The sequence below is a fragment of the Cupriavidus taiwanensis LMG 19424 genome (assembly GCF_000069785.1).
GTDB lineage: Bacteria > Pseudomonadota > Gammaproteobacteria > Burkholderiales > Burkholderiaceae > Cupriavidus > Cupriavidus taiwanensis.
This window is the reverse complement of record NC_010530.1, coordinates 577920-1483115: the sequence shown is the minus strand read 5'-3', so window position 1 is coordinate 1483115 and position 905196 is coordinate 577920. Positions and strand designations below refer to the sequence as shown.

Here is a 905196-nt window from a genome sequence, read left to right as displayed (position 1 = left end):
GCGGCCAGCACGTGGGGATGCTGGCGCCGCTGGTGGTCAACCGCAAGGGGGTCTATACGGACCTGGCCAAATGGGCCAAGGCGCGCGGCAACACGCACCTGCGCGTCGACGGCGAATTCCTGCCGGTGGACCCGTGGCCGCGGCTGGACCGCTTCCGCGAGCACACCATCGAGCTGCCGGTGGGCGACCTGGTAGTGTCCGCCGAGAACGAAGCCGAGCTGCGCGCGCTGCTGGCGCAGACGCTGGAGGCCGGCAAGGGCGTGATGCACCTGCTGGCGCCGCTGGACGGGCTGGACCATGCCATGCACAACGGCGGCACCGCGCACGTGGGCGAGGTCAAGGTGTTCTCGACCAAGCGCGCCTGCCCGCAGTGCGGCACCAGCTATCCGGAGCTGGACCCGCGCATGTTCTCGTACAACAGCAAGCACGGCTGGTGCGGCACCTGCGTCGGCACCGGCCTGGCGCTGACGCGCGAGCAGCGCGCGGCCTTCGACGACACCGTGCTGGCCGACGACAACCGCGGGCGCGAGCAGAGCCTGCCGTCGGAAGAGCAGGAGCCCGAGGGCGTGGTCGACACGCCGTGCCCGGACTGCCACGGCACGCGGCTGAACCCGGTGGCGCGTGCGGTGACCTTCGATGCCAACGCGATTGTCGACGTGGCGCAGTGGACCGTCTCGGAGACCCGCCGCTGGGTGGACGGACTGCGTCTGAGCGGGCGCGATGCCGAGATCGCGCGCGACGTGGTCAGCGAGATCGGCAGCCGCCTGCAGTTCCTGGAGGAAGTGGGGCTGGGCTACCTGAGCCTGGACCGTGCCGCGCCCAGCCTGTCCGGCGGCGAGGCGCAGCGCATCCGCCTGGCGGCGCAGCTCGGCAGCAACCTGCAGGGTGTGTGCTACGTGCTGGACGAGCCCACCATCGGCCTGCATCCGCGCGACAACCAGATCCTGCTGGACGCGCTGCGCAAGCTGGGCGACAAGGGCAATACGCTGGTGGTGGTCGAGCATGACGAAGACACCATCCGCCGTGCCGACCATATCATCGACATCGGCCCGGGCGCGGGCAAGCGCGGCGGCACGCTGGTGGCGCAGGGCGGCGTGGCCGAGCTGGCCGCGGCAACGGCGTCCACCACCGGCCAGTTCCTGGCCAACCCGATCGTCCATCCGCTGCAGCCGCGGCGCAAGGTCACGCCCGGCGCCGCAGGCAAGCCGGCGGATCCGCCCGAATGGCTGACGGTGCACGGCGCGTCGCTGCACAACCTGCGCAATGTGACCGCGCGCCTGCCGCTGTCGCGGCTGGTGGCGATCACGGGCGTGTCCGGTTCGGGCAAGTCGACGCTGGCGCGCGATGTGCTGATGACCAACCTGCTCGATGCGGTGGGCCGCTCGGTGCTGTCGTCGCCGGCGACCCGGCGCGCGCGCAACGCGGCCAAGGTTGAGAACGGCGCGGGCAAGGGCAGTGCCAGGAAGTCGCTCGACGTCCAGCACAACTGGCACGGCTGCGAAGCGATTACCGGCTGGGAAACCATCGACCGCGTGCTGGAAGTGGACCAGACCCCGATCGGCAAGACCCCGCGCTCCTGCCCGGCGACCTATATCGGCGTGTGGGACACCATCCGCCGACTGTTCGCCGATACGCTGGAAGCGCGCGCGCGCGGCTACACCGCCTCGCGCTTCTCGTTCAACACCGGCGACGGGCGCTGCCCGGCGTGCGAGGGGCAGGGCGTGCGCACCATCGGCATGAGCTTCCTGCCGGACGTGAAAGTGCCGTGCGATGTCTGCCACGGGCAGCGCTTCAACCCCGAGACGCTGGCCGTGACATGGCGCGGCAAGAATATCGGCGAGGTGCTGACCATGGAGATCGACGAGGCGGTGGCGTTTTTCTCCGCCATGTCGAACATCGCCCATCCGCTGCAGCTGATGCAGGACGTGGGGCTGGGCTACCTGACGCTCGGCCAGCCGTCGCCCACGCTGTCCGGCGGCGAGGCGCAGCGCATCAAGCTGGTCACCGAACTGAGCAAGGTGCGCGACGACATCACCCGGCGCGGGCAGAAGGCACCGCACACGCTGTACGTGCTCGACGAGCCCACGGTGGGCCTGCACATGGCCGACGTGGCGCGCCTGATCCGCGTGCTGCACCGGCTCACCGACGGCGGCCACAGCGTGGTGGTGATCGAGCATGACCTCGACGTGATTGCCGAGGCCGACTGGATCATCGATCTCGGGCCCGAAGGCGGCGCGGGCGGTGGCACCATCGTCGGCGCGGCCGATCCCGAAGCGCTGTCGCGCAATCGCGCCAGCCACACCGGTGCGGCGCTGGTGCCGGTGCTGACGCGGGGCAATGCTGCCACGGGCAAGGTCGGCATCGCCTGAGGCCGGCCGGGCCTGGGCACGCGGCGACGCGAAAGGCGGTACAGGCACGCCTTTCGCTTGCCCATGGTTACTGGCGCGCACATCGCGCCCTAACGGAGGTAACCATGAAGCATATCCGCACCAGCCGACTCCTCGCTGCCCTCGCCGTGGCGGCGGTAGCAATCCCCGCCATGGCACAGACGCCAGGTACGCCGCGCGGCTCTTACGACCCGTATTCGCAGGGCGCGCGCAGCACCGACAAATTCGACCCTTACACGCAGGGCGCCAATGCGCCGACGCGTACTGACCTGGCACCGGCGGCGCCCGCGGCCACCGCACCGGAAGCCCAGCCGTCGACCATGCCGGCGCAGGCTGGCATGCCCGGCACCACCATGCAACGCACGCCGGACCCGTATATGGACGGCGCCCGCTGGGAAAGCCCTGACCTGGGCCGCCGCATCGGCAAGCCCAACCAGTTCCTCGACGGGGCCTGAGGAACGCGCCTTTCCATCGATCTTCGAGACCGGCCATGCGAATGCAACCGGACTTACCGTCCCTTGTAAATCCTTCCCACGCGCGTGAGCCCGACGACACCCGGGCCGTGGCCGGGCCACCGGCGGCGCTGCACTGTCCGCCCACGCGCGCGGCGGGCCTGGCCCAGATGACCGTGGTCAGCTACAACATCCACCGCGCCGTCGGCACTGACCGCCGCTATCGCCCCCAGCGCATCGCCGCCGTGCTGGCTGAACTGGATGCCGATATCGTCGCGCTGCAGGAGGTGGAATCGGGCAGCAGCAACGACCATACGCTCGAATTCCTTGCCGGCGAGACCGGCATGCATGTGGTGTCGGGCTTTACGCGGGTACGTGGCACCGTGGACTACGGCAATGCGCTGCTGACGCGCTTCGCCCCCGAGGCCGTGAACCAGATCGACCTGACCGTGAAGGGCTGCGAGCCGCGCGGTGCCATCGATGCGATCGTGACGTGCACCGCTTCGGGCTGCGCGAACCCGCTGCGCGTGATCGCCACGCACCTCGGCTTGCGTCCCGGCGAGCGCCGCCATCAGGTGCAGCAGTTGCTCAACTACGTCGCCACCGCGCCGCCGTTGCCGACCATCCTGCTGGGCGACGTCAACGAATGGTTCCTGTGGGGCCGGCCGCTGCGCTGGCTGCACGCCTATTTCGAACACACCCCGCACACGGCGACCTTTCCGTCGCGGCTGCCCGTGTTTGCGCTGGACCGCATCTGGGTATCGCCGCGCGCCCACCTGGTGTCGGTGGCCAGCCACCGCTCGCCGCTGGCGCGGGTGGCATCGGACCACTTGCCGCTGGTGGCGTGTTTCGAGGTGCCGGAAGGCGGATGGAATGCGCGGCATACCGCTGCGCCCGCCAAGGAGGACGTCCATGAAATACCGTGACCGTGACGATGATTACCTGCGCAGGCGGCCCGATCACCAGTACGGCAGCAACGACCAGGGCTACAGCGGCATCCCCGCGCAGGCGCGCAACCGCCGCCAGCGCAACCTTACCGCGGGCCGCTATGGCAATACCGCCGAGCGCCTGCCGCGCGATGAGACCCGGCCATTCGAGGCGGGTGAAGCAGGGTGGTACGGGCGGGAAGTGGAATCCTGGCGCCGGGGGCCGGCAACGGAACCGTGGGACGAGTCGCGCTACGAAGAAGAATGGTCGCGACGCCGCGTACCGGGTCCCGTTTCCGGCCGTGATCCGCGCGTGCCGTACGGGGAAGAGCGCTGGGCGGGCCGCGGCGACTGGTATGGCAGGCCTGCCGGCGCCCCCGACGACAGCGCGGACGACTGGGACGCGCCCGCGCGGCGCGGCTATGGCAGGAGCGGCCCGAAGAACTATCGCCGCGGCGACGACCGTATCCACGACGAAGTCTGCGACCGGCTCGCGCATGCGCAGGAACTCGATGTCAGCGAAGTGACGGTGCGGGTGCAGGACGGCCTGGTGACGCTCGAGGGACACGTCGGCGATCGCCGCAGCAAGTACGACATTGAAGAAATTGCCGAGCGCGTGTTCGGGGTCCAGGACGTGATCAACCATATCCGGGTACGACCCTACGGCATCCTGGCCTCCGAATGACCAAGGCGGCTCCGCGTCCGGAGCCGCCCTGGCGATGACGGTGTCCGGGGCGCCTTGCTATTCCGTCCGCGGTGGCCGCGGCGGATGTTCTTCGCGCTCGTCGGTACGATCCGCCTTGTCTACCGGCACGTCGGCGGGCAGTGCCTCGGCCGCGCGCACCACTTCCTCGGCAATCTCTTCTTCGGGAGTTTCGTCTTCCTCCGCGCTGTGTGCCTCGTCATCGCGGTGCGCGATTTCGTCCTCGATATCGTTGGTTTCCTGGTCGAGGTCCGGGTCCAGCGTGCTGGGGATATTGCCGGCCTCGGCACGTGCCGCGCGGGTCGCCGTGTGCTCGCGCGAGCGGCCGCGACCTGACGCGGCTTGCGCGCCGTCGCGTCGGGCTGGCGCTGCGCTGCCCACGCGATCGGGGCGGGTGCCGGCATGCCGCGCCGGGCCGGTACGTACGGTCTTGCTCATCATGCCTCCTGTTCGAGTGAGGGAAGAGATCCCGTTGCGGCGGTTCAGTAGTTCTCCACCGGTGGCTCGCTTTCCTCGGGCTTGCCGCCGGGGCGCCTGACCGACGGCGGCTCGCCGTTCTCGTCGGGAATGTCGTGCTCGCGCTCGACATCGTGGCGCCGGTCGCGTCCCGGCTTGCCCCGTTCATGCTCGGTGTCCGGGCCGCCCTTGTGCGGGTCGCGGGGCTCGCTGCGGCGGCGGGTGGTGTCGTGGTCGGGCTGGCGATGGGTGCTCATCATGTCTCCATCAGGGTGGCATGGCGCTGCCGGTCAAGCGACAGGTCGTCAATCGGTGCCGGCGCGCAATTCATCCGACACCGCGCTGACGCCGCGCACGGAACGCGCCAGTTCCATTGCCATCGTACGCTGTTTATCGTCGCGCACGGTGCCTTCGAGCTTGACCACGCCGTCGGTGGTCGATACCCGGATCTTGCCCGGATCGAGCGTGCGCGCGCTGGCCAGGCGCGCCTGCACCTCGGCCGTGATGGCGCGGTCGCTGGCGGCAGCGGTGTCGCGCGGCGCAGCCGTACGGCCCGTGGAAGACGGCGCCGCGGGTGCGTCGGTCGGTGCCGCGATGCCCGGACCGGATACCGCCATGGCCAGCACGGCCAGCGGCAACGCCAGGGTGGCGATGCGGAAGCAGTAGCGTGCGGTCATAGGGTCCTCCTGTGCATGCTGGCGGGGCTGCGATTTCACCCCGCACCTGCCATTGGCCTGCAAGCTCCGTTCCCGCATGGCACGGGGCGCGCGCACCGCCACCAGCCGGCCGATGCTGGGCCACGACCCGGACTGTGCGCCATGCTGCGCTGCCGCCGGCGCGGCGTGGCGCCGCGTGCGCCGTAGTTTTTACAGGCGCTGCAGAAACTGCATGGCGCGCGTGGCTGACCCGGCGCAGCGCCTCCGCGGCTGAGCGCGTGGCTGCGGCGCGATGCCTGGCGTGCCGCGTGCGCTCCGTGCTGTGCTGGCGCGCGGTCGTGTCTATAGTGGAGGAAATGCTGGCAAAAACTGGCGTGCGGCAAGTGCCGGCGAGCACCCGCATCGCCGGCCTTCCCGCCGCGGCGCAGCTTGCGGCCGCGTGCTGCCGGGCCCGACAGCGCGGGGGAACGTATCAGCCGTTGCGAGGAAGCTATGAACCTAGCCAGCATTCTGTCCACCGTGGTCCTGGCCTCGTCGGTCTCGGTGTCGTCGGCACCGGTCGAGCGCCAGCTGCTTGCAATCACGCCTTCTGACTTCGCCCAGCGTTTCAACACCGTCGCGCAGGACACCGGTTCCGGACTCACACTGCCCAGCTTCAAGGTCAAGCCCGGATGGCACCGGGCCGCGCCGAGTTCGGGGGTGTCGGTGCTGGTGCGCGCCAGCCGCTCGGGCTACGCCATCGATGAAGTGGTGGTGGTGTGCCGCGAAGTCGAACGCTGCTTCCTGACCATCTGCACCGCCGCGCTTGCCATCGACGACAGCGTCAACCCGATGCTGCTGCAGCGCTTTATCGTGGCGCGCATCGCCACCGAACTTGGCGAGGTCGGCCTGGTGATGTCGGGGCTCGCGTACATCGTGGTGACGCCCAAGGAAGACGACTACGTGGCGGTGGTGATCCGGCCCTACCTGCCGCAGGAGCGCAGCGCCTCGCCGACCCAGGCGACGCGCGGGCCCTTCGCGCCCGTCGTCCTGCAGTCGACGGCGCCGCCGCACTCCTGAGTTTCGCGCGTCAGGGCTCGCGCAGCAGCAGCGCGACCGGCAGTCCTCCCAGCACCTCGCGCAGCCGCAATCGGCCCGTGGGGGCGTCGATCACATGGCCGGTCAGGGCATCGGTCCAGCGGCTGCGTTGGGGCGCGCCGACATTGAGCGTGGTATCCCCCCAGGCCGGCTGCGGAATGCGCGGCATGGCCGGATCGACGCGCGCAGCGGCAAGCCGCGTCACCACGGTGATGGCCTGCCGTCCTTCGGCCGTGCGCGCAAAGGCCAGCACCTGCGGCACCAGCGCACCCTGCGCGGCCAGCATGCTGTATTGGCCGTCGCCGAAGAGCGCCGCATGCGCCCGGCGCACCGCCAGCACCTGGCGTACCAGCTGCTGCTTGATGCGGCCGTCGCGCCAGTGCGCCAGCCAGTGGGCCCAGCCCGCAGTGCAGCCCAGGCGCGCCTGCAGCCGCGCGTAGTCAGGGGGACGGCGGTTGTCGGGGTCGACCAGGCTCAGGTCCCAGCCTTCGCAGCCCTGGTAGCGGTCGGGGATGCCTGGCGCGGTCAGCTGCACCAGCACCTGCGCCAGGCTGTTGACCGCGCCGGCCGCGGCAATGCGCTGCGCAAACTGGCCGATCTGCGCTAGCACGCCGCCTGGCCCGTCCGCGGGCCCGCCGGCGGCAATGCCACGCAGGAAGGCCTCGCAGGCGGCTTCATACTCAGTGTCGGGGCAGGTCCAGTTGCCATGGCGCTTGGCTTCGCGGATGGCCTTGCGCTGCCACGCGCCCACGCGCTCGAGCAAAGGCTGCACGGCACCGGGATCGTCGGCGAGGCGGAGGTCCTCCATCGGCCATGCGCCGACCAGGGTCTGGTACAGCATCAGCCGGTCGCCCGGGTCGGGCGCCGGCATCGTGGCCAGCAGCGGCGCCGCCGCGGCCTCCCACACGGCCACGGCATCGGCCCACGCGCCCGGCAACTCGCTCAGCACCGCCAGGCGCATGCGTGCGTCCTCGCCGCGCTTGTGGTCATGGGTCGCGGTGGCGAGCATGGCATGGGGACAGGCCAGTCGCCGCGCCGCCATGCGGGCGTGGAACTGCGCCGGCGGCATCGCCAGCCGGGCCGGGTCGCTGCCCACTTCGTTGCGCGACAACAGCCGGCCGTAGCGGTAGAACGCGGTGTCTTCGCCGGCCTTGGCCGCCAGCGCGGGCATCAGCTGCTGCAGCCTGCGGCGCAGCGCGCCGGTCTCGCTGTCGGCGGGCGCAGTGGTGCGCAGGCAGCCGCCGATAAAGGCCAGCGCAACGGCTTCGTCCGGTGCCAGGCCGGCGCGCGCGGCCTGCATGGCCTGGTCCAGCATGGCGTCATCGGCAAGCGCCGCGGCCGCGTCGCGTTCGGCGGGGCGCGCATCGAAGTAGCTGCGATACACCGGCACCGCCGCCATCAGCGCCGCCAGCGCGCGCCGCAGCGCCGCGCGCGTCAGGTCGCGTGTGCCGGGGTCCTGCTCGGCGCAGTCGCGCAGGCACGCGGCGGCGCCTTCGAATTCCGTCACCAGGTGCCGCTCCAGCACCTGGCGCCGCGCGGCCTCGACGTGCTGCGGAAACGCGCGCGCATCGCCGCTGACGGTGGCCCACAGCGCTGCCAGCGGCGCCTCGCCATTGCCGTCATGCAGCACCGCGGCCACCTCGTCCATGAAGTCATAGCCGGTGGTGCCATGCACCTGCCAGTCCGGTGCCAGGCGCTCGCGCGGGCCCAGGATCTTCTCCACCACCAGCCACGGACGCTCCAGCCGCAACGTGGGCGGACGCGCGGCGGCATGGCGGTCCAGTTCGGCGCGCAGCCGGCGGCAGTAGCCGGCGGGATCCGCCAGGCCGTCGACGTGGTCCACGCGCACGCCGTCGATCCACCCTTCGCGCAGCAGGCGCAAGACCAGGGCATGGACCGCATCGAACACCCGCTCGTCTTCCTCGCGCACGCCGACCAGGTCGCTGATCTCGAAGAAGCGGCGCCAGTTCTGCGCGGCGGCCGCGGTGCGCCACCATGCCAGCCGGTAGTGCTGGCGTTCCAGCAGGGCATGAAGGCGGCCGCGGCCTTCGGTGCGGGTGGCGTCATACCATGCCGGGCCGTCGCGCTCGGCTTCGGCATCCACGCTGCCCGGCGCCAGCGGCAGCGTGTGGTCGAAATAGCGCAAGTGGGCCGGCGACTCGCCGCTGGCAGGGACCCAGCGCAGTTCACCGGCCACCACGGTGTCCCAGTATGACTGGCCCAGGATCGGCAGCAGCACCTTGCCGTGCAGCGCCGGATCGCGCGGGGTCCAGTCGATGTCGAAGGTCGCCGCGTGGGGACTGCCGCGGCCATGCGCCAGCACGTCGCGCCACCAGCCGTTGTGGGTCGGATCGGCCGCCATATGGTTGGGCACGATGTCGACGATCAGGCCGAGCCCGGCCTCGCGGGCGCGCGCGGCCAGCGCTTTCAGTCCCGGCTCGCCGCCCAGTGCTTCGCGCACGACGGTGAAGTCGGTGACGTCATAGCCGTGGGTGGACCCGGGCCGCGCGCCGCACACGGGCGACAGGTAAAGGTGGCTGACGCCCAGCCCGGCGTAGTAGCCGACCACGGCGGCGGCGTCGGCAAAGGTGAAGCCCGGGTGCAACTGCAGCCGGGCGGTTGCGCGCGGCAGGGGTGGCGCGCCGTCAGCCATCATCGCGCGCGTGCCGCGGCGAGCTCGCACACGGTGGCCACGCAGCAGCGCTGCGGCAGCAGCCCGGCCGACAAGGCGGCGGCAGCGCCCGCGCAGCTTTCATGCAGCGCGGTGCTCCGGTCGTGGCACGGACGCGTGCACGGCACGGCTTCGTTGCCCAGGTTCAGCCACAGGCTCAGCTCCACGCCGTCCATCAGCCGCCAGCGCGCGCACAGCGCGGCGGGCCCCAGCACATCGACGCCGGCGCTCTGGCAGCCGGCCAGCCGGTGCAGCAGTTCGCGGCGCCGCACGGCGAGCAGTTCGCGGTAGTACGGGGTCCACTCGCCGTCATCGTCGAAGCGCGGGCGCGAGGCTTCGAACGTGGCCGGATCGTTGGGGTCGGGGATGGCCGCCGCGCGCGCATCGTCGCGGAACGCCGCGGTCGCGGCGAATTCGCGCCGGCGTCCGTCGCGCACCGCGCGCGCCAGCTCGGGCGGATGGCTGGTGAAATACAGGAACGGCTGCGTGCTGCCGGTTTCCTCGCCCATGAATACCAGCGGCACCTGCGGGCACAGCAGCTGCAAGGCGATGGCCGCGCGCAGCACGTCGCGCCCCGCCAGCTGCGCCAGCCGCTCGCCGAGCGCGCGGTTGCCGGTCTGGTCGTGGTTCTGCAGGAAGCAGACGAAGGCCGTTGGCGGAAGGTGCGCGCTGGGCTGGCCGCGTCGTACCCCATCTGCCACCGCCGGCTGGGCGGCCGAACGGAACGCGGAGCGTTCGCCCTGGTAGGCAAAGCCTTCGCCCAGCACGCGCGCAAGGTGCCGCAGCGCGGGCACGCCGCGGACGGCGGCCGCGTTGTCGCCATGGCCGCCATGGTCGCTGTGGCCGCTGCGGGCTGTGGCGGGCGCCGCGCTGTAGTCGCGGTAGTAGCCATCGTCCTCGCCGGTCAGCAGCACATGCAGCGCGTGGTGGGCGTCGTCGTTCCACTGCGCGTCGTAGCCCGCGGCCAGCAGGGCGGCATCGTTATTGTCGTTCTCCAGGACCAGGTGCACATGGCGATGGGCGCCATCGCCGTTGGCCAGCGCGGCGCGCAGTTCGCCCGGCAGCGCCGCCAGCCAGCCTTCGTCCTCGATGGCATGCACCGCGTCCAGGCGCAGGCCGTCGAAGCGGAACTGCTCGAGCCAGTAGCGCGCGTTTTCGGTAAAGAAGCGCCGCACCTGCGGCCGGCGGAAATCGATCGCCGGCCCCCACGGGGTCTGGCAGTCCGCACGGAAGAAGGCGCTGGCATAGCGGTGCAGGTAGTTGCCTTCCGGGCCGAAATGGTTGTAGACCACGTCCAGCAGCACCATCATGCCGAGCTGGTGTGCGCGATCGACCAGCGCGCGCAGTTCGTCCGGGGTGCCGTAGCCGGACTCTGGCGCAAACGGCAGCACGCCGTCATAGCCCCAGTTGCGCGTGCCGGGAAACTCGGCCACCGGCATCAGTTCGACCGCGGTGAAGCCCAGCGCCGCGAGCCGCGGCAGTTCCCGCGCGGCGCCGGCGTAGCCGCCGCACAAGCCCACATGCATTTCATAGAGGATGGCTTCATGCCAGGGGCGACCGCGCCATTCCGGGCAGGTCCAAGCAAACGCGGTGGCGGCGTCGCGCGCAGGCACGATGCTGGGCCCGTGGACGTCGTCGGCCTGCCAGCGCGAGGCCGGGTCAGGCACGGTGCTGCCGTCGTCGAGCCGGAACCAGTAGCGCGCGCCGGCGCAGCCCGGCACGACTGCCTCGAACCAGCCGTTGGGGCCGCACGCCATCGGCACCGGCCCCAGCCCGGCGATTTCCACGCGTACCGCCTGGCCCTGCTCGGCCGCGTCGGGCGCCCACAGCCGGAAGCGCACCCGCCCGTCGGGAAGCCAGGCCGGCCCGAACAGGTAATCCTGGGCGGAATCGTCGTGCGAGGAAAAGGCCGATGCCGAAGGCGCGGCAAAGCAGTCGAACGGCGCCAGCGGCGGCACGGCAGAGCGGGTGCCGGGGGCGAGGAGAAAGGGGTCGGCGTTCAAATTCGGCTCCTGCCTTCTGGGGAATCGGGTCCTTGCGCAATGCGAACTCCATGCCAGCAGAACGGCGCATTTGCGGCGCCACCGGCGGCCCTGTCGCGCGCTGCAGGGCGGGCTTTGTTACCTGTGGCATTGTAGAAACTACCCTGCGTGGCGGGCCCATGCCCGCAGGCGCGCGAAAGTGCTGCGCCTCAGGCCGCGCGCGGCCGCTCACCTCGCTTCTACCTGCCAGGGCTCGCCGCTGGCGCGGTGCAGCAGCCGCACCGGCACCGGCGCAACATGCCAGATGCGCTCGCAATACTCGCGGATGGCCCGGTCCGATGAAAAACGCCCGGAGCGCGCGCACGACAGCACCGACATGCGCTGCCAGCGCGCCGGGTCGGCAAACGCCGCCGAGACCTCCTGCTGGCATTCGACATAGGAGGCGAAGTCCGCCATCAGCAGGTAGGGATCGTGCCCCTGCTGGGGCTCGAACAACGGACGGAACAGCCCCGGCTCGCCGCGCGAGAAAAAGCCCTGCTGGACCAGGTCGATCACGGCGCGCAATTGCGGATTGCCGTGGTAATACGCCGCCGGATCGTAGCCGCTGTCGCGCAACGCATAGACTTCGGGCGCGGTCAGGCCGAACGGGAAGAAGTTGTCATGGCCCACGGCTTCGCGCAGTTCGATATTGGCGCCGTCCATGGTGCCGATATTCAGTGCGCCATTCATCGCGAACTTCATGTTGCCGGTGCCGGAGGCCTCCTTGCCTGCCAGCGAAATCTGCTCGGCCAGGTCCGCCGCCGGGTAGATGCGCTGTCCGTAGGTGACGTTGAAATTGGGCAGGAATACCACCTTCAGCCGGTCGCGCACCTGCGGGTCGCGGTTGACCACATCGGCCACCGAGGTGATGAAGCGGATCATCAGCTTGGCATAGGCGTAGCCGGGCGCGGCCTTGCCGCCGAAGAGGAAGGTGCGCGGCTGGATCTGCGCGCCGGGGTCGGACTTGATGCGGTGGTACAGCGCAATCACATGCAGCACCGCGAGGTGCTGGCGCTTGTATTCATGGATGCGCTTGACCATCACGTCGAACATGGACGTCGGGTCGACCACCACGCCGGTGGTGTCGCGCACCAGTTGCGCCAGGTCGGTCTTGTTGGCCAGCCGCGCGGCCTGCCAGGCGTCGCGGAAGCCGGCGTCGTCGGCATGCGGCTCCAGCGCGCGCAACTGCTCGAGGTCAGAGATCCAGCCATCGCCGATGGCGTCCGATACCAGCCGGGTCAGCCGCGGGTTGGACAGCGCCAGCCAGCGGCGCGGCGTTACGCCGTTGGTGATGCTGGTGAACTTCTCCGGCCACATGTCGTAGAAGTCCTTCAGCACGTCCTCGCGCATCAGGCGCGAGTGCAGCTCGGCCACGCCGTTGATGGCGTGGCTGCCCACGCAGGCCAGGTGGGCCATGCGCACATGGCGCTGGCCATGCTCGCTGATCAGCGACAGCCGCGCCAGGCGCGATTCGTCGCCGTAGAAGCGGATCCGCACCTCGTCAAGGAAGCGCGCGTTGATCTCCAGGATGATCTCGAGGTGGCGCGGCAGCACCCGGCCGAACAGCGGCAGCGGCCACTGCTCCAGCGCTTCCGGCAGCAGCGTGTGGTTGGTGTAGGCGAAGGCGCTCTGCGTGATGTGCCACGCATCGTTCCAGGGCAGGTCATGCTCGTCGACCAGCAGCCGCATCAGCTCGGCGATGCCCACGGCGGGGTGCGTGTCATTGAGCTGCACCGCGAACTTCTCGTGGAAGCGGGTCACCGGGATGCCGTCGACCGCGAGCAGGCGCAGCATGTCCTGCAGCGAGCACGCGACGAAGAAATACTGCTGCTCGAGCCGCAGCTCCTTGCCCTGCGAGGTTTCGTCGTTGGGGTAGAGCACCTTGGTCAGGTTCTCCGAGGTCACCTTCTTGCTGACCGCGCCAAGGTAGTCGCCGCGGTTGAAGGTATGGAAGTCGAACGCCTCGGTTGCGTCCGCCCGCCAAAGCCGCAGCGTGTTCACGGTATTGACCCGGTAGCCGAGGATCGGCGAGTCGAACGGCACGCCGACCACCGTCTTGGCCGGCACCCAGCGCACGCGGTAGTGGCCGCGGTCGTCGGTGTAGTGCTCGGTGTGCCCGCCCAGGCGCACCTGCACCGCCCATTCCGAGCGCTGGATCTCCCACGGGTTGCCGTTGCGCAGCCAGGTATCGGTCTTCTCCACCTGCATGCCATCCATGATGATCTGCTGGAAAATGCCGTACTCGTAGCGGATGCCATAGCCCAGCGCGGGGATCTGCAGTGTGGCCAGCGAATCCATGAAGCACGCCGCCAGCCGGCCCAGGCCGCCGTTGCCGAGGCCCGGCTCGACTTCCTGATCGAGGATGCGGTTGAGGTCGAGCCCGGCCGCATCCATGGCTTCGCGAACGTCGTCGAAGATGCCCAGGTTGATCAGGTTGTTGCCCAGGTGCGGGCCCATCAGGAATTCGGCCGAGAGGTAGGCAACCGTTCGCGACGGCTGGCCCAGATAGGCTTCGGCGGTGCTGATCCAGCGCTGCACCAGCCGGTCGCGCACGGTATGCGCGGCGGCCTGGTACAGGTCGTTCTCGCTGGCGTGCCCGGGCAGCTTGCCCTGGGTATGGAACACGTGGTCGAGAAAGGCCTGCCGCAGGCTGGCGCCGGACAGGGCGGTGCGGATGTCATCGGCATGCTCGGGCCGTACGGCTTCGTTCATGGCGGGGCTCCTGCGCATGGGCGTGGGTCAAGCTTAGCGGATCGGACGATGGTTGCGCGATCGATGCTGGCGCCGGTTCCGGACACTGCACATGCGCAGCGCTCGGGGTGGCGTGCGGCGTTGGTACGGGCCTCAGGTACGGGACTCACGTACGGGCATCACCTGCGCGCCGGCGGAGGCCGGGCGCCACGGCGGCCGCCGCGCCACGCGTCGGCGCGCGCGCGCAGCGTCGGGGTGCCGAACCACGCACGCACCTCGGTATCGAGCCGGCGCTGCCAGTTGGGATGCACGCTGGTCGTGCCGGGCAGGTTGGGCTGCTCGGCCAGCCCCAGCAGGTCCTCGACCGGCAGCAGCCGCATGGCCGTGGGGGCCGTGCCCACCCAGGCGAGCACCGCGTCTAGCGGCGCATGTTCCGGCGCGGGCACGGCGCCGCTGCATAATCCGGCCTCGCACAGCGCCTGCCATAGCGCCACGCGCTCGCGCGCGCGCTCGGCCTGCGCCTGCGCCAGGGTTTCGCCGGATGCCAGCAGTCGTAGCCGGTCGCGCCACGCCAGGTCCTGGCCGGCCCACCAGCCGGCGACGGTGGGCAGGTCGTGCGTGGTGGTGGTGGCGACGGCATCCGGGGGCCATGCCCGCGGCGGCAGGAAGGCCGCTGTCGCGGGCGCCTGCGCGCCCGGCGGGCCGGCGTCGGCTGCCAGTGCGCCGTCCCCGGCGTCTGCCTGCGCGCGCGCTTCGCGCTGGAACCACAGCACGTCGATGCCGAGCACGCCGCGCGCCGACAGTGCCGCATTCAGCTCGGGCGGGACCGTGCCGAGATTCTCGCCGATGATGATGGCGCGATGCCGCCACGACTCCAGCGCCACCAGCCGCAGCAGGTCTTCCAGCGGATAGCGCAGGTAAGCGCCGTCGCTGGCGGGCGCGCCGGCAGGCACCAGCCACATCCGCGCCAGGCCCAGCACGTGGTCGATACGCAGTCCGCCGGCGTGCGACAGGTTCGCGCGCAGCATCTCGAGGAACGCCCCGTAGCCGTGCCGGCGCAGCCCGCGCGGCGAGAACACCGCCACGCCCCAGTCCTGGCCCAGCGGGTTGTACAAGTCGGGCGGTGCGCCGGCATGGAAGCCGGCCAGCGTTTCTGGCTGCCGCGTCCATGCCTGGCTGCCGCCGGGGTCGGCGCCGACGGCGAGGTCGCGGATGAGCCCCACGGCCATGCCGGCGTCCCGCGCCGCGCGCTGCGCCCGCGCCAGGCCATCGTCGGCCAGCCATTGCAGGAACGCATGGAAGGCGACCTCGTCGGCGTGCGCCTGCGCGAAGGCGGCCACCGCGGCATCCGCCGGCGAGCGCAGCGTGACGGGCCAGCTGCGCCAGTCCGGCGCGGCATGGTGGTTGTTGGCATTGGCGCTGTCGCCGAGACGCTGCGCCTGGATCGCCTCATAGCAGGCATGCGCGTGCAGCGCCGTGCCGCCGCGCGCGCGAAAGGCGGCGCAGTCATCCAGCGCGGCCCGCGAAAGCAGGGTTTCGCGGCGTTGCCACAGCCAGCGCAGGATGGCGTAGCGCAGCGGCGCCAGCGCGATCCAGTCGATCTCGCCGCGGGCCTCGAGCGCCTGCAGGGTGTCGCCCGCGCCCACGCCGGCGATGGCGGCATCCACGGCCGCCTGGCCGAACAGCGTGGCCGGGTCGGCATAGAGGGGGTTCAGGAACAGCCGGCTGGAAGGCGCATAGGGGCTGTAGCGCCCGGGCAGCGCGGCGAAGGGCGCATGCAGCGGGTTGATGGCGATGGCGTCGGCGCCTGCGCGCGCGGCGCTGGCGCAGGCCTCGGCCAGCGCGGTCAGGTCGCCCATGCCGCAAGGCGCGCCGCGCCGCAGGCTGTAGAGCTGCACCGCCAGGCCCCACGGCGTGGCGCGCGTGTCGTCGCGGTCGCGGCCGGCATGCCGCACGGCGTCGGCGACGCCGTAGCAGCGCCGCGGCGCCACCGCCAGCGTGGTATGGCCATCGCCCAGGTCCAGCCGGTGATAGCCGCAGACGTCGACGGCGGGCAATTGCATCAGCGCGGTGCCGGCCCCGCTGGCGCGCACCGCGGTACCGGAGATGATCGCGCCGTCCTCCAGCGTCAGCCGGTAGGCGCGTTGCGGCAAGGTATGCGGCCACGGCACTGCCACCGGCTGGCCACGTTCGGCGGTCACCAGCGGCGGCAGCGCATGGGCGGCGTCGTCGGCGGCCAGCCAGGCGTGCGAGGCGGCGCACTGGCCGGGGCTGCCGCACGGCAGGCCCAGGCCGTCCAGCACGCGCCGCAGGGCCGCGTCACTGACCTCGCGGGGCTGGTCCCACGCATCGGTCCAGTGCGGCAGCAGGCCTGCGCGCACGGCCAGCGCCTGCAGCGGCGAGTGCGGGCGAGCGCGGCTCATGCGGCGTTCTCCGGCGGCGCAGGGGCTTGCGCGGCGAGCAGCACCAGCGAGTGCGCGGCGACTACCTGCGTGTCATTCACCTGCGCGCCGGCCAGCTCGCCGTCGCTCGCCTGGGGCCGGCTGCTGTCGAACAGCAGGGACCACGGCAGCGCGGGCTCGGGCAGCTGGAAGGTGGCGTCGCTGTCGCCGGCGTTGAGCAGCAGCAGGGTCACCTGCACCGCGCGCGGATCGCCCGGCGTGGGCTCCCCCGGCGAAGTCAGGACCGGACGCTCCGGCTGCGGCGGGGCAGCCGCGCGCCGCAGCGCCAGCGTGCGGATGTCCGGATCGGCCCATTCCTCTGGCGTCGGCGGCCTGCCGTCGGTATCGAACCAGGCAATGTCGGCAATGCCCGGCGCCGGCGCTTCGCGGCCGTGGGCAAAGCGGTCGCCGGTCAGCGCATGGAGCTTGCGGCGCAGCGCCAGCAGGCGGCGCACCATCTGCTGCATCGGCTGCGCCCCGGGAGCCTGGGCCTGCTTCCAGTCCAGCCACGACAGTTCGTTGTCCTGGCAATAGGCATTGTTGTTGCCGGCCTGGCTGCGGCCCCATTCGTCGCCGGCGGTCAGCATCGGCGTGCCCTGCGCCAGCAGCAGCGTTGACATCAGCGCCTGGGCCACGCGGCTGCGGCGCAGCAGGATCTCGGGATCGTCGGTGGGGCCTTCGACGCTGCCGTCCGGACTCCAGTTGGCGCTGGCGTTGTCGTCGGTGCCGTCGCGGTTGTCTTCGCCGTTGGCCTCGTTGTGCTTGGTGCTGTAGCTGACCAGGTCGGCCAGGGTGAAGCCGTCGTGCGCGGTGATGAAGTTGATGCTGGCCCACGGGCGCCGGTGGCGGCGGTCGAACAGGTCGGCCGAGGCTGCCAGCCGCGCCGCCATCTCGCCGCGGTGCCCGGGGTCGCCACGCCAGAAGCGGCGGCTGACGTCGCGGAACTTGTCGTTCCACTCGGCGAAGCCGGGCGGATGGTTGCCCAGCTGGTAGCCGCCGGGGCCCAGGTCCCAGGGCTCGGAGATCAGCTTGACGCGGCTCAGCACGGGGTCCTGCATCAGCGCGTCGAAGAAACCCGAGCCCGCGTCGAAGCCGTTGCCTTCGCGTCCCAGCGTGCTGCCCAGGTCGAAGCGGAAGCCGTCGACGTGGTAGCACTGCACCCAGTAGCGCAGCGAATCCAGCACCATCTGCAGCACGCGCGGATGCGACAGGTTGAGCGTGTTGCCGCAGCCGGTGTCGTTGATGTAGTGACGCTCGTCGCCTGGCACCAGCCGGTAATAGCTGGCGTTGTCGAGCCCACGCCAGGATACCGTCGGCCCCAGTTCGTTGCCTTCGCAGGTGTGGTTGTAGACCACGTCCAGGATCACTTCGATGCCCGCGGCGTGCAGGCGCCGCATCGCCACCTTGCATTCCTGCAACTGGCCGGTGCCAAGATAGGCCGGCTCGGGGGCGAAGTACGACAGCGTGTTGTAGCCCCAGTAGTTGCGCAGGCCGCGCTCCAGCAGGAAGCGATCCTGCAGGATGGCGTGCACCGGCAGCAGTTCGATGGTGGTCACGCCCAGGCGCACCAGATGGTCGATAAAGGGTGGGTCGCACAGCGCGGCGAAGCTGCCGCGCAGGTTGGGCAGCAGGTCGTCGCGCAGCATCGACAGGCCGCGCAGGTGGGCCTCGTAGATGACGGTGGCGGGCCAGGGCACGGCCGGCGGCCGGTCGTCGCCCCAGTGGAAGCTCTCGTCCACCACCACCGCCTTGGGCATGGTCGGCGCGCTGTCGCGGCGGTCCGGCGTGAGGTCGGCGCGCGCGCTTTGCAGGCGGTAGCCGAACAGCGCGTCGGACCAGCGCACCGGGCCGCTCAGCTGGCGCGCATACGGGTCCAGCAGCAGCTTGTGCGGATTGAAGCGGTGCCCATGGCCGGGGTCGTAAGGCCCGTGCGCGCGATAGCCATACAACGTGCCCAGCGCCGCATTGGGCAGGTAGCCGTGCCAGATCTCGTCGGTGCATTCCGGCAGCGGCAGCCGGACCAGTTCCTTGCGGCCATTGTCGGAGAACAGGCACAGCTCGATGCGCGAGGCGTGGGCCGAGAACACCGCGAAATTGACCCCCAGCCCGTCCCAGTGCGCGCCCAACGGAAACGGCTTGCCCGGCAGCAGCCGGTCGGCGATCTGGCGCGTCATGTCGCGGCGCCTTCGGTGCCGTCACCGTGCTCGAAGCGCAGCAGCAGCGTGGCCAGCGGCGGCAGCGTCAGCACCAGCGAAGCCGGCTGCCCGTGCGAGGGCACATCGATGGCCGCCACGGTACCGCCGTTGCCGACGTTGCTGCCGCCGTAGACGGCGGCATCGGTATTCAGGCATTCCCGCCATGCGCCCGCGCACGGCACGCCGACGCGGTACCCGTAGCGCGGCACCGGCGTCATGTTGACCACCGCCAGCACCACGTCGCGGCCATTCCCGGCGCGACGCAGCCACGCGAACACGCTGTTGTGGTTGTCGTCGCCGACCACCCAGCGGAAGCCTTCGGGACTGTGGTCCAGCGCATGCAGCGCGGGCAGCTCGCGGTAGAGGCGGTTCAGGTCGCGCACCAGCGTGTGCATGCCGCGGTGCATGGGCTGGTCCAGCAGCGGCCAGTCCAGCTCGGCGTCGTGGTTCCATTCCTGCCACTGCGCCAGCTCGCCGCCCATGAACAGCAGCTTCTTGCCCGGATGCGCCCACATGAAGCCGTAATAGGCGCGCAGGCCGGCAAAGCGCTGCCAGTCGTCGCCCGGCACCTTGCCGATCATCGAGCCCTTGCCGTGCACCACCTCGTCATGCGACAGCGGCAGCACGAACGCTTCCGACCAGGCGTAGACCAGGCCGAAGGTCATTTTCTGGTGGTGCCAGGCGCGGTGGACCGGCTCATGGGCCAGGTACTTCAGGGTGTCGTGCATCCAGCCCATATTCCATTTGAAGTCGAAGCCCAGCCCGCCGCTGGCGACGCTGGCGGTCACGCCGGGCCACGCGGTGGACTCTTCGGCGATGGTCAGCGCGCCCGGGCAGCGTTCATGGACCACGGCGTTGAGTTCGCGCAGGAAATCCACCGCTTCGAGGTTCTCGCGGCCGCCGAAACGGTTCGGCACCCACTGGCCGGGCTCGCGGCTGTAGTCGCGGTAGAGCATGGAAGCGACCGCGTCGACGCGCAGCCCGTCGGCGTGGAAGTGCTCCAGCCAGTGCAGCGCGCCGGCCAGCAGGAAGCCGCGCACTTCATTGCGGCCCAGGTTGTAGATCAGCGTATTCCAGTCCTGGTGGAACCCTTCGCGCGGATCCTGGTGCTCGTACAGTGCGGTGCCGTCGAAGCGCGCGAGGCCGTGCGGATCGGTGGGGAAGTGTGCCGGCACCCAGTCCAGGATTACGCCGATGCCGGCCTGGTGGCAGCGGTCGATAAACGCGGCAAAGGCCTGCGGCGGCCCCAGCCGCGCGGTGGGCGCATACAGCGACAGCGGCTGGTAGCCCCACGACCCGCCGAACGGGTGCTCGGTGATGGGCAGCAGCTCGATATGGGTAAAGCCCAGTTCCTGCACGTAGGGCACCAGCCGGTCGGCCAGGATGTTCCAGCCTTGCTGCGGGTCGTTGGCCGCGCGCAGCCACGACAGCACGTGCACCTCATAGACCGACATCGGCGTGCGGTACGGGTCGCGTTCCTGGCGGCTGGCCATCCAGTCGTCATCGTGCCAGCTGAACGGAGGCGAACCCTGGCCGGGACCGGTCACCACCGAGGCGGTGGCGGGCGGCGCCTCGGCTGCCAGCGCCAGCGGATCGGCCTTGTCGGGCAGCTCGGTGCCGTGCGGATCGAGCAGGTCGTACTTGTAGCGGCAGCCCGGCTGCGCGCCCAGGGCGGCCGGGATAAACAACTCCCAGATACCGCTGGGATGGCGCAGCCGCATCGGGTGCCGAGCCGGATGCCAGCCGTTGAAGTCAGCAATCACCGAAACGCGCCGCGCGTTCGGCGCCCACACCGCGAAGCGCACGCCGTCGATGCCGTCCAGGCGCTGGCATTGCGCGCCGAGGCAGGCGCCGAGCTCGAAGTGCCGGCCCTCGGCGATCAGGTGCAGGTCCAGCTCGCCCAGCAGCAGGCCGAAGGCATAGGGGTCGGCGCTGCATTGCTCGGTGCCGTCGGCCCATCGCACGCGCAGCCGGTAGGCCGCCGCGCCGGTGCCGGCCGCGCGCGGCAGCCGGCCGGCGAACACGCCGCCGCCGTGCAGGCGCTCCATCTCGGCCAGCGGCGCGCCGCTGGCATCGGCCAGCTCCACCGACGCCGCGCCGGGCAGGCAGGCGCGCACCAGCGTGGCGTCGCCATCCGGATGCGGTCCCAGCACACCGAACGGATCGGGATGGCGGCCGCCCAGCAGGGCATCCAGTTCGTGGCCGGGCAGCAGTCCCGCCTGCTTGCCCGCGCGCGTGTTGCCGGTGCTGGCGGGGGGGCTCATGGCTGTCCTCCCGGCGGGGCCAGCTTGCGCAGCAGGCGGGCCAGCCCACTGGCGGGCAGGTCGATCCACGCGACGCGGTTGGCGGCTTCGTATTCGACTTCATACGCCGCACGTTCCAGCAGGAACAGATCGAGCAGGGGCTGCAGCTGGTCGGGCGCCACCCATGGCACGGGGGCCGCCTCCATGTGCTGGCGGTAGCAGTTCAGGAAGGCCTCGTTGGCGGTGGTGCGGAAGCGCTCCAGCAGCACCGCGCGCCGTTCCGCCAACTGCGGTGGCAGTTCGCTGTGGGTGCGTTCGCTGCGGTCGGTGCCGACCGTGGCCGCGGCATAGTCGAGCGAGCGCAGCAGCCCGGCCACGTCGCGCAGCGGCGAGGTCTTGCGCCGGCGCCAGTCCAGCGGCAGGCCAGGCTCGCCTTCGAAGTCGACCAGGTAGGTGTCGTTCTGCGCGATCAGCACCTGTCCGAGGTGGAAGTCGCCGTGGATGCGGGTCTGCAGGCTGCCCGGCGCCGCTGTGGCGAGCTTCTCGACCAGTCCGGGCAGCGTATCGCGCGCGGCCATCAGGGCTTGCACATCGGCCTCGAAGGCGGGGCTTGCCGGCTCGGCCACGGGCCGTTGCTGCAGCCGGTTCAGGGCGCGCTGCAGTGCCTCCATCGCCTGCCCGGCCCAGGCGCGCGCGTCGTCACCGGTGGCGGGCAGGGGCGCGAAGGCGTCATCGTCGGTGGGGCGCGCCAGCACCGCATGCAGTTCGGCCAGCCGGCGCCCCAGTGTGCCGGCCAGCGCGGCGTAGCCGTTCATGGCCTCGGCGAACTCGTCTTCGCTCTCCTGCGACGGCAGCGCGTCGTCGATGGCGCGGCCCAGGTAATCGAGCGTCCAGTCCCAGCCGTTGCCCTGGTTCAGGATATAGCCCTGCAGCAGCATCATGGTATGCGGCACGCCGTCGGGCCCGGTGCGCACCACCTCGCCCAGCAGTGCCGCGGCGTGCGCATAGCCCTGCGCGGTCAGGTAGCGCGTCATCTCGGCCTCGGGGTGAATGCCGCCCGAGAGCCGGCGCACCAGCTTGAGCACGGCGGAATTGTTGTACGACAGCGAGCTGTTGGACTGCTCGGCGGACATGTACTCGATCGGGTCGCGCTCCAGTTCCAGCGCGGCCAGCCCTGGCTCGGCGCGGAAGTGGATGACGTCGTGCCCGGCATGCAGCTTCACGTCGTTGCGCAAGGCGCGCACCACCTCCCGCGCAAACGGTTCGACCACGAAGCCGTCGGTGGCCAGCCCGACGCGGCTGCCCTGGCGCACGCGCGCCATCGACAGGCCATGCGCCAGCTGCGAGACCCCGTCGGCGCTTTCGCGGTCCCACAGGATGCCCACCGGCAACTGGTAGCGCTCGGTGCGCCCGGGCAGCGCTACTTCCACCTCGCCCAGGTAGATGTCCTCGCCGCCACCGCCGCGTGTGAACGGCAGCAGGTAGGCCAGCGCGACGCGCTCGATGCGTTCGTGCTTGGCGCCGAACCAGCGGCGCCGGCCGATGTAGTGCGGCAGCACTTCGTTGGCCATCAGCCGGCGCGAGGCCTCGGTCAGCTCGGGCCGGCCGGTGTTCTGCATCACAAGGGTGATCTGGTCTGGCATTTGTTCCGGCGCCTCCACGTGCCACGATGGCGGTTGCGCCTCGTCGCTCAGCACGAACCAGTAGAAGCCATAGGGCGGCAGCGTCAGCAGGTAGGTCAGCGTGCCGATGGCCGGGAATGGCGTCGCGCCCATCATCTCGACGGGGACGCGCCCGTTGAACGCGGACAGGTCCAGCTCTACCGCCTGCGGGGCGCGCGACAGGTTGGCCACGCACAGGATGTGCTCGCCCTCGAACTCGCGCAGGTAAGCCAGGATCTTGCGGTTGCCGGGAAACAGGAAGCGCAGCGTGCCGCGGCCGAAGGCGCGGTGCTTGCGGCGCAGCGCCAGCATGCGCCGCATCCAGTTCAGCAGCGAATGCGGATCGCGCGCCTGGGCCTCGACATTGACCGCCTCGTAGCCATACAGCGGGCCTTGCAGCGGCGGCAGCACCAGGCGCTCCGGGTCGGCATGCGAGAAGCCGCCGTTGCGGTCCGGCGACCACTGCATCGGCGTGCGCACGCCGTCGCGGTCGCCCAGGTGGATGTTGTCGCCCATGCCGATCTCGTCGCCGTAGTAAATCACCGGCGTGCCCGGCATCGAGAACAGCAGGCTGTTCATCAGCTCGATGCGGCGGCGGTCGCGCTCCATCAGCGGCGCCAGCCGACGGCGGATGCCCAGGTTGATGCGCGCGCGCCGGTCGGTGGCGTAGACCTCCCACAGGTAGTCGCGCTCGCTGCTGGTCACCATCTCCAGCGTCAGCTCGTCATGGTTGCGCAGGAAGATTGCCCACTGGCAGTTGGGCGGCACCTCCGGCGTCTGGCGCATGATGTCGGTGATCGGAAAGCGGTCTTCGCGCGCGATCGCCATGTACATGCGCGGCATCAGCGGGAAGTGGAACGCCATGTGGCATTCGTCGCCCTCCGGGTCGGGCCCGGTCAGGCCGAAGTACTGCTGCGCATCCTCCGGCCACATATTGGCCTCGGCCAGCAGCATGCGCCCGGGGAAATGCTGGTCCAGGTGGGAACGGATGGCGCGGATGACGGCATGGGTCTCGGGCAGGTTTTCGTTGCTGGTGCCTTCGCGCTCGACCAGGTAGGGCACCGCGTCCAGGCGCAGGCCATCGACGCCCATGTCGAGCCAGAAGCGCATCACCGACAGCACTTCGTTGAGCACCTGCGGGTTGTCGAAGTTCAGGTCGGGCTGGTGCGAGTAAAAGCGGTGCCAGAAATACGCGCCCGCCACCGGATCCCAGCTCCAGTTGGACTTTTCGGTATCGCAGAAGATGATGCGCGTGCCGGCATAGGCCTGATCATGGTCCGACCACACGTAATAGCGGCGCGCCGCCGAGCCGGGCTTGGCCTTGCGCGCGCGCTGGAACCACGGATGCTGGTCCGAGGTATGGTTGATCACCAGTTCGGTGACCACGCGCAGGCCGCGCGCGTGCGCCGCGGCGATAAAGCGCCGCGCATCCGCGAGCGTGCCGTAGTCTGGGTGGACGTTGCGGTAGTCGGCGATGTCATAGCCGTCGTCGCGGCGCGGCGACGGATAGAACGGCAGCAGCCATACCGTGTCGACGCCCAGGTTGACCAGATAATCCAGCTTGCCGAGCAGGCCGGCGAAGTCGCCCACGCCGTCGCCATTGGCGTCGAAGAAGGACTTGATGTGCAGCTGGTAGATCACCGCGTCCTTGTACCAGAGCGGGTCGGCGTTGAGCAGGGCGGCGCTGGCGGTTTCGGTAAGGCGTTTCATCCGTGTCTCCACGTATGCCTGTCAGGCGCCGTGCGGGTCGGTCGGGACCGGCGCAGCAGGTGGGCGCGGGGCGGGACGTTCCAGCGGCTGCACATGCCAGACCGCGAACGGCAGCTGCGCCGGGTCGAGCCGGATGCGCTGGTGCTTGCCACGCAGCTCGAAGCGCTGGCCGCGCATCAGGTCCTGTACCGCCAGGCCGGCCTGGTCGGGCAGGCCCCATTCCCACAGCGGGAGTTCGATATCGGCATCGTGCGCGGTACGCGGGTCGAGGTTGACCGCCACCAGCAGCACGTCGTCGCCGAACAGGTAATCGGTGCCTGGCACGAAGCGCGCGAACCACAGCACCGCGTCGCTGCCGGCATGGTAGAAGCGCAGCCCCAGGTGGTTCTGCAGCGCCGGGTGGCCGGCACGGATCTCGTTGAGCCGCGAGATCTCGGCGACGATATTGCCCGGCTGGTGCCAGTCGCGCACGCGCAGCTGGTATTTCTCGGAGTCCAGGTATTCCTCGCGCACCTTGCCATCAAGCACGAACGGTGCGCTCTCGCACAGCTCGAAGCCGCTGTACATGCCCCACAGCCCGGACAGCAGCGTCGCCAGCGCGGCGCGGATCAGGAAGGCGGGGCGGCCGCCGTGGTGCAGGAAGTAGGGGTTGATGTCGGGCGTGTTGACGAAGAAGTGCGGCCGGAAATAATCGCGCAGCGGGCTCTGCGTCAGCTCGGTCAGGTACTCGGTCAACTCCCACTTGGTGTTGCGCCAGGTGAAGTACGTGTACGACTGGCTGAAGCCCAGCTTGGCCAGGCGCGCCATCATCTTGGGCCGGGTGAAGGCCTCGGCCAGGAAGATGGTGTCGGGGTGGCGCGCGCGCACGTCGGCAATCATCCATTCCCAGAACGGCAGCGGCTTGGTGTGCGGGTTGTCGACGCGGAAGATGCGGATGCCGTGGTCGGCCCAGAACATCACCACGTCACGCAGTGCCTGCCACAGCGCGGCACCGGCCGGCGGCGCGGCGTAGAAATCGACGTTGACGATGTCCTCATACTTCTTCGGCGGGTTCTCGGCATAGCGCAGCGAACCGTCGGGCCGGTGCGCGAACCACTCCGGATGGTCCTTCAGCCACGGATGGTCGGGCGAGCACTGGATGGCGAAGTCCAGCGCAAGCTCAAGGCCGTGTGCCGCGGCGGCGTCGATCAGCCGGCTGAAATCGTCGAAGCTGCCCAGTTCCGGATGCAGCGCGTCGTGGCCGCCTTCGGCGCCGCCGATGGCGTAGGGGCTGCCGGGGTCGCCCGGCTCGCTGCGCAGGCTGTTGTTGCGGCCCTTGCGATGGGTGCGGCCGATCGGGTGGATCGGCGGGAAGTACAGCACGTCGAAGCCCATCGCGCGGATCGCCGGCAGGCGCGCGATGACGTCGTCGAAGGTGCCGTGGCGCTGCGCGTCGTTGCTTTGCGAGCGCGGAAAGAGCTCATACCAGCTGGCGAAGCGCGCGGCCAGACGGTCGGCCTCGACCGGCATTGCCACCGGGTGGCGCGACGCGAACGGGCGTCCGGCCGGGGTCTGCATCACGGCCTGCATGGCCGCGGCGGTGCGCTCGGAGAGCAGCAGTTGCAGGCGCCGTTCGTCATCGCCGGCCGCGGCGGTCAGCTCGTCGACGAGGGCGGACAGTTCGCCGTTGGCGGCGGCCGTCTGGCGGTCCTTCTTGCCGGACTTGCGGCCATTGTCGGGTTTGCCGTTGTCGTTGCCGGTGCCGTTGGGACGCAGCAGCGCATCGGCCACCAGCCGCGCGCCTTCCTCGATCTCGAGCGCGACATCGAGCCCCGCCGCGCGCTTCTTGCCGATTTCGTCGAGCCAGCTGGCGTAGGTGTCGCGCCAGGCCTCGACCGTGAACTCATGCCGGCCCAGCGCCACCAGCGGGAAGCTGCCTTCCCAGCGGTCGTTGACGCCTTGCCGCATCGGCGATTCGCGCCAGCCGGTCTCGCCGGGCGCGCGCCACAACACCGCGGCGGCAAGCTTGTCGTGACCATCCATCCAGATATCGGCGCTGACGTCGACGCGTTCGCCCACCACGCGCCGCACGGCGAAGCGGCCGGCGTCGCAGGCAGGCTCGACCCGTTCGATGGCGATGCGCGGCGCCTCCATGGCCGCCACCACGCTGCCCAGGCCGGTGACGGCCAGGGTTTCGTGGCCGTGCGGCGCCGTGGCGTCGGGCCGGGGCATGCCGGGCCGGCTCAGCGGCACCGGCGGCACTTCGTACAGGCGGATATCCGCCGGCGCCAGCGTGATGCTGGACAGCGCGTCGAGCCGGCTGGTGCCGTCGAGTGTGCCGCCGGGGCCGCCCGGTGCGGGTTCCAGGCGGGCGCTGGCATGCGGCATGGCACTGAGCACGCGATCGGCGCCAAGGCTGGCCGGTTCCATCGCATCGGGATTGAGCACCACCGCCAGCGCCGGGCCAGCGTTGGGCACGGCCGGGTCGTCGCGGGGCGGCGCGGCATCGGTCCCGTTGCCGCGTCCGTCAGGCACGGGCAGGCGCGCCAGCACGGTCAGCGGCGCGTCGGGGCCGCTCAGCAAGCGCACCGCCAGCGCCGGCGCGGGGTCGCGCGTCGCCAGCCAGGTGTTGGCCTCGAGCACTTCGTGCGTGATGTCGTAAGGCACACCGTCATGCACGTGGCCGTCGGGGGCCAGCGGATCGCGCGCCTGCCCGCCGCCGGTCTCGAAACCCGCCGGCACCAGGATGCCGTCGCCGATCGCCGCCGCAGTCCACAGCGCGCGCCGCGCGCTGAGCGCGTCATGGCGGGCGGGCGCCAGGGCCGGCGCCGCCAGCACCCGGCCAAGGCGGCGCAAGCGTGCCATTTCCTCGGTCAGCCAGGCGCTGCGGTAGTCCCACCATGGCAGCGAGCAGAAGGTTCCGTCGAAGCCCGCGGGCGCCAGTTCGTCCAGCTGTGCCGGCGTCAGCCCCGGGGTCCAGGCCAGGAAGCGGGGCGCGCTCCGCGCTGGCTGCGGCACGGCATCGCCACGCAGGCTGGCCAGCAGTGCGGCCCAACTCCGGCCGGGCACGCGTGCCGGCGCACGGCAGCAGAAGCCGGCCGCGCCCGCGTCCAGGGCCTTGCGCAGCCGCGCCGCCCACCATTGCACCAGCGCGTCGGCGATCTGCCGGTCATGCCAGCGCAGGCGCGCGCCGGGAATGTGGTTGTCGGTCTCGTGCGGCGCGAACGCCGGGGCCGCGGTGTCGATCCAGGCGGCATCGGGAAGGTGGTCCGTCCCGGCGACGCCATCCGCCATATAGCGGTCCAGTGAAATATCGAGCAGGGGGGCCAGTCCATGCCTGGTGCACGCCGCGAGCGTGTCGCTCCCAGGCAGGTGCGGCCAGCCGCCGATCAATACGTGGTCGAACCCCAGTGCCGCGATGCGCTGCAGCGCATGCTGATCGGCTTCGGGCGCTCCGGTCAGGTCGATCTGGCAGATCCGCACATGTCCTCCCGGTGTTTCGCTCCGGCGGAGCAACAAAAAACCCGGAGCGGCGCCTTGCGGCCGGCCGCCGGGATGGCTTTGCCATGCGAAGTGCGTGCCAGCGCGCCCGCGCGCAGCGATGCGCCGGTTCCGGCAAGCACCGCAAGGCCCCGCGGCGGCGCCGCGAATGTGCGGATTCGGCAACCGCTTGTAAAAAGTACTGATGGCTGCCGTGCCGATGGAAATAACGCGCAGGGCCGCGCGCCGTCGGCAAGTTGAGGTGTGCTCCCGGTATGTTTCTTGCCCCTGTCTGCCCAGCGTGCCATGGCCGGCACGGTGGCAAGCCATCAAAAAGGGGACCCATGGATCAATGGCTGGAGGCGGCGCAATGGCCGGCAATGGTGGTTACGGTACTCGCGACCTGGCTGGTAGGTTCGAGGTCGATCGCGCGGCGACGCGCCGGCTTCTGGGTGTTCCTGGCCAGCAACGTGCTTTGGATCGCGTGGGGCTGGCACGGCGACGCCTATGCGCTGATCGTGCTGCAGCTGACACTGATCGCCATGAACCTGCGCGGCATGCGCGAGGCGAAGAAGGCATGGCAGGCCGCCGCGCAGCGCGCCTTCGCTGCAACGGGTGGCGCCACACGGGGCGAGCCGCTATCCTTGGACCCGTCCGGCATGCGCCGCATGCCCGGCGCCAACGCGCAACCGCCGGCAGCCGCCGGCTCCGACCGGTGACTTCACGGTCCGTCCGCGGACCAGGGCAGGTGTGCCATGGCAAAGAAAAAAATCCTGTTGCTCAACGCGCTGATCGCGGCCTCGCGCGAGGGCGAACTCGGCTGCCGCCGCGCCGCTACCGCGGCAGCCAATCCTCACCTCAAGTCGGTGCTGACCAGCCGCGCCAATGCGTTCGCCCAGGCCGCGCATGAGCTGCAGACTTGCCTGCTCGATCTGGGCGAGGTGCCGGAAGCCTTGCCGGCGCCGGACGTTTGCGCCGCCTCCGCGGTACCAGGCATTGGCAAGCACAGTACCGACCGCTCCATCGTGCAGGCGGTCAGCAAGCGCGAGCATGCCGTGCAGCGGCGCTATGCGCGGGCGCTGCGCAAGCATGTGCTGGGGTCGCGCGTGCGCGCGGTGGTGCGCCGGCAGTATCGTGGCGTGCAGGTGAACCATGAACTGTTCCGTGTGCTGCGCCAGCAGTACCGTGTACCGCAGGAACGGCCGTAGCGCGCATCGGACCCCGCATTGCCATGCCGGCCGACCTCCCTGCCTTCGAACATGCCGCGCGGCTCGTGCTGATGTACGGGCTGGTGCCGCTGTGGCTGCTGGCGGGCGTAGGGGACTGGCTGTGCCACCGGGCCACGCAGATCGAACGCAACGCCGGCGTCACCGAATCGCTGCTGCATATGCTGATGCTGGCCGAAGTGGGGCTGCCGTTGCTGCTGGTGCTGTTCCTGGAGGTCAATGCGCTGCTGATCGCGCTGGTGCTGGCGGCGCTGGTGATCCACGAGATCACCGCATGGTGGGATGTGCACTACGCCAGCAGGCGTCGTCATATCGCGCCGGTCGAGCAGCATATGCACAGCCTGCTGGAAGTGCTGCCGCTGGCTGCGGCGTCGTATGTGGTGGTGCTGCACTGGGACCAGTTTCTCGCCTTGTTCGGACGCGGCACGGCGCCGGCCAGGATGGCGCTGGCGCTGAAGGCCGAGCCGCTGCCGCCGGCGTATCTGGCCGGCCTGCTGGTGGCGGTGGTGCTGCTGGCGGGGCTTCCGTACCTGGAGGAGCTGTGGCGCTGCGTGCGCTGGCGCCGGCGTGAACGCGATGCCCTGTTGGCGCAGGCGACGCGGGCCATGCGCGGCGGCAGCTAGTTTGCGGCGTCCTGCGAAGGGGGATAATCCATCCGGTGGCGGGCGCTGCAGACGAGCAGCCGGCGCGCACGGCGCGCGGCGTGTTCAGGATCGGTCAGGCGCTTACTGCTTCGATGCCGGATCCGGCGAATCGCCCTTCGGGCCGCTTGGCGCATCGGCGGTGGGCGCGGCGGGTGCGCCTTGCTCGCGCGGCTTCTTGCTGCGCGCGGTGTTCGACGCCTTGTCCGACTTGGTCTTCGATTTCTTCATGGTGTCCTTGGCGCCGGGGGCGGAAGCGGAGCCCATGTCGGTAGCGGCCGGCTGGTTGCGCGAGGCCGGCGGGGAACCTTCGATCGGCGGCACGCTGGGGTTCGCCACGTTCGGCGACGCCGGTGCCTGTTGAGCAAAGGCCGGCAGGCAGAGCGCGGTGCCGACGACCAGTGCCGTGGTAGCGAGAGTGCGTTTCATGATGGTCTCCATTGCAAGACTACGTCGGTCGGGCCCAGGGCCCTCGGGATTGCCGGCATGCCGTTTCGGCGCGCCGGCGGTTCAGGGGCGCGGCGCGCGGCCTTGCCCGCTGCGCGCCAGTTCGTGGTAATGGCAGATGCGAGCCAGTGCCCAGTCGGCGGCGGCTTCGCGCACCGCGTTGCGCGCGCCGGCAAAGCGGCGTGTTTCGGTAAACGCCGCAATGCCTTGTGCATGCGACACCACGTCGTGCGCGGCATGGCCGTGGCGGCGGAAGACCCAGGCAAAGCATTGGGTGCCGGCCGGGATGTCGCCGTCGCCGCCGCCATCGGCAACGCCGGTGTTGGCGATCGCCAGGTCCGCGCCGGTCAGCTGCATGGCGCCACGCGCCATCGCCAGCGAGACCGCCTCGCTGGTCAGTCCATGGCGCCGGATGGTCTCCGCCGGGACATGCAGCAGCTGTTCCTTGGCGGACGGCGAGTAGGCCACGATCGCGCAGCGCAATACATCGCCGCAGCCCGGCACCTCCGCAATACGCGAGGCGATCAGGCCGGCGGTGCAGGATTCCGCCGTGACCACGCGCAGCCCGTGGCGCAGCAGATAACGCGCGATGCCGACGTTGTTGCTGCCGCCCGCACCGCTGTGGCTCATCGCAATCACTTGCATGCTTTCCCTTGCGGTATCCGCAGTCGATTTCCCGCCAAGGCGGCAGGTTCCGTGCCAGCACCGTTGCTGCCGCAAGCGCTGCGCTCCAGGGACAGCGCGCGCCCGCGAGCGGCACTGGCGCATTCAAATGCGGGGAAAAATGTACATGCAGCGGCGGACCGCGCCTGTAAAAGCTGCGCGACGCGCGCGGCGCACACCTTGCGCGTCGGTGGCGCTCATCTTGCATGTCCGGTGCGCAACGAACCGTACGGAGACCGCCATGCCCGAGCAGCCGCCGAAGCCACCCAGGCCGCCCATGCCCAGCGCCCGTCCCGCGCCCGATGCGCCACGCGCGCCGCGCTACGCCGGCGACCCGGAGGATGTGCGCAAGGGCCAGGTCACCAGCCCGCTGCCGCGAGAGGTCTTTCGCCAGCGCTTTCTGGCGCGCTTTACCGATCCGGCCTACCGGCAAGAGGACGAAGCGCTGGACCGCCTCGAGCGCATAGCGTGGGACGCGTATGCGCAAAGCCGCAAGGCGCCGCTCACGCACAAGGCGGGCGCGGGCTATGCCGACCCGGACTATGACCTGTCAGACGAATGGCGCGCCGCCAGCGAGGCCGTGCGCGTGGCCCAGCAGCGCCAGGCCGACCCGGCTACGCGGTCGCGCGTGCTGCTGATCTGCGCGGCCTCGCGCAACGACTACACCTGCCCGGGCGAGATGTCGAAATCCTGGCGCCTGGCCGGGCGCGCGCGCGAGCAGCTGGAAGCGCATGGCATCGAGGTCGACCTGCTCGACCTGAGCCACCTGACGTCCGACGCGCACCTGCATATCCACCCATGCAAGGGCTGCGTATCGACCGCCATGCCGCTGTGCCACTGGCCGTGCAGCTGCTATCCCAACCATGCGCTGGGCCAGGTCAATGACTGGATGAACGAGATCTACCCGCGCTGGGCGGCCTGCCACGGCGTGCTGATCGTCACGCCGGTGTACTGGTACCAGGCCAGCAGCCCGCTCAAGCTGATGATGGACCGGCTGGTCTGCGCCGATGGCGGCAACCCGGACCCGACTTCCACGCGCGGCAAGGACGTGACCCGGGCCAAGGCCATCGAGCTGTCGGGCTGGGACTATCCCAAGCACCTGTCGGGGCGCGCCTACGGGCTGGTGGTGCATGGCGACGTCGCCGGCATCGAAGGCGTGCGCCGCGCGCTGTCGGACTGGCTGGACTGGATGGGGCTGATCGATGCCGGCGCGCAGGCGCGGCTGGACCGGTATATCGGCTACTACGAGCCCTATGCCACCAGCCATGTCGCGCTGGACCGCGATACCGGCGTGCAGGGCGAAGTCGACAATGTCGCGCGCGCGCTGGCCCGCGCGGTCGGGCAGCTGCGCCATGGCCAGTTGCGCACGGCGGACGACGGCCTGGTGCCGCCACGACAGAAGTAGCGCCAAACGGCAAGCCCGCTGGCCGTTGCGGCGGAACGCATGCAGGCAAATGCGGAGGCAACTACGGAGGCAACGATGGATCGCAGAGACAACTGGCGCGGCCGCCCATGGCACGAAAGCGCAGTGCCCGAAGCCGATATGCGCAGCCACTACGTGGGCGCCTATGGCGTGTACGACTATGACCAGCCCGTCGATCCCGGCGAATCCGGTGTCGGGCCCGGTGCCGGGGAATGGCGGCCGCACGATACCCGTGCTTCGCAGCCGCGGGGCATGGCCGATCCCTACCGCCAGTTCACCGGCTACAACGAGCGCATGGACCTTTACCGCGGCGGGACGGAGCACCGGCGGCCTGTGGGGCCGCGCAATTACCAGCGCAGCGATGAGCGCATCCTGGAAGACCTGTGCGAGCAGCTGACGCGCAGCGGCCGGCTGGACCTGAATGAGGTCGAGGTACGGGTCGAGCAGGGCGTGGTGACGCTGGAAGGCAGCGTGCCCGATCGCCACCAGAAGTACCGCATCGAGGATATCGCCGACGAGGTCTTCGGTGTCAGGGACCTCGTCAACCATTTGCGCGTGGCCAGGCCGGCCGCCTCGGCGGCCCATCCCGGTCACGGCATGCGCATGTACTGAAGCCGCGGCGCGGAGACTTTTGCCCATGCCCGATTCCCCACAGGACAATCCGCGCGGCAACGCCGCGGGCGCGGCCGACACCGCCTTGCAGGCAGCGCTTTGCGCGCGCCTGTGGGAGACCGGCCTTGACGTCAGCGAGATCGCGCTGGACGTGGCGCAGGGCCGCATCACGCTGCGCGGCGCGATCGGCAGCGCCGCCGACCGCGACGCGGTGGAGGCCTGCGTGCGCGCGAGTACCGGCGTGCGCGCCGTGGTCAATCACATCGCGGTCGCGCCCGACCGCCCCGGCGGGTGAGATGCCGGCGCTGGCATGGCTTTCGCAACGGAGCCAGTTCCGGCCGCTGCCGCACGCGCCGCTGGCCGCTCACGAGGAAGGAGACTGGCATGAGACACACTGCGATCTTTGCGCTGGCCGCGCTGCTCAGCGTGCCCGCGTGGGCCCAGACCACCACCACGCGTCCTGGCGCCGACACGCGCGCGCCGGGCACGTCGGCCTCGGATGTCATGCCGGGCCAGGGCGACACGCGCCGCGCCACGCCGGCTACGCCGGCCACTCCCGCGACGCCGGGCGGAGCGGGTACCCGCGCCACGCCGGCCACTCCGGCCACGCCGGCCAGCCCCGCCGTGAACGAGGGGCCGCAATCGCCGCAGCGATATGACTATCCGGCCTCGGAACCGAAGGCACCCAAGAGCCGCAAATAATGGATGCAAAGCGGCCCGGCAAGCGGGATGCAGTTCAGTTAACCCCTGTCGTTCCCGCGCAGGCGGGAACCCAGTGACTTCAAAAGACGCTGGATTCCCGCCTGCGCGGGAATGACAGTAGTGTTTGATGCCCTAACTGAACGCGATTAGGCCCGCCAGCGTCTCAGAGACCCGAAGGCCAGGTCTCTGGCGCGCCCGGTGCCGGCGCGTCCGGCAGCGCCGGGACGGCGCTGCTGCGGTCGAACCACGCCAGCACGTCGAACTGCCGCGGCAGGATGGCACGCGCGTAGTGGCTCTGCAGTTCGGTCTCGGGGCGGTAGATCACGCCGATAAAGCGTTCCTGCCGCGCCGGCATCAGCAGTTCGCGCAGCTCGGCCTGCACCGGGCTGTGACTGCCGTCGCCACGCAGATCGGTCCAGCCCTGCGCGTGGCCGGCGGCGTGGAACAAGTGCTCGTAGCTGTCCGGCCGCGCCGGCCGGACCCGCTTGATTTCCATGGGCCCGTCCCAGGACGTAGCCGCCGCAACAGTGCCGTCGTAGGTGCTGAAGCCGACCAGCGCGGCGGCGTCGCCGAAGGTTTCGCGGCATAGCTGGCCGATGTTCAGCTGGCCCTGGCTGATGCCCATCTCGGTCTGCGCGGCATCCCCGATATGCGAGTTGTGCGCCCAGACCACGGCGCGCGACTCCGGCCCATGAGCGTGCAGCAACTGCGCGAGGGTTTCGAACATATGCGTGTCGCGCAGGTTCCAGCTGTCTTCGCTGCCGTGGTACATGATGCGGTAGTAGCGTTCGGCCGAGGCCACCAGGCGCGCGTTCTGCGCGGCATCCAGGAAGTCCTCGTGGCCGGCGCGCGCATACGCCAGGCGCTTGTCGAGCAGGGCCTGCAGCTGCGCCACCACCGCGTCCTCGCAATCCGCGTGGGTGCCGTGCAGCACCGCACGGCCGTAGCGCGCCGGGTCGCGGCGCCATGGTTCCAGGCAGGCATAGCGTTCGCGGGCGGCTTGCGCGGCGCGGGGATCGACACCCTCCAGGTAGGCCAGCACCGCCGCCATCGAGGCGCCCAGGCTGTAGATGTCGAGACCGAAAAAGCCGGCGCGCAGGGAAGGGGACTGCGCGGCATTGTGCGCATGCAGCCAGCGGATAAAGCGCGCCACTTCCAGGTTGCGCCACATCCAGACCGGAAAGCGGGTGAACGCGGCGCCAGGGGATTCGGCGGGCTGCGCCGGGCGGCCGCGCACGTGCCGGTCGACTGCCGCGGCGTCCGGCCAGTCCGCCTCCACCGCAATGATGCGGAAGCCGTGCCGGGCCACCAGGTGCGCCGTCAGCGCAGCGCGGGCATGATAGAACTCGGCGGTGCCGTGCGTGCTCTCGCCCAGCAGCACCACGCGGTGGCAGCCGAGCCGATCAGCCAGCGCCGCCGCGGCGTTGGCAAAAGCGCCGGTAAAGGGGTTCTCGGCCGCGTGGTCGACAGCGGGCCACGGCACGGTGGCAGCCGCGATGGCGGCCACGGCGTGCGATTCGCCCGGAGGTTGTGGCATGGTCGCGCGGGCTGCCGGCAGCGTGCCGGCATCCTCAGCGTCGCGGCCGCGAGCGCGGGTCAGCCGTGAACGGCGCGGGGATCGTGGCCAAAGCTGTTGCGCGAGCGGATCTGGCCGTCGCGGCCATGGATCAGCAGCTCGACGTGCTCGCGTTGTGCCTGCGAGGTGCCGGCGGCAACCGCCTCTTCCTGCGTGGCATGGTGCGATTCGGCGTAGCGTGCGCCCTCGTGGATGACGTCCCATCCTTCGTCGTGCGGAACGACGTGTATGTTGCTGCCCATGTCGCATCTCCTCGGATTTCGGTATTTTTATATTGTGGTCGATCTGCGCCCGCTGTCTATCCGGCGGCGTCTGACAGGCGCCAAGCGCTTCCGGTTCCACTTTGCGACGGAAATCCCTGGTTATTTGTCCGGCCTCTTGTAAGCTGGACTTGGATCGCAATCAGAGGAGCGGACCATGCGTGCAAGATTTGCCAGGGGGCTGACGCAGTCGCCGGTAACCGTGGTGGCCCGGGCGTTCGACGGCGAAGCGGTGCGCACTCCCCAGGTGGGCGACCTGGTGACGGTATATAGCCAGGATCAGGACACCGAATTCAATGTCCGCCTGTGCGAGGCGGTGGAGCCGGGGCGCTGGCGCGGCGTGGTCTATGCGATCAGCCGCGGACAGGACGTGCTGGTCACCGCCGAAGGGCTGGAGATCGACGATGTGGTCGAGGTGATGCGGGAGGAAATCGCCTCTGTGATTCCCTGCAGCCGATCCCACTGAACGCCGCACCCGGCGGGTGCGGTCCATTCCGTATTGAAGATCCCGAGGCCAGCCTCAAGCCGGCCGCGCGGGCTGCTTTGGCACGCCCAGCCACATCGCCAGGCCGCTTGCCAGCAGCAGTGCCGCCAGCAGGTAGAGCGCATGGTCGAGACTGCCGGTGCGTGTCTTGATCTGCCCGATCACCCATGGGCTGACAATGCCGCTGGTGATGCCGATGCTGCTGATGAAGGCGATCCCGGCGGCAGCGCTGGCCCCGGGGAGGTAGCCCGGCGGCAGCGCCCAGAACACCGGCAGGGCGGCGAAGATCAGCACCGCCGCCACCGACAGGATGGCGAGCATTGCGGCCAGTCCCGGCAGCGGCAAGGTCAGCGCCGCCAGCGCCAGCGCGCCGCCCGTGGTGCACAGCAGGAAGTGGCGATGGCGCTCGCCGGTGCGGTCCGAGTGGCGCGCGATCAAGATCAGGCCGACCGCGCCGACTGCGTTGGGCACCACCGAATACAGGCTGACCGACATCACGTCGGTCACGCCGAAATCGCGGATCATGAGCGGCATCCAGAAGCTCAGTGCCAGCGAGCCGCAGGTCAGCGAGAAATAGATAAAGGCGAACAGGTACACGCGCGGGTTGCGCAGCACCTGTCGCAGCGCGTGCAGCGAATGGCCGCCGGCGTGGGCCTGCGCGGCGGTGTCGCGCAACAGGTGGGCGCGTTCGCGCTCGCTCAGCCAGCCGGCCTGCTGCGGCCCGTCGACCAGCAGGCGCGCGGCCGCGAGGCCCAGCAGCACCGCCGGCGCGCCTTCGATCGCGAACATCCACTTCCAGCCCTGCAGCCCCAGCACGCCTGCCATGTCGCGCATGATCCAGCCGGACACCAGTCCGCCCAGCACGCCGGCCACCGCGACGCCGGCAAAGAAGATCGCCATCACCGCGGCACGCCGGCGGGCGGGAAACCAGTAGGTCAGGTACAGCACGATGCCGGGGAAGAAGCCGGCCTCGAACACGCCCAGCAGGAAGCGCAGCGCGTAGAACTGCGCGGGCGTGGACACGGCCATCATCGCCACCGACACGGTGCCCCACAGCACCATGATGCGGGTGAAGGTGCGACGCGCGCCGAAGCGCGCCAGCAGCATGTTGCTCGGCACCTCGCACAGCACGTAGCCGACGTAGAACACGGCGGCCCCAAGGCCGTACATGGCGTCGCTGAAGCCCAGGTCCTGCTTCATTTGCAGCTGCGCAAAGCCGATGTTGATGCGGTCCAGGAACGACACCACGTAGCAGACGAACAGGAAGGGAATGATGCGCAGCCAGACCTTGCGGTAAAGCGCGTCCTCGTCGCGCGCGGCCAGTGTTGCGGGTGCCAGGGCGCCAGGCGCCAGGCTGGATAGGGACGAAAGCTCCCCTGAGACCGGATGGCTCATCGATGTTGTCTCCGTGCGGTGGTGGCTGCGGCGGCCGGCAGCCGGGCGGATGCCGCCAGCGGGCCGCGTCTGGTGCGCGTTGGCCCGCGATGTCGGGAAGAATCGCGCGAGGCGCCGGCGCCGACTGGCCGCGCGTGCGCCGCGCTATCGGGTCAGGCCGGCGTCGACTCCGGGCTGGCAACGACGCCGGCGCGTGTTTCGGACATTGCCGCCAGCAGCACGTCGTGGTCGCCGATATGGTTGGCCAGCAGCAGGATCAGCTGCGCGTTGGCGGCCTGGCTCTGGGTCTCGTCGAGGTCACGGTGCATGTCGATCAGCGCTTCGTAGAAGTCGTCGGGCCGCGCCAGGTTGGGCTGGGTGTTGAGCAGATTGGGCATGGCTATCTCTGTGTGGCAGGGCTGGCGCCCGGGGGATCAGGCGGCCATGCGGCCCGGCTGCGGCGCTTGCAGGTCGGCGCCGGTGGCGCGCGCCAGCGCGGCGCGGATCGCGGCCGGGTCGGGACGGTGCCAGCGCGCGCAGACGTGCTGGTCGGGACGGACCAGGTAGCAGGTGCCGGGCGCGGCGCCGTAGCGCAGGGCCGCCAGGCCTTCGTCGTCGCGCAGCACGGTGGCGTGGCTGCAGGTCATGGGCGGCTGCGCGGCGTCGGTGACATAGACCACCTGCAGCGGCGTGCCGGCCTGCTTCAGTGCGGCCAGGTCGGCCAGCGTGCCGGCATCGATAGCCTCGGGATTGCCGAACACCAGCAGCGTGAAATCGCCGCCGAGGTAGGACAGCAGCCAGCCCGCGCCGCCCACGCCGGACACCGGCGCATCGCAGCAGACCGCGCCGGGCACCAGGCTGCCGGCACAATCCGGCGCGGCGTCTTCGGTGTTCAGCGGCGAATCGTGCAGCACCGCCGGCACCGACAGCCTGCCGCTGTTGACCAGGGCGCGCGCGAACGCATGGCGCCTGGACAGCGCCAGCACCGCGTCGCGGAACACGCGGCTGGCGGCGCTCTTGGGCGTGATGAAATCGGTCGAGCGGGTGGAGTTGCGGATGTTCTCGTCGGCGGCGAATTCGCGCTCGCTGGCGTAGGTGTCGAGCAGCCGGTCGCAGGCATGGCCCTGCAGCACGTAGGCCAGCTTCCACGCCAGGTTCTCGGCGTCCTGGACGCCGCTGTTGGCACCGCGCGCGCCGAACGGCGAGACCCCATGCGCCGCATCGCCGGCGAACAGGATATTGCCGTGGCGGAAGCTGTCCATGCGCTGGCAGGAGAAGGTATAGACGCTGACCCATTCCAGCTCGAACTTCGCGTCCTTGCCCAACAGCGCCTGCACCCGCGGGATCACGCGCTCCGGGCTTTTCTCCAGCACCGGGTCGGCATCCCAGCCCAGCTGGAAGTCGATGCGCCAGACATTGTCGGGCTGCCGATGCAGCAGCACGGACTGGTTGGGATGGAACGGCGGGTCGAACCAGAACCAGCGCTCGGCCGGGAAATCGGCCTCCATGCGGACGTCGGCAATCAGGAAGCGGTCGCGGAAGGTGCGGCCCTTGCTGTCCAGGCCCAGCAGCTTGCGCATCGGGCTGCGCGAGCCGTCGGCGGCGACCACATAGCGCGCGCGCAGCGGGTAGCATCCATCGGGCGTCTCGACGGTCAGCACCACGCCGGCGTCGGCGCCGCCGCGGGTTTCCACGCCGACCACCTTGTTGTGCCAGCGGATCTCGATATTGGGCAGCGCCTGCGCGCGCTCCAGCAGGTAGCCTTCGAGGTAGTACTGCTGCAGGTTGATGAAGGCGGGGCGGCGGTGGCCGCTCTCGGGCAGCAGGTCGAAGCTGTAGACCTGCTCGTCGCGCAGGAACACCCTGCCGACGTGCCAGCGCACGCCCTTGTCCACCATGCGCTCGCCGCAGCCCAGGCGGTCGAAGATGTCCAGCGTGCGCTTGGAAAAGCAGATGGCGCGCGAACCCGTCGACAGGGTGCAATCGTCATCCACCAGCACCACGCGCACGCCCCGTTGTGCCAGGTCGATGGCGGTGGCCAGCCCGACCGGGCCGGCCCCGACCACGACCACCGGATGCACCGTCGCGGGCGCGGCGTCAGCGGATGGCCCGGCGCGCTGCTGGTCCGCGCAGGGCTGGTATGCGAACGACAGCCGCTGGTAGTCGATGCTGCTCATGTTTTCGTCTCCTCCACTTCAATGGCTTGTTGGCGCGATGGCTGTCTGGCCGTGCCGGCGTCAGTCCTGCAGCGCGGCCCACATGTCCTTGTCGCGCTGCGCGGTCCAGATGCGCGGATGCCGGATGCCGCTGGCCTCGTCGTAGGCCCGCGAGACATCGAAGGGCAGGCAGTGCTCATAGATGAAAACGTGGCCGAACTTCGGGTCCATGGCGCGGCGCGTATGCGCCATCGCGGCCTTCAGGTCGAGCTTTTCGGCCACCGCTTCCTGGCCGGACTGGAACAGCGTGGTGACGAAGTCCTTGGTGTAGGCGATGCCCTTCTTCACTTCATCGGGCGTGGTCAGCGCGGGGCCGCGGCCCGGCACCAGCTTTTCGGGGTTCAGCGCCTCCAGCGCGTCCAGCGTGGCGGGCCATTCGGCCAGTTGCGCGTCGCCGCAGTAGCAGGCGGCGTCGTACTCGACCAGGTCGCCGGAGAACAGCACCTTCTGCTGCGGCAGCCAGACCACCGTGTCGCCCTTGGTATGGCCCGAGCCCAGGTGGGCGATGCGCACTTCCAGCTTGCCCAGGAACAGGGTGATTTCCTTTTCGAACACCAGCGTCGGCCAGGTCAGGCCCGGCACGGTTTCGACGCCGGCGAACAGGCGCGGGAAGCGTTCGATCTCCGACTTCATGTCGGCCTCGCCGCGCTCGACGATCATCTCGTAGGTGCCGCGGCTGGCGATGATCTGCTGCGCGCCCTCGGCAAAGTAGGCCGAGGCGCCCAGCACGCGCACGGCGTGGTAGTGCGACAGCACCACGTACTTGAGCGGCTTGTCGGTGACGGTGCGGATGCGCGCGATCAGGTCCTGCGCCATGGCCGGCGTGGCGGTGGTGTCGACGATCAGCACGCCGTCGTCGCCGATGACCACGCCGGAGTTGGGATCGCCCTCGGCGGTATAGGCCCAGGCGTTCTCGGACAGCTGGGTGAAGGTGATCTGCTTGGCTTCCAGGTCGGCCTGCGATGCGAATGCCTTGGACATGGCGTCTTTTCCTTTTGTGGAAGGGGAAGACGGCACGGCACCGAATGCATGGTGATGCAAGCGGCATGGCGCTGGCTGTCTCGCCCCCGTTCGTATGGATTTCCGGTTGTCGCACGGCCTGGAACACGGCCGCGTGGCGACGGGGTAATGCCATCTTAGGAAAGGTCGAGAAATTAATCAATAGCTAAATGATTCGTCTATGACAAATAATTAAGCGAGCGAACGACTGCCTTGTCGAGGTCGGGGTAAACCCGTGCGCGACGGGATCGGGGAGGCGTTCGATTAATATCCGGTTTTTCCGAATGACACAGGACGCGAATGGCCAGACCCAGGGCAGGGGCAACGGTAACGCCGGCGGGCGAGCCGGCGGCGCGTGCCGACAAGGCGCAGCGAGGCATCCAGAGCGTGGAGGTCGGTGCGCGCCTGCTCGCCGCGCTGGCCGCGGCGCGCGTGCCGATGCCGCTGGCGGCGCTGGCCGACGCCGCGCAGCTCGCGCCGGCCCAGGCGCACGCCTATCTGGTCAGCCTGGCACGGCTGGGGCTGATCAAGCGCGACCACCTGTCCGGCCGCTACGAGCCGGGTCCGCTGTCGCTGCGCCTGGGCCTGCTGCACCTGGAGCAGGACGCAGCCTGGCGCGCCGCGCTGCCGCGCGCCGACGCGCTGTCGCAGGCGCTGGGCTGCAGCGTGGCAATCAGCCTGGCAGGGCCGCAGGGACCGACCATCGTGCGCTATGTGCCGGCGAGCGCGCCGCTGCACGTCAACCTGCACGTGGGCACGGTAATGGCGCTGGCGGCCACCGCCACCGGCCGCGTGTTCTGCGCCTTCCAGCCACCGGCGCAGTGGCAGCCGTTGTGGCACGCGCAGCAACCGGATGCCAGCGCGGCGGACCTCGCGGCGTTCCGCGCCAGGCTGGCGCAGATCCGCGCGCGCGGCATCGAGCGCAGCATCGATGCCCCCAGCCCGGCCGTCAGCAGCCTCAGCGTGCCGGTGCTCGACGGCGCCGGCGCGCTGCGGCTGGTGCTGACGCTGGTGGGATCGACCGGCGCCATCGATGTCGACTGGCACGGCACGGCGGCGCGGGCCTTGATGGATGCGGGCGCGGAGATCGGCGCGGCCTTGTGCGAAGCGAACGGTGAACAGGCATGAGCGGCGCGAACGAATCCCCGCAGGAACTCGAGGGCGGCAAGCCGCAGCGCGGCATCCAGTCGCTCGACAGCACCGGCCAGCTGCTCGGCGCGCTGGTGGCCGCGGGGCGGCCGCTGCCGCTGCGCGACCTGGCGCTGGCCGCGGGCATGCCGGCGGCCAAGGCATTTCCGCACCTGGTGAGCCTGCAGAAGACCGGACTGCTGGCGCGTGATGCCGCCGGCAACTACCTGTGCGGACCGCTGGCGCTGGAGCTGGGGCTGATCGCGCTGCAGCGCTTGTCGCCGACGCGCGAGGCCGAACCGGAGGTGATCGAGCTGGCCGGGACCACGGGATTGAGCGTGGCGATGGCGGTGCTGGGCCCGCTGGGGCCCACCGTGGTGCGGCTGGAGGAATCGGCGCGGCCGCAGCATGTCAGCCTGCGCGTGGGCACGGTGCTGTCGCTGGTCCATACCGCCATCGGCCGCACCGTCGCCGCGCACCTGCCGGCCAACGTGCTGGCGGGACTGCTGCAGAACGATGCGCTGCGCATGGCAGGTGCCGCCGCCGACCAGGTGCTAGGACCGGGCGGCAAGCTGGCGCCGGCCTACGCGGGGCGGCTGGCACAGGTGCGCGCGGCGCGCATCGACAATGCGCTGAGCCACCCGGTGCCGGGCATCGACACCCTGGCCGCGCCGGTGTTCGACCACACCGGCAGCCTGGCGCTGGTGATCGCGGTGATGGGTTCCAGCGGCAGCTTCGACAGCGGCACCGAAGGCGCCACCGCCGCGCTGGTGCGGCAGGCGGCGGCGCGGCTGTCGTGGCGCTTTGGCGCGCCGGGCGCCGCCTGAGGCCGTCTGAGGCCGGACAGTCAGTTGTCCAGCTTGATCTCGGCGGATTTGATCAGGCTGTCCCACTTCTCGTATTGCGCGCGGATATAGCTGCCGAACTGCGCCGGCGTCGTGGGGAACGGCACCGTGCCCTGGCTGGCCAGCCTGGCGGCCAGGTCCGGCTGCTTCAGCGCGTCGACGATCTCGCCGTTGAGGCGGTCGATCACGGCCCTGGGCGTGCCCGCCGGGGCCGCCACGCCAAACCAGGCGGTCAGTTCGTAGCCGGGCACGCCGGCGGCGGCCAGCGTGGGCACGCCGGGCAGCTGTTCGGACGGCTTCTGCGTGGTCACTGCCAGCGCCCGCACGCGTTTGTCGCGGATATACGGCAGTGCCGTGGAAACGCTGTCAAACATCATGGTGATGCGCCCGCCGATCAGGTCGGTCATCGACGCCGCGCTGCCCTTGTACGGAATGTGCGTGATATCGACACCGGCCAGGTGCGTGAACAGCTCGCCCGCCAGGTGCGACGACGAGCCGTTGCCGAACGAGCCGTAGGTCAGCTTGCCCGGTTCCTTGCGCGCCAGCGCCAGCAGTTCCGGCACGGTGCGCGCCGGCACGCTGGGATGCACCACCAGCACGTTGGGCAGGTAGGCCACCGACGCCACCGGTGCGAAGTCCTTGAGCGGGTCGTAGCCGGGCTTGTCGTAGAGGCTCTTGTTCACCGCCAGCGAGCCGAAGGTGCCGAACAGCAGTGTATAGCCGTCGGCCGGCGCGCGCGCCACGGCAATCGCCGCCAGGTTGCCGCCGGCGCCGGGGCGGTTGTCGATCACCACCGGCTGGTGCAGCCGCGCCGACAGCGCATTGCCGATCTCGCGCGCCAGCAGATCTGTGGCGCCCCCCGGCGGGAACGGCACCACCAGCCGCACCGGCTTGTCGGGGTAGTCCGCCAGCGCGGTGCCGGCGGCGGTGGCCGCGCATGCAAACAGCAGCCCCGTGGCCGCACGCCTGATCCAACCCTGCATCGCTGTCTCCTTTCTGTGTCTGTTGCGATGGAACGGGCGTCAGTGTGTCGCAGTGGCGGCGCGTGCGGGTTTGGGATTGACGAAGGTCGGGTTCGGCGCCGGATGCCGGCCCGTCAGTCGGGCTGCCCCAGCCGCGCGATGGTGCCGAACAGGGTTTCAAGCTCCACCGGCTTGACCAGGTGCGCATCAAAGCCGGCCGCCTCGGTATGCTCCCGGTCCGCCGGCTGCCCGAAGCCGGTCAGTGCGACAAACCGGGTGGCTTCGGTGCCCGCTACCTCGCGCATGGCGCGTACCACCTCGAAGCCGTCCATGCCCGGCATGGCCAGGTCGATCAGCGCGATATGCGGACGGCAGCGCGACGCCACGTGCAGGGCCTCGGCGCCGTCGTAGGCGATGGTCACCTCGTGGCCGCACATTTCGAGCAGCATCGCCAGGCTGTCGGCGGCGTCGCGATTGTCGTCGACCAGCAGGATGCGCTGCGCCTGCAGGTCCGCCGCGGCCTGGCCGCTCGCCGGCGGGCCGGCGCCGTGCGGGTCGTCGGACCGGCGCGCGGCAGGCAGCGGCAGGCGTACCGTAAAGGTGCTGCCCAGCCCCGGCCCGGCACTGGTGGCCGCGATGGTGCCGCCGTGCAACTCCACCAGCGAGCGGCACAGCGACAGGCCGATGCCCAGCCCGCCTTGCACATCCGTGCCCGGCCGGCTTTCCTGCACGAACAGCTGGAAGATGTCATCGAGCGCATGCGGCGAGATGCCCCGGCCCTGGTCGGACACGCGGATCTCCAGGGTACGGTTCTGCACCGCGGCGGCTATCGTCACGACCGTGCCGGGCGGCGAGAACTTCGACGCATTGAGCACCAGGTTCTGCATCACCTGCACCAGCCGCGTCTTGTCGGCATCCATGCGGATCGCCGCGGGCGCGCCCTGTACGTCGACGCGCTGCGACTTGGCATCGAGCGCCGGGCGCGCGCCCTCGATCGCCAGCGCGAGGATCTCGTCAAGTTCGACCGGACCGGTGCGCAGCTCGATCCGGCCGGAGGTGATGCGCCCGATATCGAGCAGGTCGTCGACGAGCCGGCTCAGGTGCGTCACCTGGCGCTCGATCAGCGCCAGGCTCTGGTTGGCCAGCGCGCCATCGCCGGGCGCCAGCCGCATGGCGGTCAACGCGCTGCGCACCGGCGCCAGCGGATTGCGCAGTTCATGCGAAAGCGTGGCGAGGAACTCGTTCAGGCGCTGGCTGGAGCGTTCCAGCTCCTCGCGGCGGCGGCGCTCGCTCATGTCGCGCGTCACCTTGGCAAAGCCGCGCAGCGCGCGTGAATCGTCGTAGACGGCGGTCAGCGTGACGTTGGCCCAGAACAGCGAACCGTCCTTGCGCACGCGCCAGCCCTCGTCCTCGATGCGCCCGGCGCGCCGGGCCAGGTCCAGGTGCCGGGCCGGCTTGCCCGCGGCGACATCTTCCTGCGGATAGAACAGCGAAAAATGACGGCCGATGATTTCGTCGCGGCGATAGCCCTTGATATAGGACGCGCCCGCATTCCAGCTGACGACATGGCCGCCGGGATCGAGCATGAAGATCGCATAGTCCTTGACGCCTTCCACCAGCAGGCGCAGCGATTCTTCGCTCTGGCGCAGCGCCTCGGCGGCGCGGCGCTGCTCGGTCAGGTCCCGCGTAACCTTGCCGAAGCCGATCAGCTTGCCGTCCGCGTCGCGCAAGGCGGTGATGACGACGTTGGCCCAGAAGCGGCTGCCGTCCTTGCGTACGCGCCAGCCTTCGTCCTCGAAGCGGCCCAGTTCGGCGGCCGCCTTCAGCTCCGCGTCTGGCCAGCGCCGGGCCACGGCGTCGGGCGTATAGAAATGTGAAAAATGCTTGCCCAGGATTTCTTCGCGCCGGTAGCCCTTGATGCGGGCCGCGCCCTTGTTCCAGCTGGAGACATGGCCGCCCACGTCCAGGGTGAAGATGGCGTAATCCTGGACGGACTCCACCAGCGTCCGGTAGGGCGTATCCGCGGCGTGGCGGTCGTCCGCGCTGCCGGCTTCGGAGGCGCGGCCCTGGGGGCTGTTGGCGTTTCCGGCACGGAGCTGCGGGTCGTCGGGGCGTCTTGTCATGGAATGGGTTGGGCGGCATGCCGGCATGTGACGGCGCGTCCGGTCCTGATCGTGAGGTAAGGATACGCCTGCTTGCGCCTGGCTGGCACCCATACGGAACGCCAGATGCAGCGTGGGCGCCCTCGTGCGGGGCGGCGGACCGAAGCGTCAGACGCTTCCGTGCCGGGAATCAGAATGTACGGATTGTCTGGGCAGGGTGGCTCCATAGAATGGGCGCATGTGGTTTTTCAGGTCTACCTCCTCCTGCGCCGATGACACCGCCCGATGATCGCCAGTCGCAGCGCGAAGCCATGCCGTGCAGCATGTGCTGCCAGATGGCAGGTGCCTGCCCGGAGCGCGCAGCCGGCCGGGCGGGACAGGGAGCAGGACAGGGCGCGGCAGGCGCCAGACCGGCGCAACGCATGGTCCGCCTGCGCAAGGGCGAATTCCTGTACCTGCTGGGGGACCCGGTGACTTCGGTCTATGCCATTCGCGTCGGCACCATCAAGACCCATGTCACCACCGAAGACGGGCGCACACAGGTGGTTGCCTTCCACTTTCCCGGCGACATGGTCGGACTGGACAGCCTGGTGCGCCCGCACTATGCGTCGTATGCCACCGCGCTCGAAGATACCAAGCTGTGCCTGTTCACCGTGGACACGCCGTACCTCGGCCCGGCCATGCCCGCGCCGCTCGGCAGGCAACTGCTGCTGGCGCTGGACGGCCAGCTGCAGCGCGCGCGGGCGGTACAGACCATGCTGGCGCTGATGACTGCCGAAGAGCGGCTGGTGACCTTCCTGCTGTGGCTCGCGGACGGCTTCGCGCTGCGCGGCTTTTCGTCGTCCGCCTTTGTCCTGCGCATGAGCCGCGAAGAAATCGGCAGCTATATCGGCCTGACGCTGGAAACGGTCAGCCGGCAGTTCTCGCGGCTCGCGGAAAGCGGATGGATCACGGTTCGGCACCGCACCATCACGCTGGTCGACAAGGCTGCGCTGCGCGCCATCGCCGCGCGCCCGATGATTCTCGCCCACGCGCCCGTGCCACGATTGCCCCGCTCGCGCGGCGAATCCGCGCAAGCGGAAGACTGAGATGGAACAGCCCACCCCAGCCGGAGCAGGTGCCCCGGACACGCACCAGGAGGCGGACCCGGACAGCCTTCGGCAGATCGAGGCGCTGAACCTGTCCTACCTGCTGCTGGTACAGCGGCTGATGCGCGAAAACGAGGCCGAGGCGCTGTTCCGGCTCGGCCTCGGCCGCGAGGTGGGCCGCCTGCTGGCCTCGCTGACGCCGCCGCAGGTCGTCGCGCTGGCACGTTCCAGCCTGGTGCTGTACCGCTTCCGGCTGGACGACAGCCTGCTGGTGGCCTCGCTGACCGGGGCCGGACCGCCGCGCGCCTTGCAAGGCATGCATGCCGCCATCGTGATGGCATCGCGGCGGGATTGAGACATGACTTCTGAAATCGGAGGATATATGACGGGCAATGCGACGACGCATATCGATCTGAAGCGGATAACCATGGCCGCGGATCACCGCGGCGGGTGGCTGACCGAGGTCGACCGCACCGAAATCGCCGGCACGCTGCAGATGCAGGACATCGTCCAGGCTCTCGGCGCCGAGGCCGCCGAGCAGCGTTGCATCGAAGCCGGCCTGGAAACGCTGGCCATGGCGGGGCATCCGCCGGTGCGGGCGGTGGTTTCCGTGGGCGACGGCCGGCAGCCGGCGCTCGACTTCTATGTCGACGCCGACACGCGGGCGTGCTGCGCCCTCGACCGCACCTTGCAGCAGGCCATCGCCTGCCGCTTCACCAGCGTGCTGCCGCCCGGACTGGCGGTGTCGGTGCTGCCGCTGGCGGTCTATGCGCGCGAATGCAGCGGACCAGACCACGTGCCCGAGGCGCAGGCGTGGAGCGCCTGCGCGTGTGAGTTGCTGTCCGGCGGCGAGATGCACCAGCGGCTGGCTGTCGTATGCGCCTGGCTGTCGGTGCTGCATGACGCCCGCGGCCTTGCCGAGCGGCTCGGCTACCTGCAGCAGACCCTGCTGGAGCAGGGCTGCGAGGCGCTGTCCTGGCGCCTGCGGCGGCACCGCAGCGTCGAGGGACGCGCGCTGGCGCAAGCGCTTGAAGGGCTGTCGCGTGCCGCCGACGGGGCACTGTATGAGTTCGGCACGCGCTACAGCCGCGAGCGGGCGAGCTACCAGATCGAACAGATGCGGCAGGTGCACGACCAGATCGCGCGCTTTCGGGACAGTTGCCGGCTGGCCCCGTCCTGGCCCGACCCGCGTCCCGTCCCCCGGCACGCGGCCACTACGGCGGACTGAGGCAAGCCAGGTCAGATGCCGGCCATGCAGGTGTACTTGATGACCAGGTAGTCGTCGATGCCGTAATGCGAGCCCTCGCGGCCCACGCCCGATTGCTTGACGCCGCCGAAGGGCGCCACCTCGTTCGAGATCAGGCCCGTGTTGACGCCGACCATGCCGTACTCCAGCCGTTCCGATACGCGCCAGACCCGGCCCAGGTCGCGCGCATAGAAGTAGCTGGCCAGGCCGAACTCGGTGTCGTTGGCCATGGCGACCACGTCGTCCTCGGTATCGAAGCGGAACAGTGGCGCCAGCGGGCCGAAGGTTTCCTCGCGCGCGACCAGCATGCCGGGCGCGACATCCGCCAGCACGGTCGGCTGGAAGAAGGAATGGCCGAGCGCGTGGCGCTGGCCGCCCTGCAGCAGGCGGGCACCCTTGCCGAGGGCATCGGCGATATGCTCCTCCACCTTGGCCACGGCCTTGTCGTCGATCAGCGGGCCGATGCGCACGCCGTCCTCCATGCCGTTACCCACCTTCAGCGCCGCCACCGCGGCCACCAGCTTCTGCGCAAACGCCTCATACACGCCGGACTGCACGTAGATGCGGTTGGCGCAGACGCAGGTCTGCCCGGCGTTGCGGTACTTTGAGACGATCGCGCCTTCCACGGCGGCGTCGAGGTCGGCATCGTCGAACACGATAAAGGGCGCATTGCCGCCCAGTTCCATCGACACCTTCTTGATGGTGGCGGCGGTCTGCGCCATCAGCACGCGCCCGACTTCGGTCGAGCCGGTGAAGGTCAGCTTGCGTACCAGCGGATTGCTGCTCATCTCGCCGCCGATCGCGCTGGCCGACCCGGTCACCACCGACAGCACGCCGGCCGGAATACCGGCGCGCTCGGCCAGGGCCACCAGCGCCAGCGCCGTCAGTGGCGTCTGCGAGGCGGGTTTGAGCACCATGGTGCAGCCTACCGCCAGCGCCGGGCCAGCCTTGCGCGTGATCATGGCGGCGGGGAAATTCCACGGCGTGATCGCGGCGCAGACCCCGACCGGTTCCTTGGTCACGACGATGCGCTGGTTGCTGACCGGGGCGGGAATGGTATCGCCATAGACCCGCTTGCCTTCCTCGGCAAACCACTCGATGAACGAGGCCGCGTAGGCGATCTCGCCGCGCGCCTCGGTGATCGGCTTGCCTTGCTCCGCCGTCATGATGCGGGCCAGGTCTTCCTGGTTCGCCAGGATCAGTTCGAACCATTTGCGCAGCAGCGCCGAGCGGTCCTTGGCGGTGCGCGCGCGCCACGCCGGCAGGGCGCGGTTGGCGGCCTCGATGGCCTGGCGGGTTTCCGCGGCACCCAGTTGCGGCACCTGGCCGACGCGCTCGCCGGTGGCGGGGTTGGTCACGTCGATGTTGCGCTCGCCATCGATCCAGCGGCCGTCGATCAAGCACTGCTGCCGCAGCAGCGAGGAATCCTGGAGGTTCAGCATGGTTGTCTCGGTGTATGCCGGCATTGGCGCCGGGTCTTGTCGTCAAGGCGGAGACAACGATTGTAATCCTGCTATCTGGGGGTGGTCCCGGAAGGCGTCCTGGCGGGCGGCGCCTCGATGCCCCAGTCGCCGCACTCGAGCCAGTCGTCGCCAAGCAGTTCGACGGGATGCTGGGTGCGGCTGGAGCCGTTGCCGCAGCGCATGGCATCGACGGGACAGTACTTGTCGCAGCCCCAGCAAATGCGCTCGGGATGGCTGGGGTAGAGGGGAAATTTCTTGGCCATGATGGGCCATTATGTGGACGCCCCCGGTATTCGGTCTTGCGCAGGGTCAAGGCGGCATCAGCAGCGCTGTAGCGCCGGGGTCAGCGCCAGCCTTCAGCGTCCAGGCGCGTCCAGCGGTCGGCCGCGTCGCCGTCGTCGGACGCCAGCAGCAGGGTCTCGCCGCAGTGGCCACAGCGGTACACGAACGCATTCTGGCCGCTGGCGGTGCGCAGCGTCGCCGATATCGCGAGTCGCGGATGTGGCGGCACGTGGCCGGGGCGGTCCAGTTGCGACTCGCACAGGTCGCATAGAGACATGGTGGTTTTCCTCCGCGCGAACCGCTGCGCCCGATATTGCTGTGGTGCAGCATTCGCTGTTTCAGTATAGCGGCGCAGGTCCGCGGCGACAGGTGCGCGAACGCACGCTACTCGCCAAGGAACTCGGCCACCACTTCCATGCCTTCGATGTGATCTGCAACCACCTTGGCGATGGTGATCAGGGGAATCGCGAGCAACATGCCCCAGACGCCCCATAGCCAGGTGAACAACAGCAGCGCGACGAACACCGCCACGGCATTCATCCGCGCCATGCGGCCGGTCATCCACGTGGTGATGACGGACCCGATCAGGGTGGCGATCAGCAGCGAACCGCCGGCGGCCGCGGCGGCCATGCCAAGCGTGCCGAATTGCATGAATGTCACCATGCCCAGGCATAGCGCGATGGCCAGGGCGCCGAAATATGGCACCAGGTGCAGCGCCGCCGCCGCGATCGACCAGCTGCCGGCGTTGTCGACGCCAAGCCATTTCAGCAGCACCCAGGTGCAGACGCCGAGGCCGGCGTTGGTCACCACCAGCATTCCCATATAGCGGCGGATGGAGAGGTTGACCTCGTCCAGCATGTGCACGCTGATCTTCTTCTCCGAGATGGTGGTGCCGACCATCTTGATGAACTTGCGCTTGAAGGTGTCGCCCGCCAGCATCAGGAAATACAGCAGGAACACCACCACCACCGCCTGCGCGGCCATGGTGAAAACGCTGACCGAGCCGGCCAGCAGCATGTTGTTGATGTGGCCCGACGACTGCTCCACCACCACCTGGGTGCCGCGCGCCGGCGGCGGCTGGCCGGTGCCGCTGAGCACCGTGGCGGCGCGGCGTATCTTCTGCCACATCGAGTCGTCGCCGCTGAGCAGCGCGCCCAGCGAACGCGACAGTTTGCTGGCCATTTCCGGCAGGCTGTTCACCATCGATTCGACCTGGCCCTGCAGCAGGTAGGCGCCGCTGAGCAGGGCGCTCAGCAGCGCCAGCAGCACGATGGTGCTGGCCAGCGAGCGCGCCAGCCCCAGCCGCTGCAGCGCGCACACCAGCGGGTCGAGCAGATAGGCCATCACCACCGCGATCACCACCGGCACCAGGAAATCGCGCGCCACGTGCATGGCGTACAGCGAGAACAGCACCGCCAGCACCATCAGCGCGGTGCTGGCGCGATGCAGCGCGCCGGCGACGGCGGCATCGGTCAGCAGCGCGGGCGCGGACGGCTCGGCGCTGGCGCCCGCGGGGCGGCCATCGTCTGCGAGTTGCGGGACGGGCTGCGCTGGAGGCAGCCCCGGGGCGGTGGGATCGGGAACGGTCGACATAGCCGGGCGCTTCGGCAAAAGGCCTGGCGCTACCCTCGAAGATAGCGTGCCTGCAGGCGTTGGCTGTCGGACGCCGCCGCCTGCCCGTGTCAGACAAGTGCGGGCAGTGCCGCCGCATGCGCCGTGCAAAGGACACCGCCCGGCCGCCAGGGGCTGGCAGCCGGGCGGTGCGTGGCCGGGCCGGAGCCGCCTCAGCCTGTCACGGTCTTGGTTTCAAGGAACTCGGCGATGCCTTCGGGGCCGTACTCGCGGCCGTTGCCGGATGTCTTGTAGCCGCCGAACGGCGCGGTGATATCCATCATCGCGCCGTTGATGCGCACGTTGCCGGCGCGCAGCCGCGCAGCCAGCCTGCGCGCACGCGCCGGATCCGACGATGCGATATAGGCGGCCAGGCCGAAGTCGGTGTCGTTGGCGATCGCCACGGCATCGTCTTCGCTGTCATACGGCAACAGGCACAGCACCGGACCGAAGATCTCCTCGCGGGCGATGGTCATGTCGTTGCGCACATCGGCAAAAACGGTGGGGCGGGCATAGAAGCCGCGCGCCAGGCCGTCAGGGCGGCCAGCGCCGCCGGCGGCCAGGCGCGCGCCTTCCTCGATGCCGACGCCGATCAGGCGCTGCACCTTGTCATACTGGCCGCGGTTGGAAATCGGGCCCATCCTGGTTTCGGGGTCCGACGGATCGCCCACCTTCACCGCATTGGCCGCCGCGGCGGCAACCTGCACCGCTTCCTCGTAGCGGGCGCGCGGCACCAGCACGCGCGTGGGCGCCACGCAGGTCTGGCCGGAATTGACCATGCACTGCGCCACCCCGCTGGTCACGACGGCCTGCAGGTCGGCGTCGTCCAGCACGATCAGCGGCGACTTGCCGCCCAGTTCCTGCGCCACGCGCTTGACCGTCGGGGCGGCGCTGATGGCCACTTCCACGCCGGCGCGGGTCGAGCCGGTGATCGACACCATGTCGACATCGCGATGCGACGACAGGGCGCTGCCGACCACGCGGCCCTCGCCAAAGATCATGTTGAACACGCCCGGCGGCGTGCCGGCGGCATCCATGATCTCCGCAAAGATCTGCGCGTCCAGCGGCGCGATCTCCGACGGCTTGAGCACCACGGTGCAGCCTGCCGCGAGCGCCGGCGCGACCTTGGCCGCGATCTGGTTCAGCGGCCAGTTCCACGGCGTGATCAGCGCGGCCACGCCGATGGCCTCGCGCAGCACCTGGCTCTTGCCGCGCGGGCTTTCGAAGGCGAAGTCGCGCAGGGCCTGCAGCGTGGCCTGCAGCTGCGCCAGGCCGATGGCGGCCTGGAGGTTGGTGGCCAGCGTGATCGGCGCGCCGATTTCCTGGCGCACCGCCTGTGCCAGGTCGGCCACGCGCGCCTGGTAGGCGGCGATGATGCGCTCGAGCAGCGCGATCCGGGTTTCGCGGGTGGACACCGACCACGCCGGGAAGGCCTCGCGTGCCGCGGACACGGCGCGGTCCACGTCCGCGGCGGCGCCCATGGCGAGCCTGCCCGCCACCCCTTCGGTAGCCGGGTCGATGATGTCGGCCTGGGTGGCGCCCTCCACGGGCTGCACCCATTTGCCGTGGATATAGAACCTGTCGACGATATGCATGCCGGTTGCCTCGATGGATTGTCGTGCGGTCAGAACGGACGGTCGCCGATGATGGTGGCGCGGTTCATGTGGCGCACCGCGGGGAAGTAGTCCTGCACGGCGTAATGCTGGGTGGAGCGGTTGTCCCACAGTGCGATCGTGTCGGGCTGCCAGCGCAGCCGCACCTGGTACTCGGGGGCGGCGGCCTGGCGGTACAGGTACTGCATCAGGTCCAGTTCCGCCGGCCGGAAGTCGGAGCCGAAGCGATACGGCTGTTCCTTGGCGAAGTTGGCGAAGTGCGTGGTGAAAGCCTCGTTGACGAACAGGATCTTCTCGCCGGTTTCGGGATGGGTGCGTACCACCGGATGCACCATGGGCGGATACTTGGCGCGCATCTCAGCGTACTTCTCTTCGCTCAGGGCGGCGCCGAACGCCGGCATGGCGTCGTGCACGGCCTTCAGGCTGGCGATGCGGTCTTTCATCTCCTGCGGCAGGTTCTCGTAGGCCGCGGCCATGTTGATCCAGATGGTGTCGCCGCCCACCTCCGGGCATTCCAGGCAGCGCAGCATCGAACCCATCGACGGGATCTCGCGCCAGGACACATCGGAGTGGTACAGGTTCTCACGGCCGCGGGTCTTGTCATTGCGTCCGAACACGACCAGTTCCGGGTGCTCCGGATGGTTGGTGAACATGGGGTGGACTTCCAGCTCGCCGAAGCGCCGCGCCACGGCGACGTGCTGCGCCGGCGTGATGGCCTGCTTGCGGAAAAACAGGACCTTGTACTTCAGCAGCGCGCGGCGCAGCGAGAGATAGGTGTCGTGGTCGAACGCCTCGCGGAAATCGATGCCCTCGACTTCGGCGCCGATGGTCGGCGTGCAGCGGCGCACGGTGAAGGGAAAGGGTTCCTGCTCCAGCTCCCGGTAGATTTGCGGGCTGATGCTGGCGGGTGCGGTGGCTTGCATGGTTGTCTCCTTTGGTGTGATCTTGCCAATGCAGGGTGTCAGCGGAGCGCGGCCTTGATCAGATCCGCGGCCTTTTCGCCGATCATGATGGCCGGCGCATTGGTGTTGCCGCCGACCAGGGTCGGCATGATGGAGGCGTCGGCGACGCGCAGGCCCTGCATGCCGCGCACGCGCAGTTCCGGGTCGACCACGGCCATGTCGTCGACGCCCATCTTGCAGGTGCCGACCGGGTGGTAGACGGTATCGGCATGGTTGCGCACAAAGTCCTGGATCGCGGCCTCGTTGCTGCTGTCGGGGCCGAAGGCGTCGGTCAGGACCTCGCGCCCGCCATGGCGGGCCAGCGCCGGCTGGGCAAAGATGCGGCGGATCGCCCGCACTCCCTCGACCATGCCGGCCATGTCTTCCTCGGCCGACAGAAAGCGCGGATCGATCAGCGGCGCCTCGCGCGTGTCGGCGCTGCGCAGGCGCACGTGTCCGCGGCTCTTCGGGCGCAGCACGCAGGCATGGCAGGAGTAGCCGTGGCCGAGATTGCCCAGGTTGCGGTTGCCGAGCAGCGCCACCGCGAAGTGCAGCTGCACGTCGGGAATGTCCAGCTCGGGGCGGGTGCGCAGAAAGGCGCCGGCTTCGGCGATATTCGATGTCACCATGCCGGTGCGCGTGCGCCGGTAGCGCAACACTTCGCGCGCCAGCCGCAGCATGCCGCGGCCGGTCTTGCCGAACAGCTCGGTGGTCTGCAGCTGCTTGTTGACGATGATGTCGAGGTGGTCCTGCAGGTTCTCGCCCACGCCCGGCAGTTCGTGGACCACGCCGACGCCGACCTCGCGCAGGTGCGCGGCCGGGCCGATGCCGGAGGCAAGCAGCAATTGCGGCGAGTTGAAGGCACCGGCGCTGACCACGATTTCGCGCCGGGCGCGCAACACCTGCACCGTACCGCCACGGACCACCTCAACGCCGGCCGCGCGCTTGCCCTCGAACAGGATGCGCAGCGCATGCGTATCCGTCATCACCGCCAGCCCGCGGCGGCCGCCGTTCAGCGCGGCGTCGGCCGCGTTGCCGCTGTGCAGGTAGGCACGCGCCGCGTTCCAGCGTTCGCCGTTGCGTTGTGTCACCTGGTACAGGCCCGCGCCTTCCTGGGTGGGGCCGTTGAAGTCATCGTTGCGCGGCAGCCCGGCCTGCATCGCGGCCTCGACGAAGCGCTGCGCGAACGGATTGGGCGAGCGCAGGTCGCTGACGTGCAGCGGACCGTCGTGGCCATGCAGCGGGTCCTGCCTGGCGCCGAGGCGTGGGTTGCGCTCGCTGCGGCGAAAGTAGGGCAGCACGTCGTCAAAGCCCCAGCCGCGGCAACCCAGCGCGGCCCAGTCGTCATAGTCGCGCCGGTGGCCGCGGATGTACACCATGCCGTTGATCGAGGAGCTGCCGCCCAGGCCGCGCCCGCGCGGCTGGTAAGAGCGGCGGCCGTTCAACCCGGCCTGCGGCTCGGTGTAGTAGGCGTAGTTGCGCGGCCCGGCCTTGGGCACCACGGCGGCGATGCCTACCGGTGCCCAGACCGCGTAGTGATGGTCATGCGGGCCGGCTTCGAGCAGCGCCACGGTAGCGCCGGTGTCCTCGGCCAGGCGTGCGGCCACGGCGCATCCCGCCGACCCCGCGCCGATGACGATGTAGTCGAACTCCGCCGACGCGCTGGCGGTGTGGTGATCCCTGGTATCCAATTGGATTGTCTCCTGAGTTGCGCATGCGGTGGGTGCGAGGGGCAGAGCGCTGGTGACGACGGATACTGCGACGACGGATACTGCCATTACCTGTTATAACAGGTCAATAGATTTCGATGTCAGCTGTTATGACAGGTATAATTCGGCCCATTCAGTCTGGAGCCGCCCGCCGGGCGGATGACATGTGGCGCTGCCCAGGTTCAAAGAGATAGAAAGCGAGATTCGCCAGCGGATCGCCAGCAATGCATGGGGGCCGGGCGCCAAGCTGCCGTCCGAGGCCGAACTGATGGCCGAATTCGGCGTCAGCCGCATCACCGTGCGGCAGGCCCTGTCCGGCCTGCACAACGCCGGCCTCATCGAGAAAGTGAATGGCAAGGGAAGTTTCGTCACGCGGCCGGCCGACACCCCCAGCCTTGGCGCGCTGACCGGCTTCTATGAGACCGGGCGTGCCCGGGGCCAGCTGGCCTATGGCAAGCTCGCGTCGGTGCGCCTGTTGCGGGCGCCGCCCCACGTGGCGTCAGCGCTGAGCCTGCAGCCCGGCGAGAAGGTGTTGAGCGTGGCCACGGTGCGCTACTGGGACGATGTCGCGGTCGCCTATTTCAACCTGATGGGCCCTGAGCCGCTGATGCGGCGCCTGGTGCAGGAAGATGTCGAGACCAACGATGCCATGGCGCTGTTCGAAAGCCGGCTGGGGTATCGCTTTCGCGACGTGGCGATGGAGGCCAATGCCGTCCCGGCGCCTGCCGACGTGGCGCGCAAGCTTGGTATCGCCGAAGGGCAGCCGCTGTTGCGCCTGCGCTGCACGCCCTACGATATCGAAGGCACGCCGCTGTTTTGCGCTGAACTGCTGTTTCGCCCGGACCGCTATGCCCACAAGTGGAAGCTGACGCGCTAACCGGCTGGCGCGACGCGCTGCCGCGACAGCGAGCGCCGCAGCGGCGCCCTGGTCCGCTTGCCCATTGGGTACCCGCACGGTAACTTTTACCGCCGGCGCGTACTTCTTACTGCGGCCAAGGCACACTGGGGCGCCGCGCCCGCTTTACCGCAACGCTGCGCCTCCGCCTCCGACCTCTGGTACGTCAGTTGCGTCTGCTCCAGCGCAGCGGCGCCAACGGCGCCCCGCCGGCAGGCTGCGCCATGCAGAAAGCCTTGCCGCCACCCTGCCAGATGGAGGAAAACATGAAAACAGCACTACGCATCGGCACAGCCTTGCTCGCCCTTGGTGTCCTGGCGGGTTGCACCGCCGCCGGCAGCACCAGCGGCTCGGGCTCGCTATCCGGTTCGGGTTCGGTGTCGGAACAGAACCGCAGCCGCACCATGCCTGGGTCCGGCACCTCCACCGGCACCTCCGGTGCGACCAGTACCACCAGCCCGAGCGGCACTTCGGGCAGTGGTGCCGCCTCCGGCAGCGGCACCGCCCGCTGACCATGGCGCAGCCGCCTGCCGCACATGGCGGCTGCGTGTCCCTGGGATGATCGCTAGCGATCGCGGCCGGTATTGACGCGCTCGTCGCGCCTGGCCGGGACGATGCCCTCGTCGGCCAGCCGTTGCTGCAGGTCGTTGTTGGGTACGTGCTTGAAATCCTTGCCGATTTCCCGGGTGACCACATCCGTCACCGCAGGGGGCAGGGTCTTGCGCAACAGTCCCAGGAAGCGCGGCGCCGCAATCAGCGCGAGTTCGTCGAAGCGCTGCTTGTTGCGCGCGTCACCAAGGTAGTCTGCAACGCGGCGGGCAAACAGTTGCGCTTCCTGGTGCAGTTCATCCTCGCCCGCCGACGACGTGACCGTCGACGGTCCCACCTGGTGCGCGCCGGGATGTCCGGCATCGCCTTGCGCCGCGGCCTGGCCTCGGCGGCCGTAGGCGTCGCGGCGCAGGTCGGCGCGGTCGGCATGCGCGGCCGCGTCGGTGATTTCCTCGATGACTTCCAGCGGGGCGCTGTCGCCGTGCGAGGCAAAAATCCGGGCGACGGACTCGTCCGCCACCATGATCCAGATGTTCTTCATGATCGCTCCGGTTGCCGGCCCGAACAGAGGGCCCACCAGCCCCCGTTGCAAGGGATACGCCATCCGTGCCGCGGCGGGGTGCGGCCCTCAAGGTTGGGGGGCGCGCCGCCTGGCATGCCGCGCGCATCACGCGGTTGCAGTATCGACAGGCAAACCGTGCAACTTTTTCAGGCGGCCTGCGCTGCCCGCGACAGGGGCCTGAGACGCGGCGATCCGGTTACCAGACGCCGAAAAACACGCCGGCCTGCTTGTACACATTGGTCTTGGCCGCGACCTCTTCGTGGGTCACGGTCACACGCGGCTTGAGCGTGCAGAACCAGTCCAGCAGGCGCAGCCGCATGGCGCTGCGCACGGTCTCGTGGCCAGGGTCGGCGCCAAGGTCGAAGTACTCCTGAGGGTCGTTGTCCAGGTCGAACAGCTGCGGCCGGAAGCCCTGCCAGTGCACGTACTTCCAGCGCGCGTCGCGCACCATCCAGGCGCGGCATTCGCCGGGATGGCGGCCCAGCGCGACACGCGCGCCGCGATAGGCATAGTCCAGCTCCGAGACCACGGCATCGCGCCAGGCGCCAGCACTGTCGCGCGCGGCGGGGCGCGTCAGGTCGAGCAGCGAGCGGCCTTCGACGCGGTGGTCGGCGGGCGGCAGCCCCAGCGCATCCAGCACCGTCGGAACCACGTCGACCGCGCTGACCAGGCTGTCTTGCGCGGTGCCGCGGGTGGCATTGGCCTGCGGAGAAGGGTCGTAGACGATCAAGGGGATGTTCTGCACGGTGTCGTAGAACTGCTCCTTCTCGCCCAGCCAATGATCGCCCAGGAAGTCGCCGTGGTCGGCCGTGAAGACGATCAGCGTGTCGTCCCAGCGGCCCAGCCGGTCCAGCTGTTCCCACAGCAGCCCCAGCCGGTCGTCGATCTGCTGGATCAGGCCCTGGTACGCAGGGCGCACGGTGTCGGAGACCTCGGCACGCATGAAGTTGGCGCACTCCTCCTGCGTGCGATAGGCCGACAGCACCGGGTGCGGGTCTTCCAGTTCTGCGTCGTGGCGCTGCAGCGGCAGGCAGTCGTCCAGCGAATAGGCGGCGTGGTACGGCGCGGGAGCGAGATAGGGCCAGTGCGGCTTGACCAGCGACAGGTGCAGCACCCACGGCTCGTCGCCGCGCGCGGCGATGTACTGCATCGCCTGCCCGACGGTATAGGCGGTTTCGGAATGCGGCTCGGCTACGCGCGCGGGCAGGCCGGCATTGCGCATGTGCCAGCCCGAGACGACCTCGCCACGCGCGTTCTCCGCACTGATGACGTAGTCGGTCCACGGGTCGGCGCTGTCGTAGCCTTGCCGGCGCAGCCAGTCGGCATAGGCGCTGCGCGGCTCGGCGTGATGGCCGTCATGGCGGTCCACTTCCGTAAAGTGGCCGCTGCGCAGCAGCGTCTCGAGCTCGGTGCCGCCGTCCAGGTGCAGCCGCTTCAGGTTGGCGTTGTCGGGCATCACATGGGTCTTGCCCGCCAGCGCCAGCGCGCGGCCGCTGTCCTTCAGGTATTCGCCCAGCGTGATTTCGCCGACCGACAGCGGCACGCGGTTCCAGGTGGCGCCGTGGCTGCTGACGTAGCGTCCGGTATAGAAGCTCATGCGGCTGGGGCCGCAGACGCCGGAGGTGACATAGGCGCGGTCGAAGCGCACGCCGCGCGCGGCCAGGGCATCGATATTGCGCGTGCGCAGCGTCGGGTGCCCGTAGCAACCAAGATGGTCGCGCCGCAGCTGGTCGCACATGATGAAGAGGGTATTGCGGATCGTCATGGGTCGGTAAGGTTGCGGAGAGCCACCCGGCGGCATCAGGCGCCGGCATCAGGCGCCGGCATCAGCATCAGTCACCGGTATAGCCCGATGCCTTGACCACTGGCGCCCACCTGGCCGCGTCAGCCTTCAGCACCCCGGCGAAGGCATCGGCGGGGCCGGTGGCCGGTTCCAGCCCCAGCTTCAGGAATTTGTCGCGCACGTCGGACGACTGCACCGCCTTGACGATGGCGGCGTTGAGCCGGTCAAGCGCGGCACGCGGCGTGCCGGCCGGGGCAAGCACGCCATAGCGGCCTTCGCCCTCGATGCCCTTGTAGCCCAATTCCGTGAACGTCGGCACGTCCGGCAGCGCCACCGAGCGGTGCGTGCCGGAGGTCGCCAGCACGCGGATCTTGCCGGCGCGGTGCATCTCGGTCAGGTCGGCCAGCGTGTCGACCGAGGCGGGCACCTGCCCGCCGACCAGTGCGCTCATCAGCGGCGCGGAGCCGTTGAACGGCACGTGCAGCATGTCGACGCCGACCTGCTTGCCGATCATCAGCCCGAAGAAATGCGGAATGCTGCCGAGCGCGGGAGACGCATAGGAGTTGTTCTGCGCACCGGCCTTGAGCCATGCCACGTAATCCTTCAGCGTGCGCGCCGGGCTGCCCGGGCCGGTGGCCAGGGCAAGCTGGAAGTTGGCGGCCTGCGCCACCGGGGTGAAATCGCGCTGGATGTCGTAGTTGAGCTTGCGGTAGACCAATGGCGCGATCGTCATGACCGCCGAGTTGGCCACCACCAGCGTATTGCCATCGGCCGGCTGCGTGCGCGCGTAGTCCATCACCAGGCGACCGCCTGCGCCGGGCTTGTTTTCGATCACCACGGTCTGGTTCAGCGTCTCGCGCAGCTTGTCGCCCACCAGGCGTGCGGCCAGGTCGGCGGTGCCGCCGGCGGGATAGCCGACCAGGATGCGCAGCGGCCGGTCTGACTGGGCGCTGGCCGGCGCGGACCAGGCTGCCGCGACCGCCAGCAGGCAGACGGCAAGGCGGGGAAGGAAATGGCGGGGGCTCACGGTGTCTCCTGTCTGTTGTGCGCCGGCGGCCGGCATGGACAGGAAGCTAACACCCGTCGATATAATTGACAAAGTCAACTAAATCGTGGGTGTGGCATGGCACACGACAAGGGCGGGAGCCGCCTGCAGCGGCCGCAGCGGCTGGCCGATTTCATCAATTACCGGGTCTATCACCTGAACCGCGTCGCGCTGGGCGCGGCCGCGCTGCACTTGCGCGCGCGGGCGGGCGTGACGCGGCGCGAATGGCGCATGATTTCCTTCCTGGGCGAGCAGCCGGGCACGAGGCTGACCGAACTGGCGGAGAGTGCCGGCCTGGACAAGGTGCTGGCCAGCCGCGCGGTCCACGCCCTGGTGGAACGCGGCCTGGTGCGTCGGGAAACACGCGCGCAGGACCGGCGCGCGGCGGCCTTTACGCTGACCGAGGAGGGCGAAGCCGTTTACCGCGCCGCCTTTGCACGGGCGCGTGAGTTCAACACGCAGCTGGCTGCCTGCCTGACCGCAGAAGAGGCGCGGATACTGTCGCGCTGCCTGGACAAGCTGCAGGCCAGGGCCGGCGCCATGCTCGCCGAGGCCCAGGCGCTGCCGCAGCCGCCGGGCGAGGCGCCGGCATGGGCGCTGCAGCAGGTGTGGCTCGCGGACAAGGGATAGGGCGCGCGCCTGCGGCGCGATGTCACGCAGCCACGGAGCCGGCGTCGAGGACGTACATCTGCCGATCGCCGTCATGGATCGAATCGATGCAGATCTGCCTGCCATCGCGGCTCCAGCGCGGATGCAGGTCGCACCGGTTCTCCTTTTTCAGGTCAGGACTGGTGTAGAACGTGCCGATGTCGAAGCGCATGCCGCGTTCGACATCATAGAGAAACAGTACGCGCTCGCTGGTCTGTGCGTCCGGATAGGTGTCGCTGAGCAGCCATTGCGGATGGGTGCGCGAGAACGTCATGTGGCCGTTCTCCGTCAGCACGCCCGCGCCGATCACCGTTACCTCGCCGCCGGCCCGGTCTTCGTACAGGTGGTAATGGATGCTGCCGTCATGCGGGCCCCAGACGATGATGTGGGTGTCGTCCTTCCACAAGGGATGCGAGATCTGGTATTCCGACTTCTCGTAATCGAAGGTGCCCACCGCATCGGGATCGAAGTGTCCGGCCAGTTGCGGCAATGGATGGTCGGAGCACTCCAGCAGCCGCATGTCCGTGCCATCCGGATTGACGGTGATCAGCCGATGCAGGAAGCAGGTCTCGTCCTCCACGCGTTCGGTCCAGCGGTGCAGGAACAGCACGCGCGAAGACGATGGGTTGATCTCGATGTGGCTGACCCAGTGGATCGCCTTGTCCATCGAAGGCACGGGATGGAAGTTCCGCAGATCCTGGTAGCTGACGATCAGGCGCGACTGCCCGGTCGCGATCTCCATCGCATGGATGCCGTCGTGCGCGGGCGCCAGATCGAGCGACGGCCTGGCGCGCAGCGAGCTGTCATCGCTGTAGCCGATGGTCTGGTGGGTTACGTAGAGCCGGCGGTAGTCGACACACAACGCATAGCGGCTGTCCGGCGCGACCACGTAGACCGGCATGGGCAGGTAGCGCAGCGCGCCGTTCTCGACGTCGCAGATGGCAGCGCCCAGTCCGGGATAGAAAGCCGATTCGTCATCGGTGCGGCAGTTGTAGATAAGCTGCCGGCCGGGCGCACCGTCGAGCCATTGCAGCTGAGCCCCCATCTGCCAGTTCCATGCCCGGGTCTCGCCCACGGTGCGGAAGCGATCGCCATCGCGGGTGTCGAAGTAGCCGATCTGCGCGACCAGGTCTGGCGTGAGGTCGGCATCGGCCATCGGGACCCGGTGCGCGAGCACGTAGCGGTCGCTACGGTCCCACGGGCTCTTGTTGTAGTAGCCGAAGAAGTGATGGTACTTCCCGTCGCCGAGGCGGCGGCAGGGCAGGGGCAGTCGTTGGATGGCCGGGTTTTGCATGGACTGGCGCGAGGTTGACAAGGGATATGGCCGTTGCGGTGGCGGGTTATTCGGCGTTGAGCTTTGCCTTCCTGATGACCTCGTCCCAGCGTGCCTTCTCGGCGCCGATGAATTTCGCGGCTGCGTCGCGGGTATTGGCCACCGGGCTCATGCCTTGCTCGGCCAGGCCATTGCGGAACTCCTGCGAGGCAACGATGGCGCGGATATCGGTATTCAGCTTGTCGGCGATGGCCTCGGGTACTTTGGCGCCTACCGCGATGGTGGTCCACGAGGTGGCGACCAGGCCGGGCACGCCGGACTCCGCCGCGGTGGGCACCTGCGGCAGCGCCGGCAGGCGCGTCTTGCCGGTCACCGCAACCGCACGCAGCTTGCCCGCACGGATGTAGCCGAGGGTGGTCGGCGGATTCTCGAACATCATGTCGATCTGGCCGCCCAGCAGGTCAGCCATGGCGGCCGAGCTGCCCTTGTAGGGCACGTGCGTCAGCGGCGCGCCCGTGGCGACGCGGAACAGTTCGCCGATCATGTGCACGGACGAGCCCACCCCGGCCGAGCCAAAGGTCATGCCCTGCGGACGCTTGGCGGCGGCCTCGGCGAGTTGCTTCAGGTTCGCCACCTGGATCTGCGGATTGACCACCACCACATGCGGCATCTCTGCCAGCACGGTCACCACCTTCAGGTCGGTGGCCGGGTTGTAGTTCAGCTTGGGGTAGGTGCCATAGGTGGCGTGCAGGCCAATGGAGCCGAGCAGCAGCGTATAGCCGTCGGGCGTGGCATCGGCCACGGCCTTGCCGCCGATATGCCCGCCCGCGCCGGGGCGGTTTTCCACCACCACGGTCTGGCCATACAGCTTGCCCAGCCGGTCAGCCAGCATGCGCGCCTGCAGGTCGGAACTGCCGCCCGCGCTGAACGGCACGATCAGGCGGATGGCGCGCTCCGGGTAGGCGGCATGCGCGCTGCATGCGAACAGCGACAGGGCGCCGGCAAGCACGGCGGTCAACGGGGGCAGGCAGCTTGATCGTTTCAGCTTGCGCGACATATGCAGTCTCCTGGGTCAGTGCGGCCGAGCGGCCGTTTTCTGCAGGCAAGTGTAGGCCTGGCCGACCATGCCGAAAAATTCAATTTTGCGTAGTGTCTATGCGCGCTTGATATACACTGCACCCGCCCCATCCAGCCTTGTGCCTATGCCACGCGCGCCCACATTCCGCGAAATCGAGGCCTTCCGTGCCGTCATGCTGACCGGCACCACGACCGCCGCCGCCGCCATGCTCCATACCACCCAGCCGTCGGTGAGCCGGCTGCTGGCGCAGATGCAGTCCGGCGCCGGCCTGAAGCTGTTCGACATGGACAAGGGCCGGCTGCGCCCGACTCCCGAGGCACAACGGTTGTTCGAAACGGTCCAGGGCCATTTCCAGGGGTTGGCGCGTATCGGGCAGGAGGTGGAGCTGCTGCGCCGCTCCGGCACCGGCTGGCTGCGGCTGGGCTGTACGCCGGCGCTGGGTCTCGGGCTGATGCCTGGCATCCTGGCCAGGTTCATCGCGCAGCATCCCGACGTGCACGTCGACCTGCAAACCGTGGGCAGCCACCAGCTCAGTGAAGGGCTGCTGCATGGACGCTTCGACCTGGTGCTTGCGACCGGGCGGCTCGACCATCCGCAGTTCGACATCCAGGTCATGCACCGTGCCCGCGCCGTCTGCGTGATGCACCCGAAACACCCGCTGGCATCCCGGAAGCGCCTCCACGCCTCGCACCTGGCGGGGCAGCGCTTGCTGACGCTGAATGCGGACGACGAACTGTCGACTGCGCTGTGGCAGGTGCTGCGCGATGCCGGGGCCGAACCGGCCGCGACGCTGCAGACCACCTACTCCGGAACGATCTGCGGCCTGGCCGCCGAGGGCGCCGGCATCGGCATCGTCAATCCCTACGCGGCGCGGGTCTTTGCCCATGCCCTGCGCATCGTGCCGCTGGAGCCGGCGTGCGTGGTAGAGCTGCGCATGGCTCGCGCCAGCCACCTCGCGAACTCCGGCATGGCCGATGCCTTTGCCGGGATGGTGGCGCAAGCTCTGGCGGCGGCGCCGGCCTGAACGTGGCGTCTTTCATTTCCGCGTGGCGGGCCGCGGTTCGCGCGGGGGCACCGACTGCCCCTGGGCAAATTTCGACGCCGCCTCCAGCAGCCACGCGCGCAGATGCTGCATGGCATGGCTCATCGGTCGCGTATCCGGCTGGACCAGGTAATACGCGCTGGTGGCGCGCAGCGAGCGCGCCACCGGGCTCACCAGTTGCCCGCTCGCCAGGTACTCCTCGACCAGGAAGCGCGGCACCAGCCCGATACCCAGGCCGGCCCGCGCCGCGGCGATGACCATGCTGTGGTGGTCGAAACGGGCGCCGCGCATGGCGTTGACGTCGTCGATGCCGGCCGCTTCCATCCATTGCTTCCAGCCGAAACTGCGCGTGGCCAGGTGCAGCAGCGGCGCATTCGCGATGTCGTGCGCGTCGATGCGCTTCTTGCGGCCGAACAGCTGCGGGTGGCACACGGCCACGGATTCTTCCCCGAACAACAGGTCCGCCCGCGCGCCGGGATAGACCGCTTCGCCGAAGTGGATCGCCGCGTCGTAGGGCGTGCCGTCGAACAGGAACACGTCGGACTGGGCGCTGATATTGACCACCACCTGGGGATGCCGCGCGTAGAAATCGGGCAGGCGCGGGATCAGCCATTCCACGGCAAGGGTCGGCACGCAAGCCAGCTCGACGGTGCCGCCGGCACCTTCATGCGCCATCACCTCCAGGGTGTCGCGCTGCAGCTTGCGCAGCATCTCCCGCACCTGGACGCTGTAGAGCGCACCGGCCGCAGTCAGGGTGATGCGCTGGTTGGCGCGGTGAAAGAGCTGCACGCCGAGCAGGCTTTCGAGCGAGGCAATCTGGCGCGAGACCGCGCTTTCCGTGATGAACAGGTCCGCGGCGGCGCGGCGCAGGTTCAGGTGCAGCGCGGCCGCTTCGAAGGCGCGCAGGCTGGAAAGGCTGGGAAGGCGTAGCCGCATCGCAAGAAGGGAAGGGTAGTTGATGACATAAAGTCATCATCCTATACCGAAATCTCGCTTGAACCAGTGGACTTGATGAGAAATGATTCAGCCCTGGTCCCGCGGCCCCCACCATCGCGGCACTGCCATAACGACAACCATCAGGTAGACAGGAAAACAACAATGAAACGCTTGTTCAGCGCGCTGGCCGCCGGCACTTTCGCCTTTGGCATGACCCTTTCCGGCATCGTCGCCGCCGAGGATTTCCCCGCCAAGCCCGTCCGCATCATCGTGCCGTATCCGCCGGGCGGTACCACCGACATGGTGGCGCGGCTGGTCGGCGAGCGGCTCGCGCTGCAATGGAAGCAGCCGGTGCTGGTGGAGAACCGCCCCGGCGCGGGCGGCATCGTCGGCACCGGCGTCGCCGCCAAGTCCACCGCTGACGGCTATACGCTGCTGATGGGCTCGGTGGGCGAGTTCGGCATCAATCCCACCCTGTACAAGAAGCTGCCCTATGACGCCGTGGCCGATTTCGCGCCGGTGGCGATGGTGGCGCGCGTGCCCAACGTGGTGGTGCTGTCGCCGGCGTTTGCCGAGCGCGCCCAGGTGCAGACGCTGGCGGAGTTCATTACCTACCTGAAGGCCAACCCGAAGCGCGTCAACATGGCGTCAGCGGGCAACGGCACCTCGACGCACCTGGCCGGCGAACTGTTCCAGCGCATGACCGGCACCGAGATGAGCCACGTCGCCTACAAGGGCAGCAGCCCGGCGATCGCCGACCTGATGGGCGGCAGCGTCGACGTGATGTTCGACAACCTGCCGGCATCGCTGCCGCTCGTCCGTTCCGGCAAGCTCAAGGCGCTGGCGGTGACCACGCCGGCGCGCTCGTCCGCGCTGCCCAACGTGCCGACCGTGGCCGCCGCCGGCCCGGTGCCGGGCTTCGACGCCAGCCCGTGGTTCGGCCTGCTGGCGCCGCGCGGCGTATCGAGCGCGGTGGCGCAGAAGATCAGCCAGGACCTGGCGCGCGCGCTCGGCGATCCTGCCGTGCAGTCCCGCATGCGCGACCTCGGCGCGGAACCCGCGCCGAGCACGCCCGAAGCCTTCGCCGAGGTGCTGAAGAAGGACCGCCAGAAGTGGGGCGAGATCGTGCGCCTGTCTGGCGCCTCGGTGGACTGAAAGCCGTCATTGAACTTCATCTCGTTATCAGGCCAATGGGGCCTGCCTGCACCATGAGCAACAACATCAACCAACTCGTTTCCCTGCACCTCGGCGCCGCCGGCGCCGACCGCCTGTCCGCGCTGGTGAGCGCGCCCGCGCAGCTGCCGGCCGGCGCGGCCGGGCGTCCGTCGCGCGCCGAGATTGCCCACGCGCTGAACCTGGTGCTGTTCGCCGGCATCCTCGAGCGCGTGCCGACCGGCAAGGCCTACACCGAGGACGTCGCTGCCGCCGGGGGCAAGGTCCACTTCGACCATGGCGCGCTGCGCACCGTGCGCTGGCCTGAGCACGGCGCGCTGCCCGCCGGCGAGGCCGCCTTCACGCGCATCCTGCGTCCGCTGGGCTACCGGCTCAACGGCACCTATCCGCTCGACCGCATCGGCATGACCGGGCGCTCGTACGCGCATGAAGACGCGCCGGAAGAGATCGCGCAGTTCTTTGTCAGCGAGCTGCACCCGGAGCGCTTCAGCGAAGGCTTCCAGCAGGCCGTCAGCCGCGTCCTGGAGACTTCGGTCGATCCGCTGACACCGCGCGCGCAGGCGCTGCTGTGGGAACTCGAGCGCGAAGGGTCGTTGCCGCTGGCGGATGCCGGCGAGCTGATCGGTGCGCTGGCGCGCTGCTTCGAGCGCCAGCACGCGGCGCCCCGGCTGGAGGACTATGAGGCGCTGCTGGCCGAATCGGCGGAAATGGCCTGGATTGCCACCGAGGGCAATGCCTTCAACCACGCCACCGACCGCGTCGAGGACGTATTCGCGCTGGCGGAGGCGCAGAAGCGGCTGGGCCGGCCGATCAAGGACAAGGTGGAAGTGTCGCGCAGCGGCCGCGTGCGCCAGACCGCCTTTCGCGCCGACCCGGTGCGCCGGGCCTTTGTCGGCGCGGACGGCGCCGAGGTGGTGCGCGAGGTGCCGGGCTCGTTCTACGAGTTCATTACCCGCGACCGCTACGTCGATGACGCGCAGGCGGTCACGCGCACGGACCTGGGCTTCGATGCGGGCAACGCGCAGGGCATCTTCAAGATGACCGCGGCGGCATGCTGAGGCCGACCTCACCATGACCGTCGCCTACCCGTTCGTTCCCGCGCTGCGCGAGCCGGAAGGCTCGCCGATCCGCGAGCTGTTCAAGTACCTGTCGGACCCGGAGATGATCTCCTTCGCGGGCGGCTATCCGTCCGCCGCGCTGTTCGATGCCGAGCGCATCGGCGCCGCGTCCGCGCAGGCGCTGCGCGAGCGGCCCGCCGAATGCCTGCAGTATGGCGCCACCGAAGGAGTGCCGGCGCTGCGCGACGCCCTCGCGGCGCTGATGGCCGGGCGCGGTGCCGCCGTGACGCGGGACGAACTGCTGGTCACCAGCGGCTCGCAGCAGGGCTTTGATTTCCTGGTGCGAGCGCTGGTCGAGCCGGGCAGCGTGGTGCTGGTCGAGGAGCCGACCTATTCGGCGACGCTGCAGGCGCTGCGGTTGGCCGGGGCCGACGTGCGCGGCGTGCCGTCGGACCAGCACGGCATGGACGTAGACGCGCTCGCGGCGATGCTGGCCGAGGCCGCGGCGCGCCCGCGGCTAATCTACACGGTGCCGACCTTCGCCAACCCGACCGGCGCCACGCTGTCGCACGCGCGCCGGCTGCGCCTGCTGGAGCTGGCGGCGCGGCACCAGGTGGTGCTGGTCGAAGACGATCCCTATGGCGCGCTGAGTTTCGACGGCGCCGCGCCGCCTTCGTTGCTGGCGCTGAGTGACCAGGTCCCCGGCGCCCGTCCATGGCTGGTGCACCTGGCCAGCCTGTCGAAGACGCTGGCGCCCGGCCTGCGCATTGGCTGGATGGTGGCCGCTCCGGAAATCATTCGCCGCGCGGTGATCGCCAAGCAGGTGTCGGATCTGTGCACGCCGCCGTGGATCCAGCTGGCGGTCGCGCAATACCTGAAGGACGGGCGCCTGCCCGCGCAGGTGGAGCGCGAGATCGCGTTCTACCGCGACAAGCGCGACCGGCTGGCCCAGGCGCTGTGGCACGCCTTCGGCGAGCGCATCCGCTTCGCCTTGCCGGCAGGCGGCATGTTCTTGTGGGCGTCGCTGGAAGGCATCGACGATGCCGCCGCGTTGCTGCCGCATGCGATCGCGGAAAAGGTGTTGTTCGTTCCCGGCGCGGGATTCTACGCACAGCGCCGTGCACGACCGGCGTTCCGGCTCTCGTTCGCCGGCGCGGCGCCGGAGCAGATCGCCGAAGGCGTGGCGCGGCTGAAGCGGGCGGCGGCGCGCCTGGACGCCGCCGGCTGAAGCGATGGCGGGTGCGCGGGGCCGCGCTTCATTCGTCGTCGGCCGGCAGCATCCGTCCGCGCCGCGGCATTTCAGAGTCGAGCACCAGCCGGCCATGGACGCGTCCGTTCATGCGCGTGACGTAATGCGTGCACTCTTCCATGTGTGCCGACATCAGCGCGCGCACCGTCTCGGCGTCGCGCTGCCGTGCCGCCTCCACAATGCGCTTGTGGAACTTGACGTTGGCCGCACCGAATTTCTCGTGCTCGCACGCAGGCGTGTCGTTGCCGAATACCACCAGCTGGCGAATCATCTCGTTGATCAGCTCGCATGAGAACCTCAGCATCGGGTTGGGATTGGCCGCGGCCAGGATGTCGTGGAAGGTCAGGTCTTCCTGGCGCTGGTCCAGCAATGGCGTCGCCGCCGCGGCCGAGGCCGGGTCGCACAGGTCGATGGTGCGTTCCAGCGCCTTGAAATCGTCGTCCGTGAGGTGCGGCACCGCGCCCGCGGCCAGCTCGGGCTCCAGCAGGCGGCGCACGGTATAGATGTCGGCAATGCCGACGTCCTTGAAGAACAGGTAGTTCTGCATCAGCTGGAAGGTGCGGTCCAGCGGCACTTCGACGATCGTGCCGCCGCCCGCCGGGCCGGTGCTGACCCGGATCAGGCCCTGCACCTCCAGCGACTTCAGCGCCTCGCGGATCGTGCTCTTGCTGACCGAGAACATCTGCTGCAGCTTGACCTCGTGCGGCAGCTTGTCGCCCGGGCGCAGGTTGCGCTGGGTAATCAGCCGCTTGAGTTCTTCCGCCACGAGGTCCGCGCGCTTCTGCTTGCGGATCTCGATGGCCCCGGTATTGCCCTCCCGAAACATCGCCATTGCTCATTCCTTGTCATGCGCCGCAAGCCATAAAGACCAGGGCGCTTGCATTCTAGCCAAGCGCGCCGGCGCAGCGCCGCAGCTTGCCCCAGCCGCGTGCATGCTGCCCGATTGGCTGGCATGGCCAGGGCCGTCGTCCGCACCATTCTGTCCCGCCGTCGCCCCATGTGCGGGGCCCATGACGCGTTGCGCCGAGGGTGCGTAAACCCTGACCTTTCCTTTGTTGACAACGATTCCGGCCGACTCCTAAGATGATTCTATTCTATTTATACGTATAAATAGAATAAACAGGTTCGATTCTTGCTCGGACAGTGTCGGCGCCGGGCGAAAGTCACCAGCATGTCGGGGAGACGGTACAGCGCCGGGCCAAGGCGTTGGCCAGACTTTCGCCCCGTGCAGCCCGATCCCCACATAACGAGGAGTGAGCCTTGAATCGTCGTGACCTGCTGAAACTGGCGGCGCTGTCCGCCGTCCCCACCTCCCTGATCCATGGCCGCAGCGCCCTCGCCGCGGGCGAGGCGCTGGAATTTGGCTGCCCGGTGCCGATGTCGGGCGCCTTCGCTGCCAATGGCAAATTCGCCGACCTGGGCATGCGGCTCGCCATCGACCAGTACGGCCAGGTGCTGGGCCGGCCCCTGCGCTATAGCGTGCTCGATACCGAAGGCAAGCCCGCCACCGCGGTGCGCAAGGTGCAGGAGCTGGCGCAGCAAAAGGCGGCGCGCTATTTCGCCGGCGGCATCCTGTCGTCCGAATCGCTGGCCATGGGCAAGGAGGCGGAGAAATTCGGCGGCGTGTTCGTGACCACCGCCGGGGCCGACGAGATCACCGGCAAGGACTGCAACCGCGCCACCTTCCGCTGGTCGGTGCCGACCTTCGGCGCGATCGAGCGCACCGTGCGGCCGCTGATCGAAGCGATGCCCAAGGCCAAGCGCTGGTACACCATCACGCCGCAATACGTGTTCGGCGACGGGCTGCTGTCGGCGGCCAAGGCGATCTTCAAGGAGAAGGGCATCGAGCACGTGGGCAACAGCTACCACGCCCTGACCGAGAAGGAATTCAGCGGCTACCTGACCAACGCGCTGGCTGCCAAGCCGGACGTGCTGCTGATCCTGAACTTCGGCTCGCAGTCCGCCGACACGCTGCGCCAGGCGGTCAGCTTCGGCATGAAGAAGAACACCACCATCCTGCTCGCCTGGGCCTCGGGGCTGGAACAGTTCGAGTCGCTCGGCGCCGACCTGTGCGAGGGCGTTTATTTCGGCGCGCAATACTGGCATGGCGTCGATACGCCGCTGAACCGCGACCTGGTCAAGCGCACCCAGGCCAAGTTCAAGGCCAATCCCAACTACAGCCTGGCGGGCTCGTACATCTGCACCAAGATCATGGTGGACGGCATGATCAAGGCCGGCAGCGCCGATCCGAAGGCCGTGGTGGCCGCGCTCGAAGGCATGAAGTACGAGGGCCTGACCGGGCCGGAGGAAATCCGCGCCGCCGACCACCAGGTGCTGAAGAACTACTACCTGCTCAAGGGCAAGGCCAGGTCGAGCATGAAAGACAAGGACGACTACGCCGAGATCGTCAGCGTCGGCAAGGCCTTCCTGCCGGTCGAGCAGACCCAGTGCAAGATGGCCTGATGCCCTGACGCCGCGGGGCCATCGCCCCGCGGAGCACACACTGAAGCACCTCTGAGCACCATGCCGCGCGGCTGCGCGAGCATGGCGGCTTCCTACATCCGTACGACTCATGAACGTCTATCTGTTGCAGGTGATCAACGGCGTCGGGATCGGCATGCTCTACTTCCTGCTGGCGGTAGGGCTGTCGATCGTGTTCGGCCTGTTGCGCTTCGTCAATTTCGCGCATGGCGCCTTCTATGCCCTGGGTGCCTACCTCTGCTTCCAGGCGCTGCAGTTCGGCATGAACTTCTGGGTGGCGCTGGTGTTCGCTCCGATCATCATCGGCGCGCTGGCGTGGCTGACCGAGAAGGTCATGCTGCGCCATGTCTATGCGCAGCCGCACGAGTTCCACATCCTGGTCACGGTGGGCCTGGCGCTCGCCATCCAGGAACTCATCATCGTCGGCTGGGGGCCGCTCGGCGTCGACGTGCCGCCGCCGGATGCGCTGCAGGGCGTGGTGATGTGGGGCGACTTCGTCTATCCCAAGTACCGGCTGTTCGTGATCGCCTTCACGGGCCTGCTGGCGATCGGCCTGTGGTGGCTGCTCGAAGGTACGCGCCTGGGCAGTGCGGTGCGCGCGGGCAGCGAATCCACCGAGATGGTGTCGCTGCTCGGCATCAATGTGTTCCGGCTGTTCAGCCTGATGTTTGCGCTGGGCGCCGCCACCGCGGCGATCGCCGGCGTGCTGGCCGCGCCGATCCGCGGGGCCGAGCCGTTCATGGGTGTCGAGGCCCTGGGCGTGGCCTTTATCGTGGTCGTGGTCGGCGGCATGGGCAGCTTCACCGGCGCGCTGGTGGGCGGCCTGCTGGTCGGCGTGGTGCAGAGCCTGATGAGCACGCTGTGGCCCGAGGGCGCGCGGCTGATGATCTATGTCGCCATGGCCGCGGTGCTGCTGCTGCGCCCGCATGGCTTGCTGGGGAGGGGATGATGGCTATGCAAAGACAATGGCTCTTGCGCTACCGTTTCTGGTGGCTGGCACTCGGCGTCACGCTGCTGCTGCCGCTGACGATGCGCTCCGGCACGCTTGCCACCGAAGTGCTGATCTACGCGATGGCCGCCATGGCGTGCAACCTGCTGCTCGGCTACACCGGCCTGCTGTCGTTCGGGCAGGGCATCTTCTTCGGGCTGGGCAGCTATGCGGTGGGGCTGGCGCTGACCCGCGCCAGCCTGCCGATGCCGCTGGCGCTGCTGCTGGCGATCGCGATCGGCGCTGCCGCGGCGGCTCTGGTCGGCTGGTTTGCGATCCGGCAGCGCGGTACCTACTTCGTGATGCTGACGCTGGCGTTCGCGCAGATGTTCTACTTCCTGGCCTATACCGCGCCCGGCATCACCGGCGGCGACAACGGCCTGCTGGATATCCCGCGTCCGCCGCTGTCCGTGGCGGGCCATGCGCTGGTGCCGCTGGCGTCGCCATGGCAGTTCTATGGTTTCGTCGCGGTGCTGTTCCTGGCGGTGTTCCTGGCGGTGCTGCGCGTGACCGAGTCGGTGCTGGGACGCACGCTGCTGGCGATCCGCGACAACGAAGAGCGCGCCCTGGCGGTCGGCTACAACGTCAAGGCGTTCAAGCTGCTGGCCTTCATGGTCTCCGGCGCGGTCACCGGGCTGGCCGGCGCGCTGCATGCGATGCTGACCGGCATCGCGCCGCTGACCAATATCGACTACCACGCCAGCGAGATGATCCTGGTGATGACCGTGATCGGCGGCACCGGCAATATCTTTGCCTCGGTGCTGGGCGCCGCCTTCTACGTGCTGCTGGCGGACTGGTTGTCGACGCTGTGGCCGCGCTGGCTGATGCTGCTCGGCTTCCTGCTGATCGCGGTCAGCCTGTTCATGCAGCGCGGGCTGTGGGGGCTGGGCGCCACGCTATGGGATCGCCTGCGCGGCGTGCGCCGCGCCCCCGTCACGCAGGAGGAAAGCGCATGAGCACCGCCACCACCCCCATTCTCGAAGCCACCGGCATCGTCAAGCAGTACGGTAAGTTCACGGCGCTGGGCGGGGTCGACCTGCGCGTGATGCCGGGCACGATCCATTCCGTGATCGGCCCCAACGGCGCCGGCAAGACCACGCTGTTCCACATGCTGACCGGCACCAAGGAAGTCAGCGCCGGCCGCATCGTCTTCGACGGCAAGGACGTCACGGCCGAAGCCGACTACCAGCGCGTGCAGCGCGGCATCGCGCGCTCGTTCCAGGTCACCAGCCTGTTCCCGAGCCTGCCGGTGCGCGAGAACCTGCGCCTTGCCGCGCTGGGTACGTCACCGCGCAAGGCCATGAGCGGATGGCGCTTGCCGGTCGGCGAACTGGCCTGCGGCGAGGTCGTCGACCAGGTGCTCGAACGGCTGGAACTGACGCGCGTCGCGGACAGCGCCGCAGGGGTGCTGTCGCACGGCCAGCAACGGCGCCTGGAGGTCGGCATGGCGCTGGCCGCACGGCCGCGCGCGATCTTCCTGGACGAGCCCACCTCGGGCATGGGCGTCGACGACCTCGGCGCGATGAAGCGGCTGATCCGCGGGCTGGCCGCGGACCACACCGTCGTGCTGATCGAACACAACATGGACATCGTCATGGATATCTCGGACACCGTCACGGTGATGCAGCAAGGCAAGGTGCTGATGGAGGGGCCGCCCGCTGCCGTGCGCGGCGACCCGCGCGTGCGCGCCGCCTATCTCGGCAACATGATTACCGGAGGCAGGGGATGATGCTCGACGTACAGGAGATCCATGGCTACTACGGCAAGAGCCATGTGCTGCAGGGCGTGTCGCTGGCGGTCGGCGAAGGCGAGCTGGTCACGCTGCTGGGGCGCAACGGCGCCGGCAAGTCGACCACGCTCAAGGCCATTGCCGGCGTGGTCCAGCCCTGCGGCGGGCGCGTGATCTTCCGCGGCAAGGACGTTGCCGGCCTGGCGCCGCACCGGATTGCCGTCGAAGGCCTGTGCCTGGTGCCCGAGCACCGCGGCATCTTCAAGCTGCTGACGGTGGAAGAGAACCTCAAGCTGGCCGCGCGCCGCGATTCGCCGTGGCAGCTGCAGGACATCTACCGCATCTTCCCGCGTCTGCGCGAGCGGCGCGGCAACGGCGGCGCGCAGCTGTCCGGCGGCGAACAGCAGATGCTCGCGATCGGGCGCGCGATGATGAACCATCCGCGCCTGCTGATGCTCGACGAGCCGGTAGAAGGGCTGGCCCCGGTGATCGTGGAAGAGATCGTGGCGCAGCTCAAGGTCATCAAGGCCGCCGGCGTGCCGATTCTGCTGGTGGAGCAGAACCTGGAGGTCTGCATGCAGCTGGCCGACCGCCACGTGATCATCGAGCAGGGCAGGGTGGTCTACACCGGCAGCAACGACGCCTTCCGCGCCGACGAGGCGGTCAAGGACCGCTATCTCGGCGTCGGGCTGGCGGCCTGATCCATGGACCACGCAGGCCGCGATGCCGGCCGAGCCATACGAGGATTGAGATGACGACATTGCAAGCTGCGCGCGCGGCAGCGGCGAGCGCCGGCGCGCGCGCCGACCTGCGCATCGACGGCCAGCGCCTGTGGGACACCCTGATGCGCCTGGCCATCATTGGCGCCACGCCCAGGGGCGGCGTATGCCGGCTGGCGCTGACCGACCTGGACCGCCAGGGCCGCGACTTCTTCGTCGCCGAGGCCCAGGCGGCCGGGTGCACGATCCGCATCGATGCTATCGGCAATATCTTTGCGCGGCGCGCCGGGCGCGACAACGCCTTGCCACCGGTGATGACCGGCAGCCATATCGACACCCAGCCCACCGGCGGCAAGTTCGACGGCAACTACGGCGTGTTCGCCGGCATCGAAGTGCTGCGCACGCTGGCCGACGCCGGCATCGTCACCGATGCCCCGCTGGAGGTCGCGGTCTGGACCAACGAGGAAGGCTCGCGCTTCGTTCCGGTGATGATGGGCTCGGGCGCGTTTATCGGCGAGTTCGCGCTGGCCGACATGCTGCAGCAGCGCGACCGCGACGGTATCAGCGTCGGTCACGCGTTGCAGGCCATCGGCTATGCCGGGCCGGAGCCGGTCGGCGCGCGCCCGGTCGGCGCCTACTTTGAAGCGCATATCGAGCAAGGACCGGTGCTGGAGGCTAGCGACACCACCATCGGCGTGGTCACCGGCGCGCTCGGCCAGCGCTGGTACGACGTGGTGCTGACCGGCATGGAAGCGCATGCCGGCCCTACGCCGATGGCGTTGCGCAAGGATGCGCTGCTGGCGGCATCGGAGCTGGTCGGCATGGTCAACCGCATCGCGCTCGATCATCCTCCGCATGGCCGCGGCACGGTCGGTTGCCTGGGCGTGCATCCCGATTCGCGCAATGTCATCCCCGGCAAGGTCACGATGACAGTGGACCTGCGCGCCGGCGACGACACGGTGCTGTCCGCGATGGACGCGGCACTGCGTACGCAGGTTGCCGCGCTGGCGGCGCGCAGCGGCATTGCCATCGATTTGCGGCAGGTGGTGTACTTCCCGCCGCAGCCATTCGATGCGCGGCTGGTCGAGGCGGTGCGCGGCGGCGCGCAACGGCTCGGCCATTCCGCCATGGACGTGATCAGCGGCGCCGGCCATGACGCGGTCTACCTGGCCCGCGTCGCCCCGGCGGCGATGATCTTCGTGCCGTGCAAGGATGGCATCAGCCACAACGAAATCGAAGACGCGCGGCCCGAGCACCTCGAGGCCGGCTGCAACGTGCTGCTGCACGCCATGCTCGATGCCGCCACGCGGCCATGACACCGGAACGGACTGCCCGATGAAGATCCTGATTGCCCGACTCAACCACGAGACCAATACCTTCTCACCGGTGCCGACACCGCTGGGTGCCTTCGCGCCGGCCTATGGCGACGCCGCCTATCGCGCCGCCAAGGGCACCCGCACCGCGGCCGCCGCCTTCATCGACCTGGCCGAAGCCGCCGGCGCCGACATCGTGGTGCCCGTGATCGCCGGCGCCAACCCGAGCGGACGCGTCGCCGCCGAGGCCTACACCCATCTGTGCGACACCATCATCGCGGCCGCACACGGTTGCGATGCGGTGATGCTCGACCTGCACGGCGCGATGGTGGCCGAGAACAGCGACGACGGCGAAGGCGACCTGCTGCGCCGCCTGCGCGCCGTGCTGCCGCACGCGCCGGTCGCGGTCGCGCTGGATCTGCACGGCAACATCACGCAGGCGCTGGTCGACCATGCCGACATCGCGGTCAGCTTCAAGACCTACCCGCACGTGGACATGTATGAAACCGGCGCCCATGCCGGGCGGCTGCTGCTCGACATGATTGCCGGGCGCGTGCGCCCGGTGATGGCGTGGCGGCGCCCGCCGCTGATCACGCACACCCTGCGCAGCCGCACCGACGAAGGCGCCATGCAGCGCGCCGTGGCGCTGGCGCGCGAGGCCGAGCGGGACGGCATGCTGGCGGTGTCGGTGCTGGCCGGCTTCGGCCTGGCCGACATCGCCGCCCCCTGCCTGAGCGTCATCGTGGTCGGCGACGGCGACCCCGCCAAGGCGGACGAGGTTGCCAGCCGGATCGCGGCACAGGCGTGGGCCGAGCGCGATGGCTTTGCCTACCAGGCGGAGCCGCTTTCCAGCTCCATCGCGCGCGCCGCGCAGCTTGCCGACAGCGCGGACCGTGCCGATGCAAGGCCGGTGCTGCTGCTCGACCATGGCGACAACTGCATGTCCGGCGGCACCTGCGACAACATGGCGGTACTGCACGAGGCACTGGCACAAGGCCTGACCGGCATCGCGGTCGGGCCCGTGTGCGATGCGGAGGCGGTCGCCGCGCTGGTCGACGCCGGCGTCGGGGCCACCATCACGCTGCCGGTCGGCGACAAGGTGGCGCTGCCCCAGCTGGAGGTCTATCCGCAAAGCAGGCCGCTGACCGGCACGGTCGCCGCGATCACCGACGGCGAGTACACCATCACCGGCCCGACCTACACCGGGCAGCGCATCCGCATGGGGCGCACCGCCTTGCTCGATATCGGCGCGGCGCAGATCGTCGTGACCGAGACCCCGCAAGAGCACTGGGACCTGGGTATCTTCACCCATATCGGCATCGATCCGCATCGGGCCAGGTTCCTGCTGCTGAAGTCGCGCATGTACTGCCGGCCGGTGTTCGTGCCGATTGCCAGGGCGGTGGTGGAGTGCGACGGGGAGGGGGTTACCAGTTCGCGTTATGAGCGGTTTCCGTTCCGGCGGGTCAGCAGGCCGGTTTATCCGTTGGATGGCAATGTCGCATGGGCGGGATAGGGTTGCTTGCCGGAAGCTTCCGTCCGGAGTTCAATAAGGCGGCCATCCGATGGCAATGCGCTGCACGATGAATGGCATGGCTCCCGCCCCGGCCGCCGTGATAACCCCTGCACAAGCGACCAGCCTGCCATGACCGCGCCCCAACGCGAGCACGCCCACGATGGACGGCGCCAATGGCAGCAGGTAGCGTCCCACCGAGTGCAATTCGGGGTTGAGCAGAAGCGTTCCGCCTACCTGCGTGACACCAATGCCAATCAGCATGGCTGCCGCATGGCAGGACTGCCGGATGGCTTTGCAAAGTGCGGCGATGCACGAGAGGAAGAGCGACAGTCCCAGGAAGACGAGCGCCAGGTATTCACCTTCGAACAGTTTCCCGAAATCGAGTAGGCCCAGCCACTGGCCTGGCGGCGTGACCTGCCACGCGTTGCGTACCGTAAAGGCAGCAAGGGGAAAACCGGTTTGCATCCACTTGACTGCGATGTCGCCAACCACTCCCAGCATGGCGATTCCGGCCACGGCAAGGGATTGGATTATCCGCTTGCGCGGGCTCGACGTGCTGTCGGACCAGATGCCGTGGATCAGCCAGACCACAGACAGCAATCCGATAAAGCGCGTTGCCGTCAGCAGTGCAACGGCCCAGGCGCCTAGCCAGTAACGCCGATAGACCAGCGAAAACACGAGCGCGCACTCGAGCAGCAGGAATAGCGACTCGGAGAAGCCTCCTACCAGAAAGAATGCGAACGGATTGAACACCAGCCACGCGGGTGCAATGAGCGCCGGACCAGCGTCGAGGCCCGCGGCGCGGCCGATGGCGAACAGTAGCGCGAGTGCAAGCAGAAGACAGACGGCATTGAATGCCAGCATCATCGACGTTACCGGTTTGCCGAGCACGGCAGCCAATGCCTTCACGGCCATGGGGTACAGGAACGGCCAGGCGACGCTTTGCTGCCTGCCGCTGTCACCGTCGTAGTGGTAGCCATGGCTTGCAATGCGGCGGTACCAGTCGGCATCCCAGCGGGAGGTGAGAACATGCGCCGCGGACGTGCTGAAGTCGTGCTTCTCGACGTCAAAGAATCCGGTCGATTCCGCAACGAGGTGTGCCAGCGGTATCGGTCCGGCGTTGTCACGGATTTCGAAGACCTGAAAGGAAAGCTGGCGCGGATCGCGGGCTCCCCAGCCGTCGCCTGGAAGCATCGACCAGTCGGAGCGTATGGAGAGACCGGAGCGCTCGCATGCTGGCACCAATGGAACCCACTGGCGAAACAGACCGGCAGGCCGCTCTATGACCAGTTCCAGATCGTTCCCGCAGCGCAGGGTCCAGCGCTGGTCTTGCGGCGCACGACCGGTCAGTTGCAAAGCGCCGCCGGAACCAGCAAGGAGGCCGGGCTTGAGATGAGATGTCGGGCTTGCCCAGGTGAATGCCGTGGCTGCATAGTGGCCGGTCAACTGCTCTACGTTGGCAAGCGTTCCGATAACAAGACCGCGGCCGAGGAACCAGAGGAGAACGACTGCTGCAAGAGCGAACGCCGTGGCAATATGCGACTTGGATGCTTCTATGCGGGCGGTATCCGGATGGCTGGCTGCGAGCTTGCCACTGAGCACGCGAAGAGGGGAGCGCAGCGGTCGAAATACCGCGGCCAGGATTTGGTACATCGCTGGATTCGTTGCAGTGCATTGAAAGGGCGGACGGCTGTCCTGGCACCCGCCCTTGCGGGCGGGCGCGGCAAAGACAAACACCAACTAAGTTCCACCCGCGATCCTGACCGATTTCTGACGCTGAACGTCACGGTCGATCCCTATTGCGCTTGCTGCGTCCGGCACGAGCCTCGCCAGCGTCCTGGCGTCATCAGCCATGCCGGCCGGGATATGCCGTTCGACAAAATACAGTGGCCGATTCTTGCTCTCGTTGAACATCCGGCCGAGATACTCCCCCAGCACGCCAATTCCGATCAACTGTACCCCTGACAGGAAGAGATTCGTCACCATGAGGGACGGATAGCCCCGCACCGGATCGCCGTAGACCAGGGCTTTGTAGAACACGAACGCGGCGCCCATAAACGACAATCCGGCAATCAACAGGCCCACGTAGGTAGCAATCTTCAGCGGGGTGATCGAGAACGACGTAATCCCTTCCAGGGCAAAGGCCCACAGCCGTGGGTAATTGAACTTCGATGTGCCCGCGGACCGTGGCGCGCGCTCATAGCGCAGCGCCACTTGCGAATAGCCGATCCAGGAGAACAGCCCCTTCATGTAACGATGCTGTTCGCGCAGGGACCGCAGCGCTTGCACGGCTCGCCGGCTCAACAGCCTGAAATCCCCGGTGTCTTCCGGAATGTGGACGCGGCTCAGGGATTGAATGACCCGATAGAACAGGTAGGCCGTGGCCTTCTTCAGTCGTGTTTCGCCCCTCCGGCTGACGCGCTGGCCATACACGACATCATTGCCCGCCTGCCACAGCCGAACAAACTCCGGGATTAGCTCAGGCGGGTCTTGCAGGTCAGCGTCGATGACAATGACGGCATCGGCGTCGGCAAAGTCGAGGCCGGCTGACAGGGCGATCTCCTTGCCGAAATTGCGGCTTAAGTTCACGATCGCAATGCGCGGATCCTGCTGTCGGAGCGCCAGGAGCACGGCAAGGGTGTGATCGGCGCTTCCGTCATTCACGTAAATAACGGCCGCATGCAAATGCTCGATGCCATCGAGCGTTGCAGACAACCGCTGGTGAAACTGCCGAATGACGGCTTCTTCGTTGTAGACAGGGACCACTACGGCCAGGGACCCAGATCCAGAGTCAGTCATGCCATCTCGCTATCGATTCCGTCAGAACGTCGGGGCGTAGCGCATGCCATCACGATGGAAGGCGTACCGGCCGCGCCGCATGTAGCTCCTTCATGGAGGAGGCTACGATAAAGGCAGGCGCAGCCGGCATTCGTGACAGGGGTCACAAACCGTTAGCAATGCGGCACGGTGATGCCGGTCGGGTCCGGGCCGGCGGGTCAGCTCACCGCCGCACCGCCGGCTCCCGCAACCACTCCGCGATGTCCCCGGATCAGCGCTTGCTAGGGATTGCCGCCGCGCCAGACGATGTACCTCGTTGAAGCTCCCGCCCTCTCCCGCCAGCGAGAGGGGAGCAAACAAGCGGGATGAAACACCCTGTTGCGCTCGCGCGCGACAGCGCGGTGCGAGCGCAGCGACGCACTCCGTGCCCGAGCAGTAGACCTGAGATAGGGAGCGCGCGCAGCGCAGCCGAAGGCGTCCCACCGACAACGCCGTTAGAAGGCTGCCACCGACCTAAAGTCGGGTTCGTCCATCCGACCCCGAACGCCAGGCACCTCCAGGTAGCGTCAGCAGGGTCGAACCACCATCCGCAAGGCCGCAAGTCACCACCGCAAGAACCACCAACGCCGCCTTGGCCAGCCGCCCAGGCGACGCGCTCTTTGCCTCCTTTCTGTCGCTCGGACAGAAAGGAGGTCGCCGGCTACGCCGGCGAAACAGCCGCGCCCGCCAAGCACGATAGCGCCACATGATCACCGCTCACCCTCGCACCGCCACCTCCCGCAACCACTCCGCAAAGCCCCGAATCAACCCCTGCTTAGGATTATCCCCACGCCACACGATGTAGCAGTTATGACTAGCCGGAAAACTATCCCCCAACGGCCGCACCAACCGCCCCGCAGCGATAGCCTCACGTGCCAGCAAGCCCCGCGTAAGCGCCAGCCCCATGCCGCTGGCCGCCGCTTCGATCAGCAGTGCGCGGCAGTCGAAGACGACGCCGTCCTCGGGTTCGTCCAGTACCACGCCCGCGGCGGCGCCCCATTGCGACCAGCGGAAGCGTGCGTGCCGCAGCCGCGGCAAGTGCGCGGCGTCGGCCGCGGTCATGCCGGCGTGCCGCCTGGCGAAGCCGGGGCTGCATACCACGATGATGTCGTCGTCCAGCAGCTTCAGGCACTGGTATCCGGTGAAGGGCGCGGGGCCGTAGCGCAGGCTGACGTCCAGGTCGGAACGGGCAAAGTCAGGATCTTCGGTGCTGGCGGCGATGGACAGGTCCAGGCCGGGCAGTGCCTCGCGCAGTTGCGGCAGCTTGGGTACCAGCCACGCGCCGGCGAGTTCGGGGCTGACATTGACATGCAGCGACTGCCGTTCGCGCGCGCGCCGCTCGGCCGCGCCGGCCAGTGACAGTTCCACCGCGCGCAGGGCCCGCTCGAGGTCGTCGGCCAGTTCGCGGCCGGTGGCGGTCAGCTCCAGCTGCCGGCCCGCGCGCAGGAACAAGGTGCAGCCAAGCTGTGACTCCAGTGCACGGATATGCCGGCTGATGGCGCCGTGCGTCACGCACAGCGCATCGGCGGCGCGCGTCATGCTGCCCGTGCGCGCGGTGGCGGCGAAGGCCTGGAGGACTTGCATCGAAGGGAGCCGGCGAATCATGGCTGTGATCTTGCCTCACAGGTGATGGCAAAACAAGTCGATTGTCCTGCCATGCCGCGCGGCCGATACTGGGCCGCACCCGAACCGGCCGCTGCGAAGCCGGTGCGCAACGAGGAGACCCCCATGAAGCTGCAATTGAAGATCAACGGCAAGCGCCACGCCGTCGATGCCGAGCGTGACATGCCCTTGCTATGGGTGCTGCGCGATTACCTGGGCTATACCGGCACCAAGTTCGGCTGCGGCGCCGGCCTGTGCGGGGCCTGCACCGTGCATGTCGACGGCAAGGCGGTGCGCGCCTGCATTACGCCTGTCGGCACCGTGGCGCGCGCCGACATTACCACCATCGAAGGATTGTCGGTCGACAATTCACACCCGGTCCAGCGCGCCTGGATTGCCGAGCAGGTGCCGCAATGCGGCTATTGCCAGCCGGGAATGATCATGGCCGCGTGCGCTTTCCTAAAGGACAATCCGATGCCACGGCCGGAAGATGTCCGCGCCGGCATCACCAACTTGTGCCGTTGCGGCACCTACCCGCGCGTGGAGCGCGCCATCCTGCGCGCCGCCACGGCACTGAACGCTGGAGAACCCAAGGGGAGGGCGTCATCGTGAGCCCGCTTTACACTAGCCGCCGCCGCTTCCTGCACGCCGCCGGCGCCGTCCCTGCCGCACTGGTGCTGGGCTTCCACCTGCCGCTGGCGAAGGCGGCCGACGCCGCCGCGCCCGCGCGCGATCCGGACGATGTCAACGCCTGGCTGCGCATCGATGCCGACGGCAGCGTGACCATCATGGTGCCGTCGGCCGAACTGGGGCAGGGCGTGATGACCTCGGCCCCCATGCTGATTGCCGAAGAACTCGAGTGCGACTGGCGCCAGGTGCGTGCCGAGCTGGCGCCCACCGACCCGGTCTACAACAACCGCATGTTCAAGGTGCAGGCGACCGCCAGCAGCACCTCGGCGCGCTGGTCGTTCGAGCCGCTGCGCCGCATCGGCGCCACCGCGCGCGAGATGCTGCGCGAGGCCGCGGCGCAAAGCTGGCGCGTGCCGGTGGCGCAGTGCCGCGCCGTGCAGGGGGTGGTGCGGCACGAGCCCAGCGGACGCACGCTCGGCTACGGTGCACTCGCTGCGCAGGCCGCGGCCTTGCCCCGCCCGGCCAACGTGGCGCTGAAAGATCCGCGTGACTGGACGCTGCTCGGCCACGCGACGGACCGGCTCGACATTCCGCAGAAGACGCGCGGTGCCGCGATGTTCGGCGTCGACGTCAAGGTGCCGCGCATGCTGGTGGGTTCGGTGACGGCATGCCCGGTCTTCGGCGGCACGCTGCGCCAGGTCGATGCGCGGCCAGCGCTGGCGGTGCGCGGCGTGCGGCGCGTGGTGCCTCTGGACGACGCCGTCGTGGTGCTGGCCGACAGCTACTGGACCGCGCGCAAGGGCCTGGCCGCGCTGCAGCCTGACTGGCAGTTGCCGCAAGGCCAGCTGGCCGGCGACGCTGCCTTGATGGCCGGCTACCGGGAGGCCGCGCGCCAGGCATCCGCCGTGGCGCTGCGCCACGGCGACCCGGACGCGCAGATGCAGGGCGCGCCGGCCTTCACCGCCGAATACGACGTGCCGTACCTTGCCCACGCCACCATGGAGCCGATGAACGCCACCGCCGACGTGCGCGCCGACCGCGCCGAGGTCTGGGGTCCGACGCAGGTTTGCGGCGAGATCGCGCAGCGGCTGTCTGGCGTGCTTGGCATGCCCGCCGCGCGCATCGCCGTGCACGGGACCTTCGTCGGCGGCGGCTTTGGCCGGCGCGAGGAGTTCGATGTCTTTGTCCAGGCCGCGCTGGCGTCGAGGGCCGCGGGGCAGCCGGTCAAGCTGATCTGGTCGCGCGAGGAAGATATCCAGCACGACTTCTACCGTCCCGCGGCGGCGGCGCGCTTCAGCGCGGTGCTGGCGGCGGACGCGCCCGGCATCCGCGCGCTGGATGCGCGCCTGGCCTGCTCGTCGATCTATGTCCGCAATTTCCCGGACCGGGTCAAGGGCGGGGTCGACCCCAAATCGGTCGAGGGGGTAGTGGACCTGCCTTACGCACTGCCCCATCTCGCCGTGCGCCATGCCATGGTCAATACCGCCGTGCCGGTGGGCTTCTGGCGCGGCGTGGGCTACACGCAGAACACCTTCTTCGCCGAAAGCTTCATCGACGAGCTGGCCCACCACGCCGGCGCTGACCCGCTGCAGTTCCGGCTGGGCCTGCTGGCCGACCGCCCGCGCCCGGCACGCTTGCTGCAGCGCCTGGCGCGGCACATCGGCTGGGGCAGCGCGCCGGCAGGGCGCTGCCACGGCCTGGCGCTGTCGCAGGCGTGGGGCTCGCTGTGCGCAACGGCGGTGGAGCTGTCGGTGCAAGGCCAGCGCATTACGCTGCACCGCATCGTCAATGCCATCGACTGTGGGGTCGTGATCAACCCGGCGACGGTCGAGCGCCAGCTCGAAGGTGCCAGCATCTGGGGCCTGAGTGCGGCGCTGTCTGGCACGATCACCATTGCCGACGGGCGCGTCCAGCAATCCAACTTCCACGACTATCCGCTGTTGCGGCTGGCGCAGACGCCGCGCTTCGAAGCGGTGCTGGCCCCCAGTGGCGAGCGCATTGGCGGCGTGGGCGAATCGGCGGTGCCGACGCTGGCGCCGGCGCTGGCCAATGCGCTGTTTGCCGCCACCGGCCACCGCATCCGCTCGCTGCCGCTGGCGCGGCATGGGTTCGAACTGGTGTAGCGAGCGCCGGCGTGCGCAAGTGATCCTGCTGCCACGAACGCGGAGGCCGCCATGACGCAGCCGCCGCGGCAGTGTGGGTCATGCCACGCACGCCGCCTTACGCTGCCAGCCCGGTTCTTCCTACACTGGAGCATGGCGCCTTGCCGCCGCCGAAGGGAAGACACCTATGCCGCCCGAGCCTGTCCAAGCCAAGCCCGTGGCGCTGGCCTTGCAAGGCGGCGGCATGCACGGTGCGTTTACCTGGGGCGTGCTCGACCGTCTGCTGGAAGACGGCCGGCTGGCGATCGAGGGCGTCAGCGCCACCAGTGCCGGCGCCATGAACGGCACGGTGCTGGCCTATGGCCTGATGCAGGGCGGCAGCGACGGTGCGCGCCGGGCACTGCATGACTTCTGGCAGGCCATCGCGCACTCGGCGCAGCGCTTCAACCCGCTGCGCTGGCTGCCGTGGTTCAAGGGCAGCCATACGCTGGGGCTGAACCACTCCCCGCTGTACGCCATGGCCGACATCACGCTGCGCCTGCTGTCGCCGTACCAGTTCAACCCGGGCAATGCCAACCCGCTGCGCGACGTGCTGCTCGGTCAGGTGGACTTCGCGGCGCTGCGCGAGCGTTGCCCGATCCGGCTGTACCTGTGCGCCACCAATATCGAGACCAGCCGCATCCGCATCTTTGCGCAGGAAGAGCTGAGCGTCGACGCGGTGCTGGCCTCGGCCTGCGTGCCCACGCTGTTCCAGGCGGTCAGCATCGACGGGCAGCATTACTGGGACGGCGGCTATGTCGGCAACCCGGCGATCTTTCCGCTGATCTATCACTGCCAGACGCACGATGTGGTGATCGTCCACATCAATCCGATCGTGCGGCGCGGGGTGCCGACCACGGCGGCGGAGATCCTGAACCGCGTCAACGAGGTCAGCTTCAACTCGTCGCTGATGCGTGAGATGCGGGCGATCGGCTTCGTCACCACGCTGATCCAGCAAGGCAAGATCGACCGCACCGAGATGAAGGAGATGTGGATCCATTCGATCCGCTCGGACGAAACCATGGCCGCGCTGGGGGTCTCGACCAAGTACAACGCCGACTGGGAGTTCCTGTGCGCGCTGCGCGACCAGGGCCGCCAGGCGGCGACGCTATGGCTGGAGCGCAACTATGACTGCGTGGGCCAGCGCTCCAGCGTCGATATCACCGGCGAGTTCCTGTAGGCTGGGCCAGCCGCCAGGCGAGATTGGCACGCGCCTGCGCCTCGTAGCGTGACTGGAACAGGTCGGTGGCATAGATGCGGGGACTGGCCAGCAGGCGCTGCAGGAAGGCGCGCTCGGCGGCGTCATAGGCGGCATCGTCCAGGTCGGTGCGTTCGGCGCGCAGGCGCGCGCCGTTGTCCTGGAAACGCGCCCGGCTGCATCCCAGCGCGGCCAGGTCGATATCGGCGGTAAAGCGTCCGGCCAGGCTGGCCGGCACCTCGGCATGCGTGGTTTCCAGGATCAGCGCGGCGACGCGCCCCGCGGCCGCCACCGTGCCGGCCGACCAGTGCCGCAGCCACGCGGCGCTGCGCGCTTCGTTGTCGGCGGCGCCAGGCACATAGATGACGTCATGGCACCACAGCGCCAGCTCCACGTCGGCGGCATCGGGTATCGCGCTGCGCGCCCAGTCCAGGTCCTGCAGGCAGCGGCGCACATGGTCCAGGTTGTGGTAATGCCGGGCCGGCTCGCCGTAGCAGCGGGCCAGGTCGGCATACGCGTCTGCGGCGCGGGTGCCGCCCGCCAGGGTCCAGAGCGCCATGAAGCGCTCTTGCAGCGGGCAGGCCGGAGCGGTGTTCATGCGCGTGCGGGCCCTGGTTCGGGGGCCGCTTGGCCCCCGAGTTCGGCAAGCAGTGCCTGCGCCTGCAGCCAGTCGGCGCCGTCGGTGCCTTCGCTGAAGCTGCCGTGGATGCGCGCCAGCGTTTCGCGCGCGGCGTCGCCCTTGCCTTGCCGCTGCCACAGCCGCGCCAGGCTGAGGGCGGCCTGCAGTTCCAGCGGCCTGGCGCCCTGGCCGTGCGCAATGGCAAGCGCGTGCTGGAAGCAGGCCTCGGCCTCATGGCTGGCGGCTGCGCCGGCATCGGGCGCGGCCAGTTGCAGCAGCATGTCGCCGCGCAGCCGATAGACCGCGGCTTCATCGAGCCGCTCGCCGGTCTCTTCGATCATCGCCTGCGCGCGCGTCAGCACGTCCAGTGCGGCGGCGGGCTGGCCCGCCTTGCCGCAGGCTTCGGCCAGCATCGCCAGCAGGTTGGGCATGCCCAGTTCGCCGCCGGTGGCCTCGTAAGCCGTCAGGCCGCGCCGCATGCGCGCGATGCCTTCCTCGTGGCTGCCCTGCTCGGACAGCGCCCAGCCCTGCAGCACCGCGCCCCAGGCCAGGTAGATCGGGAACCCTTGCTCGCAGGAAATGGCAATGGCGGCTTCGGCATATTCCCTGGCCTGCGCGGGATCGCGGCGCCACCGGTACTGTTCCGCCGCGAACACCAGGCACAGCGCAAGGTTGTAGGCATCCGGGCGCGCGCGCGCCAGCGCCAGCGCCTCGTGGCTGCGCGCGAGGGCCTGGTCGGCAAAGCCCTGGTACCACAGGATCCAGGCCAGCGTGCTGGTGGCATGGACCATCGGGTCGCGGCCGTAGCCCGTCAGGAAGTCATAGGCGGAGTGCTCGGGGTGCGGCACGGCCAGCACGGCCTCCATATGCGCGCGCGCTTCTTCCAGCAGGCCCAGGCGAAACAGCGTGGCGCCCAGCGCGCGGTGGCCCTCGGCCAGCTGCTTGGGCTTCTGCGACTCGGTGGCCAGCGCCAGCAGGCGCCGGGCCAGCGGCAGCGACACCTGGTATTGCGCGCGCAACTGGTAGAACGCCCACATGCCCAGCTGCGCCGAGAACACATAGGGCGTTTGCCGGCCTTGCTCGCACAACGACATCGCGCGCCGGTAATTCGCCTCGACCTCGGACGAGGCCTGGCCCCGCGCCGCAATCAGCGCGGGCCCCAGCGTCAGCAGCAGCGTCAGTTCCAGGCGCGCGCGCTCGGGGCTGTCGGGCTGGCGTTTGAGCAGGGCAATGGCCTCGCTCAGGTGCCGGATCGCTTCCTCCTGCGCGGAGCGCTGCAGCGCCTGCTGGCCCGCGCAGTGCAGGTACTCGACTGCCTTCGGGACATTGCCGCTCAGGCTGTAGTGGTGGGCCAGTTCGCTGCAGTAGTCCTTGAGGCGGCCCTGGAACATCGCCTCGATGGCCTGCGCGGAGCTTTCATGCAGCGCGCTGCGGCGCTCGGTCAGCAGCGAGCTGCCGGCCACCTCCTGGGTCAGGGCGTGCTTGAAGGCATACTCCACCTCGGGGAAGGCGGGGCGCTCGTAGATGAAGTCGGCGCTCTGCAAGTCGCGCAGCAGCGGATGCAGCCGTTCTTCCGGCAGGCCGGTCACGCGCAGCACCAGGCCCAGCGGAAATTCCTTGCCGATCACGGCGAGGGTCTGCAGCAGCTCCTTCTGCGCCAGCGGCAGCCGGTCGATACGGGCGGCCAGCACGCCCTGCACGGTCGTGGGAATGTGCAGCAGCGCCGGCGCCTTCTCGATGCGGTAGCTGCCCGGCTGGCCCAGCAGCGCGCCTTCCTCGGCCAGGGTCTGGACCACTTCCTCCATGAAGAAGGGATTGCCTTCGGTCTTGTCGAGGATCAGCCGCTTCAGCGGCGCCAGGCTGGGGTCGTCGCCGAGCAGCGCGGTCAGCAGTTCCTGTGCCTCGGCCTGTCCCAGCGGCTGCAGGCGCAGCTGCGAGTAATGTGCACCCGCTTCCCAGCGGTGGCTGTATTCGGGCCGGTAGTTCACCAGCAGCACGATGCGCGCGCCGGGCACGTGGTCGACCAGCATGTTGAGGAAGGCCTCGGTCTCGCCGTCCAGCCATTGCAGGTCCTCGAAGATGACTTCCAGCGGCTGGTTCTGGCTTTCGCGGACCAGCAACCGCGCAATCGCGTCGAAGGTGCGCTGGCGCCGCAGGGCCGGATCCATGGTCGGCAGCGGCGAGTCGGGCTCGACCACGCCCAGCAGGTAAAGCAGGTAGGGCAGGTGCTCTTCCAGCGAGCGGTCCAGCGTCAGCAGCCTGCCGGTTAGCTTCTCGCGGCAGCTGCGGTCGCCGTCGTGCGCGGTGATCTGGAAATAGTTCTTCAGCATCTCGATCAGCGGCAGGTAGGCAAAGGCCTTGCCGTGCGAGACCGAGAACGTTTCCAGCGCCAGGCAGCCTTGCTGCGACCTGACCTTGAATTCATGGAACAGCCGCGACTTGCCGACGCCGGCCTCGCCGACCACCGCGACGATGCGCCCGCGGCCGGCCTTGGCCTGCTCCAGTGCCGCGTTCAGGTGCGCGAGCTCGTCCTGACGCCCGACAAAACGCGCCAGGCCGCGGTGCGCCGCTACCTGCAGCCGCGTACGCAAGGGCCCTGGGCCGATCACCTCGTACACCGCCAGCGGCTCGCGCACGCCCTTGACGTTGGTGGTGCCGAGTGCGGTGAACTCGAAGTAGCCTTCGGTCAGCTTGTGGGTCGACTCGCTGACCAGGATCGATGCGGGCGTGGCGATGCCTTCCATGCGCGAGGCGATATGGATGGTATGCCCGACCGGATCGTAGTCGGTGTGCAGGTCGTCCTTGCGGATCGAGCGCACCACCACCTCGCCGGTATGGATGCCGATGCGGACCTGCAGCGGAATGCCTTGCTCCAGGCGCACGCGGTCGCTGTGCCGGTGCATCGCATCCTGCATGCGCAGCGCCGCGTACAGCGCGCGCAGTGCGTGGTCTTCATGCGCGATGGGCGCGCCGAACAGCGCCAGGATGCCGTCGCCGAGGAACTTGGCGACGTAGCCTTCGTAGTGGTGGACCGCCTCCATCATCAGCGTCACCACGGGATCGATCAGCCGGCGCGCGTCCTCGGGGTCCAGGTCCTGGGTCAGCGCGGTGGAGCCGGCCATGTCGGCAAACAGCGCGGTGATGGTCTTGCGCTCGCCGGCGGTTTCGCCGCGGGCCTCCATCGCCGCCTGCTCGGCCAGGATGCGCCCGGCCAGGTGCGGCGGGGTGTAGTGGACCGGCGCCGGACTGTCCTGACGCGGCGCGGCGGGGGCAGGCGCGGCTGCGGCCGGCGCGTCGGGCAGGCCGACGCCGCAGACGCGGCAGAACCGCGCCGCCGCGGTGGCCTCGGCGCCGCATTGCGGGCAAACGCGGGCAAGCCGCGCCCCGCACGCCTCACAGAAGTTGGCGCCAGCAAGGTTGCCGAAGCCGCATTGGCTGCAGCGCATGTCGCCTCCTGGCCGTCGTGGACCAGCTTGACGGTACCTAAGGCTATTAGAGGCGGGATAGCGTGGGTGTCAAGGACGCCGCTGCGCGGCAGCCAACGGATCCCGACCAGCGTTGCCGCGCCATACCCGGTGCGCCTCACGCTGCCTGTGCCGCGGCGTGCGCGGTGGCCATCATGCTCGTCTGCAGCAAGGTCTTGCGGAAGATCTCGACCAGCGGCCGCAGGTTGACCCTGTGCCAGGCCGCCCACAACGGGATGCGGTAGTCGAGCCACGACAGTTCGTGCAGCACCACCCCGGCCGGTGCCTGATGACGCAGGCTCCGCTGGATCGTGGTCACGCCGAGCCCCGCGGCCACCAGCCCCAACGCGGCCAGCGGCTCGGTCGCTTCCATGGTGATGGTGGGAGTAAAACCCGCCCTGGCGCAGGCCGCGATGAAGGCGTCATGCCGCAGCGCGGTTTCCTGGTGCATCACGCCGATCCACTTCTGTGCGCCGAGGTCGGCCGGGGTGAGCGACTGTGCCGCGGCAAGCGGGTGGCCCTCGGGCAGCGCCAGCAGCATCGGGTCGTTGAGCACCTGGGCCGCCTCGAGATCCGCATCGTCGGGCAGGGGCGGCTCGCACACCAGTGCGATATCCAGGCTGCGCTGGCGCAGTCCCTCGAGCTGGACTGCGGACTGCTGGTTGTACAGCGCGATATGGACGGCGGGCCGGTCCTGGCGCAGCTCGCGCAGCGCGCCCGGCAGGATGCCGGAGTGCATCGCGTACTCGAGGTAGCCGATGCACAGGCCGCCTTCATCACCGCGCCCGAGCCGCCGGGCCAGCGATTCGAGCCGGGTGCCGTGGGTCAGGAAAGCCCGGGTTTCCGCCAGGAAGGTGCGGCCGTCGCGCGTAAGGCGTATGCGCTGCTGGGAGCGCTCGAACAGCACCAGCCCCAGCTTCTCTTCGAGCTGGGCGATCTGCCGGCTAAGTGGCGATTGAGAGATATGAAGGCGCTCGGCGGCGCGGCCGACGTGCTCTTCCTCGGCCACGGCGACGAAATAGTGAAGTTGGCGGATATCCAGCATGTGTGGTCCTGATTGATACGCGGAAGTCAGACCTACAGGGTATCAAGTCTTTCGTATTCCGTCTTGGACAGACTTAACTGGTCCCCCTAGACTGCCTTCACCCCAACTTGATTTGTGGAGCAGTCATGAGCATCAAGGACAAACTGGCCGGCAACGTGCTCGGCTTTGGCACCGCCCCGCTGGGCAATATGTTCCGCGACATCCCGGAAGCCGAGGCGCAGGCCACCGTGGACGCGGCCTGGGCGCAGGGCGTGCGCTACTACGACACCGCGCCGTTTTACGGCGCGGGCCTGGCCGAGATCCGGCTGGGCGAAGCGCTGTCCCGGCACCCGCGCGACGAATACGTGCTCAGCACCAAGGTCGGCCGCCTGATCCTGGACGAAGTCGAGGACGCCAGCGCGCGGGCGCTGGGCGAGAAAAGTGGCCTGTTTGCCGCCGGCCGCCCGAACAAGCTGGTCAACGACTACTCGGCGGACGCCACGCTGCGCTCGATCGAAGACAGCCTGAAGCGGATGAAGGCCGACCGCCTCGACATCGTGTGGGTCCACGACATCGCCCAGGACTTCTACGGCGACGAGTGGTTGGCCTATTTCGAGACGGCCCGCAAGGGCGCTTTCAAGGTGCTGACCCGGCTGCGCGAAGAGGGCGTGATCAAGGCCTGGGGCCTGGGCGTGAACCGCGTCGAGCCGATCGAACTAACGCTGGACCTGACCGAAGTGGAGCCGGACGGCTTCCTGCTGGCGGGCCGCTATTCGCTGCTCGACCACGAGCGCGCGCTGCAGCGCCTGATGCCGAAGGCCGCGGAGCGCAAGACCGAGATCGTGGTCGGCGGCCCGTACAGCTCGGGCATCCTGGCCGGCGGCTCGCACTTCGAGTACCAGAAGGCGCCGCCCGAGATCATCAGCAAGGTCGAGCGCATCAAGGCGATCGCGCAACGCCACGGCGTCAGCATCAAGGCCGCCGCGCTGCAGTTCGTGCTGGCCAACCCGGCGGTCGCCGCCGTGATCCCGGGTGCAAGCCGGCCCGAGCGTATCGCAGAAGACACCGCCGCGCTGAAGGCGGTCATCCCCGCCGATTTCTGGCGCGAGCTGCGCGAGCAGCATCTGGTCGCAGCAAATGCGCCGCTGCCTGGCGACAGCAACTGATCCGGGACCCCATTCGATTCAAGGAGTTCATCATGGCACAAGCTTCTGCAACGATCACGCTGCCGGTAGCACCGGACCGCGTCTGGCAACTGATTGGCGGCTTCGATTCGCTGCCCGACTGGCTGCCGTATATCCCCAAAAGCGAGCTGAGCGAGGGCGGCCGGGTGCGCAGCCTCGTCAATCCGGACGGCGACGCCATCGTCGAACGTCTCGAGGCCTTTGACCAGGGCGCGCGCAGCTACACCTACTCGATCCTGAAGGCGCCGTTCCCGGTCACCGGCTACCGCTCCACGCTGCGCGTGGTCGGCATCGACGGGGACCAGGCCGCGCGCGTCGAATGGTCCGGCCAGTTCACGCCGGCCGGCGTGAGCGACGACGAGGCATCGCGGCTGTTCGAGGGCATCTATCGCGATGGCTTGACAGCCCTGCAAGCGACGCTGGCCGGGGCGGCGTCATGAAGCGGCTGATTGCGCTATGGATGGCCGTGGCGGCCATGGCCGGCGCGATGACGCAGGCCCAAGCGGCCGCCGGCGTGCCGGGCGAGGGCCGCGTGCTGTTCCAGTACGGCGAGTAATGCCACCGGATGGCGGGCTGGCGCGATGCGGCGTCAGACCGCCGCCGTCACGATGATCTCCACCAGCAGTTCCGGCCGCGCCAGCCTTACCTCGCAGGTGGCGCGCGTGGGCACGGCGTCCTCGGGGATCCATGCTTCCCAGGCGGCGTTCATGCCGGCGAAATCCCTGTCGATGTTTTTGAGCCAGACCTGCGCGGACAGCAGCCGGGTCCTGTCGCTGCCGACGCTGGCGAGGTAGCCATCGATCTTTTCCAGCACGTCGCGCGTCTGCGCGCCGATATCGCCGGAAGGCTCGGTGGCCGTGACACCGGCCACGTAGACCACGCCGTTATGCACGACGAGGCGGGAAAGGCGTTTGGTGGACTGGAAGCGCTGGATATTGCTCATCCGTATGACCTCGGGAGAAAAGTTGGAAAGGGAGCCGGCTGGAAGCTAATCGCGCAGCGCGCCGGCCGTGGCACTGCGGGGTTTGTCGAAACGGTCGACGGCAAAGGCGTCGATTGGCAGGTGGGAGCGCCCTTCGGTGACGAGATCGGCGACGATCCGTCCCACGATCGGGCCGAGTTCGAAACCATGCGCGGAGAAACCGAAGGCATGGACCACGTCCGGCGCCGACCGGCTCGGTCCGATCACCGGTATCTGGTCCGGCAGGAACGCCTCGACCCCGGCCCATGCGCGATTGATGCCGAGCGGTCCCAGGTGCGGGAACAGCGCGGTGACGGTCTGCGCGCTGGCGCCGAGCCCCAGCATGTCGACTTCGCCATGCCCGGCCTGGGCGTCGGCGGCGCAGCGCAGGCCGCCGCCGATCAGCACGGTGCCGTTGTCGAACTGCTTGAACGACAGCGCGCGCCCGGTTGCGCCCAGCACCGGCCTGACGAACGGCGCCACGCGGTGCGTGATCATCAGCATCAGTCCGCCCGCCTCCACCGGGACGGGCTCGCCGAGCTGCGCGGCGATGGCGCCGGCCCACGCGCCGGCCGTGTTGACCAGCCGTTTGGCGCGGAACACGCCGCGCGGCGTGTGCACGTGCCAGCGGCCGTGCGCGTATTCCAGGCGTCCGGCGGTGGTGGCTTCATGGACTACCGCGCCGGCGGCTGCGGCGGCGCGACGGAATGCGGTGACGGCACGGTAGGGCAGCGCATGGCCGTCGCGGCTTGCCCAGATCGCGCCCGTGACATGGGGCGCGATCGACGGCACCAGGGCCCGCACCGTGTGCGCGTCGACCAGGGTTTCGTGGGTAAAGCCCAGTGCTTCGAGCTGCGCCACGCGCCGGCGCAGCAGGTCGAGCTCGGCGTCGGTCTCGGCCACTTTCAGCTGGCCGCTGGGCACGAATCCCGCGTCGTCGCCGGTCAGGTCCGCCAGCCGGTGCCACAGCTCCAGCGACGCCAGCGCCAGCGGAATCTCGGCAATGTGGCGCCCCAGCGTGCGCACGCCGCCGGCATTGACGCCCGAGGCGTGCCGGCCGCAATAGTCGGCCTCGAGCAGCGTGACGCGCAACCCCTTGCGTGCCAGGTGAAGCGCGCTGGAGGTGCCATGCAAGCCGCCACCAATGACGATCACGTCGGCATCGGCCCCGCTATCAGCCTTCATTGGCCAGTTCTCCGAGGGTCACGGGCTTGATCGGCGGACGAATGCGGTAGTAGCCGACCTCGTGCGGGGGCACGCCCCGCGCGTCGGCGATGATCTCGGTCACGGTCAGGCCGCACTGGCGCCCCTGGCACGGCCCCATGCCGCAGCGGCCGAAGGACTTAGCCTGGTTGGGCCCGCTGCAGCCCAGCGCGACGAAGCCGCGGATGGCGCCGGCGGTCACTTCCTCGCAGCGGCATACGACCACGTCGTCCGCAGGCACGCGGTTGGCCGGCTTGGGGCGGTACAGCGCATCGAGGAAGGGGCGGATGCCGAGGTGCGCGCGCAGCGCGGCGCGCAGCGGCGCGGCCTGGCGGTCGCGTTGCGCGGCGTCGACGCGGCCGACGTTATGGGCCGCGGCGAGCCCGGCCAGCTCGCCTTGCAGCGCGGCGGCAACAGCGCCGCCGATGCCGCGGCCATCCCCGGCGACGAAGATGCCCGGCAGGTCGAGCGCGCCCCAGTCATCGACCACCGGCTGCCAGCATAGCTGCCTGTCGTCCCAGCGGTGCGCCGCGCGCAGCGCCCAGGTGAACTGGGTGTTGGGCACCACGCCCTGGTGCAGCAGCACGGCCTGCGTCGCAATGCGGTGCGACTGCCCGCGGCTGGTGAAGCGCAGCGCCCGTACCGCCTCGTCGCCCTCGACCGACAGCGCTGTGGCGCCCTTGTAGAACGGTACACCGCCGCGCTTGAGCGCGCGCATCAGCGCCAGGCCCTTCTTCAGGTAGCGCCAGCCTGCCAGCGCGCCGCCCAGATGGGCCAGTGCGCGCTGGTAGTCTGCACCGTCAGTGGTGTCGACGATGGCGCGGATCGGCACGCCGGCCCGCACGTATTGCCAGCCGAGCAGGTAGAGCAAGGGTCCGCAGCCGGCCAGCACCACCGGTTCGGCCGGCACCACGTCGGCGCTCTTGAGCAGGATCTGCGCGGCGCCGGCGGTCAGCACGCCGGGCAGCGTCCAGCCGGGGATGGGGAACGGGCGCTCCATGGCTCCGGTGCAGAGGATCACCTGCCGCGCCTGCAAGGTCGCGACGCGGCCCTCGCGCAGGTAATGCACAGCGTGTTCGCGCGTGACCTGCCACACCGCCGCACCGGTGATGTGCTGTGCGCCACTGGCGGCGAAGCGCTCCGCCAGCGCCCGGCCAGCGGCGTAGTCGGGGCCCAGGATGCGCAGGCGTTCGGGCGGCGCGCTCAGGATGCCGCGGTAGATCTGGCCGCCACAGGCCTCCTGCTCGTCGAGCAGGGCCACGCGCGCGCCGCTGGCCGCTGCCGCGACCGCGGCCGCCATGCCGGCGGGGCCGGCGCCGATGATGGCGATGTCGATGTCATGCTCAGCCATGGGCTACCTCCGCTGCGTGGCCAGTTTCCGCAGGCGCCGGCAGGGGCAGGGCGCGGGCGCCGTCCTGCGTGTGCACACGCATGCCTTCGCGCACGGTCACCAGGCAGCTTTGCCGGCTCGGCTGCCCGTCGATCTCCATCAGGCATTCGAAGCAGACGCCCATCATGCAATACGGCGCGCGCGGCTCGCCGCTGACCGGCGAGTTGCGGAAGCGCGTCACGCCGCTGGCCAGCAGCGCCGCGGCAACGCTGCAACCGGCCGGAACCCGCAGCGGCGCGCCGTTGAATTCGATGGTGACGGTATCCGCGCCGGCGGTGGCGCACCGTTTGAACAGGCGATCAGTGGGCATGGTGGAAGGTCTGGTTGGAGTTCAGGAAGCGGTCGCCAGTGAATACGTCGATCTCCCGCGGTGGTTCGCCGCCGGCCACCCACGGCGCCACACGCAGCGCGTGCGCGGCGGCAAGCGTGACGCCGCTGTGGCAGGTAGTGACAAAGGCGCCGGGACAGGTGGGGCTTTCCTGGTAGATCGGATAGCCGTCCGGGCTCATCACGCGCAGTGCGCCCCAGGCACGCACCAGCTTCAGGCCCGCCAGCGCGGGGAAGCTGCGCACGCCGCGGCGCGCAATGTCGGCGAGCACGCCGGCGGTGGTGCCATCGTCGAACCCGACGTCTTCCATCGAGTCGCCAAGCTGGATCGTGCCTTCGTCGGTCTGGCGCACATAGGTGGTGGGGAAGTCCAGGAAGCGGGTGGCGCGCTCCCCGATCAGCACCTGGCCACGGTTCGGTGCCACCGGCGCATGCAGGCCCACCTCCGCGGCGAGCTTGCGATTGCCGAGGCCGGCCGCCAGCACCACGCGCGGCGCGACAAAGCGCGCCTGGCCGCCCGCGCCCGCCTTCACAGTAAAGCCGTCCGCTTCAGGCGTGATCGATTGCGCGCCATGGCGGCCGACAATGCGCACGCCACGCCGCTGGCAGGCCGCATGCAGCGCGCGCAGCAGCTTGAGCGGATTGGTGTGTCCGTCCATCGGCGTATAGCTGGCGCCGACCACGCCCGGCCCAACGCCCGGCAGCCGTTGCGCGAGCTCGCGGTGGCCGAGCATCTCGAACGGATAGTCGCCTTGCAGCGCGTCCTGGATGCTCTGCAGGCGTTGCCGGCGCTCCTCCATGTCCGCCTCGGAAAAGCACAGGTGAAAGCCGCCGGGCTGGCGCAGGCAGACGTCGATGCCGGTTTCGTCGCGCAGCGCATCACGCAGCTGCGGCCATAGCCGCGCCGAGCCCAGCGTCCAGCGGGCGTAGGGCGCCATGCCCAGGCCCTTGCCCTGGACCCAGACCAGGCCGAAGTTGCCGCGCGAGGCGCGCAAGGCATCGTCGCCCTCGTCCAGCACGGTGACGCGCAAGCCTTGTCCGGCGGCGCCGTAAGCGATGGCGGTGCCGACCAGGCCGCCGCCAATCACGATGAGATCGGATGTGGTCATGTCAGTCAGAGTTCAGTTCTTGCCGATCAGCACGCGGTCGAGGCCGACGATGCGGTCCAGCAGCACCATCAGCACCAGCGTGCCGACGATCAGCACCGTGGACACCGACGCCACCAGCGGATCGATGGTCTGGGCGATCTGGTTGTACATCGCCACCGGCAGCGTGGTGGTGCCCGGCGTGGCAACGGAGACGGTCATGGTCAGCTCGTCGAAACTCTGGATGAACGACAGCATCCAGCCGCCCACCACGCCGGGCAGGATCAGCGGCAGCACCACGCGGCGGAAAGCCGTGAAGCGGCCGGCGCCCAGCGAGAGCGCGGCGCGCTCGGCATCGCGGTCCAGCCCGGTGGCCGCGGCCAGCACCAGCCGCAGCGCGTAGGGCATGACCACCACCACGTGCGTCAGCGCGAGCCAGAAGAACGACCCGGTCACGCCCAGCGTGGTGAAGAAGCGCAGGAATGCCACCCCGAGCACGACGTGCGGGATCATCAGCGGCGACAGGAAGAAGGCCATCAGCGCGCCGCGGCCGGGAAAGCGGTGGCGGACCAGCGCCAGCGCGGCGGGCACCGCCAGCGCCACCGCGAGGGTGGCGCTGACCAGCCCGAGCGTCAGCGACAGCCAGATCGCATCGACGATCTCGTGCGCATCGGCAATGGCGCGGAACCAGCGCAGCGACAGGCCGTCAGTGGGCATCGAGATATAGCCCTTGCCGGTGAAGGACACCGCGACCACTACCAGCAGCGGTGCCACCATGAAGGCGATAAACAGGGCGTGGTACAGCAGGGAAAGCGGACCGTTCTTGCGCATGGCATCAGCTCCTCATGCTTCGAAGACCTGGCGGAAGCGGCGCTCCACCAGCCGGTTGCAGCCGACGATGACGATGACGTTGGCGATCAGCAGCAGCACCGCGATGGCGGCGCCGAGCGGCCAGTTCAGCGTGTTCAGGAACTCGTCGTAGGCGGCCGTCGCCACCACCTTGAGCCGGCGTCCGCCGAGAATGGCCGGGGTGGCGAAGGCCGAGGCGGACAGCGCGAAGACGATGATGCTGCCCGACAGGATCCCCGGCAGGATCTGCGGCAGGATCACGCGGCGGAACACCGTGAAGGGCGAGGCGCCGAAGGCCTGGCCGGCCTGCTCGACCTGCGGGTCCAGCTTCTGCAGCGAAGCCCATACCGAAATCACCATGAACGGCATCATCACGTGCGTCAGCGCAATGATCACGCCGGTCTGCGTAAACACCAGCTTCACCGGCGCGTCGACCAGGCCCAGCCATTGCAGCGTTTCGTTGATCAGGCCGTTGTTGCCCATCAGGATGGCCCAGCCCAGCGTGCGCACCACCACCGAGATCAGCAGCGGCCCGAGGATCACGATCAGGAAGAGGCCACGCCACGGGCTGCGCATGCGCGACAGGATCAGCGTCTCGGGCACGCCGAACACCACTGCGAGCACCGTCACCGCCAGCGCCATGCCGGCCGTGCGCAGGAAGATCTCGTGGTAATAGCTGTCGCCAAGGATTTCGAGATAGTTGGCCGCGGTCATCGCCGGCAGCACGCCGCGGGTGCCGTCGAAGGCGTGCAGCGACAGCAGCCCCGTGAGCAGCAGCGGCACCAGCAGCATCGCGCAGAACAGCAGCAGCGCCGGGGCCGACAGCAGCCACGGGGCTGCACCGGCGAATGGCCTGCGCGGCAGTCGGGGCGCCATCGCGTGCGCGCCCGCAAGGTTGGGCGTGGCGGTATCAGGCATGGCGTGCCTCCGTGGCGGTTTCGCTGGCCAGCACGCGCAGGTCCTGGTCGTGCCACAGTACGCTGACCACCGCGCCCTCGGCCGGCGGGGTCTCGCCCAGGTTGGGCTGGCTCACACGCAGCCGGCCCAGCGCGCTGTCGATCTCCAGCATCCAGTGGTTGCCAAGGAACAGCCGGGTATGCACGGTGCCGGGAATGCCGCCGTCGCCGGACCGGCCCAGCCGGATCTTCTCGGGGCGCACGTAGACCTGCACCTCGCGGCCGACCTGGCGGCCTTCATGCGGCACGTGCGCCAGCGTGTCGCCAAGGCGCACTTCGCAGCAGCGCGCGTTGGTCTTCTCGACCACGCCGGCGAGGCTGTTGGTCTTGCCCAGGAAGCCGGAGGCGAACGCGGATTGCGGCCGTTCGTAGGCTTCGAACGGCGTGGCCAGCTGGACGATGCGCCCGCCATGCATCACCGCGATGCGGTCGCTCATGGTCATGGCCTCGACCTGGTCGTGCGTGACCAGGATGGTGGTGATGCCGAGCTGGCGCTGGATCGCGCGCAGTTCGATGTGCATGTCCTCGCGCAGCTTGGCATCGAGGTTCGACATCGGCTCGTCGAGCAGCAGCACCTCGGGCCGGATCGCCAGCGCGCGGGCAATCGCCACGCGCTGGCGCTGGCCGCCCGACAGTTCCTTCGGATAGCGCTGGCCGAGGCCGCCCAGGCGTACCAGCTCGAGCGCCTCGTCGATCCTGCGGCCGCGCTCGGCAGCGGTCACGCCGCGCATCTCCAGGCCGAAGCCGATATTGCCGGCCACGGTCATGTGCGGAAACAGGGCGTAGCTCTGGAACACCACACCCATGCCGCGTTTTTCGGGTCGCAGCGCGGTGATGTCGCGCCCGTGCAGCACGATGCGGCCGCGCGTGGGTTCGACAAAGCCGGCAATCATCTGCAGCGTGGTGGTCTTGCCGCAGCCGGACGGGCCGAGCAGCGACAGGAACTCGCCGCGCTCGACCTCGAGGCTCAGGTTTTCAACGGCATGGAAACTGCCGAAGGCCTTCGCGAGGCCGCTCAGTGTGAGGAAGCTCATGGTTATGCGGGGGCAGTCCAGGTGGCGATCATGGGGGCAATCGGGGCGGGGTACCGCTGGCGCGCCCGATCAGCGCTCCACCGTGCGGTTCCAGCGGTTGGTCCACTCGGCGCGCTTCTCGTTGACCACGGTCCAGTTGGTCGGCAGCAGCGTGTCGATCTGTGCCTTGCCATACGGCACCTTGGCGGCCACCTTCGGCTCGAGCCTGACTTTGGCGTTGACCGGTCCCCAGCCCTGGCTATCGGCCAGCACGGTCTGCACCTCGGGCGCGAGCAGGTACTGGATGAAGGCCTGCGAGGCCTCGGGCACGTCGCTCTGCACCACCGGGCAGGCGGCGGTCAGCAGCGCGGGCGCTCCCTCTTTGGGATAGACGAACTCCACCGGGAAGCCTGTGTCCTTCAGGCTTTGCGCGCGGCCGCTGCCCCACACGGCCAGGGTGACATCGCCGTTCTGGAACAGCTCGGTCATCTTGCCCGGCGACGGCTCCCAGGCCAGCACGTTGGGCCCGACCTCCCGGGTCAGCGCGGCGAAGCCCGGCTCGATATTCTGGTCGCCACCCTTGCGCAGCTTGGCGAACATGATCAGCGTCTGCAGCCCGTAGGTGTTGCTGATCGGCGGGATCGCGACCTTCTGGCGGAATTTCCTGTCGGCCAGCAGCTCCCACGAATCCGGCTTCGGCAGGCCGGCCTTGCGGAACGCCTCGGTGTTGTAGACCAGGCCCGTCGCGACCACGCCGATGCCCGTGGCCTTGTTGTCGCCGAGCTTCGCCAGCGGGTAGAGATCCTTGTAGACCGGCGCGTCCTTGACCGCATCGCAGAAGCCCAGTTGCAGCGCCTGGTACATCGGGCCGTCGTCGAGCAGCACCACGTCGAGTTCCTGCCGCGCCTTCTGCGCCTGCAGCTTGGCCAGCGTGTCGGTGGAATTGCCGGCGACATAGACCACCTTGACCTTATGCCGGGCCTCGAAGGCGGGGATGATCTTTTCCTTGAACACCTTTTCCGTGGAGCCGCCGTAAGAACCCACGTAGAGCGTCGGCTGCTGGGCGAGCGCGGCTGACATGCCGCACAACGCGACCACGGCCGCGGCGAGAACTTGCTGCTTCATGCTTTCCTCCCTGTTATGCACCGTCATCTTGCAGTCGATCCCCAAAACCATGCAGGCGGGTTATCGCTGCACCGCAACGAAGAACGTCTGGAAATATGCGGCGTCGAGATAGATTAGGAGGATGCCCCGGCCGTGAAAAATTCTTTTTTTTGAGCCATCCATAACATGCTGTTATAGACTTGCGGCATGAAGATTCGCCAGCTTGAGGCCTTCCGGGCCGTGATGCTTTGCCAGACCGTGACTCGCGCCGCCGAGATGCTCCACATCTCGCAGCCGGCGACGACCCGACTGATCGCCGATCTGGAAGACGCGGTAGGGTTTTCCCTGTTCGAGCGCATGCGCGGCCGGCTCCACCCCACCGCGGAGGCGCAGGCGCTGTTCGAGGAAGTGCAGCGCTCGCTGGTCGGCATCGACCGCATCGCGCAGACCGCGCTGGATATCCGCGACATGCAGCGCGGCTCGCTGCAAATCGCTGCCGCGCCTGCGCTGGCGCTCTCGTTCCTGCCGCGCGCGATCGCGGCGTTCATGGCGGACCACCCGCAGATCCAGATCACGATGCTGCCGCACTCGTCGCGCACGGTGGTGAACATGGTGTCGGAGCAACGCTGCGACGTTGGCTTTGCCATCCTGTCGATGAACCACCCCAGCACGCACGGCGAGCGGCTGCTCTCTACCCGGATGGTCTGCGCCATCCCGGCCGGGCACCGGCTCGCCAGCCAGGAGGTCATCCGGCCGCCGGACCTGGCGGGGGAGCGCTTCGTATCGCATCCGCGCGTGCTCGACTCGCGGCTGCAGATCGATGCGCTCTTTGCGTCCTACGGAATCGAGTGCAAGGTGCAGGTAGAAACCCAGGTGTCGTGGAGCATCTGCGCGTTCGTGGAAGAGGGGCTGGGCGTGGCGCTGATCGATCCGATCACCGCGCTGGAGTACAAGGGGAACGGGGTCTGCTTCCGCATGTTCGACCCCCTGCTGACCACCGATTTTTCGGTGCTGTTCTCGGCGCAGCGGGCGCCGTCGATCCTGCTCAAGGCCTTTGTCGCCCACACCCGCGCCTTTGCGCTGGCCAGGCTCGATCCGCGCTTCGTGGTGGGCTAGGTCATGGTCACGGCTGGGCCCACGCCGCGGCCTGGCCCGCGCCGCCCTTGCCGCCCTTGCCGCCAATTGCTTCGACCAGGTAATCGACGAACGACGCGATCCGCGCGGAGATCGCGGTGTTCCGGTAATAGACCGCATGGATCGGCTGGCGCACGTCCTGCGTCTGGCGCGCCAGCACCTGCACCAGCCGGCCCGCCTCGCGATCGTGCGCGGTCATGAAGTCCGACAGGCATACGATGCCCGCGCCCTCCAGCGCCAGCTGCCTGAGCGTCTCGCCGCTCGACGACCACACTGCCGGCTCGATCCTGTAGGGTTCGCCGTCCGGGCCCAGGATCGGCCACAGGTTCAGCGATTCCGGCTGGTTGAACCCCAGCAGCGCGTGCTTGCCGAGATCCTGCGCCTTGCGCGGATGGCCGTGCGCGTCGAGGTACGCCGGACTGGCCAGCATGCGCACCCGGCTGTTGCCGATCAGCCGGCTATGCAGCGTCGAATCCTTCAGGCGGCCGATGCGGACGGCCACGTCGGTGCGGCGCTCGAGCAGGTCGATGATGCCCTCGTTGCTGTTCAGCTCCAGCTCGACCTGAGGGAAGCGCTCGCGGTAGCCGCGCACCAGCGGCACGATCACATGCAGCATGAACGGTGACGCGGCGTCGACGCGCAGGCGCCCGGACGGCTTCTCGCGCCGCGCCAGCATCTGTTCTTCCGCGCTTTCGACCGAGTCGATGATGGCGCGCGCGTCCTGCAGGAAGGCCTGGCCTTCCTCGGTCAGCTCGAGGCGGCGCGTGGTCCGGCGCAGCAGCGTGGTCTTCAGCTTTTCCTCGAGCCGGGCCAGGGTGCGGCTGGTCGCCGAGACGGTCAGGTCCAGCTGTTGCGCGGCGGCGGTGATCGACCCGCTGTCGACCACGGTGGCGAACGCCAGCAGTTCGTCGAGCGTGATTTTCATTGTTGAGTTTGAATCAAGACAGTTTGGTTTATAGACGACTTTTTACGCAAAAGTAAAGCGGGCACACTGCGCACCATTCCTCACCGGACCCTGGAGGCTCATCATGCCACTTGCCTTGCTTGCGCTGACCATCAGCGCCTTCGCCATCGGCACCACCGAATTCGTCATCGTCGGGCTGATCCCCACCATTGCCGCGGATCTGGGCGTCAGCCTGCCTTCGGCCGGCCTGCTGGTCAGCCTGTACGCGCTCAGCGTCGCGATCGGCGCGCCGCTGCTGACGGCGCTGACCGGCCGCGTGCCGCGCAAGGTGCTGCTGGCCGGCCTGATGGCCCTGTTTACGGTCGGCAACCTGGTGGCCTGGCGCGCGCCCGGTTACGAATCGCTGATCGTTGCGCGCGTGCTCACGGGACTTGCCCACGGCGTGTTCTTTTCGGTCGGCTCGATCATCGCCACCACGCTGGTGCCGAAGGACAAGGCGGCGAGCGCGATCGCGACCATGTTCAGCGGCATGACCGTGGCGTTCGTCGCCGGCATCCCGCTGGGCACCTTCATCGGCCAGCATTTCGGCTGGCGCGCGACCTTCCTGGTGGTGGCGCTGTTCGGCCTGGTCGCCTTCCTGGGCGCGGTGGCCTTCGTGCCGCGCCGGCTGCCGCATGCCGAGCCCGCGCCGCTGCTGCGCCAGTTCCGCGTGCTGGCGCAGCCGCGCCTGCTGCTGGTGTTTGCCATGACCGCGGTGGGCTACGGCGGCTCGCTGATCGCCTTTACCTACATGGCGCCGCTGCTCGAGCAGATCGCCGGCTTCACGCCGTCGCAGGTCAGCCTGGTGCTGGTGGGCTATGGCGTATCGGTGGCGTTCGGCAACGTGTGGGGCGGCAGGCTGGCGGACCGCGTCGGCCCGGTCAAGGCGCTCAAGCACATCTTCCTGCTGCTTGCGTTGGTGCTGCTGGCGCTCACCTTCACCGTGCAGCACCCGTGGCTGACCGTGCTGACGATGCTTGCGTGGGGCGCCGTGGCGTTCGGCAACGTGCCGGGGCTGCAGGTCTATGTGGTCAAGCAGGCGCGGCATTTTGCGCCCGACGCCACCGACGTTGCCTCGGGCTTCAATATCGCGGCATTCAACCTCGGCGTCGCCGGCGGCTCGTCGCTCGGCGGGCTGATCGTCGCCCACGGCGGGCTTGGCCATACGCCGTGGATCGCGGCGGTGGTGACCCTCTGCGCCTACGCGCTGACGGCGTTCAGCGGCGCGCTCGACCGGCGCGCGGGCCTGCCGGCCCGTACCGCCGAACCCGTGGAATTTGCCCACTGATTTGTCCATCGACACACGAGCCAACACCACCATGAACACACCGGCCCATCGCCCGCCGTTTGCGGGCAACACCTATGAAGTCCGCTACGCGGGGCTCACCGCCATCAACACCTATGCCGACGACGGCCGCCATCTGCGCTACGAGATCACCGAAGGCGAGCTTGCCGGCGCCCGCGGCGAGGTGGCCTGCACCTGGCAGCACATCGCCGCCGACATCTATGCCATTTCATGGCAGGAGGCCGACCGCGCGACCGTGGTTCACCTGGACGACTTTGGGGCGGGCACCTCGCGTTCCTTCTTTACGGCCGCCTCGCTGGACTTTTACCGGCTCGACGGGACCCTGCGCAAGCTGTGAACGGATTCAGTCAGTGGCAATACTTGATCTGAAATCAAATATTTTTCGCCAGTAAGGGCGTTTATTTCATCAGTCCCGGAGGGCAGAATGGCTGGCATCGAATACACCCTCTCTGTCTTCCCCTGGAGCAAACCATGAGCAAGATTCCCGCCTTCGGCCTCGGCACGTTCCGCCTGCAGGGCCAGGTTGTCATCGATTCGGTCCGCAATGGCCTCGAGCTTGGCTACCGCGCCATCGACACCGCGCAGATCTACGGCAACGAAGCCGAGATCGGCGAGGCCGTCGCTGCGTCGGGCGTGCGCCGCGACGAGCTGTTCCTGACCACCAAGATATGGGTCGACAACTACGCGGCCGACAAGCTTGTGCCGAGCCTCGAGCAGAGCCTGGCCAGGCTGCGCACCGACTATGCCGACCTGACCCTGATCCACTGGCCGGCGCCCGGCAACGGCGTGCCGCTGGAGACTTTCATGACCGCGCTGGCGCAGGCGAAGGAAAAGGGCCTGACGCGGCAGATCGGCATCTCCAACTTCAACATCGCGCTGACCCGCCAGGCCATCGCCGCGGTCGGCAAGGATGCGATCGCGACCAACCAGATCGAGCTGAGCCCATACCTGCAGAACCGCGAGCTGGTGGCGTTCCTGCAGCGCGAAGGCATCCATGTGACGTCGTACATGACGCTGGCGTACGGCAAGGTGCTCGGGGATGCGGTGATCGGCGCGATCGCGCAGCGGCACCAGGCCACGCCGGCCCAGGTCGTGCTGGCCTGGGCGCTGCAGCTGGGGTACGCCGTCATTCCGTCGTCGACGAAGCGCGAGAACCTGGCCAGCAATCTGCTCGCGCAGGACCTGCGGCTGAGCGACGACGACATGGCGCAGATCGCCGCGCTGGAACGCAATGGCCGCGAGGTCAGCCCGGACGGCCTGGCGCCGCAATGGGACTGATGACCTGACGAGCCGAAATTCCCGATGACCTGACAGGACAAGCACCATGAGCAACGATCCGCTGTTTCAACCGCTGCAACTGGGTGGCCTGACGCTGCCGAACCGCATCGTCATGCCGCCGATGACGCGCTCGCGCGCAAGCCAGCCCGGCGACGAAGCCAACGACCTGATGGCCGCCTACTACGCACAGCGTGCCGGCGCCGGCCTGATCGTCAGCGAGGGCACCTATGTCGCCCCGCTGGGCAAGGGCTACGCCTGGACCCCGGGCATCCACACGCCGGCGCAGGTGGCCGGATGGCGCAAGGTGACCGGCGCGGTCCACGCTGCCGGCGGCCGCATCTTCGCGCAGCTCTGGCACGTCGGCCGGCTCAGCCACACCAGCCTGCTGGGCGGCCGGCAACCGGTGTCCTCGTCGCCGATCCAGGCGCAGGGCGTCAATGTCTTCATTGCCGGGGAGGACGGCAGCACTCCCGGTTTCGTCCAGGCCTCGGTGCCCCGTGCCCTGACGGTGGACGAGATCCGCGAGACCGTCGACCAGTACCGCGACGCGGCGCGCAATGCGATCGCGGCCGGCTTCGACGGCGTCGAGCTGCACGGCGCGAACGGCTACCTGGTGAACCAGTTCATCGACTCGGGCGCCAACACGCGCACGGATCAATACGGCGGTTCGCTGGAGAACCGGCTGCGCTTCCTTGGCGAAGTCACGCAGGCCCTGATCGAGGGAACCGGCGACGCATCGCGCGTCGGCATCCGCCTGGCGCCGCTGACCACGCTCAACGGTTGCGTCGACGACGATCCGGAAACCACGTATCTGGGCGCTGCGAAGCTGCTGTCCCGGCTCGGCGTGGGCTATCTGCACATCGCGGAAGCGGACTGGGACGACGCGCCGCTGATGCCGGTGGCGTTCAAGCAAACGTTGCGCGAGGCGTTCCCGGGCGTGTTGATCTATGCCGGCAAGTACACCGCGGAGCGTGCGCGCGAAGCCGTCGCCGCGGGCTGGGCGGACCTGATCGCGTTCGGCCGTCCGTTCGTGGCCAATCCGGACCTGCCCGAGCGCCTGCGCGTCGGCGCGCCGCTGGCACAGCACCAGCGCGAGACGCTGTTCGGCGGCGGTGCGCAAGGCCTGACCGACTATCCGACGCTGGCGCACGCCGCGGCGGCCTGAGCGGTCCCGCAGCGGACTTGATCGACAGGGCCGTCGCATACGGCGTGTCGCAGCGTTACTGCTTTAGAGGGATATGCCCGCGAACGCATAACTGGGCATGATCGGCCCTGTCCGAATGCGTTGTCATTCAGACCGTCCCCGCCCGCCAGGTCAGCCCCGGCGGGCGCTTTGTTTTTTGGGGATGCCAAAACAACATGAAGGTGCGAATCATTCCTATTTATTGATTCATCGCGGTCCGGCGCGCCGGGGGGCACGCCTGACCGGGACACACAGGAAATGCCATGCCGGCAGGCCATGCCGGCAACCCGGGACACCGCCAAGACGGTGAAGTTCGCCCAATGCGGCGGTGCGAGGACGAGAACAACAAGAGGAGGAGCGAGACCGTGCCTGTCCACCAGTCGCCAGACCACAGCCTTGCGCCGGCATACCCCAAGGGTCACCCTTTATCGCTTGGACCGGTGCTGCAAGCGCCGTTTGTAACGGACCTGGACCACGAGCCGACCGGGCCGGAAAAGCATGCCCTGGCGCTGTGTTCGCGCTATTGCCGGCTCGCCGACGTGGGGCCGCCGTTCGGGGCCGCCACGCTGGCGTGGCGGGGCAGTGCCTACGTCTATGTCTTCGGCCGGGACAGTGTCGGCAGGCGGCGCCTGTTCGAGGTGTTCCGGGACCTGCAGGACGCGCTGGAACCCGTGCTGGCGTTCCAGTACCCCATGCCGCTGCGCAAGCTGTTCCGGGACGATCTGGATCCGCTGTACAGCGACCGACGCTGACATCCGGGGCACAGGCCCCGGTGTCGGGCGGTGGCTGCTAGGCGCCCAGTTGCCGCGCCACGGCTTCGGACACCTCCGCGGCATTGCGGTAGTTTTGTTCGGGTATGCCCATCAGGGCATCCACGATCGCGTCGTCCGCGGCGTTGTCGCGTGCGGTCGAAATCAACGCGCCACGCGTCGCGGGATAGTCCAGCCCGCGCAGTGCCTGCCCGAGCGCGTCCGGATCCCATCGATCCGGGCTCGGGTTGCCTTGCGGCCGCTTGTCGTTTGCCATCGTTTGTCTCCAGTGGATTGCGCCGATCGAGCGCGATGCCACCGATCCGGAAGCACCTGCGCAAGCCAGACTCCAGCGCCGGGCGCTACGCTCCCCAGTCTCGAACTTTGATGGAATGCAAGGCATGTGCCATCGGCACAGCGTCCCCGGGGCCTTTTTGGACGGGGTTCGTCGTCTGTCCGCACATACCCTGAATTGACGGTAAAGTTTATGTGCGTAAAATAAAATTCATAAATATGAATAATGGTAGGGCCGGCCTGGATGCCGGCACCGCTTCCGACCATCGCCATCCATCCAGGAGACAACCCGATGCAACCCAATCCGCGCCGCCGCCTGATGCTGTGCGCCGCCGTGCTGAGCGCGATGCCCGCGCTGGCCTGGAGCGACACCTATCCCAGCAAGCCGATCCGCATGGTGGTGCCGTTCGCCCCCGGCGGCGCCACCGACGTGGTGGCGCGGCTGATTTCGCAGAAGCTGGGCGAGGCGCTGAAGCAATCGGTGGTGGTGGAAAACCGTCCCGGCGCCAACGGCATCATCGGCACCGACGTGGTGGCGCGCGCGGCGCCGGACGGCTATACGCTGCTGCTCAATACCGCCGGCGCGCAGACGCTCAGCCCGGTGCTGTACAAGGCCGGCTATGAGCCGCTGAAGAGCTTCGCGCCGATCTCGCAGATCAGCAATATCGGCTTCGTGATGGTGGTGCACCCCTCGGTGCCTGCCAGGACCGTGCAGGAATTCGTCGCGCTGGCCAAGGCAAAGTCCCGGCCGCTGAGCCTGTCGGCCGGCAGCAGCATGATCGAGCTGATCGGCGCCACCTTCAAGAGCGCGGCGGGCACGCCCGACGTGGTCAGCGTTTCGTACCGCGGCACCGGCCCGCAAATGCAGGCGGTGGTCTCGGGCGAGGTCGACATGACCATCGACCCGTTCAACGGCATGGCGATGATCAAGGCCGGCAAGCTGCGTCCGCTGGCGGTGTTCGCGCCCAAACGCTCCCCTGCGCTGCCTGACGTGCCGACCATGCAGGAAGCCGGTTTCGACGGCATGGCGTTCAACTCGTGGGCCGGCCTGCTGGCCCCGGCCGGCACGCCAAAGGAGATCGTCACGCGGCTGAACCAGGAGATGAACCGGATCCTGGCGCAGCCCGACATCAGGCAACGGCTGGCCGCGATCGACTACGAGGTAGTGGGCGGCACCCCCGAGCAGTTCGCCGCCATCATTGCCGAGGACGCGGCAAGGTGGGCGAAGATCGTCAAGGATACGAATTACAAGGCGGGGTCCTGAGGACTGGCTGGGCCGCACTTGACCACAGTCGTTCCCGCGCAGGCGGGAACCCATTGACTTCAAGACGCTGGATTCCCGCCTGCGCGGGAATGACGGTAGTGTCTGATACCGTAACTGAACGCCATGGCGCCGCGGAGGTGGCTTTTGTTTGCCTGGCGGACGGGCCGTGTAGCAGAAATACCGCGAGCGGCCGGCATGCCGGAAAAACCGTTTGTGGGCCGATGAAGCCTTCTGGTATCCTCCGCCCGTCAATCACTAAGGGTTCTCCCCATGGACTGTTGTTCTTGTCGGCATCACGCCGATCAATGAACGGCTAGTCAGTCAAGGCGACATCTCGCCACTGCCTGGCCGTTAGCGGCGGGTAGTGGCAACCATGCAGTTCCTGTGTGGCCACTCCCGATTGTCCTTGTCAGCGATCTGCCGGGAAGGCGGGCGCGCATGCTCTTTCGCGCCCACGCTTTGCCTTCGCGAGCCGTCGCCCCGAGCCTACACTCGCCATGGAAGCGCGTGAGGGAGGTCTCGTGTCGTTCGTTACGCATTTCCCTTTTGTTGTTCTTGTCCTCTCCCTCTTGAAGGGCGCATGGTCGCAGCGCGCCGCCGCTGCGCTGGCTTTGGCGCTGCTGGGCATTGGCCTCGCACCGGCACAGGCGCAGAACGCCGGTGACAGCCAGCCGGGTTCCAGTGCAACTGCCGTAGACACCGTGCCGGATCCGACGGAGGACCGCCTTGCCTTCCACGGGCAGGCCACCTACGTCTGGCAGCGCAAGCCATCGTTCGGCGCGGCCTATTCGGGCGAGAACAGCCTCGGCACGGAACGGGCCAAAAGCTATTCGTTCACCAGCACGCTTGATCTCGGCCTGCGCCTGTGGCACGGCGCGGAGTTCCATTTCAATCCCGAGGTCTCGCAGGGCGTGCCGTTCTCAGGCCTGCACGGCCTGGGAGGATTGCCCAACGGGGAACTGGCCAAGTCGTCGGGCACCAGTCCCACGTTTTACCGTGCCCGGGCCTTTGTGCGCCAGACCTGGGGGCTGGGTGGCGGCGAAGAGACGCTAGAGGCCGACTTCAACCAGTTTGCGCGAACCGTGGACAAGCACCGCGTTGTGCTGACCGCGGGCAACTTCAGCGTGCTCGACGTTTTCGACCTGAACCCCTACGGCTCCGATCCGCGCACGCAGTTCCTGAACTGGTCATCGCTGACGCATGGCTCGTTCGACTATCCCGCCGACGCGCGCGGCTACAACTGGGGCGTGTCCCTGGAATACGTGGGCGATGGCTGGTCGGTGCGTTTTGGCCATTTCCTGCAACCGCTGGAATCCAACGGGCTGAAGCTCGACACACGGATGTTCGAGCACTACGGCGATATCGTCGAGCTCGAGAAGCGCTATCACCTGGCTGGCCGTCCCGGCGCGGCGCGCCTGCTGCTCTGGCGCAACAAGGCGAAGATGGGCAAGTTCAGCGATGCCATCGCATTCGGGCAGGCCAACAACGTGACGCCCGACGTTGCCGACGTGCGCGCCGAACATGCCAAGGTGGGCGTAGGCATGACGCTGCTGCAGGAGATCAATGATTCGCTGGGGGTGTTCTTCCGCGCCAATATGTCGGACGACAAGACGGAAACCTACGCGTTTACCGAAATCGGAAAGCAGGTCGCCGGCGGCGGCACGCTGAAAGGCGCGTCCTGGGGGCGTCCCAATGACGAACTGGGCGTGGCAATGGCCGTGAACATGCTGCGATCCCCGCACCGGGATTACCTCGCTGCCGGCGGCCTGGGCGCATTTCTCGGCGACGGCGCGCTGCGCTACGGGCCTGAGCAAGTGCTGGAGGTTTATTACAGCCTCGCGTTGCTCAAGTACTTCAGCATCAGCCCGAACTTCCAGTACATCCGCAATCCGGGCTACAACCGGGATCGTGGGCCGGCGAAGTTCTATGGCGTTCGGTTTCACGCCGAGTTCTGAGGCGCAGGCCCAGGCGATGGGTAACCGCCCGGCCCGCATGACGTGAGGCGCGGGCACCGGGTACGGCTGCCGGCCGGTGCCGCGCGGCCTCACTCCGGCAACGCCCCCGCCTTGCGCAGCGCCGCGCGCGCAATCTCCATGCGCGCCTTGGCATGCTCCGGCCGCAGCAGGTCCAGATTGAGCGCGAACAGGTAGTCGTCATTGCCGCGCTCGACCCAGCCAACCAGCCAGCCCACCGCCGGTTGGGCCGAGTTGGCCCAGCCGGTCTTGCCGTGCAGGGTGTAATTGGCGGTGCGCTCCAGCACGGTGATGTCGTCCACGGCGCTGAAGGTGGCGGGCGAGAACGGCAGCGTGCGCTGCACCAGGCCCTTCAGGAAATCGATCTGCTGGTAGGCGGTGATCTGCAGCTTGCCGTTCAGCCAGAAGAGGTCGACCGGACCGGAGCTGTCGGCGTTGCCATAGTGCGACGCGGTCAGATAGCGCTGGTAGGCCGCGCTGCCGACCCGGCGCGCCAGCGCCTGGTAGGCCGGGACGCAGGAATTGGGCAGGGCCACGCGCAGCGGCACGTCGGCGTTGCACGTCTCGGGCAGCACGGCCTTGCCGCCGACCAGCCAGACCTTGCCGTCCCACGGCAGCTTGTCGTGGTCGACGTCGGCCACCGCGCCGGTCTCGAGGCCGATCAGGGAATTCATGATCTTGAAGGTCGATGCCGGCGAGTACGGCGTGGCGGCGCGCGCCGGGTTGTAGGTCAGCATGCGGTCGCGCCGCAGGTCGTAGATCACCATGGTGCCGGTGGTCTCGGCCTGGCGGAACAGTGCCGCGGCGTCGAGTGGCGCTTCCTTTGGCGCGGCCAGCGCGGGCAGGTGCGCGGCAAGCAGGCCGAGGCCGAAGGCCACCGGCGCCAGCAGACGGGCAAGACGATTGTTCATGGTTGTGCGTGGGAAGTTGAGGGAATGACAATCCGGGCCCGGACCGTGATGCGCAGCATAGGAGAGGGCTTGCGCAGCGCCAACCGCGTGCCCTGTAACTTGCGTAACATGGCGGGCGTCGCCACTGATGCTGCCTTCCAGATTGATGCCCGCTGCGCCTGCCCCCATCCATATCGATGTGTCGAGCCCCTACCAGGTCGACGGCCAACCCGCGCGCTACCAGTCTGTCTGGCTGCTCGCGCGGGCCTGGCACGCGCACCGCAGCGGCGAGGGCGTGGTCCCTGCCGCCGCGGTACGCAGCGCGTTCCCCGCGGCGGCCAATCTGCGCATGCTGGTGTCGCGCGCGTTTGCGGACTTCGCGCGCTGGGGCATCGTGGTGGGGTGGGGCGCCGACCGTGCGCGCGATCCGGCCGCGGCCAACCCGGCACAGCGCAGCCGCGGGCCGTTCTGGCTGGCCGCGGCCAGCGCGCGCCGGCTGCGCTTCGTCGCCAACGGGCGCACGCTGGGCCCGGTTGCGCTGGCGCGGCATTTCGGTTTCCATGCCGGCGCGCAGCCCATGCCGCCGGGGCAGGCGGATGGCACCGGCTACGTGATGCGCGACATGGCCTTCTGGAGCGAACTGACGCAAGCCATGCGCAGCGCGCAGGACGGCCATGCGGGCGTCCACGGCTTTGCCGTGGCCGAGTCCTTCGGCGCGGCGCGCCGGCTGGCCGGCGACGGCTTCCAGCAGGCCTTGTCCTTGCTGAAGGAAAGCCAGGCCTGGCGCCGCTGCGGGCGCCTGGACCAGAGCCGCGCCGCGCTGCGGCGCTTCGACCGGCTCGCGCAGGCAGCCGACGCGGGCGCGGCAACGCCGGCCTTCCAGGCCATGGCACAGGTGGTGCGCGCCTGGGAGCGCTATACGCGCGGCGACGGCGAGGGCGCGCGCGCCGGGCTGGATCACCTGCACGCCGATGCGGAGCTGCGTCTGGTGGTGCGCTACAACCCGCGCGTGCGCTTCGAGGTGCTGAACCTCGAAGCGCTGCTGCACAAGGCCGACGCCATGCGCCCCGCGCAGGCGGGCGCAGCGACGGCGGCGCAGCGCGCGCTGGACGCGTTCTCGGGCGCGCTGCAGGCCGCCTACGAAGCCGATTCTGTCGATGCCGTACAGCATGCCGCGGCCAATATCGGGCTGAGCCTGTGGTTGTTCTGGCGCCATGGGCTGATCGATGCCGGGCGCAGCCTGTCGGCCAGCGCCGTGCAGCGGCAGGCAATGCGCTGGCTCGGGCTGTCGGAATGGATCTGCGACCGTTTTGGCGTCGGCGGCGGCACGGCGTGGAATGCGATCTTCCTGCTGCGCATCGCGCGCGGCAGCTGCGGGCCCGATGCGCCGCCGCTGGACCGCCCGGCCACCGCCAGCGACAGCATGGCCATGTTCCGCCGCCAGCGCCCGCTTTCCGTGGCGGACGCGGTCGACGCGCTGCGGCCGTTCCATGCGCCGTTTGCACCGGCCAGGGGCTTCGTGCGCTGGTCGGCCGTGGCCGCCTTTGCGCTGGAAGACCACGACGCCGGCCACGTCAGGCTGGCGCCGCTGCAGCTGGCCAACCTGCTGCTGGAATCGGCCTGGTACCTGACCCATGAGCAGGGCGCCACCGCCGCCGCCTGCGCCGCGGTGGAACGGCTTGCGGGGCAGTTGCCTGCGCTGCGCCCGGCGGAGCGGGCCTTTTTCGTGGCCGAGCTGCGCGCGCTGCCGCCGGCTTTGCGCGATGCCGCGGCGGAAGCGGCGCGGCATCGCAAGCGGGGCTGACGGCCGTGGGCTAACCGCCTGCCGGCAGGATGCGGTTGGCGCGCGACAGTTCGCCCGGGGTCATGTTGTAGAGCCGCCGGAATGCCGCGATAAACGCCGACAGCGACTCATAGCCGCAATCCAGCGCGACCTCGGTCACGGCTTCGCCGCGTTCCAGCCGCGGCACGGCATCGAGCAGGCGCAGCCGCTGGCGCCAGGCGCGGAAGGTCAGCCCGGTCTCGCGCACGAACAGCCGCGTCAGGGTCTTGCCCGAGATCGCCAGCCGCATGCTCCACGCCGCCAGGCTGGTATCGCGGTCGGCATGGCGCTGCAGGCCATTGCACACCAGGCGCACGCGGGGATCGGCCGGCAGCGGCAGCATGAATTCCACTTCGGGCGCGGCGCCAAGCTGGTCCAGCAGCACGCGTGCCAGGCGCCCGTCGGCGCCGCGCTCGTCGTATTCGGCCGGCAGGTGGCTGAAGGCGCGAATCAGCTCCCGCAGCAGCGGGCTGACCGTCAGCACCCGGCAACGGGACCGCGCTGCCGCACAGACGCTGTTGTCCAGGTAGAGGCTACGGATGCGCGTGCCCGTGGCGCAGCGCACGCGGTGCGCCACGCCGGCCGGAATCCACACCGCCCACTGCGGCGGCGCGACAAAGCGCCCGCGGTCGGTCCATACCTCCAGCACGCCCTGGAGGGCATAGGCGAACTGGCACCAGGGATGCCGGTGGCGGTAGCCCAGCACGCGGTTGGGCAGGGCTTCGATGTGGCCGTACAGCGGGCGGGGCAGCCGCGCGAGCGCGCGCAGGGCGGGGTCATGGGCAGGCATGCGTGGTCCGGTGGTAGTGGTGGGCGATCGCGGGCGGCACGGGCAGCGCGGCGGCGGAGGTCCGCTCATGTCCGATTGCCGACACCGCACGCGACTTTGCCGTTAGCCAGATTGTCTGGCGCAGGCTAACTTGCGCTCGCCCCGCAAGACAATCCGGGCAATCCGCTCTACCGCTCGTGCCGGTTGCGTCCGCTCCGGCATGCAACTTCGCTGTGTTACCCAGGGAGCCTGCGATGCACCGCACAAGATTCCTCACCGCTTTGCGCCTGGCCGGCATATGGTCGGCATTGACGCTGGCCGCCGCGCCGGCATGGGCCGTCGAGGGGGGGCGGCAAGTACTGCGACACGCCTTCGGCCTGTGTCAACCCGATGGCCACCGGCGGCATGGTGACCTCATCGAACCGCCTGGCGACGCAGGCGGGGCTGCGCGTGCTCGAGCGCGGCGGCAATGCGGTCGATGCCGCCATCGCGGTCGCTTCGACCATCGCGGTGGTGTACCCGCACATGAACTCCATCGGCGGCGACGCCTTTTGGCTGATCTACAACGCCCGTACGCGCGAAGTGCGCGCGCTCAATGCCAGCGGCCGTGCCGGCGAGCACGCGACCATTGCGCTTTACCGAGGCAAAGGGCTGGAGCGGATTCCCGCGCGCGGTTACCTGTCGGCCATCACCGTGCCGGGTACCGTCGCCGGCTGGGAGGCCGCCTACCAGTACGCGCGCCACGGCATGGGGCGCAGCCTGCCATGGCCGGAGCTGATGGCCGATGCCATCCGCTATGCCGATGGCGGATTTCCGGTGTCGGCGTCGCTGGCGTCGTGGAGCCGCGTCAATCTCGACCCGGCCGACACGGAATTTCGCGCCTTGCAGCGCTTTGAAGGGTTTCGCCAGACCTTCCTGAAGCCGGACGGGTCGGCCTACGGGGTCGGGGAAACGCTGCGCCAGCCCGACCTGGCTGGCACGCTGCGGCAGATCGCGTCGGGCGGCGCCGCTGCGTTCTACCAGGGCGAGATCGCGCGCAAGATCGTGGCCGACCTGCAGGCGCACGGCGGCGTGCTGACGCAGGCTGACTTTGCCCGCCACCGCGCCGACTGGGTCCGGCCGATCACGGTCAACTACCGCGGCTACCAGGCCGTCAACGTACCGCCCAACACGCAAGGCTTTGCCTCGCTGGAGATCCTGAACATTCTGGACAAGCGCGACGTGCGCGCGCTGGGCGAGGGAACCGCGGACTACTACCACGTGCTGGTGGAGGCCACCAAGCAGGCCTTTGCCGATCGCGACCGCTACCTCGCCGACCCGGACTTCGTGCAGATCCCGCTGGACCGGCTGCTGTCGTCGCGGCACGGGCAGGCCCAGTCGGGGCGCATCAGCATGCTGCGCGCCGGCGCTGACGTGAAGCCGATGGATCCGCACGGCGATACAGTGTGGTTCGGCACCGCCGACAAGGACGGCAACGTGGTGTCGATGATCCAGAGCGTGTACCACGACTTCGGCTCGGCCATCGTGCCCAAGGGCACCGGTGTGCTGCTGCAGAACCGCGGTGCGTTTTTCTCGCTCGATCCCGCGCATGTGAACCACCTGGCGCCGGGCAAGCGCACCTTCCATACGCTGAACCCGGCACTGCTGCTGAAGGACGGCAAGCCGTTCCTGGTCTACGGCACCATGGGCGGCGAAGGGCAGCCGCAAACGCAGGCGGCGCTGGTGACGCGCATCGTCGATTTCGGCATGTCGCCGCAGGACGCGGTCAATGCGCCGCGCCTGCTCTATGGGCGCAACTGGGGCGTGTCGTCGAACGACCTCAAGATCGAGGGCCGCGTGCCGGAAGCGGTGACCGCCGAACTGGCGCGGCGCGGGCATCCGGTCAAGCGGGTGCAGGGCTTTACCGACACCATGGGACATGCCGGCGCCATCCTGATCGACCCGGTGACGGGGGTCATGTATGGTGCGGCCGATCCGCGCGGCGACGGGCTCGCGGCAGGGCTGTAGCGGGACGTCAACGTGGAAAGGGCGACCGTGGTCGCCCTTTCTCTCAATCGTTGGCCGGCTTAGTCGAACAGCTCGTGCCAGATGCTCTTTTTCCGATAGTGCTTCTGCTCGCGCTCGTAGTAGCGGTCGCGGTCACCATAGCCGCGCTGGGAGCCCTGCTGGGGCGGCGCGCTGTGCATGGGGGCCTGCTGCTGTGGCGGTTGGTACATCGTGGCCTGCTGCGTGGGGGCCGCTGCCGAGCGCTCCAGGATCTTGTCGAGTTCGCCCCGGTCCAGCCAGACGCCGCGGCACTTGGGGCAGTAATCGATTTCGATGCCCTGGCGTTCGGACATCACGAGCTGGGTTTGCGGGCACACCGGACAGTCCATGGGTTCTCCTGTTGCAATGAAAACGGTCCCGTTATGACCGGCCGCGGCGCCGATGGTTCGGTCCGCATGGCAGTCAGAAGTGGCGCGTACGGCCCGTTAAGGTGGCTTGGACGGGGAATTCGCGCGACAGGCTGCCGTCGAAGGCATATGGCTGCATCGCGTCCCGTTCCCCTTTTGCTTGCGCTGGTCCGCCGGCTGGCGTGGCTGGCGTTCTGGATCGGCCTGGGCTGGCTGGCCTGGCCATGGCTGCAGCCGCCGCTGGAGCGCGCCATCTACGCGGCCCGCCTGTCCGCCCGGCCCGAGCCGGCGGCGCTGCCGGTGCCGGTCGCCGGCGTGGCTTCGCAAGCGCTGCGCGATACCTGGCATGGGGCGCGCTCCGGCGGGCGCAGGCACGAGGGCATCGACATCTTCGCGCCGCGCGGCCGGGAAGTGGTGTCGGCCACCGAAGGCATCGTCACGCGCGTCGGCACCAACAATCTGGGCGGAAACGTGGTGTGGGTGATGGGGCCGGGGCGCCAGCTGCACTACTACGCCCATCTGGACCGGTACGCCGGCGTACGCGCCGGCGACATCATCTCGGCCGGCACCGTGCTCGGGTATGTCGGAACCAGCGGCAATGCGCGGGGCACGCCGCCACACCTGCATTACGGCATCTACACGGCGCGCGGGGCGATCAATCCCTACCCGCTGCTGAAGCCATCGATGGCCGCCGGCGCGGAATAGCGCAGCCGGCGCGATGGGTATTGGGGTTCAGGCCGCCTCGCCGACCGTGCCGTGGCCGGCTTCGTCGGCGGCGGCTTCCTTGCCGCCGGGCAGCAGCAGGTTCAGGATCACCGCCGACAGCGAGCCCACCGTGATGCCGGAGCCGAACACCTCGTGGACAAAGGCGGGCAGCTTCGCCAGCAGTTCCGGGCGGAAGGTCACGGCGAGGCCGCAGCCGATCGACACCGCGACGATCAGCGTATTGCGCTGCGTGAAGCGTACCGTGCTCAGCATCTGGATGCCGCCGGAAACGATCATCGCGAACATCATCAGGCCAGCACCGCCCAGCACCGGCTGCGGGATCGTCACCACCAGCGCGCCCAGCACCGGGAACAGCCCGGCCAGCAGCAGCATCACGCCGGTCAGCGCCACCACATGGCGGCTGGCCACCCCGGTCAGAGACACCACGCCCACGTTCTGCGCGAAGGTGGACAGCGGCGGGCTGCACACCAGCGCGGCGAAGGCCGAGCCAAAGCCATCGCACAGGATCCCGCGCGACAGGCATTTGCCGGACACCGGGCGCTGCGTGGCCGAGCCCAGCGCCATGAACGTACCGGTCGATTCGACGATGGTGACCAGGAAGGCGATCGACATGGCGACGATGCCGGAGATCGGGAACGACATGCCGAAGTGCAGCGGCTGCGGCACCGCGAACACCGGCGCCTGGTGGAACTGGGTAAAGTCGACCAGGCCCAGCGCCAGGCACAGCAGGTAGCCGCCGGCAATGCCGACCACGATGGCCGAGGCCGACAGCATGCCCTTGCCCCACTGCACCACCGCTACCACCAGTGCCAGCACGGCGACGGCAATCGCCAGGTTGCCCGGGGCGCCGTAGCGGCTGCTGCCCTGGCCGCCGGCGGCCCAGTCGATGGCCACGGGGATCAGCGACAGGCCGATCATGGTCACGACCACGCTGGTGACGGTATGCGGGAACAGTTTGCGGATCGCCGGCATGAAGAAGCTACCCAGGATCATCACCAGCGAGCCCGCCAGCGCCGAGCCCAGGATGCCGGCCACGCCGTGCTCCACACCCACGCTGATGGCCGCGCCGACAAAGGCAAAGCTGGTCCCCATCACGCACGGCATGCGGATGCCGACCGGGCCCACGCCCTTGCACTGGATGATGGTGACGATGCCCGAGCCCAGCAGGGCGGCATTGACCAGCGCCACCACCTGGTCGGAGGGCAGGCGCAATGCGCCGCCGATGACCAGCGGCACCGCAATGATGCCGCCCAGCGCGGCCAGCAGGTGCTGGAGCGCAAGCAAGAACGTCGTCAACCGTGGGGGGCGGTCTTCCACCTGGAATAGCAAGGGCGCCATTCGAGTCTCCTGTCGTCTGCCCGGATGTTGCGGGCTGTCTTGTTCTTCTGGCGCCGGGCTGGGGACCTGGCGCCCTCGTGCACGCTCGCGGGCCAGAGGCGGCTGTTCCGCGAGCGAGGCGGGCAGGCACTGCATCCCGCCTCAACAGGCGTGCAAGAATAACAGGGATCAGCGAACCGTGATACAAAGATTGCATACAATTTGTATCAACTCCCATGCGCGGGAAGACAAGGCGGGCGCCCCGAGAGCCGCCTCCAGGGCGGCTTCGCACCCGTCAGCGGCGCTGCGACAGGGCCTTCTGGATCGCCGCCTCGGTCTCGGCGTACTGGCCTTCGCCGAAGTGCTTGTAGACCACGTTGCCGTCGGCATCGACCAGGTACAGGGCGGGCCAGTACTGGTTGCGCCAGGCGTTCCAGGTGGCATAGGCGTTGTCCTGCGCCACCGGGTAGCGGATGTCGAAACGCTTGAGCGCGGCCTGGACATTGCCGGTGGAGCGCTCGAACGCATACTCCGGCGTGTGGACGCCCACCACGACCAGGCCCTGGTCGCGGTATTTGTCGTACCACTTGCGCACATGGGGCAGGGTGTTGATGCAGTTGATGCAGCTGTAGGTCCAGAAGTCGACCAGCACGACCTTGCCGCGCAGGCCGGCAACGGTCAGCGGTTCGGAATTCAGCCATTTGCCGATACCGGTGAATTCAGGCGCCTTGCCGTAATCGGTGGGTGCGGCAGGCGCGGCGGCGGCGGACTGGATGGCGAGCGGGGCGACGGCAAAGGCGGCCGCGGCGAACAGTGTGCGAAGGATGCGGGGCATGGTTCAGGCTCCAGGTTGGGTTGCGGGGAAAAGCGAGGTCAGCCAGGCGACGGCAAGCGTGTCGTACTGGAAGTACATGGCGATGGCGGTCGCTACCACCAGCACGCCGAAGGCCTGCTGCAGCCGCGGCGTATGGCGTGCCAGCCTGCGCACATGAGTGGTGGCGAACTGGCCCCCGTAGGCGATGCCCAGCATCGGCACGGCGGCGCCGGCGGCAAACAGGGCCAGCAGCCCGGCGGCGCGGTGCAGGTCCTGCACCTTGGCCACCAGCGCCAGGATCGAGGCCAGCACCGGGCCGGCGCAGGGCGTCCATACCGCGCCCAGCGTCATGCCCAGCACGAAGCCACCGGCCAGGCCGTTGCCGGCGCGGCTGCCGGCGCCGGCGGCGCGGTCGGTGAGCGCAGCAAAGGGCGCGGCAAACGGTGCCGTGAGGCGCCCGAAGCCGGCCGGCCACAGCCGGGCCAGGCCGGCGGCGAGCAGGACGGCGATGGCCACGTTGCGCACCACCCCCGGCGCGTCGCTGAAGGCGCTGGAGAGCGCGCCGAAGACGATGCCCAACGCAGAAAAGGCGGAAACGAAACCCAGCGCGATCGCCAGCGGGCGCAGGCGGCTGGTTTGGCCCAGCGAAGCGCCCAGCAGCATGGGCAGCACGGGCAGCACGCACGGCGACGCAATCGTCAGCACGCCGGCGGCAAAGGCAAGGTAGGCATCGATCATGGCGGTGGACTCCCGGATTGGCGATGACGGCATTGCATCGCGCCGGCGTATCCACGTTGTTTCCAGGTCCGGTCCGCTGTGCAATGTTTCTTGTCCGGCGCCGGGCCGGATACACAGCGATACAAAGCGCGCCGCCAGCGCCCCATAATGGCGGCACCAGGGCAGGCGACGGCCTGCCGTGCCGCAGCCGGCCGCTGCGCCTTTTCTGCTTCTTTTCTTTGTTTCCGGGACCCGCCATGACCCCGCAGGACCATATCCTTATCGTCGACGACGACCGCGAAATCCGCGAACTGGTTGCCGCCTACCTCGAGCGCAGCGGCATGCGCGTGTCCCTGGCCGCCAACGGGCGCGAGATGCGCGCGGCGCTGGACAAGGGCTCGGTCGACCTGGTGGTGCTGGACCTGATGCTGCCCGGCGAAGACGGGCTGGCGCTGTGCCGCGACCTGCGCGCGGGCGAGCGGCGCAACCTGCCGGTGTTGATGCTGACCGCGCGCAACGAGGAAGCCGACCGGATCCTGGGGCTGGAGATGGGCGCCGACGACTACCTGGTCAAGCCCTTCGCCGCGCGCGAACTGCTGGCGCGGATCCGTTCGGTGCTGCGGCGCACGCGCATGCTGCCGCCCAACCTGCAGGTCACCGAGGCGGCCAGCGTGCTGGCGTTCGGCCCATGGCGGCTGGACACCAACGCCCGCCACCTGATCGACGAGCAGGACGTAATCGTCGCGCTCAGCGGCGCGGAGTACCGGCTGCTGCGCGTCTTCGTCGACCACCCGCAGCGGGTGCTGACGCGCGACCAGTTGCTGAACCTGACCCAGGGCCGCGACGCCGAACTCTTCGAGCGCTCGATCGACCTGCTGGTGAGCCGCCTGCGCCAGCGCCTGCGCGACGATGCGCGCGAGCCGCGCTACATCAAGACCGTGCGCAACGGTGGCTATGTCTTCAGCGCCGCCGTCGAAATCCGCGAGGAGCGCGCATGAGCGGGCGCGCGCGCAAGAGGCTGGCATGGCCGCGTACGCTGTTCGCGCGGCTGATGGTGATCCTGCTGGTCGGGCTGGTGCTGGCGCAGAGCCTGTCGTACAGCCTGGTGATGATGGAGCGCAAGAACGTGGCCGACCGGCTGATGCTGGGCAACCTGGAGCGCGACGTGGCCAGCTCCGTGGCGATGCTCGACATGCTGCCGGCGGACCAGCGCGCCGCCTGGCTGGAACGCGTGCGGCGCGACAATTACAGCTACCGCCTCGATGCCGGCACCCCGGGCGAGCCGCCGCGCGCGCCCATGGCGCGCAGGGCCGTCGACACCATCGCCGAGGCGCTGCAGGGCCGCTATCCCGTCTCGGCCAGCGCCCAGCCGGGGGGCGGCTTCCAGGTACACCTGCGGCTGCACGACGGCAACCCGCTGACGATCGACGTGCAGCCCAAGCGTTCGCTGGTATCGCCGTGGCTGCTGGCGATGCTGGCGGCGCAACTGGCGCTGCTGGTGGCGTGTGCCTGGCTGGCGGTGCGCGTGGTCACGCGCCCGCTCAGTCAACTGGCCAGCGCCGCCGAGAACCTGGGCCCGGACCTGAAGGCGCAGCGCGTGCCCGAAACCGGGCCCACCGAGGTGGCCCATGCCGCGGCCGCGTTCAATGCCATGCAGGCCCGCATTGCGGGCTACCTGGATGAACGCGTGCAGATCCTCGCCGCGATCTCGCACGACCTGCAGACGCCGATCACGCGCATGCGACTGCGCGTGGACCTGATGGAGGCGTCGCCGACCCAGCAGAAGCTCTACCAAGACCTGCGCGAGATGGAGCACCTGGTGCGCGAGGGCGTGGCCTATGCGCGCACCCTGCAGGGCGGCACCGAGACCCCGGCCCGCATCGATCCCGATGCGCTGCTCGACAGCCTGGCCGGCGACTATCTGGACGCCGGCCATACTATCGCCATCGAAGGCCAGGCCGGCGCGCCGCTGCTGACACGCCCGCAGGCACTGCGGCGCATCCTGACCAACCTGATCGACAACGCGCTGAAGTTCGGCGCGGAGGTCACGCTGGCGGTGGCGCGGCAGGACGATGGCTGGCTGCAGATCGCCGTGCAGGACCGCGGGCCAGGCATTCCGGAGGCGGAACTGGAGCGCGTGATGCAGCCGTACTACCGCGTCGAAACCTCGCGCAACCGCGGCACCGGCGGCACCGGCCTCGGGCTGGCGATCGCGCAGCAACTGACGCAGGCCCTGGGCGGCACGCTGCAATTGGCCAATCGTGAAGGCGGCGGCCTGCAAGCCACGCTGCGCCTGCCAGCCTGAAAGCGTGTCTTCTCCCTTCTCCCGCTTGCGGAAGAGTGGAGGGAGAGGGCCGATGCCCCTGCGAAATCCGTTCACGGACATGCCACACATAGGTCCGCGCGGCGGCCCGATCCCCCGAATCCGGTAAGCAAAATTCAAATGTATCCCCTGTGGATCGCCGGAGGAGCGGGTGCTTCTTCCTGGCTGATGCCACCCGGCGCACGCTGGACAATTAAGTCAGCTCGACCGAGACAGGTCCGCAACCAGCGACTCCGCGGACTGTATGCCAGACAGCATTGCCGACGGCACGCCATAGCCCGGGAACGTCGCTTGCCCGCCCAGATAAAGCCCGCGGATCGGTGTCCGGTGCGGGAGGAATCGGTGGGGTGGCGAACCCGGGGCAATGCCATACAGCGCACCTTCATACAGTTGTCGTTCGCGGGCAAAGTCCTGCGGATCGAGCACGCGGATCCTTTCGATGGCCATGCCGGGCACTCGCCTCTGCAACGCGTCGAGGTATCTGTCCACTGCCGAATCGCTCCATGCCGGATTCCATTCGGATACCGAGCGAAGATCGCCGGCGGGCGCGTACAACTCGATGATATGCCTGTCTCCTGGTGCCAGTTCTGGCAGAACCCGCGTTGGCTGCGTGTACGCAATCCATTGCGGGACGCCGGGTCTCATAACGTGCATGGCGCCTTGTTTTTCCATCGCCGGTACATGGTTGACGATGAACGCGTCAGCTGCCGCAGCACCGGAATATCCGATCTGGATGGAGATGGCTCTGTGCGACAACGGAGCCTTATCTGCCTTTGCGGCCAGGCTTCGCGGGACGTCGGCGGCACGCAGCAGGTTCTTCACGACACCCAATCCCGAACACGTGGCGACGATGTGCGAGGCTGGGATGTGTTCTCCGTCGGCGAGCACAACGCCATGCACCCGACCGTCGCTGACGGCGATCTCCCTGACGCGGGTACCGAAACGTACCGGGACGGATCGACCCTGCAGGGCTCGCAGCAGTGCATCACAAATGGCGCCCATGCCGCCGCGCGGCAGGTGAAAGCCTTCATCCAGCAAAGCCAGCAAGCCGATGATCTGTGTCGCGGGGAGCCGGTCGGGCGCCAGGCCCGTGTAGAGCAACGTCGAAGCGACGGCAGCTTGCAGATCCCCGTCTGGAAAATAGGACGCGATCAGGCCGTTTATGTGCCCGCCCATTCGCGGCAGGTGCCTCCAGAGTTTGCCGATCGTACGTAGCAGCGACGGTTCTTCCGGAAGCACGTCGCGGACCAGGGTTGTGTAGATCGGACGCCAATCGTCTCCGAGCCTGGCAAGCCCGTCTCGCAGCGCCTGCGTGCGGCGGTTGTGGTCGGCGCCGTCCACGTACGAATGCTCCGCGGTGGAAAGGTGCACGGCGGTGCCATTGTCCAGGAAAGTCGCGTGGGGCTTGGCAATACCGACGAGCTCGACTTCGTCATCGAAGCTCAGGCCCAGGCGCCCGAAGGCGGCACGTAGCAACGAAGGCACGGCCACGTATACCGCGCCATTGTTAAAGGTATATCCGTCGGATGTTTCGGTCGAACAGCATCCGCCCGCGCTCTGCTGCGCCTCCACAACCATCACCGGGATGCCACGACAAGACAGCGAAAGCGCAGCGGCCAATCCTGACAGCCCGGCGCCGATAACCACCGTCGGAAATTCCTTCCTTGCGCGCATGAACGACTTCCCCTCGCGATATTGGACAATGTACAATACTAGACAATGTCCAATTAAGCCGCAACTGCGATGAGCGAAGACGATCGGATTGTCCGTAAAAGAAAGCAGACGCGTGACCGCATCGCTGCCGCCGCGCACGCCTTGTTTGAACGCGACGGCTATGAAGCGGTCACGATGGAACAGATCGCGGCAGAGGCGGATGTGGCGAGAGGCACGCTCTACAACCACTTCCCCGTCAAAGAGGCGGTGCTGGTGCACTGGATGCACAACGAACTCGAGCAAGACCTGCACGCGGCGGTGGCGGACCACGTTCTGAGTCGGGAGTCCTTCGTCGCACGCGTGGCAACGCTGTGGCATGGCTCGGCCAACTGGTGGGAACGCCATCGCCAGTATGCGGCGCCGTATATCCGCTTCCGCTTCCAGCAAGTGCGCGATGGCATGGCGCAGCAGACCAGTTCGGACATGCTTCCCTTGTATGTGCAGCTCATCGAACAGGCCCAACAGGCCGGAGAGATCCGGCCTGATACGGCGGCCGAGCGCCTGGCGCACTATCTGCATTTCCTGTATCTGAGTGCCGTCATGACCTGGTTGAGCGGCCCGGACGAGGACCTGGAGGACGAGCTTGGCAAAGCCCTGGATTTCTTTATGCAGGGCGCCGCCCATGCTGATGAGACTGCGTCCGGTACCAGGCCTCAAGCGGGATCGCGAAGGCGATAGGCGTTCAGCACAAGACTCAGTGCCTTTCGGTTGGGCTTCCATGCGTATCGACTCTAGGAAACTGAATGACCACGACTGATGCGCTCCTGATCAGGAGCGAGCGTCCGGACGACGCACACGCAATTACCGAGGTGACACAGGCCGCCTTCGCCGTCGCCACCCACTCCAGTGGCACGGAACCATTGATCATCGCGGCCCTGAGGGCGGCCGGACAGTTGGAGATCTCGCTTGTCGCGGAACTGTCTGGCCAGGTTGTCGGGCATGTCGCCATCTCCCCGATCGAAATCTCAGACGGAAGTGCGCGATGGTACGGACTGGGTCCGGTATCGGTGCTGCCTGCTCAGCAAGGCATTGGGGTTGGCTCGCAGCTCATCCGTGCGGCCCTGGATCGCCTCAGACAGTCCGGCGCGCAAGGCTGCGTAGTACTCGGAGAACCGGCCTACTATTCCCGCTTTGGATTTTCGGCACAGTCATCGCTCGTACTACCCGGGGTTCCGGCGGAGTACTTTCAAGCCATTGCGCTGGGCCCGCACGTGCCCTCAGGTGTAGTCAGGTATCACGAGTCATTTGAGGTGAAGGGCTAGCGACTCACCCACCCTCACCGATACGACAGCACCAGCCCCTGGATCAGCTGCGTCCACCCCTCCAGCATCACGAACAGCAGCAGCTTGAACGGCACCGAGATCGTGGTCGGCGCCACCATCGACATGCCCAGCGCCAGCAGGATGGCGGCGACGATCAGGTCCACCACCACGAATACCAGGTAGACCACGAAGCCGATCTGGAACGCCCGGGTCAGCTCGGACAGCGTGAAGCTGGGGATCAGCACCATCATGTCGTCTGACTTGAGGTCGTCGGCGCGGCCCTCGGGCCAGATGCGCTTGGCCGACTGAACGAAGAAGGTGCGGTTGCGCTCCTCGGTGTGCTTGACCAGGAATTCCTTGAGTGGGCCGCTGACCGCGTCGTAGACGGTGACCACGTCGTTGACGTTGAAGGCGGCGTTGGCGTCGGCGCGGCGCTTGATGGCGTCGAAGGCATCGGAGCCGATCGGCGCCATGATGTAGGCGGTCAGGATGATGGCGATGCCGTTCAGGACCATGTTCGGCGGCACCTGCTGCAGGCCCAGCGCGGCGCGCAGCAGGCCGAACACGATCACCAGCTTGGTGTAGCTGGTCACCATCAGCGCGACGAAGGGCGCAATGCCGAACGTCAGGATGATGGTCAGGATCAGGACCGGATTGTAGAGTCCGCTGTTCATCGCATGCACCCGGGCGGAACGGGAAGAGGCGGCCTGCCGTGGCTCATGCGTCGCCGCCGGCAAAGGTGGTGATGCGCACGCCCAGCCGGTTGCCGACCGCGATCAGGGTGCCGGTGCCGATGCGGTTGCCGTTGGCGACGATGCGCACCTCGCTCTGCTTGAGCGGCTGCGGCAGCTCGAACACATAGCCCGGGGCCACCGCACGCAGCTCGGCCAGCGGCACCGCGACGTCGCCCACCTCAAAGCGCAGCGTCACCTCCAGCTGGTCCAGCCGCGACAGCGGCGGCTGCGCCGCGTCCGGATGGGGAATGGGCTGGGACTGTCGTGCGGGGTCTTGCTCTTCCATATGCGCTCCGTTTGAAACGTCCGTACTGTCCGTACTATCGGCGCCCGCCTGCACCAGCAGCCGCCGGCCCTCGGCCAGCGCGGTCCAGCCCGGGCCGTGGCGGCCGGTGGTACAGCGCACCACCAGCGCGCTGCCCTGCGAATGCCAGTCGTCGATGCCGACGATGTCGCCGGGCTCGATGCCGTGCATCTCGCCCAGCGCCAGCCGCGTGGTGCCGATGCGTACGGCGATCGGCACCGGCAGGCACTCCATCCACGCCGGCGCTTGTGCGGGCACCCCCGCGGGCAGCGCCGCGAGGCGTTCGGGCTGGTCCAGCTGCAGCGTGCCGCGCAGCCGCGCCGGGGGTGCGACACGCCACAGCTCGAAGCCAAAGGCATGGGCCGCAGCCAATGCCTGCGCACGGGCGCCATCGGGCTGCCAGCTGAACGCGTCGGGCACGGCATGGCCCAGTGCCGCCACCGCTTCGGCCAGCCCGTCTGCCATCAGCGCGTAGCGCAGCAGCGCAGGTAGCGCTTCGGCGGCGCCGGGCGCCGCAAGCAGCAGCCGTTCGCTGGCCACATCCCAGCGCAGCACGCCGTGGCTGGCGCCAAAGGTGAAGGCATAGCCGGCACCGGGCCGCGCCGCGATCTCCGGGTCCGCGGGGACAAAACGCAGTTGCCAGTCGTGCCCGCCCGCCCGCACCGGCACGGCGGCCGCGCGGCAGGCCAGCCAGCCGGACAGCCGCGCGGTATCAGGCTCCATATGCGGCAGCGCCGGCGTGGCATCGAGCCCCGCCGTGGCCAGCCGTGCCGCCGCCTGCGCGCTATGCACCAGCACGCGCGCGGCGCTGCCGGGCAGGGCCGCGGCGGGCGCCTGGGCGGACGGATCGCGGCCGGGGCGATGCAGGACGAAGGACATGTTGGGCGGCTCGGTTGCTCGAGACGCAACGATAAGCAGCGGGGTGCAGCCACGTCCACTACGAGGCCTTGTAGGCCGGCGCGGGCAACCGCCCGGCGCGGGCGGTGCAGGCGCGATGTGCGGCGTGCGCTACGAATCCTCGGTACTGGTCGCTGTGCGGGGCCAGCCATACACTGCGCCCACTGATTCCACCGGCAAGGACGATGGCGAAACTCCCGGCAAACCTCCCAGCGTTCCCGCGCAGCCTCGGCGCGGGCGCGCCGGGGCTGCAGCAGATGGCGGCGGCGGCGTCGCGCCAGTCAGACCTGGCGCTGACGCTGCTGCTGTTTGCCGTGATCGCGCTGTTCGTGCTGCCGCTGCCGACCTTCCTGCTGGATCTGCTGCTGACGATCAATCTGGGCATGAGCCTGACCCTGCTGATCGTCGCCACCTATATCCCGTCGGCGCTGTCGCTGTCGACGTTCCCGTCGCTGCTGCTGTTCACCACGCTGTTCCGGCTGTCGCTGAACATTGCGTCGACCAAGCTGATCCTGCTGCACGCCGACGCCGGCCACATCATCGATACCTTCGGCAAGCTGATCGTCGGCAACAACGTGGTGGTCGGCGGCGTGGTGTTCCTGATCATCGCCATCGTGCAGTTCATCGTCATCGCCAAGGGCTCGGAGCGCGTCGCCGAGGTGGGCGCGCGCTTTGCGCTGGATGCGATGCCGGGCAAGCAGATGAGCATCGACGCCGACGTGCGCGCCGGCACCATCAGCGCCGGCCAGGCGCAGGAGCGCCGCCGCGCGCTCGAGCAGGAGTGCCAGCTGCACGGCGCCATGGACGGCGCGATGAAGTTCGTCAAGGGCGACGCCATTGCCGGCGTGGTGATCGCGCTGGTCAATATCCTGGCGGGCATCACCATCGGCACGCTGATGAAGGACATGAGCATCGGCGAGGCGCTGCAGCGCTATGCCATCCTGACCATCGGCGACGGCATGGTGTCGCAGATCCCGTCGCTGCTGGTCTCCATCGCCGCCGGGGTGGTGATCACCCGGGTCTCGTCCGATGAAGAGCGCACCCGCTCGCCCAACCTGGGCGAGGTCATCGGCAAGCAGATCCTGGCCCAGCCCAAGGCACTGGTGGTATCGGGCCTTGCCATTGCGGTGTTCCTGGTGGTACCGGGCTTTCCCAAGTGGACCTTCGGGCTGATGGCGCTGGTGGTGGCCGGCGGCGGCTACCTGCTGCTGCGCCGCGCGCAGCGCAGCACCGGCACCGTCACCTGGATCGAGATGGCCGACGCGGGTGAAGCCGCTGCCGCGGCCGGCACCCAGGCCGCGGTGGCGCCGGCACTGGCGCTGGAGCTGGACGAAGCGCTGCGCGGGCGCATCGACCTGCGGCTGTTCGAGCAGCGCATGACCACCGCCAAGGGCGAGGTCGAAGCCGAGCTGGGCATGGTGTTCCCGCGCCTGCGCATCCAGCACCGCGCGCTGGCCGAGCGCGATGCGTATGCGATCCGCGTGCAGGACGTGGTGGCTTCCGGCGGCGTGCTGCGCCCTGGCAAGCGGCTGCTGGAGCCCGGTGCCCGCGCGCGCGTGGACCAGGGCTTGGCGGAGGCCGGCGCGCCGTTCGGCCCGTTCCAGGAAGTGGTGTGGGTGCCGGCCGAGGCGGGCGCCGCCGACGGCGTGCGCACGCTGTCGTGCGAGGAAGTGCTGGCGGTCCACGTGGGCGCAGTGATCAAGCAGCATGCGGCGCCGCTGCTGGGTATCCAGGACGTGCAGTCGATGATCCACGTGATCCAGGCCGAGGCGCCGGACCTGGTAATGGAACTGGCGCGCGTGGTGCCACTGCAGCGCATCACCGATGTGCTGCGCCGGCTGCTGCAGGAGGGCGTGCCGATCCGCAATCTGCGCACCATTTTCGAAAGCCTGGTGACCTGGGCGCCCAAGGAAACCGACGCGATCGCGCTGACCGAGCTGGTGCGCGTGGACCTGGGGCGCCTGATCACCAGCCGCCATGTCGGCGCCAACCGCTCGCTCGACGCGGTGCTGTTCGAGCCCGCGCTGGAAGCCCGCGTGCAGGGCGCGATCGAAAAGGCGGCGCGCGGCAACCTGCTGCTGCTCAGCCACGACGTCACGCGCGATATCCGCGAACAGCTGCGCGTGCTGCTGGAGAAGGCCGCCGAGAAGGCGGGCGCCGCGGGCGCGGCGGGCGCCGCACGCGTGGTGGTGGTGGTCAGCGTCGACGTGCGCCGCTATATCAAGCGGCTGATCGAGCCGGTCGCGCCGCGCATCCCCGTGCTGTCGTACCAGGAGGTCGATGAAGACGTGACGCTGGTGCCGGTGGGCTGGATCCAGAACCCGGCCGGAGAGTGAGATGGGCGCCGACACCATCCTCGACATCACGCGCCAGGCGCTGCTGGTGGTGCTGTGGGTCACGCTGCCGGTGGTGCTGATCGGCACGCTGGTGGCGCTGGTGGTGGCGGTGCTGCAGGCGGTGACGCAGATCCAGGACCAGAGCATCGGCACCTCGGCGCGGCTGATCGCGGTGCTGGTGTCGCTGGTGCTGCTGGGCGGCTGGCTGGGCGGCGAGGTGATGCGCTTCGCGCAGCGCGCGCTGCAGACCACGCTGACCTTCCTGTAAGGGGCGGAATCCATGCAGGCAACCACGCAGGAACAACGGACAAGCAAACTGACATGATGCTGGGGCACCACGGGGAACACGGATCGACTGGCCGCGCGACGCGCTTGCCGGCATGGCGCACCGCTGCAGGGCTGCTGTGCCTGGCGGGCGCGCTGCTGGTCGGCACGCAGCCGGCGCGCGCGGCGGACCTGCGCTGGCCCAACAAGCCGTTCCAGGCCTCGGCCAGCGACAAGCGGCTGGCCGACTTCCTGCGCGAGCTGACCGCGTCGCAGGGCACCACTGCGGTGATCGATCCCAAGGTGGAAGGGACCATCAGCGGCAAGTTCAATGAATCCGCGCAGCACGTGCTCAAGAGCGTGTGCTCGATGTTCGGGCTGACCTACTACTACGACGGTTCGCTGCTGTATATCGACGTCGCCAGCGAGGCGCGCAGCGAGGTGCTGCCGATCGCGCGCGGCTCCGGCGCGCGCCTGCGCGAGTCGCTCGAGCGCATGCAGGTGCCTGATTCGCGCTACCCCATCACCATCAACGATGCGGAAGGCACGCTGATGGTGTCGGGCCCCAAGCGTTACGTCGAGACCGTGCGCGCCGCGGTGCGCGCGGTGGACGATCGCGCCATCGCCGACGAGCGCGCCGAGATCCAGCTGTTCCCGCTCAAGTACTCGTGGGCCTCGGACTTCCGCATCAACCGCGCCGGCAAGGAGATGACCGTGCCCGGCGTGGTCACGGTGCTGCGCAACCTGTACGGACGCAACCGCACGCTGGCCACTGGTACCGGCCCAAGCCTGGGCACCAGCCGTGGCGCCACGCGCCAGGCCAAGCTGCGCATGGGCGAGGGCGGCGGCAGCGGCATGGGCATTCCCAGCGCGGATCCGTCGCAGATGCTCGATGCCATGGGCGGCGGCGGCCTGGGCCTTGGCATGCAGAACAACTGGGGCAGCGGCCAGCTGCCCCAGTTCCAGGCCGATACCCGCCTCAATGCGGTGATCGTGCGCGACACCCCGGACAAGATGGCGCAATACCGGCGCCTGATCGAATCGCTAGACGTCAAGCCGCGCCTGGTGGAGATCGAGGTCACCATCATGGACATCAGCCAGGCCGACCTGGACAGCCTGGGCGTCGACTGGCGCCTGCATACGCCCCATGTCGACCTGCAGCTGGGAGGCGGCAACGGCAACGCCGGGCTCAGCTTCGGCAATCTCGCCAATGAGGCGGGCACCACCGCCGCGACCATCGGCAGCGGCCTGCAGTTCACCGGCGCCATCGGCAGCGACGTGACCCGCTACCTGCTGACGCGCGTCAAGGCGCTGGCCGAGCGCGGGCAGGCCAATTTCGTCGCGCGGCCCAAGGTGCTGACGCTCGACAACACCGAGGCCGCGCTGGAGAACCTGCAGGAATTCTATGTGCGCGTCGACGGCTTCCAGGATGCGGGGCTGTTCAACGTCACCGCCGGCACGGCGGTGCGCGTGACCCCGCTGGTGGTGGACGAGCAGCAGAACCGCGCGGTGATGCTGACCATCGACATCGCCGACGGCAACCTGTCGGGCGAGACCGTCGACCGCATCCCGGTGGTGCGGCGCCGCTCGATCACCACGCAGGCGATGGTGGAAGAGGGCAAGAGCCTGCTGATCGCCGGCTACACCACCGAAGAGAAGATCAACGCCTCGTCCGGCGTGCCGCTGCTGCAGGACGTGCCGATCATCGGCAACCTGTTCAAGTACCAGGAGAAGCGCCAGAACAACATGGAACGCTTCTACCTGCTGACGCCGCGCCTGGTGATCCCGGGGATGAGCTGATGGCCGACCTGCGCGATTCTCACGCCTCGGGCTGGACCCTGCGCTTTCTCGGCGGCGACGTCTACGGCCGCCAGGTCACGCTGCGGCGCGGCGCCAATGTGCTCGGCACAGCTGCGGACGTGGACATCAGCGTGCCCGGCGCCGAGGTGCAGCCGCGGCACCTGGTGCTGAACGTGGGCGAGCTGGCGGTGTCGGCCGAACGCGTCGGCGAGGCCGCGGTCATTGTCAACGGCCGCGCCACCACGCAGCGCGCGTTCGCGCTGGCGGGCGGCGACATCCTCACCATCGGCGCGCTCGACGTCGAGTTGCTGCGCGCGCAGCCGGGCATGTCGGAGGCGACCGACACGCTCTTTGCCTGGGCCGAATCCGGCCGGCGCGCCGCGCGCGACGCCGACGCGCAGCAGCAGGGCGGGCGCCGGCCCGGGCGCGCGCTGCTGGCGGCGCTGGGCGTGGCCGGCGTGGCGGGGCTGGTCGGCGCCGGCTGGCTCGCCGCCACCTATGCCAACGGCGGGCTGGCGCCGCGCACGCAGCAGGCGGACCCCGCCGCGGTGCGCAAGACCGTGGCCGCGTACCCGGAACTGGAGGTGGTGTCGCTGCCCAACGGCACGGTCACGGTCAAGGGTTTCGTCAATTCGCGCGTGGACCGGCAGCGCATCGTGCAGGCGCTGGCGCCGTTCGGCCGCGGCGTGCAGCAGCAGGTGCGCTCGGCCGACGACCTGATCGAGCATATCCAGCGCTATCTGGACGAGCCCGGCGTGGGCATCGCCTACCAGGGCCAGGGCCGCGTGCTGCTGAGCGGCACCGCCGACCCGGTGCAGGGTCGCGACAAGGTGCGGCGCGTGATCGAGGACCTGCACCCGGGGGTGCTGGTGTCGGACAAGATCGATTATCGCGAGACCGCCGACAGCCGGCGCCGGCAGGTGCGCGACGGCCACATGGAGAACTGGCAGGGCGTGTTTCCCGCGCGCGTGGTCAGCATTACCGAGGACGGCAACGGCACGCGCTCGGTGCAGCTGGCCAACGGCGCGCGCTATTTCGAAGGGGCGGTGCTGAAGAACGGCGCCGAGATCGAACGGATCGACGCGGACGGCGTGGTGCTGAAGGACAGCCCGGTGCCGCCGCAGGCACGGCGATGATGGCGCACGCGCGCGCCGTGCCACAGGATTTGCGCCCGCGGGCGCAAATGCCGCTTGCCCCCGGAGGGCAGGTGTATGACGCCAACCTACCTGAAGGAGATTGTCATGGCTGAAGTCGACCTCAATGCCAAGATGCAGGAAATCCAGCAGAAAGCGCAGGAGTTCTCGGTGAACATCCTGGGCCTGCAGGACACGCTGACGCGCCAGAACGCGGTGGTCAGCAGCGAGATGGCCCACAACACGCAGAAGGCCAACCTGGTCCAGGGCGCGATGCAGGACGTCAAGCAGACCTCGCGCACCAACTGACGGCAGGTGCCTGCCATGCGCCCCGGCATGCCGGGGCGCCCAACGCTTTGCAAGGAGAGCCATGATGGACCCGACCGCCGCCATTGCCGCAGCCAATGCCTCGACTGCTGCCGGCGCAGCGCCCGACAGCGCCACCGTCGCCGCGCACCAGTCGCCGCCCGCGGCCCCGGCCGCGCAGGCCGACCCGGCCGATGCGCGGCAGTTCGCGCAGATGGTCCAGCAGGGCCGCGCCGCCGACGGCTCGCGCACCGCGCACGTGACCCAGGCGGCAGACCCGACTTCGACCACGCTCGGCAATGCCATCCGCGCCAGCTATGTCTCGGCCGGCGAGGAATCGGCGCGCCAGGCCGCACGCCTGCAGGAGCTGCGCGACGGCATGTTTGCGTCGATCTACGAGGGCAGCACCAGCGAGGTGGTGTACCAGGCCATGCTGCTGCAGACGCAGTCGCTGGAGCTGTTCTCGTCGATCCACGTGACCTCCAGCATCGGAAGCGCCGGCACCAACCTGTTCAACAGCCTGCTGAAGAACCAGCAATGATGTCCATGCCACCGCTGTGCCGGCGCCTTGCGCGCGCGGTCCGGCTGGCGCCGGCGCTGATGGCGCTCGCGCTGGCCGCGTGCAAGGTCGACCTGTACGCGTCGCTGAACGAACCCGAGGCCAACCAGGTGCTGGCCGCGCTGACCGCCGAGGGCATCGACGCGGAGAAGGCGCGCGCCGACACCAGCGGCGGCACCGGCGAGGGCCAGTGGCGCGTGCGCGTCGAGGAATCGCAGCTGCCCGCCGCGCTGGAGATCCTGCGCAGCGAGGGCCTGCCGGGCGAACGCTTTGCGTCGCTGGGGCAGGTGTTCCAGAAGCAGGGGCTGGTGGCGACGCCGACCGAAGAGCGCATGCGCTACATCTTCGCGCTGTCGCAGGAGCTGTCGGAAACGCTGCGCAATATCGACGGCGTGGTCACCGCGCGCGTGCATGTGGTGATTCCCGCCACCGATCCGCTCTCGGACAAGATCCGGCCGTCGTCGGCGGCGGTGTTCATCAAGCACCGTGCCGATACCGACCTGCGCCTGCTGGTGCCGACCGTCAAGGACATGGTGGCGCACAGCATCGAAGGCGTGACCCACGACAATGTGTCGCTGTCGCTGGTCGAGGCGCGCCCGTTCGCGCCGCAGGCGGGCACGGCGGGGCCGGCGGCCGGTTTTGCGGTCGGACGTTTCGCCGCGATCGCGGTCGGGGCGGCGGTGGCGATTGCACTGGCGGTGGCAGCGGTGGTGGCATGGCAGCGCGGCGTGCTGCGCTGGCCGCAGCGGCGCGGCGCGGCGCGGAGCGCGAATTGACGCCGCCATCGACCGTTGCCGCAGCCGAGGCCGCGTCTGGCGCCTACCTGCCCGGCGCGCTGGCCGCCGCGTTCGCACCTGCGCCGCCGGCACTGCCGGACCCGGCGCTGGCGCGCGTGGTGGCGGACTTCATGCAGCGGCCGCTGGCGCACCTGCATCCCAGCTGGCTGCCGGCCGACTGGCCGCTGGCCTGGCGCCGCGCGGACCGCTTCGGGCCCGCCGCCGCCGACGTGCTGGCGCTGCCGCTGGGCCTGGCCGGCGCGGAGAGCGACCGTGACGCCGCGATCCACCGCCTGCTCGAGGCGCCGGCCTCGCTGGCACGGCTGGTGCTGATGCCGCGCGGCGACCTGCGCCTGCTGGCGTGGTGGCTGGGCCTGGCGGTGCACCAGGCCGGCTTTGCCAGCGAGCGCCGCATGCTGCCGGCGCAGCTGGCCGACAGCATCGCGCCGCTGCCCGGGGCGCTGGCGGCGCCGCTGATCGGCAGCGCGCCGCGCGCGATGCGCCGTGCCGCGCGCCGGCTCGACCGCCACGCCGTAGCCTTTATCCTGAAGCGCGTGCCGGCGCTGCCGGCGCTGCCGATGAACCTGGCGCCGCTGCGGGAGCACCCGCCCGGCGCCGGCCGGCTGATGGCCGAGCGCGGGTATCGACTGCTGTGCGGGCTGCTGGCCGCCGAGGCGCCGCACCCTGAGCATGCGGCGCCGCTGCTGCAGGCGCTGCGGCGCAAGTTTCCCCGGCGCCTGGCGGCGTTGTCGCCGGCACCACTGACCCCGGCGCAGTCCGCGCAGCTGCGCGAACTGCTGCTGCTCAACCTGATCCCCGAACGGTTCCCGGCATGGCACTGGCTTTTCTGATCACCAGCGAAAACCTGCAGCTGCTGTCCGAGCGCAAGGTGCTGAAGGAGGCCGAGTATGCCGCCTTGCTCGACGCCGCCGCGGTGATCGAGTCCGCGCGCAGCGAGGCCGTGCGCATCCGCAGCGAAGCCCAGCGCGAGGCCGAGGAGCGGCGCCAGCACGGCTACCGCGAAGGCTGGGCGCGCGCGCACGCCGACCACGCCGCGGCGCAGGTCAGCACCGCCGCCGAGGCCGAGCGCCAGCTGGGCGCGATGCGCCGCACCATGGCCGAGATCGTGATGAAGGCGGTGCAGCAGATTGCCGGCGAGCTCGACCCCGACATCATCCTGGAGGTGGCGCTGCAGCGCGTCGAGGCGCTGGTGCGGGCCGAGCCCTTCATCACCATCCAGATCCCGCTGGGCCGCGAGCAGGCCGTGCGCAGCCTGCTCGACCGCCTGGCCGAGACCCAGGAGTGGCCGCGCCGCGCCAACGTGGTGGTCGAGCCGGGGCTGGAACCCGATGCCTGCCGCATCCAGACCCCCTCCGGCACCATGGAAGTGGGCCTGCAGGCGCAGCTCGAAGCCTTTGCGCGCCGGCTGCGGGCGGGCTGATTCCCGAGGCTGACGACATGTCCACCGAACTCCCTGCCACCGATATCGAAGCCGCGCTGCAGCATGCCGCCGCCGACCTGGAACGCGCGTTCGAGCATTTCACGCCGGTGGCGATGCGCGGACGCGTCAGCAAGGCGGTGGGCATGCTGATCAATGCCACCGGCATCCAGGCCCATGTGGGCGAGCTGTGCCAGCTGGTCACGCCGGGCGAGCCGCCGCTGCTGGCCGAGGTGGTCGGCTTCGTGCAGCAGACCGCGCTGCTTACGCCGCTGGGGCGCACCACCGGCGTCTCGGCGCTGACCGAGGTCATCCCCTCCGCCCATGGCCACCAGTGCCCGGCGGGCGCCGCGCTGCTGGGCCGCGTGCTCGACGCGCTGGGCGAGCCCATCGACGGCAAGGGCGCGCTCGACGGCGTGGCCCGCGTACCGGTGGACAACGAACCGCCCGACCCGCTGACGCGCCGGCTGATCCGCGAGCCGCTGGCCACCGGGGTGCGCGCCATCGACGGGCTGCTGACCCTGGGCGAGGGCCAGCGCGTGGGCATCTTCGCGCCGCCCGGCGTGGGCAAGAGCACCTTGCTGGGGATGCTGGCGCGGGGCGCGTCCAGCGATGTCAACGTGGTCGCGCTGGTGGGCGAGCGCGGCCGCGAGGTGCGCGAGTTCATCGAGTACAACCTGGGCTCCGACGGCATGGCGCGCACGGTGCTGGTGGTGTCGACCTCGGACCGCTCGCCGATGGAGCGCGTGCGCTGCGCCTATACCGCCACCGCGATTGCCGAGCATTTCCGCGACCAGGGCCGGCGCGTGCTGCTGCTGGTCGACTCGCTGACGCGGCTGGCGCGCGCGCAGCGCGAGATCGGCCTGGCCAGCGGCGAGCCGCCGACGCGGCGCAGCTATCCGCCTTCGGTGTTCTCGATGCTGCCGCAGCTGTTGGAGCGCGCCGGCACCGGCGTGCAGGGCTCGATCACCGCGGCGTATACCGTGCTGACCGAAGGCGAGGACGACAGCGACCCGATCGCCGAAGAGGTGCGCTCCATCCTCGACGGCCATATCGTGCTGTCGCGCAAGCTGGCCAGCGCCGGCCAGTATCCGCCGGTGGACGTGCTGCAGTCGGTCAGCCGGGTGATGCCGCAGGTGGTGGCCGGCGCGCACGCGCGCGACGCGGCGCGGCTGCGCCAGCTGCTGGCCCGGTACCAGGAGCTGGAGCTGCTGCTGCAGATTGGCGAATACCGGCCGGGCGCCGACCCGGTCGCCGACGCCGCCGTGGCGGCGATGCCGGATATCCGCGCCTACCTGGCGCAGCCAGCGGCGCGGCTCGATACCTTTGCCGGCGCCGTCGACAAGCTGGCGCAGGCGCTGCGCGTGCGCGAGCCCGCACCGCTTGCGGGAGCCGCGCGATGACCGCCGGCGGCGCCGACCCGCGCCTGGGCCAGCTGGAGGCGGTGCGCCAGCGCCGTCAGGAAGATGCGCTGCGCGCGCTGCAGCAGCAGCGCGCGCAGGTGATGGCCGGGCTGCGGCAGGCCGAGGCCGCGCAGCAGGCGGTGCAGGCCGCGCTGGCCGAGCGGGCGGCGTTCATCGAACGCCTGCGGCAGGGCGCGTCGCAGGGCGGGGTGTCGGTGTCGGGGCTGCTCGATGCGCAGGGCTGGCAGGGCGCCTTCGACGCTCGCATTGCCCGGGCCAATGCCAACCTTGCCACGGTGCTCGACGAAGTAGCGCGGCGGCGTGACGCCTTCGACGAGGCCCGCCGCGCGCTGCTGCGCGCGCAGGCGCGGCTGGACGGCGCACGCGAACTGGCGCTGCGCGAGCGCCGTGCGCTGCGCGCCGGCGCCGGGCGGCGCGAGGACGAGGCCATCGACGAAGCCGCGGCCCGCGCCTGGCACACGGCGCGGCATGCCTGAGATGCAGGGCGAACTGCTCGATCCCGCCTTGCTGTTCCAGTGGGGACGCGAGGTCATCATGCCGATCGTGATGGTGATGCCGCGCCTGCTGACGGCGTTTACGGTGCTGCCGTTCCTGTCGCAGCAGGCCATTCCCGGGGTGGCGCGCAACGGCATCGTGCTGGCGATCGCGCTGTTCGTATCGCCGGGCGCGCGTATCGACCTGGACGCCGTCGCCGGTGGCCTGTGGCTGGTGCTGATTTTCAAGGAGGCCTTTATCGGGCTGCTGCTGGGCATGGCATTCGGCCTGTTCTTCGTCGCGCTGCAGATGATCGGCGAGCTGATCGACTTCCAGACCGGCTCCGGCAATGCCACCTTCTTCGACCCGGTGACGCAGCAGGAGGACGGGCCCATGGAGAACCTGCTGTCGCACTTCGGCATCGCGCTGTTCGCGGCGCTGGGCGGCTTTATCGCCATGACCGGGGTGATCGTCGAGTCGTTCGCATTCTGGCCGGTGATGTCGTTCGGGCCGGAGATGTCGCTGGCGTCGATGGGCTTTGCCAACCTCTATGCCGGCACGCTGTTCTCGTGGGTGGTCAAGCTGGCCGCGCCGATCCTGCTGCTGCTGGTGATCGTCGAGCTGGGCTTTGCGCTGATCGCGCGCTTCGTGCCGCAGTTCGACGTGTTCCAGTTCGCGCAGCCGGTCAAGATCTCGGTCGCGTTCCTGATGCTGGTGCTGATGCTGGCGGTGATGGTGGATACGCTGCAGGGCTTCCTGCGCCCGGACAATATGCTGATCGAGATGCTGCGCCGGGGCGCGGCACGCTAGCATCGGCGCCGGCATATCGACACCCGATGAGCGACAGCGAAAAGAACCTCGAGGCGACCCGGCGCAAGCTGGACGAGGCGCGCAAGCGCGGCGAGGTGCCGCGCAGCAGCGACGTCACCTCGGCGGTGGTGTTTCTCGGCGTGCTGGCGGGGCTGTGGCTGCTGGGACGGTATTTCGTGCGGCTGTTCCAGTCCCTGTGGCACAGCGCCATGGGCAGCGTGCCGCAGCACCTGGCCGACCAGCAGATGCTGGTGCTGGGCGAGGCCGCGGCGCGCTTCCTGCTGATGGGCGTGCTGCCGATCGTCGGCCTGGCGCTGGTATGCGGCATCGTCGGCGCCTTCCTGCAGGTGGGGCCGCTGGTGGCGTTCGAGCAGATCAAGCCTGACCTCGCGCGGCTGAACCCGGCCGAGGGCCTGAAGCGCATGTTCGCCGTGCGCAACCTGGTGAACCTGGCCAAGATCCTGGTCAAGATCCTGCTGCTGGCCGGGCTGGTCTACGTGCTGGCGCTGGGCGCGATCGAGGACGGCGTGCGCACCGGCTACGCGCGCCCGGCGGAAATCCTGCTGCTGGTCGCGTACATCATCCTGCGCATGTGTTGCTGGGCGGCTGTGATCTACCTGGTGATGGCGGTGGTGGACTACGTGCACGAGCGCCACCAGTTCATGAAGCGCCAGCGCATGAGCGTCGACGAGTACCGCCGCGAATACAAGGAGACCCAAGGCGACCCGATCATGGCAGGACGCCGCCGCGCGGCGTTCTTCGAGGCCGCGTTCTTCGGCGTCAGCGAGCGGGTGCGGGTGTCGACCGCAGTGGTCTATTCCACCCAGTACGCGGTGGCGCTGCGCTACGACGGCCCCGGCACGCTGCCGCGGGTGGTGGCCAAGGGCAGCGGCCAGGTGGCGGCCCGCATCCGCCAGGCCGCGGCGGACTACCTGGTGCCGTCGGCCTTCGATTCGGACCTGGCGCAGCGGCTGTACCTGAACGTGCCGCTGGACCGGTTTATCGACCGGACCTTGTTCGAGCGGGTGGCCGAGTTGATGCGGTGGGCGAAGGGGGAGTGAGGTGGGGTGGGATGGGATGGGAAGGATGCCTGCCGCTCTGCGGGTTTGCTCCCCTCTCCCGCTTGCGGGAGAGGGAGTACACAAGCGGAAGCTCGAAGGTCTGAGGCAATTGCCAAGGGCACACCCAAAACGAAAGCCAACACCAGCAACCTAAGCCGCGATCACCCCCGCCGCATCCTTCTCCCTGTCCACCGACAGCGGTGCCCCCGGCGGCCGCAACAATGTCGCAGCGCTGGCCAGCTGCACGCGGTTGCGCACGCCGAAGTGGCTGCGCAGCCGGCGCATGTGGTAATCCACGTTGAAGATCGACATGTCCATGCGCCGCGCGATCTCCTTGTCCGACAGACCCTGCGCCAGGCAGGCGAGGATATCGCGCTGCACGTCGGACAGGCCTTCGCGATGGCGGCCGGCAAATGCGGGGATCTCGACGTGGCAGGTCAGGAACTCATGCAGCGCCAGTCCCATCGCCAGCGCCTGACCGACCACGGAATCGCCGATCCAGCGCCGGCTTTCGATGCCCGACATAAAGCTGATCAGCACGAACTCGTTGTTGCCCGGCATCGGCAGGTTGAGGAAGATGCCGCTGCGCACGCCGGCGTCGCGCAGGTCTTCCAGGAAGCGGCGGCGGCGCAGCGGCGGCACGTTGCCCAGCGGCGTTTGTGCCAGGTCATCGGCATCCCACACGGTGGGCAGGCAGAAGGTGCCCGGTTGCGGCGTGCGCGGATCGATCTCGTAGTAGCGCTCGCGGAAATAGCGCTCGCGCCAGCCTGGCGGCGAATAGCTTTCAAAGAAGGTGCGCGGCTGCAGCTGGCCGCCGACATGGGCGGCGGTGGCGTAGCCCAGCCAGTCGAAGCCGATGGCGCGGATGGCGGACTGCATCACGGCGCTGCGGCCTTCGTGGGTCGGCTCGGCCTGCAGCGCGGTGACCAGGCCGGGGGTGGCGCCGTGGCGCACGCGCTGCCTGACCGGCACCAGGTGGCGCTCGCCGAATACCCTGATGCCGTTGTTGGCCACCAGTGCCGGGGCGGTGCCAGGCGCGGTGACCGGGCGGGCCGTGGGGCGTGCGGTGGTTGCTGCGGTGCCATGCCCGGACGCCCCCGCGTCACGGTACGGCACGACTTCCACATCTTTGATCATGTAGGCCTCCGACAACGAGTCTTGGCGTGCGACCAGGGCCTTGTGAGCCGGTCCACGCGCGCAAATGGGGCTGGCCTGCGCGGCGGCACTGCGGGGCGCGGCGCGTCGTGCCGGTCGTGGCGGTCCGCCGGATGCTGCACGGAGCCTGGCCATCGCCAGCGCGTATCGCGGCTGCGCTGCATTGCCGTCGAGCTGGCAAGCCCGACATACTGCTGACCCGATTCCCGTCGGAAAAAAAACTGGGCAGGCCCGGCGTGGGGCTGCCGTGATTGTTATTGTGGTCTGCACGTGCCGCGGCGCCGGGCCGCGGCGGTGTCATGTTGTGCCCTACGCCTCCAGTGCCTTGCCGCGCGTTTCCGGCAGCGTCAGCGCGGCCAGGATCAGCACGCCATACGCGGCCGCGGCAAAGATGCCGATGGCATGGCCCAGCGACATCTGCTGGCTGACATGGCCGATCAGGAACGGGAAGAACGCGCCGATGGCACGGCCCACGTTGTAGCAGAAGCCCTGGCCCGAGCCGCGCACGCTGGTGGGGAACAGCTCGGTCAGGAACGCGCCCATGCCGGCGAAGATGCCCGAGGCAAAGAAGCCCAGCGGAAAGCCCAGCAGCAGCATCACGGTGTCGTTGACGGGGATGTGCGTGTAGGCCAGCGCGATCGTCATCGAGCCCAGCGCGAACAGGATGAAGTTGCGCTTGCGCCCGATCCGGTCGGTCAGGTAGGCGCTGGTGACATAGCCGATATAGGAACCGACGATCACCATCGCCAGGTAGCCGCCGGTGCCCAGCACGGTCAGGCCGCGCTCGGTCTTGAGGAAGGTCGGCAGCCAGGTGGTGATGGCGTAGTAGCCGCCCTGCGCGCCGGTGGTCAGCAGCGCCGCGCGCAGCGTAGTGCTGATCAGGCGCGGCGAGAAGATCGCGGCGAACGAGGTCTTTTCGCTGGCCTGCGCCTCGCGTGCCTTGTGCTCGGTATAGACCTCGGGCTCCTTGACCAGGCGGCGCAGCACGATCACGAACACCGCCGGCAGCAGCCCGATCAGGAACAGCACGCGCCACGCGGTCTCGGCGGGCAGCAGCGAGAACACCAGCGCATAGAGCAGCGCCGCCAGGCCCCAGCCCACGGCCCAGCCGGCCTGCACCATGCCCACCGCCTTGCCGCGGTCCTGCGCGCGGATGGCTTCGCCGATCAGCACCGCACCGGCGGTCCATTCGCCGCCGAAGCCGAAGCCCATCAGCGCGCGCGCCACCAGCAGCTGTTCATAGTTCTGCGCCAGCCCGCACAGGAAGGTAAAGAAGGCAAACCACAGGATGGTCAGCTGCAGCGTGCGCACCCGGCCGATGCGGTCGGACAGGATGCCGGCGACCCAGCCGCCCGCGGCGGAAGTCAGCAGCGTGGCGGTGCCGATAAAACCCGCGTCGGCGCGGCTGATGCCCCAGGTGGCGATCAGCGTGGGGATGACGAAGCTCAGGAACTGCGTGTCCATCGCGTCGAGCGCGTAGCCGACCTTGCAGCTCCAGAAGGTGCGGCGCTCATTGGCGGTGATGTCGCGATACCAGGAGAAAAAGCCGTGCGACGGTGCTGTCTCGGCGTTGGCGGGCGATGATGGCTGGGGGCTCTGGATACTGCCGATCTGCGTTTCCATGCATTCCTCTCGTGGTATGTCTGGCTCGGCCCTGGCGGGGCGCGCTGGGCGCGGCGCCAGCCTTGATGTCCCGGCGTGCGCTGCCGGCTTGCCGCCGGCGCGCATCGATGGCGCGGCAGTGCGCGGTTGCAGCGTCTCCTGCGGTGCGCCCGCTGACTGCATTCTTGAAAGGCACGGCGCCCCGCGTCCAACTAGTTTTTCGGGCGGCGGCCGATAAGAAAAATTGATTCCTGTGCTGAACGCCCGTGAACGCGCGGCTAGCGCCGTTCCGTCCCGTGGTGCCATCGCCACGGCCCGCGGGTTTTCCCCGATGCCGGGGCGGCGTGCGCGGGGCGCAGCCGCGAGGGCATAAGCATACGGCGCGCCAGCGCGCACGGGTTGGCCGCGGCCCTACGGAAACACGTAGGACCGGGCGGTGCGCGGGGCGGCCGCTACGAGCCTTCGGTAATGGCACACGCCGCCGCGCTCGGCTAGGCTTGCACCCATTGCCCTCACCGTGCGCGTGCCGCCTTGCCGATGCCTAGCCTTGTCCGCCTGACCCTGCCCACGCTCCGGCTTGCCGTGCCTGCGCTGCTGCTGGCGTGGCAGGCGCCGGCGCACGCGCAGCTGATCCCCGTGGAGCGCTCGGTCGAGGTGCTGGCCGATCCGGCGCGGGTCTGGGACCTGGCCGGCGGTTACTGCGCGGTGCCGGACTGGGACACCGTCTACAAGGACTGCCGCGTGGTGCTGGGCAGCGGCAGCCCGGGCACGGTACGGCGCATGGCCCACAAGGCCGGCGGGCTGCCGGCGGTCGACGTGCTGACCGACAAGGGGCCATTCTCCTACAGCTACCGCAAGCTCTCCAGCCATACGCGCGGGCGGCTTCAGGCCACGCCGGGGCAGGAGGTGGGCACCACGCACGTGACCTGGCAGATGTGGCTGGACCCGTCGGCCGTACCCGACGGCGCGCGCGCCGAGTACCCGGCGGCGCTGGGCGACGACATGCTGGCCGCGCTGCAGCGCCTGAAGGCGCAGGCCGAAGCGGCGCAGCATGAGGCCGAAGAGGAGGCTGCGCGCGGCCCGGCGCTGATCCCGCCGCGCGAAGCACCGACGCCGTCGCAGCCGTCGCCGCTGGGCGCGTGAGCGCCGCGCGCCGTGCGCCGGCAATGCTGCGCGGCACGATACCGAGGGCCGGTGTCAAACGCTTGTTTGCCTCCGTGCCATCGCGTAGATTCTGTGGCTTGGATTCTGTCCTGATGCGCCGCCGCAGCGATCGTCCCGCCTCCCATCGCCCATGAACCTGCGCTTTCTCGAAACCTTTGTCTGGGTGGCCCGCCTGCGCAGCTTCCGGCTGACCGCGGAGAAGCTGTTCAGCACGCAGGCCTCGATCTCCAGCCGCATCGCGGTGCTGGAGGAAGACCTGGGGGTCAAGCTGTTCCTGCGCGATTCGCGCGGCGTCACGCTGACGCCGGAGGGCCAGCGCGTGCTGGAGTATGCCGAGAAGATGGTCAACACCATGCACCATATGCGGCAGTCGCTGGACCGTTCGCGCGCCATCGCGGGGCGCGTGCGCATCGGCGCGATGGACTCGGTGATCCATACCTGGCTGTCGACGGTGGTCAAGCGCGCGATGCAGGCCTATCCGGCGCTGGAGATCGAGCTGACCGCCGATGCCGCGCTGAACCTGTGCGACCAGCTGCAGAAGGGCTATCTCGACGTGATCTTCCAGACCGACCTGCTGCGGCTGGAAACGGTGCGCAATGTCGAGCTGGCGCGCTACCCGATCCGCTGGATCGTCGCCACCGGCTCAGCCTGTGACCGGCCCTATGCCTCGCTCGAAGAGCTGGCCGCCGAGCGCGTCATCACCTTCGTCAAGAACTCGCGCCCGCACCAGGACATCCTGAGCCTGTTCCACCTGAACGGGGTGGCCTCGCCGCGCATCAACTGCGTGAACTCGGTGGCGGCGATGACACGGCTGATCGGCGACGGCTTCGGCATCGGCGCGGTGCCGCCCGCGCTGGTGCGCAAGGAGCTGGCCGACGGCACGCTGTCGGTGGTCGACGTGGAGAACCATCCGCCCGCGCTCGATATCGTCGCCTCGTGGCGCATCGGCGCGGGGCTGGAGGTCAACGAGTCGATCGTCGGGCTGGCCACCAGTGTGGTGGCGGAGTTCTGCGCCGAGGCCGGCGAGGACATGGCGGTGCCGGCGCAGGCGCCCGCGGCGGCATCGGCGGCGCCCCACGCGGGCTCGTAGTCATCGGATTCCTTTATCGCGCTCGATCCGAAAGATTTGTTGGACGCCGGCGCCGGCGGGCGCCCAGAATCGGCAGGTCAACCCGACTTTGCGCGCCGCCCGGCGCCCGCCTGCCGACCATGAACCAGCCGCTCCAGCACGCCGCCTCGCTCCTGCCCGAAGATCCCGCCGCATTGCGCCAGCTGATCCGCGCGGGCCGCTACCGCGGCCATACCAGCGGCCTGGCGCGCGGCCACGTGCAGGCCAATATCGTGATCCTGACGCGTGACTGGGCCTATGACTTCCTGCAGTTCTGCGCGCTCAACCGCAAGGCCTGCCCGCTGATCGACGTGACCGACCCGGGCGACCCGGTGTTCCGCAACCTCGGGCGCGACGTCGACATCCGCACCGACGTGCCGATGTACCGGGTCTACCGCGACGGCAACGCCTACCACGAGACCACCGGCATCACCGAGCTGTGGCGCGACGACTTCGTCGCCTTTGCCATCGGCTGCTCGTTCTCGTTCGAGCAGGCGCTGCTCGCGGCCAATGTGCCGCTCAAGCACATCAACCTGGGCCGCAACGTGGCCATGTACCGCACCGCGATCGAGACCCGTCCGGCCGGCCGGCTGTCGGGCAAGCTGGTGGTGTCGATGCGCCCGCTCAAGGCCGCCGACGCGATCCTGGCCACCGAGATCACCGCGCGCTATCCCGACGTGCACGGCGCGCCGGTGCATATCGGCGATCCGCGGCTGATCGGCATCGAGGATATCGAATCGCCCGACTACGGCGACGCGGTGCCGCTCGACGCCGATGAAATCCCGGTGTTCTGGGCCTGCGGGGTCACGCCCCAGGCGGTGATCCGCGAGGCGCGGCCCGAGATCTGCATCACCCACGCGCCGGGCTGCATGCTGGTGACCGACCTCGACAACAACCGGCTGTAACCACCAATGCCGTTCAGTTTGCGACTGTCGTTCCCGCGAAGGCGGGAACCCAGTGACTTTATCCCCGAAGGGAACGTTAAAGACGCTGGATTCCCGCCTTCGCGGGAATGACGGTAGTGATTGATCCCTTAACTCAAGGGCATTTGGCTGTAGCCATTGGTTCCCGCGGGCCTACGAATTCCCATAGTTGGCCTGCGCCGCCGACGCGCGCAGAATCGGCGCGCATGATGCCCGCGGCTTGCCCGCTGCTGGCGCGTGGCCCCGGCCGCGTGCCCGGGCATCGGCAACCGTCTGACCTGCCGGCACGCGCCGGCGTCGCCAGGAGACTTGCGTCATGCTGGATTTCATGGATGCCATCCGGGCTGCCGCGCGCGCGGCCGCCGAGGCCGCGGCCCGCGCCGCCGCAGAAGCCGCGCGCGAGGCCGCCGAACGGGCCGCCCGCGAAGCCGCCGAACGCGCCCAGCGCGCGGCCGAGGCGCGCGAGACCCAGCGCCAGCAGGACACCCAGAACACGCAGCAGGCGCAACAGTCGCAACAAACCCAACAAAATCAGCAGGCCAGACCCGCGGACCAGCCCGACAAGCCGCAGGGGGTGGTGGTGACGCCGGCGCTCTACACCGCCAACGCCACCGGTGCGCAGTCGCCCAAGGCCACGCAGGTCGATGCGCCCGCGCCCGAGAAGCCCAAGACCGATCCCGCCGAGGAAGCGCGCAAGAAAAAGGAAAGCGATGCCAGGGCGCTGACCGATGGCTGGCAGCAGCAAGCGCAGGACGCCTATGACAAGGTCGTGGCCGAGCTCGACGGCCGCGCCATGACCGACAAGCAGTGGCAGCCGCTGGGGCTGAAGTACGGCAACGTGATGGGCGGCGCGCAGAATGAGCTGCGCGTGGCCGCCAACCACGCCGCGGCCACCGGCGCGGACGTCAAGGCCGCGGTCGAGGCCAAGGCCGAAGAGATCCGCAAGCGCTATGACGATCCCAATGTCGCGCTGAATATCGAAGAGACCAAGACGCAATTCCTGAAGACCGAGAGCACGCAGCAGGCGCGCGACACCCAGGGTGCGCGCTTCAACGTGGTGCTGGCGCAGGAAAAAGAACAGCAGGCCGCCGCCAGGGTCGACCAGGAACAGGCCGCGTACCTGAAGATTCCCGGCGGCATCCGGCGCTTCGAGCTCGAGGCCGACGACGAGCTCGTCGCTGCGCGCGACGCCCATGAGCAGGCACAGCAGGAACGGGTAAAGGCCGAGGAGACCTTCCTTGCCGCCCTGCAGAAAGAGATCGACACGGTCGCGGCGAACGGCTACAAGCAAGACGCCGACCAGGCGCTGAAGGATCTGCGCAACGATCCGCACGACCGCACTATCTCGATGGCGGACCGCTCGTACGACCTGACCCTGGCCAACGGCAAGGTCAGCGACGCCGACGCGCAGCTGCAGGCGCTGGCGTCGGGCCAGGGCGTCAAGGTGCCGGACAGCTATCGCCAGCAGGCGGTGCAGGACCTGAAGGCGCGCTACGGCACCGAGGGCGGCATGGGCCAGCTGATCGACCGGGTCGACCTGCGCGGGCGCATCGCCGGCGAGATGGAGCACCTGACACCTTCCACCGAGTTCGAGCGCAAGCTGGCGCAGAACGACCCCACCACGCTGGCGATGGCGCAGGCGCAGGGGCTGACGCTGGATCCCCAGGCCAGGACCGATCCCAACGCCACCACGCCGCGCGACCTGCCGCAGGCCGAGCGCACGCTGATGGAACACAACCCGGCCGGCTACGTCATGTACAAGGCGCTGGGCGCGGACGGCCTGGTTCCGGCCGCCGACCTGCCCGCGACCGATCCCGCCCGGATCGCCTACGACAAGGGCGTCGCCGGGAAAGGCCTGCTCGGCTACACCGTCGAGCAGCTCAAGGCGCGCAGCGAGGATCCCAAGCTCAGCCAGGCGGAACGCGGCCAGGCCGCCAACGGCCTGAACCGGATGCTTGGCTACATGGAGGGCTCGGTACCGCTGCGGGTGGACGCCATGACCCGCGGCATCGCGCAGAAACTGGACAGCGGCGACGTCACCGGCGCCCTGCAGATCCGCAAGGCCGGCGCCGATGCCGCGCAGACGCCGGAGGAGCGGCAGCTCTACGTCGACGTGCACAACGACCGCTTCAGCGGCGACCTGTTCAAGGCGCAGATCGAAGCGTCGATGGACAAGGACCTGAAGAACAAGACCCACGACGACAAGGGCCGGCCCATCATCGGCCAGGAGAAGATGTACGCCGACAAGGTGGGGGTCTACCTGCAGGCAGTGGCGCCGCACCTGATCGAGGAAGACGCCGGCACGCTGCTCGATACGGTGAAGACCGGGTACAGCAACGACTGGACCGGGCGCAACAACAGCCAGTCGCCCGGGTACAACGACTGGGACGACTTCTACCATGGCCTGTCGGCGGTGGTCGACGCCGCCGATGCCGGGTACTACGCGCGCAACCCTCAGGCCCGGCCCGGCACGGCCCCGGCCGCGACCAGCACGGCCAGCTGGCTGACCGACCGCGACAACGAGGTCAGCATGCTGATGATGATGAACCAGGGCGGCTCGTCGCGCCAGGGACGCATCTACGGCGGCGCCCAGGACGCCGCCGCCAAGGGCCACATCGGGCTGTCGGCCGCCTTCGAGCAATCGCTGAAGTCAAGCAAGGACGCGCCGGTGATGTCCGACGTCTACCTGCGCAACGCGGTGCAGCGCGGCAGCGAGGACTACGCCGGCACCGAGGAGGCAAAGCAAGCCAACCAGCGCTTCGAGCTCGACAAGGACGAGATCCTGCGGCAGACCTTCGACAGCCTGGCGATGCGCAAGGAAGAACTCAGCGCGAAGGCCTCGGACGACACGGGGCTGTCCAAGGCCATCGCGCTGGCCGCGCCGCAGGGCGACGCCAGTGCGATCCGCGAACAGATCGCCGACGATGCGAAGCCGGACACCACGGTCAAGGCCATCCCGATGTACGTGGCCGGCCCCGGTGGGGTGCCGTACCAGACCGCGGTGTTCGAGTTCGAGGGCAAGGACGGCAAGACCCTGTGGGTGGACGACCAGGGCGCGGTCTACGGCAAGGAGGAACTGGACGCGAAGCGCGATTTCCAGGAGAACAACCTGCTCTCCGACAAGGGCACGGTCTACTTTGCCGAGAACCTGGACCTGGGCCGCGACGGCCATGTCGACTACGCCGCGATGGACGCGCATATCGTCACCACCAGCGAGAAGGTGTGGGGCTGGGTCAACCTGGGCGTGGCCGCGGTCGGCGCGGTCGCGGGCGGGGTGCTGGCGGTGGCCTCGGGCGGCACGCTGACGCCGCTGGTGGCCGCGGCGTGGGTCGGCATGGTGGGCAGCATGGGGTACGGGGTCGGCACCTCGTGGGCCGCGCTGGACAATATTTCGGACCATGGCCGCTCGGTCAATCCCTTTGCCAGCCAGGAAGCGATGGCGCAGTGGCTCAATGTGGCCGGCTCGCTGGCGGGCATGGGCGGCATGGGCCTGGCCAAGACCGGCGCGTTGGCGATGAACGCCGGCACCCGGCTGGCGGGCAGCACCAACCCGCTGCGCCAGATGGCGGGCGGCATGCTGACCCACAGCGCCGGCCACTACGGTAGCGCCAGCCGCGTGCTCAATGGCGTGGGCTTCGGCATCGGCGGCGTGCAGACCCTGCAGCAGGCCGCCATGTTCGCCGAGCATGGCAGCGAGATGAGCGTGTCGGAAAAGCTGCAGAACGGCGCCATGCTGCTGATGGGCGCCACGCAGATGTTGCCGATGGCGGTGCAGAAGCGCATCGGCGAATCCGTGCGCGACGGCTACCAGGCGATGCGCGGGCGCGGCGTCGGCGCGGGCGATCCGGCCGGCGTCGGCGGACCGGCGCGCGGCGTGGCGCCGGACGCGCTGGGGGCGTTCCGGGACGGCGATGGCGTGCCAGCCGCCACCCGGCCCACCACGCGCCGGGGCATGTCCGGCCGCGACGCCGCGGGCCAGCCGCTTGCGCGCACCGATGCCGACGGCCAGTCCGGCCGCTCCGGCAAGCAGGCCGACGGCGAACCCGCCCAGGGCGCGGCCAGGCCCTCCACGCCGGAGCGCAGCAACGGCGCCAGGCCGACGAGCGACGGTGGCACGTCTGCGCCCCGCGACCTGCGCACCCCGCACCGCCTCACGCCCTGGCAATCGGCCAGGCTCGGCACCGCCGCGGCCTTTGACATGGCGGTCACGCGCGGCACGATGCTGCAGGAACGCGTGATCCACGGCATGATGGACCGCGCCATGAGCCGCGCCATGGCGCGCTACGTGACGGAGTCCGCCGCGCGCAACCCCTCGGGCGAGCGCGGCGGCAGCGGCCGCACCGACGCGCCGGTGCCCGCCTCGCGCCGCCGCGGCGCCAGCGGCACGCCGGCGCTGGCGCGCGCGCCGCGCCACCCGGGGGTCGACGGCGACGCCGGCGTGCAGCGCCGCACGGTCAGCCACGGCCCCGCGGTGGTGGCGCATGCCGACGGGCCCGAAGCGCCCGCGCGCATGTCGCTGCGGCAGAACGCGATCTCGCCGCTGGACAACGTGCTGTGGATCGACGGCAGCATGGAGAACATCGGAGTGCCCTACGGCGCCGAGATGGCCGCGCGCGCGCTGGCGGACCTGGACTCGGTGATGATCGTCACCGGCCCGCTGACCGCCCACGGCCGCGCCGAGACCAACGGCCCGGTCGGGGCCGCCTCCCTGGGCGCCTACCTGGCCTCGCTGGGCAAGGATGTGGTCTATGTGACCGACCGCGCCCATGCTCGCACGCTGCGCAAGATGCTGCGCCAGGACCTGAACCAGCCCGATGCGCGCGTCGAGACCTTCTCGGCCCGCGACTTCGCCAGCGCCGGACGCCAGTCGCGCGCGCTGCTGGCGATGCACAAGCCGCAGGCGGTGGTGGCGGTGGAAGTGGCCGGGCGCAACACCAACAACGAATACCGGCTGCAGAACGGCGAGCGGGTGCGCGGCAATGCCATGCTCGACCAGTTGCTGATCGACGCCAACGATGTCGCCGACATGGTCACCATTGCGGTGGGAGACCACGGCAACGAGGCCGGCATGCGCGCCGCGCGCGACCGCCTGCTGCGCGACATGGCGGTGACCGAGCAGCTGGCCGACAGCTGGTCCGACGTCGGCGCCGACCACCTGGTGACGGGCATGAACTCCAACCTGGCGGCGCAGGCGATCGGCTTCGGCGTGCAGCGCGCGCTGGGCCACGACCGCGGCATGCCGAGCGTTGAGACCGTGGGCGCGCTGCTCGACACCATGGCGCGCCACAAGGCGCGCGACGGCGTCACGCTGGAGGTCGGCGCCACCAGCGTGCGCGGCTACGACAAGACCGTGCAGAAGGGGGTCTACGAGCTGCTGCAGAAGGCGGCCGAGCGCCTGCCCGCGGGCCTGGACATGGCGCAGCTGTTCGAGGGCATCCAGCGGCGCTTCCTGCCCGAAGGGATCGACCCGGCCGACTTCGGCATCCGGGTGCAGGACGATGCGATCGTCATCACCGCCTTCGATTCCAGCAACGGCGGCCTGCTGGCCGCGCAGAACATCGCGCGCCATACCTATGCCATGACCGGCAAGGCGGTGCAGGTGGTGGCCTTTACCGACCATGCCGCCGGCACCTACGGCGGGCGCGAGCGCGGCGACCTGGTCAACCTGGTCCATGCCGGCGTGGTCGCGGCGCAGAAGGCCAAAGGCGCGGTCGACCTGTTTGCCTGCAACACCGCCTGCACGGCGTTTCCCGAGGCGCTGGCCGGCACCCACCAGGCCAAGGTGGTCAACCTGATCATGCAGACCGCGCCCAGGATCGTCACGGAGGGCGGCGCGCGCCCGGTGGTGGTGGCCACGCCCGGCACGGTCAAGCTGCACGCCTACCTGGAAGCGGTGGCCGAGGCCAGCGGCGGCAGCGTCACGGTCAAGGAGATCGGCGCGACCGAGTGGGCCGATGCGGTCAACAACCTGATGCACCTGGCCGACGGCGCAAAGCTGGAGCAGCTCAAGGGGCTGGTGGCCAAGTACATCAACGCCGAGCAGATCCCGGCCGACGCCACCTCCTTGTGGTTCTGCTGCACCCACTATCCCGCGCTGGAGACGCTGGTGCGCCAGCAGCTCGATGCCATCGGCCGCAGCGATGTCAGGCTGATCGACCCGATGCAGTACCAGGCGCGCAAGGGCGTGGAGATGCTGGTCGACCAGGGCCTGATCGACCGCAGCGCACTGCTGGAGCAGCCGCTGGACCCATCGGCGGTGCCCGACGACAAGACCCTGCCGACCATCGTCTTTACCACCGGCCAGCCGTCGCGGGTGTCCGGGCTGGCGCACGCGATGGGGCGGCGCCCCGATATCCGCGTGTTCAAGACGGCCTTCGGCGAGGCCGCCGACGTGTCGCCGGCACTGGCGCTGGTCGACGGCGGGCGCCACCTGTCGCCGGTCGACCGCATCAGCTTCAACTACATCGGCCGCGGCCTGCGCGAGTTCTACATGCCGGGCGGCGCCGAGCGCGCGGCGGCGTCGCTGGAAGACGCCAGCAACGTGATGCTGGTGACCGGCTTCTCGGTGGCCAAGGACATGCCGGAAACCGACGGCCCCCCGGGCACCGCGGAACTGGGGCGCGCGCTGCGGCTGCGCGGCAAGCAGGTGACCTACGTGGTGGATTCGGCCAACCGGCCGATCCTGGAAGGCATCCTGCGTGAGATGGGCGAGCCGCTCGACAATATTCGCGTGTTCGATGCACCGATCGGCAGTGCGGCCGAACCGGCGCGCGCGCTGTTGCGCGAGGTCGGCCCCGACCGGGTGATGGCGATCGAGCTGCCGTCGCGCAGCGCGCGCGGCACCAAGCACAATATGCGCGGCGTCGGCATCGACGACTTCAACCCGGCGCTGGACCAGATCGTGCTCGAAGCCAATGCCATCGACGGCATCGAGACCCTGGGCGTCGGTGACGGCGGCAACGAGGCCGGCATGGGTGGCGTGGGCGGGCTGATCCCGCGCGCGCTCGACGGCAGCGATATCGCCGCGGTGGTGCCGGTGGACCATGTGGTCACCGCCAGCGTGTCGAACTGGGGCGCGTACGCGGTGTCGGCGCTGCTGCTGCGCCGGGGCAATATGCCGGAGCGCTTCCAGAGCCCCGAGGAACTGGGCCGCGTGCTGCAGGCCGCGGCCGATGCCGGCGCCGTCGACGGCGTCTCGCGCGAGCGGGTGGCAACGGTGGATGGCTTCTCGACCGAGGTGCACCAGGCGGTGATCACGCTGTACGGACGCGCCGCCGCCGGCGGCGAGCCGCGCGGGCCGGGTGCCGCGCGCGCACCGCTGCCGGGCGGGCCCGCGCTGGCGCGCAAGCCGCTGGCGGACGCCGCCGAAGCGGTGGTCGCGCACGGCGGGCAGCTGCCGCGCAAGGCCGCTTCCGCAAGCCGCGCCGACGGCGCGGGCAGCCAGCCGGCGGCGATGCCCGCGGCGCGCCCGCAGATTCGCGACGGCAGCTGGTCGGTGCGCGACGGCGCGCCGAGCCGCGCCGCGATCGAGGCCACGGTCGACGGCATCCATGCCTCCGGCGGGCGCCTGGCCGGCGTGCACTACGTGGTAAGCCATGGCGATGGGCTGTCGGTGCCGCTGCGCGCGGGGCTGCCGGAAGCGTCGTTCCTGTCGCTGCAGCAGGCCATGCGCGACCTCGGCCCGGCGCTGCAGGCGGGCGGCAACTTCCGCATCGCCATCGTTTCGCAGCGCGAGGCGGCGCGGCACGGCGCGGTCGACGCGCGCAGCGTGATCGGCACCGTGCCGCTGTCGCTGCGCGGGCACAAGCCGCACGCGGAAGGCTTTGCGCTCAATCCGGATTACCTTGGCGAGATCCGCGCCGCGCTGCCCGACGACTTCCGTGCCGGGCTGCCGCTGGTGCGCCAGCAGGACGGCCGCCGCATCGACGTACTGGCCCAGCTGGAGCAGTTTCCGCGCGGGCGCGCGGACCTGGACCTGGCGCAGCAGGCCGGGCAGAAGACCTTTGGCGACGAGGCAGTGGCGGTGTCGGTGCCGCAGATTCCCGGGCACTTCACCGTGCGCGCCGAGGGCCTGTTCGGCGGCATCGCGATGCGGGCCGGCGACCGCGCCGACGGCGCGCAGCCGTTGCTCGATGCGCCGGCGGTGATCGACCGCATCCGCGCGCACCCGGACTACCAGGAAGGCATGCCGGTGGTGCTGTACGGCTGCTACGGGCAGGATGGAGCGGTGTCGCTGGTGCAGCAACTGGCTACCGGGCTGAACGCGCGCCTCTACGGCGCCGACGGCCGGCTCGACGTGGATGCGTTCCGCGCGCCGGGCAGCGACCTGGCCTATGGCGCGCGCCTGCGCGTGGCCGCCGACCCCGCCGCCATGGCTGCTTCCGGCGCGCCGGTGCATGTGCAGGACGGCGGCCGCTTCCACGGCGCCATGCCGGCGCTGCCGGTGGTGGCGGTCACCGGCGGCGGCAAGCCGGTGCGCCAGCATGGCGCCCGCACCGCCGGCGACCCGGTGCCCGCCAGCTGGCGGCAGGCGCCGGACCGCTGGGCCGAACTGGCGCTGGGCGAGCCGGCGGTGCGCGTCAACGCGCCCAGGGATCACCTGGTGGTGGTCGGCGCCGTGCGCCCCGAGGGTGGCCTGCGTGGCGAGGCGGGCGAGGGCGTCGGCGCCCACGAGCTCGCCTTCCTGCTGGCGCACGACTGGGAACCCGGCCAGCCCATCGTGCTGGCGCTGGACGGCGCGCATGCCCCGCAGGGGCGCATGCTGGCGCAGCAGGTGGCCGACGTGATGAGGACCGAGGTGCTGGTGCCGGAGTTCGCGCTGCGTCGCGGCGCCTACGCGCAGGATCCGGGCAAGAGCCAGATCGACCTGGCGCAGCCGGGCCGCTGGCGCCGCCTGTCGCCGCAGCCCGACCCCTACGCCGGCCACAGCTTCAAGATCGACCACCACGGCAACGTGTTCCTGCGCCGGCCCGATGGCACCCGCGAACGGGTGCGGCTGGAGGCCTACCTGGGCCCGCGGCTGGGCAGCGGCGGCGCCAAGACCGTGTTTGCGCTGGGCAAGGACCTGGCGGTCGGCATTGCCAACGAGGCCTGGCTGGGCGACATGGTGCACGGCGAGCGCGCCGCCATGGCGGAGGCCGCCGGCACGCACGGGCTCAATACCGTGCGCAGCTTCGGGCCGGCGTCGTTCGAGGCGTTCGGGCGCCCGGCCATCGGCTATGAGCGCTACGCGGCCAGCACCAAGGACCTGTTCGACGCCGCCGGCCAGTTGCGGCCCGAACCTGCCGCGCTGCTCAACGACCGCTCGGCGCGCGATATCGCCGCGCTGGCCGACACCATGAAGACGCGCAGCCTGCACCTGGGCGACGTGGAATTCGCGCTGTTCCCGGACGGCACGGTCAAGGTGGCCGACCTGACCCATGTCGAGACCGGCGCGGATGCGTCGCAAGGGAGCGCGGTGTATCGCATGCTGGACGCGATGCAGCAGGCAGCGCGCGCCAGGGGCAGCGACGGCACGCAGGGCCGCGCGGGCGGGGAGGGCGCAGTGGTGCGCGCCACCATCTCGCATGGCCCGGCCGGCAACGCACCGCCGCCCGGCAGCAATGGCCCGCGGCCGTGGAAGGTGCGCACCGCGCTGGCGGTGTCGGCGGCCGGCACCTTCGCCGCCGCCTCCGGCGCCGCGGCAATCTCGGCGCAGACCGGTGCCAACCTGGTGCTGACCAGCGCCGGCTGCTTCATCTACCGCGGCAGCGTGGCGATGGGGCGCACCGTGCATGCCAACAAGGTGATCCGGCGCGCCGGCACGCACACGCCCGCCGATATCGCCTGGCTGCGCCGCACGCTGACCGAGAAGCCCGGCACCGCGGTGTGGGGCATCAACGAAGCGAACCAGCAGAAGTTTGCCAGGGCGCTCGACCAGCTCGACGCCTACGCCCACCATGCCGACAAGAAGGACCTGCCCGAGGCCGCGGACAAGATCCGCGAGGCGCAGGCGGTGATCGGCACCATCGGCGCCTCGATGCTGACGCCCGATACCCGCGCCGGGCAGGTCAACGACGCGCTGCAGCTGACCACGCTGGCGATCAACAACGGTAACACCATGCTGTGGTTCGGCGAGCACGGCGTGACCCAGGTCGGCGAGCCGCTGACCTACAGCAGCGCGGTGTTCCTCGCCGCCAATTCGGTGCTGAGCACGGTCAATTTCGCCGCCCGCGCGGGTTATCACACCGGGCTGGCGCAACCCGCCTTGCTGGGCGCGCGGCTGCGCAAGTTCGTGATGAACGCGTACTCGGTCGGCGCGGTGCAGCTGGCCGTGGCCGACATGATGCACACCGGCGGCGTGGTCGGCGCGATCGAGGCGGGCAGCCTGGCAGTGTTCGGCATCGGCGCGCACCTGCAGTCGCGCAACGAGCAGAAGCTGATCAATGCCGAGAAAAACCGGCTGGCAAAGGCCGCCGATCCCGACGCCGTGGATAAGCCGGTCACGCCATGGCTGGCGCAGAAGTGGGATTTCTTCGGCCGCGCCATGCCCAAGGGGCTGGTGCTGCTGGGCGGCGGCGTGATCGTCAACTTCGGCGCCAAGATCCTGGTGGAGTTGCTCAAGGACGAGGACAAGGGCGCGCCGACGCCGACGCCGACGCCGACACCAGCGCCCAGCGGCGGTCCCTCGACCCCGCCGGCCACCGATCCCGGCGGCTCCACCCCGCCAAAGGATCCGCCAAAGGAGCCACCGAAAGAACCGCCCAGCGAGACCCCGAGGGAGCGCCCCGCATCCGGATCGGTACGCGTGCAGCCCTACAGCCCGGACCACGTCGCCGGTTCCACGCTATGGGGCATCGCCGGCGCGCATCTCGACACGCTGCTGTCCGAGGGCCAGAAGGCCGAGGCGCAGGCGCAGGCGATGACGCCGGACCAGCAGGTGGCCAACTTCGCGCTGCGCGAACTGATCAACCTGAACCCGCGCTATCGGCTGGCCGACAACCCCGACCACCTGGAGCCTGGCTGGGAACTCGACGTGACGCGATAGGGCAGCGGGGGCGCCGCGCTTCAGTTGCCGGCGTGGCGCTCCAGGTAATCCGCGAACTCGTCGCGCACCACCGCTTCGATGCGCGCAAGCTCGTCGTCGGTGATGTCCTCGAACAGCTTGCGCTTGCGCCGCGACAGCTCGCCGTGGTTCTGCACGACCAGGTCGATCAGGTTCGACAGCCGCGACTGGCGCAGGTCGAGCCAGCTTTCGAGCCGGGTCACGCTGGCGTCGTAGGCGCGCAGGTACTGGATCTCCTGCGCCAGGTCCTGCTCGACGCATTGCTCGATGCACTCGAACACGAATTCGCACAGCGCGGTGGCGTCGAACGCGGCATAGAGCCAGTAGGGCTGCGGCGATTTGATCAGGATGGTGTCGCTGTCCGCATCCAGCGCGTAGTTGAGCAGCGCCGTGCGCGGCGCGGAATAGGCCTTCAGCAGGCCGGCGTAGACGTCGAGCTGCTTGAGCATGCGCGCCGAGACCGGCAGCACCACGCCCTCGGGCGTAACGCCAGCCTGGCGCAGCAGATGGTGGATCAGGAAACGATGCAGGCGGCCGTTGCCGTCATAGAACGGATGCGCGAAGACAAAGCCGAACGAGACGCAGGCGGCCACCACGATCGGGTTTGCCGCCTGGTTCTCGATCAGGCCCGCCACCGCGGCAATGCCGTCCATCATCGCGCCCAGCTGAGCGGGCGGCGGCGGAATATAGTCCGCGATATTGCGCAGCCGCCCGCCGCGCGACAGCCAGTTCTGCTGGTCGCGGAAGCTGTACTCCGCGCGCAGCCCCGAGATGATCTCGTTCTGCCATTCGCACAACTGGGATTCGGTCAGCGGCACACGCTGGCCGGCGTATTCCAGCAGCCGACGGAACTTGGCAACGCGCTGGTTATCGGGAATTTCATGCTCGATCGAATACGTCGAGCGGGTTTCGGCAAGGTAGAGATAATCCACCGCGCGCGCCAGCAACTCCGGCTCCAGGCGCCGGATGGCACTGCCGACACGGCCGGGCAGGTCGGCGGCAAGCCAGCGCGCCAGCTTTTCAGTGCGCCGCACCACCGGGCAAAATGCCGCCGGGCCGAGATGGTTGTTCTGGATGCCGAACTGCAGGTCTGGCGTCGACGGGCCGGTCACGTATTCCGCTTCGTCCAGCGCCAGCACCCTGGGTGCGCCGGCCGGCAGCCGGTAGTCGAACTGCGCGCCCGCCAGCCATTTGGCGTAGAAGGCACTCAGCCGGGCATAGCGCGAGCTTGGCGTGGCCGCCAGCCATTCGCGCACGTCCTGCACCGCCTGGGGCTGCTCGAACAGGGCCGCCAGCACGGTCAGGTCCAGTTGCTCTTTCTTCAGCGCAAAGGTGAGGTGGTCTACCGTGGTGTCGCCACCCCGGTAGCGGTTGCGGGGGTAGACCGTGCGCGTGGTGCCGTCCGGCCCGGTGTGCGTGCTGAGTACGCCGGTCTTGTCGGCGAGCGCCGAGGTGCAACGCAACGGCGGGACGCGCAGGCCGAACTTGCGGATGAGGGCGTCGTAGCCTAGTGGTGCATGAGCCATGCGGACGTCGCAGGAAGGTGGGCAGATGCCCGCGGAGCTTACCATAGCTTCTACAGGAGTTACCAAAACATCTACTTTTGGTGCGGATTCCTGAATTTCTTCTATGAGGCAACCGAGTAGCCAGGGCAGGGCGGCAGCCGCCGGGCCGGTTTACGAAACGTTCTATTGTGCTTGCGGTTTCATCTATTGCGGGCGCGGATGGTTACTGTTTTGTCTACATAGAGCCGGCGTCGCACCAGCGCCGAGGCCATTTAAGAGCGAATTGAAATGACAGGCTTGTAATATTCGAGTCCGGTTTCCCCATAATGTGGTGCGCGCAGTAATGATTGGCTCAGGGTTTTCTCTGATTCAGGCCATTAACCGGTGGCAAAGTCTTTTCAGGTATTTGACCGGCGCCAATAATCGCCTATAACTGCAGCTACATGTTGCGGCCGATGTCACGCACCATGCCTCAGCCCGCCAGGTTCGCCTGCGGGCTTTTTTTATGTCGGCACGAGATTAATCAGTCGCATTGATTTCGCAGTTTATGAAGAGGGCAGTCGATAATCATGACAATTCTGTAATCATGACAGATCCGCCATCATGACAATATTGTAATGATAATGACCGATTCTGAACGTAGGCGATTCAGAAGAAGGGCTCATTTATATCGGGCTTCATGCCGGATTCCCGCACAGGCAAAGGAACCTGGGGCACCACGGGGCAGTGCGGGCGACCTTTTCGTACAGCTTCTGATGTGGTTTTGTCGTGAATATCACCAGCCCATCCGCAGATCGCATTAATTGAGTGAAAACCCTGCCCCGGCTTTCGCTTGACTTACTTGATATATCACATACTGTGTATCCCATCGCCGCTCCTTGTTTGAGAGAGAGGTGAGGGCGGAGACCTCAGGTCGCGTCGTGATAAGAGGCAAACAAATGCCAATGACATTAGGAGACATGAAATGCCAGCAGCCACCCCTAAGCTGAGGCGCAGCGCGACCGTATATTCCTCCGCCCTGTCGCGAGTTAATGGCCAATCTATTCAAGGAGCGCGCAAATGAGTAATCCATCGGCAATGGGGATGGGCGTCAATCACCAGGTCCCGGAAGGCACACGCTGGATGCAGCTGATCGTGGGGGTGATCTGCATGATCGCCACCGCCAACATCCAGTACGCATGGACTCTGTTTGTCCCGGAGATCCAGGACACCTACGGTTGGTCCCGCGCCAGCATCCAGGTCGCGTTCACCGTGTTCGTGCTGGTCCAGACCTGGCTGGCGCCGATCGAAGGCTACTTTATCGACAAGTTCGGGCCACGCATGATGGTGGCGTTCGGCGCGGTGTTCATCGGTGCGGCCTGGTGCATCAACTCGCAGGCGACCACGCTGATGGGCTTCTACGTCGGCGCGGCGGTGGGCGGGCTGGGCGTGGGCTCGATCTACGCAACCTGCATCAACAACGCGCTCAAGTGGTTCCCGGACCGCCGCGGCCTGGCCGTGGGCCTGACCGCCGGCGGCTATGGCGCGGGCTCGGCGGCGACCATCCTGCCGATCGCGGCGATGATCGAGTCGCAGGGCTTCCAGCACACCTTCCTGTTCTTCGGCCTGCTGCAGGGCTCGCTCGCCTTCGTCGCGGCGTGGTTCCTGCGTTCGCCCAAGTCGCATGAAGTCAAGGCCTCGGCCAAGCTGGTCCAGGCCACGCGTGACTACACGCTCAAGGAAGCGCTGTGCACCAAGCTGTTCTGGCTGATGCTGGTCATGTTCGTGCTGGTGGTCACCGGCGGCATGATGGCCGTGGCGCAGCTGGGAGTGATCGCCAAGGACCTGGGCGTGAAGGAGTTCAAGGTCGACCTGCACTTCTTCGTGATGGCCGCGCTGCCGCTGGCGCTGATGCTGGACCGGATCATGAACGGGATCTCGCGCCCGCTGTTCGGCTGGATCTCGGACAACATCGGCCGCGAAAAGACCATGGTGATCGCCTTCACGCTGGAAGGGCTGGGCATCATCGCGCTGGGCTACTTCGGCAGCAACCCGTACGCGTTCCTGATCCTGTCGGGAGTGGTGTTCCTGGCCTGGGGCGAAGTCTACTCGCTGTTCTCGGCGCTCGCCGGCGACGCCTTCGGCACCAAGCACATCGGCAAGATCTACGGCGTGCTCTACACCGCCAAGGGCATCGGCGCACTGTTCGTGCCGATCGGCAACCTGATGATGGAAGCGACCGGCACCTGGTCCACCGTGCTCTACACCGTGGCAGCCATGGACCTGACCGCCGCCTTCCTCGCGATCATGGTGCTGCGCCCGGTACTGAAGAGCCACGTCGCCAACGCGAAGACCCTGTTCTCGAAAGAGACCGCGGCAGCCGGAACCCAGGTACCTGCCTGAGCGGCAATACCGCAGCGGCGCCGGATACAGGCGTATCGCGACAGAAAGGGCGGGCTTCTTCGGAAGCCCGTTTTTATTGGGTACTTCGAAGAATTCCGGGCTCGGCCAGAAAGAAGGTCGCCGGCTACGCCGGCGAAGCAGCCCACGCCCGCCAGGCACGACAACACTACCCCTCACAGATACGTGATAAAGATACGCCCATAGCAAATCCCAGCACCCTATCCCCGCCGTGTTCCAGGTCCTCCTTCCATCCCCCTCCCTGACCCCCTATGTCAACGGCTACTGGTTCGTGCAAGACCTGGAAGGGGCCTACGCCGGCAGCGAGATCACCACCTGCCCATACCCTGGCGCGGTGCTGTCGGTCAACTTCGGACGGCCAAACGCGATGGTGGACGGCCCCACCGTGCCGACGGTCTCGCTGCTTGGCTTCCAGTCTGCCAGCCGCCGCTGGCGGTCGTGGTCCGATACGTATTTCGTCATGGCCATGCTGAGCGCCGCCGGGCTGGCCCGGCTGTTTCCGGGCATCGGTCCCGACTGCAGAGACCACTTGCTGGACCTCGCGGGCTACCTCGGCGAGCGGCGCAGCCACGCCCTCAGCGCCGACCTGAGCGCCGCCTGGACTCCGGAGCGGATCGTCGCCCGGCTCGATGACTGGCTGCTGCGGCGGCTCGCCGCACTGCGGCCGCCGGCGGGGCTGGCATCGATGCGCGCGGCCCACGCGCTGTTGCGCCAGGGCCGGCAGGTGCAGGAGGTTGCCAGCCTGATGGCGGTCAGCCGGCGCCAGCTGAACCGCTGGTTCGAGCAGCAGCTGGGGCTGGGCCCGAAGCAACTGATGGACCTGGAACGCCTGCAGCACAGCATCCAGGCGGTCCAGCGCGGCGCGGGCGACGCGCTGGACGGCTACAGCGACCAGGCCCACCAGATCCGCGCATGGCGCCGGCGCCTGGCGCAGACACCGGGCGCCTATGCGCGCGTCGGGCCGTCGCCGCTCGCGGCGTCGTTCGGGCAACGCCCGGCCGGCGCGCCGGCGTTCTACCTCTGAGCGGTCCGCCGGCCAGGCCTGCCCACGTCCCAAACGTTCAATACAGGGCTCCCGCGCGGCCGCATGCTGGCGGCCTGAACGGAGGGCACCATGGACACTGCAAACCTGCCGCCGGCGCGCGGCCTGATCACCTACACGGATGGCACCACTGTCTTCGAGGGCTACGTCGCCCGGCCGGCCGGCATGATCGCAACGCGCACGCCGTGCGTGCTGCTGGCCCATGAGTGGAGCGGCCTGAACGCGGCGATGCGCCGTTGCGCCGACCGCTTTGCGGCATCGGGTTACCTGTGCTTTGCCGCCGACGTGTACGGCAAGGGCGTGCGCGGCGACGAGCGGGGCGACAACGCGTACCTGATGGACCCGCTGATGGCCGACCGCCGTCTGCTGCGGCAGCGGCTGCTGGCCGGCCTGGAAGCGGCCAGGCGCTTGCCCGGGGTGGATCCGGGGCGGATGGCGGCGGTGGGGTACTGCTTCGGCGGCCTGTGCGCGCTGGACCTGGCGCGCGCCGCTGCGCCCGGCCTGGTCGCAGCGGTCAGCTTCCACGGCGTGCTGCAGCCGCCGTGCATCGGTCCGCAAGGTCCCATCGGCGCCAGCGTGCTGCTGCTGCATGGCTGGGAAGACCCCGTGGCGCCGCCGACGGACGTGCTGGCCATCGCCACGGAACTGACGCAGGCCGGAGCCGACTGGCAGCTCCATGCGTATGGCCACGCGCGGCATGCGTTCACCTTCGAGGGCGCCAGCTTTCCGGAGCGCGGCATTGCCTATGACGCCGCGGCCGACCGGCGTTCGTGGGCGGCATGCGAGGCGTTCCTGGCAGAGCGCTTCACCGTGGCGGCCTAGGCCGCAACGCCGGTGCAGCGCCGGCCAGGCGCAAGCGCGGTCAGATGGCCTGTTGGCGCGTCAGCCTGGCCCGGCAATGGATGCAGGCGTCGCGCACCATGAAGTTCACCAGCGTCGGCGAGACCCCCAGCTCCGACGCAATTTCCTTCTGCGTCATGCCTTGCAGCCGGCACATCTCGAAGGCACGCTGGGTGCGCTCGGGCAGTTCCGCCAACGCGCCCGCCAGCGCGCACAGCGCCTGCCGGTCCATCGCGATGACGTCAGGCGTAGTCGTCGGCGACGGTGCGTTGATGCCTTCGTCTTCGGGCGCCATCCATTTCTGCTCGAGCGTCTGCCGGCGATAGGTATCGATGGCGAGGTTGCGCACCACCTGGAACAGATAGCTGAGCCGGCAGCGGATCGAGGGCTCGTCGGCCATGCCGCGCAGGCGCAGGAAGGCGTCCTGGACCACGTCCTCGGCCTGGTCGCGCGTGCCTACGATGCGGGCCGCGGCGCCCACCAGGGCGCGTCGGTTGGCTACGAATAATCCGAGCAGGGAGTCCACGGCCAGCACGGGGGCGGGGCGCAAGCCTGGGTCGGTGATGGATAGCATGGGGGGCGGCTCCTCGGAATGCTGCATTGCGGAGTCGTACGTTAATACGAATGCGAATGATTCGCAATAAATGAAAACGTAACGCAGATGTTACCAAGATTGAAATTAATGCCACCATTTCGGCATATGGGAGACATTAAATTTCTCGGGCGCGTCTTCGTCTAGGGCGGCGTGCTGCGGCCTTAGGCCTTTTCCGAGTCCGCCCGATGGCCCCTAAATTCGGGGCGGCGCCATTCGTCCTGATTCGGATGGAATCCGGAACACTGACCCATGCCGACTTTCCGCGCCGCATCCCGGCGCCGGTACCGCAACTGTCTCTGTGGCAGGTGGACCTGAACGATCCCGCGCACGCGGCCAGGATCGCCGCGGCCGATTGCCTGTGCAGCCGCGAGCAGGCGCACTGCGCCACCCTGCGCCAGGCCGCGGACCGCCGGCGCTTCTCCGGCGCGCGCGTGGGCTTGCGTACCGTGCTGGCGCAGCGGCTCGGTTGCGCGCCCTCAGCGCTGCGATTCCGCACCGGCAGCCATGGCAAGCCCTATGTCGAAGCGTCCGGCACAGCGGCGTTCAACGTCGCGCATGCGGGAGACTATGCGTGGATCGCGCTGGCGGAGGCAGGCGGGGAGGTGGGTGTCGATATCGAGCGGATCGACCCGGTATTGGGTCTGGCGGCGATGCGTGAGCTGGCCGCGCACTGCCTGACGCCGCGCGAGTGCGCGTGGCTGGCGTCGCTGCCGGCACACGCGTGGCCATCGTCGTTCTTTCTGCTGTGGACCGCCAAGGAAGCCCTGCTGAAGGCGTTGGGCCTGGGAATCGCCGACCACCTGCAGCATGTGTCGGTGGTGGCCGATGGGGCGGGCGGCGCATGCCGCCTTGCCGTGGTGCCCGAACCCGGGCAGCTCGCCGCGCATGCGGCGGCGCTGGCGCGGATCCAGTTGTACCGGCTGGCCGGCCCGGACGGTTACGCGGCGGCGATGGCCTGGGTGCCGCCGGCCTGAACGGGCTGGGCCATCCAGCGGCGCTCGCCGGCCAGCGCGTCGTGGATGTCGCTGGCGATTTCCTCGGCGCGCGCGGGCAGCACCGACAGCAGCGTGTCGCTGAGCCCGTGGCTGCTCTGGCAGAAGCCCTGCAGGTACACCGGCACCGCCAGTTCGGGCGCTGCCAGCACGCGATAGTTGCGGTCGACGCTGAAGTCGCCCAGGTAGCGCGCCAGCGGCGCCAGCAGCCGGCGGTGGCTTTCGCGCTCATAGCCGGTGGCCAGCACCACGGCGTCGTAGCGGCGCGTGTCGGTGTCGGCCGGCGCACCCGGCGCCGTGGCGGCGATGGCCAGCTCGAGGCCGCCGGCGCTGCCTTGCGCGGCCTGCACCGCCTTGCAGGTCAGCAGGTTGACGCGGAACTGCCCGCACACCTTTTGCCGGTACAGCATGGCGTAGATCTGGTCGATCAGGTTGGCGTCGATGACCGAGTAGTTGGTATTCAGGTATTCGTCGATCAGCCGGTCGCGGCCCGCCTGCGCCTGCTCGAACACGACATCGGTATAGGCCGGCGCGAAGATCTCGTTGACGAAGGGACTGTCGTCGGCCGGCTTCAGTGCCGCGCCGCGGATGATCCAGTCCACCTTCACCGAAGGATAGTTGTCGTGCAGGTCGATAAAGGCCTCGGCGGCGCTCTGGCCGGCGCCGATCACGGCGATGCGCATCGGCTTGCCGCTCGCGCACGGCTGTGTGCCGATCCAGCGCAGGTAGCCGCTGTGGTGAGTCAGGCGCGGATCGCCGCGCAGGCCGGCGAAGGCTTGCGGGATGCGCGGCGTGCCGCCGGTCGACAAGACGATGGCGCGCGCCAGCCGCGTGTGTTCGCGGCCCTGCGCATCGAGCGACACCACCCGCACGCGCCCGATGCGCCCGCCTTGGGTTTCCGGCTCGACCCGCGCCACTTCCTCGCCGTGGCTGCACTGCGCGGCAAAGTGGCTGGCGGCCCAGCGCAGGTAGTCGTTGTACTCCATGCGGCTGGGGTAGAAGGTGCGCAGGTTGATGAAATCGACCAGGCGCCCGTGGCGGTGCAGGTAGTTGATGAAGCTGTAGGGGCTGGTCGGGTTGCGCATCGACACCAGGTCCTTCAGGAACGAGATCTGCATCTCGCTCTGGGCCACCAGGGTATTGCCGTGCCACTGGTAGTCCTGTTGCTTCTCGATGAAGTGCGCGTCGAGCGGCCGGCCGGCCGCGGCCTGCTCCTGCAGCGCGATCGCCAGGGCCAGGTTGGACGGGCCGAAGCCGATGCCGATCAGGTCATGGGCGGCCGGGGAAATCTCGCGTAGCGTCATGGGTTCGGTCCTTGCTGAGCAGTCGAAGGAGAGGCCGGGGAGGGGGCCAGGGAAGGGAACAGCAGGTGTTCGCCAAAGAAGCGCTCGCGCAGCAGCATCACCAGCATGGCGCGCTTGTGCGGGAAGTCGAACTCCTTGACCTTGGAAAAGCCGGCCTTGTCGAGGTTGGCGATCTGGCGCACATGGTCCGCGCGCGGCTCGCCCACGATGCGCTGGGTGCGCGGATCGTCGAGAAACTGGTAGTGCTGGATCGCGGGGAACCACGCGGTCAGGAAGGCCTTGCCGCGGAAGGCCGGCTCGCCGATCAGCACATGCCAGCCACGGTCGTGGTCGTGCGCGTCGTAGAACGGCGCGATGCGGTTCTCCTTGGCCCAGTACACCTCGAAGTAGCCGAACGGGGCATCGTCGAACGCGGCGACCAGCGGGATCATGTGCGGATCGTCGATCAGACCCTGCAGGTAGGCGCGGTGCCTGGCCTCGTCGCCTTCCTCGTTCCAGAAATACGCCACGTCGGGGTCGTTCATCCAGCGGTGCAGCAGGGGCAGGTCGCGCTCGAGCTCGGCGGCACGCAGCGTCAGCGTCTGGTCCAGCCACGGGATATGGCGCGCATAGACCACGCCGTGCGGCTTGGGCGCCCGCTGCGGATGGCGCTTGCCGTCGGTCAGCGCATAGCGCAGCGGATACGGCCCGGCAGATGGCGCCAGGTACAGCTCGGGGCGTTGCCACAGCAGCCCGGCATGGGCCACGCTGCCGCGCGCGCCGGAAGGGTCGCGCACCAGCACGCCAAGCGCATGCAGCCGTTGCTCGGCCTCGCGGGACTCCAGCAGGACGCGCAGGGTGCGCGGCGCACCGTGCGCGAACGCGGCGTCCAGCGCCGCCATGGCGGCATGCGACAGCGCGGCGGCATCGGCCTCGGTATCGAGGAGCCGCAGGACATCGCCGTCCAGCGCGAAGCGCACCGGCGCGGCGGCGGGCTGCGTGACGGTCAGGCTGGCGCCGTCGTGGCGGCTTTCGCAGCGCAGCGCGGCGTCCGCGGCGAAGGAAACGTGGCGAGGGAAGGGGAGGAGCGTAGTCGGCATCGAAGTCCTGTGCAGGCGAAACGATCATTGCGGGCGGCACGTGTGGCGCTGACCGTCATGCCTATCGAGACGAGGCAGCGGGTGCTGAATTTAGGCTTGCCATGTGCGGATGCGGGCCGCCCGGCACGCTTCCGAAAGCCTGCGCCAGTGCGTCGGCGATGTCCTCATGCGCTTGCGCGGCATCGGCCACGATATTGCCCATGCGCAGGAACTCATGGACCATGCCCGCATACTCGCGCACCGTTACCGGTACCCCGGCATCGGCCAGCTTGCGGGCGTAGGCGTGGCCCTCGTCGCGCAGCGGGTCGCATTCGGCCAGCACCAGCAGGGCCGGCGCCACGCCGCGATGATCGGGCGCGAGCAGCGGCGCGAAGCGCCAGTCGCCGCGGTCGTCGGCATCGCGCAGGTACTGGTGGTAGAACCATTCGATGGTTTCCGTATCGAGCAGGTAGCCCTGGCCGTAGCGGCGGTGGGAATCGGTGTCGGTGCGCCCCCCCAGTCCCGCGTAGCACAGCACCTGCAGGCAGGGCTGCGGCAACGCCGGGTTGTCGCGCGCGGCCAGGGCCAGCACGGCGGCGAGCGTGCCGCCGGCGCTGTCGCCGCCCACGGCAATCCGGGCCGGGTCCAGCCCGAGCGTATCGGCATGCGAGCCCAGCCATGCCAGCGCGTCGATGGCATCGTGGGCCGCGGTGGGGAAGCGATGCTCCGGCGCCAGCCGGTACGCCACCGACAGCACCGCGCACGGCGCGCGCTGCGCCAGCGAGCTGCACAACGCGGCATGCGAGTCCAGGCTGCCCACGGTGAAGCCGCCGCTGTGGAAATGCAGCAGCACCGGCAGCGCCGGCCCGTCGCCGTGCGCGCGCGGCGCATAGAGGCGGGCATCGAGCCGCTGGCCGTCGCGGGTCGGGAGCAGTAGGGCCTCGACCCGCGCCAGCGGCTCGGGCGGCAGGTCCAGCGCGGCCGAGGCGTCGTCGAATTCGCGCCGCGCCTGCGCCGGCGTGAGCTGGTGGATGACCGGGCGCTTGCCGGTCGCGGTGGCGATTTCCACCATGTCGAGCAGCGCTTCGAGATCGGGATGCAGTGCCATGATCGATGCGGATGGGAAAGAAGGGGTCAGGCAGCGGAGGCTTCAGGCACCGGCGTGGCGTCGTGCGGCGCGGCGTCGCCCGCAATCTGCCCGTTCTCGATCCTGACCACCCGGTCGGCCAGGCCGAAGTAGCGGTCGTCATGCGAGATCACCAGCACCGCCTTCCCTTGCGCGCGCAACTCAGGCAGCACCTCGCGATAGAAGATGTCCTTGAACAGCGGATCCTGGTCGGCGGCCCACTCGTCCAGGATCAGCACCGGCCGGCGCTCCAGACAGGCGACGATCAGCGCCAGCCGCTTGCGCTGGCCCTGCGACAACGCCTGCGTGGTGAAGCGGCCCGCGCGCACGCTGACCTTGTGGCCGAGCTGGAAGCGCTCGATCAGCCGGTTGGCCAGGGCCTCGTCCTGCGGATCGTGCGCGAGCAGCGTGTCGAACAGGTGGAAATCCGAGAACACCGCCGAGAACAGCGCCCGGTAGTCGGCCAGCCGCGCTGGGTCGGCCGCCTTGCCGTTATGGAGCAGGCGGCCCGACAGCGGCGGGTAGAGGCCCGCGACCAGCTTGGCCAGCGTGGTCTTGCCGCTGCCGTTGCCGCCCACCAGGAATACGATCTCGCCGGCGCGGAGCACCAGGTCGACCGGTCCGAGCGCGAAGAAGCTGTTTTCGCCCTCGTGGAAATAGCGGTGGCTGGCCCCGTCGAGCGTAACCGACGAGAACGGCGCCACAGGCGCGGCGCCGGGCGGCGCTTCGGGATCGGCATCGGCGCCCAGCGCTTCGATGCGCGCGTAGGCCACGCGCGCCATGCTCAGCGCCGGCAGCGCGTTCAGCAGCGATTCCAGCGGCGACATGATGTAGAGGAACATGATGGTGAAGCCCGTCATCACCGCCGGATCCAGCGGCGTCGCGCGCGGCGCGAACAGCACGCCGCCGATCACTGCGAAGAACAGGAAGCTGCCGAACCCCAGCGCCACGAAGAAGATCGACAAGCCGCGCGTGCGCGCCGTGCGCACCGCTTCCAGCGTGGTGCCCAGGCTATCGCGCAGGAAGCCGCGCTGCTTGTCATGGTTGAGCTTGAGCTCCCGCGCACCGGCCACCAGCGCCTTGAACTGGCCGTGCAGCGCGTCCTGGGCAATGCCGGCCTGCTTCAGGTGCACCAGGGCGCGGCGGTGGTTCAGGTGATAGATCCACGAGCCCGCGCCCAGGATCGCGCAGGCAATCGCGAACGTCGGCAACGACAGCCAGGCCAGGTAGCCCAGGCAGCCCAGCACCACCATGGCATTGGTCAGCACCACGGGGATCACCGACAGGCCGTTGGCGGCATGGGTGCTGTCGTCCGCCAGCGCCGCCTGCACGCGCGCATTGCCGGTCTGCTCGATATGCGGATAGGGCGCGCCGATAAAACGCTCGCAGATCTGCGCGCGGATGCGCGCCAGCGCACCCTGGCTGACGCGCACGAACAGCGTCGACGCCAGCGTGCGGCACGCCAGCACGGCGATAGCCAGCGCCGCAAACGGCAACGCCAGCCGCGGCGCCTCCGCGCCCTGCGTCGCCAGCACGCGGTTGATCAGCGCCACCATGCCGACCGCGCACAGGCCCGCGGCCAGGCTGGCCGCGGCGGCCAGGACGATGGTAAGGCGCAGCGTGCGCGGCAGGGAGGCGAATAGCGTCATGCGGGCTTGGAGGCGGAGGGTCGTTACTGAGCGGATGACGTGCGGCGACGGGGGAAAATTAGGTTCGTCGGGGAATTCCGGGGGGTGAGGTGATGCGCGCAGATGGATGCGGTTGACTTCGTGGATGCGCCGGCCCTCTCCCCCGCCCCTCTCCCGCAAGCGGGAGAGGGGCGCAAACAGGCGGAAGGGAAAAGCCCAAAGGATCGCCCGCGATAACGCGTGCGAGCGCAGCGACGCACTCCGTGCCCGAGCAATAGACCTGAGATAGGGAGCGCGCGCAGCGCAGCCGAAGGCGTCCCACCAATAGCGCCAGCAGCAGGCTGCCTACACCCTGTTGGGATCGTTCAAAAGTAGGTGATCGAAGGCACCGCCCCTGACTCACATAGCGTTAGCAGGTTCGAACGGGCACCCACGCCAAACGGAAATCACCACCCCCCGAACCACCAACGCCGCGGAATTGATTGCCAGCCGCACAGGCGACGCGTTTCTTGCCTACTTCTTGGCGCTCGGCCAAGAAGATGGAATGAACGCGCCCCCGGCCTCTCCCGAAGTCGCGCGCAAGACCGAAACACAGCAGGCCATCCTTGCCCTGCATGGATTCCGCGCCCTGCGCGTGAAGATGCGCACCATGTTGATCAACCAGTTGCGCGGCGTGCTGTTCGAGTTCGGCATTCACTTCCGTCGCGGACGCCGTGCCGGATTGGAAGAGATCAAGCAACATATGGCCGAACTCGAACAGCAGTTGCCGCGCGTGCTGTTCGATTCCGTGGGCGAGCAATTACAAGACATCGCACGCCTGGACGAGGAAATCGGGCAAATCGAAATCCGCTTGAACACCTGGCTCAAGGAAGATCACGATTGCCAGACCGTCGCTGCCATTCCCGGGATTGGCCCGCTCACCGCGACAGCGCTGGTGGCCACCATTGGCGACGTGCACGCCTTCCGCTCAGGCCGGCAACTGGCGGCATTCCTTGGCTTAGTGCCAAGACAGCGCGGTACCGGTGGCAAAGTGAATCTCGGCGGCATCAGCAAACGCGGCGACACCTATCTGCGCACCTTGCTGATTCACGGTGCGCGGATCGTGCTCAGTCACTTGCGTCGCAAGGGGCAAAGCCATTGGAGTACGGCGCTGGTCCAGCGCCGTCCGGCTAACGTCGTAGGCGTCGCCATGGCCAACAAGATGGCGCGCACGGCCTGGGCTCTGTTGGCCCACAACCGAACCTATGACCGCGACTATGTCTCGGTCAAGCTTGCCTAACGGCAGGCTGAGCTAGCAAGCAGGGAATCCGTTCACAGGTTGCGACGGTAAGTGGAGGTGATGGCAAAACAGGTTGGACCGCGGGAGCGGAAACCCGACGACCTACTGGTGCCACAACGAGCACGCCAAAAAGTGAGGGGACGTTCCCGGCGAATACCATCAGGGCCCGCAGGCTTGGCCTGCTAAACAAGGCCGGATATAAGTCTGCAACCAACCGTTCGATGCCTCATGCTCAACTTGCCTTGCAAACCGGGGCGCGTTCATATAAGTAGGTCGCCGGCTGCGCCGGCGAAACAGCCACGCCCGCCAAGCACGACAACCAACCCAAAACCAAACCAACCGCAATAACCCCAAGCCGCGCCAGCGCCAGTAACTTCCCCCCCAGCGCATTCGTCATCCGTAAGGCCCCCCCGCATATGGCGCGGGGCAGCGCGCACCAGAACCCCGATGATCCCCTTGCTTGCGCCATTCTTCACCGGCCCGCTACGCCCGTTCGGCGAGCGCCTGTCCATTGCCGCGCAGACCGCACAGCCCCCGCTCAGCACCGCGGCCCTGGACCACAGCTGGGCCGATGCCTGCCTTGTCCAGCTGGCGCAGGCGCTGAACTGCGACGACCGCCGCGCCCTGGCGGCGGCATGGTTCCGTGACTACACGCTGGCGGTGCTGCCGGGCGCGCTGGTAGCGGCGACGCTGCATCGGCGCAGCCTGCCGTTCGATGATCCGGCGCTCGAATGGGAAGGCGCGCCGGATGGTCGTCTCGCGCGGCTAGTGCTAGCCGACGACGGGACGCCGGCCACAGCGACGCTGCCGCGCTTGCTGTCGCCGCTGCTCGCGCGACACCTGCCACAGGTGGTGGCGGCATTCGCATCTGCCGCGCGCGTATCACCGCGGCTGCTCTGGTGCACCGGTGGCGTCGCCGCCGCCGGCGTCGCGCGGCAACTGGGCGCACATCCCACGCTTGCCGCGGCACAGCGCGCGGAAGTGGTGGCCTGGAGCAGCAATGCCGTATCCGCCGACGGTTTCAGCAACCCCTTCCACGGCGCCTTCCGTCCAGGCGCGGAGCCCGGGCTGCCCGGCGTGGCGGCGGTGCGCCGCATCTGCTGCCTGAACCACCGCCTGCCGGGCGAAGGGTATTGCGGCACGTGCCCGCTGGTAGCGGATGCTCGTACACGCGCGCGGCTCAGCGGCGCGCAGACTGCTCCCGCGCGCGCCACTGCCGCCACAGCCAGCCCGCCGTAACCGCCACCGGCACGCCCAGCCCGACCCAGCACAGCGCATCCCACCCCCCGTCGCCAAAAATCCCGGCCGCCAGGCCGCCCAGCGACAGCGCGCCAAGCAGCACCGGCATCGGCCAGGTATCGTCGATCAGTTTCATGCCTGGTCCCCCGATAATTGCGGCGGCAGCGCTGCGCGCGCCGCTTCGCGACTGCGCCGCGGCCGCTTGAGCCAGAAGATCAGCCCGGTCACGGTGGCCCCCGCCGTGATCACGGTCAGCAGCGCCCACAGGATCTGCAGCGGCCTGCCGGCATAGTCGCCGAAATGGAACGGGGCCGACAGCAGCAGCACCTGCAGGTACCACGGCATGCCGCGCACCGCAGCGACGCTGCCGTCGCCGGCGTCGACCAGCACGATCGCATAGACGCGCTTCTGCAGCTCGGTGTGGCCGCGCAGCACGACGCCGTAGTGGCGGCCGGTGGAGAACTCGGTGCCGGGATAGAACACGAAGGCCGGATCCTTGCCCGGCACTGCCCGGTGGGCCGCTTCCAGCGCGCGGTCGACCGGCACCAGCGCTGGCGGCGTGCGGCCGGGCCGGGTGGCGATCAGGTGCTGCAGCTCGGTCTTCTGCCATAACCCGATGATCAGCGGCGAAAACGACAGGAACGTACCGGTCAGCCCGACCACCAGCGCCCACACCATCACCACGACGCCGAACAGGTTGTGCAGGTCCGCCTGCACCACGCGCACCGGCTTGCCGAAGCGCACCAGCCCGAAGGCCAGCTTGCGCATGAAGGGCCCGTAGAGCACCAGGCCGCTGATCAGGCTCAGTGCGAACAGCACGCCGATAAAGCCGATGAAGAACTGCCCGGGCAGGCCCAGGAACAGATTCAGGTGCAGCTTGAGGATAAAGCCGCTGACGGTCTCGCCGGCCGGGCCGGGCTTGCGCGCCGCGCCGGTGGCGGCATCGAACTGGACGGTGGTGCCCTGGCGCAGCTTAGGCTCGCCGGGCGGTCCCACGCGCACGCCGACGGCATCGGCGTCATCCTCGGCGAAGGCGATCGACTTGGGCGCCTGGCCGGGGTGGGCGGCGCGCGCCGCGTCGACCATGCCTTGCAGCGGCGGCCGCTGCGCGGGCACGGGCAGGGTGCGTTCGGCTGACACCAGGCCGTGGTGTTCCTGGCCGGCCAGCGCGTCGATGTCTTCGTGGAAGATCAGCAGCAGGCCGGTGACGCAGAGCACCAGCAGGTTCAGGGTGCAGAGCAGGCTGGTCCAGCGGTGGATCGCGTACCAGAAGCGCAGTGTGGGGGCTTTCATGTGATGGAACTCCTGCAAGGCCGCGGCCCCGCACCCGGGTTGCGGGGGCGGGGCCGTGCCTGTCGCCAGGTATTGGCATGCCAGGCCGTACCGGGCTTACCAGCGGTACGTCACCGTGCCGATGATGGTGCGGCGGCGCCCGTAGTAGCAGTTGGTGGCGCTGTCGCAGGCGGCGACGTAGGTCTTGTCGAACAGGTTGTTGACGTTCAGCCGCAGCGTGTAGTGCCGGGCAAACGAATAGCTCGCGGCCAGGTCGACCAGCGTGAAGCCTGGCACCTCGGTCACGTTGGTCTGGTCGTAGGTCTTGCTGACGTAGCGCACCCCGCCGCCGAGCCAGACGCCCGCCAGGAAGCCGCTGGCGAGCCGGTAATCCGCCCACAGCGAGGCCATGTGCCGCGGCACGTATTGCGGCGTCTTGCCGGCGTTGGGCGCGTTCGGACCGGCCTTCGTGACCTCGGCGTCGGTGTACGTGTACGACGCCAGGATGTTGAAGTTCGGCGTGACCGACCACGTGCCTTCCAGTTCCACGCCGCGCGAGCGCACTTCACCGAGCTGCGACGAGAAGCCGCTGACCGGCGACGTGGTCAGCACGTTGGCCTGGGTCAGGTCGAACAGCGACAGCTGGGCGAAACTGCGGCTGCCGACGGGCTGCCACTTCAGGCCGGCCTCGTACTGCTTGCCGGTGGTGGGCTGCGGCGTGCCGCCGCCAAAGAGCGGCACGGCCGTGGCCGGCTCGAACGAGGTGGAATAGCTCACGTAGGGCGAGAGGCCGTATGGCCCTTCCCACAGCAGGCCGGCGCGGCCGGTGAACTTGCCGTCGTCGCTGCCGGTGCGGGAAATGGCGTTGGTCGACAGGTTGCGCGTATCGGTGTCGACCTTGGCCTTGTCATAGCGGCCGGCGAGCTGCAGCATGAAGCGCTCGGAGATCCGCAGCATGTCCTGCAGGTAGAAGCCGATCTGGCTGCGCGTGGTGTCCTCGTCGGTCTGGTAGTTCGGCGCGACAAAGTTGCCGTAGACCGGGTTGAAGATATTCAGCGGCGGCTGGGCGGCCGGGGTGTTGCCGGTCAGGCCGCGCAGGCGGTTGAAGGTCGAGCGCGAATAGTCGATGCCGGTCAGGATGGTATGGTCGAAGATGCCGTGCCTGACCTTGATCTGTGCCTGGTTGTCGACCGTGAACAGGTCGAACGACTCGTTCGAGCGCAAGCCGATGCGCCGCAGCAGATAGGGGCCGTTGGGCGGATTCGCCACCAGCCCGCCGTTGCCGCCGATGTTCTCGTAGCTCACGTACATGTGGCCGTAGCGCAGGTTCTGGCGCAGCGTCACGGTATCGTTCAGGCGGTGTGAGAACTCGTAGCCGGCCAGGTACTGCTCGCGCTTGAAGCGGTCGAAGCCGGGCTCGCCGGTGAACAGGTCGGTCGGGATCTTCGAACCGTTGGCCAGCGGCGTGACCGTGCCCAGCGCCGGCAGGAAGTTGGCGCTGTTGCCGGCGTTGTCGTGGTAGATCTGCGCGTAGGCCGTGAAGCTGGTGGCATCGGTGGGCCGCCACGTGATCTGGGGCGAGATGAAGAAGCGGTCGTCGCCGGCCATGTTGGTCTGCGTGCCGCTGTCGCGCGCCAGTGCGGTCAGGCGGTACAGCACCTTGCCGTCGTTGTCGAGCGCGCCGGTGAAGTCGCCCGAGATCTCCTTGCGGTCATAGTTGCCGAAGCTGAGGTTGATCTCGTTGGCGGTCTCCGCTTGCGGCCGCTTGCTGATCTGGTTGATCAGGCCGCCGGGAGAGGTCTGCCCGTACAGCACCGACGACGGACCGCGCACCACGTCGACGCGCTCCAGGCTGTATGGCTCCAGTTCCCAGCCGCCATAGCCGCCCGAGGCCGGCAGTTTCAGGCCGTCCCAGTACTGGCTGTTCTGCGACACGGTGAAACCGCGGATCATGTACGTGCTGCGCCGGGTATCGACGATGGGCTCGGTGCGCACGCCGGCGGCGTAGCGCAGCGCCTCCTCGACCCGCTGCGCGCCCTGCGCGCGCATCTGGTCGGCGGTGATGACGCTGATCGACTGGGGCGTGTCCGCGATCGGCACATCGGATTTGGTGGCCGACACCGACTTCTTGTTTGCCGGTCCGTAGTTCTCCACGCTGTCTGCGCGCACGCTCACGGTCGGCAACTGGACTTCCGCCCGCGCGCCCGCCTGCGCCGTGCCGCTTTCCTGCGCCTGCGCGCACTGCATGGAGACCGCCAGCGCCAGCGCCGTCAGCGCAAAGGGTTGATAGCCTGGCCGGCCCTGGCTCGGACGACCCGTTTTACCGCTGTGCATATTCCTCCTGGATTTCGGCTTTCTTGATTTCGGCCGTATTGTAAATGCAAATCATTGTCATTAGCGTTAAAAAGTTTCATACGAGCCTCCTACGTCGGGAGGGTGGCCGTGCCGGTAGCCGGGTGCCGCGCTTCGGTTTCAGGCTCGGGGCGGGCCTCGGCGCTGCGGCGCAACTGCGCCAGCAAACGCGGGTCGCGCACGATGGCGTGGTGGTCCACGCCGTCCAGCACGGTCTCTTCGCGCGGCGCGCCCAGCCAGCCGGCCAGCCGCGCGGCCGCGGCGTCGCGGCCGGCGCGCCACCAGACTGCGCGGGGGGCCTGCACCACCGGCAGCGTGCGCTGGGCCGCGGCCAGCGCACCGAGCCGGTGTGCGGCCAGGAACATGTGCGCCAGTTCGTCTGCGCCCAGCGCTGCCTGCGGCGCCGTGGACGCGGCGATGCGCGGCGCGAGCAGCGCGCGCACAGCTTCGGCGTCGGGCTCGGGCGCCGCATCGCGCGGCAGCGCGAGCGGTTCCTTGCCGGGCAGCAGGCGGTCGGCAAACGCCGCCAGCGCCGCGGGCCAGCCGGGCGCCGAACTGTCGTGCGAACGCGGCTCCGGCACGAACGGATCGATCAGGCCCAGCCACTGGACCGCCTGTCCCTGCGCCTCCAGCTCGCGCGCCATCAGCGTGGCCAGCGCCGCGCCGAGCGACCAGCCCAGCAGCAGGTAAGGCCCTTGGGGCTGTGCCGCGCGCCATTCCCGCACATAGTCGGCGGCGATCGACGCCAGCGAGGCGTCGCGCCACGCGGGATCGGCCAGCGCGCGGGCCTGGAAGCCATAGACCGTGCGCCGCGCGCCCAGCTGCGCGACGATGGCGTCGTAGTCGAACAGCGTGCCCAGCGCCGCATGGACGCAGGCCACCGGCGGCAGCGTGGCGTTAGCCGGGCCAGGCGCGAGCACGCGCAGCGCGGCGGCGGGCGTGGCATCGGGCAAGGCCGCGGCAGGCGCGCCGTCCGGCAGCAACTGCCCGATGGTCGGCGTGCGCATCAGGTCGCGCAGCTTCAGGTCCAGCCCCAGCGCACGGTTCGCGCGGACGCGGGAAATGACCTTCAGGCTCAGCAGCGAATCGCCGCCTAGCGCGAAGAAGTTGTCGTCCAGCCCCACGCGCGGTACGCCCAGGACGTCCTGCCATACCTGTGAGAGCCAGCGTTGTGCTTCGGTGCGCGGCGGCACGTGCTGGTCTGACGTTTCCGCTCCGGGCACAGGCAATGCGCGGCGATCCAGCTTGCCGTTGGGCGTCAGCGGCAGGGTGTCCAGCACGACGAAGGCGGCCGGGACCATGTAGTCGGGCAGTTCGGCGGCCAGCGCGGTGCGCAGTGTCGCGCCCTCGACGGTGGCACCGCCAGCGAGCACCACATACGCGATCAGCCGCGCCCCGGACGGTCCCTCGGCGGCGATCACCGCCGCGTTGGCGACACCGGTCTGCGCCAGGATGCGCGCCTCGATCTCGCCCGGCTCGATGCGGAAGCCGCGGATCTTCAGCTGCTGGTCGATGCGTCCCAGGTATTCGAGCTGGCCGTCAGGCAGCCAGCGCGCCAGGTCGCCGGTACGGTAGAGGCGGGCGCCGTCGCCAGCGAACGGATCGGGCACGAAGCGCTCGGCGGTCATGCCGCCCTTGTTCAGGTAGCCCCGCGCCAGGCCGTCGCCCCCGATGTACAGCTCGCCGGCCACACCCGGCGGCACCAGGTTCAGCTCGGCATCGAGCAGGTAGCAGCACCGCGCGCCCACCGGGCGCCCGATCGGCGCATAGGTGCCGGCAAAGTCCGCTTCGGGCGCGTCGGCGCGCACCTTCCAGACCATCGGCGTGACCACCGTTTCGGTCGGGCCATAGCCGTTGATGAAGGTCCGCGGCGCCAGCGCGCGGCGCGCCTGCGCAAACGCGGCGCGCGGCATGGCCTCGCCGCCGAAGGAGTAGAGCGCCACCGGCGGACGCGCGCCGCTCTGTTCGCAGTACTCGGCCAGCTGGCGCAGGTAGGCCGGCGGGAAGCCGGCGTTGGTGACGCCGTGGCGGGTCATGGCAGCGGCGGTCTGCTCGGGCGTCCACAGCGCATCGTCGCGCAGCAGCAGCGAGCCGCCGCAGGCCAGCGCACACAGCCAGCGCTCGTGGGCGCCATCGAAGGCGAATGAGAGGAAGTGCAGCTCGCGCGAATGGGGGCCCATCTCGTAGGCGTCGATGGTCGCGGCCACGTGCATGGCCAGCGGTCCGTGCGCGACGCAGACGCCCTTGGGCCGGCCGGTGGAGCCGGAGGTGTAGATCACGTAGGCAAGCTGGCCGGGGTGGATGGGCTGCTCGGGCAGCGGCGCGATGTCCTCGGCCACCGCATCCAGCGTCAGCACTGGCAGCGCGGCCGGCGCGGGCAAGGCATCCAGCAGCGCCGGCTCGGTGACCAGCAGCCGGATGGCGCTGTCGTCGAACAGATAAGCCAGCCGGTCCTTCGGATAGGCGGGATCGAACGGCACGTAGGCGGCGCCGCAGCGCATCACCGCCAGCAGCGCGACGATCAGGTCGGACGAGCGCGACAGGGCGATGCCGACGCGATGTTCCGCGCCGATGCCGCGCGCATGCAGCACGGCGGCGAGGCGGTCGGCGCGGGCCAGCAGCTCTCCGTAGCGCAACACCTGCTCGTCGCAGATCACGGCGACGGCGTCGGGGCGGGCCGCCGCGTGGCGGGCGATGCGTGCGTGCGCGGGCAGGGTCGCGTCCGCGGGCGGCTCGCCCTGGCCCAGCGTTAGCAGCGCCGCCCGTTCGTGCTGCGTCAGCAGGCCAAGCGCGCCAACCGTTTGCCCCGGCACGGTGCCGATCGCTTCCAGCAGCCGGGTCATCTGCGCGCAGATGCGCGCCACCTGCTCCGCATCGAAAGCGCGCCGCATATAGGTAAAGCCCAGCCGCAGGGTCTGGCGCAGGCTGACCTCGACGTCCATCTCGTATTCGGTCAGGCCCGTGCTGCCCTGCGTGGCGAAGCGCAGGCCGCTGCGGCTGGCCGATGCCAGCGCGTCTTCGAGCGGGAAATTCTCGAACACCAGGATGCTGTCGAACAGCCGCTGGCCGGCCTGGCCGCCCCAGCGCTGGATGTCCGACAGCGGCGTGTGCCCGTGTTCGCGCGCGGCCACGTTGAAGGCTTGCAGTTCGCGCAGCCAGTCGCCCACCGCCTGCTCCGGCCGCGGCGCGGCCAGCACCGGCAGCGTGTTGATGAACAGCCCCAGCATCTGCTGGCTGCCCGGCACGTCGGCCGGGCGGCCCGCGACGGTGGCGCCGAATGCCACGCGGCGCTGGCCGGTGTAGCGCTGCAACAGCAGCAGCCACGCGGCCTGCACCACGGTGTTGAGCGTCACTTTTTGCGCGCGGGCATAGGCGGACAGGCGTTCCGTCAGCGCCGCGCTGCAGGCGTGCTGCAACAGCCCGTAGCCTTCGCCTCCGGCCGGGGCCGGCAGCGCCTGCGCCAGCCGCGTGGGCGTGTCGAAGCCATCGAGCGCGCGGGCCCAGAACGCCTGCGCGGCGCCGGCATCGCGTTGCTGCAGCCAGCGGATGTAGTCGGCAAAGCGGCCTTCCGCGGGCGCGACCGCCTCGCCGGCGTAGCGCGTCAGCACCTCGCCCAGCAGTTGCGAGGTGCTCCAGCCATCGAGCAGCAGGTGGTGCACGGTCCAGACCAAATGGTGCCGGTCCGGGCCGGTACGCACCAGCGTCAGCCGCATCAGCGGCGGGCATTCGAGATCGAAGCCCCGGGCCAGCTCCGCCGCGGCGAGCCGGTCCAGCGCATCCGGCAGGGTATCGGCCGGCTGCGCCGACCAGTCCTGTTCGGTCAGCGGCAGCGGCACCTCGTGCGCCACCCATTGCAGCGGCTGCTCGCCGCGCTGCAGGAAGCCCGTGCGCAGGGCATCGTGGCCGCCAAGCGCGTCGCGCCAGGCCTGCGCGAAGCGGGCTGCGTCGAGGCCGTCGACATCGACCCGCAGCTGGTTGATATAAGCACTGCCGGCATCCGCGCGCGCCACGCTGTGATACAGCATGCCCGCCTGCATCGGCGACAGCGGGTACAGGTCCTGCACCCGCGCCGCGTCGAGGCCGAGGCCGTCGAGCTGGTCTTGCGACAGGCGCGCCAGCGCGAAATCCTCGCTGCGCAGGCGGGTGTGGCGCGGCATCGCCCGGGCATTCTCCGCGTCAGCGTTGCCATCCAGCGGCGACAACGCCTGCGCTACCGCGGCCAGCGTCTGCCGCTCGAACAGCTGCCTGGGCGTCAGCAGCCAGCCCAGCGTGCGCAGCCGCGCGACGATCTGCAGGCTCAGGATCGAATCGCCACCCAGTTCGAAGAAGTTGTCGGCGCGGCCCACGCGCGCCACCTTCAGCACCGCGGCCCAGGTGTCCACCAGCACCGTTTCCACGCCGGGCTGCGGCGCCTCGTAGGCGCTCGACCCGGCAAACTCCGGCGACGGCAGCGCGCGGCGGTCCAGCTTGCCGTTGGGCGTGACCGGCATGCGCTCCAGCACGACCATGGCGCCGGGCACCATGTAGTCAGGCAACGCGTGGGCCAGCCAGGCGCGCAGCGCGTCGGTGTCGAGCGCCGCACCGGGCGCGGGCACGACATAGGCCACCAGCCGCGCCGGGCCTTCGCCGGTCAGCGCGACAGCCACGGCCTCGCGCACGCTGCCGTGCGCGAGCAGCCGCGCCTCGATCTCGCCCAGTTCGATGCGCAGCCCGCGGATCTTGACCTGGTGGTCGAGCCGGCCCAGGTATTCGATCGGGCCGTCGGCGCGCCGCCGCGCGAGATCGCCGGTGCGATAAAGCCGCTCGCCCGGCGCGCCGTGCGGATCGGCGACAAAACGCTCGGCGGTCAGCGCGGCGCGGCCGAGATAGCCGCGCGCCAGGCCGGCGCCACCGAGGTACAGTTCGCCCGCGATGCCGTCGGGCACCGGATGCATCGCGCCGTCGAGCACATGTGCGCTGACGTTGGCGATCGGACGCCCGATCGGCACGGCATGACCGCCATCGTCGCGGCAGGTCCAGTGGGTGACGTCGATCGCGGCCTCGGTGGGGCCATACAGGTTATGCAGGCCCGCCTGTGGCAGCAAGTTCATGGTGCGGCGGGCCAGGTCCGCCGGCAGCGCCTCGCCGCTGCAGACGATGTGACGCAGGCTGGCGCAGGCGGCGGCCACGGTGCTGTCGGCGACGAACGCCTGCAGCATCGCCGGCACGAAATGCAGTGTGGTGACCCGGTGCTGCGCGATCAGCGCGGCGATCCGCTGCGGGTCGCGATGGTCGCCCGGTGCCGCCAGCGCCAGCCGCGCGCCCGTCATCAGCGGCCAGAAGAACTCCCAGACCGAGACGTCGAAGCTGAACGGGGTCTTCTGCAGCACGGTGTCGTCGCCATCCAGCCGGTACTGCGCCTGCATCCACCAGAGCCGGTTATGCAGCGCGCCGTGCCGGTTGCCGGCACCCTTGGGCCGCCCGGTGGAGCCGGAGGTGTAGATGACGTAGGCCAGGTGCTCTGGCGACAGCGCGGGGGTCGGATTGCGCTCGCCGCCCTGTGCATAGAGCGCCGGATCGGTCAGGTCGACGGCGGCAACGGCGCGGGGCAGCGCCGGCATCGCGTCGGGGCGCTGCACCAGCACCAGCGCCACGCCGCTGTCCTCGATCATGTAGGCCAGGCGGTCGGCGGGATAGTCCGGATCGAATGGCACGTAGGCGCCGCCGGCCTTGAGGATGGCGAGCAGGGCGACGACCATTTCGACCGAACGCTCGGCCAGCACGCCCACCGGCACGTCCGGGCCCACCCCTTGCTCGATCAGTCGATGCGCGAGCGCATTGGCGCGGCGATTCAGCGCCGCATAGGTCAGGCGTTCTTCGCCGAAGCACAGCGCGATCGCATCGGGCTGCCCGGCCACGCGGGCTTCGAACAGCCGGTGCACGGGCTGGGCCGCGGGATAGGGTTGCGGATCGGTGCCCAGCGCCAGTGCGGCGCGCGCGTCGGGCCGCGCCATCAGCGCGATGTCGCCCAGCGGACGCGTCGCGTCGGCGGCCAGCTGGCGCAGCACCGCAAACAGGCTTTGCGCCAGCTGGCCGGCGAGCGGCTCGGCCAGCTGCGCGCGGTCGAAGCGACAGGTCAGATGCAGCGTGTCGGTGTGCGCGAACAGCAGCGTCAGCGGATAGTTGGTCTCGGCACGGTTGCGCACGCCGGAGAACGACAGCGCGGCTGGCGTGCGACGCAGCGCCGCATCGACCGGGTAGTTCTCGAACACGACGATCGAATCGAACAGCGCCTGGCCAGCCTGGCCGGCCCAGCGCTGGATGTCGTAGAGCGGCGTGTGCTCGTGCTCGCGCAGCGCCAGGTTCAGCGCCTGCACCTCGCGCAGCCAGTCGCCTACCGGCTGCTGCGGACGCGGTGAGGCAATCACGGGCAGCGTGTTGATGAAGAGGCCCAGCATCTGCTGCGCGGCCGGCAGTTCGGCCGGTCGGCCGGCCACGGTGGCGCCGAACGCCACGCACGGCTGGCCGGTGCAGCGCTGCAGCAGCAACAGCCAGGCGGCCTGCACCAGCGTGTTCAGCGTGACCTTCTGCGCGCGGGCGAAGCCGGCCAGCGCGGTGGTTTCGGTAGCGTCGAGTTCGTGGTGATGTTCGCCCTGGCCTTGGCCTTGCTCCGGCGCCGGCAGCGCCGCCAGCAGGCGCGTCGGTGCGTCGAGCGATGCCAGCTGCGCTTTCCAGAAGGCTTCGCCGGCGGCGGCGTCGCGCGACTGCAGCCAGCCGATATAGTCGGCAAAGCGGCCGCCGCTGGCGGGCAGCGCTTCGCCGGCATAGTGGCGCAGCACTTCGCCCAGCAGCTGCGCGGTGCTCCAGCCGTCGAGCAACAGGTGGTGCACGGTCCAGACCAGATGGTGGCGTTGCGCGCCGGTACGCAGCAGCGCCACGCGCATCAGCGGCGGGCGCTCAAGGTCGAAGCCCTGTTCGCGCTGGCGGTCCGCAAAGGCATCGATCTCGTCCGCGCCGCGCCCGCGCCAGTCCTCCACCAGCACGGGCAGCGCCGCCTGCCTGGCCACCCACTGCAGCGGCGGGTCGGCCCGGTGCAGGAAGCCGCTGCGCAGGCTGTCATGGCGCGCCAGCACCGCATGCCATGCCGTGGTGAAGCGCTCCGGCTCGATGCCGTCGACATCCACGCGCAACTGGTTGGTATAGGCGCTGCCGTGCTCGCCAAACACGCTGTGGAACAGCATGCCGGCCTGCATCGGCGACAAGGGGTAGATGTCCTGCACCTGCTGCGGCGCAAGGCCAAGCGCATCCAGCCCGGCTTGCGAAAGGCGCGCCAGCGGGAAGTCGGAAGGCGTCAGACCCGCTACCCCGGCGGTGCAATGCGCGACAACCGCCTCAAGTTCCGCGCGAAACGCCGCCGCCAGCGCTTCGATCGTCGCGCTGCGATAACGGCGGCGGGCATAAGCCACGGACAGCCTGAGCTGACCGTCCTGCACCTGTCCACTCACCGATAGCGGATGCGACAGCGGCGTGGCAGGGTCCTGGTTGGCGCCCGCGCTGCCGCTCGACAGCCGCCACGGGCTGTCCTCTGCAAAGCTGGCGTCGAGCTGGCCCAGGTAGTTGAACACCACTTCAGGTTTGGGCACCTCGGCCAGCGCGGCCTGTTGCGCGGGCGAGCCGAAGCGGCGCAGCAGGCCGAAGCCGATGCCTTCGCCAGGCACCGCGCGCAATTGCTCCTTGACCGCTTTGATCGCGCCATCGAGCGTGCCGTTGCCATCGAGCGCAACCGGGAACAGGGTCGTAAACCAGCCGACGGTGCGGCTCAGGTCGAGCGTGTCGTCGACACCGGCGACACGGCCATGGCTTTCCAGGTCGATCAACACTTGAGTGCGCCCGCTCCAGCCGGTCAGTGCCCGGGCCAGCGCGGTCAGCAGCAGGTCGTTGACGCGCGTGCGGTACGCCGCCGGAGCGCGCTGTAGCAGCGCCTGGGTCAGGTCGGCCGGCAGCGTCAGCGTGACGGCATCGCGTTCGGCGATGGTCAGGGGGCCGGCCGGATCGTCGCAAGGCAGCGTGGCATCGACTTGTGCCAATGCCTGCCAATGCGGCAGTTCGGCGTCGCGCGTGGCGGCGTTGGCGCGCAGCGCCTGCGACCAGCGCTGGTACGAAGCGGTGCGAGCCGGCAGCACGGCCTGCTGGCCTTGCCGGCGTTGCTGGTAGGCGTCGCGCAGATCCTCGACCAGCACGCGCCACGACACGCCATCGACCACCAGGTGATGGATCACCAGCAGCAACTGCCAACGCTCGCCAACTTGCAGCGCGACGGCACGCAGCAGCGGCCCTTCGGCGAGATCGAGACTGCGCTGGGCGGTTTCGCAGTGCGCCAGCCGCTCGGCTTCCGACGCGGCGTGGCGCACCCACAGCAGGTCCGGGCAGGGTTCGGTGTTGGCATATGCCTGATGCCAGGCGCCGTTGCGCTGGTCGAAGCGCAGGCGCAGCGCGTCGTGATGCGCTACCAGGTCGCGCAATGCTGCTGCCAGTGCGGGCAACTCCGGTGCTTCGCGGCAATCAAGCAGCACCGACTGGTTCCAGTGGTGGCGCCGGTCCATCGGCGTGTCGAAGAAGTCGGCCTGGATCGGCAGCAGTGGCACTGCGCCCTCAGGCACGACGTTGTCGTCGACCGCGTCCTGCGCCACCGGGGTGGCGACCGCCGCCAGTTCGGCCAGCGTCTGGCGCTCGAACAGCTGCCGCGGCGTCAGCACCCAGCCGGCGGCGCGGGCGCGGGCGACGATCTGCAGGCTCAGGATCGAATCGCCGCCGAGTTCGAAGAAGTTGTCGGCGCGGCCGACGCGCGGCAGGCCAAGCACCTCGGACCAGATCGCGGCGAACGCGGTTTCGGCGTCGCCCTCCGGAACGACGAAGTCCTGGGCGCTGTCGAAGGCCGGTGCCGGCAGCGCACGGCGGTCGAGCTTGCCGTTGGGCGTCAGCGGCAGGGTGTCCAGCACGACGAAGGCGGCCGGGACCATGTAGTCGGGCAGTTCGGCGGCCAGCGCGGTGCGCAATGTGGCGCCATCGATCGTGGACCCGGCAGCGGGCACCACATACGCGACCAGGCGCGCCCCGGACGGTCCCTCGGCAGCGATCACCGCCGCGTTGGCGACGCCTGCCTGCGCCAGGATGCGCGCCTCGATCTCGCCCGGCTCGATGCGGAAGCCGCGGATCTTCAGCTGCTGGTCGATGCGTCCCAGGTATTCGAGCTGGCCGTCGGGCAGCCAGCGCGCGAGATCGCCGGTACGGTAGAGCCGCGCGCCATCGCCGGCAAACGGATCGGGCACGAAGCGCTCGGCGGTCATGCCGCCCTTGTTCAGATAGCCCCGCGCCAGCCCTTCGCCCCCGATGTAAAGCTCCCCGGCCACACCCGGCGGCACCAGGTTCAGCTCGGCATCGAGCAGGTAGCAGCGGCGCGCGCCCACCGGGCGCCCGATCGGCGCATAGGTGCCGGCGAAGTCCGCTTCGGGCGCGTCGGCGCGCACCTTCCAGACCATCGGCGTGACCACCGTTTCGGTCGGGCCATAGCCGTTGACGAAGGTCCGCGGCGCCAGCGCGCGGCGCGCCTGCGCAAACGCGGCACGCGGCATTGCCTCGCCGCCGAAGGAGTAGAGCGCCACCGGCGGACGCGCGCCGCTCTGTTCGCAGTACTCGGCCAGCTGGCGCAGGTAGGCCGGCGGGAAGCCGGCGTTGGTGACGCCGTGGCGGGTCATGGCGGCGGCGGTCTGCTCGGGCGTCCACAGCGCGTCGTCGCGCAGCAGCAGCGAGCCGCCGCAGGCGAGCGCGCACAGCCAGCGCTCGTGGGCGCCATCGAAGGCGAACGAGAGGAAATGCAGCTCGCGCGAATGGGGGCCCATCTCGTAGGCGTCGATGGTCGCGGCCACATGCATGGCCAGCGGTCCGTGCGCGACGCAGACGCCCTTGGGCCGGCCGGTGGAGCCGGAGGTGTAGATCACGTAGGCAAGCTGGCCGGGGTGGATGGGCTGCTCGGGCAGCGGCGCGATGGCATCGTCGACCGCATCCAGCGTCAGCACTGGCAGCGCGGCCGGCGCGGGCAAGGCATCCAGCAGCGCCGGCTCGGTGACCAGCAGCCGGATGGCGCTGTCGTCGAACAGGTAGGCAAGGCGGTCCTTCGGATAGGCGGGATCGAACGGCACGTAGGCGGCGCCGCAGCGCATCACCGCCAGCAGCGCGACGATCAGGTCGGGCGAGCGCGACAGGGCGATGCCGACGCGATGTTCCGCGCCGATGCCGCGCGCATGCAGCACGGCGGCGAGGCGGTCGGCGCGGGCCAGCAGCTCGCCGTAGCGCAACACCTGCTCGTCGCAGATCACGGCGACGGCGTCGGGGCGGGCCGCCGCGTGGCGGGCGATGCGTGCGTGCGCGGGCAGGGTCGCGTCCGCGGGCGGCTCGCCCTGGCCCAGCGCCAGCAGGCTGCGGTGTTCGGCGTCGTCAAGCAGGTCGACCGCATCGAGCGCTTGTTCGGGCGCGTCGGCCAGCCGGCCCAGCAGCCGCAGGTAATGGCGCGCAAGCCGCTCCGCCGTGCCGGCGTCGAAGAGTTCCTCGGCATAGTGAAAGCAGGCATGGACATGGCCGTCGCTGTCCTCGCGGGTATCGAGCGTCAGTTCCAGCGCCGTGGTGCGCTCGCCCACCGGCGCGCTTTCCAGCTCGAGGCCCGGCAGCGAAACGCGCGCCGCGCGGTCGCCGCGGCGGTGGTTGTGCACCACCTGGAACAGCGGGTGGTAGCTGACGCTGCGCTCGGGCTGCAGCGCCTCCACCAGTTGCTCGAACGGCAGGTCCTGGTGCGCCTGCGCGCCCAGCACGGCGTCGCGGGTCTGGCCGAGCAGCGCCGACAGGGGCTGGCTGCCATTCAGGCGCGCGCGCACGACCTGGGTGTTGACGAACAGGCCTACCACGCGCTCGGTTTCCAGGCGGTTGCGGCCTGCCACCGGCACCCCCACGCACAGATCGCGTCTGCCGGTGTAGCGGTACAGCAGTGCCTGGAAGCCGGCCAGCAACGCCATGAACAACGTACCGCCGCTGGCTTGCGCGCGTTCCCGCAGCGCGTGGGCAAGCGGGTCGGGAATGTCGATCTCGCAGCGCTGCGCGCGGTAGGCCGCCACCGCGGGGCGCGGACGGTCGGTCGGCAGCGCCAGCACGCCGGTTGCGCCGTCCAGCGCGGCGCGCCACCAGGCGAGTTGCCGCGCCTGCTCGCCGGCCTCGAGCCAGTTGCGCTGCCACACCGCGTAGTCGGTGTAGCCGATCGGCTGGGCGGCTTCCGGCACAGGCTGGCCGAGCCGCTGCGCGCGGTAGCACGCAGCCAGCTCGTCGATCAGCAATTGCATCGACCAGCCGTCCGAGACGATATGGTGCATCGCCAGCACCAGCCGATGGTGGCGTGCGCCCAGGCGCAGCAGATGCACGCGCAGCAACGGCGCGCTGCACAGGTCGAACGGCGCCTCGGCGATCGCCGCCGCGTGCGCATCGGCGCTGCCGGGGTCGGCTGACAAGTCGGTCAGCGGCAGTTCCACGCTGGCCGCGGGGCGCACCTGTTGCCGCACCTTGCCGTCGGCGTCGGCACGAAATGCCGTGCGCAGGGCTTCATGGCGCTGAACCAGCGTGGCAAACGCCGCCTGCAGCGCGCCGATATCGAGTTCGCCGCGCAGGTCCACGCGGCTGCTGATGTGGTAGGCCGCGCTGTCCGGCGCGAAGCGGTGCAGGAACCACTGGCGCTGCTGGGCGTACGACAGCGGCGCGTCGTAGCCGGCCGTGCCATCGGGCCGCGGCAGCGCGGGGATCGGCAGCTGCGAGAATGCGATGCCTTGCTCGGCCATCTTGTCGAGAAAAGCGCGGCGCTGGACCGGCGCCAGCGTGGCAAAGCGCGCGGCCAGCCGGGCCGCGGTATTGGCTTCGATCATTCAGACTGACTCCAGGGTATTGGCGAACGCTTCCAGCTCCAGCAGGGCGGCTTCATCGGCATGGCGTTGCTGCGCCGGCAGCGCGGCGGCCAGTTCAGCCAGCGTGGCGGCACCGAACAGCAGCGCCAGCGGCACCTCGATGCCAAGCTCGCCCTGGATGCGGGAGAGGAGCTGGACGGCCAGCAGCGAATGGCCGCCCAGTGCGAAGAAGTTGTCGTGGCGGCCCACGGCGGGCACCTGCAGCAGGGCTTGCCAGATCCCGGCCAGGCGGGTTTCCAGCTCGCCTTGCGGCGCTTCGCGCGACGCTGGCGCGGACGCTGCGGCGGCGTCCGGCGCCGGCAGTGCGCGGCGGTCGAGCTTGCCGTTGGCGGTGAGCGGCAGCGCGTCGAGCAGCACGATGGCTGCCGGCACCATATGCGGTGGCAGCGTGGCGGCCAGGGCGCGGCACAGCGCCGCGGGATCGGGCCGGGCATCCGTTTGCGGCACTGCGTAGCCGACCAGTTGCATGCCGCCGGCGGCAGGCGCGGCGACCACCGCGGCCTGGCGCACCTGCGGCAGCGCCGCTACCTGCGCCGCCACTTCGCCCGGCTCCACGCGGAAACCGCGGATCTTGACCTGGTCGTCGACGCGGCCCAGGTATTCGAACACGCCGTCGGCGCGGCGCCGCACGCGGTCGCCGGTGCGGTACAGGCGCGCGCCGTCGCCAGCGAGCGGATCGGGCACGAACCGGTCTGCCGTCAACGCGGCACGGCCGAGGTAGCCGCGCGCCAGCGCGGGCCCGCCGACATAGAGTTCACCGGCGATGCCGTCGGGCAGCGGGCACAGCGCCGCGTCCATCACGTAGGCGCCGGTGCCGCGCAGCGGTTGACCCAGCGGCAAGCCGAGGCCCGGCTGCGGCGTGGTGCCGGCCACATGCACGAGCACGCCCACGGTGGTTTCGGTGGGGCCGTAATGATTGACCAGCCGGCACGCCGGCCGTGCCGCGTGGAGCCGCGCGCGCAGCGCCGCGTCGGTGGCTTCGCCGCCCAGCACCAGGGTGTGGTCGGGCAGTACGTCCGCAAGCGGCACCCCGGCAGCCTGCGCGCCGTCGAGCAGGGCGCCCAAATGGCCGGGCACGATCTTGAGGACGCCGATGCGATGCTGCGTCATGTAGCGTGCGAAGGCCGCGGCATCGAACACGCAGCGGCGTGCCGGCAAGTGCAGCGCGCCGCCGCTGGCGAGCGCGCCGAACAGCACCGTATGGCCGAGATCCGCCGCCGGCGTCGACACCATGGCCATGCGCGATGCCGGCGCCAGCGCCAGTTGCGACAGCACGCCCTGCAGGTAATGCGCCAGCGCCCCGTGCGCGATGCCAACGCCTTTCGGCCGTCCGGTGGAACCCGAGGTGTAGATCACATAGGCCAGGTGGTGCGGATGCAGCGCCGGCGATGGGTTGGCGTGCTTGCCGTCATACAAGGCTGGCGTGCCCAGGTCGAGCACCGGCACGGCCGCTGGCAAGGGCGCGATGGCATCTGGCCGCTGCACCAGGACCAGCGCCACGCCGCTGTCCTCGATCATGTAGGCCAGGCGGTCGGCGGGATAGTCGGGATCGAACGGCACGTAGGCGCCACCAGCCTTGAGGACGGCCAGCAGGGCGACGACCATTTCGACCGAACGCTCGGCCAGCACGCCAACACGCACGTCCGGTCCCACGCCCCGTGCGGCCAGGCGATGCGCGAGGACATTAGCGCGGCGATTGAGTTCCCGGTAGGTGAGTTGCACGTCGTCCGCCGCCAGCGCCACGGCATCCGGTGTCGAGGCCGCATGGGCTTCGAAGCGATGGTGGGCAAGCTGGGCCGCAGTTGATGCGACCGCGAGAGGTGCGTCAGCCGTAGCGAGGCCGATCCGGCCCAGCGGGCGCGCCGCATCCGCGGCCAGCTGGCGCAGCACCGAAAAAAGGCTGTGCGCCAGCATTCGCGCCTGCGGTTCGCCAAGCGCGGCGCGGTCGAAGCGGCAGGTCAGGCGCAGCGTGTCGGTGTGCGCGAACACCAGCGCCAGTGGGTAGTTAGTCTCGGCACGGTTGCGCACGCCGGAGAACGACAGCCCGGCTGGGGTGCGGCGCAGCGCCGCATCGACCGGGTAGTTCTCGAACACGACGATCGAATCGAACAGCGCCTGACCGGCCTGGCCGGCCCAGCGCTGGATGTCGTAGAGCGGGGTGTGCTCGTGCTCGCGCAGCGCCAGGTTCAGCGCCTGCACCTCGCGCAGCCACTCGCCCACCGGCTGCTGCGGACGCGGTGAGGCAATCACGGGCAGCGTGTTGATGAAGAGGCCCAGCATCTGCTGCGCGGCCGGCAGTTCGGCCGGTCGGCCGGCCACGGTGGCGCCGAACGCCACGCACGGCTGGCCGGTGCAGCGCTGCAGCAGCAACAGCCAGGCGGCCTGCACCAGCGTGTTCAGCGTGACCTTCTGCGCGCGGGCGAAGCTGGCCAGCGCGGTGGTTTCGGCAGCGTCGAGTTCGTGGTGATGTTCGCCCTGGCCTTGGCCTTGCTCCGGCGCCGGCAGCGCCGCCAGCAGGCGCGTCGGTGCGTCGAGCGGTGCCAGCTGCGCTTTCCAGAAGGCTTCGCCGGCGGCGGCGTCGCGCGACTGCAGCCAGCCGATATAGTCGGCAAAGCGGCCGCCGCTGGCGGGCAGCGCTTCGCCGGCATAGTGGCGCAGCACTTCGCCCAGCAGCTGCGCGGTGCTCCAGCCGTCGAGCAACAGGTGGTGCACGGTCCAGACCAGGTGGTGGCGCTGCGCGCCGGTACGCAGCAGCGCCAGGCGCGTCAGCGGCGGTCGCTCCAGGTCGAAAGGCTTGGCCAGCTCGGCGGCGGCAAAGCGGTCCAGTTCGACGGCATCGCGTCCGCTCCAGTCCTCATGGATCACCGGAAGCTGCACCGAGCGGGCCACCCACTGCAGCGGCTGCTCGCCACGATGCAGGAAACCGCAGCGCAGGCTGTCGTGTCGCACGAGCGCGGACTGCCATGCCGCGATAAAGCGCCCCGGGTCGAGGCCGTCGATATCGACGCGCAGCTGGTTGGTATAGGCACTGCCCTCGGGCGCCAGCACGCTGTGGAAGAGCATGCCGGCCTGCATCGGCGACAGCGGGTAGAGGTCCTGCACCTGCGCCGGATCGAGCTCCAGGGCATCCAGCCCGGCCTGCGTCAGCCGCGCCAGCGGGAAGTCGCCGGGCGTAACGCCTGCGGCGCCGGAAGTGCAATGGGCGATCAGCGCTTCCAGTTCCTCGCGCAAGGCTTCGGCGAGTGGGTGAACCGTCTCTGCCCGATGGCGTGCGCGGCTGAAGGCCAGCGTCAGACGCAGTTCGCCATCCAGCACCTGACCGCTGACCGACAACGGATGCGACAGCAGCGCTGCGGGATCCTGGTTGGCGCCCGCGCTGCCGCTCGACAGCCGCCACGGGCTGTCCTCTGCAAAGCTGGCGTCGAGCTGGCCCAGGTAGTTGAACACCACTTCAGGTTTGGGCACCCCGGCCAGCGCGGCCTGTTGCGCGGGCGAGCCGAAGCGGCGCAGCAGGCCGAAGCCGATGCCTTCGCCAGGCACCGCGCGCAATTGCTCCTTGACCGCCTTGATCGCGCCATCGGGCGTGCCGCTGCCATCCAGAGCGACCGGGAACAGGGTCGTGAACCAGCCGACGGTGCGGCTCAAGTCCAGCGTGTCGTCGACACCGGCGACACGGCCATGGCTTTCCAGGTCGATCAACACTTGAGTGCGCCCGCTCCAGCCACTCAGTGCCCGCGCCAGCGCGGTCAGCAGCAGGTCGTTGACGCGCGTGCGGTACGCCGCCGGGGCGCGCTGCAGCAGCGCCTGCGTCAGGTCGGCCGGCAGCGTCAGCGTGACGGCATCGCGTTCGGCGATGGTCAGGGAGCCGGCCGGATCGTCGCAAGGCAGCGTGGCATCGACTTGTGCCAATGCCTGCCAATGCGGCAGTTCGGCGTCGCGCGTGGCGGCGTTGGCGCGCAGCGCCTGCGACCAGCGCTGGTACGAAGCGGTGCGAGCCGGCAGCACGGCCTGCTGGCCTTGCCGGCGTTGCTGGTAGGCGTCACGCAGGTCCTCGACCAGCACGCGCCACGACACGCCATCGACCACCAGGTGATGGATCACCAGCAGCAACTGCCAACGCTCGCCACATTGCAGCGCGACGGCACGCAGCAGCGGCCCTTCGGCGAGATCGAGACTGCGCTGGGCGGCCTCGCAGTGCGCCAGGCGCTCGGCTTCGGACGCGGCGTCGCGCACCCACAGCAGGTCCGGGCAGGGTTCGGTGTCGGCATACGCCTGCTGCCAGGCGCCGTCGCGCTGGCCGAAGCGCAGGCGCAGCGCGTCGTGATGCGCTACCAGGTCGCGCAATGCTGCTGCCAGTGCGGGCAACTCCGGTGCCTCGCGGCAATCGAGCAGCACCGACTGGTTCCAGTGGTGGCGCCGGTCCACCGGCGTGTCGAAGAAGTCGGCCTGGATCGGCAGCAGCGGCACTGCGCCCTCAGGCACGACGTTGTCGTCGGCGGCGTCCTGCGCCACCGGGGTGGCGACCGCCGCCAGTTCGGCCAGCGTCTGGCGCTCGAACAGCTGCCGCGGCGTCAGCACCCAGCCGGCGGCGCGGGCGCGGGCGACGATCTGCAGGCTCAGGATCGAATCGCCGCCGAGTTCGAAGAAGTTGTCGGCGCGGCCGACGCGCGGCAGGCCCAGCACCTCGGACCAGATCGCGGCGAGCGCGGTTTCGGCGTCGCCCTCGGGGACGACGAAGTCCTGGGCGCTGTCGAAGGCCGGTGCCGGCAGCGCACGGCGGTCGAGCTTGCCGTTGGGCGTCAGCGGCAGGGTGTCGAGCACGACGAAGGCGGCCGGGACCATGTAGTCGGGCAGTTCGGCGGCCAGCGCGGTGCGCAGTGTCGCGCCCTCGACGGTGGCACCGGCAGCGGGCACCACATACGCGACCAGCCGCGCCCCGGACGGTCCCTCGGCAGCGATCACCGCCGCGTTGGCGACACCGGTCTGCGCCAGGATGCGCGCCTCGATCTCGCCCGGCTCGATGCGGAAGCCGCGGATCTTCAGCTGCTGGTCGATGCGTCCCAGGTATTCGAGCTGGCCGTCGGGCAGCCAGCGCGCGAGATCGCCGGTACGGTAGAGCCGCGCGCCGTCGCCAGCGAACGGATCCGGCACGAAGCGCTCGGCGGTCAGGCCCGGCCGATTCAGGTAGCCACGCGCCAGGCCGTCGCCCGCAATGTAGAGTTCGCCGGCCACGCCGGGCGGCACCAGATTCAGTCCGGCGTCCAGCACGCGCACGCCCAGGTCCGGAATGCGTTCGCCGATCGGGCTGCGCGCGCGGCTGGACGGATCCAGGTCCGCTCGCGTGATCGGGCGGTAGGTCACGTGCACCGTGGTCTCGGTGATGCCATACATATTGACCAGTTGCGGCGACGCATCGCCGAAGCGGTCGACCCAGGGCCGCAGCGCTTGCGGGTCGAGCGCCTCGCCGCCGAAGATGACATAGCGCAGCGCCAGCGGCGCGCCGTACAGCTCAGGCTGGGTCAGCAGCGCGCGGAATGCCGACGGAGTCTGGTTCAGCACGGTGACGCGTTCGCGCTGCAGCAGCGCGATGAATTCCTGCGGCGCGCGGCTGACATGGAAAGGCACAATCACCAGTTGCCCGCCATGGCACAGCGCGCCAAAGATCTCCCAGACCGAGAAGTCGAACGCGTACGAGTGGAACAGCGTCCAGACATCGGCCGGGCCGAAGCCGAACCAGTGCTGCGTGGCGGCCAGCAGGCGCGACAGGTTGCCGTGCTGCAGCTGAGCGCCCTTGGGCCGGCCGGTGGAGCCGGAGGTGTAGATCACGTAGGCCAGGTGTTCGTGGCGGACTTCGACCGTGGGCGCGTGTTCCGGCCACTCAGCGCCGTCGTCCTGCGAGTCGAGTTCCAGCACCGGCAGGCCATCGCGCTGCGGCAGCAGGCCGCGCAGCGCGGGCTGGGTCAGCAAGGCGGCAATGCCGCTGTCCTCGAACAGGTAGGCCAGGCGCTCGGCGGGATAGGCGGGGTCGAAGGGCACATAGGCGCCGCCGGCCTTCAGGATGGCGAGCAGGCCGACGATCATCTCCGGCGAACGCTCCATGGCAATGCCGACGCGCACTTCGGGGCCGACGCCGAGCGCGATCAGCCGGTGCGCCAGCCGGTTCGCGCGCCGCTCCAGTTCGCCATAGGTCAGCGTGGTGTGGCCATGGCGCAGGGCAACGGCTTGCGGCTGTTGTTCGGCATGGCGCTGGATGCGGCGATGGGCGAGTTCGGCGGCAACGTGCCGCGCCGGCTGGCCGGCGGCGTGCTGGTGCGCCAGCGTGGCGGCGTCGTCGTCGCCGAGCAGGGGCGTGGTCGCCAGCGGCAGTTCGGGCTGGTCCAGCAGGCCGCCCAGCTGGCCCAGGTAGTGGCGCAGCATGCGCTGCGCCGTGGCCGCATCGAACAGCGCGCAGTCATACTCCAGGCTCAGGGCCATGCTGTCGCCACGGTCCTCGACGTCGAGGATCAGGTCGAACTTGGCGCCAGTCTGGCGCGCTTCCACGGCCTGCACCTGCAGGCCCGGCAGCGCCAGCGCGCCAGGTGTCGTGGTCGTGCGCAGGTTGAACATCACCTGGAACAGCGGGCTGCGGCCGGCGTCGCGCGGCACCTGCATGCCGTCGAGCAGCACTTCGAACGGCAGCTCGGCGTGGCCGAGCGCGCCCAGCGCGTCGGCGCGCAGCTGTTCGCACAGCGCGCGGCCAGTGATGCCGGGTGCGGTACGCGAGCGGTAGACATGGGTGTTGGCGAAGAAGCCGACCATATCGTCCAGCCCGTCGCCGTCGCGGCCCGCGTGCGGCACGCCGACGGCGAAGTCGTCCTGGCCCGCATAGCGGCTCAGCAGCGCCTGCCATGCGCCGAGCAGCACCACGAACGGCGTGCAGCGCTGTGCTGCGCAGAAGCGCCGCAACGCCTCGAGCAGCGGCAGGTCCAGTAACGCATCGATGCGCCGCGCAACGCGCGGAACCGGGCTGCCGTGCGGGCGGTCGGTCGGCAGCTGCAGGGCCGGCACGTGATTGCCCAGCTGGCGCTGCCACCATGCGCGCTGGGCGTTGAGGTCACCGCTGGCAAGGCGTTCGCGCTGGCGGCTGGCATGGGCGGCGAAGGTCGTGGCCGGTGCGGGCAGCGTGATCTCATCGTCCGCAAGCGCCTGCGCGTAGGCCATGCCCAGGTCGCGCGCAATCACCACATTGGAGACCGCATCGGAAACGATATGGTGCAGCGACAGCAGCAGCACATGGTCGTCGTGGCCGCGCGTGAGCAGCGTGGCGCGCAGCAGCGGCGCCTGGCCGAGATCGAAGGGGCGCGCGGCTTCGGCGTCGAGGCACGCCTGCAGCGCATCCGGGCCGGCGGTGAGCGTTGCTTCGGCCAGCGCAAAGGCCGGTGCGGACTCGACCACCTGCCGCGGCAAGCTGCCGGGCGCGGCGTCGTCCGCGACGAAACGGGTGCGCAGCGCGGGATGGCGGGCGATCACGGCGCGCAGCGCGGCCTGCAGCGCGCGGCGGTCGAGCGCTCCGCGCAGCACGAAGGCGCGGGTCTGGTTGTAGGCCGTGCTGCCCGGCTCGTATTGCAGCAGGAACCAGAGGCGCTGCTGCGAGCAAGACAGCGGCGCCGCGGCGGGCGCGGGGCTGGCCGGCGCGGCCGCCGGCTCCGCATCCTGCTCCAGCAGCAGCGCCAGCAGCGCCGCCTGCCGGGCAGGGGTCGGGGATTGCGTCATGGATGCGTTCTAGGGAAAAAGACGTTATGCGGTGGCGTTGGCCGTGGCGGAGGCACGCAGCGCGGCGCGCGCCTCGGGCGACATTGCCGCCAGCTGGCGCTGCAGGCCGGCCAGCGTTTCGAGGCCGTCGGGGTCGGCGCTGGCGTTACGCAGCGCCCGGGCCAATGCGGCCGCGTCCGGGGCATCGAAGACCATGGCCGGGGCGATTTCCAGCTTCAGCAGCTTGCGGATGCGCGCCACCAGCTTGATCACCAGCAGCGAATGGCCGCCGGCTTCAAACAGGTCGTCGCGGACAGCCAGGTCGGGCGCGCCGAGCAGGTCGCGCAACTGGTCCAGCAGCAGCGCTTCCAGTTCGCTTGCCGGTTCGCGCGCGGCGCCGGCAGAGGCAGAGGGCGCCGGGCTTGCCGCTGCGGCTTGCGCCAGCGCGCGGCGGTCCACCTTGCCGTTCGGCAGGCGGGGCAGCGCCGGCACGGCGAACCACAGCGCGGGGATCATCGCTTCGGGCAGGCGCTCGGCCAGCGCGTAGCGCAGCGCATTGCGCACGGCAGCGGCGTCTGTGGCCGTGGCATCGTCGGGGACGATCCATGTGGCGAGCTGGGGCGCACCACCGGCCGGTGCGGCCAGCATGACCACCGCCTGCCGTACGCCGGGCAGCACCGCCAGCGCCTGTTCGACCTCGCCGCATTCGATACGGAAGCCGCGCACCTTGATTTGGTGATCGGCGCGCCCGACAAGCTCGATGCCGCCGCTCGGCAGGTAGCGCGCAAGGTCGCCGCTGCGGTACAGGCGCTGGCCCGGGCGTTCGGGGTGCGCAACGAAGGCCGTCCCGGACACCTCTCCGCCCAGATAGCCTGCGCATAGTTGCGCGCCGCCGAGCCAGAGTTCGCCGGTTTCGCCGGCGGCGGCCAGGTTGCCCGTGGCGGTGCGCACATAGGCCTCGCAGTTGGCCAGCACCTGCGTCAACGGCAGCGGCGCGTCCACCGCGTCCGCCGCGCGGCCGGCATCGTGGAACAGGATGCCCACCGTGGTTTCGGTCGGCCCGTAGTGGTTGCACAGGCGGGCCTGCGGCATGCGCGCGTGCAGCCGCTGCAGCAGCGCCGTGGCCGCGGCTTCGCCGCCCAGCACGATGGTGGCGTGCGGCGGCAACGGCAGCGGCGCGGTGTCGCCGTCGAGCAAGGCGTCCAGGTGCGAGGGCACGATCTTCAGGCAATCGACGTGCTCGCGCGCCAGGAAGGCGGTGAAGGCGGCGGCGTGCCGCATGTCGGCCTCGTCGGCGACGCACAGGCAGGCGCCATGCCACAGCGCCCCGAACAGGGTGGTGTTGCCGAGGTCGGCGGCGACGGTGGAGGTCAGCCCGAAACGCTGGCAGCGGTCCAGGCGCAGCGCCTGGCCGGAGGCTGCCGCGTAGTTCAGCAACTGGCCATGGTTGATGGCGACGCCCTTGGGCGTGCCGGTCGAGCCGGAGGTGTAGAGCACGTAGGCGGGCTGCGCGGCGTCCACCGTCGGCAGCGTGTCGGTGGCGTCGGCGGTGGCGTCGGCGGCAGTGTCGGCCGCCAGCAGTGCCGCGATCTCGGCATGCGGCAGCGGCCCGGCGGTACACGCATGGGCCGCGTCGGTCAGCACCAGCGTGGCACCGGCGTCGGCCAGGATCTGCGCGCGCCGTTGCGGCGGCCATGCCGGATCGAGCGGCAGGTACGGCGCACCGGCACGCATCACCGCCAGCAATGCCACCACCAGTTCGCCCGAACGCGGCAACAGCAGGCCGACCGGCTGGCCCGGGCGCAAGCCCAGTGCCGGCAACTGCCGCGCCACTGCGTCCACGGCGCGGGCGAGGCCGGCGTAGGTAAGCTGCAGGCCAGGGGCCGACAACGCCGGCGCATGCGGGCGCTCGCTGGCCCAGTGGGCCAGCCGCTGCGGCAGCATTTGCGTGCCGACATGCAGCGTCGGCGCGTGCATGGCGTTGGCGCGCGCGCGCTCGGCGGCGGTCGCCAGCGGCAATGCGCCGACGGCGGTGTCTGGCATTGCGCGCAGCGTTTGCAGCAGCGTGCGGTACTGGTCAAGCAGGCATGCCATTGCATCCGCGTCGTGGATGCTGTCGGCATGGTGCAATACCAGCTGGCGTGGCGCGCCGTCTTCCACGTGGACCTGCAACGCCAGCGCCAGGCCCGGCAGCGGCGCACGCGGAGCGTCGGCACGCCAATGCAGGGTGCCATGCCGCCATTGCATGCTGGAAGGGCCGCGGCAGCAGAAGCCGACGCGTGCAGGTGCGCCCGCGCTGGCATCGGCCGGGCAATGCTCGCGCCAGTCGAGGTGCTGCTGCAACTGCGCGCCGAACGCGGCAAGCCAGTCGGCAAACGGCGCTGCCATGTCCGGCTGCACCGCGACCGGCAGCAGCGCTTCATAACGGCCTACCGCGCCGGCCAGTACGTCGAAGTCGTCGCGGCAATCGTGCTGCCAGCCGGCGCAGAACGCCGCGGCCGGATCCAGGCGTGCCAGCAGCAGCCACCATGCCGCCTGCAGCGCGTGGGCCAGCGGCTGGCCCACTGCGGCAGCCCATGCGGCCACTGCGGCGGCTTCCGTCGCGGGAAGCTCGACACGCTGCGCCGCCAGCGCTTCGCTCGCCTTGCCGGCGCGTTGCCAGGGCAGCCTCGGCGCATCGAGGCCGGCCAGCCGCTCACGCACGGCTTGCCAGTAGCCCGCGCCGGCTTCGGTGTTCTCTTGCGCCAGCCCGTCGGTCCAGTCGAGGTAGTCCGCATAGGGCAGCGGCGCTTCGCCGGCCGGGGCGCTTTCGTCGGCGTAGGCCTGGGCCAGTTCGCGCAGCAGCGTGACCAGGCTGGGGCCATCGGCCGCCAGCGGATGGGCGGTCAGCGTCAGTTGGGCGCGGTTGTCGTGGAGCACCTGCAGTGCAGCCTGCAGGGCTGTTTCCGGCGTGCCTTGGTCCTGGGCTGCCGGCGACCACGCCGGCAAGGCTCCGGCGAAGTGCTGGCGCAAGCCGCGCAAACCTTCGACACGGCCGAACACCAGCCCCGTAGCCGGATGGCGTGCGGCGACCCGGCACAGTGCCCGCTGCAGGCGCTGCGCGTCCAGCGGTCCCTCGATGGTTGCCGACAGCGTAACCGGCGTGGCCGCGTGCGCCGACAGCGCGCGCTGTTCGCGTCCGAGCGCGCGGGCGTGGCGCGCAAAATCCTGGGTGATGGCGTCCATCGGCTCAGCCCTCCAGTGCGGTGTCGGCCGCCGCGATGGCGTCCTGTGTGGCCGCGTTCTTCGTCAGCGGCGGCAGATCCTTGCGCTCGAACATGTCGCCCATCGCCACCACGATCTTGCGCGGGCCCTGGTAGGGGTCGCGCGCATGGGCAGCCAGCATGTTGTCCAGCATCACCACGTCGCCCTGGCGCCAGGCAAAGCGCACGGCACAGGCTTCATACAGTTCGCCGATCAGGGTCATGACGTCGTCGCCAATCGGGCTGCCGTCGCCGAAAGTCACCTGGCGCGGCATGCGCTGCGGGCCGACGATGTCCAGCAGGTCGCGTCGCACTTCCGGATCGAGGCAGGCGGTGTGGTGCAGCTGCACCTGGTTGAAGAAGCTGCGCTCGCCGGTGACCGGGTGCGTGATCACCGCCGGGCAGTGTTCGCGCGTCTGCAGCGTGTCGGCGTCCAGCCAGGCAAAGTCGGTGCCGGAAGCGCGCAGCCGCGCTTCAACTTCCTCGCGTGAATCGGTCTTGAAGAAATCGCGCCAGCTCACGTCGAGCTTGTCGTTGAAGGTGCGCACATAGCGCAGGCCCTTGCGCTCGAAGCGCTCGGCCAGTTCGCGCGGCAGCCGGCGGTACATCTCGCGGCAGTCGACGATGGGCGTGGCGCCGCCGACCGGCGACGGCAGTTCGCAGAAGAACCACTGCTTGCGCGGCCAGCGCGGCAGGTGCGCGCTTTCGTTGTGGAACAGGATCATCTCGCGCTCGGGGTACGGTGTGGAGCGGTAGGTGTTGCGGCCGCCTTCCTTCTTCGGCAGGTCGCCGTAGGCGCCGTACAGGCCGGGCTCGATCGATTCGGCGAACTGCTCGAATTCCTGCGGCGTGCGCAGGCCGAAGCCGCGCAGCAGGATGCCGCCGTGGCGGCACAGCGTGGCCTCGATCTGTTCGCGGTGGGCCAGCGCCCATGCGACCGGATCGAGATCGGGCGAGGCGGGTTCCATCACGATCGGGAAGGTCTGGCCCGGTGCCAGGAACGAGGTACGCACCAGCGCTGCAGCGGGCGCCGCAGGGGTTGCCTCGGCGGCGCGCCGGGGCAGGCTGGCGAGCTTGCCGAGTTTGTCGAGCTTGCTGGGGCGAGGCGCGGTGGCAGTCATGGCGGGCACTTCCGGAGCGGGTTCGCACAGGCCGGCCGGTACCTGGAGGCCGGCCAGTGGAGAGTCAGGGGCGGCCAGCGCTTGCGCCAGCACGACACCGTAGGCATCGGCGAGACGTTGCATCGCGGCACGCGGGAACAGCGCGGTGGCATAGACCCATTCGGCACGCAGGCCGTCGTCGCACGGCTCAAGAAACACGGCCAGGTCGAACTTGGCCGCATGCACCGGCGTGGGAAGCCGCGCCGCGTGCAGGCCGTCAAACTGCCGCGCCTGGGCGGGGGTGTTCTGCAGCACGAACAGCACCTGCACCAGCGGATGCCAGGCGCGCTCGCGCGGCACGCCGGCGGCTTCGACGATGCGCTCGAACGGCAAGGACTGGTGGTCGAAGGCGGCCAGCGTGCGCGTACGCACCTGGGCCAGCAGTTCGGCAAAGCGCAGACCGCCGTGGCATTGCGCGCGCAGAGGCAGCACGTTGACGAAGAAGCCGACCAGTTCCTCCAGTTCGCGGCGCGGGCGGCCGGCGACATCGATGCCGACGAGCTGGTCTTCGGCGCCGCCGACCCGGTGCAGCAGGGCGTGGAAGGCGGCCAGCAGCACCATGTAGCGCGAGGCGCCATGGGCCTGCGCCAGCGCATCGGCCTGCGCCAGCAGCGCAGTGGGCAGGGTGGTGCAGCAAGCGGCACCATCGCTCGATGCCACCGGCGGGCGCCGGTTGGGCGTCGGCAGCGTGGGCAGTTTCGGCGCGTCGCGCAGCGCGGCGCGCCAGTAGTCGGCATCGGCTTGCTGTTGCGGGCCGGTGTCGGCTGCGCGCTGATGCGCCGCGTAGTCGGCGTACTGGATCGGCAACGGCTGCCAGTCGGGCGCGACGCCGGCCCATGCCGCGTTGTAGGCGGCGGCGAGCGTATCGAGCAGGATGGCGACGGACCAGCCATCGCCGACGATATGGTGCAGCGTGAGCAGCAGCGCGTGGTCGTCTTCTGCCATCCGCACCAGCCTCGCGCGCAGCAGCGGCGCCCGGGCCAGGTCGAATGGCGTGCGCGCCTGGCCCTCGGCCAGTTCCTGCAGCGCGGCATCGCGTTGCGCCGCGCTCAGCGCCGACAGGTCGCTGAAGGGCAGCTCGAGCGCCAGTTCGGCTTCGATCCGCGCATAGGGGGTGCCCTGCGCATCGGCGGGGTAGCTGGTGCGAAGGATTTCATGGCGCGCCACCAGTGCGTTCAGCGCTGCGTGCAGCGCTGCCGTGTCCAGCGCGCCGGTCAGGCGCAGCCCGCCGGCCATGTTGTAGGTCCAGCGATCCGCTTGGGCGGCAATGCGGTCGGTCAGCCAGAGCCGCTGCTGCGCCGGCGCCAGCGGCATTTGCGGCAGGCGTGGCACCGGCGCAAGCGGCGCTTCGGCGGCATCGCCCTGCAGCTGGTCGAGCGCGGCCGCGCAGGCTTGCAGCGTGGGATGCTCGAACAGCAGGCGCATCGGCACCGCGGCGCCATATTGCTCGCGCACCCGCGCCACGAGCCGCGCCGCTGTCAGCGAATTGCCGCCGCTGGCAAAGAAGTGCGCATCGCGGCCGGCCGGCGCGATGCCGAGCAATTCCTGCCACAGCGCGGCCAGTGCGCGCTCGGTTTCACCGCGCGGCGCAAGGGCCTGCGCAGGTGCCGGGTCCGCGGCTGCCATGCCGCCGCGCGCAAAGCTGCCGTGCGCCCAGACCGCGCACGCGTCCAGGCTGTCATCCAGCCAGCCGGCGCGGCACGCGCTGCGTTGCAGCTTGCCGCTGGTGGTTTTGGGCAGGCCGCCGGGATTGAGCAGCAGCGCGACCGCCAGCGGCTCTCCGCAGGCGTTGCCGACCGCTTGCGCCAGTGCCTGCACCAGGGCAACGTGGCCGACGCGCTTCTGATCGGGACGGGAGATTTCCACGGCGATGCCGATGCCTTCCCCGTCCGGGCCGTCGGCAGCAAACGCCGCCACCCGGCCGCGGCGCGCGGCGGGGACCTGGTCTTCGACGGCGCGTTCGATGTCCTGCGGATAGAGGTTCTGGCCGCGCACGATGATCACGTCCTTGCGCCGCCCGGCGATATAGAGCTGCCCGCCATGCCACAGGCCGAGGTCTCCGGTGCGCAGCCAGCGGCCTGCCCCGGCATCGTGGCCGTAGGCCGCGGCACTGGCCTCGGCATTGCGCCAGTAGCCGCCGCACAGGCTTGGCCCGGCGATCTCGATGTCCCCGATCTGTCCGTCGGGCAGTGCCTGCCGGTCGGCGCCGGTAATGCGGACGGCATGGCCGGCGCGCGGGAAACCGCATCCGACCAGTTCCATGCCGTCCTGCGACGGTTGCGCGTTGCCACGCGCCAGCGCGGCCGCATCGAAGCGCGTGCTGACCATGCCGGCGCCGCGCTCGGAACCCGTGGCGAACAGCGTGGCCTCGGCCAGGCCGTAGCACGGATACAGCGCCTGCTCGCGGAAGCCGGCCGGGGCAAAGCGCTCGACAAACGCGCGCAGCGTGTCGGCCCGCACCGGCTCGGCGCCGGAGTACGCCACCGCCCAGCTCGACAGCTCGAGCCCGGCCAGATGGCTGTCGCGCACGCGTTCGACGCACAGCCGGAAGGCAAAGTCCGGGCCGCCCGAGAGCGTGCCGCGATGCCGGCTGATCGCCTGCAGCCAGCGCACCGGCCGCTCCAGGAAGAACTGCGGCGACATCAGCACCACCGGAATGCCGCTGTGGACTGGCTGCAGCAGCCCGCCGATCAGGCCCATGTCGTGATACAGCGGCAGCCAGCTGACCATCACGTCGCCGGGCCCCACGCGCATGCCTTCGGCAATCGCCACCTCGTTCGCCATGACATTGCCATGGCTGACCATGACGCCCTTCGGCGAGGCCGTCGAGCCCGACGTGTACTGCAGGAAGGCCAGGGTTTCGGCGCGGGCGGGGTAGGGCTGCCAGGATTCCGCCGCGGCGGGAAGGGTGGCATCGGCAGCCACCACTGCCGCGCCGGACGCAATCTCGGCCAGCGCCTCGGCGTGGTCGCGGGCCTGCGCGCCGGTGGTCAGCAGCAGCGCCGGTTCGGCGTCAGCGGCAATGGCGAGCAGCCGCGCCACCTGCGCGGAGCGCACGGCGCCGGGCTCGAACGCCGGCACCGCGACCAGTCCGGCGTACAGGCAGGCGAAGAAGGCGGTGACGTAGTCGATGCCGCTGTCCATCAGCAGCAGCGCGCGCGCGCCTGGTTCGGCCTGCGCTGCGAGGTGTGCCGCCAGGGCCCGTACGCGCGCGTCCAGCGCGGCGTAGCTGTAGCGGGTATCCCCGCCGGCATCGACGATGACCAGCGCCGTGTCGGCGCCGCGCTGTGCGGCCAGGCGGCCGAGGTGGGCCACCAGCGTGGCCGGTAGATTCGGATCGGACTGCATGCTTGGATCGCTCTTCAGGAAGACGGTTGGCGTTGGGTCGTGCGTCGCGGCGCGGGTCAGGCTGGCAGCAGGGTGGCCGATGCCGGCGCTGCGTTCAGGCAGGCAATGAGCCGGCCGACCACCTCGGCCTGGCTGTCGTGCAGGAAGAAATGGCCGCCGGGAAACCAGTCGAGGGTATGGCCGGCGCGGGTCTCGATCGCCCACGCGTGCAGGTCGGCCGGTGCAATCGGGTCGTCAAGGCCGGCAAAGACGTGGACGGGCAAGGGCAGGGCCGGCGCGTCGCCGCAGCGGAAGCTCTCGCACACGCGGTAGTCGGCGTCGAGCACATCGAGCGTCAGCCGCAGCAGTTCGGCATCGGCGAAGACCGCCTCCGGCGTGCCCCCGTGCTTGCGCAGATCCGCGCTCAGCGCCGCATCGCCACGCAGTGCCGCCAGCCGGCCGGAATCGCGCCGGGTGGGCGCGGCACAGCCGGACACCACCAGCCGCTGCGGCAGCGCATGGCCGCGCTCGCGCAGCAGGTGGCAGAGGCGCCAGGCCAGCAGCCCGCCCATGCTGTGCCCGAACAGGACATACGGCCCGGCGTGGCGCTCGCGCTGCCGGCACAGGACGTTGGCCATTTCAGCCGCCAGCGCCTCGAAATCGCGCAGCAGTGGTTCGTCGAGCCGCGCGCCACGTCCTGGCGGCTCCAGCGGCACCACGCCGACGTGCGCCGGCAGCAGGCGCCGCCAGCGCAGGTACGCCGTGGCGCTAGCCCCCGCGTAAGGCAGGCAGAACAGCTGCAAGGGCGCCATGGTCAGGCGCCCGTCTGCGCTTGCGCCTCCATGAAGCGGCGCAGGCTGAGCGGACGCATGTCCACCCATGTGCGCTCGATATAGTCCAGGCAGGCCTGCCGGTTGCCGCTGAAACCCGCCGCACGCCAGCCGCCGGGGACGGCCTTGTAGTCCGGCCAGATCGAATACTGTTCTTCGTGATTGACGAGGACCAGGAAAGTGGCGTCGTCGCGATCGAAACTCATGGCGGGCTCCCGTTCAGTGCAAAGTGTGCGGCGCCATCTGGCGCATCACCCTGTTGGACGAAGGCGGAACGGGAATATTTAGGAGGGCAGGGGGGCGGGGCGGTTAGCGGCCAGGCTGGGCGTTACCCTGCTTGCCCGCGTAACGGGGAAAGGCGGGGAAAGGCCCCGGATCCGGCCGCGATCTGGCAGGCCAGTCCGCGACCGGGACGCAAGCCGTCATGCCTGGGCTTCGATAAACTCCTTGAATCGCTTCAGGTCGCCCTCGACCCGGCGCTTCAGCACGCCGGCAGCGTCGCCGACCGCCTCCACCACGCCTTCGGTCTCGTAATCCATCCGCACCGACACCCGGGTCGCGCCCGCATCCAGCGGTGTGAAATTCACCTGGCCCGCGTTCTGCGCGCCGGCGACGCTGCGCCACGCGATGCACTGGTCGGCGACATTCTGCGTGATCTCGGCATCCCACTCCTTATGCTTGCCCCCGACCTCGGCGCGCCAGTGCAGACGGCGATCATCCAGCTGTTTCACCTCTTCGACGCCTTCCATGAACCGCGGAAACTCTTCGAACCGGGACCATTGCCGATACGCAACCTGCGCCGGCACCCTGACGTCAATCGACTCTTCGATGGTTGACATAGCACCTCCTATTCAAAAGGCGCGCAAACCGGTGCAAGTCTCATTCCAGAGGCGGGGCGTCACGGTGGCTCCTGCCGCGGCAAGGGTCGCAGGGGGCGGTGCAGATATTACGCGCAGGGCTGGAAGAACAGGACGGGAATAGCGGACGCGTTTGAGACGGCGGCGTGCGGATGCCGCCACACGCAGCCCTCCGGGCGAATCACTGGGGCCTGACGCCGGCCGAAAGGGATGTCGCATTGCTGATGCTGCGCGCCTCCTGGCTCGGCCATGCCTTGCCTACACCGCGGCCAGCAAGTCGTCCGGATGCATCATGAGCTCGCGGACCTGACGCAACGCCGCAAGCTGGTTAAGCACGGCACGCCAGCCGGGCGACTCCAGCAGCGCCAGCCAGACCGGCTCGAGATCGCTGGCGTCGGCGGCCGATGCAACCGTCAGCTTGACGGCGAAGTCCAGCGTCGGCGTTGCCGACAGCAGCTGCATCCGGCTGGCGGCACTGAGCAGGCGTGGTGTCGGCTCGGCAGGCGCGTCGCAACAATAGAGCACCGTGCGGGACAAGGCCGTAGACGCGGTGGGCAGGGTATGCAGCGCGGCACCGCGCAGCGGCACCGTGCCTTGCCGGGTCGCAAACGGATAGACGGTGTCCTGGTCCGCATGCGCGAGCAGGCGCAAGCCACGCAGCAGCCGCGGAAAATCCGTGGCGGCGGCGTCGACCGAGGCCTTGACCTCGACCAGCAGGCACACGTCCCAGGCCGGCGTACCTTCGGCGGTGTCGCCGGCAGTGTCGCCGACTGCGGCTGCTTTCCGCAGCAGCACCACATCCCATTCGCTCTTGGCGTGTTGATGCGCGGCCGGAATCGCGGCCGGTACGCGCATCGACGTCACCGCGCGGTAAGGCGCCGATGCGCCCGTCGCGGCGTTTAGCCGCTGCGCCAACGCCTCGAGCGCGCGCGCCGCGAGCGCCTCAGCGGCCTCGCCACGCTGCCGCGAAGACCGACCCTGCGCGACAGCCGAAGCGCTGCCCGAGCGCGGACCGTACCGTTCCCACAGCGACCGGTATTGCGCGACGAGCGGGTCCGACGCCAGCGTATCCAGGCGGCGCAGACGCGCCAGCGCCGGGTGTTCCCGCAATTGAGCCAGGCCGCGTGTTCCCGGCGGTTCGCCAGCCATCGCGGGCGTCTGCGGCATCTCCGGCAACTGCTGTACGGCGTCGTGCAGCTTGTTCCAGGCCGCAGCGCCGGCGTAGGCATGCAGCCGGGCCAGCGCCTCGCGTTGCGGGCCGGGGCCGAGTCGTTGCTGCTTGCCAGGATGGGCGACCGCATTGACGGCAGCGCGGACAGCGCGGCGGTCCTGGTCCGCGCGCGCGGACAGCGACGCGTACTCCCGCACGGACGCGGCCCGATGCCGCAAGACCATGGCCTGGAACACCGGATCGCCGCCGTCCGCACGCATCGCTTCACGCACCAGGCGCTCTAGCGCATTGGTAAAGCGATCTTTCAAAGCCGCACCCGGCATCTCGCCACGTTCCAGTGCGGCGCGGGCCTGTTCGATTACGAGCGCCAGCGTCGTCGCCGGACTGGCATCCACGGGTAGCGCGCAGGCGTCGTCGAGTTCCGGCAACCTATAGCGGCGCGGAACGGTGCGCAACATCGCATCGAGCAAAGGGTCCGGGGGCAGCGCGGGCTTGTCCATGTACGGGGAATCGCGTGAATGAGGATCAAGTCTCTGCAATCCCGGGTGGGTTTTACAAGTGGCTTGTTGGGGCTGTATGGTTGGTATTTGACATAACACTTATTATGCGAAAATTGCTTGTTGGGGATTATTAGTAATGTCACCTTTGGGATGATTAGAAATGTCATCCCCCGTTGCCCAGGCTGGCATGCTGGCGACTTTCCGCCTGTCCGTGACCGTAGGCCGCGATGCGCAAGCCCGAGACCATCACCGCGCATGACCAGATGGTGGCAATCTCCGCGACCCTGAATTTCTGACACGCCCCTACAGCGCAAGTGTCACGACGCGCAGCGTGGCATCGTCCGGACACGGTACGTCGGCAAATCCAAGCCGGTGCGCCAGTTGCCGCATGGCGGTATTCGACGACAGGACATAGCCCTCCATGCATCGATAGCCGCGGCGCCGGGCGACATCGACCAGGACGGCCAGCAGCCGCCTCGCGAGGCCGAGCCGGTGCCAGTCATCGCTGACCGTTACGGCGAACTCGCAGGTATCGCTGCCTGGCGCCGCGGCGTAACGCGCCCCGGCCACAATGCCCGGCGCGTTGCCTTCGGTGGCGAGCGCCACCAGGGCAAACTCGCGCTCCGCGGACGGGTGTGTCGCTTGCTCGAGCATGGCTTCCGGCAGTTGCGCCATGGCTGCCATGAACCTGGCGTAGCGCGCATCGGCGGAAAGCCGGTTGAAGGCCGCCAGCAGGCCGGCCTTGTCGCCTTCGGCAATCTCGCGCACCAGGACGTCCCGTCCGTCGCGCAGCCGCAGGGTGAACGGCTCGAACGCGGCCGGGTCAGTGTTGCCATGCACGGCCTTGGCTGCATCCATGCCGTCCTCCACAAAAAGTGTTGCCACGCCATAGCCTTACAGCATGCGCGCAGCGTCATCAAGCAATTGCATGGGCGACAGCATCCCGGCCCGGGCCACGCGGACCAGCGCAAAGGTGCGGACCAGCGGCGGATCGCCGGGGATATGGGCGCTCATCAACAGCAGGTTTTCGCCCGGCTCGGCACTGCCCGGCGCCAGCACGACATTGAGGCGGCTTAGCCGGACCGGCTCCCGCTTCACCGAGAAGCTGGACTGCGCATGCGAGAGTACCTCGACCAGGGCCTGCAACTGGCGCTCCGGCATGCCCGCCCTGCCGCTGGCCACGCCCAGGCCGGCAAGCGCCGATTCATTCTGCGCCACCTGCTCGCGCAGCCGCGCGGCTTCTCCGGCATCGGCCTCGTCGCCATTGCCGAGGACGCCGCGCATGCCGACACCCTGCCTTTCAAGCAGATGCAGGCGTGTGGTCAGCAAGACTTGCTCTTGTTCGACGAGGTCGCGCCGGGACTTGCCGCTCGCAACCTGCGCCAGTGCCTGCAGCGCAAGCTGGTCCAGCATGCGCCCGGCGATTTCTTCACGCAGCGCCGCGTCGCTGGCTGCGCAGATCCGGACCCGGTGGTCGGTGAAGCTGAGCGTCAGCTGGGGCACGTCCGAGCGCATCACGTCCCCTTCCAGGGCGAAGCCCAGGGTGCGCCGTTCCTGCTTTTCCATGCCCAGCACGGCATAGGCCTCGGGCGCCGGCGCCGAGCGGCTGAAATAGTCGCGCAAGTCGGCCGACCGGCTGAGGGCGGGCATGACATCCTGCGGCGTGCCAAAGAAGGCATGGATGTACGGGTCGCTCTCCCACGCCGCGTCGCTGGCGATGGAGGGCTCCGGCAAGCCTGCCACCACATCGCGCAAGTACTGGTGGGCGACTGCCAGCGCCGGCGCAAGCTGCTTGCGATAGCCGGGCACCAGCCGCACGTACGGGCACGGCCGGGTCACGCGCTCCGCCAGCGCGGCAGCCGCGTGCCTGCCGTCCCCGTCCTGACGGGGTCCGCGATGCCGCAGCCAGTTCAGGATGTTCATTGTGCAGTCCCCCGGGGATGCGGTTGCGCCACCCCGGCGTATGGTCCGGGCAAGGCGCGGGCCAGCCTGCGCGCCCTGCCCGCTTTCCGCCGGATCCAATGTCCGGTTTGTCTCAACGACAGCGGCCTTTCACTGCGCATTATTGTTGCTATTGTTAAGCGGTGAGCCTTGCGGGCTTCCCGGCCAGTCGTTGCCGGCACCAGGGCCACGTACTTCAACGCCTGCCTCGCGCAAGCACTGGAACGCAAAAACAATGTAGGAGAATCATGGCCAAGAAGAAAGACAAGCACCAGGCCCGCGCCCGCGACGAGGCAGCGCCGCCGGACGGCGATGAAAGCCGCGGCGAGGCACCCGGGCCTCAGCGGACCGAGCGCATGGACGAGAAGGCTTACCAGAAGCAACTGTTCCCCCTTCACGTCGAGCTGGTGGCACTGCAGCAATGGGTGCAGGCGAGCGGCACCAAGGTCTGCGTGATCTTCGAAGGCCGCGACGGCGCGGGCAAGGGCGGCACCATCAAGGCCATCACCGAACGCGTCAGTCCGCGCATCTTCCGGGTGGTCGCGCTGCCCGCGCCGACCGATCGCGAGAAGACCCAGATGTACTTGCAGCGCTATCTGCCGCATCTGCCGGCCGCGGGGGAGATCGTCATCTTCGACCGCAGCTGGTATAACCGCGCGGGCGTCGAGCGCGTGATGGGGTTCTGCACCGAAACCCAGGCCGAGGAGTTCCTGCGCGCCGTGCCGCTGGTCGAGCGCGCCATCGTCAACTCCGGCATCATCCTGATCAAATACTGGCTCGAGGTCAGCCAGGAGGAGCAGACCCGCCGGCTGCAAGGACGCATCAAGGACGGCCGCAAGCTCTGGAAGCTCACGGAGATGGACTTGCGCTCGTACAGCCGCTGGTACGACTATTCCCGCGCCCGCGACGCCATGTTCGCCGCGTCCGACAGCGACTTCGCCCCCTGGTATGTCGCGGACTCCAACGACAAGCGGCGGGCGCGCCTGAACATCATCCGGCACATGCTGGACCAGATTCCCTACGAGAAAATCCCGCGCAAGCCGGTCAAGCTGCCGCCCCGGCAGAAGGCCGAGGGATACCGCGAGCCCGACTATCCCTACCGGCTTGTCGAAGCGCGCTACTGACAGCGTGCGTCCGGCGCGGCGGGCAATCAAGGGGATTTGCCGAGATAGTCATCCACCGCGCTGCCCACCGTCGGGTGGAAATTCCGGTCGCCGATCGCTTCCAGCAGCTCGAAGCGCCTGAGCTTGTCGCGCACGGGATCCTTCATCTCGGCAAAATGCAGCGCGATGCCGCGCTCGCGCAGGATGCCGCCCAGCTCCCGCAGCATGTCGGCCGAGGTCACGTCGACGCTGGTCACCGGCTCGGCTGCCACCACGACCCTGCGCACCGGTGTCGGCGATTCCTCGATCGCTTCCATCAGGCGTTGCTGGAACAGTTCGGCATTGGCGAAGAACAGCGGCGCATCCCAGCGGAACAGCACCAGGCCATCGATGCGCGCCGCGTGCGGGTAGCGCTTGGTGTCGTGGTAGCCGCGCAGGCCCTCGACGCGCCCGAGCACGGCGAAATGCGGCCGCCAGCCGTCCCAGAGGAACTCGATCACGGCAATCACCACGGCAAGGAATATGCCCGGGATGGCGCCAAACACGGCCACCGCGGCAAAGCACACCATGGAAAGCCAGAATTCCCACTGCTGGATGCGGTAGATGCGCTTCAGGTCCGCCACCTCGAACAGGCCGATGGCCGCCGCGATCACCACCGCGGCCAGTGCGCTGTTGGGCAGGTACTGCAGCAGATTGGGCGCGAACATCAGCAGCGCCGCCACGGCCAGCGCGCCCACCACGCCGGTGAGCTGGGTCTTCGCGCCCGCGGCCTCCGCGACTGGCGTGCGCGAGGCGCTGCTGCTGATCGGAAAGCCCTGGAAGAAGCCCGCGGCCAGGTTGGCGGCGCCCAGGCCGACCATCTCCTGGTTGGGGTCGACCCGGGTGTTGGTGCGCGCGGCGTAGGTGCGCGACAGCACGCTGGTATCCGCGAACGAGATCAGCGCCACCGCACACCCGCCCAGCAGGATCTCTACCAGGTCCACGCCGCTCAGCCAGGGTACGACAAAGCCAGGCAGGCCTTGGGGAATCGTGCCCAGCACCTTCACGCCGGCCTGGTCCAGGTGGAGCGCGCTGACCAGCAGCGTGGCGACAATCACGGCGATCAGGATTCCGGGAACGCGCTCGAAGCGCTTCAGCAACAGGATCAGCACCAGGCTGCCGGCGCCGACCGCAAAGCTGGTCCAGTTGGCCTGGCCCGCTGCGATCGCCTGGCCCAGGCTGAGCAACTCGCGCAGCGGGCCGGCGTCCTCGACCGAAATTGCGAACAGCTTCGGCAGCTGGCTGACCAGCACGGCCAGGGCGATGCCGTTCATATAGCCGTAGCGTATCGGCTTGGACAGCAGTTCGGTGATAAAGCCCAGCCGCAGCAGGCCCAGGATGATACAGAACGCGCCCGAGACGACCGCCATCATGCTGGCCACCAGGACCGCCCGGCCCGGATCGCCGCCTGAGAGCTGCAGCACCACGGCCAGAATCGGCGCCGCCAGCGCGGAATCCGGACCCAGCACCAGGATCCGGCTTGGCCCAAATACGGCGTACGCCAGCAGGGGAATGATGGTGGCATAGAGGCCGTAGACACCGGGTACGCCGGAAGCTTCGGCGTAGGCAATGCCGACCGGCACCAGCATGGTGGTCAGCACCAGCCCGCCGGCGATGTCCCGGGGCAGCCAGGCCGGCTGGTATGACTTCAGCATCAGCAGACCAGGCAGCCAGCGCAGCCAGCCGGGCGGCTTGCTGACTTCGCGCCTCACTGAGGGAGAGATATCCTGGGGTTCCATGGGAGCTTGCAACGCTGGCGCGGCCGCCTCCGACTAGCGAGCCGCCTTCGCGGCCCGGTCATCGGTGAAGTGGTAAAGAGAGAGCAGCAGCCTCATCATCATGATCTCCCGGCCCTGCACGGCTTGCGGATGCCCATGTCGGATGTCCATGGTGACCCAAGCTGACTGTGATCACTAAGCACTATAGTCAAGAAAGGCGCGCGCGACAGATAATGGCTCCGGATGCCGGTTCCGCCCGGCACGCCGGTGTTGCAGAATCGTGGCATCGCATCGACGTTGCAGGCAAGGCATACCCTACCGCATGAGCAAAGACATCCTGGTACTTGGCGCCGGCATGGTTGGCGTCTGCACGGCGCTGGCGCTGCGCCAGCGCGGCCACACGGTAGTGCTGGTCGACCGGCAGGCGCCGGGCCGCGAAACCTCCTACGGCAATGCCGGCATCATCCAGCGCGAGGCGGTGCAGCCTTACGCCTTCCCGCGCGAGTGGACCGCCGTGTTGCGCGTGATGGCGCGGCAAGGCAACGATGTCCATTACCATCCGCGCGCACTGGCCGGCCTGATGCCCGCGCTGGCGCGCTACTGGCACGAATCCGCACCGGTCCGCTATACGCAGACGGTCGCCGCATACAGCGCGCTGATCCGGCACTGCCTGACCGAGCATGCGCGACTGATCGCGCTGGCCGGCGCGCAGGACCTGGTCAGCAAGCGGGGATGGCTTCAGGCCTATCGCACCAGCGCGGCGTTCGAGCGCGATGCGGCGCAGGCCGAAGCGGTGTCGCGCGAGCACGGCCTCGATTGCCGGATCCTGACCGGCGCCGCCCTCGCCGCCGCGGAGCCGGCGCTGCGCGGGTCGCTGGCAGGCGCGGTCCATTGGCGCGACCCCTGGACCGTCGCCGACCCTGGCGAGCTGGTCCAGCGCTACGCTGCCTGCTACGAGGCCGCCGGGGGCATCCTCAGCCGCGGCGACGCCACCACGCTGACGCCTGCCGGCGGTGGATGGAGCGTGTCCACGGCCGACGGCATGGTCACGGCGCAGCACGCGGTCATCGCCCTGGGCCCCTGGGCGCCGGCGCTGACCCGGCCGCTCGGCTACCGCATTCCGCTGTTCGTGAAGCGCGGCTACCACCGCCACTACGCTGCCCCTGCCATGCCCGCCCTGCCGCTGCTCGATACCGAAAACGGCCTCTTGCTGGCGCCGATGAAGCGGGGCCTGCGCCTTACCACCGGCGCGGAGTTTGCGCGCCACGAGGCACCCCCTACCCCGGTGCAGCTGCTGCGGGCCGAACGCTATGCCAGCGAGCTGCTGGAACTCGGCGCCCCCGTCGAGGACACGCCGTGGCTGGGGGCGAGGCCCTGTGTCGCCGACATGCGCCCGGTCGTCGGCCCGGCGCCGCGCCATCCGGGCCTGTGGTTCCACTTCGGACACGCGCACCAGGGCTTTACCCTCGGCCCTGCCACGGCGCGGCTGCTTGCCGAGCTGATCGACGGCGAGACGCCGTATGTGGATGCCCGACCGTACGATCCGGCACGCTTCGGCCCTTGAGTGCCGGTGCCAGGAAGGCCGGCCTGCGGGCAACGCAGGCGGCTGGTGCTAGGCCTGCCCTGCCCCTGCCCGAAGGTCCGTCATGATCTGTTCGGCGAGGAAATCGCAGGGCGGCCGCTTGGACTTCGCGCTGCGCGCGAGAATCAGCTCGAGCGGCGGCAGGTCGGGCAAGCCATGGGCCTGGCCGAGCACGGTCAGTTGCGGCGGAATCGCGCAGCGGGCCAGTGCGGCGACGGCCAGGCCGGCCTCGACCATGCTGAGCAGACCCAGCAGGCTCGGGCTCTCGTACGAGGTGCGATGCGCGATCCGTGCGCGATCGAGGCTGCGTATCGCGTTTTCGCGCGCCACGCTGCCCGGCATGAACACGGCGATGGGCAACGGCCGGTCCTCCCAGACTTGCGGCCCGTTGGCCATGGCGGCCCATGCCATCGGCTCATGGCGGATAAAGTCGCCAGACAGACCCTTCACGCGCGTGCCGCAGACCAGGTCGACGGTCCCGTCCTTGACCAGCGGCGCGAGCGCGCTGCTGGGCAGGCCGATGACCTGGATCTCCACTTTCGGGTACGTCGTCGAGAATTTTTTCAACACCGACGGCAGCAGCGATGACGCGTAGTCGTCGGGCACACCAATCGCCACCTTGCCCGTCACCTCCGGCCGTACCACGGCCGCCCAGGCTTCGTCGCGCAGGGCCAGCATCCGCCGGGCGAAGCCCAGCAGCACTTCGCCCTCGTGCGTCAGCACGATGCTGCGCGGCCGCCGCACGAACAGGGGCCGGCCCAGCGCTTCCTCGAGCGCCCTGATCTGCATGCTCACCGCCGATTGCGAACGGTTCACCGCTTCCGCGGCCCGCGTCATGTTGCCGGTCTCGGCGACGGCGATCACCGTCGCCAGGACATCATGGTCGAGCATCTTCATAGCTATCAGAAAAACTGAACGCAACGATCAATATTATGCGTTTTCCTTCTGGGAAACGGCATGCGATATTTTTGCAACACCCGACAGAACGCACGTGGACAGCAAACCGGCGCCGCGCCTGACCGTGCGCTTCCGGCATCCGCCCTGCCAGCATGGACAACCCAGCCGCTTCGCTACTCGTCGACCACCCGCTACGCGCTTCCCTCGTCGCGGAATTGCATGCCCGCCCCTTTCTCCGGCTCAGCGGCAGCGTGTCCCTGACGCACTACGCCATCTACTCGGACGAGGATCCTGCGATCCACGAGTCTCTGGTGCGCACACTGTGTGAACAGACCGGCATGGCGCTGCCGGCGGACGGCGTCACGCACTACGCCGTGCAATCTGCGTTCGGCTGGCATCTGAAATGGGAGCGCCACACCGAGTTCTCCACGTTCACGTTCGTCAGTCCGCGCGACGACACCGACTACTTCAACGACCTTGCCATCCACGGCGTTCCCGCAGACTGGCTGGCGCTGCTGGCCGGCAAGCGCTTCCATGCGGTCCGGATGGAGCTGCTGTCTGGCCAGGCGGCGGCGGCCGTGAGCGGCAACCTGCGCGATTGGCTCGACGGGCCGGTTCTGGTCGGCAGCGATGTCCTGGGCGGCGGCAAGGTCTACTGCGACTGGAACGTGCGGGCCGACGGCTATATGCGCATCCTGGCGATCGACGAAGACTTCCGCGAGGAACAGGGCGGCAGGCTGCTGCAACGGCTCTACGAGATCGAGACGTACCGGATGATGGCGTTGCTGGCGTTGCCGGTCGCACGCAAGCTGGGGCGCGAGCTCGACGACATCCACGCATCGCTGCAGGAGCTGATGCGGGCCATGGACGCACGTCGCGCCGGCGAAGACGATGCCGGACTGCTCGACAGGCTTACCGAACTGGCCGTGCGCGTGGAATCGCTGTCCGGGCACAGCGGGCGCTTCAGCGCGTCGCGCGCCTATGAGCGCATCGTGCTGGCCCGCATCCAGGAGTTGCGCGAGCAGCGCATCGAAGGCATGCCGACCATCGCCGAGTTCATGGAGCGGCGTTTTGGCCCCGCCATGGAGACGTGCCGCAGCGTCTGGTCGCGCCACGAACAGATCGCGGCGCGGGTTGCGCGCGCGGTGGACCTGCTCCGCACCCGCGTCAACCTGGCCCAGGAGCGGGACGTCACCAGGCTGCTGGCCGGACTGGAACGTACCGCGCGCAACCAGTTGCATCTGCAGCACGCCGTCGAGGGGCTTTCCGTGGCGGCGATCTCCTATTACGTTCTGTCCATCGCGGCAGCGGGATTGAAGGCATTGCATGTCGTCCGGCTACCGGTGGACCCTGAACTGGCCGAAGGCCTGCTGATACTTCCGGTGGTGCTGATCGTGTTCGGCGTCATCAAGCGCAGCCGGACCCGGACACCCCAAGATGGCCCGGTCCCGGCAGGCCATTCCTGAAGCGTCCGAGACACCTGAATGACATTCCATCGAGACACGCTTATGCACGCCATCACCACCGTTGCCCCCTCGCCTGTATCGTTGCCTGGCGCTGTCCGGCAAGCGCCGCAACCCGGCCCCAATCGCGCGGGCAAGCCCAGGACCCCCACGGAAGTGCTGACAGACAACTCCAACGACCGCCCGGACGTCGCGACAATCGCGGTGCTCGGCTACAACTAAGGCAAGAACACCCGCCCGGATCCCGGGCGGGCAGACCCTCCACGTCAAAATTTCTCCGGACAGTTCCGTCCGCCCCTCCCCGGTTCCATCCGCGCAGCCGTCCTGCCAGGTGCTACCATTGCGCGGCATGCTGAACGACGGCCAGCCAATCCGTCCATCGCCGCGGCGATCGCGTCAGGCGATGCCATCGAACCTTCCATGGAACTGCGTCAACTCCGCTACTTCACCAAGGTCTGCGAACTCGGCAGCTTCGGCAAGGCAGCGCTCGAACTGGGACTTGCGACCTCCGCGCTCAGCCAGCAGATCAGCAGGCTCGAGCGCGAACTGTCCACGCGCCTGCTGCAGCGCCAGTCCACGGGCGTGGTGCCCACCGATGCCGGACTTGCCTTCCTTCGGCAGGCGCAGCTGACGCTGCGCCACGCCGACGATGCGGTACGCGCCGCGCAGCAGGCACGGCTGTCCGGCCATGTCAGCATCGGCCTGGCTTCTACGACCGCCGCGGTGCTGGGCGTGCCCCTGCTGCGCGCCATGGCGACACGCTATCCCGACGTGCGGGTCCACGTGGTCGAGGCGCTGTCCGGGCACCTGAGCGAGATGCTCAATGCGCGCCGGCTGGACCTGGCCATCGTGTTCCGCACCGAGACCGCGCGCCGCTGGAGCGTGACCCCGCTGCTCGACGAAAAGCTTTATGTCCTTGGCGCGGCAGGCTTGCCGGGACTGCCGGCCAGCCAGCGTGCCCGTCTTGTCCAGCTGGGCGAGTTGCCGCTGATCCTGCCAAGCGCCACCCATGGCCTGCGCGCCCTGCTCGATGCGGCCTTTGCGCGCGTGCGCGTGACGCCGAACGTGGTGGCGGAGATCGACGGGCTGTCGATGCTGATGGATGCGGTGCGCGCGGGCTTTGGCGCCACCATCCAGCCAGGCGCGGCCACCGCGCGCCTCAATGATCCGACCCTGGTGCGCTCGCTGGTCGCCGATGCCCAGGTGGGACGGCACAATCTGCTGGCCAGCCTTTCCGACGATGAACTGTCGCCCGCGGCACTGGCGGCGCGGGTCGTGCTGGCCGATACCGCGCGCCGCCTGGTGCGGGACGGCGCGTGGTTCGGCGCGACGCCGCACAAGGATTGAAAGCGGGACGCCTGCCGCGGCCCGCCTGAACGCCGCGATTCGCCGCCACGTTGCACACGTGCGGCGCAATGCTTCGAGCGCCAGGCCTCAATCGACCGTGATCTTCCGCTCCCGGACGATCGCGCTCCACTTTGCGCTCTCCTTCTTCATGAACGCGAGCAGTTCCGGACGCGTGGTCGGCTGGGGCGTCAGGCCATGCTTGTTCAGGGCGTCTTTCACCGCGGGATCGTTGAGCACCTTGACGATCTCCTGGTTCCAGCGATCGAGGATGGGTGCCGGCGTCTTGCCCGGGGCCACGAAGGCATACCAGTTCAGCGCCTCGAACCCCGGATAGCCGGATTCCGCCACGGTGGGCACGTTGGGCAGGTACGCCGGCCGCACCGGGCCGGTAGTGGCCAGCGGCACCAGCTTGCCGGCCTCCACCTGCGGCATCGCCGTCGGCGGCGCCGCGAAGTACGAGGTCACGCGCTGGCCGAGCAGATCCTGCAGCGCCGGCGCACCGCCCTTGTACGGGATATGGACCATCTCGATGCCGGCACGCTGGTTGAACAGTTCGCCGGCAAGATGGGACGCGGAGCCTGCGCCGGTGGACGCGTAGTCCACGGCCCCGGGCTTCTTCTTCGCCAGCGCAACCAGTTCGGCCAGGGTCTTCACGCCGGCGCCCTTGTGCACCACCAGCATATTGGGAAAGTTCACGCCGCCCGATACCGGGGCCAGGTCCCTGAACGGATCGTAAGGCAACGTCATCAGGTGTGGCGCGATGGTCAGCGGCCCGATCGAGCCGAACAGCAGCATGCTGCCGTCTGCCGGGCCGCGCGCCACCAGCTGGTGGGCGATATTGCCGCCGGCACCGCCGCGGTTGTCGACGACTACCGGCTGGCCGAGATTGTCGGCCAGCTTCTTCGCGATCAGCCGCGCGGCGGCATCGGCCGCGCCGCCAGCGGCAAAGCCGACCACCAGCGTGACCGGCTTGCCGCCGGCGATGGGCTGCGCTTGCGCAACGCCCGATGCAAGGGGAAAACAAAGCGCGGCAAGCAAGGTGGCGCGCAGGATCAGTCGACGGTCCATCGAATCGGTCTCCGTATTGTCGTTCTGGAAAGGGTCGTTCTGGAAAGCTGTGGGGATCGGCCGGCGGGCGGCCGGTCACTCCGCGCCGAGCCCGATCGGGTTCGGGCGGCGTTTCTCCACCGCATGGCGCAGCAGCGCGGCACTGCGAAACACGCCGTGTGCAAATTTCCCGTAGGGCATGGTGGCGAACAGCGCCATCACGGCACCCAGGTGCAGGCACAGGAGGATGGCCAGCGCCGGCGTGCCGCGCCCCAGCCACAATGCCAGGCCGCTGGTGGCGGTCAGGAACAGCAAGGCGATGAAGCCCAGGTCCATCTGCCGCTGGCCATGAGCCAGATGCAAGCGATGGCGTTGCAGGTTGAGCCACCCCAGGCCCGCGGTGCCAATCGCGAGGCTGACGCCGCCGAGCGCACCGAGCACCTTGGGCAGGCTCGGCAGTTCGTATGGCGCGTGCCAGCCGAAGGCATAGTGATAGATCGTCGCCACGGCGGTTGCGGCAAAGCACAGCAGGAATCCGTAGAACGTCAGGTGATGGAAACGCCGGCGCGACAGCGTGAAGGCGTCGTCGGCGTTGTTGCAGCCGGCACCGTGGCCGCCGTCGAGGTATTTCAGCCGCAGCACCGCGGCCCCGGCTTCCGCCGCCGCCGGCGCGCTCACTGGCTCGCCGCTGGTCGCCGGGGTGACTTCACGCCAGAACCGGCGCACGCCCATTGCCAGCGCCAGCACGACGAACCCGAATACCGGCGCAAACATCGACACCAGCAGGTGATGCGGGAACAGCGCGTAGAAATTACCCCTGGCCGGGCCGCCCCACAACGTACCGTTGAGTGCCACGGCCAGCAGCAGGAACAAGCTCAGGCCGAGCGCCAGGGCCAGCGACATGGCAAGGCCGTTGCGCCGGTACAGCGCGCCGAGCGCCGGCGGCCAGGCATAGTCCTGGTAGGTCTGGCCACGGACCTCGGCCATCGCCACCGGGACGTTGACGGCGAACTCGTGCGGCGGCGCGTACTGGCAGGCATGCAGGCACGCCCCGCAGTTGTGGCACAGGTTGGCCATGTAGTGCACGTCGGCGCGGCCAAACTCGAGCCGCCGCGTCATGGCGGGGAACACCGCGCAGAAGCCTTCGCAATAGCGGCAGGCATTGCAGATCTGCAGGATGCGCGCGACTTCCCCTTCGGCAGCCGTCAGTGGCAAGACCGGATGGATCGGAATCACGCGTCGCTCCGCCCCGCCCACGCCTTGCGCGTCGGCACGAGCCTGATCGACCAGCTCAGCTAGCGATGGCATTGGACTGCTCCATGTCGAAATCGGGATGTTGGAAGCCGCAGGCACGGGCGGCACCCGCGCCGGCGATGCGGCCGAACGCCGTGCCGATCGCCATGCCGACGCCGGCGGTATAGCCCTTGCCCAGCACGTTGCCGGCCATCATCTCGCCGGCGACGAACAGGTTCGGGCTGGGCCTGCCGCCGAAGTGGACCTGCGCCCGCTCGTTGACCTTGAGGCCCAGGTAAGTGAAGGTCACGCCGGGGCGCAGCGCGTAGCCGATGTAGGGCGGCGTGTCGAGCGGCCGTGCCCAGTGCGTCTTGGGCGGCGCAATGCCAGCGGTGGCGCAGTCGTCCAGCACCGTGTGGTCGAAGGTGCCAGGCCGGCACGCGGCGTTGAATTCCTGCACGGTGCGCACGAAGGTGGTTTCGGGCACGCCGAGCTTGCGCGCCAGTTCGTCGAGCGTATCGGCACGCGTGCCCGGAAACACGGGCGGCATGAAGCGGCCGATGGCCTTCTGATCGATGATCGAGAAACCGATCTGGCCCGGTTGCTGCGCGACCAGCCGCCCCCAGATGGCATATCGCTTGGGCCAGAAGTCCTCGCCCTCGTCGTAGAAGCGTTCGCCGTCGCGATTGACGACCACGCCGAGCGAGACACAGTCGATCCGCGTGCAGATGCCGCCGTCATAGAGCGGCGCGCGGGCGTCGATCGCCACCATATGGGCCTGGGTGGGATCGCCGATCGCATCGGCGCCTGCGTCGATCATATGGCGCAGCAGCACGCCCTGGTTGAAACGCGTGCCCCGGATCAGGAAGTTGTCCGACGGCCACTCGCCGCGTTCGTTCTGGCCCCAGGCTTCGCGCAGCCAGTCCCGGTTCGACTCGAAACCGCCGGCGGCCAGCACGCAGGTCCTGGCCTCGATCCGTTCGCAGGACGCGGTCACGGCCGCGACGAAGCGGTCGCCATCGCGCTCGATGGCAACCACCGGCGTGTCGTAGCGGATCTCGGCGCCAAGCGCCTCGGCACTGCGGAAATAGGCATTGACCAGCGCCTTGCCGCCGCCCATGAAGAAGGCATTGGTGCGCGCCACATGCAGCGCGCCCGACAGCGGCGGCTGGAAATGCACGCCGTGCCGGCGCATCCATCCCCGGCAGCGCGACGACGCGCGGATCGTCATGCGCGCCAGATGCTCGTTGGTGACGCCACCGGTGACCTTCAGCAGGTCCTGCCAGTATTCCTCTTCGGGGTAGGCATCGACCAGCACATCCTGCGGCGCCTCATGCATGCAGCGCAAGTTGCGGGTGTGCTGCGAATTGCCCCCGCGCCATTGGCGCGGCGAACCCTCCAGCAGCAGCACCGACGCACCCGCCTCGCGCGCCATCAACGCGGCGCACAGCGCGGCATTGCCGCCGCCGATCACCAGCACATCTTTCATGGGGGAATCTCCTTGTGGGCCCGACTGTAAGCAAGGCCCGGTGGAGACGAAAGATGATGGCGATTAAGGCGTGTTCAGTTTTTGTGAAGGGTTGGGGCGCCCAAACGCCAACAGCGGGGCCGGCCCAAACCGTACCCCGCTGCCGTCGTCCTTCCCCAACCCCCTCAGGGCTTGACCGCGATCGCCCCGATCTCCACGGCAACGTCGCGCGGCAGGCGCGCGACCTGGACCGTCGCCCGTGCTGGCGCAACGCCGGTGAAGTAGGTCCCGTAGACCTCGTTCATCTTGGCGAAGTCGTTCAGGTCCTTCATGTAGACCGTGGTGGAAACCACGTCCGCCATCGTCATGCCGTCGGCCGCGAGCACCGCCTTCAGGTTGTCCAGCACCAGCCGGGTCTGGGCCTCGATGGGGGCGTCCTTGAGCAATTCGCCGGTCTTGGGGTGGATCGGGATCTGGCCGGCAAGATACAGCACGTTGCCGGCGCGGATGGCCTGGGAGTATGGGCCGATGGCCTTGGGGGCGTCGGCCGATGCGACGGCGCGCAGCGTGCCGCCGTGCTGGGCGCAGGCCGACAGCGAGGCCAGGCCGCAAAGGGCCGCGGCAATCAGGGGGACAGATCGTTTCATGGTCTTGACTCTTGTCGTGGTGAAGCGGGACCGGCTACGCCATGGCGCCGGACAGGGTCCACATCGATTCCACCAGCCGGTCGATGTCGTTCGCGTCGTGCCACAGGTGCGTGGAAATGCGAATGCCGTAGTGCTGGGCCGGCGCGCCGATGACCTCGAAGTTCACCGAGCGGATCACGAAGCCCGGCGCAAAGTCGCTCAGCATGCGGTTCACGAACATCGTGGCCTTCTGCTGGTTCATGGCATCGTCGCGGTTGCGGAACGGATTGAAGCAGGTCAGCGCGGACAGCAGTTTCGGATCGTCCTTGGGCGAGTACAGCGACTCGACGCCCCAGCGTTCGACGATCTTCTCCTTCAGGTACGCGGACAGGGTCAGGTCATAGGTCTCGATCTTCTTCCTGCCGATGGTGTCCCACATCTCGCAGGCGCGCGCCAGCGCCCGGAACATCGGCACGTGCAGGCTGCCGCAGGACGTCACCGTGGCGGCGATGTCGTAGGCGCCGCGCGCCTGCCTGACGTAAGAGCTGGTATGAATCGGATACCACTCCGGCAGCGGCAGCGGATTGGACGGGCGCATCTTGTTGCGGATCACCAGGATGCCGGTGGAACCCGGGCCGCACTGCCACTTGTGGCCGGCGCCGGACATAAAGTCCATGCCCAGCGCGCCGTAGTCGTACGCCATCATGCCAGGCAGGTGGGCGCCGTCGACGATGCTGATCAGGCCATGGGTCTTCACCACCTGCATCAGGTCTGCAATCGGCAGCATGGTGCCGGTCTTGTAGGTGGGCGACGACCACATCATCGCGCGTACCCGCTTGCCCTGCCCCTTCAGCGCGCGGATGCGCTCGTCGAACAGCTGGACATAGGTGCTGGCGGTCTGGTTGTTGCCGACCGGCAGCGCAATGGTCGAGATCTCGATGCCGTAGCGGTCCACCGCGATACTGAGCGGGGTCAGGCCACCGCCGTGCTCGTGGTTGGTAGTGACCACCACATCGCCCGGCTCCCACTTGATGCCGAGGATGGCGTGGCACATGCCCGACGACGTATTGCCGGAGAACGCTACTTCGTCGCCGTCGACGCCGAAGCCCTTGGCCACGGCCGCGCGCAGGTCTGCAAGGTTGCCATAGCCGCTGGAAGAGTCGGCGGCCTTGGCCAGGTTCTCCTGGCTGAAGACATCGAGCACCACCTTCGGCATCGAGCCGCCAGTGCCGATGTTCATGTAGACCTTCTCGGGCTTGAGCACGAACATGCCCTGGACCTCGTTCCAGAAGGCTTCATCCTGTGCCAGCTGCGAGCGCAGGTCGGACGAAGCCGCCGACGCGTCGTCGGAGCACGCGCTGATCAGCGGCGCAAGCGCCAGCGACCCAGCGCCGTAGGCCAGCATGCGCAGGAATTCGCGCCGTTTCGGCGTCCACGTCGCCAGTTCTTCCGCATGCGGTGGTGTCGCGACAGCCGCTCTCTGCTTTTGCTTCAGCTCGTCCATGATGCTCTCCCGTTGTGTCCGACGACCGGCGCACTGGCAGATCCGCTTGCCTGGCGCCTGTTCTTCGAAAAAAGTCTACGCAAACAACGGCCGCGACAGCAGCACGACTTTCCCCTACGCAGTAATACAGAGAGCGTGTTTCGCGCCCCAATGATGGTGCGCACCACCGCCCTGCCCCGGTGCCACCGCACCAGGCATGGACACATCGCACGGGTCCGGGGCAATCAGCAGTCCGCGGCCAGCGCCGCGTCGGCCAGCTCGATGGGATGCAGGTCGGAGAAGTGCACCGCGTACTTCACCAGTTCGGCACGGCCGCCAACCCGGAGCTTGCGGCGCAGGTGCAGGCGGTGGGTCTCGACGGTGCGCACCGAAGTGCCAAGCCGCTCGGCGATCTCCTTGTTGGAGCGGCCCTCGGCCAGCAGCTTCAGCACCGTGGCCTCCTTCGGCGTCAGCGCGCGGCGTGAGGACGGCGGCGGTTCGTCGGTGTGCAGGAAGGCCTGCAGTTCGGCGTTGAGGTAAGTGCCGCCGGCCGCGACGGTGCGGATCGCGGTCACCAGCTCGTGCGCGGGCGCTTCCTTGAGGACGTAGGCCGCCACGCCGAGGGCGAAGGCGCGCCGCACGTATTCCGGGTCCTTGTGCATCGACAGCGCGATCACGCGCACGGACGGAAATTGTTCGGCAAAGCGCGCGGCAAGCTGCAGGCCGTTGGCATCGGGCATGTGGATGTCCGAGACCACCAGGTCGGGCGCATGCCGCCCGGCCAGGACGATGGCTTCCTCCACGCTCGCCGCCTGGCCTATCACGGTCATTTCGCCAGTGGCCTCCAGGCGCAGGCGGACGCCGTCCAGTACGAACGGATGGTCATCGACCAGCAGCACACGAAGGTTGGCGGTCATGCGGCAGGTCTCCTTGCAGGGGAATGATGGCCAGGCCTGCGCGCGGCGCGGGTCCTGGCTTGTGTGGCGGGCTCTGGCTGCGCCAGGCGCAGCCGTGCCTCGACACGCGTGCCGTCGGGGCCGGTATGCACGGCAAAGTCGCTGCCTTCCAGGCTTTCGATGCGTTCGCGCATATTGCGCAGGCCGATGCCGCCCTTGCCGTCGGCGCGGACCTTGTTCAGGTCGAAGCCTTGGCCGTTGTCCGCGATCGTCAGCGCGACGTGATGGGCGCTGCCGGCCAGCGTGACCTGGACCCAGCCGGCCCGCGCGTGCGTCATGGCGTTATTCAATGCCTCCTGCGCAACCCGGAACAACGCGGTCCGCTGGGCCTGCGACAGCGCCGGGATGGCGCCTTGCTCGGTGAAGCGCAGGTCGACGGCGCGCTGCGGGCGCAATTGCTCGACCAGCATGCGCAGCGCGGCGGCCAGTCCCAGGTCGGCAAGCAAGGCCGGATGCAGGCCGTGCGAGACGCGGCGGATTTCTACCAAAGCCTCCTGCAGGCGGCCCAGCCCCTGCGCCAGCAGCGCCTGCGGCGCGTGGCCGCGCGATGGCGGGCGCTCCTGCGCCGGGTTCTTCTGCAGCGCTTGCGTGGCGTCCTGTTCCAGATGAACCTGCGCTGTTTCCAGCAGATACTTGGACGACACCAGCACCTGCACCACGCCATCATGCAGTTCGCGTGCCACGCGCGCCCGTTCCTCTTCCTGCGAACTCACCACGCGGCGCGCCAGGCGCCGCAGTTTCTCGCGGGAGATGCGCGAGTTGCGCAGGTTCCACGCCAGGCCGGCAAGGCTGATCAGCATGACCGAACCGATTGCGAAGGCCGTCAGCCGCATCTGGGTATCACGCAGCGTGCGCGACGCGTTGGCATCGAATGCCGCCAGTTCGCGCTCGATGTCGTCCATGTAGAGGCCAGCGCCGATGATCCATCCCCATTGGTCGGCAGTCCTCACATACGACATCTTTGGCGCTTCGGCCCGCGAGGACGGCTTGATCCAGTTGTATCGGACAATGCCGCCGCCCGCGTGGGCCTGGCTGATCAGCATTTTGGCCTGGTCGCTGCCGGTATCGGCGGGGTCGCAGAAGTCGACCCCGTCGATGCCCATGCTGCCCGGGTTCAGCAGCACGTTGCCGAAGCGGTCGTAGACAAAGAAATAGCCGTCGTTGCCAAAATGCATGCGCGAGAGCGCGGCGAGCACCTGTTGCTGCAGCGCAGCTTCCTCGCCGCTGCCTTGCGCGATGCGAACCAGCGCGGCATGGCCGAGTTCGACGTAGTGGCGCAGCTCTTTTTCCTTGCTGGCCACGTAGACGGCCTGGACTTGTTTACGGTCCTGCCGGGAATGGCTGACCATCTGGTACGAAACCATCCAGGTCACCAGCAGAAACACCACCAGCATGAAGACCGCCGACAGGGCAAACGTTCTCATGCGGATCGTCATGCTTTGCACACGCGGGGGCAGATGGATCATCGCGGAGGCACAGGGGAGCCGGTCATACTCGGGCTGGCAGGCCGACTGCATGGCCGCCGACGCAACACCGAAGCGGCGTTGGCCGGAATGCCCACGCCGCCACGACAAATCGATTCCCTCCCAGTCCGATTTATCGAAACCGCCCCGTACGCGCGTTCTGGTGCCGCGCTTTGCCGGGTGGTTTCTCGACCCCTGATGCAGTCGGTGAACGGATGGGTCCAACCGATATGCATGAGGAAACCTATGTCGTTTTGTGGCAAAAAGCAAGCAGCGTGCCGGAGCGGCCAGCGCAGGATGCCAGCGCGCTGGCACGTCGATTGGGGCGATTACCGATAACAATGCAGACATGCACCGCGGGCGCGCAAGGAAATGCACCAGAAATATGTGCTGGCGTACTAAGTGGCGCCCCGAAAGCTGCCAAAGTCCCCCTTGCCGGATGTTCGCGCCCTCACGATTTCCCTTCGCGCCGCATAAAGACCCATGCCTGCGAAACGCTTGCCATCGCACCACATTGCCTTGCGCCGGACCGTGAACCTGACGTTCGCCGTCTGCGTGGTCGTGCTGGCAACGGCCGGGTGCGAGCGCGAGGCCGACCGGCGCACCGCGGCACCCTTGCCGCCGGGGACGGCATCCGTGGCGGCTGCGTCCAAGCCTGTGCCCGCGCAGCTGCCCTCGGAACGACCGGCGCCAGCGCCGGCAGCACCACCGCGACCCTGGTTCGACGACATCCTGGATGCCGACGGCAAGCTGGTGCGGGACGCCTACCTGGCCATTGCCTCCGACTACAGCAGCGACGAGGCCATCGCCTATCGTTATGGCCCGGCCAATACCCGGCCGGTGGCGTCGGCGCCCACCCACTGGCAGCCGGGCGACAAGACCTTCTATCCGCATGCCAACGCGTGCTACCAGAAGGAATTCCCCAAGGCCGAGCTGGATTACAGCCTGAAGGTCATCTATCAGCTGGGCCAGCTGGATTGTTCCCGCAACGATTACGGCAGCAATATGGGGGATGTCATTTATCGCGGCGATGCGGCCTCGGACCCTGGCGTGACCTCGCTGCTGACGCTGGCCCTGAGTGCCGGGACGGTCGCCGAGAAACCGCAGCTGCCGTGGGTTTACGGGCATGTCGCGACCGATCCCCAGCTGAACAATCACATTGCCGCCAACGGCGGCGAATTGCCCAGGCGCCCGATTGCCATGGGACGCTGCAGCGAACACGACTGCGCCCAGGCGTTGATCGCGTTCCAGAACGGGTTGATTGCCTCGGTCGGCAGCAATACCGCCTCGCACTCCGCGGCGGTGAAATTGCCTGCGGGCAAGGTGCCCACGGCGATTGCGATCACGACCAATTCAGAATTCGCGCTGGTCACGGTGTGGGATACCGCCAGCTTCAAGGGCCAGGTAGCCGTGCTGGCGCTGGGCAGCCTGGCCGATGGCAGCAAGGTCGGCGGGCCCTATGATTCCAGCGCGGGTTCATGGCCAGGCCTTTACCCCGGCCTGCGCAACATGTCCAACTTCGTCTTTATCAAGCTGCTGGGCTTTATCGACCTGCCCGGCATGGTGGCGCCCACGGACATCTCCGCGGTAACGGATTTTGGCGTGATGCAGGACAACAGCACGCAAGGCTGGCTGATCGACCCGGTCGGCCGGCGCGGCGCCAGCCGGACCATGACCGACGTGAACCCGGCCACCAGCGGCGCCAACCAGAAGAGCTTCACGCGCACGGGCATCAACGGCAGGCTGGTGTCCCGGGCCGGCGTCGCGGCGGTGATCTCGAAGTCCGAGAAAAAGGTGATCTTCCTCGACATGAAGCCGCTGTTCGACAAGGTCAACCGGGCCTACTTCGAAAGCAGCCACGCCGCGCTGCAATCGACGCTGGCCAACACCGGCCTGGGCGATGCCCAGTGGCCCCCCGTATTTGCCGTCGACAATTTCGCGCCGACCATCGTCAAGTCGATCCGCTTGCCGCAGAAGCCCACGGCGGTCAGGATCTCGATCCTGCCGATTCCCGGCCGCGCCTGGGTGGCCACGGAAGAAGGCAAGATCCGCGCGTTCTCCGTGGCCGGCCTGCAGTCCGGCCGCAATCCGGACCCCCGGCTGATCGAGGAGATGCCGAGCGTGCAGGTCGGCAAGAACCCCACCAGCATGAAGCACCATGTTAACGTGGGACTGGGCAATTCCAACACCAGGCTGTGGGTGGTATCTCGCGGCGCGCAGAAGGTCCAGCTGGTCGACATGGTGGGCCTGACCGTCGAGAAGACGCTGCAGGACTCGCGCATCGTCGATCCCATCACGGTCGACGAGACCCAGCAGAACCCGCTGCTGACCAGCGTCATCACCATTACGGACTACACCGGCAGGCAGGTGATGAACTACCGCTATGCGCCGATTGCCCTGCAAGGCGGCAATACCGCGCTGCATATCGGCGTTGGCAAGTCGGGCAATGCGCCCTTCGAGTTCGGCGGCGCCTATGACGTGGCCGGCAAGCCGTTCGATTTCACCCAGAGCAATGTGCCTTGAGCGCCCGGCCCTTTGCCGGCACCCTACGGCGCGCTGACCAGCACCGCGTTGGCCGGGTCCGGCGCCGCGGTCCCCTCCATCACCACCAGCTGCACCGGTGACGGCGCCTGCGGCGACAGCGTCGGCACCACCTCTCGCAGCGGCCCGATCGCGGTGCCGTTGGCCATGCCGGCCGGATTGGTCCGCAAGCTTGCCACCGGCGTCTTCTGCCCGCCCACGTAGATGCTGTATTGCGTTTCCGGCTTCAGCTTGAACAGCGACACCTCCAGCGCGTCGACCACGCCCAGGTTGCGCGCCACCACGAAGCCCCTGGCATCGCCGCGGACCGGCTTGAGCGCAACGTTGAGCGGCTCGGTGTTCGCGCTCGGCACCAGGTTGGCGCTGCCTGCGCCGCCGGGCACGGCGTTGCTGACATAGACCAGCGCCTGCGGCGCCTGGCCCACCGGTACGCGCGCGATGACGCGGTTTTCCGCGGTGTCGATCACATCGACCGCGTCGCCGTTCTCCAGGCCGACATAGACGCGCGAGCCGTCGTCGGCGGCCCAGATGCCATGCGGCAGCGCGCCGACAGGGATGGTCGCGGTCAGCGTGGGCGTGGCGTCCGTGGTGAACACCTTCACCACGTTCTCGCCGCCGACTGTCACGTAGGCCAGCGTGCCGCGCGCGGTACGGGCAAAGGCCAGGTGATTGGTGATGAAGCCGGTATCGAACACGCCCTTCACTGCCAGCTTCTCGGTATCGATACGCGTGACCTTGCCCACGTCCTTGTGCGTCATCCAGACTTCCCTGAAGTCCGGCGAGAATTGCAGGAATGGCGAGAATGGACTGGCCACGTCGAGCCGCTTCACCACCTTGTGCGCCCTGACGTCGATCACGTCCACCACCGGATTGAAGCTGGACACGACGAAAGCCAGCTTGCCCGCCGGGTGGAACAGCACCATGCCGGGCCCGGCCGTGGTCGGGATGCGCCGGGTCTCGCGGAACGTGGCGGGATCGATCACGGAGATATAGTCTTCGCCGCGCACCACCACCCATACCTCTTTTCCGTCGGCAGTGAAAAAGCCCTCATGCGGCGAGCGCCCGATATAGGCGATGCCCTTGACCCGGTTGGTGGCGGTATCGATAAACGCGACCGAGTTGGAGCCATTGGAGATGGCGATCAGCGTCCGGTGGTCCGGGGAGAACCCAAGGCCGTGCACGTTGAGCTCCCCCTTGTACAGCGGCGACAGCACGTCGGGCCGCGCATTGCCCAGCCGGATCTGTCCCAGCAACCGGTTGCCGGCGGGGTCGATCACCGACACGGTGTTGCTGTTCTGGTCCGCGGTATAGACGCGGTCCTGCGGTTGAGGGGCGGCGCCGGCGATCGGCGCGCCGAGTGAAATGGCCAGGGCGGCAAGCGTTCTTTTGTACATGGCAGTTACGGGGCGGGATACGGGTGGCATGGGGCGCAGGACCGGCACAGGCAGTCAACGCGGCTGGGATTGGGACGGCTGGGGCGGCATGGACTGCGGCAGCGTGGCCTGGTAGCGCAGCAGCCACGCCTGCATCAGGCGAATCTCGTTCTGCTGCTCGGTGATGATGCCCTGGGCCAGGTTGCGCAGCGCCGGATCCTTGCCGTACAGCAGCAGCGCCTTGGCCATGTCGATCGCGCCCTGGTGGTGCGGAATCATCATGGCGACGAAGTCGTGGTCGGGGATGCCGTTGGTCGGGGCCTGCGTCATGCCGTGGTGCATTACGTTCATGGCGTCGTCGATCAGGGCGGCATAGGGTTTCGCGGTGCTGGCGATGAAGGGCGGAGGTGCCGCCTGGCCCGGGTGCTGGTGCGCGTTCTCGGCCGGCGCGGCCAGGCTCGCGGCCGACAGGCACAGTGCCGCCAACGCGTGCACCGCGGTGCGGGCGCCATGAGATGAGGAACTTCGTTGCATCGCGGGGTCTCCGGTTGGCCACGGACTGGCGTGGGCCTGGGTCGGGATGGTTTCCTGCGTATACACCTGAGGTGTCTGGACTATTCCGTCACTGACGAAAATTTTTGGTGCTTCCAGGCATTACGGCACTGCATTGCGATGTCGCTGGCGATCCCTTCGGCTTTTCTCCCCCCTTCAAGGCTTGCCCTCCCCCACCGGCTGTCCGTCCAGATACTGCAGCACCTTGAACGCCGCCTTCACGCGCTCCGCGACCGGGTAGTTCTTGTTTGCCAGCATCACGATGCCAATGCGCTGCGAAGGCACGTAGGCAACGTAGGTGCCGAACCCATTGGTCGAGCCGGTCTTGTTGACCAGCATGCCGCTGCGCGCCGCCTGCGGCGGATCCAGCCGCGCCACCGGGTTGGCCTCGAACACCACCTGCGGCGAGCTGCCGGCGAGGACGCTGTCGCGCTGCGCCGGCCAGGCGTACATTTCCCACGCCAGCCCTTGGACCATGTCGCCGACCTTGAAGTAGCCGGTGCGGGTCGTGGCCAGCGCGCGCTGCAGGGTATCGTCCAGCCCGCTGCTGTCGATATTGGCCATGACGAAGCGCATCATGTCGGACGCGGTGGTTTTGACGCCGTAGGCCTCGGCATCCAGCACCCCCGGCGTCACGCGGACCGGCTTGCCGTCCTTCGCGTAGCCATAGGCATAGTCCCCCATGCGCGCCTTCGGCACCGTGATGTAGGTGTTGCGCAGCCCAAGCGCAGGGAACAGCATCTTTTCCATCAGCGCATCGAACGGCTGCCCCATGCTGCGCGCCGCCAGGTAGCCGAACAGGCCGATGCTGGGGTTCGAGTATTGCCGGTGGGTCCCGGCGGCAAAGCGGGGACGCCAGTTGCGGAAATAGTCGACCATCTTGCCGGTATCGGTGACGGCCTCCGGGAACTGCAGCGGCAGCCCGCCGGCTGCATAGGTGCCCAGGTCCAGCAGGCTGGTCGCGCCCACGCTGCTGCCCGCGAGTTGCGGCAGGTATTTCGCTGCATTATCGGCCAGCGACAGGTCGCCGCGCGCCTGCGCATACGCCGCCAGGGTCGCGGTGAAGGTCTTGCTGACCGAACCAATCTCGAACAGCGTGTCGGCATCCACCTTGCGGCCGCCGGCTTTCGCCGCGACGCCGTAGTGGAAGGCATACTGCTTGCCGCCGGCGGTGACGGCCACGGCCATGCCCGGCACATCGTGCGCCTGCATCACCGGCTGGATCGCCGCGTCGACGACGCGCTTGAGCGCGGCCGCATCGACACGCTCGGCGGCATGGGCACCGGCGCCGTAAAGCAGCGCCGCGGCGGCGGCAATGGCTGGCATTGCCTTTTGAAAAATCTTGTTCATATCCAATCGTTGTACCGTGATGCGCCGGCAAGCAGCGCCGCCGGCGCGGGAAATAAGCGAGACTTTACCGGCTCCCCGTCCTCGATGGCCCAAACCGGTGGTCGAACACCGTTGCGGATCGGTCCGCCAGTCATCGTTCTGTCATCCACCCCCGCCAGAATGCGCAGGTCATTCACAGGGGAGACGACATGACGCACGCAATTGAAGTCCGCGGGCTGACCAAATCGTTCCGTGCGGACCGCAAGGCGCTTGACGATGTCACGCTGCAGGTCGCACCGGGCGAAATGGTCGCCCTGCTGGGCGCGTCCGGATCCGGCAAGTCTACGCTGCTGCGCCACGTGGCCGGCTTCGTCACCGGCGACGCCGGCGCCGGCGAGATCCTGGTCAACGGCCGCCACGTGCAGCGCAACGGCCGGCTGGCCGGCAACGTCCGCCAGGTGCGGCGCGAGATCGGTTTCGTGTTCCAGCAGTTCAACCTGGTGGGACGCCTGCCGGTGATCACCAACGTGCTGGTCGGCATGCTGGCGCGCGTACCCAGGTGGCGCGGGTTGCTGCGCATGTTCAAGGCCGACGAAATCCGCAGCGGGCTCGATGCGCTTGCGCAAGTTGGTATAGACGACTATGCCTTTCAGCGGGCCTCCACGCTGTCGGGCGGCCAGCAGCAGCGCGCCGCCATCGCCCGGACGCTGGTGCAGAACGCCAGCGTGATCCTGGCCGACGAGCCGATCGCCTCGCTCGATCCGGAATCCTCGCGCCGCGTGATGTCGCTGCTCAGGCAGATCAACCGCACCCGCAAGGTGGCAGTGGTGGTGTCGCTGCACCAGGTGGACGTGGCCATGCGCTACTGCCCCCGCGTCATCGCGCTGCGCCACGGCAAGGTGGTCTATGACGGCCCCTCGGCGGCGCTGACGCCGGCCATGCTGCGCGACCTCTACGGCACCGAAGCCGATGAACTGCTGCGCGATGCCGTGGCTGAAGACGATGCCGCGGCCGTGCCCATGCCGGCGCCGGCGCTGGTCACGATGAACCTGGCGGCCGCCTGAGCGGACGCTTCAGACTTGTTCCCCCAAAACCGCTTTCCACCGGAGTTGCCCATGCTTCGCAGAACCTTTATCGCCGTCGCGGCCTCGGCCGCGGTCGCCCTCCCCGCCCTGCCCGCCTTTGCCCAGGAGGCGAAGAGCCTGAACATCGGCTTTATCTCGACCGAATCGTCGTCGAACCTGAAAACCGCCTGGCAGCCGCTGATCGACGACCTGAGCAAGACCCTGGGCGTGCCGGTCAAGCCGTTCTTCGCCTCCGACTATGCCGGCATCATCGAAGGCATGCGCTTCAACAAGGTGCAGATCGCCTGGTTCGGCAACAAGTCGGCCATGGAAGCGGTGGACCGCGCCAGCGGCGAGGTCTTTGCCTCGGTGATCGACAAGGACGGCAACCCGGGCTACTGGTCGCTGCTGGTAGTCAACAAGGACAGCGACCTGAAAAGCGTCGAGGATGTGATCAGGCGCGGCAAGGACCTGACCTACGGCGCTGGCGATCCGAACTCCACCTCGGGCACGGCGGTGCCAGGCTTCTACCTGTGGAGCGCCAACAAGGTCGAGCCCAAGACGCTGTTCAAGGCGGTGCGCATCGGCAACCATGAGACCAACCTGCTGTCGGTGCTGAACAAGCAGGTAGACGTGGCGGTCAACAACACCGAAAACATGGAACGCTACCGCATCAACACGGGCAAGAACGCCTATGACCAGGTGCGCGTGCTGTGGAAGTCGCCGCTGATCCCGGCCGACCCGATGGTCTACCGCAAGGACCTGGCGCCCGAACTGAAGAAGGCGATCCAGAGCTTCTTCGTCAACTACGGCAAGGGCACCGATGCGGCGCGCGAGAAGCAGGTGCTGGCGAGCCTGACCTACCAGGGCTTCCGGCCCTCGAGCGATGCGCAGCTGGTGCCGATCCGCCAGATCGAACTGGCGCGCGAAAAGGCCAAGATCGAATCGGACACCACCCTGGCCGCCGCCGACAAGGAAAAGCGCCTGGCCGACGTGTCGCGCCGCCTGGCGGAGCTGGACAAGGCTGCAGGCAAAGCCACCAGCACGCAGTAACCGGCCCGCCGCACCCCACGCATGCTCCTGTCCCGTCGAGGCCGGCGGCCCCACCGCCGCGGCCTCGCACCGCTTTCACCTCTCCCCGCCGGATCCCGGACTGCTCCAATGACTGTCACCGCCACGCCTGGCCTGCCTCCCACGCCCCGAAGCCATGTGCGCCCGCCGCGCACGTCCCTTGCCGTGCCGCTGACCTGGGCGGTGCTGCTGGCCATGCTTGCCCTGTCGTGGCAAGGCGCCGACATGCGCCCGCTCGACCTGCTGCGCGATTCCGACAACATGGCCAGGTTCGCGGCGGACTTCTTCCCGCCCGATTTCCGCGACTGGCGCCATTACCTCGACGAGATGCTGGTCACCGTGCAGATCGCGCTGTGGGGTACGGCGCTGGCAGTGGTGATGGCGGTGCCGCTGGGCCTGCTGTGCTCGGCCAACATCGTGCCAGCCTGGGTCTACCAGCCCGCGCGCCGTATCATGGATGCCTGCCGCGCCATCAATGAAATGGTGTTCGCCATGCTGTTTATCGTCGCCGTCGGGCTGGGCCCGTTCGCCGGCGTGCTGGCGATCTGGATCCACACCACCGGCGTGCTGGCCAAGCTGTTCGCGGAAGCCGTCGAAGCCATCGATCCGCGCCCCGTGGAGGGCGTGCGCGCCACCGGCGCCGGTCCGATCGAGGAAATCGTCTACGGCGTGATTCCGCAGGTGCTGCCGCTGTGGCTGTCGTTCGCGCTGTACCGCTTCGAGTCCAACGTGCGCTCGGCGTCGGTGGTGGGCATCGTCGGCGCCGGCGGCATCGGCACCGTGCTGTGGGAAATCATCCGCAGCTTCCAGTACGGGCAGACCTGTGCCGTGATGATCATCATCATCGTGTTCGTCTCGGCCATCGACATCCTGTCCGCCCAGATCCGCAGGGTGCTGGTCTGAACGCCATGCCGGCCACCGGAGTCTCGCTGGCGCTGCGCGAAGTGCGCGGCTCCGACGCGGAGCTGCTGCACCTGTCCGCGCTGCTGGCCGCGATGGACGGCGAAGCGCCGCTGCCGCTGGCCACCATGCGCGAGCGCTATGCCACCATGCGCCGCTATCCGGACTACCGCTGCTACATGATGGTGGGCGCGGATGAGGTGCCGCTGGGCACCTTCAGCCTGCTGGTGTTCCCGGTGATGGTCCACGACGGTCGTCCCGAGGCCATTGTCGAAGCAGTGGTGGTAGCGCCGGCCGCGCGCGGCATGGGCATCGGCAAGGCCATGATGCGCGAGGCGATGCGGCTGGCACGCGAAGCCGGTGCGGCCAAGCTGGCGCTGTCATCCAATGCGCGACGCCTGGGGGCGCACCAGTTCTATCGCCAGCTCGGCTTTGCCGAGCACGGCATCAGCTTCAGCATCGGGCTCTGAACTCAGGCCTGGCGTGCCGCTGAAGGTGCAGCGCCCACCAGTTGCGCCAGGGCCGCCACCGCGCTGTCCAGTCCGCCGCTGTTGTCGATCTCGACCAGCCGGCATCCGGGCGGCACGGCGAACGCCTGCCGCGCGCGGGCCAGCCGTTTCGCAATCGCGTCTTCCGCTTCGCGTCCGCGCTGGCGCAGGCGCAGGGCCAGCACGTCCGGCCGCACCCGCACATGCACCGCGCACAGCCTGGGGTAGCGTGCCACCGCCTGCGGCAGGTACTCGCGCGAGCCGTTGACGATGACGGTCAGGCCCCGCGCCAGCCACTGCTCGATCTCGATGCCGATGCCGTAGTGCAGGCCGTGGCTGTGCCAGTCCAGCGCCAGGCAGCCCAGCGCCCGGCGGCGCTGGAATTCTTCCGGCGTCAGCGCCACCGAGGCCTCGTTGGCGTCGGCCGCGCGGGTGATGTAGCGATGCGCGATGACGATGCGGTGATCCGTTCCCAGGCGCTCGCGCAGCGCGCGCAGCAGCGAGTCCTTGCCGCTGCCGGACGGGCCCATCAGGTAGAACAGGCCGTGTCCGTCGGCCACGGTCGCCGCGCTCATGTGCCCAGGTACGCCGCGCCGGCGCCGTCCGTGATGCTGCCGTCGAAGCCGTAATGGCGGGCCGCGACAAAGTCTTCGCCCGCCGCGGGCTGCACGAACACGCTGAGGCGGTCGACATGCAAGGGCGATTGCAGCAGCTTGCCGCTGGCGGCTTCCAGTTGCGCCATCGCCGCGCGCTGGCTGGCGGCATCGAGCATGCCGGTCAGGGTGATATGAAAGACGAAGGAGCCGAACACATACGGATAGCCCCATGCGTCAAGCATGCGGCGCTCTTCCTCGCTCAGCTGGTGCGGCGTGCGCCGGGCCAGTTCCTGCGCAGAAGGCGGCGCGCGCAAGGGGTCGAAGGCCAGCACGCAGGCATCGGCCAGCGCCTGCATCGGCGCCGAGCCGCCATCGGCAAGTCCCCACGCGACAAAACCACGCAGCGCGCGCAACGCAAGCGCTGCGTCGAACGGTGCCTGCCGGCGCGCAAGCGCGCGGGCGGTGGCATCGACCATCGCCCCACTGGCGCCGGCGGCAAGCCGGAACGGGGGCTTCAGCGTGGCGTGCAGGCCGTAGTGGGCCGGTGCCCGGGTCCAGTCCGCCGGCACGGCCGGCATGTCGCCGGGCGGGGGCAGCGCGGCCCCGGTGTCGGCGTCGCGCCCCAGCCACTGGCTGCCGAAGGTGCGCAGCGGGCCGGATGGCGACAGGTAGATGGCGTAACGGTACGCGGCTTGAGTCATGCGGCAAGGTTACCAGCGGTGTCATGCGCGCGCAGGCGCAGACTGCCCCGGTTTGGTGGGGTTGACCGCAGACAGTAGCGCAGGCAGATGACAGCCGGATGTCTAGACCAATGCCGCGCCGGCGCTTCAGTCACCGTCGGACACCGTCAGCTGCACCCAGTCGCCGGCAAAGCGCACCACGCTGTACTGCACCGGGTTGCCGTCGATATCGACGTTCAGCGCCTCCACCTGCAGCACCGGGCGCGTCTTGGGCTGGTTCAGCATGCGCGCCACCGGCGCGCTGGGCATCGCCGCGGTAATGCGCGACCACTTGCGCGTGTAATCGGCAATGCCGAAATGCGCGAGCGCCCGCGACACGGACTGCCGGGCATGCAGCACCTCGTCGATGCCGGGAAAACGCTTGACCTCGAAGTAATGCTCGGCCACGTCGATGGTGCGGTCCTCGGCCTTGCCGATCATCTGCACATGGAGCAGCTCCGCGGTGCGCGCCAGCCCCAGTTGTCTGGCCACCTCCGGCGCGCGCACCACCTGGCTGGCGACGACCTCGGTGTGGCCGCGCACGCCCTGCGCCGCCAGGTTCTGCGAGAAGCGCGTGCGGCGTCCGATGGCGTAGTCGATCGCGTGCTCCTGCACGAAAGTGCCGCGGCCCTGCTCGATCCGCACCAGCCCGCTCAGTTCCAGCTCGCCCATGGCGCGGCGGATGGTGTGGCGGTTCACGGCGAAGCGGCTGGCCAGTTCGGGCTCCGGCGGCAATTGCTCGCCCGGCAGGTACAGCTTGTTGCGGATGTCGTCCGCCAGCGCCTCGCCGATCTGGCGCCAGACGGCGACGCCCGAACCCCGTTCCACTTCTCGATCCGACATCGTGCGCTGTCCTCTTGTCATCAAGTGTTAATCCATGTCGTGCGATTGTGCCTCAGCCATGCCGCGCTGGCCGCGTGCCCGAGCAATCCCCTGCCCCGTCATGAAACGTTCATTTGCCTGTGGTCTAGTGGCTGCGTGTTCCAGCAACGACATCTAAACGTATAGACGTATAGGGGTGATGATGCAAAGCGAAACCGCGCGGCCCGATGCGCCCGCCGCCCATGCCGCCCGTGCCAACTGGCTGCGGATCCTGGCCACCGCGCCGACCGATGCGCTCGACGGCGCTTACCAGCGGCTGGCGCAAGCGCACACCCTGCCCGCCTACCGGCTGCTGCGCAAGCCGGAGTCCGGCATGGCCATGGTGCGGGGCCGCGCCGGCGGCACCGGGGCCCAGTTCAACCTTGGGGAAATCACGGTCACGCGCTGCACGGTCGTGCTGGAGGACGGCGCCGCCGACGCGGCCGCTGGCGTTGCCTACGTCCAGGGACGGAGCGAGCGCCATGCCGAGCAGGCCGCGGTGCTGGACGCGCTGCTGCAGCGTCCGGCCTGGCACCAGAGCGTGCAGGACCTGGTGCTCGCGCCGCTGGCCGACGCACACGCGGCGCGTGCCGCGCACGCCGCGGCCACGGCCGCGCAGACGCGCGTCGAGTTCTTCACCATGGTCCGCGGAGAAGACTGAGATGCACCCGGATCAACCCATGCTGTCCACGCCGGCCGCCGCGCTGCTGCCGGGCTTCAACGATCCGGTCGATGACGCCCAGCAGGTGTTCCGCGCCGCGCTGCGGGCCTTTGCCCACCCGGGCCAGCTGCAGGCGCTGCCGGCCCGCAGCGGCTTGCCCGAAGGGCTCTCGCCGGCGCTGGCCGCGCTGCTGCTGACGCTTGCCGATGCCGACTCGCCGGTCTGGCTGCCCGCCGCCGTGCCGGCCGCGGCGCGCGCATTCCTGCGCTTTCACTGCGGCTGCCGGCTGACGGAAGCGCCCGGCGCCGCGGCGTTCGTCTGCGTGCCGGCAGGTCATGCCATGCCGGCGCTCGCGGACTGCGCGCAGGGCGACCCCGCCTTCCCGGACCGTTCGGCCACGCTGCTGGTGGAAGTGGCCTCGCTCACCGACGGCGAGACCCTGACGCTGCGCGGCCCCGGCATCGAGCACACGCAAGCGCTGCGCGTGACCGGCCTGCCCGCGGGCTTTCGCACGGCCTGGCGTGCCAACAACGCCGGCTTCCCGCTCGGCGTGGACCTGCTGCTGTGCAGCGGCGACCGGTTCTGCGCACTGACGCGCACCACCATCGTGGAGGACTGACATGTACGTAGCCGTCAAAGGGGGCGAGCGCGCCATCCTCAATTCCTACCGGATGCTCGACGCCTATCGCCGCGGCGATACCGCGGTGCCGGAGCTGACGCTGGCACAGATCCGCGAGCAGATGCCGCTGGCGGTGTCGCGCGTGATGGCCGAGGGCTCGCTGTATGACCCGCACCTGGCGGCGCTGGCGCTCAAGCAGGCCGCCGGCGACCAGATCGAAGCCATCTTCCTGCTGCGCGCCTACCGCACCACGCTGGCGCGCTTCGGCTATACGCAGCCGCTCGATACCGGCGCCATGCGCCTGCAGCGGCGGATCTCCTCGACCTTCAAGGACGTGCCGGGCGGCCAGGTGCTGGGGCCCACCTACGACTACACGCAACGGCTGCTGGATTTCTCGCTCGAGATTGGCCGCGCACCTCAGCCTTTTCCCTCCGAGCAGCAGCCACTGGCCGCGACCATGCCGCGCGTGACCAGCCTGCTGGAAGCGGACGACCTGGTCGAAGCCGACGAGATCCCCGCAGGCGACCCCGCGCCGCCAGACTTGACGCGCGAGCCGCTGACCTTCCCCGCCGGCCGTGCCGCGCGCCTGCAGAACCTGGCGCGCGCCGACGAGGGCTTCCTGCTGTCGATGGGCTACTCGACCCAGCGCGGCTACGGCAACTCGCACCCGTTCGCGGCCGAGATCCGCTACGGCACGGCCGAGGTGGAGCTGTTTGTCGAAGAGCTTGGCTTCGCCGTCACCGTCGGCGAGATCGAGCTGACCGAATGCCAGATGGTGAGCCAGTTCGCCGGCAATGCCGACGAGGCGCCGCGCTTTACGCGCGGCTACGGGCTGGTGTTCGGCTACAACGAGCGCAAGGCTATGTCGATGGCGCTGGCCGACCGCGCCATGCGCGCCGAAGCGCTCGGCGAGGCCGCCGACGCGCCGGCCAATGATATCGAGTTCATGCTGTACCACAGCGACAACGTCGAGGCCTCTGGCTTCGTGCAGCATCTGAAGCTGCCGCATTACGTGGACTTCCAGGCCAACCTGGAGTTGCTGCGCCGGCTGCGCGCGGATGGCGCCGACGCGCCGGACAGCGCCATGACTGCGCCCGCGGCGGCACCGCCGCGACCTCAACAGCAACCGCAGCCACAGCCCCAAGAGGAGACGCTGGCATGAGCGCCGCCGACACCACCATGGCCGCGGGCCTTGCCCGCGACGCGCACTACAACTTCGGCTATCTCGACGAATCGACCAAGCGCATGCTGCGCCGCGCCTTGCTCAAGGCGGTGGCGATCCCGGGCTACCAGGTCCCGTTCGGCAGCCGCGAGATGCCGCTGCCGTACGGCTGGGGCACCGGCGGCATCCAGGTGACCGCCGCGATCATCGGCAAGGACGATGTGCTCAAGGTGATCGACCAGGGCTCGGACGACACCACCAACGCCATCAATATCCGCCGCTTCTTCGCCCGCGTCACCGGCGTGCCGACCACCGAGCGCACCGCCGGGGCCAGCATCATCCAGACCCGCCACCGCATTCCGGAAACGCCGCTTCGCGCGGGCCAGACCGTGGTGTTCCAGGTGCCGATTCCCGAGCCGCTGCGCTGGCTGGAGCCGAGCGAAGGCGAGACCCGCACCATGCACGCGCTGGCGGAATACGGCGCGATGCACGTCAAGCTCTACGAGGACATCGCCCGCCACGGCCACATCGCCACCACCTACGACTATCCCGTGATCGTCAACCAGCGCTACATGATGCGGCCTTCGCCGATCCCCAAGTTCGACAACCCCAAGCTGGACCGCAGCCCGGCGCTGATGCTGTTCGGCGCCGGCCGCGAAAAGCGCGTCTACGCGGTGCCGCCCTACACCACGGTCAAGAGCCTCGACTTTGCCGACCACCCCTTCACCGTGGAGTCGTGGTCCAACTGCTGCGCGCAGTGCGGCGCCACCGACAGCTACCTGGACGAGATCATCACCGACGACGCCGGCACGCGCCGGTTCGTCTGCTCGGATACCGAGTACTGCGCGGGCCGCCAGGCGGCGCAGGCCGTCGAGTCCGCTGCCGGAGATGCGCAATGAGCGCCGCGCCACTGCTGTCGGTGCGCAACCTGACGCGCACCTGGGACGGCCTGCACGGCTGCCATGACGTCAGTTTCGACCTGTACCCGGGCGAAGTGCTGTGCGTGGTGGGCGAGTCGGGCTCCGGCAAGAGCACGCTGCTGCAGGCGCTGTCGATGCAGGCACCGGCGCAGCGCGGCACGGTCAGGTACGCCATGCGCGAATCCGGCCTGACCGACCTCGCCACCTTGTCCAGCGCGCGCCTGCGGCTGCTGGCGCGCACCGACTGGGGCTTCGTGCGGCAGCATGCGCGCGACGGCCTGCGCATGCAGGTCAGCGCCGGCGCCAATATCGCCGAGCGGCTGATGGCCGTGGGCGAGCGCCACTACGGCAACTTGCGCGCAGTCGCCGGCAACTGGCTGGAGAAGATGGAGATCGACCTGGCGCGGCTGGACGACGTGCCCGGCACGTTCTCCGGCGGCATGCAGCAGCGGCTGCAGATCGCGCGCAACCTGGTCACGCACCCCCGCCTGGTGTTCATGGACGAGCCCACCGCGTCGCTCGATGTGTCGGTGCAGGCGCGGCTGCTGGACCTGCTGCGCCGCCTGGTGGCGGACCTGGACCTGGCCGCGGTGCTGGTCACGCACGACCTGGCCGTGGCCCGGCTGCTGGCGCACCGCACGCTGGTGATGCAGGGCGGACGCGTGGTCGAGCAGGGCCTGACCGACCAGATCCTCGACGATCCCCAGCATCCGTACACGCAGTTGCTGGTTTCTTCCATCCTGCAGGGCTGAGCACGATGCACGCAGAACAACCACAGAAGCTGGTCGAGGTGCGCGGCCTCGGCAAGATGTTTACGTTGCACAACCAGGGCGGCATCCGGCTGCCGGTGTTGCGCGCGATCGATTTCGATGCCGCGCGCGGCGAATGCCTGGTGCTGTCCGGACCGTCCGGCACCGGCAAGAGCACGCTGCTGCGCTGCCTGTACGGCAACTACCTCGCCACCGAAGGCAGCATCCGGTTGCGCAATACCAGCGCCGACGGCGCTCCCTGGGTCGAGCTGGTCGACGCCAGCGAACAGCGTGTGCTGCAGCTGCGCCGCGACGTGATCGGCTATGTCAGCCAGTTCCTGCGCGCGATCCCGCGCGTGGGCGCGCTCGACGTGGTGGCCGATCCGCTGCGGCAGCGCGGCGCCAGCCAGGACGAGGCGCGCACCCGCGCGGCCGAACTGCTGGCGCGGTTGAACCTGCCGCGCCGGCTGTGGGACTTGCCGCCGGCCACCTTCTCCGGCGGCGAACAGCAGCGCGTCAATATCGCGCGCGGCCTGATCGGCGGCCATCCGATCCTGCTGCTGGACGAGCCCACCGCCTCGCTGGACCCCGAAAACCGCGCCGTGGTGGTCGCGCTGATCCGCGACGCGCTGGCCGAGGGCCGCGCGCTGATCGGCATCTTCCACGACGAAGCCGTGCGCGATGCCGTCGCCACGCGCCTGCTGCCGCTGCAACCCGCCACCGCCCTCGCCTGAACCGAACCGCCCCGAACGGAGCCAGACATGCCTGCGACCTACCTGACCCACGCCACCCTGGTGCTGCCGGACCGCGTGCTGCATGACAGCGCGCTGCTGATCGAGGATGGCCGCATCGCGGCGATCGAGCCGGCGCCCGCGGCCGTGCCCGCGCACGCCGCCGTGGTTGAACTGCATGGCCACACCGTGATGCCCGGCCTGGTGGACGTGCATTGCGATGCCATCGAGAAAGAGGTGGAGCCGCGCGCCAGCGTGCTGTTTCCGCTGGACTTCGCCGTGGCGCAGGTCGACCGCCGCAACGCCGCGGCCGGCATCACCACGCCCTATCACGCGCTGTCGTTCGCCGGCAACCAGTTCGGCGTGCGCAACGTCGACACCGCGGCCACGGTGGTGCGCACGATCGCCGCCTACCGCGAACACAGCCTGGTCGACAACCGCGTCCACTGCCGCTACGAAGTGGCCGACGCCGGCGCCGTGCCAGTGCTGGAAGCGCTGATGGCAGAAGGCGTGGTCGACCTGCTCTCGGTGATGGACCACTCGCCCGGCCAGGGCCAGTTCAAGACCATGGACGCCTACCTGGCCTACATGATGGGCAACCACGGCATGAGCCGCGACGCGGCCGCGGATGCCGCCCGCAAGAAGGCCGCCGCGATGGAGGGCGCGCACGAGCGCGTCAACCGGCTGGTGGCGGCGGCGCACGCGCTGGGCATTCCCACTGCCAGCCACGACGACGACTCGCCGCAGCGCATCGCCGCCATGCATGCGCTGGGCGTGCGCATGAGCGAGTTCCCGATCAACCTGGAGACCGCGCAGGCCGCCTGCGCCCGTGCGCTGCCGACCATCCTGGGCGCGCCCAACGTGCTGCGCGGCAAGAGCCAGAGCGGATCGATGCGCGCCATCGACGCGATCCGGGCCGGCGCCGGCACCATCCTGTGCTCGGACTACCAGCCGTCCACCCTGATCGCCGCCACGTATGCCGCCGGGCGCCAGGCCGGGCTGCCGCTGAACCAGGCGCTGGCGCTGGTCACCGCCCACCCCGCCGATGCCTGCCAACTGGCCGACCGCGGCCGCCTGGCGCCGGGCCTGCGCGCCGACGTGATTGCGGTTTCCGAGGTGGCAGGCCAGCCGATGGTCACGCACACGTGGTCGGCCGGGCGGCTGGTATTTGCGGCGGGTTATCCGTCGCTGCGGCCTGCCGGCGAGGCGGCCGTGCCGCGCCGGACGGCGCTGCGCGAGGTCGCGTGACCGGCCAGCCGGAGTGCATCAACGCGGAGGTGCCGAGCGCCTGTCCTGCGTTGCGCCCGGATGCGCCGGCGGCCGGCGTCACGCCGGGTTGAACCCCAGTGCCGCGCTGACCGCGCGCGCCTCGCGCCGCACGGCGCTGCCGATGGGCCCGTCGATGGCGGGGTCGAAGCCGCCCGTGGCGCCGAGCGCGGTCAGCACCGCGCACACACGCCCGGTGTAGTCGCGCACCGGCGCCGCCACCGCGCTGATGCCGGTCAGGTTGGTGTCGCGCACCCAGGCGCAGTCGTCGGCCTGCACCGCGCGGCGCAACGCGCCGATGGGGTCGCTGGCATCGAGCTGCGCCAGCCGCGCCGGGCTGGCCGCCGCCAGCTCTTCCCTGGCCTGCGCGTGTACGCCGTTTTCATCGAGCAGGCCCAGGAACACGCGCCCGGTGGCGGACCACAGCAGCGGCATCACCGAGCCCGCGCGCACGTTCACCGTCACCGGCAGTCCTGGTTCCTCGAAGCGCATGATGGTGGGGCCCTTGTTGCCCATCACCGCGACAAAGCAGGTCACCTCCAGGGTCTCGCGCAGGCGCACCAGCGAGGCTTCGGCCAGCCGGATCGGGTCGGCCTGGCGCATCGCGGCCATGCCGATCTGCAATGCCTCGAAGCCAAGGTGGTACTGCTGCGTGCCCGGTTCCTGCGCCACCAGGCCTTCTTCCACCAGGCTGACCAGGTAGCGGTGCACCTTGGCCGGACTTTCGTCGATATGGGCGGCCAGCGCAGTCAGGCTGGCGCGTCCGCCGAGCCGGGCCAGGCCCTTCAATACGGCCATGCCGGTGACGGCCGACTGCACGCGCTGGCGCCGTTCGCGGGTGCGCGTCGTGGCGGTTTCGATGACGGGGGCAGAGGCTTTGGATCCGGGCATGGCGGGACGGAGCTACGCGAAGCGTGCGGGGGTTCACGGCGACAGCGGACGATGCCACACCGTCACGTGCGGCCTGTTCAAGGTTAACCCGCATTCAATCATTACGCAATGCGTATATGATTTACGCAAAACAGAAAACACCGGGCCAGGATCCCGGTTCATCCTTCAGGAGACAACATGCCCCGCCCCCACCTTGCCCTTGCCGTGCGCCTCGCCATCGGCGCGCTGACCCTGCCGGTGCTGGCACCGGCTCACGCCGCGGATCCCTATCCCGCCAAGCCGATCCGCTGGATCGTCCCGTACGCCGCCGGCGGCGGCTCCGATTTCCTGGCACGCACCATCGGCCAGGGCCTGTCGGCCAAGGTCGGGCAACCGGTGGTGGTGGACAACAAGCCCGGCGGCAATACCGCCATCGGCGCGGCCGAGACCGCGCGCGCCGCCGCCGACGGCTATACCGTGCTGTCTGCCGACAACGGCACGCTGGTGTTCAATCCCGTGCTGTACAAGTCGCTGTCATACCATCCCGGCAAGGACCTGGCGCCGGTGACGCTGCTGGGACGCTTCCCGATGATCCTGGTGGTGGGCGCCGCCAGCCCGGCGAAGAGCGCCAAGGAGTTCATCGCGCAGGCCAAGGCCACGCAGGGCGGCATCAACTACGGATCGGCCGGCGCGGGCAGCCCGCACCACCTGGCAATGGAACTGCTGAAGGTGGAAACCGGCCTGTCCATGACGCATGCCCCGTACCGTGGCGCCGCGCCGGCGCTGTCCGACGTGGCCGCCGGCCAGGTCGCCGCGATGATGGTCGACTACGCCGCCGGCGCCGGCTTCATCAAGGGCGGCAAGGTGCGCCCGCTGGCCGTGGCCAATGCCACCCGCCTGCCGCAGCTGCCCGACGTGCCGACCTTCGCCGAGCTGGGCTTTCCGCGCGTCGAAGCCGCCGCGCTGGTCGGCATGGTGGTGCCGGCCGGCACCCCGCCGGAGGTGATCAACACGCTGAACAAGGACGTGGTCGCGGCCATCCGCGAGCCGGCGGTCAACAAGCGGCTGGTGGACTTTGGCGTCGAGCCCGTGGGCAACACGCCGGCGCAGTTCAGCGAGCTGCTGCGCAGCGAGTCCGGCCGCTGGACCAAGCTGATTCGCGACCTGAAGATCACGCTGGACAACTGAGTCCGGCCGCAACACCGCTGGCCGTCCGGCGCGCCCGGGCGGCAGCGTTTTTTGCCAGGCTTCGAAGTCTGCCAGGAGTACGTAGCATGACCACCCCCTCGCCCGGCGCCGCACGCGGCTGCCCGATCGACCACAGTATGCTCACCGCGCCCAACGGCTGCCCGGTCAGCCACAACGCGGCGCAGTTCGACCCCTTCGGCGACGGCTACCAGCAGGATCCGCCCGAATACGTGCGCTGGTCGCGCGAGCAGGAGCCGGTGTTCTACAGCCCGCAGCTGGGCTACTGGGTGGTCACGCGCTACGACGACATCAAGGCCATCTTCCGCGACAACCTGACCTTCAGCCCGTCGATTGCGCTTGAGAAGATCACGCCCACCGGCGACGAGGCCAACGCCGTGCTGGCCAGTTATGGCTACGCCATGAACCGCACGCTGGTCAACGAGGACGAGCCCGCCCACATGCCGCGCCGGCGTGCGCTGATGGCGCCGTTCACGCCTGCCGAACTGGCGCACCACGAGCCGCTGGTGCGGCGCCTCACGCGCGAGTATGTCGACCGCTTTATCGACGATGGCCGCGCCGACCTGGTCGACCAGATGCTGTGGGAGGTGCCGCTGACGGTGGCGCTGCACTTCCTGGGCGTTCCCGAAGAAGACATGGACCTGCTGCGGCAGTACTCCATCGCCCATACCGTCAATACCTGGGGCCGGCCGAAGCCGGAGGAACAGGTCGCGGTGGCGCACGCCGTGGGCAACTTCTGGCAGCTGGCCGGCCGCATCCTCGACAAGATGCGCGAAGACCCGTCCGGCCCCGGCTGGATGCAGTACGGGCTGCGCAAGCAGAAGGAGCTGCCCGAGGTGGTGACGGACTCCTACCTGCATTCGATGATGATGGCGGGCATCGTCGCCGCGCACGAGACCACCGCCAATGCCTCGGCCAACGCCATCAAGCTGTTGCTGCAGCATCCCGACGCGTGGCGCGAGCTCTGCGAAGACCCGGCGCTGATCCCCAATGCGGTCGAGGAGTGCCTGCGGCACAACGGCTCTGTCGCGGCGTGGCGCAGGCTGGTCACGCGCGACGCCGAAGTCGGCGGCATCCGCCTGCCGGCGGGCAGCAAGCTATTGATCGTGACCTCGTCGGCCAACCATGACGAGCGCCATTTCGCCGATGCCGACCTGTTCGACATCCGCCGCGACAACGCCAGCGAGCAGCTGACGTTCGGCTACGGCTCGCACCAGTGCATGGGCAAGAACCTGGCGCGCATGGAAATGCAGGTCTTCCTGGAAGAGTTGACGCGCAGGCTGCCGCATATGCGGCTGGCCGAGCAGACCTTCACCTACGTGCCCAACACCTCGTTCCGCGGCCCGGAGCACCTGCTGGTGGAATGGGATCCCGCGCAGAACCCCGAGCGCCGCGACCCCGCCCTGCTGGCAGTGCGCCAGCCGGTGCGCATCGGCGAGCCGTCGGCGCACACCATCGCCCGCACGGTGGTGGTCGAGCGCGCCACGCCCGCCGCCGACGGCGTGCTCCGGCTGCGGCTGGCCGCGCCGGACGGCAAGCCGCTGCCGCGCTGGGCGCCGGGCTCGCATATCGACGTGGAATGCGGCGACACCGGGCTGTCGCGCCAGTATTCGCTGTGCGGGGATCCGGACGACGCCGCGGCGCTGGAGATCGCGGTACTGCGCGATCCCGCCAGCCGCGGGGGCTCCGCCTGGGTCCACGACCACGTCAGGGCCGGCGACCGCCTGCGCATCCGCGGACCGCGCAACCATTTCCGCTTCGACGAACAATGCCGGCGGGCCATCTTCATCGCCGGCGGCATCGGCATCACGCCGGTGAGCGCGATGGCGCGCCGTGCCCGCGCGCTTGGCATCGACTACACCTTCCATTACTGCGGGCGTTCACGCCAGGCCATGGCCATGCTGGACGAACTGCAGGCGCTGCACGGCGCGCGCCTGCATGTCCATGCCAGTAACGAAGGCCGGCGTGCCAACTTCGGCAAGCTGCTGGGGCAGCCTGACGCGGACACCCAGATCTATGCCTGCGGCCCGCAGCGGCTGCTGGATGCGCTGGCCGAATGCTGCATGGCGTGGCCGGCGGACGCGCTGCGCGTGGAGCATTTCGTCTCGCGGCTGGGCTCCCTGGATGCGTCGAAGGAACAGGCCTTCACCGTGGAGCTGAAGGATTCCGGCCTGGTGCTGGAAGTGCCGGCGGGGCAGACGCTGCTGGGCGCGCTGCGCGGCGCCAATATCGACGTGCAGAGCGACTGCGAGGAAGGCCTGTGCGGCTCATGCGAGGTGCGCGTGCTGGCCGGCCAGGTCGACCACCGCGACGTGGTGCTGACGCGCGCCGAGCGCGACGCCAACCACCGCATGATGGCGTGCTGCTCGCGCGCCTGTGGCGGCGGCCGCCTGGTGCTGGAACTCTGAGCGCGCCGGCCTCAGGCCGTGGCGTTGAAGGCGTCGTGGTAACTCGCCGTGGTAACTGACGGTTCCGACCAGGCAGGCGCCGTCGAACGCCAGCGCCTGGAAGGACTCCGGCGGCACGCCGGCTGATCAAGCCGCGAGTCTAACGCTGCCATGCCAGACCAGGCCCGCCACGGCAAGCCCACGTTGCGGCGTAGGACAACGCCTGACAACGGCCACAAGGACACAGGGCTAAAGTAGCAGCGCAACCGCCGCCCCCGTACTGTCTGCGTCATGCCCCCTGACCCCGCCGCCGTCCACGCCGTTCCCGTCCCCGCTCTCTGCCGCTGGCGCCGCACCGCCGTCCACCTGTCGTTGCTGGCCACGACACTTGCTCTTCCCGCCACACCATCCGCCACACAAGCCGCCACACAGGCCGCGACCGTGGCCGCGCCGCCGCTGTCCGAGCTGGCCACGCTGCTGCTGGGCACCGTGCGCGGCAAGCCGACCGGCATGCACGGCGTCACCCGCCTGACCACCGGCGACGCCGACCGGCAACTGCGCCTGGCCTGCCAGGAGCTGATGCGCGCCGGCCCGGTCGATCTCGACGACACCACGCGCTTTGACGGCTGCGTGGCGCGGCCGGGCAAGATCGTCGACTTTCACCTGAAGGTCTCCGGCATCGATGCGAGCCGCGACGATACCCGTGATTTCATGGCCACCGCCAAGCCCATCCTGGAGCGTGGCATCTGCCGCAACCCGGATGTGCCGGTGCTGGGCAAGCTCGGAATCCGGCTGCGCTATCACTATGCGGCCGGACAGAAGCCGCTGGTGTTGCTCGACATCCCGCCCGACCAGTGCCGCGGCAAGTGAGCCGGCGGACTCAGCCCGCTCGCCCGGTCCCCAGTACCTCTTCGCATACCGCGAGCCACGCCCGCGCGGCGTGCGACAGGTAGCGCCCCGGCGACCAGATATGGGCCATGGTCCAGTCCACCGCGGGTTCGGTCAGGCGCGCCATGGCCAGCGTGTCCTGCGCCTGCAGGCGCTCGGCCAGCGGCTGGGGCAGGAAGGTGGTGCCCAGCCCCGCCGCCGCCATCGACGCCAGGAAGTCCCAGTGCCCGCTGCGCGCCACCACGCGCGGCTCGATGCGGGCTTCCAGAAAGGCCTGCCGCAGCTTGCGCGTCAGCGAAAAATCTTCGGTCAGCATCACCAGCGGCTCGTCGCGCAGCGCCGCCAGCGACACGGTGCGCCCGCGCGCCCAGGCCGCCTTGCGCGGCCCCACCGCCCAGATCGGATAGCGGCCGAACTGGCGCGTTTCCAGCGACAGGCCGCTGTCTCCGGGCAGCACGGTGGCGCCCACCTCGAGCTCGCCGCTGGCCACCAGTTGTTCCACCACCTGCCCGCCGTGCTCGTCCAGCGTCAGTGACAGGTTGGGATAGCGCTGCCGGAACGCGCTGACCGCCGGCGAGAAAAACAGGTTGACCATCGGCGGGATGCCGACCGTCAACTGCCCCCGCCCCAGCGAAGACAGGTCGGAGACCTCCAGCGTCAGCCGGTGCACCACGCCCAGCGCCTCCTGGCCGCGCTCGTACACCACGCGGCCCACATCGGTCAGGCGCACGCTCTTGCCTTCGCGGATCAGCAGCGGCTGGCCGATTTCATCCTCGAGTTGCCGGACCATCTTGCTGATGGTGGACTGGGTCACGAACAGCGACGAGGCGGCCTGGGTAAAGCTGCGCAGCCGCGCAGTCTCGACGAAATAACGCAGTGCGCGGATATCGATGGGCATGTTGGCGTGGAGGGCGGGCCCGCCGCTCCATGAATAACGCGAATGGGAAAGCCAATATTAAATCATGAATGGAATGCGAAAGGGGGCGCTACACTTCGCTCCCAACATGCCGCCCCTGCCCAAACCGCGCCCCCAATGAAGCGCGGAGCGGCAGGCGGCGGCACGCGCCCCCAACCTTCCCTTCAAGACCCCGCTCCATGGCTAGCTGGCCGAATGCACGACAGTGGCTGTTTTCGCTGAAGGCATTCGCTGCCGCCATGCTCGCGCTTTACCTTGCGCTGGCGCTGGGCCTGGCGCGGCCGTACTGGGCGATGGCGACGGTGTACTTCGTCTCGCATCCGCTCACCGGCGCGACCCGCTCGAAGGCGGCGTACCGCGTCGCCGGCACGGTGCTGGGCGCCACCGCGGCGGTGGCGACGGTGCCGCAGCTGGTCAACATGCCGCTCGTGCTGATGGGCGCGATCGCGCTGTGGATCAGCGTGCTGGTGTACCTCTCGCTGCTGCAGCGCACGCCGCGCAGCTACGTGTGCCTGCTGGCCGCCTACACGCTGCCGATCGTGGCCTTGCCCGCGGTCAGCCAGCCGGCGCAGATCTTCGACATCGCCGTGGCACGGATCGAGGAGATCGTGATCGGCATCGTCTGCGCCGGGCTGGTGGGCTCGGTGGTGTTTCCGGCCAGGGTCGCCCCCGCGCTGCGGGCGCGCGCCGCCACGTGGCTGGCCGACGCCGCGGCCTGGGCCGCCGACATCCTCGGCGGCAGCCCGCGCGCCGATCACAGCCGCCACCGGCTTGCCGCCGACATTCTGCAACTTGACCAGCTGATCAGCCAGCTGGCCTATGACACCGAAGGCAGCTACACGCTGCGCCATGCGCGCGCGCTGCGCCGGCGCATGACCATGCTGATGCCGCTGCTGTCGTCGCTCGAGAGCGTGCTGCAGGCGCTGCGCGGCCACGCCGACGGCATCCCGCCCGAGCTGCGCGAAGCGCTGGCGGCGACGGCGGCATGGCTCGGCAGCGATGCGGCCACGGCCCCTCCCGCGGCCCTCGAAGGCTGCGGGGTCCCGTCCCGCCCCGGCGCGCGCGGCTGGCATGACGGACTTGCCGCCACGGCAGCCGACCAGCTGCAGCGCCTGTGCGCGCTGTACGCCGAATGCCGCGCGCTGCAGCAAGGCATCGGCGACCGCAGCGCCGGCACGCCGCCGGCCCTTGGAGAATCCGGGCCGGAAGCGGCCGGCCACCACCATGACCACGGCATGCTGCTGTTCGGCGCGGTGTCCAGCGGACTCGCGGTGTTCTGCGCGGGGCTGCTGTGGATCTTCTCGGGCTGGGAGGACGGCGCCGGGGCGGTAGTCGTGGCGTCGATCGCCTGCTGCTTCTTTGCCGCCGTCGACGAGCCGCGGCGCATGGCCGGCGCCTTCGCGCGCTGGAGCGCGGTGTGCCTGGCAATCTCGTCCGGCTACCTGTTCCTGGTGGTGCCGCATGCGCACACCTTTGAAGCGCTGGCGGCGATGCTGGCGCTGCCCTATCTAGGCATCGGCCTGCTGGTGGCGCGGCCGGGGTTCCAGCTGATCGCGATGCTGCTGTCGGTCAACACCGCCGCGTTCGCCAACGTGCAGGCTGTGTTCGACGCGGATTTCCTCGCCATCTTCAATACCTGCCTGGCCAGCGCCGCGGCCATGTTGTTCGCGCCGCTCTGGTCGGTGGCGACACGCCCGTTCGGCGCCCGCGCGGCAGCGCGCCGGCTGGTGCGCGCCAGCTGGCGCGACCTGGCGCAGGCCGCCACGTTGCGTGCCGCCGATGGCGATGCGCGGCTGGGCGCGCGCATGCTGGACCGGCTGGGGCAACTGGTGCCGCGCCTGGGCGCGGCCGGCGACGCTTTGTCCGCGGACGGCTTCCATGCGCTGCAGGTCGGCTATTGCGCGCTGGCACTGCGCAGGGCGCTGCCGGACTTGCCGCAGCCAGCGCGCAAGCCGGTGCGCCGCGTGCTGGCCGCGCTGGCGCGGCATTTCCGCGCGCAACTGCGCGCGGGCCATCGCGTCCCGGTGTCAGCACGCCTGGCCGCCGCCGTGGACGACGCCATGGCGTCCATGGCGGCCAGCGGCCCCACCGGCCAGCGCGGCACGCTGGGCGCGCTGGTGGTGTTGCGGGTCACGCTGCTGCCCGCCCTCGCCATGACCCCGTCCCGCTGATCCCCAGGCCTGCGCGCTGCTCCCCATGCTTAGTGAAATCGACCTCTACGGCGTATTCGTGCCCGGTGTGCTGGTGCTGGCCGTGCTGGCCTTTGCCGTGGCCACGGCCGTGCGCATCGTGCTGGCCGCGCTGGGTTGCTACCGGCACATCTGGCATCGCTCGCTGTTCAACCTTTCCCTCTATGTGATCGTCCTGGGCGCCGTGGCCGCCGTTTTTGCCGCGGTGCCAGGACTGCCGTCATGACCTTCCGACTCCGACCCTTGCTTCCCGTGCTGCCGACGCTGATGGCCGCCATCGCCGCACTGCTGGTGCTGCGCCACCTGTGGGACTACTACACCGCCGCGCCCTGGACCCGCGACGGCCACGTGCGTGCCGACATCGTCCAGGTGGCGCCCGACGTATCGGGCCTGGTCACGCGCGTGGTGGCGCGCGACAACCAGTACGTCCAGGCCGGCGAGCTGCTGTTCGAGATCGACCGCGACCGCTACGCGCTCGCCCTGGAGCAGGCGCTGGCGACGCTGGCGACCCAGCGTGCCGCGCTGGCGCAGGCACGGCGCGAGGCCGCACGCAACCACAGCCTGGACGGCGTGGTCGCCGCCGAAGTCGCGGAGCAAGGGCGTGCGCGCGTCGAGCAGGGCCAGGCCGCGCTGGCGCAGGCCGAAGCCGCGGTGCGGCTGGCCCGGCTGAACCTGCAACGCACCAGCGTGCGCAGCCCGGTGGCGGGCTACCTCAACGACCGGCTGCCGCGGCTGGGCGACTACGTGTCAACCGGGCGACCGGTGCTGTCGATGGTCGACGCCGGCTCCTTCCACGTGGAAGGCTATTTCGAGGAAACCAAGCTGCACCGCATCCACGTCGGCAACCCCGTGGACGTGCATATCATGGGCGAGCCCCGCCGCCTGCGCGGCCATGTCCAGAGCATCGCCGCCGGCATTGAGGACCGCGACCGCAGCGCGGGTTCCAACCTGCTGCCCAACGTCAATCCCACTTTCAACTGGGTACGGCTGGCCCAGCGCGTGCCGGTGCGCATCGCGCTGGAAGACGTGCCGGCCGACGTGCGCCTGGTCTCGGGCCGCACCGCTACGGTGGCCGTGCGCGAGCCGGCTCCCGACCCTGGCGCCGCGCGGCGCACGGGGCCGCGATCGTGAGGCCGCGCAGCGCCTGGGCGGCATGCCTGTGCGCCTACCTGAGTGCCTGCACGACAGTGGGACCGGACTATCGCGTGCCCGATCGCGCGGCGGTGCGCGATGCCGTGGCCAATGGCCCGCTGCAAGGTGCGCAGGCACCGCACGTCGCGATCGCGCCCGTGCCCGATGACTGGTGGCGCCTCTATGACGACGAACGGCTCGACCGGCTGATCACGAAGGCGCTGGCGGCAAACACCGACATCCGCGCCGCCAGCGCCAACCTGCGCCGCGCGCTGGCGCTGCTGCACGAAGTGGAATCCGAAAACCTGCCGCAGGGCAGCGCCGGCGCCAGCGTTGCGCGCGCGCAGCTGTCGGGCGAGAGCTTCTTGCAGCAGGCCCAGCCGCCGGTGTTCAACCTGGGCGACCTGGGCCTCGGCGCCTCGTATCTGATCGACTTCTTCGGCAAGCTGGCGCGCGCCGACGAGGCCGCGCTGGCCGGCGCGCAGGCCAGCGAGGCGACGCTCGACATGGTGCGCGTCGCCGTGGCCGCGCAAACCGTGCGCGCCTACGTGCAAGGCTGCGCCGCGACGCACGCGCTGCACGCCGCGGGGCAACAGCTGGCAGTGCAGCAGCGCACGCTGGACGCCACCCGCCGCTTGCTTGCCGCGGGCCGCGCCGAGCCTGCCGAGGTGGCGCGCGAGCGTGCCCGCACTGAAGCGCTGCGCGCCACGCTGCCCCCGCTGCAAGCCGCGCGCAGCGCCGCGCGCTACCGGCTGGCGCTGTTGCTGGGCCAGGCGCCGGCGACGCTGCCGGATGCCGACGTCGCCTGCGATGCCGAGCCCGCGCTGCGCGCGCCACTGCCGGTTGGCGACGGCGCCGCGCTGCTGCGCCGGCGGCCCGATGTGCGCCAGGCCGAGCGGGAACTCGCTGCGGCCACCGCTCGCATCGGCGTGGCCACGGCAGACCTGTATCCGTCGATCCGCATCGGCGCCAGCGCCGGACTGACCGGCGTGCTCAGCCATCTGGGCAGCGGGCCCACGGCACGCTGGAGCCTGGGACCACTGGTGAGCTGGAGCTGGCCCACCAACGGCGTGCGGCATCGCATCCACGGCCTGGAAGCCGCCGCCGATGCCGCGCTGGCGCGCTTTGACGGCGTGGTGCTGCGCGCCCTGCAGGAGACCGAGACCGCGCTGTCGGCCTACTCGCGCGAACGGGAACGCCACGCGGCGCTGCACGCCGCCAGCGAGCACGCCACGCAGGTTGCGCAGCAGCAGCGCCGGCTGTGGCAGGCAGGGCGCGTGCCCTGGCTGGCGCATCTCGACGCCGAGCGCGACCTCGCCGCCGCACAGGCTGCCCTGGCGGCTTCAGCGGGCGAGGTTGCCGGGCGGCAGGTCGACGTGTTCCTGGCCCTGGGGGGCGGCTGGCAGACCGCCCGCAGGCTAGCTGTCGTCCCCGGGACGATGGATGAAAAAAACGACTGAATAGTGGACAGTTAAATCATCACGGGAATAGTTTCACTGACCTAAACTTCGTCCCCGTGCTGCGCAAATCTCCACGCGGCACCGCCCAAAAGGCGAACCCGGACGGCGCAGGCGGCAAACCCGCCATGCCTGCGCGGCCCCTCGCGGGCCAGCCGTCCCCACCTAAAAACAGCAGACATGCATAAAAACGCTCTCAAAGCCCTTCTTGCCACGTCCCTCTCCCTTGCCGCCATCGCTGCCGCCACCCCTGCCCTGGCACAAGGCCTGAACGACCGCGGCGTAGCCGGTGACCGCCATGGCTACGTCCTGCACAACGGCAAGCGCGATCCGTTCACCGACGGCGCGCGCGTCAACGACAAGCGCGACCCCTTCACCGATGGCGCGCGCGTCAACGATCAGCGTGATCCGTTCTCCGACGGTGCCCACCGTGCGGCCGGCCTGGATATCGCGGGCATGGACCGCAGCGGTGTGTCAGAGGCGCCAGCCCATCGCCGCGCACGCGCGTCCGCCGCGGCCTGATCTGGCTGCGACACCACGCTGCGTGCTACGGATACGCGCGCTCCGGTGCTAGATTGAGAAAGCGTGCCGCCGCCCGGCGCCGGCGCGCCTGACAAGCCACCCCACAACACCGCGAGGAGCCGCGCATGTCCCTTCCCCATCTTGCTTCCGGACAGATCGCCAGCGTGCTGCCTTTGGGCGCGCGGCTGGACCAGACCGCCACCCAGGCCCTGTTCAAGGAAGGTCCCCTCGAAGTCATGCGGCTGGTGCTGAAGGCCGGCAAGCATGTACCCCCGCATGCCGTGGATGGACCCATGACCGTGCAATGCCTGGAAGGCGAGGTCCGCGTGCGCGTGGACGGCAGCGAACGCCAGCTGCACCAGGGCGACCTGCTTTACCTCGGGCCCTGCGTGCGCTACGACGTGACGGCGGTGTCCGATGCCTCGGTGCTGGTCACGATGGTATTGCCCGGCAGCCGCTAGCCTTCGTGCGCCTCGGTGAGCTGCCGGCGCGCGCTGGCAGCCACGAAGGCGTCGATCAGCGCCTCGACCGGCGCGCGGCGCAGCGCCGATTCCCGCACCAGCACACCCACCTCGCGATAGAGCGGCCCGCCCGGCAGCGGCACCTGTACCACGCCGGCCGCCTCGCGCAGCGGCACCAGTTCGGCCGGAATGATGGCGCAGCCCAGGCCCGCCGCCACCATCTGCAGGATCACCGCCGGCTCGTCCAGTTCCATCCCTTCCCTGACCCACAGCCGTTGCCGCTTCAGGTATTGATCCACCAGCTGGCCGCCGGTGCTGTGGCGGTTGTAGCGGATAAACGGCAGCGCCTCGACCAGCGCGCGCAGTTCCCGCGGCGCACCGGCCGGCGCGATGCCGACGAAGCGCTCGCGCACCAGCGGCACCCACTTCAGTTCCGGCGGCAAGCCCAGCCGCGGCCGGATCAGCACGGCCACATCCAGCTCGCGCGCATCGACCTGCGTCAGCAGCTGGGTCGACATGCCGGGCACCACATTCACGTGCGAGTCAGGAAAGCGCTCGCGGAAATGCCGCATGGCCTCGGCCAGCAAGGTGGATTGGACCGTCGACACCGCGCCCAGCTCCACCGGCGCGGCATCGGCGTGCGGGCCGGCGCGGTCCTTCATTGCGGCGTAAAGCTCGACAAGGCGCCGCGCTTCCGGCAGCAACCGGTGCCCGGCTTCGCTGAGCACGACCGACTTGCCGGTGCGCTCGAACAGGCGGCAGTCGAGGTCTTCTTCAAGGCGCCGGATCTGCGTGCTGACGGCCGACTGGGTCAGCGCCAGCCGCGCCGCCGCGGCGGAAAACGATCCAGCTTCGGCAGCCGTCAGGAAGGTCTGGAAGTAGCGGATCATTTATAAAAATTTTCGATGCTCAGGGCAAAAATGATTCGCTTCATATTAAGGGTTGTGCTGACTACAATCAACGCACCGGCAGGCCAGCCCCGTCAAACCCCGTCAAACCCTTTCCCTCTCCTGACCAAGCCCCATGAGCACGACTTCCCCAATCCCCTTGTTCCACCTGGCGTTTCCCGTGCGCGACCTGGCCGAGGCACGGCGTTTCTATGGCGGTTTGCTGGGTTGCCCGGAAGGCCGCAGTTCCGAAGCGTGGGTGGATTTCAACTTCTACGGACACCAGGTAGTGGCCCATCTGTCGCCCGAGGAATGCGGCCACGGTGCCACCAGCGCCGTCGACGGCGACGACGTGCCGGTGCGCCATTTCGGCGCCATCCTGCCGATGGACCAATGGGAGGCGCTGGCCGCCCGGCTGCGGGCGGCCGGCACGCAGTTCGTGATCGAGCCGCACGTGCGCTTCAAGGGCCAGGTCGGCGAACAGGCGACCATGTTCTTCCTGGACCCGTCGGGCAACGCGCTGGAGTTCAAGGCATTCGGCGATCTGAGCCAGGTGTTCGCCAAGTAAGCCGGCGGGGGCGCCTGCAGTGGTCAGGCAATGCGGCGCATCGCCTCGCGGATCGGCTGCGCTTCGGTCGGGCGCACCAGCCTGGCCACTTCCTGGCCGTCGCGCAGGAATACCAGCGTCGGCCATAGTTTGATGCGGAAGGACCGGCCCAGCGGACGTCCGCTGCCGTCTTCGATCTTCAGGTGGCGCAGGTCGGGATGCACGGCAAAGGCCTCGGCCAGCGCCGGCTGTGCCCGCTGGCAGTAGCCGCACCAGGGGGCGCCGAACTCCAGCACGGTGGCGCCGGACAGCGTGTCCACTTCGGTGCGGGTCGGCTCGGTGGCCGCGTAGTGTTGGGTCATCGGCATGGTGTTTCCTTTCAAAGGGCGCGTGACGGTCTGCCTGCCTGCCAGATTCATTCCAGGCCAGTGCCGGGCAATGCGTGGGGCCGGCCATGGCTGCAGCATGCCGCATCCGCCGCGCCACCGTGTAATTTCTACGCCGCCGGTGCGATTTCCCACCATGACGGCAGCAAGCCGCGTACCTGCGCCGCGGCAAAGCGGTCGTCGATCAGATACAGCACGCCCTGGTCCTGCTGCGTGCGAATCACGCGGCCGGCCGCCTGCACCACCTTGCGCAGCCCCGGATACAGATAGGCATAAGCGTAGCCCTGCCCGAACGCCTGCTCCATGCGCGCGCGAAACTGTTCGTTGACGGCGTTGAACTGCGGCAGCCCCAGCGTGGCGACGAAGGCGCCGATCAGGCGCTCGCCCGGCAGGTCCACGCCTTCGGCAAATGCGCCGCCGAGTACCGCAAAGCCGATGCCCTCGCCGCCCTCGACAAAGGCTGCCAGGAACGCCGCCTGCGCGGCTTCATCCATGCCCCGTGCCTGGACCCAATGCGGGATGTCCGGGTGCGACACGGCAAAGCGGGCGACCGCCTGCTGCAGGTATTCGTGGCTGCTGAAGAAGGCCAGGTAGTTGCCGCGGCGCGCGCGAAACTGGTCCGCCATCAGCGCCACGATGGCCGGCAGCGACTGCTCGCGCCGCGCATAGCGCGTGGAGATGCGCGAGGCGATCCGTACCGAGAGCTGGTCGGCGCGAAACGGCGATGGCACTTGCACGCGCGCGCAATCGGCCGGCAAGCCCAGCGTGTCCAGGTAATAGTCCGCCGGATCGAGGGTCGCGGAAAACAGCGTGACCGAATGCGCGGCGGCCAGCCGCGGGCGCAGGAACGGCGCCGGGATGACATTGCGCAGGCATAGCCGGGCATGGTGGCCGCGCCGGCCGCGTGGCGTGCGCTGGATATCGAACAGAGAATTTGCATCGAGCTGCTCGGCCAGGCGGGCGAAATGCAGCGCGTCGAAGTAAAAACGCTGCAGCGCCGGATCGTGCGCGCCCGGATGCTCGGTCATGTAGGCCAGCGCCGCCGCACAGCATTCGTCCAGCGCACGGCGAAATGCCGCGGGCACGTCCGGCAGGACCTCGTAGGCATCGTCACCCTGGCGCGCAAGCGTGTTCCACTGCCGCGCCAGCCGCGCCAGCGGCCGGGACACCGCCGCAGGAGCACTGCGGCGCAGCGCCCGCAGCGCTTGCGGATCCAGCTCCGCCGTGTACATTGCGCGCCCGCGCTCGACCAGGTTGTGGGCCTCGTCCACCAGCACGCTGGCGCGCCAGCCATTGGCCACGGTCAGCGCATAAAGCATCGCGCTGCGGTCGAAGTAGTAGTTGTAGTCGGCCACCACCACGTCGCTCCAGCGCACCAGTTCCTGGGCCAGGTAGTAAGGGCAGACGGCATGTTCGCGCGCCAGCGCGCGCACCGCTTCCCGATCGCGCACCGGCACGGCGCGCGCCGCTTCGCGCGCGGCCGGCAGGCGGTCATAGAAGCCGCGCGCCAGCGGACAGGATTCGCCATGGCAGGCCAGCTCGGGATGCTCGCAGGCCTTGTCGCGCGCGGTCAGTTCCAGCACGCGCAGCGGCTGCGCGCCATGGGCGCGCAAGGCTGCGGCGGCGTGCAGCGCCACTGCGCGGCCGGTGGAGCGGGCCGAGAGGAAGAACACCTTGTCGAGCCGCTGGCCCGGCATGGCCTTGAGCACGGGGAACAGCGTCCCGACCGACTTGCCGATGCCGGTGGGCGCCTGCGCCAGCAGGTGGCGCCCGGCGCGGTTGGCGTTGTAGACCGCCTGGGCCAGTTCGCGCTGGCCCGGGCGAAAGCCCTGGTGCGGGAACGCCAGCTGCGCCAACGCGGCATCGCGCGCCTGCCGGTGTGCCATCTCGGCCTGCGCCCAGTGCAGGAAGCGCTCGCAGGACTGGACAAAGAATGCCTCGAGCGCTGGCGCGTCGAAATGCGCCACCACCGGATGCTCGCGCTGGCTGACGATGTCGAAATAGACCACCGCAATCTCCAGCCCCGGCAGCCCCAGCTTGCGGCACAGCAGCCAGCCGTAGATCCTGGCTTGCGCCCAGTGCAGGTGGCGGTGGTTGTCCGGCACGGCGGCATCGCCGCGGAACGTCTTGATTTCTTCGAGCCGGTTCGCAGCCGGATCGTAGCCATCGGCACGGCCCCGGACATGGAGCGGACCGAAATCCGCGGACAGCGCCACTTCGGCCTGGTAGCCCGCACCGCGGCGGCCGGTCACCACGCCGTGCCCCGCCACCCCGTCTTGCGCCGACGGGGTCGGCACGAAGCGCAGGTCCAGGTCGCCGGCCTTGGCGGTGAACTCGCACAGCGCGCGCACGGCGACCACGTACGCCGGTTGCGCTGGCACGGTGGCCGGCGCCGGGGTATCGGAAGTGGGAGGGATCACGGCGGACACAAGAATGCGGGACAGCGAAAAACTGTACAAATATACAGTATCTGTCCGGCGAGGAACGCCATTGCCGCCGAACGGCATAAAGAAAGAGCAAATGGTTATTTCCGTGTGCCCGACACGCCGCTCTATATTGTCCGGCTGACAAGACATCAAGCGCCTGCCCGCCCGGCAGCGGACACCACCGGAGACCGACCTTGACCCGCGGCATCACCCTTGGCGACACCCTCACCTGGCCCGCGCGCAACCTGCCGCGCAAGACCGCGCTGGTCACCGGCATCGGCACAGGGCGGCGCGCGTGGACGTACGCGCAGCTCGATGCCGAGGTCAATCGCCACGCGCATGCGCTGCAGTCGCTTGGCATCGGCAAGGGCGACGTGGTGGCGGCCTTCCTCTACAACACCCCGGCCTTTGTCTTTACCCTGCTGGCCACGGCCCGCATCGGCGCGGTCTATAACCCGGTCAATTACCGGCTGGCGGCGCAGGAGCTGGCCTATATCCTGAACGACGGCGGGGCCAGGGCGTTGCTGTTCGAACGGGAAGGCGCGGCCGTCGTGGAAAAAGCCGCCGAACTGGCGCCCGGCACCACGCTGCGCCTCTATGCCGATGCCGACCCGGCGCCGGCTTGTGCCACGCACCGCCTCGACGCGCTGGCGGCGGACCAGCCCGACACGCTGCCCGCGGTGATGGTCGACGAGAACGACCCCTGCATCCTGATGTACACCAGCGGCACCACCGGCCGGCCCAAGGGCGTCATGCACACGCATCGCAGCAAGCTGCAGCACAACGCGATGATGCACCAGGCCATGATGCTGTCGCGGGAGGACGTGGGCCTGTCGATCGCACCGCTGAACCACACGGCCGAGCTGCACACCAGCTTCCTGCCCCGGCTGCAGCTGGGCGCGACCCAGGTGCTGCAGCGCCGCTTCGACGCCGGCGAGGCCTGGCAACTGGTGGAAGCCGAGGGCGTCACGCATTTCTTCGCCGCGCCGACCATGGTCGCCATGCTGCTCAACCATCCGGACGCCGAAGCGCGCGACGTGTCCTCGCTGCGGCTGGTGGAATACGGCGGCGCGTCGATGGCGCCGCACCTGATCCGCGAATGGGACCGCAAGGTCGGCGCGGGGCTGGTGCAGGTCTATGGCACCACGGAAATGGGGCCATGCATGTCGGTGCTCTACCCGCACGAACAACTGAGCCACGCCGGCTCGGCCGGCCTGCCCGCGCTCGGACACGAACTGGTGGTCGCCAGGCTGCGCGAGGACGGCGCACCGACCGATCCGTCCCAGCCATGTGCGCCAGGCGAAGTCGGAGAAGTGCTGGTGCGCGGCCCATGCATGATGCAGGGCTACCTGAACCGCCCGGAGGCCAACGCGCGCGCGCTCGCGCACGGCTGGTACCACACCGGCGACCTCGGCAGCCTGGATGCCGACGGCTACCTGTGGATCCGCGACCGCATCGATTACATGATCAATTCGGGGGCCGAGAACGTCTATCCGCGCGAGGTGGAAGACGCCCTGATCGAACATCCCGGCGTGCTGGAAGTCGCGGTGCTGGGCGAGCCCGATCCTACCTGGGGCCAGGTGGTCGGTGCCTATGTGGTCGCACGCGGCGAGGAGACGCTGAGCGCGGACCAGCTCGACGCCTTCCTGCTGCAAGGCGACCGGCTGGCTGCTTACAAGCGGCCGCGCCGCTACCATTTCCTGGAAGCGCTGCCCAAGACCACCAGCGGCAAGATCCAGAAACACCTGCTGCGCGCCGCCGGCGCGACCTGATCGTGCCTCAGGCCAGGCGCGCGTCATACTGCCAGCGGCGAACCTTGGTATAGGTCAGCCGCCTGGCATCCGGGTGCAAGGGATTGACCAGCACGTTGACCTCTTCGGGAATCACGATGGAAGGCACCAGCAGCAAGGCGCTGGTGCCCCTTTGGACCCAGGCCTCGCCGGTGTCGAGGCTGGTCTTGCCGGCGGGAATGGCATCCCAGCCGACCGGCGCGCTGGCGGCCGTCAAGTGCCGAGCCGCGGCCCACAAGTCGTCGGGAATATCGATGCGGACCAGGTAGCGGTTCAGCGGCAGGCCGGCCGAGCCCAGGTGGACCAGCGTTTCCAGGCACGCCAGCGCGATGCTCGAGGCCGCGTAAATCAGGGGCGTGCCCTGCCGGTTCCAGCGCCCTCCGGTCGCCTTCGCGCCGGCGCCGCTGGCATCGTCCGCGGTGTAGAGAGGCGTGTCGGTCGCGATGCGCCAGGCCGGCCTCAAGCGTAGGCCCCGCTCTGCATCCTGGCCACCAGGTCAGAGACGATGCGCTGGCCGGCGACGGTATCCATCAATTCAGCAGGCCGCTGCCCGCCGAGCGCCGGGGACGGCTGCTCCAGCCACTGCGCCACCCACTGCGCCGCATTGAAGCCGCGCGCATCGCCCGAGCTTTCCACCAGCGCCTGCACCTGGCCCACCAGCCGCACCATGCCCAGCACGCGCTCGCTCTGCTCGCTCGACAGGTTCTGGTGCGCGCGCGCCTTGCGGTCGACGGTGGCACGCGGCAAATCCAGCGTCTTGATCAGTTGCTCCTTGCTCGTGCCCATGGATTCGGCCAGCCGGTTGAGGTCGGAAGCCGGCACGCCCTCGCGGATGGCCCGGATCACCGACATGGCGCCATCGGTCGAAAGCGTGGCCTCGTAGACCGCCAGGTAGCTATTGACGCTGAGTTCGCGGGCTGGCCGGCGTTGGTGTGCGTGCGGATAATGGCCTTCGGGTGTGAGCATGCGCGGCATGGCAAACCTCATCAAATGAGCCTTAAGTATAGCTCATTTGATTACCGCCAGCATGACGCTTTTTCCGGGCAGCACCGGCTGGCCTACAGCCGCTGGCTACGCCGTCGCCCCTTGCCGACGGACAGCGCCACGCGGGCCGGCCGGCTTCGCCGTGGTGGCGCCGCCGCGGCCGCGGATTCCGCGCCGGCCTGCTCCCGGTACTCTGCCAGCAGGCTTTCCCGCTGGCGCACCCGTTCCTCCAGCACCGCGATCGCCTGGCCGAGCCGGGTCATCTCGGTGCCCTGGCGCGACGCCGCCTCCGCGGCCCGTGCCAGGCGCTCGACCGCCGCCTTGCGTTCGGCGTCGAGCAGCGCTTGCGCTTCCCGCGCGGCCACGCGCGCTGCATCCAGTTCCAGCGCCATGCGACGCTCGTTGGCGGCGGTGCGCTGCGCGAGCGTTTCGCGCTCCTGGTCCCAGGCTGCGCGCTGTACGTCGAAATCGTTCTGCATGGCGTGGCGCGCGGCCAGCGCTGAGGCATGCTCGGCGCGCAGCGCTTCGGCTTGCTGCTGCCACGCGGCCGCAGCCGTTTCGGCGCGCGCGGCGCGCTCCGCCGCCTCGTCGCGCGCGCGTGTCAGTTCCGCCATGGCAGCCTCCGCGCCTTCAAGCCGCGCCCGCATGACCTGGCGTTCCTGCGCCAGCGCTTCGCGCTCCTGCTGCAGGGCCGCGCTGGCCGCCGCCAATGCAGCTTCCCGCTGCGCCAGCCCCGCTTCGGCCGAAGTTCTGGCGCTTTGCAGCGCAGCCTCCCACAAGTAGCGCGCGGCTTCGGCGACCGGTTCAGGACAGCCCGGCGCCGGCGCGAACCCTTCCGGATCCTGGATCCGCCCGCCCAGCGCCGCAAACCAGGCATCCAGGTGGGGGCTGACCGTGTTCGGCGAGCCTCGGCCCAGATGCAGGCGGATGCGTTCGATGGTCGGCCGCTGGCCGGCCTTGAGCAGGCTGTCGGCGGCTTGCCAGACGTCGTCGCGGGTGATCCCTCGGCTGCGCAGCGTTTCCATGATGAATATCCGGCGAATTCCTGAAAAGTCACAAATAAGGTCCGATAATGGAGGCTTATCGGTTGTTATTCCTTATCTATGTATGATATGATACAGCATACATCATATTTATTATGATTAAAATCCGCGACGCCCACGAGACCTATTTCCCACCGATTCCCGCTGATGTCGACTTACCGGCCCCACTCCGCACGTCCCAACTGGATCCTCTCGCCGAGCAGGCGGCCAACGCGTTGCGCCAGGAAGGTGAATCCCGAAACACGGTGGCAAGCTACCGTTCCGCATTGCGTTACTGGTCTGCCTGGTATGCCCTGCGCTATCGGCAGCCAGTGCGGCTTCCGCTCGCGCCTGCCGTCGTTATCCAGTTCATCGTCGACCACGCCACGCGCCAGACGCCGCAGGGCCCGGTCTGCGAGATGCCCGCGGCCATCGACCAGGCGCTGGTCGCTGATGGATGCAAGGCGCGACCCGGCCCGCCCGCGCTGTCCACGCTGACCCACCGGCTCGCGGTCATCGCCAAGGCCCACCGGCTGCAAGGCCTGCCCAACCCATGCGCCGATGCCAGCGTGCGCGAGCTGATGGCCAGCACCCGTCGCGCCTACGCGCGCCGCGGACACCGGCAGGCTCGCAAGGCCGCGCTGACGCGCGCGCCGCTGCTGCGCCTGCTGGATACCTGCGATGACACACTGGCCGGGCTGCGCGACCGCGCGCTGCTGTTGTTCGCCTGGGCCAGCGGCGGACGCCGCCGCTCGGAAGTCGCGCGCGCCACGATGGATCACCTCACGCGCGTGGGTCCGGGGGACTTTGTCTATGTCATGGGCTGGTCCAAGACCAACCAGTCAGGCAGCGAGCGCAGCGACATCGCCAAGCCCGTCACGGGTGCCGCCGGACAGGCCCTGGAGGCATGGCTGGCCGCCGCCGGAATCGACCGCGGCCCGTTGTTTCGCCGTATCCGGCGCGGCGGACATGTGGGCGAAGGCTTGTCCGATGCGGCGGTAAGCCGCATCGTCAAGGCGCGCTGCGCGCTGGCGGGGCTGGATGGCGACTATTCCGCGCATTCGCTGCGCTCGGGCTTTGTCACGGAAGCCGCGGCGCAGCAGGTGCCGCTCGCAGAAACCATGGCCATGACCGGCCACGCCAGCGTGTCGACAGTGGTCCGTTATTTCCGCGCGGCCGATGCACGGCGCTCACGCGCGGCCGACCTGCTGGCGCCGGATGCCAGCGAGGGGCCGTGAGCGACTCGCCATGTCCGCCAACCATGCGCCGGGACCGGCGCAAATACGGGTATTTCGCTAGCCGCCGCCTCTGGCTCGCCCTGCGGGGCCTGCCTATACTGGCAGGCGCGCGGGACAGTGCCGGCACAGGCTGCACGCCGCGCGCGGAATATCCGGCAGACAGTCACCGCGGCGCGAGCGCTGGCGGTACAGGCGCGCGACCACGCACCGCTGCCCGGACCCGATACCGTAGAAACGCGGAGAGATGGGCATGCCCAACGAACAATTCCTCGCCACGCAGGAAACGCGCCGCTCAGGCCTGAAGGCGCTGCGCGCGGCCCTGCTGCAGGTTCACAAGGAAGTCATCGGCTATGACCGGGCACAGTATGAACGGCTGAACGGGCCGATTCCGGCCGGCCTGTTTGTCCAGCTGGTGACTGAAGACAACTACTTCCGCTGGCTCGACCCGCTGTCGCGCCTGATCATCGAGATCGACGAAGAGCTGGAGGCAAAGGAACACCACGACGACACCTGCCGTGCCGTCGGACGCGCCGCGGAAAAGCTCTTCAGCGACGGGGCCGATCCCGGGTTCCGCAAGCGCTATCAGGAAGCGCTGCAAGACGAGTCCGGCGTGATCGTCGCGCACGGGCGGCTGATGTCCGTCATCGGTCAGCTGCGCCAGCTGCCCTAGCGCGTCCTCGCAGCGCAGGCGCGCTACTTTCCTGGCTTCGATTTCCCCGGCGCGCGCGGCACGTCGGGATCGACCGCGATCGGGTCGCTGGCCGGGAACGTCTCCTTCAGCGCCTCATCGAGCTCGCGCTCGATGCGTTCGTCCCGGGATGGCGGCTGCGCGGGCGTGGTTGGCTTGGGCTGCTGCTGTGTGGGCTTGCTCATGGTGACGAGCCTCCGTGGGCTGGCTTAGGCCGATGGTAACCCTGGCGGCTCAGCCTTGCCATCCGCGCGCCCTGCCTCTCAGTGCCCCCTCCCGCCGCCTCTGCTGCCGCCCCCGCCATGCCCGCCGCCATGCCCGCCATGCCAGCCACCTCGCCCCCCGTGGCCATGGCCGTGCCAATGACCACCGTGTCCGCCGCCGCCGTAAATGAACGCGAAACTGCCATAGGCAGGCCATGGACGGTAGTACGGATAGCCGTACGCCGGATACGCGGGGTAGGCCGGATAGGCCTGGTAGTACGGCGTCGACACTGTGTAGCCGGGATATGCCGGATACGGGTCCCCGGCATACGGATACGCCACGCACCCTGCCAGGGCGGCGGCGACCACGATCACTCCGATTCCGTATTGCATGATGCCCTCCGCGCCGTCAGCGTTCGGCCTGCCGGACCTGCCAGGCCCGGAAGTTAGACCACGCGGCTCGGCCTGCATTCCGCGGTGCTTCGCCACGGCATGGCATGCCAGGGCAAGCGAGGGGCGTGCGGGTGCCTATATCGGGACAAAATAAAAGCATATTTAAGAAGTGTCCGATATTCATATGAGAAACAACGGAATACATTGTTTCTGCACCCGACCCTGGGTGCCCGACAGAGCCAGGTTGCCCCCCTTCCTGGCTCCTTACGTTGCCACGATGGTCCCCGCCATCGTGGCATTTTTTTATGCCGCGGCAGCAGGGGTCGGTCGATACAGGCCCGTCGGGAAGGGCCTTGCTACAGGCCCTTCTCGACCATATCGAGCACGCGCTGGCCAAGAACCTCGGCCTGCTCGGTGGCGCGGCTGCGCAAGGGGCCGTCGATCAGCAAGATTGCCAGGCCGTGCACGGCCGACCACGCCAGATATTCGGCGCCCGGGCGCCGCTCGGCCGGCAGCACGCCTGCTTCCACCAGCTGGTCCAGCGCCGCGCCCAGCAGTTGAAACGGGTTCAGGCCGCTATTGCCTGCCTTGGCCGGGTCGGCGTCGTCTTCCACGGCATCGGGCACTGAGAACGCGGTGCGGAACAGGCCGGTCTCCGTGAGGGCAAAGCGCAGGTAACCGGTGCCCACCGCACGCAAACAGGCGCGCGCATGCGCGGCGGCGCCGCGTCCTGGGCGCAGCCCGCCGATTTCGGCCTCCATGGCGATTGCCAGCGAAGACAAGGCCCACGCGCGCACCGCCTGCAGCAGGTCTTGCCGGCTGGCGAAATGCCGGTACGCGGCATTGGGTACCACGCCGGCGCGCCGGGTCGCTTCGCGCAGCACGATGGCGTCGGGACCGCCCTCGCGCGCCAGGTCGATGCCGGCGTCGAGCAGCGCGCGGCGCAGGTCGCCATGTCGATAAGTCGTCCGCGCGGGCGGTGCGGAGGTCTCGCGGCTCATGCGGGCCTCCCGGAAAACGCATAACAGTTCATGATGTACACAGTCTTATAGTGAACAGTGTACACAATCAAACTGTCACAAGCTTGTGTTGTGGCGCCTGGCATGAGCCGCGGCACCGGCTCAGAGGATGGGAGCGAACAGCTTGGCAACGTGCATCGCCACGCGCAGCGGTGCCGGCGCGGCGAGGAACTCGTCCAGGCCGACACGACGGGCTTGCGCGAAGTCGGCCTCGAGCATGGCCGCCACTTGCGCCGCAAAGCCCTTGTCGGCGGTCAGCACCATCAGTTCGAAATTGAGCCGGAAGGAGCGGTTGTCCAGGTTCGCGGTGCCGACGGCAGCGGCCTCGTCGTCGATCAGGATCACCTTCTGGTGCAGGAAGCCCGGCTGGTAGCGATAGATCTTGATGCCCGCGGCAATGGCCTGGTGGGCGTACAGCGTCGAGGCGGCATAGACCACCAGATGGTCCGGCCGCGCCGGGATCAGGATGCGGACATCCACGCCGCGCAGCACCGCCAGCCGCAGCACCGCAAACACGGCCTCGTCCGGGACGAAATACGGCGACGTGATCCACAGGCGGTGGCGCGCCGACTGGATGGCCTCGACAAAGAACAGTGAGCAGGTTTCCTGCGCATCGGCCGGACCCGTTGGCACCACCTGGCAGGTCATGCGCCCGCCCGCTTCGGGCGGCGGCATCAGCAAGTGCGGCACCTCGCGCGCGGCCCAGTACCAGTCTTCGGCGAACGCCATCTGCAAGTCCAGCACGGCGCTGCCGCGCAGCGCGATATGGGTGTCGCGCCAGGGGGCCAGCGGCGGTCGCTGGCCCAGGTATTCGACACCGACATTGTGGCCGCCGACGAAGGCTTCGCAGCCGTCGACGATCACCAGCTTGCGGTGGTTGCGGAAGTTGAGCTGGAACCGATTGACAAAACCGCGGTGCGTGGAGAACGCCCTCGCCTCGACACCCGCATCGAGCAGCGTGCGCACATAACGGCGCGACATGGCGTGGCAGCCGATGCGGTCGAACAGGAAGTACACCTTGACGCCGGCCTGCGCGCGCTCGCACATGAGCGCCTGCAGGCGCTGGCCCAGCGCATCGTCATGGACGATGAAGAACTGCACGATCAACACCTGCCTGGCGCGCGCCATCGCCGCGAAGATCGCTTCGAAGGTCTGCTCGCCGTCGACCAGCAGGCGCACATCGTTGTTGGCCAGGCACGGCATGCCGGTCAGGCGCGGCAGCGCGCGCATGCAGGCCTGGACCGGCGCGTGGACCACGCAGGCGCTGCGGGCTTCGCGCTCGCGCGGGGTCATGCCGTGGCGGATTTCGCGCAGCCGGTCGTCGTTAAAGCGGCGCGCATCGACATAGCCGGCAAAGGTGCTGCGCCCGAAGATCAGGTAAGGCACCAGCGTGAAGTACGGCATCATCAGCAGCGAGCCGGCCCAGGCGATCGCGCCCGGCGCGGTGCGCACCGTCATGACGGCATGCAGCGCGGCCACCACGCCTACGACGTGAAAGGCCAGCACGATGATGGCAATGACGCTCGGGCTCTGCAGCATCGGTGGGCGTGTGTCCCTGACCGGGTCGCGATGCGCGCTATTTTGGCACAGCATGGTCCGGATGTAGGCGCCGCCCGTCGGCGCTGCCTTCTTTTTTGGCACGCCGATGGCATGACGGCGCCAGGCCGTTGTCAGGGCAGCGTCGACCCGCTTGTCCACAGTTCCTGTGGACAACTTTTCGTAGTGCCGGCAAGGCGGCCGCGGTCTCGCGATACCCATGCTCGAAGCACGCAGCGAATCAGAAAAATCGACAGATATTTCAGCAATGTCTGATTGTCTTTCTGACTGCACTTTTAATACGCTTCCGGGCTGGGCGCGGCATTGCGTTCGCCTGCCGCGCCCCCCCTCCGCTGTCCGGCCTTCGCCTTGCGGTTCGACTCCTGCCCTGTGGTCCGCCTTCGATGAATATTGCGCTGCTCATGGGCTATTCGCCCCAACTCCGAACCGTGGCCGAACTGCTGGAGGGCGCCGGCTTCCGTTGCCGCGTGTTCGAGACTGGGCGGGAGCTGATCCACTGCGTCAGTCGGGAGCCGTACGACATGGTGATGATCGACGATGCGCCGCCCGACCTGCCCGCCCTGGACGTGGTACGTGCGGTGCGCGGTGCCCGCGCGCGCGACGTGCCCATCATCCTGCTGGCTGCCGACAACTGCGAAGACAAGCTGGTCGATGCACTCGATGCCGGCGCCGACGACTACGTTTGCCGCCCGCTCAATGCGCGCGTGCTGATGGCCCGCATCGCGGCCCTGCGCCGGCGCGTGACCGGCGAACGCGTGCGCCAGGGCCTGGTGGTCCAGGCCGGCCCCTACCAGCTTAACAGCACGGGCCGGTTTGCCACGCTGCATGGCGAGCGCATCGCCATGACGCCGAAGGAGTTCGACCTGGCAATGATGCTGTTTTCCAACGTCGGCCGGGTGCTGGCCAGCGAGCGCATCCAGCAGGCGATCTGGCGGCACGAACTGCCACCGCTGTCGCGGGCGCTGGCGGGACTGATCTCGCGCCTGCGCAAGACATTGCGTATCGGCGTGGCCAACGGCATCGTGATCAAGGTGGTCTACGCGCACGGCTACCGGCTTGACGTGCTGGAAGAGAGCATCGCGCCCAGGCTGCCAAAGGCGACTGGCCGGACCACCGTGCCCGGATCATCGGGCAACTGAGCCACGCTACGCCGGCAGCGTCGCCGACAGCGCCAGGAAGTCGAGCACGGCCATGCCATCGGCCGAGCGCTTGGCCTCGCGCTTCGCCACGGCCGCCGCCGCACCAATCTGCTGGCTGCCGAGGCGCTGCAGGCCGGCTACGCCGTCGCCGCTGACGCACACCACGCCCACTGCCATCGATACCGGCGGAAAGAACACCGGGCGCCCGTGCCGGTCTTCGCCGTGCATGCCGCCGGCGGCGCGATCCGGCGGTGCATACATGGCCCGCGCCGCATCGTTGAAGCGACGGATCGCGGCGCGCATGCGCTCGGCCCAGTCGCCGCTCTGGTACAGCACGAGAAAATCGTCGCCGCCCACGTGGCCCAGGAAATCGCGGGCCGGGTCGCAGGCCTCGGCCAGGATCGCGGCCGCACCCTTGAGCATTTCGTCGCCTTTCCAGTAGCCGTACTTGTCGTTGAACGGCTTGAAGTGGTTCAGGTCGACATAGCAGGCATGGAACTCGCTGGCGGCGTCGATCAGGCGCTCGATATGCTGGTTCAGCGGGATATTGCCCGGCAGGAAGGTCAGCGGATTGGCGTAGCGCGCCGCTTCCATGCGTACCTCGGTGATCGCCCGGATCAGGTCGGCACCGGTGCCGAGCCCGATATAGCGGCCCTGGTCGGTGATCACGAAGCCGTCGGCGAGCGAGCGCGTATTCTCGCCCGACAGGATCTGCGCCATATCCTCCAGGCTGGCTCGCTGGTCGAAGCACGCCGGATCGCGATTGGCCATGGCAATGCACGCCTTTTTGCCATAGAGCTCGCGGTGGAACGGCGCCGCGTAGCGGTCGATAAAGGCCTGGCGGCCGATGATGGCCAGCGGCCGCCCTTCGTCATTGACCACCGCCACGGCTTGCAGGTCGGGCTGGTCCTGGAAGGTTCGCAGCACCGCATCGTTGCTGGCCGAGGGCGACACCGTGGGCGCCGGCCGCAGCAGCCTTCCCGCGGTAATGCCAGACCAGCCGGATCGCACCATCTGCGGAAACACGGCAATGCGTCGCGATGCCAGCGCCTGCCGCACGTGCAAGGCGACCTGCGCCGCAGGTCGCGCCACCGGTCGTCCGACGTAATAGCCCTGGGCGCCGGTCACGCCCAGGTCACGCACCACGGCCAGTTCATCCTCGTCTTCGATGCCCTCGGCAATCACGCGCCCGCCAAAGGCGCTCATCATGCGCAGCAGCGCGCGCAGGATCTCCAGCCGGCGCGAGCAGGACGCGATGCCGCGCACCAGCGACTTGTCGATCTTGACGAAATGCGGCGACAGGTGGGCAAGCAGGTCCAGGTTGGCGTGCCCGGTGCCGAAATCGTCCAGCGCGTACTGCATGCCGAGTTCGCGCAACACCGCCATGGCCATGCCGAAGCTGGCGGCGTCGCCGATGGGCGTCTGCTCGGTAATCTCGATCACCAGCCGTGACGGAGCGATGCCGGCTTCAAGCAGGGCCGCCATCAGGCGCCCATGGTCCGCCAGCAGGTGGCGCAAGGTCAGCGGGCTGAAATTGAGGAAGAGCTTGCCGGGCAGATCGAAGCTGCGCCACGTGGCCAGCGCGGTGCGCGCCGCTTCCACCTCCAGCGCGATGGTGGCGGGCACGCCTTGCGCCAGCCGGAACAGCGCGTCCGGTGCGGACCAGGGCGAGCCTACCGGCCCGCGGATCAGCGCTTCGTAGCCCAGGATGCCCCCGTTGTCGGCCTGCACGATCGGCTGGAACACGGCATGCAGTGGCGGCAGACGCGCCGGCGCCAACACGGTCTGGCCCGGGGCAACGCTGCCAGCGTCGGGCGCGGAATCGTACTGGAACGTGGCGACAGTCAGGCCATTCATAGGGACAGGCGGGGGATGGTGCGGGAGCGGTCAGGGACGCGGCGAGGCCCCACATTGCATGACATCCACATGACAGCACGATGACAGTGCATCTTGCGCGAATGTCACGTCGGCGTCACGTTGATGGACGACGATCCCGTGCGCCGCGGCGACTGTCCCGTACAGAGAGCGCAGCGCGAGCGGCGAATCGGGTCAAGCCCGGGCTGCGCAGGCTGGTCACGCCGGCGCGCCCGTCTGGAGTCCTCTCCGTGTTGCAAGTCTTCAAGACATCCCTGCCCGGCCACCGTCGGCCAGTTGCCGCCGCGCGCTGGCTGGCGCGGCTGGGCCGCCTGCCGCTGGTGGCGCGCCTGTGCGCCGCCTTTGCCCTGGTCTACCTATTCGGCGCCGCGGTCGGCCTGACCGGTATCGCCAACCTGGTCTCGATCAAGGCCCGCACCGATACCCTGTACCAGCACGACATGCACGGCGCCATCTCGGCGGAGCGGGCGCAATCGGCGCTGGCCGCGCTCGGGCGTGCCCAGCTGGCGCTCACCATGGCCACCAGCAGCACCGAGCGCGACGGCGCCGCCGACGAGATCGCGGCGGCGCTGTTGCAGCTGGACGCAGCCCTGGCTGGCGTGCAGCAGGCCGCCCCGGCCCAGGCGGCGCCGCTGCTGCGTGAACGCCAGCGCGCCGGCGAGCTGGCGCAGTCCTATGTGGCATTGCTGCGCAAGCAGCCGCTCGATCCGCTGCAGTTCGACAGCGCGGTGTCGGTCGACGGCCATTTCGTCACCGAGCAGCTGCAGCGGCTCAGCAGCCAGGTCGAGGCCGTACGCCGCCAGCAGGAACGACAAGCCGCCGCCACCGTCGCCAGCGTGGCCGGCAGCCAGCTGCGCGCCCAGGCCTGGATGGCCGCCCTGCTCTGCGCCAGCCTGCTCGCTGCCGTCGCGCTGGCGTGGATTGCCGCGCGCAGCCTGCGCGCCGAACTGGGCGGCGAGCCGCGCGTTGCCGCCGACATCGCCCGGCGCATTGCCGCAGGCGACCTGACCGCCCCGATCGCGCTGCGCCCCGCGGACCACAGCAGCATGCTGCACCATGTGGCCGGCATGCGCGACCAGCTGGCCGGCGTGCTGGCACGCATCCAGGCCAGCGCCCGCGAGATCACTGCGGCCAGCCAGCAGATCGCTGCCGGCAACCGGGCCCTGTCGGCGCGTACCGAGCAGCAGGCCCGTGCCGTCGACGCAACCACCGACAGCATGCAGGCTCTGGCGGCACGCGTGGCCGCCGCACATGCGCAGGCCACCGAATCGAGCGAGATGGCGAACGCGGCGCGCGCCGCCACCGATGACGGCGCTGCCGTGGTGCAACGCATGCGGGGCGCGATGGATGCCCTGCACGGGCATTCGCGCCATATCGCCGAGATCGTCGGCGTGATCGAAAGCATCGCATTCCAGACCAATATCCTGGCGCTGAACGCAGCCGTGGAAGCGGCGCGCGCGGGCCCCGCAGGCCGCGGCTTTGCCGTGGTGGCGCAGGAAGTGCGCGCGCTGGCACAGCGCAGCGCCGATGCGGCGCGCGAGATCGGCGGCATCGTCGACCATGCCACGCATGAAATCCAGCAAGGCGCGAGCCTGAGCGGCAGCGTGGTTGCGGCGATGGACCGGATTGCCGCGACGGTGGGCCACAGCCATGCACTGGCCGAGGGACTGCGCAGCCTCGCGGACGAGCAGGCCGACAGCGTGCAGGGCGCCACGCAGGCGGCGGCCCAACTGCGCCAGACGGCCCGGCAGAATGCGGCGCTGGTGGACGAGCTGGCCGGTCAGGCGGCGCGCCTCGACCAGCAGGCTGCCGCGCTAGCGGGCGACGTGGCACGCTTTCGCTTCGAGCAGCCCTGACGCGGCAGGCGCGGCAAAGATGTGTCGGGTCGAAACATTTGTCATGACGACGTAACCGGCATTTACGTCTTCCACGACGAAGTTACAGATATGTTGCAACTGGACCCGCCGCGGTAACGTGACAGCGCGGTTGTGGCGAGTAACCTTGTTTCACACCAACTGAACTGGGCACTCGCACAGGAAACCATGGCTGAACGACTCATCATGCTGGACGTACCCGGCGTCCTGTACTCCGACCGCTCCCGCGCCCGTCTGGGCGGCATTCCGGATACTGGCACGCCGCGCGACGTCCGGTTCTTTGACCCCGTCGCCCTTGGCTTCGTGCGCAGGCTGTTTGGCGTGGCCGGCGCCCGTGTGGTGGTTGCGGATGCGTGGCGCCGCGGCACCCCGGCGGCCATCCTGCAACAACTGGATCTGCAGGTCGAAGCCATGACGCCGCCCGTCGCCGGTGGACACGGCGCCGAGATCGAAGCGTTTTTTGCGCAGGGCGCTCGCCCCGTCCATTATGCAATCCTGTCCTGCGCGCCGGCCGAATCCATGCCCGAGGCGCTGCGCGAGCATCTGGTCAGGGTCGACCCGGCCATCGGCCTGACACTGGAGAATTTCCAGCAGGCGCTGGATATCCTGGGCGTCGCGTGCCCGTCGACGGTCATGCCGGCGCCCAAGCTGGACGCCGGCCTCAAGGCCAAGCTGGCTCAGCTGCAACAACTGGCGCGGGACAACCCCGCCCGCTTCGGCAGTGCGCTGGCACCCGCCCGCGAAGTGAGCGCCGTTCACGCCTGACCTGCCGCTGCCATGCAAACTCCAGCGGGGCGCCCACGGGTGCCCCGTTTTGCATCTGGCGACCTAGGCACGCGCGCGACCGGGTCGCCCGTTGCACAGGCCCTGGCGCCCGCCGCCGCAGCGATCCCGTATCATGCTCGCTGTCGCCGGCCCCGTGCCGGAGCTTTGCGCCAGGACCGCCATGCCTCACCTCGTCATCGAACTGACTGAAAACACCCGCCTGAACTGCTCGCAGGAAGAACTGCTGGATGAGGCCAATGCCGCCCTGCTGGCTTCCGGCCAGTTCCAGGAAGCAGACATCAAGTCGCGCTGCATCACGCTGTCGACCTATCGCCAGGGCATCGATGCGGTCGAGCGGGCCTTTGTCCACGCACGCCTGTCGATTCTGGACGGGCGCGATACCGCGGTCCGTCAGGCGCTGGCGCAATCGGTCTGCGATGTGATTGCCGAAGCCGTGCGCTCGGGTGGCGGTGCCGGGCAGAATGTGCAGGTGTCAGTGGAAGTGTGCGAGATGGCGCGCGCCACCTACGCCAAGCAATTGGTGGCCTGACCCGCCATGCCGTCGGGCGGCCGCCCAATAAAAAACCCGCGGCCATTGCAGCCGCGGGCGGAAGCTTCCGGAAGACGGAAGCTCTGTCATGGGGAGCGCCCCCGCACCCATGACGTAGTGGATTCTAGGTGGGGAATATCGCCACCGGCTTGACCTGGATTAAACGCTGCCGGATTGGCGCCGGCGGCAATAAAAAAAGGAGCCGGCAAGCGGCTCCTTTTCTTTCTGGACAACTGGCGCAGATCAGGCTGCGGCGTCCTTCAGCTTCTTCAGCGGACGGACCTTGACCTTGACGCTGGCCGGCTTGGCCGGGAACCAGCGCTCTTCACCGGTGAACGGGTCCTTGCCGAAGCGCTTCTTCTTGGCCGGCACTTGCTGCGCCGTGACCTTCAGCAGGCCGGGCAGCGTGAACTCGCCAGCGCCCTTCTTGTTCAGCGCGCCGACGATGGTGTTTTCCAGATGGGCCAGCACCGTCTTCACGGCCTTGGCTTCCAGCTGGGTCTGGGCTACCAGGTGAGCGACCAGGCTCGACTTGTTGAAGGTGTCCTTCAGCGGGCGCGCAACGGGTGCAGCGGCGGGAGCAGCCTTCTTGGCCGGCGTGGCCTTCTTGGCGGCAGCCTTCACGGGTGCCTTGGTTGCCGCAGCCTTCTTGGCGGCGGGCTTGGTTGCAGTCTTCGCGGTCGGTTTCGCTTTGGTCGCCATATCGATATTCGTAAGTTGAACAGATGGATGCCGGCAGGTGTTATGCATTGCTACTGAGCGTTGCGCAATCGCCTGATCGACGCCCACTGAATCATAGCGGAAAGTACCGTAAGTCAAGGGGTTTTCGTGCATGCGAAGCGCAAAACCCGGTGAAAACCCCGGGTTTTGTCGCGGCTTTGCCTCAGTGCAAGCGCGAAAGCGGCCTACGTCCCCCCGTTTTGGCATGCATGGCTGCCGCGAGAAGGCCCGCGCGCAACGCTGCGCGCGCGTCTGGACGCTACCGTTCGCGCTCGATCCTCGGTGCAGATTGCCAGCAGCGGGCCAGCCGCCAGCGCACCGAGCGCGACCAGCGGCAGGCTCGCATCGACATGCCGCCAGGCATACCAGGACGCGGGCCAACCGGCCTGCAGGCCGAACACGCTCGCCACGCTCAGCAGCAACAACGGTAGCGCCGCCGCCAGTACCAGCCGTCGAAAAAGCGCGGGTCTGGCGGCGGCTGACAACAAGCGCGGACAACGGACTGATGAAGGTGCGAACGGCATGGCTCGAGCTTTCCGGATGGCTGGACGGCCATTGTCGGCAGCGCCGGCTGAACGTGCCCTGAGCGCTGCGTTCAGCCCGCATTCAGCTGTTTTGGTGCAAACTGCGGCCCATGAACGCTTGCTTACACGCCCTGCTGCGCCCGCGCGCGCTGGTGGCCGCGGCGCTGCTGGCACTGGCGGCGGTACCCGCCGCGCACGCCGACAAGGATGCCGATCGCGCGCGCGCAGCCGTGCAGTCCGGCGAAATCCTGCCGTTGTCGCGCATCCTCGACACCGTTTCGGGCCAGTACGCGGGCGACGTGATCGGAGTGGAACTGGATCACGACGACGGCATCTGGCAATACGAGGTCAAGCTGCTGCTGCCCGGCGGCTCGGTGGCCAAGCTCGAATACGATGCACGCACCGCCGCCCTGCTCAAGGCCAAGGGGCGGGGGCTGGAAGGCGCGCGCCGCAAACCCTGACCCGGCCAGGACATCCATGCGCATCTTGCTGGTCGAAGACGAAGCCACCCTTGCCGCGCAGGTCCGGGCGAGCCTGGCCGACGCCGGCTACGCCGTCGACACTGCCGCCGACGGCCTGGACGCCTGGCACCTGGGCGCGGAAGAGCCCTATGACGCTGTCATCCTCGACCTGGGCCTGCCGCGGCTGGATGGGCTCTCGGTGCTGCGCCGCTGGCGCGCCGCGCAGGTGAATGCGCCGGTGCTGATCCTGACCGCGCGCGACAGCTGGACCGAGAAGGTCGAAGGCATCGATGCGGGCGCCGACGACTACCTGTCCAAGCCGTTCCGCATGGAAGAGCTGCTGGCGCGCATCCGCGCACTGATCCGGCGCGCGCACGGCATGCCCGCGCCCGAGCTGCAGTGTGGCCCGGTCCGGATGAATCCCCGCGCCGGCACGGTCAGCGTGGACGGCGCGCCGGTGGTGCTGACCGCCCACGAATTCCGCGTGCTGGACTACCTGATGCACCACCCGGGCGCGATCGTCAGCAAGACCGCGCTGACCGAGCACATCTACGCGCAGGACTTCGATCGCGACAGCAATACCATCGAGGTCTTTGTCGGCCGGCTGCGGCGCAAGCTTGGCGTAGACATCATCGAGACCGTGCGCGGCCAGGGCTATCGGCTGCGCCCGCCGCCGGAGGCGCGCCCCTAGATGCCGGCACGACTGCGCCGCTCGCTTGCGCTGCGCCTGCTGGCAGTGGCGGCGATCTGGCTCGCCGCGGCGCTGGGGGTCGGCGGCTGGCTGCTTTCGGCCTTGTTCGAGCGCCACGTCAACCATACCTATGTGCGCCAGCTCGACCACCAGCTCGCCAGCCTTGCCGCGGCGCTGGACTGGAGCGCAGACGGCAGGCTGGTCCTGAACCGCAGTCCCGCCGATCCCCGCTACGAACTGCCCTATTCCGGCGCCTACTGGCAGGCGCGGGCACCCGGCACGCTGCTGCGCTCGCGCTCGCTGTGGGATACCGAGATGCCGTCGGCGGTGCTGCACCGCCTGCCTGACGCGTCGGACGCCACCGATGGGCACGCCGACGTGCGCTCCGGTCCGAACCACCAGTCGCTGCTGGTGGTGTCGCGACAACTGGTGCTGGCCTCCGCCGATACCCCGGTGGAAATTGCCGTGGCCCTGGACCGCACCGAACTGCGCGCCGCGCGCCGCAGTTTCAACCAGACGCTGGCCTGGTCGCTGACGGCGCTGGGGCTGGGCCTGATGCTCGCGGTGGCGGCGCAGGTGCGTTTCGGCCTGGCCCCGCTGGCGCGGCTGCGGCGCGCGCTAAGTGCCATGCAGGCGCGGCGCGAGGCACGCCTGGGCGGTGCCTGGCCCGCTGAGGTGGAACCGCTGGTGACCGAGATCAATGCCCTGCTGGCACGCAATGCGCAGGCGCTGGAGCGCTCGCGCCGCCAGGCTGCCGACCTGGCGCATGCGGTCAAGACCCCGCTTGCGGTGCTGGCCAACGAGGCCGCGGCGTTGCCTGGCACCGCGGCGCAAGCGGTGTCGGGCCAGGTCGAAGCGATGCGGCGCCAGGTGGACCGCCACCTCGCGCGCGCCCGTGCCGCCGGCGCGGCCGCGGCCCGGGGCCAGCGCATCGAGGCCGCCCCCGCGGTGCGCGAGCTGACGCGCGCGCTGGCGCGCCTGCATCGGGAGCGGGCGCTGGCGCTGACGGTCGACGGTGGCGGGCATTTCGCCGGCGACCGCCAGGACCTGGTCGAGATGCTGGGCAACCTGCTCGACAACGCCTGCCAGTGGGCGCGCACGCGCGTGCGCGTCACGCTGCGCGAGGACTCAGGCGTGCTGGAGATTCTGGTCGAGGACGACGGCGCGGGCATGCCGCCCGAGGCACAGGCGCTGGCAACCGCGCGCTTTGGCCGGCTGGACGAGGCCGCCGCCGGCAGCGGCCTGGGGCTCGCCATCGTCACGGAAATCGCCGCGCTGTATGACGGCGGCCTGGTGCTGGCAGCGAGCCCGCTGGGCGGTCTGGCCGCCCGTCTGCGGCTGCCCGCCGGGCAGCCCTGATCAGTGCGCGCGCGCCGCCATGGCATCGCGCGTATCACGCGCCAGGCCCAATGCAAAGGCGGTTTCTGCAACCAGGAACAAGGGGCCGATCAGCAGGCCGACCAGGTCGTCGACGAACGCGGGCTTGCGCCCCTCGTAATAGTGGCCGATGAACTGGATCACCCATCCCACTACGAACAGCCCGATGCCGATCGCGAGCCACCAGTCCGTCGGCATCGCCGCGATATGCGCGCCCGCATAGAGGAACACCGCCAGGATCAACGCCATCGCCACCCCGAAGCCCAGCGACAGGCGCAGGTAGAACAGGCACGACAGGATGTACAGCAGCATGGCGGGCGTCAGGTAGGTATTGCCATCGCCCAGCGCCAGGGCCGGCCGCGCCAGCAGCGTGGTCACCGCCAGCACGATCAGCGGGATGCCCAGGAAATGGGTGAAGATGTTGCGCGGGTCGCGATGATAGGCGGCGTAGTTGGCGAGATGTTCGATCAGGGTTTTCACGGGGGCGTCTCCTGGACTGCGCTATGGTGCGCGCGCGGCGGCGCGAGGTGGATTTATAGTAGTGGTCGAGCACTGGCCGGTCTGTCAGGTTTTTGACATTCCGGCCGGCGCCAGGACATGGAGACCGGCATGGGACTGACGCGCCCGCCACACCCTGATCTCCTCGCCCCACACCCCGCTCAGGCGCAGCCGCGAATACGATGTCGAACCCCATGGTGCCATGCAGCGACCCACTTGCCGCGGTGCGCGCCGGCGCGTGGTTCAGCCAGTTGCCGCCAGCGCTGCGGCAGGCCCTGCTGGACGACGGCAGCCTGCGCCGGCTGGTCGCGGGCGAAACCCTGTTTGCGCGCGGCGATCGCTTCGATGGCCTGTATTGTGTCGCCAGCGGCACCATGCAGATCCACACCAGCGGCGAATCGGGCAAGGCCGCGGTGATGGGGCTGCTGGAGCCGGGCACCTGGTTCGGCGAGATCTGCCTGTTCGACGGATTGCCGCGCACGCATGACGCGCGCGCGGCCACCGCCGCCACGCTGTGGCATGTGCCGCGCGCCGCCCTGGCGCAGCGCCTCGCGCAGCAGCCGGCATGGTGGCAGGCGTTCGGCCAACTGCTGGCCGCCAAGACCCGCGAGGCCTTCCACTACGTCGAGGAAGCGCAGTTGTTGCCGCCGGCGGCCCGTGTCGCGCGGCGGCTGGCCGCGATGGCGCATGGCTACGGCAACCTGCCACACGCCAGCGCCGTACGCCGTGTGCGCATTGCGCAAGAGCAGCTGGCGCAGATGCTGGGCCTGTCGCGCCAGACCGTGAACCACGCACTGCGCGAGCTCGAAGCGCAGGGCCTGCTGCGTCTGCAATATGGCGGCATCGAACTGCTCGATCTGCCGGCGCTCGAAACGCTCAACTGACCGCACCCTACCGGAGTCCCGCATACCATGACTACCCTCGACGCCGCCCAACTGGACGCCTGGCTGGCGCGCCTGGGCATTGCCGCGCCGCCCTCGCCCACGCTGCAAGCGCTGGATGCGGTGCTGGCCGCGCACCTCGCCGGCATTCCGTTCGAGAACGTCGATCCACTGCTGCGCCGCCCGGTGCGCATCGAGCTGGATGCCGTATTCGACAAGCTGGTCACGCGCCGGCGCGGCGGCTACTGCTTCGAACTCAATACCTTGCTCGCCGCCGGGCTCGGCGCGCTCGGCTTCGAGGTAACGCCGCTGGCCGCGCGCGTGCGCTGGGGCGTGCCGGACGACGTGCCGACCATGACCTCGCACATGCTGCTGCGCGTGGAAGTGGCGCACCGCAGCTATCTGGCCGATGTCGGCTTCGGCGGCCCCACGCCGTTTCGCGCCATGGCGCTGTCGGAGCCGGCCGACGATGGCTTTCCCTACCGGCTGGCGCCCGCCCCGGCACAGGCTGGCGCCAGCGCCTTCCACACCTGTGATCTGCAGGCGCGCGGCGAGGCGGGCTGGATTCCGATCTACCGCTTCGACCTGACGCCGCAGCTGCCGATCGATTTCGTGGCGCGCAACTGGTATGTCTCGACGCACCCCGCCAGCGTCTTCCTGCAGCGCCTGATGGCCGCACGCACCGACGGCGGCACGCGGGTAACACTGGCCAACGGCGAACTGGCCGAACGGGCACCGGACGGCAGCGTGCGCCGTACGCACCTCCGGCATGCCGACGCGGTGGTGCAGGTCCTGTCGGACCGCTTTGGCCTCCTGCTGGACCAGGAGCTGCAGGACGGGCTGATGGCGGCGCTTCCCGCCTTGCTGGCACCCGAAGAGGCATCCGCGGGCAGCTGAAGCGCGCGGTTGCGCGATGCAGCATCCGCGCCATGCACGGCGCGCATTGCCCGCAGAAAGAATGCTGATAAGGCCGTTACGCGGCACTCCGCGCTGTGGACGCGGCCATGGCAGCGCCACATAATGTCCCGGCGATGCCGCCCCGCGGGCGCGTCCGCAGGACAACAGCGCGGCACGCCGCCGCCAGCACAAGCCGGCCAGCATCGCTGAGACCGGCACAGCCATACAGGAGACTCCATGTCATTGTTCGATCTGACGGGCAAGGTTGCCATCGTCACGGGCTCATCGCGCGGCATCGGCCGCGCCATTGCCGAGCAGATGGCGGTACAGGGCGCCAGGGTGGTGATTTCCTCGCGCAAGGCCGAGGCCTGCCAGGAAGTGGTGGATGCCATCAACGCCCACCACGGCGCCGGCACCGCGATTGCGGTCCCGGCCAATATCTCTTCGAAGGACGACCTGCAGCGCCTGGTCGACGAGACCAACCGCGCCTTCGGCAAGATCGACGTGCTGGTCTGCAATGCCGCCTCCAATCCGTACTACGGGCCGATGAGCGGCGTCTCGGACGACCAGTTCCGCAAGGTACTGGACAACAACGTCATCTCCAACCACTGGCTGATCCAGATGGTGGCGCCGCAGATGATCGACCGCAAGGACGGCTCGATCATCATCGTGTCGTCGATCGGCGGCCTGCGCGGCTCGCCCACCATCGGCGTCTACAACATTTCCAAGGCTGCCGACTTCCAGCTGGCGCGCAACCTTGCGGTCGAGTTCGGGCCGCACAATGTGCGCGTGAACTGCATCGCCCCGGGGCTGATCAAGACCGACTTCGCGCGCGCGCTGTGGGAAGATCCCGAGCGCTACAAGCAGTCCACCCAGGGCGCCCCGCTGCGCCGCATCGGCGAGCCCGTCGAGATCGCCGGCGCGGCCGTGTTCCTGGCCTCCGCGGCCAGCACCTTCATGACCGGCCAGGCCATGGTGGTGGACGGCGGCGTGACCATCTGAGGCGTTGACGCAAGCGTTGCAAGGCGGCCGGCGCTGACTGCGCCGGCCGCTTTCCTGCATTTCCCTCAATCTGCAGTGCAGTTCCGGGAGGCAGTCCATGTCGAGCAATCCGCAGTTGGCCGGCAACTGGCCAGTCATGTCGCTGGCCGACGCCCACGCCCGCCTGACCGCGCCGGGCGCGCCGTTCGAAACGGAAACGCGCGTGATCCGCGGCGTTCCCACCACCGTCTGGAAAAACGCACCGCCCACGCTGCGTGAGCTGCTGCTGGCCACGCGCGCGTTTGCCGATCGCACCTTCGTGGTGTACGAGGACGAGCGGGTCTCCTACGATGCGTTTCTGCGCGCCGCCATCGCCATGGCCCAGGCGCTGGTGCGCGACGGCGTGCGCAAGGGCGACCGCGTGGCGCTGGCCATGCGCAACCTGCCCGAGTGGCCGGTGGCGTTCTACGGCGCACTGCTGGCCGGCGCCATCGTGACCCCGCTCAATGCCTGGTGGACCGGCCAGGAGCTGGAATATGGGCTGGCCGATTCCGGCAGCCGCATCGCCATCGTCGATGCCGAGCGGCTCGACCGCATCCTCGAACACCTGCCCGGCTGCCCGGCGCTGGAACGCATCTACGTCTCGCGCGCGGGCGCCGCGCCGGCCGAGCCGCGCGTGATGGCGCTGGAAAGCGTGATCGGCCCTTCGTCGAGCTGGGCGGCACTGCCGGAGCAGGCGCCGCCCGCGGTCGACATCGACCCCGACGACGACGCCACCATCTTCTACACCTCCGGCACCACCGGCAAGCCGAAGGGTGCGCTCGGCACGCACCGCAATTCCACCTCGGTAGCCGTGGCCGGCGGCTTCAGTCCGCTGCGCAACCTGCTGCGCCGCGGCGAGCCGATCCCTGCGCCGGATCCGGCCGCGCCGCAGAAATCGATGCTGCTGGCTGTGCCCTTCTTCCACGTCACCGGCTGCATGGCGGTGCTCAACGGCGCCATCGCCACCGGCGGCAAGATCGTACTGCTGCACCGCTGGGACGCGCTGCGCGGCATGGAACTGATCGAACGCGAGCGCTGCACCGCGGCCGGCGGCGTGCCGACCATCGCCTGGCAGATCCTGGAGCATCCCGAGCGCGGCCGCTTCGACCTGTCGTCGCTGGAGAACATCAACTACGGCGGCGCGCCCGCCTCGCCCGAGCTGGTCCGGCGCATCCGCGAAGTATTCCCGCACGCCGCGCCGGGGATCGGCTGGGGCATGACCGAAACCTCGTCAACCTTTACCAGCCACAGCGCCGAAGAATACGTGATGCGCCCGGACAGCAGCGGCCCGGCGCTGCCTATCGGCGAGATGAAGGTGGTGGACGGCCGCGGCCAGGCGCTGCCGCCCGGCGAAACCGGCGAACTGATGGTGCGCGGCGCCAATGTCGTGCGCGGCTACTGGAACAAGCCCGAGGCCACCGCCCAGACCTTCGTCGATGGCTGGCTGCGCACCGGCGACATTGCCCGGCTGGATGACGAAGGCTACGTCTATATCGTCGACCGGATGAAGGACATGCTGATCCGCGGCGGCGAGAACATCTACTGCATCGAAGTCGAAAGCGCGCTGTACGAGCATCCGGCGGTCATGGACGCCTCGGTGGTCGGCCTGGCGCATCGGACGCTGGGCGAGGAGCCGGCCGCCGTGGTGAGCCTGAAACCGGGCATGCAGGCGAGCGAAGCCGAGCTGCAGGATTTCGTGCGCGCGCGGCTGGCAGCCTTCAAGGTGCCGGTGCGTATCCTGATTTACCACGACATGCTGCCGCGCAATGCCAATGGCAAGATCATGAAATCGAACCTGCGCAAGCTGTTCGACGCCGCCGCGTAAGCCGGGGCGGCGGGACTGCATCGATCCGATCCCTTACCAGGAAAACAAATTGACGGACCAAGCCAAGCCGGATTCCTCCCTCTCCCAACCCATGCGGATGCTTGGCGCGGCAGCGCTCGCCGCGCTGCTGGGCGGCTGCGCCGCCGGTGGCACCAACCTGGCCGCGGTGCCGGAGCTGCGTCCCGGGGTGCCGGCCGGCTACCTCGCCGCCGATGCGCGTCCCGACAGCCTGCAGCTGCTGCCCGCGCCGCCGGCATCTGGATCGGCCGCGCTGGCGCTGGATGAGGACGCCGCGCGCCAGGCCGGTCCGCTGCGCGGTTCGCCACGCTGGCAGCTGGCGTCCGACGATGCCGAGCTGACGTTCCCGCAGGCCGCCAGCACCTTCTCCTGCGCGCTGGGCGTGCCGGTCAGCGAAAAAGACACGCCTTACCTGAACATGCTGCTGCGCCGCAGCCTGGTCGATGCCGGCCTGTCCACGTACAAGGCCAAGGACCATTACAAGCGCACCCGCCCGTTCGTGGCCAACAAGACCCCGATGTGCACGCAGGCCGAGGCCGCCAAGCTGGAGAAGGATGGTTCCTACCCGTCCGGCCACAGCGCCATCGGCTGGGCCTGGGCGCTGATCCTGACCGAGATCGAGCCCGCGCGCGCCAATGAACTGCTGGCGCGCGGCCAGGCCTTCGGGCAAAGCCGCGTGGTGTGCAACGTGCACTGGCAGAGCGATGTCAACGCGGGCCGCACCATGGCGGCGGCCACCGTGGCACGGCTGCATGCCGATCCCACCTTCCGCGCAGACCTGGAACGGGCACGCAGTGAAGTGGCTGCCGCGCGCGCTGCCGGTGCGCGGCCATCGCGCGATTGCCAGGCGGAGACCGCGGCGCTGGCCCGCTGATGACGGGCCGCCCCGGCCGCTGCGCTTATTTCACCGGAATCACCGTGCCCGCCGGCACCGGCACCGCGGTCACGCTGTTCTGCGGGCTGCCGCTGACAATGCGGTCCGAATACGTCAGGTAGACCAGTGTATTGCGCTTGCGGTCGACCGCGCGCACCACGTGCAGCGCCTTGAACAGGATCGACATGCGCTCGGAGAAGACATTGTCCTGCTGCTTGATCGGCCCCTTGAAGCCGATCGGCCCCACCTGCCGGCAAGCGATCGAGGCCTCGGGCGGATCTTCCGCCATGCCGAGCTGGCCCTTGATGCCGCCGGTGCGGGCGCGCGACACGTAGCAGGTAATGCCGTCCACCTGCGGGTCGTCATAGGCTTCGATCACGACCTTGTCGGATCCGGTCATGCGGAAATTGGTGCTGACGCTGCCGATCTCCTCGGCACCGGCAACCGCGGCGGCGCTGGCGCAAGCGGCGGCGAACAGGAGTCGAACGAGTGGGTGTGGGGACTTCATGGCTGTATCACGCATCGATACTCAGTTCACCGACGACTTGATGTCGCCGTGGCGCTTTTCCATTTCCTGGCGCAGCGCGCGGCGCTGCTGCGCGGCGGCAAAGCGCTGGCGCTCGACCTCGTCGCGCGGCTCCAGCGGCGGCACCTCGGCGGGGGTGCCGTTGTCGTCCACCGCCACCATGGTGAAATAGCAACTGTTGGTGTGGCGCACCAGCTTGCTGCGGATGTTTTCGGTCACCACCTTGATGCCGATCTCCATCGAGCTGCGGCCGGTGTAGTTGACCGATGCCAGGAAGGTCACCAGCTCGCCCACGTGGATGGGCTGGCGGAACACGACCTGGTCTACCGACAGCGTGACCACGTAGCGGCCGGCATAGCGGCTGGCGCACGCATACGCCACCATGTCCAGGTACTTGAGGATGGTGCCGCCGTGGACGTTGCCAGAGAAATTGGCCATGTCCGGCGTCATCAGCACGGTCATGGAAAGCTGGTGGGACAGGTCATTCATGATGCGGGAAACGAAGATTGCGGGGGCGGGATTGCCGGCTGCGGGCGCCGGCAGTTTAACCCGGATCGCCGCGCCGTTGCGGCGTCATGGCGCCGCGTCGCCCCCGCTGGCGCAGGGACCGGCACATAAAAAAAGCGGCCTGCCAGGCCGCTTCTTTCGCTTTGGACGCAAACTGCTTACTTTTTCTTGTTCACGGCGTCCTTGAAACCCTGGCCTGCCGAGAACTTGACCGTCTTGGCGGCCGGAATCTTGATGGTTTCGCCGGTGCGCGGATTGCGGCCGGTACGGGCAGCGCGCTTGCCGGCGGCGAAGCTGCCGAAACCCACCAGCGTTACAGAATCACCCTTTGCCACTGCCTTCTTGATACTGTCCAGCGCTGCGTTGAGCGCACGCTCGGCGGCGGCATTGCTCAATTCTGCTTCCGCGGCGATGGCCGATACCAGTTCACCTTTATTCATGGCTGATTTCCCTTGTTGGTCGTCGTCACCGATGTGCCGGCCTCGCGGCCGGCCATCGATCGGCGCAGTCTAATCTGCCCGTCGCGCGTTGAGCAATCCCCAGTGGCACCAATGCGACAAAAAAACCCGCAAATCCTTGCTTGAGGCCGGTTAGCGGGCAATTTCCCCTGCTGTTCGCACTTGCCAGGCGCCCCATTTTGCCGGGCCGGGGCGGTTGGCCTGAAATCGCGCCCCCAAAACTACTCAGCATAGGACAGATTCCCCCAAATAGGGCGACGCACCACAACAGGTCGCGCAAAGCCCCCTTGTTCGCGCCATTTTGGCGCACGCGGTCCGGCCGCTGGCAGCTGGCCGATGCCACCATGCGCCAAGGGATGGACCGCCCGCGGCATGCCGGTGCGGATCTTTACCCGCTACGGTGCAGCCGGCACCAGGATGCGGCCGACTCTGGAATGCTTTTTGCATACGGATGCGCCCATTTTGAGCATGAGGTCACTATGGACAACTGGAAGACCGGCACCGACGCGCTGTTTATCCTGCTTGGCGCCATCATGGTGCTGGCCATGCACGCCGGCTTTGCCTTCCTGGAACTGGGCACGGTGCGCAAGAAAAACCAGGTCAACGCGCTGGTAAAGATCCTGGTGGATTTCGCGGTGTCCACCATCGCCTATTTCTTTATTGGCTACACCATCGCCTATGGCGTGCAGTTCTTTTCCGGCGCCGAAACGCTGGCCCAGAAAAACGGTTACGAACTGGTCAAGTTCTTTTTCCTGGCAACCTTTGCCGCCGCCATTCCGGCGATTATCTCCGGCGGTATTGCCGAACGCTCGCGTTTCAATCCGCAACTGGTTGCCACGTTCGTGCTGGTGGGTTTTGTCTATCCGTTTTTCGAAGGCATGGTGTGGAACCAGCGCTACGGCGTCCAGGACTGGCTGACGCGCATCGCCGGCGCGCCCTTCCACGATTTTGCCGGCTCGGTGGTGGTGCATGCCCTGGGCGGCTGGATTGCGCTGCCTGCGGTGCTGCTGCTGGGCGCGCGCCGCGGCCGCTATCAGAAGGACGGCCGCATCAGCGCGCATCCGCCGTCCAACATCCCGTTCCTGGCGCTGGGCGCCTGGATTCTTGCGGTGGGCTGGTTCGGCTTCAACGTGATGAGCGCGCAGACCGTCGACAAGATCAGCGGCCTGGTGGCGATCAATTCGCTGATGGCGATGACTGGCGGCACGCTGGCCGCCTGGCTGGCCGGACGCAACGATCCGGGCTTCGTCTACAACGGGCCGCTGGCCGGCCTGGTGGCGGTATGCGCTGGTTCGGACCTGATGCATCCGCTTGGCGCGCTGGTCACGGGTGCCGTGGCGGGCGCGCTGTTCGTCTATATGTTCACCCTGGCGCAAAACAGGTGGCATATCGACGATGTGCTCGGCGTCTGGCCGCTGCACGGGCTGTGCGGTGCCTGGGGCGGCATCGCCGCGGGCATCTTCGGCGTGAAGGCGCTGGGGGGCCTCGGCGGGGTCTCGCTCGGCGCGCAACTGCTCGGCACCCTGCTTGGCATCGTGGTGGCGCTGGCCGGTGGCACGCTGGTCTATGGCACGCTGAAGCGGCTGGTTGGCATCCGCCTCGACCCCGAAGGCGAGTTCAATGGCGCGGACCTGACCGTGCACCGGATTTCCGCGACACCCGAGCGCGAAACCAACTGGTAATCCGCGCCAGCGCATTTGCGATATAAACAGACAAGCCGTGCAAGGCGGCTTGTCTTAACAATTATTTGCTTGCACTTCGGCACGCGGCCTCTCAATAATTGCCGTGCCCGGTCATTGCGCGCAACGCGCAGGGGCTCGCACGCCGCAGCCGGCTGGTTCGGGGGATGTTGGGTCGGCGGCTGGCCGGTTACACCAACTCGAAAGGACTACGCCAATGGACGCCTCTACCTTCGATAACCTCAGAACCCTGGTGGTCTCCTACGCCACCGAATTCGGCGTCAAGATCCTGGCGGCGCTCGCCTTCTGGGTCATTGGCCGCTGGCTGATCCACTTTGTCGTGCGCATGGTGCAGAACGCGCTCGGCAAGCAGAAGGTCGATCCCACGCTGCTGCGCTATGTCGGTTCCATCGTCACCGTGACGCTGAACGTGGTGCTGGTGATCGGCATCCTCGGCTACTTCGGCATCCAGACCACCACCTTTGCCGCGCTGATCGCTGCCGCAGGCGTGGCCATCGGCATGGCCTGGTCCGGGCTGATGGCGAACTTCGCCGCCGGCGCATTCCTGGTGGTACTGCGGCCGTTCAAGGTCGGCGACTTCGTCACCATTGGCGGAACCACCGGCACCGTGCGCGAGATCGGCCTGTTCGCGACCACGCTGGACACGCCGGACAATGTGCAGACCGTGATCGGCAACAACAAGATCTTCAGCGACACCATCCAGAACTTCACCGCCAATGCGTTCCGGCGCGTGGAACTGAAAGCGCAGCTGGCCGGCAGCACCGACGTGGCCGAAGCCGCGGCGCTGCTGAAGACCCGCATTGCCGAGATCCCCAACGTGCTGGCCGAGCCGCCGGTCGACGTCGAGATCCTGGAATTCACGCTGGTCGGTCCGGTACTGGCGGTGCGGCCCTATTGCCACAACGATCATTACTGGCAAGTGTATTTCGACACCAACCGCATCATCCGCGAGTGCTTTGGCCAGGCCGGCTACGCGGCGCCGATGCCGGCTCACATGGTAGTGGTGCAACAGGCCGGGTTGCCGCACGCCGCCGCGGAGCATGCCGCAGCACAGCAGGCCGCCTGAGCGGGCGCGCGGCGCCGGTTGTCAGCGGGCGCCCGGGCGCGCGCGCGCACCCGATCGCCCGTAATGGCGCATCAGCACCGCGCCCGCGCCGCAGGCCGCCATCACCACGCCCAGCGGCAGCGCGCTGCCGTCGCGCCACACGCTGACCGCGGCGCCGCCCAGCGTGCCCAGCGAAAACTGCAACGTGCCCATCAACGCCGAAGCCGTGCCGGCGCGGTGCCCCTGGTGCGCAAGCGCCAGTGCCGAAGCGTTCGGCGAGACGCAGCCCAGCGCGCCGATAAACACGAAGAACCCACCCAGCAGTACCGGCAGCACCGCCATCCCCGCCAGCGCTGCGACGGCCAGCACCATGCCAGCGGCAAGCGCCGCCAGCAGCGTGGCGCCCAGCACCTGGTCGAGCGAACGGCCGCGCACCAGCCGGGCATTGAGCTGCGACATCGTGATCAGCCCCAGCGCATTGGCACCGAACACAAAGCCATAGTGCGATGGCGCGATGCCGTGCAGTTCGATCAGCACGAAGGGCGAACCCGAGATATACGCAAACATGCCGGCCGAGCCGAACCCGGCTGACAGCGAGTAGCCGAGGAACTCGCGGTCGCGCAGCAGTTCCGCGTAGCTGCGGGCCACGGTGCCGAGCCGCAGCGGCGCCGCATGGCGGCGGTCCAGCGATTCCTCCATGCGCAGGTGGACCAGCAGCAGGATCAGCAGGCCGGCCCCGGACAGCACCCAGAAGATGGCGCGCCAGCCCGATACGGTCAGGACCGCGCCGCCGATGATCGGCGCCAGGATCGGCGCCACGCCCATCACCAGCATCAGCGACGAAAACGCCCGCGCCGATTCATGCGCCTCGAGCCGGTCGCGGATCACCGCCCGCGCCATCACCATGCCGGCGCAGCCGCCCAGCGCCTGCAGGAAGCGCCAAAGCATCAGCGATTCCACGTTGCGCGCCAGCGCGCAGCCCATGGCGGCGAGCACGTAGAGACATAGCCCGACATAGAGCGGCGGCTTGCGCCCGAAGCGGTCGCTGAAGGGACCATAGAAAGCCTGTCCGAGCGCAAGCCCGACCAGGAAGGCGCCGAGGGTCAGCTGGACCTGCCCGATGTCGACGCCCAGATCGCCCGCCAGCGTGGGGAAGCTCGGCAGGTACATATCGATCGACAGCGGCGCGATCGCCATCAGCGAGCCGCAGATCAGCAGCCAGGCAGGAAAACGCGACGTGGGGGCGGCGCTTGCGGGATGAGGCATGGGGAGAGTATCCGAGGGCGATGGCGCTGCCCGCACGCTGACCGCGCGGGCAGCGCCGGTGAAAGTGCAATTGTTGCACAACATAACCAATATGGACGGGACCGGCAAAGGTGGCGGGCGATGGCACGTAAAAACCGGCCTGCCAGATTTGCCTGCCGCAAACCGGCTCCGGCAAAGCTGGCAATCCTGGCAGGATTGGTGAATAGTGGTGTCAGTGCCCTTGGTGTTCATGCGCATGGCAACTCGGCGGCGCGACAACGCGCGGGGCGCGGCTTTCATGCGCGCCGGGGTGGAGGGTACAATGCCAGCCTGTCGGCGTAAGAGTCGCCGTCGGCCTCGCAGAGAGGGACGACAGTACAGGTCCCCGCAACATTAGCCTGCATGAGAATACGACCAACGCCGCTTTCTGCTTCGCTAGGCACCGCCGCCCTCGCTGCCGTGCTGCTGCTGCCGCTGCCGCTGACGGCCAGCGCGGCGCCGGCGCAGTTGCGTAATGCCAATGTCGCCAATGTCGCCAATGTCCCGTTGCTGGTTCCCGCGTCCGATGAAGCCGACCCGGTCGCCCGCATGCTCAAGGGCGCGGCCACCGGCCAGAACACCGGCGCCGCCGGCGTGCCCGAACTGCTGCGCAACGCCACCCGTCCCGACAACGTGCTGGCGCGCGCCTGCCGTCAGCTCAACGATGCCCTGCCGATCGAGATCGACGGCGAAACCCGCCTGCGCCGTTGCCAGTCGGTTCCGGGCAAGCACGTATTGTTTCAACTGGAACTGACCAACTACCGGGGGCCGATGCTCGACCTGGCCAGCTTCGAGGTCAATTATGCCGCGCCGCTGCAGCGCAATATCTGCGCGAACCGCGATGTCGAGATCCTGACCAAGCTGGGCGTCAGCATGTTGTTCCGCTACATGACCCGCAAGGACCGCGGCGAGCGCCGCATCGGCGACGTCTATATCAACGGCCCGATCTGCAGCGCTGCGCTGCGCTGAGCCACGCGCCAGTGCCAACAAGAACGGCCCGCTGATGCGGGCCGTTCTTGTTTCAGGCAATACGCCTTAAGCGGCGCGGGGGCGCAGCGGCACCACGTTGGCGGCGCGCCGCACCAGCATGCGCGTGTCCTTCCAGCCGGCGTCGGCCAGCGGCGAGCCCCACACCAGTTCATGCAGGCGCGCCAGCGCGAACGGGTTGCCAAGCAGCACGTGCTTCTGCGCCGGGGTCAGCGCGCGCGGCCCGTGCGTCAGCGCATGCTCGACCAGGCTTTCGTGGCGCTTGCGCGCCGATTCTGGCTGCACCACGCGCGGCGTCGCGGTCGCGCACATCAGCGCGTTGGTGACCGGGTCCACCACGGCGTCGACGAAGTTCGGCGTTTCGGCAGCGTTTTCGACATGCTGCTGCGTTTCGACGATCTCGCGCGGCACCAGCGTTTCTTCCGGGATCATGAACAACCCCGCGTTGCGCGAAGCGCGCCCCAGCGAGACGCGCGACAGCATCACCGACAGCGGGATCGACAGCGCCAGCGAACCGACGATCGGCAGCAGCCACAGCACATAGGACGGGTTCAGCCAGTACACCAGCCCGCCCCACGCCAGCCCCAGCGCGGTATGCCAGCCGTGGCGGCGGAACGCTTCGCCCCAGGTGGTCTCGGCATCTTCACGCGGCGGCGATTTCCACGAGATGCCCCAGCCGCTGTATGCCGCGACCACGAACTTGGTATGGAACAGCATGCGCGTGGGCGCCAGCAGCGCGGACAGCAGCACCTCGATGAGCATGCTGGCAAAGAGCTGCACCGCGCCGCCGTAGCGCCGCGCCTGCTTCATCAGCAACACCACGCTGGCGAGCTTGGGCAGGAACAGCAGCGTGGCCGTGGCCGAGAACAGCGCCAGGGCCTTCTCCGGATGCCATTCGGGCCAGGTCGGGAACAGCTGGTATTGCTGCGTGAAGTATTCCGGCGGCACCAGCGCATGCTTGGCCAGCATTGCCGTGGACAGCAGCAGGAACAGCAGCCACAGCGGCGCCGACAGGTACGCCATGATGCCGGTCAGGAACACCGCGCGGTGCACCACGTGGAAGCCCTGCTTGAGCCACAGCCGGAAGTTCATCAGGTTGCCCTGGCACCAGCGGCGGTCGCGCTTGACCTCGTCGAGCAGATTCGGCGGCAGTTCTTCGTACGAGCCTTCGAGGTCGTAGGCAATCCACACGCCCCAGCCGGCGCGGCGCATCAGCGCGGCCTCGACAAAGTCGTGCGACAGGATCTCGCCCGACAGCGGGCCGCGGCCCGGCAGCGGCGCCAGCGCGCAATGCTCGATGAACGGCTTGACGCGGATGATGGCGTTGTGGCCCCAGTAGTGCGACTCGCCCAGCTGCCAGTAGTGCAGCCCGGCGGTAAACAGCGGCCCGTACACGCGCGTGGCGAACTGCTGTACGCGCGCATACAGCGTTTCGCGGCCCACCGCGAGCGGCGCGGTCTGGATGATGCCCGCGCCGGGGTTGGCTTCCATCAGCCGGACCAGCGTGGCCAGGCAGTCGCCGCTCATCACGCTGTCGGCGTCGAGCACCACCATGTAGCGGTACTTGCTGCCCCAGCGGCGGCAGAAATCGGCCACGTTGCCGGTCTTGCGCTTCACGCGGTGGCGCCGCCAGCGGTAGAAGATGCGGCCGAAGCCGCCGACCGCGCGGCACAGTTCCATCCAGGCATCGTGCTCGGCGGTGCGCAGGTCCGGATTGCCGCTGTCCGACAGCACGATGAAATCGAAGTTGGACAGGTGCGGTGTGCGCGACAGCGATTCATAGGTGGCGCGCAAACCCGCGAAGACGCGGGTCACGTCTTCGTTGCAGATCGGCATGATGATCGCCGTGCGGGCCTCGGACGCGATCGGCGCATCGGGCCGGTCCGGCGCCGCCGAGCGCGAGATCAGATGCTTGTCGCCGCCCTTGGCCAGCACCAGGAAGCCCATCATCGCGGTCCAGAAGCCGGCCGACACCCATGAGAACAGGATGGCGAACAGCACCAGGATGGCAATCTCCAGCGGATCGGCACCGTGGTACGGCAGCACGTTGGTCATGAAGTACGTGGCCAGCACGGTCTGGATCCCGACCAGGCCCAGCAGCACCCAGCGGCGGTGCGAGCCGGCTGGATGCCATTTGCCTTCGGCATCGGGTCCGTCGTGCAGGGTGTCCCACGTTTCGGGAACCGGGGGGCGCCCAAGCATGCGCCGCCACGTGTTGCGGATGCAGCCGGTGACGATATGCGGCGGCCACTGGCGCGGCACCATCGAGCTGCGCTCGGGCGCGGGGCCGGTGTCCACCTTTACGGTGCCGTCGTCGCGCCGGCGCAGCAAAGGCGCGCCGCCCACCTGCGGATTGCCGTAGGCCATGGCGAAGCGACGCTGCACCGAGGCGTAGGCGCTGCTGCCGTGCGCCGGCGGCGTGTCCTTGCCGGCCAGGCTCGACTGCAGGCGCGTGATGGCCTCCTGCGCGTCGCGGCCGTCGGCCGTGACCGGGATCACCGGCGTCACCGCAGCCAGCGGCGTGACCGATGCCGCCGCGGCGGCCAGGCTGGCGCTGTCGGCCAGCAGTTCGCTGCGCACTTCAGGCGATACGGGCAGGCGGTCGAGATAGCGCTCGCATGCCGCCGCCTGGGCCGGTCGCTGCTTTAGCCGGGGGGTAAGATGTAGCTCCACGTCTCGGACAGGGTTGTATTGCCGTTGCGAAGATAGCCGCGCAACTCTACCGGCTTGGTTTCGTCCTTGCGGCGCATCAGCATGGTCATGCGCCAGCCGCCGGTCGCGTCATTGCGCTGCACCGACGTCTTCAACAGCTCGCCGTTGGCATCGGCCGAAACCACCGGGTCGATGCGCACGTCCGCCGGCAGCCTGCGGAAGGCCGGGCCTTCGAAGTCCACCACCAGCGAAAAGCTCGTGTCTTCCTTGCTGCGCGTCTGCCCCTGGCCCAGGCGGGTCTGGGTCACCCACGACAGCGGCGGCTCTTGCTCGCCGTCCTTCTGCCACAGCAGGCGGTACTCGTAGTCGAAGGCTTGCCTGGGCTTGGGCGGGTTGTCAGGCACCCAGTACGCAACGATGTTGTCGTTGGTTTCGTCCGGCGTCGGGATCTGCACCAGTTCCACCCGGCCCGAGCCCCAGTTGCCGCGCGGTTGCACCCAGCCGCTGGGCCGGCGCTCATACCACGCGCCGATTTCCTGGTAGCTGTTGAAGCTGCGGTCGCGCTGCATCAGCCCGAACCCCTGCGGATTGGTCGCGGCAAACGACGTCACCAGCAGACGCTTGGGATTGACCAGCGGACGCCAGACCCATTCGCCGGTGCCCAGGTGGATCGACAGGCCGTCCGAGTCGTGCACCTCGGGGCGGAAATCCTGCGCTGGCGACGGCTGGTTCTCGCCGTACAGGTACATGCTGGTCAGCGGCGCCAGGCCGAGCTTGGTCACGTTCTCGCGCAGGTAGAGGCGCGACTTGACCTCCATCGCGGTCTCCGCACCCGGCTTGATGATGAAACGGTACGCCCCGCTCATGCGGCGCGAGTCCATCAGGGCATAGATGGTGATTTCCTTGGCGTTGACGCCGGGGCGCTCGATCCAGTATTCAACGAAGCGCGGGAATTCCTCGCCCGAGTTGAGCGCGGTATCCACTGCCAGGCCACGGGCCGAAAGCCCGTACCACTGGTCCTTGCCCAGCGCGCGGAAGTAGCTGGCGCCGAGGAACGACGCCAGCTCGTCCTTGCGCTTGCCCTGGTTGAGCGGATACAGGATGCGGAAGCCGGCGTAGCCCAGCCCCTTCAGCTTGGCGGCATCAACCTTGTGCGGGCCGTAGTTGAACGCGGAAGGGTCGAAGCGGAATTCCCGCACGCTGTTGCCCACCACTTCATGGATACGCACGGGCTGGTCGAACACCATGCCCTCGTGGAAGAACGACAGCTCGAACGGCGAACGCGTGCCGCGCCATGCGAAGCGCTCGGGCTTGTACTCGATCTCGCGATAGCGCTCGTAGGTCAGCTCGCGCAACTCGCGCGGCAGGTTCTGCGCAGGCGCCTTGTAGGGCGACGCCGCCAGCTGGCGCGCGCGCGACGCAACGGTGTCGAAGTCGAATGCATGGGCCGCCATCGCGCACAACGCCAGCGCGCCGCCGCCGAGCCAGGCCGCGATCCGTGCGCCGGCCCGCGCCGCGCGGCGACGGGCACCTGGCCCAGCAGCGGGCAAGGTAAACGGTTCGGATAGTCGTGGCGTGGCGATCTGTGACATGTATGCCAGGGTGGTCGGTTGAATCGGAGCGGCCGGCATCAGCGGCCTGAACGATGAAGGACACGGCAAGAGATGAGCGCGGCGCCGAGTGGCGAGGCCCCGACGCGGGGCTATATGCCCGCGTGGCACCGTGTCCGGTTTGTTGCGATGCGCAATAAACCATAGCAATTCGAGACGCAAAAGTCACGTTTCGATCACGCAAGGTTTGAAACAAAATGTTGGCGAGGTACCTCGAAAGCCGCACCACGCTTGGCTTTCCGGGCGATGAGGTCACACCGCCCCCAAGCGCCGGCGACCACGGTGCCCGCAGGCAGCAGCGCTCGCTCGTCGCGCGGGGCCGGAACGCGTCCGCCCGGTTTAATACACTGTTACTTTTTAGCGCCCTCGCTGTAGGGATCGAACTTGCCGCTCTTGGCACCTTCGGAATAGGGATCGAACTTGCCGGTGTTCATGCCGCCCTGGCTGAACGAGTCGAAGGACTTCTGTGCTCCGCCCTGGATCGGCTCCATCTGGTCGGGCCTCGCGCCCGGGTTCAGCGAGGTCACGTTATCGCTTTTTGCGCCGTCGCTGTACGGGCTGAACTTGTCCTGCTTCGCCCCTTCGGTGTAGGGATTGAAATCGCCCTGCTTGGCACCGTCGGTGTACGGATTGAATTTGTCGGCCTTGCCGGTCTGAGCGTGCAGCGTGCCAAAGGCGCAGGCCGCGGCCAGGCCGATTGTGAGATAGCGCAGCGTCATGGGATCTCCTCTCGCAGGAATGGACCGCTCTCGTGCCGGCGGCACGAAGGGGGCAGAAATCAACGCTAGGTCAGGGCCCTGCACGTGTCAACCGCGGCCCGGTGGCCACGATTGGCGTGCCGCGCCGGCAACCGTCGTCCACTGCCGCGCATTGCGCTTACAATGCCACTCCAACGCCACCGTGAAGCCACAAGGAGCCGTCATGCTGACCCGGCAAACCTCTTCCCCTGCCAGCCTCGCCCGTCCCACCCTGCGTGCCGCCCTGGCGGGCGCGCTGGGGGCTGCGCTGCTGTTCGCTGCCGCCGCACCGGCGCACGCTTACTTCGACAACTACCTGAGCGGCACCATCATCGGCACGCTCAACGACAAGGAAGGCGCGTCGCTGGCCAAGTCAGTGCGGTCTGCGCTGAACGACACCGCCGATGGCCAGTCCGTGGCATGGACCTTTCCGGCCGCCGGACGGCGCCAGCAGATCGACGGCACCATCACCCCGGTCGAGAGCAAGACAGACAAGGGCCAGCCGTGCCGGCGCCTGAAGTCGGAGCTCAAGCGCGGCAGCGCCGAAGAGCACTGGAGCGGCTGGTTCTGCAAGCAGCCCAACGGGCAATGGAAGTCGCGCCACGTGGGCGAATAAGCCAGCCTGGCGCAGCGGTGCCGCGCGGCCCTGGCCTAGCGGCATAGCTTGCGCAGCAGTTCCCCGGCGATGGTGCCGGGGCCGGCCACCTGGAAGGTGCCGTATTGCGGCGCGCGGATGGTATAGAGGGAATCGCCGCGCGCAAAGCGCTTGCTATAGAGCGTTTGCTCGACCACGGCGAACATCGACGTGGCGCAGTTCAGCACCATGCGTTTGAGCGAAGAACGGATCGGTTCGCCGCTGGCGGTGCGGATCACGCCTGACGGCGAATTGCGCATCACCACCACGCCAACCTGCGTGCCCTGGCGGCGCACCGCCGATTGATCGAAATAGGAAATCACGCCATTGGCACCCATCAGCGGCAGCCAGCGCTGCGGGTCGGGTGCGCCGGGATCGGGCGCGGCGACCAGGCGGCAGCCTTCCTTGGGCGTCGAGCGGAACACGGTGCCGGTGCCGGCGATCTGGCATTCGTAGAGGCCAGCGGCAGCGGCCGGACGGGATGCAGAGGCCGGCGCGTCAGCGGCCGGTGCGGCGCCGTCATCGGCGTGCGCCTGCGGCATGGCCAGGCCTAACACGCAGCCAGCGAGCGCTGCTGCGTGTTTAACAATGCGGAACATCATGGAATTACCCTCATGTAGACGGGAAAAAGCGATCCGCATTGTCGCACAGGATGCGCGGATTGCGGCGCGCCGGCGGGCCCGCATCCGTGCATCCCCGCGGCCTTCAGCCGTGCAGGCGTCGCCAGGCGACCAGGTCCTCGATGGTCAGCACCGGCAACCGGTACATGTCGGCAAAGGCGAGGGCTTCGGCGCGCCGGGCCATGGTGCCATCCGGGTTCATCAGCTCGCACAGCACGGCAGCGGGCGACAGCCCTGCCATGCGCGCCAGGTCGACTGAGCCTTCGGTATGGCCGCGGCGCTCCAGCACGCCGCCGTCGCGCGCCACCAGCGGGAACACATGGCCGGGACTGACCACGGCATCGGCGCCCGCATCCTCGGCAATCGCCGCGCGGATGGTGGTGATCCGGTCGGCCGCGCTGACGCCCGTGCTCACCCCCTCGCGGGCTTCGATCGAAACGGTAAAGGCAGTGCCGTACTGGCTACGGTTGTGCTCGACCATCGGCCGCAGGCCCAGGCGGCGCACCTTGTCCGTCGGCAGGCACAGGCACACGATGCCGCTGCATTCGCGAATCATCATGGCCATGTTGGCATGGGTCAGGCGCTCGGCGGCAAGGATCAGGTCGGCCTCGTTCTCGCGGTCGTCGTCATCGAGCAGCACCACGGGCCGGCCTTCGCGCATGGCCTCGAGGGCCTGTTCGATACGCAATTCCAGCGCGCGCGCGTCGGCGCCGGCAATTGCGGCGACCGTGGCAGGGGGAGGGATTTCCGCGGACACCGCGGGAACAATGGCTTCGGTGGAAAAGCTGGACATGAAACGCTCCTGGTTCAACATCAATGGGCGTTCCAGGGGAAGGGTCAACGAAACTGCGCGACCCGCGCGCCGCGCTGTCGGCGCGCGCACGGACCACCGCGCCCTGCGATGCGCAGGGCGCGGCAAACCACACGGCCAGGCAAGCGCCAGGCCATGCGGGCGAGCTCCGTTCATCTTCTTTCATCCGGACTATGACCGTCGGCCCTGGCCTCTCACCAGGTCTGCTGACCTCGCACGGGAATGCGAGCGCTCGCGGGCTCGCCGGACGCGCGCTGCGCGTCGCGGCATACCGCCGGTGGGGACTTTCACCCCGCCCTGAAGACGTAACGTAACCGGACTGGCCGTGGCGGCCGGCACCGGCCCGCGCATGTTAGCACGATTGTGCTTTGTCACGATGGCCCTGGCGTGCGCCGCGCATACTTGTCCGCGCCGTGGCGCCGGTCACATCAGGCTTGCGCAGCGTGCCTTCCGGTGTACTACAAATAGGGTATGGAGGCAGACCTGGGGCGCTGCATGCGGCGGTTTTCCCCCTTGGCTTGCCTGACAACGACACCGCATCCTTTCAACGTGCTTCCCATGTGCCGACCAGACCAAGAAGCCAGACACGACAGCCATGCGCGTTGCATCCCCTTCCTTCCAACCTTTTCGGCGCGGCGGTGGCAGCGGCCGCGCCGCACCGCCATTGCGGCGCTGCTCGCGCTGGCCGGATGCCTGAGCACGGCCGCACGCGCGGCGCCGGCGGTCCAGCTGGGCTACGGCTTCGACGACAGCCACCACGTGCAAAAGGCGGAGATTGCCATGCTTTGGGATTCGGGCCTGGCATGGGGCAACCCGCAGGGCTGGCAGGTGGACCTGCAGTGGGAGGTCAACGTTGCGCGCTGGCTCAGCGACAGCAACAACAATCCAAACGATCTGTGGGAGTTCGGCGCTTCGCCGGTGGTACGGATCGGATGGTGGCGGCACACCTGGGTGCCGTTCCTCGAGCTGTCGGTGGGCGCGCGGCTGCTGAGCGGCACGCGGACCTCCGACGACCACGTCCTCTCCACTGCGTTCCAGTTCTCGGAATACGCCGGTCTTGGCGTGATGCTCGGCAAGGACCGCAACTTTGCCGCGGGCTACCGCATCCAGCATCTGTCCAACGGCGGCATCAAGGAACCCAATCCTGGCACCACCTTCCACGTCATCTATCTGCGCTACCGCTTTTGACCGGCCGCTCATGCGCCCCGCCCTGCGTTTCAAACAGGAGGCGGGTCGCGTCGTCCGCCGGGAAGAAGCATTCGATGCGCAGCTCCTGCAGCGTGACATCCTGCGGAATGCCGAGCGTGGTCAGCGTCGAGAACAACGATGCACGAAACGCACCGGCATGGAGCACCACGGGCAACAGCGGCGGCGGCGGCCCGTCGCTGCCGTCATCCTCCGGCAGCAGCACGCCGCCGGGACCGACCAGGTCCGGCTGCCAGTCCGCAATGCGTGCGAACAAGCCGCGTGCGGTCTGGTCGTGCGCCTGCACCTGCAATTCCTGCCATACGCGCCGCAACAGGTAGCGGCCAACCTGGCGCGCGTTCTCGATCACCGGCCACAGGCCGTCCGGATCGAACACGGTCAGCATCAGGTTGACCCGGTGCGGATCGTCCGCGAGCGATGCCGGCGGGCGGCCGCCCAGCAGCGTGTGGAACATGCGACGGTAGGCGGCATTGGCGTCGACCAGGTTCCAGAAGCGGTCCAGCACCACGGCCGGGTACGGCTCCTGCTTGGCCAGGATCAGCGCGATCGCCTGCTGCACCATTTGCAGCGGCGGCGCGTTCAGCGCATGTTCGCTGTAGGCGGGGGCGAAGCCGCTCGCGAGCAGCAGCCGGTTGCGCTGGCGCAGCGGCACGCCCAGGCGCTCGGCCAGCGCCAGCACCATCTCGCGGCTGGGCCGGGCACGCCCGGACTCGAGAAAGGAGATGTGGCGCTGCGACACCCCGGCAGCCAGCGACAGCGCAAGCTGGCTGTAGCCGCGCTTGCCGCGCCAGTAGCGCAGCAGTCCGGGGAAGTCGAGCGTGGCCTCGGAGGCAGGGGTCAGGGTTTCCATGCGGGCTATTACAGCATGGCGGAGGCGGTGCTGCGAATACCTGGCAGGTAATCGCAGCCATCCATGGATCCGCCGATGGCTTGCCGAAGCGCCCCGCTTTGCGGCCGGCGCATCACAGTGGCGACGTTGTGTAACAGGCGAATGGTATGCTTGATCTTTTCAGACACCCGGCGCGCAGAGGGCGCGCACCCTGATGGAAATTGCCATATTACTGGCGCTGATTCTGCTGAACGGCCTGTTTGCGATGTCAGAAATTGCACTCGTGACAGCCCGCAAGGCACGCCTGCAACGCCAGATCGAGAACGGCGACCGCGGCGCCATTGCCGCGGCGAAGCTGGGGGAGGACCCCACCCGCTTCCTCTCGACCGTGCAGATCGGCATTACCTCGATCGGCGTGCTGAACGGCGTGGTCGGCGAATCCACGCTGGCGCAGCCGCTGGGCGCGTGGCTGCAGGGTTTCGGCGTCTCCGAAACCACCGCCGGCTATGTGGCCACCGCAATCGTGGTGGCGGGCCTGACCTATTTTTCCATCGTGCTGGGCGAACTGGTGCCGAAGCGACTGGGCCAGATGGCGCCCGAGACCATCGCACGGCTGGTGGCGCGCCCGATCGGCTGGCTGGCGGTGGCCTCGACCCCCTTCGTCAAGCTTCTGTCGAGTTCGACGCGGCTGGTGCTGCGCCTGCTTGGCACCCAGGTCGACCGCGGCCCCGGCGTGACCGAGGAAGAAATCCATGCGCTGCTGGTCGAGGGCTCCGAAGCCGGCGTGATCGAGCAGCATGAGCACACCATGGTGCGCAACGTGTTCAGGCTCGATGACCGCCAGCTGGCGTCACTGATGGTGCCCCGCGGCGACGTGGTCTACCTCGATGTGGAAGCCAGCATGGAGGAGAACCTGCGCCGCATCGAAGAATCCGACCACTCGCGCTTCCCGGTGGTGCGCGGTGGCATGCATGACATCATCGGCGTGGTCAGCGCGCGCCAGTTGCTGGCGCGCCGCTTGCGCGGCGAGGAAGCCGACCTGCAGGCCGCGGTGCAGCCCGCGGTGTTCGTGCCGGAAAGCGTGACCGGCATGGAACTGCTGGAAAACTTCCGCGCGTCGGGCGGGCAGATCGCCTTTGTCATCGACGAATACGGCGAGGTGCTGGGCCTGGTCACGCTGCAGGACCTGATCGAAGCCATCACAGGCGAATTCAAGGCCGAGGCCGCCGGCGAGCAATGGGCGGTACAGCGCGACGACGGCTCGTGGCTGCTCGATGGCCTTATCCCCATTCCGGAACTGAAAGACCGCATCGGCCTGCGCCAGGTGCCCGAGGAGGAAAAGGAGCGCTACCACACCCTGTCGGGCATGTTGCTGTTGCTGCTGGGGCGGCTGCCCCAGATTGCGGACACCGTGCAATGGGGAGACTGGCGCTTCGAGATCGTCGACATGGACGGCAAGCGCATCGACAAGGTGCTGGCCGAGCGCCTGCCGCCCCAGGACGGGCCCGAAGAAGAAACCACCGGCTAAGCATCGGGGGCCGGCACTGCCGGCCACCCCCCGTACGGGCCGCTTTGATCCAGATCAAATGCAGTTGCGACCGAATCACTTTGGCGCCATCTGCGATGATCCTCTCCGTTCCCTTCGCTTATGATCGGGCTTCGCGGCCCGCAAGCGGCCGCGGCACGCATGGCTGCCGCCTGGCAACGAATGCCCGGCAGCCTGCCGAAGAACCAGTTCAGATACGGGGAGACGCGTACGCCGCAAGCCATGGTCCGGCGGCACGCAAAATCATGCATGGATCCTGACGCCGACGATATCGTCAAGGGCACTGCCGGCGGCCGCGATGGCGCGATACAGCCGTCCGCGCTGGTGAGCGCGCTGACCGCTCGCCGCGCCCAGGCCGGGCACCGGGCGGCGATCCTGGCGATCCGCCTGGATCGCTTTGCCAGCGCCTGCGAAACCCTCGGGCCTGACCGTTCCGCCAGGCTGCGCGGCATCGTGCAGGCACGCATCGCCTGCCTGCTGCCGCCGGGCGCCTTCATGGACTGGCTGGCGGCTGCCGACCTGGTGGTCATCACCCGGCTGCCGGCGGGTGTGCAGGATCCCGGCCAGGTGGCCAGCCGCGTGGCCGACGACCTGTCCCGGCCGTTCGCACTGGACGGCTTCGAGCTGCACCTGTCCTGCAGCATCGGCGTGGCCAACGACCATGCCGACATCCCCGCCGAGCGCAGCCTGCAACAGGCGTTCGATGCCATGCTGCGGGTCAACCGCCAGGGCGGCGCTGGCCTGGCCCGCGCCGACAAGCCGGTATCGCCGCCCGCGGCCCCATTGCTGGCTGCGCTGCCCGACGCGCTCGAACGCGGCGAACTGAGCCTGCAACTGCAGCCGCGCGCGGACCTTGCCGGCGCCGCCGTCAGCGGCTATACCGTGCGGCTGCGCTGGCAGCATCCGGTGCTCGGCCGCGTGGCGCCGCAGGACTTCCTGCCGGGCGTTGAAACGCTCGGGCTGGTCGGCCGCATCGGCAACTGGCTGCTGGAAAGCGTGCTGCCGCTGGTGCGCGCCGCCGCGACCATCGGTCCGCTCCGGTTCACCCTGCTGGCCTCGAGCGCGCAACTGCATCGTCCGCAAATGGTGGAAGCCCTGGCGCAGGCGCTCGACGCGGGCGGCATCGCGCCGGCGCACCTGTGCATCGAACTGCCGGCCGGCACGGTGCCGACCGACGCGGACCTTATTGACCGCTTTGCCGCGCTGCGCCGGCGTGGCCTGCAACTGGCGCTGGGTGATTTCGACGACAGCCCGGCCTGCCGCGAGGCCCTGGCAGCGCTGGAACCGGACGCCGTCACGCTGGACGCGAGGGGACTGGGCCATGCGCGCGAGGCACTCGGCCGTGCCGACAGCCTGCGCGAGGCCTGCCGGGCCGCGCGGCGCGCCGGCGCGTCGGTCTGCGCCAAGGGGATCGAAACCCGCCAGCAGCTCGACGCCGTGCGGTCCTGGGGCTGCCACAGCGTGCAGGGCTACCTGCTGGCGCAACCGTTCCCCGCGGTATGGCTGCTGCAGACCCATGCAGCGATCCAGCAGCGCGCCCGGGCCCTGCTGGCGCCGCCGGCCTGACCACCGCGCGCTGCCCGGGTGGTTGCACGATTTACAAATTGCGACATACCAGCTATCAAAGCCCAGCGCAGCAGCGGTAAAATCTGCGGCAATCCCAAACTCGAAGAATCTCTCGATTCTGAACCCTATCGAAAGGAGCCCGGCGTGAAGAAAGGTTGGATCTGGTGCGTTTTGTTTGCCACTCTGTTGGCGGGTTGCAACACGATGGCGGGCCTGGGCCAGGACATTCAGCGTGGCGGCCAGAAGCTGGAAAGCTCGGCAGAACGCCACAAGTAAGCCGGCCAGGGCTGCATTCACAGCAAAACGGCACGCCATCGGGCGTGCCGTTTTGCTTTTGGCGGCGAGCTCAGGGCCTGGTGCGCAGTGCCTTGGCTTCCTGGGCCAGCGCGCGGATGCGGGCCCAGTCGCCACCGGCGACGGCATCCTTGGGCACTACCCACGACCCGCCCACGCACACCACATTGGGCAACGCCAGGTAGGACGGCGCCAGCGCGGCATCGATGCCGCCGGTCGGGCAGAAGTGCAGCTGCGGCAGCGGCCCGCCCAGCGACTTGAGCATCGGCACCCCACCCGCTGCCTGTGCCGGGAAAAACTTGAGGAACGTGAAGCCGGCTTCCAGGGCCGCCATGGCCTCGCTGGCGGTGGCCACGCCGGGCAGCAGCGAAATTCCCGCGCCTTGCGCGCCGGCAGCCAGCGCCGGCGTCAGCCCGGGCGAGACCGCAAACTGGGCGCCCGCTTCACGCACGGCGTGCAGTTGCTCCGCGTTCAGCACCGTGCCGGCGCCGACGCAGGCTTGCGGCAGCGCCGCGGCCACTGCCCGGATCGCTTCCAGCGCCACTGGCGTGCGCAGCGTGATTTCCAGCAGCGGCAAGCCACCGGTCACCAGCGCCTCGCTGACGTGCAGCGCCTCGTCGACGGAGTGGAATTCCAGCACCGGGATCACCGGCACATCGGCAAGGCGTTGAAGCAGCGGGGAGGTCTGGTTGGACATGGCGATCTCGCGGTATATGGGTTCAGGAAAACATCAGGTTCGGGCCACGGCTCAGGCGATCACCGATACCGACTGCGCCAGCCGCGCCAGCACGGTCTGCGCATCGGGAATCGGCGCCACCGCGCCATAGCCGGTGGTCGACAGCGCTGCCGCCACGTTGGCATAGCGCGCCGCCTCGAACGGATCGGCGCCCGCGGCCAGCCGCGCGACGAAGCTGCCGCCAAAGCAGTCGCCCGCGCCCGTGGCATCGACCGGCTTGACCGGATAGGCCGGCACCAGGCTGCGGGACTCCGGCGTGGCGATATACGAGCCCTCTTCCCCCAGCTTCAGCGCGACCAGGCCGATGCCGCAGCCGAGCAGGTAATCGGCGATGGCGTCGCGGTCGTCCAGCCCGGTCAGCACGGTGATGTCGTCCCAGCTGGGCAGGCATACGTCGGTCATCCGGAAGGCTTCGCGCATGATGCCGCGCGCGCGTGCCAGCGACCACAGGCGCAGCCGCAGGTTGGTGTCCAGCGTCACCTTGGTGCCGGCCTTGCGCGCATGCTCCATCGCGTCCAGGCCGGCATCGCACGCGCTGGTGCTGATGGCCAGGCTGATGCCGGACAGATGCAGGTAGCGCGCCGCCGCGATGGCACCCAGCGGCAGCTGTTCATGCTGGTAGCGACTGGCAGCGGAACCTTCGCGCAGGTAGTCGAAGCGATGGCCGTGGCTGTCGTGCGAGACAAAGTACACCCCGGTGGGCGCACCGGCGTCGACATGCACATGCCGCGTGTCGACCCGCTCCTGCGTCCACAGTGCGCGCAGGCGTTCGCCGAAGGTATCGGCGCCGACCGCGCAGATATAGCCGGTGCTCGCGCCCTGGCGCGCAGCGGCAATGCAGAAGTTGGAGGTATCGCCGCCAAAGCCCTGCAGGTAGCGCGACGGATCGTCCGGCTGCTGGTTGAACTCAACCAGCGGCTCGCCATAGGCCAGGATGTCGATGCTCATGGGGCCGTTTGCCTCAGAAGAAGGTTTGCACGATGTCGATCACGCGCATGTCGCGATCCAGCACCGGGATATGTCGCCACTTGTCGAAAGTCAGGCACGGGTGCGAGATATCGAAGGCAATCATGTCGCCGACCTGGATGTCGTCGCCCGGCTTGATCTGCAGGTAGGCGTGCTGGTCCATCATGCCGGTGACCTCCCAATGCGCGGGCACGTCCACCGGCGCCTCGGCACCGGGACGGTAACGGCGCGCCGGGATCGGCATGCCTGCGTCGAAGGCGGCATCGCGCTTGCCCATGCCGATGATGACGCGATCCGGTTCCGGAATCGACTGGACATACGCCCACAGCTGTAGCGCCGGCAGCAAGCCCTCGCGCATTTTCTGCGCGACCGGGTTGCTCGCCAGGATGCGCTGCTGCGCGGCGCGATAGATGCCCACGTCGTGCGTCAGGTAACAGCCGGGGCGCAGCACGATGTCGATCGGCGCGCCGATGTCGGTGCGCGCGAATTCCTCCGCCACCACGTCGTACCAGGCCGAGCCCGCGCCGGACATCACCACCGGGCTGCGGCCGAAGCGGCCCTGCGCGGCCAGTTGCCTTGTCACCGCGACGGTGCGCTGCAGGAACTTGCGGATATCGGCTTCTTCCTTCAGCACGCCCTCGTAGATTTCCACGCCGGCCAATGACAATGCGTCCGGCCAGCGCGCCAGCGCGTCGAGCACGGCCTGCTGCTGCGCGTCGTCGCGCACGCCGGTACGTCCGCCTTCGACGCCCAGCTCGAGCAGTACCTGCAGCGTTTGTCCGCGCTGCCGGAAGAACTTGCCGAGCTGGTCGACCAGCTCGGCCGAATCGACCAGTGCGAAGAATTCGAAGTCGGGATCGCGCAGCAGGTCCGCGATGATCTCCATATTGCGGCGGCCGACCAGCTGGTTCGCCATCAGCACGCGCTTGACGCCGTGCGCATGCGCGGCGGCAGTCTGGTGCGCGGTCGCCAGGGTGATGCCCCACGCGCCAGCGTTGAGCTGCCGGGCAAACAGCTTGGGCGCCATGGTGGTCTTGCCATGCGGCGCCAGCTGCACGCCGTATTCGTTCATGAAGCGGCGCATCCACGCCAGGTTGTGCGCAAGCCGGTCTTCATAGAGCACCGCGGCCGGCAGGCTCAGTTCCTCCTGCAACAGGTTCCAGCCGGTCTGGGCGGCCGCGTCCGGGGCAATCGGACCCTCCATCCGCCCCAGCGCCTTGTTGAGCGGATCGATCACGCCAGCCTGATACTTTATTTCACGCATGCCTGTCATCACCCTGAAAAAATCTGATTGACGTAATGATATCCCTGAAAATAAGATATTTCATCCCTGTTATAAAGTAACATACGACGCCACCGCGGGTCCCGGTGCGGCGACGGCAAGAGCGCCAGGCACGGCGCCGCCAGTCACTGTTATAGCCCCTGCCCGCTGCGACTGCAGACCTCGTCACATTGCGACCCGAGCCGCTTGACCAACCCGCCCCAGACCATGACCGCGCCCTTCGACATCCTGACCCGCATCGCCGAGCGCAGCCCCGCGCTGCGGCTGGCCGAGCAGAAGGTGGCGCAGGTGGTGCTGGAAGACCTGGCCGGCGCGGCGGCGGCGAGCATCAATGAGCTGGCCCGCCAGGCCGGCGTCAGCGAAGCCAGCGTGACGCGCTTTGCCAAGGCCATCGGTTGCCGCGACGTGCGCGACCTGAAGCTGCGCCTGGCCCAGGCCGCGGCGGTGGGCGCGCGTTTTCTGCAGCCCGGCAACGCTCCGGCCGCGGAATCCGCGCCGGCCACGCTTGCCGACAGCATCCACGCCGACATCCTCACCGCGCTGGAAGCCAACCGCGGCTTGCTGGATACCGAGCGCATCGAGCGGGCCGCGCGCTTGTTGCTGGGCGCACGCATGGTCTACGCTTTTGGCATGGGCGGCGGCTCGTCGTTCCTGGCCGATGAAACGCGCCACCGCCTGGCGCGCCTGGGCCTGCCGGTGGCCAGCTACCAGGATGCGCTGCTGCAGAAGATGGTGGCGGCGACGCTCGGCCGCGACGACGTGGTGCTGGCGTTCTCGGCCAGCGGCCGCGTGCCGGAAATGCTGGCCAGCTGCGATATCGCGCGCGAGTACGGCGCGCGCCTGGTGGCCGTGACCGCGCTGGGCTCGCCGCTGGCGGCGCGCGCCGACGTGCTGCTGCCGGTGCGCACGCTGGAGACGGATTTCATTTTCAAGCCATCGGCTTCGCGCTACGCCATGCTGATGGTGCTGGACGTGCTGGCCACGCAGTGCGCACTGTTGCAGCCGGACCAGAGCAAGGAGCGCCTGCGCCGGCTCAAGTACGTGCTCGACAGCCACCGCGGCGACAGCGGCCCCGGCAAGGTCCCCGACAGCCGCCAGCCGCTGGGAGACTGACCATGCCACACCTGTTCGATACCCTGATCCGCTGCGTCACGCTGATCGACGGCTCCGGCGCGGCCGCGCGCCTGGCCGATGTGGCCTTGCGCGATGGCCGCATCGCCCGCATCGATGCGCCGGGCGCGATCGACCCCGACGCGGCCGCGCACGTGGTCGAGGGCGATGGCCTGGTGCTGTCGCCTGGCTTTATCGACGTGCATACGCACGATGACACCAACGTGGTGCGCCAGCCGGCGATGACGCCCAAGCTGTCGCAGGGCGTGACCACGGTGGTGGTCGGCAACTGCGGCATCAGCGCCGCGCCGGTCACGCTGGCGGGCGATCCGCCCGACCCGATGAACCTGCTCGGCCATGCCGACGCCTTCCGCTATCCGGATTTCAAGGCCTATGTCGATGCGGTCGAGGCCGCGCAACCCGCGGTCAATGTCGCCGCGCTGGTCGGCCATACCGCGCTGCGCAGCAACCATATGGACCGCTTTGACCGCGCCGCCACGCCGCGGGAAATCGAAGCGATGCGCGCGCAACTGGAGGAAGCCCTGCAGCACGGCGCGCTGGGCCTGTCGACGGGCCTGGCCTATGCCAACGCCTTCTGCGCGCCGACCGAGGAAGTGCTGGCGCTGGCCGAGCCGCTGGCCAACGCCGGCGCGCTCTACGCGACCCACTTGCGCAGCGAATTCGCCGAGATCCTCGATGCCATGGACGAGGCCTTTCGCATCGGCCGCCATGCACGCGTGCCGGTGGTGATCTCGCACCTGAAGTGCGCCGGCGTGGCCAACTGGGGCCGCAGCACCGAGGTGCTGGACGCGCTCGACGGCGCGCAGCGCTGGCAGCCGGTTGGCTGCGACTGCTATCCCTACACCGCCAGTTCCTCCACGCTGGACCTGAAGCAGGTCACCAGCGATTTCGACATCATGGTGACCTGGTCCGAAGGCGCGCCGGAGATGAGCGGCCGGCTGCTAGCCGACATCGCCACCGAATGGCAGGTCGACCTGCACGAAGCCGCGCGCCGGCTGATGCCCGCCGGCGCGGTCTACCACTGCATGGAAGACGCCGACGTCGACCGCATCCTGAGCCATCCGGCCACGGTGGTCGGCTCGGACGGCCTGCCCAATGACCCGCTGCCGCATCCGCGCCTGTGGGGCGCGTTCCCGCGCGTGCTCGGCCACTACGCGCGCGACCGCGAACTGTTCCCGCTGACCGTGGCCGTCAACAAGATGACCGGCATGTCGGCCGAGCGTTTCGGCCTGCACCAGCGCGGCTTCGTGCGCGAAGGCTACTGGGCCGACCTGGTGCTGTTCGACGCCGCCACCATCCGCGACGCCGCCAGCTTTACCGATCCGATGCAACCGGCCGAGGGCATCGCCTCGGTCTGGGTCAACGGCGAGCTGTCATGGCAGCAACGCCAGAGCACCGGCGTGCGCGCCGGCCGTTTCCTGCCCCGCGGTGCGGACTGACGCGCACGCACCGCCGCTTCCCTCACCTGTCTAACCCATTTCCAGGAGTACTCATGGACATCAAACGATTCGGCGTCGAAGGCGGCACCGGTACCGGCGGCCAGCATATGCCTTTTGCCCGTGCGGTCGCGGCCGATGGCTGGCTCTACGTCTCGGGCCAGGTGCCGATGGTCAACGGCGAGGTCATCGACGGCGGCATCGTGCCCCAGACCCACCAGGCCATCAAGAACGTGCTGGCCATCCTGGCCGAGGCCGGCTACGGCCCCGAGCACGTGGTGCGCTGCGGCGTGTGGCTGGACGATACGCGCGACTTCGCCTCGTTCAACAAGATCTTCAAGGAATACTTCGGCGCCAACCCGCCCGCGCGCGCCTGCGTGCAGTCGAGCATGGTGGTCGATTGCAAGGTCGAGGTCGACTGCATCGCGTACAAGAAGCCGGCGGCCTGAGACTGCTGCCGGCTTGATTCACTGCTTCTCCACTGTTTGCGCCCCTCTCCCGCACGCGGGAGAGGGGCCGGGGAGAGGGCCGGCATCACCACAAGGTGAGCCGCAAAGGCGCTTGCCGCGCCCTCTACCCCACCACCTCTCCCCACCGGGAGGGAAACAAGAAAGCCAAAACTCTGCTGCCGCACACAAGCGGCTCTTTTTCCACGCAAGGAGACAATATGGGTGCCGTCACCGGAACCACGCTCTTGGTGTATGCGCTGATCGCCGTGATCGCCCTGGTGGTCCTGATCGCGCGCTACAAGCTCAACCCGTTCATTACCCTGGTCGTCGTCTCGGTGCTGCTCGGCTTTGCCGTGGGCATGCCGATGAGCGAGATCGTCAAGTCCTTTGAAGCCGGTGTCGGCGGCACGCTTGGCCACATCGCGCTGGTGGTGGGCCTGGGCACCATGCTCGGCAAGATGATGGCCGAGTCCGGCGGCGCCGAGCGCATCGCCAATACGCTGATCGATTTCTTTGGGGCGAAGAACGTGCATTGGGCCATGGCCACGATCGCGTTCATCGTCGGCCTGCCGGTATTCTTCGAAGTGGGCTTCGTGCTGCTGGTGCCGATCGCCTTCAACGTCGCCAAGCGCACCGGCACGTCGATGGTGCTGGTCGGCATTCCGATGGTGGCCGGCCTGTCGGTGGTGCACGGCCTGATCCCGCCGCACCCGGCCGCGCTGCTGGCGGTGACCGCATACGGCGCCGATATCGGCAAGACCATCATGTATGCGCTGATTGTCGGCATCCCCACCGCGGCGCTGGCGGGACCGTTGTTCGCCCGGCTGATGGACCGCTACGTCAAGCTGCCCGAATACAACCCGCTCGCCGAGCAGTTCACCGAAGAGGATGAGCGCGTCAAGGAATCGCACGAGCTGCCGGGCTTCGGCATCACGGTGTTCACCATCCTGCTGCCGGTAGTGCTGATGCTGATCGGCAGCTGGGCCGACCTGTTCACCACGCCCAAGACCTTCGCCAACGACTTCCTGAAGCTGATCGGCAACTCGGTGATGGCACTGCTGATCGCCGCGCTGGTGAGCTTCTACACCTTCGGCAAGGCGCGAGGCTTTAATCGCGAGACCATCCTCAAGTTCACCAACGAGTGCGTGGCGCCCACCGCCATCATCACGCTGGTGGTCGGCGCCGGCGGCGGCTTCGGCCGCATCCTGCGGGACTCGGGCATCTCCACCGCCATCGTCGACGTCGCCACCGGCGCCAATGTCTCGGTGCTGGTGCTGGGCTGGCTGGTTGCGGTGATGATCCGCATCGCCACGGGCTCGGCGACAGTCGCCATGACCACCGCAGCGGGCATCGTCGCGCCGATTGCCGCCAGCGTGCCCGGCACCCGCCCGGAACTGCTGGTGCTGACCACCGGCGCCGGCTCGCTGATCCTGTCGCACGTGAACGACGGCGGCTTCTGGCTGGTCAAGGAGTACTTCAACATGACCGTGGCCCAGACCTTCAAGACCTGGTCGGTCTGCGAAACCATCATCTCGGTGGTGGCGTTGCTGCTTACACTGGGCCTGGCCACGCTGGTCTGACGACGGAACGTGACCGGGGGCGACGCCGCGGCGGCTCCGGCACCAGGCCTGCCCGGCCCGGAATGCGACATCTCTCATCGACGCCCTGGTACCGGCAACCAATACTGCAAGCGTGTCGGCAGCATCCGGTCCGCGAGCGATTGCGGCCTTGCCCTGATTCCGCTTTTGATGCATATTGTCATCAAACCTGATTCAAGGAGCCTGCGATGCGCACGACAGTCACGATCGATGACGCTCTGTATGAACAAGCACTGGAGATGGCGGACCCCGGCATGGACAAGGCAGACCTGTTTCGCGAGGCAATCAAGACATTCGTTCGGGTGCAGGCCGCCAAGCGCCTCGCGGCCCTCGGCGGCGCAGCGCCCGGCATGCAAGACGTACCGCGCCGCAATCCCGAACCCGACGTCAAATGAACGTGCTCGTCGACACCTCGGTGTGGGTGGGCCATTTCCGGCAGCGCAATGACGCCCTGATCCGCCTGATGGAGGCAGACCAGGTGCTGACCCATCCCCTGGTCGTGGCCGAACTGGCCTGCGGCACGCCACCGGCGCCGCGGGCGCAGACGCTCGGCGACATCGGGTTGCTGCAGGCCGCCAGGCAGGCAACGCTGGGAGAAGTCATCTCGCTGCTGGAGCGCGAGCAACTGTATGGGCTGGGCTGCGGCCTGGTGGATGTCACCTTGCTGGCTTCGACCCTGATCACCCCCGGTGCCCGCCTCTGGACGCTGGACCAGCGCCTGAGCGCCTTGTCCGTCCGGTTTGGCGTGGGGTACCGTCCTCGCCTGCACTAGGGATTGCGCCGCGCACGCAACGGTTTACACGGCCGGGCTCAACGCCTAAGGTCAACCAGTCAGTGACTCGCCGGGAACCCCCCATGTCGATCGACCGTCGCTCATTCCTCGGCCTGGCCGCCGGACTGGCCGCCACCGGGATCGGTCCAGCGCCGCCGGCCCATGCCGCCACCGTTGCCGCGCCCCTGCGCCGCACCATTCCCGGCACCACTGAAGCCCTGCCCGTGATCGGCATGGGCACCGCCGACACCTTCGACGTCGGCTCCAGCCCCGACGAACGCAAGCCGCTGGCGGAGGTCATGGGGCTGTTGCTGCAGACCGAAGGCTCGGTGGTCGACACCGCGCCCAGCTACGGCAGTGCCGAAGCCGTGACCGGCGATCTGCTGCGCGCGGCCAATGCGCGCAACAGGGTTTTCCTTGCCACCAAGATCTCCGCCCCATCCGGCGCGCCGGCGCAGGCGCAATGGGAACGATCCCTGGCCGACCTGCACGTCGACAAGATCGACCTGCTGCAGATCCACAACCTGATCGACTGGCAGGGCAACCTGCGCTTTCTGCGTCAGCTCAAGGAGCAGGGCCGCATCCGCTACCTGGGCATCACCCATTACCGCGAAGACGCCCACGAGGCGCTGGAAAGGATCGTGCGCGCCGAGCGTGTGGATTTTGTCCAGGTCAACTACTCCGTGGGCGAGCGCAATGCCGAGCGCACGCTGCTACCGCTGTGCGAGGCGCGCGGCGTGGCGGTGCTGGTCAACCGGCCGTTCCAGGACGGGCGCCTGTTCCGCGTGGTCAAGGAGCGCCCGCTGCCGCCATGGGCCGGCGACATTGATTGCGGCTCATGGGCCCAGTTGTTCCTCAAGTTTGTCGTCAGCCATCCGGCCGTGACGGCGGCGATCCCGGCTACCTCCAAGGCGCGCAACATGGCCGACAATCTCGGCGCAGCGCTGGGCCGCATGCCCGACCCCGGCCAGCGCGAGCGCATCGCGGCGCTGCTGCGCTAGGCCGGCCCCGCCATGAACGAGCCCGCGCGCAACGCCCCTGCCGGCGGCCCGGCCCGACTGTGGCACGGCTTCGGCGTCCGCAGCGGCGAAGCCGGCGCCGTGATAGCCGGATTCCTGTTCTTCTTCTGCCTGTTCGCCAGCTATTTCATGCTGCGCCCGGTGCGCGAAACCATGGGCATTGCCGGCGGCGTGAAGAACCTGCAATGGCTGTTCACCGCCACCTTTGTCGTGATGCTGGCCGCGATCCCGCTCTACGGCGCGGTCTGCGCCTGGCTGCCGCGGCGCCGCTTCGTGCCGTGGGTATACGCCTTCTTCATTGCCAACCTGCTGGCCTTTGCGCTGGCCACGCGCACCTTGCCCGACAACGTCTGGCTGGCGCGCGTGTTCTACGTGTGGCTGTCCGTGTTCAACCTCTTCGTGGTGTCGGTGGCATGGAGCCTGATGGCCGATGTGTTCCGGCCCGAGCAGGCGCGCAGGCTGTTCGCGCTGCTGGCCGCTGGCGCCAGTGCGGGCGGACTGGCCGGCCCGGTGCTGGGCGGCTGGCTGGTGCCGCATATCGGCCTGACCGGCCTGATGCTGCTGTCGGCGGCATTGCTGGCAGCCACGCTGCCAGGCGTAGGCTGGCTGTTCGGCTGGCGCCGTCGTGCCGGCGCCGGCGTGGCGCCACCGGACCAGACCGTTGCCGCCACGGCGCCGGATCCCGCCAATCCGATCGGCGGCGGACTGCTCGCCGGGCTGTCGCTGCTGCTGCGCTCGCGCTATCTGCTCGGCATCGGCCTGTTCGTGATCCTGCTGGCCACGGCCAGCACGTTCCTCTACTTCGAGCAAGCCCGGCTCGTCGCCGAGGCCTTCCCCGAGCGCACCCGCCAGACCCAGGTGTTCAGCGCGCTCGATGCGGTGGTGCAGGCGCTGACCATCCTGGTGCAACTGTTCTTCACCGGCCGCATGGCGCGCCGCTACGGCGTCACCGTACTGCTGAGCGCGGTGCCGCTGGCCGTTGCCGCGGGCTTTCTCGTGCTGGCCCTGCTGCCTACCTTCGGCGTGCTGGCCGGGGTCATGATCCTGCGGCGCGTGGGGGAATATGCGCTACTGCGCCCTGGCCGGGAGATGCTGTTCACCGTGGTCGATGCCGAGACCAAGTACAAGGCCAAGAACGTCATCGACACGGCCGTTTACCGGGCGGGCGATGCGGTCAGCGCCTGGGTCAAGACCGGGATCGATGCCCTGGCGGGACACCCCGCCACGGTGGCGCTGGCGGGTGCCATGCTGGCGCTGCTGTGGGCCGGGCTGGGTTGGTGGCTGGGAAGGCGCCATGAAGGGCAGTTGGGGTCGACGGCTGGCGGGCTTGGCAGCGGCGCTGCGCATGCGGCTGAACTGTCTGCGCGCAGACGCTGACCGCTGATCGGCCAAGACTGGCCTCATGCCGCAGGAAGACCGTATAGTCATGTCCTCGGACCCGGCTGGCTTCGGTATCGTGCCAGCCTCTCGGCGCGCGATATCCAAGCCGCGTGAGACGCCCCCTTATTCCTGATCCCGGAGGACCTCCCCATGAAAACCAAAGCCGCCATCGCCTGGAAAGCCGGCGCCCCGCTGACCATCGAAGACGTTGACCTCGACGGCCCGCGCGCCGGCGAAGTGCTGGTGGAAGTGAAGGCCACCGGCATCTGCCACACCGACTACTACACGCTCTCCGGCGCCGATCCGGAAGGCATCTTCCCGGCGATCCTCGGCCATGAAGGCGCCGGCATCGTCACCGACGTCGGCCCCGGCGTAACCTCGCTCAGGCCCGGCGACCACGTCATTCCGCTGTACACGCCGGAATGCCGCCAGTGCAAGTTCTGCCTGTCGCGCAAGACCAACCTGTGCCAGGCCATCCGCGCCACCCAGGGCAAAGGCCTGATGCCGGACGGCACCTCGCGTTTTTCCATCGATGGCAAGCCCATCTTCCACTACATGGGCACCTCGACCTTCGCCAACCACATCGTGGTGCCGGAGATCGCGCTGGCGAAGATCCGCCCGGATGCGCCGTTCGACAAGGTCTGCTACATCGGCTGCGGCGTGACCACCGGCGTGGGCGCGGTGCTGTTCACCGCCAAGGTCGAGGCCGGCGCCAACGTGGTCGTGTTCGGCCTCGGCGGCATCGGCCTGAACGTGATCCAGGCTGCGAAGATGGTGGGCGCCGACAAGATCATCGGCGTCGACCTGAACCCGGCGCGCGAGGCGATGGCGCGCAAGTTCGGCATGACCCACTTCATCAACCCCAAGGATGTCGACAACGTGGTCGACCACATCATCCAGCTGACCGACGGCGGCGCCGACTACTCGTTCGAATGCATCGGCAACACGCAGGTCATGCGCCAGGCGCTGGAGTGCTGCCACAAGGGCTGGGGCAAGTCGATCATCATCGGCGTGGCCGAGGCCGGCGCGGAGATCTCGACGCGTCCGTTCCAGCTGGTGACGGGGCGCGAGTGGAAAGGCTCCGCCTTCGGCGGCGCGCGCGGCCGCACCGACGTGCCGAAAATCGTCGACTGGTACATGGAAGGCAAGCTCAATATCGACGACCTGATCACGCACACGCTGCCGCTCGAGCGCATCAACGAAGGCTTCGACCTGATGAAGCGCGGCGAGTCGATCCGTTCCGTGGTGCTGTACTGAGGGCGGCGCCGACATGGAACTGATCTCGCAACACGGCTGCCACGGCGGGGCGCAGCGTTTCTATCGCCATGACTCGGTGGCGGTCGGGCTGCCGATGCGTTTCTCGGTCTACCTGCCGCCGCAGGCGCAGGCCGGCGCACGGGTGCCGGTGCTGTTCTACCTGGCCGGCCTGACCTGCACCGAAGAGACCTTCATGATCAAGGCCGGCGCGCAGCGGTTTGCCGCCGAGCACGGCCTGATGCTGGTGGCTCCGGATACCAGCCCGCGCGGCGCGGGCCTGCCGGGCGAAGCGGATGCCTGGGACTTCGGCGTGGGCGCGGGGTTTTATCTCGATGCCACCGAAGCCCCGTGGCAGAAGCACTGGCGCATGGAGAGCTACGTCGCCGAAGAACTGTTCGAACTGGTGACCAGCGCGTTGCCGGGCGATGCCGGGCGGGTCGGCATCTTCGGGCATTCGATGGGCGGTCACGGTGCCCTGGTGCTGGCGCAGCGCCATCCGCAGCGCTTTCGCTCGGTGTCGGCATTCGCGCCGATCGCCGCGCCGTCGCGCTGCCCGTGGGGCGAGAAGGCCTTTACCGGGTACCTGGGCAGCGACCGCGCCGCCTGGGCACAGTATGACGCGAGCGAGCTGATGGCACGCCAGCCGGGTGCGCCGTTTCCGGCCGGCATCCTCGTCGACCAGGGGCTGGACGATCAATTCCTGCAAAGCCAGCTGCATCCGGACGCATTCGCCGCGGCCTGCCAGGCCGTGGGCCAGCCGCTGACGCTGCGCCGGCACAGCGGCTACGACCACGGCTACTACTTCATCACCAGCTTTATCGCCGACCACATCCGGCACCACGCCACGCAGCTGTAGCCGCGGACTCACCCTACCCGTCCGCCACGCGGCGGTAGGCCCCCGGGCGCGATCCGGTCCAGCGCCGAAAGGCCCGGTGGAACGCGCCGGGCTCGGCAAAGCCGAGTTCGGCCGCGATATCGGCGACCGGGCGACCGGAATGGCTGAGCGCCTCGATCGCGAGGTCGCGCCGCAGCGCATCCTTCAGGTCCTGGTAGCTCACGCCCTCCTCCATCAGACGGCGCCGCAATGACGATGCCGACAGGTTCAGGCTGACGGCCAGGTCTTCGAAGGTCGGCCATTGATCCGGACGCTGGTTGCGCAGCAGCCGGCGCACGCGCGCCCCCATGCTGCTGCGGTCCGAATACTTGACCACCACGTTGTGCGGCGCATCGCGCAGGAACGCCTTCAGGCTGCGCTCGTCCTGGCGCACCGGCTGGTCCAGCAGCGCCGCGTCGAACACCAGCGCCGTGGCCGGCTGCGCGAAGGCCAGCTGGCGCGAATACATGACGCGGTATTCCGCACTGTACGGTGGTTCGGCATAGCTGAACGCGGCCAGGCGCACCGGCACGCGCCGCCGCAGCAGCCAGCTCATCAGGCCATGCAGCATGATCAGCATGGTCTCCTGCGCAAACACGCCGGGCTGGCGCCCCAGGTGCGCGCTCGGCGCGGTCAGCACCAGCGCGGCCTCGTCACCATGGCGCTCCAGCCGCACTCCGATATCGTCGAGCAGCAGCCGGAAGTACCGCGTGATGCGCTCCAGCGCCTGCGCCAGCGTGCGGCTGCCCGCCACCGCATGGCACAGCATGGCAAAGCTGCCGCACTTCATGCTGCGCGAATCCTGGCCGAAGAACTCGTCATCCAGCGCCGCCGCCACGGCCAGCCACAGCTCGCTGTAGCTGGCGGCCGAGACCCGCGCCTGCGCCACGGTCAGCAGCGCGGGCGCGATGCCGGCGCTGCGCAGCACCGGATCGGGGTCGATGCCGCGCGCGCGCAGTCCCGCAATGGCGTGGTGGACGAAACAGATGGCGACACTGCCTTTTTCCATGGCGCTGGCGGGTGGCAAACGAGTTCACGAAGATTGGCGGATTTTGGCATAGGAGCCGACCTCGGGCGTTCCTACACTGCCCGCAGGTCAAACGCCGAGCGCGCATTCTGCCTGAGTTGCCGCGCGGCTCCAAACGTCCACCTCGATCTGCCATGCACAGCGACTACACCGAAGAGCAAACCATGATCCGCGACAGCGCGCGCGCCTTTGCCACCGAACGGCTGGCCGGCGGCGCCGCGCAATGGGACCGCGACGGCCGGCTGCCCGATGAAGTCGTCGCCGAAATGGGCGCGCTGGGGCTGCTCGGCATGATCGTGCCCGAGGAATGGGGCGGCACCTATACCGATTACGTCGCCTACGCGCTGGCCATCGAAGAAATCGCCGCCGGCTGCGCCGCCTGCGCCACCATGATGAGCGTGCACAACTCGGTCGGCTGCGGGCCGATCCTGCACTACGGCACCGATGCGCAGAAGGAACGCTACCTGGCGCGCCTGGCCAGCGGCGAGCTGATCGGCGCGTTTTGCCTGACTGAACCGCAGGCGGGGTCCGAGGCGCACAACCTGCGCACCCGCGCCCGCTTCACCGACAACGGCTGGGTGCTCAACGGCAGCAAGCAGTTCGTCACCAACGGCCAGCGCGCGGGGGTAGCGGTGGTGTTTGCCGCCACCGAACCAGAACGCGGCAAAAAGGGCATCTCCGCGTTCCTGGTGCCCACCGGCACGCCCGGCTTTATCGTCCATGCCCCCGAAAAGAAGCTGGGCATCCGCGCTTCCGACACCTGCGCCATCACGCTGGAAGACTGCGTGGTCCCGCACGACGCGCTGCTCGGCGAGCCCGGCGAGGGTCTGCGCATCGCGCTGTCCAACCTGGAAGGCGGACGCATCGGCATCGCCGCGCAGGCGATCGGCATCGCCCGCTCGGCATTCGAGGCCGCGTGCCGCTACGCGTCCGAGCGCATCCAGTTCGGCCGCGCCCTGCGCGAGCATCCTCCCATCGCCAACATGCTGGCCGACATGGCCACCGAACTGAATGCCGCACGGCTGCTGGTGCATCGCGCCGCGCGCATGCGCAGCGATGGCGTGCCGTGCCTGTCCGAGGCCTCGCAGGCCAAGCTGTATGCGTCCGAACTGGCCGAGCGCGTGTGCTCCAAGGCGCTGCAGATCCACGGCGGCTATGGCTACCTTGAAGACTACCCGGTCGAGCGCCATTACCGCGACGCCCGCATTACCCAGATCTACGAAGGCACCAGCGAGATCCAGCGCATGCTGATCGCGCGCAGCCTCTGAACCCTCTACTCCCCTCTTCCCCTGCAGAACAACATCCTCCGGAGACAACCATGACTGCCGTGCCCAACACCGCCACTTCCGTGCCGACCGTACCGCTGCTGATCAACGGCGAATGGGTGGACTCGTCCGCCACCGAATTCCGCAACGTGGTCAATCCCGCGACGCAGGAAGTGCTGGCGCGCGTGCCGCTCGCCACCGCCAGCGAAGTCGCGGCAGCCGTGGGCGCCGCGCACCGCGCCTTTGCCACGTGGCGCCACACCCCGATCGGCGCGCGGCTGCGCGTGATGCTGCGCTTCCAGGCGCTGATCCGCGAGCACAGCAAGCGTATCGCCGCAATCCTGACCGCCGAGCAGGGCAAGACCCTGGCCGATGCCGAAGGCGACATCTTCCGCGGGCTGGAGGTAGTCGAGCACGCCTGCTCCATCGGCACGCTGCAGCAAGGCGGCTTTGCCGAGAACGTCGCCGCCACCGTCGACACCTACACGCTGCAGCAGCCGATCGGCGTCTGCGCCGGCATCACCCCGTTCAACTTCCCGGCGATGATCCCGCTGTGGATGTTCCCGATGGCGATCGTCTGCGGCAATACCTTCGTGCTCAAGCCGTCCGAGCAGGATCCGCTGTCGACCATGGAGCTGGTCAAGCTGGCGCTGGAAGCCGGCGTGCCGCCGGGCGTGCTGAACGTCGTGCACGGCGCCAAGGACGTGGTCGACGCGCTGTGCACGCACCCGGACATCAAGGCGGTGTCGTTCGTGGGTTCGACCGCCGTCGGCACTCATGTCTACAACCTGGCCAACGCGCACGGCAAGCGCGTGCAGTCGATGATGGGCGCCAAGAACCACGCGGTGGTGCTGCCCGACGCGCACAAGGAGCAGACCCTGAATGCACTGGCGGGTGCCGGCTTCGGCGCGGCCGGCCAGCGCTGCATGGCCACTTCGGTGGTGGTGCTGGTGGGCGCGGCGCGCGACTGGGTGCCCGACCTGGTGGCGCGCGCAAAGACGCTCAAGGTCGGCGCCGGCGCCGAGCCGGGCACCGACGTCGGCCCGGTGGTTTCGGTCGCGGCAAAGGAACGCATCCTCGGCCTGATTGCCGCTGGCGAGCGCGAAGGCGCGACGCTGGTGCTGGACGGGCGCGGGGTGGAGGTCCCGGGATATCCGCGGGGGAACTTCATCGGCCCGACCATCTTCACCGACGTGAAGACCGACATGTCGATCTACACCGAAGAGATCTTCGGACCGGTGCTGGTGGTGATCGGCGTGGACACGCTGGACGACGCCATCGCGCTGGTCAACCGCAACCCGTTCGGCAACGGCACCGGCGTGTTCACGCAGAGCGGCGCCGCCGCGCGCAAGTTCCAGAGCGAGATCGATGTCGGCCAGGTGGGCATCAACATCCCCATCCCGGTACCGGTGCCCTACTTCAGCTTCACCGGCTCGCGCGGCTCCAAGCTGGGCGACCTGGGGCCGTATGGCAAGCAGGTGGTGCAGTTCTACACGCAGACCAAGACGGTGACGGCGCGGTGGTTTGACGACGCCACGGTCAATGATGGGGTGAATACCACCATCAGCCTGAAGTAATCGGGCGGTATTCAAAAACGACACGGAAGGAGACACCCCATGCATATCGCCTTCATCGGCCTGGGCAACATGGGCGCGCCCATGGCGCGCAACCTGCTCAAGGCCGGTCACACGCTGACCGTATTCGACCTGAACGCCGCTGCGGTGGCATCGCTGTGCAGCGAAGGCGCCGCCGCCGCCGATTCGGCCCGCAAGGCCGTGGCCGAAGCGGACTTCGTCATCACCATGCTGCCTGCGGCCGCGCATGTGCGCAGCGCCTACCTTGGCACGGATGGCGTGCTGGCCGGGGTGCGGCCCGGCGTGCCGCTGGTCGACTCCAGCACCATCGACCCCGCGACCGTGCGCGAACTGGCCGCCGCGGCCGAGGCCCATGGCAATGCGCTGGCCGACGCGCCGGTCTCCGGCGGCACCGTCGGCGCGCAGGCCGGCACGCTGACCTTCATGGTCGGCGCCTCCGAAGCGCTGTTCGCGCAGGTGCGGCCCGTGCTGGCCGGCATGGGCCGCAACCTGGTCCATTGCGGCGGCACCGGCACCGGCCAGGTCGCCAAGATCTGCAACAACCTGATCCTGGGCATCTCCATGATCGGCGTCTCCGAGGCGATGGCGCTGGGGGTAAAGCTGGGCATCGACGCCAACGTGCTGGCGGGCATCGTCAATACCTCCACCGGCCGCTGCTGGGCTTCCGATACCTGCAATCCGTGGCCCGGCGTGATCGAGACCGCGCCGGCCGGCCGCGGCTACAGCGGCGGCTTCGGCGCCGACCTGATGCTCAAGGACCTGGGCCTGGCCACGGACGCCGCGCGCAGCGTGAAGCAGCCCCTGTTCCTCGGCGCGCTGGCGCAACAGGTCTACCAGGCCGTGAGCCACGCCGGCGATGGCCAGCTCGACTTTTCCGGCGTGATCCGCCAGTACCTGTCCGCCGCCGACAAGGAGAGCCAGCAATGATCGAGTTCGCCCTGCACGGCCACGTCGCCACGCTGACGCTGAGCCGCCCGCCTGCCAACGCGTTCACCGCCGAAGGGCTGCAACAGTTGCGCGAGCTGGTGGCAAGGATCGATGCCAACCCTGAAGTCCGCGCCGTGGTCGTGACCGGAGCCGGCGAGAAATTTTTCAGCGCCGGCGCAGACCTGAACGGCTTTGCCGAAGGGGACCGCGCCCACGCGCGCGTGATGGCGCAGCAGTTCGGCAGCGCGTTCGAGGCCCTGCAGAACGCGCGGCCGGTGGTGATTGCCGCGATCAACGGCTATGCCATGGGCGGCGGGCTGGAATGCGCGCTGGCCTGCGATATCCGCATCGCCGAGGAACAGGCGCAGATGGCGCTGCCGGAAGCCGCCGTGGGCCTGCTGCCGTGCGGCTGCGGCACCCAGACGCTGCCCTGGCTGGTGGGTGAAGGCTGGGCCAAGCGCATGATCCTGACCAACGAGCGCGTCGACGCGGCCACCGCACTGCGCATCGGCCTGGTGGAAGAGGTGGTGCCGCGCGGCCAGGCCCTTGCCACGGCGCTGGCGATGGCGGAACGCGCCGGCAAGGTCAGCCCGCGTGCCGCCGCGCACAGCAAGCGGCTGGTGCACCTGGCGCGCCAGGGTGTGCCGCGCCAGGCCGCGCTGGCGCTGGAGCGCGAGCGCTTTGTCGACCTGTTCGACGATGCCGACCAGCGCGAAGGCGTCAACGCCTTCCTCGAGAAGCGCGCGCCGCAGTGGCGCAACGCCTAGGAGCACGCCATGCGCCTGACTGAAGAGACCAAGGTTGCCAACCTGGATGTTGGCGAGCCGGAGGTTATGTTCCAGGTGGTCAACGGCGTCGGCATCGCCACGCTGAACCGGCCGCGCCAGCTCAATGCCTTGTCGTACCCGATGATCGTCGCGCTGGATGCGCAGGTGGATGCCTGGGCCAGCGACAATGCCATCCGCGCGGTGGTGCTGCGCGGCGCGGGCCCGAAGGCCTTCTGTGCCGGCGGCGACATCCGCGCGCTGACCGACAGCTACCGCGACGGCACGCCGCTGCACCGGCGCTTCTTTATCGACGAATACGCGCTGGACTACCGCCTGCACCGCTATCCCAAGCCGCTGGTGGCGCTGATGGACGGCATCGTCATGGGCGGCGGCATGGGCCTGGCACAAGCCGCGCACCTGCGCCTGGTCACCGAACGCTCGCGCGTGGCCATGCCCGAGACCGGCATCGGCCTGGTGCCGGATGTCGGCGCCAGCCACTTCCTGTCGAAGCTGCCGGTGCCGCTGGCGCTCTACCTGGGCCTGACCGGCGTTAGCATCGGCGCGGCGGACGCCTTGCTGTGCGGACTGGCCGACGCGGCGGTAGACAGCGCCACGCTGGCCGGCCTGGAGCAAACCCTCGCCGGCATCGAATGGAGCCGTGACACACTGGCGGACCTGCGCCATGCGCTGGTGCGCAAACCCGTTGCCAGCGCCGCCGACGCGCCGCTGCTGCAGGTGCTGCCGGCACTGTTGCAGCATTTCCAGGCGCACGCCACGCTGCCGGAGATCATGGCCGGACTGGCTTGCCAGGACGACCCTGCCTACATCGCATGGGCCACCCGCACTATCGACGTCCTGCGCACCCGTTCGCCGCTGTCCGCATGCGCCACGCGCGAACTGCTGCTGCGCGGGCGCAGGATGGACCTGGCCGACTGCTTCCGCATGGAACTGGCGGTGGTGGTCAACGCCTTCGCGCAAGGCGATTTCGTCGAGGGCGTGCGCGCGCTGATCGTCGACAAGGACAACGCCCCCCGCTGGCGCGTCACCAGCTATGAAGCGGTCGACGACGCCGATGTAGAGGCGCTGTTCCGGCCGTGGTGGGCGCCGGGCGAGCAGCCGCTGCCCCTGCCCGCCGTTACGCCCGGCTAGCGGATGCACGGCCGTGAGCCTCGACGCACTGCTGGCGCGCAGCCCCTGGGCCGCGGCCCTGACGCCCGCGCAACGCGATCGCGTGCGCGCCGAGGTGCGCGAGCGCGCGGTGCCGCAAGGCGCCTATGTCATCCGCAAGGGCGACCGGGCCGACAGCTGGCTGGGCGTTGCCGAGGGCCTGGTCAAGGTGCATTGCGCCTCGCCCTCCGGCAAGCGCGCCACGCTTACCGGCGTGCCGGCCGGAGGCTGGCTTGGGGAAGGCTCGCTGCTGAAGCGCGAGACGCTGCGCTATGACGTGGTGGCGCTGCGCGATTCGCGCATCGCATGCATGCCCGGCGCCACCTTCCGCTGGCTGCAGGAAACCAGCCTGGCGTTCAACCGCTACCTGCTCGACCAGCTCAACGAACGGCTCGGCCTGTTCATCGCCACCGTCGAGCACGAGCGGCTGCACGGCATCGAGGGGCGCGTGGCGCGGGCCTTGGCGACGCTGTTCAATCCGGTGCTGTGCCCGGGCCTGGGTCCGGCGCTGCATCTGACGCAGGAGGAAGTCGGCCTGCTGGCCGGCATTTCGCGCCAGCGGGCCAATGCGGCGCTCAAGGTGCTGGAGGGCGAAGGCTTGCTGGCGGTCGAGCACGGCGCCGTGCATGTGCTCGACCTGGAGGCGCTGCGCCGCTACTGAAAGCAGCGCCGAATCACGGCTGTGCCGCCGAAGACGGCTTCACCAGGCCATCCGCGCGGAACATCGCCTTGATGCCGCGCACCGCCTGCCGGATGCGCGATTCATTTTCGATCAGCGCGAAGCGCACGTACTCGTCGCCATAATCGCCAAAGCCGATGCCGGGCGACACCGACACCTTGGCCTTGGCCAGCAATTGCTTCGAGAACTCCAGCGAGCCCAGCGCGCGGTAGGGTTCGGGAATCCGCGCCCAGATATACATCGAGGCCTTCGGGATTTCCACCGGCCAGCCGGCCTCGATCAGCCCGCGCGCCAGCACGTCGCGGCGCGACTGGTATTGCGCCGCGATCTCGCTCACGCATTGCTGGTCCCCTTCCAGCGCGGCGATGGCGGCGATCTGCAGCGGCGTGAAGGTGCCGTAGTCGTGATAGCTCTTGATGCGCGTCAGCGCCGCCACCAGGTCTGGGTTGCCGACCATGAAGCCCACACGCCAGCCCGCCATGTTGTAGCTCTTGGACAGCGTGAAAAACTCCACCGCGATGTCCTTGGCGCCCGGCACCTGCATGATCGACGGAGCCTTCCAGCCATCGAAGACAATGTCGGCGTAGGCCAGGTCGTGCACCACGAAGATATCGTGCTTGCGCGCCAGCGCGATCACCCGCTCGAAGAAGTCCAGCTCCACGCATTGCGCCGTCGGGTTGGACGGAAATCCCAGCACGATCATCTTGGGCTTGGGATAGCTGCCGCGGATGGCGCGCTCCAGCTCGGCAAAGAAGTCGATGCCGGGCACCAGCGGCACCGAGCGGATGTCAGCCCCGGCAATCACCGCGCCGTAGATGTGGATCGGATAGCTGGGATCGGGCACCAGCACGGTGTCGCCGCGATCCAGCGTGGCCAGCATCAGGTGCGCGAGGCCTTCCTTGGAGCCGATGGTGACGATGGCCTCGGTATCCGCATCGATGTCGACGTCATAGCGCTGGCGGTACCAGTGCGAGATCGCGCGGCGCAGCCGCGGAATGCCCTTGGACGCCGAATAACCGTGTGTATCGGGCCGCTGCGCCGCTTCGGTGAGCTTGGCCACGATATGCGCCGGCGTGGCGCCATCGGGATTGCCCATGCTCATGTCGATGATGTCCTCGCCACGGCGGCGGGCGGCCATCTTCAGCTCGGCGGTGATATTGAAAACGTACGGGGGAAGGCGATCGATGCGCGCAAAGCGGCGCTTGCCGGAGGAAGCGGCAGTCATGAGGGAGTCCTTTACGTAAGCGCCCGGAACCGTCCGAGCGACGTCGGCAGACTTTGTCTCGTCTGCCGGGGACTCATGTTAGCGGGGATGCGGCGATTGCACAACGGGCGTGTTCAGATTGCCTAGAGCCTGCCGCCCGGCAGACCGGTCGGCCGGTTCGCGGGCAGATGGCGCACGATGCAGTCCAGCGCGGAGGAATCGGAGCGCCCACCCAGCGCCGCACTGACCGAATCGCGGTACTGCTGCGCAGTGATGCGCTGGTAGTACAGGCGCGAGGTCTGGTCCAGCCAGTAGACGTAGTCGTCGTCGCCGCGGCTGCCGCTGGTGCGCAGCCACTCGCTGATATTGTTGGTCCCGACGATCATGTTCGGGCACGCGGTCTTCAGCGAATCGAGATAGGCATTGAAGTCGGTGGCCTGGCGGTTGCGCACGGCGTCCGGCGCACAGGCGGCGAGCAGCGCGATGGATGCCGCCGCGGCGCCAGCAGCGCGCAACGGTTTGGATGCAGTCAGCACGGCAGTCCCCTTGGACAGTAGCGATGCGTGCCATCTTATGGCAACACATCGCCCTCGTACACCGTGCCGCCCGCGTTGCTCAGTCGTCCAGCGTCTCGTGCACCGCCGACGCCCCGCGCTTCCAGTAGGCGGAGGCGCGAATGCGCTTCTTGTCGATGCCGCGCTCCGTCACCAGGTACTGACGCACCGCCTTCATCGCCGCGCCCTCACCGGCGGCCCACACATAGCCCTCGCCACGCGGCAGCGCCAGCTTGCGCAGCGCGCCTTCCAGCAGGCTGCCTTCGGGCGCATCGCCGCGATGCAGCCAGTGCAGGTCGACCGTCGCGGCGCTCGGCAGCGGGATCTGCGCGGCGGCATCGCCAACTTCCACCACGACGATGGCATGGGTATCGGCGCCCAGCTCTTCCAGCCGGCGAGCGATCGCCGGCAGCGCCGTATCGTCGCCGACCAGCAGGTGCCAGTCGAACCCAGTCGGCACCACGAACGAGCCGCGCGGCCCGCCCACCCCCAGGTACTGGCCCGGCCGAGCCTGTGCCGCCCACGTCGACGCAGGGCCATCACCGTGCAGCACGAATTCGACATCCAGCTCCTGCTTCGCCGCATCGTAGCGGCGCGGCGTGTAATCACGTGCCGCCGGGCGCGGCTGGCCCTCAGGGAACGCGATGCCGTCCGCGGTAACCTGCGGCAGCACCGGCTTGTCATCGCCGGCTGCAGGGAAAAACACCTTGACGTGATCGTCGAACGACGCCGAGACAAAGTCCTGCAGGTCGGCGCCGCCCAGCGTCACGCGCAGCAGTTGCGGCGAAACCTGCGTGGTGCGCACCACCTGCAGCAGGCGCATCTTCAGCGGATGGCGCACGCGCTCGACAGTCAGGTTGCGTGCGGCTTCGGTAGCGTTTGTCGTCATATCGGAATTCCTTGTCTGCGCACCCTTCGCCTGCCGGGCACAATTGCCGAAGGCCGATGCCAGGGTCAGCGCCATGGTTCAGGCCTGCGGGCCCGCTTCGATCTCCTTGGCCGCGCGCGCCAGGATGGCGGCAATGCGGCGCTGCTCGTCGGCACTCGCTTCACTGCGCAGCACCAGCGCCTGCTTCAGCGCAGCGCGTGCCTGCATCAGCTCGGGCAGCCAGCCGCCCTGCTCCGGCTCCGGCTGCTGCTCCCCACGCATCGCCCGGCGCATCCACTCCATCTTGCGCGCCACGTGGCGCAACCGCGCCACCATCACGTCGACCCGCTCGCGGTTGGCCTCCAGGTGCGCCATGCCGGTCTCCGACAACCGGTAGCGCTTCTTGTTGCCTTCGGTGTCGACGGTGGCAAAGCCGACTTCTTCCAGGTAGGTCAACGCCGGGTAAACCACACCGGGGCTCGGCTTGTAGAAGCCGTTGGTGCGCGTCTCCAGCGCCTTGATCAGTTCGTAGCCATGGCTGGGCTTTTCTTCCAGCAGAGACAGCAGCAGCAACTGCAGGTCGTCGGCGCTGAACTTGCGGCCGCGGCGCCAACCTTCTTCGTCGAAGCCGCCGGGGCCGCCGGGACCGAAGGCGTCATCATCGCGACCGCCCCAAAAGCCGCCGTGCCCACGGGCCATCGCGTGATGGACCACGTGCGAGGCGAGGTGCATCATGGGATGGCGGGCCCGGCCCAGGAAGTCCGGATGGGGGCCGAAGCCTTGGTGATGTGGGTGGTGGTGATGCATGAGGCGCTCCTTCATGTCGTTAGACATATCTTACGATATATATCGTACGAGCTAAAGTCAAGCAGCATGCAGATCAGTCGTGTCATTTGCCGGCAGTGCGCAGAGAAGGTGACCAGCCGAAGCGTCTTGGTTATCCCACCAGCAGAGTGGCCAGCACGTTCACAGCCGAGCCGATGTTCCAGGGACCGCTATAGGCATCGGCAGCCATCAACCCCGCAGCAATCAGCAGTCGCACCAGTTTTCGCCGCTGCCGTTCCTTGCGACACCGCTCCGCTACCGGCACCAGCATGTCGTCCGCATAGAACGACGAGTTGATCTGCGAAACCCGCACCACGTAGTTGCGGAAGCGCGTGTAGGCCCGCATGTCGACGGCGCCGGGATCGGTCCAGAAGGCATCCAGCGTCCCCTGATAGGTCAGGCCAGGCTTGGCATAGAAACAGCGGCCGAGCGCAATGACGGGTACACGGTGGAACAACGCCTGCAGACCGGTGGTCGAGTTCACGGTCACGAGGCCCATGCATCGGTGCAGCAACGACGGCAGGTGGGCGTCGTGGATGTATGCGATACGGCCGACCGCACCAAAGCGTTCAGCGCATGCCGCAATCAGGGCACCGTAGTGGGTATGGCCTCGATCCATCGGGTGATGCTTGAACACCAGCATGCTCTCCGCCGGCGCATGGGCGGCAAACGAATGCGCGGTCCACTCGATAAAGTCCTCGATGCGGCGCCAGGGGCTGTGCACCTGGATTTGGCTGTCGTTGTAGACCTGTAGTGGAGCCAGGAAAAAGTGAGGATGGTCGCTCGCCAGCAAGCGTTCACGCAGCGGCCGCTCCTGCCAGCGATAGACTTGCCTTCGGTATGCCGCCCGCATCCACTGTGCCAGTTCATGCACGCCAAACGGCTTGTGATGCTGGTAATGGGGATAGTGACGCGCACGCGCCATGCCGACGGCAAAGTACCAGAACGAGTACAGCGCCATCTTGCGGAACCCATGCCTGAACTTGCGCGGCTGCCCCGCGGCCCCGACGTTCGGAATTGTCTCGATGGCAAGCGCTGCCAGAGGGGAATCTGCATTCACGCCGCCGCACTCCAGCGTGATGTAGTCTGGCCGCACGTAGCCCTCTTCGAATGCCCAGAAGGCAATGCCCTGCGCGTCGGCCACGCTTGCGGCAATGCGATGGTGGCGGCGGCTCGTGCCAAATACCACGATGGCGTCGATCCGGCGTTCCGCCACCAGGTTGCGTAGCGTGGATTCCCACAGCACCATCGGCCGCACGAACCGGACAACATCGCCGCGGCGATAGAACAAGTCGTCGCCGCCATTGAAATTGACCTTGATGACGTCGCAGCCCTTCGCAGTCAACAAGTCGCGCAGGCGCGCGAAGAACGGACCGTTCGGTCCTTGCAGCAGCAAAATGCGCCGATGCCTGACAAGCTGGCCCAGGGATGCCGGCTCCGCTGCAACAGGCACGATGGCATCGCGCCGCGTGGCCACTCCACTCCCCTGCGACAAGCCGGGGCGGTCAGTGCTTCCGGATGACTCCCTGAACGACAACATGGCGGCGACCCTCTTGCTGCTCTCGTACTCGTAGTTCGTGATTCTGTCCTTCCTGCGCCACGGCATATTGCTCTGGCGCAGCGATTTTTCCATGCGCCGAAAGGTGCTGTGGATCCGCGGGGGCATTGGCATCGCAGGCGCCCCGGGGCTTGCGGCCGTCCGGCATGGCAGCGGCATCACGCCAAAGGAGCCTCCGCCGCAGCAGGAACCGGGTCACGGCGTGCCAGAAGCCCAACCGGGCTTGTGCCTGTTCGCGCCACGACAAGATATGCGCCACCGCAATTTCGGGGGTCGCGAATCCGTGCCGACCATCGCGCAAGACATAGCGGGGATATAGAATCAGTGCGCCGGCGACGAGCATATCCACGGAAAGACGTCGATGCCTGCGCGTCATTGCGCAGCGATCGTCCGTCAGTCCCCAGCCGGCATAGAAAGGCGCACCATGCGTGGTGACCGGCTTGCCACGCAGCAAGGCCTCGAATCCGGCCAGCGACGTCAGCACATGGACGCCGTCGACCGCAGCGATAAGCCGGTCCATCGGACAGTCCGGCACCAGTTCGTCGCACAGCGCTGCAAGCCCCTTCTCCTCCTCGCGATTGCCGCGCAGGCCGGTCATGACGTCGGGATGAGGCTTATAGACCAGATACGCGTCCGGCGCCTCGGCGCGCACTGCCTCGAGCAGCGCGCGGTTGGTGCAGATGCCGGGGGCGCCAAAACGCAGCGAGGCATCCGCCTCGACCTGGCCAACTGCCAGAATCACCCGTCCGACGCCCGCAGGACGGGTCCAGCTGCCGGATCCGACGTTGTACTTGGTGAGCCCGGCATGGATGATGGATTCGCGCAGTTGCGCGGCGCGCGCGAGGGTGGCGACGTCGAAATCCGTCGTGGCCAGCAATCGTTCGAGATCAGACTCGCCGGTCGCGTCGTAATAGATGCCGGAACCATCAAACACCCATGACAGCGGTCGGACTAACTGAGCGCCAAGACCGACAGAGCGCAGAAAGCCATCCTCCACCGTGATCACGGAGAGATCGGGGCGAGACGTTGCGTCGATGCTCCGGCCCCAGCGCAGCAGCGTTGCGCCTTGTGGCACAGAACGCAGGCCGCGATGAAACATCACCTCGTGGCCCTGCAGGAAGTCCTTCAATATCTTGCGTTTCCAGCGGGAAAATCCGGTCGCATGCAGTTGCCGCGGGAACTGCTGGGACATCCTGCGTTGCAACGCCAGGTAATCGATGGCGTCCTCCACCTCGCAGCGATTGCCGGTATGCGGCTGGACGTAGCGTGTGTATCGGACCAGCGCGGCAAAGGCCAGTTGCTCCACCGCGACAGGATGCCGCCTCCCCGGGGCCGGCAACGCGTCAATCGTCAGGCCCCAGCCGGCATAGAACGGCATGCCGAAGGTATGAACCGTCTTGCCGTGCAGGAGCGCTTCGAAGCCTACCTGCGAGGTCACCGCGAAGACAGCGCACGCGCCGCGAATCAGCGGCACCACGTGGACATCGTCCTGCAGCCGCTCCACACGCGGATAGCCGCCGTGTTCGAGAATCCGTCCAAGATACCCACGCTTGCGCCCGAGCGCGACCTCGGGATGCTCCTTGACCACGATCCTGCAATGCGGATAAGTCTGCAAGGCAGACTCGAGCATGCGGCGGAAACTGTCGCCGTCGGCCAGGCCATACTGCACCGAGGCATCGTTCGCGGTCTGGTCGACGGCCAGCACATAAGGCTGCGCCGGCAGCGATGTCGGCGCAGGCGCATAGTTGTACTTGGAGATTCCGGTGCAGCGCCAGCGTTCGATCAGTTGCCGCGCCCTTTCCCGCTCGGCCGGCAGCAACGGCGTGGAAACCAGCGCTTCCAGCCGGGAAGGCTCCGAGGCATCGTAATAAATGCCGCGGTCGTCGACGACCAGCGAGCAGGTCTGCGAGGACGCGCCGGGATACAGCGAGCGCAGGAAGCCATCTTCCAGGCACAGGAAGCGCGCGATGCCCCGGGATTGCGCGAACGCCTGGGTCTTGCGGGCGGCAGGCCGCCGCCCCCATGCGGCCACAGCTGATAGGGGTACCGCCGCGCCTCGCAACGGATGCACAGGGACCACCGGCCCACCCAGGAAGGCGGACAAGTGTTCAATCCGGCGAATGCCATGGGAAAGAACGCCAATCGCGCCCTCAGACGGAAGGCTCATCACTTGCCAGGTCGTGGATTTGGAGGATGCCGACGACCTTTCCCGCTTCGTCCTTCACCACCAGTGCGCCGATCCTGGCGGCATGAATCCGCGCTTCCGCATCGGCGAAGCGCTCCCCCGGCGATACGGTTTTGGGAGCGTTGGACATGATGTGCCTGGCCATGATCGCCTTGTAGTCGCGGTCGGAGTCGAACGCGCGGCGCACGTCACCATCCGTGATCACGCCCTGCAGTTGCTCGCCGTCCATCACCAGCGCCATGCCAAGCCGGCCACGATTGATCACATGGACAACGTCGCGGAAGGAAGCGTCCGGGCGACAAACCGGCAGATTGTCCTTGTGCATGACATCCGCGACGCGGGTCAGCAGCTTGCGACCGAGGCTGCCGCCCGGATGGAACCGCGCGAAATCCGCAGGCTGGAAATCGCGCTTGACAGCAAGGACCACAGCCAGCGCATCGCCCATGACCAGCGTAGCGGTGGTGGAACTGGTAGGCGCGAGATTGTTGTTACACGCCTCGCGCTGGACCGAGATGTCCAGCACGACATCCGCGTGCCGCGCCAGCGTCGAACGCACATTCCCCGTCATCGCAATCGCCGGATTTTCCTGATGCTCCAGGAACGGCAGAATCCGGATCAGCTCTTCGGTTTCCCCGCTGTTCGAGATCATCAGCACCACATCGATCGGCTTGATCATGCCGAGATCGCCATGGAAAGCTTCTCCCGGGTGCACAAAGAACGCCGGCGTACCGGTCGACGCCATGGTCGCGGCGATCTTCTTGCCAATCAGGCCAGACTTGCCCATGCCGACCACCACCACCCGGCCGCGTGCTTGCAGAATGATCTCGACCGCTTTTTCGAATCCCGCATCGAAGCGGCTGGACATGCGGTCCAGCGCCTGGATCTCGGTGGCAACGACGTTTCGTGCCAGGGCAATGACTTCAGTCATCGTTATCGAAGCTCTTCTTGAATACAAAGTCAATTTATCAACCCAACAGCGGTCGCCGCCAATAGACACCTGACCTCAGCTTCCTGGCGGGCGCACCGCCAATCACCAGACCCGACTCATGGAATTTGTCAGTCACGACCGACCGGATAGACACAACGCTGTCACGCCCAATATGAGCCCCCTTCAGTATTGTGGCGTGCGCGCCGATCCAGACATGATCCTCGATGACAATATCTGCGGCCGGATTGATTCTTTCGCCAGTGGCTACATCGACGATGGCATGGGAATCGGTAGTTCGTATTTCGAGGCCCCAAGCCAGCATGCAATCGCTGCCAACCGCTATGGCCGTGCCCTCCCCGCAGATGAAGTTGCAGGCGCCAATAGTGGTGCCCGCACCGATCACGAGTGAATTATTGTCGACCAGCTTCATTATCACGGAAGCGGTTATTCTACAATTCGGTCCAATTTCTACTACGTTGCCATGACTCAGCAATTGCAGCCGGACGTTGATCAGAGTGGTGCCCTGGCCAATGACAATTTTGTTGTTATTTCCGGCGACCAGGATTTCGCAATTTACGCATCGCTCCGCCCCTGAAAGATCCACGACATTATTCGCACCCACATCCTTCAGTTCAACCCCGTCCATGATGCGCCTCCGGCTATTTGACGATCACCCGATTGCCGATTGCCCTGAATACCGCATGCTTCGAATCGCGAAAAAACATTACCGGATTGCTCATCAGCTTCTTCGCTTTCCTCCGCCACGACGGCGTCGGCTTCGCTGGTGCAGCCTTTGGTGGAGCCGTCTTTGGCTCGGCGCGCGCCGGCCGTGGCGTGTCCACCGGTACTTGCCTGGGAACCTCGACCCTTACCGGGGCAGGCTTTGCTGTCGCCTCCTTGCCCGCTTTTGCCGGGGCAGAGACCTTCTCCATGGCCGGGACACGCGCGGAGGCAGCTCGATAGCGATCGAACAAGACCGAATCGGACGACACCTCGACCGTATCCCGAAGCTTCCTGGTCATTTCAGGACGCCCGGGAAAACGAATCTTGTAAAAATCGATTGCAGTGGTAGCGGTCATGAACGAGCCGTCATGCCACGCCACCTTTCTGGTTTTGAATTTTCCGAATGAATAGAAATCGTTGACCAGATAGCTCAGAAAACGCAGCGCTTTTTCATAGTCCGGCCTGGACCGGTTCAACACCGCCACGACATCGCCCTCGTCGAGAACATGATGCGTGAGACCAGCGGCACCATAGAATGCCTGGCCACAATGAAGCACCAGCTTGCCGAAAGCGAGGCCAAGTACCCCAACACCGGAATTCACGGCAATCATGGCATCGCACAGCTCGAGCAGATCCTTGGTGTTGCATTGGTCGACGTTGATGGCGCCCGGGATCCGGACAACATCCGTCTCCAGCGGATGTTGCTTCACAAGCAATTCCCAATCCTGTCGCAAGGCGAAAGGCAGCCTGGCAAGCAAACGAAGGAAGTTCTCGTAGGTGCCCATCGGCCCCATGAAGTTCTCAATCACGGTGTCCGTAGGACGCTGCAAGAAGGCTACCAATACCTTCTTGCCGCGCCCGATCCTGAGAGCCTTGCGTAGTGACGCGGCCCCAAGCCGGGGTGACTGGGCTTCGAGCGATTCTTCGTCGCTGACGGCACGCTGGATATACTCCAGTGTCGCGGTCCTTTTCTCGCAGGAAAGCTCCTTGTCCCATCTTTCGGGAGAATAGCTGGCACTGTCCGCGTTGAACCCGCACGGATCGAAGAATACCGAGTCCGGCAAGGCGCCTCGCTCGACCACCAGGAACGGAAACTGGTTCGCCCGAACCAGGTCGTAAAGCGCTTTCATCCGCGGGTTGGCATAGGGATTGTGAAACACCACGCGGTCGAACCCGGATTCCCTGAGGAAGGCCATAAAGGTATCGGCCGGCAGATGGTCCTCGTCGATATGCACGATCTCGCCAAGAAAGGGGGCAATCCAGCGATTTGTCACCCACGGGTTGTTTCTCAGTACCAGCGATTTTCCGCTGCCATGCATGGGCAGCGGATCGGGTTCGAGCTCCTTGTCCCTGAAGTCGGCCAGCTTTCTCTCAAAGAGTCGGCGGTTCTTCGCCTTCGCCGCCATGTAGTCACTCTTGTGCTCAACCGGATGCCAGGCGTGAAACAGCACCATTCCTTTCTGAAAGGTCATGTCACCAAAGAGCCGATAAATGCTCTTCCAACCCTTGTATTCGACGATCGATTGAAAATTCCGATAGTCCAGGGCGAACTCGGATGGCAGTGGAAATTTCTTTCTTCGCCGAATGGCCCGGCACGCGTACTCGAGATCCTCATAGCCCCAGCCATTGAAATCAGGATCGTTGCCGCCGGTAGCGAGAAAATAGTCGCGCCGCCACACGGTCACGGACGTTCCAGTCGAGAATTTTTCGATCGCCGACTGGTCGTTCTGCAACAGCATCTGAATATATTTCTGCCGCCGCAGGCGGGGATCCATTTTCTTAAAATCTTGCGTCGCGGCTTCGGTCAGGTAAATCACGCCGAACATCAGGAAGTTGTCGACCGATTCATCCAGTCCGTTGACCACGGCCTCGCCTAACACCTCGCGATAGAAGCCGGCGTATGGCATCAGATCCACATCCTGGAACATGATGTAATCGGACAAGCCACACTGGGCCGCCGCGTTTCTCGCACGGCCAATCGAAAAAGGCAGATGCTCTGTTTGCAACCGATGGTAGGCATAGCCATGCGTTCTGCACTCCGCTTCCAGCCGAACGGCCAGCGCCTGAGGAGAGCCATCGTCGACGATCAGAATCTCGACCCCATCGGGCAAATCAGTATCCATCCTTGCGAACGTAAGGCGCTCGAGGAGATCTGAACGGTCGCTTGCCCAGCGGACCGGGATCGCAACGGTGAGTTTCTTTTCGTTAGCATGCATCTTCTATAGCCCCAGCACGACCTTCGCACTAATCGCAACCTGATAGAGAATCTGGAATACGTCCTTGGCAAACTGCCGCGTCTTGAAATCGACCTTCGGTAACACCATGATCTCGTCGCCCGCCCGCACGGCATCATCCTTCTTGCCATCCGAGAAGCTCCCATCCCGATGCGCGATGATGATTCGCGAGGTATCCGCGTTCTGCGAAAAGCCGCCGGCCTGCTGGATAAAGTCGTCCAGGTCCAGGCTCTTGTCATACGCCACGGCATTGGGGAACAGCACTTCCCCGCTGACCAGGACCAGCCCGTCCTTGACTGGCACACGCAGGATGTCGCCATTTTCCAGCAGCAGGTCATTGCGGGTTGTCGACTTCGCGATCAGCGTCTGCCCGGAAGGCTCGATCTTCCTGGCCCGCTCCACCCACTGCAGCACCAGCGCGGCTTCTTCCTTGCGCAATTGAGCTTCTTCCGCCGTACCGGAACGCGCGGTTAGCACACTGGATTCCAGGCTCTTGAGCGTGGTAGCCAGCAGCGTCTTCTGGCGCGCCCTCACGCTCTGGCGGAAGAGCTGGATACTGTCGGTATCGGACTCCTGCGTGAAATGCACCTGGCTGAGCAGCTGACCCATGCGGCTGCCATACGGCAGCACGTACTCCTGCGGGCCGGTGTGCTCGCCTTCGACGCGGACGGTGATGGTTCCCGGCCGCTTGTCCGCAGTGAATTCGATTTCGTCACCGTTGCGCAGGTCGATCTGGTTGCCCTGCGAAATAAGGAAGTACTCGACATTGCGCACCGTGCCGGTATTGCGCACCACGCGGACGTTGGTGGCTTCGGGCAGCGGTTTGGCCAGCCGCACGATCTGGTCAAGCCGGGCCTGTTCGCCGAGGAATTCGAAGCGCTTGGCGTTCTCGGCCAGGCCGCTGACCTTGACGGTCTTCTTGCGCGACTGGACGAAAATGACGTCGCCATTGTTCAGCTGCCGCGAGGTCAGGTCGCCCTTGAGCAGGAAGTCATAGAGATTGACGACTTCCAGTGTCTGGTTCCCGCGCTTGATGGTGACGTCCAGGAAGGAGCCGCGGTCGGGGTCGATGCCGCCGGCCTGGTCCAGGTAGCGCAGCACGCTGTCGCTGGAGGTGCCGTCGTACATGCCGGGGCGGCGCACCGCACCGGTGACGTAGACGCGCACCGGCTGCGCGGCCAGCAGGCTGGCGTAGATCGACACCTTGCTGGCAAACACCCGTCGAAGCGCGTTGCCGACGGCGGCCTGGAGGTTGCCATTGGTGACGCCCTGCACCCGGAACGGCCCCACCTCCGGCAAAACGATGTTGCCGCCGGCGTCGACGGTCAGCACGGTGTCGACGTTGTATCCGTTCCAGATGCGCAGCTGGATGCGATCACCAACGGAGATGACATGGCTGGGATTGAAGATAGATGCACTGTCGCGGCTGAAGGCGCCGGTGAACAGCTGCGCGCCGAAGGCGTCGCTGGCCAGGTTGGCGGTGTAATCGTTGTTCTGCGGGGCGCTGTCGGGCAACGACGTTTCGGCTCGTGCCGGAATGGTGGCGACGGGATTGCCCACCATCGCGCGATCGGGTGTGGCAGCGCCCTGTGCCGCCAGCGCGGCGTATTCCATCGGGCCAACGGCCAGCGATTGGGACCAGCCCGTGCCGCCCTGGGCATGCGCGCCGTGGACGCCGGCCAGGCTGGCCGCGGCGACCGCGATGGCAAGGAATCTTCGAAGCATGGATTAGTCCCGGTGGTCGCGGATGATGGCGCTGAGCAGTTGCACGACGCCTGCCAGCATCAGCGTCATCAGGACGAACACCACGATGTTGTAGATTCGCCGGGGCTGGAGCGGATACTCCGGCCGGGTCGGGCTCTGCACGACCGCTACGTTCTTGAGCTTGCGCGTGGCCTCGATGCGAGCCTTTTCCAGCGCGCCGATCGCGGTCTTGTAGATGTCGAAGGCAAATTCCGCGGCGGACTGCAGGCGATCGTGCTCTTCCACCACCCGGTTCAGGCCGCGGCCCGTGGTAGAGACCATGCGCCCGCGCTGCTCCGCCATCTGGCGCTCTACCGCGGCGATCTGCGCGTCGATCTGCTGGATCGCGGGAGACTGAGGTGTGAAGACGTCCTTGAGCGCGTTGCGCTTGACCTGCAGCTCGGCCAGCGTGGCCTCTGCGTTGGCCACCACGGTGGACAGGCTTTCCACCTCGCCGCGCGGCGACACCAGGCCGTTGGCGTTCTGGTAGGCCACCAGCGCCTGGCGCGCCGCCTTCAGGCGCTCGCCCTGGTCGTGCACCTGTTTTTCGATATAGACGACCTGCTCGCTGGCGATCCGGTGCGTCATCTCGTTCATGAAGCGTTCGCCTTCGGCGACCAGCTCCTGCGCGATGGCATGCGCCATCTCCGAGGTATAGCCCTGCACCCGGATCACGAGGACGCGCGCGAAGTCATCGTATTCGACGCTGACGCGTTTCAGGTAGTAATCGTGGAAGCGCTCGAGCGAAGCATCCTCGAACCACAAGCGCGACAGCGGATCCCGGCCGCTGTCCGCGTAGTGCTTGCGCAGCCCCAGCTTCGCGTCGAGCTTCTTGAGCATGTCGACCGACAGCAGGTATTCACGCAGCAGCAGCAAGTCCTGGGGGGCCGTATTGCCGACCAGCAACGACGTGAAATCCGCCGCGCTGGCGCCCACACCGTCGCTGCGCTCCACCACCACGCGCGCTTCCGACACATACAGGTCGGACGCGATCACGCTCCAGTACACGATGGCAAGCAGGCACGCGGCCACGGCAACCTGCCAGGTCCGGTTCAGGGCGTTTACTCGTGTCAGGCACCCGATCGGCCCTGCGGCGCCCGACGTAACTGTCCTTATCATGCTGGAATGCTGTCCCTGTACGCGCGCAGGGCGTCTTCAACGGCATCGAACCAGTGCGCCTGGCCCTGGTGCAGCCAGACTGCCGACTGGCAGAAGTTCTTGAGGGTGGATTCGCTGTGCGAGACCATCACCAGCCCTGCTCGGCCGGCCAGGTCTTCGAAGGCCTTCTGCGACTTGTGCCTGAATGCTGCGTCGCCGACGGCCGTCAGCTCATCCACCAGGTAGGTATCGAAATCGAAGGCCAGCGACATGGCGAATGCCAGCCGCGAGCGCATGCCAGACGAATAGGTCTTGACCGGGTCGTCGAAGGCGTCTTCCAGTTCAGAGAACTCGCGCACGAATGCAACCTTATCCGCCAGCGCGCCCTCGATGCCGTGGATCCGGCAGACGAACTTGGTGTTCTGGCGGCCGCTCAGCGAGCCCTGGAATCCGCCGGTCAGGCCCAGTGGCCACGACACCCGGCAGTGGCGGACGATGCTGCCGAGGTTGGGCTGGTCGATGCCGCCTACCAGCCGCAGCAGGGTCGACTTGCCAGCGCCGTTGGCACCGATCAGCGCCACCCGGCTCTTCTGCGGAATCCGGAGCGTCACGCCTTGCAGCACCCACTTCGATCCGTGGGTGGTGCGGTAGCGCTTGTGGACGTCGGTGATCTCGATCATTGCGCGCTCAGCCGGGTTGCGTACCGCACGTGCATGGCCAGGCCAAGGAACACCGTGCCGAGCGCGCAGAAGGCCAGGTAGCCCAGGCTGACATGTGCTTCGCCATGGTAGGCGGCGAACCAGCCGCTGCGCATGGCTTCGAGGCCGTGCGTGATCGGGTTGACCAGCACCACTTCACGCATCCCTAGCGGCAGGCTTGATACCGAGTACATGACCGCGGAGAGGAAATAAAGCGGCGTGAAGACGATACGGATGAGCTTGCCAAGACCGGGCATGAGGGTGCCCATGACAGAGAACATCAGGCCGAGGCCGAGCCCGAACGCCCATAACAGGAACCCCGACCACAACACAAGCAGTGGATCGGCGGGCGGCACCTCGATGTCCAGCAACGCAAGGGCGGCGAGCAACACTGTGCCCACGATGACATAGATGAACGCCTCGACGGTGGCGCGCACCAGTACCGTATCGACCGGCTGCACCTGGCGGTACGAAAACAGGGCCTGATTTGCGTTGATGGCTTCCATGCCGCGTTGCGCGACATTCCGCACCAGGAAGAAGCCCCAGACCCCGACCAGGATGAACATTTCCATGTTGGCGTCTTGCCTGACCTGGTGCCTGACCACGCCGAACACCACCATCAGGAAAATGATGTGCGTCGCCGGCTCAAGCAATATCCAGATCCACGCGGCGCGCGCGCCCGCCAGTCGGGCACTGGATTCGCGCAGGAACAGTGCTCGCCATACGGACAGTGCGATGGAAACGTCCGACCGGACTGAAATCCGGTTCATTGGAGGGCGTCGTTACAGGGTTGGATACCACGGTGGCCGCCGCAGCCAAGTGCTGCGGTAGCAGTGATTTCGACAGAGGTGCTGCGGTGACGATGCGCCGTGCGCTCAAGGATGCCTGGCACACAGACAGGCGATCGTGTTGCCAGGCGGCCTTCCGTCAGGCGCGTACCCCCATTCCCATCTATTACGCTCATTATTTGGCTGCTTTTCCGGCGATTTATGCCGACTAATTTTTGGCAGAGAATATATATTGTCCCACCATAATAAGCAGCATGACCCATGCTCACAACATTCCCAGCCAAAAATCAGAAATACCTTAAAAATCAGTCACATTTTCGATGCAATCTCGGTATTGGCGCGCATGACGGCACGGCACGTCCTGCCTCACAAGGACGGTTCGGCTTTATTCCATTAATGAGAAATGCTAGAACGTTAGAATAGAAGCCTCTGCTTTGCGCAATATCAAGGCTTTCTCAGAATATTCCACCACCGACCAAGATTTGGGCAGTCGCGCAGGCCAACCGTCAAGGTATTGCATGTGCCTCGTCAAGAAGGAATCAACGCGCGTATCCGTTTTGGCACGGCGCCTCGCATCGTCTTCATGGCCACCATTTCAGGGTCGACGGCAACAAGGCACCAGGTCTAGCGGGACCGCGCTACGGCGTCAACGCATCCGATACCAGTAGCATCCGCCCGCCCCCACCTCCCGCACCGCCTCCCCCCGCGCCAGCAAGTAGTTCAGATGCGCAATGCTCTCCCCCGTCGCCATCCCCAGCAGCCCGCCACTCCCCGTAATCGGCCGCGAGAACAATTCCCCAAACACATCCACCGCCCGCCGGGGTTCGGCCAGCGCGCCGCGCAGGCGGTCCAGCGCCTGCATCTGGCTGGCGCGCAGATAGTCGATCCGTGCGTGCAGACCGCGGAACGGTTCGTTGTGCGCCGGCAGCACCAGCACATCGTCTGGCACGGCGGCGCGGACCTTGTCGAGCGAGGCCAGCCAGTCGGCCATCGGGTCGGCGTCGGGCTCGGTGGGGAACACGGATACGTTGGACGAGATGCGCGGCAGCACCTGGTCGCCGGATACCAGCAGCTTCAATGCGGGGCAGTACAGGCAGGCATGTTCGGGGGAGTGGCCGGTGCCGACGATGACTTGCCAGTCGTGGGCGCCGATGCGGACGGTATCGCCGTCGGACAGCCGGCGGAAGCTCTCGGGCAAGGCATGCACGTACTTGCCGAAGCCGCCGAAGCGGGTGCGGTACACCTCGATCGCCTCGTCATCCCAGCCGGCCTTGCGATAGAACGCGATGGCGTCGTCAGGCGCGGCGCGGCCGGTGTCGGCGGCGAGCACGCGGCACATCAGGTATTCGAGCCGGGTCATCCAGAGCTGGCAGTCGAACTTGCCGGTGAGCCATCCGGCCATGCCGATGTGGTCCGGATGCATATGCGTCACGAACAGGCGGGTCAGGCCGCCTTCCAGCGCGCCGCCACCGGCAAACAGCGCGCGCCAGGCCTGCGCGGTTTCCGGGGTCTGCAGGCCGGCATCGACCGCGGCCCAGCCGCTGCCGTCGCGGATGGCCCACAGGTTGATATGGTTGAGCCCCAGCGGCATCGGCATGCGCAGCCACAGTACGCCGGGTGCGACTTCCCGCGCACGACCAGGTTCGGGGGCATCGCCGCAGGGGTAGTCGAGTTCGGGCTTTTCGATGGAGATGGAGGCAGCTGCGAGCGCGATGTCGGGAGATTGGGCGGTCATCGGTGTCTGGGCCGGTGGGCCGGCCGTGCTGTGCGCCGTGGCGGGGGGCAGCGATGCCCCGGCCCGGCTGCGTTCTGGATAGCTGACACCTTAGCCCAGATGGGCGATTCCTGCTACGCGCCCCCTCCCCGCGTTCCGTCGCTTGCCACGCCCATAAGCTAGCGCCCCGGCGCGGGCAGCACCTTGCCCGGATTGAGCAGGTTGAGCGGATCCAGTGCCTGCTTCACCTGCCACATCAGTTCCAGTTCGACCTGCGACTTGTAGCGCGTCAGGTCGTCGCGCTTGGCCACGCCGATGCCGTGCTCGGCGGAGATCGAGCCGTTTTCCGCGTGGGCCATGCCGTCAACCAGCGCGGAGACCGGTTCATACCATTGCGTCAGGAAGTCCCGGGCGGGCTGGTCTTTCGGCCGCAGCGGATTGAAGTGGACGTTGCCGTCGCCCATATGGCCGTAGATCACCATGCGGGCATCGGGCACCAGCTCCAACACTCTGGCCGATGCCTCTTCCACGAACGCGGCGATACGCGACAGCGGCACCGAGACATCGCATTTGATGCTGCCGCCGGTGCGGGTCTGGGCGTCGGAAATCTCTTCGCGGATACGCCAGAAGGTCTGTGCGTCGGACAGGCTGGCGGCCACGGCGGCGTCCAGCACCAGGCCTTGGCTGAAGCCGGATTCGAGGATCTCCATCAGCGTGGCATTGAGGCTTTCGGCGTCGGTGCCGGAAGTCAGCTCGACCAGCACCATCCAGTCGTGCCGCTCCTGCAGGGGCGACGCAATGTTGCCGAGGTATTCCAGCACAAGGTCCAGCGCGGGCCGCGAGATCAGCTCGAATGCGGTCACGGCCTGGCCGGACAGGCGCTTGGCTTCGCCGAGCAAGGCCACGGCGGCGGCGGGATCCGGCACGGCGACAAAGGCCACGGCGCTGCTGCGCGGCTGGGGCATCAGCTTGAGCACGGCGCCGGTAATGATGCCGAGCGTGCCTTCCGCGCCGACGAACAGTTGCTTCAGGTCGTAACCGGTGTTGTCCTTGCGCAGTCCGCGCAGCGACGAGTAGATGCGGCCATCGGGCAGCACCACCTCGAGGCCCAGCACCAGGTCGCGCATATTGCCGTACCGCAGCACCGCGGTGCCGCCGGCATTGGTCGACAGGTTGCCGCCGATCTGGCACGAGCCTTCCGAGCCGATGCGCAGCGGGAACAGGCGCTGTTCCGCCTCGGCGGCGCTGCGAGCCGCGCTCAGCGTAACGCCGGCCTGCACGGTCATGGTGTCGTTGACCGGGTCGATGGCCAGTACGCGGTTCATGCGGCTCAGGTTGACGACCACGGCGGTGCCGCTGTCATCCGGCACGGCGCCACCCATCAAAGAGGTATTGCCGCCCTGCGGCACCACCGGCACGCGCTGCGCATGGCACCACTGCAGCACGCGGCTGACTTCTTCCGTCGAAGCCGGCAGCACCACCACCTGCGCCTGGCCGCGATAGATGCCGCGGTAGTCTGTGACGTAGGCCTGCGTATCGGCGTCGCCACTGCGGCAGGCGTTGGCGCCGACGATGGCCTGCATCGCGCGCAAGGTGGTGTCTGGGGTGGGTAGCTCGGCGGTCATGGCGATAAGGCGAAGGAAAGTCGGGTCAGTACGCGGCTGAAGGCTTGCCGGTACCTGCGTCTGCCTGCGGCTCACGGAACGAAGCAGCCAGCTTGCGCGCGGCATTGGCATACAGCATCACGTCCACGCCCGTGGCGACGAAGGTGCAGCCCAGGTCGAGGTAGCGGCGCGCGAGCGCGGGGTCCGACGTGAGCGTGCCGGCGGCCTTGCCGCTGGCGATGATGGTGCGCATCGCGCCTTCGATGGCGGCCTGCACGTCCGGATGGCCGGGGCGGCCGCGGTAGCCCATCGACGCGGCCAGGTCGGCCGGGCCGATGAAGACGCCGTCGACGCCGTCCACCGCGCAGATCGCTTCCAGGTTCTGCAGCGCGGTGACGGTTTCGGCCTGCACCAGCAGGCAGATTTCGTCGTCGGCCACGTCGAGGTAATCGGTACGGGCGCTCCACTGCGATGCGCGCGCAATCGCGCTGCCCACGCCGCGGATGCCATTCGGCGGGTAGCGCGTGGCGCTGACCAACGCGCGCGCCTGCTCGGCGGTATCCACCATCGGCACCAGCAGGCTGCGCGCGCCGATATCTAGCAACTGCTTGATCAGCGGCACTTCGCCGGCCACGGCGCGCACCACCGGCTGGACCGGGTACGGCGCCACGGCTTGCAGCGCCTGCAGCGTCGAGCGCAGGTCGTTGGGCGCGTGCTCGCCGTCGATCAGCAGCCAGTCAAAGCCGGCGGTGGCCGAGACTTCGGCCAGGTACGGCGTCGCCATCGACAGCCACAGGCCGATCTGCGCCTGGCGCGCGGCCAGTGCGGTCTTGAAGGGATTGTTTGCGGGCATGGGAATTCCTGTGCGAAGAGGATGCGCCTGGCGCTTCAGCCTAGCTGGCCCTGGCAAAGGTACTTGGTATGCATGTAATCGTCCAGGCCGTGGCGCGAGCCTTCACGCCCGTAGCCGGATTCCTTGACGCCGCCGAACGGTGCCGCCTCGGCCGCGATCGCGCCTTCGTTGATGCCGATCATGCCGGTCTCCAGTGCCTGGGCCACGCGCCAGATGCGGCGGACGTCGCTGGAGTAGAAATAAGCGGCCAGGCCGAACGGGGTGTCGTTGGCGTCGCGGATCACCTCGGCTTCGTCGCGGAAACGGAAGATCGGCGCGACCGGGCCGAAGGTCTCTTCGCACGACAGCGCCATCGCGGGGGTGGCACCGACCAGTACCGTCGGCGCATAGTAATTCGGGCCGTCGGCGCGGCGCACGCGCTTGCCACCGGTGACCACGCGCGCGCCCCTGGCGACCGCATCCTCGACATGGCGCGCAATCTTGTCGACGGCGCGCGCATTGATCATCGGGCCGATCTGTGCGGCGTCTTCGGTTGCCGGGCCGACATGGAGCGCGCCGACGCGCTGTGCCAGGCGTTCGACGAATGCGTCGTGCACTGTGTCATGCACATAGACGCGGTTCGGGCACACGCAGGTCTGCCCGCCGTTGCGGAACTTGGACGCCATCAGGCCATCGACCGCGGCATCCAGGTCGGCATCGTCGAAGACGATGAACGGCGCGTTTCCCCCCAGTTCCAGCGAGAGCTTCTTCAGCGTTGCCGCGGATTCGCGCGCCAGGTGCTTGCCGACCGGCGTGGAGCCGGTGAACGTGACCTTGCGCACGCGGCTGTCCGCCAGCCAGGCATCGACCACGCCGGGCGTGTGCTCGCGCGAGGCCGTGACGATGTTGACGACGCCCTTCGGCATGCCGGCCTGTTGCGCCAGCCCTGCCAGCGCCAACGCGGTCAGCGGGGTATCCTCGGCGGGCTTGGCCACCACCGTACATCCCGCGGCCAGCGCGGGCGCGATCTTGCGGGCGATCATCGCCAGCGGGAAGTTCCAGGGCGTGACGGCGGCGACCACGCCCACCGGTTCCTTCAGCACCAGCAGCTTGCGGCCCGGCACGGCCTCGGCGACGATGTCGCCGCAGATGCGCGTGGCTTCCTCGGCAAACCACTCCACGTACGACGCGCCATATTGCACTTCGCCGCGCGCTTCCTTCAAGGGCTTGCCCTGTTCGGTCGAAATGATGCGCGCCAGGTCGTCCTCGTGCGCGAGGATCAACGCATGCCAGCGCTTGAGCAGCTGGGCGCGTTCGCGCGCGGGCCGGCGGCTCCAGGCCGGAAAGGCCGCGGCGGCGGCGTCGACGGCAAGGCTGGCATCGCCGGCATCGCTGTCGGCCACGCTGGCGAAGGCCTCCGCGGTGGCCGGATCGGTCACGGCAAAGCGCATACCCAGGCTGGCATCGCGCCATTGGCCGTCAATCAGGTTCTGGCTGCGCAGCAGCGTGGGCTCGGAAAGCTTCAGCATCGATATCTGTGGGAAGAGATGGGTGGCGCGCGCTCAGCTGACGATGCCGAGGTGCCAGGGCACGAATTCGTTGTCGCCAAGGCCGAGCAGCTCGCTCTTGGTCGGCTCGCCCGAGGCCGCGCGCAGGATGTGTTCGAAGATCCGCTGGCCCATCTGCGGCACGCTCAGCTCGCCGTCGAGCACCAGGCCGCAGTTGATGTCCATGTCTTCTTCGAGCCGGTGGTACATCGCGGAATTCGAGGCCAGCTTGATCGTCGGCGCCGGCTTGGAGCCGAACATCGAGCCGCGCCCGGTGGTAAAGCAGATCAGGTTGGCACCGCTGGCGATCTGGCCGGTCACGGCCACCGGGTCATAACCCGGCGAGTCCATGAACACAAAGCCGGCCTGGTCGATCGGCTCGGCGTACTCGTACACCGCCTGCAGCGGCGTGGTGCCGCCTTTCATGGCCGAGCCCAGCGACTTCTCGAAGATATTGGCCAGGCCGCCCTGCTGGTTGCCATGACCGACCACGCCGTTGAACTGCGCGTTGTGGCCCGCCGTGTAGCGCTCCCACCAGGCCAGCCGGTCCAGCAGCTTCTGCCCGACTTCCGGCGTGACCGCGCGGCGGGTCAGCATGAACTCCACGCCGTGGATCTCCGGGGTCTCGGACAGGATCGCGGTGCCGCCATGGCGCACCAGGATGTCCATGGCCGCACCCAGCGCCGGGTTGGCGCTGATCCCGGAAAAGCCGTCGGAGCCGCCGCACTCCAGTCCGATCTTCAGGTGGCTGGCGGGCACCGGCTGGCGCACCGCGGCGCTGGCTGCCGGCAGCATCGATTCGATCGCGCGGATTCCCGCCGCGATGGTAGCGCGCGTGCCGCCGGTATCCTGCATCACCAGCGTATGCACTGCGGGCCCCGGCTCCAGGCCTTGGGACTCCACCAGCGACGCGACCTGGTTGCGCTCGCAGCCCAGCCCCACGATCAGCACGCCGGCGAGATTGGGATGGCGCGCATAGCCGGCCAGCGTGCGGCGCAGCACGTCGAAATGCTCGCTGGGCGACGACATGCCGCAGCCGCTGGTCTGCGCAAAGGCGACCACGCCATCGACATTCGGATACTCGGCGAGCCGCTGCGGCGTGAAATGCGCCGCAATCTGGCGGATTACGGTGGACGAGCAATTGACCGACGACAGGATGCCGATGAAATTGCGCGTGCCGACGCGGCCATCCGCGCGCACAAAGCCGTTGAAGGTGGCGCGCTGCGCCTCCGGCACGTAGTCCACCGGACGCACATCCTGGCAGAAGGCCGGATCGCGATAGAAGTCGACCAGCGTCAGGTTGTGCGCATGCACGTGGTCGCCCGGCGCGATATCGCGCGCGGCCACGCCGATGACGGTGTCGAACTTGCGCACCGGCGTGCCGGCCGCGATGGCGCAGGCCGCGATCTTGTGGCCGGCCGGCACCTGGGCGCGCACGCGCACCGCGGGATCGGCCAGCTGCTGGCCCAGGCCGAGCTCGCTGCGCGCCACCAGCACGTTGTCGCTGGGATGCAGCCGGATGACGGGATTGGGATTCACTGGGTCTTGGCCTTCGCGCGACATCAGCTTTGCTGCAGCAGTTCTTTCAGCTTGAGGCGCTGGATCAGCTGGGTTTCCTGTTCATAGACGCTGGCGACGTACTTCTTGTAGTCGGGCCCGTCCAGGTACATCACGGGCGCGTCCAGCCGCGCCGCGACCTGCTTGAACTCGTTGCTGGCGACCGCGGCGCGGAAGGCGTCGCGCAGCTTTTTCTCCACGGCGGGCGGCAGGCCCTTGGGCGCGCCGATGCCGTTGGGGGCTTCCACCACCACGTTGTAGCCCAGCTCCTTGAGCGTGGGCGTGTCCTTGAAGCGGGTCGCGCGCTGTTCGCCCCACGTTGCCAGCAGGCGCAGCTTGCCGGCTTCGACGTGCGGCGCCCATGAGCTGGAATCGGCGAGCAGCTCCACTTGCCCGGCCAGCACGTCCTGCAGCGCGGCCGCACCGCCCTTGTAGGCGATGGCATTGAACTGTATGCCCGCGGCCAGCGCGAACTGCTCCATGCCGACATGGGTGGCGCCGCCGATGCCGGCGTGCGCATAGGTGATCTTGCCGGGGCTGGCCTTGGCGGCGGCCACCACGTCCTGCAGCGTCTTGTAGCGCGAGTTGGCAGGGACCGCGATGCCGAAGGTCTGTCCCGAGGTGCGGGCCAGGTAGGTCAGCTCTGTGCGTGGGTCGAGCTGCAGCATGCCGAGCTGGGAGAACCGGGTGACCGAGATCGGGATCTGGCCGATGGTATAGCCGTCGGGGTTGGCACGCGCCAGGGCTTTGGTGCCGATCATGCCGGACGCGCCGGCACGGTTCTCCACCACGATCGACTGCTTCAGGATGCCGCCGGCCACCTGGCACAGCGCGCGCATCGACTGGTCGGCGGTGCCGCCCACCGGCCACGGGCAGATAAAGGTGATGGGGCGCTCGGGGTACTGGTCGGCCAGCGCCCGCGTGGCCGGCAGCAGCACGCCGGCGGCACCCGCGGCGGCTCCGATGAGCAGGCGGCGGCGCTTGGCATCGATGGGGAATGCTTCAGTCATTTGCGGGTGTCTCCGATGTTTTGATTATCGGCGGAGCCGGCGCTGCCAGCCTCGTCATGCCCGCATTCTGTCGGCGCAAGCCATAACAATCCAATCGCTAATTGGCATTGCTTCATAACCTTATGGTTAGCTAGACTGCGGGCATGGTACAGATCGACCGCGCGCTGCGCTCCAATATCAAGCTGCGCCACCTGCAACTGCTGGTGGCGCTGGACGAGTTCCGCCATCTCGGTCGCACTGCCGAATTCCTGTCGGTAAGCCAGCCGGCGGTGTCCAAGGTGCTGACCGAAGTCGAAAAAATGCTGGGGCTGACGCTGTTCACGCGCTCCACCCGCGGCACCGAGCCCACGCCCGCCGGCGAGTCGCTGGTGCGCTTTGCGCGCTCGGTGCTGGCTCAGTACGAGCAGACCCGCGACGAGATTGCCGCGGTGCAGAGCGGCGCTTCGGGGCGCATCCGCGTCGGCTCGATGGGCGCGGCACTGCCAGTGCTGCTGGCACAGTCAGTGGGCGTGCTCAAGCAGCGCCACCCGCACGCCGCCGTGCTGGTGGAGGAAGGCGACCTGACCCACTTGCTCCCCAAGCTGCGGCTGCGCGAACTGGACCTGATCGTGGGCCGTCTGGAGCCCGGCTATGCGGCGCCGGACCTGCTGACCGAAGCGCTCTATGAAGAGCCGATGGTGGTGGTGGTGCGGCGCGGCCACAAGCTGGCGCGCAAGGACCGGCCAGGCTGGGCCGATCTCGCCGCGATGCCGTGCGTGCTGCCGCCGCCGTGGGCCTCGCTGCGGGTAAAGATCGAGCAGGCCTTCTTCCGCTACGGCCTGCACCCGCCGCAGGACGTGATCGAGACTTCCTCGTACCTGGCCCAGGCCACCTTCGTCGACCAGCGCGGCGCTGCGGGTTTCATGGCGGAATCGGCCGCACTGGCGATGCAGCAGGAGGGCCGCCTGCAAGTGCTGAAGATGGAGGTGCCGGTGGAGCTGCCACCGGTAGGCATCATCACGCTGCGCGAACGCGCGCCATCGATTGGCACCGACCAGCTGCTGGCGTGCCTGCGCCAGGCGGCCGCGGCGAGACCTAGCCCGCGCCGCGCGCCACCAGCACGGGCACCGAAGTAGCCAGCAGCGCCACCCCTGACAACGTCAGCAGCGTCAGCACGATCTTGCGGAAGGTGGCCTCGCTGATGCCCAGGTAAAGCCGGGTGCCCAGCAGCGTGGGCACCAGCATTGCCGGCGCCACCACCAGGAACATGGGCAGCATCTCGCGCGTGACGATGCCCTTGCCAACATAGGCGGCCATGGTCATGGCCAGCGTGGCGAGGTTGAAGTTCTGGATCACGGCGCGCTGCTCGTCCTTGTCGAAGCCGCGCAGCGTGCACCACAGCGTGGGAATCACGCCGGTAAAGCCGCCGATGCCGCCCATCACGCCGCCGGCGGCGCCAGCCATGCCGTCGGCCACGCGCCCGCCCACGTCGATATGCGGCAGCCGGCGCGCCATCAGCATCACCGGGCACCACAGCGTCAGGAACGCGCCCAGTATTGCCTTGAACCACTGCGCGTCCAGCAGCGGCAACACCGCCACGCCCAGCGGGATGCCGGCCACGCCGCCAGCGACGAATGGCCACAGGCGCCGCCACGACAACCCGCGACGCACCGACGCGGCAGCCAGCAACTGGCCGGTGAGCGCGCCGAACACGGTCATCGCCGCGGCCAGCCGCGGTTCGATCGCCCAGGCCCAGAACGACATCGCCACCATGCCGAAGGCAAAGCCGGACAAGCCCTGGACGAAGCCGGCCACGGCGGCACCGGCAATGACGATCAGCAAGGTGGAATCGAAGGACACAGGCAGGACGCGGAAGGCGGACGAGACAGGGCGCATAACTATGCACTTCCCTGCCACGGTTGTCAGCCTTCATGCCTGCTGCAGTGCGCCAATCTGATACGGTGTTTTTCCATCGATTTGATTCTGTTCCGCCTCGCTTTGCTCCGCTACGATTTCCCCATCAGCAATGGCCTGAGCGGCAAGCACAGGCGCGCCAAAAGGTGCGGCGATTTGTCGCCCGGCCGCTACCGGGGACGATGCTGCCCTTTGCGGCGCACGCGGCGTACACTACGCTTACCGCACGCGCCTGCCCCCGCGCCCCCGGCGCGCTTCTGCCTGCGTGTGAACTGCCCAAGCCTCTTCAACGCAGTCCGCACCCGACCGAGGCACGCGCCAGGCCAGCGCCACGGAGAACACGACATGTTTGGTTTGACCGCGCTCGACCTCGCCCGCATCCAGTTTGGCTTCACCATTTCCTTCCACATCGTCTTTCCCGCGATCACCATTGGCCTGGCCGCCTACCTGGCGGTGCTGGAAGGCTGCTGGCTGCGCACGCAACGCCCGCTGTACCGTGACCTCTATCACTTCTGGTCCAAGATCTTTGCCGTCAACTTCGGCATGGGGGTGGTTTCGGGCCTGGTGATGGCCTACCAGTTCGGCACCAACTGGAGCTTCTTCTCCGAGTTTGCGGGCAGCATCACCGGGCCGCTGCTGACCTACGAAGTGCTGACCGCCTTCTTCCTGGAAGCCGGTTTTCTCGGCGTGATGCTGTTCGGCTGGAACCGGGTCGGCCCCGGATTGCATTTCTTTTCCACGGTGATGGTAGCGCTGGGCACGCTGATCTCGGCGACGTGGATCCTGGCCTCGAACAGCTGGATGCAGACACCGGCGGGCTTCGAGATCATCGACGGCCGCGTGGTGCCCACCAACTGGTTCGAAGTCATCTTCAATCCGTCGTTCCCGTATCGCCTCGTGCATATGAGCGTGGCGGCGTTCCTGGCCACGGCGCTGTTTGTCGGCGCGTCCGCCGCCTGGCACCTGCTGCGCGGACGGGACAATCCCGCCATCCGCAAGATGCTGTCGATGGCGATGTGGATGCTGCTGATCGTCGCGCCGATCCAGGCGGTGATCGGCGACTTCCACGGCCTCAACACGCTCAAGCACCAGCCCGCCAAGATTGCCGCGCTGGAGGGACATTGGGAAAACAAGGGCAACGAGGCCCTGCCGCTGCTGCTGTTCGGCTGGCCCGATATGGCCCGCGAGGAAACGCGATTTGCGGTCGAGGTACCGCACCTGGGCAGCCTGATCCTGACCCACAGCTGGGACGGGCAGATCCAGGGCCTGAAGGAGTTTCCGCCGCAGGACCGGCCCAATGCGACGATCCTGTTCTGGTCGTTCCGGGTGATGGTCGGCCTGGGCCTGCTGATGATCCTGCTGGGCGTGTGGAGTTTGATATTGCGGCGCCGGGACCGGATCTACCGCGTCCGTCCGTTCCTGCATATGGCGCTGTGGATGGGACCGTCTGGCGTGATCGCCATCCTGGCCGGCTGGTACACCACCGAGATCGGCCGCCAGCCGTGGGTGGTGTACGGGCTGCAGCGCACCGCGGACGCTGTCTCGCCGCACGGCGTGCCGGAGCTGGCGACGACGCTGGCGATCTTCGTAGTGGCGTATTGCTTCGTGTTCGGCGTCGGCATCGCCTACATGATGCGGCTGGTGCGCAAGGGCCCGTTGCTGGAAGAGCCCAAGCCGTATGGCGGGCCGGGCCGCGAACATACGCCGGCGCGGCCCCTGTCGGCCGTGGACGACGATGAAGTCCTCGCCCCCACCCCCACCGCACGCACCCGGAGCTGACACCATGGGCATCGATCTCTCGCTTCTCTGGATCGTCATCATCTTCTTCGGCGTGATGATGTACGTGGTGATGGACGGCTTCGACCTCGGCATCGGCATGTTGTACCCGTTCGTACCCGATCGGCATGACCGTGACGTGATGATGAACACTGTCGCACCGGTGTGGGACGGCAACGAAACCTGGCTGGTGCTGGGCGGCGCCGGGCTGCTGGCGGCGTTCCCGCTGGCGTATTCGGTCGTGCTGAGCGCGCTCTACCTGCCGCTGATGCTGATGCTGCTGGGCCTGATCTTCCGCGGCGTGGCGTTCGAGTTCCGCTTCAAGGCCAATGACCGCGAACGTCCGGTGTGGGACGCCGCCTTCATCCTCGGCTCGGCCACGGCCACGTTCTTCCAGGGCGTGGCGCTGGGCGCCTATATCGACGGCATCAAGCTGGAAGGCCACCGCTTCGCCGGCGGGCCGCTCGACTGGCTGGCGCCATTCCCGCTGTTCTGCGGCGTCGGGCTGATCGTGGCCTACGCCGTGCTGGGCAGCACCTGGCTGATCATGAAGACCGAGGGCGACCTGCAGCAGCGCATGATCCGCCTGACCGGCACGCTGGCGTGGCTGCTGCTGGCGGTGATCGCCGTGATCAGCCTGTGGACGCCGCTGACCCATCCCGAGATTGCCGAGCGCTGGTTCAGCCTGCCCAACCTGTTCTGGTTCTCGCCGGTGCCGATCCTGGTGGCGCTGTGCATGTTCATGCTGATGCGCGCGCTGCGCCGCGAGCCGGATATCTCGCCCTTCCTGTATGCGCTGGGACTGGTGTTCCTGGGCTACAGCGGCCTGGCGATCAGCGTCTGGCCCAATATCATCCCGCCCGGGATCTCGATCTGGGAAGCCGCGGGGCCGCCGCAAAGCCAGGGCTTTGCGCTGGTGGGCGCGCTCTTCATCGTGCCATTCATCCTGATGTACACGGTGTGGGCCTACTACGTGTTCCGCGGCAAGGTCCGCCACGGCGAGGGCTACCACTGATGGGCGCGCCGCATACGGAAAGCGGCACCCGCGCCGGCACCTGGCTGCGCCGCGTCGGCTGGCTGGTGCTGATCTGGGCTGCCAGCGTGGCGGCGCTGGGCGTGGCCGCGTGGGTGCTGCGGCTGATCATGCGGGGCGTGGGCTTCCACAGCTGACGCCCCGCGCACCGGTGTGTGAACCTCAGAGCTGGACCGAGGCTTCGCCGACGCCATCGAACGCCGCCGTCACCAGGTCGCCCGCGGACGCATCGAGGATGCCGACCCAGGTGCCGGTGGTCACCACCGTGCCGGCCTCGACGCGTGCCCCGTCGCGCGTGGCATGGCGCAGCCAGGCAACCAGTCCATGGGCGGGATCGCCTAGCGCATGGGTGCCGCGGCGCTCGAAAGTCTGGGCGCCGATCTGCACCACGCAGCGCTGGCTGGCCCAGTCGCGCGCGGCATAGTCGCGCCACGCCCCCAGTACCAGCGCGCCATGCGCCTGCAGGTCCGCCAGCTTCAGCAAGGCGGGTGCCTGCACGTACTGCTGCCAGCGCGAATCGACGATCTCGATGGACACCGCCATCGCCTCGACCAGTGCTGCCGCACCGGCGTAGTCAAGGCGGGCGGCCTGTGCCGCGTCCACGCCCTGCCCCAGCCGCAACGCGATCTCCGCCTCGATGCCGCGCCATGTGAAGGGCCAGTCCCCGGCATGCGCGGGGCTGTTCCACACCCCGGCCGCCGGCAGACGCGCATGGGTCAGCGTGGCTTCGCGCGAGGGACCCCCGGATTTCCAGTACGCGGCGCCGGGCTCTTGCCAGCCCAGTGACTGCGCTACGATGGCCTGCACTGCGTAAGCCTGCTCGGCATTCTCCAGCGCCGTGGCGAACGGCTGCGCATCAACGCAGCGGTGCTCGCGCCGCGCGCCGAGCAGCGCCTGGGCGACCTGGTCGATATGGGTGGATGTCATGACTTGGTTGATTCCTTGTGAATTCATGGATGCCCGTCAGGCCGCGCCCGCACCACGCTGGCCGGCGCGGCCGCGGCTTCAGGAAGCGCTGGCGTTGGCCGCCTCGCCGCGCACCTCGTGCTGACCGTCGGCGTCATCGTCGGTCTCGCCCATGGCGCGACCGAAGGTCTCGGGCGCGAACTGCACGGCCAGCGCGAAGACGCCATACATCGCCGCCAGCATGCTGAACATGCCGCCGACGCCGTAGGTCTCGAACACGCGCCCGCTGACCAGCGGCGTCAGCGCCCCCGCCAGCGTGCCCAGCGCCAGGATCAGCGAGGTACCGAAGGCGCGCACATGGGTAGGATACTGTTCCGGCGCGAAGATCCAGATCGAGGTATTCAGCAACACCACGCAGAAGGTGAAGGCCGCGCCGAACAGCAGCACCAGCGCCACGTTATACGTCAGGAAGCCGAAGCACAGCCCCGCTGCACAGGCCAGGCCCGCGCCCACGGTCAGCACCCGCTTGCGCGGGATGTGATAACCGCAGTACGACGCCGCCAGCGCGCCGAACAGGCTGCCGCTCTGCATCACCATGGTGAAGAGAAAGCTCTTGGAGATGGTATAGCCCTGCGCCATCAGGATGGTCGGCATCAGCGTCAGCACCGAGATCTGCGCGCCATAGGTCATCGACACCGCGATGCCCAGCGCGATGGTGCGCCGTCCCAGCCGGCCCTTGAAGATGTCGCTCAGCCGCACTTTGGCGCGCGGCGCTTCATCCTGCATCGCCGCCTTGATGTATGGCGTCGGCTCGCCATCGAGCTTGCCCAGCTTTCCCGATGCCAGCACCGACAGCACGCGGTTGGCCTCGTCCACGCGGCCCTTGGACAGCAGGAAGCGCGGCGTCTCCGGGATAAAGCGCCGATAGAATATGACGAAGAACGCCGGCAGCACCAGGCAGGCAAACAGCCAGCGCCAGCTATCGGGTCCCGGGAACATGGCAAAGACCGCCAGCCCGAACGCGGGCGCCAGCATATTGCCCAGGCCGCCGCTGCCCACACTGACCAGGCCCACCGCCGTGCCGCGGAAACGGGTCGAGCACAGCTCCGCCAGCATGGTCACGGCGATCGAGATCTCCCCGCCCAGGCCGATGCCGACGATAAAGCGGCCCGCCGCCAGCACCCAGTAGTTCGGCGCCAGTGCGCAGATGATGGCGCCCAGCGTGAACAGCAGCAGGTTGGCGCTCAGCATCGCGCGCCGGCCGTAGCGGTCGGCGATATAGCCGGAGCCGATGCGCCCCAGCGCGGCCGCGCTGAACGTCAGTGTGTTGAGAAAGCCGATTTCCGCCACCGAAATGCCCCACTGCTCGCGCAGCATGGGGCCGATCAGGCCGACGGCGTTCTGCTCGAACACATCGAACATCACGCCCAGCATGATCATGAAGATGATCTTCTTGTGCGAGGCGGTCACCCCGATGCCGTCCATGGCCCGGTCCAGCTCATGCTGCTGGGGGGAATTCGGCGATTGCACTACAGTTTCTGCGCCCATCTTTTGTCTCCTCCTCGTCTAGAGGTCGCCGCGGTGTGTCCGCGAGCCTGGCGCCGCCGTGAGCGGCGGGCATTGTCGAGCAGCGATAAAACCTCGTTCCGGCGCGCCGTTACGCCAGGGCCGGCGTCGAGCGCGGCGGCCGGCGGGCCTGCAAGGCCTGCTCGGTCGCGAACGCCAGGCGCAACAACACGGGCTCCGTGAAAGGCAGGCCGAAGAATTCCAGCCCCACCGGCACGCCTTGCGGCGCATTGCGCTCCGGCGCGGAAAATCCGGCCGGGATGACGATGGCGGGAAAGCCGGTGGCCGACGCCAGCACGCCGTTGCGCTCGGTCTGGGTCTCGCCGACCGGAACCACTAGCCGCCGCTGGTGCGGAAACACCAGTGTGTCAAGCCGATGCTGCGCCACCAGGTCGCGCAGCCATTGGCGCAAGGCGTGCTGGCGCTGCAGGCGCTCGCGATATTCGGCCTCCTGCCCGCTCAGCGCGACCGCGGTGGCCAGCGTTCCGGCCACGCTGGGATGCACGCCGCCCGCGGCGATGATGTCCTGTATGGACCGCACCCGCACACCGGGCGCCAGCTGCGACAGGTAGGCATCGAGATCGCGCGCCATCTCGTAGTGGTGCACCAGCGTGGAAGCCAGTAATTCGTCGGGGCGGATGGCGTCGTCGATGTCGACCAGCCCGGCGCCCTGTGCGGCGATGAGGGCCAGCGCCTGCTGCATCACCGCGTTGACGGGGCGATGCTCGTCCTGGCCGCCGAAGAAACTGCGCAGCACGCCGATGCGCGCGCCCCGGAGTCCGTCGCGGTCGAGGCTTGCGGCATAGCTTGCCGGGAGATGGCCGGCGCCTTCGCTGGTGACCGGATCGGCCGGGTCATGGCCGGCGATGACGTCGAGCATCAGCGCGGCATCGGCAACGGTGCGCGTGATGGGGCCGATGGTGTCCTGCGTCAGCCCGCACGGGATCAGCCCGGCGCGGCTGATCAGCCCCATGGTCGGGCGCAGTCCGACCAGGTTGTTGGCGGAGGCCGGCGAGCGGATGGAATTGACCCCGTCGGTGCCAAGGCCAAGCACGCCGAAGCTCGCCGCGATGCCGGCGGCGGTGCCGCCGCTGGACCCGCCCGGCGTGCGGGCCAGGTCATAAGGATTCAGCGTCTGCCCGCCCAGCGTGCTGACGGTCTCGCCGCCGGAGGCAAGCTCGTGCAGGTTGGTCTTGGCCAATACCACGGCGCCCGCCTCGCGCAGGCGGCGAATGACGAAGGCATCGCTGGCGGACACGTTGCCGCGCAGGCATTCGGCGCCCGCGGTCGTGGCCATGCCCGCGCATTCGATGTTGTCCTTGACCAGCACCGGCATGCCATGCAGCGGCGCCAGCGGTTGCGAGGGATTGCGCGCAACGATGGCGTCGAGGCGGTCCGCTTCTTCCAGTGCCCGTGGATGGACCTGCAGGATGCTGCGCAGCGCGGGGCCGCGCTGGTCATAGGCGGCGATGCGGTCCAGGCATCGGCTGGCCAGCTGGCGCGCCGTCAGCGTGCCATCGCGCATCGCGGCATGCGCGCCGGCAACGGTGGCTTCCATCACGCTGAACGGCGCGTGCTGGCCCGCGCCGTGCGGCACCGGTTCGTCAGAGATCTTCATGAAGGGTTTCCATGCGCCGGCAAGGCGCGCGAAGGGTTGGTGAAGTGGGGCGGGGCCACGGCAAGGTGGCCACGCCCCGCCTTGCCCGGCTATCGGTTGACCAGCCTGGCAGGGATCGTCCAGATCGCGAAGGCGCCGAGGACCAGCATGCCGGCGATCATGTAGTAGGCGCTGTTGCCGCTCTGGGTCACGTCGCGCAGATAGCCGATCATGTATCCGCTGGTGAAGCCGGCCAGGTTGCCGATCGAATTGCTCATGGCGATGGCCGTGGCCGCTGCCGCGCCGCTGAGGAACGCCGTCGGCAGGGACCAGAACAGCGGTGTGCACGTCAGGATGCCGGCGGCGGCGATCGACAGGAACACCAGCGACAGCGCGGTGTTGTGCATCACCCATGGCAGCGCCAGGAAGCCGATCGCGCCCATCATGCAAGGGATGATCAGGTGCCAGCGCCGTTCGCGGTGCTTGTCGGCGCTACGGCCGAAGCAATACATCGCGACAATGGCGGCCATGTACGGGATCGCGCTCAGCAGGCCGATATGGAGCGGGTCGGCGACGCCGGTCGACTTGATGAAGGTCGGCAGCCACAGCGTGATGCCGTACTGCCCCGTGACATAGCAGAAGCAAATCAGGCTGATCAGCCAGACACGCGGATCGGTGAACACCTTGCCGACGCGGGCCTGCGGGTCCGCCGCCTTGACGTCCTCCGCCTTGGCCTGCTCGAGCACGCGCTTCTCGTCGCTGGTGAGCCACTTGGCCTTGGCGATGGAGTTGTCGAGGTAGTAGAAGCAGAAGCAGCCCAGCAGCACCGCCGGCACCGCCTCGATGATGAACATCCATTGCCAGCCGCCCCACCCGCCAACACCGGCCATGCTGCCCATCAGGAAGCCCGACAGCGGATTGCCGATGATGCCGGACAGCGGCGAGCCCATGCAGTAGATCGCCATGATCTTGGCGCGCCGGTGCGACGGATACCAGCACGACAGGTAATACACGATGCCGGGCGTGAAGCCGGCCTCGGCCAGGCCCAGCAGGAAGCGCAGCGTGTAGAACTGCGTTGGCGTCTCGACGAAGGCAAAGCACGCGGACAGTATCCCCCACGTGATCATGATCCGGCCGATCCACACCTTGGCGCCGAACTTGTGCAATGCCAGGTTGCTCGGCACTTCGAACAGGAAGTAGCCGATAAAGAAAATCCCGGCGCCCAGCCCATAGACGGTTTCGCTGAAGCCCAGTTGCTGCGACATCTGGAGCTTGGCAAAACCTACGTTGACACGGTCGAGATAGGCGATCAGGAAGCAGACCATCAAAAATGGCACCAGCCTCCAGCTCACCTTGCGATAGGTCGCATCCTCGAACGTCCTGATCCTTGTTCCCGCCTGCAGGGTCGTATCCACAGCGTCTCCTCGGTATTTTTGTCAGGTACGGCGGTGCTGCGCTGATCCGTTGCGATCAGTTGCCGGCCGGGGCGGCGCGTGCGGCCGCCCCGGTACCGGATGGGAAGGGTTGCGTCAGGCGGCAGCCTGGAGCGACAGCGGCACGGTATGCGCGGCGAGGTACTCCATGGCGGCAACGGTGCCGCTGGCGGCGACCGGCACGCCCGAGATCTTCAGCCCCATCTCGCAGCCGGCCAGCGTGGCCATCAGCGTGAGATCGTTGCAGTCACCCAGATGGCCGATGCGGAACATGCGGCCCTTGACCTTGCCCAGGCCGGCGCCCAGCGACATGTTGAAGCGCTCATAGATATGGCGGCGGACCACGTCCGCATCGACCCCATCGGGCATCATCACGCCGGTCAGTACCGGGCTGTAGACCGACGGGTCCGCGCACTGGATCTCCAGGCCCCAAGCCCTCACCGCGCGCCGGCACGCCTCGGCCAGGCGCTGGTGGCGGGCAAAGACGTTGTCCAGGCCCTCCTCCAGGATCATGTCGAGCGCTTCGGACAGGCCATAGAGCAGATTGGTGCTGGGGGTATAGGGCCAGTAGCCGGTCCGGTTCATCTCGATGATTTCATTCCAGCCCCAGAAGCTGCGCGGCAGCCGGGCCGAGCGCGAAGCCTCGATGGCCCTGGGCGATACCGCGTTGAAGCTGATGCCCGGCGGCAGCATCAGGCCCTTCTGCGAGCCCGACACGGTCACGTCCACGCCCCACTCGTCATGGCAATAGTCAGCCGATGCCAGCCCGGAGATGGTGTCGACCAGCAGCAGTGCCGGATGGCCGGCCGCGTCGATGGCGCGGCGCACCGCGGCGATATCCGAAGTCACGCCGGTCGAGGTCTCGTTATGCACCACGCACACCGCCTTGATGGCATGCGCGGCATCGGCGCGCAGGCGCGCCTCGATCATGTCGGCCTGCACCCCGTGGCGCCAGCCCTCCACGCCCGGCAGGCCGAGGAATTCCGGGCGGATCCCCAGGTTCTCAGCCATCTTCTTCCACAGCGTGGCGAAGTGGCCGGTTTCGAACATCAGCACGGTGTCGCCGGGGCTGAGCGTGTTCGACAACGCCGCTTCCCATGCGCCGGTGCCCGATGCCGGGTAGATCACCACCGGGTGCTCGGTCTTGAAGATTGTCTTGATCCCATCCAGCACCTTCAGGCCCAGCGCCCCGAATTCCGGGCCGCGATGGTCGATGGTCGGGTAGCTGATGGCACGCAGGATGCGGTCCGGAACGGGGCTGGGCCCGGGGATCTGCAGGAAGTGGCGGCCGGCGGGATGAAAGTTGAGATTCAGCATGGAACTCCTCCGTTTGGGTTTTGAATGCAAAATACTTTACCAAAGGAGATATGAAAAAGCAGGCTCCATTTCCGCCTTTTTCAGTAGCGTTTACCCGGCCAAATAAGGGTTTACCACCGATCTGGCGCTCCTGTTAAGCGGCTGCTAAAATTGAATTCAATCTGTCCACTGGACGAATTGAATGCAAAGCCAAGCCAATTCCAACCCTGACCTGCCGCGCCAGCTCCCCCCGGTGGAGCGCCAGCGCCTGCACGACACTGTGGTGAACCATCTGCGCACGCTGATCATCGAGGGTGCATTGGAGCCGGGGCGCAAGCTGAACGAGCGCGAGCTGTCCGAGACCCTGGGCATTTCGCGCACGCCGCTGCGCGAAGCGCTGAAGGTGCTGGCGGCCGAAGGCCTGGTCGAGATCTCGCCCAACCGCGGCGCCAGCGTGGCGCGCCTGTCCGCAACCGAGATCCGGGACACGTTCGAGCTGTTGAGCAACCTGGAGGCGTTCTCCGGCGAACTGGCTTGCGAGCGCATTACCGCCGTGGAACTGGCCGAGCTCAAGGCCCTGCACTACGCAATGCTGGCCTGCCGCGCCCACGAAGACCTGCCCGGCTATTACCGCCTGAACCATCAGATCCACGATCGCATCAACCTGGCGGCACGCAATGCGGCGTTGCGCCAGACCTACCTGTCAGTCAACCGGCGGCTGCAGGCGCTGCGCTTTCGCTCCAACTACCGCAAGCCCAAGTGGGACAGCGCCATCCACGACCATGAAGAGATGCTGGCAGCACTGGAAGCCCGCGACGGCAAGCGCATGGCCGCGATCCTGCGCCAGCACCTGCTGGACAAGCGCGACGCGGTGCTGTTGATGCAGGCTGGCGTGGGCGGCGAAGCCGACGGCGCACCGCAGGCCTAGACCTCGGTCGCCAGGACCGCCTCAAGAATCCGAATACCCCCATCAGCATTCTTTGCCCCGCTGTCACCACGGTGACAACCCCGTTTCTTACTCTGCGAGCGCATTGCGGCACACGCAATCCGCCGCGCGGCCATTGCCGCCGGCGCACAACAACGCAGATGAACAGGGGAATGAACGATGGCAGGGAACCTTGCACCGGGCCGGCTGGCAGGCTGGTTGTCGGGGACGGCGCGAGCGCGTGCGCTGGCCGGCACCGTCGCAGTCATGCTGGCCGCGACGCTGGCAGGCTGCGGCGGCGACGGCAGCGCGACGTCCGGCGCGCCCAACGATACCGACACCAGCAAGCCCGCTCCGGAGCCTGATCGCGCCAGCGGCGCGCGCGTGCTGCTGGTCGGCGTCGACGGCGCCACGTATGCGCAGGTGCAAGGCGCGGTATTGCGGCGCGAGCTGCCCAACCTGGCCAGCCTGAACCTGGTGCCGACCGCCACCGGCGGCATGCCGGGCACCATCACCGCCCAGCCCCCGCTCGATGCGCCCAGCTGGGCCACGGTGCTGACCGGCGCGTGGGCCAACCGCCATGGCATCGACGACGACACCGGCAGCACCGCGCTGCGCGCGCCGACCGTGTTCCACTACCTGCGCACGGCTGCCAAACCCGGGCTGCAGCAAGGCGCCGCGGTCAGTGCGCCGGCACTGCCCGGCCTGCTCAAGACGGACCAGGACGCGGGCGTCCTCGATACGCTGGTCGATTGCGCGGGCGTCGACCGCTGCGTCACGCAGAATGCCGTGCGCCAGGTGCAGTCAGGCTATGGCGTGGTGTTCGCGCAGTACAGCGCCCCGGCGCAGGCCGCGCAGGCCGGCGGCTTCGGCAACGGCGCCTATGCCGCCGCGCTCGGCGAGACCGACCAGGCGCTGGGCGAACTGCTGGCCGCCGTGGCCGCGCGCCGCCAGGCGCAGCCGGGCGAGGACTGGCTGGTGCTGGTCACCACCAGCCACGGCCTGGATGCCACCGGCGCCACCACCACGGTGCCGACGGTGGAGAACCGCACCGCGTTCCTCGCCACCAACAAGACGCTGAATAGCGCGCTGGCCAGGACCGGCGCCGCGGCCCCCGACACCCCGGCGGACCTGTCCGCGCTGCCGACCGAGGCCGATATCGTCCCGACCGTGCTGGCACACGCCGGCGTCGCGCTCGACCCCGCCGCAACGCGCCTGGACGGCTCCGCGCTGACCACCGCCACCGCCGGCGTGCGTGCCATCGGCGCCAGCATCAGCCAGTACAACGATGCCATTACGCTGACCTGGCAGAACCCGAGCCCGGCTTACGGCGTCACGCGCGTGCTGCGCGACGGCGTACAGATCGCCGCGCTGGGACCCGAGGTGCGGACCTTCACCGACAAGGCCTTCGACATGCCCACGGGCCTGTACCAGTTCAACTACACGCTGGTGCGCAACGACGTGCCGGTGTCGTACCTGGCGCAGATCCACTACGTCAAACCTGTGACGCTGATGCCGTCGCTGCTCACTGGCCTGGCGTCGTATTTCAGCCTGGACAGCAAGCCGTTCGCCGACGCGAAGAACGCGGCCACGCTGGGCCCCTGGGTCGCAAGCGTCGACGGCGGCACGCTCGCGGCCGACAACTTCGGCGGCCAGTCGCTGCAGCTGGACTCGCGCATCGACAGCTACCTGCTGAAGTACAACGCGGCCGATATCGCGCAAAGCCCGCAGTTCACCATCGGCCTCTGGTTCCGCACCGACTGCACCCAGGGCAACGGCACCGGCGAGCCCATCCTGTCGAACAAGAACTACATCTCGGGCGGCAATGCCGGCATCGCCATCGCCCTGTTCGGCAGCTGCGAGATCCGCTTCAACCTGGGCAGCGGCAGCGGCAAGCGCGACGACATCAACGGCATGAAGGTGTCGGCCAACCAGTGGGCCTACCTGGCACTGTCGGTCGATGCGGCGGCGAAGCGCTTCAGCGCCTACGTCATCGACCCCGTGCTCGGCCTGCAGAAGACCGAGAACAAGGCGATCGCCAACACCGACGTGACCAAGCTGGTAGGCCTCGGCACCGGCTGGGGCGTCAACGACGATGCCACCCACAACTACGTCGGCAACAACCCGGGCGCGCTCAAGGGCGTGATGGGGCTGAACGACCTGGCGATGTGGACGCGCGTGCTGACGCTCGACGAGCTCAAGACCATCACCGGCGCACGCCAGCCGCTGTCGACGCTGAATCCCTGAATCCCGGAATCCGGCGGCGCACCCGTTTCCCCAGGGAACGGGTGCCGGCCGGCCTTCACCCTCCCCGCACCCCGATCCCCCTGCAGGAGATTGACACCATGACCTTTCGACCCTCCACCCTGGCCCGGCCGCACTGGCTGGCCGCCTTGCTGCTGAGCGCGGCCCTGGCCGGCTGCGGCGGCGACTCCGGCGAGGGCGCCAGCGGCACGCCGGCCGCGGCGCCGATCACGCCCGGCGTTCCCGGCACCGGCGGCAACCCCGGCCAGGGGAACGGCAGCGACCGGCCTGGCGAGACTCCGGCCGTCAAGCCGCAGCTGCGCTGCGCGCCCTGAACCCGGCCTGGCCTGTCTACCCTCCCCGCAACCATCCGGTACCGAATCCCATGAATCCCCAAAGCAGACGCAACTTCCTCAAGCTCGCCGGCGGCAGCGCCGCCGCCACCGCTGCGCTGGCGGCCTTCCCGCCGTCGATCCGCCGCGCGCTGGCGATCCCTGCCAACAACGCCACCGGCACCATCCGCGACGTCGAGCACGTGGTCATCCTGATGCAGGAAAACCGCTCGTTCGACAATTACTTCGGCACCCTGCGCGGCGTGCGCGGCTTTGGCGACCGCTTCCCGATCCCGCTGGCGGGCGGACTGAACGTCTGGCAGCAGACCTATACCAACGGCAGCACCACCCGCACCGTGCTGCCCTACCACCTGGACAGCAGCGCCGGCAATGCGCAGCGCGTCAGCGGCACCCCGCACTCGTATCCGGACGCGCAGAACGCCTGGGACCTGGGCCGCATGAACAAGTGGCCCACCTACAAGCAGACCCAGTCGATGGGCTTCTACACCGAGGCCGAACTGGATTTCCAGGTTGCGCTGGCCAATGCCTTCACGCTGTGCGACGCCTATCACTGCAGCTTCCATGGCGGCACCAACCCGAACCGGCTGTTCCACTGGACCGGCACCAACGATCCGGGCGGCGCCCAAGGCGGCCCGGTGATCGACAACAGCGGCGACTCGTTCACGGGCTCCAATACGCCCTATACCTGGAAGACCTACCCGGAACGCCTGGAAATCGCCGGCGTGAGCTGGAAGGTCTACCAGAACATGCCGGACAACTTCACCGACAACCCGCTCGCGGGTTTCAAACAATACCGCGACGCCAATGCCGCGCGCGGCAACCAGGCCAACGGCAGCCCCTATCCGCCGTACACCAGCGCCGACGACGCGGTCAGCCCGCTGCTCAAGGGCGTCGCCAACACCATGCCCGACGGCGGCTTCCTGCAGGCGCTGCGCGACGATATCGCCGCGGGCAAGCTGCCGCAGGTGTCGTGGATCGTGGCGCCGGCCACGTACTCGGAGCACCCCGGGCCGTCCAGCCCGGTGCAGGGCGCCTGGTACACGCAGGAGGTGCTCGATGCGCTGACCGCCAATCCCGCGGTCTGGAGCAAGACCGTGCTGCTGATCAACTTCGACGAGAACGACGGCTATTTCGACCACCTGCCGCCGCCCTGCGCCCCGGCCTATGACGGCGACACGCTGGCCGGCGCCACCACGCTCGAGCCGGAACAGATCAAGCCGGAATACCACGTCGACAAGCGTCCTTACGGCCCCGGCCCGCGCGTGCCGATGTACGTGGTCTCGCCCTGGAGCCGCGGCGGCTGGGTCAACTCGCAGGTGTTCGACCACACCTCGGTGCTGCGTTTCCTGGAAGCCCGCTTCGGCGTGGCGGAACCCAATATCAGCGGCTACCGCCGCGCGGTGGCGGGCGACCTGACCTCGGCCTTCAACTTCGTCAGCCCCAACACCAACCCGCTGCCGCAGCTGCCCAGCCGCGACAAGGCCAGCGCCGACGCCATCCGCACCGCGCAGGGCGTGCTGCCGCAGGTGCCGCTGCCCCCGGCCGGCAGCCAGCAGATGCCGCAGCAGGACCCCGGCACGCGCCCGTCGCGCGCCCTGCCCTATGAACTGCACGTCAGCGCGCGCGAAGACGCCCGCGACCAGCGCGCGGTGTGGCTGCTGTTCAGCAATACCGGCACGGCGGCGGCGGTGTTCCATGTCTACGACCGCCTGCACCTGGACCGCGTGCCGCGCCGCTATATGGTCGAGCCGGGCAAGGCCCTGCATGGCAGCTGGGACGTCTTTGCCACCGACGGCGGCAAGTACGACCTGTGGGTGCTGGGCCCGAACGGCTTCCACCGCGCCTTCCGCGGCGACGTGGCGGCGGTGGCCGCGGCCGGGGCCAGCGCGCCCGAGATCCGGGTCTGCTATGACATCGCCAACGCCGCGGTGTACGTGGACATGATCAATACCGGCAGCGCGCCCTGCACATTCACCGTCCAGGCCAACGCCTACCGCACCGACGGCCCGTGGACCTACGAGGTGCCCGCCGGCATGCAGCTGCAGCAGCACTGGCCGGTGGCGCGCCAGGGCAACTGGTACGACTTCACCGTCACCACCGCGCAAGGCGGCTTTACGCGCCGCTTTGCCGGGCGCATCGAAACCGGCAAGGATGGCGTGTCCGACCCGGCGATGGGCGCGGCCGGCTGACGCCGACGCGGCCTGGCCGCTACGCCAGTCCCGCCCCGGCCGGTCCCATGCGGACCGGGCCCGGGCGGGCGTAGCCGTTTTGTCATATTGGCCCGCTAGACTGCGCGGTCGTCCGGCCTGGTCCGGACCCTTCCCCCAACTCCGCGCGGATGACCATGCTAGGCGACCTGCTGATGACCTTTTTCGAAGTGGCGCGCCAGGGCAGCATCACCATGGCGGCCCGGCAGCTGCGCGTCAGCCAGCCCACAGTCACCGGACGCATCCGCCAGCTGGAGGAAACCTACGGCGTGGAGCTGTTCCATCGCCGCGCCAGCCGCGTCGACCTGAGCGACGTCGGCGTGGCGCTGATGCCGGTGGTCGAGCAGCTGATGCAGCAGGAAGGCAATGCCGACTACCTGCTGCGCAACGCGGGCAACCTGCGCTTCGGCAACCTGCGCATCGGCGCCACCGGGCCGTATTACATCCTGCGCGCGGTGGCGGCGTTCCGCCAGCGCTACCCGGCGATCGACGTGAGCCTGGATATCGGCAACTCGCAGCAAATGCTCGAAGCGCTGTTCGAGTACCGCATCGACGCGGCGGTGTCGTCGCATCCGGTGGACGATGACCGCCTGGCCCGCGTCCGGCTCGCGACCGACCCGATGGTGCTGGTGGTCCATCCCGGCCATGCGCTGGCACGGCTTGCGCAAATCGACCTGCCGCAATTGCGCGGCTGCCACCTGCTGGTGCGCGAGCACGGTTCGATGACGCGCAAGACCACCGAGACCGCGCTGGCCGCATGCGGGCTCGAGCTGCCGCCGCACACCGTGATCGGCAGCCGCGAGGCCATCTACGAGGCGATCCGCCAGGGCCTGGGCGCCAGCGTGGTGCCGCTGGGCGAGGTGCCGCGCGACCCGCTGCTGCGCGTGGTGCCGTTTGCCTCGGGCGCGCCGGTCTTGCACGAATACCTATACTGCCTGCAGAGCCGGCGGCAAACGCGGCTGGTCGGCGCCTTCCTGGATTGCGTGGCGCTGGACGAGCCGGCCCTCACCGCCCACGCTGCCTGATCCGGCGGTTCCGTCATCAGAGCCCCCTTGGATGCCTGCTTCACCACGCCTCGTCCGATTCAATCTCATGACTGCTGGTTGCCGCTTCATCCCTGACGTGGCCGTTGCGGGCGGCTGGCCAGCCATGCAAGCAGCAGCAGGCGTGCCGGCAGGCTGACCCATGCACCCGCGCGCAGACTTCCCGGAATACGACCAGTTGCTGACCTTGCTGGATGCCGGCGGCCACGTGCTCGATACGCAAGTGGTGTGCGAGACCACCGTGCAGAGCCACCGCTTTGGCCTGCATGTCGCCACGCTCGGCAGCCGCGATCCGGGCGCGCCGGCCATCGGCATCTTCGGCGGCATCCACGGGCTGGAGCGCATCGGCACGCAGCTGGTGCTGGATTACCTGCGCTCGGTGCTGTCCCGCCTCGCCTGGGATGAACTGCTGCACCGCGAGCTGCAGTCGGTGCGGCTGGTGTTCATGCCCATCGTCAACCCCGGCGGCATGTGGGCCGGTACGCGCGCCAACCCCAACGGCGTCGACCTGATGCGCAACGGCCCGCAGGATGCCGACGCGCGCGTGCCCTTCCTGGCCGGCGGGCAGCGCATCGGCGCCTGGCTGCCGTGGTACCGCGGCGCCGCCGGCGCGCCGATGGAGGCCGAAAGCAGCGCCCTGCTGCGCGTGGTGCGGCAGGAACTGCTGCCGCGCCCGCTCAGCTTTGCGGTGGACTGCCATTCCGGCTACGGCTGGCGCGACAGCATCTGGTTCCCGTACGCGCGCACGCGCCGGCCGATGCCGCACCTGGCCGAGATGTACCTGCTCAAGACGCTGTTCGAGCAGGCCCATCCGCATCATGGCTATACCTTCGAACCGCAGAGCCACCAGTACCTGCTGCACGGCGACCTGTGGGACCATGCCTATGACCTGGCCCCACGCGGCAACCTGTTCCTGCCGATGACGCTGGAGCTGGGCTCCTGGCTGTGGATCAAGAAAAACCCGCGCCAGCTGTTCTCGCGCGAGGGCATCTTCAACCCGATCAAGGCGCACCGCACCGCGCGCGTGCTGCGCCGGCACGTCAGCCTGTTCGACTTTCTCGGCCGCATCGCCTTTGCGCCGGAGCGCTGGCTGCCGCGCGGCGCGCAGCGCGACGAACTGCTGCAACAGGCACGCGCGCACTGGCACACGGAGCCGCCATGAGATGGGTGTTCTTGCGGGGACTGACGCGCGAATCGCGCCACTGGGGAACGCTGCCCGCGCAATGGGAGGCAGCCGGGCTGGGACGCCCGCTGTTGCCCGACCTGCCGGGCAACGGCGCGTTGTCGGCGCAGCCGGCACCGTGGCACGTGAGTGGCATGGTAACGGCGGTGCGGCGCCAGCTGACGGCCGCCGGCGTGACGGGACCGTACCGCGTGCTGGCCATGTCGCTCGGGGCCATGGCCGCGACCGAATGGGCGAGCGCGTATCCGGAAGAAGTCGGCGGCCTGGTGCTGGTCAACACCAGCATGCGGCCCTTCTGCACGCCGGCGCAACGCCTGCGGCCGCGCAACTGGGGCAAGCTGCTAAGCCTGGCGCCGCGCTGGCATGACCGCACCTACTGCGAGCGGACCATCCACGCCATCACGTGCGCGCGCACCGACTCGCTGGCGAGCGACCTTGCGCATTGGCAGTCCATCGCGGCCGACGCACCGGTCAGCCGGCAGGCCGCGCTGGCGCAACTGCTGGCCGCCGCGCGCTACTGCGCCCCAGTCGACCGGCCGCGCTGTCCGGTATTGCTGCTGGCCTGCGCGGCGGACCGGCTGGTCAGCCCGGCCTGCTCGGCGCGCATCGCGCAGGCCTGGGACGTGCCCTTGCTGACGCATCACTGGGCCGGCCATGACCTGCCGCACGACGATCCGCAGTGGCTCTGCGATGCGGTCGCGCGCGCCGGATCAGGCTTCGGCTAGCGCCGCTTCCACTGGCATGGCGCTGACCAGCAGCGCCGCCGCCGCATCGATCCGTTCCCGCGTGCCGAACAGCCGCGCACTGATCAGGCCGTTCTGCAACGCGCCAAACACCACCTGCGCCAACTGCTGCGGCGGCATCGGATACGGCGCCGCGCGCCGCGCTGCGGCCTGTTCGAACAGGCGCGCCAGCCACTGCTCGTTGAAGCGGATAAAGTCCTGCATCGCGGCGCGCACGGCTTCAGGCATCGACAGCACGTCGGCCGACAGCACGCCCACCACGCAGGCCTGGTCGGTGCAGGCGCCTTCGCGCAGCGGCCCCAGATATTGCCGCGCCTGCTCTGCGCACGGCAGGCTGGTATCGATGGCCTGCAGCATTGCCCGCTTGCGCGCGCTGTATTCGCGCACCGCTTCGAGCACCAGGTCGTCCTTGGACGGAAAATAGTAATGGATGCTCGAGGTCTTGACCCCGACCAGTTCGGCCAGGTCGCGGTAGCTGAAGCCGTTGAACCCCCGACGGCGGATCAGCACCAGCGCATGTTCGACCAGTTGCTCGCGTACGGTTGGGGTATGCATGGCATCCACTCCTCGGCTTGCCGCCCAGCCATTCAGGCCGGCAGCGTTTGTGCGATCAGCGTGATGAGGGACCCGCTTGCCAGGCAAAGCCCTACCCATCCGCCCAGGATCAGCGCAGTGTCACGCCAACGCATGATCAACTCCTGAAGCGGGGCCGCAGCATGGCGGCCCGGTGTTGGTCGATGGCCGGCACCAGGCCGGCCGGCTCTCAGGCGACGGCGCCGTCGGTGTAGGGGTCAACCTTGCCCACGCGGGCACCGTCCGTGTACGGATCGAAGCTTCGGGCCGGCGCAGCCGACACGCCGCTGCGGTCCAGGCCGGCTACCGTGCGGGCGCCGTCGGTGTACGGGTCAGCCTTGCCCACGCGCGCACCCTCGGTGTACGGGTCGAAGCTGCGGGCCGGCGCAGCCGACACGCCGCTGCGGTCCAGGCCGGCGACAGTGCGGGCACCGTCGGTGTACGGGTCGGGCTTGCCGACGCGGGCGCCATCGGTGAACGGGTCGGCGTTGCCGCTGCGGTAGTTGTAGCCATAGCCGTCGGCCGGCACGATGGCCGCGACCGTACGGGCACCGTCGGTGTACGGGTCGGCCTTGCCCACGCGTGCGCCTTCGGTGAACGGGTCGAACTGGCCGCTGCGCGCCCCTTCCGTGAACGGGTCGAACTTGCCGGTGCGGGCACCATCGGTAAAGGCATCGGCCTTGCCGACGCGATAGCTGTAGCCGTACTTGTCGCCGGCGTGGTCCTGCACGCTGGCGGCCTGCGCCACACCGCCCGCGAACGCGGCGGCAAGGGTGGCGGCGGTGATCAGGGTCTTGGCGGTCTTGGTCATGATGGGCTCCTGGGTGCGATGGTTCGGGATCGCGTCAATTCGGTATCAGTGGCTGTAGCAATCTCTCTTCTGATTCCGCATCTATCAGTAGATAGATAACCGGTCTCAAAAAAATGACCGCTTCCGGTCGTGCAATGGGACCACCGCGTACCGCCCGGTCTTGCTTGTTGGTGGCGGTGCAGCGCTTCCATGGCCTTGATACTATCTACTACTAGGTAGATAGTCAAGGAAAAACATTTCTATCGCTGCGATAGGTAATTCCCTGACGCATTACTCCATTGTTTTTAAAACGATTTTCTTCAGACGGACGGCCATGAGGCGGGATCATAAAAAAACCGCCATGCGGCTTGCACCACATGACGGTTTCCGACGCGCCACTGATATCGCGCGCTAAATCAACCCGATACGGCCGCCATCAGGGTGTCGGCGGCGGCTTCCACGCGGTCCGACGTGCCGAACAGGCGTGCCGCGATCAGCCCGCTCTGCAGCGAACCAAATACCACCTGCGCCAGCCGTGCCGGCGGCACCGGGAAAGGTGTGCTGCGATGGGGCTGGGCGCGCTCCAGCAGTCCGGCCAGCCACTGCTCGTTCAGCAGGAAAAAGCCTTGCAGCATCTTGTGCACGGATTCGGGCAGGCACAGCGTCTCGGTCGACAGCATGCCGCACAGGCAGATCTGGTCCGAGCCGCAGCTGGCGCGGAATGGCGCCAGGTAGATGGCGGCCTGCTCGGTGACCGGCAGGCTCGTATCGATGGCATTGATGCGCTCCGCCAGGCGCGCGCTGTATTCCTTCACCGCTTCCTGGACCAGGTCTTCCTTGGTCGGAAAATAATAGTGGATGCTGGAGGTCTTTACTCCCACCAACTCCGCCAGGTCGCGGTAGCTGAAGCCATTGAAGCCGCGCCGCCGGATCAGGATCAGGGTGTGCTCGAGCAATTGCTCGCGTACGGATTGGGTTTTCATGCAAGCAGTTTATCTATGCGAAGATAGACGCTCAAGTTGAAATGCCCCGGGGCTGGGGTAAGTCCCTAGCCTCGGGGCACCATGCACTACACGGGTGTTAGCCAGGCAGGACCTGCGCGGCGAAGGTGATCATCGAGCCACTCGTCACGCAGAGTACCAGCCATCCGCCAAGCAACAGGATGCTGTCACGCAAACTCATGATGGACTCCATTGGACAGCGGCCACTGGCCGCCATCGTCAGTTGTGGGCCGCCGGCCAGTGCCGGCAGCAATCAGGCCAGCGCGCCGTCGGTATAGGGATCAGCCTTGCCGACGCGCGCACCGTCGGTGTACGGGTCGAAGCTGCGGGCCGGCTCGGCGGACACGCCGTTGCGGTCCAGGCCCGCGACGGTGCGGAAGCCATCCGTGAACGGATCCGTCTTGCCCACGCGTGCGCCTTCGGTGAACGGGTCGAACTGGCCGCTGCGCGCCCCTTCGGTGAACGGGTCGAACTTGCCAGTGCGGGCACCGTCGGTAAAGGCATCGGCCTTGCCGACGCGATAGCTGTAGCCGTACTTGTCGCCGGCGTGGTCCTGCACGCTGGCGGCCTGCGCCAGACCGCCCGCGAACGCGGCGGCAAGGGTGGCGGCGGTGATCAGGGTCTTGGCGGTCTTGGTCATGATGGGCTCCTGGGGTGCGATGGTTCAGATCGCTTCAAATTCGGTATCGGTGGCTATTCCGGGGGTCGCTTTCCAAGCTCGCATCTACTAGTAGATAGATTCATGGGCCTGAAAAAATGACCGCTTGGGTCATGTAATGGAATCGCCACATTTCGTGCTACCTCTTACGTTGGGTGGTGCAGCGGTGCCATGGACTGAATGCTATCTACTGATAGGTAGATAGTCAAGGAAAAAGATTTCTATCGAAGGGATAGCGTCCAGCAGCTCGCCAGGGAAAAGCGCTTCTGAATGAACAATTCACTTGCAGAGTCCGGCCTGCTAGCCTGAAGACAATGAATCCTGACCCCCGAACCCCTTCTCAAACCGCGCGGCACCGCTGGCTGGCCGCGGCAGCAGGCATGGCCCTGGCGGCCGGGGTCGCGCGGCATCTGCTGTTTCGTGCGCTGGAGCGCAAAGCCTTTGTCACGCCAACGGATGAGACAAGCCTCGCAGAACCACCCGACAATTCAGCCCCTATGGTGCGGCACGCCACCTTCGCCAGCGGCGACCGCATCCTCCACGCGGCCTTCATGCCGGTGGCAGACCCCGAGGCGCCAGCCCTGATGGTGTGCCATGGCGACAACGAATGCCTGCCAGACTGGGCACCGGTGCAGGCCATGCTGGCCGATGCGTGCATCGCTTCCTATGTGTTCGACTACAGCGGCTACGGGCGCAGCACCGGGCGGCCAAGCGTGCGCCGGCTGCGGCAGGATGCACTGGTTGCCTATGGACAGTTCATCGCCGCCGCGCCGCAATCGAAGCGGCGCGTGGTGCTGGGACATTCGCTGGGCTCGGGCATCCTGCTCGACGTGGCGCGGCGTTTCGAGCCGCAGCCGGACGGCTATGTGATAGCCGCGGGATTCAGCTCGGCGCGACTGGCCGCGGTGCAGACCGGGCGCATTCCCGCATGGGCCGCGTGGCTGCTGCCGGATCCGTGGAACAACGCGGCGCGTGCGAGCAAGCTGGATCGGCCGCTGCTGGTGGTGCACAGCCGTGACGACGTGGTCATCGTGCCGCCCCACGCGGAGCGCGTGGCCAGCGCAGCCAGGCATCTGCATGCGCTGGTCATGCACGATGCCATGCCGCACGATGCGGCCCTGCTGCCAGAGCATATCGACACCTTCTGGCCGCCGATCCTGCGCTTCATGCACGCACAGGCAACCGGCCCCGAAGCGCCATCGCGGCAAGCGCGTGATGCCGGGCACATCATGGCCGATTAATCTAACGTAGAGTCCCGCAAGCGGCAATCATCCTTGTGGGCGAGGCGCCACGGCCAAGTGTCCGAGGGACGCTTTCACGATTTCTTGTCTATATTTGTCCTCATGGCGAAAGCCCGCAAACTCGCTGTTGACAGCACTGGAGGTACTGCCATGCGTTGGCTTGCAAACTTGTTCAGTCCGCCGACCCCGGAAAAAATTGCCGAAAGGGAACTGCAAGACATGAGGCTGACGCTATTCCAGGCCGAACGGCGCTTGCTGGAGGCACAGATGCAGGTGGCTTACTACCGCGACATGGTGGCCTTCCTCGAAGATGTCGCTGCCAAGGGCGTCGAAGACGTCGTCGACAAGCGCCGCGCCACGCCGCCGGCCATGCCCGAACTGCCGGCGCGCACGCCGGGCCTGACCACGGTGCCGATCGTTCCGTCCGCGGCCTGAAGCCATCGCCATGCATTGGCCCGTGCCCCGGCACGCGCCAATGCAGGTCTGGACCTGTGCGATACTCGCGCTGCCTGACGTCCGCGTGGCGTGGGCAGACCCTACACAGGAACCGGCCCCATGAGCGAACTGCTGCCCGCGATCGAAATTGAAACCGCGCCCAATCCCGGCTGCGCCGTCATCTGGATGCACGGCCTGGGCGCCGATGGCAGCGACTTCGCTCCGGTCGTGCCCGAGTTGCGGCTGCCGGCCGCGCCAGGCGTGCGTTTTATCTTCCCGCATGCGCCAGCAATACCGGTGACCTGCAATGGCGGCTATGTCATGCCGGCCTGGTATGACATCGTTTCCCTCGACCAGGCGGGCCGCCGCGCCGACGAGGCCGGCATCCGCGCTTCCTGCGACGCCATTCGTGCCCTGATCGCACGGGAGAATGCGCGCGGCATTCCCACCGCACGCATCGTGCTGGCGGGTTTCTCGCAAGGCGGCGCGATCGCGTACACCGCCGGTCTGACCCACGCTGAGCCGCTGGCCGGCATCGTCGCACTGTCCACGTACATGCCCGCACCGTCGACGCTGGCGGCGCAAGCCAGCCCGGCCAACGCCGCCACGCCGGTGTTCGCGGCGCACGGCACCCAGGACGACGTGGTGCCGCTCGCCCTTGGCGTGGCCGCGCGCGATTTCGTGCAGGCGCGGGCGAATCCGGTGACGTGGCACACCTATCCGATGGGCCATGCGGTCTGCCTGGAAGAGATTGCCGATATCGGCGCCTGGCTGGCGGCGCGCTTTGCGCAGGCCGGCCCGGCACCCGCCTGATTCCCCTTCGACAAGACGAGGGCCGGCCCACAGCGCCGGTCCGCATCAAGCTGCAAGCATGACCCTCGCCCCAACCCGCCGGATCGATTTCAATACCCGCAAGGCGCTGCTGTTCGCACTGGCCGCCGAACGCCTGTCGGCCTACTACGAGCATCGCAAGTGGATGACCGATGCCCAGGGCGCCACGCTGGCCGGCGAATGGCTGTCGCGCTCGAAACTGCAGTTGCCGCTGTCCGAGCGGCGCCTGCTGTCCGAGCTGAGCGACCAGTTTGCGCGCCAGCTTGCCGAGACCCTGTCGCGCGAAGCCGGCCTGTACGCCGCGCACGAGATGATGGAAGCCCTCGATCCCAATTACCAGTCGGCCTTCGCCTACGACATGCTCGAGGAATGCGAGCGGCTGCTGCACGAGCACGGCGTCACGGAATAACGGCGACCGCCGCGGAACGCTGCAAGGCGGCTGCGTTTGCAAAGGTTGACAATCGCCCGGCGCACGCGCGCTTAAACTTCGCGCACTGATAACGCCCCGTCCGTACCATGGAACGCAAGCACTGCCTGGCCTGGATTGCGCTGAGCATGATCGCCGCAGCCTTGCTGACGCTGCTGTGCCTGATCCTGAACGACCACGCCGAAACACAGGCCCAGAAGCGCGTCGAGCAAATGGCTGTCCGTGTCAAGCCGGCAGGCGCTGGCCTGATCCAGGCCAATGCCCCATCGCCGTCGTCGCAACGACTGGCGCCGGCCCGGCATGCCGAACGGTTGCAGCAGGCCAGCGCCCGCTAGACCGGTTCAGGCGCGCCCCGGCCCGCAACTTCAGAACGACGACCAGGTAGTTAAGAAGGATTGCGATGCGGGCCGGAGCGCGGGCTTAGTGTAGACGCGCGCCCTCTGGGCAACTGCAAAGAATTGACAACGGCCGGCCTTGGTCAGGCATGGAGCCCGTGCCGCGTTATGCGGACTGTACCGGCCATGGCAGCCCGGCCAGCGCGGCCAATGCCTGGTAAGACGTGGCCAGGTGGTAGGGCGAGGTTGATGGCATCTCCGCGCGCACCACCTCCCCCGTCGGCGCCAGGCACTCATGCCAGCCCTGCGCGTGCAGGAAGCGGCTGCGAAATTGCCCGGCCCAGTCAGCCAGCGTGGCCAGCGACTGCGCCGAGCCATCCACCGCCAGTGCACGCGCGAACTCGGTCTGTGCCCAGATGCGCTCGGTGCCGTCCATGCGTGCGCCCGCTGCATCCAGCGCCGCGCAGACACCCAGCGTGCCCGCGGCCACGCCATGCTGCTGCGCGAACCCAAAGGCGCGGCGCAGCGCCTCTGACAGCGGCAGATCGCCAAACAACGCCGGCTTGCCGGCCACCAGCGAAAACCATTCGAACTGGTGCCCGGGCTCGACGCGGTTGTCCGCGCTGCCTTGCGGCAACTCCGCCACGCAGCCGCTGGCGGGATCGACAAAGCGCTCATGCACCGCCATCGCGATCTCGCGCAGGCGCTCCGCATACCACTCGTCACCGGTGGCATCGAGCGCTGCCAGGTAGGCCTCGGTCAGGTGCATGATCGGGTTCTGCAGCACGCCCGCGCCCTTGGGGCGGAAGTGCTCGGTCAGCGCGGCGTGATAGAGGCCCTGTCCGTCGGCGAAGCGGTCCTCGACGATATCGACGGTTTCGTCGAGTACTTCCAGGGCGTCTTCGTTGCCGAATCGCGCGTAGTACGCGGCGCAGGCGAAGATCACGAAGGCATGGGTATAGAGGTCGCGGGCGCTGTCGAGCGGCGCGCCGGCGGGGTCGACGCTATAGATCCACGCACCCTCCCCGTTGCCGAAGTAGGCCTGCAGCGAGCCGAACAGCGTATCGGCATGGGCTTGCCGGCCCGCCAGCGAGAACACGTACAGCTGGCGCGCGCACGCCATGGCGCGATAGCGCGACGGCGGCAGCGTCGCGGCGCTGCCGCCGTCGAGCGCTTCATAGGGCAGCAACAGGTCGGGGTTCCAGCCGGAGGCCGTCCACAGCGGCAGCACGACGGTGTCGTAGTGCGCCGTCAGGGCGGCGATCCGTTGATTGAACTCGAGCGAGAGAGGCATGTTCAGGCGACAAGATTCGGCGCGGCGACTGCCGCAAAGGCAGTATCTTGCCATGGCGCGCCCGTAATGCCTCATGGCATTTATGGCCGGCACTTGCTAGCATCAATGCGCCTACCTGCGAACGGGAGACACCCATGTCGACTTTGCCTCTCACGCTGACCGACAATCACCGCACCCTGGTGCTCCATGTCCTCGAGGACGCACCGGGGCAGTTCACCTGGCGCATCATCATGGAAGAACGCTGCGGCGCCGCCGATGAGGACTGCACGGTCGCAGCGCCCGGCACCTACAGGTCCTATGCCGAAGCCGAAGCCGCTTGTTGGGCCGCGGGCAACGGCATCCTGAACGGCCCGCGCGCCGCGGGCGAACTGCGCATCACCTGAAACCGGCGAAATATCGCGATTCGCTTGCACTACGCGCCGCGTGACCTAGTCTGGAATCGTGGCGGTGGCAACGCGGGCGACAGCTTTGCCCGCGATTCTTCATTCCGGCCACGTCCCGGGCACGCTGCTGTCCGGTGCGCATTTTCGCCACCTGCCTGTCATCTTCCTGGCCTCTATTGACCTGGCCGCCATGCCGCCCCAAGAAATGGGTACGGTGGCCAAGGCCGCAGGAGCATGCAATGGACAAGCCGGTCGTCACGCCCCAGCGCTTCGTTGAACTGATGAACGAACGCCTCACCAAGCACCCGCTGTTCCGCGAGGGCATGCGAGTCTATGCCATTCCCCAGCACAGCGACCATCCGCGCAGCCTGGTCTGCGTGGGACCGCGCGGCACCGAATGCGTGTGCGCCACCATCGAGAGCATCGTGCGCGGCGAATGCGAGGTGTTCCCCGACATCGGTCCGGACTGGCACCATCCGCCCCGGACCGGCACGCCGCCCGAGGTGCGGGCACGCTGAACCGACGCGGCGCCGGCATGGCGCCGCTTGCGTCTCAGACGTCGATCGCCGAATCGGACTTCACCTTGCGGCGCAGCTCGAATTTCTGGATCTTGCCGGTGGAGGTCTTGGGCAACGGCCCGAAGTAGACCGCCTTGGGTACCTTGAAGCCCGCGAGCAGCGTGCGGCAATGCGCAATCAGGTCTTCCGCGCTGACGCTGGCACCGTCCTTCAGCTCGACAAAGGCGCACGGCGTCTCGCCCCACTTGGCATCGGGCTGCGCCACCACCGCGGCGGCCAGCACAGCGGGATGCCGGTAAAGCGCGTCTTCCACTTCCACGCTCGAGATGTTCTCGCCGCCGGAAATAATGATGTCCTTGCTGCGGTCCTTGATCTTGATATAGCCGTCGGGCATGCATACGCCCAGGTCGCCGGTATGGAACCACCCGCCGGCAAAGGCTTCGCGCGTGGCCTTCTCGTTCTTGAGGTAACCCTTCATGCAGATGTTGCCGCGGAACATGATCTCGCCGATGGTCTCGCCATCGGCCGGTACCGGCTGCATCGAATCGGGATCGAGCACCGCCACCTGCGATTGCAGGTGGTAGCGCACGCCCTGGCGCGCCTTCTTCACCGCCCGGTCCTGCTCGGACAGGCTGCTCCAGTCGTCCTGCTCGGCGCAGACCGCGGCCGGTCCGTAGACCTCGGTCAGTCCGTAGACATGGGTCAGCTCGAAGCCCATCGCCTCCATCTGCGCCAGCACCGCCGCTGGCGGCGGCGCGCCGGCCACCATGCCGCGTACCGGCCCGCGCACGCCCTCGCGCCACGCGGTGGGCGCATTGACCAGAGCGGTATGGACGATCGGCGCGGCGCAGTAGTGGGTCACGCCCTCTTCGCGCATCAGGTCGAACACCAGCCTGGGCTCGAACTTTCGCAGGCACACGTTCACGCCCGCGCGCGCCGCCACCGTCCAGGGGAAACACCATCCGTTGCAGTGGAACATCGGCAACGTCCACAGGTAGACCGGATGCTTGGGCAGATCCCACTCCAGGATGTTGGACACGGCGTTGATGGCCGCGCCGCGGTGGTGATAGACCACGCCCTTGGGATCGCCGGTGGTGCCCGAGGTGTAGTTCAGCGCGATGGCATCCCACTCGTCGGCCGGCATTTGCCAGGCGTACGCCGGGTCGCCGCCGTCGAGGAACGCTTCGTAGTCGGTGTCGCCGAACGGGGTTGCCTGCGGGCCCAGCACGTCGTGCACGGCAATCACCTTCAGGCCCGGCAATTCCAGCGCCATCTGCCGCGCCAGGTCGGCAAACTCGGTATCGGCCAGCAGCACGCGCGCTTCGCCATGGCGCAGCATGAAGAGCAGGTTGGCGGCGTCGAGGCGGATATTCAGCGCATTGAGCACTGCCCCGGCCATCGGCACGCCGAAATGCGCTTCCACCATGGCTGGCGTATTGGGCAGCAGCGCGGCCACGGTATCGCCCTTGCCGACGCCCGCACGTGCCAGCGCGCTGGCCAGGCGCCGCGCGCGCGCATAGGTGTCGCGCCAGTTCTGGCGCAGCGGGCCGTGCACGATGGCCAGGCGGTCGCCATACACCTCGGCGGCGCGCACCAGGAAATCAATGGGGGTAAGCGGCACGAAATTGGCCGCGTTGCGGGCCAGCCCGCTGTCGAAATCGGTTGGCATTGCTAGTGTCTCCGCCTTGTCGCTGTCATTCCGGGTCATTCGGGCGCTGTCGTTCTGGCGCCTTGCGGCGCTGTCACTTTTTCTGGTGGAAGGCTATCATCGCACACGCCGGCGCACTGTCGTCGAGACGACAAACCTGCCGCAAACCCGCGCCAGGCAAGGCTTACACCATTCTTACAGGATGCGGCGCAGCGCGCCCGCCCCTGCCATGAGCGAACCCGCAGACCCCACTTCCCATCCCGCCCCGGCATCCGCCGCGGTGCTGGCCGGCCATGCCTGGTTCGGCGAACTCGCCCCGGCACACCAGGCCCTTGCCGCGCGCGAGACCCTGCTGCAGTCCTTTGCCGCGAGCAGCTTCATCGCCCGGCGCGGCGAACCCTCGCGCCACTGGATCGGCGTGGACAGCGGCCTGATCAAGCTGGCGGTGTACACGCCCGACGGCCGCGGCTGCACCTTTTCCGGCGTGCCGGCCGGCGGCTGGTGCGGCGAAGGCAGCGTGATCAAGCGCGAAGACCGCCGCTATGACGTGATCGCGATCCGCGACTCGCAGGTGCTGCTGGTGCCCGAGCCGGTCTTCAATACCCTGCTGGCCGAGAGCCTGCCGTTCGCCAGCTTTGTCGTGCGCCAGCTCAACGAGCGCATGGGCCAGTTCATCGCCACCGTGCAGAACGACAGGCTGCTGGGGGCCGATGCGCGCGTGGCGCAGGCCATCGCCCAGCTGTTCCATCCGGACCTGTATCCGCGCACCAGCCCGGTACTGGAGCTGTCGCAGGAAGAGATCGGCCTGCTTACCGGGCTCTCGCGCCAGCGCGTCAACCAGGCGCTGCGCCGCCTGGCCGATGCGGGCATGGTGCACCTGTCGTATCAAAGCATCCGCGTCACCGACCTGCCACGCCTGCGCCACTTCGGGATGTCGGAACTGTAACGTCGCGGGCGCAGGCGGCTGCGTTGGCTGCAAACGCGATGGCAGCGGCCTTGCGCTGGCCGGCGAATCCTGCGACAGTAACCCGCCGCACCGCCGTTAGCTTCCGGGCCGTCTTCCGCATGCCGCTTGTCAGCCGTCACCACGTCCGCTTTGCCCGCCTGCGCTTTCCCTTTGCCGTCCATGTGCAAGCCCTGTACGGCACGGCCAGCCTGCGCGACGCCAACGCGCGGCGCGAAGTACGGCCCGGCGACCCGTTCGTGGTGCACGCCTTCGCCCACTTTGACTGCGACCTGCCTGGCACGTGGCAACAACCCTGCGCCGTCGTCCTGACCGCCGTACCGGACAGCGAATGCCCGCGCCTGGCCGGCAAGCCGCCCGAGCGCACGTGGTCGCGCCAGTTTGCCGGCCTGGTCTTTTCCCGGCCCGACACTGACTGGAACGCCGAACGGCTGGCGGCGCAATGGCAAGTGCCGGCGCGCCTGGTCCGCGCGCGCCTTTTTGCCGAAGGCGAGGCGCTGCATCCGCTGCTGCGCGAGCAACGCGCCGCGCATGCGCTGCACGCGCTGGCCAGCGCCGGCGGCCTGGTGCCCGCGCTGGACCAACTGGCTGCCCATGCCGGCCTGCGGTCAGCCAGCGCGCTGGTGCGCGGCTGGCACGACTGGTTCGGCATCGATGCCCAACGGCTGCTCGAAGATTGCCGCGCCGACGGCCGCCCGCTCGCGCCAACGGCAACGTGGCCGGGGCTGGTACGGGCGGCTGCCTGATTCATCCTTCCCCGGGGCGGTAAGCCGCCCGCACGCCGCGCGTGGTTTGTCAATCACCTCAACGCGGGTTGGGCGCCATCAGGTATTTCACGGAAAATCGCGCCCGCGGGGCGGGTCAGCCGTCCCGTGGGCGGGGTCCTGCATGAGCCAGTGTTCCACCACGCAGCGCCCTGCCATAACAAGAAAACCACAGAAATCAAAACTGGGATGAAAGCAAAACATCTGTTTTTGACGGGTCTGGCGGCCGCCGTACTGACGGCCTGCGGAGGCGGCGGAGGAGACTCCACGGCCACGGCACCCGCTGCCACGAAGATCACCGGCACCGCAGCCGTCGGCGCGGCGTTGGGCGGTGCCACGGTCCAGGCCAAATGCGCAAACGGCAGCGGCACCGCCACTACCGCCGCGGACGGAACCTTCACGCTCAGCATCGACGGCGCCACGCGCCCATGCGTGCTCAGCGTCAAGACGCCGGACGGCACCACGCTGCATTCAGTGGTCGAGGCCGGCACCAGCACCACCGCCGTGGCCAACATCACCCCGCTGACCGAACTGGTGACCGCGTCGCTGGCGCAGGGCAGCACCGCGGCCTTCTTCGACCAGTTCGACGCCACCGCGCAGGCCAAGCTGACTTCCGGCAACCTGACCAGCGCCACGGATGCGGTTCGGCTGGTGCTGACCGGCGTGGTCGACCTGACCAGCGTCGACCCGCTCAAGGACCCGCTGGTGGCCGCCAACGGCGCCAACGCCGGCAATGCCCAGGACAAGCTGCTGGACCAGCTGGGCGATCGCCTGGAAGCGTCGAAGACGACGCTGGGGGAGCTGTCCTCGGCTGTCGCTTCCAATGCCGGCGCGGCGGCGGTCCAGACCGCGCTGCAGCCGGCAGCCGCGAGCTGCGCCGGGCTGAAGACGGGCAAATACCATGTGATCGGACTGGGTTCCGCGGCTGCGGAAGCCGGCGACCTTGACGCGGCCGCGCTGAAGCTGCAGATCGGCAACGAGACCGTCCCCTTCACCGCCGTCGCCGACGATGCCTGCCGCTTCACCGTGCCGGGCGCGAACGGGACCACCAACACCGTGATGGTCGCAAAGTCGGGCATCGCCCTGGCAGTGCCGCCCGCGGGCCCGATGACCGATCTGCCCACCCTGCTGGTGCCCGCACAGGCCGTTGCCCTGGCCGACCTGGCCGGCGACTGGAACGGTCTCGGCATGGAGCGCGACCACAGCGGAACTCCCTACGCATCGCGCCGCGTGACCTTCAGCATCGATGCTGCTGGCAAGCTGACCAAGGGTGCCGACTGCTCCGGCGTGAACACCTGCGAGGCATGGCTGCCTGAAGAACTGCCGACGCTTAGCGCCAATGCCGACGGCAGCTTCAAGATCACCGACAGCTTCGGCTCGCAGCTTGCCTATGCATTCAAGGGCACGGACGGCCAGGTGACGGTCGTGATCACTCACGACGACGGCTTCATGATCGCCGCCAAGCAGGTGGCGCGCCCCCTGCCGGTGGTAGGTGCGACCAACTCGTACTGGGACACGGTCTTGCTTGGGGGCCTGGTGCCCACGCTGCAAAACGGCGGCACGTGGTCGACCGTCGTGACCGTGGTGGATGCGCAGACCGGCAGCTACACGCGCAAGCGCGTCGAAGACGGCCGCCTGGACAGCTGGAAGGTTAACAGCCCGGCCAACGGCCTGCGCTACCGTGCCGCAAGCAGCAACGCATCCGAGATGATCTCGATGGTGCCTGGCAATACCGGCCTGAGCCTGGGTATCGCTGCCAACGGATCGTTCTACGATATCTCGATCAACCGTCCGTAACCGTAACTGAGGCGCCAAGTCAGGCGCCTTGCATGCGGCTCACACCAAAGCCGGCCACCGCCCCGCGGTGCCGGCTTTTTTCATTCACGCCAGCCCGCAACAAATTGCCGGCAAAAAAAATACCCACAGCCGGGTGGTAGTGGGTAGCAAAAGTGGTGCGGGCACGTCGCGGAACTGCCCACGGCTCGCATCTTTGCATCGAGATTCCAGCGCGCCAATAATCTTTCCGGACTAGTTGCGCCCCCACAGCGGTTGCATAGACAAGCGCCTGCGATTCTTGTCCAATGGATCGCCCCTCGCACCGGCTATCTTCAATGCCCGACGCCTGCCTGCTGCTGATCGACGACCATACCCTGTTCCGCACCGGCCTGCGCCTGGTGCTGGCCGACAGCCCCAGCGTGGCCCATATCATCGAGGCCGGCTCGGTCATGCAGGCGGTGCAGGACCACGGCGGCGCGGCGGTCGACATCGTGCTGCTCGACATCCAGATGCCGGGCCTGAACGGCATCGAGGGCGTCAAGGTGTTGCGCCGGCACTTCGGGCGGGCGCGTATCCTGATCGTGTCGGGCACGTCGGGGCTGGAGATCATCCCGGCCGAGGTGCGGCGCGAGATCGCGGGTTTCCTGCCCAAGTCCGCCGACGCGCACGAGATCGAGGATGCCATCGCGTGCTGCCTGGCAGGCGGCACATATTTTTCCGGCGAGGCCAATGCCGTTGCAGCGCCCCAGGCGCCCTACGCTGCCAGCACGCTGACCCCGCGCCAGCTGGAGGTACTGCATCAGCTGACCCTTGGACGCTCGAACAAGGTCATTGCCTACCATATGGGGCTGTCGGAAAACACAGTCCGTGTCCATGTCGCGGCCATCCTCGATCATCTCGGCGTGGTCAGCCGTGTCGAGGCCATCCTGGAAGCGCAGCGGCGCGGCCTGGTGCAGGCGGTGCGATGACGATGGAGACAACTGCCCCGGCCGCCGCGCGCGCCCGTGCGCGCAGGCCGCTGCGCTGGCTGCCCCGCTACGATGCGCCGCGCCTGCTTGCAGCGCAGATGAACCTGATCGACCAGAGCTTCGGCTGCGCGATGGCAGGCTGTTCGCTGGCAGCCATCATCCTGGCCGTGGGCCTGACGCTGAACGGTCACCGCCCGGGTGCCCTGCCCTGGGCGGTCGCGATGGTACTGGTTTGCGCCGTGGCGTATTTTGGACGGCTGCGGTTGCCGGGGCGGCTGACCGAAGCCGGCGCCACGCGCTATGCGCACGGCATGACCGCCATGCTGGTGCTGATCGGCGCGCTGTGGGGACTGGTAGCGTGGCTATACCTGGACGTGCGCCTGCCGGCGGTGGTGATCTGCATCCTGTCGCTGATCGCCGGCATGAGCGCTGCCGCGCTTGCGGTCTTCTCGGCATGCCTGCCGGTGGCGATCGGCTTCTTCGTGCCGGCGATCGTACCCGTATGGATCGCCTTCCTGGCCACCGGCGATATCGAATACCTGCCGATGTTCCTCGGCACGCCGCTGTACCTGTGCGTGCTGCTGGTCTTCGCGCGCAACTATGCGCACGTGGCACGGCAATCGATCGCGCTGCGCTTCGAGAACGTGGAACTGATCTCGCAGCTGCGCGAGCAGACCGCGCGTGCCGAGGCCGCGCAGCACGCGGCCGAAGAAGCGAGCCGCGCCAAATCGGTGTTCCTGGCCTCCGCCAGCCATGACCTGCGCCAGCCGCTCCACGCGATGGGACTGTTCCTGGTATCGCTGGGCCGGACTTGCCTGGATGAACGCCAGCGCCAGTTGCTGGCGCATATCGAGGCCTCTTCCGGCGCGGCGCGCGAAATGCTGAACTCGCTGCTGGACTTCTCCAAGCTCGAGGCCGGCGTAATCACGCCGCGCGCGCGTGCGTTCCGCCTGCAGCCGCTGCTGCACAAGCTGGAGAACGAGTTCGCGCCCCAGGCCGAGGCGCGCGGGCTGGTGTACCGCACGCGGGATACCACCGTCACGCTGCATGGCGATCCCACGCTGGTCGAACTGGTGCTGCGCAACCTGATTTCCAATGCGATCCGCTACACGCAGCAAGGCGGCGTGCTGGTCGCTTGCCGCAAGCGCGGCGTGCGGGCCACCATCGAAGTGTGGGACACCGGCATCGGCATCCCTTCCGCACAGCACCGCGACATCTTTCGGGAATTCCATCAGCTGGACAATCCCGAGCGCGACCAGCGCAAGGGGCTCGGATTAGGGCTGGCCATTGTCGACGGCCTGGCGCGGACGATGCGGACACGCGTGACGCTCGCCTCCCGCCCCGGGCGAGGCTCCGTCTTTCGCTTCAGCATGCCCCAGACCTTGGACGCTCCGGAAGCGCTCGCACGCCCGGTCGCGGCGCGCTCGCTCGATGGACTGCAGGTCCTGGTGATCGATGACGACGAGGCGATCCGCAGCGCGATGTCCGAACTGCTCTCGGCATGGCGCTGCGAGTGCCGTACGGTTGAATCGGAGGAACAGGCGCTGGCGGCGCTGGCGTCGTTCACGCCCGCGCTGGTGCTGGCCGACTACCGCCTGCGCGGCCACCGTACCGGCCAGCAGGCGCTGGACGCGATCCGGCAGCGCCTGGGGCGCCATGTGCCGGCCATCATCATTACGGGGGATACCGCGGCGGACCGCCTGCGCACCGCACATGCGAGCGGCACCGCATTGCTGCACAAGCCTGTGGTGCCGCAGGAATTGCAGGCGGCCATCGACACCCTGCTGCGGGAATTCCCCGCGCAGGTCAAGCGCGCTGAAGACCACCAGCGGGCGGCCGGGTGAACGACGCCCCGGTCACGCCGGGGCCAGGGCCGTCAGCCGCCCGAATGCAGCGGCGACAGCGAATAGGCCAGCACCAGTCCCGCCACGATCGCCGGCGACCCCAGGCGGATCGCCGTGCTGCGGGACAGGATGCCCAGATACACATACAAACACACCAGCACCATCGCAGTCACATACAGCAGGCTGTCATAGACTTGCATGGACGTCTCCCTTGCCATTGTTCTTATTGCTTTACTTCGGTGGGCTGCCAACGGGGCGGGATGCGTGGGGTATTGCGGAACTGCGTGGGGGGCGCTCCGTCGACAGCATGCTATGGCTGTCTGTTGCAAGGATAGTCCGTACTTCGGCGGCGCGTGGCAATTATGGAAATCCCTCTGCGGCGCTGCACCAGCAGCGGTGGCGGGTCGGCTCAATCGGCCGGCAGCATCTCCGGGTTCCATGCGATTTCCCACAGATGCCCGTCCGGATCGTGGAAGTAGCCGGCATATCCGCCCCAGAAGGTGTCCTGTGCCGGCTTGATCACGCTTGCCCCCGCCGCCAGTGCCTGCGCCATCACCGCATCGACCTCGGCCTTGTCGGCGACGTTATGGGCCAGCGAGACATCGGTCAGCGCGCGCGGCGTTACCTGCAGTCCGGCATCATGCGCCAGGCTGGCGCGCGGCCAGAGCGCCAGCTTGAGGCCCGCCTGCAGGTCAAAGAACGCCACCGCGCCGTGCTCGAACTGCTCGCCGACAATGCCGGCGGTAGGCAGGCCAAGCCCGTCGCGATAGAAGCGCACCGCACGGTGCAAGTCATCGACACCCAGCGTGATCAGCGTAATCCTCGGTTTCATGGCAGCTCCTCACATTGTTGGCCGACAGCCTAGCGCTGTCCAAACGCTGCACCTGCAAACAGGTCTTTCAGTTCGCGCGGCTGCGAACGCCAGTATTGTCTGGGCGCCTGCACGCTCGCGCCGAGGCGCGCCGCCGCATGCCACGGCCAGCGGGGGTCATACAGCATGGCCCGCGCCAGCGATACCGCGTCGGCTTCCTGATTGGCGATGATCGCTTCGGCCTGTTCCGGTTCGGTGATCAGGCCCACTGCAATCGTCGGCAGGCCTACCTCCGCCTTCACCCGCTGCGCGTAGGGCACCTGATAGCCGGGCCCGAGCTTGATCGCCTGCTGCGGCGAGACTCCGCCGGTGGTCACGTGGATCGCCGCGCAACCGCGCGCCTGCAGGGCCTTCGACAAGGCTACTGTGCCTTCGATATCCCATCCGCCGGGCACCCAGTCGGTTGCCGAGATGCGCATCCATACTGGCCGCTGCGCCGGAAACGCCTCGCGCACCGCGTCGAACACTTCAATTGGGAAGCGCATGCGGTTCTCCAGGCTGCCGCCGTATTCGTCGTCGCGGTGGTTGGCCAGCGGCGACAGGAACTGATGCAGCAGATAGCCATGCGCGGCGTGGATCTCGATGCCATCCAGCCCCAGCCGCGCCGCGCGCCTTGCCGCAGCGACAAAGTCATCGCGCACCTTGTCCATGCCTGCGCGATCCAGCGCCACGGGCGCGACTTCCCCAGCGCCGTGCGGCACCGCAGAAGGCGCCACCGTATGCCACCCACCGGGCGCATCGGGGGCAATCTGCTGGCCGCCATCCCACGGCGCCTGGCTGGATGCCTTGCGGCCGGCGTGTCCTAACTGGATCGCGATCGCAATCGGCGAATGCGCGCGCATCGCCTGAATCACCCGACTCAGCGCAGCTTCGTTGTCATCCGAATACAAGCCGAGATCGTGCGGCGTGATCCGCCCTTCCGCCGAGACCGCCGTGGCCTCGACGATCAGCATGCCCGCGCCCGACAGCGCCAGTGAACCCAGGTGAATCATGTGCCAGTCGCCCGCGTTGCCGTCGTGGGCGGAATACTGGCACATCGGCGCGATTGTGATGCGGTTGGCAAGGGTGAGGCCGCCGATGGCGAGCGGCTCGAACAGTTGGCTCATGCGTGGTGCTCCTAGCGGGAATCCTGCTGTCGTTGCGGACAGGAATCCCGATTCTAGGCCCATGCCGGCGTTGCTGCAGACGGCTGATCATTGTCCTGCACCACGCTCGACAATCCAGCCTATAATGCCGCCGCTGGCCGGCTCCGAAATAGAGCGCCACGTGCATGGCGTTTACGGAAGGAAAGTCAGGAAATAGCTGGCCGGCGAAAGCTCAAGCGCCGTGTTCACCAGCAGGCACCCACGATGCTATCCATCGTAGTCTTGAGATCGCGTGCCTGATGGCTTTCCCGCACGCGACCATCATCTCGGCCATGACCAGTGTGAAGCCATAAAGCCATGCACGCCTCGAACCCGAGGTTAGAACCCTTGGAAAGTCGGAAAAGCGCAGTCTGTCCACCTCGCTATTGGATGCCGACCAGCTCCGGCATCGGCGGAGTTGTCGGCCGCAGGCGGATGCTCTTGAGCAACGCATCCAGCCGTGGGCGTGCCTGCTCGTAAGGTGGTGCGTCCTTCGTCAGTTTCGGGTAGGAAGCCCGGGCTGCCGACTCCATCACCACCTCGATGGTCGGCAAGATCTGCGATCCTGCCCATCCTGCGTATCCTGTGTAGACGTGGTAGCCCTCCCGCGGTGGCTGGCCGGGGCGCTTGGCTTCCACCACGATTCCTCCCTGTTCTGAGGTCAGTGCTCCAATCTTTGCGGGACGAGGACCCAGGCGCTGCTTCACCGTTGTGTTTTCAGGCAAGTGGCTGAGCAATCCGGTCGCCGAGCGACCGGTCGCGTTCAGTATCGTTGTCTCCGATGCTCCACCGCCAGGAATGGCGGCCACACTAAGCGTGTAGATGACAGCGGGGCTGTCACCAAAGCGGAAGGAAGTGGAGATCTTGTTGCCATAGGTGCCGTCGTCGCGCAAGAACGCATAGGGCAGGCAAAATCCGCGATCCTTGGGAATCTCGTAAAGCTCACGGGGTTGAAGTTTGCCAACCAGCTCGCGCAGGGCACTCTCGGCGATATTCCATTGATCTTCAGTCGGCTCAATATAGTTCTCAAAGCCTCTTAACATCGATTGAAAGGCAACAATGTGTTTGCCCAACACAATTGCGCCGCGGAAATAGGGCTTGGCCGCCTTTAGATCGGCCCGAAACGCCGCACTATTCAGTCGGCGTAAGTCAATTGCCTTTCGATGCTGGCCAGACTTGATATCCTCGAGCTCTTTTTCGAGCCTTGCCCTTTCGTCAGCTACGTGCTCCTTGATCCCAGGCCCAAGGAGCTCCGGTCGCCTCTTATACATGTCCTCCGTTTCCTTCTGCAGTTCCAGGGCACGGCTCAACCCGCTGAGCGCAGCGGAATTCATTTCCTCCCTGTAGTTCAAAAACTCCTCACGCAACTTTGGAGTTACGGGGCCATACACCGCGAACACAGTATTCAGTTGACTGGTTTCAATTTGAATTCTTCCTTTACCCGCTCCGTCATCAAAATGCTGGAAAAGTCCGTCAAATGATCCATTCTTACTGGTCGCGGATGAAACCGCCCATTCCACTATCATCTTCTCCGATGTGTCAAACATCAGTCTACCCAGACATTCTGACTTATGGTCGGCAGGCTTGGCATACGTCGGTGCCAGCGCCGCGCGTCGATCCTCACGGCTGGGGTTCGGTATTTCGACTCGTTTCCCAAAGCGATCTACCCCCGATGTGGTCTTCGACTCCTCTGCCTGGCCGCGCGGACCACAGGCAAACAATGTCATAACGGCACAAATGGTAGCTGTTCGCCTCAGCAATTGCTGTGGTCTTCTTCTGGACATTAAGTGAATACCCTTACTCAAACTCACGTATTGGCTCGATCCGATTTGGAAAAAGCAGTCGCTGCGGTCTGCTGCCCACGGTCCGCCTCTGGGTCAAGATCCACATTTGCCAACGTAGTCAGATTCATCTTTGAATCATTGCTTTCGCCAAGTGTCCATTGAAGCGGCAACGCAACGATAAAGCCTCGAATTTCAGCAGCGCCTCCCTCAGCTGTCAAAGACCCGGCGATATCGTCCGTGCCCTTTAGGCTCCCGGCGGGTCGCCGCGCCCTTTGCCAATACGACCTCCTATCGATCGTAGTCTTGTGATCGCATGTCTGACGGCCTTCCCGCACGCGACCATCATCTCGGCCATGAGCAGTGTGAAGCCATAAAGCCAATGCACGCCTCGAACCCGAGGTTATAACCATTGCAAAGTCAGAAAAGCGCAGTCTGTCCACCTTGCTATTGGATGCCGACCAGCTCCGGCATCGGCGGAGTTGTCGGCCGCAGACGGATGCTCTTGAGCAACGCATCCAGCCGTGGGCGTGCCTGCTCGTAAGGTGGGGCGTCCTTCGTCAGTTTCGGGTAGGAAGCCCGGGCTGCCGACTCCATCACCACCTCGATGGTCGGCAAGATTTGCGATCCTGCCCATCCTGCGTATCCTGTGTAGACGTGGTAGCCCTCCCGCGGCGGCTGGCCGGGGCGCTTGGCTTCCACCACGATTCCTCCCTGTTCTGAAGTCAGTGCTCCAATCTTTGCGGGACGAGGACCCAGGCGCTGCTTCACCGTTGTGTTTTCAGGCAAGTGGCTGAGCAGTCCGGTCGCCGAGCGACCGGTCGCATTGAGAAGCGTGGTTTCGGAAGCACCACCGCCTGGGATTGCGGCGACACTGAGCGTGTAGATGACTGCGGGATTATCGGCCAGCCGGAAGGAGCCGGAGATCTTGTTGCCATAGGTGCCGTCATCGCGCAGGAACGCATAGGGCAGGCAAAATCCGCGATCCTTGGGAATCTCGTAGAGATTGCGAGGTTGAAGTTGACTGACTAGCCTGCGAAGGGCGTCCTCGGCGACTTGCCATTGATTTTCTGTTGGCTCAGCATAGTTTTCAATACCTCTGAGCATTGACTGGAATGCTACAATGTGTTCGCCCAACACGATCGCACCATGCATGTATGGCTTGGCGGTGTTAAGCTCAGCACGAAATGCCAAACTGTTGGGGCGTCTAAGGTCGATCAATTTTCGGTATTGATCCGCCTTAAGTTCCGCAATGCTTTTTTCTGTAGCGGCGATCTCAGCACCGAGATTAGTGATCGTATTAGGCCCAGGAGGATTGGACCTAAAGCGTTCCTCCCTCTCCTGCAATACGTTAAGAGAGCGCCCAAGGTTTCGCAACAGCGCGGCATTACCATCGGCCCTGTATGAAAAGAAACTCTTGCGCAACTCCTCTGTAATAGGACCATACACTGCGAACTGCGTTAGCAATTCCTTGGTTTCGATCTCAATATTCCCCCGGCCCGCCCCATCATTGAAACGCTGAGATAAATTTTCGAACATGCCATCGCTGGCCTGCGAAGGGATCGCCCAGTAAAAAGTTAAGTTAACCGGAATATCAAAAATTTGCCGACCCAAACACTCAGCATGGCTTGCTTCCACAGGACCATAATTGAGGGCAAGTGCAGCCAAGCGGTCCTCTCGGGTCGGATTCGGTATTTGCACACGATTACCGAATCGATCCAAGCCAGTCACGGTGTTGGGCTCCTTTGCTTGCCCGCCCTGCCCGCACGCCAGCAGCGCCACCACTGCAACGGGTACCATGAATAACCGGAAGCTGTATCTCACCGTCTGTACCTAAAAAAAGATTTCGCAATGATTTATACGTTGACTTGATCCGACCGAGACGGAGCTGTCGCCGCGGTTTGTTGCTCGCGAGCCGTATCACGCTCCATGTCAACGTTCGCCAATATCGTCAAATTCATTTTCGAGTCGTTGTTTTCATTGAAGGTCCACATGATTGGAAGTGCCACAATGAAGCCCTGAATACCAATCGGCGCGCGCTCAGACAGGAGTTTCCGGGCATCCCAGGTAAAGCAATTGTCGCGTGGTTGCGGACTACGCCAGAAGCGTTCATTAAACGGCGTGTACCCTATCAGCTTAGCCTGTTCATAATCGCATGTGGGCCAGATGGAACTATTCCCCAGACTGTGGCTGCCAAACACCAGCGACTGCATCGTCAGATGCTGTGCGTCATGATGTTGATCGTGTCCAGTGTCCCTTCCGGGTGTACCGGCAACACCATGTAGACATGGAACGGTTTGCCGTCGTAGATGGCCCGTGTAATACGGTCACCCAACGCCTTGCAAATCGGATTCTTCAGGGACTTTTGAGACGGGCCCAGGGCACTGAATCCGTTGTACGGCGCGCCGATGACGAAAGGCTGGGGTCGATATCGTCGTCGGCGAACAGTCTTGGGATCGCATGTCTGACGGCCTTCCCGCACGCGACCATCATCTCGGCCATGAGCAGTGTGAAGCCATAAAGCCAATGCACGCCTCGAACCCGAGGTTATAACCATTGCAAAGTCAGAAAAGCGCAGTCTGTCCACCTTGCTATTGGATGCCGACCAGCTCCGGCATCGGCGGAGTTGTCGGCCGCAGACGGATGCTCTTGAGCAACGCATCCAGCCGTGGGCGTGCCTGCTCGTAAGGTGGGGCGTCCTTCGTCAGTTTCGGGTAGGAAGCCCGGGCTGCCGACTCCATCACCACCTCGATGGTCGGCAAGATTTGCGATCCTGCCCATCCTGCGTATCCTGTGTAGACGTGGTAGCCCTCCCGCGGCGGCTGGCCGGGGCGCTTGGCTTCCACCACGATTCCTCCCTGTTCTGAAGTCAGTGCTCCAATCTTTGCGGGACGAGGACCCAGGCGCTGCTTCACCGTTGTGTTTTCAGGCAAGTGGCTGAGCAGTCCGGTCGCCGAGCGACCGGTCGCATTGAGAAGCGTGGTTTCGGAAGCACCACCGCCTGGGATTGCGGCGACACTGAGCGTGTAGATGACTGCGGGGCTGTCACCAAAGCGGAAGGAAGTGGAGATCTTGTTGCCATAGGTGCCGTCGTCGCGCAGGAACGCATAGGGCAGGCAAAATCCGCGATCCTTGGGAATCTCGTAAAGGTTACGGGGTTGGAGCTGGCTGATCAATTTGCGTATAGCGCCCTCAGCCACCGCCCATTGCGCTTCCGTAGGTTCAACATAATTCTCGAAGCCCCTCAACATCGACTCGAAGGCCACAATGTGTTTACCCAACACAATTGCGCCGCGCAGATAGGGCTTCGCAGCTTTGAGATCGGCGCGAAGCGCCATACTATCAGGACGTCCGAGATCAATTGCCTTCTCGTATTGATCTGCCTTGATATCTGCCAGTTCCTTTTCGAGTTCAGCCCGGTCTTTAGCCAAGCTCTCTTTAATACCAGGACCAAGAAGCTCCGGCCGTCTTTTGTACAGTTCTTCGTATTCTTTCTGCCGCTTCAGGGCATCCGACAACCCACTAAGCGATGCGGCCTGCATGCGAACTCTGTACCCGAGAAATTCTTCGCGCAATTCTGGGGTAATTGGCCCATATACAGCCAATACTGTCCGCAGTTCTCGGGTTTCGATCTCAATATGACCCTTACCTGTCCCATTCTCAAAATATTGAGATAGATTTTCGAACACTCCTTGATGACTAGTTTTTCTCGGAGTAGCCCATTCCAATTCTGCCGCAACAGGTACATCGAAAGTCAACCTGCCGAGGCATTCGGCCCGAAGCCTATCGTTGCTAATGTACTCGGGCGCCGTGGCTTTGATCCGATCCTCCCTAGTCGGGTTCGGTATCTCTACAGGACGGCCAAAACGATCAGTGCCGGTTGTCGTTTTCGATTCTCGCGCCTGACCACTCTGTCCGCAGGAAACCAATGCCACCACCGCCATCAATATGGCCCGACTTAGCAAGCCCTGAGAAGCCATCCGAATTTTCATCAAAAATCAACCTTAGGAATAGGCATCGGCTTGACCAGATTGCGATGGACTTCTCGATGCAGTTTGCCTCTCACGATTCACTTCGTCTTCGGACTCGACATGTGCCAGTGTAGTCAAATTCATTTTTGAGTCATTGTTTTCCCCGAGTGTCCACATAACCGGCAAGGCTACAATGAATCCTCGCACACCACTGGGTGTACTCTCGGACAATATCTGCTTTGCATCCCACGTAAAGCTATCGTCCCTTGGACGCTCCTCGCGCCAGAATCGCTCGTTAAACGGCATGTAGCCCCTGAGCTTGCCATTGCTGTCATCCCAAGTAGGCCAAACCGAACTGCGACTTTTCGACCTAGGCACATATGGAAAAGCTTTATCATAAGCTTCGGCATTAGTCTGTGCCACTCTCTGAACGGCCTGCCAAGTATCAAGATCCCCAGGCCCATCAAGTATGCTGGGCAGACCCAATTCTGTAGCCGGCGCAACACCGCCCATCAGTCCAAAATGCTTTTTCCACAGTGCTTTACGCAAACCATGTGCGAAAGTGCCAACCGGCTGTACAAGCTGACCATCCAAGCGCACTGACATTGCTTTGTCATCATGAATGACAACCGCTAGCTCTGAATCCCGGTCACCGAGCTGGCTTCTATCGTTGATATTGGCACTGCCTAATACTACGACCCGATCGTCTGCTATCAGGAGCTTGCTATGAACATAGATCTGCTCAGTCACAGGTCTACCATGCAACACGTCCCAGTTACGCAAGTTAAGCAGCGTCAGATATTTCTGCCATTCTCCTTGACGAATGTTCCTATTAAGATCTTCTATCTTGGCGCTTTCCGCGGCATCCCTCGCCCTCTTCACCTCCATCTTCCGCTCACGCACATACTTCATCGCCAACAGCGCACGTCGAATCCGATTCACCAGACTGTGGCTGCCAAACACCAGCGACTGCATCGTCAGATGCTGTTGCGTCATGATGTTGATCGTGTCCAGTGTCCCTTCCGGGTGTACCGGTAACACCATGTAGACATGGAACGGTTTGCCGTCGTAGATGGCCCGTGTAATACGGTCACCCAACGCCTTGCAAATCGGATTCTTCAGGGACTTTTGAGACGGGCCCAGGGCACTGAATCCTGCGATTTGCGCTTGCGTGGCCATGACCCGCTTCAGGTCATTGACAAAGTCGGCGCCGCCTCCCCTGATGTCCCGCTGGACGTCGTCGATCTGGCTCCACTTGAGGGACTTATAGATCTGTCCGGGCGGCACGCCGAGGATGCCAAGTTGCGCGGCATATTTTTGATATCCCGGCGACCCCTTGACGTCCATCAACGCATGCATCGGTCCTGAAACAGGGGCACCGCCGTCCGCTTCCTCGTTCCCGATCATCGTGCTCCCATAATCGGACTGAAAGAACTGACCCTCGATGTAGATAAAATGCGACGCGCCCTCGATGTTCTTCAGCATTGCGCTCAGGCAGCTGCTTTCCGCAACGCTCGGCGTAGTCTTGTCCGCCTCTCCGGCAGCTTCGGCGACCCGCATCTTCTTCGGGGCGCTTCGGAGAACCTGGACCCAGCATGACCCTGGTTGAGCCTTGGATCGGACAGGCCGGTGCGCAGCGCCGATGCGGGGTGCCTTGAGGCGGGCCGCGATGCCGAGGTGCCGCAGCAGCGCGTCGACCGTTTTGCCATCGCTGCGCTCATACTGCAGGGCCACGCCATTCCAGCGCCGTACGAAATTGCGGCTCAGGTCATAGACCGATGGTCCTTCGATTCTGCAATGCACGTCATGCCACGGCATTCGAGGCTGCACACTGCTGTCGGGGCACTTCCCGCCGGCGGGCAAGAGCTTTCCTAGTTTCTCAAGATTCGCATAGCACTGCTTGCGCTGACTGCCTTCCGCCTGCAGGGCCAGCACCAGGCGCATGACAAAGGCCTGGATCGTATCAGCTGTATTTTGCAGAAGGCTGGGCGGCAAGCTGTCAAGTGTGGCGCCATTCAGCCATGCCATCAGCGCGGTGGTTGCGTCCGCCACCTGCGCGCCGCCGTATTCGCGCAATTTTTCGACCTTGGTCTGAAGGGTTGTTCCCAGCTGCTGGTAGGCCCATTTGCTTGCATCGGCTGCGGTTTCCTGGGCCGCATCGATGACCTTGTCCTGGGCCTTGCGCACGAACTCCGGTACGACATCGCTGGTGACCCACCAGTCAGAGATTTGCTTATTGACGTCCTTGATCTTGTCGCTAGCTGAGGAATACGCGTCCATTGCCCCAGCGAGCGGCTTCATCGGTGCGGATAGAAAGAACTGCGCCGCACGACCCGCCTTGTTATCGAAGCAAGCCGCCACCAGTTCGGCGCGTGTCAGGTATGCCGTTTGTTCTACGCTGCTGAGGCTATGAATCGCCGGCACGCAACTGTTATAGAACTCGCTGCCCTGCCGCCCCTCTGCCTTGAGCGAATACTTGCCATCATCCCGGCGGCCGTAAGCGAGATCGATGCCACCCACGTACGCAAACTTGTTATCGATGACGACCAGCTTCTGGTGATGCGAGAAGGCAATGCCCAAGGCCCCGGGTTGATCGCACTGCGACACCGCCGGCAGGACGAAGGCTCGCGGCGACGGCAGGCCGGCGTTGAGCTGAATCACCGTTAACGCGGTCTCGAGGTCTCCCGTGTCGACGCCGACCTTGGGAGACATCCAGGGCATGACATAAACGCTGGCCCCGTTCCGGACGGCGGTACGCAGACAATTCCAGAGCGTCTTCTTTCCAGTCAGCACGACGTCGAAATTCACTTGCCAGCCGGTGATAAATACGCTGGACTGCGCCCCTTCTATCGCCCTGGCAACGTTGTCGAAGTATTCTGTCCCCGTGACAAAGAACTGCACCGCGTTACCCTTCACGGGTTCGGAGAAGACGTCCTTGCCGTGCACGAAGCAGCCGGGCGCAGAAGTCGCCGTCTTTGCGGCCTTCTGGTCTCCACCAACGATCTGATACACCTGCTTGTCTGGCGCACCCATAGCTTCTTATTTACTGAGTTTTTTTGTAGATCTGGTTGGACGATCCTGCAGCTAGCGCATCGCGGGCATAGCGCAGCCGTTGCTGCGTATTGTCATCCGACATCGATTGCGGTAGCCCACCACTGAAGTCACCGGCATTGAGTGCGTGGCGGGCCGCCTCCGCGTCCGTCCAGGCCGGATCCTGCTCGGCAACGTGCACGCGAACAGTCGGCCCGGGATATACCAACCAGGTATTGGCTGGACTGGCGCAATAGGCGCGCGCCACGGCTTCCTGCTGGGTCTGGCTGAGTACCACGTTGCCATCCGCGTCGGTAACGCCATGTGCCACCAGTTCGTCGTCAGCCACCATGCCGAGTCCCAGCGGCGCTTCGCCCACAGCGATCTTCCAGGGCGCGTAAGCCAGCGCGTGCCCGCCTTCGCCCGGGGTATTTGCCAGCCGCATGCGGAATTCCATGGGCTTGTAAGGCATCGGGGCTTGCGGAAATTCGGGGAGCGGGTAGGCAGTATTCACCGGCCCCTCGAATTTCCTCTGCGCCGCCTTGTAAGTAATCGCCCGTGGGCACTCCACCGTAATATTCCCGCCCTCGATCAGTATCGACGCTCCGCCCGCCGTGGCAATGCGGATCCGTTTCGCCGCGGCGAAATCCACGTTCATGTTGGCCGACACCACGGTCAGGTCGTCCCGTGCCGCCAGCTTTAGCAAATCGTGCTGCGCCTGGATATCGATATCATTCTGCCCCGCCGTCAGCTGCAGGCCGATATTGTTGTCCCCAGCGCCCGACAGGCCCGCCGCGACCCCAATGGCCTGTCCGGCGTGTACGCGGGCCTGGCCAGCTACCGCGATGCTGCTGTCCAGGCCGCTGGCCAGTGCCACGCTTTCGCCGTTGGCAATCTGCAGGTCCTGGCCGGCAACCAGCGTCAGCCCGGCGCGGCCGTTGAGGTGGACCATGGCCGCGGCCTGGTGCGGAACCTTGCCGGGAGTCGTCGTGTTGCCGCTGGATGCATCGTCCCTGGCCGCTTCCAGCGCTTGTCCGTCGACCATGCCGGACGCAGCCTGGGCCTGCTTCGGCAAAGGGGCGTCGCCATCCTTGCCGGTCGACAGCGCCTGCGTCTGGTGCGCGGTCGCGCCCTGGCTCAGGGTCTTGACCAGGTCGCTCGCCTGCCGCAGCAGCGCGATGCCGGCGGCGTTATCGCCGGTGGGCAGCGCACGGCCGGTAGCCGCGTCGCGGTAGGTGGTTAGCAGCAGCCCTGCCTCGCCGCGCACGGCGGCGTGGCCGTCGGTGCGCAACTCGAAGCCCTGGCCGCGGAAGCTGCCACGGCGGTTGTCCTGCTGGTGGATCAGGTGGCCAAGATTGAGCTGGGTCGACTGCAGCGTGGTGGCCAGTTGCGTGCGCAGCTGGCCGTCGCTGTCGTCCAACACCAGCTGGTTGTAGCCCTTGCCGCCGTGTTCCTGGCTCTTGAAACCCGTCAGCGCGGCGGCATTGCGATGGCCGTCTGGCTGCGCGCCCAGTCCGTGCCAGGCGGGGCTGTTGCCCCCGGCGAGGTTGCCTTGCGCGCTGGGGGCGCTGTCGGTGCCCTGAGCGTACAGGGACTGACTGTCGCTGCCCGTCGCGGCGCTCTTGCCGCCGGGCGTGGGTGCGTGGCCCGCTTCACCCTGGCCGTTGTACAACGCGCCGATGACGAAAGGCTGGTCGATGTCGTCGTCGGCGAACTTGACCAGCACTTCCTGCCCGATGCGCGGCAGCCACTGCCAGCCCATGCCGGCGCCGGCCTGGCGCTGTGCGACGCGGATCCAGCGGCTGCTGCGGTCGTCGGCGCGCTCGCCGCGCTGCCAGTGGAAGCGCACGCAGATCTCGCCGGCTGGGCTGGCGTGGTGTTCGGCGTTGCCATGGGCCTGGGACTGGCCGTCAGGGCCGACGACGATCGCGCTGTGTACCCCCAACGGCTTGGACCGGCTGTAAAGACGCGGACAATCGACGTCAAGGACACAGGCACGCCATGGGCGGCGGGCGTCGATGGCGCGGAAGATCGCCGCGTAGCCCTGTTCGCGTGCTGCCGTCTGCAGGGCTTGCGAAGGGGCCAGGCGCACTGGCTCGTGGTCCGGTAGCACGCCCAGCAGCCCGGGTGTTGCCTCCGGTGCGTCGGGTGCCGCTGGGGGTGCGTCGAAACACAAGGCTGCCTCGAGCGGCCCAATGCGATCCGCCAGCGCAGCGCGTGTGTCGGCGGCCAGGTTGTTGATGCCGCAATGCTCCACCGCATCGAGCAGCAGCGGATATCCAGCAGCGTCGTCTTCCTGCAGCGGCAGGTGCGGGCAGCCATTGACGGTCAGGCGCATGCCGCTGCGCAGCGTGCGCACGGACGCCCGACCGGTGAACAGTAGCGCGCGGGCTTCGACGGCTTCCATCACCTGCTCGGCAACGCGCTGCGCGCTCGCGCCGTCGGGCGCCAATGACAGGCTGACGGACAGGTACGGATCCGGGCTCACCGCCCGGCCGGCATTGCCGACATAACGTGCCGGCGCGTGGCCGCGGATCGCTCGCTTGGCCTCCGGGTCCCATGCCGTCACGGCCACGCCGCCCACAGTCGCACGGGTCTCGCACGCCAGCTGCTGGATGGCATCGGCCGATTCCTGGCTGTGCGCGCGATGGAAGCGGATGCCGCCGCCTGCCGCGGATTCTTCGTCTTCCGGCAATTGCGCGCTGTCGGCAAAGATCACCACCGCATGCCCGCTGGGGGCTTCCTCGTCTTCCACGACGGTATAGCCCAGGCCGGCCTCTGCCAGCAGGCGCGACAGGAACTGGTAGTCGGTTTCGCGGAACTGCGCGACATGGGCACGCTCGCCGATGGCGGCAATGCGCGCCTCGGCGCCGGCCGCGTAGCGCCATTGCGCGTGCGGCGCATAGGGCTGCAGCACGGCCTCGATGATGCTGTCGAGCTTGCGGTTCTGGAACACCTGGCTGTTGCGCTGCTGCGTGGTCAGCCACAGCCACGGCACCACTGTCAGGCGATATCGCGCCAGGCCCCCGTAGGCGCCGAGCTTCTCGGCCTGTCGGATAAGGCCGGTGCGGCGCGACTGGCCGCCGCCGGCGAGCGTGGTCAGCAATGTGACCCGCTGGCCAAGCAGGCTGTCCAATGGGATATCGGCGTTGGCGCTGACCACGACGATGCGCGACTCGGCCAGCGCGGAAACGCCTTCCCGGCCGATCCAGGCTTCGACGGCGAGTTCGCCCAGCACGCCCTCACCTTCCAGGGCATACAGCCGGTGAGCCGCGCTGAAAAGATGCTGGTAAAGAGTGGTTACATCCATTCGCTGTCCATTCGTGCAGCCGCAACTGCTTCAGGGGCCGGCATGCCGGCGACGCTACCGTTGGGTGCCCGCCCAGGATTGCAAGGCGATGCGGCGCATGCCGGCCGCCACGCCGATGTCTGTCTTGAATCGAACCGTCGCCGGGTTCAGTTGCGCGTCTTGGCGGTAGACCGCGTGCTGGCCGTCGTGCTGATCGGCTTGCCCTCGGGTTGCGACAACAGTGCCGCCAGCACCTCGGCATCGGGGTCCGCCGCGCTGGAAGTCGACTTGCGGCGTGTTGCCTTCGACCTGGCCGAAGGACTGGCCTTGGCGACGGTCTTCTTGTCTTTGGTAGTCGCAGCGGTACTCGTGGCGCTCTTTTCCGCTGGCGCCGTCGGCTTCGACGTTGCCGTCTTTTTGATATTTTTGCTGACTTCGGCAGTCTTCGGTCTGGCTACGGCTGGTTGGGTACCGAGAGAAGTCAGCGCGGCCAGTGTGGTCGCCCCCGCGACGGCGCCTGCGGCGCCCGCTGCAACAGTCGCGCCGTCTGCCTTGCCGAGCCGATCCAGAGCAGGATCGCTACTGTCTGCATCGATGATCGTGGCGGGCGGCGGCTGGGAATTCCCTGCAACCGATTGGGCGGATTCGGCTGACACCGCGGAAGCGACCGGCGCCGATGCGTGGGTATTGCCGGCCATCGCCTGCTCACCAGAGGCGGCTGCGTCAGCATTCGACTGCGCGGGAGCCCCCGTATTGCCTGCCTGCATCGACCCGGGCGCGTCGGTTTTCGGGTCCAGCCACAGCCAGCCAGCCACAGCCGCAGTGGCAACAGCGACCATGCCCGCCCCCAGGTAGCGCCGCACAGGCTTCCTGGCCGGAGCCTTGGCCGCCATCGGCACGCGGCCTTCCAGACTGGCCAGGATGCGGGTGTGCCCGGTAGCGCCGGCATCGGGCTCAGTGCCGAAGAGCGTTGGTGGCGCTGGCGGCTTCACATCGTCGCTATTGCTCATCTGTCATCAAGAAATTTGAAATAAAATGCGCGGCGGACGCTACCGGCCGGATTTACAATTACCGAGCCGTTGTGTCATATATGGCAGATTCGATCATTTTGGCCTTAGACTTCCGGATTCTACGGCTGGCATCGTCGAAAGACAAACCCGATACGGGGGACACCACCCCGGATTGAGATCAAATCGAATGCAGATGTAAAAAATACTGAATATGCTTGGCACCCTTTGCGCGGGCTTCGCCGCCGGGGCGCAGCCCAGCCCGGTCAGGTAAGCATGGTCTTTGTCGCACTGGTCCTCTATTTCGTGTTGATGGTTGCCGCTGCTGCCGTGCTGCTTCTTCCCGCAGTACGGCAGCGCTGCTTTGCGGCAGCGCGCTCGCAGTGGCGCCGCCTGAGCACCAGTGCGGCATCTGCGGGCTCCCAGTCGGCCAGTTCGATCCGCCACTCGGTGGGCAGCGCCACCACCACACTGGCTTCGGCCCGTGACTTCCTGGCCAAGCGCCGCGCACTGGTGCTGGCCGCCGCGGGGGTGGTGACCTTGCCGCCGGTGCTGGCGCTGGCGTTGCGTCACCGGCAGGTCTTCCAGTTCGAGGACGATGACGGTGTGCGCGAACCGGATCCGCAGATTGCCGCGCTGCTCAATGGCGAGCGGCTGGTGCCGCCGCCACCGCTGCCGCCAGAGGTGTTCACCACGCGCGAAGTGGAACTGGTCCGGCCGGCGATCCGCGAAGCCAGCCGGGATTGGGAGCAGCTGGATGCCGAATTCAGGCAGCGGCTGCTGCTGGTCTACAAGATCATGCGCGACGAGCACGGCTATGAAATGGCGCTGCTGGAGGGCTACCGCAGCCCGGAACGGCAGGCCAAGCTGGCGGCGATGGGCAGCCATGTGACGCAGGCCGGGGCCTACCACAGCTACCACCAGTTCGGGCTGGCCGCGGACAGTGCCTTCTACCGCGACGGCAAGCTGGTGATCAGCGAGAAGGACCCTTGGGCCATGCGCGGCTACGAGCTGTATGGCCGCGCCGCCGAGTCAGCCGGGCTGGTCTGGGGCGGCCGCTGGAAGATGATGGATCTCGGGCACGTCGAGTTGCGCCGCCCGGGTGTGCTGGGCAAACGGCCGGCGCAGCAATAACGGTACGAGCGCCTCGCATGGCGGGGCTGGCAGGAACATGGATACAGGACCGGCAGCGGTTGGCCGGCGCAATTTGGGGAGAGCGTAGTGGCACGTCCTTTCATTCTGCTGGGCGACAAGACCGACCACGGCGGCGTGGTGATCACCGCCTCGGGCAATACCACCACCAATGGCCGGGGCATTGCGTGCGTGGGGGATCGTGTCACCTGCCCTCGTTCAGGCCATGGCGGCACCACCGTCATCGTCACCGGCGACCCCAACGTCATCATCGACGGCCGTGCCGCCGCGCGGCACGGCGACAAGACCGCTTGTGGCGCAACCTTGCTGTCCAGCCAGGGCTTGACCGGCAGCGCATGACGTCCCGGCACCGAACGGCCGTTTCAAACGCCCTTGCGCCGCTTCTCGACACGAAACCATGTTTCCAAGACTGATCAAGTCCACGCTGATCCTGTTCGCGGTGTTCGCCGTGGTGTGGGTCGCGACCATTGCCTGGTGGCAGTCGATCAACCGGATGCCGACCACCACGGATATCGTCACGCATCTGGTGCTGATGCCGGCGGGCATGGTGGCGGCCTACGTGGTCATCAAGCGCGCCCTGGACGGGATCCGCACCAATGTCGCGGCCACCAGCCACGCTCCCGCCACTGCGGCGCCCGGAGGGGCCGGCAATGCCGCCGAGGGGGCGCAAGCAGAGCCCAACGATCCCACCCGTACCTGGCGCGCCGCGCTGCTCGCTACCGCTGTGCGCACGCCCGCCGGCAATGCGCCCGATGCGCTGGCGGAGGCCGCCAAGGCCGGCAACCGCCCGGGCCTGGTGACGCTGGATGGCCTGCCGGCGCCTGTCTTCGCTGCACAGATCGAGTCCCTCGATATCGAAAGCCTGCGCACGGAATTCGGCGCGCGCACGCCCGATCTCGTCTGGGACGATGAGGCTTTGCGCGCGCTCGCGCTCGCGGCCGAGGTCAGCGACGAGCTCGCCATGCAGGCGACGGTCTACGCGCCGGCCGGCCACGACATGGCCGTGCCGGACAGCACCGTGCCGCTGGTGGCCACCCTGCTGCTTCCGCGCGGCTGGCCGGAACCGCTCCAGGCCGCGGCAGGCGACTGGCTGCGCGAGCGCTTGTCCCAATACTGGCCAGCCGCGCGACTCACGCTCGAAGCCACGGCCGCGCGCGGCGACGGCGATGCCCTGCTATTGCTGGACCGCGCCACCCAGGCCGTGAACCGTCCGGTCGATGGCCAGCCGGCGCTACGGATGCTGGTAGCCGCCGATTCACTGATCGGGGCGAATGCCGTCGAGGCACTGGAACAGGAAGACCAGCTCTTCAGTGCGCGCTGCCCGCATGGCCGGACTCCCGGCGAGGCCGCGGCCGGCGTGCTGCTGGGCGCGCACCAGCCTGCCGCCGCCGAGACCGGTACGGACAGGGATGCCGACGCCCAGGCCGAGAGCGCACCGATCCTCGTTACGCGCACGGCAATGGCCCGCCTGGAAGCGCCAACGGCAGACCGCGGCCAGCCACAGCTCGAGGCACTGGCCCAGGCTGTCACCCAGGCGCTCGAAACCATTGCCGGCAAGGCCGAAGCCGCGCCCGAGGCTGCAGCGGACACTGCGGCGCAGTCCGAAGCAGGCCCGTCGGCAGTGGCAGCCATCGTCACAGACACTGGCGTCCACCCCGTACGAACGGTTGAAATCGCCCAGGTCGTCAGTACCCGTTTCCCCAAGCTAGACCCTGTCGCCGATCTGCTCGCGCTGGGCCTGCCATGCGGCTATGCCGGCGCCGCCGGTGCGCTGCTGCCCGTGGTGGTGGCCCACCAGCTGGCGCTCGATGGCGGCCGACCCGTGCTGGCACTGAGCGCCGGCGACGCCCAGCAGCGCGGCGCCATCGCGATCCTGCCGGCGTGATCCAGCGCCACACCCGAACCGCGCCCCCCCCCGAATCCCGAATTGCTCCCGAGCCAAAGGCAACATGCATCGCATCCTTAACTTCCTGAGCCACACACGCACGCTGTCGGTATTCGGCGTGGTCGTGCTGACCGTCTTCCTGTTGCTGATGGCGCAGACCTTCGAAATCGGGCTGGCGTGGGTCGCCATCGTCCTGGGCGTGTTGTTGCTGGCGTGGCTGGCCACCTACTTGTGGAAGCGCTGGCGTGCGCGCCGGGCCAGCGGCAAGCTCGAGGGCATCCTCGAGCAGCAGGCCGACATGGCCGCCAAGGCCGCGCCGCCCGACAAGCGCGACGAGGTCGAAGCGCTGCGCACGCGCCTGGCCAGCGCCGTGAAGACTATCAAGACCTCCAAGCTGGGCCAGATGTCGGGCAGCGAGGCGCTCTACGAGTTGCCCTGGTACATCGTGATCGGCAACCCCGCGGCGGGCAAGAGCACGGCGGTGCTGAACTCGGGCCTGCAGTTTCCGTTCGCCGACAAGAACAGCGCCGTGATCCACGGCATTGGCGGCACGCGCAACTGCGACTGGTTCTTCACCACCGAAGGCATCCTGCTCGATACCGCGGGCCGCTATGCCGTGCATGAAGAAGACCGGCGCGAATGGCTAGGCTTCCTGGACCTGCTCAAGCGCTACCGGCCCAAGGCGCCGATCAACGGCATCGTGGTCACGGTCAGCATTCCGGAACTGACGCAGAACCGGCCCGAGTTCGCCATCAACCTGGCCAAGAACCTGCGCCAGCGCGTGCAGGAGCTGACCGAGCGGCTGGAAGTGTTCGCGCCGGTCTATGTGATGTTCACCAAGGCCGACCTGATCACCGGCTTTACCGAATTCTTCGGCGACAACGAGAAGCAGGAGCGCGACCGCGTCTGGGGCGCCACACTGCCCTTCGCCCCCGAAGAGCGGCGCGATGTGGCGGCCGTGTTCGACCAGCGCTTCGACGAACTGTGCGACGGCCTGAAAGAGATCAGCGTGGCGCAGATCGCGCAGCACCGCAACGGCAAGCTGTCGCCCGGGCTGCTGAGCTTTCCGCTCGAGTTTGCCTCGGTCAAGCCCACGCTGCGCGCCTTCCTGGTCACGTTGTTCGACGAGAACCCGTTCCAGTACAAGCCCGTGTTCCGCGGCTTCTACTTCACCAGCGCGGTACAGGAGGCCAGCACCACCAGCGTCTCGGCCGAGCGCATCGCGCGCCGTTTCGGGCTCAAGCTGGAAGGCGTGGCCGGCAGCCGCGAGGTGTTCTCGAAAAACGGCTTCTTCCTGCGCGACCTGTTCTCCAAGGTGATCTTCGCCGACCGCCGCACCGTGCGCCAGTTTGCCAGCCCCGCCAAGACGCGGCTGCGCTTCGCGACCTTCTTCGGGCTGGTGCTGGTGCTAGGGCTGCTGCTGGGCGGCTGGACCTGGTCGTTCCTCGGCAACCGGCAGCTGACCGCCAACGTGCAGGCGGACCTGGACAAGATCGTCAAGATGCAGCAGAACCGCGTCGACCTGCAGGCGCGGCTGGAAGCGCTGGACATCCTGCAGGACCGCATCGAGCAGCTGGAACGCTTCCGCGCCGACCATCCGCTGGCGCTGTCGCTGGGCCTGTACCAGGGCGACACGCTGCAGCACAAGCTGCTGGACGAGTACTACAACGGCCTGCGCCAGGTGATGCTGAAGCCAGTCGGTAGCGCTATCGAGACCTTCCTGGCCGAAGTCAACGCGCATCCCGAGCAGCTTGCGCCGATGGTGCGCCCGCCGGAAACCGGCGCAGTCGTCGCGACCTCGCTGCCCGCGGCAGCGCCTGCGTCGGCCGCAGCCGCCACGGCAACGATGCCCGCCGCCACGCCCGCCGCGGGCAAGCGCTACACCGATGCCTCCCCCACCAACGTGGAAGACGCGTACAACGCGCTCAAGACCTACCTGATGCTGGCGGACAAGCGCCACGTCGAGGTGGCGCACCTGACTGACCAGATGACCCGCTTCTGGCGCGGCTGGCTGGAAGACAACCGCGGCAACATGCCGCGCGAGCAGCTGATCCGTTCGGCCGAGCGCAACCTGTCGTTCTTCCTGGCCCGCGTCAACGACGACAACTGGCCGCTGCTGGAAGGCAACCTGTCGCTGATCGACCAGTCCCGCGAAAACCTGCGCCGTGTGGTGCGCGGCATGCCAGCGCGCGAGCGCGCCTATGCCGAGATCAAGGCCCGCGCTTCCACCCGCTTTGCCCCGATGACGGTGGCCCGCATCGTGGGCGACACCGGCGCCTCCGTGGTCGCCGCCAGCTACGCCGTGCCGGGCACCTTCACGCGCGAGGCGTGGCTAGGATACGTGCAGCCCGCCATCCGTGAGGCCGCCAGCAAGGAACTGCAGAGCAAGGACTGGGTGCTCAACGTAGCCGCACGCGACGACCTGACCCTGGAAGGCAGTCCCGAGCAGATCCAGAAAACGCTGGTCACGATGTACAAGACCGAATACGCGCGGGAATGGCAGCGCTTCATGCAGGGGGTGACGATCCAGGATTTCGGCAGCTTCGAACAAGCCGTGGCCAGCATGAACCTGCTGGGGGACCCGGCCAACTCGCCGATCCGCAAGGTGCTGGACACCGCTTATGAGCAGACCTCGTGGGACAACCCGTCGCTGCTCAATGCCGGCCTGAAGCAGGCCAAGTCCGGCATGCTCGACTGGTTCAAGCGCCTGATTTCGCGTGGCACGCCCTCGCAAGTGAGCGTCAATGTCGATGTCAGCGGCGCGAATACCGGCGCCGGCACCATCCCGATGGGCCCGGTCGGCAAGGAGTTCTCGGGCCTGGCGCGCATCGTCGTCATGCATGACAACAACTCGATGCTGCGCGGCTATATGGAGTCGCTGTCGAAGGTGCGCACGCGCTTCAACCAGCTTAAGAACCAGGGCGATCCCGGCCCCGGCGCGCGCCAGCTGATGCAGCAGACGCTGGACGGCAATGGCTCGGAGTTGGCCGATGCGCTGAAGTATGTCGACGAGCAGATGATGACCGGGCTCACCGACAGCCAGCGCCAGGCGCTGCGGCCACTGCTGGTGCGCCCGCTGCTGCAGTCCTACGCCGTGGTCATCCGCCCGGCCAGCGTGGAGATCAACAAGGTGTGGAACGCACAGGTGTACCAGCCGTTCAGCCAGACCCTGGCGACCAAGTATCCGTTTGCCTCGGATGCCAAGATCGAAGCCAGCGCGGCAGAGATCGGGCAGATCTTCGGGCCGGAGGGCGCGATCGCCAAGTTCACCACCGCCACCATCGGCCCCCTGTCGGTGCGCCGCGGCGACATGCTGGCCGCACGCACCTGGGGCGACCTGGGCCTGACGCTGGCGCCGGAGTTCACAACCAACTTCACGCGCTGGGTGGCGCCGCTGACCGGCGGCGCGGCAGGCGGCAGTGGCGGCGCCACGGCCGCGGCGGCGCAGCAGACGGTGTTCCAGATTCTGCCGACGCCCGCGACCGGCACCACCGAGTACACCATCGAGATCGACGGCCAGCAGCTGCGCTATCGCAATACGCCGGCGCAGTGGGCCAACTTTGTCTGGCCTAACCCGCAGGGTTCGCCGGGCGCGAAGATCACGGCAACGACCTTCGATGGACGTTCCGTCGAGCTGCTTAACGAGCCCGGCCGCTTCGGCCTCGAGCGCCTGATCGCGACCGCTGCGCGCAAGCGCCGCCCGGATGGCGCCTTCGACCTGACATGGAGCCGCGACAATATCGCGGTCAGCGTGGCGCTGCGCATCATCAGCAGCCCGCAGACTGCGGGCAATGCCAGCGCTTCCGACTCGCCGCAAAGCCAGGGGCTGCGCGGCCTGCGCCTGCCGACCGCGATCGCTGACGCCAATGCGCCGCTCAATGCAGCTACGCCGCCGGCCGCTTCGCCGTCGACTTCCCCCGCGGCGCCTCCGTCCGCCCCCCCTGCCCCGAACCCGCAGGCCAGCGCGCAGGGCAACGCGCAGGCCTCGGCCCAAGTCAACCAAGGAGGTACGGCGCAATGAGCCAGCCGACCCAACTGCAGCTGTCCTATTTCGGCAAGATCCCGTCCCGGGGCGACTTCGTCAAAAGTGCCAACAACACCCAGCTGCTCGATACGCTGGACCGCTGGCTCGCGCAGGGCATGGAACTGCTGGCCGAGGACCCGGCCTGGAAGGCGTGCTATGACGCCTGGAAGCCAATGCACTTCGCGTTCCTCGGCTCGCAAAGCAAGCTCGCCATCGCCGGTGCGCTGATGGCCAGCAGCGACCTGTCGTCGCGGCGCTTCCCGTTCCTGACGGCTGCGGCGATGGAAGTGGAACGTCCCTTGCAATTCATCGCCCGCAGCCCGCTCGCGCTGGCCCGCCTGTGGACGCGTGCCGGGCAGCAGATGCATGCGCTCGCACAGGCTGCCGATGCCACCGAAGGCCTGCAGCAACTGGCCCAGGCCCAGCTGGGCGTGGAAACCGGTGCCGGCGCCCAGACCCACGATGCAAGCTTCGCCGACTTCATCGACTTCCAGACCGTGGCCGGCCTCGAACACATGCTGGCCGGCCAGGGCCAGCATGTGCGCTTGCGCCGCACGCTGCTGGCGCTCGGCATCCTGCTGCAGCCGCTGATGTCGTCTGGCTCCTCGCACCTGGAAAAAGGCCTGACCCTGCCGCTGCCCGCCGACCCGCTCTACCGCAGCCTGGTCGCGAGCTTCTGGCTGGAACTGGTATCGCGCTTCCTGCACCGGGCCGACTTTGAACTGTCGATCTTCCTGGGGCAGATCGGCGGCAACGAACGGCTGGTGATCGGCTTCAACGGCGCTTCGTCACGCACGCTGCACGGCGTGATCTCGCCGCTGGCCTATGCCGAGCAGAACATCAATATCGATGACCCGGAATGGGTCGAGCAACACGTCAACGGAGACTACGGCATGGCCAAGTTCGTCAGCTACATGGACCAGCCGCAGCTGTCGCTGCGCCTGGCGCTCGACACCTTCCGTGAAGTCTTTGCCGGGGAATGAGCATGGGTGTCAATGCAGTACGCAACCGGATGGCCCACTTGAAGGCTGCCTCCGCTGTGGTTGGAACACGCACGCCTGCACTGGCTGCGGGCCTGCTGGCCGCGCTGGTCATGCTGCCCGGCCATGCCGCGCCCGGCGATCCCGGCACCACCGCCACGCCTGCCGCGTCTGCAGCGGCACCTTCAGGCCGCGTCGTCGCAGGCGGCGCGGTCCCCGACGAAGCCACCAAGGCAAGTGTGCTGGCGCGCCTGCGTGAGCTGTATGGCAGCGCCAACGTGGTGGACCAGATCGAAGTCGGCAACGTGGTCTCGCCCCCGAACTGGTCGGGCAATGTGCAGAAGATCCTCTCGCCGCAAATCAAGCAGGTCAGCCGCGGCCAGCTGAGCATCGATGGCACGCAGGTATCCGTGCACGGCGACGTGCGCAACGAGGCCCAGCGCCAGCAGATCGCCAGCGACATGGCCACCGGCCTGGGCCAGAGCTATACGGTGAAGAACGGCCTGCGCGTGCCCGCTTCCGAACAGAACCTGCTGGACCAGACCCTGGCCAACCGGATCATCGAATTCGAAACAGGCGCCGCCACGCTGACGCCCAAGGGCCGCGCCATCCTCGATGAAATGGCCGCGGTGCTGCCGCGCCTGAGCGGACGCAAGATCGAGATTGTCGGCCACACGGACAACTCCGGCAGCCGCGCGCTGAACCTGACGCTAAGCCAGGCACGCGCCGAGACCGTGAAGAACTACCTGATCGGCAAAGGCGGCGAGCCCGGCATGCTGACGGCAGTGGGGGTGGGACCGGACCAGCCCGTGGCACCGAATGACAAGGAGGAAGGGCGGGCGAAGAACCGGAGGATCGAGTTCCGGGCGGGGCAGTAGTGCGACATACCACGCTAGCCTTGGCATGATCCATTGATACCAGTTGCCCGACTATGGAACAACGCCCCGTCTACATGAGCGCCGAGGACTGGGAAGCACCCGACCCCATTGCGGCCTATCCCATATGGCTGGAGTGGCCCTGGCGCATCTGGTGTGCCCTCATCTGGCTTGCTCAACGGGCCCTGCCTTCGTCTGGTGACGGCAGCACGGTCCAGCTTGAAATGCGCGAAGGCATCCTAGATTGCGTCATTGCCGGCAATGCGGCCTTCAGCGTCTATGAGGATATGGGCTTACCCATTGCTACGCTGGCAAGTCTGAAATGGGACTATCCGGAGGTCATGCCGCGTCGTGCCCATATCCGAGTGACACCGGTAATCCTGCGGCTTGTGGACGGCCAGGACATCCACTTTTGCGACTATCAGATCAACTCAGTTCCTGTACCTGGCAACCTGGCCTATTTCGAGGCGCTTTCCACTGGTGACAGAATTCGAGCTGTCGGCTGGAACGATCAGGGCATCTTTTCGGCATGGGGCGTCCGTATCGGCACCGGCCAGGACGCGCTATCGCTTTATGCATCTCGCCGGCCGCAGCCCGTTGCTATGCCATGGCGAACACTGCTGGCCGGCCGGAACAACGTCTTTCCTCACCTCGTACAAATTGCAGGTTTCTCACTGGCCGGTTTGCTCGCTGGGCTTGGAATCATGCTAGTTGGAGGTGAAATCGACACCATCGAGGCCATCTGGGTGTGCGCGATGATCACTGCTGGCTTCGCACTTACCGCAATTACCGGCTTACTGATCATCGCAGGCATTCGTGTGATGGCAGGCCCATTGCTACCGATCCCTGCCATGATGGCGCGCGGCTTATTTGGGGTGCTGCGCAATCAGCGGTTTACCAGCTATGACTTTGGCCGCCACGGCATTCAGGTACGCAAGATGCTTGAGTAATTTCCACCGGAAGCGACAAATCGCTATTTTCATCAGCCTGCGTCGTCGCTCGAACGATTTTCGTCCACACCGAGCAATTCCTCGATCTGCGACAGCGTGGCATCGTCCTTGACCACCGTACGGAGCCACGCGTGCAGCGGCATGTCGCCCCACTTGGCGGCACGCGCCGCCAGGTAAGCCACGGGGCTGTGCGGCTCCGTGCGTCGGAAAAAATCCGCGACCTCGCGCAATTGGGCCAGCGCCTGGGCACGCGTGCGAATCGGGCCGGAGTGCACGGCGTCGGCAGCGCCGGCCGGCGCGCTTGCATGTCCGCTCTGCGCCGACGAGGACGATGCCTGACTGGGCTCCGCGCCGGCTGCCCGTTCCGCCGGCTTGCCGACAAAACGCTCCACCAGCATACGCACCGCCTCCAGCGCTTCTCGCGCCTGCCGGAAGCTGGGCGCATGCTCGCCGACCCGCTCGTCCAGCACATCGCCGAGGTGCTTCAGCGCTGCTTCGCAGGACACCAGGTCCGCATGCAGTGCCGTATAGAATGCCACAGGCGTCTTCTTGCGCGCCGCCTCGAATTGCTCCTGGCTGGTCTTGCCCTGTGCCAGTTCGTCCGCCTGCTCCGGATCGCGACGAATCGCTTCCGCGAGGTGCGTCGCTACCTCCCAGTCGACGTAGGTATATCCACCCGCCGATTCATCGACCAGTGGAATCTCGCGAATCAACTGGCTCGACCGCCCCGCCAGCCACGTCACGCTGCCGGTACGGTAATCGACATCGTCGGCTTCCATTACCGGATGCAGGTGATCCCAATATTGGCCACACAGTTCGGCCGTCAGCTGGTAGCCGTCGCGCAGCCCGGCAAAACCCCGCTCCTTGGAAAGGGCCTCGGTCAACCACACCGCCAGGCGTAGGTCCTTGGTGCGATCCTGCAGCAGCGAGGTGGCGATGCCGATCACCTCGCGCCAGTCTGCCTCCTTGATATCCGTAACCCAATCGCCCTGGTCCAACGAAGGATCGTCAGCGCGGCGCGCCTCCTGGATGCGGTCGAATTCAGCGGAAAACAGCAGGTCTTCGCCGCAGGGCTGGTCGCCAGGAAGCGGAGCAAGCAGGCGGTCGAACTGGAGGGATGCCATGGTGGTCAGTCAGCCTTGGGAACAAGGGGTAAGTGTACCGGTGGTGGTGCGGTAAGGCCATGGGCGTGATGCCCAGAGAGGCATTTGCGACTAACCCATTTGCCTATTTCTGCTTTTTCGTCCGGCAATTTGAATCGGGAGAATGGGAGGCGGTCGTCAAATTGGCCAAGGCCCAGATCGCCAGCATCCAATAGCATGATTCAGGGCTCGAATCCCTTTAAGCAGCTGTCCCATCCGGACCGAGTCGAGTTCTCCGCTCGGCATCGTACTCCAGGGCCATCTTCATCGCTCGCTCGCGGTATGCCAAAAACTGCTCGTCACCCGCAGGACCGCCGGTCTGGGCATCGCCTGCGTAGCGCGGCTCCTCAAGGACAAAGAGATCATTCGGGTCGATTGCGCACGCCGTCTCAACATCCGCCGGCCAGACGGGCCGTTTGCAGGTTTTCATGGCCAGGTAACGAAACAGGGCCCAAGGCAACGTGATGGGCAACATCAGGATGCTTAAAAACCCCGAAAACTGCCCGCTGACCTGAGTGATCACCACATTTCGCAACGTGGTTTCCGTCGAAACGGTAAGCGCCAGCGGTGGAAACGGCAGGCTCTGTGGGCCCTCTTCCATATAACGGCGCACCATCTCCCAATGTTCAAGTACCGCGCCGCGGCTGCTGCTGCCATCCATGCCAACGGCGAAAGTATCGCGCACAATCCGCTGTTCATCCAAAACATTGCAGCGCAAGTCAAAAGTGAAGGTGCTCTGCCCACCCATCGCAGGGCTGGAACGCCCGATAAAAAAATGGGCCTTGTCCCAAGGTACGGCCAGTACGCCACCAGGGCCGTTGTGCCGGAAAACGTACACGGTCCTGTTCTTGCGATTGAAACGAATTGGGTAGTGGGTATAGCGAAAAAAATCTTTCAGCCAAATGAATTTGACCATGCACAAAACAAAGACAATACATACGACAACGAAAATCCAATCCGTTACTACAAATGATTCCTCCGGAAGCGATCCGTCAGCCCGGGGAGTATGCATCGTAGATAAGGTGGATAACGCAAAAAATAAGAACATCGCAATAAATGGCGCTCCGCCCATGGCAGCCCAACCTCGCTCCAGAAAGAAGCGGTCCATATACTCGACGAAGGTCGAGTTGACCCTCAGGACACCATGGTCGTTCGGCGGAAGATCTACGACCGGACGCCTTGGGTCCAAGTGTTCCGCATCTTCATAGGCATGTAGTGGGCGGTTTACCTTGTATCGCGTAAGCCACCCGGCGTACTGTCCTTCTTTCATATAGATCCTCTACTATGCCTTCAGAAGCGACTGATAGGCTGATTCCTGCTCATCCAATTTCAAGAAACGACCATGCTTATGCATGCCAAATGGAGTCTTGTCTAGCCATATCTCAACTTTGTTATCCCTGATAACGTTGATCATCCATTCGCCTAACATGGATACAAGAGCCAGCGCGAGAAGCAGCACGAATCCTAGACCTGCACTTAACAGACCAAATAGCATAAGAGATGCAATTGCCCCACCTACAACCGAAGTGGTTATGTAAAGTCGATACATAGCGACATCACCCTGAGCTTTCGCATCTTTTGCTTTCCAATAGTCCAAAATCGAACCCATAAAAGCGCCAATCGTACCAATCAATTTCCCCAAAAAACCCACTAAAAGTGCGCGGCTCGACACCTTGTTCATGAAAAACCTAAAAGGTCTCACAAGGGATGTTCGTCCCCAGGCCGTTCGCTCAAATCCCTTTCCAGTAAGCTCTATACTGCTCCCTGCCAAGCTTGTCAGGGCACCGGCCAATTGTAATTGCCGTTGGCCCAGCGTCCCCTTCTTTGGGTCTGGTAGCTCCGTATATGCTTTGTATGCATTCCACCCATCTAGTATCAGACCCACGGTACCCAGCCCGATATCCAACTTGATCGCGGTCGCGGTCCGACTTCTCAGCGCCGCACGCAATTGGTCTTCTCGCAACAATATGTTGTCCAATTGATCGATGTTTGTCCCGTTAAACGTGCGGCGCATATCGTCATCCCAGAAGACGGTCCACTCGTATACCCGCCTCCCTCTTGCGTTACGCGCGCCAGGAATCTGTCCACGTGCTCCGCGCCGCTCGGATAACTCACTCCGCACATGATTATCAACCTGCCGCCGCAAGGCTTGGCGATCCACATTGGGGTGCGCTCGCACCAGCTCGTCAACAATGATGTGGGCCATTTCGGCCTCAGATGCTCGTATCTTAAGTTGGCGAAGAGGCTTTTTTGCCAGCAGGCCTAGCAAAGCAACATGGCGATAGCGGACACCCACACCAACTACCGCGTCCCCGGCCTTTCCCACTGCGCCTCTTCCAGCACGACCTAGTAGGGTCACTATCGGCGCCGAAACGCTGTATGCCAGTCGTGCCACACTTTCCATCGCGCCTGCCAATTCATTCGCATGCCCCTTTTCCAGTACGTGGGCAAAGGCCTTGAATACATTGCTCCAGGCTCCAGGATTGCCTACTTCTAACTCCGCAGTCGCCGCCTTCTCCAATTTCTTCGCCGCCTCGGAGTTGTCAAGCACAAGTGCCCGCAGAACCGTGTTCTTACGCTCAGTAAAGGAGCCCTGCAATTCCTTGAGAAGGATGTCGGATACCGGCTCAATACCAACAATGTCATACAAGCAAGCAATGACCAGGCTGGTCATGGCTTCGCCGCTCTTGATATCGGTATCATCGTGGTTGCAGGCCATCGCCTCGCGATATGGTGTTCCTCCGTACCATGTCACAAAGCTCCGCGCGAGCGGCGCCAGTGTGTTCCTGGCGTACGCGTTCATATCGCGCTCGAGCTCCTTATCGAAGGCTTCCCGGTTAGGCTCGCTGTAATCGTTCAGATACTCCTTCCAAGCATTTCGGCGCGCGCGCTTCTCTTCATCCGGCGTCAGTGCCATCAGTCCATTCTGCTCCCATACCTTTTCCTCCAGGTCTGGGTCATAGGGCGTCGCGACCGGCATTCCATCGGCGTACGTGTAGACGGCAACGCCAGAAGTGTTTCTTTTGACTTGGAGCGCTTCCTGCACGGCCTGCTCTTCAATGGCATGGCGCATGCCAACAATGGTCGTGGATGTGGCGTGTTTCCAGTCTCGGCCCTTGTCGCGTTCGAAAATTTCTACGCGCAAGCGCAGCAATTGAGCGGCTTCCAAAGCCAGTCCGACTGGGTCGTCAACTGCCAACATTGGGGCAATCATGCCCATCCGCTTTGCTTGCGAATTTGCCCAATTGACAAGACCGGGCAGCTGTTCCCTCAAGCCGTAGAACGCCTGTGGCGAGTGAGAAAATGCGGATGGCTGTCCCGCCATTTCACTTGGATATGTGCCGCGCTTGCCTGCTTCGGGACGGGTTTCCTTGATCGTATAGCCTCCCTCGGACAAATGGCCACCTAGCTTTTCCAACGAATCGACGTGGCGGTGGCTTCCTCCTTTCCAAAGATCCAAACGGAGCTCGCGCATATGGCGCGCTCGCTCCCTGGCATTGGTATGCGCCTTCCATACACGTTTTGTCCACGGTGTATCTGAGAATCCGATCCAGATTCTCTCTGCGGAACTGGCATCGGGAACCATGATGCAACGAGCCAGATAGGGATGATCGGGTTCCCTCTGGCAACTGAATTCGATGGCTTCCTTGGGCGGCTGCAACAACGCGTCAATGGTCTGCACCTTGTTGGTGTCCATCTTTTCCAGGACACTGTGCTTGATCTCGGTTGCAAAGGGGTACAGGTACCCTTTTTCCGTGATCACATAGGCATCCCAGCTGCCACGCTTTTCATTGCACACATAGAGGTAGCCGGGCCGCATGAGACGCAACGTATAGTGTTGCCCTGCCGGCAGTTCATTCTCTTGGACGCCGTGACCAAAGGGACCACCAAGGCGTGGCGCAGGTTTGCCCTTGCCTATGTCATCGCGGGCGATCGCATACCGGACAGGCAAGATCGGCAGCCCTTTCTTTAGGCAGAATGGGCAACCGGCTTTGTTGTTCTTCGGAGTCGTACCAGATTGGGTCATGGTTGTCTCATTACGCTGTCGGCATTCGGCTGTTCAGCTCCTCCGCCATACTGAGCCAAGCGGAATCGTCAAGGTCCGCACATGCGGCGGCATAGCTTCCCATTTTGGTAGCTGCTTGCCCAAGACGTTCCAATAGCTGCGGATGATGGTGGATCTGCGGATGAAAGCGGACGGATTGAATGGCGCAAAACAGCCAATCCTCGCTATCGGTGAGCGCGAGTTCAGTACTGGCCTGGAGCAGCGCCGCATCGAGCCGCTGAAACAACGCGTCGTTCTGCGATAGATCAGGCGCCAAAATCTCAAGTTCCGTCAGTGCCCGGTTCGTTAGGGCCAGGCGCTCGAGCGTCGCCCACTGGTGGGGATGCAGAACCAATCGCTGGCCGGGACTGTATCGCGCGAGACGGCGGCCGGTAATCCAGCCGCTGGATGCGGGCCACGACCAGACGCTGATCGGCCCGCAAAATTCCACACGCTGCTTGTCCGTCAATAACCATTGCAAGTGACGCATGACACGCGGGTCGTAATAGCGAAGCAGGTAACGCTGTCCATTGTCTTGTCGTGTCATCACCAGAAGGCGGCTGAGATGGGCGCTCAGCACTGATTTCTCGGCGTCGCTGCTGAGGAGACCGCAAAGATATGAGTTCCCCTGCTGTTCCCTCGCTTCTATACGACCCAGCAGGATAGCGCGTTGCGGCGCGGTCAGATCATTGAAACTTAACAACAACGGCATGAACTCCGCCTGCACTTTCAATTCTGGAGGTGCCAGCCTGGTAATTGGAAGGTCCTCCCATTCCTCACGTTCAAGGCGCAGCGGATTCAGCAGCCCGTAGGTGAAATCTGATAGCCACCGGTGAGAAAAGGCGGAGTGGCCAGCAGGCATGTCAGCTGCGCCCTGCGCATTCCAGGACTCAGCGTGATTCATCAGGTGGCGATCTTGCACGGCCATAATTAGCGAGTCAGGACTGAATCGGAACGATGCCGGCACCGGTCGATTCAGCCCCCATCGCCTGATACTCGCACAAGGGTAGCTCGCCCTTGGGCAGGCTCGTATTTGCTTCACGCCCCCCCGGCCCCACAAACAAATGCTGCGCCCCCTTAAACGTAGTCATCCCCGGCGCATGCACCTCAATCGTGTTCCCAAGCACCCGGATCTGGGCCCCGGCCGCGTTCAACAGCACATGCTCCTTCGCTTGCACATTGACCGCCCCCTGAGACGAGGACACCGTCACCCGCTTTTCGGCGGCAATGCGACCCTGGCCCTGCAAGCTGGCAACACCCACCTTCCCGCTCGCCGCATGCATGGCAATCCCCGCCGCGGACTCGTCCCCAGCCTTGCCATGCGTGAACAAGCTCAGCCCATCGGCCACCGCCACCGACAGATTCCCACCCGCCGCCACATTGGCATCCTTCTGCGCCGCCACCGTCAGCTGCGTACCCGCGACCAGCACCGCATCGGCGGGCGTGGTTGCGGCGATGCCCTTGGGTGCTGACACCTGCAGGTGAGGCTCGTTATAGGCAGTGGCGCTGGCTTTGCCATCGGCCCCTTCTTCCGTATGGCGCAGCACTTCGGTGGTGTGCTTCAGCTGTGCGATGGCCGGGAGTTCGGCTGGAGCCGGCTCGTCCGGCAAGTCCGCCTTCTGCTTGCGCGCGACATCGGCCAGCGAAGTCAGCAGTTCAGTGCTGGCCTCCACCTGCGTTGCAGCGCCCTCGCTGTCGAGCAAGGGCACACTGGTGCCGGCGCCGTGCGCGGTCAGCAGCATGCCCGCGCCGCCGCGCAAGGCGCCGCTGTCTGCGGTTTCCAGCGCGGCGCCGTGGCCCAGGGCTGCCTGGCGGGCGTTGTCGCGTTGGTCAAGGTGGTGGCCCAGCGTCAGGGCCGAGGCCGCTTGCGTGGTGGATAGCAGGGTGCGGCTTTGTCCCGAGGTATCGTCGAAGACAAGCTGGTTGTAACCGCCGGTACCGTCCTGGCTGTGGCCGAGGGCCTGGGTCTTGATGCCGGACAGCACCGCATTGTGGACGTGGCCTTGCTGGCCGTCGGGCTTGCCGTTGCCGTCCTGTTTGCCATCGGCGGTCTCGTTGCTGCCGGCGAACCACGCTGGTGCGTTGCCGGTGGCGTTGGCAGCGCCGGTCTGGTTCTGGTTGTACTGGGCGCTGGCCTGGCCGCGGCCGTTGTAGGCGGCGCCGATCACGACCGGGCGGTCGATGTCGCCGTGCTGGAATTCCACCACCACTTCCTGGCCGACGCGCGGCAGTGCCACGCCGCCCCAGTTTGCGCCGGCAACCGGGGTCGCTACGCGCACCCAGGTGCCCAAACCGGCTTCGGCGCGGGCGTTGTCGTCGCCCGCGGGATGAGACAGCCGGCTGGCCGAGCGGGCCCCGCGCTGCCAGTGGAACTGAACCATGACCCGATGGTCGCGGTCGGTATGCACGGGACCGTCCGTGCCGATGACGATGGCAGTCTGAGCCCCGGTGACGGTGGGTCGCGGGTGGAGTTGCCGCCCTTGTCCGTCAAGCTGCTGCGGGCGGTAGGGGATCTTTGCCGGCACTACCGTAAATTGATTGCGGTAGAACGGCACGTCCACTGCCGACGCATCTTCGGCTGGCGCCTCAGTCGACTGACCTGTCCCGAGCAATTGATCGATGACGCCGCGGAAGCGCTCGTTCAGGTTGTTGCGGGCCGCATGCGCCACCGCCAGGACGACAAAGCGGCGTTCGTCGTCTCCTTGCACTCGCTCGTAGTCATAATGGCCGGTCAGCATGAAGCGGCTGGCGGGCGCCAGCGTCCGTACGCTGCCCTCGCCAGCGAACGACAGGCGTCGGACTTCCAGCGCCTCCACCAGTTGCCGGGCATGGCGCTGCGCCTGGTCGCCGTCTTCGAACCAGTATTGGCCGGGATAGTCGGTATCCTGCAGGGTCGGAGCGGCTGAATTGCCCTCGGCCGGCGCACCGGCCTCGGCGCTGCGCACCGCCTTGGCGCGATAGTCCCAGCTGGCCACGGCCACAGTATTGGTCTGCAGCCTGCGCGCACCTTGCCAGCGATCGATCACGTCTTCGGCAGCGGTGGCATCGGCGCGGCCGAAGCGGATGCTGGCTTGTTCGTTGTCCTGGAAGACATCGTTGGCATCGGCGATCACCATGCGGTGCGTGCCGAGTGCCTCGCCATCCGCGGCTTCATGCTCGAAGTAGTAGAACAAGCCTTCTTCGGCGAGCAGCCGCGTCACGAAGTCGAAGTCGCTCTCTTCGTACTGCGTGACGATGCTGCGGCGCGGATAGGCCGACGCGTCGCGCAGCGCCCAGCGCCACGCCGGCACCAGCTTGCCCTGGCCGTTGTAGTCGCCGAACACGCTGTCCACCACGTCGACCACCGACATGTCCTGGAACAGGAAGCTGTCGCGGCGGTGGCGCAGGAGGGCCAGCCAAGGCTCCACCACGATCCGGTAGCGCGCCAGCCCGCCGTTGGCGCCCACGCGCTCGAAGCGCGTGACGTGGCCATGGAAGGGCCGCAACGTGGTGCGGCTGCGCTGGGTCAGCAGGTCGATGCGCACGGCCTGGCCCAGAAGGCTTTGCGCCTCGATGCCGGCGTTATCCGACACCGCCGTCAGGTCGATGCGGAACCCGCCGCCGTCCAGCTGCTCTGCCGCCTGCAGCTGCTCGGGCATCAGCGCGTCGTGCCCAAGGGGCGTCTGCAGGCGCAGCAAGCGGTTGGCCTGCGAGAAAGCGGCGCCAAGCAGTTTGGCCAGGTCGGTCGCTGCAACCATGAATGACTCCCGCGATGTCACGAGTCTGCGCATGCCGATATCAGCTGATGCGGTACTTGAACTCACCGTTCTTGCCCGTGGTGACCTTGATCTTGTCGACACCGCCGCCCTCTGCCATGCGCACCAGTACGGTTTGCGCGATCTCCGGAAGCAGCGTTCCGTTCAGGATATGGTCGACCGCACGCGCACCGGCATCGACTTCGGTGCAGCGCGCCAGCACCGCCTCGACCAGCGCGTTATCCCACTGGAATTCCGCTTGGTGGTTGGCGGCTACACGGTCGCGGATGCGACCGAGCTTGAGCGTGATGATCTCCACCAGCACGTCGTCCGGAATCGGGTAGTACGGCACGACCTTGGTACGCCCCAGGAAGGCCGGCTTGAAGGCTTTGTACAGTGTCGGTCGTAGCACCTCGGCCAGGGCGTCGGCGTCAGGCAGTTCCTCTGCGGCGTTGTTCAGGCAGGCCTGCATGATCACCGACGAGCCGACATTCGACGTCAGGATGATGATGGTGTTGCGGAAGTCGATGGGCCGCCCCTCGGCATCGTCCATCTCGCCCTTGTCGAACACCTGGAAGAACATCTCCAGCACATCCGGGTGGGCCTTCTCGATCTCGTCCAGCAGCACCACGCTGTAAGGGTTGCGGCGCACGGCCTCGGTCAGCACGCCGCCCTCGCCATAACCGACATAGCCTGGCGGCGATCCCTTCAGCCCCGACACGCTGTGCGCTTCCTGGTACTCGCTCATGTTGATGGTGATGAGCTTGCGTTCGCCACCGTAGAGGATGTCTGCCAGCGCCAGCGCGGTTTCGGTCTTGCCGACGCCGGACGGGCCTGCGAACAGGAACACGCCGCGCGGCTTGTTGGGATCTTCCAGGTTCGCGGTGGCGGTGCGCACGCGCTGGGCGATTGCATCCAGCGCATGGTCCTGGCCGATCACGCGCGCGGCCAGCAAGGGCTTCAGGTTCAGCACCGTGCGCAGCTCATCCTTGACCATGCGGCCGAGCGGAATCCCTGTCCATGCCGATACGATCTCGGAAACCACGTGGCCGTCTACCTGCAACGGCACCATCGGTGCTTCACCCTGGAGCGCACGAAGCTCCGCCAGCAGCTGGTCGAGTTCGTCGGGCTCCGAAGCCACAGCGGCTGCCTTGCGGCTGCCCTTGCGCGGCATTGCCACCACATCGCTGTTGGCTGCCATGGCCGGGGCGGCTGCTTCCGTCTCCGCATCGTTGCCCTGCTCTCGTGCCGCACGCAGTGCCTGGATGCGCGCCACCAGTTCGCGCTCCTGCGCCAGGCGCGCATCGGCGGCGGCCACGCGTTGTTCCAGTTCGGCACGCTGTGCTTCCAGCGCTGCCAGGCGCTCTGTGTGCGCCGCCCCAGCGCGTTGCTCCCGCTGCAGCGCAGCCAGCTCCACGCCCAAGCGTTCCAGCGCCTTGCGATCGTCCTCGATCGCACCTGGCGTGGCGTTCTGCCCCAGCGCCACCTTGGCGCAAGCGGTATCGAGCACGCTGACCGCCTTGTCCGGCAGCTGGCGGCCGCTGATGTAGCGATGCGACAGGCGCACAGCCTCGGTGATAGCTTCGTCCAGCACGCGCACGCCGAAATGGCGCTCCATCAGCGGCACCATGCCGCGCAGCATCGCAGCGGCCAGCGTCTCGCTGGGCTCATCCACCTTGACCACCTGGAAGCGCCGCGCCAGCGCGGCGTCCTTTTCGAAGTACTTTTTATACTCGCTCCAGGTCGTCGCGGCGATGGTCCGCAGCTCGCCGCGCGCCAGCGCCGGCTTGAGCAGGTTGGCGGCATCGTTCTGCCCGGCCTGGCCGCCCGCGCCGATGATGGTATGGGCCTCGTCGATAAACAGGATGATGGGCTGCGGGCTCTTGCGGACTTCCTCGATCACGTTCTTCAGCCGATTCTCGAATTCGCCTTTGACGCTGGCACCGGCCTGCAGCAGCCCCATGTCGAGCGTACGCACGGTCACGCCTTGCAGCGGCGGCGGCACGTCGCCCACCGCAATACGCTGCGCAAGGCCTTCGACCACCGCGGTCTTGCCGACGCCGGCCTCGCCGGTCAGGATCGGGTTGTTCTGCCGGCGCCGCATCAGGATGTCGATGACCTGGCGGATCTCGGCATCGCGCCCGATCACCGGGTCGATGCGGCCATCGCGGGCGGATTGGGTCAGGTCGACAGTGAACTGGTCGAGCGCCGGCGTCGCGGTCAGCGCGGGCGCCGCGGTAACGCCGTTGGCGCTTGCCGTTGCCGCGCTGCCATCAGCCATATCCACCGCCTGCTCCCGCTCTTCGGAACCGGCGGTCAGTTTGTCGAAATCATGCTTGAGGCGATCCGCATCAAACTCGGCAAAGCGATGCGAGCCGCGTACTGCCAGCGGCGCCAGCGCCGGCTCCGTCAGCAAGGCCAGCAGCAGGTGGCCGGATCGGATGCGGGTGGTCTGGGAGTCGAGCGACGCAATCAGCCACGCATGTTCGAACAGCTTCGGCAGATAAGGCGAAAAAGCCGGCGTTCGCGTGTTGCCGTCCTTGAAGCGCGTGATTTCCGCTTCCAGGTCGCGCTGCAGCGCCGAGGGATCGATGCCGCTGGCGCGCACCGCCACCGAGAAATCGCTGCGCGCGTTTTCCAGTAGCGCCAGGAACAGGTGCTCCAGGTCGACCTCATAGTTGCCGCGCGCCATGCACAGCGACGCGGCGCGCTCCGCGGCGTGCCGGCAGCTTGCATTCAGTTTGGCGATCAACGTCTTGAGGGGAATGGCCATGGCGGCTTGGGCTCCGGTAGGTGTGAATCGCGTTGGTGGCGCGCGTTAGTGGCGAAATCGGGACGAAATCAAAGCTGTACTCAGTGCACGGGCGCAAGCGTGTAGCGCGCATCGCTGCGGTCCTGGCGCGCGGGCCTCGTGCTGAGGAAAGTATCCCAGCCAAGCCTGCCGCTGCCCGCGGCGCCGAGCGCGCAGCCGGATACGTCGCTGGCGCGCAAGATCAGGCCGACTTCGTACTCCAGCGTGGCGCCGCACAGAACCGTCACCATCTTCCGAAGGGCCAGCGCCCCTTCGGCGCCAGGGAGGAAATTGCGATACTGCTCGCGACCCAGCGGTCCCATCCAGACTCGCACGCGCAGGTCCCGCTGCCAGACGCGGGCCCCGGCCAGTGCGGTGGCGCCCAACAGGTTGTTCGAACCGCCAAGCCGCGAATACTGTGACGGCGGCACCTGGTACCAGCCGCCGACGAACTGCTCGACGCGTACTTCAGCCTGGAAGTAGTCGGACAGCACCTGCTGCAAATAGGCGGCCGATACCGGCCGGTGGCGCACGGCGGTGGCATATCCGGCCAGCGCTTCATCATGCACGACCCCGGCTGTGGCTGACAGGCCGCGCCGCATGGACTTGTCCGCCATGCCGGCCAGCGACAGCAGCAGTGGCAGGTAGTGCCGGTTGCGGTCGACTTCGTGCTGGAACGGCAGCCGGTACTTTTTCCACGCCTGATAGAACAGCGCGGTGGCGCGATTGGAAAAGATATCGAAGAAGGCGCGTGCGGCGCGGTCGCGGCGCAGGGTTTCGCGCTCCGCCACGATCTCGGTGTAGTGCAGAGGCAGCGCCCCCTGCCCGCCCAGCATCCCGAAAAAGGTGGGCGTGATCGACACCTGGTCCAGCGCACCATCGGCCAGGGCTTGCGCAAAGGCTGCATCGCTATCCAGTTCGCCATTCAGCGCGGTGGCGGCCTCGATGGACTGCAGCTCGCTCGGCGGGAATGACAGCGACAGGGTGTTGCGGAAGGCGACGCGCGTGGCCAGCACCTGCTCCGGCGTGCCGGCGCCTTCGCGCGCATAGTGCAGCTCGAGCAACCGCACCGCCTGGAAGAACTCATAGCGGTAGGGTTGCCGCAGCAGTGTGCGGATTACACCAGGATCGATTCGCCGCTGCGGGGTGCGCATCTTGCCAGTTCCTTGCCGCCGCGGCGCGATACCGCGACCAGCTGCACAAAGCTGTTCAGGTGGACATAGAGGCCAAAGAAATGATCCATGACCCGGATAAAGCGATGCAGGCCGGTGCCGACGAAGGCATCCTCGTCCAGCGTCAGCTGGATCTCCAGCCCGCGCACAAAGGTGGCGAACGGCTTGCCAGCCAGCCACTGCGTGGTGGGCTTGTAGTCCAGGCCAACGATGCCTTCGATCTGCCGCGCCGAAATCGCGCTGCGCGGCAGGTCATGCAGGCGCAGCATTTCCTTGAGCGTGGCGAGGCCGTTCTGCACCAGGGACAGGTGATTCAGCGCCAGCAGCGAAACCAGCCGCCACTGCGACGAGCGCCCGCTGCTCAGCCGCATCGACGACGTCGGCTTGCGCAGGAAGCTGATGCGGCGAGCGATCGAGCTGCCCTCCATGGTCAAGTCGCCATCGGGCTGACCGAACGCCAGCAGCGCGGGCAGGTCGCGGTTGGTGCAGGTAACGCTCAGGCTCAGCGTTTCCGTGCGTGGGCTGGCGGGATCGAAGTCCGAATCGACGATGGAGATTTCGGTCTCGAAGCCCGGGCTGCGTTCCGCTACCAGGGCATTGCGGCGGGCGATCCAGTAGTGGCCGGCGCTGCCCGGATCTTCGCCATGGTGCAGGGAGTAGAACGGCCGGAACTCCACCACGTCGTGGCTGGCGGCGGTTTCGCGCACCAGTTGCACCTGGTCGATCGAATAAACCTCGAAACCGTGTGCGCGGCGGCTGTCGGCCACCACCGGATAAGCGGTGGCGGTATGCTCGATGCGGATCGGGTCGGCCTTTTGCCGGAACAGGTTGACCACCGGCGTGCAATGCAGGCGCAGGTGAGCAGCGCCAAGCCCTTCGAGCAGGCGCGCGGTGTTGCTGTCGCTGCGCACGTCTGTCAGTACCAGGTGCAGCGTCACGCGGCGCACGGCGCTGCCGGGCAACAGCGCCCGCTGAACCGGGTCCAGGTCGAGATCGAAGAAGTTGAATTTCTCGGCAAAGCCGAAATGCTCGCTCAGCAGGCGGTATGCCGGATGCGAGCGCGCGGGGGTGTCAATCAGCGCCTCGTCCGCGCCGAAACCCACCTCGCGCAGCGGCACCCGCTGCAGGCGCTTCCACACACCGGGGCGCTCTTCCACATACGCCGCGGCCACGTGCAGGAATAGCGCGTCGCCCAGGGCCGCAACGAATGACGGCTCGCCATCCAGGTAGACGCGCACCGCCTGGCGGCCCAGTGCATCGAAGCCGCCCTGCTCGCCCAGGTACTCCAGTTCGATCGAGATGGCGCCCGTGGCTCCCTTCGGCAAGGCCACCGTCGACGGCGCGGACACCGCCCGCTCAAAGCCCGCGGCAGCGACCCGCAACGGCAGGAAGGTCACGTCATAGGCCGTTCGGAAACGGCACTCCACCTTGCGCACCGGGCGCGTGGTCAGCAACGTGCCGCGCGGCACCGTGACCGGCGCGCTCAACTGCGCGGCCATGCCGGCCACGTCGAAATGCGCAATCGAGCAGGACGGAAACGGGCTCAGGTAGTGCGGGTACAGCACCTCCAGCAGCGCTTCGGTGAATTCGGGGTACTCGTCGTCGAGCTTCTTGCTGATGCGTGCGGACAGGAAGGCGAACGATTCGATCATCCGCTCGACGTGGGGGTCGTCGCAGCCATCGGCCGACATTGCCAGGCGCGCCGCAATCTTGGGATAGCGCTCGGCAAAGTCGCGCGAATACCGGCGCAGGAAGGCCAGTTCGCGTTCGTAATATGGCAGCAAGTCTTCCATTCTGTGTGGCCGGTGGTGACACTGGTAAGGCGGTGCGCAGCGATGGCGATCTGTGGCTCCGATGGGCCAATCCGACCCGCCGCGCTTCAGCCCCGCCCTCGGGTGACCGAATACTGCAGCGTCGATGGCTGCAACATGGCATCGAAGCTGACCGGCTCGCGCGCGGGTCCGACCAGCAGCACCGCGCTGATGCCAAAGCACAGCACGCTGGTAGCCCGCTCGTTGACCGACAGCGCGACGTTGACGTTCTGCAAGCGCGGCTCATGGCGCTCGATCGCATTGCGCAACGACTGGCAGATGTACTGGCGGTCATCGAAGCTGGCCAGGCTCAGCCCCGCGAAGTCGTTGAGCCCATAGGTCAGCAGAGACCGGCGGCATTCGGGCAAGCCGTTGAAATCGGCGTCCTCATGGACGATGCGCGTGTTCAGCAGCGATTCGATGTCGCGGGCAACCGTCGCCTTCAGTTCTTCCAGCGACAATTGCCGCAGCGCACTGGGCAGCGGCGCATGCGGCTCGTCGTCGAAGAGCTTGTCGAGCAGGCTGGGCTCAAAGCCTTTCATGGGAGCGAACAAGCAAATGCCGCGGCAACGCTGCCGCGGCAAGGCTCGACTGCAGGAACGTCAGACCGAGTAGGTCTTGTCGTTCTTGGTCAGGCTCCAGGCGCCCTGCGAGTTGCCGCCCTGGTTGCCACCGATCTTCTGCTGCGTGTACTTCCACTGCACGGCAGCGTACTTCAGCGTGAAGCTGTCGCTGGGGATGCCCTCGGCAACCACGTTGGCCGACACCGCACCCAGGATGGCGTTCTTCAGCTTGATTTCCAGGTACTTGACCCGCTTGCCTTCACCGTCGGCACGCAGGAAGTCGATGGTGACTTCGTCGAACGTGGTGCCGCCCGACACGTGCTGGTACAGCAGCGGGCTGACCACGTCCAGATCCTTGGTGAACACCATCTCGCCGTGCTCGCAACGCTCTGCGGTATGGCCGCCAGCGGTCGACGCGGTTGCCGAACGTGGCTGCGTGATGCTGTGCTTCCAGGTGTTGACCTCGATCCAGTCCTTGTGGTCCTTGTCTTGCGATTCGCCCTTGATTGCCGGGCTGCCGAACTTGACGTAGATATCCTTCATGGAAAGACCCTCGATGAAAATCGCTATTTAGGCTTCTTGCCAGTTTCCTGGCATTGCTAGGTACTGCGCCCGCATTCCCCCGCAGGGATCGCGGTCAGGAGTTTGCCGCTTTGGGCAAATCCGCAACCAGCCGCAGCGAGATGGACAGCTCATCAAGCTGGAAGTGCGGGCGCAGGAAGGCGACGGAGCGGTAGGTGCCCGGCTTGCCGGGTACCTCCGACACCTGGATCGAGGCTTCCCGCAGCGGGAATTGCGCCTTCTGCTCCTGGCTGGCGTTGTCATCCAGCAAAACGTATTGCGAGATCCAGCGGTTCAGGAAGCTCTCCACGTTCTGCGCTGAAGCAAAGCTGCCGATCTTGTCGCGCATCATGGCCTTCAGGTAATGCGCCACGCGCGACACCGAGAAGATGTATTGCAGCTGTGCGGACAGCACCGCATTGGCATTGGCGCTGTCGGTGTTGTACTTCTTCGGCTTCTGCACCGATTGGGCGGCGAAGAATGCGGCATAGTCCGAGTTCTTGCAGTGCACCAGCGGGATAAAGCCGAGGTCGCTCAGCTCTTTCTCGCGCCGGTCCGTAATGGCAATTTCGGTCGGGCACTTGAGTGCAATCTCGCCATCGTCGGTCTTGAAGGTATGCGTCGGCAGGTCCTCGACCAGGCCGCCGCCTTCGACGCCGCGAATGGCCGCGCACCAGCCGAAATCCTCAAAGGCGGCGGTCAGCCGCGCGCCAAAGGCCCAGGCGGCGTTGCACCACAGATACTTGCCATGATCGGTGCCGTCCACGTCCTCGACGAAGTTGAAGCCCTCGACCGTGGTGCCATCCTTCGGGTTGTACGGCAGGCGCCCCAGGAAACGCGGCATGGTCAGGCCGACGTAGCGCGAATCCTCGGATTCGCGGAACGACTTCCACTTGGCATATTCGACGGTATCGAACACCTTGGCCAGATCGCGCGGCTTGCCAAGATCGGCGAAGGTCTCCAGGCCCAGCAGCTCCGGCGACGCCGACGCGATGAACGGAGCGTGCGAGGCCGAAGCCACGTGCGACATCTGCTCGATGAAATACACGTCCTCGGGCTGGCGCGTGATTTCGTAGTCGCCGATCAGCGCGCCAAACGGGGCGCCGCCAAAGGTGCCGAACTCTTCTTCATAGACCTTCTTGAACAGCGCGCTCTGGTCGAAGTCGATGGCGGTCTTGAAGTCGCGCACCAGGTCGCGCTTGGTTGCGTTCAAGGCCTTGATCTTGATCATCGTGCCGGTCTGCGTCTCCTTGACCAGGTACGACAGGCCGCGCCACGTGCTCTCCAGCTTCTGGAACTCCGGCGCATGCATCACGGCGCTGAGCTGGGACGAGATCAGGCGATCGAGCTCCGCCACGCGCGCATCCAGCGTCGCCGACAGGTTGTCGGACACCACCACGGTGCCGTCCAGCACCTGGCTGACCAGCTCGCCGATGATATCCTTGGCACGCGCATGCTCGGCATCGGACTTCGCGACTTTGCTTTGCTCGACGATCTCGTCGAGCAGGTTCAACGTGCCGACAGCCACGCCGGGCTGGGCCACTGCAGCGGACTGGTTATCAAGCATCGTCGCCACCGTTCCTGGCATTGGCACCGAGCTTTTGCAGCGACTCGGTATTGGTCAGCACTTCCGAAAGCAGGTCTTCCAGCTTGTCGTTGCCTGCCAGCTTGTTGCGCAGGTCGGCCAGCTTGGAGCGGGCTTCGAGCAGCTTGCGCAGCGGCTCGATCTGCTCGACCACCGCTTCCGGATTGAAGTCTTCGAGGGAATGGAACTTCAGGTCCACGCCAAACTTGCCTCCTTCCTCGGAGAGCGTGTTCGGCACCTGGAATGCGGCGCGCGGCTCGATGCCGGCCATCACGTCGTCAAAGTTGTCACGGTCGATATTGACGAACTTGCGGTCGCGCAACTTGGGCTGCGCCACTTCCGACTGGCCCGACAGGTCAGCCACCACGCCCACGACAAAGGGCAGCTCCTTCTGCTCGATGGCATCGCCCTTCTCGACGTCGTACGTCAGTTGCACACGCGGGGGACGCACCTTCTGCAGGCGCTTCTGGACACTTTCTTTCTTGGCCATCACTACTCTCCGATCTGGCGGAATCCGGTCTGGAAATCAGCGCAGCGCGCCGAACGGGTCTGCGCTGCCGCCGCCCGACGCCGCGGGCTGAGCCGGCTGCGCCGCAGCGGCGCTCGGCTTGGCAGGCGCCGCAGCACGGCGGCGCGGCACCGGCTTGGCCGCCGGCGCGGCATGCTTGTCGCGGGGGAACAGCACCTGCTCGCCCAGCGTTTCGCGCAGCATCTGGGCCAGCAGCTGGGCGTCGGAACGTACGTCGCCAGCCAGGGCGCTGTCGGCGCGCAGTTCCTGCAGCGAGCGGCGCGCCACGCGCAGGCCGCTGACCGCCAGCACGCTCTTGGCCTTGCGGTCGGTGGCGTCGCGCTGCAGCGCTTCTTCGGCTGCGACGATTGCCTGCGGATAGTGCTCGGCGCCGAACTCGATCTGCGCCATGCGCGACCACGGTTCTTCGCGCGTCGGATTGTTCTTGGCGATCTGCTCGAACAGGTTGATGGCCTGCTCGCGCTGTCCGCTGGCCAGGGCCGCTTCGGCCTCGGACATGCTCTGCTTGAACGACTCATCGCTCTGCGGCCCCGGGTTGGAGGTTGCGCAGCCGGCAAGCAGCGCGGCGGTGCTGGCCAGCACCGCCAGGGTGCGATGGATTCCTGACTTGGGCTTGTAGTCGTTCACGGCGAGTCTCTGTGAAAGTTCAAGATTGCGGCGGGGCGATTCGGGCCTGGCCCTGGCAAAGATCCGTCTGGGAAAAGTGCCAAATGCCAATAATGTCAGAACTGTGTTGAACCCGAATTGGCCGGAATAGTACACTCTGCCGCTTACGGCTGACAACAGATCGGTGGATATTGTCAGCATTAGTACTTTTTGGTAGTTCTGTACCGTTTTGTTGGATAGGTCTACAACTGCTGAATTAGATAGTTTTAATTTCTGTCATGCGACAAATTGAATTCAGTCAGGGGGCGTACAGCAAGCCAGGCGGGCATGGCGCGCGCCTGGCCGCTGCGGCGAAGCGAGTCAGGCTGGCTGCTGGCCTGGCAACCGCTGTCTGCGTTTCAGCGCTGGCAGGCTGCTCGGTCGGCGGCACGCTTCTAGCGGGTGCGGCCAGCGGTGCGCTGGAAGCCGTTGGCCTCAAGCCGTCCAACGTGCCGGAATCACAAAAGCCGCCGCGGGAAGTTCCGCTGAAGCTGTACGCCGGCAACAACCTGAATGCGGCAGCCGACAACCGGCCGGCTGCCATCGTGGTCCGGCTATACAAGCTGAAGGATCCGACCAGCTTCCTGCAGGCACCGTTCGATACCTTCATCGATCCGCAGCGAGAGCAGAAGACACTCGGCGCTGACCTGGTGCAAGTTAGAGAGATGACTCTAATTCCAGGCCAGCGTTATGAAATCGTGGAAAAGATCACCCGCGAGGCGGGCACCTTTGGCGTGGTGGCACTGTTTCGCAGCCCTGCCCCGCAGCGCTGGAAATTCGCGTTCGACAGCGCCAGGAGCGAAAAGTCCGGCGTGACCATCGGCCTGCACGCCTGCGCCATGACACTGACCGTTGGCGATGCCATCACGCCGGCGGGCGCCGCGGCCAGCAGCAATCTGAACCTCGTCTCGGCGGCCGGCTGCCGCACCTGACGTAGCCGACCAGGCACCAACAAGGACAACAAAGGCAAACGTGAGTTATTCCGCCAAGATTTTGTGGGGTGAAGGCCTGTTCCTGCGGCCCCAGCATTTCCAGCGCCAGGACGCATACCATGAGTCGCGCCTGCACGCCACCGCGCAAGTGATCCAGCCCTACGGGTGGGGCGTGCGCAATGCCAGTTTTGACACGGATGCGCTTGCCAGCGGTGTGCTGCGCGTGACCGAGCTGGCGCTGTTCTTCCCCGACGGCGAACTGTATTCCGCGCCCCAGGCCGACGAGCTGCCACCGCCAGTGGTGCTTGACGCGATTCCCGCCGGCACATCGGAACTCACCTTCTACCTGGCCCTGCAGCCGCTGCACGATGCCGGGGGCAACTACCGCGACGATGCGGAAGGATCTCTGTCATCCCGTTATGTCGGCCTGCAGACCGAAACGTCGGACCTTTTCACGGAAGCCGAGCCAGCCGCCATCACCTATCTGAAGAAGGCGGTGCGGCTGGTGGCCGAGACCGAGCCGCGCGACCAGTTCATCTCGCTGCCGGTCGCCCGCATCCGGCGCACCGCGACCGGCGGCTTTGAACTGGACGAGACCTTTGTCGCCCCCAGCCTGTCGATCAATGCGTCGGCCGTGCTGTACCTGCGCCTGCGCCGGCTGATCGATGCGCTGCAGGCCAAGGTCAATGCGCTGTATGGCTTCCATCGCGAACCCACCAAGAACATCATCGAGTTCCGCTCGGGCGATATCGCGTCGTTCTGGCTGCTGCACACGGCCAACGCTTCCTTCGCCGCGCTGGCGCACCTGTTCCATCATCCCGAACTGCATCCCGAGCGGCTGTTCCAGGAAATGCTGCGCCTGGCCGGCGCGCTGATGACCTTTTCGAAGAGCCACACGCTGGCCGATCTTCCGGTCTACGACCACGACAGTCCGGGCCCGGTCTTCGCGCGACTGGACAGCATCATCCGCGACCTGCTCGATACCGTCATCTCCACGCGCTACTTTTCGATCGCGCTGGACGAGACCCGTCCCTCGTTCCATCTGGGCCGGCTGGATTCCGGCAAGATCGACGACAAGACCAGCTTCTACCTGTCGGTCAGCGCCGACATGCCCGTGGCCGAGCTGGTCGAAGCCATCCCCAGCCGCTTCAAGGTCGGCGCCCCGGACGATGTGGACAAGCTGGTGCTGTCGTCGATGCCGGGCGTGCCGTTGACGTACACGCCGCAGGTGCCGCCCGCGATCCCGGTGCGTCCGGGCGCTTGCTATTTCGCGATCGAGGCGCGCGGCGCGCTTTACGACCGCATGCTGCAGGCGCAGACCATCACCATCTATACGCCCGCCGGCATCCGGGAACTCAAACTTGAACTGATTGCGGTGACCTCATGAGCGCTACTTCCACGCCTTCGCTGTTCGGCGCCTCGCCGGCCGGCCAGCCCTCCGTTGCCGCAGCGGGCTCCGCCGACGGCGCCATGCACGCCCGCACGTTGCTCGACCTGCTCTACGATGGCTTTTTCATGCTGTTCCTGCTGCGCAATGGCCAGCAGCCGGGCAGCGCCGAAGAGTTCCTGCAGAAGGTGCGCGAGTTCCTCGATGATTTCGAGCGCGGCGCCAAGCGGCTCAACGTGGCGGCCGAAGACATCTTCGATGCCAAGTACGCCTTCTGCGCCGCCATCGACGAGACCATCCTGGCGTCGAACTTCAGCATCCGCAGCACGTGGGAGCGGCGGCCGCTGCAACTGGTGCTGTTCGGCGAGCAACTGGCCGGTGAAGGCTTCTTCAGCAAGCTGGAAGAACTGCGCGCGCACGGCGCGCCGCGCCTGCAGGCGCTGGAAGTCTTCCACATGTGCCTGCTGCTGGGATTCCGCGGCAAGTACATCCTGGAAGGGCCCGAGAAGCTGGCCTACCTGACCGCGCGGCTGGGCGACGAGATCTCGGCGATCAAGGGCAAGCGCGCCGCCTTTGCGCCGCAATGGCCGATCCCGGACAAGATCTCGCACGCGCTCAAGCGAGAAACCCCGCTGTGGATCTTCGGCGCGGTCTTTGCATTGATCGCACTGCTGGCCTTCCTGGGGCTGTCGACCACGCTGCGCTCGCAGACCAGCGACACGCTGCAAGGCTACTCGCAGGTGATCAAGCTGGGGCCGCGTTATTCGCACCTGACCATCTCGCTGCCCTGATGCCGCGTTGATGCCATCGAAGGCGGTCCTGCCGCATCCAGGCCCGCATGCCGAACCCTCTAGCGCGACCCTGCTCCGATGAAGCCCTTGTCCTCTTACCCGTCATCCGCGATGGCTGCCCTGTCCGGGCTGCTGGGCCAACGCACGCGCCAGATCACGCTGGAGACGGCGCTTACCGCCGACGACCTGGTAGTGGAGCGCTTCGTCGCGCAGGAGAGTGTCAGCACACCGTTCCAGCTGCACATCGATTGCCTGAGCCCGTCTGCACACCTGGACACCGCGCGCCTGGCCACCGAGGAAATCACGCTGCGGCTGATGCTTGCCGACGGCAGCCGCCGCGCCTGGCACGGCTATGTGCAAACCTGCGCGGCCATCGGCGGCGACGGTGGCCTGGCGCGCTACCGGCTGACGGTGGGGACCTGGTTCGATCACCTGCGCGCGCGCACCGATTGCTATGTGTACCAGGACAAGACCGCGCTGGAAATCATCGAAGACGTGCTGGCTGACTATCCGTTGGCCCAATACCGCATGGCGGTGAGCCAGCCGCTGCGCAAGCGCTCGGTCTGCTGCCAGTATCGCGAGACCGATCTTGACTTTGTCACGCGGCTGCTGGCGGAAGAAGGCCTGTCTTATCGCTTCGAGCATCAACAGGACGGCGCCGAACAATCCAGCCGGGAGGACAAGGCCCAGTCCCGTCATTGCCTGGTCATCTTCGACAACCAGGCCGAACGCCCCGCCTGCGCGCAGCCCAGCATCCGCTTCCATCGCAGCGACGCCACTGAGCACGAAGACGCCATCGACCATTGGTCGCTGCAGGCAGCCACTGGCACCAACGCCGTCACCGTGGCCTCATGGGACTACAAGTCCCTGGCCGCCACCGCCGCCGACGCCGGCAACGAAAGCCTGGGTGAATGGCCCGCGCTGGAATCCTTCGAAACGCGCGGCACGTACCGCTTCCCCGACGCCGATGCCGCCCGCCGCGCCGCGCAGCTGCGCGCGCAAGCGCATGAAAGCTGCTACCTGCGCTACGAGGGCGAAGGCAGCGTCCGCGCCCTGGGCGCCGGCGAACGCTTCACGCTGACCGGGCACTTCGACACCGCCGCGAACGAGTTCGTCACGTTGGCGGTGCGCCATGAAGCGGCCAACAACCTGGGGGCCGAGGTCGCGTTGCTGCTGGGCATGTCCGACATCGAGGCCGGCAGCTACCGCAACCGCTTCGAAGCCGTGCGCGCCGATGCCCCGATCGTGCCGGTGTACTCGCCCAAGCCCACCGCTCCGGAAGGACAGCCTGCCGTCGTCATCGCCGAAGGCGGCGCCCCGCTGACCACCGAGCGCGATCACCGCGTGCGCGTGCGCCTGCCCTGGCTGCGCGCGCCGATGGCCGATCCCAGGGCCGACACCGCCGCCGACCCGGCCCAGGACGACCTGAGCCAGGTCACCGCCTGGGTGCGCGTGGCGACCGCCGCAGCCGGTCCCAACTGGGGCGTGCATCACCTGCCCCGCGCCGGCACTGAGGTCATGCTGACCTACCTCGATGGCGACATCGATCGCCCGATGGTCGTGGCGCAACTGCACAACGAACAGGACACCCTGCCCTGGCCCGCCACCGAGGCGCCGCTGAACACAGCGTTGTCCGGCTGGCATTCGCACAACCTCGGCGACGGCGGCTACAACCAGTGGATCGTCGACGACAACACCGGCCAGCTGCGCATGCGCCTGGCCAGCTCGGCCGCCGACACCCAGCTCAACCTTGGCTACGTGATCGCGCAGCCTCCCGCCAGCGGAGAACGCGGCGCCTGGCGTGGCACCGGCGCCGAACTGCGCACCGACGCGTGGGCCATCGTGCGCGCCGGCAACGGCTTGCTGCTGTCGACAACGGTCCAGGCCAGGGCCGCCGGCACCATGCTCGACATCCGCGAAGCCCGCGGCCAGATCACCGCCGCCGAGCGTACCGCCCAGCGCCTGTCCGATGCCGCCACCTCGCAGCAGGCGCTGCCGCTGGGAGCGCTCGCCGCGTTCGAACCGCTGACCAAGGCCATCGACCCGCAGCAGGACGGCAGCTATCCGGACCGCGTCAACGAGCAGGACGCCAGGCGCCCGGATACCGGCACCGCTGCCGAGCGCTTCGGGCAACCGTGGCTCGTCGCGGAATCGCCCAGCTCGATTGCACTGGCCACGCAGGCCACCACCAGCATCTTTGCCGGACGCCACCTGCTGGGACTGGCACAGGCCGACTGGCATGTCGGCGCCGACAACACCGTCGCCGCGGCCGCGGCCAAGGGCGTGAGCCTGTTCAGCCAGAACAACGGGATTCGCGCCATTGCGGCCGGCGGACCGGTTTCCATCCAGGCGCATACCGATGCGCTGGCAGTGATGGCCGACAAAGCCGTGACGGTGACCTCATCGACCGACGGCATCGAGGTGCTGGCGCAGAAGAAAGTGGTGCTGCACGGCGGCTCGTCGCGGATCGTGCTGGATGGGAATGCGATTACGTTTGAGACACCGGGGTTGTTGTCGGTGAAGGGGGCTGGGCATCCGTTGGTGGGGGGTGGGGGGAATGCCGCGGCGTTGCCGGCGTTGCCAATTCCAGCAAGTCAGCCCAACTGGATCGAGATGAGCCTGCTGGGCTATGAAGGTCAGCCTATGCGCAACATCGAATACGAACTCACGTTTGCCGACGGCACCAAGCGTACGGGCAAGCTGAATGGCGTTGCCGAGCAGCGGGAAGAAGCCGTGCCATGGGGTCAAGCCACGCTCACGTACAAGAACAACCCGGCTGCAAAGGACGTGCCCCGGCCCTCTCTGGATGACCTGCTGGCGGCCACTGAACCGCTCATCCGTGAAGAGGAAGCACGGCTAAACCAGGACCAGACGAATACGACCGCATGAGCACCCAACAACAGACAGAAGAGGCATGGGGCCTTGTTCACGGCCAGGCCAAGCCTGAAGACAAAGGGGTCGGCCTTTGGCTATGGGAAGCGATTCAGGGCGACTTCAATGAAGACCGATCCGCCGGTCAGATTGCGGCCGACATGGTCATCTCCCTGATTCCGATCGTCGATACGATCTGCGACATCCGCGACCTCTGTGCAAATATTCGTGCGTATCGGAAGGACCCCGGCAACAAGCTGATCCTCTTCTTCATCGCCCTGACCATTATCGGCTTCTTCCCCGAGGTCGGCTCGGTAATCAAAGGGGTCATCAAGATCGCCTTTGTCTACATCCGCAAGTACTTGCGGCGGGTAGATGAGCTTTTCGATGCTACCAAGCTGGGCCGCGCCACCAATCAGGCACTGGATGCCGCCCTGCCCAAGATTACCGAGTTTCTGAGCAGTTCCAGGGTCGTGAAATGGGCAACCAAGGAAGGGGTGGCTGACATCTACCGATTCTGCTCGAAGAAGATCACTGAGCTAGCAGGGTTGGTCAATGGTGCCAAATTGAAGGCGCAGTTCCTCGCGGCAGCGGAAAAGACTGAGAAGTTGCTGGGCAGGCTGAAGTATATTGTGCCGGGATCGACGCGGGAGAAACTGAACGATTTTCTTGATTTCCTTGGCAAGAACAAGCAGAAGATGGCAAATGGGCTCGAGCAGTTTACTGGGCCGATTCGCACGATCCTGAAGATCACGGCTAAGCGGCTGGATGATCATGCCTGGATTGCCTATACGCAAACGCATAACAAGGGATGGATTGCGCCGATCAGTCAGCAGGGTGCGGCTGCTTTGATGAACAGGCATCCGCCCAAGTGGGTCAGAACCGGAAATGCATTTCCTCATCCTGCACCCACTGATAGAGAGGTGGAAGCTATCAAGGTCCAACTGGAAGCCCGTATCAAGAAGCTCAGGGAAGCGGGTCTTCCAACGCCACCGTCGCTCGACGATGCGACGATTAGAACCTTCGAGTCTGGTAAATTAACGCCTAGCAAGATCGTAGGTCCGGCTAAGTTGTATCGCGTTGTTGATCCGACAAGTGCGGCCGGTGGCATGTTCTGGGTTGATGAGAAAACTTTTCACAGCCTAAAAAACCGCGCCGACTGGCGCGCGAGGCTCGCGGTCAAGCCGGAATGGAATCAGAATGGCCAATACGTAGTCTATGAACTGGCCGCAGGGGAGACACTCCCAATATGGAAAGGGCCAGCCGCATCACAAAAATTAAACGGCACTCCATATCATCTGATTGGTGGCGCGGAACAGATCGTGTTCACTCCGGCATGGGACAAAGCTTCAAATACGCGACCGAGAATTGACTCTGGATCGGGCCTTCCCCTGCCTGGACGTGGCGGTCAACCCGACACTCGTATCGAATGGGAAGACATAACCGGGCAGAAAGTCCCCGCTCCAGTGCGGAATAGGCCTGGAGACCCCCATGTCAAAGGTCCGTACAATACCAACTGGGGGTTCTCTGACTGGAATCATGAGGACGCTAAAGGTATTATTGTGGCACTACCGGACAGTGGCAAATGAGCAGATCTAATTTTAGGCCTTACGATATACCGCGCAATCTCGACCAAGATGCGTGGTTTCTCTATCAGACCACTTCGCCGTCATACTACGAATCATGCGCTCAGTTGAGCGTTGAATTCGCGGAGTTATACAACCGTTTCATCACCGACCACGGGCGACACGGAGCAGGTCGACTGGATTACTGGGTGTCCCGCTACTTTGCTCACGCTGACAATATCCGCCGCGGCATCAAGCTCATTCAGGTAGGGGATGACTATATGCCTATGGCCGATATTCTCGATGCAGCCGCTTCAGACTATCGTGGCCTTGTGGAGCAGCCACTGGAATGGATGACAGAGGAGCAACGCGAGCGCTGGAACGAAAGCTTCAATCGTCTGAGTGGTGCATGCACCATTGGTGCAACTACACTGAGGAACAACGAATGGAGCGGAAGAAATTGGTTAGAGCGTGATCTTCACAGACATGAATATGAGCTGGTAGATCGCGACAATGGACATACCGGTGACTTGAAAGACTACATCCAAAGTCTGACTCAACGCGGGTTGCTCGCCCCACCAACGACCTATCCGCATCACCCGGTAAAAACAAATGTACGCGCCAAAGCGGGAGAGCCTTGCCCGCAAACCGGCGTGTGGGTGCCAGCTCAATGGCTTCATGGCGCGAAGGATTTTAGCCTCGCCTTCTGCGTTCGCGGGCGGTTAATGCAGCCAGCTTTCCAACTACACTGGGGAAAGCCCTATGACATATGGGCTGAGTTTCCGCTTCCAGACGAAGATCCCGAGGATCGGCTAATCACGCCCCTTAAGACGACTGCTGTCGATACAGTTTGGCATTTCGTTGCACGACCTGCAGTCCAACCTGCGGCCGCGGAAGCCCCCCACCTGCGGTGCCAATCTAGTCAATCGTGTCCTAAATCTGGCTATTGGATGACCCCGGCCAAAGCCAACTCCCGCCGCTATTTTCACCAAGGCGACACCATGCCTGAAGTGGTCTCCGATTACGGCACCACAATCTGGCAATGGGACACTGACCAGTCGGATCCGAAGCTCTAAGGCATGCTTCACTGAATGAAACCTAGCTAGAACACAGTTCATCTTGAGACCGGATGCTGGCTGGCAGCTTATGAGCCGGCTCCCACCCGCCAACAGCTGAAGCTACTCCACCTGAATGAGCCTTGAATCCCGCGCTCCAGCCAAGCTCCGCGCAACTGAATCCACGCTGTAGTTCGCAAGCCCGTAAAATTATCGCCGCTGTCTTTGACTGACGGTACAGAGAGAGATACTCAGAAGCGCCAAGTGTGACCTATGCAAACAACACGACAGGCTCTGACGAAGTTGATTGGCCCTTCGACCCAAACTGAGTTTCTCTGACCGGAGCCATGAAGATGCTAAAAGCACCTTCGTAGCACTACCCACAAAATGAGCAAGCGAGATTCGAAGCCCTACCAGGCCACGCGCGATATTGATCAGGACGCATGGTTCCTTTACCACACCACGTCGATTCCCTACTACGAGATTTGCGCCCAGCTTTGCGCGGATTTCGCTGACTTATACAACGGATTCATCACCGGACATGGGCTACACGGCGCGGCTCGCCTCGACTACTGGGTGTCCCGCTACTTGTCTCATGCCGAAAATATCCGACGGGGCATCAAGCTCATTCAGCACGGCGGGGACTATATGCCTATGATAGGATTTCTGAACTCACCGGCGACAGACTATCGAGGAATCGTTGAACAGCCCCTCGGATGGATGACAGAAGAACAACGCAGGCGCTGGGATGAATCCTTCGATAGAATGAGCCATGCATGCAGCACCGGAGCGACCACCCTTAGGAATAACGAGTGGGCCGGTAGCTACTGGCGTGAGCGAGATTTGCACAAGCATGATTATGAACTGGTTAACCGTGATGATAGTCATAAGGGAGATTTTGGAGACGATATCCAAAATGCGGCAAGCTTAGGCTTGATCGCACCTCCAAAGGAATATCCTCGCCATTCAATAAATCACGATGTTAGTGTTAAGCCGGGAGAGCCATGCCCGCAAACCGGCGTGTGGATACCGTCTCAATGGCTTCGAGGAGCGGATGACTTCAGCCTTGCCTTCTGTGTGCAAGGCCAGCCAATGCAGCCGGCGTTTCGCTTACGCTGGGGGAAGCCATTCGACATGCTAGCGAATTTTGATCTGCCAGACGATGGTGATGACACCGGATTCATCTCGTTTCTCGAAACGACAGCCCTCGACTCAGACTGGTACCTCGTCGAAAAACCTTCGAGTTGTCAAATACCCTAGACGACCTTGGCCTACCTGCGAAGCCGGCCAGCCTTGTCCGTGATCCCATCGAGGGCCAATTCGCGCCGCTATTTCAATCAAGGTGAGACAATGCCCGATGTAGTCTACGACTATGGCACAGCCATCTGGCAATGAGACATTGACCAATCGGATCCAAAGCTCTGACAAGACGTCTGGTCGATTCAGGAATATGAGGCCAAGTCCAGCCATTGCATGAAGTCTGGGAACACCCAGCCCGAACGCGCCCTGCCCGCGCGTAAGCCAGCAATCCTGACGATACTCAATGAGCTCCACTAACCTGAAGCCCTATCAAATCGCGGAGAGCAATCTCGACCAAGATGTTTGGCTCCTGTACCAGACCAGTTAGAACGAATGAGCATCCGCAAGAATGGATAGCACCATGAAGCGCCTACTAACCCCGATCGTCTCCGCACTCCTCGGAGCCATAGTTGGCGCAATTGTGGTACACCAACTTGCGCGCGAAGAAACTCCGAAGGTGCACAAGCTGCAGTACCCGTTGATGCTTACCGGCGGAAACTCAGATAGCCCTGCCGCAATCCTTCCCCCAGGAACGTCGCTATATCTCGACCGCACCTTCCCGGAGGGTTTTGTCCGATACAAGGTCTACATCAATGTGGAAGGCACAAAGCTGGAACCTCGGGACGTAACGGAAGAATTCTGGCTAGACCCGCTCACTGCAACGCCCTTCGACAAGGACAGCCTGCATGCGCTGCTCAAGCGCTTTCCACTAGGGAAGGATGATTTTTCAGCTGTGCTCGGCTCAGGCCAATTGACCAAGGAAGAGATACGCGACCTGCTCCGCGCGTACAGCCAATAATCCGCCTGCAACTATCGCGCGCAGCTATTCGTCGAGCATTTCACCGCCCCCTCTCCCGCTCCATCTTTTCAATCACCCCCACCCTCTGCCCACAATCCCCCTCCACCGCCTTGCACAGCGTCTTGTCATCCACCCCCACCTTGCGCTGCAAGGCCCGAAACTCCCGCAAATAAACCCGCGCAGCCGCCTCGGCCCCCGGCAGCGACAAACGCGCCGTACTATTGGCCCCGACCCACGCATAGTAGTAATGCCCAAGCAACCGCGCCGTCGTATCCTTACGGCCGCGTGGAATCTCGCGGGCGATGGCGTCGATGCAGGAGCGGTATTCGTCGGCGTCGTCATGCATATATTCCTGGCAGGCCGCCATGGCATGCCGGCTTGCCTGCGCCACGGCTGGCGGCAGTTCGGTGGTGGCGGCTTGGGTAATGCCCGCGCACACGGCCAGTGCGCAGGCGATCAGGTTGGGATGCATTGGCGTTCGGTGCATGGCGTTGATGGCGCTTCAGGTTAGCGCCATGGCATGACATCCCCGCGTCATGAAGGAGTCACGATGGGCCCATAGAGTGGCTGCCTGCAGCCGCTTCCCAAAGGATTGGCCACATGACACGCAAACGGTATGTCGTCGCGAGCCTGGGTGCGCTCGCTCTTGCAGGCATCGTTGCCGCCTGCGGTTCTGGGAATGACGAGGGCGGTTCGGCGCCGTCGAGCCCCGCTCCGGTGGCGGATGCTCCGGTATCGGTCAAGATCATCGGTCTTAATGATTTCCACGGCAACCTGGAAGCGCCGGGCGGCAGCGTGGTGGTGCAGGATGCCGCCAACCCGGCTGGTACCCGGGTATCGGCGGGCGGTGCCGCTTACCTGGCCGCGCTGATCCAGAGCCTGAAGGCGAAGAATCCGAATAACGTGGTGGTGGCCGCCGGCGACATGGTCGGCGCTTCGCCGCTGGTTTCCGGGGCTTTCCATGAGGAGCCGGCCATCGATGTGCTGGGCCAGATGGGCCTGGAGATCTCGTCGGTTGGCAATCATGAGTTCGACAAGGGCCGCGATGAGCTGCTGCGGCTGCAGAATGGCGGGTGCTTTCCGCGGTCGGCCGACGGCCGGCGCGGCATTGTCGGCGTGGACACATGCATGACCAACGGCGCGTACGCCGGGGCGAAGTTCAAGTACCTGGCCGCCAACGTCATTGACCAGGCGACCGGCAAGCCGCTGTTGCCGGCGTACCAGATCAAGACCTTCGACTGGGCCAAGGTGGCCTTTATCGGCATGACGCTGAAGGACACGCCGTCGGTGGTGACGCCCGCGGGCACCGCAGGCCTGACGTTCGAGTCCGAGGCGGATACGGTCAACAGGCTGATTCCGGAACTGCGCCAGCAGAACGTCAATGCGATCGTGGTGTTGCTGCATGATGGCGGATCGACCACGGCGGGCACGGTGAATGACAAGAGCTGCCCGGGCCTGAACGGTGCCATCGTGTCGATCGTCGACAAGCTCGATCCCGCCGTGGATATCGTGGTCAGCGGGCACACCCACCAGGAATATGTCTGCACCCGGCCGGACGGCAAGCTGCTGACGCAGACGGGCTCCTACGGCCGGCTGGCCACGGAAATCGATATCACCATCGATCCGGCCACGCGCCGGGTCTCGTCCAAGCTGGCGAACAACCGCGTGGCGGTCAACGATCTGGTGATCAAGGACGGCCAGGGCAAGCCGATCCCGCTGCCTGCGGGCTATACGGCGCTGCCGAAGGACAGCGCGGTCGACGCGATGGTCAGCCGCTACGTGGAACTGACCGCGCCGATCAAGAACGCGGTGGTGGGCGCCATCACCGCGAGCATCGACCGCACCCAGACTGCTGCGGGCGAATCGGCACTGGGCGGCCTGGTGGCGGATGCCTACCTGGCTGGCACGTCGGATGCGTCGTTCGGGCCGGCGGTGATCGCCTTCACCAATCCGGGCGGGCTGCGCCAGAACCTGACCTACGACGCCGCCACCAATGGCCAGACCACGTTCGGGCAGCTCTATGCCGTCATGCCTTTCAGCAACAGCATGGTGACGATGAGCCTGACGGGCGCGCAGATCCTGCGCCTGCTGGAACAGCAGTGGGAATCACCGCAACCCGCAGGCGGGCGGGTGCTGCAGGTCTCCAGCGGCTTTACCTATACCTGGGACGCGAGCAAGCCGGCAAGCGCCGCCTCGGGACAGGGCAATCGCGTCGACCCGGCATCGCTGCGGCTCAACGGCGTCGCCATCGACCCGGCCAAGACCTACCGTGTCACGGTGAACAACTTCATGGCCTCCGGCGGCGACAATTTCACGGTACTGAAGCAGGGCACGAACCAGCAGGCTGGCCCCGTGGATATCGATGTCTTCGAAGCTTATTTCAGGGCGAAATCCACTGTCAGTCCCGGCGCACCGAACCGCATCACGCGCCTGAACTGAAGGCGCGAACGGCGGCTCCCGCCGCTACGACCGCGGCGCGCCAGCGGCCAGCCTCATCCAGCTGGCCACGGCACCGGCCCCGGCAAATGCCGCGCCCAACGCCAGCGCCAGGCCCGGCCCGTGGTCGCCGCCGATGCCGAAGCACAATGCCACCAGCGCCGCCCCCGTGGCCTGCCCAAGCAGCCGGGCCGTGGCCACCACGCCGCTCGCGCCGCCACTGCGCTCGCGCGGGGCGCTGGTCATCAAGGCCTTGAGATTGGGCGACTGGAAGAAGCCAAACCCGGCCCCGCACAGGCACATGCGGATGCCGATATCGAGCGCGCTGGGGTTCGCCGGCAGCAGCGCCAGCGACAGCATGCCGGCACTGAGCACCGCCAGGCCCACGCCGCCGAGCACGGCCGGCGGGTAACGGTCAGACAGGCGCCCCGCCAACGGCCCGATCAGCGCCACCACCACGGACCATGGCGTCAGCAGGAAGCCGGTCTCCACCTGCCCTCGCCCCAGTACGTGCTGGAAGTAGAACGGCAGCGACACAAAGGCCAGCCCCTGCGCCGCGAACGAGCACACCGCGGTCAGCGTCGACAGCGCGAACATCGGCCGCCGGAACAGGTCCACCGGCAGCATCGGCGCCGGATGGCCGCGCTCGCGCCACAGCAGCAGGCCGAACGCCACCACGAAGACGCCGGCCGCCGCCAGTGACAAGTGCAGCGGCGCGCGCTGTGCGCCCTCGCCCAGCGCGAGGATCAGCGCGGCAAAGGCAATCACACTGAGCACTGCTGCAACGCGATCGAAGCCGTGCGTGCTGCGCGCCGTCTGCGGCAAGGAGCCGCGCCCGATCGCCAGCGCCAGCAGGCCGATCGGCAGGTTGACGGCAAACAGCCACGGCCACGTGCCAACGGACAGGATCACCGACGCCACCGTCGGCCCCACCGCGAACGACACGCCGACCACCAGCGCATTCAAACCCAGCCCGCGCCCGAGCCGGTGCGTGGGAAAGATGGCGCTGATCAGCGCCGTGTTGACGCTCATGATGGCCGCCGCGCCGATGCCCTGCAGCACCCGCGCCGCCGCCAGCGTCGGCAGCGACCACGCCAGCGCGCATACCACCGACGCGGCCGTGAACAGCAGCACGCCGCCCAGGTAGATGCGCCGGTGGCCAACCACGCCGCCCAGCGCCGCAAACGGCAGCAGCGTTGCCACCATCGCCAGCTGGTAGGCGTTGATCACCCACACCGACGCCGCCGGGGTGGCGCGCAAGTCCGCCGCAATCGATGGCAACGCCGTATTGGCGATGGCGGTGTCGAGCGTGGCAAGGGCGACGGCAATCAGGATGGCGGCCATGCCGCGCCGCTCGCGCGAGGTCATGGCGTCCGCCGCGGAGGCGGTCTGGAGAGGGGCTGTGCTGGACACTGTCTTTACCGGTTGCCGCCAGGCCGGTTTCGGCGGTGCAGAGGTGCACTGCGGGCCGGGGCGGTCATCAGGCAAGACGATACGGGAAAACCCTTCACCTTGCTGAAGATGCATTCATATGTATGCACATTACCTTGTGACAAGATAGGTTAAATGATGCTCAACATCTATTGAATAAATGATGAACATCATCTAAGCTTTGCGAAAGCCCCACCCAGCGAGGTCTCAGATGGCACGCGCATCACGCGAACAAACCGACAAGAACCGCGAGGCGATCGAACAAGCGTCGTCGCGGCTGTTCCGCGAGCGCGGCCTCAACGGGGTCAGCGTGGCGGAGTTGATGGCCGGCGCCGGCCTGACCCATGGCGGCTTCTATGGCCACTTCGCCTCGAAGGATGCGCTGGCGGCGCAGGCCTGCAAGCGCGCGTTCGAGGAATCGACCGCGCGCTGGGAACGTCGCCTCGCGCGCGCCGACGGCGACCGCAAAGCCATGCTCGCCAACCTGGTCGAGCCCTACCTGACCGCCGCGCATTGTGCCAACCCCGGCGTCGGCTGCGCGGCCGCCGCGCTGGCCGTCGATGTCGCCCGCGAGCCCGCCGGCAAACCGGTGCGCCAGGCCTATGCCGAAGGGCTACGAACCATGATCGATGACATGGCGCAGACCGTGGCGTCGGACGATCCGCAGGAACGCCACGAAGAGGCGCTGGTGCGCATGGCGTTACTGGTCGGCGCCCTCACGCTCGCGCGCGCCACCGAAGGCGATACGCTCTCCGACGAGATGCTGAACGCAGTGCGAACCCATCTGCTGGACGGCAACGCCTAGTACCGGGCTTTTTTCCTGAAGATTGACCGACAACCCGCAGCCGAACGCAGCGGGATGCCCTTCCTTTGTCCTTTCCGATCCGCATCGAAACCGAGACCACAAGAGCCCCCATGTTCGCCCAAGCCCTTTCCCGCCGGCTCGACCGGCGCGGCATCCACTACGCGTGGCTGATCGCCGCCCTGACCTTCATGGTCATGCTCACCACCTCGGCCGCACTTGGCCTGCCCGGTGCCTTCCTGCAGCCGCTGAGCCGGGAGATGGGCTGGAACACCGACCAGATCTCGTCGATCCTGGCGTTCCGCTTTGCCCTGTTCGGGCTGATGGCGCCGTTCTCGGCGCTGCTGATGGACCGATTCGGCGTGCGCAACGTGGTCTGCGCCGCGCTGGCGTTGATTGCGGGCGGCATGGCGCTGGCCACCGTGTCGACCGAGCTGTGGCAGCTCTTTGTGGCATGGGGCCTGATGCTGGGGGTCGGCTCCGGCCTGACAGCGCTGGTGCTGGCGGCCGTGGTAGCCAACCGCTGGTTCAGCGCGCGGCGCGGCCTTGTCATCGGCATCCTGACGGCCAGCGCCGCCACCGGGCAGCTGGCGTTCCTGCCGGTGGCGGCCTGGCTGATCGAGCATATGGGCTGGCGCGTGGCCGTGCTGCCGGTGTTGGCGGCGTGCGCGGTGCTGGCATTGCTGGTATTCGGGCTGATGCGCAGCCGGCCCGCCGAGGTCGGCCTGGCCGCGTTCGGCGAAGTCCCGGCCTCCACGCCGGTGCCGCCCGCACCGCAGCCCGCTGTGCCATTTACGCTGAGCGGCCCGTTCCGCGTGCTGCGCGACGCGGCGCGTAACCAGGCCTTCTGGGTGCTGGCCGGCACCTTCTTCATTTGCGGCTTGAGCACCAACGGGCTGATCCAGACCCACTTCATCGCGCTGTGCGGCGACTTCGGCATGGGTCCTGTACCCGCGGCCTCGGCGCTGGCGATGATGGGGGCGTTCGACTTTGTCGGCACCATCCTGTCGGGCTGGCTGTCCGACCGCTATGACAGCCGCAAGCTGCTGTTCTGGTACTACGCGCTGCGCGGCCTGTCGCTGTTCTGGCTGCCCCACTCCACCTTCACGCTATACGGGTTGTCGATCTTTGCGATGTTCTATGGCCTCGACTGGATCGCCACCGTGCCGCCGACGGTCAAGCTGGCGGCCACGGCGTTCGGGCGCGAGCGCGCGCCAATGGTATTCGGGTGGATCTTCGCGGCACACCAGATCGGCGCGGCGGTGGCAGCGTTCGGCGCCGGCCTGAGCCGTACGCTGCTGCTGACCTATACGCCGGCGCTCTACGCGGCCGGAGCGGCCTGCCTGGTGGCGGCGCTGATGGCGTTGATGGTCAGCCGCCAGCGTGCGGGGGTGGCTGCGGAGGCTGCACGCGCCTAAGCCACGCGTGAGGCGCTGTTCGCATCAGCACTGGCGAAGCAAACGAGAAAGAGAGATTGCCGGCGTCACGCGCGCCGGCCACTCAGAATTTCGGGATGCGCAGGGTCTTGCTGACCATCAGCGTGCCCGACAACGCGAACAGCAGCACCAGCGGATGCAGCACGGCAGGGCCAAGTGGGTAGGTGACGCGCTGAGATTAGCAGCGGAATTGCCGTCTGTCACCATTTCTGTAACCACTGGCTACTCCATGGCCGCTACCGATCAAACAAAAGGCACCCAAATTCGGGTGCCTTATTTTGTCGGCTTTTCTTCAATCCGCCCGCAGGTGCGCCGCGAAGATCCAGGTCGTGCTGAGATCCGTCAGGCCGCTCTTTTCAGGCCATCCGCACCGGTCCAGCTTTCCTGGTTGGCTGACACACTCCTCTTAACAGCGCAAGGATTGCCAGCCGCCAGAACGCCTCGCGGAACATCGCGCGTCACGATGCTGCCGGCGCCGATCACGCTGTTGGCTCCGATGGTTACGCCAGGACAGATCACTGCGCGAGCGCCAATCCAGACGTTATCCTCGATCGTGATGGGCTTGCTTTTGGCGCTTGGATCCGCTGCCCGTTCCAGCGGGTCGATGTGGTGTCCATCTGCAGCGAATACCACGCCGGGGCCGACCAGGACGTTCGCGCCGATGAATACCTGCGCACCGTTCAGGATCACGCAGCCGGTGTTGAGAAACGACTCGCTGCCAATACTTAGGTTGCCGCGTTGATCGATGTGGATTGGCGCGGCGATCGAAACACGCTTTGCGATTCCAGGGAAGGCTCGGCGCAGGAGACGCATGCGGTGGCTCCGTGAGAGCCATGACGTATTAAAGAGGCGACAGGCACTTTCTGCCGGAAGGGCTCGGCGCAATAAGTGGGCAATGTAGATCAACGACATGTAACGAATTGTATCAGCATCCAGGCAATGTTGCTAAACGATCACTCCTTGTCGCGCTCCATTGCCTCCACGATGGATCTGGTCGGGTCCTCATGGATGCACGGCTCATCCTTCAACATCTGCATGAGACCGAGGAGTGCGAGGTCCGCCTCTTGATAGCCCATGCCTGAAAGTGCGCGGCCCAACTGATTCGCCTTCTTGACGATTGTCTGCAGGCGCTTGATTTCCCACAGCGCTTGACGCATCTGGGGCGTGGGACATGCCTGGTAAAGCTCTCTCAGTTCCCCAGCCGCATATTTGTGCTGTGGCCGTGGGCCAAACTTGATCCAGTCCATGATCGTCGGAGATACTGTATATTTATACAGTATAGACGGATTGCCGCCCTAGGAGCATCTCGGCCATCCCGTAAACGGCCAGCCTAGTCCCACTTGAGGCCAGCTGTTTCGAACACCAGTTGATTTGGCATCGCGCCGACGAGTGGAAACTCTACGATCATGACTTTGGACTTCTTCAGCGACTTAACGAATGCTTTGGGCTCGACTATGTGGAACGAATTCAAAGGAGCCTGGCCTCGTTCCTGGACTGCAACCTTAATCACAGGTCCGGAATCAAACCGCATTTCAAGTTGACATCGCCCTTTGCAGCCAATTTCTTTCCCTACTGTCCGATCAAATCGAACTATGTCACTACCGTTTGGGGCAGAGTTCAGACTTAGAACGACTGTAACGTCGGCGACGGAGTGTGGCCGGTCAGCAGGCGTAAACGCCGACAGTCGTGCAGTCACTCTTGTCTTGTCTCGCATCACGTCCTTGTTGACCGTGTAAAGCCACTGCGATTTCGGATCCTTCAAGTAAGTGGTTTGTCCAAAGCCGACGAGGTCTTTTTGTGAAGGTGAGCGTGGCGGCTCATAGGGCACCAACCCTTCCAGGGTGTGAGATAGGCCATTTCCCGTCGCAACGAATAGCACAACGGCGAGCATCAGACGCGAGGTAGGCATGATTACTCCGTAGCTTCACTGGGGGAAAGCGTAGGGCACGTTTCTCAAGGCAGCCATCAGCCGTTCGCACTACACAAAGTGACCGGTGACGTCTGCAAACTACCTCATTGCTTACTTACTCCAACGCCAAATGTTTCGATGTAGGCCTGCGACGCCTTCTGCATGGCGTAATACAGCTCCTTATGCAGGTGCGTGCGGGTGCGGAGAATGCCGGAACACATGACCCAGAAGCCGCCCTCCAGATGGAGATCCGTGTCGCTGCTGGTCATGGTGGCCATCTTCCAGAAGGCGCCGTCGACGGTATGGCTGATCTTCTGGAAGATCACCGTCGGATCGTCCACGTTGTCGTCGCGGATCAGAGCCATCATCTGCCTCTGCTTATCGTGCGGCTCGATCAGGTTGAACACCTGGCCGTTGGCTTCGAACGTCAGCTTGGTGTCATAGGTCCGCTGCTGTTGGGCTTGACGCACGCGGTCCAGGATCAGGTCGATCATGTCGATTCCCGTTCGGTTGTTGATGTAAGAATTGTCGCAATCGGTAGTAGGACTTTGAGTTGGTCCTGCTACTTAGCCTGCAATGACGCCGCTAGTCGCGGCAGGGCTGCAGCACTGGATCGTCCGGATCCACCCCATTGGCCACAGCCATCGCTCGGTAGCTCGGATGCAGCGCATGACCGCCGTCCGACACGTCGTTCTTGATGCGTCCGTTCATCCGGCCCATGCGCACGCTGAGGTTGTGTTCGGCGCCGCGCAGCAGGAAGCCAGCGCACGTGGCCGGCTTCTGTTGACCAGACTGGTGGCAGGCAAACGTGTGTGTCGCCATGTCGTAAGCCGTTGGGGCCGAATGCCGGAAGGCCTCAGCGGGAAACTCAGCCACGGCATCCACCCGCCAGGGGCAGTCATCGCATGGCTGCTTTCTGTAGAGGCCGCGGCCGCCCTCCACCGTGACAACCTGATGGTTGTCGCCGGCAGGACGAATGCGCGTAACTTTCGGCTCTGTGCGCTTGGCTTTCATGACTTGCCGCCTTCCGCCAACACCTCGGCAATGAGCTTGGCGGCCAGAGCCTCCTGAGCAGGATCGCGGAAGCGCTTCACTGCCGCCTTGCATACCTGGAACGGCTGCAGATATTCCTGAGCGCGCTGCTCCAGGTAACGCAGCGTCTCCTCGTCGCTATTGACCAGACCGAGCGAGCCACGAATCTGCGCCAGAATGTTGTGGGCAAACCGCACCGCGGCACGCTTCCACTCGGGATGAATATTGTCCGGAGCTGTGTCCAGCAGGCCGCCTTTGCAGTATGGGTATGGCTTCACCTTACCAAGGCTGTGGCCGTAGAAGTGAAAGGCATCGCTGGAGATAACGTCGATGTTCGCGGCAGCCCAGGAGCGCACGAGGTTCTGGAACTCGGCGTTGACCTGATAGGCCGCGTCCAAGGCAGGCAGGCCGGTAGTCTTGTTGGCCATATCAGGCATTTCTTCCTCGAAGAGGAGTATGCCGCGGTTGGCATGGCGATCAAGGAAGTAGGCCACCGGCACGGCATTACCGTAACCGTCCGATCCCCACTCGAAGCCATTGCCGAGGGTGAGGAACAGGTGTTCCAGGACGTGATTGCGGGTCGGGAACAGGCTGAAGTGGTCCAACATCGCCTGCTTGACGAAATCGTCCACGATGGTGCGCTCGGTCATGCTTTCTCCTCGAAATTTATGGTGTCTGCCGGCACGTCCATGCCGTAGTGCTGCAGCATGGCCGCGCGAAACTGCTCCCACTCCGCCGGCCCGGCCGCTTCATGAGTGCAAAACAGGCACTGATCCAGCCCGGTCATCTGATCCGTGAGAGTCCGATGCACGTCGATGCCAAAACGCTTGGAGAACCGGCCGATGCACGAACCGTCCGGAGCGTTCACCCACACGGTGTCGCCCAAGCCGGAGACTTCGATCAGGTCCTGGTGGCTGATGCCTTCAGGCAGCTGCAGCGTCATCTGCGGTCTCCATATGCTGGTCGCAGACATGACCGCGCCGCAGCCGCATGATCTGCTTGATCTTCCAGTAGGGCACCGGTTGCAGCCCATTCGGGTCTACACCCACGTCATAGAGCCGCATGTCCTCGTAGGGGTGCCTGAGCGTCCCATGGCTGTGGCCATGCAGCATCCAGCTGCCGTGGTGCATCCAGTTCCAGGACAGGATCGGGAAGTGGCACAGCACGATGCGCTGAACGCCGCCCTTCGCGTCCGGGTCCGTGATCTTCAGCTCCTTGTAGGGTTGGACCGACTGGAACAGGTTGGTCAACTCCGGCTTGCGCTCCAGCGCGTGGTCATGGTTGCCGGTGATCCAGTGCTTGCGGCCATTCAGTTGGCGCACCACCTCCACCGTCCTGGCCAGCCCCGCAAAGGACAGGTCGCCAAGGTGGAAAATGTCGTCGTCAGGTTTGACCACGCGATTCCAGCGCTTGACCAGGAGGTCGTTCATGCTTTCGACCGATTCGAAGTCCCGGAACTTGAGTGCGTTGCGGTGCCAAAAATGCGTGTCGGATGTGAAGAGAATCATGCCGGCTCCACAACGTCGAAGCACCAGTGGTCGATCAGGAACATATTGATGTCCGCGTTATCCACCTCCACCGGGAAGGTCTCTTCCGGGTAGGTCATGGACTCGCGGTCCACGTGCGTGATCTTCATCTGCAGCGTCTTCATGTGGCTCAAGCCACCGCGGCTGTTACCGTAGATTTGCTGCAGGCCGAAGTCGTTCAGGGCGACGGTGTCGCCCACCTTCGGCACGGGGTGCGTTCGTGTTGGCCTGGGCATCAGGCTTTCTCCTGGGTTTCATTGCGGCGCGAGCGCTCGACTCGCAGCTCCGTGCGATGGAAGCAGCCGGGCAGATTTCCGATCCACCAGTCCAGGTCCAGATCCGAGAGCTGGTCCAGCGGCGGTAGAATCTTCATGAGGCGATCCTGTTGGTCGTAAAGCGCGCGGACCTGGCGATCCAGATCCTGCATCTGCGCGACGACTTGACGTTGTGCCTGGGTAATCAAAGTTGCTCCCACTTGCCGTTGTCCTGGAGGTATTCGATGTAGGTGCAGCCGCTGTCCGCGGTGGCCCAATCGAGCGGCTGGAAAGCGATCTCCGAGTCCCGATCGGACGACAGGCCCTCGTAGTAGAGTTCACCATCGTCGTCATACAGGCGGGAGGCGTAAGGCATCTGCTTGCGCAGCTCCGCCAGGAAGGCGTCCCTCGCCTCTGCCGGCACGCCCGGCAATGTAGTCTCCACTTCCTTCTTGCAGGTGCCGCGGCCAACGCAGCTCGGAGTGTCAGGGCTCTGCTCGTGCAGGAAATCTCGCGTGATGATCCACATGGGTCGTCTCACATTGTGTTGGTCGGTGTATGAATTCTGGTTACGCACCGCAGGATATTGTTCGTCACTTATGACTTATCCAAGAAAGACGCCGCCCACCACGATAAACCGGGTATGGAGCTAATTCGTGCTGACAGAGCCGCAATCATACGTCACTGATGACTTATTATGCAAGCGATTCCGAACTGCGTAAAATTCAGGCTCTACAAAGTTACCAGCGACGCGAATGGATAGTAGTGCATACCTCAAAGTGGCCGGGTATCCGGTCCTCCGGACACCGGGTTTCCTGTCGATGTGGCTGTTCCTCGATGAAGATAAAGACCGTTCGAACGAGCATTTGGCCGGCGGCGGTCTATTCCCACGCTATCGGTATCGAGCAACTGTAAGAGCGATGAAAGCGCGACTGGACGCCCTTGGTTACACAGTGGAAGATGCCGAACGGGAGTTCAAATTCGCCTGCGACAAGCTATCCGACGAGGCCGGACAATGGCACGATTGGATCGAAAACGAGGACGTCGAACTCTATGACCGGATGGACCTGAAAGAGTGGCTCGAAGCAGCCCGCTTCGTGATTAGCGCGCCAAAAAAGGCGCACGTAGGCGTGATCAATGAAGTGGAAGGCTCGGCAATCCACCGACTTCTCTTAAAGATCGACGACCACCTCCGACGCTCTACTTGGCTTCCTCTTGATCTCGGCATCCCAGCTCGGAGCATAAATGGTGCGATGCGGATCGCCCTTGAGGCAGCCCCTGAGAACGCATCCTGCGAACTTGACGCCACCGAACTCGTCCGGGGCGGCTATATTGCAGACTTCTTTGGGAAAGAGAACGCCGCCTCCGCCCCTCGGACGACCGTATTCCACGACACGTTCGTTCGATCAACGACCGAAGCGCTGCAACTGTTCGGCACGGTGCCGCGGGGCAATGATGTCCTTTGCAAGATGGTCTACAGCAATCTCGTGACTGCCCTAGAGGCATACTTGTCCGACACCGCGCGGCGTTTCATTCTGAAGGATCGAAACCTCCTGCGCCGGTATGTCGAGTCGGGTGGCCTAGGTCAGCGCGAAAAGAAGGTTGCCATCCAAGATCTCTTTACCACGCTTGACCAAATCCAGTCCATGGTTCAGGAGAGCTTGGAAAGAGTTTCGTTCCATAACATCGGAGACATCAAGTCAATCTTCAACAACGTGCTCCTAGCCGATATACCCGAAGCGCTGCTCGACGATCTTGCCGGTGTCGTTTCTGCGCGCCATGACTTAGTGCATCGGAACGGGAACGCTGTTGATGGGAGCCCGCGGAAAATTGAACTACATCACGTGAACCACCTCCACCACTTACTGCTAAAGATCGTTCAGCACGTTGACAACTTCGTGATTAGCAATCTCCTGCCGAAGCTTAACGACATCAGGTGACCCACCTGCCACAGTGTGCAGTCGCATCAGAACAGTGCGGCCTCGCGGGCAATTCGCGCAGTGCTACCCGACCCTTAACGCTGCAGCAAGAATCGCTCATAGAGGGTCTAAGCGCTCGCGTCCTTACACCTCGTCGAGGAACTCGGCGCGAATGTCGTCGTGCAGATTTGCCAGCTGTTGCAGCACGACTTTACCAAGAGTCAATAGGCGGTCGATCCGCTCTGGGTCATCCCAGGACTTCTCCCCATGCTTGCCGCCATGGAAGAGATTGTTACGGACGACCTGGAGCGCGTCGACCGTATTGGCAAGCTCGGATCGGTTGGGATCAGCCCTCAGTTCACGCCACACAAGGGACTGGTCCGGCCCCACAAACTGGCACTTCGGCCGCGCCTCAATCAACGCCATCCCCTCTGCGCTTTGGACATAGTCGGCCTCAAACATCTCAACAAAGGCGCTCCACCCCGGCTTCGCCTTGGCATCCTCCTTTTCATGCTCAAGCAGCCGTCGTTCTTTCAGCGCTAATTCCATCCGTGAGAAGGCAAAGAAAAATTCATAGACCAACGGTTGCAGTTCCTGCTTGTTCAGCGCCATAGCTCTCCCCCCTATTCCATGGAACCCCATTGTCGCAAAAAGGCAGGGCCGAAGCCTCGCAAAGTCACACACTCTCAGGTAAATCGGTGCCGCTTAGAAGGTGGCAGCGCCCGACAGCGGCTTGTCGGAGCGAGCGTGTTCAGCTGTCAGGAGACTGGGGCTGACGCGCCAGGTGCGAAAGGTCGGCTTGTGGGTCGTCGGATCCACCTCGGTGCCGCTGACCGTCTTCATGTTCAGGCGGTCAATCCGGATCTTGACGGTCTTGCCATCCTTGCGGCTGTAGAAGCTGGCGATGCCACCGATGCGCAGGCTGATGGCAACTTCCCGCTGCTTGGCAGCTTGGCGCTCGCGGATGACGCCCACAACGGCATGGTTCAGGGTGCGCAGAGCATCGTCGGACAGCAGGCGCAGTTTGGACACGTCCATCATTCTCTCCAAGGTGTCGGGTGGTTTCACTGAGAAGCCGCCTGCAGCGCAAGCGGCTTGACGGTGAAGGGGCGGACGCCCTTCATGACCGCGTTTGCCTTACTGCAGCGCCAGGCGGGCCTTGATCTGCGGCAGCAGCGCGCTGTCGGGGTTGGCGATCATCTTGCCCTTCTCGCGGATTGCGATCTTCAGCAGGGGCAGAAGGGCGAACATCTGCGAGGACTGCGCTCGCGCCGTGCCCAGTGAGTAGGGCTTCGCCAGCAGGTCGAGTTGGAGGTTGCCCTTCTCGCCCGAGGTCAGGAACCCATCGCGGTGCAGGACCGTGAACGTGCGGCGCATGATTTCGTTCAGTTCGCCACCGTTCTTGATCCAGCCGAACAGCATCAGCGCCTTGTCCGCGACCTTCTTCTGGACCGCGGCCTGGCCGTTGGCGCGGGCGATGTTGGTGGGCGACATATCGAGCATCGCCATCAGCGCATCCTGCTTCGCCTTCAGTTCTTCGGGCGGCAGCGTGGCATCGCTCATCTCCAGGACGAGGTATTCGGATACCTGCTCACCCAGGCGGGCAACCAGCTTCTCCGACTTCTTGGCGCTGGTGCTGCGCAGCGGGTTGTGGCTCGCCTGGCGCTTGGGCTTGGCCGGGTCCATCGGCTGGACCTCCTCGGTCGCCGGCGCATCACCAGCGCTGGTGGGCAGGGCCGGCTCTTGCTCGGCATACAGCGCTTGCAAGGCTTCTTGCTTCTCGGCGCCCTGCACCGCCGCTACCAGCGCCGCTTCGTCGATGGCGTTGGCGTCGATCAGCGGAGCGACCGGAGCGGGCAGCGCAGGCACCGCGGCTTGCATGGTCGATTTACCCAAAATCGCGGCGTTGGCTTCGTCGCCCGACGGCAGCGCAGGCTCAACAATGTCGTCCGGATCCAGGTTCAGGTCAGCGAGCAGGCCCGCGACTTCGCCCTCGGTGCCCGGAATCTCCAGGCCGTTCAGCACGTCATCGAGAACGGCTTGGTCGTTGGCACTCACATCAGCGATAAGGTTGGTCATGATGTTTTCCTTTCAAGTGTGTTTTTAGGTATGTATCGAAGCGCTTTGCGTTGCGCGCTGCGATGTAGAGATATTCTCAAGCGCCAGCAGGCACAACAATCGATCCAGCAGGAGAGATGCTTGGCACGGTGCAGCGTGAATGGGTGCGCAGGCGATGCGCGAATAGCGTTGGTAGCAAAGGAGACCAAGCGGCCGGTAGCGAAGCCGCGCGCGAGTATGCTAGGCTGGCGCTCCAACTTATTCTGGAGATCTTGGATGGAGAGGAGTTTCAAGCTCGGTATCTCGAGAGAGGAATACGAGCGCATCAATCCCACTTGGCCGTGGACCTATGAGTTCTATACCGAGAACGAAGTCGGGAAGCCGGAGCGCTTCGCGGTAATTGGCGCCAATGGGGAACTGAGTCACCTGGCAGTCGGCACGGCCATTCGCCTGCAGGCACGTCATGGCGTCTCCACATCCAGCAATATGGAGACGTGGAATGTGACGAAGTTGTGTGTCACCCCCATCCTGCGAGACGGTGTCGTGGCGGCGCAGAATTTCCAAGTCATTTGCGAACTAGCAGCCTAGGCCGGCTTGGGAGGATTTGAAAGGCGCCGAAAGGCGCCTTTCCTGTGTCTGGCCCGTCAGACCAGCGAGTGGGGATCGAGGCGGACGCGCTCCCACATCTTGCCGACGAACTCGTAGGCGGTGTAACCCTGCCAGCGCAATTTCTCCAGGAAGCGCTTCATTTCGCCTTTACCGATCAGCGAGTAGTCCGAGGTTTCCTCGATCAGGTAGGGGCGGTTGAAGGACGGCGCGAGTTGGCTGGTCGCGTAGAAGGAGAGGACTTCACCCTGCCCGTCCGTGCAGGCGCGCATCACGCGGCCTGCTTCGTTGGGGATGGCCGCTTGCATGCGGAACCCGATGATTTCACCAGACGAACGGTGGCGGGTGCATTTGAGCTGGATGATGGCTTTCATGATGGACTGTCCTGTCGGTTGGTTGTCGCGCTGAAATGAACTCAGCAGTGACATGCTCGCAACCGGGAACAGGACAGTCATCAGGGCCTACGCGACTTGCCTAGAACGGCCCCCAGGCACTGTTGATGTTGATCTCCTGGTCCAGGCCTGTCTCCTCGAATGTCACCTCGCGGTCAGGCTTGAAGCAGTCGAAGCCGGAAAAGTCCTCCTCGTGCTTGATCGACTCAAGGAAATGCTCCCCGAATTTCGTCCGGAAATGGACGAAGCATTGCTTCTCGCCATTCCAGCGCGCGATCGTGGCATTGCGGCAGCGCCCCTGGTAGTAGGCGCCATGTTTCATCTCAGACTTCGGAATCATCCCTGGATCTCCTTGCGTGTGCGTTCGACAACCGAATCATTCATTCGGAAACTCCAGATGGATCGGCGCCGACGCAGGAACTCCTCTTGCTGCTTCGCCAGTTGCCTGGCATCGCGGCGATCACTGGCACGGGTCAGCAGCGCGACAAGCGGTGACAGCCAGAAGAAGAACGGCAGCAACAATAGTAGCGCGACAAAGATGGCGGACAAGAATCCTTCCACCACAGCGTCCCAATACCAATTGATGCGGCCCCAGGCGGTCAGCATGCCCTTGGTCGATTCCTTGACATACTGCCAATAGTTCTTGTTGACCTTGCTCACGCACACTCCTTGCTGGCGCTCTGCGGGGCGGCGAGAGCAGCCAAGGCGCGTGCGCCACGCTCGATCACCGGCGCGCGGCTGGCCTTCTCTTGATCCCCCTCACAGTTGGCTTCATACGCCATATCGGATGAGAGTTCGTCCAGTTCTTTGACCAGTTCTCCCGCCTCGGCTCCCGTAGGGGCGGCAGGCGATGCGGTCGGCGCAGGGGCGGCGCGTAGGCGGTCAATCTCGCGCGCGGCTTCGTGCGGGTTCTCGTAGCACCACATCCAGTCGGTGGGCTCCGCCTGTTGCGCGCTGGCGCCCTGGCCGGTGGTAACAAGGAGTGCGCCTTCGATCAGGCCGCACAGTCCGAAGATGTGTTCTGCGGCTTCCCGATCCCCACCCATATTGTTCCGCGCGTAGGTGCGTGAATGGTTGATGGCGCGCTCCAGCAGTTCGCGGGCGTCTTTGCTCAGACTCATGCCAATGCTCCTTGTTCGTTTGCGATAGCTGTGCCTGCCATCTGCAGCCGGTAGCCGTGGGTGTAGACAGGCACGAGCTTGAGGCCGTGTTCGCCGTTTAGGCCCAACTTGGTGCGCGTGCGCGAGATATGCGAGTCGACCGTCCGCGATTGGGGCGACAGGTCGCGGCCCCATACCGCGGCGACAAGGTGATCGCGGGTCACGACGCGATCCATGTTACGAAATAGCAGCACCGCCAGATCGAATTCCTTTGGCGCGAGCGGGACGATGCGGCCATGACGCGAGGCTTGGCGGGAGCGCAGATCGAACACATAGGCGCCGCAACGCACGGAGCGCCCGGTAGGTGCGAGCGCTGCGCCACTCGCCGCACCCATGCGCCAGGCTTCGCGCAGTTCGGCCACGCTGATGTAGCTGATGTTCTTGCACCGGCCACTCCACCACTCCTCGAACGTCATAGCCACCACCTCCTTTCCTTCTTCAGTTTGGCCCAGCCACCTTCCGGTGCGCCAGCTTTGACCCAGGCCTCGATGTCGGCAATCTCCCGTTCGGCCTGCTCACGCGCGCCTTTGTAAGGATCGCGGACGAACTCAACCAGGCGTCGCCAGAGATTTCGAATCACGGCGAACTCCTTTTCCGTTTCACCGTGCCGCCGTCGAGCTGGCGCAGGCGAACCTTGACGGCGTTCTCGACCGTCTTCTGCAGGCCAGGCACTTGCAATGCAGCCTCGCATTGCGCCTTGTCGAACTTCTTCACCATGCCGATCCGATCGCCGGCGGCAACGTGGAAGGTCTGTTGGCCGTCGTAGCACGGGCCTTTGAACGGGTTCTCGCTTCGCTTCATGGCTACTCCTTTCAGTGGACTTCACGCGCGTCGAAAGTCAGCGGCTGCTGGTGGAGGGACGCCCGCAGGTATTGCCAGGACGCCCAAGCAAACGACTTTTCGTATTCACCACCGCCGGCGCGGCAATACCGGCCGTGGTCTTGCCACCACCGCTCGAAGCGCGGATATTCGGCTTCGCGTTGCGCTGCGGTCAGGTAGAGGTCCGGTGTGCGGCTGTTGGGAAGATCCTCAAGACTCACGACGGCCCCTTCATCGCGCCAGTGAGCAGCGCCGTGAAATGAGCCTCGCGCTTGGCGGTCTGCTCACTCACGGTCTGCTCCAGATCCAGGAACGGCACCGGCGCACGGCTGCGCTGCAGCGTGTAACCACGGCGAGCCATGAACCAGAGGAAGATGTCGATCACGTAGCACTGCCCGGAGATCCAATCGACCCTGGCCGCCATCGCGTTGCCTTCCACATTCACAATCTCGTGCATGGCCATAAAGACTTCCTTCTGGTCGTGGAAGTCCCGCAGCGGCTCAGGTAGGTATTTGCCCGACTTCAGCCAGGCCTCGAGCTTCGGGTCAGCTTTAGCCACGATCGGCCTCCAGGATCATCTTGCGCAGGTTCTCGCGCTCCTTCTTCGCGGTGGCCAGCATGGTGCCGGTATCGAATGGGCCGTCAACCGAGGCCCATGCGCTGGCGAACACCTGTGCCTGCTCCATGAGCTTGTCCGCCCTGTCCTCTCTGGACATTTCGCGCTGGAAATCGGCATCCCACTGGCCGTTGAACCACGTGACGAGCGAGGCGTCGACCTTGAACCCCATCCCCTCCACCTCCTGCAGGGTCTGCTCCATGGTGAAGCTGCGCGACCAGCAGTCCTTGAGGATTTCGTTGAGCGGCGTGCCGGGGCGATAGTTGCCTTTTCTGGGCGCCTTTCCCATCAGCTCCTTCTCCAGCTGCACGGCGTGCATGAGCAGCCCATATTCCACCCGCGAGCGACGCTCCATCGGTGTCTCGGCGCGCGGCTGGGACAGTTGGTGGAACAGTGCGTCGGTGCGTGGCGCGCCAAACGGCTTCGATTCACCAGACGCCGACATCGTCGTCTCCGGTGGAAATCATGGCCACCGCCTCTTCCGAGTGCGGCGCGTCAGGGCTGACCGGCGTGTGGATGTTGCCGACCTCAACCACGTTGCCGTCGTCGTCGCGCGTGGACTCGGTCCTGCGCACCACCTGCTTCTCGTAGGCCTCGATGGCTTCCTGCTCGGTGCCGAACATCTTGCCGTCCTGAGGGTCCGGTATCAGGCGTCCGTCCACGTCCGAGTAGGTTTGGAAGTGCAGCCTGAACAGCGGCGCAAGGTGCTGGTAAACCGCCTCGCGGTCCTTGCACTTGCCATACCACTCGATGGCGATGTAGACCTTGCCGTTGTCGAATTGGCGCACGACGTTGTAGGCGGTGTCGGCGCGCTTCTCCAGCCACTCTTCAGAAGTCAGTGGCCTACCTTCGCGGTCGAAATATTTCATGTGAGGATTCCCCCTTTCCTTAACCGAGCGCTGCCAGCGCATTCTTCTCGGCCTCAGCCAGCTTCTCGACGTAGCCGGCCAGCGTCGTCGCGTCCTCGCGGTTCAGCATGCGCATGGAGAAGAAGGTCGGCATGCCATTGATGGAGCGCGGGCCGGCCTCGCTCCAGAACTCGTAGATTAGGCCCAGCGTGCCGACATCGAAGGCGCTCAAGGCGCCAAAGACGATCGGCATGAAGGCCAGATGGAGGTCGTTGGGCTGCTGGCACTGACGGTCGGTGAAGATTTCGCCGCGCAGGTAGGCGCGCGCCAACTCCTTCAGCTTCTCCGGCTCCATCGGCGGCACCGGGTGCTTGACCTCGGGCTCCGGCAACGGGTCACCAAAGGCACCTTCGGGCAATCCCTCCGCGCCGTCGATCGGCTCGACCGTGAGGCCCAGCTCTTCGGCAACGGCGGCGTTGATGGCTTGCGCTAATTCACTCATGACTTATCCTTTAGGCGTCATTAAAACGGCTGTTGATGGCTGCAGCCAGGCCTTCCGCGAAGCTCACGGGTTCGGCCGCTGCGGAAGCGGGCTTGGGCTTGGCGACCGGGGCAGGCTTGTGGACCACGCGCGGCGCTTCGGCTTGTTCTTTCGGGTAGACGGTCGGCGCCGGCGGCCAGCGGTTGTAGACCTCCATCCGGAGCATCGCGCGGTGATACCCCAGCGGCAGCTTCTCGATCCAGCCCTCGATGGTCGGACGGTCGGTGGTGGGCTTCCTGGCTGCAGCAACCGCCGGATCCAGCAGGCGGTCGAGGTGATTGTGGATGACTTCGCGGGCCTCGTAGTTCGTGTTGGCCCGGAACTCGTTCTGTAAGGAATGCGCTTGCGCATACTGCGCTGCCGTGAGCATCTTTGCTCTCCCGTTGGTGTGGTAATAACGAAACTGTATCGACCGAACGCAGGGGCTTGAAGCGCTTGCGCAGGAGAGTTGTGCAACCCTCCGCAGCCCGCTGCAGCGCGCCACGTCAGCACCGCTCTAACCCGACCGTCAAAGTGAAATGGCCCGCGCGATGTCGCTGCAAGCACGATGCCTGGATCGCTTCGACGCAACATATTATAACCTCAGCAGTGACTTATCTGACAAGCCAAAAAAAGCCTGAGCCGCAGCCAGAGAGTGCGACCGCGGCACCCAGCATGGCACCGATCGTGACGATGGAACGGAAGAACTTCTTCATGGTTTCTCCTATGAGAGTGGTAAATCAGTTGGTGAGGGTGTCCAGGTTGGACAGGACGAACATGATGGCGATGACGACCCCCAGCACGCCCAGCCCCAGGCCAACCAGGCGATTCACGCGGCGCAGCGTGTTCCAACGCTGATCCGGCCGAATCGACAAGTAGACATGCAGCAGGCCGGACACCAAGGCCAGCAGGTTCAGAAAGACGAAGGCGACGCGAATCACGGCCCCTTCCTCCCGCCGAAAATCAGCCCGAAGGCGACGGCGATGCAGATTGTGGTAATCACTCGATTGGCTCCTCGAAGCGTTGCCAGTTCTGGATGATGATCTGGTTCATGCCGCGGTGATTCGGCATGATGCGGATGGCCTGTTCCATGTCTGCCACGTCCTCGATGGTGCAAACCGGGGTGGAGCGCTGCAGCCGGCAGCGCCCTTCTCCCGCCACCTGGCCATCGGGGAGTGCCACCGATAGGCGACAAAGTAGCTCGGCATGGCCCTGGCCTTAGATGTGGCAGTCGACCACGGTCAGCGGCGTGTCGTCGGGCAGGCCGTCGATCAGCTCGGCAAACTGGCGATACCACTCGTTCGTGTCCTTCTCGTCGGACACGCAGCCCCACCAGCCCATCGAGCCGCGTTCATACCACTTGCCGTCATGCAGCACGGCGAAGGTAACGCCGGCCGCGTCGCGCGCCGCCTGGACATAGGCTTCGCGGGTGCAGTTGTAACTCTCGACGTTGTCCATGTAGCTAGTTACTTTTATCGGCGTGACATGCAAGTCCTCACACTTTGCTAGGGTTTAACCCATCGGTGGCGTGGGGCTTACCTCACTCACTAGTAGCTTATCTGATCTATAATTAATGCAACGAGGCGTCACCAAATAGATATGTGACTGGCACCTCCTTATACCTACGAACGTTATCTCCGACGAATGTGTCGGGCTGGAGGATCTATGAACGCAACTGCTTCCAAGAAGGCAGCTAAGAAGTCGACTGAACAAATCAGCGTGGCAGACTTCATTGCCAAGGCCATCGAGCTATCCGGCCGAAGCCAGATCGAGATCGCGGAAATCGCAGGCTTCCCTAAGCCCAACGTCATATCCATGATCAAGAGCGGCAAAATTGCTTTGCCCCAGGCTCGCATCGCTGGCATGGCTCGCGCTTTGAACGTCGACCCACTCCATCTCTACAAACTTGTTCTGTCACAAGACGAGCCAGAATTGTGGGCCAGCATCGAAAACGAAATAACGCGGCAACCAATCCTCTCCACGGGTGAGCGGGAACTAATCGAAGCGCTACGTGATGCAGGTCTCACCGACTACCGCGTCGCCACCGATGAGCAGAAAGCGAAGGCCGTTGCGGCATTCAAAGGCTACGTTGCGTCGGAAAAAAAGGCCTCGGCTTAAGCACCCTTCAGCCTTCAGCACTCGTTGACGCCGACCCATTGGGTCGGCGTTTTTGTTTGGACGCGCGCCTTTCGCCGCCGAAGCCAAGCTCGAAGTGGTCTGATGGGGAAAGGTTGCGTGTTTTACACTTTTGGCTACGACGTAACATTATTGGCACGCTGCGGTAGACATGGCGGTCTGCGCGCGAAGAAGAAGGGGCCGAACGTGGCGCTGGTGGTCGACGCCCGCGATGAATGGTCTTCGCACCTGGCCAACCACGCGCAGCAGCGGCGCGCCATCGTCGATGCCACTCCCGGCTTTGCCGAGAACGTGCTGCGCCGGGGTGACGACTTCGACTTCGTGGGCCTGGGCCTGGCGAAGGCGGCCGCATAAGGGACTTGCCGCCCGGCTCGGGCGGGTCTACACTTCACTCATTACTTACTTAGGCGCGCCCATTGACCCACACCTTGATCCTGAATCTCGCCATTCTGCTGTTGATCGCGGTGGGCCTGCTCCTGACGCAGAACCCGCTGATGCTGCTGGGCCTGCTCCTGCTGCGTGACCTGCCCTACCAGCTCGCGGCCATGCAACTGCAGGCCGAGGATGAACCGTCCAACCCGATCGGCTTCACCACCTGACCGTTTCCATCGTGATGTCTCCTGGCGCCCCTTCCAAGGGGCGTTTTTTTTGGAGTCTGACACAACGAGTCACGACCTATAATACACACAAGACACTTTACACAATCAAGGACTGATCCATGACGAAAAAGCAAACCGAGCAAACCACCGAGGAAAAGAAGCGCTACAGCTACTTCCTGCGCCCTGCCGCCCAGGACAAGCTCTTTGCGCTGGCAAAGAAGCATGCGCTGCCGGTCGGGGATGCCCTCGAGGTAATCCTGGACAACCTGGATGAGGCCGCGGTGGGCGCCAAGCTCGACGAATACCGTCGCGGCAAGAGCCAGAAGCGCGGCGAGAAGTCGGAGCTGTTCAAGAAATTCCAGACCCTGACGCCCGAGCAGTTGGCCATGCTGGAGAAGCTGGGATGAACCAGACGGAGCTTTGCCTCGCGGTGAAGACCCACCATCCGGACTTCTTCGAGGAGTGCATGGAAGAGTGGCGGGGGCGGGGGAAGGAGCGACCGACTGATGTTCTAGGCCATATTATCGAGAAGGCGGGCTTCCGTAACAGGCTCGCCGGCGAGGGCTACAGCCGCTACTACGAGGCACTTTGGCTTTGGATTTGAACGCAGGGAGTATTTTTGACGGACAACCGGGGAATAATAATATGAAGAAATTGATTATCACCGCGCTTGGCGGGGCATTGCTGTCGGGCAACGCAATGGCCGACATCATGTGGAAAGACTACAGAATTGCAGCTGCAACACAGAAGAACGAAAAGGAAGTAGACGGCCTGCTTGACGTTTATATCGCGGGGGCAACTTCTTCGCTTGGCGTTGCGAATGCTCAACTCCAATTCGACAACAAGACTCTTCTCTATTGCCAACCCGGCAAGCTTTCGCTGAACCCGAGCAACGTTCGGGCGATGCTCGACGATCGCAACTCGCCCGTCGTTGCCAAGTTCAAGGACAACATGCCGCTAGGCATGGCAATTTATTACGTTCTTCGCGAGGCTTTCCCATGCAAGTGAGGACGACCACCATGAAGAAGGCGCTAGCAGCCGCTGCAATCCTCTTCACGCTTCACACCCCTGCTGCGCACGCAGTAGCCATTTTTGGAAACATCGACTGTGGGAAATGGGTTCGGACGCCAAACAATACTCAGAAGACTTGGCTGCTTGGTTATCTGAGCGGCCTTGCCCAAGGGCTTTCCAAGCCCGGTTTCGATCCGCTCAATAAGCTCAACTCGGCCGAGCAGGCGTATCTATGGATGGACAACTATTGCGCCACGCATCCGCTCAAATCTGAGGCAGACGGCGCAGAGGAACTTTGGTTTGAGCTAATCAAAGCAAAGTAAATGCGTGTGGTTGGTAACGGGCGGGCGCGAATACGACGACCGGGAATGGGTATGGGCGGTCTTAGATCGCGTCCACGCGCGTCGCACCATCACCTTGCTGATTCAGGGCGAGGCGACCGGTGCAGACGCGCATGCGAAAGCCTGTGGCGCGCGGCGTGTCACTCCCACCACCCTTCCCCTATGAGGCGGCCGCAGGCCGCCGGGGTGGACGTGTCAGGAACCATCGCATGCTGCGTGAGGGCAAGCCTGAATTGGTGCTCGCCTTTCCTGGCCACACTAGCACTGCAAACATGATCGAAATTGCCAGGGACGCAGGCGTCAAGGTCGTCGTGGCGTGGTCACGCCCTGCTTCTCTCCATTAAAATCGCAGGTCTTCTATAAGGATGTCGATATGACACGTCTGGGTCTTTTTGCTGTAGCTGCTTCCATGGCATTCGCCTCGCTCTCTGGCTGCGCGCCGGCCTTCACAACCACCACCAATGCGGATGTGCGGGTGCCTGAGAACCTGCGGCGCGATGTTCGGATCCAGAAGCCCATCGATCAGGTCTACGCCAACATCGCCACCTATGCGGGTGAATGCCAACCTGTGGGCAGCGTGGTGTTGTCGCCTGACAAGACGAAGATAACGATCACGGAAACAGCCTTCGGCCCTCAGATGCGCTCGGTCTATATGGTCGTAGACATCCAGGCAATGGGTAAGGATGCCATCGCCTTCAAAGGCTACAGCTATTACAACTTTTCGATGTGGCAACAGCGCCTCGACACCGTGCTCAAGGCTATCAATGACCCCAAAAAGTGTGCTTAATATGATTGCCAGCCAAGATAACGCCAAGCATGCCTTCGACGAACTGAAGATTCATATTCAGGACGCGGAAGCCTCGCAACCAGAGTTTGCTGTGCAGCTGTTTGAAAAACACCCTTCTGTCGGCGTCTCCTCAGTCGGACGCCCACGCCTAAAGCGCGCCGTGCTCCGCAGAGTTGTCCTGTGGGGCAAGTCCAACGCAATCATGCTTGAATTGGGCGAAGGTAGCTGGAACAGGAGCACCATCAGATGGAACGCTTCCATGATGGAAGCGAACATCGAATCCCTGCCCCGCGAAAACCGTCCCACGGTTGAATTTTTGGAGTGCCCAGACCTATAAGCGGGCCCGCACTGCGGAAAGAGGGGCTGCACAGCCCCTTTCCTTAAGCTCGGCGCATCATGAAGACATGTGCGATGATGCCGATGATGCCCCCACAAGCAGCGGCAACGAGCGCGCCAGGGGTCTTCAGCCCACCCATCATCATCAAGTCGACCTGGTCCATGGTCACCTTAGCGTAGATCCATCGCCAGCCGAAAGCCGCGCAAGCCACAACGATCCCCGCTCCCCAGGCTCCCAGTAGCATTGGGACAAACCGCTCTCGGTCGCCTGCGAAGAACTGGGCGGCAAATCCAAACAGCAGCACGAACGACGCTCCTGCAATGGCGGCGCCAAAGTTGCTCAAAACATCCCACACAATACCGAACATCGCTTCTCCATCAAGACAGCATCCTTGGGTTAACGGCATGCTGCGCGAGGACTTGATGCTGCCCTATAAGGAGCCGGTGTTGCTGACCCCGCCCCTGCCTGTATAAGTAGGGCGGAGGCCACGCCTTAACGGGGCGCTGGCCCTTAAGGGTGGCATTGGCTTACCAAGTGGATAATCCGCTTACCTGTCTTCAACACTACATCCGACATCCCATCGGCGTTAAAGTCGCCAACAGTTGCATTGAATACCGCTTCGCCAACTCCAATCGTTTGTTGCTTCCAATTATCAGCTGTGGTTTTGTCGTCAGCAAGCACGTAATATAGCAACAGGTCTTGCTGACGAACCCAAACCAAATCATCCATTCCATCCCCATTGAAATCGGCAACCGCAGCGGAACGAGAATTGCTGTTTGGAATAACTGTGAACGTGCACGAATATGGCAATGCACTGGGATCGTCTAGCCTCTTTTTCAAGCTAAGCGTGTATATACTCCCTTGACCCGGAGCAGCAACCAGTAACGTCTCATTTTTGAGCCTTAGCGTAACAAGCGTTTCGATATGAGTTCCTATTGATATTGGAACATCGCAAGAAATTTTCTTACTGAATTGACCGTTCTGACTTTCAAAAATTGAGATATTTGCGGGTATGCTGGGCTGTGGGGCGCTTCTCCAGTGACGGCCAACTGCAAGCGTTTTGGATCCGTTACCCAAAAAATCTCCCCACGCTGGCCAAAACCCGAAGGTTCCGTCAAAAGCGACATCGTTCAACACAGTTACGGGCGCCTGAAATTGTCCGTTGCCAGTTCCGTATGCGAGAGCCAACGAGCGGCGATCGGGCGTTACAAATAGGAAGTCTATCTTCCCGTCGCCATTTATGTCAAAGAACTGCCCAAATGTTCTGGTAGGTATTGTTGTCATCTTGATGCCGCGAAATTGAGGCGTAGCCCCAACTTGAGCGTAGATTGCCCACGGATCGTCATAAACTCTCCCCAAGAATACTCGTTCATTTTTGGTAGTGCCAATGTAGTAAGGGCCCACAGGCGCGGACGCGGGCTTGGAGCTACTATTTATTGGTCCACCTGGCGCACCATTGCTTGCAGACAAATATACAGCAACCATTCCGACGCCTTCCCCCTGTGCCGATATCACATCGTCGCGACCATCACCATTCATATCAGCCGAAAGCAGCGTCCCTCCTAGTTTATCAACTGCCAGAGATGAAATTTGCATTAACTCATGTTTTTTGCATTGCGCATTTACCCCTCCAGAAAAAAATAGAGCCAACAATGGCATCAGAACCCAATTGGAGCGCATAACGGTCCCTCCCATTAAAGACTTAATTATAGGAATAGACGTGCAAGGCAAGCACAGGACGGGTGCGCTTTCGCACGGAGCGAAAGGCCCCATAAGGATAAAATTTCCGAGGCCCGCCCTGCCTGTATAAGGAAGGTCGTGCCTGGCCCGGAACGAGGAAGGCTGGGGAGCCGGGTCGGGCGAATCCTTCTAAGACTCCCCCGTTTTTTGCTTGACAGACCGGGCATTTACCCGGTTGTCTCACTAGTGACTTACTTGACCGTCAAAATCTCCTTCAGACGGTCGCTATTACATATTGCAACGCAATTGATGGGAGCTATCATTGGTGATCGCGCATGGCGCAGTGTGTCCCTTCGGTTTGTGTAAGATTCCGTCCATCGCATGACAACAAGACACTAACTATGGCGGACAGCGGGTCGCAAACAACCAAGAAAGGCTTTTGGCACAACCCTACAGTTGTTGCCCTTGCCCCTATCCTGGTCTCTTGGCTCCTTACCAAGATCGAGAACGTAAAACTGGAATGGGCCTGGACTTGGATCCCGGAATGGGTCGTCAGTATTGGACGGTGGTTCAACACACCCATCGGTCTGAAGCCGGCATGGATCATTTCTGCGGCAGCGGCGGCATACCTGCTAGTGCGCTTGATCAATTCGGCCAGCGCACGTCTGTCCACGGATGGCCCAGACATGAGCTTCCTCAGCTACGTCGCGGATCGTATCGATGGACTTGAGTGGAAGTGGAAGTGGCGTAGGAACTCGGAAGGCAAGTTTGATATGGAGAACATCCTGGCGCTTTGCCCAAAGTGCTCTTACCCAATGATTTGGACCACGACAAATCTCTCCTTTGGCTTCTCAAAAGATGGTCTGCGTTGCGAGGAGTGTGATTTCTCACACGACCTAGGCCGTTCGATGTATTCGGCGCAGGACCGGATTCGTCGGCGTGTGTTTCACACGGTGGAGCAGAAAGCCCAAGAGGCTTCGAAGAAGAATGGCTGACATCAAGTCAGCCAAAACTTAATCGTTTGGGAAGGTTGTTCGCTATGAGCGAAAAAGACGGGAAATCTAACTTCAGGAAAGAACTGGCGATTGCCATATTCACTACCGTCATGACCTGGCTGCTAGGCAAGGTCGACGGGTGGTTGGAAAAATCTGACGCCAAAGTTCCGGATTGGTTGATGGACTTTGCCGCCTGGTTTGCAAGAGCTACTCCGATCAATAATACCTTGCTGCTCTGGTGCCTACTCTCTGGGGCAATGGCATTCTGGCTACTCGTTCGATTCGTCGTGCTTTCTCGTCGTGTTCATGCTCAGCATGCAGCAGCCCTTGAAAAGGCACAAAGAGAGCGCTCAGCCGACGCCGCAGCCCGACAACAGATTGAGGAAAAACTGACCAAAGTGCGGGGTCACCTTTCTATGCGCAACGAAGAGTTGGACAAAGCCAAGGAGGATCTGGCAGTAGCTCGCCAGCAAATCGCTGGAGCAAATCCTCGTCCGAAGACCGGCTTGGCCTCCTATGTGCCTCCCCCCAGCCCTGCCCACAACGACCTATTCCGCGAGGCAACTATCGAGCATGTGCATTGGCGCTGGGACTACCATCCTAATGGGCAGCCGCTAAATATGAGGTCCTTCTGTGAAAAATGCGATATGCCCCTTAAGTTAAACGAGGGCCATCGATCTCCGAGTTCAGGCTACCTTAATGTTGCGTGTCGCAGTTGCAGACATACCATTCACATGACCAGAACAGACATACAAGAGGCAAACAATGCCAGGGACATTATTGAGCGCGCAATTCGCCTCGACATCTGGTCGCCATACCTTAAAGAGAACCAGCTCCGTAAGGACCGCATTTCCAAAGACGCGGCCGCTTCACAACTAGGCCTTTAAGAAGGTTACTGGAGATACGGAACATGAACGACAGGGAAGATAAAGTAAATTGGAAGAAAATCGGGTTGGAGTCGATCGCTGCTGCGTTGGCTGGCGCTATTTTCACGCCTTTGGTCAGTGAGTTGGCAACTAAGATTTTGACAGTAGAGTGGCGGGTCCCGGAGTGGATAACGGTCACCGCAGAATGGTTTTTGTCTAAAACGCCAATTAGTAATGCGGCCGTTATTTCGACAATCTTAATGGGCACATACGCTGCCTGGACTACCACTCAAATCCTCAAGCGAACTTCCAGCATGCTTGTGCGATGGAAAGGCCAGTTAAATGGGGTCCAGGATGAACTCGTGCAAGCGGCCTCGTCCAACGCGACACTCAGGGATGCAAATAAGCATCTTCAATTGGAACTCGCCACGGCTTCGGCTGAATTATCCAAAGCAAAAAGAGAGCTTGACCTGGCTCATGCTGAGTTAGAGGAAAAGAAGCGTGTTCCGGTGGGGCAGGCAAGCCATAAACCTGAAAACACATGGGATAAGTCATACAAGGAAGCAACGTTGGGTGGGATTCACTGGCGCTGGGGTTATATGGCACCCACCAATAAAATTTGGAACGTCCGACCCTTCTGCGATTACTGCGATCACGAAATGGATTTGGATTCAGCGGACATTGACTTCGATGGACCAACCGCTTTTCTGACCTGCCCGTGCTGCGGCAAGGTCGCAGATCTTCCGCTACTCACAGCAGAATCCAATATCAACAGAATAACTTCTGAGATTGAGCGCCGCATACGTATTGACGTTTGGCGCGACGATTTAAACGCCAACGCGCAAAGGGTTTCCGACATTTTTAATAGTGTTGAGCGTCGCAGGCCCGTGAAGATCGCCAATGCGTCATAGTAGAAGCTGCATTTGGCCCACTTCACTGACCTGTCCTACAAGGTTGCCAACCCAACCTTCTATAAGACGGCCCCACAATTCCATGGCGGCCTTCCGTTCTGGAAGGTATTCGCCATGGTTGTATACGGCCAGCACTCCCTTCATGCGGTGGTTCAAAATCTTCTCTGTGATGTGAGGGTAGACGCCAGCGTTGGCCATGCCGGTTGAGGCCGTCCTTCTAAGATCGTGTGGCGTGAATCGCTTCATGGCGCCGAACTCACCGTTAGCCAGCATGCGGGCCACGGCCCGCGTCAAGGCATCAACGGTGGTAGCCACATCCCTCCCTTTGACCACACTATTGAAGACGTAGACGCTGCCGCCAGTCTCCTTCTCTGCCATCTTCAAGATGCTCACGGCCATATGAGAGAGGTGGACGACATGGTCACGATCGGACTTCGTAAGCTCGGCCGGCAAGAACCAGATTCCATTGGCCAGATCGACGTCCTCCCAACGCATCCCGCAACATTCACCAGGCCGTTGGGCCGTCAGCAGAATCAGCTTCAATAGCGCCTTGGTTCGCCAGTTCATGCGGCGACGCCTTGAGTCCAGCGCGTGCCACAGCGTCTCTATCTCCTTTGGGTTGAGCACACGGGAGCGCGCCTTCTCGGCACCGCCTGCGCCCTTCTTAGTCATGGCGACCGGGGTGGCGTCGATGTAGCCATGCTCGACGGCATAACCGAACAGAGATTTCAGCACACACAGGGTTCTGTTCGCCTTCGTCCTGGCACCGCGGTCAACGATCTTGCCAATTACCAGCGAGACGTGCCGGCCGGTCACGTTTTGGACCAACTCCTGTCCGATGACCGGAACAATGTCGCTCTTGAGATAGTGCAACTCCTTGTCGGGACGCTTATAGCGCTGCCTGCAATATCGCATTTCCCATTCCGTCGCCAGCTGTGCCACCGTAATAGGCGATGTGAGAGCATCGACTTCTTTGCTGGCACTGGGAAGGCTGTCATGGACCTCCAGCAGCTCTCGCATCTCCGAGGCCTGTTTGCGGGCCGCGGCGATGTCCATGTCGGGGAAGGTGCCAAGAACCTTTAGCTTCCGGCTACCCGCGACGGTATAGCGAAGGCAGAAGGTCTTGGTTCCACTCGGCTCCAGGCGAAGGTATAGGCCCTCACCGTCGGCGATGAATTTGGTTTTTGGCTGGATCTTCGACCGCTCGATAAGGCGGTTGTTGAGTTTGGACATAGCGCGTTAGGTGGCAGAAGTCTGTAACCATTTCTGTCACCACTCCGGCGCGATTTTTGACAAGAACCGCCCGGAAACCCGCTCTGGAGGCCACTCAGAATTTCGGGATGCGCAACGTCTTGCTGACCATCAGCGTGCCCGACAGCGCGAACAGCAGCACCAGCGGATGCAGCACGGCGGGACCGAGTGCCCATGCGCCGCCAGGCAGTTCGCCGCCCAGCTGGCCCTGCGAGGCGCACCAGGCCAGCACGGCGGTCAGCAGCACGCTGGTGGGGATGGGCGTGCCTTCGAAGTACGCCACCTTGCCGCTGTCACTGCCGGCCGCCAGCGATTCGGCCGTGACGTTGAAGCGCGCCAGCCGGCTGACGCCACAGCAGACAAAGTAGATCAGCACCGCCAGGTCCCAGCCGCCGCGCATGCCGGCGGCAAAGGCCAGCGTGGCGGGGCCGACGCCGAACGAGATCACGTCGGCCAGTGAGTCCAGCTCGCGCCCCAGCGCGGAATGCGCATGGCGCCAGCGCGCGATGCGGCCGTCCAGCACGTCGAAGATAAAGGCCAGCGGCGCCAGCGCCGCGGCGGTATAGAAATGCGCCAGCTGCTGGTCCGCGACGAAGAACATCGCGAAGAACACCGACCCCATGCCGCAGGCCGCGTTGCCGAGCGTAAAGACATCGGCCAGCTGCAATTCGCGCAGCATCGAGAAATGGCGGGGGCGTTCGGGCCGGGTGCTCATGGCGCGGGCTTACAGGACCTTTGACTCGTGGTGCACGTGGGGCGGCGCGGCAAAGGTCTCGGCAACAAGGCCGCGCCATTGCTGGAACTCGGGCGATTCGCGGAACAGCACCATATGGTCGTCCACGGTTTCCCAGTCCACAACAAGCGTGTACTGGTCGGGCTGCTCGATCGAGCGGAACAACTGCACGCCGTGGCACCCGTGCGAGCGCAGGAACAGCGGCGTGGCCTGGCTCACACCATGTTCGAACTGCTTGTCCATGCCGGGCTTGATGGTGATTTGCGCGATTTCCTTGATCATGTCGTCGTGGCGATGAAGTGGATGCCGGCGCCGGTCGGGTACCGGCGGGTCTCTACTACCTTAGCACGATCGCGGCGTCACATGCCCGCGGCAAGCATTCCGTTACAAGCGGGGGTTAGCATCGTCCACCTTGCCACGACCTGCCGAAACCGCCATGCGCCTGTCCATGCCTGAATGCAGCATCGCCCTGAATGCACTGCCCGCCTTGCTCCTGGCCAGCCTGCTAGCCGTGCCGTCCAGCGCGGATGCTGCCATGCAGCCATGCGGCAGTCCCGCGACCGCGCTTGCGGACATCCGCGGTCAGGGCCGCGCCTCGCCGCTGGTCGGCCGCACGGTCGAAGTCCAGGCCATTGTCACCGCGGACTTCAGCGGCGATGGCGGCCTGCGCGGCTTCTTCCTGCAGACCGCGGACGCGCAACGCGTGCATCGGCCGGGCCTGTCGGAGGGGCTCTTTGTGTACGCGCCGCGCGCCCAGGCCAATGCCGGCGACATGGTACGCGTGTCCGGAAGGATCGAGGAACGATTCGGACAAACGCAGCTGGTGCTGTCGGGCGTGCCCGTTGTGTGCGCACAGGGCCTGTCCGTGGCGCCGCGGACGCTGACGCTGCCGCTTGCCAGTGAATCTGACCTGGCTGCCATGGAGGGCATGCTGGTTCGCCTGCCACAGACGCTGACGGTCAGCGATACCCATGAACTGGGCCGTTATGGCACGGTGGTGCTGAGCCACGGGCGCCCGATCGCGCCCACGCAACAGGCGCTGCCGGGACCGTCCGCGCAGCAAGCCGCAGCGGCCAATGCCCGCAACCGCTTGTTGCTCGACGATGGCTCGACGCGCCAGTTTCCCTCCGTGGTGCCCTACCCTTCCCCGCGCCTGTTGGCGGAACATCCGCTACGGGCCGGCGATACCCTCACCGGCGTGCAGGGCGTGCTGGAGCAGCGCCACGGCCAGTGGCGGCTGCAGCCGGTGCGCGCTGCCGGCGCACCGGTCTATCAACGCGCCAACCCGCGTCCCGCGGCGCCACAGCGGCATCCGGCCACCGCGCTGCGGGTGGCGGCCTTCAACCTGCAGAACTATTTCAATGGCGACGGCCAGGGCGGTGGCCTGGATGCGCCCGGCAACCGCGGCGCGCAGGATGCGGCAGCGCTGGCACGGCAACAGGCCAAGCTGGTGGCCGCGCTGCGCGGACTGGACGCCGACGTGATCGGCCTGATGGAGGTCCAGAACAACGGCTACGGCCCGACCGGCGCCATCCGCCAGCTGGCGGCGATGCTGGGGCCGGACTGGCGCGTGGCCGATCCCGGCAGCGCTGCCCTAGGCACCGATGCCATCGCGGTCGGGCTGCTGTTCAACGCCCGCACCGCGCTGCCCGCCGGGCGGGTAGCCACCACATGGGTGGGCGAGCGCAGCCGCCAGCCGCTCGCCGCCACCTTCCGTGCCGCGACGGGTGGCGCGCCGGTGACTGTGGTGGTCAACCATTTCAAGTCCAAGAACTGTGTCGAGGCCGCCGGCGCGCAAGCCGACCAGCGCGACGGCCAGGGCTGCTGGAACCCCGCGCGCGTGCAGGCCGCCGACAACCTGGCCCGCTGGCTGGCCACCGCGCCGACCGGCGTCGCCGACGCCGGCGTACTGGTGATCGGCGACCTGAACAGCTATGCGATGGAGGACCCGATACGCCTGCTCGCGCGGCGCGGTTACGCCGACCTGGTCGCGCGCTTTGCCGGCCCGCACGCCTACAGCTACGTCTACGCAGCGCAGGCCGGTTACCTGGACCATGTGCTGGGCGACGCCACCGCCGCAGCCCATGTCGTCGCCGTCCAGGCGTGGCATATCAATGCCGACGAGCCCGCGGCCTTATCCTATGCACCGGCGCCCGGGTCCCGCGCGGCGCCCGCCTTCTATGCGCCCGACCCGTACCGGTCTTCCGATCACGACCCCCTGGTGGTCGACTTCGCCAGCAGCCCGCGCGCCAGGTAGAGCACCACCAGCAGGTTGGCGGCGGCCAGCGCGCCATGCAGCCAGCTGGGATGGACCAGGGCCTCGTACAGTTCCAGCGGGATGTAGATGCCGCCCGACCACACCCCGAGCCAGTTGCCCCAGGGCAGGCCGCGCCACAGCCCATAGGCTTCGGCAAAGCGCATCAGCGCATAGACCGCGGCAGAGCCGCCGATGGCCCACAGGCGCGCATTGTCAGGATGCTCGAGCAGCGACAGGAAGATGGTGGGATAGCGGCTGGCCGGATTGACATGCCAGCGCTGGATGACGGCTTCGGCCAGCGCCTGGGCATCGCGATGCAGCAGTGTGGCCAGGCCCAGCCCGGCCACGATGACCAGCAGCCCCTTGGCGGCCTCGAACAACGCAATGCTCCTGAGGCCCAGTGCGCCCTGCTTTGCCATGCGGTATCTCCGGTCGATGCAAGCCATGCAAAGCCGGTATTGTGCAATATCGGCAAGCGCAAGGGCTGGGCGAACCCAGCGCGCGCCGCCTACGGGCGTGACTTCTGGTAAGTGCCGATCAGTTCCGCCTTGGCCAGCACGTGGCCTTGCATCGATCGCTCCAGGGCGGCCTTGTCTGGCTTGCCGATGTCCGGCAGCGCCACATCGAGCGCATAGAGCTTGAAGACATAGCGGTGCCGGCCGACCGGCGGACACGGGCCGCCGTAGCCCGTGCGGTGCCAGTCGTTGAGCCCCTGGCGCGTGCCGGCGGGCAGCCCGGCCCTGGCGATGTCGGCGGGGAGCGCGGCGGCGTCGGCTGGCAGGTTGTAGAGCACCCAGTGGACCCAGGTCATCTTCGGCGCGGCAGGGTCGGGCGCGTCCGGGTCGTCGACGATCAGCGCCAGGCTTGCCGTGCCGGGCGGCAGGCCGCTCCAGGCCAGCGGTGGCGAGGTATCGGCGCCCTCGCAGGTGTGCTGTGCCGGGATCGCGCCGCCCGGGGCAAATGCAGTCGATTGCAGCTGGAACGGCATACGGGCCTCCCTGGAGGCAATGCGCAATGGCTCCAACTTAGGCCGGTTCGGTGCCGCGCGCAAGGCGCCGCGCTGCGATGGCGGCGGCTCGGCCTCGAGCAGCACCTTGAGCCGGCGCACCGCATCGGTGGACTCGGCCTGTAACTGGTCGCGCAGCATCAGGCGGTTGATCAGCGCAAACAGCAGCGTCGGAGAGCGGTAGCGGAATTCGCGTTCGAAGCGGGTGCTTTCGGCCGCCGGGGCCAGCGAGGAGGTAATGGCCGGCGTCAGCCGGTAGGTGATGGTGCCGACGCGGCGCCCGGCGGCCACGCCCTCGATCGACCACGTGCGCGGCCGCTGGCTTTCGATCACTGTCCAGACGACCACGCCGCCGCGCCGCGCCAGCATGAACGTTTCGGCGACGCGCTCGCCGCGCTCCAGCGGATGGTCGGTGGCCCCCGCCACGCCGAGCGAGGCGGGATGCCAGGCGGGCCAGTGCCGCGGGGTCGCGACAAAATCGAAGACCAGCGCCAGCGGGCGCGCGATCACTACCTCGTCATGGATGGCGGTGCGGTCCAGGCCCGGCAGGGGCGCCAGCAGCGCACCCACCGTGGCCGCGGCGAACACAAAACCCCAGAACAGTTTCCTGTGTCGGACAAGCATGGCAGCGGGACCGGACGCAACCGGGACGCACCCGTGCATCCCTTGCGCATGGCGCGATGCTTACAGTGTAGTGACTGCCCGGCATCGCGCCAGTCCCCTGCGTGGCTCAGCGCGCCACCGTGGCGGCGGCGCCCTCGGCCGCGGGCACCGGGGCCGCCGCCACGGATGCCGGCAACGGGCCCCAGCCCCCGCCCAGGCGCCGCACCAGCGATACCGTTGCGGCCGCGCGCAGGCCGGCAACCTGGTTGGCCTCGCGCTGCGACTGCAGCACGGTGCGGTCGGCATCGATCACCGTCAGGTAGTCGACCGCGCCCGCGTCATAGCGGCTGCGCGAGATCCGCGCCGCCCGCCTTGCGCCGCCGAGTGCGCTGTCCAGCGCGCCGGCCTGCTGGCTGAGCCAGCGCACGTCCGCCAGGCTGTCTTCCACCTCGCGGAAGGCGACCAGCACGGTCTGGCGGTAACTCGCCACCGCTTCCTCGTGGGCAGCACGGGCGCCGGCCAGGTTGGCGCTGTTGCGGCCGCCGTCGAACACGGTCTGCGCGATGCTGGAACCGATCAGCGGCCCCAGCATCCAGGTGCGCGAGGACCACTTGAACAGGTTGGACAAATCAGCCGATTCAAAGCCGAACAGCCCCGTCAGCGTGATGCGCGGAAAGAACGCCGCCTTGGCCACGCCGATGCGCGCGTTGGCCGCCGCCATCTGGCGCTCCGCCGCGGCGATGTCCGGGCGCCGCTCCAGCAGTTCGGACGGCAGCCCGGCGGGGACCGCCACCGGCGCGGCATCGAACGGCCTGGCCGGCAGCGAGAACGCCGCCGGCGGCACGCCGGTCAGCACGGCCAGCGCATGCTCCTGGTTGGCGCGGCGGCGCTCGATGCCGGCCAGGTCCGCGCGCGCGGTGCCGAGTTCGGCTTCGGCGCGCGCGGGGTCGAGGTCGGTGGTCTCGCCGGCGTCATAGCGCTTCTTCAGCAGCGTCAGCGCATCCTGGCGCAGCCTGATGGTCGCGTTGAGCAGGTCGCGCTCGCTGTCCAGCGTGCGCAGCGCGAAATACGCCTGCGCCACGTCGGCCTGCAGCGCCAGCTGCACCGAGCGGTAGAGGTCTTCCGCAGCCTCGCCTTCGGCCCGCGCGGCGTTGACGCTGGACGCGACGCGGCCGAACAGGTCCAGCTCATAGCTGGCGAAGGCACGCGCCTTCAGCACCGTCTGTGGCGGCACCCGGGTGCCATCGGGCAGGCCCTGCGAGGCCGCCGACGGCTGCGAGCGGGTCGGGTCCAGTCCCACGCTGAGCTGCGGGTAGAGGTCCGCCTCGGTCGCGCCGGTAAAGGCGCGCGCCTGCTTCAGGCGGGCCGCGGCGATGGCGAGATCCTGGTTCGATTCGCCGGCGGCGGCCATCAGGCGGTCGAGTTCGGCGTCGCCGAAGATCTTCCACCATTCGCCGCGGTGCTGGCCCTCGGCCGGCGTCGCGGTCTTCCATTGCGCGCCTTCGGCCTGCGCGGCCTCGGCTTCCTTGAAGGCCGGCACGGTGGCTGTCTCCGGCACCTTGTAGGTCGGCGCGAGCGAGCAGCCGGCCAGCACCAGCGCGGCGGCCAGCGTGGCGATTCGGGGCAACTGCCTTGAGATCTGGGCAATCATTGGTTCATTCCTTGACTGTTCTGTAGTAGCTCCCCTCTCCCGCTTGCGGGAGAGGGGTTGGGGGAGAGGGCCGGCGTGTATGACGAAGTGAAGGCCGCAAGTACTGCGAGCTCCCCCTCTCCCCCGCCCCTCTCCCAGAGGGAGAGGGGAGCAAACCTGCGTTATTCAGCCGAAGCCACGGCCTGGTGCTCCACCTGCGCCGGCTGCGCGCGCCTCTGGCCGCGCGTCGCCAGCAGCCGCAGCGCCACGTAGAACACCGGCGTCAGGAACAGCCCGAAGAAGGTCACGCCGAGCATGCCCGCAAACACCGCCACGCCCATCGCATGGCGCATCTCGGCGCCGGCGCCGGTGGAGACCACCAGCGGCACCACGCCCATGATGAACGCGAACGACGTCATCAGGATCGGGCGCAGGCGCAGGCGGCTGGCCTCGCTCGCGGCCTGCACCACGGTGCGGCCGTGATGCTCCAGTTCGCGCGCGAACTCGACGATCAGGATCGCGTTCTTCGCGGACAAGCCCACCAGCACAATGAAACCGATCTGGGTGAAGATGTTGTTGTCGCCCTGCGTCAGCCACACCCCGGTCATTGCCGCGAGCAGGCTCATCGGCACGATCAGGATCACCGCCAGCGGCAGCGTCAGGCTTTCATACTGGGCAGCCAGCACCAGGAACACCAGCAGCACGCACAGCGGGAAGATCCAGATGCCCGCATTGCCAGCCAGGATGTCCTGGTAGGTCAGCTCGGTCCATTCGAACTTGATGCCCTTGGGCAGCGTTTCCGCGGCAATGCGCTCGGCGGCGGCCTGCGCCTGGCCCGACGAGAAGCCCGGCGCGGGCCCGCCGTTCATGTCGGCGGCGGTAAAGCCGTTGTAGCGCACCACGCTGTCCGGACCGAAGCCCTGCTTGACCTGCACCAGCGAAGACAGCGGCACCATGTCACCCGCGGCATTGCGCGTCTTCAGCTGCAGGATGTCCTCGGCATGCGCGCGGAACGGCGCGTCGGCCTGCACCTTGACCTGGTATGTCCGGCCGAACTTGTTGAAGTCATTGACATAGGCCGAGCCCAGGTAGGTCTGCAGCGTGTCGAACACGTCCGTCACCGGCACGCCCAGTTGCTTGGCCTTGACGCGGTCCAGCCTGACGTCGAGCTGCGGCACGTTGACCTGGTAGTTGCTGAAGATGCCGGTCAGCTCGGGCGTGGCACGCGCCTTGTTGGCGAACGCGTTGGTGGCCTCGAACAGCGCGTCATAGCCCAGCGCGGCACGGTCCTCGATCATCAGCTTGAAGCCGCCGATGGTGCCCAGGCCCTGCACGGGCGGCGGCGGGAACACCGCGATGAAGGCGTCCTGGATCGCCGCGTACTTCTGGTTCAGCTCGGCTGCAATGGCCGCGCCGCCCAGCTCGGCGCTCTTGCGGTCCTCGAACGGCTTGAGCGTGGCGAACACGATACCGGCGCTCGGGCTGTTGGTGAAACCGTTGATCGACAGGCCCGGGAAGGCCACTGCCGATTCCACGCCCGGATGCTTGAGCGCGATGTCGCTCATCTTGCGGATGACGTCTTCGGTGCGGTCCAGCGTGGCGCCGTCAGGCAGCTTGGCAAAGCCCACCAGGTACTGCTTGTCCTGGGCCGGCACGAAGCCCTTGGGCACCAGCTGGAACACGCCCCAGGTCAGCGCCAGCATCACCGCGTAGACGCCGAACACCGAGCCCTTGCGGCGGATCACGCCCTTCACGCCGCGGCCATAGCTCTCGGCGCTGCGGCCGAAGAAGGTATTGAAGCGCTTGAAGAAGCCGCCGAACACGCGGTCCATCCAGCGCGACAGCCAGTCCTTGGGTGCGTCGTGGCTCTTGAGCAGCAGCGCCGACAGCGCCGGGGACAGCGTCAGCGAGTTGAACGCCGAGATGATGGTCGAGATCGAGATGGTCAGCGCGAACTGCTTGTAGAACTGGCCGGTCAGGCCGGTCATGAACGCCAGCGGCACGAACACGGCGATCAGCGTCAGCGCGATGGCGATGATGGGGCCGCTGACCTCCCGCATGGCCTTGTAGGTGGCCTCCTTCGGCGTCAGCCCTTCCTCGATGTTGCGCTCGACGTTCTCGACCACCACGATCGCATCATCGACCACGATGCCGATCGCCAGCACCAGGCCGAACAGCGACAGCGCATTGATCGAGAAGCCGAACAGATGCATCAGCCCGAAGGTACCGACGATCGACACCGGCACCGCCAGCAGCGGGATGATCGACGCGCGCCAGGTCTGCAGGAACAGGATCACCACCAGCACCACCAGTGCGATCGCCTCGAACAGCGTGTGCGTGACCGCCTCGATCGAGTGGCGCACGAACTGTGTGGGGTCATAGACGATGCTGTAGTCGATGCCGTCGGGGAAGTTTTGCTTCAGCTCTTCCATGGTCTTGCGCACGTCATCCGAGATCTGGATGGCGTTGGAGCCAGGCGCCTGGAAGATGGGAATCGCCACCGCCGGCTTGTTGTCCAGCAGCGAGCGCAGGGCATATTCCGACGCGCCCAGCTCGATCCGGGCGACGTCCTTCAGGTAGGTCACCGCGCCGTCGGCGGAGGTGCGCACGACGATATCGCCGAACTCTTCCACCGTGCTCAGGCGGCCCTGCGCATTGACCGACAGCTGCAGGTCCGCGCCCGGCAGCGACGGCGACTGGCCGATCACGCCCGCCGCCACCTGCACGTTCTGCTCGCGGATGGCCTTGATCACGTCGCCGGTGGCAAGCTGGCGCTCGGCCATTTTTTCCGGGTTGAGCCACACGCGCATGGCGTAGTCGCCCGAGCCGAACAGCTGCACCTGGCCAACGCCCTGCAGGCGCGCCAGCCGGTCCTTGACGTTGATCACCGCGTAGTTGCGCAGGTAGGTCATGTCATAGCGGTCGTTGGGCGAGACCAGGTGGACCACCATGGTCAGGTCCGGCGAGCTCTTGACCGTTGTGATGCCAAGCCGCCGCACATCTTCCGGCAGCCGCGGCTCGGCCTGCGAGACGCGGTTCTGCACCAGCTGCTGCGCCTTGTCGGGGTCGGTGCCCAGCTTGAAGGTCACGGTCAGCGTGAGCAGGCCGTCGCTGTTGGACTGCGACGACATGTACAGCATGTCCTCGACGCCGTTGATCTGTTCTTCCAGCGGCGACGCCACGGTCTCGGCGATCACCTTGGGGTTGGCGCCCGGATACTGCGCGCGCACCACCACCGACGGCGGCACCACTTCCGGGTACTCCGAGATCGGCAGCTTGAACATCGAGATGGCGCCGATCAGGAAGATCAGCACCGACAGCACCCCCGCGAAGATGGGGCGGTCGATAAAGAATTTCGAGAGATTCATGTTGGTCTCTGCTAAAAGCGCTCCCCTGGCGGCCCGCTCGTGGCGGGCACCATCCACAGCCGGGGGACGATGCAAAACTAGGGGCGCTGCGTGTGCTGGCTACGGTGACGGCCAGCTACGACGGGCTCAGACATCGCGCGGGAGAGGGAAGGAAATTGTCGGCGCGCATGGATCAACTCACCGGCTTCGCGTCCGCGTCGCCCTTCTCGCTCGCAGCCTGCTTGCGGTCGGGCGCTGCCGGGCGCGGTTCCAGTTCGCTGCGGTAGGCCATGGCCACCGCCTTGGGCTGCACCGTGTCGCCCGGCCGCACGCGCTGCAGGCCATTGACGACGATGTTCTCGCCCGGCTTCAGCCCCTTGCGGATCACGCGCAGGCCTTCATAGTTGGGCCCGAGCTCGACTTCGCGGTAAACCAGCTTGTTGGCCTTGTCGACCACCAGCACGAACTTCTTGCCCTGGTCGGTGCCGACCGCCCGGTCGTTGACCAAAACCGCCGCATGCGGCGCGCCGCCGCCCATCTTGACCTTGGCGTACAGGCCCGGCAGCAGGCGCCCGTCGTCGTTGTCGAACACCGCGCGCACGCGGATGGTGCCGCTGCGCGTATCGAGCCGGTTGTCGACCGACTGGATCTTGCCCTGGTGCGGATGGCCGTCTTCGTTGGCCAGGCCCAGGAAGACCGGCAGGTTGGCCTGTCCGCCGCCGGCGCCGGGAGCGGTGTAGCGAAGGTAGCTCTGCTCGTCGATCTCGAAGCTCGCGTAGATCGGCGACACCGACACCACCGTGGTCAGCGGCGGCGTCGCCACGCCGGGCGCCACCAGGTTGCCCACCGTGATCTCGGCGCGCGACACGCGGCCGGACACCGGCGCGGTGATGCGGGTGTAGGCCAGGTTCAGGCGCGCGGTTTCCAGTTGTGCCTGGGCGGCGCGCACGTTGGCGCTGGTTTCGCGCGCGGCGTGGATGCGCTCGTCGAATTCGCGCCGCGAGATGGCGTTGTCATCCAGCAGGCGCTGTGCGCGTTCGCCTTCGCTCTTGGCATGGGCCGCGCGCACCTGCGCCGCGGCCAGCGCGGCTTCGGCGCGGGCCACTTCCGCGGCATAAGGCCGCGGGTCGATGGTGAAGAGCGGATCGCCCTTCTTCACCAACGCGCCTTCGCGGAAGTGCACGGCGTCGATGGTGCCGCCGACGCGGGGGCGGATTTCCACCCGGTCCACCGCTTCGAGGCGGCCGGAGAATTCATCCCACTCGGTGATGGTCTGTCCGACCACCGCGGCCACTTCGATGGCCGGCGCGGGCGGCGGCGTGTTGGCGTGGGCTTCGCCGCTGTGCCAAGGGCGCAGGATCGAACCGGCCACGCCGGCGCCCAGCACCACGACGATGGCGAGGGCAATCAGGGTACGTCGCTTCTGCTGCTGCATTTCTCAAACTCCTGGATCGGGTTTTCTTCAACCGGAAAAGCAAAGGGCCGAACGCCGCCTGCCGGTCCGCGCGGGCGGATCGGAACCATGGTCAAACTGATGGTCGGACTGAGGGCCGCGGGCGCATCACGACGCGCCTTGCGGTCCTGGCTCTGGCCGAAACAGAGCCGGCTGGCGGTTGTCTGGAGCGGCTCAGCCGGCGGGCTTGGCTCCAGGCCCGCTGGCGTTGGCGCCAGCGTGGCGTTCAGTCAGGGATGAGGTGGCGTCGGCCGCGGCCAGACATCGCCGCAGGAACCGCGCCCCTTCGTCGACCCATGCCTGACAGCTGTCATGGGCCTCTTCCACGCCGTCGCCGCAGGCGCCGGGCATGATCATGGCTTGGGCCGGCACACCGGCCTTGCCCAGGCGCCCGGCGAAGGCTTCGCCTTCGGCGCGCAGCGCGTCGTGTTCGGCCACCTGCACCAGCGTGGGCGGCAGCCCGGCCAGGCGCGAGGCCAGCGCCGGGGCGGCATACGGATGCACCGTATCGGCCGGCGTCGGCAGGTAGTCGCGATAGTTGTCGGCCAGCCGGCGCAGCGTTTCCATCGGCACCGTGCCGCCGCCGAAGCCTGCGCAGGAGGCATGCTGCAGGCACGGGTCGGTCACCGGGCGGATCAGCCACTGGCCGCGCGGCTGGGCGGTGCCACGGTCGCGCAGCATCTGCGCCAGCGCGATCGCCAGGTTGCCGCCGGCTTCCTCGCCCACCAGCGCGAAGCGGGTCTTGTCGACCTTCAGGCGCCGGGCATTGCGCAGCACCCATTGCACCGTGCTGTGCGCATCCTCGGGCGCCGCCGGGAACGGGTGGTCGGGTGCCAGCGAATACGCCGGCGTAACCACCACCGCGGGCACCGTCGTGGCCAGGTCCTGCACCAGGTGGCAGGCGTGCTCCAGGCCGCCGTCGACAAAGCCGCCGGCGTGCAGGTACACCAGCCACGGCAGCAGCGCGGCGCTGTCCATGCCCGGTGCCGGGTAGCCCGGCGGGTAGCACACCCGCACCAGGATCTCGCGGCCGTCGCTGGTCACCGTGTGCTCAACCACGCGCGCCTGTCCCGGCCCGGCTGCCGCGGGGGCAGTGTCGGCGCTGGCGGCTGCGGAGCGTTGGCCTGGCTTCTGTGACATGGCATCGGCGCACGGCATGGACAATGCGCTTGAGTGTTGCGATGCAACGGATTATGGTGATTGACGAGGATGGGATAAAGCGAGAGATCGCCAATGCACTGTTCCGGGATTGGAATAATCGCAACCGGCCTGTCATCCGTCTGCAAAGCGAAATCCCCACGCATGACAAGGTCTTGGATTTTGTGATTCACTCCCGCTCTCGGCACGCGCGGCGGTTGGCCAGGCCGTTGCACGCCCGGCCCGCGGGGGTGGACGCCCGCGGCGCCAGACGCCTGACAGAACCCATGCCGGCCGCGCGCCCAGCCAGCGCGCATCCAGTGCCAGCAGCCGGCAGACTCCCCATCACAACAACAAGAGAGGCCGCGTGCGCCACGAGCGCGGGCGGCACGCCGTTCGGATCTATCGTCGGAACCTCATCATGGACCGTCTCGTATCAATGCAGGCATTCACCCGGGTCGTCGACGTGGGCAGCTTCGCGCGTGCCGCGGAGTCGATGGACCTCCCCAAGGCCACCCTGACCCGCCTGATCCAGAACCTGGAAACCCATCTCGGCGTAAAACTGCTGCACCGGACCACGCGCCGCATCAGCGTGACCAACGACGGCGCCGCGTACTACGAGCGTTGCGTGCGCATCCTGGCCGATGTCGAGGAGGCCGAGCAGTCGCTGACGCGCCAGAACAACTCGCCGCGCGGCACGCTGTCGGTCGACACCACCGCCGGGCTGGCGCAGCTGGTGCTGGTGCCGCATCTGCATGAATTCTTCCAGGCCTATCCGGACCTGAAGCTGGAACTGACCATCAACGGCAAGCCGATCGACCTGCTGCAGGAAGGCGTCGACGTGGTGCTGCGCGTCGGCATTCCGCTGGACGAAGCCATGGTGGCCCGCCGCATCGGCCACGTTCAGCTGGCGTTCTACGCCTCGCCGATCTACCTGAACCGCAACGGCACCCCGCGCGACCTGACCGAGCTGGCGCAGCACAAGGCCGTCAATTTCCTTTCCAACCGCACCGGCCGCGAAATGCCCTGGCCGCTGGCGCGCGGCACGGAGCGCGGCGAGGTGCTGCTGCCCTCCGCCATTTCGACCAATGACGCGGATGTCTACCTGGGCTGCGCGCTGGAAGGCCATGGCATCGCGCGCATCTCGCGCGCCATGGCCGAGCCCTATGTGGCCAGCGGCAGGCTGGTGGAGATCCTGGCCGACTGGCAGACCGATGAACTGCCGATCTCGGCGATGTATCCCCAGAACCGGCACCTGTCGGCCAAGGTGCGGGTGTTCGTGAACTGGGCCGCCGAGCTGTTCTCGCGCCATCCGCATTTTGGTGCGGCACAGCAGCCACTGCCGGTGGCGGCCTGAGCGGCTGCCTGTTGTTGGCGCGATCCGCCAGCGGCGCGTAGCCCAGTCCGCATGTAGGACAAAACCGGAAATCGGTTCAGCGGGCGCCGACCTATACTGTTTCATCCGAAATCATGACAACAAGAGGATTCCGATGAAACAAGTGCTCCTCCCCCTGGCGGCGTGCATCGCCGCAACCCTGGCACTGGCCGGCTGCGCCGGCTCCGGCATGACCTCGTCGTCCGCGGCCCAGCCCTCCGCCACCGGCGCCAGCGGTGCCACCAGCGGTGCCCGGGCCTCGGCCACACTGCAGCCCAAGAGCGGCTCCAACACCGCGGGCACCGTCACCTTCCAGCAGCAGCCCGGCGGCGTGATGATGACCGCCGCGATTACCGGGCTGCCGCCCAATTCGGTCCATGGCTTCCACGTCCACGAGAAGGGCGACTGTTCCGCGCCTGACGCCATGAGCGCGGGCGGACATTTCAATCCGGGCGGCAAGCCGCACGGGCAGATGACCATGCCGGACCACCATGCCGGCGACATGAACAACGTCACCGCCGATGCCAATGGCAACGTGCGCGTCAGCATGCTGCTGCCGTCGCTGTCGGTGGGCACCGGCGCCAACAGCGTGATCGGCCGCGCGGTGGTCGTGCACAAGGATCCGGACGACTACAAGACGCAGCCCACCGGCAATGCCGGCGGCCGCATTGCCTGCGGCGTGGTGGCGGCGTCCTGAGCGCAGCACACTGGGCCGGCGGGCCTGGACCACGCGGGTCCGGGCGCGCCGCGCTGCCGCACTCCTCTCAATACCCCTTGAAGTTCGCCTCGACCCGCTGCCGCAGGTAATCCCCCGCGCTGATCGGCGGATACTTGCCGGCAGGGCCTTCGACGATGGCCCCGCGATTGGCCTGGCAGAAGAACGCCATGCTGTAGCGCGGCCCCATGTACTCGCCCGGCGCGGGATTGCGCACGCGATGGAAGTTCGACGACAAGCGGTCGTCGCTCCAGCGCATCAGCATATCGCCGATATTGCAGGTGATAACGTCTTCGTCCGGCTCGATCGGCGTCCATGCCTGCGCCGCCATCTCCCGACCCGGACAGACCTGCAGGCCGCCCTGCCCAGGGCGCTGGAACAGCAGCGTCAGGCAGTCGAAATCCGTATGCGCGCCGGCGCGCCACAGGCCCAGCCCGTCGCGCAGCTCGGGCGGGATCGCGTAGTAGTGCAGCAGCCGCAGCGTGCTCTGGTAGTCCGGCGCGCACGGGTCGTGTGCGCGGGTGAAGAAGTCGCTGGCAAAGCCCAGCTTGTCGGCAAAGCATGACAGCACCTTCATGCCGACTTCCCAGCATTGCGCCTCGAAGGCCAGCATGGTGTCGCGGAAGCCGTCCAGTTCGTCATCGCCCGGCCACAGTCCGTCCATATGCGGGCGCGTGATCTGGTAGGACTCCTTCTGGTCCGGCGTGCCGGTGGAAGGACGGACCTGCGCGCGGCTTTCCCAGCCGGCGTTGTCGGCCTTCTGCAGCGGGTATCGCGCCTTCACTTCATCGGGCAGGGCAAAGAAGCGCTCGGTCATGGCAAAGGCTTGGCGCACGCTGGCCAGGTCGATGCCGTGGTTGGCAAGCTGGAAGAAGCCGACGTCGACCGAAGCCTGCCACAGCGCGTCGGCAATCTGCGGCTTGCGCCGGGCGTAGTCGGACAGGTCGATGCGGCGGATCTCGCGCCGGCGGGTTTCCGAACCGAACGCGCCCATGCGCGCTTCGCGGTCGAGTTCGGTCAGGGAGCAGGCGTTGTCTGGCTGTGTCATGGTATTCCTCGTGGCAAGCGGGTCAGGGACTTGCCCCGCGCCGGCCCAGGCATGGCCGCCAACGACAATGCGCGCCGGGACAGCGCACTCCTGAGGCCGACGGTGCCAGCCTGCGCAACGGCGCGGGGCACGGACTTCAAGAGCAATTCCCGGCCAGCCGCCATGCGCATCGATCTGGCGCGCGGCTGGTGAACGCTTCTACTCTTGCCATCGCTTACGCAGGTTCCGCGCCAGCGCCGTGGCCGCGGGGCCGCGGCGGTTTTGCCCCATGGCGGCCCGCGCGGTGCGCCGTCATGGCGCATGCCGGGGGCCTGTCTGGTGCAGTGCACAGCGGCGCCGGCTGGCCCGAATCGCGACGCCGGCGGCACGGCATGGCAACATGGCGGCATCGCCGACACCACGGGCCCGCGACCGGGCCGCCCGGAGGCCCGATGCCCTTGCCGACAGACACTGCATTCGCCCCGCCCCGCCGCCTGCGCGCCAGTTCGCTGATGCTGTGCTGCGCCGCCCTGCTCGGCGGCTGCGCATTGCCGCCCCTGAATCCTCGCACCGAGTCCTTTGCGCTGACGCCGGCCGAGGGCCGGGCCACGCCGCTGGGGCAGGCGCTGGCCGATGAACTGGCGCGGCACCCGGGGCTGAGCGGCATCCATCCGCTGCAGAACGCCTACGCCGCCTTTGCCGCGCGCGTGCAGCTGGCCCGCACCGCCCAGCGCACGCTCGACGTGCAGTACTACATCTGGCGCAACGACCTGACTGGCACGCTGCTGCTCGAGGCCCTGCACGAGGCCGCCGAACGCGGCGTGCGCGTGCGCCTGCTGCTCGACGACAACGGCATTGCCGGCATGGACGAACTGCTGGCGGCGATGGACGCGCACCCGCAGGTCGAAGTGCGCATCTTCAACCCGTTCGTGATCCGCCATCCCAAGGCACTGAATTTCCTGACGGATTTCCAGCGCCTGAACCGGCGCATGCACAACAAGTCGTTCACCGCCGACGGCGTTGCCACCATCATCGGCGGGCGCAATGTCGGCGACGAATACTTCGGCGCCACCGACGGCGTGCTGTTTGCCGACCTCGACGTGATTGCCGTCGGCCCCGCGGCCGGCGACGTGGCGCAGGATTTCGACCGCTACTGGTCCAGCGCCTCGGCCTACCCGGTGGACCGGCTGCTGCCGCCGGTCAGCGTGGAAGGCCTGCAGGCACTGGTGTCGCACGCCCGCGAGGTCGAGCGCAATCCGGCCGCGGCGGCCTACCTGGCCGCGGTGCGCGAACTGCCCGACGTGCAGCGGATGCTGGACGGCACGCTGCAGTTCCAGTGGGCCACCACGCGCATGGTCAGCGACAACCCCGCCAAGGCGCTGGGCGAGGCCACGCGCAGCACGCTGGTGGCGCACCAGCTGCGCGAGATCCTGGGCGAGCCGCGGCGCGAGCTCGACCTGGTCTCGCCGTACTTCGTGCCCTCGACCGGCGGCACCGCCTTTTTTACCGACATGGCGAGGCGCGGCGTCGCCGTGCGCGTGCTGACCAATGCGCTGGAGGCCACCGACGTGTCGGCCGTGCATTCCGGTTATGCCAAGCGGCGCAAGGCCTTGCTCGAGGCCGGCGTCGACCTGTACGAACTGCGGCGCGCGGCAGCGCCCCGCCAGAAGGAAGAGCGTGCCGGCCCCTTCGGCAGTTCGGGCTCGAGCCTGCATGCCAAGACCTTCGCGGTCGACGGCAGCCGGGTCTTCGTAGGCTCGTTCAACTTCGATCCGCGATCGGCCATGCTCAACACCGAACTCGGCTTCATCATCGACAGCCCCGTGCTGGCGGGCCGGATCGAGTCCTCCTTCGCCAGCGTGGTCCCGAGCGCGGCCTACCAGGTCAGGCTGGACGAAACCGGCCGGCTGTACTGGCTGGAGCGGCGCGGCGACGAGATCATCCGCCACGATACCGAGCCGAACACCAGCTGGTGGCGCCGTCTCGGCATCTGGTTCCTGTCGATCCTGCCGATCGAGTCGATGCTGTAGGCGCGCGGCCGCTCAGATCTGGTCGATCAGGCTGCGCACCACGTCGGCCAGCCGGCCGGCGCGCTGGCGCCCCTTGGCGTCGAGTGCCATGCCGCTGCCGCCGGCCAGCGCCTTCAGGCCGAACAGCGCATCGCCGACGTCGCGCCAGGCCGGGAAATCGGCATGGAGTTTTTCCAGCGCGGCGGCGCCCGCCTCCACCTGCGAGGGCGCGGGCGTGTTGCCGGCCGCCAGGTCTTCCAGCGCCATGGCGGCGTCGACCAGGCCTTTGCGATTCATCTGCTGTCTCCCCGGAAGCTCTTTTGTCATGGCCGCCCGACAGGCGGCCATGACACTGTAGCAGGCCTGTGGCTGGCCTTTGCCGGGATGGGGGAAAGTCCGGGGCGGGCCCGGTTGCGACGGCTCAGTTGCGGCCAATATCCTGCAGGATCCGCGTCATCAGGTACAGGCGCGGCACGATCGAATCCAGTTCGATGTATTCGTCGCGCGCGTGATAGCCGAAGCCCGCCAGGCCGAAGCTTTCCACCACCGCGGGCTTGCCCGAGCGGGCGGCAAAGCTGGCGTCGGTGGCGCCGCCGGTGCCTTCGGCCAGCGCCAGCGTGCGGCCGTCCAGCTCGGCGTAGATTTCCTGCGCGCGCCTGGCCAGCGCGCGGCCGCGCGCGTCGGCCACGAACGGCGGCCGGCCCTCTTCCATCGTCACCGTGGTGTGGGTGTCGGGCACCAGCTGGCTGGACTTGACCTTGTCCTGCAGCGCCACCTTAAGCTTCTCGGCGGCACCCGCGGCCGTGGTGCGCACGTCGCCGTAGGCCACGGCGCTTTCCGGGATCTGGTTGCGCACCGTGCCGGCCTGGGCCTGGGTCCAGTTCAGCTGCGAGCCCGGCACCAGGGTGGCGGCATCGCGGGTCTGCTGCAGCTGGTGGGCAAGTTCGAGCAGCGCATTGCGGCCGCGCTCCGGCGCGGCGCCGGCGTGGGACGCGCGGCCCTGGACCTGCATGGTGGCGGTGGCGGTGCCCGAGGCACCCAGCAGCAGCGCCTCGGCCTTGACCACGTCCTTGGCCGCGGTGGGCTCGCACGACAGCACCACGTCATGCTGCGCGGCCAGCGTGGCGATGGTCTCGGCCGAACCCACCGAGCCGACCTCTTCGTCCGGGTTGAACAACACCGTGATCTGTGCGTAGTCGCGCCAGCCCTGCTGCTTCAGGATCTCGAGCGAATGCAGGATAACGGCGATGCCGCCCTTGTCGTCGGCGATGCCCGGGCCATAGAGCCGGTTGCCTTCCTCGCGGATCGGCTGCGTGGCCAGCGTGTTCTCGGGGTACACCGTGTCCAGGTGGGCAATCAGCATGACGCGGCGCTTGCCGGTGCCGGTGAAGGTGGCCTTGACCATGGTGCCCGGGCCCTTGGTCACGGGCAGGCGCTCGACCTTCGCGCCCAGCGCCTGCAGCCGCTTCTCGGTATAGCTGGCCATCTGCGCCAGCCCCCTGGCATTGGCGCTGCCGGATTCGATCGACACCATCTCCTTGAGCGACTGCACGACCTTGGGCTGGGCGGCCTGCGCGGCCGACAGCAGCGCGGCATCTGGCTGCGCGGCGCTGGCCAGCGTACCGGCCCCGGCAAGCGTCAGGGCGGCGGCGATGGCAACGTGGCGAACGAAAAACGGCATGGAATCTCCTCGGTCTGGTCTTGTTGGCGGCGCCGCGGGCAAAGCCGTTTGCCACGGCACAACGGCACGATGCTAGTCCTTGCCATCCACTATGGGGAGGTTCAATATCGCCAATCCGGATGCCGATCCCGCCACGGCGCTCCGCGGCCCGCCTTCTCCAACGACTCGAACAGCTTCAAGGCATGCCAGCCCCCACCGTTTCCATCGCGCCGTCGTCACAGAACGTTCCGCTGCACGTACGCCTGCTGTGGCTGCCGCAAGCCATGCCCGGCAGCCTGTTCACCACGCTCGATGTGCTGCGCACGGTGGCCGGCGTGGCCAGCCTGCAGCGCCCCGGCGCCGCGCCGACGCTGAGCTGGCAGCTGTGCCGCGCCAACGGCCGCACGCTGGCCACGGCGCTGCCCGGGCTGGCGTCGTCGACGCGCCGCGCGCGAACGCGGGGCAGCCGCACGCTGCTGGTCATTCCCGCGCTGCTGGCCAGCAACGCGCCGCAGCTGGGCGAGCTGGCGCTGCGCGACACCGCGGCGCTGCGCCTGGTGGAGCGCCATGCGCGCGCCGGCGGCTGGATCGCCGCGTGTGCGTCGGGGATGGTGCTGCCGCTGCAGCTGGGCCTGCTCGATGGCGCCAGCGTGGGGGCGCCGTGGATGTACCAGAGCTGGATGGCGCGCCAGTACCCGCATTGCGATCTGACCAGCGACGCGGCCATGAGCGTGCACGGCCACGTGTTTTCGTGCGTGGCGCCCGCCCTGCAGGTGGAATTCATGCTGCGCGTGCTGGGCCACCTGCACGACCCTGACCTGGCGCAGGCGGCGTCGCGGCTGATGCTGTTCCAGCCCGAGCGCCAGCGCAGCGTGCCGGCGCTGGTGTCGCAACGCTGGCTCGGCCGCACCGCCGACAGCCCGGTCTACCGCGCCATCCAGTGGCTGCGTGACCACGTATCCGAGCCCTACCGGCTGGCCGCGGTGGCGCAGGCGGCGGCGGTCAGCGAACGCACGCTGCTGCGTCATTTCCGCCAGGTTACCGGCATGACGCCGCTGGACTACCTGCATACGCTGCGCGTGGAGCGTGCCCGCATGCTGCTGGAAGTCACGCTGCACGGCACCCATGCCATCGCCGAGGCGTGCGGCTACAGCGACGCCGCCGCGTTCCGCCGGCTGTTCCAGCGTGCCACGGGCATGTCGATGTCGGACTACCGCGCCCGCTTTGCGCTGCGGGCGCGGCGGCGCTACTGGCGCATGGAAGATACCGCTGCAAGGCGCGCCGCGCAGCGCGGCGAGCAGCGATAACCACTCGCTTGCCCCCGTTCAGGGGCGCAGGGAGATGTGGTTGACCACGTCCTCCACGCCCTGCACGTACCAGGCATCGCGCTCGGCCTGGCGGCGCGTGCGCTCGTTGCTGACGCAGCCCTCCAACGTGACCACGCGGTCCTGGGTATGCGCGCTGACCTGGCTGGCGTCGACGAAGGGATCGGTCTCCAGCACCAGCATCAACGCCTCGGTGATTTCATCGTCGCGGTCGGCCTCCGCTGGCGCCACGACCAGTTCGTTGACCACGCAGCGGCAGCCGCCCGACCACCACGCCAGCACGCCGGCCAGGCGCATGTGCGACAGGCTGATCACCTGCCCCCACAGCGTCACCACGCCGTCCTGCACCGCGACCTCGATCCAGCCGTTGCGTTCGCTCACCGGTTCGCGCATGGCTTCCGGCTTGCCCTTGACGCGCGCGCAAATCTTGCAATTGTGGAATTCGACGGCATTGAGCAGGCGCTCGCACACGGCGTCGCGCAGCTCGCCGTCGCCGACCGGCGCGCCCCCGTTCGCCACGCGCAGGTGGTCGATCACGCTGGTCACGCCGTCCACGCGCCGCAGTGTCGCCGCGGCCCGGGTCTTGTCGACGATATCGGCCACCTCGCCTTCAAGGATCAGCGCTCCGTCGGAGAGCCGCAACTGGATGGTCGGATGGAGGACATGGCCCTGATACGGCACATGGGCCAGGGCTGCGCGCGCCTGCGTCAGCACCGCTTCGCTACTCTGCATGTTGTCGCCTCGCCGGTTGGTCTGGAGATGGAGGATGCGCGCCCCTGCCTGCAGGCGCGCCGGGAGCGGCGCCGCGGGCGTCCTTCACCCCCGGGGCCCCGGCAACCGCTTCCTCATTATAGGAAGCGGTCCGGGGCGGGCCCACGGGCCTCCGGCCAAGCGGGCGGCGCTCAGGCGCCCGCCGCCTGGCGCACGCGGGCGACTTCCTGGTTGCGCAGGATAAAGCGCTGGACCTTGCCGCTGGGGGTCTTGGGCAATTCGGCCACGAATTCGATTTCGCGCGGGTAGGCATGGGCAGCCAGGCGCTTGCGCACGTGCAGGCGCAGCGTCTCGGCCAGCTCGGGCGAGCCCTGCTGGTGCCGGTCCAGCACCACGAAGGCCTTGATCAGCTCGGTGCGTTCCGGGTCGGGCTTGCCAATCACCGCGGCCTCGACCACGGCCGGGTGTTCGATCAGCGCGCTTTCCACATCGAACGGCCCCACCCGGTAGCCGGAGGTGGTAATCACGTCGTCGGCGCGGCCGATAAAGCTGATGCTGCCGTCGTCGTTCAGCTCGGCGGAATCGCCGGTCAGGTAATAGTCGCCGGCGACGGCGCTGGTGGGCGTGCCGTGATAGCCGCCGAACCAGCACATCGGCGAGCGCTTCAGGTCCAGTGCCAGCGTGCCCGGCTGCCCGGGCGGCAGTTCACGCAGCGTGTCGTCGACCACCACCACGCGGTGCCCCGGGCTGGCAAAGCCGGCCGCGCCCATGCGCACCGGATGGGCCAGCGCGTGGTGGTTGCACAGCACCATGCCCAGTTCGGTCTGGCCATAGTGGTCGTGGATGGTCACGCCAAGCTCGCTGGCAAACCAGCGGATCACTTCGGGGTTCAGCGGCTCGCCGGCGCTGCTGACGGCACGCAGCTGCCCGCGCAGCGGGCCTGACACGGCCTCGCCCGCCGCGATCAGCAACCGGTAGGCCGTGGGCGAGCCGGCCAGGTTGGTGATGCCGTATTTGCGGATCACGCGGCAGGTGCTGTCGACGCTGAAGGGGCCGTCGTAGAACGTGGTGGCATGGCCCAGCGACAGCGGGCCGGTGACGGCGTAGTACAGGCCGTAGGCCCAACCCGGGTCGGCCAGGTTCCAGAAGGCATCGTCGTCGCGCAGGTCGACCGCGTCGCGCATATAGCCCGCAAACGCCACAATGGCCTTGAGCGGCACCAGCAGCGGCTTGGCCGGGCCGGTGGTGCCAGAGGTGAACATCATCAGGAAGGGATCGTCGCCGCGCCGCATCACGGGTTCGAACGACGCCGGCTGGCGCGCCAGCTCGGCCCAGAAGCTGAAGTCGCCCGCCGCCAAGGCGGGTTGCGCAGCGCTCCCCTGGGTGCCGCTCACCGTGACGATGGCAGGACAGCCGGCCACCTCATCCAGCTTGGGCCGGTTGGCGGTATCGGTCACCACCACCTTCGCGCCCGACGCGTTGAGCCGGTGCTCGATAGCCTTGGGGCCGAAGGCGGTAAAGAGCGGCTGGTACACGGCACCGGCGCGCCAGGTGCCCAGGATCGTCACCAGCAGTTCCGCGTTGCGCGGCAACAGGCCCGCGACGCGGTCGCCCGGCTGCACGCCCTGCGCCTTCAGGAAGCCGGCGAACTGCGCCGACAGGGCCTGCAGCTCGGCAAAGGTCCAGCTGCGCGCATCGCCATCGCGCCCTTCCCAGTTCAGCGCAATCCGGCCAGGCTGCGCGTGGCGGTCGCAGCATTCGACGCAGGCGTTCATCGCCGCCAGGCTGCCGCGCAGTTGCCGTGCCACGGCGTCGTCATGGGAAAATCCGTCGAAAGCTTGGGCGTAGTCGCGCATCGTGTCTCCTGAATCCGGCTTATGCCTGGTAGTCGGTGGCCGGTGCGCGGTGCCGCGCCACGGCTGCCGCAGGAGTGTGCGCCACGCCGCGCCGGTCCGGCAATAACCGATTCCGCCAGCGCGGCTGACGGTTTTTGCCACCTCTGCCAATCCGGCAGCCGTGCCGAAGCGTTCTTGACGCAGCGCCGCCGGCCCCACACGATACGGGCATCACCCTCGGGAGACAGCGCATGTGCACCAACTATGCCCCGGTCCAGCGCCGCATCCTGCGCGAAATCTTCGGCGTGGAGCCGCCGGCGGGCGTGTACAAGGCCGAGACCTACCCCGACTATGCCGCGCCGATCGTGCGCGCCGGCGACGACGGTGTGCGCAGCGCCGACCTGGCCTCGTTCGGCATGGTGCCGCGCTCGCGCATTCCGCCAGGCGCGCGGCGCTACGACAGCACCAATGCCCGCAGCGAAACCGTGGGCGAGCGCCCCGCCTTTGCGCGCTACTGGCGCCAGGGCCAGCTCTGCCTGATACCGGCCACGGCGTTCTATGAGTTTGCGTATCCCGACCCAGGCACGAACGGTGCGGCGCCGGCCGGCGCGTCGGGCAAGCCGGTGCGCTGGCGCGTCTGGCTGCCCGGCGAGCCGGCCTTCGGCATTGCGGGACTGTGGCGCGGCTGGCCGGACCAGGCGCTGTCCTTCACCATGCTGACCGTCAATTCGGCACAGCATCCGCTGATGCAGCGCTTCCACAAGCCGGGCGACGAGAAACGCTCGGTGGTGATCGTGCCGCGCTCGCAATGGGACGACTGGCTCACCTGCCGGGATCCCGAGATCGCGCGCACCTTCCTCTCGCTGTTGCCGGCGGACGCACTGCGGGCCGAGCCCGCGCCCAAAGCGCAGGGAGCGCCCATTCCCGACTCCGATTAGGCCGTCCGCGCCGGCCCCGCTCAGAAGCGATAGGTGACGGTGCCCACCACCGTGCGGCGCGCGCCGAAGTAGCAGTCACCGCGCGCCAGGCAGGTGGTCAGGAACTGCTTGTCGAACAGGTTGTTGGCATTCAGCGCGACCCGTAGCGGGCCGTGGTCATAGGCGATCATCGCGTCGTACAGCGTCACGCCGCCGACCCGGTTCTGGTCGTTGCCGTCATAGCTGGGCCCGACGTAGCGCAAGCCGCCGCCCGCCACGAAGCCCGGGATCCCGAACAGCTTGAAGCGATAGTTGGCCCACAGCGACGCCATGTTCGACGGCGTGCTGGCCAGCTTCTTGCCGACCTCGGCCGGGGTGCCGTCGATCACGCGCGCATCCAGGTAGGTGTAGGTCGCGATCAGGTCCAGCCGGTTCGTCAGCGAAGCCAGTGCCTCCACCTCGATGCCGCGCGTGCGCGCTTCGCCCACCTGCACCGAATCCGGAATGCCGTTGACCACGCCGGCGGTCTTGCGGTTCTTCTCGCGCATGTCGAATGCCGCGATGGTCAGCGTGGCGTTCTTGCCCGGCGGCTGGTACTTGATGCCCGCCTCCCACTGCGAGCCGCGCAGCGGCTTGAAGGCCTGGTTGGCCTTGTTGAAGCCGGCCAGCCCCTGGAACGACTCGGAGTAGCTGACATACGGGTTCAGGCCGATATCGGAGCGGTACATCAGGCCGGCACGCTTGGTCAGCTCGCTGTCGTCGCGGCTGGCCGACGGCGTGTTGTCCTGCGCGGCGCGCGACCAGTCATAGCGCAACCCCAGCATCAGCAGCCACTTGTTCCAGGCCAGCTGGTCCTGCACGTACAGGCCGGTTTGCGCTTGCGTGGCAGGGTTCAGTGAGCGCGTGCCGGGCGGCGTGAAATTGCCGTAGACCGGGTTGAACACATCGAGCGGCGCGGCGGAGCCGCCCACGCCGGTGGTCCCGGTGATTTCAGCATGCTGGTAGTCAACGCCCGTCAGCAGCGTGTGCTGGACCGGGCCGGTGCGGAAGTTGGTCTGCGCCTGCGTGTCGACCGCGAATGAATTCAGCGTGGGCTGATTCACGTAGACGGTGCGGTTCATCAGCGTGTTGCTGCCTGGCACCCAGCCGCGATTGGCATCGTTGAATCGCGCGTAGATGCTGCGGTAGTCCACCGAACTGTGCGAATAACGCAGGTTCTGCCGCACCGTCACGGTGTCGTTGAACTTGTGCTGGAATTCGTAGCCGACCGACTGCTGCTCGGCGGTGTAGCGGTCAAAGCCGGGTTCGCTGATGAACAGGTGGTCGGGAATCTGCCCGCCCGGGTTCGGGTACAGCGTGCCGCGCCACGGGAAGAAACCGACCGAAGTCCCGCTCACGTCGCGCTGGAAGTTGGCCAGCAGCGTCAGCGAGGTGTCCTGGGTCGGCCGCCATGTCAGCGAGGGCGCGAGAAGGTAGCGGTTGTCCTGCACGTAGTCCACCTGCGTGTCGCTGTCGCGCGCCAGCGCCACCAGGCGGTACAGCCACTTGCCGTCCGCATCGAGCGGACCGGTCAGGTCGGCCTGCACCTGCTTGCGGTTGTAGTTGCCGAACTGCACCCCGATCTCGCGCGCCGCTTCCGCTTGCGGACGCTTGCTGACCAGGTTCAGGATGCCGCCGACCGCGCCCTGCCCGAACAGCATCGACGACGGCCCGCGCAGCACATCGATGCGCTCGAGTGCGTAAACATCGGGACGCACGTTGTTGTAGAAGCCGACCTGGTTCAGCAAGCCATCGCGATACTGCGTGAACTCAGTGCCGCGGAACCGGCCCCAGTCACCGCGCGCGTCATTGCCGAAGGGACCGGCGTAGACCCCGGCGCTATAGCCGATGGCCTGCTGCACGGTCTGCGCGCCCTGCGCCTCCATGCGGTCGCGCGTGATGACGGTGATCGACTGGGGCGTCTCCATCACCGGCGTGTCGGTCTTGGTGGCAGTGGCGCTGCGCTTCGCCACAAAGCCATGGACCGGACCGGTGGCGGTCTCATCATCGCTGCTGGCGCGCACCGTGACCGCCGGCAATTCCGCCGCGGCGGCGGCCGCCGGCGCGGCAGGCGCAGGGCTATCGCCGGACTGCGCAAACACGCCGCCGGCCTGCAGGCTCAGCACGAGGGTGGTCAGGGAAAGACGGTATGGGGTGACAGGCGCGGAGCGGGCAAAGCGCAGCTTTGCCCGACGATTCGGGTGCAGAGACATCACTCAGGGATCTGAAGGTGGAGCTGCCGCCGAAGCGGCATCACAAGTGGAAAATTCTGATTACGAATAGGAATGATTCGTGATTACATCAGAATTGTAGCCTGAATGTGTCAAGAAGCAGACAAAGTCCACGCCTCCGTGCGGAATTTTCTGCCCTCTTTGCGACTATTCGCCCTGCAAACGGCCAAGCAACCGCCTGCCCGCCTCGATCACCGCGCGGTCCGGCTGCATCTGGTAGCGCACGATCATGCCCTCGATGCACAGCATCGCCTCCGCCGCCACCGCCTGTGGTTCGCGCAGCCCCAGGCGTGCCGCGATGTCGGCGACGAAGCCCTCCAGGTCGGCCTTGTGGGCCGCGGCTTGCTGCTGCGCTTCGGCGTCGCCGCCCGCCTCGGCCACGACGTTGATGAAGGCGCAGCCGCGGAAGTCGCGGGCGAACCAGTCGGCCAGGGTGTCGGCGATCACGTCCAGGCGGGGCCGCGCGGCCAGGCGGGCTTCCACGTCCTGGCGGAACCACGCCATCCATTCGTCATGCCGGCGCGCCAGGAACGCCGCGATCAACGCGTTCTTGGAGGCGAAATGCCGGTAGAGCGACATCTTGGCCACGCCGGATTCGGCAATGATCCGGTCGATGCCGGTGGCGCGATAGCCCTCCTGGTAGAACAGGCGGGCGGCGGTGTCGAGGATGCGGTCGCGGGCGGAAGGAGTGGCCATGTGGTGCAAGCGGGGTAGCGAAAACAGGACTTCACCGGGGCAGCGCCAAGCGCCGCCCCGCACCTGTGCCTCGATACTATGACAGACAGACCTGTCTAGCAATCGCCGCGCGGTCAGCCTTCCAGTTTGGCGGCGGCATCGCGCAGCGCCGTGCGCAGGCCCTCTTCCACCACCGGGTGGTAGAACGGCATCGTCAGCATCTGCGCGATGGTCAGGCCCTGCTGGTACGACCACGCCAGCAGGTGGGCAATATTCTCGGCGCGCGGGCCGGTCCATTCGGCGCCCAGGAAGCGGCCCGTGGCCTTGTCGGCATAGACGTGCATCAGCCCCCGGTTCTTCAGCATGACGCGGCTGCGGCCCTGGTCTTCGAAGCTGACCTCGCCGGTGACGAAGCTGTCCTCCCCGCGCGCTGCCAGCTCGGCGTAGCGCTGGCCGACCATCGCGATCTGCGGGTCCGTGAACACCACCGCGATCGGCGCGCGGCGCGCCAGCGGCTGCACCTGCGGATAGTTGGCGGCGTTCTCGCCGGCGGCCTTGCCTTCGTCGGCGGCCTCGTGCAGCAGCGGCAGGATGTTGTTGGCATCGCCGGCGATAAAGACCGGCGCATTGCCACACTGCAGCGTGTTCGCGTCGAACAGCGGCACGCCGCGCGCATCCAGCGCCAGGCCGGTGTTCTCCAGGCCCAGGCCGCGCACATTGGGCGCGCGGCCGGTAGCTGCCAGCGCGTAGTCGAAGCGCTCGGTCACGCTGCGGCCTTCGCGGTCGAGATAGGTCACCACGACCTGGTCGCCGTCGCGGCCCATGTCGGTGATCCTGGCGTCGGGATCGAGATAGAACTCCTGGTTGAAGGTGCGGGCCGCCTCGGCGCGGACCACCGGGTCGGTCAGCGGCCCGAGCGAACCGCTGACGCCGAACACGCGCACCCGCACCCCCAGCCGCGACAGTGCCTGGCCCAGCTCCAGCCCGATCACGCCGGGGCCGAACACCACCACGCTGCCGGGCAGGTCCTGCCACGAGAACACATCGTCGTTGACGATCAGGCGGTCGCCGAACACCTGGAACGGCGCCGGCAGCACGGGCGTGGAACCGGTAGCGATGACCACGCGGCTGGCGCGCACGGTGGTGTGCCCGTCCACGTCCAGCGTGGTGGTGTCGATAAAGCGGGCATAGCCGCGAATGCGGTCGGCCGGCGCGATGTTCTCCACGCCGCGCACCACAAAACCGACAAAGCGGTCGCGCTCGCTGCGCACGCGCGCCATCACCTCGCGGCCGTCGATGCGGATATGGCCGTCGACATGCACGCCGAACGGCGCGGTGTGGCGCAGTTCATGCGCGGCCTCGGCCGCGGCGATCAGCAGCTTGGAGGGCATGCAGCCCACGCGGGCACAGGTGGTGCCGTAGGGGCCGCCTTCGATGATCACGGCACGCTTGCCCGCCGCAATCGCGGCGCGGTAGGCGGCAAGGCCGGCGGTGCCTGCGCCGATCACGGCGACGTCGGTCTGGATGGTGGTCATGGCGGTGGTTCCTTTGTGTTCTGAAGCGTCAGGCTGGGTCAATCAGCGGGCTGGATGGCGCCGCCCGGTGCGGATTCGCGGGCAAGGCGGCGCCATCGGGTCCGGCGACTGCCGGCCCCGTGGTTCGGGGCAATCCGCGGATACGGCTGATTGCGGCTCAGGCGGCCAGGTATTGCTGCAGCGCTTCGGCGCCGCCGATCAGCTTGCCGTTGATGAAGACCTGCGGCGCGGTCATTTCACCGGACACGGCGCCCAGCACCTTGCCGCGCACCTTGTTGTCGAGCGGCACGTCGACGTAGTCGAAGCCGTTGTCGTCCAGCAGCTGCTTCGCCTTGGCGCAGAACGAGCAACCGACCTTGGAGAACACCACCACCTGGTCAGGCTTGCGCGCGCCGGGGGCGATGTAGGCCAGCATGGTGTCGGCATCGGACACCTTGAACGGGTCGCCCGGCTCTTCCGGCTCGATGAACATCTTTTGCACCACGCCGTCCTTGACCAGCATCGCATAGCGCCAGCTGCGCTTGCCGAAGCCCAGGTCGGCCTTGTCCACCAGCATGCCCATGCCTTCGGTGAACTCCCCGTTGCCATCGGGAATCATGGTGATGTTCCCGGACTCCTGGTCCTTGGCCCATTCATTCATGACGAAGGTGTCGTTCACCGACACGCACAGGATGTCGTCGACGCCATGCCGGGCGAAGACCGGCGCCAGTTCGTTGTAGCGTGGCAGGTGGGTCGAGGAGCAGGTTGGCGTGAACGCGCCGGGCAGCGAGAACACGACGACGGTCTTGCCGTCGAACAGTTCGGCGGTGGTGACGGTCTTCCACTCGTTGTCTTCGCGGATACGGAAAGCGACATTGGGAACGCGTTGGCCTTCGCGGGATTGCAGCATCTGTTCACTCCTGGTTCTGGATCAGTTGGTTCGGCTGCGGGTTGCAGCGAAGGCCCCATTCTGTCGACGGGGAAGTGATTTGTACAATTCATCGTTTTAAATACGACGATTGCCTGAGACTATGACAGCGGCATAGGCAGTGCCTATAGACAAGGACACCGTCCGCCCGCGCGGACGAAAAAGCATATTTTTTCGGGGAAAACCTCGGGGAGTGCCCTATCATGCGGCATCGCCCAGACTCACGTTCGCCCGCAATGACCCGACCTTCCCGCCTGCCGTACCGCCTTCGGTGGGTATCCATGCTTGCGCTATCGCTCGCGCTTGCCGTTCCCGCGCACGCCCAGACGCTGAAAAAGCCGGCGCTGGAAGCGCTTACCGGCAGCAGTTCGGCCGCCGCCAGGGCGGCCCAGTCTGACTTGCCGGCCTTCATGGCGGCGGCGGCCAAGGCCGAACCCGTGGTCGCCCCGGCGGTGGCGGCATGGCAGGCGAAGGCGCCGCTGTCTGGCGACAACCTGGTCAATGTGGCGCGGCTGCTCGGGGTTTACAACCGGCTGCACAACGAAGCCGCGGCCATCGATGTGCTCGGCAGGATGGTGGCGCTGCGGACGGTGCGCGAGGAAAAGATCGCCCAGCACGAAAACCCCGCCATCGTCGAGTTCGGCAAGCTGGTCGAAGGCATGGCGCGCGAGTTCGGGCTGGCCTATCGCAATGTCGACAACCGGGTGTTCGAGGTCACCTTGCCCGGCGGCGGCAAGGATACCTTCGGCATCCTGACCCACGCCGACGTGGTGCCGGCGGTGGCCGAGGAATGGGTGCTGGACGACGGCACCCGGCTTGACCCGTTCCGCATGACGCGCATCGGCGACCTGCTCTACGGGCGCGGCACCATCGACGACAAGGGCTCGATCGCCGCGGTGCTGTACGCGATGAAGACCGTCAAGGAAAGCGGCGTGCCGCTGGAGCGCAGCATCCGTCTGATGATCGAGACCACCGAGGAAACCGGTGGCGACGGCATGAAGTACTACCGCCAGCACACCACGCTGCCCGAGTACAACGTGGTGCTCGACAGCAAGTATCCGGCCGTGGTGGCCGAAAAAGGGTCGGGCACGCTGACGGTCTCGTTCGGCATCAAGGCGGCCGACGACAAACACGCGCCCAGCCAGGCCGACGGCAAGGGTCCCGCCATTGTCGCGATGCGCGGCGCGGCGTCGGCCAACGCCATCCCCGAGACCGCCACCGCGCGCATTGCCGGCGGCGATCCTGCCGCGGTGGCCGCCGCGCTGGAACAGGCCCGGGCGGATTTCGTGCGCCGCCACGCGCCGCGCGGCAAGTTCTCGATTGACGTCAAGCGTGCGGGCAACGATGTCGAAGTCAAGGTCACCGGCGCCTCCGCGCATGGCTCGCGGCCGGAAGAAGGCGTCAACCCGCTGCCTCGGCTGGCGCTGTTCCTGCAGGCCAGCGGCGTGCGCTTTGCCGAGAACCACTACCTGAATGCGGTCCGCTACCTGAACGACCTGTATGGCCTGGACTACCTGGGCAACCGCATGGACGTGGCCTACCGCGATCCGTTCATGGGCCCGTTGACCATGTCGCCCACGCTGGTGCGCGAGCGCGGCGAGTACGTCGATGTGGTCACCAACGTGCGCATGCCGCGCGGGCGCACGCCAGACGAACTGGGCGGCAAGATCACCAAGCGCATTTTCGGCTGGGCCGCCACCCATGGGCCGGTCGAGATCAAGTACGACCAGGGCAACTGGATGGCGCGCGATCCGAAGGGCGCATGGCTGTCCACGCTGCTGAACATCTTCGGCGATACCACGGGGCTGGAAGCCAAGCCGGTCTCCACCGCGGGCAGCACCACCGCCAAGCTGATGCCCAACGCGATCAACTTCGGGCCGGCCATGCCGGGCAAGAAGTACACCGCGCACAATGCGCGCGAGTACAAGGAAGTGGCCGACCTCAATCTCGACATGCAAATGTTCACCGAGATGCTGGTGCGGATCGGCAACCTGGACAAGATGCAGTAAGCCGGCCCTTTGTTTTTGCCTCTGTCCCGCGCGCGGGACAGAGGGAAGACCCTTTACAACCCCAGCTCGCTCAAGCCCGGATGCCCGTCCGGGCGCCGGCCCAGCGGCCAGTGGAATTTGCGGTCCTCTGCCCGGATCGGCGCATCGTTGATGCACGCAAAGCGCTTGCGCATGAAGCCCGCGTCATCGAATTCCCAGTTCTCATTGCCGTATGACCGGTACCAGTTGCCGGAATCGTCGTGCCATTCGTAGGCAAAGCGCACGGCGATGCGGTTCCCGTCGTGTACCCATAACTCCTTGATCAGCCGGTAATCCAGTTCCTTCTGCCATTTGCGCTGCAGGAAGGCGACGATATCGGCGCGACCGTTGACGAACTCGGCGCGGTTGCGCCAGGCGCTGTCGACGGTATAGGCCAGCGCCACGCGCTGTGGATCGCGGCTGTTCCAGCCATCCTCGGCGGCGCGGACCTTTGCGATGGCGGTTTCGCGGGTGAACGGTGGCAGCGGCGGACGGGTTTCAATGGGTGTGGACATGGAAGCTCCTTGATAAAAGAAAAAAGGCGAGGTGATACAGGTCTGTCTCATTATTGGTAGACAGATCTGTCTTGTCAAGGCAGCATGTCGGGCAGAATTCAAAAGCAAGACCCGGAGTGTGCCGCGCACGGGCCCGGCCTAAAGTTGGCACCATGCAAGCACAGGACAGGAGATTCACAGTGGGCACCAGCCAGATTCAGCAGCGGGAAATGGCAGTCGCCGGGCCCCGCCGGCCGCTTCCGCGGGGACATGGCGCGGCTGTCGCGCGTGGGCATGGGGCAGGCGTGGCGACCCGGGTCGATGGCATCGACTGGGCGGCGGTCGCAAGCGAGCTCGATGACTTCGGCTGCGCCGCCATCCCCGGCCTGCTGTCCGCCGACGAATGCGATGCGCTGGCGGCCGGCTATGGCAACGAGGCGCTGTACCGCGCCCGCATCGAAATGCGCCGGCACGGCTTCGGCCAGGGCGAATACAAGTACTTCCGCTATCCCCTGCCCGGCCTGGTCGCCGCTCTGCGCACGGCGCTCTACCCGCACCTGGTGCCGGTGGCCAACCGCTGGAATGCCGCCATGGGTATCGACGTCCGCTACCCCGCCGCGCACCGGGACTTCCTCGCGCGCTGCCACCAGGCCGGGCAGTCGCGGCCGACGCCCTTGCTGCTGCGCTACGGCCCGGGCGACTACAACTGCCTGCACCAGGACCTGTACGGCGAACACGTGTTTCCGCTCCAGGTGGCAATCCTGCTGTCCGAACCCGGCCGCGACTTCACCGGCGGCGAGTTCGTGCTGACCGAGCAGCGCCCGCGCATGCAGTCGCGCGCGGAGGTGGTGACGCTGCGCCAGGGCGATGCCGTGGTGTTCGCGGTCAGCCAGCGGCCGGCGCAGGGCAGCCGCGGCTGCTATCGCGTCAACCTGCGGCATGGCGTCAGCCGGCTGCATGCCGGGCAGCGCTACACGCTCGGCATCATCTTCCACGACGCTGCGTGAGGCATGCCATGAGCCGATCCATCCGCCGTCCCGCCCAACCGTCCGAAGCCACCCTGGCCGAACAGGATCCGCGCTGGGCACGCGTGCTGGCGCGCGACCCCGGCGCCGACCGCGACTTCGTCTATGCGGTGAGGACCACCGGCGTGTATTGCCTGCCGAGCAGCCCGTCGCGCCTGCCGCATCCGGCCAATGTCGAATTCTTCGACAACGCCGCCGCGGCCGAAGCCGCCGGCTACCGTCCCAGCCGCCGGGCCACGGGGCCCGCGCTGGCGACCCGGCACGCGGCCATGGTGGCCGAGGCCTGTCGCCGCATCGAGGCCGCCGACGCCGTGCCGACGCTACCGGAGCTGGCCAGGGCCGCGGGCGTCAGCCCCTATCACTTCCACCGCCTGTTCAAGACCGCTACTGGCCTGACCCCGCGCGCGTACGCCGCCGCGCATCGGGCCAGGAAACTGCGCGGGCAACTGGGCATCAGCGACACCGTGACCGAAGCCATCTACGATGCGGGGTTCGGCTCCAACAGCCGCTTCTACGAGACCTCGGACGCCGTGCTCGGCATGACCCCGTCGCGCTACCGCGCGGGAGGCGCCGACATGGATATCCGCTTTGCCATCGGCCAATGCTCGCTGGGTGCGATCCTGGTGGCGCAAAGCGCGCGCGGCGTCTGCGCGATCCTGCTGGGCGACGATCCCCAAGCGCTGCTGCAAGACCTGCAAGACCAGTTCCCGCGCGCCAACCTGATCGGCGGCGACGCGCAGTTCGAGCAGCTCGTGGCCCAGGTGGTGGGCCTGATCGAAGCGCCTTCGATCGGCCTGGCGCTGCCTCTGGATGTGCGCGGCACCGCGTTCCAGCAGCGGGTATGGCAAGCCCTGCGGGAGATTCCCGCCGGCAGCACCGCCAGCTACGCCGAGATTGCCGCCCGCATCGGCGCGCCCCGCGCGGTGCGCGCGGTGGCGCAGGCCTGCGCGGCCAACCACCTGGCCGTGGCGATTCCCTGCCATCGCGTGGTCCGCAGCGACGGCAACCTGTCGGGCTATCGCTGGGGCGTGGCGCGCAAGCGCGAGTTGCTGGAGCGCGAGGCGCAGGGCTGAAGCCGACCGCCGCTCAGTGCGAGACAGGCGCCTGGATCCGTGCCAGGTAATCGTGGATCTGCGCCACCACCGCCGCGCCTTCGCCGACCGCGGCGGCGACGCGCTTGGTCGATCCTGCCCGCACGTCGCCGATGGCAAACACCCCCGGCACACTGGTCTGCAGCGGATACGGCACCGCCGACGCGCAGCCCAGCGCGCCGCCACCGGTGCGCACGAAGCCCTTGTCATCGACCTCGACATGGCAGGTGCGCAGCCACGCCGCATTGGGATCGGCGCCGATGAACAGGAACAGGTGCCGTACTGCCATGGTGACCGGCTCGGGATGCTCTGCGCGGCAATCGTAGTGCACCGCGCTGAGCCAGCCGTCCCCGTCCAGCGCGCTGACCTGCGCGTGGGTGTGCAGCGTGATGTTGGGGAGCGACGCGATGCGGTCGATCAGGTAGCGCGACATGGTGGCAGCCAGGCCCGGGCCGCGCACCAGCATATGCACGTGCGCCGCATGCGAGGCCAGGAAGACCGCCGCCTGTCCGGCCGAATTGCCGCCGCCCACCAGCATCGCCGGCTCGTTCTTGCACAGCTTGGCCTCCACCGGCGAGGCCCAGTAGTAGACCCCGCGGCCTTCGAAATGCTCGAGTTCGGCGATGCCGGGCCGGCGGTACTGTGCGCCGGTGGCAATCACCACGGTATGGGTCGGGACCATGCGGCCGTCCGCGAGCTCCAGCTGGATCGGGTCGGCACCGCAGTGCAAGGCCTTCACCTCCAGCGGAATCGCGATGTGGGCGCCGAACTTGAGCGCCTGCACGAAGGCGCGCCCGGCCAGCGCCTGTCCGGAGATGCCGGTCGGAAAGCCCAGATAGTTTTCGATGCGCGCGCTCGCGCCCGCCTGCCCGCCCGGCGAGCGGCAATCGATCACCGCCACCGACAGACCTTCGGATGCGGCATAGACTGCCGTCGCCAGCCCGGCCGGCCCGGCCCCGACCACCACTACGTCATAGACGTGGTGGGGATCGAACTCCGGCAGCAGGCCAAGGCACGACGCCAGTTGCCCCTCGTCCGGGGCGCGCAGCACGCGGCCATCGGCGCAGATCACCAGCGGAAAGTCGCTGGCGGGGGCGTTGGCGTAGTCGAGCAGCAAGGAGCAGTCGCGGTCCGCATCGATGTCGATGACGGTATGCGGGTAACCGTTGCGCCGCAGGAAGGCCTGCAGCGCCAGCAGTTGCGGCTCGGTGCCGTGGCCCACCAGCACCGGGCCGCTGCCGAATTCGATCAGCCCCACGCGGCGCAGGATCAGCGCACGCATGATGCGCTCGCCCAGTTCGGCCTCGGCCACCAGCAGCGCGCGCAGCCGGTCCGGCATGATCACGTAGCCGTGGGTCTCGGTGACGGCGACGCCGTCAACCAGCGCCGGGCGGCCAGCGAGGGTACCCACTTCGGCCAGGAAGTGTCCGGGCCCCTGCTCGGTGATCTGGTGTTCGCGGCCCAGGCCGTCGCGCCGCATTATGCGCACGCGGCCGCTGGTAACCAGGTACATGCCCCGCCCGGACTGGCCGATGGCGAACAGCTTCTCGCCGGCGCGCCAGCTCTGCGGCGTGCCGAAGCGGCGCACGCGCGCCATCTCGTCGGCGGTCAGTTGCGGGAACATCTGGTGCCAGCGCGATTCCAGCGTGGAATACGGCGCTTCCAGGCCGCCACCGGCCTCTGCGCCCGGCTCCGCCTCGGCCGCCTCTGGCTGCGCCTGCAAGTTCGCCATGCTGCTCCCCTGATGACATCGGTACCCGCCGGATTGCCCGTATCCCGGCTGCCGCGGCGCGACCTATGGATAGTAGACGCCGCGGCGCGGAATGCGAGGCCGCCGGCCCCGGCAGTTGCGTATTGCGCCGGCTTGGGATTGAATGTTCGCCTCGGCGCTCAGGCAAGCCTGTGCCGCCGCCACTGTCAGACAACACAAGCCTTGATGCCATCCACCCCTGAATCCGATCCGACCCAGCCCGGCGACCGTCCCGCGCGCCCGGCACTGCGCCCGCTTACGCCTGTCGAAGGCCGCGTCCTTGGCGTCCTGGTCGAAAAACAGCACACCGTACCCGATACCTACCCCCTGTCGCTCAACGCGCTGGCTTCCGGCTGCAACCAGAAGACCGCGCGCGCGCCGGTGATGAATGTCAGCGAGGCCGAGATCCTGGAGGCCATCGATGGCCTCAAGAGCCTGAGCCTGGTCTTTGAAGGCAGCAGTAGCCGCGTGCCACGCTTCGAGCACAACATGCAGCGGGCGCTGGGCATTCCCAGCCAGTCCGTGGCCCTGCTCGCGCTGCTGCTGCTGCGCGGCCCGCAAACCGCCGCCGAGCTGCGGCTGAATACCGCGCGCCTGCACAGCTTTGCCGACATCTCGTCGGTCGAGGCTTTCCTGGATGAACTGGCCAGCCAGACACCACCGCGCGTGGTGCGCCTGCCGCGCGCGCCCGGCGCGCGCGAAAACCGCTGGATGCATCTGCTGAGCGGTGAGGCCGGCGCCGCCGTGGCCGCCGAAGAGAGCGCCCGCAACACCGATGGCGACGCCGCCCCGTCGGCCGAACTGGAACAGCTGCGTACCGAGCAGCAGGCCCTGGCGGAGAAAGTGGCAAGGTTGCAAGGCCTGGTCGAACACATGGCCGCGCAGCTTGGCATCTCCGCGGACGAGTTCCTCGGCTGATTCCTCGGCTGATTCCTCGGCTGATTCCTCGGCTGATTCCTCGGCTGATTCCTCGGCTGATTCCTCGGCTACCGCCCTTCCAGGCCTGGCCCCACCGTTGCTGGCCCAGACTGGTCGGGTGGGGTCAATTCATGGCGGTTAATTGCGTTATAGCACCGAAGTCAAGACTGGCTTCAGCGGCACGCTGGCCCCTGCCGGATGGCCAGGACGTCGCCTATGCTTTTGCACAGGACCGCCGACAAGACAAGGAGAACGCCGCAGCCATGGACAAGACAGCCTTCGTATTCGCAGGGGGTGGCAGCCTGGGAGCGATCCAGGTCGGGATGCTGCGAGAACTGGCGGCCTGGGGCGTGATGCCCGATATCGTGATTGGCGCATCGGCCGGGGCGATCAACGGCGCCTACTTTGCCTGCAATCCGGGCCTCGCCGGCGCGGAGCGCCTCGAGGCACTGTGGCGTGCGATCCGGCGCACCGACATCCTGCCGTGGAGCTGGCGCAGTGTCTGGAACATGTTCGGGGGCAGCCGCGGCCATCTGGTCGAGGCGACCGGCCTGCGCAGCCTACTGTCCCGGCATTTCGGGCCGCGCCGGCTGGAGGCGGCCGAGCTGCCGCTGCACGTGGTAGCCACTGACATGCAGAGCGGCGACGAGGTGGTGCTGTCCAGAGGCAGCATCGTCGACGCCGTGCTGGCTAGCGCCGCCATTCCCGGCGTGTTCCCGCCGGTGCAGTTCGAAGGCCGTACCCTGATCGACGGCGGCGTGGCCAACAATACGCCGGTGTCCACCGCCATCGGCCTGGGCGCCACGCGCGTGATCGTGCTGCCTGCTGGCTTTACCTGTGCCGAGCGCCGCCCGCCGCGCGGCGCGCTGGAGCATGCATTCAACGCGCTCTCGCTGCTGGTGGCGCGCCAGCTGGTGCACGACCTGCAGCACTTCGCCAACCAGGCCCAGATCAGCGTGGTGCCGCCGCTGTGTCCGCTCGACATTTCGCCCTACGACTACTCCCGCTGTGGCGAGCTGATCGACCGCGCCGCATTCACGACGGCCGAGTGGCTGCGCGGCAAGGGCCTCGACACGCCACGCATCCCCGGCGCCCTCGCCCCGCATTCGCATGACGAGACGGCGCCGAGCTGCAGTACCGACATTCCTGCGGCAGCGCCCCACTGAAAGCTGCGCCAGCCTGCCGCGGGCGCACCGCACCGGCCCACCTCGCCGGATGGAAGCGCTGCATCGCGCGGGGAACCGCAAGCGGCCCCGGCGCGATTGCTACAATCCGGCCCATGCCCAGCCAAGCCGAACGTAGCGCAAGCACCCGCCAGTCACTGATCGACGCCGCCGCAACCCTGCTCATCGATCAAGGCTACGCCGCCTTTTCTGAAGCGCGCGTGTGCGAACTGGCAGGCACCAGCCGCGGCTCGCTGCGCCACCACTTTCCGGAAGGACGCTACGACCTGCTGCCGGCCATGCTGGATTCGCTGCTGGAGCGCGAAACTGCCCGCCTGGCCGCGCTCGGGCCGCTGAGCCCGTCACTTCGCCTGCACCTGATGCTGCATGTGCTGGCAAGCCGGCCGCAGCGGCATGCCTCGCTGGCGATCCTGGAGGTGTGGATGGCCACGCGCGGCGACGTCCGCCTCGCCCGCGCCGTGCAGGCGCCGCTGGCGGCGGTGCCGCAGCGTCTGTTCGGCCAGCCACCGGACGCAGCGCCCCAGCCGGAATGGCTGGCGCTGCGCTGCTTCTTGCATGGCGCGACCTTGCACAGCTTCGCGCCGGACTACGATGCGCAGCAGCTGTCCGAGGCCGTGCGCTGGCTGATCGCGCAACTGCCGCGTCCCGACGGCCTGGACATGCTGCTGGCGCGCATGCTGGCGCAGCCGCGCCAGACCGTCCGCTAGCCGCGCGCCCACCGCACCCTCACCGCACCCTCACCGCACCCTCACCGCACCCTCACCACACCCTCACCACACCCTCACCACACCCTCAAGGCAGCCGCGCCAGCAGCCGCTCGTGCAAGGCGGGCGGCAATGCCAGCCGGCCCTTGCGGCCTGGCGCGGCCGGGTCGAACACTACGGCCTGTCCGTCCCAGCTGAGCCGCACCGGCCCCGCACTGGTGAAGGTGCGATGGGCCAGCACCCGATCACGTTCGACGCCGTAGATCCGCAGCAGTATCCGCTCGCCGCCCAGGTAGCAGTATTCGGCGGCGTACCGGGCGGCGGCATCGATCGCCGCAACCCGGCGGCAGTTATGCGCGCCGGCCCGCTCGGTGACCCCATGGCCGTAGACGATGGCGGTCCAGATGGCGCCAACCGCCAGCACGCGCCCGGTACTGACCAGCAGCATGCGCCGGGCGCGCTCAGGACGCCCATGCGGCGACGCCATGACATAGGCCACCGCGCGGAACGCAGCCAACCCCAGCAGCAATAGCGCCACCGCGGCCAGGTGGAAATAGAACGCCGAATCCGGCATTGACGCCATGATATGGGCCATCCTTGCCCTCCTCCCGCGAATGCCCGAAGCCAGTGCCAGCAAAGGCCTGGCTGCATCCGGGCATTTACCCAGTCCCGAAAGAGATAAGTCGGCGAGCTTTATTCCTGATAATCAATAATGCGCGCCATATTTCGCCAATTGCACCAGAATAATCAAGCACCGCCATGGCGCCAATTCGGTGTATTCCCGCTGTATTTATTTTCCGGGGAGCTTTCGGCAGGGTTTGCGCAAGACAGGCCGGCCAGCAGGCTCAATAGCCGTGCCACCGTTGGCGCAACGATCGTCGCCAGCGACGCGGCCACGGCCGCATCGCCATCGCGGGCGGCATGCTCCAGCCGCTGTGCCATCAGCCGCAGCACATGGCAACCGACATAGTGGGCCGAAGCCTTGAGCCGGTGCGCGACGGCCCGGAGCCGCTCCAGGTCGGGGCCGGCCTGGCGCAGCTGCGCCAAGTCGTCGCGGGTCGAGGTCACTAGCGCCTGCAACAGTTCGTCGGCAAAGGCCGGATTGCCGAAGGTTTGCGCGGCAATGGCCCGGCCGATACCCTCGGCCTCGCGCGCGGACAGCGCCACGTAGTGCTGGCCGGCCAGCATGGCGAGCAACGCGGCTTCAGTGACCGGCGCACGCAAGCCGGCCACCTCGGGGCCTGCGCCCGCCGCTGGCGGCGCGCCCGGCGTCAACACCAGCGCGCAGACCGCGCCGCGGGCACGCCATGCGTGCATCACGGACGAAGGGACGCCCGCGGCGGCACTCGCCAGCACCAGGTCGGCCATGGCGGTCATATCGGCCCCGGGCGCGCCGACAACGGACTGCACCACAAAGCCGAGGTCACGCAGGATCCGCGCGGCGTCCGCCTGCCAAGCCGGGTCAGACTCCGGTGCCAGCAACACGGCCATCGGGCGGGATTGCGCTTGGGCGTCGTCCATGCTATCCCACCGCAATATGGTGGCGCCGCGCAAAATCGATGACATCGACAATCGATTTTGCCCCCAGTTTCTCCATGACCCGGGTCTTGTGCGTGCTTACGGTCTTGTTGGAAATAAACAGTACCTGGCCGATTTCCTTGTTCGACATGCCTTTGGCCAGCATCTGCATGACCACCAGTTCCTTGTCCGACAGCGAAGCGAGTCGCTCGGCTTCGTCAGCCAGCCCGGACTTGCCGTGATCGATCTCCGGCATCACGGTGTAGCCCGCCAGCACCGATTCCGTGCACCGCACGATCTCGGCCAGTTCCTGCGTCTTGCTGACGAAGCCATGGGCGCCGGCATGGCGCGCGCGCGGCGCGAAGGCGTTCTGGTCCTGGCCAGAGATCACCAGGATGCGCACCGCGGGATGGCTGGCCTTGAGGCGCGGAATCACGTCTAGCCCGTTGATCTTGGGAATATCCAGATCCAGGATGACCACGTCGGGCAGGTATTGACGCACGATCTCGATGGCTGCCTGGCCATTGTCGGCCTCCAGTACGTGGGTGATGCCCAGTACCTGGGAAAAGTGCGTCTTGAGCACGGCGCGCACGGGCGGGTGGTCATCGACGATCAGGATGGTGGTCAAGCTTGTACTCCGTTGCAAACATCGCGTCTTCCGCGCGACCGCGGCACATCATTGTGCTAAGCATTTGCGTCCCAAGAAACCAGAAATTTCCGAGGCACGGGTGGTTTCTTCCGAAAGGCCGCGCCGGTCGATGCGGGAGCGCCGTTCCATGTGATGCACGGCAAACGTGCTGATTTGCACGGCCGCCGGCATGCATCGACAAGCCCGGCAAGGTGGGCTCAGATTGTGTTCGATATGTGACGCGACAGGCAGCGAAGCGTCCCCGATTTCGAAATTTCAGTATCAATTTCAGATTCATCCTAATGAGATGGCGGGTCGGCACCCCTAGAGTGAAGACACCTTACTGACCTCGCCAACCCGCTTGCCGTTCCGCCCGCCCGCTTCTGTTCAGCCACCCGCGCCGACACGTCCGCTTCGCGCTGTCGGTCCCACCCAACCCGCCGGCCGCCTGGCATGGGTTCGCCCGAGCGCGCGTGCGCGGCGGCGTGCCGGTGCCATGGCACTCGCCATCGGCCTGTCGCATGGCGCCGTCACTGCTGCGCTGGCTGCAACCGTGCCAGCGTCCGCCCAGGCGCCGGCACCCGATACCCATGCGCACCTGCTGGGCTGGTGCACCGTCGTACTCTGTGCTGTCACGCCCTGCTTGCTGGCCTGGATCATTGCGCTGTACCGCGAGGTGCGGCGGCGCCGCGCCGCCGAGACTGCCCTGCAAGACTGTGTCGCCATCCAGACCGCGCTGCTCGACGGCATTCCGCAGCCGGTCTACCTGCGCGATGCGGCGTTGCGGCTCGTCGCCTGCAACCGCAGTTATGAAGAACTGCTGGGCGCCACGCGTGGCAGCCTGCTGGGACAGCCGCTGGACGCCGTGCTGTCGGCACACCCGCTTGCCACCGACATGGCCGAACTGGCTCGCGACTACCGCCAGGTCATCGCGGACGGCGCGCCGCTGCACGCGGACCGGTGCCTGCGCCTGGGCGACCGCACGCTGCATGTGCTGAACTGGCTGACCCCGCTGCGCGGTGCCGACGGCACCGTCAAGGGGCTGGCCGGCGGCTGCGTCGACCTGACCGAACGGCACGAGATGCTGGCCGAACTGGCGCAGGCCAAGACCGAGGCCGAAGCCGCCAACCGCGCCAAGTCGGCCTTCCTGGCGTCGGTCAGCCATGAGATCCGCACGCCCATGAATGCCATCACCGGCATGCTCGAGCTGACGCTGGCGCAGAGCCTGCTGCCGGACGAGCAACGGCTGCAACTGCTGACCGCGCACAAGTCGGCCGTGGGGCTGCTGGCGCTGATCGACGACATCCTCGACCTGTCCAAGCTGGAAGCGGGCAAGTTCCGCATCCACCCGGCACCGACGTCGCTGCCAGGCCTGGTCGACGATACCCTGCTGATCTTCGGCCCCGGCGCCGCGCAGAAAGGCCTGCCCCTGACCAGTGGCGTCAGCGCCGCGCTGGCGCCGCTGCATCAGGTCGATGCGCTGCGGTTCCGGCAGATCCTGGCCAACCTGGTGTCCAATGCCGTGCGCTTTACCGACAGCGGCACGGTCCACGTCCGGCTGGACGCGCAGTCGACCGGCGATGGCATCCAGGACGTGATACTGACCGTTTCCGACACCGGCATCGGCATTCCGTTCGAGGCCCAGGCCCGGCTGTTCCAGCCGTTCGAGCAGGTGCACGGATGCGCGCGCAGCCATGCTGGCGGCACCGGGCTGGGCCTGGCCATCTGCCGGCGCCTGGCCAAGGCCATGGGCGGCCGTATCACCCTGACCAGCCAGCCAGGCCGCGGCACGCGCGTGGTGGTGTCGCTGCCGCTGGCGATCGCCAGCGCGGCGCAGCCAGCCGAACCGGCGCCGCCGCCCCCCATGTCCGGTTGCCCGCGGCGCGCGGCCAGCATCCTGGTGATCGACGACCACGCGCCCAACCGCCTGCTGCTGCATCGCCAGCTGGAACACCTGGGCCACCGTGTGACCACCGCGTGCGATGGGCGCGAAGGCCTGGCCGAGCTGGACCGTGCCAGCTTCGACGTGATCGTTTGCGACTGCGCCATGCCGGTGATGGACGGCCTTGCCTTTACGCGTGCGGTGCGGGCGCGCCGCGATGCCCATCGCCGCGTGCCCATCATCGGCTGCACCGCCAGTGCCGTAGCCGGCGACCACGTCGCGGCCATGGCCGCCGGCATGAATGCCGTGGTGGTCAAGCCGGTCGGTCTGCAGGCCCTCGACGCCGCCGTGTCACAGGCTTGCGCCGGCAGGCATCAGCCGTCCGGAGTACAAGCCCCCGAACCGCGCGGCCACGCTCGCGGGCAAGACATGGCGGAGTCCCCCGGCACGGTTGGCGGCGACAGTACCGGCTGCCACGCCGCCCCCGGCGCGCACGCATCGTGGTGCGCGATCTGTCGCGCAATGAATGTGCAGTGCGACCGCATCGAGCCGCCCGAGGACTGACTCGCCCGCTTCAGGGTTCCATCGGCACCGCGCTGGTGCACTTGATCTCGTCCAGGCACACGCTCGACTTCACGCCGCTGACGCCGGGGATCCGCATCAGCGTATCCAGCAGGAAATCCGACAGCGATTTCAGGTCGCGGGCAACCACCTTCAGCACGTAGTCGATATCGCCCGTCACCGAGAAGCACTCCTGGATCTGCGCCAATTCCGCCACCAGCCGCTTGAAATTGGACAAGTCGCGGATATGCCCCCGCTCCATCGTCACATGGATGAAGGCCACCACGCCGAAGCCCAGCGCCGCGGCGTCCAGGCGCGCCTCGTAGCGCTTGACCAGCCCGGCCTCTTCCAGCCGGCGATGGCGCCGCAATGTCTGCGCCGGCGACAGCGCGATGGCCTCGGCCAGTTCCAGGTTGGATGCCCGCCCGTTCTCCTGCAGCACCCCGAGCAAGCGGCGATCGGTGCGGTCCAGCTCGATTGATTGCACTTCGGTTTCCTCATCTCACGTATTCAGGAAATCAGATTTCATAATCTAGGGTTTCCCTGCCTGTTTTACGAAATCCAATTTTGCCGCCCCGAATATACACTGCATCCCAAGCAAGCGCACCGCAAACCCCTGCAGCCAAGGGTCTGGTGCCGCGCCGGCTGGCCCCGGCGCGACTGCGCAAGCAAGTGCTGAAGCCACAATATTATTTCCCGCCCCTACGTTCTTACCGAGAAAGCCATGGCCGACCTGTTTGACAATCCGATGCAGCTGATGGGCTTCGAATTCGTGGAATTCGCCTCGCCCACGCCCAATGTGCTCGAGCCCCTGTTCGAGCAGATGGGCTTCACCCTGGTGGCGAAGCACCGCTCCAAGGATGTGCTGCTGTACCGCCAGGGCGAAGTCAACTTCATCGTCAACCGCGAGCCGCACAGCCACGCCGCCTACTTTGCCGCGGAGCACGGCCCGAGCGCCTGCGGCATGGCTTTCCGCGTCAAGGATTCCCACAAGGCCTATGCCCGCGCGCTGGCGCTGGGCGCGCAGCCGGTCGAGATTCCGACGGGCCCGATGGAGCTGCGCCTGCCGGCGATCAAGGGCATCGGCGGCGCCCCGCTGTACCTGATCGATCGCTTCGAGGAAGGCAAGTCGATCTATGACATCGACTTCGAGTTCATCGAGGGCGTCGACCGCCACCCGGTCGGCCACGGCCTCAAGCTGATCGACCACCTGACCCACAACGTCTACCGTGGCCGCATGGCTTACTGGGCCAATTTCTACGAAAAGCTCTTCAACTTCCGCGAAATCCGCTACTTCGACATCCAGGGCGAGTACACCGGCCTGGCCTCCAAGGCCATGACCGCGCCGGATGGTAAAATCCGCATTCCGCTGAACGAGGAATCGTCCAAGGGCGCCGGCCAGATCGAAGAATTCCTGATGGCCTTTAACGGCGAGGGCATCCAGCACATCGCCTTCCTGACCGACAACCTGATCGAAGTCATCGACCGCCTGCAACTGGCCGGCGTGCCGCTGATGACCGCGCCGAACGACTATTACTACGAGGCGCTCGACACCCGCCTGCCCGGCCACGGCCAGCCCGTCGAGCAACTGAAGTCGCGCGGCATCCTGCTGGACGGCACCACGGAAGGCGGCAAGCCCCGTCTGCTGCTGCAGATCTTCTCCAAGACCGCGCTCGGCCCGGTGTTCTTCGAGTTCATCCAGCGCCAGGGCGACGAAGGCTTCGGCGAAGGCAACTTCAAGGCACTGTTCGAGTCGCTGGAACGCGACCAGATCGAACGCGGCACGCTCAAGGTCGAGGCCTGACCGGCATCGGCTTTCCCTGACCGGCCGCCTTCGTCGGCGCGCCGGTCCGGCAACGCGCACGCCCCGCGCGGCAGACACCCTGCCGCGCGCGGGGCGACGACCCCCAGGCCCAAGCGTCCGACTCAACAACAGCCAGAGACGCGGGCCCGCATTCCATGAGAATGGGTAGAGGAAACACTGCATGCATTCCAGCAACAATGACGGCACGCTCAAGCGCGGGCTGAAGAACCGGCACATCCAGCTGATCGCCCTGGGCGGCGCCATCGGCACCGGACTTTTCCTGGGCATCGCCCAGACCATCAAGATGGCGGGGCCTTCGGTCCTGCTGGGCTATGCGATCGCCGGCATCGTGGCGTTCTTCATCATGCGCCAGCTCGGCGAGATGGTGGTGGACGAGCCCGTCGCCGGCTCGTTCAGCTACTTTGCCGACAAGTACTGCGGCCACTTCGCCGGCTTCCTTTCGGGGTGGAACTACTGGGTGCTGTACATCCTGGTGAGCATGGCGGAGCTTTCCGCCGTCGGCATCTACGTGCAGTACTGGTGGCCCGAGATTCCCACCTGGGTCTCGGCGCTGGCGTTCTTCGTCATCATCAATGCGATCAACCTGGCCAGCGTCAAGTCCTTCGGCGAGATGGAATTCTGGTTCTCGATCATCAAGGTCGCGGCGATCATCGGCATGATCGGCTTTGGCGGCTACCTGCTGCTGTCCGGCAATGCCGGCCCGCAGGCCAGCGTGGCCAACCTGTGGCAGCACGGCGGCTTCTTCCCCAACGGCATGGGCGGCCTGGTGATGGCGATGGCGGTGATCATGTTCTCGTTCGGCGGCCTGGAGCTGGTGGGCATCACCGCGGCCGAGGCGGACTCGCCCGAGAAGACCATCCCCAAGGCCACCAACCAGGTGATCTACCGCATCCTGATCTTCTACGTGGGCGCGCTGGCTGTGCTGCTGTCGCTGTACCCGTGGGAGAACGTGGTCACCGGCGGCAGCCCGTTCGTGCTCATCTTCCACGCGCTGAACAGCAACTGGGTGGCCAATGTGCTGAACGTGGTGGTGCTGACCGCGGCGCTGTCGGTCTACAACAGCGGCGTGTATTGCAACAGCCGCATGCTGTACGGCCTGGCCAGGCAGGGCAATGCGCCCAAGGCGCTGCTGAAGGTCAACCAGCGCGGCATCCCGCTGACGGCGCTGGCCTTCTCGGCGGTGGCCACCGCGGCTTGCGTGGTGATCAACTACTTTATGCCGGGCAAGGCCTTCGAGCTGCTGATGGGGCTGGTGGTATCGGCGCTGATCATCAACTGGGCCATGATCAGCCTGATCCACCTGAAGTTCCGCGCCGACAAGCGCAAGGCCGGCCAGGCCACGGCGTTCCAGAGCTGGGGCTATCCGCTCACCAACTACCTGTGCCTGGTGTTCCTGGCCGGCATCCTGGTGGTGATGTACCTGACCGAAGGCCTGCGCATCTCGGTGTACCTGATCCCGGTGTGGCTGGCGGTGCTCGGCGTGAGCTACCTGGTGCGCCAGAAGAAGGCCGGCGCCGCGCTGCAAGCCGGCGTGGCCGCGCAGCAGCTGCGCTGACCCGGCCAGGCGGCGCCCGCCGGCTTGAGGGCGCCGCCGGTTAAAATCCAGGCTGCGCGGCGCCATGCGCCGCAGCAGCCGCCCCCGACCCAACTCCATCGCATCCCATGTTCGCACACATCGAGGCCTTTCCCGGCGATCCGATCCTCTCGCTCAACGAGGACTTCCAGCGTGACCCGCGCACCGACAAGGTCAACCTGAGCATCGGCATCTACTTTGACGACGACGGCCGCCTGCCGGTGATGCAGGCCGTGGCGCAGGCCGAGGCCGCGCTGCTGGCCGACATGGGTCCGCGCCCCTACCTGCCGATGTCGGGCCTGGCGGCCTACCGCAACGCGGTGCAGGCGCTGGTGTTCGGCGAGGACTCGCCGGCGCGCGCCGCTGGCCGCATCGCCACGCTGCAGACACTGGGCGGCTCGGGCGCGCTGCGCGTGGGCGCCGACTTCCTCAAGCGCTACTATCCGCAGGCGCAGGTGTGGATCAGCGACCCCAGCTGGGAAAACCACCGCGTGGTGTTCGAGCGCGCCGGCTTTACCGTCAATACCTATCCGTACTACGACGACGCCACCGGCGGCCTGAAGTTCGACGCCATGATGGACGCGCTGCGCGCGATCCCGGCCGGCAGCATCGTGCTGCTGCACGCCTGCTGCCACAACCCGACCGGCGTGGACCTGAACCAGAACCAATGGCGCGAGCTGATCGCGCTGCTCAAGGCCAACCGCCTGCTGCCGTTCGTCGACATGGCCTACCAGGGCTTTGGCGCCGGCCTGGAAGACGACGCTTTCGCCATCCGCGAACTGGTGGCGCAGGACGTGCCCTGCCTGGTGGCCAATTCGTTCTCGAAGAACTTCTCGCTGTACGGCGAGCGCTGCGGCGGCCTGAGCGTGTTCTGCAACACCGCGGCCGAGGCATCGAACGTGCTGGGCCAGCTGACCGGCGCGGTGCGCGCCAACTACAGCAACCCGCCCACGCACGGCGCGCGCGTGGTCTCGAAAGTGCTGACCACGCCCGAGCTGCGCCAGCTGTGGGAACAGGAACTGGCCGAGATGTGCGGCCGCATCGCGCGCATGCGCGAGGCCATCCACCACCACCTGCGCGAGCATGTCAGCGGCGAAGCGCTGTCGCGCTACCTGACCCAGCGCGGCATGTTCACCTACACCGGCCTGACCGCCGATCAGGCCGAGCGCCTGCGCGAGCAGCACGGCGTGTACCTGCTGCGCTCGGGCCGCATGTGCGTGGCCGGGCTGAACGAGCGCAATGTCGGCATCGTGGCCAACGCCATCGGCAGCGTGCTGAAGGGCTGAACGGGACCGGCACAGCCTCATGACGGCGCTTTCGGGCGCCGTTTTTGTTTGTGGCGCATGGGTTCGGGTCAGCGTAATTTCTACAAGTACCGCGTGCCGTTTTTGACGCTTGCCGCACCGCCTTACCGGGCTGCGCGCTGCGCCATGGCCGGCGCGATGCCCGGCACTGAACTTGCAGCCCTCCGGTATTCCCGGCGCACCTGATGACCGCCGGGACGCCGACAGAAGGCTCGCCCATGTCCGAAGACAACGTTCCGGCCCATTGCAGCACCGCCGCGCCGCCAGGCGCTGCCACGCGCGCGGTGACGCTTCACGTCAATGGCAAACCGTGCACGCTGCAACTCGAGCCGCGCTGCACGCTGCTTGACGCGCTGCGTGAAATCCTCCAGTTGACCGGCGCCAAGAAGGGTTGCGACCGCGGCCAGTGCGGCGCCTGCACGGTGCTGGTCGACGGCCGCCGCATCAACGCCTGCCTCACGCTCGCGGTGATGCAGGAAGGCCGCCAGATCACCACCATCGAGGGCCTGGCCAGCGGCGACACGCTGCACCCGATGCAGCAGGCCTTCGTCACCCACGACGCGCTGCAATGCGGCTTCTGCACCCCGGGCCAGATCTGCTCGGCGGTGGGCATGCTGGCCGAGGCCCGGGCGGGCCATGCCAGCGCGGTGCGGCCGCTGGGCCCGGTGACGCTGCCACTTGGCGACGACGAGATCCGCGAGCGCATGAGCGGCAACCTGTGCCGCTGCGGTGCTTACCCCAATATCGTTGCCGCGGTCCGCTCAGCCTGCGGCACGGGCGGCGGCACCTGAGGCCGGGCATGAACCCTTTCGCTTATGCACGGCCCGGGTCGGTCGACGAGGCCCTGCGCCTGGGGAGCCAGCCAGGAGCCCGCTATGTGGCGGGCGGCACCAACCTGCTCGACCTGGTCAAGGCCGGCGTGGAGACGCCGCGGCTGCTGGTCGACGTCAGCCGGCTGCCGCTGGCCGAGGTCACGGCGCTGCCCGATGGCGGCCTGCGCCTGGGCGCGATGGTCAGCAACACAGATGCGGCCAACCATGCGCGGGTGCGCGAGCGCTATCCGTTGCTGGCGCAGGCGCTGCTGTCGGGTGCCTCGGGGCAGTTGCGCAATATGGCCACGGTGGGGGGCAACCTGCTGCAGCGCACCCGCTGCCATTATTTTTACGACCTGGGCTTTCCGGCCTGCAACAAGCGCAAGCCCGGCTCGGGCTGCGGCGCGCGCGACGGCATCAACCGCATCCATGCCATCCTGGGTGCAAGCGAGCACTGCATCGCCGTGCATCCGTCCGACATGTGCGTGGCGCTGGCCGCGCTCGAGGCCGTGATCGTGGTGCGGACCACCGCCGGCGAGCGCCGTATCCCGATCGGCGACTTCCACCGCCTGCCAGGCGATACCCCGCAATGCGACACCATGCTCGCGCCCGGGGAGCTGATCGTCGCCATCGACCTGCCCCCCTCGCCCTACGCCGCCCACGCGCACTACCTGAAGGTGCGCGACCGCTCCAGCTTCGCCTTCGCCCTGGTCTCGGTCGCGGCGGCGCTTGAACTCGACGGCAACCGCGTGCGCAGCGCCCGGCTGGCGCTGGGCGGCGTGGCGCACAAGCCATGGCGCGTGCCCGCCGCCGAGCGGGCACTGGCCGGCCGTCCGCTGAGCGCGCACAGCGCGGCCGACGCGGCGCGGCTGCTGCTCGACGGCGCACAGCCGTATGCCCACAACGCCTTCAAGATCGGCCTGGCGCAGCGTGCCGTCGCGCTGGCGCTGCAAGTGGCCAGCCGCCAGACAGGAGCCCAGGCATGAGCGCGACCGGCACCCCGCTCGACCGCGTCGACGGCATCGCGAAGGTTACCGGCCGCGCCCGCTACACGGCCGACCACACGCTGCCGGGACTGGTCCACGCAATCATGGTGACCAGCACCATTGCGCGCGGCGAGGTCGTCGCCATCGACACCGCCGCGTGCGAGCGCATGCCGGGCGTGCGGCTCGTGCTGACCCCGTTCAATGCCCCGCACCTGCCCAGGGGCGGCAAGGCGGCCGCGGACATCCCCACGGCCGGCCATGTCATGAGCCTGCTGCAGGACACCGCGATCCACTACAACAACCAGCCCATCGCCGTAGTGGTGGCCGATACGCTGGAGCAGGCCCGCGACGCCGCCCGCTGCCTGCCGGTCCGATACCGCCCTGCCGATGCCGTGCTGGACTTTGCGCGGGCCCGCGCACGGACACGCAAGCCTGACGATGACGCCGACAGCCGCCGCGGCGATCCTGACGCCGGCCTGCGCGGCGCCGCCGCCGTGATCGACGCGGTCTACACCACGCCGATGGAAAGCCACAACCCGATGGAGCCGCATGCCACCCTCGCCGCCTGGGACGGCGACCAGCTCACCCTGTACGACGCGACGCAATACGTCACCGGCGTGCGCAAGGCCGTCGCCGCCGCGTTTGGCCTGGCCGCGGACAAGGTGCGCGTGATCTGTCCGTACGTGGGCGGCGGGTTCGGCTGCAAGGGCTCGGTGTGGTCGCACGTGGTGCTGGCGGCGATGGCGGCGCGCCAGCTCAGCCGGCCGGTCAGGCTGGTGGTGGAACGGACCCAGATGTTCGGCCCGGTGGGCGGGCGCCCCCTGACCGAGCAGCATGTCATCGCCGCCGCGGCACCGGACGGCGAACTGCATGCGCTTCGCCATGATGTAACCACGTGCACGTCCAGGATCGAGGAATGGCTCGAATCCGCCGCGCTGCTCACGCGCCGCCTCTACGCCTGCCCCAACGTGCAGACCCGTCACCGGCTGGTGGAGCTGGACATCGGCACGCCCACCTTCATGCGTGCGCCCGGCGAAGCGCCCGGCAGCTTCGCGCTGGAATGCGCGCTCGACGAACTGGCGGAGCGACTGGGCCTCGACCCGGTCGCGCTGCGCCTGCGCAACCACGCCGACGTCGATCCCGACAAGCAACTGCCGTTCTCGAGCAAGTCGCTGCGCGAGTGCTATCGCGACGCCGCCGAACGCTTCGGCTGGGCGCGCCGCGACCCCGCCCCACGCTCGATGCATGCCGATGGCAAGCTGGTGGGGATGGGCATGGCGACCGCGACCTACCCCACCTACCGCTCGCCCGCAAGCGCGACCGTGCGGCTGCTGCCCGACGGCACGGCGCTGGTGCGCTCGGGGTCGCAAGACCTGGGCACCGGCACGTACACCGTCATGACGCAGGTCGCCGCCGAGGCACTGGGCCTGCCGCCGGCGCGCGTGCGCTTTGAACTGGGCGACACGGCCTTCCCCGAGGCCCCGGTATCGGGCGGCTCGCAGTCGGTGGCCAGCGTCGCGCCCGCGGTGCAGCAGGCGGCCGCGGCGGCACGGTTGCGACTGATCCGCCAGGCCGTGGCCGATACGGCTTCACCGCTGGCCGGCGCGCCGGTAGAGGACGTCGAGATCGTCGATGGCTGGCTGCAACGGCGATCGGATCCCGCGCAGCGCGAAGCCATCTCCGCACCCATCCAGCGTGCAGGCGGCCATGCGATCGAAGCCCGCGCCAGCACCAGGCCCGGCAAGGAGCGCCAGGCGTATTCCATGCATGCCTTCGGCGCTGTCTTTGCCGAAGTGCGCGTCGACCCCAAGCTGGGCGAGATCCGCGTCCACCGCGTCGTCGCCACCTACGGTGCCGGCCGGCTGCTGAACCGCAAGACCGCGCACAGCCAGCTGATGGGCGGCATTGTCTGGGGCATCGGCATGGCGCTGCACGAGAAGACCGAACTGGACCTGGCCACCGGGCGCGTCGCCAACGCCAACCTGGCCGAGTACCACGTGCCAGTCAATGCCGACATCGGCGCCATCGAGATCGCGGTGGTGGACGAGGACGATCCCCATATCAACGCGCTCGGCACCAAGGGCATCGGCGAGATCGGCATCGTAGGGGTGGCCGCGGCCATTGCCAACGCCGTGTACCATGCCACCGGCCGGCGCGTGCGGGACCTGCCGATCACGCTGGACCAGCTGCTCGACTGAGCATCGGGCGAGGCCGGCGTCCGCCACGCTGGCCGCCAGTGGTTGCGCGGGCGGCGATCCAGTGGAAAGATGTCGCCCACGGGCCGCGCGCCCGCAATCCATGGAGGTTGCCGTGACCCAGCAAATTCCACCGCGTACTGCCTCGTGCATCGCCCTGCTGCTGGCTTGTGTTGCGCTGCTGGGCGCCGGCAAGGCCCGCGCCCAGACGCCGGCACCGCTGGCCGAATGGCAGTTCTCCGCCGGCATTCCGCTGCAGAAGCTGTTCCAGGACGACATCCCCGACTGGCAGGTCCGGCTTGGCGCCGCCGCGATGCTGCGGCCGCGCTACGACGGCTCGTCCGAATACATCGTGGTGGGCGGCCCCAGTATCGACATCCGCTACCGCGACCTGGCCTTTGCGTCGATCGGCGAAGGGCTGGGCTTGAACCTGCTGCGCGGCAAGAACTGGCGCGCCGGCATCGCGCTCACCTACAACCTGGGCCGGCGCGGGCAGGAAGACTCGCCGCACCTGGACGGCATGGGCAATATCAACCCGGCGCCGGAAGGCAAGCTGTTCGCCGAATACGCGGTCTCGAAGGAATTCCCGCTGGTGCTGCGCGTCGACGCGCGCCGCAGCCTGGGCGGCAGCGACGGCTGGATCGGCGACATCGGCGCCTATATGCCGCTGCCCGGCAGCTCGGAACGATTCTTCTGGTTCGCCGGCCCCACCGTCACGCTGGCCGACTCGCGCTACATGAACGCCTGGTACGGCGTCAGCGCCGCGCAGGCGCGCGCCGACCGGCCGCAGTACCACGCGCGCGGCGGGATCAAGTCTTACGGCTTCGGCGTGACGTCGGTGTGGTACTTCGCCAAGCACTGGTTTGCCAGCTCGGACGTGGCCGTCTCGCAATTGGCAGGCGATGCGGCCGACAGCCCCATCACGCGCAAGCGGACCAACGCGGTGTTCGACCTGTCGGTCAACTATGAATTTTGAAAATCGTTGCGGCCGGCCTGGTTCGGCTATCGCACATTGGATGGCCCGCACCGTTGATTCAGCCGCACCGGGCGCGGCACCGCGCAGACTGCGTCCCGCATAATTGGCCGGCCGGGTTTCCGGCCGCAGGCCCCGCCAGGGGATTGCCAGGCATGCCAAAAGAAGGAGACGTAGTTGAAGTCCAGCATCAAGCATCGCGTCGCGCGCAGCGCGCGCTCCATCGCCATCGCCATCGCCATCGCCGTTGCCGGCGTGGCCACCCTCCACACCATCCCCACTGCGCTCGCCGCCGATGCATGGCCGGCCAAGCCGATCAAGGTGATCGTGCCCTACACGCCGGGCGGCTCCACCGACACGGTCTCGCGCGTGGTGTTCGAGCAGGTCTCGCAACGGCTGGGCCAGCCCATCATCATCGAGAACAAGCCCGGTGCCAACAGCACCCTTGGCGTCGGCGTCGCCGCGCGCTCGGCGCCGGACGGCTACACCTTTGTCTCGGTGCTGGCCGCCTACAGCGCCAACATGTCGCTGTATTCAAAGCTCAGCTACAAGCCCGCGGACCTGGTGCCGGTGGCGGAAATGGCCGAGCTGCCGCTGTTCCTGTTCGCCAGCAAGAAGCTTCCGGTCAAGACTGTGGCCGAGCTGGTCGACTACGGCAAGAAGCATCCCGACACGCTGACCTTCGGCTCCAGCGGCGTCGGCAGTTCCGCGCACCTGACCGGCGAGCGCCTGGCGATGGAATCCAGGCTCAGGCTCACCCACGTGCCCTATAACGGCAGCGCGCCGATCCTGCCGGCACTGGTGTCCGGCGAGGTCTCGGTGGCGTTCGACCCGCTGCTGGTACCGATGCCGCACGTCAAGTCCGGCAAGATCAACGTGCTGGCCGTCGCCTCGGCCAAGCGCTGGCCGGGCGAGCCCAATATCCCGACCATGGAAGAAGCGGGCTTTCCCGGCTTCGTCATGAGCTCGTGGACCGGCCTGCTGGCGCCGGCCGGCACGCCGCAACCGATCGTCGCGCGCATGGCCCGGGAAATCGCCGCGGCCACGCGCAGCCCGGACGTCGCGAAGAAGCTGACCGAGCTGGGCTTCGTGCCGGTGGGCGGTACGCCCGAGGCGTTCCGCAAGCTGATCGAGCGCGATACCAGGCGGTATGCCGAGATCGTCAAGGCGGGCAAGATCACGCTCGACTAAGGCCGTGGGCTGGCTGGCGCCAGGAGCCGCCGGCCACGCCGCACCGCTTACCAGCGGTGCTGGTACATCGCCGTCAGCGTGATGCCCGCTGCCGGCAGCCGGCTGGTGTTGTTGCTGTTGCGCAGCAGCTGGCTGTACAGCGGATAGTAGTTGCGGTTGAACAGGTTCTCGATACCCACCGTGATCGTATCCTTGCGCGTCAGCTCATACCGGCTGATCAGGTCCACGGTGGTATAGCTGCTGACCTCGCGCCGGCCGAAGCTGTTCTGGCCATTGAGCCGGTAATCGCGGCTGGCGTAGTAGCTCAGCTGCACACGGTTGCTCCACTGGCTGACGGGCCGGAACTGCAGGTAGGCCGTAAGCTTGAGCGGCGGAATGCGGTACCCGGTCATGTCCTGGAAGCCCGCGCTGCCCTGCGGCCGCTCGCGCCCGTTGATCCACGTCATGGTGCCGCCCGCGCCCCAGCGCTCGTCATCGGAGCGGTAGTCGGCCGCCGCTTCCACGCCTGCGATGCGCTCTTCGGTGCGGGTCAGGATCAGGCCGTTGTTGAAGCTCTGCACGTCGCCAAGCTTGGACGTGGTGTAGAACAGCGTCACGCTGGCCAGCGTATTGCCCAGCGCGCCGCGCCAGCCCACTTCATAGTTGTTGGTCTTGACCGGGTCCAGGCTGGACGAATGGATATCGAAGCCGGCGCGTGCGTTGCGGATCTGCAGGCCGATGTCCGGCAGCTGGAAGCCCTGGCTGAACGAAGCGTAGAACTCCTGGCCCTTGACTGGCGCATAGGCCGCGCCAAGGTTGAACAGCCAGGCGCCATAGTTGACCGTGCCGCCCTTGACCGTGGCCGGATTGCTCACGCGCGATTGCGACAGCGGCACGAAGTCATCGAAGCTTGCGCTGGCGCGCTCGTAGCGCAGGCCCCCCTCGGCCGACCACTGCTCGCTGAACTTGTGCTGCAGCTGGCCGAAGATGCCGCCACTGCGCGTGGTCAGCGGCGGCATATAGGTGGCCGTGCCGATGCGGTTGAAGACCAGTCCGCCGCTGCTGTCGTAGGCGCGCGGGTCGAACAGGTCCAGCGGCATGTCGCTGCGCTCCTGGTTGTAGTCGGCGCCCCACAGCAGCTTGGTGGCCCTGGCCTGGCCCAGCGGCGTGCTGATGGTCAGGCGGCCGCCGAACACATCGCTGTTCTGGCTGATCTGGTCGACATTGCCGCCGCGCGTGGCGACCGCGCGCGCATCAAACGGGGGGAAACGGGTGAAATAGTCGCGGTAGTAGAACTGGCTCGATACCGTGCTGCCAAACAGGTCCTGGTGCTGGTAGTCCAGGTTGACCACGGTATTGCGCAACTCGTTCTGGTCTTCCAGCTGCAGGCCCCGGATCGCGCGCGCGGCCGTGGAGCCGGCCGGCGCACGGGCCACCGAGGGATCGGACGCATAGTCGGTGTTCTGCTTGGCCTGGTACCGGCTGACGCTCAGCTGCAGCCGCTGCTGGCCATCGATGCGCCAGCCCAGCTTGCCGCTCAGGTTGTAGACATTGGAATCGAAGAGATCGCCCTGGCTGGGCTCCGGCGCGATGCGGTGGCCTTCAGCATCGTAAGGGCTGCCGATGCGCTGTGCGCCGAGATGGAAGGCATAGTCGATCGGCCCCTGGCTGCCGGAGAAATGCTGCTGCACGTTGGCGCTCAGCCCTTCCTTGCTCAGCCGCGTCAGCGGCGTGCCCAGCGTCACCGTGGTATCCGCGCTCGGCGGGCCCCCGGCCTGGCGCGTGGTGATCGAGATGATGCCGCCGCTGGCCCCCGCCCCGTAGAGCGCGCTGCTGCCGCGCAACACTTCGATGCGCTCGATATTGCTGGGATCGATGGTAGCCAGGTTGCGCGCCGAGTCGCGATTGGTATTCAGCGGAATGCCGTCGACCAGCACCAGCGCGCTGCGGCCGCGCAGGGTCTGGCCGAAATCCGTCACCGTGCGGCTGGAATCCGCCATGCCGGGGATGACCTTGCTGAGCATGGTGGCAAGGTTGGTCGACCCCGTGCGCAGCTCGTCCAGCTCCTCGCGTTCAATCACCGTGACCTGCCGCATGGGGTTCACCAGGTCGCTCTTGATCCGGTCGACGCGGACTTCCACGGCATTCAGGCTGCCCCCGTCCACCGAGGCGGACTGCGCCTGGGCCTGGGCGGCGGCAAGCACCGGCATCGAACCGGCGATGGCACAGATCAGCAGGGATAGTGGGCGGGGACGAAAAGCGGAATGGGTAGAGGTGACCGGAAGGGGTTGCATGGTGGCAGCGGGCGCGCGCGCAGCGTTCTAATGATTTGTAACAAAACCGTAAATGATAATGATTCTCGATTGTGTTAGCAAGCGCTTGTACAGTCCGAGTCATGTTATCGAGGGCACATGGCCGGCGCCGAACGCGAGTCGCGACAGCTGCGGCCGCCGCAGCGGCTGCGGCATGCCTTCGCTGGAATCGGCGTAGCTCGCAGCTTGTGTCACGCACACCGCTGGCACGGAGTGCCGTGATAGAGTGCCTCGTCATCCGCTGTCGCCGGAGCCTGAGGTCGCCACCCGTTGAACCTGGACCAGACCATCCGGCGCACCTGTTCACGGTCAAGGATTGCTGCTACGACCCGGACGAAGTCGTACACGACCATCTGTTTGCCACGGCGTTCGCCGATGCGTTGGCACTGCTTGCGTCGCCGGATGCCTCGCGGCCCGCTACGCAACGCAGGCACACGAACGACTGAGGAGATCCCATGTTTGACCACGTCAAATTCGGTGTCAGCGACTATGCCGCCAGCAAGGCGTTCTTCCTCAAAGCGCTGGCGCCGCTCGGTGTAGCGGTGGCGTCGGAGGGACCGCCGGCCTACGGTGTCGAGCTCAGCGGAAAGGGCAAGGCTTCGCTATGCCTGTTCCAGACCGACGAGAAGCCAGCGCATCTGCACCTGGCGTTTGTCGCCGAGACCCGGCAACAGGTCGACGCCTTCCATCGCGCAGCGCTAGCCGCGGGAGCCACGGACAATGGTGCGCCGGGTCTTCGGCCCCACTACCACGCGAACTACTATGCGGCGTTCGTGATTGGCCCTGACGGGCACAATATCGAGGCGGTTTGCCACGCGCCTGGCGCGTAAGCGTACTCACGACGCCCCCATTCCCCGCGACGACCACGTAGCCGCCACGCGGCACGGCTACGTCCGGCACAGACCTTCCGCCGCCCTACCCCCATGTCCACGTTGGCCTGCAGGCACTAATATTCATCTCGCAGGCATGATCGTCGACGTGTCCAAGCACTGCCTGGCGCTGCCCTGAAGCCGGAGAAACAAGATGCCGTGCATAGCGTCCGATGGTGTGTCGATCCACTACGAGGTCAAGGGCGGCGGATCACCCGTGCTGCTGCTCGCCGGGCTTGCGGGGGTCGGCGCCTCCTGGGGACCGCAGATCGATCTGTTCGCCGCGCATCACCAAGTGATCGTACCGGATCACCGCGGCACCGGCGCTTCCGAGCACACCGCCCGCGGCATGACCATTGCGCAGCACGCGCTGGACATGGTGCGGGTCATCGAGGCGGTCGGTTGCGGGCCGGTTCATGCGGTCGGCTCATCGACCGGCGGGGCCATCGTACAGTGGCTGGCGATCCATCACCGCGAACGCTTGCGTAGCGCGACAATCCTCTCTTCGATCGCACGCGCGGACGCGTTCTATCGGCGCCAGTTCGACATGCGGCGACGCATGCTGGCCGATTCCGGCCTGCGCGCGTCTACCGAGGCCAACGCGCTATTCCTCTTCGATCCGGAATTCCAGCGCGAGCACCCGGAGCAGGTGCAGGCCTGGGTGAACACGGCATCGGCCTGTCCATTCGAACCGGAGATCGTCTTCGCCCGGATCGACATGATCGCCGGGCATGACGCCTTCGATGACCTGCCGTCGATCACCACGCCAACGCTGGTGCTAGTGGGCGAACGCGACTTCTGCGCGCCGCCGTATTTTTCCGAGGAACTGGCCGGCCGGATTCCGGGGGCCGAGTTTGCCATCCTGAACGGTGGCCACTTCATCTTTCTGGAGAAGCCGGTCATGCTGCACGACGCCGTAGAAGCCTTCATCGCCAGGCACCAACACGGCTAACCTCCCGCAACGTGCTGTCGCGCCTGCCCCTGGGCCTCTCCCGCCTTGCGGCTGAATCGTGGTCGCCGACGGGCGCGTCCCGCCTGCCTGCCACATAGCATGCTTTCCGGCCATCCATCCCCAGGCGGCCTGAACCCGCTTCCCCGGAGACATGCGCAAACGGGTCGTTTCCCCCAAGCTTCCACATAGCGGTTCCGGCGGGTTCCGGACAAAGGCGTAGTATGGAGGCACGGTGCCGCTGAATTCCCGGTTGCACATGACCAGGAGAAGGCGATGGAGACCCAAGACCTGCTTCGCAGCAGCGCTGCGTTGCGCCGGCGCGTGACAGCGTTCCCGAACGGTACGCAGGACGCTTATCGAGAGAATATCGATGCGCTGGCGGACAGCGCACTTGTCCTTTCGGACCCTTTGGAAGTGTCGTTGCGTGCGGCGCTTTGTGTGGTCCGCAGCCTGGCACTGCTCGGCCGTCCGCTCGACGCCCTTGCGGCCTTCGATGGCGCGGTTCGCGATAGCGCAATGCAGCCACGGCCGAACGCCCGATATGCCCCGGCCGAGGATGCAAGTGCACCCCACGGACCTCTTCCTGGCGTCAAAGCCACAATCCTTTCGCACACAAACAGCGGGGACTCGTCGTCGGGGGAAACCCACCAGTTTCTCTTCGAGCTGCGTGGCAGCCGGCACAAGTCCGCCGTGAGCTCCATTGCGCTTGCGACCGCGCGCGTCCTTTCGTCGGAGACAGATCCCACCACCGCGTTCGCGCAGATGATAGAGGCAATCGTCAACACGGAAGATTCCAACTACGACGGGTTGGTCGGGCGCGTCTTCGAGCATCTGTAGACATCGCCTTGCCGGGGGTTGGCGGCAAGGCATCATGCATTCACACCCGTTCGCTGCAGCCACGCAGCCCTACTGACCAAACGCCGCGAATTTCTCCGCCAGATACTCCACGAACAGCCGGATCCGCGACGACAATTGATGCCGCTGTTGATACACGGCATAGATGTTGGCTTCCGGCGTCGCATATTGCGGCAGCACCTGCACCAGCCTTCCGCTGCGCAGGTAGCGGTCGACATCCCATTCCGCACGCAGCACGATGCCGTGCCCTTCCAACGCCCAGTTCACGGCGATCTCGCCATCGTTGGTGGTCAGGTTGCCGCGCACGTGGACAGCCTCGGTGCGCGGCCTGGCTCCCCGGATCGCGGTCAGCCGCCACACGCCATAGGCATCGCTGCCCTGGCGGATGCCGATGCAGTTATGACGCGGCAAGTCCGCCGGCACCTGCGGGGTGCCGTGCTTGCGCAGGTAGCCCGGCGACGCCACCAGCAGGCGGCGGTTCGGCGCCAGCTTGCGCGCCACGATGCGGGCGTCCGGCGGCTCGCCGAAGCGCACGCAGACGTCGAAGGCATCTTCGGTCAACGGAGGCGGGTCGGCCGACAGCTGCAGCTGCACATCCACCTCGGGATACCTGCGGCTGTAGTCCGAGATGACCGGCGCCACATGCATGCGACCGAAACCGAGCGTGGCATTGACGCGAAGCAGGCCGCTGGGCCTGCTCTTGGCGCTGGTCAGCAATTGCTCCAGATCGTCCAGTTCGCCCAGGATGCGGCGCGCATGTTCGAGCAACACCTCTCCCTCCGGGGTCAGGCTCATGCGCCGGGTGGTGCGGATCACCAGCGGCATGCCGATGCGCGCCTCCATCTGCCCCAGCCGCTTGCTGACCGCCGCCGTGCTGATACCCAGGTCGCGTGCCGCGGCGCTCAGGCTGCCGGCCGCAGCCAGCGCGACGAAGAAGCCCAGCTCGGCGGGCTGGATCGCAGTGTTGGCCGCCATGTCTCACCTTTAACTCGAAGTTAAGAATAGTTTAACTTTAGCCACGATCCAACACCTCGTCCACCCGCCAGAATCCGTCCAACGCTTTCGGCAGCGATGCCGCGCACCCAACGGAATTTTCCAGAACTGACAGGAGACGAACGATGAAGACGTACAAGATTGCAACCATCCCGGGGGACGGCATCGGCAAGGAAGTCGTGCCGGCGGGCCGCGAGGTGATGGAAGCGCTGGCCGCCCATGGCGCCAGCTTTCGCTTCGAGTTCGAGAACTTCGACTGGGGCGGCGACTACTACCGCCAGCATGGCGTGATGATGCCGGCGGACGGTCTCGATGCGCTGCGTGACAAGGACGCCATCCTGTTCGGCTCCGCCGGCGACAACCAGATCCCCGACCACATCACGCTCTGGGGCCTGCGCCTGAAGATCTGCCAGGGCTTCGACCAGTACGCCAACGTGCGCCCGACGCGCATCCTGCCGGGCATCGACGGCCCGCTCAAGCGCTGCGCGCCGGAAGACCTGAACTGGGTGATCGTGCGCGAGAACTCGGAAGGCGAATATTCTGGCGTCGGCGGCCGCGTGCACCAGGGCCATCCGATCGAGGCCGCCACCGATGTCTCGATGATGACGCGGGTCGGGGTGGAGCGCATTCTGCGCTTCGCGTTCAAGCTGGCGCAGTCGCGTCCGCGCAAGCTGCTGACCGTGATCACCAAGTCCAACGCGCAGCGCCATGCCATGGTCATGTGGGATGAAGTCGCGGTGCAGGTGGCAAAGGACTTTCCCGACGTCACCTGGGACAAGGAACTGGTCGATGCCGCCACCGCGCGCATGGTGAACCGCCCCGCGACGCTCGACACCATCGTCGCCACCAACCTGCACGCCGACATCCTGAGCGACCTGGCCGCCGCGCTGGCCGGCAGCCTCGGCATTGCGCCCACCGGCAACATCGACCCGGAGCGCCGCTACCCGTCGATGTTCGAGCCGATCCACGGTTCGGCCTTCGACATCATGGGCAAGGGCCTGGCCAACCCCGTCGGCACGTTCTGGTCGGTGGTCATGCTGCTCGAACACCTGGGGGAACACGCCGCCGCGCAACGCGTGATGGCGGCAATCGAAGCCGTGACCGCCAATCCGGCGCTGCATACCGGCGACCTGGGCGGCAAGGCCCGGACGGTCGACGTGACCCGGGCCGTCTGCGACTTGCTTGCGGCAAGCAGCCAGAAGGCCGCCTGAGGCAGCTTCGCGCCCCGGTCCCGGCCGGGCCGCGTGCGGGCGCGCGCCGCTGCATGGTTCGCACAGCGGATCTCGCCGCCGCCCATGCCCACGCCGGACTGACGCACTGAGGCCAATGACGATGACCATTTCCACCCAAGCCGCCTCGGCACTGCTGCGCCGCATGTTCGACGCCGCCGTCGCCGCCGCGCAGCCATCGCAGATCATCGCGCGCCATTTGCCCGAACGCCCTGAGGGCCGCACCATCGTGATCGGTGCCGGCAAGGCGTCGGCGGCCATGGCCCAGGCCTTCGAAGCCGCCTGGCCGTGGGCGCTGGAGGGCCTCGTCGTCACGCGTTACGGCCATGCCGTGCCGTGCGAGCGCATCGAGGTGTTGCAAGCCGCGCATCCGGTGCCCGACGCCGCCGGACACGATGCCGCGCGCCGTATGCTGGAACGGGTGGCTGGCCTGACCGAGGACGACCTGGTGGTCAGCCTGGTGTCCGGCGGGGGTTCCTCGCTGCTGCCACTGCCGCTGGCGGGCATATCGCTGCGGGACAAGCAGGCCATCAACCGCGCGCTGCTCAAGTCCGGGGCCACGATCGCGGAGATGAACTGCGTGCGGCGCCACCTGTCGGCGATCAAGGGCGGACGCCTGGCCGCCGCCTGCTATCCGGCCAGGGTCTGCAACCTGCTGCTGTCCGATGTGCCGGGCGATGACCCGATTGACATTGCATCGGGCCCCACCGTGCCGGACCCGACCACCCGCCACGACGCGCTCGACATCGTGCGCCGCTACGGTCTGGAAATGCCGTCGCACGTCCTGCGCGTACTGGAAGCCGAAACGGCGGAAACCATCAAGCCTGGCGCCGCCGGCCTGCCGCGCATCGACACCACCCTGGTCGCCACGCCCCGCATGGCGCTGGAAGCGGCTGCCGGCGTCGCGCGCGCGGCGGGATTTCGCGTGCACCTGCTGGGCGACGCGATCGAAGGCGAGGCACGCGATGTCGGGCTCGTGCTCGGCTCGCTTGCCCTCGAATCGGCCAATCACCAGCTGTTTCCCGGCCCCTGCGTGCTGCTGTCGGGCGGCGAAACCACCGTCACCGTGCGGGGCACGGGACGTGGCGGCCGCAACGTGGAGTTCCTGCTCGCGCTCGCGCTGACATTGCGCGGCGACGCGCGCATTCATGCGTTGGCGGGCGACACCGATGGGGTCGACGGCCAGGAAGAGATTGCCGGCGCCATCGTGACGCCGGACACCCTCGCGCGCGCCTGGGCGCTGGGCATGCGCCCGCGGGATGCCCTGGCGAACAACGACGGGCACGGTTTCTTCGCCGCGCTGGGCGATGCCGTCATCACCGGTCCCACCCTGACCAACGTCAACGATTTCCGCGCGATCCTGATCGCGCCCTGATGGAGTATCACCATGAGACGCCTTCGCAATGCGAAGATCGTGGCCACGCTGGGGCCCGCCAGCACGTCACCTGGGATCATCGAGGCGCTGTTCGACGCGGGCGCCGATGTGTTTCGCCTGAACTTCAGCCACGGCAGCCACGACGACCACCGCCAGCGGCTTGACACGATTCGGGCCATCGAGCGCGAACGTGGCCGCCCGATCGGCGTGCTGCTCGATCTGCAAGGTCCCAAGCTGCGCATCGGCGCCTTTGCCGAGGGACCGGTCCAGCTTGCGGCGGAGGCATCGTTCCGGCTGGACCTGGACCAGGATGTACCCGGTTCCGCGGCCCGCGTCAGCCTGCCCCACCCGGAGATCTTCGCGGCGCTGCGCGAAGGGTCCGAACTGCTGCTCGACGACGGCAAGATCCGCCTGCGCGTGGACCGTTGCGGCAGCGACTTCGCCGACACCACGGTGGTCAATGGCGGCACCCTGTCCGACCGCAAGGGCGTCAACGTGCCTGGCGTGGTGCTGCCGCTCTCGGCCATGACCGACAAGGACCGTCGCGATCTCGAATTTGGCCTGGCGCTCGGCGTGGACTGGATTGCGCTGTCGTTCGTGCAGCGGCCCGAAGATATCCATGAAATCAAGGCCATCGTGCAGGACCGTGCCGGCATCGTCGCCAAGCTGGAAAAGCCTGCCGCGATCCAGAGCCTGGATGCCATCGTTGCCGAAGCCGACGCAGTGATGGTGGCGCGTGGCGATCTCGGCGTGGAAATGCCCGCCGAGCAAGTGCCATCGCTGCAGAAGCACATCGTGCGCGCCTGCCGCAAGGCGGGCAAGCCGGTCATCGTGGCGACGCAGATGCTGGAGTCGATGGTCGCCGCGCCGGTGCCCACCCGGGCGGAAGCCTCCGACGTGGCCACGGCCGTCTACGACGGCGCCGATGCGGTCATGCTTTCCGCCGAATCGGCCTCGGGCCGATACCCGGTGGAGGCCGTGAAGATGATGAACAGCATTATCACGCGCACCGAGTCCGATCCGCTCTACCACGACGCGATCCAGGCTTCGCACACGCCGCCGCGCGCCGAGGCGGCCGATGCCATCGGCTACGCGGTGCGCCATGTGGCAGGACTGCTAAGGGTGCCGGCCACGGTGGCCTACACCAGCTCGGGCTATTCCGCGCTGCGCATGGCGCGCGAGCGCCCCGAGGTGCCGATCCTTGGCATGACCCCGCGCATCGCCACGGCCCGCCGCCTGGCGCTGGCCTGGGGCGTCCACGCCGTGCTGTGCCACGAAGTCGTCGACGTACGGGAAATGACCGAGCTGGCGAGCCGCACCGTGCTCAGGGAACGCTTCGGCGAGCGCGGCCAGTCGATCGTGATTTCCGCCGGGCTGCCGTTCACGGTGGCCGGCACGACCAATCTGCTGCGCATTGCGCAGGTCCAGTGAGGGGACGCGTTATGCCAGTGATCCACCAGGCGCGCACCTGCGGGATCGTCGCTTCACGCGGCAATCCTGCCGTGGCCACCCAGTGCTGCGGGCCGATCGCAGCAAGCCGCGCAACCCGGCTATCGACATAGCCAGCCTCACGCATTGACGCCACCAAAAAAACCCAGGAGACAACCATGCATCGCTTCACCACCCGGACTATCCGCCGCATCTGCGGCCTGTCGCTCTATGCCATCGGGCTTTGCAGCGCTACCGCGGCAACGGCACAGGACTGGCCGGCCAAACCCATCAGCCTGGTGGTGCCGTTCCCGTCGGGCGGCACCACCGACATCCTGGCGCGCGCGCTCGGCGACCAGTTGTCCAGGGCGCTGGGCCAGCCGGTCATCGTCGAGAACCGGCCCGGCGCGGGTGCCACCGTGGGCGCCGACTACGTCGTCAAGGCGAAGCCCGATGGCTATACGCTGCTGATCGGCGCCGTCCACCACACCATCGCCACCTCCGTCTACAAGAAGCTGCCCTACAGCTTCCAGAAGGACCTGGCGCCGGTCTCCACGCTGGCAATGGTGCCCAATGTGCTGGTCATCAACAGCGCCAGGACGCCGGCGAAGAACGTAGCCGAGCTGGTCGCGCTGGCAAAGAAGGCCTCGCCGGAACTGTCGTACGGCTCCAATGGCAACGGCACCGCCCAACACCTGATCGGCACCCAGTTCCAGGCGAGCACAGGTGTCAAATTACTGCATGTTCCTTACAAGGGCAGCGGCCCGCTCACCACTGACCTGCTCGGGGGCCAGGTATCCATGTCATTCGACACACTGACCACGGTGCTGCCTCACATCAAGGGCGGCAAGCTCAAGGCACTGGCGGTGACCACGGCGAAACGCTCCAGCGCGTTGCCCGAGGTACCGACGATGGAGGAGTCCGGCCTCAAGGGCTTCGATATCGGCACGTGGTTCGGTGTGCTCGCCCCCGCCGCTACGCCAAAGCCGGTGGTCACGCGGCTGAATGCCGAGATCGTCAAGATCGTGAATTCGCCGGATTTCCAGCAGCGCATGCTGGCCGCCGGCGCGGAACCCATGTCGAGCACGCCCGAAGCGTTTGCACGGCGCATCCAAGACGAGACCACCAGGTTCGCCGTCCTGGTCAGGGATGGCAAGGTCACCATCGAATGACCCGAGCGCGCCTCGATGACCTGCGGCGCAAGCCCGGCGGCCGGCGTACAGCCGGCGCTTCGGCTTATTGCAGTTGCTGGATCCGGATCATGTTGCCGGCCGGATCGCGCACCGCGAAGTCGCGCACGCCGTAGGGCTGGTCGGTTGGCTCCTGGACGATCTCGGCGTCGCGGTCCTGCAGGCGCCGGAAGACGGTGTCCAGGTCTTTGGCGCCAAGCAGCAGCATGGCGAACGTCCCCTTGGCCATCATCTCGGCGATGGTGCGCTTCTCGTCGTCGGTGACGCCCGGGGTAGCGTTGGGCGGGTACAGGACGATGGATGTGTCGGGCTTGCCCTTCGGCCCGACGGTGATCCAGCGGTGGCCGCCGAAGGCGACGTCCTTGCGGATGTCGAAATCCAGGGCGTCCCGGTAGAACGCCAGCGAGGCCTCCGGATCGAAATGCGGAAGAAAGGTCGAGTGAATGGTGAGGTCCATGATCAGTCTCCGGTAAGGGTGGGGAAGCAGTGGCCGCGGCCGCCGGGGCGCTTCGCGAATCCACGGCAGGCAGTCTAATCAGGCGACGGCTCCGGCGCTTCTCGATTCCTGACCGGTCGCGTCACCTGCCGGGCGATGCAGGACGGGATGCCCTCGGCCTGGCGCGCGGCGTCGCGCCGGTAGCTGCTGGGCGAGACGCCAACCAGTTCGGTAAACCGGGAACTGAATGAGCCCAGCGACGAGCACCCGACCTCGAAGCAGACCTCGGTCACGCTCAGGTCGCCCCGGCGCAGCAGCGCCATCGCGCGCTCGATGCGCCGGGTCATCAGGTAGGCGTAGACCGACTCGCCATAGGCCAGCCGGAACTGCCGGCTGAGATGGCCCGCCGACATATGGACGCCGCGTGCGAGCGCCTCGACGTCCAGGGGCTGGGCGTAGTCGCGGTCAATGCGGTCGCGGACCCGGCGCAGGCGGGCCAGGTCACGCAGCACGGTCTCGGGGGTCGCGGCAGGCATCGGCGTATCCTGCCATGCGCGGCGGGCAGGCTCAACCCCGGCACCAGCCAAAGGGCAATTCCTTCAGCACGGCGGCGTTCGCCCCCTTCGGCTAGCGCAACACCCGGCATTGCGCCTGCAGCGTCAGCGGCGCCCCGCTCAGCGCCGCCACCGTTTCGAATGACACGCCTTCGGCGAGCCCGGTGACCAGCAGCCCGCCGCCGGGCTGCACCTCGATGACCGCCAGGTCCGTGTAGATGCGGTCCACCACGCCAAGGCCGGTGACGGGATAGCTGCAGCGCTCGACGATCTTGGGTTCGCCGTCGCGGGTGACATGCTCCATCATCACGAACAGCCTGGCCGCGCCCGCTACCAGGTCCATGGCGCCGCCCACGGCGGGAATCGCGTCGGGGGCGCCGGTCGACCAGTTGGCCAGGTCGCCCGTGGCGGAGACCTGGAAGCCGCCCAGCACGGTAATGTCGAGATGGCCGCCGCGCATCATGGCGAAGGACATCGCGTGATCGGAAATCGAAGCGCCGGCGAGCAACGCGATCGGTTCCTTGCTGGCGTTGATCAGGTCGGGATCGGCCGCGCCGTCGCGGATCACGCGGCCCATGCCGAGGATGCCGTTCTCGCTGTGCAGGACGATCTCCCGGTCCGGCGGCAACTGGTCCGCCACCAGGGTCGGCATGCCGATGCCCAGATTGACGTAGCTGCCATCCGGAATGTCGGCCGCCACGATGCGCGCCATGGCATGGCGGCTGAGCCGGGGCAGTGGCCGGACTTGCGGCGTCTCATGCGGCATGGCGTTCTCCTGTCTGCACGACCGCCTGGACAAAGATGCCAGGCGTCATCACCTGCTCTGGCGCCAGCGTGCCGAGCGGCACGATCTCATCGACCTGGACGATGGTGTGGCGGGCTGCGGTGCACATCACCGGACCGAAGTTGCGGCCGGCATAGCGGTAGGTAAGGTTGCCCCAGCGATCCGCCTGGTGCGCCCTGACCAGCGCGAAATCGCCGCGCAACGGTTGCTCCAGCACATAGCCCCTGCCCTCGATCTCGCGCGTTTCCTTGCCCTCGGCCAGGGCCGTGCCATACGCGGTCGGCGTAAAGAACGGCCCCAGCCCGGCGCCGGCGGCGCGCATGCGCTCCACCAGCGTGCCTTGCGGCACGCATTCCAGCTCGACCCTGCCGGCGCGGTAGGCTTCGATAAAGGCTTCGGCATTGGTCGAACGCGGATGGGAACAGATCACCTTGCGCACCGCCCCGGCGCGTATCAGGGCCGCAATGCCCGTGTCGCCGTTGCCGGCATTGTTGTTGACGATGGTGAGCCCGCGCGCGCCGCGGGCGAGCAGCGCGTCAAGCAGCGCGCCGGGAACGCCGGAGCCGCCGAAGCCGCTCACCAGCACGGTGGCGCCGTCGGGGATGCCGGCCACCGCTTGTTCCAGTGATGCCACAGTCTTGTCGATCATGTCGGAGGTCTCGTGACGGCCGGGCCTGCCGCGGCCGGCCGGTATTGGCTTATTGCGGCGCAATGCCGGTGTCCTGGACCACGCGTGCCCAGCGCTCGCGCTCGCTCTTGATGAAGCTGCCGAAGTGCGCGGGCGTATCCCCGCCAGGAATGCCGCCCAGTTCCGCCAGCCTTGCCTTGACTTCGGGCTCGTCCAGGATGCCGGCGACCGTCTTCTGCAGCCGGTCGATCACCTCCGGCGCCGTGCCGGCCGGCGCCACCAGGCCGAACCATGCCGTCACCTGGAAATCGTTCACGCCAGCTTCCTTCATGGTGGGCACATCGGGCAGCTCGGGCGCGCGGGTGGCGCTGGTCACGGCCAAAGCGCGCAGCTTGCCCGAGCGGATATGCGGCAGGGAACTGGGCAGGTTGTCCACCATCATGGTGACCTGCCCCGCCACCAGGTCGGCCACGGCCGGTGCCGCACCCTTGTACGGAACGTGGATCAGGTCGGTGCCGGTGCGCTTGCGGAACAGCTCGCCGGAAAGGTGGACCGACTGGCCCGTGCCCGAGGAAGCAAAGGAATACTTGCCGGGCTGCGCCCTGGCCAGCGCGACCAGCTCGGCCACGGTACGGGCCGGCACGTTGGCATTGACCACCAGCACATTGGGCACCGACACCACCAGGGTAATCGGCGCGAAATCCTCGGCGCGGTAAGGCAGATGGCGGTACAGGCTGTAGTTGATGGCATTGGGCCCGATATTGCCCATCATCAAGGTGTAGCCATCGGCGGCGGACTGCCTGAGCGCCTGCGCGCCGATGATGCCACCGCCGCCGGCGCGGTTTTCCACCACCACCGGCTGGCCCAGCAACTCGCCCATGCGCTTGCCGACCAGGCGCGACACGATATCCGTGGTCCCGCCCGCGGCCGCCGGCACGATCAGCCGGATCGGCTTGTCGGGATATGCGGCCAGCGCTGTGCCCGGGGCCGTGAGGGCCACACCAAGCGCCAGCCACAGCCGATTGAAAGCCTGCTTCATCGTCGTCTCCTTGTGCGGCCGCGCAATGCATCCGTGATGGGGTTCCGGCGCGGCATCGAGTGACGATAGATCGCCCGCCAGGCGACGTGAATTCACGTTTCGAGAAAGAAGACTTCGGCCTGACGGAAGCCGTGCGTACGCGGTGGCGCGCTATTGGCGCGTCATCGTGCCTGTCGTGAGATATCCGGGCTGTGCGTCAACGTTTCAGCGCGTCTCGACACCTGTTTCCGGCATCAGCTCAGCTGTTTCCGCGGCTCAATAGCGCTCAAGTCGGCGCTCGAAGCAGCCGATATCCGCCTGGAGCCGGCAGCTTCCGAGGACGGATTGCCCATCGCCGGCGAACCAGGAGAAGTACCACCGTGACAATGATCGAACCGATTGCAGCCAAGGCAGCGGCTGCCGTGTCGATGGATACGCCTGCGCCACCGCCCGCCTCCGCCAGTGAAAACGCCAGCGAGGCGCCGGGGATTCGTACCCGGCCTGCGGCCAGTGCCGAGATCCATATCTCGGCCCCGGGCCACGCGCTGGCCGGCGGCAACCAAGCCGCTTCGGTGCGCGACAACAGCGATGTCGACGACAGCGGCCTGCCCGTTCAGGCCAAGGATGCGATCAAGCGCCTGCGCGAACTGCGCGCGCAGCTGGCGCGCAAGCTGCAGGAACTGGAGGCGGCAAAGAACGCCACCACCGGCACGCCGGACCAGAAGCGCATCCGCATTGCAGTGCTGCAACAGGAAATCGCCACCCTGGGCGCTGCCATCACCACCACGACCGCGACGCTGAACCAGGCCATCCGCGAGCTCTCGTCAGAGCAGCAAATGCTGGCGGGCAGCCTGGCGATGAACTAGCGCGCCAGGCTGCAGCGCTCAGTCGGGGCGTTGCTCAGTCGCGATAGGCCCACAAGTCCACCACGCGGCCGCCATCGTCCGCCATCAGGCGGAACGCGGCCGGCTGGTAGTCGGCATCGATGGCGAGCACCCCGGTGGCACTGGCGGGCAGCGGGCCGCAGGCCGACGTGGACAGCGTCAGACGCAGCGTATTCGGCATGGCCTGCGCCGCGAGCGTTCCCGACAGCTGGCATGCCGAGGCGCCCGGCGCGATCTTGCCCTCTGCCGTGACCGTGAAGCTGGCGCTGGCGCCCGAGGGCAGCACCGTGGTGTAAGCGCCGGCCACGCTGCCGGGATCGACGCTTGCCGCGGGCACGGAAGCGTGGCTCAGCAGCCTGACGCTGGCGGACGCGTCCGCGCCCGGTGCGGCGACCCAGCTGCCGCCCTTGTCGCGGCGGTAGATGACCGTGGCCTTGTCTTCGGCATCGGCCAGCGCCAGGTAGCGGCTGCCGTCGGTGCCGGCGTAGTACTTGCCGACGGTGGGCTTGTCGGCATCGCCCACGCTGACGACGTAGGCACCGGGATCCAGGTCGGTGACGGACAAGGTCGCGGTCGCGGGCGGTGCGCCGTTGCCGGGCGCGTCGTTGCCGCCGCAGGCGGCCAGCCCCAGCATGACTGCCAGAGGAAACAGGGAAATGAAGCGTTTCATCGGGACCTGCCTCACTGGCCGAACAGTTCACCCAGGCGCAGGCGCAGCCATTGCTGGCCGGCGGGACGCTGGTCGAAGCCGATCTGCATGGCGGTAACGGCCGTTTTGGTCTTGTAGACCACCGACTCGTCCTCGGCCTGCGCGGCCGTCGGCGTGCCGCCGCCGGCGCCGATGCCGAGCCCGTACGGCGCCGTGCCGCTGAACTTCAGCGCATAGGCGTCGAAGGTGCCATGCCGCGAGAACGCAAACGGCGTGGCCGCCGTCGGCGCATTCGGGAAGTTGACGTTCAGCGCCAGCCCCGCCGGCAGCAGCGGGCCGCCGTTGGCCTTGGCCTGCAGCGTGCCGAGCAGCTTGATGGTCAGCTGCGCCACCACGCCGGACACCGGGCTGGCCAGCCCGGCATTGTCGACCGAGTCGGTGCCCGCGCTCAGCGCGATCGACGGAATGCCGCGCGCCGCGCCGAACTGCGCATTGCTGACGGTGCCCGAGCTGTTGACGATGCGGCCGACGTTCTGGCCTTCGTTGGGGCCGGACAGCACCAGGTCCGGGGCCTTGCCCCAGCGCGCCGGCGCCAGCACGTCCAGGCCGTACATGGTTGCCATCACCGGCGTGCCGTGCGCGTAGTGGTAATCGCCGTTGGTGTAGCCCGCCTTGGTGAAGGGCCCCACCGCCGGCTCGCCGGTCTTGGCCGCGCCGTTGTGGCAACCGCCTTCGGCCTCGACCTGGGTCTTGTCGTTGTCCGGCACGATGACCGTGGTGCTGTACATCACGATGCCGGCGCCGCGGCCGCTCTGGCCGGTGCAGGGTACGCTGACGATGACGTTGTGGCCAGCGCCCTTGAGCGCGTCGTACAGCGCCTTCAGGTTGCTGGTCAGGCCGTCGTCGTTGGTCAGCAGGATGTTCAGGGCGAAGGCGGGACTCGCCGTGGCGGCCAGCAAGGCCGCGGCGATCAGACGGGATTTCATGTCGGTGGCAGGTCGAAGCGGTTCAGGAATGCGGGCGTGGCGTGCCCGCGGCAGGCAAGTTACGGCGGACAGCCCGGTGAGGCTGGCGGGGCGCCCGCGCAGGCCGTGCCGATGTAGGTGGCGCGGGCCGGGCGCAGCGCCCTGTTTCGTCCGTGGTGGACGGACGCTACCTTAACCGCGCTTGATGACAGTTGCGTGAACAACAAAGGGTGCTGTGCGGGGGATTGACGAATGCGCCGCGCGCCGCCACCGCCCGCACTGCCGGCACGTCAATGGAAATCACGGGCCGGCCATCTCTGAATTTCCGGCCAGTACGGGATTCGCAGGAACTTGCTACATTGCTGACTGCTGGCGAAAACAGCCCCAGGCAGCTGCCCCGCTCACCGCAAACCGACAGACCAAGGAGACATCGAATGCACACCGCACTTCAACTTCGTTCGAAAATCAAGAGCAGCGGTGAACTCGAGCTATCGCTAGACAGCATCGACACGCCGCATCCTGGCCCGGATGAAGTGCTCATCCGCATTGAAGCCTCTCCTCTCAACCCGTCCGATCTCGGCCTGCTGTTCGGTGCGGCCGACATGAGCACGGCCAAGGCCAGCGGCACGGCCGAGCGCCCCATCGTCACCGCGCGCGTTCCGGAAGGCGCGATGCGCAGCATGGCGGGCCGCCTGGATGTGTCCATGCCGGTTGGCAATGAGGGCGCGGGCGTGGTCGTCGATGCAGGCTCGTCCCCTGCGGCGCAAGCCTTGATGGGCAAGACCGTCGCTGCCATCGGCGGCGCGATGTACTCGCAGTACCGCTGCATCTCCGCGGACCAGTGCCTGGTCTTGCCCGAAGGCGCCACGCCTGCTGACGGCGCGTCGTCATTCGTCAACCCGCTCACCGCACTGGGCATGGTCGAGACCATGCGGCGCGAAGGACATAGCGCCCTGGTGCACACCGCCGCGGCCTCCAACCTGGGCCAGATGCTCAATCAGATCTGTCTCAAGGATGGCATCAAGCTGGTGAACATCGTGCGCAAGCAGGAGCAGGTGGACCTGCTCAAGGCACAAGGCGCGATCCACGTCTGCAACGCCGCGTCGCCCACGTTCATGCATGAGCTCACCGAGGCACTCGCCGCCACTGGCGCAACGATCGCGTTCGACGCCACGGGCGGCGGCAAGCTCGGCGGCCAGATCCTCACCTGCATGGAAGCGGCCTTGAACAAGACGGCCCGCGAATACAGCCGCTATGGCTCGACCACCCACAAGCAGGTCTACCTCTACGGCGGCCTGGACACAAGCCCGACCGAGTTCAACCGCAACTTCGGCATGGCGTGGGGCATGGGCGGCTGGCTGCTGTTCCCGTTCCTGCAGAAGATCGGGCGCGAGCGGGCCAACGCGCTGAAGCAACGCGTGATGGCGGAGTTGAAGACCACCTTCGCCAGCCACTACTCGAAAGAGATTCCGCTGGCCGAGGTGCTCGACCTGGAGGTGATCGCCGTCTACAACAAGCGCGCGACGGGGGAGAAATACCTGATCAACCCCAACAAGGGCCTGGCCGGGTAAATCACCGCTGGGCGCCTTGCGCGCCCACCCGTGTCAAGAATCAGCCGCTGCGCCACGGCCGGCGGCGCGGCGTGGCCGGCAATGGCTGAGCGCTTTCCAGTTCCGCGGCGGTTTGAAAGCTCGCCCACGTACTTCCCTGGCAGTCGTCGCGCACCAGCGCGCGCAGGGGAAGTCCAGCGCAACGCTGGGGGCCGCGAGCATCAACGGCATTCCCCGCTCGGCGTTGCTATGGATCAGCACCCGCGTGGGCGGCATCTGGCTGCTGACAGTGATGCCGCGGCCGTCTCTGAGCGACCCTAAGCGGTCATTTTCACTGTTGCCAAAAGCACAGTTTCACTGCCTGATCGTCCGATAACTACGCCATAGGAGCATGCCGCCATAGATACCAAGGAAGACCGCGAAGACGGGCCAAAAGATGAGCCAGTACAGCCCCCCGTAACCTCGACTGACGTACTTGAACCCAAGTGGTGGCTTTACCGAGACCGTAACGCGCTCTCCTGCGAGCGTCGGGCTAACATCAACAACGGTAATGGTCAGATGCGAGATTCCCGCGGGCAATGTCTCTAGCCGAGGGGGCCACTTGAAGCGATGGGGGTCGCCGTCTCCATCGCGGACTTCTAAGGCTCGCGTAATCGCGCTCTCGCTGTTACCCGAGTTCGGTAACGCCCTATACAGCTTGTCGATCCCTGAGTTCGATGTGATGCGAATGGTCACTGGTTCGCCTGGCTGCTTGAATTCAAGGAACCCACTCTCTCTGAAGTTCGAGTTATATGCGTAGATGCCCAACTCCGGGCGCTTGTCCTTCCATCCCTTGCGCTTGAACTCCACGTAGGGCTCAAGGGGAGTTGGGGATAGACGAACCACTGTGACGCTACCTGTCTCCCCAGGATTCAGGGATAGGTAAGCGCCGTTAGTGGTGCTTGAGACCTCAAACGCAACCATTGCTAGGCCGAATAGGACGGTGAGCGTGCTCCAGCACACCCAGTGGATTTTCAGTCGAGAACGCATTGTGCGCAGTGCCCTTTGTGGTTCCCCGATGAACATCACCTGGCGAACCCAACCCAACTGAGTGGGCGCGGTCGGTTCAATGGAGGATACATGCTGCCTGCAGCCGTGCATTACGAAGGTACGGCCGCACACAGAACAGTCGAATATGCAACGGCCGCTTATGGCCGATAGGCGCCCCCGCCAGCCAAGCTCCTTCGGCCCCCGTCGCCCCAATCTAAGAGCAGGCGTCGACGATACATGGCTTCAGCCAACGTTCCGGACAACATTGCGATCGCGCCTTGGCCGGCATAAATTCGTTTCTGAATGATCTGATCCATTGCCGCTCCGGCGTGGGTGTTCGAGAATGGTTTGTCGCCAATCCAATGGCGATCCGGTTTAGCAGCCTGCGTACCACACGACGGACAGCGCCGCGCGAGCGGCTCTGTCCGTCGCGCCATCGAACGCCCACACCTGCGGGCGGCCCTTGGCAGGGTAGCTTCAGGGCTCGCCGGTTTGGTGGTGCCGGTCTGCAGGCGCTGGTCTGACCAGGGAGAGCCTGCTTACCCGCCCGACGGATGAGCAGCGCTGAAAAGCAAACGGCGCGAGCCAACTAGTCTCGCGTCGTTTGCATCTCGCTCATTGGCGACGTGCGTCTCAATGAAAATCCCGGCTTCCCACCAGCAACCGCCCTAGCATCGGGCTCAGGTCCACCAGTTCCTGCGCCACCAGGTGGCGCACGTCGCCCTGGCGCTGCCAGGTACCAACCACGCCCAGCAGCGTGGCGCCCAGCACTTCCTTGCGCTGGCGCTCGACCAGGTCGGGCCACAGGATCAGGTTGATGCTGCCGGTCTCGTCCTCGATGGTGGCGAAGATGGTGCCGCTGGCGGTGGACGGGCGCTGGCGCACGGTGACGATGCCGCAGGCGCGCACGCGGCGGCCGTTGGCGCAGCGTTCGAGCTGGCTGGCGGTGGCAAAGCGCATGGCCGCCAGCTTGTGCCGCAGCAGCGCCAGCGGGTGCGACTTGAGCGACAGGCCCAGGCTGGCATAGTCCGCGGTCACGTCTTCGCCCAGGCGCGGCGCGGGCAGCGCGAGCGCGGCTTCGGCGGGCGGCGCTTCATACAGCAGGTCGCGGTGCGCGGCATGCGCGGCCGCGGCGCGCGCCTGCCAGCGAGCCTGGCGGCGGTTGCCGGCGAGCGGCGCGAGCGCGTCGGCGGCGGCCAGCACGTCGATGTCGTGGCGGTCCAGGCCGGCGCGCAGCGCCAGGTCTTCGACACTGTCGAAGGCACGCTGCGCGCGCGCGGCCTCGATGCGCAGCGCCGCGGCCTCGCGCATGCCCTTGACCCGGCCCAGGCCCAGGCGCACGCGCGGATGCGGCGGCCGCTCCTGCCGAATGATGGCCGCATCGGACTCCGCCACCGGCTCCAGCGTGCTGTCCCAGCGGCTGATGGTGACATCCACCGGCAGTACCTCCACATCATGGCGGCGCGCGTCCTGCACCAGCTGCGAGGGCGAATAGAAGCCCATCGGCTGGCTGTTCAGCAGCGCGCACAGGAAGGCCGCCGGATGGTGGCACTTGAGCCACGAACTCACGTACACCAGCTTGGCGAAGCTGGCCGCATGGCTTTCGGGAAAGCCGTATTCGCCAAACCCCTCGATCTGCTTGCAGATTGCCAGCGCGAAGGATTCCGGATAGCCGTTGCCGGTCAGCGCGCGCACCAGCGCGTCCTGGTGCTGGCGCAGGTCGCCGCGCCGCCGCCACGCCGCCATCGAGCGGCGCAGCTGGTCCGCCTGCCCCGGCGAAAAACCGGCCGCATCGATGGCGAGCTGCATCACCTGCTCCTGGAAGATCGGCACGCCCAGCGTGCGGCCCAGCACTTTCTCGATCACCGCGTTGAAGTAGACCGGCGGCTTCTGCGTGCGGCGGAAGGCCTCGCGCCGCTTCAGGTACGGATGGACCATGCCCCCCTGGATCGGGCCCGGCCGCACGATCGCCACCTCCACCACCAGGTCGTAGTACTCGCGCGGCTGCAGCCGCGGCAGCATCGATTGCTGCGCGCGCGACTCGATCTGGAACACGCCGATGGTGTCGGCCCGGCAGATCATGTCGTAGGTCGGCTTGTCCTCCTTCGGGATGTCCTCCATGCGCGCCGGCAGCCCCGCGCGCGCCGGATCGCGGCTGGGGTTGGGGATCATCTCCAGCGCGCGCCGGATCGCCGACAGCATGCCCAGCGCCAGCACGTCGACCTTGAGCAGCCCCAGCGACTCCAGGTCGTCCTTGTCCCACTGGATCACGCTGCGGTCGGCCATGGCCGCGTTCTCGATCGGCACCAGCCGCGACAGCTTGTGGCGCGCGATCACGAAGCCGCCCACGTGCTGCGACAGGTGGCGCGGAAAGCCGCGCAGCTGCGCCGTCAGGCTGGCCCACTGCTGCACTGCCGGGGACTCGGGATCGAGCCCGTAGCGGGCGATCTTGTCGACAAAGCCCGGGCCGCCGTCCCACCATGCCTGGCCCTTGACTACCTGCTCCACCACGCTGGCGTCGATGCCGAGCGCGCGACCCACGTCGCGCAGGGCGCTGCGCGAACGGTAGGTGATCAGCGACGCCGCCAGCGCGGCGCGATGGCGGCCGTATTTGTCGTAGATGTACTGGATCACCTCTTCGCGCCGCTGGTGCTCGAAATCCACGTCGATATCGGGCGGCTCGTCGCGCTCGCGCGACAGGAAGCGGCCGAACAGCAGGTTGGCCTGCTCGGGGCTGACCTCGGTCACATACAGGCAGAAGCACACCAGGGAATTGGCGGCGGAGCCGCGCCCCTGGCACAGGATGCCGCGCGAGCGCGCAAAACGCACGATGTCATGCACCGTGAGGAAGAACGGCTCGTAGTGCTTTTCCTCGATCAGTTCCAGCTCTTCCTTCAACTGCTCTTCCCACTCCGGCTTGAGGCCATTGGGAAAGCGCTCTCGCTTGCCCCGCTCGACTTCCTTGCGCAGGTACGAGATCGGCGTCTCGCCGGGCGGCACCAGTTCCTCGGGGTACTCGTAGCGCAGCGTGGCCAGCGAGAAATCGCAGCTCTCTGCAATCTTCAGCGTCTGCGCCAGCGCCTCGCGCGGGTACAGGCGCGACAGCACCTGGCGCATGCGCAGGTGCTGCTCGGCATTGGGCGCCAGCGCCATGCCGCATTCGGCCAGCGGCTGGCCCAGCCGGATCGCGGTCAGCACGTCGGACAGCGGCTTGCGCGAGCGCACGTGCATGGTGACCGCGCCGGCCGCGGCCAGCGGCACGCCGGTCTGGGCCGATACCGCCTCCAGGCGCGCGCGGTGCAGGGCATCGGCATGGCCCTGCAGTTGTTCCAGCGCAATCCAGGCGCGCTCGCCGAACACTGCGCGGCACCATTCGGCCTGCGCCAGCAGCCGTTCAGGCTCGGCGCAATAGTCTGGCAGCAGCAGCGCCACGCAGCCAGGCATGCCGCGCAGGTGCGCTTCGCCAGCCGCGGGCTCGGATAAATCTTCGGGATGCAGCCGGTAGCTGCCCTTCTGCGCGCGCCGGCGGCCCAGCGTGATCAACTCGCTCAGGTTGCCGAAGCCTTCGCGGTGCTGGGCGATCAGCACCAGCCGCAGCGGCGCGCGCTCCGAGCCGTCGGCCGGGGTCAGGCTGAAGCGGCTGCCGATCAGCAGCCTGAAGGCATCGGCGGCGCGGGCCAGCGCCTGCAGCCGCTGGTGGCGGCTGGCATGGGCGTGGGGATCGTCATCGCCGGCGTCGGACGCCTCGTCGTCCAGCAGTGGCTCATCCACGCCCTCTTCCCCGCGTGCCGCGCTGCGCTCGACCGCGTCGTGCAGGCGCTTGCGCAGGGTCTCGATGGCATCGTGCGCGCGCGCGGTGCCGGCCACCGAGCATTCATCGGTCAGCGCCAGCCCGCTGTAACCCAAGCCGAAAGCGCGCTCGATCAGCTCGCCCGGGTGCGAGGCGCCGGTCAGGAAGGTGAAGTTGGAAATGCAGTGCAGCTCGACGTAGTCGGGCAACGCCGGCAGCAATCCAGGCAACGACGCCGGCAACGATGGGGGCAATGGCGGCGCGCTCATGCGAACAACCCATGCAGGAACCAGCGGTATTCGCCGCCATCGTCGTGCGCGGCATGGCCCGGACGCTCGCGGAAGATCCAGCAGCGCAGGCCGTCGGCGCGCTCGGCGATAAAGTAGTCGCGCGTGGCCAGGGCCCCGTCCCACCAGCCGGCCTCGATGCGCTCGGGCCGGCTCAGCAGCGCCAGCGGGCCGCCGTGACAGGGCCGGTGGCGCTGCACCGGCAGCGGCAGCGGTTGCGGCAGCAGCCACAGCGGGCGCTCCGGCGGCGGCTCGGGCAGGCTGGCGGGCTTGCCGCCGGGCTCGTCGACCGGGCACCAGCGGTTGGCGCGCTCGGGCCGGTGGTCGGCCAGCGGCCTCGGCTGCAGCACGTTGTCGCGGCCCAGCCGTGCCATCAGCGTATCGAGCAGGCGGCCCAGGTCTTCCGGCGTGCCGCCGGGCTCGGGGAACAGCGCATCGCTTTGCGGCACGCACGCGGCCATGGCCTCCACGCGCAGCGCCAGGCCGGTCACGGGGGCATGGAAGCTGAGCTTGTCGAGCTTTTCGCGCAGCAGCCGCGACAGGTGCGCGGGATCGCGGCTGGGCTGGGCCAGGCCCAGTGGCACCGGGGTGCCTTCGGTCGCCGCGCCGCGACGGTAGCGCTCATGCTCCAGCACCAGCACGCAGCGCGTCACGCCGGCCTGCTGCACCGCCAGCCAGCCCGCCAGCGCCAGCAGCAGCCGCTGCGCGCCGGCCAGCACGCCTTCGGCGGATTCGATGCGGCCCGGCAGGTCCATGCGCTGCGCAAACGCGGGCGGCGCCACGAACCAGATAAAGCGCGCCGGCGCCTCGCCATAGGCCTGGTCCAGCCGCGCCAGCAGCGCCGGGCCCAGCCGGCGCGTCAGGCCCGCGCGCGGCAGGCGCCGCACCTCGCCCAGCGTGCGGCAGCCGATGCCGTCCAGCCAGGCCGGATCGGCCAGCGTATGCAACGCCTCCACCGGCAGGCGGTCCAGCAGCCGGTGCAGGCGCGCCATGCCCACCGCCCGGCGGCCGGGCCGCACCACACCGCGCCGCGTGCGCCGCAGCGGCTGGCGCGCCAGCCACGCGGCGCCGTGCGCGGTCGGGCCGCAGCCCACCTGGGCCACGGTGCCGAGCTGGCGCACGCAGGCCCGCACCGCGCGGCACAGCGCGCGATGGCCGCCGAACAGGCGCAGGCTGGCGCTGACATCGAGCATCAGCGTGGCCGCCTCCGGCTCCTCGTCGACGGTCACGCCCGGCGTGAAACGCAGCAGCGCCAGCGCCACCGCTTCCATCAGCGCGGCCTCCGCGGCCGGGTCGCGTTCCAGCTGCACGATATCGGCCGACAGGGCCTGCACACCGCCGCGGCGCATGCCATAGCGCACGCCCAGCTGCATGGCCGGGCCGTTGGCCAGCACCACCTGCTCGCGCGCCATCACCGCCACCGGCAGCGCATGGTGCAGGGTGGCGGCGGACCGGCTCTCGGCGGGCGCCAGCTCAGGCCAGTTGGGCTGCAGGGCGTCCAGGGGCAGGCGCGGCAGGTGCACCGCGATCCAGTACGGCATCGGAAGAAAGCTGAGAAGACTGCGCCAGGGGTTCCGGCCCGGCCGGCGCCCCGGCCGGGACCGGCCAGGCGGCCGCGCGCGTGGCCGCCGCCATGCCGTCCAGGCGCAGCAGCAGCGGCGTGTCCCGCACCGGCCCGCGGCGCTTGTGGAAGGTGATCGACAGCATGTTGCCGGGCAGCGGCGCCAGCAGCAGCCGCAGCACCGCGGGCGACGACTCGCGCAGCGCCGTGGCCGGGCGCAGCGCCCATGCCACCGCGTCGCCGGCCTGCGCCAGCACCTGCAGCCGCCGCAGCGCCTCGGGCCGCGCCGCCGGCAGCCACACCAGCACGCCGCCAAAGGCCTGGCTGCGCAGCACCTGTTCGGCGGCCCACAGCATGTCGGCCTGCTGCGCGGCCCTGGCCGCTTCGGCGGGAGCACGCACCCAGTAGCACTGCCGCGCCGGCAGCCCGGCCGCGGCCAGCCCCATCGCGTTGGGCAGGTAAGGCGGCGCCACCAGCGCGATGCGCCGCCCCGCCCCGGCCAGCGTGCGCAGGGCTGGCAGCAGCAGGCGCATTTCCCCCGCGCCGCCCTGCGTGGTCAGAAGTTCGGTCAGCCCGCCGGCCGGCCAGCCGCCGCCGGGCAGTTCCGCCGACAGCGCGTCATACCCGGTCGGGCACACCGCGGCCCCGCCGGCGCGGCCCAGCTGGCCGGCGCGCCACAAGCCGGGGTAGCGCTGCTCAAGCGCCGACAGCGCCTGCTGGCGCTCGGCGGCGGCAGGCCGGGCAAGCCCGGCAGGCTCGGGGGCAGCCGGCGCAGGGAAAAGCAGACCCTCCGCCGCCCTTGGCGGGGCTGCGTGCAATGGCGCAGTCATGTGAATTTGGCGTCGCTCGCCGGCAGAGGCGAGGATTTAGGATATTTACGATAACTGTATATTTATACAGTATCGCGGACAAGGCAAGGGATAACGGCATGGGTGGCTGCAGCGGCACAGGGACAACGTCCCGCGGATGCCTGGCTCACCCTCCGCGCCTGCCCTTTGGCTACAGAAGCCGTCATGTACTATCATTCAATAGAATGCTTTTCAATGATAAAAGCTTCTATCGAATGATGAACATGTGGCGTGTCAAGGTATGTATCATGCTAAAGAATGATTTTTCTCGCCTTTTAATACGATGTCATTAATCTCCCAATGCCGCCAATTGCGTGAAGCCAGGGGCAAGAGCCTTGGCGATCTCGGCCGGCTTCTCGGCATGGCGGCGCAAAACCTGTCGGCCATCCTGCTCGGCAAGAAGGACAGCCGCGCCTCCACTCTGGAGGCGCTGGCCGCCGCCCTGGACGCGCAGTGGGTGCTGGTGCCCAACGAGCGCCTCGCCGAAGTCCGCCAGGTGCTGGAAGGCAAGGGCAGCGGCCCCGACCGCGGCGCGCGCGCTGCGCTCGATATCTTCCTGGATCAGGAATGAGCTACGCCCTGCATCCCCGCTTTCTGGAGGTTCGGCTATATGACCGGCTGTGCGGCTACCTGTGCGAGGCGGGCGGCAATGTCCGCTTCGTGCCCGCCGATGAATTCCGCGGCGACCCTGACCGACCCACGCTGAGCCTGTCGATCACCGTGCCGACCGAAGCCGGCCGGCGGGCCACCGCCGAAGTGCTGGACAACCCCTTCCATCCCGCCGTCTACAGCAGCGGCCATGAATTGCCGCCCTACTTTGCCGGGCTGCTTCCCGAAGGCGAATTGCGCAAGCGGCTGGAGGCCACGCGCAGCCACCCCGAAGACAAGGATGACTTCGGCATCCTGGCCTCGGCCGGCAATGACCTGCCCGGAGCCGTCGTGGTGCGGCCGGCGGATATCGGCGCCTTGCCGGCCTACGCCCGCGCCTATGGCGTGACCGGCGGCGCCGACAACCTGGAAATCGCCGTGGTCGAGGGTGCCACGCAAGGGGCAGCGTCGGTGTCCGGCGTGCAGAACAAGCTGGCGCTGTCGACGGTGCAGGAGGGCAGGCGCTACACGCTGCCAAGCCACGGCAAGCTGTCCGACATCATCGCCAAGCTGCCGGCCCGGAACGACGACGCGCAGGTGTTCAACGAATCGGTCTCGATGCAGCTGGCGGCCGCCGCGGGCGTGCATGTCGCCGCCACGCGCGTGCTGCCCATGTCGACCATCGCGGTGGAGGGGCTGGCCGAAGCCCTGGGCGAAGACCTGCACTACCTTGCGGTGGACCGCTTCGACCGCACCCCGGCCGGGCGCGTGCATGCCGAGGACGGCTGCCAGATGCTGGGCCGGATGCCCGCGAGGAAATACGCCAGCCTCGACGGCTACGTGCAATTGGTTGCCACGCTGCACCGCCTGAGCCCGAGCGGGGTCGAGCATGTGCGGCAGTTCTTCCTGCGCCAGGCGGTCAATACGCTGATCGGCAACAGCGACGCGCACCTGAAGAACTTCTCGGTGATCTACCCCAACGGCGTGCTGCCGGTGCTGTCGCCGGCGTACGACATCGTCTGCGTGGCCGCCCTGCCCGGCTTTGCCTCGTACGGCCAGAACGTCGCCATCGACCGGATGCAGCGCGAGGAAACCCTGGCCACGTACGAGTCGATCGCCGAGAAAGCCGGCGTGCCGCGCCGCATCGCCACCGCCGCGGTCAGGGAAGCGGTGGCGCTGGCGCACGCCCGCTGGCCGCGCCTGCTGGACGATCTCGACGCACCGCCGGCCATCCGCGACGTCATCGCCGGGCGCCTGGCGACGCTGCCGCTGGCGCACGCCGCGCGCTCGGGCCGCTGAGTGCCCGCGCCGGCGTCGCGGCACCTAAAGCATCGCCATCGCCGATAATGCGCCATCCGCCCATCGACCTCGCCCCATGCCCGCCAGCAACCCCAGCACCCGACGCATCGACTGGACTACCCTGTTCCTGCTGACCTTCCCGCCGCTGAGCTGGGCCGGCAACGCCATCGTGGGCCGGCTTGCCGCCGGCACGGTGCCGCCCGTCGCGCTGAACTGGGCGCGCTGGGTGCTGGCCGGCATGCTGCTGGCGCCCTTTGCCTGGCGCGGCGTGGTCGAGCACCGCGCGGTGCTGCGCCGGCACGCGGGCGTGATCACCGCCATGGGCATCCTGTCGATTGCCAGCTATAACGCGCTCCAGTACCTGGCATTGACCAGCTCGACGCCGATCAACGTGACGCTGATCGGCGCCTCCACGCCGCTGTTTCTGATCGTGATCGGCGCGCTGTGCTTTGGCGAACGCGTCAGGCCCTGGCACGTTGCCGGCGCGCTGCTGTGCATGGTGGGTGTGACCTTCGTGCTGGTGCGCGGCGAGCTGGCGCGGCTGGCGCAGCTGGACCTGGTGCCCGGCGACCTCTACATGCTGGCGGCCACCATCGCCTGGAGCGCCTACACCTGGCTGCTGCGCAAGCAACGCCCTGCGCTGCCCCTGCCCGTGCTGCTGTTCGCGCAGATCGTCACCGGCGTGCTGGCCAGCGCGCCGGTGACGGCATGGGAGCTGTTGACGCTGGATCAGCCGCTGCAATGGAACGGCAAGGTCGCGGGCATCCTGCTCTATGTCGCGACCATCCCGTCGCTGCTGGCCTACTTTGCCTGGGACCGCGCCATCGCGCGCGCGGGCGCGCAGCTGCCGGTGTTCTTCATCACGCTGACGCCAGTCTTCGCCGCGCTGCTGTCGACGGTTCTGCTGGGCGACTGGCCGCGCTGGTACCACGGCGTCGGGCTGGCCGCGATCGCGGCGGGGATCTGGCTGGCGCAGCGGCGCTGAACGGCGGCCACCCCGCTCTCAGCGGGCCATGACCTTGTCCGGCGTCATCGGCGTGCTGCGCAGCCGCTTGCCGGTGGCGTGAAAGATGGCATTGCTGATCGCGGCGGCCACGCCCACCAGCCCGATTTCGCCCACGCCCTTGGCGCCCAGGCTGCTGACGACGCGGTCGTCCTCGTCGACAAAGATCACGTCCAGGTCCTGGATATCGGCATGCGAGGCGATGTGGTACTCGGCAATATTGCGGTTCATGAAGCGGCCGAGCGCATGGTCGCTGTGCGTTTCCTCGTGCAGCGCCTGGCCGATGCCCCACACCATGCCGCCGAGGATCTGGCTGCGCGCGGTCTTCGGGTTGATGATGCGGCCCGCCGCCACCGCGCTGACCACGCGCGTCACACGCACGGTGCCCAGCGCCTCGTCCACGCGCACCTCGCAGAACACGGCCGAGTGCGCGGCGCGCGTGTATTGCTTCTGTTTGAACAGATTGGGCCATTGCAGGAACGATGCCTCGATCTGCGTGCGCCGTGCCGCTGCCAGGATGCCGGTCAGCGGCAACGACACGCCGGGGCTGGCGCGCAGGCTGACCTGCCCGTTCCCGAAGACCAGGTCCTCGTAGCGCGCCTGCTCGAAGCCGGAGCCCTGCATGCGCCGCGCCATGTGCCACAGCATCCGGCGCAGCTTGTCGCACACGCCGTCGACCGCCGTGCCGACCGTGGCCACATGCGCCGAACCGCCTTCCACAGGGGCCACCGGCAGGTCCGAGTCGCCCAGCACGAACGTCACCTGCTCCAGCGGCAGGCCCAGCGACGCGGCGGCGATCTGGCTCATTACCGTCAGCGTGCCGGTGCCGATGTCGGTGGCCGCGCACGCTACCTCGAGCCGGCCGTCGGCGCGGAACACCGCGCGGGCGCGGCTGAACATCTGCAGCGCGTCCCAGGTGCCGCTGGCCATGCCCCAGCCGATCAGCTCGTGGCCATCGCGCATCGAGCGCGGCTGCGGCGGCCGCCCGGCCCAGCCGAACCGTTGCGCGCCCTGCGCGTAGCATTCCCGCAGTGCCTTGCTCGAGAACGGCAGCCCGCTGGCGCCGTCGCGCTCGGCGTAGTTCTTGAGCCGCAGCGCCAGCGGGTCCATCCCCACCGCATAGGACAATTCATCCATCGCCACCTCGATCGCATGCACGCCGTGCGCGGCGCCCGGCGCGCGCATGTCGGCCGGGGTAGGCTGGTCGAGGTCGACCAGTTGATAGTCCTGCCGGCTTGTCTCGGACGCATAGAGCTGCGTGGACCAGTTGACCACCACCTCGACATAGTGCTCCATGCGCGAGGTCTCGGCCACGGCTTCGTGGATCAGGCTCACCAGCCTGCCATCCGCGTCGGCGCCCAGCCGCACACGCTGCCAGGTCTCGGGCCGGTGGCAGAAGGTGAACATCTGCGGCCGCGTCAGCACCACCCGCACGGAACGCTCCAGCGCCAGCGACGCCATCACGGCCAGGATCAGCTGGTACTGCGGCCGCAGCCCGGATCCGAATGCGCCGCCCACGTATTCATTGCGCACCGTGACCTTGCGCCGCGGCAGGCCGAACACGCGCGACACCATCCAGCGCGAGTTCTGCGAGCCCTGGGTCTTGTCATAGATCGTCAGGTGGCCGTCGCCGCCGCGGATCACCGTGGTGGCGTGCATCTCCATCGGGTTGTGGTGCTCCACACCGCTGTAGAACTCGGCGTCGACCTTGCACGGCGCGCGCGCGAAGGCGGCGTCGGCATCGCCGCGCGGCCGGGGCGGACCGGAATAGCCCACCTTGAAGCGCATCGGCTTGCCGGCGCGGTCCAGATGGTCCAGCAGGCTGGTCTGGTGCGGCCATGCCTGGTACTGCGCGCGCACCAGCGTCGCCGCATGGCGCGCCGCCTCGAAGGTCTCTGCCACCACCAGCGCGATCGGCTGGCCGCTGTACCAGATGCGCGCGTCGTGCAGCGGCTTGAACGGCGAACCGGCGGGAGCGACCATGTCCTTGTAGAACAGGTCGAGCGAACGCACATGCGGGCGGCGTTCATGGGTCAGCACGTCGATCACGCCCGGCACCGCCAGCGCGGCGTCGCAATCGATCGACACGATGCGCCCGCGCGCAATGGTGCTGTTGACCACCACCCCGTGCGCCAGGTCGAAGGCCGGATGCTCGGCGGCATAGCGGGCCGTGCCGGTGACCTTGGCCACGCCATCGATACGTGAGACCGGCGTGCCGATGCCGACCTCGCCGGTGCCGGGCCGCGCGCGCGGCGCGCATTGCGGGATCGGATCGTTCATGGCAGGTCCTCCTCGGTGAACGCGTCTTCGCCGGTATTGCTGAGCACGCCGGCGACGGCCATTTCCAGCGCGCGCACGATGGCGCGCTCGGCCAGCGCGATCTTGAAGCTGTTGCCCGGCAAGCTCTGGGGCACGGCCGGGCCGCCCCAGGCGCGCGCATCGCGCAGCAGGAAGCGGGCCGCGGCAGCAAAGTGTTCGGCGCTGGCGGGCCGGCCCTGCAGCTGCGCCTCGGCCTCGGGATCGCGCCACGGCTTGTGAGCCACGCCGCCGAGCGCCAGCCGCGCGGCACGCACGGTACCATCGTCGGCGAGGTCCAGTGCGGCAGCCACCGACACCAGCGCGAACGCAAATGACGCGCGCTCGCGGATCTTCAGGTAGCAGGCATGGCGCGCGAACCCGGCGGCGGGCGGCAGCACGATGTGGGTGATCAGTTCATCGGGGCGCAGCGTGGTGTCGATGTGCGGCCTGTCCTCAGGCAGCCGATGGAAGTCATGAAACGGAATTTCGCGGCGCCCGCCGGCCGATGCCACGTGCACCACCGCCCCCAGCGCCGCCAGTGCCACGCACATGTCGGACGGATGGGTGGCGACGCAATGCTCGCTCGCGCCCAGGATGGCATGCTGGCGCGCCAGCCCGGTCGCCGCCGGGCAGCCGCTGCCGGGCTCGCGCTTGTTGCAGGGCACGCCAGGATCGTAGAAGTAATAGCAGCGCGTGCGTTGCAGCAGGTTGCCGCCGTTGGTGGCCATATTGCGGATCTGCGCCGAGGCCCCGGCCAGGATCGCGGCGCGCAGCAGCGGATACTGCCCGCGCACCAGCGGGTGCTGCGCCGTATCGGCGTTGCTGGCCAGCGCGCCCAGCTTGAGCCCGCCTTCGGCCGTCGCCTCGATCATCCGCAGTGGCAGTTGCCTGACGTCGACCAGCGCGGCCGGATGCATCATGCCGCCCTTGACCAGGTCGATCAGGTTGGTGCCGGCGGCCAGGAAGTGTGGCGCGCGCAAGTCGCCAAGGCTCTGCGCGCCCGCGGCCTGCTGCGCCTCGGCGATCGACTGCAGCGCGGCTTCCACCGTGGTCGCGCGCGCATAGCGGAACGGGTTCATGACGGCTCCTGGTCGCTGTCCGGCAGCCGGGCGACTTCGGCAATCGCTGCCACGATCTGCGCATATGCGCCGCAGCGGCACAGGTTGCCGCTCATGCGCTCGCGGATCTCCTGCCGGCTCGCCGGCGGATGCTCGTTCAGCAAGCCCACCGCGGAGCACAGCTGCCCCGGCGTGCAATAGCCGCACTGGAACGCGTCATGGTCGATAAAGGCCTGCTGCAGCGGATGCAGCACGCCGCTGTCGCGGTCGGCCAGCCCCTCGACGGTGGTGATGTCGGCCCCGTCATAGGACACGGCCAGGCACAGGCAGGACTTCATGCGCTTGCCGCCGATCAGCACCGTGCATGCGCCGCATTGGCCGTGGTCGCAGCCCTTCTTGGTGCCGGTGAGCTGCAGTTGCTCGCGCAGCAGGTCGAGCAGAATCACCCACGGGGCCAGCAGCAGCTCGTGGGTGATGCCGTTGATGTGCAGCGTCGTGGGGATCTGTTGCAGAGCGCCGGCCTCGGCTGCCGGGGGAGCAAGCGGGTCTTCCAGTGCCATGGGCGCCTCCGCTGGGTCATGTTCCGGGGAATGGAACGGAGGCAGCAAGCGTCATGCCATCGGCTGCCAGGGCTTCGCCACGTTGCAGCGGGCGAGCGGCCGATGCCGCCGTTCCTGCCGGCTTTGCATATATTGCCGCCGGCGCCGTGCACGAATTACCGCAGTGCCGCGCGCTTACCCCGTGGGCATACCCTGGCTGGCACGCCTGAACTGCGTGGGCGCGTGCCCGGTCCAGCGCTGGAAGGCGCGGCGAAAGGCTTCCTCGCTGGCAAAGCCAAGCTGCTCGGCGATCCTGCCAATGGTCCAGCGGGTGGTCCGCAGGCATTGCTCGGCGTATTCCTGCAGGCTGTGCTCGCGCAATTGCCGATAGCTGCTGCCGTCTGCCGCGAGCCGGCGGCGCAGCGTCGGTTCGCTGACATCGAAGCGCACTGCCAGCTCGGCCAGCGTCGGCAGCCGCGCGCCATGCACCAGCGCCGCGTGCAGCGTGCCGCGCACTTGCTGGCTCAGCGACACCACTTCGACCGGCGCCCCGACCAGCCGGTAAGGCAGGTCCTTCAGGAAAGCCTGAAGCTCCGCAGCCTGGCGCACCACCGGCCGGTCGAGCAAGGCCTGGTCGAAGTCGAAGCCGTAGGCTGGGTTGCCGGACGTCACTGGCGCATGGAACAGGCCGAGGAACGGCAAGGCGTCCTCGCGCCGCGGATGCGCCAGGCTGACCCGGGTTGGGCGTATCGGCTGGCCCACCAGCCAGCCGAACAGCAGCAGATAAAAGAAGAGTCCCGTCAGGTCCACCAGGCAGGCTGCCGACGATTTCACCCGCCGCAGCGAATCCATCCGAAAGACCGCCTCGCCCGCGCGTTCGCCCAGGCTGAGCGCGCCGGCGCGCGGATACAGCATCGCGCAGAAATCGGCCGCGCAGTGGATCGCCTCGCGCAGCGTCTGGCAACTCAACACGCAGCGGCACAGCAGATCCACTTCCTGCTTGCCCATGGGCGGGTGGCCGTCGCCTTTGGCGACCAGCGCTTCCAGCCGCTCGATCGCGGCGCGATAGAGCGCGGTGAACTGTGCGGGCCGCGGCGGTTCTGTGCCGGCATCCGGCACCTCGACGCCCTGCCGCTTCAGCTCGTCCAGCAAGCGCTGCACCATGCCGTGCGGAACAGGGACGGGATTCCCCGGGATGTGGGCGTTCATGGGCGCTGGTCGTGATTGCTTCGGTAGCGGTGATTGATCGTCCGGGTAGGGGTGCGCGGCCAACGGGCCTTCCATAATCGTCCCGGCGGCCATGGAGGTTGCCATGCGCGCAACGCCATGCCTATACGGGACAACCCATGAGAGAACCCACACAGCCATGATCCACGTACTCGATGAAATCGTGCTCGCGCCGGGCCAGCTACCCGATGTGCTTGACCTGCTGGAATCCCGCTACCTGCCCGGCAGCGCCGCCAGGGGCCTGACGCTGCTGCATCGGTGGGTGTCGCCACCCCTGGCGCTGCCAGATTCGCCCAATACGTTGTGGCTGCTGTGGCAAGTGCCGGATGCGCCAGCCTATTACGCCATGCGCGCTGGCATTGATGGCCCTGCCCTCGCTTTCTGGTCGACGGTAGACTCCCTGTGCGAATCCCGCCGGCGCCATGTGATGGCCGCCGCGACACCCGCGCTGCCGCAGCCGAAGGAGCATTGCCATGCGCCTTGAGACTGCGCAACTGCGCCTGCACGCCGGCATTTGCGATGGGATGCCCGACCCCGGGCCAGCCCTGCTCGACCGCGTTGAAAGGCTGCCCGGCCTGCACCGGGTGGCGCTCGGCCGCAACCTGGCGGGAAGCTGGGGCGCCGGCGACTACACGCTCGATCTGCAAATCGAAACCGACTCGTCCGCCGCACAGGCCGATGCCGCCGGCCTCGCCGCGGCGCTGGATGGCATCGCAACGGCCGATCACATCGCCTATCGCGCGATCGCGGGCGGCACGCGCGCTCCGCAGCTGCGTGACGGCGTCTGGCGCACGCTGATGTTCCGGGTCCGCCCTGAAGCGCCGCCCTGGCACGTCCGCGCGCTGGAGCACGATCTGCTGCGGATGCCGACGTACATGCCCGCGATCCGCAACTGGCGGCTGGCCCGCGTGTCGTCGCCGGCCACATGGACCCATGTCTGGCAACAGGAATTCGCCAGCGCGGACGACCTGCTAGGCGAATACCTGATGCACCCGTTCCATTGGGGACGGGTCGACCGCTGGTTCGACCCGGAGTTTCCGGAATGGACGGTCGAGGCGATCTGCCATGCCTTCTGCCCGCTTGCGACCAGCCTGATTGCCAGCCACAACCTTAAGGAGGAAAGCGCATCATGACCGCACACGGAACACTGGCAGGAAAGATCGCTCTGGTGACCGGCGCCAGCCGCGGCATCGGTCGTGCCATCGCGCAGCGCTTCGCTGCGGAAGGCGCCCTGGTGGTGGCCAGCGCACGGCGCATCGGCAACTCCGGGGACGATCCTGGCACGTTGGCCGAGACCGTGGCGCTGATCACGCAGCAAGGCGGCCGCGCTATGGCGCTGGCGGCGGATCTGGAGGATCCCGCGCAGCGCGACCATCTTGTGTTGCGGGCCGCCGAGGCCGCTGGTGGGCTCGACATCCTGGTCAACAACGCCGGCCTGGCCGAATACGGCCTCATCGAAACGATGCCGCTGGACACCTTCGAACGGACGGTGGACCACTACCTGCGCATCCCGTTCGTGCTGAGCCGCGCCGCGATACCACTGATGCGTGCGCGCGGCGCGGGCTGGATCCTGAACCTGGGCTCGGTCACGGCACTGTCGCCGGCGCGACCCTACCAGGACTTTGACCGCTCCGGCGGCGTCACCGCCTACGCTGCCGTCAAGGCGGCCATCAACCGGTTCACCGAAGGCCTGGCCGCGGAACTGGAGGCCGATGGAATCGCCGTCAACTCCGTGGCGCCAAGCACCGCGATCCTCACGCCGGGCAGCGAGCGCTATATCCCCGACGGCTATCCCACCGAGCCCGTCGAATACCTGGTGGAAACCGCGCTGGCGCTATGCAGCGCGCCGGCACGACGGCACACCGGCCGGATCGCCCATAGCTTGCACTTCCCCCTTGCGCATGGACTGGAAGTCCGCACGCTCGATGGCAAGGGCGTGCTGCCGCCGCCCGTCATCCCGGCCTGGGCGCATCCGGCGCTGGGCCAGCCCCAACTGTCAGCGAGGTAAGCCTCATGCAAGAGAACATGCGCGCGGTGCTGATCGACCGTCACGGCGGGCCCGAGGTCATCCGGCTTGGTCAGGTCGCAACGCCAGCGCCGGCAGCCGGCGAAGTGCTGATCCGCGTCGCCTGCGCCGGCGTGAATCCCGCCGACTGGAAATGCCGCGAGGGTTATCTGAGCGCCTTCATGCAAGCCACCTTTCCCTTTGTGCTCGGCTTCGATGCCAGCGGCGTAGTGGCCGCGGTCGGCGCTGGCGTCACGGGCTTTGTGCGCGGACAGCGGGTGTTCGCGCAGACCGGGGTCGGCGCCGGCCAGTGGGGATCGTATGCGGAATACGTAGCCGTGGGCCAGGATTGCGTGGTGCCGATTCCGGACAACGTCGGATTCGCCGAAGCCGCGGCGGTGCCGACCCCGGCGCTGGCGGCCTGGACCGGACTGTTCGATGATGGCGCACTACGCCCGGGCCAGACCGTGCTGGTGCACGGCGGCGCGGGCGCGGTCGGCACGTTCGCCGTGCAGCTGGCAAGGGCCGCCGGCGCCACCGTCGCCGCCACCTGCAGCGCGGCCCGCCGCGACGCGCTGATGGCGCTTGGCTGCGACCTGGCCATCGATTACCGGGCAAGCGATATCGGTGCCGCGGTGCGGGCCTGGGCGCCGGCCGGCGTCGACCTGGTGCTGGACGCGGTGGGATGCGGCACCCTGCCGATGGGGCTGGACCTGCTCAGGCCCGGCGGCACCCTCGTAGCCATCCTGACCTTGGCCAGCGGCGACCACGGCCCCGATCCCGCCGAGGCCGCGCGGCGCGGCGTACGCACCGCCATCGCGTTCAGCAAGATGCCAAGCGGCGCGCGGCTGGCCGAAATCGCCGCACTGCTGCACAGCGGCCGTTTGCGGCCACCACGCATCGAATGCCTGCCGCTGGAACAGGCCGCGCAAGCGCTCGAGCTGGTACGGTCCGGCCAGGCGGCCAGCAAACTGGTGCTGCAGGTCTGCTGAGAGCGCCCAGGTACCACACGATGTACGAAGGGTCGCCGCCGCCATGGTTCACCAGCGATGTGGCGACGACGGGCGCCAGGCCGCCGCCGATCGCACCCGAGACCTGCACCGCGATCGAGATGCCGCGATGACGGACCTCGGGCCGCCCCTCAGGCCGCATCCCGGCGCGCCGCGCCCCGATACTGCGCCAGCAACGCCTCGCGCCGCATCGCCGCTGCCGCCATGCTGGCCTCCTTGACGTGGCCGTAGCCGCGGATATCGTCCGGGAGTGCCGCCAGGGCCAGCGCGGTGTCGATGTTGTCCGCGCTCAGCGAGGCGGCGAACTCTTCGACCAGCGCCAGGTAGTCGCTGACCAGCGCACGTTCCGCGCGCCGTTCCGCAGTCTTGCCGAACACGTCAAGCGCGGTGCCACGCAAGCCCTTCAGGCGCGCCAGCAGGCGGAATGCCGTCATGGTGCGCGGGCCGAAGCGGCGCTTGAGCAGCCGGCCCTTGTCGTCGGCCTTGGCCAGCAGCGGCGGTGCCAGCCAGAAACTGAGCTGGTAGTCGCGGCCGGGCTCGCCTTCGAACTGCGCGCGCAGCTTGTCGAGGAAGGCGGGATCGGTGTACAGGCGCGCCACCTCGTACTCGTCCTTGTAGGCCATCAGCTTGGCCAGGTTGCGGGCCACGGACTCGGTCAGCGGCAGCTTGCGGTCGATGCCCAGCTGCTGCTCCGCGGCGCGGATGCGCGCGACGGCGTCGCGGTAGCGCGCCGCGTAGGCGGCGTTCTGGTAATCGGCCAGCATCGCCTCGCGCTTGCGGATCAGCGAGTCGAGCGTCTGCGGCATCGCCACCACCTGCGCGCTGGCGGCGGCCGGCGCATTCGGCAACAGCGCCCTCACCGCGGCCTCGCCGTGGTGGGCGAGGTAACGGCCCCATTCGAAGGCGAGGCGGTTCTTCTCGACCGACACGCCGTTGAGCTCGATCGCGCGCACCAGGCTGGCGTGCTGCAGCGGGATCCAGCCCTTCTGCCAGGCATAGCCCAGCAGCAGCGGGTTGGAGTAGATGGCGTCGGCCAGCAGGGTCACCGCCCAGGCGCTGGCGTCGAAGAAGGCGCAGGCCTCGCCCACGCTGGCGCGCAGGTCCTGCTCGGCGCTGGCACCGGGGAACTTCCATTTCGGGTTCTTGATGAACTCCGCGGTTGGGGTGTTCGCGCTGTTGACCACGGCGGCGGTCAGACCGTGCCGGACCTTGGACAGCACTTCGGCCGAGGCCGAGACGATGGCGTCGCCGCCGATCACCAGGCGCGCCTCGCCAGTGGCAATGCGGGTCGCGTGCAGGTGTTCCGGGGCCGGCGCGATCTGCACGTGGCTGATCACCGCCCCGCCCTTCTGCGCCAGGCCGGCCATGTCGAGCACGGTCACGCCCTTGCGCTCCAGGTGCGAGGCCATGCCCAGCAGCCCGCCGATGGTGACCACGCCGGTGCCGCCGACGCCGGTGACCAGCACGCCGTACGGCCGCTCCAGCGCAGGTAGCCGCGGCTGCGGCAGCGCCGCGAAGTCGGCGCCGCTGCCCTTGCCAGCCGCGGCCGCGGGCTTGCGCACCTGCGCGCCCTCGGCCGTGACGAAACTGGGGCAGAAGCCATTGACGCAGGAGAAGTCCTTGTTGCACGACGACTGGTTGATCCGGCGCTTGGTGCCCAGCTCGGTTTCCAGCGGCTCCACTGACAGGCAGTTGGACTTGGCCGAGCAGTCGCCGCAGCCTTCGCAGACCGCGTCGTTGATAAAGGCGCGCTTGGCCGGGTCCGGATACGTGCCGCGCTTGCGGCGGCGGCGCTTCTCGGTGGCGCAGGTCTGGTCGTAGATCAGGATGGTGACGCCTTCGGTGTCGCGCAGCTCCAGCTGCACGGCATCGAGCTGGTCGCGATGGAGCACCGCCACGCCGGACGGCAGCATCGCGCCATCGCCGTACTTGGCGGGCTCATCGGTGACCACCACCAGCTTCTTCGCGCCCTCGGCCAAGACCTGCTGGGCGATCTGCGGCACGGTCAGCACGCCGTCGATGGGCTGCCCGCCGGTCATCGCCACCGCGTCGTTGAACAGGATCTTGTAGGTGATGTTGGCCCGGGCCGCGATCGACGCGCGGATCGCCAGCAGCCCGGAGTGGAAGTACGTGCCGTCGCCCAGGTTGGCGAACACGTGCTTGTCGTCGGTGAAGTGCATCTGCCCGGTCCACGCCACCCCTTCGCCGCCCATCTGGCTGAAGGTTTCGGTATTGCGGTCCATCCACAAGGTCATGTAGTGGCAGCCAATGCCGGCCAGCGCGCGCGAGCCTTCCGGCACACGGGTCGAGGTGTTGTGCGGGCAGCCCGAGCAGAACCACGGCTTGCGCTCCACCGCGATGCGCGGCTGCGCCGCTTCGCGCTCCTTGGCCTCGATCAGCGCCACGCGCGCGGCAATGCGCGCGCGCACCTCGTCGGGCAGGTCGAAGCGCTCCAGCCGCCGGGCGATCGCCTTGGCGATCAGCGCCGGCGACAGCTCGTAGTGCGCCGGCAGCAGCCAGTCGCCGCGCGGCACGGACCATTCGCCGCCGTCGTTGCCGCGCTGGTCGAACTTGCCGAACACCTTGGGCCGCACATCTTCGCGCCAGTTGTACAGCTCTTCCTTGAGCGCGTATTCCAGGATCTGGCGCTTCTCTTCCACCACCAGGATTTCTTCCAGGCCGGTGGCGAATTCACGGGCCCCGTGCGCCTCCAGCGGCCACACGCAGCCTACCTTGTAGACGCGAATGCCGATGCGGGCGCAGGTGTCGTCATCCAGCCCCAGGTCGGCCAGCGCCTGGCGCACGTCCAGGTATGCCTTGCCGGCGGTCATGATGCCGAAGCGCGCATTGGGCGAATCGAGCACCACGCGGTTCAGCCGGTTGGCACGCACGTAGGCCAGCGCCGCATACCACTTGTGGTCCAGCAGCCGCGCTTCCTGCTCCAGCGGGGAATCGGGCCAGCGGATATTCAGGCCGCCCGCCGGCATGGCAAAGTCCTGCGGCAGCACCACCTGCACGCGGTCCGGGTCGATCTCGACCGAGGCGGTCGACTCGACCACGTCGGTGACGCACTTCATCGCCACCCACAGGCCCGAGTAGCGGCTCATGGCCCAGCCATGCAGGCCGTAGTCCAGGTATTCCTGCACGTTGGCGGGATACAGCACCGGAATGCCCGCCGCCTGCAGCACGTGCTCGGACTGGTGGGCCACAGTGGAGGACTTGGCGGCATGATCGTCGCCGGCCAGCAGCAGCACGCCGCCATGGCGCGACGAGCCGGCCGAATTGGCGTGCTTGAGCACGTCGATGGAGCGGTCGACGCCCGGCCCCTTGCCATACCACATCGAGAACACGCCGTCGCGCTTCGCGCCGGGGAACAGGTTGACCTGCTGGCTGCCCCATACCGCGGTGGCGGCAAGGTCTTCGTTGACGCCGGGCTGGAACACCACATCGCTGGCCGCGAGATGCTGCTTGGCCTTCCACAGTGCCTGGTCCACGCCGCCCAGCGGCGAGCCGCGGTAGCCCGAGATAAAGCCGGCGGTGTTGAGCCCGGCGGCGCGGTCGCGCGCCTTCTGCAGCATCGGCAGGCGCACCAGCGCCTGCACGCCGCTCAGGTAGACGCGGCCCTTCTCCAGGGTGTACTTGTCGTCCAGGCTCGCGCTGGCCAGGGCTTCGAGCAAGGCGGGATTGAGCGGTGCATTCACGATGTGGGTCTCCGGTGCTTTGTTCTGGGTGCTTTTTTTGCTGTCCGGAGCAGTGTAGAAACCGCCGCGGTCATCGTAAAATCATCAATTCCCACACCTGATATCTGGAAAACGGATACCTAGGAGACACCATGTTCAAGGCACGCGAAGGCTCGGAAAGACTGGCCAAGGAAGTCACGCTGCGGCAGTTCCGGTATTTCGTCGCGGCGGCGGAAACCGGGCAATTCTCGATGGCGGCGACCGCCGAGCACGTGTCGCAGTCCGCCGTCACCAACGCCGTGCTGGCGCTGGAACAGCGCCTTGGCGTGCGCCTGTTCGAGCGCCGTCCGCACGGCGTGACGCTGACGGCCGAGGGCCACCTGTTCTTCCAGCACGCGCGCCAGATCCTGGATTCGGTCGAGGATGCGCTGCGTGAGCCGCGTTTCCAGGTGCACGGGCTGCAGGGCAGCGTGCGGCTGGCGGCGTCCTACACCGTGCTGGGCTATTTCCTGCCGGGATTGCTGGCGCGCTTCCGCACCAACTATCCGGATATCGAACTGGACCTGCTGGACATGGACCGCCCCGACATCGAGCGCGCCGTGCTGGCGGGGGAGATCGAGTTCGGCATCGCGCTGCTGTCCAACCTGGAAAAGCCCCAGCGCTTCCAGCGCCATACGCTGATGCGGTCGCGGCGCCAGCTATGGACCTCGGCCAGCCACCCGCTGCTGGAAGTGGAGCGGCCTTCGCTGCGCGATATCGCGGCGTATCCGTATCTGCTCATTACCGTCGACGAGGCCGAGGAATCTACCCTGCGCTACTGGCGCAGCCACCGGCTCGCCCCCAACATCGCCTTCCGCACCGGCTCGATGGAAGCGCTGCGCGGTCTGGTGGCGCATGGCTTCGGCGTCACCGTGCTGTCCGACATGGTGTATCGGCCCTGGTCGCTGGAAGGCAGGCAGATCGAAGCCCGGCCGATTGCCAATGCGGTGCCCGACATGGAGGTTGGCATGCTGTGGCAGCCCGGACGCAAGCTGGGCAAGCCGGCCGATGCGCTGCGCGAATTCCTGATCCACGCTTGCGGCAGCTGAAGCGCGCAAGCGTTAGGCGGGCCGGCTTGCCCCGGCCCGGAGCCTTTAGTTCAGCGTGGCGCCAGCCTGCTTGACGATGCGCGCATGCTTGTCCAGTTCGTTCCTGAAGAACGGCACAGCCGCGTCGGCGCCGGTGCCCGTCACCACCAGCCCTTGCGCGGACAGTTGCTCCTGCACCTCGCGTTCGCGCAGCGTGGCCTGGATTTTCGCCTGCAGGTCCTGCACACCCGGCTTCGGCATGCCCGCGGGTCCGACGATCGCCAGCCACGCATCGAAGCTGTAGCGCGGCACACCCGATTCCGCCAGCGTTGGCACCTCGGGCAGCGCCGGCACCCGCTGCGCGGTGGACACGGCGATGGCCCGCAGCTTGCCCGCCTTGATCAGCGGCAGCACCGCCTGCACGGTGAGGAAGCCCATCTGCACCTGGCCGCCGACCAGGTCGGTGGTGTAGTTGCCGGCGCCCTTGTAAGGCACGTGGCGGATGTCCACCCTGGCCTCGCTGGCCAGGAGCTGGCCGGCCAGGTGCAGCACCGTGCCGTTGCCGGACGAGCCGTAGTTCAGTTCGCCCGGCTTCGACTTCAGCAGCGCGAGCAGTTCCCGGGTGTTGTGCGCGCTTACCGCGGGATTGACCACCAGCACCAGCGGCAACGTGCCGATCACGGTGATCGGCGTGATGTCCTGCAGCGCGTCATACGGCAGGTTCTTGTAGATAAACGGATTGATGACGTGATTCGACGAGATCAGACCCAGCGTCGAGCCGTCTTTTGGCGCGCGCACGATTTGCTGGGTGCCCGGCACGCCGCCGGCACCGGCGATATTCTCGACCACCACCGACTGGCCCAGCTGCTTGCCCAGCGGCTGGCTCAGCGCGCGGGCCACGGCATCGGCCTGTGAGCCGGGCTGGGTCGGCACGATCAGCCTGAGCGGCTTGCCGTCCTGCGCATGGGCAGGAACGGCCTGGCCGCCAAGCATTGCCAGCGTGGTCAGGGCCGCAAGCGCCTTGCACGCCTGTCGAAACAGCGAGGTCTGCATGGTTTGTCTCCGTGGGGTCGAATCGACCGTGAATTGCACCGTGGACGGTGACTTTGGCACGGAGTGTAGGGTTGCGACGCCGCGGTGGCCGAGTGCTAATCCGCTGGACCGGGTATCTCAGCCCGGCATAGCGTCGGTTCCCGCCTTTGGCTGCAGCGCCTCGATCATCGCGGCAATCGCCCGCAGCCGCGGCTGCTTGTATGGCGCATAGATGCGCAACTGGCGCTGGCGCCACGGTTCATCCAGCGGCACGCGCACAAAGCGCCGCGTTCCGGCATAGGCAGCGCCGGCACTGGCCGGCAGCACGGCGATGCCCAGTCCCGCCTCCACCATGCGGCAGGCCGCTTCGAAACTGGAGACCGCCACGCCCTGGTTGAACGGCAGCCGCAGGTTGGCCGCCTGCTCGCGCAGGTCCTGGTCGAGCGCGCCGCCCGGCTGCACCACCACCAGCGGATGCTCCAGTACCTCGGCATAGCGCATACGCTTGCGCCGGGCCAGCGCATGCGACGAGGGCACCACCACATTGAGCGGATCGCTGCCAAAGGCCCACGATTCCAGCCCGCCCGGCGTCTTGGCCGCGACGCCGATGCCGACGTCGGCGCGGTCATCGAGGCAGGCACGTAGCGTTTCCGCCGTCGAGCGCTCGTACAGCGCGATCTCGACCAGCGGATGCGCCGCCTTGAACGCATGCAGGCGCTCTGGCAGGAAGCCGATGATCGCCGACGGGCTGGCCGACACCCGCACCACGCCGGCGACCCGGTCGCCCAGGTCCTGCACCTCGCGCGCAAAGCTGGCGATGTCCTCGTTCAGCTTGCGCCCCAGTTCCAGCGCGCGGGCGCCGGCATCGGTCAGCACCACGCCGGCGGGCGAGCGCACGAACAGCACCACTCCCAGGCTGCGTTCCAGCTCCGCGATGCGCCGGCTCAGCGCCGACTGGGCAATATGCTCGGTTTCGGCGGCGCGCTTGATCGAGCCTTCGCGGGCCGCGGCCAGGAACAGCTGGATGTTGACGGGATCGATGCGGTGCATGGGTCAGTCGCCCGTATGGGCAGGCCGGAATGTCGCCCGATACTAACCTTGGCGCGCACCCTGCGCGTGACCCCAGCGCATGACCCATGGGTTTACCCTGATATGTCTGGCGCAGATAGCCGCGATGCCGCATCAGCGCTTCGCGAGCGCGCGCCATGGCGGTAGAGTCCCGCCGAAATGCCATCGGAGACCTGCATGAGCGCCATCGCGGCCACGGCCCGCATCCTGTTCCTCGCCGATTCCGCGTCGGCCATGACGGCACAACTGCAGGGCCAGCGGATGACGCTGGCCACCGCCGGCGCGCTGCGCGACGACGTTTCCACGGACGAGATCACGCCGGTGCCGATCCTGACGCACTATGACGACGCGCTCGGCCGCTTTCCCTATACCGGCTACAAGGTCGAAGGTGTGTGCCCGGTCCCGCCCGGCGCGATCCGCGATGGCGGCTTCGCCGTGACCGTCGCCGGCAACCGCTACGGCAAGGGCTCGTCGCGCGAGCATAGTCCGGCGGCGGAGAAGCTGGCCGGCATCCGCCTGGTCATCGCCCGCAGCTTCGAGCGCATCTATCGCCAGAATGCCGACAACATCGGCCTGTTCACCTCTACCGACTTCAGCCTGCTCAGCCGGCTGGAGCAAGGCGAGTCGATCGACGCCGACAAGCTGGTAACCGGACGCGACGCCATTGCCGCCGCCATCCTGCGGCATGGCGGCCTGCTCAGGTTCGGCCAGGCGTACCTGAGCAACGTCGAACCCGCGCCCTCCGGCCACGCCAGCGGCCCACAGACCCTGTTCGAGAAAATCGTGGAACGCCATCTGCTCGCAACGCCGGTGACGCCGGAGCGCCCGGTCGCGGGCGACGGCATTTTTGTGCGGGCCGACTGGCGCTTTATCCATGAGTACTACACCGGCATGTGCGCCCACATGCTGCACGCGGCGTTCGGCAAGCCGCTGCAGCTCAGGGATGCGGACCGCATCGTGGTGTTCGAGGACCACACCTCCTATGTCAGCGAAAGCCCGGCCCACGTGCGCGGCGGGCTGGTCGACAACGTCGCCCGCATGTGCGCGGCGCAACGCGACTTCGTGCGCGACTACCAGCTCCGGTGCCATCGCACGCTGACCGAGGACGAGTCCCGCGGCGCCGCGGTCGCGCGTGCGGCCGGCATCTCGCACGCCATGATGGCCGAGCGCTATGCGCTGCCCGGGCAAGTCGTGGTCGGCACCGATTCCCACACCCCGCACAGCGGCGCGCTGGGCTGCGTGGCGTTCGGCGTCGGCACCACCGACATGGCCAATGCCTTCGTCACCGGCGCGGTGCGCATGACGCTGCCGCAATGCCTGCTGGTGCGCCTGCACGGCGTGCTGGCACCGGGCGTCACGGCCAAGGACGTGGTGCTGCACCTGCTGGCCCGGGCCGACATCAAGGCCGGGGCCGGCGTCGGCAAGGTGTTCGAGTTCACCGGACCGGTGGTCGGCGCGATGTCGATCGACGAGCGCGCCACGCTGACCAATATGTGCGCCGAGCTGGGAGGCTTCACCGGCATCGTTGCGCCCGATGCCGAGACCGTGCGCTTCCTGAAGGAACGGCGCGGCATCGATTTCGAGATCGAGCCCTGGATGCGCAGCGACGACGGCGCCGCGTTCGGCGCCACCCTCGACATCGACTGCGGCACGCTCGAACCCATGGTGGCCCGCCCCGGCGATCCGGGCAACGGCATGCCGCTCGCCGCACTGACACAGCGGGTGGCCGTGGACATTGCCTACGGTGGCTCCTGCACGGCCGGCAAGCGCGAGGACTTCGACCGGTACCACGAGGTGCTGCACTGGGCCGTGCAGCGCGGCCTGCGCCTTGCGCCGCAGGTCACGCTCTACCTGCAGTTCGGTACCACCGATGTGCGCGACTATTGCATCCGCCAGGGCTACATGGAGACGTTCCAGGCCATCGGTGCGCGCATCCTCCAGCCGTCGTGCGGAGCCTGCGCCAACTGCGGCCCGGGGTCGTCGGAGCGGCCGGAGCAGGTAACGGTCAGCTCGATCAACCGCAACTTTCCCGGGCGCTCGGGTCCGGGGCAGGTCTGGCTGGCGAGCCCGCTAACGGTGGCGGCCAGTGCGATATGCGGGGAACTGGTGTCGTTCGAGGAGCTCCAGCGGCGCTACCGCGATGGCGCGGCGTAGGCATCAGCCTGATGCGCCGGCACCGCTGCCGGCATCAGCCACCCGGACCCGCCTTCGCATAGTCCATGCCGAAGTCCGCCAGGCAGTGCAGGTTCTGCGACCGGATCGCGTCCGTCATGAAGTCGACGAACACGCGGATGCGCGACGGCAGGTGCTGCCGGCTCAGGTAGCAGAGATAATGGCCGCGATCGTCCGGCGCATGCCGGCCCAGCGCGGTGACCAGCGCGCCGCGGGCGATCGGCTCGCACACCTGATAGCCTGCCATCTGCGCCAGGCCCAGCCCGTCCAGCACCGCCGCGAGCACCAGATCCGGATCGTTGAAGGTCAGCCTGCCGGCAGGCAGCAGCTTGCGCAGGTGGCCGTCCACCTTGAACTCCCATTCCAGCACGCGCGCGCCGCCGACCCGGGTATGGATGCATTGATGCCGGACAAGATCGTCCAGCGTCAGCGGCAAGCCGTGCCGCGCGGCATACGCCGGCGACGCGCACACCGCCATCTGCATCGGGATCAGTTGCCTGGCGATGGTGCTGGAATCCTCGATACGCCCGTTGCGGAACGCCACGTCGATCTTCTCCGCCGCGAAGTCCAGCGGGCGGTCGTCCAGCAGCAGGTCAAGCGAGATCTCCGGATAGGCCGCCGAGAACCGCGTCAGCAGCGGTGCCACCACCTTGCGCCCGAAGCCGGTGGCCGCGCTGATGCGCAGCAGGCCGCGGGGCGGCCCCTGGCGCAGCGCGAGCATGTCGTTCATGGCTTCGACGATTTGCGCCACGCCCTGGTGGCAGTTCTCGAAGAAGCGCTCGCCCTCGCGCGTCAGCCGGGTGGAACGCGTGGTGCGCAGGAACAGCCGTGTGCTCAGTTGCGTTTCCAGCTTCTGCACATTGCGGCTGACCGCGGAGCGGCCGATGCCGAGCCGCTCGCCCGCCCTGGAGAAGCTGCCTTCGGTGGCCACCGCCATGAAGGCGATGATGCCGGCATAGCTGGCTGCGAAGCTGGCGGACAAGCCGTCGGCGCGGTCGGGGGCGCGGTCGGGCACGCCCTCGCGCCGGCCGTGCTGCTGCCCCCGTTGCAACTGGCCGGATCTGCCCATGTCCGGGCCGGCGCGCCTGGCGGGGGACGCCGGACGGAGATCGGGAACGACGATGTCCATGTCAATGCCTTTCGGCGCAATGCCAGGGTTCGGGTCCACGCTGCGCGGCGCATGACCATGCCGGGATCTTACTGAGCCGCCACGGGCCGGGTAAATGCCAGATGCCCCTCGATTTCTGCCAGCCGGCCGCTGCAGCACGCAACAATGCAGACATGGCGATGCGCCAGACCCAGGCCGCAGCCGCTTCGTGGCGCAGGCGTCGCACGCGCCGCGACAGCGGCCGTCGCGCCTTGCCGCGGATCGCGCGCCTGGCATAACATCGACCGACTTTCGCGATCCTTGCCATGGCCCGTTCCGCATCTGCGCCCGCCGCACACGACTCTGCCCTGCCGTTCGACCACCACCCGCGGGGCCTGCTGTTCGTCGCCTTTCCCGGCATGAGCGTGCTTGACCTCACCGGGCCGCAAACCGCGTTCTGGGCGGCGTCGCGCTACGCGCGCGAACGCGGCCTGGCCGGCTACCGCATTTACCTGGCCAGCGAGCATGGCGGCCTGACCGCCTCGGCCGAAGGCACGTCCGTGGATACTTTGCCGCTTGATGCCATCGACCTGCGGCGCATCGACACCATCGTCCTGCCCGGCGCGCCCGAGATGATCACGCTGCTGGACAGCGCCGCGTCCCTGGTCGCCTGGCTGCGGCAGGCCGCCGTCCAGGTGCCCCGCGTCGCCTCGGTCTGCAGCGGCGCCTTCCTGCTGGCGCAGGCGGGCCTGCTCGACGGCAAGCGCGCGGCTACCCACTGGGCCATGCATGCGGCGTTCCGCGCGCGCTTTCCCGCGGTCACGCTGGACCAGGACGCCATCTTCGTGCGCCAGGATCGGATCTGGACCTCGGCCGGTGTGACCACCGGCATCGACATGGCGCTGGCGCTGGTCGAAGCGGACTATGGCCACGACATCTCGCTGAGCGCGGCGCGGGAACTGGCGGTGTTCATCAAGCGCCCCGGGGGCCAGCCCCAGCTCAGCGAAATGCTGCTGACGCAGAGCCGGCAGGTGCCGTTGTTCGAGGCCCTTCATCTCTGGATCGTCGAGAACCTGTCGCGGGAGACCCTGTCGGTGGAGCAGCTTGCCGAGCAGGCCGGCATGAGCCCGCGCAACTTTGCACGGGTGTACAAGCAGCAGACCGGCCGCACGCCGGCCAAGGGGGTGGAGCATTTCCGGCTGGAAGCCGCGCGGCGGCTGCTGCAGGACCCGCACCGGCCGGTCGACCAGATCGCCAGGCAATGTGGCTTCGGCAGCGAGGAACGGTTGCGCCTGGCCTTCCAGCGCCACCTGGGCGTCTCGCCCAGCGCGTACCGCGCCGGGGTCATCGGCTGACGGCGCGTGGTCCGCCCGGCCACGCGATTGGTGCGGGACGGGAAACACCGCGCATCCGCCGGCGGCGCTACCGCGCCGCGCCTCGTTCACCTAGCATGGGACATGGGTTGCCTGCCCACTCCTTCCAACCGAACCGAGGTGCATGATGAAGATCGTTGTGATTGGCGGTACCGGGCTGATCGGCAGCAAGGTCGTGTCCCGCCTTGCCGCGCAGGGCCACGAGGTGGTGGCGGCATCGCCCAGGACCGGCGTCGACACGCTGACCGGCGCCGGCCTCGACCAGGCGCTGAAGGGCGCGAAGGTGGTCGTGGACGTGGCCAATTCGCCGTCGTTCGCCGACGATGCCGTCCTGCATTTCTTCGAGACCTCGGGCCGCAATCTGGCGGCGGCGGAAAAGGCTGCCGGCGTCGCGCACCATGTGGCGCTGTCGGTGGTCGGCACGGACAAGCTCGCCCAGAGCGGCTACTTCCGCGGCAAGATCGCGCAGGAAGCCCTGATCCGCAACGCCGGCATCCCTTACACCATTGTCCGCGCCACGCAGTTCCTCGAGTTCATCGGCGGCATCGTGCAGTCGGGCGCCGACGGCGATACGGTCCGCCTGTCGTCCGCGTCGATCCAGCCGATTGCCTCCGACGATGTGGCCGAGGCCGTGGCCGATCATTCGCTTGCCGATCCCGCCAACGGCATCGTCGATATCGCCGGTCCGGAACGCTTTGCGCTGAGCGACCTGGCGCGACGCTATCTCGAAGCCACCGATGATCCGCGCACGGTGGTCGTCGACGCCACGGCCCGCTATTTCGGCGCCGAGCTGGACGACGGCACGCTGGTCCCCGACGGCCCCGCGCGGCTCGGCAAGATCCGCTTCGAGGCATGGCTGCGCCAGCGCCAGCAGCCGTCGGCATGACCACAGGGCGGGCCCATGGCAAACAAGGGGCTGCAAGCCCCTCCGCTGAGCCTGCTCGACAAGTACCGCGGGCCGGGCTTCGATCCGCTCTACACCACCACCGTCACCGTCACGGGCGGGGAAACCGGACACGGCCGCGCCTCCGGCGTGGCGCGCTCCGATGACGGCAACCTCGTCCTCGACCTGCGGCTGCCGGCCGCGCTGGGCGGCCCGGGCCACGGCACCAACCCGGAACAGTTGTTCGCCGCGGGCTATGCCGCCTGCTTCCACGGCGCGCTGTACCTGCTGGCCCGGCGCGCCCGCCTCCGTATCGACAACGCCAGCGTGGAAGTCAAGGTCGCCTTGGGCCGCGACCCGGTGGACGGCGCCTATGCGCTGGTCGCTGACGTGCGCGTCCGGATGCCGGGCGTGGCCCGGGCGCTGGCGGAAGAACTGGTGCGCAATACCGAGCGGTTCTGCCCCTATGTGAAGATGGCCAGGCAAGGCATTGCCAGCGTCGTGGCGGTGGTGGAATGACGCAGCTCGTCCGATACCTGCCGCCACGACGCGCCGGCAGTACCTTAGTCGGCAATCGCTTCCAGCGCCCTGCCGCGGGTTTCGATGCCGAACCGGAGCACGATTGCCGCCGCGGCAAGGAAACACAGCGCGCCCAGGCAGAACACGCCAGCTTGCCCCGCGACGGGCAGCACCAGGCCCACCAGCGTCGGCCCCAGCAGCGAGCCGATGCGCCCCACCGTCGAAGCCATGCCACAGCCAGAAGCGCGAGCGCGCGTGGGATAGAGCTCCGGGGTGTAGGTATAGAGCACCGCCCACATGCCGAACATAAAGAACTGCATCATGCCGCCGGAGAGGAATAGCGCCAACGGCTCCGACGCCGAACCAGCGACCCGGCCATAGATAAAGACCATGCAGGCCCCGCCGACCAGCGTCGCCACGCAGGCAGGCTTGCGTCCCCAGCGCTCCACCACCCACGCCGCCCAAAGGAAGCCCGGAATCCCGCCGATCGAGATATACACCGTGTACAACACGGACTTGGTCACATCCAGCCCCGATTGCTGCAGCAGCGCGCCGATCCACGTATTGAGGCCGTAGAACCCCAGCAGGGCAAAGAACCACAGCCCCCAGACAGTCAGGGTCCGGCTGCGGTACGCGCGCGACCACAGCACGCGCAATCCCGTTGCCTCCGGCTCCGCCGCCGCAGCCGCCGGAGTGACTTCCGGCAATGCATCAAGCTTCATCCGCCGCATCACCGACTGCTCGATACGTTCGACGATCCCTGCGGCTTCGGCATGGCGCCCCTGCGATTCCAGCCAGCGCGGAGACTCGGGCACGAAGCGCCGCACCACGATCAGGAAGAGCGCCGGCACCGCGCCAAGCAGGAACATCGTGCGCCAGGTATAGGCGCTCAGCACGTAGTACGACATCAGGCCAGCGCAGATGAACGCGATCGGCCAGTTGCCGTCCATCAATGCCAGGTACTTGCCGCGCTGCCGAGCCGGGATGAACTCCGACATCAGCGTCTGTGCCAGTGGCAGCTCCATGCCCATGCCGATGCCGAGCAAGAGCCGGTATGCGCCCAGTTCCATGGGGTTGCTCGCGGTCGAACAGAGATAGCTGCCCACGCCCCAGATGATCATGCTGACCTGGAACACGGGCTTGCGTCCGAACCTGTCGGCAAGCATTCCCGAACTGAGCGCGCCGAGGGCCATGCCGACAAAGCTGGCGCTTCCGAGCATGCCCGCTTGCGCAGCGGTCAAGCCGAACTCCGTGCGTATCGAACCCAGCAAATACGTCATCATGGCCAGGTCGAGATTGTCGAAGAAGAAGGCCAGCGCAATGATTGCAAACAGAAGGCGGTGATACCCGCATACGGGCAGCCGTTCCAGGCGGTCGCCGGTGCGCACGCGCATCAGCTCGAGAGGGGTGTGCTTCATCTTGTCTCCAGTCGTTCTAGTGCCAGTGCTCTATGGCACTGGCGCAAGCAATAACGCGTGGTTGCGCTATCGCTCGCTACTGTCGCTTGCGGCCACGTGCGCGACGCGCGCCGGAACGCCAAGGTCTGTCTCGCAGGCGCCAATGCATCGGAGGAGCTTGTGCCGAGCCACCGAGCACAAAAAAAGAGGTGCCGAAGCACCTCTTCATGTCATGCGATCGCGAGCCCTACTTCCCCCCAAACCGACGGGGATCGAACGCTTCCGGCGGCAGACCGGACAGCGTCGCACCGGACTGGAACGGATAGCGCAGGTACGGCGCGCGCGGCTGCCCTGGCGGCGAATACTGTCCGTCAGCGAGGATGCGCTTCTTCGCGCTCAACTCGCGGATCTCGCAGCGATAGGCCACGATCTGGCTGGCCGCGCCGTCCTCGATCGGCGAGTAGTCCTTCTCGGGCCGGAACTTGTCCAGCGCCTGGTACTGATGCGCGCGCACCTCCTCGGTACTGTCACGCAGCCGGACTTCACAGCGCGCGATGACGCTGAAATACTCGAGGCTGGTGTTCTGGCCCTTCGGCGCCTTCAGCAAGGCCACGGGCCGATCGATTTCGATCGTGACCAGCGGGTTCGCCCGGATCGCGGCGGCAAGCTTGCCGAACCTGGAACTGTGGATCAGGAACGCGTCGCCGGTGAAGGTAAAACTCTGCGCCGTGACATAGGGGTACGGTTCGTCATGCACCGCCACGCGGCAGATCAGCTCATCCTTCAGAAAGGCTTCGATGGCCGGCCAGTCGGTCCAGGCCAGGTCGGTCCTGCGCATCTCGCCGCGCAGGTAGGCGGGGGTTGAACTTGTCATGGTGTGGTCTGCTGGTTGGGTTCAAGAAGCCGCATTTGCGCGCGTTCCGGTCCTAGTCCGATGCCGCGCAGGGGCCGGCCGATGGCGTGCGCCAGCCATGCGAGCAGCGCTTCAAGCTGCGGGGGCAGCGGCGAGGCGGCATCCGTCGGTATGGAGCCGTGCGCAAACGCGGGAAATTGCAGCACGCGCTGGCTTGCGCTACCGGCCTCGCCAGCGACGATTACCGGAATGCAACGCTCGGGCGTATGGGAAAAGGCGGCCAGGCTGTCGCATTTGTTGAGATACACCTCGTCGACGCCGGCCTGCTGTATCGCGCGCTGCAGTTGCGCAACGTCAAGCAGGCCCACGCGCCGTGGCCGGCCGGTGCCGGTGCCGTACTCGTTCGCCAGCATCCGGATCGCCACGCCGGTCGAGAATGCATCCGCTTCGGCGAGCAACTTCAGCGGATCGTGGCTTGCCGCTTCGTCGGCGCGGCCGCGGCCCGCATGTGCCGCCGCGGCGCAATAGGCTTCGGAACGCTGCCCGCCCAGTTCGGTCGGCAGCGGGCCGTTGCCGACCCGGGAGACGATGGCCTTGGCCACGCCGATGGTCTTGCGGTGATAGCGGCACGGCAGATCTCCGCCTACGTAGGCATAGGCGGGGAGCGTGTGGCTGGACGTGACCCACGGCTGGACGCCATGCACCACATCCAGCATCACCGACTGCGCGCCCTCGAACAGTACCCTTGCACCGGCCTCGACGCGCCGCAACAGCGCGACAGCATCATTCGTCACGAACGGCCGAACCACCCTCCACGCGTGGCGCATGCCGTCCACCATCGCCGCTATGGCTTCGTCATCGTCGTCGGCCTGCGATGCCAGCCGGGTCATCAGTTCGAATACCCGGCCCTCGTCACACCACAGGTCGCGCAACTGGAACGCAACACGCTCAGCGCCCCGCATCCGGGCCGCCAGATCGGCGTAGCACGGACCGATGCCGTTGCCGGTGGTGCCGATCCGTGCGCCATCGCGGCGGTCCGCCAGCACATGCCGCGGCTGAACCAGCGGACACCTGTCGCTGATTGTCAGCCGTCCCTCCAGGCTGATACCTTGGGCCGCCAGCATCGCAATCTCGGATGCCAGCTGCTGCAACCCAACCACGCAACCCGAGCCGATGTAAAGCGCAACGCCAGGGTGCAGCACGCCAGAAGGCACTTGCCGCAGCCGCAGCGCACCGGAGGGCGTGGCGATGGTATGTCCGGCGTTGGCCCCGCCATTGAAACGCGCAATCACGTCATACCCGGCAGCGAGGTGATCAACGATTCGGGCCTTGCCCTCGTCGCCAAATTGCAGGCCCACCAGGACGTCGGCATAGCCGGTCTTTGTCGCGGCGCCCATCGCCTAGGCGTCCAGTGCAAAGGTTGCCTCGATCTCAACCGGGGCACCGAACGGAAGGCTCGCCACGCCGAGCGCAAGGCGGGCGTGGCGCCCGCGCTCGGCAAAAATCCGGTTGAGAAGCTCCGACGCGGCGTTGATCACCAGCGGCGCATCGTTGAAACCCGGATCCGCTGCAACGTAGCCGCCTACCCGCACGATGCCCCGGATCCGTTCGAAATCGCCATCGACCGCGGCGGCCACCCAGCCCAGCAGGTTAGCCAGGCAAAGCCGAGCCGCCGCCTGCGCTGCCTCGACGCTGACCGCACCGGGCACCTTGCCGACAAACACGGGCTTGCCGTCCTGCAGCGGCAGCTGTCCCGATATCGTCAGCAAGCCACGGTGCAGCGTGTACGGGACATATAGTGCCTTGGGCATTGCGGCGGCAGGCAGGACGATGCCCGCTGCTTGGATACGATCCATCACTGACATACTCACTCCTCGACTTGGACAAATGCCGACGGAGCAAGCACGGTGCTGGCCATCCGGCGGCACCTAGACTGTGCCGCAGGGCCCAGGCCTCGATTCGCGCCTTGACGCCAGCTGATGTCGCGCAGATGCCAACCGGCAGCCTGAGGCCTACTCGCCGCTCCGGTCGCGGAAATACTCGGTGGGGGTCATGCCAAGCGCTCGTCTGAACATGGCGCTGAATGCGCTTGGACTCTCGTATCCAAGCTGAAGGGCGATGTCCGTGACATGGCAACCCTCGGCAAGCAGGCGAACCGCGGCCATCAGCCGCGCCTGCTGCTTCCAGCGGCTATACGTCATCCCCGTTTCTTCCGGAAACAGACGGATGATGGTCCGTTCGCTGGCGCCAACCGAGCGGCTCCACGTCTGGACCGAGGTCTCGTCCGAGGGATCGTCGAGGATCTTCGCGCAGATCTTGCCCAGGCGTGGGTCCCTTGGCATTGGCAGATGCAGCGGGACCACCGACAGCGGACGCAACTCCTGCAGCAAAAGCTGCACCACCAGGCCGTCGCGGCTGCCTTCGTCATAGGCCAGCGGCATGCGCACGGCGGCCGAGATCAGCTCGCGCAGCAGCGGCGGCACCGCGACCACGCAACAGCCGTGCAACTCGCCCGGTACGGCATCTTCGCGAACGTAGACGGTGCGCATCTCCACGTCGCCGCACGCCTGCATGGCGTGCTTGACGTTGCAAGGCACCCAGACGGCGCGCTGGGGCGGCACGACCCACGAACCGAAGTCCGTGGTGACCAGGATAGCCCCGACATAGGCATAGATCAGCTGCGCGCGCGGATGCGAATGCGGGGCGATATAGAACCCATCCTTCAGCTTGCGCGCCATGCCGCCGACCGGTTGCGCTATCGCCTGGTAGTCATCGCGGTTTTCGCTTTTTCCGAACATGGCGTCTTTGCGATAGTGGTTGTCATCCCGCGGCGCGCGCTGCTAAACGCGGATACGTATCTTTGGCCGGACGCGACAAGCGTCGCAACGACCCAATGGAATCGAAGCATCGATCCCAAACGTCTGGAGCCAAATCTAATGTCAGTGTATCGAAACTTCAACCAGGAACAACTGGACCAGCAGTACAACGTCAGGGCTGGAATCCCCGGGTTCCAGGACATCTTCAAGCGATGGGCCGACACCAGCGCCACGTTCCGTCGGAACCATCTGGTCAAGCCGGATCTTGCGTATGGCGCACACGCTTTGCAGGCGCTAGACTTCTTCCCGGCAGCCACCCCAAATCGCCCTCTGCTGGTCTTCATTCATGGCGGCTACTGGCAATCGCTGGACAAGTCCGACTTCAGCTTCGTTGCCGCGCCCTACCTGCAGCGCGATATCAACGTCGCGGTGGTGAACTACCGCCTGGCTCCGGATGTGGGCATGGCCGAGATTGTCCGCGACAATCAGGAAGCGGTGGCCTGGCTCTACCGGCATGCCAACGACCTGGGATTCGATCCGGATCGCATCGTCTTGTCCGGCCACTCAGCCGGCGGCCATCTCACCGCCACGCTGGCGGCAACGGACTGGCCTGCCTTCGGCGTACCGGCGGATATCCTCAAGGGAGGTTGCGCGATCAGCGGCTTGTATGACCTGGAGCCGATCCGGCTGTGCTACCTCAACCAGGTGGTTGGGCTGACTGAAGCGGACGTTGCCCGCTACAGTCCGATCCATCATGTCCCGAAAGCCAAACTGCCCATGATCCTGACCGTCGGCGGCGATGAATCCCCGGAGTATCACCGGCTGCAGCGCGAATATCATGCACTGCTCGGCGAATGCGGCTTCGACGTGCAGGTGGTGGTGCAGCAGCGCGGTCACCATTTCGACGCCGTCGACCTGCTGGGCGAGGCCGATGGTGCCCTGGCCAGCGCTGTATTGCGCATGATCGGGCGCGCCTGAGACATCGGCGGCGAGATCGCGGCGTATATCAGTGAATCACGCCGCCCCCCTTCACGGCTGCGACAGCGCGAACTCGTAATCCGATGTATCCAGCCTGGAAACGCGGTACTCGACGCGCTCGTTCTGGTACGACGACGCCACCCGCAGGATCTTCAGCATCGCGGTGCCGACGGGTACGCCCAGCAGTTCATGGTCTTCCTCGTCGGCCAGCGCCGCGCGCAGGCGTTCTTCGGTGCGGATGATGTTGATGCCGAAGACGTCCTGGTAGAAGTTGTAGAGCGTGTTGGGCCGCTCGCGCAGCAGCTTTTCGGTCAGCGTCCTGAAGCGTTCGGCCGGGACGGTGATGGCGTCGATCATGACCGGGCGCCCCTCCAGCGACAGCACGTTGGTGAAGCGGAACACGGCCTCGCCGGGCGGCAGGCCCAGCGCCGCGGCTTCTTCCTTGTCGGCCTTGGCGCGGCGGAACTTTGCCAGCTGCACCGTCGGGAACTCCCGATACCCGTCCTGGCGCACGATGCGGAAGAAGCGGAAGAAGTGGTCTTCCTGCCGGTGCGTCGCGACGAAGGTTCCCCGCCCCTGGTGGCGGATCATGATGTTCTCGGCCACCAGTTCGTCGATGGCCTTGCGCAGCGTGCCGATCGAAACGCCGAAGCGCTCGATCAGCTTGCGTTCCGACGGAATGGCTTCGCCCGGTTTCCACTCGCCCTCGGCAAGGGCGGCCAGGATGGCGTGCTTGACGTCCTTGTAGAGCACGCCGCCGATGGCTGCGCCGGCATCGAATCTGGAACCCACGGTAATGTCCTTTGCAAGGCCGCCAGCGGGGCGGCCGGCCGATCACGACTGATTCATAGGGATAAGACGAATCATACTAAAGCCGGCCGCCAGGTCCGCCAGGCCACCGCGGCCTGACGCGCCGCTATTCGACCCGGATATGCTTCTCTTCGATCAACCTGGCCCAGCGCGTGACCTCGCCGCTGAAATAATCCGCGAACGGGGGCCCGCCGGCCGCGGGAGTGAAGCCCGCGGTGACGATGCGGCCGCGCACCGATTCGGCCGCCAGCATGCGCGCCACCGAAGCGGCCACCTTGTCCACGATCGGCCGTGGCGTGCCCGCGGGCATCATCAGGCCGGTCCAGTTTTCGACGATCAGCTCCGGATAGCCGGCCTCGGCCACGGTTGGCACGTCGGGCAGCAGCGGATGGCGCTCGCGCGTGGTCACGGCCAGCGCGCGCAGCTTGCCCCCCTTCACGTAGGCGAGCGACTCGGGAAAGTTGGAGAAGACCACGTCGATCTGGCCCCCGATCAGGTCCGTCATCGACGGCGCACCGCCCTTGTACGGCACGTGGGTAAAGCTGGTCCGGGTCTGGCTTTCAAACAGGGCCAGCGTCAGGTGCGGCGGCGTGCCGTTGCCGCTGGAGCCTGCGTTCAGCCTGGATTTCTGCGCCGCCGCGGCGAGGTCCTTCATCGACTTGATCGGCGAACTGGCCGGCACCACCACCATCATCGGCGACGAGGCAATGCGCGCCACCGGCACCAGGTCTTTCTGCATGCTGAACGGCAGCCTGGGGAACAAGGTCACGTTGGACGCGTGCGTCAGCGTGACCGCCAGCCAGGTATAGCCGTCGGGCGGCGCCTTGGCGACCTGCTCGGCGCCGATGTTGGCATTGCCGCCCGGCCGGTTGTCCACCACGACGGGCTTCTTCCATTCTTCGGCAAGCTGGTGGCCGACCATGCGCGCCATGATGTCGGTCAGGCCGCCGGCCGCGAAGGGCACGACATACCGGATGGGCTTGTTCGGATAATCGGCGGCCGCGGCATCGCTGGCGCCCTGCGCGGCGGCGGGGCGCGGCGCCAGCGCAGCGACGGCCGATACAACTGACAAGGCTAGCAGCACGCGGCTCAGGTGCCTGCGCGCGCCGCACATCAAGCGTCGATCCATGGTTTGTCTCCGGTAGTTATGGCCGGCCCATCCTGGCGTGGGTCCGTGGTGAGCAAATCAATGCGGCGCGCCAACCTCCTCGCCCGCAAGCGCTTGCAGTTCGCGCCAGAGCGCATCGGGCACTTCGATGCCGTGCGCGGCCGCCTGTGCCTGCGCGGTGTCGCGGCGAGCGCCCGGCACGCGCGTACCTTCGTCGTCCAGCATCGCCGCGAGCAGCGCTTCCACCCGCGCGGCGTAGACCTGTGAGCCGGCGAAGGCGCCGGGGTCCAGCACGAAGAACAGCTGGCCGATGCGCGGACGGTTGCCCGCATCGGTGAAGAAGGAATCCGCCTCGGCGCCGAACCGCGCCCCGGCCAGCGACGTCACCAGCAATTCCACCAGCAGCGCCAGCATGGCGCCCTTGACGCCGCCCGCCGGCAGCATCGAGCCGCGCAGCGCGGCCTGCGCGTCGGTGGTCGGCTGGCCGGCTTCATCCAGCGCCCATCCGTGCGGAATCGGCTTGCCTTGCCTGGCCGCTACCATGATCTTGCCGCGCGCGACCTCGGACAGCGACAGGTCGATCACCACCGGCGCATGGCCCGGCCGCGGGAATACCGCGGCAATGGGGTTGGTGCCAAACAGCGGCCGCTTGCCGCCCCACGCCGGCATGGCTGCGGGAGAATTGCCCATGGCAATGCCGACCATGCCGGCGCGCGCCACGGCTTCCAGCGGCAGCGCGGCGGCGCCGAAGTGGTGGCTGTTGGTGACCGCGGCCACGCCGGCGCCGGTTGCCCGCGCGCGCGCCATGGCCTCGGCGATGGCCAGGTCGCACGCCGCGAAGGCAAAGCCGCAGCGCGCGTCGACCAGCACCGCGCTGGCGCGCGTGGACTGCACCGCCGGCTCGGCGTGGCCGTCGACCCGGTCATGCCTCAGGTGCGCCACGTACATCGGCACGCGCGAGACGCCATGCGACGGCAGCCCCGCCGCATCGGCCCGCACCAGCGCCAACGCCGTCGCACGCGCCTGCAAGGCGCTGGCGCCGGCGCGACGCAGGCCCGCGACGGCCACGCGCTCCAGTTCCTGCAATGCGATCCGGCTCATGGCATCTGCTCCAGCGACTGCCGCACCTCGCGGGCGATCAGCATCGAGACACGCGCATTGGCTTCGCGCGTCACGCCGCCGACATGGGGCGTCAGGATCAGGTTCGGGACACCGCGCAGCGCGCTGTCCGCGGGCAAGGGCTCGCTGGCAAACACGTCCAGTGCCGCGCCCGCCAGGTGCCCTGCCCGCAGCGCGTCGGCCAGCGCCGCTTCATCCACCACGCCGCCGCGCGCGGTGTTGACCAGCACCGCGCCCGACTTCATCGCCGCCAGGCGGCCGACATCGATCAGGTTGCGGGTGGCCTCCACCAGCGGCACATGCAGGCTGACCGCGTCCGCCTGCGCCAGCAGCGCGTCGAGCGTGACGCAGGCCACGCCGGTGGCGGACCAGACCGGATCGTCGGCCGGCAGCATCGGATCGCAGGCAATGACCGACATGCCAAAGGCGCGGGCCAGCGCCGCGGTCTGCCGGCCGATGTCGCCGAAGCCGATCAGCCCCAACGTCTTGCCCAGCGCCTCCCGGCCCTCCGACAACCTGGCCCGCGGCCAGCGGCCGTCCGCCACCTCGGCACTGGACAGGTAGGCGCCACGCAGCAGCGCGGCGGCCGTGGTCACCACGTACTCCGCCACCGAGCGCGCATTGGCCCCGGCGGCGGGAATCACGCGGATGCCGCGTTCGCGGCAGGCGGCGACGTCGATGTTGTCCAGCCCCACGCCAAGCCGGCCCACCACCCGCAACGCGGGGGCGCGGGCAAGCAGCGCGGCGTCTACCTGGGTACGGTTGCGCACCACCAGCGCGTGCGCCCCGTCCAGGACCTCGAGCAGGTCACCGCGGCGATCCACCCAGCCCGGCTCGTATCGCAGGTCGAAGCCGGGCGTCAGCGCCTGCACCGCGGCCGGGTCCATGAACTCGCTGATGCAGATGCGCTTCATCATGCGGACTCGTGGATGCGGGTCAGCACGAACTCGCGGTGGCCGAGCGCCTCGGCCGCGGTCCAGCGGCCGTTGATGGTGGCCAGCATGCATTCCAGCAGCTTGTCGCCGGTCTGGTCCAGGGTCTGCTCGCGCTGCAGCAGGCCCGAGCAGTCGACATCCATGTGCTCGCTCATCAGGCGCACGGTGCGCGGATTGGCGCACAGCTTGATGACGGGGACGATCGGGTTGCCGATCACGTTGCCCTGCCCGGTCGGGAAGAAGTGGACCACATAGCCGGCGGCCGCGCACAGCGTGACCATCTCGGCCGCGGCCGAAGACGAGTCCATGAACCACAGGCCCGGATGCGTCGGCGCCTCGGCCTTGTCGAGCACGCCGTCGACAGTGCACTGCTTGCCGATTTTCTGGATATTGCCCAGCGCCTTCTCTTCGATGGTGGTCAGGCCGCCGGCGATATTGCCCTTGGTGGGCTGCGATTCGGACAGGTCGGAGGTCTTCCAGCGGTCGATCATGCCCTGGTAGCGCTCGAACATCGCCATGAACTGGTGGCGCACGTCGTCATTGGCGCAGCGCGCCGCGACGATATGCTCGCCGCCGGTCAGCTCGGAGGTCTCGCCGAACACCAGCGTGGTGCCCAGCGGATGCAGCTTGTCGAAGGCATTGCCGACGGTGGGATTGGCGCCGCAGCCAGACGTGGTATCCGATTCACCGCACTTGGTCGACACCCACAGCTCGTTGATCGGGCACTCCACGCGGTGCAGCGCGGTGGCGTACTGCACGAACTCCCGCGCGGCCTTCGAGGCGCGCATGATGGTGTCATGGTCGCCGTGCCCCTCGATGCCGAAGCCGACCACCGGCTTGCCGGTCTGCGCGATGCCGTCGACGACCTTCTTGGTCCAGCCTTCCTCGATGCCGATCACCACCACCGCGGCGACGTTCGGGTTGCTGCCCGCGCCGATCAGCGTGCGGAAATGCAGGTCCAGGTCCGGCCCGAACTGCAGGCGGCCGTATGGATGGGGAATCGCCATGGTGCCCTTGATGGCGGCGGCGACAGCCTCGGCCGCGGCGTTGGACAGGTCGTCCAGCGGCAGGATGATGACGTGGTTGCGCACGCCGACGCGGCCATTGTCGCGGCGGTAGCCCCAGAAGGTGGTGTCTTGGTCGATCACGGACATGACGTGGATCCTTGAATGCGGGTGGAAGCGGAATGGAGTGGAATGCGGGCGCGACGGCACGCGGCCGCGCCTCCGGGTTACCAGCGCTTGGTCTTGATGTTGTGGACGTGGGCGTGCTGGCCTGCCTTGATCGGGGCCACCACCTTGCCGATGTCGATGCCGTACTTGTAGACCGTCTCGTTCACATCCATGTCGCGCAGTGCCACCTTGTGGCCGATGGGAATCGGCTGCAGCGCGGTCACCGTCACGATCTTGTCTTCGTCCATGATCCAGGCGTTGAGCTGGGTGCCGGGCTGGATCCCTTCCACCACGGCCACCGCAACGGTGTCCTTGGCGTCATGAAGCACTACGTGAATCATCGTTGTCTCCTCTCTGTGGGTCGTGCGTGAAAATCATGGTAGGTGCTGGATTCATCCATGTCAACCAACTCATATATATGAATTTTGCAAAAACCTTGTGGTCTTGGCGCATAAGCGAGACGGAGCGCAGGGACCGCACACCGGTCACATAGCGGACGTTCGCAGTGCTGATGGGTGACAATGTCGGCAGTGCACGCCGGGCAGCGGAGCCGGATGGGTCTGCCTGGGAAAGCTGCGGCTGCCGGCGTGTTCAATCCCGGAACGGAGACATGACTTGACAATGAAAAACCGACTCGCCCTGGGCCTGCTGGCATCCGCGGCTTTCCTCGCGGCCTCGACCGCCGGCGCCAAGGAATCATGGCCCGCAAAGACCATCCGCTTCGTCGTGCCGTTCGCCGCGGGCGGCGCCAATGACCTGATGGCGCGCGCGGCCGCCGAAGGCGCCAGCAAGGCGCTGGGCCAGACCGTGCTGGTGGAGAACCGGCCGGGTGCGGGCGGCACCGTGGGTGCCGACCTGGTGGCGCGGAGCGCGCCGGATGGCTACACCTTCCTGATCAGCGCCGCCGGCGTGATCTCGAACAGCATGATCAAGAAGTCCATGCCGTTCAAGGACGACGCGCTGGTGCCGGTGGCGATGATCGGCCTGGCGCCGTCAGTCATCGTGGTGCCGAAGAACGCGCCCTACAAGGACTTGCGCGACTTCGTCGAGGCCTCGAAGAAAGGCAGCGGCTTCAATTTCGCCACCGCCGGCACGGGCAGCACCCCGCATTTCGTCGCGGAGATCCTGAACGTGAAGTACGGCGCGAAGCTGCAGCCGGTGCCCTACAAGAGCGGATCGGAAAGCACCACGGCCGTGCTGGGGGGCCAGGTCGAAGGTACCTCCGAGGCCAGCATCATCGCGCTGCCGCATATCCTGCACGACGGCAAGTTCAAGGCGCTGGCCACCACGTGGACCCAGCGCATCTCGGCCTATCCGCAACTGTCCACCGCGGTGGAGCAAGGGTTCCCGGACTTGCAGATCGCGCACTGGGCCGGCGTCCATGCGCCCAAGGGCACGCCCGACGCCATCCTCGACAAGGTCGCCGCTGCGGTCGACAAGGCCATGAAAGACCCCGCCGCCGCGGCCAAGCTCAAGCAGGTGGGTATCGAGCCGATCGGCGGCACGCGTGCGGACTTCATCAAGTTTGTCGACGCGGAACGCCGGCGGCTGGGCGAGATCGTCAAGGCGGCGAAGATGCAGGAGAAGTAGGCGCGCTGGCTAGTGGCCCGGCGGCGCGCGCGGACCGGGGTCGCTCGTGACGCCGCCTTCCCCCGATCCCCTCACCGCCGGAACCACGCCATCGACAGCGCGCAAGCCAGCGCCAGCAGCAGTACCGCCGCTGCGGCGAACAAGGCACCCAGCTCGGTTTCCCGGCGCTCCAGCGCAAAGCGCGCGCTGAGCTGGCGGTAGACCTGGCTCAGGTCGGCCGCCGAGCCGGCGTGGTAGTACTCGCCGCCGGTAATGGACGCGACCGCGCGCAGCGCCGGCTCGTCAAGCTGCATGAAGTAAGACAGGCTGGATTCCGGCGCGGAAGTGACCTGCTGCGAACCGAAGCCAACGGTGTAGACGCGCACGCCACGCTGGGCGGCCATGCGCGCGGCGTCGAGCGGGTCCGGGCCGGTGGTGCGCCGGCCATCGCTGAGCAGGATCACCGCGCCGTGCCGGTAGGAGCCAGGCTGTGCCGCCTGCTGGCCTTGTTCGCGCCGGCGCGCGGCATCGGCCGCGGCGGCTTCGTCCAGCGAAGTGCCGCGCCCGGCGCGGTCCGAGCGGCTGCCGAACAGGATCACTTCGAGGTCGATGCCGTCTTCGGGAAACAGCACCGCCAGCGCCTGGAACAGGCCGCTGCCGGTGGCCGTGCCGCGCTGCAGCTGGAAACGCTCGATCGCGTCCAGCATGTCCTGCCGGTTGTCGGTGGGCGGCAGCACCACCGCCGCGGTGCCGGCGAAAGACACGATGCCAAGCCGCACGCTGGCCGGCAGCCCCACGACGAGGTCGCGGGCGGCCTGCTGGGCGGCGCTGATGCGGTTGGGCGGCACGTCGGCGGCCTCCATGCTGCGCGAGGTGTCCATCGCCAGCACCAGGGTCACGGTGTCGGCCGGCAGCGTGATGGTGGCGCTGGGACGCGCGCACGCCAGCAGCGCCGCGGCGAGCGCGAAGAAGAACAGCAACGGCGGAATGTGGCGCCGCAGGCGTTGCCGCGGGCCCAGGGCGGCGCGCGGCAATGCAAGGCTTGCATACAGCACCGCGGCCTTCTTGCGCCGCGCGAGCAGGTACAGGTAGGCGGCTGCCAGCACCGGAAGCGCAAGCAGCAACCAGAGCATCTGCGGCCAGAGAAACTGCATGCCCTGCTCCTTGGCGCGTGGGTAAGAGGATGGTACTGTATTTTTTAAGGCGGGACGGGACCTCGGGGGCTGCGATGAAACGGGTGACGATCTACGGGTGGGTCTCGGCGACCGTCGCGCTGGTTCTCGCCGCCGGTGTGGGTTCGGCGTGGCTGCTGCAGCCCAAGGCGCGCGCACTGACGCAAAAGGACATCGACGCCGCAGTGCTGCACACGCTCGAGACCAAGCCCCTGCCCTCGCGCACTGCCATGGCCGCCGAGGCCGTGCGCGAGTCGGTGGTCGAAATCCGCAACTATCCCGCGCCTGAGAAGACCGCCGATGCGGCGTCCGCGCCGCAGGCCGGGCGTGACGCGCCTGCCACGCCGCCCGAAGCGTCGCCCTCGACTCCTCCCGCCCCGCCCCTGCCCAACGAGCGCCCGCCCGGCAACAGCGCGGAGAACAAGCCGGAATCCCGCCACATCGGCTCGGGCGTGGTAGTGACCGAGCGCGGCGTGATCCTGACCAGCCTGCACGTGGTTGCGGGAGCGCGGCGCCTGGAACTGACCTTCCACGACGGCCACACCTCCGAGGCCACCTTGCTGCAGGCGATCCCCGAGAAAGACCTGGCCGTGATCCAGGCCAAGTCCATCCCTGACGACCTGCCCGCGGCAACGCTGGGCTCCAGCCGCGACTTGTTGCCCGGCTCGGAAGTGGTCGCGGTGGGCTTTCCGTTCGGCATCGGCCCATCGGTGTCCGCGGGCGTGGTGTCGGGGCTGGACCGCGAGTTCGTCGCACCCGACAACAAGCGCACGCTGGACAAGCTGATCCAGTTCGACGCCGCGGTCAATCCAGGCAACTCGGGCGGCCCGCTGGTGAACATGAAGGGCGAGGTGGTGGGGATCGTCACCGCCATCCTCAATCCCGGCAACAGCGGCACTTTCATCGGCATCGGCTTTGCCACCACCATCGAAAGCGCCGGCGTATCCATCGGATCTTCTCCTTTCTGACGCGGGGACCTATGAACGACCAAGCCAGGGGCGCTGCCGACAGCGCCAACTTGATGGAACGCCTGCTGTACGAGGTGAAACGCGTGGTGGTCGGCCAGGACCACTTCCTCGAACGGGTGCTGGTGGCGATCCTGTCCGGCGGCCACCTGCTGGTGGAGGGTGTGCCGGGCCTGGCCAAGACCCTGACCGTCAACACCCTGGCCCGGACCATGAGCGGCACCTTCAAGCGCATCCAGTTCACCCCGGACCTGCTGCCGGCCGACCTGGTCGGCACGCGCATGTACAACCAGGGCACGGGCGAGTTCTCCACGGTGCGCGGACCGGTCTTTGCCAACCTGCTGCTGGCCGATGAAATCAATCGCGCGCCGGCCAAGGTGCAGAGCGCGCTGCTGGAAGTCATGCAGGAAAAGCAGGTCACCATCGCCGGCGAGACCCATCGCGTGCCCGCCCCGTTCCTGGTCATGGCCACGCAGAACCCGATCGAGACCGAAGGCACCTACCCGCTGCCCGAGGCGCAGGTCGACCGCTTCATGATGAAGGTGCTGGTGGGCTATCCGTCGGAAGAGGAAGAGGTGGTCATCGTGAACCGCGTCACGGGGCCGCGCATCAGCGTGAGTCCGGTGGCCACGCCCGAGCACCTGACCGCGCTGCAGGAGGCCTGCCGCAAGGTGTATGTCGATCCCAGCCTGGTCCAGTACGCGGTGCGCGTGGTCGCGGCCACGCGCAAGCCGGGCGACTACGGCCTGGCCGAGCTGGACCGCTACGTGTCGTTCGGCGCCAGTCCCCGTGCCACCATCGGCCTGGTGGAAGGTGCGCGCGCGCTGGCCTATCTGCGCGGCCGCCACTATGCGTTGCCGGAAGACGTGGCCGACCTGGTGCCGGACGTGTTGCGCCACCGCCTGTCGCTCTCCTACGAGGCCATGTCCGACGGCGTGACCGCCGACCAGCTCATCTCCCGCATCACGCAGGCGCTGCCGGTTCCCGAGCGGCCCATGGAATCCCATGTTCGGGCTGCGGCGGACTAAGCGCCGGGTCGGCCCGGAGAGCGCGCCTGGCGTCGCGCCCGGCGTCGCGTCCGGCATCGCATCGGGCGGTGGACCGGGCGTGGCGCTGGCCGGCCTCGGCGCCAGCCAGACCGACGCCTTGCTGCGGCGCCTGGAATGGACCGTGGTGCGCCGCCTCGACGGACTGCTGCAAGGCGACTACCGCACGCTGTTCCGCGGCTTCGGCCTGGACCTTGCCGACCTGCGCGAATACCACCCTGGCGACGATGTGCGCCACATCGACTGGAACGTGACCGCACGACTGCAGACGCCGCATGTGCGCGAGTACCAGGAAGACCGCGAAGTCGCGGCCTGGTTCTTGCTGGACCTGAGCGGATCGATCGACTTCGGTTCCGGCAGCGTGCGCAAGCGCGACCTGCTGAGCGACTTCACCGCCGTCATGGCACTGCTGCTGACGCGCTACGGCAACCGTGTCGGCGCCGTGCTCTATGGCGGGGCTGCCGACGTGGACGCCACGGTGGTGCCGGCGCGCGCCGGCCGCCGCCAGTTGCTGCACCTGCTGCACCGCATGCGGGCCACGCCCGCCGCATCGCCAGGCGACACCCGCCTGCGCGACCTGCTCGAACGCGCCCGCGCGGTGGCAAGGCGGCGCTCGGTGGTGTTCGTGGTGTCGGATTTCATCAGCGCGCCAGGCTGGCAGGCGTCGCTGGGCATGCTGGCCCGGCGCCATGAGGTGGTCGCGGTGCGGCTGGTCGATCCGCTCGAAACCGCGTTGCCGGACCTGGGCCTGGTGGTGCTGCAGGACGCGGAAACCGGCGAGCAGCTCTTCGTCGACACGCATGACCCGTCGTTCCGCAAACGCTTCGCCGCCGCTGCCGAGGCGCGCGAGGCGGAGCTGCGCCAGGCCTTCGCGCGCGCCGGGGTGGCGTGCCTGACGCTGTCGACCTATGCCCGGCTCGACCTGGCACTGCTCAGCTTCGCGCGCCAGCGCCGGCGCCAGCAAGGCAGCGCCAGGGCCGCGGGCATCGCCGGGGGCGCAACATGATCGATGCGATCAGCCGCCTGCCGGTGTTCAGCTTCCTGTGGCCAGGCATGCTGTGGCTGTTCGCGCTGGTAGCGGTGCTGGCAGCGGGTTATGTCTGGCTCGACCGGCGCGGGCGGCACGCGGCCGCGCATTACCCGGAGCTGAAGACGGCGGGCGTTGCCACCAGGCGCGGCGCCGGCTGGCGCCGCCACGTCGCGCCCGTTTTGATCTTGCTGGCACTGGCTGCGCTGGTCGCGGCCATCGCACGGCCCCAGGCTGTGATGATGCTGCCCTCGCGCATCGAGACAGTGTTGCTGGTGATGGACCTGTCCGGCAGCATGCGCGCCCAGGATGTCAAGCCCAGCCGGTTGCGCGCGGCCCAGCAGGCCGCCACCACCCTGCTGGAGGCGCAGCCCGCCGGCGTCAGCGTCGGCGTGGTGGCCATGGCCGGCACTGCCGCCGTGGCGCAGGCACCCACGCGCGCCAGGGAGGCCGTTGCCACCGCGATCGAGCGCCTGCAGCCGCAGGGCGGCACCGCGCTGGGCAACGGCATGCTGATTGCGCTGACCACACTGCTGCCGGAGCTCACGCCCGATGCCGAGCGGCTGATGAACGACGACACCCCGCCGCCGAGGAAACCCCGGGCCCTGGCCAATCCACCGGCCGACACCGAGCCGGTGAAGCCTGGCTCCTATACCTCCGGCGCGATCGTGCTGTTTTCCGATGGCGAAAGCAACGCCGGCCCGGCCGCGCTGCGGGCGGCGCAACTTGCCGCCGAGCACGGCGTGCGCATCTATACCGTGGGTGTGGGCACGCCCGAAGGCGTGGTGCTCTCGGTCGACGGATGGTCGGCGCGCGTCAGGCTGGACGAAAAAGTGCTGAAGGAAGTCGCCGACGCTACCAGTGCCGAGTACTTCCGCCTGGAAGACGCGGCCGAACTGAAACGCGTGTACCGCGCGCTCAATGCGCGGCTGGCATTCGACAAGCGCAGCCAGGTGGAAATCACCGGGCTGTTCGCCGCGCTGGGCGCCCTGCTGGCCGGCTGCGCGGGGCTGTTGTCGCTGTGGTGGTTCGGGCGCGTGATGTAAGCCCGCTAATCAGCGCGGCTTGCGTGGCGTCACCGAGATCGCAATGGCCTCGGTGTAGACCGCCTGCACCTGCTCGCCGGCGCGTACCGCCTTGAGCTGGTTCGGATCCGCGACATGCACGTCCACCGTCCGGCCGCGCGGGCCCTTCAGCGTGACCATGCCGGTCTTGGTGTCGACCGCCACCACGTCCGCGGTGACCGTGACCTCGCGGCCGACCATGCCGCCCGGCTTGGCGCCCGGCGCGGCGCGCTCGGCGATCTCGCGCTCGCTGCTGGAACGGATGCCGCTCTGCCGGTTCAGGCTGACGGACAAGGCCTGCGTGTACTCGGCGGTGACCGCATCACCCACGCGCAGTTGCCCGAAGTTACGCACGTCGTCGCCCACCTGCACGTCGGTGACCTTGCCCTGCTCGTCCTTGAGGGTAACGGTGCGGGTCGCGGCATCGATGGCCACCACCGTGGCCGTGGCCTTGACCGTGCCGGTCGTGCGCGACGCCCCCACGCCGGAGACCGAGTCAACGCGGGTCTCGGGTTGCGCCATCGCCGTACCGGACGTGGCGGACACGGCGGCAAGCGCCGCCGCCACGATTAACTTGCCGGGTTTCATGCGGTCCTCCCTGGTTCCGAGCTTGCCGTAGGCCGCCATGCGCGATGCCGGCAAGGGTCCGGCGCGCGTGACGGACAGGCCTGTTAACCATAGCAGAGGGAAAGGCAGTCTGTCGGCCGCCCCGGCGCCCGGCGATCCAGCCGCTGATCGTGTCCGCCATCACGTGTCCGCCATCACGCTCGCCGGGATGCCGTAGCTCGCTGAGCCGACGTGCGCGCCGCTACCGCGCCAGCAGCGTCCTGACCACGGCTCCGGCGTCACACATGAACGCCGCTGTCGCCGCGCCATGCAACACCGGATCGTCCGGCCCGCCCTTCAGATACGCCGCCCGCGCCGCTGCCATGAGAGGCCAATGCGCGGCCGGCAGGCGCTCCAGCGCCCAGGCCGCGGCCACGTCCTTCGGCGCGATCCGGCCGGTGGCGGCGCTGTACCAGATCCTGGCCATTGCCAGCACCACGTTGCGCTCGTCGCCGGCCCAGTCGCGTTCGGTTTGCCATTGGGCGACGGTATCGGCGAGCGCGGCGATGAAGTCCTGCCGGGGAACAGGTTCGAAGCACGTCGTGGCCGGCGGGCCTAGCAGCGCGATGCTGTGCTGACGTGCCTGGGTCAGCAGGATGGCAAGATCGTGGTCCGGCATCCGCCCTTCGAACACGCCGGCCCGGATGTCTTGGCGCAGCCATTCGCCGAACTGCAGTTCGCGCGTGGCCGGGTAGCGCCATGGCACCACTTCGCCGCGCGCCACTACGGTGACCTCCAGCGGCCGTAACGGCCCACCGCTGCCGGGCGGGGCCGAGACCTTCAGCAGCTCGCGCAGCAGCGCTTGCCGCACGCCATCGCCGGGCACATCGCGCGTGGTCACCAGCAGGTCGATATCGCTGTGCGGCCGCAGCCCGCCATCGAGTGCCGAGCCGAACAGGTGGACGCCCAGCAGCGTGCCGTCCAGATGGCGTGCAAGCACGGCATGGGCCAGGCGGACTTGCCGCGCGATTTCCGCGGGCAGGAAGACGGCCGCCATGATTACAGCGGCCCTGGCAGCGTCTTCAGGCCCAGCCACAGCACGCCGATGACAACATTGACCGGTACGCACAGCGCGCCCGGCACATAGAAGAACGCCGACAGCGCCGGCGCGGACAACATCAGTTCCACCGCGCTGCCCAGCCCATAGAAAAACACGCCGCACCAGAGCCAGCGCCGCATGTAGGTCAGCAGCCAGTGCGCGCGCGCCTGGTTGAAGTGCCAGGCGCGCGTGCGTTCGGCGCGGTTGCCGCGGCTGGCGTCCCGGAACAGCCAGCCGAAGAAAAAATAGCGGTACAGCAGGGCGCCAAAGGTCAGCTCTTGCATGATCACTCCTTTGGCCGCTGCCAGCCTGGGGAGTGCAGAAGTCATCCTCGCCAGGGGCGCATGCAGCGATGGCAGCGGCAGGTACACCACCAGCGTATCAAAGAAGCGGTGCCAATCGGAGCGGCGAATGCCTCGGCATGACTGGCCGCACTAAGACAGTGCAGCCCCATGCGCGGTGATCGCACGCTGATCACTGGAGGGTGATTTCGAGTTGCTGCACCACGCGCTTCTCGCGCTCGAACTGTTCCGCCGCGAACCGGGTGTAGTCCGCGCTGTTGAGGTGGACCGGCTCCAGGTCGATGGCCTCCAGCGAGCGCAGGTAGGCGGGATCCTGCGCGGCCCGGAAGAACGCATCGTGCAGCTTCCTGACCACCGCCGGGTCCATGCCCCGGGGACCGACGATGCCCACCAGCGAGCTGGCGGTGATGTCGTAGCCCCGCTCCTTCAGGGTCGGCACATCCTTGAAGCGCGCAAAGCGCGCGTCGCCGACGATGGCCAGCGGCCGCACCTTGCCGGCGACGGCATATTGTCCCCACCCCGGGTCCAGCACCGCGTCGATGTCGCCGCCCAGCAGCGCCATCATTTCCTCGGCGCCGCCCTTGTACGGCACGAAGGTGAACTTCGCCCCGGCGGCCCGGCCCAGCTTTTCCATCGAAATATGCCCCGAACTGCCGATGCCGACGGCACCGTAGGTCACTTTGCCCGGGTTCGCCCTGGCGTAGGCGAGGAATTCCTCCAGCGTCTTCCAGCGCGCGTCGGCGCGGACCACCAGGCCATAGCGGTAATTGGTCAGCCCGATGATGTAGGTGAAGTCCTTCATCGGGTCGTACGGCGTCTTTTGCAGGTGCGGCATGCGGAAGATGTTGGCGGCGACCATCGACAGCGTGTAGCCGTTCGGCGCCGCCGTCTGGGACATCACCTGGGCCGCCAGCGTGGCGCCCGCTCCCGGCTTGTTGATCGGCACCACGCGCTGGTCCAGCTCCTTGCCGGCGGCCGCCAGCAGCGTGCGCAGCGAGCCGTCGGTGGGACCGCCGGGCGGGAACGGAATCCAGAACTCGATGGGCTTGGCCGGGAAATCGCCCGCGGCCGTCGCGGCCGTCACGGTCGGCGCTGCCGCCGTGCAGATCGCCACTGCCGCCATGGCCCTGACCACGACCGATAGCAAACGCCCTCCCATTCCACGCCTTGTGATAGCCATGCGCTGTCTCCTGGTTGTCGTTCTGGTGTTGCCGCGGTGTGCCGGCCGCGGTCGTTTTCGACAGACGTTAGAGCGTTGCGCCAGGCGGGCCAATTGCCGTTCTGCTCAATGTCATTGGCAGAAACGCCCGGCATGCGGGGCCGGATGCACCGGCGGCTTCAGGCCATCGCGCCAAGCACCGTGCCGAGTACGCGCACGCCCTGCTCAATCTGCGCGGTGGACAGGCTGGCGTAGCCCAGCACCAGGCCGACCGCGCGGTGCCGGCCCGCCCCCTGCGGCCTGGCATACAGCGCCGACACCGGATAGACGCCCACGCCGCCGACGCGCGCGGCGGCCACCAGTGCCGGCTCGTCGCGCGGCCGCAGCGAGGGCAGCCACAGCACCACGTGCAGCCCGGCCGCCGTGCCGCTGACCTCGGCATCGGCGGGCAGGTGGCGCGCAATGCCGTCGAGCAGGGCCGCGCGGCGGCGCTCGTTCTCGCGGCGCATGCGGCGGACGTGGCGCTCATAGGCGCCGCTGTCGATCAGCGCGGCCAGCACGCGCTGCTCCAGCACGGGGGCGTGGCGGTCGGCCAGCCGCTTGGCCTGCCCGAACACCGGCACCAGTTCCGGCGGCAGCACCAGGTACCCCAGCCGCAGCTGCGGCGACAGCGCCTTGGAGAAGGTGCCGACATAGATCACGCGGCCATCGCCGTCGATCGCGCGCAGGGTATCGATCGGCCGCTGGCCATAGCGGAACTCGCCGTCATAGTCGTCCTCGACGATCCACGCATCGTGGCGCCGGGCCCATTGCAGCAGGGCCTGCCGGCGCCCGATCGGCAGTACGCCCCCCAGCGGGAACTGGTGCGACGGCGTCACATAGGCCAGCCGCACACGGCCATCCGACGGCAGGCCGGCGGTATCCAGGCCCTGCGCATCCACCGGGACGGACAGGCAGCGGGCGCCGGTGGCCTCGAAGCAGCGCCTGGCCATCAGGTAGCCGGGCTCTTCAAAGGCAAAGGTATCGCCCTCATCCAGCAACAGCCGCGCGCACAGGTCGATGGCCTGCTGCGAGCCATGCACCACCACGATCTGTCCGGCGTCGCAGGCCAGCCCGCGGGCACGGCGCAGATAGCCCTGCAGCGCGCGCCGCAGCGATGCCTCGCCTTCCGGCGCGGCGTACGACAGCCGGTCGTGCTGGCGCAGCAGCTCGGCCTGCCAGGCCCGACGCCACGCCAGCGCCGGGAAGTCGCGCCACGCCACCGCGCCATACAGGAAATCGAAGCGCACCGGCTCGGCCGGCGGCGGTGCCGGCAGCCCCAGTGCCGCCACGCGCCGGCCGAACCGCGACAGCGCCGGTTCCCTGGCGCGTCGCGCGGCATCCGGCCGTGCCGGGGCGGCAGCCGCCAGCGGGCTAGCAATGCGGGCGGCCCGCCCCCGCGCCGTGACCAGGAAACCCTCGGCCGCCAGCTGTTCATAGGCGGCGGTCACGGTGGTGCGCGATACCCCCAGCTCGGCCGCCAGGCCGCGCGTGGACGGCGCCGGCGCGCCCGGCGGCAGCGTGCCGTCGGCGATCTGCGCGCGCAGCAGGTCATAGATGCGGCGCCCCGCGCCCGTGGCGCCGGGCCGCCTGGCGGCTGACTGTTCAAACTGGCCCATTCAAATTTACCGGAACTGGACCTTCCGATTGTGCCAGTTGTCGGCGACAGTATCGAGCATCCGATCGCCCCGAGCCCCAACGATGTACGTCCCCGACCATTTCGCCGAGACCCGCCCCGACGCCCTTGCCCGCATCATCCATGCGCACCCGCTGGGCATGCTGGTCACGCACGGCCAGCACGGCCTGGATGCGGACCATCTCCCGTTCGAATTCGATGCCGGCGCCGGCGCCCACGGCGTGCTCAGCGCGCACGTGGCGCGGGCCAATCCGGTCTGGCAGCGGTGTCCGACCGGCACGCCGGTGATGGTGGTGTTCCGCGGCGCCGAGGCCTATGTCTCGCCGAACTGGTACCCGAGCAAGCATGAGGCACACCGCCAGGTGCCGACCTGGAACTATGAGGTGGTGCACGCCCACGGCACCCTTACCGTGCGCGACGACGAGCGCTTCGTGCGCGGCCTGGTCGCGCGCCTGACGCGGCGGCACGAGGCCGCCGAAGCCGCGCCGTGGAAGATGGGCGATGCACCGCCCGAATTCCTCGACGCGCTGCTGCGCGGCATCGTCGGCCTCGAGATCGCCGTGACGTCGCTGGTGGGCAAGCGCAAGCTCAGCCAGAACAAGGACACGCGGGACCGCCTCGGCGCGGCCGACACGCTGCAGGCGCGCGGCTGTGACGAGCTGGCGCAGTCGATGCGCAACGCGGTCTGAGCCGGTCTTGTCTGCATCCGCGCATGCGCTGGCCCGGTCCGGACGCTGCCGCGCCTTTCAACCCTGCCTCAACGTCAAGGAGCCCCGAACCATGTCGCTGATCCCCTTCCTGATCGCCGCCGTCGTGCTTGCGATTACCCCCGGCCCGGCCATTGCCTATGTCGTCGCGCGCACAGTGGCCGGCGGACGGTCGGAGGGCCTTGCCTCATGCCTGGGCACTGGCCTCGGCGGACTGCTCCATGTGCTTGCCGCTGCGGCGGGCGTGTCGCTGGTGATCGCCCAGTCGGCGCTGGCGTTCAGCCTGCTCAAGTACCTGGGCGCGGCGTACCTGGTGTATCTGGGCATTCGCCTGCTGCGGCGCAAGGCGCCGCCCGCCGCGGTCGCGGCCGTGCCGTCGCGGGGCGCGCGCCGCGCGCTGGTCGAGGGCGTGGTGGTCGAGGTGCTGAACGTCAAGACCGCGCTGTTCTTCCTTGCGTTCCTGCCGCAGTTCGTCGCGCCGGGACAGGCGGCCGTGTCGCAACTGGTGCTGCTGGGCTGCATCTGCGTCGCGCTCAACACGCTGGTGGACGTGGTCGTGGTCTTCGCCGCGCATCGCCTGCTCAGGTCGGGCGCCGCAAGCGCGGCGCGCGCGCGGCTGATGACCCGTGCGTCAGGCATCACGATGGTGGGACTGGGCGCCTTCCTGGCGCTGGCGCGGCGCCAGGCATGAGGGGCCGGGCCTGCTGCGGGCCCGGCTCCGGCATTACGCCTGGAACGGCCTGCCCATCGGCTTGAGCCGGATGCCCGGGGCCAGACGGGTCCACGGCAGGTCCCCGGGATCGGCCGTCATCGGGCCCGGCGCCTTGGCCACCAGCACGGCCTGCGCAATGCCCTGGAAATCGGCGCGGAAGTGCACCGAGCTCTTGTTGACGAGGATCTTCATCGCCTCGGGCTCTACGCCACCGGCGCGGAACAGGTTGCGGTCGAGCATCTGGGCCTTGCCGGCGCTGACCACCACCTGCACACCATCGATGCGCAGCAGTGCCACCGGGCCGATATCGGCCAGCATGCCGTGCATCATCGGCCCGCCATAGCGGCATACGCCATCCGACAGCCGCAGCACCTCGAAGCGCCCTTGCAGCGGCGCATCGCCGGGCACCCCCGATACGCCGCCGAGCGCGACCTCGATCGTCGCGCCCACCCCGGCACGGTGCGCCTCGGCGACCACGGCCGGATCCCAGATCAGCCCGATTGCCGCCTGCCGCGCGCCATGGCGCAGCAGGGCCCGCAGCATGCCCATGGTGTTCGAATCGCCGCCCGCGCCCGGGTTGTCCTGGGTGTCGGCGATGACCACCGGGCGCGCGGCCCCCGCGGCCAGGCGCATGGCTTCGAGCACGGCCTCGTCGGGCGAGAGGAACGGCACCTCCCAGGCCGGCTCGTCGGCCAGCATGCGGTCGTACAGCGCCTGCACCGCCGCTTCGGCCGCGCCGGCGTCCGCGCCATACCCCCAGATCGCCGGACCACATTCCGGGAAATCGGCCGCCGGAAAGCCCGGCGCGAACGACAGCGACACCACGTCGCCGCGTTCGGCCTGCTGCAACAGCGCGTACATGCCGCGCGCCGGCTCCAGCATGGTGCACATGCCGTTGATCGGGATCAGGAACGGCAGCCGTCGCACTGCGCGGTGCCACGGCCCCTTGCCCTCCAGCAGGCGCTGCAGCAGCGCCGCGGCGCGCGCGCCGGTCTCGGCCATGTCCACGTGCGGATAGGTACGGTAGGCGACCAGCACATCGGCGGCCTCCAGCATGGCGTGCGTGACGTTGGCGTGCAGGTCGAGCGACGCGACCACCGGCACGCCTGGCCCGACCACGGCCCGGATCCGCGCGAGCAGCGTGCCCTCGCCGTCATCGGTGTGCTCGGCCACCATGGCGCCGTGCAGATCGAGATAGACCGCGTCGAAGCCGCCCGCTTGCGCCGCGCCGACGATCTCGCCGGCGATGCGCTCGTACGCGTCCTCGGTCACGTGGGCCGAGGGGCTGGCGCCGGCCCAGATCACCGGCAGCAGGGTCCAGCCGTACCGCTCGGCGGCGGCCATGAAGCCGCCAGCGGGAATGTTGACGTCGCGCAGCGCGCGCATGGCGTCGCCGCGCACCATCGCCGGAAAGCCCTCGCCGCGCTCGAAGCTGGCGTAGGTCGCCTTTGACGGCGCAAAGGTATTGGTCTCGTGCTGGAAGCCGGCGACCAGGATCCGTGTTGCCAAGGTTCTTCTCCGTGAAACAAAAGTCCGGCGTCAGGCCGCCGACACCGCGCCCTGCGGCGCCGGCATCCGGTTGGCCACCAGCACCGCCGCGCCGGCCAGCAGCAGCGCCACCATCACCAGCAGGCCGGCCTGCATGCTGCCGGTGGCGGTGCGCACGGCGCCGATGATGGTGGGGCTGAGGAAGCCGCCGATCAGGCCGATGGTGTTGATCAGCGCGATGCCGCCCGCCGCGGCGTCGCCCTTCAGGTACTGCGACGGGATCGCCCAGAACACGGTGTAGGCGGCCCACATCATCGCCGTGGCAATAGTCATGCACAGCAGCGACACCGGCAGGTTGCCGCTGGACTGCGTGGCCACGGCCAGTGCCACCGCGCCGGTAAAGGCGGGCACCGCGCTATGCCAGCGGCGCTCGCCGCGGCGGTCCGAGCTGCGGCCGATCACAAGCATGGCAATCGCCGCGGCAATATAGGGAATCATCGAATACAGCCCGATCTGCATGGTGTCAGTGACGCCGTCTGCCTTCAGGATAGACGGCAGCCAGAAGCTCACCGCGTAGATGCCGCAGATCATGGTGAAGTAGGCAAAGGCCAGCAGGTACACGCGCGGATCGCGCGCCACCTCGCCGAACGAATGATGCCCGCCCGCCGGTGCCTGCAATTCGGCGGCCAGCATGCGTTTCTCCGCGTCGCTGAGCCAGGCTGCGTCGGCCGGCCGGTCGGCCAGCACGCGCAGCGCCAGCGCGCCAAGCAGCACGCATGGCAGCCCTTCGACCAGGAACATCCATTGCCAGCCGGCCAGGCCGTGCGCACCGGACAGTGCCGTCATCAGCCAGGTGGACAGCGGCGAGCCGAAAATGCCACCGATGGGCCCGGCCAGCATCACCACCGCCATCACGCGGGCCATGCGCTGCTGTCCGTACCAGTAGGTCAGGTAGAAGATCATCCCGGGCGCAAAGCCGGCCTCGAACACGCCGAGCAGGAAGCGCAGCACGTAAAACGTGGTTTCGTCCCGCACGAACATCATGCCCGCCGAGGTCAGGCCCCACAGCACCAGGATGCGGCTGATGGTCTTGCGCGCACCGATCCGGGGCAGCAACAGATTGCTCGGGATCTCGAACAGCACGTAGCCAAAGAAGAAGATGCCGGCACCCAGCCCGTACACCGCATCGGAAAAGCCCAGGTCGCTCTGCATCTGCAGCTTGGCGAAGCCGATGTTGACCCGATCCAGGTAGGCAAAGGTGTAGCAGAGCAGCAGGAACGGCAACAGGCGCCAGTTCAGCTTGCGGTACAGCGCCTGCTGCGCGGCGCTGCCGGTTTGCATGGTGCTGCGTGGGGGCAGGATTGCGGACATGTCGATCTCTCCCGTGGTGTCGGCTCTTGTGGACGCGATGTCTGTCGGTGGCAGGCGTTGATCGTCTGGCATCTGAAAAAACAGAGCAAGAGCAACTTAAGTCGGCTATCGTTGCCCCTTCGGCAACACCACGGCACGCCGCCCCTTCACGCCAGACAGCGAGATCCGACATGCGGGAACTGAACCAGCGCAGGCTGCGCTACTTTCACGAGGTACTGACGCACGGCTCGATCCGTGGCGCGGCCGACAGCATCAACACGTCGCCGTCGGTCATCACACGCCAGATCCGCCTGCTGGAAGAAGAGGTCGGCGCGCCGCTGTTCGACCGCCATGCGCGCGGCGTGCAGCCGACCGAAGCCGCGCAGCACCTGCTGGAGTACTGGCGCGGCTGCCGCGCCCAGCAGGAACTGTTCGAAGACCGCTTGCAGGCCTTGCGCGGGCTGCAGCATGGCCAGGTGCGCATCGCCACCAGCGAGGGCTATGTCGACGGCCTGATGGATGAAGTGCTGACCGACTTCTGCGCGCGTTATCCGCGGCTGGACGTGACCGTCGACATCCTGCCGGTCAACAACGTGCTGCAGGAGGTGGCCGAAAGCCGCGCCCATATCGGCCTGGCCTACAACCCGCCCGGCCATGCCGATATCGCCTGGGTGGCGACGTCATCGCAGCCGGTGGTGCTGCTGGTGCATGCCGGGCATCCGCTGGCCCGCCGCGGCGGCAAGGTCGGCGTGCAGGAGCTTGCCGACTATCCGCTGGCGATGATGCCGCCTGCATTCGGGCTGGGACAGGTGGTGCAGATGCTGGCCTACGCTGAGAACATCCAGATCCGCCCGACGCTGACTACCAATTCGCTGGCGGTGCTGCGCCACTTCGTGAAGCGCCATGACGGCATCACGCTGATCGGCGGCTTTGCGGCCTACCGTGAACTGCAGGCCGGCGAACTGGTAACGCTGCCGATCGCCCATCCGCTGTTCGAAGCCGCCAAGGCGCGCCTGCTGGTCAAGGCGGGCCGGCCGATGGGCGTGGCTGCCAATACGCTGCTCGACTGCATCCTGCGCGACATGTCGATGTTCGCCGGCGCGCGCCGGCGCCGGAAGCGATAGGCCGCTGCCCGCTACTCCGGCACGAAGCCGATCGAGCGCAGCAGTTCCGCCTGCCGCTCATACGCCGCGCGTGCTTCCTTTGACAGCGCTTCACTGCCGAGCGGCTGGCCGTTGTCCATGCCCATGTCTTCCACGTGCTTGCGGTAGCCTGGCTGCTGCACCACCGCCAGCGTGGCGTTGCGGATCTTCTCCTGCACCGCCGCCGGCACGTCCGGCGGCAGCCACAAGCCCATCCAGCCCGGCTCCGTCATCGCCGGGAAGCCGACCTCGGCGAACGTCGGCACGTCCGGCAGCGCGGGGATGCGCTTCGGGTAGGCCACGGCATAGGCCCTGAGCTTGCCGGCCTTGATCAGAGGCAATGAGGTCGCCAGGCCGTCGAACATCAGCGGCACGTGCCCGCCCATTACGTCCTGCAGCGCGGGCGGCGAGCCCTTGTAGCCGACGTGGCTCATGTTCACCCCCGCCAGCCGGTTGAACTGGACCCCGAGGGTCTGCCCGCGCATGCCGGCGGCATACGAGGCGTAGTCGATCTGCCCCGGCTTGCTCTTGATGTAGGCCAGCAGCTCGGTGAAGTTCTTCGCCGGCAGTTTCGGGTTGCCGACCAGGACCAGGCCGGTGCGCGCCACCTGGGCAATCGGCTTCAGGTCCTTGAACGGATCGAACGAGACCTTCAGCGCCAGCGGCGTTTCGGAAACGATGCCGCCCTGGATCAGCAGCAGCGTATGCCCGTCGTGCGGGGCCGACAGCAGCGTGCCGACCGCGATCGCTCCGGCACCGCCGGGCTTCTGTTCGACGATCACCGGCTTGCCGAGCGACTGCGTCAGCCCCTCGGCGAGCAGGCGCGCGAGGATGTCGGCGGTGCCGCCGGCGGGACCGCCGACCACGATCCTGACCACCTTGGTCGGCCACGCCTGGGCATGGACGACCGATGGGAACGCAGCCGGCAGCGCCAGGCCGAGCATGCATGACAGCAGCGCCCTGCGGCGCGCCGACGGTTGTGCTTGCTTCATGGTTGTCTCCGAATGTGCGAGGGCTCGGGGCAGCCAGCCGCCGCCCTGCCCTTCTGTGCGCCTCTGCGCGCCGCTTGCCCGTGGCAGCCGCCCCGGGTCAGGCCGCCTTGCGCAGGAAGCCCTGGTTGCCGCCGTTGCGGTTCGGCGCGAAGCCGTTGGCCGCCAGCGTCTCCTCGACCGTGTCGTAGAACACGCCGATCTTCTGGATCTCTCGCGCTTCCTGCGCGGTTGCCACCTTGCGGCCGAATTCGCCGGCGATGCGCACCAGCTGCTCGATCTGCTTCACCGTGCTCATCTTGGCCGTGCGCGACTGGTTCCACAGGCAGTCCTCGGTGCCGCAGCGCACATGCAGCCCCAGCGCGATGCCCATCATGTTCACCGGCAGCACGTTGCGCACCGAGCTTTCGACGGTCAGCACCGCCCCATCCGGCACCGCCCGGACGATGTTGGCCAGGTTGAATACGCTCGGCGCATCCATGCCGCCGCTGATGGCGACCCAGTTCATCACCAGCGGGCCCTTGTAGATGCCGCGCCGGATCAGCCGCTCGACCGATTCAAAGCTATTGATGTTGTAGCACTGGAATGCGCTCTGGATGCCGGCGGCGGACAGGCGGCGGATATGCTCCTCGACCCATCCGGGCTGCGCGGGCACCGTCATTTCCTTGTACGCATTGAAGATCGCGGGATTCTCGCGCGAGGTGCCCCGGAAATCCGCCAGTTCGGCATGCTCGGTGACGTTCATCTGCGAAGTGTTCACCGTCACGGTGACCTGGTCCGGCACCGGATCCAGTTCGGCCAGCATGTGGCGCGTGTCGTCGGACAGCCACTTCGCGGCATCGCCCTCGTTCTCCGGCGCGAAGCTGATCGATCCGCCCACCTGGATGACCATCTCCGGCACCGCCTTGCGCACCCCGGCGATCAGCTCGTTGAATTTGGACAGGCGCTTCGAGCCCTTGCCGTCGAGTTCGCGCACGTGCAGGTGCAGCACCGTCGCGCCGGCGTTGTAGCAGTCAACGGCCTTCTGGATCTGGTCCTCCATCGTCACCGGGATATCTTCCGGAAAGTCGGACGGCAGCCAGCCGGGCGCGTAAGGGGCCGCGGTGATGATCAGCGGCTGCTGGTTTTCAGGGAACAGGGACCCATCGAGGTAATTCACGGCATGTCTCCATTTATGGTGGCGCTGGCCAGGCCTGCGGCGCCGGTGCGGCTCAGAACGGCTTGTCGCCGATGATGGCGGCGCGCTCCATCTTGCGCGGCGCCGGCCAGTAGTCCTGCACCGCATAGTGCTGGGTGCAGCGGTTGTCCCAGATCGCCACGCTGTTGGGCTGCCAGCGGAAGCGCACCTGGTATTCGGGAATCGCCGCCTGGCTGATCAGGTAGTTCAGCAGATGGCTGGCGCCCGGGGTCTTGTCCTGCCCGTAGCGCACGTTCTCGGGCGTGTGGAAATTGACGAAGTGGGTCGAAAAGCCACAGACGTAAAGCACCTTCTCGCCGGTCTCCGGATGCGTGCGCACCACCGGGTGCTCGACCGCGGGGTATTGCGCCGCCAGCTTCGCGCGGTTCTCCGGGCTCATCGCCGCGCCGAAGGAATGCTCGATGCCGTGCTTGGCGCGCAGGCCGGCGATGCGCTGCTTGATTTCCTCGGGCAGGTGCTCGTACGCCGCGCCCATGTTGACCCAGATGGTGTCGCCGCCGACGGGCGGCGATTCGATGCAACGCAGCACGCAGCCCATCGGCGGGCATTCGCGCCAGCTGCCGTCGGTGTGGTAGCTGTTCTCGTAGTTCTCGCGCTTGTCGCTGCGATAGATCTGCACCAGCCCGGGATGATCCGGATCGCTGCCCGCCACCGGATGGTCTTCCAGTTCGCCAAAGCGCCGCGCGAACGCCACGTGGTCCGCGCGCGAGATCTCCTGGCCGCGCAGGAACAGCACCTTGTGCTCGAGCAGCAGCGACCTGATCTCGGCAAACAGCGCCGCATCGCGCGCGGCATCGGCCAGGCTGACGCCGCTCAGTTCGGCGCCGATGCTGCAGGTAAGTTGTTGGACTCGCATGAAGATGCTCCTTTACAGCACGAAGATCGATGAGCCGGTGGTCTTGCGCGACGCCAGGTCGCGGTGAGCCTGGACCGCGTCCTGCAGCGCGTAGCGCTGGTGGATGCCGATGCGGAGCCGCCCGGCGGCCACGTGGCCGAACACTTCCGCGGCCAGCTCGGCCTTCTCGGCGGGATCGGCAATGTAGTCGGCCAGCGCCGGACGGGTCAGGTAGAGCGAGCCCTTGCGCGCCAGCAGTTGCGGATCGAACGGGGGGATCGTGCCCGACGCCGTGCCGACGCAGACCATCAGCCCGCGCCGCCTGAGCGAATCCAGCGAGCCCTGGAAGGTGCTGCGGCCGACGCTGTCGAACACCACCGATACGCCGGTGCCGTCGGTCAGTTCGCGCACCCGCGTTGCCACGTCTTCGCGGCTGTAGTCGATGACGTGGTCGCAGCCATGCGCGCGCGCCAGCTCGGCCTTGGCTTCGGTCGAGACCGTGCCGATCACGGTCAGGCCGAGCAGCTTCGCCCACTGCGACACGATCAGCCCCACGCCGCCGGCGGCCGCATGCAGCAGGATGGTCTCGCCGCCGCGGAACGGATAGATGCGGCGCATCAGGTAGGCCGAGGTCAGGCCGCGCATGGTCATCGCCGCGGCGGTCTCGAAGGAAATCGCATCCGGCAGGCGGATCAGCGGCGCGGCCGGCACCAGGCGCTCGGTGCTGTAGGCGCCCAGCGTGTTGGTAAAGCCGGTGTATGTGACGCGGTCGCCTTCCGCGACGTGGCTCACGCCGGCCCCGACCGCCTGCACCACGCCGGCCGCCTCCACGCCGATGCCGCTGGGCAGCGGCACCGGGTAGGTGCCGTCGCGGAAGTAAGTGTCGGCATAGTTGAGGCCGATGGCGACGTGGCGGATCCGTACCTCGCCCGGGCCCGGATCGCCGACCTCGGCGTCCTCGTAGCGGAGGACTTCGGGGCCTCCGGTCTCATACATGCGAATGGCTTTGGCCAAGGCTGTCTCCTGATTGTGGTGTCCTGCCCGCGCCGCTATCATTGGCGCGGCGCAGTCGATTGTGAGACAGCCGGGCCGCAGGCCCCTTGACCGATCGCGCCAGGATTTGCCAATTGACGACGGACACGACCGACGCCCCCACCCACTCTCGCGGCAGCCCCATGACCGTCCTTGTTCGCAGCGCATCGCTGACCAAATACCTGGGCATTGCCCGGGGCGCGGGCCTGGATCCGGTGCGGATGGTGGCCCGGGCCGGCCTGGACCAGGCGTGCCTGTACACGCCCGACCTGCGCATCCCCGAACAGCGCCTGGCGGAAGTGCTGGAGGCCTCGGCGCGCGAGACGCGCTGCCATTCGCTTGGCCTGATGGTGGGGGAATCGTGGCGCCTGTCAGACTTCGGTCCGGTCAGCCTGCTGTTGCAGCACCAGCCCACGCTGCGCGATGCGCTGGCCGAGATCGAGCGCTACCGCCACTGGCTCAGCGACTCCGTCTCCATCCTGGTCGCCGAGCATCCCGGTGTCGCGGTGCTGCACGTGACGCTGCAGACCGGCCGGCAACAGCCCGGCAGGCAGGCCATGGAACTGACCGTGGCCGCCTTGCACAGCCTGATCCGCGCCATCCTGGGCGAGTCGTGGATGCCGCACAGCGTGCATTTCGCGCACGCGGCGCCGGCCGACCTGCGCATCCACCGGCGCCTGTTCGGCCCCCGCATCGAATTTGGTGCGGACTTCGACGGGCTGGTGCTTGCCAGCGCTGACCTGGACCGCGTCAATCCCCTGGCCGATGCCAGCCTGGCCGGCTACGCGCGGGGCTTCCTCGACCTGCAGCCCGGCGCCGGCAAGCCCATCGCAGCGGAGGTGCGGCGCACACTCAACCAGTTGCTGCCGCGCGGTCGCGGTGCGGTGGAACAGGTCGCGCAAAGCCTCGGCACCAGCCCGCGCACCCTGCAGCGCCAGCTGGAACAGGATGGCCAGACCTTCTCCGCGCTGGTCAATGACGTGCGCCGCGAGCTGGCGCAACGCCATCTGCAGGATCCGCGGCGGCCGCTGGCGCAGGTCGCCACGTTGCTGGGTTTTTCCGAACCGAGCGCATTCTCGCGCTGGTTCGCCACGCAGTTCGGCAAGTCGCCGACGCGCTGGCGCCAGGACGGCGCCTGAGGCAAGACACCTACTTTAGGTACTTCATCGTGGCAACGCCGGTTGCCACCAGCAGTTCGCCATCGAGCCACACCTCGGCGCGCGAAAAGAAGATCGAACGCCCGCGGCGATCAACCATGCCTTTCGCTGTCAGCAGCCCGCCGGTGCCGTTGCTGAGGAAGTTCGAGGTCAGCGACAGCGTGACCGCGTGCCGCGGGTCTTCGCCGGGCGCCGAGTAGAGGCCGGCATAGCCGGTGGCCGCATCGAGCAGGGTGCAGATCGTGCCGCCGTGCACGACGCGGCTGCGGTTCAGCATATTGGCCGCCAGCGGCAATTCCAGCTCGACGTAGTCGTCGCGCCACCGGGTGATCCTGACCCCGATACTCTCCAGTGCCGGATTATCGAGGCTGTATGCCTCGCCCCTGCCTGCTGCCATTGCCGCGTCCATCGCCCGGATTTCCCTTTGCTTGATCAAGCCTCCTTTCTGCGCGATCCGCGTGTTTCCGACAATCTGTATTTCGCAAACCAGCCCTTCCGCCCGCGTGAATCCGCGTGAATCCACCGCATGCGCCGCGGCACGCGCGGCTTTGACTCGGCATGCAGAACGACCTAGGCTAAGTAGGCTTGCCGCGCACTCGGCCACGCGCCAGGTGACGTACCGGCGATGTCGCAAGGTCCGCCAGGACCAGGGAGGGGCTCACCATGAACATGCGGCCAGATCCGACGTTTCACGCCTCGCCGGAGCTAGCGATCCACGCGCCAGCGGAATCCTTCGCCTACACGGTGCTGCTGAGCCCCGACGGCACGCAGCCCGACGCGCTCGCGGTGATCGACGTCAAGCCCGGATCGCCGACCTACAGCCAGGTGGTGCATACCGTGCCGATGACGCACAAGGGCGATGAACTCCATCACTTCGGCTGGAACGCCTGTTCGTCGGCGCTGTCGCCGCTGACCGGCCATGCGTTCCTGGAGCGGCGCTACCTGATCATTCCGGGGATGCGCTCGTCGCGCCTGTATATCGTCGACACCAAGCCGCATCCGACCCAGGCGCGCATCCACAAGATCGTCGAGCCAGAGGAGATTTTCCGCAAGACCGGCTATTCGCGGCCGCATACGGTGCATTGCGGGCCGGAAGGCATCTATGTCAGCACGCTGGGCGGCGGCGGCGCGGACGGCACGGACGGCGCGCCCGGCATCTTCATCGTGGACTGCGAGACCTTCGAGGTGCTGGGCCGCTGGGAGATCGACCGCGGCGAACAGCAGAAGCACTACGACTTCTGGTGGAACCTGCCGCGCGACTACATGGTGTCGAGCGAATGGGCCCTGCCGCCGCAGTTCGAGAACGGCCTGGTGCCCGAGGACCTGCTCGGCAACCGCTACGGCCACAAGCTGCATTTCTGGGACCTGCGCGCGCGCCGCAACGTGCAGACCATCGACCTGGGCGCGAATCACCAGATGGCGCTGGAAGTGCGGCCCGCGCATGATCCGGTGCGCGAGTACGGCTTCGTCGGCGTGGTGGTCGACACCACCAACCTGGAAGGCTCGATCTGGACGTGGTGGCGCGAAGGCGGCAAGTTCCACGCCGAAAAGACGGCGACGATCCCCGCCGAAGCTGCCGACGCAAGCCAGCTTCCGCCGCTGCTGCAAGGCTTCGGCGCGGTGCCGCCGCTGGTGACCGACATCGATCTGTCGCTGGACGACAAGTTCCTCTATGTGTCGTGCTGGGGCACGGGCGAGATGCGCCAGTACGACGTCACCGATCCGCGCAAGCCCCGGCTCGCGGGCTCGGTGCATCTCGGCGGCATTGTCCGCCGCACCCCGCACCCGAACGGCAAGCCCTTCGCCGGCGGCCCGCAGATGGTGGAGATCAGCCGCGACGGCCAGCGCGTCTACTGGACCAACTCGCTGTACTCCACCTGGGACCAGCAGTTCTACCCCGACGGCATTCCCGGCGCGCAGGTGATGGCAAAGGCGGGACCGGACGGTGGCCTGACACTGGCCGACGATTACTGGGTCGAGTTTCCGGAAGGCTACCGCGCGCACCAGATCCGGCTGGAAGGCGGCGACTGCTCGACCGATTCGTTTTGCTATCCCTCGGCCAGGGCTTGACGGGTCACGCCTGGGAACAGCTGGGCCTGTGGTCGGCGGTGCTGGCCAGCGGGCTCTATCACGGCATCAACCCGGCGATGGGATGGCCGCTGGCGGTATCGAACGGGCTGCTCGCGCGCAGCAGCCGCGCGCTGGTGGCCGCGCTGGGTGTTCTGGCGGCGGGACATGCACTGGCGGTGCTGGCGGTGACGCTGCCGTTCGGCATGCTGGCGGCACTGGTCGCCTGGCAGGCGCAGATCCGCATCGGCGCAAGCGTGCTGCTTGTCGGATGCGGCATCGCGCTGCTGTTCCGGCGCGGGCACCCGCGGGCACTGGTACGCATCGCGCCATCGCGCCTGGCGCTATGGTCGTTCGCGGTGGCGATCGCGCATGGCGCCGGACTGATGCTGGTGCCGGTCTACCTCGGCCTGTGCCGGGCCGATGACGAGCCGGGGCACCTGGCGGCCGCCACGCTGGCTACTGCCAATCTTGGCATGGCGCTGGCCGTCGCCATGCTCCATACCATGGCCATGCTGGCCGCGGGCGGCGGCATGGCCTGGCTGGTCTACCGCCACCTCGGGCTGCACTTGGTCTCGCGTAGCTGGTTCAACCTGGAAGCGGTCTGGGCCCTCAGCCTCATGCTGGTGGGGCTGCTGGCGCTGGGCCTCGAGGCCTTCGGCTAGCGCTCGCGCTCAGCGGGCCAGGCGCGCCGCCAGCCGCCCGCGCGTGATGGCCGCGATCTGGGCCAGCGCCTCGTCCAGTTCCAGCTGCGTGCTGCGGCCGATGCGGCGCTCGAACGCGGCAAAGATGCCTTCGCGGGTGTAGTGGCGCACGCAGATGATGAACGGGAAGCCGTGCCGGGCCTGGTAATCCGCGTTGAGCTGGTCCAGCGCGTCCTCTTGCTGCCGCGACATCGCATCCAGGCCGGCGCTCTTCTGCTCGGCGTTGGAGTCGGCCGTCATCGTGCCCGCGCGGATATTGCGCGCCGACAGCTGCGGGTGCAGGTTGAGGAAATCGCGCTGGCGCGGCGCATCGAGCTTGCGCACCACATCCATCATCGCGCCATGCAATGCCGCCGCCGAGGCGAACGGCCGCTGCGCCCAGGCGCCTGCCGCGGCCTGCGGAAAGTGTTCGAACACGCTGCCGAAAGCCTCGGCAAAGGCCGCTTCGTCCAGGGCGTTGACCGACGCCAGGTCGAGGGGTTGAGACATGGATGCTTCTCCCGTAGGGATTCCCGCAGAGGGGCAATCGTTGGATACGGGGCCGAGTATAGGAACGCCCCGCCGCAGCGGCGAGAGCCCGCGCCCTATAGATCGCATAACAGAAACCGATACCGCTAGCGAGGCATGTCGCGCAGGTCGCGCAGTTCCTGCGAGGCCGCGGTCAGCATGCCGCGCAGCCACACGTGCGCGGCCGAGCGGTGGCGCGACGGATGCCACAGCTGGTAGAAGCGCATGAAGGGGAACTCGATGGGCGGCTCCAGCACCGCCAGCGGCACATACTGCGCATGGTAGTTGGCGAAGTGGCGTGCGGTGGTCAGGATCAGGTCGGTGCCAGGGATCAGGCTGGGCGCGAGGTTGAAGTAAGGACAGCTGACCCGGTTGTCGCGGTGCACGCGCATGGTGCTCAGGCCCGCGTCGACCAGGCCGCGCTGGTCTCGCGAATACGGCGTCGGCACGATATGCGACGCGCCCAGGTAGGCCTGCGCGGTGAACTTGCCGGGCTGCGCGTGCACGCTGTCCTGCGCCACCACGCATACTACCTCGTCTTCCAGCAGCACCGACAGGTGCAGGTGCTCGGGCGGATTGGGCCAGTTGCCGATCACGATATCGACCGCCCCGGCCGACAGCGCCTGCTCATAGTCAAAGGTGGCCCCGAGCGGCAGCGCCGACAGCCGCGCATGCGGCGCGGCACGGCGCATGGCGCGCACCACATGCGCAAAGAACGGCGGCGCCAGGTAGTCCGGCATCGCCACCACGAAGCTCTGCTCGGTGGTGGCCGGATCGAAGCGGTCGTCCGAGACCAGCAGGTTGTCCAGCGCGCTGAGCGCAGCCTGCGCATTGCGCGCCAGCTGCAGCGCCCGCTCGGTCGGCACCATCACGTTCTTCTCGCGCGTCAGCAGCGGGTCGTTGAAGATTGCGCGCAGGCGCTTGAGCGCGGCGCTGATGGCCGGCTGCGACTGGTTCAGCCGGATTGCCGTGCGCGACACGCTTTGCTCGGCGATCAGGATGCACAGCACGCGCAGCAGGTAGGTGTCGAACGGGTCGTCGGCGCGAATCATATCGGGTCCGTGGCAGCAATAGAGAGAGCATGAAGTGATGGCATGCCAGGTGCGGCGGCCGCCGCCCGCGGCGGACTGGCACGCCCGGCAATGCCGACTTTGTAGCGTGTCGCGCACCGCACGGCAACCGGTGGAACCCGCACAAGCGCCGGCGCGGGCATCCTCGCAACGCGCCGCTCAGGGTAATCCATAGGTCCGTCAGCGTCCGCCCCGGATGCCCGCAAACCCGCACCGTGCAAGGGATTGCGGCCCATATCGACGCTGCTATGGGGCCTATACCAGCCTCCTCGTTTCGCTTCGGCGGGCCATTCTTATACTTGCTCCCAACCCGGCGGACCGCATGGCACCGCCGCTAGGCCTGGCCTGGCAGAACACCACAAGACAGGAGACATCATGTCGATCACGAAACAAGGGGTCCCGGTATTCGCCGGCACCGCCGAAGACGCCGAGGACAGCGTCTACCGCAAGGTTACCTGGCGCCTGCTGCCCTTCCTGGGGGTGCTGTGGGTGCTGGCGTGGCTGGACCGCGTCAACATCGGCTTCGCCAAGCTGCAGATGCTGGACGCGCTGCGCTTCAGCGAAGCCGTGTACGGGCTGGGCGCGGGCATCTTCTTCCTCGGCTACTTCTTCTTCGAAGTGCCGTCGAACATGCTGCTGCAGAAGATCGGCGCCAAGAAGACGATCATGCGCATCACCATCTGCTGGGGGGTGATCTGCATGCTGCAGAGCTACGTCACCACGCCCACGCAGTTCTATATCCTGCGCTTCCTGCTGGGCGCGTTCGAGGCCGGCTTCTACCCCGGCGTGATCCTGTACCTGACGTACTGGTACCCGTCGCAGCGCCGCGCGCGCGCCTTCGGCACCTTCATGTCGGCGTCGGCCATCGCCGGCGTGCTGGGCGGCCCGCTGGCGGGCTGGATCATGACCGGCATGGCGGGTGTTAACGGCATGCACGGCTGGCAGTGGCTGTTCATCCTGGAAGGCATCCCCTCGGTGCTGGCCGGCATCTTTGCCTGGTTCTACATGACCGACAAGCCCGAGCAGGCGCGCTGGCTGTCCGACGCCGAGAAGCGCGTGGTGCACGACGCGCTCAAGCGCGACAACGCCGCCATGGGCGAGCGCGGCCACGACTGGCGCACGCTCTTCACCAACCCCAAGGTGTGGCTGCTGATCGCGATCTTCTTCTGCCTGCTGTGCGCCAACTCGACGCTGACCTTCTGGATCCCGACCATCATCAAGGACGTGGGCTTCACCACGCCGATGGCGGTGGGCTGGATTGCCGCGGTGGCCTACCTGTGCGGCGCCGCCGGCATGATCCTCAACGGCGCGCATTCCGACCGCCGCAATGAAGTGCGCTGGCACTTCAGCGGCGCGGCGCTGGTCGGCGGCGGCGCCATGGCCGTGCTGGCGGTGCTGCTGGGGGCGCAGGTGCTGTCGCCGGTGATCGCGCTGCTGGCGATGACTGCCGCGCTGGTCGGCACCATGAGCGCGATCCCGGTGTTCTGGCAGCTGCCCAACCGTTACCTGGCCGGCAGCGCCGCCGCGGTGGGCGTGGCCCTGATCAACTCGGTGGCCAACCTGGCCGGCTTTGGTGCCCCGTACGTGATGGGACTGGTCAAGAACGCCACCGGCAAGCTCACCTCCGGGCTGTACCTGGTGGCAGTGATCGAAGTGCTGGCCGCAGTGCTGGTGCTGGTGGGCATCCGCCAACTGCGCGGCAAGACCGCCCGTCAAGGAGCCTGAAATGGACGACCACACCCTCGATCCCGCGCGCCGGCGCTTCGCGCTGCAATCGATGATGCTGGGCGGCGGCGCGCTGCTGGCCGGCGCCAGCTGGGGCGCCACGCCGGCAGCGCCGGCGCCGAACCAGACCGCCGCGCCGGTGCAGCAAGGCGGCCTGAGCCCGCGCCTGACGCTGCATGCGCTGGACACCTACCATGGCACCCCGGCCGCCGGCATGCGCGTGGAAATGTTCCGCATCGACCATGAGCAGCGCGTGCCGCTGCAGACCGTCACGCTGGCGGCCAATGGCCGCAGCGAGCCGCCGCTGCTGATCGGCGACAGCTACCGCACCGGGACCTATGAGCTGATCCTGCACGCCGACGAATACTTCGCCGCGCGCAAGGCCAGCCTGCCGCAGCCTTCGTTCCTGTCGAAGATCCCGCTGCGCGTGCGCGTCACCGACGCCGGCCAGCGCATCCACCTGCCTGTGCTGTTCGGGCCGTGGAGCTACAACTACTACCGCGGCAGCTGAGCGCGCGGCCCAACCCGGAGAGATCGCATCATGGCAGGTATCAGCACCCACGTGCTCGACGTATCGCTGGGCCGCCCGGTGGCCGGCATGCAGGTCGAGCTGTTCGACGTCGCGGTGCAGCCGCCCCGGCTGCTTGCGCGCACCCGCACCAACCACGACGGCCGCACCGACGCGCCGATGCTGCCGCCGGCGCAGGCGCGCACCGGCGAGTTCGAGCTGCGCTTCTGGGTGGCGGACTACTTCCGCACCCCGGACGTGTTTGCCGACATCGTGCCGGTACGCTTTACCATCGCGGATGCCGCGCAGCACTACCACGTGCCGCTGCTGTGTTCGCCGTGGAGTTTTGGCACGTATCGGGGGAGCTGAAATTTTGATTGGTGTTTTGATGGGGTGTCGTGCTTGGCGGGCGTGGCTGTTTCGCCGGCGCAGCCGGCGACCTACTTATATGAACGCGCCCCGGTTTGCAAGGCAAGTTGAGCATGAGGCATCGAACGGTTGGTTGCAGACTTATATCCGGCCTTGTTTAGCAGGCCAAGCCTGCGGGCCCTGATGGTATTCGCCGGGAACGTCCCCTCACTTTTTGGCGTGCTCGTTGTGGCACCAGTAGGTCGTCGGGTTTCCGCTCCCGCGGTCCAACCTGTTTTGCCATCACCTCCACTTACCGTCGCAACCTGTGAACGGATTCCCTGCTTGCTAGCTCAGCCTGCCGTTAGGCAAGCTTGACCGAGACATAGTCGCGGTCATAGGTTCGGTTGTGGGCCAACAGAGCCCAGGCCGTGCGCGCCATCTTGTTGGCCATGGCGACGCCTACGACGTTAGCCGGACGGCGCTGGACCAGCGCCGTACTCCAATGGCTTTGCCCCTTGCGACGCAAGTGACTGAGCACGATCCGCGCACCGTGAATCAGCAAGGTGCGCAGATAGGTGTCGCCGCGTTTGCTGATGCCGCCGAGATTCACTTTGCCACCGGTACCGCGCTGTCTTGGCACTAAGCCAAGGAATGCCGCCAGTTGCCGGCCTGAGCGGAAGGCGTGCACGTCGCCAATGGTGGCCACCAGCGCTGTCGCGGTGAGCGGGCCAATCCCGGGAATGGCAGCGACGGTCTGGCAATCGTGATCTTCCTTGAGCCAGGTGTTCAAGCGGATTTCGATTTGCCCGATTTCCTCGTCCAGGCGTGCGATGTCTTGTAATTGCTCGCCCACGGAATCGAACAGCACGCGCGGCAACTGCTGTTCGAGTTCGGCCATATGTTGCTTGATCTCTTCCAATCCGGCACGGCGTCCGCGACGGAAGTGAATGCCGAACTCGAACAGCACGCCGCGCAACTGGTTGATCAACATGGTGCGCATCTTCACGCGCAGGGCGCGGAATCCATGCAGGGCAAGGATGGCCTGCTGTGTTTCGGTCTTGCGCGCGACTTGGCGCATGCCGGGCTGATGTACGGCGGTCCAGATGGCCTTGGCATCGGCCACGTCGGTCTTGTTGGTCTGCACAAAGGGACGTACAAAGGCGGCATGCAAGAGCACGGGCTTATGGCCAAGTGCGGCGAGCTGGCGTGCCCACCAGTGTGCGCTGCCACAAGCCTCCAGTGCGACACGACCAGGCGCGCGCTTAGCCAGGAAGTTGAGCAGGGCCTTACGCGTAAAGCGACGGTTGAAACACTCGCCTGAAGGCTCGACCCAATAGAGCTGGAAAACACCCTTTGCAATGTCCAGACCGTAAGTCGTAGTATTCATTTCGGGTTCCTCCATCCTGTGTGGATTGTGCGAACTTCCACTCTGGCACATCGATGCCGTTTCGTGATGGAGGGCCCACCTATCCTGTCACGTTCCCCAGAAGCACAACTGAACTACCAGCGCCTCTTTGATCGGGAGAGGCCGGGGGCGCGTTCATTCCATCTTCTTGGCCGAGCGCCAAGAAGTAGGCAAGAAGCGCGTCGCCTGAGCGGCTGGCTAAGGCGGTGTTGGTGGTTCGAACGGTGGTGACTTGCGGCACTGCGGTTGGTGGCTCCACCCTGCTGACGCTACCTGGATGTGCCTGGCGTTCGAGGGCAGATGGACGAACCCGACTTTAGGTCGGTGGCAGCCTTCTAACTGCGTTGTTGGTGGGACGCCTTCGGCTGCGCTGCGCGCGCGCCCTATCTCAGGTCTGCTGCTCTGGCACGGAGTGCGTCGCTGCGCTCGCACGCGTTGACGCGGGCGAGCCTTCTGGTTTTTATTGCCCGCTGGTTTGCTCCCCTCTTCCGCAGCGGCAGAGGGGCGGGGGGTGAGGGCCGGCCCTTCTACGAAAGTCCACTGCCTCAACTGCTGCGCACCGCATCCTTCGTCGAAGAACCCGAGCTGACGGGCACCTCGCCTCGCCGCTATCGCGGCTTGCGCACCTCCGCCTGGTCGTGCGACAGCACCTTGCCGTCGCCGGCGCGCGGCATCATCGGCGGCACCGGCTTGCCGGTGCGCTTTTCCACCAGTTGCGAGCGGCGCTCGCCGCGCGCGAACAGGTGGTGCTCTCCCCACTGGCGCAACGCCACCACGATGGGGAACAGGCTCTCCCCCATTTCCGTCAGCACGTACTCCTGGTAGGCACTGCCGTCCGAGGCGGGCCGCGTCGACAGGATGCCGGCTTCCACCAGACGGCGCAGGCGGTCGGACAAGATATTCCGCGCCACCGCCAGGCTGCGCTGGAAGTCGCTGAAGCGGTGCATGCCGTCGAAGGCATCGCGCACGATCATCAGCGACCAGCGGTCGCCGACCAGCGCCAGCGCGCGCGCCACGGGGCAGGTATCTTCGCTCGGGTCCTTGCGGATGACCATGTCTGGCTAGCCTTGGGCGCATCGCCCGCTGTTAAAGTGGTTGCATTTTAAAACTAGCCGGCTTACGCTTCAACTGGTTTTTATTTGCAACCACTTCGAAGCGATATGGAAACCTGCACGCGCGCGCCGGACACGGTATCGCCCCCACCCCGCCCCGCGGCCACGCCACTGCCGCGCAGTGCGGTGCTGCTGTTCGCCTGCGCCAGCGGGCTGAGCGTGGCCAACGTCTACTACGCGCAGCCGCTGCTGGACGCGCTGATGGCGGACTTCGGCATCGGCGCCGCCGCCATCGGCGGCGTGGTCACCGCCACCCAGGCCGGCTGCGCGCTGGCGCTGCTGTTGCTGGTGCCGCTCGGCGACCTGCTGCCGCGCCGCCGCCTGATGCTGGCGCAGGTGCTGGCGCTGGCCGGCGCGCTGGCCGTGGTGGCGCTGGCGCCATCGGTGACGATGCTGCTGGCGGGGATGCTGCTGACCGGCCTGCTCGGCACCGCCATGACGCAGGGACTGATCGCCTACGCGGCCGCCGCGGCGGCCCCGCGCGAACGCGGGCACGTGGTCGGCACCGCGCAGGGCGGCGTGTTTGCCGGCTTGCTGCTGGCGCGCGTGGTCGCCGGCGGCGTCAGCGACCTGGCCGGCTGGCGCAGCGTCTACGTCTGCGCCGCCGCGGCCATGCTGGTGCTGGCCCTGCTGCTGTGGCGCTCGCTGCCGGTGCTGCCCGGCCCCGCGCAGCGCATGCGCTATGCCAGCCTGGTGTGGTCGATGTTGGCGCTGCTGCGCAGCGACCGGGTCCTGCAGATCCGCGGCATGATCGCGCTGCTGATGTTCGCCGCGTTCAATATCTTCTGGAGCGCGCTGGTGCTGCCGCTCAGCGCCCCGCCCTACCAGCTGTCGCACACCGCCATCGGCGCCTTCGGCCTGGTCGGCGCGGCCGGGGCGCTGGCCGCGGCGCGCGCGGGGCGCTGGGCCGACCAGGGCCTCGGCCAGCGCACCACCTTCGCGGCCCTTGTGCTGCTGGTGGTGGCGTGGTTGCCGCTGTCATGGCTAGGCACCTCGCTGTGGCCGCTCGCGCTTGGCATCGTGCTGCTCGACCTGGGCGGCCAGGCCATCCACGTCACCAACCAGAGCATGATCTTCCGCGCCGAGGCCACCGCGCACAGCCGGCTGGTCGGTGCCTACATGCTGTTCTATGCGACCGGCAGCGGCCTGGGCGCGCTGGCCACCACCGTCACCTATGACGCTGCCGGCTGGCGCGGCGTTTGCTTGCTGGGCGCGGGGGTCAGCCTGCTGTCGCTGGGGTTCTGGGCCGGCACGCGGCGATGGATGGCGGCGCGCAGCTGACCAGTGCCAGCGGGGGTCGCAACACCGGGCCAGTTCACTCGGGCTCGATGCCCGCGGCCTTGATCACCTTCGCCCATTTCACGGTTTCGCTGCGGACGAAGGCGGCAAGTTCCTCGGGCGTTGACGGCGAGGGTTCGCCGCCGCTGCGGGCAAAGTACTCGGCGGCAGCCGGACCGGTCAGTCCGTTGCGCATCAGGCCGCTCATTCGATCCACCACAGGCTTTGGCGTCCCGGCCGGGAAGAAGGCTGCCGCCCACGCCACCATCTCATAGCCCGGCAGGCCGCTCTCGGCCATGGTCGGCACATCCTTCAGCACCGGATTGCGGCGCGCGGTGGTCACGGCGACAGCGCGCAGCTTGCCACCCTGGATCAACGGCATGGCTGGCGATACATCACTGATCATGAAGTCGACCTGGTGTCCCATCAGGTCGGTGAGCGCCAGCGGCACGCCCTTGTACGGCACATGCAGCGCCTGCACGCCGGCCAGCATCTTGTAGAGTTCGCTGGCGATACGGGTGGAGGAACTGCCGCTGGCAAACGTGAGCGCCCCTTGCCTGGCCTTGGCCAGCGCCGTCAGGTCCGCCAGCGTGCGTACCGGACTGTCGGCGGGCACCACCAGCACCAGCCCGCTCTTGACGATCAGCGATGCCGGCGCGAAATCCTTGACCGGATCATAAGGAAGCTTCTTGAACAAGGACGCGTTGGCGGCATGCGTGGTATTGGTCGTCACCAGCATGGTGTAGCCGTCGCCGGGTGCGCCGGCGACAGCCTTGGCGGCAATGAAACCATTGGCGCCCGGGCGGTTGTCGACCACGACGGGCTTGCCGGTCAGCGCGGTGATGCGCTCGCCGATGAAGCGGGCGCTGCTGTCGGTACCGCTGCCCGCGGGGAACGGCACGATGACGCGGATCGCCTTCTCAGGGTACTGGCCAGCGTCCGCGGCCTGCGCCGCCCCAATCGTTGCCGTCGCCGACGCCAGCGGCAGCAGCAGGCCTGCCGCCGCCTTGCGCATGCATGGATGAATCATGGTTGTCTCCTCGTGCCTTTGGCATCTGTCGATAGTTCGTGCGCTGGCTGCCGCCCGGGTCAACCCCAGGCATCGTGCGCGCGCACCAGGATGGCCTCGCACCCGCCAGCCAGCGCGGCGAAGCTGAAACGCCCGCCCTCCGGCACAAAGACCCAGTCGCCGGACTCCGCGGAGAAGCGTTGGCCGTTGATCTCGCCGCTGACCGACCCCGACTGCAGGTACAGCACCTGCTCGGTCCGCGGCACCGTATGGGCTTCGGCACCACCAGAGGCTTGCACCGCCATCATGCAGATATCGAGGTGACGCGCATTGACCGTCTCGCGCGTGATAACCGGACGGGCAGCCGCTCCGTGGTAGTGAGGCAGGCCCCGCGCTCCGGCATGCATGGGCACCTCTATCTCGGTGTCCGCGTGCGCGTGGCAGCGTGGGTCGTCCGCGCCATCGGCCACCCAGGCTGCCTCGGGGTTTTCGCTGTACGGCGGCGCGTAGACCACCATGACCTGCACCGGCGCTGCGCTGACCACCTCGAAGCGGTGGAATACCCCCATCGGGTTAAAGCTCCAGTCTCCCGCGCGCAGGATGCGCGACCTGCCGGCGACCTCTCCAATGCCCTCGCCGCTCAGCAAGTACGACGCCTGCTCAAGGTTCGGATGCGCATGCGGCAAGGCGCCGTGGCCGCGCGAGATCGTGCCCAGCAGCACTTCGACGCGCCGCGCGCCGACTGTCTCCTTGCCGATCACACGCTGGTTGGCGGTGCCGGTATGGTTGGCCGGGGAATAGACGGGCACATCGGCGGCACGCCGTACGAATTGCGATGTCATGGGTTGTATCCTGACTAGTCCTCTTCCCGGGGGGCAGCTTTTGGTATGGCCAGTTCGGGGTAGCGCTCGGTGAGCTGGGCGGGCATTTCCACATCCAGGATGAAGCGGTCGCCGCGATACCAGAAACGCCCTGCCGTCAGCACGTTGCCATCGACATCCAGCGTGGTTCGGACCATGCGCGCCACCGGTGCCGCGAAGGCATAGTCCAGCGCGCGCGCCAGCATGGCGTCGGCCGGTTCCACGGTCATGGTCTGGCGCATCATGCCAAGGCGGTCGCCCAGTTGCTGCCGCAGCAGGTGGGCAATCTTGTGGTGCTGCTCGGCGCCGCGAGGGAACCTGGCGAACACGGGTTCCGCGACATACAGGTCGATCAGGCAGAACGGCACCCCGTCATGCACATGCAGCTTGCGCAGCATCACATAGCGGTCCATCAGCACGCCGCAAGTGGCAAGCCCGGGAGGCAGGCTCACGCCCTTGCGCTTTTCCAGGATGCGGATTTCGAGATCGCTGGCGCCGACCGAGACATCATTGATGGCCGAGCGCATGCCCTCGCCCGGACCCGACGGCGCCATGATGACGTGCGTGCCGCGCCCGCGCTGGCTGCTGATCAGCCCCTCTTCGGTCAGCAGGGCATAGGCCTGCCTTACCGTAACCTTGGCAATGCCATAGGTCTGCGCAAGATGCTCCACCGTAGGCAGCTGGTGCCCGACCGGATATTCGCCCGAGACGATCTTGTGGCGAAGCACGCTGGCCAGCTGGCGGTAGCGGGTGACGCCACCGGCGTTGTCGTCGCTCAGCGCAATGCCGTCATTGGCGGCGGTATTTGCCGTGGCGCGCGTCATGGCAGCAGGCTCCGCGGTACACGCACGGGCATGGTCAACAGGATCTGTGCCATGCCCTTGCCCAGCGGGTCATTGCGCAGCGATGCCATGCCGCCGCCGTCAAGCGCGGATTCACAAACGAAGTTCATCGCGTCGAAGCCTGGCAAGTCGTAGCGTGTAACGCTTCCCTTCACCAGGTGGCTCAGCCAGTCGGCCACCTTGCCGGCGGTGACTTCGGCGCGCAGCACGGGCAGGTACTCCGGCCGGCGTGCCATCAGGCCGATATTGGAGATATCGCCCTTGTCGCCGCTGCGCCCGTAGGCCAGCCGGATCAGCGGCACCTCGATGCAGTCGCCGCGGGCCGGCTCGGCACAGGCGACGGGCTCGCGCGCCGCAGCAGGCGCGGCGTCCTCTTCCGCCTTGCGCCCGGCGGGAACGGGGACGGCGGTCCGCACGCCATCCATCACCACCGTGGGCGCCAACGCAGCCTTGTCCAGCAGGAATGCGTATTGCCGGATCGACGGCGACGGACTGGCCCGTCCCCCGCCCGACCCCGTGGTGCCCGGCGCCCAGCTGGTCCCGGCTGCCGCGATCTCGCGCGCGAACAGCTCCAGCGCCGCCTTCTCGGCATGCGTGACCGCCAGCCGCATGATGGCCTCGCGGGTATGGCGGGTGGCCGCGCGCGGCCCGAAGCAGGATTCTGCGCCCAGCACTTCGACCCGGGTGCGGGTGTAGTCGCCCCAGCCGTTTTCCGCGAACAGCCTGCGCGTGCGGGCAAGAATCGCCTCGGCCGTCCGCTCGGCCTTGGCCACGGCATCGAAACCGACGATGGTCAACTGGGCATTGCACCGGAACCCGTCCAGATAGGTGGCGCTGACCTTGTAGCAGTGCCCCGGCGCCCGCCCCCGCGCGCCGCGCACTTCGACCAGGTCCGGGCCGGCCTGGCGCAGCGCGACCTGCGTGAAATCGCAGGTCACATCCGGCAGCAGGTATGCCGCGGGATCGCCGATCTCATACAGTACCTGCTCGCCCACCGTGGCGGTACTGACCAGACCCCCGGTGGCCGGCGGCTTGCCCACCAGGAAGCTGCCGTCCGCGCGGCACTCGATCACCGGATAGCCGATGTCGGGCCAGTCGGGCACCTGCTCCCAGTCGGTATGCAAGCCGCCGGTCGCCTGGCAGCCGCATTCGATGATATGGCCGGCCAGGCTGCCCTGCGCGAGGCGGTCGTAATCGTCCGCCTGCCAGCCAAACTCGTGCATCAGCACGCCCAGGGTGACGGCGCTGTCCACGCAGCGCCCGGTAATGACGATCTGCGCGCCCTGGTCCAGCGCCTGCCGGACCGGCAGCGCGCCGAGATAGGCATTGGCGCTGACCAGCTTGTCCGGCAGCGGCAGCCCCTTCTGCAGGTCCGCAATGCCGGCCTGGCGCAGCGCTGGCACCATCGGCATGACATCGTCGCCCTCCACCACGGCGATGCGCACGTCGATGCCCTGCTCGGCGGCTATTGCCGCCAGCGCCTGCGCGCAGCCTTGCGGATTGATGCCGCCGGCGTTGCTGACGACCCGGATCTTGCGCGCGACGATCTCGCGCAGCAGGCTCTTCATCGTCACCGTGACGAAGTCGGTGGCATAGCCAAGCTCCGGCTTGCGCAGCCGCGCCGCGGCCAGCACCGACATGGTCAGCTCGGCCAGGTAGTCGAACACCAGGTAGTCGATCTCGCCATGGCGCACCAGTTGCGGCGCGCCCACGCTGCTGTCGCCCCAGAAGCCGGAAGCGCCGCCGATGCGCACGGTCTTGTCATGCATGGTTCATTCTCCTTGCCTACTTGCCAGTCCAGTTGGGCTTGCGCTTTTCGCGGAAGGCGAGCTGGCCCTCGCGCGCGTCCTCGGTCATGGCGAACAGCCCGATCTGGCTCTCGGTGAATGCCATCGACTGCTCGAACGGCATGGCGTCGATGTGCTTGAGCGTATATAGGCCGCGCCGGATCGCCGCGGGCGACTTGTCCAGCAGCCGGCCCAGCAGCCAGTCGAGCTTGCCGTCGAGGTCCGCGCTGACATGGTTGACCAGTCCGGCCGCCAGCGCTTCCTGCGCGGACAGCGGCTCGCCACACAGGCAGAGCTCATTGAGCACGCGCCTCGGCACCAGGTGTTGCAGCACGCTCAGCACCTGCGCCGGGAACACGCCCACCTTGACTTCAGGCAGGCCGAACACGGCCCGATCGCTGGCGACCGCCATGTCGCACATGGCCATCAGACCCATGCCGCCAGCCATGCACGCCCCATTGACACGCGCGACCAGGGGCACATTGGAGCGCCGCGCGCGGCGCAGCAGGTCGGCAAGCCGCTGGCCCGGCTGCGCGTAGTCGAACGCAAAGGACTTGCCACTCTGCAGGTCGGCGCCCGCGCAAAAGGCCTGCTCGCCCGCGCCGGTGATGACCACGGCGCGGATGCCGTCGTCATCATTGGCACGCTCGATTCCCGCGTGCAGCCCGTCCAGTACCGCGGGATTGATGGCGTTGCGGCGCTCGGGCCGGTTGATCGTCAGCCAGAGTACTTCCCCGCGGACTTCGCTCAGGAGTTCTTCATGCATGGTTCGCTCCGGATGGCGTCGATACCGGCGGCGCTTGCCGTGAGGCGCCGCACGCCATCAGGCCGTCGATCTCGGCTTCGCTGTAGCCGGCTTCGCGCAGCACCTCGCGGCTATGCTCGCCGAGGGACGGCGCATGGCGGCGCTGCGCCGGCGGCGTGCCGTGCCATTCGCTGGGCACGGCCATGGCGCGGATGCGGCCCACCGCCGGATGATCGTCCTCATGGAAGAAGCCAATGTCCTGCAAGTGCGGATCATCGAGCAGCGATGCGAAGGTATGCATGGGAAATACCGGGATATCCGCCTCCTTCAGCAGTTCCTGCCATTCCTGCGTGGATCGTTTGGCCAGTTCGTCGCTGACCATGCCATAGAGCTCGGTAATGTGGGCCGTGCGGGTGGTGATGTCGGCGAAGCGGGGGTCGCTGTCGTACAGCCCGGGCTTGCCGATGACCTTCAGGAAGGCACGCCAGTGGTGGTCGTGGTAGATCAGGCAGCAGACATGGCCGTCCAGCGTCCGGTAAGGCCGGCGCTCGGGTGACAGCAGCCGCGGATAGCCGAATCCGCCCCTGGCCGGCACGAAGGTTTCGCCATAGAGATGGTCGCCCATCACGTAGGGCACCATCGTTTCGAACATCGGCACGTCGACGCGCTGCCCGCGCCCGGTACGCTCGCGCGCATAGAGGGCGGCGCAGATCACGCCGAAGGCATAGAGCCCCACGGAGCGATCCGCGATGGTCAGCGGGAGATAGCGGGGCATGTCGCCGGTTCCGAGGGCGACTGCCTGCGGCAGGCCGGTCGCGGCCTGGATCAGGTCATCGAACGCCGCGTGGGCGGCATAGCGGCCGCGCTGCGAAAAACCGAACATGCCGACATAGAGCAGCCGCGGATTGATCTGCGCCAGCGTCTCGTAGTCCAGGCCCAGGCGCTGCATGGCCTGCGGTCGCACGTTGTAAGCCAGCACGTCAGCATCCTCGACCAGCCGCAGCAGCGCTGCGCGCCCCTGCGGCGATTTCAGGTCCAGCACGATGCTGCGCTTGTTCCGGTTCAGCCCCAGAAACAGCGGCCCCATCTTGTCCTCGCCACAGGGCCCGATGCCGCGGGTGCTGTCGCCCGCGGGCGGCTCCACCTTGATCACGTCCGCCCCCAGGTCGCCAAGCATCTGCGTGGCGGAGGGCCCCATGAATACCGCCGTGATGTCCACGACCCTGACGCCAGCCAGCGCCCCGGTACTTGTCTCCATCCTTGCTCCTATTTGTTTCTATAGTTCTATGTATAGAACTATATGGCAGTCGGCTCGGAGATGCAAGGCCCCGGTCAGCGCCTCGGTGAACGGCAGGCGACTGGAAGGCCTTAGAATTCCCCCTGACAACTCTTACCAAGACCTTGAAAGTCCTTTCCCGCCTTAACATGAAGCCGTTCATCCTGGCCTGTGCCGCACTGCTGGCGTCCGTCTCCACCCACGCAGCCTCTCCCGCCCAGCCCGAGGCCGCCGGCAACACCGCAGCGCCGCTGGGCCTGGAGCTGGGCAAGGCCCGGTGCTCGCGCCTGTCGCCGCCGCAGAACCATGCAAAAACCGGCACCTCCGAATGGGCCGGCGGCGATACGGTGGAACTGAAGCACCTGGAACGCTTCCATCTGCCTGGCCTGTCGCGCGTGGTGCTGAACTGCGATGCGCAGGATGCGGTGGCGTTGATCACCATGACGTTCGAGCGCCCCGCCATGGAAGAGGTGCGCAGGAAGCTCGACGAGCGCTACGCCGCCGTGCGCAAGACCGAGGGCGCGGCCGAGAACGGCTACGCCGAATGGAACGCCGCCAATGGCAGCCTGGAACTGCTCTACGGGCGCGACAGCAAGCACTTCACCGTGGCTTACTGGGCCAGGGGTGCCAAGGCCAGGTACTTCGCCTACAGCGGCGGCGGCAAGAAGCCCGCGGCGGCGGCCACCGCGGCCCCGCCCCAGCCTGCGCCGCTGTAGCGGCGTGCCGGCGCCGCGGACTACCGGGCCGTCTCGCCAGAGCCTTTGGGGCGCCGAGAGCATCACTGCCCGCCGTGGATGCGCCGGGCTGGCCATTGCGCAACGTTTCTCGATTCCTTTGGATCGAAGCCGCCGTGTCGCCTATGCTTGCCAATGCGGCGGCAAAAAATCCGCGCGGCATTTGCACGAACTGAACAACAAGAAGGGGCAAGTCCCCCAAGCGGGGGAGCGCGCCGCACGGCCGGCGCCTCCCGCGCATTGCCTTGGCCTGAGTCACGGGGTGAATCGATCGCACGCGAGCATGTGGGGGCTCGTGGGCGGGATGCGCCGTTGACGACAACATGACAGACCAATTCCTGTTTAGTAAGCCGTTCACGTTCCTCGCCTGCGCCGGCATGACCGAAGTCAGGGACGGCATCGAGGCACTGGAAGCGCTTCCGGGTCACCTGTTCTGGCTCGAGAACGAAGACTTCATCCGCCGGGTCTACGTGCCCGATTTCGTCGCGCAAAGCCGCACCGCCCTCGAGGCCGCTATGCCGGGCGGGCCGGAACTGATCGATGCCCTGGCGCCGGAGATTCGCCGCAGCCCGTGCGTGTTGCCGGCATTGCGCCAGCTGTCCGCCGACCAGGCGGCCCTGGCCCACTCGTACTGCTACTGGAGCTATTGCGCCGATGTGGTCGGACGCGCCCAGGGCATTCCACGCAGCGCCATCGCGCGCCAGTTCGAGCGTGCCGTGGCGCCGCGCGACGGCGCGCACAAGCTGCAATGGCTGTGCCCCTGCTGCGGCGGCCGGGCGAAGTATCAGGTCGATGGCTTGCTGGCTTCGCAGCGGCCCGTGCGCCAGGGCGGCTTTTCCCTCGAATGCCCGCATTGCGGGCACCAGGAGCGCCTATATGCCGGCTTCCTGCACGCCGGCCGGCTCGAATGCCGCTGCGCGCTTTGCACCGGTTTTGTCCAGTCGCTGGCTGGCCAGATGGCGCGCGCCGCGCGCAAGCTGTGCGCCAGCCTGGAAGACTATGCGTGGATGCACGCGGTGGACACCGCCGCGGAAATCGGCGAGCTCAAGGAAGCTTCATTACAGCGGATTGCACATGGGGACAGGCCTTCCGCCAACGCGATGGCCTTCGCGGCGGCGGTCCAGTCCGGCGAGGTGCGCACCATGCCGGAACTGCTCGGCCGCATCGACCCCACGCTGGAAAGCCGGCTCGACAAGAATCCGAGGGCCTGGGCGCTGCTGTGCGAGCTGCTGCGCGAAGGCGTGGTCGATGCCGAATGCACCATCTATGACCACGATGGCCGCAAGCACGTGGCGCTCGAGATCGCCGTGCTCGACGACGATCCGGCGCTCGGCGGCGGCACGGCGCAGGACTGCCTTGCAACCCTGCTGCGAGGCTACGAGCCCGCCGAGCCCGAGGCCTTCGCCGGCTGGCTGCAAGCCCTGAAGCGGCTGCATCTCTGCACCGGCAGGTTCAATGCCGCCGTCGACGTGTCGTGGAAGCCCAACCTCGAGCACTGCCGCATCCTGACCGCGCGCTGGCTGCAGGATACCGCGCCGCTGGCGTCATTGGCCGGGCCCGGCAACGCCCCATGGCCGCCGGCCGCGCAGCGCCCGCGCGGCCCGGAGCGCCCGGTGTATCTCGACGCCGAACTGGAAGCCGTGCACCTGCTCAAGTCGCTGGGCTATATCCTGCTCAGTCCGGAGGACATCCGTTCGCAACGGGATCCGGCGGAGTCCACCGGACTCGATTGAGCCCAGCGGCGGCGGCCCTTGCCTCCGCATGCCCTCCGCATGCCCTCATAACGAAGCGCGGATTTATTCGTTGGTGCGCGGGCGCGGTCCGCGTAGGTTTGGGGGTTCCGATATTGAATTCGCCGAACTCCCCGAACACCATGACCGCTTCCCGACGCCAGTTCCTGCGCCGCGGCGCCGCCACCACGGCCGCGCTTGCCTCCGGCCCCCTCCTCACCTTCACCACGTTCGCCGCCGGCCATGCGCACGCCCAGGGACGCCCGGTGCTGAAGGCCGGTGACCAGAAGGGCGGCCTGCGCGCCCTGCTCGAATCCGCCAACGCGCTCGAGGGACTGGCCTACGACATCCAATGGACCGAGTTTCCCGCCGCGGCTCCGTTGGCCGAGGCGCTGAACGCGGGCGCGGTCGACAGCGGCCCGATCGGAGATGCGCCGGCCATCTTCGCGCTGGCCGCCGGCACGCGCATCCGGCTGATCGGCGCGAACCGCTCGGACCCCTATGGCACGGCGGTGCTGGTGCGGCCCGACTCGCCGCTGCGGCAAGCGGCGGACCTGAAAGGCAAGAGCATCGGCACTAACCGCGGCTCGATCGGGCACCTGATCGCGCTCAAGGCGCTGGAATCCGCTGGGCTGAAGCCGGAGGACGCCAACCTGCGTTTCCTGCCACCCGCGGATGCCAAGCTGGCGCTGAGCAGCGGCTCGATCGATGCCTGGGCCACGTGGGAACCCTATACCGCGATGGCGGAAACCAGCCAGCACGCGCGCGTGCTGGTCAGCGGCCGCGGGCTGTGGTCCGGGCTTAGCTATCTGGCCGCGACCGACGCGGCGCTGGCGGCCAAGCGCCCGCTGCTGCAAGACTTCCTGCACCGCGTGGTGCGCGCGCAGCAGTGGTCCTACCAGCATGTGCCCGAGTTCTCGGCAACGCTGGCCCGCATCATCGGCATCTCGCCGCAGGCGGCACGGCTGCAGTTCGAGCGGCGTCGCACGCAGTGGCGCGGCATCGACGCGGAACTGATCGCCGAGCAGCAGCGCACGGCGGATTTCTACCTCAAATCCGGCCTGATCAGGCAACGGCTCGATGTGCGGCAGACCTTCGACTCCGGGTTCTCCCTGAGCGCCTGAGCGCCCCGGCCCCGGCGCGTCGACCCCGCAAGCGGCGCTGGCCAGACCCCGGCGCCGGCCGCGGCCGGCACAGGAATTCCATGATTGACACAGCCCCGCGCCACCGCTCCCCGCGGCCCGGCGCGGCCTGTGCGTGCGCGGCCGGTTCTGGCCCCACCGAATGGCGGCAACTGGTCCTATAGGACCGGAATCGGGCTCACCTATAAAGCCGTCACCCCCAAACCCATTTCTCATCCGAGGAGCACAACCATGCGGTGGATCAGGCAGATCGCGATGTATTTCGCCCTGGCGGCGGCGCTGGCACCGGCCGCACCGGCCGTGCAGGCCCAGAGCAAGAATGTAGTGATTGCTTACCAGGACATGGTCGTGCCCTGGCGCTATGCACAGGACATGAAGGAGCTGGAAAAGCAGACCGGCTATACGGTCTCGTTCCGGCAGTTCGGCGGCGGCGGCGACGTGATCCGCGCCATGGCTTCGGGCCAGATCGCCATCGGCGAAGCCGGCACCTCGCCGATCGCGTCGGCGCTGTCGCAAGGACTGGATGTCGAACTGTTCTGGATCCTGGACGACATCAACGCGGCCGAGGCCATGGTCGCGCGCAACGGCAGCAAGATCGCCAGCGTTGCCGACCTGAAGGGCAAGCGCATCGGCGTGCCGTTCGTATCGACCACGCACTACCACACGCTGGTCGCACTCGAGCGCGCCAAGATCAACCCGAAGGACGTGCGCATCGTCAATATGCGCCCGCCCGAGGTGGCCGCCGCCTGGGAGCGCGGCGATATCGACGCCACCTTCATCTGGGATCCGGTGCTGGCCAAGCTCAAGCAGTCGGGCACGGTGCTGACCACCTCGGGACAGATCGCCGCCGACACCGGCAAGGCTACCTTCGACGGCATGATCGCCAACAAGAAGTTTGCGCGCGAGAACCCCGAGTTCATGGTCAAGCTGGTGCGCGTACTGGCCGCGGCGGATGAAAACTACCGCAAGAACAAGGCATCGTGGACCGCGGACTCGCCCATGGTGAAGGCCGTGGCCAAGGTCTCCGGCGCCAAGCCCGAAACCGTGCCCGCCAGCATGGCGCTGTACAGCTTCCCCACGCTGCAGGAACAGGTCTCCGAGCGCTGGCTTGGCGGCGGCGCGGCGCGCGCGCTGCAGTCGGCGGCGCAGTTCCTCAAGGAGCAGGGCACCATCCAGACCGTGCTGCCGGACTACGGCCCGGGCGTCAACGCGGAATGGGCAAAGCGGGCGCTGCGCTGAGCACGCACGCCTGTCGCTGAAGCTGGCCGCCGCGCGCCCCTTTTTGTGCGGCGGTCCCGGAGATCCTGTTGCGGAAGCCCACCATGTACCAACTCGAAATCGATAATGTCAGTGTCAACTATGGCACGGCCGGCGGCGCGAAGACGCTGGCCCTGTCGCAGGTCAACCTCACCATGGAGCGCGGCGATTTCGTGGTCGCGCTGGGTGCCTCGGGCTGCGGCAAGACCACCTTGCTGTCTTGCATCGCGGGCTTCATGGAGCCGTCGGAAGGCGAGATCCGGCTGAGCGGCAAGCCCGTGCACGGCCCCGGCGCCGAACGCGGCGTGGTGTTCCAGAAGCATGCGCTGATGCCATGGCTCAGTGTCGAGGACAACGTCGCGCTGGGCCTGCGCCTGCGCGGCGTGGCACGCGCCGAGCGGCTGCGCATCGCCCATGAAAAGCTGGCCGCGGTCGGGCTGGAAAGCGTTGCCGCCAAGCCGGTCTACCAGTTGTCGGGCGGCATGCAGCAGCGCGTGGGGATCGCGCGCGCGCTTGCCTGCGATCCGGCGGTGATGCTGATGGACGAGCCGCTGGGCGCGCTCGACGCGCTCACGCGCGAGTCGATCCAGGCGCTGATCCTGAAGCTGTGGGCGCGCGAGCAGAAGATCGTCTTCTTCATCACGCACAGCGTGGAAGAGGCGCTGTTCCTGGCCACGCGGCTGATCGTGATGACGCCCTCGCCCGGACGCATTGCGCACACCTATGAACTGCCGTTCGCGCGCCGCTTCATCGAATGCGGCGACGCACGCGCGGTCAAGTCCGACCCGGAGTTCATCCGCTACCGCGAAGAGATCGTCGACCTGATCCATGCCACCGCCTGAGGAGACCCAGATGCCCGCTACCGTCCAACGCATCGAGCCGCCGCCGCATGCCCCTGCGGCCTCCGCGGCCGCGCCAAGCCGCCCCATGAAGACCGTGTCGGGCTACCGCCTGCCTGGAGAAGGGTCCAGCTCGCGCATTTCCACCATCACCGTGGTGCTGCTGCTGGCGCTATGGTGGCTGGCCAGCCACCTGCGCTGGCTGCCGCCGCTGTTCCTGCCCACGCCCGAGTCCATCTTCACTGCGTTCATCGACGCCTGGCAGGGCAACCTGCAGGGCGGCCAGCCGCTGACCGAGCATTTCGCGGCGAGCATGCTGCGCGTGTTCGGGGCTTTCGCGCTGGCGGTCGCCACCGCGGTGCCGATCGGCGTGATGATGGGCGTGTCGCGCATCGCCCGCGGCATCTTCGATCCGCCGATCGAGTTCTACCGCCCGCTGCCGCCGCTGGCTTACCTGCCGCTGATCGTAATCTGGTTCGGCATCGACGAGACTTCGAAGGTGCTGCTGATCTTCCTGGCCTGTTTTGCGCCGCTGGCGATGTCGGCGCAGGCGGGCGTGCGCTCGGTCACCATCGAGCAGATCAACGCGGCGTACTCGATGGGCGCGACCCCGTGGCAGGTGGTGCGCCACGTGGTGATCCCCGCGGCGCTGCCCGATATCCTGACCGGCATGCGCATTGCCATCGGCTTCGGCTGGACCACGCTGGTCGCCGCCGAGATGGTGGCGGCCACGGCGGGGCTGGGACAGATGGTGCTCAACGCCTCCAACTTCCTGCGTACCGACGTGGTGATCATGGGCATCGTGCTGATCGGCCTGATCGCCTATGTGTTCGACCTGCTGATGCGCAAGCTCGCCCGGTGGCTGGTCCCCTGGAAGGGCAGGATGTGAGCCGGGCGGCATGGCCCATGCCTGGCCATGCCCTCCCTCGTGTGCTGCGCCCCGGCATCGGGGCGCTTCCTGCGTCAGGCAGCGCGCTAGCTGGCGCGCAGTTCATCGATGGCGTTGATCAGCGCATCGAGCGATACCGGCTTGGTCAGATGGGCGTCGAAGCCCGCATGCATCGACCGCCGGATATCGTCGGGCCGGCCGTACCCGCTCAGCGCGAACGCGGTCAGCGTGCTCAGCCGCTCGTTGTTTCGAATGGCCTTGATAAACTCCAGGCCGTCCATGTCCGGCATGCCGATGTCGGACAACAGCAGGTCCGGCCGCATCGTCTCAAGCTGGCGCAGGGCGTCTTGCGCACTGGTGGCCACGCTGACGCGTGCGCCCTCCATTTCAAGCAGCAGCTTGAAGGTCTCCACCGTGCCCGAATCGTCGTCGACCAGCAGGATGGTCGTGTCCTGCAGCGGCCGTGCCGACGTCTGCGTGGCGTCGGCATTCAGCAGGACATTGGCGCAAACCGGGAAGGACACCGTGAACAACGCCCCCTTGCCCTGCCCTTCCGACTCGGCCCGTACGGTCCCGCCCTGGATGGTGACCAGTTCCCGCACCAGCGACAGGCCGATGCCCAGCCCGCCCTTGCGCGCGGTCGGCGCGGCGCCCTGGCGGAACATGTCGAAGATATGCGGCAAGCTCTGCGCGTCGATGCCGGCGCCGGTGTCTCGCACCGCCAGCACCGCCGTGCCATCGGTGCGCGTCAGCGACACGTTGATGAGCCCTCCGGCACTGGTGTACTTGATGGCGTTGCTCACCAGGTTCCACACGATCTGCTCGATGCGCGTGAGGTCCGCGTCGATCATCACCGGACCATCCGGCAGCGAGCGCTCCAGCACGATCTGCTTGCGTGCGACCTCTTCCTCGATCGCGCTGCAGACGCGGTCGACCACCTCCGCCCAGTCCAGCGGCGCATGGGCGATGGACAGCTTGCCGGTACGCAGCCGCGACATGTCGAGCAGGTCGTCGATGATATGCGCCTGGCCCATCACCGTGCGCCGGATGGTCGCCGCGGCGCGCTGGATCACGTCGCTGGCGCGCGCGTCGGGCGCGCGGCTGATCAGTTCCGCGCTGGCGCTGATCAGGTTGAGCGGATGTTTCAGCTCATGCGACACCACAGCGAGGAATTCATCGCGCAGCCGTTCGGCACGCCCTTCCAGCGATTCGTTGCCCGGGCCCCGGGTGCCGGCCACCTCGCTGCCTGACGCGGGGCGGGTGGCGATGCGCGTCAGCGCCAGCTCGTCCAGGTCGCGCAGGATCTTGGCGAAGCCGCTGACGCCGCCCTTGTCCAGGCGGGACAGCACGCCGGTGCTACGGAAGCGGCTGCCGTCCCTGCGCACGTGCCAGCGGTCTTCCTCGATGCGGCCATACATGCGCGCTTGCGCCAGTTCCTCCTTCGGCACGCCCGCGGCGCGGTCTTCCGGCGTGTACAGCGTCTCCGCCGGCTGGCCCAGCATATCGGCTTCGCCGACACCAAAGATGCGCTCGGCGCCGGTGTTCCAGCTGGTGACGCGGCCCTGGTCGTCGAAGGTGATGATGGCGTAGTCGCGCGTGCTCTCGGCGACGATGTTCATGCGCTTCTCGCCTTCGCGCAGGCGCTCCTCGGCGGCGCGCCGCGAGGTGATGTCGATAAAGGACAGCACCGCGCCATCGATGCGGTCTTCGGTGGTGCGATAAGGCAGGAAGCGCGCCAGGTACCAGCGGCCATCGTTGCTGCGCACCTCGCGTTCGATCAGGCGCAGCGAGTCGAAGGCCTCGGCGGCGTCGTCGGCGAGCTTGTCGTATTCGAGCCGGTGCGTGATGTCGAGCAACGAGCGGCCAATGTCGGACGGAATGATGCTGAACACATCGATCGCGCGTGGGGTATACCGCTTGATGCACATGCTGCGATCGACGAACACGGTGCCGATATCGTTGGCGGTAATCAGGTTCTGCAGGTCATCGTTGATCTTGCCGGTTTCCTCGACCTTCGACTTCAGTTCGGCATTGACGGTGGTGAGCTCCTCGTTGATCGATTGCAGCTCTTCCTTGCTGGTTTCCAGTTCCTCGGTGGCCGAGCGCAGCTCTTCGTTGATCGCCTGCAACTCTTCGTTGGAGGCCTTCAGCTCTTCCGTCGACGTCTCGGACTGTTCGATCGTGGCCTGCAGCTGTTCCTTGGTACGTTGCAGCTCCCGCTCCAGCTGCGCAATCATCGGATCGCGCTCTTCTCCTGGCTGGCCGGTCGGCGCGGCGCTCATGCTGTCTTCCACTTCGTCGAAGAGCACCAGCACGAAATCGCCATTGGCTTCGACGTCGTGCACCGGGCGCGCCGTCATGTTGACGAAGAAGTGCTTGCCGTCCCGCTCGAGCAGCACGCGCCGGGCTTCGACACTGTGGTTGGTCTGCAGGGCCTGGTAGATGGCGGTGCGCAGCTCCAGCCGCAGTTCGGGCCGCACCACCGCAATGATGTTGTGCGACGGTTCGCCGCCAACGTACTGCAGGAACCGTCCGGCGCGATCCGACAGATGCACGATCTCGGATTCCCGGCTGACCAGCACGCTCGGCGGCGCATGCTGCTCGATCAGCCGCTGGTGCAGGTCGCCAAAGGAAAACTTGCGCTTGCCTGGCGCAGGCAGCACCGAGACCGGATTGCGCGCCGCGGCCATGCCGGCGATGGCCATCGGCATGGGGGTGTCGGAGCGCACCGCGACGTTGGCACGGTAGATGCGCGCCTTCTTGTCCACCACGGAAAAGAGATTGCTGACGCTGTCGGCCGCTTCGGAGTTGCCGAGGAACAGATAGCCGCCGGGCCGCAAGGCGAAATGGAAGGTGCGCAGGATATCAGCCTGGGCGTCTCGGTCGACGTAGATCAGCAGGTTGCGGCAGCAGATCAGGTCCAGGCGCGAGAACGGCGGATCGCTCAGCACGTTGTGCAGCGCGAACAGTACACGCTCACGCAATTCCTTGCGCACCCGCAGGTGCGCAGCTTCCTTCGTAAAGAACTGGCGGATCCGGGCCGGGTCGACGTCAGCCACGATCGGCTCCGGGTACAGGCCGTTGCGGGCGATGGCCACGGCGCGCTCGTCGATATCCGTGGCGAAGACCTGGAAGCGCACCTGCTCCGCGGTCTGCGCCGATGCCTCATGCAGCAGCATGGCGAGCGAATACGCTTCTTCGCCGGTTGCGCAGCCAGGGGTCCAGGCGCGAATCACTTCGCCCTCGGTGCGGTTCTCGAACAGCTGCGGCAGCACCTGCGCACGCAGCGCGTCGAACGCTTCCTTGTCGCGGAAGAAGTTGGTCACGCTGATCAGCATGTCCTGCAGCAGCGCGGGCGTTTCCTCGGGATGCAGGTGCAGGTAGTCGCGATATTGCTGCAGGTCGGTCAGTCCGTTGACCTGCAGCCGGCGCTCGATACGGCGCAGTACCGTGGCGCGCTTGTAATGCCGGAAATCGTGCGAGGTACGCGTGCGCAGGATGACCATGATCTCGCGCAGCGCCCGCTCGTTGCTTTCGGACTGCGGCGCGGCTTCGGCCGGGGTACCACCGTCTTCGTCGAGCGCCTCAGGCAGCCGGATGTGGCTGCTGGCATTCCACAGGTCCAGCAGGCGCTGCGGAATGTCGCTGGCGCGCACGATAAAGTCGACCACGCCGGTGCTGATCGCCGAACGCGGCATGCTCGAATACTCGGCGTCCTCGGGCTCCTGCGCGATCGCGATGCCGCCCAGCTCCTTCACGCGGGTCAGCCCGACCGAGCCGTCTGAACCGGCGCCGGACAGCACCACCGACACGGCACGCTCCCGGTGTGCCTCCGCCAGCGAGCGGAAGAACAGGTCGATGTTTGCCGTGCTGCGTTTTGGGCCTGGTTCCTGCGGGGTCACGCGCAGATAGCCGTCCACCATGGTGAGGTTGTGGTTCGGCGCGATGATATAGACCTGGTTCGCCTCGATCGGCATCGGAGCACTGACCTGCTGGACCCGCATGCCGGTTCGCGACTGCAGGACTTCGGCAAGGTGGCTGGCATGGTCGGGGGCCAGGTGCAACACCAGCACGAAGGCTGCGCCGGTCGTGCTTGGCAAGCCTTCAAAGATCTGGATCAGGGCTTCGATGCCTCCAGCCGAAGCGCCAATCCCCACCACGGGGAAGGCGAGCTGGCTCGGCAAGGAACGTTCGTGTTTACTGGCCATTGCTGCAGGATGAAATGGAATGCGCCGGCCAGACAGCGCGCTAGCTCTCGCGAAGCCAGCCTTCTATGCGCTTCGCGGACGCTGCTGCGCGGCCAGCTGCGTCGGTGTACTGACGGGCAACGTCAACGTCCCCCGTTTGCATATAATACGCCGCAATACGTGTATAAAGTTCATTCTGCTCGTGCAGGGCACGCAAGGCATCGTAAAGCGTGTGCTCCAGCGCGTTCTTGCACGCATCGCGCAGCGTGGAAAGCCCGAAAGTGTGGCCAGTGTGGCAGCGGAAGCGGGGCGGCACCACGCCGCGCATCTCCCACAGCGTGCCGCCACACTCCGGGCAGGTGAGCGCCGAAGGCAGCGCAATCTGCTTCACCGCCTCGACCGAGGTCGGGCCCACCGACATGGCATATTCCAGCAGCAGCGACGGTGGCGGCTCGGGCGCCGGATGGGCCGTTGTTCCCGCCAGCTGAGCGAGCTGCGGGGCAATGGCAGCCAGCGGCAGTACGAAATCGGGAGAAACGGCGCTCAGCGCATTGCGCGGCATGTCCGGCGCATAGGCACTGTCGGGGTCCTGGACGATGGTGATCCCGCCGCACTGGTGCACCGCCTGCAAGCCCGCGGTGCCATCGTCGAGCTGACCGGTCAGGATTGCTCCCACTACACGGCTGCGCCGGGTCACCGCGGCGCTGCGGAACAACGGGTCGATGGCGGGACGTGCGAAGTTCTCCTTCGGGCCCCGCCGCAGCACGGTGCGTTCGCCGTCGATCATCAGATGATGGTCGGGCGGCGCGACATAGATGACCCCCGGTAGTACCGCTTCGCCATTGCGCGCGTGGTGCGCCGGCAAGGGCCCGGCCCGGGCCAGCATCTGCGGCAGCATGCTGGGATTCGCGCCGATGTGCAGCACCACCAGGATGGCGGCGTCGAAGCCGGCCGGCAGACCGGCCGCGAGTTCGCGCAAGGCGTCGACGCCCCCGGAGGAGGTACCGACCACAACGGTGTCGCGCATCATAAGACCTCCGCCATCCGCGAGTGAATATCTCGCTTCACGCAAGTCTCGTTCCAAGCGCAATACCGGCCGTACCGAGGGCGGCTTGCGGAGGGTGGCGCGCGCCGCTGCGCCGGTTCAGGCCTTGGCGGCTTCGGCTGTCGGCGGAGTGGCGCCGGCGCTGGCGCGAATCCGCATTACCGTCTGGCGCGTGGTGTCGAATCGCCTGGCGGCGGCGCTGACCGATTCCCCGGCGTTCAGGGCGCGAAGGATGGCATCGCGCTGTTCCGGCGTGTGTTTCGGCGGGCGGCCGACGGGGTGCCCGACCGCCTTGGCCGCTGCCAGGCTCTCGCGGATGCGTGCGCTGCGCGTGGCGCCGTCCAGCGATGCCGCGGCACGCAGGACTTTCACCGCTTCGGGCGGCGTGGCGCTTGCCAGGTCGTCAGGGCCAAGCTGCAGGCAATGCAACGCTGCGCCCAGCCGCCGCACTTTGCCGATGGTTTCCAGCGTCTCGGCCACGGTGGACCCGAGGCAGCGCAATGCCATCACCACCACCACGTCGCCCCGGCGGACCTGCCGCATCATCGCCTGCAGCCTGGGCCGGTCAGCAACCAGCACCGAGGGCGGCTCGTGCTCCCAGAAGGCCCGGTGCAGGTCCACGGTATATCCCGCGCGATCGGCAATGTGCAGTTCGGCCTCCATTGCCTCGGGATTGCGGGCGCGATTCGAATAGATGAATGTCGATGGCATGACAGGGCCGGTACAGGGCTGTGGCGAGGAGGTCCGATCACCGCATTGCCACGGACGTGCCTGACGCACGCGCGCAGCCAATGCAGGCAATGTACATCAAGCCAACGCTGTGCCGGCGGCTATGGGCAAGGAGTCAAGGCCATTTTTCGAGTACGAAAGCCATGATTCCGTACAGCCCGCCCATTCCCCGTCGGGGATTCGGGTTCGCTAGCATTGCAGGGAAGACGATGCAGGCGACCCGCCTGGCCTCGATGCAACAGGATGCCCCCGGCGTGAGGCCGAACAAGGACGGGTAGACAAGGAGAGCAGCGATGGCCACACAGCACTATTTTGGCTATGTCGTGCGCGGCAATGCCCGCCCGCTGGCCGATGCCTTGTTCGAGGCATCCGTATCCGTCGAGCGCGATGGCGAGACCGTGATTCAGTCAGGGCCGCTCGGCTGCCACCGGACCCTGGAACGCGCCATGGCGGAAGGCATTGCCTGGGGCAAGGTCTGGATCGATATGCGGGAGCAGGGCTACACCGACATCCGCGGCGCCCAGCGCAAGGCGGCCCGGCCGACCCCAATGACCAGCCGGTAGCCCCAATACCGTTCAGTTAAGGCATCAAACACTACCGTCATTCCCGCGCAGGCGGGAATCCAGCGTCTTTTAAAGTCACTGGGTTCCGCCTTCGCGGGAACGACGGTGGTTAACTGAACTTCCGGAAAGTGGAGCCTACAAGGCAGGCATGGTGCCTCTAAACCAGGAGCGGATGTGCCCAATATCGTCAAGTTCATCCTGCAGGGGCCGTTGTGCGGCAGATGGTATGCGACGCCGGTCTTTGACGACGGATCCAAAGGCGGCGTGACCGGCTTTGACTCTTTCGCCAGCATGGAGGCCCATACTGCGCGATTCCCGGCCGCGGCCCTCGTTTACATGGGTCCGCATGCTGCCAGTTGCCGGGTTTCCCGATACGGCGCCCGCGCAAACCTGCCGGCATGACCGCCATGCAAGGCATCGGCCGCGACCGGACGGTCCACCGGCGCTAGCGTCGCCCTCCCCTGCCCTGTTCCGCGCTGGCCGGCCATCGCGGGGGGGAGCGCCCCGTGAGGGCCGGCGCCTGGCTGCCCGGCCTTGATACAATCCCGGTTCACACAACGGCAGACATCATGGGCTTCGAACAACTGGCAGCACTCAGGGACCAACTCGCCAAGAAGGCGGCCGCCGAATCACAGAAGGGCCAGCGCAAGGGCCCGCGCAAGGGCGCGGCCAGCGGCGCCACCACCGGCGCGTCCAAGGGCGCCTCGAAGGGCGCACCGAACCGTCCGCGCGACGGCGAGCGTGCCGGGGCGGGTACCGACGTACCCGCGGACGCCAGGGGCCGCCGTGCGGCGCCGGCCGCCGCACCGGGCAAACAGGTCGATCCGGTAGTGCATTCCATTGCCCGGCTGCAGAAGCATTTCCCCAAGGCCTTCCCCAAGAACCCGGCCCCGAAAGTGCCGCTGAAGATCGGTACCTTCGAAGACCTGACCCAGCATGCTGGAAAGCTTGGCCTGAACGAGGCGGAACTGCGCGAGGCGATCCGCACCTGGTGCAGCGGCGCCCGTTACTGGTCGTGTATGGTGGAAGGCGCCAAGCGGCTGGATCTGGACGGCAACGAGGCCGGCGTGGTCACGCTGGCGGATGCCAAGCGCGCCCAGCAACTGAAGGCGCGCCGCGCCGGCGCCGCACGCCAGAAGGCCAAGGCTGCCGCGCCTGCTGCAACGGCGGCGCCCGCCGCTCCGGCCGCGGCGGAAGCAGTCGCGGCGCCTGCCGAGGCACCGGCACCGGCTACGCCTGACACCCCCGAAACGCACTGACCCGCGCCGCCGGCCTTCCGGCGGCGCCTATCCCAGCACCGCGCGCGCGATCACCGTCCGCTGGATTTCCGACGAGCCTTCGTAGATGCGCAGGATGCGCGCGTCGCGCACCAGCCGCTCCAGCGGCATTTCACGCGTGAAGCCGTAGCCGCCGTGAATCTGCAGCGCGGCATCGGTGACGAACCCCACCATCTCCGACGCATAGAGCTTGGCCATCGACGCCTGCTCGGTAAAGGGCTCGCCGTCGCGGCGCCGCGCCGCGGCCTGCAGCGTCAGCAGCCAGGCCGCCTCCAGCCGCGTGCGCATGTCCGCGAACATCCATTGCAGGCCCTGCTTGCGCGCCAGCGGCTCGCCGCCAACCTGGCGCTGCCGGGCCCAGTCCACCGCGCAGGCCAGCGCCGCCTCGGCAATGCCCAGGCTGGTGGCGGCGACGTCGAGCCGGCTGTTGTCCAGCACTTTCATCGCGGTGCGGAAACCCGTGCCTTCGGGCCCCAGGCGGTTGGCGGCAGGCACGAAGCAGTCCAGCGCCACCTCATGCGCCGGGGCACCGTGGATGCCCATCAGCTTCTCCGCCGGCGCCACCTGCACGCCGTCGCTGTGGCGCTCCACCACGAAGGCGCTGATGCCGCGCGTGCCCGCCGCCGGGTCGGTCTTGGCATAGACCACGATAAAGTCCGCCGCCTCGGCATTGGAGATAAAGTGCTTGACCCCACGCAGCCGGTAGCCATCGCCTTCCGGCGTGGCGCGCGTGGCCATGTCGGCCGGGTTGGACCCGGCGCGCGGCTCGGTGAGCGCAAACGCGCCCAGCCGCGTCCCGGCCGCCGCGTCGGGCAGGTAGCGTGCGCGCTGGCTGTCGTCCCCGCCGATCAGGATGGAATCGGTGGCCAGGTAGTGCGCGCCGAGCATCGACGATGTCGAAGCGCAGGCCTTGGCAACTTCCGCCAGCGACAGGATCAACGCCACCGGCGACGTCTCCGTGCCGCCCCAGCGTTCCGGCAAGTTCATCCCCATCAGGCCCAATTCGGCCAGTTGCGGCACATAGCGCGTGGTGGACAGCTCCGCTCGGTCCACTTCTGCCGCCTTCGGCGCCAGTTCGCTTTGCGCAAAGCGGCCGATGGCATCGGCGATTTCCAGGTCGGCCGGCTCGACGCCCAGTCGTTTAAGCATGCTGTGTCTCCTTGCTGTTTTCCTGCGCGGCCAGGATGGCCTCGGTGTGCTGTCCCAGCTCGGGTGCGGGGGTGACGCGGTTGGGGCCATACCCCGAGAACTTCACCGGCTGCGACGGCAGCCGCATGGTGCTGCCATCCGGCCCGGCCACTTCGGTCAGCAGGCCCCGATGAACCGCATGCGCGCTCTCCAGCGCCTGCCTGACATTGCGGATCGGCGCGACTGGAATACCCGCCGCACCCAGCAGGCGGTTCACCTCGGCGACGGTGCGACCGGACGACCACGCTTCCAGGCCGGCGCGCAGTGCGGGCTCGAAGCGGCAACGCGACTCGTCATCGGCAAAGCGCGGGTCGTGCGCCATCTCCGGGCAGCCGATGGTCTCGGCCAGCGTGTGGAACAGCTTGTTGTTGAGCACCGCCACCACGTAGAACCCATCCGCGGCGCGGTACACGCCAAACGGCGCGGAAGAGGGATGCCGGTTGCCCACCCGTTGCGGCGCCCGCCCGGTGGCGGCGTAGCGCGCGACCAGCGTCGCGCTCAGGCTCAGCGTGGCGTCGAACATCGACACATCGACATGCGTGCCGCGCCCGTTCTTCTCGCGCGCCAGCAGCGCCGCCAGCACCCCCCACGAGGCAAAGAGCCCGCTGACCGCATCCGACACCGCCTCGCCAAGCATGGTCGGCGCACCGTCCGGCGCGCCGGTGGCGTCCATCAGCCCGCACATCGCCTGCAGGATGATGTCGTAGGCCGGCCGGTGCGACTCCGGCCCGGTCTGGCCGAAGCCCGACACGCTGGCGTAGACCAGCGATGGATTCAGCGCCCGCAGCGCCTCGTAGCCGATGCCCAGCTTGTCCGCCACGCCAGGGCGGAAGTTCTCCACCACCACGTCGGCACGCGTGCACAGCGTGCGGGCCAGTTCCAGCCCCGCTACGGTCTTCAGGTCGATGACGATGCTCTGCTTGTTGCGGTTCATCGCCGAGAACAACCCGCTCCTGCCGTCCACGAAGGGCCCGACGGCGCGGTAGTCGTCGCCGCCCGGCGGCTCGATCTTGATCACCTCGGCGCCGAGGTCGCCCAGCAGCGCCGTGCAATAGGGGCCGGCGAGCACCCGCGAAAAGTCGATCACGCGGATGCCGGCCAGCGGCAGGTTGGAATGGCTGGAAGGGTCCAAGGCTTGCTCCTCGATGGCTTGCAAGCGCATGGGCTTGCGTTTCAGTGGCTCGATTCTGCGCACCGCAGCCTATCAAGTAAAATATGGAATTCGACTAGCGCCTATAGGATTTCCTGATGCCTGTTTCCCGCATCTCGCTGCGGCGGTTGCGCTACTTCGCCGCGACCGCGGAAACCGGCAGCACCACGGCGGCGGCCAGGCTGCTGAACGTCTCGCAGCCGTCCATCTCCGTGGCCATCCGCGAACTGGAGACGCTGTTCGACGAAGCCCTGTTCGCGCGCGACGCCGGCGCGCGCATGACCCTGACCCGCTTTGGCGCGCGCAAGCTGGCCGAAGCGCGCCACATCCTTGGCGCGGCCACGGCGTTCGAAGTCGACAAGAGCGGCGACGGCGCGGCCGGCGAAGTGCAGATCGGGGTGTTCCGCACGCTGGCGCCGGTTTACCTGCCGGTGGTGCTGCGCATGGCGCGCGAGCGTTATCCGAACCTGGCGGTGCGATTTGTCGAGGGCGACCTGGCCCAGCTGGAAGACTGGCTGCATGGCGGGCAGATCGAGCTGGCGCTGAGCTACGACGTCGGCATGCCCGAAGACCTCGAGCGCGAACGGCTGGCGGAGCTGCGGCCCTACGGCCTGGTGCCAGCCGGCTCGCGGCTGGCCCGGCGCCGCGGCAGCCTCTCTCTGCACGACCTGGCCCAGGAGCCGCTGATCCTGATCGACCTGCCGCACAGCCGCGAATTCCTGATGGCGCCGTTCTGGCAATACGGGCTGCAGCCCGAAGTGCGCTACCGCGCCACCTCGCTGGAGCTGGCGCGCGGCATGGTGGCCAACGGCCTGGGCGTGGCGCTGCTGATCACGCAGGCACCCGCGTCATCCCAGATCGCCGCCGTGGTGGAAAAACCGATACGGGAAGAGACCGTGCGCCAGCCGCTGGTGATCGCCCGCGCGGCGCGCGCCACGCGCTCCCGTGCGTCGGAATTGCTGGCCGAATGCGTGCGCGCCGCCGTGGCAGAGGCAACCGCCGCATCCGCCCGCGCGCGCCCACGCGCTATCTGAGTTCCGTTATCGCCAGCGCCACTGTGGTAGCGTGGCGCTTTCCGCATTGCTTGCTCCCATGACCGATTTCGACGCCGACGCCCTGAAACGGCTTGTCACCGTCACCATGCCCTTTGGCAAGCACAAGGGCACGCTGATCGCCGACCTGCCGGGCAACTACCTGAACTGGTTCGCGCGCGAAGGCTTTCCGCCGGGGCAGATCGGCGCGCTTCTAGCGCTGATGCATGAACTGGATCACAACGGGCTGGCGTATTTGCTGAAGCCGTTGCGGGGCAACCCGTAGCCTGCCATCACTCCACCCTCAAGTCACCGGCGCCGGATTGAACAACACCAGCGCATTGCGGATTTTCCAATGCTCGGCCCATGACTTCTTCCCGCTGGCCACGGCCAGCAGCGTGTGGAACAGCTCCCAGCCCACTTCCTCGATGGTGGCCTCGCCGGTGGCGATGCGGCCGGCGTTGACGTCCATCAGGTCGTGCCAGCGCCGCGCCAGGTCATTGCGGGTGGAGACCTTGACCACCGGTACCTCCGCCAGCCCGTATGGCGTGCCGCGCCCGGTGGTGAACACGTGCAGGTTCATGCCGGCGGCGAGCTGCAGCGTGCCGCAGACAAAGTCGCCGGCAGGCGTGGCGGCGTAGATCAGGCCTTTCTGCGTGACTTTTTCGCCCGGGCCGCTGACGCCGTGGATCGGGCCGGTGCCGGACTTGACGATCGAGCCCATCGCCTTTTCGACGATATTCGACAGGCCGCCCTTCTTGTTGCCCGGCGTGGTGTTGGCGCTGCGGTCAACCTGGCCCTGCTCCAGGTAGCGGTCATACCAGGCCATCTGGCGCACCAGCGCCTCGGCCACCTCTGGCGTGGCGGCGCGTGCGGTGAGCTGGTCGATGCCGTCGCGGACTTCGGTCACTTCGGAGAACATCACCGTGGCGCCGGCACGCACCAGCAGGTCGGTGGCAAAGCCCACCGCCGGGTTGGCGGTGACGCCGGAGAACGCATCGCTGCCGCCGCACTGGACCCCTACCACGAGGTCTGACGCGGGGCAGGTCTCGCGCCGGCGCGCATTCAGGCGCGCGAGGTGCTTTTCCGCGGTGACCATGATCGAATCGATCATCGCGGCGAAGCCCACGTGCTGCTCGTCCTGCAGGCACACCACATCGGGTTCGCCCGCCTTCTGGATCGGGATGGTGCCGGCGCCGATCAGGCGCGCCGGCTGCAGCTTCTCGCAGCCCAGGCTGACGATCATCACCTCGCCGCCGAAGTTTGGGTTCAGCGCGATATTGCGGATGGTGCGGATCGGAATGCCGGCGTCCGGCGCGTCGATCGCCACGCCGCAGCCATAGGTATGCTCCAGGCCCACCACATCGTCGACGTTAGGGTATTTCGGCAGCAGTTCTTCCTTGATGCGGCGCACCGCGAACTCGACCACGCCCTCGACGCACTGCACGGTGGTGGTAATGCCCAGGATGTTGCGCGTGCCGACCGACCCGTCGGCATTGCGATAGCCCTCGAAGGTATAGCCTTCCAGCGGCGGCAGCGGCGCCACGCGCGTGCTGACCGGCAAATTTTCCAGCCCTGGCGCCTCCGGCATGCGGATCACGCGCTCATTGATCCAGCTGCCGCGCGGCAGGTCTCTGAGCGCGTAGCCGATCACCACGTTGTATCGGATCACCGCGTCGCCTTCGCGCAGGTCGGCCAGCGCCACCTTGTGGCCTTGCGGGATGGCTTCCTTCAGCACCAGGCCACACGGGAACGCGGTACCTGCCGGCAGGCCGCCGTCATTGGCGACGATGGCGACGTTGTCGGCGGCGTGCATCGCGATGTAGAGGGGACGCGACGCCTGCGGGGCCGCGGTGGTGGCTGCTGCCATGTCTTCTCCCAGCTCCGAATATGCCGGAGCATGTGTTACGTTGTCTGACAACATTCTATCTGCTTTCGCGCTGGGCTTACCGAGGGTTATCCCGATATCTCCGACTCGTCCGCATGGCTCATGCTGCATAAATTGCATGTGTTGTACGACAACATATGAAAATAGAATGCGATCAGGCTTCAGTCCCGCGCGCCTGTGCTGCACTGCAAAATGACCGTTGCGTCGGAGATGGCCTATAAGGGTGCAACCGGTTTCATGCAGAGGAGACCGGCGAATCGACGCGCCCGGCGTGTGCACAGCATCGCCCCGCTCCCAATTCCATTCCCATCGCTGGCCGCTCGCCGCGGCCGCCCACACGACAGGAGGCATGACTCATGCGCTGGAAGCAACGTCCGCAAGGTTCCAACTGGGGAGACTTCGGCCCCGACGACCAGCTCGGCCGCATCAACCTGATCGGGCCCGAACAGGTCATCAAGGGCGCGCGCGAGGTGCAGGCCGGCCTGAGCTTTTGCCTGTCGCTGCCGCTGGACTACCCCGGCGGCAACAAGCTCAATCCGCGCCGCCATCCGCCGGTGCTGCGGCCAACCTTCCGCGACGACTCGCCTTACACCAACTTCCCGCTGGCGAAGATGGACCCTGCCGCGACCGATGTCATCAGCGACGACCAGGTGCTGATGAGCCTGCAGTACAGCACGCAATGGGATGCGCTGGCGCATGTGGGCGCGCTCTTCGACGCCGACGGCGATGGCCGCGCCGAGCGGGTCTACTACAACGGCTACCGCGCCAACGAGCATATCGTCGGCCCGGTCGACTATGCCGAGGACGACAACTTCGCGGCGCACCCCTGCGGCCACGACCACAGCGCGGCACACGCGCTCGGCATCGAGAACTTCGCGGTCAAGGGCATGCAGGGACGCGGCGTGCTGGTGGACCTGGCGCATGTCTTCGGCATGGACTTCCGCAACGTCGGCTACGACGACCTGATGCGCGCGATGGAAGCCGGCAAGGCGGAAGTCGAACGCGGCGACATGCTGCTGCTGCGCACCGGCTTTGCCGAAGTGGTGCTGTCGATGCAGCGTGAGCCCGATGAGAGCGTGCTGCATCACAGCTGCTGTGCGCTCGACGGGCGTGATGACAAGTTGCTGAATTGGATCACCGATGCGGGTATTGCGGCGCTGATCGCCGATAACTACGCGGTGGAGCGCTATCCGGCGCGCCCGGCTCCCGACGGTGAATCGCACCATCCTTTGCTGCCGCTGCATCACCATTGCTTGTTCAAGCTGGGGTTGCCGCTGGGCGAGCTGTGGTATTTGCGGGAGCTGGCGGATTGGCTGCGAGGGAATGGGCGGACGCGGTTTCAGTTGACGGCGCCGCCGTTGAGGTTGCCCGGGGCGGTGGGGTCGCCGGTTACGCCGGTTGCTACGGTGTGAGTGTTTGGGATTCGTTGGCACTGCGGTCGGTGGTCGTGCTTGGCGGGCGCTGCTGTTTCGCCGGCGTAGCCGGCGACCTCCTTTCTGTCCGAGCGACAGAAAGGAGGCAAAGAGCGCGTCGCCTAAGCGGCTGGCTAAGGCGGCGTTGGTGGTTCCAGCGGTGGTGACTTGCGGTCGTGCTGGTGGTGGTTCCACCCTGCTGACGCTACCTGGATGTGCCTGGCGTTCGAGGTCGGATGGACGAACCCGACTTTAGGTCGGTGGCAGCCTTCTAACTGCGTCGTCGGTGGGACGCCTTCGGCTGCGCTGCGCGCGCTCCCTATCTCAGGTCTTGCGCACTGGCACGGAGTGCGTCGCTGCGCTCGCACGCGTTGTCGCGGGCGAGCCCAACGGCCTCTGGGTACCGCTTGTTTGCTCCCCTCTCCCGCTTGCGGGAGAGGGGCGGGGGAGAGGGCAGGAGCATCCACGAAGTCGGGCGTCCAAATCGGGCAGGCCTTTCAACGTTTGCTGTGGGCATGTCCGTATTTTTGTGTGCAAGGCGTTTTGAATTCCAAGCACCGCACGCCTCGGGCCTGTCAGTTTTTTTGTGTGCAGGGCAGGTAAAGGCTCACCGCTAATTCGACGGTGAGCCAGCATTATCTCAGCGATGCGGATGGGCGAAGCGTTCCTCATAGAGGATCGCAAACTGGTTCATGGCAGCCTTCCAATCGTGCGTGGAGCTGCCCCACTTACCGGTGATGTTGCGCAGGGCCAGCCACAGCAGCTTAGTTGCTGCCTCATCACTGGGGAAGTGTCCCCGCGTCTTGATGATCTTGCGCAGCTGCGCATTGATACTCTCGATCGCATTTGTTGTGTAGATGATCTTGCGGATCGCCGGCGGGAACGTAAAGAATGGGATCACTTGATCCCAGGCGCGATGCCAGGACGCGGCGATCGGCTTGTACTGCTGCCCCCATTTTCCTTGCTCGAAGGCCGCCAGCTCGGCCAGCGCTGCCTCCACGGTGGGCGCCGTGTACACGGGCTTAAGCGCCGCGGCTACCTCCCGGCGCTCCTTCCAGCTGACGTACTCCAGGCTGTTCCGGATCAGATGCACGATGCAGGTCTGCAGCGTCGTGTGCGGGAACACCGCGTTCAGGGCTTGCTCCATGCCCTTGAGGCCATCTGTTACCGCGATCAGAATGTCCTGCGTGCCGCGGGTCTTCAGGTCATTGAACACCTTCATCCAGAACTTGGCGCCTTCGGTGTTCTCGATCCACAGGCCCAGGATGTCGCGGGTGCCGTCCGGTAACACGCCCAGCGCCAGGTAGACGGCCTTGTTGCGTACCACCCCATCCTCACGCATCTTGACGCGCAGCGCATCGAAGAACACCACCGGGTACATCACCTCCAGCGGGCGGGCCTGCCAAGTGGTGACCTCGTCCATGACCGCATCGGTGACCGAACTGATGAACTCGGGCGAGACCTCGGTGCCGTACTGTTCGGCCAGAAACGCCTGGATCTCGCGCACGGTCATGCCGCGGGCGTACATGGCGATGATCTTGTCGTCGAACCCGGTGAAGCGCCGCTCGTGCTTGGGAATCAGGATCGGATCGAAGCTGCCGTCTCGATCGCGCGGGATGTCTACCCGCAGCGGCCCGTCCTCGGTCAAGACGGTCTTGGCGCTCTTGCCATTGCGCTGATTGGCTGTGCCGGCTGGGCGCTCAGCGCCAGGCGGGTAGCCCAGATGATGGCCGAGCTCAGCGCCCAGCGCCCGCTCGATCAGGGCCTTCTTGAATGCCATTGAGGCGTCCTGCACGGCCTCAGCGGTCATCGGCCCCTTGACGAAATGGGCGATCAGGTCCTCGGGGATGGTCGGCAGCTCACGGTCGGCGGCTAGACTGGTCTTGGTTTTGCGTGGCATACATGCTCCTTGGCGACATGTTATGCCCTAAACACAAAATTTCTGACAGATCCCACGCCTCCATGCCAATGCCAACAAGTGAAAACCGCCAGCCTCACGAAACCGGCAACTCTTCTTCCAACACCCGTTCCAACTGCGCCTTCACCAACCCCAATAAGCAAAACGCCCCAAAAGCCCCCTCCCACCATTCACTCTGCTGGTCTAGCAGTGCAAGCACGCCGTCTATTCCCGCTGCCACTGCCAAAAGACTGTACCGCGCCGTTGATAGATCGATTTCCGACATAGGACCCTCCAATCGTTACCTGAAGGTCCGCCGCGCGACGCTAGCGGAGGGCGGCGGGCCTGACGACGAGGGTGGAAGACCGATGCAAACACCAAGCCGGCCAGCCTTGCGGCTGCCTCGTGTCGGCCCGCCATGGATGACAAGCGCGTATGCGGAGACAGGCGGCGTCGAAGACGCCGACCTGTGGTGCTTGCAGTTCGGGCTTCCACGCCCGGCCACCGTTGTGTGCGATGACCGTGTCAGTCTCCCGCATTAGAGTCAGGAACTCGATAAGACAGTTCCCATTCCTGAGCGGACGCAGCATCGTGCCGTCGCTACGCCCGTTCGCAAATAGTCGATCTCCGAAACAATTCCTCAAGACATGCCTTGGCTGGTGAAGTGGCAGATTGGCGGTCGTGACTTCGTTGATACTCCTGCCCTCTCCCCCGCCCCTCTCCCGCAGGCGGGAGAGGGGAGAAAACAAGGCCATGCACGACCACCTACTCCTCACGCAACCCGCTTCCCCCGCATCCTCCAATCACTAACCACCGGCCACACCAGCACGAACACCGCCAGCCCCATGATCGTCCCCACCAGCCCGTTCGACCAGAACACATCCAACGCCCCGGACGACACCAGCATCGTCTGCCGGAACGCGTCCTCGGCCCTGTCCCCCAGCACCAGCGCCAGCACCATGGGCGCCAACGGGTAATCCAGCTTCTTCAACACATAACCCACCACGCCGAAGCCCAGCATCAGCCAGACGTCGAACAACGCGCCGTTGACGGTGTAAGCGCCGATGGCGCAGATCACCAGGATCAGCGGCGCGATGATCGAGAACGGAATGCGCAGAATCGCCGCGAACAGCGGCACGGTCGACAGCACCACGATCAGGCCGACGATATTGCCCAGGTACATGCTGGCGATCAGCCCCCATACGAACGGTCCCTGCTCGGCGAACAGCAGCGGCCCGGGCTGCAGGCCCCAGATCATCAGGCCGCCCAGCAAGACCGCCGCGGTGGCGGAGCCGGGAATCCCTAGCGCCAGCATCGGCAAGAGCGCGCTGGTGCCGGCCGCGTGCGCCGCAGTCTCCGGCGCGACCACGCCTTCGACATTGCCCTGCCCGAATGAATCGGGATCCCTGGCCATGCGCTTGGCCACGCCATACCCCATGAACGACGCCGCGGTGGCGCCGCCCGGCGTGATGCCGAGCCAGCACCCGATCACCGAAGAGCGCAGCACCGTCAGCCAGTAGCGCGGCAGTTCGGCCCAGGTCTTCAGCACCACCTTCAGGTCGATGCGGGCCTGCTTGCCGCGGAAGGCCACGCCCTCTTCCATGGTCATCAGGATCTCGCTGATGCCGAACAGGCCGATCACCGCCACCAGGAAGTCGAAGCCGCGCAGCAGCTCGGTCGAGCCGAAGGTCATGCGCAGCGTGCCCGACACCGTATCCATGCCGACCGCGGCCAGCACGAAGCCCAGGCACATCGCGATCAGGATCTTGGGCTTGGATTCCTTGCCCATGCCGACGAAGCTGCAGAAGGTCAGCAGGTACACCGCGAAGAACTCGGGCGGGCCGAAGCGCAGCGCGAACTTTGCCACCAGCGGCGCCAGGAAGGTGATCAGCAGCACGCCGGCCAGCGCGCCCAGGCACGAGCCGGTGAAGGCCGAGGTCAGGGCCTTGCCGGCCTCGCCGCGCTGCGCCATCGGGTAGCCGTCGAAGGTGGTGGCCACCGACCAGGCTTCGCCCGGAATATTGAACAGGATCGAGGTGATCGCCCCACCGAACAATGCGCCCCAGTAGATGCAGGACAGCATGATGATGGCGGACACGGGGTCCATCGAGAACGTCAGCGGCAGCAGGATCGCCACGCCGTTGGGGCCGCCCAGGCCGGGCAGCACCCCCACCACGATGCCAAGCAGGATGCCGACGAACATCAGCCCGACGTTCTGCCACGACAGCGCCACGGCGAAGCCGCCCATCAATGCATTGAGTTCATCCATGATCCGCCCTCCCTAGTAGCCCAGCGCCGCTTCCAGCGGGCCCTTGGGCAGCGATACGCGGAACTGGATCTCGAAGATCCAGAACAGCAAGGCATTGATGCCGACGCCGATGAGCGCCGCCTTCCACCACGCCGCCTTGCCCACCCACACCATGAAGCCGGCGATGAAGGCCGCCGATGCCACGTAGATGCCGAGCAGCCCGATCAGCCCGACATACACGGTCAGCGGCACCAGGATCACGCCCACCTGCCGCAGTTGCTGCCACGTCGCAAACACGGCGGTGCGGTCCCCGCGCAGCGCCTGCACACCCACCAGTACGCTGCAGACCAGGATGATGATCCCGACCCGCATCGGGAAATAGCCCGCTTCCGGCCCGTCCGGCGCCCAGCCGGCGCCGATCGCGTAGTTGCCCCAGATCACCACCAGCGCGCCGGCCAGCAGGCACAGCGCCACTGTCAATTCAACCGCCTTGACCGAGATGCCGGCGCCCGCATGCGCCGCTTCCTGTTGTGAATCCATGTTGTCCCCCGCCTTGCTTCAGGCCATCGGCTGCGCCGCGCGGCGCAGCCCGTTGGTGATCCGTTGCCAGCGTCAGCGCGCGGCGACGAAGCCCGCCTCCTTGATGATGTCGCGGTGCGCGGCTTCGTCGCGCGCCAGGAAATCGGTCAGGGCCTTGCCGGTCAGGAACTCGTTCTTCAGCGCGTTCTTCTCCAGGTATTCCTTCCACTCGGGGGTGGCCACGATCTTCTGCATCAGGTCCACGTAGTACTTCTGCTGCTCCGGCGTCACGCCGCCCGGCATCATGAATACGCGCAGCATCTGGTATTGCACGTCGAGGCCCTGCTCCTTGCAGGTCGGCACGTCATGCCAGCTCTGGGTCTGCGTGACCTTGGCGTTGTAGGCCATGCGTTCCGGCGCGAACACGCACAGCGCGCGATGCTCGCCGGCGCGCCACTGGCCGATCGATTCGGACGGGTTGTTCACGTTGGCGTCGATATGCTGGCCCGACAGCTGCGTCGCGGCCTCGCCACCGCCCTTGTACGGCACGTAGATAAAGCGGGTGCCGGTCTTCTTCTGCACCAGCGCGCTGATGATCTGGTCTTCGCGCTTGGAGCTGGTGCCGCCGACCTTGATCTTGCCCGCGCTCGCTTTGGAGGCATCGATGAACTGCGCCACGGTCTTGTACGGGGCCGCGGCATTGGTCCACAGCACGAACTCGTCCTGCGCGATCATCGCCACCGGCGTCAGGTCGCGCCAGCTAAACGGCAGGTGGCTGACCATCGGCACCGTGTACAGCGCCGACGAGGCCACCAGCAGCTTGTGCGGATTGCCCTGCGAGGCCTTGGTATCCATCAGCCCTTCAGCACCGCTGGCGCCCGCCTTGTTCAGCACGATCACGGGCTGGCTCATCAGCTTGTGCCTGGCGATGATCCCCTGGATCGACCGCGCCATCTGGTCCGAGGCGCCACCGGCGCCGAACGGTACCACGATCTCGACCGGCTTGGCCGGCTCCCATGCCCATGCGCTCAGGCAGGCCGTGGCACCCACCACGGCCGCCAGGGTCTTCCTGACTGTGTTGCGTTGCATCGTTGGTCTCCTTTGGCTTTGACTACCCGGTGCCGCTTGTTGCGGCTTTTCTCTCTTCGTTTTCCTGCGCTGCCGCGCGGCATCAGCGGCTCAGTCCACGCGCCGCGATGTCCCACAGCTCGGTCACATGCCCGTCGCGGCAGCACACGTATTGCGCGTGCAGGTTTGCGGTGGGATCACAGTGGCCGGGCACCAGCCATAGCTTGCTGCCCAGCAATGCGCGCGAGTCTTCGTCCAGCACCTGCAGCACGCCGTGCTCGTCGTTGGCCGCGACATAGCGCAGCCACTCGCTGCCCGGGCCGGACCACAGGCGCGGCAGCCCGGAATCCACCGCGAGCGACTTCAGGCCCGCATCGCACACCGCCACGCCGGCGCGCGCGGTGCTCATCACCGTGGTCGAAAGGAACAGGCCATGCCGGGGCCGGAAGCGCCCCGTCCACTCGCTGGCGCCGTAGTGGCCGTCCAGGAACACGTAGCTGCCGGGCTGGATCTCGGTATAGACGCCGCTCTCGCAATCGAACTCCGCGGTGCCGCTGCCGCCGCCGGTCACCACGCGGCAGGCGATGCCGCGGGCACGCAGGTGCCGCACATAGGCGTCCGCCTGTTCGGCGGCGCGCCGGGCCGCGTCGCGGCGCTGGGTCCAGTGCGCCAGGTGCTGGGCGCCGCCGTGATACGCCTGCAGCCCGCCGAAGCGCAGCGACGGCGCCTCGCCGATGGCATCGGCGAGCCGGCTCAACGCTTCGGGGCTGTCGACGCCGCAGCGCCCCTGCCCGATATCGGCTTCCGCCAGCACGGTGATGCGCACCCCGCCGGCCGCCGCGGCGGCGGCGATCGCGGCTACCTGGCGCACGTCGTCCACGCACACGCTCAGGTCCACATGCCGGGCCAGTTCCACCGCCATCGCCAGCTTGTCGGCACCGACGAACTCGTTGCTGATGTGGATGCTGGCAATGCCGGCGGCGGCAAACGGATAGGCCTCGCTGAGCTTCTGGCAGCAGACACCCACGGCGCCGGCGGCAATCTGCCGCTGTGCGATCGCGACGGACTTGTGCGCCTTGGCATGCGGGCGCAGCGCCACGGCGGCGGCATCGGCCAGCGCCTGCATCCCGGCCACGTTATGGTCGAAGGCATCGAGGTCGACCAGTAGGGCCGGCGTGCCCACGTCTTCGACGCGGTCGCCCACGTTTGCCGCTGCCGGCGGATGCAGGCTGGCACGGTCCGGCAAGGGCGTGCGCATCGGTTCAGTCATGGTTGCCGCCCTCCAGCGCCATCGCCAGCACTCTTGCCACATGCATCGGCTCGGCCTGCGCGCCGTCGCGGATCTGGTGGCGGCAGCTGGTGCCGTCCGCGACCACGATGGCATCGCCGGCGCGCCGCCGCACCGCCGGCAGCAGCGACAGCTCGGCCATCGCCTGCGATGCTTCGAAATGCTCGGCCTCGTAGCCGAAGCTGCCGGCCATGCCGCAGCATGAAGATTCCACCGGCGCCACCTTCAGGCCCGGAATCCACCCGAGCACGGTCTGCACGGGTGTGAAGGCATCGAACGCCTTCTGGTGGCAGTGCCCGTGGACGATGGCCTCGGAGACCTGCAGCGGCCGCAGCGGCAACGCCAGCCGGCCCGCCTGGCGCTCGCGCACCAGGAATTCCTCGAACAGGAACGACAGGCTGGCGAGCTGGCGCGCCTCGTCGCCATAGCCATAGCCCAGGAATTCGTCGCGCAGCGACAGCAGGCACGACGGCTCCAGGCCGACCACCGGCACGCCGCGCTCGACGAACGGGCGCAGCGTATCGAGCAGGCGCCGCGCCTCGGCCTTCGCCTGGTCGACCAGGCCCGCGGCCAGGAAAGTCCGGCCGCAGCACAGCGGACGTTCGCCTGCGCGTGTGTTGAAGTGCACCGTATAGCCCGCGGCTTCCAGCACGGCCTGCGCGGCGCGCGCATTGTCGGGCTCCATGTAGTTGCTGAAGGTATCGACGAAGAGCAGCACTTCGCGGCCATCGGCCTTGCTGCCGGCAGCGGTGGCGGTGCTGCGGCGGCCCGCCAGAAACGGCGCGGTGAAGCGCGGCAGCGACCGCTGCGGGGCAAACCCCAGCGCGCGCTTGATCCAGCCGGACACCCCGGGCAGCCTGTCGGCCAGCGCCAGCAGCCCCGGCACGCGGCTCGGCGCCGGCGCATAGCGCGGCAGGAATGCGACCATGCGCTCGCGCAGGCTGATGCCGTGCCGGCGAGTCCATGCGTGCCGCGCCTCGATCTTGAACTTCGCCATGTCGACGCCGGTCGGGCAGTCGCGCTTGCAGCCCTTGCATGAGACGCAAAGGTCCAGTGCCTCCTTGACTTCGGCACTGGCCAGCCCGTCCGTGCCGAGCTGCCCGGTCACCGCCAGCCGCAGCGTGTTGGCGCGGCCGCGCGTCACGTGCTGCTCGTCCTTGGTCACGCGATAGCTGGGGCACATGGTGCCGGCGTCGAACTTGCGGCAGTGGCCGTTGTTGTTGCACATCTCCACCGCCGACGCGAGGCCATGCGTGGCGCTATCGTTGCCCGTGCCCGGCGCGGTCTCGGCGCCGGTCATCGGGTCGCGCCGCACGTTCCATGCCGACCAGTCCAGCGCAGGGGTCAGCGGCAACGCGGCGTAGCCGGGCGCGAAGCGGAAATTCTCGCGCGCATCCATGCGTGGCGGGCGCACGATCTTGTCGGGGTTGAAGCGGTTGTCGGGATCGAACAGCGCCTTGATCTCGCTGAACGCGGCGTTGATGCGCGGACCGTATTGCCAGGCCACCCATTCGCCGCGGCACAGGCCGTCGCCGTGCTCGCCGGAATACGCGCCCTTGTACTCGCGCACCAGCTCGGCCGCCTCTTCCGCGATCTCGCGCATGCGCAGCGCGCCATCGCGGCGCATGTCCAGGATCGGCCGCACGTGCAGCGTGCCGACGCTGGCGTGGGCGTACCAGGTGCCCTCGGTCTCGTGCTTGTGGAAGACCTCGGTGAGCCGGCGGGTGTATTCGGCCAGGTGCTCGAGCGGCACCGCGCAGTCTTCGATGAACGAGACCGGCTTGCCGTCGCCCTTCATGCTCATCATGATGTTCAGGCCCGCCTTGCGCACGTCCCACAGGGCCTTCTGCGCCTTCTCTTCCGGCATCTTCACCACCGACCCCGGCAGGCCCAGGTCGGCCATCAGTTCGGCAAGCCGGTCCAGCTGCGCAAGCAGGGCCTGCCGGTCGTCGCCGGCGAATTCCACCAGCAGGATGGCCTGCGGATCGCCGGCCAGCGCGCGCTCGACCACCGGACGGAAGGCGGGGTTTTCCATCGACAGGTCGATCATGGTGCGGTCGACCAGTTCCACCGCCACCGGTTGCAGCGTGACGATATGCTGGGTCAGGTCCATCGCCTGGTAGAACGTAGGGAAGTTGACCACGCCCAGCACCTTGTGCGCCGGCAGCGGCGCCAGCTTCAGCGTGAGCTGGCGGCTGCAGGCCAGCGTGCCTTCGGAACCGACCAGGATATGCGCCAGGTTGGCGTGGCCGTCGTCGGTATAGGCGCGCGGGTTCTGGCAGTCGAACAGGTCGATGTTGTAGCCGGCCACGCGGCGCAGCACCTTGGGCATGCGCTCGGCGATCTCGCCGCGCTCGCGCGTGGCGATGCGCCGCAGCCCGTGCAGAATACCCTCGGCCCGCCCGGCCGCGACCGGCTGCGCCAGCGAACCGAAGTGGCAATCGCTGCCATCCGCCAGCACCGCGTCGATCGCCAGCACGTTATGCACCATGTTGCCGTAGGCGATCGAGCGCGAGCCGCAAGAGTTGTTGCCGGCCATGCCGCCGATGGTGCATTGCGCCCCCGTGGAAACGTCCACCGGGAACCACAGCCCGTGCGGCCTGAGCCAGGCGTTCAGGTGGTCCAGCACGATGCCGGGCTCCACCGTCACCGTGCGCGCGCCGGCATCGAAGGCGACCACGTTGTTGAGCCACTTGCTGGTATCGATGACCAGCGCCTCGCCCACGGTCTGCCCGCACTGGCTGGTGCCGGCGCCGCGGGCCAGCACCGGCACGCGCTGGTCGCGGGCGATGTCTAGCGCGCGCACCAGGTCGGCCTGGTCGCGCGGCACCACCACGCCGACGGGCATGATCTGGTAGATCGAGGCGTCGGTGGCATAGCGGCCGCGCGCGGCGCGGTCGAACAGCACGTCGCCGCGCAATTCCTTGCGCAGCAGCGCCGAGAGCGGCGAGGTGGGCCGCTGCTGCGCGGGCACCAGGTGGATCGGCTTGACCAGCAGGGAGGACGAAGTCATGTTCATGGCATGCAAGAAACAAGGGCTGCGCGCCCACGGCGATGCATGCGGCCGCCTGCGGTGGGCGCATGTCGTGGTGATGCTCCGGCAGGAAAGCCAGGCGGCGGACCGAGGCGCGCCTGCCTGACCTGCGCGGCCCGATCCGCTTCGCTCAGGCGGCGGCCTTGAGCACCGGCTTGTCGGCGTGCGCAGCGAGCGAGGCCATCGCCGCGGTCACGCCGCTGCCGGCGAGCGGCACGCCCGCCAGTTTCAGCCCCATCTCGCAACCGGCGAGCGTGGCCATCAGGGTCAGGTCATTGCAATCGCCGAGATGGCCGATGCGGAACATGCGGCCGCGCATCTTGCCCAGCGCCTGCCCCAGCGACATGTCGAAACGCTCATAGATCAGCTTGCGCACCGCATCCGCGTCGACGCCGTCGGGCATCATCACGCCGGTCAGCACCGGGCTGTACACCGCGGGGTCCGCGCACTGGATCTCCAGGCCCCACGCGCGGACGGCCTGGCGCGTCGCCTCCGCCAGCCGCTGGTGGCGGGCGAAGACCTGCTCCAGGCCCTCGCCCAGGATCATGTCGAGCGCCTCGGACAGGCCGTACAGCAGGTTGGTGTTGGGCGTGTACGGCCAGTAGCCGTTCTTGTTCGATTCGATGATCTCGGCCCAGCCCCAGAACGCGCGCGGCAGCCGGGCGTGCTGGCTGGCGGCGATTGCCTTGGGCGACAGCGCGTTGAAGCTGATGCCCGGCGGCAGCATCAGGCCCTTCTGCGAGCCGGACACGGTCACGTCGACGCCCCACTCGTCATGGCGGTAGTCGGCCGAACCCAGCCCGGAGATCGTGTCCACCAGCAGCAGCGCCGGGTGCCCGGCGGCATCGATGGCCCGGCGCACCGCGGCGATATCCGAGGTCACGCCCGTCGAGGTCTCGTTGTGCACCACGCAGACCGCGCGTATCGCATGGCCGCTGTCCTCGCGCAGGCGCGCCTCGATCATGTCGGCCTGCACGCCGCGGCGCCAGCCCTCGATGCCGGGCAGGCCCAGGAACTCCGGCCGCAGGCCCAGGGCCTCGGCCATCTTCTTCCACAAGGTTGCGAAATGCCCGGTCTCGAACATCAGCACGTGGTCGCCCGGACTGAGCGTGTTGGTCAGCGCCGCTTCCCAGGCACCGGTGCCCGACGCCGGATAGATGATCACCGGGTGCCGGGTCTTGAAGATTTCCTTGATGCCCGCCAGCACCTTGCGGCCGAGTGCGCCGAACTCCGGGCCACGGTGGTCAATGGTCGGATAGCTCATCGCGCGCAGGATGCGGTCCGGCACCGGGCTCGGGCCCGGGATCTGCAGGAAGTGGCGGCCAGAGGGATGGAAATCGAGGTGAACCATGGAAATCGCGCCTCCTTGTTGTTTTATGAATTTTGAATGCAATCGACTATAGCAGAGCGATCGGTGGGGTCCAAGGCGAGATTTATGGAAATTTGTGATGGTTAACCCGAGTTTTGGAGGCACGAAGCAAGATGCAGTAGAATCCGCGCCAAGTAGATAAGGATATTGAATGCAAAAATCAGATAGCGATGATCAGGCGGCAGGCGTTGCCCAGCACGTTCCACCGCCATCGCTGCCGCGCCTGGAACGCCCGCGCCTGCATGACACCGTGGTCGAGCACCTGCGCCAGTTCATCGTCGAAGGCATATTCGCGCCGGGCACCAAGCTCAATGAACGCGAGCTGTGCGAGACCCTCGGCATCTCGCGCACGCCGCTGCGCGAGGCGCTCAAGGTACTGGCGGCAGAGGGCCTGATCGACCTGTTGCCCAACCGCGGCGCGAGCATCTCGCGCATGAGCGAGGCCGAAGTCAGGGAGAGCTTCGAGCTGATGAGCGGGCTGGAGGCGTTTTCCGGCGAACTGGCCTGCGAGCGCATCACCGCGGCGGAACTTGCGCAGATCAAGGCGCTGCACTATGCGATGCTGGCCTGTCGCGCCCAAAACGACTTGCCGGGCTACTACAGCCGCAACCAGGAGATCCACGACCGCATCAACGAAGCCGCACGCAACGGGGCGCTGCGCCATACCTACCAGTCGATCAACCGCCGCCTGCAGGCCCTGCGCTTTCGCTCCAACCAGCAAAGCGGCAAATGGGACGAGGCAGTCGAAGACCATGAAGAGATGATCCGGGCCCTGGAATCCCGCGACGGCAAGCGGCTCGCGGCAGTGCTGAAGCGCCACCTGCTGGAGAAGCGCGATGCGGTGCTGCCGCTGGTATCGGGCGACGGCACTGGCACCAGGCATCCTCTGAACGCGACCCACACATAACGGCAGCCGGGCGTCGTACCCTGTCGGGCCGGATTTTTCTTGCCTCCAGCCGAATACTGTATATATTTACAGTACCTGTATGGATGAACAGTGGAGTCCCGGCATGGAACACCTGATCCGCGTGCAAAACGACTATGACCGCCAGGTACTTGCCTGGCTGCGCGGCCGCATTGGCGACGCCGCGCTGCAGAGCGTGGCGCAGCGCCTGGCTGGTCCGCGCAAGCCCTATCTGTCCACGATCTGCCGCAGCCTGGGCATCCGCCCGCCCAGCCGGCGCCAGTTCGCCGCCGAGACGGCGCGCATGCACCGCGCGGTCGGCGACACCTACCTGGCCCGCATCCGCGAAATCCTGGCAAAGGCCCCGTCCCACGAAGCGCCGCGGCAGTAGACAGTGGCCGATCACCGGCCGCGCGTGGCCAGAGCGCGGGCGCCGGACGTATCATGAAAGCCCCGTTGCCGTCACACGGCACGGGGCTTTTTGCTCCGCAGCGTATCCATTCCTACAAGGCCGACATGAGCGAATCCCGCATTCCCACCCGCGCGCTGCACCAGTGGGTGACCGATCTCTGGCTTGCCGCCGGCAGCACCGCACAGGAAGCGCAACTGACGGCCGACCACCTGGTCGGCGCCAACCTGAGCGGACATGACTCCCACGGCGTTGGCATGATCCCGCGCTATGTGCTGGCGTGGCAGGCGAACGAGCTGCAGCTGAACCAGCGGGTCAGCGTGCTGCAGGACGCCGGCAGCCTGCTCAGCCTGGACGGCAACCGCGGCATGGGGCAGGCGGTGACGGCGCAAGCCATGGAGATGGCCATTGCCCGCGCGCGCGAGCACGGTGTCTGCGTGATGGGGCTGCGACAGTCGCACCACCTCGGGCGGGTCGGCCACTGGGCCGAGCAGGCCACGGCCGCGGGCATGATCTCGATCCACTTCGTCAACGTGCTGTCCAAGCCGATCGTTGCGCCCCACGGTGGCTACGACGCGCGCTACGGCACCAACCCGTTCACCATCGGCGTGCCGATGGACGGCGAGGCGCCGCTGGTGCTGGACTTTGCCACCAGCGCCATCGCGCTGGGCAAGGTGCGCGTGGCCCACAACAAGGGCGTACCGGTGGCCGCCGGCAGCCTGCTCGATGCGCAGGGCGGGCCCACCACCGATGCGGCCGTGATGTACCCGCCCGCCGGCACGCCGCAGGGGGCCTTGCGGCCCTTCGGCGAGCACAAGGGCCATGTGCTGGCGGTGATGTGCGAGCTGCTAGGGGCCGCGGTCACGGGCGGCCATACCATCCGTCCGGAAACGCTGCGGCACGAGCATGCGGTCTGGAACAACATGCTGGCGATCGTGTTCGATCCGGCGCGGCTGGGCACCAGCACCTCGTTCGGGCATGAAGTCGCGGCCTTCGCCGACTGGATGAAAAGCGCGCGGCTGCAGCCCGGCCAGCACGGCATCCACTTGCCCGGCGAACCCGAGCGCGCCTGCCGCGCAGCGCGCGCACAGCAGATCGCGATCGATGCCGGCACGCTGGCGCAACTGGACGACGCCGCGGCGCGCGTGGCCGACGCGCGGGCCAGCGCGCATCCCGCGCCCGGTCCGCTGTCTGCGCTGGCGCGCGGCTGACTATCATCAGATATGCGCCCAGCGGTGCGCCAGGCACCCCGGGATCCATGCTGAATCCCTACCGGACACTGACATGAGCAAGATCGGCTTTATCGGACTTGGCGTGATGGGCAAGCCCATGGTGCGGCACCTGCTGGACGGCGGGCATGCCGTGTTCGCCCACAGCCGCAGCGGCGTGCCGCAAGACCTCCAGGATGCCGGCGTGAAGGCTTGTGCCAGCGCCGAGGACGTGGCGAAGCAGTCGGAGACCATCATCCTGATGCTGCCCGACACGCCCGACGTGGAAAAGGTGCTGTTCGGCGAGCGCGGCGTCGCCGACGGCCTGGCCGATACCGCGGGCGGCGTCACGGTGATCGACATGAGCTCGATCTCGCCAATCGCCACGCGCGAGTTCGCGCGCTGCATCGAGGCCATTGGCGCCGACTACATCGACGCGCCGGTGTCGGGCGGTGAAGTCGGGGCCAGGGCGGGCACGCTGTCGATCATGGCGGGCGGGAAGCAGGAAGTGTTCGACCGCGTGCTGCCCATCCTGCAGCTGATGGGCAAGAACATCACGCGCGTGGGCGCGGCCGGCGACGGGCAAGTGGCGAAGGTGGCCAACCAGGTGATCGTGGCGCTGACCATCGAGGCGGTCAGCGAGGCGCTGGTGCTGGCGGCCCGCGCGGGCGCCGACCCCGCCCGCGTGCGCGAGGCGCTGATGGGCGGCTTTGCCAGTTCGCGCATTCTCGAGGTGCATGGAGAGCGCATGATCCGGCGCACCTTCGACCCGGGCTTCCGCATCGCGCTGCACCAGAAGGACCTGGAGCTGGCGCTGTCGACCGCGCGCGAGCTTGGCGTGGGCCTGCCCAATACCGCGTCGTGCCAGCAGCTGTTCAACGTCTGCAACGGGCTGGGTGGCGCGGCCTGGGACCATTCCGGGCTGGTCAGGGCGATCGAGCATTTGTCCTCGTTTGCCATCGGCGACACGCCTTCCGCCGGCTGATTGCCGGATGGCTAGCGCACGGGCTGGACGGCATGCCGCACGCAAGCACCGCGTTGCTGACCGCGCTGGCCATGCTGGCATTTGCCGGCAATTCGCTGCTGTGCCGGCTGGCGCTGAAAGGCACCACCATCGATGCCGGCACGTTTACGCTGGCGCGCGTCGCGGCCGCGGCGGCGGTGTTGTGGCTGATCGTGATGGCGCGGCGGCAGGCCGGGCGCAAGGGCGCCGGCGCCAGGACGCTGGGCGGCAACTGGCTATCGGCACTGGCCCTGTTCTGCTATGCCGCGGCATTTTCGTTCGCGTATGAGCGGCTGAGCGCCGGCACCGGGGCGTTGCTGCTGTTTGCCGCGGTGCAGGCCACCATGACGGGCTACGGGCTCTATGCCGGCGAGCCGCTGCGCTTGCAGCAGTGGGCCGGCCTGGCGCTGGCGCTGACAGGCCTGGTCTGGCTGATGCTGCCAAGCCTCGCGACGCCGCCGCTGGCCTCATCGCTGCTGATGATCGCGGCGGGCATCGCCTGGGGCATCTATTCGCTGCATGGCAGGCGCGCCGCGGACCCGGTCGAGACCACGGCGGGCAACTTCGTGCGCGCCGTGCCCATGGCGCTGGCGCTCGGTGCCGCGATCCAGGCGCAGCGCTCGCTGGATGGCACCGGGCTTGCCTATGCGGTGGTTTCCGGCGCCCTCACCTCGGGGCTGGGCTATGTGATCTGGTACGCCGCGGTGCCGCGCCTGCGCGCGTCGACCGCGGCCACCGTGCAGCTGAGCGTGCCGGTCATCGCCGCGGTGGGGGGCATCGCCTTGCTCGGCGAAGCCCTGACCTTGCGCCTGGCGCTGAGCGCGGCGGCGGTGCTGGGCGGCATCGCGCTGGTGATCCTGGGCAAGCGGGCCGAGCGCGCCTAGCCCGCGCGCGGTTCGCGCCCGCACCGCGCGTCGGCAAAGGCGCCGCCATGGAACACCAGCGGCGTGCCCGGCGACGCGCCATAGGCCACGACTTCGACGACAAACAGCACATGGTCGCCCACCGCGCGCACCGAGCGGTGCCGGCAGATAAAGTAGGCCAGCGTGCCGTCGATCAGCACCGTGCCGCACGGGCCGGAACGATGGGCGATGCCGGCGAAGCGATCATCGCCACGCGCCGCGAAGCGCCGGCACACCTCGAGCTGGTCACTGCCGAGCACGTTGATCGCGTGGCAGGGGGCGGCGCGCAACACCGGCAGGCTGCCCGAGCTGCGTGCCAGGCACCACAGCAGCAATGGCGGCGCAAGCGACACGGAAGCGAACGCGTTGATCGTCACGCCGACCGCGCGACCGTCGGCGCCGGCGGCCGTGACCACCGTCACGCCGGTGGCAAACTGCCCCAGCGCATCGCGCAAGGCGCGGCGCGCCGCGCCATCGCGGCCGATGGCGGCGGCATCGTCCCCCTGGCCGCTGTCATTGCAGGCCTCGGTGTCGTAGGAGAGCTGGGCCAGGGCGGACATCATTGCGCGGCCGTCCGCACCTCGCCGGGCGGCGCATCGATATCCAGCCCCAGTGCCATGCGTCCGGCGTACTCCTGCTGGGCCCCGGCCTGCAGCGGATGAAAGCGCGCGCCCTGCGCGTCGCGGAAGCGCCGCTCCAGCCCGGCATCGCGATAGAAGCCCGCGCCGCCGGCCAGGTCCATCGCCGCTTCCACCGTCGCCAGCACCGCGCGCGCCGCCAGCGTGCGCGCACTCATGATGCGGTTGGTCGTTACCGCGCCGGGTGCCGGACCTGTAGCGGCCGCGAACATCGCATCGAGCGCCAGCTGCGCGGCATCCGCTTCATTGCACAAGCGCCCCGCGGCCTCGACCGCATGCGCGTTCAGGCGCCGCTGCCGCGCCAGCTGCAGCGCGATATCGCGCGCGGCCTCGGCGATGCCGACGTAGACGGCATAGATCAGCGGCAACGCGATCATCGCCACCGTATGCATCATCGGATGCCAGACGCCTTGCGGACGGCGTGCGGCAACGGCGGTGTCGGGCACGAGCACACCTTCCAGCATGACATCGTGCGACCCGGTGCCGCGCATGCCCAGCGTGTGCCAGTTCGACAGCACGCGCACGCCAGGCGTCTTCATCGGCAACGCGAAATGCAGCACGGTAGGGCCGGCCTCGGGATCGTCATAGACCGCGCAGGTCATGAACAGGTCCGCCACCGGCGCGCCGCTGGCGAAGATCTTGCGCGCGTCCACGCGATAGCCGCCGTCCACGCGCGTGGCCTTGCCGCTGCCCTGCAGCCAGTCCGAACCACCGCTGCCGAGCAGCACCATCTGCTCGGCGCCGACGCGCTTGAGCAGCCCCTCCACCGGCGCTTGCTGATTGCGCCAGCGCCACGCGGCAGTGGCCACCGGATGCGTATGCATGGCAAACGCCAGCGCGGTCGAGCCGCAGTACTTGCCCAGTTCGCGCAGCACCGCGCCAAGCTCCTGGTGCGACAGCCCGGCGCCGCCCAGCTCCTGCGGCACCGCCGCGGCAAAGAAGCGGTGCGCGCGCAGGTCGTCATAGTTGGCACTGACGAACTGCTCGCTCGCGTCGATCTCGGGCGCGCGGCCATCGAAGGTGCGGCCCAGCGTGGCGGCAAGGCCGACCCAGTCGGCCTGCGCGCCGGCGCTGGCATCCGCTGCGGAAAGGGTTTCCATGGTGTTGTCTCCGTCCAGTCATAGTGCGTGTCCCGCGCCGTTGTACCGCCGCGGGCACGGTGCTAGTATCGGAGCCCGGTCCCCTCGCCCGTATGATCGGGCGTCCGGCTTTCTTGCGCGAAACCCCGGATCTGGAGGAATGTGGCCATGGATGCCTTGTCCGACCTCTTGCGCGCCGTGCAACTGAGCGGTGCCGTGTTCCTGAACGGCGAATTCAAATCACCGTGGTGCCTGATCAGTGAAGCCGATGCTGAACTGCGCGCCGCGTTCTTGCCGCGCGCCGACCGCGTCGTCTCGTACCACCTGATCACGGAAGGCATCTGCTGGGCGCGCCTGGTGGAGGACACCGGCCCCGGCCTGCGCGTGGAGGCCGGAGAACTGCTGGTCGTGCCGCAGGGCGAGCCGCATGTACTCGGCAGCGACCTCCATCTGCAGCCCTTGCCGTCGGCGCCGCTGGTGTATGACCTGCTGCGCAACAGTCCCGGCGAAGTCATGCGGGTCTCGTACGGCGGCGGCGGCGAACACACGCGCATGGTCTGCGGCTTCCTCGGCTTCGACGACACCATGGGCAATCCGCTGCTGACGTCGTTGCCGCGGCTGTTCAAGGTGGCGCTGGGCACGGGGCTGGAATCGGCGTGGCTGGCGTCGGCGCTCGCCTTCGCCACCTCGGAAGCGGCGGAGCCGCGCGCCGGCAGCGCCACCGTGCTGGCCAAGCTGTCGGAACTGCTCTTCGTGCAGGCGGTGCGGCGCTGCATCGACACCCTGCCAGCGAATGAAAGCGGCTGGCTGGCGGCGCTGCGCGACCGCTATGTCGGACGTGCGCTGTCGCGCATGCATGCCCGGCCGGCGTATCCGTGGACCGTCGACGAACTGGCCGGCAACGTCGGCCTGTCGCGCTCCGCGCTGGCGCAGCGCTTCACCGACCTGCTCGGACAGCCGCCGATGCAATACCTCGCGCACTGGCGCCTGCGCACCGCCGCGGCGGAGCTGCGCAGCGGCAACCGCACTATCAGCGAGGTCGCCGGCGCCGTCGGCTATGACTCCGAGGCCGCCTTCAGCCGGGCCTTCAAGCGCGAGTTCGGTCTGCCCCCTGCAAGCTGGCGCCGCAACTGCACCGAAGCGGCGCACGCATGAACGAAAACGGCCCGCGCCTGGGGCACGGGCCGTCCACTGGCCACCGGCGGCCGCCAGTGGCTTACATTTTCTGCTTGGTGCTTTCCGCAGCGCCCTGCACCTTCTCGCCGCCGCGCTCGATGTCCTTGCCGGCGCCAGCCATGGTGTTGCAACCCGTGACCAGCAGCATGCCGGCGAGGGCAAACAGTGCGTATAGCTTTCTCATGATGATCTCCTTGCTTCGTGTGGATGCGGCATGCGCCGCCGGGATGGAAGAGCTCGGAATGGCTTGACCGGGCAGCCTGTTGCCCAACCGGCAATTGGATCGTAGCAATCCGCGGCGGCCCGAAAAGTCGGCATTCGTCCTACCGCGATGTCAGCAGAATGCGCGACATGGCGCGGCGGCAGGCGCCGCACCAGGGCGGTGCCGCGCGCGGTGTGCAGTCTGGCCCCGAATATGCTTGTAGGACAGCGTCCGATAGCCCGCCGGCGCGGGATCCCTTAAAACCCAAGTGTCATTGCCAGCCATCACGGAGAACACCATGACGTCACGCAGCATCCACGTGCTTCCCGCCACGACCGGCGACAGCGAATGCGCCAGCGATGGGCAATGGGCGCTTACGATAGAGGGCCTAGAAAGCGGCCCCGACGACGCGGCACTGCACTTCCCGACGCAGGAAGCCGCGATTGCCGCCGGCTGGATGCGTGCCCGCGAAGACGGCGTCTCGCTGTGCATCCATGGCCGCGACGGCCTGGTGCGCGAACGCAAGATCTACTGCCGCGACACGCGCGGCAACCGCCTCGGCCGCTAGCGTCATCCCTCGATGGCCGGTCTTGGCGAGGTGCCGGCCACCACTATTGCCTTGCGTGCCCGCCGATACGGCGGGCCGCAACAGTTCATTGCGCCGGATGCATTGAGTCCCATCAAAGTGCTGCGCATCTTCTGCTGAAAACACCGGGTCCACCGCCAATACTGGAGTCAGGCCACTGGCCTGCGACCAGGACAACCGAGACCCGTCATGCGCTTTCTTCTCCGATACCGCCCGCTGGACATCTATCCCGACCCGCTCGACGCCAGGGTGGCGGAACTGCACGATCTTGCCGAAGACATCCAGGATCGCCACGCCCGCAAGTGGCGCCGCCATGGCTCGATGCTGAGCGGGCATGACGGCGCGCCAACCCGGTTTGCCACCGGCGACCCCAAAACCCGGCACTGATGCCTTATCGTGAAGACAATGCCTTCCATGGGAGGATTGTGAACAAGTGTCATATCGGGTTGGCAAGACCATGACCCCTGCTAAAGAATGGTTATCCGCAGGCAAGGGACCCGATCGGCGGGTTCGCTGCCGCACCCTTTTTCTGACGCAGCGACATGAATCGAACCACCCGGGAATGCGTGATGGCGTTGATTTCCAGCCTGCGTGCCAATGGGCCCATGCCCCGGCACCGGCTTGCCACCGCCAGCCGCCTGAGCCCCGCTGAACTGACCCGCGCGCTCAAATCCGCCCGCCAGATGGGCGTCGTGGCCTATGAAGGCGAGCCTGAACTGCCGCCCGAGGCCGATACCCCGCTGATGCTGACTGGCCGGCCGCTGCCGCCGCCACGGCGCGTCACGCCCGCCCCGCGCGAAAACACCCCGCACTTCGAACCGCTGCTGGATGTCTGGGGCATCTCCCGCCCGGCCACGCTGCGGCGCGGACACGCTCCCTGACACGCCAGGCGCCCGCCGGGCACACCGGCTTGCGCGCGTGCCGTTCTTACAAAGGCCGGTAAGGCGCACACGCAAAGGCCGCGCCTGGTGCGGAAACGGCGCGCCCTTGCGCAGGGTACGGAACTTGCGCTACGCATCAGGCTATGGTTTTCGCTTCCCTGAGCGTGCGCAATGAGGCAATACAATCCGCCCGGCACCACGGCGTTCCCCGCGCCCCCGGCGTCGCCGCCACCGCATGATCCCGCCTCGCCGCCCGGCTTCGCGCTTGAGCCCGGGCGCAATTGCTGGCGCGTCGAACCGTGCCGGCGCTTTGCCATGCTGGTCGACGCCGACGCCTATTTCCGCGCGCTGCGCGAGGCCTTGCCGCTGGCCGAGCACACCATCTTCATCCTGGGCTGGGACATCGACAGCCGCATGGAACTGGTCCCTGCCGGGGCGCAGGATGGCCTGCCGCCCGGTCTGCGCGACTTCCTCTGCGCGCTGGCCGACCGCCGACCCAACCTGCGCATCTACATCCTGAGCTGGGACTACGCCATGGTGATGGCGATGGAGCGGGAATGGCTGCCGTCGGCCAGCGCGCACTGGCAGGCGCACCGGCATTTGTCGTTCCGGCTGGACGGCAATCATCCGCCGGGCGCATCGCACCACCAGAAGGTGGTGGTGCTCGACAACAAGGTTGCCTTCGTCGGCGGGCTGGACCTGACGCTGCGCCGCTGGGACGACAACCGGCACGCGCCGGGGGCGCCGCTGCGCATGGCCGAGGGCCGGCCCTACCCGCCGTTCCATGACGTGCAGTGCGCGCTCGACGGCAACGCGGCCGCGGCGCTCGGCAAGCTGTGCGCGGAGCGCTGGCTGCGCGCCAGCGGCAGCCACCCGCGCCCGGTAGCGCCCACCGCGTCGGACCCGTGGCCGCCCAGCCTGGTGCCCGAGCTGACCGACGTGCGCGTGGGCATCTCCCGCACCATGCCCATGTGCGAGGACGAACCCGGCGTCAGCGAGATCCGCATGCTGCTGCGCGATGCCATCGCCTCCGCCAGGCACAGCATCTACATGGAAAACCAGTACTTCAGCTCGGGCGTGATCGCCAAGGCCCTGGCCGCGCGGCTGGGGCACGAGGACGGCCCGGATATCGTGCTGGTGTCGCGCCGCAACGAGAGCGGCTGGCTCGAGGCGCACAGCATGGGCGTGCTGCGCGCACGCCTTTACCGGCAGCTGCGCGCGGCCGACAAGTTCGACCGCTTCCGCCTGTACTGCCCGACGATTCCGAACCTGCTGCCCAACTGCGTCAACGTCCACAGCAAGGTGACGGTGATCGACGACGATTTCCTCACCATCGGTTCCGCCAACCTCAGCAACCGCTCGCTGGGGCTCGACACCGAGTGCAACATCGTGGTGGTCTCCGGCGGCGAGCCGCGCATCCAGGCCGCCATTGCCGCCATGCGGGCGCGCCTGCTGGGCGAACACCTGGATGTATCGCCCGAAGTGTTCCAGGCCGAGGTCGCCGCCACGCGCAGCGTGCTCGGCGCAATCCGCAACCTGCAGCGCAGCGACGGGCGCTCGCTGGAAGATTATGTGCCACCGCTGCCCGACGACGTCGATGCCGCGTCACCGGCCGCCAACCTGCTGGACCCGATCGAGCCCATCGACAGCGACCAGGTACTGGCCGAGTTCGTCAGCCACGAGGCGCGCCCGCGCGTGCTCGGGCGCCTGGGGTTGATGGTGGTGCTGGCCCTGCTGATGGCGGGGCTGGCCTTTGCGTGGCGCTATACGCCGCTGCGCGAGTGGGCGGACTTCCGGGCCCTGCTGGGCGTCATCGAGCGGGTGGACCAGATGCCGCTGGCGCCGCTGGCCATGATGGGGGTCTACCTGGCCGGTGCGGTGACGATGCTGCCCGTGACGCTGCTGATCCTGGTCACGGTGGTGGTGTTCGGCCCGCTCTACGGCGCCGTGCTGGCGCTAGGCGGCACGGTGCTGAGCACCGGGGCGGGCTACCTGGCCGGCCGGCTGCTGGGACGCAACGCCGTGCGCCGCTTTGGCGGCAGGCGGCTCAACCGCGTCAGCCACCAGTTGGGCAAGCACGGCATCGTCGCCATGGTGGTGTTGCGGCTGGTGCCGATCGCACCGTTTTCGCTGGTCAACCTGCTGGTGGGCGCCTCGCGCATCAGCTTGCGCGATTGCCTGATCGGCACCGCGCTGGGGATGCTGCCAGGCATCGTGGTCAGCGCCTTGCTGGTCGACCGGGTCGCCGCGGCGGCGCGAGAGCCGGGGCTGGTCACCTTTGTGCTGCTGGCGCTGGTGCTGCTGGTGCCTGCATCGCTGCTGCTGTTGCTGCGCCGCCGGCGCCGGCGCAATGCGGCGCGGCTGCGGCGCAGCCGCCACGACGACCCGCCCGGCCCCGGCTCGCGCTTGTCGCGGCTGGCACGGATGGCGGGGGAGCGCTCCTGAAACTCAGGGCTGGCGGCGGTAGGTGGCCTTGACAATCTGCGTCCACTCGCCGTTCTCTGCCTGCATGTAGGAAGTCAGTTCGCGGTGGTTGTCGTCGCGGAACGTGATCACGTCGCGGTATTGCACCATGCGGCCATTGCCCGAGCAATCCGGCCCTTGGGCGCGCAGCGTCAGTTGCTGGCCACCCTCGTCGAGGTCGCCCTCGTAGACCCACAGGTGGGTCATCATCGAGCCGATAAAGGTGCCGACAAAGTGCTTGCGCGCCGGATCGTAGCCCAGCGTCATGACCGTGGCGGCCGGGCCGCAGCCGGGCATGTCGCCCTGGGCCACGCACTGCACCCAGACGTCGCCGATTCCGCTTACCCGCTCGGGAATCTGCCAGGTCTGCACCGGCTGGTCCGGTCCCATGACGGCCTCGCCCTCGCCGATCCAGTTGCCAATCAGGCGTTGCAGCCAGCGGTGCTCCTTTTGTGCTTCGATTTGCATGTTTGGTCTCCAGTGAGGGATATCACGCGGGTGTTCAGCCTGAAAGCACCCGGAAAGCACCCCGAAAGCGGCGCCTGCCGCAAGCACTTGTGGATGCCGTCCACATAGACTAGCAAACGAAATGGACAGTGTCCACATTAATTTGCAGGGAGACGCTTGGGCGAGCCAGGAAGTCGGTTACTGCGGCAGCCGCAACTTCGGTACGGCAAAGCGGTTGCCCTGCTCGCGGCGTACATCGCACTGGACCATGGCTTCACGGACGGCGCCGTCCTGGGCCAGGTATTCGACATCGGCGACCACGCTGTAGTGGTCCTTGTCGATCTGGCGGGCAGTAGCGCCGACCCACTTGAAGCTGGCCGGATTGGGCAGTGCCGCCTTGACCGCGTGCTTACAGGCGGCCTCGGGCGCGCCTTCCTTGCCGGGCGCCCGGGGGGCTTCCTGCGGGGCCGCGAGCGCGGCCGGCGCGGCCGCCGCGGACAACGCCACCGCCAGCACGGTGGACAGCAAACGTGGGGAAAGCGGCGAAAGCATCCTGGACTCCTGCGACTGGACGGCGCCGGGCCGCACCTCGCTGGCGCCGGCGCCGATGCAGTTCAGGCCGCGGCGCGCCTGCGAAAGTTCCCTTGCCGCCACAGCAGCGGCCCTAACGCCGCACGCAGGCCTTGTAGGTGAACTTGTCGCCCCGGAACATGAATTCCGAGTACGCCAGCGGCCGGTCGTCGATGTCATGGGGCGTGAAGCGGATGCGCAGCAACGGCTCGCCCGGCCCGACCTTCAAGCGGCGCGCGGTTTCCGCGGTGGCGGGGATCGCCGCGCTTTCCGTGTGCAGGTACTTGAGGCGGTAGCCCAGGCGCGCCTCCACGATCATCAGCGCGTCGTTGTTTTCCAGGTCGTGCTCGAGGATGGCGCGCATCAACGCTTCGGGCGCCATGGTCACACCAACCGCCACCGGCGTGCCGGCCACTGACTTGAGCGTGGTCACGCTCAGCAGCTTGCTGCCGGGCGGCACGCGCAGCGCATCCGCGGCAATGGCCGGCGCCGTGACCAGCCGCGTCGACAGCAGCTTGCCGTGCGCTTCGTGGCCACGGGCGCGCATGTAGTCATAGAAGCCGGTCAGCGGCCCCAGGTCTGCCTGGCCCGCGGGGCGGCTGACAAAGCTGCCCTTGCCGTGGACCGTTTCGATCAGTCCCTCCGCCAGCAGCGACGCCAGCGACTGGCGCACGGTGATGCGGCTGACACCGAACTCGGCCATCAGTTCGGACTCCGACGGCAGCTTGATGCCCGGGGTCCATTCGTTGTTGACGATGCGCTGGCGCAGCGCGCCTTCGATCTGCTTGAAGCGAGGCAGTGAACTGGTTGTCACGAGATTCGGCGGATTCATGGGAGGGCCCATGCGGGCATCTACTTATCATAACAACATTGACTCATCATAACATGTCATGACAACATGAGCGGCACAGTCCAATGACAACACGCGCGCCAGCGTTCGAGGGAGATGACGCGATGGCGCACGCATACGGAGACCACCGATGCCAGACCTGAGCGCGCTGCTGCAACCGCGCACCATCGCCGTGATCGGCGCTTCCACGCAGCCGGACAAGGTGGGCGGCATGCCAGTGCGGCTGCTGAGCGAGCTGGGATACGCCGGACGCATCGTCCCGGTTCACGCGACCGCAAGCGAAGTGCAGGGCCTGGCCGCGGTGCCCTCGCTGGACGCACTGGACGCGCCGGCCGACCTTGCCATCGTGGCGGTGCCGGTTGGCGCCAGCCTCGATGCCATGCGTCAGCTGGCGCGCAACGGCACGCGTGCCGCGGTGTGCTTCACCTCGGGCTTTGCCGAGACCGGCGGCAATGGCATCGCGCTGCAGGCCGAACTGGCGGCGCTGGCGCAGGCCCATGGCATCACGCTGCTGGGCCCGAACTGCCTGGGCGCGATGAACCTGCGCGAACGCGTGTTCGCCACCTTCTCGCCGATTCCGCTCAGCGGACTGCCGCCGGTCGGCGATGTCGGCCTGGTCAGCCAGAGCGGCGCTTTCGGGGCCTATGCCTTCGCGCTGGCGCGCGAGGCCGCGCTGGGCCTGAGCCACTGGGTCACCACCGGCAACGAGGCCGGCCTGCATGTGGCGGACGTGATCGAATGGCTGGCCCGCGACGATGCCACGCGCGTGATCCTCGCCTACCTGGAAGGCTGCCGTGACGGCGCCCGCCTGCGACGCGCGCTGGCGGCCGCGCGCGCCGCGGGCAAGCCCGTCGTGGTGACCAAGGTGGGCACCACCGAGGCCGGCGCGCGTTCGGCGCAATCGCATACCGCCAGCCTGGCGGGCGAGGACGCGGTCTACCAGGCGGTGTTCGATGAGTACGGCGTGTTCCGCGCCGATACGCTCGATGACTTTTTCCGGCTCGGCTACGTGCTGTCGCGCGGGCGCCGTCCGACGCGGTGGCAGCCTTCGGCGAAGGAGCCGGGCAATGCCGTCACCCCGGTCGCGCTGGTCACGGTCTCCGGGGGCGTCGGCATCATGATGGCCGACCAGGCCGAGGCGCTGGACCTGCCGTTGCCCCCGATGCCCGAAGCCGCAGCCGCGGCGCTGCGCAGCGCGATTCCGTTCGCCAGCACCGCCAACCCCATCGACGTCACCGGCCAGGTGGTGGCGCAGCCGCAAGTATTGCTGGACGCCATTGCCGCCGCCGCGCAAAGCCCGGACTACGGCAGCGTGGTGGCTTTCCTCGCCGGCGGCGTGGGTGCGCCGCGGATCTGGCCCGGGCTGCAGGACACCGTCGACGCCCTGCACCGCAGCGGCAACGCGGCGCCGCTGCTGTTCAGCGGCCTGGTCGGCGACGACAAGCGCCGCTGGCTGGAAGCGCGCGGCGCGCTGGTGTTCCGCGAACCGGCGCACGCGGTGCAGGCCGTGGCCGTGCTGGCCCGTGCCGCGGCGCAAGCCGCGGCGGCACAGGCGCCCATCCCGGCAGCGGCCTCCGCGGGCAGCCTGCCCGTTCCCGATGTCCCGCCCGGCACCACCGCCTTGTCCGAGTTCGAAGCCATGCAATGGCTGGCTGCGTGCGGCATTCCCACCGCGCCGCACGGCCTGGCGCGCGATGCCGACGAGGCCGCGCGCATCGCCGACACCATCGGCTATCCGGTCGCGATCAAGCTGTGCTCGCCAGACATCCTGCACAAGAGCGACGTCGGCGGCGTGGTGCTGAACGTAGCCGACGCGCGCGCGGCACGCGCCGCGTTTGCCCAGGTGCAGGCCGCCGCGGCCAGCCACGGCACGCCCGCGCGCTTTGACGGCGCGCTGGTCGCCGGCATGGTGCGCGGCTGGGGCGAACTGATGGTGGGGGTACGGCGCGACCCGGTGTTCGGCCTGGTGGCGCTGGCCGGCATCGGTGGCACCGCGGTGGAGATCTTCCGCCAGACCGCGTTCGGCCTGGCGCCGCTCAGCCCTGCCCGTGCGCGCACCATGCTGCGCGCAAGCCGTGCCGAGGCCCTGCTGTCGGGCCACCGTGGCCATCCCGCCATCGATGCCGAGGCCGTCGCCGAGGTGCTGGTGCGGGTCTCGCAGGCCGCGGCCGCGCTGGGCCCGCGTCTGGACACGCTCGAAATCAATCCGCTGATCGTCACCGCCCGCGGCGTGGTCGCCGCCGATGCCGTGGTGACCCTGCATGCGGCAGACCCTGACAGCCACGCAGAAACACAAACCCAGGAGACCACCCGATGAACCAACCCGCTGCGCCCTTTCTTGCCGGCGCTCCCGTCGACACCCCGCAGGAAGCCCTGACCGCCGCGGCGGCACTGCCGCTGGTGCTGGCCACGTATCCGTTGTTTGAAAGCCTGCGCACGTGCCGGCTGCAGACTTCGGTGACGCAAGCCACCGGCTATGGGCGCGCGCCGGTGAACACGCTGTCGGCCAGCACGCAGCCGTGGACGCACCGCGACCGCGACATCGTCACGCCGGCCAATGACCTGCTCTACTTCTGTGCCTGGGTCAACCTGGCCGACGGCCCTGTCACGCTGCACGTGCCGGCACTCCCGGATGCGCGCCGCTATTACGTGGTGGAACTGCTCGACGCCTGGACCAACAACTTCGAGAACCTGGGCCCGCGCAACGTTCCGGCGGCGGGCGCCGACATCGTGCTGGCCGGCCCGGGCCAGCATGCCGACGGGGCGCACGTGGTGCATTGCCCTACGTCGCTGGTCTGGCTGCTGGGCCGCGTGCTGGTGACCGGCACCGACGACCTGCCAGCCGCCAGCGCCTTCGAAAAGGGCTTCCGCCTGTCGGGCGGCAGCGCGAAGCAACCCGACTGCGTGCGCGACTGGCACGAAGGCGGCGAACCGGCGCTCGACTTCTTCGCCAACGTCTTCAACGCGCTGCGCGAATATCCGGCCGAGGCTTCCGCCGCGGGCCTGCTGTCGCTGCTGCGCAAGTGCGGCGTGCGCGCCGGCGAGCCGGTCGACGTGGCCGCGCTGCGGCCCGCGGTGCAGCAGGGCCTGGTGCGCGCCTGGCGCGAAGGCATGGCGCTGATCGAAGCCAACACCCGCAGCCATGCGCGCAAGAGCTGGACCTACAGCCTGCAGTTGGGCCGCTATGGCGACGACTGGATGCAGCGCGCCGTGACCGCGATGAAGGGCCTGGGCGCGCTGCGCGCCGACGAAGCGGTCTATGCCGCCGCCGACTACGATGCCGACGGCGAGCTGCTGCATGGCCGCCATACCTACGCGCTGCACTTCCCGGCCGGACACCTGCCGCCGGCGCAGGCATTCTGGTCGGTCTCGCTGTATGGCGCCGACCGCTTCTTCACCGACAACGCGATCGGCCGCTATGCGCTGGGCGACCGCAGCCCGGGGCTGCAATACGACGCCGATGGCGGGCTCACGCTGACCATCTCGCAACAGCGTCCCGCGCAGGCGCAGGAGAACTGGCTGCCGGCACCGGACGCGCCGTTCTACCTGATCCTGCGCCTGTACCACCCCACCGACGGCTTCATGGCCGGAGCGTACGTGATCCCGCCGCTGCGGCGCATTGCCTGAAGGAGCCGGCATGGCCAACCACGACACTTCCCTGGACGCGCTCGCGCGCGACGCCGTGCGCTACACGCTGCCGCTGTACGAGATGGCGCGCATGCGTGCCGCCACCTGCCCGCGGCGCGACAGCGTCGGCACCTTCGCCGGCGACGGCCCGGACTCCACCCTGCGCTGGATCAACACCGTCACGCATGTGCGCGCGCTGCTCGGCCCGCAACACCGGCAGGTCGTCACGCCGAACAACGACACGCTTTACACCAACGCCTGGCTCGACCTGTCGCGCGGCCCGCTGCTGCTGGACGTGCCGGACTGCCACGGCCGCTACTACGTGCTCGGGCTGCTCGACGCCTATACCAACCCGTTCGGCTACATCGGCACCCGCACCACCGGCAAGCACGGCGGCACCTGGCTGCTGCACGGGCCGGCCTGGCGCGGCGAGCTGCCGGCGGGCGCGACACCGCTGGCCTGCCCCACCGATGCGGTCTGGATCATCGGCCGCATCCTGGCCGACGGCGACGCCGACCTGCCGGGCGCGCATGCCTTGCAGGACGGCATCCGCCTGCGCCGGCCCGACGGCACTGCCGCCGCGAGCGTGATCGACGCCGGCATGCACGCCGGCGAGCGCCCGGGCGACCCGGACCGCTACGCCGCCATCGTCGGGCGCATGCTGGCCGAGAACCCGCCGCCGGCCACCGAAGCGGACCTGGTGCGCCGCTTCGCCGCCGCCGGCATCGGCAGCGCGACGCCGCTGACGCCGACGCAACGCACTGCGCTGGCGGCCGCGCTTGCGCATGTCGATGCCGAACTGGCCGCGCCCAAAGCTTCCGCGCTGGGCGGCGGCTGGTTTCTGCCGGTGGAAATCCGCACCTCCTTCGGCGCGCACTACGCGCTGCGTGCCGAGGTGGCGCGCAACTACATCGGCGCGCTGGGCATCGAGGAAGCCATGTACCTGATGGCCGATTGCGATGCCGATGGCCTGCCGCTGGACGGTACGCACCAGTACGAACTGGTGTTCCCCGCGCAAGGGCTGCCACAGGTCGGCGCGTTCTGGTCGCTGACCATGTACCGGAAATCGGACTGCATGCTGGCGGAGAACCCGCTGCAGCGCTATTCGCTGGGCGACCGTTCGCCGGGCCTCCGCACGGCGCCCGATGGCAGCCTGCGCATCGTGCTGGGGGCGTGCGCACCGGCGGACGCCGCCGATACCGGCAACTGGCTGCCTGCGCCGCCGGAACCGTTCTATGTGGCGTTGCGCCTGTACGTTCCCGGCGCCACGCACCTGGACCGCACCTTCCGCTACCCCGCCATTCGCCGCATCAAGGACCCGTCATGAACCGAACCATTGTCTTCGCCAAAGCCGTGCTGACGGCCGGCGCGGCCCTGCTTTGCCTGGTCGGCCAGGCTCAGGCGCAGGCGTATCCGTCGCGGCCGGTCAAGCTGGTGTCGCCCTACGGCGCCGGCGGTTCCAACGACATCTCGGCGCGCATCCTGGCCGACGCGCTGGGCGCCCGGCTTGGCCAGCAAGTGGTGGTCGAGAACAAGCCTGGCGCCGGCACGCGCCTGGCCACCGAGCACGTGGCGCATGCCACGCCGGACGGCTATACGCTGCTGTGGGCGGCCGCGCCCTTCGCCATCAACACCGCCGCGGGCATTGCGCAGCGCTATGACGTGCACAAGGACTTCGTCGCGGTGGGGCCGCGCGTCCTGGGGCCGATCTTCCTGATCGTCAATGCGAACTCGCCGGCGCGCACCGTGGCGGATTTCGTGCGCATGGCCCGGGAAAAGCCCGACGGCGTGACGGTGGCCTCGCCGGGCGCGGGTTCGGGCCCGCACCTGACCGCCGAACTGTTCGGGCAGGTCGGCAAGTTCAAGCTGCTGAGCGTCCACTACCGCGGCGACGCCACCGCCTACACCGAACTGCTGGCAGGCCGCGCCGATGCCACGCTGACCGCCATCACTTCGGCGCTGCCCTTTATCAAGGCCGGCAAGCTGCGCGTGCTGGCGGTGGCCTCGGAACAGCGCACGCCGGTGTACCCCGATGCGCCCACTTTCGCCGAGCAGGGCTACCCGGGCATGGTCGGCTACGGCTGGTTCGGGCTGGTGGCGCCAGCCGGCACGCCGCCCGCCGTCACCGAGCGGCTGAACCGGGAAGCGTCGGCGGTGCTGGCCGATGCCGAAACCCGCAACAAGCTGCTAGGCCTGGGTCTGGAGCCGCATCCCGAGCGCGGCAGCACCTTCTCGGCCTTCATCGACCAGGAGATCGGCAAGTGGGGCAAGCTGATCCAGGTCCGCGGCATCAAGCTGGACTAGCGTACCCGCGCATGCGCCCGAGGCAGTCCAGCCATGACATTACATAGAAAGGAGACCAAGCCATCATGATGACCGTTGCGCGTTTTTCTCCGCGGCAGCGCGGCAAGCTGCTACTGGCCGTGCTGCCGTGGCTCGGCGCCGCGGCCCTGGCCGTCGCGCCCGTTGCGGCGCCGGCGCAGGGCGCCTACCCGGCCAAGCCCATCCACCTGATCGTCGCCTATCCGCCGGGCGGCCTCACCGACACGCTGGCGCGCGCTGTCGGCGACGGCCTGTCGCGCCAGCTCGGCAAGACGGTGGTGGTCGAGAACAAGGGCGGCGCCGGCGGCATCATCGGCACCGACTATGTCGCCAAGGCCGCGCCGGACGGCTACACCCTGCTGATGACCATTCCCGGCCCGATCACATCCAACCTGGCGCTGTACAAGAAGCTGCCCTACGATCCCCGCACCGACCTGCGCCCGGTCTCCGACATCGCCACCGCGCGCACCGTGCTCGCGGTCAACAGCAGCGTGCCGGCCAGGACCGTGGCCGAGCTGCTGTCCTATGCCAAGGCCTCGCCCGGCAAGCTGCGCATGGGCTCATGGGGCGCGGGCACGCAGCCGCACACGATCCAGACCTATTTCGCCAGGCAGTACCAGATTGACATGCTGCATGTGCCCTACCGGGGCGAAGGACCGATGGTGACCGACCTGCTGGCCGGCCAGGTCAACGTGACGGTGGGCTCGGTGACCGCGCTCAAGCAGCATTTCGCCACCGGCAAGCTGCGCCCGCTGGCGGTGACCGGCACGCGGCGCGCGCAGGCACTGCCGGACGTGCCGACCTTCACCGAGGCCGGCTACGCCGACGAGCCGTTCCGGCTGACCGGCCCAATCACGCTGATGGCGCCCGCCAAGACGCCGCAGGACATCATCGACCGCCTCGGCCGCGAAACCGCCAGCCTGGTCGCCAGCGCCGACATGCAGCGGCGCATCGCGGACATGGGCGCGGAGCCGCTGGGCACCACCCCGGCACAGGCGGAGGCGGCCTACAAGGCCTACCTGCCGGTGGTGCTGAAGCTGACAGCGGATACGGGGGTGACGCTGGACTGAGGCGCGCCGGGTGGCCCGTGCGCGCTGCAGCCTAACCGCCGTGATACAGTCGGCCATGTGCGCCAGGCGGTTGCACATGGCCCAACGCTCGCATGAAAACGCTGCTCATCGTCTACCACACCATGACCGGAGGCACGCGCCAGATGGCCGCGGCCGCCGCCGACGCAGCCCGCCGGCAGCCCGGTGTCACGGTCGTGCTCAAGACCGCCGCCGAGGCCGGCCCCGACGATGTGCTGGCCGCCGACGGCTACCTGTTTGCCACCCCGGAGAACCTGGCCGCGATCGCGGGCATGATGAAGGACTTCTTCGACCGCTGCTATTACGCAGCGCTGGACCGCATCAACGGCCGGCCCTATGCCGCCATGATCTGCGCCGGCAGCGACGGCCAGAACGCGCTGCGCCAGCTCGAGCGCATCGCCACCGGCTGGCGCCTGAACCCCGTCGCACCCGGGCTGATCGTCTGCACGCACGCGCAGACGCCGGAACGCATCCTGGCTCCCAAGCACATCGAAGCGGCAGACCTGGCGCGCTGCGCCGAACTCGGCGAGGGACTGGCCGCGGGCCTGGGCCTGGGGGTGTTCTGAGCACCCGCGGCGATCCGGCCGCCTCGGTGCATGACGACCGGGAACGGGACTTGCACGTCCACTGCATCCCACTTTCCGGCCGCATGCGATGGACGACCCCGAAATCACTGCTTCAGAAGCCCGGCGCGATCCGCTAGGCGGCACGGCGCGCGGGCTGATGCGCGTGGTCGATGCCCTGACCCATACCGCGCTGGTTGTGGCCACCGCCACGCTCGCCTGGGCACTGTGGCGCCGTTCCGATGCCTATGCGTGGTTCGGCGGGCTCGGCCCCGGCACGGCGGTGACGCTGGCAGTCGTGGTCACGCTGGTGGCGCTGCTGGGCCTCTGGATGGCGGTGCGCACCTGGCGGCGGGTGGGTTGATGCGTCGCTAATCCTTACAACGCCACAGTAAAAACGGGCCATGACTGACAGGAGATCTGGTGCCTGACACTGCGCCTCGACGTACCGGACCGTTCGCCGTCGTGACCGGAGCGTCCTCCGGCATCGGCTACGAGCTGGCGCGCTGCTGCGCGCGCCGTGGCTATGACCTGGTGATTGCTGCGGACGAGCCGCAAATCGAAATCGCCGCGCAGCAACTGCGCGGCGAAGGCGCCGAGGTGACGGCGGTGCTGGCGGACCTGTCCACCCCCGACGGCGTCGGGCAGGTTTGCGCCGCGCTGGGCGGGCGCCGCGTCGACGTGCTGTGCGCCAACGCCGGCCGCGGGCTGGGCCACGCTTTCCTGGACCAGGACTTCGCGGATATCCAGCGCGTGGTCGAGACCAACGTGACCGGCACCCTGCACCTACTGCACCGGGTCGGCCGGATCATGCGCGCGCAGGGCGAAGGACGCATCCTGATCACGGGATCGATCTCAGGCTTTGTCCCGGGCACCTGCAATGCCGTCTACAACGCATCCAAGGCTTTCCTGGACTCGTTCTCCTATGCGCTGCGCCATGAGCTGCAGCACAGCGGCGTGTCGGTCACCTGCCTGATGCCGGGTGCGACCGACACGGAATTCTTCGAGCGCGCGGGCCTGCTCGATACCGGGCTCGGCCAGCAGAAGAAGGCCGATCCCGCCGAGGTGGCCCGGATCGGCCTGGATGCCACGATGCGCGGCGAGGGCGAGGTCGTACCCGGCTGGCACAACAAGCTGCTCGCCGCGCTCGCCATGGTGACGCCGGCGGACGTGCTGGCCGAACAGCACCGCCGCATGGCCGAGCCGCAGGAGGCCCCGGCAAACACGCGAGCAGCGCAGACGGAAGACCCGCCGGCGCCATAGCGTTACCGCCGGGCTGTCAACCCATGCGCGTGGTGCCGCCCGTGCTGTCGCGCCCCTGGCCGGGGCCACCGCTGCCGGTTTCCATGCCGCCGCCATAGCTGCTGGCGGAGGCGCCGGTGGCGCTGCCCGAGCTGCTGATGCCGCTGACGTGCCCCTCCCCGGAGCGCCCGTCTTGCGCGCCACCCTGCGCCCCTTCGGTGATGCCCGACACGCCGAACGCGCCCGGCGCGCCCAGGCGCACCGCGTTGTGGATCTCCTGCACGCCGAAGACATCGTCGACGATGTCCTCGATGCAGTACTTCTGGCGCCGGTCGCGCACGTTGCCGGTCAGCCGCACCACGCCGCCCTGCACTTCGACTTCCACGTCGCGCACGTCGACATGGTGCGCATGCGCAAGCCGTTCGCAGATGTCTTCGCGGATGCGCTCGTCGCTGCGCTGATAGCCCTTCGGCCCCACGCGGTCGCGGCCACGGAGCCTCTCGCGCGGCGCCTGGCCGCGGCTGCCGCCCCCGCCGTCGCCCCATTCGTCGCGAACCTCGCTGCCGCGCCGCCATGCTTCGTCCTCTTCCCATGGCGGGCGCTGCGCGGAGGATTCCCAGACTCGCTGCGCGGGGCTGGCGCGGCCGCCGTAATAACCCTGCTCGCGCACGCCGCCGTCGTGCCGCTGGCGGCCTTCATAACGGCCTTCGCCGTAGTCGTGCGCGGGGCCGCCGCGCTGGCCATAGCGGCCTTCGCCATAGCCGCGTGGGTCGTCGCCGCGGCCGCGGTTTTCCCCGGCGTTGCGGTCGTCAGGCCACCAGGAGCCGCCACCTTCATGTCGGAACGGATGCATCGCTGTCTCCAAGGGTTGAACTTCCGGCGCGACCTGGAAGCCGCGCAGCCAGTCACCGGGGGCGCAAGTTCCATACCATTGGCAGGCATGGATGGCTGCGCGCACCCCGCACCAATGCAAAGGCGGGCGCCATCAGCAAAGGGCACCCGCCGTTGTCTTGCAACCGGATTGCCGCGTCAGGCGGCCAGGGGAGTGAGGCCGTGCGGGGCATCGTCCTCGTCTTCATTCATGATCAGCACGACACCGCATCGCCTGGCCGCGGCCATGCCGATGTTGACGGCGACATCGCGGTCGTCGCAATGGACCAGGCCCTTGCGCGCGCGTTCGACCGTCAGCTCCCAGCCTTGCGCGGTCTGCCTGATCAGGAAGTTTGCAGCCATGGGTTGCTCCCTGTCGTTGGTGTTATTGCAGCGTAGCCCATGGGCAGAACCGTTAAATCGGCGTCTGTCCGATAGCGTGTGGGCGCTTCTCCTACAGTCCTGCGGGATGAAGCCCCGACACCGTGGCAGCGCCGGCGCGGCTCCGACAAAATGCGCCAACAAACCACCCCAACAACGTAAGTCCGTCGATCGTGGAAATACGATTGTTGACAAAAATCACGGTTATAGGCGGACTCCGCTCCAAGAATCCGTCCCTACTACGAAAAGCCGGATCCCGCGTGACGCCTGCGGACAGCGCCGCGGCGCGACACGCTCCGGGCAGGAGGAGACCATGGACACATACCCTGTCGCCGCGATGGGCGGCTCCGTTGCGCGGGCGTCCGGCACGCGGCCCGGGCCCGGCCGCAACGGCGTGCTGCACGACATGGAGCAAACCCGGCTGGCGGTCGAGATGATCGGCCTGGGTGCGCGCCTCCAGGTGCTGGAGGCGGAAGTGTCGCTGCCGCGCGTACGGCTGGTGCGCCTGTACAAGGAGCTTTGCGGGGTATCGCCGCCCAAGGGCATGCTGCCGTTCTCGACCGACTGGTTCCTGACCTGGCGTCCCAACGCCCATGCCTCGATGCTGCTCGCCGCGTACCGCTTCATGGTCCGTGCCGGCCACCTGAGCGGCATCCGTGCCACCCTGTCCGGATTCCGCATGTACCGCGAGCACCTGTGTGTCACCAACGAGGCCGCACAGCTCAGTTTTACCCGGGCCTGGATGCTGGTCCGCTTCTATGAGCGCGGCATGCTGCAACTGGCGCGCTGCCAGGGTTGTCATGGCGAGTTCGTGGTGCACGCCCACGATGCACGCCAGCGCTACACCTGCGGCCTGTGCCTGCCGCCCGCGCGGGCGGGCAAGGGCCGCAAACCGGGGCCAGCCGGCGAACGCGTGCTGGCCGGCGCATGAAGGCCGCCGGTACCCCCTGTCCCATTGTCTGCTGGCGCACAGTCCGGCCACCCCGCTCGCTTCCATGATGGATACACCCGACCACCCCGCCGCCGGCGCTCCCGGAGCCTCGCCCATGTTCAAGATCCCCATGCTCGGCAGGATGCTGGGCTCTCCAACGCCCGAGGCCAGCGGCAAGGCGCATGGCGAGCCGCGCGGCGAGTCCCCGCCGACACCGCCCCGCCCCCAGGCCAGCGCAACGCGCCAGGGCATGCCCGAACAGCTTGCGCAGAACCTCAAGACCCAGGGCGACGCCATGATCCAGTACGGCGCCCGGCTGCTGGTGATGCGCGAAATGCTGTGCGCCATGGCGGTGGCGCTGCCGCCCGATGCGCGGGCGAGCGCGCAGCGGCAATTCCGCCAGCGCATCGACCAGCTGCTGTCGCTGACCGACGACCACGTGCTGCCAGCCGAATTCCACGCGGCGCTGCTGGCGGAGGTCAACTATTACCTTGGCGAACTGCGGCAACGCTGACCCCGCCGCGGCCTGCGCCATCCTCCGCCAACCCTGTTCGCCGCCAGGCCGCCGGGCGCCCGCAGCGGCCCGGGCCGTGGCATTGCCCAACCGCCCTGCGTTGCCGGTTTGATACCGGTGGTAACGGCAGTTCCTGGCCCCCTGGCATCGTGCTACAGTGCGCCCTCAGCACAGCGGTGCGCAGCGACGCATGGTGCACCCGGACGGCCGAAACAGCGCGGCAAGATTCCGCCCGCCCAGCGTACCGCCCGCTATGTCACCCCGACGCGCACACCGTGCGCACCAGGCGCCGGCATGTGCCGGGAGCCGGCCCTTGCTCTTCGCGCCTTGCCGCGCGCTTGCCGCTCGCCACCCGCGTGGCGCCGAATCATTGCCGCGCAGCCGCCTGCCCCGGGCCCGCCCGACCGCCGCTGCCGCCCTCCAGGAACTTCATGACGCACCGGCTCCAGGCTGCGCTGACCATCGCAGCCTTCAAGCTCTTCGCCGCCTTGCCGTACGGCGTGACCGCCAGGCTGGGCGATGCCATCGGCAGGCTGCTGTACCGCATTCCCAGCCGCCGCCGCCGTATCGTCCATACCAACCTGGCACTGTGCTTCCCCGACATGGATCCCGGCAAGCGCGAGCAGCTGGCGCGCGACCACTTCGGCCATGTCCTGCGCAGCTACCTCGAGCGCGGCGTGCAGTGGTTTGGCAACGCCGAGCGGCTGAGCAAGCTGGTCGAGCTCGATTCGCGCATCGACCTGGCCTCGTGCGCGGAGCACCCGACCATCTTCATGGGCTTTCATTTCGTCGGCATCGAGGCCGGCTGCATGTTCTATTCGATGCGCCACCCCGTGGCATCGCTGTACACCCGCATGTCCAGCCCGCTGCTGGAGCAGATCTCGCGCACGCAGCGCGGGCGCTTCGGCGCCGAGATGATTCCGCGCAACGGCAGCGGCAAGCAGGTGGTGCGCACGCTGCGCGCCGGATGCCCGGTGATGCTGGCGGCGGACATGGATTTCGGCATCAACGATTCGGTGTTCGTGCCCTTCTTCGGCGTGCCGGCGTGCACGCTGACCTCGGCCTCGCGCCTGGCCAGCATGACCGGCGCGCGCGTGGTGCCCTTCACCACCGAAGTGCTGCCCGACTACCGCGGCTACCGCCTGCGCGTGTTCGACCCGCTGGAAGGCTTTCCGTCCGGCTGCGTCGAAGAGGACTCGCGCCGCATGAACGCCTTTCTCGAAACCCAGATCGCCACCATGCCGGAGCAGTATTACTGGATCCACCGGCGTTTCAAGAACCGGCCGGAAGGCATGCCGCCGGTGTACTGACGCAGCCGGCCGGCGGGGCGGCGCCAGCCGTGCCGGTCTTCGCAGTACCGCCGCCCCCTAGCCGCTGTGCTCTCGCAGCAGCACCGTCAGGCGCTGCGCCAGCGGCGACAGGTAGGCGCCTTCGCGCGTGACCACGCCGATGCGCCGGCGCAGGTCCAGCTCCTCCACGCCCAGCGGCAGCACGCGCAGGCCGCGTTGCATGGCCTCGCCGCCGGCATTGGCAATGCTCAGCATCTGCGTGCCTTGCATCAGCGCGAACAGCGAGCTGCTGCCGAAGTCGATCTCGATGCGCGGCTGCGGCTCCGGCAGGCCGCGCTGGCGGAACGCCGCGTCGACCTGCTGGCGCAGCGTGATATGCGGTTCGGGCAGCAGCCATTCCTGGTCGGCGAGATCGGCCAGCCGCAGCTTGCGCCGCCGCAGCAAGGCGTGCCCCTGGTCGGCCACTACCACCAGCCGGTCGTCGAACAGCGGCTGCATCGCGAAGGTTGCCGCCAGCGCGCCGGACGGCGTGGGCGCCACGGCCATGTCCAGGTCCCCCGCCGCCAGCAGGTCCAGCAGGTCGCGCGCCAGCCGGCGGCGCAGCCGCAGCCGCGCGACCGGGCGCTCGCGCACCAGCTGCTGGCACGCGCCGAGGATCACGTGGCCCGGGATCGACGGCGAATAGCCTACGCGCAGGATGCCCTGCTCGCCGGTGCGGATGCCCAGCATCTCCTTGATGCCGTCCTGGTACTCCAGCTGGATGCGCCGCGCGCGCTCCAGGAAACGGGCGCCGGCATAGGTCGCGGCCATGCCGTTGGCGGTGCGCTCGAACAGCGGCAGCCCCGCTTGCATCTCCACGCGCTGCACCGCCTTGGTCAGCGCCGGCTGGCTGATCCCCAGCGCCTCGGCAGCCCGGCCGATGCCGCCGTGCGCCGCCACGGCGAGGATGTATTCGATATCCCGCGTCTCCATTGCCCCTCATTCCCGACGGTTATGGCTTTATAGCCATTACGTCATTGTGGTGATGCCTGCCATCTTACAGACTACAGCGCACGAGCACACCACCGAGCGTGCAGCAACATCATCCAGCCTTCACGGAGACAGCATGGGTTTCGCGTATTTCCTGCGCCGCGCCGCGCGTTACTGGGGCGATCAGCCCGCCATCCTTTACCAGGATCAGGTGGTGACTTACCGCCAGCTGGACGAACGCTCCACGCGGCTGGCCAATGCCCTGCTGGCGCTGGGCCTGCGCACCGGCGACCGCGTCGCGGTGCAGTCGCGCAACCGGCCCGAGCTGGTCGAACTGGAATGCGCGCTGTACAAGGCCGGGCTGGTCAAGGCCGCGCTCAACCCGCGCTTCACCGCGGCCGAGGCCAGCGACGTGGTCGAGAACTGCACCCCGCGCGTACTGATCGCCGGCCCGGGCTATACCGGCTATGACCGCACCACGGCCGGCTTCGGCGGCATCGAGACCTTTATCGCCATCGGCGCGGCGCCCGCCGGCTATGTCGAATACGAAGCGCTGCTGGCCAACGCCGGCACCACGCCGCCGGACATCACCCCGGCGGCCGACGACCTGGCCGTGCTGCATTTCTCGTCGGGCTCCACCGGCAAGATCAAGGCGGCCATGCAGAGCTACGGCAACCGCATGGCCGCGCTGCGCAAGGTGGTGTCCGGCATGGACCGCCCCGCCCGCCCCGGCGACCGGCTGGCACTGATCGGCCCGGTCACGCACGCCTCCGGCATGCTGATGCAGCCCTACCTGTATGTCGGTGCCACGCTGGTGCTGTTCGAAAAATTCGAGCCGGCGCATTTCCTGGCCGAAGTGGCGCGCCTGCGCATCACTCACGTGTTCATGGTGCCGGCCATGATCAACATGCTGCTGGCCGAGCCCTCGCTGGCGCAAGCCGACCTGTCGAGCCTGAAGACGCTGGCCTACGGCGCCGCGCCAATGGCGCCGGCGCGCATCCGCGAGGCCTGGGAGCGCATCGGCCCCATCCTGTCGCAGGGCTATGGCGCCAGCGAATCGACCTCCGGCGTCACGCGGCTGTCCACCGGCGACCATGCCGACGCCATCGCCAACCATCCCGAGCGCCTGGCCTCGTGCGGCCGCGCGCTGGGCGAGACCGAAGTGCGCGTGGTCGACGAGCAAGGCAACGAAGTGGCCGTAGGCGAGATCGGCGAACTGGTGATCCGCGGCGAAGACGTGTTCCAGGGCTACTGGAACGAGCCCGCGCTGACGCGCGAGACGCTGGTCGACGGCTGGCTGCATACCGGCGACATGGCGCGCGTGGACGAGGCCGGCTACCTCTACCTGGTCGACCGCAAGAAGGACATGATCATCTCCGGCGGCTTCAACGTCTATCCGACCGAGGTCGAGGCCACGCTGTACCAGCACCCCGATGTGCTCGAGGCCTGCGTCATCAGCGTGCCGGACGACACCTGGGGCGAAAGCGTCAAGGCCGTGGTCACGCTGCGCCCCGGGCGCGAAGCCACGGCGCAGCAACTGATCGCCCACTGCCGCGAGCGCATTGCCGACTACAAGTCGCCGCGCTCGGTCGACTTTGTCGCCGAGCTGCCCAAAAACGCCAGCGGCAAGCTGGCCCGCAAGATCGTGCGCGAACGCTACTGGCAAGGCGTGGGACGCCGCGTCAACTGAACCGGAACCGCACCGAGGAAACCGCCATGTTCGATCACCTGACCAACCCCGTGCTGCTGGAGACCCGCGCCGGCATCCGCCGCTTTATCGACGAAGAACTGCGCCCGCTCGAACGCGAGCTCGGCCTGGGTTCCGAGGACCCGTGGCCACGCGAGACGCTGCGCCAGGTCTGGCGCCGCTCCAGCGAACTGGGTTTCTACGCCGCCTGCCTGCCCACCGCGCTCGGCGGCAAGGGCCTGAATATCCAGGAACAATGCGCGCTCAAGGCCGACCTGGCCGCCAGCGGCTCGACGCTGGCCGCGCACGTGCTGGGCGACCTGGGCGGCCCGCCGCGGGTGGGCAACATGCTGAAGTACGCCACCCCGGAACAGCTCGATCAGTATTTCAAGCCGGTGATCCGCGGCGACAAGTCCACCTGCTTCGCACTGACGGAAACGCATTCCGGCTCCGATGCGCAAAGCATCAGGACCTCGGCCGTGACCGACGGCGATGACCTGGTGATCAACGGCGGCAAGCACTACATCAGCGGCGCGCCCTTCGCCGACTTCGCCATCGTCATGTGCGTGACCGACGCCACCGCCACGCCGCCGGCCATCACCGCGGTGCTGGTCGACCTGGACCTGCCGGGCGTGACCGTGACCAACGAGTACGTGCCGATGTCCGGCCAGCATATCGACGGCGATATCCGCTTCGACAACGTGCGGGTGCCGCGCGCCAACGTCTTCGGCGGCGAAGGCAACGGCTTCAAGCTCGGCATGTCGCGCATCAACGTGAACCGCCTGCTGCACTGCCCCAGCATGCTCGGGCTGGCCACGCGGGCTTATGAATCGTCGGTGGAATATGCCGGCCAGCGTCGCCAGTTCGGCGGCCCGATCGCGCGCTTCCAGGCGATCCAGCACATGCTGGCCGACATGGCCGCGGCGCTGTGGGCCTGTGAAAGCATGATCGCGCACACCGCCGCGCTGGCCGACGCCGGCGCCGACCTGCGCATGAAGGCCGCGGCGTGCAAGCTCTTCGTCTCGGAGCGCTGCTTCGAGGTGGCGGACAAGGCCGTGCAGATCCACGGCAATGTTGGCGTCACGCGCGGCCATCCGGTGGAGCAGACCTTCCGCAAGCTGCGCATGTTCCGCATCTTCACCGGCACCAGCGAGATCCAGCGCAACACCATCGCGCGGGCTATCCTGGAACCGCTGCAACAGAAAGCCTGACCGTGCCGGCGGCGCGGTCGCCGCCGGCATCCGGATCCCGGCCACAGCACCATACGACAAGACCACGGAGACCAAGCATGAACCGCCGAAACTGGCTTGCGACCGCCGGCGCCGCCGCGCTGGGCAGCCTGCTGCTGCCGGCCCGCGCCGTCCGCGCCGCATCCCCCTACCCCAGCCGCCCGATCCGGCTGATCGTGCCGTTTATCGCCGGCAGCACGCCGGACAACGTGGCGCGCACGCTGTCGGCCGAACTGGGCAAGAAGCTCGGCCAGCCGCTGGTGGTCGAGAACATGCCCGGCGCCGGCGGCATCATCGGCGCGGGCGCGCTGCGCCGCGCCGCGCCCGATGGCTACACGCTGGGCATCCTGGCCAACTCGCACGTCATCAACGTGCACATGTACCGCAAGATGCCGTATGACCCGACCCATGACTTCACGCCGATCACGGCATTGTCGGGCGGGCCGTCGGCGCTGGTGGTGCCCATGTCCTCGCCTTACAAGAGCGCCGCCGAGCTGGTCGCGGCGATGAAGAAGGAGCCGGGCAAGTTCAACTACGGCTCCGGCGGCAAGGGCAGCATCGCCCATCTGGCGGTGGAGACCATGCTGCACCAGGCCGGCTGCGAGGCCGTGCATATTCCCTACAAGGGCGCGCCGGAGATCCTGACCTCGATGCTGACCGGCCAGACCCAGTTCGGCATGCCGGTGCTGGGTACGGCGACGCAGTACGTGCGCAACAACCAGGTCAGGGTGCTGGCCGTCACCGCCGCCGCGCGTTCGCCGTACTTCCCCGACGTGCCGACCATGGCCGAAGCGCTGCCGCCCGGCTTTGTCATCGACAACTGGAGCGGCCTGTTCGCTCCGGCCAATTTCCCGGCCGACCTGGCGCAGAAGCTGCACGCCGCGGTGCGCGCGCTGCAGAGCGCCGGCGTGTTCGACGCCCAGCTCAAGGCCAATGCCGGCGAGCTGCGCCGCAGCGCGTCGCCCGCGCAATTCGGCACCATGGTGGCAAGCGACAACGCGCGCTACGGCGACCTGATGAAATCGATCGGCATGACCGGCGACCTGGGCTGATAGCGCTGCCCTTCCTTTTTTTCCTCTGCCACCGCCGCACGCCATCTCCGCGCGTGCGGCACGTGTGTTCTGTTCCTTCTGCCCGAGGCGCCGCATGAAGCCAGCATGGTCTTGCCTGAACGACGTCACCATCATCGACGTCAGTCAGTTGCTGCCCGGCCCGCACGCCTGCAGCCTGCTGCGCCAGCTTGGCGCGGATGTCATCAAGGTCGAGCAGCCCGGCAGCGGCGACACCGCGCGCCAACTGGGCGCGCATGTGTATGCGCAGTTCAACCGCGGCAAGCGCTCGGTGGCGCTGGACCTGAAGACCGACGCCGGCCGCGCGGCCTTCCTGGACCTGGTGCGCGATGCCGACGCCGTGGTCGAAGGCTTCCGCCCCGGCGTGATGGCGCGAATGGGGCTGGGCTTCGACGCGCTGGCGGCCGTCAATCCAGCCATCGTGCTGTGTTCCGTCTCGAGCTTCGGCCAGACCGGGCCGTACGCGAGCCATGCCGGGCACGACCTGAACTATCTGGCGCTGGCGGGCTACTGGGCCACGCCGGTGCAGGTGCACGATGCGGTCTCGCGCCCGCGCGTGCGGGTGTCCGACTACGCCGCCTCGGGCTACGCCGCGCTATCGCTGGCGGTGGCCATCATGAGCGCGCGAGCGAACGGACAGGGGCAACATCTCGACGTGTCGATCCATGATGCCGTGCTGTCGTGGACTGCGCATGGCGCCTGGACCGCGCGCACGCACGAGGCGTCGCCGCAGGCATCGCCCACCGTGATGCCGGAGAACGATCTGTTCGAAACGCGCGACGGGCGGCACCTGGCAATGGGCATCCTTGAGAACAAGTTCTGGGACAACCTGTGCGCGGCGCTGGGCGACGCGTTCCCGGCCCTGCGCGATCCGCGCTTCGCCACGCGCGCCGGACGCAGCGGGCACAAGGTGGCAGTCAATGACCTGATGGCGGCGGTGTTTCGCACGCGGGATCTGGCTGAATGGGTGGACTTCTTCGCGCCGTTCGATATCCCGTTCTCGCCGGTGCTGGGGGCTGGCGAACTGTTCGACGATCCGCATGTGCGGGCGCGGGAAGTGGTGCGGCGGGTTGAGGGTGGGATTGCGGTGGATTTTCCGGTGAAGTTCTCGTTGGGGTTGCCGGAGGGGGAGGATTTTGTGGCGGGGGTGGGGGAACACGGTTGATGGGCCGTGGGTTGAGGATCTGTTTGGAGGGCGTTGGGACTGTGGATGGGTTGTCGTGCTTGGCGGGCGCTGCTGTTTCGCTCGGCTGCGCTGCGCGCGCTCACTATCTCAGGTCTGCTGCTGTGGCACTAGTGCGTCGCTGCGCTCGCACGCGTTGTCGGTGGCGATGTTTCCGGCTCTTGTTGCCTGACCCTTTATCGCCCGTGGGCGTCAGGGCTTGACCTCGGTCCACCCGGGGCCGGGGTCGAAGGACCGGATTGCACCGGCCCTGGCCGCGCTGTCCGGTCCCAGGTCGCGCTCGTAGACGCGGCCGTCGTGGCTCACCATGAAGCTCTTGATGCCGGTATCCCCGTACCGCAGCGGCCACGCGATCACGGCAAAGCCGCCGAAGAGCTTGCCGTCGACGACGTAGTCATACTTGCCGCCGGGCGCGTGCGGGCCCTGCGACGTCAGCAGCCGGTAGCGATAGCCGTGGTAGCCAGCGCCCGGCGCGCTGCGATGCTCGGCTCTCAGGAAGGCCGGCCCAAGCGGGCTTTCCGGTTCGTCAGGGCCGGTTGGCCAGTACAGGCCATCGTGCTTGCCAGGCGAGCTGACCAGCTTCGATGCATAGGTGGTCACGCCGCGGTCCTGGCGCATCCGTTGCGCATACTCGTACTGCGCGTCACGCACGGCGAGCAGGGTCTGCATCACCGCCAGTTCATTGCGGCCGATGCGGCGCAGGCGCATTTCCTCGACGCCGGCACGCGTATCGAAATGCCAGCCTTTCGCGGTCTTGACCAGCGGGACCGGCATGGTCCAGCCGTCATTGCCCGCGGCAATGCGGGCACGGTCCGGGCCGTCGGCGCGAATCGCGTGCGACTGGTGCCATGCTTCCAGGAATTTGTAGCGGATCTCGGCACCGACCGGCGGGATCAGGTCGGTATAGCGGGCGCCGAGCAGTGACTTCATGGCGTCGTCGTCGCTGGTGGCGACCGCTTCGCCGAACGCGTTCATTGCCGCCTCGGGCGTCGCGAAGTTCTTCTGTGCGAAAGCCGGCGCCGCCGCCAGGGCGAGCAGCATTCCCGCCAGGAACAACGCCTTGCGGCGGGGCCATGCCAGGCCCGATCGTTGCGTGCGCTGCATATCGCTGTCCCCTGGTCAACGCCGTCCGCCACCACGGCCACCACCACCGCGGCCACCGCCGAAGCCTCCGCCGCCACGGCCGCCGCCGCCGCTGAAGCCACCGCCACCGCCACGCTGGCCGCCGCCGTCGCGGAACGAGGCCGACTGCGCGCTGGCACGGCCCCGGTCGAAATCACGCTGCGCGCTCGCACCGCCGCCTACGCCCTGGAATGCGTTGTCGCGGCCGCCGCCGGCGGACCGGTCCGACACGCCGGCACGGTCGCCGGCCCCGCCGCGGTCGCCAACCCCGCCACGATCACCAACTCCGCCTCGGTCGCCAACTCCGCCTCGGTCACCAACTCCGCCTCGGTCGCCAACTCCGCCTCGGTCGCCAACTCCGCCTCGGTCGCCCACTCCGCCACGGTCGCCAACCCCGCCACGGTCGCCGACCCCGCCACGATCACCCACCCCGCCACGGTCGCCCCGATTCCCGCCTGCCATGCGGTCGGACGCGCCCCCCTCGCGGCCGCGGAATTCGTTGCGGCGGTTGGCGGCCGCCGCATCGCGCCCGCCAAACCGCTCGCTCGTGGCGTTGTCCCGGTACGACACCCCTTTGCGGTGCGAGGCGTCGTGCTGCCATTTCCCGCCGCCCTGCACCTTGGTGCGGTCGAAATTGCGGTCGATATTGGCGGCCTTGTTGACGTTGATGTTGACGTCGCCCCCGCCCCAGTTGCAGTTGCCGAAGATCGCGCCCGCGGCGGCCAGGCCGACGCCCCAGGCAAAGCCGGTCATCAGTGCGGCGCCGGGATAGTAGGCGGGATAAGGGGGCCAGTAATACGGCGGATAGGAGGGATAGCTCCAGGCGCCGTATACCACCGTCGGGTTGTAGGCCGGGACGTAGATGACTTCGGGATTCGCCGGCTCGATCCGCACGATGGTCTGCGCCGGCGCCGGTGCCGGTGCCGGTGCCGTCGACTGCGCCGGCTGCACCGATGGCGCCGGCGCGGGTTCGACAATGACCTTCTGCTGCTCGTTCGACTTGAGATTGCCGGATTGCTGCGCGCGCGCCCGCAGCCGCTGCACCGCGTCGAGCACTTCCTTCTCCTGGCCGATGAAGGCGTCGCCCAGCTTCTGCGTCCAGTCGAGCTTGTCGCTCATCGGCTCCAGCACCTGCGGAAACGCCACCAGCGACTTGACGCTGACATCCCAGGGCTGGCTCTCGACCGCCTTCAGCGCCGCGTCGCCCTTCACCTTGGGATTGGCCTTGACCCAGCGTGCCGCCTGCACGATTTCGAGCGGATAGGTGGAGGCCATCAGCACCTGGGACAAGACGGAGTCGGGATAGAGGGCAATGGGCGCAACCAGCGCCTCCAGTTCTTCCGGCTTGAACGGTGCCGCCTGGGCTGGCGCGTTCTGCGCATGGACATTGAGCGCCAGCCATGCCAGGCCCGCGCACAGGCAGGCGCCAAGCCGGCGCCACAGTCGCATTCCCCGCCCCTCCATGGCCGTCTCCCTTGCCCCGTCGCCGGGCGCCTTTACGGGGGCTCGACTTCCGGCCTGCCGTCGCGCCATATCCGCGCCCGGCCGGAAAAAGGTTCAGCAATCACAATGTCTTGCCCTGACAAACTATAGATTCCGGCAACAGCCGCAGAGTTGAAAAGTTTGTTCAAGTGATTTAGGAAAAACTGGCGTCGAGGCCGGAGGCCCGCACATCGGGCAGCGGCCGGCCGGGATAGCGGCTGCGAGAAAGTGGCGTTGCGAAAGGAGGCCGCGCGCGGGAATCTCAGCCAGGCTGACTTAGATTCAGCAGCGAAGATCTGTATGGCGACAGGCGCGCCGGGTGGCGCGCCGCACGCTTCAGGCGCGGGGCGTGTCGTACACCGGTCCTCCACGCTATTGCTGGACTGACCCGGATGACCGCCTGCGCAGATCCTCCTGTCCCGGCTGGCGCGGCGGCTTGCCGAGGTCGTCATCGTGCCGGGGCGGAAGCTGCTCTTCGCTTTCTCGCGAAGGATCGGCCGGCGGCACCTCGGGTACGTTCGGCCCTTCCTCCGGCCGGGGAATTTGATGTGCCATGATGCCCTCCTGCTTGCCAAGTACGACACCCTTGGCGACGCAACGGCCATGCCAACCCGCGCCGCGTGAATTTGTGCGCGCCCGAGATCTTGCGCGCCGCGCCGCCGTGCGGGTTCACGGCCGCCCGCGCAATCTCGGCGCGCAAATCTGGCTGACTTTGTAATGCGGCACGCGGTTGCGGCTGTGAGACGCTGCGGCAGTGCCACGCAGCGCATGGCGCTGAGGCGGTCGCGCCGACCGCCATCGCCGGGCATGAAAGGTGCACCGCCCTCCGGAGGCGCGCGGGGGCAGCCCTGCGGGCCCGGATACTTCAATGCGGAGGCGCAACATGGAACAGACGGAAACGACTATCACGCCCACCAGCACATCAGGCATGCGCCAGCAGGAGACGCGCATGCCCTCGGCATCGGGTTCGAATATGAGCAGCAGCGCGCCATGGAGCAGCACGCCGGCACGATCGTCCGGATCGCAGGACCTGGCGCGCGAGCTCGACCGGCTGATCGATCGCCTGCCAACGCTGTCCGGCGAGAACCTCGAACGCGCCAAGGCGGAGTTCGTTGAACTTGCCGCCAGGTCAGGCAGCGCGGCGACGGAAATCGCGGCGAAGTCGGCGGACGTGGCACGGCGCGTGAAAGGACGCGTCATGAGCGAGTGGGAAACCAGCCTCGAGCGAACGGAAACGTTCGTCCACGCCAACCCTGTGCGGGCTCTGGGGATTGCGCTTGGCGTCGGCGTGGTGCTGGGCGCGCGGCTGTTCGGCGGTTCGCGCCGGCACGACAGCCTCTGAACCGCCTGCTGCGAATCCGGCACGCCAGGGCGGCAGCAATGGAGCCGCCCTGGCGTGCGCCATTGCCGTCCGTGCCCTCTTGCCGTTACGTGCGTCAACGAACCGACGCGAGACCAGCCCGCATGGACGAGGCCCCATCCCTGCCTGTACTCTGCCGATATAAAAGCAGGTGACCGCGAGTCACCCTGCCTTTGGGGGAGGGATGAACGCCTTCGACAGCAGCATCATTCACTTCCTGAACCAGTTCTCGTTCCGCTGGCCCGTCTTCGATCGCGGGGTGCTGGCCTTTACGCAGTTCTACATGCTGCGGGGCCTGCCCATGGTGGCGCTGTTGTGGTGGATCTGGTTCCGCGACGGCACGGACAAGCAACGCGATCGGGAAATTGTGACCGCGACCGTTGTCGCCGCGTTCTGCGCGCTGGTGCTGGGCCGGCTGCTGGCGAACTGGCTGCCATTTCGCGTGCGGCCCATGGCCGATCCGGATGTCGGCCTGCACTTTTTGCTGGCCTCGGACGATGGCATGCGCACATGGAGTTCATTTCCCAGCGATCACGCGATGATATGGTGTGCCGTGGCCACCGGCGTGATGGTCGCCGCGCGCTGGCTTGGCATGCTGGCGCTGGCGTATGCCGTGCTGCTGATCTGCCTGGCCCGCGTCTTCGTCGGACTGCACTACCCGACCGACGTGATCGCCGGCGCCCTCCTGGGCGTGCTGACATGCCTGGTGCTGACCCGGCCGCCGTTGCGCAAGCGCATTGCGGCGCCGTTCCTGTTTTTGTTGGACCGATACCGGGGCCTGTTCCATGTCGGCATGTTCCTGCTGAGCTTCGGGCTGATCACCAATTTCGACGAGATCCGCACCGTCGCCTCGTCGCTGATGAAGGTTACCTGACCGTGTGACGCGGCACCGCGGTGCCGAACTGCTTGCGGTAGGCCGATGGCGACACCGCCAGCGCCTGGGTGAAGTGCTGGCGCAGGGAGACCGCCGACCCGAACCCGACCAGCTCGGCCACCAGGTCGACGCCCTTGTCGGTCGTCTCCAGCAAGCGGCGCGCCGCGGTCAGCCGGTGGTTCAGCACCCACTGCGTCACGGTGGTCCCGGTCTTCTCCTTGAAGCGGCGCGTGAAATTGCGCCGGCTCATGCCGGCTTTCTCGGCCAGCGTGTCCAATGTCAGCGGCTCGGACAGGTGCGCGATGGCCCAGTCCAGCGTCATGCCGAGCCGGTCGGCGCCGTCCGCCTGCGGCAGCGGGTGCTCGATGTATTGCGCCTGGCCGCCGTGCCGGTGCGGGGCCACCACCATGCGCCGCGCGACGCGGTTGGCCACCTCGGCGCCGTGGTCGCGCCGCACCAGGTGCAGGCAGCAGTCCAGCGCGGCCGCGGTGCCGGCCGAGGTCAGGATGGCGCCGTCGTCGATATAGAGCGAATCGCGGTCGAGCCGCACCCGGGGGTAGCGTTGCGCGAAATCGTCGGCCCATGCCCAGTGCGTGGCCGCGGTGCGCCCGTCGAGCAGGCCGGCCTCGGCCACCACGAAGGTGCCCAGGCACAATCCGGCAATGCGCGCGCCGCGCGCGCTCGCGCACCGGAGCGCATCGAGCAGCGCTTGCGGGGCGCGCTCGGCCGGATCGCGCCACGCCGGCATGATCACGGTATCGGCCTGCTCCAGCACCGACAGGTTGTGCTCCACCTCGATGCGGAAGCCCGACATGGTGGAAATCAGGCCCGGCTTCTCGCCGCAGATCAGCAGCCGGTAGCGTGGCACACCCAGGCGGTCGAGGTCGTCGCCAAAGACGATGCAGGGCACGGACAGGTGGAAGGGGCTGATGCCTTCGAAGGCAATCACCGCGACGGTGTGCATCGCAATCTCGCTGGGTAGGGGGCGGGTCGGGGGCGGTCTGTTGGCTGCAACGGCATGGCCACGTCACGTGGTTTGGCCCGATTCTATCGGATGTTGTCCATCGGGCCACTTCCGATGCTGCAGTCGGTGCCGGAAACTACGCTCCATGCCGCGCCTGCGGCCAACCAGCGGCCGCCAGCGGCGACGCCCGCTTCCTTCCCTGTGACGAGGACCACCATGCACCACCCGACCCTACGCAAGATCGCCGGCGCACCGGCCCGCGCTGCCATCGACGCCGCCAGTACCGCCGTGCTGGTCATCGATTTCCAGAACGAGTATTTCAGCGGCAAGCTGCCGATTCCCGATGGTGCCGCGGCCCTTGGCAACGCGCGGCGCCTGGTCGGCCACGCGGATGCCGCCGGCATGCCCGTGTTCCACATCCAGCACGTCACCCCGGCGGGCAGCCCTGTCTTCGCCGAACATGGCGCCACCGTGGCCTTCCACGGCGACCTGCAGCCGGCTCCGCACCACACCGTCCTGCAAAAGACTTCGGTCAGCGCATTCCCGACCACCGACCTGGACCAGCGGCTCAAGGCCGCCGGCATCCAGACCCTGATCATCACCGGCCTGATGACTCACGCCTGCGTCACCGGCGCGGCGCGCGACGCGGTGCCGCTGGGCTACGGCGTGATCGTGGCGGCCGACGCCTGCGCCACGCGCGACCTGGATACCGTGGCCGGCACGATCGCGCACCAGGACCTGCACCGCGCCGCCCTGGCCGCGCTCGACGATACCTTCGGCGATATCCTGACCACCGAGCAGGTGCTGAAGCTGCCGCTGGCCTGAGATCGGCGGCCGGTCCCGGCCAGCGTCGCGGGCGAACCCGGTGCGCGGAGGAAATGGCCGGCAACCCCGGCGTAGATCAGCGGCTGGCCGCGCGCAGCAAGGCGTGCGCCGCCGCCACCATGGCTTCGGAGGATTCGAGCGCGCGCGCCGGATCGTCGCGCTTGCGCACGGCGGCGGCGCTGGTCGCGCGCGCGGCGCCGTCGGGACTGGCCGAGAACTTCACCACGGTCAGCTCGCGGGCAGGATTGATGTAGATCTTCTGGCCGAAGCGGCCGCTGGCCTCGATGCTGCCATCGCCGTCGTTGCGCTGGAACCAGTAGTTGCGGTAGCCGTAGCCATCGCGCCCCGCGGTGGTATTGCCGCGCGCGAAGCGGGCTTGGTTGCTTGCCGGCTGCAGCGCGATCCGCACCGCCTTCGGCGAAATGCCGACCGTGGCATCGCCGGCCGCGGCGCGGCGCACGGTCTCGGCAAAGCGGGCGGCATCGCGCAGCGTCGAATTCATGCCGCCACTGGCCATTTCGGTGCCCTGGCGATCGACCTGGGTGTAGGCGTCGTCATCGGCGAAGCGCGACCACAAGCGCTCGGTGACGAGGTCGGCCCAGCGCTTGCCCGTAACGCGGCGCAGCGCCCACGCCACCGCTTCCGGCGAGCCGTTCTGGTAATACCAGACGCCGCCGTCCGGCCCCTCGCCGGCGCTGCCGGTGGCGTGCACGACCTTGAGGAAGTCATAGATGGTGTCGGGCGCATCGGCCTTGCGCGGCACGATGCCCACCGCGCCGAACAGTCCCAGGTCCGGCGGCAGTGCCTGCGGATAGCCCACCGGCACCTCCATGTCCAGGTTCTGCTGCACCGTGGCCTCGCCGAACGGATTGCCGGCCAGTTCGGGCACGTATTGAGCCAGCCGCGCCTGCGGATCGAGCCTGCCCTCTTCGACCAGCATCGCCGCCAGCAGACCCGTCACGGACTTGGTCATCGATGCCCAGATATGCGGCTGGTGCGGATCGAAGCCGGCAAGGTAGCGCTCGTACACGATCCGGCCCTGGTGCAGCACGATAAAGCCATCGGTATGCGTATCGCGCAGGTAGTCCGCCACCCGCACCGTCTGTCCCGCGACGGTAAAGCCGACGGCGTCCAGCTCCGGCGCCGACTGGCCCGGCAGCGCCAGCGGCAGGCTCGCATGGCGGATGCCGACGGTGGGCGACATCTCGCGCGCGTGCCGGAAGGCCCATCGCATATAAGGCGGGCGCAAGCCGGTGCCGCGACCGACCTGCTTGTCCGGCGGTGGCGGGAAGCCCTGCATGACTTCGCTCTCGGCCACTGCCGCGGGCTGGCCCGCGCCTTGCGCCAGTGCTACGCCGGCCGGCGCGACCATCAACGCCACCAGCGGCACCACCGTCCGCCAACCCCGACTGCGTCGGAGCCCCTTCCCGCGCGACTTCGCTTGTGCCTGCATGCTGTCTCCATGGCTGTCGAGGCGGCTGCACCGTCGATGCGCCGTCTTTTGTGATGCGTTGCCGGCCTGCCGCAGCAGGCCACGGGCGCCATGTTGCAGGCCGGCGGCCATGGCCACAATCGTCCGTTCGGAATAGCGCCATAACCCCTGGGAATGTCGGCGCAGGCATGCAACCCAGGCCTGGCGCGCCGCATAATGTCGTCAACCGCCACTTCCGGTGCCCGCCATGCACCTTGCCCACGCCCTCATCAGCGACCTGCTGCGCCATCCGCTGCGCTTTGCCTGGTACACGCTGCGGCAGTTCCGCGCCAACCAGGGCCTGCTGCTGGCCGGCGCGGTCGCCTACTACGCGCTGCTGTCGATCGTGCCGCTGCTGATCCTGATGGTGATCGCGCTGTCGCACGTGATCGAGCCCGAGCTGCTGCTGTCGACGCTGGCGCGCTATCTCGAGTGGATCGTGCCCGGCCAGGCGCGCGCCCTGGTCACCGAGCTGGCCGGCTTCCTGCGCAACCGCGGCACCATCGGCTGGGTGCTGCTGGGCACCATGCTGTTCTTCAGCTCGCTCGCCTTCACCGTGCTGGAGAACGCCATGTCGGTCATCTTCGAGCACCGCGTGGCGATCCGGCGCCGCCATTTCCTGGTCTCTGCGCTGCTGCCGTACTGCTACATCGCCGTGCTCAGCATCGGCCTGCTGCTGGTAACGGTGGTATCCGGCGCGCTGCTGGCAATCGGCGAACGGCACGTCGAGGTGCTGGGCCACGACTGGTCGCTGGACCGCCTCTCCACCGGCCTGCTCTACCTGCTAGGCTTTATCGGCGAGGTACTGATGCTGACCTCGATCTACATGGTGATGCCGGTCGGCCGGCTGTCGCTGCGCCACGCGCTCAGCGGCGCGGTGATCGCCGCGGTGCTGTGGGAGATCTCGCGCCACGTGCTGGTGTGGTACTTCACCACGCTGTCGCAGGTAGGACGGGTCTATGGCTCGCTGACCACGGCGATCGTGGTGCTGCTCAGCCTGGAAATCGCGGCGACGCTGCTGCTGCTCGGCGCGCAGGTGATCGCGGAATTCGAGCGCGGCGCCTGGCACAAGCTGCCGGGGCGCGGTGGCCGGGCAGAGGAATTTCATACCTGAGGGCCGCAGCCGCTGCGGTATGCTCCCCCCTTGAGCCAACGCCCTTTCCCCGCATGACCCAATCCACCCCCGACCGCCCCCGCCGCATCACCATCCACGACGTCGCCCGCGCCGCCGGGGTTTCGCTGACCACGGTGTCGCATGCGCTGAACGACCGCGGTGTGCTGGACCCCGCCACGCGCGCGCGCGTCAAGCGCGTGGCCGCGGAACTGGGCTACCGGCCCAGCGTTCGCGCACAGCGGCTGCAGTCGGGGCGCGCCAACTGCATCGCGCTGCTGTCGTCGATGCCGTTCGCGGTGGCGGGCGGCACCTCGCGGCTGGGCTTCATGATGGAAGTGGCGGCGATCGCGGCCGAGGCGGCGATGGGGCGCGGGCTGGGCGTGGTGCTGGTGCCGCCGCTGGAAGGCGCCGGCGGGCTGCTCGATACGCTCGATATCGACGGCGCCATCGTGATCGAACCGATCGCCGGCGACCCGCATATCGCGCGGCTGCGCGAGCGCGGCGTCAGCATCGTCTCGATCGGGCGCGAGCCGCTCACCGACACCCCGGTGCCCTGCGTCGATTTGCAGTCGTACGAGACCGCGCGGCTGCTGCTGGCGCACCTGCACGGCCACGGGCGCCGGCGGATCGGCCTGATGATCGGCGCGGCGCCGCGGCAGTCGTACGTGGAAACGGAACGCGCCTACCGCGAATTTACGCAGGCACTGGGGCTGCCCTGCCATGTCGTCAAGGCGGCCGAGGAACACGGCGAAGCCGCGGGCGCCGAGGCCTGCGCGCAACTGCTGGCCAAGATGCCGGGCATGGACGCGCTCTGCGCGCCGGTGGATGCCTTCGCGGTCGGCGCCATGGCGCACCTGCAGGCGCTGGGCAAGCGCGTGCCCGCCGACGTGCTGGTGGTGACGCGCTACGACGGCATCCGCGCGCGCAGCGCGCAGCCGCCGCTGACCGCGGTGAACCTGCACCTGGAGCGGGTGGCCTCGCTGGCGGTGGAACTGCTGTTCGCGCACCTGTCGGGCGAGCGCGGCCGCACGGTCATCACCGGACCCAAGCCCGAACTGGTGGTGAGAGCGTCGTCGATTCCGGGGGCTTGACGGACTTTCGGGAAGCGATGGCCGGACTTCGTAGATGCACCGGCCCTCTCCCCCGCCCGCCCCTCTCCCGCAAGCGGGAGAGGGGAGCAAAGAGGCGGGAGGGAAAAGTCCTTTGGGCTCGCCAGCGATAGCGCGTGCGAGCGCAGCGACGCACTCCGTGCCCGAGCAATAGACCTGAGATTGGGAGTGCGCGCAGCGCAGCCGAAGGCGTCCCACCAATAGCGCCAGCAGCAGGCTGCCTACACCCTGTTGGGATCGTTCAATAGTGGGTGATCGTAGGCACCGTCCCTGACTCACATAGCGTTAGCAGGTTCGAACGGGCACCCACGCCAAACGGAAATCACCACCGCCTGAACCGCCAACGCCGCGGAATTGATTGCCAGCCGCATAGGCGACGCGCTTCTTGCCTACTTCTTGGCGCTCGGCCAAGAAGATGGAATGAACGCGCCCCCGGCCTCTCCCGATCAAAGAGGCGCTGGTAGTTCAGTTGTGCTTCTGGGGAACGTGACAGGATAGGTGGGCCCTCCATCACGAAACGGCATCGATGTGCCAGAGTGGAAGTTCGCACAATCCACACAGGATGGAGGAACCCGAAATGAATACTACGACTTACGGTCTGGACATTGCAAAGGGTGTTTTCCAGCTCTATTGGGTTGAGCCTTCAGGCGAGTGTTTCAACCGTCGCTTTACGCGTAAGGCCCTGCTCAACTTCCTGGCCAAGCGCGCGCCTGGTCGTGTCGCACTGGAGGCTTGTGGCAGCGCACACTGGTGGGCACGCCAGCTCGCCGCACTTGGCCATAAGCCCGTGCTCTTGCATGCCGCCTTTGTACGTCCCTTTGTGCAGACCAACAAGACCGACGTGGCCGATGCCAAGGCCATCTGGACCGCCGTACATCAGCCCGGCATGCGCCAAGTCGCGCGCAAGACCGAAACACAGCAGGCCATCCTTGCCCTGCATGGATTCCGCGCCCTGCGCGTGAAGATGCGCACCATGTTGATCAACCAGTTGCGCGGCGTGCTGTTCGAGTTCGGCATTCACTTCCGTCGCGGACGCCGTGCCGGATTGGAAGAGATCAAGCAACATATGGCCGAACTCGAACAGCAGTTGCCGCGCGTGCTGTTCGATTCCGTGGCCGAGCAATTACAAGACATCGCACGCCTGGACGAGGAAATCGGGCAAATCGAAATCCGCTTGAACACCTGGCTCAAGGAAGATCACGATTGCCAGACCGTCGCTGCCATTCCCGGGATTGGCCCGCTCACCGCGACAGCGCTGGTGGCCACCATTGGCGACGTGCACGCCTTCCGCTCAGGCCGGCAACTGGCGGCATTCCTTGGCTTAGTGCCAAGACAGCGCGGTACCGGTGGCAAAGTGAATCTCGGGGGCATCAGCAAACGCGGCGACACCTATCTGCGCACCTTGCTGATTCACGGTGCGCGGATCGTGCTCAGTCACTTGCGTCGCAAGGGGCAAAGCCATTGGAGTACGGCGCTGGTCCAGCGCCGTCCGGCTAACGTCGTAGGCGTCGCCATGGCCAACAAGATGGCGCGCACGGCCTGGGCTCTGTTGGCCCACAACCGAACCTATGACCGCGACTATGTCTCGGTCAAGCTTGCCTAACGGCAGGCTGAGCTAGCAAGCAGGGAATCCGTTCACAGGTTGCGACGGTAAGTGGAGGTGATGGCAAAACAGGTTGGACCGCGGGAGCGGAAACCCGACGACCTACTGGTGCCACAACGAGCACGCCAAAAAGTGAGGGACGTTCCCGGCGAATACCATCAGGGCCCGCAGGCTTGGCCTGCTAAACAAGGCCGGATATAAGTCTGCAACCAACCGTTCGATGCCTCATGCTCAACTTGCCTTGCAAACCGGGGCGCGTTCATATAAGTAGGTCGCCGGCTACGCCGGCGAAACAGCAGCGCCCGCCAAGCACGACACCGCATTCAACACCCCCCACCTTAACCCCTAACCAACACCACCACCCCCGACACCAACGCAAACCCCAACACCCCCACCCTCAACATCCTTTGATTAATCCGCCGATGCACCAGATGGCTGGCAACCATCCCCACGCCCAGCACCGGCAGCAGCCCCGCGGCATAGAACACCTGCTCCATGCCGAGCTTGCCGCTCAGCGCCAGCACCACCAGCGAGATCACCTCGCCTACCAGGAAGCACAATGCCACGGTGGCGCGCAGCGTCGCCACCGGCGCGTGCTGGTAGGCCAGCGCCAGCGGCGGGCCGCCCACGCCAGTGGCGGTCTCGGTCACGCCGGTGATCAGGCCGGTGGAGGCAAAGGTCAGCCGCCCGGGCGTGAACGCCGGCGCCAGCAACGACACCACCGCCGCGGCGATGGTGCTGCCGCCGACCAGCGCGTTGAGCCACGCCATGGGCATCGCCACCAGCACCCACAGGCCGCCGAAGGTGCCGGCCACGCGTCCGGCGCTGATCCAGCCGGCGCCGCGCATGTCGATGGCGTGGCGCTCTCGCCAGGCCACGTAGGCGTTGAGCGGCAGCATCGCCAGCAGCAGCGCGCCGGGCAGCATCGCGGGCGCGGCCAGCGCCAGCACCGGCACCACGATCAGCGCAAAGCCCATGCCGGTGGCGCCCTGGATCAGCGCGCCGGTGAAGACCGCCACGCCGACGCTGAACAACGTCATGTCCATGGTCATGCCCCCTCCGTGCCGGCATGGCGCGCGCGGTGCACGTCGGCGGCGTCATGCAGCTTGCGGATGGGCGCGCCGGCGACGGTGTGCTCGGCCATGGCGTGGATGTCGCGCATCAGCGCGCGCGCATCCCAGTCGGTGGGCCAGCCCTGCCACAGGCGCAGGCTGCCGTCGACAAAGACCGCGCGGATCTGGTCGCGGTTGGCCAGCCGCACCAGTTCCCAGGTCAGGTCCCACGACGGCGTCAGTTCCGGCACGTCCAGGTCGACCAGCAGGAAGTCGGCGCGCTTGCCGGCGGCGATCTCCCCGGTCAGCGCGCCCAGCCCGGCCACGTCGGCCGCGTCGTGCGTGGCCATGTCGACCCAGCGCCAGCCCGCGCCGCAGGAAGAGTCGCCGACGCCGATGCCGAAGGCGAAGCGCTGCGCGGCCTCGGCATAGTCGAGCAGGCGAAAGCCGTCGCTGCGGGTGCCGTCGGTGCCAAGGCCCAGGCGCACGCCGAAGGTGGCCATGGTCTCGGCCGGCGCCACCGCGTTGCCCTTCCAGGCGCTGGCCACGGGGTTGTAGGCGACGGCGGCGCCGCTGTCGGCCAGCAGCCGGATCTCCTGCGGCGTCACCAGCGTGGCATGCGCCAGCAAGGCCGCCGGGCCGAGCGCGCTGATCGCGGCGAGGTGCTCGATCGGCCGGCGCCCGCACGCGTTGAGCGAGCGTTCCACCGCCACCAGGTGCTCGTTGGCATGGGTCTGGAAGATGCGGCCGGACTCGGCGCACAGCTGGTAGACGTGATGCAGCATCGCGTCCGAGGCCACCTCGGGGATCGAGATCGCCAGCGATGGCGCCACCAGCGCATCGCCGGCGTAGCGGTCCAGGTGCGCGGCGGCGCGGCGCAGGATGGGCGCGGCATCGAGCGTTTCGGCGCCGGGCTTGTCGTTGCAGATCAGGCCCAGCACGCAGCGCACGCCGGCATCGCTGACCGCGCGCGCGACCGCGTCGAGGCCGGCGTCACTGCGCGTGCCGGCGTCGACCACGGTGGTGAAGCCGCCGCGCAGCGCTTCCAGCGCCGCCAGCTTCGAAGACAGGTACAGGTGCTCCGCCTTCAGGCTGCCCTCCAGCGGCACCCACACGCGCCGGAAGATCTCCGATGGCTCGCCGAACACCAGCGACTTGCCGAACGACTGCGTCAGGTGATGGTGCGTGTCGATCATGCCCGGCATCAGCAGCATGCGCGGCAGCGGCAGGGTTTCCAGTTCCGGGAAGCGCGCGGCGACATCGGCGGCAGGGCCCACCGCGGTAAAGCGGCCGCCCTCCACCACCACCGCGTGGCCGCGTACCGCGCCCTGGCGCAGCAGGGTCCATTCCGGCAGCAGGATGCGCGGGCGCTCGAAGCTGTCCGGCGCCAGCGGGGGAGTGATATCGCCGGGCCAGGCCGGCGTCGAGGCATAAGCTTGAGTCATTGCAAAGCAGGGTTCGCGGTCAGTGCGTGGCGGCGGCATCGTCGCGCGCGATCGCGCCCGTGTCAGCCGTCGCGGTGCGCAGACCCGTATGGAAAAACAGGAAGTTGAGCAGCGCCGCGGTGATGGCGCCCATCGCCACGCCATTGCCCACCAGGATGCGCAGGTTGGCCGGCAGGCCGCCATAGATGCCCGGCACCAGGATCGGCAGCAGGCCCACGGCCAGCGCCACCGCCACCACATACATGTTGGCGTGGTCGCGCAGGTCCACCTTGCGCAGCATGTCGATGCCCATGGTGCCGACGATGCAGAACACCACCAGTCCGGTGCCGCCGACCACGGCTTCGGGGATCGCACTGATCAGCGACGACACCGGCACCAGCAGCCCGAACGCCACCAGGATCGCGCCCGACATCGCCGTGACAAAGCGCGAGCGCACGCCCGTCGCCCGCACGATGCCGATGTTCTCGCCACTGGTGATGATCAGCGAGGTGCCGAACATCCCGCCCAGCAGCGAGGTCAGCGCGTCGGCGCGGATGGTGCGCGGCACGTCGCGCTGCTGGTCCACCGGCCGGCCCACGGCATCGCTGATCGCCAGCGTCTGCCCGGTAGCCTCCACCATCGAGATCACGGCGAACACCATCAGCGGGATCGCCGCCACCACGTCGAAGGTGGGCCAGCCGAACGGCAACGGCGTCGGCAACGCCAGCACCGGCGACATCGACACCTGGCCGACGTGGAACGCGCCGGTCAGCCCCGCCACCAGCGCACCGCCCAGCAGCCCGAGCAGGATCGCCAGCTGCGCCAGCATGCCGCTGAGCCAGCGCGACGCCGCCACGGTGCAGGCGATGGTGGCAAAGGCCAGCAGCAGGTTGAGCGGATCCACCGCGCTGCCCGCGGCGGGGTGGCCGGCGACCAGCTTGCCCGACACCTGCGCCAGGTTGATCGCGACCAGCAGCAGCATGGTGCCGACCACCACCGGCGGGAAGTACTGCAGGCAGCGCCGGAATACCGGCAGCACCAGGAAGTAGAACACCCCGGTCAGGATCACCGCGCCGGCCGCGGTCTGCACGTCGGTCTGCTGCGCGATCAGGATGAACAGCACGATCGGCGCGCCGCCGGGCAGCATCACGAACGGCAGGCGCGCGCCGATGCCGCGCTTGCCCAGCGACTGCAGCAGCGTGCCGAGGCCGCAGATGACAAAGGTGGCGCTCAGCAGCTGCACTGCCAGCGCGGGCGGGAAGTTGAGCGCCTTGCTCATCAGGAAGACCGACGCGATCGGCGACGCGGCCATGACTAGTACGTGCTGAAGCCCGAAGACGAACAGGCGCCGCCATGGCAGCCGTTCATCCACCGGCGCGGGGTCGGGATGGGACATGCTTTGCTCCTCGTTTGGTGTGGCGGGCGTTATGCCGGTGGCCCATTGGCCACTGGCTGCGTCTGTGCGCAATTCGCCGCAGATATTATCGATTTCCGCTAACAAAAACGTTTTGGTAAGTGTAGGGAAACCGAATTTGCGATGCAAGCGGTTTTGTCGGGGCGGTGGCAGTGGTCTTCCCCTATATCGAATAAATCGATAACGACTAGCAGCAAAACCCGTTTCACAACTTGATGAGCCGGCGTCAAAGTATCCGCCACAGCGCCGTGCGCGCCACAACACGCCCCGAAGGAGACGCCCCCATGCGAAACAAGAACCGTCCGGCGCCATCCGCCGACAACGACCGGCCGCTGGCATCGCGGCGCCGCCTGGTGCAAGGCGCGAGCCTGCTTGCGCTGGGCGCATCGCCGCTCGGCGCGCTGGCCGCGCAGGCTGCGCGTGCGACCGATGGCGTCACGCTGGCCGACGGCCCGCGCCCCCTGGTGCGCTATCCGGGCAAGCGTCCGCTGGTACGCGTGAGCACACGGCCGCCGCATCTGGAAACGCCCTTCTCTGCGTTCAACGAGGGGCCGATCACCGCCAACGACGCGTTTTTCGTGCGCTACCACCTGGCCAACCTGCCGCTATCGGTGGACCTGGCCACTTACCGGCTGAGCGTCGACGGCCACGTCGGCAAGCCGCTGAAGCTGTCGCTCGATGAACTGAAGCGGCTGGCCGAGCCGGTCGACGTCGTCGCCGTGAACCAGTGCTCGGGCAACAGCCGCGGCTTCTCCGAGCCGCGCGTGTTCGGCGCGCAGCTGGCCAACGGGGCGATGGGCAACGCGCGCTGGACCGGCGTGCCGCTGCGCAAGGTGCTGGAGCACGCGGGCGTCAAGGCCGGCGCCAAAGTGGTGACCTTCAACGGCATGGATACGCCGGTGCTGCCAGGCACGCCGGACTTCCGCAAGTCGCTCGATATCGCCCACGCGATGAACGGCGAGCCGCTGCTGGCATGGGGCATGAACGGCGAAGACCTGCCGCTGCTCAACGGCTATCCGCTCAAGCTGGTGGTGCCGGGCTACTTCGGCACCTACTGGATCAAGCACCTGCACGAGATCGAGGTGCTCGACCACCCGTTCGAGGGCCATGATGCGTTTTTCATGACCAAGGGCTACCGCGTGCCGGACAACGATTGCCAGTGCGTGGCCCCCGGCACGCCGGCAGCGAAGACGCGGCCGATCTCGACGCTGGCCGTGCGCAGCTTTATCACCAGCGTGGAAAGCGGCGGCAGGCTGCCGGCCGGCCGCGCCGTCGAACTGAAGGGCATTGCCTTCGACGGCGGCTCCGGCATCCGCGCGGTTGAGGTTTCGGTCGATGGCGGGCAGAACTGGCAGGCCGCGAAGCTTGGCGAAGACCTGGGCCGCTTCTCGTTCCGCGCATGGCACCTGCCGGTGAAGTTCGCGCGCAAGGGACCGGCGGTGCTGATGGTGCGCGCCACCAGCAACAACGGCGAAACCCAGCCGGCAAAAGCCAACTGGAACCCCGCCGGCTACCGCCGCAATGTCATCGAAGCCACGCCGGTCACCATCGCCTGAGGAACGCGCCATGAAAGCAACCATCGCCCCCGCGCTGCTGGCGCTCGTGCTGCTCGGTGCCGGCCATGCCGGCGCCGCGCCGCAGGACATCAAGCTGCCGGCGGAGAACGTCAAGCTCAAGCCGGCAAAACTCCCCGGCTACGGCATCGCCACGCAGAAATGCGCAATCTGCCATTCGGCCGACTACGTCTCGTACCAGCCGCCCGGGCTGACGCTGGCGCAGTGGACCGCCGAGATGAAGAAGATGCAGCAGGCCTATGGCGCGCCGATCGACGATGCCGAGGTCGAGCAGCTCGGCGCCTACCTGGCGGTGGCCTATGGCTCCGCAAAGATCAAGGACCCGGAGATCGTGGCCATCGCGCAGAAGGCCGGCAAGCCGGCGGTTGCGCAGGCCGCGCCGGCGGCGACTGCCACGGCGGTGGATGTGCAGGGCCTGCTGGCGAAGAACGCCTGCCTGAGCTGCCACAGCGCCACGCAGAAGATCGTCGGTCCGGCCTATCACGAGGTCGCGGTCCGCTACAAGGGCGACCCGCAGGCGCAAGCCAGGCTGGAAGCCAGCATCCGCGGCGGCAGCAGCGGCAAGTGGGGCGCGGTGCCGATGCCGCCGTTCGCCGGCCTGAAGCCGGACGAAGTGAAGGCCCTGGCGGCATACGTTCGCCAGCAATAGGCTCAAACGCACGGCCCTGGCTGCAAGGCGCCCCGGCTGGTCCGGGGCGCCTTGCATTTTGGCCTTGCAAGTTCCGGCTGGCTCCCTATACTTAGCCGCGTGGCTAACCATTGTGCCGAGTTTGCAGACGTGTCCCAGGCTGTCGATCTTGCCTCGCTCTCCGGCGTGTTCTATGCGCTGGCGGATCCGACCCGCCGCGCCATCGTCAGCACGCTCGGGCGCGGGCCCGAAACGGTGTCGGCGCTGGCGGCACCGTTCGCGATGGCGCTGCCCTCGTTCATGAAGCACCTGCAGGTGCTGGAGCGCAGCGGCCTGATCCGCTCGCGCAAGACGGGGCGCGTGCGCACCTGCGAACTCGTACCGCAACCGCTGTCCGACGCGCAGCAATGGCTGGCCGACCAGCGCGCCCTGTGGGAGGCCCGTACCGACCGCCTGGCGGCTTTTGTCGAAGCCCTTCACCAAGAGGAACAGTCCCATGACGAATGAAAACGCCGCCGGCCCGGAAAGCCAGGACCTGGTCATCTCGCGCTTGCTCAAGGCCCCGCGCGCCAAGGTCTGGCGCGCCTGGAGCGATCCGCAGCTGCTCAAGCAATGGTGGTGCCCCAAGCCCTGGACCACCGAGGTCCGCGCCTTCGACATGCGCCCCGGCGGCGCCTTCCATACCTTCATGCAAGGACCGGACGGCGGCACCAGCGACAACCCGGGCTGCTTCCTCGAGATCGTGCCGATGGAGAAGATCGTCTCCACCTCGGCGCTGGTCGCAGGGTACCGGCCCGGCACGCCATGGCTGTCGATGACCGCGGTCATCACCATGGCCGACGAGGGCGACGGCACCCGCTATATTGCGCGCGTGATGCATCCCGATGAGGCTACGCGCAAACAGCATGAGGAAATGGGGTTTTATGAGGGCTGGGGGATCTGCATTACGCAGCTGGATGAGTTTGCGCAGCAGTTGAAGTAACTGGCATGGCTCGGGCCGCCTGCGCGCTCGCGGTTTGCTCCCCTCTCTCACTTCGCGGGAGAGGGGAGCGTATGCAAGCGGCGGCGCCTTTCAATGACGCTCCCGGTTGCTACGCGCAGCCTGTCAAAACCGATGCCGCAACCCCACGCTCACCGACTTCGCATCATCCCCACTACCCGGGTCAATCACGATGCTGTTGTTGCTCACGCTGCCGCCGGGGCTGTTATGCACCAGCACCGCCCGCACATAGGCGGTGGTGCGCTTGCTCAGGTCATGGTCCCACCCCAGCGTCACCGCCAGCGGCCGCTGGCCGCCGCCCAGGATCTGGCGCTTGAGTGCGGCGGCCTTGAAGGTGTCGCGCTGCGTCACGTTCCAGCTGAAGGTCACGCCGTAGTGGCGTGCCGAGCGGGTCTCGGGCCGGTCGCTGCTGGCGGCGCTGTACAGCAGGCCGATCTCCACCGGCTTGAAGCGATAGGAGCCGCCGACGAAATGGTTGGAAGTCAGCGTCGGTTCCACCGGCACGTTGGCGCCCGAATACATCCCCTGGTAGGAGTAAAACGCGTAGACGTTGCCGGCCTCGTAGGTCGCATTCATGCCGAAGTTCAGCCCTGAGCGCGCCGACCCCGGCACCTCGCCCGGCGCCACCGCGGCGCCGAAGGAAAAGCCGCCCCACTTGGGCGAGAAATACTGCACCGCGTTGTCGAAGCGGGCGCCGTAGGCCACGTGCCCGGTGCCCTGCGATGCGGTTGCGCTCAGCAGGTTGAACGGCGACACCGCGCCGTTGAGCAGGAACGGATCCAGCCGCAGCAGCGCATAGAACGACGGCGTGTATTGCCGCCCCAGGCGGAACTCGCCCCAGTTGCCCGACAGGCCCAGATAGGCCTGCCGGCCGAACAGCCGGTTGTTGCCGAAGAATTCCGTGCCGGTGTCGATATTGAACCCCGACTCGACCAGGAAGTTGGCCTTGAGCCCGCCGCCGAGGTCTTCGATGCCGCGGATGCCCCAGCGCGATGCGGCCTGCTGGCCTTCGCGCATGCGCACCACGCTGTCGGAGCCTTTGGCGTATTCGATCGATGCGTCGACCACGCCAAACAACTGCATGGTGCCGGCCGCGGCATTGCCCGCGGCCAGGGCCACGCCCATCGCCATCCACTGTGTTGCCTTCACGCTCTCTGTCTCCCGTCCTCGTTGTTGTGTGTGTCGGCCCTACTTCGCCTGCAGCCCCGCCACCTTCACCACCTCGCCCCATGCGGCCAGGTCGGCGCTGAGCAGCTTGCCGAGGTCGGCCGGGCTCGACGGCGCGGCCGGCTGCAGGTTCATCGCGGCGAATTTGGCGCGGTCGGCCGGGTTCTGCAGCATGCGATTGACCTCGGCGTTGAGCCGCTCGACGATCGGCGCGGGCACGCCCTTCGGTCCGAAGATGGCGACCCAGCTCGCCTGCTGGAACGGCACGCCCTGCTGCGACATGGTGGGGACGTCGGGCGCGGTCAGCAGGCGTTCCGGGCCGGACACCGCGATGCCGCGGATGCGGCCGGACTTCAGGTGCGGCACCGACGAAATGGCATCGGTCATGCCGATGGTGACGTGGCCCGCGGCCAGGTCGTTGCTGCACTGAGTCGCGGTCTTGTACGGGATGTGGCGCAGGTGAATGCCGGCATTCGCCTTCAGGTATTCCATGGCCAGGTGGCCGCCGGAGCCAACGCCCCAGGAGCAGTACGCCAGTTCCGTCTTGCTGCTTCTGGCATACGCGATCAGCTCCTGCAGGCTGCGCACCGGCACCTCGGCGCTGACCGCCAGCAGGTTGCCGCCGGGCTGGCTGGGCCGCGCGATCGGCGTGAAGTCCCTGACCGGGTCGTACGGCAGCGACGGCGTGGTCCATGGGTTCACCGTCATGGTCGCGGCATAGGTGAACAGCAGCGTGTAGCCATCGGGCGCGGCGCGCGCCACGGTCTCGCTGGCGATGATGCCGTTGGCGCCGGGGCGGTTGTCGACCACCACCGGCTGCTTCAGCCCCGCGGTCAGGCGCTCGGCCACCAGCCGCGCGGTCTGGTCGGTCACGGTGCCCGCGCCCGACGGCAGCACCATGCGGATCGGCTTGCTGGGGTAAGGTGCCTCGGCGTGCGCGCTGGCGGCGCCCGCCAGGACCAGCGCCGCGGCCAGGGCCGCGCGCGTGGCGCGCGCCTTGCGGGCGCGATTGTGCTGGCTGCTCATATTGCTGTCTCCGTTGCGGCGCATTGGCCGCGCATGCCGGTACGTTGCCGGCGTGTCGTCAGCAGGCGCGCCGGCGGTCCCGGGCGCCCGCGCTGAACCGGCTCAGGCCTGCGCCTGCGCCGCGTGATCGAGTGCCGCCAGCCGCTCGTAGTGCCAGTCGGCGTCGCCGAAGAGGTTGGCGTGCGCCGCCAGGCGCTTGTAGCAGTGGCCGACTTCGACCTCGTCGGTCATGCCGACAGCGCCGTGCAGCTGCACCGCGTCCTCGCCCAGCGCGCGCCCGGCCTCCGAGACAAAGGCCTTGGCATGCGAGACCGCGCGCATGCGTGCCACCGCATCGCCCTGCAGCGCGTCGGCCGCGGCTTCGGTGATGGCACGTGCCTGCTCGACGCTGACATAGAGGTCCACCAGCCGGTGGCGGATCACCTGATTGGCGGTCAGCGGCCGGCCGAACTGCTCGCGCGTCGCCAGGTAGTCGCGGGTCAGGTCGAACGCGCGAGACATGGTGCCGACGGCTTCGGCACAGGCCATCACGGTGGCGCGGTCGATGGCGGCCTCCACCATTGGCCAGGCACCGTCGCGCAGGCCGATGCGCGCGCGGTCCGGCACCACCGCGCGGCGCAGCGTCACGCTGGCGGTCTGGCGGCCGTCGTAGGTCGGCAGCGCCTCGACGCTGACGCCGCGCGTCTCCGCCGGCACCGCGAACAGGGTCAGGCCATGACGCTCGCGACGCTGGCCGCCGGTGCGCGCGAGCACCAGCAGCAGGCTGGCGCTGCCGCCGCCCAGCACCAGCGTCTTGCGGCCGTCCAGCGTCCATTGCCCCGCCGCGTCGGCCTGCGCCGTAGTGCTGATGTCGAAGGCGTCATAGCGCCCTTGTGTTTCCCATGCGGCCAGCGCCAGCATGGCGCCGCCTTCGGCCATCGCCGCCGCGGCGGCCGCGTGCGCGGGGTCGTCGCAGACGGCCAGCAGCGGCGCGCACAGCGCGGCATTGGCCAGCCACGGCTCGGCCGGCTGGGCGCGGCCCAGTTCTTCCGCCAGCAGCGCCTGGTCGGTGGCGTTGCCCAGGCCGCCGCAGGCTTCCGGCAAACCCAGCGCCAGCCAGCCCATCTCGGCAAACGCCCGCCAGTGCGTGCGCGAGAAGCCATCGGGCCCGGCCAGCGCGGCGCGGCGCTGCTCGAAGCCGTAGCCGCGTTCGACATAGCGCCGCACGCTGTCGCGCAGCATGCGGCGATCGTCCGTTGCATCGCTCATCTGTTCGTGTCCTTATGCAGAGGTTGCAGCCACCGTGGCCGCGCTACAGGCCCAGCACCTGCTTGGCCAGCAGCTCGTGCTGGATCTCGCTGGAGCCGCCGGCGATGGTGTAGCCGCGCGTGACGAAGCGGCGCGCCGACGCCGCGGCGGCGTAGGCGGAGCGCCCTGGTTCCGGCGCGGCGGGCTCGAAGTGCGCGGCACGGTCATAGGCCAGCGTGTCCGGCCCCAGTGCATCGACCGCAAGGTTCTCGATGTCCTGGATCAGCCGGCTGCCCAGCAGCTTGAGCATGCCGGTCTCGGGCCCCAGCGCCTGTCCAGCGCGCGCCTGCCGGCGAAAGCGCAGCACGGTGGCCGCCAGCGCCTCGAGCCGCACCTCCAGCGCGCGCAGCCGGCGCGCGAACCACGGGCGCTGCAGCAGCGGCTGGCCACCCTCTTCCAGCTCCGCGCCGATGGCGCGCACCTTGGCCAGGCGGCGGCGGTTCTCGGCTACGCGCGCGAGGTTCAGCCGCTCGTGCTCGAGCAGCGACTTGGCGATGGACCAGCCGGCGTTCTCGTCGCCGACGCGGTTTTCCACCGGCACTTCCACCTCGTCGAAGAACACCTGGTTGAACAGGTGCCAGCCATGGATGCCGACCAGCGGCCGCACGCTTACGCCGGGGCTGCGCATGTCGATCAGCAGGAAGGTAATGCCCTGCTGCGCGCGCGCCTCGGTATCGGTGCGCACCAGGCAGAAGATCCAGTCGGCGTACTGCGCGTACGAAGTCCAGATCTTGCTGCCGCTGACCACGTAGACCTCGCTGCCGTCGGGCCGGGTCCTGCGCACCGCACGCGTTTTCAGCGAGGCCAGGTCCGAGCCGGCGTTGGGCTCGGAATAGCCCTGGCACCACCAGTGCTCCTGGTTCAGGATGCGCGGCAGGAAATGCTGCTGCTGCGCCGGCGTGCCGTAGCGGATCAGGATCGGCCCGATCATCTCCAGGCTGATGCCGCCGCTCTCGGGTGCGTGCGCCAGTACCAGTTCCTCCTGGAACACGGCGCGGCGCTCGGCGCTCCAGTCACAGCCCTGCCAGGCCGCAGGCCAGTGCGGCACCAGCCAGCCGCGCCGCGCCAGCCGCTGCTGCCAGTCGACCAGCTCCTGCTTGCTGACCTCCAGCCCGAGGCGGACTTTCTCGCGAACGGCATGGGGCAGCGCGTGCGCGACGAACGCGCGCACCTCGGCGCGGAAGGCCTGCAACGAGGCCTCGTCGTCGGCCATGTCAGGGGTATGGGGATCGGTCATCCGTGTCTGTCCTCAAGTGTTGCCGTGGCGGGCAGCGCTGGCCGCGCGCATGCCGCCCTTGATCGCGGCCACGCCATCCGCCGGAAAGCCGCCGATGGTGGCGGCCAGTCCGCGCGCGCGGTCCAGCACCTGGGTGTCGTCGACCATCTCGGTGGCGATGCCAAGGCGCAGCAGTTCGGGCGCGGGCACGCGGTCGCCCAGCAGGCACAGGCGCGCGGCCACGGCTTCCGCATGGCGCAGCGCCAGCCACTCGGCATTGCGCGGCGCGGCCATGCCCAGGCGGATCTCGCCGATCTGCAGGAAGGCCCCCGCGCCGCACACCAGCAGGTCGCCGGCCAGCGCCAGCGCCGCGCCGCCATTGATGGCATGGCGCTCGAGCGCCACCACCCAGGCCTTGCGGCTGTGCCGCAGGCCCTGGTGCACGCGCTCCCACACCGGCGCGAACGCCGCCAGCCCGCCGGCTTCGACCTGCAGCGCCTGCAGGTCCAGGCCGGAACAGAAGCCGCCGTCGGCGCCGCGCAGCAGCACCGCGCGCACGCTGTCGTCGGCGGCCAGGGTCTCGATCGCGTCGCCGAGCGCGCGCGCCAGCGCCATGTCGATGGCATTGCGGCGCGCGGGGCGGTTCAGCACCAGTTCGGCCCAGCCGGCGTGGCGCTGCAGCAGGACGGCAGGCTGCGGCGCGTTCATGCCGCCTCCTGCGCGACGTGTTCCATGCCGATGTGTCCGGCACGCGCCATGGCATCGATCTCCGCGGCCCCGTAGCCCAGTTCCGTCAGCACCTCGGCGGTATGCTGGCCAAGCCGCGGCACCGAGGGCACGCCGCCCGCAGGCAGGCCTGCCATGGTGAAAGGCAGTCCGGGCAATTCCAGCCGCCCGCCCTCGCCGTCGTCGACCGGCCGCATGATGCCGCTGGCGCGCACATCGGCGCTGGCGCTGACCTGGTGGTAGTCGCGCACCACGCCCACCACCACCTGGTGGCGTTCGAGCAGCGCGCGTGCGGCATCGCCGCTCAGGTGGCGCATGGCGTCGTGCAGGATCGACAGCAGCGCCGCACGGTTCTGCACCCGCAGTGCGTTGCTGGCAAAGCGCGCGTCGTGCGCCAGCGCCGGCTGGCCGATGGCTTCGCACAACCGCGTCCAGTGTTCGTCGAGATAGGCCGACAGCACGATATGCCCGTCGGCCACCGCGATCACGTCGGCCGCCGGCGCCGCCTTGGGCTGGCTGTTGCCGCTGCGCACCGGCAGCGCGCCGGAGCACTGGTACTCGGCCCACAGCTGGGCCTGCAGCTGCACGCCCACCGACAGCAGCGAGGTCTCGATGGTCTCGCCGGCGCCGGTGCGCTCGCGCCGGAACAGCGCCGCCAGGATGGCATTGGCGGCCGCCAGCGCGGTGGCCGCGTCGATCAGCGCGAAGCCGGCCTTGAGCGGCTGCCCGCCGGCCTCGCCGGTCACCGACATCATGCCGCTTTCCGCCTGCGCGGCGATATCCAGCCCGGGCCGCGTGCGCGACGGCCCGCGCGTGCCGAAGCCGCTGATGGAAGCGTGGATCAGGCCGGGACGCGCGGCGCGCAGCGTGGCGGCGTCCAGCCCCAGCGCTTCCATCACGCCGGAGCGGGTGTTGTGCAGCACCACGTCGCTGGCCAGCGCCAGCCGCCGCGCCGCATCCAGCCCGCCGGGCGTGCGCAGATCCAGTGCGATGCCGCGCTTGCCGCGGTTGTAGGCCAGGAACATCGGGCTTTGCGGGCTGGTGCCGTCGAAGCGCCGCGCGCTGTCGCCGCGCAGCGCCTCCACCTTGACCACGTCCGCGCCCAGGTCAGCCAGCATCATGGCCGCGCCCGGCGCCGCGATGAACTGCCCGAACTCCGCCACGCGTATGCCTGCCAGCGGCAGGTCTTGCCGTGTTGCCGTGCTCGCCATGTGGTTTCACTCCCCGAAGAAGCCGGCGCGGCCGGCGGTTGGCGTCGATGTGGAGCGATCATGCGTGAGCACCGCGCATCACGGCAGATGCCAAAACGGCTGCGGTGCAAACCGTGGGTTAGCACCCCGGGTTATCTCGAACCCCGCGGATTGCCGCTATGCTGGGACCCCCTGGCTATCGTCTGAACGGGACTCTCCATGCGCCTGAACCAACTGCAGGACTTCATCGCCGTGGCCGAGCACGGCAGCATCCGCGCCGGCGCGCGCGCCCGCGACGTATCGGCGCCGGCACTCACCAAGAGCATCCGCCAGCTCGAGGAAGAGCTGCACGTGCCGCTGCTGACCCGCACCACCCGCGGCGTGGTGTTGTCGCGCTATGGCGAGGCCTTCCTGCGACGCGCGCGCCTGATCGCCACCGAAGCTCGCAAGGCCAGCGACGAGATGCGGCAGATGCTGGGCGCGCGCAACGGCGTGGTGCGCGTGGGCGCCACCGGCGGTCCGGCGCACCTGCTGCTGCCGGCGGTGCTGACGCGCTTCCGCGCCCAGCATCCGGACGTGCTGGTCTGCATCGACAGCGGCGTCTATCCGATGCACCTGGACGATCTGCGCGCGGGGGTGATGGACATGGCGGTCAGCCCGGTGCCGGACGAGGGCATCGAGCGCGAGTTCACCTGCGAGCCGCTCTACAACAACGATTCGGTGGTGGTGGCGCACCGCGAGCACCCGCTGCGGCATGCGCGCCGCCTGCGCGAGCTGGTGGGCTCCGACTGGGTGCTGACCGGCCAGCGCATGCAGGGCCCGGGCGCCGCCATCCTCGATGCCTTCCGCGAGCACGACCTGCCGCTGCCGCGCGTGGCGGTGCGCTGCGACACCATCGGTATGATCCAGTCGCTGCTGCAGGACCGCCACCTGCTGTGCATGCTGCCGCGCCAGCTGGTGCCGGGCCAGCTGGCCGCCGCCGGGCTGGTGCCCTTGCCGATCGAAGACCCGCTGCCCAGCCACCGCGTCAGCCTGATCTACCGCGCCGATTCGCCGATGACGCCGGTCGCCGCGCAATTTGCCACGCAGCTGCGGCGCGAAGTCCACTACCTGACCCACCTGCCCGACAGCCCGCTGCGCCGCCCGGCCTGAGCGCAAATGCCGTTCAGTTAACGCCCGTCCAATCACTACCGTCATTCCCGCGCAGGCGGGAATCCAGCGTCTTTGAAAGTCACTGGGTTCCGCCTTCGCGGGAACGATCCCTTCACTGAACGGCATTTCCCGCCTGGCGCGCGTTAGCGCAGCGCGCGGCTGCCGGGAACTGCCAGCAGCGGCACGGTGCTAACCAGCGGTTTACACCTGAAATTCTCAAACCGGCGCCGTGCCGCCCCGGTGCTGGCTTTGCGGCCGGTACGCCGCGGTGCGGCCGGATTTTCCCCAATCCCTGCGCGGCGCCTTCTTGCCTGACAGTGGCACCGGACACCAACCGGATAGCAGGGAGGCAAGCATGCAGGACATCGAAGACCGGCCGTCGGCGCTGGTCACGGGCACGGGGATCGACAGCGCCGGCGACGGCGTCTGGCTGCTGCACGGGCAGGGCCAGAGCTTCGTTGCCGATATCGGCGACGGCCTGCTGGTGGTCGACAGCGGCCCCGGCGGGCGCATCACGCGGGGCATGATCGAGGCGCTGCGCACGCAGACCAGCCTGCCGGTGCTGGCGATCTGCTACAGCCACGGCCATATGGGCTACAACGCCGGCCTGCAGCAATGGCTGGACCACGCCGCCGCGCGCGGCGAGCCCTCGCCGCGCGTGCTGGCCCACGTCAACGTGCTGGCGCGCCAGGCGCGCTACCGCGAGACCGAGCGCATGCAGCAGCGCATGGCCGAGATCCAGTTCCGCCAGCCGGCCGGCGCGCTGGCGGGCAAGCTGGCCCAGGTGGCGCCCACCGAGACCTTTGCCGACGGCGTGACGCTGGGCCACGGCGATCGCCGCGCCGAAGTCCTGTGGGCGCCGTCCGAGACCGACGACGCCGTCGCCGTCTGGCTGCCGGGCCGGCGGGTGCTCTACGGCGGCCCCGCGGTGATCGACTCGATCCCCAACATCGGCACCCCGTTCCGCACCATGCGCGACACCGTGCGCTGGGCCGATACGCTCGAACGCCTCGCGGCGCTGCAGCCGCTGGCAGTCGTGCGCGAGTTCGGCGCCACCGTGCAGGGCGAAGCCGAATGCCAGCGCGTGCTGGGCGAAACCGCGCGCGCCCTGCGCTGGCTGCGCGCCGAGGTGGTGCGGCTGATGAACGCCGGCTGCAACGAGCGCCAGATGCTGGCCGCGCTGCAGCCACCCGCGGCGCTGTTCGACCAGCCCTGGATGCGGCCCACCTATGGCGATCCCAGCTACATCGCGCGCGACATCTACCGCTCGGAGAACGGCTGGTGGGACCGCAACGCAACCACGCTGCACCCGGCGCCACCGCAGCAGGCCGCGGCAGAGATCGCCGCCGCCGTGGCCGACCACGGCGCGCTGCTGCGCCACGCGCAGGCCCTGGCCGAGCGCGGCGATACGCAACTGGCATTGCACGTGATCGACGTGCTGGCACTGGCGCCGGACCAGACCGCGACCGTGCGGGAGGCGCGCCGGCTCAAGGCAACGTGGCTGCGCCAGCGCGCCGCGCAGGTGCGCAGCTATGTGTCGCGCAGCCTGTACGGCGCGGCTGCCGATGCGCTGGAGAGCGAGGCGCCGGACAACTTCGGCCTGCACTAGCAAGCCTTCTGCACCAGGGAGACACCATGGAAGCTGCCGTGCCACTCAGCACCGTTGCCGCTGCGGCAACACCACTGACGGACCCGCGCCGGCGCGCGCTGCTGCGCGGGCTCATCGCACTTGGCATGGGCGCCGCGGCCAGTCCGCTGCACGCCGGCAACGGCTGGCCGGCCCGGCCGATCCGGCTGGTAGTGCCGGCTCCGCCGGGCGGCGGCACCGACCTGTTCGCGCGCACGCTGGCGGCATCGCTGGGCCAGGCACTGGGCCAGACCATTGTGGTCGACAACAAGCCGGGCGCGAACGGCATCATCGGCAATGATGCCGTGGCCAAGGCCAGCCCCGACGGCTACACGCTGCTGTTCACCTACGCCGCCGCGGTGGTGATCAACCAGACCCTGCAGCCGAAGCTGGCGTATGACGGGCTGCGCGACCTGCTGCCGGTGGCGCAGATCGGCGCGGGCGGCAATTTCCTGGTGGTGACGCCGGACTTCCCGGCACGCACGCTGAAGGCATTCGTCGAGGAGGTACGCAAGCGCCCGGATGCCTGCGACTACGGCTCATGGGGCATCGGCTCGGGCGGCCACCTGACCATGGCGGCGCTCGCCATGCAGACCGGCATCCGGCTGCGCCACGTGCCGTACAAGGGCGTGGCGCCGATCCTGGCCGACCTGCAGGGCGGCGTGATCAACGCGGCGTTCGTCGATACCTCGTCGTCGCTGCCGCTGATCCGCGCCGGCAAGCTGCGCGCGCTGGCGGTCAGCGGCACGCGCCGCGCGCCGGCCACGCCCGAGGTGCCGACCATGACCGAGCAAGGCTATCCTTTCGACACCGACAGCTGGTATGGCCTGTTCGCGCCCGTCGGCACCAGCGCCGCGATCGTGCAGCGGCTCAATGCCGAGGTGAACCGCCTGCTGGCGAACGCGCCCATGCGCGAGCGCTTCCTGCAGTTGAACATGGGCATGGCGCCACCGAAGACCGCGGAGCAGTTCGCGCAGACCGTGCGCGCGGATGTGGGGGTGTGGGGCAAGGTGATACGGGCGAACAATATCAGCGTCGACTGACGGCGGCGCCTGTCCCGGAAACCGTTTGCCAGGCAAGTAGATCCCACTCCGTCATTCCCGCGAAGGCGGGAATCCAGCGACTTTGAGAAGCGCTAGCGCTTCAAAGCCACTGGGTCCCCGCCTACGCGGGGACGACGTGTCGGTGCTTGAGCCAAGTCAGCATCGCAGATGCAGCCATCTCTCCCGCAGGCCGGAGAGGAAAGCAAAGCCTCTTGCCCGTTCGCCGCGACTGTCGTATGGTGGCCGCTCCTGGGATAACCGAAGCCCCGCCTCGAAACCCGCCGACCCACGGCCGCGATGCAATGCCGCGGCCGTCCAACCGACGGGAGTCCATCATGGACAGGCGCATCTATCTGCTGACGGCAACGGTATTCCTGGCCGGCATCGCCGAGAACATCTGCATCGGCATCCTGCCTTCGCTCAGCACCGGTCTGGGCGTGTCGCTGGCGACCGCCGGGCAGCTCACCACCGTTTTCTCCGCCATCTTTGCCCTCACCGCCCTGCTGGCTTCGGCGCTGCTCACGCGCGGCGACCGCAAGACGCTGCTGCTGGCCGCGCTCGGCGTATTCGCGCTCAGCAACGGCGTGGCCGCTGCCAGCCCCGGCTACGCCTTGCTGTTCGGCGCGCGCGTGCTGATGGCCGCCAGCTGTGCGCTGGTGATCCAGCTGGCGGTGATGCTGGCCACCGCGCTGGCGACACCCGCGACGCGCGGCCGCGCCATCGGCCTGGTCTTTGTCGGCATCAGCGGCTCGCTGGTGCTGGGCGTGCCGGCCGGCATGGTGCTGGACCAGTGGGCCGGCTGGCGGGCGGTGTTCGGCACGCTCGCGCTGCTGGCGCTGTTGCCGGCGGCGCTGCTGTGGCGCGGCCTGCCGCGCTCGCCGTTGCAGCGCACCGCCTCGCTGCGCGCGTACTGGCAGGCGCTGGCCGATGCGCGCGGGCTGTGCGCGCAGCTGGTGTCGGTGGCGATGATCGGCGGGCATTTCACGCTCTTTGCCTACCTCAGTCCCTATTTGCAGGCGCACCTTGGCGCCGATGCGCGCGCGCTGACCGCCTGCTACGCAGCCTTCGGCGTGGCAGGCGTGACCGGCGCCTGGCTGGGCGGCTGGTGTTCGGACCGCATCGGCGCCTGGCGCGCGCTGCTGGCCTGCCCGGCGGCGTTCTGCGTATCGATGGCAGTGCTGCCGCTGGCCGCGATCTCGCCGTGGCTGCTGCTGCCCGCGCTGATGGTGTGGGGGGCGATCAGCTGGTCGGTCTCGCCGATCGTGCAGAACTTCCTGGTGCGGCAGTCGCCGGCTGATGCCGATGCGCGCATCGGCATCAACGTCGCCGCGATGCACGTGGGCGTGGCGGTTGGCGCGGGCCTGGGCGGCGTGATGGTGGACCGCGGCGCGCTGCTGCAAACACCGTGGCTGGGCAGCGCCATGGTGGCGCTTGCCTTCGGCCTGGCGCTCGCCGCCGTGCGCGGCCGCCGCTGGCGCGCCGCGCTGCCGTGAGGCGGCGGCGCCGCCGGGCAGTCGACTTCTTCCTATACCGATGTCGGAGCCTCACCGACAGCGGGCGCCCGACCCAGCCACTAGTATCGATTCAGAAAAACAGCACGCCCCACGAAGACCCGGTGCCGCAAGCGGCATCCGGGCACGGCTGCGCGCTGCATGGACTGACAGCAACAACAGGAGGAGCGCCATGGACCGCCGCCAGTTTCTCAAGTGGGGAAGCTTCCTGACCGTCACCGTTGCCACCGGCGGGCTCAGCGCCTGCGGCGGTGGCGATGACGATCCGGCGCCGGAACCGGATACCGGGAATCCCGAGAACTTCAACTTCATGCATGGCGTGGCGTCGGGCGATCCCCGTCCCGACAGCGTGATCGTGTGGACGCGGGTGGAAGGGGGCAACGGCAAGCGGCCGGTCGTGGTACGGCTGCAGGTATCGACGCAGCAGGATTTCGCGCCGCCGACGCTGCTGGTCAACCAGCCGCTGATGGCGCTGCCGGACTGGGACTACACCATCCGCAACAAGGTCACGGGCCTGAGCCCCGGCACGCGCTACTTCTACCGCTTCCTGCTGGGCAACCGCCCCAGCGCCACGGGCCGCACGCGCACCGCCGCCGCGCCGGGCACGCCGCTGTCACAGCTGCGCTTCGCCTTTGTCAGCTGCCAGGACTGGAACGCCAACCACTGGGCCGGCATGGAAGAGCTGGCGCAGCAGGACCTGGACTTCATCGTCCATGTCGGCGACTACATCTACGAAGCCGTGCCGGGCGGCTCGCGCGCCGGCAACGTCGAGGACCGCCACACCGTGCTGCAGCTGCCCAACGGCACCGCCCTGCCGGATGGCAGCGTCTACGCCACCACGCTGGACGACTACCGCTACCTGTACCGCAGCTACCGCAGCGACGCGCGCCTGCAGGCGCTGCACGCGGCCTTCCCGATGATCGCGATCTGGGACGACCACGAGTTCTCGGACAATTGCTGGCAGGACCGCCAGACCTACAACATCGCCGACGACCAGACCCCGCGCACCGCGCGCCGGCGCGCCGCCAGCCAGGCCTGGTTCGAGTTCATGCCGGCCGACGTGACGCTGGACCAGAACAACCCGTCGTTCCAGAACATACAGATCTACCGCGCCTTCACCTTCGGCAATCTCGCCACGCTGCTGATGACCGACGAGCGCCTGTACCGCGCCGACCATATCATTCCCGAGGCCTCGGTCGGCCGCTCGATCGGCAGCCTGTATTTCGTGCCGACAGCAACGCTGGCCGCGGCCGAGGCGCAGAAGATCGCGGCCGCGGGCAACGCGCTGACGCCGGTGTCGATGCTGGGCGACACGCAGCGCGCCTGGTGGCAGGACCGCATCGGCGCCGACGCGACCACGTGGAAGCTGTGGGGCAACCAGCTCTCGCTGCTGCGCATGCAGGTGGACGTGCCGCAGGCGGTGGCGCGGCTGATCGCACGGGCGCTGGTGCTGGCCAACAACGCGCTGGCCTCGCTAGAGACGGCAATCGCCAATGCACTGGCCGACGACCTGCGCGCGGCGCGCACCGCCGGCACCTATGCCAACCTCGCCTATACCGCGCTGCGCAACGTGCTGGTACAGGCCGGCATCGACAGCGCCGCGTTCGACGCCAGCATCAAGCCGCTGATCGAGGCCCGGCTGCCGGCGATTACGCTGCTCGAGCGCTTTATCCTCAATGCCGACCAGTGGGATGGCTTCAACGCCGAACGCAAGAACCTGATGGCGTTCCTGAAGACCAACGGCATCCGCAACGTGGTAGCGCTGAGCGGCGATATCCACGCGTTCTTCGGCGGACAGGTGATGGACGACTACGATGCCGCCGCTCCGGCGCCGGTGATGGTGGACCTGGTCACGGCGGGGCTGTCGAGCAACACGCTGCTCAGTTCCTTCCGCACCGTAGTCGATACCGACGCGGCCTTTGCCGCGCTGCGCGAGCTGATCTACAGCAACGTCGGCGGCACCCTCGTCAATACCTTCGATGCCACGCTGCGCGCCTTCAACCCGTGGCTGCGCCATGCCGACACCAATGCCGAGGGCTATGCGCTGGTCACGCTGACGCCGCAGAAGCTGAGCTGCACCTTCCACACCCTGAAGCCGCTCGCCGGCGGCACGGCGCCGGCGCTGCCGGCCACCGCCGGCACGCGGCTGCTGGAAGTAGCGGCAGGCACGGCCGATGTGACCGTGACCTAGCGACCGTGACTTAGTATCCGGCCTGCCGGTCGACCAGGTTCAGCAGCGCGCGCCCCTCTCGCGCGCGCCGCAGGTTGTCCAGGCATTGCCGCGCCACCAGCGGGTACGACGGATCGGCCGCGATATGGGGCGTCGCTTCGATGCGCGGATGGTTCCAGACCGGGTCGTCCGCTGCCGGCGGCTCCTTGGCGAACACGTCCAGCGCCGCGCCCGCCAGGTGGCCTTCGTCGATCAGCGCGACCAGGTCAGGTTCGACCACATGCTCGCCCCGGCCGACGTTGATCAGGTAGGCACCCCGCGGCAGGCGCGACAAGGTGCGGCGGTCGAGCAGCCCCTCGGTGCGCGGCGTCAGCGGCAGCGTGCAGACCAAGATATCGCTCTGCGCCAGCATGGCGTCCAGGCCGTCGTCGCCGGTGAAATCCGTCACGCCTGGCAGGTGCTTGGCGGCGCGGCTCCAGCCGCTGACCGGGTAGCCGATGGCGACGAACATGCGCGCCACCTCGCTGCCGATCTCGCCCAGGCCCAGCACGCCCACGCGGCACTGCGCGGCATCGCGCCCCGCGTGGCGCTTCCATTCGCCGCGGCGCTGCTGCTCGGCGTACAGGCCCAGCGACCGGGTATGGCGCAGCGCCATCGCCAGCACGAAGCGGGCGATGCCGGCCTGCTGGCCCGGATCGACGATGCGCGTCACCGGGATGTGCGCCGGCAGGTCGGGCGCGGCCAGCAGCTTGTCGACGCCGGCGGTGGCGGCGCACACCAGCCGCAGATTCGGGTAGGCCGGCACCACGCCGGGCTTCAGGCCCCACGCGATGATGGCCTCGACCTCATCCGCGACGGCGGCCTCGCGGCCGTTCCACACGGTGATGTCGGGCGCCGCTTCCCGCAGCAGCGCAGTGATGGGAACCGCCATGAACGACGGCAGGTGGACGAGGATGGCCATGGTCAGTTGCGGTAGTCGGGGTTGATGCGGTCGAGGCGGCGCAGCAGGCCGGGCCAGGCCAGGTTGGAACCCTTGCCCTTGGTGGCCTGGCGTGCCTGCTGGCCCATGTTGGCGCTGGCGGCCGGCGGCACCCGCGTCAGCGCGGTGCCGCCGCTTTGCGCCAGGATCTGGATGCGGCACGCCGACTCCAGCGTGTACATGGTCAGGAACGCATCCGCCACCGTGCGCCCGCAGGTGAGCAGGCCGTGGTTGCGCAGGATCATCTGCTTGCAGCGGCCCAGGTCGGCCACCAGCCGCGCCTTCTCGTCCTCGCGCAGCGCCACGCCCTCGTAGTCGTGATAGGCCAGCCCGGTCAGCGCGAACATCGCCTGCTGCGAGATCGGCAGCAGCCCGTCCTGCTGCGCGGACACGGCGACGCCGTGCGCGGTATGCGTGTGCATCACGCAGCCGACTTCCGGACGCGCCTCATGCACGGCGCTGTGGATGATGAAGCCGGCCGGGTTGACGTCATACGGCGTGTCCAGCACGGGCTCGCCGTGGTGGTCCACCTTGACCAGGCTCGAGGCGGTGATCTCGTCGAACATCATGCCGTACGGGTTGATCAGGAACTGGTCCGGCGCATCCGGCACGCGCGCCGAGATATGCGTGAAGATCAGGTCATCCCAGCCGAAGTGGGCCACCAGCCGGTACGCGGCTGCCAGGTCGACGCGCATCCGCCATTCGGCGTCGGAGACGCGTTCCTTTACGCGGTCTTGTGAGGTTTCGGCGAGCTGGACTTGCGCCATGTGCGGCCTCCCTGGGGCATGTGAGTGAGTCATTGAACCGCTGCATTGTCCCGGCGCGCCGGGCCAAAGTCTGTTAAGTGTTAGACAATCTCGGCTCCGGCAAGGAGGGCGATGTGAAGCATCAGGTGAAGGCCAGGATGAAGCATGCGGTGGAAGCGGATCAACCCGTGCGCGCGCTGCCGCGCAGCGTGCTGGCCAGCGGCTGGCTGCGCAACGCGCCGCCGCGGGTGCTGGATGCCGTGGCCCATGCCGCGCGCCGCCAGCGCTTCGGCGACGGCGCAATGATCTTCGCGCGCGGCGACCCGCCCACGTATTTCTGCATGGTGGTGTCGGGCCGCGTGCGCATGAGCCGGGTCAGCAGCGGCGGGCGCGAGTCGGTGTACTCGGTGATCGGGCGCGGGCGCTGGTTCGGCGAAATCTCGCTGCTCGATGGCAAGCCGCGCACGCATGACGCCTTCGCCGTCGGCAACACCGAACTGCTGGTGCTGGGCCAGCGCGATTTCCACCGCATCCTGGCCACGCACCCGGAAGGCATGCAGCTGATCGTGCAGCAGATCTGCGCGCGCCTGCGGGTGGCCTTCGACCATGCGCAAAGCGCGGCGCAGGCCCCGGTCGACGCGCGCATGGCGGCGCGCCTGCTGGAGCTGGCCGACCGCACCGATCACGTAGTGCGCATCAGCGCGGAAGAGCTGGGCGACATGGTCAGCCGCTCGCGCCAGACCGTCGCCAAGACCTTGCAGGCGTGGCAGGACGCCGGGCTGATCCGCCGCGCCTACCGCCAGATCGAACTGCTGGATCCGGCCGCGCTGAAGCGCCTTGCCAGGCGATGACGTTACGCGCTGCCAGCCCCCGCGTGCGCAAATAACCTGCCTTGGCCGCGTTGGCAAGACCGGTTAACGACCGTTGCAAAAACAAACAGAATGTCAGGTGCCCCGGCGCTACAGTGGTCATTCCTTGCCTGTAGGCGTTTCTAGGAGGTACACGAATGAAGCAACATCTGGCGAAATCCCTGGTCATGGCTGGCGCGATGATCGCGTCTTATCCGCTGTTCGCGCAGCAGGCCCAGCCGCTGCAGCCAAGCCAGCCGATGCCGATGACGCAGCCGATGCAGCCGATGCCGTCCACCCCGCCGACGCAATCCGCGCAGCCGGTGCAGGCGATGCCCGCGGCGCCGTCGGCCGCCTCGGCCCAGGTGGCGCCGGCGGCCCCGGTCCCAGCCGACAGCTATGCGCAGGCCCCCGTGCCGCCGGCACAGCCCGGCATGGCGCCGGTGCCCGCCGATCCGTCGCTGGCAGGCGGCACGGTGTCGGCAGTGGACCCCGCCAGCATGAGCTTGGCACCCGATGCGCTCGGCACGCGCCTGGGCCAGCGCAGCATGTTCCTCGACGGCGCCTGAGCGCGCGCCGGCGTGGGCCCGCAGCGCGGGCCACGCCACGCATCACGACACACACCACACGCGGGCGCCCCGCCTTACCCTTCCCCGGCAGCCGCGCCCTGCTGATGCAGCCATTCCAGGAAGGCGCGCAGATGCAGCGGCTTGTCGGCATCGCGCGGCACCAGCGCATGGTAGGTGTTGCCCGGCGCGCGGATCGCGCCGAACGGCGTAGCGATGCGTCCGCTGGCGCGGTCCGCCTCCAGCGTGGGAAAGGTGCCGATGGCAAAGCCCAGGCTGTCTGCCACCGCCTGCAGCGTGACAAAGAAATGGTCGAAGCGCAGCGTGCGCACCGGCAGCAGCGACGCATGCCCGGCCTGCTGCAGCCACGACTCCCAGCTGCCCGGCCGCGTTTCCGTATAGAGGAAGACGCCCTCCACCAGGTCTTCCACGCCTTGCAGCGGCAACTGCCGCAGCAGTGCCGGACTGGCGATCACGGTCTGGTACTCCGAGAAGACCGGCACCGATTCGAACTGCTCGCCGCGCTCCAGCGAGCGCCGTATGGCCACGTCGAAGGTTCCGTTGAAGCCTGCTTCATTGCTGAAGGCGGTCGAGACGCGCACGTCGACCTCCGGCTGCGCGCGCCGGAAGTCATCCAGCCGCGGGATCAGCCAGCGCATGGCAAAGGTGGCCGGCGCGTTGACGCGCACCACCTTGCGCGTGGCGATGCGGCCATAGCGCTCGGACGCGGCGCTGATCTGGTCGAACGCCGTGCTGATCTCGCGCGCGAACGCCTGCGCGTGGACGGTCGGCACCATGCGCTGGCCCTGGCGGATAAACAGCGGCTGCCCCAGCCATTGCTCCAGGATCTCGATCTGCCGGCTGACCGCGCCATGGGTCAGGTGCAGCTCGCGCGCGGCGGCCGAATAGCTGCCGGCGCGGGCGGCCACCTCGAAGATCCGCAGGGCGTTGAGCGGGGGCAGCTTGTGCGGCATTGTGAGATTTCCTGACAGAAACTGGAAAATAAACTCGTTTGTGAGAGTTTATCGCTTAACTTAGCATGGGTCTCAGTCAAATTCCTTCACAAACCCTGCACCAAGAGACCTCATGAGCACCCAGATCCAGGCCAACGGCCATACCTACCAGCTTCCCGCCCGCCCCACCGTCATCGTCTGCATCGACGGCTGCGAACAGGAATACATCAACCTTGCGGTGCAGGCCGGCGTCACGCCCTTCTTCGCCAGCCTGGCCAAACGCGGCACCGTTCTGACCGGCGACTGCGTGGTGCCGTCCTTCACCAACCCCAACAACCTGTCCATCGTGACCGGCGTGCCGCCGTCGGTGCATGGCATCTGCGGCAACTTCTTCTACGACACCGAAGCCGGCGCCGAGGTGCTGATGAACGATGCCCGCTACCTGCGCGCGCCCACGGTGCTGGCCGCCGCGGCGCAAGCCGGGGCAAAGGTTGCCGTGGTCACCGCCAAGGACAAGCTGCGCGCATTGCTGGGCCACGGCCTGCAGGGCATCTGCTTCTCGGCGGAGAAGGCCGACCAGGCCAACCTCGCGGAAAACGGCATCGACGACGTGCTGCGCAAGGTCGGCATGCCGCTGCCGTCGGTCTACAGCGCGGACCTGTCCGAGTTCGTGTTTGCCGCCGGCGTGGCGCTGCTCGAAACCGAGCGGCCGGACCTGATGTACCTGTCCACCACCGACTACATCCAGCACAAGCACGCCCCCGGCACGGCCGGCGCCAATGCCTTCTACGCGATGATGGACAGCTATCTGCAGCGCCTGGACGCGCTGGGCGCAGTCATCGGCGTCACCGCCGACCATGGCATGAACGCCAAGACCGATTCGCTCGGCAAGGCCAACATCCTGTTCCTGCAGCAGGTGCTCGACGAGCGCTTCGGCACCGATACCACCCGCGTGCTGCTGCCAATCACCGATCCCTATGTCGCCCACCACGGCGCGCTGGGTTCCTACGCGACCGTGTACCTGCCGGCCGGCACCGACCAGCGCGCCGTGCATGAGGCCATCGCCGCACTGCCCGGCATCGAACTGGTGCTCGACAAGCGCGCCGCCAGCGAGCGCTTCGAGCTGCCGCCCGACCGCATCGGCGACCTGGTGGTGGTCAGTGAACGGCTGACGGTGCTCGGCACCACGCCGGCACGCCACGACCTGAGCGGCCTCGATGCCCCGCTGCGCTCGCACGGCGGGCTGTCGGAGCAGAAGGTGCCGCTGCTGTTCAACCGCAAGGTCAGCGTGCCGGCCGGCCAGCGCCTGCGCAACTTCGACATCCTGCGGCTGGCGCTGAACCACGCAGATTAAGGCGGGTGCGTGCCGGGAAGGCCGGCACGCTTTAAGTAGCGTCGCGGCGCGCCCCGACTGCGCGCGCCGCCTCTCCAGCGTGCCTGGCCAAGCTGCTCGCGGATCGAGACGTCGCCGGCCAGATACAGCTTGCCGCCCAGCTCTTCGGGGAAGTCGCCCTTCCTGAAGCGCTCCGGATCGCCCCAGATGGTGTGGATCATCGCCGGCCACGGGCGCTTGATCACCAGGATGCCGCCGTTGCCGTAGGGCACGTCATGGCCGATCTCGTCGACGATGGCGGCCATGATGCCCGGCAGCGGCAGCGTGCACGACCCCGGCACCAGCGGCGTCGCGCCCGGCAGCGGGACATGGTATGCCTATGAACGTCGAGCCGCTCGTCCGAAGCCATTAGCCTTGCACTTGGCGGAGAGGCTCATTACGCGCCTAGCCTCGATACGCCGATGCGGCAGTACGCCGGCATAGCCCGCGGCCAATGACTCGTTTTCGTTACCTTCGGCGCCGGCGCGGTACAGGCATTGCCGTTGCGGACAAGCACAGCGCGACCTATTATGGGGAGGCAGCCCGTCGCGGTTAGCCTCGGGCAGGGCCAGTTAACGGCAGGTCGCCCCCGCCAGTCGGGTACTACGCTTGAGCGAAGTTGATCCTCACGGGAGAAAGAAATGAGAGCGAGTATTATCGCGGTAGTTGCGGCCTTCGGAGCATCGCTATCACTGCCCGGCTACGCGCAAAAGTCAGTGGATCCTTATACGCAGGGGGCCAAGGGAAAAGCGGATCCATATACGGACGGTGCGAAAGCCGGGAAATTCGACCCATATACGGAAGGCGCCAAGACGTCGACCCGTACCGACCTGGCGCCGGCCCAGAAGCCCGACCCATACACTGACGGCGCGCGGGCCGGCAAGGCTGATCCCTTTACTGACGGCGCGAAGGCAGGCAAGGCTGATCCGTTCACCGACGGCGCCAATAGCGGCAACAAGCAGTAGCGTAACGCTTCAACCGCATAGCCTTTCCGGTCCGCCTGGGAACATCCTTGTAAACAGTAGCCCCTCGCATACAGAGGGGCTATTTTCGCTTCAGACCTCCAGCAGTCCATTCCGGCGCCGATGCCATCGCGGTGCCCTCAGTAAACATACGACAGCCAGCTCATCACGTACAGGAAGGCGCGGCCGAGCGAGTATGCATCCTGCTGCGCCGCCAGCGCGCGCTGCGCGTCGAGCGCGGGCTGGAAATCGGAATAGCCTTCGCGATAGAGCGAGTTGGCCAGCGACAACGAACGGTTGGCGGCGACGGTGCCTTCGCGCAGGATCGTTTCGCGCTCCAGCGATTTGAGCAGGCCGCTGGCGGCATCGTCGGCTTCGCGCGCGGCCTGCCGCACCGCGTCCTGGTAGGCCACGATCAGCTGCTGCAGGCGCGCGTCCTGCACCCGCACGTTGTTGGTAGTCCGGCCCCACGTGCGCGCACGCGCTGCACAGCGCGCCGGTCAACAGCAGTAGTTTCGCCCAGTTGCGGGCATGCATAGGCAAGCCGGCCTGCCCTATTCGGCGGTCTGTTCGATCGATTCAAAAGTCGTAGAGGCGCTGCCCGACGAACGGCCACGCCGCGACCGACTCCGCCGGCATCGGGATACGCAGCCGGTCGTCCCTGACCAGGAATCAGTCACGCAGCCTGGCATGTCACTCACGCCATGTACTGGCAGTCAGTTCCGCATTGACACGAACAGTCATTTGTTGCCGCGCATATAACGCACGCCGATTAACAGGACGACAGCCGATGCGATCCCTGCGATTGGCAATAGCTGCAGCGCCGGTGCCAGGCCCAATCGATCTGCCAGCGCTCCGGTGACGATGGAGCCGGGCGCCAGGCCGAGGATATTGAAGGCGAGCGCAAGCGTCGCCATGGCGGTGCTGTGAATCGCCTTGGGCGTCAGCTTCGCGACCATGGCGCCGCTCGGCCCTACAATGCCCGCGCTGAAGAACAGGCCCAGAGCAATGAACACCAGTTGGGTGATTCCGGTAGGAAGCTGAAAGGCTGTAAGGAGCAGTATTGCGCAGGCCAGGTTGAAAGCGATCGTCAGGAACATCTTGCGTCGCGGCGAATCGCGGCCCACACGGTCGACCAGCGCGCCGCAAAGCGGCATGCCGCATGCACCGCAAAGGACAAAGATCGCTGCCACCCCACCGGCCTGGCTCAACGGCATGTCATAGGCTCGATTCAGGAAGCTCGGTAACCAGGCAAGCATGCCGCCGTTGATGAATAGCTGCAGGCCGCTTCCGATATAGACGCAAATCAGAGCGGGGGATGAGAACAGGTCTCTTAGCACACGCTTGACTGGCGGCCGCGCAGACGAATGATTGCCGGCAGAGCCGCCAGTCTCCCCTTCAATGCGTGAGGGACTGGCAACCAGCATATAAAGCAGGGTCAGGACAATGCCATAGACTGCCATGCCGACGAAGGCACTGCGCCAGCCGAAATGGCTTGCCAGTGCGCCGCCCATGCCGATCCCCATGACCGAGCCGACCATGCCGCCAGCCATGAAAGCGCCGGTGACCGTGGACGTGTACCGCGGTGGGAAGATGCTAATAAGGATGGCCACGCCGACGCTGGCGTAGGCCGCTTCCCCAACGCCGACGAGAAAGCGGGCCGACAGCAAGGTGAAGTAGTTGTGCGACAGGCCACAGAGCAGGGTCGCGACGCTCCAGAGCGCCGCCATCACGATGACGCTTCGTACTCGTCCCCATCGGTCCGCGGCCAACGACAACGGGAAGGCCAGCAAACCAACGGCCAGTGAGACGATGCCGCTGAGTGTGCCAAGCTGGGTATCAGACAATCCCCATTCGGCCTTGATCTGGGGAAAGACTGCGTTCAGTACCTGCCGCGACATATAGTCGGACAGGATCAGGCCGAAGGTCAGTGCGAAGATGACCCATATATAGCCACGCGATAGGCGCTGTTGCGCACCTTGGTAGCTTGCTGTTTCCGGAATATTGAGGGCCACGGTATTGTCTCCATTCTTAGGTGCAACGCTATCTGTCGTAGCGTTCCTTGTGGCCATTGCGCGCACGGCACAGTGGCGGGGTTGCTAACGATTGCCCGGCTTCCCTGGGGAGCCTTGGGCATTCATCAGTTCAGTCGAGGGCCTCGCCTGAAAGAGAGGGCCCATAATGAGAGAGAGGGGGCTGCACCGGGACGCTCAGTCCTCTAGCTGCCCCAGGAATTCGAGGAGCAGTTCGTTGACTTGCTCTACGCTTTCCTCCGCTGCACTGTGGCCCACGCCGGAAAGCAGAACTTTTTTCCGCAGCCCGGGCAGATACACGTCAAGCTGGTCATAGAGATCGCCTACCAGCTCAAGCGATGGGTCGGCAGCACCACCAATAAACATGCTCGGCTGGCGTACTACGGCGCCATCGAGGAACGACGTGATTTCCCAGCTCCGATCGCGACAGCGGTAGTAATTCAAGGCACCGCTAAAGCCGGTGCGGGTATATTCGTCCACGTAGTAGTCCAGCGCGCGTGCGCTCAACCACTCGGGGAATTCTTTCGGCTCTGTGAAGGCGTTAAGAATGCTCTCGCCCGGCTCGATCAGCATGCGCCACCGTTCGGCGCCAGTGGCACTCCCCGAAATCGAGTAGAAGATGCTGCGCAGCGTCTTGCGCGGATTACCCGACAATTCGCGGTCCGGCTTGCCGACCTGCTGGAAGTACATGTGGTGGTACACCTTGCCCTTGGCCATGGCCTGCCAGCCGACGCTGGGTTTTACCTTGCCGCGTGGCGGTACCGGGGTATTCAGCATGGCTAGGGCACGAAACAGATCCGGCCGGAGCATGGCGGCCGTCTGGGCAACCCACGCGCCGAGGTCGTGCCCCACGATCACGGCGGACCTCTCACCCAGGGCCTGCATCAACCCGACCATATCGCCGGCTGCCTGACTCATGTCATAGGCTTCGATGGCATCGGGGCGGTCGGTTTGGCCAAATCCCCGTTGGTCGGGCACTACGACCCGGTAGCCGGCGTTGACAAAAGCCGGGATCTGCCGCCGCCACATGTACCACAGATAGGGAAAGCCATGAAGCAGGATGACCAGGGGGCCCTCCCCCTCGTCAACGTAGTGCATGCGGATGCCGTTCACGTCGGCGAAGCAGTGAGTGAACGCTTGTGGATCGTCGAGGTTAATCCCTGCCCAAGACTGGCCTTGATCGCAGTGGATTGCTGTGCCCTTAGTCATTGTCTCCCTCCGTTTCAAAGTTTTCGATAACTAAGGTACTTGCAAAGCTGCCAACTATACTAAGCCCGATGGGACAAATTCTTAGGAGTCTGGGACATGGCTGCTGGCAGGCACAATTTGACCAGGGGGGCCACACTGACCGACTACGAGCACATCGCCCGAGCCGTCGGCCTGGATCCGTTCCGGATGTTGCGGCTGGCGAAGATACCGGCGAAGGCGCTCGACGATCCGAACCTCATGATCAGTGCCGATTCGGTCGCCTGGCTGCTCGAAGAGTCAGCGCGCGTGTCCGGGCAGGAGGCATTTGGCCTGCTGCTGGCAGAAAGAAGAAGCCTGGCCAACCTCGGCATGCTGGCCATGGTCATCCGTGAGGAACCAACGCTGCGCTCGGCCATGCTGGCTGCCGCCCGGTACCTGCGCCTGCACAACGAGGGCGTGCAATTGCGGCTCGACGATGCCGGGGATCTCGGCATGCTGCACGTCGATGTGGATTTCCGACGGCCCGGCGTCTGGCGGCAGGCCATCGAGATGTCGACCGGCATTGCGCTACGGACCTTTACTGTCCTGACACGGCATACCTTCCGCCCCGTGTCCGTCAGCTTTACCCATGAGGCGCCTTCCAGCCTGGAGATTCATCAACGCGTGCTCGGCCACACTATTGAATTTTCGAATAAATTCACTGCGATCGTCTGTCGCAGTCGCGAACTGGACACGCCAATTCCGGCGGCCGCCCCGGAGTTCAGTCGGGAAGTGAAGCGGTGGCTTGACGTACAGCTAGCCAGCCTCGAGGACGATCTGACCCAGCGAGCACGCGAAGTCGCCAGGATGCTGTTGCCGACCGGACTTTGTTCGGTCGAGCGACTCGCACAGCATTTGGGTATCAACCGGCGCACACTTAACCGGCATCTGGCAAGCAGCGGCGAGAGCGCGACCACGATCATCAACGCCGTGCGGCTGGAGCTCGCCGAGGAGTACCTGACCAATAGCACGCGCAAGCTGTACGAAGTCGCCGAACTGCTTGGATTCTCCACCGCTGGTGACTTCTCCCGCTGGTTCCGTCGGGGGTTCGGCAAAACCCCATCGGATTGGGTAGCCAACTACAGGCAGAGCATGGCCACAGCCAGACACCGAGTGAACCGCGGCTGACATCACTTGAGTGCCGTTGGCCCGCGTGTCCCAATATGCTTAGCATTTGGCCCACAGGGCAAATCATGAAGGGGGCGACAAAACCTACCATAGCTGCATCCAAGTGGATTTCATCAAGCGCCGTCGATGCGCTGGCGTGCCGAGCCACCAAGGCCTGCCAACGACTCGCGCACCGCGGCCAAAACTGAGATTGGAGACAGCTATGACAGCAGCAACTACGGCGCAGAACTGCGCTACCCAAGCCTCCCCCACAGCGCCAGCCATCATCCGGACATCGGTGCGTCAACATTCGATCAAGGTGGAGCTTTGCACGCCGGCCATCGGCGCTGAACTCAGCAATATCAGCCTGGCCGACGCCGCCCAGGATCCTGACCTCATTGCCGAAATTCGGGCGCTGTGGCTAAAGCACAAGGTGCTGTTCTTCCGCGATCAGGACATCACGCCCCTGGAGCAGCAGGCGTTTGCAGCGCAATTCGGCGAACTCGAAGCGCACCCGCTTGCGCCCAGCCATCCGGACGCTAACAAGCTTCTGATGCTCTATCGGAATCTGGATCCGAACAAACAGAATTTTGTCGAGAAGATTAGCCGGGAGAATATCTGGCATTCGGACGTGACCTACAAGAAGGCCCCTCCGCGTGGAGCAGTCTTGCGCCGCGAAATGGGACCGGAAAACGGCGGCGATACCATCTGGTCCAACATGGTGATGGCCTATGAACGCCTTCCCGAGGCCGTCAAGCAACGGATTGATGGCCTGTACGCCAAGCACAGTGCCGAACATGTCTTCCTGGCCCAGTATCCGAAGGACGAGCGCCACGCCGCCGCAGCAAAGAACCCGGGCAACGAACATCCGGTCGTTCTGATCCACCCGGAAACCCAGGAAAAGGTTCTGTTTGTCAATTCGGCATTCACGACCCACTTCGTGAACTATTTCAACTTCACGGACATTCGCTACGGCCAGGACTTCATGCCCGAGTCACATCACCTGATGTACTACCTATGCTCGCAGGCCGCGATTCCGGAATACCAGGTGCGCCTGAAATGGCGCGACAACACCGTGGCCATGTGGGACAACCTGCTGTGCCAACACTATGCCGTGGCGGACTATGGCAATGCGCCGCGGAAGATGCTTCGCGCGACTCTGACAGGCACGTCCCTTTCCTGATCCGGACAGTCCCGCCGGAAAACCCCTGAGAAGTCCGCCAGCCAACCCATGGCGGCGGCAACAGCGCCTCACCCGGAACCATTTCGAGGAAGGATGAGGCTCCTGACCGCACGCGTGTTGCAGCACGCGGTGTATTGAAATGCCGTCATATATCAAATCACTGGAGACAGTCATGCTTTATCAACAAGTCGATACCGCAGTCATCGATGGCGAATCGCTGCCTTGGGTTCCGTTCACCCCCTATTCGGACGACGTCCTGCTGAAGTACTTCAAGCTTGACCCGATTCGCGGTGAAATCATCGTGCTGATGAAGGCGCCGAAGACCATGCAACTTCCCAAGCACCACCATTCCGGCACCGTCGTCGTCTACACGCTGGAAGGCCAGTGGAAATACAAGGAGCACGACTGGGTTGCGGGTCCTGGCAGTGTGGTATTCGAGACCGCCGCGTCCTGCCACACGCCCGAAGTCGTCAGCACGGATGAGGAAGGCGGCTACGTGGTGACGCTGGTCACCGTGATGGGTGACCTTGTTTTCGTCGATGAGAACGACAAGGTTCTGGCGATCGAGAACTGGAAGACCGCGATGCAACGCTACCTCGCCTATTGCGAGCAGCACGACATCGCGCCGAGGGATCTCACGGCGTTCAACTAAACCACCGCCCAGGGGCACCGTGGGGTCACCGCGGCGTCCCGCTGCAGCCTGATTATTCATCCTGTCCGTGCCTCAGTTCGCCGCCAGCGACGCAGCCAGGGACGATCCTTATCAACCACCAGTACCACGTCGACTGCTTGCCTGATCATGACCAGCAGCAAACCGTGGCATGCCTGAACAACGGCCCCGAGCGCTGACCGCGCGACCCGATTCGCAGCCCGGGGCCTTCTTGCCGCCAGAGTCGCATGCTGGCGGGCAACAGTAGAAACGGAATGACGCCATGAATGGCCTGATGATGCAAAAGCAGTTGTTGATCTCCTCTCTCATCGTGCACGCTGACCGGCACCATGGCGATACGGAAATCGTCTCAAGACGGGTCGAGGGCGATATCCATCGCTACACGTTCCGCGATTGCCACCGCCGCTCGCGCCAGATGGCCGGCGCGTTGACCGCCCTCGGAGTCAGGCCGTCCGACCGCATTGGCACACTGGCATGGAACGGGTATCGCCACATGGAGCTTTACTATGGCGTCTCAGGGATGGGGGCCGTCCTTCATACCATCAATCCGCGGCTGCATGAGGACCAGGTCGCATACATCGCGAACCACGCCGAAGACCAGTACATCTTCTTCGACCTGACCTTCCTGCCGCTGATCAAGGCCGTCGCCAGCCGCTGCAAGACGGTCAAGGCGTTCATCGCCATGACCGACCGTGCCCACATGCCGCAGGACGCCGGTATTGACCTCCTTTGCTATGAAGACCTGATCGAGGGAAGCTCGCCCGACTACGCGTGGCCGGATCTTGATGAACAATGCGCCAGTACGCTGTGCTACACCTCCGGGACGACTGGCAACCCCAAAGGTGTCCTGTATAGCCACCGCTCATCCCTGCTGCACACCTATGCAGCCGCGCTGCCGGATGCACTGAATTGTTCCGGACGGGACGTGATCCTGCCGGTCGTGCCGATGTTTCATGTCAATGCCTGGGGCCTTCCATACATTGCGTGCATGGTTGGGGCCAAGCTTGTCTTCCCCGGACCAGCATTGGATGGCAAATCGCTGTACGAACTACTTGAAGCCGAGCAGGTCACGCTCTCCGCAGGCGTCCCGACAGTCTGGCAAGTCCTGCTGACCCATCTGGAGCAGACAGGTCAGGAATTTTCGAGCATGGCGCGCACCATTATTGGTGGCGCGGCCTGCCCACCTGCCATGTTGCGCCAGTTTCAGGACAAGTATGGCGTGGCGGTGCTGCACGCCTGGGGCATGACCGAGCTGAGCCCGATCGGGACCGTTTGCTCGATGAAACCCAAACACTGGGAGATGAGCTACAAAGACCGTCTCACGATCCAGTCGAAACAGGGCCGTGTGCTCTTCGGCGTCGACATGAAAATCGTCGGCACGGACGGTCGCGAGTTGCCTTGGGATGGCGTAACGACCGGTGACCTGCTTGTACGCGGGCCGTGGGTCGTACGGGAATACTTCCGGAGCGAAGGTGGAAATCCACTACAACTCGATGAGCAAGCCCAGGGCTGGTTCCCGACCGGCGATGTCGCGACCATTGACGGCGATGGCTTCATGCAGATTACGGATCGCAGCAAGGACGTTATCAAGTCGGGCGGTGAATGGATCGGATCCATTGATCTGGAGAATATCGCAATGGCACATCCCGACGTCTTCCAGGCTGCCTGCATCGCCGCCAGGCACGACAAATGGGATGAGCGGCCCCTGCTGATCGTCGTCAGAAAGCCGCAGACGGACCTGACACGCGATGAGCTGCTCGCATTTTACGAGGGTAAGATTGCCAGGTGGTGGAAGCCGGACGACGTTATTTTCGTGGACGCCATTCCTTTGGGGGCAACGGGCAAGATTCTGAAGAATCGCTTACGGGAACAATTCGGAGAATATCTGCGAGAGCGAGCGGTAGTACAGTGTGCTCCGCTCGCAAAGCGGTCTGACTGATGACGTCGAACGGTTTGATGCCAAGGTGCTCCTTGATCCACCATTGCTGATGCTCGTACGTCGCGTCGTTGGTACTTCTCGGCAACACTCATTCGTGCCATCATCGGCTGCGGGAAAGGAGTGCTTTCTTTTGCCGGAGGAGGCTGGAGGAGGCTTCTTCAGGCTTGCTTTTTACGAACATGCGAAGGCAGCGTTGTGCAGCAACTAACCGCCGTCTCTACCCAGCACGGAGGAGCTGAAAATGGTCGAATCAAGAAATGGGCTTTGGAGACGGACGGGAGCACTGCTGGCCGCCGCCGGACTCCTGGCGCTATCGGGGGCAGCCCTGGCCACCAACCAATCGCAACAGCGCCAACAAGGCAGGGCCGCAAACCAGGCTGCCAAACAGGAAGCGCGCGCGGGCAAGGTCGACTGCCGGGCTGCAAACCAAAAGAGCAACTCCCAGTGCCGGCAAGACAAGCGCGACACGAAGCAGGAGGGTCGCCAGGAAAAACGGGAGATCAAGTACTAGCGCTACCGATGCTGGCCGACGAAACGATGCTACGTGTTTGTACGGTGGCGTTCTGGCGCCACCCTGTTCATGGGCAACCGTTCAACTACAGCCACTGGACTGCGCTCTCAAGCCGACGTTCGAATGTCGGCTTCTCCATGAAAGTGCCGCTTGAAAGCGGCGGCCCTTGCGAATTCCCCGGTCTGAACGGCAAGCCGATCGTCAAGCCCCTGCCCTCTTTGGAGTGAACCTCCCAGGAACATATTTCCCAAAACGTGCTTGCGCCTCGTCAGCCCAATGGAAACGTGTGCGTCGATGGACGCCATTCACGAGGCAATGGACTTGCAGGTGAAAGGCCAACCCAATGCCAGGAGGGCTAAATCATGAGCCGGTTATTCGCAGCAATGGTGTCACTTGCGGGCGTCGGCGACGCCCAACCGAACCTTAAATCCACCGTCCTCGGGCTGATTGCGGCTTCCATACTTGTCCTGCAAGGGTGCGCGACCGCGCCGGCACGCCTGTCGGCAGTCCCCCGCGAACTCACTACAAAGGCTGAAGTACCCGGCATGCCCGGCGTACGCTACGTTGCAGGGATAGATTCTCCACAACTTATGCAAGCAGCTTTTGAATCGCTTGAGCGGGAACAGGAGTACCGTGCGCGGGAGGAGCAAAAAGGGCCCATGCCTGCGGCCGTGTACGCCGCGATTTCGGGCGGCGGTGACAACGGTGCATTTGCTGCCGGCATTCTGAATGCATGGACAGAGACTGGGACACGACCGGTGTTCAAACTCGTCACCGGCATAAGCACTGGTGCCTTGATCGCGCCCTTCGCCTTTCTCGGGCCGAAGTATGATGCGACGCTGAAGGAAGTTTATACGACGCTATCCCCGAAGGACGTGATGAAACCGCGCAGCTTTCTCGGGGGCGTATTAAGCGATGGGATGGCCGATAACGCGCCACTGCTAAGGCTGACGCGAAAATCGGTGACCGAGGATCTGCTCAAGGAGATTGCCGCCGAGTACGCAAAAGGCCGCATGCTTTTGGTGGCCACTGCTGACCTCGATGCGCGCCGCGGGATTATCTGGGACATGGGCAAGATCGCGAGCTATGGTGGGCCCAGCGCTTTGGACCTGTTTGTGAAAGTTATGGTCGCCTCCGCATCGGTTCCAGGCGGCTTTCCGCCGATGATGATTGACGTGGAAGTCGACGGCAAGCCCTACCAGGAGATGCACGTTGATGGCGGTATCGTCGCGCAGGTATTTGCGTACCCGTCGGTGATCCGCGTCAAGGAGGAGGCGGCCTCAATGGGCGTCAGCCGCGAGCGCAAGCTCTATGTGATACGCAACGCCCGACTCGACACGGAATGGGCGCAAGTCGAGCGCTCCACGATGAGCATCGCCGCTCGTGCGGTCACCTCGCTGATCCAAAGCCAGGGCATCGGTGACCTTTATCGTATCTATGCCACCGCGCAGCGCGATGGCGTTGATTTCAACCTTGGCTTCATCCCAGCGAGTTTTAACGCACCACACAAGGAGGAATTCGACAACGAATACATGCGCGCCCTCTATGACACCGGTTATCAAATGGCGTTGAAGGGCTATCCGTGGGTCAAGGCACCACCTGGATTCACATTGCCAAGCACCGCGGCAGCCGCGAAATAGCACGCGCAGCAAGCGCTGAACTTTCTTTCTAATTTTAAAGGACCTAACTGATGGAGCATCCACGCTGCCTGAAGCTACCTTGATTCGCTGACGGGAGGCGTGCGCCACGATAAAGCCAGCCGGGAATAAGGAGTCGAAGGTACTGGCCAATGGTCGGAGGGCAGCTTAGGTGAAGGCGGTCTTGGCGCGCGATGGCCGTCCCCACCGGGGCTGATGCAGTCGATAGATTCCAGCACGGGGCCGGCAATGCCGCCAGGCCGATGCCAGGATAAGGGCAATAACAAGGGAGGCACCATGGCTAAGGCAGACAAGAACCTTCGTAACGGCAAAAGCGCACCCTCTGGCGCCTACCTGACTGCCGACGAACGCGCGGCTCGGGGGCGGGCCCTGCGCGACACGGTACCGCGCTCTTCTCATTCTGGCTGGACGCCAGCCGCGGACCGTCGCGACCCGGTGACGCTGCTGGAAGAATCGAATGCCGGCCGGATGATGGAACTGGTCCCCATCCGCTTCGGCCGCATGTCGGCCTCGCCCTTCGCCTTCTACCGGGGCTCTGCGGCAATCATGGCTGCCGACCTGGCAGGCGAGCCCACGAGTGACATTCGCGTTCAGGCCTGTGGCGACGCGCACCTGATGAACTTCGGTGGCTTCGCCACGCCTGAGCGCAACATCATCTTCGATATCAACGATCTCGACGAGACACTCCCGGCCCCCTTCGAATGGGACTTGAAGCGACTGGCGGCCAGCATCGTCATTGCGGCGGACCATCTGGCACTACCGAAGGGCGACGCCGCCCGCGTGGTGACCGACGCCGTGCGCGAGTACCGAGAGCGGATGCACAACTATGGCTGGATGCGCGCGCTCGACGTTTGGTACGACCGCATTGACCTGCAGAAGTATGAGGACCGCTCTGGCGACCCCGACATCGTCGCGGCGGCGCGTAAGCGGCTGGCGGAGCGCATCGTGGCGGAGCGGCGCAAGTCCGTGCCCGAGCACCTGTATCCCAAGCTTGTCTCGGCGGAAGGGGAGATGCCTCGCATCAAGGATGAGCCGCCGCTAATCTTTCATCCATCGGAAGACCTCGCCCCAGGGGCGGCCTCGGGCTACGAGGAAGCCATTGCGGCGTATCGCGACAGTCTGGCCGACCATACACGGGTGCTGTTCAACCGCTTCCATTTCTTCGACTTGGCCGTCAAGGTAGTCGGCGTCGGCAGCGTCGGCACGATGTGCGGGGTGGGCTTGTTCATGGCGGCCGACAACGATCCGCTGTTCTTGCAGGTGAAGGAGGCACGGGCGTCAGTACTGGAGCCGTATGCCGGCAGGAGCGTATATCCCAACCACGGCCAACGTGTCATCGTCGGTCAGCGGCTGATGCAGTCGGCCAGCGATGTTTTCCTAGGCTGGACCCGGGGCAAGAACGGACGCGACTTCTACATTCGACAGCTACGCGACATGAAGATGTCCGCCGTGATCGAGGACTGGGATGCCGGCCTGCTGCGGCAGTATGGCCGGATGTGCGCCCATGCGCTTGCCCGCGCACACGCGCGCTCTGGCGACGCGGCGATGATCGCGGGGTACATGGGCTCCGGGCGAACCTTCGACGATGCGATCTGCGAGTTCGCGACTGAGTACTGCTCGCAGAACCGGAGCGACTACCGGGCCTTCATTGCCGCGATTCGTGAAGGACGAATCGAGGCGAAGATCGAGGAGAGCTAAGCGTGCGGGCGGCGACTTCTCTCCACCGTCTCGAAGACCCCCTTGGCACACAGCCGCAGCGCCATGGAAGGTACCGCGGACGCGCAATTGCCGATCACGAACGCGAACTTCACGTCGTGCCGGTCATCACCATCGTCGGTGGCGGAGAAGTACGCCGGCGCATGACCGTGGGAATGACAGTCGACGACAAGCACATCCTCTGCCCTCAGCTTCGGCCGCTCATACTTCAGGTGGGCAGCGCTGTGCTCAAGGATACAGGGACGAACTGCCCCGCCGGCGCGCGGTGCTTACCAGGGCAGCGAGTAGGTCTTGGTGTTGCAGAAGCTCTTCATCGCCTCCAGCACGCCCTCCTTGTAGCCAAGGCCAGAATCCTTGATCCCCCCGAACGGCGTCAGCTCGAGCCGGTACCCCGGCACTTCCCGCACATTGACGCTGCCGACCTTCAGCTCGCGCACGAAGCGCGTGATGTAGTCCAGCCGGTTGGTGCAGACCGACGACGACAGCCCATACGCCGTGCCGTTCGAGATGCGGATCGCCTCGTCAATATCGCTGAAACGGATCACCGGGGACACCGGGCCAAAGGTCTCGTGCTTCACCACCGTCATCTCCGGATCCACATGGTCGAGCACGGTGGGCGAATACAGTGCGCCGCGCCGGATATTGCCGTAGCGCAGCGTGGCGCCGGCGGCGATGGCTTCGTTCACCACCTGCTCGAACTGGATCGCCGCCGCCTCGTCGATCACCGTGCCCATGTCGACCTTGGGGTCCATCGGATCGCCGTAGTTGAGCGCCTCGGTCTTCGCCACCAGCAGGTCGACAAAGCGGTCCGCCACGGACTCGTGTACCAGCATGCGCTTGATCGCCGTGCAGCGCTGGCCGGAGTTCTTGTACGAGCCGCTGGCGGCCAGCGTCGCCGCCTCTTCCAGGTCGGCGTCTTCCATCACGATGATGGGATCGTTGCCGCCCAGCTCCAGCACCTGGCGCTTGTACGTCGCCTTGGCGGCGATGTACTTGCCGATCGGCACGCCGCCGGTGAAGGTGACCAGGTCGACATCGGGGTGCGTCAGCATCTCGTCGGCGATCTCGCGCGGGTCTCCGGTGATGACAGACAGCATCTGCGGCGGCAGGCCGGCTTCATACAGGATATCGGCCAGCATATAAGCCGCCAGCGGCGTCTTCTCGCTGGGCTTGAGCACCATGCGGTTGTTGGTGGCCACCGCCGGCGCGACCTTGTGGACCACCTGGTTGAGCGGGTGGTTGAACGGCGTGATCGCGGTGATCACGCCCAGCAGCGGCTCGCGCAGCGTATAGACCTTGCGGCTCTTGCCGTGGTGGGTCAGGTCGCACGAAAACACCTGGCCGTCGTCGACCAGCGCCTGGTTGGCGGCGAACAGCAGCACGTCCGAGGCGCGGCCGACTTCGTACAGCGAATCCTTGCGGCACAGGCCGGATTCCAGCGTGATGGTGCGCGAGATCTCGTCCAGCCGCGAGGCGATGATCTCGCCCGCGCGCATCAGGATCTTGTAGCGCTCGTAGCGCGTCAGCGTGGGCTGGTAGTCGCGCGCGATGCGGTAGGCGCGGCGCACGTCGTCGAGCGTGGCCCTGGGCACGGTGGCGATGACTTCGCCGGTGTAGGGGTAGGTCACCTCGATCACGTCTTCGCGGAAGATCTTCTCGCCGGCGATGCGCAGGGCCTCGTGGCGGATATCGGGAATGGCATGCAATGCGGTCATGGTTCTGCCCTCGCGGGTTTCAGAGCAGTGTGTTGAAAGACAACGCGGCCGTCGCAGGCGGGCCGGCGCGGTGCCGGCCTCACCTGGCTAGCGGCGGATGAACGCCGCGATCACGGCGCTGATGACGCAGCTGGTCGCCACGATCGGAAACACCATCGAGGTATTGCCCGAGTGATCCAGCATGCGGCCGATCAGGGGCTCGCCCAGGCCGGCGAGCAGGTAGGAGAAGAAGTTCAGGATGCCGGTGGCCGTACCTGCCCGCTTCGCGCCGACCAGGTCCGGGCACAGCGCCCAGAACGACGAGGCCGGGCCGTAGACGAAGAAGCCGGCGAGGAACAGCGCAACGATGGCGCCCATGCCCGTCGGCAGCTTATACATGACCATCGAGGCCACGGCACCGAGGACCATGTACAGCATGATGGCCTTGCTGCGGCTGGAGCCGAACAGGCGGTCAGAGATCCAGCCGTTCGAAAGCGCGCCCAGGGCCATGCCCACCGGCAGCGCCACCGAGATCCAGGCCGGGTCGATCAGGGTGTCGGTATGCTTCCAGTCCTTGCCCAGGAAGTGCACCGGCACCCAGACGATCAGGCCATAGCGCGCGGCGTTCTGGAAGCCGATCGACAGGCCCGCGATGATCAGGCGCGGATTGCGCAGCACCGCCTTGTAGCGCGACCATGAGCTTTCGTCGGCATCGGTCTCGGCTGGCGCGTGCGGGCCGGCATCCTCACCCTTGGCCACCCCGGTATCGGGCGACTTGTAGCCCAGGTCTTCCGGACGTTCACGGACGACCAGGTAGAACGTGATGCCGCCCAGCAGCATCAGCAGCACCGGCAGGCGGAAGATCCAGCGCCAGTCGAGATGCAAGATATTGACCACCACGATCGAGGTCACGAACGACAGCACCGAGGCGCAGCCCGCCGCGAACACATAGAAGCCGTAGACCTTGCCGCGTTCCTGGGCGCCCCACCAGTTCGACAGCAAGCGGCTGCCGGGCGCCCAGCCGAGTGCCTGGAAGTAGCCGTTGATGCCCCACGGAATCGCCAGGCTCTTGAAGCCGACGGCGAAGCTGACCACCCAGTTGGCCGCGCACGACAGGATCGCGCCGGCGGTCATCACGCGGCGCCCGCCGAACTTGTCGCCGAGGTTGCCGTTGATGGCCTGGCCGATGGCATAGCACCACAGCAGGCAGGTCGAGGCCCAGCCCAGCGCCGCCTTGGACAGGCCGAACTCTTCCTGGATGCCGGGAATGGCAAAGCCGAAAGTCTGCCGGCCGGTGTAGAAGAAGAAATAGCAGAACATGGCGGCCAGCAGCATCCGCCACTGCGCGCGCCGGAACGATTGCTCGGCCGGGGCGACGAACGCCCCCACCTGGATGCGGTCGGCTGTTTCCATGGTTGTCTCCTTTTATATTGTCGGCCCGTCTGTCGGGCTCGTCTGGCCGGGTAAACACCCGCCGTGGGGAACCGCTACGCAGGCACGGCGCCGATGAAGTTCTTGCCGCGGGCACCGTCCAGCGCACGCGCGATCATGGCGCCGGCCTCGTCGTCGCTGACGCCGTAGTCGGCAAACTCGGTCTTCACGCCCAGCCCTTGCAGGAAGCCGCGCAAGCGCTGCTGCGCGGCGGGCAGCGACGGCCCGAACAGCCGCTGCAGCGTGCGGTCGCGGTCGGGGCGGCGCGCCCACGCCTTTTCCAGCACCAGCGGCAGCGTGAACGAGCAGGCGATGCCGTGCGGCAGGCCGTGGCGCAGCGTCATCTCGTAGGAGATCGAATGCGCCAGCGCGGTCTTGGTGTTGGAAAACGCCAGTCCGGCCTTGAGTGCGGCCAGCGCCATGCGCTCGCGCAGCGACAGGTCATCGAGGTTGCCGGCCAGCTGCGGCAGGGTCTCGAAGATGTCCTCGACCGCCGACACCGCGAACGTGTCGGAGACCGGGTTGGCGTTGACGTTCCAGATCGACTCGAGCGCGTGGGACAGCGCATCGAGGCCGGTGGCAATGGTGGTGCCGCGCGGCACCGACAGCATCAGCTGCGCATCGACGATGGCCGCTTCGGGCCACGTCTGGGGCAGGTGCAGCGAGTATTTCTTCTGGTTCGCGGCGTCCCAGATGGTGGCCCACGGCGTGACTTCGCTGCCGGTGCCGGCGGTGGTCGGCACCGCGATCAGCGGCTTGACCTGCGCCGGCGCGAACGACTTGCCGCTTGCCAGCAGGCTGATCAGCGAGTCGAAGCGGCCCGAGCGGGTACCCACCATCAGCGCCTTGGCGGTATCGATGGCGCTGCCGCCGCCGACCGCGACGATGGCGTCGCAGCGGTCGGCGTGTTCCCAGAAGCGGTTGTACAGGCCGGACAGCTGCGCCACGTCCGGGTTGGGCTGCACGTCTTCGATCAGCCCGGCCAGGTCGGCGCCCAGCAGCGCCTCGAGCCGTGCCACCAGTCCCAGCGCGCGCGCTTCCGGGAAGGTCACGATCACGGCGCGCCGGCCGTGCAGCAGCGCCGGCAGCTGGTCGAGCGCGCCGGCCCCGCAATGGATCGACACGGGGTTGTGGTAGGCGTGAATCATGGGGTCTCCTTTGTTCTGGCTTCAGGTAGCGTTTGGCCGCGGCCTGCGCCGCGCGCCCGGTTGCCAGAAGTGTGGGAGACGCCAACCACCCGGTCCAATCGCATCTTTGACGCCCGCCTGCGCCAAAACCGATGGATCGCCGCTGCGCTACGCCGGCCTCGGGGAAACCCTGTACGCATCGGCACGCAGCTGTGGGAGACTCTTCGGACACGCCGCGCCAGGCGGCGCACAGCCCTCGTCCCTATCCATGTTCCACCAGTACTACAAGTCGATCCGCTGCTTCCACGCGGTGGCGCGCACCGGCGGTTTCACCGCCGCGGCGCAGTACCTGCATATCGGGCAGCCCACCGTGACCGACCAGGTCAAGGCGCTGGAGACGCGCTTCGGCGTGGAGCTGTTCCTGCGCAGCGGGCGCACCGTGCGGCTGACCGATACCGGCGAGCGGCTTTATGCGATTACGCAGGGGCTGTTCGGGCAAGAAGAGGAAGCCATGCAGTTCCTGCACAGCGCGCACAAGCTCAAGACCGGGCTGGTGCGGGTGGGCGCGGTGTCGCCGCCGATCGCGCTGGGACTGGCACGCAGCTTCCGCAGCGCGCACGCGGCGCTGGAGCTGACCGTCACCATCGGCTCCGAAGCGTCGGTGCTGCGCGGGCTGCAGGACTTCGACATCGACGTCGGCATCGTCGCCGAGCCCGACCCGGTGGCGGGCCTGCATATCGCGCCCTATCGCAGGGAACGCATCGTCGCGGTCATGCCGGCCGGCCATGCGCTGGCGGCGCGCGCGTCGGTCACGCTGCAGGACCTCGCCGGCGAACCCGTGATCCAGCGCGAGCCCGGCTCGAAGACGCGCGACCGCGTCGAGCGCGCCTGCGCGCAGCATGGCATGGCACTGCACTGCGTGATGGAGATCAACAGCCGCGAGGCCATCCTGCATGCGGTGGCGAGCGGCATGGGGCTCAGCTTCGTCACGCAGATCGAATGCATCCCGCTGCCGGGGCTGCAGGTGGTGCCGGTGGACGAGCCGCTGCTGTCGATCGACTATTCCCTGTGCTGCCTGGCCGTGCGCAAGGAGCGCCCGTTGATCTCGGCGCTGTTCGCGGTCGCGCTGGGGGGTGGCTGAGGCGGCGGCTCGGGCTGCGCCTGCGCGCGCTCCAGTTCGCGCTCGCGCTGTGCCGCGGCCTCATGCCGGCGCGAGCCGTAGCGGCGCGCGTACTGCCAGGTGAATTCCGCGCCCAGCAGGAAGATTTGCGCGGAGTAGTACACCCACAGCAGCAGCACCACCAGCGAGCCGGCGGCGCCGTAGCCGTTGGCCACGCCGCTCTTGCCGATATACAGGCCGATCACGAATTTGCCCAGCGTGAACAACAGCGCCGTCACCGCCGCGCCCAGCCAGACGTCTGGCCAGCGTACCTTGGCGCGCGGCATGATCTTGTAGATCATGGCGAACACCACGGTGATCAGCACCAGGCTGACCACGGTGTCGAGCACATGCGCGATCAGTTCCTCGGCGCCGAACAGCGGCCCCCACAGGCGGTTGAGCGCGGAGATGGCCGCGCTCAGCAGCAGCGACACCACCAGCAGGAAGCCGATGCCCAGGATCATGCCGAACGACAGCAGCCGCGCGCGCAGCAGCGCGAAGATGCCAGAGGTCTTGCGCCGCTCGGGCACTTCCCAGATGCGGTCCAGCGCGGACTGCAGTTCGGCAAACACCGTGGTGGCGCCGACCAGCAGCACCACCACGCCGACGACCGCCGTCAGCGCGCTGGCAGCGGGCTTGCTGACCGCCAGCAGCATGGCTTCGATGGTCTTGGCACCTTCCGGGCCGAGCAGCCCTTGCAGCTGCGCCACCACTTCGCCCCGCGCGGCATCGTGCCCGAACACCACGCCGGCCACCGAGATCACGATCAGCAGCAGCGGCGCGATCGAGAACACCGTGTAGTAGGCCAGCGCCGCGCCCATGCTGGGCGCGTAGTCATCCACCCAGGCGTTGACGGTATCCCGCAGCAGCCCGTAGAGCGCGCGGGGCGAGGACAGCAGAACCGACGAAATGGAAGGCATCGCACGATCCCCAGTCACGATACTGCCCTGCCCCCGCAATTCCCGTTCCTGCCCGCGCCATGTGCTGCGGCGATGTGCTGCGCGAACGGCAGGCGGGGCGCCACAGGCCATCTGGGCGCAAACCGGCGCGGCATCGGGCTGCCGCAGGTGTGCCAGTTGCACGACCCGGGGATGCCGGATCGCATGCATTCTTTACAACGCCCCGCCTCACGGATCATGCCGTAAGCGACCGTCGTTCCCGCGAAGGCGGGAACCCAGTGACTTTATCCCCGAAGGGGGCGCAAAAGACGCCGGATTCCCGCCTTCGCGGGAAGGACCGTAGTGATTGATGGCTTGACTGATCGTCATTGTCCGCCTCACGGCGCCTGCATCGACACTCCGTAGCCGCCGAAAATGCGCGCCAGCTCGCCATTGCCGCGCAGCGTGTCCAGCGCTGACTGCAGCGCCTCGGCCAGTTCGCGTTCGCCGGCCTTGACCGCCATGCCGACGGCCCAGCCGCGCGGCGGCAGCAGCGGCGCGCTGATATCGCTGGCGGCATAGCGGCTGGCGGCGTGGCCGCCCGCCTTGAGGGCGCTTTCATACTGCGCGCGCGTCACCAGCGCCGCGGCGATCTCGCCCGAGAACAGCGCGTGCAGCGCCAGGCCGGCCTCGGGGTAAATCCGGACCCGGTCGCGCAGCACGCCGCCGCCCCCGGACAACAGCGCATTGGCGCCGGCCGAGCCCGCGGCCGCGCCGGTCGGCTGGCCGGCCAGGTCTTCCAGGCCGCGCACGTCCGGTACCCGCTCGCGGTCCCGCACCAGCACGAAGGTCTCGCGATAGTAAGGGGCGATGATCAGCGCCTTGTCGTTGGCTTGCATGAAGGCCCGATCCACCGGCACGTGCAGCATCACGTCGGCCGGGCCGTAGCCCAGGTAATGGCCACGCCAGACCATGGCGCGCAGGTCGTCGGCCATGTTCTCGTCGGCATCGAACGGCATCAGCGCCACGGACAGGCCCAGCGCCTTGCCCAGCGCCTGCGCCAGTGCCACATCGATGCCGGCGTACTGGCTCCCGGCCAGCGCCGAAAACGGCGGCAGGCCCTTGTACACTGCCACCTTCAGCGTGCCGGCCTGGCGGATCCGGGCCAGGTCGGCATGCGCCGGCGCCATGCTGAGCAAGGCGGCGCCAGCCAGCAGGACGCGGCCGAGCCAGCGCAGCACCCGCGCCGGCAGCGCGGGCAGGATGGAAACGGTAAGCCGTGGGCCGCGGACAGGGCTGGCAGTCATGGGCTTTCTCCAATTGGACGAAGGAACCGGCGGCTTGCATAGGGTCACGACGGACCTTACTCGTGGCGCGATTCCAGGTACGTCTTGATGGCCCAGACCGCCTCCTGGCTGAGCACGCCGTCGAACGGCGGCATGTAGACACGGCCGTCGCGGGTGCGGCCCTTGCGCACGGTGGTGGCATAGAACTGCGAGATCTCGCTCTGGCAGGCCTGCTTCTTTTTGGCGTCAGCCAGCGCGACGCAGTCGCCGTCCAGCTTGCGCAGGTCGGGAGCAATGCCGCCCGACACGGCTTCCAGACCGTGGCAGCGCGCGCAGTTCTGGTTGTACGCCGACGAGCCGATGCGCAGCGCCTCTTTGTGCGCATCGCCTGTGCGGTAGGGATTGTCCGGACGCCATTCGTCGCCCAGCTGTGGTAACGCTTTGGTGTCGACGGCCTGGGGCGTGACATCGCCGTGGGCCAGCACCGGGCCGGCGGAAAAAGCGGTCAGGGACGCGCAAAGCGAGAGCAAGGCGAGCAGGCGGCGCTGCGTTTTCATGGATGTCTCCTACAGTGATGGGGCTGGCTTTGTGTGCTGCTTTGGTTTGCCCTGTTTCCGCAAGAGCCATACCAACGCGGCGGCGCGGTGCAAAGGCAGCGTTTGCCGGGCCAAAACGGCCACCGCATCGCTGCGGCGCGGCGGCGGTGTCCCGGAATGCCACACCCTGGCAAGTGTTTTGCTTCACCACGCAACACTGCCGAGCGCGCCTGGCGCGGACGGCGGCGACCCGCGCAAAGATCGCGGGCGGATTTTCCACAGGAGACCGAGACATGACCATCCAGCCGGAGCCGGCCCGTCCGCAAGCGGACGCCCACGTCGATGCCGGGCAGCACGACCGTGCCGAGCTGATCGCCCAGGCCCACCAGCGCTCGGAGTCTTATGGCCTGCGCCCCTATGAGTCGCCCGATTTCTGTCCGGTGCTGCAAAGCGAGCTGAAGACCCGGATCGAACGCAGCCAGTCGCTGTTCACCTATGCCCTGCCGGTGATGGAGACGCTCCACGACCAGATCGTCGACACCCAGAGCATGATCATCCTGACCGACGCCGATGGCCTGATCCTGCACGCCATGGGCGACGACGACTTCCTTGCCCGCGCCGACAAGATCTCGCTGCGCCCCGGCTCGGAGTGGTCGGAGGCGCGCCGCGGCACCAACGCCATCGGCACGGCGCTGGCCGAGAACCGCGCCACGCTGGTCCACGGCGCCGACCATTACCTGGAGGCCAACCAGTTCCTGACCTGCTCTTGCATGCCGATCCTGGACCCTTACGGCAAGACCGTTGGGGCGCTGGACGTAACCGGCGACCAGCGCGGCTTCCACAAGCACACCATGGCGCTGGTGCGGATGTCGGCGCAGATGATCGAGAACCAGCTGTTCGGCAACGCCTTCCGCGACATGGTGTGCATCCGCTTCCATTCGCGCGCCGAGTTCCTGGGCACGCTGGTGGAGGGCATCGTCTCGTTCACGCCCGCCGGCCGCTTCCTGTCGGCCAACCGCAGCGGGCAGTTCCAGCTGGGCCTGTCCAACGGCGCGCTGCAGGCGCACACCTTCTCTTCGCTGTTCGGGTTGTCGATGTCGCAGCTGTTCGACGCGGCACGCGCGGCCCATGCGGGCATCGTGCAGCTGCACCTGCCCAGCGGCGTCAAGGTCAGCGCGCGCGTGGAATGGAAGTCCCCTGCCGCAACCGTGATGGGCGCCGCCGAGGCGCGCCAGGCGGGCACGAGCGGCGCCACCGCCATGCCGCGCAGCCTGGCGGCGGGCCCGGCGCCTTCGCCTGGGCTGGATGAGCTGGACACGGGCGACGCGCAGATCCGCACCGTGATCGGCAAGCTGCGCAAGGTGATCGGCAAGGACATCCCGGTGATGGTGCTGGGCGAAACCGGCACCGGCAAGGAGCTGTTGGCGCGGGCCATCCACGCCGACAGCGCGCGCCGCGCCGGCCCCTTCATTGCGGTGAACTGCGCCTCGATCCCGGAGAACCTGATCGAATCGGAGCTGTTCGGCTACGAGGAAGGCGCCTTCACCGGCGCCCGCAAGAAGGGCGGCATCGGCAAGATGCTGCTGGCCAACGGCGGCACGCTGTTTCTCGACGAGATCGGCGACATGCCGCTGCACTTGCAGGGCCGCCTGCTGCGCGCGCTGCAGGAGCGCGCGGTATCGCCGCTGGGCAGCAGCAAGGTGATCCACATCGACGTCTCGGTGGTGTGCGCCACCAACCGCAACCTGCGCGACCTGGTCGCCAGCGGCCAGTTCCGCGAAGACCTGTATTACCGCCTCAACGGCCTGGTGGTGCGGCTGCCGGCGCTGCGCGAGCGCAGCGACCTCGACGTGGTGGCCGGCAAGCTGCTGCGCCAGGACCATGGCGGGAGCGCAGCCGAGGCCGCCGGCGCGCCGCCGCGCATCAGCGACACAGTGATGGCGATGTTCCGCCGCTACCACTGGCCGGGCAATATCCGGCAGCTGGCCAACCTGCTGCGCACCGCGCGGCTGATGGCCGAAGGCGAAGCCGAGATCACCGAGGACCACCTGCCCGACGACTTCCTTGACGACCTGCGCGAGCCGCCCGCCGCCGTGGCGTCCGCGCCCGCCGCGCTGGCCGCCGCGATGCCCGCGAGCAGGCAGCCCACGCGCCTGGCCGAGGTCGAGGCGATGGCGATCGTGGCCACGGTCAGGGCCCACAACGGCAATATCTCGGCCGCGGCCAAGGCGCTGGGGATCTCGCGCAACACGGTCTATCGCAAGATGGAAGAGGCACGCGGGCTGCCGCAGCAGGCCGGCTGAAGACCCTGGACGCGCATGCCGGCTTCAGGCCGGCGGCTCGCCCTGCATCCACGCGTCCTCCAGCTGGCGCCAGGCGCGCTGGAGGTTGAGCGGATGGCGCGTCGGGAAATGGCGCCAGTGGCGGAACGGCCCGGCCGCCACGGCATCGGCCGCCTGGTTTGCATCATGACCGGCCGCCAGCGCCGCGCCGATGCCGTTCGCAAGCGCATCGAGGTACGCCAGCGTCGGCACCAGCGTCTGCGCGGGCGTGCCCGTCGCGGTGGCGACGACGGTGTCCGCCGGCAGCGTGGTCAACTGCCGCAGCGCCTGGCGCCAGCCCTGCAGCGACGCTTCCTGCATCTCCGGCACGCGTTCGCGGTACGCCAGTCCGCCGGCGCACAGCAGGCGCCGCTGCGGCGCGTACAGCACGGTGTCCGAGGCGCTGTGGGCGGGCGCATGCACCTGCACCCGCCACGCCGTGTCGCCCGTGTGCAGCCACGCGCCGTCCTGCAGCGCCGGCTCCGGCAGCACGATCGCGGTACCGCGCACGGCCGCGGGCCCGAGCTGCGCGCTCAGGCTGGCCAGGCAGGCCTCGCATCGTTGCCGCATCAACGCGGCAGTGGCGGCCGACGCCAGGAACTGCGGCCGCGGCCGCAGCCCGGCGAAGGCCGTGTTGGCCAGCACGTGCTCCGGATGGGCATGGGTGTTGACCACCCAGCGCACCGGCTGCGTCGTCAGCGCCCGGATCGCGCCGAGCAGCGCGCCGCCCCACGCCGCCTGCGGCCCGGGATCGACCACCAGCACGCCCGCGCGCGTGACATGGACCAGGCTGGGCACCACCGCGCCGGCGTTGGCGCGCGTGGCTTCGGCATTGGCGGCGCGGGCGACGTAGATGCCGGGCTGCAGCCGGTCCAGCACAACCCGCGTGCCGGCCGCCGTGGCGGGCCGCCAGGCGTCGAGCGCCAGTGCCAGCGTGGTGCCGAGAAAGGCGCGACGCGTTGCCATCAGCGCCGCCAGGCGCTGGCGCGGATCGCGCCGGCGAGCGCGTCGCGCAAGGCGCCGTCCGGCAGGTGCCCGCCGTCGACCCATGTCAGCCGCGCGACCGGCATGGCCTGCCGCAACCGCAGGGCATTGGCGGGCCGGCACACCGCGTCGGCGCGGCCATGCAGCAGCGTCACCGGCAGGCCATGCGCGGCGATGTCCCGCGCCGCGCGCAGCAACGCCGGCTTGCCCAGCCGGGCGCGGTTGCGCAGGTAATGCGCCTGGATGCGGTATTTGCGTACCGCGGCCAGCCGCTCGCGCGCGGACTGCCGGATTCCCTGTGCAACGTCGCGCAGGCCGAGCCGCTCCAGCTCGAGCCGGCGCCACGCCGCCGCGGTGTCCCGTTTTTGAACAGCCGTCCCACTTTGCAACAGTCGGGACACCGTCAGCAGCCGGGCGCGCGCGTCGGGCAGCCGCTCGCCGGCCGGCGCGACGCGGCGCAGCAGGCCTGCGCCGGCGCGCGGCGCAAACAAGCCCAGCACGTCGTCGCGCCCGGTCAGGAAGGCGCCGCGCAACACCAGCGCGGCCACCGCATGCGGATAGCGCGCGGCGTAGGCCAGCGCCAGCGCCGCGCCCCACGATCCGCCGACAACGCCCCAGCGCGCCACGCCCAGCGCCGTGCGCAGCTGTTCCAGGTCGGCCAGCAGCGCACCGACGTTGTTGCGCCGCAGGCCGCCTACCGGCGTCGAGCGGCCGGCGCCGCGCTGGTCGGGCATCACCACGCGGTGCCGTTGCAGATCGAACCATGCCGCCATCGATGCCGCGCAGCCGCTGCCCGGTCCGCCGTGAAGGACCAGCCAGGGCTCGCCCTGCGGCGGACCGCTCAGCCGCACGTGCAGGCGCTGGGCGTCCGGCGTGCGCAGGTGGAAGACGGTGCTGTCCATGATCGGGTCGGGCATGGTTGTTGCCTTTCAGGGCCTTGCGGCAGCCACGCTGCCATGCCGCGACGCTAATCACTAACCATGCCACCCAAGGAGACAGACATGACGTGGACCACGCCCGCCTATACCGAGCTGCGGCTCGGCTTTGAAATCACGATGTATATCGCCAACCGCTGATCCGCCGCCGCGTTTCGCAGACGGGCGCCGCCGGCGGTTGCCGGCATGGCGCCTGCGCGGCAACGCCATGGCCCACCCTCGAGCGCTCGCGCCATGACCACCATCCGGGTACTGGGATCGGCCGCCGGCGGCGGCTTCCCGCAGTGGAACTGCAATTGCCGCAACTGCGACGGCGTGCGCCGCGGCACCGTGCGCGCCACGCCGCGCACGCAATCGTCGATCGCGGTGTGCGGCGACGGCCCGGAAGCGATCCTGGTCAACGCCTCGCCCGACATCCTGCAGCAGCTGCGCCAGACCCCCGCGCTGCAACCCGCCCGCGCCGCGCGCGACACCGCGATTGCCGCGGTGCTGCTGATGGACGCGCAGATCGACCACGTCACCGGCCTGCTGATGCTGCGCGAGCACCGCCGGGCGCTGCCGCTCTATGCCACCGCCAGCGTGCTCGAAGACCTGGCAGGGGCGTTTCCGCTGACGCGCATCCTGTCGCACTATTGCGGGCTGCAGTGCCACGCGCTGCCCTGCGACGGCATGGCGTTCTCGGTGCCGCCGCTCGATGGCGTGGCGCTTACCGCGGTCCCGCTGCAAAGCAAGGCGCCGCCCTACTCGCCCAGGCGCCACGCGCCGCAACCCGGCGACAACATCGGCCTGCGCATCGAAGACCGCCACAGCGGACGCAGCGCCTTCTATGCGCCAGGGCTGGGCCAGGTCGACGACCACGTGTTCGCGCAGCTGCGCCGCGCCGACGTGGTGCTGGTCGACGGCACTTTCTGGCGCGACGACGAAATGCAGGCGCTGGGCTTCTCCACGCGCAGCGCCGCCGACATGGGCCACCTGGCCCTGTCCGGGCCGGGCGGGATGATCGAGGTGCTGGACCGCCTGCCCGCCCGCCGCAAGATCCTCATCCATATCAACAACACCAATCCGGTGCTGGCGGAAGACTCGCCCGAGCGTGCCGAGCTGGCCCGGCACGGCATCGAGCTGGCTTACGACGGCATGGAAATCGCGCTATGACTGCCACCGTTGCCTGGACTCCGGCCGAATTCGAGGCGCGCCTGCGCGCCCGCGAAAGCGGCTACCACATCCACCACCCGTTCAACCAGCGCATGGCGGCAGGCCAATGCACGCCCGCGCAGATCCGCACCTGGGTGGCCAACCGCTTCTACTACCAGGCCAGCATCCCGCTGAAGGACGCCGCGATCCTGTCCAACTGCCCCGACCGCGCCACGCGCCGCGAATGGGTGGTGCGCATCCTCGACCACGACGGCACTGACACCCAGCCCGGCGGCATCGAGGCCTGGCTGCGGCTGGGCGAGGCTGTCGGCCTGGAGCGCGACGCGCTGCTGAGCCACCAGCAGGTGCTGCCCGGCGTGCGCTTCGCCGTCGATGCCTATGTCAACTTCGCGCGCCGCGCGCCTTGGCAGGAGGCGGTGTGCTCGTCGCTGACGGAGATGTTCGCGCCCAAGATCCACCAGGAGCGGCTGGCCGGCTGGCCCTCGCACTATCCGTGGATCGAGGCCGGGGGGCTGGACTACTTCCGCTCGCGCATCCCGCTGGCGCGGCGCGACGTCGACCACGGCTTGCGCGTGACGCTGGACTACTTCCGCAGCGCCGCGCAACAGCAGCGCGCCCTCGACATCCTGCAATTCAAGCTCGACGTGCTGTGGTCGATGCTCGATGCCATCCAGCAGGCCAACCCATGACCGCCGGCACGCAAGACCTCGCCACGCCCACCCTGCACCGCACCTTCCGCCTGCAGTGGGAAGACTCGCAGCAAAGCTGGGTGCTGCTGTATCCGGAAGGGATGGTCACCCTCAACGACAGCGCCGCCGCGATCCTGCAGCGCTGCGACGGCAACCATACCCTCGACATGCTGATCGACGACCTGCAGGCAGCCTTTGGCGTGCAGGGCATCGCGCCGGAGGTCCACGCCTTTGTCAAACATGCCACCGAACGCGGCTGGCTGGTCTGAGCCGGCGCCGCCCGGCCCGCCGCTGTGGCTGCTGGCGGAGCTGACCTACCGCTGCCCGCTGCACTGCGCGTTCTGCTCCAATCCGGTCGACTATGCCCGCCATGCCGAGGAATTGGATACCGCGCAGTGGTGCGACGTGTTTACCCAGGCACGCGCGCTGGGCGCGGTGCAGCTGGGCCTGTCCGGCGGCGAGCCGCTGCTGCGCAAGGACCTCGAGACGCTGGTGCGCCATGCGCGCGGCCTCGGCTTCTACACCAACCTGATCACCTCCGGCGTGGGCCTGACCGATGCCCGCCTGGCGGCGCTGCGCGAGGCGGGCCTGGACCATATCCAGCTGTCGTTCCAGGACTCCACGCGCGAGCTCAATGACTTCCTGTCGAGCACGCGCACGTTCGAGCTGAAGCAGCGCGTTGCCAGGCTGATCAAGGCGCACGGCTATCCGATGGTGATGAACTGCGTGCTGCACCGGCACAACTTGCCGCACGTCGGCACCATCATCGAGCTGGCCTTGCAGCTCGGCGCCGAATACCTGGAGCTGGCCAACACGCAGTATTACGGCTGGGCCTGGGAAAACCGGCTGGCGCTGATGCCGACCCGCGAACAGCTGATCGAGGCCGAGGCCGTGGTGCGGCAGTACCGCGCGCGCATCGGCCGGCAATGCCAGCTCCTGTTCGTGGTGCCGGACTACTTCGAGGAACGGCCCAAGAAATGCATGAACGGCTGGGGCACGACGTTCCTTGGCGTGGCGCCGGACGGCACCGCGCTGCCGTGCCACGCGGCCCGCATGCTGCCGGACCTGGTGCTGCCCAACGTCAAGACTGGAACGCTGCGCGATATCTGGCAACACAGCGACGCCTTCCGCCGCTTTCGCGGCACGCAGTGGATGCCGCAACCGTGCCGGTCCTGCGAACACCGCGAAGCGGATCTAGGCGGCTGCCGCTGCCAGGCCTTCCTGGTCACCGGCGATGCCGCCGCGACCGACCCCGCCTGCGCGCAGGCACCCGGGCACGGGCGGCTGCGCGAGATCGTGCTGGAGGGCCGGTTGGCGGCGGCACAAACTGCGGCGCAAGCGCGCGAGTATCCGATGGTGTTTCGCAGCGATGCCAACTCGTTGAGATTGGGTTCATCGCGGAATTCCGGGGGATAAGGTTGGGCCGCGCGGATAGATGCGGTTGACTTCGTGGATGCTCCGGCCCTCTCCCCCGCCCCTCTCCCGCCAGCGGGAGAGGGGAGCAAACATGCGGGCAACAAAAGCCAGACGGGTCGCCCGCGACAACGCGTGCGAGCGCAGCGACGCACTCCGTGCCAGAGCATTAGACCTAAGATAGAGCGCGCGCGCAGCGCAGCCGAAGGCGTCCCACCAATAACGTGATAAGCAGGCTGCCACCGACCTAAAGTCGGGTTCGTCCATCCGACCTCGAACGCCAGGCACCTCCAGGTAGCGTCAGCAGGGTCGAACCACCAACCGCCTCACCGCAAGTCACCACCGTTCGAACCACCAACGCCGCCTTGGCCAGCCGCCCAGGCGACGCGCTCTTTGCCTCCTTTCTGTCGCTCGGACAGAAAGGAGGTCGCCGGCTACGCCGGCGAAACAGCCCACGCCCGCCAAGCACGACAAACCAAGAACCCACGGATACGGCGAGCGCTGAATCAACGCCCGCGCCGGCGCCGCCGCAAGCGGGTCTTGCGCCGGCCGAACAGCAGCACCCGCCAAGCATCACAAACCAAGAACCGACCGATACGGCGAGCACTGAATCAACGCCCACGCCGGCGCCGCCGCAAGCGGGTCTTGCGCCGGCCGTCCACGACGGGGCCGCGGCCGACGCAGCGCCCGCAGCCCACGCCCCGCCCTGGCTCAACCGCCCCCAAGCACCCACTCCGCCAGCTTCCTCGCATCGTCCTCTCCCAGATTTCCATGCGGCGGCATAGGAATCCTGCCCCACGCCCCCTTGCCGCCCTCGCGAATCTTCTTCGCCAGCGAAGCGGCCGCCTGACTATCGCCCTTGTACCGCGCCGCCACCTCGGCAAACCCGGGCCCCACCAGCTTTGACTGCATGCCATGGCAGGAAAAGCAGCCGCTCTTGTCGGCCAGCGCCTGCATCTCCGCCGCCGTGGCGGCCAGCGCCGCGCCCGGCAACATCGCGCCAACCGCCGCCAGCGCCATCCATTCTTTCTTCATACCTGTATCCCGATCCGATGCTGTGGCAATGCCGTTCAGTCGACGACCGTCGTTCCCGCGAAGGCGGGAACCCAGTGATTTTTCCCGAAGGGGACGTGAAAGACGCTGGATTACCGCCTGCGCGGGAATGACGGTGGTGACTGATGCTTCGACTGCACGGCATTAGCGCCCGCGCGGGGCCCGTGCCACCGTTGATTCCCTCAGCTCTTGTGCAGCTTGAACACCCACACCGAGCCGCCCTGCTCCAGGAAATTCACGCGCTTGGCTACCTCGCCGCCCCACAGCGGCACCGCGCCGCCCCAGCCGGATACCACCGCGACGAACTGCTCGCCGTTCTCTTCCCACGTGACCGGCGGAGCGACCACGCCGCTGCCGGTCTGGAACTGCCACAGCTCCTTGCCGGTCTTCGCGTCGGCGGCCTTCAGGTAGCCTTCCGGCGTGCCCCAGAACACCAGCCCGCCGGCGGTGGTCATGGCGCCGCCCCACAGCGGCGCGCCGTTCTTGACCTCCCAGACGATCTTGCCGGTCTTGGGGTTGATCGCGCGCAGCGAGCCAATGTAGTCCTCGTTGAGCGGCTGGATGGTGAAGCCCGCGCCCAGGAATGCGGCGCCCTTCTTGTAGCTGATGGGCTCGTTCCAGATGTCCATGCCCCACTCGTTGGCGGGCACGTAGAACAGGCCGGTCTGCGGGCTGTAGGCCATCGGCTGCTGGTTCTTGCCGCCCAGGAAGCCCGGCGCCGCGAACACCGACTTGCCTTTCTTCTCGCCGTTGGCGGCGGCCGGGTCACCCGGGCGGCCCTCGGCGACGTAGTTGGGGCGGCCGCTCTTCAGGTCGATGCCGGTGGCCCAGGTGATCTTCTTCACGAAGGGGAAGGCGTTGACCAGCTTGCCGCTGGTGGCATCGTTGACGTAGAAGAAGCCATTGCGGTCGGCCTTGCCGCCCACGCGCTTGCCGTCCAGGTCGAAGGTGACGAACTCGTTCACGCCGTCGAAGTCCCAGCCGTCGTTCGGGGTGTTCTGGTAGTGCCAGACGATCTTGCCGGTGGCGGGGTCGAGCGCGACGGTGGAGGCGGAGTAGAGGTTGTCGCCCTTGCGGATGTGGCTGTTCCACGGGCCCGGGTTGCCGGTGCCGAAGTAGGCCAGGCCGGTCGCCGGGTCATAGGTGCCGCCCAGCCAGGTGGCCGCGCCGCCGGTCTTCCAGGTCTCGCCGGGCCAGCTGGCGTTCTGGGTGCCGGTCATGCCGATCTCGGTCTTGTTGCCGTCCTTGTCGTACTTGTAGCCCATATGGCCTTCGACCACCGGCCGCGACCACACCAGCTGCCCGGTCTTCGCGTCGCGTGCGTCGACGCGCCCGACCACCCCGAATTCGCCGCCCGAGATGCCGGTCAGCACCAGGCCCTTGGCCACCAGCGGCGCGGCCGTGTACGAATAGCCGGCCGCGTAGTCTTCCAGCTTCTCCTTCCACACCACCTTGCCGCTGTTCTGGTCCAGCGCGACCAACTGGGCGTCGAGCGTGCCGAAGATCACCAGGTTGTCGTACAGCGCCGCGCCCCGGTTGACCACGTCGCAGCAAGGCATGATGCCTTCAGGCAGGCGGTGCTCGTACTTCCACAGCTTGCGCCCGGTCTTCGCGTCGAGCGCATAGATGCGCGAATACGAGGCCGTGACGAACATCTTGCCGTCGTGGATCAGCGGCTGCGATTCCTGCCCGCGCTGCTTCTCGCCACCGAACGAGAACGACCACGCCGGCACCAGCCGGTCCACGTTCTTCGTATTGATGCGCGCCAGCGTCGAATAGCGCTGGCCCTGCGGGCCCATGCCCCACGACAGCACGTCGCCGGGGGACTTGGCGTCGTTCTCGATCATGGCGTCGCTCACCGCCGCCTGCGCGGCAACGCTCGCCGCGGCGGCCGCGATTGCCGCCGAGGTTGCCGCGATTGCCAGCCCTACTCGTAAGGTCCTCATTGCCATCTCCTCTCATTGTTTTGGGTTTCGCTGGTGCGCCACTGCGCCACACACCAGCACGCAAATGGCAAATCCCATGCCAGTGGGCCGGCGCCCAGATCGCGCGCCCGGCGGGCCAGCCGCATGGCCGCGGCCCGCGTCAGCGTGCAACACTGCGTTGCAGCTGCGCCAGAATTGAACAGCCAGGCCAGATGCCTTCACTGGCCCAGCGCGGCTTCCTCGTGCGCCGGGTAGAGATGGATCACGTTGCGCAGATACTCGGCGGGCATCGCGCCCCAGCGCGCAAAAGGCTCGGGCACCGGCATGGCCATGACCTCGGCCAGGTCGCGTCCCTGCGCCGCGGCCTGGCGCAGCCGCCCATCCAGCCATTGCAGGTAGGCGCGCGTCTGCGCGATGGCTTCCGTGCCGCCCAGCGCGGGCCCGTGGCTGGGCACCAGCAGGCGCGCCCCGCTCTGCTCCATCAGCGCCTGCAGCCGCGCGAGGCTGTCCAGCCAGCGGCCGATGTGCGCGTGCGGCGTGGTCGGAATGCGCTCACGGAACACCAGCCCGCCGGCAAAGACGATGCCGGCATCCCGGTCCAGCAGCACCAGGTCCGCGTCGGTGTGGCCTTGCAGGCGGATCAGCTCCAGCGTGCGGCGGCCGATCGTGCGTGGCCCGGCCTCCAGCGCATGCGCCGGCGGCGCGGGCTCGGTGCCGCGCATCCAGTCGCCGCACAATCGGTAGAGGTTGTCGGCATAGGCCGCGCCTTCGCGCTGCGCGCCCGCGATGGTGGCGGGCAGCGCGCTGCCGCCTACGTCGGCATAGGCCTGGTTGCCGAAGAAATAATCGGGATGCTGGTTCAGGTTCAGCACCAGCCGTACCGGCGCGCCGGTCAGCGCCGCGATGGCACGGCGCTGCTGCTCGCCGTACGCGCGCGACGGACCGGTGTTGATCACCACCACGCCGTCGCCGGTGTCGAGGAACGCGGTATTGATGATGTTGCAGCCATTTTCCGGCGCGAAGTCGGCGTTGGCGCCTTCCAGCAGCCACACGCCGGCGGCGATCTCGCGTGGGGCCAGCCGGTAGTCGGGTGGCTGCGCGGGTGCCGCGCAGACCGCGGCAGTGGCCAGCCACAGCAGCAGCGACGGCAATACGCGCCTCATGGCGACACCCGCGCCGCGATGTGGTTGCCATTGTTGTCGTGGCCGGACACGGTCATGCCCGGCACCACGGCCTCGCGCAGGTCGAACGAGAAGATCGGGTTCTCGGCCACGGGCTCGTGCAGGGCCAGGCGCAACAGGGGCTGCCTGGACGCGTCGGCCAGCACCAGCGTTTCGATATGGAACGCCGGGATGCCGGCGACCAGGCCGGTGTCCATCGGGTGCATCACGCGCAGCCGCACGCGTGCGCCGCCCTCGCCAAGTCCCGGGAATACGCGCGCCTCGACCCGGTTGAGCGTGCGGCTCCAGCTGCCGTCGCGGCGGGTCGCGCCGGGCACGGTGCAGCCACCACCGCCGGCGTCGACCCATGCGCTGCCGACATGCCAGGTACCATCGCGCGTGCGTGCCGCCACCCGCACCGGCGAGGCCTGCTCGAGCTTGAAGCGGAACGACAGCGACGGCCGCACCCGCAGCGGCTCGAACGCCAGCACCGGGCGGATCGGGTTGCGGTCCACCGCCACCACGATGCGCTCGACTTCGCCCAGCGCCGACGCGTCGAAGGCAATCGGCACGCGCATGGGGTCTTCCGCGAAAGCGGGCCCGGTGACGCGCACGCGGCTGTCGAACACCACCGGCCCCTGCTGCAGCAGTTCCTTGTGGATCCAGGCCCATTGCGGCGACTGCATGGGATCGCTGTGCGCCATGACCGCACCGGTGCCGGTGTCTGCGAATGCGCTGGTGTTGGCCAGCCGCAGCCAGGCCAGCACCAGCAGCACCATGCCTTGCCGGCGGCGCATCATGCCGGCGGCCCGCGGCGCGCCATGCCGCGCTGCGGGTCATAGCCGCGCAGCGCCAGCGCGAAGAAAACCACTGCGCCGCCCGCGACGATGGCCAGGCTTTGGGGCGCCAGCTGCCCGTACAGCGCGAAGCGGATCGCCTCCACCGCATGCGTGAACGGGTTCAGGCGCGCCAGCTGGTACACCGCGTCGGCGCCCGACTCCTGCAGGCGCCACAGCGGATACAGCGCCGAGCTGATGAAAAACATCGGGAAGATCACGAAGTTCATGGTCCCGGCAAAGTTCTCCAGCTGGCGCACGTGGACCGACAGCAGCAGGCCGAGCGCGCCCAGCATCAGCGCGGCCAGCGTCATCGCGCCCAAGCCCGCCAGCAGGTGCAGCGGCGCAAATCGGATGCCGAACCCCGCCGCCACCAGCAGGAAGGCCGCCATCTGCAGCAGCGACAGCAGCGTGCCCGCCGCCAGCTTGCAGCCCAGCAGCCAGCCGCGTGGCAGCGGCGCGGTCAGCAGCAGCCGCATCACACCCATCTCGCGGTCGTACACCATGGCCAGCGACGACTGCATGCCGTTGAACAGCGCGATCATGCCCAGCAGCCCGGGCGCGACATAGACCTGGTATTCGATATAGCTGTCATACGGCGGCGCGATGGCAACGCCCAGCGCGTTCTGGAAGCCGGCGGCGAACACCAGCAGCCACAGCAGCGGGCGCACCAGCGACGACAGCAGCCGCCCGGGCTGGCGCACGTACTTGCGCAGCTCGCGGCCGCAGACCGCGCGCAGCGCACGCCAGCGATGGCGCATCGACGAAGGCATGGTGGCGGGCAGGGTCATGGTGTCAGGTCGGGGCGCGGCACGCGGTGTCGGCTTCGTCGGCGCCCAGCGTGTCGAGGTTGTTCTTCGGATGCAGCACGCCTTCGACCGGCGCGGTGCCGATTACGCCGTCGGGGTGCGCCAGCATCAGCGGCTGGCGCAGCTGGCGGTCCCAGCGCCGGAACGACAGCGGCGGGCCCTTGAAGCCGTCCACCACCACCTGCCCCGCGGCCAGTGCCTGCGCCTGCGCGGCAAAGCCCGCGGGCTGCCGCACCACGCTCTCGGCAATCGCCTTGACCGCGACCCAGGCGGCCCAGTCGTAGCCGGTCATCGGCCGGCCCGCGGCGCGGGCGAAGCGCCGGTTGAGCTGCGGCCCGCCGTTGCGCTCCCAGGCCCAGTGCCAGGCTTGCGCGCCGAGGCCGCTGGCGCCCACCACCGGGCGCGGCAGCTGCGTGGCATAAGGCAGGCCGCGCGCGAACTCGCCGTCGGCGTCGGCCACCACCACCACGTCGTAGTCCGCGCCACCGGTCAGCAGCCTGACATTGGCCTGGTCGCGCTCGCGCGGATCGTTGGACAGCCGGAACGCGCGCTGCGCGCTCCAGGCGATGCCGAAGCGCCGCGCCGCGCCCACCAGCGCGTCGCGCTGCGCGGCGTCGGCCGCCGTGGGGCCGCTCAGCAACAGCGCGCGGCGCCACTTGCGCGCGGCCAGGTACTGCATCAGCGCGTCGGCGCGCATGCGCATGCTCGGCAGCGTATGCAGCAACACCGGCGCGCAGCCGGCGCCGCGCAATGCATCGTCGTCGGCCGAGACATTGAACAGCAGCGCCTCGCCGGGCCTGACGGCGCCCGCCGCGGCCCTGACCGAAGCCGGCGGCAGGTCCAGCAGGATAAAACGCGTGCCCTGGCGCGCCAGCGCCGCAACCAGCGTGGCCACCTCGGCTTCGGTGCGGGCCTGCTGCGCCTCGACCCGAAGCGACTGGCCCGCGGCCTCCAGCGCAAAGCGCGCTTCCGCCGCCGCCACCCGGGCGGCGTCGAGCGCGCTGCCCTGCGGCTGGTCGGGGTAGCGCTGCGCCAGCCGCCGCGGCGCGTGGCGGGCATCGTCGGCCAGCGACACTACCGCCACGCGCACCTCCGCGGCATGCAGTGGCGACGCCAGCACCGCCGCAAGCGTAAAGGCCAGCACCGCCAGCGCGCGCTCAGTCATCGATCGCCACCGAATGCGGCACGCGGCCCGCCTTGAGCGTGGCCACCGCCTTGCGGCTGGCGGTGTCGACCACGCTGACATCGTCGGACAGCCCGTTGGCAACGTAGAGCCGCGCGTTGTCGCGGCTCAGCGCCAGCCCCCAGGCGCGCCGTCCCACCAGCACGTAATCCTGCACGCGGCGCGACGCCACCTCCACCACCGCGACATGGTTGGCGCGGCCCAGCCCGATATAGGCGTGGGTGCCGTCGCTGCGCGCCGCCATCCCGACCGGGGTCACGTCTTCGGCACGCATGCCGCGCGGCGCGAAGGCAATGGTCTGGACCACCTCCAGCGTATCGGTGCGGATCACGCTGACGCTGGCCGACATCTCGTTCGACACCCACAGCTCCTTGCCGCCGCGCACCAGCAGCAGCCGGCGCGGCCGGTTGCCGACCCGGATATTGCGCACCACCTTGCGCGCGGCCACGTCGACCACATGGACCAGGTTGGCGACCTCGGAGGCCACGTACACCTGCCGTCCGTCGGCGCTGACCCTGACGCCTTCCGGCTCCGCGCCCACCCCGACCGCGAACACGCGCTTGCCGGAGCCGGTGTCGTAGGCCGACAGCAGCGCGTCGTCTTCGTTCGACACGTAGAGCGTGCGGCCGTCCTGGCTCAGGTCGAACAGTTCCGGGTCGTCGCCGACCGGCAGCGACGTCACGGTCTTGCGGGTGCCGACGTCGACCACGTCGACGCGGTGGTCGTCGCTGCAGGCCACGTACAGCCGCGCACGGTCCGGCGACAGCTGCAGATGGCGCGGCCGCCGGCACTGACGCCATGCCGCCAGTTGCTGTCCGCTGCCGGCATCGTAGGCGGTCAGCGCGTCGTCCTTTTCGCTGGAGACAAAGACCTGCCCGGTGGCGGCGCGCGCGGCACCACCCTGAGCGCCCTGAGCGCCCTCGGCCAGGCCGGCGGCAACCAGCAACGCGGTGGCCAGCAGCCAGGCGCCCGCAAGCCAGGCGGGGGATGGCATCGGTGTCATGCGGTGACCTCCAGTTGTGCCGTGCGGACTACCGACGGCGTCATGGCCAGGAAAGCGGCTTCCAGCGTCGCGGCCGCGGTGGCGCCCAGCAGCGCCGCCGGGGTGCCGTCGAAGCGCACCGCGCCGCGGTCCAGCACGATCACGCGGTCGGCCTGCTCCACTTCCTGCACCAGGTGGGTGGCCCACAGCACGCCCGCCTGCGCGTGCCGCGCCAGCCGCCGGCACTCGCCCAGCAACTGCACGCGCGAGGCGGGGTCCAGCCCCACCGTCGGCTCGTCCAGCAGCAGCATGGCCGGTTCGTGCAGCAGCGCGCGCGCCAGTTCGACCTTGCGCCGGCTGCCACCGGACAGCTCGCGTACCGGCGCGTGCGCGCGCGCGGCCAGGCCGAACCCCTGCAGCAGGCCCGCGATCCGCTGCGCCGCCACGCGCCGCGGCAAGCCGTGCAGGTCGGCATGAAAGCGCAGGTTGGCCAGCACCGGCAGGTCCAGGTCGATGGCGGGCTGCTGGAACACGATGCCCAGCTGCGCCAGCGCGCGCACGGGGTCGCGCCGCATGTCGCAGCCCATCACCGTGACCTGCCCGGCATCGGCAACGAACAGGCCGCTGAGGATCTGGAACAGCGTGGTCTTGCCCGCGCCGTTGGGCCCCAGCAGCGCCACGAACTCGCCGCGCCGCACGCTCAGCGAGACCCCGTCCAGCGCGACGCGGCCGCCGAACGCCTTGCGCACGGCATCGCAGCCAAGCGCAGGCGCGGCATGGGACGGCTGCGCGCTCATAGCTGCTCCTTCGCCCGCGCCGTGCCTGCACGCGCGGCAAAGGTGCGCTCGGTCTCCCATGCCTGGCGCAGGAAGGCTTCATATTGCGCGGTGCCCAGGTAAGTCAGCTCCTGGTCGTAGCGGGCCAGCTCGGCAAGATGGCGCGGCTGCTGCATGGCGGCGCGGAACGCGTCGTGCAGGCGCCGGACGATGGCGGCATCGGTGCCGCGCGGCACGCCGATGCCGTACGGAGCGTTGTGGACCGCATCGGCAAAGCCCAGCTCGGCCACGGTCGGCACCTCGGGCCAGCGTGCCGAGCGCTGCGCGCTGAACACGGCCAGCAGGCGCAGCTTGCCGCTTTCGACGAACGGTGCGAAGCCGGTGGAATTGACCCCCGCCATCAGCGAGCCGTTGGCCACCGCAAGCATCTGGTCGGCAGTGCCGTGGTAGGGCACGTGCAGGTAGCGCACGCCGCTGCGGCCCAGCACATCCTCCATCGCCAGGTGGGCAGTGGTGCCGATGCCGGTGGAGCCCACCGTGAGCTGGCCCGGGTGCGCCCGGCCCCAGGCAATCAGGTCGCGCAGCGAGCGCCACGGGCTGCCGGCCGGCACCACGATGCCGAAGGTGTAGCCCGAGATCATCAGCACCGGCTGGATGTCGCGCAGCGGCTGCCAGGCCGTCTTCTGCTGGTGCGGGAACCGGTACACCGTCAGCGGCAGCTGGCCGATGGTGTAGCCGTCCGGCCGCGCGGCGGCAAGCAGGCCTCCCACCAGCGTGCCGCCGGCGCCGGGCCGGTTCTCCACCACGATCGGCTGCCCCAGTTCGCGCCCGGCGAGCTCGGCCAGGATGCGCATCGAGATATCGGTGGCGCCGCCCGCCGGCCAGGGCACCACCAGCGTGACCGGACGCGAGGGATAGGCGCTCGCGCCGTCGGCCCGCGCGCCGCCCGCGGGCAATAGGCCGAGGCATATCGACAGCAGGCAGGCAAGGCAACGGAACATGGGCAAGCACCGGACCAGGTTGGGATGCGGTGTGACAGAGCAAGGCCGATACCATGTGCGATGCAGCACGGCATGACGCATCCCCGCGGACCTTGCCGGGCCGGCGCTGCACGGCTCCCTGCCGCCATCGCGCGGCGACGCATGCTGCGATGCGCCGCGCAACACTGTGCCGCGATGAAGCACTGCCCCTGCTTGCGGCAACGCCCCACTGTCCTGTTTTGTGACAGCACGCAGGCCTCGCGCCGGGCGCCTGCACGCCCGCCAGCCACCGGGACGCGGCACGGTACGAAAACTGCTGAAGCGGTGCCGACAGGCGCAGCCCGATGCAGGCATGCGCCGCGTATCCCGAGGAGACAAGCCATGCCAGCCATCCCGCGTCCTGCGCCGCCAGGCCAGCGGCCATCCCGATCGCCGCGCGCCGTTGCGGCCCGCCCGCCGCGGCGCGCGAGCACGCATGCCGCGCTGCTGTCCGCGCTGGTCACGCTGCTGTGCCAGCGTGCCGCTGTGGCGCAACAGGACACTGTTGCGCCAAACCAGGACAGTACGCTGTTGCCCGAAGTGCTGGTGGTGGCCGCGGCGCCGCTGCCCGGCATCGGCGTGGCCAGCGACCTGGTGCCCTATACCGTGCAGACCGTGCGCGGCAGCGAGCTCGGCGGCGCGCGCGCCGGCAACCTGGCCGACTACCTGAACCGGCATCTCGCCGGCGTCAACGTCAACGACATCCAGGGCAGCCCGTTCCAGACCGACATCACCTACCGCGGCTTTCGCGCGTCATCGATCCCCGGCGTGCCGCAGGGGCTGTCGGTGTACCTGGATGGCATCCGCGTCAACGAGCCTTTCGGCGACGTGGTGAGCTGGGACATGATCCCGGAGGCGGCGCTGGCAAGCGCGTCGCTGGTGTCCAGCGCCAACCCCGCGTACGGCCTCAACACCCTCGGCGGCGCGCTCGCCATGACCACGCGTTCGGGACTGGACTCGCCCGGCTTCACCGCCGACCTGTCCTATGGCAGCCATGCCCGCAGGCGCGCCGACCTGTCCGGAGGCGTGCGCAGCGACGGCGGCTGGCACGCGTTCGCCGCCGGCACGCTGTTCCAGGAGCACGGCTGGCGCGACCATTCCGAGGGCCGGCTCGGCAATGTCTTTGCCAAGGCGGGCTACGCCGGCGCCAGCAGCAGCTGGGACGTCTCGGTGCTGCATGGCCGCAGCACACTGACCGGCAACGGCCTGGTGCCCAGCTATCGCGCCGCCGACGGCGGCACGCTGCCCGAGCTGTACCAGTCCAACCGGCGCGCGGTCTACACCTATCCCGACCAGACCCGCAACCAGGTCACCCAGGCCGCGCTCAACGCCCGTCACTGGTTCGACGACAAGACCAGCGCCGCGGCCCTGGCCTATGTGCGCAACAGCCGCCGCGACACCGCCAACGGCGACGTGAACCCGGACTATGAAGCCTATGCCGAAGACTGCGAGGACGGCTTCGACGCCGACGGCAGCCCGCGCGGCGGCGACTGCGGCATGACCCGTGCGGAAGGCGCCGCGCTGCACCCGGCGGTGCTCAACACCAGCCATATGCGGCAGCAAACCGTCGGCATGGCGCTGAGCCTGGCCAGGGAGACCGAGCGCCACGTGCTCAATGCCGGCCTGACGCTGGACCGCAGCCGCCTGACCTATTCGCAATACGCACAGCCCGCCAGCTTCACCGACGACCGCGGCGTGGTCGCCGATCCCGCCGAAGCCAACGCCCTGTTCTCCGGCGTCAGCGGCAATGCCCGCACACTGGGGATGTACCTGTCCGATACGTGGACGCTGACACCCAGCACCTTCCTGACCGCATCGGCGCGCTGGAACCACGTTACCGTCAGCAATACGCTGCGCAACAGCGACGGCAGCGAACAGCCGCGCGAAAGCTTTACCTACCGCCGCCTGAATCCGGCGCTGGGACTGGCGCAGAAGCTGGGCAGCGGCGTCACGGTGTTCGGCGGCTATGCGCAGAACAACCGCGTGCCGACCGTGCTCGAGCTGGGCTGCGCCGACCCGGAACGGCCCTGCCGGTTGCCGGCGGGACTGCAGGCCGATCCGTACCTGAAGCAGGTAGTGTCGCATTCGTACGAGGCCGGCGTGCGCTGGCAGCCGCGCCCGCACACCGAGGTCACGGCGTCGCTCTATCGCATCGACAACCACGACGACATCCTGTTCCTGCGCGCACCGAACACGCAGCTCGGCTACTTCGCCAATTTCGACCGCACCCGCAACCAGGGGCTCGATCTCACCGCGCGCCACCGCCTGGGCGCGGTGACCTTGCGGCTTGCCTACAGCTACCTGCAGGCCACCTACCAGTCCGCCGGCGCGCTCGCCGCCGGCGAACGCACCATCGACATCCGCCCGGGCATGCGCATGGCCGGGCTGCCCCGCCATACGCTGAAACTGGGTGCAGACTGGCAGCCCGTGGCCGGCCTGGTGCTGGGCGCCGACCTGGTGGCGGTGTCGGGGGCGGTCTCCAGCGGCAACGAGGACGGCCTGCGCAGCGACCCGCAAGCGGGCGCCGCGCCGAAGACCGCCGACTGGAGCACGCCGGGCTACGCCACCATCAACCTGCGCGCGGCGTACCAGGTCAGCAAGCGCTTCGAGATCTACGCGCGCGTGGCAAACCTGCTGGACCGCCGCTACGAGACCTACGGCCAGATCGCCAACGACGTGTTCCCCGGCGGCAGCCTGGTGCGGCCGCACGTGGCCCCGGGGGATGCCGCCAGCGCGCTGTTCGTGGCGCCGGGCGCGCCCCGCAGCTTCTGGCTGGGCGTGGTGTTCCGGATGTAGCCGCGGGACGCAGGCGCCACCGGCCCTGTGCGAGGCCGGGCGCGGCCCCGCCGCCTTCACCATTCCTTACAGACAACGGCGCCGCCACCCTTTATTCTCCTGTCGCAAACGGAATCCCCAAAACAAGGAGAATGCAATGAAATCTGCCCTGGCCCTTCTGGTCGCGTGCAGCGCACTGCTCGGCGGCTGCGTGGTCGCCCCCTATGACACCTACGGCAGCGGCCCGCAGGGCTGCCCGCCGGGGCAGGCCAAGAAAGGCAACTGCCGCATCGACCCGTACGGCAACGAGTCGTTCTGCCCGCCGGGCCAGGCCAAGAAGGGCCGCTGCTAAGCCCGCGCGCGGCCTGCGCCACCGTGCCGCCGGTTGCGCCAGGCCGGCTGGCGGCCCGACAATGGCGTCTGCGGACATCCTGTTCGCCGGAGCGCGCCATGCCCCCCCTGACCCTGCCCGGCCGATCCCTCGGCTCCCTCTGCCTGGCCGCCGCCATGCTCGGCGCCTGCGCCACGCTGCAGCCGGAACAGACCGGCAGGCAGATGATTGGCAGCCCCGAAAGTGCGGTGCGCCATACTTTCGGACCACCCACCGAGACCCACCGCCTGGCCGACGGCACCACCCGCTGGCTATGGTCGCGGCAACCCTTCGGCCATGAGGTCTACGCCGCCGATTTCGACGCCGCGGGCCGGCTGACCCGCTACCGCCAGATGCTGACCGAGGCCGAAATCTACCGCGCCCAGGTCGGGGTCTGGACCAAGCAGGACGTGCAGCAGCATTTCGGCCTGCCGCGCGAGCCGGTGCAGTACTACCCGCTGATGCAGCGCGAAGCGTGGTCGTGGCGCATGTATAAGGACGGCCTGCAGACGGCGCACTTCAGCTGCTACTTCGACAACGCCGGCGTGCTGCGCCAGACCATGATCATCGTCGATCCGCTCGGCGGCGACGCGCGCCGCGCGCGCTGATGCCGCGGCCGGTGCCAATGCCGGCAGCAGGGGCTCCCCGGCTCCCACGCCGTTTTGCGCGCAGAATGGAGGCGATGCGGCAATGCCCGCCCACCCTCCACGCGGAAAACCAACGTGACCACAGCCATCCTGCTCGAGAATATCCACCAGAGCGCCAACGCCCGGCTGGCCGAAGCCGGCCTGCAGGTCGAGCGCCGCACCGGCGCGCTGGCCGGCGCCGAATTGCGCCAGGTGCTGGCCAGCCATGACGTGGTCGGCATCCGCTCGGCCACCCACTTGCGCGCGGACGATATCCGCAGCGCGCCTGGACTGCTCTCGATCGGCTGCTTCTGCATCGGCACCTCGCAGGTCGACCTGGACGCGGCCACCGCCGCCGGCATCCCGGTCTTCAACGCCCCCTTTTCCAACACCCGTTCGGTGGCCGAGCTGGTGGTCGCCGAAGCGGTAATGCTGCTGCGCCGGATCCCCGAGAAGAACACGCTGGCGCATGCCGGCAAATGGGCCAAGGGCGCCGCCGGCGCGTTCGAGACGCGCGGCAAGACCATCGCCATCGTCGGCTACGGCAATATCGGCTCGCAGGTCGGCGTGCTGGCGGAATCGATGGGCATGCGCGTGGTCTACTACGATGTGCTCGCACGGCTCTCGCACGGTTCGGCCCGTGCCGCCGGCTCGCTGGAAGAAGCGGTGTCGCAGGCCGAGGTGGTGACCCTGCACGTCCCGGCCACGCCGCGCACGCGCAACATGATCGATGCCAGCATCCTCGCCGCATGCAAGCCGGGCGCGATCCTGATCAATGCCTCGCGCGGCAGCGTGGTCGACATCGCCGCGCTGGCCGCGGCGCTGCGCGAAAAGCGGCTGGGCGGCGCGGCCATCGACGTGTTCCCGGAAGAGCCCAAAACCAACCAGGACGCCTTCACCAGCGAACTGCAGAACCTGCCCAACGTACTGCTGACCCCCCACATCGGCGGCAGCACCGAGGAGGCGCAGGAAAACATCGGCACCGAGGTCGCGGCCAAGCTCGCGCACTTCCTCGCCACCGGCGGCACCATCGGCGCGGTCAATTTCCCCGAGGTCGATCCCGGCCCGCTGCATGCACCGGCGCGCCTGCTCAACGTGCACGGCAACGCGCCCGGCGCGCTGGCCGCGCTGAACACGCTGCTGGCGCAGGAAGGCGTGAACATTACCGGCCAGCATCTGCAGACGCGCGGCCACACCGGCTATGTCGTGACTGACCTGGACCGCGCGCCGTCCGAGCAGCTGATGCAGGCACTGCGGACCCATGCCGGCTTCGCCCGCTCGCGGCTGATCCTGCGCGGCGCGGCATAGCCATGCACCAACGCCGGGAATCCGCCGCAACTTCACCAAACTGTCTTAAATGCTGACAATGCTCTGACCCCGAGACTATGCTGAATGCAGCCCACACGCGCATCGGTGGGCCTGCACGGAACGCGATGACAAAGGCGGCCCGCCCCGGCGCCGCACCAACAATCGTGAGGTCAGACATGTCGCTTGAACGGAGCAGGAAGGCCACCACCATGGCCGGCCGGCTGGCCGCAGCCACGCTGCTGGTGAGCGCCTGGATCGGCAGCGCCGCGGCGCAATCCGGCAAGATTACTTTCCTGGGGGCCATCACGAACCCCTCATGCGCCCTGCGGCCATCCGCCGGCATGGTGCAGGCCAGCTGCCGGCAGCCATCCGGGCAGATTCTCTCGGCCCCATTCGCCGTCACCCCGCAGCGGCAGGCAGCGCCCAGGCGCATCGGCACGGCGAGACTGAACGTGGAACCCGTTCGCACCGCCCGCCGCGCGGCGGCGCCCGCCTACCTGGTCGTGGTGACCTATCACTAGATGACATATCCGGGCCAGCACCGCGCCGGGCCCGCACTACCGCAATCGGGTCACCGCACAGCGGTCGTTGCGGCCCATGCCGCATCTGGCGCCGGCGTGCGCCGGCACCGGCAAGTGCCGTCTTGACACCTTGGCTTGCGCTTCCTTTAATGGTGTAACGCATCGCGCCGCGCCCGATCCTTTTTTGCCGAGGACGTCAACGAGATGGATACCGGTGAAGCCCACGATCCGCAACGCAAGCAAGAAGAACTGCGCAGTTTCCTTTTCCTGACCGCGGTCATGGTGCCGGTGCTGTCCGTCATCATCGTCGCGGGCTATGGGTTCATTGTCTGGATGACCCAGTTGATCAGCGGACCACCGTCCCACTAGGCGGGCCCGCGCAGGCCGGTGCCGCGGGGCCCTCCGCCACCGGTGCATTGGATTGATAAAAACAAGCTGCAGCACAGACTGAAACGGCATCGAACCGGAGCTTGCGCATGCCCGCTGCAAGACGTGCCATCCCCATCCAGCCGCTGCCGGCGAGCGCAGAGTGGCATATTGCCGGCGTCGTGGTCCATGCCCTTCCCGACAGCCTGCCGCAGGTGCGCGCGGCCATCGATGCGATGGCCGGCGCCGAGGTCCATGCCGCCAGCGACAGCGGCAAGCTGGTCGTCACCATCGAAGCGCCCACCTCGCGCGCCATCGCCGCGCACCTGACCTTGCTGCATCAGCTCGACGGCGTGCTGTCGGCCGCTCTGGTCTACCAGCACAACGAAGACGCCGAGGCCATGCACGAGGCCGTGAACCCCGCAATGAACGAGGAGGCAGGCATATGACCCTCTCCCGCCGCGATTTCATCAAGCAGACCGCCGTCGCCGCAACGGCGTCGGTGGCCGGCGTCACGCTGCCGGCCGGAGCCGCCAACTTTGTCACGGACAGCGAGGTGACAAAGCTGAAATGGTCCAAGGCGCCGTGCCGCTTCTGCGGCACCGGCTGCGGGGTCACGGTGGCGGTCAGGGACAACAAGGTGGTTGCCACGAACGGCGACCCGCAGGCCGAGGTCAACAAGGGGCTGAACTGCGTCAAGGGCTATTTCCTGTCGAAGATCATGTACGGCCAGGACCGGCTGACCAAGCCGCTGCTGCGCATGAAGAACGGCCAGTACGACAAGAACGGCGAATTCGCGCCGGTCACCTGGGAGCGCGCCTTCGACGAGATGGAGCGCCAGTTCAAGCGCGTACTGAAAGAGAAAGGCCCGACCGCGGTGGGCATGTTCGGCTCGGGCCAGTGGACCGTGTGGGAAGGCTATGCCGCGTCCAAGCTGTACAAGGCCGGCTTCCGCTCCAACAATATCGATCCCAATGCACGCCACTGCATGGCGTCCGCGGTGCAGGGCTTCATGCGCACCTTCGGCATGGACGAGCCCATGGGCTGCTATGACGATTTCGAAGCTGCCGATGCCTTCGTGCTGTGGGGCTCGAACATGGCCGAGATGCATCCGATCCTGTGGACCCGCATCACCGACCGGCGCCTGAGCCATCCCAAGACCCGCGTGGCGGTGCTGTCGACCTTCACGCATCGCTCCTTCGACCTGGCCGACATCCCGGTCATCTTCAAGCCGCAGACCGACCTGGCGATGATGAACTACATCGCCCACTACATCATCAAGAACAACAAGGTCAACAAGGACTTCGTCAACAAGCACACGGTGTTCAAGGAAGGCGTGACCAACATCGGCTATGGGTTGCGTCCCGACCATCCGCTGCAGAAGGCGGCCAAGAACGCCGCCGATCCCGGCGCCTCGCGCCCGATCACGTTCGACGACTTCGCGCGTTTCGTGGCCAAGTACGACGCCGATACCGTCAGCAAGCTGTCGGGCGTGCCCAAGGACAAGCTCGACCAGCTGGCCGAGCTCTACGCCGACACGAACATCAAGGTGATGTCGCTGTGGACCATGGGCTTCAACCAGCATACGCGCGGCAGCTGGGCCAACAACATGGTCTACAACCTGCACCTGCTGACCGGCAAGATCGCCACGCCGGGCAACAGCCCGTTCTCGCTGACCGGGCAGCCCTCGGCGTGCGGCACCGCGCGCGAGGTGGGCACGTTCTCGCACCGGCTGCCGGCGGACATGGTGGTGACCAATCCCAAGCACCGCGAAGAAGCCGAGCGCATCTGGAAGCTGCCACCGGGCACCATTCCCGACAAGCCGGGCTATCACGCCGTGCTGCAGAACCGCATGCTCAAGGACGGCAAGCTCAATGCGTACTGGGTGCAGGTCAACAACAACATGCAGGCGGCGGCCAACCTGATGGAAGAGGGCTTGCCGGGCTACCGCAATCCCGCCAACTTCATCGTCGTGTCTGACGCCTATCCCACCGTCACCGCGCTGGCGGCGGACCTGATCCTGCCGAGCGCGATGTGGGTCGAGAAGGAAGGCGCCTACGGCAATGCCGAGCGCCGCACGCAGTTCTGGCACCAGCTGGTCGATGCGCCGGGCGAGGCGCGCTCCGACCTGTGGCAGCTGATGGAGTTTTCCAAGCGCTTCAAGGTCGAGGATGTCTGGCCCGCCGACCTGATCGCGAAGAAGCCGGAGTACCGCGGCAAGACCCTGTTCGACGTGCTCTACCGCAACGGGCAGGTCGACAAGTTCCCGCTCAAGGAAGTCAACGCCGAGTACCACAACGCCGAGGCCAAGGCCTTCGGCTTCTACGTGCAGAAGGGGCTGTTCGAGGAATACGCCACCTTTGGCCGCGGCCATGGCCACGACCTGGCGCCGTTCGACGCCTACCATGAGGCGCGCGGCCTGCGCTGGCCGGTGGTCAACGGCAAGGAAACCCGCTGGCGCTACCGCGAAGGCAGCGATCCCTACGTGAAGGCCGGCACCGGCTACCAGTTCTATGGCAACCCCGACGGCAAGGCGGTGATTTTCGCGCTGCCCTACGAGCCGCCCGCCGAATCGCCCGACAAGGAGTACCCGTACTGGCTGGTCACGGGCCGCGTGCTGGAGCACTGGCATTCCGGCTCGATGACGCGCCGCGTGCCCGAGCTGTACCGTGCCTTCCCCAACGCGGTGGTGTTCATGCACCCCGAGGACGCCAAAGCCATGGGCCTGCGCCGCGGCGTGGAAGTGGAAGTGGTGTCGCGGCGCGGGAGCATGCGCTCGCGCCTGGAGACCCGCGGACGCGATGCGCCGCCGCGCGGGCTGGTGTTCGTGCCGTGGTTCGACGCCAGCCAGCTGATCAACAAGGTCACGCTGGACGCGACCTGCCCGATCTCGCTGCAGACCGACTTCAAGAAGTGCGCGGTCAAGATCGTCAAGGTCTAGCGCGGCCGATACAACAGGAGACGCCATGAAACCGAGTCGATCCTGGCTGCCACTGCTGGCCTTGTTCACGCTGCTGCTGGCGGTGCTGGCGGCATTGCCGCTGCCGGCGCGTGCTCAGCAACAGCAGCAAGGCCTGGTCGATGCCATGCGCGGCAACACGCCCATCGGCAACGAGAGCAAGGCCCCGATCATGTATCCGACCGAGAACAAGGACATCCGCCGCAACCGCAACTACACCATGCAGCCGCCGACGATCCCGCACAAGATCGACGGCTACCAGCTCGACAAGGACTTCAACCGCTGCATGTTCTGCCACGCACGCACCCGCACCGAAGAGACCCAGGCAATCCCGGTCAGCATCACGCATTACATGGACCGCGACAACAACGTGCTGGCCGAGGTGTCGCCGCGCCGCTATTTCTGCACGCAGTGCCACGTGCCGCAGGCGGACGCCAAGCCGCTGGTGGGCAATAGCTTCATCGATGTCGAGCAGATGCTCAAGCGCAAGCCCGGCGCCAAAGGAGCGGCCGACACCAAGGGAGCGGCCAAATAAGGGAGCGACCAGTTCGCAGCGCCCGGCCCCGACCTCAACCTCATTGTGGATGCGCGCCATGCTCGACCTGCTCAAGCGCTACTGGCGGACCATCAACCGGCCCAGCGCCTATTTCAGCCTGGGCTTCCTGACACTGGGCGGCTTTATCGCCGGCGTGGTGTTCTGGGGCGCGTTCAACACCGCGCTGGAACTGACCAACACCGAGCAGTTCTGCACCGGCTGCCACGAGATGCGCGACAACGTCTACCAGGAGCTGCAGGGCACCATCCACTTCACCAACCGCAGCGGCGTGCGCGCCAAATGCTCGGACTGCCATGTGCCGCACAACTGGACCGACAAGATGGCGCGCAAGATGCAGGCGTCCAAGGAAGTCTGGGCCAAGATCTTCGGCACCGTCGACACGCGCGAGAAATTCCAGGCGCACCGGCTGACGCTGGCGCAGCACGAGTGGGACCGCTTCAAGGCCAACGATTCGCTGGAATGCCGCAACTGCCACGATTACCAGTCGATGGACTTCACCCGGCAGAGCCCGCGCGCGCAGGCCATGCATTCGACCTACCTGGCCAACAAGGAGAAGACCTGCATCGACTGCCACAAGGGCATCGCCCACCATCTTCCGGACATGTCGAAGGCCGAGGCGAAATGATGCGTGCCGCCGCGCCCGTGCTCAGCGCCAGCGGCCTGGCGGTGTCGCGTGCCGGCCGCAAGGTATTGCATGGCATCGACCTCGGCCTGGCGCCGGGCGAACTGCTGCAGGTGCTGGGTGCCAACGGCAGCGGCAAGACCACGCTGCTGCGCGTGCTGTGCGGCCTGGCCAGCGCGGATGCCGGCACGCTGCACTGGCACGGCCGTCCGCTGCACGCCGCCGATCCGGATTTCCAGCAGGCGCTGGCCTACCTGGGCCACGCCAACGGCATTGACGTCGACCTGACCCCGGCCGAGAACCTGCGCTTTGCCGCCCGCCTTGCCGGCCGCCATGCCGATGCCAGCCAGCGCGCCGACAGCGTCGCGCGCGCGCTCGCCGCGCAAGGGCTGGAGCGCGTCGCGCAGGTGCCGGTGCGCACGCTGTCGCAAGGCCAGCGGCGGCGCGTCGCGCTGGCGCGGCTGGCGCTGGCGCCGCGCACCCTGTGGCTGCTGGACGAGCCGGTCACCGCGCTCGATGCCGAGAGTTGCGCGCGCTTCCAGCGCCAGCTGGACGCGCACCTGGCCGCGGGCGGCATGGCCGTGATCGCCACGCACCAGTTGCTGCCCGGCGGCGGCGCGGTGCTGCGCCTGGACCGGCCGGCATGATGGGCATGACCGGCATGCTGCGCACGCTCGCCGCCATCGTCGCGCACGATGTCTCGCTGTCGTGGCGCCGGCGCGGCAGCCTGCTCGGCGGCGTGGTGTTCTTTGTCATGGCCGCCAGCCTGTTCCCGCTGGCGATCGGGCCCGAGCCGCAGCAGTTGCGCGCGCTGGCGCCGGGCATTCTGTGGGTGACGGCGCTGCTGGCCTCGATGCTGTCGCTGTCGCGGCTGTTCGCGCAGGAGCATGCCGACGGCAGCCTGGACCAGCTGCTGCTGTCGCCGCATCCGCTGGCGCTGCTGGTGCTGGCCAAGATCGCCGCGCACTGGCTCGCCAGCGGGCTGCCGCTGCTGGTGCTCACGCCGCTGCTGGCGCAGCAATACGGGCTGCCGTCCGGCGCCGCGCTGCTGCTGGCGGCATCGCTGCTGGTCGGCACCCCGGCGCTGAGCCTGATCGGCGCGGTAGGCGCGGCGCTGACGCTGGGCGTGCGCGGCGGCGCGGTGCTGCTGTGCATCCTGGTGTTGCCGTTGTGCGTGCCGGTGCTGGTGTTCGGCGCCGGCGCCGCGGCCGCGGCCGATGCCGGGGCGGACGTGACCGCGCAGTTCTCGCTGCTGGGCGCATGCCTGGCGCTGTCGCTGTTCCTGTGCCCGCTGGCCGCCGCCGCCGGGCTGCGCATTGCCATGGAGACACCGGCATGAGCCAGCCGCTGCCATCGGTGCCCCACCCTGTCCCGTCACACGCCCGCGCCCGCCGCCACTGGCTGGCGTACGCCGCGCCGGTACGGTTCTATCCGCTGGCCGGACGCATGGCCCCATGGTTTTTCGCCGCGGCGGCGCTGCTGGCGGTGGCGGGCCTGTGGACCGGCTTCGTCGTCGCGCCCACCGACGCGCAGCAGGGCGAGGTCTACCGCATCATCTTCATCCACGTGCCGGCGGCATGGATGTCGATGTTCATTTACCTGGTCATGGCCGGCTACTGCGCGCTGGCGCTGGTGCTGCGCACGCGGCTGTCGTCGATGATGGCATCGGCGCTGGCGCCGACCGGCGCGCTCTTCACCGTGCTGGCGCTGTGGACCGGCGCGCTGTGGGGCCAGCCCACCTGGGGCACGTGGTGGGTCTGGGATGCGCGGCTGACCTCCGAGCTGATCCTGCTGTTCCTGTACCTGGGCTTTATCGCGCTGGAAGCCGCCATCGACGAACCGCGCCGCGCCGAGCGTGCCTGTGCGGTGCTGGCGCTGGTGGGCGTGGTCAACATCCCGGTGATCTATTTCTCGGTGCAGTGGTGGAACACGCTGCACCAGGGCGCCTCGGTCAGCCTGACCGCGGCGCCGTCGATGGCCGCCACCATGCTGGCGGGGATGCTGCTGATGACGCTGGCGTGCTGGATGTACACGGTAGCGGTGGCGCTGGTGCGCGTGCGCTGCATCCTGCGCGAACGCGGCGAGGTGCCGCACGGCCCGGCCATGACCCACGGAGACGGCGCGTGAACCTGGCTGCGCTGCTGCCTTCGCTGCTGACCGACGGGCGCCACGGCGTCTTCATCGCCGGCGCCTTCGGCGTGAGCGCGCTGCTGCTGGCGCTGGAACTGGTGCTGCTGGCGCACCGCAGCCGGGCCACGCGCCCGCTTGCTGACCCGGAAACCGTCCGGGAAGCCGACCGATGACGCCGCGCCAGCGTCGCCTCGGGCTGCTGGCCGCGGCCCTGGCCTGCTGCGGCGTCGCGGCGGCGCTGGTGCTCAATGCCTTCCGCGCCAACCTGGTGTTCTTCTTCAGCCCGAGCCAGGTCGCCGCGCAAGAGGCGCCAGTGGCACGCAGCTTCCGCCTGGGCGGGCTGGTCGCGTCGGGCTCGATCCGGCGCGAGGGCGACGGCATGACGGTGCGCTTTGTCGTGACCGACACCGCGCGCCAGGTGCCGGTGCAGTATCGCGGCCTGCTGCCCGACCTGTTCCGCGAAGGCAAGGGCGTGGTGGCGCGCGGCCAGTTGCGCGCGGACGGCACCTTCGTCGCCACCGAGGTGCTGGCCAAGCACGACGAAAACTACATGCCGCCCGAGGCCGCCGCTGCGCTGAAGCAGGCCGGCCAGGCCAACCCTGGCATGGCCGGGGCGATGGCCGCACAGGAGCTGCGCCGGTGATCGCCGAACTGGGCCACTTCACCCTGATCGTCGCCCTGCTGGTGGCGCTGGTGCAGGCGGTGGTGCCACTGGCCGGCGCGGCACGCGGCCGGCTGGCCTGGATGGCGCTGGCACGCCCTGCCGCGCGCGTGCAATGCCTGCTGGTGGCGCTGTCCTTCGCCGCGCTGACGTGGTCCTTCGTCTGCAACGACTTCAGCGTCCGCTACGTCGCCGCCAACGCCAACAGCGCGCTGCCGCTGGCCTACCGCATCGCCGCGGTGTGGGGCGGGCACGAGGGCTCGATGCTGCTGTGGACGCTGATGCTGGCGCTGTGGTCGCTGGCGGTGTCGGTGTGCAGCCGGCAGCTGCCGCTGGCCGCGGTGGCCCGCGTGCTGGCGGTGATGGGCGCGGTCAGCGCCGGCTTCCTGGCGTTCCTGCTGTTTGCCTCGAACCCCTTCGTGCGGCTGCTGCCGCCGGCGATGGAGGGCCGCGACCTCAACCCGCTGCTGCAGGACCCCGGCATGGTGTTCCACCCGCCGCTGCTGTACATGGGCTACGTCGGCTTCTCGGTGACCTTTGCCTTTGCCGTGGCAGCGCTGCTGGCCGGCCGCGTCGACGCGGCCTGGGCGCGCTGGTCGCGGCCATGGACTACGGTGGCGTGGGCCTTCCTGACGCTGGGCATCATGCTGGGCAGCGCCTGGGCCTACTACGAGCTGGGCTGGGGCGGCTGGTGGTTCTGGGACCCGGTCGAGAACGCCTCGTTCATGCCCTGGCTGGCCGGCACCGCGCTGATGCACTCGCTGGCGGTCACCGAGAAGCGCGGCGCATTTCGCGCGTGGACCGTGCTGCTGGCGATCTTTACCTTCTCGCTGAGCCTGCTCGGCACCTTCCTGGTCCGCTCCGGCGTGCTGACCTCGGTCCACGCCTTCGCCGTGGATCCCAAGCGCGGCATCTTCATCCTGGCGCTGCTGGGGCTGGTGACCGGGCTGGCGCTGGCGCTGTATGCCTGGCGCGCGCCGGCGCTCGCGCGCCACGTGGCGTTTGCGGCGGTGTCGCGCGAGTCGATGCTGCTGGCCAACAACGTGCTGCTGGCGGTGGCCGCCGCCACGGTGCTGCTGGGTACGCTCTACCCGCTGCTGGTCGATGTGCTTGGCCTCGGCAAGATCTCGGTCGGTCCCGCCTATTTCGAGCAGGTGTTCGTGCCCTTGATGGCGCCCGCGGTGCTGCTGATGGGCGCTGCGCCGCTGGCGCGCTGGCGCCATGGCGACCTGCCCGGCATGGCGCGCCGGCTGCGCTGGGCCGCGGTGGCCAGCGCGGCGCTCGGCGCGGGGCTGCTGCTGGCGCTGCGCAACGCTTCGGCGCTGAGCGGGCTGGGGCTGCTGCTGGCGGCCTGGTGCCTGCTGAGCGCGGTGGCCAGCATGGCGGCGCGGCTGCAGCACCAGCAGGGCCGCCGCCTGGCGGCGCTGCGCCAGTTCACGCCGGGCTACTGGGGCATGCTGCTCGCGCACGCCGGCGTTGGCGTCTTCGTTGCCGGCGTAACACTGGTGTCGGGCCAGGAGAGCCTGCGCGAACTGCCGATGCGCGCCGGCGACACGGTCAGCGTAGGCGGTTATGACTTCCGCTTTGCCGGCGTGACCCAGGCCGGCGGCCCCAATTACGACGCTTTGCGCGGCACGCTGGCGGCCTCGCTCGACGGCCGGCGCGTGGCGGTGCTCCATCCCGAGCGCCGCATCTACCGCAGCCAGGACATGCCCACCACCGAAGCGGCCATCGACAGCGGCGTCACGCGCGACCTCTACGTGGCGCTGGGCGAGCACGTCGGCAACGACGCCGACGGCAGCGCGTGGGCCGTGCGCATCCACGTCAAGCCCTTTGTCGGCTGGATCTGGGGCGGCTGCGCGCTGATGGCGCTGGGCGGACTGCTGGCGGCCTGCGACAAGCGCTACCGGCTGCGGCGCCGCGCCGCCGACGCGGTCGATGCGCCGGTCGCAACTGATGCGCCCGCGATGCCGGCACTGACCTCGGCCCGCGAGGAGACCCCGGCATGACGCGCTTCCTGCTGCCGCTAGCCGCCTTCCTCGCCCTCGCCGTGGCGCTGGCCGCGGGCTTGCGCCACGATCCGCGCGAACTGCCGTCGCCGCTGGTGGGCAGGTCCGCGCCGGCGTTCCGCCTGCCGCTGCTGGCGCCCGAAGGCCGCACCCTGGACAGTGCCGACCTGCGCGGCAAGGTCTGGCTGCTGAACGTGTGGGCCTCGTGGTGCGCGGCCTGCCGTACCGAACATCCGCTGCTGGTGGACTTTGCCGCGCGTGCGCCGGTGCCGCTGTACGGCCTGAACTACAAGGACGAAGCCGTCGCCGCGCGCGACTGGCTGCGGCGGCTCGGCAACCCCTACACCGCATCGCTGGTCGATGCCGACGGACGCGTGGGCATCGACTACGGTGTCTATGGCGTGCCCGAGACCTTTGTCATCGACCAGCATGGCGTGGTGCGCTACCGCCAGGTCGGCCCCGTCACGCGCGAGGTGCTGGAGCGCAAGCTGATTCCGCTGATCGAGCAGCTGCAGCGGCAGGGTGGCGGCCATGCGTAGCCACAGGGACATGCTCCGCGCCCTCCGCGCCGGGCTCGGCGCGGCGCTCTGCGGAGTGGCGCTGCAGGCCGCGGCGCTGACCGAAGCCCAGCTCGATGCGCGCGTGCATGCCTTGTCCAGCGAACTGCGCTGCCTGGTGTGCCAGAACCAGACCCTGGCCGACTCCAACGCCGAGCTGGCGGTAGACCTGCGCCGCCAGATCCGCGCGCAACTGCGTGACGGCGCCAGCGACGCCGCCATCAAGGACTACCTGGTACAGCGCTACGGCGACTTCGTGCTGTACCAGCCGCCGCTGCGGCCGCTGACGTGGCTGCTGTGGTTCGGGCCGTTGCTGCTACTTGCCGCGACCGTGGCCGCCATCGCGCGCGCACGGTCCCGCAAGCCCGCGTCCGGCGCCCACTCCGACGCGCCGCTGGACGCCGCAGCGCAGCGCCAGCTGGCGGAACTGCTGGACGCTTCGGCCACGGAACGCCGCCCGCCATGACCACCTTCTGGCTGCTTGCCGCCGCGCTGATCGCCGCCGCCACCGCGTGCCTGCTGTGGCCGCTGTTGCGCCGCCCTGCGCCGTCTGCCCCCGCCAAGCCCGAACGCGCGCTGCTGATCGACGTCTACCACGACCAGTTGCGTGAACTGGAGCGCGACCTGCACGCCGGCACCCTGAGTGCGGCACGCCATGCCGCAGCCCGCGATGAGCTAGGCCGGCGTCTGCTGGACGAGGCCACCGGCAGCACCACCACGCCGGCCCGCGCGGGACCCTCGCCGCTGCTCGCAGCAGTGCTGCTGGCGGCGTTGCCCAGCGCCGCCATCCTGCTCTACCTGCATCTGGGCAACCCGGTCGCACTTTGGCGCGCCGACGACCTGCCCGCGGCCAGCGGCAGCGAGCACCAGCTGAGCGGCGCGCAGGTCGAGGGCATGGTGAACCAGCTGGCGCAGCGTTTGCGCGAGACGCCAGGCGACGCGCAGGGCTGGGCCATGCTGGCGCGTTCGTACACCGTGCTGGAGCGCCATGCCGATGCCGCGGCCGCTTACGCGCGCGCGGTCGAGCTGGCGCCGGAGGTGGCCGCGCTGCGCTCCGATTACGCCGACGTGCTGGCCACGGTAAACGGCGGCGTGCTGGACGGCGCACCGATGGCGCAAGTGCGCCAGGCACTGGCGCTCGATCCCGACGACCCCAAGGGCCTCGCGCTCGCTGCCGGCGCGGCGACGGAGCGCGGCGACGCGCAGGCGGCGATCGGCTACTGGGAACACCTGTACCGGCTGCTGCCGCCGGACTCGCAGACCGCGGCGCGCATCGCCGCCAATCTCGCGGCCGCGCGCGGCACGCCTGATTCGGCGCCGGCGAGCATCACCGGCATGGTGACGCTGAGCGATCAGGCCGGGCGCGCGCCGCAAGCAGGCGATACGCTGTTCGTCTATGCGTTGCCGGTGAACGGCCCGCGCATGCCGCTGGCCGTGCTGCGGCGCCAGGCACGCGACCTGCCGCTGTCGTTCACGCTGGACGATGCCATGGCGATGCGCCCCGACCATCGGCTCTCTGGACAACAGCAGGTGATGCTGGAGGCGCGGATTTCCGCCAGCGGCAGCGCCTTGCCGAAGGCGGGCGACCTGGTCGGCCGTGCCGGGCCGGTGGCAGTGGGTAGCGCCGGCGTGCGCATCGCCATCGACGGCAAGGTCGAAGGCACCGCTACGCAGTAGCCGCTCAGGCCGGCAGCGTCGCGCGCAGGTTGGCCAGCATGTCGGCCACCATCTCGCGCAGCCCGTACTGCGCCCGCCAGCCCCAGTCCGCGCGCGCGACTGAATCGTCGATCGAATCCGGCCAGCCCTGCGCGATCGCCTGGCGATAATCCGGTTCGTAGCGGATGCGGAAATCCGGCACCTGTTCGCGGATAGCCGCGGCGATCTGCGCCGGCGTAAAGCTCATGCCCGCGATGTTGTAGCTGCCGCGCTCGCGTAACTGCGCCGCCGGCGCTTCCATCAGCGCGATGGTGGCGCGGATGGCATCGGGCATATACATCATCGGCAGCGCCTCGTCCTCGCGCAGGAAGCACGTGTAGGGCTGGCCCTTCACCGCCGCATGGAAGATGTCGACGGCATAGTCGGTGGTGCCGCCGCCGGGCGGAGTCTTGTGCGAAATCAGGCCGGGATAGCGCACGCTGCGCACGTCGACGCCATGGTTGGCGTGGTACCAGCGGCACCAGCCCTCGCCCGCCTGCTTGGAGATGCCGTAGACCGTGGTCGGCTCCATCACGGTCTGCTGCGGCGTGTGCCCGGCCGGCGTGGTCGGGCCGAAGGCGGCGATGGAGCTGGGCCAGAACACCCGCTCCAGCCCGGTCTGCCGCGCCAGCTCCAGCACGTTGAGCAGGCTCGTCATGTTGAGGTTCCACGCCCACTGCGGGGCCTTTTCGCCGGTGGCGGACAGCGCCGCTGCCAGCAGGTAGACCTGGGTGATGCCATGGCGCTCCACCACCGTGGCCAGTTCGCCGCGGTCGGTGGCGTTGAGCATTTCGTGGGTCAGATGCACGTGACGGCCGGTGGGCACCACGTCGGAGGTGATCACGTTGCTGCGCCCGTAGCGCTCGGCCAGCGCCAGTGCCAGCTCGGACCCGATCTGGCCGTTGGCGCCGACGATCAGGATCTTCGGTTTGCCCGCTTCCATCAGATCAGCCCCAGTTCGCGGCCGGCCTGGCCGAAGGCGTCCAGCGCCGCCTGCAGCGTGGCCTCGTCATGCAGCGCGCTCATCTGCACGCGGATGCGCGCCTGCCCCTTGGGCACCACCGGATAGAAGAAGCCCACCACGTACACGCCCAGCTCCAGCAGCCGCTGCGCCAGCTGCTGCGCCTTGTCGGCGTCGTAGACCATGATCGGGATGATCGGGTGGTCGCCCGCCTTGACGTCGAAGCCGAGCCGGTCCAGCCCGGCGCGGAAGAACGTCGTGTTGCGTTCGAGCCGGTCGCGCAGCTCGGTGCTGGCTTCCAAAATATCGAGCACCGCGATCGACGCGCCCACGATGGCCGGCGCCACCGTGTTCGAGAACAGATACGGCCGCGAGCGCTGGCGCAGCAGCGCCACCACTTCCTTGCGCGCACTGGTGAAGCCGCCCGACGCGCCGCCCAGCGCCTTGCCCAGCGTGCCGGTGATGATGTCGACCTTGCCGAACACGCCGCGCGCCTCGTGCGTACCGCGGCCGCGCGGACCCATGAAGCCGGTGGCATGGCATTCATCGATGCCCAGCAGCGCGCCATACTCGTCGCACAGCGCGCGCATGGCGTCCAGGCGCGCCACCGTGCCGTCCATGGAGAACACGCCATCGGAGAACACCAGCGTGTAGCGCGCCCCGTCGGCACGGGCCTGTTCCAGCTGCGCGCGCAGGTCTTCCATGTCGTTGTGCTGGTAGCGGTAGCGCCGCGCCTTGGACAGCCGGATGCCGTCGATGATCGAGGCGTGGTTGAGCGCATCGCTGATGACCGCGTCTTCGGCTCCCAATAGCGTTTCGAACAGGCCGCCGTTGGCGTCGAATGCCGAGCCATAGAGGATGGTGTCCTCGGTGCCGAGGAAGCTCGACAGCCTCGCCTCGAGCGTCTTGTGCAGGTCCTGGGTGCCGCAGATGAAACGCACCGAGCTGAGGCCGAAGCCATGCGTGCGCAGCGCTTCGTGCGCGGCCTCGATCACGCGCGGGTGCGACGACAGGCCCAGGTAGTTGTTGGCGCACAGGTTGATGACCTCGCGGCCGTCGCTGGTGCGCACGCGCGCGCCCTGCGGGGTGGCGATCACGCGCTCGTTCTTGTACAGCCCGGCGTCGCGGATGGATTGCAGCTCGTCGCGGATGGACGCATAGAACGCCTGGGCATTCGGCATGGCTTGGCTCCTGGGTCTGGGTAGTGGACCGGTCGATTGGTGTGCTGGCGGATATGCTACGATCCGATCGATAAATCGAACGCGTTCTGTATATCGAACGATTTGCGCAATATAACGAACATCATTCCATGACGCAAGCCCTGGTCCAGACCCCGCAGGCCGACGGGCCGCCCGCCGTCGGCATGGCGCTGCAGGCGCTGCGCCAGCAGCAACGGCTCTCGCTCGACGAACTGTCGCGCCGCGCGGGGGTGTCCAAGTCGATGCTGTCGCAGATCGAACGCAACCTGGCCAATCCGACCGTGGCGGTGCTCTGGCGGCTGGCCAATGCGCTCGGCGTGAGCCTGACCGACTTCCTCGCCGGCGGCGTCGTGGAGCGTCCCGGCGGCGGCATCACCGTGGTCCAGCCACACGCCGTCCCCTCGCTGAAAAGCCCGGACACGCGCTGCGACCTGCGCATCCTGGGCCCGATCGATCTGGCCGGGCGCTTCGAGTGGTATGAGCTGACGATCCAGGCCGGCGGCGTGCTGGCCTCCGAGCCGCACGAGGCCGGCACCCAGGAACACCTGTCGGTGCTGAGCGGATCGATGACGGTGCGCGCGGGCGCCGATGAGAAGAAACTGCGGCACGGCGAGACCGCGCGCTATGCGGCCGATGTCGCACATGCGATCTCCAATGGTGGCAAGACCACGGCCACCGCACTACTGGTTGTAGTGCATCCGGGGTAAGGCGGGCAAGAAGGCCGCGCGCTCCCCCGCTTCCCCGCTCCCCGGCCAGCGTGGTTCAGCGCGCGCCGAACAGGCGCCGCACGCGCTCCCACAGCACGCCGAAGAACATCGCCACCGGATTCAGCCGCGCGACCTGATTGCGTTCGGCCTCGCTCAGCGTCGGGTCCATTTTGCGCGCCACCGATTTGCCGAAGTCGGCGATCATCCGCCGCACGAAGTCGCGGACCAGCCCCGAGCGCGAGAACTGGGCCAGCGGCCCCTGCAGCGAATACTGCAGGTCGACCGCGACTTCGGTCTCGCCGGCCGACAAGGCTCTGAGCTGGTAGGCAATGTCGCCCGCGGCCTTGGAATTGCTGAGCGAGTCCTGTCCCGCCCCCTTCAGCACGCCACGCTTGTTCGCGTCGGAGATGCGTTCCTACCACGAAGGCATGCGGCTGGAGGACGAACGCTTCCTGGAGTACGTGCGCGAGTTCGACTCGCCGTGGTCGGTGACGATGCAGACGATCTGGCCGAACCTGATCGTCCAGCGCGAGATGAACACGCTGGGCGTGCGCCAGATCGTTCCCAATGGCCCCGACAGCATGCTGATGCTGTGGACCATGTTCGGCTACGAGGACGATTCCGAGGAAATGACGCAGCACCGGCTGCGCCAGGGCAACCTGATGGGCCCCGCCGGCTTCCTCGGGCTGGAAGACAACGAGGCGATGAAGTTCGTGCAGGAAGGCGTGCGCCGCTCCAGCAGCGACCTCAACGTGCTCAAGCTGGACGCTCAGCAGGTCGGCACGTCCAGCTCCCTGATTTCCGAATCCGCCATCCGCGCGATGTACCAGTACTACCGCGGCGTGATGGGGTTCTGAGCACACCAGACGGGAATCCCGAAACCATGAAACCGATGAACTACTCCCTCTATCGCGAGCGCACGCTTGGCACGGCGCGCGCGCTTGAACTGCGGCTGGAGATCGAAGCCTTCCACGCCGACTACTGCGCGGCGCTGGACGCCGGCATGGTCGAGCACTGGCCGCGCTTCTTCACCGACGACGCGCTCTACCGCATCACCGCGCGCGAGAACGCCGAACGCGGCCTGCCCGTCGGGCTGGTGTATGCCGAAGGCATCGGCATGATGCGCGACCGCGCCGCCGCCATCGCCAACACGCAGATGTTCGCGCCACGCTACCACCTGCATCTGGTGACCAACACCCGCGTGAGCGATGAAACCGCGGACGGGGATATCGTGGCGCAGGCCAACTTCATGCTGTTGCAGACGCTGGTCGAAGGCCCCACCACGATTCATCTGGCCGGGACCTATCACGACCGCTTCCGTCGCCAGGGGGGCCGGCTGCTGCTGCGCGAGCGGCAGGTGGTGTACGACACCACCATCATTGCGAACGACCTGGTTTATCCGGTCTGAGCCACTTCGCAATGAAAAAGCGGCGGGCCTTGCGCCCGCCGTTGTTGCTTACATGCTCCGCAACACGGTGCGGCTGTACTGGTTGTTGGCTTCCACCAGTGTCGCCAGCAATTCCATGAACACTTCTCGCTGCGCCGGCTTCAGCGGCGCCAGCATGCGTTCCTGCGCGCGCGCCATGTCGGCACGCAGCGACGTGACCACACTCTTGCCTTCGCGCGTCAGGTGAACGTGGCGCGTGCGCCGGTCCGCGGGGTTTTCGCGCCGCTCGACCAGGCCGCGCTCTTCCAGCCGGCGCACCACGTCCATGGTCGTGGTGCGGTCAAGGCCCACTTCCTGCCCCAGAGAGGTCTGGTCCAGTCCGGGCAGCACCGACAACACGGTCAGGATGGCGTACTGGACCGGCGTGACATTGGGCGACTTGCACTCCTCGAAGAACATCGCTACGTGGATCTGGTGAAGCCGCCGCACCAGGAACCCGGGACGCGCCCAGAGCAGCTCCTTGGCCGGATCCGCTTGCGGCTCCGCCGTTGCCGGGCTGCCGCTTTCACTCGCTGCACTGCGCTTTGCTCTCGAAGCCATCGCCTTCACCATTTTGTATGCACACTGACAGTATATATGAGGCACGGTCACGACGGCCCCTTGCGAACCGCTCGCGACCCATGGCGGAAGGCCCCGAGCGCCGCCGCGTCAGCGCGCGCCAGCGTCGCGGAGAATGCGCTCGATCTGCGTATAGCCGCGCTGGCGCGCATGCTGCAGCGGCGAGACCCCGTCGCCGTCAGCGAGGTTCACGTCGGCCCCGGCCTTGACCAGCAGGCGCACGATCTCGGTATGGGCCGGACCGCCGTTGCCCAGGATGATGGCCTCGAGCAAGGCCGTCCACTTGAGCCGGTTCACATGGTCCACCGCCACGCCGGCGGCGATCAGCATGCGCACGGTCTCGACATGCCCCCGCTCGGCGGCGGGGATCAGCGCGGTGCCGCCGTAGCGGTTGGTGCTGCGCAGGTCGGCGCCGTGCGCCAGCGTCAGGCGCAGGATCTCGTTGAGGCCGCGCGCACCCGCATACAGGTAGGGACTGTCGTGGATCGCGTCCTGCGCGTTCACGTCCGCGCCGGCATCGATCAGCACCCGCGCCGCCTGCACGTGGTTGTGGTGCGTAGCCAGCAGCAGCGCCGTGCGTCCCTGCGCGTCGCGCGCGTCGATGCTGGCGCCCTGTGCCAGCAGCGCGCTGACCTGCGCGGCGTCGCCGCGTGCCGCGGCTTCGCGCAGTTGTTGCTCGGGCGTTGCGCTCGCGGCGGCGGGGGCGGATGTCAGCATGGCAATGAGCAGGAGACAGGAAAGGGAACGGAACAGGCGCGCCGGCAGCATGTGGAGTGCGGTGTAGGGATACATCCTCCGCATTCTGGCACGCGGCGTCCGGCCCGCGAAGTGATGGTTTCGAATGCCCGCCAGTGCCTGCGGCAATAGCCGGCCATGACCAAATACGCTCTATAACAACCGGCGCCACCAACGTCGCGCTCGCTGGCCTATAGTCCCGAGGCCCGCATCACGTCCGCCTGCACGGGCCAGGCCTGAACGGAGACAACGCGTGTCGACAACCGAAGCCTATCTGCTGGATTCCATCCGCCTCGCCATGGAGAACGTGCGCGAGCGCAATACCTGGCCCTTTGGCGCCGTGGTGGTCAAGGACGGCACGGTGCTGGCCCGCGCGGTCAACGAGGTGGATGCCACCTGCGACCCCAGCGCGCATGCCGAGATGCAGGCGGTGCGCGCCGCCAGCCGCGCGCTGGGCAAGCCCGACCTGAGCGGCTGCACCGTGTACGCCAGCGGCTATCCCTGCCCGATGTGCCTGACCGCGATGTACCTGGCGGGGGTGGAGGCGGTCTTCTACGCGTATTCCAACGAGGATGGCGCCCCTTATGACCTGTCCGCCGAGCGCGGTTACGTCGAGCTGGCCCGTCCGCTGGACCAGCGCGAGATGAAGCTGGCCTACGTCCCGGCCCGCGACGCGGGCGTCGACCTGTACGAAGCTTGGCGCGCGCGCCAGCGTCAGTAAGAGCGGGGCATGACAGGGAGCGGATGGCTGCCGCTCCTTCTCCACGATGCCGGCATGGCCATCCCGTTGTCACCAGGGCCGGCTAATATGGGGATGACGCCGGTGCGACGTTGGATCACATGTAACGGCCTGCCGTAGCACGGAACCGCGCACGGAGCCTCCCGTCAAACCAGTGGATTGCGCGAGAAGGCGGCTGCGCTGCGGCATTGCAGTGCAACATGCGCAGCGCATGTGCCGAACAGTGCCATGCCGTGCCGCCTGCGCAATCGTGTTACCCCTTTCCCGCCGGCGCGATGTCGCCGCGCAGACTCCCAGCAAACGCCCCCCTCTAGCCAAGGAGACGAACGTGCTGAGCCCGCATGAACTTGCCACGCTGCTCTTGCTGAGCGATGGCCCCGATTCCCTGGATTCCACCGATTCCCGCCAGATCGATCCCACCGACCTGAAAGCCCTGGTCGACAAGCAATTCGTTCACCTGGAAGTCCTGCACGGCTGCCGCCAGGCGCCGCGCATCACCAGCCACGGCTATTCCATGCTCAAGGCGATGGGACGCTGAGGCCGCGGCCCGGGCCGCCGCGGCAGGCGCCTGCCGGCCCACCCGCAACACCACGGAGGCCACCATGACCAAGGGCCCGGCGCCTGGCGCCGGCGCTCTGGCTGATCCCGACGCGGCACGCCGCCGCTTCCTGCGCGACCTCGGCCTGCTGGCAGCCGCCGGCATCGCACCGGGCACGGCCGCGGCAGCAACGCCCGCCGCCTGCCTGCTGACGCCGGCCGCCACCGAAGGCCCGTTCTACCTGGACGACGCCCTGGTGCGCGCCGATATCCGGGACGGCCGGCCCGGGCAGCCTTTGCGCGTGCGCATCCGGGTCGTCGACGCCGGGCGCGGTTGCGCGCCGGTGACGGGTGCCCTGGTCAGCATCTGGCACTGCGATGCGCAAGGCCAGTACAGCGGCGAAGGCCGCGGCGACCGGCAGGCGCGTTTCCTGCGCGGGGTCCAGCCGGCGGACAGCGACGGCGTCGCCGCCTTCACCTCGATCTATCCAGGCTGGTACCCGTCGCGCGCCATTCATATCCACTTCAAGGTGCTGCTGGGGCGCGCCGAAGCGCTGACCAGCCAGCTTTACTTCAGCGACGCGCTCAACCGCGAGGTCCTTGTCGGCCATCCGGCCTACCGCGCGCACGGCGTGCCATCGCGCCCCACCGCGCAGGATCCCATCGCGGGTCCGCGCCCCAACCTGATGGACGTGCGCCCGGCAGCCGAGACGGCGGGGCTGCTCGAGGCCAGCTTCACGGTCGGCATCGCGCGCGCCTGAGCCGGCGCAAGACGCAGCACCCGCCTGCCCAAAGTGCGCCGGCCCACACCGCGCGGGTAATCCCTAGATTGTGGTTGCCTGTGCCTTTCCTACCATGAAGGGAATCACGGGCCACCTGCCCGGCATCCGCGCCCCTGCGCGGCCCTGCCGCGCGTCCGCTGGCCTCGCATGCTCCAGCTTTTCCCGACTTTTCCGGTGTTCGCGTCAGTGGCGAGTGGCTTCGGTCCGCATGGCCGGCACGCTCGCGGGTAGTCCCACACTCATCAGAGGGAGACGGTCATGGCATCCAGGGCGAGGAAATCAGATGGGGGGAACAGCGGCCGGGACAGCGTCGTATCCCGGCGCGGCTTCCTGGGCGGCGCCGCCGGCGCTGCCGCGGGAACGGCCGCCTTGGGCTTTCCGGCCATCGTCAAGGCGCAGGGGCCGGTCACGATGCGCTGGCAGAGCACCTGGCCGACCAAGGACATTTTCCACGAGTTCGCCGGCGACTTCGTCACCAAGGTGAACGACATGTCGGGCGGCGACCTCAAGATCGAGCTGTTGCCCGCGGGCGCGGTGGTCAAGGCCTTCGACCTGATCGACGCGGTCAGCAAGGGCACGCTCGACGGCGGCCATGGCGTGATCGCGTACTGGTACGGCAAGAACTCGGCGCTGGCGCTGTGGGGCTCCGGCCCGGCCTGGGGCATGGACCCGAACATGCTGCTGGCCTGGCACAAGTACGGCGGCGGCAAGGAACTGCAGCAGGAAATCTACCGCAGCCTGAACCTGGACGTGGTGTCGTTCCTGTACGGCCCGATGCCGACCCAGCCGCTGGGCTGGTTCAAGAAGCCCATTACCAAGCCGGAAGATTTCAAGGGCCTGAAGTTCCGCACCGTCGGCCTGTCGATCGATATCTTCACCGGCCTGGGCGCCGCGGTGAACGCGCTGCCGGGCGCCGAGATCGTGCCGGCGATGGACCGCGGCCTGCTCGATGCGGCGGAATTCAACAACGCCAGCTCCGACCGCGCGCTGGGCTTCCAGGACGTGTCCAAGGTCTGCATGCTGCGCAGCTTCCACCAGTGCTCGGAACAGTTCGAGATCCTGTTCAACAAGAAGCGCTACGACGCGTTGCCGGCCAAGCTCAAGGCGCTGATCGCCAATGCGGTGGAAGCGGCCTCGGCCGACATGTCGATGAAGGCCATCGACCGCTATTCCAAGGACTACCAGGCACTGCAGCAGCAGGGCGTGAAGTTCTATGCCACGCCGAATTCGGTACTGCAGGCGCAACTGAAGATCTGGGACGAGATCGTGGCGCGCAAGGAGAAAGAGAACCCCATGTTCAAGAAGGTCAATGATTCGATGAAGGCCTTCGCGCAGCGTTCCACGCGCTGGCAGAACGACACCAACGTCGACTACCGGCTGGCCACCAGCCATTACTTCTCCAAGCGCGGCTGAGCCCCGGGACGCGCGCCGTGCAACGCCTGCTGCTGGGCATCGACTGGCTGAGTACCTTCGTCGGCCAGGCCGCCTCGTGGCTGATCATCGCGCTCACGCTGATGATCAGCTATGAAGTGTTCTCGCGCTATGCGCTGGGGACGCCGCACGCCTGGGTGTTCGATGCCAGCAACATGCTGTACGGCGCGCTCTTCATGCTGGCGGGGGCCTACACGCTGGCCAAGCGCGGCCACGTGCGCGGCGACATCCTCTACGGCTTCCTGTCGCCGCGGATGCAGGCCGGCATCGACCTGGTGCTGTACCTGGCGTTCTTCTTCCCCGGCGTGATCGCGCTGGCCTGGGCCGGCATCGACTTTTTCGAGGTCTCGCTGGCGCAGAACGAACACTCTTCCATTGCCGCCGACGGCCCGCCGATCTATCCGTTCAAGGCGGTCATCCCGGTGGCCGGCGCGTTGCTGCTGCTGCAGGGCGTGGCCGAAACCATCCGCTGCGTCCTGTGCCTGCGCAGTGGCAGCTGGCCGCTGCGCGAAGGCGATGTCGAGGAAGTCGATGTCGACAAGCTCAAGGAGATGGTGCAAGGCACGCCCACGGCCGAACTGGCCGACGCTGCGCCGCCGCGCGACAACCCGCCGGGAGCCGGCCGATGAGGAAGGAACTGTGGTTTGGCGTGTCGCTGATGGTGCTGATCGTTGGCGCCGTGGCCTGGTTCATGCCGGCCCCGGCGGACTGGACCAACGGGCACCTGGGCCTGCTGATGCTCGCGCTGATCGTGGTGGCGATCATGCTGGGCTTTCCCACCGCCTTCACGCTGATGGGCATGGGCGTGCTGTTTTCCTGGCTGGCTTACCGCCACGCCAATCCCGAGATCGCGGTGCAGCAGACGCTGGACCTGATGGTGCAGCGGGCCTATGCGGTCATGACCAACGATGTCCTGATCTCGATCCCGCTGTTCGTGTTCATGGGCTACCTGGTCGAGCGCTCGAACCTGATCGAGAAGCTGTTCCGCAGCCTGCACCTGGCGCTGGCGTGGATTCCGGGCTCGCTCGCGGTGGCCACGCTGGTGACCTGCGCGATCTTCGCCACCGCCACCGGCATCGTCGGCGCGGTGGTCACGCTGATGGGCCTGCTGGCCTTCCCGGCGATGCTGCGCGCGGGCTACAGCACTTCGATGTCCGCCGGCGCGGTGACCGCGGGCGGCTGCCTGGGCATCCTGATCCCGCCTTCGGTGCTGCTGATCGTCTACGGCGCCACCGCGGGCGTGTCGGTGGTGCAGCTCTATGCCGGGGCTTTCTTCCCCGGCCTGATGCTGACCGGACTCTATATCGTCTACATCGTGCTGCTGGCCAAGGTCAAGCCCGCACTGGCGCCGCCGCTGCCAGCTTCCGAACGCGTGGTGCCGCTGCCGCCGGTGGCGCGCGCGCTGGAGGCACGCGGTGCCACCCATGCCCTGCCGGCGCTGGGCGCAGGCCTGATGCGCGCGCTCAAGGGCCCGCGCAATGCCGAGGTGCCTAGCGCCGTGTTCGCGCGCCAGTTGGGCATCGTCCTGCTGCCGGCGCTGGTGACGGCGCTGGTGATGGGCACGATCTACAGCGCGGTCACGGCGCCGGCCGCGAGCGTCACCGCCGAATCGCCGCTGTCGCTGGGCGGCGCCGAGGAAAGCAGCACGGCGGTCGACGACCTGGCTGCGCCGCCGTCGGAGGAAGCCGCAGCGCCGGCCGCCGCGGCACCGGCCACGCCTGCCGCACCGTCCGCGCCCGCCACGCCTGCCGCCGGCGCGGCGGATGCCAGCCCCGCAGCCACGCCTGCCGCCGCCACCGTGTCGGCACCGCGCTGGTTCTGGATCACGCTGGCGGTGGTGGGGCTGGTGCTGGTGTACTTCTACTGGCGCTTCAGCTTTGCGCGGGTGGAAATCTTCAAGATGCTGCTGACGTCGTTCTTCCCGCTGGCGCTGCTGATCCTGGCGGTGCTGGGGTCGATCGTGTTCGGGCTGGCCACGCCCACCGAGGCCGCCGCGGTCGGCTCGCTCGGCGGCGCGCTGCTGGCCGCCGCCTACCGCCAGCTGACCTTTGGCGTGCTCAAGGAATCGGTGCTGCTGACCGCCAAGACCAGCGCCATGGTGTGCTGGCTGTTCGTGGGCTCGTCGATCTTCTCGGCCGCGTTCGCGCTGCTGGGCGGGCAGGCGCTGGTCGAGCAATGGGTGCTGTCGTTGGACCTGTCGCCGGTGCAGTTCATGATCCTGGCGCAGATCATCATCTTCCTGCTGGGCTGGCCGCTGGAATGGACCGAGATCATCATCATCTTCATGCCGATCTTTATCCCGCTGCTGGACAACTTCGGCATCGATCCGCTGTTCTTCGGGCTGCTGGTGGCGCTGAACCTGCAGACCGCCTTCCTGTCGCCGCCGGTGGCGATGGCCGCGTTCTACCTGAAGGGCGTGGCGCCGCCCCATGTCACGCTGAACCAGATTTTCCTCGGCATGCTGCCGTTCATGGGCATCCAGCTGATTGCACTGGTGCTGCTCTACGTCTTCCCCGGAATCGGCCTCTGGCTGCCGACCGTGCTGTACCGCTGAGCGCCGCGGCCGTGCCGCGGCCCCCGTTTCCTATACTGGTTGGCAATGCCAACCGATACCGCCCTCGCCAGCCCGCCTCCGGACACCACCTTCCGCACCGACATTCCCGGGCGGCTTGACCGCCTGCCGTGGTCGCGCTGGCACTGGCGTGTGGCGATCGCGCTGGGCGTGGCGTGGGTGCTCGATGGCCTGGAGGTCACGCTGGTCGGTTCGGTCGGGGCGGTGCTGGAGCGGCCCGATACGCTGGGGCTGAGCGCGACCGAGGTGGGTTGGTCGGGCTCGCTCTACATCGCGGGCGCCGTGCTGGGGGCGCTGGTGTTCGGTCGCATGGCGGACCGGATGGGGCGCAAGCGCCTGTTCCTCGCCACGCTCGCCGTGTACATGGTGGCCACGCTGGCGACAGCGTTCGCGCCCGACTTCGCCGTCTTTGCCGCCTGCCGCTTCTGCACCGGCCTGGGCATCGGCGGCGAGTATGCCGCCATCAATTCGGCCATCGACGAACTAATCCCGGCACGCGTAAGGGGGCGTGTCAATCTTGCCATCAACGGCAGCTTCTGGCTGGGCGCGGCACTCGGTGCCGGGCTCAGCCTGGTGCTGCTGGATGCGCGCGTATTCGGCCCGGTGTGGGGCTGGCGCGCCTGCTTCGCGCTCGGCGCGGTGCTGGCGATAGCGATCGTGCTGGTGCGGCGGCATGTGCCGGAGAGTCCGCGCTGGCTTGCCACGCATGGCCGGCTGGACGAGGCCGAGCGCATCATCGCCGCGATCGAAACCGAAATACGTGCCACCCATGGGCCGCTGCCGCCGGTATCGCCCGATTGCGCGGCGGTGGCAATGCGCCGCCGCGCCGCACCCGGCGTGGGCGAGGTCATGCGCCTGCTGCTGCGGCGCTTTCGCCAGCGCAGCGTGATCACGCTGGCGCTGATGGTGGCGCAGGCCTTCTTCTACAACGCGATCTTCTTTACCTATGCGCTGGTGCTGTCGCGCTTTTACGGCGTGCCGGAAGCGCGCGTGGCGCTGTACATCTTTCCGTTCGCACTCGGCAACGCGCTCGGCCCGCTGTTGCTCGGCCCGCTGTTCGACCACGTCGGTCGCCGGCGCATGATCGCCGCCACCTATGTGCTGTCCGGCATCGGCCTTGCCCTGACGGGCTGGGCCTTCGTGCAGGGCTGGCTCGACGCGCGCACGCAGGCGCTGTGCTGGTCCGCCGTGTTCTTTCTCGCCTCCGCCGCGGCCAGTTCCGCCTACCTCACGGCAAGCGAGGTATTTCCGCTGGAAATGCGCGCGCTGGCGATCTCGGTCTTCTACGCCGTGGGCACCGGCACCGGCGGCTTCGTCGCGCCGCTGCTGCTGGGCGCGTTGATCGAGAGCGGCAGCCGCGAAGCGGTGGCGGCGGGCTACGGCTTCGGCGCGGCGCTGGTGATCATCGCCGGGCTGCTGGCGCTGCGCTTTGGCATCGATGCCGAACGCCGCCCGCTGGAGCATATCGCGCCGCCGCTCGGCAGCGACGAATAGCGTTGCTGCGTGGCGCTTCCATCATGCCGCATTAAGCAGTGCTACAGCCTCCTCTTACACATTCTTACAGCACGCGAAGGGGCAACTGACTAGCCTTAACTCACCTGCGGCGGCCTGAGTGCGTGAATCTTTGCTTCAGCGGGCTGCCATGTCTTGGCCATCGACTGGCCATTGTTCAACTCTGCCTGGATAGAGCCGGGCAATTCCACGGGCTGCACGCCGCTGCATGCGGTATGTCGGTCCGATTGCAAAAGTGCGCCGATACGGCCCAGCCACATCGCGCGTGCTGCAGACAACAAGCTGAATTGGGGACTTGCAAGCCGGGCAACGCGCGACAGCCCTTGCGCGAAGCCATTCGCTTGCCTGACGGATACGCTCGCCCGGCATCCATGCGCCGGATGCCGGCGGGAATGCTTTTTGACTTTGCTTGCCGGAGAACAACACCATGGCCGACCAGCGCAACAACCCGCCGCCGCGCCCCCATTCCCTGACACCTGCCCCGCTGCGCCAACCCCAGGGCGACGGCCTGGTGCAGCGCCCGCAGCCCGTCGCCGTGCCGCTGTGGCACATCGTGCCGCGCATGGCGGGCTACGGCGTGGTGCTGTTCATCGTCTGGGCCGTGCTGACGATCATGTTTCCAAATGTGTTTACGCGCTCGTCGGAACGCGCGGTGGTGAACAGTCCCGTCAGCCTGGTGACGTCGCCGGTGGAAGGCGTGGTGATGAAGCAGATGGTGGCCGCGGGCCAGCCGTTCACGGCCAACCAGGCGTTGATGGTGGTGCAGAACCCCAACATCGACCGTTCGCTGCTGGTCGACCTGACCGGCAAGAAGCTCGACAACCAGCAGCGCTATGATTCGGCCAAGGCGCGGCTGGAAAGCAACCGCCGCCTGATGGCAGCCACCGAGCAAGACCTGCAACGCTACAACAGCGCCGCGCAACGCGAACACGCCGCGCGCGTGCGGGCACTGGAAGCGCGCCTGGCATCGGCCAAGGCCCAGGAAGACCAGCAGCAGGAAGTGGTCAACCGCAACCAGAGCATGCAGTGGGCCGGCGCGGTCAGCGAGGCCTACACCAATGCCTCGCGCTACCAGCTGTCGATGCTGTCCAACGCCAAGGCCGCGGCCAAGGCAGAGCTGGACAATGCCATCGGCGAGAGCCAGGCGTCGCGCAACAAGGTCTATGCGTCGTCCACCGACGGCCCCAGCGCCACGCTCGCGCAGCGTCGCCAGGTGCTGGGCGCGGAAGCAGCACAGCTGACGGCGGAGCTGGAGCAGCTCGAAGCCTACGGCAAGTCCGTCGACGAAATGATCGCGACCGAGCAGGAACGCATCGATCGGCTCTCGAACCTGGAAATCCGCTCGCCCGAGCCCGGCACCATCGAAGACCTGATCGCGCAGCCGGGCATGCGCGTTGCCGCCGGCGCCACGCTGGCGCGTGCCAGCAATTGCGCGCAGACGCGCGTGGTCGCGGTATTCCCGCGCAGCCTCAGCGACAACCTGCTGCCGGGTGCGCGCCTGAACGTGCAGGTCGACGGCGTGCCCACGGCGCTGCCGGCATCGGTGGCCGAGGTGCTGCCGCGCGCGCCGGACGGCGACCAGGCGCGCTACTTCGTGCCGTTCCCGCCGATCGAGAAGAACGAGATCTACGTGATCGCCAAGCTCGACCGCCCGCTGGGCAACCTGCCGGCGAAGGCTAGCGCGGCGTCCGGCAGCGCAGCCACGCCCGGCACCGCGGGCACGGCCGCGGCGGCAGGGCCGGCGGCGGCGGCGCAGTCCGGACACTGCGGCATGGGCCGCTGGGCCCGCGTCACGTTGAATCAGAGCTGGCTGGGCCAGTTGCGGGCCTCGCTGTAGTCGCCCGCGCAAAGGAGAGCCGGATGCGATTGCCGATCCCGACCGCACGCCTACCCCGCCTGATCGCCGGCGCGCTGCTTCCCGCCCTGCTGGCGCTGGCGCCAGGCGCGGCCCGCGCCGCCGATCCCGCGCAGCAGGCGGTGCTGTCAGAAGGCTGCCAGGCGCTGGCCGCGCAAGTCAGCCGCGCCGGCGGCAACGGCCCGTTGTTCCTCGCCAGCTACGAGCCTGCGCCGGGCGGCGAGCCGCTGGCGCCCGCGCTGCGCAATGCCGCCTTCGTCTACGACAACGCGCTGGCCGGCATCGCGCTGGTCGCATGCAAGCGGCCCGCCGAAGCCCGGCGCATCGCCGATGCCGTGCTGCAGGCCACCCGCCAGGACCGCCACTTCCGCGACGCGCGCCTGCGCAACGCTTATCGCGCCGGCCCGCTGCCGGCAGGCCCGGTGCCGCTGCCCGGCTGGTGGGACGAACCCAGCAAGCGCTGGTTCGAAGACGCCTACCAGGCCGGCACCGCCACCGGCAACGTGGCCTGGGCCGCGCTGCTGCTGCTGGCCGTGCATGACGCCACGCGCGACGCGCGCTATCTCGACGGCGCCGCGGCGCTGATGGGCTGGGTGCATGCCACCGTGCCAGACCCCGCCGCGCCGGCCGGCTATATCGGCGGCTTCTTCGGCCATGAGCCCAAGCAGATCCGCCAGGGCTGGAAGTCCACCGAGCACAACGTCGACACCTATGCGGCTTTCAGCTGGCTGGCCAGCCTGCGCAACGATCCGCGCTGGCGCGACGGCGCTGCGCGCTCGCGCGGCTTTGTTAGCGCCATGTGGCAGCCGCGCGAGGGCCGCTTCATCATCGGCACGCACGACGACGGGCGCGCGCCCAATGCCGGCCCGTCGGCGCTGGACGCGGTGCTGTGGCCGCTGATCGCCTTCCCCGATCCGCCGCAGGACTGGCGCCGCAACCTGGCGTGGGTCGAGGCGAAGCACCGCGCCGGCGCCGGCTACGGGTTCAAGGGCAACCCCGACGGCATCTGGACCGAAGGCACCGGGCAGGCTGCGCTGGTGCTGCAGGCCGCCGGCCAGGCGCAGCAGGCCGCGCCGCTGTGGGCGCTGCTGCGCGCGCAGCGCGCGCCGTCCGGCATGCTCTACGCCACGCCGCAGGCGCGCGTCAGCACGGGGCTGTCGATCGGTCCCACTTCCACCACGGAGGACTTCCACTACTTCCACCTGCCGCACCTGGGCGCCACCGCGTGGGCGGTGCTGGCCGCCGCGCGCTGGAACCCGTTCCGCCCGGGCGGCTGCCTCGACCCGTCCTGCCCGCCGCCGGCCATTGCCGCCTCCGGCACCGGCACTGCCACCAACAAGGACTGACGATGTTCACCCTCTTCCTGGAAAACCAGACGCTGCTGGTCATCAACGGCGGCGTGCTGCTGGCCATGGTGCTGCTGTCGCTGCTGTGCCGGCACGAGCGGCCGGCGGACCGCATCCTGTTCGGCGGCGTCACGGCCCTGCTGCTAGGCGTGTACCTGGCCTGGCGCATCCGCGAAACCCTGCCCGACTGGCAGATGACCTTCGCCAGCGTATGGGCCCATGTGTTCTTTGCCTTCGAGTGCATGACGCTGGCCTACACGCTGCTGTCGATCGTGGTGCTGTCCCGCACCAGCAACCACACGCCCGATGCGGATGCGGGCGAAGCCGCGCTGCGCCGCGCGCGGCAGGTGCCGCCGGTGGACATCTTCATCGCCACCTACAACGAAGGCCTGGAGATCCTGGAGAAGACCATCGTCTCCGCGCTGGCGATCGACTACCCGGACTTCCGCGTCTGGGTGCTCGACGACACCCGCCGCGACTGGCTGCGCGAGTTCTGCGAACGCGTCGGCGCCCACTACGTGACGCGCCCGGACAACGCGCATGCCAAGGCCGGCAACCTGAACAACGGCCTGCACCACAGCGCGGCCGCCGGCGGCGCGCCATACATCCTGGTGCTGGACGCCGACTTCGCGCCCCATCGCAACATCCTGCTGCGCACCGTGGGCCTGTTCGGCGACCCGCGCGTGGGCGTGGTGCAGACACCCCAGTTCTACTACAACGCCGATCCGATCCAGTACAACCTGCGCGCCACCGAATGCTGGGTCGACGAGCAGCGCGCGTTCTTCGACGTGATGCAGCCGGCCAAGGACGCCTGGGGCGCGGCGTTCTGCATCGGCACGTCGTTCGTGGTGCGGCGCGACCTGATCGAGCTGATCGGTGGCTTCCCCACCGGCACGGTGACCGAAGACATCCACCTGACCTACCGGCTGCTGCCGCACGGCTATATCACGCGCTGGCTCAACGAGCGCCTGAGCGTGGGGCTGTCCGCCGAGGGCCTGCCCGAGTACATCAGCCAGCGCAGCCGCTGGGGGCTGGGCACGATCCAGGTGGCGCTGACCGCCGACGGTCCGCTGCGCGGACGCGGCTTCACCGGGATGCAGCGCCTGCACTACGTGCACGGCCTGCTGCACTGGCTGTCGCGCCCGTTCACGCTGATGCTGCTGGCGGGGCCGCTGCTGTACTGGTACTTCGGCGTCTCCACGCTGTACGGCGAGCCGCTGCAGTTCCTGGCCTATGGCCTGCCCGCGCTGGTGGCGTACTGGGCGTACAGCATCTGGATCACCGGGCAGCGCGCGCTGCCGATCTTTACCGAAGTCACGCAGATCGTCGCGGCGCTGGCGGTGACCGCGTCGCTGGTCAGCGCCATGTTCAAGCCGTTCGGACGGCCGTTCAAGGTCACCAACAAGGGACTGGACCGCTCCAAGCTAGTGATCCACGGCAAGTTCGCCGCGCTGTACGCCGGCTTGCTGGGGTTTTCCGCGCTGGGGCTCGGCCGCGCGCTGATGGTGGATCCCGATGCGCAAGGCCTGGCCTTCAACACCATATGGACCGGGATTGCGCTGATGCTGTACCTGGCCTCCTTGCTGGTGTGCGTGGAACTGCCGCGGCCGCGCAAGGAAGAGCGTTTTCCGCACCATGCCGCGGCGCTGCTGCGCGTGGATGGGCGGGAGTACCGCGTCACCACCAGGGACCTGTCCTGCAACGGCGTGGCCGTGACCACGCCACTGGCGCCAGCCTTCCGCCCTGGCATGGAAGGCGAGCTGTGGCTGGCGCAGACCGGCTGGATCCCATGCCGCGTGGTACGCCGCGACGGCCAGCTGCTGGGCATCGCGCTGCATGCCGGCATGGCCGCGCGCCACGCGCTGATCCGGCTGCTGTTTACCGATCCCGCCCACAACATTGCCCGACAGGGGCGGCCCAAGCTGGCGATCTCGCGCTTCATGCGGCGGGCGCTGGTGGGCTGACCCCTGCTGCTCCCTGTTTCTCTCTCTCCGGAACCATCCATGCGAAGCCTGCCCCGCCCCCGCCGCCGCCGTACCCCCCTGCCGCCACGCCTTCTGCTGCCTGGCGCGCTGGCACTGGCGCTTGCCGCGTGCACGCTGGAGCCGCAGTACCAGCGCCCCGAAGCCCCGATCCCGTCGGCATGGCCCGACGGCGCGGCCTACCGCACCTCGCAGGCCAAACCCGCCAATGGCGCGGCGCAGCCGGGGCAGCCGGCGCAGCCTCCCGGCCCCTCGGCCGCCGACCTGGGCTGGCGCGATGTCTTTGTCGATCCGCAGCTGCGCCAGTTGATCGAGCTGGCGCTGGCCAACAACCGCGACCTGCGCATGGCCACGCTGGCCATCGACGAAGCGCGCGCGCTGTACCAGATCCAGCGCGCGGCGCAGTTCCCCACCGTGGAAGGCAGTGCCGGCGTGGTGTCGCAGCGCCTGCCGCAACGGCTGCGCGCGGCGGGACAGTCGCCGCAGATCACCACCTACAACGCCGGCATCGGCCTGACCGCGTTCGAGCTGGACTTCTTCGGCCGCGTGCGCAGCCTCAAGCATGCCGCGCTGGAGGAATACATGGCCACCGAAGAGGCGCGCCGCAGCGCGCAGATCAGCCTGGTGGCGGAAGTGGCCAACGCCTACCTGACGCTGCGCGCCGACCGCGCGCTGCTGCAGCTGTCGCAGGACACGCTCAAGACGCAGCAGGACGCGGCGGAGATGGTGCGGCGCGGGCACCAGGTGGGCGCGATGGCGCAGCTGGACCAGCATCGCGCGCAAACCCAGGTGCAGACCGCGCAGGTGGGCGTGGAGCAATACACCCGACAGGTGGCGCAGGACGAGAACGCGCTGGCGCTGCTGATCGGCGGGCCGCTGCCCAAGTCGGTGCTCGATGCCGGTGCCGCGCCGGCGAATCCGAATGCCCCTGCGCCGGATCCGCTCGACGCGCGCGTGCTGATGCGCGAGTTCCCCGAAGGGCTGCCCTCCAGCGTGCTGGTGCGCCGGCCCGACATCCTCGACGCCGAGCACCGGCTCAAGGCCGCCAACGCCAATATCGGCGCGGCGCGCGCGGCGTTCTTCCCGCGCATCTCGCTCACCGGAGCGCTGGGCGTGGCCAGCAGCAGCCTGGCGGGGCTGTTCTCGGGCGGCATGGCGTGGGTCTTCGCGCCGCAGCTGACCGTGCCGATCTTCGATGCGGGCCGCAACCGCGCCGGCCTCGATGCCGCCAACGTGCGCAAGGACATCAACGTCGCCAACTACGAGAAGACCATCCAGACCGCGTTCCGCGAAGTGGCCGACAGCATGGCGGCACGCGCCACCTACGAACGCCAGGTGCAGGCGCAGGAAGCGCTGGTGCGCGAAGGCAGCGAAACCCGGCGGCTGTCGGAGATGCGCTTCAAGAACGGCGTGGACGACTACTTCGGCGTGTTCGATGCGCAGCGCCAGCTTTACGCCGCGCAGCAGGCGCTGATCACCTACAAGCTGGCCGGCCTGACCAGCCGCGTGTCGCTGTACAAGGCGCTGGGCGGCGGCTGGCGCGAAGTGAGCGAGGCCGCGCCAGTGGCCAACGGAGGGCCCAATGCGGCTCCTGCGGCGCGGCCGCAAGCCGCGGTGCGTCCCCAGGCCGGCGCGCAACCTCAGGCTGTGGCGCAACCGCAAGCCGTCGCGCGGCCTCAGGCGGTGGCACAGCCGCAGGCCGTAGCGCAGCAACAGCCCGTCGCGCAGCCTCAGCCCGTCGCACAGCCTCAGCCCGTCGCGCAGCCCCAGCCCGTCGCGCGGCAACAGCCCGCCGCGCAGCCGCAACCCGTTTCGCAACAGCAGGCGCCGGCACCTGCTCCGGCGGCGGTCCAGCCGGCCCCGGTGGCCACCGCGCCTCGCTGAGGCTGCGCGCGGCGGCCCGCGGCGCGGGTCAGAAGTATTTCAGCCAGCGCCAGTCCCGCCGCGTCGCCTTCAGCGCCGCGAACCAGCGCACTGCCGGCCACAGCGCCAGCGCCAGCACTGCTGCCGCCAGCCACAGCTGCCAGACATGGTCGAAGCCGAACACGCGGCCCTGGTTCAGTCCCCAGCGGTGCACGCAAAGCTGGTACAGGCCCTGCAGCACGTACAGGTGCAGCAGGTAGAAGAACATCGGCACCGCGCCGAACACGGCCAGGCAACGCGCCGGCCGGCTGCACTGCGCGCGCTCCAGCCACAGCAGCAGCAGGCAGCCCGTGCCCAGCGTCAGCAGCAGGAACAGCAGCGACGGCGGGTACTTGGTCACGTTGAGGAAGCTCATCGCGGTATGCAGGGCGTCCGCGCCGGGCATCCATGTCTGCTCCTGGCCGTAGCCGTTGAGCGCGCGCAGCCCCGCAAACCCCGCCAGCCCCGCCAGGCCGCAGGCGGTCAGCCTCAGCTGGCGCGTGCGGGCAGGCATGGTCGCGGCAAACCACGGCCCCGCCGCATAGCCCAGCGCGATCACACCAATCCACGGCAGCACCGGATAGGACGTGCGTACCCGCAAGCCATCGGCCAGCTCGAGCCAGGTGCGGTCATGCAGGATCGCCCAGGGCACGTGCCACGCACTGTCAGCCGGAAAATGCAGCGGGCTCAGCAGGTTGTGTCCCGCCACCAGTGCAACGCCCAGCGCAACCAGCGCCGCGCGCGGCAGCCACACCAGCGCGGCCAGCGCCATCATGCTCAGGCCGATGGCCCAGATCACCTGCAGGTAGATCACCTGCGGCGGCAGCCGCCCGGTCCAGGCAAAACCCACCAGCGTCAGCTCCAGCAGCACCAGGAACAGGCCGCGCCTGAGCAAGAAGCCGCTGACCGCGCGGCGGCCGTGCGCGGCGTTGCCGTAGAGCCAGGCCGACACGCCCGCCAGCGCGATGAACACCGGTGCGCACAGGTGGGCCAGCAGCCGCGAAAAGAACAGCGCCGGCGAGGTGGCAGCAACATCCATCGGATCGGCGACCGGCACGTGCAGGAAGAACATGTCGCGCACATGGTCCAGCAGCATGATCAGGATCACCAGCCCGCGCAGGGCATCGATGGACAGCAGCCGGTGCGTCGATCCGGGCCCGGTGCGCGCCAAGGGTGTCGGCATCATCGGTCCCTCGTCAGTAGCTCAGCTGCACGCCCAGCCGCACGCTGCGGCCCGCGCCCGGCGCCACCCACAGGCTGCTGTACGAGCTGGCGTAATAGGTCTTGTCGAACAGGTTGCCGACGTTGAGCGACACGCGCACGTGGCGGCTGTATTGCCAGTAGCCGTGCAGGTCCACCAGCACGTAGGCGGGCAAGGAGAAGCTGTCCTGCACGTCGCCCGGGCGCTGTCCGACGTAGCGCAGGCCGGCGCCGGCGCCATAGCGCTGCCCCACCGGCGCCGCGTCTTCATACATCGCCAGCAGGCTGGCGCTGGTGCGCGGCACGTTCGACAACGGCGTGCCGGGAGCCAGGCGGGTGTCCTGCGTGATCTCGGCATCCGTCAGCGCGAAGCTGCCCGAGACGCGCCAGTGCGTGCCAAGCTGCCCCGCCACGTCGAGCTCGACGCCGCGGCTGCGTGCTTCACCGGCGGCGAGGTAGAACGACGGATCGGCGGGGTCGGCGGCCAGCACATTGCGCTTGCGGATCTCGAACACCGCCAGCGTGGCGCCGGTGCGGCGATCATCGCTGTCGAACTTGATGCCGGCCTCAAGCGCGCGGCCGCGCTCGGGGTCGAACGGCTGGCCGGCGGCGTCGGTGCCGGCATTGGGGCGGAACGACTGGCTGGCATTGGCAAACAGCGACAGGTTGTTGCTGGCCAGGTAGCTCACGCCCACGCGCGGCGACACCGCATTGTGGTGCTGCGTGGTGCGGGTGCCGCGCAGGTGGTCGTCCAGCGACTGGCTGAAGCTGTCGAAGCGCACGCCGGCCAGCACGCGCCAGCGCTCGCCCAGGCTGATCTGGTCCTGCACGTAGGCGCCGACATTGTGCTGGCGCTCGTAGGTGTCCATGTTCCAGGCCAGCGGCGGCGCCGGCTGGCCATAGACCGGGTTGTAGATATCGATCGCATACGGTGCCGCGGCGCTGGGATTCTTGCGCAGGATCGCCATGGTATTGCCGAAGCGGTAGGCATCGACGCCCAGCAGCAGTTCATGCGCGGCCAGGCCGGTGCTGAACTTGCCGGTCACGCTGGCCTGCAGCGCGACATCGTCGGACTGGAAATCGCGGTAGCGGTGCTGGCGCCATAGCGTGCGGCCATCGGCGGCGAGCGAGCTGGCCTCGCTCGAGTGCCCCGCCAGCGCGCCGCCGCGGTATGACACGGCCAGCCTGCCCTTCCACTGCGGCGAGAACTGGTGCTCCACGCTGACCTGGTGCGACTGGCTGTCCAGACGCAGGCTGCCGTCGCCTGGCTCGCCCAGGAAGCGCGAGCGCGGGATGCGGCCCAGCTGGCCGTTGACGGCCACCACGCCGCGGTCCATCGGCGTGGTGTAGCGCTGGAATTCCGCCGCGTACTGCAGGATGGTGTCGTTGCCGAGCATCCACGTGAACGACGGCGCGACCAGGTAGCGCTGGCTGTGGATGAAGTCGCGCGTGCTGCCCTGGTGATCGGCCACCGCGATCAGCCGGCCGGCGATGTCCTCGCCCAGCGGACCGGTGACGTCGGCGGTGGCGCGGTAGCCGTCGCGCGTGCCCAGCTCGAAGCCGTAGCGCTGCGCGGGCCGGAACTGCGGCTGGCGCGTGACCACGTTGAAGGTCCCGCCGGGTTCGCTGCTGCCGTACAACGATGAGGTGGGGCCCTTGAGCACCTCGACGCGGTCGATGGTGGCGGCGTCCAGCGGCGCGGTATAGCCGCGGTTGGCGGCGAAACCGTTGACCAGGTAGCCGGCGCCGGTGTTCTCGTTGCCGGTGAAGCCGCGCATGGCAAAGTTGTCCCACAGTCCGCCGAAGTTGTTCTGGCGCGCCACGCCGCTGACGTAGTCGAAAGTCTGGTCGAAGCGGGTCGCGGCGATGTCGTCGAGCATGGCGCGCGGCACCACGCGCACCGATTGCGGGATCTCCCGCAGCGGCGTGTCGGTGCGGGTCGCGCCCGAGGCATCGGGCGGGTTGTATGATGCGGTGGCCGTGCCGGTCACCGATACGGCCGGCAGCGTAATATCGGAGGCCTGCGCGGGTTCCGCCGCGTCGGCCAGGCCGGACATCGCCAGCATCATGACGGCCAGCGGCCGCCGGGCCGGCACCGGCCGGAACATCACGTGCAGGAACGAGAGCGGCACCGGGTGCCGGGCACGGCTGGGCTGCGCAAGCAGCATAAGAAACACCCCGAAAAAAACGAGTCGCCGCGGCGGCCATCCGACTGGCAAACCGCGGCGACTCATTAATGATAATAGATTCTCACTAAGATTCTAGGCATGGAACGCATGACCCGTCAACGCGGCGCCGTGATCGAGGCACTGCGCGAAGCCGGCCGGCCGCTGAGCCCGGCCGAGATCCTGGCCGCGGCCCAGCGCCAGGTGCCGTCCCTGGGCCTGGCCACGGTCTATCGCAATCTCCGTGCCCTGCTCGACGATGCGCAGGTGCACGCGGTGGAATTGCCCGGCCAGGCGGACCGGTACGAGCTGGCGGAGGAACCGGGCGCGGTGACGCATCGCCACTACTTCCAGTGCCTGACGTGCGACCGCGTGTTTCCGCTGGAAGGATGCCCCGGCCACCTGGAAGAGATCACGCCGCCCGGCTTCCTGGTGGAGCATCACGAACTGACCCTGCTGGGGCGCTGCCCGGATTGCGCCGGCAAGCCCGGCAAGCGGCGCAAGGCGGCGGCACGGGACCACTGAACCGCGCCCTGGGCCGCGGCGGGACGCAACTGTACTGAGCGGCCAATGCCCACCTGTATATGGCGCCCGCGCCGCGCTTGCCGCATGATGCGGCAGCCTTCGCGCAGGCCTCACCATTCATACAGGACCCGACCTTGCAGCACGTTGCCTCCCATCGCCACTCGACCCTGATTGCCGTACTGGCCCTGACCGGCTCGATGGCCTCGCTGTGCATCGGCACCTCGTTTGCCAAGAGCCTGTTCTCCGCGCTGGGCGCGCAAGGCACCACGGCGCTGCGGGTCAGTTTTTCCGCGCTGATCCTGCTGTGCGTCTGGCGCCCGTGGCGCATGCCGCTGACGCGCGCCAACGCGCGCGCGATCGCGCTGTATGGTGCGGCGCTGGGCGCCACCAACCTGCTGTTCTACATGTCGCTGCGGACCATTCCGCTGGGGCTGGCAATTGCGATCGAGTTCACCGGGCCACTGGCAGTGGCGGTGCTGTCGTCGCGGCGCGCGATCGATTTCCTGTGGATTGCCTTCGCCGTGACCGGGCTGCTGCTGTTGTTGCCGGTCGGCGATGCCGCCGGCACGCTCGATCCGGTCGGCATCGGCTATGCGCTGGCGGCGGGCGTGGGCTGGGCGCTGTATATCGTGTTCGGGCAGATGGCGGGCAACGCCCATGGCGGGCAGGCGACCTCGCTGGGGCTGACCATGGCCGCGCTGGTGGTGCTCCCGTTCGGGGTCGCGCATGCGGGCACCGCGATGTTCAGTCCGACGCTGCTGCTGTTCGGACTGGCGGTCGGCATCCTGTCGAGCGCGATTCCGTATTCGCTCGAGATGGTTGCCCTCAAGCGCCTGCACCGGCGCACCTTCGGCATCCTGCTGAGCATGGAGCCCGCCATGGGCGCGCTCGCCGGGCTGGTGTTCCTGCATGAGCAGCTGAGCCCGGTGCAGTGGCTGGCGATCGCCAGCATCATCACGGCCTCGGTCGGCTGCACCATCACTTCGCGCGGCAAACGGGAAGCCTGAGGTGCAAAGCTTGTGTCAGCTCAGCGCGCGCTGAACCAGTCCGCCGGCAGCCGTTGCGCGCTGCGCGCCGGCTGCGCCAGCGCCAGCGTGACTTCATGCAGGTAGCTGTCCTGCGGATTGCGGCGGCTGGCAAAACCCAGTCCCTTCAGGATCGCCAGCATGCGCCGGTTCTCGCTGAGCACGTCGCCGCGCAGGCCATGCAGGCCGGCCGCGCGCGCCAGCTCGCACAGCCTGGCGATCAGGCGCCGGCCCAGCCCCTGTCCCTGCCAGGCATCGGCCACCACCACGGCAAATTCCGCAATCTGACCGGACACGACATATTCGGCGCTGGCGACAATAGTCTGGCCGCCCGCTTCATCCGGCGCCACCACCACCAGCGCCACGCCACCGTCCCCCGGCGCGGCCAGGCCGGCGACGATTTCATCGATCACGCGCCCGCCAGTCAGGAAGCGGTAGTAGCGGCTCTCCCGCGACAGCGCGTCCACCATCGCCCGCAGTCCCGCGCCATCCTGAACCCGGGTGCGACGCACCGTCACCTGCGTGCCCCGTCCCGCCATCCAGCTTTCTGTCACGCCGCCGCGCGCCAATCCCTGGAGATCCATACTGCCACCCTCTGGATTCATAAACTGTAGCCAGAGTATAGGAGATAACCTGACTTTTGCAAATGAAGTCAGCGTGCTATGCTTCACGGCATCATGACCGCCACTGCGTCCAATCTCCGCCATTGCTCGATCGCCTCCACGCTTTCGCTGATCGGCGAAAAGTGGACGATCCTGATCCTGCGCGACGTTTTCCACGGCGTGACGCGCTTCGACGACTTCCTGCGCCGGCTGGAATGCTCGCCGGCGGTGCTGTCGGCGCGGCTCAAGACGCTGACCGACGCCGGGCTGCTGCGCAAGGTCGGCTACCGCGAGCCCGGCGAACGCGAACGCTTCGAGTACCGCCCCACCCGCGCCGCGGTGGAGCTGCTGCCGGTGCTGGTCGGCCTGATGCAATGGGGCGACTGCCACATGGCGCCCGACGGCGGCCCGGTCGAAATCCGCTCGCGCGCGAATGGCAAGCTGGTGCGCGCGGCGCTGGTCGACGAGGACGGCGCCGAGGTGTCGCCACGCGACATGCAGATCATCCCGGTGCAAAAGCCCGCCGGCGGCTAACGCCCCGGCCGTCCTTACCGCTGGTGCCGCACCGCACCAGCGCAGTCCACCGCACTGCACCATGAGCGTGCCGTGCGCTCCCTGCCCGCCCCACCACAGCGCATCCAGAGCGCTTGCGCCCCCGACGTCCGGCCTTCAGACGCCATTGCCCGTCACATAACGCGCTGGCACACCCCTTGCGTAACCGAGTCCGGGCCCGTCAACGGCGACCGGCCCACCCCCCACATACACAGCCCCTATCCCATGTAGCGGCTGTCAGGACAACGGCGTCCCCTGAACCGGCTTCACAGCCGGTTTGCGGGACGCCATTTGTTTTTGGAGCAAGTGACGATGACCGGCAAAGCCACCCGCATCGAGCTGCTGAGCTTGAGCACTCCGCAGATGCGCGCCTTCCACCTGACCTGGATGGCGTTCTTCGTGTGTTTCTTCGCGTGGTTTGCCTGCGCGCCGCTGATGCCGGTGCTGAAGGGCGAATTCGGCCTGAGCGCCGGCCAGATCGCCAACATCAATATCGCCGCGGTCGCGGTGACGATCCTGGTGCGCCTGGTGATCGGCCCGATGTGCGATCGCTTTGGCCCCCGCAAGACCTACACCGGTCTGCTGGCGCTGGGCGCGCTGCCCGTGCTGGGCGTGGCGCTGGCGCAGAACTACGAGACCTTCCTGGTGTTCCGCCTGCTGATCGGCGCGGTCGGCGCCAGCTTCGTGATCACGCAGTACCACACCTCGGTGATGTTCGCACCCAACGTGGTCGGCACCGCCAACGCGGCCTCGGCCGGCTGGGGCAATGCCGGCGGCGGCGCCGCGCAGGCGCTGATGCCGCTGGTGCTGGCCGCGGTGCTGATGCTGGGTGCGGACCACGCCTTCGGCTGGCGCATCGCGCTGCTGATGCCGGGCGTGCTGATGCTGGCGATGGCCGTCGTCTACTACCGCTTCACCCAGGACTGCCCGGAAGGGAATTACTCGGACCTGCGGGCGCGCGGCATCGAGATCAGCGGCAAGGACGGCGGCAAGGGCGGCGGCTGGGCCAGCTTCCGCGCGGCCAGCGCCAACTATCGCGTGTGGCTGCTGTTCATCACCTACGGTGCCTGCTTCGGCGTGGAGATCTTCATCCACAACATCGCCGCGATGTACTACGTCGACCGTTTCGGCCTGAGCCTGAAGGCCGCCGGCATGGCCGCCGCAAGCTTTGGTTTGCTGGCGCTGTTTGCCCGCGCGCTGGGGGGCTGGCTGTCGGACAAGGCGGCGCGCCGCCGCGGCCTGGACGCGCGCGCCACGCTGCTGTTCGTGCTGATCCTGGGCGAAGGCCTGGGCCTGCTGTGGTTCGCGCAGGCCGGCAACGTGGCGATGGCGGTGGTGGCGATGCTGATGTTCGGCCTGTTCACCCACATGGCCTGCGGCGCGACCTACGCGCTGGTGCCCTTCATTGACCGCAAGGCGCTTGGCGGCGTGGCCGGGATCATCGGCGCCGGCGGCAACGTGGGCGCGGTGGCCGCGGGTTTCCTGCTCAAGGGCATGGGCAACGTGCAGCAGACGCTGACGGTGCTGGGCGTGCTGGCCACCATCGCCGCGCTGTGCGCCATCGCCATCCGCTTCAGCGCCGAGCACAAGGCCCGCGAGCAGGCGCTGTACGACAGCGCACTGGCCAGCTGATTCCCAGGCATCGCCACACAGCAATATCAGGCAGCAAAGACTGACTACCGGACAAGGAAAGCATCATGAAACTGATCATCGTCGGCCACGGCATGGTGGGTCACAAGTTCCTGGAATGCCTGGCGGAAGCCGGCGCGCAGAACCTGGAAGTGACCGTGCTGTGCGAAGAACCGCGTCCCGCCTACGATCGCGTGCACCTGTCCGAGTTCTTTGCCGGCAAGTCGGCCGAAGACCTGTCGCTGGTGCCGGCGGGCTTCTTCGAGCAGCACGACAACATGCTGCTGCGCCTGAACGCACGCGCCGTGGAGATCGACCGCGCGGCGCGCACGGTCAAGGTCTCCACCGGCGAGACGCTGTCCTATGACAAGCTCATCCTCGCCACCGGCTCCTATCCGTTCGTGCCGCCGGTGCCGGGCAAGGACCGCAAGGACTGCTTCGTCTATCGCACCATCGAAGACCTGGAAGCGATGCAGGAATGCGGTGCGCGTTCGAAGACCGGCGTGGTCGTCGGCGGCGGCCTGCTCGGCCTCGAATGCGCCAAGGCGCTGCGCGACATGGGCCTGCAGACCCATGTGGTCGAGTTTGCGCCGCGCCTGATGGCGGTACAGGTCGACGAAGGCGGCGGCCGCATGCTGCGCCAGAAGATCGCGGGCCTGGGCGTGACCGCGCACACCGGCAAGAACACCGTCGAGATTGTCGACGGCGAGGACGGCACCCATCGCATGGTGTTCGCCGACGGCACGCACCTCGACACCGACATGATCGTGTTCTCGGCCGGCATCCGCCCGCGCGATGAACTGGCACGCGCCTGCGGCCTGGAAGTCGGTGCGCGCGGCGGCATCGCGGTGGACAACAACTGCCGCACCTCCGACCCGGACATCTACGCGATCGGCGAATGCGCGCTGTGGGAGGGCAAGATCTACGGCCTGGTGGCCCCCGGCTACGACATGGCCCGCGTGGCCGCGCGCCATTTGCGCGGCGAGGCGGCCGAGTTCGGCGGCGCCGACATGAGCACCAAGCTCAAGCTGATGGGCGTCGACGTGGCCAGCATCGGCGACCCGCACGGCACCGTGCCGGGCGCGCGCATCTACCAGTTCAGCGACGACCGCAAGGAAGTCTACAAGAAGCTGGTGGTATCCGACTGCGGCAAGTACCTGCTGGGCGGCGTGCTGATCGGCGATGCCAGCGAATACGGCACGCTGCTGCAAATGATGCTGAACCGGATCGAGCTGCCCGAGTCGCCCGAGTTCCTGATCCTGCCCGACAGCAGCGGCAAGGCCAAACCCGCGCTGGGCGCCGACGCCCTGCCCGACACCGCGCAGATCTGCTCCTGCAACAACGTTTCCAAGGGCGAAATCTGCGGCGCCGTGTGCGACGGCGCCACCAGCATCGGCGCGCTCAAGAGCTGTACCAAGGCCGGCACCGCCTGCGGCGGCTGCGTGCCGCTGGTCACGCAGATCATGAAGGCCGAGATGAAGAAGCAAGGGATGGCGGTCAACAACCATCTCTGCGAGCACTTCCCGTTCTCGCGCCAGGAGCTCTACCACCTGGTGCGCGTGGGCAAGTTCAAGACCTTCGACGCGCTGCTGGAAGCGCACGGCAGCGGCATGGGCTGCGACATCTGCAAGCCCACCGTGGGCAGCATCCTGGCGTCGTGCTGGAACGAGTTCGTGCTGAAGGAAGAGCACGCCAGCCTGCAGGATTCCAACGACTACTACCTCGCCAACATCCAGAAGGACGGCACTTACTCGGTGGTGCCGCGCATGCCGGGCGGCGAGGTCACGCCCGAAGGCCTGATCGCCGTCGGCCAGGTGGCGAAGAAATACGGCCTCTACACCAAGATCACCGGCGGCCAGCGCGTGGACCTGTTCGGTGCGCGTGCCGAGGAACTGCCCTATATCTGGGAAGAGCTGATCGCCGCCGGCTTCGAATCCGGGCATGCCTATGGCAAGGCGCTGCGCACGGTGAAGTCGTGCGTGGGCTCGACCTGGTGCCGCTATGGCGTGGGCGATTCGGTCGGCCTCGCGATCGAACTGGAAAACCGCTACAAGGGCCTGCGCGCCCCGCACAAGATCAAGTTCGGCGTGTCCGGCTGCACGCGTGAATGCGCGGAGGCGCAGGGCAAAGACGTGGGCGTGATCGCCACCGACAAGGGCTGGAACCTGTACGTCTGCGGCAACGGCGGCATGAAGCCGCGCCACGCCGAGCTGCTGGCGAGCGACCTCGACCACGACACGCTGGTGCGCTACATCGACCGCTTCCTGATGTTCTACGTGCGCACCGCCGACCGCCTGCAGCGCACCAGCGTCTGGCGCGACAACCTCGAAGGCGGCCTCGATTACCTGAAGGCCGTGGTGCTCGACGACAAGCTGGGCATCGCCGCCGAGCTGGAAGCCGAGATGCAGCACGTGGTCGACACCTATGAAGACGAGTGGAAGAAGGCCGTGACCGACCCCGAGACGCGCAAGCGCTTCCGCCATTTCGTCAACAGCGACCGCCGCGACGACAACCTCGTGTTTATCGAAGAGCGCGGCCAGATCCGCCCCGCCACGCCGGAGGAACGGAAATTGCAGCGCTCCCGGATGAGCCACATTCCCGTGGTTGCCGTGCCCGCAAAAGCAGCCTGATCGTGCAAGCATTCAAGGAGAACGTGATGAGCCATCCCCACCATCCCGAAACCTGGACCGCCGTCTGCACCGTACGCGATATCGTGCCCAATACTGGTGTGTGCGCGCTGGTCGACGACCGGCAGGTCGCGGTCTTCCGCATCGGCCGCGGCGACGAGGTCTACGCCATCGACAACTTCGATCCCAACGCGCAGGCCGCGGTGCTGTCGCGCGGGCTGGTCGGCAACCTCGGCGAACGGCTGGTGGTGGCCTCGCCGATCTACAAGCACCACTTCGACCTGCGCACCGGCGAATGCCTGGAGGCGCCTGAGCAGTCGGTCAACGCCTACGCCGCGCGCGTCTATGACGGCAAGGTGTGGATCGCCGCTGGCGTGGAAGTGCGGGAGGCCGAGGAAGAACTCGCCGCCTGACCCCGCCTCGCTGCCCTCGATCGATGCTGCCCCTGCCCACCTGCCCTGCCAACGGAGATGCCGGCATGACGCCTTCCGCCAACCCCCAAGCCCGCCCGCGCCTGGTCGTCGTCGGCAACGGCATGGCCGGCATGCGCACGGTCGAGGAACTGCTGCGCCTTGCGCCGGACCTGTACGACATCACGGTGTTCGGCGCCGAGCCGCATGGCAACTACAACCGCATCCTGCTGTCGCCCGTGCTGGCCGGCGAGAAGACGGTGGCGGACATCATGCTGAACACGCGCGAGTGGTACGAAGAGAACGGCATCGAACTGCTCGCCGGCGATCCCGTGGTCTCGATCGACCGGCCGCGCCGCGTGGTGCGTTCCGCCTCGGGACGCGAGGTCCGCTATGACCGCCTGCTGCTGGCCACCGGCTCGAAGCCGTTCATCATTCCGGTGCCGGGCCACCAGCTCGATGGCGTGATCGCGTTCCGCGACATCCAGGACGTCGAGACCATGCTGCAGGCCGCGCGCAACCATCGCCACGCGGTGGTGATCGGCGGCGGCCTGCTGGGGCTCGAGGCCGCCAACGGCCTGCTGCGCCAGGGCATGGACGTGACCGTGGTGCACCTGGCCGACTGCCTGATGGAGCGCCAGCTGGACAAGCCCGCCGCCACGCTGCTCAAGGGCGCGCTGGAACGCAAGGGCCTGCGTTTCCTACTGAGCGCGCAGACCGCCGAGATCGCCGGCACCGAGCGCGTCACCGGCGTGCGCTTCAAGGACGGCAGCGAGATCCCCGCCGACCTGGTGGTGATGACCGCCGGCGTGCGCCCCAATATCGAACTGGCCGCCAGCGCCGGCCTGCATTGCGAGCGCGCCATCGTCGTCGACGACACGTTGCAGACCTACGATCCGCGCATCTATGCCGTCGGCGAGTGCGTCCAGCACCGCCAGGCCACCTTCGGCCTGGTCGCGCCGATCTGGGACCAGGCGCGCGTTTGCGCCGCCCATCTCGCCGGTGCGGGCCATCGCCGCTACGTGCAGCAGGCCACCGCGACCAAGCTGAAGGTGACCGGCGTGGACCTGTACTCGGCCGGCGACTTCATCGGTGCCGAAGGCTCGGAAGACCTGGTGCTGCGCGACGCGCGCCGCGGCGTCTACAAGCGCCTGGTGCTGCAGGACGGACGCCTGGTCGGTGCCGTGCTGTACGGCGACGTGCAGGACGGCGCCTGGTATTTCGAGCTGATCCAGCAACGTACGCCGGTGGGCGCGCTGCGCCAGCGCCTGCTGTTCGGCAAGGCGCAGTGCGAAGCGCTCGCTGCCTAGCATCACCCCAAGCCATATAACGCCCCCGCACGGAGAACGCGTGAACCTGTCCGACATCCCGGTTGTCTCTGCAACCCTGACCACTACCACCGCCACGACCTGCCCGTACTGCGGCGTCGGCTGCGGCGTGCGTGCCACGGTGCGCGCCGACGGCCAGGTGGAGATCGCGGGCGACGCGCAGCATCCGTCCAACCAGGGCCGGCTTTGCGTCAAGGGTTCGGCACTGGGCGAAACGGTCGACCTGGAGGGCCGCCTGCTCCATCCCAAGCTGCGCGACGCCGACGGCCAGTTGCGGCAGGTATCGTGGGACCACGCGCTCGACACCGTGGCGCAGGGCTTCACCGACATCATCCGCCGCCATGGTCCGGATTCGGTCGCGCTGTACGTCTCGGGCCAGTTGCTGACCGAGGACTACTACGTCGCCAACAAGCTGATGAAGGGCTTTATCGGCAGCGCCAATATCGACACCAACTCGCGCCTGTGCATGTCGTCGGCCGTGGCCGGCCACAAGCGCGCCTTCGGCGAAGACCTGGTGCCGGGCAACTACGAAGACCTGGAACTGGCGGACCTGGTGGTGCTGGTGGGCTCCAACACCGCGTGGTGCCACCCGATCCTGTTCCAGCGCCTGTCCCGGGCCAAGGAAGCGCGCCCGGAAATGAAGATCGTGGCGATCGACCCGCGCCGCACCGCCACCTGCGAGCTGGCCGACCTGCACCTGGCGGTCCGCCCGGGCACCGACGTGTGGCTGTTCAACGGGCTGTTGAGCTACCTCGCGCGTGAAGGGCACGCCAACGCCGCCTTCGTCGGCGCCAGCACCGCCGGACTGGACGAAGCCCTGCAGGCCGCAGACGACACCTGCGCCGATCCTGCTGCGGTGGCACGCGCCTGCAAGCTGAACGTGCAGGACGTGCTGGCCTTCTACCAGCTGTTCGCGCAAACCGAGAGAACCGTGACGGCCTTCTCGCAGGGCGTCAACCAGTCGTCGGCCGGCACTGACAAGGTCAACAGCATCATCAACTGCCACCTGCTCACCGGGCGCATCGGGCAGCCGGGCATGGGCCCGTTTTCGCTGACCGGCCAGCCGAACGCGATGGGCGGGCGCGAGGTCGGCGGCCTGGCCAACATGCTGGCCGCCCACATGGAACTGGCGAACCCGCTGCATCGCGAGGTGGTGCAAGGCTTCTGGCAATCGCCGGCGATGGCCGACCGCCCAGGGCTGAAGGCCGTGGAGCTGTTCGAGGCCATCGAAGCCGGCCGTGTCAAGGCGGTCTGGGTGATCGCCACCAACCCGGTGGTGAGCCTGCCCGACGCCGACCAGGCGCGCCGCGCGCTGGCCCGATGCGAACTGGTGGTCAGCAGCGACATCATCGAACACACCGACACCAACGCCGCCGCGCGCGTGCTGCTGCCCGCGCTGGGCTGGGGCGAGAAGGATGGCACCGTAACCAACTCGGAGCGGCGCATTTCGCGCCAGCGCGCCTTCCTGCCGGCGCCCGGCGAAGCGCGCGCGGACTGGGACATCCTGTGCGAGGTGGCACGCCGCATGGGCTTCAGCGGCTTCGACTATGCCGGGCCGCACCAGATCTTCGACGAACACGCGCGACTGAGTGCATGGCGCAATGATGACGCGCCGCGCGCGTTCGATATCGGCGGACTGGCCGGCCTGGACACGGCGCGCTATGACGCGTTGGAACCGGTGCAGTGGCCCGTGCCCGCGCAAGGCACGCAGGATGCGCGGCGGCTCTTCGGCGATGGCCGCTACGCCCACGCCGACGGCCGCGCCCGCTTTGTCGCCACGCCGCCGCGCGCGCCCGCTTACGCACCCGACGACGACTTCCCGCTGATCCTGAACACCGGCCGCGTGCGCGACCAGTGGCACACCATGACGCGCACGGGCAAGTCGGCCAGGCTGGCCGACCACCTGCCCGAGCCCTTTGTCGACATGCACCCGCAGGACGCGCTGCTGTGCGGCGTGGGCGAGGGCAAGCTGGCGCGCGTCAGCACGCGCTGGGGCGCGATGGTCGCGCGCGTGCGCCACGGCGGCGGCATTCCGCGCGGCAGCGTGTTCGTGCCGATCCACTGGAACGGTCAGTTCAGTTCTGACGCGCGGGTCGGCGCGCTGGTCAATCCGGTGGTCGATCCTGTTTCCGGCGAGCCCGAGTTCAAGCACACGCCCGTGCGGGTGGAGCCGTTCGGCGTGCACTGGCATGGCTTCATGCTGAGCCGCCGCCCGCTGCCGGCCGAAGCGCTGACCTACTGGACGCGCGTGCAGGGCCGCCAGTTCCAGCGCTATGAATTCGCCGGCCGCGACACCGTGGCCGATCGCACCGCCTGGGCGCGCACGCTGCTCGGCGTGACCGATCCGGACGCCGACTGGCTGGAATACGAAGACCGCGCCGCGGGCGTGTACCACGCCGGGCATGTCGTCGACGACCGGCTCGAGGCCTGTGTCTATGTGTCGACACGTCCTGAGCTGCCGTCGCGCGCCTGGCTAGCCGGCCTGTTCGGACGCGAGCGGCTGGAAGACGCCGACCGCATCGGGCTGCTGCTCGGACAGCCGATGGAGAAAGGCGCCGACACCGGCCCGACGGTGTGCTCCTGCTTCGGCGTGGGTCGCAACACCATCTGCGATGCGGTGCGCAAGCACGACCTGAAGACGCCCGCCGAGATCACGGCCTGCGTCAAGGCCGGCGGTAACTGCGGCTCGTGCGTGCCCGAACTGAAAAAGCTGCTGGTGGAGGTGCGCGTGGCCGAAGCGGCCTGATCTTTCACCGGGCATTAGGCATCCTTCACGAGAACCAGATTGCTGTCGCAGCGGCTTGCCGCCATGCTAGCCATGCAACCCTGACAAAGCCGCACCGGACTCACGGCGCGGCACCTATCTGGAGACAGCAATGAAGGATGCGAAGTATTGGCACGCCGGCCCGCAATGGCGGGCGGGCTTGCTGGTCATGGCGTCTGCCATGGCAGGCGCCTCGGGCGCGGCAGCGGCCGAAGCCTATCCGGCCAAGCCGATCACCCTGGTCGTTCCCTACTCCGCCGGAGGCCCGACCGATGTCGTCGCGCGCACGCTGGCGCAAGCCATGTCGCAAGACCTTGGCCAGAGCATCGTGGTCGAAAACCGCACCGGTGCCGGCGGCACCGTGGCCGCGGCCTTCGTCGCCCGCGCCCAGCCCGACGGCTATACGCTGCTGATCCACCACAACGGCATGGCGACCGCGCCGGCGCTGTACAAGAAGCTGTCGTATGCGCCGCTGAAAGACTTCGAGTACGTCGGCCAGGTGGCGGACGTACCGATGACGCTGATGGGTCGCAAGGACCTGCCGGCGAAGACGGTGCCGGAACTGATCCAGTACGTGACGCAGAACAAGGACAAGGTATCGCTGGCCAATGCCGGCCTGGGCGCCGTGTCGCAGCTTTGCGGGCTGCTGTTCGAACAATCGGTGCACGTGAAGCTGAACGCCATCCCCTACCAGGGCGCGGGCCCGGCGCTGACCGCGCTGCTGGGCGGCCAGGTCGACCTGCTGTGCGACCAGACCACGGCCACCCTGCCGCATATCCAGGCCGATCGCGTGCGGCTGTTCGGCGTCACCACGCCGGCACGGATCAAGGCGCTGCCGCAGGCGCCCACGCTGCAGGAAGGCGGCCTGAAAGGCTTTGAGGTGAAGGTGTGGCACGGCATCTACGCGCCCAAGGGCACCTCGCCGGCAGCCGTGGAACGCCTGACCAAGGCGTTGCAGAAGGGGCTGAAGGATCCGGCCGTGATCAAGAAGCTGGACGGACTCGGCGCGGAAATCGTTCCGGCCGACAAGCAGACGCCGGAGGGGCTGCGGACCCTGCTGAAGGCGGAAAGCGACAAGTGGCAGCCGCTGTTGAGGTCGATGAAGGTAGAGGCGGATTAAGCCAACATCCCTTTTCCCGGCAATACGCTAGAATCTTCCATCTTGCGGGCGGACCTTCCTGGTCCGCCCGTCCCGCCTGACTGGTGCCTCCACGCACCTTGCCTGCCCCGCGCGCCCGACTCTGCGGCGCCGCGTTCCATTCCCCGATTTGGCCGGTTTTAGCCTTCGATGCCGCTGCGTTGCGCCAACTTGACGCGCGCTTCGACCATCCATTCGCTCACATCGATCCCACGGAGTCTGCAAATGCCGTCCCGCTTCCTTCTGCCTGTCCTGGCCATTACTGTCTGCATGGTCGGGGCCGCTGAGTTCATGCTCGCACCGATGCTGGCCCCGCTGGCAACGGCCTTCCATACGTCACCGATGCAGGCGTCGGGCCTGGTGTCGGCCTACGCCTTGTCCTACGCCGCGGCAGCGCCGCTGATGGGATGGATCTCGGATCGCGCCGGGCGCCGCGGGGTGCTGCTCGCTGCCATGCTGCTGTTCGCGGCGGATAGCCTTGCCCTGACCCTGGTCCCTACGCTGGACGCCGCCATGGCCCTGCGAATCCTCGGCGGCCTGGCCGCCGCAGCGACGATTCCGACCGTCTTCGCCCTGATCGCCGACCGGATTCCGCCGTCGAGACAAGCGGGTGCCATGGGCGGCGTCATGCTGGGCATGACGGCGGGGATCGCGGCCGGACCCGCAGTCGCCGGTTTGCTGGCCGAGGCCTGGGGCTGGCGCGCGCCGTTTCTGGTAATCGCCGCCAGCTGCCTTGCAGCCTTCGCGGCGGGCTGGTTCGTGATTCCGCGCGATGTGTCACGCGCCCCTGTGAACCCGAGGCCGTCCGCCGACGAGAAACCGGCGGCCAGCGCGTACCGCCTTCTGATGGCGAAGGGCGCGTGGAACGGCAGCGCGGTTGCCGGCTACGTCTTTGCGGGAGAAGTGCTGCGGGTGCGCTATGCGCTGGATGTGGCCGCCGTCGGCATCGCCGTCTCGGTATTCGGTATGGGCCTGGCTATAGGCAACATGCTGGCGGGCTATGCCAGTCGGCGTTACGCGCGTGAACAAGATCTCCTGGTCATTGCTACCGTGGTGGTGGCTGCGTCCATGACCTTGTTCCTGACCGTCGCGATCGGGTTGCCGGCGGCGTTGGGATGCCTGCTGACCTGGGGCGCGGCACTGGGTATCGCGGCGCCTGCCAGCACCGCTCTGCTTGCGCAGCGGGCTGGTGCGAACAAGGGGAAGGTCCTGGCCACGTCGGAAAGCGTCAACAACCTGAGCGTGCTGGTGCTGTTGCCCGTCGCTGCCAGCGCGTCGGCAACATACGGTGGCACACCCGCCGCCGCGTTGCTCGGCGGAATCTGCCTGTCTGGCGCCATCCTGAGTGCCACTGCCGTGCGCCAGACAGTCTAGTCAGAAAGTGCAAGCGCGGCATTTGCGTCCGCGCCAAAGCAAAAACCCCTCGCAGCACACGCTGTCGAGGGGTTTTGCACAATAAGAGCCTGGCGATGACCTACTTTCACACGGGTAATCCGCACTATCATCGGCGCGGAGTCGTTTCACGGACCTGTTCGGGATGGGAAGGGGTGGTTCCAACTCGCTATGGTCACCAGGCATGAGGGGTTGTGGCGTTGGGGTTGAGGCCAACGTCACGAATCGGGATGTAGTGTTGGTTGTGTGTATCGAGGCACAAGGCGATCGACTCACCAGGTGAAACACACTGGTTATAGGATCAAGCCTTACGGGCAATTAGTACTGGTTAGCTTAACGCATTACTGCGCTTCCACACCCAGCCTATCAACGTCCTGGTCTCGAACGACCCTTCAAGGAGGTCAAGCCTCCAGGGAATCCTCATCTTCAGGCGAGTTTCCCGCTTAGATGCTTTCAGCGGTTATCTCTTCCGTACATAGCTACCCTGCGATGCCTCTGGCGAGACAACAGGTACACCAGCGGTACGTCCACTCCGGTCCTCTCGTACTAGGAGCAGCCCCCGTCAAGATTCCAACGCCCACGGCAGATAGGGACCAAACTGTCTCACGACGTTTTAAACCCAGCTCACGTACCTCTTTAAATGGCGAACAGCCATACCCTTGGGACCGGCTACAGCCCCAGGATGAGATGAGCCGACATCGAGGTGCCAAACACCGCCGTCGATATGAACTCTTGGGCGGTATCAGCCTGTTATCCCCAGAGTACCTTTTATCCGTTGAGCGATGGCCCTTCCATTCAGAACCACCGGATCACTATGTCCTGCTTTCGCACCTGCTCGACTTGTCGGTCTCGCAGTTAAGCACGCTTTTGCCATTGCACTTTAGGTACGATGTCCGACCGTACCAAGCGTACCTTCGAACTCCTCCGTTACACTTTGGGAGGAGACCGCCCCAGTCAAACTGCCTACCATGCACTGTCCCCGACCCGGATTCACGGGCCAAGGTTAGAACCTCAAACAAACCAGGGTGGTATTTCAAGGACGGCTCCACGTGAACTGGCGTCCACGCTTCAAAGCCTCCCACCTATCCTACACAGATCGGTTCAAAGTCCAATGCAAAGCTACAGTAAAGGTTCATGGGGTCTTTCCGTCTAGCCGCGGGGAGATTGCATCATCACAAACACTTCAACTTCGCTGAGTCTCGGGAGGAGACAGTGTGGCCATCGTTACGCCATTCGTGCAGGTCGGAACTTACCCGACAAGGAATTTCGCTACCTTAGGACCGTTATAGTTACGGCCGCCGTTTACCGGGACTTCAATCAAGAGCTTGCACCCCATCATTTAATCTTCCGGCACCGGGCAGGCGTCACACCCTATACGTCCACTTTCGTGTTTGCAGAGTGCTGTGTTTTTATTAAACAGTCGCAGCCACCATTTTATTGCAACCCCTTCACCCTTCTGGCGCAGGCCAGTCAAGCTACCAGGGCGTACCTTATCCCGAAGTTACGGTACCAATTTGCCGAGTTCCTTCTCCCGAGTTCTCTCAAGCGCCTTAGAATACTCATCTCGCCCACCTGTGTCGGTTTGCGGTACGGTCTCGTATGACTGAAGCTTAGAGGCTTTTCTTGGAACCACTTCCAATTGCTTCGCAGCACTAGGCCGCTCGCCCCACATCCTTGAATTCCGCGCCCGGATTTGCCTGAGCGCCTTCTCCAATGCAGGGACCGGGACTTCCAACACCCGGACAACCTTCCGCGATCCGTCCCCCCATCGCATCATACGACGGTGCAGGAATATTAACCTGCTTCCCATCAGCTACGCATCTCTGCCTCGCCTTAGGGGCCGACTCACCCTACGCCGATGAACGTTGCGTAGGAAACCTTGGGCTTACGGCGAGGGGGCCTTTCACCCCCTTTATCGCTACTCATGTCAGCATTCGCACTTCTGATACCTCCAGCATCCTTTACAAGACACCTTCACAGGCTTACAGAACGCTCTCCTACCACGCACTTGCGTGCGTCCGCAGCTTCGGTATATGGCTTAGCCCCGTTACATCTTCCGCGCAGGACGACTCGATCAGTGAGCTATTACGCTTTCTTTAAAGGGTGGCTGCTTCTAAGCCAACCTCCTGACTGTTTTAGCCTTCCCACTTCGTTTCCCACTTAGCCATATTTGGGGACCTTAGCTGGCGGTCTGGGTTGTTTCCCTCTTGACACCGGACGTTAGCACCCGATGTCTGTCTCCCGTGATTGCACTCTTCGGTATTCGGAGTTTGCTATGGCGGGGTAATCAGCAATAGACCCCCCAACCATGACAGTGCTCTACCCCCGAAGGTGAGACACGAGGCACTACCTAAATAGTTTTCGGAGAGAACCAGCTATTTCCAGATTTGTTTAGCCTTTCACCCCTATCCACAGCTCATCCCCTAACTTTTCAACGTTAGTGGGTTCGGTCCTCCAGTACGTGTTACCGCACCTTCAACCTGGCCATGGATAGATCATCTGGTTTCGGGTCTACACCCAGCGACTCAACGCCCTGTTCGGACTCGCTTTCGCTACGCCTTCCCTAATCGGTTAAGCTTGCCACTGAATGTAAGTCGCTGACCCATTATACAAAAGGTACGCCGTCACCCCCGAAAGGGCTCCGACTGTTTGTATGCATGCGGTTTCAGGATCTATTTCACTCCCCTCCCGGGGTTCTTTTCGCCTTTCCCTCACGGTACTGGTTCACTATCGGTCGATCACGAGTATTTAGCCTTGGAGGATGGTCCCCCCATCTTCAGACAGGATTTCACGTGTCCCGCCCTACTTGTCGTACACCTAGTTCCACAATCGTGTTTTCGCATACAGGGCTATCACCTGCTATGGCCGGGCTTTCCATCCCGTTCTGCTAACACCACTGCTAAAGAGTACAAGGCTCTTCCCATTTCGTTCGCCACTACTTTGGGAATCTCGGTTGATTTCTGTTCCTGCAGCTACTTAGATGTTTCAGTTCGCCGCGTTCGCTTCCCTTGCCTATGTATTCAGCAAGGGATGACCCATTCGGGCCGGGTTTCCCCATTCGGACATCTCCGGATCAAAGCTTGTTTGCCAGCTCCCCGAAGCTTTTCGCAGGCTACCGCGTCCTTCATCGCCTGTGATCGCCAAGGCATCCACCACATGCACTTGTTCGCTTGACCCTATAACAAGTGTGTCTCGAGGACACGCTCACTACAGGTTGAGTTCTCGCATTTGTGCCGTATTCCAAGTCATCTTTCGATCACTTTAAAATACATTTGGTTGATACAATCACAACCCGGTATCGCGTTCAACTACTGTGCTTCTCATCAAAGCACCGCGACACCTTTACTACATCCCATATTGTTAAAGAACAGCCGATCGTTAGATCGCTTGGCAATGCCAAAGGAAAGCACTCCGTAAGCGCTTTCCTTTGACAACCAATCCAAGGTACCAGGCGTTTCGCACCGCTCGTAAGCGGTGGTGGAGGATGACGGGATCGAACCGACGACCCCCTGCTTGCAAAGCAGGTGCTCTCCCAGCTGAGCTAATCCCCCTCGGATAACTTGGTGGGTCTGGTAGGACTTGAACCTACGACCCCCGCCTTATCAAGACGGTGCTCTAACCACCTGAGCTACAGACCCTTGGCTGTAACAGCAAACAAACCGATAAGTGTGAACGCTAGGCTTGAGACACAAGCCTCTGGAAAGGAGGTGATCCAGCCGCACCTTCCGATACGGCTACCTTGTTACGACTTCACCCCAGTCATGAACCCTGCCGTGGTAATCGCCCTCCTTGCGGTTAGGCTAACTACTTCTGGCAAAACCCACTCCCATGGTGTGACGGGCGGTGTGTACAAGACCCGGGAACGTATTCACCGCGGCATGCTGATCCGCGATTACTAGCGATTCCAGCTTCACGTAGTCGAGTTGCAGACTACGATCCGGACTACGATGCGTTTTCTGGGATTAGCTCCCCCTCGCGGGTTGGCAACCCTCTGTACGCACCATTGTATGACGTGTGAAGCCCTACCCATAAGGGCCATGAGGACTTGACGTCATCCCCACCTTCCTCCGGTTTGTCACCGGCAGTCTCTCTAGAGTGCTCTTGCGTAGCAACTAGAGACAAGGGTTGCGCTCGTTGCGGGACTTAACCCAACATCTCACGACACGAGCTGACGACAGCCATGCAGCACCTGTGTCCACTTTCCCTTTCGGGCACCTGATGCATCTCTGCTTCGTTAGTGGCATGTCAAGGGTAGGTAAGGTTTTTCGCGTTGCATCGAATTAATCCACATCATCCACCGCTTGTGCGGGTCCCCGTCAATTCCTTTGAGTTTTAATCTTGCGACCGTACTCCCCAGGCGGTCAACTTCACGCGTTAGCTACGTTACTGAAGAAATGAATCCCCAACAACTAGTTGACATCGTTTAGGGCGTGGACTACCAGGGTATCTAATCCTGTTTGCTCCCCACGCTTTCGTGCATGAGCGTCAGTCACGTCCCAGGGGGCTGCCTTCGCCATCGGTATTCCTCCACATCTCTACGCATTTCACTGCTACACGTGGAATTCTACCCCCCTCTGACGCACTCTAGCCTGACAGTCACAAGCGCCATTCCCAGGTTGAGCCCGGGGATTTCACGCCTGTCTTATCAAACCGCCTGCGCACGCTTTACGCCCAGTAATTCCGATTAACGCTCGCACCCTACGTATTACCGCGGCTGCTGGCACGTAGTTAGCCGGTGCTTATTCTTCCGGTACCGTCATCGACCCCGGGTATTAGCCAGAGCCATTTCTTTCCGGACAAAAGTGCTTTACAACCCGAAGGCCTTCTTCACACACGCGGCATTGCTGGATCAGGGTTGCCCCCATTGTCCAAAATTCCCCACTGCTGCCTCCCGTAGGAGTCTGGGCCGTGTCTCAGTCCCAGTGTGGCTGATCGTCCTCTCAGACCAGCTACTGATCGTCGCCTTGGTAGGCCTTTACCCCACCAACTAGCTAATCAGACATCGGCCGCTCCTATCGCGCGAGGCCTTGCGGTCCCCCGCTTTCACCCTCAGGTCGTATGCGGTATTAGCTAATCTTTCGACTAGTTATCCCCCACGACAGGGCACGTTCCGATGTATTACTCACCCGTTCGCCACTCGCCGCCAGGCCGAAGCCCGCGCTGCCGTTCGACTTGCATGTGTAAGGCATGCCGCCAGCGTTCAATCTGAGCCAGGATCAAACTCTTCAGTTCAATCTCTGTGTGGACCTTCGGTTTCCCGACCGGTCCTCGCTCTTTCGAGCGGTCGCTCACTCTCAGAAAACTGACTGACCAGTCCGAAGACCAGTCACGTTTTGCTGTGCGAGCACTGTATAACTTGAAGCAGCACTGTCCGTAGACAGCGGCGTCCGCTACCCAGCGCCCACACTTATCGGTTGTTTGTTTGTTAAAGAACTTCGCCACCCGGCTTTGCCGTTCAGCGCGCTGCGTTGTCTGCAGCAGAGAAACGAGATTATGCAGAGCTTTCTTCGTTTCGTCAACCGTTCGCAGCAATCTTTTTTACTGCCGCCGGCGCCGCCAACTGCGCTGCACCAACCTTCCGGTCGACCCCGCAACCCTTGCTGCGCCTGCCTTGCAGGAGCCGCGTTGTGTTGCGAGGGGGCGAATAGTAAGCGAGTGCGAGGGGGTTGGCAAGGGGTATTTGAAATCTTCTTCTTGCCGCCCTCGACCTCGCCTTAGAATCCGCGGATGCCAGACTTGCCTACCTACCTGCCGTCGCGCCTGCCAGCGGACGGCGCGCGCCTGCTCGACGCCCAGTCACTGGCCGCTGCCCTGTCGCGCCCCATTGTCTTTGTCGACCTGGAGACCACCGGCGCGGACGCCCAACGGGACCGCATCACCGAGATCGGCGTGGTCGAGGTTGGCCCGGACGGCATTGTCGAATGGGAGACACTGCTGGACCCCGGCATGTCGATTCCGCCGTTTATCCAGCGCATGACCGGCATCAGCGACGACATGGTGCGGGGCCAGCCGACCTTTGAGTCGCTGGCCGAGTCGCTCGCGGAGCGCCTGCAGGGGCGCCTGTTCGTGGCCCATAACGCACGCTTCGACTATGGCTTCCTGAAGAACGCGTTCCGTCGCGCCGGTGTGACGTTCCGGGCTGACGTGCTGTGCACCGTCCGGCTCTCGCGCTCGCTGTTTCCGTCGGTAGAGCGCCATGGGCTGGATGCCCTGATTGCCCGCTTCGGCCTGACGCCCAAGGGCCGGCACCGCGCCTTGGCCGATGCCGAGCTGCTGTGGCAGTTCTGGCAGAAGATCCATGCCACGTATTCCGTCGAACTGGTGGAAGCGGCCGTGCGCACCCTGGTGCGGCGCGCAAGCCTGCCGGCCGGCCTGGAAGAAACCGCCCTCGAAGACGTGCCGGCGTCGCCCGGCGTCTATATCTTCTATGGCGACCAGGACGTGCCGCTCTATGTCGGCAAGAGCGTGCACCTGCGCCAGCGCATCGGCGCCCATTTTTCCGGCGACTACCGGTATGGCAAGGACATGCGGCTGGCGCGGCTGGTCCGCCGGGTCGAATGGCGGGAGACCGGCGGCGAAACCGGCGCCCTGCTGCTCGAGGCCCAGCTGGTCAAGGCCATGCAGCCGGTGCACAACCAGATGCTGCGCCGGAATACGCGCCTCTACGCCTGGGAACTGCCGCAGCAGTTGCCGGTGCCGCGCCTGCGCTCGGATCGCGACACGGACTTCTGCCGGCATCGCGACCTGTTCGGCGTCTTCGGCAGCCGTGGCGCGGCCGAGGCGCGCCTGCGCGCGCTGGCCGAGGAGCATGGCCTGTGCATGGCCACGCTGTCGCTGGAAAAGACCACGCGCCGTGGCAGCCCCTGCTTTGCGCGACAAGTCCACCGCTGCGCCGGTGCCTGCGTCGGTGCGGAATCGCCGCGCGAACACCGTGCCCGGCTGGCCGCGGCGCTGGGTCCGATCGCGCTGCTGCCATGGCCGTTCGACGGCGCGGTGGCCTGGCGCGAGCAGCACGGCGCGCGGGCCTGCTGGCACGTGGTGGACGAGTGGTGCTACCTGGGCTGCGCGGACACGCTGGAGGATGCCGGCGCACTGGCCGCCGCGCCAGCGCATTTCGACCTCGACACCTACCAGATCCTGGCGCCGCGCCGGGACCAATGGATGCCGGACGCCGTGCCCCTGTCGGTGCGCCGGGACTTCACCCTGACCGCGCCGGAAGCGCCCGCGGAAGCCCCGCGACCCGGACGCGTGGCGCCGTCGCATGCCGCGCGCAAGTCTTCCGCCGCCGGTCAGCAAAGCCTCGGCCTGTTCGCCGATCAGGCCTGACTGCCGGGGCTCGGCAATGTGTACGCCAGCCCCTACAAGGTGCTTGCAAACCCTGCGAAAGCTCTACTAGTCTCCACAGACCGGCCCTTGCCGCCGGCTGCGCCGATGTGGAGACGCCATGCCTGCCAATCCAGCCCAGCTTGCGTATGCCACCCAATCTCTGGCACGCAGGCGTGCGCGCCTCGCCGTGCTGGGCGCAGCAGCTTTTGCGGCGGCCTGCGCAGGGATCGGGACGGGCGCGATGCAGGACATCATCGACTCCTGGAAGAGCGTTCCGGTCGATGAGGCGAAACGCCAGTGGGGCCCGCCGCAGGCCGTACAGGCCCTGCCCGCCGGCACCGCCTATGTCTGGACCGATTCCGTTCCGGCCGCGCGACCGCCGGGCAGCGGCCCGCGCGATGCCGGCATGGAGCGCACCCCTGTGCCGGGGCAGTGCCAGCGCAAGCTGGTGGCGGACGCCCAGGGCATCGTGACCGGGGGCGAGTGGCGCGGCGATGCCTGCTGCGTCACCGCGCTGGCAGGGCGCTGCGCCGCGCTGAAATATCGGGCGCGCGGCTGAACGCGGCTGTCGCCCGGCTCCTACCCCACCGCGCTCAGCCTTGCGGCCACGCGCCGGTATCGGCCAGCACCGGCGAGAACTCCCGAAAGGCGAAGCGCAGCGGCAACACGCGCTCGCGCCGCACCACGCGCTCCACATGCAGCCGCACCAGCCGCTCGGCGCCGGCGTAGGCGGCCAGTTCCTCGCCCTCCCAGATCACTTCGGCGCGCCCATTCACATGCAGCAGCGAGCCGTCGGCAAAATCCGGCACGACGATCCCGGCACGCGGCTCGGCCATCAGGTTGCCGATGGTGTTGAAGAAGTTGTTGCCGTTGAAATCGGGGAACGTCAGCGTATGGGCGTCGTCCACGCGAATAAAGCCGGGCTTGCCGCCGCGGTGCGAGACGTCGACACCGCCGGTGTGCTCGCCCTCGTCTTGCGGCGACACGCTATGGCTGGACGCGATGAACAGCGTATCCGCGCCGCGCAGCCAGGCACTGGCATGCGCGTCGAGCGCGTCGCCGTGCCATGTCGCGGGGGCGGCGGCAGGCTCCGCCGCGGCGACATCGCGCAGCTGGATATAGCGCGGACAATTGCCGAAGCTTTGCTCGACCTCGACCGTCAGCCCTGCCGCATCCCGCGCCACGATGATCCCGTTCATGCGGTTGCGCCGGCGCGTAGGCAGCTCGATGCCAAGCAGCCCGATGCGCGCGCCCTGTTCCAGCGCCGCAGACAGCGGATCGCCGGGCAAGGGCACCGCGTCGATGCGCAGGTGCGTGGCGTCCGGCGTGTGCGCAAATCCCGGCGGCCCGACCAGTAGCGTGGCCCAGGGCATGCCGCCGCCGTCAACCGCGCCGGCCAGCAGGAACGGCAGTTGCGCGAAGAACGTGCGGTGCTGTTCCGGCATCTCGCCGCGGATCACGCGCGGACCCGCCGCGGCCATGCGCTCGCGCTTGCCGGCGCGCTGCTGCGCGGCGAGTTCGCCGGCGTGGAATGGCAGGCCGGCATGCGGCCAGGTGGGCAGGTCCATGATCGGCTCCTTGGCAGGTGAATGGCTTGATGCGCCGGACGCAATGGCTAGGCGGCCAGGCTGGGCTTCGATACCAGCATCGGCACGAAGCCAGGCAATGCCTCGACGCGGCGCAGCCAGGCATTGAGCGCCGGGTACGGCGCCAGCGGCACGTTGCCTTCCTCGGCGCGGGCGATATAGCTGTAGGCGGCCACGTCGGCAATGGTGGCGTGATCGGCGGCGAGGAACGCGCCCGCTGCCAGCACCGACTCCATCAGCGTGAACAGCCGCTGTGCGCGCGCCACGGCATCCTCCATCGGCACCGGCCGGCCGAACAACACCCCCAGGCGCGCCGCGGCCGGGCCGAACGCAATCTCGCCGGCAGCTACCGACAGCCAGCGCTGGACGCCGGCCGCACCGACCGGATCCCGCGGCAGCCAGCGGCCATCGTCATAGCGCGTGGCCAGGTAGACCAGGATCGCGTTGGAATCGGCCAGCACCACGCCGTCGTCGTCCAGCACCGGCACCTGGCCGAACGGGTTCAGGCGCAGGAAAGCCTCGCTGCGCTGCTCGCCGCCGCGCAGGTCGACGTCCACCAGCCGGTAGGGCAGGCCCAGCAGCCCCAGCATCAGTTCGGCGCGATGCGCGTGGCCGGACAGCGGGGAACGGTACAGTACCAGCGGCCTGGCAGGCACTGCGGGAGGATTCGTCTGTTGCATGGCACTCTCCTGAGCGGTTGGTATGGACGGATTCTCGGTGCCGGCGAGGCTGGAATAAATGGGGCCATTGGTATTTGACTACTCCGGAAAATGGAGTAATGTCTGGCGCCATGGACAAGCTACGTGCGATGCAGACCTTTGTGCGGATCGTCGACGAGGGCAGCCTGACGGCGGCCGCGGCGTCGCTGCGCACCTCGTTGCCAGCGGTGGTGCGCACGCTGGCGGCGCTCGAAGCCGAACTGCAGGTGCGGCTGCTCAACCGCACCACGCGGCGGCTGTCGCTGACCGCCGAGGGGCGCAGCTACCTGGACGGCTGCCGGCGCATCCTGGCTAATATCGACGAAGTCGAAGCCGGCCTGACCGAGAGCCATGTCGAGCCCAGCGGCCAGCTCACGCTGACCGCCTCGGTGCTGTTCGGCCAGATGTACGTGGCCCCGGCGGTGACGCGTTTTGTGCAGCGCTATCCGCGCGTGCGCTGCCGCATGGAGTTCACCGACCGCGTGGTGAACCTGCTCGAGGAAGACCTGGACGTGGGCGTGCGCATCGGCCCGCTGGCCGATTCCACGCTGGTGGCGCAATCCGTCGGCCGCATTCGCCGCGTGGTGGTGGCCACGCCCGCCTACCTGCGCAAGCACGGCGTGCCGCGCCACCCGGACGAGCTGGCCGGCGCCAACTGCTTGCGCTTCACCGGCAACCATGCGCACTGGTGGTCATTCCGCGACGGCGAGCGCGAATTCCATGTGCCGGTGTCGGGCAACCTGGAATTCAACCAGACCGCGCCAGCGGTGGCCGCCTGTGCCGCCGACGCCGGCTTCGGCCACTTTCTGTCGTACCAGGTCGCGCAACTGGTCGAAGCGCGCAAGTTGCGCATCGTGCTGGAGGACTTCGAGCTGCCGGCGTGGCCGTTGTCGCTGATCTATCCCCATGCGCGGCTGCTGCCGGCGCGCACGCGCGCCTTCATCGAGTGGATGCGGGATGAACTGAGTCCGCGATTCCGCTAAGGCGTCGCGCGGCAACGCAACGTTCTGATATTCGGATTGTTCTGATTGACGTGCCTGGGAAATCGCATCGGACCGGACTGGCATCGCCGTGCGCCACACGGCATCTGCCGTGACATTTGCCGCTCCAACCGACAAACCCCTTGACGCGTTGCGGTGGGCACCGGTATTTTCAAATTCGAATCCGAATTCGAATACGGAATATGCCCATGTCAGCGACGCCTTCCAGCTTCCCCGCCAATGCTTCCTTCCCCCGTATCGACACCCCCTCGATCCTGCAGCCCCCGCGCCAGCGCCGTGCCCGCGAGACCGAACAGGCCTTGCTGGGCGCCGGCCGCGAGTTGCTTGCGACGCGCGACTTTGCCGCGGTGTCGGTCGCGCAGATCGCCGCGGCGTGCCAGGTCTCGGTGGGCGCCTTCTACGGGCGCTTCCGCGACAAGATGGCCTATTTCGAGGCCCTGCGTGCGATGGTGATGGAAGAGACCTCGGCATCGATCGACCGCTACCTGGCACAGGAACGCTGGGAAGATGTCGCCACGCCGGTGCTGCTGGACAAGACCGCCAGGTTCATGGTGCTGGGTACGCTGGCCAACCGCGGCGTGATGCGCGCATCGCTGCGCCATGCCTCGACGCGTCCGGAGGAATGGCTGCCCCACCGCCAGAACGGCGAAGCGATCGTCGAGCGCATGGTGCAGTTGCTGGTGCCCCGCCTGCCTCTGCCCGCCGACACGGCCGAACTGCGCGTGCGTTTTGCCATGCAGGCCGTCTTCAGCGTGCTGGTCAATGCCGTGCTCAACGATTCCGGCCCGCTGCATCTTGACGATGAGCGGCTGATCACCGAGCTGAGCCGCCTGATGGCGGGCTATCTCGACGTCCGGCCGACCAAGACGGCCTGAGCCTGTCCGGATAATGCAGCCGGGCCATGGCTGCTATGAATTTGCGCGGCGCTTGCTTGGCGGCGGCGCCGGCGCTCCCTAGAATGTGCCCACGCCCGGCCCCGCGCCGAGGCAGCCCTATCCGCCTCATTGCTTATCGGGACCCTCATGGCTACGCTTTTCCTCGTCCGTCACGGACAAGCCTCGTTTGGCGCCGCCAACTACGACTGCCTGTCGGCCACCGGCCGCCAGCAGGCGCGCTGGCTTGGCGAGTATTTCGCCGAGCGCGGGGTCAGCTTCAGCCGGGTAGTGGCCGGCACTTTGGTGCGCCAGCAGGATACCGCCACCGAGATCCTGGCCGGCATGGGGCAGCCGCAGGCCGCGGTGATCTCTCATTCCGGCCTGAATGAATACGACGGCGAGGCGCTGTACCGTTGCCACACCGGCGGCGCCGACCACCGCGCCCACCAGAACACCGACTACAACGATTACTGGCGCACTTTCCGCGCGGCCTATGCGGCCTGGACCCAGGACGGACTGGCCGACATGCCCGAGAGCTGGGCCGACTTCGGCGCACGCATTGCCGGCGCGCTGGCGCAGGCCAGCGAGGGCACCACGCGCGAGGATGCGATCCTGGTGGTCAGCTCGGGCGGCGCCATCGGCCGCGCCACCGCCGACCTGCTCGGCGCGCCGGCGCAGGCCGCGATCGAGATGAACCTGCAGTTCCGCAATACCGCGTTCTGCGAGATCATCGTCGGCCGCGGCGTGCAGCGGCTGCTGAGCTTCAACAACGTGCCCCACCTCGAGCGTGCCGACCGGCGCAGCGCCGTGACCTTCGCCTGACGCGCGTTTCCGGCTCGGCGTTCTTCGCCACCAAATGAAAATGGCCGCGATTTCGCGGCCATTCCTTATCTTTTCTCCGGCTGCTGGCGCGGGCACTTTGACATGCCCGCGCCGCCGGTCCTTCTCCCTTTACTGCTCTTTGTCGTCGCTGCGCCGCGGTTTTACAGGCGCTCGACGATGGTCACGTTGGCCAGCCCGCCGCCCTCGCACATGGTCTGCAGGCCGTAGCGCTTGCCATGCGTATGCAGGGCATGCACCAGCGTGGTCATCAGCTTGGCGCCGGAGCCGCCGAGCGGGTGGCCCAGCGCGATCGCGCCGCCATGCACGTTCAGGCGTTCCGGATCGGCGCCGGTGGCCTTGAGCCAGGCCAGCGGCACCGGCGCGAAGGCTTCGTTGACTTCGAACAGGTCGATATCGCCGATGCGCAGGCCGGCGCGCTTGAGCGCCACTTCGGTGGCCGGCAGCGGCGCTTCCAGCATCACCACCGGGTCATGGCCGATCACGGTCATGCTGTGCACGCGCGCCAGCGGCTTCACGCCCAGCTTCTTCAGGCCGGCCTCGTTGACCACCATCAGCCCCGCGGCGCCATCGCAGATCTGGCTGGCGCTGGCGGCGGTGACACGGCCGCCTTCCGCGATCAGCTTGACGCTGCCGATGCTTTCCAGCGTGGCGTCGTAGCGGATGCCTTCGTCGGTGGTGTGCATCTCGCCATTGGCGCCGTCGGCGGTGCGCACTTCCACCGGCAGGATCTCGGCGCTGAAGCGGCCGGCCCTGGTGGCAGCGATGGCGCGCTGGTGGCTTTGCAGCGCGTAGGCGTCGAGCTGTTCGCGCGACAGCTCGTACTTGCGCGCGATCATCTCGGCGCCGGTGAACTGGCTGAACTGCACGCCGGGGTAGCGCGCCTCGACGCCCGGGCTCTTGGGCACGCCGAAGCCGTTCTTGGCCGGCAGTTGCGAAGACAGGCCCATCGGCACGCGCGTCATGCTTTCCACGCCGGCGGCGATGACGACGTCCATCGCGCCCGACATCACCGCCTGTGCGGCAAAGTGCAGGGCCTGCTGCGACGAACCGCACTGGCGGTCGACCGAGGTGCCTGGCACGCTTTCCGGCAGGCGCGAGGCCAGGATGGCATTGCGCGCGACGTTGCCAGCCTGCTCGCCGACCTGGCTCACGCAGCCCATGATGACGTCTTCGACCAGCGCCGGGTCGGCGCCGGTGCGCTCCACCAGCGCGTCGAGCACCTGCGCGGCCAGGTCGGCCGGATGCCATCCGGACAGCTTGCCGCCCTTGCGGCCGCCGGCGGTACGGACCGCCGCGACGATATATGCCTCAGCCATGTGATCTCCTTGGTTCGGTGCAGGCCGCCGGGGCAGCCCTTGTGTTGTGCGGCATGCCGGCGCGGGTGCCGGCAGCGTCGATGGCTATTGTTGCGCCGCGGGGCACGGCCAGCGTCGTCGGAAGCGACGAAGTTGCCGCACCGCTCAGGCGCGCGGCGCCAGCACCGCGAAGATCGCCGTGGCACGCAGCAGGCAGCGCTCGCCGCTGAACAGCCGGCAGGTGCCGTAGCGCAGCCGCGAGCCGAGCTTGTCGAACTCCACGCGGGCTTCGACCCAGTCTCCCAGGCGCGCCGAATCGAGATAGTCGAGGCTCAGGTTGACGGTCACCGCGCTTTTGGCGCGGCCGGTTTCCAGCGACATCATCATGCCGATGGCGGTATCGGCCAGCGTCGCCAGCATGCCGCCGTGTGGAATGCCCAGGTTGTTCAGGTGGCTCTCGTCGATGCGCACCGCCAGCGTGCGGCGGGCCGCGTGCAGATAGAGCTGGCCGAAGCCGGCCATGTAGCCGCTCATCCGGCGCAGCGGGATAAAGCCCTCCGGCACGTCGGTGCCGGCTTCGGCCGGCGCGGCGATGGCGCGGGTCAGCGCCGCCTCGATTTCCGCCTCGGCCATGGCGTCAGGCAAAGTAGCGCGAGGCCACGCTGAGGTGCTCGCGGCAATCGGCCACCATGCGCGCGATCAGTTCTTCGCAGCTGGGCACGTCGTCGATCAGGCCCACGCACTGGCCGGCGCTGATGATGCCGCCGTCGGTCTCGCCCGCCTTCAGCGCGGCCTTGCCGCGCACACCGGCGACCAGGTGCTTGACGTCCTCGAACTGCGCGCCGCCCGGACGGCGTTCGATGCTCACCACCTCGTCCGACACGGCGTTCTTGAGCACGCGCGCGGTGTTGTGCAGGGTGCGGAAGATCAGGTTGGTGTCGCGCTCGCTGGCCTGCACCAGCGCCTGCTTGACGTTGTCGTGGATCGGCGCCTCGCGCGTGGCGCAGAAGCGCGTGCCCATGTTGACGCCCTCGGCGCCAAGCACCAGCGCCGCCGCCATGCCGCGCCCGTCGGCGATGCCGCCCGAGGCGATCACCGGGACCGAGAGCTTGCGCACCGCCTGCGGAATCAGCACCATGCCCGGCACATCGTCCTCGCCGGGATGGCCAGCGCACTCGAAGCCGTCGATCGAGACTGCGTCCACGCCCAGCCGCTCGGCCGACAATGCATGGCGGACCGCCACGCACTTGTGGATCACCTTGATGCCCGCCGCCTTGGCTCGCGCGATATGTTCCTTGGGATTGTTGCCGGCAGTCTCCAGCACCTTGACGCCGCTCTCGATGATGACGTCGAGATAGCGCGCGTACGGCGGCGGGTTGATCGACGGCAGCAGGGTCAGGTTCACGCCGAACGGCTTGTCGGTCATCTCGCGGCAGCGGCGGATCTCGTTGGCCAGGTCTTCGGGCGTGGGTTGGGTCAGCGCCGTCAGGATGCCAAGGCCGCCCGCGTTGGAAACGGCGGAGGCCATCTCGGCGTAGCCAACCCATTGCATGCCGCCCTGGATGATGGGGTAGCGGATGCCAAGCAGTTCGGTGATGCGTGTCTTCATGGTGGTCCTTTTGCGGTCTGCGCCGGCAGAAGCAACGGCGCACTGTCGTGATGTGCCGGCCCCGCCGCCTGATCGGCATCAGTCTACGGCGCCGCGCGCGGTCCCAGCCTCGTCGGAAGCGACGATTGCGGGCGGCGCAATCTGCACTAGTGTTGGGCGAGCCCCCGCCCCCGCTGCCGGCGCTTGTTCCGGCACCTCCGGCATTCCTTCCTACCTCCCAGCAGGAGCCCGCATGACGCCCGCCACGCCTTCGTTCGAAACCCTGCGCTATGCCGTTGAAGACGGCGTTGCCACCATCACCCTGCACCGCCCGGACCAGCTCAATGCCTTCACCGCGCAGATGATGCACGAGCTGATCGCCGCGTTCGACGCCACCGATGCCGACGACAACGTGCGCGCGGTGATCGTCACCGGCTCCGGCCGTGCGTTCTGCGCCGGCGCCGACCTGTCCGGCGGCAGCTCCACCTTCGATTTCGAAAAGCGCTATGGCGCCAGCCCGGATACCGCGCATCGCGACGGCGGCGGGCGCGTGTCGCTGCGCATCTTTCGCAGCCTCAAGCCGGTGATTGCGGCGGTCAACGGCCCCGCGGTCGGCGTGGGCGTGACCATGCAGTTGCCGATGGACATCCGCCTGGCCTCCACCGACGCCAAATTCGGCTTTGTCTTTGCACGCCGTGGCATCACGCCGGAAGCGGCGTCGTCGTGGTTCCTGTCGCGCGTGGTCGGGATCTCGACCGCGCTGGAATGGTGCTATACCGGCCGCGTGTTCACGGCGCAGGAAGCGCACGAACGCGGCCTGGTGCGCTCGCTGCACGCCCCCGACGACCTGTTGCCGGCGGCGCAGGCGATTGCGCGCGAGATCGCCGCCAATGCCGCGCCGGTCTCGGTGGCGATCTCGCGCCAGCTGATCTGGCGCATGGCCGGCGCCAGCCACCCGATGGAAGCGCACAAGCTGGACAGCCGCGCGATCCAGTCGCGCGGACGCTCCGCCGACGTAAAGGAAGGCGTCAGCGCGTTCCTGGAAAAGCGCCCCGCCGCGTTCCCGGAGACCGTGTCGCACGACATGCCGGACTTCTTCGACTGGACCAGCGAGCCGCCCTTCGCCTGATGCGCACGCGTCGATGTTTTCCGGAGTGCCAATGAAAGTCAGTCAAGCCGTCGCCAGCCGCAAGTCCGTCCGCGGCTTCCTGCCCCGGGCCGTTGCGCCCGACACCATCCGCCGCGTGCTCGACGCCGCGGCGCGCGCGCCATCCGGCGGCAACCTCCAGCCGTGGCACATCCACGTGGTCGGCGGCGAGGCGCTGGAGCGGCTGCGCGGCATCATGCGCGAACGCATCGCCGAGGCCCCTGCCGGCGAAGCGCGCGAGTACGACATCTACCCGCGCGAGCTGGTCTCGCCCTACCGCGAGCGCCGCTTCCAGGTGGGCGAGGCGCTCTACCACCACCTCGGCATCCCGCGTGAGGACAAGGCCCGGCGGCTGGCGCAGTTCGCCAGCAACTTCACCTTCTTCGGGGCGCCGCTGGCGCTGTTCTGCACCGTGGACCGGCGCATGGGCCCGCCGCAATGGTCGGACCTCGGCATGTATCTGCAGACGGTGATGCTGCTGCTGCGCGAAGAAGGCCTGGACAGCTGCGCGCAGGAATGCTGGGCAATGTATCCGCAAACCATCGCCGGATTCCTGTCACTGCCAGCCGAACGGATGCTGTTCACCGGCATGGCGATCGGCTACGAGGACCCCGAGGCGCCCGCCAACCGGTTGCGCGCCGCGCGCGCGCCGCTGGCGGAATTCACCGAATTCATCGGTATCTGAGTCGGCGCTTCAAAGCAGGCCGAGCTGGCGCGCGATCGCGACCGCCTGGGTGCGGTTGCTGGCGTGCAGCTTGGCGCTGATATTGCGCAGGTGGGTGCGCACCGTGGTCTCGGACACGAACAGGCGCTCGGCCATGGCAACGTTGGAATACCCCTCGGCCAGCAGGTGCAGCACCTTCTGCTCCTTGGGCGTCAGCGGCTCGACCAGCGCCGGCGGCGCGGGCCGGCCGGCGCCGGACGGCTCCGCGGCGGCCTGGCCGCAAGCCTGCAGCAGCTTTTCGACGTAAGGGGCCGGCAGGCTGGCCGCCTGGCGCGCGCAGGCGTCGGCCACCAGCCGGCGCACATCGTCGCCCTCGTCGGCAAAGATGCGCACGAAGCCTTCGGCCGCGCCGAAGCGCAGCGCCTCGCCCATCACTACCAGCGCATGCGCGCCGTCGCCGGTGCGCTGCCATGCCTGCGCCAGCAGGATGCGCAGCTTGAGCGCGCGGCGCATCAGCTGGTTGCCCGCGGCGGCCGCGAGTTCGCGTTCGATGGCCTCGCGCACCGGCGTGCCCGGGCGCGCGTACAGGTCCAGCCGCAGGCGGCCCAGCGTGATGTCCTCGACATCGCTGGCAAACGAGCTGACGCCGGGCCGCGTGCGCCACAGCGCCGGATCGGCGGCGCGCTCGATCGCCTCCTGCGCGGCATGCACATTGCCCTGGCGCAGCGCCAGGCGGGCGCGCTCGAGCATCGCCGCCATCACCAGCCGCGTCAGGCCGCGATGGTGGCCCAGCGCTTCGAGCTGCGCCAGCCACTCGTGGGCCTGGTCGGTCTCGCGGCGCTCGAAGGCGATGCGGGCCAGCACCGCGTGCCCGGTGATGATCTGGTCGGGCAGGCCGAGGTCGCGCGACAGCGGCAGGTAGACGTTGAGCAGGCGGCTGGCGCGCTCGGAATCGCCGCTCTCGTACAGGCCCTCCGCCAGCAGGATGCCGGCCATGGCGTTGCCGTTGGTGGGACCGAAGCGGTTCGGCAGCATGGTGCTGGCGGCGATGCGGAAGCGCGCCAGCGCCTGCTGCAGCCGCCCCTGGCGCAGGTCGATCAGCCCTTCGACCGATTCCGAGAAGATCTTGTTGAAGTTGCTGTCGGACCCGCGCACGGCGTGGCGCGCCACCTGCAGCAGCCGCCGGGCCTCGGGGTAGTCCCCCGCCACCGCGGCGAGCCGGGCCATCGAGGTGGCCAGGATCGCGTCGGGGAAGGCATAACCCATCGGCAACGGCGGCAGCTCGTTGCGGGCGAAGGCGCGCGCGTCGTCGAAGCGGTCCATCATGTTCAGCAGCATGTGGCGCAGCGCGCGGATATGCGCCAGCAGATCGCCGGCCGCGCCCTCGGTGGGGATCTGCTGCAGCAACGCGATCGCTTCGGCCGGCCCGCGCGTGAACGACACCGCCCACACCCGCGCGATCTGCAGCTTGGGCAGCCGCGCCAGTTCGTCGGCAGGCGCCGACTCCAGCCAGCGCGTCAGCAGGCGCATGCGCCCCTGCGCCAGCAGGTCGTCGGCGGCGCCGTCGAGCAACTGCAGCGCATGCGCCAGCGCGCCGGCGGCGAAGGCATGTTCGATGGCGGGCACCAGCCGCCCCTGCGATTCATACCAGCGGGACGCCGACAAGTGCAGCTGCGGCACGGCATCGGGCATGGCCTGCGCCAGCTGCGCGCGCAGGAAACCGGAGAACAGGCTGTGATAGCGATACCACTGCTCGGGCGCGGCGCCGGAGCCGCGTTCGCCATAGCGTTCGCTCTCCAGCGGCAGCAGGAACAGGTTGGCGCGCTCCAGCCACGCGAGGATTTCCTCGCTGCCGCCAGCGGCGGGCTGGCACACCGCGTCGCACAACGGACCGCACAACTGGTCCAGGATCGAGGTGCGCAGCAGGAAGTCGCGCACCGGCTCGGGCAAGTGCAGGAAGACGTCTTCGACGAGGTAGTCGGCAATGGCCGCGTTAGAGCCGGAGAAGCCGGCAATGAAGCCCTCCGGCTGGGTACGCCGCTCCAGCGCGACCGACGCCAGCCACAACGCCGTGGCCCAGCCCTCGGTGCGCCGGTGCAGCGCGCTGATGGCGGACTGCGCCAGCTTCAGCCCGCGCGCCTGGCGCAGGAAGGACGCGGTCTCGTCGGCCGAAAAGCGCAGCTGAGCGGGCTCGATCTCGAGCAGCTCGCCGCGTGCGCGCAAGCGCGCCAGGCCGGTTTCAGGCACCCAGCGCGTGCCGATCACGACGCGGCAGCCCGGCGGCAGGCTTTCCACCAGTTGCCAGACCAGCCCGGCCACGGCCGCGTTCTGCACGGCTTCGAAATCATCGAGGAACAGCGTGAAATCGCCGTGATGGCTGGCGAGGCGGTCGATCAGCGCCAGCGCCTGTTCGCCCGGGTCCTGCGCCAGCGGCTGACGCGCGGAGCGGTCCGGCCCGCCGCCGCCCAGGCCCTGCGCGATGGCGGCCTCGATCGAACCGAGGAAGCGCGAGGGGTCATTGTCCGAGCGGTCGAGCGTCAGCCACGCGGTGCGGCCGCCGGCGGCCTCCAGGCGCGCGCGGCATTGAAGCATGGCGGTGGTCTTGCCGAAGCCCGCCGGCGCGCGCACCAGCACCAGCTTGACGAAGCCCGCCGCGCACACGGCATCGCAGATCGCCGCGCGCTGGACCTGGAACGGGGTCAGCAGCGGCGGGCGCAGCTTGGCGGCCAGCGATGCCGCGCCGGCGGGTGGCGGCGTGCGCCGTCCGGTCTCCTCGATACTTGCCATTGGCTGTCAGTGGTCTCCCGCACATCGCGGCCCTTGCCGGGCGCGCCATGCGCCCCCGGCACTGCGGGATGCAGGCGGGTGGCCGTGGCTGTGGTGTAGCGAGGCATTATGACGTAAACCGCTGCCCTGGCGAAAACGCGGGCAGCGGCCGCGCACCGTTTGCCGATGCCTCACACCAGCTTGCTGGCGTGACCGGCCCAGTAGCGGTCGCGCAGCAGCCGCTTGAGCAGCTTGCCGGTGGGCAGCCGCGGCAACTCGGACTCGAAGTCCACCGAGCGCGGGCACTTGATGGCCGACAGGTTGGCGCGGCAGAAGGCAATCAGCTCCGCGGCCAGTTCCGGCCCCGCCTGGCCCATGTCGGCGGGCTGCACCACGGCCTTGACCTCTTCGCCGAAATCCTCGTTGGGCACGCCGATCACGGCGACATCCATTACCTTCGGATGCGTCATCAGCAGGTTCTCGGCTTCCTGCGGGTAGATGTTGACGCCGCCGGAGATGATCATGTTGGCCTTGCGGTCGGTCAGGTACAGATACCCGTCCGCGTCCACGTAACCGACATCGCCGATGGTGCTCCAGTCCGGATGCTGCGGATGGCGCGTCTCCGCGGTCTTGGCCGCGTCGTTGTGGTACGAGAACGGGCGGCCCTCGGCAAAGTAAATCGTGCCTGGCTCGCCCGGCGGCAGCAGCGCGCCGTCCGGCCCGCAGATGCGCAGCTTGCCCACCATGGCCCGCCCGACCGTGCCCTTGCGCTCCAGCCATTGCGGCGTGTCCACCACGGTCACGCCGTTGCCTTCGGTGCCGGCGTAATACTCCCAGATCACCGGCCCCCACCACGCGATCATCGCTTCCTTTACCTGCACCGGGCACGGCGCGGCCGCGTGGATCGCCACGCGCAGCGACGACACGTCATAGGTCTGCCGCTGCGCCTCGGGCAGCTTGAGCATGCGCGAGAACATGGTCGGCACCAGTTGCGTATGCGTGATGCGGTGTTGCTGCACCAGCCGCAGGAACTGCTCGGCGTCGAAATGCTCCATCACCACCGCGGTGCCGCCCAGCGCCTGTACCGACATGGTGTAGCGCAGCGGCGCGGCGTGGTACAGCGGCGCGGGCGACAGGTAGCGCGTGTCGGCATCGAAGCCGTAGAGCCGCTGGCACAGCGCGGTCAGCGTCGTCGGCGCGTCGATGTCGGGACTCGACGGCGGCGCGTACACGCCTTTGGGCCGGCCCGTGGTCCCCGATGAATACAGCATGTCGCCGCCGGTCACCTCGTCGTCGATGCGCGTGGCAGGACAGTCGGCCAGCGCGTTTTCATAGGTCTCATAGCCGGGCACCGTGCCGTCCAGCATCAGGCGGGCCTGCAGCGCCGGCGTCTGCCCGGCCAGCGCCGCGGCAATCTCGGCCTGCGCGTGCGTGGTGACCAGCACGCGGGCGCCGCTGTCGTTGACGATATACGCGGCATCGGCCGCGTTCAGGCGCGTGCTCAGGCAGATATAGACGATGCCGCTGCGTTGGGCGCCCCAGCACAGCTCGAACATCCGCGCATGGTTTTCCACCATGAAAGCCACGCGGTCGCCGGGCTTCAGGCCCAGCTTGCGGAACAGGTGGGCGACCTGGTTCGAGCGCTGGTCCAGCTCGCGGTAGGTGACGACGGCGCCGCTGCCGCCCATGATGACGGCGGCCTTGTCCGGCGTGCGCTGCGCGTGGATGTGCGGATGCATGGCGTGGAGCTCCTCGACGGGGATGGTGGGTGGGCGGATGCCGCTTCCGCATTCTCGGAACCCTGGCCGGTTCGACCATCGTCGGAAGCGACGAAGCGGTACAGCCCGGCTTTGCCGCAGCGCCGCAAAAGACGGGGTTTCCGGCCCGCGCGCCAGCTTCGTCCGATGCGACGATGCGCAGTCAACCGGCCTGGCCGGAAGATGCCCGCCAGACTACCGCCCTCACGCCTCACCCTTATCCGAAGGAGCCAAGGTGGATTTCCAGTTCAGCGAAGAACAGTCGATGCTGCGCGACACGCTCGCGCGTTATCTCGCCGACCACTACGATTTCGAAGCCCGCCGCGCGGCGGCGCAGTCCGCGCCGGGTTGGCGCCCGGATTGCTGGCGCGCCTTTGCCCGCGACCTGGGCATCCTGGGCGCGGCGTTCCCTGAGCATCTCGGCGGCCTGGGCGGCGGCGCCGTCGAGCATATGGTGGTGATGGAACAGCTGGGCCGCCACCTGGTGCTGGAGCCTTACCTCGGCACCGTGGTGCTGGGCGGCGGCGCGCTGATGCACGGCAGCGCCGAGCTGGCCGCGCAGTGGATTCCGGCCATCATCGGCGGCGAGGCCACCGTGGCGTGGGCCCATGCCGAGCCCGCCAGCCGCTACTGCCGGCACGACGTGCAGGCCAGCGCCACGCGCCAGGGCGACGGCTACCGCCTCAGCGGCCACAAGCACGCCGTGGCCGGCGCGCCGTTCGCCTCGCATCTGCTCGTCAGCGCGCGCAGCGCCGGCGCGCGCCGGGATCGCGCCGGCATCAGCCTGTTCTGGGTCGCGCGCGACACGCCGGGTGTGACACTGCGCGAGTATCCGACCTTCGACGGGCAGCGTGCCGCCGAGGTGCTGCTCGACAACGTGCAGGTGCCGGCCAGCCAGCGCATCGGCGGCGAAGGCGAGGCCCTGTCACTGATCGAGCTGCTGTGCGACCACGCCATGATCGCGCTGGCCGCCGAAGCCAATGGCGCGATGGCGCGCATGCTGGCCGACACCATCGACTACGCGCGCCAGCGCAAGCAGTTCGGCGTGCCGATCGGCACCTTCCAGGTGCTGCAGCACCGCATGGCCGACATGTACATGCAGCTGGAGCAATCCGTGGCGCTGACCCAGGTGGCCGCCATGCGTGCCGCCAGCGCCGCGCCGCTGCGCGCGCAGGCCGCGTGCGCGGCGAAGATCCAGGCCGGCCAGGCGGGCGCCTTCGTCGGCCAGGGGGCGGTGCAGATCCACGGCGGCATGGGCGTGACCGAGGAGCTGGCCGTGGGCCACTACTTCAAGCGCGTCACGGCGATCGACCTGCAGATGGGCTCGGCCGAGCACCACCTGCGCCGCTATGCCGACCTGCTCTATCCCGCCCGGGCCGCGGCCTGAAGGCATCCCGACAAAAACGATTACCAGCGAGGCCCGTCGATGCATCTCGATTTCTCCCCGCAAGACCAGCAGTTCCGCGAAGCAGTGCGCGCCTGGATTGCCCAGGCCTATGACGCCGACCTGCGCGCGATGATGGCGCAGTCCAAGAACGGCTACCTCGACAAGGCCGGACAGGTGCGCTGGCAGAAGGCCTTGCACGCGCGCGGCTGGGCCGCGCCGAACTGGCCGAAAGAATACGGCGGCCCGGGCTGGAGCGCGGCCCAGCGCTTTATCTTCCAGTCCGAACTGGCCGCGGCGGGATGTCCGCCGGTATCGCCGATGGGCCTGAAGATGGTGGCGCCGGTGATCATGAAATACGGCACGCCAGAGCAGAAGCAGCGCTTCCTGCCGCCGATCCTGAGCTCCGACGTCTGGTGGTGCCAGGGCTATTCCGAGCCGAATTCCGGCTCAGACCTGGCGTCGCTGCAGCTGCGCGCCGACCACGGCACCGACAGCGAAGGCGAGCACTACATCCTGAACGGCTCCAAGATCTGGACCACGCATGCGCAATGGGCCGACTGGATGTTCTGCCTGGTACGCACCAGCCGCGAATCGAAGCGCCAGGAAGGGATTTCGTTCCTGCTGCTCGATATGCATTCGCCCGGCATCACGGTCTCGGCGCTGCCGACACTGGATGGCCCGATGCCCGGGCAGCAGGAGGTGAACCAGGTCTTCTTCGAGAACGTGCGGGTGCCGGTGGCCAACCGCATCGGCGAGGAAGGCAAGGGCTGGACCTATGCCAAGTACCTGCTGGAATTCGAGCGCGGCGGCACGTATAGCCCGATGCTGCGCAAGCAGCTGTCCAAGATCGCGGAGATTGCGGCGGAGCAGCCTGGCGACGACGGCGCGCGGCTGCTGGACGATCCGGTGTTCCGGCGCAAGCTGGCCGCGCTGCACCTGCGTGCAGCGGCGTTGGAAGCGGTTGAATTGCGCGTGTTCTCAGGGGTGGAATCGGGCACCTCGATCGGCGCCGCGTCGAGCATGCTCAAGCTCACGGGCACCGAGACGCTGCAAGCGGCAAGCGAGCTTGCGGTGGAGGCGGCGGGGCCTGCGGCGCTGCCGTTCGTGCAGGATACCTGGGCGGAACTGCAGGGGCGCGACGCGCAGCCGCGAGTCGGGCCGGATTATGCGGCGGTGCTGGCGCCGCGTTATTTCAACTATCGCAAGGCGTCGATCTATGGGGGGTCTAACGAGATCCAGAGAAACATTATTGCGAAGCTTGTTTTGGGGCTTTGAGGGTCGGAAATGCCAGCCGGTGCTTTGGGGGTGGGCGCTGTTGGCGACATGCTGACGGCCTTTGAAACGCCTGGTTCCGCCCTGCTGGGCGGGTCACTTTTTGGCCGAGCGCCAACAAGTAACCAAAAAACGCGTCGCCTGTGCGGCTGGCAATAAATTCCACGGCGTTGGTGGTTCGGGCGGTGGTGATTTCCGTTTAGCGTGGGTGCCCGTTCGAGCCTGCTAACGCTATGTGAGTCAGGGGGTGGTGCCTGCGATCACCCACTTTTGAACGATCCCAACAGGGTGTAGGCAGCCTGCTGCGGGCAATATCGCGGGGACGCCTGCGGCTGCTGCGCAGGCTCGATATGCGCTGATGGTGTTTGGGCGTTCGCGCGTAGTGCAGGCAAAGGCGTTGATGCGATATCGCCATCGCCGGATTGCCTGGGTCACCGCCGTGCATGGGCACGACTTCGTGGAGGCTCCGGCCCTCTCCCCCGCCCCTCTCCCGCAAGCGGGAGAGGGGAGAAAACCAGCGGGAAGCGAAAATCCTTTGGGCTCGCGCGCGACAACGTGTGCGAGCGCAGCGACGCACTCTGTGCCAGTGCCCAAGACCTGAGATAGGGCGCGCGCGCAGCGCAGCCGAAGGCGTCCCACCAATAACGTGATAAGCAGGCTGCCACCGACCTAAAGTCGGGTTCGTCCATCCGACCCCGAACGCCAGGCACCTCCCGGTAGCGTCAGCAGGGTCGAACCGCCACCAGCACGACCGCGAGTCACCACCGCGAGAACCACCAACGCCGCCTTGGCCAGCCGCCCAGGCGACGCGCTCTTTGCCTCCTTTCTGTCGCTCGGACAGAAAGGAGGTCGCCGGCTACGCCGGCGAAACAGCCGCACCCGCCAAGCGGGAACGAATCCCCACCCCCCTAGGGTTCCCCCTTAATTGACGCCCACCCCCTCTCACCCATATATTTTTATGAACATCTAGTTCATTTTTGAACAACAAACAAACAGTCAGTCAGAAAACATGCCCCTCAAAATCGGAATCAACGGCGCCGGCATCGGCGGCCTGGCAGCAGCCATCGCGCTGCGCAAGCTCGGCATGGAAGCCGTGGTCTACGAACAGGCCCCCCGCTTTGCCCGCGTCGGCGCCGACATCAACCTGACCCCCAACGCCGTACGCGCCCTCGACGGGCTGGGCGTCGGCGAGGCCCTGCGTGAAACCGCAGCCCGTCCCAGCCACCGCATCAGCCGCATGTGGGACACCGGCGCCGAAACCTCGCGCCTGCCGATGCGGGAAGAGGCCGAACAGCGCTACGGCGCGCCGCAGCTGACCATGCACCGCGCCGACCTGATGACGGCGCTGGAAGCCGCCGTGCCGGCCGCCAGCGTGCGGCTCGACCACAAGGCCGTGGCGGTCGAAGCCCGCGCCGATGGCGCGACGCTGCGCTTTGCCAACGGCGCGCAGGAAGATGTCGACGTGCTGGTGGGTGCCGACGGCATCCATTCCACCGTGCGCACCGCGCTGTTCGGCCAGGAAAGCCCGATCTTTACCGGCGTGGTCGCGTATCGCGCCGTGGTGCCGGCCGGGCGCCTGGCCGGCGTGCCCAACCTGGGCGCCTTTACCAAATGGTGGGGCCCGGATGCGGCCACGCAGATCGTCACCTTTCCGCTCAACCGCGGCCGCGACATCTTTATCTTCGCCACGGTCGCGCAGGAAGCCTGGCGCCATGAGTCGTGGACCACGCCGGGCCGCGTGGAAGACCTGCGCAGCGCCTATGCCGGCTTCCACCCCGAGGCGCGCGCGCTGCTCGACGCCTGCGACGACGTGCTGATCTCCGCGCTGTACGTGCGCGATCCGCTGCCGGCGTGGTCGGCGGGACCCGTTACGCTGATGGGCGATGCCTGCCATCCGATGATGCCGTTCATGGCGCAGGGCGCGGGCATGGCGATCGAAGACGGCGTGGTGCTGGCCCGCTGCCTGGCCGATGCCGCAGGCGACGGCGCCGCCGGCGTGCCGGCCGCGCTGGCGCGCTACCAGGCCGCGCGCCACGCACGCACCAGCCGCATCCAGATCGGCTCCCGCAGCAATGCCTGGCTCAAGGAAGGCGGCAATGCCGACTGGGTGTACGATTACGACGCCTGGAACGTCGCCCTCGGCTGAAGCCGCGGCCCGCGTTCCATGCCAGCACGGCCGCATGCGCGGCCGTTTTCCATGGACAGTCCACGCCAACATGCCCAAGTCCCGCCTGCCGACCGAACCTGACTTCGATGACAGCGCCACCCCGGAGGACGCCCGCGAGGCGCAACTGGTGTCGCCGGTCATCCGTGGCCTGCGCCTGCTGCGCTTTATCGCCGAAGGCGGCGCCACCGCCAACCTGAGCGAGGTCGGCCGCCGCATCGACGTGAACCGGGTCACCGTGATGCGCCTGCTCGATACGCTCGAGCATGAAGGCATGGTCGAGCGGCTGCCCCAGGGCGGCCACCAGGTCGGCTTCAATTTCCTGAAGCTGGCCTCGCGCGTGCTGGCCTCCAACGACCTGACCAGCTTTGCCGGCCGCGTGCTGGCGCGGCTCAGTGCGTCGCTGCAGCTGTCGGCCTACCTGGCGGTGCGTGATGGCGGCGATGCGCTCTACCTGCTGCGGCAGATGCCGGCCGCCGCGCTGGTCAGCAATATCCAGGTGGGCAGCCGCGTTGCCGCGCACCTGACCACGCCCGGCCGGATGCTGATTGCAGAACTGCCGCCCGAGACGCTGCGCGAGTTGCTGGGGCCCGATCCGCTGCCGGCGGTCACGGGGCAGAGCCCGGCCACCCATGCACGGCTGGCCGAGATCCTGGCCGCCGACCGCGAGCGCGGCTGCGCCTGGAGTTTCTCGGCTTACGAGCCGGGCATCGACGCCTGCGCGGCACCCGTGCGGGGCGCAGACGGGACCGTGATCGCCGCGATCAGCGTGGCCGGGCCGCAGCAGCGTTTCGAGGCCGACGGCGCGCTGCGCGAACGCGTGGCGAAGGAAGTCCGGCAGGCCGCGCGCGACCTGTCCGGCCTGATGGGTTACCGCGGCGACGCTACTCCGCGGTGATGCCGTACTGGCGGATCACCTTCGCCCACGTCGCGGTTTCCTCGCGGATGCGCTGAGCCAGCGCCTGCGGCGTGCTGCCCACCGGCTCCATGCCCTGGCGCTGCAGTTCGGCGCGCACCGCCGGCGTGGCCAGCAGCGTCCGCACCTCGGCGCCGAGCGCATCAGCCGCTGGCTGCGGCGTGGCTTTCGGCGCCAGCAGCGCGTACCAGGAACTGACGTCGATGCCAGGCACGCCCTGCTCCGCCAGCGACGGCACATTGGGCGCGGCCGGCGACCGTGTCGGCTGCGTCACCGCCAGCGCGCGCAGCGCGCCGGACTGGATGAACGGCGCCAGCGTCGGCCAGGTGCCGAACAGCATCGGCACCTGCCCGCCCACCACGTCGTTGAGCGCCTGCGTGGTGCCCTTGTACGGCACGTGCAAAAGCGCGATGCCGGCCTGGTGACGGAACAGTTCGCCAGCCAGGTGCAGGCCGCTGCCGACACCCGGGCTGGCGTAGCCGAGCGGCTTGCCCGACTTGTCGGCCTGCCGGGCCAGCCGGATCAGGTCCTGGACCGAATGCGCCGGCACCGACGGGTGCACCGCCAGCACGTTGGGCGAGCCCGCCAGCAGCGACACCGGCCGGAAATCGCGCTCGACGTTGTAAGCCAGCGCCGGCATCAGCGTCGGGTAGATGGTCAGGTTGCCGGCGGGAGCCACCAGCAAGGTGCAGCCGTCGCCCGGCGCGCGCCGCACCGCATCGATGCCGATATTGCCGTTGGCACCCGGCTTGTTGTCGACCACGAAGGGGGTGCCGCGCTGCTGCTGCAGCCCGTGCGCCAGCGTGCGCGCGAGCTGGTCCGCCGGGCCGCCCGCCGGGAACGGCACCACGATGCGCACACTGGCGCAAGCGGCCCGTGCTGCCTGCCAGGGCAGGCATGCCGCCAGCGCCACGGCCACCGCCGCGCCTGGCAGCCATGGGCGCCGCCGCGGCGCCCGCACTTTTTGCATGCTTTGCTGCATCTTCCTTTCCCCTGTGGCGGGCGGCACCTTGCCGTCAGGCGAATGGCCTGGGCACCTCCGGCCGGTAATCGAGCAAGCGCGACAGCTCCGCCGCGGCGCGCCGCACCTGTTCCACCATGTTGTCGAGCTGGTCGGGGTCGATGCGCGCGGCCGGGATGGTGGCGCCCAGCGCCGCGGTCACCTTGCCGCTGCGGTCGCGCACCGGCGCCGCGATGGTGGAGATGCTGGCCTCGAAGAATCCTTCATGCAGCACATAGCCGCGCTGGCGGTCGCGCTGGACCATCTCGTACAGCTCTTCTACCGTGCGCGGCGTGCTTTCGGAATAGACCTCGAGCCGATCTTCCGGGTAGAGCGTGCGCAGTTCGGCCAGCGACAGGTCCTCCAGCAGCACGCGCCCCAGCACCGTGGCATGCGCGGGCAGCCGGGTGCCGACATTGACGGTGCTGGCGAACGGCCGCGACGCCACCGACTTCGCCACATAAACGATGGAGCGCCCGTCGCGCACGACCAGGTTGCACGGGTAATGGATCTCGTCGCGCAGCCGGTCGAGCAGCGGGCGGCCGAGCTCGGTCAGCTCCAGCGAGGCCAGGTAGTCGAAGCCCAGGCGCAGCACCGCCATGCCGAGCCGGAACTCGCGTCCGCCGTCGGTGCGCTCGACGAAGCCCATCATTTCCAGCGTCGCCAGCAGCCGGAACACCGTCGAGCGCGGCACCTTGAGGCGGCGCGCCAGCTCGGCGGCCGACAGGGTGCGCTCGCGGCTGCTGAACTCGCCCAGCAGGCGCAGGCCCCGCTCCAGCCCCGGCACGATGTACTTGTCCTGCGCGTTATCCTGGGCGCTGTCGGGCACCCCCTCCTGGCCGCCTTCCTGCGTATCGTCCTGCGGCGTATCGGTCGTCATGGTCTGTCTCTGCAATATTCGGTCTTGGCGCAACGTTCTCATATATCACGCCCGCACCCGATAGGGTACCCGTATTGCGGACAGCCCCCGCCGACGCGGCCGCTATGCCCCAGGGCGCAGGTAGTCGCGCAGCCACGCCGCGCACTGCTCGCCGTGCGCCGCGGGCCAGCGCACCACGATGGTCTCGTCGGGGCGGCGCAGCTCGATGCAGATCTCGGCAAGCGGCCCGCGCGCAGCGTCGCCGCGCCCGAACAGGCGCGCCAGCAGCCCGGCCGGAGCGGCTTGCGCCGCCTCCGGGCGCGCCGGCAGCACTGCGTGGCCGTTGGCGGCCGTACGCGGCGCCACGGCGGCCGGCCGCGCCAACGCGGGCGCTTGCTGCGCCGGCTCGGCGGCAGGCTGCGCGTCCGGCGGCGACAGCCGCGCCAGCAGGCTGGCCCCGAACTCGTCCCACATGCGGTCGGCCTTGGTCTTCATCACGCTCAGGCCGAAGGTACCCAGCCGGCCCAGCACATCCACCTGCACCCGGATGCGCAGCTGCGTGCCGCCATCGTCCAGCGGCGTCAGGAACAGCTCGCTCGATTGCCGCAGCGAGCTGGCCACCGAAGCGTCCTCGCCGGTGCCCTCGGTGCGCAGGTAATGGGGCGCGCGGGTCTCGACGATCTTGGTATGCAGCCGGAAGCGCGCGTTGATGAACGCAATCTTTACCGCCATGTGCGCGATGTACTCGACCTCGCTGAGCACTTCGATCGACTCCATGCCGGGCACGCACGCCCCCATCACGTTGGGGTCGAGCAGCAGCTCCCACACGCGTGCCGGCGGCGCCGCGGTAACCAGGGTCTTTTCAATTTCCACGCATTGCCTCCGCGGCGGACAGGACCGATTCGACGATGCCGACATAGCCGGTGCAACGGCACAGGTTGCCGTTCAGGCCATGGCGGACGTCTTCTTCGGTCGGGTTGGGGTTGTTGGCGAGCAGCGCGCACGAAGCCATCAGGAAGCCCGGGGTGCAATAGCCGCACTGCAGCCCGCCGCGGTCCATGAAGCATTGCTGCAGCGGATGCAGCTGGCCGTCGGCGGCCAGGCCTTCCACGGTCATCACGTGGCGGCCGCGCGCCTGCACCGCAAGCATCAGGCAGGACTTGACCACCTCGCCGTCGACCAGCACCGAGCAGGCACCGCAGATGCCGGTCTCGCAGCCGCGCTTGGTGCCGGTCAGGTTCAGGTCGTCGCGCAGCAGGTCGGCAAGCAGGCGCCGCGCCGGCGCCTGCACCTGGTGTTCTTCACCGTTGACGGTGAGTTCGATGGTGACTGGGTTCATGGGTAGGCTCCTTACTCCGATGCCACGCCGAACAATGCGGCAATGGTGCGGCGCGCGACCACGCGCACCATCTCGCGGCGGTAAGCTTCGGACCCGCGCGTGTCCGATACCGCGTTGATGTCCTCGGCGACGATCGACGCGGCCTGCTCGGCCAGTTGTGCCGTCACCGCCTGGCCCGCCAGCAGCGCCTCGGCGCGCCGCAGCCGGCATGGCACCGGCGTAGACGCGCCTACCGCCAGCCGGGCCTCGACGCAGAACGCACCCTCGCGCCGCACCGACAGCGCCACGCTGGCCAGCGGACGATGCTCGGCGGCCGTGCGCAGGAAGCGCGCATAGCGGCCGTCGGCGCCGGCACCCGGCGCAGGCACGCGGATCTGCGTGACGATTTCGTCCGGCGCCAGCGCCGTGACGTAGTAGTCCACCAGGAAGTCCTCGATGTCGATCACGCGCTCGCCGCCGCGGCCGCTGACCACCACCTGCGCGCCCAGCGCCATCAGGCAGCCAGGGGGATCGGTGGCGGGATCGGCATAGCAGAGATTGCCGCCAAGGGTGCCCTGGTTGCGCACCTGCGGATTGGCCACGCGCGCGGCCATGCTGGCCAGCATCGGATAGTGCGCCTGCACCAGCGGCGAGCGCGCGACCTCGGCATGCAGCGCCAGCGCGCCGATGCGCAGGCCTTCACGCGCGTCGAAGGCGATGCCGCGCAGGCCATCGAGCCGGCCCAGCGAAACCAGGTGGCTGGGCGCCAGCATGCGCTGGCGCATGCCCAGCATCAGTGCGGTGCCGCCGGCAAAGATGCGGCAGTTCTCGCCCAGGTCCGCCAGCATGGCGCTGGCCTCGGCCACGGTGCCCGGCTCCAGGAAGACAAAGTCACGCATGGGCGGCCTCCGTTTCGCGCAGCGCACGCAGCCCCGCCAGCACCTTCTCGGGCGTGATCGGCAGCGACTGGATGCGCACGCCGACCGCATCGAACACGGCATTGGCGATTGCCGCCGCGCCCGGCAGGATCGCGGTCTCGCTCGCGCCCTTGGCGCCATAGGGACCATTGGGGTCGTTCGATTCGACCACGTCGGTGCGCAGCATCGGCACCGCATCGGCGGTGGGCATGGTGTAGTCGGCGAAGTTGCCGTTCATCAGGCGGCCGTCCTCGTATTGCAGGTGCTCGTACAGGGCCCAGCCGATCGCCTGCACGGTGGCACCATGGGTCTGGCCGTGCACCGCGAGCGGGTTGATGGCCTTGCCGCAGTCGTCGGCGACAAAGCTGTCGATCACGGTGACCTGGCCGGTGCAGGTGTCGACCTCGACTTCCACCGCTTGCGCCGCGAACGAATGCGCGGGGGCGACGTTGCCGTAGTAGTCGGCATCGTGCATTACCGTGGGGGCGTCGTAGGTGGCGCGCACGTGGATGCCCTCGCCGCCGTGGCGGAAGATGTGCAGGCGCGCGATCTCGGCCAGCGTGGCGGACTTGTCGGGCTGCCCCGGCACGGCGATGCGGCCATCGGCGATCACCAGTTGCTGCGCCTGCACGCCGAGCTTTTCCGCCGCCAGCGCCAGCAGCTTTTGCCGCGCCTCGCGCGCCGCGCGCAGCACCGCGTTGCCAGAGATGATGGTCACGCGAGACGCGAGCGAACCGAGGCAGAACGGCGCGGTATCGGTATCCGGCGCCATCACGGTGACGTGCGACAGCGGAATGCCCAGCTCCTGCGCGCAGATCTGGCTGAGCATGGTGTTGGCGCCCTGCCCCATGTCGCACTCGCTGGTCTGCAGCATCACGCGCCCGTCCTCGTTCATCTTGAGCAGGATGGTCGAGCCGTCCCAGTTGCCCAGCGTGCGGTTGCCGCTGACATGCATCGCCGCGGCGATGCCGACACCGCGCCGGCGCGTGCCGGTGCCGCGCGGTGCGGCGCGCTTCTCGTCCCAGCCAATGGCGCGGCGGGTCATGTCCAGGCATTCAGCCATGCCGGTGCTGCTGATCTTCCAGCCATGCACGCTGGTCTCGCCGGCGCCGATGGCATTGCGCTTGTGCACTTCGATCGGGTCGATGCCAAGCATGCCGGCCAGCACCGTCAGGTGGCAGTTCAGCGGAAACTGCATCTGCTGCCCGCCAAAGCCGCGGAAGGCGCCGCGCGGCGGGTTGTTGGTATAGGCCAGCACGGCGTGCGAGCGCACGTTCTGCACGCGGTGCATGTTGTCGCTGCGCATGGCGGTAACGTGCATCACATCCCCCGCCAGACCGGAATAGGCGCCGCATTCTGCCGTGATGCGCACGTCCTTGGCCAGGATCACGCCTTCGGCGGAAAGGCCCATGCGCAGCCAGACCTGCATCGGCACGCTGGCGCGCGCGCCCTGGAAGTCTTCCAGCCGGTTGTTGACCAGCCGCACCGGGCGCTCCAGCCGGCTGGCCAGGAAGGCGCAGATCAGGCTGTTGTTCTCTTCGACGATCTTGGCGCCGAAGCCGCCGCCGGTGGTGGCCTGCACCACGCGGATGGTCGAGACCGGCCGGTCCAGCGCCTCGGCCAGCCGCGCGCGCGCCAGGAACACCGACTGCGTCGACGCCCACACCGTGAGCCGTCCGTTGCCGTCCTGCGCCGCGACCGAGGCCATCGGCTCGAGGTAGCCGGGATATTGAGAGTGCATGTCGTAGGTCGCCTCGTACACCGCGGCGCACGCCGCGAAGGCAGCCTCGACATCGCCGCGCTCGATGCGCATTTCGTGGCCGATATTGCCCGTGCCGGCGTGGATCTCCGGCGCGCCCGCGGCCAGCGCCGCGGCCGGGGTCAGCAGCGCGGGCAGCAGCTCGTACTCGACCCGGACCAGGTCCAGCGCATCGCGCGCGATCTCCTCGCTGACCGCCACCACTGCCGCCACTTCCTCGCCGACGTGTCGCACCACGCCGCAGGCCAGGATGCGCTGCTCCTTGCGGTGCGGGCCCCAGTGGCGGGCGGGCACGTCGTACCCCGTTGCCACCAGCTTCACGCCGGGCAGCGCCCTGGCCGCCGCGGTGTCGATGCGCACGATGCGCGCGTGCGGGTGCGGGCTGCGCAGCACCTTGGCGTGGAGCATGCCGGGCAGCTTGATGTCGCCGGCATACTGCGCGCGTCCCATGACCTTTTCGCGCGCGGTCACCTGCGGCGTGGAAGTTCCCACGATGGCCCTGCTCATGCCGGCCTCCTGTCTGTCGTTATTCATGGCGTGGCACTGGACTGCGATGCGCTGGCGCCGCTTATTCCGCGGTGATCGCCAGCTCGCGGACCACCTTGCCCAGGCGCTCGTAGTCGGCCGCGTTGACCTTCTCCAGCGCGGCCGGCACGCCGCCGACGGGGATGGCGCCGAAGGTGGCCATCTTGTCGGCCACGTCGGGCAGGCGCAGCACCTCGTTGAGCTGCTGGTTCAGTGTCCTGACGATCTCGGGCGGCGTGCCTTTGGGCGCCATCACGCCGTGCCACGCGCCGACCACCACGTCCTTGTAGCCGAGTTCGGCCAGCGTCGGCACGTTGGGCAGCAGCGGCGAGCGGCGGGCATCCGTGATCGCCAGCGGGATCAGCCGGCCCGTGTTGATGTATTGCGCCACCGGGCCCAGCGTGACGTAGGCAAGCGGCACGTGCCCCGCCACCACATCGTTGACCGCGGGGGCCACGCCCTTGTAGGGGACATGCTGGATCTTCACGCCAGCGGCGCGGTTCAGCATCTCGCCGGCGATATGCATCGGCGACCCCGCGCCCGGGCTGCCATAGGTCAGCGCCTTGCCGCTCCTGGCCGCGGCCACCATCTCGCCCACGGTCTTTACGCCGGCCTGCGGGTTGGCCACCAGCAGCACCGCCTGCACCGCGGTCTGGATCACCGGCGTAAAGCCGTGCAGCGGGTCATAGCTGGCCGACGGCGCCAGCTTCAGCACCATCGGCGCCAGCGTGAACGGGTTCGGCGTGTACAGCAGCGTGTAGCCGTCGGCCGGCGCACGGCTGACGAACGCGGCACCCACCACGCCGCCGGCGCCGGGACGGTTTTCGACGATGACCGGCTGCTTCAGGCGTGCCGACAGCTTGTCGGCATAAAGCCGGGCCATGGCGTCGCTATCGCCGCCTGGCGGGTAGGCCACCACCATGGTCACGGTCTTGGCCGGATACGTGGCGGCAGCCCGTACGCTGCCCGTGCTCGTGCCCAGCACGGCCATGGCGGCAATAGCGACGGCAGCGGCGCGTCGGGGACGTTGTTGTCTCATCTACAGCTCCTGTGGGGGCGCATTCGCGACGCGGAAGTCAGCGGTTGTGCACATCGCGAAAACAGGGGTGGCTTGGGTACAACTCTGTTCGGTTGTTTTATCAATGAAACGCAAGTTCACAAAAGGAACGCATCTATCGTAGGTACTATCAGTTGACGACTCAACTTACGTTAACCACTAATTGACTGATCTTGTTTCTTGCTAATTTATTTGCGTTCATCCGGATCGCCACAGGGTGGCGGCAATGGCAAGCGCCTGTGAGACAATCTGCCCGCCAACCGGCCACGCATCCTGGCCGGCAGACCAGACCAAGAGGAACGCATGCCCCGTGATGCCGCGCCCGCCCATGGCACGCCCGCGCCCACCCCTGCCCCCGCCGCCAACGCCAGCCCGTGGACCGACCTCGACGAGGCCGGCAGCGGCCTGACCGTCGACAACTTCCTGACCACGATGCTGAGCCAGCTGGTGACCGCGCTGCGCAGCACGGTCACCAAGCCCTATGCGGAACAGTTCGGCCTGACCGTGCCGGAATGGCGCATCCTGGCGCTGCTGGCGCATGCGCGCTCACTGCCGTTTGCCGAGCTGGTGACGCAGTCGACCTCGGACAAAGCGCTGGTCAGCCGCACCCTGCGGCTGCTCGAGGATCGCGGTCTGGTGCAGCTGACCTCCGCCGGCAATACCCCGCGCAAGAAGCTGCTGTGCGCCATCACCGAGGCCGGCACCGCGCTGCACGACCAGGTAATGCCGCTGGCGCGGCGCGGCCAGGCCGAGGTGATCCGGCAGCTATCGCCGCAGGAGCGCGAGGCGGTGTACCAGGGACTGCGCAAGCTGTTGCGCGCGCAGGCATAAGCAGCAAGGGCCGCGGCGAGCGCGGCCTGTTTTCCTCCCGCAAGTCTTCTCCACGCCCGGGCATGACGGCACCGGCCGGATCGCCTATAACGTCTGCTACCGGTTTCCTTCAAGGAAGACCGGACCCGTGCGACGAACGGCGCGACCAGACCGGGGCGACGCCGTTCGGCACGGCCTGACCGGAATGAGAAATCACTACACAGGGAAGGAGACACCATGACGCTTCGCCATTCGATCCGGCGCCGGGCCGCCGGCGTGCTCGCGCTTGCCACGGCGCTGGCCTGCGGCACCGCGCAGGCCCAGCCCAGGGCCGCGATTTCCGATGACGTGGTCAAGCTCGGCATGCTGCTCGACATGAGCGGCCTGTACGCCGACGTCACCGGCCGCGGCAGCGCCACCGCGGCGCAGATGGCCATCGATGATTTCGGCGGCAAGGTGCTGGGCAAGAAGATCGAGCTGGTCGTGGTCGATCATCAGAACAAGGCCGATATCGCCGCCAACAAGGCGCGCGAGTGGTACGACACCGGCAATGTCGACGCGATCCTCGACGTGGCCGCTTCGGCGCCGGCGCTGGCGGTGCTGGAAGTGGCGAAGCAGAAGAACCGCATCGTGGTGTTTTCCGGACCGGGCACCGAGCGCATCACCAACGACCTGTGCACGCCGGTGTCGGTGCACTACGCCTACGACACCTACGCGCTTGCCAACACCACCGCGCGCGCGACGGTGCAGCGCGGCGGCAAGAGCTGGTTCTTCCTGACCGCCGACTACGCCTTCGGGCACACGCTGCAGGACTCCGCCACCGCGGTCATCAACGAAACCGGCGGCAAGGTGGTGGGGGCCGCGCGCCACCCGATCGGCGCCAGCGACTTTGCCTCGTACCTGCTGCAGGCGCAGGCCAGCAAGGCGCAGATCGTCGGACTCGCCAACGCGGGCGGCGACGCCATCAACGCGATCAAGGCGGCATCGGAATTCGGCCTCACGCGCAATCACGCCCAGCGCATGGCGGGGCTGCTGCTGTACGTCAACGACATTCACGCCCTCGGGCTGAACACCACCGCCGGCCTGCTGCTGACCGAAGGCTTCTACTGGGACATGAACGACGCCACCCGCGCGTGGTCTCGCCGCTATTTCGAGAAGCTGAAGAAGATGCCCAATATGAGCCAGGCCGCCGCGTATTCGTCGGTGATGCACTACCTGAAAGCGGTGCAGGCGGCGGGCACCGATGAGACCGCGGCGGTGATGAAGCAGATGAAGTCGATGCCGATCAACGACTTCTTCGCGAAAAACGGCCGCATCCGCGAGGACGGCCGCATGATCCACGACATGTATCTGTTCGAGGTAAAGACACCGGCCGAATCCAAATACCCGTGGGACTACTACAAGGTGGTGGCGACGGTGCCCGGCGAGCAGGCCTTCATGCCGGCAGCGAAGTCGAAATGTCCGCTGCTGCGGCCCTGACGGCGTCGATCGGGGTGCCACAAGCCGCACTGCCCATGCGCTCCTGACGGAAGCCGCATGGGCACGTGCCCGCTCAGACCTCCAGCTCCTCCAGCACCCGCCCCTTGGTCTCGATGCCCAGGCAATGCACGGTGACGGCCGCCAGCGCCGGCACCACCGACAGCGCAAAGAAGGCGAAGCTCAGGTCGCCGCTGCCGATGGTGCTGGCCATCAGCCCCGGCGCGAAGATCGCCGCCAGCTTCAGCCAGGCGCCGCCGAGGCCGCAGCCCATGGCCCGCACGCTGGTCGGATACAGCTCCGGCGTGTAGACGTAGGCGGTGATAAAGCCGCTGGCGAGGAAGCCCATCGCCAGCGCGCAGAAGGTCGCGACCACGTACACGCTGGCGGCGTGGAACACGCCCGCCAGCACCAGCGACAGCGCGCACAGCAGGAACGACACGTTGATCACCGGCTTGCGCCCGACCTTGTCGACGATCATGGCGCAGACCAGCGAGCCCACCACGCCCAGCACCGACGCCGCCGCGGCGAGGTTCAGCGCGAGCTGCAGCGGCGCGTGGTAGACGGTCTTGTAGACGGTCGGCAGCCAGGTCGACAGCCCATACTGGATAAAGCCGCAGGTGGCCCACAGCATCCATACCGCCAGCGTGCGGCCGAGATAGGCCTTGCTGACGAGGTCGCGCACGCGCCGGCGCGGGTGCTGGCCCATGCGTTCGTAGGCGCTGGCATCGGCCGGCGGCGGCAGCGGCGTGCGCGCCCGCGCCTCGAAGGCGCGCAGCGCGGCGTCCGCCTCTTCCAGCCGGCCTTTTTCCGCCAGCCAGCGCGGCGATTCCGGAATCAGCCTGCGCAGGATAAAGAACAGCACCAGCGGCACGCCACCGATGAAGTACATCACCTCCCAGCCGTAGTGCGGCACCAGCCAGGCGCCGATGCCGTTGGACACCATCAGCCCGATCGGGAACACCACCTCGTACAGCAGCACGAAGCGTCCGCGGCCATGTGCGCGCGTGACCTCGTTGATATAGGTCGCGGCCACTGGCAGTTCGCCGCCCAGCCCCAGGCCCTGCACGATGCGCAGCAGCGCGAAGATCTCGAACGATGGCGCAAAGCCGCAGGCCAGGCTCATCAGGCCGATGATGCCCGCGCTCCAGCCGATCGATCGAAGCCGGCCGAAGCGCTCGGCCAGTCCCGGGAACAGCAGCGCCCCGACCAGCTGGCCGACCGAGGGCGCCGCGATCAGGAAGCCGATCTGCCCCGGCGTGAGAGACCACTGTGCGATCAGCAGCGGCAACGTGGCGGCGATGGCAATCACGTCGAAGCCATCGAAGAAGGTGGCCAGGCCGATCAGCAGCCGGGCGCGGACATGCATGGCGTTGCCCGGCATGCGCTCGATGCGGGCAACGATATTGCCGCGCGTGACCGGGCCGCCGCGGGCAGCGGCCGTTGCACCCTGGCCGGCGCTGTCGGCCGTGGTCACGATACCTGCGGTGGCGGCCACCGGTGCGCCGGGGGACGCTGCGTCTTGTCTCTGGGTTAGCACGGGTATTTTTTGGGTAGGGTCTTTCGAATGGCTGCCCTCTCCCGCTTGCGGGAGAGGGGTTGGGGGAGAGGGCAGGCGCTTGCAGGCGGCAGATGCCTGGCTTGCCCGGCGACCTTTGTGAGGAAATCGGGACCTGACAGCGGCGCTGGCTTCGGCCGGCTCTGCCCCTCTCCCCCGCCCCTCCCCCGCACGCGGGAGAGGGGAGCAAACACGCGCGGATCGAACGTTTGTGGATTACAAATCCAGCACCAGTCTGCTGCCCTTGCACCCGGACACGCACACCATCATGGTCTTGTTGCTGGCGCGCTCGCTGTTGCTCAGCACGCTGTCGCGATGGTCCGGGCAGCCTTCCAGCACGGCGGTCTCGCACGAGCCGCACACACCTTCGCGGCAGCTGTATTCGACCTCGACGCCGGAATCGAGCAGCGCATCGAGCAGCGACTTGCCCGACGGCACCTTGACCAGCGACCCGGTGCGCGACAGCTGCACCACGTACTCGCCTTCCTGCACCGCCTCGGTCGACGGGTCGGCGGCGAAGCGCTCGATATGGACATTGGGGTAGGCATGCGCCGCGCATGCGGCCTCGAACGCGTTCAGCATCGGGCCGGGGCCGCAGCAGTAGAAGTGCGTCTGCGCGTCCTGTCCGCAGAGCATGGCGTTCAGATCCGGCGGCGCGCCGGCTTCGTCGTCGAAGTGGAAGCGCACCGCGTCGCCATAGGCCGACAGCGTGTCGACGAACGCCGCCTCCACGCGCGAACGCGCGCAGTAGATCAGCGTGAACGACCTGCCCAGTTCCGCCAGCCGGCGCGCCATGCAGACGATCGGCGTGACGCCGATGCCGCCGGCCACCAGCACGGTGTGCGCTGCGCTCTCGTCCAGTTCGAAGTTGTTGCGCGGCGCGCCCACCGTCAGCGTGGCGCCCACGCGCAGCTGCTCATGCACGTAGCGCGAGCCGCCGCGGCTGCCGCGGTCCAGCAGCACGCCCACGGTGTAGCGGTTGCGCGTTTCCGGCGCGCCGCACAGCGAGTAGCTGCGCACCAGGCCGTTGCCCAGGTGCAGGTCGATATGGGCGCCCGGGCTGTACTCGGGCAGGGGCTTCCCTTCGGGATCTTGCAGTTCGATGCTGACCACGCCGCGCGCTTCAAAACGCATGGCCTGGACGCGCAGGGTCAGGGACTGGTGGGCACTCATTGCTGCTTCCTTCGTTCGTCGTTCCCGCGCAGGCGGGAACCCAGTGACTTTGCTTTTCGCCAGCGCTTCAAAGACGCTGGGCTCCCGCCTTCACGGGAGCGACGGTGGTTATGCTTACCGCTTCTCGGTCAGGAACTTGCCTGCCGGGCCGCCCGCGTTCTTCTGGCGGCGGGTGTTGCCGTCGATGCCGCCCTCGATCGCCCATTCGGCGAACATGGTCGGGCCCGGCTCGAAGGCGCGCGGCTCCCAGTGCTCGTCGAGCTGGTCTTCGTCGGCGTAGTACTCGATCAGGCCGCCGGCCGGGTTCTTGAAGTACCAGAAGTAGGCCGACGAGATCGGGTGCCGGCCCGGGCCGAGCTGCGTGTCCCAGCCCTTGCGTGACACATGCATGCCGCCGCCGAACACTTCATGGATGTCGCGCACGGTGAAGGCGACATGGTTCAGGCCGCTCTTCGGTTCCGGCAGCTGCAGCAGGAACAGATCGTGGTGGCCGCCGTCCGCGGTGCAGCGCAGGAACGCGCCACGGTCCGGATAGCGGTCCGACGGCACGAAGCCGAACTTCTCGACATAGAACTGCTCAGTCGCTTTGACGTCTTTCACGAAGAACACCACATGGCCCACTTCGATCGGCGTGGCGTGGTCGTAAATCGGGCTGCGCTGGTTCAGGCGCGGCTTGTCGTTCCACGTGTTCATCAGCGCGCAGTCGACCTGCACGTCATGCTTGCGCGTGACCTGGAAGCGCACCGCCAGGCCGTTCGGGTCGGTGCAGCCGATGCGCAGCGTGGCGCCTTCGCCCTGCTTCACAAAGCCAGGCGCATCGGCGAGCGCTTCGGCGAGGTGGTCGAGCGATGCCTGCGATTCGACGCCCCATACCACTTCGCGCAGCGTCGGTCCGGCCTCGATCGCCGGCGGCAGCGACGGATCGTCGATGCGGCGCACCAGCACGCGGCAGCCGTTCAGCGTTTCGAAATCCAGCCCTTGCGCGTCGTCGCGCTTGATGGCCAGGCCCCAGTCGGTGAAGAAACCGCGGCAGGCGTCGAAGTCATCCGCGCCGTACACGATCTCGTCGATTCCCAATACCTTCATCATTGTGTCTCTCCAGCCTGCCGGGTTCAGTGGTTGGCCCACGGCAGCGGTTGTTCGTTCAGGCCCCAGTACACGCTCTTCTGCTCCATGTACTGCAGGATGCCCAGCCGTCCCTTCTCGCGCCCAAGGCCGCTGTCGCGCCAGCCGCCGAACGGCGTCGAAATCGAGAACTGCTTGTAGGTGTTGATCCACACGTTGCCCGCCTGCACGGCACGGGCCACGCGCCACGCGCGCTTGTAGTCGCGCGTCCAGATGCCGGCGGCCAGCGCGTAGACGCTGTCGTTGGCCTGTTCGACCAGGTCGTCCTCGTCGTCGAACGGGATCGCCACCAGCACCGGGCCGAAGATTTCTTCCTGGCAGATGCGGGCGTGGTTATCCAGGCCTTCGATGATGGTGGGCGTGTAGAAGTAGCCGTTGGGCAGGCCGGCCACGTCGGGACGCACGCCGCCGGTGCGCAGCTGGCCGCCTTCGTCCACGCCCGCGGCGACATACGACTCGATCGAATCGCGGTGGCGGTCGGTGATCAGCGGTCCCATCTGCGTGCGCTCGTCGGCCGGGTCGCCCACGCGCAGCTGCGCCGCGCCGTGCGCCAGCCGGTCGATAAAGGCCTCGTACTGCGAACGCGCCACGAACAGGCGCGAGCCGGCGATGCACGATTCGCCCGACGAGCTGAAGATGCCGTACAGCACGCCATTGACGGCATGGTCCAGGTCGGCGTCGTCGAACACCATGGTCGGCGACTTGCCGCCCAGCTCCAGCGACACCGGCATCATCTTGTCGGCGGCGATATGCGCGATGTGCTTGCCCGTAGTAGTGCCGCCGGTGAACGACACGCGCCGCACCAGCGGGTGCTTGGTGATGGCGTCACCGATCACCGAGCCTTTGCCGGGCAACACGCTGATGAGTCCCCTGGGCACGCCGGCTTCCTCGCAGATGCGCGCCAGCTCCAGCGCCATCAGCGGCGTCACTTCGGCGGGCTTGACCACCACGGCGTTGCCGGCCGCGAGCGCAGGGGCCATCTTCTGCGCCTCGCTGGCGATCGGCGAGTTCCACGGCGTGATCGCCGCGACCACGCCCATCGGCTCGTAGACGCTCATGGTCAGGCAGTCGCCGCGCTGCGGCGTGATGGTTTCTTCCAGCGTTTCGCAGGCGGCGGCAAAGAACTGGAAGGTGCCGGCGGCGCTGGCGACCAGCGCGCGTGTTTCGCTGATGGGCTTGCCGTTGTCCAGGCGCTGGCGCTGTGCCAGCGGCTCGGCCTGTGCGCGGATCAGTTCGGCCACGCGATACAGCACGGCGGCGCGCTCGTGCGGCTTGCGCTGGGCCCAGCCGCTGGTCAGGAAGGCGTGGTGAGCGCCCTGCACTGCCTCTTCCACGTCAGCCAGGCTGGCGGCATTCAGTTCTGCGACGACCTCGCCGGTCGCCGGGTAGCGCGTGCCGTAGCGGTCGCCCGTGCCGAGGCGCCATTCGCCGGCGATGCAGATCGGAAGTACTTCTTTGGTGGTCATGTCGTTGCCTGCTAAGTCTGTCGTTGCCGCTGCCGGCCTTCCTGCGTAATCTCGTTGCGATGCCCTCACCCAAGCTGCGGCGGGACTCCCCTCTCCCGCTTGCGGGAGAGGGGTGGGGGAGAGGGCCGGCGCTTTTCACGGAGTGACGCGCGTCGTGCTTGGCACACTCCTGCCCTCTCCCCCGGCCCCTCTCCCGCGCGCGGGAGAGGGGAGCAAACCGTCGGTCCTTTAAATCGATACCGCGTGCGCCCGATTCCCCAGCGCCCGCACCACGCTGAACACCGTCAGCGCCGAAGTCTTCGGATTCGCCGCCAGCGGCTTTCCGCGCATCGTCAGTTCAAACCCCCCGAACGCCCCGCGCGCTTCCACGTGATGCACGTTCTCCACCGCATGCGGATCGGCCAGCAGCTTCACCGCGGTGCGGTCCAGCCCCAGGCCGGCCAGCGACACCGTCGCGGCGACGTTGGCGTTTTTCGGGTACAGCCGCGCGGCATCGCGCGCGGTGCCTTCGAAGATCACCGTGGCCTCGGTCAGCGCCTCCAGGTCGAACAGCTGCTCGGCCGGCGTGCCGGTCCATGCGCGCGCGGGCTTGCGGCCGGTGTAGATGACCTCGTCCAGGCCGCCGACGCGCGCCGCGGCCAGCGCGTCGATGGCGCCGATCGCGCCGGACAGCAGCTGCACCTGCGTGCCGCCGCGGCGTGCCGCGGCTTCCAGCCGCTCGGCCATGCCAGGCTCGGACAGCGCGCCCACCGACACCACCATGCACGGGATGCCGCGCTCCAGCGCCGGCACGATGTGCTCTTCCAGCGCATGGTGGCCGGCGCACTCGACCAGCAGGTCGGGCCGCTGGTCGTCCAGGTGCGTGGCGACACGGGCGCGGGGCGCCAGCGCGGAGACCGCGCCGCGGGCCTCGTCCATCGTGTGCTCCGGCACGATCACCACGTCGAACACCACGTCCGGGTCGCTCTTGAGCAATTCCAGCACGCCGCGGCCGATCGCGCCGCAGCCAACCATGGACACATGCAGCATCGCGGGTCTCCCTCAGGCGGTGACGGTGGATTGTTCGCGGGCCGGCTCTTCGTTGTCCTTGTTCACCGGGGGGCCGGCGAAGATGGTCTTGAAGGAACCGATCGACAGCATGTCGATTTCCAGCAGGAACGGGCCGGCTTCGGCCTTGGCCGCCTCGAGCGCGGCACCGGCCTCGGCCAGGTTGCTGACGCGCGCGTGGCGCAGCGACAGCGACTTCGCCAGCGTGGCGTAGTCAGGCGTATGCAGGTCCACATAGTGGCGGCGGCCGCCGTACTGCGCGTCCTGGATGTTCTTGATCACGCCGTAGCCCTTGTCGTTCATCAGCACGATGACCATGTCGGCGCGTTCCTGCACCGCGGTCGCCAGCTCGCCCAGGTTCAGGATGAAGCCGCCGTCGCCGGCCAGCGTGTAGGTCTTCTTGCCCGAGCCGGTGGCCGCGGCGCCGATCGCCGCGCCGATGCCCATCGCCAGGCCCTGGCCGATGCCGCCGCCCAGCGCATGCACGCCAGCGCGGGAGTCGAAGATGCGCAGTTGGCGGTTGCCCCAGGTGCTGTTCGACACGGTCACGTCGCGCACCCAGTTGAAGTTGCGGCCGACCGCGCCCTGCAGCGCCTGCACCAGCGCCGAGTACGGGCCCAGGCCGTCGACCAGGCTGTTGACCGCGGTGTCGTGCGCGCGGCGCAGGTCGGCGGCGAAGGCCGGGTCGATCTGCATGCGCTGTTCGAGTCGATCCGCCAGCGCATCCAGCGCCAGCGCGGCGTCGCCGCTGACAAAGTAATCGCTCATGTAGCAGCGGCCTTCGGCGGCGGGATCGGCGTCGATGCGCAGCAGCGGGCGCGGCAGCTTCAGTTCGTACTTCAGGGTTTCATTGCCGCGCAGGCGCGAGCCCACCACCAGCATCGCGTCGCAGGTCTGGTAGAAGGCCTCGACCGGCTTGTGCAGGTTGAAGGCGCCCAGCGAGCGCGGATCGTCCTCGGGCACGATGCCGCGGCCCTGGGTGCTGGTGACCACGCCGAAGCCCAGGTCCAGCAGGCGCTGCACCTGCTTGCTGGCATGGCGCGCGCCGCCGCCCAGCCAAAGCAGCGGGCGCCTGGCCTTCACCAGGCGCTCGGCCAGCGCGTCCAGCGCGTGCGCCGACGGCACGTGCTGCGGCACCGGCAGCGGCTGCAGGTCGGCCGGCATGTCGATCAGCGCGGCCTGGATGTCGATGGGGATCTCCACGCTGACCGGGCCGGTCGGCGCCGTCAGCGCGGTCTGCACCGCCAGCTTGATGGTGCTGATCGCGGTGTCGGCGCTGCGGATGCGGAACGCGGCCTTGGACACGGCCTTCAGCATGGTCAGCTGGTCCGGCGCTTCGTGGATATAGGCCAGGCTCTGGTCCAGGTACGGCGTCTCGATCTGGCCGGTGATATGCAGCATCGGCGTGCCGGCGGTCAGCGCTTCGACCATGGCGCCGGCGGCATTGCCGGCGGCGGTGCCGGTGCTGGTCAGGCACACGCCCAGGCCGCCGGTGGTACGGGCGTAGGCGTCGGCCATGTTGGTGCCGCCCGCTTCGCCGCGCGCCGGCACGAAGCGGATCTTGCCGCGCTCGCCCATGGCGTCGAGGATCGGCATGTTGTGGATCGAGATCACGCCGAACGCGGCCTTGACCCCGCACTGCTCGAGGAACGCGGTGATGGCGCAGCCGACGGTAACCTGCTGTTGTTCGTACTGGTGTTGATTAGGCATGACGGGAGTGTCCTCCGGAGATATCGATATGGCTGCCCGTGGTGTACGAAGACAACGGCGAGGCAAGGAACAGGATGGCGCGGGCTGCCTCGACGGGCAGGCCCAGGCGGCCAAGGGGAATATGTTTCTGCCGGGCCAGGCGCGCGGTCCACGCGGCCCAGTCCAGGTGGCGGTCTTCTTCGGGGCGCGCGTCGAAGCGGCGGCGCCACTGGCCCGATTCGACCAGCCCGATCAGGATGCCGTTGACGCGGACACCCTTGGGGGCGAACTCGGTGGCCATCGAGCGCACCAGGTTCAGCACGCCGGCGCGAGCCGCGGACGTTGCCACCATGTGCGGTTCGGGCTGCTGCGCCAGCAGCGAGTTGACGCAGACGATCGCGCCCTGGCCCGACTGCTCCAGTTGCGGCAGGAAGGCGCGGGTCGGGTGGATCACCGAGAAGAACTTGAGCTGCAGTTCGTCCATCCAGGCCGCGTCTTCGGTATTGGCAAAGGTGGACACGCGGCCCTGGCCGGCGTTGTTGACCAGCATGTCGACGTTGCCCAGCTTCTGCTGCACGTCGGCGGCAAAGGCGGCAACCTGTTCCGGCCTGAGCACGTCGCAGGTGGCGGCATAAAGCCGGCAGCCGGGGAATTTCTCGCGCAGCTGCGCTTCGGCGCCGCGCAGGCGGGCTTCGTCGCGGCCGCACATGGCGACGGCGGCGCCCGCCTCGAGCAGCAGCTCGACGGTCGCCAGCCCGATGCCGGAGGACCCGCCGGTAACGACGGCAACCTTGCCGCCGAGTTCAATCATGGACATTGTCCTCACTCCCGATACAGGTTCACGACCTTGCCGGCGCTGTGCAGCGACGGCCGGTAGTCGAGCAGGCGCGACAGCTCGCCCGCGGTGTTCCGCACTTTCTCCACCATCGCGTCCAGCTGTTCCGGATCGATATGCGCGGCGGGGATGGTGGCGCCCAGCGCCGCCACCACCTTGCCGGTGCGGTCGCGCACCGGCGCGGCGATGGTCGAGATGCTCGATTCGAAGAAGCCTTCCTGCAGCACGTAGCCGCGCTCGCGGTCGCGCTGCACGATGGCGAAGAGCGCATCGGCCGTGCGCGGCGTGCTGTCGGAGAACACTTCCAGCTGCGCCTCCGGATACAGGGCACGCAGTTCCGCCAGCGACAAGTCCTCCAGCAGCACGCGCCCAAGCACCGTGGCATGCGCCGGCAGCCGCGTGCCGACGTTGACCGAGCTGGCAAAGGGCCGCGGCGACACCGCCTTGGCCACGTAGACGATCGAACGGCCGTCGCGCACCACCAGGTTGGTCGGGTAGCCGATCTCGTCGCGCAGCCGCTCCAGCAGCGGGCGGCCCAGCTCGGTCAGCTCCAGCGACGCCAGGTACTCGAACCCGAGCCGCAGCACCGCCATGCCCAGCCGGAAATCCCGCCCGCCATCGGCGCGTTCGACGAAGCCCAGCATTTCCAGCGTGGCCAGCAGGCGGAACACGGTGGAGCGCGGCACCTTCAGGCGGCGCGCCAGTTCCGCGGCCGACATGCTGCGGTCCTTGCTGCTGAACTCGCCGAGCAGGCGCAGGCCGCGCTCCAGCCCCGGGACGATGTACTTGTCCGGGGTCTCGCTGGCGGCGGGCGTCGTCGGGATGGCGTTGGTGCTCATGGTCGGGGCGTGCGGTCGGACCGATGGCGGATCAGCGCTTGACCTTCGTCAGCGGATGCTCTGGCGGGTAGGTCGGCGTGATCGGCTTCTTGGCGCCGAGCATCACGCACATCAGCGCATCTTCCTCGCCGATATTGATTTCCTCGCGGTACACGCCCGGCGGCACCGAGACCAGGTCACGGTCGGTCAGGATGGTTTCGAAACGCTCGCCGTCCTTCTCCAGGATCAGCTTGATCTTGCCGCGCAGGATGAAGAACACCTCTTCCACGTCGGTGTGGAGATGCGACGGGCCTTCATGGCCGGCCGGGATGATCATCGTGGAAAACGTGAAATGCTCGCTCGGCACGGTGTTGGTGTCCGCCGCCACGCCGGTGCCGCCGGTACCCAGGTAGCGCATCTGCGCGCGGCGGTACTTGGGGTCGTAGTCGGCCTGGAACTTGAGCGCGTCCCAGTCGTACTTGCGCGTGGAGAAGCGCGCCACGCGGCTTTCCATCCACTGGTCGAACGAGGCGCCCTCCGGCTGGTCCCAGGAACGCTTGATGTTTTGCTGTTGGGAAAGATCGCTCATTTGGATTCCTTCGATTGAATGTCTTCGGAATTCACGACGCCACCCGCATACCGTCGTCCCCGCGGAGGCGGGGACCCAGTGTCTTTAAAGACGCTGGATTCCCGCCTGCGCGGAAATGACGGTGGTGTGCGAGTGTGGTCATGAAAAAGGGGGATGCTCTGGATCAATGCATGACAAAGCCGCCGTTGACCGCCAGCGTCTGGCCGGTCACGAATCGGGCAAGGTCGGACAAGGCAAACAGCACCGCGCCGCAGACATCGTCGGGCAGCTGCTCGCGCGAGATAGCGCGCTGCTCGCGGTACAGGTCGTGCCGGTGCTGCGGCACGTATTCGGTGGCTTCGACCAGCGTCAGGCCCGGCGCCACGGCATTCACCGTGATCTGGTCGCGGCCCAGCTCGCGTGCCAGCGAACGGGTCATGCCGATGATGGCGCTCTTGCTGGCCACGTAGGCGAGCAGGTTGGGCGCGCCCCACAGCGGCGTGTCCGAGGCCAGGTTGACCACCGCACCGCGGCCGCTGGCGCGCAGCGCCGGCAGGCAGGCCGTGGTCATCAACCACGTGCCGCGCACATTGACGTTCATCACGCGGTCCCAGGTGGCGATGTCGATGGCGCTGGCGGCGCGGCCGCCCGAGTCGGTCACGGCAGCGTTGTTGACCAGGCCGTCGAGGCCGCCCAGGGCCTTCACCGCGGCGTCGGCACAAGCCTGCACCGAGGCGGGGTCCGACAGGTCCAGCGTGACCGGCACCACCTTCAGGCCGCGGGCGCGCAGCGCATCGGCTTCCTGCTGCAGGCGCTCGGCCAGGATGTCGGCCATGGCCACGCTGGCGCCGGCTTCGGCCAGCGAGGTGGCGAAGGCCAGGCCCAGGCCGCGCGCGGCGCCGGTAACCAGCACCTTGCGGCCGGCCAGCAGCGTTTGGTTCTTGATGGCCTCAGGCATGGCTGGCAGCTCCGGCGGGCTTCAGCATCGCCACCGGCTCGTCGGCGACTTCCTGCTCGGCGCGGCGCTTGAGCAGACGGCGCACGCGCGTGATGCCGGCGTCGTGCTGGTACAGCATCTCGTGGTCCCGCGCGTTGGGGGCCATCATTTCCAGCACCACGCGGTCCTGCTCCAGCACGTCCCAGTGCAGCTGCTCCAGGCGGTTGCGATACAGGAAGCGCCACACGTCGCGCTCCCAGCCCTGCACGTGGCGGGTGCGCCAGAAGAACACCATGCAGTGGTCTTCATCCACCGGCGTTGCCATGCCGACGATGCCGAACGGGCCGCCGGGGCCGACTTTGGCGCGGTACGGGATCGCCAGGCGCAGCCACAGCGTGCCGGTCTCGCCGAATTCCACCCAGTCGAAGTTGACGCCGCGCTGGCCGGTCTTCTCGAACACCAGGCCGTGCTCGGTCTCGCGGATCTGCATCACCGCGGACTTCTCGCCGGAGGCCATCGAGTGCGACACCGCGTGCAGGTAGGCGCCGTGCATCGGGTCCATGACGTTGTCGATGGCGTAGCGGTAGTTGCAATCCCAGTGCGCCACGCACAGGAAGTGGCTGTGTTCCTCGCTGACCAGTTCCTCGGGCAGGCGCAGCTCGTCGGGGCTGCCCTCGCCCTGCGGAGCCTGGTCGCCGAACCACAGGAAGATCGCGCCGGCCTGTTCCTGCACCGGGTAGCTGCGCACGCAGGTGCGGCCTTCCAGCGGGCAGCTTTCCACCGCCGGCACGCTCTTGACCTGGCCGTCGCCGCCGACCTCGACGCCGTGGTACCAGCAGGCAACGCGGTCGCCCAGGTTCCAGCCCATCGACAGCCGCGCGCCGCGGTGCGGGCAGCGGTCTTCCAGCGCATGCACCTGGCCGGCGCCGTCGCGCCACAGCACGATGTTCTGGCTCAGGCGGGTGATGCCGATGGGAGCATGGGTCACGGCCCACGAGGCGGCGACCGGGTACCAGTAGTTGCGCAGGCCGGTATTCAGGCGGGCTTCGGCGCGGGCTTGCTTGTTCGATTCCATGGGGTTCTCGCTAAGACGCTGTGCTGGGGCGGCTGGGGCTCAGGCGCCCAGGCGGCGCATTTCCGACAGGAAGCGCTCTTCGGTCCAGGGCTGGCTGTCGACGGTCAGGAAGCCGGCCGCGTTGAACGCGCGCACGATCTCCTGCGGGTTCTGCGCACCGCCCTCGAAGGCGGCTTCGAGCGCGTCGCCCAGCGCGTTCTCGTAGGCGCTCGGGGCGCTGGCGCGGGTCTGCCAGACGATGTTGGCGACCTTGCCAGGTCGCTCGATATGGCCCTTCCCTGCCACGTTGTTCGGCGCCGGACGCTCCCAGGGCACCAGGTTCGGGTTGTACGAGAGGCTTTCCATTGCGCTTGGCTCCATGTCTTGCAGCAGGGGGACCGTGTTCCGCGTGTGCGGCTGGCCGTCTTCCGGTTGCCGCGCTACGTTTTACTAATGAAACACTGGTTTAGATATTGAACACAGGTACGACTATAGACAACGACGGCGTAAAAATTGACTGGGGTTAACCCGCGATCGGGCAGATTGCCCGGCGGTGCGGCGCAAGCGAGGCGCCGCCGATGCGGCCCGGCGGCAGGACGCCGCCGCGGGAATCAGTGGCCGTCCGGCAACGCCGAACGGATCAGCCGCGCCGTGGCGGCGGCCTGGTCGATATAGCAGGCATGGCCCGCATCCGGGATCAGCGAGAACGGCAGGCCGAAGCGTTCGGCCAGCGCGGCGCAGGCGGGCGGCGTGGTGACGACGTCGCGGCCGCCGCAAGCGATCTGCGTCGGCAGGCGTTGAGGGCGGCGCGCCAGATAGGCGTCGATGTCGTCGCCACACAGCATCGCCACCGCCTGCCGGTAGCCGTCCGGGTTCAACCGCCGCATGTTCCAGCGCACCCAGGCTTGCGCGCCCGCATCGGCCGCTTCGCTGAGCAAACGCGCCGGGCCGCGCTCCGCCAGCCCGTCGACGCCCAGCGATGCCAGCGCCTCCAGCCGCTGGCTTGCCACCGCGCTGGCCTGCGCCTCCTTGCCGGCGGCGCCGTAGCCTTGCGCCACGCTAAGCAGCAGCAGGCGGGCGGGCAACACGCGCGCGGTGGCGGCATAGGCGGCCGCCATCAGCGCGCCCAGCGAGTGCCCCACCACCAGTGCCGGCTGCACGCGCAGGGTCTCCAGCAGGCCCTCGAGCCGCCGCGCGTAGTCCGCGGCCAGCGGCCGGGCCTGCGCCAGCGGCGACGAATCGCCGTAGCCCGGCGCGTCCCAGGCGATCACGCGCGCATGCGCGGCCAGCAGGCTGGCGCACGGCAGCCACGACGCCGCCCCGGAGCTGATGCCGTGCAGCAGCACCACCACTGGCCCGGACCCGCCGCCGCAGCGGTACGCCACGCGCTCGCCGCCCACCTGTGCCACGCGCTGGGCAAAGCCGCTGTCCAGGGTGTCGAGCACGCCGCGGTCCGGTTCGGCAAGGGCCTGAGGCTGAATTTGTTCCATATATAAAACCATAGTTGGCGAGTAAAACCCTTCAAGCATAGGCGCTACGCATAGGCTGCCGGGATCAGGGTTAACGATAGGTCAGCCGCCAAACGGCGCCGCGACGCCAACCGAGGTTGTCCGGGCACGCCGCTTTAGGGATAACCCTCCTCACATCTTCCGGAAAGTCGCGGCTATATTTTGCCCATCGTTTCTTATGTTGTTTGCCGTTTCATATATAAAACACAAAAGAGGCGAAGACGACATCCGGTGCCGCCATCCGCAGTGGCCTGGAGGGCAACAGCAAAACAACCACAAGACGGAAAACGGAAGGAAACTGGTAGATGAAACTTGCACGAACCGCCGCGGCGCTGCTTGCGGCTTCCCCCCTGCTGGCCTCGGCGCAGTCGTCGTCATCGTCGGTCACGCTGTATGGCGTGATCGACAGCGGCGTTGAATACGTGAGCAATGTCGGCGCGAACGGCGACGGCCTGGTGCGCATGCCCAACAACACCGCCACGGTGCCGTCGCGCTGGGGCATCCGCGGCACCGAAGACCTGGGCGGCGGGCTCAAGGGCCTGTTCGTGCTGGAATCGGGCTTCTCGCCCGACACCGGCAACGCCAACCAGGGCGGCCGCCTGTTCGGGCGCCAGGCGCTGGTGGGCCTGAGCAACCCGTACGGCCAGTTGTCGTTCGGCCGCCAGTACACCATGCTGTTCTGGGCCATCCTGGACAGCGATATCCTCGGCCCCAACGTCTACGGTTCCGGCTCGCTGGACAGCTACCTGCCCAATACGCGCGCCGACAACGCGGTCGCCTACAAGGCCAACTTCAACGGTTTCGTCGTCGGCGCTACCTACAGCTTCGGGCGCGACGCGGTCAACGCCGGCCCCAGCCCCGCCGGCACCAACTGCGCGGGCGAGAACCCCGCCGACAAGAAGGCGTGCCGCGAATGGTCGGCCATGGTCGGCTACGACAACAAGACCTGGGGCGTGATCGCGGCGTACGACTCGCAGCGCGGCGGCCCCGGCGCCTTCGGCGGCCTGACCAGCAGCAACCTGACCGACGACCGCCTGTCGCTGGGCGGCTACATGCTGCTGAAGAACACCAAGCTCGGCGCCGGCTGGATCCGCCGCGACAACGAAGGCAGCCCGACACCGGTCAGCGACCTGTACTACGCCGGCGTCTCGCACGACATCACGCCCGCGGTCAACCTGGCCGGGCAGGTGTACTTCCTGAACTATCACGGCAGCGACAACCAGGCCCTGCTGTACGCGCTGCGCGCGACCTACAGTTTCAGCAAGCGCACCTCGGTCTATGCCACCGCGGGCTTTATCAACAACGGCGGCCAGCTGGCGATGTCGGTCAGCGGCGGCTCGCCCGGTTCGGCCCCGCGTCCGGGCGAGAACCAGTGGGGCTCGATGCTCGGCATCAAGCACATTTTCTGAGCCCGTCGATCCATCGTCGCCGCCGGCGCCGCGCGCCGGGTTCCACTCCACGCGGCACCGCCCCCGGGCCGGTGCCCGGTTTTACCGAGGTCTGAAGATCATGAAGTCCGTACGACGCCACCTCCTGGCCACGCTGGCCGCCGCCACGCTCGCTCCCGCCGCCCTGCTGGGCGCCAATAGCGCGCTGGCCCAGGGTTCATACCCGAGCAAGCCCGTCACCATCGTGGTGGCCTACCCGGCCGGCGGCGACGTCGACGTGCTGGCGCGCATGCTGGCCGAGAAACTCGCCCCCCGCCTGAAGCAATCCGTGGTGGTGGAAAACCGCACCGGCGCCGCCGGCACCATCGGCAGCGCCTACGTCGCCCGCGCTAACCCGGACGGCCATACGCTGCTGCTCGCGCCCAACACCGTCGCCATCGCGCCGCTGGTGCTGCGCGCCGGCACCGGCGCCAGCTATGACGTGCAGCAGGACTTCACGCCGATCAGCCAGATCGGCACGCAGTCGCTGTTCGTGGTGGTCAACAAGGGCACCGGCATCACCAAGGTCAGCGACCTGGTGGCGCGCGCCAAGGCCGGCAAGGTCGAGACCTATGCCACCCCGGGCAACGGCTCGCCGATGCACATCATGGGCGAGCTGTTCAACAAGTCGGCCGGCATCAAGATCAGCCAGGTGCCGTATCGTGGACTGGCCCCGGCCATCGTCGATGTGATCGGCGGCCAGGTGCCGGTCACCTACATCACCTACGGCGCGATTTCGCAGTACGTCGGCAATGGCAGCCTGGTGCCGCTGGCGGTGGCCGACCCGAAGCGCTCGCCCTTCGCGCCCAACGTGCCGACGCTGGCCGAACTGGGCTACAAGGATGTCGAGATCGGCGCCTGGCAGGCGCTGCTGGGGCCGAAGAACATGCCGGCCGAGGTGGTGCGCACGCTCAATGCGCACGTCAACGAAATCCTGAAGATGCCTGACGTGGTGGCGCGCATGGCCACCATCGCCGTCACGCCTTCCGGCGGCGAGCCGGCGGTGCTGTCCAGGCTGATCGCCAGCGATACCTCGCGCTACACCAAGGTGGTGAAGGAGTTCGGCATCCAGGCCGACTGACAGGTTGACTGGGCGCACCATGCAGGCGCGGTCAAGCCGTGCCTGTAAGAACTACCATTCCATACCTGCGGTATAGCGGCGCGGGCGCCACGGCGCGCCCGCCGGCCCGCGCCTGGAGACTGGCAAGGAAGTTGCAACGACGCCGGCATGGACTTTTCTGTCGACTGGCGTGAAGCGCTCTTCTTCACCATGTCGCCGCTCGAAATCATCGTGCGCGGCACGGTGATGTACTGGTCGCTGTTCCTGCTGTTCCGCTTCGTGGTGCGGCGCGATATCGGCTCGATGGGCATCGCCGACCTGCTGCTGATCGTGATCGTCGCCGACGCGGCGCAGAACGGCATGGCCGGCAAGGGCGAAGGCGTGGCCGACGCCGTGCTGCTGGTGGTCACGCTCATCATCTGGAACCGGCTGATCGACTTCCTGGCTTACAAATACCCGAGCTTCCAGCGCTTCGCCGAAGCCAGGAAGGTGCTGCTGGTGCGTGACGGGGTCAAGCTGCACGAGAACATGCGGCGCGAGAACATCACCGACGAAGAACTCGAAGCGAAGTACCGCCAGCAGGGCGTCGAGTCGATAGACAGCGTCAAGGCGCTATACCTGGAGGCCGACGGCAAGGTCAGCGTGATCAAGAAAGAATAGGGCCAACAGGGCCACCGTCGTTCCCGCGCAGGCAGGAACCCAGTGACTTTGAAAGACGCTGGATTCCCGCCTGCGCGGGAATGACGTTAGTGTTTGATACCTCGGCTGAATGGCTCAGTTCACCTGCCGGTTCATGCCTTCCCAGAACGGCTCGCGCAGCTTGCGGCGCAGCAGCTTGCCGGACGGGTTGCGCGGCAGCGCGTCCACGAACTCGATGCTCTTTGGCACCTTGAAACCCGCCACGCGCTGGCGTGTCCACGCAAGGATGGCATCGCGGTCGGCGGCCTGCCCCGGCTTGAGCACGACGATGGCCTTGACCGCCTCGCCCCACTTCTCGTCCGGCACGCCGATCACGGCCACGTCGGCCACCTGCGGATGGCCGTAGATGGCGCTTTCGACCTCGGCCGGATAGACGTTCTCGCCACCGCTGATGATCATGTCCTTGACGCGGTCGTGGATGTACAGGTAGCCCTCGGCATCCATGTAGCCGGCGTCGCCGGTGCGCAGCCAGCCGTCGGCGTCGATGGTGCGCGCCGTTTCTTCGGGCTGCTTCCAGTAGCCGGCCATGTTGTGCTGCGAGCGCACCACCACTTCGCCGACCTCGCCCGGCGCCAGCTGGCGCCCTTCATAGTCCACCACCTTCAGTTCGACGCCCGGCAGCGCCTTGCCCGCGGCGCGCATGCGCGGCACCTCGTCGGTGGTGTGGTCCTCGGGCGGCAGCGCGACGATGGTGCCGGTGGTCTCGGTCATACCGTACTGCTGCACGAAGCCGCAGCCGAACACTTCGATGCCTTCGCGCAGCAGGGCCGCCGGAATCGGCGCAGCGCCGTACAGCAAGTACTTCAGGCGCGAATAGTCGACCTGGCGCGCGCGCGGGTCGCGCAGCACGATCTGCATCGCCGCCGGCACCAGGAACAGCTTGCTGACGCGCTCGTGCTCGATGAAGTCGAGCACCGCGCGCGGATCGAACTCGCGCGCGACCACGCCCTTCGCGCCCGACAGCAGATTGCGCAGGCCCCAGCCGGAGCCGCCGATATGCGCCACCGGCATCGCCACCAGCGAAATGTCGTCGGCCACCCAGTGCGACCACGCCAGGTGTTCGCGCTCGCTGACCTCGGTGCCGATGGTCAGGTTGCGGTGCGTCAGCATCGCCCCCTTGGGCCGCCCGGTGGTGCCGGACGTGTACAGCTGCAGCACCACGTCGTGCGCGGCCGGCTCATGCGCGGGCGGCGTGGCCGGATGCGCGTCGCGCCAGTCGGTGTAGCACGGCCAGTCGCCCTGCCCGTCGCACGGCTCCATCACCACCACCTTGCGCACCAGCGGCAGCGCCGGCAGCAGGTTGCGCACCATCGCCGCCGACTCGGCGCCGACAAAGAGCACCACCGCATCGCAATGCCCGAGGATGAACTCCACCTCGGGCGGCGCCAGGCGCCAGCTCGCCGGCGCCATCACCGCCCCGGTCTTGCCCGCGCCAAGCAGCAGTTCAAAGTAGTGGTCGCTGTTCTTGCCGACATAGCCGATGCGATCGCCCGCGCGCAAGCCTTCGGCCAGCAGCGCCTGCGCCACGCGGTCCGTGTTGCGCTCGAACGCGGCGTACGTGGTCTGCCGGCCTTCGAATGAATACGCCACCGCCTCGGGCCGCAGGCGCGCGAAATGGCGCACCGCGTGAGGCAGCGTCGTCAGGTAGGTGAAATCCATCCGCGTCTCCCAAAATATCGTGCCATGGGCGGACTCGCGTGACGCGGATCCGCCCATCGCGACAGGCCAGTCGCGGGTTCAGCGCGGCGCCATGCGGATGGCGCCATCCAGGCGCACCGACTCGCCGTTGAAATAGCCGTTGCGGCACATCTCGACGGCCAGCGAGGCAAATTCTTCCGGTTGGCCCAGGCGCTTCGGGAACGGCACCGAGGCCGCCAGCGCGGCCTTGACGTTCTCGGCCGCGCCCTGCAGCAGCGGCGTATTGAAGATGCCCGGCAGGATGGTGTTGACGCGGATGCCCTCGCCCGCCAGGTCGCGCGCGATCGGCAGCGTCATGCCGACCACGCCGGCCTTCGATGCCGAGTACGCCGCCTGCCCCATCTGGCCGTCCTGCGCCGCCACCGACGCGGTGTTGATGATCACGCCGCGCTCGCCGCCGGCGGTGTCCAGCGTCAGCATGCCGGCGGCCGAACGCGCGATGCAGCGGAACGTGCCGATCAGGTTGATCTGGATGATGCGCTCGAAGGCATCGGACGGGAAATGCTTGATCTGGTCCGGCGCTTCCTTGGAACGCGAAGCGGTCTTGATGGCATTGCCGGTGCCGGCGCAGTTGACCAGGATGCGCTCCTGGCCGATGGCGGCGCGCGCTTTGGCAAAGCCAGCCTCGACCTCGGCCTCGGAGGTCACGTTGACCTGGCAGAACACGCCGCCGAGTTCACGCGCCAGCGCCTCGCCCTTCTCGGCGTTCAGGTCGAACAGGGCCACGCGCACGCCCTGTGCCGCCAGCGCCCGCGCCGTTGCCGCACCCAGCCCCGAAGCGCCGCCCGTCACCACCGCCGATACCGATGCATTGAGTTCCATGCCGTCTTTCCTTTGTCTCTTGATCCCGTGCGGCCGGCGCTGCGCGGCCGCGTTCTGGTTGAAGCCGGCAGGCGCGAGAAGCGCCTGTACCGGAGTGGGTTCGAGATTCGGGGATCGGCGCCGCCAATGCATCGTCTGAAGCGACGAATGCGACGAATGCGCCCGATGCGCGCGCCAGAACGCCGCCCGGCACACCACGCGACCGATGCGTTACAGTGGCGCGATCGATGGCCATTCCGGCGCCGGCGCGAGCCGGCAGACGATTACCCGCCATGCGCAAACCCGAACCTCACGCCTTCCTCCGGCGCCGCCGGCATGCCGCCCTGGCCTGGCTGGCCGGCCTGCTGGCGCTGCTGTGCGCCATGCCCGCGGCCGCCGCCGGCCCGCTCGCCGCCTTGCTGGCGTCGGCGGAAAAACCCGCGGCCCCCGCCAGCGCCCCCGCCGCCAGCATGCCGCTGGCGCAATCGCTGGACCAGGTCATCGCCACGCTGCAGGACGACCGCGAGCGGCGTGCGCTGGTGGGCCAGCTGCAAACCCTGCGGCAGGGCCTGGCGGCGTCAGCGGCGATGGCGCCGCCGGCCGCGGCCTCAGCGCCCGGGCTGATCGGCGCCATGGCGCAGATGCTGGACGAGGTCGACTCGCACCTGCGCGAAGGCCGCGGCCCGTGGCAATACTGGAGCTGGCGCACACGCTTCGCGGCCGAGGAGTGGCGCGCCGCGCTGACGCAGGGCGGCACGCGCTCCGGCCTGGACTCGCTGCGCGAATTCGCGCTGGTGCTGGCGGCATGGGCGGTGTGCGGCTGGCTGCTGTACGAGGCCGGCCATCGGCTGCGGTTGCGGCGGCGCACCGCAGGCACCCCGCGCGCGCCGCGCGGCAAGCTCCCTGAACTGCCCTCGTGGGTCGACGTCGGCCTCTACATGCTGCGCCATATCGGGCCATGGGTGGTGGCCTTCGGGCTGACGCTGCTGCTGGCCCGGCACCTGTTCGGGCAATCGCCAGCCAGCGTCGCCGCGGTGCTGGTGGCCTACGCGATCGTGGCCGGCGCGATCGCCGCCGCGGTGTGCCAGGTCATCTTCGCGCTGTTCCGCAGCGCGCACAGGCAACTGGCGGTGCGGCAACTGCTGGCGCGTTCGCCGTGGCTGCTGTTCTGCACCGGTGCGCTGGCGGCACTGGGCAACGGCGCCGCCGACGGCCGCATGGTCGCGCTGCTGGGCAGCAACCTGTCGGCGCTGGTTTCCACCCTGGCCAATATCGCCGCGGCGCTCGGCATCGGAGCGTTCGCGCTGTGTTTCCGTCGCCAGATCGGCCAGCTGATCAGCCAGCGGCCGCTGCCCTTCCGCCAGACCCATCCCGCCGTGACCGACCTGCTGCGCCTGGCCGGGCACGCCTGGCACCTGCCGGTGCTGGCCGTGGTCGTGGCGTCGGTGATCGGCACGGTGCTGGCCACGGGCCATGCCGACGTGTTCCTGCGCCGCACGGTGGCATCGGTGGCACTGTTTGTCGCCGCGCTGCTGCTGACCATGGTGCTGGGGCGCTCGCCCAAGGCCGACGCGCGCGCACCGCGCATCCGCGACCGGCGCCGCTCGGCCTACCTGCAGCGCTTCGGGCGCTTTGCGCTGGCGCTGGCACGCGTGGTGGTGTGGGCAGGGTTCGTGGAAATGGTCATGCGCGTGTGGGGCTCTTCGCTGGTGCGGCTGGCCGAGTCGTCGGCCACCGCACGCCACCTGACCGAGGCCGCGGTGCGCGTCACCAGCACCGTGCTGCTGGCCTGGCTGGTCTGGCTGCTGATCGATACCGCCATCATGCAGTCCTTGTCGCCCTCGCACGCGCGCGCGGCGCAGCCCAGCCTGCGCGCCAGGACCATCCTGCCGCTGGTGCGCAATGCCTCGTTCATCGGCCTGCTGGTGCTGACCGTGATCGTGGTGCTCGCCAACCTGGGGGTCAACGTCACGCCGCTGCTGGCGGGCGCGGGGGTGGTCGGCCTGGCCATCGGTTTCGGCGCGCAAAGCCTGGTGCAGGACCTGATCACCGGCCTGTTTATCGTGGTCGAGGATTCCATCGCCATCGGCGACTCGATCGAGCTGCCCGACCACGCCGGCGTGGTCGAAGCCATGACCATCCGCACCGTGAAGCTGCGCGATGGCCGCGGCGCGCTGCACACGCTGCCGTACAGCCAGATCAAGGCCGTCAAGAACCTGTCGCGCGGCTACGGCTATGCCGTGCTCAGTATCGGCATCAGCTACCAGAGCGACCTGGACCGGGCGCTGGACCTGATCCGCGCCACCGGCGCCGAGCTGGCACGCGACCACCGCTACGGCCACAAGCTGATGTCCGGGCTCGAGATCCTGGGCCTGGACCGCTTCGACCCGAGCGGCCCGGTGGTGCTGGCCCAGATCAAGACCCGGCCGCTGATGCAGGCGGAAATCACGCGCGCCTTCAATGCCAGGCTCAAGCGCAACTTCGACGCCAGCGGCATCCGCATGGCGTCGCCGAACCTGACCATCCAGGTAGACGGCGGGACGGCGGAGCTGCCCGTCGGCGAACCGGCACCGAAGGGGGCGCCGCAGTGACTGGGCTTTACCTTGGCTGGGGCACGCGCGGCCGCGGCGGCTGACAGGCCCGCGCGAGGGCGGGTCAGAAATTTTGCGCCGCACAATCAGGGTTTCCCCTCCCAATCACGGGGTATAAAACATACAACATTGTTTGGCATGATTGCGGCACGGCCAGCGCGACCGACAAGGCGCTGCGCGCAGCAGCCAGCAGCAGCCCGTATCGGCGCCACTACAGAACGCCAGAACGGAACCGATAACACAAAGGGATGTAGCCACTTGCCGTGGCGCAGAGCAAGAGGCGTTTGCCACCGGGGGATCTGAACATGGGCGAACACCCGACAACGGACGAAGACTTCCATCGTCTGGTCGACTCCATCTATGAGTCCGCGCTCGATGTCGCGGCCATGCCCGCCGCTCTCGACCTCTTTTCACGGTACACCTGCACCGTCAGCCCGCGTTACCTGATCTGGGACAAGCTGGCCGGCCATGCCCGGCTGGGCGTGACGCCGCACGGCTGCTTCACCGGTGGCGCCAGCCTGCCCGACCGTCTGCCCCGGATGCTCGACGGCGCTTGCCACGGTGCCGGCCCCGCCCCCCTCGACGCGGCCGCGCTGTGCTGCGGCGGCGCGGCGACCGATGCCGCGGCGCTGGCCTGCAGCGAGCTGGAGCAAGGCATCCGGCTGGTCGAGAACGCCGAAGTGTGCGTGCTGATGAGCGGCACCAACGCCGGCAGCATCAGCACCGGCCAGCGCGAGCGGCGCCTGTCGCACGTCATGCCGCACTGGGTGCGCGCGGCGCGCATGCAGCAGCGCAACTTTGAACTGAGCGGGCTGGCCAGTCTGGGCCTGGCCGGGCTCGACACCCTGGACTTCGGCGTGATGGTGCTGCAGGCCGACCTGCGCGTGCGCTATGCCAACAGCTGGGCCGAAGCGCTGGTACAGGCCGACAGCCACCTGTCGCTGCAGGACGGCGTGCTGCGTGCCCACAGCGACACGCTGCAGGCGGTGCTGCGCAAGCTGCTCGACGGCGCCATGCGCGGGCGTGGCGCCGACGCCGCGTCGGGCTCGTGGATGCATATCACTTCGGGCGGGCAGCCGGTCCCCATCATCGTCACCCCGCTGGTATCGCGCCAGCCGGTGGAAGGCCCGTGGCAACTGCCGGCGGCCATGCTGCTGCTGGGCAACTCCGAATCGCGCTCGGTGCTGGACGCCGGCGTGCTGACCTCGCTGTTCGGGCTGTCGCGCAAGGAGAGCATCATCGCCATCCGGCTGGCCGCCGGCGAAACCCTCAATGAGATCGCCGAGCGCGAGTTCCTTTCGCCCCATACCGTGCGCGTGCATATCCGCGACACGCTGCGCAAGACCGGCACGCACCGCCAGTCGGAACTGGTGCGGCTGCTGCACCTGCTGCCCGGCGTGAACCTGGAGCGGGCCGGCGTGAGTTCCGCGATCCGGCCGCGCGCCCCGCGCCCACGCGCCGCCTGAAGCGGCGCACCGCTGCGCGGGCTACTTCACCGCGGCCTGCGCCGCCGCCAGGAAGCGCTGCACCTGGCGGTCGCCATCATCGGGACGCGCCGCCAGCGCAATGCCGATGCGGCCCGCCGGCCGTGGACTGGACAACGGCAGGAAACGCACGCGCCGGTTGGCATAGCGCGCCGCCACGCTGGGCACCAGCGCCACCCCCAGGCCGCTTTCCACCAGGCTTACCTGGGTCTGCACCTGCACCGCCTCTTGCGTGACGCGCGGCACGAAGCCCGCCTGCTGGCACAGCAGCATCGCCACCGCATGCAGGTTGGGCACCTGCGCCGCCGGATACATGATGAAGGGCTGGTCGGCCAGCGCGCGCAGCGCGACGGCTTGCTCTCGCGCCAGCGGGCTGTCGGCCGGCACCGCGGCGACAAAGACATCGTTCTCCAGCGGCGTCAGCGCATAGCCGCCGCTGCTCAGGACCGGGAAGCGCACCAGCCCGGCATCGATCTGGTGCTTCTCCAGGCGGTCCAGGATCGCGGCGGTGGTGGATTCATGCAGGATCAGCTCGATGCCGGGATGCGCGGCGCGGAAGGCCGGGATCAGCTTGGGCAGCAGCGCATAGGTGGCCGACCCGATAAAGCCGATGCGCAGCGCGCCGCGCTCGCCCTGCCCCGCCGCCATCGCCGCGGCGCGCGCCTGCTGCGCGTGGAACAGCGCCCGGCGCGCGTCATGCAGCGCGGCCTCGCCCGCCTGCGTCAGCCGCACCCCGCGCGAGGTCCGCACGAACAGCGCCGTGCCGAGCTGTTCTTCCAGTTTGCGAATCGAGATCGAAAGCGGCGGCTGCGCCATGTGCAGCCGCTCGGCGGCGCGGTGGAAATTGCCGGTTTCGGCCAGAGCGACAAACTGCTGCAGTTGGCGCAGGTCCATGGGGTCCAATATCCGGTGGATATCGATTGCTAAAAAACTAATATTAGACCAGCCGGTCCGCACTGATCTACCCTGTGGCCCACAGTACAAAAGACCGGAGACACTATGCTGCCGCTTGCAGGCATCCGCGTGGTCGACCTGTCCACGGTGGTGATGGGGCCGTATGCCAGCCAGTGGCTGGCCGACCTGGGCGCCGACGTGATCAAGGTCGAGCCGCCCGAGGGCGATTCCACGCGCCGCACCGGGCCCGCCGCCGAACCCGGCATGGCGGCGATCTTCCTGGGGGTCAATCGCGGCAAGCGCAGCGTGGTGCTGGACCTGAAGCAGCCGGCGGCACAGGCCGCGCTGGCGCGCGTGCTGGACACTGCCGACGTGCTGATGCACAGCATGCGCCCGCTGAAGCTGGCGGCGCTCGGGCTCGATCCCGACACGGTGCGGGCGCGGCATCCGGACCTGGTCTTCGTCAGCCTGCTCGGCTTTGCCGAGGACGGTCCCTATGGCGGCCGGCCGGCCTACGACGACATCATCCAGGGCCTGTCGGGCAATGCCGCGCTGATGGCGGCGCAGACCGGCGACAGCCGCTACTTTCCCACCATTGCCGCGGACAAGACCAGCGGGCTGGTGGCGGCGCTGTCGGTATGCGCGGCGCTGGCCGGCCGCGCGCGGCGCCAGGACGACGGCGGCACCAGCCATGGCACGCTGGTCGAGGTGCCGATGTTCGAATCGATGGTGGCGTTCAACCTGGTCGAGCACTTCTACGGCCGCCACTTCGACCCGCCGCGCGGCCCGAGCGGCTATCCGCGTGTGCTGGCGCCGTTGCGCCGCCCCTACCGCAGCGCCGACGGCCATGTCTGCATGATGCCGTACACCGATGCGCACTGGCGCGACTTCTTCAACGCGGCCGGACGCCCCGAGCTGGCTGCCGATGCGCGCTTTGCCGACATCGCCGCCCGCACCGAGCATATCGAGACCCTGTACGAACTGACCGGCGAGATCGTGCAGGCGCACGGCACCGCGCACTGGGTGGCGCTGTGCGAACGGCTGCAGATTCCGGTGGCGCGCATCAACACGCTCGACGACCTGCCCCAAGATCCGCACCTGGCCGCCACCGGCTTTTTCGAGACCGCCGACGATCCGGCCATGGGCAAGCTGCGCTTTCCCGGCGCGCCGGTGCGTTTCGACGGCCAGCGCGCGCCGCTGGCGGTGCCGCCGCGGCTGGGCGAACACACCCGCGCGGTGCTGGCCGAAGCCGGCCTCGCTGAAGAACAGATCGCACAACTGCAACGGAGCGGCGCGGCGCACTGCGCCCCCGCCACGGAGGCACCATGACGCATGCCGAACTGCCCCGCCTGGGCCAGGGCTTCTACTGGCAAGACCTGCACGAGGGCCAGGCCTTCCGCACCTTCTCCCGCACCGTGACCGAGACTGACCTGGTCAACTTCATCTCGGTCACCGGCATGGTCGAGGCCATCTTCATCGAGGCCGGCTATGACGGGGGCGCGATCCAGGGCCGGCCGGTGCCGGCGGCACTGACCTATACGCTGATCGAGGGCTTCATCCTGCAGACCATGATCCAGGGCACCGGGCTGGCGATGCTGGAGCTGACGCAGCAGATCCACGGCCCGGTGCTGGTCGGCGACACCATCCATGCCACCGTGACCGTGACCGGCATCCGCCCGACCTCGCGCCACGGCCGCGCCGTGGTGGATTCGCGCATCGAGGTGTTCAACCAGCGCGGGGAACAGGTGATGACCTACACCGCGCGCCGGCTGCTGGCGGGTCGGTGACGCTGCGGGCAATCCAACGCACGCCTCTGCAATATCAAGCGACAGGACTCAAACGTGACCGCATTGCTCTCCACCTTCACCCTCACCACGTTGCCGCCCCACGCCGAGGCGTTCCGCGCCGAGGTGCGCGCCTTCCTGGACCAGCACCTGCCGGCGCTGCCGCCGGAAACGCGGGCGCGCTCGTGGATGGGCTTCGATGCCGGCTTCAGCCGGGCACTGGCCGCGCGCGGCTGGGTCGGCATCACGCTGCCGGCGCAGTACGGCGGCGCGGGGCTGGACCCGTTCTCGCGCTTCGTGCTGGTGGAGGAACTGCTGGCCTGCGGCGCGCCGGTCTCGGCGCACTGGATCGCCGATCGCCAGAGCGGCCCGCTGATCCTGCGCTACGGCAATGACGCGCAAAAGGCGCGCTACCTGCCGGCGATCAGCCGCGGCGAAGCCTTCTTCTGCATCGGCATGAGCGAGCCCAACTCCGGCTCGGACCTGGCCAGCGTCGCCACGCGCGCGGTGAGACAGCCGGACGGCGGCTGGCGCCTGAACGGGCGCAAGATCTGGACCACCAACGCCGACCGCTGCCACTTCATGATCGCGCTGGTGCGCACCTCGGGCACGCCGCAGGACCGGCAGGCCGGGCTGTCGCAGTTCATCGTCGACCTGCATGCGCCGGGCGTCACGGTGCGGCCTATCCGGGACCTGACCGGCGATGCGCATTTCTCGGAAGTGACCTTCGACGACGTCGCGCTGGCGCCGGATGCGCTGGTCGGCAACGAAGGCAGCGGCTGGGAGCAGGTCAACGCCGAGCTGGCGTTCGAGCGCAGCGGACCGGAACGGCTGTATTCCAGCGTGGTGCTGCTCGACACCTGGCTCGACGCGCTGCGCCGGCTGCCGCCGGCGCGGCGCGACACCATCACCGCGGGCCGCCTGGCCGGGCACCTGGCGGTGCTGCGCGCGATGTCGCTGGCGGTCACGGCGCGGCTGGCCGCGGGCGAAAGCCCGGTGGTGGAAGCGGCGCTGGTCAAGGACCTGGGCACTACCTTCGAGCAGTCGGTGCCGGCGCTGGTGGAAGCCACGCTGGGTGACGAACCGGCACTCGCGGCCGACGGGGCGCTGTACCGCACTCTGGCCTATGTGACGCAGATCGCGCCGTCGTACTCGCTGCGCGGTGGCACCCGCGAAATCCTGCGCGGCATGATCGCGCGCGGGCTGGGCCTGCGCTGATCCGCTCCCGCCGACCGCCATCCTGAACGAGATTGCCCATGCATAACGCCTACTCCGATGCCCTCGACGCGCTGCTGCGCGACTGCTGCACGCCCGCCACGGTGCGCACGCTGGAACAGGAAGCCGACCCGCAGCCACTATGGCAAGCGCTGCGCGAAAGCGGCTTCGCCGACTGCCTGCTGCCGGAATCCGCCGGCGGCGCGGCGCTGGCGCTGCGCGAGCTGGCGCCGGTGCTGTTCGTCACAGGACGCCATGCCATGCCACTGCCGCTGGCGCAGACCATCTTTGCGCGCGCGCTGCTGCATGCCTGCGACGTCGCGCTGCCCGACGGCCCGATCGCGCTGGCGAGCTTCGACGATGGCGCTGCGGCCACGCTGGTGGCGGACGCCCGCCATGCGCAGTGGTTCCTGCTGCAGGACGGCGAGCGCTGCCTGCTGCTGCCCGCCGCGGCGGCGCGCGCCGAGGCGACCGGCGCGCACGGCGACCTGACGCTGCGCGTGCCGCGCCCCGACGCCACCGCGACCGCGACCGCGGCATGCCTGCTGCCGGCTGGCACCATGCGCACGCTGGGCGCCTGCCTGCACGCGGCGCAGCTGGCAGGCGCGCTGTCGCATGTGCTCGACCTGACGCTGCAATACGCGAACGACCGCCAGCAGTTCGGCCGCGCCATCGGCAAGTTCCAGGCGATCCAGCACCAGGTCAGCGAGATGGCCGAGCATGTCGCCGCGGCGCGCGTGGCGGCGCAGCTGGCCTGCGACAGCGACGGCGCCACCCCCGACCGCCTGCGCGTGGCGATCGGCAAGCTGCGCGCCAGCGACGCGGTCACGCCGGTGGCCGCGATCGCCCATGCCGTGCACGGCGCCATCGGCATTACCGAGGAATATGACCTGCAGCTCTACACCCGCCGGCTGCATGCGTGGCGCGTGGCGGACGGGTCCGAACGCTGGTGGAGCCGCGTGCTGGGCGAGGCGGTCTGCGCCAGCCCGGAGCGCAACGCGGTGGAACTGGTGCGCGGATGGTGCGAGCCGTCGCCCGCCGGCTGAAGCGGCGGGCGCGCGGGTGCCGCGTGGGGATCAGGCGGCCAGGCTCAGCCCGCTGCCATGCGGGCGCCGGTGGCGGCGCTCAGGCTTGCATTCGTACTTGAGCTCGGTGCGGCCGTCTTCATAGGCCACCTCCAGCCGCACGGTAAAGCCCCACAGCCGGGTCACGTGCCGCACCACTTCATCGAAGTTGTGCGCCAGCGGGCGCCGGTCGCTCTGCAGGTGGCGCAGCGTCAGCGAGCGGTCGCCGCCGACATCGACGTTGGTGACCTGGATATTGGGCTCCATGCTGGACAGGTCATACTGCGCCGCCATCAGCTGGCGGATGGCGCGGTAGCCCTCGTCGTCATGGATCGCGGTCACGCGCAGCTTGCCTTCGCGGTCATCGTCCAGCACCGAAAACAGCTTCAGTTCGCGGATCACGCGCGGCGACAGGAACTGCAGCAGGAAGCTCTCGTCCTTGAAGTTGCGCATGGCGAAGTCCAACGTCTTGCGCCAGTCGGTGCCGGCGATCTCGGGCGCCCAGCGGTAGTCCTCGTCGGTGGGGTTCTCGCACATGCGGCGCAGGTCCTGGAACATCAGGAAGCCGACCGTGTAGGGATTCATGCCGCTGTAGTACGGACTGTGGTACGGCGGCTGGTAGATGACGTTGGTGTGGGCCTGCAGCAGCTCCATCATGAAGGCGTCGTTGACCAGCTTTTCTTCGTACAGCTGGTTGATGATGGTGTAGTGCCAGAACGTGGCCCAGCCTTCGTTCATCACCTTGGTCTGGCGCTGCGGGTAGAAATACTGCGCGATCTTGCGCACGATGCGCACGATCTCGCGCTGCCACGGTGCCAGCTTGGGCGCGTTCTTCTCGATGAAATACAGCAGGTTTTCCTGCGGCTCGGGCGGGAACGGCACATCCGGCTCGGCGGTTTCATCTTCCGACGCCAGCGCGTGCGGCCGGTGCTTGGGCAGCGTGCGCCAGAGGTCGTTGACCTGCATCTGCAGGTAGTTCTCGCGGTCGGCCTGGCGCGCCTTTTCCTCGGTGATCGACAGCTTCTTGGGCCGCTTGTAGCGGTCCACGCCGTAGTTCTGCAGCGCGTGGCAGGAATCGAGCAGCAGTTCCACCTCCTGCTCGCCGTAGCGCTGCTCGCACTCGGCCACGTAGTTCTTGGCGAACAGCAGGTAGTCGACGATGGCATCCGCGTTGGTCCAGGTGCGGAACAGGTAGTTGCCCTTGAAGAAGGAATTGTGGCCGTAGCAGGCATGCGCAATCGTCAGCGCCTGCATCGGCATGGTGTTCTCCTCCATCAGGTAGGCGATGCAGGGATTGGAGTTGATGACGATCTCGTAGGCCAGCCCCATGTGGCCGCGCTGGTAGCTGCGCTCCGACGCCAGGAAGTGCTTGCCGTAGGACCAGTGGCTGTAGCCCACCGGCAGCCCCGCTGACGCATAGGCGTCAAGCATCTGCTCCGCGGTGATGATCTCGATCTGGTTGGGATAGGTATCCAGGCCGAATTCGCCGGCGATGCGGGAAATCTCGCGGTCATACCGGTTGATCAGCTCGAAGGTCCATTCCGAACCCGTGGACAGATAAGCCATCTTCGCCCCTTTTGTCCGCGCAAGACAGGCAGGCCGGTGCTTGCGGCACGGGCGCGCCGCCGGACCCCTGTCTTGCCGTTTGCCTTCTTCACCGCGGCCAGCCGGCAACGGCCGGCCAGCACTGATTATGCCGCGCGTTTCTGGAACAGGTCGTGCAGCACCGGGTAGATTTCGTCGGCGCCGATGATGCGCTGCATCGCAAAGTGATCGAACTGGCTCTTCACCGTCAGATACTCTTCCCAGAGGTTCTGCGGCTCTTCCGATGCCACCTCCACATAGGCGTAATACTGCACCAGCGGCAGGATCGACTCGCGCAGCAGCCGCCCGCACAGCTCGGAATCGCCGGCCCAGTTGTCGCCGTCGGAGGCCTGCGCGCAGTAAATGTTCCACTGGCTGGGCGGATAGCGGTCGTGGATGACCTCGACCATCAGCTTCAGCGCGCTCGACACGACGGTACCGCCGGACTCGCGCGAGTGGAAGAAATCTTCCTCTTCGACTTCCTTCGCCACGGTGTGATGGCGGATGAACACCACGTCGATGCGCTCGTAGTTGCGCTTCAGGAACAGGTACAGCAGCATGAAGAAGCGCTTGGCCAGGTCCTTGCGGCTCTCGTCCATCGAGCCGGACACGTCCATCAGGCAGAACATCACCGCCTGGGCCTGCGGGCGCTTCTTGAGCACGCGGTTGTTGTAGCGCAGGTCGAGCTTCTCGATGAACGGCACGCGGTCGATGCAGGCGCGCAGGTGCCGCATCTTTTCCATCAGTTCAAGCGTGCCTTCGGCGTACGGTCCATCCTTTTCGAGCGCCTCGGCGTAGGCCAGCTCCAGTTGCCGCAGGCGCTTCTGGTAAGGGCTGGACAAGGCGATGCGCCGCCCCAGCGAGCTGCGCATGGTGCGCAGGATCGACAGGTTGGACGGCGTGCCGTCGATGGAGTAGCCGGCGCGCACCTTGCGCACCTCGGCAATCTTGGCGAGGTGGCGCTTGGCCAGGTCCGGCAACGCCATGTCCTCGAAGAAGAAATTGAGGAAGTCCTCGCGCGACAGCGTGAAGACGAAATCGTCCTCGCCCTCGCCGCTGTCGCTGGCCCGCGAACCGGTCCCGCCGCCGCCCTGCTGCTGGCGGTCGAAGGAATCGCCCTTGACGAACTTCTTGTTGCCAGGGTGAATCCACTCGCGCCGCCCGCCCGGGCCGTGGTGGAAGATCGGTTCGCTGATGTCCTTGACCGGAATGGACACCTGCCCGCTCTGCTCGATGTCCATGATCTTCCGGCCGGACACCGCCTTTGCCACCGCTTGCCGGATCTGCTCGCGGTAGCGCTTGATGAAGCGTTGCTGGTTGACGGCACTCTTGTTGCCGCCGTTTTCGCGCCGATCGATGACCGTAGCCATATGTTGCCCTCGTTGAGAGACCTGTTCCGCGGCGCCGTTACGATGACTTTCTTACGCGCAGATACCACTCCACCAACAGTCTCACTTGCTTGGGCGTGTACCCCTTCTCGACCATGCGGTTGACGAAGTTCTCGTGCTTGTCCTGGTCTTCGCGCGAAGACTTGGCGTTGAACGAGATCACCGGCAGCAGGTCCTCCGTGGTGGAGAACATGCGCTTCTCGATCACCATCCGCAGCTTTTCATAGCTGGTCCAGACCGGGTTCTTGCCACCGTTGTTGGCCCGCGCCCGCAGCACGAAGTTGACGATCTCGTTGCGGAAGTCCTTCGGGTTCGAGATACCCGCGGGTTTTTCCACTTTCTCCAGCTCGTCGTTCAGCGCGTTGCGGTCGAGGATTTCGCCGGTGTTGGGATCGCGGTACTCCTGGTCCTGGATCCACAGGTCGGCGAACACCACATAGCGGTCGAAGATGTTCTGCCCGTACTCCGAATACGACTCCAGGTAGGCGGTCTGGATTTCCTTGCCGATGAACTCCACGAACGGCGTGGTCAGGTACTCCTTGATATACGACAGCAGCTTGGCTTCCTGCTCCGGCGGGAACTGCTCGCGCTCGATCTGCTGCTCGAGCACGTACAGCAGGTGCACCGGGTTGGCCGCCACTTCGGTGTTGTCGAAGTTGAAGACCTTGGACAGGACCTTGAACGCGAAGCGCGTCGACAGCCCGTTCATGCCCTCGTCGATGCCGGCGTAGTCGCGGTATTCCTGGTACGACTTCGCCTTCGGGTCCACGTCCTTCAGGCTCTCGCCGTCGTATACACGCATCTTCGAGAAGATGTTGGAGTTCTCGGGCTCCTTGATGCGGGTCAGCACCGCGAACTGCGCCATCATCTTCAGCGTGTTGGGCGCACACGGGGCGGCCGACAGCGAACTGCTGCGCAACAGCTTGTCGTAGATCTTGACCTCGTCGGACACACGCAGGCAGTAAGGGACCTTGACGATATAGATCCGGTCGAGGAACGCCTCGTTGTTCTTGTCCGCCTTGAAGGTCTGCCACTCAGCCTCGTTCGAGTGCGCCAGGATGACGCCGTCGAACGGGATCGCGCCGAAGCCTTCCGTGCCCTTGTAGTTGCCTTCCTGGGTCGCGGTCAGCAGCGGGTGCAGCACCTTGATCGGCGCCTTGAACATTTCAACGAACTCGAGCAGGCCGCGGTTGGCCAGGCACAGGCCGCCGGAATACGAGTACGCGTCCGGATCGTCCTGCGGGAAGTCCTCGAGCTTGCGGATGTCCACCTTGCCCACCAGCGACGAGATGTCCTGGTTGTTCTCGTCGCCCGGCTCGGTCTTCGAGATCGCGATCTGCGACAGCACCGACGGACGCAGCTTCACCACCTTGAACTTGGTGATGTCGCCGTTGAACTCGTGCAGGCGCTTGACGGCCCATGGCGAGGCAATCGTGTTCAGGTAGCGCAGCGGGATGCCGTAGTCCTCTTCCAGGATCTTGCCGTCTTCTTCGGGCGAGAACAGGCCGAGCGGCGACTCGTGGATGGGCGAACCCTTGAGCGCGTAGATGGGGATCTGTTCCATCAACGCCTTCAGCTTCTCCGCGAGCGAGGACTTGCCGCCGCCGGGAGGCCCGAGCAGATACAGGATCTGCTTGCGCTCTTCCAGGCCCTGCGCGGCGTGCTTGAAGAACGAGACGATCTGCTCGATCGTGTCCTCCATGCCGTAGAAGTCGCGGAAGGCCGGATAGATGCGAATGACCTTGTTGAAAAACAGGCGGGACAGCCTGGGATCGTGGTGGGTATCCACCAGCTCAGGCTGACCGATCGCGGCGAGCATGCGTTCGGCAGCGGTCGCGTAGGCAGTCGGATCTTTCTTGCAGATCTCCAGGTATTCCTGGATGCTGTATTCCTCTTCCTTGCGAGCTTCGAACCGCGTAGCGTAATGGCCAAAAATGTCCATACCTCACTCCCGTCAGAGTTCACGTCCGAGGCGTAGGTAGTGCTACCCCCAAGGCTTCGCGCAACGTTCGTGGCACACCACCCCGGCCTGGCGACCTGTCATGTTGCGAAGTCTTTACTTCATCATAGTCAAATAACGGCGATGGTGGAGTCCGAGTTGACGAATCTTGCATCGATGCAACGGGTGTTTCGCTGCTGCATTCCCGCTGCATTCCTGCCGGATTTCGCTGTCAGCGTTTGGCTGATTCCACTCGGCTTCGCCCCCGCGCGCGACGGGCCATTGACCATGCTTGTGACACACCTTACACCTTTCCCGGGATCCGTGCACATCCGGTTTTGTAACCATAAGCACGAAAGCCGGCACAGGTGCCGGCTTTCGATTTTGCGCATGTCGTCAGGCGTTTTGCGACGTCTCGCGCTGCTTGCGCGCACTAGCACACAGACAGTGCTGATAGCGCAGCGCCCGCGCTGACGGGCTCAGAGCGTGCGCGCGACCAGCTCCTTCATGATCTCGTTGGAGCCGCCGAAGATCTTGCTCACGCGTGCGTTCGCGTACATGCGCGCGATCGGGTATTCCAGCATGTAGCCATAGCCGCCGTGCAACTGCAGGCACTCGTCGATGACCTGGCAATTCTGTTGGGTGCACCACCATTTGGCCATCGCCGCGGTCGCGGCGTCGAGCTGGCCGTCCATCAGGCGCTGCATGCAGTCGTCGACGAAGGTCGCGGCGATGGTGGTCACGGTCTTGCATTCCGCCAGCTTGAAACGCGTGTTCTGCAGATCGCCGAGCGGCTGGCCGAACACCTTGCGCTGGCGCACGTATTCGGTGGTCAGCTCGATCGCGCGCTGCATGGTGGCCACCGCGCCCAGCGCAATGATCATGCGCTCCTGCGGCAGTTGCTGCATCAGCTGGTAGAAGCCCTGTCCCTCCTGCGTGCCGAGCAGGTTCGAGCACGGCACCACCACGTCGTCGAAGAACAGCTCGGCGGTGTCCTGGCCCTTCTGCCCAATCTTTTCGAGGATGCGGCCGCGGCGGAAGCCGGGCAAGTCCCGGGTTTCCACCATGACCAGCGACACGCCCCGCGAGCCGGCTTCCGGATCGGTCTTGGCCACCACGCAGATCAGGTCGGCGTGATACCCGTTGGTGATGAATGTCTTGGCGCCGTTGATGCGATAGCAGTCTCCGTCCGGGGTCTGTTCCCGCAGCGCGCGGGTGCGTATCGCTTTGAGGTCCGAACCGGCGCCAGGTTCCGACATGGCGATGGCGGCGACCAGTTCGCCGCTGGCCATCTGCGGCAGCCATTTCTGCTTCTGTGCTTCGGTGCCGTACCGCAGCAGGTAATGCGCGACGATGCCGCTGTGCACGTTATTGCCCAGGCTGGTGCAGACCGCGCGCGACATCTCCTGGGTGATGATGGCCTCGTGGGCGAAGGTGCCGCCGCCGCCGCCGTATTCCTCCGGGATGCTGGCGCACAGCAGGCCGATCTGGCCGGCGCGGCGCCATACGTCGCGGTCGATGTAGCCCTGCTCTGCCCAGCGCGCTTCGTTGGGGGCGAGTTCGCGCTCGACGAAGCGGCGCACCGTGTCGCGGAACATTTCCAGGTCTTCGTTCATCCAGGGGGTCTGGCGTGCGGCGAGCGCCGCGTGCTGGTCTTGGGATCCCATAATTCGTACTGGTATCAGGGTAAACGTGAATAATGAACCGGCAGGCTTCGGCGGATGCCGGGATACCTGCCTATATAAATAGGGGCGGATTCTGCGAAGGCCGATGCTGCGGGGCAGCAAGGTCCGGCCGCTGCGCCGGTGCGTTCAGTCCGGCCAGCGGTAGCGCAGCGGCTGCTTGGCCATGAAGCGGTCGGCGGCCTCGCGGCGGTAGCCGGTGGAGAAGGCAATGCCCTGCGCGTCCGCTTCCATCGCCAGCATGGTGTTCAGGCCCTGGCCCAGCGACGCGTTCAGCGCTTGCTTGGTCAGGCTGACCGCCACCGGGGAGGCCTCGGTGAATGCCCGCGCGAATGCCCGGGCGCGCTCCTGCAGGCTGTCCGCGGGCACGATTTCCATGACGATGCCAAGGTCTTGCGCCGCCTGGGCGTTGAGCTCACGCATCGAGAACATCAGCGCCTTGGCCCGCTGCAGGCCAATCATCCGCGGCAGCGTGTGGAACACGCCACAGTCGGGCACCAGTCCCATGCGCAGGAACGGCAGCCCGAAGCGCGCGCGCGGCGTGGCGAGGATGATGTCGGCCGTCAGCGCCAGGCTGAACCCTGCGCCATAGGCGGCGCCGTCGACCGCGGCAATGACCGGCACGTCGAGCTGGATCAGGTCTTCCAGCCAGCCGTGGAGCTTGCGCAGGCGCCTGCGGCCCTGCTCGGCGCTGATCTCGACCTGCATCGAGCTGATGTCGCCGCCCGACGAGAAATCGGTGCCGGCCGCGGTCAGGACCAGGGCGCGCACGCTGTCGTCGTCCCGTATCCGGCGAATCACATCGCCGATCTCCTCGCGCATCTGCAGCGACAGCGCATTCTTGCGCGCCGGCGCATCGAGGGTCAGTGTGGCGACGCCGTCCTCGACGGCAAAACGGATGGTTTCCATGGCTTGGCCTCCGGTACGGTGTGTCAGTCCAGCTGGATGTTGGCGTCGCGCACGATCCTGGCCCACTTGGGCGTGTCGCCGGCGACCACGGCAGCCAGTTCCTGCGGCGTCGAGCCGACCGGCTGCAAACCCATGCCGGCCAGCTTTGCCGTCACTTCGGGCAGCCGCACGATGCGCGCGGTTTCCGCGGCCAGCTTTGCGGTCACGTCCTTGGGCGCGTTGCCGGGCAGGAACAGCCCGAACCAGCCATTGGGCTCGAACCCCGCCAGGCCCAGTTCCGAGAAGGTCGGCACATTGGGCAGCGCCTTGTAGCGCTGGGTCCCGGTGATGCCCAGGATCTTGAACTTGCCGCTGGTGAGATAGGGGTTGGCCGAGGTCACGTCGACAAAGGCGCTGTCGACCTGGCCGCCGAGCAGGTCGCTCATCAGCGGCGCCGCACCCTTGTAAGGGATATGCGCGATCTCGATGCCGGCCTGCTGCCGCAGCAGTTCGCCGTGCAGGTGCGACGAGGTGCCGTTGCCGTACGAGCCATAGCTGAGCTTGCCGGCCTTGGCCAGCGCCAGGAACTCGCGCATGGTGCTGGCCGGCACGCGGTTGGGCACCACGAACAGGTCGGACGACTTGGCGATCAGCGAAACCGGGGTGAAGTCTTTGGCGACGTCGTACGGCGTGCGCTTGTACAGCGCCGGCGACTGGATCAGCGCGGTGATCGCCAGCAGCAGGGTGTAGCCGTCGGCTGGCGCCTTGGCGACGGTGTCGTTGCCGAGCATGCCGCTGGCGCCGGGCTTGTTTTCCACGACCACCGGCTGGCCCAGGCTTTCGGACAGGCGCTGGCCGACCAGCCGTCCGACGGTATCGGTGCCGCCGCCGGCCGGGTATGGCACGATCAGGCGGATCGGCTTGGCGGGGTACGGCTGCTGGGCGAAAGCGTGGCCCGTGCCGCCAAGGATGGCCGCGCCGGCCAGGGTGCCGGCCTGCGCCAGCCAGTTGCGTCTGCTCTGCTGCATGGTCTCTCTCTCTTTGCTGCCTGGTTTGCTGCGCTGGGTGGTAAGGGTTGCCGTGGCCGCCGCTGGCGTCACGCGCCCGGGCTGTCCGCCTGCATCTCGCGCTCCTGCAGCGCGCGCCACAGGATCTTGCCGGTGGCCGACTTGGGCAGCGCCTCGACCACATCGACGATGCGGGGCACCTTGTAGGCCGCCATGTGGTCGCGGCACCAGGCCATGATCCGCTCCGGCTCGGCTTCCGCCGTGCCGCGGGCCTCCGGACGCAGCGCCACCACCGCCTTGACGGTTTCGCCGCGGCGCTCGTCGCGCGCCGCGATCACGCAGGCCTCGTGGATGGCCGGGTGGCCGTACAGCATGTTCTCCACCTCGGCCGGCCAGACCTTGTAGCCGGACGCGTTGATCATGCGCTTGAGGCGGTCGCGCATGAAGAAGTAACCTTCCTCGTCCATGAAGCCCAGGTCGCCGGTGCGCAGGAAGCGCTTGCCGTCGAGCGTGATGAAGGTGGCGGCGTTGGCGTCTTCGTTGTGCCAGTAGCCCTGCATCACCTGGCCGCCGTGGACCACGATCTCGCCGGTCTCGCCGTGGGGCAGTTCGCGCAGCGTCTCGGGATCGACCACGCGCGCGTCCACGCCGAAGGTGGCGATGCCCAGGCATTCGCGCTTGGGCTGGTTGCGCGGGTTCGACAGGATGAAGGCCGCGGTCTCGGTCATGCCGTAGGCCTCGACATAGGGCAGGCCGAAGCGCTCCTGCAGCATGTTGGCCACCGCCTCCGGCATGGCCGCGCCGCCACCGCCGACGTACGCCAGGCTGGACAGGTCGCGGGCATCGATGCCCGGCTGGGAGAAGAAGTCCACCATCATCGCCGGTGGCGCACCCCACACCGAGACGCGGTAGCGCTCGATCAGGTCCGCCGCCAGCGCCCGCTCCCAGCGCGGCATCAGCACCACCGTCGCGCCCAGGTAGAGCGGCGAGTTCATGCAGTTCTGCATGCCCAGCAGGTGGAACATCGGCGCCACCGCCAGCACCACGGATTCGGCCGATCCGCCGCGCCAGATCACCGAGCCGGCGGCCGCGGTCATCAGCGTGCCATGGGTGTGCATGCAGCCCTTGGGGTTGCCGGTGGTGCCGGAGGTATAGGCCAGCATGCACAGCGTGTCGTGGCCGGCCTGGTGCGGCAGCGGCCGGTGTCCGGCGCCGCTGGCGGTGTTCCATGCCACCGGCATCGCGCCCGACGGCGCAGCCTGCGGCGCGGGCGGCGTCTCGCGCAGCCAGGCCGGCACCGGCAGGCCGCCGTCGTCGCGCAGCATGCCCGCGTAGTCGTGCAGGATCACGTGGCGCAGCGCCGGGCCGTGCAGCGGCGCCATGCGCGGGTACAGCTCGCTGCCGGCAAAGGCCGCGACCGCGCCGCTGTCCTGCACTACGTGGGCGAGCTCGGCTTCCAGCCACATCGGGTTGGCGGGCACGACCACGCCTTCGGCGCGCAGGATGGCGTAATAGGCAATGATGAATTGCGGGCAGTTCTGGCTGAACAGCACCACCCGGTCGCCTGGCCGGATGCCGCAGGCCTGCTGCAGGTAGCCGGCCATCCGTTCGATCTCTTCGCGCAGCTCGCCATACGAGATCGCGGTGCCGAAGTACTGGATCGCAGTCTTGTCCGGATAGCGTTGTGCCGCGACCTCGACGTTGTAGAACAGGCTGGTGCGCGGCGTATGCAGCGTGGCGGGCAAGCCGGGCGGCCAGGCGGGGGAACGGAACGGCGGGGTGGTGCTTGTGGCAGGCTTCATTGCAGCAATGGGTAGGTCAGATGCAGGTCAGATGCGGCTCAAACAAGGCTCAAACGGAGACGACTCAGTCCAGGCGGATATTGCGCGTGCGGATCACCTTGCCCCAGCGCACGTAGTCGGCCTGGATGGTCTGGGCGAACGCGTCCGGCGTGCTGCCGGTCAGGATTACGCCGAGCTCGTTCATGCGCTTGCGCACGTCGGGCTGGGCCAGCACGCGGTTGACGTCGGCGGAGAACTTCTCGACGATCGGCCGCGGCGTGGCGGCCGGCAGCAGCAGGCCGAACCAGCCCATGGCGTCCATGCCCTCGATGCCGGCCTCGCGGAAGGTGGGGACGTCCGGCAGTTGCGGCGCGCGCGCCGGTCCGGTCACCGCCAGCGCGCGCAGGCGGCCGGTGGCGACGTGGGGCTTGGCCCCCATCACCGAGATCACCGCGGCCGGCACCTGGCCGCCGAGCAGGTCGTTCAGTTCCGGCGCCTCGCCCTTGTACGAGACATGGAGCATGTCGATCTTGGCGGCGTCGTTGAAGACCTCCCCATACAGGTGGCCGCTGGAGCCCGCGCCGAACGAGCCATAGGAGAACTGCCTGGGCTTGGTGCGCACCAGCGCGATGAAGTCCTTCAGGTTGGTGGCCGGCACGGCGTTGCTGTTGACGGCGAACACCAGGTTGGTGGTGCCGAGTTCGGACACGGCGGCGAAGTCCTTCACCGGGTCGTACGGCGCGCGCGCATACAGGCTTGGCGCCTGCACCAGCGGCGTGATCGTCAGCAGCGCGGTATGGCCATCGGCCTCCGCACGGGCCACCACTTCGGCGCCGAGCATGCCGCTGGCGCCCGGACGGTTCTCCACCACCACCGGCCGCTTCCACTGCTTGCCTAGGCCCTCGGCCAGCGCGCGCGCCAGCACGTCGGTGGCGCCGCCCGCCGGGAACGGCACCACCATGCGCACGGTGCGTGCCGGGAATTCCTGCGCCTGCGCCATGCCTGCGCCGAACAAGCCGGAGGCCAACCCGCTCCACGCCAGCAAACCGGCGCCGAGGCGGCCGAGGGTACGGCGACGCGGACTACGCTCCCCACTACGACGATCTGCCTGCATGTGCTGTCTCCTTTGGTTTTCCGTGGACGGGCACGGGCATTTTTTGCCGCGTTGCATGATCCGCCCGGGCCGGTGGACCGGCCTTGTAGAGGTACTTGCCGGAGAGTGCGCGATGCTGCGGTGCGTGGACAATGACCAGACGCGCCAAAATGATTGGCCGAATCGCTCAGGCGAAAGGCAGGCTTTGGCAAATCCCGATTGTGCGGCGCCGCGCGGGCTTGCTAAGGTGGCGCCAGGATGTGGCCAGAGGCCCAGGACAGCCGGGAAGCGCCCGCACGGGCGGGCACCGGCGCGTCGCCGTGACGAGGAGACCCATGCAAACAGCCGTTATGCCATCGCCGCGCCCGCCGATGCCGGGCAAGCCGCACATGTCCGGCCACGCCCTGCCGCCTGCCGGCCTGCGTGGCGACGGCGGCGGCCCCGCATTGGGGCCGGTGCGCGCGTCGGGCGCGACGGTGGAAGCCGGCACGCCCGCGCCGGCACGCCACACCATCGCCATCCAGCATGTGACGCACATCCTGCAGGGCGGGCGCCGGCTGGGCTACGACATCGAAGCCCTGCTGCGGCGCGCGGACATCTCGCCGGCGCTACTGGCCTCGCCCAGCGCGCGCGTGACGCAGGGCCAGTATGCGGCGCTGATCCGCACGCTGCGCCGGGTCATGCGCGATGAACTGTGGGGACTGCTGGACCGGCCCGTGACGCCCGGCGTGTTTGCGCAGGTGTGCCGCAGCCTGGTCGATTGCGCCACGCTCGAAGACGCCATCCGCACCGGGCTGCGCCTGTACCGGCAGCATATCGACGCCTTCGCGCCGCGCCTGCATGTGGCCGCCGACGGCAAGACCGCCGCGGTGGTGCTGCATCCGCGCGCGCCCGCGTCGGCCTGCCGCAGCTTCGCCGAATCGACTTTCGTGTTCCATGCCTACGCGGTGGTCAGCTGGCTGGTGGCGGGGCAGATTCCGCTGACGCGCGTCGAGCTGAGCGCCGCCGCCTCGCCGGGCCGCACCGATACCGAGCGCGTGTTCAAGACCGCGGTCAGCTATGGCCAGCCCGTCACCGCGCTGCACTTCGACGCGGCCTCGCTGCGCCTGCCGGTGATGCAGGACGCCGCCAGCCTGCGTGAGTTCCTGCGCGAGACCCCGCGCAACCTGCTGATCCGCTACCGCGACAACAGCTGCCTGGCGGAACGCATCCGGCAGCACCTGCGCTCGCACCTGGACGGCGAACTGCCGTCGCTGGAGCAGATGGCGCAGCGGCTGCGGCTCACGCCGCAAACGCTGCGCCGGCGCCTGCGCGACGAAGGCCGCGGCTACCAGAGCATCAAGGACAACCTGCGACGCGACGTCGCCATCGGCATGATGGAGCGCCCGGGCATGACGCTGCAGGACGTGGCACTGCGGCTCGGCTTTTCCGAGCCCAGCACCTTCCACCGCGCCTTCAAGAAATGGACTGGCGTGGCGCCGGGGGAATACCGGATGCGGGGAATGCGTGCGGAGAACGTGCCGGCGGCGTAGCCGGCGCGGGCTGCCGGCCTACCCGAGCCGGATCTCGCCGTCGAAGCGCGCCTGCAGCTTCACCGCCGCCAGCTCCAGCGTCACCGACACCGGCAGGTGCTCGTTGCCGGCCAGCGTGCCGTCGGCCAGGGCGCGGGCGACAGCCTGCTCGATCTCGCGCTGGGAATTCACGCCGACCACCTTCAGGAACTTGCGGATGCTGAGGTTGAAGGTTTCTTCGTCCATGGCTGTCTCCGGGAAGGAAGCGGCATGACGCCGCTATCCGGACAGCCTACGCCAATGGCGACGTATGTGCAGCGATGCCCGTGGCCGCCACGTAATCCAGAATGGAATCAGGTTCATAGCGGAAGTCCGGGGACGGGGGCGACATCTATCCTGACATGGAGGGCTCGGACAGAAAGGAGGTCGCCGGCTACGCCGGCGAAACAGCCACGCCCGCCAAGCAAGCCAAACCACCCAATCGCCCTTAGACCACGCCCTGCTCGCGCAACTGCGCAATACGTTCTGCCGACAGCCCCAGCACCGTCTCCAGCACCTGCTCCGTATGCTGCCCCAGCCGCGGCGGCGGCGCATCGTATTGCACCGGGGTGGCCGACAGCCGCAGCGGGCTCTTGACAGTCGGACACAAGCTCCCGTCGTCGCGCACCAGGTCGACCTGCAGTTCGCGATGCCTCACCTGCGGATCTTCCAGCACCTGGCCGTAGTCGTTGATCGGCCCGCACGGAATGCCCTGCGCTTCCAGCGCCTGCACCCAGTGCGCCGTCGGCCGCGTGCGCATATGCGCTTCGAGCAGCGGCACCAGCGTGTCGCGGTGGATGATGCGGCCGGGACCGGTGGCAAAGCGCGCGTCGGCGGCCAGATCGGGACGCTCGACGCCGCGGCAATAGGCCTGCCACTGCCCGTCGTTGCCGGCCGCGACGATCATGTAGCCGTCGGCGGTGGCGAACACATGGTAGGGCACCATGTTGGCGTGCGCGTTGCCGTAGCGCGGCATGGCCTGGCCGGTGACGCGCTGCGCGATGATGGGGGTGGCGCCGACCGCGACCACCGCGTCGAGCAGCGCCATGTCGATATGCTGGCCCTCGCCGGTGCGTTCGGCATGGCGCAGCGCGGCCAGCACCGCCACGGTGGCATACATGCCGGTCAGCATGTCGACCACTGCCACGCCAACCTTCTGCGGCCCGCCGCCGGGCAGGTCGTCGCGCTCGCCGGTGACGCTCATCAGGCCGCCCAGGCCCTGAAAGATAAAGTCGTAGCCGGGCTTGTGCGCGCTCGGCCCGGTCTGGCCATAGCCTGTGATCGAACAGTAGACCAGCGCCGGGTTGACGGCCTTCAGGCTGTCATAGTCCAGCCCGTAGCGCTTCAGGTCGCCGACCTTGTAGTTCTCGAGCACGATCTGCGACTTCGCGGCCAGCTCGCGCACGATCTCCTGCCCCTGCGGGCTGGCGATATCCAGCGTGACCGACTGCTTGCCGCGGTTGGCCCCGGCAAAGTAGGTGGCGTCGCGCGACGGCTGCCCGTCCGCGCCGGGCAGCCACGGCGGCCCCCACGAACGGGTATCGTCGCCGGCGCCGGGGCGCTCTACCTTGATCACCTCGGCGCCCAGGTCCGCCAGGTTCTGCGCGCACCACGGGCCGGCCAGGATGCGCGACAGGTCCAGCACGCGCACGCCGGCCAGCGCGCCGCGCGCCGGGGCTTGAGCGCCCGCCATCAGATCGGGTCCCAGCTGATCACGTCGGGCGAGCGCTCCAGCTTGAAGAAGCTGCTGCGCATCGCCGGCATGGCGACCTCGCCCACCGACTCCGGCGTCCAGCCTTCGCTCATATGGACCGAGCGCACCGGACGCGGCTGGCTCATCAGGATGATCTCGTTGGCGCGCACCGCGAAGATCTGGCCGTTGACCTCGCTCGCCGCCGGGCTGGCCAGGTAGACCGCGACCGGGCCGATCTTGCCCGCTTCCATCTTCTGCAGCTTGGCCACGCGCGCCTTTTCTTCCGGCGTTTCCGCGGGGATCGAGCTGGTCATGCGGCTCCACGCGAACGGCGCGATGCAGTTCGAGCGCACGTTGAAGCGCTGCATGTCCAGCGCGATCGACTTCGACAGCGCGGCGATGCCCAGCTTGGCCGCCGAGTAGTTGGCCTGGCCCAGGTTGCCGATCAGGCCCGAGGTGGAGGTCATGTGCACGTAGGCGCCGCTCTCCTGGTCCTTGAAGTAGTTGGCCGCGGCGCGGCTGACGAAGAAGGTGCCGTTCAGGTGCACGTCGATCACCGAGCGCCATTCTTCTTCGTTCATCTTGAAGAACATGCGGTCGCGCAGGTTGCCGGCGTTGTTGACCACGGCGTCGATGCGGCCGAAGTTGTCGAGCGCGCATTGCACGATGGCGTTGGCGCCGGCCCAGGTCGACACGCTGTCGGTGTTCGCCACGGCTTCGCCGCCGGCGGCGCGGATTTCCTCGACCACGCGCTGCGCGGGGCCGGAGTCGCCGCCTTCGCCAGACATCGACACGCCCAGGTCATTGACCACCACCCTGGCGCCCGCGGCCGCCATGGCGAGCGCGATGCCGCGTCCGATCCCACCCCCAGCGCCCGTCACCAGCGCGACCTTGCCTGCCATCAAACCGCTCATTGTGTTGCTCCTCTGAATGCTTTTTTGTGCGGTCACCGACCGCAAACCCGGCGAAACAGCCCCGCGCCGCGCGCAGCGCCTGCCCTGTGCGGTCAATCCGGATGTCCACGCCGCAGCGGATACGATAAATTGACGCCCGACCCATTGGAATTCACGAATCACAAAACTGGCCTTTGGCCTGACAGAAGCCCATGCATTACGACCTGACCGACCTCCGCCTCTTCCTGAATGTCGGCGAGACGGAGAACCTGACCCGTGCCGCCGAGCGCAGCTTTCTGTCGCTGCCCGCGGCCAGCACGCGGATCAAGCAGCTGGAAGAGGCGTTCCAGACACAATTGCTGATCCGCCAGGTCAAGGGCGTGCGGCTTACGCCGGCGGGCGATGCACTGCTGCGGCACGCGCGCGAAGTCTTCCGCGAACTCGAATGCCTGCACGCCGACCTGCGGCCGTATGCCAAGGGCGTGAAGGGGCGCGTGCGGCTGCTGGCCAACACCACCGCCACCAACTCGTTCCTCGCCACCGGGGTGTCGCGCTTCCTCAGCGAGAACCCGGACGTGGACATCGAGCTGGAAGAGCACCTGTCGCAGGAGATCGTGTCGGCGATCAGCGCCGGCGCGGCGGACCTTGGCATCGTCGCCGGCGAGGTCGCCACGCAGGACCTGGATGCGATGCACCTGTGCAGCGACGCGCTGATCGTGATCGCGCCGGTCAACCATCCGCTGCCGACCTTCAAGCGGCTGCATTTCGCCGACCTGCTCGATACCTGCCGCTTCGTCGGGCTGAACCAGTTCAGCGCGATCCAGTCGTTCCTCGACCGCATTGCCGCCGGCATGGGCAAGCGCATCAGCCTGCGGATCCAGGTGGGCAGCTTCGATGCGGTATGCCGCATGGTCGAGGCCGGCGCGGGCATCGCCATCGTGCCGAACAGCTGCGCGCGCCGCTACGCCAGCCGCAAGGTGCTGCGCTTTATCCCGCTGGAAGACGAATGGGCGCGGCGCGAGCTGCGCCTGGTGCGCCGGCCGGGGCGCGAGCTGCCCCAGTTCGCCGAAACCCTGATCCAGTACCTGGTCGACGCCGCGCGCGAGCCCGTGTAGCGCGCCGTGGCCGGTTCAGCCGGCGCCCGGCGCGCCCTGGACCATCAGCGCCGCGAGCGGGCGCAGCGATACCACCATCAGCACCAGCAGCACGCCCATGGCAACGACGCCCGGCCAGCTGGTGCGGCCACGGCGCTCCAGCGAGTCGTTGACCAGCTCGGGCGAGTAGTGGTACTGGCGCAGATGCCGGATGGTCGCCTCGGCATGCCAGCGGTAGAGTTCGTTGCCATACAGGCCCAGCAGCAGCGCCATGGCGTACATCAGCGGCCGGCCCGCCATCGGGAGCTGCAGGCCGAACCATGCGTGCAGCAGCGGCTCGGCGCCGACGATCAGGGCATAGACCCCCACCTGCCAGTACATGCGCCGGTAAGCCATCCAGAACGGGCCCAGCAGGCAGGCCGCCCAGTTCCACGAGATGCCGCCGTGGGTCTCGGCCACCGACCAGCGCTCGCCGTAGTACGGAAATCGCGGCCCCACGAATGCGGCCAGCGCCGCGTCGTCACGGATCGATGCTTGCATGCCAACCTCCCCTCTGCTGCGTCGGCGGTGCCCCGACTTGCTGGCACAGCCTGTGCGACAGCATAGGGCGGGCGAGGCCCCGGCTGTGTGCGCCGGCGCGCATTCCGCGCGCATTGGTCGCGGGAAAGCGGTGAAAAGCGCCAGCTCGGCGCGCAAGGGCACAGACCGGCGCACCGCTCCATGGTGCGTCGTCGCTACTTCCAGCGCTGCAGGATCTGCAGGATGACCAGGGTGAACACCGTGGCGATCACCGCGGTGGTATCGCGCCCCAGCCCGGCCGCCACGCCGATGGCCGCCACCATCCAGATGCTGGCCGCGGTGGTCAGGCCCTTGATATGGGCCTCGTCGTTCTGCTTGAGGATGGCCCCGGCGCCAAGGAAGCCGATGCCGGCGATCAGCCCCTGCAGCACCCGGCTCATGTCGGCCAGCGGCACGCCCGCCTGCAGCGGCACCAGCACGAACAGCGCCGAGCCCAGCGCCACCAGCATATGGGTGCGCAGCCCCGCCGCCTTGCCGGAAGACTCGCGCTCGTAGCCGATCACGCCGCCGAGCAGCACCGCCATGGTCAGCCGCACCAGGATGCGGGTTGCCTCGGCCGCGTCCGGCACATCGGCAAATTCCGCGCGAAAGGTACGGAAGATATCGATCCAGACAGACTCCATCGCCAACTCCGGAGACTAACGGTGCAGGCCTGAGCGTAGCACGGCACACCTGGCGCGCGGCAAGACTTGTGCGCCACATCGGCGCGCCCGCGGCTTGTGCGGCGGCGTCCTACACGGCAAGCGGAAGGTTCCCGACAGTCCCGCCGGCGCGGCATTCCTATATTGGAATCACCAACCACAGTCCTCCCATGGAGTTGCACCATGCCCTATATCCTCGCCTGGCTACTTGGTGTTCCGGCCTTTGTCCTGATCCTGATCTGGCTCTTCGTCCACTGACCTGCAGGCGGTGCCGCGTCACCGCCCCACCCTCTATCGGCGCCCCGCGCGCCACACCTGCACGCCCGGTTCGCCGGGCGTCTTGCATGGCGGCGCCGCCCCGCTGCGACGCTTGCTGCCCACCTAAGCCGCCCCTAAGCCGCTCTTTCGCAAATCCGAATTTCAGCGTGCAGGGGGCTCGGGAATAATGGCCTCCAGTTCCAATCGACCCGGCGACCATGCACGCAGACCAGGACCCCGACCAGCTCTACCCCGAAATCCGCGAGGCGGTGCGTGACCTGTGCGCGGGCTTCGATTCGGCGTACTGGCAGCGGGTGGAGGAGCAGGAAGCCTTTCCCGAGAGCTTTGTGCAGGCGCTGACACAGGCCGGCTGGCTGTCGGCGCTGATCCCGGAAGCCTACGGCGGCTCAGGCCAGTCGCTGACGGCAGCCTCGGTCATCATGGAGGAAATCAACCGCAGCGGCGGCAATTCCGGCGCCTGCCACGGCCAGATGTACGTGATGGGCTGCCTGCTGCGCCATGGCTCCGACGCGCAGAAGCTGCGATGGCTGCCGTCCATCGCCTCGGGCGAGCTGCGCATGCAGTCGATGGCCGTGACCGAGCCCACCACCGGCACCGACACCACCAAGCTGAAGACCACCGCGGTGCGCCAGGGCGACAAATACCTCGTCAACGGCCAGAAGGTATGGATTTCGCGCGTGCAGCATTCGGACCTGATGCTGCTGCTGGCGCGCACCACGCCGCTGGACCAGGTCAAACGCAAGTCGGACGGCCTGTCGGTATTCGTGGTCGACCTGCGCGATGCCATCGGCAAGGGCCTGACAGTCAAGCCGATCCGCAACATGGTCAACCACGAGACCAACGAGCTGTTCTTCGACAACCTGGAAGTCCCCGCCGACAACCTGATCGGCGAGGAAGGCAAGGGGCTGAAGTACATCCTCGACGGCCTCAACGCCGAGCGCATCCTGATCGCCGCCGAGTGCATCGGCGACGGCTACTGGTTCGTCGAGCGCGCCAGCAACTACGCGCGCGACCGCATCGTGTTCGACCGCCCGATCGGCCAGAACCAGGCCGTGCAGTTTCCGATCGCGCGCGCGTACGTCAATGTCGAGGCCGCCAGCCTGATGCGCTACAAGGCGGCGCGGTTGTTCGACGCCGGCAGGCCGTGCGGCAAGGAAGCCAATATCGCCAAGCTGCTGGCCGCCGATGCGTCATGGGAAGCCGCCAACGTCTGCCTGCAGACGCATGGCGGCTTCGGCTTTGCCGCCGAATACGACATCGAGCGCAAGTTCCGCGAGACCCGCCTGTACCAGGTCGCGCCGATCTCCACCAACCTGATCCTGTCCTACGTGGCCGAGCATGTGCTCGAGTTGCCGCGTTCGTTCTGAGAACCCTAATGTCTCACTCCTCCCAAGGCATCCGCCCGCTCGACGGCATCCGCGTGGTTTCGCTCGAGCACGCCGTGGCCGCGCCCTTCGCCACGCGCCAGCTGGCCGACCTGGGCGCGCGCGTGATCAAGATCGAGCGGCCCGGCGTGGGCGACTTCGCGCGCGGCTATGACCAGTCGGTGCACGGCCAGGCCTCTTACTTCGTCTGGCTCAACCGGGGCAAGGAGAGCCTGGCCCTGGACCTGAAGGACAGCGAAGCGCAGGCCATCCTGCACCGGCTGCTGGCCGATGCCGACGTGCTGGTGCAGAACCTCGCCCCGGGCGCCGCCGCGCGCATGGGCCTGGATTTCGACACCCTGCACGGCAAGTACGAGAAGCTGATCGTCTGCGACATCTCCGGCTATGGCGACTCCGGCCCCTATCGCGACAAGAAAGCCTACGACCTGCTGATCCAGGCCGCCGCCGGCCTGGTGGGCCTGACCGGCGGCCCGAACGAGCCGTCGCGCGCCGGGGTCTCGATCGCCGACATCTCGGCCGGCATGTACGCGTACAGCGGCATCCTGTCGGCGCTGCTACAGCGCGGCCGCACCGGCAAGGGCCTGCGCGTGCAGGTGACCATGTTCGAGGCGATGGCCGAGTGGATGAACCAGGTGCTGTACTTCGGCCACTACGGCGGCACGCCGCCGGCGCGCTTCGGCGCCTCGCATCCGACCATCGCCCCGTACGGCGTGCATCGCACCAGCAATGGCAGCGTGATCTTCAGCGTGCAGAACGAGCGCGAGTTCGCCAACTTCTGCGAGATCGTGCTCGGTGACCGCGCGCTGGCGCAGGACGAGCGCTATTCCAGCAATACCGCGCGCGTGCGCAACCGCCCCGAACTGACCGCGCTGATCGAAGCACGCTTTGCCTCGCTGACGGTGGCGCAGGCCGAGGCGCTGCTGGACCAGGCGCAGATCGCCAATGCGCCGATGAACGACATCGAGG

794 protein-coding genes, 2 tRNA genes, 3 rRNA genes, 9 pseudogenes and 1 riboswitch (2 of these 809 running past the window's edge) are annotated in these 905196 nt (G+C 67.7%); of the genes and pseudogenes, 395 read left to right on the top strand and 413 right to left on the bottom strand.

The window, feature by feature from the left end:
• The 4 genes from uvrA to RALTA_RS22250 all read left to right on the top strand — a co-directional run.
• Window positions 1-2369 carry the end of an excinuclease ABC subunit UvrA gene (uvrA, locus tag RALTA_RS22265; RefSeq protein WP_012356195.1) on the top strand. The gene continues 3493 nt to the left of window position 1, outside the view, so the window shows 2369 of its 5862 coding nt (coding positions 3494-5862); its start codon lies beyond the left edge, outside the window; its stop codon occupies window positions 2367-2369.
• A gap of 104 nt (window positions 2370-2473) precedes the next feature.
• Complete coding sequence (locus RALTA_RS22260; protein WP_041232561.1) at window positions 2474-2842, top strand: hypothetical protein; 369 nt, start codon at window positions 2474-2476, stop codon at window positions 2840-2842.
• Window positions 2843-2877: 35 nt separating this feature from the next.
• Window positions 2878-3765, top strand: coding sequence for an endonuclease/exonuclease/phosphatase family protein (locus RALTA_RS22255; RefSeq protein WP_050976516.1), 888 nt, complete (start codon window positions 2878-2880; stop codon window positions 3763-3765).
• The gene (locus RALTA_RS22250; protein WP_012356192.1) at window positions 3752-4450 is read left to right on the top strand and encodes a BON domain-containing protein; all 699 of its coding nucleotides are present in this window, start codon (window positions 3752-3754) and stop codon (window positions 4448-4450) included. Before RALTA_RS22255 ends, RALTA_RS22250 begins: the two co-directional genes overlap by 14 nt.
• 57 nt (window positions 4451-4507) lie before the next feature.
• Here the strand turns inward: RALTA_RS22250 and RALTA_RS22245 are convergent, their stop codons facing one another.
• The 3 genes from RALTA_RS22245 to RALTA_RS22235 are packed head-to-tail and all read right to left on the bottom strand — an operon-like array spanning window position 4508 to window position 5601.
• On the bottom strand, window positions 4508-4906 hold the full coding sequence (locus RALTA_RS22245) for a hypothetical protein (RefSeq protein ID WP_012356191.1): 399 nt from the start codon (window positions 4904-4906) through the stop codon (window positions 4508-4510).
• Between the two features lie 44 nt (window positions 4907-4950).
• Window positions 4951-5181, bottom strand: a complete 231-nt coding sequence (locus tag RALTA_RS22240) for a hypothetical protein (protein ID WP_025585081.1) — start codon at window positions 5179-5181, stop codon at window positions 4951-4953.
• Between the two features lie 48 nt (window positions 5182-5229).
• Window positions 5230-5601 carry a BON domain-containing protein gene (locus RALTA_RS22235; protein ID WP_012356189.1) on the bottom strand — a complete coding sequence of 124 codons (372 nt, stop codon included), beginning with the start codon at window positions 5599-5601 and terminating at the stop codon, window positions 5230-5232.
• A gap of 471 nt (window positions 5602-6072) precedes the next feature.
• On the opposite strand from RALTA_RS22235, the gene RALTA_RS22230 reads away from it, so the two are divergent.
• Complete coding sequence (locus RALTA_RS22230) at window positions 6073-6639, top strand: hypothetical protein (RefSeq protein ID WP_012356188.1); 567 nt, start codon at window positions 6073-6075, stop codon at window positions 6637-6639.
• Between the two features lie 10 nt (window positions 6640-6649).
• Here RALTA_RS22230 and treY read toward each other — a convergent pair whose 3' ends face one another.
• From treY to RALTA_RS22190, 8 genes are all read right to left on the bottom strand, one after another.
• Entirely contained in the window at window positions 6650-9313 is a 2664-nt protein-coding gene (treY, locus tag RALTA_RS22225) for a malto-oligosyltrehalose synthase (protein WP_012356187.1), read from the bottom strand.
• Window positions 9310-11331 carry an alpha-amylase family glycosyl hydrolase gene (locus RALTA_RS22220; RefSeq protein WP_012356186.1) on the bottom strand — a complete coding sequence of 674 codons (2022 nt, stop codon included), beginning with the start codon at window positions 11329-11331 and terminating at the stop codon, window positions 9310-9312. The genes treY and RALTA_RS22220 overlap by 4 nt, the downstream gene beginning before the upstream one ends.
• Window positions 11332-11538: 207 nt before the next feature.
• Window positions 11539-14061, bottom strand: coding sequence for a glycogen/starch/alpha-glucan phosphorylase (locus RALTA_RS22215; protein ID WP_025585077.1), 2523 nt, complete (start codon window positions 14059-14061; stop codon window positions 11539-11541).
• 158 nt (window positions 14062-14219) lie between these two features.
• On the bottom strand, window positions 14220-16463 hold the full coding sequence (gene malQ / locus RALTA_RS22210) for a 4-alpha-glucanotransferase (protein WP_012356184.1): 2244 nt from the start codon (window positions 16461-16463) through the stop codon (window positions 14220-14222).
• The gene (gene glgX, locus RALTA_RS22205) at window positions 16460-18655 is read right to left on the bottom strand and encodes a glycogen debranching protein GlgX (protein ID WP_012356183.1); all 2196 of its coding nucleotides are present in this window, start codon (window positions 18653-18655) and stop codon (window positions 16460-16462) included. The genes malQ and glgX overlap by 4 nt, the downstream gene beginning before the upstream one ends.
• Complete coding sequence (glgB, locus tag RALTA_RS22200; RefSeq protein WP_012356182.1) at window positions 18652-20940, bottom strand: 1,4-alpha-glucan branching protein GlgB; 2289 nt, start codon at window positions 20938-20940, stop codon at window positions 18652-18654. The genes glgX and glgB overlap by 4 nt, the downstream gene beginning before the upstream one ends.
• Complete coding sequence (gene treS / locus RALTA_RS22195) at window positions 20937-24290, bottom strand: maltose alpha-D-glucosyltransferase (RefSeq protein ID WP_041232560.1); 3354 nt, start codon at window positions 24288-24290, stop codon at window positions 20937-20939. Before treS ends, glgB begins: the two co-directional genes overlap by 4 nt.
• 21 nt (window positions 24291-24311) lie before the next feature.
• Entirely contained in the window at window positions 24312-27752 is a 3441-nt protein-coding gene (locus tag RALTA_RS22190; protein ID WP_012356180.1) for a maltotransferase domain-containing protein, read from the bottom strand.
• A gap of 341 nt (window positions 27753-28093) precedes the next feature.
• Between RALTA_RS22190 and RALTA_RS22185 the strand changes: the two genes are divergently transcribed.
• From RALTA_RS22185 to RALTA_RS22175, 3 genes are read left to right on the top strand one after another with little or no spacing between them, the layout of a single operon-like run.
• Window positions 28094-28468, top strand: a complete 375-nt coding sequence (locus RALTA_RS22185; protein ID WP_012356179.1) for a hypothetical protein — start codon at window positions 28094-28096, stop codon at window positions 28466-28468.
• A 36-nt stretch (window positions 28469-28504) separates the two neighbouring features.
• On the top strand, window positions 28505-28957 hold the full coding sequence (locus RALTA_RS22180; protein ID WP_012356178.1) for a PA2169 family four-helix-bundle protein: 453 nt from the start codon (window positions 28505-28507) through the stop codon (window positions 28955-28957).
• A gap of 23 nt (window positions 28958-28980) precedes the next feature.
• The gene (locus RALTA_RS22175) at window positions 28981-29598 is read left to right on the top strand and encodes a hypothetical protein (protein ID WP_012356177.1); all 618 of its coding nucleotides are present in this window, start codon (window positions 28981-28983) and stop codon (window positions 29596-29598) included.
• A 102-nt stretch (window positions 29599-29700) separates the two neighbouring features.
• On the opposite strand, the gene RALTA_RS22170 is transcribed toward RALTA_RS22175, so the two are convergent.
• Together RALTA_RS22170 and RALTA_RS22165 are read right to left on the bottom strand one after the other, a co-directional pair.
• Complete coding sequence (locus RALTA_RS22170; RefSeq protein WP_012356176.1) at window positions 29701-30045, bottom strand: hypothetical protein; 345 nt, start codon at window positions 30043-30045, stop codon at window positions 29701-29703.
• 81 nt (window positions 30046-30126) lie between these two features.
• Entirely contained in the window at window positions 30127-30693 is a 567-nt protein-coding gene (locus tag RALTA_RS22165; RefSeq protein WP_012356175.1) for a CinA family protein, read from the bottom strand.
• Window positions 30694-30967: 274 nt separating this feature from the next.
• Between RALTA_RS22165 and RALTA_RS22160 the strand changes: the two genes are divergently transcribed.
• The 4 genes from RALTA_RS22160 (at window position 30968) to RALTA_RS22145 (ending at window position 33463) form a co-directional block, all read left to right on the top strand.
• A complete protein-coding gene (locus RALTA_RS22160) occupies window positions 30968-32131 on the top strand; it encodes a flavodoxin family protein (protein WP_081479510.1) in 1164 nt (387 codons plus the stop codon).
• A 75-nt stretch (window positions 32132-32206) separates the two neighbouring features.
• Window positions 32207-32761, top strand: a complete 555-nt coding sequence (locus tag RALTA_RS22155) for a BON domain-containing protein (protein WP_041232559.1) — start codon at window positions 32207-32209, stop codon at window positions 32759-32761.
• 25 nt (window positions 32762-32786) lie between these two features.
• Entirely contained in the window at window positions 32787-33056 is a 270-nt protein-coding gene (locus tag RALTA_RS22150; protein WP_041232558.1) for a BON domain-containing protein, read from the top strand.
• 89 nt (window positions 33057-33145) lie between these two features.
• Window positions 33146-33463, top strand: coding sequence for a hypothetical protein (locus RALTA_RS22145; RefSeq protein WP_012356171.1), 318 nt, complete (start codon window positions 33146-33148; stop codon window positions 33461-33463).
• 163 nt (window positions 33464-33626) lie between these two features.
• On the opposite strand, the gene RALTA_RS22140 is transcribed toward RALTA_RS22145, so the two are convergent.
• Window positions 33627-35000, bottom strand: a complete 1374-nt coding sequence (locus RALTA_RS22140; RefSeq protein ID WP_012356170.1) for an erythromycin esterase family protein — start codon at window positions 34998-35000, stop codon at window positions 33627-33629.
• Between the two features lie 59 nt (window positions 35001-35059).
• Window positions 35060-35281, bottom strand: a complete 222-nt coding sequence (locus RALTA_RS22135; RefSeq protein WP_012356169.1) for a DUF2188 domain-containing protein — start codon at window positions 35279-35281, stop codon at window positions 35060-35062.
• 175 nt (window positions 35282-35456) lie between these two features.
• Here RALTA_RS22135 and RALTA_RS22130 point away from each other — a divergent pair, with 175 nt between their 5' ends.
• On the top strand, window positions 35457-35765 hold the full coding sequence (locus tag RALTA_RS22130; protein WP_012356168.1) for a hypothetical protein: 309 nt from the start codon (window positions 35457-35459) through the stop codon (window positions 35763-35765).
• Between the two features lie 54 nt (window positions 35766-35819).
• Here RALTA_RS22130 and RALTA_RS22125 read toward each other — a convergent pair whose 3' ends face one another.
• The 4 genes from RALTA_RS22125 to RALTA_RS22110 all read right to left on the bottom strand — a co-directional run bounded on the left by RALTA_RS22125 (window position 35820) and on the right by RALTA_RS22110 (window position 40354).
• Complete coding sequence (locus RALTA_RS22125) at window positions 35820-37178, bottom strand: MFS transporter (protein ID WP_012356167.1); 1359 nt, start codon at window positions 37176-37178, stop codon at window positions 35820-35822.
• Between the two features lie 152 nt (window positions 37179-37330).
• The gene (locus RALTA_RS22120; RefSeq protein WP_012356166.1) at window positions 37331-37555 is read right to left on the bottom strand and encodes a DUF2783 domain-containing protein; all 225 of its coding nucleotides are present in this window, start codon (window positions 37553-37555) and stop codon (window positions 37331-37333) included.
• Window positions 37556-37591: 36 nt separating this feature from the next.
• Window positions 37592-39334: an FAD-dependent oxidoreductase gene (locus tag RALTA_RS22115; RefSeq protein ID WP_012356165.1), complete on the bottom strand. Its 1743-nt coding sequence runs from the start codon at window positions 39332-39334 to the stop codon at window positions 37592-37594.
• Window positions 39335-39394: 60 nt separating this feature from the next.
• Entirely contained in the window at window positions 39395-40354 is a 960-nt protein-coding gene (locus RALTA_RS22110) for an MBL fold metallo-hydrolase (protein WP_012356164.1), read from the bottom strand.
• Between the two features lie 318 nt (window positions 40355-40672).
• Between RALTA_RS22110 and RALTA_RS22105 the strand changes: the two genes are divergently transcribed.
• Together RALTA_RS22105 and RALTA_RS22100 are read left to right on the top strand one after the other, a co-directional pair.
• On the top strand, window positions 40673-41500 hold the full coding sequence (locus RALTA_RS22105; protein ID WP_012356163.1) for an IclR family transcriptional regulator: 828 nt from the start codon (window positions 40673-40675) through the stop codon (window positions 41498-41500).
• A complete protein-coding gene (locus RALTA_RS22100) occupies window positions 41497-42327 on the top strand; it encodes an IclR family transcriptional regulator (RefSeq protein WP_012356162.1) in 831 nt (276 codons plus the stop codon). The genes RALTA_RS22105 and RALTA_RS22100 overlap by 4 nt, the downstream gene beginning before the upstream one ends.
• A 20-nt stretch (window positions 42328-42347) precedes the next feature.
• Here RALTA_RS22100 and RALTA_RS22095 read toward each other — a convergent pair whose 3' ends face one another.
• Both RALTA_RS22095 and RALTA_RS22090 read right to left on the bottom strand, forming a co-directional pair.
• On the bottom strand, window positions 42348-43328 hold the full coding sequence (locus RALTA_RS22095) for a tripartite tricarboxylate transporter substrate binding protein (RefSeq protein WP_012356161.1): 981 nt from the start codon (window positions 43326-43328) through the stop codon (window positions 42348-42350).
• A gap of 113 nt (window positions 43329-43441) precedes the next feature.
• On the bottom strand, window positions 43442-45430 hold the full coding sequence (locus tag RALTA_RS22090; protein ID WP_041232557.1) for a PAS domain-containing hybrid sensor histidine kinase/response regulator: 1989 nt from the start codon (window positions 45428-45430) through the stop codon (window positions 43442-43444).
• Between the two features lie 401 nt (window positions 45431-45831).
• On the opposite strand from RALTA_RS22090, the gene RALTA_RS22085 reads away from it, so the two are divergent.
• From RALTA_RS22085 to RALTA_RS22075, 3 genes are all read left to right on the top strand, one after another.
• Window positions 45832-46497 (top strand): helix-turn-helix domain-containing protein, encoded by a 666-nt coding sequence (locus tag RALTA_RS22085; protein WP_240991195.1) that lies wholly within the window; start codon window positions 45832-45834, stop codon window positions 46495-46497.
• Between the two features lies 1 nt (window position 46498).
• Entirely contained in the window at window positions 46499-46852 is a 354-nt protein-coding gene (gene flhD, locus RALTA_RS22080; protein ID WP_012356158.1) for a flagellar transcriptional regulator FlhD, read from the top strand.
• Window positions 46853-46924: 72 nt separating this feature from the next.
• Window positions 46925-47725, top strand: coding sequence for a hypothetical protein (locus tag RALTA_RS22075; RefSeq protein WP_232347892.1), 801 nt, complete (start codon window positions 46925-46927; stop codon window positions 47723-47725).
• A gap of 11 nt (window positions 47726-47736) precedes the next feature.
• Here RALTA_RS22075 and gabD read toward each other — a convergent pair whose 3' ends face one another.
• The 7 genes from gabD to RALTA_RS22045 form a co-directional block, all read right to left on the bottom strand.
• Window positions 47737-49185, bottom strand: a complete 1449-nt coding sequence (gabD, locus tag RALTA_RS22070) for an NADP-dependent succinate-semialdehyde dehydrogenase (protein WP_025585053.1) — start codon at window positions 49183-49185, stop codon at window positions 47737-47739.
• Window positions 49186-49256: 71 nt separating this feature from the next.
• A complete protein-coding gene (locus RALTA_RS29195) occupies window positions 49257-49469 on the bottom strand; it encodes a DUF3079 domain-containing protein (RefSeq protein WP_012356155.1) in 213 nt (70 codons plus the stop codon).
• 80 nt (window positions 49470-49549) lie between these two features.
• Window positions 49550-49765: a hypothetical protein gene (locus RALTA_RS22065; protein ID WP_012356154.1), complete on the bottom strand. Its 216-nt coding sequence runs from the start codon at window positions 49763-49765 to the stop codon at window positions 49550-49552.
• A gap of 107 nt (window positions 49766-49872) precedes the next feature.
• A complete protein-coding gene (locus tag RALTA_RS22060; RefSeq protein ID WP_012356153.1) occupies window positions 49873-51081 on the bottom strand; it encodes an AI-2E family transporter in 1209 nt (402 codons plus the stop codon).
• Window positions 51082-51272: 191 nt separating this feature from the next.
• Window positions 51273-52694: an aldehyde dehydrogenase family protein gene (locus RALTA_RS22055; RefSeq protein ID WP_012356152.1), complete on the bottom strand. Its 1422-nt coding sequence runs from the start codon at window positions 52692-52694 to the stop codon at window positions 51273-51275.
• A 29-nt stretch (window positions 52695-52723) separates the two neighbouring features.
• Window positions 52724-53635 carry a TauD/TfdA dioxygenase family protein gene (locus tag RALTA_RS22050; protein ID WP_012356151.1) on the bottom strand — a complete coding sequence of 304 codons (912 nt, stop codon included), beginning with the start codon at window positions 53633-53635 and terminating at the stop codon, window positions 52724-52726.
• Window positions 53636-53673: 38 nt separating this feature from the next.
• Window positions 53674-55344: a GMC family oxidoreductase gene (locus tag RALTA_RS22045; RefSeq protein WP_012356150.1), complete on the bottom strand. Its 1671-nt coding sequence runs from the start codon at window positions 55342-55344 to the stop codon at window positions 53674-53676.
• A gap of 184 nt (window positions 55345-55528) precedes the next feature.
• Between RALTA_RS22045 and RALTA_RS22040 the strand changes: the two genes are divergently transcribed.
• Window positions 55529-56239 (top strand): GntR family transcriptional regulator, encoded by a 711-nt coding sequence (locus RALTA_RS22040; RefSeq protein WP_012356149.1) that lies wholly within the window; start codon window positions 55529-55531, stop codon window positions 56237-56239.
• A 284-nt stretch (window positions 56240-56523) separates the two neighbouring features.
• A complete protein-coding gene (locus RALTA_RS30410) occupies window positions 56524-56769 on the top strand; it encodes a hypothetical protein (protein ID WP_155892720.1) in 246 nt (81 codons plus the stop codon).
• A gap of 53 nt (window positions 56770-56822) precedes the next feature.
• Here RALTA_RS30410 and RALTA_RS22030 read toward each other — a convergent pair whose 3' ends face one another.
• From RALTA_RS22030 to RALTA_RS22020, 3 genes are all read right to left on the bottom strand, one after another.
• Complete coding sequence (locus RALTA_RS22030; RefSeq protein WP_012356147.1) at window positions 56823-57347, bottom strand: host attachment protein; 525 nt, start codon at window positions 57345-57347, stop codon at window positions 56823-56825.
• Between the two features lie 217 nt (window positions 57348-57564).
• The gene (locus RALTA_RS22025) at window positions 57565-59133 is read right to left on the bottom strand and encodes a sulfatase-like hydrolase/transferase (protein ID WP_012356146.1); all 1569 of its coding nucleotides are present in this window, start codon (window positions 59131-59133) and stop codon (window positions 57565-57567) included.
• Between the two features lie 67 nt (window positions 59134-59200).
• The gene (locus RALTA_RS22020) at window positions 59201-60178 is read right to left on the bottom strand and encodes a Bug family tripartite tricarboxylate transporter substrate binding protein (protein WP_012356145.1); all 978 of its coding nucleotides are present in this window, start codon (window positions 60176-60178) and stop codon (window positions 59201-59203) included.
• Between the two features lie 96 nt (window positions 60179-60274).
• Between RALTA_RS22020 and RALTA_RS22015 the strand changes: the two genes are divergently transcribed.
• A complete protein-coding gene (locus RALTA_RS22015) occupies window positions 60275-60826 on the top strand; it encodes a MarR family winged helix-turn-helix transcriptional regulator (RefSeq protein WP_012356144.1) in 552 nt (183 codons plus the stop codon).
• Window positions 60827-60848: 22 nt separating this feature from the next.
• On the opposite strand, the gene RALTA_RS22010 is transcribed toward RALTA_RS22015, so the two are convergent.
• Window positions 60849-62138, bottom strand: a complete 1290-nt coding sequence (locus RALTA_RS22010; RefSeq protein WP_012356143.1) for a TolB-like translocation protein — start codon at window positions 62136-62138, stop codon at window positions 60849-60851.
• Between the two features lie 46 nt (window positions 62139-62184).
• On the bottom strand, window positions 62185-63174 hold the full coding sequence (locus RALTA_RS22005) for a Bug family tripartite tricarboxylate transporter substrate binding protein (protein WP_012356142.1): 990 nt from the start codon (window positions 63172-63174) through the stop codon (window positions 62185-62187).
• A gap of 145 nt (window positions 63175-63319) precedes the next feature.
• On the opposite strand from RALTA_RS22005, the gene RALTA_RS22000 reads away from it, so the two are divergent.
• Window positions 63320-64219, top strand: a complete 900-nt coding sequence (locus tag RALTA_RS22000; RefSeq protein WP_012356141.1) for a LysR substrate-binding domain-containing protein — start codon at window positions 63320-63322, stop codon at window positions 64217-64219.
• 12 nt (window positions 64220-64231) lie between these two features.
• Here the strand turns inward: RALTA_RS22000 and RALTA_RS21995 are convergent, their stop codons facing one another.
• Window positions 64232-65173 carry a LysR substrate-binding domain-containing protein gene (locus tag RALTA_RS21995; protein WP_012356140.1) on the bottom strand — a complete coding sequence of 314 codons (942 nt, stop codon included), beginning with the start codon at window positions 65171-65173 and terminating at the stop codon, window positions 64232-64234.
• A 162-nt stretch (window positions 65174-65335) separates the two neighbouring features.
• Between RALTA_RS21995 and RALTA_RS21990 the strand changes: the two genes are divergently transcribed.
• Genes RALTA_RS21990 through RALTA_RS21980 form a run of 3 tightly spaced genes read left to right on the top strand, consistent with a single transcriptional unit; the run spans window position 65336 to window position 68632 of the window.
• Entirely contained in the window at window positions 65336-66328 is a 993-nt protein-coding gene (locus RALTA_RS21990; protein WP_012356139.1) for a Bug family tripartite tricarboxylate transporter substrate binding protein, read from the top strand.
• Between the two features lie 53 nt (window positions 66329-66381).
• Window positions 66382-67404, top strand: a complete 1023-nt coding sequence (locus RALTA_RS21985) for a DUF1338 domain-containing protein (protein WP_012356138.1) — start codon at window positions 66382-66384, stop codon at window positions 67402-67404.
• 13 nt (window positions 67405-67417) lie between these two features.
• On the top strand, window positions 67418-68632 hold the full coding sequence (locus RALTA_RS21980; protein ID WP_012356137.1) for an aminotransferase-like domain-containing protein: 1215 nt from the start codon (window positions 67418-67420) through the stop codon (window positions 68630-68632).
• A 28-nt stretch (window positions 68633-68660) separates the two neighbouring features.
• Here RALTA_RS21980 and RALTA_RS21975 read toward each other — a convergent pair whose 3' ends face one another.
• The gene (locus RALTA_RS21975) at window positions 68661-69485 is read right to left on the bottom strand and encodes a FadR/GntR family transcriptional regulator (RefSeq protein WP_012356136.1); all 825 of its coding nucleotides are present in this window, start codon (window positions 69483-69485) and stop codon (window positions 68661-68663) included.
• A gap of 428 nt (window positions 69486-69913) precedes the next feature.
• Between RALTA_RS21975 and RALTA_RS21970 the strand changes: the two genes are divergently transcribed.
• From RALTA_RS21970 to RALTA_RS21940, 7 genes are all read left to right on the top strand, one after another.
• Window positions 69914-71116: an ABC transporter substrate-binding protein gene (locus tag RALTA_RS21970; protein WP_012356135.1), complete on the top strand. Its 1203-nt coding sequence runs from the start codon at window positions 69914-69916 to the stop codon at window positions 71114-71116.
• Window positions 71117-71225: 109 nt separating this feature from the next.
• A complete protein-coding gene (locus RALTA_RS21965) occupies window positions 71226-72083 on the top strand; it encodes a branched-chain amino acid ABC transporter permease (protein ID WP_012356134.1) in 858 nt (285 codons plus the stop codon).
• The gene (locus RALTA_RS21960) at window positions 72083-73078 is read left to right on the top strand and encodes a branched-chain amino acid ABC transporter permease (protein ID WP_025585036.1); all 996 of its coding nucleotides are present in this window, start codon (window positions 72083-72085) and stop codon (window positions 73076-73078) included. Before RALTA_RS21965 ends, RALTA_RS21960 begins: the two co-directional genes overlap by 1 nt.
• Complete coding sequence (locus RALTA_RS21955) at window positions 73075-73851, top strand: ABC transporter ATP-binding protein (RefSeq protein WP_012356132.1); 777 nt, start codon at window positions 73075-73077, stop codon at window positions 73849-73851. Before RALTA_RS21960 ends, RALTA_RS21955 begins: the two co-directional genes overlap by 4 nt.
• Window positions 73848-74552 carry an ABC transporter ATP-binding protein gene (locus tag RALTA_RS21950; RefSeq protein ID WP_012356131.1) on the top strand — a complete coding sequence of 235 codons (705 nt, stop codon included), beginning with the start codon at window positions 73848-73850 and terminating at the stop codon, window positions 74550-74552. Before RALTA_RS21955 ends, RALTA_RS21950 begins: the two co-directional genes overlap by 4 nt.
• Window positions 74553-74602: 50 nt before the next feature.
• Entirely contained in the window at window positions 74603-75886 is a 1284-nt protein-coding gene (locus RALTA_RS21945) for a Zn-dependent hydrolase (RefSeq protein ID WP_050976515.1), read from the top strand.
• A gap of 19 nt (window positions 75887-75905) precedes the next feature.
• Window positions 75906-77396 (top strand): M81 family metallopeptidase, encoded by a 1491-nt coding sequence (locus RALTA_RS21940; RefSeq protein WP_012356129.1) that lies wholly within the window; start codon window positions 75906-75908, stop codon window positions 77394-77396.
• A gap of 30 nt (window positions 77397-77426) precedes the next feature.
• Here RALTA_RS21940 and RALTA_RS21935 read toward each other — a convergent pair whose 3' ends face one another.
• From RALTA_RS21935 to RALTA_RS21925, 3 genes are all read right to left on the bottom strand, one after another.
• Window positions 77427-79049, bottom strand: coding sequence for a mannosyltransferase family protein (locus tag RALTA_RS21935; protein ID WP_157877222.1), 1623 nt, complete (start codon window positions 79047-79049; stop codon window positions 77427-77429).
• Between the two features lie 87 nt (window positions 79050-79136).
• Complete coding sequence (locus RALTA_RS21930; RefSeq protein WP_012356127.1) at window positions 79137-80195, bottom strand: glycosyltransferase family 2 protein; 1059 nt, start codon at window positions 80193-80195, stop codon at window positions 79137-79139.
• A gap of 735 nt (window positions 80196-80930) precedes the next feature.
• Window positions 80931-81797 carry a LysR substrate-binding domain-containing protein gene (locus RALTA_RS21925; protein WP_115670948.1) on the bottom strand — a complete coding sequence of 289 codons (867 nt, stop codon included), beginning with the start codon at window positions 81795-81797 and terminating at the stop codon, window positions 80931-80933.
• Window positions 81798-81941: 144 nt separating this feature from the next.
• On the opposite strand from RALTA_RS21925, the gene RALTA_RS21920 reads away from it, so the two are divergent.
• The 3 genes from RALTA_RS21920 to RALTA_RS21910 all read left to right on the top strand — a co-directional run bounded on the left by RALTA_RS21920 (window position 81942) and on the right by RALTA_RS21910 (window position 85766).
• Entirely contained in the window at window positions 81942-82427 is a 486-nt protein-coding gene (locus tag RALTA_RS21920; RefSeq protein WP_041232556.1) for a (2Fe-2S)-binding protein, read from the top strand.
• A complete protein-coding gene (locus RALTA_RS21915; RefSeq protein ID WP_012356124.1) occupies window positions 82424-84568 on the top strand; it encodes a xanthine dehydrogenase family protein molybdopterin-binding subunit in 2145 nt (714 codons plus the stop codon). The genes RALTA_RS21920 and RALTA_RS21915 overlap by 4 nt, the downstream gene beginning before the upstream one ends.
• A 166-nt stretch (window positions 84569-84734) precedes the next feature.
• Window positions 84735-85766 (top strand): patatin-like phospholipase family protein, encoded by a 1032-nt coding sequence (locus RALTA_RS21910; RefSeq protein ID WP_012356123.1) that lies wholly within the window; start codon window positions 84735-84737, stop codon window positions 85764-85766.
• Here RALTA_RS21910 and RALTA_RS21905 read toward each other — a convergent pair.
• The 3 genes from RALTA_RS21905 to RALTA_RS21895 form a co-directional block, all read right to left on the bottom strand.
• Window positions 85747-86382, bottom strand: coding sequence for an HD domain-containing protein (locus RALTA_RS21905; protein WP_041232555.1), 636 nt, complete (start codon window positions 86380-86382; stop codon window positions 85747-85749). The genes RALTA_RS21910 and RALTA_RS21905 overlap by 20 nt on opposite strands.
• Complete coding sequence (locus RALTA_RS21900) at window positions 86379-89849, bottom strand: adenylate/guanylate cyclase domain-containing protein (RefSeq protein ID WP_012356121.1); 3471 nt, start codon at window positions 89847-89849, stop codon at window positions 86379-86381. The genes RALTA_RS21905 and RALTA_RS21900 overlap by 4 nt, the downstream gene beginning before the upstream one ends.
• A gap of 136 nt (window positions 89850-89985) precedes the next feature.
• A complete protein-coding gene (locus RALTA_RS21895) occupies window positions 89986-90912 on the bottom strand; it encodes a LysR family transcriptional regulator (RefSeq protein WP_012356120.1) in 927 nt (308 codons plus the stop codon).
• A gap of 125 nt (window positions 90913-91037) precedes the next feature.
• Between RALTA_RS21895 and RALTA_RS21890 the strand changes: the two genes are divergently transcribed.
• Both RALTA_RS21890 and RALTA_RS21885 read left to right on the top strand, forming a co-directional pair.
• Window positions 91038-92057, top strand: coding sequence for an aldo/keto reductase (locus RALTA_RS21890; RefSeq protein ID WP_012356119.1), 1020 nt, complete (start codon window positions 91038-91040; stop codon window positions 92055-92057).
• A gap of 32 nt (window positions 92058-92089) precedes the next feature.
• Window positions 92090-92515, top strand: coding sequence for an SRPBCC family protein (locus tag RALTA_RS21885; RefSeq protein ID WP_012356118.1), 426 nt, complete (start codon window positions 92090-92092; stop codon window positions 92513-92515).
• A gap of 149 nt (window positions 92516-92664) precedes the next feature.
• Here RALTA_RS21885 and RALTA_RS21880 read toward each other — a convergent pair whose 3' ends face one another.
• From RALTA_RS21880 to RALTA_RS21840, 9 genes are all read right to left on the bottom strand, one after another.
• The gene (locus tag RALTA_RS21880) at window positions 92665-93018 is read right to left on the bottom strand and encodes a RidA family protein (RefSeq protein WP_012356116.1); all 354 of its coding nucleotides are present in this window, start codon (window positions 93016-93018) and stop codon (window positions 92665-92667) included.
• Window positions 93019-93063: 45 nt separating this feature from the next.
• Window positions 93064-94221: an NAD(P)/FAD-dependent oxidoreductase gene (locus RALTA_RS21875; protein WP_012356115.1), complete on the bottom strand. Its 1158-nt coding sequence runs from the start codon at window positions 94219-94221 to the stop codon at window positions 93064-93066.
• Entirely contained in the window at window positions 94211-95590 is a 1380-nt protein-coding gene (locus RALTA_RS21870; protein ID WP_012356114.1) for an FAD/NAD(P)-dependent oxidoreductase, read from the bottom strand. Before RALTA_RS21870 ends, RALTA_RS21875 begins: the two co-directional genes overlap by 11 nt.
• A complete protein-coding gene (locus RALTA_RS21865) occupies window positions 95583-95939 on the bottom strand; it encodes a (2Fe-2S)-binding protein (protein WP_012356113.1) in 357 nt (118 codons plus the stop codon). Before RALTA_RS21865 ends, RALTA_RS21870 begins: the two co-directional genes overlap by 8 nt.
• Window positions 95929-97065 carry an NAD(P)/FAD-dependent oxidoreductase gene (locus RALTA_RS21860; protein WP_012356112.1) on the bottom strand — a complete coding sequence of 379 codons (1137 nt, stop codon included), beginning with the start codon at window positions 97063-97065 and terminating at the stop codon, window positions 95929-95931. The genes RALTA_RS21865 and RALTA_RS21860 overlap by 11 nt, the downstream gene beginning before the upstream one ends.
• Before the next feature lie 12 nt (window positions 97066-97077).
• Window positions 97078-97872 carry an ABC transporter permease gene (locus RALTA_RS21855; RefSeq protein ID WP_012356111.1) on the bottom strand — a complete coding sequence of 265 codons (795 nt, stop codon included), beginning with the start codon at window positions 97870-97872 and terminating at the stop codon, window positions 97078-97080.
• 12 nt (window positions 97873-97884) lie between these two features.
• Window positions 97885-98766, bottom strand: a complete 882-nt coding sequence (locus RALTA_RS21850) for an ABC transporter permease (RefSeq protein WP_041232776.1) — start codon at window positions 98764-98766, stop codon at window positions 97885-97887.
• Window positions 98767-98800: 34 nt separating this feature from the next.
• Entirely contained in the window at window positions 98801-99880 is a 1080-nt protein-coding gene (locus RALTA_RS21845; protein WP_012356109.1) for an ABC transporter ATP-binding protein, read from the bottom strand.
• Between the two features lie 69 nt (window positions 99881-99949).
• Window positions 99950-100984, bottom strand: a complete 1035-nt coding sequence (locus RALTA_RS21840) for an ABC transporter substrate-binding protein (protein WP_012356108.1) — start codon at window positions 100982-100984, stop codon at window positions 99950-99952.
• 186 nt (window positions 100985-101170) lie between these two features.
• Between RALTA_RS21840 and RALTA_RS21835 the strand changes: the two genes are divergently transcribed.
• A complete protein-coding gene (locus RALTA_RS21835; RefSeq protein WP_012356107.1) occupies window positions 101171-102079 on the top strand; it encodes a LysR substrate-binding domain-containing protein in 909 nt (302 codons plus the stop codon).
• A 7-nt stretch (window positions 102080-102086) separates the two neighbouring features.
• On the opposite strand, the gene RALTA_RS21830 is transcribed toward RALTA_RS21835, so the two are convergent.
• Window positions 102087-103022, bottom strand: a complete 936-nt coding sequence (locus RALTA_RS21830) for a LysR substrate-binding domain-containing protein (protein ID WP_012356106.1) — start codon at window positions 103020-103022, stop codon at window positions 102087-102089.
• A gap of 103 nt (window positions 103023-103125) precedes the next feature.
• Here RALTA_RS21830 and RALTA_RS21825 point away from each other — a divergent pair, with 103 nt between their 5' ends.
• The 5 genes from RALTA_RS21825 to RALTA_RS21805 all read left to right on the top strand — a co-directional run bounded on the left by RALTA_RS21825 (window position 103126) and on the right by RALTA_RS21805 (window position 107559).
• Window positions 103126-104328, top strand: coding sequence for an MFS transporter (locus RALTA_RS21825; protein WP_012356105.1), 1203 nt, complete (start codon window positions 103126-103128; stop codon window positions 104326-104328).
• Window positions 104329-104359: 31 nt separating this feature from the next.
• On the top strand, window positions 104360-104683 hold the full coding sequence (locus tag RALTA_RS21820) for a MoaF-related domain-containing protein (RefSeq protein ID WP_012356104.1): 324 nt from the start codon (window positions 104360-104362) through the stop codon (window positions 104681-104683).
• Between the two features lie 134 nt (window positions 104684-104817).
• Complete coding sequence (gene dkgB, locus RALTA_RS21815; protein WP_012356103.1) at window positions 104818-105624, top strand: 2,5-didehydrogluconate reductase DkgB; 807 nt, start codon at window positions 104818-104820, stop codon at window positions 105622-105624.
• Between the two features lie 46 nt (window positions 105625-105670).
• Window positions 105671-106789: an alkene reductase gene (locus RALTA_RS21810; protein ID WP_012356102.1), complete on the top strand. Its 1119-nt coding sequence runs from the start codon at window positions 105671-105673 to the stop codon at window positions 106787-106789.
• Window positions 106790-107247: 458 nt separating this feature from the next.
• Window positions 107248-107559, top strand: coding sequence for a hypothetical protein (locus tag RALTA_RS21805; RefSeq protein ID WP_012356101.1), 312 nt, complete (start codon window positions 107248-107250; stop codon window positions 107557-107559).
• Window positions 107560-107596: 37 nt separating this feature from the next.
• On the opposite strand, the gene RALTA_RS21800 is transcribed toward RALTA_RS21805, so the two are convergent.
• Window positions 107597-107833: a DUF2795 domain-containing protein gene (locus RALTA_RS21800; RefSeq protein WP_012356100.1), complete on the bottom strand. Its 237-nt coding sequence runs from the start codon at window positions 107831-107833 to the stop codon at window positions 107597-107599.
• A gap of 309 nt (window positions 107834-108142) precedes the next feature.
• Here RALTA_RS21800 and RALTA_RS21795 point away from each other — a divergent pair, with 309 nt between their 5' ends.
• Window positions 108143-109114 carry a Bug family tripartite tricarboxylate transporter substrate binding protein gene (locus tag RALTA_RS21795; protein WP_012356099.1) on the top strand — a complete coding sequence of 324 codons (972 nt, stop codon included), beginning with the start codon at window positions 108143-108145 and terminating at the stop codon, window positions 109112-109114.
• Window positions 109115-109611: 497 nt separating this feature from the next.
• The gene (locus RALTA_RS21790) at window positions 109612-111069 is read left to right on the top strand and encodes a carbohydrate porin (RefSeq protein WP_012356098.1); all 1458 of its coding nucleotides are present in this window, start codon (window positions 109612-109614) and stop codon (window positions 111067-111069) included.
• An 89-nt stretch (window positions 111070-111158) separates the two neighbouring features.
• On the opposite strand, the gene blaOXA is transcribed toward RALTA_RS21790, so the two are convergent.
• On the bottom strand, window positions 111159-111998 hold the full coding sequence (blaOXA, locus tag RALTA_RS21785; RefSeq protein WP_012356097.1) for an OXA-1206 family carbapenem-hydrolyzing class D beta-lactamase: 840 nt from the start codon (window positions 111996-111998) through the stop codon (window positions 111159-111161).
• 145 nt (window positions 111999-112143) lie between these two features.
• On the opposite strand from blaOXA, the gene RALTA_RS21780 reads away from it, so the two are divergent.
• On the top strand, window positions 112144-113781 hold the full coding sequence (locus tag RALTA_RS21780; protein ID WP_041232554.1) for a hypothetical protein: 1638 nt from the start codon (window positions 112144-112146) through the stop codon (window positions 113779-113781).
• A gap of 10 nt (window positions 113782-113791) precedes the next feature.
• On the opposite strand, the gene RALTA_RS21775 is transcribed toward RALTA_RS21780, so the two are convergent.
• Entirely contained in the window at window positions 113792-114589 is a 798-nt protein-coding gene (locus tag RALTA_RS21775) for an AraC family transcriptional regulator (RefSeq protein ID WP_012356095.1), read from the bottom strand.
• Window positions 114590-114973: 384 nt separating this feature from the next.
• Between RALTA_RS21775 and ggt the strand changes: the two genes are divergently transcribed.
• Window positions 114974-116575, top strand: a complete 1602-nt coding sequence (gene ggt / locus RALTA_RS21770; protein ID WP_157877220.1) for a gamma-glutamyltransferase — start codon at window positions 114974-114976, stop codon at window positions 116573-116575.
• Window positions 116576-116634: 59 nt separating this feature from the next.
• Here the strand turns inward: ggt and RALTA_RS21765 are convergent, their stop codons facing one another.
• Window positions 116635-116943, bottom strand: a complete 309-nt coding sequence (locus RALTA_RS21765; RefSeq protein ID WP_012356093.1) for a TFIIB-type zinc ribbon-containing protein — start codon at window positions 116941-116943, stop codon at window positions 116635-116637.
• A 147-nt stretch (window positions 116944-117090) separates the two neighbouring features.
• On the opposite strand from RALTA_RS21765, the gene RALTA_RS21760 reads away from it, so the two are divergent.
• Entirely contained in the window at window positions 117091-117666 is a 576-nt protein-coding gene (locus tag RALTA_RS21760) for a M23 family metallopeptidase (RefSeq protein ID WP_012356092.1), read from the top strand.
• Between the two features lie 27 nt (window positions 117667-117693).
• On the opposite strand, the gene RALTA_RS21755 is transcribed toward RALTA_RS21760, so the two are convergent.
• From RALTA_RS21755 to RALTA_RS21745, 3 genes are all read right to left on the bottom strand, one after another.
• Window positions 117694-119025 (bottom strand): nucleobase:cation symporter-2 family protein, encoded by a 1332-nt coding sequence (locus RALTA_RS21755; protein ID WP_012356091.1) that lies wholly within the window; start codon window positions 119023-119025, stop codon window positions 117694-117696.
• A 274-nt stretch (window positions 119026-119299) separates the two neighbouring features.
• Window positions 119300-119839, bottom strand: coding sequence for a thioredoxin family protein (locus RALTA_RS21750; RefSeq protein WP_012356090.1), 540 nt, complete (start codon window positions 119837-119839; stop codon window positions 119300-119302).
• A 3-nt stretch (window positions 119840-119842) separates the two neighbouring features.
• On the bottom strand, window positions 119843-120556 hold the full coding sequence (locus tag RALTA_RS21745) for a cytochrome c biogenesis CcdA family protein (RefSeq protein ID WP_012356089.1): 714 nt from the start codon (window positions 120554-120556) through the stop codon (window positions 119843-119845).
• Window positions 120557-120792: 236 nt separating this feature from the next.
• Between RALTA_RS21745 and RALTA_RS21740 the strand changes: the two genes are divergently transcribed.
• On the top strand, window positions 120793-121533 hold the full coding sequence (locus tag RALTA_RS21740) for a response regulator (RefSeq protein WP_012356088.1): 741 nt from the start codon (window positions 120793-120795) through the stop codon (window positions 121531-121533).
• On the top strand, window positions 121530-122840 hold the full coding sequence (locus RALTA_RS21735) for a sensor histidine kinase (RefSeq protein WP_012356087.1): 1311 nt from the start codon (window positions 121530-121532) through the stop codon (window positions 122838-122840). Before RALTA_RS21740 ends, RALTA_RS21735 begins: the two co-directional genes overlap by 4 nt.
• A gap of 216 nt (window positions 122841-123056) precedes the next feature.
• Here the strand turns inward: RALTA_RS21735 and RALTA_RS21730 are convergent, their stop codons facing one another.
• Complete coding sequence (locus RALTA_RS21730) at window positions 123057-124532, bottom strand: phytoene desaturase family protein (RefSeq protein WP_012356086.1); 1476 nt, start codon at window positions 124530-124532, stop codon at window positions 123057-123059.
• A gap of 69 nt (window positions 124533-124601) precedes the next feature.
• On the opposite strand from RALTA_RS21730, the gene RALTA_RS21725 reads away from it, so the two are divergent.
• Together RALTA_RS21725 and RALTA_RS21720 are read left to right on the top strand one after the other, a co-directional pair.
• Entirely contained in the window at window positions 124602-125249 is a 648-nt protein-coding gene (locus tag RALTA_RS21725) for a TetR/AcrR family transcriptional regulator (protein WP_012356085.1), read from the top strand.
• A gap of 65 nt (window positions 125250-125314) precedes the next feature.
• On the top strand, window positions 125315-125833 hold the full coding sequence (locus RALTA_RS21720) for a GNAT family N-acetyltransferase (protein ID WP_012356084.1): 519 nt from the start codon (window positions 125315-125317) through the stop codon (window positions 125831-125833).
• Window positions 125834-125847: 14 nt separating this feature from the next.
• Here RALTA_RS21720 and sctR read toward each other — a convergent pair whose 3' ends face one another.
• Window positions 125848-126507, bottom strand: coding sequence for a type III secretion system export apparatus subunit SctR (sctR, locus tag RALTA_RS21715; protein WP_012356083.1), 660 nt, complete (start codon window positions 126505-126507; stop codon window positions 125848-125850).
• Between the two features lie 43 nt (window positions 126508-126550).
• The gene (sctQ, locus tag RALTA_RS21710; protein WP_012356082.1) at window positions 126551-127750 is read right to left on the bottom strand and encodes a type III secretion system cytoplasmic ring protein SctQ; all 1200 of its coding nucleotides are present in this window, start codon (window positions 127748-127750) and stop codon (window positions 126551-126553) included.
• 203 nt (window positions 127751-127953) lie between these two features.
• On the opposite strand from sctQ, the gene sctV reads away from it, so the two are divergent.
• The 13 genes from sctV (at window position 127954) to RALTA_RS21645 (ending at window position 140149) form a co-directional block, all read left to right on the top strand.
• The gene (sctV, locus tag RALTA_RS21705; RefSeq protein WP_012356081.1) at window positions 127954-130104 is read left to right on the top strand and encodes a type III secretion system export apparatus subunit SctV; all 2151 of its coding nucleotides are present in this window, start codon (window positions 127954-127956) and stop codon (window positions 130102-130104) included.
• Between the two features lies 1 nt (window position 130105).
• On the top strand, window positions 130106-130372 hold the full coding sequence (locus RALTA_RS21700) for an EscS/YscS/HrcS family type III secretion system export apparatus protein (RefSeq protein WP_012356080.1): 267 nt from the start codon (window positions 130106-130108) through the stop codon (window positions 130370-130372).
• A 53-nt stretch (window positions 130373-130425) separates the two neighbouring features.
• Complete coding sequence (gene sctC / locus RALTA_RS21695; protein ID WP_012356079.1) at window positions 130426-132168, top strand: type III secretion system outer membrane ring subunit SctC; 1743 nt, start codon at window positions 130426-130428, stop codon at window positions 132166-132168.
• The gene (locus tag RALTA_RS21690) at window positions 132168-133304 is read left to right on the top strand and encodes an FHA domain-containing protein (protein ID WP_012356078.1); all 1137 of its coding nucleotides are present in this window, start codon (window positions 132168-132170) and stop codon (window positions 133302-133304) included. Before sctC ends, RALTA_RS21690 begins: the two co-directional genes overlap by 1 nt.
• A gap of 105 nt (window positions 133305-133409) precedes the next feature.
• Window positions 133410-133610 carry a hypothetical protein gene (locus RALTA_RS21685; RefSeq protein WP_018007336.1) on the top strand — a complete coding sequence of 67 codons (201 nt, stop codon included), beginning with the start codon at window positions 133410-133412 and terminating at the stop codon, window positions 133608-133610.
• Window positions 133611-133671: 61 nt separating this feature from the next.
• On the top strand, window positions 133672-134148 hold the full coding sequence (locus RALTA_RS21680; RefSeq protein WP_012356076.1) for a hypothetical protein: 477 nt from the start codon (window positions 133672-133674) through the stop codon (window positions 134146-134148).
• On the top strand, window positions 134145-134942 hold the full coding sequence (sctJ, locus tag RALTA_RS21675; protein ID WP_050976513.1) for a type III secretion system inner membrane ring lipoprotein SctJ: 798 nt from the start codon (window positions 134145-134147) through the stop codon (window positions 134940-134942). Before RALTA_RS21680 ends, sctJ begins: the two co-directional genes overlap by 4 nt.
• A complete protein-coding gene (locus RALTA_RS21670) occupies window positions 134939-135793 on the top strand; it encodes a hypothetical protein (protein ID WP_012356074.1) in 855 nt (284 codons plus the stop codon). The genes sctJ and RALTA_RS21670 overlap by 4 nt, the downstream gene beginning before the upstream one ends.
• Entirely contained in the window at window positions 135775-136383 is a 609-nt protein-coding gene (sctL, locus tag RALTA_RS21665; RefSeq protein WP_012356073.1) for a type III secretion system stator protein SctL, read from the top strand. Before RALTA_RS21670 ends, sctL begins: the two co-directional genes overlap by 19 nt.
• 17 nt (window positions 136384-136400) lie before the next feature.
• Window positions 136401-137783, top strand: a complete 1383-nt coding sequence (locus RALTA_RS21660; protein ID WP_012356072.1) for a FliI/YscN family ATPase — start codon at window positions 136401-136403, stop codon at window positions 137781-137783.
• On the top strand, window positions 137780-138280 hold the full coding sequence (locus RALTA_RS21655; RefSeq protein ID WP_012356071.1) for a hrpd protein: 501 nt from the start codon (window positions 137780-137782) through the stop codon (window positions 138278-138280). The genes RALTA_RS21660 and RALTA_RS21655 overlap by 4 nt, the downstream gene beginning before the upstream one ends.
• On the top strand, window positions 138273-139088 hold the full coding sequence (sctT, locus tag RALTA_RS21650; protein ID WP_012356070.1) for a type III secretion system export apparatus subunit SctT: 816 nt from the start codon (window positions 138273-138275) through the stop codon (window positions 139086-139088). The genes RALTA_RS21655 and sctT overlap by 8 nt, the downstream gene beginning before the upstream one ends.
• A gap of 26 nt (window positions 139089-139114) precedes the next feature.
• A complete protein-coding gene (locus tag RALTA_RS21645) occupies window positions 139115-140149 on the top strand; it encodes an EscU/YscU/HrcU family type III secretion system export apparatus switch protein (protein WP_012356069.1) in 1035 nt (344 codons plus the stop codon).
• A gap of 150 nt (window positions 140150-140299) precedes the next feature.
• Here RALTA_RS21645 and RALTA_RS21640 read toward each other — a convergent pair whose 3' ends face one another.
• Both RALTA_RS21640 and RALTA_RS21635 read right to left on the bottom strand, forming a co-directional pair.
• Window positions 140300-141286, bottom strand: coding sequence for a helix-turn-helix transcriptional regulator (locus tag RALTA_RS21640; RefSeq protein ID WP_041232553.1), 987 nt, complete (start codon window positions 141284-141286; stop codon window positions 140300-140302).
• 327 nt (window positions 141287-141613) lie between these two features.
• Window positions 141614-142927: an MFS transporter gene (locus tag RALTA_RS21635; RefSeq protein ID WP_012356067.1), complete on the bottom strand. Its 1314-nt coding sequence runs from the start codon at window positions 142925-142927 to the stop codon at window positions 141614-141616.
• Between the two features lie 516 nt (window positions 142928-143443).
• Here RALTA_RS21635 and RALTA_RS21630 point away from each other — a divergent pair.
• The 4 genes from RALTA_RS21630 to RALTA_RS21615 all read left to right on the top strand — a co-directional run bounded on the left by RALTA_RS21630 (window position 143444) and on the right by RALTA_RS21615 (window position 157127).
• Window positions 143444-144049, top strand: coding sequence for an SRPBCC family protein (locus RALTA_RS21630; RefSeq protein WP_012356066.1), 606 nt, complete (start codon window positions 143444-143446; stop codon window positions 144047-144049).
• A 151-nt stretch (window positions 144050-144200) separates the two neighbouring features.
• A complete protein-coding gene (locus RALTA_RS21625; RefSeq protein ID WP_012356065.1) occupies window positions 144201-145160 on the top strand; it encodes a LysR family transcriptional regulator in 960 nt (319 codons plus the stop codon).
• Between the two features lie 119 nt (window positions 145161-145279).
• Entirely contained in the window at window positions 145280-146083 is an 804-nt protein-coding gene (locus RALTA_RS21620; RefSeq protein WP_012356064.1) for a putative hydro-lyase, read from the top strand.
• A 334-nt stretch (window positions 146084-146417) separates the two neighbouring features.
• On the top strand, window positions 146418-157127 hold the full coding sequence (locus RALTA_RS21615) for an LWXIA domain-containing protein (protein WP_012356063.1): 10710 nt from the start codon (window positions 146418-146420) through the stop codon (window positions 157125-157127).
• A 20-nt stretch (window positions 157128-157147) separates the two neighbouring features.
• Here RALTA_RS21615 and RALTA_RS21610 read toward each other — a convergent pair whose 3' ends face one another.
• On the bottom strand, window positions 157148-158671 hold the full coding sequence (locus RALTA_RS21610) for a Fic family protein (protein ID WP_012356062.1): 1524 nt from the start codon (window positions 158669-158671) through the stop codon (window positions 157148-157150).
• Between the two features lie 1038 nt (window positions 158672-159709).
• Between RALTA_RS21610 and oxlT the strand changes: the two genes are divergently transcribed.
• From oxlT to RALTA_RS21595, 3 genes are all read left to right on the top strand, one after another.
• Entirely contained in the window at window positions 159710-161032 is a 1323-nt protein-coding gene (gene oxlT, locus RALTA_RS21605) for an oxalate/formate MFS antiporter (protein WP_012356061.1), read from the top strand.
• 229 nt (window positions 161033-161261) lie between these two features.
• A complete protein-coding gene (locus RALTA_RS21600) occupies window positions 161262-162074 on the top strand; it encodes a helix-turn-helix domain-containing protein (protein WP_012356060.1) in 813 nt (270 codons plus the stop codon).
• Between the two features lie 90 nt (window positions 162075-162164).
• Complete coding sequence (locus RALTA_RS21595) at window positions 162165-162914, top strand: dienelactone hydrolase family protein (RefSeq protein ID WP_012356059.1); 750 nt, start codon at window positions 162165-162167, stop codon at window positions 162912-162914.
• Window positions 162915-162954: 40 nt separating this feature from the next.
• Here RALTA_RS21595 and RALTA_RS21590 read toward each other — a convergent pair whose 3' ends face one another.
• Window positions 162955-163506, bottom strand: coding sequence for an RNA polymerase factor sigma-70 (locus RALTA_RS21590; protein ID WP_050976511.1), 552 nt, complete (start codon window positions 163504-163506; stop codon window positions 162955-162957).
• Between the two features lie 248 nt (window positions 163507-163754).
• Here RALTA_RS21590 and RALTA_RS21585 point away from each other — a divergent pair, with 248 nt between their 5' ends.
• Window positions 163755-164501, top strand: a complete 747-nt coding sequence (locus RALTA_RS21585) for a 4'-phosphopantetheinyl transferase family protein (protein ID WP_157877219.1) — start codon at window positions 163755-163757, stop codon at window positions 164499-164501.
• Here the strand turns inward: RALTA_RS21585 and RALTA_RS21580 are convergent.
• The 4 genes from RALTA_RS21580 to RALTA_RS21565 all read right to left on the bottom strand — a co-directional run bounded on the left by RALTA_RS21580 (window position 164465) and on the right by RALTA_RS21565 (window position 169656).
• Window positions 164465-165823 carry a lysine N(6)-hydroxylase/L-ornithine N(5)-oxygenase family protein gene (locus RALTA_RS21580; protein ID WP_012356056.1) on the bottom strand — a complete coding sequence of 453 codons (1359 nt, stop codon included), beginning with the start codon at window positions 165821-165823 and terminating at the stop codon, window positions 164465-164467. The genes RALTA_RS21585 and RALTA_RS21580 overlap by 37 nt on opposite strands.
• Window positions 165820-166902: a GNAT family N-acetyltransferase gene (locus tag RALTA_RS21575; RefSeq protein ID WP_012356055.1), complete on the bottom strand. Its 1083-nt coding sequence runs from the start codon at window positions 166900-166902 to the stop codon at window positions 165820-165822. Before RALTA_RS21575 ends, RALTA_RS21580 begins: the two co-directional genes overlap by 4 nt.
• A gap of 61 nt (window positions 166903-166963) precedes the next feature.
• Window positions 166964-167989 carry an alpha/beta hydrolase gene (locus RALTA_RS21570; protein WP_041232551.1) on the bottom strand — a complete coding sequence of 342 codons (1026 nt, stop codon included), beginning with the start codon at window positions 167987-167989 and terminating at the stop codon, window positions 166964-166966.
• 26 nt (window positions 167990-168015) lie between these two features.
• Window positions 168016-169656, bottom strand: a complete 1641-nt coding sequence (locus tag RALTA_RS21565; protein ID WP_012356053.1) for a cyclic peptide export ABC transporter — start codon at window positions 169654-169656, stop codon at window positions 168016-168018.
• A 535-nt stretch (window positions 169657-170191) separates the two neighbouring features.
• Here RALTA_RS21565 and RALTA_RS21560 point away from each other — a divergent pair.
• Window positions 170192-170914, top strand: a pseudogene (locus tag RALTA_RS21560) (IS110 family RNA-guided transposase); the annotation flags it as partial.
• Between the two features lie 447 nt (window positions 170915-171361).
• On the top strand, window positions 171362-172153 hold the full coding sequence (gene fhuF, locus RALTA_RS21555; RefSeq protein WP_012356052.1) for a siderophore-iron reductase FhuF: 792 nt from the start codon (window positions 171362-171364) through the stop codon (window positions 172151-172153).
• On the opposite strand, the gene RALTA_RS21550 is transcribed toward fhuF, so the two are convergent.
• The 13 genes from RALTA_RS21550 to RALTA_RS21490 form a co-directional block, all read right to left on the bottom strand.
• Window positions 172095-172289: a hypothetical protein gene (locus RALTA_RS21550; RefSeq protein WP_012356051.1), complete on the bottom strand. Its 195-nt coding sequence runs from the start codon at window positions 172287-172289 to the stop codon at window positions 172095-172097. The genes fhuF and RALTA_RS21550 overlap by 59 nt on opposite strands.
• Window positions 172286-173446, bottom strand: coding sequence for a PepSY-associated TM helix domain-containing protein (locus RALTA_RS21545; protein WP_041232550.1), 1161 nt, complete (start codon window positions 173444-173446; stop codon window positions 172286-172288). Before RALTA_RS21545 ends, RALTA_RS21550 begins: the two co-directional genes overlap by 4 nt.
• A 96-nt stretch (window positions 173447-173542) precedes the next feature.
• Window positions 173543-175759 carry a TonB-dependent siderophore receptor gene (locus RALTA_RS21540; protein WP_012356049.1) on the bottom strand — a complete coding sequence of 739 codons (2217 nt, stop codon included), beginning with the start codon at window positions 175757-175759 and terminating at the stop codon, window positions 173543-173545.
• A gap of 89 nt (window positions 175760-175848) precedes the next feature.
• On the bottom strand, window positions 175849-187716 hold the full coding sequence (locus tag RALTA_RS21535; RefSeq protein ID WP_012356048.1) for a non-ribosomal peptide synthetase: 11868 nt from the start codon (window positions 187714-187716) through the stop codon (window positions 175849-175851).
• Window positions 187717-195507, bottom strand: coding sequence for a non-ribosomal peptide synthetase (locus RALTA_RS21530; RefSeq protein WP_012356047.1), 7791 nt, complete (start codon window positions 195505-195507; stop codon window positions 187717-187719).
• A gap of 24 nt (window positions 195508-195531) precedes the next feature.
• On the bottom strand, window positions 195532-198711 hold the full coding sequence (locus RALTA_RS21525) for a non-ribosomal peptide synthetase (RefSeq protein ID WP_012356046.1): 3180 nt from the start codon (window positions 198709-198711) through the stop codon (window positions 195532-195534).
• A gap of 4 nt (window positions 198712-198715) precedes the next feature.
• Window positions 198716-203236: a condensation domain-containing protein gene (locus tag RALTA_RS21520; protein ID WP_012356045.1), complete on the bottom strand. Its 4521-nt coding sequence runs from the start codon at window positions 203234-203236 to the stop codon at window positions 198716-198718.
• A 56-nt stretch (window positions 203237-203292) separates the two neighbouring features.
• Complete coding sequence (locus tag RALTA_RS21515; RefSeq protein ID WP_012356044.1) at window positions 203293-204027, bottom strand: thioesterase II family protein; 735 nt, start codon at window positions 204025-204027, stop codon at window positions 203293-203295.
• A gap of 2 nt (window positions 204028-204029) precedes the next feature.
• Window positions 204030-204251 carry an MbtH family protein gene (locus RALTA_RS21510; RefSeq protein WP_012356043.1) on the bottom strand — a complete coding sequence of 74 codons (222 nt, stop codon included), beginning with the start codon at window positions 204249-204251 and terminating at the stop codon, window positions 204030-204032.
• Between the two features lie 216 nt (window positions 204252-204467).
• On the bottom strand, window positions 204468-204884 hold the full coding sequence (locus RALTA_RS21505; RefSeq protein ID WP_012356042.1) for an SRPBCC family protein: 417 nt from the start codon (window positions 204882-204884) through the stop codon (window positions 204468-204470).
• Between the two features lie 276 nt (window positions 204885-205160).
• Window positions 205161-206573 (bottom strand): hypothetical protein, encoded by a 1413-nt coding sequence (locus RALTA_RS21500; RefSeq protein ID WP_012356041.1) that lies wholly within the window; start codon window positions 206571-206573, stop codon window positions 205161-205163.
• 303 nt (window positions 206574-206876) lie between these two features.
• Window positions 206877-207431 carry a GNAT family N-acetyltransferase gene (locus RALTA_RS21495; RefSeq protein ID WP_012356040.1) on the bottom strand — a complete coding sequence of 185 codons (555 nt, stop codon included), beginning with the start codon at window positions 207429-207431 and terminating at the stop codon, window positions 206877-206879.
• A 36-nt stretch (window positions 207432-207467) separates the two neighbouring features.
• Window positions 207468-208496, bottom strand: coding sequence for a hypothetical protein (locus RALTA_RS21490; RefSeq protein ID WP_012356039.1), 1029 nt, complete (start codon window positions 208494-208496; stop codon window positions 207468-207470).
• A gap of 266 nt (window positions 208497-208762) precedes the next feature.
• Between RALTA_RS21490 and ppk2 the strand changes: the two genes are divergently transcribed.
• The gene (ppk2, locus tag RALTA_RS21485; protein WP_012356038.1) at window positions 208763-209638 is read left to right on the top strand and encodes a polyphosphate kinase 2; all 876 of its coding nucleotides are present in this window, start codon (window positions 208763-208765) and stop codon (window positions 209636-209638) included.
• A 26-nt stretch (window positions 209639-209664) separates the two neighbouring features.
• On the opposite strand, the gene RALTA_RS21480 is transcribed toward ppk2, so the two are convergent.
• Window positions 209665-211395: a SulP family inorganic anion transporter gene (locus tag RALTA_RS21480; protein ID WP_012356037.1), complete on the bottom strand. Its 1731-nt coding sequence runs from the start codon at window positions 211393-211395 to the stop codon at window positions 209665-209667.
• 301 nt (window positions 211396-211696) lie between these two features.
• Here RALTA_RS21480 and RALTA_RS21475 point away from each other — a divergent pair, with 301 nt between their 5' ends.
• A complete protein-coding gene (locus RALTA_RS21475) occupies window positions 211697-212938 on the top strand; it encodes an NAD(P)/FAD-dependent oxidoreductase (RefSeq protein ID WP_012356036.1) in 1242 nt (413 codons plus the stop codon).
• A gap of 48 nt (window positions 212939-212986) precedes the next feature.
• On the opposite strand, the gene RALTA_RS21470 is transcribed toward RALTA_RS21475, so the two are convergent.
• On the bottom strand, window positions 212987-213853 hold the full coding sequence (locus RALTA_RS21470) for a LysR family transcriptional regulator (protein WP_012356035.1): 867 nt from the start codon (window positions 213851-213853) through the stop codon (window positions 212987-212989).
• Between the two features lie 152 nt (window positions 213854-214005).
• On the opposite strand from RALTA_RS21470, the gene RALTA_RS21465 reads away from it, so the two are divergent.
• From RALTA_RS21465 to RALTA_RS21460, 3 genes are all read left to right on the top strand, one after another.
• On the top strand, window positions 214006-215319 hold the full coding sequence (locus tag RALTA_RS21465) for a DUF3422 family protein (protein ID WP_012356034.1): 1314 nt from the start codon (window positions 214006-214008) through the stop codon (window positions 215317-215319).
• 42 nt (window positions 215320-215361) lie between these two features.
• Window positions 215362-215538, top strand: coding sequence for a hypothetical protein (locus RALTA_RS30405; protein WP_155892707.1), 177 nt, complete (start codon window positions 215362-215364; stop codon window positions 215536-215538).
• Window positions 215539-215736: 198 nt separating this feature from the next.
• A complete protein-coding gene (locus RALTA_RS21460) occupies window positions 215737-216663 on the top strand; it encodes a LysR family transcriptional regulator (RefSeq protein WP_012356032.1) in 927 nt (308 codons plus the stop codon).
• Between the two features lie 87 nt (window positions 216664-216750).
• On the opposite strand, the gene RALTA_RS21455 is transcribed toward RALTA_RS21460, so the two are convergent.
• The 7 genes from RALTA_RS21455 to RALTA_RS21425 all read right to left on the bottom strand — a co-directional run bounded on the left by RALTA_RS21455 (window position 216751) and on the right by RALTA_RS21425 (window position 224900).
• The gene (locus RALTA_RS21455) at window positions 216751-217731 is read right to left on the bottom strand and encodes a Bug family tripartite tricarboxylate transporter substrate binding protein (protein WP_012356031.1); all 981 of its coding nucleotides are present in this window, start codon (window positions 217729-217731) and stop codon (window positions 216751-216753) included.
• Between the two features lie 75 nt (window positions 217732-217806).
• A complete protein-coding gene (tcuB, locus tag RALTA_RS21450; RefSeq protein WP_041232762.1) occupies window positions 217807-219018 on the bottom strand; it encodes a tricarballylate utilization 4Fe-4S protein TcuB in 1212 nt (403 codons plus the stop codon).
• A complete protein-coding gene (gene tcuA, locus RALTA_RS21445; RefSeq protein WP_012356029.1) occupies window positions 219002-220432 on the bottom strand; it encodes an FAD-dependent tricarballylate dehydrogenase TcuA in 1431 nt (476 codons plus the stop codon). Before tcuA ends, tcuB begins: the two co-directional genes overlap by 17 nt.
• A gap of 164 nt (window positions 220433-220596) precedes the next feature.
• Window positions 220597-221058, bottom strand: a complete 462-nt coding sequence (locus RALTA_RS21440; RefSeq protein ID WP_012356028.1) for a RidA family protein — start codon at window positions 221056-221058, stop codon at window positions 220597-220599.
• 34 nt (window positions 221059-221092) lie between these two features.
• Entirely contained in the window at window positions 221093-222541 is a 1449-nt protein-coding gene (locus RALTA_RS21435) for an aminotransferase class V-fold PLP-dependent enzyme (protein WP_012356027.1), read from the bottom strand.
• A gap of 224 nt (window positions 222542-222765) precedes the next feature.
• Complete coding sequence (locus RALTA_RS21430) at window positions 222766-223437, bottom strand: response regulator (RefSeq protein WP_012356026.1); 672 nt, start codon at window positions 223435-223437, stop codon at window positions 222766-222768.
• Complete coding sequence (locus RALTA_RS21425; RefSeq protein WP_240991197.1) at window positions 223434-224900, bottom strand: cache domain-containing protein; 1467 nt, start codon at window positions 224898-224900, stop codon at window positions 223434-223436. The genes RALTA_RS21430 and RALTA_RS21425 overlap by 4 nt, the downstream gene beginning before the upstream one ends.
• 522 nt (window positions 224901-225422) lie before the next feature.
• Here RALTA_RS21425 and RALTA_RS21420 point away from each other — a divergent pair.
• Window positions 225423-227462 (top strand): hypothetical protein, encoded by a 2040-nt coding sequence (locus tag RALTA_RS21420; protein ID WP_012356024.1) that lies wholly within the window; start codon window positions 225423-225425, stop codon window positions 227460-227462.
• A 23-nt stretch (window positions 227463-227485) separates the two neighbouring features.
• Here RALTA_RS21420 and RALTA_RS21415 read toward each other — a convergent pair whose 3' ends face one another.
• The 3 genes from RALTA_RS21415 to ampC form a co-directional block, all read right to left on the bottom strand.
• Window positions 227486-228874, bottom strand: coding sequence for a YncE family protein (locus tag RALTA_RS21415; RefSeq protein WP_041232549.1), 1389 nt, complete (start codon window positions 228872-228874; stop codon window positions 227486-227488).
• Between the two features lie 54 nt (window positions 228875-228928).
• A complete protein-coding gene (copM, locus tag RALTA_RS21410; RefSeq protein WP_012356022.1) occupies window positions 228929-229387 on the bottom strand; it encodes a CopM family metallochaperone in 459 nt (152 codons plus the stop codon).
• A 174-nt stretch (window positions 229388-229561) separates the two neighbouring features.
• On the bottom strand, window positions 229562-230731 hold the full coding sequence (gene ampC, locus RALTA_RS21405) for a class C beta-lactamase (protein ID WP_301332034.1): 1170 nt from the start codon (window positions 230729-230731) through the stop codon (window positions 229562-229564).
• Between the two features lie 212 nt (window positions 230732-230943).
• On the opposite strand from ampC, the gene phnC reads away from it, so the two are divergent.
• The 4 genes from phnC (at window position 230944) to RALTA_RS21385 (ending at window position 234239) form a co-directional block, all read left to right on the top strand.
• On the top strand, window positions 230944-231798 hold the full coding sequence (phnC, locus tag RALTA_RS21400) for a phosphonate ABC transporter ATP-binding protein (RefSeq protein ID WP_012356019.1): 855 nt from the start codon (window positions 230944-230946) through the stop codon (window positions 231796-231798).
• A 51-nt stretch (window positions 231799-231849) separates the two neighbouring features.
• Window positions 231850-232851, top strand: a complete 1002-nt coding sequence (phnD, locus tag RALTA_RS21395; protein WP_012356018.1) for a phosphonate ABC transporter substrate-binding protein — start codon at window positions 231850-231852, stop codon at window positions 232849-232851.
• 108 nt (window positions 232852-232959) lie between these two features.
• A complete protein-coding gene (gene phnE, locus RALTA_RS21390) occupies window positions 232960-233772 on the top strand; it encodes a phosphonate ABC transporter, permease protein PhnE (protein WP_012356017.1) in 813 nt (270 codons plus the stop codon).
• Window positions 233773-233777: 5 nt separating this feature from the next.
• A complete protein-coding gene (locus tag RALTA_RS21385; RefSeq protein ID WP_012356016.1) occupies window positions 233778-234239 on the top strand; it encodes a GNAT family N-acetyltransferase in 462 nt (153 codons plus the stop codon).
• Between the two features lie 2 nt (window positions 234240-234241).
• Here the strand turns inward: RALTA_RS21385 and phnN are convergent, their stop codons facing one another.
• From phnN to phnF, 3 genes are all read right to left on the bottom strand, one after another.
• Window positions 234242-234832 (bottom strand): phosphonate metabolism protein/1,5-bisphosphokinase (PRPP-forming) PhnN, encoded by a 591-nt coding sequence (gene phnN, locus RALTA_RS21380; RefSeq protein WP_012356015.1) that lies wholly within the window; start codon window positions 234830-234832, stop codon window positions 234242-234244.
• Window positions 234829-235554 carry a DUF1045 domain-containing protein gene (locus tag RALTA_RS21375; RefSeq protein ID WP_012356014.1) on the bottom strand — a complete coding sequence of 242 codons (726 nt, stop codon included), beginning with the start codon at window positions 235552-235554 and terminating at the stop codon, window positions 234829-234831. Before RALTA_RS21375 ends, phnN begins: the two co-directional genes overlap by 4 nt.
• Before the next feature lie 126 nt (window positions 235555-235680).
• Complete coding sequence (gene phnF, locus RALTA_RS21370; protein ID WP_012356013.1) at window positions 235681-236415, bottom strand: phosphonate metabolism transcriptional regulator PhnF; 735 nt, start codon at window positions 236413-236415, stop codon at window positions 235681-235683.
• Between the two features lie 178 nt (window positions 236416-236593).
• On the opposite strand from phnF, the gene phnG reads away from it, so the two are divergent.
• The 7 genes from phnG to RALTA_RS21335 are packed head-to-tail and all read left to right on the top strand — an operon-like array spanning window position 236594 to window position 242523.
• Entirely contained in the window at window positions 236594-237094 is a 501-nt protein-coding gene (phnG, locus tag RALTA_RS21365) for a phosphonate C-P lyase system protein PhnG (RefSeq protein ID WP_041232548.1), read from the top strand.
• Window position 237095: 1 nt separating this feature from the next.
• Complete coding sequence (phnH, locus tag RALTA_RS21360) at window positions 237096-237713, top strand: phosphonate C-P lyase system protein PhnH (RefSeq protein ID WP_041232547.1); 618 nt, start codon at window positions 237096-237098, stop codon at window positions 237711-237713.
• A 1-nt stretch (window position 237714) separates the two neighbouring features.
• Window positions 237715-238875, top strand: coding sequence for a carbon-phosphorus lyase complex subunit PhnI (locus RALTA_RS21355; protein ID WP_012356010.1), 1161 nt, complete (start codon window positions 237715-237717; stop codon window positions 238873-238875).
• Window positions 238872-239774 carry an alpha-D-ribose 1-methylphosphonate 5-phosphate C-P-lyase PhnJ gene (locus RALTA_RS21350; RefSeq protein ID WP_012356009.1) on the top strand — a complete coding sequence of 301 codons (903 nt, stop codon included), beginning with the start codon at window positions 238872-238874 and terminating at the stop codon, window positions 239772-239774. Before RALTA_RS21355 ends, RALTA_RS21350 begins: the two co-directional genes overlap by 4 nt.
• A complete protein-coding gene (gene phnK, locus RALTA_RS21345) occupies window positions 239771-240547 on the top strand; it encodes a phosphonate C-P lyase system protein PhnK (protein ID WP_012356008.1) in 777 nt (258 codons plus the stop codon). The genes RALTA_RS21350 and phnK overlap by 4 nt, the downstream gene beginning before the upstream one ends.
• Window positions 240548-240552: 5 nt before the next feature.
• Window positions 240553-241278: a phosphonate C-P lyase system protein PhnL gene (gene phnL / locus RALTA_RS21340; RefSeq protein WP_012356007.1), complete on the top strand. Its 726-nt coding sequence runs from the start codon at window positions 240553-240555 to the stop codon at window positions 241276-241278.
• Window positions 241279-241305: 27 nt separating this feature from the next.
• On the top strand, window positions 241306-242523 hold the full coding sequence (locus RALTA_RS21335; RefSeq protein ID WP_012356006.1) for an alpha-D-ribose 1-methylphosphonate 5-triphosphate diphosphatase: 1218 nt from the start codon (window positions 241306-241308) through the stop codon (window positions 242521-242523).
• Between the two features lie 78 nt (window positions 242524-242601).
• Here the strand turns inward: RALTA_RS21335 and RALTA_RS21330 are convergent, their stop codons facing one another.
• On the bottom strand, window positions 242602-243432 hold the full coding sequence (locus tag RALTA_RS21330) for an IclR family transcriptional regulator (protein WP_012356005.1): 831 nt from the start codon (window positions 243430-243432) through the stop codon (window positions 242602-242604).
• Window positions 243433-243609: 177 nt separating this feature from the next.
• Here RALTA_RS21330 and RALTA_RS21325 point away from each other — a divergent pair, with 177 nt between their 5' ends.
• The 3 genes from RALTA_RS21325 (at window position 243610) to RALTA_RS21315 (ending at window position 247874) form a co-directional block, all read left to right on the top strand.
• Window positions 243610-244599, top strand: a complete 990-nt coding sequence (locus RALTA_RS21325; protein ID WP_012356004.1) for a Bug family tripartite tricarboxylate transporter substrate binding protein — start codon at window positions 243610-243612, stop codon at window positions 244597-244599.
• 86 nt (window positions 244600-244685) lie between these two features.
• Complete coding sequence (locus RALTA_RS21320; RefSeq protein ID WP_012356003.1) at window positions 244686-247025, top strand: cytochrome P450/oxidoreductase; 2340 nt, start codon at window positions 244686-244688, stop codon at window positions 247023-247025.
• 270 nt (window positions 247026-247295) lie between these two features.
• Entirely contained in the window at window positions 247296-247874 is a 579-nt protein-coding gene (locus RALTA_RS21315; RefSeq protein ID WP_012356002.1) for a hypothetical protein, read from the top strand.
• Between the two features lie 10 nt (window positions 247875-247884).
• Here the strand turns inward: RALTA_RS21315 and RALTA_RS21310 are convergent, their stop codons facing one another.
• Window positions 247885-248790 (bottom strand): LysR family transcriptional regulator, encoded by a 906-nt coding sequence (locus RALTA_RS21310; RefSeq protein WP_012356001.1) that lies wholly within the window; start codon window positions 248788-248790, stop codon window positions 247885-247887.
• Window positions 248791-248987: 197 nt separating this feature from the next.
• Here RALTA_RS21310 and RALTA_RS21305 point away from each other — a divergent pair, with 197 nt between their 5' ends.
• The 6 genes from RALTA_RS21305 (at window position 248988) to RALTA_RS21280 (ending at window position 254568) form a co-directional block, all read left to right on the top strand.
• Complete coding sequence (locus RALTA_RS21305) at window positions 248988-250979, top strand: FUSC family protein (RefSeq protein ID WP_012356000.1); 1992 nt, start codon at window positions 248988-248990, stop codon at window positions 250977-250979.
• A 25-nt stretch (window positions 250980-251004) separates the two neighbouring features.
• On the top strand, window positions 251005-251223 hold the full coding sequence (locus RALTA_RS21300) for a DUF1656 domain-containing protein (protein WP_012355999.1): 219 nt from the start codon (window positions 251005-251007) through the stop codon (window positions 251221-251223).
• On the top strand, window positions 251220-252128 hold the full coding sequence (locus RALTA_RS21295; protein WP_012355998.1) for an efflux RND transporter periplasmic adaptor subunit: 909 nt from the start codon (window positions 251220-251222) through the stop codon (window positions 252126-252128). Before RALTA_RS21300 ends, RALTA_RS21295 begins: the two co-directional genes overlap by 4 nt.
• Window positions 252125-253588: an efflux transporter outer membrane subunit gene (locus RALTA_RS21290; protein ID WP_012355997.1), complete on the top strand. Its 1464-nt coding sequence runs from the start codon at window positions 252125-252127 to the stop codon at window positions 253586-253588. Before RALTA_RS21295 ends, RALTA_RS21290 begins: the two co-directional genes overlap by 4 nt.
• A gap of 177 nt (window positions 253589-253765) precedes the next feature.
• The gene (locus RALTA_RS21285) at window positions 253766-254107 is read left to right on the top strand and encodes a hypothetical protein (RefSeq protein WP_012355996.1); all 342 of its coding nucleotides are present in this window, start codon (window positions 253766-253768) and stop codon (window positions 254105-254107) included.
• A 125-nt stretch (window positions 254108-254232) separates the two neighbouring features.
• Window positions 254233-254568: a cupin domain-containing protein gene (locus RALTA_RS21280; RefSeq protein ID WP_012355995.1), complete on the top strand. Its 336-nt coding sequence runs from the start codon at window positions 254233-254235 to the stop codon at window positions 254566-254568.
• Here RALTA_RS21280 and RALTA_RS21275 read toward each other — a convergent pair.
• A complete protein-coding gene (locus tag RALTA_RS21275) occupies window positions 254565-255458 on the bottom strand; it encodes a LysR family transcriptional regulator (RefSeq protein ID WP_012355994.1) in 894 nt (297 codons plus the stop codon). The genes RALTA_RS21280 and RALTA_RS21275 overlap by 4 nt on opposite strands.
• Window positions 255459-255591: 133 nt before the next feature.
• Between RALTA_RS21275 and RALTA_RS21270 the strand changes: the two genes are divergently transcribed.
• The gene (locus tag RALTA_RS21270) at window positions 255592-256023 is read left to right on the top strand and encodes a VOC family protein (protein ID WP_012355993.1); all 432 of its coding nucleotides are present in this window, start codon (window positions 255592-255594) and stop codon (window positions 256021-256023) included.
• 23 nt (window positions 256024-256046) lie between these two features.
• Here RALTA_RS21270 and RALTA_RS21265 read toward each other — a convergent pair whose 3' ends face one another.
• Both RALTA_RS21265 and RALTA_RS21260 read right to left on the bottom strand, forming a co-directional pair.
• Window positions 256047-256370, bottom strand: coding sequence for a thioredoxin family protein (locus RALTA_RS21265; protein WP_025581481.1), 324 nt, complete (start codon window positions 256368-256370; stop codon window positions 256047-256049).
• 128 nt (window positions 256371-256498) lie between these two features.
• The gene (locus tag RALTA_RS21260; RefSeq protein ID WP_157877281.1) at window positions 256499-258805 is read right to left on the bottom strand and encodes an ATP-dependent DNA helicase; all 2307 of its coding nucleotides are present in this window, start codon (window positions 258803-258805) and stop codon (window positions 256499-256501) included.
• A 203-nt stretch (window positions 258806-259008) separates the two neighbouring features.
• Between RALTA_RS21260 and RALTA_RS21255 the strand changes: the two genes are divergently transcribed.
• Entirely contained in the window at window positions 259009-260586 is a 1578-nt protein-coding gene (locus RALTA_RS21255) for a fatty acid--CoA ligase (protein ID WP_012355990.1), read from the top strand.
• 7 nt (window positions 260587-260593) lie between these two features.
• Here RALTA_RS21255 and RALTA_RS21250 read toward each other — a convergent pair whose 3' ends face one another.
• The 3 genes from RALTA_RS21250 to RALTA_RS21240 form a co-directional block, all read right to left on the bottom strand.
• Entirely contained in the window at window positions 260594-261067 is a 474-nt protein-coding gene (locus tag RALTA_RS21250) for an RES family NAD+ phosphorylase (RefSeq protein ID WP_012355989.1), read from the bottom strand.
• Window positions 261064-261579, bottom strand: coding sequence for a type II RES/Xre toxin-antitoxin system antitoxin (parS, locus tag RALTA_RS21245; RefSeq protein ID WP_025581485.1), 516 nt, complete (start codon window positions 261577-261579; stop codon window positions 261064-261066). Before parS ends, RALTA_RS21250 begins: the two co-directional genes overlap by 4 nt.
• Before the next feature lie 83 nt (window positions 261580-261662).
• Entirely contained in the window at window positions 261663-262613 is a 951-nt protein-coding gene (locus RALTA_RS21240; RefSeq protein ID WP_012355987.1) for a DNA-binding protein, read from the bottom strand.
• Window positions 262614-262726: 113 nt separating this feature from the next.
• Between RALTA_RS21240 and RALTA_RS21235 the strand changes: the two genes are divergently transcribed.
• The gene (locus RALTA_RS21235) at window positions 262727-263848 is read left to right on the top strand and encodes a site-specific integrase (RefSeq protein WP_012355986.1); all 1122 of its coding nucleotides are present in this window, start codon (window positions 262727-262729) and stop codon (window positions 263846-263848) included.
• A gap of 244 nt (window positions 263849-264092) precedes the next feature.
• Window positions 264093-264518, top strand: coding sequence for a hypothetical protein (locus RALTA_RS21230; protein ID WP_012355985.1), 426 nt, complete (start codon window positions 264093-264095; stop codon window positions 264516-264518).
• Between the two features lie 23 nt (window positions 264519-264541).
• Here the strand turns inward: RALTA_RS21230 and RALTA_RS21225 are convergent, their stop codons facing one another.
• From RALTA_RS21225 to cls, 3 genes are all read right to left on the bottom strand, one after another.
• Window positions 264542-264721 (bottom strand): hypothetical protein, encoded by a 180-nt coding sequence (locus RALTA_RS21225; RefSeq protein ID WP_012355984.1) that lies wholly within the window; start codon window positions 264719-264721, stop codon window positions 264542-264544.
• 767 nt (window positions 264722-265488) lie between these two features.
• A complete protein-coding gene (locus RALTA_RS21215) occupies window positions 265489-266133 on the bottom strand; it encodes a TetR/AcrR family transcriptional regulator (RefSeq protein WP_012355982.1) in 645 nt (214 codons plus the stop codon).
• A gap of 120 nt (window positions 266134-266253) precedes the next feature.
• Window positions 266254-267690: a cardiolipin synthase gene (cls, locus tag RALTA_RS21210; protein ID WP_041232545.1), complete on the bottom strand. Its 1437-nt coding sequence runs from the start codon at window positions 267688-267690 to the stop codon at window positions 266254-266256.
• 401 nt (window positions 267691-268091) lie between these two features.
• Here cls and RALTA_RS21205 point away from each other — a divergent pair, with 401 nt between their 5' ends.
• Window positions 268092-268847 carry a response regulator transcription factor gene (locus RALTA_RS21205; protein WP_041232544.1) on the top strand — a complete coding sequence of 252 codons (756 nt, stop codon included), beginning with the start codon at window positions 268092-268094 and terminating at the stop codon, window positions 268845-268847.
• Window positions 268848-268853: 6 nt separating this feature from the next.
• On the opposite strand, the gene RALTA_RS21200 is transcribed toward RALTA_RS21205, so the two are convergent.
• Complete coding sequence (locus RALTA_RS21200; RefSeq protein ID WP_012355979.1) at window positions 268854-270704, bottom strand: EAL domain-containing protein; 1851 nt, start codon at window positions 270702-270704, stop codon at window positions 268854-268856.
• A gap of 248 nt (window positions 270705-270952) precedes the next feature.
• On the opposite strand from RALTA_RS21200, the gene RALTA_RS21195 reads away from it, so the two are divergent.
• The 3 genes from RALTA_RS21195 to RALTA_RS21185 all read left to right on the top strand — a co-directional run bounded on the left by RALTA_RS21195 (window position 270953) and on the right by RALTA_RS21185 (window position 273911).
• Entirely contained in the window at window positions 270953-272578 is a 1626-nt protein-coding gene (locus RALTA_RS21195; RefSeq protein ID WP_041232543.1) for a methyl-accepting chemotaxis protein, read from the top strand.
• Window positions 272579-272764: 186 nt separating this feature from the next.
• Window positions 272765-273361 (top strand): HAD domain-containing protein, encoded by a 597-nt coding sequence (locus RALTA_RS21190; RefSeq protein ID WP_012355977.1) that lies wholly within the window; start codon window positions 272765-272767, stop codon window positions 273359-273361.
• Between the two features lie 181 nt (window positions 273362-273542).
• On the top strand, window positions 273543-273911 hold the full coding sequence (locus RALTA_RS21185) for a 5-carboxymethyl-2-hydroxymuconate Delta-isomerase (RefSeq protein WP_012355976.1): 369 nt from the start codon (window positions 273543-273545) through the stop codon (window positions 273909-273911).
• A gap of 243 nt (window positions 273912-274154) precedes the next feature.
• On the opposite strand, the gene RALTA_RS21180 is transcribed toward RALTA_RS21185, so the two are convergent.
• Window positions 274155-274613 carry an HU family DNA-binding protein gene (locus RALTA_RS21180; RefSeq protein WP_025581493.1) on the bottom strand — a complete coding sequence of 153 codons (459 nt, stop codon included), beginning with the start codon at window positions 274611-274613 and terminating at the stop codon, window positions 274155-274157.
• 652 nt (window positions 274614-275265) lie between these two features.
• Here RALTA_RS21180 and RALTA_RS21175 point away from each other — a divergent pair.
• The 3 genes from RALTA_RS21175 to RALTA_RS21165 are packed head-to-tail and all read left to right on the top strand — an operon-like array spanning window position 275266 to window position 277666.
• Complete coding sequence (locus RALTA_RS21175) at window positions 275266-275616, top strand: PepSY domain-containing protein (protein WP_012355973.1); 351 nt, start codon at window positions 275266-275268, stop codon at window positions 275614-275616.
• Window positions 275617-275632: 16 nt separating this feature from the next.
• Window positions 275633-276307: a response regulator transcription factor gene (locus tag RALTA_RS21170; protein ID WP_012355972.1), complete on the top strand. Its 675-nt coding sequence runs from the start codon at window positions 275633-275635 to the stop codon at window positions 276305-276307.
• On the top strand, window positions 276308-277666 hold the full coding sequence (locus tag RALTA_RS21165) for a sensor histidine kinase (RefSeq protein WP_012355971.1): 1359 nt from the start codon (window positions 276308-276310) through the stop codon (window positions 277664-277666).
• On the opposite strand, the gene RALTA_RS21160 is transcribed toward RALTA_RS21165, so the two are convergent.
• Window positions 277667-278164 (bottom strand): Mpo1 family 2-hydroxy fatty acid dioxygenase, encoded by a 498-nt coding sequence (locus RALTA_RS21160; RefSeq protein WP_012355970.1) that lies wholly within the window; start codon window positions 278162-278164, stop codon window positions 277667-277669.
• 212 nt (window positions 278165-278376) lie between these two features.
• Between RALTA_RS21160 and RALTA_RS21155 the strand changes: the two genes are divergently transcribed.
• The 5 genes from RALTA_RS21155 to RALTA_RS21135 all read left to right on the top strand — a co-directional run bounded on the left by RALTA_RS21155 (window position 278377) and on the right by RALTA_RS21135 (window position 283700).
• Window positions 278377-279066, top strand: coding sequence for a Crp/Fnr family transcriptional regulator (locus RALTA_RS21155; protein WP_012355969.1), 690 nt, complete (start codon window positions 278377-278379; stop codon window positions 279064-279066).
• Window positions 279067-279093: 27 nt separating this feature from the next.
• Entirely contained in the window at window positions 279094-279960 is an 867-nt protein-coding gene (locus RALTA_RS21150; protein WP_012355968.1) for an arylamine N-acetyltransferase family protein, read from the top strand.
• A gap of 237 nt (window positions 279961-280197) precedes the next feature.
• Window positions 280198-280962 (top strand): SDR family oxidoreductase, encoded by a 765-nt coding sequence (locus tag RALTA_RS21145; RefSeq protein WP_012355967.1) that lies wholly within the window; start codon window positions 280198-280200, stop codon window positions 280960-280962.
• 97 nt (window positions 280963-281059) lie between these two features.
• Complete coding sequence (locus tag RALTA_RS21140; protein ID WP_012355966.1) at window positions 281060-282808, top strand: class I adenylate-forming enzyme family protein; 1749 nt, start codon at window positions 281060-281062, stop codon at window positions 282806-282808.
• A 49-nt stretch (window positions 282809-282857) separates the two neighbouring features.
• Complete coding sequence (locus RALTA_RS21135) at window positions 282858-283700, top strand: acid phosphatase (RefSeq protein ID WP_012355965.1); 843 nt, start codon at window positions 282858-282860, stop codon at window positions 283698-283700.
• Between the two features lie 25 nt (window positions 283701-283725).
• Here the strand turns inward: RALTA_RS21135 and RALTA_RS21130 are convergent, their stop codons facing one another.
• The 3 genes from RALTA_RS21130 to RALTA_RS21120 all read right to left on the bottom strand — a co-directional run bounded on the left by RALTA_RS21130 (window position 283726) and on the right by RALTA_RS21120 (window position 285173).
• Window positions 283726-284208 (bottom strand): CreA family protein, encoded by a 483-nt coding sequence (locus tag RALTA_RS21130; protein ID WP_041232541.1) that lies wholly within the window; start codon window positions 284206-284208, stop codon window positions 283726-283728.
• Window positions 284209-284229: 21 nt separating this feature from the next.
• Window positions 284230-284715: an acyl-CoA thioesterase gene (locus RALTA_RS21125; RefSeq protein ID WP_012355963.1), complete on the bottom strand. Its 486-nt coding sequence runs from the start codon at window positions 284713-284715 to the stop codon at window positions 284230-284232.
• 176 nt (window positions 284716-284891) lie between these two features.
• A complete protein-coding gene (locus tag RALTA_RS21120) occupies window positions 284892-285173 on the bottom strand; it encodes an HU family DNA-binding protein (RefSeq protein ID WP_012355962.1) in 282 nt (93 codons plus the stop codon).
• A gap of 497 nt (window positions 285174-285670) precedes the next feature.
• On the opposite strand from RALTA_RS21120, the gene RALTA_RS21115 reads away from it, so the two are divergent.
• The gene (locus RALTA_RS21115; protein WP_012355961.1) at window positions 285671-286873 is read left to right on the top strand and encodes an ammonium transporter; all 1203 of its coding nucleotides are present in this window, start codon (window positions 285671-285673) and stop codon (window positions 286871-286873) included.
• Window positions 286874-287087: 214 nt separating this feature from the next.
• Entirely contained in the window at window positions 287088-287957 is an 870-nt protein-coding gene (locus RALTA_RS21110) for a mechanosensitive ion channel family protein (RefSeq protein ID WP_012355960.1), read from the top strand.
• A 21-nt stretch (window positions 287958-287978) separates the two neighbouring features.
• On the opposite strand, the gene RALTA_RS21105 is transcribed toward RALTA_RS21110, so the two are convergent.
• Window positions 287979-289202: a Bcr/CflA family multidrug efflux MFS transporter gene (locus RALTA_RS21105; RefSeq protein ID WP_012355959.1), complete on the bottom strand. Its 1224-nt coding sequence runs from the start codon at window positions 289200-289202 to the stop codon at window positions 287979-287981.
• A gap of 381 nt (window positions 289203-289583) precedes the next feature.
• Between RALTA_RS21105 and RALTA_RS21100 the strand changes: the two genes are divergently transcribed.
• Window positions 289584-290189: a hypothetical protein gene (locus RALTA_RS21100; protein ID WP_012355958.1), complete on the top strand. Its 606-nt coding sequence runs from the start codon at window positions 289584-289586 to the stop codon at window positions 290187-290189.
• Window positions 290190-290255: 66 nt separating this feature from the next.
• Here RALTA_RS21100 and mdoH read toward each other — a convergent pair whose 3' ends face one another.
• The 3 genes from mdoH to RALTA_RS21085 all read right to left on the bottom strand — a co-directional run bounded on the left by mdoH (window position 290256) and on the right by RALTA_RS21085 (window position 295188).
• The gene (mdoH, locus tag RALTA_RS21095) at window positions 290256-292880 is read right to left on the bottom strand and encodes a glucans biosynthesis glucosyltransferase MdoH (protein WP_012355957.1); all 2625 of its coding nucleotides are present in this window, start codon (window positions 292878-292880) and stop codon (window positions 290256-290258) included.
• Window positions 292853-294451, bottom strand: a complete 1599-nt coding sequence (locus RALTA_RS21090) for a glucan biosynthesis protein G (protein WP_012355956.1) — start codon at window positions 294449-294451, stop codon at window positions 292853-292855. The genes mdoH and RALTA_RS21090 overlap by 28 nt, the downstream gene beginning before the upstream one ends.
• A gap of 368 nt (window positions 294452-294819) precedes the next feature.
• Window positions 294820-295188 (bottom strand): hypothetical protein, encoded by a 369-nt coding sequence (locus RALTA_RS21085; protein WP_012355955.1) that lies wholly within the window; start codon window positions 295186-295188, stop codon window positions 294820-294822.
• Between the two features lie 202 nt (window positions 295189-295390).
• Between RALTA_RS21085 and RALTA_RS21080 the strand changes: the two genes are divergently transcribed.
• Window positions 295391-295822: an RT0821/Lpp0805 family surface protein gene (locus tag RALTA_RS21080; protein WP_012355954.1), complete on the top strand. Its 432-nt coding sequence runs from the start codon at window positions 295391-295393 to the stop codon at window positions 295820-295822.
• A gap of 35 nt (window positions 295823-295857) precedes the next feature.
• On the opposite strand, the gene RALTA_RS21075 is transcribed toward RALTA_RS21080, so the two are convergent.
• Window positions 295858-296442, bottom strand: a complete 585-nt coding sequence (locus RALTA_RS21075; RefSeq protein ID WP_012355953.1) for a surface-adhesin E family protein — start codon at window positions 296440-296442, stop codon at window positions 295858-295860.
• A 103-nt stretch (window positions 296443-296545) separates the two neighbouring features.
• On the bottom strand, window positions 296546-297253 hold the full coding sequence (gene ribB / locus RALTA_RS21070) for a 3,4-dihydroxy-2-butanone-4-phosphate synthase (RefSeq protein WP_012355952.1): 708 nt from the start codon (window positions 297251-297253) through the stop codon (window positions 296546-296548).
• Between the two features lie 168 nt (window positions 297254-297421).
• Window positions 297422-297580, bottom strand: a riboswitch (FMN riboswitch).
• A 162-nt stretch (window positions 297581-297742) separates the two neighbouring features.
• On the opposite strand from ribB, the gene RALTA_RS21065 reads away from it, so the two are divergent.
• A complete protein-coding gene (locus RALTA_RS21065; protein WP_232347884.1) occupies window positions 297743-298459 on the top strand; it encodes an acyloxyacyl hydrolase in 717 nt (238 codons plus the stop codon).
• Here RALTA_RS21065 and RALTA_RS21060 read toward each other — a convergent pair.
• Entirely contained in the window at window positions 298434-299327 is an 894-nt protein-coding gene (locus RALTA_RS21060; RefSeq protein WP_012355950.1) for a helix-turn-helix domain-containing protein, read from the bottom strand. The genes RALTA_RS21065 and RALTA_RS21060 overlap by 26 nt on opposite strands.
• A gap of 193 nt (window positions 299328-299520) precedes the next feature.
• On the opposite strand from RALTA_RS21060, the gene RALTA_RS21055 reads away from it, so the two are divergent.
• The 3 genes from RALTA_RS21055 (at window position 299521) to RALTA_RS21045 (ending at window position 302694) form a co-directional block, all read left to right on the top strand.
• On the top strand, window positions 299521-300834 hold the full coding sequence (locus RALTA_RS21055; protein ID WP_012355949.1) for a hemolysin family protein: 1314 nt from the start codon (window positions 299521-299523) through the stop codon (window positions 300832-300834).
• A 267-nt stretch (window positions 300835-301101) separates the two neighbouring features.
• Window positions 301102-302418, top strand: coding sequence for an EAL domain-containing protein (locus RALTA_RS21050; protein ID WP_012355948.1), 1317 nt, complete (start codon window positions 301102-301104; stop codon window positions 302416-302418).
• Between the two features lie 144 nt (window positions 302419-302562).
• A complete protein-coding gene (locus tag RALTA_RS21045; protein ID WP_012355947.1) occupies window positions 302563-302694 on the top strand; it encodes an entericidin A/B family lipoprotein in 132 nt (43 codons plus the stop codon).
• 70 nt (window positions 302695-302764) lie between these two features.
• Here the strand turns inward: RALTA_RS21045 and RALTA_RS21040 are convergent, their stop codons facing one another.
• Genes RALTA_RS21040 through RALTA_RS21030 form a run of 3 tightly spaced genes read right to left on the bottom strand, consistent with a single transcriptional unit; the run spans window position 302765 to window position 305678 of the window.
• Window positions 302765-303409 carry a bifunctional 4-hydroxy-2-oxoglutarate aldolase/2-dehydro-3-deoxy-phosphogluconate aldolase gene (locus RALTA_RS21040; RefSeq protein ID WP_012355946.1) on the bottom strand — a complete coding sequence of 215 codons (645 nt, stop codon included), beginning with the start codon at window positions 303407-303409 and terminating at the stop codon, window positions 302765-302767.
• Between the two features lie 51 nt (window positions 303410-303460).
• Window positions 303461-304396, bottom strand: coding sequence for a sugar kinase (locus tag RALTA_RS21035; protein ID WP_012355945.1), 936 nt, complete (start codon window positions 304394-304396; stop codon window positions 303461-303463).
• A gap of 13 nt (window positions 304397-304409) precedes the next feature.
• Window positions 304410-305678: an amino acid deaminase gene (locus RALTA_RS21030; protein WP_012355944.1), complete on the bottom strand. Its 1269-nt coding sequence runs from the start codon at window positions 305676-305678 to the stop codon at window positions 304410-304412.
• Window positions 305679-305903: 225 nt separating this feature from the next.
• On the opposite strand from RALTA_RS21030, the gene RALTA_RS21025 reads away from it, so the two are divergent.
• The 10 genes from RALTA_RS21025 (at window position 305904) to fghA (ending at window position 315594) form a co-directional block, all read left to right on the top strand.
• Window positions 305904-306809 carry a MurR/RpiR family transcriptional regulator gene (locus RALTA_RS21025; RefSeq protein WP_012355943.1) on the top strand — a complete coding sequence of 302 codons (906 nt, stop codon included), beginning with the start codon at window positions 305904-305906 and terminating at the stop codon, window positions 306807-306809.
• A 2-nt stretch (window positions 306810-306811) separates the two neighbouring features.
• Window positions 306812-308266 (top strand): N-acyl-D-amino-acid deacylase family protein, encoded by a 1455-nt coding sequence (locus RALTA_RS21020; RefSeq protein ID WP_012355942.1) that lies wholly within the window; start codon window positions 306812-306814, stop codon window positions 308264-308266.
• 53 nt (window positions 308267-308319) lie between these two features.
• Window positions 308320-308712, top strand: coding sequence for a RidA family protein (locus RALTA_RS21015; protein WP_012355941.1), 393 nt, complete (start codon window positions 308320-308322; stop codon window positions 308710-308712).
• 218 nt (window positions 308713-308930) lie between these two features.
• Window positions 308931-310292 (top strand): GntP family permease, encoded by a 1362-nt coding sequence (locus RALTA_RS21010; protein ID WP_041232539.1) that lies wholly within the window; start codon window positions 308931-308933, stop codon window positions 310290-310292.
• 206 nt (window positions 310293-310498) lie between these two features.
• Window positions 310499-310705, top strand: a complete 207-nt coding sequence (locus RALTA_RS21005; RefSeq protein ID WP_012355939.1) for a type II toxin-antitoxin system VapB family antitoxin — start codon at window positions 310499-310501, stop codon at window positions 310703-310705.
• Window positions 310702-311082, top strand: a complete 381-nt coding sequence (locus RALTA_RS21000; RefSeq protein WP_012355938.1) for a type II toxin-antitoxin system VapC family toxin — start codon at window positions 310702-310704, stop codon at window positions 311080-311082. The genes RALTA_RS21005 and RALTA_RS21000 overlap by 4 nt, the downstream gene beginning before the upstream one ends.
• Window positions 311083-311165: 83 nt before the next feature.
• Window positions 311166-312083, top strand: a complete 918-nt coding sequence (locus RALTA_RS20995) for an aldo/keto reductase (RefSeq protein ID WP_012355937.1) — start codon at window positions 311166-311168, stop codon at window positions 312081-312083.
• A gap of 12 nt (window positions 312084-312095) precedes the next feature.
• Window positions 312096-313478 (top strand): NTP/NDP exchange transporter, encoded by a 1383-nt coding sequence (locus RALTA_RS20990; RefSeq protein WP_012355936.1) that lies wholly within the window; start codon window positions 312096-312098, stop codon window positions 313476-313478.
• 153 nt (window positions 313479-313631) lie between these two features.
• Window positions 313632-314738 (top strand): S-(hydroxymethyl)glutathione dehydrogenase/class III alcohol dehydrogenase, encoded by a 1107-nt coding sequence (locus RALTA_RS20985; RefSeq protein WP_012355935.1) that lies wholly within the window; start codon window positions 313632-313634, stop codon window positions 314736-314738.
• 13 nt (window positions 314739-314751) lie between these two features.
• Entirely contained in the window at window positions 314752-315594 is an 843-nt protein-coding gene (gene fghA / locus RALTA_RS20980; RefSeq protein ID WP_012355934.1) for an S-formylglutathione hydrolase, read from the top strand.
• 13 nt (window positions 315595-315607) lie between these two features.
• Here fghA and RALTA_RS20975 read toward each other — a convergent pair whose 3' ends face one another.
• On the bottom strand, window positions 315608-316621 hold the full coding sequence (locus tag RALTA_RS20975; RefSeq protein WP_012355933.1) for an AraC family transcriptional regulator: 1014 nt from the start codon (window positions 316619-316621) through the stop codon (window positions 315608-315610).
• Between the two features lie 152 nt (window positions 316622-316773).
• Here RALTA_RS20975 and RALTA_RS20970 point away from each other — a divergent pair, with 152 nt between their 5' ends.
• The 6 genes from RALTA_RS20970 to RALTA_RS20945 are packed head-to-tail and all read left to right on the top strand — an operon-like array spanning window position 316774 to window position 323021.
• Window positions 316774-317907, top strand: a complete 1134-nt coding sequence (locus tag RALTA_RS20970) for an acyl-CoA dehydrogenase family protein (RefSeq protein WP_041232538.1) — start codon at window positions 316774-316776, stop codon at window positions 317905-317907.
• Between the two features lie 50 nt (window positions 317908-317957).
• The gene (locus RALTA_RS20965) at window positions 317958-319481 is read left to right on the top strand and encodes a CoA-acylating methylmalonate-semialdehyde dehydrogenase (RefSeq protein ID WP_012355931.1); all 1524 of its coding nucleotides are present in this window, start codon (window positions 317958-317960) and stop codon (window positions 319479-319481) included.
• A 39-nt stretch (window positions 319482-319520) separates the two neighbouring features.
• The gene (mmsB, locus tag RALTA_RS20960; protein WP_012355930.1) at window positions 319521-320426 is read left to right on the top strand and encodes a 3-hydroxyisobutyrate dehydrogenase; all 906 of its coding nucleotides are present in this window, start codon (window positions 319521-319523) and stop codon (window positions 320424-320426) included.
• Complete coding sequence (locus RALTA_RS20955) at window positions 320423-321193, top strand: enoyl-CoA hydratase (RefSeq protein WP_012355929.1); 771 nt, start codon at window positions 320423-320425, stop codon at window positions 321191-321193. Before mmsB ends, RALTA_RS20955 begins: the two co-directional genes overlap by 4 nt.
• A gap of 9 nt (window positions 321194-321202) precedes the next feature.
• Complete coding sequence (locus RALTA_RS20950) at window positions 321203-322342, top strand: enoyl-CoA hydratase/isomerase family protein (protein ID WP_012355928.1); 1140 nt, start codon at window positions 321203-321205, stop codon at window positions 322340-322342.
• A gap of 13 nt (window positions 322343-322355) precedes the next feature.
• Entirely contained in the window at window positions 322356-323021 is a 666-nt protein-coding gene (locus RALTA_RS20945; protein WP_012355927.1) for a Crp/Fnr family transcriptional regulator, read from the top strand.
• Between the two features lie 13 nt (window positions 323022-323034).
• Here the strand turns inward: RALTA_RS20945 and alaC are convergent, their stop codons facing one another.
• The 19 genes from alaC to RALTA_RS20850 form a co-directional block, all read right to left on the bottom strand.
• A complete protein-coding gene (gene alaC, locus RALTA_RS20940) occupies window positions 323035-324264 on the bottom strand; it encodes an alanine transaminase (RefSeq protein WP_012355926.1) in 1230 nt (409 codons plus the stop codon).
• A 122-nt stretch (window positions 324265-324386) separates the two neighbouring features.
• Window positions 324387-324779 carry a hypothetical protein gene (locus tag RALTA_RS20935; RefSeq protein ID WP_012355925.1) on the bottom strand — a complete coding sequence of 131 codons (393 nt, stop codon included), beginning with the start codon at window positions 324777-324779 and terminating at the stop codon, window positions 324387-324389.
• A gap of 79 nt (window positions 324780-324858) precedes the next feature.
• Window positions 324859-325686: a siderophore-interacting protein gene (locus RALTA_RS20930; protein WP_012355924.1), complete on the bottom strand. Its 828-nt coding sequence runs from the start codon at window positions 325684-325686 to the stop codon at window positions 324859-324861.
• A 78-nt stretch (window positions 325687-325764) separates the two neighbouring features.
• Window positions 325765-326472, bottom strand: coding sequence for a PadR family transcriptional regulator (locus RALTA_RS20925; RefSeq protein ID WP_012355923.1), 708 nt, complete (start codon window positions 326470-326472; stop codon window positions 325765-325767).
• A gap of 130 nt (window positions 326473-326602) precedes the next feature.
• On the bottom strand, window positions 326603-327967 hold the full coding sequence (locus RALTA_RS20920; protein WP_242405305.1) for a capsule biosynthesis protein: 1365 nt from the start codon (window positions 327965-327967) through the stop codon (window positions 326603-326605).
• 28 nt (window positions 327968-327995) lie between these two features.
• Window positions 327996-330152 carry a capsular polysaccharide biosynthesis protein gene (locus RALTA_RS20915; RefSeq protein ID WP_242405304.1) on the bottom strand — a complete coding sequence of 719 codons (2157 nt, stop codon included), beginning with the start codon at window positions 330150-330152 and terminating at the stop codon, window positions 327996-327998.
• A 46-nt stretch (window positions 330153-330198) separates the two neighbouring features.
• Window positions 330199-331161: a KpsF/GutQ family sugar-phosphate isomerase gene (locus RALTA_RS20910; RefSeq protein WP_012355920.1), complete on the bottom strand. Its 963-nt coding sequence runs from the start codon at window positions 331159-331161 to the stop codon at window positions 330199-330201.
• A 37-nt stretch (window positions 331162-331198) separates the two neighbouring features.
• Complete coding sequence (locus tag RALTA_RS20905; RefSeq protein WP_012355919.1) at window positions 331199-331807, bottom strand: acyltransferase; 609 nt, start codon at window positions 331805-331807, stop codon at window positions 331199-331201.
• Between the two features lie 13 nt (window positions 331808-331820).
• Complete coding sequence (locus tag RALTA_RS20900; protein ID WP_012355918.1) at window positions 331821-334100, bottom strand: capsular polysaccharide export protein, LipB/KpsS family; 2280 nt, start codon at window positions 334098-334100, stop codon at window positions 331821-331823.
• A 3-nt stretch (window positions 334101-334103) separates the two neighbouring features.
• Window positions 334104-335843, bottom strand: coding sequence for a polysaccharide biosynthesis/export family protein (locus RALTA_RS20895; RefSeq protein ID WP_012355917.1), 1740 nt, complete (start codon window positions 335841-335843; stop codon window positions 334104-334106).
• A gap of 3 nt (window positions 335844-335846) precedes the next feature.
• On the bottom strand, window positions 335847-336980 hold the full coding sequence (locus RALTA_RS20890) for a chain-length determining protein (protein ID WP_012355916.1): 1134 nt from the start codon (window positions 336978-336980) through the stop codon (window positions 335847-335849).
• A complete protein-coding gene (locus RALTA_RS20885) occupies window positions 336977-337639 on the bottom strand; it encodes an ABC transporter ATP-binding protein (protein WP_012355915.1) in 663 nt (220 codons plus the stop codon). Before RALTA_RS20885 ends, RALTA_RS20890 begins: the two co-directional genes overlap by 4 nt.
• A complete protein-coding gene (locus tag RALTA_RS20880; RefSeq protein WP_012355914.1) occupies window positions 337636-338427 on the bottom strand; it encodes an ABC transporter permease in 792 nt (263 codons plus the stop codon). The genes RALTA_RS20885 and RALTA_RS20880 overlap by 4 nt, the downstream gene beginning before the upstream one ends.
• 664 nt (window positions 338428-339091) lie before the next feature.
• Window positions 339092-340180, bottom strand: coding sequence for an MBL fold metallo-hydrolase (locus RALTA_RS20875; RefSeq protein ID WP_012355913.1), 1089 nt, complete (start codon window positions 340178-340180; stop codon window positions 339092-339094).
• 158 nt (window positions 340181-340338) lie between these two features.
• Window positions 340339-341784, bottom strand: coding sequence for an FAD-binding oxidoreductase (locus RALTA_RS20870; protein ID WP_012355912.1), 1446 nt, complete (start codon window positions 341782-341784; stop codon window positions 340339-340341).
• A gap of 25 nt (window positions 341785-341809) precedes the next feature.
• The gene (hpaI, locus tag RALTA_RS20865) at window positions 341810-342616 is read right to left on the bottom strand and encodes a 4-hydroxy-2-oxoheptanedioate aldolase (protein WP_012355911.1); all 807 of its coding nucleotides are present in this window, start codon (window positions 342614-342616) and stop codon (window positions 341810-341812) included.
• Window positions 342617-342651: 35 nt separating this feature from the next.
• On the bottom strand, window positions 342652-344124 hold the full coding sequence (locus tag RALTA_RS20860) for an NAD-dependent succinate-semialdehyde dehydrogenase (protein WP_012355910.1): 1473 nt from the start codon (window positions 344122-344124) through the stop codon (window positions 342652-342654).
• A 33-nt stretch (window positions 344125-344157) separates the two neighbouring features.
• Complete coding sequence (locus RALTA_RS20855; protein WP_041232754.1) at window positions 344158-345681, bottom strand: UxaA family hydrolase; 1524 nt, start codon at window positions 345679-345681, stop codon at window positions 344158-344160.
• A gap of 23 nt (window positions 345682-345704) precedes the next feature.
• The gene (locus tag RALTA_RS20850; protein WP_012355908.1) at window positions 345705-346709 is read right to left on the bottom strand and encodes a tripartite tricarboxylate transporter substrate binding protein; all 1005 of its coding nucleotides are present in this window, start codon (window positions 346707-346709) and stop codon (window positions 345705-345707) included.
• A 143-nt stretch (window positions 346710-346852) separates the two neighbouring features.
• On the opposite strand from RALTA_RS20850, the gene RALTA_RS20845 reads away from it, so the two are divergent.
• A complete protein-coding gene (locus RALTA_RS20845; protein ID WP_012355907.1) occupies window positions 346853-347824 on the top strand; it encodes a LysR substrate-binding domain-containing protein in 972 nt (323 codons plus the stop codon).
• Here RALTA_RS20845 and RALTA_RS20840 read toward each other — a convergent pair.
• Window positions 347784-348584, bottom strand: a complete 801-nt coding sequence (locus RALTA_RS20840) for a sulfite exporter TauE/SafE family protein (protein WP_012355906.1) — start codon at window positions 348582-348584, stop codon at window positions 347784-347786. The two genes, RALTA_RS20845 and RALTA_RS20840, sit on opposite strands and share 41 nt — an antisense overlap.
• A gap of 363 nt (window positions 348585-348947) precedes the next feature.
• Between RALTA_RS20840 and RALTA_RS20835 the strand changes: the two genes are divergently transcribed.
• From RALTA_RS20835 to RALTA_RS29180, 3 genes are read left to right on the top strand one after another with little or no spacing between them, the layout of a single operon-like run.
• Window positions 348948-350381, top strand: a complete 1434-nt coding sequence (locus tag RALTA_RS20835; protein ID WP_012355905.1) for a cytochrome ubiquinol oxidase subunit I — start codon at window positions 348948-348950, stop codon at window positions 350379-350381.
• Window positions 350382-350385: 4 nt separating this feature from the next.
• Window positions 350386-351393: a cytochrome d ubiquinol oxidase subunit II gene (gene cydB / locus RALTA_RS20830; protein WP_012355904.1), complete on the top strand. Its 1008-nt coding sequence runs from the start codon at window positions 350386-350388 to the stop codon at window positions 351391-351393.
• Window positions 351393-351548, top strand: coding sequence for a DUF2474 domain-containing protein (locus tag RALTA_RS29180; RefSeq protein WP_012355903.1), 156 nt, complete (start codon window positions 351393-351395; stop codon window positions 351546-351548). Before cydB ends, RALTA_RS29180 begins: the two co-directional genes overlap by 1 nt.
• Before the next feature lie 25 nt (window positions 351549-351573).
• On the opposite strand, the gene RALTA_RS20825 is transcribed toward RALTA_RS29180, so the two are convergent.
• From RALTA_RS20825 to RALTA_RS20805, 5 genes are all read right to left on the bottom strand, one after another.
• Window positions 351574-352338 carry a fumarylacetoacetate hydrolase family protein gene (locus RALTA_RS20825; protein ID WP_041232536.1) on the bottom strand — a complete coding sequence of 255 codons (765 nt, stop codon included), beginning with the start codon at window positions 352336-352338 and terminating at the stop codon, window positions 351574-351576.
• 78 nt (window positions 352339-352416) lie between these two features.
• Window positions 352417-353865: an MFS transporter gene (locus RALTA_RS20820; RefSeq protein ID WP_012355901.1), complete on the bottom strand. Its 1449-nt coding sequence runs from the start codon at window positions 353863-353865 to the stop codon at window positions 352417-352419.
• Between the two features lie 109 nt (window positions 353866-353974).
• Window positions 353975-355501 carry an amidase family protein gene (locus RALTA_RS20815; protein ID WP_012355900.1) on the bottom strand — a complete coding sequence of 509 codons (1527 nt, stop codon included), beginning with the start codon at window positions 355499-355501 and terminating at the stop codon, window positions 353975-353977.
• Window positions 355502-355590: 89 nt separating this feature from the next.
• On the bottom strand, window positions 355591-356895 hold the full coding sequence (locus RALTA_RS20810; protein WP_012355899.1) for an MFS transporter: 1305 nt from the start codon (window positions 356893-356895) through the stop codon (window positions 355591-355593).
• Window positions 356896-357009: 114 nt separating this feature from the next.
• The gene (locus RALTA_RS20805; RefSeq protein WP_012355898.1) at window positions 357010-358230 is read right to left on the bottom strand and encodes a pyridoxal-phosphate-dependent aminotransferase family protein; all 1221 of its coding nucleotides are present in this window, start codon (window positions 358228-358230) and stop codon (window positions 357010-357012) included.
• A 181-nt stretch (window positions 358231-358411) separates the two neighbouring features.
• Between RALTA_RS20805 and RALTA_RS20800 the strand changes: the two genes are divergently transcribed.
• From RALTA_RS20800 to RALTA_RS20770, 7 genes are all read left to right on the top strand, one after another.
• On the top strand, window positions 358412-359137 hold the full coding sequence (locus RALTA_RS20800) for a GntR family transcriptional regulator (RefSeq protein ID WP_012355897.1): 726 nt from the start codon (window positions 358412-358414) through the stop codon (window positions 359135-359137).
• Between the two features lie 177 nt (window positions 359138-359314).
• Window positions 359315-361381 (top strand): LamG-like jellyroll fold domain-containing protein, encoded by a 2067-nt coding sequence (locus tag RALTA_RS20795; RefSeq protein ID WP_012355896.1) that lies wholly within the window; start codon window positions 359315-359317, stop codon window positions 361379-361381.
• A 98-nt stretch (window positions 361382-361479) separates the two neighbouring features.
• A complete protein-coding gene (locus tag RALTA_RS20790; protein WP_012355895.1) occupies window positions 361480-361713 on the top strand; it encodes a hypothetical protein in 234 nt (77 codons plus the stop codon).
• A 50-nt stretch (window positions 361714-361763) separates the two neighbouring features.
• Window positions 361764-363920: a phosphocholine-specific phospholipase C gene (locus RALTA_RS20785; protein ID WP_012355894.1), complete on the top strand. Its 2157-nt coding sequence runs from the start codon at window positions 361764-361766 to the stop codon at window positions 363918-363920.
• Between the two features lie 155 nt (window positions 363921-364075).
• Window positions 364076-364963, top strand: coding sequence for a LysR substrate-binding domain-containing protein (locus RALTA_RS20780; RefSeq protein ID WP_025581549.1), 888 nt, complete (start codon window positions 364076-364078; stop codon window positions 364961-364963).
• A gap of 160 nt (window positions 364964-365123) precedes the next feature.
• On the top strand, window positions 365124-366143 hold the full coding sequence (locus RALTA_RS20775) for a M14 family zinc carboxypeptidase (RefSeq protein WP_012355892.1): 1020 nt from the start codon (window positions 365124-365126) through the stop codon (window positions 366141-366143).
• Window positions 366140-366889, top strand: a complete 750-nt coding sequence (locus RALTA_RS20770) for an alpha/beta fold hydrolase (protein WP_012355891.1) — start codon at window positions 366140-366142, stop codon at window positions 366887-366889. The genes RALTA_RS20775 and RALTA_RS20770 overlap by 4 nt, the downstream gene beginning before the upstream one ends.
• On the opposite strand, the gene RALTA_RS20765 is transcribed toward RALTA_RS20770, so the two are convergent.
• From RALTA_RS20765 to RALTA_RS20750, 5 genes are all read right to left on the bottom strand, one after another.
• Window positions 366875-367462, bottom strand: coding sequence for a TetR/AcrR family transcriptional regulator (locus RALTA_RS20765; RefSeq protein ID WP_012355890.1), 588 nt, complete (start codon window positions 367460-367462; stop codon window positions 366875-366877). The two genes, RALTA_RS20770 and RALTA_RS20765, sit on opposite strands and share 15 nt — an antisense overlap.
• A gap of 208 nt (window positions 367463-367670) precedes the next feature.
• Window positions 367671-368291, bottom strand: coding sequence for a hypothetical protein (locus RALTA_RS20760; protein ID WP_012355889.1), 621 nt, complete (start codon window positions 368289-368291; stop codon window positions 367671-367673).
• Window positions 368292-368514: 223 nt separating this feature from the next.
• The gene (locus RALTA_RS30980; RefSeq protein ID WP_277915627.1) at window positions 368515-368649 is read right to left on the bottom strand and encodes a hypothetical protein; all 135 of its coding nucleotides are present in this window, start codon (window positions 368647-368649) and stop codon (window positions 368515-368517) included.
• A gap of 37 nt (window positions 368650-368686) precedes the next feature.
• Window positions 368687-369253 carry a TetR/AcrR family transcriptional regulator gene (locus RALTA_RS20755; RefSeq protein WP_012355888.1) on the bottom strand — a complete coding sequence of 189 codons (567 nt, stop codon included), beginning with the start codon at window positions 369251-369253 and terminating at the stop codon, window positions 368687-368689.
• A 271-nt stretch (window positions 369254-369524) separates the two neighbouring features.
• Window positions 369525-369911 (bottom strand): hypothetical protein, encoded by a 387-nt coding sequence (locus RALTA_RS20750; RefSeq protein WP_012355886.1) that lies wholly within the window; start codon window positions 369909-369911, stop codon window positions 369525-369527.
• A 332-nt stretch (window positions 369912-370243) separates the two neighbouring features.
• Here RALTA_RS20750 and RALTA_RS20745 point away from each other — a divergent pair, with 332 nt between their 5' ends.
• The 5 genes from RALTA_RS20745 (at window position 370244) to RALTA_RS20725 (ending at window position 373198) form a co-directional block, all read left to right on the top strand.
• The gene (locus RALTA_RS20745; protein WP_012355885.1) at window positions 370244-371170 is read left to right on the top strand and encodes an alpha/beta hydrolase; all 927 of its coding nucleotides are present in this window, start codon (window positions 370244-370246) and stop codon (window positions 371168-371170) included.
• A gap of 150 nt (window positions 371171-371320) precedes the next feature.
• Entirely contained in the window at window positions 371321-371605 is a 285-nt protein-coding gene (locus RALTA_RS20740) for a hypothetical protein (protein WP_010812500.1), read from the top strand.
• Window positions 371606-371725: 120 nt separating this feature from the next.
• Window positions 371726-372418: an alpha/beta hydrolase gene (locus RALTA_RS20735; RefSeq protein WP_012355884.1), complete on the top strand. Its 693-nt coding sequence runs from the start codon at window positions 371726-371728 to the stop codon at window positions 372416-372418.
• Between the two features lie 58 nt (window positions 372419-372476).
• Window positions 372477-372845, top strand: coding sequence for a hypothetical protein (locus RALTA_RS20730; RefSeq protein WP_012355883.1), 369 nt, complete (start codon window positions 372477-372479; stop codon window positions 372843-372845).
• Between the two features lie 107 nt (window positions 372846-372952).
• On the top strand, window positions 372953-373198 hold the full coding sequence (locus RALTA_RS20725; protein WP_012355882.1) for a hypothetical protein: 246 nt from the start codon (window positions 372953-372955) through the stop codon (window positions 373196-373198).
• A 166-nt stretch (window positions 373199-373364) separates the two neighbouring features.
• Here the strand turns inward: RALTA_RS20725 and RALTA_RS20720 are convergent, their stop codons facing one another.
• Window positions 373365-374492 carry an AGE family epimerase/isomerase gene (locus tag RALTA_RS20720; protein ID WP_041232535.1) on the bottom strand — a complete coding sequence of 376 codons (1128 nt, stop codon included), beginning with the start codon at window positions 374490-374492 and terminating at the stop codon, window positions 373365-373367.
• A 134-nt stretch (window positions 374493-374626) separates the two neighbouring features.
• Here RALTA_RS20720 and RALTA_RS20715 point away from each other — a divergent pair, with 134 nt between their 5' ends.
• Window positions 374627-374875: a hypothetical protein gene (locus RALTA_RS20715; protein ID WP_012355880.1), complete on the top strand. Its 249-nt coding sequence runs from the start codon at window positions 374627-374629 to the stop codon at window positions 374873-374875.
• Window positions 374876-375114: 239 nt separating this feature from the next.
• A complete protein-coding gene (locus tag RALTA_RS20710) occupies window positions 375115-375393 on the top strand; it encodes a hypothetical protein (RefSeq protein WP_012355879.1) in 279 nt (92 codons plus the stop codon).
• Window positions 375394-375427: 34 nt separating this feature from the next.
• Here the strand turns inward: RALTA_RS20710 and RALTA_RS20705 are convergent, their stop codons facing one another.
• Complete coding sequence (locus RALTA_RS20705; RefSeq protein WP_041232534.1) at window positions 375428-377062, bottom strand: acyl-CoA synthetase; 1635 nt, start codon at window positions 377060-377062, stop codon at window positions 375428-375430.
• A 208-nt stretch (window positions 377063-377270) separates the two neighbouring features.
• Here RALTA_RS20705 and RALTA_RS20700 point away from each other — a divergent pair, with 208 nt between their 5' ends.
• The 5 genes from RALTA_RS20700 to RALTA_RS20680 all read left to right on the top strand — a co-directional run bounded on the left by RALTA_RS20700 (window position 377271) and on the right by RALTA_RS20680 (window position 383357).
• Window positions 377271-377987 (top strand): Crp/Fnr family transcriptional regulator, encoded by a 717-nt coding sequence (locus RALTA_RS20700; protein ID WP_012355877.1) that lies wholly within the window; start codon window positions 377271-377273, stop codon window positions 377985-377987.
• Window positions 377988-378106: 119 nt separating this feature from the next.
• Window positions 378107-378751: a hypothetical protein gene (locus tag RALTA_RS20695; RefSeq protein WP_012355876.1), complete on the top strand. Its 645-nt coding sequence runs from the start codon at window positions 378107-378109 to the stop codon at window positions 378749-378751.
• Between the two features lie 207 nt (window positions 378752-378958).
• On the top strand, window positions 378959-380566 hold the full coding sequence (locus RALTA_RS20690) for a hypothetical protein (protein WP_012355874.1): 1608 nt from the start codon (window positions 378959-378961) through the stop codon (window positions 380564-380566).
• 314 nt (window positions 380567-380880) lie between these two features.
• Window positions 380881-381513: a response regulator transcription factor gene (locus tag RALTA_RS20685; protein WP_041232533.1), complete on the top strand. Its 633-nt coding sequence runs from the start codon at window positions 380881-380883 to the stop codon at window positions 381511-381513.
• A 2-nt stretch (window positions 381514-381515) separates the two neighbouring features.
• Window positions 381516-383357 carry an ATP-binding response regulator gene (locus RALTA_RS20680; protein ID WP_012355872.1) on the top strand — a complete coding sequence of 614 codons (1842 nt, stop codon included), beginning with the start codon at window positions 381516-381518 and terminating at the stop codon, window positions 383355-383357.
• 32 nt (window positions 383358-383389) lie between these two features.
• Here RALTA_RS20680 and RALTA_RS30660 read toward each other — a convergent pair whose 3' ends face one another.
• From RALTA_RS30660 to RALTA_RS20640, 10 genes are all read right to left on the bottom strand, one after another.
• Window positions 383390-383557: a hypothetical protein gene (locus RALTA_RS30660; RefSeq protein ID WP_167330465.1), complete on the bottom strand. Its 168-nt coding sequence runs from the start codon at window positions 383555-383557 to the stop codon at window positions 383390-383392.
• A gap of 209 nt (window positions 383558-383766) precedes the next feature.
• Entirely contained in the window at window positions 383767-384189 is a 423-nt protein-coding gene (locus RALTA_RS20675; RefSeq protein WP_012355870.1) for a VOC family protein, read from the bottom strand.
• Between the two features lie 29 nt (window positions 384190-384218).
• Window positions 384219-385334 (bottom strand): NADH:flavin oxidoreductase/NADH oxidase, encoded by a 1116-nt coding sequence (locus RALTA_RS20670; protein WP_012355869.1) that lies wholly within the window; start codon window positions 385332-385334, stop codon window positions 384219-384221.
• Window positions 385335-385735: 401 nt separating this feature from the next.
• On the bottom strand, window positions 385736-386899 hold the full coding sequence (locus RALTA_RS20665; protein ID WP_242405302.1) for a T6SS immunity protein Tli4 family protein: 1164 nt from the start codon (window positions 386897-386899) through the stop codon (window positions 385736-385738).
• A 681-nt stretch (window positions 386900-387580) separates the two neighbouring features.
• Window positions 387581-388933, bottom strand: a complete 1353-nt coding sequence (locus tag RALTA_RS30655; protein ID WP_012355867.1) for a T6SS immunity protein Tli4 family protein — start codon at window positions 388931-388933, stop codon at window positions 387581-387583.
• A gap of 56 nt (window positions 388934-388989) precedes the next feature.
• Window positions 388990-389346 (bottom strand): hypothetical protein, encoded by a 357-nt coding sequence (locus RALTA_RS30975; protein WP_012355866.1) that lies wholly within the window; start codon window positions 389344-389346, stop codon window positions 388990-388992.
• Window positions 389347-389724: 378 nt separating this feature from the next.
• Window positions 389725-391125, bottom strand: coding sequence for a T6SS immunity protein Tli4 family protein (locus tag RALTA_RS20655; RefSeq protein WP_012355864.1), 1401 nt, complete (start codon window positions 391123-391125; stop codon window positions 389725-389727).
• Between the two features lie 12 nt (window positions 391126-391137).
• Complete coding sequence (locus RALTA_RS20650) at window positions 391138-394137, bottom strand: phospholipase D-like domain-containing protein (RefSeq protein ID WP_012355863.1); 3000 nt, start codon at window positions 394135-394137, stop codon at window positions 391138-391140.
• A 10-nt stretch (window positions 394138-394147) separates the two neighbouring features.
• Window positions 394148-397444 (bottom strand): type VI secretion system Vgr family protein, encoded by a 3297-nt coding sequence (locus tag RALTA_RS20645; RefSeq protein WP_012355862.1) that lies wholly within the window; start codon window positions 397442-397444, stop codon window positions 394148-394150.
• Between the two features lie 146 nt (window positions 397445-397590).
• Entirely contained in the window at window positions 397591-398433 is an 843-nt protein-coding gene (locus RALTA_RS20640) for a hypothetical protein (RefSeq protein ID WP_012355861.1), read from the bottom strand.
• 273 nt (window positions 398434-398706) lie between these two features.
• On the opposite strand from RALTA_RS20640, the gene RALTA_RS20635 reads away from it, so the two are divergent.
• From RALTA_RS20635 to RALTA_RS20605, 7 genes are all read left to right on the top strand, one after another.
• Complete coding sequence (locus RALTA_RS20635) at window positions 398707-399564, top strand: M15 family metallopeptidase (protein ID WP_012355860.1); 858 nt, start codon at window positions 398707-398709, stop codon at window positions 399562-399564.
• An 87-nt stretch (window positions 399565-399651) separates the two neighbouring features.
• Window positions 399652-399921: a PAAR domain-containing protein gene (locus tag RALTA_RS20630; RefSeq protein ID WP_012355859.1), complete on the top strand. Its 270-nt coding sequence runs from the start codon at window positions 399652-399654 to the stop codon at window positions 399919-399921.
• Window positions 399922-399979: 58 nt separating this feature from the next.
• A complete protein-coding gene (locus tag RALTA_RS20625) occupies window positions 399980-401467 on the top strand; it encodes a hypothetical protein (RefSeq protein WP_012355858.1) in 1488 nt (495 codons plus the stop codon).
• Between the two features lie 64 nt (window positions 401468-401531).
• Window positions 401532-405488, top strand: coding sequence for a type VI secretion system membrane subunit TssM (gene tssM / locus RALTA_RS20620; RefSeq protein WP_012355857.1), 3957 nt, complete (start codon window positions 401532-401534; stop codon window positions 405486-405488).
• Window positions 405485-406474 (top strand): type VI secretion system-associated protein TagF, encoded by a 990-nt coding sequence (tagF, locus tag RALTA_RS20615; RefSeq protein ID WP_012355856.1) that lies wholly within the window; start codon window positions 405485-405487, stop codon window positions 406472-406474. The genes tssM and tagF overlap by 4 nt, the downstream gene beginning before the upstream one ends.
• A gap of 29 nt (window positions 406475-406503) precedes the next feature.
• The gene (locus tag RALTA_RS20610; protein ID WP_167330472.1) at window positions 406504-407349 is read left to right on the top strand and encodes an OmpA family protein; all 846 of its coding nucleotides are present in this window, start codon (window positions 406504-406506) and stop codon (window positions 407347-407349) included.
• A gap of 53 nt (window positions 407350-407402) precedes the next feature.
• Window positions 407403-408296, top strand: a complete 894-nt coding sequence (locus RALTA_RS20605) for a hypothetical protein (protein WP_012355854.1) — start codon at window positions 407403-407405, stop codon at window positions 408294-408296.
• A gap of 32 nt (window positions 408297-408328) precedes the next feature.
• Here RALTA_RS20605 and tssA read toward each other — a convergent pair whose 3' ends face one another.
• From tssA to RALTA_RS20535, 13 genes are all read right to left on the bottom strand, one after another.
• Window positions 408329-409420, bottom strand: coding sequence for a type VI secretion system protein TssA (gene tssA / locus RALTA_RS20600; protein ID WP_012355853.1), 1092 nt, complete (start codon window positions 409418-409420; stop codon window positions 408329-408331).
• A 217-nt stretch (window positions 409421-409637) separates the two neighbouring features.
• Window positions 409638-410708 carry a DUF6708 domain-containing protein gene (locus RALTA_RS20595; RefSeq protein WP_012355852.1) on the bottom strand — a complete coding sequence of 357 codons (1071 nt, stop codon included), beginning with the start codon at window positions 410706-410708 and terminating at the stop codon, window positions 409638-409640.
• A 12-nt stretch (window positions 410709-410720) separates the two neighbouring features.
• The gene (locus tag RALTA_RS20590; RefSeq protein WP_012355851.1) at window positions 410721-413465 is read right to left on the bottom strand and encodes a T6SS effector BTH_I2691 family protein; all 2745 of its coding nucleotides are present in this window, start codon (window positions 413463-413465) and stop codon (window positions 410721-410723) included.
• Between the two features lie 10 nt (window positions 413466-413475).
• A complete protein-coding gene (locus tag RALTA_RS28905) occupies window positions 413476-414387 on the bottom strand; it encodes a DUF4123 domain-containing protein (RefSeq protein WP_157877215.1) in 912 nt (303 codons plus the stop codon).
• A 34-nt stretch (window positions 414388-414421) separates the two neighbouring features.
• Window positions 414422-417220: a type VI secretion system Vgr family protein gene (locus tag RALTA_RS20575; protein WP_012355849.1), complete on the bottom strand. Its 2799-nt coding sequence runs from the start codon at window positions 417218-417220 to the stop codon at window positions 414422-414424.
• Window positions 417221-417260: 40 nt separating this feature from the next.
• Window positions 417261-419990 carry a type VI secretion system ATPase TssH gene (gene tssH, locus RALTA_RS20570; protein WP_012355848.1) on the bottom strand — a complete coding sequence of 910 codons (2730 nt, stop codon included), beginning with the start codon at window positions 419988-419990 and terminating at the stop codon, window positions 417261-417263.
• An 80-nt stretch (window positions 419991-420070) separates the two neighbouring features.
• Complete coding sequence (gene tssG / locus RALTA_RS20565) at window positions 420071-421162, bottom strand: type VI secretion system baseplate subunit TssG (RefSeq protein WP_012355847.1); 1092 nt, start codon at window positions 421160-421162, stop codon at window positions 420071-420073.
• A complete protein-coding gene (gene tssF, locus RALTA_RS20560) occupies window positions 421126-422973 on the bottom strand; it encodes a type VI secretion system baseplate subunit TssF (RefSeq protein WP_041232530.1) in 1848 nt (615 codons plus the stop codon). Before tssF ends, tssG begins: the two co-directional genes overlap by 37 nt.
• Before the next feature lie 86 nt (window positions 422974-423059).
• The gene (gene tssE, locus RALTA_RS20555) at window positions 423060-423533 is read right to left on the bottom strand and encodes a type VI secretion system baseplate subunit TssE (protein WP_012355845.1); all 474 of its coding nucleotides are present in this window, start codon (window positions 423531-423533) and stop codon (window positions 423060-423062) included.
• 60 nt (window positions 423534-423593) lie between these two features.
• A complete protein-coding gene (locus RALTA_RS20550) occupies window positions 423594-424097 on the bottom strand; it encodes an Hcp family type VI secretion system effector (RefSeq protein ID WP_012355844.1) in 504 nt (167 codons plus the stop codon).
• A gap of 94 nt (window positions 424098-424191) precedes the next feature.
• Entirely contained in the window at window positions 424192-425682 is a 1491-nt protein-coding gene (gene tssC, locus RALTA_RS20545) for a type VI secretion system contractile sheath large subunit (RefSeq protein WP_012355843.1), read from the bottom strand.
• A complete protein-coding gene (tssB, locus tag RALTA_RS20540; protein WP_012355842.1) occupies window positions 425675-426190 on the bottom strand; it encodes a type VI secretion system contractile sheath small subunit in 516 nt (171 codons plus the stop codon). The genes tssC and tssB overlap by 8 nt, the downstream gene beginning before the upstream one ends.
• 36 nt (window positions 426191-426226) lie before the next feature.
• The gene (locus tag RALTA_RS20535; RefSeq protein WP_012355841.1) at window positions 426227-426856 is read right to left on the bottom strand and encodes a tetratricopeptide repeat protein; all 630 of its coding nucleotides are present in this window, start codon (window positions 426854-426856) and stop codon (window positions 426227-426229) included.
• A gap of 257 nt (window positions 426857-427113) precedes the next feature.
• Here RALTA_RS20535 and tssJ point away from each other — a divergent pair, with 257 nt between their 5' ends.
• From tssJ to RALTA_RS20500, 8 genes are all read left to right on the top strand, one after another.
• On the top strand, window positions 427114-427806 hold the full coding sequence (gene tssJ / locus RALTA_RS20530; RefSeq protein ID WP_012355840.1) for a type VI secretion system lipoprotein TssJ: 693 nt from the start codon (window positions 427114-427116) through the stop codon (window positions 427804-427806).
• A gap of 40 nt (window positions 427807-427846) precedes the next feature.
• Complete coding sequence (gene tssK / locus RALTA_RS20525; RefSeq protein ID WP_012355839.1) at window positions 427847-429193, top strand: type VI secretion system baseplate subunit TssK; 1347 nt, start codon at window positions 427847-427849, stop codon at window positions 429191-429193.
• On the top strand, window positions 429190-429984 hold the full coding sequence (icmH, locus tag RALTA_RS20520) for a type IVB secretion system protein IcmH/DotU (protein WP_012355838.1): 795 nt from the start codon (window positions 429190-429192) through the stop codon (window positions 429982-429984). The genes tssK and icmH overlap by 4 nt, the downstream gene beginning before the upstream one ends.
• 78 nt (window positions 429985-430062) lie before the next feature.
• Entirely contained in the window at window positions 430063-432873 is a 2811-nt protein-coding gene (locus RALTA_RS20515; protein WP_012355837.1) for a type VI secretion system Vgr family protein, read from the top strand.
• Complete coding sequence (locus RALTA_RS20510; RefSeq protein WP_012355836.1) at window positions 432870-434444, top strand: hypothetical protein; 1575 nt, start codon at window positions 432870-432872, stop codon at window positions 434442-434444. Before RALTA_RS20515 ends, RALTA_RS20510 begins: the two co-directional genes overlap by 4 nt.
• Entirely contained in the window at window positions 434441-435496 is a 1056-nt protein-coding gene (locus RALTA_RS20505; protein WP_012355835.1) for a hypothetical protein, read from the top strand. The genes RALTA_RS20510 and RALTA_RS20505 overlap by 4 nt, the downstream gene beginning before the upstream one ends.
• Window positions 435497-435862: 366 nt before the next feature.
• Window positions 435863-436735, top strand: a complete 873-nt coding sequence (locus tag RALTA_RS29175; protein ID WP_012355834.1) for a hypothetical protein — start codon at window positions 435863-435865, stop codon at window positions 436733-436735.
• Between the two features lie 400 nt (window positions 436736-437135).
• The gene (locus RALTA_RS20500; protein WP_012355833.1) at window positions 437136-437573 is read left to right on the top strand and encodes a hypothetical protein; all 438 of its coding nucleotides are present in this window, start codon (window positions 437136-437138) and stop codon (window positions 437571-437573) included.
• A 40-nt stretch (window positions 437574-437613) separates the two neighbouring features.
• Here RALTA_RS20500 and RALTA_RS20495 read toward each other — a convergent pair whose 3' ends face one another.
• Window positions 437614-438045 carry a hypothetical protein gene (locus RALTA_RS20495; protein WP_081479507.1) on the bottom strand — a complete coding sequence of 144 codons (432 nt, stop codon included), beginning with the start codon at window positions 438043-438045 and terminating at the stop codon, window positions 437614-437616.
• A gap of 128 nt (window positions 438046-438173) precedes the next feature.
• On the opposite strand from RALTA_RS20495, the gene RALTA_RS20490 reads away from it, so the two are divergent.
• Window positions 438174-440012: a bifunctional metallophosphatase/5'-nucleotidase gene (locus RALTA_RS20490; protein ID WP_167330464.1), complete on the top strand. Its 1839-nt coding sequence runs from the start codon at window positions 438174-438176 to the stop codon at window positions 440010-440012.
• A 24-nt stretch (window positions 440013-440036) separates the two neighbouring features.
• Here the strand turns inward: RALTA_RS20490 and RALTA_RS20485 are convergent, their stop codons facing one another.
• Entirely contained in the window at window positions 440037-441377 is a 1341-nt protein-coding gene (locus RALTA_RS20485) for an MFS transporter (RefSeq protein WP_025581597.1), read from the bottom strand.
• A gap of 274 nt (window positions 441378-441651) precedes the next feature.
• Here RALTA_RS20485 and RALTA_RS20480 point away from each other — a divergent pair, with 274 nt between their 5' ends.
• Together RALTA_RS20480 and RALTA_RS20475 are read left to right on the top strand one after the other, a co-directional pair.
• Entirely contained in the window at window positions 441652-442245 is a 594-nt protein-coding gene (locus RALTA_RS20480; RefSeq protein ID WP_012355829.1) for a TetR/AcrR family transcriptional regulator, read from the top strand.
• 110 nt (window positions 442246-442355) lie between these two features.
• Window positions 442356-443660 (top strand): MFS transporter, encoded by a 1305-nt coding sequence (locus RALTA_RS20475; protein ID WP_041232529.1) that lies wholly within the window; start codon window positions 442356-442358, stop codon window positions 443658-443660.
• An 82-nt stretch (window positions 443661-443742) separates the two neighbouring features.
• Here RALTA_RS20475 and RALTA_RS30815 read toward each other — a convergent pair.
• From RALTA_RS30815 to RALTA_RS20415, 12 genes and pseudogenes are all read right to left on the bottom strand, one after another.
• A pseudogene (locus tag RALTA_RS30815) lies at window positions 443743-443835 on the bottom strand (CDP-diacylglycerol--serine O-phosphatidyltransferase); the annotation flags it as partial.
• 185 nt (window positions 443836-444020) lie between these two features.
• Window positions 444021-444491, bottom strand: coding sequence for a sugar O-acetyltransferase (locus RALTA_RS20470; protein ID WP_050976509.1), 471 nt, complete (start codon window positions 444489-444491; stop codon window positions 444021-444023).
• Between the two features lie 140 nt (window positions 444492-444631).
• Complete coding sequence (locus RALTA_RS20465) at window positions 444632-444925, bottom strand: hypothetical protein (protein WP_012355825.1); 294 nt, start codon at window positions 444923-444925, stop codon at window positions 444632-444634.
• 83 nt (window positions 444926-445008) lie between these two features.
• Window positions 445009-445587 carry a hypothetical protein gene (locus tag RALTA_RS30380; protein ID WP_012355824.1) on the bottom strand — a complete coding sequence of 193 codons (579 nt, stop codon included), beginning with the start codon at window positions 445585-445587 and terminating at the stop codon, window positions 445009-445011.
• A gap of 104 nt (window positions 445588-445691) precedes the next feature.
• A complete protein-coding gene (locus RALTA_RS20455) occupies window positions 445692-446081 on the bottom strand; it encodes a hypothetical protein (protein WP_012355823.1) in 390 nt (129 codons plus the stop codon).
• A 91-nt stretch (window positions 446082-446172) separates the two neighbouring features.
• On the bottom strand, window positions 446173-446601 hold the full coding sequence (locus RALTA_RS20450; protein ID WP_012355822.1) for a DUF6283 family protein: 429 nt from the start codon (window positions 446599-446601) through the stop codon (window positions 446173-446175).
• Complete coding sequence (locus tag RALTA_RS20445) at window positions 446598-447269, bottom strand: hypothetical protein (RefSeq protein ID WP_012355821.1); 672 nt, start codon at window positions 447267-447269, stop codon at window positions 446598-446600. Before RALTA_RS20445 ends, RALTA_RS20450 begins: the two co-directional genes overlap by 4 nt.
• Window positions 447266-447562, bottom strand: coding sequence for a hypothetical protein (locus tag RALTA_RS20440; protein WP_050976508.1), 297 nt, complete (start codon window positions 447560-447562; stop codon window positions 447266-447268). Before RALTA_RS20440 ends, RALTA_RS20445 begins: the two co-directional genes overlap by 4 nt.
• Complete coding sequence (locus tag RALTA_RS28900; RefSeq protein WP_012355819.1) at window positions 447543-448127, bottom strand: metallophosphoesterase; 585 nt, start codon at window positions 448125-448127, stop codon at window positions 447543-447545. Before RALTA_RS28900 ends, RALTA_RS20440 begins: the two co-directional genes overlap by 20 nt.
• Window positions 448124-448381 carry a hypothetical protein gene (locus RALTA_RS20425; RefSeq protein WP_157877213.1) on the bottom strand — a complete coding sequence of 86 codons (258 nt, stop codon included), beginning with the start codon at window positions 448379-448381 and terminating at the stop codon, window positions 448124-448126. Before RALTA_RS20425 ends, RALTA_RS28900 begins: the two co-directional genes overlap by 4 nt.
• Window positions 448381-448608, bottom strand: a complete 228-nt coding sequence (locus RALTA_RS20420; RefSeq protein ID WP_157877212.1) for a hypothetical protein — start codon at window positions 448606-448608, stop codon at window positions 448381-448383. Before RALTA_RS20420 ends, RALTA_RS20425 begins: the two co-directional genes overlap by 1 nt.
• Entirely contained in the window at window positions 448605-448928 is a 324-nt protein-coding gene (locus tag RALTA_RS20415; RefSeq protein ID WP_041232525.1) for a hypothetical protein, read from the bottom strand. The genes RALTA_RS20420 and RALTA_RS20415 overlap by 4 nt, the downstream gene beginning before the upstream one ends.
• Window positions 448929-449154: 226 nt before the next feature.
• Here RALTA_RS20415 and RALTA_RS20410 point away from each other — a divergent pair, with 226 nt between their 5' ends.
• On the top strand, window positions 449155-450339 hold the full coding sequence (locus tag RALTA_RS20410; RefSeq protein ID WP_012355815.1) for a HEPN/Toprim-associated domain-containing protein: 1185 nt from the start codon (window positions 449155-449157) through the stop codon (window positions 450337-450339).
• 123 nt (window positions 450340-450462) lie between these two features.
• Here RALTA_RS20410 and RALTA_RS20405 read toward each other — a convergent pair whose 3' ends face one another.
• The 3 genes from RALTA_RS20405 to RALTA_RS20395 form a co-directional block, all read right to left on the bottom strand.
• Complete coding sequence (locus RALTA_RS20405; RefSeq protein ID WP_050976507.1) at window positions 450463-450930, bottom strand: hypothetical protein; 468 nt, start codon at window positions 450928-450930, stop codon at window positions 450463-450465.
• Between the two features lie 93 nt (window positions 450931-451023).
• Complete coding sequence (locus tag RALTA_RS20400) at window positions 451024-451359, bottom strand: hypothetical protein (protein ID WP_162098833.1); 336 nt, start codon at window positions 451357-451359, stop codon at window positions 451024-451026.
• Between the two features lie 96 nt (window positions 451360-451455).
• Complete coding sequence (locus RALTA_RS20395; protein WP_157877210.1) at window positions 451456-452343, bottom strand: hypothetical protein; 888 nt, start codon at window positions 452341-452343, stop codon at window positions 451456-451458.
• Between the two features lie 309 nt (window positions 452344-452652).
• Here RALTA_RS20395 and RALTA_RS20390 point away from each other — a divergent pair, with 309 nt between their 5' ends.
• Complete coding sequence (locus RALTA_RS20390) at window positions 452653-452964, top strand: hypothetical protein (protein WP_012355810.1); 312 nt, start codon at window positions 452653-452655, stop codon at window positions 452962-452964.
• Between the two features lie 56 nt (window positions 452965-453020).
• Here the strand turns inward: RALTA_RS20390 and RALTA_RS20385 are convergent, their stop codons facing one another.
• From RALTA_RS20385 to RALTA_RS20325, 16 genes are all read right to left on the bottom strand, one after another.
• Entirely contained in the window at window positions 453021-453356 is a 336-nt protein-coding gene (locus RALTA_RS20385; RefSeq protein WP_041232522.1) for a hypothetical protein, read from the bottom strand.
• Between the two features lie 100 nt (window positions 453357-453456).
• Window positions 453457-453714: a hypothetical protein gene (locus tag RALTA_RS20380; protein WP_041232521.1), complete on the bottom strand. Its 258-nt coding sequence runs from the start codon at window positions 453712-453714 to the stop codon at window positions 453457-453459.
• A complete protein-coding gene (locus tag RALTA_RS20375) occupies window positions 453711-454034 on the bottom strand; it encodes a hypothetical protein (protein ID WP_041232520.1) in 324 nt (107 codons plus the stop codon). Before RALTA_RS20375 ends, RALTA_RS20380 begins: the two co-directional genes overlap by 4 nt.
• Window positions 454031-454495 (bottom strand): hypothetical protein, encoded by a 465-nt coding sequence (locus RALTA_RS20370; RefSeq protein WP_012355806.1) that lies wholly within the window; start codon window positions 454493-454495, stop codon window positions 454031-454033. The genes RALTA_RS20375 and RALTA_RS20370 overlap by 4 nt, the downstream gene beginning before the upstream one ends.
• A complete protein-coding gene (locus RALTA_RS20365; RefSeq protein ID WP_050976506.1) occupies window positions 454492-454950 on the bottom strand; it encodes a winged helix-turn-helix domain-containing protein in 459 nt (152 codons plus the stop codon). Before RALTA_RS20365 ends, RALTA_RS20370 begins: the two co-directional genes overlap by 4 nt.
• On the bottom strand, window positions 454947-455114 hold the full coding sequence (locus RALTA_RS30375) for a hypothetical protein (protein ID WP_012355804.1): 168 nt from the start codon (window positions 455112-455114) through the stop codon (window positions 454947-454949). Before RALTA_RS30375 ends, RALTA_RS20365 begins: the two co-directional genes overlap by 4 nt.
• The gene (locus RALTA_RS20360) at window positions 455111-455335 is read right to left on the bottom strand and encodes a hypothetical protein (RefSeq protein WP_012355803.1); all 225 of its coding nucleotides are present in this window, start codon (window positions 455333-455335) and stop codon (window positions 455111-455113) included. The genes RALTA_RS30375 and RALTA_RS20360 overlap by 4 nt, the downstream gene beginning before the upstream one ends.
• Window positions 455336-455346: 11 nt before the next feature.
• Entirely contained in the window at window positions 455347-455574 is a 228-nt protein-coding gene (locus RALTA_RS30370) for a hypothetical protein (RefSeq protein ID WP_012355802.1), read from the bottom strand.
• The gene (locus RALTA_RS20355) at window positions 455571-455912 is read right to left on the bottom strand and encodes a hypothetical protein (protein ID WP_012355801.1); all 342 of its coding nucleotides are present in this window, start codon (window positions 455910-455912) and stop codon (window positions 455571-455573) included. Before RALTA_RS20355 ends, RALTA_RS30370 begins: the two co-directional genes overlap by 4 nt.
• Window positions 455905-456414, bottom strand: a complete 510-nt coding sequence (locus RALTA_RS20350; RefSeq protein WP_041232519.1) for a hypothetical protein — start codon at window positions 456412-456414, stop codon at window positions 455905-455907. Before RALTA_RS20350 ends, RALTA_RS20355 begins: the two co-directional genes overlap by 8 nt.
• On the bottom strand, window positions 456398-456838 hold the full coding sequence (locus tag RALTA_RS20345; RefSeq protein ID WP_012355799.1) for a hypothetical protein: 441 nt from the start codon (window positions 456836-456838) through the stop codon (window positions 456398-456400). The genes RALTA_RS20350 and RALTA_RS20345 overlap by 17 nt, the downstream gene beginning before the upstream one ends.
• Window positions 456839-456857: 19 nt before the next feature.
• Window positions 456858-457319 carry a hypothetical protein gene (locus RALTA_RS20340; protein ID WP_012355798.1) on the bottom strand — a complete coding sequence of 154 codons (462 nt, stop codon included), beginning with the start codon at window positions 457317-457319 and terminating at the stop codon, window positions 456858-456860.
• Window positions 457320-457329: 10 nt separating this feature from the next.
• Window positions 457330-457728: a hypothetical protein gene (locus RALTA_RS20335; RefSeq protein WP_012355797.1), complete on the bottom strand. Its 399-nt coding sequence runs from the start codon at window positions 457726-457728 to the stop codon at window positions 457330-457332.
• A 349-nt stretch (window positions 457729-458077) separates the two neighbouring features.
• Window positions 458078-458278 carry a hypothetical protein gene (locus RALTA_RS20330; RefSeq protein WP_012355795.1) on the bottom strand — a complete coding sequence of 67 codons (201 nt, stop codon included), beginning with the start codon at window positions 458276-458278 and terminating at the stop codon, window positions 458078-458080.
• Window positions 458279-458336: 58 nt separating this feature from the next.
• The gene (locus RALTA_RS30365) at window positions 458337-458519 is read right to left on the bottom strand and encodes a hypothetical protein (RefSeq protein WP_157877208.1); all 183 of its coding nucleotides are present in this window, start codon (window positions 458517-458519) and stop codon (window positions 458337-458339) included.
• 36 nt (window positions 458520-458555) lie between these two features.
• Window positions 458556-458795, bottom strand: a complete 240-nt coding sequence (locus RALTA_RS20325) for a hypothetical protein (RefSeq protein ID WP_012355793.1) — start codon at window positions 458793-458795, stop codon at window positions 458556-458558.
• 207 nt (window positions 458796-459002) lie between these two features.
• On the opposite strand from RALTA_RS20325, the gene RALTA_RS20320 reads away from it, so the two are divergent.
• The 10 genes from RALTA_RS20320 (at window position 459003) to RALTA_RS20285 (ending at window position 462548) form a co-directional block, all read left to right on the top strand.
• Window positions 459003-459455 carry a helix-turn-helix domain-containing protein gene (locus tag RALTA_RS20320; protein ID WP_012355792.1) on the top strand — a complete coding sequence of 151 codons (453 nt, stop codon included), beginning with the start codon at window positions 459003-459005 and terminating at the stop codon, window positions 459453-459455.
• 117 nt (window positions 459456-459572) lie between these two features.
• Window positions 459573-459827, top strand: coding sequence for a hypothetical protein (locus RALTA_RS30360; RefSeq protein WP_157877206.1), 255 nt, complete (start codon window positions 459573-459575; stop codon window positions 459825-459827).
• A 62-nt stretch (window positions 459828-459889) separates the two neighbouring features.
• Window positions 459890-460072, top strand: coding sequence for a hypothetical protein (locus RALTA_RS20315; RefSeq protein WP_041232518.1), 183 nt, complete (start codon window positions 459890-459892; stop codon window positions 460070-460072).
• 119 nt (window positions 460073-460191) lie between these two features.
• A complete protein-coding gene (locus RALTA_RS20310; RefSeq protein WP_012355789.1) occupies window positions 460192-460479 on the top strand; it encodes a hypothetical protein in 288 nt (95 codons plus the stop codon).
• Window positions 460476-460676 carry a hypothetical protein gene (locus tag RALTA_RS20305; RefSeq protein ID WP_041232517.1) on the top strand — a complete coding sequence of 67 codons (201 nt, stop codon included), beginning with the start codon at window positions 460476-460478 and terminating at the stop codon, window positions 460674-460676. Before RALTA_RS20310 ends, RALTA_RS20305 begins: the two co-directional genes overlap by 4 nt.
• Before the next feature lie 41 nt (window positions 460677-460717).
• Window positions 460718-461080, top strand: a complete 363-nt coding sequence (locus RALTA_RS20300; protein WP_012355787.1) for a hypothetical protein — start codon at window positions 460718-460720, stop codon at window positions 461078-461080.
• Window positions 461081-461091: 11 nt separating this feature from the next.
• Window positions 461092-461406, top strand: a complete 315-nt coding sequence (locus RALTA_RS20295) for a hypothetical protein (protein WP_012355786.1) — start codon at window positions 461092-461094, stop codon at window positions 461404-461406.
• Window positions 461407-461410: 4 nt separating this feature from the next.
• Window positions 461411-461590, top strand: a complete 180-nt coding sequence (locus RALTA_RS31100) for an SLOG family protein (RefSeq protein WP_012355785.1) — start codon at window positions 461411-461413, stop codon at window positions 461588-461590.
• A 207-nt stretch (window positions 461591-461797) separates the two neighbouring features.
• Window positions 461798-462211, top strand: a complete 414-nt coding sequence (locus RALTA_RS20290) for a hypothetical protein (protein ID WP_012355783.1) — start codon at window positions 461798-461800, stop codon at window positions 462209-462211.
• 1 nt (window position 462212) lies between these two features.
• The gene (locus RALTA_RS20285; protein WP_041232514.1) at window positions 462213-462548 is read left to right on the top strand and encodes a hypothetical protein; all 336 of its coding nucleotides are present in this window, start codon (window positions 462213-462215) and stop codon (window positions 462546-462548) included.
• A 43-nt stretch (window positions 462549-462591) separates the two neighbouring features.
• On the opposite strand, the gene RALTA_RS20280 is transcribed toward RALTA_RS20285, so the two are convergent.
• Both RALTA_RS20280 and RALTA_RS29165 read right to left on the bottom strand, forming a co-directional pair.
• Window positions 462592-462915, bottom strand: a complete 324-nt coding sequence (locus RALTA_RS20280; protein WP_041232513.1) for a hypothetical protein — start codon at window positions 462913-462915, stop codon at window positions 462592-462594.
• A gap of 143 nt (window positions 462916-463058) precedes the next feature.
• Window positions 463059-464228 carry an FG-GAP repeat domain-containing protein gene (locus RALTA_RS29165; RefSeq protein WP_012355780.1) on the bottom strand — a complete coding sequence of 390 codons (1170 nt, stop codon included), beginning with the start codon at window positions 464226-464228 and terminating at the stop codon, window positions 463059-463061.
• Between the two features lie 401 nt (window positions 464229-464629).
• Between RALTA_RS29165 and RALTA_RS20275 the strand changes: the two genes are divergently transcribed.
• The 3 genes from RALTA_RS20275 to RALTA_RS30350 are packed head-to-tail and all read left to right on the top strand — an operon-like array spanning window position 464630 to window position 467000.
• Complete coding sequence (locus tag RALTA_RS20275; RefSeq protein WP_012355779.1) at window positions 464630-465223, top strand: hypothetical protein; 594 nt, start codon at window positions 464630-464632, stop codon at window positions 465221-465223.
• Window positions 465224-465267: 44 nt separating this feature from the next.
• Window positions 465268-466110: a hypothetical protein gene (locus tag RALTA_RS30355; RefSeq protein WP_157877204.1), complete on the top strand. Its 843-nt coding sequence runs from the start codon at window positions 465268-465270 to the stop codon at window positions 466108-466110.
• A 23-nt stretch (window positions 466111-466133) separates the two neighbouring features.
• Complete coding sequence (locus RALTA_RS30350) at window positions 466134-467000, top strand: hypothetical protein (RefSeq protein ID WP_157877202.1); 867 nt, start codon at window positions 466134-466136, stop codon at window positions 466998-467000.
• Here RALTA_RS30350 and RALTA_RS20270 read toward each other — a convergent pair.
• The 3 genes from RALTA_RS20270 to RALTA_RS20260 all read right to left on the bottom strand — a co-directional run bounded on the left by RALTA_RS20270 (window position 466995) and on the right by RALTA_RS20260 (window position 469266).
• Window positions 466995-468233 carry a tyrosine-type recombinase/integrase gene (locus RALTA_RS20270; protein WP_012355776.1) on the bottom strand — a complete coding sequence of 413 codons (1239 nt, stop codon included), beginning with the start codon at window positions 468231-468233 and terminating at the stop codon, window positions 466995-466997. The two genes, RALTA_RS30350 and RALTA_RS20270, sit on opposite strands and share 6 nt — an antisense overlap.
• A gap of 94 nt (window positions 468234-468327) precedes the next feature.
• On the bottom strand, window positions 468328-468966 hold the full coding sequence (locus tag RALTA_RS20265) for a CDP-alcohol phosphatidyltransferase family protein (RefSeq protein ID WP_041232512.1): 639 nt from the start codon (window positions 468964-468966) through the stop codon (window positions 468328-468330).
• 9 nt (window positions 468967-468975) lie between these two features.
• Entirely contained in the window at window positions 468976-469266 is a 291-nt protein-coding gene (locus tag RALTA_RS20260) for an antibiotic biosynthesis monooxygenase family protein (protein WP_012355774.1), read from the bottom strand.
• A gap of 154 nt (window positions 469267-469420) precedes the next feature.
• On the opposite strand from RALTA_RS20260, the gene RALTA_RS20255 reads away from it, so the two are divergent.
• On the top strand, window positions 469421-471241 hold the full coding sequence (locus RALTA_RS20255) for an ExeM/NucH family extracellular endonuclease (protein ID WP_041232511.1): 1821 nt from the start codon (window positions 469421-469423) through the stop codon (window positions 471239-471241).
• Here RALTA_RS20255 and RALTA_RS20250 read toward each other — a convergent pair.
• The 7 genes and pseudogenes from RALTA_RS20250 to RALTA_RS20220 form a co-directional block, all read right to left on the bottom strand.
• Window positions 471193-471660, bottom strand: a complete 468-nt coding sequence (locus RALTA_RS20250; protein ID WP_012355772.1) for a DUF2127 domain-containing protein — start codon at window positions 471658-471660, stop codon at window positions 471193-471195. The two genes, RALTA_RS20255 and RALTA_RS20250, sit on opposite strands and share 49 nt — an antisense overlap.
• 89 nt (window positions 471661-471749) lie before the next feature.
• A complete protein-coding gene (locus RALTA_RS31045) occupies window positions 471750-472229 on the bottom strand; it encodes a YbhB/YbcL family Raf kinase inhibitor-like protein (protein ID WP_041232738.1) in 480 nt (159 codons plus the stop codon).
• A gap of 105 nt (window positions 472230-472334) precedes the next feature.
• Window positions 472335-472871 (bottom strand): annotated as a pseudogene (locus tag RALTA_RS31040) (SRPBCC family protein); the annotation flags it as partial.
• A gap of 106 nt (window positions 472872-472977) precedes the next feature.
• Window positions 472978-474501, bottom strand: coding sequence for an efflux transporter outer membrane subunit (locus RALTA_RS20235; RefSeq protein WP_012355770.1), 1524 nt, complete (start codon window positions 474499-474501; stop codon window positions 472978-472980).
• Window positions 474502-474662: 161 nt separating this feature from the next.
• Window positions 474663-477848 carry an efflux RND transporter permease subunit gene (locus tag RALTA_RS20230; protein ID WP_041232510.1) on the bottom strand — a complete coding sequence of 1062 codons (3186 nt, stop codon included), beginning with the start codon at window positions 477846-477848 and terminating at the stop codon, window positions 474663-474665.
• A 172-nt stretch (window positions 477849-478020) separates the two neighbouring features.
• Window positions 478021-479262, bottom strand: coding sequence for an efflux RND transporter periplasmic adaptor subunit (locus tag RALTA_RS20225; protein ID WP_012355768.1), 1242 nt, complete (start codon window positions 479260-479262; stop codon window positions 478021-478023).
• Between the two features lie 192 nt (window positions 479263-479454).
• A complete protein-coding gene (locus RALTA_RS20220; RefSeq protein ID WP_041232736.1) occupies window positions 479455-480420 on the bottom strand; it encodes an alpha/beta hydrolase in 966 nt (321 codons plus the stop codon).
• 418 nt (window positions 480421-480838) lie between these two features.
• On the opposite strand from RALTA_RS20220, the gene RALTA_RS20215 reads away from it, so the two are divergent.
• The gene (locus RALTA_RS20215; RefSeq protein WP_012355766.1) at window positions 480839-481774 is read left to right on the top strand and encodes a LysR family transcriptional regulator; all 936 of its coding nucleotides are present in this window, start codon (window positions 480839-480841) and stop codon (window positions 481772-481774) included.
• A 133-nt stretch (window positions 481775-481907) separates the two neighbouring features.
• Window positions 481908-482489 carry a superoxide dismutase family protein gene (locus RALTA_RS20210; RefSeq protein ID WP_025581608.1) on the top strand — a complete coding sequence of 194 codons (582 nt, stop codon included), beginning with the start codon at window positions 481908-481910 and terminating at the stop codon, window positions 482487-482489.
• A 67-nt stretch (window positions 482490-482556) separates the two neighbouring features.
• Here the strand turns inward: RALTA_RS20210 and RALTA_RS20205 are convergent, their stop codons facing one another.
• The gene (locus tag RALTA_RS20205; RefSeq protein WP_012355764.1) at window positions 482557-483555 is read right to left on the bottom strand and encodes an isopenicillin N synthase family dioxygenase; all 999 of its coding nucleotides are present in this window, start codon (window positions 483553-483555) and stop codon (window positions 482557-482559) included.
• 431 nt (window positions 483556-483986) lie between these two features.
• Here RALTA_RS20205 and RALTA_RS20200 point away from each other — a divergent pair, with 431 nt between their 5' ends.
• Window positions 483987-485564: a phospholipase D family protein gene (locus tag RALTA_RS20200; RefSeq protein WP_041232509.1), complete on the top strand. Its 1578-nt coding sequence runs from the start codon at window positions 483987-483989 to the stop codon at window positions 485562-485564.
• Between the two features lie 12 nt (window positions 485565-485576).
• On the opposite strand, the gene RALTA_RS20195 is transcribed toward RALTA_RS20200, so the two are convergent.
• On the bottom strand, window positions 485577-485840 hold the full coding sequence (locus RALTA_RS20195) for a hypothetical protein (protein ID WP_012355762.1): 264 nt from the start codon (window positions 485838-485840) through the stop codon (window positions 485577-485579).
• Between the two features lie 124 nt (window positions 485841-485964).
• Complete coding sequence (locus RALTA_RS20190) at window positions 485965-487224, bottom strand: M20/M25/M40 family metallo-hydrolase (protein WP_012355761.1); 1260 nt, start codon at window positions 487222-487224, stop codon at window positions 485965-485967.
• 182 nt (window positions 487225-487406) lie between these two features.
• Here RALTA_RS20190 and RALTA_RS20185 point away from each other — a divergent pair, with 182 nt between their 5' ends.
• Window positions 487407-488510 (top strand): GlxA family transcriptional regulator, encoded by a 1104-nt coding sequence (locus RALTA_RS20185; protein WP_012355760.1) that lies wholly within the window; start codon window positions 487407-487409, stop codon window positions 488508-488510.
• An 18-nt stretch (window positions 488511-488528) separates the two neighbouring features.
• On the opposite strand, the gene RALTA_RS20180 is transcribed toward RALTA_RS20185, so the two are convergent.
• Both RALTA_RS20180 and RALTA_RS20175 read right to left on the bottom strand, forming a co-directional pair.
• Entirely contained in the window at window positions 488529-489260 is a 732-nt protein-coding gene (locus tag RALTA_RS20180; protein ID WP_012355759.1) for a BON domain-containing protein, read from the bottom strand.
• Between the two features lie 170 nt (window positions 489261-489430).
• Window positions 489431-491095: an AMP-binding protein gene (locus RALTA_RS20175; protein ID WP_012355758.1), complete on the bottom strand. Its 1665-nt coding sequence runs from the start codon at window positions 491093-491095 to the stop codon at window positions 489431-489433.
• A 230-nt stretch (window positions 491096-491325) separates the two neighbouring features.
• Here RALTA_RS20175 and RALTA_RS20170 point away from each other — a divergent pair, with 230 nt between their 5' ends.
• Window positions 491326-492012 (top strand): SOS response-associated peptidase, encoded by a 687-nt coding sequence (locus RALTA_RS20170; protein WP_012355757.1) that lies wholly within the window; start codon window positions 491326-491328, stop codon window positions 492010-492012.
• Window positions 492013-492032: 20 nt separating this feature from the next.
• On the opposite strand, the gene RALTA_RS20165 is transcribed toward RALTA_RS20170, so the two are convergent.
• From RALTA_RS20165 to RALTA_RS20150, 4 genes are all read right to left on the bottom strand, one after another.
• A complete protein-coding gene (locus RALTA_RS20165; RefSeq protein WP_012355756.1) occupies window positions 492033-494243 on the bottom strand; it encodes a TonB-dependent siderophore receptor in 2211 nt (736 codons plus the stop codon).
• 165 nt (window positions 494244-494408) lie between these two features.
• Window positions 494409-494957, bottom strand: a complete 549-nt coding sequence (locus RALTA_RS20160; RefSeq protein WP_012355755.1) for a TetR/AcrR family transcriptional regulator — start codon at window positions 494955-494957, stop codon at window positions 494409-494411.
• 113 nt (window positions 494958-495070) lie between these two features.
• Window positions 495071-496471, bottom strand: a complete 1401-nt coding sequence (locus RALTA_RS20155; protein WP_041232508.1) for a dihydrolipoyl dehydrogenase — start codon at window positions 496469-496471, stop codon at window positions 495071-495073.
• 157 nt (window positions 496472-496628) lie between these two features.
• Entirely contained in the window at window positions 496629-497360 is a 732-nt protein-coding gene (locus RALTA_RS20150; protein ID WP_012355753.1) for a glutathione peroxidase, read from the bottom strand.
• Between the two features lie 299 nt (window positions 497361-497659).
• On the opposite strand from RALTA_RS20150, the gene RALTA_RS20145 reads away from it, so the two are divergent.
• Window positions 497660-499387, top strand: coding sequence for a dipeptidase (locus RALTA_RS20145; RefSeq protein ID WP_240990065.1), 1728 nt, complete (start codon window positions 497660-497662; stop codon window positions 499385-499387).
• Between the two features lie 53 nt (window positions 499388-499440).
• Here RALTA_RS20145 and RALTA_RS20140 read toward each other — a convergent pair whose 3' ends face one another.
• Window positions 499441-499920, bottom strand: coding sequence for a nuclear transport factor 2 family protein (locus tag RALTA_RS20140; RefSeq protein ID WP_012355751.1), 480 nt, complete (start codon window positions 499918-499920; stop codon window positions 499441-499443).
• Between the two features lie 209 nt (window positions 499921-500129).
• Here RALTA_RS20140 and RALTA_RS20135 point away from each other — a divergent pair, with 209 nt between their 5' ends.
• The gene (locus tag RALTA_RS20135) at window positions 500130-500906 is read left to right on the top strand and encodes a 2OG-Fe(II) oxygenase (protein ID WP_041232735.1); all 777 of its coding nucleotides are present in this window, start codon (window positions 500130-500132) and stop codon (window positions 500904-500906) included.
• 8 nt (window positions 500907-500914) lie between these two features.
• Window positions 500915-501997 (top strand): bifunctional DNA-binding transcriptional regulator/O6-methylguanine-DNA methyltransferase Ada, encoded by a 1083-nt coding sequence (gene ada, locus RALTA_RS20130; RefSeq protein ID WP_012355749.1) that lies wholly within the window; start codon window positions 500915-500917, stop codon window positions 501995-501997.
• 13 nt (window positions 501998-502010) lie between these two features.
• On the opposite strand, the gene RALTA_RS20125 is transcribed toward ada, so the two are convergent.
• Window positions 502011-503747, bottom strand: coding sequence for an FAD-dependent oxidoreductase (locus tag RALTA_RS20125; RefSeq protein ID WP_012355748.1), 1737 nt, complete (start codon window positions 503745-503747; stop codon window positions 502011-502013).
• Window positions 503748-503951: 204 nt separating this feature from the next.
• Between RALTA_RS20125 and RALTA_RS20120 the strand changes: the two genes are divergently transcribed.
• The 3 genes from RALTA_RS20120 (at window position 503952) to RALTA_RS20110 (ending at window position 506574) form a co-directional block, all read left to right on the top strand.
• On the top strand, window positions 503952-504683 hold the full coding sequence (locus tag RALTA_RS20120) for a YceH family protein (protein WP_012355747.1): 732 nt from the start codon (window positions 503952-503954) through the stop codon (window positions 504681-504683).
• A 263-nt stretch (window positions 504684-504946) separates the two neighbouring features.
• A complete protein-coding gene (locus RALTA_RS20115) occupies window positions 504947-505849 on the top strand; it encodes a patatin-like phospholipase family protein (protein ID WP_012355746.1) in 903 nt (300 codons plus the stop codon).
• A gap of 113 nt (window positions 505850-505962) precedes the next feature.
• The gene (locus RALTA_RS20110; RefSeq protein WP_012355745.1) at window positions 505963-506574 is read left to right on the top strand and encodes a TetR/AcrR family transcriptional regulator; all 612 of its coding nucleotides are present in this window, start codon (window positions 505963-505965) and stop codon (window positions 506572-506574) included.
• 85 nt (window positions 506575-506659) lie between these two features.
• Here the strand turns inward: RALTA_RS20110 and RALTA_RS20105 are convergent, their stop codons facing one another.
• The 3 genes from RALTA_RS20105 to RALTA_RS20095 form a co-directional block, all read right to left on the bottom strand.
• On the bottom strand, window positions 506660-507166 hold the full coding sequence (locus RALTA_RS20105) for a hypothetical protein (protein ID WP_025581625.1): 507 nt from the start codon (window positions 507164-507166) through the stop codon (window positions 506660-506662).
• 152 nt (window positions 507167-507318) lie between these two features.
• On the bottom strand, window positions 507319-508062 hold the full coding sequence (locus RALTA_RS20100) for an Hpt domain-containing protein (RefSeq protein WP_041232733.1): 744 nt from the start codon (window positions 508060-508062) through the stop codon (window positions 507319-507321).
• 31 nt (window positions 508063-508093) lie between these two features.
• Window positions 508094-508717, bottom strand: coding sequence for a response regulator transcription factor (locus tag RALTA_RS20095; RefSeq protein WP_025581627.1), 624 nt, complete (start codon window positions 508715-508717; stop codon window positions 508094-508096).
• Between the two features lie 496 nt (window positions 508718-509213).
• Between RALTA_RS20095 and RALTA_RS20090 the strand changes: the two genes are divergently transcribed.
• Window positions 509214-511163: a PAS domain-containing sensor histidine kinase gene (locus RALTA_RS20090; protein WP_012355741.1), complete on the top strand. Its 1950-nt coding sequence runs from the start codon at window positions 509214-509216 to the stop codon at window positions 511161-511163.
• A 10-nt stretch (window positions 511164-511173) separates the two neighbouring features.
• Here the strand turns inward: RALTA_RS20090 and RALTA_RS20085 are convergent, their stop codons facing one another.
• The gene (locus RALTA_RS20085) at window positions 511174-511647 is read right to left on the bottom strand and encodes an Lrp/AsnC family transcriptional regulator (protein ID WP_025581629.1); all 474 of its coding nucleotides are present in this window, start codon (window positions 511645-511647) and stop codon (window positions 511174-511176) included.
• Window positions 511648-511884: 237 nt separating this feature from the next.
• Here RALTA_RS20085 and hppD point away from each other — a divergent pair, with 237 nt between their 5' ends.
• The 8 genes from hppD to RALTA_RS20045 all read left to right on the top strand — a co-directional run bounded on the left by hppD (window position 511885) and on the right by RALTA_RS20045 (window position 522019).
• Window positions 511885-512964 (top strand): 4-hydroxyphenylpyruvate dioxygenase, encoded by a 1080-nt coding sequence (gene hppD, locus RALTA_RS20080; RefSeq protein ID WP_012355739.1) that lies wholly within the window; start codon window positions 511885-511887, stop codon window positions 512962-512964.
• Between the two features lie 181 nt (window positions 512965-513145).
• Window positions 513146-514540 carry an amino acid permease gene (locus RALTA_RS20075; protein WP_012355738.1) on the top strand — a complete coding sequence of 465 codons (1395 nt, stop codon included), beginning with the start codon at window positions 513146-513148 and terminating at the stop codon, window positions 514538-514540.
• A 107-nt stretch (window positions 514541-514647) separates the two neighbouring features.
• Window positions 514648-515844 carry an amino acid aminotransferase gene (locus RALTA_RS20070; RefSeq protein WP_012355737.1) on the top strand — a complete coding sequence of 399 codons (1197 nt, stop codon included), beginning with the start codon at window positions 514648-514650 and terminating at the stop codon, window positions 515842-515844.
• A gap of 236 nt (window positions 515845-516080) precedes the next feature.
• Window positions 516081-516653, top strand: a complete 573-nt coding sequence (locus tag RALTA_RS20065; RefSeq protein WP_050976550.1) for a 2Fe-2S iron-sulfur cluster-binding protein — start codon at window positions 516081-516083, stop codon at window positions 516651-516653.
• A gap of 8 nt (window positions 516654-516661) precedes the next feature.
• Window positions 516662-517660, top strand: coding sequence for an FAD binding domain-containing protein (locus tag RALTA_RS20060; protein ID WP_012355735.1), 999 nt, complete (start codon window positions 516662-516664; stop codon window positions 517658-517660).
• Window positions 517657-519858 carry a xanthine dehydrogenase family protein molybdopterin-binding subunit gene (locus tag RALTA_RS20055; protein WP_012355734.1) on the top strand — a complete coding sequence of 734 codons (2202 nt, stop codon included), beginning with the start codon at window positions 517657-517659 and terminating at the stop codon, window positions 519856-519858. The genes RALTA_RS20060 and RALTA_RS20055 overlap by 4 nt, the downstream gene beginning before the upstream one ends.
• Before the next feature lie 100 nt (window positions 519859-519958).
• Window positions 519959-520831 carry a MipA/OmpV family protein gene (locus tag RALTA_RS20050; protein WP_012355733.1) on the top strand — a complete coding sequence of 291 codons (873 nt, stop codon included), beginning with the start codon at window positions 519959-519961 and terminating at the stop codon, window positions 520829-520831.
• A 174-nt stretch (window positions 520832-521005) separates the two neighbouring features.
• A complete protein-coding gene (locus tag RALTA_RS20045; RefSeq protein WP_012355732.1) occupies window positions 521006-522019 on the top strand; it encodes a Bug family tripartite tricarboxylate transporter substrate binding protein in 1014 nt (337 codons plus the stop codon).
• A gap of 47 nt (window positions 522020-522066) precedes the next feature.
• Here RALTA_RS20045 and RALTA_RS20040 read toward each other — a convergent pair whose 3' ends face one another.
• The gene (locus RALTA_RS20040) at window positions 522067-524292 is read right to left on the bottom strand and encodes a TonB-dependent receptor (protein WP_012355731.1); all 2226 of its coding nucleotides are present in this window, start codon (window positions 524290-524292) and stop codon (window positions 522067-522069) included.
• A 473-nt stretch (window positions 524293-524765) separates the two neighbouring features.
• Between RALTA_RS20040 and RALTA_RS20035 the strand changes: the two genes are divergently transcribed.
• The 3 genes from RALTA_RS20035 to RALTA_RS20025 all read left to right on the top strand — a co-directional run bounded on the left by RALTA_RS20035 (window position 524766) and on the right by RALTA_RS20025 (window position 526968).
• Window positions 524766-525140 carry a VOC family protein gene (locus RALTA_RS20035; RefSeq protein ID WP_012355729.1) on the top strand — a complete coding sequence of 125 codons (375 nt, stop codon included), beginning with the start codon at window positions 524766-524768 and terminating at the stop codon, window positions 525138-525140.
• Between the two features lie 256 nt (window positions 525141-525396).
• A complete protein-coding gene (locus RALTA_RS20030) occupies window positions 525397-526131 on the top strand; it encodes an alpha/beta fold hydrolase (RefSeq protein ID WP_242405298.1) in 735 nt (244 codons plus the stop codon).
• 273 nt (window positions 526132-526404) lie between these two features.
• On the top strand, window positions 526405-526968 hold the full coding sequence (locus RALTA_RS20025) for a hypothetical protein (protein WP_012355727.1): 564 nt from the start codon (window positions 526405-526407) through the stop codon (window positions 526966-526968).
• Between the two features lie 69 nt (window positions 526969-527037).
• Here RALTA_RS20025 and RALTA_RS20020 read toward each other — a convergent pair whose 3' ends face one another.
• Complete coding sequence (locus tag RALTA_RS20020) at window positions 527038-527961, bottom strand: LysR substrate-binding domain-containing protein (protein WP_012355726.1); 924 nt, start codon at window positions 527959-527961, stop codon at window positions 527038-527040.
• A gap of 143 nt (window positions 527962-528104) precedes the next feature.
• On the opposite strand from RALTA_RS20020, the gene RALTA_RS20015 reads away from it, so the two are divergent.
• The 4 genes from RALTA_RS20015 to RALTA_RS20000 all read left to right on the top strand — a co-directional run bounded on the left by RALTA_RS20015 (window position 528105) and on the right by RALTA_RS20000 (window position 533183).
• On the top strand, window positions 528105-529190 hold the full coding sequence (locus RALTA_RS20015; protein ID WP_012355725.1) for a tartrate dehydrogenase: 1086 nt from the start codon (window positions 528105-528107) through the stop codon (window positions 529188-529190).
• Between the two features lie 121 nt (window positions 529191-529311).
• Window positions 529312-530583: a glycerate kinase type-2 family protein gene (locus RALTA_RS20010; RefSeq protein WP_012355724.1), complete on the top strand. Its 1272-nt coding sequence runs from the start codon at window positions 529312-529314 to the stop codon at window positions 530581-530583.
• Between the two features lie 12 nt (window positions 530584-530595).
• Complete coding sequence (gene pyk / locus RALTA_RS20005; RefSeq protein ID WP_012355723.1) at window positions 530596-532014, top strand: pyruvate kinase; 1419 nt, start codon at window positions 530596-530598, stop codon at window positions 532012-532014.
• A gap of 176 nt (window positions 532015-532190) precedes the next feature.
• Window positions 532191-533183: a Bug family tripartite tricarboxylate transporter substrate binding protein gene (locus RALTA_RS20000; RefSeq protein WP_012355722.1), complete on the top strand. Its 993-nt coding sequence runs from the start codon at window positions 532191-532193 to the stop codon at window positions 533181-533183.
• Between the two features lie 64 nt (window positions 533184-533247).
• Here the strand turns inward: RALTA_RS20000 and RALTA_RS19995 are convergent, their stop codons facing one another.
• From RALTA_RS19995 to RALTA_RS19975, 5 genes are all read right to left on the bottom strand, one after another.
• Complete coding sequence (locus tag RALTA_RS19995; protein WP_012355721.1) at window positions 533248-533658, bottom strand: VOC family protein; 411 nt, start codon at window positions 533656-533658, stop codon at window positions 533248-533250.
• A gap of 74 nt (window positions 533659-533732) precedes the next feature.
• A complete protein-coding gene (locus RALTA_RS19990; protein ID WP_012355720.1) occupies window positions 533733-534173 on the bottom strand; it encodes a helix-turn-helix transcriptional regulator in 441 nt (146 codons plus the stop codon).
• Between the two features lie 91 nt (window positions 534174-534264).
• On the bottom strand, window positions 534265-534957 hold the full coding sequence (locus RALTA_RS19985) for a 3-oxoacid CoA-transferase subunit B (protein ID WP_025581645.1): 693 nt from the start codon (window positions 534955-534957) through the stop codon (window positions 534265-534267).
• Window positions 534947-535624 carry a 3-oxoacid CoA-transferase subunit A gene (locus RALTA_RS19980; protein WP_041232506.1) on the bottom strand — a complete coding sequence of 226 codons (678 nt, stop codon included), beginning with the start codon at window positions 535622-535624 and terminating at the stop codon, window positions 534947-534949. Before RALTA_RS19980 ends, RALTA_RS19985 begins: the two co-directional genes overlap by 11 nt.
• Before the next feature lie 49 nt (window positions 535625-535673).
• Window positions 535674-536642 (bottom strand): Bug family tripartite tricarboxylate transporter substrate binding protein, encoded by a 969-nt coding sequence (locus tag RALTA_RS19975; RefSeq protein WP_041232505.1) that lies wholly within the window; start codon window positions 536640-536642, stop codon window positions 535674-535676.
• A gap of 365 nt (window positions 536643-537007) precedes the next feature.
• On the opposite strand from RALTA_RS19975, the gene RALTA_RS19970 reads away from it, so the two are divergent.
• Window positions 537008-537487 carry a hypothetical protein gene (locus tag RALTA_RS19970; RefSeq protein WP_041232504.1) on the top strand — a complete coding sequence of 160 codons (480 nt, stop codon included), beginning with the start codon at window positions 537008-537010 and terminating at the stop codon, window positions 537485-537487.
• Between the two features lie 34 nt (window positions 537488-537521).
• Here RALTA_RS19970 and RALTA_RS19965 read toward each other — a convergent pair whose 3' ends face one another.
• Complete coding sequence (locus RALTA_RS19965; RefSeq protein ID WP_041232503.1) at window positions 537522-538175, bottom strand: YajG family lipoprotein; 654 nt, start codon at window positions 538173-538175, stop codon at window positions 537522-537524.
• Between the two features lie 11 nt (window positions 538176-538186).
• On the bottom strand, window positions 538187-539140 hold the full coding sequence (locus RALTA_RS19960) for a 5'/3'-nucleotidase SurE (protein ID WP_012355714.1): 954 nt from the start codon (window positions 539138-539140) through the stop codon (window positions 538187-538189).
• Window positions 539141-539553: 413 nt separating this feature from the next.
• Between RALTA_RS19960 and RALTA_RS19955 the strand changes: the two genes are divergently transcribed.
• The gene (locus tag RALTA_RS19955; protein ID WP_012355713.1) at window positions 539554-540690 is read left to right on the top strand and encodes a zinc-binding dehydrogenase; all 1137 of its coding nucleotides are present in this window, start codon (window positions 539554-539556) and stop codon (window positions 540688-540690) included.
• Between the two features lie 1641 nt (window positions 540691-542331).
• On the opposite strand, the gene RALTA_RS19945 is transcribed toward RALTA_RS19955, so the two are convergent.
• Genes RALTA_RS19945 through imuA form a run of 3 tightly spaced genes read right to left on the bottom strand, consistent with a single transcriptional unit; the run spans window position 542332 to window position 548166 of the window.
• The gene (locus RALTA_RS19945) at window positions 542332-545757 is read right to left on the bottom strand and encodes an error-prone DNA polymerase (protein WP_050976505.1); all 3426 of its coding nucleotides are present in this window, start codon (window positions 545755-545757) and stop codon (window positions 542332-542334) included.
• Complete coding sequence (locus RALTA_RS19940; RefSeq protein WP_041232500.1) at window positions 545754-547316, bottom strand: Y-family DNA polymerase; 1563 nt, start codon at window positions 547314-547316, stop codon at window positions 545754-545756. The genes RALTA_RS19945 and RALTA_RS19940 overlap by 4 nt, the downstream gene beginning before the upstream one ends.
• Entirely contained in the window at window positions 547249-548166 is a 918-nt protein-coding gene (imuA, locus tag RALTA_RS19935) for a translesion DNA synthesis-associated protein ImuA (RefSeq protein WP_012355708.1), read from the bottom strand. The genes RALTA_RS19940 and imuA overlap by 68 nt, the downstream gene beginning before the upstream one ends.
• A 301-nt stretch (window positions 548167-548467) precedes the next feature.
• Between imuA and RALTA_RS19930 the strand changes: the two genes are divergently transcribed.
• From RALTA_RS19930 to RALTA_RS19920, 3 genes are all read left to right on the top strand, one after another.
• On the top strand, window positions 548468-548755 hold the full coding sequence (locus RALTA_RS19930) for a helix-turn-helix domain-containing protein (protein ID WP_012355707.1): 288 nt from the start codon (window positions 548468-548470) through the stop codon (window positions 548753-548755).
• Window positions 548752-550071 (top strand): type II toxin-antitoxin system HipA family toxin, encoded by a 1320-nt coding sequence (locus RALTA_RS19925; RefSeq protein WP_012355706.1) that lies wholly within the window; start codon window positions 548752-548754, stop codon window positions 550069-550071. Before RALTA_RS19930 ends, RALTA_RS19925 begins: the two co-directional genes overlap by 4 nt.
• Before the next feature lie 76 nt (window positions 550072-550147).
• Window positions 550148-551056, top strand: coding sequence for a DMT family transporter (locus tag RALTA_RS19920; RefSeq protein ID WP_012355705.1), 909 nt, complete (start codon window positions 550148-550150; stop codon window positions 551054-551056).
• 18 nt (window positions 551057-551074) lie between these two features.
• Here the strand turns inward: RALTA_RS19920 and RALTA_RS19915 are convergent, their stop codons facing one another.
• The 4 genes from RALTA_RS19915 to RALTA_RS19900 all read right to left on the bottom strand — a co-directional run bounded on the left by RALTA_RS19915 (window position 551075) and on the right by RALTA_RS19900 (window position 556133).
• The gene (locus RALTA_RS19915) at window positions 551075-553354 is read right to left on the bottom strand and encodes a xanthine dehydrogenase family protein molybdopterin-binding subunit (RefSeq protein ID WP_012355704.1); all 2280 of its coding nucleotides are present in this window, start codon (window positions 553352-553354) and stop codon (window positions 551075-551077) included.
• A complete protein-coding gene (locus RALTA_RS19910) occupies window positions 553351-554451 on the bottom strand; it encodes an FAD binding domain-containing protein (RefSeq protein ID WP_012355703.1) in 1101 nt (366 codons plus the stop codon). The genes RALTA_RS19915 and RALTA_RS19910 overlap by 4 nt, the downstream gene beginning before the upstream one ends.
• A complete protein-coding gene (locus tag RALTA_RS19905) occupies window positions 554448-554990 on the bottom strand; it encodes a (2Fe-2S)-binding protein (RefSeq protein ID WP_012355702.1) in 543 nt (180 codons plus the stop codon). The genes RALTA_RS19910 and RALTA_RS19905 overlap by 4 nt, the downstream gene beginning before the upstream one ends.
• A 174-nt stretch (window positions 554991-555164) precedes the next feature.
• Entirely contained in the window at window positions 555165-556133 is a 969-nt protein-coding gene (locus tag RALTA_RS19900) for an AraC family transcriptional regulator (protein ID WP_041232498.1), read from the bottom strand.
• Between the two features lie 202 nt (window positions 556134-556335).
• On the opposite strand from RALTA_RS19900, the gene RALTA_RS19895 reads away from it, so the two are divergent.
• The 4 genes from RALTA_RS19895 to RALTA_RS19880 are packed head-to-tail and all read left to right on the top strand — an operon-like array spanning window position 556336 to window position 559193.
• On the top strand, window positions 556336-556680 hold the full coding sequence (locus RALTA_RS19895; protein ID WP_041232497.1) for a hypothetical protein: 345 nt from the start codon (window positions 556336-556338) through the stop codon (window positions 556678-556680).
• Entirely contained in the window at window positions 556670-557329 is a 660-nt protein-coding gene (locus tag RALTA_RS19890) for a Dabb family protein (RefSeq protein WP_041232496.1), read from the top strand. Before RALTA_RS19895 ends, RALTA_RS19890 begins: the two co-directional genes overlap by 11 nt.
• Complete coding sequence (locus RALTA_RS19885; protein ID WP_012355698.1) at window positions 557326-558204, top strand: SDR family NAD(P)-dependent oxidoreductase; 879 nt, start codon at window positions 557326-557328, stop codon at window positions 558202-558204. Before RALTA_RS19890 ends, RALTA_RS19885 begins: the two co-directional genes overlap by 4 nt.
• Window positions 558205-558221: 17 nt before the next feature.
• The gene (locus RALTA_RS19880; protein WP_041232495.1) at window positions 558222-559193 is read left to right on the top strand and encodes an NADP-dependent oxidoreductase; all 972 of its coding nucleotides are present in this window, start codon (window positions 558222-558224) and stop codon (window positions 559191-559193) included.
• On the opposite strand, the pseudogene RALTA_RS30810 reads toward RALTA_RS19880, so the two are convergent.
• Both RALTA_RS30810 and RALTA_RS19875 read right to left on the bottom strand, forming a co-directional pair.
• Window positions 559189-559335: pseudogene (locus tag RALTA_RS30810) on the bottom strand (MFS transporter); the annotation flags it as partial. The gene RALTA_RS19880 and the pseudogene RALTA_RS30810 sit on opposite strands and share 5 nt — an antisense overlap.
• A 7-nt stretch (window positions 559336-559342) precedes the next feature.
• Window positions 559343-562912 carry an indolepyruvate ferredoxin oxidoreductase family protein gene (locus RALTA_RS19875; protein ID WP_012355696.1) on the bottom strand — a complete coding sequence of 1190 codons (3570 nt, stop codon included), beginning with the start codon at window positions 562910-562912 and terminating at the stop codon, window positions 559343-559345.
• 131 nt (window positions 562913-563043) lie between these two features.
• Between RALTA_RS19875 and RALTA_RS19870 the strand changes: the two genes are divergently transcribed.
• Window positions 563044-563979: a LysR substrate-binding domain-containing protein gene (locus RALTA_RS19870; RefSeq protein ID WP_012355695.1), complete on the top strand. Its 936-nt coding sequence runs from the start codon at window positions 563044-563046 to the stop codon at window positions 563977-563979.
• Between the two features lie 45 nt (window positions 563980-564024).
• Here the strand turns inward: RALTA_RS19870 and RALTA_RS19865 are convergent, their stop codons facing one another.
• Complete coding sequence (locus RALTA_RS19865) at window positions 564025-565011, bottom strand: Bug family tripartite tricarboxylate transporter substrate binding protein (protein ID WP_025581680.1); 987 nt, start codon at window positions 565009-565011, stop codon at window positions 564025-564027.
• 117 nt (window positions 565012-565128) lie between these two features.
• Window positions 565129-566040: a LysR family transcriptional regulator gene (locus RALTA_RS19860; RefSeq protein WP_012355693.1), complete on the bottom strand. Its 912-nt coding sequence runs from the start codon at window positions 566038-566040 to the stop codon at window positions 565129-565131.
• A 195-nt stretch (window positions 566041-566235) separates the two neighbouring features.
• On the opposite strand from RALTA_RS19860, the gene RALTA_RS19855 reads away from it, so the two are divergent.
• Window positions 566236-568212 carry an aconitase family protein gene (locus RALTA_RS19855; RefSeq protein WP_157877200.1) on the top strand — a complete coding sequence of 659 codons (1977 nt, stop codon included), beginning with the start codon at window positions 566236-566238 and terminating at the stop codon, window positions 568210-568212.
• A 34-nt stretch (window positions 568213-568246) separates the two neighbouring features.
• On the opposite strand, the gene RALTA_RS19850 is transcribed toward RALTA_RS19855, so the two are convergent.
• Together RALTA_RS19850 and RALTA_RS30340 are read right to left on the bottom strand one after the other, a co-directional pair.
• Window positions 568247-569299: a LysR family transcriptional regulator gene (locus tag RALTA_RS19850; RefSeq protein WP_407637540.1), complete on the bottom strand. Its 1053-nt coding sequence runs from the start codon at window positions 569297-569299 to the stop codon at window positions 568247-568249.
• Between the two features lie 61 nt (window positions 569300-569360).
• Window positions 569361-569645, bottom strand: a complete 285-nt coding sequence (locus RALTA_RS30340; protein ID WP_157877198.1) for a hypothetical protein — start codon at window positions 569643-569645, stop codon at window positions 569361-569363.
• Between RALTA_RS30340 and RALTA_RS19845 the strand changes: the two genes are divergently transcribed.
• The 3 genes from RALTA_RS19845 (at window position 569644) to RALTA_RS19835 (ending at window position 572092) form a co-directional block, all read left to right on the top strand.
• Complete coding sequence (locus RALTA_RS19845) at window positions 569644-570672, top strand: GlxA family transcriptional regulator (protein ID WP_012355689.1); 1029 nt, start codon at window positions 569644-569646, stop codon at window positions 570670-570672. The genes RALTA_RS30340 and RALTA_RS19845 overlap by 2 nt on opposite strands.
• Window positions 570673-570817: 145 nt before the next feature.
• Window positions 570818-571576: an SDR family oxidoreductase gene (locus RALTA_RS19840; protein ID WP_041232725.1), complete on the top strand. Its 759-nt coding sequence runs from the start codon at window positions 570818-570820 to the stop codon at window positions 571574-571576.
• Window positions 571577-571591: 15 nt separating this feature from the next.
• Window positions 571592-572092, top strand: coding sequence for an Ohr family peroxiredoxin (locus RALTA_RS19835; RefSeq protein WP_012355687.1), 501 nt, complete (start codon window positions 571592-571594; stop codon window positions 572090-572092).
• Window positions 572093-572136: 44 nt separating this feature from the next.
• On the opposite strand, the gene RALTA_RS19830 is transcribed toward RALTA_RS19835, so the two are convergent.
• The 5 genes from RALTA_RS19830 to RALTA_RS19810 form a co-directional block, all read right to left on the bottom strand.
• Complete coding sequence (locus RALTA_RS19830; protein ID WP_012355686.1) at window positions 572137-573510, bottom strand: MFS transporter; 1374 nt, start codon at window positions 573508-573510, stop codon at window positions 572137-572139.
• Between the two features lie 226 nt (window positions 573511-573736).
• Window positions 573737-574363 (bottom strand): pyridoxamine 5'-phosphate oxidase family protein, encoded by a 627-nt coding sequence (locus RALTA_RS19825; RefSeq protein ID WP_012355685.1) that lies wholly within the window; start codon window positions 574361-574363, stop codon window positions 573737-573739.
• The gene (locus RALTA_RS19820) at window positions 574360-575739 is read right to left on the bottom strand and encodes an adenylosuccinate synthetase (RefSeq protein WP_012355684.1); all 1380 of its coding nucleotides are present in this window, start codon (window positions 575737-575739) and stop codon (window positions 574360-574362) included. The genes RALTA_RS19825 and RALTA_RS19820 overlap by 4 nt, the downstream gene beginning before the upstream one ends.
• A 3-nt stretch (window positions 575740-575742) precedes the next feature.
• Window positions 575743-576207, bottom strand: coding sequence for a RidA family protein (locus RALTA_RS19815; protein WP_050976504.1), 465 nt, complete (start codon window positions 576205-576207; stop codon window positions 575743-575745).
• A 147-nt stretch (window positions 576208-576354) separates the two neighbouring features.
• Window positions 576355-577140 (bottom strand): AraC family transcriptional regulator, encoded by a 786-nt coding sequence (locus RALTA_RS19810; RefSeq protein WP_041232494.1) that lies wholly within the window; start codon window positions 577138-577140, stop codon window positions 576355-576357.
• 138 nt (window positions 577141-577278) lie between these two features.
• On the opposite strand from RALTA_RS19810, the gene RALTA_RS19805 reads away from it, so the two are divergent.
• On the top strand, window positions 577279-578136 hold the full coding sequence (locus RALTA_RS19805) for an alpha/beta hydrolase (RefSeq protein ID WP_012355681.1): 858 nt from the start codon (window positions 577279-577281) through the stop codon (window positions 578134-578136).
• A 51-nt stretch (window positions 578137-578187) separates the two neighbouring features.
• Here the strand turns inward: RALTA_RS19805 and RALTA_RS19800 are convergent, their stop codons facing one another.
• The 6 genes from RALTA_RS19800 to RALTA_RS19775 form a co-directional block, all read right to left on the bottom strand.
• On the bottom strand, window positions 578188-578928 hold the full coding sequence (locus tag RALTA_RS19800; RefSeq protein WP_012355680.1) for a GntR family transcriptional regulator: 741 nt from the start codon (window positions 578926-578928) through the stop codon (window positions 578188-578190).
• Between the two features lie 124 nt (window positions 578929-579052).
• Entirely contained in the window at window positions 579053-580075 is a 1023-nt protein-coding gene (locus tag RALTA_RS19795) for a Bug family tripartite tricarboxylate transporter substrate binding protein (RefSeq protein ID WP_025581686.1), read from the bottom strand.
• Between the two features lie 57 nt (window positions 580076-580132).
• Window positions 580133-581155 (bottom strand): Ldh family oxidoreductase, encoded by a 1023-nt coding sequence (locus RALTA_RS19790; protein WP_012355678.1) that lies wholly within the window; start codon window positions 581153-581155, stop codon window positions 580133-580135.
• The gene (locus RALTA_RS19785; RefSeq protein ID WP_012355677.1) at window positions 581152-582087 is read right to left on the bottom strand and encodes a hydroxyacid dehydrogenase; all 936 of its coding nucleotides are present in this window, start codon (window positions 582085-582087) and stop codon (window positions 581152-581154) included. The genes RALTA_RS19790 and RALTA_RS19785 overlap by 4 nt, the downstream gene beginning before the upstream one ends.
• Window positions 582087-583262 (bottom strand): UxaA family hydrolase, encoded by a 1176-nt coding sequence (locus tag RALTA_RS19780; RefSeq protein WP_012355676.1) that lies wholly within the window; start codon window positions 583260-583262, stop codon window positions 582087-582089. Before RALTA_RS19780 ends, RALTA_RS19785 begins: the two co-directional genes overlap by 1 nt.
• Before the next feature lie 77 nt (window positions 583263-583339).
• Window positions 583340-583621, bottom strand: a complete 282-nt coding sequence (locus RALTA_RS19775; protein ID WP_012355675.1) for a UxaA family hydrolase — start codon at window positions 583619-583621, stop codon at window positions 583340-583342.
• A 280-nt stretch (window positions 583622-583901) separates the two neighbouring features.
• Here RALTA_RS19775 and RALTA_RS19770 point away from each other — a divergent pair, with 280 nt between their 5' ends.
• Window positions 583902-584870: a tripartite tricarboxylate transporter substrate binding protein gene (locus RALTA_RS19770; RefSeq protein ID WP_012355674.1), complete on the top strand. Its 969-nt coding sequence runs from the start codon at window positions 583902-583904 to the stop codon at window positions 584868-584870.
• Window positions 584871-584941: 71 nt separating this feature from the next.
• Here RALTA_RS19770 and RALTA_RS19765 read toward each other — a convergent pair whose 3' ends face one another.
• Window positions 584942-586003: a VWA domain-containing protein gene (locus RALTA_RS19765; protein WP_012355673.1), complete on the bottom strand. Its 1062-nt coding sequence runs from the start codon at window positions 586001-586003 to the stop codon at window positions 584942-584944.
• A 74-nt stretch (window positions 586004-586077) separates the two neighbouring features.
• Between RALTA_RS19765 and RALTA_RS19760 the strand changes: the two genes are divergently transcribed.
• From RALTA_RS19760 to RALTA_RS19745, 4 genes are read left to right on the top strand one after another with little or no spacing between them, the layout of a single operon-like run.
• Window positions 586078-586989 carry a S1C family serine protease gene (locus RALTA_RS19760; RefSeq protein ID WP_012355672.1) on the top strand — a complete coding sequence of 304 codons (912 nt, stop codon included), beginning with the start codon at window positions 586078-586080 and terminating at the stop codon, window positions 586987-586989.
• An 11-nt stretch (window positions 586990-587000) separates the two neighbouring features.
• Entirely contained in the window at window positions 587001-588014 is a 1014-nt protein-coding gene (locus tag RALTA_RS19755; protein ID WP_012355671.1) for an AAA family ATPase, read from the top strand.
• Window positions 587992-589038 carry a DUF58 domain-containing protein gene (locus RALTA_RS19750; protein WP_012355670.1) on the top strand — a complete coding sequence of 349 codons (1047 nt, stop codon included), beginning with the start codon at window positions 587992-587994 and terminating at the stop codon, window positions 589036-589038. The genes RALTA_RS19755 and RALTA_RS19750 overlap by 23 nt, the downstream gene beginning before the upstream one ends.
• Window positions 589035-590105: a VWA domain-containing protein gene (locus RALTA_RS19745; RefSeq protein WP_012355669.1), complete on the top strand. Its 1071-nt coding sequence runs from the start codon at window positions 589035-589037 to the stop codon at window positions 590103-590105. The genes RALTA_RS19750 and RALTA_RS19745 overlap by 4 nt, the downstream gene beginning before the upstream one ends.
• Before the next feature lie 9 nt (window positions 590106-590114).
• Here RALTA_RS19745 and RALTA_RS19740 read toward each other — a convergent pair whose 3' ends face one another.
• From RALTA_RS19740 to pdxR, 5 genes are all read right to left on the bottom strand, one after another.
• Window positions 590115-590711: a hypothetical protein gene (locus tag RALTA_RS19740; protein ID WP_012355668.1), complete on the bottom strand. Its 597-nt coding sequence runs from the start codon at window positions 590709-590711 to the stop codon at window positions 590115-590117.
• Window positions 590712-590931: 220 nt separating this feature from the next.
• Window positions 590932-591726 carry an AadA family aminoglycoside 3''-O-nucleotidyltransferase gene (locus tag RALTA_RS19735; protein ID WP_012355667.1) on the bottom strand — a complete coding sequence of 265 codons (795 nt, stop codon included), beginning with the start codon at window positions 591724-591726 and terminating at the stop codon, window positions 590932-590934.
• Window positions 591727-591728: 2 nt separating this feature from the next.
• Complete coding sequence (locus RALTA_RS19730; RefSeq protein WP_025581695.1) at window positions 591729-592052, bottom strand: hypothetical protein; 324 nt, start codon at window positions 592050-592052, stop codon at window positions 591729-591731.
• 190 nt (window positions 592053-592242) lie between these two features.
• Window positions 592243-593250: a tripartite tricarboxylate transporter substrate binding protein gene (locus RALTA_RS19725; RefSeq protein WP_242405296.1), complete on the bottom strand. Its 1008-nt coding sequence runs from the start codon at window positions 593248-593250 to the stop codon at window positions 592243-592245.
• Between the two features lie 158 nt (window positions 593251-593408).
• Window positions 593409-594887 carry a MocR-like pyridoxine biosynthesis transcription factor PdxR gene (gene pdxR / locus RALTA_RS19720; protein ID WP_012355664.1) on the bottom strand — a complete coding sequence of 493 codons (1479 nt, stop codon included), beginning with the start codon at window positions 594885-594887 and terminating at the stop codon, window positions 593409-593411.
• 82 nt (window positions 594888-594969) lie between these two features.
• Between pdxR and RALTA_RS19715 the strand changes: the two genes are divergently transcribed.
• Window positions 594970-595593 carry an FMN-binding negative transcriptional regulator gene (locus RALTA_RS19715; RefSeq protein WP_012355663.1) on the top strand — a complete coding sequence of 208 codons (624 nt, stop codon included), beginning with the start codon at window positions 594970-594972 and terminating at the stop codon, window positions 595591-595593.
• A gap of 91 nt (window positions 595594-595684) precedes the next feature.
• Window positions 595685-596302: a LysE family translocator gene (locus RALTA_RS19710; protein WP_012355662.1), complete on the top strand. Its 618-nt coding sequence runs from the start codon at window positions 595685-595687 to the stop codon at window positions 596300-596302.
• Between the two features lie 33 nt (window positions 596303-596335).
• Here RALTA_RS19710 and RALTA_RS19705 read toward each other — a convergent pair whose 3' ends face one another.
• On the bottom strand, window positions 596336-597832 hold the full coding sequence (locus RALTA_RS19705) for a M81 family metallopeptidase (protein ID WP_012355661.1): 1497 nt from the start codon (window positions 597830-597832) through the stop codon (window positions 596336-596338).
• A gap of 30 nt (window positions 597833-597862) precedes the next feature.
• Window positions 597863-599182, bottom strand: coding sequence for an MFS transporter (locus tag RALTA_RS19700; RefSeq protein ID WP_012355660.1), 1320 nt, complete (start codon window positions 599180-599182; stop codon window positions 597863-597865).
• A gap of 170 nt (window positions 599183-599352) precedes the next feature.
• Between RALTA_RS19700 and RALTA_RS19695 the strand changes: the two genes are divergently transcribed.
• Window positions 599353-600285, top strand: a complete 933-nt coding sequence (locus RALTA_RS19695; RefSeq protein WP_012355659.1) for a LysR family transcriptional regulator — start codon at window positions 599353-599355, stop codon at window positions 600283-600285.
• 11 nt (window positions 600286-600296) lie between these two features.
• Here RALTA_RS19695 and RALTA_RS19690 read toward each other — a convergent pair whose 3' ends face one another.
• The 4 genes from RALTA_RS19690 to RALTA_RS19675 form a co-directional block, all read right to left on the bottom strand.
• Complete coding sequence (locus RALTA_RS19690) at window positions 600297-601295, bottom strand: Bug family tripartite tricarboxylate transporter substrate binding protein (protein WP_012355658.1); 999 nt, start codon at window positions 601293-601295, stop codon at window positions 600297-600299.
• A 97-nt stretch (window positions 601296-601392) separates the two neighbouring features.
• Window positions 601393-602451, bottom strand: a complete 1059-nt coding sequence (locus RALTA_RS19685) for a BKACE family enzyme (RefSeq protein ID WP_012355657.1) — start codon at window positions 602449-602451, stop codon at window positions 601393-601395.
• 52 nt (window positions 602452-602503) lie between these two features.
• Entirely contained in the window at window positions 602504-603346 is an 843-nt protein-coding gene (locus RALTA_RS19680) for a TauD/TfdA dioxygenase family protein (RefSeq protein ID WP_012355656.1), read from the bottom strand.
• Between the two features lie 12 nt (window positions 603347-603358).
• Window positions 603359-604339, bottom strand: a complete 981-nt coding sequence (locus RALTA_RS19675) for a quinone oxidoreductase family protein (RefSeq protein WP_012355655.1) — start codon at window positions 604337-604339, stop codon at window positions 603359-603361.
• Window positions 604340-604500: 161 nt separating this feature from the next.
• Between RALTA_RS19675 and RALTA_RS19670 the strand changes: the two genes are divergently transcribed.
• A complete protein-coding gene (locus RALTA_RS19670; protein WP_012355654.1) occupies window positions 604501-605496 on the top strand; it encodes an AraC family transcriptional regulator in 996 nt (331 codons plus the stop codon).
• 10 nt (window positions 605497-605506) lie between these two features.
• On the opposite strand, the gene RALTA_RS19665 is transcribed toward RALTA_RS19670, so the two are convergent.
• A complete protein-coding gene (locus RALTA_RS19665; protein ID WP_012355653.1) occupies window positions 605507-605911 on the bottom strand; it encodes a PaaI family thioesterase in 405 nt (134 codons plus the stop codon).
• Window positions 605912-606177: 266 nt separating this feature from the next.
• Here RALTA_RS19665 and RALTA_RS19660 point away from each other — a divergent pair, with 266 nt between their 5' ends.
• Window positions 606178-607584 carry a selenium-binding protein SBP56-related protein gene (locus tag RALTA_RS19660; protein WP_012355652.1) on the top strand — a complete coding sequence of 469 codons (1407 nt, stop codon included), beginning with the start codon at window positions 606178-606180 and terminating at the stop codon, window positions 607582-607584.
• Window positions 607581-608246 carry a hypothetical protein gene (locus tag RALTA_RS19655; protein WP_012355651.1) on the top strand — a complete coding sequence of 222 codons (666 nt, stop codon included), beginning with the start codon at window positions 607581-607583 and terminating at the stop codon, window positions 608244-608246. Before RALTA_RS19660 ends, RALTA_RS19655 begins: the two co-directional genes overlap by 4 nt.
• 9 nt (window positions 608247-608255) lie before the next feature.
• Here the strand turns inward: RALTA_RS19655 and uraD are convergent, their stop codons facing one another.
• Both uraD and RALTA_RS19645 read right to left on the bottom strand, forming a co-directional pair.
• A complete protein-coding gene (gene uraD, locus RALTA_RS19650; RefSeq protein ID WP_012355650.1) occupies window positions 608256-608774 on the bottom strand; it encodes a 2-oxo-4-hydroxy-4-carboxy-5-ureidoimidazoline decarboxylase in 519 nt (172 codons plus the stop codon).
• Between the two features lie 125 nt (window positions 608775-608899).
• Window positions 608900-609844 (bottom strand): LysR family transcriptional regulator, encoded by a 945-nt coding sequence (locus RALTA_RS19645; RefSeq protein ID WP_012355649.1) that lies wholly within the window; start codon window positions 609842-609844, stop codon window positions 608900-608902.
• Window positions 609845-610237: 393 nt separating this feature from the next.
• Here RALTA_RS19645 and RALTA_RS19640 point away from each other — a divergent pair, with 393 nt between their 5' ends.
• Genes RALTA_RS19640 through uraH form a run of 3 tightly spaced genes read left to right on the top strand, consistent with a single transcriptional unit; the run spans window position 610238 to window position 612464 of the window.
• Window positions 610238-611587 carry an MFS transporter gene (locus tag RALTA_RS19640; protein WP_012355648.1) on the top strand — a complete coding sequence of 450 codons (1350 nt, stop codon included), beginning with the start codon at window positions 610238-610240 and terminating at the stop codon, window positions 611585-611587.
• 1 nt (window position 611588) lies between these two features.
• A complete protein-coding gene (locus RALTA_RS19635) occupies window positions 611589-612098 on the top strand; it encodes a hydroxyisourate hydrolase (protein ID WP_012355647.1) in 510 nt (169 codons plus the stop codon).
• A 30-nt stretch (window positions 612099-612128) separates the two neighbouring features.
• Entirely contained in the window at window positions 612129-612464 is a 336-nt protein-coding gene (gene uraH / locus RALTA_RS19630) for a hydroxyisourate hydrolase (RefSeq protein WP_012355646.1), read from the top strand.
• A gap of 343 nt (window positions 612465-612807) precedes the next feature.
• Here uraH and RALTA_RS19625 read toward each other — a convergent pair whose 3' ends face one another.
• A complete protein-coding gene (locus tag RALTA_RS19625; RefSeq protein WP_012355645.1) occupies window positions 612808-613833 on the bottom strand; it encodes an IS110-like element ISRta4 family transposase in 1026 nt (341 codons plus the stop codon).
• 626 nt (window positions 613834-614459) lie between these two features.
• Entirely contained in the window at window positions 614460-614906 is a 447-nt protein-coding gene (locus tag RALTA_RS19620; RefSeq protein ID WP_012355642.1) for a winged helix-turn-helix transcriptional regulator, read from the bottom strand.
• A gap of 105 nt (window positions 614907-615011) precedes the next feature.
• Here RALTA_RS19620 and RALTA_RS19615 point away from each other — a divergent pair, with 105 nt between their 5' ends.
• Window positions 615012-616244 (top strand): MFS transporter, encoded by a 1233-nt coding sequence (locus RALTA_RS19615; RefSeq protein ID WP_012355641.1) that lies wholly within the window; start codon window positions 615012-615014, stop codon window positions 616242-616244.
• A 34-nt stretch (window positions 616245-616278) separates the two neighbouring features.
• Here RALTA_RS19615 and RALTA_RS19610 read toward each other — a convergent pair whose 3' ends face one another.
• From RALTA_RS19610 to RALTA_RS19585, 6 genes are read right to left on the bottom strand one after another with little or no spacing between them, the layout of a single operon-like run.
• Window positions 616279-617271, bottom strand: coding sequence for a Bug family tripartite tricarboxylate transporter substrate binding protein (locus RALTA_RS19610; protein ID WP_025581711.1), 993 nt, complete (start codon window positions 617269-617271; stop codon window positions 616279-616281).
• Window positions 617272-617330: 59 nt separating this feature from the next.
• Window positions 617331-618092: a cupin domain-containing protein gene (locus tag RALTA_RS19605; RefSeq protein ID WP_012355639.1), complete on the bottom strand. Its 762-nt coding sequence runs from the start codon at window positions 618090-618092 to the stop codon at window positions 617331-617333.
• A gap of 14 nt (window positions 618093-618106) precedes the next feature.
• Complete coding sequence (locus tag RALTA_RS19600; RefSeq protein WP_012355638.1) at window positions 618107-618934, bottom strand: GntR family transcriptional regulator; 828 nt, start codon at window positions 618932-618934, stop codon at window positions 618107-618109.
• Window positions 618931-620721 carry an acyclic terpene utilization AtuA family protein gene (locus tag RALTA_RS19595; RefSeq protein WP_012355637.1) on the bottom strand — a complete coding sequence of 597 codons (1791 nt, stop codon included), beginning with the start codon at window positions 620719-620721 and terminating at the stop codon, window positions 618931-618933. The genes RALTA_RS19600 and RALTA_RS19595 overlap by 4 nt, the downstream gene beginning before the upstream one ends.
• Before the next feature lie 16 nt (window positions 620722-620737).
• Window positions 620738-621505, bottom strand: a complete 768-nt coding sequence (locus RALTA_RS19590; protein WP_012355636.1) for an enoyl-CoA hydratase/isomerase family protein — start codon at window positions 621503-621505, stop codon at window positions 620738-620740.
• Window positions 621498-622742, bottom strand: coding sequence for a CaiB/BaiF CoA transferase family protein (locus tag RALTA_RS19585; RefSeq protein ID WP_012355635.1), 1245 nt, complete (start codon window positions 622740-622742; stop codon window positions 621498-621500). The genes RALTA_RS19590 and RALTA_RS19585 overlap by 8 nt, the downstream gene beginning before the upstream one ends.
• 167 nt (window positions 622743-622909) lie before the next feature.
• Between RALTA_RS19585 and RALTA_RS19580 the strand changes: the two genes are divergently transcribed.
• The 6 genes from RALTA_RS19580 to RALTA_RS19555 all read left to right on the top strand — a co-directional run bounded on the left by RALTA_RS19580 (window position 622910) and on the right by RALTA_RS19555 (window position 629351).
• Window positions 622910-623476, top strand: coding sequence for a hypothetical protein (locus RALTA_RS19580; protein ID WP_012355634.1), 567 nt, complete (start codon window positions 622910-622912; stop codon window positions 623474-623476).
• Between the two features lie 341 nt (window positions 623477-623817).
• Entirely contained in the window at window positions 623818-625227 is a 1410-nt protein-coding gene (locus RALTA_RS19575) for a hypothetical protein (protein ID WP_012355633.1), read from the top strand.
• 140 nt (window positions 625228-625367) lie between these two features.
• Window positions 625368-626348 (top strand): ABC transporter substrate-binding protein, encoded by a 981-nt coding sequence (locus RALTA_RS19570; protein ID WP_012355632.1) that lies wholly within the window; start codon window positions 625368-625370, stop codon window positions 626346-626348.
• A 249-nt stretch (window positions 626349-626597) separates the two neighbouring features.
• Window positions 626598-627605, top strand: a complete 1008-nt coding sequence (tauA, locus tag RALTA_RS19565; RefSeq protein WP_012355631.1) for a taurine ABC transporter substrate-binding protein — start codon at window positions 626598-626600, stop codon at window positions 627603-627605.
• An 83-nt stretch (window positions 627606-627688) separates the two neighbouring features.
• Window positions 627689-628465: a taurine ABC transporter ATP-binding protein gene (locus RALTA_RS19560; protein WP_012355630.1), complete on the top strand. Its 777-nt coding sequence runs from the start codon at window positions 627689-627691 to the stop codon at window positions 628463-628465.
• Between the two features lie 10 nt (window positions 628466-628475).
• Entirely contained in the window at window positions 628476-629351 is an 876-nt protein-coding gene (locus RALTA_RS19555) for an ABC transporter permease subunit (RefSeq protein WP_012355629.1), read from the top strand.
• An 86-nt stretch (window positions 629352-629437) separates the two neighbouring features.
• Here RALTA_RS19555 and RALTA_RS19550 read toward each other — a convergent pair whose 3' ends face one another.
• The 3 genes from RALTA_RS19550 to RALTA_RS19540 all read right to left on the bottom strand — a co-directional run bounded on the left by RALTA_RS19550 (window position 629438) and on the right by RALTA_RS19540 (window position 635294).
• Window positions 629438-633559: a CheR family methyltransferase gene (locus RALTA_RS19550; protein ID WP_012355628.1), complete on the bottom strand. Its 4122-nt coding sequence runs from the start codon at window positions 633557-633559 to the stop codon at window positions 629438-629440.
• Window positions 633560-633599: 40 nt separating this feature from the next.
• A complete protein-coding gene (locus tag RALTA_RS19545) occupies window positions 633600-634568 on the bottom strand; it encodes a chemotaxis protein CheB (protein WP_050976500.1) in 969 nt (322 codons plus the stop codon).
• A gap of 114 nt (window positions 634569-634682) precedes the next feature.
• The gene (locus tag RALTA_RS19540) at window positions 634683-635294 is read right to left on the bottom strand and encodes a recombinase family protein (protein ID WP_012355626.1); all 612 of its coding nucleotides are present in this window, start codon (window positions 635292-635294) and stop codon (window positions 634683-634685) included.
• A 311-nt stretch (window positions 635295-635605) separates the two neighbouring features.
• On the opposite strand from RALTA_RS19540, the gene RALTA_RS19535 reads away from it, so the two are divergent.
• From RALTA_RS19535 to RALTA_RS19530, 3 genes are all read left to right on the top strand, one after another.
• Entirely contained in the window at window positions 635606-635875 is a 270-nt protein-coding gene (locus tag RALTA_RS19535) for a hypothetical protein (protein WP_012355625.1), read from the top strand.
• Between the two features lie 174 nt (window positions 635876-636049).
• On the top strand, window positions 636050-636277 hold the full coding sequence (locus tag RALTA_RS29145; RefSeq protein ID WP_012355624.1) for a hypothetical protein: 228 nt from the start codon (window positions 636050-636052) through the stop codon (window positions 636275-636277).
• A gap of 167 nt (window positions 636278-636444) precedes the next feature.
• Window positions 636445-637134, top strand: coding sequence for a ProQ/FinO family protein (locus RALTA_RS19530; protein ID WP_012355623.1), 690 nt, complete (start codon window positions 636445-636447; stop codon window positions 637132-637134).
• A 27-nt stretch (window positions 637135-637161) separates the two neighbouring features.
• Here RALTA_RS19530 and RALTA_RS19525 read toward each other — a convergent pair whose 3' ends face one another.
• Together RALTA_RS19525 and RALTA_RS19520 are read right to left on the bottom strand one after the other, a co-directional pair.
• Window positions 637162-638301 carry an acyl-CoA dehydrogenase family protein gene (locus tag RALTA_RS19525; RefSeq protein ID WP_012355622.1) on the bottom strand — a complete coding sequence of 380 codons (1140 nt, stop codon included), beginning with the start codon at window positions 638299-638301 and terminating at the stop codon, window positions 637162-637164.
• A complete protein-coding gene (locus RALTA_RS19520; RefSeq protein WP_012355621.1) occupies window positions 638294-639502 on the bottom strand; it encodes a CaiB/BaiF CoA transferase family protein in 1209 nt (402 codons plus the stop codon). Before RALTA_RS19520 ends, RALTA_RS19525 begins: the two co-directional genes overlap by 8 nt.
• An 86-nt stretch (window positions 639503-639588) precedes the next feature.
• On the opposite strand from RALTA_RS19520, the gene RALTA_RS19515 reads away from it, so the two are divergent.
• Window positions 639589-640524: a LysR family transcriptional regulator gene (locus RALTA_RS19515; RefSeq protein ID WP_012355620.1), complete on the top strand. Its 936-nt coding sequence runs from the start codon at window positions 639589-639591 to the stop codon at window positions 640522-640524.
• Window positions 640525-640582: 58 nt separating this feature from the next.
• On the top strand, window positions 640583-640807 hold the full coding sequence (locus RALTA_RS19510; RefSeq protein ID WP_012355619.1) for a DUF3820 family protein: 225 nt from the start codon (window positions 640583-640585) through the stop codon (window positions 640805-640807).
• 18 nt (window positions 640808-640825) lie between these two features.
• On the opposite strand, the gene garD is transcribed toward RALTA_RS19510, so the two are convergent.
• Entirely contained in the window at window positions 640826-642391 is a 1566-nt protein-coding gene (garD, locus tag RALTA_RS19505; RefSeq protein WP_012355618.1) for a galactarate dehydratase, read from the bottom strand.
• A gap of 374 nt (window positions 642392-642765) precedes the next feature.
• On the opposite strand from garD, the gene RALTA_RS19500 reads away from it, so the two are divergent.
• Window positions 642766-643821 carry a cyclase family protein gene (locus RALTA_RS19500; protein WP_012355617.1) on the top strand — a complete coding sequence of 352 codons (1056 nt, stop codon included), beginning with the start codon at window positions 642766-642768 and terminating at the stop codon, window positions 643819-643821.
• A gap of 640 nt (window positions 643822-644461) precedes the next feature.
• Here the strand turns inward: RALTA_RS19500 and RALTA_RS19495 are convergent.
• The 8 genes from RALTA_RS19495 to RALTA_RS19460 form a co-directional block, all read right to left on the bottom strand.
• On the bottom strand, window positions 644462-645721 hold the full coding sequence (locus RALTA_RS19495) for an IS256-like element ISRta2 family transposase (protein WP_012351348.1): 1260 nt from the start codon (window positions 645719-645721) through the stop codon (window positions 644462-644464).
• A gap of 94 nt (window positions 645722-645815) precedes the next feature.
• Window positions 645816-646004 carry a DUF1484 family protein gene (locus RALTA_RS19490; RefSeq protein WP_041232493.1) on the bottom strand — a complete coding sequence of 63 codons (189 nt, stop codon included), beginning with the start codon at window positions 646002-646004 and terminating at the stop codon, window positions 645816-645818.
• Between the two features lie 486 nt (window positions 646005-646490).
• A complete protein-coding gene (locus RALTA_RS19485; protein ID WP_012355612.1) occupies window positions 646491-647987 on the bottom strand; it encodes a tripartite tricarboxylate transporter permease in 1497 nt (498 codons plus the stop codon).
• A 12-nt stretch (window positions 647988-647999) separates the two neighbouring features.
• Complete coding sequence (locus RALTA_RS19480) at window positions 648000-648506, bottom strand: tripartite tricarboxylate transporter TctB family protein (protein WP_012355611.1); 507 nt, start codon at window positions 648504-648506, stop codon at window positions 648000-648002.
• Between the two features lie 72 nt (window positions 648507-648578).
• Window positions 648579-649574, bottom strand: coding sequence for a Bug family tripartite tricarboxylate transporter substrate binding protein (locus RALTA_RS19475; RefSeq protein WP_012355610.1), 996 nt, complete (start codon window positions 649572-649574; stop codon window positions 648579-648581).
• Window positions 649575-649656: 82 nt separating this feature from the next.
• Entirely contained in the window at window positions 649657-650823 is a 1167-nt protein-coding gene (locus tag RALTA_RS19470) for a DSD1 family PLP-dependent enzyme (RefSeq protein WP_242405295.1), read from the bottom strand.
• Entirely contained in the window at window positions 650816-653860 is a 3045-nt protein-coding gene (locus tag RALTA_RS19465) for an FAD-binding and (Fe-S)-binding domain-containing protein (protein WP_012355608.1), read from the bottom strand. Before RALTA_RS19465 ends, RALTA_RS19470 begins: the two co-directional genes overlap by 8 nt.
• Window positions 653861-654005: 145 nt before the next feature.
• Complete coding sequence (locus RALTA_RS19460; protein WP_012355607.1) at window positions 654006-655226, bottom strand: pyridoxal-phosphate-dependent aminotransferase family protein; 1221 nt, start codon at window positions 655224-655226, stop codon at window positions 654006-654008.
• Window positions 655227-655395: 169 nt separating this feature from the next.
• Here RALTA_RS19460 and RALTA_RS19455 point away from each other — a divergent pair, with 169 nt between their 5' ends.
• The 5 genes from RALTA_RS19455 (at window position 655396) to RALTA_RS19435 (ending at window position 659652) form a co-directional block, all read left to right on the top strand.
• A complete protein-coding gene (locus tag RALTA_RS19455) occupies window positions 655396-656151 on the top strand; it encodes a GntR family transcriptional regulator (RefSeq protein ID WP_012355606.1) in 756 nt (251 codons plus the stop codon).
• Between the two features lie 103 nt (window positions 656152-656254).
• On the top strand, window positions 656255-656539 hold the full coding sequence (locus RALTA_RS19450; RefSeq protein ID WP_041232492.1) for a hypothetical protein: 285 nt from the start codon (window positions 656255-656257) through the stop codon (window positions 656537-656539).
• 125 nt (window positions 656540-656664) lie between these two features.
• Window positions 656665-657768, top strand: a complete 1104-nt coding sequence (locus RALTA_RS19445) for a malate/lactate/ureidoglycolate dehydrogenase (RefSeq protein ID WP_012355604.1) — start codon at window positions 656665-656667, stop codon at window positions 657766-657768.
• A 73-nt stretch (window positions 657769-657841) separates the two neighbouring features.
• Window positions 657842-658750 carry a 2-hydroxy-3-oxopropionate reductase gene (locus RALTA_RS19440; RefSeq protein WP_012355603.1) on the top strand — a complete coding sequence of 303 codons (909 nt, stop codon included), beginning with the start codon at window positions 657842-657844 and terminating at the stop codon, window positions 658748-658750.
• A gap of 32 nt (window positions 658751-658782) precedes the next feature.
• Window positions 658783-659652, top strand: a complete 870-nt coding sequence (locus RALTA_RS19435) for a DMT family transporter (RefSeq protein ID WP_012355602.1) — start codon at window positions 658783-658785, stop codon at window positions 659650-659652.
• On the opposite strand, the gene RALTA_RS19430 is transcribed toward RALTA_RS19435, so the two are convergent.
• Complete coding sequence (locus tag RALTA_RS19430) at window positions 659649-660233, bottom strand: flavin reductase family protein (RefSeq protein ID WP_012355601.1); 585 nt, start codon at window positions 660231-660233, stop codon at window positions 659649-659651. The genes RALTA_RS19435 and RALTA_RS19430 overlap by 4 nt on opposite strands.
• Complete coding sequence (locus RALTA_RS19425) at window positions 660230-661408, bottom strand: acyl-CoA dehydrogenase family protein (protein ID WP_012355600.1); 1179 nt, start codon at window positions 661406-661408, stop codon at window positions 660230-660232. The genes RALTA_RS19430 and RALTA_RS19425 overlap by 4 nt, the downstream gene beginning before the upstream one ends.
• A 147-nt stretch (window positions 661409-661555) precedes the next feature.
• Here RALTA_RS19425 and RALTA_RS19420 point away from each other — a divergent pair, with 147 nt between their 5' ends.
• Window positions 661556-662542, top strand: a complete 987-nt coding sequence (locus RALTA_RS19420) for an AraC family transcriptional regulator (protein WP_012355599.1) — start codon at window positions 661556-661558, stop codon at window positions 662540-662542.
• 61 nt (window positions 662543-662603) lie between these two features.
• Here the strand turns inward: RALTA_RS19420 and RALTA_RS19415 are convergent, their stop codons facing one another.
• Window positions 662604-662747, bottom strand: a complete 144-nt coding sequence (locus tag RALTA_RS19415) for an entericidin A/B family lipoprotein (protein ID WP_012355598.1) — start codon at window positions 662745-662747, stop codon at window positions 662604-662606.
• Between the two features lie 316 nt (window positions 662748-663063).
• Between RALTA_RS19415 and RALTA_RS19410 the strand changes: the two genes are divergently transcribed.
• The 4 genes from RALTA_RS19410 (at window position 663064) to RALTA_RS19395 (ending at window position 666677) form a co-directional block, all read left to right on the top strand.
• Window positions 663064-663333, top strand: coding sequence for a DUF2188 domain-containing protein (locus tag RALTA_RS19410; RefSeq protein ID WP_012355596.1), 270 nt, complete (start codon window positions 663064-663066; stop codon window positions 663331-663333).
• 207 nt (window positions 663334-663540) lie between these two features.
• Window positions 663541-663738, top strand: coding sequence for a hypothetical protein (locus tag RALTA_RS19405; RefSeq protein WP_012355595.1), 198 nt, complete (start codon window positions 663541-663543; stop codon window positions 663736-663738).
• A 182-nt stretch (window positions 663739-663920) separates the two neighbouring features.
• Window positions 663921-664232, top strand: a complete 312-nt coding sequence (locus tag RALTA_RS19400) for a hypothetical protein (protein WP_012355594.1) — start codon at window positions 663921-663923, stop codon at window positions 664230-664232.
• 171 nt (window positions 664233-664403) lie between these two features.
• A complete protein-coding gene (locus tag RALTA_RS19395; RefSeq protein ID WP_012355593.1) occupies window positions 664404-666677 on the top strand; it encodes a VTT domain-containing protein in 2274 nt (757 codons plus the stop codon).
• Between the two features lie 3 nt (window positions 666678-666680).
• Here RALTA_RS19395 and RALTA_RS19390 read toward each other — a convergent pair whose 3' ends face one another.
• From RALTA_RS19390 to RALTA_RS19380, 3 genes are all read right to left on the bottom strand, one after another.
• Window positions 666681-667163 (bottom strand): DUF1579 domain-containing protein, encoded by a 483-nt coding sequence (locus RALTA_RS19390; RefSeq protein ID WP_012355592.1) that lies wholly within the window; start codon window positions 667161-667163, stop codon window positions 666681-666683.
• A gap of 177 nt (window positions 667164-667340) precedes the next feature.
• The gene (locus tag RALTA_RS19385; protein WP_012355591.1) at window positions 667341-667694 is read right to left on the bottom strand and encodes a DUF2880 domain-containing protein; all 354 of its coding nucleotides are present in this window, start codon (window positions 667692-667694) and stop codon (window positions 667341-667343) included.
• Between the two features lie 112 nt (window positions 667695-667806).
• On the bottom strand, window positions 667807-668544 hold the full coding sequence (locus RALTA_RS19380; protein ID WP_025581786.1) for a GntR family transcriptional regulator: 738 nt from the start codon (window positions 668542-668544) through the stop codon (window positions 667807-667809).
• Between the two features lie 148 nt (window positions 668545-668692).
• Between RALTA_RS19380 and RALTA_RS19375 the strand changes: the two genes are divergently transcribed.
• The 8 genes from RALTA_RS19375 to RALTA_RS19340 all read left to right on the top strand — a co-directional run bounded on the left by RALTA_RS19375 (window position 668693) and on the right by RALTA_RS19340 (window position 677425).
• Window positions 668693-670879, top strand: a complete 2187-nt coding sequence (locus tag RALTA_RS19375) for an acetate--CoA ligase family protein (RefSeq protein WP_012355589.1) — start codon at window positions 668693-668695, stop codon at window positions 670877-670879.
• A complete protein-coding gene (locus tag RALTA_RS19370) occupies window positions 670876-672189 on the top strand; it encodes a DUF1254 domain-containing protein (RefSeq protein WP_012355588.1) in 1314 nt (437 codons plus the stop codon). Before RALTA_RS19375 ends, RALTA_RS19370 begins: the two co-directional genes overlap by 4 nt.
• Window positions 672190-672199: 10 nt before the next feature.
• A complete protein-coding gene (locus tag RALTA_RS19365; RefSeq protein WP_041232490.1) occupies window positions 672200-673516 on the top strand; it encodes a DUF1254 domain-containing protein in 1317 nt (438 codons plus the stop codon).
• Window positions 673513-674493 carry a Bug family tripartite tricarboxylate transporter substrate binding protein gene (locus RALTA_RS19360; protein ID WP_041232489.1) on the top strand — a complete coding sequence of 327 codons (981 nt, stop codon included), beginning with the start codon at window positions 673513-673515 and terminating at the stop codon, window positions 674491-674493. The genes RALTA_RS19365 and RALTA_RS19360 overlap by 4 nt, the downstream gene beginning before the upstream one ends.
• 65 nt (window positions 674494-674558) lie before the next feature.
• Window positions 674559-675581: a Bug family tripartite tricarboxylate transporter substrate binding protein gene (locus RALTA_RS19355; RefSeq protein ID WP_012355585.1), complete on the top strand. Its 1023-nt coding sequence runs from the start codon at window positions 674559-674561 to the stop codon at window positions 675579-675581.
• Between the two features lie 92 nt (window positions 675582-675673).
• A complete protein-coding gene (locus RALTA_RS19350; protein WP_012355584.1) occupies window positions 675674-676165 on the top strand; it encodes an NAD(P)H-dependent oxidoreductase in 492 nt (163 codons plus the stop codon).
• Between the two features lie 88 nt (window positions 676166-676253).
• Window positions 676254-676526, top strand: coding sequence for a hypothetical protein (locus tag RALTA_RS19345; protein ID WP_025581798.1), 273 nt, complete (start codon window positions 676254-676256; stop codon window positions 676524-676526).
• Between the two features lie 59 nt (window positions 676527-676585).
• Window positions 676586-677425, top strand: coding sequence for an SDR family NAD(P)-dependent oxidoreductase (locus RALTA_RS19340; RefSeq protein ID WP_012355582.1), 840 nt, complete (start codon window positions 676586-676588; stop codon window positions 677423-677425).
• Between the two features lie 16 nt (window positions 677426-677441).
• Here RALTA_RS19340 and RALTA_RS19335 read toward each other — a convergent pair whose 3' ends face one another.
• Together RALTA_RS19335 and RALTA_RS19330 are read right to left on the bottom strand one after the other, a co-directional pair.
• Window positions 677442-678257: a BON domain-containing protein gene (locus RALTA_RS19335; protein ID WP_012355581.1), complete on the bottom strand. Its 816-nt coding sequence runs from the start codon at window positions 678255-678257 to the stop codon at window positions 677442-677444.
• Window positions 678258-678433: 176 nt separating this feature from the next.
• Entirely contained in the window at window positions 678434-678637 is a 204-nt protein-coding gene (locus RALTA_RS19330) for a hypothetical protein (RefSeq protein ID WP_012355580.1), read from the bottom strand.
• A gap of 331 nt (window positions 678638-678968) precedes the next feature.
• Here RALTA_RS19330 and flhC point away from each other — a divergent pair, with 331 nt between their 5' ends.
• From flhC to RALTA_RS19315, 3 genes are all read left to right on the top strand, one after another.
• Window positions 678969-679586 carry a flagellar transcriptional regulator FlhC gene (flhC, locus tag RALTA_RS19325; protein ID WP_041232488.1) on the top strand — a complete coding sequence of 206 codons (618 nt, stop codon included), beginning with the start codon at window positions 678969-678971 and terminating at the stop codon, window positions 679584-679586.
• 115 nt (window positions 679587-679701) lie between these two features.
• Complete coding sequence (locus RALTA_RS19320) at window positions 679702-680100, top strand: hypothetical protein (protein WP_041232487.1); 399 nt, start codon at window positions 679702-679704, stop codon at window positions 680098-680100.
• 431 nt (window positions 680101-680531) lie between these two features.
• Window positions 680532-681410: a lipid A biosynthesis lauroyl acyltransferase gene (locus RALTA_RS19315; protein ID WP_012355577.1), complete on the top strand. Its 879-nt coding sequence runs from the start codon at window positions 680532-680534 to the stop codon at window positions 681408-681410.
• 57 nt (window positions 681411-681467) lie between these two features.
• On the opposite strand, the gene RALTA_RS19310 is transcribed toward RALTA_RS19315, so the two are convergent.
• Window positions 681468-682361, bottom strand: a complete 894-nt coding sequence (locus tag RALTA_RS19310; RefSeq protein WP_012355576.1) for a LysR family transcriptional regulator — start codon at window positions 682359-682361, stop codon at window positions 681468-681470.
• A 133-nt stretch (window positions 682362-682494) separates the two neighbouring features.
• Here RALTA_RS19310 and RALTA_RS19305 point away from each other — a divergent pair, with 133 nt between their 5' ends.
• The 4 genes from RALTA_RS19305 (at window position 682495) to RALTA_RS19290 (ending at window position 687509) form a co-directional block, all read left to right on the top strand.
• Window positions 682495-684048, top strand: coding sequence for an acyl-CoA synthetase (locus tag RALTA_RS19305; RefSeq protein WP_012355575.1), 1554 nt, complete (start codon window positions 682495-682497; stop codon window positions 684046-684048).
• A gap of 26 nt (window positions 684049-684074) precedes the next feature.
• Window positions 684075-685256, top strand: coding sequence for an acyl-CoA dehydrogenase family protein (locus RALTA_RS19300; protein ID WP_012355574.1), 1182 nt, complete (start codon window positions 684075-684077; stop codon window positions 685254-685256).
• Between the two features lie 77 nt (window positions 685257-685333).
• The gene (locus tag RALTA_RS19295) at window positions 685334-686326 is read left to right on the top strand and encodes a tripartite tricarboxylate transporter substrate binding protein (RefSeq protein ID WP_012355573.1); all 993 of its coding nucleotides are present in this window, start codon (window positions 685334-685336) and stop codon (window positions 686324-686326) included.
• 94 nt (window positions 686327-686420) lie between these two features.
• Window positions 686421-687509, top strand: a complete 1089-nt coding sequence (locus tag RALTA_RS19290; protein WP_012355572.1) for a CaiB/BaiF CoA transferase family protein — start codon at window positions 686421-686423, stop codon at window positions 687507-687509.
• A 210-nt stretch (window positions 687510-687719) separates the two neighbouring features.
• On the opposite strand, the gene RALTA_RS19285 is transcribed toward RALTA_RS19290, so the two are convergent.
• Together RALTA_RS19285 and RALTA_RS19280 are read right to left on the bottom strand one after the other, a co-directional pair.
• The gene (locus RALTA_RS19285; RefSeq protein ID WP_012355571.1) at window positions 687720-688631 is read right to left on the bottom strand and encodes a DUF2950 domain-containing protein; all 912 of its coding nucleotides are present in this window, start codon (window positions 688629-688631) and stop codon (window positions 687720-687722) included.
• A 15-nt stretch (window positions 688632-688646) separates the two neighbouring features.
• Complete coding sequence (locus RALTA_RS19280) at window positions 688647-690098, bottom strand: DUF3300 domain-containing protein (protein WP_041232486.1); 1452 nt, start codon at window positions 690096-690098, stop codon at window positions 688647-688649.
• A 916-nt stretch (window positions 690099-691014) separates the two neighbouring features.
• Between RALTA_RS19280 and RALTA_RS19275 the strand changes: the two genes are divergently transcribed.
• Both RALTA_RS19275 and RALTA_RS19270 read left to right on the top strand, forming a co-directional pair.
• Window positions 691015-691473: a DUF883 family protein gene (locus RALTA_RS19275; protein WP_242405294.1), complete on the top strand. Its 459-nt coding sequence runs from the start codon at window positions 691015-691017 to the stop codon at window positions 691471-691473.
• 202 nt (window positions 691474-691675) lie between these two features.
• Complete coding sequence (locus RALTA_RS19270; RefSeq protein ID WP_012355567.1) at window positions 691676-692365, top strand: phosphatase PAP2 family protein; 690 nt, start codon at window positions 691676-691678, stop codon at window positions 692363-692365.
• Here the strand turns inward: RALTA_RS19270 and RALTA_RS19265 are convergent.
• Window positions 692358-693329: a GlxA family transcriptional regulator gene (locus tag RALTA_RS19265; RefSeq protein ID WP_012355566.1), complete on the bottom strand. Its 972-nt coding sequence runs from the start codon at window positions 693327-693329 to the stop codon at window positions 692358-692360. The two genes, RALTA_RS19270 and RALTA_RS19265, sit on opposite strands and share 8 nt — an antisense overlap.
• A gap of 216 nt (window positions 693330-693545) precedes the next feature.
• Here RALTA_RS19265 and RALTA_RS19260 point away from each other — a divergent pair, with 216 nt between their 5' ends.
• The gene (locus RALTA_RS19260; protein ID WP_012355565.1) at window positions 693546-694154 is read left to right on the top strand and encodes a cysteine hydrolase family protein; all 609 of its coding nucleotides are present in this window, start codon (window positions 693546-693548) and stop codon (window positions 694152-694154) included.
• A gap of 76 nt (window positions 694155-694230) precedes the next feature.
• Here RALTA_RS19260 and RALTA_RS19255 read toward each other — a convergent pair whose 3' ends face one another.
• Entirely contained in the window at window positions 694231-695607 is a 1377-nt protein-coding gene (locus tag RALTA_RS19255; protein ID WP_012355564.1) for a serine hydrolase domain-containing protein, read from the bottom strand.
• Window positions 695608-695833: 226 nt separating this feature from the next.
• On the opposite strand from RALTA_RS19255, the gene RALTA_RS19250 reads away from it, so the two are divergent.
• The 3 genes from RALTA_RS19250 to RALTA_RS19240 all read left to right on the top strand — a co-directional run bounded on the left by RALTA_RS19250 (window position 695834) and on the right by RALTA_RS19240 (window position 699451).
• The gene (locus RALTA_RS19250; protein ID WP_012355563.1) at window positions 695834-696739 is read left to right on the top strand and encodes a YihY/virulence factor BrkB family protein; all 906 of its coding nucleotides are present in this window, start codon (window positions 695834-695836) and stop codon (window positions 696737-696739) included.
• A gap of 53 nt (window positions 696740-696792) precedes the next feature.
• Window positions 696793-697830 (top strand): LacI family DNA-binding transcriptional regulator, encoded by a 1038-nt coding sequence (locus RALTA_RS19245; RefSeq protein ID WP_012355562.1) that lies wholly within the window; start codon window positions 696793-696795, stop codon window positions 697828-697830.
• Window positions 697831-698425: 595 nt separating this feature from the next.
• Window positions 698426-699451 (top strand): IS110-like element ISRta4 family transposase, encoded by a 1026-nt coding sequence (locus tag RALTA_RS19240; protein ID WP_012355561.1) that lies wholly within the window; start codon window positions 698426-698428, stop codon window positions 699449-699451.
• A 338-nt stretch (window positions 699452-699789) separates the two neighbouring features.
• Here RALTA_RS19240 and RALTA_RS19235 read toward each other — a convergent pair whose 3' ends face one another.
• The 3 genes from RALTA_RS19235 to RALTA_RS19225 are packed head-to-tail and all read right to left on the bottom strand — an operon-like array spanning window position 699790 to window position 703323.
• Window positions 699790-700497, bottom strand: a complete 708-nt coding sequence (locus RALTA_RS19235) for a sulfite exporter TauE/SafE family protein (RefSeq protein ID WP_081479531.1) — start codon at window positions 700495-700497, stop codon at window positions 699790-699792.
• Window positions 700498-700499: 2 nt separating this feature from the next.
• A complete protein-coding gene (locus RALTA_RS19230) occupies window positions 700500-701948 on the bottom strand; it encodes an amidohydrolase family protein (protein WP_012355559.1) in 1449 nt (482 codons plus the stop codon).
• A 19-nt stretch (window positions 701949-701967) separates the two neighbouring features.
• Window positions 701968-703323 (bottom strand): uracil-xanthine permease family protein, encoded by a 1356-nt coding sequence (locus RALTA_RS19225; protein WP_041232484.1) that lies wholly within the window; start codon window positions 703321-703323, stop codon window positions 701968-701970.
• Window positions 703324-703625: 302 nt separating this feature from the next.
• On the opposite strand from RALTA_RS19225, the gene sorA reads away from it, so the two are divergent.
• The 4 genes from sorA (at window position 703626) to RALTA_RS19205 (ending at window position 706525) form a co-directional block, all read left to right on the top strand.
• The gene (gene sorA / locus RALTA_RS19220) at window positions 703626-704897 is read left to right on the top strand and encodes a SorA family sulfite dehydrogenase catalytic subunit (RefSeq protein ID WP_012355557.1); all 1272 of its coding nucleotides are present in this window, start codon (window positions 703626-703628) and stop codon (window positions 704895-704897) included.
• Window positions 704898-704907: 10 nt separating this feature from the next.
• Window positions 704908-705564, top strand: a complete 657-nt coding sequence (sorB, locus tag RALTA_RS19215; RefSeq protein WP_012355556.1) for a SorB family sulfite dehydrogenase c-type cytochrome subunit — start codon at window positions 704908-704910, stop codon at window positions 705562-705564.
• A 129-nt stretch (window positions 705565-705693) separates the two neighbouring features.
• Window positions 705694-706050: an ArsR/SmtB family transcription factor gene (locus tag RALTA_RS19210; RefSeq protein ID WP_012355555.1), complete on the top strand. Its 357-nt coding sequence runs from the start codon at window positions 705694-705696 to the stop codon at window positions 706048-706050.
• Window positions 706040-706525, top strand: a complete 486-nt coding sequence (locus RALTA_RS19205; protein ID WP_012355554.1) for an SRPBCC family protein — start codon at window positions 706040-706042, stop codon at window positions 706523-706525. Before RALTA_RS19210 ends, RALTA_RS19205 begins: the two co-directional genes overlap by 11 nt.
• A 123-nt stretch (window positions 706526-706648) precedes the next feature.
• Here RALTA_RS19205 and RALTA_RS19200 read toward each other — a convergent pair whose 3' ends face one another.
• The 6 genes from RALTA_RS19200 to RALTA_RS19175 all read right to left on the bottom strand — a co-directional run bounded on the left by RALTA_RS19200 (window position 706649) and on the right by RALTA_RS19175 (window position 713176).
• Entirely contained in the window at window positions 706649-707674 is a 1026-nt protein-coding gene (locus tag RALTA_RS19200) for a porin (protein WP_041232483.1), read from the bottom strand.
• Window positions 707675-707731: 57 nt separating this feature from the next.
• A complete protein-coding gene (locus RALTA_RS19195; RefSeq protein WP_050976548.1) occupies window positions 707732-708736 on the bottom strand; it encodes a Bug family tripartite tricarboxylate transporter substrate binding protein in 1005 nt (334 codons plus the stop codon).
• A gap of 102 nt (window positions 708737-708838) precedes the next feature.
• The gene (locus RALTA_RS19190; protein ID WP_012355551.1) at window positions 708839-709984 is read right to left on the bottom strand and encodes an acyl-CoA dehydrogenase family protein; all 1146 of its coding nucleotides are present in this window, start codon (window positions 709982-709984) and stop codon (window positions 708839-708841) included.
• A 43-nt stretch (window positions 709985-710027) separates the two neighbouring features.
• Window positions 710028-711260 (bottom strand): acyl-CoA dehydrogenase family protein, encoded by a 1233-nt coding sequence (locus RALTA_RS19185; protein ID WP_012355550.1) that lies wholly within the window; start codon window positions 711258-711260, stop codon window positions 710028-710030.
• Window positions 711261-711272: 12 nt separating this feature from the next.
• Window positions 711273-711947, bottom strand: a complete 675-nt coding sequence (locus RALTA_RS19180) for an enoyl-CoA hydratase/isomerase family protein (protein ID WP_012355549.1) — start codon at window positions 711945-711947, stop codon at window positions 711273-711275.
• Window positions 711944-713176, bottom strand: a complete 1233-nt coding sequence (locus RALTA_RS19175; RefSeq protein WP_012355548.1) for a CaiB/BaiF CoA transferase family protein — start codon at window positions 713174-713176, stop codon at window positions 711944-711946. Before RALTA_RS19175 ends, RALTA_RS19180 begins: the two co-directional genes overlap by 4 nt.
• A gap of 198 nt (window positions 713177-713374) precedes the next feature.
• On the opposite strand from RALTA_RS19175, the gene RALTA_RS19170 reads away from it, so the two are divergent.
• The 5 genes from RALTA_RS19170 (at window position 713375) to RALTA_RS19150 (ending at window position 720679) form a co-directional block, all read left to right on the top strand.
• Window positions 713375-714307, top strand: a complete 933-nt coding sequence (locus RALTA_RS19170; RefSeq protein ID WP_012355547.1) for a LysR family transcriptional regulator — start codon at window positions 713375-713377, stop codon at window positions 714305-714307.
• A gap of 355 nt (window positions 714308-714662) precedes the next feature.
• The gene (locus RALTA_RS19165) at window positions 714663-715916 is read left to right on the top strand and encodes an alkyl sulfatase dimerization domain-containing protein (RefSeq protein WP_012355546.1); all 1254 of its coding nucleotides are present in this window, start codon (window positions 714663-714665) and stop codon (window positions 715914-715916) included.
• Window positions 715917-715942: 26 nt separating this feature from the next.
• Complete coding sequence (locus RALTA_RS19160; RefSeq protein ID WP_041232482.1) at window positions 715943-716977, top strand: Bug family tripartite tricarboxylate transporter substrate binding protein; 1035 nt, start codon at window positions 715943-715945, stop codon at window positions 716975-716977.
• 335 nt (window positions 716978-717312) lie between these two features.
• Window positions 717313-718470 carry an MFS transporter gene (locus RALTA_RS19155; RefSeq protein WP_012355544.1) on the top strand — a complete coding sequence of 386 codons (1158 nt, stop codon included), beginning with the start codon at window positions 717313-717315 and terminating at the stop codon, window positions 718468-718470.
• Window positions 718471-718660: 190 nt separating this feature from the next.
• Complete coding sequence (locus RALTA_RS19150) at window positions 718661-720679, top strand: alkaline phosphatase D family protein (RefSeq protein WP_012355543.1); 2019 nt, start codon at window positions 718661-718663, stop codon at window positions 720677-720679.
• A gap of 10 nt (window positions 720680-720689) precedes the next feature.
• Here RALTA_RS19150 and RALTA_RS19145 read toward each other — a convergent pair whose 3' ends face one another.
• Window positions 720690-721619, bottom strand: coding sequence for a 2-hydroxyacid dehydrogenase (locus RALTA_RS19145; protein WP_012355542.1), 930 nt, complete (start codon window positions 721617-721619; stop codon window positions 720690-720692).
• Between the two features lie 2 nt (window positions 721620-721621).
• Window positions 721622-722404, bottom strand: coding sequence for a class II aldolase/adducin family protein (locus RALTA_RS19140; protein ID WP_012355541.1), 783 nt, complete (start codon window positions 722402-722404; stop codon window positions 721622-721624).
• Between the two features lie 113 nt (window positions 722405-722517).
• Between RALTA_RS19140 and RALTA_RS19135 the strand changes: the two genes are divergently transcribed.
• Window positions 722518-723234: a Crp/Fnr family transcriptional regulator gene (locus RALTA_RS19135; RefSeq protein WP_232347858.1), complete on the top strand. Its 717-nt coding sequence runs from the start codon at window positions 722518-722520 to the stop codon at window positions 723232-723234.
• 155 nt (window positions 723235-723389) lie between these two features.
• Window positions 723390-723800, top strand: coding sequence for a hypothetical protein (locus tag RALTA_RS19130; protein ID WP_012355539.1), 411 nt, complete (start codon window positions 723390-723392; stop codon window positions 723798-723800).
• Between the two features lie 74 nt (window positions 723801-723874).
• Here the strand turns inward: RALTA_RS19130 and RALTA_RS19125 are convergent, their stop codons facing one another.
• The gene (locus tag RALTA_RS19125) at window positions 723875-724771 is read right to left on the bottom strand and encodes a LysR substrate-binding domain-containing protein (RefSeq protein ID WP_012355538.1); all 897 of its coding nucleotides are present in this window, start codon (window positions 724769-724771) and stop codon (window positions 723875-723877) included.
• 112 nt (window positions 724772-724883) lie between these two features.
• On the opposite strand from RALTA_RS19125, the gene phnA reads away from it, so the two are divergent.
• Window positions 724884-726104 (top strand): phosphonoacetate hydrolase, encoded by a 1221-nt coding sequence (gene phnA, locus RALTA_RS19120; RefSeq protein WP_012355537.1) that lies wholly within the window; start codon window positions 724884-724886, stop codon window positions 726102-726104.
• 92 nt (window positions 726105-726196) lie between these two features.
• Here the strand turns inward: phnA and RALTA_RS19115 are convergent.
• Window positions 726197-726448, bottom strand: a pseudogene (locus RALTA_RS19115) (acetate--CoA ligase); the annotation flags it as partial.
• 315 nt (window positions 726449-726763) lie between these two features.
• Here RALTA_RS19115 and RALTA_RS19110 point away from each other — a divergent pair.
• Window positions 726764-727087, top strand: a complete 324-nt coding sequence (locus tag RALTA_RS19110) for a hypothetical protein (protein ID WP_012355536.1) — start codon at window positions 726764-726766, stop codon at window positions 727085-727087.
• A 176-nt stretch (window positions 727088-727263) separates the two neighbouring features.
• On the opposite strand, the pseudogene RALTA_RS19105 reads toward RALTA_RS19110, so the two are convergent.
• The 3 genes and pseudogenes from RALTA_RS19105 to RALTA_RS19095 all read right to left on the bottom strand — a co-directional run.
• Window positions 727264-727554, bottom strand: a pseudogene (locus tag RALTA_RS19105) (TolC family protein); the annotation flags it as partial.
• A 270-nt stretch (window positions 727555-727824) separates the two neighbouring features.
• Window positions 727825-729099: an MFS transporter gene (locus RALTA_RS19100; RefSeq protein ID WP_012355534.1), complete on the bottom strand. Its 1275-nt coding sequence runs from the start codon at window positions 729097-729099 to the stop codon at window positions 727825-727827.
• A 195-nt stretch (window positions 729100-729294) separates the two neighbouring features.
• Window positions 729295-730326 carry an alpha/beta fold hydrolase gene (locus RALTA_RS19095; protein WP_081479501.1) on the bottom strand — a complete coding sequence of 344 codons (1032 nt, stop codon included), beginning with the start codon at window positions 730324-730326 and terminating at the stop codon, window positions 729295-729297.
• A gap of 96 nt (window positions 730327-730422) precedes the next feature.
• Between RALTA_RS19095 and RALTA_RS19090 the strand changes: the two genes are divergently transcribed.
• The 8 genes from RALTA_RS19090 (at window position 730423) to RALTA_RS19060 (ending at window position 739110) form a co-directional block, all read left to right on the top strand.
• A complete protein-coding gene (locus RALTA_RS19090) occupies window positions 730423-731472 on the top strand; it encodes an AraC family transcriptional regulator (RefSeq protein WP_012355532.1) in 1050 nt (349 codons plus the stop codon).
• 202 nt (window positions 731473-731674) lie between these two features.
• On the top strand, window positions 731675-732634 hold the full coding sequence (locus RALTA_RS19085) for a TauD/TfdA dioxygenase family protein (RefSeq protein ID WP_012355531.1): 960 nt from the start codon (window positions 731675-731677) through the stop codon (window positions 732632-732634).
• A 172-nt stretch (window positions 732635-732806) separates the two neighbouring features.
• On the top strand, window positions 732807-733286 hold the full coding sequence (locus tag RALTA_RS19080) for a 2,4'-dihydroxyacetophenone dioxygenase family protein (RefSeq protein ID WP_012355530.1): 480 nt from the start codon (window positions 732807-732809) through the stop codon (window positions 733284-733286).
• A 280-nt stretch (window positions 733287-733566) separates the two neighbouring features.
• Window positions 733567-735243, top strand: coding sequence for a 3-(methylthio)propionyl-CoA ligase (locus RALTA_RS19075; protein ID WP_012355529.1), 1677 nt, complete (start codon window positions 733567-733569; stop codon window positions 735241-735243).
• 241 nt (window positions 735244-735484) lie between these two features.
• Entirely contained in the window at window positions 735485-735754 is a 270-nt protein-coding gene (locus RALTA_RS19070; protein WP_012355528.1) for a hypothetical protein, read from the top strand.
• Between the two features lie 8 nt (window positions 735755-735762).
• Window positions 735763-735981, top strand: a complete 219-nt coding sequence (locus RALTA_RS30335; protein ID WP_012355527.1) for a hypothetical protein — start codon at window positions 735763-735765, stop codon at window positions 735979-735981.
• 135 nt (window positions 735982-736116) lie between these two features.
• Complete coding sequence (locus RALTA_RS19065; RefSeq protein WP_012355526.1) at window positions 736117-737394, top strand: patatin-like phospholipase family protein; 1278 nt, start codon at window positions 736117-736119, stop codon at window positions 737392-737394.
• Window positions 737395-737688: 294 nt separating this feature from the next.
• On the top strand, window positions 737689-739110 hold the full coding sequence (locus tag RALTA_RS19060) for a DUF2252 domain-containing protein (protein ID WP_012355525.1): 1422 nt from the start codon (window positions 737689-737691) through the stop codon (window positions 739108-739110).
• On the opposite strand, the pseudogene RALTA_RS19055 reads toward RALTA_RS19060, so the two are convergent.
• The 4 genes and pseudogenes from RALTA_RS19055 to psrA form a co-directional block, all read right to left on the bottom strand.
• A pseudogene (locus tag RALTA_RS19055) lies at window positions 739107-739364 on the bottom strand (Mov34/MPN/PAD-1 family protein); the annotation flags it as partial. The gene RALTA_RS19060 and the pseudogene RALTA_RS19055 sit on opposite strands and share 4 nt — an antisense overlap.
• A 33-nt stretch (window positions 739365-739397) precedes the next feature.
• On the bottom strand, window positions 739398-740843 hold the full coding sequence (phnY, locus tag RALTA_RS19050) for a phosphonoacetaldehyde dehydrogenase (protein WP_012355524.1): 1446 nt from the start codon (window positions 740841-740843) through the stop codon (window positions 739398-739400).
• A gap of 87 nt (window positions 740844-740930) precedes the next feature.
• The gene (locus RALTA_RS19045) at window positions 740931-742235 is read right to left on the bottom strand and encodes an MFS transporter (protein WP_012355523.1); all 1305 of its coding nucleotides are present in this window, start codon (window positions 742233-742235) and stop codon (window positions 740931-740933) included.
• Between the two features lie 74 nt (window positions 742236-742309).
• Window positions 742310-743401, bottom strand: coding sequence for an iron-containing alcohol dehydrogenase PsrA (gene psrA, locus RALTA_RS19040; protein ID WP_012355522.1), 1092 nt, complete (start codon window positions 743399-743401; stop codon window positions 742310-742312).
• A gap of 247 nt (window positions 743402-743648) precedes the next feature.
• Between psrA and RALTA_RS19035 the strand changes: the two genes are divergently transcribed.
• Window positions 743649-744521: a LysR substrate-binding domain-containing protein gene (locus RALTA_RS19035; RefSeq protein WP_012355521.1), complete on the top strand. Its 873-nt coding sequence runs from the start codon at window positions 743649-743651 to the stop codon at window positions 744519-744521.
• Here the strand turns inward: RALTA_RS19035 and RALTA_RS19030 are convergent.
• The 3 genes from RALTA_RS19030 to pedF all read right to left on the bottom strand — a co-directional run bounded on the left by RALTA_RS19030 (window position 744440) and on the right by pedF (window position 747260).
• On the bottom strand, window positions 744440-745459 hold the full coding sequence (locus RALTA_RS19030) for a YihY/virulence factor BrkB family protein (RefSeq protein ID WP_012355520.1): 1020 nt from the start codon (window positions 745457-745459) through the stop codon (window positions 744440-744442). The genes RALTA_RS19035 and RALTA_RS19030 overlap by 82 nt on opposite strands.
• 356 nt (window positions 745460-745815) lie before the next feature.
• Window positions 745816-746724 (bottom strand): substrate-binding periplasmic protein, encoded by a 909-nt coding sequence (locus RALTA_RS19025; RefSeq protein WP_012355519.1) that lies wholly within the window; start codon window positions 746722-746724, stop codon window positions 745816-745818.
• A gap of 56 nt (window positions 746725-746780) precedes the next feature.
• The gene (pedF, locus tag RALTA_RS19020; protein ID WP_012355518.1) at window positions 746781-747260 is read right to left on the bottom strand and encodes a cytochrome c-550 PedF; all 480 of its coding nucleotides are present in this window, start codon (window positions 747258-747260) and stop codon (window positions 746781-746783) included.
• Window positions 747261-747532: 272 nt separating this feature from the next.
• Here pedF and RALTA_RS19015 point away from each other — a divergent pair, with 272 nt between their 5' ends.
• The gene (locus RALTA_RS19015) at window positions 747533-749542 is read left to right on the top strand and encodes a sigma-54-dependent Fis family transcriptional regulator (RefSeq protein ID WP_012355517.1); all 2010 of its coding nucleotides are present in this window, start codon (window positions 747533-747535) and stop codon (window positions 749540-749542) included.
• Window positions 749543-749566: 24 nt separating this feature from the next.
• Here the strand turns inward: RALTA_RS19015 and RALTA_RS19010 are convergent, their stop codons facing one another.
• Together RALTA_RS19010 and RALTA_RS19005 are read right to left on the bottom strand one after the other, a co-directional pair.
• A complete protein-coding gene (locus tag RALTA_RS19010; protein WP_012355516.1) occupies window positions 749567-750526 on the bottom strand; it encodes an MBL fold metallo-hydrolase in 960 nt (319 codons plus the stop codon).
• Window positions 750526-751461 carry an alpha/beta fold hydrolase gene (locus RALTA_RS19005; RefSeq protein ID WP_012355515.1) on the bottom strand — a complete coding sequence of 312 codons (936 nt, stop codon included), beginning with the start codon at window positions 751459-751461 and terminating at the stop codon, window positions 750526-750528. Before RALTA_RS19005 ends, RALTA_RS19010 begins: the two co-directional genes overlap by 1 nt.
• Window positions 751462-751545: 84 nt before the next feature.
• Between RALTA_RS19005 and pqqA the strand changes: the two genes are divergently transcribed.
• The 5 genes from pqqA to pqqE all read left to right on the top strand — a co-directional run bounded on the left by pqqA (window position 751546) and on the right by pqqE (window position 754736).
• On the top strand, window positions 751546-751620 hold the full coding sequence (gene pqqA / locus RALTA_RS19000) for a pyrroloquinoline quinone precursor peptide PqqA (RefSeq protein ID WP_012355514.1): 75 nt from the start codon (window positions 751546-751548) through the stop codon (window positions 751618-751620).
• Between the two features lie 93 nt (window positions 751621-751713).
• Complete coding sequence (gene pqqB, locus RALTA_RS18995; protein WP_012355513.1) at window positions 751714-752631, top strand: pyrroloquinoline quinone biosynthesis protein PqqB; 918 nt, start codon at window positions 751714-751716, stop codon at window positions 752629-752631.
• Window positions 752628-753320: a pyrroloquinoline-quinone synthase PqqC gene (gene pqqC, locus RALTA_RS18990; protein ID WP_012355512.1), complete on the top strand. Its 693-nt coding sequence runs from the start codon at window positions 752628-752630 to the stop codon at window positions 753318-753320. Before pqqB ends, pqqC begins: the two co-directional genes overlap by 4 nt.
• Complete coding sequence (gene pqqD, locus RALTA_RS18985; protein WP_012355511.1) at window positions 753317-753589, top strand: pyrroloquinoline quinone biosynthesis peptide chaperone PqqD; 273 nt, start codon at window positions 753317-753319, stop codon at window positions 753587-753589. The genes pqqC and pqqD overlap by 4 nt, the downstream gene beginning before the upstream one ends.
• Window positions 753561-754736 (top strand): pyrroloquinoline quinone biosynthesis protein PqqE, encoded by a 1176-nt coding sequence (pqqE, locus tag RALTA_RS18980; protein ID WP_012355510.1) that lies wholly within the window; start codon window positions 753561-753563, stop codon window positions 754734-754736. Before pqqD ends, pqqE begins: the two co-directional genes overlap by 29 nt.
• A 708-nt stretch (window positions 754737-755444) precedes the next feature.
• Here pqqE and RALTA_RS18975 read toward each other — a convergent pair.
• The 9 genes from RALTA_RS18975 to RALTA_RS18935 form a co-directional block, all read right to left on the bottom strand.
• Window positions 755445-755768, bottom strand: a complete 324-nt coding sequence (locus tag RALTA_RS18975) for a c-type cytochrome (RefSeq protein WP_012355509.1) — start codon at window positions 755766-755768, stop codon at window positions 755445-755447.
• A gap of 200 nt (window positions 755769-755968) precedes the next feature.
• On the bottom strand, window positions 755969-757732 hold the full coding sequence (locus RALTA_RS18970; RefSeq protein WP_025581912.1) for a PQQ-dependent methanol/ethanol family dehydrogenase: 1764 nt from the start codon (window positions 757730-757732) through the stop codon (window positions 755969-755971).
• 197 nt (window positions 757733-757929) lie between these two features.
• The gene (locus RALTA_RS18965) at window positions 757930-758874 is read right to left on the bottom strand and encodes a quinoprotein relay system zinc metallohydrolase 1 (RefSeq protein ID WP_012355507.1); all 945 of its coding nucleotides are present in this window, start codon (window positions 758872-758874) and stop codon (window positions 757930-757932) included.
• Window positions 758871-759671 (bottom strand): quinoprotein dehydrogenase-associated SoxYZ-like carrier, encoded by an 801-nt coding sequence (locus RALTA_RS18960; protein ID WP_012355506.1) that lies wholly within the window; start codon window positions 759669-759671, stop codon window positions 758871-758873. Before RALTA_RS18960 ends, RALTA_RS18965 begins: the two co-directional genes overlap by 4 nt.
• A complete protein-coding gene (locus tag RALTA_RS18955) occupies window positions 759668-760498 on the bottom strand; it encodes an ABC transporter permease (protein ID WP_012355505.1) in 831 nt (276 codons plus the stop codon). Before RALTA_RS18955 ends, RALTA_RS18960 begins: the two co-directional genes overlap by 4 nt.
• A 4-nt stretch (window positions 760499-760502) precedes the next feature.
• The gene (locus tag RALTA_RS18950) at window positions 760503-761681 is read right to left on the bottom strand and encodes a type 1 periplasmic-binding domain-containing protein (protein ID WP_041232480.1); all 1179 of its coding nucleotides are present in this window, start codon (window positions 761679-761681) and stop codon (window positions 760503-760505) included.
• A complete protein-coding gene (locus RALTA_RS18945) occupies window positions 761674-762702 on the bottom strand; it encodes a PQQ-dependent catabolism-associated beta-propeller protein (RefSeq protein ID WP_041232479.1) in 1029 nt (342 codons plus the stop codon). The genes RALTA_RS18950 and RALTA_RS18945 overlap by 8 nt, the downstream gene beginning before the upstream one ends.
• Window positions 762699-763478 (bottom strand): ABC transporter ATP-binding protein, encoded by a 780-nt coding sequence (locus RALTA_RS18940; protein ID WP_012355502.1) that lies wholly within the window; start codon window positions 763476-763478, stop codon window positions 762699-762701. The genes RALTA_RS18945 and RALTA_RS18940 overlap by 4 nt, the downstream gene beginning before the upstream one ends.
• On the bottom strand, window positions 763475-764458 hold the full coding sequence (locus RALTA_RS18935) for a tripartite tricarboxylate transporter substrate binding protein (protein WP_025581926.1): 984 nt from the start codon (window positions 764456-764458) through the stop codon (window positions 763475-763477). The genes RALTA_RS18940 and RALTA_RS18935 overlap by 4 nt, the downstream gene beginning before the upstream one ends.
• A 360-nt stretch (window positions 764459-764818) precedes the next feature.
• Between RALTA_RS18935 and RALTA_RS18930 the strand changes: the two genes are divergently transcribed.
• The 19 genes from RALTA_RS18930 to ccmI all read left to right on the top strand — a co-directional run bounded on the left by RALTA_RS18930 (window position 764819) and on the right by ccmI (window position 781613).
• Entirely contained in the window at window positions 764819-767272 is a 2454-nt protein-coding gene (locus RALTA_RS18930) for a TonB-dependent receptor (protein WP_012355500.1), read from the top strand.
• Between the two features lie 136 nt (window positions 767273-767408).
• Window positions 767409-767603 (top strand): hypothetical protein, encoded by a 195-nt coding sequence (locus tag RALTA_RS18925; protein WP_012355499.1) that lies wholly within the window; start codon window positions 767409-767411, stop codon window positions 767601-767603.
• Between the two features lie 98 nt (window positions 767604-767701).
• The gene (locus RALTA_RS18920) at window positions 767702-768229 is read left to right on the top strand and encodes a hypothetical protein (protein WP_012355498.1); all 528 of its coding nucleotides are present in this window, start codon (window positions 767702-767704) and stop codon (window positions 768227-768229) included.
• Window positions 768230-768343: 114 nt separating this feature from the next.
• A complete protein-coding gene (gene serA / locus RALTA_RS18915; RefSeq protein WP_041232478.1) occupies window positions 768344-769555 on the top strand; it encodes a phosphoglycerate dehydrogenase in 1212 nt (403 codons plus the stop codon).
• A 176-nt stretch (window positions 769556-769731) separates the two neighbouring features.
• Window positions 769732-770076, top strand: coding sequence for a hypothetical protein (locus RALTA_RS18910; RefSeq protein ID WP_025581934.1), 345 nt, complete (start codon window positions 769732-769734; stop codon window positions 770074-770076).
• Between the two features lie 204 nt (window positions 770077-770280).
• Window positions 770281-770445, top strand: a complete 165-nt coding sequence (gene napE / locus RALTA_RS18905; RefSeq protein WP_012355495.1) for a periplasmic nitrate reductase, NapE protein — start codon at window positions 770281-770283, stop codon at window positions 770443-770445.
• 107 nt (window positions 770446-770552) lie between these two features.
• Entirely contained in the window at window positions 770553-770891 is a 339-nt protein-coding gene (locus RALTA_RS18900) for a chaperone NapD (protein ID WP_012355494.1), read from the top strand.
• Entirely contained in the window at window positions 770888-773383 is a 2496-nt protein-coding gene (napA, locus tag RALTA_RS18895) for a periplasmic nitrate reductase subunit alpha (protein WP_012355493.1), read from the top strand. The genes RALTA_RS18900 and napA overlap by 4 nt, the downstream gene beginning before the upstream one ends.
• A 25-nt stretch (window positions 773384-773408) precedes the next feature.
• Window positions 773409-773936 (top strand): nitrate reductase cytochrome c-type subunit, encoded by a 528-nt coding sequence (locus RALTA_RS18890; protein WP_012355492.1) that lies wholly within the window; start codon window positions 773409-773411, stop codon window positions 773934-773936.
• 58 nt (window positions 773937-773994) lie between these two features.
• Window positions 773995-774582: a cytochrome c3 family protein gene (locus tag RALTA_RS18885; RefSeq protein WP_012355491.1), complete on the top strand. Its 588-nt coding sequence runs from the start codon at window positions 773995-773997 to the stop codon at window positions 774580-774582.
• Entirely contained in the window at window positions 774579-775226 is a 648-nt protein-coding gene (gene ccmA / locus RALTA_RS18880; RefSeq protein WP_012355490.1) for a cytochrome c biogenesis heme-transporting ATPase CcmA, read from the top strand. The genes RALTA_RS18885 and ccmA overlap by 4 nt, the downstream gene beginning before the upstream one ends.
• 14 nt (window positions 775227-775240) lie before the next feature.
• Complete coding sequence (gene ccmB / locus RALTA_RS18875) at window positions 775241-775918, top strand: heme exporter protein CcmB (protein WP_025581945.1); 678 nt, start codon at window positions 775241-775243, stop codon at window positions 775916-775918.
• Window positions 775915-776706 (top strand): heme ABC transporter permease, encoded by a 792-nt coding sequence (locus RALTA_RS18870; RefSeq protein WP_012355488.1) that lies wholly within the window; start codon window positions 775915-775917, stop codon window positions 776704-776706. Before ccmB ends, RALTA_RS18870 begins: the two co-directional genes overlap by 4 nt.
• Entirely contained in the window at window positions 776703-776882 is a 180-nt protein-coding gene (gene ccmD, locus RALTA_RS18865; RefSeq protein ID WP_012355487.1) for a heme exporter protein CcmD, read from the top strand. The genes RALTA_RS18870 and ccmD overlap by 4 nt, the downstream gene beginning before the upstream one ends.
• The gene (gene ccmE, locus RALTA_RS18860) at window positions 776879-777352 is read left to right on the top strand and encodes a cytochrome c maturation protein CcmE (RefSeq protein ID WP_012355486.1); all 474 of its coding nucleotides are present in this window, start codon (window positions 776879-776881) and stop codon (window positions 777350-777352) included. The genes ccmD and ccmE overlap by 4 nt, the downstream gene beginning before the upstream one ends.
• The gene (locus RALTA_RS18855) at window positions 777349-779379 is read left to right on the top strand and encodes a heme lyase CcmF/NrfE family subunit (protein ID WP_012355485.1); all 2031 of its coding nucleotides are present in this window, start codon (window positions 777349-777351) and stop codon (window positions 779377-779379) included. The genes ccmE and RALTA_RS18855 overlap by 4 nt, the downstream gene beginning before the upstream one ends.
• Window positions 779376-779918, top strand: a complete 543-nt coding sequence (locus RALTA_RS18850; RefSeq protein WP_012355484.1) for a DsbE family thiol:disulfide interchange protein — start codon at window positions 779376-779378, stop codon at window positions 779916-779918. Before RALTA_RS18855 ends, RALTA_RS18850 begins: the two co-directional genes overlap by 4 nt.
• A 10-nt stretch (window positions 779919-779928) precedes the next feature.
• Window positions 779929-780402: a cytochrome c-type biogenesis protein gene (locus RALTA_RS18845; RefSeq protein ID WP_012355483.1), complete on the top strand. Its 474-nt coding sequence runs from the start codon at window positions 779929-779931 to the stop codon at window positions 780400-780402.
• Window positions 780399-781613: a c-type cytochrome biogenesis protein CcmI gene (gene ccmI, locus RALTA_RS18840; RefSeq protein WP_012355482.1), complete on the top strand. Its 1215-nt coding sequence runs from the start codon at window positions 780399-780401 to the stop codon at window positions 781611-781613. Before RALTA_RS18845 ends, ccmI begins: the two co-directional genes overlap by 4 nt.
• Before the next feature lie 4 nt (window positions 781614-781617).
• On the opposite strand, the gene RALTA_RS18835 is transcribed toward ccmI, so the two are convergent.
• Complete coding sequence (locus RALTA_RS18835; RefSeq protein WP_012355481.1) at window positions 781618-782574, bottom strand: NAD-dependent epimerase/dehydratase family protein; 957 nt, start codon at window positions 782572-782574, stop codon at window positions 781618-781620.
• A complete protein-coding gene (gene kbl, locus RALTA_RS18830) occupies window positions 782574-783773 on the bottom strand; it encodes a glycine C-acetyltransferase (protein WP_012355480.1) in 1200 nt (399 codons plus the stop codon). Before kbl ends, RALTA_RS18835 begins: the two co-directional genes overlap by 1 nt.
• A gap of 128 nt (window positions 783774-783901) precedes the next feature.
• On the opposite strand from kbl, the gene RALTA_RS18825 reads away from it, so the two are divergent.
• Window positions 783902-784498: a helix-turn-helix domain-containing protein gene (locus tag RALTA_RS18825; protein WP_012355479.1), complete on the top strand. Its 597-nt coding sequence runs from the start codon at window positions 783902-783904 to the stop codon at window positions 784496-784498.
• A 55-nt stretch (window positions 784499-784553) separates the two neighbouring features.
• Here the strand turns inward: RALTA_RS18825 and RALTA_RS18820 are convergent.
• Window positions 784554-784901, bottom strand: a pseudogene (locus RALTA_RS18820) (carbon monoxide dehydrogenase); the annotation flags it as partial.
• A 1-nt stretch (window position 784902) separates the two neighbouring features.
• Between RALTA_RS18820 and RALTA_RS18815 the strand changes: the two are divergent.
• Window positions 784903-785355: pseudogene (locus RALTA_RS18815) on the top strand (SRPBCC family protein); the annotation flags it as partial.
• Between the two features lie 35 nt (window positions 785356-785390).
• The gene (locus RALTA_RS18810) at window positions 785391-785906 is read left to right on the top strand and encodes an aromatic-ring-hydroxylating dioxygenase subunit beta (protein ID WP_012355478.1); all 516 of its coding nucleotides are present in this window, start codon (window positions 785391-785393) and stop codon (window positions 785904-785906) included.
• Window positions 785907-785954: 48 nt separating this feature from the next.
• Here RALTA_RS18810 and RALTA_RS18805 read toward each other — a convergent pair whose 3' ends face one another.
• Both RALTA_RS18805 and RALTA_RS18800 read right to left on the bottom strand, forming a co-directional pair.
• Complete coding sequence (locus tag RALTA_RS18805; protein ID WP_012355477.1) at window positions 785955-786485, bottom strand: MarR family winged helix-turn-helix transcriptional regulator; 531 nt, start codon at window positions 786483-786485, stop codon at window positions 785955-785957.
• A 108-nt stretch (window positions 786486-786593) separates the two neighbouring features.
• Window positions 786594-787271, bottom strand: a complete 678-nt coding sequence (locus RALTA_RS18800; RefSeq protein WP_041232705.1) for an ankyrin repeat domain-containing protein — start codon at window positions 787269-787271, stop codon at window positions 786594-786596.
• A 220-nt stretch (window positions 787272-787491) separates the two neighbouring features.
• On the opposite strand from RALTA_RS18800, the gene RALTA_RS18795 reads away from it, so the two are divergent.
• From RALTA_RS18795 to RALTA_RS18745, 11 genes are all read left to right on the top strand, one after another.
• Window positions 787492-787959 carry a nucleoside deaminase gene (locus RALTA_RS18795; RefSeq protein ID WP_012355475.1) on the top strand — a complete coding sequence of 156 codons (468 nt, stop codon included), beginning with the start codon at window positions 787492-787494 and terminating at the stop codon, window positions 787957-787959.
• Between the two features lie 346 nt (window positions 787960-788305).
• Window positions 788306-788515: a hypothetical protein gene (locus RALTA_RS18790; RefSeq protein WP_012355474.1), complete on the top strand. Its 210-nt coding sequence runs from the start codon at window positions 788306-788308 to the stop codon at window positions 788513-788515.
• A 64-nt stretch (window positions 788516-788579) separates the two neighbouring features.
• Window positions 788580-789275, top strand: coding sequence for an intradiol ring-cleavage dioxygenase (locus RALTA_RS18785; protein WP_012355473.1), 696 nt, complete (start codon window positions 788580-788582; stop codon window positions 789273-789275).
• 279 nt (window positions 789276-789554) lie between these two features.
• The gene (locus RALTA_RS18780; RefSeq protein ID WP_012355472.1) at window positions 789555-790709 is read left to right on the top strand and encodes a TRAP transporter substrate-binding protein; all 1155 of its coding nucleotides are present in this window, start codon (window positions 789555-789557) and stop codon (window positions 790707-790709) included.
• Window positions 790710-790726: 17 nt separating this feature from the next.
• Entirely contained in the window at window positions 790727-791356 is a 630-nt protein-coding gene (locus tag RALTA_RS18775; RefSeq protein WP_012355471.1) for a TRAP transporter small permease subunit, read from the top strand.
• A complete protein-coding gene (locus tag RALTA_RS18770; protein ID WP_012355470.1) occupies window positions 791353-793281 on the top strand; it encodes a TRAP transporter large permease in 1929 nt (642 codons plus the stop codon). Before RALTA_RS18775 ends, RALTA_RS18770 begins: the two co-directional genes overlap by 4 nt.
• Window positions 793282-793326: 45 nt before the next feature.
• Window positions 793327-794793, top strand: coding sequence for an MFS transporter (locus RALTA_RS18765; RefSeq protein WP_012355469.1), 1467 nt, complete (start codon window positions 793327-793329; stop codon window positions 794791-794793).
• A 445-nt stretch (window positions 794794-795238) separates the two neighbouring features.
• Window positions 795239-796648 carry an HlyD family secretion protein gene (locus RALTA_RS18760; protein ID WP_012355468.1) on the top strand — a complete coding sequence of 470 codons (1410 nt, stop codon included), beginning with the start codon at window positions 795239-795241 and terminating at the stop codon, window positions 796646-796648.
• Window positions 796649-796671: 23 nt separating this feature from the next.
• Complete coding sequence (locus RALTA_RS18755; protein ID WP_012355467.1) at window positions 796672-798012, top strand: hypothetical protein; 1341 nt, start codon at window positions 796672-796674, stop codon at window positions 798010-798012.
• Between the two features lie 2 nt (window positions 798013-798014).
• The gene (locus RALTA_RS18750) at window positions 798015-799976 is read left to right on the top strand and encodes a glycosyltransferase family 2 protein (RefSeq protein ID WP_012355466.1); all 1962 of its coding nucleotides are present in this window, start codon (window positions 798015-798017) and stop codon (window positions 799974-799976) included.
• Between the two features lie 39 nt (window positions 799977-800015).
• Window positions 800016-801878, top strand: coding sequence for an efflux transporter outer membrane subunit (locus RALTA_RS18745; RefSeq protein WP_012355465.1), 1863 nt, complete (start codon window positions 800016-800018; stop codon window positions 801876-801878).
• Window positions 801879-801906: 28 nt separating this feature from the next.
• Here RALTA_RS18745 and RALTA_RS18740 read toward each other — a convergent pair whose 3' ends face one another.
• Together RALTA_RS18740 and RALTA_RS18735 are read right to left on the bottom strand one after the other, a co-directional pair.
• Window positions 801907-803082, bottom strand: a complete 1176-nt coding sequence (locus RALTA_RS18740) for a DUF1624 domain-containing protein (RefSeq protein ID WP_012355464.1) — start codon at window positions 803080-803082, stop codon at window positions 801907-801909.
• Between the two features lie 10 nt (window positions 803083-803092).
• Window positions 803093-805264, bottom strand: coding sequence for a TonB-dependent siderophore receptor (locus RALTA_RS18735; RefSeq protein ID WP_041232475.1), 2172 nt, complete (start codon window positions 805262-805264; stop codon window positions 803093-803095).
• 99 nt (window positions 805265-805363) lie between these two features.
• Between RALTA_RS18735 and RALTA_RS18730 the strand changes: the two genes are divergently transcribed.
• Window positions 805364-805786, top strand: coding sequence for a Fur family transcriptional regulator (locus tag RALTA_RS18730; RefSeq protein WP_012355462.1), 423 nt, complete (start codon window positions 805364-805366; stop codon window positions 805784-805786).
• Between the two features lie 197 nt (window positions 805787-805983).
• Window positions 805984-806793 (top strand): EamA family transporter, encoded by an 810-nt coding sequence (locus tag RALTA_RS18725; protein WP_232347917.1) that lies wholly within the window; start codon window positions 805984-805986, stop codon window positions 806791-806793.
• A gap of 20 nt (window positions 806794-806813) precedes the next feature.
• Here the strand turns inward: RALTA_RS18725 and RALTA_RS18720 are convergent, their stop codons facing one another.
• Window positions 806814-807395 (bottom strand): GNAT family N-acetyltransferase, encoded by a 582-nt coding sequence (locus tag RALTA_RS18720; protein WP_012355460.1) that lies wholly within the window; start codon window positions 807393-807395, stop codon window positions 806814-806816.
• Between the two features lie 78 nt (window positions 807396-807473).
• On the opposite strand from RALTA_RS18720, the gene RALTA_RS18715 reads away from it, so the two are divergent.
• The 8 genes from RALTA_RS18715 (at window position 807474) to RALTA_RS18680 (ending at window position 819235) form a co-directional block, all read left to right on the top strand.
• Window positions 807474-807947, top strand: a complete 474-nt coding sequence (locus tag RALTA_RS18715) for a winged helix-turn-helix transcriptional regulator (RefSeq protein ID WP_012355459.1) — start codon at window positions 807474-807476, stop codon at window positions 807945-807947.
• Window positions 807948-808277: 330 nt separating this feature from the next.
• Window positions 808278-809597 carry an MFS transporter gene (locus tag RALTA_RS18710; RefSeq protein WP_012355458.1) on the top strand — a complete coding sequence of 440 codons (1320 nt, stop codon included), beginning with the start codon at window positions 808278-808280 and terminating at the stop codon, window positions 809595-809597.
• Between the two features lie 65 nt (window positions 809598-809662).
• The gene (nirB, locus tag RALTA_RS18705) at window positions 809663-812224 is read left to right on the top strand and encodes a nitrite reductase large subunit NirB (protein WP_012355457.1); all 2562 of its coding nucleotides are present in this window, start codon (window positions 809663-809665) and stop codon (window positions 812222-812224) included.
• A gap of 26 nt (window positions 812225-812250) precedes the next feature.
• Window positions 812251-812634, top strand: a complete 384-nt coding sequence (gene nirD / locus RALTA_RS18700; protein WP_012355456.1) for a nitrite reductase small subunit NirD — start codon at window positions 812251-812253, stop codon at window positions 812632-812634.
• Between the two features lie 65 nt (window positions 812635-812699).
• Window positions 812700-813941 (top strand): NAD(P)/FAD-dependent oxidoreductase, encoded by a 1242-nt coding sequence (locus RALTA_RS18695; protein WP_012355455.1) that lies wholly within the window; start codon window positions 812700-812702, stop codon window positions 813939-813941.
• A 40-nt stretch (window positions 813942-813981) separates the two neighbouring features.
• Window positions 813982-816705 carry a nitrate reductase gene (locus tag RALTA_RS18690; RefSeq protein WP_012355454.1) on the top strand — a complete coding sequence of 908 codons (2724 nt, stop codon included), beginning with the start codon at window positions 813982-813984 and terminating at the stop codon, window positions 816703-816705.
• A 130-nt stretch (window positions 816706-816835) separates the two neighbouring features.
• Window positions 816836-817843 (top strand): tripartite tricarboxylate transporter substrate-binding protein, encoded by a 1008-nt coding sequence (locus tag RALTA_RS18685; protein WP_012355453.1) that lies wholly within the window; start codon window positions 816836-816838, stop codon window positions 817841-817843.
• 243 nt (window positions 817844-818086) lie between these two features.
• Window positions 818087-819235: an MFS transporter gene (locus RALTA_RS18680; RefSeq protein WP_012355451.1), complete on the top strand. Its 1149-nt coding sequence runs from the start codon at window positions 818087-818089 to the stop codon at window positions 819233-819235.
• Window positions 819236-819322: 87 nt separating this feature from the next.
• On the opposite strand, the gene rrf is transcribed toward RALTA_RS18680, so the two are convergent.
• The 5 genes from rrf to RALTA_RS18655 form a co-directional block, all read right to left on the bottom strand.
• A 5S ribosomal RNA gene (gene rrf, locus RALTA_RS18675) occupies window positions 819323-819436 on the bottom strand.
• A 114-nt stretch (window positions 819437-819550) separates the two neighbouring features.
• Window positions 819551-822429 (bottom strand): 23S ribosomal RNA (locus RALTA_RS18670).
• Between the two features lie 299 nt (window positions 822430-822728).
• Window positions 822729-822804, bottom strand: a tRNA-Ala gene (locus tag RALTA_RS18665).
• Window positions 822805-822814: 10 nt separating this feature from the next.
• A tRNA-Ile gene (locus tag RALTA_RS18660) sits at window positions 822815-822891 on the bottom strand.
• A 62-nt stretch (window positions 822892-822953) separates the two neighbouring features.
• A 16S ribosomal RNA gene (locus RALTA_RS18655) occupies window positions 822954-824485 on the bottom strand.
• Together the 16S, 23S and 5S rRNA genes with 2 tRNA genes alongside form the textbook arrangement of a ribosomal RNA operon.
• Before the next feature lie 495 nt (window positions 824486-824980).
• Between RALTA_RS18655 and RALTA_RS18650 the strand changes: the two genes are divergently transcribed.
• A complete protein-coding gene (locus RALTA_RS18650; protein WP_012355450.1) occupies window positions 824981-826579 on the top strand; it encodes a 3'-5' exonuclease family protein in 1599 nt (532 codons plus the stop codon).
• A gap of 118 nt (window positions 826580-826697) precedes the next feature.
• Window positions 826698-827138, top strand: a complete 441-nt coding sequence (locus tag RALTA_RS18645) for a hypothetical protein (protein WP_012355449.1) — start codon at window positions 826698-826700, stop codon at window positions 827136-827138.
• Between the two features lie 34 nt (window positions 827139-827172).
• Here the strand turns inward: RALTA_RS18645 and RALTA_RS18640 are convergent, their stop codons facing one another.
• Both RALTA_RS18640 and RALTA_RS18635 read right to left on the bottom strand, forming a co-directional pair.
• The gene (locus RALTA_RS18640) at window positions 827173-828147 is read right to left on the bottom strand and encodes a pyridoxamine 5'-phosphate oxidase family protein (RefSeq protein ID WP_012355448.1); all 975 of its coding nucleotides are present in this window, start codon (window positions 828145-828147) and stop codon (window positions 827173-827175) included.
• A 47-nt stretch (window positions 828148-828194) separates the two neighbouring features.
• Window positions 828195-828845 carry a glutathione S-transferase family protein gene (locus RALTA_RS18635; RefSeq protein ID WP_012355447.1) on the bottom strand — a complete coding sequence of 217 codons (651 nt, stop codon included), beginning with the start codon at window positions 828843-828845 and terminating at the stop codon, window positions 828195-828197.
• Window positions 828846-828943: 98 nt separating this feature from the next.
• Between RALTA_RS18635 and RALTA_RS18630 the strand changes: the two genes are divergently transcribed.
• The 3 genes from RALTA_RS18630 (at window position 828944) to RALTA_RS18620 (ending at window position 831561) form a co-directional block, all read left to right on the top strand.
• Entirely contained in the window at window positions 828944-829846 is a 903-nt protein-coding gene (locus tag RALTA_RS18630; protein WP_012355446.1) for a LysR family transcriptional regulator, read from the top strand.
• Between the two features lie 206 nt (window positions 829847-830052).
• A complete protein-coding gene (locus tag RALTA_RS18625; RefSeq protein ID WP_012355445.1) occupies window positions 830053-830739 on the top strand; it encodes a TetR/AcrR family transcriptional regulator in 687 nt (228 codons plus the stop codon).
• Between the two features lie 147 nt (window positions 830740-830886).
• Complete coding sequence (locus tag RALTA_RS18620) at window positions 830887-831561, top strand: histidine phosphatase family protein (protein WP_012355444.1); 675 nt, start codon at window positions 830887-830889, stop codon at window positions 831559-831561.
• A gap of 161 nt (window positions 831562-831722) precedes the next feature.
• Here the strand turns inward: RALTA_RS18620 and RALTA_RS18615 are convergent, their stop codons facing one another.
• From RALTA_RS18615 to RALTA_RS18605, 3 genes are all read right to left on the bottom strand, one after another.
• Window positions 831723-832898, bottom strand: coding sequence for an acetyl-CoA C-acetyltransferase (locus RALTA_RS18615; protein WP_012355443.1), 1176 nt, complete (start codon window positions 832896-832898; stop codon window positions 831723-831725).
• 144 nt (window positions 832899-833042) lie between these two features.
• On the bottom strand, window positions 833043-833510 hold the full coding sequence (locus RALTA_RS18610; RefSeq protein WP_012355442.1) for a PaaI family thioesterase: 468 nt from the start codon (window positions 833508-833510) through the stop codon (window positions 833043-833045).
• A 4-nt stretch (window positions 833511-833514) separates the two neighbouring features.
• Window positions 833515-834486, bottom strand: a complete 972-nt coding sequence (locus tag RALTA_RS18605; protein WP_012355441.1) for an NAD(P)H-dependent flavin oxidoreductase — start codon at window positions 834484-834486, stop codon at window positions 833515-833517.
• Window positions 834487-834718: 232 nt separating this feature from the next.
• Here RALTA_RS18605 and RALTA_RS18600 point away from each other — a divergent pair, with 232 nt between their 5' ends.
• Window positions 834719-835594 carry a crotonase/enoyl-CoA hydratase family protein gene (locus RALTA_RS18600; RefSeq protein ID WP_012355440.1) on the top strand — a complete coding sequence of 292 codons (876 nt, stop codon included), beginning with the start codon at window positions 834719-834721 and terminating at the stop codon, window positions 835592-835594.
• Between the two features lie 31 nt (window positions 835595-835625).
• The gene (locus RALTA_RS18595; RefSeq protein WP_012355439.1) at window positions 835626-836297 is read left to right on the top strand and encodes a nitroreductase; all 672 of its coding nucleotides are present in this window, start codon (window positions 835626-835628) and stop codon (window positions 836295-836297) included.
• A 9-nt stretch (window positions 836298-836306) separates the two neighbouring features.
• Here RALTA_RS18595 and RALTA_RS18590 read toward each other — a convergent pair whose 3' ends face one another.
• Together RALTA_RS18590 and RALTA_RS18585 are read right to left on the bottom strand one after the other, a co-directional pair.
• A complete protein-coding gene (locus RALTA_RS18590) occupies window positions 836307-839063 on the bottom strand; it encodes a LuxR C-terminal-related transcriptional regulator (protein ID WP_012355438.1) in 2757 nt (918 codons plus the stop codon).
• Between the two features lie 170 nt (window positions 839064-839233).
• Window positions 839234-840781 carry an AMP-binding protein gene (locus tag RALTA_RS18585; protein ID WP_012355437.1) on the bottom strand — a complete coding sequence of 516 codons (1548 nt, stop codon included), beginning with the start codon at window positions 840779-840781 and terminating at the stop codon, window positions 839234-839236.
• A gap of 253 nt (window positions 840782-841034) precedes the next feature.
• Here RALTA_RS18585 and RALTA_RS18580 point away from each other — a divergent pair, with 253 nt between their 5' ends.
• From RALTA_RS18580 to RALTA_RS18565, 4 genes are all read left to right on the top strand, one after another.
• The gene (locus RALTA_RS18580; RefSeq protein WP_012355436.1) at window positions 841035-842186 is read left to right on the top strand and encodes an acyl-CoA dehydrogenase family protein; all 1152 of its coding nucleotides are present in this window, start codon (window positions 841035-841037) and stop codon (window positions 842184-842186) included.
• A gap of 39 nt (window positions 842187-842225) precedes the next feature.
• Window positions 842226-843461, top strand: coding sequence for an acyl-CoA dehydrogenase family protein (locus RALTA_RS18575; RefSeq protein WP_012355435.1), 1236 nt, complete (start codon window positions 842226-842228; stop codon window positions 843459-843461).
• A gap of 1006 nt (window positions 843462-844467) precedes the next feature.
• Window positions 844468-845604 carry an FAD-dependent monooxygenase gene (locus tag RALTA_RS18570; RefSeq protein WP_012355432.1) on the top strand — a complete coding sequence of 379 codons (1137 nt, stop codon included), beginning with the start codon at window positions 844468-844470 and terminating at the stop codon, window positions 845602-845604.
• A gap of 70 nt (window positions 845605-845674) precedes the next feature.
• Window positions 845675-846520, top strand: a complete 846-nt coding sequence (locus RALTA_RS18565) for an IclR family transcriptional regulator (RefSeq protein WP_041232473.1) — start codon at window positions 845675-845677, stop codon at window positions 846518-846520.
• Here the strand turns inward: RALTA_RS18565 and RALTA_RS18560 are convergent.
• The 7 genes from RALTA_RS18560 to RALTA_RS18530 all read right to left on the bottom strand — a co-directional run bounded on the left by RALTA_RS18560 (window position 846507) and on the right by RALTA_RS18530 (window position 853955).
• Complete coding sequence (locus RALTA_RS18560) at window positions 846507-847508, bottom strand: Bug family tripartite tricarboxylate transporter substrate binding protein (protein ID WP_041232701.1); 1002 nt, start codon at window positions 847506-847508, stop codon at window positions 846507-846509. The two genes, RALTA_RS18565 and RALTA_RS18560, sit on opposite strands and share 14 nt — an antisense overlap.
• A 46-nt stretch (window positions 847509-847554) precedes the next feature.
• Complete coding sequence (locus RALTA_RS18555) at window positions 847555-848418, bottom strand: IclR family transcriptional regulator (RefSeq protein ID WP_025586523.1); 864 nt, start codon at window positions 848416-848418, stop codon at window positions 847555-847557.
• 102 nt (window positions 848419-848520) lie between these two features.
• Entirely contained in the window at window positions 848521-849270 is a 750-nt protein-coding gene (locus RALTA_RS18550; protein ID WP_012355428.1) for a CoxG family protein, read from the bottom strand.
• Window positions 849260-849736: a (2Fe-2S)-binding protein gene (locus tag RALTA_RS18545; RefSeq protein WP_012355427.1), complete on the bottom strand. Its 477-nt coding sequence runs from the start codon at window positions 849734-849736 to the stop codon at window positions 849260-849262. The genes RALTA_RS18550 and RALTA_RS18545 overlap by 11 nt, the downstream gene beginning before the upstream one ends.
• An 11-nt stretch (window positions 849737-849747) precedes the next feature.
• On the bottom strand, window positions 849748-850614 hold the full coding sequence (locus RALTA_RS18540; RefSeq protein WP_012355426.1) for an FAD binding domain-containing protein: 867 nt from the start codon (window positions 850612-850614) through the stop codon (window positions 849748-849750).
• On the bottom strand, window positions 850607-852898 hold the full coding sequence (locus RALTA_RS18535; RefSeq protein ID WP_041232472.1) for a xanthine dehydrogenase family protein molybdopterin-binding subunit: 2292 nt from the start codon (window positions 852896-852898) through the stop codon (window positions 850607-850609). The genes RALTA_RS18540 and RALTA_RS18535 overlap by 8 nt, the downstream gene beginning before the upstream one ends.
• A gap of 61 nt (window positions 852899-852959) precedes the next feature.
• Window positions 852960-853955, bottom strand: a complete 996-nt coding sequence (locus RALTA_RS18530; protein WP_041232471.1) for a Bug family tripartite tricarboxylate transporter substrate binding protein — start codon at window positions 853953-853955, stop codon at window positions 852960-852962.
• Between the two features lie 321 nt (window positions 853956-854276).
• On the opposite strand from RALTA_RS18530, the gene RALTA_RS18525 reads away from it, so the two are divergent.
• Together RALTA_RS18525 and RALTA_RS18520 are read left to right on the top strand one after the other, a co-directional pair.
• Window positions 854277-854804 carry a MarR family winged helix-turn-helix transcriptional regulator gene (locus tag RALTA_RS18525; protein ID WP_012355423.1) on the top strand — a complete coding sequence of 176 codons (528 nt, stop codon included), beginning with the start codon at window positions 854277-854279 and terminating at the stop codon, window positions 854802-854804.
• A 216-nt stretch (window positions 854805-855020) separates the two neighbouring features.
• Window positions 855021-856262 (top strand): ABC transporter substrate-binding protein, encoded by a 1242-nt coding sequence (locus RALTA_RS18520; RefSeq protein WP_012355422.1) that lies wholly within the window; start codon window positions 855021-855023, stop codon window positions 856260-856262.
• Window positions 856263-856335: 73 nt separating this feature from the next.
• On the opposite strand, the gene RALTA_RS18515 is transcribed toward RALTA_RS18520, so the two are convergent.
• From RALTA_RS18515 to RALTA_RS18455, 13 genes are all read right to left on the bottom strand, one after another.
• Complete coding sequence (locus RALTA_RS18515; RefSeq protein WP_012355421.1) at window positions 856336-857757, bottom strand: MFS transporter; 1422 nt, start codon at window positions 857755-857757, stop codon at window positions 856336-856338.
• A gap of 276 nt (window positions 857758-858033) precedes the next feature.
• Entirely contained in the window at window positions 858034-858990 is a 957-nt protein-coding gene (locus RALTA_RS18510) for a PDR/VanB family oxidoreductase (RefSeq protein WP_012355420.1), read from the bottom strand.
• A 114-nt stretch (window positions 858991-859104) separates the two neighbouring features.
• Window positions 859105-860079: a VOC family protein gene (locus tag RALTA_RS18505; protein ID WP_012355419.1), complete on the bottom strand. Its 975-nt coding sequence runs from the start codon at window positions 860077-860079 to the stop codon at window positions 859105-859107.
• Between the two features lie 23 nt (window positions 860080-860102).
• Window positions 860103-861581, bottom strand: a complete 1479-nt coding sequence (locus RALTA_RS18500; protein ID WP_012355418.1) for an aldehyde dehydrogenase — start codon at window positions 861579-861581, stop codon at window positions 860103-860105.
• Window positions 861582-861809: 228 nt separating this feature from the next.
• A complete protein-coding gene (locus RALTA_RS18495; RefSeq protein WP_012355417.1) occupies window positions 861810-862610 on the bottom strand; it encodes an aspartate dehydrogenase in 801 nt (266 codons plus the stop codon).
• A 12-nt stretch (window positions 862611-862622) separates the two neighbouring features.
• Window positions 862623-864338 (bottom strand): thiamine pyrophosphate-binding protein, encoded by a 1716-nt coding sequence (locus RALTA_RS18490; RefSeq protein ID WP_012355416.1) that lies wholly within the window; start codon window positions 864336-864338, stop codon window positions 862623-862625.
• A complete protein-coding gene (locus RALTA_RS18485; RefSeq protein ID WP_041232470.1) occupies window positions 864331-865134 on the bottom strand; it encodes an SDR family oxidoreductase in 804 nt (267 codons plus the stop codon). The genes RALTA_RS18490 and RALTA_RS18485 overlap by 8 nt, the downstream gene beginning before the upstream one ends.
• Window positions 865135-865139: 5 nt before the next feature.
• A complete protein-coding gene (locus tag RALTA_RS18480; RefSeq protein WP_012355414.1) occupies window positions 865140-865991 on the bottom strand; it encodes an IclR family transcriptional regulator in 852 nt (283 codons plus the stop codon).
• 31 nt (window positions 865992-866022) lie between these two features.
• Entirely contained in the window at window positions 866023-866559 is a 537-nt protein-coding gene (locus RALTA_RS18475) for a cupin domain-containing protein (RefSeq protein WP_012355413.1), read from the bottom strand.
• 163 nt (window positions 866560-866722) lie between these two features.
• Window positions 866723-867496, bottom strand: coding sequence for an SDR family oxidoreductase (locus RALTA_RS18470; protein WP_012355412.1), 774 nt, complete (start codon window positions 867494-867496; stop codon window positions 866723-866725).
• Window positions 867489-868550, bottom strand: a complete 1062-nt coding sequence (locus tag RALTA_RS18465; RefSeq protein ID WP_012355411.1) for an aromatic ring-hydroxylating dioxygenase subunit alpha — start codon at window positions 868548-868550, stop codon at window positions 867489-867491. The genes RALTA_RS18470 and RALTA_RS18465 overlap by 8 nt, the downstream gene beginning before the upstream one ends.
• 39 nt (window positions 868551-868589) lie before the next feature.
• Complete coding sequence (locus RALTA_RS18460) at window positions 868590-868895, bottom strand: recombinase-like helix-turn-helix domain-containing protein (RefSeq protein ID WP_240991139.1); 306 nt, start codon at window positions 868893-868895, stop codon at window positions 868590-868592.
• Between the two features lie 245 nt (window positions 868896-869140).
• Complete coding sequence (locus RALTA_RS18455; RefSeq protein ID WP_041232469.1) at window positions 869141-870019, bottom strand: alpha/beta fold hydrolase; 879 nt, start codon at window positions 870017-870019, stop codon at window positions 869141-869143.
• Window positions 870020-870342: 323 nt separating this feature from the next.
• On the opposite strand from RALTA_RS18455, the gene RALTA_RS18450 reads away from it, so the two are divergent.
• The 3 genes from RALTA_RS18450 to RALTA_RS18440 all read left to right on the top strand — a co-directional run bounded on the left by RALTA_RS18450 (window position 870343) and on the right by RALTA_RS18440 (window position 873184).
• Entirely contained in the window at window positions 870343-871446 is a 1104-nt protein-coding gene (locus tag RALTA_RS18450) for a porin (protein WP_012355408.1), read from the top strand.
• 100 nt (window positions 871447-871546) lie between these two features.
• A complete protein-coding gene (locus tag RALTA_RS18445; RefSeq protein ID WP_012355407.1) occupies window positions 871547-872545 on the top strand; it encodes a Bug family tripartite tricarboxylate transporter substrate binding protein in 999 nt (332 codons plus the stop codon).
• Window positions 872546-872692: 147 nt separating this feature from the next.
• Window positions 872693-873184, top strand: a complete 492-nt coding sequence (locus RALTA_RS18440; protein ID WP_012355406.1) for a DUF421 domain-containing protein — start codon at window positions 872693-872695, stop codon at window positions 873182-873184.
• A 114-nt stretch (window positions 873185-873298) separates the two neighbouring features.
• Here RALTA_RS18440 and RALTA_RS18435 read toward each other — a convergent pair whose 3' ends face one another.
• Window positions 873299-874882, bottom strand: coding sequence for a fatty acid--CoA ligase (locus RALTA_RS18435; protein ID WP_041232468.1), 1584 nt, complete (start codon window positions 874880-874882; stop codon window positions 873299-873301).
• Between the two features lie 78 nt (window positions 874883-874960).
• Window positions 874961-875743 carry an SDR family NAD(P)-dependent oxidoreductase gene (locus RALTA_RS18430; protein WP_025586544.1) on the bottom strand — a complete coding sequence of 261 codons (783 nt, stop codon included), beginning with the start codon at window positions 875741-875743 and terminating at the stop codon, window positions 874961-874963.
• A gap of 272 nt (window positions 875744-876015) precedes the next feature.
• On the opposite strand from RALTA_RS18430, the gene RALTA_RS18425 reads away from it, so the two are divergent.
• The gene (locus tag RALTA_RS18425) at window positions 876016-878313 is read left to right on the top strand and encodes a mechanosensitive ion channel family protein (protein WP_041232467.1); all 2298 of its coding nucleotides are present in this window, start codon (window positions 876016-876018) and stop codon (window positions 878311-878313) included.
• Between the two features lie 305 nt (window positions 878314-878618).
• A complete protein-coding gene (locus tag RALTA_RS18420) occupies window positions 878619-879779 on the top strand; it encodes a helix-turn-helix transcriptional regulator (protein WP_012355402.1) in 1161 nt (386 codons plus the stop codon).
• A gap of 21 nt (window positions 879780-879800) precedes the next feature.
• On the opposite strand, the gene RALTA_RS18415 is transcribed toward RALTA_RS18420, so the two are convergent.
• Window positions 879801-880691, bottom strand: coding sequence for a LysR family transcriptional regulator (locus RALTA_RS18415; protein ID WP_012355401.1), 891 nt, complete (start codon window positions 880689-880691; stop codon window positions 879801-879803).
• Between the two features lie 105 nt (window positions 880692-880796).
• Here RALTA_RS18415 and RALTA_RS18410 point away from each other — a divergent pair, with 105 nt between their 5' ends.
• Genes RALTA_RS18410 through RALTA_RS18395 form a run of 4 tightly spaced genes read left to right on the top strand, consistent with a single transcriptional unit; the run spans window position 880797 to window position 884736 of the window.
• Window positions 880797-882020 carry a CaiB/BaiF CoA transferase family protein gene (locus RALTA_RS18410; protein WP_012355400.1) on the top strand — a complete coding sequence of 408 codons (1224 nt, stop codon included), beginning with the start codon at window positions 880797-880799 and terminating at the stop codon, window positions 882018-882020.
• Window positions 882017-882478, top strand: a complete 462-nt coding sequence (locus tag RALTA_RS18405; RefSeq protein WP_012355399.1) for a MaoC family dehydratase — start codon at window positions 882017-882019, stop codon at window positions 882476-882478. Before RALTA_RS18410 ends, RALTA_RS18405 begins: the two co-directional genes overlap by 4 nt.
• 54 nt (window positions 882479-882532) lie before the next feature.
• Complete coding sequence (locus RALTA_RS18400) at window positions 882533-883693, top strand: acyl-CoA dehydrogenase family protein (RefSeq protein WP_012355398.1); 1161 nt, start codon at window positions 882533-882535, stop codon at window positions 883691-883693.
• A 38-nt stretch (window positions 883694-883731) separates the two neighbouring features.
• Complete coding sequence (locus RALTA_RS18395) at window positions 883732-884736, top strand: acyl-CoA dehydrogenase family protein (protein ID WP_041232466.1); 1005 nt, start codon at window positions 883732-883734, stop codon at window positions 884734-884736.
• Window positions 884737-884766: 30 nt separating this feature from the next.
• Here the strand turns inward: RALTA_RS18395 and RALTA_RS18390 are convergent, their stop codons facing one another.
• From RALTA_RS18390 to RALTA_RS18355, 8 genes are all read right to left on the bottom strand, one after another.
• Window positions 884767-886320: a SpoVR family protein gene (locus RALTA_RS18390; protein ID WP_012355396.1), complete on the bottom strand. Its 1554-nt coding sequence runs from the start codon at window positions 886318-886320 to the stop codon at window positions 884767-884769.
• 125 nt (window positions 886321-886445) lie between these two features.
• A complete protein-coding gene (locus RALTA_RS18385) occupies window positions 886446-887708 on the bottom strand; it encodes a YeaH/YhbH family protein (protein ID WP_012355395.1) in 1263 nt (420 codons plus the stop codon).
• Between the two features lie 37 nt (window positions 887709-887745).
• On the bottom strand, window positions 887746-889668 hold the full coding sequence (locus RALTA_RS18380) for a PrkA family serine protein kinase (protein WP_012355394.1): 1923 nt from the start codon (window positions 889666-889668) through the stop codon (window positions 887746-887748).
• Between the two features lie 476 nt (window positions 889669-890144).
• Window positions 890145-891332, bottom strand: coding sequence for an acyl-CoA dehydrogenase family protein (locus RALTA_RS18375; RefSeq protein WP_012355393.1), 1188 nt, complete (start codon window positions 891330-891332; stop codon window positions 890145-890147).
• A 144-nt stretch (window positions 891333-891476) separates the two neighbouring features.
• Entirely contained in the window at window positions 891477-892256 is a 780-nt protein-coding gene (locus tag RALTA_RS18370) for an enoyl-CoA hydratase/isomerase family protein (protein WP_012355392.1), read from the bottom strand.
• A 23-nt stretch (window positions 892257-892279) separates the two neighbouring features.
• On the bottom strand, window positions 892280-893263 hold the full coding sequence (locus RALTA_RS18365; RefSeq protein ID WP_012355391.1) for a Bug family tripartite tricarboxylate transporter substrate binding protein: 984 nt from the start codon (window positions 893261-893263) through the stop codon (window positions 892280-892282).
• 68 nt (window positions 893264-893331) lie between these two features.
• A complete protein-coding gene (locus tag RALTA_RS18360; protein WP_012355390.1) occupies window positions 893332-895044 on the bottom strand; it encodes a long-chain fatty acid--CoA ligase in 1713 nt (570 codons plus the stop codon).
• 64 nt (window positions 895045-895108) lie between these two features.
• Window positions 895109-896137 carry a Bug family tripartite tricarboxylate transporter substrate binding protein gene (locus tag RALTA_RS18355; protein WP_041232465.1) on the bottom strand — a complete coding sequence of 343 codons (1029 nt, stop codon included), beginning with the start codon at window positions 896135-896137 and terminating at the stop codon, window positions 895109-895111.
• 314 nt (window positions 896138-896451) lie between these two features.
• Here RALTA_RS18355 and RALTA_RS18350 point away from each other — a divergent pair, with 314 nt between their 5' ends.
• Entirely contained in the window at window positions 896452-897648 is a 1197-nt protein-coding gene (locus tag RALTA_RS18350) for an AraC family transcriptional regulator (protein ID WP_041232464.1), read from the top strand.
• Window positions 897649-897666: 18 nt separating this feature from the next.
• On the opposite strand, the gene RALTA_RS18345 is transcribed toward RALTA_RS18350, so the two are convergent.
• The 3 genes from RALTA_RS18345 to RALTA_RS18335 form a co-directional block, all read right to left on the bottom strand.
• Window positions 897667-897873 (bottom strand): DUF6494 family protein, encoded by a 207-nt coding sequence (locus RALTA_RS18345; RefSeq protein WP_012355386.1) that lies wholly within the window; start codon window positions 897871-897873, stop codon window positions 897667-897669.
• A gap of 241 nt (window positions 897874-898114) precedes the next feature.
• Window positions 898115-899359, bottom strand: coding sequence for a CaiB/BaiF CoA transferase family protein (locus RALTA_RS18340; RefSeq protein WP_012355385.1), 1245 nt, complete (start codon window positions 899357-899359; stop codon window positions 898115-898117).
• Entirely contained in the window at window positions 899359-900273 is a 915-nt protein-coding gene (locus tag RALTA_RS18335) for an SDR family NAD(P)-dependent oxidoreductase (protein ID WP_012355384.1), read from the bottom strand. The genes RALTA_RS18340 and RALTA_RS18335 overlap by 1 nt, the downstream gene beginning before the upstream one ends.
• Before the next feature lie 191 nt (window positions 900274-900464).
• Between RALTA_RS18335 and RALTA_RS18330 the strand changes: the two genes are divergently transcribed.
• Window positions 900465-901367 (top strand): LysR substrate-binding domain-containing protein, encoded by a 903-nt coding sequence (locus RALTA_RS18330; RefSeq protein ID WP_012355383.1) that lies wholly within the window; start codon window positions 900465-900467, stop codon window positions 901365-901367.
• A 15-nt stretch (window positions 901368-901382) separates the two neighbouring features.
• Here the strand turns inward: RALTA_RS18330 and RALTA_RS18325 are convergent, their stop codons facing one another.
• Together RALTA_RS18325 and RALTA_RS18320 are read right to left on the bottom strand one after the other, a co-directional pair.
• Window positions 901383-901886, bottom strand: coding sequence for a DUF2628 domain-containing protein (locus RALTA_RS18325; protein ID WP_012355382.1), 504 nt, complete (start codon window positions 901884-901886; stop codon window positions 901383-901385).
• 194 nt (window positions 901887-902080) lie between these two features.
• Window positions 902081-902548: an MgtC/SapB family protein gene (locus RALTA_RS18320; RefSeq protein WP_041232463.1), complete on the bottom strand. Its 468-nt coding sequence runs from the start codon at window positions 902546-902548 to the stop codon at window positions 902081-902083.
• 494 nt (window positions 902549-903042) lie between these two features.
• Between RALTA_RS18320 and RALTA_RS18315 the strand changes: the two genes are divergently transcribed.
• Both RALTA_RS18315 and RALTA_RS18310 read left to right on the top strand, forming a co-directional pair.
• Window positions 903043-904212 carry an acyl-CoA dehydrogenase family protein gene (locus RALTA_RS18315; protein ID WP_012355380.1) on the top strand — a complete coding sequence of 390 codons (1170 nt, stop codon included), beginning with the start codon at window positions 903043-903045 and terminating at the stop codon, window positions 904210-904212.
• Window positions 904213-904220: 8 nt separating this feature from the next.
• Window positions 904221-905196, top strand: the 5' portion of a protein-coding gene (locus RALTA_RS18310; RefSeq protein WP_041232462.1) for a CaiB/BaiF CoA transferase family protein. It continues 221 nt past the right edge of the window; 976 of the gene's 1197 nt are visible here — the first part of the coding sequence; the start codon lies at window positions 904221-904223; its stop codon lies beyond the right edge, outside the window.

What these genes read in the sequence shown, in the direction of transcription:
- RALTA_RS22260 (WP_041232561.1), top strand. Translation starts at nt 2,474, where the DNA reads ATGAAGCATATCCGCACCAGCCGACTCCTCGCTGCCCTCGCCGTGGCG.
- RALTA_RS22255 (WP_050976516.1), top strand. Translation starts at nt 2,878, where the DNA reads ATGCGAATGCAACCGGACTTACCGTCCCTTGTAAATCCTTCCCACGCG.
- RALTA_RS22250 (WP_012356192.1), top strand. Translation starts at nt 3,752, where the DNA reads ATGAAATACCGTGACCGTGACGATGATTACCTGCGCAGGCGGCCCGAT.
- RALTA_RS22245 (WP_012356191.1), bottom strand. Translation starts at nt 4,906, where the DNA reads ATGAGCAAGACCGTACGTACCGGCCCGGCGCGGCATGCCGGCACCCGC.
- RALTA_RS22240 (WP_025585081.1), bottom strand. Translation starts at nt 5,181, where the DNA reads ATGAGCACCCATCGCCAGCCCGACCACGACACCACCCGCCGCCGCAGC.
- RALTA_RS22235 (WP_012356189.1), bottom strand. Translation starts at nt 5,601, where the DNA reads ATGACCGCACGCTACTGCTTCCGCATCGCCACCCTGGCGTTGCCGCTG.
- RALTA_RS22230 (WP_012356188.1), top strand. Translation starts at nt 6,073, where the DNA reads ATGAACCTAGCCAGCATTCTGTCCACCGTGGTCCTGGCCTCGTCGGTC.
- treY (WP_012356187.1), bottom strand. Translation starts at nt 9,313, where the DNA reads ATGATGGCTGACGGCGCGCCACCCCTGCCGCGCGCAACCGCCCGGCTG.
- RALTA_RS22215 (WP_025585077.1), bottom strand. Translation starts at nt 14,061, where the DNA reads ATGAACGAAGCCGTACGGCCCGAGCATGCCGATGACATCCGCACCGCC.
- malQ (WP_012356184.1), bottom strand. Translation starts at nt 16,463, where the DNA reads ATGAGCCGCGCTCGCCCGCACTCGCCGCTGCAGGCGCTGGCCGTGCGC.
- glgX (WP_012356183.1), bottom strand. Translation starts at nt 18,655, where the DNA reads ATGACGCGCCAGATCGCCGACCGGCTGCTGCCGGGCAAGCCGTTTCCG.
- glgB (WP_012356182.1), bottom strand. Translation starts at nt 20,940, where the DNA reads ATGAGCCCCCCCGCCAGCACCGGCAACACGCGCGCGGGCAAGCAGGCG.
- treS (WP_041232560.1), bottom strand. Translation starts at nt 24,290, where the DNA reads ATGAAACGCCTTACCGAAACCGCCAGCGCCGCCCTGCTCAACGCCGAC.
- RALTA_RS22185 (WP_012356179.1), top strand. Translation starts at nt 28,094, where the DNA reads ATGGATCAATGGCTGGAGGCGGCGCAATGGCCGGCAATGGTGGTTACG.
- RALTA_RS22180 (WP_012356178.1), top strand. Translation starts at nt 28,505, where the DNA reads ATGGCAAAGAAAAAAATCCTGTTGCTCAACGCGCTGATCGCGGCCTCG.
- RALTA_RS22175 (WP_012356177.1), top strand. Translation starts at nt 28,981, where the DNA reads ATGCCGGCCGACCTCCCTGCCTTCGAACATGCCGCGCGGCTCGTGCTG.
- RALTA_RS22170 (WP_012356176.1), bottom strand. Translation starts at nt 30,045, where the DNA reads ATGAAACGCACTCTCGCTACCACGGCACTGGTCGTCGGCACCGCGCTC.
- RALTA_RS22165 (WP_012356175.1), bottom strand. Translation starts at nt 30,693, where the DNA reads ATGAGCCACAGCGGTGCGGGCGGCAGCAACAACGTCGGCATCGCGCGT.
- RALTA_RS22160 (WP_081479510.1), top strand. Translation starts at nt 30,968, where the DNA reads ATGCCCGAGCAGCCGCCGAAGCCACCCAGGCCGCCCATGCCCAGCGCC.
- RALTA_RS22155 (WP_041232559.1), top strand. Translation starts at nt 32,207, where the DNA reads ATGGATCGCAGAGACAACTGGCGCGGCCGCCCATGGCACGAAAGCGCA.
- RALTA_RS22150 (WP_041232558.1), top strand. Translation starts at nt 32,787, where the DNA reads ATGCCCGATTCCCCACAGGACAATCCGCGCGGCAACGCCGCGGGCGCG.
- RALTA_RS22145 (WP_012356171.1), top strand. Translation starts at nt 33,146, where the DNA reads ATGAGACACACTGCGATCTTTGCGCTGGCCGCGCTGCTCAGCGTGCCC.
- RALTA_RS22140 (WP_012356170.1), bottom strand. Translation starts at nt 35,000, where the DNA reads ATGCCACAACCTCCGGGCGAATCGCACGCCGTGGCCGCCATCGCGGCT.
- RALTA_RS22135 (WP_012356169.1), bottom strand. Translation starts at nt 35,281, where the DNA reads ATGGGCAGCAACATACACGTCGTTCCGCACGACGAAGGATGGGACGTC.
- RALTA_RS22130 (WP_012356168.1), top strand. Translation starts at nt 35,457, where the DNA reads ATGCGTGCAAGATTTGCCAGGGGGCTGACGCAGTCGCCGGTAACCGTG.
- RALTA_RS22125 (WP_012356167.1), bottom strand. Translation starts at nt 37,178, where the DNA reads ATGAGCCATCCGGTCTCAGGGGAGCTTTCGTCCCTATCCAGCCTGGCG.
- RALTA_RS22120 (WP_012356166.1), bottom strand. Translation starts at nt 37,555, where the DNA reads ATGCCCAATCTGCTCAACACCCAGCCCAACCTGGCGCGGCCCGACGAC.
- RALTA_RS22115 (WP_012356165.1), bottom strand. Translation starts at nt 39,334, where the DNA reads ATGAGCAGCATCGACTACCAGCGGCTGTCGTTCGCATACCAGCCCTGC.
- RALTA_RS22110 (WP_012356164.1), bottom strand. Translation starts at nt 40,354, where the DNA reads ATGTCCAAGGCATTCGCATCGCAGGCCGACCTGGAAGCCAAGCAGATC.
- RALTA_RS22105 (WP_012356163.1), top strand. Translation starts at nt 40,673, where the DNA reads ATGGCCAGACCCAGGGCAGGGGCAACGGTAACGCCGGCGGGCGAGCCG.
- RALTA_RS22100 (WP_012356162.1), top strand. Translation starts at nt 41,497, where the DNA reads ATGAGCGGCGCGAACGAATCCCCGCAGGAACTCGAGGGCGGCAAGCCG.
- RALTA_RS22095 (WP_012356161.1), bottom strand. Translation starts at nt 43,328, where the DNA reads ATGCAGGGTTGGATCAGGCGTGCGGCCACGGGGCTGCTGTTTGCATGC.
- RALTA_RS22090 (WP_041232557.1), bottom strand. Translation starts at nt 45,430, where the DNA reads ATGACAAGACGCCCCGACGACCCGCAGCTCCGTGCCGGAAACGCCAAC.
- RALTA_RS22085 (WP_240991195.1), top strand. Translation starts at nt 45,832, where the DNA reads ATGGTCCGCCTGCGCAAGGGCGAATTCCTGTACCTGCTGGGGGACCCG.
- flhD (WP_012356158.1), top strand. Translation starts at nt 46,499, where the DNA reads ATGGAACAGCCCACCCCAGCCGGAGCAGGTGCCCCGGACACGCACCAG.
- RALTA_RS22075 (WP_232347892.1), top strand. Translation starts at nt 46,925, where the DNA reads ATGGCCGCGGATCACCGCGGCGGGTGGCTGACCGAGGTCGACCGCACC.
- gabD (WP_025585053.1), bottom strand. Translation starts at nt 49,185, where the DNA reads ATGCTGAACCTCCAGGATTCCTCGCTGCTGCGGCAGCAGTGCTTGATC.
- RALTA_RS29195 (WP_012356155.1), bottom strand. Translation starts at nt 49,469, where the DNA reads ATGGCCAAGAAATTTCCCCTCTACCCCAGCCATCCCGAGCGCATTTGC.
- RALTA_RS22065 (WP_012356154.1), bottom strand. Translation starts at nt 49,765, where the DNA reads ATGTCTCTATGCGACCTGTGCGAGTCGCAACTGGACCGCCCCGGCCAC.
- RALTA_RS22060 (WP_012356153.1), bottom strand. Translation starts at nt 51,081, where the DNA reads ATGTCGACCGTTCCCGATCCCACCGCCCCGGGGCTGCCTCCAGCGCAG.
- RALTA_RS22055 (WP_012356152.1), bottom strand. Translation starts at nt 52,694, where the DNA reads ATGCATATCGTCGACAGGTTCTATATCCACGGCAAATGGGTGCAGCCC.
- RALTA_RS22050 (WP_012356151.1), bottom strand. Translation starts at nt 53,635, where the DNA reads ATGCAAGCCACCGCACCCGCCAGCATCAGCCCGCAAATCTACCGGGAG.
- RALTA_RS30410 (WP_155892720.1), top strand. Translation starts at nt 56,524, where the DNA reads ATGAAAACAGCACTACGCATCGGCACAGCCTTGCTCGCCCTTGGTGTC.
- RALTA_RS22030 (WP_012356147.1), bottom strand. Translation starts at nt 57,347, where the DNA reads ATGAAGAACATCTGGATCATGGTGGCGGACGAGTCCGTCGCCCGGATT.
- RALTA_RS22025 (WP_012356146.1), bottom strand. Translation starts at nt 59,133, where the DNA reads ATGACGATCCGCAATACCCTCTTCATCATGTGCGACCAGCTGCGGCGC.
- RALTA_RS22015 (WP_012356144.1), top strand. Translation starts at nt 60,275, where the DNA reads ATGGCACACGACAAGGGCGGGAGCCGCCTGCAGCGGCCGCAGCGGCTG.
- RALTA_RS22010 (WP_012356143.1), bottom strand. Translation starts at nt 62,138, where the DNA reads ATGCAAAACCCGGCCATCCAACGACTGCCCCTGCCCTGCCGCCGCCTC.
- RALTA_RS22005 (WP_012356142.1), bottom strand. Translation starts at nt 63,174, where the DNA reads ATGTCGCGCAAGCTGAAACGATCAAGCTGCCTGCCCCCGTTGACCGCC.
- RALTA_RS22000 (WP_012356141.1), top strand. Translation starts at nt 63,320, where the DNA reads ATGCCACGCGCGCCCACATTCCGCGAAATCGAGGCCTTCCGTGCCGTC.
- RALTA_RS21995 (WP_012356140.1), bottom strand. Translation starts at nt 65,173, where the DNA reads ATGCGGCTACGCCTTCCCAGCCTTTCCAGCCTGCGCGCCTTCGAAGCG.
- RALTA_RS21990 (WP_012356139.1), top strand. Translation starts at nt 65,336, where the DNA reads ATGAAACGCTTGTTCAGCGCGCTGGCCGCCGGCACTTTCGCCTTTGGC.
- RALTA_RS21985 (WP_012356138.1), top strand. Translation starts at nt 66,382, where the DNA reads ATGAGCAACAACATCAACCAACTCGTTTCCCTGCACCTCGGCGCCGCC.
- RALTA_RS21980 (WP_012356137.1), top strand. Translation starts at nt 67,418, where the DNA reads ATGACCGTCGCCTACCCGTTCGTTCCCGCGCTGCGCGAGCCGGAAGGC.
- RALTA_RS21975 (WP_012356136.1), bottom strand. Translation starts at nt 69,485, where the DNA reads ATGGCGATGTTTCGGGAGGGCAATACCGGGGCCATCGAGATCCGCAAG.
- RALTA_RS21965 (WP_012356134.1), top strand. Translation starts at nt 71,226, where the DNA reads ATGAACGTCTATCTGTTGCAGGTGATCAACGGCGTCGGGATCGGCATG.
- RALTA_RS21960 (WP_025585036.1), top strand. Translation starts at nt 72,083, where the DNA reads ATGGCTATGCAAAGACAATGGCTCTTGCGCTACCGTTTCTGGTGGCTG.
- RALTA_RS21955 (WP_012356132.1), top strand. Translation starts at nt 73,075, where the DNA reads ATGAGCACCGCCACCACCCCCATTCTCGAAGCCACCGGCATCGTCAAG.
- RALTA_RS21950 (WP_012356131.1), top strand. Translation starts at nt 73,848, where the DNA reads ATGATGCTCGACGTACAGGAGATCCATGGCTACTACGGCAAGAGCCAT.
- RALTA_RS21945 (WP_050976515.1), top strand. Translation starts at nt 74,603, where the DNA reads ATGACGACATTGCAAGCTGCGCGCGCGGCAGCGGCGAGCGCCGGCGCG.
- RALTA_RS21940 (WP_012356129.1), top strand. Translation starts at nt 75,906, where the DNA reads ATGAAGATCCTGATTGCCCGACTCAACCACGAGACCAATACCTTCTCA.
- RALTA_RS21935 (WP_157877222.1), bottom strand. Translation starts at nt 79,049, where the DNA reads ATGTACCAAATCCTGGCCGCGGTATTTCGACCGCTGCGCTCCCCTCTT.
- RALTA_RS21930 (WP_012356127.1), bottom strand. Translation starts at nt 80,195, where the DNA reads ATGACTGACTCTGGATCTGGGTCCCTGGCCGTAGTGGTCCCTGTCTAC.
- RALTA_RS21925 (WP_115670948.1), bottom strand. Translation starts at nt 81,797, where the DNA reads ATGCAAGTCCTCCAGGCCTTCGCCGCCACCGCGCGCACGGGCAGCATG.
- RALTA_RS21920 (WP_041232556.1), top strand. Translation starts at nt 81,942, where the DNA reads ATGAAGCTGCAATTGAAGATCAACGGCAAGCGCCACGCCGTCGATGCC.
- RALTA_RS21910 (WP_012356123.1), top strand. Translation starts at nt 84,735, where the DNA reads ATGCCGCCCGAGCCTGTCCAAGCCAAGCCCGTGGCGCTGGCCTTGCAA.
- RALTA_RS21905 (WP_041232555.1), bottom strand. Translation starts at nt 86,382, where the DNA reads ATGAACACCGCTCCGGCCTGCCCGCTGCAAGAGCGCTTCATGGCGCTC.
- RALTA_RS21900 (WP_012356121.1), bottom strand. Translation starts at nt 89,849, where the DNA reads ATGCGCTGCAGCCAATGCGGCTTCGGCAACCTTGCTGGCGCCAACTTC.
- RALTA_RS21895 (WP_012356120.1), bottom strand. Translation starts at nt 90,912, where the DNA reads ATGCTGGATATCCGCCAACTTCACTATTTCGTCGCCGTGGCCGAGGAA.
- RALTA_RS21890 (WP_012356119.1), top strand. Translation starts at nt 91,038, where the DNA reads ATGAGCATCAAGGACAAACTGGCCGGCAACGTGCTCGGCTTTGGCACC.
- RALTA_RS21885 (WP_012356118.1), top strand. Translation starts at nt 92,090, where the DNA reads ATGGCACAAGCTTCTGCAACGATCACGCTGCCGGTAGCACCGGACCGC.
- RALTA_RS21880 (WP_012356116.1), bottom strand. Translation starts at nt 93,018, where the DNA reads ATGAGCAATATCCAGCGCTTCCAGTCCACCAAACGCCTTTCCCGCCTC.
- RALTA_RS21875 (WP_012356115.1), bottom strand. Translation starts at nt 94,221, where the DNA reads ATGAAGGCTGATAGCGGGGCCGATGCCGACGTGATCGTCATTGGTGGC.
- RALTA_RS21870 (WP_012356114.1), bottom strand. Translation starts at nt 95,590, where the DNA reads ATGGCTGAGCATGACATCGACATCGCCATCATCGGCGCCGGCCCCGCC.
- RALTA_RS21865 (WP_012356113.1), bottom strand. Translation starts at nt 95,939, where the DNA reads ATGCCCACTGATCGCCTGTTCAAACGGTGCGCCACCGCCGGCGCGGAT.
- RALTA_RS21860 (WP_012356112.1), bottom strand. Translation starts at nt 97,065, where the DNA reads ATGACCACATCCGATCTCATCGTGATTGGCGGCGGCCTGGTCGGCACC.
- RALTA_RS21855 (WP_012356111.1), bottom strand. Translation starts at nt 97,872, where the DNA reads ATGCGCAAGAACGGTCCGCTTTCCCTGCTGTACCACGCCCTGTTTATC.
- RALTA_RS21850 (WP_041232776.1), bottom strand. Translation starts at nt 98,766, where the DNA reads ATGGCGCCCCGACTGCCGCGCAGGCCATTCGCCGGTGCAGCCCCGTGG.
- RALTA_RS21845 (WP_012356109.1), bottom strand. Translation starts at nt 99,880, where the DNA reads ATGAGCTTCCTCACACTGAGCGGCCTCGCGAAGGCCTTCGGCAGTTTC.
- RALTA_RS21840 (WP_012356108.1), bottom strand. Translation starts at nt 100,984, where the DNA reads ATGAAGCAGCAAGTTCTCGCCGCGGCCGTGGTCGCGTTGTGCGGCATG.
- RALTA_RS21835 (WP_012356107.1), top strand. Translation starts at nt 101,171, where the DNA reads ATGAAGATTCGCCAGCTTGAGGCCTTCCGGGCCGTGATGCTTTGCCAG.
- RALTA_RS21830 (WP_012356106.1), bottom strand. Translation starts at nt 103,022, where the DNA reads ATGAAAATCACGCTCGACGAACTGCTGGCGTTCGCCACCGTGGTCGAC.
- RALTA_RS21825 (WP_012356105.1), top strand. Translation starts at nt 103,126, where the DNA reads ATGCCACTTGCCTTGCTTGCGCTGACCATCAGCGCCTTCGCCATCGGC.
- RALTA_RS21820 (WP_012356104.1), top strand. Translation starts at nt 104,360, where the DNA reads ATGAACACACCGGCCCATCGCCCGCCGTTTGCGGGCAACACCTATGAA.
- dkgB (WP_012356103.1), top strand. Translation starts at nt 104,818, where the DNA reads ATGAGCAAGATTCCCGCCTTCGGCCTCGGCACGTTCCGCCTGCAGGGC.
- RALTA_RS21810 (WP_012356102.1), top strand. Translation starts at nt 105,671, where the DNA reads ATGAGCAACGATCCGCTGTTTCAACCGCTGCAACTGGGTGGCCTGACG.
- RALTA_RS21800 (WP_012356100.1), bottom strand. Translation starts at nt 107,833, where the DNA reads ATGGCAAACGACAAGCGGCCGCAAGGCAACCCGAGCCCGGATCGATGG.
- RALTA_RS21795 (WP_012356099.1), top strand. Translation starts at nt 108,143, where the DNA reads ATGCAACCCAATCCGCGCCGCCGCCTGATGCTGTGCGCCGCCGTGCTG.
- RALTA_RS21790 (WP_012356098.1), top strand. Translation starts at nt 109,612, where the DNA reads ATGGAAGCGCGTGAGGGAGGTCTCGTGTCGTTCGTTACGCATTTCCCT.
- blaOXA (WP_012356097.1), bottom strand. Translation starts at nt 111,998, where the DNA reads ATGAACAATCGTCTTGCCCGTCTGCTGGCGCCGGTGGCCTTCGGCCTC.
- RALTA_RS21780 (WP_041232554.1), top strand. Translation starts at nt 112,144, where the DNA reads ATGCCCGCTGCGCCTGCCCCCATCCATATCGATGTGTCGAGCCCCTAC.
- RALTA_RS21775 (WP_012356095.1), bottom strand. Translation starts at nt 114,589, where the DNA reads ATGCCTGCCCATGACCCCGCCCTGCGCGCGCTCGCGCGGCTGCCCCGC.
- ggt (WP_157877220.1), top strand. Translation starts at nt 114,974, where the DNA reads ATGGTGACCTCATCGAACCGCCTGGCGACGCAGGCGGGGCTGCGCGTG.
- RALTA_RS21765 (WP_012356093.1), bottom strand. Translation starts at nt 116,943, where the DNA reads ATGGACTGTCCGGTGTGCCCGCAAACCCAGCTCGTGATGTCCGAACGC.
- RALTA_RS21760 (WP_012356092.1), top strand. Translation starts at nt 117,091, where the DNA reads ATGGCTGCATCGCGTCCCGTTCCCCTTTTGCTTGCGCTGGTCCGCCGG.
- RALTA_RS21755 (WP_012356091.1), bottom strand. Translation starts at nt 119,025, where the DNA reads ATGGCGCCCTTGCTATTCCAGGTGGAAGACCGCCCCCCACGGTTGACG.
- RALTA_RS21750 (WP_012356090.1), bottom strand. Translation starts at nt 119,839, where the DNA reads ATGCCCCGCATCCTTCGCACACTGTTCGCCGCGGCCGCCTTTGCCGTC.
- RALTA_RS21745 (WP_012356089.1), bottom strand. Translation starts at nt 120,556, where the DNA reads ATGATCGATGCCTACCTTGCCTTTGCCGCCGGCGTGCTGACGATTGCG.
- RALTA_RS21740 (WP_012356088.1), top strand. Translation starts at nt 120,793, where the DNA reads ATGACCCCGCAGGACCATATCCTTATCGTCGACGACGACCGCGAAATC.
- RALTA_RS21735 (WP_012356087.1), top strand. Translation starts at nt 121,530, where the DNA reads ATGAGCGGGCGCGCGCGCAAGAGGCTGGCATGGCCGCGTACGCTGTTC.
- RALTA_RS21730 (WP_012356086.1), bottom strand. Translation starts at nt 124,532, where the DNA reads ATGCGCGCAAGGAAGGAATTTCCGACGGTGGTTATCGGCGCCGGGCTG.
- RALTA_RS21725 (WP_012356085.1), top strand. Translation starts at nt 124,602, where the DNA reads ATGAGCGAAGACGATCGGATTGTCCGTAAAAGAAAGCAGACGCGTGAC.
- RALTA_RS21720 (WP_012356084.1), top strand. Translation starts at nt 125,315, where the DNA reads ATGACCACGACTGATGCGCTCCTGATCAGGAGCGAGCGTCCGGACGAC.
- sctR (WP_012356083.1), bottom strand. Translation starts at nt 126,507, where the DNA reads ATGAACAGCGGACTCTACAATCCGGTCCTGATCCTGACCATCATCCTG.
- sctQ (WP_012356082.1), bottom strand. Translation starts at nt 127,750, where the DNA reads ATGTCCTTCGTCCTGCATCGCCCCGGCCGCGATCCGTCCGCCCAGGCG.
- sctV (WP_012356081.1), top strand. Translation starts at nt 127,954, where the DNA reads ATGGCGAAACTCCCGGCAAACCTCCCAGCGTTCCCGCGCAGCCTCGGC.
- RALTA_RS21700 (WP_012356080.1), top strand. Translation starts at nt 130,106, where the DNA reads ATGGGCGCCGACACCATCCTCGACATCACGCGCCAGGCGCTGCTGGTG.
- sctC (WP_012356079.1), top strand. Translation starts at nt 130,426, where the DNA reads ATGATGCTGGGGCACCACGGGGAACACGGATCGACTGGCCGCGCGACG.
- RALTA_RS21690 (WP_012356078.1), top strand. Translation starts at nt 132,168, where the DNA reads ATGGCCGACCTGCGCGATTCTCACGCCTCGGGCTGGACCCTGCGCTTT.
- RALTA_RS21685 (WP_018007336.1), top strand. Translation starts at nt 133,410, where the DNA reads ATGGCTGAAGTCGACCTCAATGCCAAGATGCAGGAAATCCAGCAGAAA.
- RALTA_RS21680 (WP_012356076.1), top strand. Translation starts at nt 133,672, where the DNA reads ATGATGGACCCGACCGCCGCCATTGCCGCAGCCAATGCCTCGACTGCT.
- sctJ (WP_050976513.1), top strand. Translation starts at nt 134,145, where the DNA reads ATGATGTCCATGCCACCGCTGTGCCGGCGCCTTGCGCGCGCGGTCCGG.
- sctL (WP_012356073.1), top strand. Translation starts at nt 135,775, where the DNA reads ATGGCACTGGCTTTTCTGATCACCAGCGAAAACCTGCAGCTGCTGTCC.
- RALTA_RS21660 (WP_012356072.1), top strand. Translation starts at nt 136,401, where the DNA reads ATGTCCACCGAACTCCCTGCCACCGATATCGAAGCCGCGCTGCAGCAT.
- RALTA_RS21655 (WP_012356071.1), top strand. Translation starts at nt 137,780, where the DNA reads ATGACCGCCGGCGGCGCCGACCCGCGCCTGGGCCAGCTGGAGGCGGTG.
- sctT (WP_012356070.1), top strand. Translation starts at nt 138,273, where the DNA reads ATGCCTGAGATGCAGGGCGAACTGCTCGATCCCGCCTTGCTGTTCCAG.
- RALTA_RS21645 (WP_012356069.1), top strand. Translation starts at nt 139,115, where the DNA reads ATGAGCGACAGCGAAAAGAACCTCGAGGCGACCCGGCGCAAGCTGGAC.
- RALTA_RS21640 (WP_041232553.1), bottom strand. Translation starts at nt 141,286, where the DNA reads ATGATCAAAGATGTGGAAGTCGTGCCGTACCGTGACGCGGGGGCGTCC.
- RALTA_RS21635 (WP_012356067.1), bottom strand. Translation starts at nt 142,927, where the DNA reads ATGGAAACGCAGATCGGCAGTATCCAGAGCCCCCAGCCATCATCGCCC.
- RALTA_RS21630 (WP_012356066.1), top strand. Translation starts at nt 143,444, where the DNA reads ATGCCTAGCCTTGTCCGCCTGACCCTGCCCACGCTCCGGCTTGCCGTG.
- RALTA_RS21625 (WP_012356065.1), top strand. Translation starts at nt 144,201, where the DNA reads ATGAACCTGCGCTTTCTCGAAACCTTTGTCTGGGTGGCCCGCCTGCGC.
- RALTA_RS21620 (WP_012356064.1), top strand. Translation starts at nt 145,280, where the DNA reads ATGAACCAGCCGCTCCAGCACGCCGCCTCGCTCCTGCCCGAAGATCCC.
- RALTA_RS21615 (WP_012356063.1), top strand. Translation starts at nt 146,418, where the DNA reads ATGCTGGATTTCATGGATGCCATCCGGGCTGCCGCGCGCGCGGCCGCC.
- RALTA_RS21610 (WP_012356062.1), bottom strand. Translation starts at nt 158,671, where the DNA reads ATGGCTCATGCACCACTAGGCTACGACGCCCTCATCCGCAAGTTCGGC.
- oxlT (WP_012356061.1), top strand. Translation starts at nt 159,710, where the DNA reads ATGAGTAATCCATCGGCAATGGGGATGGGCGTCAATCACCAGGTCCCG.
- RALTA_RS21595 (WP_012356059.1), top strand. Translation starts at nt 162,165, where the DNA reads ATGGACACTGCAAACCTGCCGCCGGCGCGCGGCCTGATCACCTACACG.
- RALTA_RS21590 (WP_050976511.1), bottom strand. Translation starts at nt 163,506, where the DNA reads ATGCTATCCATCACCGACCCAGGCTTGCGCCCCGCCCCCGTGCTGGCC.
- RALTA_RS21585 (WP_157877219.1), top strand. Translation starts at nt 163,755, where the DNA reads ATGGAATCCGGAACACTGACCCATGCCGACTTTCCGCGCCGCATCCCG.
- RALTA_RS21580 (WP_012356056.1), bottom strand. Translation starts at nt 165,823, where the DNA reads ATGACGCTACGCGAGATTTCCCCGGCCGCCCATGACCTGATCGGCATC.
- RALTA_RS21575 (WP_012356055.1), bottom strand. Translation starts at nt 166,902, where the DNA reads ATGCCGACTACGCTCCTCCCCTTCCCTCGCCACGTTTCCTTCGCCGCG.
- RALTA_RS21570 (WP_041232551.1), bottom strand. Translation starts at nt 167,989, where the DNA reads ATGGCACTGCATCCCGATCTCGAAGCGCTGCTCGACATGGTGGAAATC.
- RALTA_RS21565 (WP_012356053.1), bottom strand. Translation starts at nt 169,656, where the DNA reads ATGACGCTATTCGCCTCCCTGCCGCGCACGCTGCGCCTTACCATCGTC.
- fhuF (WP_012356052.1), top strand. Translation starts at nt 171,362, where the DNA reads ATGATCCCCTTGCTTGCGCCATTCTTCACCGGCCCGCTACGCCCGTTC.
- RALTA_RS21550 (WP_012356051.1), bottom strand. Translation starts at nt 172,289, where the DNA reads ATGAAACTGATCGACGATACCTGGCCGATGCCGGTGCTGCTTGGCGCG.
- RALTA_RS21545 (WP_041232550.1), bottom strand. Translation starts at nt 173,446, where the DNA reads ATGAAAGCCCCCACACTGCGCTTCTGGTACGCGATCCACCGCTGGACC.
- RALTA_RS21540 (WP_012356049.1), bottom strand. Translation starts at nt 175,759, where the DNA reads ATGCACAGCGGTAAAACGGGTCGTCCGAGCCAGGGCCGGCCAGGCTAT.
- RALTA_RS21535 (WP_012356048.1), bottom strand. Translation starts at nt 187,716, where the DNA reads ATGATCGAAGCCAATACCGCGGCCCGGCTGGCCGCGCGCTTTGCCACG.
- RALTA_RS21530 (WP_012356047.1), bottom strand. Translation starts at nt 195,507, where the DNA reads ATGACGCAATCCCCGACCCCTGCCCGGCAGGCGGCGCTGCTGGCGCTG.
- RALTA_RS21525 (WP_012356046.1), bottom strand. Translation starts at nt 198,711, where the DNA reads ATGGACGCCATCACCCAGGATTTTGCGCGCCACGCCCGCGCGCTCGGA.
- RALTA_RS21520 (WP_012356045.1), bottom strand. Translation starts at nt 203,236, where the DNA reads ATGCAGTCCGATCCGAATCTACCGGCCACGCTGGTGGCCCACCTCGGC.
- RALTA_RS21515 (WP_012356044.1), bottom strand. Translation starts at nt 204,027, where the DNA reads ATGGCGCCCTTGCAGCTGTTCTGCCTGCCTTACGCGGGGGCTAGCGCC.
- RALTA_RS21510 (WP_012356043.1), bottom strand. Translation starts at nt 204,251, where the DNA reads ATGAGTTTCGATCGCGACGACGCCACTTTCCTGGTCCTCGTCAATCAC.
- RALTA_RS21505 (WP_012356042.1), bottom strand. Translation starts at nt 204,884, where the DNA reads ATGTCAACCATCGAAGAGTCGATTGACGTCAGGGTGCCGGCGCAGGTT.
- RALTA_RS21500 (WP_012356041.1), bottom strand. Translation starts at nt 206,573, where the DNA reads ATGGACAAGCCCGCGCTGCCCCCGGACCCTTTGCTCGATGCGATGTTG.
- RALTA_RS21495 (WP_012356040.1), bottom strand. Translation starts at nt 207,431, where the DNA reads ATGGATGCAGCCAAGGCCGTGCATGGCAACACTGACCCGGCCGCGTTC.
- RALTA_RS21490 (WP_012356039.1), bottom strand. Translation starts at nt 208,496, where the DNA reads ATGAACATCCTGAACTGGCTGCGGCATCGCGGACCCCGTCAGGACGGG.
- ppk2 (WP_012356038.1), top strand. Translation starts at nt 208,763, where the DNA reads ATGGCCAAGAAGAAAGACAAGCACCAGGCCCGCGCCCGCGACGAGGCA.
- RALTA_RS21480 (WP_012356037.1), bottom strand. Translation starts at nt 211,395, where the DNA reads ATGGAACCCCAGGATATCTCTCCCTCAGTGAGGCGCGAAGTCAGCAAG.
- RALTA_RS21475 (WP_012356036.1), top strand. Translation starts at nt 211,697, where the DNA reads ATGAGCAAAGACATCCTGGTACTTGGCGCCGGCATGGTTGGCGTCTGC.
- RALTA_RS21470 (WP_012356035.1), bottom strand. Translation starts at nt 213,853, where the DNA reads ATGAAGATGCTCGACCATGATGTCCTGGCGACGGTGATCGCCGTCGCC.
- RALTA_RS21465 (WP_012356034.1), top strand. Translation starts at nt 214,006, where the DNA reads ATGGACAACCCAGCCGCTTCGCTACTCGTCGACCACCCGCTACGCGCT.
- RALTA_RS30405 (WP_155892707.1), top strand. Translation starts at nt 215,362, where the DNA reads ATGCACGCCATCACCACCGTTGCCCCCTCGCCTGTATCGTTGCCTGGC.
- RALTA_RS21460 (WP_012356032.1), top strand. Translation starts at nt 215,737, where the DNA reads ATGGAACTGCGTCAACTCCGCTACTTCACCAAGGTCTGCGAACTCGGC.
- RALTA_RS21455 (WP_012356031.1), bottom strand. Translation starts at nt 217,731, where the DNA reads ATGGACCGTCGACTGATCCTGCGCGCCACCTTGCTTGCCGCGCTTTGT.
- tcuB (WP_041232762.1), bottom strand. Translation starts at nt 219,018, where the DNA reads ATGCCATCGCTAGCTGAGCTGGTCGATCAGGCTCGTGCCGACGCGCAA.
- tcuA (WP_012356029.1), bottom strand. Translation starts at nt 220,432, where the DNA reads ATGAAAGATGTGCTGGTGATCGGCGGCGGCAATGCCGCGCTGTGCGCC.
- RALTA_RS21440 (WP_012356028.1), bottom strand. Translation starts at nt 221,058, where the DNA reads ATGAAACGATCTGTCCCCCTGATTGCCGCGGCCCTTTGCGGCCTGGCC.
- RALTA_RS21435 (WP_012356027.1), bottom strand. Translation starts at nt 222,541, where the DNA reads ATGGACGAGCTGAAGCAAAAGCAGAGAGCGGCTGTCGCGACACCACCG.
- RALTA_RS21430 (WP_012356026.1), bottom strand. Translation starts at nt 223,437, where the DNA reads ATGACCGCCAACCTTCGTGTGCTGCTGGTCGATGACCATCCGTTCGTA.
- RALTA_RS21425 (WP_240991197.1), bottom strand. Translation starts at nt 224,900, where the DNA reads ATGAGAACGTTTGCCCTGTCGGCGGTCTTCATGCTGGTGGTGTTTCTG.
- RALTA_RS21420 (WP_012356024.1), top strand. Translation starts at nt 225,423, where the DNA reads ATGCCTGCGAAACGCTTGCCATCGCACCACATTGCCTTGCGCCGGACC.
- RALTA_RS21415 (WP_041232549.1), bottom strand. Translation starts at nt 228,874, where the DNA reads ATGTACAAAAGAACGCTTGCCGCCCTGGCCATTTCACTCGGCGCGCCG.
- copM (WP_012356022.1), bottom strand. Translation starts at nt 229,387, where the DNA reads ATGCAACGAAGTTCCTCATCTCATGGCGCCCGCACCGCGGTGCACGCG.
- ampC (WP_301332034.1), bottom strand. Translation starts at nt 230,731, where the DNA reads ATGCCAGCCATTGCCGCCGCCGCGGCGCTGCTTTACGGCGCCGGTGCC.
- phnC (WP_012356019.1), top strand. Translation starts at nt 230,944, where the DNA reads ATGACGCACGCAATTGAAGTCCGCGGGCTGACCAAATCGTTCCGTGCG.
- phnD (WP_012356018.1), top strand. Translation starts at nt 231,850, where the DNA reads ATGCTTCGCAGAACCTTTATCGCCGTCGCGGCCTCGGCCGCGGTCGCC.
- phnE (WP_012356017.1), top strand. Translation starts at nt 232,960, where the DNA reads ATGACTGTCACCGCCACGCCTGGCCTGCCTCCCACGCCCCGAAGCCAT.
- RALTA_RS21385 (WP_012356016.1), top strand. Translation starts at nt 233,778, where the DNA reads ATGCCGGCCACCGGAGTCTCGCTGGCGCTGCGCGAAGTGCGCGGCTCC.
- phnN (WP_012356015.1), bottom strand. Translation starts at nt 234,832, where the DNA reads ATGAGCGCGGCGACCGTGGCCGACGGACACGGCCTGTTCTACCTGATG.
- RALTA_RS21375 (WP_012356014.1), bottom strand. Translation starts at nt 235,554, where the DNA reads ATGACTCAAGCCGCGTACCGTTACGCCATCTACCTGTCGCCATCCGGC.
- phnF (WP_012356013.1), bottom strand. Translation starts at nt 236,415, where the DNA reads ATGTCGGATCGAGAAGTGGAACGGGGTTCGGGCGTCGCCGTCTGGCGC.
- phnG (WP_041232548.1), top strand. Translation starts at nt 236,594, where the DNA reads ATGATGCAAAGCGAAACCGCGCGGCCCGATGCGCCCGCCGCCCATGCC.
- phnH (WP_041232547.1), top strand. Translation starts at nt 237,096, where the DNA reads ATGCACCCGGATCAACCCATGCTGTCCACGCCGGCCGCCGCGCTGCTG.
- RALTA_RS21355 (WP_012356010.1), top strand. Translation starts at nt 237,715, where the DNA reads ATGTACGTAGCCGTCAAAGGGGGCGAGCGCGCCATCCTCAATTCCTAC.
- RALTA_RS21350 (WP_012356009.1), top strand. Translation starts at nt 238,872, where the DNA reads ATGAGCGCCGCCGACACCACCATGGCCGCGGGCCTTGCCCGCGACGCG.
- phnK (WP_012356008.1), top strand. Translation starts at nt 239,771, where the DNA reads ATGAGCGCCGCGCCACTGCTGTCGGTGCGCAACCTGACGCGCACCTGG.
- phnL (WP_012356007.1), top strand. Translation starts at nt 240,553, where the DNA reads ATGCACGCAGAACAACCACAGAAGCTGGTCGAGGTGCGCGGCCTCGGC.
- RALTA_RS21335 (WP_012356006.1), top strand. Translation starts at nt 241,306, where the DNA reads ATGCCTGCGACCTACCTGACCCACGCCACCCTGGTGCTGCCGGACCGC.
- RALTA_RS21330 (WP_012356005.1), bottom strand. Translation starts at nt 243,432, where the DNA reads ATGCCCGGATCCAAAGCCTCTGCCCCCGTCATCGAAACCGCCACGACG.
- RALTA_RS21325 (WP_012356004.1), top strand. Translation starts at nt 243,610, where the DNA reads ATGCCCCGCCCCCACCTTGCCCTTGCCGTGCGCCTCGCCATCGGCGCG.
- RALTA_RS21320 (WP_012356003.1), top strand. Translation starts at nt 244,686, where the DNA reads ATGACCACCCCCTCGCCCGGCGCCGCACGCGGCTGCCCGATCGACCAC.
- RALTA_RS21315 (WP_012356002.1), top strand. Translation starts at nt 247,296, where the DNA reads ATGCCCCCTGACCCCGCCGCCGTCCACGCCGTTCCCGTCCCCGCTCTC.
- RALTA_RS21310 (WP_012356001.1), bottom strand. Translation starts at nt 248,790, where the DNA reads ATGCCCATCGATATCCGCGCACTGCGTTATTTCGTCGAGACTGCGCGG.
- RALTA_RS21305 (WP_012356000.1), top strand. Translation starts at nt 248,988, where the DNA reads ATGGCTAGCTGGCCGAATGCACGACAGTGGCTGTTTTCGCTGAAGGCA.
- RALTA_RS21300 (WP_012355999.1), top strand. Translation starts at nt 251,005, where the DNA reads ATGCTTAGTGAAATCGACCTCTACGGCGTATTCGTGCCCGGTGTGCTG.
- RALTA_RS21295 (WP_012355998.1), top strand. Translation starts at nt 251,220, where the DNA reads ATGACCTTCCGACTCCGACCCTTGCTTCCCGTGCTGCCGACGCTGATG.
- RALTA_RS21285 (WP_012355996.1), top strand. Translation starts at nt 253,766, where the DNA reads ATGCATAAAAACGCTCTCAAAGCCCTTCTTGCCACGTCCCTCTCCCTT.
- RALTA_RS21280 (WP_012355995.1), top strand. Translation starts at nt 254,233, where the DNA reads ATGTCCCTTCCCCATCTTGCTTCCGGACAGATCGCCAGCGTGCTGCCT.
- RALTA_RS21275 (WP_012355994.1), bottom strand. Translation starts at nt 255,458, where the DNA reads ATGATCCGCTACTTCCAGACCTTCCTGACGGCTGCCGAAGCTGGATCG.
- RALTA_RS21270 (WP_012355993.1), top strand. Translation starts at nt 255,592, where the DNA reads ATGAGCACGACTTCCCCAATCCCCTTGTTCCACCTGGCGTTTCCCGTG.
- RALTA_RS21265 (WP_025581481.1), bottom strand. Translation starts at nt 256,370, where the DNA reads ATGCCGATGACCCAACACTACGCGGCCACCGAGCCGACCCGCACCGAA.
- parS (WP_025581485.1), bottom strand. Translation starts at nt 261,579, where the DNA reads ATGCCGCGCATGCTCACACCCGAAGGCCATTATCCGCACGCACACCAA.
- RALTA_RS21240 (WP_012355987.1), bottom strand. Translation starts at nt 262,613, where the DNA reads ATGGAAACGCTGCGCAGCCGAGGGATCACCCGCGACGACGTCTGGCAA.
- RALTA_RS21235 (WP_012355986.1), top strand. Translation starts at nt 262,727, where the DNA reads ATGATTAAAATCCGCGACGCCCACGAGACCTATTTCCCACCGATTCCC.
- RALTA_RS21230 (WP_012355985.1), top strand. Translation starts at nt 264,093, where the DNA reads ATGGGCATGCCCAACGAACAATTCCTCGCCACGCAGGAAACGCGCCGC.
- RALTA_RS21225 (WP_012355984.1), bottom strand. Translation starts at nt 264,721, where the DNA reads ATGAGCAAGCCCACACAGCAGCAGCCCAAGCCAACCACGCCCGCGCAG.
- RALTA_RS21215 (WP_012355982.1), bottom strand. Translation starts at nt 266,133, where the DNA reads ATGAGCCGCGAGACCTCCGCACCGCCCGCGCGGACGACTTATCGACAT.
- cls (WP_041232545.1), bottom strand. Translation starts at nt 267,690, where the DNA reads ATGCTGCAGAGCCCGAGCGTCATTGCCATCATCGTGCTGGCCTTTCAC.
- RALTA_RS21205 (WP_041232544.1), top strand. Translation starts at nt 268,092, where the DNA reads ATGAATATTGCGCTGCTCATGGGCTATTCGCCCCAACTCCGAACCGTG.
- RALTA_RS21200 (WP_012355979.1), bottom strand. Translation starts at nt 270,704, where the DNA reads ATGAATGGCCTGACTGTCGCCACGTTCCAGTACGATTCCGCGCCCGAC.
- RALTA_RS21190 (WP_012355977.1), top strand. Translation starts at nt 272,765, where the DNA reads ATGGCTGAACGACTCATCATGCTGGACGTACCCGGCGTCCTGTACTCC.
- RALTA_RS21185 (WP_012355976.1), top strand. Translation starts at nt 273,543, where the DNA reads ATGCCTCACCTCGTCATCGAACTGACTGAAAACACCCGCCTGAACTGC.
- RALTA_RS21180 (WP_025581493.1), bottom strand. Translation starts at nt 274,613, where the DNA reads ATGGCGACCAAAGCGAAACCGACCGCGAAGACTGCAACCAAGCCCGCC.
- RALTA_RS21175 (WP_012355973.1), top strand. Translation starts at nt 275,266, where the DNA reads ATGAACGCTTGCTTACACGCCCTGCTGCGCCCGCGCGCGCTGGTGGCC.
- RALTA_RS21170 (WP_012355972.1), top strand. Translation starts at nt 275,633, where the DNA reads ATGCGCATCTTGCTGGTCGAAGACGAAGCCACCCTTGCCGCGCAGGTC.
- RALTA_RS21165 (WP_012355971.1), top strand. Translation starts at nt 276,308, where the DNA reads ATGCCGGCACGACTGCGCCGCTCGCTTGCGCTGCGCCTGCTGGCAGTG.
- RALTA_RS21155 (WP_012355969.1), top strand. Translation starts at nt 278,377, where the DNA reads ATGGTGCCATGCAGCGACCCACTTGCCGCGGTGCGCGCCGGCGCGTGG.
- RALTA_RS21150 (WP_012355968.1), top strand. Translation starts at nt 279,094, where the DNA reads ATGACTACCCTCGACGCCGCCCAACTGGACGCCTGGCTGGCGCGCCTG.
- RALTA_RS21145 (WP_012355967.1), top strand. Translation starts at nt 280,198, where the DNA reads ATGTCATTGTTCGATCTGACGGGCAAGGTTGCCATCGTCACGGGCTCA.
- RALTA_RS21140 (WP_012355966.1), top strand. Translation starts at nt 281,060, where the DNA reads ATGTCGAGCAATCCGCAGTTGGCCGGCAACTGGCCAGTCATGTCGCTG.
- RALTA_RS21130 (WP_041232541.1), bottom strand. Translation starts at nt 284,208, where the DNA reads ATGAAGTCCCCACACCCACTCGTTCGACTCCTGTTCGCCGCCGCTTGC.
- RALTA_RS21125 (WP_012355963.1), bottom strand. Translation starts at nt 284,715, where the DNA reads ATGAATGACCTGTCCCACCAGCTTTCCATGACCGTGCTGATGACGCCG.
- RALTA_RS21120 (WP_012355962.1), bottom strand. Translation starts at nt 285,173, where the DNA reads ATGAATAAAGGTGAACTGGTATCGGCCATCGCCGCGGAAGCAGAATTG.
- RALTA_RS21115 (WP_012355961.1), top strand. Translation starts at nt 285,671, where the DNA reads ATGGACAACTGGAAGACCGGCACCGACGCGCTGTTTATCCTGCTTGGC.
- RALTA_RS21110 (WP_012355960.1), top strand. Translation starts at nt 287,088, where the DNA reads ATGGACGCCTCTACCTTCGATAACCTCAGAACCCTGGTGGTCTCCTAC.
- RALTA_RS21105 (WP_012355959.1), bottom strand. Translation starts at nt 289,202, where the DNA reads ATGCCTCATCCCGCAAGCGCCGCCCCCACGTCGCGTTTTCCTGCCTGG.
- RALTA_RS21100 (WP_012355958.1), top strand. Translation starts at nt 289,584, where the DNA reads ATGAGAATACGACCAACGCCGCTTTCTGCTTCGCTAGGCACCGCCGCC.
- RALTA_RS21090 (WP_012355956.1), bottom strand. Translation starts at nt 294,451, where the DNA reads ATGTCACAGATCGCCACGCCACGACTATCCGAACCGTTTACCTTGCCC.
- RALTA_RS21085 (WP_012355955.1), bottom strand. Translation starts at nt 295,188, where the DNA reads ATGACGCTGCGCTATCTCACAATCGGCCTGGCCGCGGCCTGCGCCTTT.
- RALTA_RS21080 (WP_012355954.1), top strand. Translation starts at nt 295,391, where the DNA reads ATGCTGACCCGGCAAACCTCTTCCCCTGCCAGCCTCGCCCGTCCCACC.
- RALTA_RS21075 (WP_012355953.1), bottom strand. Translation starts at nt 296,442, where the DNA reads ATGATGTTCCGCATTGTTAAACACGCAGCAGCGCTCGCTGGCTGCGTG.
- ribB (WP_012355952.1), bottom strand. Translation starts at nt 297,253, where the DNA reads ATGTCCAGCTTTTCCACCGAAGCCATTGTTCCCGCGGTGTCCGCGGAA.
- RALTA_RS21065 (WP_232347884.1), top strand. Translation starts at nt 297,743, where the DNA reads ATGGAGGCAGACCTGGGGCGCTGCATGCGGCGGTTTTCCCCCTTGGCT.
- RALTA_RS21060 (WP_012355950.1), bottom strand. Translation starts at nt 299,327, where the DNA reads ATGGAAACCCTGACCCCTGCCTCCGAGGCCACGCTCGACTTCCCCGGA.
- RALTA_RS21055 (WP_012355949.1), top strand. Translation starts at nt 299,521, where the DNA reads ATGGAAATTGCCATATTACTGGCGCTGATTCTGCTGAACGGCCTGTTT.
- RALTA_RS21050 (WP_012355948.1), top strand. Translation starts at nt 301,102, where the DNA reads ATGGATCCTGACGCCGACGATATCGTCAAGGGCACTGCCGGCGGCCGC.
- RALTA_RS21040 (WP_012355946.1), bottom strand. Translation starts at nt 303,409, where the DNA reads ATGTCCAACCAGACCTCCCCGCTGCTTCAACGCCTTGCCGATGTGCCG.
- RALTA_RS21035 (WP_012355945.1), bottom strand. Translation starts at nt 304,396, where the DNA reads ATGAGCATCGACATCCTGGCCTATGGCGAGCCGCTGGTTGAGTTCAAC.
- RALTA_RS21030 (WP_012355944.1), bottom strand. Translation starts at nt 305,678, where the DNA reads ATGCGTGAAATAAAGTATCAGGCTGGCGTGATCGATCCGCTCAACAAG.
- RALTA_RS21025 (WP_012355943.1), top strand. Translation starts at nt 305,904, where the DNA reads ATGACCGCGCCCTTCGACATCCTGACCCGCATCGCCGAGCGCAGCCCC.
- RALTA_RS21020 (WP_012355942.1), top strand. Translation starts at nt 306,812, where the DNA reads ATGCCACACCTGTTCGATACCCTGATCCGCTGCGTCACGCTGATCGAC.
- RALTA_RS21015 (WP_012355941.1), top strand. Translation starts at nt 308,320, where the DNA reads ATGGACATCAAACGATTCGGCGTCGAAGGCGGCACCGGTACCGGCGGC.
- RALTA_RS21010 (WP_041232539.1), top strand. Translation starts at nt 308,931, where the DNA reads ATGGGTGCCGTCACCGGAACCACGCTCTTGGTGTATGCGCTGATCGCC.
- RALTA_RS21005 (WP_012355939.1), top strand. Translation starts at nt 310,499, where the DNA reads ATGCGCACGACAGTCACGATCGATGACGCTCTGTATGAACAAGCACTG.
- RALTA_RS21000 (WP_012355938.1), top strand. Translation starts at nt 310,702, where the DNA reads ATGAACGTGCTCGTCGACACCTCGGTGTGGGTGGGCCATTTCCGGCAG.
- RALTA_RS20995 (WP_012355937.1), top strand. Translation starts at nt 311,166, where the DNA reads ATGTCGATCGACCGTCGCTCATTCCTCGGCCTGGCCGCCGGACTGGCC.
- RALTA_RS20990 (WP_012355936.1), top strand. Translation starts at nt 312,096, where the DNA reads ATGAACGAGCCCGCGCGCAACGCCCCTGCCGGCGGCCCGGCCCGACTG.
- RALTA_RS20985 (WP_012355935.1), top strand. Translation starts at nt 313,632, where the DNA reads ATGAAAACCAAAGCCGCCATCGCCTGGAAAGCCGGCGCCCCGCTGACC.
- fghA (WP_012355934.1), top strand. Translation starts at nt 314,752, where the DNA reads ATGGAACTGATCTCGCAACACGGCTGCCACGGCGGGGCGCAGCGTTTC.
- RALTA_RS20975 (WP_012355933.1), bottom strand. Translation starts at nt 316,621, where the DNA reads ATGGAAAAAGGCAGTGTCGCCATCTGTTTCGTCCACCACGCCATTGCG.
- RALTA_RS20970 (WP_041232538.1), top strand. Translation starts at nt 316,774, where the DNA reads ATGCACAGCGACTACACCGAAGAGCAAACCATGATCCGCGACAGCGCG.
- RALTA_RS20965 (WP_012355931.1), top strand. Translation starts at nt 317,958, where the DNA reads ATGACTGCCGTGCCCAACACCGCCACTTCCGTGCCGACCGTACCGCTG.
- mmsB (WP_012355930.1), top strand. Translation starts at nt 319,521, where the DNA reads ATGCATATCGCCTTCATCGGCCTGGGCAACATGGGCGCGCCCATGGCG.
- RALTA_RS20955 (WP_012355929.1), top strand. Translation starts at nt 320,423, where the DNA reads ATGATCGAGTTCGCCCTGCACGGCCACGTCGCCACGCTGACGCTGAGC.
- RALTA_RS20950 (WP_012355928.1), top strand. Translation starts at nt 321,203, where the DNA reads ATGCGCCTGACTGAAGAGACCAAGGTTGCCAACCTGGATGTTGGCGAG.
- alaC (WP_012355926.1), bottom strand. Translation starts at nt 324,264, where the DNA reads ATGACTGCCGCTTCCTCCGGCAAGCGCCGCTTTGCGCGCATCGATCGC.
- RALTA_RS20930 (WP_012355924.1), bottom strand. Translation starts at nt 325,686, where the DNA reads ATGACGACAAACGCTACCGAAGCCGCACGCAACCTGACTGTCGAGCGC.
- RALTA_RS20925 (WP_012355923.1), bottom strand. Translation starts at nt 326,472, where the DNA reads ATGCATCACCACCACCCACATCACCAAGGCTTCGGCCCCCATCCGGAC.
- RALTA_RS20910 (WP_012355920.1), bottom strand. Translation starts at nt 331,161, where the DNA reads ATGACTGAAGTCATTGCCCTGGCACGAAACGTCGTTGCCACCGAGATC.
- RALTA_RS20905 (WP_012355919.1), bottom strand. Translation starts at nt 331,807, where the DNA reads ATGGACGGGGTTGAACTGAAGGATGTGGGTGCGAATAATGTCGTGGAT.
- RALTA_RS20900 (WP_012355918.1), bottom strand. Translation starts at nt 334,100, where the DNA reads ATGCATGCTAACGAAAAGAAACTCACCGTTGCGATCCCGGTCCGCTGG.
- RALTA_RS20895 (WP_012355917.1), bottom strand. Translation starts at nt 335,843, where the DNA reads ATGCTTCGAAGATTCCTTGCCATCGCGGTCGCCGCGGCCAGCCTGGCC.
- RALTA_RS20890 (WP_012355916.1), bottom strand. Translation starts at nt 336,980, where the DNA reads ATGATAAGGACAGTTACGTCGGGCGCCGCAGGGCCGATCGGGTGCCTG.
- RALTA_RS20885 (WP_012355915.1), bottom strand. Translation starts at nt 337,639, where the DNA reads ATGATCGAGATCACCGACGTCCACAAGCGCTACCGCACCACCCACGGA.
- RALTA_RS20880 (WP_012355914.1), bottom strand. Translation starts at nt 338,427, where the DNA reads ATGAACCGGATTTCAGTCCGGTCGGACGTTTCCATCGCACTGTCCGTA.
- RALTA_RS20875 (WP_012355913.1), bottom strand. Translation starts at nt 340,180, where the DNA reads ATGACCGCCCAATCTCCCGACATCGCGCTCGCAGCTGCCTCCATCTCC.
- RALTA_RS20870 (WP_012355912.1), bottom strand. Translation starts at nt 341,784, where the DNA reads ATGACCGCCGAGCTACCCACCCCAGACACCACCTTGCGCGCGATGCAG.
- hpaI (WP_012355911.1), bottom strand. Translation starts at nt 342,616, where the DNA reads ATGCCCGCAAACAATCCCTTCAAGACCGCACTGGCCGCGCGCCAGGCG.
- RALTA_RS20860 (WP_012355910.1), bottom strand. Translation starts at nt 344,124, where the DNA reads ATGCTGAAGCTTTCCGAGCCCACGCTGCTGCGCAGCCAGAACCTGATT.
- RALTA_RS20850 (WP_012355908.1), bottom strand. Translation starts at nt 346,709, where the DNA reads ATGACTGAAGCATTCCCCATCGATGCCAAGCGCCGCCGCCTGCTCATC.
- RALTA_RS20845 (WP_012355907.1), top strand. Translation starts at nt 346,853, where the DNA reads ATGGTACAGATCGACCGCGCGCTGCGCTCCAATATCAAGCTGCGCCAC.
- RALTA_RS20840 (WP_012355906.1), bottom strand. Translation starts at nt 348,584, where the DNA reads ATGCGCCCTGTCTCGTCCGCCTTCCGCGTCCTGCCTGTGTCCTTCGAT.
- RALTA_RS20835 (WP_012355905.1), top strand. Translation starts at nt 348,948, where the DNA reads ATGTTTGGTTTGACCGCGCTCGACCTCGCCCGCATCCAGTTTGGCTTC.
- cydB (WP_012355904.1), top strand. Translation starts at nt 350,386, where the DNA reads ATGGGCATCGATCTCTCGCTTCTCTGGATCGTCATCATCTTCTTCGGC.
- RALTA_RS29180 (WP_012355903.1), top strand. Translation starts at nt 351,393, where the DNA reads ATGGGCGCGCCGCATACGGAAAGCGGCACCCGCGCCGGCACCTGGCTG.
- RALTA_RS20825 (WP_041232536.1), bottom strand. Translation starts at nt 352,338, where the DNA reads ATGACATCCACCCATATCGACCAGGTCGCCCAGGCGCTGCTCGGCGCG.
- RALTA_RS20820 (WP_012355901.1), bottom strand. Translation starts at nt 353,865, where the DNA reads ATGGGCGCAGAAACTGTAGTGCAATCGCCGAATTCCCCCCAGCAGCAT.
- RALTA_RS20815 (WP_012355900.1), bottom strand. Translation starts at nt 355,501, where the DNA reads ATGAAGATCTCTGACGAACCGGTGCCGCACGGCGCGGGCCAGCACGCG.
- RALTA_RS20805 (WP_012355898.1), bottom strand. Translation starts at nt 358,230, where the DNA reads ATGCTGAATCTCAACTTTCATCCCGCCGGCCGCCACTTCCTGCAGATC.
- RALTA_RS20800 (WP_012355897.1), top strand. Translation starts at nt 358,412, where the DNA reads ATGCAAAGCCAAGCCAATTCCAACCCTGACCTGCCGCGCCAGCTCCCC.
- RALTA_RS20795 (WP_012355896.1), top strand. Translation starts at nt 359,315, where the DNA reads ATGGCAGGGAACCTTGCACCGGGCCGGCTGGCAGGCTGGTTGTCGGGG.
- RALTA_RS20790 (WP_012355895.1), top strand. Translation starts at nt 361,480, where the DNA reads ATGACCTTTCGACCCTCCACCCTGGCCCGGCCGCACTGGCTGGCCGCC.
- RALTA_RS20785 (WP_012355894.1), top strand. Translation starts at nt 361,764, where the DNA reads ATGAATCCCCAAAGCAGACGCAACTTCCTCAAGCTCGCCGGCGGCAGC.
- RALTA_RS20780 (WP_025581549.1), top strand. Translation starts at nt 364,076, where the DNA reads ATGCTAGGCGACCTGCTGATGACCTTTTTCGAAGTGGCGCGCCAGGGC.
- RALTA_RS20775 (WP_012355892.1), top strand. Translation starts at nt 365,124, where the DNA reads ATGCACCCGCGCGCAGACTTCCCGGAATACGACCAGTTGCTGACCTTG.
- RALTA_RS20770 (WP_012355891.1), top strand. Translation starts at nt 366,140, where the DNA reads ATGAGATGGGTGTTCTTGCGGGGACTGACGCGCGAATCGCGCCACTGG.
- RALTA_RS20765 (WP_012355890.1), bottom strand. Translation starts at nt 367,462, where the DNA reads ATGCATACCCCAACCGTACGCGAGCAACTGGTCGAACATGCGCTGGTG.
- RALTA_RS20760 (WP_012355889.1), bottom strand. Translation starts at nt 368,291, where the DNA reads ATGACCAAGACCGCCAAGACCCTGATCACCGCCGCCACCCTTGCCGCC.
- RALTA_RS30980 (WP_277915627.1), bottom strand. Translation starts at nt 368,649, where the DNA reads ATGTGGTGCAAGCCGCATGGCGGTTTTTTTATGATCCCGCCTCATGGC.
- RALTA_RS20755 (WP_012355888.1), bottom strand. Translation starts at nt 369,253, where the DNA reads ATGAAAACCCAATCCGTACGCGAGCAATTGCTCGAGCACACCCTGATC.
- RALTA_RS20750 (WP_012355886.1), bottom strand. Translation starts at nt 369,911, where the DNA reads ATGACCAAGACCGCCAAGACCCTGATCACCGCCGCCACCCTTGCCGCC.
- RALTA_RS20745 (WP_012355885.1), top strand. Translation starts at nt 370,244, where the DNA reads ATGAATCCTGACCCCCGAACCCCTTCTCAAACCGCGCGGCACCGCTGG.
- RALTA_RS20740 (WP_010812500.1), top strand. Translation starts at nt 371,321, where the DNA reads ATGCGTTGGCTTGCAAACTTGTTCAGTCCGCCGACCCCGGAAAAAATT.
- RALTA_RS20735 (WP_012355884.1), top strand. Translation starts at nt 371,726, where the DNA reads ATGAGCGAACTGCTGCCCGCGATCGAAATTGAAACCGCGCCCAATCCC.
- RALTA_RS20730 (WP_012355883.1), top strand. Translation starts at nt 372,477, where the DNA reads ATGACCCTCGCCCCAACCCGCCGGATCGATTTCAATACCCGCAAGGCG.
- RALTA_RS20725 (WP_012355882.1), top strand. Translation starts at nt 372,953, where the DNA reads ATGGAACGCAAGCACTGCCTGGCCTGGATTGCGCTGAGCATGATCGCC.
- RALTA_RS20720 (WP_041232535.1), bottom strand. Translation starts at nt 374,492, where the DNA reads ATGCCTCTCTCGCTCGAGTTCAATCAACGGATCGCCGCCCTGACGGCG.
- RALTA_RS20715 (WP_012355880.1), top strand. Translation starts at nt 374,627, where the DNA reads ATGTCGACTTTGCCTCTCACGCTGACCGACAATCACCGCACCCTGGTG.
- RALTA_RS20710 (WP_012355879.1), top strand. Translation starts at nt 375,115, where the DNA reads ATGGACAAGCCGGTCGTCACGCCCCAGCGCTTCGTTGAACTGATGAAC.
- RALTA_RS20705 (WP_041232534.1), bottom strand. Translation starts at nt 377,062, where the DNA reads ATGCCAACCGATTTCGACAGCGGGCTGGCCCGCAACGCGGCCAATTTC.
- RALTA_RS20700 (WP_012355877.1), top strand. Translation starts at nt 377,271, where the DNA reads ATGAGCGAACCCGCAGACCCCACTTCCCATCCCGCCCCGGCATCCGCC.
- RALTA_RS20695 (WP_012355876.1), top strand. Translation starts at nt 378,107, where the DNA reads ATGCCGCTTGTCAGCCGTCACCACGTCCGCTTTGCCCGCCTGCGCTTT.
- RALTA_RS20690 (WP_012355874.1), top strand. Translation starts at nt 378,959, where the DNA reads ATGAAAGCAAAACATCTGTTTTTGACGGGTCTGGCGGCCGCCGTACTG.
- RALTA_RS20685 (WP_041232533.1), top strand. Translation starts at nt 380,881, where the DNA reads ATGCCCGACGCCTGCCTGCTGCTGATCGACGACCATACCCTGTTCCGC.
- RALTA_RS20680 (WP_012355872.1), top strand. Translation starts at nt 381,516, where the DNA reads ATGGAGACAACTGCCCCGGCCGCCGCGCGCGCCCGTGCGCGCAGGCCG.
- RALTA_RS30660 (WP_167330465.1), bottom strand. Translation starts at nt 383,557, where the DNA reads ATGCAAGTCTATGACAGCCTGCTGTATGTGACTGCGATGGTGCTGGTG.
- RALTA_RS20675 (WP_012355870.1), bottom strand. Translation starts at nt 384,189, where the DNA reads ATGAAACCGAGGATTACGCTGATCACGCTGGGTGTCGATGACTTGCAC.
- RALTA_RS20670 (WP_012355869.1), bottom strand. Translation starts at nt 385,334, where the DNA reads ATGAGCCAACTGTTCGAGCCGCTCGCCATCGGCGGCCTCACCCTTGCC.
- RALTA_RS20665 (WP_242405302.1), bottom strand. Translation starts at nt 386,899, where the DNA reads ATGTTTGACACATCGGAGAAGATGATAGTGGAATGGGCGGTTTCATCC.
- RALTA_RS30655 (WP_012355867.1), bottom strand. Translation starts at nt 388,933, where the DNA reads ATGGTACCCGTTGCAGTGGTGGCGCTGCTGGCGTGCGGGCAGGGCGGG.
- RALTA_RS30975 (WP_012355866.1), bottom strand. Translation starts at nt 389,346, where the DNA reads ATGCAGTCGCTGGTGTTTGGCAGCCACAGTCTGGGGAATAGTTCCATC.
- RALTA_RS20655 (WP_012355864.1), bottom strand. Translation starts at nt 391,125, where the DNA reads ATGAAAATTCGGATGGCTTCTCAGGGCTTGCTAAGTCGGGCCATATTG.
- RALTA_RS20650 (WP_012355863.1), bottom strand. Translation starts at nt 394,137, where the DNA reads ATGGGTGCGCCAGACAAGCAGGTGTATCAGATCGTTGGTGGAGACCAG.
- RALTA_RS20645 (WP_012355862.1), bottom strand. Translation starts at nt 397,444, where the DNA reads ATGGATGTAACCACTCTTTACCAGCATCTTTTCAGCGCGGCTCACCGG.
- RALTA_RS20640 (WP_012355861.1), bottom strand. Translation starts at nt 398,433, where the DNA reads ATGAGCAATAGCGACGATGTGAAGCCGCCAGCGCCACCAACGCTCTTC.
- RALTA_RS20635 (WP_012355860.1), top strand. Translation starts at nt 398,707, where the DNA reads ATGGTCTTTGTCGCACTGGTCCTCTATTTCGTGTTGATGGTTGCCGCT.
- RALTA_RS20625 (WP_012355858.1), top strand. Translation starts at nt 399,980, where the DNA reads ATGTTTCCAAGACTGATCAAGTCCACGCTGATCCTGTTCGCGGTGTTC.
- tssM (WP_012355857.1), top strand. Translation starts at nt 401,532, where the DNA reads ATGCATCGCATCCTTAACTTCCTGAGCCACACACGCACGCTGTCGGTA.
- tagF (WP_012355856.1), top strand. Translation starts at nt 405,485, where the DNA reads ATGAGCCAGCCGACCCAACTGCAGCTGTCCTATTTCGGCAAGATCCCG.
- RALTA_RS20610 (WP_167330472.1), top strand. Translation starts at nt 406,504, where the DNA reads ATGGCCCACTTGAAGGCTGCCTCCGCTGTGGTTGGAACACGCACGCCT.
- RALTA_RS20605 (WP_012355854.1), top strand. Translation starts at nt 407,403, where the DNA reads ATGGAACAACGCCCCGTCTACATGAGCGCCGAGGACTGGGAAGCACCC.
- tssA (WP_012355853.1), bottom strand. Translation starts at nt 409,420, where the DNA reads ATGGCATCCCTCCAGTTCGACCGCCTGCTTGCTCCGCTTCCTGGCGAC.
- RALTA_RS20595 (WP_012355852.1), bottom strand. Translation starts at nt 410,708, where the DNA reads ATGAAAGAAGGACAGTACGCCGGGTGGCTTACGCGATACAAGGTAAAC.
- RALTA_RS20590 (WP_012355851.1), bottom strand. Translation starts at nt 413,465, where the DNA reads ATGACCCAATCTGGTACGACTCCGAAGAACAACAAAGCCGGTTGCCCA.
- RALTA_RS28905 (WP_157877215.1), bottom strand. Translation starts at nt 414,387, where the DNA reads ATGAATCACGCTGAGTCCTGGAATGCGCAGGGCGCAGCTGACATGCCT.
- RALTA_RS20575 (WP_012355849.1), bottom strand. Translation starts at nt 417,220, where the DNA reads ATGGTTGCAGCGACCGACCTGGCCAAACTGCTTGGCGCCGCTTTCTCG.
- tssH (WP_012355848.1), bottom strand. Translation starts at nt 419,990, where the DNA reads ATGGCCATTCCCCTCAAGACGTTGATCGCCAAACTGAATGCAAGCTGC.
- tssG (WP_012355847.1), bottom strand. Translation starts at nt 421,162, where the DNA reads ATGCGCACCCCGCAGCGGCGAATCGATCCTGGTGTAATCCGCACACTG.
- tssF (WP_041232530.1), bottom strand. Translation starts at nt 422,973, where the DNA reads ATGGAAGACTTGCTGCCATATTACGAACGCGAACTGGCCTTCCTGCGC.
- tssE (WP_012355845.1), bottom strand. Translation starts at nt 423,533, where the DNA reads ATGAAAGGCTTTGAGCCCAGCCTGCTCGACAAGCTCTTCGACGACGAG.
- RALTA_RS20550 (WP_012355844.1), bottom strand. Translation starts at nt 424,097, where the DNA reads ATGAAGGATATCTACGTCAAGTTCGGCAGCCCGGCAATCAAGGGCGAA.
- tssC (WP_012355843.1), bottom strand. Translation starts at nt 425,682, where the DNA reads ATGCTTGATAACCAGTCCGCTGCAGTGGCCCAGCCCGGCGTGGCTGTC.
- tssB (WP_012355842.1), bottom strand. Translation starts at nt 426,190, where the DNA reads ATGGCCAAGAAAGAAAGTGTCCAGAAGCGCCTGCAGAAGGTGCGTCCC.
- tssJ (WP_012355840.1), top strand. Translation starts at nt 427,114, where the DNA reads ATGCGACAAATTGAATTCAGTCAGGGGGCGTACAGCAAGCCAGGCGGG.
- icmH (WP_012355838.1), top strand. Translation starts at nt 429,190, where the DNA reads ATGAGCGCTACTTCCACGCCTTCGCTGTTCGGCGCCTCGCCGGCCGGC.
- RALTA_RS20515 (WP_012355837.1), top strand. Translation starts at nt 430,063, where the DNA reads ATGAAGCCCTTGTCCTCTTACCCGTCATCCGCGATGGCTGCCCTGTCC.
- RALTA_RS20510 (WP_012355836.1), top strand. Translation starts at nt 432,870, where the DNA reads ATGAGCACCCAACAACAGACAGAAGAGGCATGGGGCCTTGTTCACGGC.
- RALTA_RS20505 (WP_012355835.1), top strand. Translation starts at nt 434,441, where the DNA reads ATGAGCAGATCTAATTTTAGGCCTTACGATATACCGCGCAATCTCGAC.
- RALTA_RS29175 (WP_012355834.1), top strand. Translation starts at nt 435,863, where the DNA reads ATGAGCAAGCGAGATTCGAAGCCCTACCAGGCCACGCGCGATATTGAT.
- RALTA_RS20500 (WP_012355833.1), top strand. Translation starts at nt 437,136, where the DNA reads ATGAAGCGCCTACTAACCCCGATCGTCTCCGCACTCCTCGGAGCCATA.
- RALTA_RS20495 (WP_081479507.1), bottom strand. Translation starts at nt 438,045, where the DNA reads ATGCATCCCAACCTGATCGCCTGCGCACTGGCCGTGTGCGCGGGCATT.
- RALTA_RS20490 (WP_167330464.1), top strand. Translation starts at nt 438,174, where the DNA reads ATGACACGCAAACGGTATGTCGTCGCGAGCCTGGGTGCGCTCGCTCTT.
- RALTA_RS20485 (WP_025581597.1), bottom strand. Translation starts at nt 441,377, where the DNA reads ATGACCTCGCGCGAGCGGCGCGGCATGGCCGCCATCCTGATTGCCGTC.
- RALTA_RS20480 (WP_012355829.1), top strand. Translation starts at nt 441,652, where the DNA reads ATGGCACGCGCATCACGCGAACAAACCGACAAGAACCGCGAGGCGATC.
- RALTA_RS20475 (WP_041232529.1), top strand. Translation starts at nt 442,356, where the DNA reads ATGTTCGCCCAAGCCCTTTCCCGCCGGCTCGACCGGCGCGGCATCCAC.
- RALTA_RS20470 (WP_050976509.1), bottom strand. Translation starts at nt 444,491, where the DNA reads ATGCGTCTCCTGCGCCGAGCCTTCCCTGGAATCGCAAAGCGTGTTTCG.
- RALTA_RS20465 (WP_012355825.1), bottom strand. Translation starts at nt 444,925, where the DNA reads ATGGACTGGATCAAGTTTGGCCCACGGCCACAGCACAAATATGCGGCT.
- RALTA_RS30380 (WP_012355824.1), bottom strand. Translation starts at nt 445,587, where the DNA reads ATGCCTACCTCGCGTCTGATGCTCGCCGTTGTGCTATTCGTTGCGACG.
- RALTA_RS20455 (WP_012355823.1), bottom strand. Translation starts at nt 446,081, where the DNA reads ATGATCGACCTGATCCTGGACCGCGTGCGTCAAGCCCAACAGCAGCGG.
- RALTA_RS20450 (WP_012355822.1), bottom strand. Translation starts at nt 446,601, where the DNA reads ATGAAAGCCAAGCGCACAGAGCCGAAAGTTACGCGCATTCGTCCTGCC.
- RALTA_RS20445 (WP_012355821.1), bottom strand. Translation starts at nt 447,269, where the DNA reads ATGACCGAGCGCACCATCGTGGACGATTTCGTCAAGCAGGCGATGTTG.
- RALTA_RS20440 (WP_050976508.1), bottom strand. Translation starts at nt 447,562, where the DNA reads ATGACGCTGCAGCTGCCTGAAGGCATCAGCCACCAGGACCTGATCGAA.
- RALTA_RS28900 (WP_012355819.1), bottom strand. Translation starts at nt 448,127, where the DNA reads ATGATTCTCTTCACATCCGACACGCATTTTTGGCACCGCAACGCACTC.
- RALTA_RS20425 (WP_157877213.1), bottom strand. Translation starts at nt 448,381, where the DNA reads ATGCCCAGGCCAACACGAACGCACCCCGTGCCGAAGGTGGGCGACACC.
- RALTA_RS20415 (WP_041232525.1), bottom strand. Translation starts at nt 448,928, where the DNA reads ATGTGGATCATCACGCGAGATTTCCTGCACGAGCAGAGCCCTGACACT.
- RALTA_RS20410 (WP_012355815.1), top strand. Translation starts at nt 449,155, where the DNA reads ATGGATAGTAGTGCATACCTCAAAGTGGCCGGGTATCCGGTCCTCCGG.
- RALTA_RS20405 (WP_050976507.1), bottom strand. Translation starts at nt 450,930, where the DNA reads ATGGCGCTGAACAAGCAGGAACTGCAACCGTTGGTCTATGAATTTTTC.
- RALTA_RS20400 (WP_162098833.1), bottom strand. Translation starts at nt 451,359, where the DNA reads ATGATGGACGTGTCCAAACTGCGCCTGCTGTCCGACGATGCTCTGCGC.
- RALTA_RS20390 (WP_012355810.1), top strand. Translation starts at nt 452,653, where the DNA reads ATGGAGAGGAGTTTCAAGCTCGGTATCTCGAGAGAGGAATACGAGCGC.
- RALTA_RS20385 (WP_041232522.1), bottom strand. Translation starts at nt 453,356, where the DNA reads ATGAAAGCCATCATCCAGCTCAAATGCACCCGCCACCGTTCGTCTGGT.
- RALTA_RS20380 (WP_041232521.1), bottom strand. Translation starts at nt 453,714, where the DNA reads ATGATTCCGAAGTCTGAGATGAAACATGGCGCCTACTACCAGGGGCGC.
- RALTA_RS20370 (WP_012355806.1), bottom strand. Translation starts at nt 454,495, where the DNA reads ATGAGTCTGAGCAAAGACGCCCGCGAACTGCTGGAGCGCGCCATCAAC.
- RALTA_RS20365 (WP_050976506.1), bottom strand. Translation starts at nt 454,950, where the DNA reads ATGACGTTCGAGGAGTGGTGGAGTGGCCGGTGCAAGAACATCAGCTAC.
- RALTA_RS20360 (WP_012355803.1), bottom strand. Translation starts at nt 455,335, where the DNA reads ATGAAGCGAAGCGAGAACCCGTTCAAAGGCCCGTGCTACGACGGCCAA.
- RALTA_RS20350 (WP_041232519.1), bottom strand. Translation starts at nt 456,414, where the DNA reads ATGTCGGCGTCTGGTGAATCGAAGCCGTTTGGCGCGCCACGCACCGAC.
- RALTA_RS20345 (WP_012355799.1), bottom strand. Translation starts at nt 456,838, where the DNA reads ATGAAATATTTCGACCGCGAAGGTAGGCCACTGACTTCTGAAGAGTGG.
- RALTA_RS20340 (WP_012355798.1), bottom strand. Translation starts at nt 457,319, where the DNA reads ATGAGTGAATTAGCGCAAGCCATCAACGCCGCCGTTGCCGAAGAGCTG.
- RALTA_RS20335 (WP_012355797.1), bottom strand. Translation starts at nt 457,728, where the DNA reads ATGCTCACGGCAGCGCAGTATGCGCAAGCGCATTCCTTACAGAACGAG.
- RALTA_RS20325 (WP_012355793.1), bottom strand. Translation starts at nt 458,795, where the DNA reads ATGGACAACGTCGAGAGTTACAACTGCACCCGCGAAGCCTATGTCCAG.
- RALTA_RS20320 (WP_012355792.1), top strand. Translation starts at nt 459,003, where the DNA reads ATGAACGCAACTGCTTCCAAGAAGGCAGCTAAGAAGTCGACTGAACAA.
- RALTA_RS20310 (WP_012355789.1), top strand. Translation starts at nt 460,192, where the DNA reads ATGACGAAAAAGCAAACCGAGCAAACCACCGAGGAAAAGAAGCGCTAC.
- RALTA_RS20305 (WP_041232517.1), top strand. Translation starts at nt 460,476, where the DNA reads ATGAACCAGACGGAGCTTTGCCTCGCGGTGAAGACCCACCATCCGGAC.
- RALTA_RS20300 (WP_012355787.1), top strand. Translation starts at nt 460,718, where the DNA reads ATGAAGAAATTGATTATCACCGCGCTTGGCGGGGCATTGCTGTCGGGC.
- RALTA_RS20295 (WP_012355786.1), top strand. Translation starts at nt 461,092, where the DNA reads ATGAAGAAGGCGCTAGCAGCCGCTGCAATCCTCTTCACGCTTCACACC.
- RALTA_RS20290 (WP_012355783.1), top strand. Translation starts at nt 461,798, where the DNA reads ATGACACGTCTGGGTCTTTTTGCTGTAGCTGCTTCCATGGCATTCGCC.
- RALTA_RS20285 (WP_041232514.1), top strand. Translation starts at nt 462,213, where the DNA reads ATGATTGCCAGCCAAGATAACGCCAAGCATGCCTTCGACGAACTGAAG.
- RALTA_RS20280 (WP_041232513.1), bottom strand. Translation starts at nt 462,915, where the DNA reads ATGTTCGGTATTGTGTGGGATGTTTTGAGCAACTTTGGCGCCGCCATT.
- RALTA_RS29165 (WP_012355780.1), bottom strand. Translation starts at nt 464,228, where the DNA reads ATGCGCTCCAATTGGGTTCTGATGCCATTGTTGGCTCTATTTTTTTCT.
- RALTA_RS20275 (WP_012355779.1), top strand. Translation starts at nt 464,630, where the DNA reads ATGGCGGACAGCGGGTCGCAAACAACCAAGAAAGGCTTTTGGCACAAC.
- RALTA_RS30355 (WP_157877204.1), top strand. Translation starts at nt 465,268, where the DNA reads ATGAGCGAAAAAGACGGGAAATCTAACTTCAGGAAAGAACTGGCGATT.
- RALTA_RS30350 (WP_157877202.1), top strand. Translation starts at nt 466,134, where the DNA reads ATGAACGACAGGGAAGATAAAGTAAATTGGAAGAAAATCGGGTTGGAG.
- RALTA_RS20270 (WP_012355776.1), bottom strand. Translation starts at nt 468,233, where the DNA reads ATGTCCAAACTCAACAACCGCCTTATCGAGCGGTCGAAGATCCAGCCA.
- RALTA_RS20265 (WP_041232512.1), bottom strand. Translation starts at nt 468,966, where the DNA reads ATGAGCACCCGGCCCGAACGCCCCCGCCATTTCTCGATGCTGCGCGAA.
- RALTA_RS20260 (WP_012355774.1), bottom strand. Translation starts at nt 469,266, where the DNA reads ATGATCAAGGAAATCGCGCAAATCACCATCAAGCCCGGCATGGACAAG.
- RALTA_RS20255 (WP_041232511.1), top strand. Translation starts at nt 469,421, where the DNA reads ATGCGCCTGTCCATGCCTGAATGCAGCATCGCCCTGAATGCACTGCCC.
- RALTA_RS20250 (WP_012355772.1), bottom strand. Translation starts at nt 471,660, where the DNA reads ATGGCAAAGCAGGGCGCACTGGGCCTCAGGAGCATTGCGTTGTTCGAG.
- RALTA_RS31045 (WP_041232738.1), bottom strand. Translation starts at nt 472,229, where the DNA reads ATGCCGTTCCAGCTGCAATCGACTGCATTTGCCCCGGGCGGCGCGATC.
- RALTA_RS20235 (WP_012355770.1), bottom strand. Translation starts at nt 474,501, where the DNA reads ATGATTGCCCAGATCTCAAGGCAGTTGCCCCGAATCGCCACGCTGGCC.
- RALTA_RS20230 (WP_041232510.1), bottom strand. Translation starts at nt 477,848, where the DNA reads ATGAATCTCTCGAAATTCTTTATCGACCGCCCCATCTTCGCGGGGGTG.
- RALTA_RS20225 (WP_012355768.1), bottom strand. Translation starts at nt 479,262, where the DNA reads ATGCAGCAGCAGAAGCGACGTACCCTGATTGCCCTCGCCATCGTCGTG.
- RALTA_RS20220 (WP_041232736.1), bottom strand. Translation starts at nt 480,420, where the DNA reads ATGTCACAGAAGCCAGGCCAACGCTCCGCAGCCGCCAGCGCCGACACT.
- RALTA_RS20215 (WP_012355766.1), top strand. Translation starts at nt 480,839, where the DNA reads ATGGACCGTCTCGTATCAATGCAGGCATTCACCCGGGTCGTCGACGTG.
- RALTA_RS20210 (WP_025581608.1), top strand. Translation starts at nt 481,908, where the DNA reads ATGAAACAAGTGCTCCTCCCCCTGGCGGCGTGCATCGCCGCAACCCTG.
- RALTA_RS20205 (WP_012355764.1), bottom strand. Translation starts at nt 483,555, where the DNA reads ATGACACAGCCAGACAACGCCTGCTCCCTGACCGAACTCGACCGCGAA.
- RALTA_RS20200 (WP_041232509.1), top strand. Translation starts at nt 483,987, where the DNA reads ATGCCCTTGCCGACAGACACTGCATTCGCCCCGCCCCGCCGCCTGCGC.
- RALTA_RS20195 (WP_012355762.1), bottom strand. Translation starts at nt 485,840, where the DNA reads ATGAATCGCAAAGGCCTGGTCGACGCCGCCATGGCGCTGGAAGACCTG.
- RALTA_RS20190 (WP_012355761.1), bottom strand. Translation starts at nt 487,224, where the DNA reads ATGCCGTTTTTCGTTCGCCACGTTGCCATCGCCGCCGCCCTGACGCTT.
- RALTA_RS20185 (WP_012355760.1), top strand. Translation starts at nt 487,407, where the DNA reads ATGCCAGCCCCCACCGTTTCCATCGCGCCGTCGTCACAGAACGTTCCG.
- RALTA_RS20180 (WP_012355759.1), bottom strand. Translation starts at nt 489,260, where the DNA reads ATGCAGAGTAGCGAAGCGGTGCTGACGCAGGCGCGCGCAGCCCTGGCC.
- RALTA_RS20175 (WP_012355758.1), bottom strand. Translation starts at nt 491,095, where the DNA reads ATGCGCGACTACGCCCAAGCTTTCGACGGATTTTCCCATGACGACGCC.
- RALTA_RS20170 (WP_012355757.1), top strand. Translation starts at nt 491,326, where the DNA reads ATGTGCACCAACTATGCCCCGGTCCAGCGCCGCATCCTGCGCGAAATC.
- RALTA_RS20165 (WP_012355756.1), bottom strand. Translation starts at nt 494,243, where the DNA reads ATGTCTCTGCACCCGAATCGTCGGGCAAAGCTGCGCTTTGCCCGCTCC.
- RALTA_RS20160 (WP_012355755.1), bottom strand. Translation starts at nt 494,957, where the DNA reads ATGGCCACTCCTTCCGCCCGCGACCGCATCCTCGACACCGCCGCCCGC.
- RALTA_RS20155 (WP_041232508.1), bottom strand. Translation starts at nt 496,471, where the DNA reads ATGACCACCATCCAGACCGACGTCGCCGTGATCGGCGCAGGCACCGCC.
- RALTA_RS20150 (WP_012355753.1), bottom strand. Translation starts at nt 497,360, where the DNA reads ATGCTGCAATCCCGCGAAGGCCAACGCGTTCCCAATGTCGCTTTCCGT.
- RALTA_RS20145 (WP_240990065.1), top strand. Translation starts at nt 497,660, where the DNA reads ATGCTTGCGCTATCGCTCGCGCTTGCCGTTCCCGCGCACGCCCAGACG.
- RALTA_RS20140 (WP_012355751.1), bottom strand. Translation starts at nt 499,920, where the DNA reads ATGTCCACACCCATTGAAACCCGTCCGCCGCTGCCACCGTTCACCCGC.
- RALTA_RS20135 (WP_041232735.1), top strand. Translation starts at nt 500,130, where the DNA reads ATGGCAGTCGCCGGGCCCCGCCGGCCGCTTCCGCGGGGACATGGCGCG.
- ada (WP_012355749.1), top strand. Translation starts at nt 500,915, where the DNA reads ATGAGCCGATCCATCCGCCGTCCCGCCCAACCGTCCGAAGCCACCCTG.
- RALTA_RS20125 (WP_012355748.1), bottom strand. Translation starts at nt 503,747, where the DNA reads ATGGCGAACTTGCAGGCGCAGCCAGAGGCGGCCGAGGCGGAGCCGGGC.
- RALTA_RS20120 (WP_012355747.1), top strand. Translation starts at nt 503,952, where the DNA reads ATGCCATCCACCCCTGAATCCGATCCGACCCAGCCCGGCGACCGTCCC.
- RALTA_RS20115 (WP_012355746.1), top strand. Translation starts at nt 504,947, where the DNA reads ATGGACAAGACAGCCTTCGTATTCGCAGGGGGTGGCAGCCTGGGAGCG.
- RALTA_RS20110 (WP_012355745.1), top strand. Translation starts at nt 505,963, where the DNA reads ATGCCCAGCCAAGCCGAACGTAGCGCAAGCACCCGCCAGTCACTGATC.
- RALTA_RS20105 (WP_025581625.1), bottom strand. Translation starts at nt 507,166, where the DNA reads ATGGCCCATATCATGGCGTCAATGCCGGATTCGGCGTTCTATTTCCAC.
- RALTA_RS20100 (WP_041232733.1), bottom strand. Translation starts at nt 508,062, where the DNA reads ATGGCCGTGTTGCTGGCACCGGAGTCTGACCCGGCTTGGCAGGCGGAC.
- RALTA_RS20090 (WP_012355741.1), top strand. Translation starts at nt 509,214, where the DNA reads ATGGCACTCGCCATCGGCCTGTCGCATGGCGCCGTCACTGCTGCGCTG.
- hppD (WP_012355739.1), top strand. Translation starts at nt 511,885, where the DNA reads ATGGCCGACCTGTTTGACAATCCGATGCAGCTGATGGGCTTCGAATTC.
- RALTA_RS20075 (WP_012355738.1), top strand. Translation starts at nt 513,146, where the DNA reads ATGCATTCCAGCAACAATGACGGCACGCTCAAGCGCGGGCTGAAGAAC.
- RALTA_RS20070 (WP_012355737.1), top strand. Translation starts at nt 514,648, where the DNA reads ATGTTCGCACACATCGAGGCCTTTCCCGGCGATCCGATCCTCTCGCTC.
- RALTA_RS20065 (WP_050976550.1), top strand. Translation starts at nt 516,081, where the DNA reads ATGTCCGAAGACAACGTTCCGGCCCATTGCAGCACCGCCGCGCCGCCA.
- RALTA_RS20060 (WP_012355735.1), top strand. Translation starts at nt 516,662, where the DNA reads ATGAACCCTTTCGCTTATGCACGGCCCGGGTCGGTCGACGAGGCCCTG.
- RALTA_RS20055 (WP_012355734.1), top strand. Translation starts at nt 517,657, where the DNA reads ATGAGCGCGACCGGCACCCCGCTCGACCGCGTCGACGGCATCGCGAAG.
- RALTA_RS20050 (WP_012355733.1), top strand. Translation starts at nt 519,959, where the DNA reads ATGGAGGTTGCCGTGACCCAGCAAATTCCACCGCGTACTGCCTCGTGC.
- RALTA_RS20040 (WP_012355731.1), bottom strand. Translation starts at nt 524,292, where the DNA reads ATGCAACCCCTTCCGGTCACCTCTACCCATTCCGCTTTTCGTCCCCGC.
- RALTA_RS20035 (WP_012355729.1), top strand. Translation starts at nt 524,766, where the DNA reads ATGTTTGACCACGTCAAATTCGGTGTCAGCGACTATGCCGCCAGCAAG.
- RALTA_RS20025 (WP_012355727.1), top strand. Translation starts at nt 526,405, where the DNA reads ATGGAGACCCAAGACCTGCTTCGCAGCAGCGCTGCGTTGCGCCGGCGC.
- RALTA_RS20020 (WP_012355726.1), bottom strand. Translation starts at nt 527,961, where the DNA reads ATGGCGGCCAACACTGCGATCCAGCCCGCCGAGCTGGGCTTCTTCGTC.
- RALTA_RS20015 (WP_012355725.1), top strand. Translation starts at nt 528,105, where the DNA reads ATGAAGACGTACAAGATTGCAACCATCCCGGGGGACGGCATCGGCAAG.
- RALTA_RS20010 (WP_012355724.1), top strand. Translation starts at nt 529,312, where the DNA reads ATGACCATTTCCACCCAAGCCGCCTCGGCACTGCTGCGCCGCATGTTC.
- pyk (WP_012355723.1), top strand. Translation starts at nt 530,596, where the DNA reads ATGAGACGCCTTCGCAATGCGAAGATCGTGGCCACGCTGGGGCCCGCC.
- RALTA_RS20000 (WP_012355722.1), top strand. Translation starts at nt 532,191, where the DNA reads ATGCATCGCTTCACCACCCGGACTATCCGCCGCATCTGCGGCCTGTCG.
- RALTA_RS19995 (WP_012355721.1), bottom strand. Translation starts at nt 533,658, where the DNA reads ATGGACCTCACCATTCACTCGACCTTTCTTCCGCATTTCGATCCGGAG.
- RALTA_RS19990 (WP_012355720.1), bottom strand. Translation starts at nt 534,173, where the DNA reads ATGCCTGCCGCGACCCCCGAGACCGTGCTGCGTGACCTGGCCCGCCTG.
- RALTA_RS19985 (WP_025581645.1), bottom strand. Translation starts at nt 534,957, where the DNA reads ATGCCGCATGAGACGCCGCAAGTCCGGCCACTGCCCCGGCTCAGCCGC.
- RALTA_RS19980 (WP_041232506.1), bottom strand. Translation starts at nt 535,624, where the DNA reads ATGATCGACAAGACTGTGGCATCACTGGAACAAGCGGTGGCCGGCATC.
- RALTA_RS19975 (WP_041232505.1), bottom strand. Translation starts at nt 536,642, where the DNA reads ATGAAGCAGGCTTTCAATCGGCTGTGGCTGGCGCTTGGTGTGGCCCTC.
- RALTA_RS19970 (WP_041232504.1), top strand. Translation starts at nt 537,008, where the DNA reads ATGATCGAACCGATTGCAGCCAAGGCAGCGGCTGCCGTGTCGATGGAT.
- RALTA_RS19965 (WP_041232503.1), bottom strand. Translation starts at nt 538,175, where the DNA reads ATGAAACGCTTCATTTCCCTGTTTCCTCTGGCAGTCATGCTGGGGCTG.
- RALTA_RS19960 (WP_012355714.1), bottom strand. Translation starts at nt 539,140, where the DNA reads ATGAAATCCCGTCTGATCGCCGCGGCCTTGCTGGCCGCCACGGCGAGT.
- RALTA_RS19955 (WP_012355713.1), top strand. Translation starts at nt 539,554, where the DNA reads ATGCACACCGCACTTCAACTTCGTTCGAAAATCAAGAGCAGCGGTGAA.
- RALTA_RS19945 (WP_050976505.1), bottom strand. Translation starts at nt 545,757, where the DNA reads ATGAGCGCGCCGCCATTGCCCCCATCGTTGCCGGCGTCGTTGCCTGGA.
- RALTA_RS19940 (WP_041232500.1), bottom strand. Translation starts at nt 547,316, where the DNA reads ATGCCGTACTGGATCGCGGTGCACCTGCCGCGCCTGCCCCTGGACGCC.
- imuA (WP_012355708.1), bottom strand. Translation starts at nt 548,166, where the DNA reads ATGACTGCGCCATTGCACGCAGCCCCGCCAAGGGCGGCGGAGGGTCTG.
- RALTA_RS19930 (WP_012355707.1), top strand. Translation starts at nt 548,468, where the DNA reads ATGTCATTAATCTCCCAATGCCGCCAATTGCGTGAAGCCAGGGGCAAG.
- RALTA_RS19925 (WP_012355706.1), top strand. Translation starts at nt 548,752, where the DNA reads ATGAGCTACGCCCTGCATCCCCGCTTTCTGGAGGTTCGGCTATATGAC.
- RALTA_RS19920 (WP_012355705.1), top strand. Translation starts at nt 550,148, where the DNA reads ATGCCCGCCAGCAACCCCAGCACCCGACGCATCGACTGGACTACCCTG.
- RALTA_RS19915 (WP_012355704.1), bottom strand. Translation starts at nt 553,354, where the DNA reads ATGAACGATCCGATCCCGCAATGCGCGCCGCGCGCGCGGCCCGGCACC.
- RALTA_RS19910 (WP_012355703.1), bottom strand. Translation starts at nt 554,451, where the DNA reads ATGAACCCGTTCCGCTATGCGCGCGCGACCACGGTGGAAGCCGCGCTG.
- RALTA_RS19905 (WP_012355702.1), bottom strand. Translation starts at nt 554,990, where the DNA reads ATGGCACTGGAAGACCCGCTTGCTCCCCCGGCAGCCGAGGCCGGCGCT.
- RALTA_RS19900 (WP_041232498.1), bottom strand. Translation starts at nt 556,133, where the DNA reads ATGGTGCAGCGCTTGCTGGACGAGCTGAAGCGGCAGGGCGTCGAGGTG.
- RALTA_RS19895 (WP_041232497.1), top strand. Translation starts at nt 556,336, where the DNA reads ATGATCCACGTACTCGATGAAATCGTGCTCGCGCCGGGCCAGCTACCC.
- RALTA_RS19890 (WP_041232496.1), top strand. Translation starts at nt 556,670, where the DNA reads ATGCGCCTTGAGACTGCGCAACTGCGCCTGCACGCCGGCATTTGCGAT.
- RALTA_RS19885 (WP_012355698.1), top strand. Translation starts at nt 557,326, where the DNA reads ATGACCGCACACGGAACACTGGCAGGAAAGATCGCTCTGGTGACCGGC.
- RALTA_RS19880 (WP_041232495.1), top strand. Translation starts at nt 558,222, where the DNA reads ATGCGCGCGGTGCTGATCGACCGTCACGGCGGGCCCGAGGTCATCCGG.
- RALTA_RS19870 (WP_012355695.1), top strand. Translation starts at nt 563,044, where the DNA reads ATGTTCAAGGCACGCGAAGGCTCGGAAAGACTGGCCAAGGAAGTCACG.
- RALTA_RS19865 (WP_025581680.1), bottom strand. Translation starts at nt 565,011, where the DNA reads ATGCAGACCTCGCTGTTTCGACAGGCGTGCAAGGCGCTTGCGGCCCTG.
- RALTA_RS19860 (WP_012355693.1), bottom strand. Translation starts at nt 566,040, where the DNA reads ATGCACCGCATCGATCCCGTCAACATCCAGCTGTTCCTGGCCGCGGCC.
- RALTA_RS19855 (WP_157877200.1), top strand. Translation starts at nt 566,236, where the DNA reads ATGAGCGCCATCGCGGCCACGGCCCGCATCCTGTTCCTCGCCGATTCC.
- RALTA_RS19850 (WP_407637540.1), bottom strand. Translation starts at nt 569,299, where the DNA reads ATGGGCAGATCCGGCCAGTTGCAACGGGGGCAGCAGCACGGCCGGCGC.
- RALTA_RS19845 (WP_012355689.1), top strand. Translation starts at nt 569,644, where the DNA reads ATGGCCCGTTCCGCATCTGCGCCCGCCGCACACGACTCTGCCCTGCCG.
- RALTA_RS30340 (WP_157877198.1), bottom strand. Translation starts at nt 569,645, where the DNA reads ATGGCAAGGATCGCGAAAGTCGGTCGATGTTATGCCAGGCGCGCGATC.
- RALTA_RS19840 (WP_041232725.1), top strand. Translation starts at nt 570,818, where the DNA reads ATGAAGATCGTTGTGATTGGCGGTACCGGGCTGATCGGCAGCAAGGTC.
- RALTA_RS19835 (WP_012355687.1), top strand. Translation starts at nt 571,592, where the DNA reads ATGGCAAACAAGGGGCTGCAAGCCCCTCCGCTGAGCCTGCTCGACAAG.
- RALTA_RS19830 (WP_012355686.1), bottom strand. Translation starts at nt 573,510, where the DNA reads ATGAAGCACACCCCTCTCGAGCTGATGCGCGTGCGCACCGGCGACCGC.
- RALTA_RS19825 (WP_012355685.1), bottom strand. Translation starts at nt 574,363, where the DNA reads ATGACAAGTTCAACCCCCGCCTACCTGCGCGGCGAGATGCGCAGGACC.
- RALTA_RS19820 (WP_012355684.1), bottom strand. Translation starts at nt 575,739, where the DNA reads ATGGGCGCCGCGACAAAGACCGGCTATGCCGACGTCCTGGTGGGCCTG.
- RALTA_RS19815 (WP_050976504.1), bottom strand. Translation starts at nt 576,207, where the DNA reads ATGTCAGTGATGGATCGTATCCAAGCAGCGGGCATCGTCCTGCCTGCC.
- RALTA_RS19810 (WP_041232494.1), bottom strand. Translation starts at nt 577,140, where the DNA reads ATGTTCGGAAAAAGCGAAAACCGCGATGACTACCAGGCGATAGCGCAA.
- RALTA_RS19805 (WP_012355681.1), top strand. Translation starts at nt 577,279, where the DNA reads ATGTCAGTGTATCGAAACTTCAACCAGGAACAACTGGACCAGCAGTAC.
- RALTA_RS19795 (WP_025581686.1), bottom strand. Translation starts at nt 580,075, where the DNA reads ATGGATCGACGCTTGATGTGCGGCGCGCGCAGGCACCTGAGCCGCGTG.
- RALTA_RS19790 (WP_012355678.1), bottom strand. Translation starts at nt 581,155, where the DNA reads ATGAGCCGGATCGCATTGCAGGAACTGGAGCGCGTGGCCGTCGCGGGC.
- RALTA_RS19785 (WP_012355677.1), bottom strand. Translation starts at nt 582,087, where the DNA reads ATGAAGCGCATCTGCATCAGCGAGTTCATGGACCCGGCCGCGGTGCAG.
- RALTA_RS19780 (WP_012355676.1), bottom strand. Translation starts at nt 583,262, where the DNA reads ATGTCCGTGATCGACCAAGACACCACCTTCTGGGGCTACCGCCGCGAC.
- RALTA_RS19775 (WP_012355675.1), bottom strand. Translation starts at nt 583,621, where the DNA reads ATGATTCACGTAGTGCTTCATGACGCCAAGGACACCGTTGCGGTGGCC.
- RALTA_RS19770 (WP_012355674.1), top strand. Translation starts at nt 583,902, where the DNA reads ATGAAAAACCGACTCGCCCTGGGCCTGCTGGCATCCGCGGCTTTCCTC.
- RALTA_RS19765 (WP_012355673.1), bottom strand. Translation starts at nt 586,003, where the DNA reads ATGCAGTTTCTCTGGCCGCAGATGCTCTGGTTGCTGCTTGCGCTTCCG.
- RALTA_RS19760 (WP_012355672.1), top strand. Translation starts at nt 586,078, where the DNA reads ATGAAACGGGTGACGATCTACGGGTGGGTCTCGGCGACCGTCGCGCTG.
- RALTA_RS19755 (WP_012355671.1), top strand. Translation starts at nt 587,001, where the DNA reads ATGAACGACCAAGCCAGGGGCGCTGCCGACAGCGCCAACTTGATGGAA.
- RALTA_RS19750 (WP_012355670.1), top strand. Translation starts at nt 587,992, where the DNA reads ATGTTCGGGCTGCGGCGGACTAAGCGCCGGGTCGGCCCGGAGAGCGCG.
- RALTA_RS19745 (WP_012355669.1), top strand. Translation starts at nt 589,035, where the DNA reads ATGATCGATGCGATCAGCCGCCTGCCGGTGTTCAGCTTCCTGTGGCCA.
- RALTA_RS19740 (WP_012355668.1), bottom strand. Translation starts at nt 590,711, where the DNA reads ATGAAACCCGGCAAGTTAATCGTGGCGGCGGCGCTTGCCGCCGTGTCC.
- RALTA_RS19735 (WP_012355667.1), bottom strand. Translation starts at nt 591,726, where the DNA reads ATGGCGGCCGTCTTCCTGCCCGCGGAAATCGCGCGGCAAGTCCGCCTG.
- RALTA_RS19730 (WP_025581695.1), bottom strand. Translation starts at nt 592,052, where the DNA reads ATGCAAGAGCTGACCTTTGGCGCCCTGCTGTACCGCTATTTTTTCTTC.
- RALTA_RS19725 (WP_242405296.1), bottom strand. Translation starts at nt 593,250, where the DNA reads ATGGCTATCACAAGGCGTGGAATGGGAGGGCGTTTGCTATCGGTCGTG.
- pdxR (WP_012355664.1), bottom strand. Translation starts at nt 594,887, where the DNA reads ATGGGCCAGTTTGAACAGTCAGCCGCCAGGCGGCCCGGCGCCACGGGC.
- RALTA_RS19715 (WP_012355663.1), top strand. Translation starts at nt 594,970, where the DNA reads ATGTACGTCCCCGACCATTTCGCCGAGACCCGCCCCGACGCCCTTGCC.
- RALTA_RS19710 (WP_012355662.1), top strand. Translation starts at nt 595,685, where the DNA reads ATGTCGCTGATCCCCTTCCTGATCGCCGCCGTCGTGCTTGCGATTACC.
- RALTA_RS19700 (WP_012355660.1), bottom strand. Translation starts at nt 599,182, where the DNA reads ATGTCCGCAATCCTGCCCCCACGCAGCACCATGCAAACCGGCAGCGCC.
- RALTA_RS19695 (WP_012355659.1), top strand. Translation starts at nt 599,353, where the DNA reads ATGCGGGAACTGAACCAGCGCAGGCTGCGCTACTTTCACGAGGTACTG.
- RALTA_RS19690 (WP_012355658.1), bottom strand. Translation starts at nt 601,295, where the DNA reads ATGAAGCAAGCACAACCGTCGGCGCGCCGCAGGGCGCTGCTGTCATGC.
- RALTA_RS19680 (WP_012355656.1), bottom strand. Translation starts at nt 603,346, where the DNA reads ATGCGAGTCCAACAACTTACCTGCAGCATCGGCGCCGAACTGAGCGGC.
- RALTA_RS19670 (WP_012355654.1), top strand. Translation starts at nt 604,501, where the DNA reads ATGACCGTCCTTGTTCGCAGCGCATCGCTGACCAAATACCTGGGCATT.
- RALTA_RS19665 (WP_012355653.1), bottom strand. Translation starts at nt 605,911, where the DNA reads ATGGCAGCAGGCAGGGGCGAGGCATACAGCCTCGATAATCCGGCACTG.
- RALTA_RS19660 (WP_012355652.1), top strand. Translation starts at nt 606,178, where the DNA reads ATGAACATGCGGCCAGATCCGACGTTTCACGCCTCGCCGGAGCTAGCG.
- uraD (WP_012355650.1), bottom strand. Translation starts at nt 608,774, where the DNA reads ATGTCTCAACCCCTCGACCTGGCGTCGGTCAACGCCCTGGACGAAGCG.
- RALTA_RS19645 (WP_012355649.1), bottom strand. Translation starts at nt 609,844, where the DNA reads ATGATTCGCGCCGACGACCCGTTCGACACCTACCTGCTGCGCGTGCTG.
- RALTA_RS19640 (WP_012355648.1), top strand. Translation starts at nt 610,238, where the DNA reads ATGTCGATCACGAAACAAGGGGTCCCGGTATTCGCCGGCACCGCCGAA.
- RALTA_RS19635 (WP_012355647.1), top strand. Translation starts at nt 611,589, where the DNA reads ATGGACGACCACACCCTCGATCCCGCGCGCCGGCGCTTCGCGCTGCAA.
- uraH (WP_012355646.1), top strand. Translation starts at nt 612,129, where the DNA reads ATGGCAGGTATCAGCACCCACGTGCTCGACGTATCGCTGGGCCGCCCG.
- RALTA_RS19625 (WP_012355645.1), bottom strand. Translation starts at nt 613,833, where the DNA reads ATGAATACTACGACTTACGGTCTGGACATTGCAAAGGGTGTTTTCCAG.
- RALTA_RS19620 (WP_012355642.1), bottom strand. Translation starts at nt 614,906, where the DNA reads ATGGTCATCCGCAAGGACCCGAGCGAAGATACCTGCCCCGTGGCGCGC.
- RALTA_RS19615 (WP_012355641.1), top strand. Translation starts at nt 615,012, where the DNA reads ATGGAAACCTGCACGCGCGCGCCGGACACGGTATCGCCCCCACCCCGC.
- RALTA_RS19610 (WP_025581711.1), bottom strand. Translation starts at nt 617,271, where the DNA reads ATGATTCATCCATGCATGCGCAAGGCGGCGGCAGGCCTGCTGCTGCCG.
- RALTA_RS19605 (WP_012355639.1), bottom strand. Translation starts at nt 618,092, where the DNA reads ATGACATCGCAATTCGTACGGCGTGCCGCCGATGTGCCCGTCTATTCC.
- RALTA_RS19600 (WP_012355638.1), bottom strand. Translation starts at nt 618,934, where the DNA reads ATGACGCGCGCCACGGCAAATACCGCCGCCAATGACGGCATTGCGCTG.
- RALTA_RS19595 (WP_012355637.1), bottom strand. Translation starts at nt 620,721, where the DNA reads ATGCATGACAAGACCGTGCGCATCGGCGGCGCTTCCGGCTTCTGGGGC.
- RALTA_RS19590 (WP_012355636.1), bottom strand. Translation starts at nt 621,505, where the DNA reads ATGCATGAAGAACTCCTGAGCGAAGTCCGCGGGGAAGTACTCTGGCTG.
- RALTA_RS19585 (WP_012355635.1), bottom strand. Translation starts at nt 622,742, where the DNA reads ATGGAGACAAGTACCGGGGCGCTGGCTGGCGTCAGGGTCGTGGACATC.
- RALTA_RS19580 (WP_012355634.1), top strand. Translation starts at nt 622,910, where the DNA reads ATGAAGCCGTTCATCCTGGCCTGTGCCGCACTGCTGGCGTCCGTCTCC.
- RALTA_RS19575 (WP_012355633.1), top strand. Translation starts at nt 623,818, where the DNA reads ATGACAGACCAATTCCTGTTTAGTAAGCCGTTCACGTTCCTCGCCTGC.
- RALTA_RS19570 (WP_012355632.1), top strand. Translation starts at nt 625,368, where the DNA reads ATGACCGCTTCCCGACGCCAGTTCCTGCGCCGCGGCGCCGCCACCACG.
- tauA (WP_012355631.1), top strand. Translation starts at nt 626,598, where the DNA reads ATGCGGTGGATCAGGCAGATCGCGATGTATTTCGCCCTGGCGGCGGCG.
- RALTA_RS19560 (WP_012355630.1), top strand. Translation starts at nt 627,689, where the DNA reads ATGTACCAACTCGAAATCGATAATGTCAGTGTCAACTATGGCACGGCC.
- RALTA_RS19555 (WP_012355629.1), top strand. Translation starts at nt 628,476, where the DNA reads ATGCCCGCTACCGTCCAACGCATCGAGCCGCCGCCGCATGCCCCTGCG.
- RALTA_RS19550 (WP_012355628.1), bottom strand. Translation starts at nt 633,559, where the DNA reads ATGGCCAGTAAACACGAACGTTCCTTGCCGAGCCAGCTCGCCTTCCCC.
- RALTA_RS19545 (WP_050976500.1), bottom strand. Translation starts at nt 634,568, where the DNA reads ATGATGCGCGACACCGTTGTGGTCGGTACCTCCTCCGGGGGCGTCGAC.
- RALTA_RS19540 (WP_012355626.1), bottom strand. Translation starts at nt 635,294, where the DNA reads ATGCCATCGACATTCATCTATTCGAATCGCGCCCGCAATCCCGAGGCA.
- RALTA_RS19535 (WP_012355625.1), top strand. Translation starts at nt 635,606, where the DNA reads ATGGCCACACAGCACTATTTTGGCTATGTCGTGCGCGGCAATGCCCGC.
- RALTA_RS19530 (WP_012355623.1), top strand. Translation starts at nt 636,445, where the DNA reads ATGGGCTTCGAACAACTGGCAGCACTCAGGGACCAACTCGCCAAGAAG.
- RALTA_RS19525 (WP_012355622.1), bottom strand. Translation starts at nt 638,301, where the DNA reads ATGCTTAAACGACTGGGCGTCGAGCCGGCCGACCTGGAAATCGCCGAT.
- RALTA_RS19520 (WP_012355621.1), bottom strand. Translation starts at nt 639,502, where the DNA reads ATGCGCTTGCAAGCCATCGAGGAGCAAGCCTTGGACCCTTCCAGCCAT.
- RALTA_RS19515 (WP_012355620.1), top strand. Translation starts at nt 639,589, where the DNA reads ATGCCTGTTTCCCGCATCTCGCTGCGGCGGTTGCGCTACTTCGCCGCG.
- RALTA_RS19510 (WP_012355619.1), top strand. Translation starts at nt 640,583, where the DNA reads ATGACCGATTTCGACGCCGACGCCCTGAAACGGCTTGTCACCGTCACC.
- garD (WP_012355618.1), bottom strand. Translation starts at nt 642,391, where the DNA reads ATGGCAGCAGCCACCACCGCGGCCCCGCAGGCGTCGCGTCCCCTCTAC.
- RALTA_RS19500 (WP_012355617.1), top strand. Translation starts at nt 642,766, where the DNA reads ATGCGCTGGAAGCAACGTCCGCAAGGTTCCAACTGGGGAGACTTCGGC.
- RALTA_RS19495 (WP_012351348.1), bottom strand. Translation starts at nt 645,721, where the DNA reads ATGCCACGCAAAACCAAGACCAGTCTAGCCGCCGACCGTGAGCTGCCG.
- RALTA_RS19490 (WP_041232493.1), bottom strand. Translation starts at nt 646,004, where the DNA reads ATGTCGGAAATCGATCTATCAACGGCGCGGTACAGTCTTTTGGCAGTG.
- RALTA_RS19485 (WP_012355612.1), bottom strand. Translation starts at nt 647,987, where the DNA reads ATGGATGAACTCAATGCATTGATGGGCGGCTTCGCCGTGGCGCTGTCG.
- RALTA_RS19480 (WP_012355611.1), bottom strand. Translation starts at nt 648,506, where the DNA reads ATGGATTCACAACAGGAAGCGGCGCATGCGGGCGCCGGCATCTCGGTC.
- RALTA_RS19475 (WP_012355610.1), bottom strand. Translation starts at nt 649,574, where the DNA reads ATGCAACGCAACACAGTCAGGAAGACCCTGGCGGCCGTGGTGGGTGCC.
- RALTA_RS19470 (WP_242405295.1), bottom strand. Translation starts at nt 650,823, where the DNA reads ATGACTGAACCGATGCGCACGCCCTTGCCGGACCGTGCCAGCCTGCAT.
- RALTA_RS19465 (WP_012355608.1), bottom strand. Translation starts at nt 653,860, where the DNA reads ATGAACATGACTTCGTCCTCCCTGCTGGTCAAGCCGATCCACCTGGTG.
- RALTA_RS19460 (WP_012355607.1), bottom strand. Translation starts at nt 655,226, where the DNA reads ATGGTTCACCTCGATTTCCATCCCTCTGGCCGCCACTTCCTGCAGATC.
- RALTA_RS19455 (WP_012355606.1), top strand. Translation starts at nt 655,396, where the DNA reads ATGCAAAAATCAGATAGCGATGATCAGGCGGCAGGCGTTGCCCAGCAC.
- RALTA_RS19450 (WP_041232492.1), top strand. Translation starts at nt 656,255, where the DNA reads ATGGAACACCTGATCCGCGTGCAAAACGACTATGACCGCCAGGTACTT.
- RALTA_RS19445 (WP_012355604.1), top strand. Translation starts at nt 656,665, where the DNA reads ATGAGCGAATCCCGCATTCCCACCCGCGCGCTGCACCAGTGGGTGACC.
- RALTA_RS19440 (WP_012355603.1), top strand. Translation starts at nt 657,842, where the DNA reads ATGAGCAAGATCGGCTTTATCGGACTTGGCGTGATGGGCAAGCCCATG.
- RALTA_RS19435 (WP_012355602.1), top strand. Translation starts at nt 658,783, where the DNA reads ATGCCGCACGCAAGCACCGCGTTGCTGACCGCGCTGGCCATGCTGGCA.
- RALTA_RS19430 (WP_012355601.1), bottom strand. Translation starts at nt 660,233, where the DNA reads ATGATGTCCGCCCTGGCCCAGCTCTCCTACGACACCGAGGCCTGCAAT.
- RALTA_RS19425 (WP_012355600.1), bottom strand. Translation starts at nt 661,408, where the DNA reads ATGGAAACCCTTTCCGCAGCGGATGCCAGCGCCGGCGCGCAGGCCGAC.
- RALTA_RS19420 (WP_012355599.1), top strand. Translation starts at nt 661,556, where the DNA reads ATGGATGCCTTGTCCGACCTCTTGCGCGCCGTGCAACTGAGCGGTGCC.
- RALTA_RS19415 (WP_012355598.1), bottom strand. Translation starts at nt 662,747, where the DNA reads ATGAGAAAGCTATACGCACTGTTTGCCCTCGCCGGCATGCTGCTGGTC.
- RALTA_RS19410 (WP_012355596.1), top strand. Translation starts at nt 663,064, where the DNA reads ATGACGTCACGCAGCATCCACGTGCTTCCCGCCACGACCGGCGACAGC.
- RALTA_RS19405 (WP_012355595.1), top strand. Translation starts at nt 663,541, where the DNA reads ATGCGCTTTCTTCTCCGATACCGCCCGCTGGACATCTATCCCGACCCG.
- RALTA_RS19400 (WP_012355594.1), top strand. Translation starts at nt 663,921, where the DNA reads ATGGCGTTGATTTCCAGCCTGCGTGCCAATGGGCCCATGCCCCGGCAC.
- RALTA_RS19395 (WP_012355593.1), top strand. Translation starts at nt 664,404, where the DNA reads ATGAGGCAATACAATCCGCCCGGCACCACGGCGTTCCCCGCGCCCCCG.
- RALTA_RS19390 (WP_012355592.1), bottom strand. Translation starts at nt 667,163, where the DNA reads ATGCAAATCGAAGCACAAAAGGAGCACCGCTGGCTGCAACGCCTGATT.
- RALTA_RS19385 (WP_012355591.1), bottom strand. Translation starts at nt 667,694, where the DNA reads ATGCTTTCGCCGCTTTCCCCACGTTTGCTGTCCACCGTGCTGGCGGTG.
- RALTA_RS19380 (WP_025581786.1), bottom strand. Translation starts at nt 668,544, where the DNA reads ATGAATCCGCCGAATCTCGTGACAACCAGTTCACTGCCTCGCTTCAAG.
- RALTA_RS19375 (WP_012355589.1), top strand. Translation starts at nt 668,693, where the DNA reads ATGCCAGACCTGAGCGCGCTGCTGCAACCGCGCACCATCGCCGTGATC.
- RALTA_RS19370 (WP_012355588.1), top strand. Translation starts at nt 670,876, where the DNA reads ATGAACCAACCCGCTGCGCCCTTTCTTGCCGGCGCTCCCGTCGACACC.
- RALTA_RS19365 (WP_041232490.1), top strand. Translation starts at nt 672,200, where the DNA reads ATGGCCAACCACGACACTTCCCTGGACGCGCTCGCGCGCGACGCCGTG.
- RALTA_RS19360 (WP_041232489.1), top strand. Translation starts at nt 673,513, where the DNA reads ATGAACCGAACCATTGTCTTCGCCAAAGCCGTGCTGACGGCCGGCGCG.
- RALTA_RS19355 (WP_012355585.1), top strand. Translation starts at nt 674,559, where the DNA reads ATGATGACCGTTGCGCGTTTTTCTCCGCGGCAGCGCGGCAAGCTGCTA.
- RALTA_RS19350 (WP_012355584.1), top strand. Translation starts at nt 675,674, where the DNA reads ATGAAAACGCTGCTCATCGTCTACCACACCATGACCGGAGGCACGCGC.
- RALTA_RS19345 (WP_025581798.1), top strand. Translation starts at nt 676,254, where the DNA reads ATGGACGACCCCGAAATCACTGCTTCAGAAGCCCGGCGCGATCCGCTA.
- RALTA_RS19335 (WP_012355581.1), bottom strand. Translation starts at nt 678,257, where the DNA reads ATGCATCCGTTCCGACATGAAGGTGGCGGCTCCTGGTGGCCTGACGAC.
- RALTA_RS19330 (WP_012355580.1), bottom strand. Translation starts at nt 678,637, where the DNA reads ATGGCTGCAAACTTCCTGATCAGGCAGACCGCGCAAGGCTGGGAGCTG.
- flhC (WP_041232488.1), top strand. Translation starts at nt 678,969, where the DNA reads ATGGACACATACCCTGTCGCCGCGATGGGCGGCTCCGTTGCGCGGGCG.
- RALTA_RS19320 (WP_041232487.1), top strand. Translation starts at nt 679,702, where the DNA reads ATGTTCAAGATCCCCATGCTCGGCAGGATGCTGGGCTCTCCAACGCCC.
- RALTA_RS19315 (WP_012355577.1), top strand. Translation starts at nt 680,532, where the DNA reads ATGACGCACCGGCTCCAGGCTGCGCTGACCATCGCAGCCTTCAAGCTC.
- RALTA_RS19310 (WP_012355576.1), bottom strand. Translation starts at nt 682,361, where the DNA reads ATGGAGACGCGGGATATCGAATACATCCTCGCCGTGGCGGCGCACGGC.
- RALTA_RS19305 (WP_012355575.1), top strand. Translation starts at nt 682,495, where the DNA reads ATGGGTTTCGCGTATTTCCTGCGCCGCGCCGCGCGTTACTGGGGCGAT.
- RALTA_RS19300 (WP_012355574.1), top strand. Translation starts at nt 684,075, where the DNA reads ATGTTCGATCACCTGACCAACCCCGTGCTGCTGGAGACCCGCGCCGGC.
- RALTA_RS19295 (WP_012355573.1), top strand. Translation starts at nt 685,334, where the DNA reads ATGAACCGCCGAAACTGGCTTGCGACCGCCGGCGCCGCCGCGCTGGGC.
- RALTA_RS19290 (WP_012355572.1), top strand. Translation starts at nt 686,421, where the DNA reads ATGAAGCCAGCATGGTCTTGCCTGAACGACGTCACCATCATCGACGTC.
- RALTA_RS19285 (WP_012355571.1), bottom strand. Translation starts at nt 688,631, where the DNA reads ATGCAGCGCACGCAACGATCGGGCCTGGCATGGCCCCGCCGCAAGGCG.
- RALTA_RS19280 (WP_041232486.1), bottom strand. Translation starts at nt 690,098, where the DNA reads ATGCGACTGTGGCGCCGGCTTGGCGCCTGCCTGTGCGCGGGCCTGGCA.
- RALTA_RS19275 (WP_242405294.1), top strand. Translation starts at nt 691,015, where the DNA reads ATGGAACAGACGGAAACGACTATCACGCCCACCAGCACATCAGGCATG.
- RALTA_RS19270 (WP_012355567.1), top strand. Translation starts at nt 691,676, where the DNA reads ATGAACGCCTTCGACAGCAGCATCATTCACTTCCTGAACCAGTTCTCG.
- RALTA_RS19265 (WP_012355566.1), bottom strand. Translation starts at nt 693,329, where the DNA reads ATGCACACCGTCGCGGTGATTGCCTTCGAAGGCATCAGCCCCTTCCAC.
- RALTA_RS19260 (WP_012355565.1), top strand. Translation starts at nt 693,546, where the DNA reads ATGCACCACCCGACCCTACGCAAGATCGCCGGCGCACCGGCCCGCGCT.
- RALTA_RS19255 (WP_012355564.1), bottom strand. Translation starts at nt 695,607, where the DNA reads ATGCAGGCACAAGCGAAGTCGCGCGGGAAGGGGCTCCGACGCAGTCGG.
- RALTA_RS19250 (WP_012355563.1), top strand. Translation starts at nt 695,834, where the DNA reads ATGCACCTTGCCCACGCCCTCATCAGCGACCTGCTGCGCCATCCGCTG.
- RALTA_RS19245 (WP_012355562.1), top strand. Translation starts at nt 696,793, where the DNA reads ATGACCCAATCCACCCCCGACCGCCCCCGCCGCATCACCATCCACGAC.
- RALTA_RS19240 (WP_012355561.1), top strand. Translation starts at nt 698,426, where the DNA reads ATGAATACTACGACTTACGGTCTGGACATTGCAAAGGGTGTTTTCCAG.
- RALTA_RS19235 (WP_081479531.1), bottom strand. Translation starts at nt 700,497, where the DNA reads ATGGACATGACGTTGTTCAGCGTCGGCGTGGCGGTCTTCACCGGCGCG.
- RALTA_RS19230 (WP_012355559.1), bottom strand. Translation starts at nt 701,948, where the DNA reads ATGACTCAAGCTTATGCCTCGACGCCGGCCTGGCCCGGCGATATCACT.
- RALTA_RS19225 (WP_041232484.1), bottom strand. Translation starts at nt 703,323, where the DNA reads ATGTCCCATCCCGACCCCGCGCCGGTGGATGAACGGCTGCCATGGCGG.
- sorA (WP_012355557.1), top strand. Translation starts at nt 703,626, where the DNA reads ATGCGAAACAAGAACCGTCCGGCGCCATCCGCCGACAACGACCGGCCG.
- sorB (WP_012355556.1), top strand. Translation starts at nt 704,908, where the DNA reads ATGAAAGCAACCATCGCCCCCGCGCTGCTGGCGCTCGTGCTGCTCGGT.
- RALTA_RS19205 (WP_012355554.1), top strand. Translation starts at nt 706,040, where the DNA reads ATGACGAATGAAAACGCCGCCGGCCCGGAAAGCCAGGACCTGGTCATC.
- RALTA_RS19200 (WP_041232483.1), bottom strand. Translation starts at nt 707,674, where the DNA reads ATGGCGATGGGCGTGGCCCTGGCCGCGGGCAATGCCGCGGCCGGCACC.
- RALTA_RS19195 (WP_050976548.1), bottom strand. Translation starts at nt 708,736, where the DNA reads ATGAGCAGCCAGCACAATCGCGCCCGCAAGGCGCGCGCCACGCGCGCG.
- RALTA_RS19190 (WP_012355551.1), bottom strand. Translation starts at nt 709,984, where the DNA reads ATGAGCGATGCAACGGACGATCGCCGCATGCTGCGCGACAGCGTGCGG.
- RALTA_RS19185 (WP_012355550.1), bottom strand. Translation starts at nt 711,260, where the DNA reads ATGACCGATCCCCATACCCCTGACATGGCCGACGACGAGGCCTCGTTG.
- RALTA_RS19180 (WP_012355549.1), bottom strand. Translation starts at nt 711,947, where the DNA reads ATGAACGCGCCGCAGCCTGCCGTCCTGCTGCAGCGCCACGCCGGCTGG.
- RALTA_RS19175 (WP_012355548.1), bottom strand. Translation starts at nt 713,176, where the DNA reads ATGGCGAGCACGGCAACACGGCAAGACCTGCCGCTGGCAGGCATACGC.
- RALTA_RS19170 (WP_012355547.1), top strand. Translation starts at nt 713,375, where the DNA reads ATGCGCCTGAACCAACTGCAGGACTTCATCGCCGTGGCCGAGCACGGC.
- RALTA_RS19165 (WP_012355546.1), top strand. Translation starts at nt 714,663, where the DNA reads ATGCAGGACATCGAAGACCGGCCGTCGGCGCTGGTCACGGGCACGGGG.
- RALTA_RS19160 (WP_041232482.1), top strand. Translation starts at nt 715,943, where the DNA reads ATGGAAGCTGCCGTGCCACTCAGCACCGTTGCCGCTGCGGCAACACCA.
- RALTA_RS19155 (WP_012355544.1), top strand. Translation starts at nt 717,313, where the DNA reads ATGGACAGGCGCATCTATCTGCTGACGGCAACGGTATTCCTGGCCGGC.
- RALTA_RS19150 (WP_012355543.1), top strand. Translation starts at nt 718,661, where the DNA reads ATGGACCGCCGCCAGTTTCTCAAGTGGGGAAGCTTCCTGACCGTCACC.
- RALTA_RS19145 (WP_012355542.1), bottom strand. Translation starts at nt 721,619, where the DNA reads ATGGCCATCCTCGTCCACCTGCCGTCGTTCATGGCGGTTCCCATCACT.
- RALTA_RS19140 (WP_012355541.1), bottom strand. Translation starts at nt 722,404, where the DNA reads ATGGCGCAAGTCCAGCTCGCCGAAACCTCACAAGACCGCGTAAAGGAA.
- RALTA_RS19130 (WP_012355539.1), top strand. Translation starts at nt 723,390, where the DNA reads ATGAAGCAACATCTGGCGAAATCCCTGGTCATGGCTGGCGCGATGATC.
- RALTA_RS19125 (WP_012355538.1), bottom strand. Translation starts at nt 724,771, where the DNA reads ATGCCGCACAAGCTGCCCCCGCTCAACGCCCTGCGGATCTTCGAGGTG.
- phnA (WP_012355537.1), top strand. Translation starts at nt 724,884, where the DNA reads ATGAGCACCCAGATCCAGGCCAACGGCCATACCTACCAGCTTCCCGCC.
- RALTA_RS19110 (WP_012355536.1), top strand. Translation starts at nt 726,764, where the DNA reads ATGAGAGCGAGTATTATCGCGGTAGTTGCGGCCTTCGGAGCATCGCTA.
- RALTA_RS19095 (WP_081479501.1), bottom strand. Translation starts at nt 730,326, where the DNA reads ATGACTAAGGGCACAGCAATCCACTGCGATCAAGGCCAGTCTTGGGCA.
- RALTA_RS19090 (WP_012355532.1), top strand. Translation starts at nt 730,423, where the DNA reads ATGGCTGCTGGCAGGCACAATTTGACCAGGGGGGCCACACTGACCGAC.
- RALTA_RS19085 (WP_012355531.1), top strand. Translation starts at nt 731,675, where the DNA reads ATGACAGCAGCAACTACGGCGCAGAACTGCGCTACCCAAGCCTCCCCC.
- RALTA_RS19080 (WP_012355530.1), top strand. Translation starts at nt 732,807, where the DNA reads ATGCTTTATCAACAAGTCGATACCGCAGTCATCGATGGCGAATCGCTG.
- RALTA_RS19075 (WP_012355529.1), top strand. Translation starts at nt 733,567, where the DNA reads ATGAATGGCCTGATGATGCAAAAGCAGTTGTTGATCTCCTCTCTCATC.
- RALTA_RS19070 (WP_012355528.1), top strand. Translation starts at nt 735,485, where the DNA reads ATGGTCGAATCAAGAAATGGGCTTTGGAGACGGACGGGAGCACTGCTG.
- RALTA_RS30335 (WP_012355527.1), top strand. Translation starts at nt 735,763, where the DNA reads ATGCTGGCCGACGAAACGATGCTACGTGTTTGTACGGTGGCGTTCTGG.
- RALTA_RS19065 (WP_012355526.1), top strand. Translation starts at nt 736,117, where the DNA reads ATGAGCCGGTTATTCGCAGCAATGGTGTCACTTGCGGGCGTCGGCGAC.
- RALTA_RS19060 (WP_012355525.1), top strand. Translation starts at nt 737,689, where the DNA reads ATGGCTAAGGCAGACAAGAACCTTCGTAACGGCAAAAGCGCACCCTCT.
- phnY (WP_012355524.1), bottom strand. Translation starts at nt 740,843, where the DNA reads ATGACCGCATTGCATGCCATTCCCGATATCCGCCACGAGGCCCTGCGC.
- RALTA_RS19045 (WP_012355523.1), bottom strand. Translation starts at nt 742,235, where the DNA reads ATGGAAACAGCCGACCGCATCCAGGTGGGGGCGTTCGTCGCCCCGGCC.
- psrA (WP_012355522.1), bottom strand. Translation starts at nt 743,401, where the DNA reads ATGATTCACGCCTACCACAACCCCGTGTCGATCCATTGCGGGGCCGGC.
- RALTA_RS19035 (WP_012355521.1), top strand. Translation starts at nt 743,649, where the DNA reads ATGTTCCACCAGTACTACAAGTCGATCCGCTGCTTCCACGCGGTGGCG.
- RALTA_RS19030 (WP_012355520.1), bottom strand. Translation starts at nt 745,459, where the DNA reads ATGCCTTCCATTTCGTCGGTTCTGCTGTCCTCGCCCCGCGCGCTCTAC.
- RALTA_RS19025 (WP_012355519.1), bottom strand. Translation starts at nt 746,724, where the DNA reads ATGACTGCCAGCCCTGTCCGCGGCCCACGGCTTACCGTTTCCATCCTG.
- pedF (WP_012355518.1), bottom strand. Translation starts at nt 747,260, where the DNA reads ATGAAAACGCAGCGCCGCCTGCTCGCCTTGCTCTCGCTTTGCGCGTCC.
- RALTA_RS19015 (WP_012355517.1), top strand. Translation starts at nt 747,533, where the DNA reads ATGACCATCCAGCCGGAGCCGGCCCGTCCGCAAGCGGACGCCCACGTC.
- RALTA_RS19010 (WP_012355516.1), bottom strand. Translation starts at nt 750,526, where the DNA reads ATGGCAACGCGTCGCGCCTTTCTCGGCACCACGCTGGCACTGGCGCTC.
- RALTA_RS19005 (WP_012355515.1), bottom strand. Translation starts at nt 751,461, where the DNA reads ATGCCCGACCCGATCATGGACAGCACCGTCTTCCACCTGCGCACGCCG.
- pqqB (WP_012355513.1), top strand. Translation starts at nt 751,714, where the DNA reads ATGACCACCATCCGGGTACTGGGATCGGCCGCCGGCGGCGGCTTCCCG.
- pqqC (WP_012355512.1), top strand. Translation starts at nt 752,628, where the DNA reads ATGACTGCCACCGTTGCCTGGACTCCGGCCGAATTCGAGGCGCGCCTG.
- pqqD (WP_012355511.1), top strand. Translation starts at nt 753,317, where the DNA reads ATGACCGCCGGCACGCAAGACCTCGCCACGCCCACCCTGCACCGCACC.
- pqqE (WP_012355510.1), top strand. Translation starts at nt 753,561, where the DNA reads ATGCCACCGAACGCGGCTGGCTGGTCTGAGCCGGCGCCGCCCGGCCCG.
- RALTA_RS18975 (WP_012355509.1), bottom strand. Translation starts at nt 755,768, where the DNA reads ATGAAGAAAGAATGGATGGCGCTGGCGGCGGTTGGCGCGATGTTGCCG.
- RALTA_RS18970 (WP_025581912.1), bottom strand. Translation starts at nt 757,732, where the DNA reads ATGAGGACCTTACGAGTAGGGCTGGCAATCGCGGCAACCTCGGCGGCA.
- RALTA_RS18965 (WP_012355507.1), bottom strand. Translation starts at nt 758,874, where the DNA reads ATGAGGCGCGTATTGCCGTCGCTGCTGCTGTGGCTGGCCACTGCCGCG.
- RALTA_RS18960 (WP_012355506.1), bottom strand. Translation starts at nt 759,671, where the DNA reads ATGATGCGCCGCCGGCAAGGCATGGTGCTGCTGGTGCTGGCCTGGCTG.
- RALTA_RS18955 (WP_012355505.1), bottom strand. Translation starts at nt 760,498, where the DNA reads ATGACCCTGCCCGCCACCATGCCTTCGTCGATGCGCCATCGCTGGCGT.
- RALTA_RS18950 (WP_041232480.1), bottom strand. Translation starts at nt 761,681, where the DNA reads ATGACTGAGCGCGCGCTGGCGGTGCTGGCCTTTACGCTTGCGGCGGTG.
- RALTA_RS18945 (WP_041232479.1), bottom strand. Translation starts at nt 762,702, where the DNA reads ATGACACCGATGCCATCCCCCGCCTGGCTTGCGGGCGCCTGGCTGCTG.
- RALTA_RS18940 (WP_012355502.1), bottom strand. Translation starts at nt 763,478, where the DNA reads ATGAGCGCGCAGCCGTCCCATGCCGCGCCTGCGCTTGGCTGCGATGCC.
- RALTA_RS18935 (WP_025581926.1), bottom strand. Translation starts at nt 764,458, where the DNA reads ATGTTCCGTTGCCTTGCCTGCCTGCTGTCGATATGCCTCGGCCTATTG.
- RALTA_RS18930 (WP_012355500.1), top strand. Translation starts at nt 764,819, where the DNA reads ATGCCAGCCATCCCGCGTCCTGCGCCGCCAGGCCAGCGGCCATCCCGA.
- RALTA_RS18925 (WP_012355499.1), top strand. Translation starts at nt 767,409, where the DNA reads ATGAAATCTGCCCTGGCCCTTCTGGTCGCGTGCAGCGCACTGCTCGGC.
- RALTA_RS18920 (WP_012355498.1), top strand. Translation starts at nt 767,702, where the DNA reads ATGCCCCCCCTGACCCTGCCCGGCCGATCCCTCGGCTCCCTCTGCCTG.
- RALTA_RS18910 (WP_025581934.1), top strand. Translation starts at nt 769,732, where the DNA reads ATGTCGCTTGAACGGAGCAGGAAGGCCACCACCATGGCCGGCCGGCTG.
- napE (WP_012355495.1), top strand. Translation starts at nt 770,281, where the DNA reads ATGGATACCGGTGAAGCCCACGATCCGCAACGCAAGCAAGAAGAACTG.
- RALTA_RS18900 (WP_012355494.1), top strand. Translation starts at nt 770,553, where the DNA reads ATGCCCGCTGCAAGACGTGCCATCCCCATCCAGCCGCTGCCGGCGAGC.
- napA (WP_012355493.1), top strand. Translation starts at nt 770,888, where the DNA reads ATGACCCTCTCCCGCCGCGATTTCATCAAGCAGACCGCCGTCGCCGCA.
- RALTA_RS18890 (WP_012355492.1), top strand. Translation starts at nt 773,409, where the DNA reads ATGAAACCGAGTCGATCCTGGCTGCCACTGCTGGCCTTGTTCACGCTG.
- RALTA_RS18885 (WP_012355491.1), top strand. Translation starts at nt 773,995, where the DNA reads ATGCTCGACCTGCTCAAGCGCTACTGGCGGACCATCAACCGGCCCAGC.
- ccmA (WP_012355490.1), top strand. Translation starts at nt 774,579, where the DNA reads ATGATGCGTGCCGCCGCGCCCGTGCTCAGCGCCAGCGGCCTGGCGGTG.
- ccmB (WP_025581945.1), top strand. Translation starts at nt 775,241, where the DNA reads ATGCTGCGCACGCTCGCCGCCATCGTCGCGCACGATGTCTCGCTGTCG.
- RALTA_RS18870 (WP_012355488.1), top strand. Translation starts at nt 775,915, where the DNA reads ATGAGCCAGCCGCTGCCATCGGTGCCCCACCCTGTCCCGTCACACGCC.
- ccmE (WP_012355486.1), top strand. Translation starts at nt 776,879, where the DNA reads ATGACGCCGCGCCAGCGTCGCCTCGGGCTGCTGGCCGCGGCCCTGGCC.
- RALTA_RS18850 (WP_012355484.1), top strand. Translation starts at nt 779,376, where the DNA reads ATGACGCGCTTCCTGCTGCCGCTAGCCGCCTTCCTCGCCCTCGCCGTG.
- RALTA_RS18845 (WP_012355483.1), top strand. Translation starts at nt 779,929, where the DNA reads ATGCTCCGCGCCCTCCGCGCCGGGCTCGGCGCGGCGCTCTGCGGAGTG.
- ccmI (WP_012355482.1), top strand. Translation starts at nt 780,399, where the DNA reads ATGACCACCTTCTGGCTGCTTGCCGCCGCGCTGATCGCCGCCGCCACC.
- RALTA_RS18835 (WP_012355481.1), bottom strand. Translation starts at nt 782,574, where the DNA reads ATGGAAGCGGGCAAACCGAAGATCCTGATCGTCGGCGCCAACGGCCAG.
- kbl (WP_012355480.1), bottom strand. Translation starts at nt 783,773, where the DNA reads ATGCCGAATGCCCAGGCGTTCTATGCGTCCATCCGCGACGAGCTGCAA.
- RALTA_RS18825 (WP_012355479.1), top strand. Translation starts at nt 783,902, where the DNA reads ATGACGCAAGCCCTGGTCCAGACCCCGCAGGCCGACGGGCCGCCCGCC.
- RALTA_RS18810 (WP_012355478.1), top strand. Translation starts at nt 785,391, where the DNA reads ATGAACTACTCCCTCTATCGCGAGCGCACGCTTGGCACGGCGCGCGCG.
- RALTA_RS18805 (WP_012355477.1), bottom strand. Translation starts at nt 786,485, where the DNA reads ATGGCTTCGAGAGCAAAGCGCAGTGCAGCGAGTGAAAGCGGCAGCCCG.
- RALTA_RS18800 (WP_041232705.1), bottom strand. Translation starts at nt 787,271, where the DNA reads ATGCTGCCGGCGCGCCTGTTCCGTTCCCTTTCCTGTCTCCTGCTCATT.
- RALTA_RS18785 (WP_012355473.1), top strand. Translation starts at nt 788,580, where the DNA reads ATGACCAAGGGCCCGGCGCCTGGCGCCGGCGCTCTGGCTGATCCCGAC.
- RALTA_RS18780 (WP_012355472.1), top strand. Translation starts at nt 789,555, where the DNA reads ATGGCATCCAGGGCGAGGAAATCAGATGGGGGGAACAGCGGCCGGGAC.
- RALTA_RS18770 (WP_012355470.1), top strand. Translation starts at nt 791,353, where the DNA reads ATGAGGAAGGAACTGTGGTTTGGCGTGTCGCTGATGGTGCTGATCGTT.
- RALTA_RS18765 (WP_012355469.1), top strand. Translation starts at nt 793,327, where the DNA reads ATGCCAACCGATACCGCCCTCGCCAGCCCGCCTCCGGACACCACCTTC.
- RALTA_RS18760 (WP_012355468.1), top strand. Translation starts at nt 795,239, where the DNA reads ATGGCCGACCAGCGCAACAACCCGCCGCCGCGCCCCCATTCCCTGACA.
- RALTA_RS18755 (WP_012355467.1), top strand. Translation starts at nt 796,672, where the DNA reads ATGCGATTGCCGATCCCGACCGCACGCCTACCCCGCCTGATCGCCGGC.
- RALTA_RS18750 (WP_012355466.1), top strand. Translation starts at nt 798,015, where the DNA reads ATGTTCACCCTCTTCCTGGAAAACCAGACGCTGCTGGTCATCAACGGC.
- RALTA_RS18745 (WP_012355465.1), top strand. Translation starts at nt 800,016, where the DNA reads ATGCGAAGCCTGCCCCGCCCCCGCCGCCGCCGTACCCCCCTGCCGCCA.
- RALTA_RS18740 (WP_012355464.1), bottom strand. Translation starts at nt 803,082, where the DNA reads ATGATGCCGACACCCTTGGCGCGCACCGGGCCCGGATCGACGCACCGG.
- RALTA_RS18735 (WP_041232475.1), bottom strand. Translation starts at nt 805,264, where the DNA reads ATGCTGCTTGCGCAGCCCAGCCGTGCCCGGCACCCGGTGCCGCTCTCG.
- RALTA_RS18730 (WP_012355462.1), top strand. Translation starts at nt 805,364, where the DNA reads ATGGAACGCATGACCCGTCAACGCGGCGCCGTGATCGAGGCACTGCGC.
- RALTA_RS18725 (WP_232347917.1), top strand. Translation starts at nt 805,984, where the DNA reads ATGGCCTCGCTGTGCATCGGCACCTCGTTTGCCAAGAGCCTGTTCTCC.
- RALTA_RS18720 (WP_012355460.1), bottom strand. Translation starts at nt 807,395, where the DNA reads ATGGATCTCCAGGGATTGGCGCGCGGCGGCGTGACAGAAAGCTGGATG.
- RALTA_RS18715 (WP_012355459.1), top strand. Translation starts at nt 807,474, where the DNA reads ATGCTTCACGGCATCATGACCGCCACTGCGTCCAATCTCCGCCATTGC.
- RALTA_RS18710 (WP_012355458.1), top strand. Translation starts at nt 808,278, where the DNA reads ATGACCGGCAAAGCCACCCGCATCGAGCTGCTGAGCTTGAGCACTCCG.
- nirB (WP_012355457.1), top strand. Translation starts at nt 809,663, where the DNA reads ATGAAACTGATCATCGTCGGCCACGGCATGGTGGGTCACAAGTTCCTG.
- nirD (WP_012355456.1), top strand. Translation starts at nt 812,251, where the DNA reads ATGAGCCATCCCCACCATCCCGAAACCTGGACCGCCGTCTGCACCGTA.
- RALTA_RS18695 (WP_012355455.1), top strand. Translation starts at nt 812,700, where the DNA reads ATGACGCCTTCCGCCAACCCCCAAGCCCGCCCGCGCCTGGTCGTCGTC.
- RALTA_RS18685 (WP_012355453.1), top strand. Translation starts at nt 816,836, where the DNA reads ATGAAGGATGCGAAGTATTGGCACGCCGGCCCGCAATGGCGGGCGGGC.
- RALTA_RS18680 (WP_012355451.1), top strand. Translation starts at nt 818,087, where the DNA reads ATGCCGTCCCGCTTCCTTCTGCCTGTCCTGGCCATTACTGTCTGCATG.
- RALTA_RS18650 (WP_012355450.1), top strand. Translation starts at nt 824,981, where the DNA reads ATGCCAGACTTGCCTACCTACCTGCCGTCGCGCCTGCCAGCGGACGGC.
- RALTA_RS18645 (WP_012355449.1), top strand. Translation starts at nt 826,698, where the DNA reads ATGCCTGCCAATCCAGCCCAGCTTGCGTATGCCACCCAATCTCTGGCA.
- RALTA_RS18640 (WP_012355448.1), bottom strand. Translation starts at nt 828,147, where the DNA reads ATGGACCTGCCCACCTGGCCGCATGCCGGCCTGCCATTCCACGCCGGC.
- RALTA_RS18635 (WP_012355447.1), bottom strand. Translation starts at nt 828,845, where the DNA reads ATGCAACAGACGAATCCTCCCGCAGTGCCTGCCAGGCCGCTGGTACTG.
- RALTA_RS18630 (WP_012355446.1), top strand. Translation starts at nt 828,944, where the DNA reads ATGTCTGGCGCCATGGACAAGCTACGTGCGATGCAGACCTTTGTGCGG.
- RALTA_RS18625 (WP_012355445.1), top strand. Translation starts at nt 830,053, where the DNA reads ATGTCAGCGACGCCTTCCAGCTTCCCCGCCAATGCTTCCTTCCCCCGT.
- RALTA_RS18620 (WP_012355444.1), top strand. Translation starts at nt 830,887, where the DNA reads ATGGCTACGCTTTTCCTCGTCCGTCACGGACAAGCCTCGTTTGGCGCC.
- RALTA_RS18615 (WP_012355443.1), bottom strand. Translation starts at nt 832,898, where the DNA reads ATGGCTGAGGCATATATCGTCGCGGCGGTCCGTACCGCCGGCGGCCGC.
- RALTA_RS18610 (WP_012355442.1), bottom strand. Translation starts at nt 833,510, where the DNA reads ATGGCCGAGGCGGAAATCGAGGCGGCGCTGACCCGCGCCATCGCCGCG.
- RALTA_RS18605 (WP_012355441.1), bottom strand. Translation starts at nt 834,486, where the DNA reads ATGAAGACACGCATCACCGAACTGCTTGGCATCCGCTACCCCATCATC.
- RALTA_RS18600 (WP_012355440.1), top strand. Translation starts at nt 834,719, where the DNA reads ATGACGCCCGCCACGCCTTCGTTCGAAACCCTGCGCTATGCCGTTGAA.
- RALTA_RS18595 (WP_012355439.1), top strand. Translation starts at nt 835,626, where the DNA reads ATGAAAGTCAGTCAAGCCGTCGCCAGCCGCAAGTCCGTCCGCGGCTTC.
- RALTA_RS18590 (WP_012355438.1), bottom strand. Translation starts at nt 839,063, where the DNA reads ATGGCAAGTATCGAGGAGACCGGACGGCGCACGCCGCCACCCGCCGGC.
- RALTA_RS18585 (WP_012355437.1), bottom strand. Translation starts at nt 840,781, where the DNA reads ATGCATCCGCACATCCACGCGCAGCGCACGCCGGACAAGGCCGCCGTC.
- RALTA_RS18575 (WP_012355435.1), top strand. Translation starts at nt 842,226, where the DNA reads ATGCATCTCGATTTCTCCCCGCAAGACCAGCAGTTCCGCGAAGCAGTG.
- RALTA_RS18570 (WP_012355432.1), top strand. Translation starts at nt 844,468, where the DNA reads ATGCCCCTCAAAATCGGAATCAACGGCGCCGGCATCGGCGGCCTGGCA.
- RALTA_RS18565 (WP_041232473.1), top strand. Translation starts at nt 845,675, where the DNA reads ATGCCCAAGTCCCGCCTGCCGACCGAACCTGACTTCGATGACAGCGCC.
- RALTA_RS18560 (WP_041232701.1), bottom strand. Translation starts at nt 847,508, where the DNA reads ATGCAAAAAGTGCGGGCGCCGCGGCGGCGCCCATGGCTGCCAGGCGCG.
- RALTA_RS18555 (WP_025586523.1), bottom strand. Translation starts at nt 848,418, where the DNA reads ATGACGACCGATACGCCGCAGGACGATACGCAGGAAGGCGGCCAGGAG.
- RALTA_RS18545 (WP_012355427.1), bottom strand. Translation starts at nt 849,736, where the DNA reads ATGAACCCAGTCACCATCGAACTCACCGTCAACGGTGAAGAACACCAG.
- RALTA_RS18540 (WP_012355426.1), bottom strand. Translation starts at nt 850,614, where the DNA reads ATGCGTGACTTTGTCTTCCTGGAGCCGGGCACCGTGGCCGAGGCCAGC.
- RALTA_RS18535 (WP_041232472.1), bottom strand. Translation starts at nt 852,898, where the DNA reads ATGAGCAGGGCCATCGTGGGAACTTCCACGCCGCAGGTGACCGCGCGC.
- RALTA_RS18530 (WP_041232471.1), bottom strand. Translation starts at nt 853,955, where the DNA reads ATGAGACAACAACGTCCCCGACGCGCCGCTGCCGTCGCTATTGCCGCC.
- RALTA_RS18525 (WP_012355423.1), top strand. Translation starts at nt 854,277, where the DNA reads ATGCCCCGTGATGCCGCGCCCGCCCATGGCACGCCCGCGCCCACCCCT.
- RALTA_RS18520 (WP_012355422.1), top strand. Translation starts at nt 855,021, where the DNA reads ATGACGCTTCGCCATTCGATCCGGCGCCGGGCCGCCGGCGTGCTCGCG.
- RALTA_RS18510 (WP_012355420.1), bottom strand. Translation starts at nt 858,990, where the DNA reads ATGAGTGCCCACCAGTCCCTGACCCTGCGCGTCCAGGCCATGCGTTTT.
- RALTA_RS18505 (WP_012355419.1), bottom strand. Translation starts at nt 860,079, where the DNA reads ATGATGAAGGTATTGGGAATCGACGAGATCGTGTACGGCGCGGATGAC.
- RALTA_RS18500 (WP_012355418.1), bottom strand. Translation starts at nt 861,581, where the DNA reads ATGACCACCAAAGAAGTACTTCCGATCTGCATCGCCGGCGAATGGCGC.
- RALTA_RS18495 (WP_012355417.1), bottom strand. Translation starts at nt 862,610, where the DNA reads ATGCTGCATGTGTCCATGGTTGGCTGCGGCGCGATCGGCCGCGGCGTG.
- RALTA_RS18490 (WP_012355416.1), bottom strand. Translation starts at nt 864,338, where the DNA reads ATGCCTAATCAACACCAGTACGAACAACAGCAGGTTACCGTCGGCTGC.
- RALTA_RS18485 (WP_041232470.1), bottom strand. Translation starts at nt 865,134, where the DNA reads ATGTCCATGATTGAACTCGGCGGCAAGGTTGCCGTCGTTACCGGCGGG.
- RALTA_RS18480 (WP_012355414.1), bottom strand. Translation starts at nt 865,991, where the DNA reads ATGAGCACCAACGCCATCCCGACGACGCCCGCCGCCAGCGAGACCCCG.
- RALTA_RS18475 (WP_012355413.1), bottom strand. Translation starts at nt 866,559, where the DNA reads ATGAGCGATCTTTCCCAACAGCAAAACATCAAGCGTTCCTGGGACCAG.
- RALTA_RS18470 (WP_012355412.1), bottom strand. Translation starts at nt 867,496, where the DNA reads ATGCCTGAGGCCATCAAGAACCAAACGCTGCTGGCCGGCCGCAAGGTG.
- RALTA_RS18465 (WP_012355411.1), bottom strand. Translation starts at nt 868,550, where the DNA reads ATGGAATCGAACAAGCAAGCCCGCGCCGAAGCCCGCCTGAATACCGGC.
- RALTA_RS18460 (WP_240991139.1), bottom strand. Translation starts at nt 868,895, where the DNA reads ATGGAAAGCCTCTCGTACAACCCGAACCTGGTGCCCTGGGAGCGTCCG.
- RALTA_RS18455 (WP_041232469.1), bottom strand. Translation starts at nt 870,019, where the DNA reads ATGGAACAAATTCAGCCTCAGGCCCTTGCCGAACCGGACCGCGGCGTG.
- RALTA_RS18450 (WP_012355408.1), top strand. Translation starts at nt 870,343, where the DNA reads ATGAAACTTGCACGAACCGCCGCGGCGCTGCTTGCGGCTTCCCCCCTG.
- RALTA_RS18445 (WP_012355407.1), top strand. Translation starts at nt 871,547, where the DNA reads ATGAAGTCCGTACGACGCCACCTCCTGGCCACGCTGGCCGCCGCCACG.
- RALTA_RS18440 (WP_012355406.1), top strand. Translation starts at nt 872,693, where the DNA reads ATGGACTTTTCTGTCGACTGGCGTGAAGCGCTCTTCTTCACCATGTCG.
- RALTA_RS18435 (WP_041232468.1), bottom strand. Translation starts at nt 874,882, where the DNA reads ATGGATTTCACCTACCTGACGACGCTGCCTCACGCGGTGCGCCATTTC.
- RALTA_RS18430 (WP_025586544.1), bottom strand. Translation starts at nt 875,743, where the DNA reads ATGGAACTCAATGCATCGGTATCGGCGGTGGTGACGGGCGGCGCTTCG.
- RALTA_RS18425 (WP_041232467.1), top strand. Translation starts at nt 876,016, where the DNA reads ATGCGCAAACCCGAACCTCACGCCTTCCTCCGGCGCCGCCGGCATGCC.
- RALTA_RS18420 (WP_012355402.1), top strand. Translation starts at nt 878,619, where the DNA reads ATGGGCGAACACCCGACAACGGACGAAGACTTCCATCGTCTGGTCGAC.
- RALTA_RS18415 (WP_012355401.1), bottom strand. Translation starts at nt 880,691, where the DNA reads ATGGACCTGCGCCAACTGCAGCAGTTTGTCGCTCTGGCCGAAACCGGC.
- RALTA_RS18410 (WP_012355400.1), top strand. Translation starts at nt 880,797, where the DNA reads ATGCTGCCGCTTGCAGGCATCCGCGTGGTCGACCTGTCCACGGTGGTG.
- RALTA_RS18405 (WP_012355399.1), top strand. Translation starts at nt 882,017, where the DNA reads ATGACGCATGCCGAACTGCCCCGCCTGGGCCAGGGCTTCTACTGGCAA.
- RALTA_RS18395 (WP_041232466.1), top strand. Translation starts at nt 883,732, where the DNA reads ATGCATAACGCCTACTCCGATGCCCTCGACGCGCTGCTGCGCGACTGC.
- RALTA_RS18390 (WP_012355396.1), bottom strand. Translation starts at nt 886,320, where the DNA reads ATGGCTTATCTGTCCACGGGTTCGGAATGGACCTTCGAGCTGATCAAC.
- RALTA_RS18385 (WP_012355395.1), bottom strand. Translation starts at nt 887,708, where the DNA reads ATGGCTACGGTCATCGATCGGCGCGAAAACGGCGGCAACAAGAGTGCC.
- RALTA_RS18380 (WP_012355394.1), bottom strand. Translation starts at nt 889,668, where the DNA reads ATGGACATTTTTGGCCATTACGCTACGCGGTTCGAAGCTCGCAAGGAA.
- RALTA_RS18375 (WP_012355393.1), bottom strand. Translation starts at nt 891,332, where the DNA reads ATGGGATCCCAAGACCAGCACGCGGCGCTCGCCGCACGCCAGACCCCC.
- RALTA_RS18370 (WP_012355392.1), bottom strand. Translation starts at nt 892,256, where the DNA reads ATGGAAACCATCCGTTTTGCCGTCGAGGACGGCGTCGCCACACTGACC.
- RALTA_RS18365 (WP_012355391.1), bottom strand. Translation starts at nt 893,263, where the DNA reads ATGCAGCAGAGCAGACGCAACTGGCTGGCGCAGGCCGGCACCCTGGCC.
- RALTA_RS18360 (WP_012355390.1), bottom strand. Translation starts at nt 895,044, where the DNA reads ATGAAGCCTGCCACAAGCACCACCCCGCCGTTCCGTTCCCCCGCCTGG.
- RALTA_RS18355 (WP_041232465.1), bottom strand. Translation starts at nt 896,137, where the DNA reads ATGCAGGCAGATCGTCGTAGTGGGGAGCGTAGTCCGCGTCGCCGTACC.
- RALTA_RS18350 (WP_041232464.1), top strand. Translation starts at nt 896,452, where the DNA reads ATGCAAACAGCCGTTATGCCATCGCCGCGCCCGCCGATGCCGGGCAAG.
- RALTA_RS18345 (WP_012355386.1), bottom strand. Translation starts at nt 897,873, where the DNA reads ATGGACGAAGAAACCTTCAACCTCAGCATCCGCAAGTTCCTGAAGGTG.
- RALTA_RS18340 (WP_012355385.1), bottom strand. Translation starts at nt 899,359, where the DNA reads ATGGCGGGCGCTCAAGCCCCGGCGCGCGGCGCGCTGGCCGGCGTGCGC.
- RALTA_RS18335 (WP_012355384.1), bottom strand. Translation starts at nt 900,273, where the DNA reads ATGAGCGGTTTGATGGCAGGCAAGGTCGCGCTGGTGACGGGCGCTGGG.
- RALTA_RS18330 (WP_012355383.1), top strand. Translation starts at nt 900,465, where the DNA reads ATGCATTACGACCTGACCGACCTCCGCCTCTTCCTGAATGTCGGCGAG.
- RALTA_RS18325 (WP_012355382.1), bottom strand. Translation starts at nt 901,886, where the DNA reads ATGCAAGCATCGATCCGTGACGACGCGGCGCTGGCCGCATTCGTGGGG.
- RALTA_RS18320 (WP_041232463.1), bottom strand. Translation starts at nt 902,548, where the DNA reads ATGGAGTCTGTCTGGATCGATATCTTCCGTACCTTTCGCGCGGAATTT.
- RALTA_RS18315 (WP_012355380.1), top strand. Translation starts at nt 903,043, where the DNA reads ATGCACGCAGACCAGGACCCCGACCAGCTCTACCCCGAAATCCGCGAG.